Origin of the sequence: Wolbachia endosymbiont (group A) of Lasioglossum fulvicorne, assembly GCF_964028605.1 — a bacterium.
GTDB lineage: Bacteria > Pseudomonadota > Alphaproteobacteria > Rickettsiales > Anaplasmataceae > Wolbachia.
Genome location: NZ_OZ034798.1, coordinates 230,686 through 1,153,431, shown reverse-complemented (window position 1 = coordinate 1,153,431; position 922,746 = coordinate 230,686). Strand labels below are relative to the sequence as shown.

The following is a 922,746-nucleotide window of genomic DNA, read 5'->3' as shown; positions in this document are numbered from 1 at the left end:
ATACAAAATTTCTGCACCAACTCCTCTAGCAAGCTCGATAATCTTACCAGACTTATGAAAAGTAGCATTGTCAAGAATGACAGTCTGTCCAGGTTCCAAGATCGGTGTCAAAAATTTTTCAAACCATCCATTAAAAACATCCATATTACAGTGGCCTTCAAAGGTTAATGGAGCAACTATCTTTCTTCTACTTAAGGCTGCAACCATACTGATTCGTTGAGTTTTCTTTCCAGATTTTAGGCCATAAAACCGCTGTCCTTTCTGGCAATACCCATATGGATAGTCCTCTGTGTTATCAATGCCAGACTCATCTATATAAACTAAGTTTTCTGGTTCTTTTGTTGCTATAATTTTTAAGAATTCAGCACGTTTTTCTTCGTTTCTTTCCTTGTATCCATATGTCTTTTTTTGCGCGTAAATCCAATTTTTCTGAGAGCTCGGTGGATCGTTTGGATACTAACGTTGCCCCAAAGTTTAGCCATTTCCGACAGAGTCTTTCCTCCGTTTTCTCTGGCAAATTTAGCAAAGGCATCCCAGTCGGTAATTTTGTGATTGTAACCTCCATTTCCAAGTTTTTTTGATTGAAAGTCTCCTGTTTCTTTTCTTCTTTGCTGCCACTCCCATAAAGTAGTTCGTCCAATTTTAAATCTTGCTGCCACTGTTTCTCTGCTTCCTCACTCCTCTAGCGCTTCCATTGCTTTTTTCCTTAAGTCATAACTATATGCTGCTGGCACTCAACCTCCTTATCATCGTCTATCCTTATCTTATCACATCCGGACTTCTATGAAAAGAGCTATAAAGTTCTGGGTTGTTACTTGAGAAACGTAGCCACTGAATTATTTGCACTAAAAAAGGCCTTGCTAAAAAATGAGATAGATGTTTTTAGATTTACCAGACGTGCCAGAAAGTTGCGAAAACGTACAAGGTATTACTTGAAGCCGTTTACCTGAAGCAATTGGAGCTTCTCGAGTTGCAAAAAATATTTTGAAATCTGAAAGAATAATGTGGAATTTTTTAGATGACCCAGAAAACATTCCGCTGACAAACAACCATGCTGAACAGCAGATACGGCATTATGTCGTTTATCGCAAAAATTCATATTTTACCCAATCGAAGCGGGGAAATGCATTCCTTGAACGGATAATTTCGTTATACTTAACATGGAAACAAATGGGCTTTCCAAAACCTTCTATCTATTGTTTCTTAAACCACTCTCCTGAACGGATACAACCCAAGAAAGGTTTCCCTACGTCATACCGCCGCGGTATCTCAGCATAGATTCCGCTAACGAGTAGCGGAATGACGAATTTGTTGTTTTTCAAATTGTCGGTAAACCCAAGCCACTTTAGCTATATAGGGTCACAACAATAGATTTTTAAGATCGTTTATGGCCTTCTTAATATCTTCAGCCTTGAATATCGCCGATCCCGCAACTAAAATATCTGCACCTGCTTTTATTATATCAGCTGCGTTAAAAAAGTTAATTCCACCATCTACTGAAATTTGTGTTTTAAGGTTACGCTCTTGTATCATTTTTTTTATAGTAGATATCTTGTTCAACTGTGAATGAATGAATTCCTGCCCTCCAAAGCCAGGGTTGACTGTCATAATCAGCACAATATCTAGCTCATGTATTATGTATTCAAGCACACTTGGAGAAGTTGAAGGAACAATTGAAACTCCAACTTGAATCGGTTTTTTTTCGTCGTTTACATTTTTGTATGACTTTATCTTTCTTATTAACCTCTCAAGGTGTATCTCTGCTTCTGCATGTACAGTGATAATATCAGCACCAGCATTTATAAAGCTTTCAATGTGGTTACCAGGAGATTTGACCATTAAATGCACATCAAAAGGAAGATTGCTATATTTACGTATTGCAGAGACAACGCTAGGACCAATTGTAATATTTGGAACGAAATTCCCATCCATAATGTCTATGTGTATGTAATCCACACCTAAATCGCTAATTTTTCTTACTTCTTCCCCTAATTTTGCAAAATCTGCTGAAAGTATAGAAGGTGCAATTTTAATACTCATGAGCTGCCTTTTTTGCTAAAAAATAACTTATTTTTAAAGCTCTGTCACCCTAAGCACCATCTGAGTAGCTAGAGACCGATATCGGTATGCCTATTTAACTAGATCTTAAATTAGATAAAAAAAGGTAGTCTTGATAAAACTTATTTACAGCAAGTTCTTTTACATTTGGACTTTCTGTTTGTTCTTTTTTGTACCCTAATTTATAGCTTATTGAATCCTTATATGAACTGATCGTTTTGTATGCTTTGTTCATCTCTCTAGGAAAGATGCCATTAGCAATTACGACGCATAATCCTGTAGCTGTTGCAAAAGCTAGAGTGGTAAATGCTAGATTTTGTAAAAAATTCCTTCCGCTAACTTTTTTTTCCTGTATATTAGCAGAGTGCGATTTGTTTGACACTTCTTCTAGATATTCATGCCATATGTGATTGCAGTTCGTACACTTTACCTTTCTTCCAGATGCACCAATTTGCTCGGGGGATACTAAGTAAGTTTTAGTACAACTATTACATTGTATTTTCATAACACTTACATATAAAGTAGTAACAAGCTCAAATGATACAGAGCTACAAATTTAATATCAATATATATATAACAAATGGAAGGTTTGCAACTAAAAAAAACACAGAGTGAGATAGAAGATATTTGGAAAAATAGAGAAAAATTTAATGACTGTAATCTAAAGAAAACAGCAAGAATAGCAATTAAAGAGGTAATTGAGCTTCTTGATAGTGGCAAAATTAGAGTAGCAGAAAAGCTATCAAGTGGAGAATGGGTAATACATAAGTGGATAAAGCAGGCAATATTATTACATTTTCTTACTGAAGAAAATAAAATAATAGACAATACCAATTGCTGGTTTGACAAGATCGGTAACAAGTTTAGTGAATGGAATGAGGAGAAATTTCACCGGTTAAAAATTAGAGCAGTTCCTGGGTGTTTTGTTCGCCGATCTGCTTATATAGGTACAAATGTTGTTCTAATGCCAAGTTTTATCAACGTTGGTGCATATGTTGATTCAGGAACAATGATAGATACCTGGTCAACGATTGGTAGCTGTGCGCAAATAGGAAAAAATTGCCATATTTCCGGTGGAGTGGGAATAGGTGGAGTCCTTGAGCCTATTCAAGCTTCACCTGTCATTATAGAGGATAATTGCTTTATTGGAGCGCGTAGCGAGGTGGCCGAGGGTGTGGTAGTGAGAGAAGGATCAGTCCTTGGCATGGGTGTGTTTATTGGGGCGTCAACAAAAATTATTGATAGAGAAACTAGCAAGGTATTTTATGGCGAAGTGCCGCCTTATTCTGTAGTGATACCAGGGTCTATTCCATCTAAAAATAACATTTCAACCTATTGTGCAGTCATAGTAAAAAAAGTGGATGAAAAGACGAGATCGAAAACCTCTATAAATGAAATATTGAGGGATTAAACTATATATAGCATTTCTCATAATAGTCCGAACAGGTCATAGGAAGGCAGAATCAACAGCACGACGAAAGGATTCGAATAGAGGAATGTTTTTCCTAGCTCTGTTTTTTATAGCAAACCAATGATGCTCAATTTTGTTGAAATCTGGAGAATACGGCGGCAGATACAAAATTTCTGCACCAACTCCTCTAGCAAGCTCGATAATCTTACCAGACTTATGAAAAGTAGCATTGTCAAGAATGACAGTCTGTCCAGGTTCCAAGATCGGTGTCAAAAATTGCTCAAACCATCCATTAAGAACATCCATATTACAGTGGCCTTCAAAGGTTAATGGAGCAACTATCTTTCTTCTACTTAAGGCTGCAACCATACTGATTCGTTGAGTTTTCTTTCCAGATTTTAGGCCATAAAACCGCTGTCCTTTCTGGCAATACCCATATGGATAGTCCTCTGTGTTATCAATGCCAGACTCATCTATATAAACTAAGTTTTCTGGTTCTTTTGTTGCTATAATTTTTAAGAATTCAGCACGTTTTTCTTCGTTTCTTTCCTTGTATCCATATGTCTTTTTTTGCGCGTAAATCCAATTTTTCTGAGAGCTCGGTGGATCGTTTGGATACTAACGTTGCCCCAAAGTTTAGCCATTTCCGACAGAGTCTTTCCTCCGTTTTCTCTGGCAAATTTAGCAAAGGCATCCCAGTCGGTAATTTTGTGATTGTAACCTCCATTTCCAAGTTTTTTTGATTGAAAGTCTCCTGTTTCTTTTCTTCTCTGCTGCCACTCCCATAAAGTAGTTCGTCCAATTTTAAATCTTGCTGCCACTGTTTCTCTGCTTCCTCCCTCCTCTAGCGCTTCCATTGCTTTTTTCCTTAAGTCATAACTATATGCTGCTGGCACTCAACCTCCTTATCATCGTCTATCCTTATCTTATCACATCCGGACTTCTATGAAAAGAGCTATATCTGTAATATGACACAATATTACATAGTAAATGATGTCATTTCAGTACTTACTGTACGAACATTGTAATTTGTAGGCAATTTGTGTGGCAGGTGGTGTCATTCCAGTGCTTGACACTGGAATCCAGTTTTTCACGCAACCCCATCAAAAACGTAGTGTTTTAATATAAATGAGATTAGCTACTTTTATATTCACCAACCTAGCTGGATCCCAGTGTCAAGAACTGGGATGACAAGAGAGAAGGTATAGGAAAGACAGGAAGAAGATATTGGATGATAAGAGAGCAGTTTGCTATTTTTTGCTATCGCTTTTTTTATCATTATTACTAACCACAGTAATGGCATACGCGCATAGCTCTGAGAAAGAGACTCCATTTTCTTGAGATAATTTATATAATTTTTGTAGACTTTCTTTTACTTTATTAGGGATATTCCCTCCACGTTCTTTTACAAGCCAGGAATCTTGATGATGAATTGGATGAGCATCACTTTTTGGATTTCCTATATATATTGCAAAAGGTGAACTTTGCCCTTTGAAGTCACATTGTACAGTAAATTTTTTTATAGATTCAGCCATCTAAAAACCTCTACTTTTCTTTTTGGTCGATTTTATAGCAGGTGGAAGAGGTGGTTTCTTTATAAAATCTTGTCTATTGACAACACTTTCTTTACCTTCCAAAGCTCGGCGAACATCAGCTCTGCTTAATTGCGACTCTTTTGCTACCTTCATTCCATGCTTTGCCATAATATTAGCATATGCTAGTACTTTTTTTACCAATTCTAGATCACCATTTAGCATTTGAACTAGCACTTGAAACACTTCCGCTAAAGTTAGTCCATCAGCATTTATAACCTTGTTTTCTATAAAATTGACAGCTTCTTCAAATTTGTATTCAATACTATCATCTTGAGGTATAAGGGCAACATAATCGGTGTTTTTGTCGTCCATAACTGAAGCGCTATTACTCACAAACTTAAGTTTATACTATATATATAAATACTCTACTATTTTATATTATGGCACGCTATAGTTAAACATTTATTAATAACATGCTCACTTATATACACGAATTAATTGACAAAAGTCAAGGATCAATATCCATCAGTGATTTCATGAATGCCGTTTTGTACCATGAAAAATACGGCTATTATACAAGTAAATTACCGCTTGGTAAGGATGGTGATTTTACTACCGCACCTGAGATCAGCCAATTATTTGGTGAAGTAATTGCAGTTTGGATAATGCATACATGGGAAAAATTAGGAAAGCCATCAAAATTTTCTCTAGTTGAACTTGGGCCAGGCAAAGGAACACTCATTCACGATATAATAAGAGTCACTAAAAAATACAGCAGCTTTTTTAATTCAATGTTGATCCACTTAGTTGAAATAAGCCCTATTTTACGGAAGATACAAAAGGAAAAATTAAAAAGCTTAGATGTTAATTGGCACAAAAATATTGACAACCTACCAGAACAACCAACCATTTTTTTAGCAAATGAGTTCTTTGACGCTCTTCCGATAGATCAGTTTGTATATCATGATGAGGGGTGGTATGAAAATAGGGTGACAAAACAAGATGATGGCAGTCTCTTGGTGTCATGCCAGTGCGTAGTGCCCCTTCCTCGTCATCCCAGCGCCCCCTCTTTGTCATCCCAGTGCGTGACACTGGGATCCAGCAAAATTGATTGTAAACAAGCGCACTATACAACATTTTCGATCAAGAAACTGGACTCCAGTGTCAGTTACTTTCATGACACCATCTGCAAGTCGTGCAGTTGTATACCAAGCGCTAGAATGACAAATGGAAAACTTTTTAATGGTGCAGTGATGGAAATATGTTCAGTTGGGGTTGAAATATTAAAAAAACTTGAGAAGAAGATATATAATAATAAAGGAGCTGCTTTGATTATAGATTACGGTTATGTATACCCCGCATATAAGAGCACTTTGCAATCGATAAAACAACATAAGTATGCTAATTTTCTTGAGAATGTTGGTAATAGTGATATTACCGCACTTGTAAACTTTCAAGCATTAAAAGATTCATTAAAACACGTAGATTGCGAGATTTTAACTCAAAGAGAATTTTTATATCTTTTTGGCATAAAAGAAAGAACCCAGGCTTTAATGAAAAACGCGAGTGATGAACAAAAGAATAGGATCTTTAGTGAATTCTTAAGGTTGACTGAAAATATGGGCACTCTTTTTAAAGCAATGCTATTGATATAGCTAACCCAAGAAAGGTTTCCCTACGTCATACCGCCGCGATATCTCAGCATAGATTCCGCTAACGAGTAGCGGGATGACGAGATGCCACCGCGAACCGTCATACCGTGATTTATTCACGGTATCTCTTAGAGCCTGTACGTAATCTCAAAAAAGAGATAAAGTGAGAGGATAAAGTATATAAAGTAGGATATGCGAAGTTTATAACCAAGTGACATAAGTCGAGAAAAGTTTGAGATTATTGTAGCAGATCTGGAATCTTGCAGAAAGAAGATAAAACCAAGAACACTTGATTTATATGATGTATAGCATTTCTCATAATAGTCCGAACAGGTCATAGGAAGGCAGAATCAACAGCACGACGAAAGGATTCGAATAGAGGAATGTTTTTCCTAGCTCTGTTTTTTATAGCAAACCAATGATGCTCAATTTTGTTGAAATCTGGAGAATACGGCGGCAGATACAAAATTTCTGCACCAACTCCTCTAGCAAGCTCGATAATCTTACCAGACTTATGAAAAGTAGCATTGTCAAGAATGACAGTCTGTCCAGGTTCCAAGATCGGTGTCAAAAATTGCTCAAACCATCCATTAAAAACATCCATATTACAGTGGCCTTCAAAGGTTAATGGAGCAACTATCTTTCTTCTACTTAAGGCTGCAACCATACTGATTCGTTGAGTTTTCTTTCCAGATTTTAGGCCATAAAACCGCTGTCCTTTCTGGCAATACCCATATGGATAGTCCTCTGTGTTATCAATGCCAGACTCATCTATATAAACTAAGTTTTCTGGTTCTTTTGTTGCTATAATTTTTAAGAATTCAGCACGTTTTTCTTCGTTTCTTTCCTTGTATCCATATGTCTTTTTTTGCGCGTAAATCCAATTTTTCTGAGAGCCTGTTCATAATCTTTTCAGAAGTAAGGCAGTGAAAGCCAGAACGACCATTTGTAGGCTAGTATTGAGTTTTCGCTCACAATTTTTCCACAATCTTCTACATTTTTCTAACCAAGCAAAAGATCGCTCCACAACCCATCTTTTGGGCAATACAACAAAGGAATGTAATTCATTTCTTTTTATCACTTCAACGGTTGCACCAATAATCGTTTTTATTTGAGTTGCAAAATTCTCTCCAGTATAGCCTGCATCAACCAGTACATTTTTAACTCCCGAGAGGTTTTCTTTTGCATTTTCGACCATTCTCACAGCACTGCTACGGTCAGTTATAGCATTTCTTATAATAGTCCGAACAGGTCATAGGAAGGCAGAATCAACAGCACGACGAAAGGATTCGAATAGAGGAATGTTTTTCCTAGCTCTGTTTTTTATAGCAAACCAATGATGCTCAATTTTGTTGAAATCTGGAGAATACGGCGGCAGATACAAAATTTCTGCACCAACTCCTCTAGCAAGCTCGATAATCTTACCAGACTTATGAAAAGTAGCATTGTCAAGAATGACAGTCTGTCCAGGTTCCAAGATCGGTGTCAAAAATTGCTCAAACCATCCATTAAAAACATCCATATTACAGTGGCCTTCAAAGGTTAATGGAGCAACTATCTTTCTTCTACTTAAGGCTGCAACCATACTGATTCGTTGAGTTTTCTTTCCAGATTTTAGGCCATAAAACCGCTGTCCTTTCTGGCAATACCCATATGGATAGTCCTCTGTGTTATCAATGCCAGACTCATCTATATAAACTAAGTTTTCTGGTTCTTTTGTTGCTATAATTTTTAAGAATTCAGCACGTTTTTCTTCGTTTCTTTCCTTGTATCCATATGTCTTTTTTTGCGCGTAAATCCAATTTTTCTGAGAGCTCGGTGGATCGTTTGGATACTAACGTTGCCCCAAAGTTTAGCCATTTCCGACAGAGTCTTTCCTCCATTTTCTCTGGCAAATTTAGCAAAGGCATCCCAGTCGGTAATTTTGTGATTGTAACCTCCATTTCCAAGTTTTTTTGATTGAAAGTCTCCTGTTTCTTTTCTTCTTTGCTGCCACTCCCATAAAGTAGTTCGTCCAATTTTAAATCTTGCTGCCACTGTTTCTCTGCTTCCTCCCTCCTCTAGCGCTTCCATTGCTTTTTTCCTTAAGTCATAACTATATGCTGCTGGCACTCAACCTCCTTATCATCGTCTATCCTTATCTTATCACATCCGGACTTCTATGAAAAGAGCTATATCTCTGCTGTTGTTATATAAATTGCATGGGGCAAACCTTGCGTATCTACTGCAATATGGCGTTTTATTCCTGAAATCTTTTTGCCTGCATCATAGCCTTTTTCTTCAGCAGTATCTGCATTTTTTACACTCTGTGCATCAATTATGCAGAAGCTGGTTTTTTCTTTCCGACCATTGTTTTGTCGGACCACGCCAACTATTTTTTCTTAACACCAGCTCCAGAACACTTTCTTTATCTGCATCTGGTTTTTCACTCCACTTCTTAAAATAGTCGTAACAATTGCGCCATTTTGGAAACTCTTTTGGTAGCATTCTCCACTGACAACCGCTTTTCAGAACGTATAACACTCCACAAAATACATCATACAAATCAAGTTTCCTTGGTTTTGTTTTTTTTCTACAGGACTCTAGATCTGGTAACATAATCTCAAATCTTTCCCGACTTATATCACTTGGGTATAAACTCCTCATATATCCTAACTTATATATATTATCTCTTAGTTTATTCCTTTCTTGAGATCATGTACAGGTTCTAACACAAGAATGGGCACGCAAGGTTGCTTCTTATACGCTTGGTTTTGTAGGTATTTTCATGGGACTAGTGAGTGTAGTGACACCATTTTTAAATGAACGTATTAAAAACTTTTGGTTTAGTATGCCAAATTTTTATTATTTATTTTCTATTCCATTACTCACATCTTGGCTATTTTTCATGCTGTGGTTTGATCTTCAGAATACTAAACGGGAGTACCGTCCATTCTTTCTCAGTATTGCTATTTTTTTTATGGGATATTTAGGTTTAGGAATTAGTATCTACCCATGGATTATACCTTTTCAATATACCATTCTGGATGCAGCTGCTTCTGGGCCAAGTTTATCTTTAATGCTCATTGTTATAATACCGCTTTTACCAATCATTTTAACTTACACTGGTTATTGCTATTATGTCTTTCGTGGAAAATCAAATTATGAACACACATATTAAGGAGTTAGTGACCTTATGGTTAAAACGTTACCCTTAAATCAAGCAGTCGTTCTGGCAATGGCGTCAACTTAAGAGCCTTCATTAGCAAATCCTCCTATGGATTTTCTGACTTCTTGTCATATAAGTAGCTTGACGCTGACATTCAGTTTTCTTTATAATTTTCTTTGTGAAAGAACAAAAATGCTTATTTGTAACGATAGCTGGCTTACCAAATGCTGGGAAGTCTACATTAATTAACAGCATCATAGGCAAGAAGATTGCAATTGTTACCCCTAAAGTGCAAACAACAAGGACGCAAATAAGGGGTGTTGCAACATGCAACAACACACAAGTTGTCTTTACTGACTCCCCAGGAATTTTCTCAGCAGAAACAAAACTTGAAAAAGCTTTAGTCAAATCTGCATGGTCGGCAGTTAAGGATAGTGACATCACTTTGTTGCTTGTTGATGTAAGCAATTATTTGAAAAACATAGAAAGAATTAAGACTATATTTATGCGGCTGCAGCGCACAAAAGGCAGATGCATTTTGGTTATCAATAAAACTGATTTGGTAAAAAGGCCTGAATTAAAGATGGCGCATGAGCATCTGAATTTGCTTTATAAATTTGAAAAGGTTTTTATGATATCAGCATTAAAGAATGATGGACTTTCTGATTTGATGAATTACTTATCTGAAGTTGCATCGGTGAGCCCCTGGTTTTATGAAGAAGATCAAATAACCGATTCCTCAGTAGATTTTTTATCAGCAGAAATTACGAGAGAAAAATTATTCTTGAACTTGCATGAAGAATTGCCATACTCTACAGCTGTTATAACTGAACAATTTGAGGAAAAAAAAGATAAGAGTTTAGTCATCAAACAGATCATATTTGTGTTGAAAGATAGTCATAAAAAAATAGTGCTAGGGAAAGATGGCAGTAATATTAAAAAAATTAATATCGAAGCGCGTGCTGAACTAGAAAAATTATTTGAGTGCAAGGTACACCTCTTTTTATTTGTGAAAGTGCGACCTTGGATCGACCGTCCGGAGGAGTATATAGGCAATGCTTAATTCTTTATTGGTATTTGATATTGAAACTATACCAGATGTAAATTCCTGCAAGAATTTACTCGATATTAGTGATGATAGTAGTGTAGAAGAGAAGAGGGATGCATTAACAAAGTATCATCTTGAAATAACAAACGGGCAAAACTCTTTTTTGCGTCAGCCCTTCCACCAAATTGTAGTTATTAGTTTTTTACTTTGCAGTATAAGCTACCAGAGCGGTTATGAGGTATTCACACTGCAAGAAATAAGATCTGGAGGCACACTGAATTCCAGTGAAAAGGAGCTATTGAAAGGATTTTTTAACTACATATCAGAGAAAAAGCCAAGATTAGTTTCGTTCAACGGACGCACTTTTGATATACCAGTGCTGAAGTATCGTGCTATGGTCCATGGCATTCAAGCGGAATATTTTCATAAAGCTGGCGACAAGTGGAATAGTTACAATCAGAGATATAGCAGTGATTGGCATTGTGATTTGCTCGAATCCCTCTCTGATTTTGGAGCTTCTGCGAGAGTAAAAATGAACGAAGTTTGTGCAGCATTTAATCTTCCTGGTAAGATTGGAGTTGATGGGTCACAAGTTATGGGCTTATACGATAGCGGCAAGATACAAGAGATTCGAGATTATTGTGAAACAGATGTAATTAACACTTATTTGATTTACTTAAGGTTCATGCATCATCAGGGAAGGATTACTACTGAAAGCTACAACAAAAGTGTGGAAGAGCTGCTTTTAGAGTGCGAAAAAAAAGAATACCTAAAGAAATTTAAAGAAGAATGGGAAATAACTTGTGGTGGAAAAATTTTACTTCCATAGAATAAATAGTAGGGTTATAATGCACTAACAAGCGAACCTCTGTACTAAATTTTGGTTAATATGCACGTTGAGCGTATTAAGAAAGTTGCTTTTAAGGTATTGCATTTTACTTTTATTTTCGTTATAAGGTTGCTTTAAGTTGAATTTTCAACATTTTTATACTATTTACATTTAAGATATGATTTCGAAATTTTTTGGGGGCATTTCATGAAAAAATCTATTTATACTAGAACTGCTCTAGCTTCTTTATTAACTTTATATTCTTTCAGCAGTTTTGCAGCTGACTTTCCTGATGAGAGTATGAAGGAAATAAAAAAGCAAGAGAGCACAAAAACTTCTGGAAAAACAGAAGTTATGAAAATATCAAATAAAAAACTGAAAGAAAAGATGGACAGAATATGTAATGCTGATCCAAGAAAAAAAGCTGAAGAGCTTAAGAAAAAGGAGGAGATGAGATTAGCAGCCGAGCAGAAGAAAAAAGAGGAGATCAGGCTAGCAAATGAGAAAAAAGCAAAGCTTATAGAGGATTCAAAAGCGAAAGCTCTAAGCGCTAAGAATTCTAATATAGAAAAAGGTAAAGTTTCAAAAACTAAGCGTTCTAAAACTAAGAATGCTAAAGTTGAAGCTAAAGATGTAAAGAAGGATGTAAAAGTTGTTAACAAAAATACAGAGGAAAAAGGTAAGGCAAGTCCTGTTGTTTCAGTTGGTGGAGTTGATATTATCGATGCCAATCAAGGGCAAAGTAATTTAAGAATAACTTTTGGTGGTGTTGTTGATGCTCAAGGTTATGGTAAAGTTGGACCAAGTGGTAAAGAGTATGAACGTTATAACGTTATGCCAAACAGATCTACAGAGTATTATAATGCCACTCCAGATATAACAAGAGGAGCAAATCCAATATTCTATGAAGGAATAGGAAATATTGGTGATTACAGCAACGATATGGGTATGATTGCTGACGCGATATTGCACCTCAGAGCAGAAAATAAGAATGAAGATTTAGGTCTTCTCTATGGTGCTGACGTGCAGTTTCATGTTCCAGTGACCGAAGGTAAGGGAGCTTCACAAGGTGTTTATGCTGCAAAAGGCAGAAGTGCGCATGTGTTTATTAACTCAAAATATGGTGACGTGAAGCTTGGTTACCAATTTGGTCCTGAGGCTCTGATGAGACTTGATGCAACAAGAATTGCAACTGTTGATGGAGCTGCAGATAGTGACTGGTTCAGAAAAGTGAACTTAGAAGGAAGCGCTGCTAGCTTTCCATTTTATGTAACACCACGTCTTTACACTGAAAGTTTTTCGAGTGAAAGTGAAAAATTCTCTTTCCGCATGGCAGGGAAATATAACAAAGGCGTTATGACTACACTGCCGTTTAGAGTTGCTTACTACTCACCAAATTATATGGGCGCAAGGTTTGGTGTTAGCTACTCACCTCGCTATGATAGTAGCTTGTTTACTGTAAAAGAAACAGTTCCTTTTGAGGAGGATAAAAATGGTACTAAGGTGATAAAGCATAAAGGAGAGATAAAGCATGTTGGTCCAGACTATGAGCACATAGTAAGTGCTGGTGCATCATATGAATATGACTTTGATAAACATAACATAAAAGTTAAAACTTCTGCAGTTGGTGAATATGGCTTTCCAAAGCAACCAAGTAAAGATAAGCATCTTTATAAGGAATTTGTGGAGTATAATGACCTGATGGGTGTTAATTTGGGTGTAAGCGCTGGTTATAAGATTAATGAAGACCAAGGCGTAAAATTTGCTGCTTCTTTTGCATACTTGGGCAAATCTGGTCAACCAAAAGGTATTAAAGAATTGAGAAAAGGTACTGGTACTGAGGCTGACAAGTATGAATTGCTTCCTGATACTGACAAAAGAATGGAAGGGCTGAAAGCTCAATTTGGTAAAGATAGTATAGATACCATGTATTGGACCGTAGGAGCTGGGTATCAACATGAGAATATCTACACAAGTTTGACGTACTTTGGTAGCAGAATGAATGATGGAGATATGCTTCACGATGGCGCACTTGGCGTTCAATATGATCTATCTCCTGCATGCAGTAAGAGCAAATTTGTTCCTTACGCAGCTCTCCATTATTTTATGACTAACGAGAAACAAAATGCAAATCATAAGATTACAAAAGCAGGTAGTACCACAGAAGAGGCACCTTCTAACCAAGGAATTCTCCTTCTTACTGGTGTGAAGTTTTCTTTCTAGCCAGCCAGTACACACCACAGTTAACTGTGGTGTGTATTTCCAGATGAAAATTTTATATTGAAAAAATTTTCAATATATGGTACAATAGCTTAAAGTAGAAGTAACAATATCATCGATATAACAGTAAATCTTGATGGAGAATTTGAGGAAATAGTACAGTCCCATTCCATGTTACAAAATCGTTCCGTACCACAACAAATCGAGCATTGGGCTAAAATTGGTCAAGTTGTTGAAGATAATCCTGAGCTAAGCTATAACATCATTAAAGAAATCCTTTCAGGCATCGAGGATGCAAAATCAGGTGATGTTGAGGAGTATAAGCCTTTGTAGCCATATTCTATAAGTGCTCCTTTTCTATCGTCTCAGTGCCAATTTTTGTCATTCCAGTATTTCTCTCCTTGTTATCCCAGCACCCCTCTCCTGTCATTCCAGTGCTTGACACTGGAATCCAGCTTTTGATCGAAAATGTTGTATAATGCACAATCAATTTTCCTGGATCCAAGTAGTCAAGGCACTGCCTTTGTCTTTGAGGCAAAAAGGGCTATAACACTTAACATACTGCCTTTACAAACAAATGTTTGTAAAGCTGTATGTCAAGCACTGGAATGACACCCTATGGTCACCGGAATGACGCTTTATGGCTACTTAGATGATGAGAAAAGAACACACTGCCCTTATTCTACTGGCCGTATAGCTACTTTCAAATTTAATCATTTAAGCAGGAGGTCCCTATGCAAACCACACTAAAAAATCATTTATAGCATTTCTCATAATAGTCCGAACAGGTCATAGGAAGGCAGAATCAACAGCACGACGAAAGGATTCGAATAGAGGAATGTTTTTCCTAGCTCTGTTTTTTATAGCAAACCAATGATGCTCAATTTTGTTGAAATCTGGAGAATACGGCGGCAGATACAAAATTTCTGCACCAACTCCTCTAGCAAGCTCGATAATCTTACCAGACTTATGAAAAGTAGCATTGTCAAGAATGACAGTCTGTCCAGGTTCCAAGATCGGTGTCAAAAATTGCTCAAACCATCCATTAAAAACATCCATATTACAGTGGCCTTCAAAGGTTAATGGAGCAACTATCTTTCTTCTACTTAAGGCTGCAACCATACTGATTCGTTGAGTTTTCTTTCCAGATTTTAGGCCATAAAACCGATGTCCTTTCTGGCAATACCCATATGGATAGTCCTCTGTGTTATCAATGCCAGACTCATCTATATAAACTAAGTTTTCTGGTTCTTTTGTTGCTATAATTTTTAAGAATTCAGCACGTTTTTCTTCGTTTCTTTCCTTGTATCCATATGTCTTTTTTTGCGCGTAAATCCAATTTTTCTGAGAACCTGTACATGATCTCAAGAAAGGAATAAACTAAGAGATATAGCATTTCTCATAATAGTCCGAACAGGTCATAGGAAGGCAGAATCAACAGCACGACGAAAGGATTCGAATAGAGGAATGTTTTTCCTAGCTCTGTTTTTTATAGCAAACCAATGATGCTCAATTTTGTTGAAATCTGGAGAATACGGCGGCAGATACAAAATTTCTGCACCAACTCCTCTAGCAAGCTCGATAATCTTACCAGACTTATGAAAAGTAGCATTGTCAAGAATGACAGTCTGTCCAGGTTCCAAGATCGGTGTCAAAAATTGCTCAAACCATCCATTAAAAACATCCATATTACAGTGGCCTTCAAAGGTTAATGGAGCAACTATCTTTCTTCTACTTAAGGCTGCAACCATACTGATTCGTTGAGTTTTCTTTCCAGATTTTAGGCCATAAAACCGCTGTCCTTTCTGGCAATACCCATATGGATAGTCCTCTGTGTTATCAATGCCAGACTCATCTATATAAACTAAGTTTTCTGGTTCTTTTGTTGCTATAATTTTTAAGAACCTGTACATGATCTCAAGAAAGGAATAAACTAAGAGATAATATATATAAGTTAGGATATATGAGGAGTTTATACCCAAGTGATATAAGTCGGGAAAGATTTGAGATTATGTTACCAGATCTAGAGTCCTGTAGAAAAAAAACAAAACCAAGAAAACTTGATTTGTATGATGTATTTTGTGGAGTGTTATACGTTCTGAAAAGCGGTTGTCAGTGGAGAATGCTACCAAAAGAGTTTCCAAAATGGCGCAATTGTTACGACTATTTTAAGAAGTGGAGTGAAAAACCAGATGCAGATAAAGAAAGTGTTCTGGAGCTGGTGTTAAAAAAAAATAGTTGGCGTGGTCCGACAAAACAATGGTCGGAAAGAAAAAACCAGCTTCTGCATAATTGATGCACAGAGTGTAAAAAATGCAGATACTGCTGAAGAAAAAGGCTATGATGCAGGCAAAAAGATTTCAGGAATAAAACGCCATATTGCAGTAGATACGCAAGGTTTGCCCCATGCAATTTATATAACAACAGCAGAGATAACTGACCGTAGCAGTGCTGTGAGAATGGTCGAAAATGCAAAAGAAAACCTCTCGGGAGTTAAAAATGTACTGGTTGATGCAGGCTATACTGGAGAGAATTTTGCAACTCAAATAAAAACGATTATTGGTGCAACCGTTGAAGTGATAAAAAGAAATGAATTACATTCCTTTGTTGTATTGCCCAAAAGATGGGTTGTGGAGCGATCTTTTGCTTGGTTAGAAAAATGTAGAAGATTGTGGAAAAATTGTGAGCGAAAACTCAATACTAGCCTACAAATGGTCGTTCTGGCTTTCACTGCCTTACTTCTGAAAAGATTATGAACAGGCTCTAAGAAATGCTTTTAAGCTATTAATTTTAGTTAATACTAAAAATAACTCTCTAATCCGCCTTTTTAGCTCAATAAATGCCTTTGTTAAACTGAGTTCTGTATTCTTTTTTAGTTTTGTACAACTGACCATTCCATGAAATATGAGAATTGCACATAATTTAGCATATAATTCACACAATACTCTGTATGGCTTCCCTTTTAGTTCATCAAGTCTTATGTAGCTCTTGTATAGTTTAAATAACAACTCAATTTGCCACCTTACTCTGTAGATTGTTAATACTTGCTCAGCACTAATTTTATCCTCTGGAATATTAGTTATGAATATTGACCAGTTCAACAATTTTTGATTCCTTTTGGAAGATGTATATCCATGTGATTTTGCCAATTTATTAGCTTTTCTTCTTCTGGCTAGAGACTGCTCTTCAGTTAGTTTATGACATATCATTCTTACTCTAATCTTTGCTTCTTTTCCCAATAATACCTCAGTTTCTAAAAATAGCTTGTCTCCTAAACATTCCAATAATTCCATTTTTTGATTTGTTTCTATAGCATATATATTGGTATCAGATTTATAACGACTAATAAAATAAGCTCCCGTTTCATTGATCTGTTTAAAAGAACTTGGGACAAAATAACCAAGGTCAGATATTAGCAAATCGTTACTTGATATATCGATCAAATGCTCTCTATAACCTTGGTCTGACCTTACTCCCTCCGTTATGTTAAGTTGATCCAATGTCTGATTTAAGTAATCAAAAACTAATTGTAACTTTATCCCAGACTTAGTGTTACTCTCATAACCTTTGTAACTAGTACCATACCCTTTATACAGATTTTTCATACTGTTAGGCAGGCTAATATAGCTACTATCCAATAACTTGACGCCTTTAAATTGCTGCAAGATTCTACAATCAATTTGCAGGATATTTTTAAATAAAGCCATAGATTCATTGTACATTCTCTTCATAAATTCTACTGCTTCTTTATTAAACCTGAAATCTAAACCCTGTTTCGTCATTACCACAGATTCTTCGTTTAATAATTGGCGCATTGCATCTATGCTGCAGTTTTCAATTCCTATATTACCCCAAATTATAGCTTTTATGAATGATGAACCGCTCAGCTTTCTCTTCCTTTTTACAAATCCTGTTTCAATTGATACCTCATTTGCCATTTCATTGAAAAATTTGTTGAGGTTGTTTGATAGGCAAGTTATTTTATTCATCGTTAGCTCTCTCACTAAAAGTATATCTGAAAGAACTTATATCTTATTATTCTATCTCCTTCATATCTTTTTCCTTAACTTGACGCGTATGGTTTCAGATACTGGCTCCAGGGCAAACAAATATAATGCTTGCATGGCTCTATCTTTTATCGTGGGTATTCCAAGAGGCCTTCTTTTGCCATTAGATTTACTGATGTAAATTCGTTTTAGCGGAGAAGGTTTATATCCTCTTTGTTTTAACTGCTTTATTCCTTGAAATTTAGCATTGCAAGTTGACCATAGTTGACGATCTACACCTGCTGTGTTTTTTCCTTGGTTTTCAGTTACTCTTTTAACAGCTAAAGTTTTGCCGCTAAAGGAGCGTGTGAGAAGATGTTGTAGAGCTTTCACCTTACCCCATCTTCCTTGTTGGACAGCCTTAACAATACGTCTTTGTAGCCTCACAATAACTTTCTGGCATTTCTTCCATGGCAACTGCTTCCATGCTTCAAAGCTTTCGGTAGATGCACTTACAGGTTTACTTGTAATCATCTGCTTTCCTACCTTAAGTGGTTAACAAAGTTTCTTGTCACGAGGGACCAAATGGAAGTCTGCTCGTTTTCACGCGAATTAATGTTACAAATTCTATCCATTTCGTTACAAAATGGCATTCGCTTTCTCCATTATCCTTTACCTGCACTTCCATCAGCATTCCTTGCGGTTTGCTTGCCATGTAGGCGAAAATACAGGCTTACCCTGTTCCTTTTGTCATACAATAGTGGGTTAGGTGGCTTCTCTATACCGGTGGAATTATTATTTGCGTACATCCAGAAATGAAAAATGTAACTCATCCACATTACCTTTTGGTCGGAGCTTATCAGCATCTTTAGCTCTTTCATCATTACGATACTTATGAAGCTTCACTTACGTTCACCATACCACTAAGCCTAGCCCTCCAACCACATGATGCTTGTAGTTTATGCTTTCTCTCACGATTGAGCATCTTCTTTATCAAGAGGAGGTTCATTGTCCGCATCGCTTGGCACCAACTAGTTGCCCGATTCGCACTGATGCGTAGACTCAGATGGCAAAACATCTGGTTCAATAAGTTTTAGAATCCTTTCAGTTTCTTTCTGAATGAATTCCTCTCCTTTTAAACAATATGACCGAAGACTTTCAGGTCGCACCATTTCGACTATTACTTGCACCCCATTTTCATCCCTGCAGAGTACATCAACGATACTTTGTTTTTTAGAGGCAATTTCAGCATCTTGAATAGTGCTGAGGAATTCTATTTCTTTTATTTCATCTTTGCCAGTGAACCCCAAAATATCATTGAGAAAGTGAATGAGGATGTCTTTATTTTTTTCAGTACCAAAAATACGCCGGAACGCAACATCATTCTTGGGATCAAGAAACTTAGAAAGAGCCATAAAAAAATTTTTAAATGTATCTTTATATTATATATTCTTATTGATAATAATTCAATAATTTGTCATCTTTTTTGTTAACTTTACTGATGTTGCCAGAAGGAACGTTGTTGCAAAATTTTGTAAAATTTATTATCCTAAGGTTTCAAGTCTTCACAGGTTTATTGGAACTATATGTGCAATGTGTTTATCAGTGAAAATCCGGAGAAAATGATGGGGGAAAAGTTAATACATTACTTTAGCCAGGGTAAATGCGAAGGCAATGCAGAAATGAAAAATCTGCTGGGAGGAAAGGGGGCAAATTTAGCAGAAATGTGCAATGTTGGCATTCCTGTTCCACCTGGTTTCACAATTTCCACCTCTGCTTGCAAAGTCTATTATCAAGACAATAGATCTTCTGTCATCCAAGTAGCTGACTACTCGGATCCAGAAAAAAATGTGGTCACGCACTGGAATGACATATGTAGTGAAATCAAAAACTACATGGCGATGCTCGAAAATGACATCGGTTGTAAGTTTGGGGATTTAAATAATCCCTTATTAGTTTCAATACGCTCTGGTAGTGTTAGTTCAATGCCAGGCATGCTTGATACTATTTTAAATGTTGGTCTAAATGATGAAACCGTTGTTGGGCTTGCAAAAAAAAGTGGCGAACGTTTTGCTTACGATAGCTACTGCCGCTTCATTATGATGTACTCCAATGTTGTACTACAGCTTGATCATCACCTATTTCAAGATGTTGTTGATAATGAGCAGCAAAAGAGTGGAGCAAAAAGCTTAGCTGATCTTGATGTTGATGTTTTAAAGAGAATTGTTAACGATTTTAAAAAGATAGTATATGAAAAAACTGAGAAACATTTCCCGCAGAACGTTGAAGAGCAATTGTTAAGCTCAGTTAATGCAGTATTTGCCTCTTGGAAAAATGATAGGGCTGTTTCCTATAGAAGAATACATAATATTCCTGAAAACCTTGGAACAGCCGTCAACGTGCAAGCAATGGTTTTTGGTAATTTAAATGATAATTCTGCAACTGGTGTGATATTTACACGAAATCCTTCAACTGGAGAAAAAAAATACTTTGGTGAATTTCTGATTAATGCTCAGGGTGAGGATGTGGTTTCTGGTGTTTATACTCCTATGCCAATTGACGGAGAGCAAAAAAACACCATGGAGAAGTTGCTGCCAAGTGTCTACCGAGAATTATGCGTGGTATGTGAAAAACTTGAAAGGCATTATAAAGACATGCAGGATATCGAATTTACTGTGCAGGACGGTAAGTTATGGATTTTGCAAACTAGGTCTGGCAAGCGCACGGCTGAAGCTGCTATTCGCATAATAGTTGATATGGTAAACGAAGGAACGATTACAAAAGAAGAAGGAATATTGAGAATTGATCCAAAAACCTTTGACAATTTATTGCATCCAGTTCTTGACGTTAAGAGTGACCAAAAAGTAATAGGGAAGGGGCTGCCGGCTTCTCCAGGGGTTGCTTCTGGATATATAGTGTTTAGTGCAAGTGATGCTGAAAAAGCTGCAGAGCAGGGCAAAAAAGTGATTTTAGTAAGGTCAGAAACGAGTCCTGAAGATATTAATGGAATGAATGCTGCAAGTGGCATAGTAACAGCACGGGGAGGGATGACCTCGCATGCTGCTGTTGTAACTCGTGGAATGGGTAAGCCATGCATTTGCAGTGTGAGTGGACTTTATATCGATAAAGATGGAACTTTCTTTTCTGTGGGGGATACAAAAGTAAATAAAGGTGAACCAATTACCATCAACGGAGGAATAGGGGAGGTTATGCTTGGCATTCTCCCTACAATTTCACCTGAATTATCGCAAGAATTCAAAACGATAATCAACTGGATAGATGAAATTAAAACGATCAAAGTGAGAGCGAACGCTGATACTCCAAAAGATGCAAAAATTGCAAAAGGATTCGGTGCAGAAGGTATAGGCTTATGTCGCACAGAACATATGTTTTTCGCTAGTGATAGAATCGAATTCATTCAAAAGTTGATAATAGCTGACGATGAAAATGAAAGGGCAAATGCGCTCATTAAACTGGAAGAAATGCAAAAGTCTGATTTCAAAGAAATATTTTCTATTATGGAGGGCAGGGAAGTCACTATACGTTTGCTTGATCCTCCTTTGCATGAATTTTTACCCAATAATCAGTCTACTATAGAAAAAATTGCCAAATCACTTAGTAAGTCAGTTGAATCAGTAAAAAATAAAATAGCAGAGTTATCAGAAAAGAACCCAATGCTTGGCCATCGAGGTTGTAGACTTGCCATTTCTCATCCTGAAATATATAGCATGCAGATTAGGGCAATACTTAGTGCTGCAAGTGAATTAAGGAAAGAAAAGAAGATAGAAGTGGAGCCTGAAATCATGATTCCTTTTATCATGAATGAGAAAGAGTTTGTTCTGATATGCGAGCTAGCAAAGAAAGAATCCTCTGTTATTTCATCTGGGATCCAGACGCAGATTCCAGCGTCACGCGCTGGAATGACATCAGACAAGGCTTATTCAATTGGAACGATGATAGAACTACCAAGAGCAGCACTGATTGCTGATAAGTTAGCAAAACATGCAGAGTTTTTTAGTTTTGGCACTAATGATTTAACGCAAACAACCATGGGACTTTCAAGAGATGATTCAGTTAATTTCCTCGATTCTTATAAGGAAAGCAACATATTCGAAAACGACCCATTTGAAGTGCTGGACATCGAAGGGGTAGGGGAGTTAATCAAGATAGCCATTGAAAGAGGCAAAAAAACCCGAAAAGAAATAAAACTGGGTATATGTGGAGAGCATGGAGCAGATCCAAGATCTATAGGGTTTCTCATCGAATCAGGGGTGGATTATGTTTCATGCTCACCCTATAGAGTACCGATTGCAAAGTTAGTGGCAGCACAGTTTAGCATAAAATTTAAGTTTGTTGGGTAAGTGAAAAACATTGGATCGCCTTGCGGAGCTCTGTCATTCAAGTGCTCTTTTTTTTGTCATTCCCATACGTGACACGCAACTGTACGAACATCGTGATTTGAGAGCAATCTTCATAAGGGAGGATGTCATCCCAGTGCTCAGACACTGGGATCCATTTTTCCATGCAATCTCGCAAAGACATTTGTTTGAGTATAAGACAGCTACTTTTACGCTCACCAGTTCAGTGTGCTTCTACAATAAAATTTCTGGATGCCAGTGTCACGCACTGGCATGACATCCTATATTTTTACAACTTGTGAATTTACGTGTTCAACTTTATTTTCTTCCATTTCTCTATAGCTTGGTAATGTAGAATTTTTTATATGTAATCCGGTATATATTGCAACCAAAGCAGCTATAATACCACAAACTATAGCACCAGCCACAAATGGAACCATCACAGCAGCAGCAATGAATAATCCTGTAATAACAACTCCAACAGCATCTTTTGTTAATGAGGTGTAGAAATCATTTTTGCTTTCTTTATATTGAGCTTCTTTATTATCACTATTTGGTGTGGCAGTTTGGTCAGTCCTTGTTGATACAGGCGTTTTATTTTCGTTATTATGATGCTGACCGTTACCACTATCATACGCGTCAAGTTAAGAAGAAGTGGGTAAAGTTGGTGTAAAGAAAAGAAAAAGAAGATATAAGTTCTCTTCAATTTAACAAACAAAATGGAGAACTTATACAATGAAAAGAATAGTTTGCATCTCAAAAAAGCTCAAAGAATTTTTTAATGAAAAAGCAGATAAAATCTCAGCTACAACAGGATTCATAAAAAGAAAGAGGAAGCTAAAAGGCTCATCGTTCGTAAAAGCCATAGTCTTGGGTAATATAGGGGTTGATAATTGTAGTATAGAGACAATATGTCAATTATTGAATGAAGATTCGATAAATATAACAAAACAAGGTCTGGACTTTAGATTTACCAAGGAAGCAGTGGAATTCATGAAAAGAATGTATAATGAATCTTTAATGTTACTTAAAAATACCTTGCAAGTTGATTGCAGAATCTTGAAGCACTTTAGAAGTGTTAAGTTATTAGAGCCTGTTCATAATCTTTTCAGAAGTAAGGCAGTGAAAGCCAGAACGACCATTTGTAGGCTAGTATTGAGTTTTCGCTCACAATTTTTCCACAATCTTCTACATTTTTCTAACCAAGCAAAAGATCGCTCCACAACCCATCTTTTGGGCAATACAACAAAGGAATGTAATTCATTTCTTTTTATCACTTCAACGGTTGCACCAATAATCGTTTTTATTTGAGTTGCAAAATTCTCTCCAGTATAGCCTGCATCAACCAGTACATTTTTAACTCCCGAGAGGTTTTCTTTTGCATTTTCGACCATTCTCACAGCACTGCTACGGTCAGTTATCTCTGCTGTTGTTATATAAATTGCATGGGGCAAACCTTGCGTATCTACTGCAATATGGCGTTTTATTCCTGAAATCTTTTTGCCTGCATCATAGCCTTTTTCTTCAGCAGTATCTGCATTTTTTACACTCTGTGCATCAATTATGCAGAAGCTGGTTTTTTCTTTCCGACCATTGTTTTGTCGGACCACGCCAACTATTTTTTTTTAACACCAGCTCCAGAACACTTTCTTTATCTGCATCTGGTTTTTCACTCCACTTCTTAAAATAGTCGTAACAATTGCGCCATTTTGGAAACTCTTTTGGTAGCATTCTCCACTGACAACCGCTTTTCAGAACGTATAACACTCCACAAAATACATCATACAAATCAAGTTTCCTTGGTTTTGTTTTTTTTCTACAGGACTCTAGATCTGGTAACATAATCTCAAATCTTTCCCGACTTATATCACTTGGGTATAAACTCCTCATATATCCTAACTTATATATATTATCTCTTAGTTTATTCCTTTCTTGAGATCATGTACAGGTTCTTAGACAGCAGCTATATTAGCTTACCTAACAGTATGGAAGACATGTATAAAGGTTATGGTACCAGCTACAGTGGTTATGAAAGCAATACTAAATCTAGAATAAAGTTACAATTAGTTTTTGACTACCTAAACCAGACATTAGACCAGCTTAATATAACTGAGGGAATAAGGTCAGATCAGGGGTATAGAAGACATTTAAGCAATATATCGAGCAACGATTTACTAATATCTGATTTGGGTTATTTTGTGCCAAGTTCTTTTAAACAAATCAATGAAGCTGGAGCTTGTTTTATAAGTCGTTGATACCAACATATATGGTATAGAAACAAATCAAAAAATAGAGTTATTAGAATGTTTAGAGGATAAATTGTTTCTAGAAAATGAGGTGCTGTTAGGAAAAGAAATAAAAGTTAAAGTGAGAATTATATGTCAAAAGCTAACTGAATATGGCTAGGAGAAGGAAGGCTAATAGATTAGCAAAATCACATATCTTCTAAAAGGAATAAAAAGTTATTGAATTGGTCAATATTTATAACTAATGTTCCAAAGAGTAAAATTAGTGCTGAACAATTATAGCTCTTTTCATAGAAGTCCGGATGTGATAAGATAAGGATAGACGATGATAAGGAGGTTGAGTGCCAGCAGCATATAGTTATGACTTAAGGAAAAAAGCAATGGAAGCGCTAGAGGAGGGAGGAAGCAGAGAAACAGTGGCAGCAAGATTTAAAATTGGACGAACTACTTTATGGGAGTGGCAGCAAAGAAGAAAAGAAACAGGAGACTTTCAATCAAAAAAACTTGGAAATGGAGGTTACAATCACAAAATCACCGACTGGGATGCCTTTGCTAAATTTGCCAGAGAAAACGGAGGAAAGACTCTGTCGGAAATGGCTAAACTTTGGGGCAACGTTAGTATCCAAACGATCCACCGAGCTCTCAGAAAAATTGGATTTACGCGCAAAAAAAGACATATGGATACAAGGAAAGAAACGAAGAAAAACGTGCTGAATTCTTAAAAATTATAGCAACAAAAGAACCAGAAAACTTAGTTTATATAGATGAGTCTGGCATTGATAACACAGAGGACTATCCATATGGGTATTGCCAGAAAGGACAGCGGTTTTATGGCCTAAAATCTGGAAAGAAAACTCAACGAATCAGTATGGTTGCAGCCTTAAGTAGAAGAAAGATAGTTGCTCCATTAACCTTTGAAGGCCACTGTAATATGGATGTTTTTAATGGATGGTTTGAGCAATTTTTGACACCGATCTTGGAACCTGGACAGACTGTCATTCTTGACAATGCTACTTTTCATAAGTCTGGTAAGATTATCGAGCTTGCTAGAGGAGTTGGTGCAGAAATTTTGTATCTGCCGCCGTATTCTCCAGATTTCAACAAAATTGAGCATCATTGGTTTGCTATAAAAAACAGAGCTAGGAAAAACATTCCTCTATTCGAATCCTTTCGTCGTGCTGTTGATTCTGCCTTCCTATGACCTGTTCGGACTATTATGAGAAATGCTATATTAACAATTTACAGAGTAAGATGGCAAATTGAATTATTATTTAAATTATATAAGAGCCATATAAAACTTGATAAACTGAAAGGAAAGCCATATAGGGTATTATGAAAAGAGCTATACTCAGTTACAATGGGAGTGTTAAATAAACCATACGCGTCAAGTTAAGAGATTGTGAACAAATTTAGAGAGGTTAAAGTGGATACTCTAGCCCTTCTACGTTTGTCTTTTAATGAAAATTGCGACCAAGTTATAGTAAGTTTTCTAAGAAATGCTTTTAAGCTATTAATTTTAGTTAATACTAAAAATAACTCTCTAATCCGCCTTTTTAGCTCAATAAATGCCTTTGTTAAACTGAGTTCTGTATTCTTTTTTAGTTTTGTACAACTGACCATTCCATGAAATATGAGAATTGCACATAATTTAGCATATAATTCACACAATACTCTGTATGGCTTCCCTTTTAGTTCATCAAGTCTTATGTAGCTCTTGTATAGTTTAAATAACAACTCAATTTGCCACCTTACTCTGTAGATTGTTAATACTTGCTCAGCACTAATTTTATCCTCTGGAATATTAGTTATGAATATTGACCAGTTCAGCAATTTTTGATTCCTTTTGGAAGATGTATATCCATGTGATTTTGCCAATTTATTAGCTTTTCTTCTTCTGGCTAGAGACTGCTCTTCAGTTAGTTTATGACATATCATTCTTACTCTAATCTTTGCTTCTTTTCCCAATAATACCTCAGTTTCTAAAAATAGCTTGTCTCCTAAACATTCCAATAATTCCATTTTTTGATTTGTTTCTATAGCATATATATTGGTATCAGATTTATAACGACTAATAAAATAAGCTCCCGTTTCATTGATCTGTTTAAAAGAACTTGGGACAAAATAACCAAGGTCAGATATTAGCAAATCGTTACTTGATATATCGATCAAATGCTCTCTATAACCTTGGTCTGACCTTACTCCCTCCGTTATGTTAAGTTGATCCAATGTCTGATTTAAGTAATCAAAAACTAATTGTAACTTTATCCCAGACTTAGTGTTACTCTCATAACCTTTGTAACTAGTACCATACCCTTTATACAGATTTTTCATACTGTTAGGCAGGCTAATATAGCTACTATCCAATAACTTGACGCCTTTAAATTGCTGCAAGATTCTACAATCAATTTGCAGGATATTTTTAAATAAAGCCATAGATTCATTGTACATTCTCTTCATAAATTCTACTGCTTCTTTAGTAAACCTGAAATCTAAACCCTGTTTCGTCATTACCACAGATTCTTCGTTTAATAATTGGCGCATTGCATCTATGCTGCAGTTTTCAATTCCTATATTACCCCAAATTATAGCTTTTATGAATGATGAACCGCTCAGCTTTCTCTTCCTTTTTACAAATCCTGTTTCAATTGATACCTCATTTGCCATTTCATTGAAAAATTTGTTGAGGTTGTTTGATAGGCAAGTTATTTTATTCATCGTTAGCTCTCTCACTAAAAGTATATCTGAAAGAACTTATATCTTATTATTCTATCTCCTTCATATCTTTTTCCTTAACTTGACGCGTATGGTTTATTTAACACTCCCATTACAATTGGCTTAATTTCTGGTAATTCTACCTTTTGATGAACAATTTCATCTTCTAAAACAACCTTACTTCCACACATACAAATCTTACCAATTGTGCAGCTCACTACCTCGTCTGCAGCCATTAATTCACGCTTATGCGCCTTATGTCCTGGCTGACCTCCTGGGTTTTTATCACTCTTCTTTTTTCCTTTCTTACGATATATATCTCGTGATGGTGGCAGCGATGAATTTTGTGAATTTAAGCCCAATTTGTCTTCTAATTCAATTATTTTTGCTTTCAGGCTATCATTTTCTGTAATCAGCGCTTTTATTTCTTCCTTGAGATTAGCGTTTTCTGCTACAGTCTCCTTTTGCAGCACTGTTGTCATTTACCCATTCCATATTTAGCTTCCTATTTCTTTACACTTTTATATTTACTTTGTAAACCACCTTATCTCCGTGAACGGTTACCGGGTTAGAGAGTTATTTTTAGTATTAACCAAAATTAATAGTTTAAAAGCATTTCTTAAAAAACTCACTATAACTTGGTCACGATTTTCATTAAAAGACAAACGTAGAAGGGCTAGAGTATCCACTTTAACCTCTCTAAATTTGCTCACAATCTCTTAACTTGACGCGTATGATCTACTATACAGGCTCTCGGCTGCTCATTCCTTCCTATTTTTCTTCTACTATATTTTGTAATTTCATAATTCATTTTCTCAAAAATTCCCTGCTTCTTCCATTGCCTGAACTGCTCATACACAGTCTTCCATAGCGGAAAATCATTTGGTAAATACCGCCATTGACACCCTGTACGCAATACATAGAAAATTGCTTCTAATATTTCTCTTTTGCTATACTTTGGCGGCCTTCCTCCTTTCTTGTATGATACTCTGAAGTGTTTTTCTATTCTTGCCCATTCCCTTTCGCTTAGATCTGTTGGATACTTTTTTCTCATCTTTATCACGTACTAAAATTTCAGATATTATAGCCTTTTACTAGTTTCCGGACAATCTCTAATTCCTATATCAAACCTTTCTTTACTAGATTATATAGTCAATATAAAAAGCCATATAAAATTGCTTCCACTGCTGCCATGAGGAAATTGCTTATTCTTGCTAACTCTTTAGTCAGAGATGACAGGGTTTTTACTGAGGAATATAACTCTCTGTCTGTTTCTATCTAAGAGCAAGCATAGCTGTGGATAAGCACGTTTATACAGATAAAAGTACTTATCCACAGCTACATCAATTTTTCTATTGACTTTTAACACAACTGCTGAACAGATACATTCGTCATCCCGCTACGTGTTAGCGGCCAAGATACCGCGGCGGTATGACGTGGGAAATCTGACTTGCATTAGCTATAAAAGTGATTTATATAAATCTCATAGCATGCCGAATGAAGCGTTTTTTGAGGAAATCTGAATTTTCAACTGCAATCAAGCCAAGATTTCTTAGTGCTTTAGCGCAGAATATTCTGTTGGAAAACATCCTATTTAATCCATCAGTTGCAAGCGCCATTGTAAAATTATCAAAGCATCTGTTACGTGAAATTTTCTTTAATAAATAACTACTGCCAACATCAATACCAGCCGCTTTTGCGGCAACTACGTGCTTTATAACACTTTCTACATCTCTAATTCCAAGATTAAGCCCTTGACCTGCAACTGGATGAATTGAATGTGCTGCATCGCCGATAAGCAAAACTCTACCCTTATATAACTTTTTTGCGAAAGCAAAACTCAAAGGATAAAGTTTTCTTTCATCCTCTAATTTTATCTCTCCTAAATAAGAACCAAATCTTTTTTTAAGCTCTATAATAAATTCTTCTTCAGACAGATCCATTAGCATTTTTGAAATTTCAGATTTTTCTGTCCAAACTATCGAAGAAGTATAGCCACCCTTCATCGGTAGAATTGCAAATGGACCGCCAGGGAAAAAACGCTCTACAGCTAAGTTTTGGTGATGTAGTTCATGCTTTACATTAAATACTATGCTACTTTGTTTATAGTCAAATTTCACTGTCGGTATAGAAAATAACTCTGGTAATTTAGAGTTTTTGCCTTCAGCGCAGATAAGTAGCGATGATATTAATTCCTGGTTGTTATCAAGAATAACTTCCACATATCCTGAATCACAAGCAATTGTTTTATAGGAATGTGGAGAGTATATATTTAGTTTATTCAGAAAATTATTGTTGATTGCATTCCATATAGTAGCATTGTTAATAACATAACCCATTGGCTCTTCACTAACCATTTTATGATTATAATGCACAGTAATTGGGCTATCTCCATCTAATACGCATATATCAAGTATAGGTTCAGCTTCACTCTCCACAAACTGCCAAATCCCTAATTTTTCCAATATTTTTTTCGAACCTTGAGAAATAGCAAATGCTCGGTTGTCATCTACTACACGTGGTAGACTATTTTTTTCAATCACAGCTACAGACACAGAGTCACAACTGAGGCCAATTGCAGTAATAAGACCAAGCAACCCACCACCTGAAATGATTACATCATAATTCATTTTATTTATCTAAAATTATATTCTATCTATTTTAAAAATAGTTTAAACAAACTTTATATATAAATTAAATTTTTTAGATCCCAGTGTCAGCTACTTGGATGACATCTAAAGACACTCCACCTTGTCATTCCAGCACGTAACGAACAACTGTACGAACATTTTGCGAAGGCAGTGTGTTAAATGCTATGGCCGGTTTTGCCTCAAACATAAAGGTGTAATCCCAGTGCTTGACACTGGGATCCATTCTTCTTTTTTTCTGGATTCCAGCGTCACGCGCTGGAATGACAAAAGCTGTTAATTTTTCATGTAAGTAATGGTTATGCAAGCAGTCTATTTTGTAACTAACAAAAGAGGACTTTGATTCGCATGTTTCTCACGCTTATTCTATTGTTTAACTATACTTTGAGCAATGTCTTCATAAATCTCTGCTAAATCTTCACTTAACATTAAAGGATTTCCACAATCAGAAGCATGGCATATTTGTGGATTCAGAGGAATTCTGCCTAGGAGTTTGATGCCCAGCTCCTCAGACATTCTTTTTGCACCATCTTTTCCAAATATGTGTATTTTTGAGTTGTCTTGAATAAAATAGCTCATATTTTCTACAATGCCAATAACCGGTACGCTGAGCTTTGTGAACATATCGTAAATTTTGCGTGCATCAATCAAAGCAAGCTCCTGTGGAGTTGAAACTATTATCGCCCCAGTTAAGTTAAAATTTTCCATAAGACTTAAATGTACATCGCCAGTTCCAGGTGGTGTATCAACCATCAAATACTCTATATCGGACCATTTTGTTCCCATTAGCAGATTATAAAGTGCTTTTGTAATCATAGGTCCGCGCCATATTGCTGCACGATCTTTATCGATAAAATAGCCAATTGAAATAGTATGCAGTCCATACTTTTCTATAGGCATTGCTTTACTATCCTGTATTTCTGGCTTTAATTTTTCAGCGCCAAGCATTTTAGGAATGGAAGGACCATATATATCTGCATCAACCAGCGCAACTTTATGTTTCAACTTTGCTAATGAGAGAGCAAGATTTAGCGCAACTGTGGACTTGCCCACACCTCCTTTACCAGAGGCTACAACGATTATATTTTTCACTCCTTCGATATGTAATTTAGCTTTTTGTTGCCCAGTTTGTTTTTGACCAGTAGCAACCACGGTCACTTTTGTCACCCCTGGTATAGCTTTAACAGCTTGCTCACAATTTCTTCTTAATTCTTCATTTGCTTGCGTGTTACCGGCAACTTCAAGCGCAAAACCAACATCTCGACCTTTAATAATAATTGAGGATATTATGCCAAGAGCGATCACATCTTTACCGCTTTTTTGCTCTATGACTTTTTTTAAGTTCTCTCTTACAATTTTTTCGTTGATCATTAGCCTTTTAGGTGATTTCTTCCTGAAGTCGTTTAATCTCAGCTTGAGGAAGGCCGGTTGTCTGAGAGATAATATCAATAGAGATGTCAGCCTTAAGTAGGTTTTTTGCTACTTCAATCTTTCCTTCAATATTTCCCTCATCAAGTTTTTGAGCGAGGATGCCTTCTTCTTTCCGCAGATCCATTATTCTTTCTTCGTAAGCTATTAGATCTTTTTCATTCCAGCTAAACCTGTCTAATTCATCGTAGGCTAACTTTATTATTGGTGCTTTTTCTGCTATTTTCCTTAAGTCTTCTTCCGTAGTTTCATCTGCATATTGTTGTCTAAGTGAAGAAGGTCGCCCCTCCTCACTCGACTTCAAAACCGTACGTGAGACTTTGCGCCTCATACGGCTTCTCTCTAATTTGGTGCTTGTCATGCACACCTCCTGTGTAATTCATCGTGACAATGCCCATGTAACAAAGATAAATTTTTGATCATATTGTTTTGTCTATTCCGGTCTTTATGATGTATTTCTATTATATCATCACTTTCAAACCATAGTCTACAATTACCGCATTTACTTTGTTGTAACTTCAATAGTTTTATTACTCTTGATGGCTTATCTGGTATTTCTCTAAGAACCTGTACATGATCTCAAGAAAGGAATAAACTAAGAGATAATATATATAAGTTAGGATATATGAGGAGTTTATACCCAAGTGATATAAGTCGGGAAAGATTTGAGATTATGTTACCAGATCTAGAGTCCTGTAGAAAAAAAACAAAACCAAGGAAACTTGATTTGTATGATGTATTTTGTGGAGTGTTATACGTTCTGAAAAGCGGTTGTCAGTGGAGAATGCTACCAAAAGAGTTTCCAAAATGGCGCAATTGTTACGACTATTTTAAGAAGTGGAGTGAAAAACCAGATGCAGATAAAGAAAGTGTTCTGGAGCTGGTGTTAAAAAAAAATAGTTGGCGTGGTCCGACAAAACAATGGTCGGAAAGAAAAAACCAGCTTCTGCATAATTGATGCACAGAGTGTAAAAAATGCAGATACTGCTGAAGAAAAAGGCTATGATGCAGGCAAAAAGATTTCAGGAATAAAACTCCATATTGCAGTAGATACGCAAGGTTTGCCCCATGCAATTTATATAACAACAGCAGAGATAACTGACCGTAGCAGTGCTGTGAGAATGGTCGAAAATGCAAAAGAAAACCTCTCGGGAGTTAAAAATGTACTGGTTGATGCAGGCTATACTGGAGAGAATTTTGCAACTCAAATAAAAACGATTATTGGTGCAACCGTTGAAGTGATAAAAAGAAATGAATTACATTCCTTTGTTGTATTGCCCAAAAGATGGGTTGTGGAGCGATCTTTTGCTTGGTTAGAAAAATGTAGAAGATTGTGGAAAAATTGTGAGCGAAAACTCAATACTAGCCTACAAATGGTCGTTCTGGCTTTCACTGCCTTACTTCTGAAAAGATTATGAACAGGCTCTAAGTCTTGTTTTCGTCGCCTCTCCCCTAATTATAAATTATATATATAATATATAATTTATAGGGGGGTAACCAAAAAAATGAACTTTCTTTGAGCCGAGCGAAGCCACCTAAGGTAGAGAATGGATCAGGAAGGAGTGGTGTATAAAAATATATAATCTCTATAGTATTTTTATAACTTGATAGAAAAGGAAGGTAGAATTTACTGAAGAGTATATGTATTAATTATCTTCAAAGCCTCTTCATAAATGGTGTCTCTATGTCCTATTGCAACGATAGTTATAGCTCTTTTCATAGAAGTCCGGATGTGATAAGATAAGGATAGACGATGATAAGGAGGTTGAGTGCCAGCAGCATATAGTTATGACTTAAGGAAAAAAGCAATGGAAGCGCTAGAGGAGGGAGGAAGCAGAGAAACAGTGGCAGCAAGATTTAAAATTGGACGAACTACTTTATGGGAGTGGCAGCAAAGAAGAAAAGAAACAGGAGACTTTCAATCAAAAAAACTTGGAAATGGAGGTTATAGCTCTTTTCATAGAAGTCCGGATGTGACAAGATAAGGATAGACGATGATAAGGAGGTTGAGTGCCAGCAGCATATAGTTATGACTTAAGGAAAAAAGCAATGGAAGCGCTAGAGGAGGGAGGAAGCAGAGAAACAGTGGCAGCAAGATTTAAAATTGGACTAACTACTTTATGGGAGTGGCAGCAAAGAAGAAAAGAAACAGGAGACTTTCAATCAAAAAAACTTGGAAATGGAGGTTATAGCTCTTTTCATAGAAGTCCGGATGTGACAAGATAAGGATAGACGATGATAAGGAGGTTGAGTGCCAGCAGCATATAGTTATGACTTAAGGAAAAAAGCAATGGAAGCGCTAGAGGAGGGAGGAAGCAGAGAAACAGTGGCAGCAAGATTTAAAATTGGACGAACTACTTTATGGGAGTGGCAGCAAAGAAGAAAAGAAACAGGAGACTTTCAATCAAAAAAACTTGGAAATGGAGGTTACAATCACAAAATTACCGACTGGGATGCCTTTGCTAAATTTGCCAGAGAAAACGGAGGAAAGACTCTGTCGGAAATGGCTAAACTTTGGGGCAACGTTAGTATCCAAACGATCCACCGAGCTCTCAGAAAAATTGGATTTACGCGCAAAAAAAGACATATGGATACAAGGAAAGAAACGAAGAAAAACGTGCTGAATTCTTAAAAATTATAGCAACAAAAGAACCAGAAAACTTAGTTTATATAGATGAGTCTGGCATTGATAACACAGAGGACTATCCATATGGGTATTGCCAGAAAGGACAGCGGTTTTATGGCCTAAAATCTGGAAAGAAAACTCAACGAATCAGTATGGTTGCAGCCTTAAGTAGAAGAAAGATAGTTGCTCCATTAACCTTTGAAGGCCACTGTAATATGGATGTTTTTAATGGATGGTTTGAGCAATTTTTGACACCGATCTTGGAACCTGGACAGACTGTCATTCTTGACAATGCTACTTTTCATAAGTCTGGTAAGATTATCGAGCTTGCTAGAGGAGTTGGTGCAGAAATTTTGTATCTGCCGCCGTATTCTCCAGATTTCAACAAAATTGAGCATCATTGGTTTGCTATAAAAAACAGAGCTAGGAAAAACATTCCTCTATTCGAATCCTTTCGTCGTGCTGTTGATTCTGCCTTCCTATGACCTGTTCGGACTATTATGAGAAATGCTATAACTGTACGAACGTTGTGCTACCAGGAGGGTGTCATCCCAGTGCCCAGACACTGGGATCCAGTTTTTATTACCTGGTGTAAAGTTAAGTTTCCTGGATTCCAGTGTCAAGCACTGGAATGACACCATCATAAAGTGAAATTAGATCCCAGTGTCAGCTACTTGCATGACACCATTTGTTGTAAACTCACTTTTACTCTATGGTCTTGCCGCTATCCTGAACGGATACAAGAAGTGTTGCCGTCACGTTATATCATAAACTTTTGCTGAAGCTTTCTTTATATCTTCACTTGAAAGTGGAATTAGACCAAGCCTAGATAGGTACCCATCTTCAATGCCGATCGAATCTATAATTTCTTTTATGAATTCTCTTAATCCATCAACAGTATCCAGGTGTTCTTTCTTTATACAAAGGTATAGAGGTCTTGCTAATATATATTTTCCCGATGATATATTTTCGTAAGTTGGCTCAATTCCTGCAATTGTGCTCCCTTGTATTTTATCTTGATTCCTCATTAAAAAGCTAAAACTAAATATCCCTAAGGCGTTCTTGTTACTTTTCAATTTTTGTATTATTATATTTTCATTAATTCCAACTTCTATATACCTTCCGCCATCCCTTATATTAGCACATGCTTTCTTTCTTTCTTCCTGATCTTTATAATTCTCTTTAAAAATTCTCGAGTTCATGCATGAATATTGATCAAGCATAATAGAATTAACCAAAGTTTCGTATGTGCCTGTGTTTTGATGTGGACCATAAATTTCAATTTCTGTTTTTGGTAAGGCTTGATTCACATCAGACCAAAACTTCTTATTATTTTTTACTAGTTTATCATTTTCTTGAGAATATGCAGATAAAGTTTCAAATAAGTCCTTTTTTGTGAAATCAAATCTATGGCTTTGATTTGAATTTGCAATGACAATTCCATCATAGCCAATGATGATCTCTATCACTTCATTAATTTTATTTCTTTTACATAGTTCTCTTTCTACTTCCTTCATAGGGCGAGATGAAGTGGTGATGTATGGCGTGTCTTCCCCTATTCCTGAGCAAAACATTTTGAACCCTGATCCACTTCCTATTGATTCCACAACTGGAGTCTTAAAAGGGAATACACAATTGAACTCCTCGGCTATAAACGAGATAAAAGGAAAAACAGTTGAAGATCCAACAATTCTGATGTATTTCCTGGCATCAGCATTTGACAGCGGCGTGAATAATACAAATACAAAAATCAGGAGAAAGTTTCTAAGCATTATTTTTAGTTAAGAACATAAATCTAATTATTATAACAAAAATCAAACTGAAAAGCTTTAATTGCATGACAAAAGCTACAGTTTACATTTAAATTTTATTTTATATTATTGTAAGTATTACACAACTTTAAGGAACAGTTATGGCAGTTATGCCAGATAAATGGATAAGAGAAAAAGCTGAAAACTTTGGAATGATAGAGCCTTTTGTGAATCACAAAAGTAGCAAAGGTGTCATATCTTTCGGACTATCATCTTATGGTTACGACGCAAGAGTGGATAATAAATTTAAAATTTTTACTAACGTTAATTCAGCCATCGTGGACCCTAAAAATTTCTCTGAGAATAGTTTCATAGATAAAGAAACAGACGTATGCATAATTCCACCAAACAGCTTCGTACTTGCAAGTACAGTTGAATACTTTCGTATACCAAGAAATGTACTGGTCATTTGTGTTGGTAAATCAACTTACGCAAGATGTGGAATTATAGTAAACGTTACTCCCTTAGAACCTGGATGGGAAGGTCATGTCACACTCGAATTCTCAAACACCACCCCACTTCCTGCAAAAATTTACGCTAATGAAGGCGCATGCCAATTCATATTTTTAAGCGGCGAAAGTGAGTGTGAGAAATCATATGATGATATGAAAGGAAAATATATGAATCAGCATGGTATCACTTTGCCGCTGGTGAAGTGATTACTTCAGGTAAAGCGTGATATTGTTTTATTGTACTGAAGACTACTAAGATGATCTTTAACTAATTTGTCGCATTCTTTATCACCTAAAACTGCACGTGCAGAGTGGTTTTTAAATGACTCTACATAGCTTAAAAAGAAATTTGTAGAAGGATTACTTAAAGCTTCTGCAACTTCTTTTCTTTCTTTATCATTGGAAAGCTGACTAAATAGTTCTTCTCCCTTTTTTAGCAGCTCATTCTCAAATGCCTGCTTTATAGTATTCTTATCTGCTTTTTGCAAGAAGGAAAACTCTTCAAAAATGTACAAGGAAGAAACAATACTGTTGAAGGTACCAGTAAAACATGCACTTGAACCATGACCACCACGCACTCCATATTCTGTTTGCGATTCTACTAAATGTTTAACCAGTTGATATTTTCTCTGTGATATGCGGGTATTAATATCTATATTATTTGCTCTAGTTTGATCGTTGCAAGCCTTCCAAACTAAATTTAAAACTTGCTTCAATGTTAACCTGCTTCCACTATGTGGGTCAGGGTTATTTTTTATACGCTTCAAGCACTCAAGTGCATGTTTTTTCTCATCTTCTGTAAGTTGATCTTTATCTGCAGCTTTTTGTGTGCCATTTGCTATGCACTCTAACTGATCAATAAATCCTTCTATTTCCTCTATAAACTTATCATCAATATCAGGCTCACCGTAGTTTTCTTTTAGCTTTTGAACGTTAATATTAATTGCATCATTTACATTAGTATCATGTGTTGTTTGTGGAATACGTGCTACCTCCATAAATGCTTCAGCTCTTTGCTCTAACCACTCCGGCGTTTTGCCTCCTGCAGAAAGATATAGCTTAATCAACACCGTGGCGATTAAGAAAAACACCAGGAGAGAAATAACAAATATTATCGAAAGTACTGCAGATAAACCTATGATTAGCCACCTTACAGGAGCTAGCAGAATTTCTTTTGCTTTTTTTAATTTCGACGGTCTTTGTATGTTGTCTGGTGTATTTACTACTGCTGGCATAATTAGTTTAAGTTAATATCAATATTATTAATATACTATATTTTTTCTTATTTTGTCAACTCAAATTTCTACTTCCGCACTTTCTTATTGTTGCTTACAATGATTATAGCTACACGATTTACTCATGTGCTTTTCTTAATTAAAAACTTCAATTATTCATTGTAAGTTATTGAATTTCTTATCATAATATCTGTCATCCAAGTAGCCCCTTTCTTGTCATCCAAGTAGCTTGACTACTTGGATCCAGAAAAAAGGATGGTGTCATCCCAGTGCCTTGACTACTTGGATCCAGAAAAAAAGGATGGTGTCATTCCAGTGCTTGACACTGGAATCCAGCTTTTTGGTAATTTTATCGAAAATGTTTGCTCGTTTACAATCAATTTTCCTGGATCCAAGTGTCACGCTACTTGGATGACAAAGGAAGAAGCACTGGGATGACAAGGTTATAGGTGTCATCCAAGTAACGTGACACTTGGATCTTTTCTCAACAATTTCAAAAAAATCTATCAAAAAGGAGGATTACCATGTCCACAATAATTTTATCATCAATTTTTGGTCAAGCAGGCAGCATTTTTGGTCCAATTGGCCGGATTATCGGCTCAGAACTCGGTGCTCTTCTTGGTGCACAGCTAGATAGCGCAATGTTTGGTCTTGATGCCGAGCAAAAAGTAACGCATGGGGCAAGGCTAAAAAATCTGCAAGTTCAAACCTCAACCTACGGCAGAACGATCCCAATTATCTATGGCACTGCTCGTGTTGCAGGGAACATTATTTGGGCGCAGCCAATAAAAGAAGAGGCGATAACCATCAAAAGCAAAATTGGAAGAGGTATGAATGTTGAGTATAATTACTATGCAACGCTTGCAATTGCGATCTGCAAGGGGAAAGTAGAAAAATTAAACAGAATCTGGGCAGATACAACATCGCTTAGCTTTGATGAAATAGATTATACTTTTTACCTCGGTGCAGAAGATCAAAATCCTGATCCATTTATGTCATCAATTGAAGGAGAGGGGAATGTGCCGGCTTATAGGGGAATATCTTACATAGTCATCAAGAATTTTCCTTTAGCAGACTATAATAATCATGTTCCGGTATTTACGTTTGAAGTGCAAACTGCAGTAAAGTCAAATGAATTTTCAGTAGCGAAAAATATTCGGAATATCAATATAATACCAGGTTCAGGTGAGTTTGTATATGATACAAAAATACAGAAGAAAATCGCGCAAGAGAAAATAAGCAGCAACCAATATATCCCATATGGGCTGGCGCAAAGGGTAAATCACAACAACCACACTAAAAAGAGCGATGCAATGCTTTCTTTGGATCAATTAAAAGAAGATTTGCCAAATGTTGAGTGGGTATCGGTAGTAGTCAATTGGTTTGTGAATGATCTGAACATTAAAGATTGTAAAATATACCCTGCAGTTGAATTTCAAGATGATTCCGCAATATTACCTGATGATTGGCAAGTAGGGGGTGTAACCAGAGATAATGCTCAACTAATTTCAAAAGATGCGAGTGGAAACCCAAGGTATGGTGGCACAGTTAGTGATGCAGCGCTGATAAGATATATAGAAGAGTTACGCAGCAGAGGCTACAAGGTGATGCTCTATCCAATGCCCTTACTTGACACAGAAAATAAAGAATGGCGAGGAAAATTGAGTGGGACCCCTGGGGATATAAGTGATTTTTTTGAGAATCAATATAACAAATTTATAGAGCATTATGCAAGCATTGCCAAACAAACTAAAGTGGAAGGGTTTATCATCGGTTCTGAACTTGTGCAGCTTACCAAAATTAGAGATGAACAAGGGAATTACCCTGCCGTTATAGAGCTAGTTAAGCTTGCAAAGCGAATAAAACTTCAGCTTGGAAAGGGAGTAACGGTAACTTACGCTGCTGATTGGAGCGAATATCATTCATATGATGGTTGGTATAATATGGATGAGCTTTGGTCTTCGGAGTATATCGACGTTGTTGGCATAGATGCTTATTTTCCACTGACTGATGGTCCAGAGCCTCCTTTTGGCTATTCTGCGGAAGATGTAATGGGTGGTTGGAGCAGTGGAGTGGGGTATGATTATTTCTATGATTACTCAAAAAGTGAGCCTGAAAAAGTAAAGTATAACGACAGCAGGTATGCGTGGAAAAATATAGAGAAATGGTGGAGTGAAACTCACATAAATCCAGGTGGTAGCAAAACAAAATGGCAACCAAAGATGAAAAAAATATGGTTTACTGAGTATGGATTTCCCAGTATGAACGGCTGCACTAATGAGCCAAATGTGTTTGTTGGTAAAGGCAGCATAGAGAGCAAATATCCACGATATTCAAATGGAGAGGTGAGCTTTCTTTCACAGAAAATTGCAATTGAAGGAACGCTAAAAAAGTGGCAAAGTTCGGAAATGGTAGAAAAAATGTTTCTCTGGGCATGGGACGCAAGGCCATTTCCTTATTTCCCCAATTTGTGTGATATGTGGACTGACTGCCATAATTGGCAGACAGGCCATTGGATTCAGGGAAAGCTTTCACAGCTTAATATTTCCGATGTTTTATCGGATCTGTTACAAAAAACAGGTTTAAAAAGCAATCAGTTCGATACAAGCAACGTCAAAGGGTTATTGTCTGGGTATGTGATAAACGATCAGCAACCCGTACGTTCAATTATTAAAATGCTGCAAAGTTGCTATTTTTTGATGTGGTTGAACAGGACTCTAAACTGAAATTTGTTCAAAAGGGCAGGGGAGTTACAACTGTAGTGCCAATTGGTGAAACGGTTTTCAGTAACAATTCAAAACTTGCTAATATCAGTCAATTAGATTTAAACAATAAAGTTAACATCGTTTACTTTATAGCTCTTTTCATAGAAGTCCGGATGTGATAAGATAAGGATAGACGATGATAAGGAGGTTGAGTGCCAGCAGCATATAGTTATGACTTAAGGAAAAAAGCAATGGAAGCGCTAGAGGAGGGAGGAAGCAGAGAAACAGTGGCAGCAAGATTTAAAATTGGACGAACTACTTTATGGGAGTGGCAGCAAAGAAGAAAAGAAACAGGAGACTTTCAATCAAAAAAACTTGGAAATGGAGGTTACAATCACAAAATCACCGACTGGGATGCCTTTGCTAAATTTGCCAGAGAAAACGGAGGAAAGACTCTGTCGGAAATGGCTAAACTTTGGGGCAACGTTAGTATCCAAACGATCCACCGAGCTCTAAGAACCTGTACATGATCTCAAGAAAGGAATAAACTAAGAGATAATATATATAAGTTAGGATATATGAGGAGTTTATACCCAAGTGATATAAGTCGGGAAAGATTTGAGATTATGTTACCAGATCTAGAGTCCTGTAGAAAAAAAACAAAACCAAGGAAACTTGATTTGTATGATGTATTTTGTGGAGTGTTATACGTTCTGAAAAGCGGTTGTCAGTGGAGAATGCTACCAAAAGAGTTTCCAAAATGGCGCAATTGTTACGACTATTTTAAGAAGTGGAGTGAAAAACCAGATGCAGATAAAGAAAGTGTTCTGGAGCTGGTGTTAAAAAAAAATAGTTGGCGTGGTCCGACAAAACAATGGTCGGAAAGAAAAAACCAGCTTCTGCATAATTGATGCACAGAGTGTAAAAAATGCAGATACTGCTGAAGAAAAAGGCTATGATGCAGGCAAAAAGATTTCAGGAATAAAACGCCATATTGCAGTAGATACGCAAGGTTTGCCCCATGCAATTTATATAACAACAGCAGAGATATAGCATTTCTCATAATAGTCCGAACAGGTCATAGGAAGGCAGAATCAACAGCACGACGAAAGGATTCGAATAGAGGAATGTTTTTCCTAGCTCTGTTTTTTATAGCAAACCAATGATGCTCAATTTTGTTGAAATCTGGAGAATACGGCGGCAGATACAAAATTTCTGCACCAACTCCTCTAGCAAGCTCGATAATCTTACCAGACTTATGAAAAGTAGCATTGTCAAGAATGACAGTCTGTCCAGGTTCCAAGATCGGTGTCAAAAATTGCTCAAACCATCCATTAAGAACATCCATATTACAGTGGCCTTCAAAGGTTAATGGAGCAACTATCTTTCTTCTACTTAAGGCTGCAACCATACTGATTCGTTGAGTTTTCTTTCCAGATTTTAGGCCATAAAAACGCTGTCCTTTCTGGCAATACCCATATGGATAGTCCTCTGTGTTATCAATGCCAGACTCATCTATATAAACTAAGTTTTCTGGTTCTTTTGTTGCTATAATTTTTAAGAATTCAGCACGTTTTTCTTCGTTTCTTTCCTTGTATCCATATGTCTTTTTTTGCGCGTAAATCCAATTTTTCTGAGAGCTCGGTGGATCGTTTGGATACTAACGTTGCCCCAAAGTTTAGCCATTTCCGACAGAGTCTTTCCTCCGTTTTCTCTGGCAAATTTAGCAAAGGCATCCCAGTCGGTAATTTTGTGATTGTAACCTCCATTTCCAAGTTTTTTTGATTGAAAGTCTCCTGTTTCTTTTCTTCTCTGCTGCCACTCCCATAAAGTAGTTCGTCCAATTTTAAATCTTGCTGCCACTGTTTCTCTGCTTCCTCCCTCCTCTAGCGCTTCCATTGCTTTTTTCCTTAAGTCATAACTATATGCTGCTGGCACTCAACCTCCTTATCATCGTCTATCCTTATCTTATCACATCCGGACTTCTATGAAAAGAGCTATAACTGACCGTAGCAGTGCTGTGAGAATGGTCGAAAATGCAAAAGAAAACCTCTCGGGAGTTAAAAATGTACTGGTTGATGCAGGCTATACTGGAGAGAATTTTGCAACTCAAATAAAAACGATTATTGGTGCAACCGTTGAAGTGATAAAAAGAAATGAATTACATTCCTTTGTTGTATTGCCCAAAAGATGGGTTGTGGAGCGATCTTTTGCTTGGTTAGAAAAGTGTAGAAGATTGTGGAAAAACTGTGAGCGAAAACTCAATACTAGCCTACAAATGGTCGTTCTGGCTTTCACTGCCTTACTTCTGAAAAGATTATGAACAGGCTCTAAGAAGCAAGAGTTGTAAGAAAAGCAATTGCATTGGCAAGAAATAAAATTGCATCCTCTGCTGCTTCAAGTGAAGATGTTTCACCCATTATCATACCTACAATAATCAGTGCAGTTGTTATAGCATCAATATAGATCAAACACTGACCTATATCAGAAATATTGTGCTCTTTTTCCTTTACTTCCTCTCCATTTTCAATATTCTTCAACTCTCGTTCTTTTTGTGCTATTTTCCTATTATTGTAAATTAAATATAGCGTACAAATAAGAGATAGGACCATGAAAGGTAATATAGTGTGGCTTAGCGCACCACTTATCACGCCAAGTAATACCTGATCGCTACATATTTTTTCCAGTTCAATAGCCATAAATAATGCAAATGGGACCATTGTTGCCAATGATACACATTGTCTATATAGCTCTCTTTTTTTTAGTGTTAATAGCTCTTGTTCTAGCCTTTCTTTTTTGACTTCTTCATCAACCGTTGGCCAAAAATCCCCAAAAAACTCTTCAGGAGAAAACGTAGTCTTAAAGTTATCAGTCATATAAACCCTATTGATTTATGAACTAATATATTATACAGGATTTTAACTATTCAGTCAATATTATGAAAGTATTAACCACTTTTGTATATTAACTGTTTCTCAAGAAATTCAGTCAATCTGTTTAATGCCGGCTAGGATATAATTATAGCCTGACCACATAGTTATAATAGCTGCAACCCATAAACAAATCGCACCTGTATATTGAATCATATAATAATCGTTCATTATTAGCGCTACTACAGCAACCATCTGTAGAAATGTTTTAATTTTTCCAGCTTTGCTTACAGGTAGACTAACATTTGTAGCTATCAGAAACTCCCGTAAACCAGAAACTAATATCTCCCGACAGATGATGATAATCGACGGTACTATTGTAAAATCATTTATCTTTTGCTTATAAATTAGCATAATTATCGTTGAAACCACTATTAATTTGTCAGCAATTGGATCAAATAGCTTGCCAAACTTTGATTGGACTTTCCACGCACGCGCCAGGTAACCATCAAAAAAATCTGTAATGCACGCAAACACAAAGATTGATATTGTTATCAGGCCTGCATATTTATTTTCTATATAAAAACTTAATATTATTGCTGGTATTGCAAGTGCACGAGAAATTGTAAGCAAATTAGGCACGTTTTTCTTAAGCATGTAATATCATCTTACGTAATAGGTAAACTTATACAGAAGTACAACAGAGTTCACAAGCTAATAGTTTGCAATTGAACATTTATAAAAACTCCATATACTTAAAAAATACAAGCTTAAAATATAAGGATGTAATGATGAACGATGATTTAGATAGTACCACGAAACAAGAAGCACTTAAGTATCACAGTAGAGGTGGTAACCCTGGTAAAATTTCAATCATGCCAACAAAACCTTTATCTACCCAGTATGATTTGTCACTTGCTTATTCTCCTGGCGTTGCAGCTCCGTGCCTTGAAATAGCTAAAAATCCTGAGGTTGTTTATGATTATACGGCAAAAGGCAACTGTGTTGCTGTCATTTCAAATGGCACTGCAGTGCTTGGACTTGGTAATATCGGTCCTCTTGCTGCAAAACCTGTCATGGAAGGCAAAGCTGTTTTATTTAAGCGTTTTGCTGATATTGATGCAGTTGATATAGAAGTTGGTACAGAAAATATAGAAGATTTCATCAATGCAGTAAGATATCTTGGACCAAGTTGGGGAGGAATAAATTTAGAAGATATAAGATCTCCCGATTGTTTTATAATAGAGAAACGCCTGAATGAACTGATGGATATTCCAGTGTTCCATGATGACCAGCATGGAACTGCAGTGGTTGTTGTAGCTGGCATAGAAAATGCTCTTGATATCGTTGAAAAGAAATTAGAGGACGTTAAGATCATTATGAATGGTGCTGGAGCAGCCGGTATTGCATGTTTAGAAATACTAAAGTCCATGGGCGCTAAAAATATAGTGCTGTGTGATAAGCAAGGAGTAATATACAGAGGTAGAAACGAGGATATGAATGAGTGGAAGGAAAAGTATGCAATTGATACTTCCGAACGTTCTCTACTTGATACAATAAAAGGCGCTGATGTATTCATCGGGTTATCTGCAAAAGATGTGTTAAATGAAGAGATGTTAAAGAGTATGGGCAAAGACCCGATTATTTTTGCTCTCGCCAACCCCGATCCAGAAGTAAGGCCTGAGTTTGCAAAATCTGTGAGGCCAGATGCAATAATCGCAACTGGTAGGTCAGATTACAACAACCAAGTCAACAACGTAATGGGTTTTCCTTATATATTTAGAGGGGCACTTGATGTACATGCAACAACAATAAATGATGAAATGAAAATTGCAGCTGCAGATGCAATAGCAAAGCTTGCCCGTGAGCCAGTACCAGGTGAGATATCTGCAGTCTATGGCGGTCGTAAAATGAGCTATGGACGTGAATATATGATACCTACTCCATTTGACCCAAGATTAATTTCTATAGTAGCTCCTGCTGTTGCAAAAGCCGCAGTTGATTCAGGTGTTGCAAGAAAGGCAATACAAGATTGGAGTAAATATGAAAATCAATTAAAATCTCGTCTTTCTAATGTTCTCAGCACGCTGAATTTACTATCTTCACATATGTAATTTATTGGATAAAGTTAAAAGTGATAAACCAATCCAAACTCTAAGCCATATATGCCAAACCTATTGGTAATGGTTGCAGTTGTTGATTCAACACGTGCAGTTTCATCAACTTTACTTCCTCCACCGGCAGGAATATATTCTTCACCAGCTAGTATCTTTATTCCTGGTACAATATCTTTAAATTGGTTATCAAGGATACCAAAATAGCGTAAACCAGCAAACGCTTGAGTTTGTGCTGTAAGTTGGTGATTGATACCAAGTTTTGCTTGGTAAGCCAAGGCGTATCTGGTTTTTCCTAGAAATTTAACCCTAGTTACACCTGCACCAATACCAACATATGGAGTGAATGGTATTTCTGCTATGTTAAAATCATGATACATATTGATCATTCCAGCTAAGTTATTAAAACCTTCATTTTTCATCTTAAATGCAGCTCTGAACTCTGCTTCAACACTACAATTTTCTTGAATGTGAATATCAACCTTTCCACTTCTCCAAGGTGAATTGCATTCCGCTCCAGTAGACGCATCATTGTGACGACGAAGTTCAATATATCTTGCTTTTTTCTTATCTGAATAATCTTCATCATATAAGTTAGTTTGAGAATGTAAGCCTTCAAGCTCAACTCTCATATTTTCGAATAAATATCCTATTGCAGCACTACCGGCAAACCCTGGAACATATTTAGGACTGTATCCAGCTTCAATTCGCTCCTTCTTATTAAAACTAAAAACCCCCTCTGTTATATTGTCACCTGCATCTTCTTTTCCTTCTAGAGAACCTATTGCATTGAAGAATGCTCCAAAATAGTTGGCTTTGATGTAAACATTCTCTAAGTTATTTATTTTATCATCGCAAGGTAAGCACCTAAATGAAAAAGTTAGCAAAACCAATAGATATGTAAATTTAAATCTTTTGCCCACCACAGAGACTCCCTGCATAATTTGTCATTCCATTATCATAGTATGCTTCTATTTTTTATGATAGCAACTTTTTATTGCGCTCAATCATTTTAGATTTATAATGAGAGTATTGTAATTTAAAGCAAATCAATGACTATTGCAATTCACGAATTAGAGAGGATCATCAAACAATCGTTCCCCGACGCTGATATAAAGATTCATGATCTTGCTGGAGATGATGACCATTATCATTTAAAAATAAACTCCAAGTGTTTTCTTGGAAAGACAAAAATAGAACAGCACAAAATGGTATATAAAGCTCTGGAAGGTCAGTCTATACACGCCTTGCAACTGGAAACTAATACTTAAAAATAAGGTGAATTTATGAGCAATTTTGAACAAATAAAAAAAGATATAGCAGAAAATGATGTGGTATTATATATGAAAGGCACTTCTGATTTTCCTCAATGCGGATTCTCTGGACTCGTCGTGTCAATCCTAAAAAAATTGAACGTGAAGTTTAAGTATATTAACGTGTTGGAGAATGATGAAATACGTGAATCTATAAAAAAGTTTTCTGATTGGCCAACAATTCCACAATTATATATAAAGGAAGAGTTTATCGGTGGTTGCGACATCACTCGCGAGATGTACGAAAAAGGCGAACTGCAAAGTTTATTGAAGGAAAAAAAAATTATTGCGGAATAAGTACCGAGAAACCAGTGCCCAGACGCTGGATAACGTAGTATAGCCATGAAAAAGGATCTTATGTCTTAAACCGTATCCGTTCAGGGGAGCGGCAAAATAAGGTAGACAAAGCAAGATAGTAAAGATAATCATAGAGCAAAAGTGAGGTAATGTGGTAAACCTTTTAGAACTCTGCAAAAATTTACAGCAAAAAATAGAAAAGTTGGAAGGGAGGATAGAAGAGTTAGAGGCAGAAAATAAGGCCTTGAGGATTGAGAACGCTGAGTTGAAAGAGAGGCTTGGTTTAAACTCGAAAAATTCATCTCTACCGAGCTCTAAAGAATTGTACAAAACAAAAAAGGACAAGCCAAAAAGCGAAAGGAACGTTGGCGATCAGGTTGGGCATAAAGGAAATTTTCATGCCACAATGGAAGCGGATAAAGTAGTAAAAATAGAGTTGCCTAATATTTGCGAATGCGGAGGAGAGCTTGTAATATGCGAAAAACCTTATGCTCACCAAAAAGTTGATCTTCCGGAAATTAGGCCTTATGTAGTAATTGGAACATGGTCGTTGTCGGAGATGCAGAAAAAGAAAAAGTAGCAAGTTACCAGAAGGTGTTACGCCAGATACATTTGGTCCAAGGGTTAAGTCTATAATTGCAGCACTCAGCGGATTTTACAAAAACTCAAAGCGTGAAGTGGCTAGTATCATAAATGACATTTTTAATTTGAACATAAGTGTTGGCAGCATATCAAATCTTACTATTACCCACAAATATAAATGTACTTATAAATAAAGTATTACAATATTAAAGTTTGCAAATATTGAGGGTATAAAAATGGCAAACGAGAGTAATGAATGGGCTAAAAATGAATTTGGAGATGCTGTACTTGGAGATATAGCTCTTTTCATAGAAGTCCGGATGTGATAAGATAAGGATAGACGATGATAAGGAGGTTGAGTGCCAGCAGCATATAGTTATGACTTAAGGAAAAAAGCAATGGAAGCGCTAGAGGAGGGAGGAAGCAGAGAAACAGTGGCAGCAAGATTTAAAATTGGACGAACTACTTTATGGGAGTGGCAGCAAAGAAGAAAAGAAACAGGAGACTTTCAATCAAAAAAACTTGGAAATGGAGGTTACAATCACAAAATTACCGACTGGGATGCCTTTGCTAAATTTGCCAGAGAAAACGGAGGAAAGACTCTGTCGGAAATGGCTAAACTTTGGGGCAACGTTAGTATCCAAACGATCCACCGAGCTCTCAGAAAAATTGGATTTACGCGCAAAAAAAGACATATGGATACAAGGAAAGAAACGAAGAAAAACGTGCTGAATTCTTAAAAATTATAGCAACAAAAGAACCAGAAAACTTAGTTTATATAGATGAGTCTGGCATTGATAACACAGAGGACTATCCATATGGGTATTGCCAGAAAGGACAGCGGTTTTATGGCCTAAAATCTGGAAAGAAAACTCAACGAATCAGTATGGTTGCAGCCTTAAGTAGAAGAAAGATAGTTGCTCCATTAACCTTTGAAGGCCACTGTAATATGGATGTTTTTAATGGATGGTTTGAGCAATTTTTGACACCGATCTTGGAACCTGGACAGACTGTCATTCTTGACAATGCTACTTTTCATAAGTCTGGTAAGATTATCGAGCTTGCTAGAGGAGTTGGTGCAGAAATTTTGTATCTGCCGCCGTATTCTCCAGATTTCAACAAAATTGAGCATCATTGGTTTGCTATAAAAAACAGAGCTAGGAAAAACATTCCTCTATTCGAATCCTTTCGTCGTGCTGTTGATTCTGCCTTCCTATGACCTGTTCGGACTATTATGAGAAATGCTATAAAAGATTAACTGACCGATTAGTAAATATTGCTGACAGTTTGATAAGTTTACCTGAAAGCTCAATTAATGAGGCATGCGGAAGTTGGTCAGAAGCAAAAGCAGCATATCGTTTTTTTCAAAATGAGAACGTAAAAGAAGTCGATATTCTAGCTTCACACATTGATAAAACAGTTGAAAGAACAAAAGCTCATAAAAGAATTCTTGTGATTCAAGATACAACTTATATTTCATACTCAAGCCATAAGCGGATTGGGAACTATTGCTGGAAAAGGAGCAGTAATGCATACAGCCCTTGCTGTTAGTACGGAAGCTGGGAATACTGGATCAAAAGATTTACTCGAGGCAACTCATTTCTGAAGAAGAAAAAAGACTAAAGAGCCATCGTAACAACGTTCATATTGAGGATAAAGAAAGTATGAAATGGCTAGAAAGTTTAAAGAAAACAAATAATATTATAGATCTGGCCCAAACCGAAGCTATAACTGTATGTGACAGAGAAGCAGATATGCATGATTTTTTTGAACTTGCACATAATCTTAACTCAGCAATTTTAGTAAGAGCTCGCCACAACAGAAATGTAAATAAAAAATTCATGCATACCAGGAACAAGCAAAAATTATGGTCATTTATCCAAGGCCTCCCTTGCGCTGGAAAAGTAGAAGTTGAAATCCCTGCTAGAGATAACAAGCAAAAAAGGACAGCGTTTTTAGAAATTAGATTCGGAAAATTTATCACATGAAGGCCATATAAAATGTAAAGAAGGTCACATAAAATATAAACCGACAGCATTATTCAGTCTACAACTTCACGCAATTCATGTTGTTGAAAAAAACTCTCCTCCCGAAGCAAGTCCTCTAGAGTGGATGCTTTTTTCCGGTCAGTACTTTTGAAGAAGCTGTTGAAAAAGTTAGTTGGTATTGTTTGAGATGGAAAATAGAGATATTGCATAAGATTTTAAAATCTGGTCTCAAAGTTGAGGAATGTAGACTTGGAACAGCAGAAAGATTAATGAGGTATTTAACAGTCATGAGCATTATTGCTTGGAGAATTTTCTTTATTACATCAATTGCAAGAACTAACCCAACATTACCATTTACTGCCTTATTAGCTGAGGAAGAATGGAAAGTTTTATATGTTAAAATACACAGGAAACCATGTCCAAATATAGCCCCTACTATAAAAGAAGCCGTTTCGTGAACTTGGAGGTCATTTAGCAAGAAAAAGCGACCCAAAACCAGGACCAATTACTCTTTGGAAAGGGTGGAGACGTCTCTTTGATCTAGCAGAAGGATGGAGACTTGCTCATGAACCTCATATTTGTGGGTAATAGTAAGATTTGATATGCTGCCAACACTTATGTTCAAATTAAAAATGTCATTTATGATACTAGCCACTTCACGCTTTGAGTTTTTGTAAAATCCGCTGAGTGCTGCAATTATAGACTTAACCCTTGGACCAAATGTATCTGGCGTAACACCTTCTGGTAACTTGCTACTTTTTCTTTTTCTGCATCTCCGACAACGACCATGTTCCAATTACTACATAAGGCCTAATTTCCGGAAGATCAACTTTTTGGTGAACATAAGGTTTTTCGCATATTACAAGCTCTCCTCCGCATTCGCAAATATTAGGCAACTCTATTTTTACTACTTTATCCGCTTCCATTGTGGCATGAAAATTTCCTTTATGCCCAACCTAATCGCCAACATTCCTTTCGCTTTTTGGCTTGTCCTTTTTTATTTTGTATAGCTCTTTTGAGCTGGGCAGGGATGAGTTTTTTGAATTTATAGCATTTCTCATAATAGTCTGAACAGGTCATAGGAAGGCAGAATCAACAGCACGACGAAAGGATTCGAATAGAGGAATGTTTTTCCTAGCTCTGTTTTTTATAGCAAACCAATGATGCTCAATTTTGTTGAAATCTGGAGAATACGGCGGCAGATACAAAATTTCTGCACCAACTCCTCTAGCAAGCTCGATAATCTTACCAGACTTATGAAAAGTAGCATTGTCAAGAATGACAGTCTGTCCAGGTTCCAAGATCGGTGTCAAAAATTGCTCAAACCATCCATTAAAAACATCCATATTACAGTGGCCTTCAAAGGTTAATGGAGCAACTATCTTTCTTCTACTTAAGGCTGCAACCATACTGATTCGTTGAGTTTTCTTTCCAGATTTTAGGCCATAAAACCGCTGTCCTTTCTGGCAATACCCATATGGATAGTCCTCTGTGTTATCAATACCAGACTCATCTATATAAACTAAGTTTTCTGGTTCTTTTGTTGCTATAATTTTTAAGAATTCAGCACGTTTTTCTTCGTTTCTTTCCTTGTATCCATATGTCTTTTTTTGCGCGTAAATCCAATTTTTCTGAGAGCTCGGTGGATCGTTTGGATACTAACGTTGCCCCAAAGTTTAGCCATTTCCGACAGAGTCTTTCCTCCGTTTTCTCTGGCAAATTTAGCAAAGGCATCCCAGTCGGTGATTTTGTGATTGTAACCTCCATTTCCAAGTTTTTTTGATTGAAAGTCTCCTGTTTCTTTTCTTCTTTGCTGCCACTCCCATAAAGTAGTTCGTCCAATTTTAAATCTTGCTGCCACTGTTTCTCTGCTTCCTCCCTCCTCTAGCGCTTCCATTGCTTTTTTCCTTAAGTCATAACTATATGCTGCTGGCACTCAACCTCCTTATCATCGTCTATCCTTATCTTATCACATCCGGACTTCTATGAAAAGAGCTATAGTTATGAATATTGACCAGTTCAACAATTTTTGATTCCTTTTGGAAGATGTATATCCATGTGATTTTGCCAATTTATTAGCTTTTCTTCTTCTGGCTAGAGACTGCTCTTCAGTTAGTTTATGACATATCATTCTTACTCTAATCTTTGCTTCTTTTCCCAATAATACCTCAGTTTCTAAAAATAGCTTGTCTCCTAAACATTCCAATAATTCCATTTTTTGATTTGTTTCTATAGCATATATATTGGTATCAGATTTATAACGACTAATAAAATAAGCTCCCGTTTCATTGATCTGTTTAAAAGAACTTGGGACAAAATAACCAAGGTCAGATATTAGCAAATCGTTACTTGATATATCGATCAAATGCTCTCTATAACCTTGGTCTGACCTTACTCCCTCCGTTATGTTAAGTTGATCCAATGTCTGATTTAAGTAATCAAAAACTAATTGTAACTTTATCCCAGACTTAGTGTTACTCTCATAACCTTTGTAACTAGTACCATACCCTTTATACAGATTTTTCATACTGTTAGGCAGGCTAATATAGCTACTATCCAATAACTTGACGCCTTTAAATTGCTGCAAGATTCTACAATCAATTTGCAGGATATTTTTAAATAAAGCCATAGATTAATTGTACATTCTCTTCATAAATTCTACTGCTTCTTTAGTAAACCTGAAATCTAAACCCTGTTTCGTCATTACCACAGATTCTTCGTTTAATAATTGGCGCATTGCATCTATGCTGCAGTTTTCAATTCCTATATTACCCCAAATTATAGCTTTTATGAATGATGAACCGCTCAGCTTTCTCTTCCTTTTTACAAATCCTGTTTCAATTGATACCTCATTTGCCATTTCATTGAAAAATTTGTTGAGGTTGTTTGATAGGCAAGTTATTTTATTCATCGTTAGCTCTCTCACTAAAAGTATATCTGAAAGAACTTATATCTTATTATTCTATCTCCTTCATATCTTTTTCCTTAACTTGACGCGTATGGTTTATTTAACACTCCCTCTATATGAGCTACCTTAAGACTTCAACGTCTTAACGCACCTGACCCCATCGACATATAAATTTGCATGACTTTTCCCAGTATTAAGCAATGCAAGTCCAATGTTGTCTACACTAGAGCGCAGTTCCCCTATTTCCTCATTATTTTCATTTGTAACTTTAGTGCCAATATCTGGAAGTGCGTTATCTCCCTCAACAAGGTAAAGTTTTCTTCTGAATATTTCTTGTCTGCTCATTCGATTTACAACTTCCTGACCTATATAACACCCCTTATTAAAGCTTATACCGTTTACCTTATCGATTAAAAATTGCAGCGGAAACGATGAATTCTGCACCATATCTTTCGCTCCATCTGGAACGAGATTTTGAATTCTAACTTTTTCATACTGAGTAAAATCCCCAACTGGCTCCTTTATTTCACCTTTATGTATGATCCTCATTCCTAGCAGCTTGTGCCTTGGATCTTGAAAAATAACTTGTGACTTACCACTACACTCCGCCAACTTAGTATTAAACAAAACTCCAACCTTATATAGTGCGCTAACGTCTTTAATCTTCACTCTCAAATAAGTTTTAAGCAAATCTAGTTTCTCGATTATTTGCTGCAAATGCATGTTTTCGCACTCCAAGAGGGTGTATTTACCATATTCAATAAGAAAAAAATCATATAGATATTTTCCCTGAGGGCTAAGCAATAAAGAGTAAATGGCTTTTTGGCTATCCAACTTATTAATATCATTGGTTATAATACCCTGCAGAAAATCTCTAGTGTCAGGCCCATATAGCACTATCACACCACGACTTAAGAATGGTATATAACTCATGAAATCTCTATAAATAAATCTAAATTCTATTATATAACATTAGGCTCTTTTAGAAACTGCTTTTGGCGTGCATATTTTACAAGCTCCAGCCCTTGAAATCTAACTTACGAGTATATATATATAAACTTACAAGTTAATTTGTTGATGAGGAAAAACAAATGTCAAGTATAAGTTTAAATGTATTAGATGATAGCGTGCTGATCAAGCCTATTAGCGAAGAAAAGCAAGGTGGAATTGTGCTTCCATCAAGTGCTGAAAAGAAACCTACTAAAGGTGAAGTTATAGCAATTGGTGAAGGTTCACGCAATTCAAGTGGCGAACGCGTAACTTTAACTGTGAAAGCTGGTGATAAAGTGTTCTATCGTCAATGGGCTGGCACAGAAATAGAACATAATGATGAAAAGCTTATCGTGATGAAAGAGTCCGATATACTTGCTGTCATTAAATAGCAGTCTTTATTTTACTAAACTGAAACAAAGCGCAACGCGGCGCATTGTAAATGGTTTTATTATAGTTTTCTAAATTTTTTATTAACAAGAGGTGATAAAAATGACTAATGTAGTAGTATCAGGTGAGCAGTTGCAAGAAGCCTTTCGTGAAGTCGCAGCAATAGTGGATTCAACGGTAGCAATAACTGCGGGACCTAGAGGAAAAACGGTAGGGATTAATAAGCCCTATGGAGCACCAGAAATTACAAAAGATGGTTATAAGGTGATGAAGGGTATCAAGCCTGAAAAACCATTAAACGCTGCGATAGCAAGCATCTTTGCACAGAGTTGTTCTCAATGTAACGACAAAGTTGGTGATGGTACAACAACGTGCTCAATACTAACTAGCAATATGATAATGGAAGCTTCAAAATCAATTGCTGCTGGAAACGATCGTGTTGGTATTAAAAACGGAATACAGAAGGCAAAAGATGTAATATTAGAGGAAATTGCGTCAATGTCTCGTACAATTTCTCTAGAGAAAATAGACGAAGTGGCACAAGTTGCAATAATATCTGCAAATGGTGATAAGGATATAGGTAACAGTATCGCTGATTCCGTGAAAAAAGTTGGAAAAGAGGGTGTAATAACTGTTGAAGAGAGTAAAGGTTCAAAAGAGTTAGAAGTTGAGCTGACTACTGGCATGCAATTTGATCGCGGTTATCTCTCTCCGTATTTTATTACAAATAATGAAAAAATGATCGTGGAGCTTGATAATCCTTATCTATTAATTACAGAGAAAAAATTAAATATTATTCAACCTTTACTTCCTATTCTTGAAGCTGTTGTTAAATCTGGTAAACCTTTGGTTATTATTGCAGAGGATATCGAAGGTGAAGCATTAAGCACTTTAGTTATCAATAAATTGCGTGGTGGTTTAAAAGTTGCTGCAGTAAAAGCTCCAGGTTTTGGTGACAGAAGAAAGGAGATGCTCGAAGATATAGCAACTTTGACTGGTGCTAGGTATGTTATAAAAGATGAACTTGGAATCAAGATGGAAGATCTCACGCTTGATGATCTTGGTACGGCTAAAAATGTTAAAATTACTAAAGATAATACCACAGTTGTCAGCGAAAATAGCGATTCTGACAGTGTGAAAGCTAGAATCGAGCAGATCAAATCTCAAATTGAAACTTCAACTTCTGATTATGATAAAGAAAAGCTAAGAGAACGTTTAGCGAAATTATCAGGTGGCGTTGCTGTGCTCAAAGTTGGTGGAGCAACTGAAGTGGAAGTTAAAGAACGTAGAGATAGAGTCGAAGATGCGCTGCATGCAACAAGAGCTGCAATTGAAGAAGGTATAGTTCCAGGTGGTGGAGTTGCGCTTCTTTATGCTTCATCTGTTCTCGACAAATTAAAAGGTGCAAGTGACGAAGAGCAAATAGGCATAAACATTATCAAGAAAATTCTCAGTGCTCCAATTAGAAGGTTAGTTAAAAATGCTGGTCTTGAATCTGCTGTTATAATTGACTATTTGATTAAGCAGAATGATAAAGAGCTTATATACAACGTTGAGGCTATGAATTACGCTAATGCATTTACAGCTGGTGTGATTGATCCAGCAAAAGTGGTTCGTATTGCTTTTGAAACAGCGGTATCTGTTGCGAGTGTGCTGATAACTACTGAATCTATGATAGTTGATGTACCAAGCAAAGAAAATGCTTCATCTCCTATGGGTGCAGGAGAAATGAGTGGCATGGGTGGATTCTAAGTAGAGTGAAACCGTGGAGCAATTGCTCCACGGTAATTCCAAAAAATCTCACATTTTACTATTCGTTAAAGGTAATACGTTTGGTGCAGAAAGGCACCACTGTTTACATCCGTTTCACTCCTTTATATTGTGGTTGTCTAATAACAAAAAGGCAGCATAAAAGAACTATAATCCCTAGTATATTTATACTAGCATAATGCTATGTTAATAAATAATCTATATAATGCTATTAAATATAATAATTAAAATCTAAATCACTTTCTCTATAAAAGGAGAAATTTACCTTAATGAAAATACATATATATTTAATATTGTTTTTATTTTTTTCTTGCACTCAACTATATGCTGACGAGGAAATTGCAAAATTTGATTTACTTATTGGCGAGATAAATGAAGCAAGCCTCACTCTTAAAGGTGCAATAAGGGTTACAGTAAAACCAGGCTGGCACATATATTATAAAGATCCTGGAGATTTCGGTTTTCCCACTTCTTTTGATTGCAAGGGTAACACATTAAACATAGATATTTACTGGCCTACTCCAAAAAAACATAGAGATAAAGTAGGAAGAGAGATATTTATCAGTAACGTATATGAGGACATGGTGTTATTTCCCTTTAAGATGAATGTGTTTTCAAATCAAGGGTATATTGACCTTAACTTCCATATAAATTATGCGATATGTAAAGATAGGTGCATCCCTAAAAATGCTGAGATAAAAATCAAACAGCCACTGAAGAATTTTATAGATTCTGATGTCAATGAACTTATAAATGAGTGGTATGAAAAATAGGGTTCTCATGGGGTAGGTGTCATTCCAGTGCTTGACACTGGAATCTCATTTACTTTTTTGTTCACTATGTGAGGAACTTGGGCCTACAAGTATATAAACATAATGGTTTCGCATAAAAAATTTAGATCCCAGATACTGTCTTTCATGTCAATAGTATAGCATTTCTCATAATAGTCCGAACAGGTCATAAGAAGGCAGAATCAACAGCACGACGAAAGGATTCGAATAGAGGAATGTTTTTCCTAGCTCTGTTTTTTATAGCAAACCAATGATGCTCAATTTTGTTGAAATCTGGAGAATACGGCGGCAGATACAAAATTTCTGCACCAACTCCTCTAGCAAGCTCGATAATCTTACCAGACTTATGAAAAGTAGCATTGTCAAGAATGACAGTCTGTCCAGGTTCCAAGATCGGTGTCAAAAATTGCTCAAACCATCCATTAAAAACATCCATATTACAGTGGCCTTCAAAGGTTAATGGAGCAACTATCTTTCTTCTACTTAAGGCTGCAACCATACTGATTCGTTGAGTTTTCTTCCCAGATTTTAGGCCATAAAACCGCTGTCCTTTCTGGCAATACCCATATGGATAGTCCTCTGTGTTATCAATGCCAGACTCATCTATATAAACTAAGTTTTCTGGTTCTTTTGTTGCTATAATTTTTAAGAATTCAGCACGTTTTTCTTCGTTTCTTTCCTTGTATCCATATGTCTTTTTTTGCGCGTAAATCCAATTTTTCTGAGAGCTCGGTGGATCGTTTGGATACTAACGTTGCCCCAAAGTTTAGCCATTTCCGACAGAGTCTTTCCTCCGTTTTCTCTGGCAAATTTAGCAAAGGCATCCCAGTCGGTAATTTTGTGATTGTAACCTCCATTTCCAAGTTTTTTTGATTGAAAGTCTCCTGTTTCTTTTCTTCTTTGCTGCCACTCCCATAAAGTAGTTCGTCCAATTTTAAATCTTGCTGCCACTGTTTCTCTGCTTCCTCCCTCCTCTAGCGCTTCCATTGCTTTTTTCCTTAAGTCATAACTATATGCTGCTGGCACTCAACCTCCTTATCATCGTCTATCCTTATCTTATCACATCCGGACTTCTATGAAAAGAGCTATATTATCGCAGCTGCCACTAGAGTAGTAAATAAAATGAAACCTGCGAATGAGAGGTTAAGTATAGTTCTTGTGTTGAGAAAAGAAAATGTCACCAAGGTAATTAGTGACAGGACTATATAAATTGTGTGGCGCCGTATAAAATAATCCTGTGGTAGAAAAAGAAGCTGCGCAATTACAGGGCTTGCTGAATAAACAAGAATGAAGCTTATAGTGAGCAAAAAAAACACTGGAAGGATGAGATAATAATCCAGCGTTCTATACCAGAATTTAATATTCATTTTGTTCCAATGTGTAATGCCACTATTCCATAGCTCATATTATGAAACTCAACATTCTTAAAACCTACCTCTTCAATTTCCATTTTAAAATCAGCCTGAGTTGGAAATTCTCTGATGCTCTTCACTAAATATTCATAAGAACTCCTGTCTTTAGCAACTATGCTGCCAATTTTAGGAATTACTTTAAATGAATATAAGTCATAAAGTTTGGTAAATATCTCATTTTGATAGTGCATAGGGGCAAATTCTAAGCAGATAAATTTTCCATGTGGTTTTAATACCCTGTGCGCCTCATTTAAAGCCTTCTTACGGTCAGAAACATTTCGAATGCCAAAAGCTATTGTGCAATAATCAAATTCGGAGTCTTCAAATGGTAAACTTTCTGCACTTGCACATACCCAATCAAAATTAATTTGGTTTGAATTTATAGCTTTATCACGTCCTCTGCTTAGCATGTTTTGATTTATATCGCATACTGTAACCTTAGCACTTGGCTCTTTTCTTACTATTCTTATTGCTATATCTCCAGTTCCTCCAGCAACATCTAAAACCTTAGAGTTTTTTGTAAAATGCACACTATTTACCATTTTACCTTTCCACAATCTGTGCATTCCGAGGCTCATTATATCATTCATGGTGTCGTAGCGATTTGCTACGGAGTCGAATACCTCTTTAACTAATTGCGATTTCTTCTTGATTTTTATAGTAGACATTACGTAAAGTCGCTCAACTCCTTTATAATTAGTAAAAATTAATTTGAATTAACGCAAATGTCAACAACAAGCCTTAAGCCTGTTAAAATCTTCTTCAGCGTGGTATGATGACCGAGTGAGTGGGCTTGATGCAACCACTAGGAACCCTTTGGAGTAAGCAACATATTTATAATGCTCAAATTCCTCTGGAGTGACATATCTATCAAGTTTTGCATGTTTTGGAGTTGGTTGTAGATATTGACCAATTGTAATAAAATCAACCTCAGCACTGCGCAAATCGTCCATAACCTGAAATATTTCCTCTTTTGTTTCTCCAAGACCAACCATAAGCCCTGACTTTGTGAAAACTTTAGGATTAATCTGCTTTACCATCTTCAGTAAATATAGTGAATGAAAATAGCGAGCTCGTGGTCTTATTTTTGCATACAATCTCGGCACTGTTTCAATATTGTGGTTATAGACATCAGGTGATGCAACAGCAATTGCTTCAAATGCTCCTTTCTTATTTAAAAAATCAGGAGTTAAAATCTCTATTGTTGTTTCTGAAGTTATCTTTCTAATTTCTTCTATGCACTGTATAAACTGATTTGCGCCACCATCTGGTAAATCATCACGATCAACGGAAGTAATAACAACATGCTTCAAGTTCAACTTTTTTATCGCTTTTGCTAAATTTTCTGGCTCATGAGGGTCTAGTTTATCAGGAATGCCAGTTGCAACGTTGCAAAATGCACAAGCACGAGTGCAAACAGAACCGAGAATCATTACAGTAGCATGACGTTTATTCCAACACTCACCAATGTTTGGACATGCAGCCTCTTCGCACACTGTATGCAAGTTATGCAGTTTAACGATGTTTAAGGTTTCATTGAATACTTCACCGGTCGGAGCTTTTGCTCTGAGCCATTGAGGTTTGTTATGCATCTGAAACGGCTAACTCTACCTCTTGCTTTACTAAAACTTTTTTCAACCTTCTTTTTATCTTCTGCGCTTTCTCACTTAGTTTAATTGTTCTTGTGTTAAGCAAAAAAGCATCTAAATCACCTTTGTAATCTATAGTTCTCAAAGTTCTTGTTGCCACACGAAATCTAAACTTTTTATTCAATATATCACTTGTCAACGTAACCTTATGTAAATTTAAAAGAAAGGTACGCTTTGTTTTACGATTCGAATGTGATACCTTATTACCAAAAGATTTTTTTCTATTTGTTAATTCACAAACTCTACTCACTTCAATATACCAAATTATTCTATGTACTTAGATTACCTTATATAGTCAAATAGTCAATACTCTCTTGCTTAATTTTTATACCATATACTGCTTTATAACCAAAAAATATCGTAATTTTTTCTATTATAAGAGAAATCATATGCTGAATTTCCAATGCTTTACTGCCATTTGTTACTACCAGATGCAATACACCCGAATTTATATTCTGTGCGTATGAGATCTTTTTCGGTTTTGTACACTCTGCTATTTCTTTCCCTACTATATTTCGCCAGTTTAAAATCAGACGTATTTCATTTTTGCTAATCTTATTTTTCATGCATTTTAATGCGTAATTTTCAATTATAGACTTTAATTTTTTTGGACCGCTACGTTTGAGCATTTTTCTGTTTTGTTTCTAGTATAACTAAATAAGTAAGGTTTACCACTACATTGGATTTCTTAAAGCCCTGTCATTCCAGTGCGTACTGCACGAACATTGTAATTTGAGTCCACCAGGGAGGGTGTCATCCCAGTGCTCAGACACATAGCTGTACGAACATTCATTTTTGAAGGTAAATTGCACAGCAAATGGTGTCATTCCAGTGCTTGACACTGGAATCCAGAAATTTTGCTTATATAGCTCTTTTCATAGAAGTCCGGATGTGATAAGATAAGGATAGACGATGATAAGGAGGTTGAGTGCCAGCAGCATATAGTTATGACTTAAGGAAAAAAGCAATGGAAGCGCTAGAGGAGGGAGGAAGCAGAGAAACAGTGGCAGCAAGATTTAAAATTGGACGAACTACTTTATGGGAGTGGCAGCAAAGAAGAAAAGAAACAGGAGACTTTCAATCAAAAAAACTTGGAAATGGAGGTTACAATCACAAAATTACCGACTGGGATGCCTTTGCTAAATTTGCCAGAGAAAATGGAGGAAAGACTCTGTCGGAAATGGCTAAACTTTGGGGCAACGTTAGTATCCAAACGATCCACCGAGCTCTCAGAAAAATTGGATTTACGCGCAAAAAAAGACATATGGATACAAGGAAAGAAACGAAGAAAAACGTGCTGAATTCTTAAAAATTATAGCAACAAAAGAACCAGAAAACTTAGTTTATATAGATGAGTCTGGCATTGATAACACAGAGGACTATCCATATGGGTATTGCCAGAAAGGACAGCGGTTTTATGGCCTAAAATCTGGAAAGAAAACTCAACGAATCAGTATGGTTGCAGCCTTAAGTAGAAGAAAGATAGTTGCTCCATTAACCTTTGAAGGCCACTGTAATATGGATGTTTTTAATGGATGGTTTGAGCAATTTTTGACACCGATCTTGGAACCTGGACAGACTGTCATTCTTGACAATGCTACTTTTCATAAGTCTGGTAAGATTATCGAGCTTGCTAGAGGAGTTGGTGCAGAAATTTTGTATCTGCCGCCGTATTCTCCAGATTTCAACAAAATTGAGCATCATTGGTTTGCTATAAAAAACAGAGCTAGGAAAAACATTCCTCTATTCGAATCCTTTCGTCGTGCTGTTGATTCTGCCTTCCTATGACCTGTTCGGACTATTATAAGAAATGCTATAACTGAGCTGATGAGCTAAAGGTAGTTGTCTTACGCTAAAACAAACGTTTTTAATTAAGTTGCATAGAAGCTGGATCCCAGTGTCAAGCACTGGGATGACATCCTCCTGATGGGCCAAAATCACAATGTTCGTAGAGTTATGGAACAAATCACGGTATGACCATAATCGTTACTCCGCAACGCATACCGCATAGTCGTCATTCCGCCGCGGAATCTAGCCCTGGTCACGCTACTTAAATGACAACCTTCTAACTGCTTTACAAAGACTCTACCCTCTAGCCTCACACCGTAAAAGCAGTATTTTTATGTAAAACTTATTTCAACGTAGCACTTGTCAAGTAAGTCGTTCCATTCAAAAATTTTTGTGCTGCCATCTTTGCCTCATAATTAACCTTATAGCTGTTTTAATTGTAATTGGTTAAATTATTATTAACTTGCCAGGCTAGATCCAAAAAATAGCATAATCAATATGCAAATTGCAATAGAAATCACATTTGCGTATGGTTTATTGCTATGCGGTTAATCTTTCCTCAATCCAAGCTGCTTGAATAGCTTCGAGTATTTTTTCGTTACAGCGTTTTTCATCATCATCAAATTCCTCTAAACTCAAGACCTTTTTTTTAAGCTCAGTGAATCTAATACTAATTATATTCTCATCTGGAAATTTTTCCTCCAGAGCTTCTACAATATCTTCTATATCAAGCCATTTCATACTTTTTTGTATTTATCTGCTAAGTTAAATTGGTGCCCATGGGGAGACTTGAACTCCCAAGGTCGCAAAACCCACGGATTTTAAGTCCGCTGCGTCTACCGATTCCGCCACACGGGCTTTTTTTATCTATCTAGAGTAAAACTCTACTACTAAATTGACTTCCATGTCTGCTGAATAAGGAACCTCAGAATATTGAGGTGACCTCAAATACTTCACTGAATGCTCTTTACTATCTGCTTCTAAATAATCCGGAGCCTTGCGCTCTTGTTTTTGTTCAGCCTCTACTACTACAGGAATTTTTGCTGCCCTTTCTCTTATTTTTATTATATCACCTGGCTTCACTCGATAACTCGATATGTTAACCACCTTATCATTAACTGTAACGTGCTTGTGAGATATGAGCTGCTTTGCTGAGTAAATTGTTGGAACAAGACCAGAGCGGTATAAAACAGAACTTAATCTCGATTCTAAGATACCGATAAAATTATCAGCCGCATAACCCTTTCTGTTATAAGCATCTAAAAATGTACGTCTGAGCTGCTTACTTGAAATCGCATAGTAAAACTTAAATTTCTTATGCGCAGCAAACTGCTTACCAAAGTCGGATAACTTCTTGAATCCAAGAATACCATGTTGACCTGGAGGGTATTTCCTTTTGTTTACTGGGTCTTTAGCTCTACCCCATAAATTTACACCAAGTCTACGGCTAATCCTATACTTTCTAGTGATAACAGTTGTCATATAAAAACTCTCACGATTTAACTTTAGATTATTAAGGATTTTAGCACTCAGTGTCAACTTGTTTTTGCTGATATAATCTTTTATACTTCATTTTTAAGTTTTTCTATTAACACATGAATCATTCACATTTGGAATCTATGGCAAACGCCATCCGTTTTTTATCAATTGATGCAGTACAAAAAGCAAACTCTGGACACCCAGGTATGCCACTTGGCATGGCAGATGTTGCAACTGTTTTGTTTGCTAAATATCTAAATCATAATCCTGATGATTCTAAATGGTTCAATAGAGATCGCTTTGTTTTATCAAACGGTCATGGGTCAATGTTACTATATTCAATATTATATTTGACAGGTTATATTAGCATAGATGAGCTAAAGAATTTCAGGCAAATGGGATCCAAGACCCCAGGTCATCCAGAGTTCGGCTTGACTTCCGGGGTAGAGGCAACAACAGGCCCTCTCGGTCAGGGGTTTGCCGCTGCTGTTGGCATGGCACTTGCTGAATCAATCCTTAAAAAGCAATTCAGAATCAATCACTACACTTACGTGATGCTAGGGGATGGCTGTCTTATGGAAGGAATAAGCCATGAGGTAGCATCACTTGCTGGGCATCTTAAATTGAATAAGCTCATAGCCCTTTTTGATGATAATGATATCTCTATAGATGGCGCTACTTGCCTTTCCTGCTCTGATGATGTAGAGAAACGCTTCTTAGCGTATGGATGGAATGTTGACAAAATTGATGGCCATGATTTTGATGCCATATCCTTTGCAATAGAGCAAGCAAAAAAGTCTGATAAACCTACAATGATCTGCTGCAAAACCATTATCGGAAAGTTTTCAAGCCGTGCTGGCACATCCTCTGCTCACAGTGGTGCTTTTTCGGAGGAAGACATCAAACAGATGAGAGAGAAATTAAACTGGAATTATGAACCATTCCATGTACCAGAAGATGTGAAAAATGCCTGGAAGAAAACTGTTGAGAGAGCAAAACAAAATTACACGATGTCATTCCAGCGCGTGACGCTGGAATCCAGAAAAGAAGAAAAAGAATGGATCCCAGTGTCAAGCACTGGGATGACAAAAGAGAATGCTGGGATGACAAAAGAGAATGCTGGGATGACAGAAGAGAATGCTGGGATGACAGGATATCATGTAGAACTTCAAAGGCGGATAGATAAACGCCTACCAGATAATATCGATAGTGTTTTGGCTAACTTGAAGAAACAAATACACGAGACAATGCCAAACGAAGCTACTCGATCTTCTTTTGGTAGGGTAATGGAACTTTTAACACAACATATGCCGGAATTAATCGGCGGTTCTGCTGATCTTACTGGGTCAAATTGCACTAAATATAAGCACATGCAGGTAATAGATAGTAATAATTATAGTGGTTCTTATGTCCACTATGGAGTGAGAGAGCACGCTATGGCAGCATGTATGAATGGTATGGCACTTCACGGCGCGATTCTTCCTTATGGCGGCACTTTTTTGGTATTTTCCGACTATTGTCGTCCTGCTATACGTCTTTCAGCTCTTATGAAGCAGCAGGTTATGTATGTCATGACTCACGACTCAATTGGAGTGGGAGAAGATGGCCCAACTCATCAGCCAATAGAGCATTTAGCTTCTTTGCGTGCTATACCAAATCTATATGTTTTTAGGCCAGCCGATGCAGTTGAAACTCTGGAGTGTGTTAGCATTGCACTCAAAAAGAAAGAATCTCCAGCACTGTTTGCGCTCTCAAGGCAAAACGTAAGTTACATGCATTCTGATATCGGTCAATCTGCTAATCTATCGAAGTTTGGTGCATATATTTTGTGTGAATGTTCAAAAGAATTAAAAGTGACAATATTTGCTACGGGGTCCGAGGTTGAAATTGCAGTTGAAGCAAGGGAGAAATTGCAGGAAAAGGGTATAGGTACAAGGATTGTTTCTATGCCATGCTGGAGGCTTTTTGACGAGCAAAGCGATGAATATAAAGCGGCAATATTAAATAATGACAGCATTAAAGTTGCAATTGAAGCCGGAAGTGAAATGGGTTGGCATAAATACATAGGTTCAAACGGTATATTTATTGGCATGAAAAGCTTCGGAGAATCAGCACCTTATAAAATACTTTATGAGCATTTTAATATCAGCGCAGATCATGTGGTAAAATGTGTGTGTGAGAAGTTAGGTTGCATTCAGTAAACCTCTTGCATAACCATATGAAAGCCCACTCTTCTTTGTCATTCCAGCGCGTGACGTTGATTTCCATCCAAGATGATGTCATGCCAGTGCTTGACACTGGCATCTAGTTTTCTTTACAAATTTACCAAAAGTGCTTCATTCTATAACGCAAAACCCATACTCACCAAACCCAATGCATTACTTGCAATTAAGTTTCCTGGATCCCAGTGTCTGGGCACTGCCGTCATAAAGGAACCAGTGTCAGCTACTTGAATACATACCACCATATCATTCCAGCGCGTGACGCTGGAATCTAGTAAACCTCTGGCTATATTATGTCATTGTCTTCTGAACTACTTGGTGATTCTAATACAACTGGTTGGTCAGATTCAGATGATGATTGTGTTGGCTCATCAGACCCAAACAACCATGAAAAAAAACCACCAAAAAATGATGCAATTAATGAAAAAGGCTTCATAAGTATACTAAACAAACTACCAAAAAAAGAGCTCGGCTGTTCTTCTGGTTAAGCATCACCTTCTTGTTTTTCTTTCTCTCGTGTACCAGCATCTTCCTCTGGATCTCCTTCATTATCTGTCGATGATTCATCCACTAGATTAATATCAGGTTTTTCTGCGGCTTTTAATAGAGTTTTTATTTCTTCGTTAGTAGTTAAATCAAAAGGAGTTTTTCCATTTTCATCTACTGTATTAACGTTGATTCCTTCTGCTTTTAATAGAACTTCTACCACTTCTTTATGATCATTTGCAGCAGCCAAATGTAAAGGAGTCTTTTCATCTTCATCTTTTATATTAACGTTTGCCTTTGCTTTTATTAGAGCGTCTACTATTTCTTTGTTGTTATTTTGAGCAGCCAAATGTAGAGGAGTCTTTTTTCCATATTTACCTCCTATATTAACATTAATTCCATCTTTTCCCAATAGGGCTTCTACTACCTCTTTATGGCCCTGTACAACGGCCCAATGTAAAGGAGTCCATTCTGCAAGTTTATCTTTTATATTAACATCGATTCCTTTTGCTTTCAGTAGAGCGTTCAATACATTTATATCTATGTTGTCCTTTTCCTTTTTAGCAGCCAAATGCAAAGGAGTACTGTCATATTTATCTTGTGCATTAACATCGATTCCTTCTGCTTTCAGTAGAGCGTTCAACACATTTATATCTATGTTGTCCTTTTTAAGAACAGAATGTAAAGGAGTATCTTTATTCTTATCTGCTAAATTAACATCGATTCCATCTTTTCCCAATAGGGTTTCTACTACCTCTTTGTTGTTATTTCGAGCAACCAAATGTAAAGGAGTCTTTCCATTTTGATCTGTTGCATTAACATTTGCTCCTTCATTTATTAGAGCCTGTTCATAATCTTTTCAGAAGTAAGGCAGTGAAAGCCAGAACGACCATTTGTAGGCTAGTATTGAGTTTTCGCTCACAATTTTTCCACAATCTTCTACATTTTTCTAACCAAGCAAAAGATCGCTCCACAACCCATCTTTTGGGCAATACAACAAAGGAATGTAATTCATTTCTTTTTATCACTTCAACGGTTGCACCAATAATCGTTTTTATTTGAGTTGCAAAATTCTCTCCAGTATAGCCTGCATCAACCAGTACATTTTTAACTCCCGAGAGGTTTTCTTTTGCATTTTCGACCATTCTCACAGCACTGCTACGGTCAGTTATCTCTGCTGTTGTTATATAAATTGCATGGGGCAAACCTTGCGTATCTACTGCAATATGGCGTTTTATTCCTGAAATCTTTTTGCCTGCATCATAGCCTTTTTCTTCAGCAGTATCTGCATTTTTTACACTCTGTGCATCAATTATGCAGAAGCTGGTTTTTTCTTTCCGACCATTGTTTTGTCGGACCACGCCAACTATTTTTTTTTAACACCAGCTCCAGAACACTTTCTTTATCTGCATCTGGTTTTTCACTCCACTTCTTAAAATAGTCGTAACAATTGCGCCATTTTGGAAACTCTTTTGGTAGCATTCTCCACTGACAACCGCTTTTCAGAACGTATAACACTCCACAAAATACATCATACAAATCAAGTTTCCTTGGTTTTGTTTTTTTTCTACAGGACTCTAGATCTGGTAACATAATCTCAAATCTTTCCCGACTTATATCACTTGGGTATAAACTCCTCATATATCCTAACTTATATATATTATCTCTTAGTTTATTCCTTTCTTGAGATCATGTACAGGTTCTTAAAAATTATAGCAACAAAAGAACCAGAAAACTTAGTTTATATAGATGAGTCTGGCATTGATAACACAGAGGACTATCCATATGGGTATTGCCAGAAAGGACAGCGGTTTTATGGCCTAAAATCTGGAAAGAAAACTCAACGAATCAGTATGGTTGCAGCCTTAAGTAGAAGAAAGATAGTTGCTCCATTAACCTTTGAAGGCCACTGTAATATGGATGTTTTTAATGGATGGTTTGAGCAATTTTTGACACCGATCTTGGAACCTGGACAGACTGTCATTCTTGACAATGCTACTTTTCATAAGTCTGGTAAGATTATCGAGCTTGCTAGAGGAGTTGGTGCAGAAATTTTGTATCTGCCGCCGTATTCTCCAGATTTCAACAAAATTGAGCATCATTGGTTTGCTATAAAAAACAGAGCTAGGAAAAACATTCCTCTATTCGAATCCTTTCGTCGTGCTGTTGATTCTGCCTTCCTATGACCTGTTCGGACTATTATGAGAAATGCTATAAATATAAAGATACAACTTATAACGTAGAATACAAGAACTTTTCAGAAGAAGAAAAACTTCAATTTATTCAATATATAAAGAATTCCCATGAATTACTCATTAGCAAGTGTTACAAATTGGGAGGCGAGAGCGCAACTTTAAAAGTTCATATTGATATTGATGAAAATAAGGAGATAAGTCAAATGTATTTTCATAATCCCGACAAGAATATATCTAAATGGTTAGATAAGACTCTTATAAGCAGAAGTAACCCTGAAGAAGAGGTGGAAGAATCAAATGAAGTAGAACAAAGTAATGTAGAAGAAGAAAAAAGTAGCCAGCAAGATACTCAGCAACCCAGTAATTTCTTATCCAATATTTTTTCAGCAATTAAATCCATTATTGATTCTATCTCATCACTCTTCTCATGGTTATTTGTGTCTAAAGAGAAAGAACAATCTGACGACAACCTTTCTTTGCTTAACTTATCAGAAGAACAATCCGATGACAATCTTTCTTTGCTTAAACCTGATGTTAATCACGATGCTGACGAAAATTACGTAGGCAATTACTCACTATGTAATCATGATTATCACCATTATCACCAACATGATGACCTAATATAGTAAAATAACGAACTTTTATCCCCTACCCTTCTAGTTGACTTTGCAGATATGGGGAGGCGATAAAGGATACTTAAACAACTAGATAAAAACCAGGTAGATCATTCTGAAATTCTTGCATTTTTGTCCATAATTTTGTTAAACAACTTCCCTTTTGGTCATATCGAACCAAATTTCTTTTTCACACCACCTTTTAAGCCACTGATGACAGCTTCGTTAGTTTTTGTCATAATGCGATCAAACACTCCCAATAACCTCTTTAATAGGTTTGGAGTTAGCGAAGAGATAAGATCAAAAGATACGTTATTGTTTTTGTCATCACCACTTGCTTTATAGTCTATTGAAACGATTCCCCTACTTTTCCCGCCAGTAAGAAGTTTCCCAATTATAGGAATTTTTAACAAAGATTTATTAATTGAATATGCTGGTATTACTTGTCCTTCAACTTGGAATTTATAATTTCTAATGTCGAGCTTACCGCTAGTGCTAATGCCTAATTCCGCTCCTTCAAGCCAAGATTCTTCAATTTCGACAGAGCCGTCTTTGTATGAGAAAGGTGCATTACATTTATAAAAGTATACACCTTCATTTTTTATGGCATTTACAATGCCAGGCAATGAGGACATCGACAATAAAGTAGTAAGTAGTGGAGCATCTTTGATGTAGAAATTGCTAATGGATAACGTACCATAATGTTCTCCACTTTCTCTCTGAGGAGAGAGATAAAAAGACAATTTGCCGTTTTTAATTGATTTACTAATGCCTAAGGAACGCGAAAGTATACCTGCATTATCCGCATATATTTCGAGCCCTATTCCACTATATTCCGCTAGTATGTTGCTGCTATCTTCTAGAAACTGTCCTGTAAATTGACTTCCATTGCAATTACCTTTAGTACAGGTTACATTCAGCTTAGCATTTTTGATAACGATGCCTTCTTTCATCATTACATTGTCAACATTCATACTAATCTCTATATCTTTGTTTAATCCATTACTGTTTTTACCAAGCAAGCCTAAGATATCACTTAAGTTAATTTCCTCACCATGAACAGTTATAACATTTTTTTCCTTACCTGATTCAATTTCTATACTAAAATCATTATCAGGCAATTTAAAACTACTAGAATTTAAATATAAATTTCCATTTTCTACTCTTCCGCTGAATTTTATATCTAGGTCATTTCCTACAACATCTAATTTGTCTATTAACAATTCACCTGCTCCTTTTAACCTTGTAGAAAACAAAACTTTATTGTGATCTTCAAAACGATTTTTCCACCCAAAATAACTTGAACGTGATTCAAGCTCTGATAAATCCATATTACCATTAACATGCCCCGTCTTATCTTGATTTATCACCGATTCTATATTTGTATTGACATAGCCACCTATATTTTCATCAAAATTAAGTATTTGAGCGGGTAAATCTCCGGTCAAATTCCAGGCGAAACTTTCATTCCTATTGCTACTTTTCAGGTCAAATAATAGCTGTGTGTTATTCACCATACCATTACCATTTAAATCTATAAAGTCACTGCCAAAACTAAGCTTAATATCATATTTACCAAGACTTGCATTATAGACGGCCAAATTGTCAATTTCAGAATGAAAATTGGCCGAAAAATCTACTTTTTTGTCATCAACGTTTAGATTAAAAATGCGAAAATTAAATACGGATTTTGCCATTCCACTTACTATATCCCTTTCAACCTTCACCACATCATCCAGCTTAAATCTTATAGGCTCATATAAACCATACGCATCACTTACAGCTTGGCCATTAATGGTTAGAACTGAATTTTCCTTATCGAGAGATTTCATTTCAATATCACCACCATTAATAGTGAAATTCTGAAACTTAGCGCTATTTACAGTAATTTCAAGATCGTTATTCTTGATGATCAAATCACCCTTTAATTCCTTTACTTGCTCAAAATCTTCATCAAATTTTACGCTACCGTTTTCTATATCAGCAACTACTACGATATCTGACAGATCGTCATCAACCAAATTGTTAATTTTGCCATTGAAACTTACAATTGTGTTTAAAACATTCCCGTCAATATTATCACAATACCAGCTTTTAAATTTACTATTCACTACACCATCTGGTACATAAGTACATAAATCCTTTGCAGCAAACTTACTAATATTAATTCTAAGCAAAGCATGACTTGTACTAAAGTTCATTTTGCCTATCAAAGAGAGATACGTGTCATTTAACTTAAAATGGAAGTTTTTTACACTAATAATTCCATCACTATACGTTAAATTTATATTTACATTAGTTAAGGCTAAATTTTTGTTCAAATAATTTTCTGTATTCAATATGTATATATTTCCACCTACAATTTCATCCTTTTTATTAATTTTCACTGAGAAGCTTCCTTTGAATCCTATATTTTTGTCCAAATTGTAGCTTTTAACTAATGTAGAAAACTCGCTCAATAGTCCCGATTTTAGATCATAAAATGTCCCGTACACATTTAGCAAATTGTTGCGATTTTTTATCGTAATTGATAAATCATCCAAAAATCCCTTTTCATCTTTTGTATTCACATGAATATCTAAAACATTAAAATCTTCCCCCTTCCCTATATATAATTTATCAATAAAAAATTCATCTTCTGTGCTTTTATCAATAGCGATGTTAGTAAATTCAATTTTTGAATCCGCATTTAAGTCAAAAAAAAATTCCCTTATTGTTTTTACTGAGTTTTGCAGATTAAAATTTACTGCTTTAAAGTCAGCTTCTTTCTGATTGATACATACATGCACATTATCAGCTGAAACCTGAGAGAGATTTGTGCTAGCTTTAAATAAGGAACTTAACTTAAAATGTACAAAAAGCTCAGGAACTTTTATAGTAAAATTAGGATTTGCTATTGCCAAATCTGTAATGACTAAATACGCATCTTTCTGCCAAACAACTGAGGTATTCTCCATATTAACGCTTGAGCCAACAAATGTTTTTGATATTTTATGTTTAACATAAAAATTAATATAATTAATATTGATTTCTAAAGGACTCTCACCCTTAAAAAAGACAAATAAGCAGAATACGAACAATAGAACTATGGAAAGTGATATAGTGATTTTTTTAAGCATCGATTATTGCTTTTCTTGCTAAACTATCAGCCTCCTCATTATACTTATCACCACTGTGTGCTTTAACCCACTTCCAATCAATTTCGTGTTGTGAAGCAACGTTGTCTAGCTCTTTCCACAATTCCATATTTTTTACTGATTTTTTATTACTTGTTTTCCAGCCATTCATTTTCCACTTATTTATCCATTCTGTTATGCCATGCTTAACATAAAGACTATCCGTATATAAATTAATATTACAAGAAAATTTCAATACTTTCAGCCCATTGATCACCGCTGTTAACTCCATTTTATTGTTTGTGGTATTTTCTTCTCTACCATAAATGTCTTTTCTATAATCTTGAAATAATATGATAGCTGCCCATCCTCCTGCTCCAGGATTACCAGAACACGCCCCATCCGTGTATATTATCACTTCTTTTTTACTCATCTTTAACTGTAATGAATTAATAAAGTATATAGTTGCTTTTATGAAAGCACAATTTCTAAAGGTAGTTTAAGCTGCACCTTTAAATTTTATTATAGAAACAAAAAAAAGTGTGACAACGAGCATTACCAAAAGGAAAAGTAAAAAATAGTTTTTATGTTTCTGCCGTTCTTTCATAACTAAAATAAATCAATAGAACAAAAAATAATATTGGCGAATAGGAAAAATAGATAAGAAATTGAATAAGAAAACATTTGTTTCTGTGAGTTGTGGTTCTTGAATCTGAGAATTGATATAGCGTACCAAATAAAGATGCAACCTGCAAAAATTGCCATGCTTAGATAAAGTAAAGCCTCTTTCAAGAATAGAGCTGGAAGCAAGCTAGTTAGCACCAGCAAGACACTATAAATTAATATATATTTTCTTGTTTTTTCCGGACCATAAACAATATTGAACATTGGAATCGATGCCTTTGCATAGTCTTCAGGCTTATTTAAAGATAGGGCCCAAAAGTGTGGCGGAGTCCACATAAAAATTACTAAAAATAAAATGAAACTTTCCCAACTGACAGAATTAGTCACAGCTGCCCAGCCAATCATTGGAGGGAAAGCACCTGCTGCACCACCGATAACGATATTCTGCGGAGTGCGCCTTTTTAGCCAAATTGTATATATGAAAACGTAAAATAATATGCTAACTGCAAGCAAAGCAGCAGAAATATAGTTTACTGCTATTGCCATGATAAATACTGACAATATTCCAAGAGTTATACCAAATTCAAGCGCGCTTTCTGCAGAAACTCTACCTGAGGGTATAGGGCGGTTTTTTGTCCTTTCCATGAGCAGATCTATGTCTTTGTCATACCACATATTTATAGCACCTGCAGACCCTGAGCCAAGAGCAACACATATAAGAGATACTAGTACTAGAAAAGGGTGCATACTACCTGGTGCAGTAACCATACCAGCAACTGCAGCAAATACCACAAGATACATTATCCTTGGCTTCAGCAAACGCCAAAAATCCAGTATTGTTGATTCAACATTTAGCAAAACACTTGTGTACATTCTATTTTACCACTGGTGGTTTTTCGAAAGTATGAAAAGGCGGTGGTGAAGATACCGTCCATTCCAAGGTGTCACCTTCCCAAGGATTATCTCCAGCTTTCTTGCCCCATTTAAAGAGATGTATAACTATAAACACAAAAAACATAACTGAAACAAAGGACATATACGAACCAATTGAGGATATATAATTCCAAGGGATAAACGCATCAGGATAATCAGGTATACGCCTTGGCATACCAGCTAATCCTAAGAAATGTTGAGGTAAAAAAGTGATATTGGTGCTAATAAAAGTAAGCCAAAAGTGGATTTGACCTAAGCGCTCATTATATTGTTTACCCGACATTTTACCAATCCAATAATAAAAGCCAGCAAAAGCTCCAAATAATGCAGCAAGTGACATGACATAATGGAAGTGAGCAACAACATAATAGGTGTCGTGCAGGAGCTTATCTATTCCACCATGAGAAAGAATTATTCCCGTTATGCCACCGCCAACAAACATAAAAATAAAACCTAGTGCAAATAGCATAGGGGTCTTAAACTCAATTGCTCCACCCCACATAGTTGCAATCCAGCTAAAGACTTTTACACCAGTTATAACACCGATAAAAATTGTGGTAGTGCTAAAAAATGCAGCAGCGTCAGCACTAAGCCCAACAGTGAACATATGATGAGCCCAAACCATAAAGCCAAATACTGCTATACCTATCATTGCATAAACCATCCCTATGTAACCAAATACAGGTCTGTGAGAAAAAGTTGATACAACCTGACTTATGATGCCAAATGCAGGAAAAATAATTACGTAAACTTCTGGATGACCAAAAAACCAAAATAAATGTTGAAATAACACAGGGTCACCACCACCGGCAGGATCAAAAAAGGAAGTACCAATATTGCGATCAGTAAGAAGCATAGTTATAGCACCGGCAAGCACCGGTAAGGCAACAATCAACATAAATGCTGTTAGCAAGACAGACCAAACAAACAGTGGCATCTTAGTTAATGACATTCCTTTTGCGCGCATGTTAAATATAGTAACTATAAAGTTGATCGCCCCAACAATTGACGACATACCAGCAACGTGGAGTGCAAGTATAGCAAGGTCAACTCCTGCACTTGGATGGGACATTACCTGTGATAAAGGTGGATATAAAGTCCAACCCGTACCTGGACCTTCACCAATAAACACTGAGAAAATGAGCAAAATAAAAGATGACACTAACAACCAAAAACTTAAATTATTCATACGAGGAAATGCCATATCTGGTGCGCCAATCATGAGAGGTACAAACCAGTTACCAAATCCTCCCATGAGGGCTGGCATTATCATGAAAAACACCATTATCAACGCATGCCCTGTAACCATTACGTTATATAATTGATAGTTATTGTTAAGTATATTAATGTGCATTAGCTGAGTGCGAATAATCACCGATAATAATCCACCAATAATTCCAGCTAATATGGAAAAAATAATGTACAGTGTCCCTATGTCTTTATGGTTTGTGGAAAACAACCAACGCTTTATGCCCTTTGGTGTGTCACTCATATCTATACTCCAAATTTAACTCACTAATTTTCTATTTTCAATCCACTTATTAAAATCTTCTTTGCTTACTGCTTCAACAACAATTGGCATAAATCCATGGCCTTGACCACACAATTCGTAGCACTGCCCGTAATAAACACCAGGCTTTTTGATATTAAACCACGCTTCATTTAGCCTTCCTGGTATCGCATCAATTTTTACACCAAAAGCCGGTACTCCCCAACTGTGTATCACATCTCCTGCTGTAACTTGTAAACGAACGTTAGCATTAACGGGTAAAATGATGTTGTTATCAACAGAGAATAGCTTTAAATCTCCTTCGATAAAATCTTCTTTTCCCTTAATATAACTATCAAATGACACACCCTGATATTCTGGATATTGGTAGCTCCAATACCATTGATGGCCAATAACTTTTAGTGTTATATCAGCTTTCGGTATTTCTTCCTGTAGCTTCAGTAATTTAGCGTTTTCAAAGGCTAATATTCCAACAATAATCGTTGGTATCACAAACCAAACAATTTCTAAAAGGACATTGTGATTAGTTTGGCTTACGTTTGCCACTTTGCTTTTACGAAAGCGAAATACTACATAAGCAAGCAGCGCCCACACAAAAAGCATTATTGCAACCATCACAACCATCACAAACGAATGTGACCTAACTACAGCCTCCATTACTTCAGTGGCAGGAGCAGGAAATCCAAATTGCCAGGAAGTAGGAGCAGAGGCGACAGATATATTTGAGTAAAATATTATCAATAGTGTAAATAACTTCACCATATCTTTTGTTTGTTTGCTATAAAACTAAATGATATACTGTATAATAGTATATATAAACTTACTATGCAAATAGAGATTAGTGATGGTTAATAATTTTTTAGCATTCAACAAGTATAATAGTACAATACTAATTTGAGGAAAAAAGCATTTACATAAATCTATTGTAAGTAAAAATATTATAATATTTTAAATTAAGTATTTACTTTAAGTAAATTCTATAATAAGTTTAATAGTGTCTGTTACTGCTAATAACCCTCTAGCCTCACACCTAAAAGCAGTAACAGACACTATTAAACTTTATGATAAGTTTATGATTTGCAAGATCAAAATCTTGCAAGTGTCTTTATTTCATTATACATTGCAGTTTGTTAATTAACTTTTAATGCCTATGGTGGCATTGACAGCTTGGACCAAAGGTTTATGTATTATAGAAAATATAGCTCTTTTCATAGAAGTCCGGATGTGATAAGATAAGGATAGACGATGATAAGGAGGTTGAGTGCCAGCAGCATATAGTTATGACTTAAGGAAAAAAGCAATGGAAGCGCTAGAGGAGGGAGGAAGCAGAGAAACAGTGGCAGCAAGATTTAAAATTGGACGAACTACTTTATGGGAGTGGCAGCAGAGAAGAAAAGAAACAGGAGACTTTCAATCAAAAAAACTTGGAAATGGAGGTTACAATCACAAAATTACCGACTGGGATGCCTTTGCTAAATTTGCCAGAGAAAACGGAGGAAAGACTCTGTCGGAAATGGCTAAACTTTGGGGCAACGTTAGTATCCAAACGATCCACCGAGCTCTAAGAACCTGTACATGATCTCAAGAAAGGAATAAACTAAGAGATAATATATATAAGTTAGGATATATGAGGAGTTTATACCCAAGTGATATAAGTCGGGAAAGATTTGAGATTATGTTACCAGATCTAGAGTCCTGTAGAAAAAAAACAAAACCAAGGAAACTTGATTTGTATGATGTATTTTGTGGAGTGTTATACGTTCTGAAAAGCGGTTGTCAGTGGAGAATGCTACCAAAAGAGTTTCCAAAATGGCGCAATTGTTACGACTATTTTAAGAAGTGGAGTGAAAAACCAGATGCAGATAAAGAAAGTGTTCTGGAGCTGGTGTTAAAAAAAAATAGTTGGCGTGGTCCGACAAAACAATGGTCGGAAAGAAAAAACCAGCTTCTGCATAATTGATGCACAGAGTGTAAAAAATGCAGATACTGCTGAAGAAAAAGGCTATGATGCAGGCAAAAAGATTTCAGGAATAAAACGCCATATTGCAGTAGATACGCAAGGTTTGCCCCATGCAATTTATATAACAACAGCAGAGATAACTGACCGTAGCAGTGCTGTGAGAATGGTCGAAAATGCAAAAGAAAACCTCTCGGGAGTTAAAAATGTACTGGTTGATGCAGGCTATACTGGAGAGAATTTTGCAACTCAAATAAAAACGATTATTGGTGCAACCGTTGAAGTGATAAAAAGAAATGAATTACATTCCTTTGTTGTATTGCCCAAAAGATGGGTTGTGGAGCGATCTTTTGCTTGGTTAGAAAAATGTAGAAGATTGTGGAAAAATTGTGAGCGAAAACTCAATACTAGCCTACAAATGGTCGTTCTGGCTTTCACTGCCTTACTTCTGAAAAGATTATGAACAGGCTCTCAGAACCTGTACATGATCTCAAGAAAGGAATAAACTAAGAGATAATATATATAAGTTAGGATATATGAGGAGTTTATACCCAAGTGATATAAGTCGGGAAAGATTTGAGATTATGTTACCAGATCTAGAGTCCTGTAGAAAAAAAACAAAACCAAGGAAACTTGATTTGTATGATGTATTTTGTGGAGTGTTATACGTTCTGAAAAGCGGTTGTCAGTGGAGAATGCTACCAAAAGAGTTTCCAAAATGGCGCAATTGTTACGACTATTTTAAGAAGTGGAGTGAAAAACCAGATGCAGATAAAGAAAGTGTTCTGGAGCTGGTGTTAAAAAAAAATAGTTGGCGTGGTCCGACAAAACAATGGTCGGAAAGAAAAAACCAGCTTCTGCATAATTGATGCACAGAGTGTAAAAAATGCAGATACTGCTGAAGAAAAAGGCTATGATGCAGGCAAAAAGATTTCAGGAATAAAACGCCATATTGCAGTAGATACGCAAGGTTTGCCCCATGCAATTTATATAACAACAGCAGAGATAACTGACCGTAGCAGTGCTGTGAGAATGGTCGAAAATGCAAAAGAAAACCTCTCGGGAGTTATAGCATTTCTCATAATAGTCCGAACAGGTCATAGGAAGGCAGAATCAACAGCACGACGAAAGGATTCGAATAGAGGAATGTTTTTCCTAGCTCTGTTTTTTATAGCAAACCAATGATGCTCAATTTTGTTGAAATCTGGAGAATACGGCGGCAGATACAAAATTTCTGCACCAACTCCTCTAGCAAGCTCGATAATCTTACCAGACTTATGAAAAGTAGCATTGTCAAGAATGACAGTCTGTCCAGGTTCCAAGATCGGTGTCAAAAATTGCTCAAACCATCCATTAAAAACATCCATATTACAGTGGCCTTCAAAGGTTAATGGAGCAACTATCTTTCTTCTACTTAAGGCTGCAACCATACTGATTCGTTGAGTTTTCTTTCCAGATTTTAGGCCATAAAACCGCTGTCCTTTCTGGCAATACCCATATGGATAGTCCTCTGTGTTATCAATGCCAGACTCATCTATATAAACTAAGTTTTCTGGTTCTTTTGTTGCTATAATTTTTAAGAATTCAGCACGTTTTTCTTCGTTTCTTTCCTTGTATCCATATGTCTTTTTTTGCGCGTAAATCCAATTTTTCTGAGAGCTCGGTGGATCGTTTGGATACTAACGTTGCCCCAAAGTTTAGCCATTTCCGACAGAGTCTTTCCTCCGTTTTCTCTGGCAAATTTAGCAAAGGCATCCCAGTCGGTAATTTTGTGATTGTAACCTCCATTTCCAAGTTTTTTTGATTGAAAGTCTCCTGTTTCTTTTCTTCTTTGCTGCCACTCCCATAAAGTAGTTCGTCCAATTTTAAATCTTGCTGCCACTGTTTCTCTGCTTCCTCCCTCCTCTAGCGCTTCCATTGCTTTTTTCCTTAAGTCATAACTATATGCTGCTGGCACTCAACCTCCTTATCATCGTCTATCCTTATCTTATCACATCCGGACTTCTATGAAAAGAGCTATAAAAATGTACTGGTTGATGCAGGCTATACTGGAGAGAATTTTGCAACTCAAATAAAAACGATTATTGGTGCAACCGTTGAAGTGATAAAAAGAAATGAATTACATTCCTTTGTTGTATTGCCCAAAAGATGGGTTGTGGAGCGATCTTTTGCTTGGTTAGAAAAATGTAGAAGATTGTGGAAAAATTGTGAGCGAAAACTCAATACTAGCCTACAAATGGTCGTTCTGGCTTTCACTGCCTTACTTCTGAAAAGATTATGAACAGGCTCTCAGAAAAATTGGATTTACGCGCAAAAAAAGACATATGGATACAAGGAAAGAAACGAAGAAAAACGTGCTGAATTCTTAAAAATTATAGCAACAAAAGAACCAGAAAACTTAGTTTATATAGATGAGTCTGGCATTGATAACACAGAGGACTATCCATATGGGTATTGCCAGAAAGGACAGCGGTTTTATGGCCTAAAATCTGGAAAGAAAACTCAACGAATCAGTATGGTTGCAGCCTTAAGTAGAAGAAAGATAGTTGCTCCATTAACCTTTGAAGGCCACTGTAATATGGATGTTTTTAATGGATGGTTTGAGCAATTTTTGACACCGATCTTGGAACCTGGACAGACTGTCATTCTTGACAATGCTACTTTTCATAAGTCTGGTAAGATTATCGAGCTTGCTAGAGGAGTTGGTGCAGAAATTTTGTATCTGCCGCCGTATTCTCCAGATTTCAACAAAATTGAGCATCATTGGTTTGCTATAAAAAACAGAGCTAGGAAAAACATTCCTCTATTCGAATCCTTTCGTCGTGCTGTTGATTCTGCCTTCCTATGACCTGTTCGGACTATTATGAGAAATGCTATACATCATATAAATCAAGTGTTCTTGGTTTTATCTTCTTTCTGCAAGATTCCAGATCTGCTACAATAATCTCAAACTTTTCTCGACTTATGTCACTTGGTTATAAACTTCGCATATCCTACTTTATATACTTTATCCTCTCACTTTATCTCTTTTTTGAGATTACGTACAGGCTCTAAGATACAAAGACGTTTTCAGAAATCTTTAAGCTTAATAACATCCTCTCTCTTTGGACTAGTTGAAATTAGATGAATTGGTACACCTATTAATTTTTCTAACCCTTCTATATATTTTATTAAATTGATAGGCAACGTTTCAATCGACCTTTTACCTTGAGTGTTTTCTTTCCAGCCAGGAAACTCTTCATATATTGGCTCTAATTCCTCTTGTATTGAATGCGATGCGGGTAAATAATCATATATTTTTCCGCTATACTTGTAACCAGTGCATATTTTAATTGTATCAAAAGAATCAAGCACATCTAATTTGGTTAATACAATGCTTGAAACTCCAGAGAGTTGTACGGCCTGGCGCACTAAAACTGCATCGAACCATCCGCAACGCCTTCTCCTATTGCTTACTGTTCCAAGCTCCTTGCCTATAGTAAATAAGCTATCTCCAATCTCGTTCTTTTGCTCAGTAGGAAATGGACCATTGCCTACTCTTGTTGTATAAGCTTTTGCCACACCAACAATGTAAGCATTGGAGGCTAATCCTGAGCCTGTTATTGCTTGCGACGCTACAGTATTACTTGAAGTAACAAAAGGGTAAGTTCCGTGGTCAATATCTAAAAATGTGCCTTGGGCGCCTTCAAATATTATTTTCTTACCTTCTTTCATAAAGTCATTTAATATCTTCCACACAGGTTTTTTATATGAAAGAATTTTTTCTGAAATCTCTTGAATTTCTTTTAATATTTCTTCTTTTTTAACCACCTGGTAGTTAAGGCCTTTCCTGATAGCATTGTGGTAATTCAAAAGAGTATCCACTCTTTTATTGAGCTCATCTGCATTTTCTAAGTTACAAAGGCGTATAGCTCTCCTTCCAACTTTATCTTCATAACATGGCCCTATTCCTTTGTTTGTTGTACCAATTTTGTGATTTCCATTTAAATCTTCAAATAGCTTTTCCTTGTACTTATGTACGCTAAGTATTAATGGACAGCTCTCGGATACCATCAAATTGTTATGGTTTACGTCTACTCCTTTAACTTTCAATGACTCTATTTCTGAGATTAGAGCGTGTGGATCAAGAGCAACGCCATTTCCTATGATAGATATTTTGCCTGGCCTCAAAACAGCAGAGGGCAGTAAATTTAATTTATAAACCTCATCATCTATTACTATAGTGTGTCCTGCATTATTTCCTCCCTGAAATCTCACAACTACATCTGCATTCTCAGAAAGATAATCTACTATTTTACCCTTGCCTTCGTCACCCCATTGCAGACCAACAATTACAATGTTATTCATCATTATTTTCTAGATTAATACATAAATGTTAATACAGTACGCTACAAATGGAAAGAGAAATCTATGCCTTTCCTGCACCTCTTAAATAAAGAAATATACTGTCGATTTTCTTAATATATTACCAAATTATTCATCATTATATGATACAACTTACAGCATATTTACAGTAAGGTGCTATTTATGAAAGAGGCAAAAGGAAAAAATAATAAGAGTCCAGTAGTTAGATTAAAGGCCACAGCTAAAGAGTTCAATTTTAGTAAATTAAGAGCAGATCAAGATAATGAATTAGCAAATTCTGGTGAAACAATGTTCTTAGAACCTGTACATGATCTCAAGAAAGGAATAAACTAAGAGATAATATATATAAGTTAGGATATATGAGGAGTTTATACCCAAGTGATATAAGTCGGGAAAGATTTGAGATTATGTTACCAGATCTAGAGTCCTGTAGAAAAAAAACAAAACCAAGGAAACTTGATTTGTATGATGTATTTTGTGGAGTGTTATACGTTCTGAAAAGCGGTTGTCAGTGGAGAATGCTACCAAAAGAGTTTCCAAAATGGCGCAATTGTTACGACTATTTTAAGAAGTGGAGTGAAAAACCAGATGCAGATAAAGAAAGTGTTCTGGAGCTGGTGTTAAAAAAAAATAGTTGGCGTGGTCCGACAAAACAATGGTCGGAAAGAAAAAACCAGCTTCTGCATAATTGATGCACAGAGTGTAAAAAATGCAGATACTGCTGAAGAAAAAGGCTATGATGCAGGCAAAAAGATTTCAGGAATAAAACGCCATATTGCAGTAGATACGCAAGGTTTGCCCCATGCAATTTATATAACAACAGCAGAGATAACTGACCGTAGCAGTGCTGTGAGAATGGTCGAAAATGCAAAAGAAAACCTCTCGGGAGTTAAAAATGTACTGGTTGATGCAGGCTATACTGGAGAGAATTTTGCAACTCAAATAAAAACGATTATTGGTGCAACCATTGAAGTGATAAAAAGAAATGAATTACATTCCTTTGTTGTATTGCCCAAAAGATGGGTTGTGGAGCGATCTTTTGCTTGGTTAGAAAAATGTAGAAGATTGTGGAAAAATTGTGAGCGAAAACTCAATACTAGCCTACAAATGGTCGTTCTGGCTTTCACTGCCTTACTTCTGAAAAGATTATGAACAGGCTCTTAGAACCTGTACATGATCTCAAGAAAGGAATAAACTAAGAGATAATATATATAAGTTAGGATATATGAGGAGTTTATACCCAAGTGATATAAGTCGGGAAAGATTTGAGATTATGTTACCAGATCTAGAGTCCTGTAGAAAAAAAACAAAACCAAGAAAACTTGATTTGTATGATGTATTTTGTGGAGTGTTATACGTTCTGAAAAGCGGTTGTCAGTGGAGAATGCTACCAAAAGAGTTTCCAAAATGGCGCAATTGTTACGACTATTTTAAGAAGTGGAGTGAAAAACCAGATGCAGATAAAGAAAGTGTTCTGGAGCTGGTGTTAAAAAAAAATAGTTGGCGTGGTCCGACAAAACAATGGTCGGAAAGAAAAAACCAGCTTCTGCATAATTGATGCACAGAGTGTAAAAAATGCAGATACTGCTGAAGAAAAAGGCTATGATGCAGGCAAAAAGATTTCAGGAATAAAACGCCATATTGCAGTAGATACGCAAGGTTTGCCCCATGCAATTTATATAACAACAGCAGAGATAACTGACCGTAGCAGTGCTGTGAGAATGGTCGAAAATGCAAAAGAAAACCTCTCGGGAGTTAAAAATGTACTGGTTGATGCAGGCTATACTGGAGAGAATTTTGCAACTCAAATAAAAACGATTATTGGTGCAACCGTTGAAGTGATAAAAAGAAATGAATTACATTCCTTTGTTGTATTGCCCAAAAGATGGGTTGTGGAGCGATCTTTTGCTTGGTTAGAAAAATGTAGAAGATTGTGGAAAAATTGTGAGCGAAAACTCAATACTAGCCTACAAATGGTCGTTCTGGCTTTCACTGCCTTACTTCTGAAAAGATTATGAACAGGCTCTTAGATTTTCAAAGGATGAATTTTATTATTAACGGAAAAGAAATAGATAAAAATCTTATTATTGCATTTAAGGAAGGAGCTAAGCACCGCAAAAGCGAACTTTTTAATAGTGATGATATATATAATGACGAAATATTTAACAAAAAAGGAACAAGAGAAATAGATACGGATCATGGCAAAGCATTTGTTGCTTCAGTACTTGAAGATATTGAGAAAGAGCTTGCAAGTGATGCATTGGGTGAGCTGTGGAAGGATCACTGCGAGAATCCCAAAACTGCTGATTATCAAAAAACTGATTCATATAAGAAAGAATTTGAAGAATTTTACAATGCTGGCCACGGGTATATCCATTTATTACCTACAGAGAGAGATGAAAACAAGGATTACCGTTCCTTTGCAAAAGAAGTTTTCAAGAAAATGTTTAGATACGCTAGTGCGGAAGTTCCAAGTGATGCTATTTTAGAAGAGCTAGTCACCAATTGTAATCAAGCAGGATATGAGGCTGCTCCATTTATACAAACTCAACTTGCACTTGGACAGTCGTTCATAGTAGAAAATCCTAAAAAAGTAATAAACATTGATTGTGCTAACCAAAATAATGTGAGAATTAGATCTAATATGAGGCTACCAATACTCTCTGTTAAAAATCAAGTTATGCATGGCGATAAGATATGTAATCTGCCCAGTTCATTGGAATTTACAATTGAATCTCACAATGGTGAAGACTTTGTAACATACGGTGATGGTAAACTGTCACTTACTATTCCTGAAGAGTTAAAAAATTATAAAGATAATGGCAAGAGCTTGTTTGATATTATTAAAGAATATTTTCAGAAATTCTGTGCAGAATTAGGATTTAAACATGAGACAAAAATACAAATAGAGCATGACTTAGGTACTCAAATAAAAGTAAGTATAGCTCTTTTCATAGAAGTCCGGATGTGACAAGATAAGGATAGACGATGATAAGGAGGTTGAGTGCCAGCAGCATATAGTTATGACTTAAGGAAAAAAGCAATGGAAGCGCTAGAGGAGGGAGGAAGCAGAGAAACAGTGGCAGCAAGATTTAAAATTGGACGAACTACTTTATGGGAGTGGCAGCAAAGAAGAAAAGAAACAGGAGACTTTCAATCAAAAAAACTTGGAAATGGAGGTTACAATCACAAAATTACCGACTGGGATGCCTTTGCTAAATTTGCCAGAGAAAACGGAGGAAAGACTCTGTCGGAAATGGCTAAACTTTGGGGCAACGTTAGTATCCAAACGATCCACCGAGCTCTCAGAACCTGTACATGATCTCAAGAAAGGAATAAACTAAGAGATAATATATATAAGTTAGGATATATGAGGAGTTTATACCCAAGTGATATAAGTCGGGAAAGATTTGAGATTATGTTACCAGATCTAGAGTCCTGTAGAAAAAAAACAAAACCAAGGAAACTTGATTTGTATGATGTATTTTGTGGAGTGTTATACGTTCTGAAAAGCGGTTGTCAGTGGAGAATGCTACCAAAAGAGTTTCCAAAATGGCGCAATTGTTACGACTATTTTAAGAAGTGGAGTGAAAAACCAGATGCAGATAAAGAAAGTGTTCTGGAGCTGGTGTTAAGAAAAAATAGTTGGCGTGGTCCGACAAAACAATGGTCGGAAAGAAAAAACCAGCTTCTGCATAATTGATGCACAGAGTGTAAAAAATGCAGATACTGCTGAAGAAAAAGGCTATGATGCAGGCAAAAAGATTTCAGGAATAAAACGCCATATTGCAGTAGATACGCAAGGTTTGCCCCATGCAATTTATATAACAACAGCAGAGATATAGCATTTCTCATAATAGTCCGAACAGGTCATAGGAAGGCAGAATCAACAGCACGACGAAAGGATTCGAATAGAGGAATGTTTTTCCTAGCTCTGTTTTTTATAGCAAACCAATGATGCTCAATTTTGTTGAAATCTGGAGAATACGGCGGCAGATACAAAATTTCTGCACCAACTCCTCTAGCAAGCTCGATAATCTTACCAGACTTATGAAAAGTAGCATTGTCAAGAATGACAGTCTGTCCAGGTTCCAAGATCGGTGTCAAAAATTGCTCAAACCATCCATTAAAAACATCCATATTACAGTGGCCTTCAAAGGTTAATGGAGCAACTATCTTTCTTCTACTTAAGGCTGCAACCATACTGATTCGTTGAGTTTTCTTTCCAGATTTTAGGCCATAAAACCGCTGTCCTTTCTGGCAATACCCATATGGATAGTCCTCTGTGTTATCAATGCCAGACTCATCTATATAAACTAAGTTTTCTGGTTCTTTTGTTGCTATAATTTTTAAGAATTCAGCACGTTTTTCTTCGTTTCTTTCCTTGTATCCATATGTCTTTTTTTGCGCGTAAATCCAATTTTTCTGAGAGCTCGGTGGATCGTTTGGATACTAACGTTGCCCCAAAGTTTAGCCATTTCCGACAGAGTCTTTCCTCCGTTTTCTCTGGCAAATTTAGCAAAGGCATCCCAGTCGGTAATTTTGTGATTGTAACCTCCATTTCCAAGTTTTTTTGATTGAAAGTCTCCTGTTTCTTTTCTTCTTTGCTGCCACTCCCATAAAGTAGTTCGTCCAATTTTAAATCTTGCTGCCACTGTTTCTCTGCTTCCTCCCTCCTCTAGCGCTTCCATTGCTTTTTTCCTTAAGTCATAACTATATGCTGCTGGCACTCAACCTCCTTATCATCGTCTATCCTTATCTTATCACATCCGGACTTCTATGAAAAGAGCTATAACTGACCGTAGCAGTGCTGTGAGAATGGTCGAAAATGCAAAAGAAAACCTCTCGGGAGTTAAAAATGTACTGGTTGATGCAGGCTATACTGGAGAGAATTTTGCAACTCAAATAAAAACGATTATTGGTGCAACCGTTGAAGTGATAAAAAGAAATGAATTACATTCCTTTGTTGTATTGCCCAAAAGATGGGTTGTGGAGCGATCTTTTGCTTGGTTAGAAAAATGTAGAAGATTGTGGAAAAATTGTGAGCGAAAACTCAATACTAGCCTACAAATGGTCGTTCTGGCTTTCACTGCCTTACTTCTGAAAAGATTATGAACAGGCTCTTATATTTTCTGTCTTCATTATGAGCCATGTAGAACCTAAAAGTGCATATCCAAATATCACAGCAACGCCTGTCATTACACTAAAAGCACTTGCCCAATCAAATTGGCCACCAGAAAAGTTGCGTCCGTTTACTTCTACACCATGTATAAATGCGCCTAAGAGCCTGTTCATAATCTTTTCAGAAGTAAGGCAGTGAAAGCCAGAACGACCATTTGTAGGCTAGTATTGAGTTTTCGCTCACAATTTTTCCACAATCTTCTACATTTTTCTAACCAAGCAAAAGATCGCTCCACAACCCATCTTTTGGGCAATACAACAAAGGAATGTAATTCATTTCTTTTTATCACTTCAACGGTTGCACCAATAATCGTTTTTATTTGAGTTGCAAAATTCTCTCCAGTATAGCCTGCATCAACCAGTACATTTTTAACTCCCGAGAGGTTTTCTTTTGCATTTTCGACCATTCTCACAGCACTGCTACGGTCAGTTATAGCTCTTTTCATAGAAGTCCGGATGTGATAAGATAAGGATAGACGATGATAAGGAGGTTGAGTGCCAGCAGCATATAGTTATGACTTAAGGAAAAAAGCAATGGAAGCGCTAGAGGAGGGAGGAAGCAGAGAAACAGTGGCAGCAAGATTTAAAATTGGACGAACTACTTTATGGGAGTGGCAGCAAAGAAGAAAAGAAACAGGAGACTTTCAATCAAAAAAACTTGGAAATGGAGGTTACAATCACAAAATCACCGACTGGGATGCCTTTGCTAAATTTGCCAGAGAAAACGGAGGAAAGACTCTGTCGGAAATGGCTAAACTTTGGGGCAACGTTAGTATCCAAACGATCCACCGAGCTCTCAGAAAAATTGGATTTACGCGCAAAAAAAGACATATGGATACAAGGAAAGAAACGAAGAAAAACGTGCTGAATTCTTAAAAATTATAGCAACAAAAGAACCAGAAAACTTAGTTTATATAGATGAGTCTGGCATTGATAACACAGAGGACTATCCATATGGGTATTGCCAGAAAGGACAGCGGTTTTATGGCCTAAAATCTGGAAAGAAAACTCAACGAATCAGTATGGTTGCAGCCTTAAGTAGAAGAAAGATAGTTGCTCCATTAACCTTTGAAGGCCACTGTAATATGGATGTTTTTAATGGATGGTTTGAGCAATTTTTGACACCGATCTTGGAACCTGGACAGACTGTCATTCTTGACAATGCTACTTTTCATAAGTCTGGTAAGATTATCGAGCTTGCTAGAGGAGTTGGTGCAGAAATTTTGTATCTGCCGCCGTATTCTCCAGATTTCAACAAAATTGAGCATCATTGGTTTGCTATAAAAAACAGAGCTAGGAAAAACATTCCTCTATTCGAATCCTTTCGTCGTGCTGTTGATTCTGCCTTCCTATGACCTGTTCGGACTATTATGAGAAATGCTATAACTATTTAGATGGTACAATATCAACCACAGGATCAGATGCAAATGAAGAATTTATCAATCTTTTAAGCGAAAATCTCAGAGAGAGGTTCTTGGGGTTAGGACTTGCTCTAGAAGATGTTAATGATCTTGTTGAAGTCAGAGTATCTACAGTTATGGATCTATTGAGTGATTATGCTAAATTGGAAGATAATAAAGAAAACAGAGAGTTATTAATAAGTGAAGTAGCAGATAATTTAGGGCTTTCCACTCAAGATAAAACAGCATTAGAAGTATTGATGGAATTAAACTCTTTACCTTCTTTGATAAGAGGCCATATTAATCATAATCAAGTGCAGTCTGTTGTAAATACTTTTATTAAGTTAATTATTGAAGGGAAAAGCGAAGTATACAAAGAAAAAAATGCAATTAATGCAATTGATGCAATTTATCAGAAGGTAGATAAGGCAATTGTTGAGCAGGAAAAAAGAGCAACCAACAAACAAGATATAGAAAATGATAAATGGACAGATAAAATAAAAAAACAGAGATTATCTGTGGAATCACATGAACATTTACTTTAAAGATACTAGTAGGCTCCTTAAATATTTTAGAGTTCATGGTTGCAACGGTTGCTATTTTACAGTGCATCTCACAACACTTTCTTCAAAAATATACATGTTGCTCCATCAACATACCCTGGACGTACAAGATCACACTTATACTCAAGTTTTTCATAGAATCCTCTTGCCATCTGAAAATTCATGGTTGCAACGGTTGCTATTTTACAGTGCATCTCACGACTATAATCATGAACTTCTTCCATTAGCTGCTTTCCCATACCTTTTCTTCTATAATCAGAATGTACCCAAAGCAAGTCAGTGTAAATTGAACCATAGATAACAAAACCGCTACAACCTGCAATAATTTGTTCAGTATCATCGCGAATAAAAAAAGCAAATGGGTTACACGTACCTTTATCAACGGTTTCTTCATTAATCTTTTTGAGTAGGAATTCAATGTCTTTGCTACTTGGTGATGTGGTGTGTTCTATTTTCATCTCTCGGCCTAATACCGCATACTGATTTCTCTTTTTATTTTGTACGAATTAATCAAATGAAGTGAATACAGTATCCACACTACCAAAAAAAATGTGGCACAAAACATAAACATTACAATGAGTGGCAACAGCAAAGAACTTTCTATTGCTATTCCACCTCTTCTTAGAATACTTGCTGGCTGATGGAGAGTAGACCATAAATTCACGGAAAATTTTACTATAGGAATATTTATAGCACTAAAGATGGCAAATACTGCTGCTGATTTTTCTGCCCTCGCTTCATTATCAAAAGCACTCCACAATGAAAGGTAGCCAACATATAGGAAAAATAAAATCAGCATTGAAGTAAGCCTTGCATCCCATACCCACCAAGTGCCCCAGGTTCCTTTTCCCCAAATGCTGCCTGTGATTAAACATATTGCCGAAAAGACTGTCCCTGCAGGAGCAGCAGCATGTGCCAAGACACTAGCAATGCTATTGTTCCACACCAATGAAATGAAACTGAGTGATGCAATTAATCCATATATTCCAAGAGCAAGCCATGCAGAAGGCACATGAATGTACATGATTCGTACAATTTCTCCTTGTTTATAATCTTCTGGGGAGAAGAGTAACGCCAAAGACATTCCAATTAAAAAACATACGAAACAAATAACCCCAAGCCAAGGTAGAGCTTTCTTAGAAAAATAAGAGAAATTTGTAGGCTTTAATAAAAACATTCGTTTTGAGAATAATTGTGTTAAGAATTTACCAATTAGTTTGAGTTTTATCAACAGGATAGTTTTTCTATATTTACGCAGGTCAACAAATTAGCATAATTTCAGTAGCAGATTGCTAGCCATTATTTTTAGTATAACACTATATAAAACATGACCATTAAAAAGCTTAATCTACACTTAGTATCAGATTCAAGTGGTGAAACTGTTATATCAGTTGCAAAATCAGCTCTGAAACACTTTCGTTCTATAGAAACGATCGAATATGTTTGGTCTTTTGCAAAAGGAGAAGAGCAGATTGACAAAATTCTGGAGGAAATTAATAGGAAAAGTGATGAGCATAATTTTGTTATATGCACTATTACTGATGATGAGCTAAGAAAATATCTAAAAGATAACTGTATAAAGTTGAAAATTCCCTATAGAGCAATATTATCACATATTATTAGAGAAATTTCGTCCTATCTTGAAATTGAAAAAGACGAAAAGCTTGACTTGCATACTGAGATAAATAACGAATATTTTCAGCGCATTGAGGCAATAAACTACACTATTAATCATGATGATGGACAAAATATTCAAGATATTGATAAAGCAGATATAATTTTGGTTGGAGTTTCACGTACATCAAAATCTCCCACCAGTACGTATTTAGCTTACCGAGGCTATAAGGTTGCAAATATTCCTTTTGTTAGTGGAGTACCATTTTATGTTGACTTGGCAAAATTAAAAAATAAACTAACGGTAGGGGTAACAATAGACGTAAGTAGGCTAATAGAAATACGCAAAAATAGACTTACTTCAATTAACAACGAAGATAATAATATATATGCTAACCCTGAGAAAGTAGAAAAGGAAATTAAAGAAGCAGAGGAACTATTTAAGCAGAATAACTGGCCAATTATTGATGTCACGCAAAAGTCAATCGAAGAAGTATCAGCAACAATTATACAATATTTTAATAAAATGTTATCAATTGACTAACTCTTGATAAGTGATTATAATGTGAGGTAATTTAATTCTTACTATAGATATGAAAGTCAAAGGGTCGCTAAAGTCTCATCGTAACAGAGATAAAAATTGTAAGGTTGTGAAAAGGGGTGGTAAGATTTACATTATAAATAAGGTAAAGCCAAGGTGTAAAGCGCGTCAAGGTTCTTAGCTTTTTGTTCACCTTTTCATGTTATATATTTTTTATATGTGAAAGTACGGTGCTTATATCTAAAAAGAAGCAAAAGTTACTGTGTTTAAGCGCAGCCTTACTCATTTCTTCTCTTACATTATATTTCAGCATTAGCACAATTACAGGTAAACGTGGCTTATTGACGCTAATAGACTTAAAAAAAGAAATCGAGTACAATAAACTTTTGCTAAAGGATGTCTCTTCTGAAAAGGAAAAGTTGGACAATAAAGTATTTGGCTTATATGAAAAAAGCTTAGATTTAGATCTGCTTGATGAGCAAGCAAAAAATGCTTTAGGTTATGTGAACCCTAATGAACTTATGGTTGTTCTTGACGTGGAATAGCAGTGTAGAACAGATCAGATCTCCCTACGTCATACCGCCGCGGCGCTAACACGTAGCGGGATGACGGTTTTTCAAATTGTCGGTAAATCTAAGTCAGTTTAGCTATATTGTCTCTCACACCGCTTAGCTGAACAGACAATGGCGTCAACTTAAGGAAAAATGTCAGAGATTGTGTATAAAATTTCTCTCTAAAATTTTTAGCATTAAATTACCCAAAAACTGTAATAAACAGCACTTTTGTTTCTGTTTTATTTCAACAAAGAAGTCTAAAATGTGTCCTTTTTAGGTGAAATATGCAAAAAGGAAAAAACCTTATTCTACAAATTAAAAATATATAGCTCTTTTCATAGAAGTCCGGATGTGATAAGATAAGGATAGACGATGATAAGGAGGTTGAGTGCCAGCAGCATATAGTTATGACTTAAGGAAAAAAGCAATGGAAGCGCTAGAGGAGGGAGGAAGCAGAGAAACAGTGGCAGCAAGATTTAAAATTGGACGAACTACTTTATGGGAGTGGCAGCAGAGAAGAAAAGAAACAGGAGACTTTCAATCAAAAAAACTTGGAAATGGAGGTTACAATCACAAAATTACCGACTGGGATGCCTTTGCTAAATTTGCCAGAGAAAACGGAGGAAAGACTCTGTCGGAAATGGCTAAACTTTGGGGCAACGTTAGTATCCAAACGATCCACCGAGCTCTCAGAACCTGTACATGATCTCAAGAAAGGAATAAACTAAGAACCTGTACATGATCTCAAGAAAGGAATAAACTAAGAGATAATATATATAAGTTAGGATATATGAGGAGTTTATACCCAAGTGATATAAGTCGGGAAAGATTTGAGATTATGTTACCAGATCTAGAGTCCTGTAGAAAAAAAACAAAACCAAGAAAACTTGATTTGTATGATGTATTTTGTGGAGTGTTATACGTTCTGAAAAGCGGTTGTCAGTGGAGAATGCTACCAAAAGAGTTTCCAAAATGGCGCAATTGTTACGACTATTTTAAGAAGTGGAGTGAAAAACCAGATGCAGATAAAGAAAGTGTTCTGGAGCTGGTGTTAAAAAAAAATAGTTGGCGTGGTCCGACAAAACAATGGTCGGAAAGAAAAAACCAGCTTCTGCATAATTGATGCACAGAGTGTAAAAAATGCAGATACTGCTGAAGAAAAAGGCTATGATGCAGGCAAAAAGATTTCAGGAATAAAACGCCATATTGCAGTAGATACGCAAGGTTTGCCCCATGCAATTTATATAACAACAGCAGAGATAACTGACCGTAGCAGTGCTGTGAGAATGGTCGAAAATGCAAAAGAAAACCTCTCGGGAGTTAAAAATGTACTGGTTGATGCAGGCTATACTGGAGAGAATTTTGCAACTCAAATAAAAACGATTATTGGTGCAACCGTTGAAGTGATAAAAAGAAATGAATTACATTCCTTTGTTGTATTGCCCAAAAGATGGGTTGTGGAGCGATCTTTTGCTTGGTTAGAAAAATGTAGAAGATTGTGGAAAAATTGTGAGCGAAAACTCAATACTAGCCTACAAATGGTCGTTCTGGCTTTCACTGCCTTACTTCTGAAAAGATTATGAACAGGCTCTAAGAGATAATATATATAAGTTAGGATATATGAGGAGTTTATACCCAAGTGATATAAGTCGGGAAAGATTTGAGATTATGTTACCAGATCTAGAGTCCTGTAGAAAAAAAACAAAACCAAGGAAACTTGATTTGTATGATGTATTTTGTGGAGTGTTATACGTTCTGAAAAGCGGTTGTCAGTGGAGAATGCTACCAAAAGAGTTTCCAAAATGGCGCAATTGTTACGACTATTTTAAGAAGTGGAGTGAAAAACCAGATGCAGATAAAGAAAGTGTTCTGGAGCTGGTGTTAAAAAAAAATAGTTGGCGTGGTCCGACAAAACAATGGTCGGAAAGAAAAAACCAGCTTCTGCATAATTGATGCACAGAGTGTAAAAAATGCAGATACTGCTGAAGAAAAAGGCTATGATGCAGGCAAAAAGATTTCAGGAATAAAACGCCATATTGCAGTAGATACGCAAGGTTTGCCCCATGCAATTTATATAACAATAGCAGAGATATAGCTCTTTTCATAGAAGTCCGGATGTGATAAGATAAGGATAGACGATGGTAAGGAGGTTGAGTGCCAGCAGCATATAGTTATGACTTAAGGAAAAAAGCAATGGAAGCGCTAGAGGAGGGAGGAAGCAGAGAAACAGTGGCAGCAAGATTTAAAATTGGACGAACTATAGCTCTTTTCATAGAAGTCCGGATGTGATAAGATAAGGATAGACGATGATAAGGAGGTTGAGTGCCAGCAGCATATAGTTATGACTTAAGGAAAAAAGCAATGGAAGCGCTAGAGGAGGGAGGAAGCAGAGAAACAGTGGCAGCAAGATTTAAAATTGGACGAACTACTTTATGGGAGTGGCAGCAAAGAAGAAAAGAAACAGGAGACTTTCAATCAAAAAAACTTGGAAATGGAGGTTACAATCACAAAATTACCGACTGGGATGCCTTTGCTAAATTTGCCAGAGAAAACGGAGGAAAGACTCTGTCGGAAATGGCTAAACTTTGGGGCAAAGTTAGTATCCAAACGATCCACCGAGCTCTCAGAAAAATTGGATTTACGCGCAAAAAAAGACATATGGATACAAGGAAAGAAACGAAGAAAAACGTGCTGAATTCTTAAAAATTATAGCAACAAAAGAACCAGAAAACTTAGTTTATATAGATGAGTCTGGCATTGATAACACAGAGGACTATCCATATGGGTATTGCCAGAAAGGACAGCGGTTTTATGGCCTAAAATCTGGAAAGAAAACTCAACGAATCAGTATGGTTGCAGCCTTAAGTAGAAGAAAGATAGTTGCTCCATTAACCTTTGAAGGCCACTGTAATATGGATGTTTTTAATGGATGGTTTGAGCAATTTTTGACACCGATCTTGGAACCTGGACAGACTGTCATTCTTGACAATGCTACTTTTCATAAGTCTGGTAAGATTATCGAGCTTGCTAGAGGAGTTGGTGCAGAAATTTTGTATCTGCCGCCGTATTCTCCAGATTTCAACAAAATTGAGCATCATTGGTTTGCTATAAAAAACAGAGCTAGGAAAAACATTCCTCTATTCGAATCCTTTCGTCGTGCTGTTGATTCTGCCTTCCTATGACCTGTTCGGACTATTATGAGAAATGCTATACTTGGTATAGAGGTAAAAGGTGCGAAACGATGGTTACATATTGTCAAAATTTCAGTTCAACCATCTGAGTTCGTAAGGCCATTTTTTTCTGTTGTTATAGCTAGTATCTTGGCCAGCGAAATGAGGTTTAAAATGCACATATCAATCATAATATTTCTGTTAGTTTTTGTGTTGTTACTTTTGCAACCTGATTTCAGTATGTCCATGCTTTTAACATATTCTTTTATTGGTCAAATGTTTATTGCATGTATACCATTTTTATACTTTCTATGCATAATAGGAATGGCCACAACTGGAACTACAATAGCTTACTTATGCCTCCCACATATAAAGCAAAGGATTTACAATTTTGTCTTTTTTACGCAGCGCGATAACTTTCAAGTCACAAAATCATTAGAAGCATTCAAAAGAGGTCAATTAACTGGAGTTGGACCTGGTGAAGGTAGCGTAAAAGCCTCTCTTCCTGATTGTCATACAGATTTTGTGTTTTCTGTTTTAGCAGAAGAATTTGGTTTGATTACGTGCTTAGCCACATTGATGTTATTTGGTATCATTTCTGCCCGCTTGCTTTACGTTGTATATAGAGAAAATGAATTATTTAATCTGTTAGTGATTCTCGGTATCTCAATGCAATTCATCACACAATTCATAATAAACATAGGGGTAACATTGAGTGTTTTTCCTACCACCGGCATAACCCTGCCGTTACTTAGCTATGGTGGTTCTTCTCTTTTATCTTCGAGCATCGCACTTGGCATAATGCTGTCTTTCAGTAGAAACCAAGCTATCGCATTAAAGTTTCGTGAGCGTGTTATGCTTGGAAGGTATATGGACTAAACTTGTACCGCTTACAACTATTATTGGTATCCCTCCAAAATGGGTATCTGTTCAGATGAGTGGCAAGAGATATTATGAAATCTGAAAGAGTTATGTGGAAATTTTTCAGAAAATATTCCACTGACATGCTGAACAACAAATACGTCACTATGTCGTTTATCGCAAAAACTTATATTTTTCGTAACCATTCACACTTAATTCTGCAATTCTTTGATCTCACTCATGGAAAGGCCAGTACACTTGACAATAGTGTTAACATCAATACTATTGACTAGCATTGTTTTTGCAACTTCAATTTCCCTTTCTTTTCTACCTTCCTCTTTAGCAGGATCAAGTCTGTATTCAAGAATGGCTTCTTCTTTGCGCAGATCCATTATTCTTTCTTCATAAGCTACTAGATCTTTTTCATTCCAGTGAAACTTATCTAATTCATCATATGCTAGCTTTATTATTGGTGATTTTTTCGCAATTTTTCTGAGATATTCGTCCGTTGTTTCATCTGCATATTTGAAAAAAAATAGCCAACGGTCTACTACACTTTCTAGTTGTTCTTCTCTACTCTTAGGAAATTTTGGCAGCTCTATGAAGATAAATTGAAAATCTTTTAAGTCATGCTCATTGGTTTTCTCATCTCTTATGGTATGGCTAGATATATAGTCAAGCTTATCAGGGAATAAGGTACAATTTGAAATCGCGATAAAGAAAATCTTCTTTAAATCAACGTATTTACCAGATTTATCAGCTTGTCTTGAGTAAGCCTTAGCAGCATAAAGTTGTGCACGTTTTTCAAAGCCTTTATCACGAGTGAGCTGCATCTCAATTATATACCTGTTTCCACTAGAATCCCTGCAAAGAACATCAACAATGCTTTGTTTATCAGAAGCAATTTCAGGGTCCATAATGGTGCTTAAGAATTCTACTTCTTGTATAGTATTGACTTCAGTACATCCTAAAATATCATTCAAAAAATGGATAAGAATATTCTTATTTTTTTCAGTGCCAAAGATTTTCTTGAAGGTTAGGTCTAATTTTGGATCGAGAAATTTTGAAAGAGCCATAGTAAAAATACTGAGAAAAAATTAATAACTATACACTATTATTAACAACTATTCAACCATATTTTTAAGTATAGCTAACACAGCCCTACGTCATACCGCTGCCAACTTATTAACGGAATGGCGAAGTATAAACCTTATCGTCATACCGCCGCGAAACGTCATACCGCGATTCATTCGCGGTATGACGTTAGCTATTGTGCTACACCTTTTCCCTTTCCCCTGAAACTAGAATCTATATACTTAACTTTAGAAACTTTAAAATACGATGCGATCTAATATTAGGCAGTTATTTTACTATATAAAGCCTAATCTATCTTATTTCATCATAGCTTTTATTGCAGTTTTATTTTCAGCTTTAACGATCCTCCTCTTTGGCAGAGGCTTAAACAATATAATTGATTCTGGCACAGAGCACGATTTTACTACCAAACTATTAGTTGCAATACTTATAGTTTTAGCCATTTCTCTCACTGCATTTACTCGGTTATATTTCATTGGCATTGGCAGCGAGAAAGTTATCGCAAGAATCAGATATGACTTATATAGCAGTATCACTAACTTGCAACCAAGTTTCTTTGAGAACACAGGCGTACAAGATGTTATCTCAGCGTTAGTTACTGATACATCTGTGCTGCAATCAATGATAAACAGCAGCTTACTAACAATATTACGAAATTTTGTGATTCTTATTGGTAGTGTTGCCATGTTATTATATACAAATATACAACTAACTGCGTATGCAGCCGCAATAATACCTGTACTACTCATTATCATGACCTCACTTGGAAAAAAAGTGCGTAGCTATGCACGCTTTGCCCAGGATAAATTAAGTGAGCTTGCGTCATTTAGTGAGGAAAATTTTAGATCTATAGTGACTATCAAATCGTTTGTACTCGAAGAAAATGAAAAAACCCGTTTTAAGGAGTATTTAAACTCAGTATCAAAATCATACGTAAAATTGGTACTCTTGCGTGCTATTCTAGTAACTCTAGTTATCACGTGTGTGATAGGTTCACTAGTTGTTTTGCTCTTTTTTGGTATTAAAGAGGTCTTAAGCAATAATATAACTATTGGAAAACTCTCCTCATTTGTGTTTTATTCAGCGCTTGCAGCAGGAGCTATAAGTAATTTGAGCGATAATATCAGTGATTTACAACGAGGTCTTGGAATAGTAGAGCGTTTATTTGAATTTAAAAATACGAAAAGCTCTATAGCAGATCCCGATGATCCTATAAAAATTTGTAGTGTTCAAAAAGAAATTTCGTTTAATGGCGTAACATTTTTTTATGAATCTCAGTCTGATAAGCCAGCATTAAATAACGTATCATTTTCTATAGAGGCAGGTCAAACAGTATCAATTGTTGGACCATCTGGCAGTGGTAAAAGCACCATTTTAAAGCTTCTGCTCCGTTTTCATGATCCAAACAAAGGTAGCATTACTATCGATGGGCACAATATTAAGTCAATTGCGCTAAATGACCTCAGATCGTTGTTTGGCTTAGTGCCACAAGATCATATGATATTTTCTTGCTCAATAATGGAAAATATACTATATGGCAAACCGGGTGCTGAATATGAGGAAGTGAAGCAAGCAGCTATCAGCGCTTATGCGATGGAATTTATTGATAAGCTGCCTGATAAATTTGATACATTTGTAGGAAAAAGAGGATTAAAACTTTCTGAAGGACAAAAACAACGTATTATAATAGCAAGAGCCATACTCAAAAACCCTCAGGTTTTAATACTGGATGAAGCAACCTCTGCCCTTGATTATAAAAGTGAGAACCTCGTGCAAAAAGCATTGAGCAAGTTAATGCAAAACAGAACAACGATCGTAATTACACACAGACTATCAACCGCACTTAAAACTGACAAGATTATAGTAATTAATCATGGAAAAGTAGAAGAAGTAGGAACTCATGACTCTCTAATGAGTAAAGACGGGCTATATGCAAAACTGGCGAAGATACAGTGGAATTGAAAGAAAATTTAAATCATATCGTTAGTTAATATGCTAGATTTATAATTAAAGTTATTAAATTTTTAATTATTTTGATTTATAATCATCTCATAGTATTTTTTTAAGGATCATTATGATTTATAATTACAGTAATTTACCAAAACTACCATGTACAGCTTCTAACTTGCCAGGACCAACTTTACCAGTGTATACGCCTTATACGTCTGCACATGGACCTTATGTTATTAATCCATGTACAGCTTCTAACTTGCCAGTACCAACTTTACCAGTGTGTACGCCTTAGAACCTGTACATGATCTCAAGAAAGGAATAAACTAAGAGATAATATATATAAGTTAGGATATATGAGGAGTTTATACCCAAGTGATATAAGTCGGGAAAGATTTGAGATTATGTTACCAGATCTAGAGTCCTGTAGAAAAAAAACAAAACCAAGGAAACTTGATTTGTATGATGTATTTTGTGGAGTGTTATACGTTCTGAAAAGCGGTTGTCAGTGGAGAATGCTACCAAAAGAGTTTCCAAAATGGCGCAATTGTTACGACTATTTTAAGAAGTGGAGTGAAAAACCAGATGCAGATAAAGAAAGTGTTCTGGAGCTGGTGTTAAAAAAAAATAGTTGGCGTGGTCCGACAAAACAATGGTCGGAAAGAAAAAACCAGCTTCTGCATAATTGATGCACAGAGTGTAAAAAATGCAGATACTGCTGAAGAAAAAGGCTATGATGCAGGCAAAAAGATTTCAGGAATAAAACGCCATATTGCAGTAGATACGCAAGGTTTGCCCCATGCAATTTATATAACAACAGCAGAGATAACTGACCGTAGCAGTGCTGTGAGAATGGTCGAAAATGCAAAAGAAAACCTCTCGGGAGTTAAAAATGTACTGGTTGATGCAGGCTATACTGGAGAGAATTTTGCAACTCAAATAAAAACGATTATTGGTGCAACCGTTGAAGTGATAAAAAGAAATGAATTACATTCCTTTGTTGTATTGCCCAAAAGATGGGTTGTGGAGCGATCTTTTGCTTGGTTAGAAAAATGTAGAAGATTGTGGAAAAATTGTGAGCGAAAACTCAATACTAGCCTACAAATGGTCGTTCTGGCTTTCACTGCCTTACTTCTGAAAAGATTATGAACAGGCTCTTATACGCCTGCACAGGGACCTTATGTTATTAATCCATGTCATAACCATTTTGATATGTGTCATAATTACCATGATACATGCCACAATCCTTATGATGGATTTGGGTTTTTTTGTTAGAAGATCGTTTTTTAAACAACTCATAAACGCGTGTCTAGCTATACGTGCTTCCAAGGGCACATGGGTGTTATTCAACCCATGTGTTTCACATTTTGCTTGAGAGGATAAGCAAGTTGTTATTCGCAGTGGCTATAGCAGTTCTACAAAAATTTATTTCAGCAACACAACTAATTTGACTACTGACAGCTCCTTCTTGGAATCTTATCATTATTCTGCTCATAGTAAAATTTCTAAACTCTAATATCTATAGCTAAAGTGGCTTAGGTTTACCTACAATTTGAAAAACCGTCATTCCGCTACTAGTTAGCGCCGTGGCGGTATGATGTAGGGAAACCTTTCTTGGGTTAGCTATATTACTTGTATAACGGCTGAAAAGAGGACTTTGGGCATGCCAATTTTAATCTTAAAATTATTAAATTGTTAATTATTTTATTATACAATAACATAATAGTTATTTTTTTTAGGATTTTTTATGACTCACTATTCAATTTCACAACTGTACAACGTTCACTCTCATAATATAGCTCTTTTCATAGAAGTCCGGATGTGATAAGATAAGGATAGACGATGATAAGGAGGTTGAGTGCCAGCAGCATATAGTTATGACTTAAGGAAAAAAGCAATGGAAGCGCTAGAGGAGGGAGGAAGCAGAGAAACAGTGGCAGCAAGATTTAAAATTGGACGAACTACTTTATGGGAGTGGCAGCAAAGAAGAAAAGAAACAGGAGACTTTCAATCAAAAAAACTTGGAAATGGAGGTTACAATCACAAAATTACCGACTGGGATGCCTTTGCTAAATTTGCCAGAGAAAACGGAGGAAAGACTCTGTCGGAAATGGCTAAACTTTGGGGCAACGTTAGTATCCAAACGATCCACCGAGCTCTCAGAAAAATTGGATTTACGCGCAAAAAAAGACATATGGATACAAGGAAAGAAACGAAGAAAAACGTGCTGAATTCTTAAAAATTATAGCAACAAAAGAACCAGAAAACTTAGTTTATATAGATGAGTCTGGCATTGATAACACAGAGGACTATCCATATGGGTATTGCCAGAAAGGACAGCGGTTTTATGGCCTAAAATCTGGAAAGAAAACTCAACGAATCAGTATGGTTGCAGCCTTAAGTAGAAGAAAGATAGTTGCTCCATTAACCTTTGAAGGCCACTGTAATATGGATGTTTTTAATGGATGGTTTGAGCAATTTTTGACACCGATCTTGGAACCTGGACAGACTGTCATTCTTGACAATGCTACTTTTCATAAGTCTGGTAAGATTATCGAGCTTGCTAGAGGAGTTGGTGCAGAAATTTTGTATCTGCCGCCGTATTCTCCAGATTTCAACAAAATTGAGCATCATTGGTTTGCTATAAAAAACAGAGCTAGGAAAAACATTCCTCTATTCGAATCCTTTCGTCGTGCTGTTGATTCTGCCTTCCTATGACCTGTTCGGACTATTATGAGAAATGCTATATCTTTCTTCTACTTAAGGCTGCAACCATACTGATTCGTTGAGTTTTCTTTCCAGATTTTAGGCCATAAAACCGCTGTCCTTTCTGGCAATACCCATATGGATAGTCCTCTGTGTTATCAATGCCAGACTCATCTATATAAACTAAGTTTTCTGGTTCTTTTGTTGCTATAATTTTTAAGAATTCAGCACGTTTTTCTTCGTTTCTTTCCTTGTATCCATATGTCTTTTTTTGCGCGTAAATCCAATTTTTCTGAGAGCTCGGTGGATCGTTTGGATACTAACGTTGCCCCAAAGTTTAGCCATTTCCGACAGAGTCTTTCCTCCGTTTTCTCTGGCAAATTTAGCAAAGGCATCCCAGTCGGTAATTTTGTGATTGTAACCTCCATTTCCAAGTTTTTTTGATTGAAAGTCTCCTGTTTCTTTTCTTCTTTGCTGCCACTCCCATAAAGTAGTTCGTCCAATTTTAAATCTTGCTGCCACTGTTTCTCTGCTTCCTCCCTCCTCTAGCGCTTCCATTGCTTTTTTCCTTAAGTCATAACTATATGCTGCTGGCACTCAACCTCCTTATCATCGTCTATCCTTACCTTATCACATCCGGACTTCTATGAAAAGAGCTATATCTAAATTTGAGCAGCAAATACCTTGAAATTACCATCAATTCAGTAAAATTGAAGAGTTTTAATGGTTTAACCATGTAAAGTATTCAATAAACTGCCGTTTTTAAATTTGATCAGACTTAGTTAAAAGAGTGGAGATTTTAATGATTTAGCTCAAATCTAATTATGCGTTCTTTTGTATCGCCAAGTATACTCTTTGCACAACTCTCTTCCATGCTTTATCAACCAATTAAAATTCCCTTTTAGCCCATAAAGAACAGGGATTTGGCGCTTTTAATGCAATTGAAAAACACTACTAGGTAATTGAGCAGTTTCTAATAGCATTTTCACTATATGCTTATCGCATAACATTTGTGCTGCAATTGCTGGGTCTTTATCTAGTACAAAGATGTTCATCTAGGTGTCAAAAGATAAAATCAGATAAGTCTTTGACTTCGTTAACTGTAAGACCAGTAGTTTGAGCTATGATATCAATAGAAACTCCTGCTTTAAGTAGATTCTTTGCGACTGCTATTTTGGCTTGCTTCTCACCCTCTTCTCTGCCTTTTTCATGACCGATTAGGATACCTTCTTGTCTACCTTTTTCATGACCTACTCTAACACCTTCATCAAATTTTTGAGCAAAAGCAGCAATCTCATCCATTATGCGTTTTTTCATTTGTTCATATGCTAGTAACTCTTCTTCTGACCAATTAAACTTATTCATCTCTTCATAAGCTCGTTTTATTATTACGTCACTACCAACTATCTTATCTAGATCCTCTTCCCTTGTTTCTCCTGCATAGCGAAAAAAGTAACACCATTTTTCTACTATATTTTCTAGTTGGTCTTCTTTTGTCTTTGTAAATTTTGGCAGTTCTATGAATACGAAGTAAAAATCCTTTAAGTCATGTTCAAAGCTATTTTGATCTAAAATGACATGATTAGATTTGTACTCAGCTTTATCTGGAAAAATAATACAATCAGCAACGGCTATGAAGATAATTTCCTTGAGATTATGGTAGTTATCACCTTGATCAGCTTGACTTGAGTAGGCTTTGGCAGCATAATATTGAGCACGTTTTTCGAAGCCTTTGGTCTTAGTGAATTGCATTTCTATAATATATCTTGAACCTTGAGAGTCTTTACAAAGAACATCAACAATACTCTGCTTTTTAGCGGCAATTTCAGGGTCTAAAATAGTAGCTAAGAATTCAACATCGTGAATAGCAGCTAAACCAGTAAAGCCTAAAATATCGTTCAAGAAATGAATAAGGATATCTTTATTCTTTTCAGTGCCAAATATTCTTTTAAAGGCATAATCATTGCGTGCATCAAGAAACTTAGAAAGAGCCACGAGAAAGTAAGATAAAAAGCATCAATTATTATACACAATTCTGTAGAAATATTCAACTAAAATGCAAACATTTTGTATATCTTTACTTGGTAGTATTAACCTATATAATATTTATGGCAAATATTTCAATAAGGTATCAGATAGCACAAAAAGTAAGGAGCTGGAGGTTAAAACGAAAATATACCCTGAAAAACTTAGCAGACAAGGCAGGAATAAACTATCATACACTGATAAGATACGAGCAAGGAACATGTGGCATTCCAACTGAAAAGCTAAAAGTTATAGCCGAAGCGTTATCAATTCCTATTAGAAATCTCTTTCCAAGACGAAAAGTACTAAAAGAAAGTAATTGTTTCGACAAAGCTAAGAGCCTGTTCATAATCTTTTCAGAAGTAAGGCAGTGAAAGCCAGAACGACCATTTGTAGGCTAGTATTGAGTTTTCGCTCACAATTTTTCCACAATCTTCTACATTTTTCTAACCAAGCAAAAGATCGCTCCACAACCCATCTTTTGGGCAATACAACAAAGGAATGTAATTCATTTCTTTTTATCACTTCAACGGTTGCACCAATAATCGTTTTTATTTGAGTTGCAAAATTCTCTCCAGTATAGCCTGCATCAACCAGTACATTTTTAACTCCCGAGAGGTTTTCTTTTGCATTTTCGACCATTCTCACAGCACTGCTACGGTCAGTTATCTCTGCTGTTGTTATATAAATTGCATGGGGCAAACCTTGCGTATCTACTGCAATATGGCGTTTTATTCCTGAAATATTTTTGCCTGCATCATAGCCTTTTTCTTCAGCAGTATCTGCATTTTTTACACTCTGTGCATCAATTATGCAGAAGCTGGTTTTTTCTTTCCGACCATTGTTTTGTCGGACCACGCCAACTATTTTTTTTTAACACCAGCTCCAGAACACTTTCTTTATCTGCATCTGGTTTTTCACTCCACTTCTTAAAATAGTCGTAACAATTGCGCCATTTTGGAAACTCTTTTGGTAGCATTCTCCACTGACAACCGCTTTTCAGAACGTATAACACTCCACAAAATACATCATACAAATCAAGTTTCCTTGGTTTTGTTTTTTTTCTACAGGACTCTAGATCTGGTAACATAATCTCAAATCTTTCCCGACTTATATCACTTGGGTATAAACTCCTCATATATCCTAACTTATATATATTATCTCTTAGTTTATTCCTTTCTTGAGATCATGTACAGGTTCTAAGGGAGTGTTTCCCTCTTCATCCTCTGCATTAACATTTGCCCCTTTGTCTAATAGATCTTTTACTATCTCTGTATGGCCCATTTTAGCAGCCAAATGTAAAGGAGTACTGCCATATCCATCTTGTGCATTAACATTGATCCCTTCTACTTTCAGTAGAGCTTCTACTACTTCTTTATGGTCATGTTCAGCAGCAACGTGTAAAGGAGTCTTTCCTGTATCATTTTGTGCATTAACGTTTGCTTTTTTCTCTAATAGACCTTCTACTGCTTCCAACTTGCCAAGCCTAGCAGCCAGATGTAAAGAGCTCTTGCAATATTCAGCTTCTTTTTCTTGTAATAGAGTCAACACATCACGTTCCATAGAATAATTGACACCATCAACATATGCTCCATTATCTAATAGAACTTCTACTATATTAAAATGACCATTTTTAGCAGCCCAATATAAAGGAGTATGCAAATCTTCAACTATATTAACATCTGCTCCTTCACTTATTAGACGTTTTACTTCATTAATATCACCTCTTTTAGCAGCCTGAAACAAATCATCTATACTTTGTGAACTACTCATCCTACACCTCTTTGTAAAACTATATTGTTATGATAAAGTCGTTAATAATCTATGAGCTCTCACCCCCTGTAAAATTATATTATCATGATAAAGTCATTAATAACCCATGAGCTCTATGTTCCTGGATCACGCAAATAATGCCCGTGTTTTTCAGTACATTTGAGTCGGCTGTACATAAGAATCGCAATTGTAGAGCATGCTATTGTTAATAGTAAATTTGGTAAAATACCATAGCGAAAAAATTTTCCTACTATATATATTCCAATAGCCCCAAACATCATATTGCAGAATGAGAGAACTGCACTACCAAGCCCTATACCTTTGATCGTTTCTAAAGCAGAGGTTACATTATTGCTGATTACTAATGCAAGTCCGATATTAGCTGGAATCCAGGCAACTTGAAGAATGAATATATTCAACCTGTCCGCGAAATAAAAATATACCAATAAACTATCGGATATTATCGGTAACACCAAACCTATTATTAGCATTTTGCTAACCCCTATTTTTGGTACATACCTTCTATTAATTAAAGTTCCAATTATGTAAAATATGACTATGATCAATATGAGGTAGCCAAAATACTGTACTTCAATGCCCATTGATTCAAATATGAAAGGATAGTTAGCAATGTATGCCCAAAGCCACATGAAAGTTAATCCATGAATGGCTGAAAACCCAAGGAAACGATAATTTCTAAATATTGATATATATTGCTTGAAGATATTAGTAGTTATGTTAGTTATACTGGTTTCATTTTTATTCACAGTGAGCGTTTCTTGTAACTTAAAGTAGATAAAAATAAGCATAGCAATTGCTGCAAGTGACATAATAAAAAACAAAAATTTCCAATGATAACCATGTGAAATTATATAACTGCCCACCACTGGAGCTATTCCAGGTGAGAGTGCCACAACCATATTTAATTTTGAAATTACTCTCGAGTATTCACTACCCGAGTACATATCCCTTATTGCTGCATACCCAACAACACCTGCAACACCAGCCCCTGTTCCTTGTATGAAGCGAATTAGTATCAAGAGCGCAATACTGTCGGCTATATAACACATGACACTTGCCAAAGTAAAAATTGTCATACCAATCAGCATCATTGGACGCCTACCATAATGGTCCGATAATGGACCATAAATTAATCCAGATACCGCAAATCCAACTAGATTTAAGCTAATTGTAAGCTGCACTACACTGCCTTCTACTTTAAAATAATTGGCAATGCTTGGTAGTGCAACTGAGTATAGGTCAGTTGCCATATCGACAATTGCTACAGACAATATCATAATAAGAGAGATGATATTTTGCGAAAGAGCTGTTTTCACTTAATGATTTACTGGATTAAATATACTTAATTATAATGTATTTTTTTCATTAGTATATTAATTTAACTACTGAAATTAAGAGTAGCTATTCGAGAAAAAGCCTGTGAAGGCTCTATCCAGTAGGGTGTCATCCAAGTAGCTTGAAACTGGGATCTAGTTTCCATTATACAATTTCATCAAAGCAGTTTACTTACTTGCAATTAAGTTTCTGGATCCAAGTAGTCATGGCACTGGGATGACAGGAGAAGGAGGCTACTTAGATGACACCCTCCTAGTGGATTCAAATCACAATGTTCGTACAGTTATGTGCTTTGACACTGGAATCTTAAGCTAAAATCATAAAAAGCACGAATTTCAATATCTTATCTTTGATTATTCAAGTTTAAGTTTATAGCTCTTTTCATAGAAGTCCGGATGTGATAAGATAAGGATAGACGATGATAAGGAGGTTGAGTGCCAGCAGCATATAGTTATGACTTAAGGAAAAAAGCAATGGAAGCGCTAGAGGAGGGAGGAAGCAGAGAAACAGTGGCAGCAAGATTTAAAATTGGACGAACTACTTTATGGGAGTGGCAGCAAAGAAGAAAAGAAACAGGAGACTTTCAATCAAAAAAACTTGGAAATGGAGGTTACAATCACAAAATTACCGACTGGGATGCCTTTGCTAAATTTGCCAGAGAAAACGGAGGAAAGACTCTGTCGGAAATGGCTAAACTTTGGGGCAACGTTAGTATCCAAACGATCCACCGAGCTCTCAGAAAAATTGGATTTACGCGCAAAAAAAGACATATGGATACAAGGAAAGAAACGAAGAAAAACGTGCTGAACTCTTAGAGCCTGTTCATAATCTTTTCAGAAGTAAGGCAGTGAAAGCCAGAACGACCATTTGTAGGCTAGTATTGAGTTTTCGCTCACAATTTTTCCACAATCTTCTACATTTTTCTAACCAAGCAAAAGATCGCTCCACAACCCATCTTTTGGGCAATACAACAAAGGAATGTAATTCATTTCTTTTTATCACTTCAACGGTTGCACCAATAATCGTTTTTATTTGAGTTGCAAAATTCTCTCCAGTATAGCCTGCATCAACCAGTACATTTTTAACTCCCGAGAGGTTTTCTTTTGCATTTTCGACCATTCTCACAGCACTGCTACGGTCAGTTATCTCTGCTGTTGTTATATAAATTGCATGGGGCAAACCTTGCGTATCTACTGCAATATGGCGTTTTATTCCTGAAATATTTTTGCCTGCATCATAGCCTTTTTCTTCAGCAGTATCTGCATTTTTTACACTCTGTGCATCAATTATGCAGAAGCTGGTTTTTTCTTTCCGACCATTGTTTTGTCGGACCACGCCAACTATTTTTTTTTAACACCAGCTCCAGAACACTTTCTTTATCTGCATCTGGTTTTTCACTCCACTTCTTAAAATAGTCGTAACAATTGCGCCATTTTGGAAACTCTTTTGGTAGCATTCTCCACTGACAACCGCTTTTCAGAACGTATAACACTCCACAAAATACATCATACAAATCAAGTTTCCTTGGTTTTGTTTTTTTTCTACAGGACTCTAGATCTGGTAACATAATCTCAAATCTTTCCCGACTTATATCACTTGGGTATAAACTCCTCATATATCCTAACTTATATATATTATCTCTTAGTTTATTCCTTTCTTGAGATCATGTACAGGTTCTTAAAAATTATAGCAACAAAAGAACCAGAAAACTTAGTTTATATAGATGAGTCTGGCATTGATAACACAGAGGACTATCCATATGGGTATTGCCAGAAAGGACAGCGGTTTTATGGCCTAAAATCTGGAAAGAAAACTCAACGAATCAGTATGGTTGCAGCCTTAAGTAGAAGAAAGATAGTTGCTCATTAACCTTTGAAGGCCACTGTAATATGGATGTTTTTAATGGATGGTTTGAGCAATTTTTGACACCGATCTTGGAACCTGGACAGACTGTCATTCTTGACAATGCTACTTTTCATAAGTCTGGTAAGATTATCGAGCTTGCTAGAGGAGTTGGTGCAGAAATTTTGTATCTGCCGCCGTATTCTCCAGATTTCAACAAAATTGAGCATCATTGGTTTGCTATAAAAAACAGAGCTAGGAAAAACATTCCTCTATTCGAATCCTTTCGTCGTGCTGTTGATTCTGCCTTCCTATGACCTGTTCGGACTATTATGAGAAATGCTATAAATACTGAACATCAATTGTTCAGGACCTTTGCTTCCGTGTTATCCAATGAATCACCATAAGTCACTGCTTTTAGGTAAAACTTTTTTCCTCTTTGCACTTCGAAAGATATTATTGAATCATCAAGTAGAACAAATTTTTCACCTGCGGTCTCTTTAGTTCCTTCTTGTCCTCTGATTAGGTTGCTAAGCTTATATTTATTTTTATTTATAAGTTCAGCTCTCTGGAATTTTATTACCTCTTTTCCAACCAGTGCTAAATTGCTTACATTTATAGTACTAACGTTAGTGCTTGTAAAACCCTCTTCTGTCATCCCAGTGCCCAGACACTGGGATCCAGGAGAAATATGGTCAAGCGCTGGAATGACAACATGATAAATTGCTAGTTTCCCACTTAAATAATGGTTATATGAAGAACTCAATACACCAAAACGTAACACTACTATAAGCTCCTCGTCAGTAGATTCCATTACATATCCGCAAGTAGACTGCTTATTTGTGCTTGCAATAGGCTTATAATCCTTATCGTCGCCCGAAATAAAGAGCGTTGCTCCCTTCCAATTCTTTTCCTCACCTACTAAAGTAAAGCTTGCGTTATTACCTTTAATATGCGGTAAATCTATCATTTCTATGATGGTTTTGCTGATGTGAGAAGGAGGGTATTCCTTCAGCATAAGTGACCTTGTTGAAGGAAAAGAGAGCTTGTATATAGAGCGATCATAACTAACACCGCTTACTTGAATGGACATGCTTTCAAATTTCGTTTTCATAATTCTCACCGTATGCTTTTTCTCACCGTCTAAGAACCTGTACATGATCTCAAGAAAGGAATAAACTAAGAGATAATATATATAAGTTAGGATATATGAGGAGTTTATACCCAAGTGATATAAGTCGGGAAAGATTTGAGATTATGTTACCAGATCTAGAGTCCTGTAGAAAAAAAACAAAACCAAGGAAACTTGATTTGTATGATGTATTTTGTGGAGTGTTATACGTTCTGAAAAGCGGTTGTCAGTGGAGAATGCTACCAAAAGAGTTTCCAAAATGGCGCAATTGTTACGACTATTTTAAGAAGTGGAGTGAAAAACCAGATGCAGATAAAGAAAGTGTTCTGGAGCTGGTGTTAAAAAAAAATAGTTGGCGTGGTCCGACAAAACAATGGTCGGAAAGAAAAAACCAGCTTCTGCATAATTGATGCACAGAGTGTAAAAAATGCAGATACTGCTGAAGAAAAAGGCTATGATGCAGGCAAAAAGATTTCAGGAATAAAACTCCATATTGCAGTAGATACGCAAGGTTTGCCCCATGCAATTTATATAACAACAGCAGAGATATAGCATTTCTCATAATAGTCCGAACAGGTCATAGGAAGGCAGAATCAACAGCACGACGAAAGGATTCGAATAGAGGAATGTTTTTCCTAGCTCTGTTTTTTATAGCAAACCAATGATGCTCAATTTTGTTGAAATCTGGAGAATACGGCGGCAGATACAAAATTTCTGCACCAACTCCTCTAGCAAGCTCGATAATCTTACCAGACTTATGAAAAGTAGCATTGTCAAGAATGACAGTCTGTCCAGGTTCCAAGATCGGTGTCAAAAATTTTTCAAACCATCCATTAAAAACATCCATATTACAGTGGCCTTCAAAGGTTAATGGAGCAACTATCTTTCTTCTACTTAAGGCTGCAACCATACTGATTCGTTGAGTTTTCTTTCCAGATTTTAGGCCATAAAACCGCTGTCCTTTCTGGCAATACCCATATGGATAGTCCTCTGTGTTATCAATGCCAGACTCATCTATATAAACTAAGTTTTCTGGTTCTTTTGTTGCTATAATTTTTAAGAATTCAGCACGTTTTTCTTCGTTTCTTTCCTTGTATCCATATGTCTTTTTTTGCGCGTAAATCCAATTTTTCTGAGAGCTCGGTGGATCGTTTGGATACTAACGTTGCCCCAAAGTTTAGCCATTTCCGACAGAGTCTTTCCTCCGTTTTCTCTGGCAAATTTAGCAAAGGCATCCCAGTCGGTAATTTTGTGATTGTAACCTCCATTTCCAAGTTTTTTTGATTGAAAGTCTCCTGTTTCTTTTCTTCTTTGCTGCCACTCCCATAAAGTAGTTCGTCCAATTTTAAATCTTGCTGCCACTGTTTCTCTGCTTCCTCCCTCCTCTAGCGCTTCCATTGCTTTTTTCCTTAAGTCATAACTATATGCTGCTGGCACTCAACCTCCTTATCATCGTCTATCCTTATCTTATCACATCCGGACTTCTATGAAAAGAGCTATAACTGACCGTAGCAGTGCTGTGAGAATGGTCGAAAATGCAAAAGAAAACCTCTCGGGAGTTAAAAATGTACTGGTTGATGCAGGCTATACTGGAGAGAATTTTGCAACTCAAATAAAAACGATTATTGGTGCAACCGTTGAAGTGATAAAAAGAAATGAATTACATTCCTTTGTTGTATTGCCCAAAAGATGGGTTGTGGAGCGATCTTTTGCTTGGTTAGAAAAATGTAGAAGATTGTGGAAAAATTGTGAGCGAAAACTCAATACTAGCCTACAAATGGTCGTTCTGGCTTTCACTGCCTTACTTCTGAAAAGATTATGAACAGGCTCTAAGAATGAACTGAAGAAAGAGAAAGAACCTGATGGTGTTAAAGAACCTGATGATGTTAAAGAGCCCGATGATGTTAAAGATCCTGATGATGTTAAAGATCCTGATGATGTTAAAGATCCTGATGCTGGTAACGATGATCACAGCGAAAGTATGGCTTTCTCTTACCATGGTTACGGCAACGACTTAATATAAACTATAACTTTCCTGGATCATTTGAAGGTAAAATAGTTAAGATAACCCTTCAACTTCCCCCATTTATCCACTATACTGCTACAGATTTTATAGCTTTTTAGTTAATGAACATTTTCAAGCAGGTTTCCTCTCTAATTTCCAGTAAATTAAATGAGTTGAAGCAAAGGGGTGTTATAAGCACGAATGCAACAAACTTTATCGTAGAGCCTCCAAGCAATAGAGCGCATGGAGATATTTACACAAACGTTGCCATAGTGCTTGCAAAGCATGAAAAGAGTAATTTAGTTGAGATTGCAGGGATCTTAGCAAGAGAATTTAAACCTTTTGATGAAGTTGCAAAAGTGGAAATAGCAGGCCCTGGTTTCATCAACATGCACTTAAAAATAGAAGTATGGCATGGGATCTTAAAACAAATAAATGAGCTAAAAACAGAGTTTGGCACTCTAGATATTGGAAACAATCAGGCGATCAATGTTGAGTTTGTATCCGCAAATCCAACTGGTCCACTGCATATTGGTCATGCAAGAGGGGCAGTATTTGGTGACGTTCTGGCAAATTTATTGAAAAAAGTTGGTTATAAAGTTACTAAGGAATACTATATTAATGATGCTGGAGCGCAGATAGATACACTAATAAAGTCAGTATATTTGCGGTATAAGGAAGCTCTGGGAGAAAAAATCAGCATCGAAAAAGGTTTATATCCAGGTGAATATTTAAAACCGATAGGGGAGGAGCTGGCCAAAAAATACGGCAAGGAGCTTCTAAAAAAGCAAGATAATCAGATAATTAGAGACTATACTTTAAGTTCTATCTTAGAACTCATAAAGGAAGACATGAACTTACTTGGAGTAAATCATGATGTTTTTACTTCAGAGTATGAGCTGCAAAAAAGTGGCAAAATCGAAGAGAGTATAAAGATATTGTCTGACAAGGGTCTAGTGTATGAAGGGTACCTGGAGAAACCAAAAGGCAAAGAAAGCGAAAATTGGACTTCCAGAAAAGAAATGTTATTTCGCTCTACAAAATTTGGTGATGACGTTGACCGCGCATTGAAGAAAGAGGACGGCAGTTGGACTTATTTTGCCTCGGATATCGCTTACCATTTTGATAAGATATTACGTGGTTTTAACAATATGATCGTAGAGCTTGGTAGTGACCACGGCGGTTATGTCAAAAGGCTCAAAGCAGTCGTCTCTGCGCTCAGTGATGATCAAGCAAAAATAGAGGTAAAACTGCATAATATTGTGAATTTTTTCGAGAACGGCAAACCTGTTAAGATGTCCAAAAGATCAGGAAACTTCCTCACAGCAAGAGATGTAGTGGAAGAAGTTGGCAGGGACATAACTCGTTTTATAATGCTAACACGCAAGAATGATATGGTCTTGGACTTTGATTTTGCTAAAGTTAAAGAACAATCAAAAGACAACCCTATTTTTTACGTGCAATATGCGCATGCTCGTGCTCATTCGTTAATGCGTAATGCTCCAAAAGAGCTCCCAACAGCAGATCCTTCACTTTTAAAAACCGATGGGGAGCTCTTCCTCATAAAAACCTTAGCAAAGTGGCCAGATGTGGTAGAAATTGCAGCAAGGCTTTGTGAGCCACACAGAATTACTTTCTACTTACTTGAAGTTGCAGAAGCGTTTCACGTTTTATGGGGGTATGGCAAGAGTGATTTAAACATGCGTTTCATACTGGAAGACAACTTAAACCTCACCGCTGCAAGAATGTTTCTCGTGCAGGCCTTAGCACACGTCATCGCTTCTGGACTTTCTATCTTCAATATAGAGCCTTTGGAAGAAATGAGTTGATTTTTTTTTGTTACAATATGTAATGATCAAAATATTATTGAAGTAGGGTAAAGTTATGAAGATCAGTTTTATCGATTATTCAACTGTATTCACTGAAGTTGCGGAACAGACAGATTTAAATGGAAATAACATAATTGAAAGAATAAAAGGGCATTAGCATAGATCCCGCTAACACATAGCGGGACGACGATGTCAGGCTAGCTGTTATCCAAGTAGCTGACACTGGTTCCTTTATGAAGGCAGTGCACGGAGGTGTCATCCCAGTGCCCAGACTACTTGGATCCAGATTCACCTTATGATGGTGTCATTCCAGTGCCCAGACACTGGGATCCAGCTTTTTCATAATCATCAAAATGTTGTATTTTAACATAAAACGGCTACTTTTATGCTTATACCAATCTTCGTTATTGGGAAGACAAATAGGACATATTATGAATTTGCTTAAACTCCGCAATTACAGGCAAAAGGGCTATTTTTAATTTGTCTTATTACTAATGAGAGCCTGTTCATAATCTTTTCAGAAGTAAGGCAGTGAAAGCCAGAACGACCATTTGTAGGCTAGTATTGAGTTTTCGCTCACAATTTTTCCACAATCTTCTACATTTTTCTAACCAAGCAAAAGATCGCTCCACAACCCATCTTTTGGGCAATACAACAAAGGAATGTAATTCATTTCTTTTTATCACTTCAACGGTTGCACCAATAATCGTTTTTATTTGAGTTGCAAAATTCTCTCCAGTATAGCCTGCATCAACCAGTACATTTTTAACTCCCGAGAGGTTTTCTTTTGCATTTTCGACCATTCTCACAGCACTGCTACGGTCAGTTATCTCTGCTGTTGTTATATAAATTGCATGGGGCAAACCTTGCGTATCTACTGCAATATGGAGTTTTATTCCTGAAATCTTTTTGCCTGCATCATAGCCTTTTTCTTCAGCAGTATCTGCATTTTTTACACTCTGTGCATCAATTATGCAGAAGCTGGTTTTTTCTTTCCGACCATTGTTTTGTCGGACCACGCCAACTATTTTTTTTTAACACCAGCTCCAGAACACTTTCTTTATCTGCATCTGGTTTTTCACTCCACTTCTTAAAATAGTCGTAACAATTGCGCCATTTTGGAAACTCTTTTGGTAGCATTCTCCACTGAAAACCGCTTTTCAGAACGTATAACACTCCACAAAATACATCATACAAATCAAGTTTTCTTGGTTTTGTTTTTTTTCTACAGGACTCTAGATCTGGTAACATAATCTCAAATCTTTCCCGACTTATATCACTTGGGTATAAACTCCTCATATATCCTAACTTATATATATTATCTCTTAGTTTATTCCTTTCTTGAGATCATGTACAGGTTCTAATACGCGTCGCGTTTTATGCCAAAACACAATTGGAGTTATAGCTCTTTTCATAGAAGTCCGGATGTGATAAGATAAGGATAGACGATGATAAGGAGGTTGAGTGCCAGCAGCATATAGTTATGACTTAAGGAAAAAAGCAATGGAAGCGCTAGAGGAGGGAGGAAGCAGAGAAACAGTGGCAGCAAGATTTAAAATTGGACGAACTACTTTATGGGAGTGGCAGCAAAGAAGAAAAGAAACAGGAGACTTTCAATCAAAAAAACTTGGAAATGGAGGTTACAATCACAAAATCACCGACTGGGATGCCTTTGCTAAATTTGCCAGAGAAAACGGAGGAAAGACTCTGTCGGAAATGGCTAAACTTTGGGGCAACGTTAGTATCCAAACGATCCACCGAGCTCTCAGAAAAATTGGATTTACGCGCAAAAAAAGACATATGGATACAAGGAAAGAAACGAAGAAAAACGTGCTGAATTCTTAAAAATTATAGCAACAAAAGAACCAGAAAACTTAGTTTATATAGATGAGTCTGGCATTGATAACACAGAGGACTATCCATATGGGTATTGCCAGAAAGGACAGCGGTTTTATGGCCTAAAATCTGGAAAGAAAACTCAACGAATCAGTATGGTTGCAGCCTTAAGTAGAAGAAAGATAGTTGCTCCATTAACCTTTGAAGGCCACTGTAATATGGATGTTTTTAATGGATGGTTTGAGCAATTTTTGACACCGATCTTGGAACCTGGACAGACTGTCATTCTTGACAATGCTACTTTTCATAAGTCTGGTAAGATTATCGATCTTGCTAGAGGAGTTGGTGCAGAAATTTTGTATCTGCCGCCGTATTCTCCAGATTTCAACAAAATTGAGCATCATTGGTTTGCTATAAAAAACAGAGCTAGGAAAAACATTCCTCTATTCGAATCCTTTCGTCGTGCTGTTGATTCTGCCTTCCTATGACCTGTTCGGACTATTATGAGAAATGCTATACATGCAAAATAGATCCCAGATACAAGTGTCTGGGCACTGGGATGACAAGGTAGAGGGCACTGGGATGACAGGAGAAGGAGGCTACTGGGATGATAGGAGAAAGGAGGCCACTGGGATGACAAGAGAAGGTACTAGCCTGACAACCGTCATCCCGCTGCTTGTTAGCGGCTAAGAGATACCGCGAATGAATCGCGGTACGACGGTTAAGTATCCCGCTACTTGGATGACAGCAGATCACCTCTTCACAAAGATTTTATCAGTAATACGCATATCAATAATACTCCAATCGCTGAAAGTAAAATCAGTTGTATTGTGTAAGTGGTTTAAATAGTCCCATGCACTATAAGGGTTATCTTCAGGTAGTTTTACTGTGGAATTGTTATCAAGTATGATATTCCATCTTCTATTCCCTATATAAGCAAAAGAAGAAATGTGGTCTCTTAATTGAGTTTTACTCTCTAACGCATCTCTAACAAATTCTAGGTTTGATAACGAGTTTTGTCCTGTAATTACAACAAGATCATCTACTAGATAGTCATCTACGATCACTTTGCCTTCGAAATCAATTACCGAGGTTTTGTTATTATCTTTCCAGAGAGCAAACGGTTTATGCTCATCTATATTAATGTGTAGAGTATTGGGCAAAATTCTGTGAACTCTTACGTGTTTTATCCATCTGCTTACGGATTGTATGTTACCGGCAAGTTTTGAAAGTGATATATACAGGATAGGTTGCGTTCTATCTGTCAAACTTAAAATATCCTTTTTGTTTGTAAATTTATTGCCACTCACGACTACTTCATCGATTGAAAATCCACTACTGAGTAATAAACTGGATAGGCAGTCATTATACCAAGTAAAGTAGTAATTAAATCGATTTATTATTTTATCAAGTGAGCTGTAGAGTATTAGCGTAAGAAAAAGTGCTGTGATAATAACCAAGGCACACTTACGCAAAAAACTCCTTTGGCTTCTAGTAATACTGCTCAACATGACTTAAATCCCTAATATTTTTGTGCTGAAAACTATCTTCAATAATAATTTTAACTAATTCATTAAAATTGATTCCTTTTGTCAATTTTGCAATTTCTGGCACTAACGATAGCTCAGTAAAGCCAGGATGTGTATTAATCTCAAGCATTTTTAAAGTGTTATTTTTGGGATTATAACGGAAATCTGAGCGGGAAATAGTTTTACAGCCTAAAAATTGATGAACTTTCAGTGCGTGTTCCAAGGTCATTTTATATATATTGTCGGGAATTTCAGCAGGAAATATATGTTCTGCAAATCCATCTGTATACTTTGCTTCATAATCATAGAATTTATTTTTTGGTCGTATTTCCATAGTGCCAATTGCTTCATCCAGCAATACAGCAGTTTGTAACTCTATTCCTGGGACATATTCTTCTATGATCATCAAGTCTCTTGTCATAGAAGTAGCTCCTTCCTTGTCATCCAAGTAGCCAGATACTGCCTGGTCACGCGCTGAAATGACATCAAACATGATATTATCATCTTTTAGTTTTAAATAATCCTCATGCGAGAAAATTATGTGCACTCCGATGCTAGAGCCTTCATTAATTGGTTTTAAGACGTACGGATAATCAATTCTAATATTATTTTTTAGTAGATCTTCTCGGCTAATTACATAACCTTTTGGAGTATCAATACTAAGGGACCAAAATATATGCTTTGACATTGCCTTGTTCATAGCAACAGCAGAAGCCATAACTCCTGAGTGTGTATATTTTATACCTAAGATTTCCAATAAACCTTGAATGCAGCCATCTTCACCATAAGGTCCATGCAGAGCGATAAAAGCAAGGCCCGGATTAATTTTTTTAAGCTTTTCAGCAATGTTGCTATCAACATCTATTTCTATTGCATTATATGAAAGGCTATCGAGCGCCTTCTTTACTGCTTTTCCGCTCATAAGCGATATTTCTCTCTCACAAGAAAATCCACCACTTAAAATTGCTATAGTTGGAATCATGGGCATTCTATGTTTTGTTATATAGCATATATAAAAGATGCTCTTATCTTCAATAGAAAAAACGCTTTGAAAAATTCTATAGCTCTATCCTATGCACAACTGTACGAACGTTTGTTTTGTTAAGATACAACAAATGGTGTCATCCCAGTGCCCTGACTACTTGGATCCAGGATTTTGATTAGCACTAAGTTGGTGAGCATATAAAGTGTTATGTTAAAATATAACGTTTTTACGGAAAGTCTGGATTCCAGTGTCTGGGCACTGGAATGACACCATTCTTTTTTCTGGATCCAAGTAGTCAGAGCACTGGGATGACATCATAGAGGCACTGCCCTTTTGGATGGAAACCAGTGTCAGCTACTTGCATGACACCATCTGCCACCTGCAAATTGCAATGTTCGTACGATTGTGCGTCACGCGCTGGAATGACAAAGAAAAGTGAGTTGCTAGTTTTTCATATGGTTATGCAAGGAGTCTGATCTTTTTCTTTGTTAATATTATTCTAAATTTTCATCAAAATAAGCTGTTTTATCCTTTTTTTCCTTATGCTCTTCTGCGGTATAGAGGGGTTGCTTCTTAGCTGTGATATTTTGCCATTTTTGTGAGTATTCTACATTTATATCGTAAAATAACTTGAAAGTTTTTTGTTCACTGTTCAGTAACTCTTCATCTAGTTCTAAAATATCTTTTATGGAATCATCAGTTACAATTGCATCCACTGGACACTCAGGTATGCACACTCCGCAATCAATACATTCATCTGGGTTAATCACGAGCATGTTTTTACCTTCATAGAAGCAGTCAACGGGACATACTTCCACACAGTCCGTATATTTACATTTTATGCATTTATCTGTAACAAAATGCGTCATAAAACACTGTATATTTGCATTATCTTGGGTACACTAAATTGATAAGAAATTCAAGCCTTTTATGAAGATAAATAAATTGAACAACAAAGAATTAGAAGTATGGTTAAGCTTGGCTAGAACTATAGGACCAATAAAGTTTTTTAGTATACTAAAAACACATGGATCGCTAGATGAGGTGTTGAAATATCTCAATAGGGTGGCTAATAATAAGGTGTATGGCATTCAAGATGCACGAGAAGAAATCAATAATGCAGAAAGAATTGGAGCTAAAATTATACCTGCATGTGACCAAGATTACCCTGATCTTTTAAGAGCCTGTTCATAATCTTTTCAGAAGTAAGGCAGTGAAAGCCAGAACGACCATTTGTAGGCTAGTATTGAGTTTTCGCTCACAATTTTTCCACAATCTTCTACATTTTTCTAACCAAGCAAAAGATCGCTCCACAACCCATCTTTTGGGCAATACAACAAAGGAATGTAATTCATTTCTTTTTATCACTTCAACGGTTGCACCAATAATCGTTTTTATTTGAGTTGCAAAATTCTCTCCAGTATAGCCTGCATCAACCAGTACATTTTTAACTCCCGAGAGGTTTTCTTTTGCATTTTCGACCATTCTCACAGCACTGCTACGGTCAGTTATCTCTGCTGTTGTTATATAAATTGCATGGGGCAAACCTTGCGTATCTACTGCAATATGGCGTTTTATTCCTGAAATCTTTTTGCCTGCATCATAGCCTTTTTCTTCAGCAGTATCTGCATTTTTTACACTCTGTGCATCAATTATGCAGAAGCTGGTTTTTTCTTTCCGACCATTGTTTTGTCGGACCACGCCAACTATTTTTTTTTAACACCAGCTCCAGAACACTTTCTTTATCTACATCTGGTTTTTCACTCCACTTCTTAAAATAGTCGTAACAATTGCGCCATTTTGGAAACTCTTTTGGTAGCATTCTCCACTGACAACCGCTTTTCAGAACGTATAACACTCCACAAAATACATCATACAAATCAAGTTTCCTTGGTTTTGTTTTTTTTCTACAGGACTCTAGATCTGGTAACATAATCTCAAATCTTTCCCGACTTATATCACTTGGGTATAAACTCCTCATATATCCTAACTTATATATATTATCTCTTAGTTTATTCCTTTCTTGATATCATGTACAGGTTCTTACGATGTGTTTCCCTATAAACCCCGTTCCACCAAAAATAATTACACGTTTTGTCACAATTAAAGTTCCTAATAATTTGTTACTATAAATTATAGCTCTTTTCATAGAAGTCCGGATGTGATAAGATAAGGATAGACGATGATAAGGAGGTTGAGTGCCAGCAGCATATAGTTATGACTTAAGGAAAAAAGCAATGGAAGCGCTAGAGGAGGGAGGAAGCAGAGAAACAGTGGCAGCAAGATTTAAAATTGGACGAACTACTTTATGGGAGTGGCAGCAAAGAAGAAAAGAAACAGGAGACTTTCAATCAAAAAAACTTGGAAATGGAGGTTACAATCACAAAATTACCGACTGGGATGCCTTTGCTAAATTTGCCAGAGAAAACGGAGGAAAGACTCTGTCGGAAATGGCTAAACTTTGGGGCAACGTTAGTATCCAAACGATCCACCGAGCTCTCAGAAAAATTGGATTTACGCGCAAAAAAAGACATATGGATACAAGGAAAGAAACGAAGAAAAACGTGCTGAATTCTTAGAGCCTGTTCATAATCTTTTCAGAAGTAAGGCAGTGAAAGCCAGAACGACCATTTGTAGGCTAGTATTGAGTTTTCGCTCACAATTTTTCCACAATCTTCTACATTTTTCTAACCAAGCAAAAGATCGCTCCACAACCCATCTTTTGGGCAATACAACAAAGGAATGTAATTCATTTCTTTTTATCACTTCAACGGTTGCACCAATAATCGTTTTTATTTGAGTTGCAAAATTCTCTCCAGTATAGCCTGCATCAACCAGTACATTTTTAACTCCCGAGAGGTTTTCTTTTGCATTTTCGACCATTCTCACAGCACTGCTACGGTCAGTTATCTCTGCTGTTGTTATATAAATTGCATGGGGCAAACCTTGCGTATCTACTGCAATATGGCGTTTTATTCCTGAAATCTTTTTGCCTGCATCATAGCCTTTTTCTTCAGCAGTATCTGCATTTTTTACACTCTGTGCATCAATTATGCAGAAGCTGGTTTTTTCTTTCCGACCATTGTTTTGTCGGACCACGCCAACTATTTTTTTTTAACACCAGCTCCAGAACACTTTCTTTATCTGCATCTGGTTTTTCACTCCACTTCTTAAAATAGTCGTAACAATTGCGCCATTTTGGAAACTCTTTTGGTAGCATTCTCCACTGACAACCGCTTTTCAGAACGTATAACACTCCACAAAATACATCATACAAATCAAGTTTCCTTGGTTTTGTTTTTTTTCTACAGGACTCTAGATCTGGTAACATAATCTCAAATCTTTCCCGACTTATATCACTTGGGTATAAACTCCTCATATATCCTAACTTATATATATTATCTCTTAGTTTATTCCTTTCTTGAGATCATGTACAGGTTCTAAGAAATATCTCTAATTGTCATCCTGTAATAACTGCACTTGGTGATATATCATTATTAAGCCGTGAGATAATTGCAATAATCGGTGGGCGTAACTCTTCAATGAATGGAAGAAATTTTGCCAATAAGTTGGCACTTGATTTAAGCGAAGCTGGTTTTGTTATCGTTTCTGGACTTGCAAAAGGAATCGATACTGCAGCAAACAGTGTAATATACAAAAATCATCCCACTATTGCTGTTACAACAAGCGGAATTGATGTGGTGTATCCAAAAGAGAATTTTGATCTATACAAAAAAATCACTGGGAACGGTGGGTTGGTAATTACTGAGCTTCCATTTGCTACTAAACCAAAGCCTCAATATTTTCCTCAAAGGAATCGAATTATATCTGGTCTATCGCTGGGTGTTGCAGTGATTGAAGCATCGAAACGTTCTGGCTCTCTAATAACAGCAGATTTTGCTTTAAATCAAGGGAGAGAGGTGTTTGCAGTTTCTGGTTTCCCTTTAGATTCACGCTGCAGTGGTAGTAATTATTTAATTAAAAACGGTGCTAAGCTTATCGAACCCGCTGATGACATAATAGAGAGTATTAGGTTTAGTTTACCTCCGCAGCAAAAAAACCTATTTGATGTTGAGCACCATTTTGTTGACCAAAAACAAGAAAAATTACAACAGGCAAAATCTGTTATAGTTGATCATATTATAGCTCTTTTCATAGAAGTCCGGATGTGATAAGATAAGGATAGACGATGATAAGGAGGTTGAGTGCCAGCAGCATATAGTTATGACTTAAGGAAAAAAGCAATGGAAGCGCTAGAGGAGGGAGGAAGCAGAGAAACAGTGGCAGCAAGATTTAAAATTGGACGAACTACTTTATGGGAGTGGCAGCAAAGAAGAAAAGAAACAGGAGACTTTCAATCAAAAAAACTTGGAAATGGAGGTTACAATCACAAAATTACCGACTGGGATGCCTTTGCTAAATTTGCCAGAGAAAACGGAGGAAAGACTCTGTCGGAAATGGCTAAACTTTGGGGCAACGTTAGTATCCAAACGATCCACCGAGCTCTCAGAAAAATTGGATTTACGCGCAAAAAAAGACATATGGATACAAGGAAAGAAACGAAGAAAAACGTGCTGAATTCTTAAAAATTATAGCAACAAAAGAACCAGAAAACTTAGTTTATATAGATGAGTCTGGCATTGATAACACAGAGGACTATCCATATGGGTATTGCCAGAAAGGACAGCGGTTTTATGGCCTAAAATCTGGAAAGAAAACTCAACGAATCAGTATGGTTGCAGCCTTAAGTAGAAGAAAGATAGTTGCTCCATTAACCTTTGAAGGCCACTGTAATATGGATGTTTTTAATGGATGGTTTGAGCAATTTTTGACACCGATCTTGGAACCTGGACAGACTGTCATTCTTGACAATGCTACTTTTCATAAGTCTGGTAAGATTATCGAGCTTGCTAGAGGAGTTGGTGCAGAAATTTTGTATCTGCCGCCGTATTCTCCAGATTTCAACAAAATTGAGCATCATTGGTTTGCTATAAAAAACAGAGCTAGGAAAAACATTCCTCTATTCGAATCCTTTCGTCGTGCTGTTGATTCTGCCTTCCTATGACCTGTTCGGACTATTATGAGAAATGCTATACCAGCACAAAACCCTACATAGTTCCTGTGTTTTATAGCAATTTCTATATAAAAGAATACTTTACTCTTTTTCTTTGCCCAGGGCTTTTTTTTAAATGTCTCTTTCTCTTATTAGCTCTTTTTTTAGATCAAATCTTTCTTTGTCATAAGGAGCCTTTGCCTGGAAATGCGTATGCTCCAGACATTTTTCCATCATATTTTCTTACTTAACATACTGCCATCTATACCTAGATCTTTTGCTATTTTTGTACTTGTTTGACCTGTTTCTTTAACCAGCTTAACAGCTTCTAATTTGAATTCTGCTGTATATTCTCTTCTATTTGTCATATTTTGAAAAAACGTTTTATTTTACTCCAAAAACGTCTTAACTTTCTCTCTACTTTTTCTGGACTACTCTGAATCGGTTGACAAATTGGACGTTTGATAAGCGTAATTTGGAGCTTCTTGTGTAATGACTATATCATGAGCATGACTCTCTCTTAATCCTGATGCAGTAATAGTAACAAATTTGCAGTTTTTCTTCATTTCTTCTATATTCCTGTTACCGGTATATCCCATTGCAGCTTGCAATCCGCCAATCAACTGATGGATTACTCCTGAAGCTGGACCTTTGAATGGAACTCTTCCTTCCACTCCTTGTGGAACTAATTTGAATTTTGAATCTTTATCTTGAAAATAACGGCTAGCTGAACCTCGTTTCATTGCACTAATAGATCCCATTCCTCGATAGCCTTTATATGTTCTGCCCTTATACATAATAATCTCACCTGGGCTTTCGTCAGTGCCAGCAAAAATCGAACCAATCATCACAGAGTCAGCACCAGCTGCAATAGCTTTTGCAACATCTCCTGAGTATTTTACTCCACCATCAGCAATTAGTCTGACGTTTCTTGCTCTACACGCCTCTGCAACATTCTTGATTGCAGAGAATTGTGGCACACCAACACCTGTAACTATTCTGGTTGTACAGATTGATCCTGGTCCTATTCCAACCTTCACTGCATCAATACCCGCATCAATCAACACTTCAGCAGCCTCCTTTGTTGCAATGTTTCCGCCAATTAATTGCGTATTAGGATACATCTTTTTTATTTCCCTAATGGTATTGATAACGTTTTCGGAATGACCGTGAGCAGTATCCACAACAACTACATCAACTTCTTCTCCGATCAAAGCTTCACATCTTTCTATACCATCTTTTTTACCAGTGCCAATTGCAGCGGCAACTCTGAGACGTCCTTTACTGTCTTTACATGAATTTGGGTATCTATTGTATTTTTCAATGTCTTTAACCGTAATTAAACCTATACAACAAGAATTTTCATCTACAACCAAAAGCTTTTCTATTCTATTTTCATGCAACAATTTCATTGCTGAGGCACTATTTACTCCCTGCTCCCGCACTGTCACTAACTTATCTTTTGTCATCACTTCGGAAACTTTTACATTCATGTTCTGGTCTTCAATAAACCTCACATCTCGGTTAGTTAAAATTCCAACTAACTTGCGTTGATCGACTACAGGAATGCCAGAATAATTGTGCTCTCTCATTAATGAAATTGCTTCTGCAACTGTTTTATCCGGTGAAATCGTAATTGGGTTATACACGATCCAACTTTCATATTTTTTCACCCTTCTCACTTCTAAAACTTGTTCATCTATTGATAAATTCTTATGTATGCAACCTATTCCTCCATGTTGGGCAATAGCTATTGCAAAGCCCGATTCAGTAACAGTATCCATTGCAGAGGATATGAGAGGGATATTTAGTTCTATACTATTTGTTAAATAAGTTTTTGTATCTGCATCGCAAGGCAATATATTAGAATAGGCTGGCAAAAGAAGTATATCGTCAAACGAATAACAAGCTTCCATTTTTTTCATAGGCTTTATTTAAAGCTTATACGCCAATTAATTAAATTGCAATAGGGCTTTTGCAAAATTAGCTATAGCTAAAGCAATTTAGGTTTACCGAAATATATTTATAGTTAGACTAGTAACTATAGGTGATGCCTTAAGTTGTCATTCCAGCACGTGACGCTGGAATCCAGCTTTTATAAGCTGGATCCTATGGTCAAGCCCACAACTGTACGAATATTGTCTAGCAGGAGGGTGTCATCCCAGTGCCCAGACACTGGGATCCAGGAATTTTATTAAGTTGGTAAACATAAAAGTAGCCGTTTTATGTTAAAATACAACGTTTTGATGACTATGAAAAAGCTGGATTCCAGTGTCAAGCACTGGAATGACATCGTTTACTATGTGCCATATTGCAATGTTCGTACAGTAAGCCATAGGATGACAGAAGCGGAGCTATAGAAGCCGGTGTGGCTCTGTCGTATAGCTCTAACTGTTTTTAGGGGATAGAAAGGCTATATGGTTGCTAATATATTTTATTGCAAAATAAGCATTCTACATTATTTGCCAGCAAACAAAACTGCTCAATGGTTAAGTCTTCTGGACGCTGGTTTCCACTCAATTTAGCGTTTTCGAGGACAGTTTCAGCATGGTTCGTTATATTTTGCAAGCTATTCCTCAGCATCTTTCTTCTTTGAGAAAAAACAGCACGTGTTAATCTTGTTAAGGTTTCCAAATTTACTGCAAACTTTGGGGTAGGTAAAGGATTTACTGTAATTACTGAAGAATGTATTTTTGGTCTTGGAAAAAACTCTTTAGGTTCAATATCAAATTCCTTTTTTGTATCACATAGTAACTGGCTTAGCACTGATAAGGAACCATAATCTTTAGAATTGGGTCTTGCCGTAATGCGATCTGCTACCTCTTTTTGAAACATTAATGTCAAGTTCGTAAAAAATTTTATATTATTTAACCACTTTAAAAATAACACTACTGAGATATTGTAAGGCAAGTTAGCAATAACTTTAACTGGGCGCTCTATCAGCTCTTCTTCTATAACATGCAGTGCATCCGCTTCTATAATTCTATACTTTCCTTGATGCTCATTTAGCAGTTGGTCATGGTGTTTTACTAAATCTCTATCTTTTTCTATAGAAAGTAGAGACTTTGGATTATGCACCAATATTTCTCTTGTTAATGCACCATATCCAGGACCGATTTCAATGACATTAAAATTTTCCAGACTACCAGCTAAAGCGACGATTTTTTTTGTTATCTCACTCGATAAAATAAAATTTTGCCCTAGACTCTTTTTTGGCTTCAGTAAAAATTTTTTCATATTATTTTCATTATACAGTATTTTAAAAATTAGTTGACTAAAATTCATTGATAATTGTATATTATTAATGTGTTTAACGCCGGCTTAGCTCAATTGGTAGAGCAACTGACTTGTAATCAGTAGGTTGTCAGTTCAAGTCCGACAGCCGGCACTCTCACTCATATAAGTAAAGTTGATGTCCTTTTTAATAGTAGCAAATTGGAAAATGAATGGAATGCGTTCTTCATTTGTTGACTTTATAGGCAAACTTAACAACAAGAGCAACGAAATTACCTCTAAATTAGTAATTTGTCCTCCTTTTACATCATTTCCAAGCAGTATAGAGTTGAACAATAATATTAATATAGGAGCACAGAATTGCCATCATAAAAAGTTCGGTTCTTACACAGGTGAAATTAGCGCAGAAATGTTAAAAGAACTAGGGTGTACTTACGTAATACTTGGGCATTCTGAAAGGGCCAATGAAAAAGATAGTGAAATAAAACTTAAGTCAGAAATAGCAATAGAATCAGGCTTACACCCAATTATCTGTGTAGGTGAAAATTCAGAAGATTACAAAAGTGGAAAAACAAAGGAGGTAATAGAATATCAATGCAAAAACCGCTTGCCAACACATGGTGAATATACCGTAGCATATGAGCCAATATGGGCAATAGGCACAGGTCATGTGCCAAATAATGATGCAATTGCTGAGGTGATAGAGGTAATAAAATTGTGTACTGGTAAAAAACACATTATATATGGTGGTTCAGTCAGTTCAGAAAATATAGAAAATTTGTTAAATATTTCAAGTTTATCAGGAGTTTTAATTGGCAGTGCAAGCTTAGATTTCGATCACTTTTATAAAATTATACAACAAGTTGAAAAAAAGTTTTCTCTTATCAATTCCAAAAGGAGATAAGAGGGAATTATTCACTATAGGAATAGGGCTATCACGAGCGTCTTAGCAGATTCCGCTAACGCGTACTCCCTATTCATACCGTCACGGTATCCGCTAACACGTAGCGAGATGAAGGTTGTCAAGGTGACACTGGTTTCCATACAAAAGTGGTGTCATCTAAGTAGCTGACACTGGTTTCCATCCAAGACGGTGTCATCCCAGTGCCCAGACTACTTGGATCCAGAAGACTTAATTTTAACCAAGTGGCTGCATAATAAAGGCTGGATTCCAGCGTCACGCGCTGGAATGACATCTTTCTTGGTGAACTCAAATCATAATGTTCGTACGGTTGTGGGCTTATAGCTTAGAAAATTAACGATATTTTATTCCCCGGTGAACGCTCTATTTTGTTTTCCAACTCTAGTTCCAAAAGAGCCATTAGAGCTATGTTGGTAGAAAGTCCGCTTGCTAATATAAGTTCATCTATATCAACAGGTACAGAGTTATAGCATTTCACATAATAGTCCGAACAGGTCATAGGAAGGCAGAATCAACAGCACGACGAAAGGATTCGAATAGAGGAATGTTTTTCCTAGCTATGTTTTTTATAGCAAACCAATGATGCTCAATTTTGTTAAAATCTGGAGAATACGGCGGCAGATACAAAATTTCTGCACCAACTCCTCTAGCAAGCTCGATAATCTTACCAGACTTATGAAAAGTAGCATTGTCAAGAATGACAGTCTGTCCAGGTTCCAAGATCGGTGTCAAAAATTGCTCAAACCATCCATTAAAAACATCCATATTACAGTGGCCTTCAAAGGTTAATGGAGCAACTATCTTTCTTCTACTTAAGGCTGCAACCATACTGATTCGTTGAGTTTTCTTTCCAGATTTTAGGCCATAAAACCGCTGTCCTTTCTGGCAATACCCATATGGATAGTCCTCTGTGTTATCAATGCCAGACTCATCTATATAAACTAAGTTTTCTGGTTCTTTTGTTGCTATAATTTTTAAGAATTCAGCACGTTTTTCTTCGTTTCTTTCCTTGTATCCATATGTCTTTTTTTGCGCGTAAATCCAATTTTTCTGAGAACCTGTACATGATCTCAAGAAAGGAATAAACTAAGAGATAATATATATAAGCTAGGATATATGAGGAGTTTATACCCAAGTGATATAAGTCGGGAAAGATTTGAGATTATGTTACCAGATCTAGAGTCCTGTAGAAAAAAAACAAAACTAAGGAAACTTGATTTGTATGATGTATTTTGTGGAGTGTTATACGTTCTGAAAAGCGGTTGTCAGTGGAGAATGCTACCAAAAGAGTTTCCAAAATGGCGCAATTGTTACGACTATTTTAAGAAGTGGAGTGAAAAACCAGATGCAGATAAAGAAAGTGTTCTGGAGCTGGTGTTAAAAAAAAATAGTTGGCGTGGTCCGACAAAACAATGGTCGGAAAGAAAAAACCAGCTTCTGCATAATTGATGCACAGAGTGTAAAAAATGCAGATACTGCTGAAGAAAAAGGCTATGATGCAGGCAAAAAGATTTCAGGAATAAAACGCCATATTGCAGTAGATACGCAAGGTTTGCCCCATGCAATTTATATAACAACAGCAGAGATAACTGACCGTAGCAGTGCTGTGAGAATGGTCGAAAATGCAAAAGAAAACCTCTCGGGAGTTAAAAATGTACTGGTTGATGCAGGCTATACTGGAGAGAATTTTGCAACTCAAATAAAAACGATTATTGGTGCAACCGTTGAAGTGATAAAAAGAAATGAATTACATTCCTTTGTTGTATTGCCCAAAAGATGGGTTGTGGAGCGATCTTTTGCTTGGTTAGAAAAATGTAGAAGATTGTGGAAAAATTGTGAGCGAAAACTCAATACTAGCCTACAAATGGTCGTTCTGGCTTTCACTGCCTTACTTCTGAAAAGATTATGAACAGGCTCTGAGAGCTAGGTGGATCGTTTGGATACTAACGTTGCCCCAAAGTTTAGCCATTTCCGACAGAGTCTTTCCTCCGTTTTCTCTGGCAAATTTAGCAAAGGCATCCCAGTCGGTGATTTTGTGATTGTAACCTCCATTTCCAAGTTTTTTTGATTGAAAGTCTCCTGTTTCTTTTCTTCTTTGCTGCCACTCCCATAAAGTAGTTCGTCCAATTTTAAATCTTGCTGCCACTGTTTCTCTGCTTCCTCCCTCCTCTAGCGCTTCCATTGCTTTTTTCCTTAAGTCATAACTATATGCTGCTGGCACTCAACCTCCTTATCATCGTCTATCCTTATCTTATCACATCCTGACTTCTATGAAAAGAGCTATACAACAAAGGAATGTAATTCATTTCTTTTTATCACTTCAACGGTTGCACCAATAATCGTTTTTATTTGAGTTGCAAAATTCTCTCCAGTATAGCCTGCATCAACCAGTACATTTTTAACTCCCGAGAGGTTTTCTTTTGCATTTTCGACCATTCTCACAGCACTGCTACGGTCAGTTATCTCTGCTGTTGTTATATAAATTGCATGGGGCAAACCTTGCGTATCTACTGCAATATGGCGTTTTATTCCTGAAATCTTTTTGCCTGCATCATAGCCTTTTTCTTCAGCAGTATCTGCATTTTTTACACTCTGTGCATCAATTATGCAGAAGCTGGTTTTTTCTTTCCGACCATTGTTTTGTCGGACCACGCCAACTATTTTTTTTTAACACCAGCTCCAGAACACTTTCTTTATCTGCATCTGGTTTTTCACTCCACTTCTTAAAATAGTCGTAACAATTGCGCCATTTTGGAAACTCTTTTGGTAGCATTCTCCACTGACAACCGCTTTTCAGAACGTATAACACTCCACAAAATACATCATACAAATCAAGTTTCCTTGGTTTTGTTTTTTTTCTACAGGACTCTAGATCTGGTAACATAATCTCAAATCTTTCCCGACTTATATCACTTGGGTATAAACTCCTCATATATCCTAACTTATATATATTATCTCTTAGTTTATTCCTTTCTTGAGATCATGTACAGGTTCTTAGGTTTAAATAGTAAGCATATAGTTGGTACTATAACTCAGATATCTCAGAAACCTGAAGTTGCAAATTCTGCATCTAAAGTGCCTGTAAATGATAGCAAGGCACTAAGCTCAGAAGCTGCTAATACTGTTAATACTAACAATAGTAAACCTGATAAGCTGCTAGAAAATCCATCTAAAGAACAACTTATGTGGTCAAAAATTATTCTACCAATTTTCTAAAAGAGTACTTTTCCTTCAAAAGTGGCACCTCTTTAGGTGCTCCTTTTTTCTTTCTTATATACACAAAAATCATATAGAATTGTAAATACAGCTTTTTTATTCTGATGCTTTTCAATTCTATAGCTCTGGTTGTCTCTCTATTACTATTTTTCTACATTATCGTAAAAAAACTGAGCGAAAAGAAAGCAAACCTTGAGGGTAATTTATGTAAATTAGAGCAAGAACTTCAAGAAACAAAGCAAACTTTGCTTACGAAGAATGAAGAAATAGTTGATTTAAGGGTCAAAAGAGCAGAACTTGAAGTAACTCTGCAAAAAGAACGTGAGGAAAAGAAAAAGGAAATAGAATTACTAACAAAAGCAGAGGAGAGGTTAACAAACACTTTTAAAGCGCTCTCTCTTGATGCCTTGCAAGTGAACAATAATAATTTTCTGAACTTAGCAAAGGAAGTCATTGATAACAAATTAAAAGAAACGGAAAGCGATTTCAAAAAAAGACAAGCAACGATTAACGAAGTTGTAACTCCAATAAAAGAAAAATTAGAAAAATTCGATAATGAAATACGCGAGCTGGAAAAAGAGAGGGTAGGGGCCTATGAAGGTTTAAAGGAGCAAATTGGAGCACTGATGAACCAAACTTCCAGCCTTGCTAATGCCTTGAGAAAGCCCCACATCAGAGGAAAGTGGGGTGAAATGCAGCTCAAAAGGGTGGTAGAAATAGCAGGAATGATTGAATATTGCGATTTTTTTGCTCAAGCCTCAGTGGTTGATAAAAACGAGGATAATTTATTGCGTCCTGATTTAATAATCAAAATGCCATCTGGAAAGCAAATAATAATAGATGCCAAAGTGCCGCTTGATTCTTACATGGATGCTATATCACAAAATGATTTGCAAATACAAAAGGAGAAATTAAAGAATCATTCCCTGGCAATAAAAAAACACATAAATGACTTGGGTAAAAAAGAGTATTGGAATCAATTTGAAAATACGCCAGAACTTGTGGTGCTTTTCTTAACAGGGGAGGGGGTTTTTAGCGCAGCACTGGAATATGAGCCTGCTTTGATAGAGATTGGAGTGGAAAAAAAAGTGATCATTGCAACACCGATCACTCTAATTGCGTTGCTGAGAGCAATAGCGTATGGATGGAAGCAAGAGATGATAGCTGAAAATGCAAAGAAAATCAGTGAACTAGGTCATATTTTATATGAGCGCATTTGCACAATGGGTGAAAACTTTGATAATTTGCGCAGGAGCTTAAAAAGCGCTGTTGATCATTATAATAAAACTGCTGGCTCTCTTGAAGCAAGGGTGTTTCCTGCTGCTCGAGAATTTAATAAGCTTGGTATACATGCAAAAAATAAAAACTTGAGTGCTGCAAAGGAATTAGAGTCCTTACCGCGCAGTTTACATACTGAGGAACTGAAAGTAGATTAGGCATCTTAACAGGGAATGTTCAAAAAAGTGTGTCAAACCGAAAAAAAAGTAATAAATTGATATAAAAAAAATGGAGGTTTGACAATGAGTCAGAAAGTAGTAAACAGAACTACCGGTTTGGTAGATTATAAAGAATTAGAAACAAACATTCTGTCGTCTATACGAGAAGGAAGGCCGTTGACAGGAAGGGATGGAGCATTTACACCATTTATAAAAAAGCTGCTGGAGGCAAGTTTGGAAGGTGAAATAGAAAATCACTTATTAGCTGAAAGTGAAGAGAATAATCGAAGAAATGGGAGAAATGGAAAGACTTTACGGACAAGTGCAGGTTCATTTGAGCTTTTGACGCCTAGAGGGAGTGTTAAATAAACCATACGCGTCAAGTTAAGGAAAAAGATATGAAGGAGATAGAATAATAAGATATAAGTTCTTTCAGATATACTTTTAGTGAGAGAGCTAACGATGAATAAAATAACTTGCCTATCAAACAACCTCAACAAATTTTTCAATGAAATGGCAAATGAGGTATCAATTGAAACAGGATTTGTAAAAAGGAAGAGAAAGCTGAGCGGTTCATCATTCATAAAAGCTATAATTTGGGGTAATATAGGAATTGAAAACTGCAGCATAGATGCAATGCGCCAATTATAGCTCTTTTCATAGAAGTCCGGATGTGATAAGATAAGGATAGACGATGATAAGGAGGTTGAGTGCCAGCAGCATATAGTTATGACTTAAGGAAAAAAGCAATGGAAGCGCTAGAGGAGGGAGGAAGCAGAGAAACAGTGGCAGCAAGATTTAAAATTGGACGAACTACTTTATGGGAGTGGCAGCAAAGAAGAAAAGAAACAGGAGACTTTCAATCAAAAAAACTTGGAAATGGAGGTTACAATCACAAAATCACCGACTGGGATGCCTTTGCTAAATTTGCCAGAGAAAACGGAGGAAAGACTCTGTCGGAAATGGCTAAACTTTGGGGCAACGTTAGTATCCAAACGATCCACCGAGCTCTCAGAAAAATTGGATTTACGCGCAAAAAAAGACATATGGATATAGCTCTTTTCATAGAAGTCCGGATGTGATAAGATAAGGATAGACGATGATAAGGAGGTTGAGTGCCAGCAGCATATAGTTATGACTTAAGGAAAAAAGCAATGGAAGCGCTAGAGGAGGGAGGAAGCAGAGAAACAGTGGCAGCAAGATTTAAAATTGGACGAACTACTTTATGGGAGTGGCAGCAAAGAAGAAAAGAAACAGGAGACTTTCAATCAAAAAAACTTGGAAATGGAGGTTACAATCACAAAATCACCGACTGGGATGCCTTTGCTAAATTTGCCAGAGAAAACGGAGGAAAGACTCTGTCGGAAATGGCTAAACTTTGGGGCAACGTTAGTATCCAAACGATCCACCGAGCTCTCAGAAAAATTGGATTTACGCGCAAAAAAAGACATATGGATACAAGGAAAGAAACGAAGAAAAACGTGCTGAATTCTTAAAAATTATAGCAACAAAAGAACCAGAAAACTTAGTTTATATAGATGAGTCTGGCATTGATAACACAGAGGACTATCCATATGGGTATTGCCAGAAAGGACAGCGGTTTTATGGCCTAAAATCTGGAAAGAAAACTCAACGAATCAGTATGGTTGCAGCCTTAAGTAGAAGAAAGATAGTTGCTCCATTAACCTTTGAAGGCCACTGTAATATGGATGTTTTTAATGGATGGTTTGAGCAATTTTTGACACCGATCTTGGAACCTGGACAGACTGTCATTCTTGACAATGCTACTTTTCATAAGTCTGGTAAGATTATCGAGCTTGCTAGAGGAGTTGGTGCAGAAATTTTGTATCTGCCGCCGTATTCTCCAGATTTCAACAAAATTGAGCATCATTGGTTTGCTATAAAAAACAGAGCTAGGAAAAACATTCCTCTATTCGAATCCTTTCGTCGTGCTGTTGATTCTGCCTTCCTATGACCTGTTCGGACTATTATGAGAAATGCTATACAAGGAAAGAAACGAAGAAAAACGTGCTGAATTCTTAGAACCTGTACATGATCTCAAGAAAGGAATAAACTAAGAGATAATATATATAAGTTAGGATATATGAGGAGTTTATACCCAAGTGATATAAGTCGGGAAAGATTTGAGATTATGTTACCAGATCTAGAGTCCTGTAGAAAAAAAACAAAACCAAGGAAACTTGATTTGTATGATGTATTTTGTGGAGTGTTATACGTTCTGAAAAGCGGTTGTCAGTGGAGAATGCTACCAAAAGAGTTTCCAAAATGGCGCAATTGTTACGACTATTTTAAGAAGTGGAGTGAAAAACCAGATGCAGATAAAGAAAGTGTTCTGGAGCTGGTGTTAAAAAAAAATAGTTGGCGTGGTCCGACAAAACAATGGTCGGAAAGAAAAAACCATCTTCTGCATAATTGATGCACAGAGTGTAAAAAATGCAGATACTGCTGAAGAAAAAGGCTATGATGCAGGCAAAAAGATTTCAGGAATAAAACGCCATATTGCAGTAGATACGCAAGGTTTGCCCCATGCAATTTATATAACAACAGCAGAGATAACTGACCGTAGCAGTGCTGTGAGAATGGTCGAAAATGCAAAAGAAAACCTCTCGGGAGTTAAAAATGTACTGGTTGATGCAGGCTATACTGGAGAGAATTTTGCAACTCAAATAAAAACGATTATTGGTGCAACCGTTGAAGTGATAAAAAGAAATGAATTACATTCCTTTGTTGTATTGCCCAAAAGATGGGTTGTGGAGCGATCTTTTGCTTGGTTAGAAAAATGTAGAAGATTGTGGAAAAATTGTGAGCGAAAACTCAATACTAGCCTACAAATGGTCGTTCTGGCTTTCACTGCCTTACTTCTGAAAAGATTATGAACAGGCTCTAAAAGATCTTTTACAGCTTGATTATTTTTATGACTTATAGCATAATGTAGTAGTGACAATGTTTCCTCTCTGCCCTGATATTTGTAAGTTATTTTTGCTAAAAGAATCGTGCTTGCGTTATAGCTGGACTTTTTGAATATTCCATTTCTGAACCTTAGAACCTGTACATGATCTCAAGAAAAGAATAAACTAAGAGATAATATATATAAGTTAGGATATATGAGGAGTTTATACCCAAGTGATATAAGTCGGGAAAGATTTGAGATTATGTTACCAGATCTAGAGTCCTGTAGAAAAAAAACAAAACCAAGGAAACTTGATTTGTATGATGTATTTTGTGGAGTGTTATACGTTCTGAAAAGCGGTTGTCAGTGGAGAATGCTACCAAAAGAGTTTCCAAAATGGCGCAATTGTTACGACTATTTTAAGAAGTGGAGTGAAAAACCAGATGCAGATAAAGAAAGTGTTCTGGAGCTGGTGTTAAAAAAAAATAGTTGGCGTGGTCCGACAAAACAATGGTCGGAAAGAAAAAACCAGCTTCTGCATAATTGATGCACAGAGTGTAAAAAATGCAGATACTGCTGAAGAAAAAGGCTATGATGCAGGCAAAAAGATTTCAGGAATAAAACGCCATATTGCAGTAGATACGCAAGGTTTGCCCCATGCAATTTATATAACAACAGCAGAGATAACTGACCGTAGCAGTGCTGTGAGAATGGTCGAAAATGCAAAAGAAAACCTCTCGGGAGTTAAAAATGTACTGGTTGATGCAGGCTATACTGGAGAGAATTTTGCAACTCAAATAAAAACGATTATTGGTGCAACCGTTGAAGTGATAAAAAGAAATGAATTACATTCCTTTGTTGTATTGCCCAAAAGATGGGTTGTGGAGCGATCTTTTGCTTGGTTAGAAAAATGTAGAAGATTGTGGAAAAATTGTGAGCGAAAACTCAATACTAGCCTACAAATGGTCGTTCTGGCTTTCACTGCCTTACTTCTGAAAAGATTATGAACAGGCTCTTACAGCAATACCTTTCCCTTCCTCTATTTCTCTTGCTAGCTTTTGAATATTTTTTCTATCTTTATTTGTTAATTCATATATGTCACATACTAATGTCAGTTTTGACGTTTTCATAGTGCTTGTTCCCCCTATTAAGATTTAGTTGTAGTAGTTGCAGTTACTCACCCCATAAATTTGGTGCTCTTTTTTAATCAAAGGTGTCTTGCTGCTTGAAATGTTTTCCTTGTAAAAATTTAGCTTATCTTTTACATCTAAACAGAATTAACACGATTTGGCTTTTTGTAGATGAGTAATTCTCTAGGGATTATCCTATTGAATTCTATGGTATTTTGTTTAACGTTGACGCATGAGTCTGAAGACTTGTATTTGGCGTACTATTGTTTAATTTTTGCACTATGTGCATACTATTTCTTTATAAAAATTTTGGGTTTTTACCCACATAAGCTGAAAAGCGCTTATAAAGCGTTTAAGACATCACCCAACGTCAAATTTTAAAATAAAGAGTGGAATAACTAGCTACTCCGGGGATTCTTTGTCTTTTTTTTCTGCTGGTAAATTTCTTAAATATTTATAGCTTAAGTTAGTTGCACTTAAAAGCAGCTAAATTGCAGTGTTTAAGACTAAAAAGCGCCGATACTGAAAATAGACAATGACTAGGGCTTCGTGTGCCTTTTTTTTCATTTGGTAAATTTCTTAAATATTTATGGCTAAAGCAATTTAAGAGACCGAAAATGGTGTCATTCCAGTGCTCCTTTTTTTGTCATCCAAGTAGCTGACACTGGGATCTAGCCTTTATTATGTAGCCACTTGGTTGAAATTAAGTTTCCTGGATCCCAGTGTCTGGGCACTGGGATGACAGGGGGGAAGGCACTGGAATGACACTATCATAAGGTGAATCTGGATCCCAGTGTCAGCTACTTTCATGACATCATAGAGGCACTGGGATGACAGGGGAGGGAGGCACTGGAATGACACTATCATAAGGTGAATCTGGATCCCAGTGTCAGCTACTTTCATGACATCATAGGGACACTGGGATGACATCATAGGGACACTGGCTGACAACCGTCATCCCGCTACTTGTTAGCGGGATCTAGAGATACCGCGGCGGTATGACGTAGGACTGCTGTCATTCCAGTGCTCCTATGATGTCATCCAAGTAGCTGACACTGGGATGACATCATAGGGGCGCTGGCCTGACAACCCGTCATCCCGCTACGTGTTAGTGGCTGAGATACTGCGGCGGTATGACGTAGGACTGCTGTCATCCCGTTACGTGTTAGCGGGATCTATTATGAAATACTGCAGCGGCATAGCTATAGAAAACTTGTATAGATTTTTTCTACTTCTGTGATATCATAAGCCTGTAATGATAAAATAAGTAAATATGGATAAGTCAGCGTATGAGATCATAGAACATGAGTATGATGTGGTAGTAGTAGGTGCAGGTGGAGCAGGGCTCAGAGCAACGCTTGGGATGGCTGCAACTAATTTTTCAGTTGCCTGCATTTCTAAAATTTTCCCTACACGAAGTCATACAGTTGCAGCACAAGGCGGAATTAGTGCAGCTTTAGGTAATATCGGTGAAGACGATTGGCGCTGGCATGCATATGACACAATAAAAGGTTCAGACTGGCTTGGTGATCAAGATGCAATAGAATATATGTGTAAAAACGCTGCTAAGGCTGTTATTGAACTTGAAAATTTTGGCGTACCTTTTTCTCGTACAGAAGATGGCAAAATATACCAGCGTTCCTTTGGTGGAATGACAACTCACTTTGGTAAAGGAAAATCAGCTCAACGCACTTGTGCGGCGGCAGATAAAACTGGGCACGCAATCCTTCACACTCTATATCAGCAGTGTCTTAAATTCAACGCTGAATTTTTTGTTGAATACTTTGTGATTGATTTAATTATGGATAGCGAAACATGCTGCGGAGTTCTTGCTTGGTCGCTATGCGACGGTACATTACATAAATTTCGCGCGCATAGGGTGGTGCTAGCAACAGGTGGATATGGACGTGTTTATTTCTCTGCAACAAGTGCGCATACCTGCACAGGTGATGGTAACGGCATGGTAGTAAGGGCTGGATTACCACTTGAAGATATGGAATTTGTACAATTTCATCCAACAGGAATATATGGCTCAGGGTGCTTGATGACAGAAGGGTGCCGTGGCGAAGGGGGATATCTCGTTAATTCTCAGGGCGAAAAGTTTATGGAACGTTATGCACCAAAAGCAAAAGATTTAGCTTCCCGTGATGTGGTAAGTCGTGCAATAACAATTGAAATTAGAGAGGGAAGAGGAGTTGGACCGAAAAAAGATCACATGTATTTAACTATAGCGCATCTTGATCCGGAAGTAATAAAACTCAGATTGCCGGGCATTAGCGAAACCGCAAGAACTTTTGCTGGAGTCGATGTCACTAAAGATCCAATACCTGTCATTCCGACTGTTCACTATAACATGGGTGGCATTCCAACCAATTATTATGGAGAAGTGATCACGCTGAAGCAAGGTAAGGAAGAAGTGGTGGATGGACTATTTGCAATTGGAGAAGCTGCGTGTGTCTCTGTGCACGGTGCAAATCGACTTGGCTCTAACTCGCTTCTTGATCTTGTGGTTTTTGGTAGAGCTGCAGCGCTCAGAGCAAAAGAGAAGCTAAAATCCGGTACACCACATAAAAAATTGCATTCAGACTGCACAGACTGGATAGTAGATAGATTCAATAAAATGCGATTTGCTTCCGGGAAGCTCAAAGTAGCAAAAATACGCAGCGAAATGCAGAACACTATGCAAAAGTACGCATCAGTGTTCCGTGTTGCTGAAGTTTTAGAAGAAGGCAAAAAAGCTATAAAAAAGGTAGCAAAAATGATGCCTGATATTTCACTTGAGGATCGCAGTATGATGTGGAACAGTGATTTAGTTGAAGCACTAGAGCTTGCTAACATGATCCCACAAGCGGTTATTACCATGGAATGCGCAGCCAATCGAAAGGAGAGCAGAGGTGCCCATGCTCGTGAAGACTTTCCTGAACGTGATGACAAAAACTGGATGAAGCACACTATAGCGTGGCTTGAAGAAAAGAAAGGGCAAATTAACGTAAAAATTGATTATAAAAAAGTTGCTGAAAAAACTCTGAGCGGTGAGATTGATTTCATAGCGCCAGAGAAGAGGGTTTATTAGTCAGTCCATCTAGCTTATTTATGAATTGACGTAGTATTGATATATCGCTCATTTTGGTAGCTGGATTTTCTGCACATTCTGATTGATTTGATGATTTTTGCACCTCTTGCTCTTCTAAATCGTTGGACTTATTTTCTATATCTTTAACAGAGTTATTGCATTGTGTATCATTTTTTGGTGCGTTATCTTGAAGTGTAAGTTGCTTTTCTTCAGTAAACTTTCCTTTAATTTTTCCAAATCCTTCATAAATATTTTCTAAATTCAAGTAAATAAGATAACAAACTCCAATAACTGCTATAATAGATGAGGCAGTTGCAATTGTAATAATTCCTTGAGAAGCACTGAATATTGCTGCACAGGCTAAAGCAGCAAATACAAGCGTTGTCACTGCTTTACAAGCAACATTATTGATGTACTTCACAATATCGCGTGCTTTTAACTTCCTGCCAAAATTGCACTTCAGTTCAGTTCTCATATCATCTGGAATAAGCGCTCTACCCGTTGGTTTCTCTATTCCTTTTATAGTTTTATAATACTCTTTGCTCCATAATCTTTCGGGTAGTATTAACTGCTTTGGATCAACACCATTTTGCAATAATTTTACACAGAACTTGATCGTGTTATCACGGCTCTTAGGATTGACCAAATTATGTTTATCTTTTGTCGTCTTAGTAATTAACGCTACTTGTAGTGGTGTTCGTTCTTTTTCGTTAGTGGCGTTTGCAGCTTTACTAAATTTCTCTTTTTCCACCGAATTTAAAATCAACTCTAAACATGTAACTTTTTGTTCTCCTTTGAATGAAGCAATATAGTGCAGAGCATTTTTTTCATCTTTATCTTGCACAGTAATATCTGCACCATTTTGTAGAAATAACTCTAAGGCTTTATACCTCTTTGTTTTTTCAAATTTTCTATCTGTACATGATCGATCCTCATTCTTTTCTTTTATATGTTGAAGCAGCTGATGAAGAGGTGTTTGTTCTTCCTTGTTAGTAGTATTTACAGCATTACTAAATCCATCTTTATCTGAAATCAATTCCAAACATGCAACTTTTTGTTCTCCTTTGAATGAAGCAATATAGTGCAGAGCATTTTTTTCATCTTTATCTTGCACAGTAATATCTGCACCGTTTTTTAGCAATAGTTCTAGGGTTTCATACCTTTTAGTTTTTTCAAATTTCTTAAGTGATCGGTTCTCACTCTTCTCTTGTATGCGCTGGAGTACCTGATGGAGCGGTGTTTGCCCTTCTTTTTTATCATTTACAGCTTTTATAAATTGTTCTTTTTGGCCTGCTTCTAGCAATATATTGAGAAGTTCAAGTTTTTGTTTTGTTTCAGGTTTAACAATCAAGTGTAAAGCATTGTTACCATCTGTGTCTTTAAGGCTAATATCCGCCCCTTTTTCCAATAGTTCTTTAAAAAGTTTTTTATCACTATTTTTAATTACTGGATGTAATAGATAATTATCATTACTATCTGGAGTATTTATGGTATGTGGTATAATTTCTTTAATTTTTGCTTCTGTATTGATTCTTATTTCTGGCTTTAATTTAGATTTCTTTCCTTGCTCTGCTAATTTTTCTAAGAAATTACGATAGTATGTCTTTTGCTCTTCTTTTAAGTCTTGTAATTTTTTTGTAGATAATCCTAAATTATCAGAGCTGGCCCCATGCTCTAACAATTTTGTAAGAAACTTAAGTGTGTTATCGTTACTTCGAATTGTATGAGACTCATGTTTTTCTTTTGTTATCTTGTCAATTAGTGCCACCTGAAGAGGAGTTTTTTCGTCCTGATTTTCACTATTAATGAGTTGTGCTAAATCTTCCTCGGTGACCGTTTTTATTAGGGTACCTAGAAACTTGCATTTCTGTTTCTTTTCCAACGATACGATAAGGTGTAAAATATTGTTGTCTTTTTCACCTTTCACACTATTAATATCCGTACGATCTTTTAGATATTTTCTAAATTTCCTGTTATTTCCATTTTTGATCGCTTTTAGTAATAGAGCATTGCTATTTGTTATTTCGTTGCTTATTTCTACTTTATGATCATCTTCAACATCGCTACCGTAGCCACTTTCTGCTTCACTATCTTCACTATTCCTACGATCATTTTGGTTGTGGGTAATACTATTAGAACAATATTTGCTATTATCAGTAATTTCTGAAATTACTTGCTTTACTCGTTCTTTTGTTTCATTTGATATTTTTTTCGATCGTTCTATTGCTTTATCTAGCACTGGAAGGAAGCATTGGACATAATACCTATAATATTTTTCTTGTTCTCTAAATGATTCTTCTAATTTAGTTAATACTTCAGAGCTAGCACCTTCCTCAAATAACCTTTTGCACTTCTTGAGGGTTTCATCTTGACCTCTTGGTTTTTCACGCTTGTGTTCTTCTTTTTTTACCTTTCTCTCTATAGTGCAGTGCAATTGCTCGTCTTTTCTATCCTGCTCTCGCTCTTGCTTTTTATTTTTATCTATGCATTTATCTAATTTTTTTGCATTAGTAGCTAGTGCGTTTAGATCTATACCCATACTAAAACCTCAATATTAAAAGCTATTTAAGTTGTCAGCTAAGATTCAATTTTTTTAATTAAGTCAAACGTTGTATATAGCTAACAAAGACCGCTTCTGTCATCCTATGGCTTGACCATAGGATCCAGTCTAAAAAATCTGGATTCCAGCGTCACGCGCTGGAATGACAACTTAAGATATCGCCTATAATTAACCATAAACATATTTCGGTAAACCTAAGTTACTTTTAGCTATATGTAGTTGAAATACAGATAGAAAGGCAGGTAAGAAGGCAGAAAATTAATTTCTGTAAGAAAGTTTGCCGTCATAGTTAAACCTCACTTGAACAGTTGTCTACTATTTTAACCATTTAATCTTAAAAAATAATAAATATAGCTAAACTGCAAAACGTGCTACTGGCTAAAATAGGATAAGAGCCTGTTCATAATCTTTTCAGAAGTAAGGCAGTGAAAGCCAGAACGACCATTTGTAGGCTAGTATTGAGTTTTCGCTCACAATTTTTCCACAATCTTCTACATTTTTCTAACCAAGCAAAAGATCGCTCCACAACCCATCTTTTGGGCAATACAACAAAGGAATGTAATTCATTTCTTTTTATCACTTCAACGGTTGCACCAATAATCGTTTTTATTTGAGTTGCAAAATTCTCTCCAGTATAGCCTGCATCAACCAGTACATTTTTAACTCCCGAGAGGTTTTCTTTTGCATTTTCGACCATTCTCACAGCACTGCTACGGTCAGTTATCTCTGCTGTTGTTATATAAATTGCATGGGGCAAACCTTGCGTATCTACTGCAATATGGCGTTTTATTCCTGAAATATTTTTGCCTGCATCATAGCCTTTTTCTCCAGCAGTATCTGCATTTTTTACACTCTGTGCATCAATTATGCAGAAGCTGGTTTTTTCTTTCCGACCATTGTTTTGTCGGACCACGCCAACTATTTTTTTTTAACACCAGCTCCAGAACACTTTCTTTATCTGCATCTGGTTTTTCACTCCACTTCTTAAAATAGTCGTAACAATTGCGCCATTTTGGAAACTCTTTTGGTAGCATTCTCCACTGACAACCGCTTTTCAGAACGTATAACACTCCACAAAATACATCATACAAATCAAGTTTCCTTGGTTTTGTTTTTTTTCTACAGGACTCTAGATCTGGTAACATAATCTCAAATCTTTCCCGACTTATATCACTTGGGTATAAACTCCTCATATATCCTAACTTATATATATTATCTCTTAGTTTATTCCTTTCTTGAGATCATGTACAGGTTCTAAGAGCCTGTTCATAATCTTTTCAGAAGTAAGGCAGTGAAAGCCAGAACGACCATTTATAGGCTAGTATTGAGTTTTCGCTCACAATTTTTCCACAATCTTCTACATTTTTCTAACCAAGCAAAAGATCGCTCCACAACCCATCTTTTGGGCAATACAACAAAGGAATGTAATTCATTTCTTTTTATCACTTTAACGGTTGCACCAATAATCGTTTTTATTTGAGTTGCAAAATTCTCTCCAGTATAGCCTGCATCAACCAGTACATTTTTAACTCCCGAGAGGTTTTCTTTTGCATTTTCGACCATTCTCACAGCACTGCTACGGTCAGTTATCTCTGCTGTTGTTATATAAATTGCATGGGGCAAACCTTGCGTATCTACTGCAATATGGCGTTTTATTCCTGAAATCTTTTTGCCTGCATCATAGCCTTTTTCTTCAGCAGTATCTGCATTTTTTACACTCTGTGCATCAATTATGCAGAAGCTGGTTTTTTCTTTCCGACCATTGTTTTGTCGGACCACGCCAACTATTTTTTTTTAACACCAGCTCCAGAACACTTTCTTTATCTGCATCTGGTTTTTCACTCCACTTCTTAAAATAGTCGTAACAATTGCGCCATTTTGGAAACTCTTTTGGTAGCATTCTCCACTGACAACCGCTTTTCAGAACGTATAACACTCCACAAAATACATCATACAAATCAAGTTTCCTTGGTTTTGTTTTTTTTCTACAGGACTCTAGATCTGGTAACATAATCTCAAATCTTTCCCGACTTATATCACTTGGGTATAAACTCCTCATATATCCTAACTTATATATATTATCTCTTAGTTTATTCCTTTCTTGAGATCATGTACAGGTTCTAAGAAACTATAGCTGCAGATTAATGTGTATCTGTTCAGATGCATGGCTAATGCTGAAACAAAAATTCCAGTGCTCCCTTTCTTGTCATGCCAGTGCTTGACACTGGGATCCAGATTGGGCACTAAGTTGGTAAACACGAAAGCGCTTTACAACGTTTTTGATGGAACTGTGCAAAAGGACTGGATGCCAGTGTCACGCACTGGCATGACACCCATTTGTTCCTATAGTTGTCTTTTCTCGTCTACCTTATTTTGCCACTCTGCTGAACAGATACATTAATGTTTTTATCAGTCTTCCAGGCTTGGTTTTTCTTCTGATTTTTTAAGCCTTTCTTTATTTAGTATGGAGCTTATCTCTTCTACACTTTTATCAATATCATCATTGATTATTACATAATCATATTTATCACGTTTGCTTATCTCTTTTTGAGCTTCGGCTAATCTGCGCTCTATTTCGCTTGCGTCATCACTATTACGCTTTTGCAAACGCAACCTAAGCTCTTCCATTGAAGGGGGAAGTATAAAAACACTCACAACTTTTTTTCTCATGAGCTTGAATAAGTGAAATGCTCCTTGCCAGTCTATGCTTAGTAAAACGCTTATTCCACTGCTTAAGTTTTGCTCTATAAAATCTCTTGGTATACCATAAAAATTCTCAAAAACTTTGGCGTATTCAAGCATCTGACCAGCTTCGCATAACTCGTGAAATTTTTCTTCGGTAACGAAAAAATAGTCTTTTCCATTTATTTCGCCGGGGCGAGGCTTGCGCGTAGTCATAGAAACAGACCTAACTAAATTACTTGATTGCTCAAGTAATTTTGCTGATATGGTAGTTTTTCCAGCTCCAGAAGGGGAGGATAGAACCAATAATACGCCCTCATTTTTTACGGTCATTTTTCTTTGCATTTTTTAACATGGCGCTTTTTGGATCAGAGTTTAAGAAGCTAGAACCTTCTAAATTAGAATTTGATAAGTTGGTGCCAATAAGAGAAGAGTTATCAAAGACGGCATAGCGTAAATCGGTCTTTTCAAGATTTGCCTTATTCAAATTAACGTTTACAAACTTTGCTCTACTCAATGTTGAATTAGAAAAATCGGCATTTTCTAAATTCATATCCTTAAATTCAAAGTAAGAATAATTTACATTAAATTTTTCACCCTGTGATATTTTCTCTTGCAAATTTTCAATTGAAGTTATAGCATTTCCTGAACCTGTGAGTTTCTCCTGCCCTTGATTGTCAATCAAAATTGAATTATCAAATTTGCAACCTGTTAAGTGAACATCAGCAACTGAACTTTTATATATGCTTGAAGAGTGAAAAGACATATCACTCATTGTTGAATTGCTCAAATTGCTAAGAAAAAAGCTAGTTTTCCTAAAGGCATTAGCGTAAAGCAAAGAAGATCTGAAATCGCTTTCAATAAAGTTTAAATTAGTTACTTTTAAATTGGACCAACTCGAATTATCAGCTAATAAATTAAAGAATGTTGAATTTTCTATTTCACTGGAATCAATATTATGGTGAGAAAGCGTACTGTTATAAACTTGAGAGTCTTGGATTTTTATCTTATACATTGAAGTTGTAGAAAGGTCTGAGTCTTCTATCTTCGCAGAGGTGAATAGTGAATGGTCAAAAAATGAGCCATTCATATTAGAATTCGCAACTTTAGTATTATGAAACTTTCCGTGACGAATGTCAGCATTAGAGACATTAACTTGATGCAGTTCACTAAAACTAAAATCAATATTGGATAAATCAGCATCCTGAAGATTTGCTTCAGAAACATATGTATGCTTTATCTTGGAACCATTTAGTATAGATTGAACAAAACTTGAATTATCGTCATTCACATAGGAAATTTGTGTGTTGCTTAAATTAGTTTCGTCGAAGTTACTGTTAATTATGATAGAAGAATTAAGGTAGGCATCGGAAAGATTGCTACCTGTAAAGTCTGATTCTTTTAACTCTGCACCATATATGTTAGCATTTTTTAATGAAGAAAATTGTATCTTTAATTTATATGCATCCACTCCAAAGAAACTTGCATTATCAAGGTTGTTTTTCTGCATAACGGTATCGTTTATTTCACTATCACTAAAATTTACGTGGCCAACATTCGAGTTTGATAAGTTGGAGAGATTCATTTTCACATTCGAGAAATTAGTATGCAAACCAATTACGTTGTGCATACTCACTTTTTTGAGATCGGAACTGATAAAATCAGCATAACTAACATTAGACTGATCAAATGCGATATCTGTTAAGTTTGCAGAAACAAATTTTGTAAAACTCAAATTTGTACCTTTTATTTTAATGCCATGTAAATTAGCATTGGAGAAATTAGCACCACGTAAATCAACATTAATAAAAGACACGTCGGATAAATCGGTGTTAGAAAAATCGGCACCAATCAGACTCACTCCATCAAAAACAGATTTACTTAGGTACAGTTGGCTAAAATTAGCTCCATTTAAGTTAGAACCAAAACCTTTCTTAAAACCTTCTGGCACGCCCTCTTTGTGGCACTGCACCAAAAATTCAGCAAAGTCTTTTTTACTGTAAGATACGTATTTTGCATCATGCAGAGCGTTTAAAAAATCACTAATCTGATTTTTTTCATCATTTGTTTCGTTTCCATAACATAAATGACCAACTAAAATTAATATCAAAAATCTAATCATCTTGCTTATCGCACTGTATTTCTTTCGTTTTCACAGCCCAATCGTACATTGCTGAGCTTTCTTTATTGTCTATTTTTCTATCTTCCAAAAGATGTGGCATCATTTCGGCAATCGCATTTATTATATTGACCTGCTTTTTTTCGATTGCTATATCAATTGGGGATTGAAAATTATTATTAACTACTCTAAGATCAGCACCTTGTAATAAGAGAAAGCGCACTATGTTTACCTCACTTTGTTTAACTGAATAAATGAGAGGAGTATCACCCAATTTATTTCTAAACCTTAGTATCTCTTGAGTTGTTAATCCAATTTTTTCTAGCTTACTTATTATTCCTCTTAAGCAAGGTAAGTTATTTTTCTTAATACAGTAAAAAAATTGCTTACTGTAATCATCAATAAATACAGTTGTAGGAAGATGCTCATTAAGGCTATCATATTGTCGTTTATATATTGACTTGCTTTGTATATCTTTATGACCCCATTCTTTTATTGGTTCTCTGTTTAACTTTGTCCATTTTTGTAAATTTTTCTTTTCACTTTGCTCTTCTTCATCTTTTTTAGTTATAGGTTTTACTCTATTGCGGTCCTTAGAATTATTGTTTGTTTCTTTCACTTTTTTTTCTTCAGACTGACTTCCTACTTCTTCTTTTTTTTCTTCTAATAATTGACTCGCATCACTTTTTGAAAGTTCATTATCTTTTATATCAATCTTCTGATCAGCTTGTAGATTTTTTTGCGGGTTAGCTGTGTTCTCATTTAAATCAGCACTTAAAGGCAAAGGCTCTGGTTTCAAATCTTTATTCACTTCTTTATTGGCCACATTTGGTAAATTTTGAGCAAATTTGTCTGTGCTTCCTTCTAGCTGATCATTTGGCAAATCTTTATCAATCCTTTCACCTTCACTTATAGTTTTTTCAACCACGGAAGCTTTATTTTCGTTGTGTTGCAGCTTCTCTTTATCGGTAGTGCCGTCTAATCTTTTGCTCTCAGCCTCTTGTGTTTGTTTAGCATCGACGTTGCTTTTCAACTCATCTTTTTGATTTGTGCTATCTTGCTTCCTTACACCTACATTTTCGTTTTTACGAACTGATTCAATTTTCTTTTCTTCAAGCTGCTCTACGGCAAACAGGATGGGTGATCCAAATACGACAACTAATAGTATGAAATATAAAATATTTTTCATAAATGTTCAAAACATAGGCTTAATTAAAATGATACTATAATCAAATGATTAATCTACAGTAAAAAATGCCTTAGGATTTAATTTATAAAAAAACAATAGATTTTTTGTATCTGTTCAGGGACACGGCTAATGCGCAAATATTGAAGCAAAGTGGTCAGTGCTTACTGTACGAACATTGTGAGTTGAGAGCAATCTCCGCTAGGGAGGATGTCATCCCAGTGCTCCTTTCTCGTCATCCCAGTGCCCAGACACTGGGATCCAGAAAAAAGAATGGTGTCATGCAAGTAGCCTCCTTCTCCTGTCATCCCAGTGCCCAGACTACTTGGATCCAGAAAAGTTTGCTTGTAAGCAAGCAAACTAGCATAGAAAGTGGTTACAACATTTTCGATGAGATTATATGGAAAACTGGATCCCAGTGTCTGGGCACTGGGATGACAAAGGAGGACGTTATTCCAGTGCCAAGCACTGACCATTTGCTGTGCAATTTATAGCATTTCTCATAATAGTCCGAACAGGTCATAGGAAGGCAGAATCAACAGCACGACGAAAGGATTCGAATAGAGGAATGTTTTTCCTAGCTCTGTTTTTTATAGCAAACCAATGATGCTCAATTTTGTTGAAATCTGGAGAATACGGCGGCAGATACAAAATTTCTGCACCAACTCCTCTAGCAAGCTCGATAATCTTACCAGACTTATGAAAAGTAGCATTGTCAAGAATGACAGTCTGTCCAGGTTCCAAGATCGGTGTCAAAAATTGCTCAAACCATCCATTAAAAACATCCATATTACAGTGGCCTTCAAAGGTTAATGGAGCAACTATCTTTCTTCTACTTAAGGCTGCAACCATACTGATTCGTTGAGTTTTCTTCCCAGATTTTAGGCCATAAAACCGCTGTCCTTTCTGGCAATACCCATATGGATAGTCCTCTGTGTTATCAATGCCAGACTCATCTATATAAACTAAGTTTTCTGGTTCTTTTGTTGCTATAATTTTTAAGAATTCAGCACGTTTTTCTTCGTTTCTTTCCTTGTATCCATATGTCTTTTTTTGCGCGTAAATCCAATTTTTCTGAGAGCTCGGTGGATCGTTTGGATACTAACGTTGCCCCAAAGTTTAGCCATTTCCGACAGAGTCTTTCCTCCGTTTTCTCTGGCAAATTTAGCAAAGGCATCCCAGTCGGTAATTTTGTGATTGTAACCTCCATTTCCAAGTTTTTTTGATTGAAAGTCTCCTGTTTCTTTTCTTCTTTGCTGCCACTCCCATAAAGTAGTTCGTCCAATTTTAAATCTTGCTGCCACTGTTTCTCTGCTTCCTCCCTCCTCTAGCGCTTCCATTGCTTTTTTCCTTAAGTCATAACTATATGCTGCTGGCACTCAACCTCCTTATCATCGTCTATCCTTATCTTATCACATCCGGACTTCTATGAAAAGAGCTATACCTTCAAAAATGAATGTTCGTACAGCTATGGAATGAATCGCGGTATGACGTAGGACTGCTGTCATTCCAGTCTTGAATCTAGTCTTTACTGGGGAGAAGAAACTCTCCTTCTACAGTATATCCGTTTAGGGGAGGTATCTGTTCAGATGCATGGCTAATGTACAAATATTGAAACAAAAATTCCAGTGCTCCCTTTCTTGTCATCCCAGTGCCCAGACACTGGGATCCAGAAAACTTAACTTTAAATAAGTGGCTGCATAATAAACTACACATTAAACCTAAAGTGCATTATATCGCCATCTTGTACGATATAATCTCTGCCTTCGAAGCGAATTTTTCCTGCGTCTTTGCAAGATAATTCACTTCCATACTTTATGTAGTCTGCAAAGCTTATCGTTTCTGCTTTTATAAAGCCTTTCTCAAAATCAGTGTGGATTACACCTGCTGCCTTATCAGCTGTTGATCCTATTTTTACTGGCCATGCCCGTGCTTCTTTGGGGCCTACAGTAAAGAAAGTTATCATACTCAGCACTTCATACATAATACGCGCTACTCCATCAAGGCCTGATTCTTGTAAGCCAAATTCTGATAAAAAACCCTGTTTTTCCTCTTCACTATCAAGATTTGCAATATCTGCTTCGAGTTTTGCTGAAATGCAATAAAATTTGCTTTTATTTTCCTCCGCCATTCTCTCTACCTTTTTAGATAATTCATTGCCAGTTATAACATTTGTATCTTCAACATTGCAAACGTACATAACGGGCTTTGTTGTCAGCAATTGAAGCAACTTCATCTCATCTTCATCGATATTCTCCAAACTTCTTGCAGGTTTACCTAATTTTAAAGTAGCCAGTACCTCTTGCATTAATTCAAGTTGTCTCTTTAGCTCTTTATCACCTTGCTTTGCTTTCTTTTCCAATTGAGGAAGCCTTTTTTCTATGCTATCAATATCAGCTAGGATTAATTCCATTTCTACCACTTCAGCATCTGATATTGGATCTATTTTACTGTGTACATGGCTGATATCGTCATCCGTAAAGCACCTAAGCAGATGAGCGATGGCATCAACTTCTCTGATATGGCTTAAAAATTTATTGCCGAGCCCTTCACCTTTGCTCGCACCCTTTACCAGACCTGCAATATCTACAACTTCTAATTGGTTGTAGATTACCTTCTCTGAGCCTGCAATTGCTGCGATTTGTTTCAAACGTTGGTCTTTTATCGAAATCTTGCCTATATTTGGCTCGATTGTGCAAAAAGGGTAATTTGCAGCTTCGGCTGCACTTGACTCTGTAAGTGCATTAAATAAGGTTGATTTTCCTATGTTTGGTAACCCAACTATACCACAGTTAAAACTCATATTTGCTATGTAAAATTATAACTATTGCATAATTTAAAAATTTCTGCTATACTTAATTAGTTACAATTTTGTTGGTATATAGCTTAAATTAAGGTAAAAACTATGACTACAGCTAAGAAACGGAAACTACCAAGTGACTTTCATGATGTTGAGGTTGGAATAAAAAGGCCCAGGATCTCAGGGCAGGAAATAACTCTTTTAAATAGTAACCCTTACCCTGACAATTTCTATGTAGGACAAGCAATTGGTAATGGAAGCTGTTTTTTTGACTCGTTCAGGCAAAGTCTAGAACAACAGACAGGAGAGCAAGTTACTGCCGAAAAATTAAGAAATGATTGTAGGGAATTTGCACAAAAGAATCCACCAAAGTGGTTTACAGATGCAATTGCCAATGGTTATGATAACAATGGCCAGCACCGTAGTGAAACTGTAGATGATTATACAGCAGACATTATGCGTAACGGTAGGTGGGGTAGCTCTTATGTTGAAGCTAGGATACTTTGTGAAAAGTATGGTGTAAAATTACATGTTATAGAGAGTAACCCATTGCATGCTATTGACACCCAACAAGATCGGTTTTTGCATGAATTAATAGACAATTCAGGTTCAAAAAGTGCAGGTGAATACAATAAAGTTGATTATGATGATAGTAGTATTGTGCATGTAATAAACAAAGGCTATGCTCATTTCGAACCATTGCTTGATAGAAATAAAAGTTTAGCAAAACAAGAGCAAGAAGACTTTCAATTAGCAAAAGAACTTCAATTAGATGAAATTTTGGAGTATTGTAACCTTTCAAAGGGTATCTCTGAGAGAGCAGAAGTTGAAAAGAGATTTGATGAGTTATTGAAGGAAAATGCTGATGGAGAAATTCGTGATGTTGTAGACCAGTGCGTTAATGATATAAAGCAGCGCATAGAGCGCTCTGAAGAGCAAAACCCTTCAAGTTTACTAACATGTGGTACGGAATCGATGGCAGAACCATTTCATCAACAACGAGCACCACAACTTGTAAAATCTTAATAGCCCTGTATATTTTTATATAGGGCTTTTGCAAGCATTTCATATAATATGAACGGATACCAATAATTACCTATCAATCTCACCAAAAACTATATCGAGTGAGCCAATAATTGCTGCAACGTCGGCAAGCATGTGTCCTTTTGCCATAAAGTCTAAGGCTTGTAAATGCGCAAAGCCAGGTGCTCTTATTCGGCACCTATAAGGTCTATTGGTACCATCTGAAACTATATACACTCCAAACTCACCTTTTGGTGCCTCAACAACTGCGTAAGCCTCACCTTCTGGTACGTGATATCCTTCTGAATAGAGCTTAAAATGGTGAATCAGAGCTTCCATAGATTTTTTCATCTCTGCTCTTGACGGTAGAGAAATTTTTCTATCTTCAGTTTTTATTGGCCCTTCAGGCATTTTCTCTATGCACTGCTTCACCAAGCTGATAGATTGCCTAATCTCTGCCATTCTAACTAGATAACGGTCATAACAGTCGCCATTTTGGCCGATCGGTATATCAAAATCTAGTTGATCATATATCTCATATGACTGGCTTTTTCGCAAATCCCAAGCAAGCCCAGCAGCGCGCAACATTGGGCCACTAAAGCCCCAATCAAGTGCCTGTTTAATTGATATTTCACTGATTCCTACAGTGCGTTGCTTCCATATCCTATTTTCTGTTAAAAGTTCATCAACATCGTCTATATACTTTGGAAATTGCTCTATAAACTTTGCAATATCCTCAATCAAACCTTCTGGAACATCTGCTGCAATTCCACCTGGCCTGATGTAAGCTGCGTGAAACCTTGCACCTGAAGCTCTTTCGTAAAATTCCAGTATTTTTTCTCTTTCTTCAAAGAGCCATAAAAGAGGAGTCATTGCTCCAACATCAAGCGCTTGAGAAGAAACGTTCAGTAAATGATTTAGTATTCTCGTCAGTTCACAAAACAAGACACGTAAATACTTTGCCCTAATTGGCACTTCACATTGCAACAATTTCTCCACACAAAGTGAATATGCATGCTCTTGTGACATTGGCGATACATAATCAAGGCGATCAAAATAAGGCAAAGCTTGAAGATACGTTTTATGTTCTATTAATTTTTCAGTACCACGGTGCAAAAGCCCAATATGAGGGTCAGCTCTTTCAATCACTTCGCCATCCATCTCCAAAACAAGACGCAACACTCCATGTGCAGCTGGGTGCTGGGGTCCAAAATTTAACATCATTGTCTTTAGATCGGGCATGTCCAGTAGTTTAAGATATTAAAATTGTATAGGCTAAAGTGCGCTCAAAGTCAATAGACTTCTTGCATAGGCTACAACTGTCATTCAATAGAAACAAAAACTTTTACAATGCTAATAAGTGTTGGTAAAACTAAGTCACTTTAGCTATAGAATGACAAAAAAGGTTTGCATTAGCTAAATTTTTAGTTGAAGTAGCATAAGAGGTTAAAGGAAAAGCTTTGTGTTAATGGGTTTATTTCAGGTATAGTATAGATAATACCACAATACTTACAAAATGGATCATGTTGTTAATGCGTATAATAGACTTGACACTCCTATAGTCAGGGGAGAAGGGGCATATCTTTTTGATAAGGATGGTAAAAAATATTTAGATTTTGCTGCAGGTATTTCTACAACTTCTTTAGGGCATTGTCATCCATACATTACAGATAAGCTGAAAGAGCAATTGAGCTCATTATGGCACTGCTCTAACATTTTCACTATTCCCGAGCAAGAAAGACTTGCTGACCGTTTAACAACCCTTACTTTTGCAGATAAAGTTTTTTTCTGCTCAAGTGGGCTTGAAGCAACAGAAGCTGCAATTAAGTTTATTCGTCGTTACTTTTATTCAAAAGGGCAAGCAAAACGTAATCGTATTGTTACAATTGAAGGAGGCTTTCATGGCCGCAGTATTGCTGCAATTTCTGCTGGAGGCAATGAAAAATCACGCGAAGGTTTTGCTCCGCTCCTTTCTGGTTTTGATAAAGTTCCAAGAAATGACATTAAAGCATTAGAAGAAAAAATCAATAATGAAACATCTGCTGTGTTTTTAGAGCCCATACAAAGCGAAGGTGGAGTATATCCACTAGACGTAGAATATCTTCAAAAAGTAAGGGAAATAACAAAAGCTCAAGGAATAATTTTGTGCTTTGATGAAGTGCAGTGCGGATATGGACGCATCGGTTCTTTATTTCATTATCAAAATGTCGGCATTGAACCTGATATGCTAACCTGTGCAAAAGCTATGGGTAACGGTTTTCCTTTAGCTGCATGTTTAGTAAAAGATTACATAGCAGAAGCAATTACTCCAGGAACTCATGGATCAACCTATGGTGGCAATCCACTTGCCATGACTGTTGGTAATGCAGTGCTCGATATAATGCTAAAAGAAGGCTTTTTTGATCATGTTAAAAGAATTAGTAAATATTTAAAAGAAAAGCTGTTGCCTTTAGCTAAAGAATTTCCTGAGATGATTTTAGAAGTTCGTGGAGAAGGGTTACTAATGGGAATAGAACTAGCAACTCCTGTAGCTGATAAAATTATTAGTCGATCTCTTGACAAAGGTTTAATAATAACTAGGGTTTTAAACAACAAAGTAGTAAGGGTAACCCCATCACTTATCATTGAGGATGAGCATGTGAACGCAGCGTGTGATATGCTTTATGATTTGTTTTTTAAGATTAAAGATATATAAAATTCGGCAATATAAATTCAGGCTTGCAAATGCCTCTCATAACATGTAGAATTAATTTTATTTTTTATCACAATAACATCGTACTTTAATGGATTGGTTATTGGTCTTAGTATCATCAGCAATTTTTGTTTTGTTAGTTTTATCGTTTTTGTTCTCGGGAGCAGAAATAGGCTTAACCTCAATTAGCCGTTCTCGAGTTAATAAGCTAAAGCTAGACGGTAACAAAAGAGCCAGGGTAATAGATCGCTTATTAAATAGGAAAGAATTGACAATAGGAACGGTATTGCTCGGCAATACAATTATTAATATTACTTGCTCTGCTTTATTTACAGCAATATTTATCAATCTTTTTGGAAATGAGGGCATTCTCCTATCAACAATTATAATGACATTTTGTATTTTATTGTTCTGCGAAGTTCTACCAAAAACTTATGCTATTCAAAATCCTGAAAAATTTGCATCATTTTCTGCTTATTTTGTATTGTTTTTTGTAAAGATTTTTTCTCCATTGACGCTAGGTATTCAATTTATTGTTAACCTCATCCTAAAATTATGTGGGCTGCATAAAGATAAGGAAGTGATATCTGCAGCGGATGCAATGCGTAATATGATTACTCTTCACCGCAGTGAAGGAACTATGTTACAACAGGATTTAGATATGCTAAGCAGCATACTTGATTTGGCTGAGACAGAGATATCACAAATCATGACCCATAGAAGAAACCTATTTTCTCTTGATATAGATTGGAATAAAGAAGAGTTAATAAGAGAGATTTTAATCAGCAGTCACAGTAGAGTACCTTTATGGCAGAAGGAACCAGATAACATTGTAGGTGTAATTCACGTGAAAGCTCTAATAAATGCTTTGCGTGAAAAGAATAATAAAGCGGAAGAAGTTGACATTACCCAAGTTATGTCAAGGCCTTGGTTTATACCAGAAAGTACACCGCTCAGCGTTCAACTTCACAACTTCCGTAAGAACAGGAAACACCTTGCATTTGTTATTGATGAGTATGGAGCACTGCAGGGAATTGTAACTCTTGAGGATATACTGGAAGAAATAGTTGGAGAAATTTCGGATGAACATGATTTGATTACGGAGAATTTTATAAAGAAAATATCTGATAATATGTATCATATAGAAGGAAAATCTACTATTAGGGACATTAACAGGCAGTTACACTGGAATCTCCCTGATGAAGAAGCTACAACTCTAGCAGGTATGATTGTGAATGAAATAGAGCGCATTCCTGACGAAGGCGAGGAGTTTTCCATGTATGGTTTTCGCTTTAAGATTTTAAAAAAAGATAAAAATATTATTACTGTTGTTGAAGTGCAAGTAAAAACTGGTAATACTGGTAGCAGCAATTAATTAGTGGAGTTTCATGGAAGATACAGTAAAAATAACGGCTGAAGAGTTGAAGGGTTACATAGAGAGAATCGAAAAACTTGAACAAGAAAAGAGGGATGTGCAAGATCACATTCGTGATGTATATGCAAAAGCCGCAGATGAAGGTTGGGATATAAAAGTGATGAAACAAATTATTAAGCTGAGGAAGATGGATGATGATGACAGAGAGGAACAAGAAATATTGCTTGATACCTATAAACGTGCATTGGGAATGAGCTACGAAGAAGAGTTAAGTGAATAGAAGAATTGTAATTGGAATAAGTGGAGCATCTGGTTCTATTTACGGTGTACGTATTTTAGAAGCGTTGAAAGATATCGATTATGAAACTCATTTAGTGATAAGCAGTGCTGGGAAAATAACTTTAGCTCACGAGATTAAAGAAAAACTTGAAGATATTACATCACTTGCAGATTTTTACTATTCTGAAGAAAAAATAGGAGAAAAAATGGCAAGCGGCTCATTTAAAACCTCAGGGATGATTGTAGCACCATGCTCTATGAAGACAATGTCTGAAATCGCATCAGGTGTTACTTCCAATCTATTGACAAGGGCTGCAGATGTAACGCTAAAAGAAAGAAGAAAGTTAGTTCTTATGGTGCGAGAGTCACCACTGCATCTTGGGCATTTACAAAATATGTTAAAATTAACGGAGATGGGAGCAATTATTGCTCCACCAGTGCCTGCTTTTTATATTAAACCGAAATCGTTGGATGATATTATTAATCATTCTGTTGGCAAAGTATTGGATTTATTTGATATCAAATTACCCGACTTTAAGGAGTGGCAAGGAAGTGACAATTATTATTGATGGTAAAAAAATAGCAAACGACCTATGTGAGAGGCTATCACAAAAGATTAATGTTCTAAAGAGGGAGCATAATATTTTTCCTTGCCTGAAAGTAATTCTCGTGGGCAGCAATCCAGCAAGTCAGGTTTATGTTCGCAATAAACAAAAAAAAGCAGAATCAATAGGCATAAGTTCTGAGACCATTGTTTTGCCTGATAATATTTCAGAAGATGAATTAATTGAAAAAATCAATGAATTAAATGAAGATCCATCTGTGCACGGGATTTTAGTGCAATTGCCTTTGCCAAACCATATTAGTGCAAGCAGAGTAATTAACACAGTAAATGTTGAAAAAGATGTAGATGGCTTCCATGATGAAAACGTTGGCAAATTAGTTAAAGGTGAAAAAAACTGCCTTATACCTTGCACTCCTAAAGGTTCTTTGCATTTAATTAAATCAATTGAAGAGAACCTTTCCGGTAAAAACGCAGTGGTGATTGGTAGGTCAAATATCGTGGGTAAACCAATGTTTCACCTATTGCTGCAGGAAAATTGCACTGTTACCATCTTGCATTCACAAAGCAAGGATTTAGCTGAATATTGCTCTAAAGCGGATATAGTAGTTGCAGCAGTCGGAAAGCCAAATTTTGTTCAAGCAGACTGGATAAAGAAAGGTGCAATAGTGATCGATGTTGGCATAAATAGCGTTAATGTAGGAGAACAAAGTAAACTCGTAGGTGATGTTGACTTTGAAGGAATAAAAGGGAAAGCCAAAGCTATGACCCCAGTACCCGGGGGCGTTGGCCCAATGACCATTGCATTTCTAATGATGAATACTGTTATTGCTGCTTGCTTGCAGAAGGGAGTTGATGCTTCTAATTTCATTAGTTGAGGTATGAAGAGGAAAGCTGTATGAAGATAGACATCTCACAATTAATAAAAAATTGAGATTTTTGAAATTCCTCAGCAGTCAAATTTATTAAATATTTAGGATCATCATCTATTCTTTTTTCTCTACAAGTATAGCTCTTTTCATAGAAGTCCGGATGTGATAAGATAAGGATAGACGATGATAAGGAGGTTGAGTGCCAGCAGCATATAGTTATGACTTAAGGAAAAAAGCAATGGAAGCGCTAGAGGAGGGAGGAAGCAGAGAAACAGTGGCAGCAAGATTTAAAATTGGACGAACTACTTTATGGGAGTGGCAGCAAAGAAGAAAAGAAACAGGAGACTTTCAATCAAAAAAACTTGGAAATGGAGGTTACAATCACAAAATCACCGACTGGGATGCCTTTGCTAAATTTGCCAGAGAAAACGGAGGAAAGACTCTGTCGGAAATGGCTAAACTTTGGGGCAACGTTAGTATCCAAACGATCCACCGAGCTCTCAGAAAAATTGGATTTACGCGCAAAAAAAGACATATGGATACAAGGAAAGAAACGAAGAAAAACGTGCTGAATTCTTAAAAATTATAGCAACAAAAGAACCAGAAAACTTAGTTTATATAGATGAGTCTGGCATTGATAACACAGAGGACTATCCATATGGGTATTGCCAGAAAGGACAGCGGTTTTATGGCCTAAAATCTGGAAAGAAAACTCAACGAATCAGTATGGTTGCAGCCTTAAGTAGAAGAAAGATAGTTGCTCCATTAACCTTTGAAGGCCACTGTAATATGGATGTTTTTAATGGATGGTTTGAGCAATTTTTGACACCGATCTTGGAACCTGGACAGACTGTCATTCTTGACAATGCTACTTTTCATAAGTCTGGTAAGATTATCGAGCTTGCTAGAGGAGTTGGTGCAGAAATTTTGTATCTGCCGCCGTATTCTCCAGATTTCAACAAAATTGAGCATCATTGGTTTGCTATAAAAAACAGAGCTAGGAAAAACATTCCTCTATTCGAATCCTTTCGTCGTGCTGTTGATTCTGCCTTCCTATGACCTGTTCGGACTATTATGAGAAATGCTATAACTATAGCTATCTTCAAAAATATGGTTGAATAATTGTTAATAATAGTGTATAACTATTAATATTTTTAAGCACTTTGGCTATGGCTCTTTCAAAATTTCTCGATCCTCGCAATGATTTGTGTTTCAAAAAAATCTTTGGAACGGAAAAAAATAAGAATATCCTGATCCACTTTTTGAACGATATTTTAGGGTTTACTGAGATAAATGCAATACAAGAAGTTGAGTTTCTTAGTACTATTATGGATCCCGAAGTTGCCTCTGATAAACAAAGTATTGTTGATGTTCTCTGCAAGGATTCTATTGGTAATAGGTTTGTGATTGAGATGCAGCTCGCTAGAGACAAAGGCTTCGAAAAACGCGCTCAATTATATGCTGCTAAAGCCTACTCAAGACAATTAGATAAATCTGGAAATTACATTGATTTAAAGAAAGTCTTCTTTATTGCTATATCAAATTGTAACTTACTTCCTGAAGAAGTTGATTATATCTCTACTCATAATATACGTGATATAAAAACCAACGGCCATTACTTAAAAGATTTTCAATTTATCTTTATAGAATTGCCCAAATTTTCAAAAAGTAAAGTAGAGCAGCTAGAAAGTACAATAGAAAGGTGGTGTTTCTTTTTTAAATACGCAGAAGAAACAACAGAAGAGGACTTAAAAGAGATAGCAGAAAAAGCACCAATAATAAAGCTGGCGTATGATGAGTTAGACAAGTTTCGTTGGAACGAAAAAGATTTAGTAGCCTATGAAGAAAGGATAATGGATCTACGCAAAGAAGAAGCCATTCTTGAATACAGACTTGATCTTGCTGAAGAGAAAGGTATACAAAAAGGAAAAATTGAAGTCGCAAAAGCAATGCTGGCTAATAATGTTGATGTCAATACTATTGTCAAGTTTACTAGCCTTTCTATTAGTGAGATTGAAGAATTAAGTGGAAATCTGTGAACGGTTACACTTGGAAAACCTTTGCGGCATAATTTAAGTGGGCAGCTTAGCCTACGATTACCGCATAATTTACTATATAGATATTCCAGAACATACAGTAGTTATTACTTCAATTGAACACAGAAAAGATTCTTATCAAAGTTAATTACCCTTATTATCAATAACTATTAGCTACAGACCAGTTCTTGTTAAGTTACAGTAAAGAAATGAGTCATATATAGCTAAACTGACTTAGATTTACCTACAATTTGATAACCCGTCATTCCGCTACTAGTTAGCGGAATCTAGAGATACCGTGACGGTATGACGGTTAAGTATAGCATTTCTCATAATAGTCCGAACAGGTCATAGGAAGGCAGAATCAACAGCACGACGAAAGGATTCGAATAGAGGAATGTTTTTCCTAGCTCTGTTTTTTATAGCAAACCAATGATGCTCAATTTTGTTGAAATCTGGAGAATACGGCGGCAGATACAAAATTTCTGCACCAACTCCTCTAGCAAGCTCGATAATCTTACCAGACTTATGAAAAGTAGCATTGTCAAGAATGACAGTCTGTCCAGGTTCCAAGATCGGTGTCAAAAATTGCTCAAACCATCCATTAAAAACATCCATATTACAGTGGCCTTCAAAGGTTAATGGAGCAACTATCTTTCTTCTACTTAAGGCTGCAACCATACTGATTCGTTGAGTTTTCTTTCCAGATTTTAGGCCATAAAACCGCTGTCCTTTCTGGCAATACCCATATGGATAGTCCTCTGTGTTATCAATGCCAGACTCATCTATATAAACTAAGTTTTCTGGTTCTTTTGTTGCTATAATTTTTAAGAATTCAGCACGTTTTTCTTCGTTTCTTTCCTTGTATCCATATGTCTTTTTTTGCGCGTAAATCCAATTTTTCTGAGAGCTCGGTGGATCGTTTGGATACTAACGTTGCCCCAAAGTTTAGCCATTTCCGACAGAGTCTTTCCTCCGTTTTCTCTGGCAAATTTAGCAAAGGCATCCCAGTCGGTGATTTTGTGATTGTAACCTCCATTTCCAAGTTTTTTTGATTGAAAGTCTCCTGTTTCTTTTCTTCTTTGCTGCCACTCCCATAAAGTATAGTATTTCTCATAATAGTCCGAACAGGTCATAGGAAGGCAGAATCAACAGCACGACGAAAGGATTCGAATAGAGGAATGTTTTTCCTAGCTCTGTTTTTTATAGCAAACCAATGATGCTCAATTTTGTTGAAATCTGGAGAATACGGCGGCAGATACAAAATTTCTGCACCAACTCCTCTAGCAAGCTCGATAATCTTACCAGACTTATGAAAAGTAGCATTGTCAAGAATGACAGTCTGTCCAGGTTCCAAGATCGGTGTCAAAAATTGCTCAAACCATCCATTAAAAACATCCATATTACAGTGGCCTTCAAAGGTTAATGGAGCAACTATCTTTCTTCTACTTAAGGCTGCAACCATACTGATTCGTTGAGTTTTCTTTCCAGATTTTAGGCCATAAAACCGCTGTCCTTTCTGGCAATACCCATATGGATAGTCCTCTGTGTTATCAATGCCAGACTCATCTATATAAACTAAGTTTTCTGGTTCTTTTGTTGCTATAATTTTTAAGAATTCAGCACGTTTTTCTTCGTTTCTTTCCTTGTATCCATATGTCTTTTTTTGCGCGTAAATCCAATTTTTCTGAGAGCTCGGTGGATCGTTTGGATACTAACGTTGCCCCAAAGTTTAGCCATTTCCGACAGAGTCTTTCCTCCGTTTTCTCTGGCAAATTTAGCAAAGGCATCCCAGTCGGTAATTTTGTGATTGTAACCTCCATTTCCAAGTTTTTTTGATTGAAAGTCTCCTGTTTCTTTTCTTCTTTGCTGCCACTCCCATAAAGTAGTTCGTCCAATTTTAAATCTTGCTGCCACTGTTTCTCTGCTTCCTCCCTCCTCTAGCGCTTCCATTGCTTTTTTCCTTAAGTCATAACTATATGCTGCTGGCACTCAACCTCCTTATCATCGTCTATCCTTATCTTATCACATCCGGACTTCTATGAAAAGAGCTATAGTTCGTCCAATTTTAAATCTTGCTGCCACTGTTTCTCTGCTTCCTCCCTCCTCTAGCGCTTCCATTGCTTTTTTCCTTAAGTCATAACTATATGCTGCTGGCACTCAACCTCCTTATCATCGTCTATCCTTATCTTATCACATCCGGACTTCTATGAAAAGAGCTATAACGCGTCATGCCGCCGCGGTATCTCTTAGCATAGATCCCGCTAACAAGTAGCGGGATGACGAGCTCATCGTCATGCCGCCACGAATCGTCATACCGCGATTCATTCGCGGTATCTCATCCGCTAATAAGTAGCGGAATGACGGTTTTTCAAATTGTCGGTAAATCTAAGTCAGTTTAGCTATAGGCAGCAATTTTCTGTATTTATTTTAAATTGAAGAAAGCTCAAATGAAAGATCGTGTTTTGCTAAAATCACAGAATGCAGTCTGATTACACCTTATCTTTGTTAGCTATAGGAAGTAATTGTATTTGTAATATGATAAATCTTATGTTGAAAAATCATTTTATGATCTAAATCAGTTTTTTTACAGGTAACTTCTAAGCTTATCAATTTTTCCAAGATCTTCTTAAGTTCTGAAAGTTGCAAACTTCTCAAATGAGATTTAAAACTCTGCAATTGTTTAAAAAACAATGGAGGGCTTAGCTGATCAATCGCAGCCTGCTCACTCATTCCACCTTGCACTGACAGCAAAACGGTTTCAAGGTGTAGGAAATAATTTGATATAATGCGAATTAGCGCTATCGGTGAAAAATTTTCTTGCGATATCAATGCATCAGAAATTCTAATGAAGCGCGACATATCTTTACTTGCTATGGCAGAGCATAGATCATCAAGTGTAGCATAGTCGTTGCCGTAAGTTGAAAAGCATAATTCTATATCAGTAAGTTTTAGGTCTTTTCTCTCCCCTAAGTACAAAACTAACTTCTCAAGTTCTGAACATATAGGCAGCTTGCTATGATTAAAGTAAGATTGCAAATGGTAGATTATCTCATTTGTGCATTTTATATCATTTTGTTTTAAGTAACTTGATATAATGTCATAAAGATTGCTGTTGCTGTCCTTATAGCAAGCAATCACACCAAAAATTTTTGAACTCTCCATATAACTTTTAGTCGCAGAATTATATGGAAGATCACTTGCTACCATCATTACATAATGACCACTTGCGTTATAATCCAACACGTTTTTTAACTCTTTGGATATACCTCCACTCACATTTATCAGCTTAATTAATTTTTTGCTGGTAAACATCGAAATGTTTGCCAATTCAGAAAACAGTAAACCGGGTGACTTATTCACTATTGCAAAATCCATCACCTGAACTGAATACTCATCCAAATTAGCAATTATTTCTTGTACATAAAAACCAACCCTACTGTTATCACTTCCATGAATTAACACACCACTTAAAGCATCAGGTTTCTCTAGGAATTTTTTAACTTTGGATGGTGTAACCCTCATGCCATCTATATGATATCATTCTCATTTGACTGTACATGAGTATCCAAAGGCTCTAAGCTTTCTTGTACAATATTATGCGCATCATCTGCCACATCATCTGACGCATCCTTCCTCCAAAAAGAAGCACACTTATTGTAAAAATTTTTCATAGGTTGTACTATATATTTAGAAAAAAATCCTTCTTCGCTCATATTGCTTACTCCATAAAACTAACATCTTATCATTAGCACATAAACAATAATATAGCAAATTGTGCTAAGATAGTGATGTTTTATAATGAGCATATTACAAAATTATTAACATTCGAGACTAAAATTAAGCCAACCTGCTTAATACTAGCCTTATAAAATAAGCGATAATTAAATATACGGCTGCAACAAGTATAATTGCAGGTCCAGTTAACAAATCAAAACTTGCAGATAACATGAGACCCGATATCCCAGAGATCACAGAAAAAACTGTTGCAACAATAATCATCTGCATTGGAGTTTTCGAGATGAGCCTTGCAGATGCTGCTGGTATTAGCAAAAATGCAGCAATGAGTAATATTCCTATTAGTTGGGCAGCAATTGCTATAAATATAGCAAGAGTGATTAAAAATTCTAGTCTAACAAAATTAACATTAATCTTCTCAACTACTGCTAAATCTTGATTAATTGAAATCATTAGCCAATAACGCCATCTAAATATTAATATCAAAGTAACTATTACAGAGGTTAAAAAAATCGATATTATATCACTTTGATCGAGCGTTAATATATCACCAAACAGTGAGCTAATAATACTATTATTGCCAGATGGAAGAAAAGACATAAGTATTAAACTCGATGATAAAACTACATTGGTAACAATGTTCAATATCGTATCAGCAGAATATAATCTGTTAAAATTAAGAGAAAGTAGTATAGCAAATGTAATTGCAATGAGCATTATGCTAAGCGATGGGCTAATCTTAAAGATTAAAGCAAGTGCAACACCAAGCAATGAAGAATGGGACAAACTATCACCAAGATAAGATAACCTTTGCCATATCATAAACGATCCTAAAGCGCCTGTTACTAGGCTAATTACGAATACTGCAACTAGACTGTTGATGAAAAAATCCTGGGTAAACATTTCAAACATGCTATATGGCTATTAGATAACCGACAACAAATCTATCTTCGGATATTAAAACGTTATGGGTTCTGCATGCTGCACCGGTTGTCATAAATTCAAAATTTAAACCTTTTTGTTCCATAAGATAGGACTTCACTGAAGAACTTGGTATATTGCGTGTTTTACCAGTACCTATTATCAAAATTTCTATTTCCTCTGTTAAAAAAGATTTAAAATGTTCCTTACTATTTATATCACTTTCTTTCAATTTAATCACCTTTTCAGGAAAAACTATAATTGAGCCACAATATTCTCTATTATTCACCAAAAATTTTCCTTCCCTATAACCACTTATAAGATTTTTATTCTTGGAAATTAAGGGCATAAAGTCAAACTATTAATTGAGTGTTGCATACCCACCATCCTGGTTGCTTTTTTCTGATATTAACTGCAGCAGCTTTTGCATTTTCCTCACTATCGAATATTCCAAAGCATGATACACCACTGCCTGACATGCGAGAAAGTATAGAGCCTTCTTGTGACTCAAGTGTTGATATCACATCCTTAATTTCAGGTACAAAGCTTATTGCTATTTCTTGAAGATCGTTTCTCGTCTCTTTAAGAAGCTTCAACAAATCCTTTTCAGCGTCATCGCTCCATTTAATTGGCTCAGAAAATTTTCCTTCATGTTTAGAAAATACCTCTGTTGTACTCAAAAACCTTTTTTTCGGTTTCACAAGCACCACATTTGTGGGTAAAGAGAATTTTTTAATGTGGCATAATTCTTCGCCAATACCTCTAACAAAAACAGGCTTACTATCTACGCTTGCTGGAACATCAGCACCAACGTTTAAGGCTATTTCATTTAAAATCGTCCTATCAATCTCCCATAACTTCCCTAGCGTACGTACCACAGCTCCAGCATCTGAGGATCCGCTACCAAGTCCTGCAGCAATTGGTATATTTTTTACAACCTTTACAATGACTTTAGTGCGTACAGGAGCATGCCTAAGCAGCAGATTAACCGCTTTCGTTACAGTGTTATACTGGTTATTTATTCTAGACTCGGAGTTTATAAATTCAACTGTAGAGTTATCGTATCTAGAATCCTTCTCACCTACTTTTATTTCCAAAAAATTAGAGAGATTAGCAAAGACAAATAAACCTTCAATCAAGTGATATCCTGTTTCTTTTTTGTCTACAACATGCAAAAAAAGATTGATTTTTGCAGGCGCCTTTACACAAAAACTTTTCATTATGTATCTTCACTAACACTATTTTTACATTATATGTATAATGCTATTTTAGTCAACTTTATATAAGGTTCTCGCACTTCTGATGAGATCAAATGCCATAAATCCTAATTTCTCTGTATGGGTAAATGCATCTGCTGGTACAGGCAAAACAAAAATCTTAATAGACAGAGTATTGAGACTTTTATTAGAAAACAAAAGAAATATTCTTTGCTTAACATTTACCAATGCTGCAGCAAACGAGATGGAAAATCGCATTCACAGCATACTCAGTAAGTGGGCAATATGTTCAGATAGTGTGTTGGCAGCAGATCTAGAACAACTAGATTTCTTTCCGATGTCATTCCAGCGCGTGACGCTGGAATCCAGTAAAAAAAAAGAATGGATCCCAGTGTCAAGCACTGGGATGACAGGGGATGACGCAGAAATAACGGAGAATGATGCTGAGGTGATAGCACCACATAACCACGATTTAAGTGAAAATCCAGTAGCCCACCCTTCGATGTCATCCCAGCATCCCTACTTGTCATCCCAGTGCGTGACAATGGGATCCAGAGAAAATAAAGATTATTTAACAAGAGCAAGAAGGCTTTTCTCTGAACTGGAAAATCTTGGTCTAACTATACAAACCATACATGCTTTCTGTTACAAATTAATTTCCAACTTTCCCATAGAAGCTGGTATCGCCCCAAATTGTACACTGAGTGAATGTAAAGAATTACATTCCATCATATTCAATAAAGTGCTTCATAACGAAACTGTGCAGGATGATATCAACCTTATTGCAGATGAAATTGATGAAAATAAACTACGCGATTTGCTTTATACTTTATGTATAAAAAGATTTGCGTCAGCAAATGATTTAAAATACGTAAAAGAAAAACTCAATGCTCCGGATGAGATTCATGATTTACAGAGTGAAACGACTGAGCAGATAAAAAAATTAGCCGAGATATTAAGTGAAGGCAGTAAAAGAGATCAGAGTTATAGTGCAATACTTTATTCTACTGTCATTCCAGTGCTTGACACTGGAATCCAGAAAAAAAGAACCAGTGTCAGCTACTTGGATGACACCGGAATAAAGTGGAATGACACCAAAATAGAAAACCTAGCCAAGGTATTTCTAAAATCAGAATCGCACGAAAAAAAGAGCATATCATCCATTGCAACAAAAAGTATTTTGGAGAAATTCAAAGATGCAGAACAAATAATAGAGAGCGTTCAGAATGTAGTATTTACCCATATAAGAGACATGAACTCTTATCAAATATTCAAGAGAACCAGTAGCTTACTTGGTATATTTAAAGTATATATTGATTTGTATAATAGTGAAAAATCAAAAAATGCACTGCTTGACTACAATGATATAATCAACTTAGCAACAAATCTTCTCAGCAATCCAAACTATAAAGATTGGATATTGTTTAACTTAGATCAAAAAATAGATCACATCCTTGTTGACGAGGCACAAGACAATAGCATCAGCCAGTGGAAAATTATAACAAATCTCTGCGATGAATTTTTTGCCGGTAATGATGAAAAGCGAACCTTATTTGTAGTTGGTGACGTAAAACAATCCATATACAGATTTCAAGGAGCAAATCCCCATCTATTCAACTATATGCAACAATACTTTCATACGAAAACTGGTGGTAGAGATTGGATATCATGCCAACTTGAAAAGTCATTTCGCTCAACTCCAGAAGTTTTGATGCTTGTAGACAGATTATTTAACAACTTCCGCGCAGAAATATCTTTTGTTGATAATGAAATAAAACATGTTCCACATAGAGAAAATGATCAAGGATATATTGAAATTTGGCCAGCTTTACCAAGGCGCAAAGAGAAAGAACAGCAAGCTTTACAAATTCCTCTAACATGTAAGGAAGGTTATACAATAGCAGATCGATTACTTGCTCAAACAATAGCTAACAGAATTCACAATTGGTTAAACGAAGGGCGGATTTTAGTCGCTAAAGATCGCCATATAGAACCAAGAGACATTATGGTTCTGGTACGACAACGAAACGTATTAGTTGATTACATAATAAGCGAACTTAAAAAAGCAAACGTGCCAGTTGTAGGCCGGGATTATTTTAGAATTATGGACTATATAGCCGTGCAGGACTTAATAGCTTTGGCCGAATTTTTACTCCTCCAGGCAAATGATTTAGCTCTTGCAAATGCTTTAAAATCACCACTATTTAATTTTACCGAGGATGATTTATTTAACATTGCATATGATCGTAAAGAGCATTCACTATGGGAAAAAATTAAGGATTATTCTGTGGTTATCTATAGTGAATTAAACTATCTCATTAACTTATCTCGCACAGAATCCCCTCTCGCATTATTCACGCATATACTGCGCACAGGTAAGAAGAAATTTGCTGCAAGGCTAGGTCTTGAGTGCTTCGAGGTTCTAGACGAATTTATGAACCTTGTGTTGCAATTTGAAAACCCATCTCTTCAAGCGTTTGTTCAGTGGATCAAGGAGAATAACCCGGAGATTAAGAATGATATGCAATCAGAACGCAATGCTGTGCGAATAATGACAATTCATAAATCAAAAGGTCTGCAAGCTCCCATAGTATTTTTGGTTGATACAAACACAGTGCCAAGAAACAGTGAAAGCATTATCTTTGATGGAACAGAAGTGCCATTTTGGTGTGGAAAAAACAACAACGCTTATTGCGATCAAGTAAAAAGAGAGAAAAAACTAGAGGATTATAATGAATATTTGCGTTTATTATACGTAGCACTTACACGTGCTGAAGATGAGTTATACATCTTAAGTAAAGAGCCAGTGCAAAAGGGCTCTTGGTATGATCTAATCACTCAGTATGGAGAACTATATGAAAAGAAACAGGCATACTTACAGCCAATATTTAAAGAAAAAGTTGAAGTACTATGTGTGAATGCAAACTACCCTTACATTTATAAAAAACGTGATTACTTTGACGTTCCGGTCATTTCCCTTCCGCCAGCTTTAGCCCACTCTTCGGTGTCATCCCAGCGTCCTCCCCTGTCATTCCAGTGCTTGACACTGGAATCCAGTAAAAAAGAAGAAAAGCCAGCATCAGCTACTCACTCTTCGATGTCATTTCAGCACGTGACGCTGGGACCTGGAGAAAAAAAGCCAGTGTCAAGCACTGGGATGACAAATAGGGGTATTGGAATGACAGATGAGAGTGATGGAATGACAACAAGGAGCATTGGGATGACAGATGGTTATGCAAGAGGCATGATCATTCACAGCATATTGCAGTATATGCCCAAGATAGAAAAAGAAAGGAGAAAAAATTGGGTCAGAAAATACCTTGATAACATCAACATCAGTGAAGATAAGGATGAAATTTACAGTAAAATATTAGCCTTTAATGAAAAATATGGCTATTTGTTTGACTTGGAAGGCAAATCAGAGATTACACTGAGTGGAACAATTGATGGCAAGTCAGTATTAGTACGACTAGATAGGCTATGCATAACGCAAGATAAAGCAATCATAATTGACTACAAATCACACCGTAACGTTTCTGTTTCCTCATTAAATGAAATAAAAAAGCAAATGTTGATCTATAAAACCTTAGTACAAGAAATATATCCAAACAAGCAAGTAGAATGTGTGGTTATTTGGGTGGAAGATTTATAGCATTTCTCATAATAGTCCGAACAGGTCATAGGAAGGCAGAATCAACAGCACGACGAAAGGATTCGAATAGAGGAATGTTTTTCCTAGCTCTGTTTTTTATAGCAAACCAATGATGCTCAATTTTGTTGAAATCTGGAGAATACGGCGGCAGATACAAAATTTCTGCACCAACTCCTCTAGCAAGCTCGATAATCTTACCAGACTTATGAAAAGTAGCATTGTCAAGAATGACAGTCTGTCCAGGTTCCAAGATCGGTGTCAAAAATTGCTCAAACCATCCATTAAAAACATCCATATTACAGTGGCCTTCAAAGGTTAATGGAGCAACTATCTTTCTTCTACTTAAGGCTGCAACCATACTGATTCGTTGAGTTTTCTTCCCAGATTTTAGGCCATAAAACCGCTGTCCTTTCTGGCAATACCCATATGGATAGTCCTCTGTGTTATCAATGCCAGACTCATCTATATAAACTAAGTTTTCTGGTTCTTTTGTTGCTATAATTTTTAAGAATTCAGCACGTTTTTCTTCGTTTCTTTCCTTGTATCCATATGTCTTTTTTTGCGCGTAAATCCAATTTTTCTGAGAGCTCGGTGGATCGTTTGGATACTAACGTTGCCCCAAAGTTTAGCCATTTCCGACAGAGTCTTTCCTCCGTTTTCTCTGGCAAATTTAGCAAAGGCATCCCAGTCGGTAATTTTGTGATTGTAACCTCCATTTTCAAGTTTTTTTGATTGAAAGTCTCCTGTTTCTTTTCTTCTTTGCTGCCACTCCCATAAAGTAGTTCGTCCAATTTTAAATCTTGCTGCCACTGTTTCTCTGCTTCCTCCCTCCTCTAGCGCTTCCATTGCTTTTTTCCTTAAGTCATAACTATATGCTGCTGGCACTCAACCTCCTTATCATCGTCTATCCTTATCTTATCACATCCGGACTTCTATGAAAAGAGCTATAACTCTGCAATCTGACTTTTAACGAAACTTGATTGCAAGAGTGCGGTAAAAGAATCTATAGCTAAAGTAATTCTGGTTTAGCAACCAATTTAAAAAACGACAAATTCGTCATTCCAGTGCCTTCTTCTCCTGTTATTCCAGTGCCCTCTTTCTTGTCATCCCAGTGCGTGACACTGGGATCCAGAAAACTTAATTGCAAGTAATACATTGAGTTTGGTGAGTATGGGTTTTGCGTTATAGAATGAAGCACTTTTGGTGAATTTGTAAAGAAAACTGGATTCCAGTGTCAAGCACTGGAATGACAAGTTCTCGGCAACCCCTACGTCATCCCGTCACGGTATCTCTTAGCCGCTAACACGTAGCGGAATGACGATTGTCGGTAAATCTAAGTTACTGTAGCTATAAAAGCTTTCACAACAGCCTATTTTCCTTGAAACTAAAATAGCTACTGAATGTAATAATAATGTGGTCTATTAATTCTATTCCTATACTTTGGCAAGCTTCTGCTAGTTGCCTAGTGAGAGATATATCGCTATTTGAAGGTTGTGTATCTCCGCTTGGATGATTGTGAGATATTACAATGGATGTTGAACCAATCAAAAGTGCGCGCTTGATGATCTCTCTGACATAAAGAGGAGTTTGATCTACTGTACCAATATTTTGCAGGTCTTCCGCTATTAGACGATACTTTTTATTCATATAGATGACGCGAAAATTTTCCTTATTGAGGCTTCCTATACTTATTCTTAAATAATCAAGCAATTTTTCCCAGTTATCGATTACAGGCAGGTCTTTTATTTCTTCCCTTGCAGAACGAACGAAGGCTTGTTTCACACAAAAGATGGCAGATATCGCTGCATTGCTGACACCATCAACGTTTTGCAGCGCTTCCAGGTCAGCATTAAAAACTTTATTTAAGCTGCCAAAATTTTCTATCAAACTCTTTGCCACCGGTTTTACATCAATTCTACTATATGCTGAATATAAAATGTGCTCTAAAACTTCATAATCAAGTAATGATTGTCCATTATCTAAAATAATTTTCTCTCTTAGAACCTGTACATGATCTCAAGAAAGGAATAAACTAAGAGATAATATATATAAGTTAGGATATATGAGGAGTTTATACCCAAGTGATATAAGTCGGGAAAGATTTGAGATTATGTTACCAGATCTAGAGTCCTGTAGAAAAAAAACAAAACCAAGGAAACTTGATTTGTATGATGTATTTTGTGGAGTGTTATACGTTCTGAAAAGCGGTTGTCAGTGGAGAATGCTACCAAAAGAGTTTCCAAAATGGCGCAATTGTTACGACTATTTTAAGAAGTGGAGTGAAAAACCAGATGCAGATAAAGAAAGTGTTCTGGAGCTGGTGTTAAAAAAAAATAGTTGGCGTGGTCCGACAAAACAATGGTCGGAAAGAAAAAACCAGCTTCTGCATAATTGATGCACAGAGTGTAAAAAATGCAGATACTGCTGAAGAAAAAGGCTATGATGCAGGCAAAAAGATTTCAGGAATAAAACGCCATATTGCAGTAGATACGCAAGGTTTGCCCCATGCAATTTATATAACAACAGCAGAGATAACTGACCGTAGCAGTGCTGTGAGAATGGTCGAAAATGCAAAAGAAAACCTCTCGGGAGTTAAAAATGTACTGGTTGATGCAGGCTATACTGGAGAGAATTTTGCAACTCAAATAAAAACGATTATTGGTGCAACCGTTGAAGTGATAAAAAGAAATGAATTACATTCCTTTGTTGTATTGCCCAAAAGATGGGTTGTGGAGCGATCTTTTGCTTGGTTAGAAAAATGTAGAAGATTGTGGAAAAATTGTGAGCGAAAACTCAATACTAGCCTACAAATGGTCGTTCTGGCTTTCACTGCCTTACTTCTGAAAAGATTATGAACAGGCTCTTAGGCGCTTTCTATGCCCCTTTTTGTAATTTTTCATCATCAATGAATTGCTTATCTCTTGTATAATAAGAAATTAGATTTTTAAGTAAAATATTTAATAAAGCGCATGACGCACAATTGTAAGAACATTCATTTTTGAAGACAGCAAATGGTGTCATGAAAGTAGCTGACACTGTCCTCCTTTGTCATCCGAGTAGCTGACACTGGTTCCTTTACGACGGCAGTGCCCAGAGGTGTCATCCCAGTGCGTGCACATAGTGCAAAAAATTAAAAATAAGACGCCAATACGTAATACTGTTGTCGTTTAATCTGCACAGATTGAAGATAAATGAATACCTTCAGTATCATGATAAAGGGGCTGGCGAAGGGTGTCAAGTAGTTTTTAGCTCTGCCTTCTAAGGCTTTTACTCGTGACAACCACTGTACCTGCGATCTTATCATGCCAAGTTTGACAGCGTTTGTTGAAATTTGACCATAAAAAGCCCAAGAATAACGGTGCAACTGACAATATAAAGGAAAAAAATCTCTTTGTTGCTTGTTTTAGGGTCATCTTTTCGAAAGTTTGTGCATCCACAACTCTAAGCCCAAGTAATAGTTTTCCAGGTGTGGCAGCAAACCTTACCCACATGTATGCTACATAGCAAAAGAGCATAATGAATTGGACTATTTGATTTAGGATCCACAGTTTACCAAGTCTACTCTGCGTTGTCTTTTCTTCTATAGACAGTGGCGCTTGCATTGGGGATTTTGCAGCAATTTGACTTAATATTTTGCTATCCTCTGAGTTTGTAAAGAGCTGATTAAAGGCTTGGCTGCAAAACTGCAAGAACAAAGCGATAATAATTAAATCAAGTAATACTGATATATAGCGCCTGAGGCCCGTTACATAACATATCCCATTTTCATCTTTCTTTACCTTTTGAATAACATTTATAGAAGAAAAAATAGAAAATAAACGATCAAAAAATTTATGTAACATATATACACTTTCCAATATTTAACGTGCCCCTGGCCGGACTTGAACCAGCATGCTTTTGCAAGCAACAGATTTTGAGTCTGCCGTGTCTACCATTCCACCACAGGGGCATTAAGTTTTAATGCTATAGGTAGCACAAAATTAGTCAAATTTTATATGTCTTTCAAATCAAAACTAAATATTCTACAATAATCAATAGTTACTCTCAAAACTTAGAATGAATGAATTACCTCAGTTCAAGAAGTGTAGATAAGGAAATATGTAAATTACCGCATAATTTAGAAGCTGAACAGATGCTTATTGGTGCAATGATTCGTGATAATAGAATCTGTGATGCAGTTGAAGACACAATCACAGCGGAGAATTTCTATGATCCATTACATCAAAGTATTTTTACGCAAATATCCAAAACCAGGAAACATGGCATAATTGCCAATGAACTGAGCCTCAAGATGTTTTTTGAGCACGACAAAGCATTTACCGAATGTGGTGGAGTTGAATACTTAGCAAAGCTTGCAGCGAAGGCAAGTATTGCGCTTGATATCTATAGTTTGACTAGAATAATCCGTGATACTTACTTAAGGAGATGTTTAATTAAGCTCGGGCAAGAAATAGTTGGTGATAGCTACAACTACGATATTGAAAATCCTGCACAGGCGCAAATTGAACAAGCAATGACAAAATTGTTCAATTTAGCAGTAAAAAAACAAGGTGAGAAAACATATATAAAACTTGCAAGTTCAATTAAAGATGTAGTTGAGAAGATCAGCACGCTGAAAAATAATCCAGAAGCGCTGGGCGTTACAACCGGACTTCAAGATCTAAATCAGCTTCTTGGTGGCCTACAAAAATCTGATTTATTAATTTTAGCTGCAAGGCCTTCTATGGGTAAAACAGCATTGGCGCTAAACATCGCACTTAATGCTTGTAAGATGTTGCAAAAAAGAGCAGATAAGCAACACTATGTAGCGTTTTTCTCGCTTGAAATGTCAGCAGAGCAATTAACTGCAAGGCTGATCACTATAGATTCAGGGATTAGTTATTATAAGGCATTAACCGGGAGAATTAGTGATTTTGAATTGCATGAATTTATCAATACTAGTACAGAATTATCTGAACTGCCTTTCATCATAGATGACACCCCTGCGCTATCAATTAGTGCACTTCGCACCAGAATACGCTTGCTGTACCAATTATATAATGTAGAAGTGGTATTCATTGATTATTTGCAGCTAATCAGAGGAACAACAAAAAGGAGTAATGAAAATAGAGTGCAAGAAATCTCGGAAGTGACGCAGGGTTTGAAAGCAATTGCAAAGGAACTAAATATTCCCATTGTTGCACTATCTCAGCTCTCTCGTTCTGTTGAGCAGAGGGATGATAAAAAACCACAACTTTCTGATTTACGTGATTCAGGGAGCATAGAGCAAGACGCAGATATAGTAATGTTTCTCTATAGAGAAGAGTATTATGAACTAAGAAAACAGCCAAATGAAGGAAGCAATAAACATCGAGAATGGCAAGAGAAAATGGAAAAAATTAGAAACATTGCAGAGCTCGTTATTGCAAAGCAGAGAAATGGGCCAATTGGCAGTGTGAAGCTATATTTTGACTCTAACAGAGGTGCATTTAAAGATTACACGGAAAGGCATAGTTCATAGCTTGGCAGAAATCTTCTTGTTCCCAAGTTCATTGATTATTTTTTTTTATGTAAAGATAGCTTGATAATTTCTTAAAAATCCTTTTATAATGGTGTTATATTTTATAATACGTGAGATGATGAATAAAAACAATGTACCCTATTATATAGCTGGAACTCTGGCTACTTTCACTTTATTAGCATCTGGAGTGTTTGCTGCAGCTCCTTATATTGGTTTCTTAGCTCCAGTTGCAGCATTAAGTGTTGGCCTGCCATTTATTATTGGTTATGCTGTGTTTTCTGTTGTAACTATTGCACTTTCGTATAAAGCAATTAGTAAGAACAAAACAAATTTTGAGTTAAAAAATCAAGTACAAACTCAAAAGCAGGAAAATTCTGAAAAAGACACTCAACTAGCTGAAAAAGAAGCGGAAGTAAAAGCTAAAGAGGAAGAAAATTCTGAGTTAAAAAGCAAAGTAAAAGCTCAAGAGGAAGAAAATTCTGAGCAAAAAACTCAACTAGCTGAAAAAAATAAAAAGATAGAAGAAGACAAATTAAAAGTGGCAATTGCTGATGGCACTGTTCAGCTTGCAAAAGGAACAGTTAATAGCGCTGTTTGGTTTGAAAAAGAAGCAGTTAATGGTGTCTTGTATTCTGGCAAATATGCTTACGATAATTATGTGCCATCAACTGAGTCTACAAAAGGAACACTTAGTGGTATTGGAGGTGGCTTGAAAAACACTTGTGATACATCAATTGAGTCAGCAAAAGGGACAATTAGTAGTGCTGGAAATAAATTAAAAAATGTTTATGATACCATGCCATCAACTGAGTCAGTAAAAGGAGCTCTTGGCAGTATTGGAAGCAGCTTGAAAAATGCTTGTGGTACGTCGGTCAGGTATGTAGGAGAAAAACTTAACAGCGTTGGAAGCAGCTTGTACAGCAGGATTTATGGTACTAAGGTTTCTAGTAAAGAGAAGTTTGAAAGTCGTATAGTTCAAAGGAAGCAGGAAGAGGCAAAGGCAAGAACAGAGTTAAAGGCTTCAGGCTTACTTCCTAACGTTATTGAATTGCAGTATAAGATTTCTAGTCCGGAAGAGCAGTTTAAGCGTGAAGATGGATCTAAACCTAGTATGCAAGAACTAACTCGTTTGGATTATTTAGATCTTGCGGTTCCTTCCAGTGAGCAAAAGCAACGAGCTAATAGTTTGGATTATTTAAATATTGATAACGTTCCTAAGCAACCTGATCATTTAAATGTTGATGCTGCTAAAAGTGATTTAATGAGTCTTTCTGAGGATCAGGATGTGTTTTATGATGCAGAATCTGGTGATGAAAAAGATACTGAGACTCCTAGCCCAGAAAGTCAGCCGGCTGAAAAAGAAGAAACTAAAGTTAACGGTTACTTAGATCAAGCGGTAAGTACAGTTAATTATTTTGTTCATCAAGCGGCAAAAGCTACGCCTTATTTAGCTGCAACTTGTTTGCCTTAGAACCTGTACATGATCTCAAGAAAGGAATAAACTAAGAGATAATATATATAAGTTAGGATATATGAGGAGTTTATACCCAAGTGATATAAGTCGGGAAAGATTTGAGATTATGTTACCAGATCTAGAGTCCTGTAGAAAAAAAACAAAACCAAGGAAACTTGATTTGTATGATGTATTTTGTGGAGTGTTATACGTTCTGAAAAGCGGTTGTCAGTGGAGAATGCTACCAAAAGAGTTTCCAAAATGGCGCAATTGTTACGACTATTTTAAGAAGTGGAGTGAAAAACCAGATGCAGATAAAGAAAGTGTTCTGGAGCTGGTGTTAAAAAAAAATAGTTGGCGTGGTCCGACAAAACAATGGTCGGAAAGAAAAAACCAGCTTCTGCATAATTGATGCACAGAGTGTAAAAAATGCAGATACTGCTGAAGAAAAAGGCTATGATGCAGGCAAAAAGATTTCAGGAATAAAACGCCATATTGCAGTAGATACGCAAGGTTTGCCCCATGCAATTTATATAACAACAGCAGAGATAACTGACCGTAGCAGTGCTGTGAGAATGGTCGAAAATGCAAAAGAAAACCTCTCGGGAGTTAAAAATGTACTGGTTGATGCAGGCTATACTGGAGAGAATTTTGCAACTCAAATAAAAACGATTATTGGTGCAACCGTTGAAGTGATAAAAAGAAATGAATTACATTCCTTTGTTGTATTGCCCAAAAGATGGGTTGTGGAGCGATCTTTTGCTTGGTTAGAAAAATGTAGAAGATTGTGGAAAAATTGTGAGCGAAAACTCAATACTAGCCTACAAATGGTCGTTCTGGCTTTCACTGCCTTACTTCTGAAAAGATTATGAACAGGCTCTTACAATTATGCTACCACTCCTGTGTCAGCATCGTTTGATAATGTTAATGTCACTAACTTGTTTGTTGCTAATCAATGCAAAATTGGCTCAATGTTTTAAAGCAAAACAGTAGAGGGCATATCATATGCTCTCTACTCAAATGTCAACCCTCAAAAAAACCGGCGTAGGTTTAGGCAATGTTATGCCTGAACTTACGCACGTGTCGTATAAAGATTTTAAATCTCGTTGTTCTTTTGGAATTTGCAATTGATCGAGTATCATTTCCGCTGACCTCGGGACAATTTGCTGCAATAAAATGCCTATTATCCTGATATATTCCAGTAACTTGTAAATTACTAAATTCATGCGTTCTCTATCAGTTTTGCTTAATGTCCAGGGTGCACTTTTGTCTATATAAGCATTGGCTTCAGAAGAGATGTTGATAATTAGAAGTATAATCTGGTTAAATTCATACCTTGCAAGATGATTCATGATTTGATCAATTATGGACTTACAATTTGGCAAACTCTCATCATCTTTGAGTAGATTTCGATCAACTGTTGGTACAATTCCAGAGCATTGCTTGTGTAAAAATGAAATTGTTCTTTGTACTAAATTGCCTATGTTGTTTGCCAGTTCTGAATTTATCCGGCTGATCATGTTTTTCTTACTAAAGTTGCCATCCTGGCCAAAACTTGCTTCCCGAAGGAGAAAATAGCGTAGCTGATCAACACCAAACTCTTGAGCGAGGCCAATTGGATCTATGACATTACCAAGAGATTTGGATATTTTTTCTCCCTCGTTCAACCACCAACCATGAACTGCAATTTGTTTTGGCAGTGGCAGGTCTGCTGCAAGGAGAATCGCTGGCCAATATATAGCATGAAAGCGCAATATGTCTTTGCCGATTACATGAACGTTGAAAGAGCTGTCAGCTAGGTTTGCAGTGCTTGACACTGGAATCTGCGTTTTCCCTTGGTTTGGTGTTATTCCAGTGCTTGACACTGGAATCTGTGTTTCTGGTTCTGCCCAAAACCTCTTATATTCCTCACCTTCAGTGCTAGGGAAACCTATTGATGTAAGATAATTGGTTAATGCATCTATCCAGACATAGATTACGTGTTTATCATTACCTGGTACTTTTATTCCCCAGTTAAAACTAGTACGAGAGATTGAGAGGTCAATGAGCCCTGATCTTACAAACGATATCACTTCATTTTTTCTGCTCTCAGGAAAGATAAAACTTGGCTGATTTTTATAGAGTTCCAGTAATTTTTCTTGCCAGTTTGACAAACGAAAAAAGTAACTCTCTTCTTTTATCCACTGGACCTCAGCACCTGTTGGTGCTTTGCCATCTATCAGCTCTGATTCCTGATAAAATGCTTCATCACGAACTGAATACCAACCCGAATAGGAATCCAAATATACTTGTCCTCTCTCTTCAAGCCTATTCCATAAAGCTACCACTGCTTTTTTGTGACGTTCCTCCGTAGTGCGAATAAAATCTTCATACTCAAAATTCATGAACTTAGCTAATTCTTTAAATGAAACGCTCACTTCATCTGTAAATTCTTTTGGCTGCATTTCCTTTGCTTTAGCTGCTTTTTCTATTTTTTGTCCATGTTCATCTGTACCGGTGGTAAATTTGACATTTTTTCCAGCTAGTTTCATGAACCTTGCCACCACGTCACACAAGAGAGAAGTGTATGCATGACCGATATGCGGCTTATCGTTTACGTAATATACTGGCGTGGTGATGTAAAAGTTCTCGAATTGTTCCATGGTTTAGCATTTTGATAAAAATCAACTGAGTTAATTATAGTATTAAAAAGGCAGTAATAAATAAATATTGATTAGGTTAAGCATAATTTTTGAAAAAAGCGATTTACTGAAATTTTATAAAAATAAGAAATAATCAGGCATGATTATTGAAAGAACAATGAGAAATTTTCTTGTAATTCTATTTATAGTTTTCTATGCATTTGATGCACACGCTGATGGAGCAACAGATGTAATGTGTAATGTAATAGGTTACGTTCATGGAATAGGTGGACCAATGATTACAGTGGTAATAATTGGTTCAAGCTTACTTGTAATATTTGGCAGAATGCCTTGGCCTGCAATTTTCGCACTGGGTATGTTTGTTGCTGTGTTTTTTGGTGCTCCTCAAATTGTAACAAAGGTAACAGAAAAAGAAGTTTGTTATCTTGATGAGAGACAAACATTGAATAATGGAAAGTGTGTTGCTGCTCCTGGATATGAATACATAGGTCGTGATCGTTGTGGCCCTTGGAGAAACGGGACTCAAGGATGTTGTCCTAATGGCTGGGTGGTCAATAGTTGGGGCACATGTAGTAAACCTGGTCAGGATCCTTCAAAGTATTGGAAGTGAAAATGGTGCTTTTATAGAGTTAAATCTAACAAACCACAGAGTATATAATTAACATCCACGCCTTTAGTTAAATTCCACTCACGTTTTATTACGTTATACTCCATGCCAACCGTGTTTTGCAGCGTTACATTATTTTCTCTTAAGTGATTTGCAATTTCTGACGGCTTGAGAAATTTATTCCAGTTATGTGTACCTTTTGGCAGCCAATTTAATATGTACTCTGCACCAATTATTGCAAGACAAAAGGATTTAATAGTTCTATTTATTGTGGATATAAATATCAGCCCATTCGGTTTTAGCAGTTCTATCGCTTTTTTCATGAAAAGCTCTAAATTATCCACATGTTCAACTACTTCCATCAACAGAACCACGTCGTGCTTCTTGTCATTGCTTAGCTCTTCAATGCTGGTGTGTATATATTCTATATTTAACCCTACTTTTTTCGCATGTGAATGCGCTACTTTTATGTTTTCTTCACATACATCTATTCCCACAACGTTAATGCCAACGCGTGCCATTGACTCTGACAAAATGCCACCACCGCATCCAACATCAAGCAATGATAATTCTTTTAAATCGCATTTTTTTAACTCTTTTATTTTCTCAATAATGTAAGATACTCTAACAGGATTCATCATGTGCAATGGCTTGAATTTGCCGTTCTCATCCCACCACTGGCCTGCCATTTTAGCGAATTTTGATATTTCATCTTCGTTATAAGTTTTTGTTTTCTTAGAGGTTATATTGCTGAGTTTATCAAGGCGTTTTTTATGTCTGCTTTCTTTTGAAAATTCTGTTTCGAGGAATTGTTTGACTATGTCTTTTGCTAATCCACTCGCAGTAAATCCTGCACCAAGACACAGTACATTTGCGTTGCCATGCTCGCGAGCTAATTTTGCGATCTCAACACTGTTACATAAAGCAGCGTAGATTCCTTCAAAACGATTTGCCACAGTACTCATGCCCAAACCTGTACCACAAATTAATATCCCATAATTTGCTTTTTTGCTTGTTATATCTTCTACAACTTTAACAGCATAGTCTGGGTAATCTACACACTTTTGCTTAGCAGTACAGCCTTGATCTACTACTCTGTAACCTAGGGCTTCCAGGTAAGGTTTTATTTCTGATTTTAATTCATAACCAGCATGATCTGAGGCAATTGATACTACATCTAACATATAAGAAATAAGGACATTTTATATGGGTTTGAACTTTCTGTCAAGTCATTCAATGCTCCTGACCTTTTGGGAGTTCTAAAGCTATAGCTAAGGTTTTCCTACGTCATACCGCAATTCATTCCACAACTGTACGAACGTTGTGATTTGAGCCCATCAGGAGGGTGTCATCCCAGTGCTTGACACTGGGATCCAGGAAAATTGATTGTAAACGAGCAAACATTTTCGATAAAATTACCGAAAAGCTGGATTCCAGTGTCACGCACTGGAATGACATCATTTATTATGCAACATCGTGTCACATTGCAACGTTCGTACAGTTGTGGAATGAATCGCGGTATGACGGTTAAGTAGGGTGTCATCCCAGTGCCCAGACACTGGGATCCAGGAAAATTGATTGTAAACGAGCAAACATTTTCGATAAAATTACCGAAAAGCTGGATTCCAGTGTCAGCTACTTGCATGATACCTTATGGAGCTATAGTTCCTCTCCATTCTCAAATGCCCTTCTTTTGTCATCTAAGTAGCTATCCAAGAAAACTATTTACTGTACCTACTTTAAATTAACCTTCTTTAATTATATTCATGATTCTTGAGTAATTTATTTTGGGTTCTTTGTCAAGCTGTCCTGATTTTTTGCGAGCCTTGAAATAAATTTCGAGTCAGATGTGTATAAATTCTATATAATTTTTATCCTGCTACTAATTTAACAAGATGGATCATATAGATATTATAAAGTCAAAATTGTTATTATCTGACATAGTAGGTAAAAAAGTCAGATTAATAAAAAGAGGAGATAGTTTTGTTGGGCTCTGTCCATTTCATAACGAAAAAACCCCATCTTTTTCGGTGAGCAATACTAAGGGGTTATATTACTGTTTTGGTTGCTTGGCTAGTGGTGATGCATTTGAATTTATTTCACAAACTGAAGGATTAAGCTTTAAAGAAGCATTGGAAAAATTAGCATCGGTTACAGGTGTTGAACTGCCCAAAAATCTTAGTATTACAAAAGAGGATAATAAACTATTTTTAGCGCTTGATTTAGCTGCAAATTGGTTTGCACAAAAAAATCAAGGTGTTGTAGATTATTTAAAGCAGCGTAAGATTTCACCTAAAATCATAGATAAATTTAAGATAGGTTATGCACCAAGCTCTGGTTTGAAAGAGTATTTAAACTCTTCAGGTATTGAAGACAAAATTTTAATTGATATTGGATTAGTAAACAAAAATTTTCATGATTATTTTTATGACCGGCTGATATTTCCTATATACAACATTGCAGGGAGAGTTATTGGTTTTGGTGGACGTGCGCTGAGCTTTGAGCAACAGCCGAAATATTTAAATAGCCCAGAGAGTCAGCTCTTCAAGAAGAGGGAGAATTTATACGGATTAAACTTTGCTTTAAGCGAAATACGTAAAAAACAGCACATATTTGTTGTTGAAGGATATATGGACACTATAGCGCTACATCAAGCGGGAATTAGTAATGCAGTTGCTCCGCTTGGTACCGCAATTTCTGCAGAACAGATAAAAAATCTATGGAGATTTGCTAAAGAAATCTCCATCTGTATGGATGGCGATAGTGCTGGACGTCATGCTGCTACCCGAGTTGCAGAACTTGCTCTGCCAATATTAGAGCCTGGATACACGTTAAAGTTTGTGACTTTGCCGAGTAATAAAGATCCATACGATATATGTAACGAACTGGCATACAAGAAAGAAGACGTATTGACTGCTCTTGACCATTTAACAAAACTGCATTCTGAATATTTATGGCATCACATAATCGATAGCAACTTGCAAAATTATGAAAAACTTGCTCCGGAAAAATATTCAATTCTTGAGCACAAGTTCATGGAATATGTAAATACTATTAGCAACAGCAGTATTAGAAGGTATTATAGAGATTATTTTTACAATAAGGCTAGTAAACTAAGAAGTAGCTTCAAAAAACAGATTTTTAATAGTAAAACTAGAGCAACAAAAGATGAGTATCTTCATAACAAGTCTCCAGAGCTAATTGAAGCAGAGCAAAATCAGGCCGTAATTTTGCGTATAGCCGTAGAATTTCCTGAAATTTTGAACCGTCCTATATTTTTTGAGCAATTTTCTCATTTTGAATTTACTAATGAGATGAAAAGATTACAACAGCATATAATTGATGTAATAAGTAACAAAAGCAAACTCGATAAAGAGCAAGAATTAAAACAGTTTAACGTTATAAAGTATGTATTCGAAAAAACTAGCGTACTAAACAGTCAATTAAGCGAAAGAAAATCTGCAGAAATTGTGTGGAATAATATAGTGTTACTAAAAGAATTAAATGCATTACGAAAAGAAAGAACCGAAGCGAGGCTGAGTGGTAATCTTGACTTAGAAGAAAGGTTGATAGAACAAATAGAGCAAATAGAAAGTAATATACAAGAAATGCAAATGGAGTTTATTGAAAAGTAGATATCGTCTCGTTAGTCAACAAGAAAATTACAAAATAAGACAATATTTTACATAAGATTGAAATTTTTAACTAATTAAGCCTTCCTCCAACAGCTTTGCCCTGTAGTTTTTGATATGGTTAGGATCACTTGAAAATGTATAATTTTTGTAGTTAGCTCTGCTATGCATATAAAGCTTACTATTGACTTTTATCACATTATCTCACATTATCTCACATAATATGCATGTGAGAAGAATATGAACTGGAAGAATTTTCGTCTTAGAGCCTGTTCATAATCTTTTCAGAAGTAAGGCAGTGAAAGCCAGAACGACCATTTGTAGGCTAGTATTGAGTTTTCGTTCACAATTTTTCCACAATCTTCTACATTTTTCTAACCAAGCAAAAGATCGCTCCACAACCCATCTTTTGGGCAATACAACAAAGGAATGTAATTCATTTCTTTTTATCACTTCAACGGTTGCACCAATAATCGTTTTTATTTGAGTTGCAAAATTCTCTCCAGTATAGCCTGCATCAACCAGTACATTTTTAACTCCCGAGAGGTTTTCTTTTGCATTTTCGACCATTCTCACAGCACTGCTACGGTCAGTTATAGCTCTTTTCATAGAAGTCCGGATGTGATAAGGTAAGGATAGACGATGATAAGGAGGTTGAGTGCCAGCAGCATATAGTTATGACTTAAGAACCTGTACATGATCTCAAGAAAGGAATAAACTAAGAGATAATATATATAAGTTAGGATATATGAGGAGTTTATACCCAAGTGATATAAGTCGGGAAAGATTTGAGATTATGTTACCAGATCTAGAGTCCTGTAGAAAAAAAACAAAACCAAGGAAACTTGATTTGTATGATGTATTTTGTGGAGTGTTATACGTTCTGAAAAGCGGTTGTCAGTGGAGAATGCTACCAAAAGAGTTTCCAAAATGGCGCAATTGTTACGACTATTTTAAGAAGTGGAGTGAAAAACCAGATGCAGATAAAGAAAGTGTTCTGGAGCTGGTGTTAAAAAAAAATAGTTGGCGTGGTCCGACAAAACAATGGTCGGAAAGAAAAAACCAGCTTCTGCATAATTGATGCACAGAGTGTAAAAAATGCAGATACTGCTGAAGAAAAAGGCTATGATGCAGGCAAAAAGATTTCAGGAATAAAACGCCATATTGCAGTAGATACGCAAGGTTTGCCCCATGCAATTTATATAACAACAGCAGAGATAACTGACCGTAGCAGTGCTGTGAGAATGGTCGAAAATGCAAAAGAAAACCTCTCGGGAGTTAAAAATGTACTGGTTGATGCAGGCTATACTGGAGAGAATTTTGCAACTCAAATAAAAACGATTATTGGTGCAACCGTTGAAGTGATAAAAAGAAATGAATTACATTCCTTTGTTGTATTGCCCAAAAGATGGGTTGTGGAGCGATCTTTTGCTTGGTTAGAAAAATGTAGAAGATTGTGGAAAAATTGTGAGCGAAAACTCAATACTAGCCTATAAATGGTCGTTCTGGCTTTCACTGCCTTACTTCTGAAAAGATTATGAACAGGCTCTAAGGAAAAAAGCAATGGAAGCGCTAGAGGAGGGAGGAAGCAGAGAAACAGTGGCAGCAAGATTTAAAATTGGACGAACTATAGCATTTCTTATAATAGTCCGAACAGGTCATAGGAAGGCAGAATCAACAGCACGACGAAAGGATTCGAATAGAGGAATGTTTTTCCTAGCTCTGTTTTTTATAGCAAACCAATGATGCTCAATTTTGTTGAAATCTGGAGAATACGGCGGCAGATACAAAATTTCTGCACCAACTCCTCTAGCAAGCTCGATAATCTTACCAGACTTATGAAAAGTAGCATTGTCAAGAATGACAGTCTGTCCAGGTTCCAAGATCGGTGTCAAAAATTGCTCAAACCATCCATTAAAAACATCCATATTACATTGGCCTTCAAAGGTTAATGGAGCAACTATCTTTCTTCTACTTAAGGCTGCAACCATACTGATTCGTTGAGTTTTCTTTCCAGATTTTAGGCCATAAAACCGCTGTCCTTTCTGGCAATACCCATATGGATAGTCCTCTGTGTTATCAATGCCAGACTCATCTATATAAACTAAGTTTTCTGGTTCTTTTGTTGCTATAATTTTTAAGAATTCAGCACGTTTTTCTTCGTTTCTTTCCTTGTATCCATATGTCTTTTTTTGCGCGTAAATCCAATTTTTCTGAGAGCTCGGTGGATCGTTTGGATACTAACGTTGCTCCAAAGTTTAGCCATTTCCGACAGAGTCTTTCCTCCGTTTTCTCTGGCAAATTTAGCAAAGGCATCCCAGTCGGTAATTTTGTGATTGTAACCTCCATTTCCAAGTTTTTTTGATTGAAAGTCTCCTGTTTCTTTTCTTCTTTGCTGCCACTCCCATAAAGTATAGCTCTTTTCATAGAAGTCCGGATGTGATAAGATAAGGATAGACGATGATAAGGAGTTTGAGTGCCAGCAGCATATAGTTATGACTTAAGGAAAAAAGCAATGGAAGCGCTAGAGGAGGGAGGAAGCAGAGAAACAGTGGCAGCAAGATTTAAAATTGGACGAACTACTTTATGGGAGTGGCAGCAAAGAAGAAAAGAAACAGGAGACTTTCAATCAAAAAAACTTGGAAATGGAGGTTACAATCACAAAATTACCGACTGGGATGCCTTTGCTAAATTTGCCAGAGAAAACGGAGGAAAGACTCTGTCGGAAATGGCTAAACTTTGGGGCAACGTTAGTATCCAAACGATCCACCGAGCTCTCAGAAAAATTGGATTTACGCGCAAAAAAAGACATATGGATACAAGGAAAGAAACGAAGAAAAACGTGCTGAATTCTTAAAAATTATAGCAACAAAAGAACCAGAAAACTTAGTTTATATAGATGAGTCTGGCATTGATAACACAGAGGACTATCCATATGGGTATTGCCAGAAAGGACAGCGGTTTTATGGCCTAAAATCTGGAAAGAAAACTCAACGAATCAGTATGGTTGCAGCCTTAAGTAGAAGAAAGATAGTTGCTCCATTAACCTTTGAAGGCCACTGTAATATGGATGTTTTTAATGGATGGTTTGAGCAATTTTTGACACCGATCTTGGAACCTGGACAGACTGTCATTCTTGACAATGCTACTTTTCATAAGTCTGGTAAGATTATCGAGCTTGCTAGAGGAGTTGGTGCAGAAATTTTATATCTGCCGCCGTATTCTCCAGATTTCAACAAAATTGAGCATCATTGGTTTGCTATAAAAAACAGAGCTAGGAAAAACATTCCTCTATTCGAATCCTTTCGTCGTGCTGTTGATTCTGCCTTCCTATGACCTGTTCGGACTATTATAAGAAATGCTATACCACTCCGCTGAACGGATACAAAAAATTGGTAAAGAGGAAGGGAAAATTGAAGTTGCAAAAGCAACGTTGGCTAATAATGTTGATGTCAACACTATTGTCAAGTTTACTGGCCTTTCTATTAGTGAGATTGAAGAATTAAGTGTGAGCGGTTACAAATAATTTACCATTTCTTCTGGTTTCACTATCCTTTCAAACTCCTCCTCAGTGAGCAGTTGAAGTTTTGCTGCTGCTTCTTTTAGAGTGATATTTTCTTTATAAGCAAGCTTCGCTATTTTTGCTGCATTGTCGTACCCTATATGCGTATTTAATATAGTGACCAACATCAACGACTGATTCAGTAAATCTTTTATCCTCTTCTCATTTGCTTTAATACCAACTACACATTTTTCTGTAAAATTTAAACTTGCATCAGCTAAAAGTCTTATAGACTGCAAAACATTGTAAATTATTACTGGCTTAAACACATTCAATTCAAAATGACCGTTTGAACCACTAATGGTCACAGCAACATGATTTCCCATAACTTGAGTGCACACCATAGTTACTGCTTCACACTGAGTTGGATTCACTTTACCTGGCATAATTGAAGAACCAGGCTCATTTTCCGGTAACATTATTTCCCCAATTCCGCATCTTGGACCAGAACCAAGCAACCTTATATCATTTGCAATTTTCATTAAACTGACTGCTACTGTATTGAGTGTTCCACTGAGCTCAACTAAAGCATCATTTGCTGCTAGCGCTTCAAATTTATTGTCTGCTGAAGTAAATGGAAGATTAGTAATTCCTGCAACTTGGCTTGAAAAATCTTCAGCAAAACCCTTTTTAGTATTGAGTCCCGTGCCAACCGCAGTGCCACCTTGTGCAAGCTCGTATATACCACTTAAAGTTGATTTTACTCTCTCTATCCCCTTTCTAATCTGGACTGCATAGCCAGAGAACTCCTGTCCCAGTGTTAGGGGCGTTGCATCTTGCAGATGAGTACGTCCTACTTTTATTATATCCTTAAATTCCTGAACCTTATTATCCAGCACCTTATGCAATTTTTCAAGATTTGGAATAAGCAAGCGGTTTATCTGGTCTGCTGCTGCTATATGCATTGCTGTTGGAAAAGTGTCATTTGACGACTGACCATAATTCACATGGTCGTTTGGATGTATCGGAGATTTACTACCCAAATTACCACCTAAAATCTCTATTGCGCGATTGCTGATCACTTCATTCATATTCATATTAGTCTGCGTTCCGGACCCGGTTTGCCAAACAACAAGCGGAAATTCATTATTAAATTTGCCATCTATTACTTCCCTTGCGGCTACGCAGATTGCGTCCCCTACCTTATTATCTATGCTACCCTGCTTCATGTTAACACGTGCTGCTGCAAGTTTTACTATTGCTAATGCTTTAATCAGAGGCTCTGGCATTTTTTCTGTGCCAATCTTAAAATTTTCTAAAGAACGCTGAGTCTGCGCTCCCCAGTAATGTTCACTTGGTACTTTTACTTCCCCTAAGCTGTCTGATTCTATTCTCGTCTTTCTATCCATATTTTCCTCCTGGTGTTATGCAAACTGGTTCACTACATAATTTTTTCATGCCTACTTTTTGGTTAATTAAATCATACTAGATCCAAGTAGTCAAGTGTACGAACATTGCAATTTTCAGGTAACTTGCATGGTAGATGTACAACTGTACGAACATTGTCTAGCAGGAGGGTGTCATCCCAGCGCCCCTATGATGTCATCCCAGTGTTTGACACTGGGATGACACCATCTGCCACGCAAATTGCCTGCAAATTGCAATGTTCGTACAGTTGTGTGGTAGATGCAAGTAGCTGACACTGGGATTTGTTGTGTTTAACAAAAACAAATGTTCGTACAAATATATTCTAGTTATATGATAAAATAAATGAAATTCACATCTTAAAAGGATCATATACATCGATTTCCTTAGAATTACTCTTTTTCAATTTTTCACTTAATAATCTTAAAATAGGCTGTAAATCACCATTAATTGATAAGCACAGCACTTCTTTATTGAGATAATTAGCTAGGTGATTCTTCTTTTCCAGAATTTCTGCTTCCCTCAATAAGTCGCATTTGTTTAATACTACAATATCTTCTTTTTCAACAAGATCACTATTGTAAAGTTCCAATTCATTATGGATACAACTATAAGCCGAAACAACGTCATCGTGGGTTACATCGATTAAATGAAGTAAAATTTGACACCTTTCTATGTGTTTTAAAAATTTATGCCCGAGCCCAACTCCAAGGTGAGCATCAGTAATTATTCCAGGAATATCTGCTATTACAACTTCGCTATCATCCACTTTTACCACGCCTAAATGAGGTCTTACGGTGGTAAATGGATAATTGCCTACTTTTGTATCGGAATTTGAGCAGCGAGTCAAAAATTTTGATTTACCTGCGTTTGGCATGCCAATAATTCCAACATCTGATAAAACTTTTAGTTTTAATAATACATGTTTTTCTTCGCCAGGCTGACCGTAAGTAAAATGTCTTGGTGCCTTATTAGTAGAAGATTTAAAATTAGTATTTCCAAGTCCACCTTTTCCACCCTGTGCTATTAAAAATTCCATATCAGGCTTGTCAAGATCGACTATTATCTCTTCACTTTCTTCATCAATTATTTGTGCACCAACTGGAACTTTAAGTATAACGTCTTTCCCTGCTGTGCCAGATCTATCCCTACCTGCACCATTTTTTCCACTATCTGCTTTAATGTGTCTTCTATAACGAAAATGAAGCAAAGTGTTGAGATTAGCGTCGCTGATGAAAACTATGTTTCCACCCTTTCCTCCATTACCACCATTTGGACCACCAAATTCAACGAACTTTTCTCGACGAAAACTTGCACAGCCATCACCACCGTCACCGGCTTTTAAACACAATTTTACTTCGTCTATAAAACCCATGCTAACCCACGATAATATTTAGCATCCTTTCCTAATGCGCTTTCTATTCTGATTAGCTCGTTATACTTCGCGAGTCTATCAGAACGCGATAGCGATCCGGTTTTTATTTGCCCGCAATTTGATGCAACTGCTATATGAGATATTGTTGTGTCTTCTGTTTCACCTGAGCGATGAGAAATAACAGCTTTATAGCCATTTGATTTTGCCATTTCAATTGCATTAAACGTTTCTGTTAACGTCCCTATTTGATTTGGCTTGATCAGTACAGCATTTGCCATTTTTTCCTCTATTCCTTTGCATATCAGTTCACAATTTGTAACAAACAAATCATCCCCAACCAATTGAATTTTACTCCCCAATTTTGCAGTAAGTAATTTCCAACCTTCATAGTCGTCTTCACTCATTGCATCTTCTATAGAAATTATTGGATATTTTTCCACAAGGTCACAATAGTATTCAGCCAATTCTTCCGAAGTAAGTTCTTTGTTTTCAAATTTGTAAATTCCATCTTCATAAAAAGTAGATGAAGCAACATCAAGGCCTAGTGCAAAATCACTTTGCGCTGAATAATCTGCTGATTCTATAGCGTATATGATCAAGTTAAGTGCTTCTTCAGTACTTTCAATATTTGGTGCAAAACCACCTTCATCTCCTACGTTTGTGCTATAACCCTTTTTCTTAAGAATGCTACGTAAGTTGTGGAACACCTCCGCAGATATTCTAATTGCTTCACTGAAAGTCTCAGCACCGACCGGAAGAATCATGAATTCTTGGAAATCGAGCTTATTGTCTGCATGTACTCCACCATTAATTATGTTAATGAGTGGAACCGGCATAACACTCGTCTGCTCTCCTCCCAAATATCTATATAGCGGCACTTTGAAACTGTTTGCTGTTGCTTTTGCAACCGCAAGAGACACACCCAAAGTTGCATTTGCTCCAAGTTTTGATTTGTTTTTTGTTCCATCTAGTTCAATTAATGCTTTATCAATTGCATTTTGGTCCGCTGCATTCATTCCAATGATTTCATCTGCTATTATCCCATTTACAGCTTGAACAGCTTTCAGCACTCCTTTACCACAATACCTTTTCTCATTTTGGTCCCTGAGTTCCAAGGCTTCTAATTTACCGGTTGAAGCTCCAGAAGGTACAGATGCCCTGCCTATTGCTCCATCACAAAGTTCAATTTCCACCTCAACGGTTGGGTAACCTCTGCTATCTAAAATTTCTCTTGCAAATACGTTATTGATTATCTTATTCATCGCATTAACCCTTTACTAGATTCACAATTGTGTGCACGGAACGTTCTGTCTCGGAAGATGTTATCCCAGCGCTGTAACATTTCAGTGTATGAACATTGCAATATACAGGTAATTTGAGTAGCGGATGGTGTCATTCCAGTGCTTGACACTGGAATCCAGCTTTTACTATACAGCCACCTGGTGTGCTCATTTACGATTAAGTTTTCTGGATCCCAGTGTCTGGGCACTGGGATGACATCATTCTTAGTGGAAGTTACCACCATATCACAACGTTCGTACAGTTGTGTGCTTCGACACTGGGATCCAGTTTTACTACACAATTTTATCATATAAATCCTCCCAGTCTGGATTCTCTTTCTCGATTAAATTCATTTTCCATATATATAATTGACTAGATTCCAGTGTCAGCTACTTTCATGACACCAGTACTTGCGTTTATTCTATAGCTTAACTAGACGTTTGTACAGTTTCTGCTATGAGCTTTGCAGCTTCCTTTGCCAATTTGGCTATATTACTACCAGCACCAATAAATAATACTATATCACCTGGACTTGTCGAATCACTAATAAAATGTGAAATGAGCAAAGCATCATTCATAGTCTTTACGTTATTAAACCCATCACTGACTAGAGCTTTCTGTATATCATCAATTCCACAACCAGGAATGGGCTTATCTTCTGGAGGATGAACAGGAGTAAGGATGACATAATCAAACATCATGAAAATTCGTATGAATTCATCAAAAAAATTACGAATGCGAGCAAAACGAAGTGGTTCGATAATTCCTATTACTTTTCCTTTAGTAATCGAACGTGCAGCCGTTAAAGTTGCATATATTTCATTTGGATGATGGGCATAATCCTCAACTAACTTAATACCTTTAATATTGGCAATCAAAGAAAATCTTCTTGCTACTCCTTTGAATTCCAAAAGGCCTTTTTTAATCTCTGCATCGCTAATCCCGAGCTTTATCGCAACTGATATTGCAGCCAAGGCGTTGCTGACCTTATGCATCCCTATTGCGTTTGATAGTATTACATTTTTTATGTTTCTGGATCCCAGTGTCACGCACTGGGATGACAGAAGGTGATGGGATGACAGAGGGTGATGGGATGACAAAGGAGTAGGGGAAATAGGGAAAGGCATCGGTATAGTTCCAAAATATAAAGGTGTCATCCCAGTGCTTGACACTGGGATCCAGTTATTTTGAACCATACAACTATCATCAATCAACACATCAAATTCCATGCTGTTAGCATGCTGCTTAATGTTGCTGGCTCTTATGCTACCATTCTCAAACCCAAACGTTATAGAATTACTCGCATCATAATCGATGTCTACAGAATCAGGTAAAACTGCAGAACCTGCATTATTCACGAATTGGGAAAATGCATTTTTGATATTATCAAATGTGCCGTAATAATCTATGTGGTCATTGTTGATACTTGTTATGACAGCAATCTTTGCAGGGATTTTTAGCATAGTTCCATCAGACTCATCAGCCTCGATCAGAAAAGTGTCACTCCCTCCAAGTTTGAAGTTGCTCTTATAGGAATTTAATATCCCTCCTACAGTTACAGTCGCGTCAATGCCAGAATGATCAAAAATGGAAGCAATCATAGCGGTTGTTGTCGTTTTTCCGCTTGAACCTGAAACCGCTATTACACACCTATCTTTCATAATTTCAGTAAGTATGTCTGATCTATGCAAAACGGTTTTATTGTTATTTTTTGCCGCAATTAACTCCACATTATCAGATTCTATCGCAGAAGAATGTACAACTATTTGAGCTTGGCTTATATTATTAGCATTGTGACCAATAAAAACCTCTATGCCCAGCTTTTGTAACCTATTTATATTGTCGTTTGACTGCGCATCACTGCCTTGAACTTTGTAATTGGAATTGTGAAGAATTTCAGCAATAGCGCTCATTCCGATTCCACCTATACCAATAATATGTATTATTCCTTTTTGAGTTTTGTTAATATTTAGCAGTAGATGTTTACTCATTACTAAATTTATTATAGTATAATTTAAAATCCTCATAGTATCGAACCCTCTTACCGAATACAATGATAAAAAACCTAACCTTTCTATGCCTAATATTTGTTTTGATAAGTAGCTGCAGTGTTAGCAACAGGTTTAATTGCACTGCAGGTCATTATAAAATTGGCAGCAGCTACACAATAAATGGTATAACTTATTATCCAAAAAACTGTAACCACTATGAAAAGATAGGGATAGCGTCGTGGTATGGAATAGAAGATCATGGCACGCTTACAGCAAATGGTGAAGTGTTTAACCGTCACTTGATCTCTGCAGCGCATAAGACTTTGCCTCTACCCTGCTTTGTTCTTGTCACTAATTTAGAAAATGGAAGAAAGCTTGTTACAAGGGTTAACGATAGAGGGCCTTTTATTGAAGGCAGAATAATAGACTTATCAGAAAAAGCAGCTCAAGTTTTAGGATTTCATAAATCTGGGCTTGCAAAAGTAAAAGTTCAATACCTAAGAAAGATGTCAGAACGATTGATACAAAATACTCCTCATTATAGAAAGCAGTATGAAAAAGAAATGCAGAAACGTCACCCGAAACAAGACAGTGCAGAAAGTAAGGGATATGTTGCATTTTTTAAAAATGCTCAGGCTGCTAAATCAGCTGCATCAAAGCTTCGCAATCAAGGAATAAAAAATGTTAGATTGCTTTTTAAGAACGATCAATATTGCGTGAAAGTGAGTTATAGGTAGTGGTGAGTGCAGAATTTGAAAGATTTGGTTAATGTAAGGAACGCTGGCTAACTATTGTAAGTTAAAAATGTGATATAAAAAAGATATCAACAATTTATAGCTATACCACCGCGGCGCTAACACGTAGCGGGATGACGAGTTTGTCGTTTTTCAAATTGTCGTAAGTCAGTTTAGCTATAGCATTATAGAGACAAAGATCAAAATTTACTTATTTACGTCTCCAATTTCATCATGTATAATGGAGACAAAGATTTATATTTTGTATTTTATGTCTCTATCGTTTATTGGTAGGCAAGCTGAATTAAAACAACTGCTGGAGCTTACAGAAAAAAATACTGCATCTTTTGTAGTAGTCAAAGGAAGGCGTCGTATAGGAAAAAGTCGCTTAATTCAAGAATTTGGTAAGCATTTCGAGCAGTATTACTCATTTATAGGTTTGCCACCAGAAAAGCATACTACAACATCCCACCAACTTAATGAATTTTCTAGACAAGTTGCTAGACAATTTAATACGTCTTTTGCTAGATATGATGATTGGAGTGATTTACTATGGTCAGTTGGTGAACGTCTACTATCAGGGAAAATATTATTGCTCTTTGATGAAATTTCTTGGATGGGCTCAAAAGATCCAACTTTTTTAGGCAAAATAAAGAATTTTTGGGATACACAGCTAAAAAATAATAACAAGCTAATTTTTGTTGTTTGTGGATCAGCTTCATCCTGGATTGAAAAAAATATACTTAGTAGTACTGGTTTTGTGGGAAGAATATCGTTGACTTTAACACTCGGGGAGTTATCACTTTCTGATTGCAATGAATTTTGGCCAAAAAATATTTCAGCATACGAAAAGTTTAAGGTGCTTGCAGTAACCGGTGGAATTCCAAAATATTTAGAAGAGGTAAATTTTAAACATGGTGCTGAAGAAAATATTAAAAAGCTTTGTTTTACAAAAGGTGGGTTTTTAGTTGAGGAGTTTGACCAAATATTTTCAGATCTATTCATGCGAAAAACAGCTTTTTATAAGCAAATAGTGAGAGCTCTTTCTGCTGGAACTAAAGAACAGGAAGAAATTTGTACTGCTTTAGATATTGCAAGACATGGACGCATTTCTGAGTATCTACATGAGCTGGAGCTTGCTGGTTTTATTGCAAGGGATCACACTTGGAATATAAAAACGAGTACTGATTCACGACTCAGGAAGTACAGACTTCAAGATAATTATTTAAGGTTTTATCTAAAATATGTTGAAAAAAATCTAGGAAAAATTAATCGTGACACCTACTCTATGAGATTACTCGCACCTCCAGTAGAGTGGCATACAATTGTTGGACTTCAGTTTGAAAATTTGGTACTTAACAATAGAAAGAGCATACATAATATCTTGAGAATTGATGGAATAGTAAGCGAAAATCCATTTTTTCAGAGGAAGACAGGTGCTGGTTGTCAAATTGATTACATGATTCAAACAAGGTTTAACACCCTCTACATTTGCGGAATCAAATTTTCAAAAAATAAAATCGGTCATTCAATAATACAAGAAGTACAAAAGAAAATAGATACACTAAAGCGTCCAAAAGGCTTTTCATGCCGTCCAGTCCTTATTCACGTTAATGGTGTGAGTGATGACGTTATAGATAGTGATTACTTTTCAAACATAATTGATTTTGGAGAATTATTGAATTGTAAGTAATTCTTGCTCTACTTTTTCAACTTTGTGTCATTTAACATTGGAACAAGATTCCAGTGCCAGCTATTTTCATGACATCTCTCTTGAACTCTTATTATAACAATGTTCGTACAGATATGTGCCACGCGCTGGAATGACATGGTGAGGCTTCATCCTGCTGCTCCTTTCTTGTCATGCCGCCGCGAACCGTCATACCGCGATTCATTCGCGGTATCTCTAGATCCCGCTAACAAGTAGCGGGATGACGGTTGTCGTTTAGCTACAAATATTAAGAAATTTACCAAATGAAAAAAAAGGCAAAAGAAGCCCCGTGGTGGTTGGCTATTTACTATGTACTAAAATATCGGCGTTTTTTTTATTCTAAAACGCTTGATTAAGAGCGATTTAGCTGCTTTTAACTTGCAACTAACCTACACCGCAAGTGTTTAAGAAATTTACTAAGCAGGAAAAAAGGCAAAGAAACCCCGTAGTAGCTAGCATTCAAATTCTCCCTTGTCAATTTGACGTTTTTTGCTGTCTTAAACGCTTTGTAAGCGCGTTTCGGCTTATATAGGTAAAAACCTAAAAATTTTTAAAGACATGCGATGCACGTAGTGCGAAAAATTAAACATGAGACGCCAAATACCCTAAGTTTTTTGTCATTAACCTGCACAGACTGCGAAGATAAATAAATAGCTTCAGTTTCATGATAAGTGGGCTGGCGAAGGGTGTCAAGTAAGTTTTTTCGTTTCATCCAATGCGCTGCCAAAAGTTTGTTATGCAAGAATGCACTAGCCATTTCTCACAGATTCATTTAAACTTAATCAAGTAGGAGTATTATTAACGCGAAAAGGGTTCAATTAGAGATTGAAGTGATATGGCGCGTGAGGAAGATATAAACCAATTAGTAGAAAATGGATTTGATATTAACTCAAAAGATGCAAGTGGAATCACTCTCTTGCATAAGTTCACAAAAGAAGGCGATTTAGTTGGAGTAAAGTCATTACTAGAGCACGAAGCTGATTTCAATGTCGTAGACAACGAAAATAGAAACCCTCTGCATTACGCCATTATGCATGGACACAAGAAAGTTGCTAAACTTTTTGTTAATCAGCTGACAATAAATTCCAAGGATAAAAACGGATTCACTCCACTGCACCTTGCTGCACTACAAGATGACAAGGAATTAATAGATTTTTTGATAACAAAAGGCGCAAAAATTAATGAAAAAGATGCCAAAGAGGGCTATACTCCTCTTCATATAGCTTCACTATACGGTTCTAAAAAAAGCGTCCAAATTTTAATTGATAGCGGAGCAAATCTCGAATGTGAAGATAACAATTTTCGTACTCCTTTGTTTTTAACCATTTATCAATGCACCGCACATTATGACAGCAGAGCAGAAATTATAGAATATCTGATAAAGAAAGGTGCAAATATAGAAGCCAAAGATGCAGAAAATAACACTACGCTTTTCCTAGCAGCGTATAACAACAAAATGCAAATAGTAAAGCTTATTGCAAAAAAACAGCAAGCAAGTAACGATAAAATTAAACTTAAAGAGTTTTTTTGCACAAAAAACAACCATGGTTTTGATGCGTTAGATTGCGCTATTGAGCATAATAATAGAAAAATGGTAACATTTCTTGTTTCAAAGGGAATAGAAGCAAACGATCAAGATTTTAATGGTAACGCTAGGCTGCATAAAGCTAGCCATAATGGTAACACTAAAACAGTTAAGCTCTTATTGAAGCTTAAGGTAAACGTTAATGCTGTTACTAAATGTAACAGAACTCCCTTGCTACTCGCAGTTAAAAAAGGCCATACACAAATTGTGAAAATGTTATTGGAAGTTAGAGCCAATATGAACATTTGTGAGCAACAAGGTTTTGCACCTCTACATCTTGCTGTTCAAAAGGATTATTTTGATATAGCTCAGTTGTTAACAGAGAAAGGTGCAGACCTTAACATTAAGTGCAATAACGATCATACCGCAATAGATATGTTCATTAGCAAGGCTCATAGCAAAAAAAACATCGAAGAAAATTACAAAAAATTTTGTAGATTTTTGATGCTTTACCTGAAAGAGCTACATAGTAAGCACAAAGCCTGTTGTATACTTTCAACCCTAGCTCTAAGCTTAACAATTATAGGCTTACCATTTATTTTCAAGCCTATTATTAAATACAGAGAAAGAAGTAAAATATATAAAAAAACTAAGGCTATGCTGGAAAACTTACTCTACATTTAAGTACAAGAAGACTATACAAAAAATAATAGCCAAAGCTAATACACGACAATTATAGCTCTTTTCATAGAAGTCCGGATGTGATAAGATAAGGATAGACGATGATAAGGAGGTTGAGTGCCAGCAGCATATAGTTATGACTTAAGGAAAAAAGCAATGGAAGCGCTAGAGGAGGGAGGAAGCAGAGAAACAGTGGCAGCAAGATTTAAAATTGGACGAACTACTTTATGGGAGTGGCAGCAAAGAAGAAAAGAAACAGGAGACTTTCAATCAAAAAAACTTGGAAATGGAGGTTACAATCACAAAATCACCGACTGGGATGCCTTTGCTAAATTTGCCAGAGAAAACGGAGGAAAGACTCTGTCGGAAATGGCTAAACTTTGGGGCAACGTTAGTATCCAAACGATCCACCGAGCTCTCAGAAAAATTGGATTTACGCGCAAAAAAAGACATATGGATACAAGGAAAGAAACAAAGAAAAACGTGCTGAATTCTTAAAAATTATAGCAACAAAAGAACCAGAAAACTTAGTTTATATAGATGAGTCTGGCATTGATAACACAGAGGACTATCCATATGGGTATTGCCAGAAAGGACAGCGGTTTTATGGCCTAAAATCTGGGAAGAAAACTCAACGAATCAGTATGGTTGCAGCCTTAAGTAGAAGAAAGATAGTTGCTCCATTAACCTTTGAAGGCCACTGTAATATGGATGTTTTTAATGGATGGTTTGAGCAATTTTTGACACCGATCTTGGAACCTGGACAGACTGTCATTCTTGACAATGCTACTTTTCATAAGTCTGGTAAGATTATCGAGCTTGCTAGAGGAGTTGGTGCAGAAATTTTGTATCTGCCGCCGTATTCTCCAGATTTCAACAAAATTGAGCATCATTGGTTTGCTATAAAAAACAGAGCTAGGAAAAACATTCCTCTATTCGAATCCTTTCGTCGTGCTGTTGATTCTGCCTTCCTATGACCTGTTCGGACTATTATGAAAAATGCTATATCTGCTCGATGAAAATGAGATTAAATACATTTTTAATATTTTTATAGAAATCTATTAGTATAGATTTTGTATGCTGTTCTAATGGCTATTTTTAAATGCTTAATACTCCTCTTCATTATTTCTTGCACACATCTACCTACCAAGCAATATCCTATTAACATAGACAATCATAAGCACGATTATTCGTTGCAACAATATAACACCTCTTTGGAGAGTAATGAACCGGCAATACCAGAAATTATGCCTTTACCAATAGAGTTTCCCGATCTCACAATCAGTAATCAGCTTATTTCTATTAATGTTAGTGAAGAAGTATCAGTAAAAGATTTGCTGATTGAGATAGGAAAACTTTCTGACGTTAACTTGGATATGGACCCAAAAATATCAGGTAATATTATTTTAAAGCTAAAAGATAAGGATATAAACGAAGTAATTCAGAGTATAGCAAATAGCGCCAAACTGCGTTACTCAACAAGTAATGGTGTAATTAGAATTGAGCAGGACTTGCCATACGCACAAAATTATTACGTAGACTTCATCAATATTCAACATTCTGCTCAAAGCAGTTTCGTCATTAATAACAATATTACTAACAGTGATGGAAGTAACGTTGATAGGGACTATAACAATGTTATGAAGTCTCAATACAGTAGTGACTTATGGAATTCATTAGAAAAAGGCTTGAATGCAATAATGGATGTTAACGGGGTGGATGATGGCGAATTCCTTTCATCCAACAGAGAAGCTGGTGTTATTATTTTGAATGCTAGAAAAGATATCCACAAAGCTGTTGAAGAATATATTAATAAGGTTAAGAAGTTAGCGTCTTCTCAAGTAATGATAGAGGCAAAAATAGTTGAAGTTGTGCTAGATGACAAATACCTTTCTGGTATGAACTTAAATGACTTACAAGATGGAACTAAGTCTATAATAAATCAAGATAACTCCATTATTAACCTAGCAATGAACTTTGGTGCGAATGATCTAGGAGATTTAGTAAAAAATTTAGACAAATTTGGCACTTCAACTGTAATTTCAAGCCCCAGAGTACATGCTATAAATAATCAGCAAGCGATGATTTCATTTACTAAAAACCATATTTATTTTACTTCCGATGTACAAAAAGATACTAGAAACTCTAATCAGACCTTAATTACCAAGATGAATAGCGTCCCAATAGGTGTTGTGCTAATAATCCACCCAAGCATTAACATTGATACTAGTGAAATATTCATGGATATACATCCAACTTTATCAAGAATTAACGGCTACACTAAAGATCCAGACATAGAGTACGTCGCACAGCAGAGTAAAATGAAATTAAATAGCGATATTCCAATTGTTGAAATCAGAGAAATGAACTCTATGTTAAAAATTAAGAGCGGTGAAATTATGGTAATCGGTGGGCTTATAGAGCATAGAGAAGATAAGCAAAGCTTATTGCATCAGAAGTCAAAAAGGCTAGCGAATAATATTAGAACAGTAGAAACTGTCATTTTTTTAAAAGCAACAATCGTACCAACATTTGGTTTGTTAGAACCTGTACATGATCTCAAGAAAGGAATAAACTAAGAGATAATATATATAAGTTAGGATATATGAGGAGTTTATACCCAAGTGATATAAGTCGGGAAAGATTTGAGATTATGTTACCAGATCTAGAGTCCTGTAGAAAAAAAACAAAACCAAGGAAACTTGATTTGTATGATGTATTTTGTGGAGTGTTATACGTTCTGAAAAGCGGTTGTCAGTGGAGAATGCTACCAAAAGAGTTTCCAAAATGGCGCAATTGTTACGACTATTTTAAGAAGTGGAGTGAAAAACCAGATGCAGATAAAGAAAGTGTTCTGGAGCTGGTGTTAAAAAAAAATAGTTGGCGTGGTCCGACAAAACAATGGTCGGAAAGAAAAAACCAGCTTCTGCATAATTGATGCACAGAGTGTAAAAAATGCAGATACTGCTGAAGAAAAAGGCTATGATGCAGGCAAAAAGATTTCAGGAATAAAACGCCATATTGCAGTAGATACGCAAGGTTTGCCCCATGCAATTTATATAACAACAGCAGAGATAACTGACCGTAGCAGTGCTGTGAGAATGGTCGAAAATGCAAAAGAAAACCTCTCGGGAGTTAAAAATGTACTGGTTGATGCAGGCTATACTGGAGAGAATTTTGCAACTCAAATAAAAACGATTATTGGTGCAACCGTTGAAGTGATAAAAAGAAATGAATTACATTCCTTTGTTGTATTGCCCAAAAGATGGGTTGTGGAGCGATCTTTTGCTTGGTTAGAAAAATGTAGAAGATTGTGGAAAAATTGTGAGCGAAAACTCAATACTAGCCTACAAATGGTCGTTCTGGCTTTCACTGCCTTACTTCTGAAAAGATTATGAACAGGCTCTTAGATAGAAAAGATAAGAATTTATATATATATTAAATGTATCCGTTCAGCAGAGTGGCAAAATAGGTAGACAAGATAAACCAAAAAATCAAGAAAAAGTGAGTTTACAACAAATGGTGTCATGCAAGTAGCTGACACATAACTGTACGAACATTTGTTTGCGAAGAAATGTTATAGCAGGTTTTGCCTTAAACACAAAGGTGTCATTCCAGTCTGGAATCCAGCTTTTTCATCCGGGATGGTGTCATTCCAGTGCCCAGACACTGGAATCCAGAAAACTTAACTTTAACTGAGCATACCAGGTGAATGTACAATAAGGACTGGATCCCAGTGTCAAGCACTGGGATGACATCCTCCCTAGTGGATTCAAATCACAATGTTCGTAGAGTAAGCACTGACCACTTTTGCTTCAATATTTGCGATGCCCATGAACAGATACTATTAAATCATTACCAAAAATTAAATATCAAACCAACTTCAATATTGTGAGTAGATATGTCATCTGCAACAGGTATCGGAACGCTAAAGTAACGATAGCCGAGAAAGGTTTTGACTTCTGGGATTATTGAATAATCAACACCAAGTTTTATTTGATAAGCAAACCAAGGAACATTGAGTGGCATTGAATTTTGGGGTGACCCATTAATCCTTTTTAATCTAAAAACTGTTGGCCCTATACCAAGACCGATGTACGGAGCAAATTGTGTATCCTGAACGCTGGGATTATAATAGAAGTTTAACAAAAACGCAAATATACTTGCTGATTTATCAAATACCGGAGGAGAATTACTATTTTCAATATTGACTATAGAATACATGGTTTCAAAATCAACTCGGCCATTTTCTCCAGCATAGTAACCTAAAGATATGCTGTTAAGCCACTGGAAATCAATTTTACCATCAAATTGCTGTATACTTTTAATTTCATTTGCCACTATATTTTTTATCATAAAACCATAATGACTTTCAACTAAAGTTAGGACTCTCTCCCCTATTGTCTTTATGCCCTTTACAAATGTTTCTGAATTATCATGGTATACCTTACCACCATTAGCGCTAACATAAAAATCAAGTTTTTTTGATTTTTCCTTTGTAATCTGCTCATTATCAGCTTGATCTGCAATACGTGACCACATATTTTTCTGATCAGCTACTTGGAAAATAGAAGGTTGTTCAATAGGACTACTTTCAAGTTCTTGATATTTTAAATCATTTATTAGTATTTCTTTTTCAGTAACCTCTTCAGAACGTATTACACTTTCATTATTGTCTGTTTCTGATTTTAAGGGTTGTGCTTCAATAATTTGCTCAATGTGTGTATTATTACTAATATAAGTAATAAAAAAATAGACACATGGAATGAAAATCAAAAATAAAGTAATAGATATTTTAGTTATCACAAATAAACCCATAATTATCATTTATAGTATAACCACTATATCATATATTTCTTTAATGTACAAAAAATTAAGGTAAGATACTTCCGATTAGATAATTATTTTCCACTCCTTTAACATTAACTTTCACAATACTCTTGGCTTGGGCTTTTGATTCAAGCTTTACTAATGCAAAATTTTCTGTTCTACCGACATTATTTTGCTCAACCAGAACACTTTGTTTAGTGTTGATCAAGGATTGATAAAAACTGCTCATAATTTCCTTATTTACTTCTCTTAAATTTTTTACTCGTTCTTTACGCACATTCTCTGGTACTTGTGGCATTCGTGCAGCAGGTGTATTCTTCCGCTCTGAATATGGAAAAGCATGTAGGTAAACTATATTTGTTTTTTTCAGTAAATCAACTGTATCCTGAAACATTTCATCAGTTTCTGTTGGAAATCCAGCAATAATATCAGCGCCAAATGCTATATTAGGCCTCAATCTCTTCATTTTATGACAAAATTCTATCACTTGTTCTCTGTTGTGACGACGCTTCATTCTCTTTAGTATTAAATTATTACCAGATTGTAGACTCAAATGTAAATGAGGCATCAGTCTTGACTCATTAGCTATTAAATCCATTAATTCGTCGTCAACTTCAGCAACATCGATAGAGGAAAGTCTTAGCCTCTTCAACTCTGGTATATCCTTTAAAACTCTCCTAATCATTGAACCAAGTGATGGCTTACCCAACAAATCTGTACCAAAGTCAGTAATATCAACCCCTGTAAACACTACTTCTTGATATCCATTTTCTACAAAGATCCTGATTTGCTCTATAATACTGTTTATTGGCACAGATCGATTATTCCCTCTTGCCTCAGTAATTGAACAAAATGTGCAGCTATGATTACAACCATTTTGAATTTCAATAAATGCTCTTGACTTATCTTCAAATCCATTAATTAGAACAGGTTCTACTTGGTTATCACTGACTAAGATTTTATCGTCATTTAGTAAGTAATTTTCAGCTTTTAGCTTATCTTGATTACCGAGCACTTTACTTACACCAGGAATGCTACTGTAAACTTCTGGATCCAACTGAACAGCACAACCAACTACGATAATTTCTTTACTTGGGTCATTTTTATAGATCTTACGTATTTTTTGCTTTACTTGGCGTTCTGCTTCGTTTGTCACTGCACAGCTATGCACCACAACAACATTTTCTCTCTTTGCTTTTTTTAATGCTTCTTTGATTAACTCGCTCTCGTAAAAATTTAGACGACAACCAAATGTTATCACTTCATTCATGTTAGTATTTTTTGCTTTAATAGACCTAAATTATATCAAATATCCAAGCAAAGTCATTAAGCCTCTTGCATGACCATTGTTTTGGTAGATAAATGCTATGCAAGCAGCAGACACTGGGATCTCAACGATTTTCACTCAGACACAGTATCACTCCTTTGCTTATTATAGTCTTTTGACCTTTTTAAGAGCCTGTTCATAATCTTTTCAGAAGTAAGGCAGTGAAAGCCAGAACGACCATTTGTAGGCTAGTATTGAGTTTTCGCTCACAATTTTTCCACAATCTTCTACATTTTTCTAACCAAGCAAAAGATCGCTCCACAACCCATCTTTTGGGCAATACAACAAAGGAATGTAATTCATTTCTTTTTATCACTTCAACGGTTGCACCAATAATCGTTTTTATTTGAGTTGCAAAATTCTCTCCAGTATAGCCTGCATCAACCAGTACATTTTTAACTCCCGAGAGGTTTTCTTTTGCATTTTCGACCATTCTCACAGCACTGCTACGGTCAGTTATCTCTGCTGTTGTTATATAAATTGCATGGGGCAAACCTTGCGTATCTACTGCAATATGGCGTTTTATTCCTGAAATCTTTTTGCCTGCATCATAGCCTTTTTCTTCAGCAGTATCTGCATTTTTTACACTCTGTGCATCAATTATGCAGAAGCTGGTTTTTTCTTTCCGACCATTGTTTTGTCGGACCACGCCAACTATTTTTTTTTAACACCAGCTCCAGAACACTTTCTTTATCTGCATCTGGTTTTTCACTCCACTTCTTAAAATAGTCGTAACAATTGCGCCATTTTGGAAACTCTTTTGGTAGCATTCTCCACTGACAACCGCTTTTCAGAACGTATAACACTCCACAAAATACATCATACAAATCAAGTTTCCTTAGTTTTGTTTTTTTTCTACAGGACTCTAGATCTGGTAACATAATCTCAAATCTTTCCCGACTTATATCACTTGGGTATAAACTCCTCATATATCCTAGCTTATATATATTATCTCTTAGTTTATTCCTTTCTTGAGATCATGTACAGGTTCTAAGATACAATCCGGATTGGATACTGAGTTGGTGAGTATAAAAGTATAGCTTCTACGTCATACCGCTGCGGTATCTCTTAGCCGCTAACAAGTAGCGGGATCTAGACGATTGTCGGTGAATCTAAATTACCTTAGCTACATTTCTAGCTGTAACTATAAATGTATGGATTTTTTATCGTGCCATGTTACAATTAACGTCTTGCTAAAAATTAAATATTGATGAATGAACTAAGAAAGTTAAGTATTACACAAATGCATGACGGGCTCAAAAAAAAGAGTTTTTCTGCCGTTGAACTCGTAAAGGCGCACATCAGTGCGGTTGAAAATGAGAAATTAAATGCATTTATAACAAAAACCCCAGAGATAGCAATGAAAGCTGCTAAAGCTGCAGATGAACATTTCTCTAGGCAAAAGGATGATTTAATCTCGCCGCTCATGGGTATACCAGTTGGCATCAAAGATCTATTCTGTACAAAAGGAATAAAAACAACAGCATGCTCAAAAATGCTGGAAAATTTTGTTCCGACTTACGAATCTACGGTGTCTGACTTGCTTTTAAAAAGTGGAGCAGCCATGCTCGGTAAGCTTAATATGGATGAATTTGCTATGGGTTCTGCGAACACAAATAGCTATTTTGGCCCTGTTGAAAATGTGTGGATTAGAAAAAGTGATGGGGAAAAAGTTGTTCCTGGTGGATCATCTGGTGGATCTGCAGCATCGGTTGCTGGATTTTTATGCGCTGGAGCGTTAGGGAGCGACACCGGTGGATCTGTACGCCAACCAGCAGCTTATTGTGGAGTGGTTGGAATAAAGCCAACTTATGGAAGATGCTCGCGTTTTGGTATGATTGCATTTGCGAGTTCTCTGGATCAAGCAGGAGTCATTACTCGTTCTGTCTCTGATTCAGCATTAATGCTGGAAGCAATTTGTGGCTATGATACAAAAGATTCAATATCGAGCGAAAAGCCAGTGCCTAAATTTTCTAGCTTTATAAATGGTGATGTCAGGGGTAAGTATATTGGTATACCAAAAGAATATAGGATGGATGGAATTTCAGAGGAAATAGTTCATAATTGGGAAAGAGTTACTTCCTATTTAAAAGAAAATGGCGCTGAAGTTGTTGACATTACTCTGCCACATACTAAATATGCAATGCCAGTCTATTATTTAATCTGTTCTGCTGAAACTTCATCCAATCTTGCTCGTTATGATGGTGTGCGTTATGGATTAAGGGTTGATGCTGATACCCTTGAAGAAATGTATTCACTAACAAGAGCAGAAGGTTTTGGTAAAGAGGTGAAAAGAAGAATTTTAATTGGCGCTTATGCGCTTTCTTCAGGTCATTATAATGAATATTACGAAAAAGCGCAGTGCATTAGGGCATTAATCAGAAATGATTTTATAAAAGCGTTTGAAAAAATAGATTACATACTTGTGCCATCTGCTCCAACAGAAGCTTTTGGCTTAAATGAAAAGCCAGATCCGTTAATTATGTGTATCAATGATGTGTTTACTGTGCCGGCAAGTCTGGCAGGATTGCCTGCTATTTCTGTTCCTGTTGGGATCTCCAATGAGGGTTTACCACTTGCCTTGCAAGTGATTGGAAATTATTATGACGAAGCTGGAATATTAAATGTGGCAAGTGTGATAGAGCAAAATTGCGGCAGAATAATTAGACCTCTTGCATAACTGTTGTTTGAGTAACAATTGGTGTCATTCCAGCGCATAACGCTGAAATCCAGATTTATAGAAACGAAAAAACTTGCTTGACACCCTTCGCCAGCTTCCTTATCATGATGGTGAAGGTATTCAGTTATCTTCATCTGTGCAGATTAAACAGCAAGAAAACAACGTAGTTGGCGTCTTATTTTTAATTTTTTGCACTATGTGCACCTTATGTCTTCACAACATTTCTGGGTTTTTACCTATATAAGCTGAAACGCGCTTATAAGTCGTTTAAGACAGTATAGTACGCCAATTTGCAGGATTAGAGAGTGACAACTAGCTAACACGGGATTTCTTTTGCCTTTTTTTCTGCTTAGTAAATTTCTTAAACATTTAAACTAAGGTGAGTTGCAATTAAAAGCAGCTAAATTGCAGTGTTTAAGACTTAAAAAACGCCAATACTGAAAATAGACAATGACTAGGGCTTCGTGTGCCTTTTTTTTCGTTTGGTAAATTTCTTAAATATTTATGACTAAACGACAATCGTCATCCCGCTACTTGTTAGCGGCTAAGAGATACCGCGGCGGTATGACGGTTAAGTATCCCGCTACTAGTTAGCGGAATCTATGCCAAGATATCGCGAATGAATCGCGGTATGACGGGTTAAGTATCCCGCTACTTGTTAGCAGGATCTATGCTAAGAGATACCGTGACGGTATGACGTAGAAGCTATACTTTTATAAATTTGTTAAGTGGAATTTTTATATTGAGTAATTGTATTTATAATACATTATTTTGTATAATTGATTTTTTAAATTATTATATTAACTCTAATATTTTTGGTTTAATGAAAGATAATATTATTTATCACTCTCACTTAGGCGTATACGGTTTAATTTTAAAACCTAAAAGTATAGTTTTGGTGAAAAAAAGTCGAGGTCCTTATAAAGGGTTGTTTGATTTACCAGGTGGAAGTCTAGAAATTGCTGAAACGCTTGAAGAGGCGCTTGTAAGAGAAATTAGAGAAGAAACAGGTTGTTTAGTGAAACAATACGACCAAATCCAAACAGTTACTAGCCTATATCATTATAATGAAGACAATGTAAATAAATGTCTAAAACATATAGCAGTTTTATACAAAATTGAAATCATAGGAGAAATAAAGCGAGAATCTGATGGAAAAGATTCTGATGGTTGCATATGGCAAAGTATAGATACTATAAACTATAAAAAAATTTCTCCGATAGTTCATATAGCAAGTATAGCATTTCTCATAATAGTCCGAACAGGTCATAGGAAGGCAGAATCAACAGCACGACGAAAGGATTCGAATAGAGGAATGTTTTTCCTAGCTCTGTTTTTTATAGCAAACCAATGATGCTCAATTTTGTTGAAATCTGGAGAATACGGCGGCAGATACAAAATTTCTGCACCAACTCCTCTAGCAAGCTCGATAATCTTACCAGACTTATGAAAAGTAGAATTGTCAAGAATGACAGTCTGTCCAGGTTCCAAGATCGGTGTCAAAAATTGCTCAAACCATCCATTAAAAACATCCATATTACAGTGGCCTTCAAAGGTTAATGGAGCAACTATCTTTCTTCTACTTAAGGCTGCAACCATACTGATTCGTTGAGTTTTCTTTCCAGATTTTAGGCCATAAAACCGCTGTCCTTTCTGGCAATACCCATATGGATAGTCCTCTGTGTTATCAATGCCAGACTCATCTATATAAACTAAGTTTTCTGGTTCTTTTGTTGCTATAATTTTTAAGAATTCAGCACGTTTTTCTTCGTTTCTTTCCTTGTATCCATATGTCTTTTTTTGCGCGTAAATCCAATTTTTCTGAGAGCTCGGTGGATCGTTTGGATACTAACGTTGCCCCAAAGTTTAGCAATTTCCGACAGAGTCTTTCCTCCGTTTTCTCTGGCAAATTTAGCAAAGGCATCCCAGTCGGTGATTTTGTGATTGTAACCTCCATTTCCAAGTTTTTTTGATTGAAAGTCTCCTGTTTCTTTTCTTCTTTGCTGCCACTCCCATAAAGTAGTTCGTCCAATTTTAAATCTTGCTGCCACTGTTTCTCTGCTTCCTCCCTCCTCTAGCGCTTCCATTGCTTTTTTCCTTAAGTCATAACTATATGCTGCTGGCACTCAACCTCCTTATCATCGTCTATCCTTATCTTATCACATCCGGACTTCTATGAAAAGAGCTATACTTATTCTGTACTGCCCTAGATCAAAATTTTTATTAAATTCAGAGCCTATTAAATATTCATGTGCTTCTTCAATAAATTTATTTTCTTTTTCTTCGTAACTGGTGTATTTTGTTATATCATCATTATCCTCACGATAAACTAAATGTTCTTTATGATCAACATGAATATTTTTGCTCTTACACTCCGTGTTTTGAGGATCGTGTTCAAGCACTATATTTTGTCTGAAAGTTTTGCTAGTGGATTTATCATCGTCAAGTTTACCAACGAGTTGTGCTTCCTGTGGAATTACAGTATCGCCTTTCCTTCCAGCAATTAATACAGGGCATTTTGTATTCTCTATAATCTCTCGTGAATTAAATTCCAATTCATAACGCCTAAACCAAAAATTCAAGAATTTTGCAGGAAGCCATCTCATGAAAAAATCCCCTATCCCATGAGGAAGGTTATTAATTGCATCTTTAAGTGAGCTATAAGAATTACTATGAATTAATGTTAAATAGATACCTTGCTTTTCAAACCTTTTTAAAACTTCTGCTGCAATTCCTCCTCCAAGAGAGTTAGTATCCAAAATTATATCGTTCGGATGCACACCTTTTACAAGTAACATGTTTACCATTGCCATTCCAGCTTGAACTAACTTTTCACCGTTTGTTAGAAATTTATATAGTGCTATAATCTTCTTTCTCTCCAAAAGAAACTCTATAATATCCTCTATATCTTTTTCCAACTCTTGATCACAAGCTTCTGCATCTCTTTTCGAATCTTTATCTATAAGTTCTTTTTTATAACGCTTTATCCACTCAGGGCTGACTTCATTTTCCAAAAGGTTTTTAATTCTATGTACAACAAACTTTTCTTTAATAAAGTAAAAAGATACCCATAAGAAAGCTACAACAAAAAGTATGGTAGCCAAAGTCGATAGTACTGAAGACGTAAAAAATAGTCCTGTAAGTACCTTTTTTGATTTTTGATTCTGGTATGCCAAGTATAACGATACAATAGAAGCAGTGGACAATATAGCAGAACATAACCATAGTGATACTATCTTTCTAGCGAACTTTTTTTCTTCATCGTTCAATTCTTTTTGAAAGAATTCTGGATTAACAATTCTAGAGAAATAGGGATAGTCAAAATAATGCTTAACTAACTTACTTTCTTGCTCCTTAGGTGGATTTTTACTACGAGCATTAACCTTAATACACCCAAGTACTCCAAAAAAGTTTATCACGTGTTTTGTATTTTCTTCTGGCTTGATATTACCATTGATGTAATAAATAATTTTCATTTTATTGTTAATAAATATTAAGCTATTTTAACATAAAGATCAAAAAAAAACAAGAGAATATAAATATAAATAACCAGTATGATGAAAAGCTTATAAGAAATTTCCTATGATTCCTTTTAAGCGAGTTTTGAATTTTTGAAATGTCATGACATTGTTGATACGGTTATCAAGAAACGATAAAGTATCCACAAAATCTTCTGAATAATCATTGATAAAAAAAAGTATCGTACTTAAGTACACTCCAGCTAATATTGCTCTTTTTGTATAGTAGTTAAAATCTGTTGATTGGTCATAAATGCCATACCAAATCGCGCTAACAGTTCTGTATAAAAGTTTACTAGAAAAATATGTATTTTTTGGTGATACAGAGAATGATAAAACATTTTTTAAAAGTTCTCTATAATTTGGTAGCTTAGCGTAGTTTGAAAGGCGTATTTGAATAGCTAACTTTACTCGCTCTCGCACTTTCATATCTTCTAAATTAGAATTTCTTAGTTCAGCTTCCATTGAGCTATTTAAGTCCTCTGCTATGCGCTCCAAAGTGCTATATATTCCATTCTGAAATTTGCAAAAGCTATTAGCTAGATTAAGGTCAGTGCACACCTTTAATAGGGTTTCATCGCTTATCCCTTCAAATGGAATAACCCTAATTAGCTTATCTATTATTAACTTTTGTTCCACGCAACATTATACTAAACAGCATGTGTGATTGTACCTGAGATTTTCAAACATTCTACAAAATGCTTCACCACGTTCCTCGAAATTTTTCCATTGATCAAAAGAAGCACACGCGGGAGAAAGTAATATTGTTACTTCTTCTGCGCTATTTAAGGCCTCTTCAAAAGCCAATCTGAATGCATCTTCTAGATTGCAACATTTCACAAAATCTACTTTATTCTCCATAGTGTTTGCAAAGGCTTCGGTTGATTCCCCAATAAGAAAAGCTTTTCTAATTCTTGTGAAATGCTTGCTTAATGATTCTATTCCACCTTTTTTGCTTCTTCCACCAACGATCCAATTTATGTTTTCATAAGATAAGATCGCCTTTTCGCTCGACTTTGCATTAGTTGCTTTGCTATCGTTCACGAAAAACACATTTCTTATTTTGCCAAGCAGTTCATTCCTATGCCTCAGTCCTGAAAAGGACTTGATTCCATTGATAATAGTGTTGCTATCTACTCCAAGTAGCTTACATACGGCATATGCGGCTGCTATGTTTTCTGCGTTGGATATTAGGTTTATTTTCACGTCGCTTACTGATAAGCTATGATTCTCTAGTTTTAACGAGATCTTCTGGATCCGAGTAGCCAAGCACTGGGATGACAAAGAGGGTGATACCGGAGCTGAGATTGGAATTTTGTTTCCAGTGAATTTGTTGAATATGTCAGCAGTAATCTCATTGTCACATCCTATTACGGCAACCTCACTACCGTTTATCAGTTTTAATTTAGTTGCTATGTAATTCTCCATACTTCCATGCCTATCTATGTGGTCTGGTGTAATATTGAGCAGTGCTGAAATGTCTACGTTAATTTCATTCATCAACTCCAATTGAAAAGAGGAGAGTTCGATTACATAAATTTCTGCATCTCTTTCTAGATCCAAAACAGGAACGCCTAAATTTCCACCAATAGCTACTTTTTTCCCTGCAGATTTTAATATGTGCCCTATTAGTGATGTAGTGGTTGATTTACCATTTGTTCCTGTGACGCCTATTACCTTCTGGTTCGTAGTTTTAGCTTCAAGAAATAGCTCAATGTCTGATTTTATTTTGCAATCAAATCTCCTTGCAAGTTTTACTATCCAATGTGGCTCTATTGGCACTCCAGGGCTTAAAACCAATGCACTGATCTCATGCCAATTGTATTCCTTGGGATGAATAAAATTACATTTTTTATACATCATTTTTGCATTTGCTATTTGCTCTTCATGATCATCCCATGCATATATTCTTGCACCACTCCTTATTAGAGCGTTAATGGCAGATAAACCAGTTTTACCAAGACCAAAAACTGCAACATTTTGATTTTTGTATTTGTTTAGTTGCACTGCTAGATAACTTATGCGAACCATTTTATAAAGATATCGTACAAACTACAACAGACTTCTTGCATAGGTTACAACTGTCATTCAATAGAGAAAAAACTTACTTGACACCCTTCGCCAGTCCCCTTATCATGAAACTGAAGCTATTTATTTATCTTCGCAGTCTGTGCAGGTTAATGACAAAAAACTTAGGGTATTTGGCGTCTCATGTTTAATTTTTCGCACTACGTGCATCGCATGTCTTTAAAAATTTTTAGGTTTTTACCTATATAAGCCGAAACGCGCTTACAAAGCGTTTAAGACAGCAAAAAACGTCAAATTGACAAGGGAGGATTTGAATGCTAGCTACTACGGGGTTTCTTTGCCTTTTTTCCTGCTTAGTAAATTTCTTAAACACTTGCGGTGTAGGTTAGTTGCAAGTTAAAAGCAGCTAAATCGCTCTTAATCAAGCGTTTTAGAATAAAAAAAACGCCGATATTTTAGTACATAGTAAATAGCCAACCACCACGGGGCTTTTTTTGCCTTTTTTTTCATTTGGTAAATTTCTTAATGTTTATGGCTAAACGACAATCGTCATCCCGCTACTTGTTAGCGGGATCTAGAGATACCGCGGCGGTATGACGTGGACTGCTGTCATTCCAGTGCTCCTTTTTTGTCATCCGAGTAGCCCCTATGATGTCATTCCAGCGCGTGACGCTGGAATCTAGTTCTTATTGTACATTTACTTGGTGTAGAGTTAAGTTTCCTGGATCCCAGTGTCTGGGCACTGGGATGACGAGAAGGGAGTACTGGAATGACATCATTCTTTTTCCTGGATCCAAGTAGTCAGGGCACTGGGATGACAAAGAAATAGGCACTGGAATTGCAAAGAGTTTGCAAATATTAGTTATTACCTGTAGGATATAGAGAAATTAGTAAGGATTTTAATAGGAATAATATGCCATCTGTTACTTTTATTTTACCTGATGGGAGTAAGAAAAGCTATGAAGCTGCAGAGGGAGAAACTCTGCTCAATTTAGCCCACAGAAGTGATCCAGATCTGCTTGAAGGTGCATGTGAAGGTTCTCTTGCTTGCTCTACATGCCACGTGATTGTTGATCCAGAATTTTATGATGCTGTAGAAACGCATAATCCCATATCTGATGAGGAAAATGATATGTTAGACCTAGCTTTCGGCTTAACAGAGACGTCGAGGCTTGGATGCCAAATAAAAATCACAAAAGATATCGACGGCTTGTGTGTAACCATACCAAGGGGTACAAGAAACATATCATTAGATAAACAGGGGAATCATGCGTAAGATTTTTATCTATATTATCATCTCTTTACTTTTGTTTATTCCTGTAGCGTACAGTGGTTTTTGGTATTTTTCTGCATGTAAGGTAAAAAATCTTTTAGCTGAAACAATACTATACATTAACGACGAAAAATTTGATATTTCACATGATTTTAGTGGATTTCCTTCTAACCTAATTTTTCGTGTGACAAACCCAAAATTTTCCAATGAGCAATTAACCATCTCATCTGATGCTTTATTGATAAAAAATAGATTGTTTGATAAATCAGTATATATCTACATACCAAGCAATGAAGTCAACATTGCTGTTCATGGTGATGAGAAAAAGAATATAAAATGCCACACAAACGATAGCAGCCATTTTGTTGTTAGACTAAACGATTTACCATCTTCACTGCGATTCAACAAAAATAGTACCGTGATAGACTATATAGATACACTTCGTTACGAAGATTATGGATTAAAATGTGATGTTTTAGAAAATCAGCAAAGTGTTATAACTGAAGTGAATGATAAAAGCAATTATATTCAATTTCACCTCGATAAAGAACCAAGTGGAAATACTAAACTAGGATTTGATTTTTATACTTATCGGTATAAAAATACTGCAAGTCCTGAAAGTTACCTTAGTATTGACACTAAATTTGATTATGAATTTGTAAACGACATCTCAGCTTCTAGAATTAATTTCAACATAGAGAAATTTTTAATTCAAAGTAATAATTTTTCTCTTGCTGCAGATGGTGGAGTGCGAAATTATAATTTGGTTACGTCTTCATTTAAAGACAAAATCAACGTGGCTATATCAAATTATAAAGAATTAATCTCGTTTATGATTGGTGACTCAAAAACTTCAGATGCGTTTGAAAAATTAATGTCTTCCTTATCAGAAAAAACAACTGATGATGGCATTCAATTTTCAATAAAGTACGATGATGATGTAGGGTTAAGCTTTATTGGAAAGTTATCCACCACTGATCTTATGAACCAGCTCAGTAAAATAACCCAATTAACCAAGAATGAGAGCAGTAGTTAGTTTACTTTTCATATTGATATTCCACTCAGGCGTAAATGCTTTTACTCTGGATAATAAACTCAGAGATAAAAGCATGGAAAAACGAGCAGCAAGTTTATTTGAAATAATAAGGTGTCCAATATGTTCTGGCGAATCATTGTCTGAATCTGGATCTCAGATCGCGTATGATATGCGAGAAGCAATTCGTAAAAAAATCAATGATGGATACACTGATGAAGAGATAATCTCAGAGTTAAAAAATTCTTACGGCAATTCAATTATAATCGTACCGCCTATAAAATCTAGCACTTACATTTTGTGGTTTATTCCACTTACAACTCTGCTTATTGGGTGTTTTTTGATACAAAGATACATCAATACAACCACTTAAACCTTTTATATATAGCTAAAGTGACTTAGGTTCTCTAATTGCACATAAGTCAACAATAATTTTCACACAAATCAAAACAGCATATCTTCTCCATAATCCTTGGTAATTTTACATAAGTTAAAAGTAGCATATGGTTCTCTCCGCGGTCTGAGATGACAATAAATTTGTCAAGCCGCATTATACTTGTTAGGCGGAAGTGGACGGCAACATGTTTACCACGAAGTCTAACTAAGTTCTTGCTTGTCCCTTCCATCGGCATTGCTATCTTTATTTTCAATAAAATTATTGTCCTATGCTCTTTTGATGTTTATTGATAATAAAATTCTGTTTTATCAACCAACATCCTATGCATAATTACAGCTAATTTTCTTGCTACTGCTACAATTGCTTTTTTCATTCCTTTTTTCTTCGCAACCCCAGTTTTTTAATTTAAATGTCCTCTTGGTAACTGTAAGCATTGTTTGTGCAGCTTCATATAACATACTTCTACATTCCGCTGGTCCCATCTTTGATATGCTGCCATGCCGATCAACTTCTCCAGAAGAATATTGCCTTGGTGTCAACCCTATATACCCAAGTTGCGGATTAGCCAACGAAGGTGTGCCGTAGAGACACAAAGGATGCTTAGAAATGAGCAAACTAGGTGCAAAGCTGCACAATAGATGAGGGTGGGCCCCTCGGAGCCGGTTTACAAGAGCAGGCTTCAAACAGCCATAAGCTGCTTTGGTAAAGAGCCAAGGTAGTGAGCGTTATGGAAAAGGCGCAATTATGTGTCATGTGTGGAGTAGAGAGATGAACGAAAGTGAACCACTGACGAAGTGTCGAAAGCAATTAGGTGGCGTCAAAACCAGGGGGTATTTGTTAACCTGGGATAAGTCTATCAGGAGCTTGTTTACTGGGTAGATGGCGTCCGGCATAAAGGTGGCATGAATCTATTTTAGGCTATTGTGTGGAACTACGGGAACCTGTCATTTCGATGATAAGGGAGAAATCCAAAGAGCTAAACTCTAAGAGCCTGTTCATAATCTTTTCAGAAGTAAGGCAGTGAAAGCCAGAACGACCATTTGTAGGCTAGTATTGAGTTTTCGCTCACAATTTTTCCACAATCTTCTACATTTTTCTAACCAAGCAAAAGATCGCTCCACAACCCATCTTTTGGGCAATACAACAAAGGAATGTAATTCATTTCTTTTTATCACTTCAACGGTTGCACCAATAATCGTTTTTATTTGAGTTGCAAAATTCTCTCCAGTATAGCCTGCATCAACCAGTACATTTTTAACTCCCGAGAGGTTTTCTTTTGCATTTTCGACCATTCTCACAGCACTGCTACGGTCAGTTATCTCTGCTGTTGTTATATAAATTGCATGGGGCAAACCTTGCGTATCTACTGCAATATGGCGTTTTATTCCTGAAATCTTTTTGCCTGCATCATAGCCTTTTTCTTCAGCAGTATCTGCATTTTTTACACTCTGTGCATCAATTATGCAGAAGCTGGTTTTTTCTTTCCGACCATTGTTTTGTCGGACCACGCCAACTATTTTTTTTTAACACCAGCTCCAGAACACTTTCTTTATCTGCATCTGGTTTTTCACTCCACTTCTTAAAATAGTCGTAACAATTGCGCCATTTTGGAAACTCTTTTGGTAGCATTCTCCACTGACAACCGCTTTTCAGAACGTATAACACTCCACAAAATACATCATACAAATCAAGTTTCCTTGGTTTTGTTTTTTTTCTACAGGACTCTAGATCTGGTAACATAATCTCAAATCTTTCCCGACTTATATCACTTGGGTATAAACTCCTCATATATCCTAACTTATATATATTATCTCTTAGTTTATTCCTTTCTTGAGATCATGTACAGGTTCTAAGGATGAGAGTACCGATGTGGAAAACAGGGGCGGATCAGCTCGTAGTAGTGAAGAAGTTTCTGTAATGGAAATGGAGCGAAGGGGCTGAATTATTTAGTTTTAATTATGAATCAACCGAAAGGGAGGAGTTATAGCTCTTTTCATAGAAGTCCGGATGTGATAAGATAAGGATAGACGATGATAAGGAGGTTGAGTGCCAGCAGCATATAGTTATGACTTAAGGAAAAAAGCAATGGAAGCGCTAGAGGAGGGAGGAAGCAGAGAAACAGTGGCAGCAAGATTTAAAATTGGACGAACTACTTTATGGGAGTGGCAGCAAAGAAGAAAAGAAACAGGAGACTTTCAATCAAAAAAACTTGGAAATGGAGGTTACAATCACAAAATCACCGACTGGGATGCCTTTGCTAAATTTGCCAGAGAAAACGGAGGAAAGACTCTGTCGGAAATGGCTAAACTTTGGGGCAACGTTAGTATCCAAACGATCCACCGAGCTCTCAGAAAAATTGGATTTACGCGCAAAAAAAGACATATGGATACAAGGAAAGAAACAAAGAAAAACGTGCTGAATTCTTAAAAATTATAGCAACAAAAGAACCAGAAAACTTAGTTTATATAGATGAGTCTGGCATTGATAACACAGAGGACTATCCATATGGGTATTGCCAGAAAGGACAGCGGTTTTATGGCCTAAAATCTGGGAAGAAAACTCAACGAATCAGTATGGTTGCAGCCTTAAGTAGAAGAAAGATAGTTGCTCCATTAACCTTTGAAGGCCACTGTAATATGGATGTTTTTAATGGATGGTTTGAGCAATTTTTGACACCGATCTTGGAACCTGGACAGACTGTCATTCTTGACAATGCTACTTTTCATAAGTCTGGTAAGATTATCGAGCTTGCTAGAGGAGTTGGTGCAGAAATTTTGTATCTGCCGCTGTATTCTCCAGATTTCAACAAAATTGAGCATCATTGGTTTGCTATAAAAAACAGAGCTAGGAAAAACATTCCTCTATTCGAATCCTTTCGTCGTGCTGTTGATTCTGCCTTCCTATGACCTGTTCGGACTATTATGAGAAATGCTATAACACCGGGAAAGAATGGTGCGTTTGGCTTAATAAAATATCTCATTGCTTATTTAAAGATCAAAAGTAGTGGAGAGTTTGAGGGTGAAATAGAGGATTTTGTCATTATTACAAATGATGATTTTGATTCCGCGGATTCGACATCGCATCCAGTAAGAAAGCTGAGAATGATGCCGAGTGGGAAGAATAAAGGAAAGGAAATTTCAGTCATAAGAATAGACACACAAGATGAGTTTCTGGATGTAGGTGATGGTGTAAGATATAAATTTGATGATAGCATTATCTCATATTTGCAGGAGAATAAGAATTTTATAAAGCGTGAGGTAGGTAGAGAAGTCAGCGATAAAGAAATAGAAGACTTTTTAAATAAATTAGTATTTGCAGTCAATTTGCCAAGCGGAACTGAACTTAGTGAAATTATTAAGAGTGAATTGGGCAAGGAATTCAGCAATACTGATGCAAAGCACTTTTACAGCCGTTACCAGGAAGAAGTGCTGATTTTGCTGGAGAAAGAAGAAGAGGAGTTTCTATCATATGAGAAAGCAAAAGCTCTTCTTGAAGAAATAAGAGAGGAAATTTTAGGAGCGATTTGGCTTGGCATAATAGAGCCAGTGGCATCTTTTACTGGTAGAAGTAGTGAATTAAAAGCCTTACATGACGCACTACAAAGGAGCACGGGCAGGCAAGCGGTGATATCGCAGGTTGCTACTATTAGTGGTCTTGGAGGAGTGGGAAAAAGTGAGTTAGCTAGGAAATATGCTTACAAATATGGAAAGTATTATGGTGGCAATGTTATATGGATAAACGCTGAAAACTTTGAAGATATGAAAAATTCTTTCTTGAGGTTAGCTGGGGATGATAGATTAGGCATTCCTCCCAAAGATAAGCACGGAAGGGACAAAACGATAGAAGCTATTGTTGAAGAAATATATGCTTTTTTTGCAAGAAGGGGAAGGAGAAGCCTGTTCATTTTTGATAATGCTGAGGGATATAAAGGTATTAAAAGGTTTTTACCTTCATCTTTACATCCTAGGCATAAAAAACCTTATGTTTTAATTACTTCTCGTGACTGTAAGTGGAATGTGAGAGGAGAAGGGGATATAAAAGTAATACAATTAGATGAGTTTGGTGAAGTAGAAGCTTTAGAATTTGTTAGAGCCTGTTCATAATCTTTTCAGAAGTAAGGCAGTGAAAGCCAGAACGACCATTTGTAGGCTAGTATTGAGTTTTCGCTCACAATTTTTCCACAATCTTCTACATTTTTCTAACCAAGCAAAAGATCGCTCCACAACCCATCTTTTGGGCAATACAACAAAGGAATGTAATTCATTTCTTTTTATCACTTCAACGGTTGCACCAATAATCGTTTTTATTTGAGTTGCAAAATTCTCTCCAGTATAGCCTGCATCAACCAGTACATTTTTAACTCCCGAGAGGTTTTCTTTTGCATTTTCGACCATTCTCACAGCACTGCTACGGTCAGTTATCTCTGCTGTTGTTATATAAATTGCATGGGGCAAACCTTGCGTATCTACTGCAATATGGCGTTTTATTCCTGAAATCTTTTTGCCTGCATCATAGCCTTTTTCTTCAGCAGTATCTGCATTTTTTACACTCTGTGCATCAATTATGCAGAAGCTGGTTTTTTCTTTCCGACCATTGTTTTGTCGGACCACGCCAACTATTTTTTTTTAACACCAGCTCCAGAACACTTTCTTTATCTGCATCTGGTTTTTCACTCCACTTCTTAAAATAGTCGTAACAATTGCGCCATTTTGGAAACTCTTTTGGTAGCATTCTCCACTGACAACCGCTTTTCAGAACGTATAACACTCCACAAAATACATCATACAAATCAAGTTTCCTTGGTTTTGTTTTTTTTCTACAGGACTCTAGATCTGGTAACATAATCTCAAATCTTTCCCGACTTATATCACTTGGGTATAAACTCCTCATATATCCTAACTTATATATATTATCTCTTAGTTTATTCTTTTCTTGAGATCATGTACAGGTTCTAAGAGCCTGTTCATAATCTTTTCAGAAGTAAGGCAGTGAAAGCCAGAACGACCATTTGTAGGCTAGTATTGAGTTTTCGCTCACAATTTTTCCACAATCTTCTACATTTTTCTAACCAAGCAAAAGATCGCTCCACAACCCATCTTTTGGGCAATACAATAAAGGAATGTAATTCATTTCTTTTTATCACTTCAACGGTTGCACCAATAATCGTTTTTATTTGAGTTGCAAAATTCTCTCCAGTATAGCCTGCATCAACCAGTACATTTTTAACTCCCGAGAGGTTTTCTTTTGCATTTTCGACCATTCTCACAGCACTGCTACGGTCAGTTATCTCTGCTGTTGTTATATAAATTGCATGGGGCAAACCTTGCGTATCTACTGCAATATGGCGTTTTATTCCTGAAATCTTTTTGCCTGCATCATAGCCTTTTTCTTCAGCAGTATCTGCATTTTTTAGAACCTGTACATGATCTCAAGAAAGGAATAAACTAAGAGATAATATATATAAGTTAGGATATATGAGGAGTTTATACCCAAGTGATATAAGTCGGGAAAGATTTGAGATTATGTTACCAGATCTAGAGTCCTGTAGAAAAAAAACAAAACCAAGAAAACTTGATTTGTATGATGTATTTTGTGGAGTGTTATACGTTCTGAAAAGCGGTTGTCAGTGGAGAATGCTACCAAAAGAGTTTCCAAAATGGCGCAATTGTTACGACTATTTTAAGAAGTGGAGTGAAAAACCAGATGCAGATAAAGAAAGTGTTCTGGAGCTGGTGTTAAAAAAAAATAGTTGGCGTGGTCCGACAAAACAATGGTCGGAAAGAAAAAACCAGCTTCTGCATAATTGATGCACAGAGTGTAAAAAATGCAGATACTGCTGAAGAAAAAGGCTATGATGCAGGCAAAAAGATTTCAGGAATAAAACGCCATATTGCAGTAGATACGCAAGGTTTGCCCCATGCAATTTATATAACAACAGCAGAGATAACTGACCGTAGCAGTGCTGTGAGAATGGTCGAAAATGCAAAAGAAAACCTCTCGGGAGTTAAAAATGTACTGGTTGATGCAGGCTATACTGGAGAGAATTTTGCAACTCAAATAAAAACGATTATTGGTGCAACCGTTGAAGTGATAAAAAGAAATGAATTACATTCCTTTGTTGTATTGCCCAAAAGATGGGTTGTGGAGCGATCTTTTGCTTGGTTAGAAAAATGTAGAAGATTGTGGAAAAATTGTGAGCGAAAACTCAATACTAGCCTACAAATGGTCGTTCTGGCTTTCACTGCCTTACTTCTGAAAAGATTATGAACAGGCTCTAAGAGTGGAAAGCTAAAAGTAGTAAAATATTTTGTAGAAAAAGGTATTAATGTTAATGTTAAAAACAAATGCAATGAAACTCCATTACATTATGCTGCTAGAAATGGAAACTTAGAAATAACAGAATATCTTATTGAAAAGGGTGCTAATGTTAATGCTAAGAATGAAAGTGGCTTGACTCCATTGCACTGGGCTGTTATAAGATGGAGGATTGATGTGGCTAAGGTATTATTAAAACACAACGCAGACGTTAACGCCAAAAATAATGAAGGAAGAACAGCATTACATTATGCTGCTAAATATAATCACCAAGAGCTTGTGGAATTGCTTTTAGCTCATGGTGCATCCATCCTATGACTTGGGCTTTAATAGCTGTAGTACTATAGCTGTTATACTCCAAAAGTATAGCTCTTTTCATAGAAGTCCGGATGTGATAAGATAAGGATAGACGATGATAAGGAGGTTGAGTGCCAGCAGCATATAGTTATGACTTAAGGAAAAAAGCAATGGAAGCGCTAGAGGAGGGAGGAAGCAGAGAAACAGTGGCAGCAAGATTTAAAATTGGACGAACTACTTTATGGGAGTGGCAGCAAAGAAGAAAAGAAACAGGAGACTTTCAATCAAAAAAACTTGGAAATGGAGGTTACAATCACAAAATTACCGACTGGGATGCCTTTGCTAAATTTGCCAGAGAAAACGGAGGAAAGACTCTGTCGGAAATGGCTAAACTTTGGGGCAACGTTAGTATCCAAACGATCCACCGAGCTCTCAGAAAAATTGGATTTACGCGCAAAAAAAGACATATGGATACAAGGAAAGAAACGAAGAAAAACGTGCTGAATTCTTAAAAATTATAGCAACAAAAGAACCAGAAAACTTAGTTTATATAGATGAGTCTGGCATTGATAACACAGAGGACTATCCATATGGGTATTGCCAGAAAGGACAGCGGTTTTATGGCCTAAAATCTGGAAAGAAAACTCAACGAATCAGTATGGTTGCAGCCTTAAGTAGAAGAGAGATAGTTGCTCCATTAACCTTTGAAGGCCACTGTAATATGGATGTTTTTAATGGATGGTTTGAGCAATTTTTGACACCGATCTTGGAACCTGGACAGACTGTCATTCTTGACAATGCTACTTTTCATAAGTCTGGTAAGATTATCGAGCTTGCTAGAGGAGTTGGTGCAGAAATTTTGTATCTGCCGCCGTATTCTCCAGATTTCAACAAAATTGAGCATCATTGGTTTGCTATAAAAAACAGAGCTAGGAAAAACATTCCTCTATTCGAATCCTTTCGTCGTGCTGTTGATTCTGCCTTCCTATGACCTGTTCGGACTATTATGAGAAATGCTATAAACTAAGTTTTCTGGTTCTTTTGTTGCTATAATTTTTAAGAATTCAGCACGTTTTTCTTCGTTTCTTTCCTTGTATCCATATGTCTTTTTTTGCGCGTAAATCCAATTTTTCTGAGAGCTCGGTGGATCGTTTGGATACTAACGTTGCCCCAAAGTTTAGCCATTTCCGACAGAGTCTTTCCTCCGTTTTCTCTGGCAAATTTAGCAAAGGCATCCCAGTCGGTAATTTTGTGATTGTAACCTCCATTTCCAAGTTTTTTTGATTGAAAGTCTCCTGTTTCTTTTCTTCTTTGCTGCCACTCCCATAAAGTAGTTCGTCCAATTTTAAATCTTGCTGCCACTGTTTCTCTGCTTCCTCCCTCCTCTAGCGCTTCCATTGCTTTTTTCCTTAAGTCATAACTATATGCTGCTGGCACTCAACCTCCTTATCATCGTCTATCCTTATCTTATCACATCCGGACTTCTATGAAAAGAGCTATAAGTATTAGATATAACAAATAGAAGAAATTAGATAGAATGATTAAAGGGGCAAAGATATAAAGGTTTAACTTGAAATAACCTGATAAAATTTGAATCACACTTCCAAGTGCTGGCACCCACGAAAGTAATGCAACTGCACAAATCAGTAGATTTCTTACGATTTTTGGTGTTTTATGCTCGTTCTCTAGTTTGTGGTATGATTTTCGTATAGAGATTGTTATTCTACCTAAATACCAATTAACTATTCCACCAATGCTTGATCCTAGTACTCCAAAAAATAACATAAGTAGTGGAGTGTAATACGACCTGAAATAAAGCATGGTATTGAACACAAAACCTTGATGTATAGGCAAGATTAACGATGATAATAGGCTGTCTTTAAACAGCAGAAAGTAATCTTCCATATAAGTTTACCAAGTTGTTGTACCATCTTCATTGTCAGAAATTGTAATCCCCATTTGTTTCAACTGATCCCTTATTTTGTCTGCAGTATCGTAATTTTTATTTTTTTTTGCAATTTTTCTTAAGTCTATCAACCTTTCTATTTCTTGATGATTTACATCCACAGCAAACCACTTTTCATAACTTGACTCAAAAAGACCAATAAATCTGGCACTCTTAACAAAACTTTCAGTTAATTTAAGCTTTTCACTTTCATTACTCACTTTGTTAATTTTTGCAGCCATTTCATGTAATATAGCTAGAGCTTCAGGGATGTTTAAGTCGTTTTTTAAAGCGTCTATAAAATCTTTAGAAATTTCTGCGTTACTTTCATCAATATTCGTTGTATCTAAACCACGTAATAACCGATAAAATTTATTTAAGGTTTCCTGTGCATCAGAAATAACGTTTTCTGTCCAATCAAGTGGTTTTCTGTAGTGAGTTTTGAGCAGTGCATAACGTATTACTTCACCCTTTATTCCACTATCTAGCAAATCTCTTACTTTGACTATGTTAAATAAGGACTTGCTCATTTTTTCTTCATTTACTGTAAGAAAGCCGTTATGTATCCAGTATTTTGCAAACATTGATCCAGCAAATGCAGACTTACTCTGTGCAATTTCATTTTCATGGTGAGGGAATTGTAAATCTATGCCGCCACCATGAATATCAAAATCTTTGCCAAGGTAAGCATATGACATTGCTGAGCATTCTATATGCCATCCAGGCCTGCCCTCTCCCCATGGGCTATTCCAATAACTTGAAAGTTTGTAGTCAATATCATTTGCAGGCTTCCACAGCACAAAATCTCCAGGGTGCTTTTTATTTTCATTAACTTCAACTCTGCTACCTGGAACCAATTCATCAGTTTTTTTTCCTGATAAAGCACCATATTCATGGTAAGATTCTATATTAAAATACACGTGTTTGTCAGATTCGTAAGCGTGGCCTGATTGCAGCAAATGTTCAATTAATTCTATAATATAATCTACGTTTTCCGTTGCTTTTGGTTCGTATGTTGGTTTTTTACAATTTATGCTTTCCATATCATCATGAAAAGCTTTAATGTAATATGTGGTTATACTTTCTATGTTGCTATTTTTCTCACTTGCTGCATTAATTATCTTATCATCAATGTCGGTTATATTACGTACATAGGTAACTTTGCCATAACAAAACTTAAGTAGCTGAAATAACACATCATAAACAACAACAGACCGTGCATTGCCTATATGTGCTGTGTCATATACTGTTGGTCCGCAAACATACATTTTCACATGATCTTTATCGATAAGTGTAAAAAGCTCCTTTTTTTTTGTTAAAGTGTTGTAAAGCCTAACCATATACGAAGCTTTTGAGAAAAGAAAATGCCCCAATGATAAGTTGTGGCCCTTTGACTACTACAACAAGAGTAAGCAATAGCCCACACAATGATATTAAAACTCCTAATATGGATAGAAACCCATCTTTACTCATAATACCAAGCGAAATAAGAGTCGTACCAATTGCAGGAAGGAAGTGAGTAAAAGGTAATGGAAGAGCTATTATTATTGCACAAAGCAACATCATAAAAGCCAGAATCTTCTCACCAGGCCCATAGAAAATGAAAGACAGTCTTGGCTTCATGAATTTTTCTATTTTTTCTAATACAGGGGAAGTTTTTTCTACCACAAGAGCTAGTGTTGAACGCTGAAAAGACCTTCTTTCTAGCCAACTGGGCATCCAAGGAGAATCAAATCCAAATAAAAGCTGCAGTGAGAATAAGATTAAAGGTATAGAAAGAATAGTTGTATAACCAGGTGGAACCGGTATAGGCACCGATAGCGGCAAGGAGAAGATGATTATTAAAATACCAAAACCGCGCTCATGCAAAGCTGTTTTAATGTCAAACAAAGTTACTTTATCGCTATCATTGTTATTGGTATCTGCAACCTCTTTTAGAATATCAGAAGCTAGTTTTTTATCTTTAGTTAGTTTCTCACTTTTTTGCACAATTATCCTTTAATAAAATATTCCTCCTAAGCTAACATAGTTGTTGCTGTATTTCAACATTTGTTATTTATTTCATACCAACACTTCATCTCTTTCATTCTTTAACCTGACTAAGTTTTTAAACAGATGACATGCACTAAGGTGCATGTCACGAAGTATGAGGACGCTAACGATCTGGTTCATTAGACGATAATTTTTCTGAGTCCTTAAGCTCCTGTTTAAGGTTTTTGATGCCTTTTCCTAGATCACCCATAACTTGCGGTAATCTGCCTGCACCAAACAGAACTAAAATTATTATTAAGACTAGAAACAATTGCCATGGTCCTAAACTCATTTTCACCTCCATTTAAAATATTGACCTTTAAATATTAAAACTTGACTGAAGCCAAGTAACACATAGATTATATCACCTTTATTTAATTATAAATCAAGGTTTTTTAATTATTTTATAACAATTCCAAACTAGATTATTTTCTTGCAGCGAATAAGTGGAAACTTTTCGCTTAACTGTAGAGTAGAAGAGAGCTCACTAAAAAACTTTGCTAGCGTATCGTCTTTAGGCTTATGGTATATATCGCTAGAAACTCCTGATTGAATAATTTTACCATTTTTCATTACGTAGATAAAATCTGCAACTTTCAATGCTTCTTGCGGGTCATGAGTTACCATTAGCACAGGGATATTTTTACTTCTAAAAAGGGACAATATATGTTGTCTTATTCGGCACTTGAGCAGTATATCTAAATTAGAAAATGGTTCATCTAACAACACAACATCAGGGTTTTGTGCCATCACTCTTGCTATTGCAACTAATTGTTGCTGTCCTCCAGATAAGGCGTTAGGGTACATATTTTCATATTTTTCTATATTGAGTAACTTCAAGATTTCCAATGCAATTAGGTGCTTTTCTCTCTTGGAAGAGCTGCGGATAGCAAAGGTTATATTTTCTACTACTGTTTTATGAGGAAATAATGCAGAATGCTGAAAAATCAGTCCGATATTTCTATGCTCTATAGCGACTGATGCCTTATTGCTTGCAACTAACCTATCATTTATAAAAATAGTTCCAGATTTTGGATTTTCTATCCCCGCAATTAATTTCAAAATTGTTGACTTGCCACAGCCAGAATGTCCCAATAAACATGCAACATTTCCTTTCTTTACTTTAATGTTTATATTGCTTAAAGCAAAGTCGTTTTGATTGTTATAGAAATAACCAATGTTGTTAACTAGCATTAATTTTACTTAAACCATGTTATTAAATATAATAGCATTATACTCAAGAAGTACAGAAATGTTTTTTGTCGTCATAAATTGGTTATGCAAGAAATCTAGAAAAGAGAAGGATTTTTTGCTATAACTTTACATAAATGGTAGGAAACACGGGACTATAGCTCAGCAGGATAGAGCGTTGGACTCCTAATCCGAAGGTCGTGCGTTCGAATCGCACTAGTCCCACCACATTGCTTCACAAATTTCATGGAAATTTTTTTCACAAATACACACACCTTTTTTTGCGGTTTTAAGATATAAATTCCCTAATAATAAAACGGGTTTGGTGTCACTCCAGTACTCCTCTCTTATAATTCACGTATTTAAGAATAACTTCTGCTAAACCTTTACTAATTCCAGGTACGTTTTGAATTTCAGCCAGAGAAGCTTTGCTTATATTTTTCACTGAACCAAAATAAGACATCAACGCTTTTTTTCTTTTGTTGCCAATGCCGGGTATTTTGCTTAATTGTGAAACTATAAACTGTTTATCGCGTTTTTTTCTATGTGAAGTTATCGCAAAACGGTGGGCTTCATTACGCAGCGATTGTAAGTAAAGCATGACTTTGCTGTCATTTGCCAAACTGAATTCTTCCCTGCCCAGCATATAAAATCTTTCATTTCCTGCGTTACGATCAGGACCTTTTGCCATACAAGCAAAAGGAACGTTTATATTCAATACTTCCAGTACATTCTGTACTATGGAAACATGTCCTGGTCCACCATCAATCAGTAAAAAATCAGGTATTATGCCTTTTATATTGCCGGAGAAACGTCTGGTTAGCACTTCCCTCATCATTTTATAGTCATCGCCTGAAAATTTTTCCTTTATAGTAAATTTTCTGTACTCACTCTTTAAAAAACCCTCCTGCCCTGCAACAACCATTACACCAATTTGTTGATTTCCAGATATATGGCTATTGTCATAAACCTCGATACGCTTTGGAATGTTTGGTAACAAGAAGATTTTGCTAAGCTCTTCAAGCTTTTCTAGATTATTTCTATAATCGATAAGCTTCTGCTCTAAGCTATGCTGAGAGTTATCATAAACAAATTTCAATAAATCACGCTCTTTTTTATTCTTTGCATGCAGAACTTTTACTGGCTTTTGAGCAACCTTATATAGTGCTTGTTCTATAATTTCCTTATCTACAATAGAATCGGGAACGTAAATTTGCGCTGGTGGTGTATTAACTGGATTATACAAATTGACTAAAAAGGTGGCTAAAATTTCATCATTTGGATGATCACTACAATTCTCAACGAAGTAAGGAATGCTTCCATAGTTGCCTTTATCTCTAAATGATAATACACCAATGCATGCTAGGTCTGCCTCACGTACAATACTGAAGAAATCTGCATCTTTTTCAAAAGAAAAATCCGTGTGCTGTATTTGAATTTGCTCAAGAAACTTTACCCGATCTCTATATATAGCAGCAAGCTCATAGTTTTCTTCACTGCTGCACTTTCTCATTGTGAAAAGTATAGCATTTCTCATAATAGTCCGAACAGGTCATAGGAAGGCAGAATCAACAGCACGACGAAAGGATTCGAATAGAGGAATGTTTTTCCTAGCTCTGTTTTTTATAGCAAACCAATGATGCTCAATTTTGTTGAAATCTGGAGAATACGGCGGCAGATACAAAATTTCTGCACCAACTCCTCTAGCAAGCTCGATAATCTTACCAGACTTATGAAAAGTAGCATTGTCAAGAATGACAGTCTGTCCAGGTTCCAAGATCGGTGTCAAAAATTGCTCAAACCATCCATTAAAAACATCCATATTACAGTGGCCTTCAAAGGTTAATGGAGCAACTATCTTTCTTCTACTTAAGGCTGCAACCATACTGATTCGTTGAGTTTTCTTTCCAGATTTTAGGCCATAAAACCGCTGTCCTTTCTGGCAATACCCATATGGATAGTCCTCTGTGTTATCAATGCCAGACTCATCTATATAAACTAAGTTTTCTGGTTCTTTTGTTGCTATAATTTTTAAGAATTCAGCACGTTTTTCTTCGTTTCTTTCCTTGTATCCATATGTCTTTTTTTGCGCGTAAATCCAATTTTTCTGAGAGCTCGGTGGATCGTTTGGATACTAACGTTGCCCCAAAGTTTAGCCATTTCCGACAGAGTCTTTCCTCCGTTTTCTCTGGCAAATTTAGCAAAGGCATCCCAGTCGGTAATTTTGTGATTGTAACCTCCATTTCCAAGTTTTTTTGATTGAAAGTCTCCTGTTTCTTTTCTTCTTTGCTGCCACTCCCATAAAGTAGTTCGTCCAATTTTAAATCTTGCTGCCACTGTTTCTCTGCTTCCTCCCTCCTCTAGCGCTTCCATTGCTTTTTTCCTTAAGTCATAACTATATGCTGCTGGCACTCAACCTCCTTATCATCGTCTATCCTTATCTTATCACATCCGGACTTCTATGAAAAGAGCTATAACTGTTCTTTCACTTCCTTATTTCTTCCAAGCAATGTATTTCGTGCCTGTTTTACTGATTGGCAGTAATCATCTCTTGTAATTTTATCTACGCATGGTGCTGAACAGCGCTTAATTTGATACTCAATACATGGTCTTTTTGTTGAGGAAAAGTATTGATCTGAACATACTCTCAAGAGAAAAGCTCTTTGCAATGATAATATAGTTTGCTTAACAGCAGCGGCAGATGTAAAGGGACCATAATAATGAAACTCATTCTTCTTAAATTTGCCTCTATATTTCGCTATTCTTGGATAATCGTGCTTAGAAATTGTTATATAAGGATAAAATTTTCCATCCTTGAGCACAATATTATAAAGTGGTTTCAATGATTTTATTAACTGTGCTTCAAGAAGCAGTGCTTCGATTTCATTCTCAGTGATGAATATTTCAACCTTAATAACCTGTAAGAGCATAACTCTAATTCGTTCAGAAAGGTTTTCAAATTGAAGGTAGTCGGATAACCTCGACTTCAAGTTTTTTGCTTTTCCAACATATAAAACTTTATTCTTATCTCCAACCATCTTATACACGCCACAGGACTGTGGAGATGATTTGATTTGTTCTTTATATTGCCTGAGCATTTATCCATTGCTTAACCTGTATGAGGTTAAAATCTGCTACTAAATGAAAAATGGAAACTACATTTTCAAGCAAAGATAATCTGTTTCTTCTCAGCTTATCAGAATCACAGTTAATCTTTACACTGTCCATAAACTGATTGATAAACGGAGCAAAACCAACAAGTTCATCAAGCGCTGCATTAAAGTGGTTATTTTTCATTGCTTGTTTTATGTTTTTACAAGCAGTTATAGCACAATTTGATAGCGCAATTTCTTCACTTTCAATCAAAAACCTCTTACCGTAAGATGCACTATAAGTAGTGCCATCACTTTTCTTTACTTTGCTCATCATGTTACTGACTCTTTTGTAAGTGCTTAGAATCTGTTCACCTTCTGGCGTACTAAGATAACGATCCAATATAACAGTTTGCTTTTCTGCTGTCAGCAGATCATTAATATCGATTTTATATAGTATTGAATCTACAACATCTTGCCTTATATCTCTATTTTTTAAAATAACCTTGAATCTTTCTAAGCAGAATCTAAATACTAGTTCTGAAATTTGTTTTCTATTTGGCTTATCGACTGACGCTGTATTTTTATTAAATAGAAGCCTTGAATATAAAGATACTGACTTGTCTATCATTAGCCTAATTGGAATATACAAATTATTTTCAAGTATTGTCCTAATTATACCAATTGTCATTCTCCGCAAACCAAACTGATCATACGAACCAGAGATTTTCTCACCTGCTGCAATTAAACCAACTAAGCTATCCACTTTGTCTGCAATTGACACAGCAATTGCTGAAGGGGATTTAGGACACTCCTGCTCTGGCCCGATTGGCTTATAGTGTTCAGTTATAGCTTCCACTATTTCTCTATCTTCTTGAAAATAAGAAGCATAATATCCACCCATTACTCCTTGTAATTCTGGAAACTCTCTTATTATCGATGTTGCCAAATCAGCTTTCGCCAAATATGCAGCACGTTCAACTTTTATCAGCGAAGCATGTGGAATAAATATAGCTATATACTTTGACAGAGCCGTAATACGCTTCACCTTTTCCCCCACGCTGCCAAGAGAAGCATGAAATAATATCGAACCTAATTTTTTGACATAATGATCCAGACCTTCCTTTTTATCTTGAGATATTAAAAATTGGGCATCAGCAAGACGTGCTTCTAATATTCTTTCGTGCCCTTTAACAACTTCACCATTGTTGACGTTGACAACAGTGACAAAGTGTGAAATTCTCTTTCCATTACTTAAAGCAAGGTATTTTTGTTGTGTATTAACTATACTAAGAATTACTTCCTTCGGTAATCCAAATGACTTTTCTTGATTTACTTCACCAAACAGTACGATTGGCCACTCTATAAGCCCCGTTAGTTCATTCAGTAGATAATCATTTTTCTCAAGTTGTAAATTCTGCTCTTTTGTGAATTTATTAATCTGATCTAGTATAAATTGCTTTCTTTTGTCCATTTGGAGAATTACACTGTTTTTTTCTAGCAATTCAAAATAGTCTTTAGGTGTTTTAACAGTAAGCGCCGTACCACTTGAGAGAAATCGATGGCCATATGTTGTGTTAGATGCTGTGATCCATGCAAAAGACACAGGTATTATTTCATCATTTAAAATGCATAAAATGTTTTTGATTGGCCTAACCCACCTTTCTTTTCCTTCGCTCCATCTCATACTTTTTGGCCAAGAGAATTTTTTTAATATTTCTCCTAGTTGATTTTTAAGAAACTCTTGAATGTTAAATGAGCAGCTTTCTCTTTTAATGAAGTAAAAATCCTCATTATTTACTTTTCGAACGAGCAAATCTTCTTCATTTTTCTGATATTTTCTTAAAAAACCTTCGATAGCACTTTTTGGTGCGTTAATGTTTGGTCCCTTAACTTCGTTATTGGAATCCTTTAGCTCCAAAGCATTTATGTTGTCAACAAATAGGGTAATGCGACGTGCCGTTACAAAAACCCCCATTGATGTAAATTTTACATTATTTTTGTTAAAAACATTGGCAATACAGCTCTTAACTTGAGTTGCAGCTACATTCTGCATTCTCGGTGGTATTTCTTCTGAAAGGCACTCAAATAACAACTGCAACGACATACGCTATTTACTCATGTACAATTCACAACATTTTTTTGTTAGCTCCCTAACTTTACCAATATAAGCTGTACGTTCATTTACACCAAGCACACCTCTTGCATCAAGCAGATTAAGTAGGTGGCTAGTTTTAATACATTGGTCATAAGCCGCCATTGGTAGCTCCTTTTCAATAAGGAACTTACACAATTTTTCCGTATCTTCGAATTGCTGCTGTACCACTTTAGTATCATAATAATCTAACGCTAGATAAGAAAATTCATATTCTCTTTGTTTAAAAATATCTCCGTAAGTTACACCGTTATCGTTCCAAATTATATCATAAACATTATCTACACCTTGTATGCACATTGCTAAACGTTCCAACCCATATGCCACCTCACCAGGAATCATCTTGCAGTCAATCCCTCCAACTTGCTGTATATAAGTAAGCTGTGTTACTTCCATTCCATTGCATGTAACTTCCCATCCAAGTCCTGATGCACCAACACTTGGATTTTCCCAATCATCTTCAACAAACTTAATATCATATTTTTCTGTAGATATGCCAAGAACTTTTAAGCTATCTAAATAGACGTCTTGTAAATTATTACCAGATGGCTTTATTATAACTTGATATTGGTGATGTTGATACAAACGATTAGGATTATCACTATAGCGCCCATCTGCTGGCCTAATTACTGGTTGTAGATATGCAATTTTTGTCGGTTTTGTATCAATTGCAGACATAATTGTTGCAGGGTGTAATGTGCCAGCACCAACTTCAGATGTGTATGGGTGAAGTATAACGCACCCTTCACCAGCCCAAAAATCTTGCAACTCTTTTATTATACTTTGTAAGTTCACACAAATTGTACACTTTTTATACTAAATATATAAATAAATAAGTACTATTCAATACCTATTTTTTTAACAGTATCATGTAAATAATCACCTAAAACTGCTGAACTTTCCCTCACATACTGAATTATGCTTTTATTTAGGACAATTGCATCATGCATAGTTAAATCGCAGAATATAAATGCTGTTAAATACAGTAAAATAACCGCATAAAATGTGTGAAAAATCCCCTCAAATGTAATTGACATTGCATTATTATAGCTGAGCTGTATTGAACTTATTGGCCATGGTTTTATCACTTCTACGACATTAAAAAATACGTAAGGTATCATAAGAAAAAAGAAAAAGTGCATAAAATCATTAAACCAAAATGGGCATTGAAACATCTGCTTACATATACTCCCATAGAGTTTACTTACAGCATAATAAATTGACATTATTGCTGGCATTGAAAGTGCTACAGTCAGTACTTGCCCTGACGCTATTTGTATTACTATGTCTTCACCACTGTTTGCTGAAGGGTCCTGAGCATGAAAAATAAATATTCCAATTAATTGCATTACTAACATAACTATTGCCAATTTTGTAAAAATAGCAGCTACAACTATTCCTGAATTTGGCATTTTATATAGTAAATATTCGCCTCCATATGTAAGAGTTAATATAACATCGACAATAAATAATATTAAAAAAGAAGACCAATAGTTCTGCCAACCTGGTAAATATCCTATTCCCAAAAAAGAGCTTACTGTTTTGGCAGGAAAAACCTTGCCTAGCATCTTTCCCAAAAATTCAAAAAAAATCCCCATGTTCTGAGTAACACTTGGTTTATATTATTTATAATACTGTATTGTAACGGACTTATCAACAACTTAAAACATGTATTGGAAAACTTTAAGTAATATGCAGCAACAGTAGAAGAACATGCGCCAAAAATTTAATAATTTTATAGGGCTTATGCACTTAAATTTTTTGCAATATCAAGTGCAGCGTAAGTGAATATTGCACTTGCACCCGCACGTTTGAAACCAATCAAAGACTCATAAATCACCTTGTCATAATCTAGCCAGCCATTATTTGCAGCAGCTTTTATCATTGCGTACTCACCGCTTACTTGGTAAGCAAAAATCGGAAAATTAAACTTATCACTTGCTGTTTTGATAATATCCAAATATGGCATACCCGGTTTAACCATAATAAAATCTGCACCTTCATTTATATCCATTTCAATTTCGCACATTGCTTCACACGCATTTTTATAATCCATTTGATAACCACTTTTGTCTATAGAATGTGATAGCCCACATGAACCAACGACTTGCCTGAATGGAGCATAGAAGCTAGAGCAGTATTTTACTGCATAAGATAATATTAATACGTCTTGAAAGTTGTTATCATCTAATGATTTTCTGATTCTTCCTATTCTACCATCCATCATATCAGAAGGAGCAACTATATCACATCCTGCTTTCGCTAAAGCAAACGCTTGCTTACACAGCACTGATATAGTTTTATCGTTTTCTACATCCATCTGATTGGCTTTTAAAATGCCGTCATGGCCGTGAATAGTGTATGGATCCAATGCAACGTCTGCAATAATACCAATTTCAGGTACCTTTAATTTTACAGCACAAATTGCTCTGCAGATTAAGTTGTCAGAATTATATGCTTCCTCAGCGTTTTCAGATTTTAATTTACTATCAACTACAGGAAAAATTGCAACAGCATTAATTCCTAAATCTTTAGCTTCCTTAACTATAGACACTAATCCATCTATTGAATAACACTTTACACCTGGTAAGCAAGAAATTGGTTCAGTTGTTTCTTCTCTGTCATGAACAAACAGAGGAAGAACCAGATCATTTACTGATAAACTATTTTCACTTGTTAAATTGCGAACCCATTTGCTCGAGCGCCTGCGTCCTAATCTTGTATTTGGAAAATTAAACATTGGATCCAGGCAAGTTCCCAGTAAAGAGCAACACCCCTGAAATGAGTATTACCCAAAGCACCGATATTGGTAAAAACACTTTCCAACCAAGGCGCATTAGCTGATCATATCGATAACGAGGTATTGTTGCTCTAATCCAAATAAATACGAATAAAAGTATAATTATCTTCAAAACGAACCAAATTAAACCTGGAATTTTATAAAGCAAACCAAGTTCTAATGGAGGATACCATCCTCCTAGAAAGAATATCGTCATCATAGCACTTGCTAAAATCATATTTGCATATTCTCCAAGAAAAAAGAGGGCAAAAGGCATGGATGAATATTCAACGTTATATCCAGAGACAAGCTCTGCTTCAGCTTCTGGTAAATCAAATGGGTGACGATTAGTTTCTGCAAGCAAAGAAATAAAAAATATTATTCCTATAGGCATTAGTAGTAAATCAACCCAAAATGGCATATTGTGTTTCGCTACCACCATCTCTCCAAGGTTCAACGTGCCAGTCGTGACAACAACTGCAGCAACTATCAAGCCTATTGAAACTTCATATGAAATCATCTGAGCAGCCGACCGTATAGCGCCAAGAAATGCATAATTAGAATTGCTTGACCAGCCTGCAATAATTACGCCGTATACTCCCAGCGACGATATAGCTAGCACATAAAGCACTCCAACATTAATATTTGCTATAACCTTAGGAATCACTACTTGCTGGCCATTTTCTACAATTACTTCAGCACCAAACGGTATAACTGCCCAGGCAATTAATGCCAAGATAAAGGTAAGCATTGGAGCCATAATAAATAGTATGGTGCTCGCTCTAAATGGTATTATCGGCTCTTTAATCAGTAGCTTAATAGCATCTGCAAATGGCTGCAATAGTCCAAAAGGGCCAACTACACTTGGGCCGTGCCTCAGTTGAATTGCGCCAATAACCTTACGCTCAAAGTATACCAAGTACGCAACTGAAAGTAGTAGCGGTACTAAAATAAATAAAATATTAACTAGCGTGTTCATAAAAAGCTTTAGTACAATCTGCCATTATTTTTGAAGCGCGACTTATTGAATCCGTCATATAAAAATTACACTCCTTTAAAGTAAAAGGTGTATTACTTAAATTTATTTTACCATTGCTAATTGGTACCCATGTGTTTTTTACCACTTGATCAGCATTTCTAAACTGTGGACCGATAGTATCTAATTTTTTTCTCACGTCAAATAAACTATCATATGGTAAGGAGAGATCCAAATATTGCGAGAGATTTTTAATAATTAACCAATCCTCCTTTGCTTCACCTGGAGGAAATACAGCTAAATTTGTTCTTTGCACTCGACCTTCAGTGTTTACATAAGTTGCATATTTTTCTGTATATGCAGCACCAGGCAAGATAACATCTGCCACATGTGCACCCTTATCACCGTGATGACCTTGATAAATTACAAATGTATTTTCTAATTTTGATGTATCAATTTCATCTGCACCAAGAAGATAAACCACTTCTATTTCACCACTTTCTGCATGTTCCAATATTTGATTAATATCCCTTTCGCCTTTTTTAGGAACAAACCCAGTATCTAGCCCACCAACTCTTGCTGCAGCTTTATGCAGCATATTAAAGCCATTCCAGTCATCTCTGACCATGTTAAATTTTTCTGCAATTTTGCCAGCTAGAACTAGAACTGATTCAGAATCGTCTCTTACTAATGCATCTTGACCGATAATCAGCATAGGGCTCTGAGCAGCACTCAGCAGCTCACAGAACTTATGATTTCCATTTGCTATTTCACTCAAAATATCAGGATTATCGCCCAATTTCTCAACATGATACAAATATTGAATGTTAGGACCAACACTTGCAACAGGAAAGTTGCCCTGTAAATATCTCTTTCTCAATCTTACGTTAATGATCGGTGCTTCTATCCTTGGATTTGTATTTATAAGCAGACATAAATCTGCATTTTCTATACCTTCAATAGTGGTATTGAACACATACGATCCACGATTACTTGGTACAAGCTTTGCACCATCTTGCCTACAGTCTATATTCCCCGAGCCGAGCTTCTGCATCACTTCTTTGAGTAGAAGCATAGACTCACAATCTGCTAAATCACCTGCAATTGCAGCTATTTTATTTGATTTTGTATTCTTTAATTTCTTTGCAGCAACAGTTAATGCTTCATTCCAATCAACTGGAGCTAATTTACCATCTTTTTTTACATAAGGTCGATCAAGACGCTGAACTTTTAGTCCATCATAGGCAAAGCGGGTTTTATCTGATATCCATTCTTCATTTACCTCTTCGCTCAGCCTTGGTAATATTCGCATAACTTCCAGGCCACGATAATCAACTCTAATGCTACTTCCCACAGCATCTAGCACATCTATAGTCTCACAATGTGATAGCTCCCATGGACGCGCTGTAAAGGAGTAAGGCTTTGAAGTTAAAGCCCCTACCGGGCAGAGATCTATGATATTTCCAGATAATTCAGAACTAATATGCCTTTTTATGTAAGTGCTAATCTCTATATTTTCTCCCCTTCCGATTCCTCCAAGTTCATTTGTACCTGCAACATCAGACAAAAATCTAACACACCGAGTGCAATGAATGCATCGATTCATCGCAGTCTCAATCAGTGGTCCGAAGTGTTTTTTTGGCACAGCCCTCTTATGCTCATCAAGTCTGCTGGTTCCTTTCCCATAAGCCATCGTGATATCTTGCAAATCGCATTCACCACCCTGATCGCAAATTGGGCAATCAAGCGGGTGGTTAATTAGCAAAAACTCAAGCACACCTTCACGTGCTTTTTTAACCTTAGGGGTATCAGTGTGAATAACCATCCCTTCTGCAACTGGCATTGCACAAGAGGCTACTGGTTTTGGAGGTCCACCCTCCACTTCAACCAAACACATTCTGCAGTTACCAGCAATTGCTAAACGCTCATGATAACAAAAACGTGGAATTTCAACGCCCACGACTTCACAAGCTTGAATTATAGTGAGCCCATGCTCTACTTCACATTCCTTAGAATTAATAGTAACTTTAACCACAACTATTATACAGCTTCCCACTTTATAGGATTGCCACTCACCTCATCTTCAACCAGATTGCCGTTGTCATATTGAGCAGACATATAATTCATGCGCGAATCACGATCTATATATCTAACAGGTTTTACCGGTTTATCTTTATACATTTTTTGCTCGGCTTTCTTACGCTGAGTAGGGTTATTTTTACTAGCTGTCTTTGCTTTCCCACCTGCTGCCATATAAACTCCTAAAAACTTTTCATTCTATTTTAACACTTAAGTATATAGCGTCAATATTTAATAACTTTAAAATTTCAATAGATCTCTTATTGTAATCATTGTTTAAATAAAAAGTTACCCCTTGATATCATTCCAGCGCATGACGCACAGCTGTACGAACATTGCAATTTGCAGGCAATTTGCGTGGCAGATTCAAGTAGCTGACACTGGTTTCCATCCAAAACAGCAGTAGCCCTTTCGGTGTCATTTCAGTGCTTGACACTGAAATCCAGGAATTTTATTAAGTTGGTAAGCATAAAAGTAGCCGTTTTATGTTAAAATACAACGTTTTGATGATTATGAAAAGGCTGGATCCAAGTAGTCAGGGCACTGGGATGACATTACAGGGGCACTGAAATGACACCATTTTCGGTCTCTTAAATTGCTTTAGCCATAAATATTTAAGAAATTTACTAAATAAAAAAAAGGCAAAAGAAGCCCCGTGGTGGTTGGCTATTTACTATGTACTAAAATATCGGCGTTTTTTTATTCTAAAACGCTTGATTAAGAGCGATTTAGCTGCTTTTAACTTGCAACTAACCTACACCGCAAGTGTTTAAGAAATTTACTAAGCAGGAAAAAAGGTAAAGAAACCCCGTAGTAGCTAGCATTCAAATTCTCCCTTGTCAATTTGACGTTTTTTGCTGTCTTAAACGCTTTGTAAGCGCGTTTCGGCTTACATAGATAAAAACCTAAAAATTTTTAAAGACATGCGATGCACGTAGTGCGAAAAATTAAACACGAGACGCCAAATACCCTGAGTTTTTTGTCATTAACCTGCACAGATTGCGAAGATAAATAAATAGCTTCAGTTTCATGATAAGGGGGCTGGCGAAGGGTGTCAAGTAAGTTTTTCGCTTCTGCGGGCTACTTCTCGACACCAGTGGTGTTAAGTATTCGTACAGTTATTGGTGTTATCAAGATACTCCCTAATCTTCTTTAAATCCTCCCAGGCTAAACGTTTTTGCATTGGCTGACGCAGTAGGTAAGCTGGGTGAAATATAGCGGCTGTGGTGATTGAATTGGACAAATATTGGTTAGTATATGTATGAAACCTGCCACGCAAAATTGATATAGTTTTTGTGTTATCAAGAAGGCTATAACACGCAATTCCACCAACTAAAACCAAAATCTGTGGTGAAACTAGTGCAATATGCTTCTCAACAAATGGTCTGCACATATCAAGCTCTAGGTCGGTTGGCTTTCTATTGCCAGGTGGGCGCCAAAATACGGTATTGCTTATGTATACTTTAGTGCGATCAAGATTGATTGCATTTAACATTTTATCAAGCAACATTCCACTTGCACCACAAAATGGTATGCCTTGAAGGTCTTCATTTGCTCCTGGAGCTTCACCAACGAGCATAATTTTTGCATTTGGATTACCATCGGAAAAGACAGTATTAGTTGCAGTTTTTTTTATCTCACAACCTTCAAATGATTCAACTGCACTTCTTAATTCATCCACACTACCACATTTACCTGCAAGTTTCCTTGCTTCAATTATCCAATCACTTGGAAACATGGATTGCTGCTCTTTCCCATCTTTAGTGTCATTCCAGCGCGTATCTGCATCTTTCTTCTTGGTCCCAGTTTGGATAACAGAGGGTTGTACACTCTCTTTGCTCTCCAACTTTTTTTCCTCTTCACCCTCCATTAGTGTGCAATCAACGCCCACTTCATGGTAAAATTTTAGTAATTCTAGATCTTCCTTACTCATATTGCTTTTTAATCTTTTGTGCTTTTGTCATCGCCATATCATACTTCAACTTAGATAAATGTCTAATATATAATATGCCGTTTAAGTGATCCAGTTCATGCTGAATACACCTTGCAAGCCAACCACTAGCTTTTAGCGTCTGTTCTTCGTTATTTAAGTCTCTGTATTTCACAGTTAAATACTTTGGACGCTTAATTTCATAGCTTTGCTCTGGAATTGAAAGGCACCCTTCCTTGAGAGTCACTTGTTCATCAGATAATTCCGTAATTTCAGGGTTAATCATGTAAAATTTGCCAGTCGATTCATACCCTACTGGCTCGTCTTCAGCTCGAGAGAGCTGAATGTCCATAACAAAAACTCTCTTCAGCACCCCCACTTGCACTGCAGCAAGGCCAAGACCTTCTGCATCGTACACAGTTTCGAACATGTCGTTTACTAATTCTTTAATTTTATCGTTTATATCTGTTACTTCACTGGCACGTGTGATTAGTCTTTCATCAGGAGCAATTACAATTGGTAATATGGGCACAAAATGGACATAAAAATTATAATTCTATGTTTTGCTTTTCCTTTTGTCCAGAATTTAGTGTATATTAAAATGTTGCTATATCTATAATAGAAATATAGATTATTAAAGGAAGCTACAATTTAAATGAAATTGCGTAATAAGGTTAACTAATGTACTCTGCAGTAATAGCAAAGCCAAAGAGAAACGTTTTTGCTGTTTTAGACATAGGTACAACAAAGATTATTTGTCTAATTGTTAAGATAAATGGCAACTTCAGCTATAAAGTAACAGGAACGGGCTATAAGATTGCAGAAGGTGTAAACGGTGGGTCGATAACTAATGTAAAACACGCAAATTACTCCATCTCATCAACTATAGGTTTAGCTGAGCAAGTATCAGAAGAAACTATAGATCAGATATATATTAATATTGCTGGATGTGGCATCTCATCTTTCAATGTACATAATGAAATTATTGCAGCTAATCATGAGATTTCTGAGCGTGATATAAGACGTGTAGTTTTTCAAACATTTGAGAAATATATTGAAGACAATGTTATCATTCACAATATACCACTGAAATATCACTTAGATGACATGACTGACATAAAAGAAGTTGGTGGATTGTACGGAAAAAGACTATCTGCTGATGTTAATGTTGTCACTGCTTCGCGTCCAGCGCTTACCAATATTGAAAACTGTATTACCAATAATGGTGGATTAAATATGGCAGGTTGTATTGCTTCTGCATATTCTGCAGGTTTTGCCTGTTTAAGTGAAGATGAAAAAGAGCTCGGGACTGCTATTGTTGATATAGGCGGTGGGTGCACTGCAATTGGAATTTTCAAAAGAGGGAAACTTGTGTATGCAAGCAGCGTTCCAATTGGTGGCGTTTATATCACTCGAGATATTGCTTACGGGCTATGCACAAGCATAGAACGTGCAGAGTATATAAAAATACTGTATGGTAGCACTATCGTAACTTCAATAGATGAGAACGAATATATTACAGTGCAAAATAGTGAAAATGATGAACCTACTCAAGTATTCAAATCTGAGCTTATTAACATCATAAGACCAAGAGTTGAAGAAATACTTGAAATGGTAAGAGAGCAATTTCAAGAGCAGAAAGATCCAATTAATAAAGTAGTGATCACAGGTGGAACTAGTCAACTCACAAGCATGAAGGAAATTGCAGGCTATATATTCAATAAACAAGTTCGAATTGGGTGCCCTGAGTCTTGTAGCGGTCTTGATGGCGAATATGATAAAAATCCTGTATTTTCTGCTGCTATAGGTTCTATAAAGCTAATAGTTGACACTTTTTATAAAAATAATTCTGGTATTTTAGGTCAGGATGGTAAAATGAGTAAATTGTATAATTGGGTTAAATCAAAAGTTACAGTCTAGATTTCTGTTTTACCACTTGTCATACAAATGACTTGACACTAGGATCCATAGGGCTTATTTTCACAATACGCAAAGTTATTGCATTTATGTACTTGCAAGTAAGCGTACCAATTACAATAAGACATGGAAAATATAAACATAACTATACACTCACAAGAAGATTTTGAATTTATGCGCAAGGCTGGCAGGCTTGCTGCTGAAACTCTTGATTTCATTGCACCATACGTAAAGATAGGAGTGACAACTAATGAGTTAAATGATCTATGTCATGACTTTATAATTAATGCAGGTGCAATTCCAGCACCACTAAATTATAGGGGGTATCCAAAATCGATTTGCACTTCAAAAAATGCAGTTGTGTGCCATGGTGTTCCCGATGATAAACCGCTTAAAGATGGAGATATTTTAAATATTGATGTCACGGTGATTTTAAATGGTTGGCATGGTGATACAAGTCGCATGTTTTGGGTTGGCAAGCCATCAATAAAAGCAAAACGTTTGTGTGACGCTACTTATCATGCATTGATGGAAGCAATTAAACAAGTTAAACCCGGCAATAAGTTAAATGAAATAGGGCTTGCTATAGAGAAATATATTAGAGATTTTGGATATTCTATCGTACGCAGCTACTGCGGACATGGTATAGGAGAAGTCTTTCATGCTCCACCAAATGTATTACATTTTTATGATCAAGATGAAAATCTCATCTTGAAGGAAGGTATGTTCTTTACAATAGAGCCAATGATTAATGCTGGAAAACATGAGACTCTGCTCAGTAAACTCGATGACTGGACAGTGACAACACGCGATCTTTCACTTTCTGCTCAATTTGAACATACACTCGGAGTAACAAAAGATGGTGCTGAAATATTCACATTATCACCTAAAAATTGGCACTTACCACCATATAATTAGATTTTTTTGAATCTGCAACTATTTGGATCTTGAGGAAAGCTCACCCTTAATTTGCGATATAGCAACTAGCCCAATTAATGCACAGAAAATCATGTAAAAACTAGCTGAAGTCTCTTGTCCTGTAACTTTGATAATTGTTGTGCATATAAATGGTGCAAGACCACCAAAAAATCCAGCAGCTATATTTCTTGACAAACCAAATCCGCTGTACCGAACCTTTGTTGGAAATAATTCACACATAAATGCACTGACAGGACCAAGCGATGCAGCTATTGGAATTATAAAAAGAATGTGTGCCATAAAAGTGAGCAAGTAATCGCCAGTACATAACGTTGAAAAAACTGGATAACTTACTATTACAAAAGTTATAAATGCAAACTTCATAACTTTTTCTCTTCCTATCTTATCAGAAAGTATAGCAAATAATATTGTCAACCCTCCGAGCGCAATTTGACTCAGTATTTCCACTATGTGATTAAAATGAGTATTTACTGTTAATATTTTATTCGTAAGCACATTGAAAAATACCAGATATATGTAAAGAGATGAGTTTTCAACTATATCAACCCCAACTGATATCAGAAAAGGTTTTTTATAGCTATTTAATAACTCTTTTAATGGCAATTTAGATGGATTTTTCTGTCTTTTATACTCTGGGCTTTCATCAAGTATATATCTCATATATATGCTGATTAATCCCATTGCTAAACTGAAAATGAAAGGTAATCTCCACCCCCAAGATTCAAAATCAGATACTTTTTTGCATATGAGTACCGCTATCAGGCTTAATACTGAACCAAAAATTGCGCTTAATACTTCAATGCTGCCAAAAAATCCTTTCTTGTTTTTAGGAGCATGTTCTATTAAAAATGGTGCATTTCCTGCTTCTCCTCCAAGGGATATACCCTGCAATAATCTTAAACACACTACCAGCATTGACGCTAGTATTCCAATGCTTTGATAACCTGGAACAAAAGCAATTAATACGGTTGATAAAGTCATTAATATAATCGAGAGCAATAAGGCAACTCTTCTGCCATGCTTATCACCAATGTGACCAAATATAGCAGCACCGACTGGTCTCATTAAGAAACCCACTGCAAACACTCCAAAAGCCTTCAATACGCTGGTTAGTTGATCATCCGATGGAAAAAACACACCACCTATTATGTTTATTAAGTGGCCAAAAAGCATGTGGTCATACCACAATAAAGTGTTACAAATTAAACTTGAAAATATTACTTTTGTTATTTGCTGCATAATTTTCTATAGTCTGTTTAGTATTTAGTAATATACATTACTTTTTTTTATATAATAGAAAAATTTGAACATCATATTAATAATAGCATCTTATTAAATCTTAATATTTTTATATCATTGACTATATTCAAGTGTTTTTATATTATTGCCTATATACTTCCATATATTTTAGTGGGAAGTTATTTTTGTTTGTATGCACAGAGTCTCTTGATGGAGCACTATGACACACACTCCAGTTTTGTTAAAAGAGATGCTATCACTACTATCACCGCAGGATGGTGGCATATACGTGGACGCCACATTTGGAGCTGGAGGGTATAGCAAAGCAATATTGGAGTCAGCTGATTGCAAAGTATATGCAATTGATAGAGATGAAACGGTAACTAAATTTTATGATGATTTAAGCGTTAGATATCCAGATAGAATAAAACTATTCATTGAGAAGTTTAGTAATATTAAAAGTATACTAAGCAGCGTTGAGCCATCTCCTGTCATCCCAGTACTTGATACTGGAAAAAATAACTGGTCACGTGCTGGAATGACATCAAACGGAGTGGATGGAGTGATTTTTGACATCGGAGTTTCATCTATGCAGCTTGATAACGGAGATAGAGGGTTCTCATTTTTACATGATGGTCCACTCGATATGAGCATGGATAACTCTTCTTATATAAATGCTTCAACGTTTGTTAACGCTTTACGCGAAGAAGAAATCGCAAATACTATATATAACTACGGAGGCGAACGTCATTCTCGCAAAATCGCAAGAGCAATAATAAATGCACGGAAGAAAAAAACTATCAAAACTACATTTGAGCTTGCGGATATTGTACGTTCCGTGGTATTTCGTGGAAAAAGCAAAATTGATCCTGCAACCAGAACATTTCAGGCAATCAGAATATGGGTAAACGATGAGCTGGGAGAACTTGAAAAGGGCATTAAAGCTGCATCTGAGATTTTAAGTGAGAATGGCAAATTAATTGTCGTCACCTTTCATTCCTTAGAAGATCGTATAGTCAAAACTTTTTTTAAAGATTTATGTGCTACTGATTGCAAGACATTCTCTCTTCTAAATAAAAAAGTGATCGAAGCAAGTATAGAAGAAGTAAGTGCAAATCCACGTTCACGCTCAGCAAAACTAAGAGCTATACAGAGGTTGTCGTGAGAACTTTCTGCATCATCTCAATAGTTATGTTTTTTCTTAGTATTGTAGGAGTATTTAAGGCAAAATTACATGTTCAGTCGTTAAATAGAGAGCTAATAAAAATAAAAAGTGAAATTAATTTAGTACAAAGTGATATAAAAGTTTTATAGCTCTTTTCATAGAAGTCCGGATGTGACAAGATAAGGATAGACGATGATAAGGAGGTTGAGTGCCAGCAGCATATAGTTATGACTTAAGGAAAAAAGCAATGGAAGCGCTAGAGGAGGGAGGAAGCAGAGAAACAGTGGCAGCAAGATTTAAAATTGGACGAACTACTTTATGGGAGTGGCAGCAAAGAAGAAAAGAAACAGGGGACTTTCAATCAAAAAAACTTGGAAATGGAGGTTACAATCACAAAATCACCGACTGGGATGCCTTTGCTAAATTTGCCAGAGAAAACGGAGGAAAGACTCTGTCGGAAATGGCTAAACTTTGGGGCAACGTTATTATCCAAACGATCCACCGAGCTCTCAGAAAAATTGGATTTACGTGCAAAAAAAGACATATGGATACAAGGAAAGAAACGAAGAAAAACGTGCTGAATTCTTAAAAATTATAGCAACAAAAGAACCAGAAAACTTAGTTTATATAGATGAGTCTGGCATTGATAACACAGAGGACTATCCATATGGGTATTGCCAGAAAGGACAGCGGTTTTATGGCCTAAAATCTGGAAAGAAAACTCAACGAATCAGTATGGTTGCAGCCTTAAGTAGAAGAAAGATAGTTGCTCCATTAACCTTTGAAGGCCACTGTAATATGGATGTTTTTAATGGATGGTTTGAGCAATTTTTGACACCGATCTTGGAACCTGGACAGACTGTCATTCTTGACAATGCTACTTTTCATAAGTCTGGTAAGATTATCGAGCTTGCTAGAGGAGTTGGTGCAGAAATTTTGTATCTGCCGCCGTATTCTCCAGATTTCAACAAAATTGAGCATCATTGGTTTGCTATAAAAAACAGAGCTAGGAAAAACATTCCTCTATTCGAATCCTTTCGTCGTGCTGTTGATTCTGCCTTCCTATGACCTGTTCGGACTATTATGAGAAATGCTATACATTGTCGGTAAATCTAAATTGCTTTAATAATTTTGATTGAAAAATAGTTTTTCTATTATATAAATGCTACTTTAGGGTAATCAAAATGGAAGACGACAAATATAGCCTAGGTTTAAGAGTTATCCATTGGTTGATGGCTGTTTTTATTATCGGTATGCTTTGCTCTGGACTTTATATGAAAAGCTTACCACTTAGCAATGAAATTAAGTTCAACATATACGCTATTCATAAGGCTTGCGGTATCACTATTCTTGGATTAATCATAGTACGCATATTTTTTCGCGTCTTTACTTATGTTCCTCCACTTCCAGCAAATTTTTCTCGATTTGTAATCAATGTAAGCAAAACAGTACACTTTGGTTTATATTCTTTAATGGTGCTAATGCCACTATCTGGCTATGTTATGTTTTCTGCTTCTGGCAAAAAGATCAAATATTTTTTTCATATCCCTTTGTTGATTAATCAAAACAAAGACCTAGCTAACACGGCTAATCAGCTACATTCGATGCTTGCATGTTTTATGGTACTCTTTATAATCTTACATATACTTGGCGCTTTGAAACACACATTTATAGATAAACAAAACATTTTTAAACGTATGATATAGGTTATATGTTAAGTAGCCTCTGGAAAAAAGGAACAGATTTTCTTGGTAGTGAGTTTGCTATAATGGGTGGTGCTATGAGCTGGGTTTCAGAGAGAAATTTGGTTTCAGCAATCTCAAACGCTGGCGGTTTTGGTGTGATTGCATGCGGTGCAATGTTTCCAGACTTGCTAAAAAAAGAAATCATAGGGACGCAGCAATTAACTAACAAGCCATTTGGTGTAAACCTAATTACTATGCACCCAAAGTTGAGTGAGTTGATAGATGTGTGCATTGAAACAAAAGTAAGCCATATAGTGCTTGCCGGTGGACTACCAACAAAGCCTAATATAGAAAAAATCAAGGGTGCGGGCATTAAAGTTATGTGCTTTGCACCAGCATTAAGCCTTGCGAAAAGGTTAGTAAAAATGGGAGTAGATGCGTTAATAATAGAGGGAATGGAAGCAGGCGGGCACATAGGGCCAGTTAGCACTTCTGTTCTCGCACAAGAGATATTGCCTCATTTTAAAGATGAACAAATACCAGTGTTTGTCGCAGGTGGAATAGGCAGAGGTGAAATGATAGTTAATTACTTAGAAATGGGGGCAAGTGGCTGTCAAATAGGTACATTATTTGTCTGCACTAACGAGTCAATTGCCCACAAAAATTTTAAGGAAGTGTTTATTAAATCGGCCGCACGTAATGCAGTGTCTTCTATGCAGATAAGTGCTGATTTTCCTGTAATTCCTGTAAGAGCCATAGCCAACAAAGCAAGCGATGACTTCATGAGGCGTCAAAAAGAAGTTATTGATGAATATCAAAAGGGACAGATCTCAAAAGAAGATGGGCAGCTTGAAATAGAAAGGTTCTGGGCTGGAGCTTTAAGAAGAGCAGTGATTGAAGGAGATGTTGAAACTGGATCTCTGATGGCTGGCCAAAGTGTTGGCATGGTTGATAGGGAAAAGCCTGTAAAAGAAGTAGTGGATATGTTAGTTCAACAGGCAAGCAATCATATTGAACGCAAATCTGTAGAAGTAGAAAACCCAGTAATTAGAAAGCAAATGGTTAAGTGACCTTCCAATAAGCAAGTTGCCATAATTATCCATAATATGGCATAATTGTCCAGTTTTAATGTAAAATTAACGCTAAAGAGGTATCTATACATTTTATTATGTATGGAGGAGTGCTATGCCAAGTCCTTTTAAAAAACCTAAGAGCCTGTTCATAATCTTTTCAGAAGTAAGGCAGTGAAAGCCAGAACGACCATTTGTAGGCTAGTATTGAGTTTTCGCTCACAATTTTTCCACAATCTTCTACATTTTTCTAACCAAGCAAAAGATCGCTCCACAACCCATCTTTTGGGCAATACAACAAAGGAATGTAATTCATTTCTTTTTATCACTTCAACGGTTGCACCAATAATCGTTTTTATTTGAGTTGCAAAATTCTCTCCAGTATAGCCTGCATCAACCAGTACATTTTTAACTCCCGAGAGGTTTTCTTTTGCATTTTCGACCATTCTCACAGCACTGCTACGGTCAGTTAGAACCTGTACATGATCTCAAGAAAGGAATAAACTAAGAGATAATATATATAAGTTAGGATATATGAGGAGTTTATACCCAAGTGATATAAGTCGGGAAAGATTTGAGATTATGTTACCAGATCTAGAGTCCTGTAGGAAAAAAACAAAACCAAGAAAACTTGATTTGTATGATGTATTTTGTGGAGTGTTATACGTTCTGAAAAGAGGTTGTCAGTGGAGAATGCTACCAAAAGAGTTTCCAAAATGGCGCAATTGTTACGACTATTTTAAGAAGTGGAGTGAAAAACCAGATGCAGATAAAGAAAGTGTTCTGGAGCTGGTGTTAAAAAAAAATAGTTGGCGTGGTCCGACAAAACAATGGTCGGAAAGAAAAAAACAGCTTCTGCATAATTGATGCACAGAGTGTAAAAAATGCAGATACTGCTGAAGAAAAAGGCTATGATGCAGGCAAAAAGATTTCAGGAATAAAACGCCATATTGCAGTAGATACGCAAGGTTTGCCCCATGCAATTTATATAACAACAGCAGAGATATAGCTCTTTTCATAGAAGTCCGGATGTGATAAGATAAGGATAGACGATGATAAGGAGGTTGAGTGCCAGCAGCATATAGTTATGACTTAAGGAAAAAAGCAATGGAAGCGCTAGAGGAGGGAGGAAGCAGAGAAGCAGTGGCAGCAAGATTTAAAATTGGACGAACTACTTTATGGGAGTGGCAGCAAAGAAGAAAAGAAACAGGAGACTTTCAATCAAAAAAACTTGGAAATGGAGGTTACAATCACAAAATTACCGACTGGGATGCCTTTGCTAAATTTGCCAGAGAAAACGGAGGAAAGACTCTGTCGGAAATGGCTAAACTTTGGGGCAACGTTAGTATCCAAACGATCCACCGAGCTCTCAGAAAAATTGGATTTACGCGCAAAAAAAGACATATGGATACAAGGAAAGAAACGAAGAAAAACGTGCTGAATTCTTAAAAATTATAGCAACAAAAGAACCAGAAAACTTAGTTTATATAGATGAGTCTGGCATTGATAACACAGAGGACTATCCATATGGGTATTGCCAGAAAGGACAGCGGTTTTATGGCCTAAAATCTGGAAAGAAAACTCAACGAATCAGTATGGTTGCAGCCTTAAGTAGAAGAAAGATAGTTGCTCCATTAACCTTTGAAGGCCACTGTAATATGGATGTTTTTAATGGATGGTTTGAGCAATTTTTGACACCGATCTTGGAACCTGGACAGACTGTCATTCTTGACAATGCTACTTTTCATAAGTCTGGTAAGATTATCGAGCTTGCTAGAGGAGTTGGTGCAGAAATTTTGTATCTGCCGCCGTATTCTCCAGATTTCAACAAAATTGAGCATCATTGGTTTGCTATAAAAAACAGAGCTAGGAAAAACATTCCTCTATTCGAATCCTTTCGTCGTGCTGTTGATTCTGCCTTCCTATGACCTGTTCGGACTATTATGAGAAATGCTATAACTGACCGTAGCAGTGCTGTGAGAATGGTCGAAAATGCAAAAGAAAACCTCTCGGGAGTTAAAAATGTACTGGTTGATGCAGGCTATACTGGAGAGAATTTTGCAACTCAAATAAAAACGATTATTGGTGCAACCGTTGAAGTGATAAAAAGAAATGAATTACATTCCTTTGTTGTATTGCCCAAAAGATGGGTTGTGGAGCGATCTTTTGCTTGGTTAGAAAAATGTAGAAGATTGTGGAAAAATTGTGAGCGAAAACTCAATACTAGCCTACAAATGGTCGTTCTGGCTTTCACTGCCTTACTTCTGAAAAGATTATGAACAGGCTCTTATAGCATTTCTCATAATAGTCCGAACAGGTCATAGGAAGGCAGAATCAACAGCACGACGAAAGGATTCGAATAGAGGAATGTTTTTCCTAGCTCTGTTTTTTATAGCAAACCAATGATGCTCAATTTTGTTGAAATCTGGAGAATACGGCGGCAGATACAAAATTTCTGCACCAACTCCTCTAGCAAGCTCGATAATCTTACCAGACTTATGAAAAGTAGCATTGTCAAGAATGACAGTCTGTCCAGGTTCCAAGATCGGTGTCAAAAATTGCTCAAACCATCCATTAAAAACATCCATATTACAGTGGCCTTCAAAGGTTAATGGAGCAACTATCTTTCTTCTACTTAAGGCTGCAACCATACTGATTCGTTGAGTTTTCTTTCCAGATTTTAGGCCATAAAACCGCTGTCCTTTCTGGCAATACCCATATGGATAGTCCTCTGTGTTATCAATGCCAGACTCATCTATATAAACTAAGTTTTCTGGTTCTTTTGTTGCTATAATTTTTAAGAATTCAGCACGTTTTTCTTCGTTTCTTTCCTTGTATCCATATGTCTTTTTTTGCGCGTAAATCCAATTTTTCTGAGAACCTGTACATGATCTCAAGAAAGGAATAAACTAAGAGATAATATATATAAGTTAGGATATATGAGGAGTTTATACCCAAGTGATATAAGTCGGGAAAGATTTGAGATTATGTTACCAGATCTAGAGTCCTGTAGAAAAAAACAAAACCAAGGAAACTTGATTTGTATGATGTATTTTGTGGAGTGTTATACGTTCTGAAAAGCGGTTGTCAGTGGAGAATGCTACCAAAAGAGTTTCTAAAATGGCGCAATTGTTACGACTATTTTAAGAAGTGGAGTGAAAAACCAGATGCAGATAAAGAAAGTGTTCTGGAGCTGGTGTTAAAAAAAAATAGTTGGCGTGGTCCGACAAAACAATGGTCGGAAAGAAAAAACCAGCTTCTGCATAATTGATGCACAGAGTGTAAAAAATGCAGATACTGCTGAAGAAAAAGGCTATGATGCAGGCAAAAAGATTTCAGGAATAAAACGCCATATTGCAGTAGATACTCAAGGTTTGCCCCATGCAATTTATATAACAACAGCAGAGATATAGCATTTCTCATAATAGTCCGAACAGGTCATAGGAAGGCAGAATCAACAGCACGACGAAAGGATTCGAATAGAGGAATGTTTTTCCTAGCTCTGTTTTTTATAGCAAACCAATGATGCTCAATTTTGTTGAAATCTGGAGAATACGGCGGCAGATACAAAATTTCTGCACCAACTCCTCTAGCAAGCTCGATAATCTTACCAGACTTATGAAAAGTAGCATTGTCAAGAATGACAGTCTGTCCAGGTTCCAAGATCGGTGTCAAAAATTGCTCAAACCATCCATTAAAAACATCCATATTACAGTGGCCTTCAAAGGTTAATGGAGCAACTATCTTTCTTCTACTTAAGGCTGCAACCATACTGATTCGTTGAGTTTTCTTCCCAGATTTTAGGCCATAAAACCGCTGTCCTTTCTGGCAATACCCATATGGATAGTCCTCTGTGTTATCAATGCCAGACTCATCTATATAAACTAAGTTTTCTGGTTCTTTTGTTGCTATAATTTTTAAGAATTCAGCACGTTTTTCTTTGTTTCTTTCCTTGTATCCATATGTCTTTTTTTGCGCGTAAATCCAATTTTTCTGAGAGCTCGGTGGATCGTTTGGATACTAACGTTGCCCCAAAGTTTAGCCATTTCCGACAGAGTCTTTCCTCCGTTTTCTCTGGCAAATTTAGCAAAGGCATCCCAGTCGGTGATTTTGTGATTGTAACCTCCATTTCCAAGTTTTTTTGATTGAAAGTCTCCTGTTTCTTTTCTTCTTTGCTGCCACTCCCATAAAGTAGTTCGTCCAATTTTAAATCTTGCTGCCACTGTTTCTCTGCTTCCTCCCTCCTCTAGCGCTTCCATTGCTTTTTTCCTTAAGTCATAACTATATGCTGCTGGCACTCAACCTCCTTATCATCGTCTATCCTTATCTCATCACATCCGGACTTCTATGAAAAGAGCTATAACTGACCGTAGCAGTGCTGTGAGAATGGTCGAAAATGCAAAAGAAAACCTCTCGGGAGTTAAAAATGTACTGGTTGATGCAGGCTATACTGGAGAGAATTTTGCAACTCAAATAAAAACGATTATTGGTGCAACCGTTGAAGTGATAAAAAGAAATGAATTACATTCCTTTGTTGTATTGCCCAAAAGATGGGTTGTGGAGCGATCTTTTGCTTGGTTAGAAAAATGTAGAAGATTGTGGAAAAATTGTGAGCGAAAACTCAATACTAGCCTACAAATGGTCGTTCTGGCTTTCACTGCCTTACTTCTGAAAAGATTATGAACAGGCTCTGAGAGCTCGGTGGATCGTTTGGATACTAACGTTGCCCCAAAGTTTAGCCATTTCCGACAGAGTCTTTCCTCCGTTTTCTCTGGCAAATTTAGCAAAGGCATCCCAGTCGGTGATTTTGTGATTGTAACCTCCATTTCCAAGTTTTTTTGATTGAAAGTCTCCTGTTTCTTTTCTTCTTTGCTGCCACTCCCATAAAGTAGTTCGTCCAATTTTAAATCTTGCTGCCACTGTTTCTCTGCTTCCTCCCTCCTCTAGCGCTTCCATTGCTTTTTTCCTTAAGTCATAACTATATGCTGCTGGCACTCAACCTCCTTATCATCGTCTATCCTTATCTTAGAACCTGTACATGATCTCAAGAAAGGAATAAACTAAGAGATAATATATATAAGTTAGGATATATGAGGAGTTTATACCCAAGTGATATAAGTCGGGAAAGATTTGAGATTATGTTACCAGATCTAGAGTCCTGTAGAAAAAAAACAAAACCAAGGAAACTTGATTTGTATGATGTATTTTGTGGAGTGTTATACGTTCTGAAAAGCGGTTGTCAGTGGAGAATGCTACCAAAAGAGTTTCCAAAATGGCGCAATTGTTACGACTATTTTAAGAAGTGGAGTGAAAAACCAGATGCAGATAAAGAAAGTGTTCTGGAGCTGGTGTTAAAAAAAAATAGTTGGCGTGGTCCGACAAAACAATGTTCGGAAAGAAAAAACCAGCTTCTGCATAATTGATGCACAGAGTGTAAAAAATGCAGATACTGCTGAAGAAAAAGGCTATGATGCAGGCAAAAAGATTTCAGGAATAAAACGCCATATTGCAGTAGATACGCAAGGTTTGCCCCATGCAATTTATATAACAACAGCAGAGATAACTGACCGTAGCAGTGCTGTGAGAATGGTCGAAAATGCAAAAGAAAACCTCTCGGGAGTTAAAAATGTACTGGTTGATGCAGGCTATACTGGAGAGAATTTTGCAACTCAAATAAAAACGATTATTGGTGCAACCGTTGAAGTGATAAAAAGAAATGAATTACATTCCTTTGTTGTATTGCCCAAAAGATGGGTTGTGGAGCGATCTTTTGCTTGGTTAGAAAAATGTAGAAGATTGTGGAAAAATTGTGAGCGAAAACTCAATACTAGCCTACAAATGGTCGTTCTGGCTTTCACTGCCTTACTTCTGAAAAGATTATGAACAGGCTCTTATCACATCCGGACTTCTATGAAAAGAGCTATACAAGCAGAATGGAGCTATTTGAATAATCCAAAAAGACTTGCAAGCCTTGTAAAGAAATACCTGAAAAATAACTCTTTAATACTGGCTAGCCAGGTTAAAAATCTTGACTCTTTAAATGGCCACAGTGTGTTAGCACAACTTAAAATCCATGATCAACAGTGAGATTAAGTCTTATTTTTTACAGATGAGCACATCACAATAAAACTTACTTTGTATCCGCGCGCGCGCGCGTTCAGGATAGCGGCAAGGTAGTATAACCATAGAGTAAAAGTGAGTTTACAACAAATGGTGTCATCCCAGTGCTTGACGCTGGGATCCAGCCTTTCCATAATCATCAAAAACATTGTATTTTAACGTAAAACAGCTATTTTTATGCTTACCAACTTAATAAAATTCCTGGATCCCAGTGTCTGGGCACTGGGATGACAAAGGAGAGCAGTGTCAGCTACTTGCATAACACCATTTGTTGTGCAACTTACTTTAGTATGAAATTGCTTGCGTAAGATTTTGGCAGCCTCTTAACATTTTTTGGCATTTCAATTATGTATTTAACGTTGCGTTTTTTTGCGTAGAATACTGCTTTTTCGAGAGAATCAAACTTTAATACAATCTGTTTTTTTGGATCTTTTGAGCCAACCCACCCCATTAAAGGTTCAATGTAGTAAGAGCCAGATTCAATTTCCAGGTGCCAGAAATTTGTATTACCTAAACCAGATTGTGTTGCAGTTCTTGTTGGTCTATAAATCCTAAAAACTACTTTATCGTCAATGCCCATAGTTCTTGTTAAATAAGCTTAAATATATATCTAAATAAATCCTTTCACAAACAATTAGTATGAAAGAATGAAGTTTGAAATAAATATTTTTATGTTATATTATTATTAAATTATATTAAAAGGATTAGCTAAATAGGAGTAACCGATGACGCAACAGGAAATAGTAACAATTAATGCAGAGTTACGTGATATAACAAAAACAAAAGCGATGCATTCTCTAAGGAAGAAAGGAAACATCCCTGGAATCATATATGGAAAGGGCCATGATAATGTAAATTTGACATTGTCTGCAAAGGAATTCACGAAGCAATATAAATCAGGCTCTCTTTCTGCACATTTGATAGAGCTGAATATTTCGGGCAAAAAGGAATATGCTCTTGTTCGCGATATCCAATTGCATGTAGTAAAGGATACTGTGCAACATGTTGATTTTCAGTTTGTTGATAAAGGCAGCGAAATTAAAATAGACATACCTCTATCATTTGTGAATGAAAGTAAAGCCCCAGGGATCAAGTTAGGTGGAGTGCTTAATGTTTTGTGTCGTTCTATTGCTGTTAAATGCTCTCCTGATAAAATACCTCAGGTTATTGAAGTTGATTTATCCGGTAAAATGATTGGCCAGTCTATACATATTAATGATGTAAAATTACCAGAAGGTGTTAAGTTTGTAGCTCATGAAGAAGAAAATTTTACCATTGTTACAATTTCTGCTGCCGATAGTGACGTTGAAGAACCTCAAGCAGAAACAGAGGAATAGTGCACCTGATAGTTGGGCTTGGTAACCCTGGTGGTCAATATGAGTTAACTCATCATAATATCGGCTTCGTTGTAGTTGATACAATTTGCAAATATTGGAATTTCCAGTCGTTCTCTAAAAAAGCCGATTATCTAATAACCTCTGGCATAATTAATGATAATAAAATCATGTTAATAAAGCCTTATTCATTTATGAATAATTCAGGCATCCCTGTTGCAAAAATACGAAACTTTTACAAATTATCGCTAGATAATATCGTTGTCATACACGATGACGCTGATTTGGAACTTGGAAGAATAAAAATAAAGAAAGGTGGTAGCTCTGCTGGACATAATGGACTTAAATCCATAGATAGTTTTATTGGCAACGATTATTGGCGCTTGAGATTTGGAGTGGGTAGACCTGAAGATCAAAGAAGCTTAGCAGATTATGTGTTATCAAAATTTTCAAATTTTGATAATGTTACTCCCTTAGTGGAAAAAATAGCAAAAAATATACACTTAATGCTGCAAGGAGATAATACAGCTTTTATCAATTTGATTGTATAATATTACGAAACACAGGGAGTGTTAAATAAACCATACGCGTCAAGTTAAGAAGAAGTGGGTAAAGTTGGTGTAAAGAAAAGAAAAAGAAGATATAAGTTCTCTTCAATTTAACAAACAAAATGGAGAACTTATACAATGAAAAGAATAGTTTGCATCTCAAAAAAGCTCAAAGAATTTTTTAATGAAAAAGCAGATAAAATCTCAGCTACAACAGGATTCATAAAAAGAAAGAGGAAGCTAAAAGGCTCATCGTTCGTAAAAGCCATAGTCTTGGGTAATATAGGGGTTGATAATTGTAGTATAGAGACAATATGTCAATTATTGAATGAAGATTCGATAAATATAACAAAACAAGGTCTGGACTTTAGATTTACCAAGGAAGCAGTGGAATTCATGAAAAGAATGTATAATGAATCTTTAATGTTACTTAAAAATACCTTGCAAGTTGATTGCAGAATCTTGAAGCACTTTAGAAGTGTTAAGTTATAGCATTTCTTATAATAGTCCGAACAGGTCATAGGAAGGCAGAATCAACAGCACGACGAAAGGATTCGAATAGAGGAATGTTTTTCCTAGCTCTGTTTTTTATAGCAAACCAATGATGCTCAATTTTGTTGAAATCTGGAGAATACGGCGGCAGATACAAAATTTCTGCACCAACTCCTCTAGCAAGCTCGATAATCTTACCAGACTTATGAAAAGTAGCATTGTCAAGAATGACAGTCTGTCCAGGTTCCAAGATCGGTGTCAAAAATTGCTCAAACCATCCATTAAAAACATCCATATTACAGTGGCCTTCAAAGGTTAATGGAGCAACTATCTTTCTTCTACTTAAGGCTGCAACCATACTGATTCGTTGAGTTTTCTTTCCAGATTTTAGGCCATAAAACCGCTGTCCTTTCTGGCAATACCCATATGGATAGTCCTCTGTGTTATCAATGCCAGACTCATCTATATAAACTAAGTTTTCTGGTTCTTTTGTTGCTATAATTTTTAAGAATTCAGCACGTTTTTCTTCGTTTCTTTCCTTGTATCCATATGTCTTTTTTTGCGCGTAAATCCAATTTTTCTGAGAGCTCGGTGGATCGTTTGGATACTAACGTTGCCCCAAAGTTTAGCCATTTCCGACAGAGTCTTTCCTCCGTTTTCTCTGGCAAATTTAGCAAAGGCATCCCAGTCGGTAATTTTGTGATTGTAACCTCCATTTCCAAGTTTTTTTGATTGAAAGTCTCCTGTTTCTTTTCTTCTTTGCTGCCACTCCCATAAAGTAGTTCGTCCAATTTTAAATCTTGCTGCCACTGTTTCTCTGCTTCCTCCCTCCTCTAGCGCTTCCATTGCTTTTTTCCTTAAGTCATAACTATATGCTGCTGGCACTCAACCTCCTTATCATCGTCTATCCTTATCTTATCACATCCGGACTTCTATGAAAAGAGCTATATTAGACAGCAGCTATATTAGCTTACCTAACAGTATGGAAGACATGTATAAAGGTTATGGTACCAGCTACAGTGGTTATGAAAGCAATACTAAATCTAGAATAAAGTTACAATTAGTTTTTGACTACCTAAACCAGACATTAGACCAGCTTAATATAACTGAGGGAATAAGGTCAGATCAGGGGTATAGAAGACATTTAAGCAATATATCGAGCAACGATTTACTAATATCTGATTTGGGTTATTTTGTGCCAAGTTCTTTTAAACAAATCAATGAAGCTGGAGCTTGTTTTATAAGTCGTTGATACCAACATATATGGTATAGAAACAAATCAAAAAATAGAGTTATTAGAATGTTTAGAGGATAAATTGTTTCTAGAAAATGAGGTGCTGTTAGGAAAAGAAATAAAAGTTAAAGTGAGAATTATATGTCAAAAGCTAACTGAATATGGCTAGGAGAAGGAAGGCTAATAGATTAGCAAAATCACATATCTTCTAAAAGGAATAAAAAGTTATTGAATTGGTCAATATTTATAACTAATGTTCCAAAGAGTAAAATTAGTGCTGAACAAGTATAGCTCTTTTCATAGAAGTCCGGATGTGATAAGATAAGGATAGACGATGATAAGGAGGTTGAGTGCCAGAAGCATATAGTTATGACTTAAGGAAAAAAGCAATGGAAGCGCTAGAGGAGGGAGGAAGCAGAGAAACAGTGGCAGCAAGATTTAAAATTGGACGAACTACTTTATGGGAGTGGCAGCAAAGAAGAAAAGAAACAGGAGACTTTCAATCAAAAAAACTTGGAAATGGAGGTTACAATCACAAAATCACCGACTGGGATGCCTTTGCTAAATTTGCCAGAGAAAACGGAGGAAAGACTCTGTCGGAAATGGCTAAACTTTGGGGCAACGTTAGTATCCAAACGATCCACCGAGCTCTCAGAAAAATTGGATTTACGCGCAAAAAAAGACATATGGATACAAGGAAAGAAACGAAGAAAAACGTGCTGAATTCTTAAAAATTATAGCAACAAAAGAACCAGAAAACTTAGTTTATATAGATGAGTCTGGCATTGATAACACAGAGGACTATCCATATGGGTATTGCCAGAAAGGACAGCGGTTTTATGGCCTAAAATCTGGAAAGAAAACTCAACGAATCAGTATGGTTGCAGCCTTAAGTAGAAGAAAGATAGTTGCTCCATTAACCTTTGAAGGCCACTGTAATATGGATGTTTTTAATGGATGGTTTGAGCAATTTTTGACACCGATCTTGGAACCTGGACAGACTGTCATTCTTGACAATGCTACTTTTCATAAGTCTGGTAAGATTATCGAGCTTGCTAGAGGAGTTGGTGCAGAAATTTTGTATCTGCCGCCGTATTCTCCAGATTTCAACAAAATTGAGCATCATTGGTTTGCTATAAAAAACAGAGCTAGGAAAAACATTCCTCTATTCGAATCCTTTCGTCGTGCTGTTGATTCTGCCTTCTTATGACCTGTTCGGACTATTATGAGAAATGCTATACCTTATACTATCTTCTGGTATACTTGTCATATGATCTAAGAGCCTGTTCATAATCTTTTCAGAAGTAAGGCAGTGAAAGCCAGAACGACCATTTGTAGGCTAGTATTGAGTTTTCGCTCACAATTTTTCCACAATCTTCTACATTTTTCTAACCAAGCAAAAGATCGCTCCACAACCCATCTTTTGGGCAATACAACAAAGGAATGTAATTCATTTCTTTTTATCACTTCAACGGTTGCACCAATAATCGTTTTTATTTGAGTTGCAAAATTCTCTCCAGTATAGCCTGCATCAACCAGTACATTTTTAACTCCCGAGAGGTTTTCTTTTGCATTTTCGACCATTCTCACAGCACTGCTACGGTCAGTTATCTCTGCTGTTGTTATATAAATTGCATGGGGCAAACCTTGCGTATCTACTGCAATATGGCGTTTTATTCCTGAAATCTTTTTGCCTGCATCATAGCCTTTTTCTTCAGCAGTATCTGCATTTTTTACACTCTGTGCATCAATTATGCAGAAGCTGGTTTTTTCTTTCCGACCATTGTTTTGTCGGACCACGCCAACTATTTTTTTTTAACACCAGCTCCAGAACACTTTCTTTATCTGCATCTGGTTTTTCACTCCACTTCTTAAAATAGTCGTAACAATTGCGCCATTTTGGAAACTCTTTTGGTAGCATTCTCCACTGACAACCGCTTTTCAGAACGTATAACACTCCACAAAATACATCATACAAATCAAGTTTTCTTGGTTTTGTTTTTTTTCTACAGGACTCTAGATCTGGTAACATAATCTCAAATCTTTCCCGACTTATATCACTTGGGTATAAACTCCTCATATATCCTAACTTATATATATTATCTCTTAGTTTATTCCTTTCTTGAGATCATGTACAGGTTCTTAGCAGTTATATCAGGATTTTGAGTTACAATTTCCTTTATCTCTTCATAAATCATGTTAAATTTTACCATTATTACTATCTAATTTATTATAGCAACTTTCCCATAACCAGTCAAGACATCTTGCAGTTTCAAGTGGCATGATATATATTGAATGCTTTATTTATGGTTCTTAAAGCAAATGATGGAAGATTTAGCCTGTAAATTAGTTAAAGTGACCGAAGCTGCTGCGCTTGCTGCGTATAAATTAGCAGGCTTCGGCGATGAAAAAAAGGCTGATCAGGTTGCAGTTGATGCAATGCGAACAGTGTTAAATTCTATGGAAATAAATGGTACTATCGTAATTGGTGAAGGTGAGAGAGATTCAGCACCAATGCTGTATATTGGCGAGAAGGTTGGCACTGGAAATGGTCCTGAAATTGACATTGCTGTTGACCCACTTGAGGGTACCACAATTTGTGCTCACTACAAACAGGGGGCAATGTCCGTTCTTGCTGCAACGAAAAAAGGTAATTTTTTACATGCACCTGATGTTTATATGGAAAAGATAGCAGTAGGGAAAAATCTCCCAGAGGGTGTGGTCTCACTAAAAAATAGCATTGAAAAGAATCTAGACAATTTAGCCAAGGCAAAAAAATGCAAAGTGAATGATCTCGTGGTAACTGTACTTAAACGTGAAAGGCATGATGAATTAATAGAGAAAATCAGGAAATTAGGAGCAAAAATTAAACTAATAGATGATGGTGATGTTGCGGCTGTAGTTTCACTAGTAAATGGCAATCATGATATGTATATCGGTATAGGAGGAGCACCAGAGGGAGTGCTTGCGGCTGCAGCACTAAGCTCAATAGGTGGGCAGATGGAAGGAAGATTAATATTTGACACGGATCAGTTAAAAGAAAGAGCAAAAAATTTGAATATTGATGACCTAGAAAAAGTCTACACCGTAAAAGATATGGCAAGAGGTGAATCAGTGTTCATTGCAACTGGAGTAACAAGCGGAGAACTTGTGGATGGAGTTGATAACATATGTTCAACTAGTTCTTTAATAATTCTACCTAACAAGCTGATAAAGGTGCAAGTTGTAAGTTAGGTTAATTATTTTTCAATACAACTAAATTTTAGCTTTATAAAATACTAATACTAAAATATATTATTTTTATCTAAAAATTAAAGGGGGTATAATGTTAGATTCATCACAGAATATTTCGCAAGAAAAATTAATTGTACAAGAAGTTTCTCAAGATAAGCATGGATTTGATGATGATCCCGAAGTACAAATGATATTAGATGTTATAAATAAAGATAAAAAGGCAAATCTGTTTAATGAAATAGCAAAATATTATAGAGAAAATAAAGATATTTTCCTTTTTACTGCTATGCTACAAGACAAAGAACGGCTAAAAAAGATAATTGATATAATAGATAAGGAATGTAGTGTTCAAGCTAAAGAGCAATTCGTAAGAGGAATGAATAGTTATTTGGATGGAATTAGCGTAGGAGAGCATGATGCAAAAGAATTTTTAAATAAGGAATTTTTAAATAGTGATCTAGTTGCTCTATTTAATGGACCTCCAGCACCGTATCAAGGACAAGTTCGCAATATCCATAGAAATCTTAATATCAACGTTATTAAACTTGGGCAGGCTTTAAAAACCAGCAGTTTTTTCAGTAGAAAAATTAAAAGAATGGAAGAAGAGAAAAGTGAAATAAAAATCGTAAACATACACAGCAATGGTAAAAAGATAGTAAAAATTGAGAAAAATGAGAAACAACAGAGGAACTACTCCTTTACAGAATTTGCAATATGTGACATCGAAATTAGTTGGGGTGCAAAAGATGAATCTGGAAAAGACCTTAACTGCGCTGTTGTTTTAAATATAAATTCTGGTCAAATTAGTATTAAAAAATCAACTATTGACGGTAAAGATGTTGAATCAAAGGAAATTTTAGAATTAGCTAAGCAAAACGAAGCTGTGCTTATAAAAGGTAAAGCTTTATGTGAAGTTTTAGTAGAACATTTCATTAAGCAAACACCATGTGAGGAAAAGAAGGATACGCAATCGCACGAGAATATCGTTGTACCTGGTTCCGGTGCACCTAGCTCGGCTATTGATGAGGAAATAACTGTAGAGCATCCGTCCGGGAAAGCGGCAAATAAGGTAGACAAAGCAATCTAAAAAGATAATCATAGAGAAAACGTGAGTTTACAACAAATGGTGTCATGAAAGTAGCTGATACATAACTGTACGAACATTTGTTTTCGAAGAAATGTTATAGCAGGTTTTGCCTCAAACACAAAGGTGTCATTCCAGTAGCCTCCCTCCCCTGTCATCCAAGTGCCCAGACACTGGGATCCAGGAAACTTAATTGCAAGCAATGCATTGGGTTTGGTGAGTATGGGTTTTGCGTTATAGAATGAAGCACTTTTGATGAATTTATAAAGAAAACTGGATTCCAGTGTCAAGCACTGGAATGACACTGTCTTGGATGGATCCCAGTGTCTGGGCACTGGGATGAAATCCCCCCTAGTGGATTCAAATCACAATATTCGTATAGTAAGCACTGACCACTTTTGCTTCAATATTTGCGATGCCCCTGAGCAGATACAATTATTCTATTATCAGGAGGATGCCGTTAATCGCCTTGTATGATGCTACTTGTAACACTTATGCCCTGAACGGAGACAGTTTAGGCTGTTATGCCTGGCGGCTTGTTGGAATAAGTTTTTCAACATTGCTAACAATAAAATCAGTTATACCGTCAGCTACCATATCGAATTTATTGTTTATATCTTTTCCTATTTCTTCATTTTTAACATATTCGTGTAGAGCTAAAGCAGTTATAGCTGCACATGCTGCAATTAAGCCAGTTTGTGCTATAATGAGCATTGATAATCCTCCTACGAATATAGATGTTAATCCAATAGCCAGGTTTATAATTTTACTTTGTGTTGTTTGTTGCATCGCTTGGCTTTGATCTGCCTGTTTATCCTCTAAAGCATTCGATATTTTTTTTAAGGCAACTTTTATCGCTATTGCTACAACTGAAACCATAATTAGCCCTATAGCTATTTTTGCTAAAAGAAGAATCAACGGTAGCATCACTACAAATAATAGCGCGCCAATTCCTCCAGCTAACCACTTCTCATTTATTTTTTTTGATTGATTTGTACCAGTGTTCATTATTACCCTCCACTTTACTTATGATTTACCTATATCTAATATAAAATACGGAGATAGTCAACATATTTTATGTAAGGGCGCGTTAAAAATTTTTTCATATTGTTCTTCGCCGCCTCGTGGTTAAATTTGGAGTTTTAGAAAGAGTTACGTATTATTTAAAATTCTTATATAATACTTTAAATGAGTTAAGTAAGAGAGAGTTAAGTGCAGGACGCAGTTTTAATTTTACAAGATGGCAAGTGCTTTTGGGGAAAATCAGTAGGTAAAAAAGGCAAGTGCATAGGCGAGGTCTGTTTTACCACTGGTATGACCGGTTATCAGCATACTATAACTGATCCTTCTTTTGCTGATCAAATTATAACATTTACTTTTCCTCATATTGGTAACATTGGAATAAACCATAAGGATAATGAAGGAGAGAAAATTTTTGCAAGTGGTGTGGTTATGCGTGAACTTTCTTCTATGTACCACCCTTCTTCATATATCAGTTTAAATGATTGGTTAGAGAAAAATAACGTGATTGGGATATCAGGAGTTGATACTAGAGCTTTAACGAGACATTTGAGAGAACATGGATCTCAAAATGGAATGATATGCCCGTCAAGCAAGAAGCATGTGTTGGATGAATTGAAGGAATACAAATCTGTAAGTGGGATAGAAATAACCAATAAAGTTAGCTTGCATAGTAATTTTAAAAGTGACCTTAATGCAAAATATAGGGTTGTAATCGTTGATTTTGGCGTAAAAATCAGTATAGTTTCACGCTTAATAGAGCTTGGTTGTACAGTTGAATTAATCAGACCAAGCACAGGTTTTGCTCAAAAAGTGTTGAGTATGAATCCAGATGGTATAGTGCTTTCAAATGGTCCTGGTGATCCGCAAGAAATAGGAGAAAGTGTAGTTTCAGAAATAGACATTATTATAAAATCTAAAATACCAATTTTTGGCATGTGCATGGGTCATCAATTACTTGCGATTACTTTGGGGGCAAAGACCATCAAGATGGATATTGGTCACCGAGGGAGTAACCATCCAGTTTATGATGTAATTAGTGGAAAAGTTGAGATCACTAGCCAAAATCATGGTTTCGTTGTTGATTCAGCTTCTCTTCCAAGTAATGTTGAAATTACTCACATTTCTCTATTTGATAATAGTGTAGAGGGAATAATGATGAAGGATTACCCAGTCTTTTCTGTGCAATACCATCCAGAAGAAGCGCCAGGTACGCATGATTCGCATTATTTGTTTAAACGTTTTATTGACAATATTGTGTTGTATAAAATGAAATCTGCATGATTTTAATCAAGGTAGGTTTTATTGCTTGATTTTTTAATTTTAGGCGTTTAGTATTAAATACAATAAAAGCTTGAGTTAAGGTACTAAAATAGCGTTCTCTTAACAAATTTTTGTGGAGGAGTGACCGAGTGGTTAAAGGTAACAGACTGTAAATCTGTCCGCGTGGGCGTACGTAGGTTCGAATCCTACCTCCTCCATTGTGCGGGTATAGCTCAATGGTAGAGCTCTAGCCTTCCAAGCTAGTGACGTGGGTTCGATTCCCACTATCCGCTCTTTTTTTGTTGTATTTTTATAAAATCAACATATTATTTATTGATGTATTTGTATCTTAGGTAGAAAAGTTTAAATTATGACAGCAGTAGTGGAAGCATTTGGAAAGCCGCATGTAAATGTGGGAACAATAGGACATGTGGATCATGGGAAGACGACGTTAACAACGGCGATAACGAAGCATTATGGAAATTTTGTAGCGTACGATCAGATAGATAAAGCGCCAGAAGAAAGGAAGAGGGGGATAACGATAGCAACAGCGCATGTTGAGTATCAGACGGAAAAAAGACATTATGCACACGTTGATTGTCCTGGACATGCTGACTATGTAAAGAACATGATAGTAGGTGCAGCACAGATGGATGCGGCGATATTGGTAGTGTCGGGGGTTGATGGGCCAATGCCACAAACGAGAGAGCATATATTGCTGGCGAAGCAGGTGGGTGTTGGATATATCGTGGTGTATATAAATAAAGCTGATGTTGCTGATGCTGATATGATAGATTTAGTAGAAATGGAAGTGAGGGAATTGCTGAGTAAATACGGATTTCCAGGGGATGAAGTACCTGTGATAGTTGGTTCAGCACTCAAGGCGCTGGAGGATGACAGCAGCGAATATGGAAAGAAATCAATAGACAAATTGATGGAAAAGTTAGATGAATATGTAGCGGTTCCACCAAGGCCTGTGGATTTACCATTTTTATTGCCAATCGAAGATGTATTTTCGATATCAGGGCGAGGGACGGTGGTAACAGGAAGAATAGAGAAGGGAGAGATAAAGACGGGAGAAGAGATAGAGATAATAGGTCTGAAGGGGACGCAAAAGACGATATGCACAGGTGTAGAAATGTTTAAGAAGTTGCTGGATAAAGGAAGTGCAGGACTCAATGTAGGAATATTGTTAAGAGGAACAAAAAGAGAAGAAGTGGAGAGAGGGCAAGTATTAGCAAAACCGGGGACGATAACGCCACATAGAAAGTTTAAGGCGGAGGTTTATATATTAAAGAAAGAGGAAGGAGGAAGGCATACACCATTTTTTGCGAATTACCAGCCGCAGTTTTATTTAAGGACAACGGATGTAACTGGGAGCATAAAATTGCTAGATGGGAAGGAGATGGTAATGCCAGGAGATAATGTGAGTGTAGAAGTAGAATTGCAAGTACCGATAGCAATGGATAAGGGATTGCGTTTTGCGATAAGAGAAGGCGGTAGAACTGTTGGTTCTGGTGTTGTTTCTGAAATTTTGGAGTGAGTGCAGTAACTAAGATGAAGCAAGATATATATATTAACATTAAGGCTTTCGATTGTTCTTTATTGGAGGAGTGTGTTCGAAAATTTGTTGATGAATTAAAGCGGTCCAGTGCAAAATTATCTGGTCCGATTGCGTTGCCAAGAAAAGATTCTAAATTTATTGTTAATAGATCTCCTCACGTTGATAAAAAATCTCGTGAACAGTTTGAAATGAGAACTTCTAGGCGTTTGATTGTTTTACATGATCTTACTCCTACTATGATGCAGATGCTTACAGGTTTATCTTTTTCTGCTGGCGTAGAAGTGGATTTAAAAGTCAAGGAAGTTAAGGTTTAGGAGAAGGAAATGAAGAGAATGAATTCGCTGAGGAGAATTGGTTTATTAATGATGAATATTGGTCATACTGCTATGTATTCTGACAATAGTCGCATGGCTGTAACTTTATTGCATCTCAGCGAAACTTATATTATTGATATAAAAGGACAAGATAAATGTGGCTATAATTCAATCATTTTAGGCACAGGAGATTTAAAAAATATAGCAAAACCTCAGTTAGAATATTTAAAGAAAAAGGGTATAAATAATAAATGTAAGTTATACGAAAGTAGATTAAATGACCTGTCGGGAATAGAATGTGGTAAAAAAGTGGGAATCAATCATTTTGTGGTTGGTCAATATCTTGATATTACGGGTTATTCTATAGGTAAAGGATTTGCTGGTGTGATGAAGCGGCATAATTTCAGTGGGCTTAGGGCATCTCATGGTGTTTCTATTGCTCACAGATCACAAGGTTCCACTGGCCAATGTCAGGATCCTGGTAGAGTATTCAAAGGAAAGAAAATGGCTGGTCATTTAGGTAACAGCAGGATAACTGCACAAAATATGAAGATATTATCCATTGATCATGAAAATAGTATAATTGCTGTGAAGGGTAATAATGTTCCTGGGTTTAAAAATTCCTATGTTTTTGTAAGAGATGCAGTTAAAAAATCTTTACATAAAGATGTTCCTTTTCCGGTGGGTTTACTGTTAGATGTAAATGATGATGCTAGTAATTTGGTAAGTTAGTTATGGAATGTAATTTAGTTAATCTATCTAATAATAATGTAGGTACTGCTCAGCTCAATCCTTTGATATTTTCTGCTAAGCAAAAATTGAGTGTTTTGCATGATATAGTGAGATGGCAATTAGCAAAGAGAAGAGCTGGTACTCATAAAACAAAAGGTATCAGTGATGTCTCTGGTACAACAGCTAAACCTTATGGTCAAAAACGTACCGGTAGGGCAAGACAAGGGAGCTTGCGATCTCCTCAATTTAGAGGTGGTGGGGTTATTTTTGGCCCTGTTGTGAGGAATCATACTTATTCTCTTAATAAGAAGGTACGCAAATTTGGTTTAAAAATTGCTTTATCTCTAAAGTATTTAAATAATCAAGTAATTATTCTGGATAATTTAAATATTGATGTGAAGAAAACGTCTGAAATGTGTAAATGTATTAAAAATTTTAAATTTTCTTCCTTTTTGATAGTTGGTGATTATGGAGATGATTTGTTGCGTGCTGTTAGAAACTTGCATTATGTAGACTTAATCAAACCTATTGGGTTAAATGTCTTTGATATATTGAATCACGAATGCGTGATGTTGACAAAGGATACTTTAAAGCATCTTGAAGGTAGATTGTTATGATCAAATATAATAATATAATAAAATCTCCTATAATTACAGAAAAGGCCTCTTTTTTGAGGGAGAAGTTTAATAAATATTCTTTGTATGTTTTTGTAAATGTAAATAAGCGTCAAATAAAGTTGGCAATAGAGTCTCTATTTGATGTTAAAATTTCTTCTATAAATGTTGTTAGAATTAAGCCTAAATATAGGCGTTTCAGGGGTGTGATTGGTTGTGAAAAACAGAAAAAGAAAGTTTATTTTTCTTTGATAGATGGTCAAAAATTAGATATAATGAGCGTTTAATATGGGTATGAAATTTTTTAATCCTGTTACTCCGTCTTCTCGTGGGACTGTGTTAGTAAGTAAAGTTGGTTTATCAAAAGATGAGCCAGAAAAGTCTCTTACATCCGGTAAAAAGTCCAGTGGTGGAAGAAATAATTATGGTAGAATTACAACTCGTCATAGGGGTGGTGGTCACAAAAAGAAGTATAGAGTTATAGATTTTAAGCGTAATAGAAGTGGTCAGGGTATAGTTGAAAAAATAGAGTATGATCCAAATAGAAGTGGGTTTTTAGCGTTAATATCATATAAGGAAGATGATATTAAGTCTTATATATTAGCTCCTCAAGGTATGAAGCCTGGTGATGTTGTTACAGCTGGAAATGATGCTGATATTTTACCAGGGAATTGTTTGCTACTCAAGCATATACCTGTTGGTTCTTTCGTTCATAATGTTGAGCTGAAGCCAGGTAATGGTGCTGCGATTGCTAGAGCTGCTGGTTGTTATGCACAAATCGTTGGTCGTGATGGCCAATATGTTTTATTACGACTCAGGTCTGGTCAAATTAGGTTGATTTTATCTTCTTGTAAGGCTACTATTGGTGTAGTATCTAACCCTGACCATAAGAATAGAAAGCTGGGTAAAGCTGGGAGAAGTAGGTGGCTTGGAATTAGACCTACTGTGCGTGGGGTTGCGATGAATCCGGTTGACCATCCTCATGGAGGTGGGGAAGGAAAAACCTCTGGTGGTCGTCATCCTGTTACTCCTTGGGGTGTTGCAACAAAAGGGAAGAAAACTCGGAGGAAAAATAAATCTAGTGATAAGTATATAAAACAATTGAAAGGTTAGTTTATGAGTAGATCTGCGTGGAAGCCTCCTTTTTGTCATCCTTCTATATTAAAGTCGGTGAATAATGCTTTAAACAAGGGGTTTGTTAACATGGCTATAAAAGTTCATTCTAGGGCTTCTGTAATTCTTCCTAATTGTTTAGGTTTAAAGTTTGCTGTTTATAATGGTAAGGATTACATTCCTGTTAATGCTAATGATCAGAATATGATAGGTCATAAGTTTGGTGAATTTTCGCCCACTCGTAAATTTACTGGGCATAGTGGTGATAAAAAGGCGACAAGAAGGTAATTGATATGAAAAACAGAGATGTAATAGTTAAAGCTGGTTCTAGGGTTTTAAAATCAACTCCTCGTAAATTGAATTTGGTTGCTGGTTTAGTACGTAATAAAAAAGTTTCTTTTGCCACCGTGCAATTAAGATTTTGCGAAAAAAAAGCTGCGGGTCTTATAAGGAAGGTATTAAATTCTGCGATTGCTGATGCTCAATATAATTATGGATTGGACATCGATAATTTATATATAAAAGAAATTTTAATAGGTAAGTCTCTTACTTTGCGTAGGGTATGTCCAAAAGCTATGGGTAGAGCTAATAGAGTTAGTAAACGTTATAGTAATATAACTGTAAAATTGGGGGAAATTATATGATTCATAAAAATAGAAAATTAATAAGGAAAGTGCAAAAGTATGGGAAACGTTAATCCTAAAGGATTTAGGTTAAAAATAATTAATGCTTGGTCATCTGTTTGGTATGCTGAGAAGGGTTATAAACAAGGGCTGCATCAAGATTTATCTATTCGCAGTTATATAAATGAATCTTTTAAGCATGCTGGTGTTTCTAAAGTAATTATAGAGCGTACGATCGATTTGGTGTCTGTAATAATACATTCTTCTAGACCTGGAGTGATAATAGGTAAGAGGGGCTCGGATATTGAGAAGATAAAGCAAAAGATAGCTGAAAAAGTAAAAAATAATGTGGAAGTGAATGTAGTAGGGGTTAAAAGGTCTGAAATAGATGCAGTTTTAATATCAAACAGCATTGCACAGCAGTTAGAAAAAAGGGTTTCATTTAGAAGAGCGATGAAAAAAGCTATTCAAAGTTGTTTGAGGATGGGTGCTAGAGGTATTAAAGTAAGTTGTTCTGGGCGCCTTGGCGGAGCTGAGATAGCTCGTACTGAGTGGTATAAAGAAGGCCGTTTGCCTTTGCATACTTTACGTGCTAATATAGATTATGCTTTTGCTGAAGCAAAAACTATATATGGCATCATAGGAGTTAAGGTCTGGGTATATATTGGTAACTAATTAGGTATATTGAAATGTTTGTTCCCAAAAAAAGTAAATATAAAAAAGTATTTAAAGGACGAATTAAGGGTAACACGAAAGGTGGTAGTACGCTATCTTTTGGAGATTATGGTCTAAAGGCTATGGAAGCTGGTAGGATTCAATCTAAACATATTGAAACTGCAAGGCGTGTAATATCTAGAACATTAAAACGCTCTGGTAAAGTGTGGATAAGAATTTTTCCTGATACCCCTGTTAGTAAAAAGCCGGCGGATGTGCGTATGGGTAAAGGGAAAGGTAGTGTTGAGTTTTGGGTATTTAAAGCTAAGCCCGGTAGAATATTGTTTGAAATTAGCAGTGATGTTCCCATGCATTTAGCAAGATTGGCGCTTGAAAAGGCAACTGCTAAGCTTCCTATGAAGTGTAAATTTGTATCTAATCATAATTAAATGGAGTTGCAATGGATATAGCTGACATTGAATCGAGGTCTTCACAAGAATTGCATGAAATTCTTGTGAATTTGAGAAAAGAGTTTGTTAATTTGGTTTTTCAAAAGAAACTGGGCCAGTGTAACGATATTTCGCGTTTTAGCTTAATAAAAAAGAGCATAGCTCGTATTCTAACTACATTAAATAAAAGAAGAAGAGAGGAAAAGAATGCCTAAAAAGATTTTTTGTGGTACTGTAACTAAGGCTAAGTGTGATAAGACTGTAAAGGTTTCGGTATTACAAGTGTATAAGGATGAGCTGTATAAAAAGGTTATAAAAAAATACAAGAAGTATACAGCACATGATGAGAGTAATAGTTGTAAAGAAGGGGACAAGGTTTTAATACAAGAACACAAGCCTATTTCTACTACTAAAAAATGGGTTGTTGTTAATAGCTCACATTGAATAGGATATTTACATGATTCAAAAAAATACATTATTGGAAGTAGCTGATAATTCTGGTGCGCGTGCAGTGCTTTGTATTGGTTTATTGGGTGGTAGAAAATCTGCATCTATAGGTGACACAGTTATTGTATCTACTAAATCTATTACTCCAAGAGGGAAAGTTGAGAAGGGAAAAGTATATAGAGCAGTTGTGGTGAGGGTGAAAAGCCCTATTAGAAAATCTGATGGTTCTGTAATTCGTTTTTCTAGCAATGCTGTAGTTTTGATTAACGATCAAGGTGAACCACTTGGCACTCGGGTGTTTGGTCCGGTAAAAAAGTTATCATCTGGTTCTTTTATGAAGATAATGTCATTAGCTGTTGAGGTTTTATAATGAGTGCTAAAATAAAAAGTGGTGACGACGTTATAGTTTTAACTGGTAGAGATAAGGGAAGAATTGGTAAGGTAATCAAAGTTATAGCACGTGATGCTAAAAAGAAAGTAATTGTTTCTGGAGTGAATGTGCATAAGAGACATACTAAACCAAAAGCTGGTAGTAGTGGTGGTATATTAAATAAAGAGTTAGCTATTGATATATCCAACGTTGCAACACTGGACCCTAAATATAAAACTTCAACTAGAGTGGGGTTTAAGGTTATAGACGGTAGAAAAGTGCGTTTTGCAAAAGTTTCTGGAGAAGTGATAGATTAGGTTGATATGTTTAAAGAATTGTATAAAGATAGCATAGTAAAGTCCTTGAAGGATAAGTTTAATTACGGCAATATAATGCAAGTGCCTAAACTTGTCAAGGTGTGTATCAATATGGGCGTTGGAGATGCTGCTACAGATAGTAAAGCAATAAATGAACCACTTGATAGCCTGTATTTGATTGCTGGGCAGAAGCCTTTATCAACTTTTGCAAAAAAATCTATTTCTGGCTTCAAGATCAGAAAAGGTGCTACAGTAGGTTGCAAAGTAACTTTGCGTAGAGATAAAATGTATGAGTTTTTAGAAAGATTGATATATATTGCTTTGCCAAGGGAAAAAGATTTTAGAGGATTTAGTGTGAAGCAATTTGACGGTAATGGTAATTTTTCCTTTGGTATAAAGGAACATATCTCGTTTTTAGAAATAGACTATGATAAAATAAGTAAAATTAGAGGTATGGATATTAATATTATAACAAGTGCAGTTAGTGATAAGGAAGCAAAGGAATTATTACTGGCTCTTAAATTTCCTTTTTTTGATTAATTGAGAGGAGAAATATATGGCAAAAAAATCTATGATAGAAAGAAATCTTCGCAGAATAAAGTTGTGCGATCAATATAAAGAAAAAAGAGAAAAATTGAAATCTATAATAAATAATAAGAATTTGTCTATTGTAGAAAGGTTTACAGCTCAAAATAAATTAATTAAAAAATTGCCTAGAAATTCTTCTAAAACCAAAATTAGAAATAGGTGTGCTTTAACTGGGAGACCAAGAGGAGTATATAGAAAATTTGGTTTATGTAGAATTGTTTTGCGTGATTTATGTTCTTTTGGGCAAGTTCCAGGAGTTACAAAGTCTAGTTGGTAAATATAATATAAGGAGTATATTGTGGCGTTATCTGATAGTATTGGTGATTTTTTGACAAGGATACGTAATGCTCAATTGGCAATGCATAGGGCAACAAGGGTACTATTTTCTAAGATGAATTCTTCTATATTGGAGATTTTAAAAGAGGAAGGGTATATTCTTGATTATGAAAAGCAAGTGGTAGATAATTTACCTTCTTTCATTGTAAAATTGAAGTATTATGAGAAGTCACCTGTAATTAGTGACATAGTTAGGGTGTCAAAGCCTGGTTGTCGTCGTTATTCTAAATATAAGGACATTTCTAAAGCATATAACGGTCTTGGTATTTTTATTATATCGACACCCAAAGGAGTGATGACTGATTATAATGCACATAAGTTAAAGGTTGGTGGAGAAGTTTTGTGTCGTGTGTTTTAAATAATAGGAGAAATTCATGTCTCGTATAGGTGCTGCTCCTATCAATATTCCTGCTGGTGTTTCAGTTGAATATAATAATGCTAGTATGTTAATAAAGAGTGCTAAGGCTGAAAAAGAAGTTAGCTTGATCAGGGATGTTGTGTGTCAGATTATTGATAATCAGCTATTGCTTTCTGTTGATCAAGATAAAGATAATTATGATAAAATAAAGCCTATGTGGGGCACTTATAGGAGTAATATTAATAATATCATTAACGGCATGGTTGATGGTTTTTCTGTTAATCTTGAGATTAACGGTGTGGGATATAAGGCAGAGTGTGATGGTAAGTATTTGACTTTGTATCTTGGTTATAGCCATAATGTTAAATATAAAGTGCCTAAAGATGTTGAGATTAAGTGCATAAAGCCAACTCACTTAGTAGTTAGTGGTATGGATAAGCAGAAGGTCTATATGGTGGCGTCTGATATATGCAAAATTAGAAAATATGATCCTTACAAAGGTAAGGGTGTTGTAATAAAAGGCAAATTTATGCTGCGTAAGGTTGTAAGTAAAAAGAAGTAATAAAAATGAAAAGATCGTATAATTTTTTAAGTAATTCTGAAAAAAGGAAGTTACGTAATAGAGCGAAGCTTGACAAGAGCGCTGAACGTTTACGTATATCCATATTTAAATCTAATAGGCATTTTTATGTCCAGTTAATTAATGATGTAAAAGGAGTAACTCTCACTTCAGCTTCTACTTTGGATGCTAAAATTAAGGATGTATGTAAAGGGAAAGTCAACGCTGAAACTATAAAACAGGTTTCTTCTTTAATGGTTGAGCGTCTGTCTGGCATGAAATTAGAGCAGCAGCTTACGTTTGATCGTGGAGCGTATAAATATACAGGATTAGTTTCTCAATTTGCTGAGGCTTTAAGAAGTTCTGGATTTGAATTTTAGAAGGTTTTGAATATGGCTATAAAGAATTTACAAAATAATAATGATTTATCAGAGCTTTTAGTTTCGGTACGAAGAGTGACAACGGTTACCAAAGGTGGTAGAAGATTTTCATTTTCAATTTTGGTTGTTGTTGGCGATGAGAAGGGTAGGGTAGGGTGTGGAATAGGTAAGCACGCAGAAGTTGCTGAAGCAAGAGTCAAAGCTGTAAATGCTGCAAAGAAATCGATGATTAGAGTGTACTTGCGTGAAGGTAGAACTTTGCATCATGATATTAAAGCTAAATTTTGTTCTGGTGAGATAGTTTTAAGAACCGCAAGAGCCGGAACAGGTATTATTGCTGGTGGAGCGATTAGATCAGTTTTTGAGGTGTTAGGTATAAAGGATGTGGTAGCTAAATCCACTAGATCAAATAATCCTCATAACGTTATATGTGCGGTGTTTAAGGCTTTTGATAGTATGTTATCTCCTCGTCAGGTAGCAAGCAAAAGAGGCAAGAAGATTAGCGAGATAGTTGGAAACAGGTAAAGTATGAATAATGCTGTAAAATTAAACTCTATATTTACTAAATTATCTAAGAAAAAGAAGCCTAAGTTGCTGGGTAGAGGTATCGGTTGTGGTAAAGGTAAAACATCCGGTAGAGGGCATAAAGGGCAAAAGGCTAGAAGTGGAGTTTCCATAAATGGTTTTGAGGGTGGACAACAGTCTATATATACTCGTTTGCCTAAAAGAGGTTTTAAGCCTATACGTAGGAACATATACTCTATAATTAATGTTGGCGATATACAGCGCTTAATGGAAGCTAAAAAAATAGTGAAAGACTCTGTTATAGATAAGGAGAAGCTGTATAAATTAGGTTTTGTAAAGTCTATTAAGGATAAAATTAAACTTCTTAATAAAGGTAAGTTGAGCGAAAAATTTGTGTTTCACGTTGATTTTGCGTCAGAAGCTGCAAAAAAATCTGTAGCTTCAGTTGGTGGTAGTGTGGAAATACTATCATAAATCATGAGCAGTAAATCCGCATTTAATAGCTTGGATCCTACGTTGTTATATAAAGGTGATTTATTAAAGCGTATATTTTTTACGCTAATAGCTTTAATTTGCTATCGCTTGGGTACTTATGTGCCTATTCCTGGAATTAATCTTGATGTGATTAATGATATATTTCCCAAAGAGGGCTCAGGCGTTTTTGGAGTATTTAATTTATTTTCTGGTGGTGCATTGGCTAGAATGACAATTCTAGCATTGAACGTTATGCCATATATAATGGCTTCTATCATTATTCAGTTACTTTCTTCTGCGATTAAAGGAGTGAAGGAAGTTAAGAATGATGGAGAGTCAGGCCGTAGAAAGATGAATTCTTATATACGCTATCTGACCATAGTAATTTGTGTATTTCAATCAATTCCAATTTTGGTTGGATTGGAAGGGATGAATAGGGAAGGGGTATTGGTTGTAATCGAACCTGGTGTTATGTTTCGTACAATAGGTGTTTTCAGCCTTTTAGGTGGAACTATGCTTTTAATATGGCTTGGTGAACGAATCAGCGCTAGTGGTATAGGCAATGGTATCTCATTAATCATTTTCACGGGCATAATATCAGAGTTACACAGCGCTTTGTCATCTTTGTTAACGTTAAATAAAAACGGTAGCGTATCGTTATTTATTATCCTTTTTGTTTTGGTATTGTTTTTTTTGCTGCTACTCTTAGTCATTTTTGTAGAGTCTTCTTATAGGAAGGTTATTGTTCAACATCCTAAAAAGCAATTTAAAAGATTACGTAATGACGATTTTACTTATATTCCATTGAAGATTAATTTATCTGGTGTAGTACCAACCATTTTTGCTAATGCAATTTTATTGACACCTATTTCAATTGCAAATTTCTATAAGGGGCACGCTTTTTCTGATTTTATTTTGAATTACTTTATGGCAAATAAAGTAGTATATATTGTAGCCTATTTGATGCTGATAGTATTTTTTAATTTTTTCTATACCAATTTTATATTTAATCCAGAGGAAAACGCAGATTTTCTTAAAAAAAATGGTGGTTTTATACCTGGTAGAAGGCCTGGGAAACATACTTCTGATTACCTTCAAGATGTAGTTTTTAAGTTGACATTCATTGGCTCTGCGTATTTGGTAGTCATATGTACTGTACCTGAAGTTATGAGATATTATTATGATATACCATTTATTTTTGGTGGGACGAGCTTACTGATTATAGTGAACGTTATTACTGATACTATTATGCAAATACAATCTTATATTTTTTCAAATAGGTACGACAGTTGGATAAAGAAATATGAGTCTAAAACGAGGAAAGTAAGATGATCATTACAATTTTTGGTCCTCCAGGTTCTGGTAAAGGTACTCAGTCGAGCTTGTTAATAGCAAAATATAATTTAAAATTAATTTCAGTAGGGGATTTATTAAGGAATATTATATCTAGCAGTAGTGAGTTAGGTGAAAAAATAAAGGGTACCGTGGAATCTGGTAATTTAATTCAAGATGAAATTATATGTGGATTATTACGTGACCAGCTTGCATTAGTGGATGGTAATTGCTTATTAGATGGTTTTCCGAGAAATTTAAACCAGGCTCATTTTTTAACTCAAGTTTTGCAAGAAAAATATAATAGGGATGTTGATATTGTGGTTGAGCTGCAGCTTGACGATAATATTGCAATCGATAGATTAAAAAATCGTCTCGCGTGTTTGGACTGTAAAAGCATATATAGTGTATCTTCTTTTAAGAGTACTACTTGTGCTAAATGTAAAAGTACGAGGTTAGAGAAAAGAATTGATGATGCTGATATGTCTGCAATTAATAAGAGAATAAGTGAATATCACCTTCAAATGAAAGGTTTACGCGAGTATTATAAAGGCAAATTATTAACAATTGATGCTAATTTGAGTGTTGATGAGGTAATGCAAGAGATTGAAAGTAAAATTTCTTGTAATTTGGTTTGACTCTGAGTTGTTTTATGGTATAAATTAAGAGTTGTTATTAATAAAGTATCGAGGTACCAGTGGCACGTGTTGCAGGCATAAATATTCCAGTGAGGAAATGTGTTCCTTTTGCATTAACTTATATATATGGTATAGGTATTGCTACTGCGAATGTAATTTGTCACGCTTGCGAAGTTGATAAGCGCAAACGTGTTTCAGAATTACGAGATGAAGATATAGAAAAGGTCAGCAGTTTCATTAGACAAAATTATGTTATAGAAGGTGAGCTCAGAAAAGAAGTGGCTATGAACATAAAATCTTTAGTGGAAATGGGATGCTATAGAGGAGTGAGACATAGAAAAGGTTTACCTGTGAGAGGGCAAAGGACTCATACTAATGCTAAGACTCGTAAAGGTAGATCTCGGTTGCCTATTGCTGGGAAAAAATGAAATTTATTATTATTGTGAGTTTTAATGAAAAAAGTCAAAACGGTTGGTAAGAGTACAAAGGAGTTTATTACTGGTGTTGTTCATATTCGTGCAACTTTTAATAGTACTTTTGTAAATGTAACTGATGTTCATGGTAATACGCTATGTCAAACTTCTGTGGGTGCATGTGGTTTTTCAGGTTCGAGAAAATCCACGCCTTATGCTGCAGGTAAGGCTGCGGAGGCTGCTGCGAAGAATGCAATAGAGAGATTTGGTATGAAGGTTGTCTCTGTAATAATTCGTGGTCCTGGCTTTGGTACCGAAGCTGCGGTTAAAGCACTTCAGAGCTGTGGGTTGACTGTGACTTCAATTGCAGATAAAACCGCAATTCCTCATAATGGGTGCAGGTTAAGAAAAAAAAGAAGAGTATAGGATATTTGAAAAGGTTGTTTTATGTATTATAATGATGATGTTTCTCTCTGTAGCAATTTAGGTAAATTGATTAAACCTAGTTCAGTTAAGGTAATATCAGATGATTCAAGTGGAAAAAGTGATATAGTGCTAGAACCGTTGGAAAGTGGTTTTGCTTTAACATTAGGTAATGCATTAAGACGTGTAATGTTATCTTCTCTTAAAGGTAGTGCTGTTTATGGAATAAAAATTGAAGGTGTAACTCATGAGTTCACTTCAATTCAAGGGGTGAGAGAAGACGTAACTGATATAGTGTTAAATATGGGCATGTTGAGGTGTAAATTAAATGGTGCTTCTAATAAATGCTTAAATTTAAACGCTAAAGGGCCTTGCCAGGTATTAGCTGGGATGATAGAAACTGATGATCAATGCTCTATTGTTAATAAGGATTTATTAATATGTACGCTGGGGCAAAATGTAGAGCTTAACATGACCATATATGTGGCTAGCGGAAAAGGTTATCTTCCTGTAATTAAGTATAAAGAAAACGAACTTTTGAAGCTTATGAGTGAACAGGATTTAATTGGTTTTATTCCAGTTAATGCTTTGTATAGCCCTGTCAACAGGGTTTCGTACAGGGTAGAGAGCAGTCGTGTTGGCCAAGTGACTGATAAGGATAAGCTGATATTGTCAATTGAAACTGATGGTACAATTTCTCCGAGTCAAGCTGTTGACTCTGCTGCAAGAATATTGCGGGAGCAACTTCAGCCCTTTATTAGTTCTGATGTAAGTTATAAAAAATCGCAGGTTTCTTCGTCTAGTGGTGCTAAAGATTTGGGTTATGACCCTGTCTTATTGCGTAAGGTAGATGAAATGGAATTATCTGTCAGGTCTCATAACTGTCTGAAAAACGAAAACATCACTTATATAGGTGATCTTGTGCAAAAGACAGAAGGTGAAATGTTAAGAACTGCTAATTTTGGTAGAAAGTCTTTGAATGAGATTAAGGCAGTTTTGACTAATTTTGGCTTGTCTTTGGGTATGAATGTGCTAAACTGGCCGCCTAAGGATATAGATGAGTTGGCTAAACAACATACTGATGAAGATTAGGTGATATATGAAACATGGAATAAAAAAACGTAAACTATCTCGTTGCACTGAACATAGGTTATCGACGTTAAAGAATCTATCTATCTCATTAATTAACCATGAGCAGATTGTAACTACTTTACCAAAAGCTAAGGAACTTCGTCCATATGTCGAAAAGTTTATTACAATTGCTAAGAATAAGAATACTTTACATGGTAGAAGACTTTTGCTTTCACGCCTTCATAATAGTAAGCTAGCAGTTGATAAGTTATTAAACGTCTTAGCCAGCCGTTATCAAGATCGTAAAGGTGGGTATTCTAGAATAATAAAATTTAGCACTCGAAAGGGTGATTGCGCTTCAATGGCAGTGATAGAACTGGTTGATAGGGATATTGCAGCAAGAGGTAAGGTTTATAGTAAAAATAAAGAAGGAGGCAAAGTAGTTACACAAAGTTAATTGTTATCATAATTGTTCTTCTTATGGTAAGTAGGTTACGCTACTTTGTAGGTTACTTTGGCGAGTTATTAGTTTTAGTATGTTTAAAACTGAAATGGTATAATGTTATAAAACGCCGTTACCGTTGTAAGTTCGGTGAAATTGACTTAATTGTATCTAAAAAAAAGGAGCTGATTTTTATAGAAGTTAAAACAAGTTTACTTGGAAAAGAAATACCGATATCTCATCTTCAATGTCAGTCTATTATAAATTCTTCTAAGTGTTTCTTAAGTAAAAACCTTAGTTTTTTAGATTATTCAGTCAGATATGATTTATATTTTCTTTCCTTAAAGAGAAGACCTGTTTATATAAAAAATGCTTGGATTGAAGAATGAAAGATTTGTAGCTGAATTAATTTAGATTTACTGGATTTAATATGAAAAAGACCCAATACAATAATTTAGTTTCATCTTACGCTAGAGTGCTGTTTCATGTCTCAGGAAGTAGGTTAGGTATTATAAGGAAAGAAGTAGAATTTTTGTTGGCTTTTTTTAAGGATCAACGTGATGTTTTTGTGTACCTATCCTATCCTATGATTTCTTTTGCACACAAAAAAGAAGTGATGCTTTCTATAAATGAGCACTTGAGTGAGAATTTAGTAAAATTTATTATGGTTATATTTGCAAATAAACGCTCTAGTTTATTGATCCTTATATTAGAAAAATTCTTAAGTCTTGCAAGAGAAAATGAAAATGAATTCGAGATTACTATAAAGTCAGCAGAAACTTTAAAGGAATCTGATATAAAAATAATTACTGAATCTTTGAGCTTTCTTGGTAAAATAATAAAAGTAAGCAATGTGGTTGACTCTTCTATACTAGGTGGCTTCGTAGTTAGGTATGGTTTTAATTTGATCGATGCTTCGCTAAAAAGTTACTTGGATAGGTTAGTTGACTTAAGTAAAATGGAAATATTAAAAGTAAGGAATTTTGTATGAAGAACAGTATGAATGTTTCTGAGATAGCAAGTATAATAAGAGAAAAGGTTGAGACGTTTGATAATCCTATAAAGCGGGAAAATATAGGTGAAGTAATTTCAGTAACAGATGGTATCGCATTGGTTTATGGGCTGGAAAAAGCAAAATTCGGTGAAAAGGTATTTTTTGCAAGCGGTGTAGAAGGAATAGTTCTTGATTTAGATCATGATACGGCTGGAATAGTTGTGCTTGGTAATGACCGTGATGTGAAAGAAGGAGACGTTGTAAAATGTAGTGGTGATGTTGTGCAGGTGCCTGTAGGGCATGAATTGTTAGGGAGAGTTGTAAATGCGTTGGGCCATCCTATAGACGACGGTGGGGAAATTAGAGCCAAAAACAGAATGGATATAGAATCTAAAGCGCCAGGCATTATTGATCGTAAGTCTGTGCATGAGCCACTGCAAACAGGAATTAAAATTATAGATTTGCTAATTCCAATAGGTAGAGGGCAGCGTGAATTAATTATTGGTGATAGACAAATTGGTAAAACTACTATTGCGCTTGATACTATTATCAATCAGAAGAAGATTAACGATGAGGTAAACGAAAATCAAAAAGTTTACTGTGTTTATGTTGCTATTGGACAAAAAATTTCAACAGTAGCAAAAGTGGTAAATAAGCTGAAAGAAAGCGGAGCATTAGAGTATACAACTGTAGTTGTGGCTAGTGCATCTGACTGCGCGCCTATGCAATTTTTAGCACCTTATGCTGGTTGCACTATTGGGGAATTTTTCCGTGACAATGGAATGCATTGTTTGATTATATATGATGATTTATCTAAGCATGCTGTGGCATATAGGCAGATGTCTTTATTGCTCAGACGTCCTCCTGGTCGTGAAGCTTACCCTGGAGATATATTCTATGTACATTCTCGCTTGCTTGAAAGAGCTGCTAAAATGTCTGATAAAAAAGGGCAGGGTTCTTTAACTGCTTTGCCAATTGTCGAAACTCAAGCTGGTGATGTATCTGCATATGTGCCAACAAATGTTATTTCAATTACCGATGGGCAGATCTTTCTTGAGTCTGAATTATTTTATAAAGGGTTTCGACCTGCAGTAAACATAGGTTTGTCAGTTTCACGGGTTGGTTCTGCTGCACAACTAAAGTCTGTGAAGAAAGTTGCTGGTTCTATAAAGCTAAGCTTAGCTCAGTATAGAGAATTAGAAGATTTTGCAAAATTTGGTTCTGATCTTGATGCTAGTGTTCAATTATCCTTGAATAAGGGTAAATATCTTGTCGAGTTATTAAAGCAAAAACAACATTTACCTATGTCAATAGAAGAGCAAGTAGTGCTGATGTATATTTTTTCTAACCTATATAATCAGTTAAGTAAAATACAAATAAGTTACATTAATAAATTTGAACATGATCTTATTAATTATTTTCATACTGTACACCCTGGGGTTTTAAAAAAGTTGTCAAATGACATGAGTGATGATATAAAAGGTGATGTTTTTAACATTGTGAGTAATTTCGTTACTCAATTTAATTGCGTTTAGGTGGTGATTATGGCTTCATCCATTATTAATAAATTTCCTATGACGAGGGAAGGTTTTGAGAATATGCAAGCCGAACTTGAAAAATTAAAGGAAGAAAAACCTTCTGTGATACAGGCTATTTCTGATGCTCGTGATCAAGGTGATTTGTCTGAAAACGCAGAGTATCATGCAGCACGGGAAAGGTTAGGTTTTATTGAAGGCCGTATAATGGAGATAGAAAGTAAGCTCTCACATGCGGAAATAATAGAAGTAAAAAATTTGTCTGGTGATTCAGTAATGTTTGGTGCAACTGTGACATTAAGCATGTTAAGTGATAATAACGGTGAAGTGGAATATGTTTATAAGGTTGTAGGTGAATATGAAGCTGATGTTTCAAAGCAGTTAATATCTGCTAGTTCACCACTTGGGAGTGCCTTAATCGGCAAAAAAGTCGGTGAATATGTGGAAGTGACAGTGCCAAATGGAGAGAAATTGTATAAAATAGTTAAGATTGAATTTAAGTAAATTATTATGGTACAGGCCACTTATGCTTCAATGAGTCTACCCGGTATTTCTTCTGTGGAAGATGTATTAGAGGATGCTCGTTCCGGTAAATTATTCATTTTAGTTGATGATGAAAATAGAGAAAATGAAGGCGATTTGATTGTCTTAGCTGAGAAAATAAAGCCGGAACATATGGCTTTTATGGTTAGGTACGGTACAGGGGTTGTTTGCTTAGCAATGACTAAATTTCACATGAAAAGGTTGGGCCTTAATTTTATGGAAAAGAAAAATATTGGTGAAAATCATACCGCATTTACTACATCAATTGATGCACGTTATGGCATTACAACCGGTGTTTCAGCAGAGGATAGAACGAAAACTATACATGCTGCTATCAACAAGGATGGTACTCAGGATGACATCATAACTCCAGGTCATGTTTTTCCTGTAATTGCACATAAAGGTGGGGTAGCACAACGTGCTGGTCATACTGAAGCGAGTGTTGAAATGGCGAAGTTAGTAGGGTTTGATCATTCAGCAGTTATTTGTGAATTAGTGAATGATGATGGCTCTATGATGCGCTTACCTCAGTTACTTAAATTTGCTGAACAACATAAAATTAAGTTAACTACCATCGACAAACTTATCAGTTACGTTAAAAAATTAAACTAGTGTTTATAAATTTGTATAATTTAAGTGTTAAAATATAGAATTCCTATAAATTATACAAGCACAGAATTTTCATGTTTAGAGTTGCTAAGTTTTTGACCTTATTATTCTTTTTTGCATATTATAATAATGCTTACTCTATTAACATTATTAGAGATAGTGAAGTGGAAGCAATAGTGAAAGAGCTAGCGCAACCTTTATTTTCTGCTGCGGATATTGATCATGAGCAAATAAAAGTTTTTATAATTAATGACAATTCGATTAATGCTTTTGTAATTAACAATAACAGTATTTTCATTCATTTAGGACTTTTACAATATTCGGCTAAACCTTATGTCCTGCTTGGTATATTAGCACATGAGATTGCTCACATATCTGCTGGTCATATATTGCAAATGAGTAGTGCTATGGGTTATTTTCAATCGATAGCAATGATTAGTTATAGCTCTTTTCATAGAAGTCCGGATGTGATAAGATAAGGATAGACGATGATAAGGAGGTTGAGTGCCAGCAGCATATAGTTATGACTTAAGGAAAAAAGCAATGGAAGCGCTAGAGGAGGGAGGAAGCAGAGAAACAGTGGCAGCAAGATTTAAAATTGGACGAACTACTTTATGGGAGTGGCAGCAAAGAAGAAAAGAAACAGGAGACTTTCAATCAAAAAAACTTGGAAATGGAGGTTACAATCACAAAATCACCGACTGGGATGCCTTTGCTAAATTTGCCAGAGAAAACGGAGGAAAGACTCTGTCGGAAATGGCTAAACTTTGGGGCAACGTTAGTATCCAAACGATCCACCGAGCTCTAAGAACCTGTACATGATCTCAAGAAAGGAATAAACTAAGAGATATAGCATTTCTCATAATAGTCCGAACAGGTCATAGGAAGGCAGAATCAACAGCACGACGAAATGATTCGAATAGAGGAATGTTTTTCCTAGCTCTGTTTTTTATAGCAAACCAATGATGCTCAATTTTGTTGAAATCTGGAGAATACGGCGGCAGATACAAAATTTCTGCACCAACTCCTCTAGCAAGCTCGATAATCTTACCAGACTTATGAAAAGTAGCATTGTCAAGAATGACAGTCTGTCCAGGTTCCAAGATCGGTGTCAAAAATTGCTCAAACCATCCATTAAAAACATCCATATTACAGTGGCCTTCAAAGGTTAATGGAGCAACTATCTTTCTTCTACTTAAGGCTGCAACCATACTGATTCGTTGAGTTTTCTTTCCAGATTTTAGGCCATAAAACCGCTGTCCTTTCTGGCAATACCCATATGGATAGTCCTCTGTGTTATCAATGCCAGACTCATCTATATAAACTAAGTTTTCTGGTTCTTTTGTTGCTATAATTTTTAAGAATTCAGCACGTTTTTCTTCGTTTCTTTCCTTGTATCCATATGTCTTTTTTTGCGCGTAAATCCAATTTTTCTGAGAGCTCGGTGGATCGTTTGGATACTAACGTTGCCCCAAAGTTTAGCCATTTCCGACAGAGTCTTTCCTCCGTTTTCTCTGGCAAATTTAGCAAAGGCATCCCAGTCGGTAATTTTGTGATTGTAACCTCCATTTCCAAGTTTTTTTGATTGAAAGTCTCCTGTTTCTTTTCTTCTTTGCTGCCACTCCCATAAAGTAGTTCGTCCAATTTTAAATCTTGCTGCCACTGTTTCTCTGCTTCCTCCCTCCTCTAGCGCTTCCATTGCTTTTTTCCTTAAGTCATAACTATATGCTGCTGGCACTCAACCTCCTTATCATCGTCTATCCTTATCTTATCACATCCGGACTTCTATGAAAAGAGCTATAATATATATAAGTTAGGATATATGAGGAGTTTATACCCAAGTGATATAAGTCGGGAAAGATTTGAGATTATGTTACCAGATCTAGAGTCCTGTAGAAAAAAAACAAAACCAAGGAAACTTGATTTGTATGATGTATTTTGTGGAGTGTTATACGTTCTGAAAAGCGGTTGTCAGTGGAGAATGCTACCAAAAGAGTTTCCAAAATGGCGCAATTGTTACGACTATTTTAAGAAGTGGAGTGAAAAACCAGATGCAGATAAAGAAAGTGTTCTGGAGCTGGTGTTAAAAAAAAATAGTTGGCGTGGTCCGACAAAACAATGGTCGGAAAGAAAAAACCAGCTTCTGCATAATTGATGCACAGAGTGTAAAAAATGCAGATACTGCTGAAGAAAAAGGCTATGATGCAGGCAAAAATATTTCAGGAATAAAACGCCATATTGCAGTAGATACGCAAGGTTTGCCCCATGCAATTTATATAACAACAGCAGAGATAACTGACCGTAGCAGTGCTGTGAGAATGGTCGAAAATGCAAAAGAAAACCTCTCGGGAGTTAAAAATGTACTGGTTGATGCAGGCTATACTGGAGAGAATTTTGCAACTCAAATAAAAACGATTATTGGTGCAACCGTTGAAGTGATAAAAAGAAATGAATTACATTCCTTTGTTGTATTGCCCAAAAGATGGGTTGTGGAGCGATCTTTTGCTTGGTTAGAAAAATGTAGAAGATTGTGGAAAAATTGTGAGCGAAAACTCAATACTAGCCTACAAATGGTCGTTCTGGCTTTCACTGCCTTACTTCTGAAAAGATTATGAACAGGCTCTTAAAAATTATAGCAACAAAAGAACCAGAAAACTTAGTTTATATAGATGAGTCTGGCATTGATAACACAGAGGACTATCCATATGGGTATTGCCAGAAAGGACAGCGGTTTTATGGCCTAAAATCTGGAAAGAAAACTCAACGAATCAGTATGGTTGCAGCCTTAAGTAGAAGAAAGATAGTTGCTCCATTAACCTTTGAAGGCCACTGTAATATGGATGTTTTTAATGGATGGTTTGAGCAATTTTTGACACCGATCTTGGAACCTGGACAGACTGTCATTCTTGACAATGCTACTTTTCATAAGTCTGGTAAGATTATCGAGCTTGCTAGAGGAGTTGGTGCAGAAATTTTGTATCTGCCGCCGTATTCTCCAGATTTCAACAAAATTGAGCATCATTGGTTTGCTATAAAAAACAGAGCTAGGAAAAACATTCCTCTATTCGAATCATTTCGTCGTGCTGTTGATTCTGCCTTCCTATGACCTGTTCGGACTATTATGAGAAATGCTATATATGGTAGGATTAGTTTCTAGTATTATCATTAACCCTCAGGTTGCTGGTGCAATTTTGCTTAGTGGTGTAGCGTTTAGTTCAAGGCTATTTTTTAACTATTCTCAAGAGCAAGAAAGTGTGGCAGATAGCTATGCTTTAAGGTATCTTGATGAATCTGGCTATGATAATTCAGGTATGAAAGAGATTTTTGATTATTTTAAAAGTATTGAGCATGAGAACACCGAGGAATATTTCCGCACTCACCCACTTAGTGAGAAACGTATATTTGCTGTACAGAATTATAAGGTCAAAAACAACGTAAAACCAATTTTTGCGGATAAGTTACTAAAGTTTGAGCGTGTGGTTGCAAAGCTAGACTCTTTCTTTGCTCCTATTCATGTGTTATCTAATAAATATGAAAATAATTTTGAGTATGTAAATGCTATAGTTTGCTATAGGCAAGGAAAGATAGAGGAGGCTATTGCTAAAGTTAATTCATTGATTCAAGAGTCACGCAATGACCCATACCTATATGAATTAAAAGCAGAAATGCTATACAAGGCCGGAAATTTAAGTGAAGCAATAAAAATGTATGAGGAATCGCTTAGGTATTTATCTGAGAAGAATAGTTATTTAGTAAAACTTGCATTATCTCATACTTTATTATTACACAGTGATGCAAAAAAGGCGATTTTTTACCTGGAGCAGATTTTGAATGTAGAACCAAATAACGCTTTTGTCTGGAAATATTTAAGCATTGCATATAAATGTGAAGCTGATACGGCAATGCATTATTTTGCCTTGACAAAAAAGGCTTGTATTGAAGGCGATTTAAAGCAATTTACAAAATATGCTGAGCTAGCTGTTAAAACTCTACCAAAAGATAGCCATTATTTGTTGCAAGTTGAAGATATGAAGCGGTTTAATGGATAACAAAAAAGCATTTCTGCACTTTTTGGGTTATTTTTGTCCACACTTTTCCAACATAGTTTTTGCTTCATCGCTTACGTTGGGCATAATTTTTGTTATGATATTTTTAGCGCCAAAAAATACACCACAGAACATGCCTAGAGCAAAGAGGGCTGGCCACGGCATCCTGCCAAATATTGCAAGCAAAGCTGCACCAATTATTACTACCGTCATAAGTGGACCGCCTATCCCCCAAACATAACCAATAATATTGCATATTACTTTAGTTGTGTCATCCATATCAGGGTCAGCTGCATAACCTGAGAAAGAGAAAAGCAATACTACACAAAAAACACCAAAAAATTCTATTATAGAGCTCATTTTTTTGCCTCTAAATAATAAACTAACGCAAACCTAAACCTACACATATTTTTGTTTTAAAGTAAAAATTATAATTTGTCCATACATAAGTGTTGCTACATAAATAACCCACCATTAATGTTAAGCACATGCCCTGTTATATATTTTGCTTCATCACTTGCTAAAAATAAGACCCCTGCTGCTATTTCTTCCCCTGTTCCCATTCTTTTCATTGGAATATTATCTAATATTTTTCCCTTTTGTACTTCATTTAAAACTTCAGTCATTTTAGTATCTATAAACCCAGGAGCAATACAATTTACTGTTATATTACGACTTGCAACTTCTTTTGCTATAGATTTGCTCATAGCTATTATTCCAGCTTTAGACGCTGCATAATTTGCTTGCCCGGCGTTTCCTGTTAGCCCTATTATTGAGGAAATATTTATAATTCTTCCCCAATTATTCTTAATTAGTTTCCTGCATGCTTCTCTACTCAGCTTAAATGTAGAACTCAAGTTAATATCAATTACTTTTTGCCATGCTTCATCTGTCATTCTCAATAATAAACTGTCTTGCGTAATGCCCGCATTGCATACAAGCCCGTCAAAGCCTTCCATCAACTCACTTGCTCTATTTATTAGTTGATTTACTTCCTCAGCATTTGATAAATCACAAGGGAGTACGTGCATATTTTTTTCATATTGTTTAGCAACTTCTTCGAGCACTTCTTTTTTTGTGCCAGAAATACATAAAGTTGCTCCGGCTTTGTGCATAATTTTTACAATTGCTTGCCCTATTCCGCCTGATGCGCCAGTGATCAGGAACTTTCTGCTTTCCAATCCAAACATAATAACTTTACATTATCTTAATTCCTAACAGAATATTGACTGGTTGGCAATAGATTTATTAGAGCCTGTTCATAATCTTTTCAGAAGTAAGGCAGTGAAAGCCAGAACGACCATTTGTAGGCTAGTATTGAGTTTTCGCTCACAATTTTTCCACAATCTTCTACATTTTTCTAACCAAGCAAAAGATCGCTCCACAACCCATCTTTTGGGCAATACAACAAAGGAATGTAATTCATTTCTTTTTATCACTTCAACGGTTGCACCAATAATCGTTTTTATTTGAGTTGCAAAATTCTCTCCAGTATAGCCTGCATCAACCAGTACATTTTTAACTCCCGAGAGGTTTTCTTTTGCATTTTCGACCATTCTCACAGCACTGCTACGGTCAGTTATCTCTGCTGTTGTTATATAAATTGCATGGGGCAAACCTTGCGTATCTACTGCAATATGGCGTTTTATTCCTGAAATCTTTTTGCCTGCATCATAGCCTTTTTCTTCAGCAGTATCTGCATTTTTTACACTCTGTGCATCAATTATGCAGAAGCTGGTTTTTTCTTTCCGACCATTGTTTTGTCGGACCACGCCAACTATTTTTTTTTAACACCAGCTCCAGAACACTTTCTTTATCTGCATCTGGTTTTTCACTCCACTTCTTAAAATAGTCGTAACAATTGCGCCATTTTGGAAACTCTTTTGGTAGCATTCTCCACTGACAAGCGCTTTTCAGAACGTATAACACTCCACAAAATACATCATACAAATCAAGTTTTCTTGGTTTTGTTTTTTTTCTACAGGACTCTAGATCTGGTAACATAATCTCAAATCTTTCCCGACTTATATCACTTGGGTATAAACTCCTCATATATCCTAACTTATATATATTATCTCTTAGTTTATTCCTTTCTTGAGATCATGTACAGGTTCTTAGAGCCTGTTCATAATCTTTTCAGAAGTAAGGCAGTGAAAGCCAGAACGACCATTTGTAGGCTAGTATTGAGTTTTCGCTCACAATTTTTCCACAATCTTCTACACTTTTCTAACCAAGCAAAAGATCGCTCCACAACCCATCTTTTGGGCAATACAACAAAGGAATGTAATTCATTTCTTTTTATCACTTCAACGGTTGCACCAATAATCGTTTTTATTTGAGTTGCAAAATTCTCTCCAGTATAGCCTGCATCAACCAGTACATTTTTAACTCCCGAGAGGTTTTCTTTTGCATTTTCGACCATTCTCACAGCACTGCTACGGTCAGTTATCTCTGCTGTTGTTATATAAATTGCATGGGGCAAACCTTGCGTATCTACTGCAATATGGCGTTTTATTCCTGAAATCTTTTTTCCTGCATCATAGCCTTTTTCTTCAGCAGTATCTGCATTTTTTACACTCTGTGCATCAATTATGCAGAAGCTGGTTTTTTCTTTCCGACCATTGTTTTGTCGGACCACGCCAACTATTTTTTTTTAACACCAGCTCCAGAACACTTTCTTTATCTGCATCTGGTTTTTCACTCCACTTCTTAAAATAGTCGTAACAATTGCGCCATTTTGGAAACTCTTTTGGTAGCATTCTCCACTGACAACCGCTTTTCAGAACGTATAACACTCCACAAAATACATCATACAAATCAAGTTTTCTTGGTTTTGTTTTTTTCCTACAGGACTCTAGATCTGGTAACATAATCTCAAATCTTTCCCGACTTATATCACTTGGGTATAAACTCCTCATATATCCTAACTTATATATATTATCTCTTAGTTTATTCCTTTCTTGAGATCATGTACAGGTTCTTACATAATATAAGTATAGCATTTCTCATAATAGTCCGAACAGGTCATAGGAAGGCAGAATCAACAGCACGACGAAAGGATTCGAATAGAGGAATGTTTTTCCTAGCTCTGTTTTTTATAGCAAACCAATGATGCTCAATTTTGTTGAAATCTGGAGAATACGGCGGCAGATACAAAATTTCTGCACCAACTCCTCTAGCAAGCTCGATAATCTTACCAGACTTATGAAAAGTAGCATTGTCAAGAATGACAGTCTGTCCAGGTTCCAAGATCGGTGTCAAAAATTGCTCAAACCATCCATTAAAAACATCCATATTACAGTGGCCTTCAAAGGTTAATGGAGCAACTATCTTTCTTCTACTTAAGGCTGCAACCATACTGATTCGTTGAGTTTTCTTTCCAGATTTTAGGCCATAAAACCGCTGTCCTTTCTGGCAATACCCATATGGATAGTCCTCTGTGTTATCAATGCCAGACTCATCTATATAAACTAAGTTTTCTGGTTCTTTTGTTGCTATAATTTTTAAGAATTCAGCACGTTTTTCTTCGTTTCTTTCCTTGTATCCATATGTCTTTTTTTGCGCGTAAATCCAATTTTTCTGAGAGCTCGGTGGATCGTTTGGATACTAACGTTGCCCCAAAGTTTAGCCATTTCCGACAGAGTCTTTCCTCCGTTTTCTCTGGCAAATTTAGCAAAGGCATCCCAGTCGGTAATTTTGTGATTGTAACCTCCATTTCCAAGTTTTTTTGATTGAAAGTCTCCTGTTTCTTTTCTTCTTTGCTGCCACTCCCATAAAGTAGTTCGTCCAATTTTAAATCTTGCTGCCACTGTTTCTCTGCTTCCTCCCTCCTCTAGCGCTTCCATTGCTTTTTTCCTTAAGTCATAACTATATGCTGCTGGCACTCAACCTCCTTATCATCGTCTATCCTTATCTTATCACATCCGGACTTCTATGAAAAGAGCTATAACTCAGACATTCACAAAATAAAGAAAAAGTTATAATAAAGTTAAACGTAAAAAAATTTTAAAAACATAGTTGATGCAGGAATTGTTACTAAATAGTTTATTCTGGTGCTCTACAGTCTAAATGGAATGCTTAAATTATAGATTCTTTGTTTTTGTGTGTTATCCTGAGTTAACACAAATTCACAGTAGTATTATGATAAGTAAGTTAAAAAAACTTAGCGCTGGATTTTCTTTGACAGGCTTGATTGGCCATGGTGATAATATAAATATGCAAGGAGCAAAAAATAAAAAGAAGAAGTACCCAAAATTTTTGGATAAGACGTTTGCATTGATTGATGCAGTGATAAATTTTATTTTAAAACGCGAAAGTAATAACGTAAATGAAGTCCTGAAAGTAACATGGGGACCACTATTTTTTGGTCTGGTAGTAATACTCATCTTTTTTGGGATAGGTGGTATTTGGTCGGCTATAGCTCCAATTGACGGTGCGGTGCATGCAAGTGGAGAAGTTATTGTATCTTCAAATAGAAAAATAGTTCAACACTTGGGCGGAGGAATAATAAGCAAAATTTTAGTAAAAGAGGGTCAAGCAGTTAAAAAAGATGAGCCTCTAGTTTTGTTGAGTGATGTTAACGAGAAGGCGAATTTAAGTATCATCAAAGAGAAGCTCTTATCATTTTTAGCAACAGAAGCAAGGCTTCTTGCAATCAGAGGAGGTTTAGACACGCTCGAGTTTCCTGATGGGGTTAAAAAATTATCTCACGATGAACTTGTAAATAAAGCGATAAAGAATCAAGTAAAGTTGTTCAACTCTCAGAGAAGGAGCATATTGGGAAAAACAGACATACTGCAACAACGTATAAAGCAGTTAAATGATGAATTAGCGGGGTTAAACTTTCAACTAAATGCAGCTCATAAGCAATATGACTTGATAACTGAGGAGTTAGAAACAAAAAGACAATTACTTGATAGTGGCCATATAAGCAAACCACACATTTTAGCTTTAGAAAAGCAGTTTGCTGAAATTGAAGGCAGAGTTGGACATTACCGTTCTGCAATATCTCAAGTGCAGCAAAAAATTGGAGAGAACGAATTAGAAATTATAAACGTGAGAAATGATTCTCAAGAAAGAGCAAACGCTGAACTTAAGGAAGTTAGTACGTCTATTGCAGACTTGAAAGAGAGGCTGATGGTTGCTGAAGATTCATTAGCACGTACAATAATTAAATCGCCTCAAGATGGGATAGTCACAGATATAAGATACCATACTGAAGGTGGTGTTATACAATCTGGAGTTCCGATCATGAGCGTAGTGCCATCTGATGATGACCTAATAATAGATGCTAAAATTCAGACCAGAAACATAGAAGAGATACTGTCAGCACAAAAGAAGGATAGCAACATAGTCTCTATTGATGGGCTAGAAGGGCTAAAGGTTAAAGTTCGTTTAAGTGCTTACAGTGCACGTCGTTTAAGTTTAATTAATGGTATAGTAAGCAATATTTCTCCTGATGCCCTTGATGATCCAAGGCTAGGGCGTTATTATTCAGTACGCGTAGTAATACCAAAACCAGAGCTTGCTCAGTTTAAAAACGTATACCTATACCCTGGTATGCCAGCAGAAGTGTACATAGTTACTCAATCTCGTACTCTTTTATCATTCTTGTTTACGCCTATAATTGCAACAGTCGATAGGTCTTTTATAGAAAGGTAGCTCACTTGTTAAAGTAGTAGTGAAAGTGCCATAATAAATTTAGGTACATAATTAGACAATAGGCTTCTTGCACTACCTTCCAGTGTCATTCAATAGAAACGAAAAACCTACTTGACACACTCCGCCAGCCCCCTTATCATGAAACTGAAGCTATTTATTTATCTTCGCAATCTGTGCAGGTTAATGACAAAAAACTTAGGGTATTTGGCGTCTCATGTTTAATTTTTCGCACTACGTGCATCGCATGTCTTTAAAAATTTTTAGGTTTTTACCTATATAAGCCGAAACGCGCTTACAAAGCGTTTAAGACAGCAAAAAACGTCAAATTGACAAGGGAGAATTTGAATGCTAGCTACTACGGGGTTTCTTTGCCTTTTTTCCTGCTTAGTAAATTTCTTAAACACTTGCGGTGTAGGTTAGTTGCAAGTTAAAAGCAGCTAAATCGCTCTTAATCAAGCGTTTTAGAATAAAGAAAACGCCGATATTTTAGTACATAGTAAATAGCCAACTACCACGGGGCTTCTTTTGCCTTTTTTTTTATTTGGTAAATTTCTTAATGTTTATAGCTAAACGACAATCGTCATCCCGCTACGTGTTAGCGGGATCTAGAGATACCGCGAATGAATCGCGGTATGACGGTTCGTGGCGGTATGACGATAAGGTTTATACCTTGTTATCCCAGTGCTTGACACTTGGATCCAGGAATTTTATTAAGTTGGTGAGCATAAAAATAGCTGTTTTACGTTAAAATACAATGTTTTGATGATTATGGAAAGGCTGGATTCCAGTGTCAAGCACTGGAATGACACCATAGGGGCACTGCCATCATAAAGGAACCAGTGTCAGCTACTTGAATGACATCATAGGGACACTGCCCTGACAACCGTCATCCCGCTACTTGTTAGCGGGATCTATGCTTTGAGACACTGCGAATGAATCGCGGTATGATGGTCAAGTAAGGGATCTATGCTAAGAGCCTGTTCATAATCTTTTCAGAAGTAAGGCAGTGAAAGCCAGAACGACCATTTGTAGGCTAGTATTGAGTTTTCGCTCACAATTTTTCCACAATCTTCTACATTTTTCTAACCAAGCAAAAGATCGCTCCACAACCCATCTTTTGGGCAATACAACAAAGGAATGTAATTCATTTCTTTTTATCACTTCAACGGTTGCACCAATAATCGTTTTTATTTGAGTTGCAAAATTCTCTCCAGTATAGCCTGCATCAACCAGTACATTTTTAACTCCCGAGAGGTTTTCTTTTGCATTTTCGACCATTCTCACAGCACTGCTACGGTCAGTTATAGCTCTTTTCATAGAAGTCCGGATGTGATAAGATAAGGATAGACGATGATAAGGAGGTTGAGTGCCAGCAGCATATAGTTATGACTTAAGGAAAAAAGCAATGGAAGCGCTAGAGGAGGGAGGAAGCAGAGAAACAGTGGCAGCAAGATTTAAAATTGGACGAACTACTTTATGGGAGTGGCAGCAAAGAAGAAAAGAAACAGGAGACTTTCAATCAAAAAAACTTGGAAATGGAGGTTACAATCACAAAATTACCGACTGGGATGCCTTTGCTAAATTTGCCAGAGAGAACGGAGGAAAGACTCTGTCGGAAATGGCTAAACTTTGGGGCAACGTTAGTATCCGAACGATCCACCGAGCTCTCAGAAAAATTGGATTTACGCGCAAAAAAAGACATATGGATACAAGGAAAGAAACGAAGAAAAACGTGCTGAATTCTTAAAAATTATAGCAACAAAAGAACCAGAAAACTTAGTTTATATAGATGAGTCTGGCATTGATAACACAGAGGACTATCCATATGGGTATTGCCAGAAAGGACAGCGGTTTTATGGCCTAAAATCTGGAAAGAAAACTCAACGAATCAGTATGGTTGCAGCCTTAAGTAGAAGAAAGATAGTTGCTCCATTAACCTTTGAAGGCCACTGTAATATGGATGTTTTTAATGGATGGTTTGAGCAATTTTTGACACCGATCTTGGAACCTGGACAGACTGTCATTCTTGACAATGCTACTTTTCATAAGTCTGGTAAGATTATCGAGCTTGCTAGAGGAGTTGGTGCAGAAATTTTGTATCTGCCGCCGTATTCTCCAGATTTCAACAAAATTGAGCATCATTGGTTTGCTATAAAAAACAGAGCTAGGAAAAACATTCCTCTATTCGAATCCTTTCGTCGTGCTGTTGATTCTGCCTTCCTATGACCTGTTCGGACTATTATGAGAAATGCTATATCTCTGCTGTTGTTATATAAATTGCATGGGGCAAACCTTGCGTATCTACTGCAATATGGCGTTTTATTCCTGAAATCTTTTTGCCTGCATCATAGCCTTTTTCTTCAGCAGTATCTGCATTTTTTACACTCTGTGCATCAATTATGCAGAAGCTGGTTTTTTCTTTCCGACCATTGTTTTGTCGGACCACGCCAACTATTTTTTTTTAACACCAGCTCCAGAACACTTTCTTTATCTGCATCTGGTTTTTCACTCCACTTCTTAAAATAGTCGTAACAATTGCGCCATTTTGGAAACTCTTTTGGTAGCATTCTCCACTGACAACCGCTTTTCAGAACGTATAACACTCCACAAAATACATCATACAAATCAAGTTTCCTTGGTTTTGTTTTTTTTCTACAGGACTCTAGATCTGGTAACATAATCTCAAATCTTTCCCGACTTATATCACTTGGGTATAAACTCCTCATATATCCTAACTTATATATATTATCTCTTAGTTTATTCCTTTCTTGAGATCATGTACAGGTTCTTAGGTGACCACGAGAAACAAAAGGAGCTGTTTGAACAGGCCTTGCCTATTCTTGAAAAACATTATGGCCCTGATCACCCGGAAGTTGCTACACTACTGATAAACCTAAGCGACGCCTATGGTGCTCTAGGTAACCACAAGAAACAAAAGGAGTTGTTTGCACGGGCTTCATCTATCTTTACGAAACATTACGGCCCTGATCATCCGGAAGTTGCTAAACTATTGGCAGAACTAGATGATATTTAGGTTTTTAGCAATACTAGATTAACAATAACTCATTTGAGCTACACTTCTAAAACTAATCTGCTTGGATCTTCTATATAATTTTTTATTTTAACAAGGAAAGTTACTGCTCCTTTGCCATCAACTATTCTGTGGTCGTAAGAGAGGGCAATGTACATCATAGGTCTGATTTCAATTGAGTTGCCCACGGCAACTGGCCTGTTTTGTATTGAATGCATTCCAAGTATTCCAGATTGCGGAGGGTTTATTATCGGGGTGGAAAGGAGCGAACCGTATACTCCGCCGTTTGAGATAGTGAATGTTGCACCTTCCATTTCCGATACTTGCAGCTTACCTTCGCGAGCTTTTTTGCCAAGAGCAACTAAAGTCAACTCAATTTCTGCAAATGACATCTGATCAGCACTCCGAATAACTGGCACAACAAGGCCTTTGTCAGTGCCAACAGCAACACCTATGTCATAGTAATGTTTATATATGATCTCATCGCCTGAGATTTCAGCGTTAATTTCAGGGATCTCTTTCAGTGCTTGCACTGCTGCCTTTATAAAAAACGACATAAAACCAAGTTTTATTCCATATTTTTTTTCAAAGGCGTCCTTATATTTTGCTCTTAGATCCATGACATTTTTCATGTCGATTTCATTGAACGTGGTCAGTATTGCAGCAGTATTTTGCGATGCTTTCAAACGAGTGGCAATTACTTGCCTTATTTTGCTCATTTTTACTCGTTCCTCTCTTTGCTCTCCACTTACTACACTTTTTGGCAATTCGTATTGTTTTATTGCAGGCTGTTCTGCTTTGTTTATATGGCCTATCACATCTGCTTTTGTTACTCTGCCTCCCATGCCAGTTCCTTTGACACTTTCTGCGCTGATTGCATTTTCCTCCATAATTTTGCGAGCTGATGGAGCATCTTTTTTAGCAGCACTTTCGCTTTTATCTTCTTTTTTCACTTCCTCTTTTACTTCTCCCACGGAAAGCTTCGCTAACAATTGATCAGGACTTATTACATCATCTTCTTTTACAAGAAATTCAGTTATTTGCCCTGAAGCTTCTGCAGTTAATTCGAGCGCTGTTTTGTCAGTTTCAATTTCAAAGATCAAGTCATCTACTTTTACTGCTTCTCCAATACCCTTCTTTATTTTTACTATACCTTCCGTAACTGATTCACCACCAAGAGTTTTTGGCGCTCTGATTTCTATAATTTTGCTCATAAAACAACTTCCGTATAAAACTTTCTATAGATTTATACATGAAAAGAGACATGTAATAAACTAATAAATTCATTGAGGCTCTTATCATTTAGAAGTGACAAACGGATAACATATTCCCAAATGTCATTCCAGCGCGTGATGCTAGGCCATAAAAATTCCTTGACAAGCTTTGCCAGCCCCCTTAGAACCTGTACATGATCTCAAGAAAGGAATAAACTAAGAGATAATATATATAAGCTAGGATATATGAGGAGTTTATACCCAAGTGATATAAGTCGGGAAAGATTTGAGATTATGTTACCAGATCTAGAGTCCTGTAGAAAAAAAACAAAACTAAGGAAACTTGATTTGTATGATGTATTTTGTGGAGTGTTATACGTTCTGAAAAGCGGTTGTCAGTGGAGAATGCTACCAAAAGAGTTTCCAAAATGGCGCAATTGTTACGACTATTTTAAGAAGTGGAGTGAAAAACCAGATGCAGATAAAGAAAGTGTTCTGGAGCTGGTGTTAAAAAAAAATAGTTGGCGTGGTCCGACAAAACAATGGTCGGAAAGAAAAAACCAGCTTCTGCATAATTGATGCACAGAGTGTAAAAAATGCAGATACTGCTGAAGAAAAAGGCTATGATGCAGGCAAAAAGATTTCAGGAATAAAACGCCATATTGCAGTAGATACGCAAGGTTTGCCCCATGCAATTTATATAACAACAGCAGAGATAACTGACCGTAGCAGTGCTGTGAGAATGGTCGAAAATGCAAAAGAAAACCTCTCGGGAGTTAAAAATGTACTGGTTGATGCAGGCTATACTGGAGAGAATTTTGCAACTCAAATAAAAACGATTATTGGTGCAACCGTTGAAGTGATAAAAAGAAATGAATTACATTCCTTTGTTGTATTGCCCAAAAGATGGGTTGTGGAGCGATCTTTTGCTTGGTTAGAAAAATGTAGAAGATTGTGGAAAAATTGTGAGCGAAAACTCAATACTAGCCTACAAATGGTCGTTCTGGCTTTCACTGCCTTACTTCTGAAAAGATTATGAACAGGCTCTGAGACTGAAGCTATTTCATTTAACTTCGCAATCTGTGCAGATTAAAACGACAAGAAAATTTGTATTTGGCGTACTATGCTTAATTTTTTGCACTATGTGTACCTTATGTCTTTATCAAATTTCTAGGTTTTTACCTATATAAGCTGAAACGCGCTTATAAAGCGTTCAAGACATCACCCAACGTCAAATTTTAAAATAGAGAGTGAATAACTAGCTACTGCGGGTTTTCTATGCCTTTTTTTTCTGCCTGGTAAATTTCTTAAATATTAAAGCTAAGGTTAGTTGCATTTAAAAGCAGCTAAATTGCAGCGTTTAAGACTTAAAAACGCCAATACTTAAAATAGACAATGACTAGGGTTTCGTGTGCCTTTTTTTTCGTTTGGTAAATTTCTTAATGTTTATAGCAACATGAACTGGGCAGGAAGGTGTCATTCCAGTGCTCCTTTTTTTGTCATCCCAGTGCTTGACACTGCTCTCCTTTGTCATCCCAGTGCTTGACACTGGGATCCAGCCTTGCCGTAATCCCATCAAGAACGTTGTGTTTTAACATAACACTTTTATGCTTACCAACCCAGTGTCCAATCAAAATTCCTGGATCCCAGTGTCAAGCACTGGGATGACATCATAGGGGCACTGGAATGACATCATAGGGGCACTGGAATGACACCATAGGGGCACTGCCGTTATAAAGGAACCAGTGTCAGCTACTTGGATAGGAGGCACTAGAATCCAGTAATCTTATTTATGCATATAAAAGGTTATTATTTTGTAAAGGCAAAGTTGCTTTTGGTTTTAAGTTAAAGTACAATAAATGCAAAGGTTTATATAAACTGGATCCAAGTAGTCAGCTACTTGAATGACATCAGACAAACAATCGTACACATGCTAGTCAAAATAGGTACCAGAGGAAGCAAGCTTGCAGTTGCCCAGGCTTTGGAAGCAAAACAAAAGTTGCTGGATTCTTTTCCTAACTTATCTATTGAAATTGTTAAAATAAAAACTTCTGGAGATAAGTATGCAAACGCAAATCTTGCTGAAATAGGAGGCAAAGGATTATTCATTAAAGAAATTGAGACTGAATTGCTCGAAAGTAATATAGACATGGCAGTTCATTCGCTAAAGGATATGCCTGCGTTTTTCTCAGGGGGTTTAACAATTCCTTGTGTTTTAGAAAGGCTAAGTTCATGCGATGCGTTTATTTCTCATAAACACAATAGCCTTGAGTCTTTGCCACAGCAGGCTACTATTGCCACTTCTTCAATAAGAAGAAAAGTTCAGTTGTTAAATGTTAGACCAGATCTAAATATAATATCGCTACGTGGAAATGTAACAACCAGATTGCAAAATCAAAGTTTTGATGGAATAATTCTAGCTGAAGCAGGACTCATAAGATTAGAAAAACATCACTTGATTACAGAGGTATTGCCACCAAAAGTTATGTTAAGTGCAGTGGGGCAGGGGGCGGTTTGTATTCAATGTAGAAGGAATGATGTAAAAATTATCGATCTTTTAGAGAAAATTAATAATAATATGTCTTTTATAAGAGTGAAATCAGAGCGCAGTTTTATGAAAACAGTGAATGGTTCGTGTTTCACACCACTTGCAGCTTTGGCTGAATATGTGAGCGAAAATATGCTACATCTTCGTTGTATGTTAGCAAATGAAAAAGATATATACTTTACTGAGCGCACTTCATTTATAGAAGATGCAGAAGAAATGGGTATGGATGCAGGATTAGAGTTGAAATCAAAATGCTTATAAGCTTACCTAAAGTACGTGGAATCTATCGTTATGACGTCTTAATGTCTAAAGCGACGTGGTTAAACGTCGGTGGGCGAGCTGATGTGTTATTTAAACCATGTGATATTGAAGATTTAACATACTTGATTAAAAATACTGAACTGCCAGTTAGCGTTATTGGTGCAACATCTAACATAATAGTACGAGATAGTGGCATTCGAGGAATAACAGTAAAATTAGGTAAGGAGTTTGCATATATTAAAAGTAAGGGTAACAACTCTATTGTTGCAGGTGGTGCTGCGCTGCTCAGGAACCTTGCTTACTTTGCAGGAGAGCAACAGATTAGTGGACTCGAGTTTCTAGTTGGAATTCCAGGAACAGTTGGTGGTGGAATAGAAATGAATGCAGGTGCGTATGGTAGTGACATCGCAAGCGTTGTACAATCCATAAAAGCAGTGAATCTAGAGGATGGAAACCTATATGAGTTCTCCAGCAAAGAAATGGGATATTTTTATCGTGGACATGGCCTAAAAGGAAATTGGATTTTTGTTGAAGCTGAGTTTAAAGGAGTAAACTCAGAGTATGAGCTTATATTGCAAAGGTTGAAGGAAATTGTTGAGAGAAAAAATAAAAGCCAGCCAATAAGAGGAAAAACTGCTGGGTGCATATTCAAAAATCCAAAAAACTACCGAGCATGGGAGTTAATTGATAAATCTGGCTGCCTAGGGTTAAATATTGGTGGAGCTAGAATCTCTAAGAAACATTGTAACTTCTTGCTCAATTACGATAATGCAACTGCATCTGACTTGGAAAACCTTGGCAACAGAGTAAAAGATGCAGTAAAGGATAAATTTAATGTTGAACTTGAGTGGGAAATAAGGGTTTTGGGTAGCTATTAGATAGTTTTTATAGCTTCTGTATATTCGTTCAGGAGAACGGCAAATAAGGTAGACAAGTAATCTAAAAAAATAATCATAGAGAAAACGTGAGGTAATGTGGTTAATCTTGTAGAACTTTGCGAGAATCTAGAGAGAAAAATAGCAAAGTTATACCAATTCTCATTATTAGTGAATCAAATAAGCGACATTGCAGAGTTATTTAATTGTGGAGTGAGAAAGAAAGGCAATAGTATGGCTTTTTTTCCATTGTTGTCTATCCGTTTGTTGTGCAGTGGGAATTGGTATTAGCTGAACGGACACTATTGTTATACTATATCTTATATACAATTGTGCAATATGGACAATGGCAACAAATTTACTAGCGAAATTCAGTGATTTATGATTGATAATTAAAGTTCTTAATTAGTAACCGTTCACACTTAATTCTTCAATCTCACTAATAGAAAGGCCAGTAAACTTGACAATAGTGTTGACATCAACATTATTAGCCAGCATTGCTTTTACGACTTCAATTTTCCCTTCCTCTTTACCGATTTTGATGCCTCTTTCTTCGCCAATTTGGATGCCTTTTTCAGTAGCAAGGTCAAGTCTGTATTCAAGAATGGCTTCTTCCTTACGTAGATCCATTATTCTTTCTTCGTAAGCTACTAAATCTTTTTCATTCCAGCTAAACCTGTCTAATTCATCGTAGGCTAACTTTATTATTGGTGCTTTTTCTGCTATTTTCCTTAAGTCTTCTTCCGTAGTTTCATCTGCATATTGTTGTCTAAGTGAAGAAGGTCGCCCCTCCTCACTCGACTTCAAAACCGTACGTGAGACTTTGCGCCTCATACGGCTTCTCTCTAATTTGGTGCTTGTCATGCACACCTCCTGTGTAATTCATCGTGACAATGCCCATGTAACAAAGATAAATTTTTGATCATATTGTTTCGTCTATTCCGGTCTTTATGATGTATTTCTATTATATCATCACTTTCAAACCATAGTCTACAATTACCGCATTTACTTTGTTGTAACTTCAATAGTTTTATTACTCTTGATGGCTTATCTGGTATTTCTCTAAGAGCCTGTTCATAATCTTTTCAGAAGTAAGGCAGTGAAAGCCAGAACGACCATTTGTAGGCTAGTATTGATTTTTCGCTCACAATTTTTCCACAATCTTCTACATTTTTCTAACCAAGCAAAAGATCGCTCCACAACCCATCTTTTGGGCAATACAACAAAGGAATGTAATTCATTTCTTTTTATCACTTCAACGGTTGCACCAATAATCGTTTTTATTTGAGTTGCAAAATTCTCTCCAGTATAGCCTGCATCAACCAGTACATTCTTAACTCCCGAGAGGTTTTCTTTTGCATTTTCGACCATTCTCACAGCACTGCTACGGTCAGTTATAGCTCTTTTCATAGAAGTCCGGATGTGATAAGGTAAGGATAGACGATGATAAGGAGGTTGAGTGCCAGCAGCATATAGTTATGACTTAAGGAAAAAAGCAATGGAAGCGCTAGAGGAGGGAGGAAGCAGAGAAACAGTGGCAGCAAGATTTAAAATTGGACGAACTACTTTATGGGAGTGGCAGCAAAGAAGAAAAGAAACAGGAGACTTTCAATCAAAAAAACTTGGAAATGGAGGTTACAATCACAAAATCACCGACTGGGATGCCTTTGCTAAATTTGCCAGAGAAAACGGAGGAAAGACTCTGTCGGAAATGGCTAAACTTTGGGGCAACGTTAGTATCCAAACGATCCACCGAGCTCTCAGAAAAATTGGATTTACGCGCAAAAAAAGACATATGGATACAAGGAAAGAAACGAAGAAAAACGTGCTGAATTCTTAAAAATTATAGCAACAAAAGAACCAGAAAACTTAGTTTATATAGATGAGTCTGGCATTGATAACACAGAGGACTATCCATATGGGTATTGCCAGAAAGGACAGCGGTTTTATGGCCTAAAATCTGGAAAGAAAACTCAACGAATCAGTATGGTTGCAGCCTTAAGTAGAAGAAAGATAGTTGCTCCATTAACCTTTGAAGGCCACTGTAATATGGATGTTTTTAATGGATGGTTTGAGCAATTTTTGACACCGATCTTGGAACCTGGACAGACTGTCATTCTTGACAATGCTACTTTTCATAAGTCTGGTAAGATTATCGAGCTTGCTAGAGGAGTTGGTGCAGAAATTTTGTATCTGCCGCCGTATTCTCCAGATTTCAACAAAATTGAGCATCATTGGTTTGCTATAAAAAACAGAGCTAGGAAAAACATTCCTCTATTCGAATCCTTTCGTCGTGCTGTTGATTCTGCCTTCCTATGACCTGTTCGGACTATTATGAGAAATGCTATAGGTGGACAAGATAAACCAAAAAATCAAGAAAAAGTGAGTGTACAACAAATGGTGTCATCCCAGTGCTCCCTTTCTTGTCATCCCAGTGCTTGACACTGGGATCCAGAAAAATTGATTGTGCACTATACAACATTTTCGATGAGATTATCAAAAGCTGGATCCAAGTGTCAAGCACTGGGATCTGGTAGATAATGTTCATACAGCTACGTGTCAGCTATGACACCCTGTGTTTGCTGGCTATAATTGCTAAGGATTTTTATTTAATTTAACTGCATCTTTTGCCTTATCCAATAACCCATTAATAAAGCCTATTTCGCTTGGTTTATCAAGTAAATCAGATGCAATGTTAGTATATTCATTAATGACAACTGGAACTGGCGTATCACAATTAGCTAACTCACATATTGCAACACGCAAAATAGATAAGCTTATAAGATTTAACCGTGAAAGGGACCAGCTTGGGTGTAAGTAAGACTCTATTATTTTATCATATTCTTCACTGCTTTTTATAACCTTATATAACAAGTTTTCTAAGAACTGATGTTCAAATTCTTCACATTCAAATATATCTCTCAACTTACTTATGTAGTCCTTAAGCTCACAATTTTCCAGTTTAAAAGTGCTTTTGTTGTAACCTACGAAAATATTTGAATAAGCAATTTGTACAGCAAGAAATCTTGCCGTGCTTCTTTTTATGCGCCATTTTTTATCTACTGGTTTTTCCTCCATTATTTTAATTTATTGTGTAAATCTATCATATGCAAAACAGTTGAGGCTGCATGGCCACCAACGTTCTTTTTGTTTTTGTCAGCTCTAACTAGTGCTTTATCTTTGCTGTCAGCGGTAATTACGCCCATACCAAGGGGCATTGCATAATGCATAACAACTGCATTTAAGCCTTCAATTACTCCTTTACAAACATATTGATAGTGATCGGTTTCACCGCGAATCACGCACCCAAGAGCTAAATAACCGTCATAATTAGCATGCTTGCTTTTGACTGCAAAAAGAATTGTAGCTGGTATCTCAAATGCACCAGGAACTTCAATTATATCATAGCTTGCATAACTTTCTTTTAATCTATCGACTGCACCTTCAAGCAAAAGATTTGCTATTTCAGCATAATAAATTGAATTAACTATTAGTATTTTCGACATTCACTACCACTTTTTTCGTTAAAAACAACTTTATTAATGATTGTTGAATTAAAGTTATAATATTACTAAATATCCAATATATTACCAGGCCGGCAGGAAAAGAAGAAAAAATAAAGATAGAAATGTAAGGTAAAAACTTCATAACATTTACTTGAATATCATCTTTGCTGGTTTGATCTTTTTCACTTAGCTTCTGCTGGATTATCATAGTAATACCAAAAACTATAGGCAAAATGCCTATAGAAATAGGGAAATTGTAATTAAACAACCCAAATAATGTAAAAATGTTCGTTGGATCAGGAGCTGAAAGATCTTTAATCCATAAACAAAAAGGGGCGTGTCTCATCTCTATAGTAACAAATAATACTTTATATAAAGCAAAAAATACCGGTATTTGTATTAGCATAGGAAGAATGCTTGACATTGGATTTACATTATTTTTCTTGTATAATGCGATTATTTCTTTATGCTGCTTTAAACTATCATTTTTATATAGTTCTTTTATACGAGTTACTTCAGGCTGCAGGCTTTTTACCTTAAACATCGAAATATATGATCTAGTAGATAAGGGAAGCATCAAAAGTTTGATTACTAAAGTCAGCAATAATATTGCTAAGCCAAAATTCTTTAAAACGAAGTTAAAGTATTCAAGCAGTAAAAACACTGGTTTAGTTATAAAGTAAAGAACACCAAAATCTACAGCTTTATCAAATAAGGGTATATTGAGAGTATCCTTATAAGAATCCAGTAAATTCAACTTTTTTGCTCCAGCAAAAAAATAATTCACATTAGAAACGCTTGCACCAGGAAGTATGCTCTTGTAAGGTTTGACAAAATCTACTTGGAATTTATCAGTATTATTAACGTTCGTGTGTTTAATGCTTACATTTATTTTATCGGATTTTTCAGGTATGATGGCTGTAAGCCAGTATTTATCAGCAAAACCAAACCAATTTTTTTCACTTGTGCTTGCTTTTATTAAATGTTTTTTGGAAATATCCTTATATGTCCACTCCTCTAGTTTATTATCAAATGCACCCAGTACTCCTTCATGGGATATCCAATAAGATTCGTTGATATTGTCACGTTTACGGTTAATTTTACCATAAGGAACCAAAACTACATTATCTTTTGTGTTATTTTCAACAATCTGCTCAATTTTAAACATGTAATTATCGTCAAGGCTAATTTTCATTTTAAACACAATACCATTCTCATTGTCCCAAAATAAATTAACTACTTTTTGATTGAGTTTATCTGCTTGCCAGACTGTCTTAGAATCTGGAACTTTAATCTTTTTATTCGGATCGAGCCACCCAAATTCTGCGAAATATATATCTTTTGATTCTGCGGGTGACAGTAACACCACTTGTGGAGAAGAAGAACTCGGTTCTAAGTGGTAATTAGTTAAAATTAAGTCATCAAACCTTGCACCTTTCAGAGAAATTGATCCTTTAATCATGTTATTGGTTAAACTAACTCTCTGTTCTCGAGTAGAATTAATAATTTCAGAACGATTTTGGTGTATTATAGGAGCAAGGTCGTTAAAAGATTCGATATGTTCAATATTTTCAATCAATGGCTGATTTTGGTTTGCACTAAAAAAATTATCATAAATAATACGCCAAGATACCATGATCAACATGGAAAGGATAGCTGCTAAAATTAAACTTTTTGCTTCTGACACGAAATTAAATCAAACATACCTTCTTAAAGTGTATACTAAATATTGTACTAAAACAATGAAATTTACTTATTTTTAATAATAACTTTTAACGCTAATCTTAAAAATTTATTGTAATGGCTTCAAATTTTAACGATAAACTGCTCTTTTTAACCCAAGTAGCTGACACTGGTTCTTTTTTTCTAGATTCCAGTGTCACGTGCACAATTGTACAAACGTTTGTTTTCGAAGACAGTGTGTTAAATGTTATAGCCGGTTTTACCTCAAGTACAAAGGTGTCATCCCAGTGCTTGACACTGGGATCCAGCAAAATTGATTGTGCACTATACAACATTTTCGATGAAATTATCAGAAAACTGGATTCCAGTGTCAAGCACTGGAATGACACCACCTGCAAATTGCAATGTTCGTACAGTTGTGCGTCACGCGCTGGAATGACATCAGGAAGTGCGTTGTTAACTTTTTGCTCAAATAATGATTATGCAAGAGGTCTGATATGAACGCGGTGAAAAATCTAGTTATTTGGTTGCTAATAATAGCCACTACTGCAATGCTTATTGATTCACAAAGGGACAAACTAAGCGACAGATTTCTCAGTACTTTTTTACCATATAAAGGAAGAATTCAAAATAGCGGTCAGAATAGTGGAAGTATTGAATTTACGAAGTCATATGATGGACACTTTTATATTCAGGCTCAAGTCAATGATCGCAATATAACGTTTTTGCTTGATACTGGAGCAACCGATATTGTTCTATCACAAAAAGACGCATTACATGTTGGTATTAACTTACAAAATGTTCAGGATTTTAAAATATATGAAACTGCGAAAGGTCAAATAAAAGCTGGAGTGGTTCAAATACCTCAAGTTAAAATAGGGAATTTTTTAGTTAATGATGTACAGGCAAGCGTTAACACTCATTCTATGTCTCATTCACTACTTGGAATGAGCTTTTTAAGATATTTTCATTTCACTATAAGAGATAATAAGTTGATATTATACCGCGACTAAACACTTCTACAATCTACTTATCAAAGCTCTGTAGGTCAATATAGGAGCAGAAATAAATATTGCAGAACAAGTGCCAATCAAAATACCAAAAAAAATGATCAAGCTGAAGTCTCTTACTGCATCTGTGCAGATTAATGCCAAAGGAAGAGCAGCAAGAAGGGTTGTACCCGAGGTTAATATAGTGCGAAATAATGTAGCGTTGATACTTGCATCTACTATCTCACTCATCCGCCCACTTTTACCACTCTTGCGATACTCTCGAATTCGATCGTATATAATTACTGAGTTATTGATTGAATAACCAATGACAGTGAGGAGAGCTGCAACTGATGAAATATTAAACTCAATGCCAGTTAGGCTAATAAAACCAACAGTTAAAATCACGTCATGAATCAATGCTGTTATTCCACTGAATCCACATTGCCAATTAAATCTAAACCAAACGTAAAAAAATATTCCAACAATCGCGATCAACATGGATAACATTCCTTCAAATATTTGTGTTGAGCTTATTTGTGGGCCAACATAGTCTATTTTACGATAGCTTATTGAGCTCCCCAGCTTTTCTTCTAGTATGCTTTTTATCTTTTTGATTTTATTTTCGTCTCCCTCATCTTTAAAACGCATGACTAAATTATCACCCGCTTTTGAACTCTGCACTGTAAAACCATTTTCTTTTAATGCATCGAGAATAGAGTGATTCTCATCTGAAGATTTTATCTCTATCAAAATTCCGCCTGCAAAGTCTATGCCTAAGTTCACTCCACGCAGCACAACAGTGAATATTGAAAAGATGATAAGAATAATGCTAACGAGTGCAGTCAAATCCCTATATTTACTAAACTTGATATCGAGGTTATCTGGAATGAGTCTAAGTGTCATGCTATTTACTTAAACTTGAATTTTATATACTTTTTTAAAAATTCACTAATTTATTTTGTGGTTGGACTTCTCTGTCATCCGAGTAGCTGACACTGGTTCGTTCTATAATGGTGTCATCCCAGTGCCCTGACCACTTGGATCCAGGCAAAAGAATTGTGTCATCCCAGTGTCCCTATGATGTCATCCAAGTAGCTGACACTGGGATCTAGCAAGCTTTGCTTGCAAATAAGTCTAAGAGCCTGTTCATAATCTTTTCAGAAGTAAGGCAGTGAAAGCCAGAACGACCATTTGTAGGCTAGTATTGAGTTTTCGCTCACAATTTTTCCACAATCTTCTACATTTTTCTAACCAAGCAAAAGATCGCTCCACAACCCATCTTTTGGGCAATACAACAAAGGAATGTAATTCATTTCTTTTTATCACTTCAACGGTTGCACCAATAATCGTTTTTATTTGAGTTGCAAAATTCTCTCCAGTATAGCCTGCATCAACCAGTACATTTTTAACTCCCGAGAGGTTTTCTTTTGCATTTTCGACCATTCTCACAGCACTGCTACGGTCAGTTATCTCTGCTGTTGTTATATAAATTGCATGGGGCAAACCTTGCGTATCTACTGCAATATGGCGTTTTATTCCTGAGATCTTTTTGCCTGCATCATAGCCTTTTTCTTCAGCAGTATCTGCATTTTTTACACTCTGTGCATCAATTATGCAGAAGCTGGTTTTTTCTTTCCGACCATTGTTTTGTCGGACCACGCCAACTATTTTTTTTTAACACCAGCTCCAGAACACTTTCTTTATCTGCATCTGGTTTTTCACTCCACTTCTTAAAATAGTCGTAACAATTGCGCCATTTTGGAAACTCTTTTGGTAGCATTCTCCACTGACAACCGCTTTTCAGAACGTATAACACTCCACAAAATACATCATACAAATCAAGTTTTCTTGGTTTTGTTTTTTTTCTACAGGACTCTAGATCTGGTAACATAATCTCAAATCTTTCCCGACTTATATCACTTGGGTATAAACTCCTCATATATCCTAACTTATATATATTATCTCTTAGTTTATTCCTTTCTTGAGATCATGTACAGGTTCTAATACGCGTCGCGTTTTATGCAAAACACAATTGGAGTTATAGCATTTCTCATAATAGTCCGAACAGGTCATAGGAAGGCAGAATCAACAGCACGACGAAAGGATTCGAATAGAGGAATGTTTTTCCTAGCTCTGTTTTTTATAGCAAACCAATGATGCTCAATTTTGTTGAAATCTGGAGAATACGGCGGCAGATACAAAATTTCTGCACCAACTCCTCTAGCAAGCTCGATAATCTTACCAGACTTATGAAAAGTAGCATTGTCAAGAATGACAGTCTGTCCAGGTTCCAAGATCGGTGTCAAAAATTGCTCAAACCATCCATTAAAAACATCCATATTACAGTGGCCTTCAAAGGTTAATGGAGCAACTATCTTTCTTCTACTTAAGGCTGCAACCATACTGATTCGTTGAGTTTTCTTTCCAGATTTTAGGCCATAAAACCGCTGTCCTTTCTGGCAATACCCATATGGATAGTCCTCTGTGTTATCAATGCCAGACTCATCTATATAAACTAAGTTTTCTGGTTCTTTTGTTGCTATAATTTTTAAGAATTCAGCACGTTTTTCTTCGTTTCTTTCCTTGTATCCATATGTCTTTTTTTGCGCGTAAATCCAATTTTTCTGAGAGCTCGGTGGATCGTTTGGATACTAACGTTGCCCCAAAGTTTAGCCATTTCCGACAGAGTCTTTCCTCCGTTTTCTCTGGCAAATTTAGCAAAGGCATCCCAGTCGGTGATTTTGTGATTGTAACCTCCATTTCCAAGTTTTTTTGATTGAAAGTCTCCTGTTTCTTTTCTTCTTTGCTGCCACTCCCATAAAGTAGTTCGTCCAATTTTAAATCTTGCTGCCACTGTTTCTCTGCTTCCTCCCTCCTCTAGCGCTTCCATTGCTTTTTTCCTTAAGTCATAACTATATGCTGCTGGCACTCAACCTCCTTATCATCGTCTATCCTTATCTTATCACATCCGGACTTCTATGAAAAGAGCTATAATTTTCAGCTATTTCTCTACTTGAAGCCTGATATACTTTTTTTAAATCACTCATGAAAATCTTTATAGCATTTCTCATAATAGTCCGAACAGGTCATAGGAAGGCAGAATCAACAGCACGACGAAAGGATTCGAATAGAGGAATGTTTTTCCTAGCTCTGTTTTTTATAGCAAACCAATGATGCTCAATTTTGTTGAAATCTGGAGAATACGGCGGCAGATACAAAATTTCTGCACCAACTCCTCTAGCAAGCTCGATAATCTTACCAGACTTATGAAAAGTAGCATTGTCAAGAATGACAGTCTGTCCAGGTTCCAAGATCGGTGTCAAAAATTGCTCAAACCATCCATTAAAAACATCCATATTACAGTGGCCTTCAAAGGTTAATGGAGCAACTATCTTTCTTCTACTTAAGGCTGCAACCATACTGATTCGTTGAGTTTTCTTTCCAGATTTTAGGCCATAAAACCGCTGTCCTTTCTGGCAATACCCATATGGATAGTCCTCTGTGTTATCAATGCCAGACTCATCTATATAAACTAAGTTTTCTGGTTCTTTTGTTGCTATAATTTTTAAGAATTCAGCACGTTTTTCTTCGTTTCTTTCCTTGTATCCATATGTCTTTTTTTGCGCGTAAATCCAATTTTTCTGAGAGCTCGGTGGATCGTTTGGATACTAACGTTGCCCCAAAGTTTAGCCATTTCCGACAGAGTCTTTCCTCCATTTTCTCTGGCAAATTTAGCAAAGGCATCCCAGTCGGTAATTTTGTGATTGTAACCTCCATTTCCAAGTTTTTTTGATTGAAAGTCTCCTGTTTCTTTTCTTCTTTGCTGCCACTCCCATAAAGTAGTTCGTCCAATTTTAAATCTTGCTGCCACTGTTTCTCTGCTTCCTCCCTCCTCTAGCGCTTCCATTGCTTTTTTCCTTAAGTCATAACTATATGCTGCTGGCACTCAACCTCCTTATCATCGTCTATCCTTATCTTATCACATCCGGACTTCTATGAAAAGAGCTATAAATGAAATAGCTTCAGTTTCATGATAAGGGGGCTGGTGAAATGTGTCAAGCAGCTTTTTCGTTATAGTATAAAGGAGTCCTATGAAAATCTTCTCAATAAAGGAAAAGCGGCAAGGAGCGAACCAAAAGCGATAAGGAAGGATCCTAGCCAGATTATAGGCATTCCAGGTTTATAGTGCACTTTAGCTGCGATTTTGCTCTTACTCTTATCAATCTCTCCAATTACAACATAAATATCAGAAAATAAATTGTGGTAGATACTGCTTTCAACATTTTTCTGACCTTCCGCAAGGTAAAATCTATATTCAGGAGTTACTTCACCTAATATCTTATTATTCAGCAAATTCCTGATATCCATTGTACCCCTCACTGCATGGAAATTTTTTTCTTTTATTAACTCAATATTTCGTAAAGTAACTTTAAATTTATTGACTGTTATGCTATCCCCTATTTTTAAGTAATTTTCTTTTTTCTCCTGCCAACCAACCGAATATGCTATACCAAGCACTAGAATTGCCACTCCAGCATGAGCAAGCATCATTGCATAGTAGGACTTAGAAACTCTTCTTGCTAATAAAATTGATTCACCAAATGCTACCTTAAATAAACGAATTCTTTTACTGTATGCTTCTAAAACAAAGATTAATAATGCTATGGAGATGGTAATTGATAGCACAATCATTAGCTCCATGTGAAAGATAAACGGCAAAATAGCTGCAGCACTACAGAATGAGAATCTGTATTCACGGAATATTGGCAATAGACTATTTCCCTGCCAACTGCAGTATTGCCCGATCATGGTGAGCACTAGAATAGCTAGTGCAATAGAGTTAAATAAAGAATTGTAATATGGTGCTCCAACTGAAATTAATTCACCGGTTAAATACTCAAGCACTGTAGGGTATAAAGTGCCAACGAACACGATGAAAAAGGCAGTGATGAATAATAAATTGTTCATCAGTATCATCGTAAAGCGTGAAAAGAATCTTCTACCTTCTGTCACTTGAGTAGCAAGTTTCTTTCTGGATTCCAGTGTCAAGCATTGGAATGACATCGCAGACGTGTGATTTTTTCTCGTAAATACTACAAATATTACTAAGCTACTGACTGTAATTACACCAAGTAGAGCTAATATACACAGTCCATATCTTGGATCATCTGCAAACGTGTGCACTGAGGTAAGTATTCCTGAGCGGACTAGAAATGTTCCAGTTACACTCAATATAAAAGTTGTGAGCGTAAGTAAAATAGCAAAATTCCTTAAAGTATTGAAATTTCGTACAACGAGCAACAAATGCGTCAGCGCTACTGCAATTAGCCACGGCATCAAAGAAACATTTTCCACTGGATCCCAAAACCAAAATCCACCCCACCCAAGTTCGCGATATGCCCACCAGCTACCCAAGCTGATGCCCAAAGTGAGCAGCGACCAAGAAATAAGTACCCAAGGCCTGACAATTTTAGCCCAAACATTTCCTTCAGTATTTAAAATTAATCCAGCTATAGAGAGCGAAAAAGGAACGCTAAATCCAAGGTACCCCAAATATAATATCGGTGGATGAATAGCAAGGCCTATATCCTGCAATATCGGATTAAAACCCAGTCCATCTGTTTCAATGCCTGGCATTTTAGTGAAGGGGCTGGATTCAAGTAAAGTGAACAGTAAAAAACAAAAGCAAATCAGCCCATGAGTGATTAGAGAGATTTTTTTTAATTTACTACCATTAGTTCGTTCTGGTGTCATTCCAGTGCTTGACACTGGAATCCAGTTTTTATTATACTGCCATTTGATGTACTCATTTGCAATTAAGTTGTCTGGATCCCAGTGTCTGGGCACTGGGATGACAGAAGGTGTATAAATATCCATTAGTAATAAATACACGGCAAGCACTAAAACCCAAAGCAACATGGACCCTTCTTTATTTCCCCAAACTCCACAAATCTTATAGATCAAAGGTTTTGTTGTGTGTGAGTGGTAGTATACGTTTTCGAGTGAGAAATCATTTGTAATGTGGCAGTAGATCAAAATAGCCATTGATGTTGATACACAAAAAAATATGGCAGTGGTAATAAACCAACAAGAACTAAGCGGTAAAAACAAATATGTCAAAGACAATAAGCAGGCTACCAATAGCAATATATTCCCAAATTCAGGCATAAAAAATTATAGTTTTTATATAAACAATATTACTGATGACAAGTTAGAAGTTAAAGTGTTAATTGACACTTGCTATTGATGCTATAGCTAAAGTGGCTTAGGTTTACCTACAATTTGAAAAACAACAAATTCGTCATTCCGCTACTCGTTAGCGGAATCTATACCGCGAATGAATCGCGGTATGACGTAGGGAAATCTTTCTTGGGTCAGCCATAGCATAATGCTCCCGTAGTTAGCTGTGCTAGCATTAATTAAAAATTAAATATTAAGTCTTTATACTTTTATAGATAGCGTTAATATTGAGGTAACATTGTGGGTACAACTAAGATTAGTAAATTTCCATTCAATATAAAAGGTAAAGTGGTAAAACAACATGCCGAACCAATAATCGAAAAAAATCTCTATACTATTTTAGGATTCAAAGATATAGAAGATTTTGAAAATAAGACAAGTAAGCTTGTTAATAAAAAAGTTTGGCAATCATTTGTTGACTGCTTTGCAAAAGAAATAGATTATGCGGCAACCGAAGAAGTTGTAAAAAACATCGTTTGTAACATTGCAAAGAGTGATCGCGGTGATGCTTTTATCAAAACAGAACATCTCATGTTAAATGAAAAGCAAGATAATAAAAAGAGAGAAAAAGCGATTAGAACCTGTACATGATCTCAAGAAAGGAATAAACTAAGAGATAATATATATAAGTTAGGATATATGAGGAGTTTATACCCAAGTGATATAAGTCGGGAAAGATTTGAGATTATGTTACCAGATCTAGAGTCCTGTAGAAAAAAAACAAAACCAAGGAAACTTGATTTGTATGATGTATTTTGTGGAGTGTTATACGTTCTGAAAAGCGGTTGTCAGTGGAGAATGCTACCAAAAGAGTTTCCAAAATGGCGCAATTGTTACGACTATTTTAAGAAGTGGAGTGAAAAACCAGATGCAGATAAAGAAAGTGTTCTGGAGCTGGTGTTAAAAAAAAATAGTTGGCGTGGTCCGACAAAACAATGGTCGGAAAGAAAAAACCAGCTTCTGCATAATTGATGCACAGAGTGTAAAAAATGCAGATACTGCTGAAGAAAAAGGCTATGATGCAGGCAAAAAGATTTCAGGAATAAAACGCCATATTGCAGTAGATACGCAAGGTTTGCCCCATGCAATTTATATAACAACAGCAGAGATATAGCATTTCTCATAATAGTCCGAACAGGTCATAGGAAGGCAGAATCAACAGCACGACGAAAGGATTCGAATAGAGGAATGTTTTTCCTAGCTCTGTTTTTTATAGCAAACCAATGATGCTCAATTTTGTTGAAATCTGGAGAATACGGCGGCAGATACAAAATTTCTGCACCAACTCCTCTAGCAAGCTCGATAATCTTACCAGACTTATGAAAAGTAGCATTGTCAAGAATGACAGTCTGTCCAGGTTCCAAGATCGGTGTCAAAAATTGCTCAAACCATCCATTAAAAACATCCATATTACAGTGGCCTTCAAAGGTTAATGGAGCAACTATCTTTCTTCTACTTAAGGCTGCAACCATACTGATTCGTTGAGTTTTCTTTCCAGATTTTAGGCCATAAAACCGCTGTCCTTTCTGGCAATACCCATATGGATAGTCCTCTGTGTTATCAATGCCAGACTCATCTATATAAACTAAGTTTTCTGGTTCTTTTGTTGCTATAATTTTTAAGAATTCAGCACGTTTTTCTTCGTTTCTTTCCTTGTATCCATATGTCTTTTTTTGCGCGTAAATCCAATTTTTCTGAGAGCTCGGTGGATCGTTTGGATACTAACGTTGCCCCAAAGTTTAGCCATTTCCGACAGAGTCCTTCCTCCGTTTTCTCTGGCAAATTTAGCAAAGGCATCCCAGTCGGTGATTTTGTGATTGTAACCTCCATTTCCAAGTTTTTTTGATTGAAAGTCTCCTGTTTCTTTTCTTCTTTGCTGCCACTCCCATAAAGTAGCTCGTCCAATTTTAAATCTTGCTGCCACTGTTTCTCTGCTTCCTCCCTCCTCCCTCCTCTAGCGCTTCCATTGCTTTTTTCCTTAAGTCATAACTATATGCTGCTGGCACTCAACCTCCTTATCATCGTCTATCCTTATCTTATCACATCCGGACTTCTATGAAAAGAGCTATAAGTTTCCCAGATTCCATCGTCAAGGTTGACCGTGTATGGCCCAAACCCTCGTTGCTTCTCTGGCTCATCTTTATTTACTACTTGTGCTTCCGCTCCATCTACTTGAGTACTAGGTAATACTGCATATGTAATACCACCAACTACGGCTGCAGATACTGCTGCTATACCAACCATTACCCAAATATCTAATCTCACTGTACATTTAAGTGCAATAAATGCTACCAACCCAGTAGTAGAACTCATACCAACAATAGCAGTGTACCGTGCAGTTTCTAATTCTTTGCCTTTCTTCTTTAACTGCTCTTCTAATGTTGTTTTTTCGTCTTTAGCTTGAGTCGATTGAGTTTGTAATTCTTGCTGTTTGTTCTCAGCTTCTCTCTTTGCAGCTTCTAATTCTTGTGTTTTAGCTTTCAATTTTTCCTTTTCCTTTTCTAATTCTTGTTTCAATTTCTCCTCAGCTTCTCTCTTTGCAGCTTCTAATTCTTGTGTTTTAGCTTTCAATTTTTCCTTTTCCTTTTCTAATTCTTGTTTCAATTTCTCCTCAGCTTCTCTCTTTGCAGCTTCTAATTCTTGTGTTTTAGCTTTCAATTTTTCCTTTTCCTTTTCTAATTCTTGTTTCAATTTCTCCTCAATTGTTTTATTTGCAGTTTCTAATTCTTTGCCTTTATTCTCTAACTGCTCTTCTAATGTTGTTTTTTCGTCTTTAGCTTGAGTCGATTGAGTTTGTAATTCTTGCTGTTTGTTCTCAGCTTCTCCCTTTGCAGCTTCTAATTCTTGTGTTTTAGCTTTCAATTTTTCCTTTTCCTTTTCTAATTCTTGTTTCAATTTCTCCTCAGCTTCTCTCTTTGCAGCTTCTAATTCTTGTGTTTTAGCTTTCAATTTTTCCTTTTCCTTTTCTAATTCTTGTTTCAATTTCTCCTCAGCTTCTTTCTTTGCAGTTTCTAATTCTTTGCCTTTATTCTCTAACTGCTCTTCTAATGTTGTTTTTTCGTCTTTAGCTTGAGTCGATTGAGTTTGTAATTCTTGCTGTTTGTTCTCAGCTTCTCCCTTTGCAGCTTCTAATTCTTGTGTTTTAGCTTTCAATTTTTCCTTTTCCTTTTCTAATTCTTGTTTCAATTTCTCCTCAGCTTCTCTCTTTGCAGCTTCTAATTCTTGTGTTTTAGCTTTCAATTTTTCCTTTTCCTTTTCTAATTCTTGTTTCAATTTCTCCTCAGCTTCTCTCTTTGCAGCTTCTAATTCTTGTGTTTTAGCTTTCAATTTTTCCTTTTCCTTTTCTAATTCTTGTTTCAATTTCTCCTCAGCTTCTTTCTTTGCAGTTTCTAATTCTTTGCCTTTATTCTCTAACTGCTCTTCTAATGTTGTTTTTTCGTCTTTAGCTTGAGTCGATTGAGTTTGTAATTCTTGCTGTTTGTTCTCAGCTTCTCCCTTTGCAGCTTCTAATTCTTGTGTTTTAGCTTTCAATTTTTCCTTTTCCTTTTCTAATTCTTGTTTCAATTTCTCCTCAGCTTCTCTCTTTGCAGCTTCTAATTCTTGTGTTTTAGCTTTCAATTTTTCCTTTTCCTTTTCTAATTCTTGTTTCAATTTCTCCTCAGCTTCTCTCTTTGCAGCTTCTAATTCTTGTGTTTTAGTTTCCAATGCTTGGTTAGCTGTCTGCTTTTCAGCTTCTAATTCTTTAACTTTCTCCTCAATTGTTTCATTTGCAGTTTTTAATTCTTCGCCTTTCTCCTTTAACTGCTCTTCTAATGTTGTTTCTTCGTCTTCAGCTTTCTTATTTGCATTTTCTAAGTCTGTTTTTTCCTTCTCTAACTGCTGAACTTTCTGATTTGCAGTGTCTAATCCTTTAATTGTTTCCTTTGCAGTTTCTAATTCTGCCTGAACTTTCTGATTTGCATTTTCTAATTCTTGTATTTTAGGTTTCAATCCTCTTGATTGTTTTTTAGGAGCTTTTCCGTTACCTCGTTTGTGAGCTGAAGATGCAAGCATGATTTAAACCTCAATATAATATTTAGGCAGTGTAATGCCTTTAAAACTTAACGTCAAGTAATACTTTTCATAGTGTGTTATTTTCGTAAAATTTTGGCGTAGCCGTATTTGCTTAATTGTGCTAACTTAGAGCTTAAAACTTAAGAAATATTTATGTTAAAAGAAAAATACGGCTTTAAAGAAATTGAAGACAGATGCAACATATTGTGGGAAGGCAGTAAAGTTTATAAGTGGAATGGCGAAAAGGATAACACTTTCACTATAGACACACCTCCGCCAACAATATCGGGTAAATTGCATATTGGCCATATATTCAGCTATTGCCACACGGACTTTATTGCAAGGTTTCAGCGCATGCTGGGGAAAGATGTGTTTTACCCAATTGGGTTTGATGATAACGGGCTCCCCACTGAAAGATTGGTTGAACAAACCTATAAAACCCGTGCAAAAGAAGTTGGCAGAGAAAAATTTATAGAGATGTGCCATGAGGTTATTGAGAAATCAAAGCAAGAATTCAAGGAATTATTTAAATCAGTCGGCATTAGTTATGACTGGGATTTGGAATACCACACGATCAGCAAGGAAACTGTGACGCTTTCACAGATGTCATTCATCGATCTATGTAATAAGGGACATGCGTATAGAAAAATGCAGCCCATCCTTTGGGACCCGGTTGATAAAACCGCAATTGCGCAAGCAGAAATAGAAGATAAAGTTTTTGAGTCATCCTTAAACACGATAGTTTTCTCTACTCAAGAAAATGAGCAGATCAATATTGCAACTACGCGACCTGAATTACTTCCAGCATGTGTTGCAGTTTTTTGTCATCCAGAGGATACGCGCTATACTCATCTGATTGGCAAAACAGCGGTAGTGCCAATAACAAAGGAAAAAGTACTAATCATTGCTGACGATAAGGTCAAAATAGATAAAGGCACTGGACTTGTTATGTGCTGTACGTTTGGTGATGAGCTTGACATATATTGGCAGCAAAAGCATAACCTGCCGATGAAAATTATCATCGATCAGGATGGGAGGATGAACCTTCATGATGTCATTCCAGTGCTTGACACTGGAATCCAGCCAGTGTCAGCTACTTGGGTGACAGAAGAAGCTGGTAATGGTGCTATTCCAGCATGTGGTCAAGAAAAAGAAGAATGGATCCCAGTGTCTGGGCACTGGGATGACACCATAGGTGGCACTGGAATCCAGGAAAAAGAACCAGTTTGGATGACAAACAATATACTAAATGAAATAAATGGACTAAAGGTTAAAGAAGCAAGAAAGAGGATGATCGAAATCCTAACTAAAAAAGGACTTTTGATAGAAGGCACTAACATTTCTCATTCTGTTAAGTGCGCAGAAAGATCTGGTGCACCACTTGAGATATTGCCTACTTATCAATGGTTTATCAAGACCTTAGAGCAAAAAGCTCAAGTATTAGATGAAGTAAAAGAATGCAATTGGCACCCAAGCAATATGCGTAAACGTATGGAAGTGTGGATAGAAGGGCTAAATTGGGACTGGTGCATCTCGAGGCAGCGCTATTTTGGTGTGCCATTTCCAGCGTGGTATTCCAAACGTAAGGGTGAAGAAGGCAAAATTATTCTAGCTGAAGTAAAGAACCTGCCTATAGATCCACTCAAAGATTTGCCAAAAGGGTATAGCAAAGAAGAAGTTATCCCAGATCAAGATGTAATGGATACCTGGGCCACAAGTTCAATTACTCCTCAATTGAGTGCACTGGCAGTAAACAGTGAGTTTAGTTTACCAAATCATCGCTATAATACGATATTTCCTGCAGATCTGCGCAGCCAGAGCCATGAGATAATAAGAACTTGGGCTTTTTATACTATTTTAAAGGCACATTATCATGCAAATTCTTTACCTTGGAAAAACATTATGATCAGCGGTTGGTGTTTAGCAGATGATAAGAAAAAGATGAGTAAATCAAAGGGTAACATCATCACTCCTCATGTAATACTTGAAACTTATGGAGCTGATGTAGTGCGCTATTGGGCAGCAAGCTTAAGGCTTGGAGTTGATACAGTCTACTCTGAAAATATATTCAAAATTGGCAAGCGCCTCGTTACAAAACTTTGGAACGCTAGCAAGTTTGTTTCCATGTTCATGGAAAAGCATCAAGTGATGAGCATAAATTCTGCTCACGAGACAATGGATAAGTGGATATTGTCTAAGTTATAAAAAGTTATAGAAAGAGCAACGAATAACCTATTACAGTTTGAATACTGCGAAGCTTTGAGTGCAGTAGAAGAATTTTTTTGGAAGGATTTTTGTGATAACTACTTGGAATTAGTAAAAAAACGCGCGTACGGAAGCAGTGAAGCAACCTTAAGTGCAAAACAAAGCTTGGCGTATGTGTTAAATGTTATTTTGCGGTTATTTGCACCTTTCTTGCCTTACATTACAGAAGAGATATACCACCAGTTGTATAGTTATAGTTCTGTACACAATCAAAGCAATTGGCCGAGCAAAGAAGAACTTATCTATGATAAATATTCAGAGGAAATGGGAGATAATGTTATTCAGATATTAAACATTATCAGAAAGATAAAGGCAGATAATAATGTTTCAGTTAAGCATTTGATAAAAAAATTGGTGATAAAAGCGAGTGTACAAGAGGATAAGTTGGATCAATCTGCACAGGATGATTTGCAGGCAGTTTGCAATGCGGAAACGATAGAGTGGATGCAGTCTGAGCTTGAAACTGGAGACGGGAAATACATAGTGAATATAGACTTATACTGATTTTTATAGCTTTACTTCCTCTAATATCCATGCTATTGTAATCATTATTAGTATGAGGGAATAGTGAGGGATTTGTATAGTAAAACCAATGCACCATATCTTATAGCTGGTGTTGTTGCTACTTTGGTATTGCTTGCATCTGGGACACTTGCTGTTGCTCCTTATGTTGAGTTCTTGTCTTCAGTTGCAGCCTTTAATGTAGCTCTTCCTATTGCTTTGAGTTTGTCTATACTTTCTATTTTGGTGCTTGTACTTTCATGTAAAATGATCAGCCAGAGTAAAAAGCTTGATGCACAAAAAGCAGAACCTAATGAAAAAAATGGATTAGCTAAAGAGCAAGAAAATATAATACAAAGCTTAGAGCCTCAAATCAAAGAGCTAAATAAGAGGCTTGGTAGTCAATACAATGAAATTGTAAAGCTAATTGGTAGTGCTGCAAAAAAAGATGAAGTGGAAGAGCTAATTAGTAGTTTCACGGCAAAATTAGATGAAATTTCAAAGCAAGCTAATAATGCTACAACAAAAGGTGAAATGAAAGAGCTAAGTAAGAAGCTTAGCGATAAAATGGAAAAGCTAATTGGTAGTCTCATAACAAAAGAGGAATTAGAAGAAAGGCTTGGTAGTCTCATAAAGAAAGTTGAAGTAAAAGAAGAGCTGCGGATGAAGTTTTATGAAAAAGATGAAGAAAGAGGAAAGATAACATTTGATGATGTTATACTTCCAAACAATATAAAACAAAAGTTGATAAGGATTTATGAACCAGATGCTCTAGAAAATGGAGAAGGATACATTTTGTATGGTCCACCAGGAACTGGTAAGACTATGACTGCTAAGGCGATTGCAAGTGAAACTAGATTCAAATCTGCATTTATAAGTGTTTCTGGATCTGATTTGCTTAATGTGTCAAATATAAATAAGGTTTTTGAGAAAGCAAAAAAAAACACTCCTTGTATAGTTTTTATAGATGAAATTGATAGCATTGGCAAAATACGCAGTGATAATAATGTAGAATCTTTAAATAATTTATTAGCTGAATTGGATGGATTTGAATCTAGAAAAGGTGTGACGGTGATTGCTGCAACTAATCACTTAGGTGTTTTAGATAGGGCACTTATTAGGGGAGGTGTTTGTCCATACACATTAAGATTCCTACATTAGACACAGACACACGTAAAAAATAATAAATGAGTATTTTCAGAAGAAAGAATTGCAAAATATATTTATTGACACAATTTTAAGCAATACTAAAGAGAATTTTTCACCAGCAAATCTGATTAGTTTATTAAAGGAAATAGAAGGTTGTGCAAGTAAAGTACTTGACAAGACTAAGAACCTGTACATGATCTCAAGAAAGGAATAAACTAAGAGATAATATATATAAGTTAGGATATATGAGGAGTTTATACCCAAGTGATATAAGTCGGGAAAGATTTGAGATTATGTTACCAGATCTAGAGTCCTGTAGAAAAAAAACAAAACCAAGGAAACTTGATTTGTATGATGTATTTTGTGGAGTGTTATACGTTCTGAAAAGCGGTTGTCAGTGGAGAATGCTACCAAAAGAGTTTCCAAAATGGCGCAATTGTTACGACTATTTTAAGAAGTGGAGTGAAAAACCAGATGCAGATAAAGAAAGTGTTCTGGAGCTGGTGTTAAAAAAAAATAGTTGGCGTGGTCCGACAAAACAATGGTCGGAAAGAAAAAACCAGCTTCTGCATAATTGATGCACAGAGTGTAAAAAATGCAGATACTGCTGAAGAAAAAGGCTATGATGCAGGCAAAAAGATTTCAGGAATAAAACGCCATATTGCAGTAGATACGCAAGGTTTGCCCCATGCAATTTATATAACAACAGCAGAGATATAGCATTTCTCATAATAGTCCGAACAGGTCATAGGAAGGCAGAATCAACAGCACGACGAAAGGATTCGAATAGAGGAATGTTTTTCCTAGCTCTGTTTTTTATAGCAAACCAATGATGCTCAATTTTGTTGAAATCTGGAGAATACGGCGGCAGATACAAAATTTCTGCACCAACTCCTCTAGCAAGCTCGATAATCTTACCAGACTTATGAAAAGTAGCATTGTCAAGAATGACAGTCTGTCCAGGTTCCAAGATCGGTGTCAAAAATTGCTCAAACCATCCATTAAAAACATCCATATTACAGTGGCCTTCAAAGGTTAATGGAGCAACTATCTTTCTTCTACTTAAGGCTGCAACCATACTGATTCGTTGAGTTTTCTTTCCAGATTTTAGGCCATAAAACCGCCGTCCTTTCTGGCAATACCCATATGGATAGTCCTCTGTGTTATCAATGCCAGACTCATCTATATAAACTAAGTTTTCTGGTTCTTTTGTTGCTATAATTTTTAAGAATTCAGCACGTTTTTCTTCGTTTCTTTCCTTGTATCCATATGTCTTTTTTCGCGCGTAAATCCAATTTTTCTGAGAGCTCGGTGGATCGTTTGGATACTAACGTTGCCCCAAAGTTTAGCCATTTCCGACAGAGTCTTTCCTCCGTTTTCTCTGGCAAATTTAGCAAAGGCATCCCAGTCGGTGATTTTGTGATTGTAACCTCCATTTCCAAGTTTTTTTGATTGAAAGTCTCCTGTTTCTTTTCTTCTTTGCTGCCACTCCCATAAAGTAGTTCGTCCAATTTTAAATCTTGCTGCCACTGTTTCTCTGCTTCCTCCCTCCTCTAGCGCTTCCATTGCTTTTTTCCTTAAGTCATAACTATACACTGCTGGCACTCAACCTCCTCATCATCGTCTATCCTTATCCTACCACCTCTAAGAAAAGAGCTATAAGTTTCCCAGATTCCATTGTCGGCTACTTTCGAGTTAACTCTACCTACTTCATCTACTACTTGTGCTTCCGCTCCATCTACTCGAGTACTAGGTAATACTGCATATGTAATACCACCAACTACGGCTGCAGATACTGCTGCTATACCAACCATTACCCAAATATCTAATCTCACTGTACATTTAAGTGCAATAAATGCTACCAACCCAGCAGTAGAACTCATACCAACAATAGCAGTGTACCGTGCAGTTTCTAATTCTTTGCCTTTCTTCTTTAACTGCTCTTCTAATGTTGTTTTTTCGTCTTTAGCTTGAGTCGATTGAGTTTGTAATTCTTGCTGTTTGTTCTCAGCTTCTCCCTTTACAGCTTCTAATTCTTGTGTTTTAGCTTTCAATTTTTCCTTTTCCTTTTCTAATTCTTGTTTCAATTTCTTCTCAGCTTCTCTCTTTGCAGCTTCTAATTCTTGTGTTTTAGCTTTCAATTTTTCCTTTTCCTTTTCTAATTCTTGTTTCAATTTCTCCTCAGCTTCTTTCTTTGCAGTTTCTAATTCTTTGCCTTTCTTCTCTAACTGCTCTTCTAATGTTGTTTCTTCGTCTTTAGCTTTCTCATTTGCATTTTCTAAGTCTGTTTTTTCCTTCTCTAACTGCTGAACTTTCTGATTTGCAGTGTCTAATCCTTTAATTGTTTCCTTTGCAGTTTCTAATTCTGCCTGAACTTTCTGATTTGCATTTTCTAATTCTTGTATTTTAGGTTTCAATCCTCCTGATTGTTTTTCAGGAACTTTTCCGTTACCTAGTTTGTGAGCTGAAGATGCAAGCATGATTTAAACCTCAATATAATATTTAGGCAGTGTAATGCCTTTAAAACTTAACGTCAAGTAATACTTTTCATAGTGTGTTATTTTCGTAAAATTTTGGCGTAGCCGTATTTGCTTAATTGTGCTAACTTAGAGCTTAAAACTTAAGAAATATTTATGTTAAAAGAAAAATACGGCTTTAAAGAAATTGAAGACAGATGCAACATATTGTGGGAAGGCAGTAAAGTTTATAAGTGGAATGGCGAAAAGGATAACACTTTCACTATAGACACACCTCCGCCAACAATATCGGGTAAATTGCATATTGGCCATATATTCAGCTATTGCCACACGGACTTTATTGCAAGGTTTCAGCGCATGCTGGGGAAAGATGTGTTTTACCCAATTGGGTTTGATGATAACGGGCTCCCCACTGAAAGATTGGTTGAACAAACCTATAAAACCCGTGCAAAAGAAGTTGGCAGAGAAAAATTTATAGAGATGTGCCATGAGGTTATTGAGAAATCAAAGCAAGAATTCAAGGAATTATTTAAATCAGTCGGCATTAGTTATGACTGGGATTTGGAATACCACACGATCAGCAAGGAAACTGTGACGCTTTCACAGATGTCATTCATCGATCTATGTAATAAGGGACATGCGTATAGAAAAATGCAGCCCATCCTTTGGGACCCGGTTGATAAAACCGCAATTGCGCAAGCAGAAATAGAAGATAAAGTTTTTGAGTCATCCTTAAACACGATAGTTTTCTCTACTCAAGAAAATGAGCAGATCAATATTGCAACTACGCGACCTGAATTACTTCCAGCATGTGTTGCAGTTTTTTGTCATCCAGAGGATAAGCGCTATACTCATCTGATTGGCAAAACAGCGGTAGTGCCAATAACAAAGGAAAAAGTACTAATCATTGCTGACGATAAGGTCAAAATAGATAAAGGCACTGGACTTGTTATGTGCTGTACGTTTGGTGATGAGCTTGACATATATTGGCAGCAAAAGCATAACCTGCCGATGAAAATTATCATCGATCAGGATGGGAGGATGAACCTTCATGATGTCATTCCAGTGCTTGACACTGGAATCCAGCCAGTGTCAGCTACTTGGGTGACAGAAGAAGCTGGTAATGGTGCTATTCCAGCATGTGGTCAAGAAAAAGAAGAATGGATCCCAGTGTCTGGGCACTGGGATGACACCATAGGTGGCACTGGAATCCAGGAAAAAGAACCAGTTTGGATGACAAACAATATACTAAATGAAATAAATGGACTAAAGGTTAAAGAAGCAAGAAAGAGGATGATCGAAATCCTAACTAAAAAAGGACTTTTGATAGAAGGCACTAACATTTCTCATTCTGTTAAGTGCGCAGAAAGATCTGGTGCACCACTTGAGATATTGCCTACTTATCAATGGTTTATCAAGACCTTAGAGCAAAAAGCTCAAGTATTAGATGAAGTAAAAGAATGCAATTGGCACCCAAGCAATATGCGTAAACGTATGGAAGTGTGGATAGAAGGGCTAAATTGGGACTGGTGCATCTCGAGGCAGCGCTATTTTGGTGTGCCATTTCCAGCGTGGTATTCCAAACGTAAGGGTGAAGAAGGCAAAATTATTCTAGCTGAAGTAAAGAACCTGCCTATAGATCCACTCAAAGATTTGCCAAAAGGGTATAGCAAAGAAGAAGTTATCCCAGATCAAGATGTAATGGATACCTGGGCCACAAGTTCAATTACTCCTCAATTGAGTGCACTGGCAGTAAACAGTGAGTTTAGTTTACCAAATCATCGCTATAATACGATATTTCCTGCAGATCTGCGCAGCCAGAGCCATGAGATAATAAGAACTTGGGCTTTTTATACTATTTTAAAGGCACATTATCATGCAAATTCTTTACCTTGGAAAAACATTATGATCAGCGGTTGGTGTTTAGCAGATGATAAGAAAAAGATGAGTAAATCAAAGGGTAACATCATCACTCCTCATGTAATACTTGAAACTTATGGAGCTGATGTAGTGCGCTATTGGGCAGCAAGCTTAAGGCTTGGAGTTGATACAGTCTACTCTGAAAATATATTCAAAATTGGCAAGCGCCTCGTTACAAAACTTTGGAACGCTAGCAAGTTTGTTTCCATGTTCATGGAAAAGCATCAAGTGATGAGCATAAATTCTGCTCACGAGACAATGGATAAGTGGATATTGTCTAAGTTATACAAAGTTATAGAAAGAGCAACGAATAACCTATTACAGTTTGAATACTGCGAAGCTTTGAGTGCAGTAGAAGAATTTTTTTGGAAGGATTTTTGTGATAACTACTTGGAATTAGTAAAAAAACGCGCGTACGGAAGCAGTGAAGCAACCTTAAGTGCAAAACAAAGCTTGGCGTATGTGTTAAATGTTATTTTGCGGTTATTTGCACCTTTCTTGCCTTACATTACAGAAGAGATATACCACCAGTTGTATAGTTATAGTTCTGTACACAATCAAAGCAATTGGCCGAGCAAAGAAGAACTTATCTATGATAAATATTCAGAGGAAATGGGAGATAATGTTATTCAGATATTAAACATTATCAGAAAGATAAAGGCAGATAATAATGTTTCAGTTAAGCATTTGATAAAAAAATTGGTGATAAAAGCGAGCGTACAAGAGGATAAGTTGGATCAATCTGCACAGGATGATTTGCAGGCAGTTTGCAATGCGGAAACGATAGAGTGGATGCAGTCTGAGCTTGAAACTGGAGACGGGAAATACATAGTGAATATAGACTTATACTGATTTTTATAGCTTTACTTCCTCTAATATCCATGCTATTGTAATCATTATTAGTATGAGGGAATAGTGAGGGATTTGTATAGTAAAACCAATGCACCATATCTTATAGCTGGTGCTGTTGCTACTTTGGTATTGCTTGCATCTGGGACACTTGCTGTTGCTCCTTATGTTGAGTTCTTGTCTTCAGTTGCAGCCTTTAATGTAGCTCTTCCTATTGCTTTGAGTTTGTCTATACTTTCTATTTTGGTGCTTGTACTTTCATGTAAAATGATCAGCCAGAGTAAAAAGCTTGATGCACAAAAAGCAGAACCTAATGAAAAAAATGGATTAGCTAAAGAGCAAGAAAATATAATACAAAGCTTAGAGCCTCAAATCAAAGAGCTAAATAAGAGGCTTGGTAGTCAATACAATGAAATTGTAAAGCTAATTGGTAGTGCTGCAAAAAAAGATGAAGTGGAAGAGCTAATTAGTAGTTTCACGGCAAAATTAGATGAAATTTCAAAGCAAGCTAATAATGCTACAACAAAAGGTGAAATGAAAGAGCTAAGTAAGAAGCTTAGCGATAAAATGGAAAAGCTAATTGGTAGTCTCATAACAAAAGAGGAATTAGAAGAAAGGCTTGGTAGTCTCATAAAGAAAGTTGAAGTAAAAGAAGAGCTGCGGATGAAGTTTTATGAAAAAGATGAAGAAAGAGGAAAGATAACATTTGATGATGTTATACTTCCAAACAATATAAAACAAAAGTTGATAAGGATTTATGAACCAGATGCTCTAGAAAATGGAGAAGGATACATTTTGTATGGTCCACCAGGAACTGGTAAGACTATGACTGCTAAGGCGATTGCAAGTGAAACTAGATTCAAATCTGCATTTATAAGTGTTTCTGGATCTGATTTGCTTAATGTGTCAAATATAAATAAGGTTTTTGAGAAAGCAAAAAAAAACACTCCTTGTATAGTTTTTATAGATGAAATTGATAGCATTGGCAAAATACGCAGTGATAATAATGTAGAATCTTTAAATAATTTATTAGCTGAATTGGATGGATTTGAATCTAGAAAAGGTGTGACGGTGATTGCTGCAACTAATCACTTAGGTGTTTTAGATAGGGCACTTATTAGGGGAGGTGTTTGTCCATACACATTAAGATTCCTACATTAGACACAGACACACGTAAAAAATAATAAATGAGTATTTTCAGAAGAAAGAATTGCAAAATATATTTATTGACACAATTTTAAGCAATACTAAAGAGAATTTTTCACCAGCAAATCTGATTAGTTTATTAAAGGAAATAGAAGGTTGTGCAAGTAAAGTACTTGACAAGACTAAGAGCCTGTTCATAATCTTTTCAGAAGTAAGGCAGTGAAAGCCAGAACGACCATTTGTAGGCTAGTATTGAGTTTTCGCTCACAATTTTTCCACAATCTTCTACATTTTTCTAACCAAGCAAAAGATCGCTCCACAACCCATCTTTTGGGCAATACAACAAAGGAATGTAATTCATTTCTTTTTATCACTTCAACGGTTGCACCAATAATCGTTTTTATTTGAGTTGCAAAATTCTCTCCAGTATAGCCTGCATCAACCAGTACATTTTTAACTCCCGAGAGGTTTTCTTTTGCATTTTCGACCATTCTCACAGCACTGCTACGGTCAGTTATAGCTCTTTTCATAGAAGTCCGGATGTGATAAGATAAGGATAGACGATGATAAGGAGGTTGAGTGCCAGCAGCATATAGTTATGACTTAAGGAAAAAAGCAATGGAAGCGCTAGAGGAGGGAGGAAGCAGAGAAGCAGTGGCAGCAAGATTTAAAATTGGACGAACTACTTTATGGGAGTGGCAGCAAAGAAGAAAAGAAACAGGAGACTTTCAATCAAAAAAACTTGGAAATGGAGGTTACAATCACAAAATTACCGACTGGGATGCCTTTGCTAAATTTGCCAGAGAAAACGGAGGAAAGACTCTGTCGGAAATGGCTAAACTTTGGGGCAACGTTAGTATCCAAACGATCCACCGAGCTCTCAGAAAAATTGGATTTACGCGCAAAAAAAGACATATGGATACAAGGAAAGAAACGAAGAAAAACGTGCTGAATTCTTAAAAATTATAGCAACAAAAGAACCAGAAAACTTAGTTTATATAGATGAGTCTGGCATTGATAACACAGAGGACTATCCATATGGGTATTGCCAGAAAGGACAGCGGTTTTATGGCCTAAAATCTGGAAAGAAAACTCAACGAATCAGTATGGTTGCAGCCTTAAGTAGAAGAAAGATAGTTGCTCCATTAACCTTTGAAGGCCACTGTAATATGGATGTTTTTAATGGATGGTTTGAGCAATTTTTGACACCGATCTTGGAACCTGGACAGACTGTCATTCTTGACAATGCTACTTTTCATAAGTCTGGTAAGATTATCGAGCTTGCTAGAGGAGTTGGTGCAGAAATTTTGTATCTGCCGCCGTATTCTCCAGATTTCAACAAAATTGAGCATCATTGGTTTGCTATAAAAAACAGAGCTAGGAAAAACATTCCTCTATTCGAATCCTTTCGTCGTGCTGTTGATTCTGCCTTCCTATGACCTGTTCGGACTATTATGAGAAATGCTATATCTCTGCTGTTGTTATATAAATTGCATGGGGCAAACCTTGCGTATCTACTGCAATATGGCGTTTTATTCCTGAAATCTTTTTGCCTGCATCATAGCCTTTTTCTTCAGCAGTATCTGCATTTTTTACACTCTGTGCATCAATTATGCAGAAGCTGGTTTTTTCTTTCCGACCATTGTTTTGTCGGACCACGCCAACTATTTTTTTTTAACACCAGCTCCAGAACACTTTCTTTATCTGCATCTGGTTTTTCACTCCACTTCTTAAAATAGTCGTAACAATTGCGCCATTTTGGAAACTCTTTTGGTAGCATTCTCCACTGACAACCGCTTTTCAGAACGTATAACACTCCACAAAATACATCATACAAATCAAGTTTCCTTGGTTTTGTTTTTTTTCTACAGGACTCTAGATCTGGTAACATAATCTCAAATCTTTCCCGACTTATATCACTTGGGTATAAACTCCTCATATATCCTAACTTATATATATTATCTCTTAGTTTATTCCTTTCTTGAGATCATGTACAGGTTCTTAGTCTTGTCAAGTACTTTACTTGCACAACCTTCTATTTCCTTTAATAAACTAATCAGATTTGCTGGTGAAAAATTCTCTTTAGTATTGCTTAAAATTGTGTCAATAAATATATTTTGCAATTCTTTCTTCTGAAAATACTCATTTATTATTTTTTACGTGTGTCTGTGTCTAATGTAGGAATCTTAATGTGTATGGACAAACACCTCCCCTAATAAGTGCCCTATCTAAAACACCTAAGTGATTAGTTGCAGCAATCACCGTCACACCTTTTCTAGATTCAAATCCATCCAATTCAGCTAATAAATTATTTAAAGATTCTACATTATTATCACTGCGTATTTTGCCAATGCTATCAATTTCATCTATAAAAACTATACAAGGAGTGTTTTTTTTTGCTTTCTCAAAAACCTTATTTATATTTGACACATTAAGCAAATCAGATCCAGAAACACTTATAAATGCAGATTTGAATCTAGTTTCACTTGCAATCGCCTTAGCAGTCATAGTCTTACCAGTTCCTGGTGGACCATACAAAATGTATCCTTCTCCATTTTCTAGAGCATCTGGTTCATAAATCCTTATCAACTTTTGTTTTATATTGTTTGGAAGTATAACATCATCAAATGTTATCTTTCCTCTTTCTTCATCTTTTTCATAAAACTTCATCCGCAGCTCTTCTTTTACTTCAACTTTCTTTATGAGACTACCAAGCCTTTCTTCTAATTCCTCTTTTGTTATGAGACTACCAATTAGCTTTTCCATTTTATCGCTAAGCTTCTTACTTAGCTCTTTCATTTCACCTTTTGTTGTAGCATTATTAGCTTGCTTTGAAATTTCATCTAATTTTGCCGTGAAACTACTAATTAGCTCTTCCACTTCATCTTTTTTTGCAGCACTACCAATTAGCTTTACAATTTCATTGTATTGACTACCAAGCCTCTTATTTAGCTCTTTGATTTGAGGCTCTAAGCTTTGTATTATATTTTCTTGCTCTTTAGCTAATCCATTTTTTTCATTAGGTTCTGCTTTTTGTGCATCAAGCTTTTTACTCTGGCTGATCATTTTACATGAAAGTACAAGCACCAAAATAGAAAGTATAGACAAACTCAAAGCAATAGGAAGAGCTACATTAAAGGCTGCAACTGAAGACAAGAACTCAACATAAGGAGCAACAGCAAGTGTCCCAGATGCAAGCAATACCAAAGTAGCAACAACACCAGCTATAAGATATGGTGCATTGGTTTTACTATACAAATCCCTCACTATTCCCTCATACTAATAATGATTACAATAGCATGGATATTAGAGGAAGTAAAGCTATAAAAATCAGTATAAGTCTATATTCACTATGTATTTCCCGTCTCCAGTTTCAAGCTCAGACTGCATCCACTCTATCGTTTCCGCATTGCAAACTGCCTGCAAATCATCCTGTGCAGATTGATCCAACTTATCCTCTTGTACACTCGCTTTTATCACCAATTTTTTTATCAAATGCTTAACTGAAACATTATTATCTGCCTTTATCTTTCTGATAATGTTTAATATCTGAATAACATTATCTCCCATTTCCTCTGAATATTTATCATAGATAAGTTCTTCTTTGCTCGGCCAATTGCTTTGATTGTGTACAGAACTATAACTATACAACTGGTGGTATATCTCTTCTGTAATGTAAGGCAAGAAAGGTGCAAATAACCGCAAAATAACATTTAACACATACGCCAAGCTTTGTTTTGCACTTAAGGTTGCTTCACTGCTTCCGTACGCGCGTTTTTTTACTAATTCCAAGTAGTTATCACAAAAATCCTTCCAAAAAAATTCTTCTACTGCACTCAAAGCTTCGCAGTATTCAAACTGTAATAGGTTATTCGTTGCTCTTTCTATAACTTTTTATAACTTAGACAATATCCACTTATCCATTGTCTCGTGAGCAGAATTTATGCTCATCACTTGATGCTTTTCCATGAACATGGAAACAAACTTGCTAGCGTTCCAAAGTTTTGTAACGAGGCGCTTGCCAATTTTGAATATATTTTCAGAGTAGACTGTATCAACTCCAAGCCTTAAGCTTGCTGCCCAATAGCGCACTACATCAGCTCCATAAGTTTCAAGTATTACATGAGGAGTGATGATGTTACCCTTTGATTTACTCATCTTTTTCTTATCATCTGCTAAACACCAACCGCTGATCATAATGTTTTTCCAAGGTAAAGAATTTGCATGATAATGTGCCTTTAAAATAGTATAAAAAGCCCAAGTTCTTATTATCTCATGGCTCTGGCTGCGCAGATCTGCAGGAAATATCGTATTATAGCGATGATTTGGTAAACTAAACTCACTGTTTACTGCCAGTGCACTCAATTGAGGAGTAATTGAACTTGTGGCCCAGGTATCCATTACATCTTGATCTGGGATAACTTCTTCTTTGCTATACCCTTTTGGCAAATCTTTGAGTGGATCTATAGGCAGGTTCTTTACTTCAGCTAGAATAATTTTGCCTTCTTCACCCTTACGTTTGGAATACCACGCTGGAAATGGCACACCAAAATAGCGCTGCCTCGAGATGCACCAGTCCCAATTTAGCCCTTCTATCCACACTTCCATACGTTTACGCATATTGCTTGGGTGCCAATTGCATTCTTTTACTTCATCTAATACTTGAGCTTTTTGCTCTAAGGTCTTGATAAACCATTGATAAGTAGGCAATATCTCAAGTGGTGCACCAGATCTTTCTGCGCACTTAACAGAATGAGAAATGTTAGTGCCTTCTATCAAAAGTCCTTTTTTAGTTAGGATTTCGATCATCCTCTTTCTTGCTTCTTTAACCTTTAGTCCATTTATTTCATTTAGTATATTGTTTGTCATCCAAACTGGTTCTTTTTCCTGGATTCCAGTGCCACCTATGGTGTCATCCCAGTGCCCAGACACTGGGATCCATTCTTCTTTTTCTTGACCACATGCTGGAATAGCACCATTACCAGCTTCTTCTGTCACCCAAGTAGCTGACACTGGCTGGATTCCAGTGTCAAGCACTGGAATGACATCATGAAGGTTCATCCTCCCATCCTGATCGATGATAATTTTCATCGGCAGGTTATGCTTTTGCTGCCAATATATGTCAAGCTCATCACCAAACGTACAGCACATAACAAGTCCAGTGCCTTTATCTATTTTGACCTTATCGTCAGCAATGATTAGTACTTTTTCCTTTGTTATTGGCACTACCGCTGTTTTGCCAATCAGATGAGTATAGCGCGTATCCTCTGGATGACAAAAAACTGCAACACATGCTGGAAGTAATTCAGGTCGCGTAGTTGCAATATTGATCTGCTCATTTTCTTGAGTAGAGAAAACTATCGTGTTTAAGGATGACTCAAAAACTTTATCTTCTATTTCTGCTTGCGCAATTGCGGTTTTATCAACCGGGTCCCAAAGGATGGGCTGCATTTTTCTATACGCATGTCCCTTATTACATAGATCGATGAATGACATCTGTGAAAGCGTCACAGTTTCCTTGCTGATCGTGTGGTATTCCAAATCCCAGTCATAACTAATGCCGACTGATTTAAATAATTCCTTGAATTCTTGCTTTGATTTCTCAATAACCTCATGGCACATCTCTATAAATTTTTCTCTGCCAACTTCTTTTGCACGGGTTTTATAGGTTTGTTCAACCAATCTTTCAGTGGGGAGCCCGTTATCATCAAACCCAATTGGGTAAAACACATCTTTCCCCAGCATGCGCTGAAACCTTGCAATAAAGTCCGTGTGGCAATAGCTGAATATATGGCCAATATGCAATTTACCCGATATTGTTGGCGGAGGTGTGTCTATAGTGAAAGTGTTATCCTTTTCGCCATTCCACTTATAAACTTTACTGCCTTCCCACAATATGTTGCATCTGTCTTCAATTTCTTTAAAGCCGTATTTTTCTTTTAACATAAATATTTCTTAAGTTTTAAGCTCTAAGTTAGCACAATTAAGCAAATACGGCTACGCCAAAATTTTACGAAAATAACACACTATGAAAAGTATTACTTGACGTTAAGTTTTAAAGGCATTACACTGCCTAAATATTATATTGAGGTTTAAATCATGCTTGCATCTTCAGCTCACAAACTAGGTAACGGAAAAGTTCCTGAAAAACAATCAGGAGGATTGAAACCTAAAATACAAGAATTAGAAAATGCAAATCAGAAAGTTCAGGCAGAATTAGAAACTGCAAAGGAAACAATTAAAGGATTAGACACTGCAAATCAGAAAGTTCAGCAGTTAGAGAAGGAAAAAACAGACTTAGAAAATGCAAATGAGAAAGCTAAAGACGAAGAAACAACATTAGAAGAGCAGTTAGAGAAGAAAGGCAAAGAATTAGAAACTGCAAAGAAAGAAGCTGAGGAGAAATTGAAACAAGAATTAGAAAAGGAAAAGGAAAAATTGAAAGCTAAAACACAAGAATTAGAAGCTGCAAAGAGAGAAGCTGAGAAGAAATTGAAACAAGAATTAGAAAAGGAAAAGGAAAAATTGAAAGCTAAAACACAAGAATTAGAAGCTGTAAAGGGAGAAGCTGAGAACAAACAGCAAGAATTACAAACTCAATCGACTCAAGCTAAAGACGAAAAAACAACATTAGAAGAGCAGTTAAAGAAGAAAGGCAAAGAATTAGAAACTGCACGGTACACTGCTATTGTTGGTATGAGTTCTACTGCTGGGTTGGTAGCATTTATTGCACTTAAATGTACAGTGAGATTAGATATTTGGGTAATGGTTGGTATAGCAGCAGTATCTGCAGCCGTAGTTGGTGGTATTACATATGCAGTATTACCTAGTACTCGAGTAGATGGAGCGGAAGCACAAGTAGTAGATGAAGTAGGTAGAGTTAACTCGGAAGTAGCCGACAATGGAATCTGGGAAACTTATAGCTCTTTTCGTAGAGGTGGTAGGATAAGGATAGACGATGATGAGGAGGTTGAGTGCCAGCAGTGTATAGTTATGACTTAAGGAAAAAAGCAATGGAAGCGCTAGAGGAGGGAGGAAGCAGAGAAACAGTGGCAGCAAGATTTAAAATTGGACGAACTACTTTATGGGAGTGGCAGCAAAGAAGAAAAGAAACAGGAGACTTTCAATCAAAAAAACTTGGAAATGGAGGTTACAATCACAAAATCACCGACTGGGATGCCTTTGCTAAATTTGCCAGAGAAAACGGAGGAAAGACTCTGTCGGAAATGGCTAAACTTTGGGGCAACGTTAGTATCCAAACGATCCACCGAGCTCTCAGAAAAATTGGATTTACGCGCGAAAAAAGACATATGGATACAAGGAAAGAAACGAAGAAAAACGTGCTGAATTCTTAAAAATTATAGCAACAAAAGAACCAGAAAACTTAGTTTATATAGATGAGTCTGGCATTGATAACACAGAGGACTATCCATATGGGTATTGCCAGAAAGGACGGCGGTTTTATGGCCTAAAATCTGGAAAGAAAACTCAACGAATCAGTATGGTTGCAGCCTTAAGTAGAAGAAAGATAGTTGCTCCATTAACCTTTGAAGGCCACTGTAATATGGATGTTTTTAATGGATGGTTTGAGCAATTTTTGACACCGATCTTGGAACCTGGACAGACTGTCATTCTTGACAATGCTACTTTTCATAAGTCTGGTAAGATTATCGAGCTTGCTAGAGGAGTTGGTGCAGAAATTTTGTATCTGCCGCCGTATTCTCCAGATTTCAACAAAATTGAGCATCATTGGTTTGCTATAAAAAACAGAGCTAGGAAAAACATTCCTCTATTCGAATCCTTTCGTCGTGCTGTTGATTCTGCCTTCCTATGACCTGTTCGGACTATTATGAGAAATGCTATAACTTTACACCAGGTAATAAGAACTGGATCCCAGTGTCTGGGCACTATCCTCCCTAGTGAATTCAAATTACAATGTTCGTAAAGTAAGCACTGACCACTTTTGCTTCAATATTTGCGATGTCCCTGAACAGATACTATTTTCCACTCTGCTGAACGGATACCTTGATGCGAACTTCAGTTTTTATATTCCTTCATTAGCATAATATAATTTTGTGCCGACTGCGCGATATGTTTAATTTCTTCATTCGACATTTTTTTGAAGAATTTTGCTGGTCTGCCAGCCCATATTTCACCACTTTTTATCACTTTTCCGTGTGTTACCAGTGAGCCAGCAGCTACCATAGCTTCAGGCTCCACAACTGCATGGTCCATCACGGTAGAGCCCGTACCAATAAACGCTTTATCATGCACCGTGCATGCGTGCAACACACAAAAATGTCCCACTGTTACCATACTGCCAATAATTGTGTCACCACCTGGGTTTCTATCCACATGAATTACCGTTCCATCTTGAATATTTGTTCCATCACCTATTTTTATTGATCCAACGTCCCCTCTGAGCACACAATTAAACCAGATGCTTGCATCTCTTCCTATTTCAACTTTGCCTATGATATGCGAACCACCTGCGATGAAAGCACTTTCGTCTATTTTTGGTTCATAATTTTTGTATTTTAAAATGTGATACATATTAAGCCTAAAGTCTTATGCATATGTTAATCAAAATAAGGTAAGCAGTAAATACATACTTAGATTTCAAACTACTTGGGTAACAGATGTTCTTGACTTACGTGCTTTGTACTGCTAAGATTTTTATTTTCAGCCCTATCTATAATGTCAGTAGCGGTATTAAGTATATTTCAAATAATATTGGTTGTTGTGTTAGTAATTTTAGTGCTTTTGCAGCCGCCTGGGAGTAGTTCGTTAAGTGGTTTTAGTAATACACAACAAGGAGTCAGTTCGATGATTCCGGTGAAATCTTCTGAAAACCCGCTCAGCAGAATAACAGCTATTGTTGCTGGATTGTTTATTATAAACACATTGCTATTGTCAGGATTATGTTCAAAAGACGTGCATAAAAAATCGATCGCAGAAAAAATTATATTAGAAAAAAAGCAAGAAAGTGAACCTACTTCTGTTCCATTTGAAAATTAATGAAGGAAGCTAAATTTATCTTTGTCACAGGTGGAGTTGTGTCATCGCTTGGTAAAGGCTTAGTTGCTTCGAGTGTTGGTGCGCTTCTTCAAGCTCACGGTTTTAAGATCCGTATCAGAAAACTTGACCCGTATCTCAACATTGATCCTGGAACAATGAACCCAACTCAGCACGGAGAGGTCTTTGTTACCGAGGATGGTGCTGAAACTGATTTGGATCTTGGGCATTATGAGCGTTTTACTGGAATTAAAGCAACAAAAGATGACAATATAACAACTGGTAAGATATATCATGAGTTATTGAAGAAAGAGAGGCGTGGTGATTATCTGGGCAAAACTGTGCAAGTCATTCCTCATGTGACAGATTTAATCAAATCGTTTATTTTTAATGGTACGGAAGGTTTAGATTTTGTAATATGTGAAATAGGCGGAACTGTAGGTGACATTGAAAGCCAACCATTTTTGGAGGCTATACGTCAAGTTAACTACACATTAGGAAAACAAAGAGTTATCCTTATTCACTTAACTTTAATACCATATCTTACCGCAGCGCAAGAATTAAAGACAAAACCAACGCAGCATTCAGTTCGAGAGTTAAATTCCGCGGGATTACAACCAGATATTATATTATGCCGCAGTGAGAAAGAAATTTTCGATAATCAAAGAGAGAAAATAGCTAAGCTTTGCAATGTTTCTTTATCCAATGTGATACCTGCTCCTGATGTGAGTCATATATATGGGTTACCGGTGTTGTATAGCCAATGTGGGCTTGATACGCAAATTTTGGAGCACTTTCATTTAAGTAAGCCAAGACCAAGCTTGACTGAATGGGATCAAATAGTGCATTCCATAAGGCACCCAACACAGGAAGTTACTGTGTCTATAGTGGGAAAATACACCGAATTCCCTGATGCGTATAAATCACTAGTTGAAGCATTAAATCATGGTGCGATTAGTAATAAAGTCAAAGTAAGGATAAATTGGGTTAACTCAAGAGAGAAGGAAGAAAAACCTATAAATGAAAAACTTATAGGAAAGAAATTACAGAATTCTCATGCAATCCTTGTCCCAGGGGGGTTTGGTGATGACGGAGTAGAGGGTAAAATATTAGCAATAAATTATGCCCGTACAAATAATATCCCATTTTTCGGAATTTGCCTTGGTATGCAGCTTGCAATTATTGAATTTGCTCGTAATGTTGTTAAGCTTGAAGATGTACACTCTGAAGAATTTCGTAACTGTAAACATCCAATCGTTAAGTTAGCTGGCGATCAAGATGACGATCTTGGTGGAACCATGAGACTTGGAGCATACAAATGTAATATAAATGCAAACTCTAAAATGATGGATGCATATAGTAACACTACTATTTCAGAAAGACACAGGCATAGGTACATAATCAATTCAGATTATAAAGATGATTTGGAAAAAAATGGACTGCTATGCAGTGGCACATCAGAAGATGGAACATGTATAGAGGCAGTGGAGTTAGAGAGTCATCCGTGGTTTATTGGTGTGCAGTTTCATCCAGAGTTTCAATCAAAGCCGTTTTCTCCTCATCCTCTTTTCGTGTCGTTCGTTAAAGCAGCAATTGATAAGAAATAAGTGCCTAGTGTTCAAGTATCAATATATGGAGCTTGCCATAGAGCAAGCCAAACTCGCTCAAAAAAATGATGAGGTGCCAATAGGTGCTGTAATAGTTAGTGGAAGCAATATCGTTTCTTCTGCACACAATATATCCAGCGATCCAACTGCGCATGCAGAGATGTTAGCAATCAAGCAGGCATGTAAGTTGCTCTCAACTTCAACGCTTTATGATGCTGATATGTACGTAACATTAGAACCATGTCCGATGTGTGCTCAAGCTATTTCCTTTGCCAGAATTAAACGATTGTACTTTGGGGCTTACAATCCCAAAGGTGGAGGAATTGAAAATGGTGCTAAGATATTTCAATTTTGCAGCCATATACCAGAAGTTTATGGTGGGATATTAGAAATAGAATGCTCTTTTTTGTTAAAGGATTTTTTTGAGAAACTAAGGACCTAATTTAGGTTACGGTATAAATCTAAGAACCTGTACATGATCTCAAGAAAGGAATAAACTAAGAGATAATATATATAAGTTAGGATATATGAGGAGTTTATACCCAAGTGATATAAGTCGGGAAAGATTTGAGATTATGTTACCAGATCTAGAGTCCTGTAGAAAAAAAACAAAACCAAGGAAACTTGATTTGTATGATGTATTTTGTGGAGTGTTATACGTTCTGAAAAGCGGTTGTCAGTGGAGAATGCTACCAAAAGAGTTTCCAAAATGGCGCAATTGTTACGACTATTTTAAGAAGTGGAGTGAAAAACCAGATGCAGATAAAGAAAGTGTTCTGGAGCTGGTGTTAAAAAAAAATAGTTGGCGTGGTCCGACAAAACAATGGTCGGAAAGAAAAAACCAGCTTCTGCATAATTGATGCACAGAGTGTAAAAAATGCAGATACTGCTGAAGAAAAAGGCTATGATGCAGGCAAAAAGATTTCAGGAATAAAACGCCATATTGCAGTAGATACGCAAGGTTTGCCCCATGCAATTTATATAACAACAGCAGAGATAACTGACCGTAGCAGTGCTGTGAGAATGGTCGAAAATGCAAAAGAAAACCTCTCGGGAGTTAAAAATGTACTGGTTGATGCAGGCTATACTGGAGAGAATTTTGCAACTCAAATAAAAACGATTATTGGTGCAACCGTTGAAGTGATAAAAAGAAATGAATTACATTCCTTTGTTGTATTGCCCAAAAGATGGGTTGTGGAGCGATCTTTTGCTTGGTTAGAAAAATGTAGAAGATTGTGGAAAAATTGTGAGCGAAAACTCAATACTAGCCTACAAATGGTCGTTCTGGCTTTCACTGCCTTACTTCTGAAAAGATTATGAACAGGCTCTAAGAACCTGTACATGATCTCAAGAAAGGAATAAACTAAGAGATAATATATATAAGTTAGGATATATGAGGAGTTTATACCCAAGTGATATAAGTCGGGAAAGATTTGAGATTATGTTACCAGATCTAGAGTCCTGTAGAAAAAAAACAAAACCAAGGAAACTTGATTTGTATGATGTATTTTGTGGAGTGTTATACGTTCTGAAAAGCGGTTGTCAGTGGAGAATGCTACCAAAAGAGTTTCCAAAATGGCGCAATTGTTACGACTATTTTAAGAAGTGGAGTGAAAAACCAGATGCAGATAAAGAAAGTGTTCTGGAGCTGGTGTTAAAAAAAAATAGTTGGCGTGGTCCGACAAAACAATGGTCGGAAAGAAAAAACCAGCTTCTGCATAATTGATGCACAGAGTGTAAAAAATGCAGATACTGCTGAAGAAAAAGGCTATGATGCAGGCAAAAAGATTTCAGGAATAAAACGCCATATTGCAGTAGATACGCAAGGTTTGCCCCATGCAATTTATATAACAACAGCAGAGATAACTGACCGTAGCAGTGCTGTGAGAATGGTCGAAAATGCAAAAGAAAACCTCTCGGGAGTTAAAAATGTACTGGTTGATGCAGGCTATACTGGAGAGAATTTTGCAACTCAAATAAAAACGATTATTGGTGCAACCGTTGAAGTGATAAAAAGAAATGAATTACATTCCTTTGTTGTATTGCCCAAAAGATGGGTTGTGGAGCGATCTTTTGCTTGGTTAGAAAAATGTAGAAGATTGTGGAAAAATTGTGAGCGAAAACTCAATACTAGCCTACAAATGGTCGTTCTGGCTTTCACTGCCTTACTTCTGAAAAGATTATGAACAGGCTCTAAGAGAAAACTGAGAACTTTCACAAATCAAAATTTTTATCTTGCGGTTTTATTTGCAATATTGCTACCACACTGATCAATAAGCAGAAGACTATATAAAGCCCAGCAGCAAGGTTTGTTTGAGGAAATGTTACAGTCAACCAAATACAAACCATAGGAGTAAATCCTCCATGTAACGCATAAGAGATATTGCGTGATAAGCTCACACCACTAAATCTAACATTGGTGGGAAAGAGTTCAGATGCAACTATTCCTATGGGAACTATACCCCTTTCTATTATAGAGAGAACCATTACGCTCAACGCAATCACAAGATAATTTTTGTAGTAATATGCAATAGATAACGCAGGACAACACAGTGCCATTGTAATTGCTATAAATAAGATTGCAGTGCGCTCTTTTCCAACTTTATCAGCCAACATTCCAAACGCTATTGAAGATATCGGCATTAATATACTGGTTATAATCAATACAATTTCGTTAATATATGTTGTTACATAAACATCCACTGATGCTATTTCCTTTGCGAGTGTTCGAAGAAATATGGTAAATCCAACAGCAACATTAACAGGTACAGATATTAAAATAGCAAGTATAAGAGCTCTCTTGTGGCGCTTTATAAGCTCTATTATTGGCAAATCAGGTAAATTTCTTTGTTTTCGATTTTTTTCATATGCTGGAGTTTCTCCCAATGTGTATATGCTATACGCGCTAATTAATCCTAAAATAGCTGAGAAAATAAATGGCAATCTCCAACCCCAGGTACAAAAATCAGTAGTTTTTTTGCAGATAATCACTATCACCGCAGAAAGCAAGACGCCAATGGAGCGGCCAAAACCCATTATTCCAAAATACATCCCTAAGTTCTCTTTCCTACTGGATAAATGCTCTATAAGATAAACAGAACTTCCTTGTTCACCACCAAGTGCAATTCCTTGTGTTATATGGATTGCAAGAAGCAATATAGTAGAAATTATACCTACTTGATTGTGAATTGGAATAAATGCAATGAGACTCGATGGTATCGATATTAGCAAGATAGTAATTATTAATGCTATCCTCCTTCCATACCTGTCACCAACGTGACCAAATATGAATGCACCAAGTGGCCTTACAATTGCACCTAGCCCTACAATTCCAAATAATTGCAGTATGTTACTGTAGACATCTTTTGCAAAACAAAACTCTCTGCTGATTATGTTAATCAAATCAATAAAGAGCATGTAGTCATACCATATTGCGATTCTGCAGAGTATGGTTGATATCAACACCCTTGTTTGCACTAAATTCAATTCGTAAATGTTTGCTTATTCTATTCTGGCTGCTTTTTGGGATTTTACAACCTAAACATATGGAGTTGACTTTTTTATTATGGTGTGTGATAATTGCAGTGTTATTAAGTTTAGTGGTAAAGTTATAATGAATATAGCTTATTTAGCAGCACTTATAGCTCTTTTCATAGAAGTCCGGATGTGATAAGGTAAGGATAGACGATGATAAGGAGGTTGAGTGCCAGCAGCATATAGTTATGACTTAAGGAAAAAAGCAATGGAAGCGCTAGAGGAGGGAGGAAGCAGAGAAACAGTGGCAGCAAGATTTAAAATTGGACGAACTACTTTATGGGAGTGGCAGCAAAGAAGAAAAGAAACAGGAGACTTTCAATCAAAAAAACTTGGAAATGGAGGTTACAATCACAAAATCACCGACTGGGATGCCTTTGCTAAATTTGCCAGAGAAAACGGAGGAAAGACTCTGTAGGAAATGGCTAAACTTTGGGGCAACGTTAGTATCCAAACGATCCACCGAGCTCTCAGAAAAATTGGATTTACGCGCAAAAAAAGACATATGGATACAAGGAAAGAAACGAAGAAAAACGTGCTGAATTCTTAAAAATTATAGCAACAAAAGAACCAGAAAACTTAGTTTATATAGATGAGTCTGGCATTGATAACACAGAGGACTATCCATATGGGTATTGCCAGAAAGGACAGCGGTTTTATGGCCTAAAATCTAGGAAGAAAACTCAACGAATCAGTATGGTTGCAGCCTTAAGTAGAAGAAAGATAGTTGCTCCATTAACCTTTGAAGGCCACTGTAATATGGATGTTTTTAATGGATGGTTTGAGCAATTTTTGACACCGATCTTGGAACCTGGACAGACTGTCATTCTTGACAATGCTACTTTTCATAAGTCTGGTAAGATTATCGAGCTTGCTAGAGGAGTTGGTGCGGAAATTTTGTATCTGCCGCCGTATTCTCCAGATTTCAACAAAATTGAGCATCATTGGTTTGCTATAAAAAACAGAGCTAGGAAAAACATTCCTCTATTCGAATCCTTTCGTCGTGCTGTTGATTCTGCCTTCCTATGACCTGTTCGGACTATTATGAGAAATGCTATAACTATCTCGCCTACATTTAAAGCATCCAGTCTCTGATTTCCTATTTTGAATTGACGTTCTAGATCGTTAGCATATATAGGATAGGAATTATCACACACATTCAAACAAGAAAAAGGTGCTCGTGCTCGAAAAAGAACGTTACAAATACATATTTATTCAATCCTTTGCCTTCTTCTCAATATACCTACATATCAGAATGGACAATTCATATAAAATCAGCATAGGTATTGCAAGCCCTACTTGGCTTAATACATCAGGTGGAGTTAAGATTGCAGCAATAATAAAAATTACCACTATCGCGATTCTACGTTTATTTGACAAACTTTGTGTAGTGAGTAACCCTACTCTCACCATCAATGTGAGTATTACTGGAATTTGAAATGCAGTGCCAAATGCAAACATAAATTGAAGAACGAGGTCTAAATATTCGCTAACTGATGGCATAAACTCTATCGGTATATCGAAGGATTTACCACTGTGTTCGAAGTTGATAAAAAACTTCCAGGCTAAAGGAAATATATAGTAATAGACTACAGTAGCTCCCGTTACAAATAAAACCGGTGTTGCAATTAAGTATGGCAACAACACTGCCCTTTCACTTTTATATAACCCAGGTGCTAAGAACATATAGAATTGCCATGCAAACACAGGAAAAGAGAGCAAAAGTGCACTCATCATTGCAACTCTAAGATACACAAAAAATGCCTCTGTTAAGTCTGTGTAAATTAAAGAAAAACCTTCGCTATCTTTTGTTGCTTCTATTAAAGGTGCGAGTAAAAAACGGTATATATTTTCCTTAAAGTAGTAACAAAAACCAAAAGCAACGCAAAAAAATAGAAAGCAAAAGATAACTCTTTTTCTGAGTTCCGCAAAGTGCTCACAAAATGAAGCATACTTGTTTGGGTTTCCATTCATACTTTACTATGGCTCAATAATGCTATGTCTAACATTCTCAGCGAAAAAGCCCACTCATTGTCATACCACGCTGCAACCCTGCATATATCACCTGTAACATATGTACCAGTTAAATCCACAATTGCACTATAAGGGTTATGCACAAAATCTATTGAGACTAAAGGTTCCACGCATATAGAAAGTACATTTGACATTGGAGAACCCTCTGTCATCCTAGTACCCTCTGATGTCATCCGAGTAGCTGACACTGGGATCCAGAAATTAGATTCCAGCGTCACGCGCTGGAATGACGTAGAGGAGAGAGCTGCATCCTTAAATATTTCATTGATTTCTTCAACGGTCGCTTTCTTATCAGTCGTAAATTTAAAATCAACCATAGAAACATTGCTAACTGGAACTCTGACGGCAGTGCCATCTAGCTTTCCTTTTAATTCAGGGATGACAGAACCAATTGTTTTTGCTGCCCCGGTTGTAGTTGGTACCATAGATAATCCGCAAGCCCTTGCTCTACGCAAATCTTTATGATTACCATCAAGAACATTTTGATCATTCGTGTAGGCATGTATAGTAGTCATAAAACCGCTTTTTATACCTAAACTGGAGTGTAGGACTTTCACAATCGGAGCAAGGCAATTTGTAGTGCAAGAACCTGCTGATATCACTTTATGCTCTTTTTCGAGCATATCGTTATTCACACCATAAACTATAGTGACATCAGCGTCTGGAACTGGAGCAGAGACAATTACTTTCTCTGCATTGTGCCTTATTGCTTCTTCACGTTTGTTGAATGCACCAGTACATTCAAGTATTACATCAACATTCCAAGGAATATTTTCAGGGCTCCGTTCTCTATATAAAGAAAACTTTTTGCCATTTATAGAAATCCAATTTTGAGACTCATTAAAATCAATATCACCACTGAATTTGCCATGAACAGAATCATATTTAATCAAATGTGCATGCTGCTTTGCACTGAGCGATCCATTCACAGCTACAACTTCTATTTGTTTGCTATATTCTTCTATTTCGAAAATAGCACGCAATACGCCTCTGCCTATTCTACCCAGACCATTAATTCCTACACGAATCGTCATCTCTTCATTCAAAAAATTTAATTATAGAGAATTATCTTGATTAAAACTATAACATCATGTAGTAGCAACATTTAAACTTTAATAGGAGCTAATTATGAGTATAAAAGAATTGCAACAAAAGCTGCTCGCAATAATTTCAAGTATAGTTATAGAAAACAATGACGAAGCTATAAAAACTAATCGAGAAAGAGCGCTAGAGGTTATCAATGAATTAAGAGATCATATTAATAATGATATAGGAATTGATGATAATCTTAGAGCCTGTTCATAATCTTTTCAGAAGTAAGGCAGTGAAAGCCAGAACGACCATTTGTAGGCTAGTATTGAGTTTTCGCTCACAATTTTTCCACAATCTTCTACATTTTTCTAACCAAGCAAAAGATCGCTCCACAACCCATCTTTTGGGCAATACAACAAAGGAATGTAATTCATTTCTTTTTATCACTTCAACGGTTGCACCAATAATCGTTTTTATTTGAGTTGCAAAATTCTCTCCAGTATAGCCTGCATCAACCAGTACATTTTTAACTCCCGAGAGGTTTTCTTTTGCATTTTCGACCATTCTCACAGCACTGCTACGGTCAGTTATAGCTCTTTTCATAGAAGTCCGGATGTGATAAGATAAGGATAGACGATGATAAGGAGGTTGAGTGCCAGCAGCATATAGTTATGACTTAAGGAAAAAAGCAATGGAAGCGCTAGAGGAGGGAGGAAGCAGAGAAACAGTGGCAGCAAGATTTAAAATTGGACGAACTACTTTATGGGAGTGGCAGCAAAGAAGAAAAGAAACAGGAGACTTTCAATCAAAAAAACTTGGAAATGGAGGTTACAATCACAAAATTACCGACTGGGATGCCTTTGCTAAATTTGCCAGAGAAAACGGAGGAAAGACTCTGTCGGAAATGGCTAAACTTTGGGGCAACGTTAGTATCCAAACGATCCACCGAGCTCTCAGAACCTGTACATGATCTCAAGAAAGGAATAAACTAAGAGATAATATATATAAGTTAGGATATATGAGGAGTTTATACCCAAGTGATATAAGTCGGGAAAGATTTGAGATTATGTTACCAGATCTAGAGTCCTGTAGAAAAAAAACAAAACCAAGGAAACTTGATTTGTATGATGTATTTTGTGGAGTGTTATACGTTCTGAAAAGCGGTTGTCAGTGGAGAATGCTACCAAAAGAGTTTCCAAAATGGCGCAATTGTTACGACTATTTTAAGAAGTGGAGTGAAAAACCAGATGCAGATAAAGAAAGTGTTCTGGAGCTGGTGTTAAAAAAAAATAGTTGGCGTGGTCCGACAAAACAATGGTCGGAAAGAAAAAACCAGCTTCTACATAATTGATGCACAGAGTGTAAAAAATGCAGATACTGCTGAAGAAAAAGGCTATGATGCAGGCAAAAAGATTTCAGGAATAAAACGCCATATTGCAGTAGATACGCAAGGTTTGCCCCATGCAATTTATATAACAACAGCAGAGATAACTGACCGTAGCAGTGCTGTGAGAATGGTCGAAAATGCAAAAGAAAACCTCTCGGGAGTTAAAAATGTACTGGTTGATGCAGGCTATAATGGAGAGAATTTTGCAACTCAAATAAAAACGATTATTGGTGCAACCGTTGAAGTGATAAAAAGAAATGAATTACATTCCTTTGTTGTATTGCCCAAAAGATGGGTTGTGGAGCGATCTTTTGCTTGGTTAGAAAAATGTAGAAGATTGTGGAAAAATTGTGAGCGAAAACTCAATACTAGCCTACAAATGGTCGTTCTGGCTTTCACTGCCTTACTTCTGAAAAGATTATGAACAGGCTCTCAGAAAAATTGGATTTACGCGCAAAAAAAGACATATGGATACAAGGAAAGAAACGAAGAAAAACGTGCTGAATTCTTAGAACCTGTACATGATCTCAAGAAAGGAATAAACTAAGAGATAATATATATAAGTTAGGATATATGAGGAGTTTATACCCAAGTGATATAAGTCGGGAAAGATTTGAGATTATGTTACCAGATCTAGAGTCCTGTAGAAAAAAAACAAAACCAAGGAAACTTGATTTGTATGATGTATTTTGTGGAGTGTTATACGTTCTGAAAAGCGGTTGTCAGTGGAGAATGCTACCAAAAGAGTTTCCAAAATGGCGCAATTGTTACGACTATTTTAAGAAGTGGAGTGAAAAACCAGATGCAGATAAAGAAAGTGTTCTGGAGCTGGTGTTAAAAAAAAATAGTTGGCGTGGTCCGACAAAACAATGGTCGGAAAGAAAAAACCAGCTTCTACATAATTGATGCACAGAGTGTAAAAAATGCAGATACTGCTGAAGAAAAAGGCTATGATGCAGGCAAAAAGATTTCAGGAATAAAACGCCATATTGCAGTAGATACGCAAGGTTTGCCCCATGCAATTTATATAACAACAGCAGAGATAACTGACCGTAGCAGTGCTGTGAGAATGGTCGAAAATGCAAAAGAAAACCTCTCGGGAGTTAAAAATGTACTGGTTGATGCAGGCTATAATGGAGAGAATTTTGCAACTCAAATAAAAACGATTATTGGTGCAACCGTTGAAGTGATAAAAAGAAATGAATTACATTCCTTTGTTGTATTGCCCAAAAGATGGGTTGTGGAGCGATCTTTTGCTTGGTTAGAAAAATGTAGAAGATTGTGGAAAAATTGTGAGCGAAAACTCAATACTAGCCTACAAATGGTCGTTCTGGCTTTCACTGCCTTACTTCTGAAAAGATTATGAACAGGCTCTTAGAACCTGTACATGATCTCAAGAAAGGAATAAACTAAGAGATAATATATATAAGTTAGGATATATGAGGAGTTTATACCCAAGTGATATAAGTCGGGAAAGATTTGAGATTATGTTACCAGATCTAGAGTCCTGTAGAAAAAAAACAAAACCAAGGAAACTTGATTTGTATGATGTATTTTGTGGAGTGTTATACGTTCTGAAAAGCGGTTGTCAGTGGAGAATGCTACCAAAAGAGTTTCCAAAATGGCGCAATTGTTACGACTATTTTAAGAAGTGGAGTGAAAAACCAGATGCAGATAAAGAAAGTGTTCTGGAGCTGGTGTTAAAAAAAAATAGTTGGCGTGGTCCGACAAAACAATGGTCGGAAAGAAAAAACCAGCTTCTGCATAATTGATGCACAGAGTGTAAAAAATGCAGATACTGCTGAAGAAAAAGGCTATGATGCAGGCAAAAAGATTTCAGGAATAAAACGCCATATTGCAGTAGATACGCAAGGTTTGCCCCATGCAATTTATATAACAACAGCAGAGATAACTGACCGTAGCAGTGCTGTGAGAATGGTCGAAAATGCAAAAGAAAACCTCTCGGGAGTTAAAAATGTACTGGTTGATGCAGGCTATACTGGAGAGAATTTTGCAACTCAAATAAAAACGATTATTGGTGCAACCGTTGAAGTGATAAAAAGAAATGAATTACATTCCTTTGTTGTATTGCCCAAAAGATGGGTTGTGGAGCGATCTTTTGCTTGGTTAGAAAAATGTAGAAGATTGTGGAAAAATTGTGAGCGAAAACTCAATACTAGCCTACAAATGGTCGTTCTGGCTTTCACTGCCTTACTTCTGAAAAGATTATGAACAGGCTCTTAAAAATTATAGCAACAAAAGAACCAGAAAACTTAGTTTATATAGATGAGTCTGGCATTGATAACACAGAGGACTATCCATATGGGTATTGCCAGAAAGGACAGCGTTTTTATGGCCTAAAATCTGGAAAGAAAACTCAACGAATCAGTATGGTTGCAGCCTTAAGTAGAAGAAAGATAGTTGCTCCATTAACCTTTGAAGGCCACTGTAATATGGATGTTTTTAATGGATGGTTTGAGCAATTTTTGACACCGATCTTGGAACCTGGACAGACTGTCATTCTTGACAATGCTACTTTTCATAAGTCTGGTAAGATTATCGAGCTTGCTAGAGGAGTTGGTGCAGAAATTTTGTATCTGCCGCCGTATTCTCCAGATTTCAACAAAATTGAGCATCATTGGTTTGCTATAAAAAACAGAGCTAGGAAAAACATTCCTCTATTCGAATCCTTTCGTCGTGCTGTTGATTCTGCCTTCCTATGACCTGTTCGGACTATTATAAGAAATGCTATAAATTGCATGGGGCAAACCTTGCGTATCTACTGCAATATGGCGTTTTATTCCTGAAATCTTTTTGCCTGCATCATAGCCTTTTTCTTCAGCAGTATCTGCATTTTTTACACTCTGTGCATCAATTATGCAGAAGCTGGTTTTTTCTTTCCGACCATTGTTTTGTCGGACCACGCCAACTATTTTTTTTTAACACCAGCTCCAGAACACTTTCTTTATCTGCATCTGGTTTTTCACTCCACTTCTTAAAATAGTCGTAACAATTGCGCCATTTTGGAAACTCTTTTGGTAGCATTCTCCACTGACAACCGCTTTTCAGAACGTATAACACTCCACAAAATACATCATACAAATCAAGTTTCCTTGGTTTTGTTTTTTTTCTACAGGACTCTAGATCTGGTAACATAATCTCAAATCTTTCCCGACTTATATCACTTGGGTATAAACTCCTCATATATCCTAACTTATATATATTATCTCTTAGTTTATTCCTTTCTTGAGATCATGTACAGGTTCTAAGGAGATATTGAAACTGAACAAAGAATTAATTGAGCGCAGTACAGAATTTGCCAATAATACAGAAAAGCTTTCAGTAGAGGCAAAAGAAAAAGACAGGAAAATAAATAGTTTAACATGGTTAAATGAAGCATTAGAACAAGATAAAAAGGAAATGGATGCTAAGAATGCAGAACTAGAAAGAGTAAGAAGTATTGCAATATCGTCTATTGGAGAGTGTACAAAAACACTTGATGAAAATTTGAAATTAAAAAATCAACAGATTGAAAGTTCAACAACTGAACATGGACAACAAAATGCGAAAGAAAAGTCAAGAAATGGGAATGTTCAAAAAGGACAAACAAAGGTTCAAAAGCCAGATGCAGAGAGTTGTATGGGCACAGTTTCAAAAATCACTAACCCGAGTCTTTCCTTTAATTCAGCGTTCTCTATCTTTAAAGCCTTGTTCTCTGCCTTTAGACTTTCATTCTCTCTTTCCAGCCTTTCTATTTTTGCTTCTAACTTTTCTATTTTTTGCTGTAAATTTTTGCAAAGTTCCAAAAGGGTTACCATATTAACTCACTTTTGCTCTATGATTATCTTTTTAGATCACCTTGTCTACCTTATTCTACCACTCCGCTGAACGGATACGGTTTTTAGCCACTGCTATTTTAGCTTTCATTTCACCTTTTTATTCGCCGATTTTGATGCCTTTTTCAGTAGCATCATCAAGTTTTTGAGCGAGGATGCCTTCTTCTTTCCGTAGATCCATTATTCTTTCTTCATATGCTATTAGATCTTTTTCATTCCAGCTAAACCTGTCTAATTCATCGTAGGCTAACTTTATTATTGGTGCTTTTTCTGCTATTTTCCTTAAGTCTTCTTCCGTAGTTTCATCTGCATATTTGAAGAAAAATAACCAACGATCCACTATGCTTTCTAGCTGTTCTTCCTTATTCTTAGGAAATTTAGGTAGTTCAATAAATACAAATTGAAAATCTTTTAAGTCATGCTCATTGGTTTTCTCATCTCTTATAGTGTGGCTGGATATATAATCAAGCTTATCAGGAAATAAATTACAATTAGAGATAGCAATAAAGAAAACCTTCTTTAAATCAATGTACTTACCAGATTTATCAGCTTGCCTTGAGTAAGTCTTAGCAGCATATAGTTGAGCTCGTTTTTCGAAGCCTTTATCGCGAGTGAGTTGCATTTCAATCACATACCTAGCCCCACTAGAATCCCTGCAAAGAACATCAACTATACTTTGCTTATCAGATGCAATTTCAGGATCCATTATAGTACTGAGGAATTCCACTTCTTGTATAGTATTTATCTCGGTAAATCCTAAAATATCATTCAAAAAATGTATGAGAATATTCTTATTTTTTTCAGTGCCAAATATTTTTTTGAAGGTTAAATCCAGCTTAGGGTCGAGAAACTTAGATAAAGCCATAGCCAAAGTGCTTAAAAATATTAATAATTATACACTATTATTAACAATTATTCAACCATATTTTTGAAGATAGCAATTTTCTGTATTTACTTTAAATTGAAGAAAGCTCAAATGAAAGATCGTGCTTTGCTAAAAAAAAATCACAGAATGCAGTCTGGTTACCTTAATTAGAAGTTTAGCTTTAACTTTAAATGGACTACTCAACCGTGACAGACTTAGCTAAATTTCTTGGACAATCGGCATCTAACCCTTTTTTTGCTGCAGTAAAGTAAGCAAGGAATTGCATAGCAACACTGTAGATGATTGGAGAGATAAAATTATCAGTGTCTGGAAGTTGCACCACATCTGCGCAAACTCCCCTTAGGAATGGCGCTCCTTGCTTATCACTGAAGGCAATTACTTTGCCTTTTCTTGCAATAATCTCTTGTATATTAGATAGCGTTTTAAAGAATAAATCATCATAAGGGATAATTGCTATAACAAGCACAGTAGAGTCTATTAAAGCAATAGAACCATGCTTCATTTCTCCCGCTGCAATACCAGTTGTATTGATGTATGAAAGCTCTTTTATCTTCAATGCGCCTTCCATTGCAACTCCGTATGAACTTCCTCTGCCGATTAAAATAACGTTATTGTGTTCTAATATACTGCCCGATATATGTTGTATTTTCATCACATTCAAAACGTGCTCAACATACTCGGGAATAGAATTGATAGCACTGCTTAGCTGTTTTATTCTCTCTCCACTCAGTATACCTTTTATTTTTCCAAGCTCCACAGCAAAGCATGCTAAAGTTGCAAGTTGCGCAGAAAAGGTTTTTGTTGAAGCAACACCAATTTCTTGCCCAGCAAGAGTATGTAACACAATATCTGAGATCTTTTCAATGCTGCTGCTAAATGTATTAGTTATACTTATGATTGTTTGCTTCTGTGATTTCGCATAACGCAGCGCTTCTATGGTATCTGCAGTTTCGCCAGATTGAGAGATAAATAACCCAATGCTGCCTTCTTCCAGCTTGACGTTGCTATACCTAAATTCTGATGAGATTTCTAGATATACCAGAACTTGAGCGACACTTTCCAGCCAATACTTTGCTATTAGCCCAGCAAAATAAGATGACCCGCATCCAACTATAGTAATGTAACTCAGCTCAGAAAACAATTTTTTGTTAACCTCTTTATACTGCTTGTAAAATTGATTTATTGTTTTGTTTAATGCACGCGGTTGCTCAAAAATCTCTTTTAACATGAAGCTAGGGTAACCATTTTTGCTAATTAGAAAATCACTTGGACTACTATTTTCTATACTGCGTTTAACTTGTGTACCATTGTTGTATATACTAACTCCACTAGATTTTATTACTGCAATGTCATCATCTTCCAAATGCGATATTCTTTCCACAAATGCACTTAAAGCATTAGAGTCAGATGCAGCAAACACTGTGTTACAGTTATAACCTATTGCTAAAGGCAAATTTCTCTTCGCAACAAATAAGGCGTCTGGATATTCTGCAAATAATAAGACCAAGGCAAATGAGCCATGTAAGTTGTTTAAACACTTAAATAGAGAATCAACTGGCGACAATCCTTCATCAAGATATAAGGTTAGCATGTTTGGTATGATCTCTGTGTCAGTGTCAGTATGGAATGACATTCCCCTTTCTTCTAGAACCTTTTTTAGCAGATTGTAATTCTCAATTATGCCGTTATGAGCAACAACAACATTATTTGTACGAATGGGGTGAGCATTTTTAAGGCCTGGGACTCCATGTGTAGCCCAGCGAGTATGTGCTATACCAACTGTACTGTGAGACATCTTGCTGTCATCAACAACTTCACATAACCTTTCGACTTTACCTTCTGATTTTTTGACTTCTATCTCGCCTCCGTTATTTATGATTGCTATACCTGAAGAGTCATACCCCCTATATTCCAATTTTTGCAACCCAGTGAGTAAAGTTGGTATTACTGAATCACCGCTACTTACTACACCAAATATTCCGCACACAACCAAATGAACCTTTTTTTAGAGTTATGAGGCATTTTTACCTTTATCGTCTTTTCCCTTTATACTTTCCTCTGGTTGATTTTTATTGTTTCTATCATTTTTTTCGATTTTGCCTTTTTCAATTGGTTTAGCTGCCACTTTTTGAGTTTCTTTGTTTAAAACTTCAGATATAGCAGACTTTAGGATTTTTACTTCAACTTTTGGTGCTATTTCTATTATAAATTGTGCATTTGCCTCATCAACTTTATTAACTTCACCTATTATTCCACCAGAAGTAATGACTGTATCACCACGTTTTATTTGATCTATCATCTTTCTATGTTCTTTTAGTTTTTTTTGTTGTGGGCGAATAATGAGAAAATAAAATACCACAAATATTAAAATCAATGGAATAAAACTAGTAAAAGATGCGCTGATACTTGATGCATTGCTAGTTGCATCTGCTGCAAAAACTTCAGAAATGAACATATTTAATCCTAATTGTTAACGATAAAAATAAACCTATTTAAGTATTAATTGCAATACCATACCATGTCAAGTTTGATGGAAGCATTTCTCAATACTGGTTGCGAATTTTAAATTATGCTAAAACTAATATGGCGGGAGTGATGAGACTTGAACTCACGACCTCATGCGTGACAGGCATGCGCTCTAACCAACTGAGCTACACCCCCCCTAATTTCTTTTTAGCGTTTTCGGGCTTCAACTTTAAAGCTAATAAACATGTTGCCCTTTGTCAATATTTTTTGTTTGCGCTTTGCTGTCTTTTCTATTACTATGTAAATAATTTAATTTCACACATGGCTTGTACAAGTAGTCCCGTTAGGGTTATGCCATGGAAGATAAACTATTTGGAGGAATGATATATGACAAATTTGCCTAAAGTCACTGTGCGTGATTTAGCTGAATCTGGTGTACATTTTGGTCACAAAATTAGTCGCTGGAACGCAAAAATGGCTCCATATATATATGGAGTGCATCAAGAAAATCTTATACATATAATTGATTTGCGAAAAACACTACCATTGCTACAGGTGGCCATGAAGGCTTTATATGACGTTGCATTTCAAGGTGGTCGCATTCTATTTGTTGGTACAAAGTTTCAAGCTTTTGATATTATTGCAAATGAAGCGATTCGTTGTGGTCAATATTATGTGAATCATCGTTGGCTTGGTGGTATGCTTACTAATTGGGGCACTGTTTCTTCTTCAATAAAAACCTTGATGCAATATGAGAAAATATTAAATGACGAGGATAGCATTTTAACAAAGAAAGAATTGGGAAACATTGAAAAGAAAAAGCAAAAGCTTGATAAGGCGCTTGGCGGTATTAGAGAAATGGGAGCAATTCCTGATATCTTATTCATCATTGATACTAATAAAGAGCATATAGCGGTTAAGGAAGCTAAGAAGTTAGGAATTCCAATAGTTGCAATACTTGATACTAATTCTGATCCAGATGGTATTACTTATCTAATACCTGGAAATGATGACTCAAGAAAATCAATAGAGCTCTATTGTAAATTAGCTACCGACTCTATATTAGCTGGAATAGAGTCTAGTCTAGCAAAATCTGGAGTTAAGATTGATGATATAAGGGGTGATGAGTTTATTCAAGAAAAAGAAGACGGTATTGTGCAAACTAAAAGGAGACGTAGTAAAGTTTACAAAGAAGAAGAAAGGGAGGTAGTAACAAATGAAGATGAATCCAGATGATATAAGAGAATTACGTGATAGAACAGGGCTTGGCTTGAGTAACTGTAAAAAAGCATTGGAAGAATGTGATGGTGACATCAAGAAGGCTGTTGATAAGTTACGTACAATAGGTCTTGCTAAAGCTGACAAAAAATCTGATAGAATAGCTTCAGATGGACTCGTTGCTATGTGTTTGACTGAAAATTATGGTGCATTGGTTGAACTCAATTGCGAAACAGATTTTGTTGCAAGGAATGAGAAATTTATAGAGTTAGTTTCAAATTTAGCATCAATTGCTCATCAAGAACGCTGTACTAGCGTTGATGAGTTAAAAAATGCCAAGTATGAAAGCATTGGCACAGTGCAGGAAGCTATTATGAATGGTACATCAGTTCTTGGTGAGAAGCTAGAGTTAAGCAAGCTTTGTTACTTAGAAGCTAAGGATGGAGTTATTGCTGGCTACGTACATGGTGATGTGTGCGGCTTAGGTAAGATTGGTGCTTTAATTGCATTGCAATCATCTGGTGATAAGGCGAAGCTACGAGAGATTGGGAAACAAATAGCTATGCATGTAGTTGCTATGAAGCCTGAAGCTTTGTCTATAGATGATTTAGATCAAATGAAGTTGAAAAATGAACGTTCTATAATTGAAGAGCAAGTGAGGGGCTTAAATAAACCTGAAGAAGTAGCAAAAAAAATAGTAGATGGACGAATGGCTAAGTACTATGAAGAAGTTGTTTTACTAGAACAAAAGTTCATAAAGGATGATAAAATGAAGGTTTCTGATTTTATAAAATCAAGCGAGGTGAGTGCTATTAAGTTATCTAATTACAAGTTACTTGTTTTGGGTGGTGCAAACTAAATGGTAAAAAATGTTTCCCTCAACAAATGAAAAAAGCGAAATAAAATATTCCAGAGTGTTATTTAAAATCTCTGGTGAAGCTTTAATGGGGTCACAGTCTTTTGGCTATGATATGGGAATAATAAGCCAATTGTGCAAAGATATAGCTGATATTAACAGGCTTGGAGTTCAGGTATGTATTGTTGGTGGTGGTGGTAATATCTTTCGTGGCACATCTGCGTCTTTAAGTGGCTGTGAAAGAGCAAGTAGTGATTATATTGGAATGCTTGCAACTATAATCAATGCTTTAATTTTACAAAACTTTTTAGAAAAAAATTTAATAGCTTCTAGGGTATTATCTGCAATACCCATGGCCACTGTATGTGAACCTTACATAAGAAGGAAAGCTATTCGTCATTTAGAAAAAGGTAGAGTGGTAATTTTTGCAGCAGGCACAGGCAACCCATTTTTTACTACAGATACAGCTGCAGCCTTACGTGCTGTTGAAATGAATTGTGATGTTATTCTAAAGGGTACGCAAGTAAATGGTGTATACTCCGCTGATCCGAAAAAAAATGAGGATGCTGTAATGTATGATAGGCTTTCTTACACGGATTTATTGACTCGTGATTTAAAAGTTATGGATGCATCAGCAATTTCACTTGCTCGTGAGAATTCTATTCCAATTATAGTTTTTTCTTTGAAGGAAGAAAAAATAGTTAATATTATTAAGGGTCAAGGTACTTATACTATAGTTTCAGATTGTAAACAGTAGGTAATTTATGTTAAATGAAATAAAAGCTAAAACAAAAGAAAGAATGCTAAAAACTATTCAGTCCTTTCATGATGATATTAAAGGCGTACGCACTGGTAGAGCTAGCGCATCGTTGCTTGATGGTATAGTTGTAAATATCTATGGTGGACATCAAAAGTTAAATCAGGTTGCAGGTGTTTCGGTTATAGATAACAAAACCCTATCAATTAAAGTTTGGGATATTAATGTTGTCGGTGAAGTGAAAAATGCTATATTAAATGCCAACTTGAATTTAAATCCTGTTGTTGAGGGCAATACCATACGTATAGCTCTTCCGGATTTAACACGAGAAACCCGTGAAAAATTAGTGAAATTATTGCATCAGTTTGCTGAAAATGCACGGATTGCCATTAGAAATATACGTAGAGATATTATGGAAGAAACAGAAAAAATGAAGGAAAATAAAGAAATCTCAGAAGATGATTTTCATGGTGCTAAAAAGGAAATACAAAATATTACTGATGATAATATAAAAAAGATTGATGGTGAATTGTCCATCAAAGAAAAGGATATACTGAATCACTAAATGATATGGAGAAAGCTTACATAGCAAATGATGTCATTCCAGTGTTTGACACTGGAATCCAGTCTTTACTATACAACTATCTGATGCACTTGTTTGAAATCAAATTTCCTGGATCCCAGTGTCGGAGCACTGGGATGACACCAATTTTGCATTCAAGTATCAACTATTGGTGTCACTACAGTAACTCTCTTCCTGTCATGCAAGTAGCTGACACCTTCCAGGTGTCCATTGAAATCCAAAAAATTTCACTCAAGTCAAAATTAGGTGAACTTTAAATGTTGAATCAAGAATCTTTACCGAAACATTTAGCAATTATTATGGATGGTAATGGTAGATGGGCGAACAATCAAGGAAGGGTCAAAATTGATGGTTATAAAAAGGGCAGTGAAGTTGCATACGATATTGCCAAGTATTGTACGGACTTAACCATACCCTACTTAACTTTGTATGCATTCTCTATGGAAAATTGGCTTAGACCCAAAAACGAAACTGACTGTCTATTTGATTTATTTTACTCTGTCTTAACTAATGAAGATAAAGTCAATTTCATTTGCAACTGTAACATTAAGTTGAATTTTATTGGCAATTTAAGTCTGTTATCCAGTAAAATATTGGATCAAATTAAAAAAGCAGAAGAAATGACACATAAGAACGATGGTTTATTACTCACTGTGGCAGTCAGTTACGGAGCAAAGCAAGAAATTACACAAGCTATAAGCAATATTATAAAAGAAAATATTGCTTATGTATCAGAAGAGGAATTTGAAAAATTTCTATATACTAAAGATTTGCCGAAATTGGATTTATTAATTCGCACTGGTGGCGAAAAAAGGTTAAGCAACTTTTTATTATGGCAAGCAGCTTATGCTGAATTGTATTTTTGTGATACTTTATGGCCTGATTTTTCTTGTCAAGATTTGAGTAAAGCATTAGAAGATTATACAAAAAGAGAGAAAAAATATGGTAGATAATAATTTTATAATTAGAATGTTGTCCTCAATAGTAATATTGCTCATATTTTCCTTTGCTACATATTTCAGTGATTTATCGTTTTACCTGTTGATTTTTTCAATAGCAGTTTTATCTTCTTTTGAATGGTATAATCTAACCCAAGGAAACAAAATTTTATACGTTTTTGCATTATTATTGATTGCACTACCAAGCGCCTCATTAATATATTTATATAATCTACCACAGGGAAAATACGCATTAGTATGGTTCGTCTTAACCATTTGGGGAATTGACATTACTGCCTACCTATTTGGTAAGAATTTTGGTGGAGCTAAAATTTGCCCAATTCTTAGCCCTGGAAAAACTTGGACAGGACTTCTTGGTGCGATTTTAGCTGGAGTAGTGTGCACAATTTTTGGATCAATATTTTTTGGTCTATTTTCAATTTTTTATTCTCCAATCATTGGCCTTGCAATTGCTATTCTAGCGCAACTTGGCGATTTCACTGAGTCGCTTGTTAAAAGAGCTTACGGTGTTAAAGATAGTGGAAGTATGATACCTGGCCATGGAGGAGTGCTCGACCGTATGGACAGCTTCATTTTTACTGCCCCTCTTATTGCTATTTACATAAGCTAAGTCTGCAGAAGAAATAAAGTGCCATTAGAGGTCATCCCTAGTCAGCTCCCCAACCGCTTCTACAGTGCAGTCATGGACAAACGTCTTTTCACAATAAGGGCAGGCTATTTCCTCTTCTTCTCCCATATCTAAATATATTAATGGATGGCCGGAACCCTCATCATTCTCATCACCATGACAACAAACTTTTCTATTATTAACCCTCACTTTTGACATGCTACTCCTTTAGCTTACAACATTTTATATATTAAATATACCTATCCAGAAATAAAAAACAACAAGCACTATTCTCCATTTTTTATCCTATTCAGGTTAATCAATTCGCTTTGAACGCCTTTTGATACAAATTTGCTAACATCTTCTCCTAATCTTGCTATTTCCTTTACAAAACTTGATGAGATAAATTGAGTATCTTCAGAAGCAGGAAGAAATATGGTTTCGATTTCAGGAAGAAGTTTATAATTTACCCAACTCATTTGAAACTCGTAATCAAAATCCGACACCGCTCTTAATCCTCTAATAATAACAGAAGCATTCTGCTCTTTGGCAAACTTCACTAGCAACCCATTAAAAGATATAACATTTGCATCAATTCCTAGTCCTTTGATTTCATTTTCAGCCATGCTTGTGCGTAGCTTTGTGTCAAAGGCAGTATGCTTATTAACGTTTTCTGCAACTCCTATTATTAATTTATCGACTAGTTTACACGCTCTTTTGATTATGTCAATATGCCCAAAAGTTATAGGGTCAAATGTGCCAGGGTAGATTCCTGTTCTGTTATTAACGTTCATCCTTTATTTTTATATAAACTACTTTAAAAACTTTTGATAGACATAATAACATTTTTTATCTAAAAATAAAAGTATATAGTTGGCCTGATAGCTCAGTTGGTAGAGCAAAGGACTGAAAATCCTTGTGTCGCTGGTTCGATTCCTGCTCAGGCCACTTTCTCTTTCTTGGCAAACTTGCCTTTTTGTTATAAAATACTCTATATCGTAATATAAATATTAGAGAGGCAAGTTATGGTGTATAAATATTACAATAAAGTATTTAACATCTTATTAATTATAGTTCTATTATTAAGTAATATTACTTATGCTGGCGTTAGTGAAAAACCGGCATCTCAACATGTAACCAGAAAAGAAGAACCAGCGTCAACTGTCTTGACGGCAGAAAATACAGTAAATAATGACATAGTTGTTGGTTTATTGAAAAAGGAAGGAGCATTTGGGTGTGAGGTATCTCAAATTTATGAGATATTCAATAATTTTGGAGTTAAAACCGTACTCATTGATTACAATAAAATAATTAACCTAACAGGAATCCAAGAAAAGTCGCTTATCTTTGCAAAACAAGATGAAGTGTTGGCGCTAGCACTAGACCGAATAAAAATTGAAGTTGCACGATTCATTAAAGAGCAAAAGATAAATAGAATATTTATTCTAAATGATCTTCATCAGCCAAAAACTCGCATTGCTGATTTTTACAACGATCTTGCTACTAAAGCAATTGTAAAAATAGTAGATGACAATCCTGCAATTCATTTACTTGGCATATGTGGTGGGTTACAAGACATTATGCGTGCAAAAGGAATTGAAGTAGCGGGTTATGAAAGACAGCAAAAGACCCATTTAATGTCAGCGCTTAATCCAAAGCAGGAAGATGTGCCTTTACAACAGATAAAGATTGTTCCAAATAGTCGTTTAGCAGAAGTGATAGCCAAATTCCTAATACCTGATGAAAATGGTTGGTTTTCAACATATTTTCCAGATGCTAACTATGCTCTCTCAAAAGTAGTAAGTAATACGCCAGAAAATAGAAGAAAATTGGAGTCACTTGGATATAAAGTTGCAGCATTTTCCAGTGAGGGGGTAATAGAGGCTATTGAAGATAAGCATGGTAATGTTCACTTTCAAAGTCATCCAGAAGCCCTTGTTGTGAAGTCAGATAAAAGCCTCTATTTATCAAATCACAAGGAACGTCAAGTGTCTACACTAGTTGCTATAGCGATTATAAATGATTTTCTTTATCGTGCTTAATACCTATAACTAAAGTAGCTTAGGCTTACCGACGATTTGATAAACGACAGATTTGTCATGTATCCGTTCAGGCAATGGCGTCAACTTAAGGAAAAATATCAGCGATAGTGTATAAAATTTCTCTCTAAATTTTTTATCATTAAATTATCCAAAGAGTGCAAGAAACAGCACTTTTGTTTCTATTTTATTTCAACAAAAAAGTTTAAAATGTGCCTTTTTTAGGTGAGGCATGCAAAAAGGAAAAGATCTTATCTTAGAACCTGTACATGATCTCAAGAAAGGTATAAATACAGGCTTTCAAGAATTTAAGCATCCAAACAGCTTATCAGGATGAACCTGAGTTGGAGAGGCTATAGACTTATTGCAGCAGATGGTTCTGGTATGAGATTACCCAGCTCTGAGGAAATTGTATCCGAGTTTGAACCAAATGGAACAACAGGCACCATTGGCAATTTGTTTGTTGATTTATGTATAGCTCTTTTCATAGAAGTCCGGATGTGATAAGATAAGGATAGACGATGATAAGGAGGTTGAGTGCCAGCAGCATATAGTTATGACTTAAGGAAAAAAGCAATGGAAGCGCTAGAGGAGGGAGGAAGCAGAGAAACAGTGGCAGCAAGATTTAAAATTGGACGAACTACTTTATGGGAGTGGCAGCAAAGAAGAAAAGAAACAGGAGACTTTCAATCAAAAAAACTTGGAAATGGAGGTTACAATCACAAAATTACCGACTGGGATGCCTTTGCTAAATTTGCCAGAGAAAACGGAGGAAAGACTCTGTCGGAAATGGCTAAACTTTGGGGCAACGTTAGTATCCAAACGATCCACCGAGCTCTCAGAAAAATTGGATTTACGCGCAAAAAAAGACATATGGATACAAGGAAAGAAACGAAGAAAAACGTGCTGAATTCTTAAAAATTATAGCAACAAAAGAACCAGAAAACTTAGTTTATATAGATGAGTCTGGCATTGATAACACAGAGGACTATCCATATGGGTATTGCCAGAAAGGACAGCGGTTTTATGGCCTAAAATCTGGAAAGAAAACTCAACGAATCAGTATGGTTGCAGCCTTAAGTAGAAGAAAGATAGTTGCTCCATTAACCTTTGAAGGCCACTGTAATATGGATGTTTTTAATGGATGGTTTGAGCAATTTTTGACACCGATCTTGGAACCTGGACAGACTGTCATTCTTGACAATGCTACTTTTCATAAGTCTGGTAAGATTATCAAGCTTGCTAGAGGAGTTGGTGCAGAAATTTTGTATCTGCCGCCGTATTCTCCAGATTTCAACAAAATTGAGCATCATTGGTTTGCTATAAAAAACAGAGCTAGGAAAAACATTCCTCTATTCGAATCCTTTCGTCGTGCTGTTGATTCTGCCTTCCTATGACCTGTTCGGACTATTATGAGAAATGCTATAACTGCACGAACGTCTAGTTTAGGGGTAAGAAAAATTAGGGCCTGCAAATTAATCCAAACACATAAGTGTAGTGTTACCGCCAAATGCTGTAGTGTTAACACTTACAACTTTTTCTGTAGAAAAACGCTGTAAATAATGAGGACCACCAGCTTTTGGCCCAGTGCCAGATAGTCCTCTACCACCAAATGGTTGTATCCCAACTGCTGCACCTATCTGGTTACGGTTGATGTAGACATTTCCAACTGATATTTTTTTACTTATAGTGTCAATTTGACTTTGTATACGACTCTGCAAAGAAAACGTAAGTCCATATCCAGTACTATTTATATCACTTATAACTTCATCTAATTGTGATTTGTTAAAACGTATGATATGTAAAATAGGACCAAATACTTCTTGCTTTAATTGCGAAATTTTTTGTATCTCATAAATATATGGAGGAAAGAAATAACCATTATGAGAATTTGTATCCATGGGTACTTTAAATAACAGATTTGAATCTTCGTCCTCTGACATTTTTTGCGTATGTTGAGTTAGCATATCGATAGATGCTTTGTCAATTATTGGACCAATATCAGTACTAAGTTGTATTGGGTCACCAATCTTGAGTTCTTGCGCTGCACCGCATATCATTTTTATCTGCTTCTCTGCTATGTCCTCTTGAATAAATAGCACTCTAAGTGCAGAACAGCGTTGACCACTGCTACGAAACGCAGAAAGCAAAGCATCCATAGCCACTTGCTCTAAAAGAGCGGAGCTATCAACAATCATAGCATTGAGCCCTCCTGTTTCAGCAATAAGTGGCACGATAGGACCATCCCTATTTGCAAGCATTTTATTGATTATTTGAGCAGTTTGTGTTGAGCCAGTAAAAGCTACTCCGGCAATTCTATTGTCTGGAACTAATATTTTGCCTAAATATTCACCATCCCCAGGAATGAGGTGTAACACATTTTTTGGTATCCCAGCTTCGTGTAGTATCTTAACAGCTTCATAGGCAATAATCGGCGTTTGCTCTGCCGGTTTTGCAAGCATCGTGTTACCTGCTGCAAGTGCAGCTGAAACCTGCCCAAGAAAAATAGCAAGTGGAAAATTCCATGGTGATATGCATAAGAAAACTCCCCTGCCTTCAAAAAAGATGAAGTTATCTTCACCTGTTGGCCCTGGCAATTTTTTCCAGTCGCTCAGTTCATTCTTTGCTATCATTGCATAATAACGCAGAAAGTCAACTGCTTCCCTTACTTCTGCTATTGCATCGGATAAAATTTTTCCTGCTTCCACAATCAGAATGTAAATTAACTCTTTCATCCTTTCCTCAAGCAAATCTGCAGCTTTTTCGAGGTATTTAGCGCGCTCTACTGCTGAAACATTCTGCCACTTAGTAAAAGCACTATGTGCTATTTCAAGAGCGTTTAAAGCTTGATCGCTTGTTGCACTTGACACTTCTCCAATTATATTTTCCAAATGTGCAGGATTCACTACTTCGATAAATTCAGCACTATCAAATAGTGCCTTTCCATCAATTATTGGTCCAACTTGCCACTTTTTTTCACTAAAACCCCTTATATCATCTGCAAATTGTGAGACTATCACAGAATCACTAATATCCATCCCCAAAGAATTTTTTCTTTCTGGTCCCAAAATACCTTGTGGTAATGGAATGCCTGGATGAGGTTCATAATTAAAATTTATAGCTTTTTCCAGTGGATCTGAAATTAACTCATCGATTTTAACGTTAGAATTATTTATTTGATTAACAAACGAACTATTAGCTCCATTTTCAAGAAGGCATCTTATAAGATAAGGCAACAAGTAACTATGTTCCCCAACGGGTGCGTAGACACGACAGCTAACATTTGTTGCAAGCTCTGACATTGCATAATCATATAAGTCTTTTGCCATTCCATGTAAGCGTTGAAATTCAAATCCAGGGTGGTTTTTATCAGCAAGTTCCATGATAGAAGCAAAAGTATAGACGTTATGAGTTCCAAAGCATGGGTAAAAGCTGTTTGGTTTACTCAAAAGTTTCTGTGCACACACGAGGTAAGATACGTCAGTATAGCTTTTTCTTGTAAATATTGAGTAATCATTTAATCCCAATTCTTGCGTACGCTTGATTTCTGAATCCCAATATGCACCTTTTACAAGCCTCACCATAATTTTATGATTTGATCGAATAGCAACATCCTCTACAAAGTCAAGAACAGACAAAGCGCGCTTTTGATATGCTTGCACAGCCAAGCCAAGCCCTTCCCACTCAGAAAGTGATTCATCAAGCCGTAATTGTTCAAACAAGATTAAGGAAATTTCAAGCCTTTCTGTTTCTTCTGCGTCTATACATAGTGAAATGTTGTATTTTTTTGCTTCATGACAAAGCTCTAGCAGTTTAGCTCTCAACTCTTCAGCTATATTATCGAATTGGCTGAATTCATAACGTGGATGTAATGCAGACAATTTGATTGAAATTCCATGCGATTTAAAACAATCATTTATTTCAGTGGATTCACCTATAGCTTTTATTGAATGCATATATGAATTAAAATACTCTTCTGCATCCTCAGTTGTGTGAGCAGCTTCGCCAAGCATATCAAAAGAGTATAAAAACTTACTATTGTCATCTAGTTTTGCGTACCTTAAAGCTTCTTCTATGGTTTCTCCAACAACAAAATGATTACCAAGCATAGACATTGCTTGTTTTACTGCTTTGCGAATGATCGGTTCTCCTAAATTCTTAAGTAACTTAGAAATTGCGTAATAGAACTTCGAATCGCCTTCATTATCTCTCAATATACTGCTACCTATCATCAAGCTCCATGTGGAAGCATTAACAAACAACGAAGAAGAGTGCCCTAAATATTTATTCCATTCCTGATTGGCAATTTTATCTTTGATTATTTCGTCTATTGTATAATCATCTGGTATTCTAAGTAGCGATTCAGCAAGGCACATCAATGCTATTCCTTCATCATTGGAAAGCGAGTATTGCTGCATAAAGGAATCTACAATACTTAATTTATTGTGTTTGATTTTTTCAATAACTTGTTTTGCTATATTATAAATTCTATTTTTTGAATCAGCCGAAAGCTCTGTTTTTTCTACAAGGCGACGTACATAACTTTTCTCATCAGTACGATGAAATCCTTGTAAACGTTTTCTGAGTTCATTAGGTTCTTGTATAGAACTTATCATATATAATTATCTCCAAAAAATACTCCGACACCATATGTATGGTGAAATTATATCATAACTTTGCGCAGAGCAAATTGTTATTTACAAAAGGGCTAGGATGAAGAAGCCTAAATGGGAGCCGCAAGTGCAGTTTTGTGAGGAATTAGTAACGCTCCCTTCCTTTAATTTTTCTTAAAATCTCTACCTTTTTGAAAAAAATTTCCATAAATGCGATATTACAGAAATAAAGTTGTTGACTTTATGGCAAAGCTTAGTAGCATGAAATAAGAATTATATTTATAATTTAAAGTGTGATGTACTACAAGCATTCTAATTTCATTATTACTGCTTTCATTATTGTCGGCTGAGGCCGGTACATATCTTTACAACTCTTTTTTATTGTCAAAATTTTTAAATAATTAATAAAGTGAGGTTTTTATGCTTACTATTAAACATAGATGTTTGCCATTTTTTATGTGGTTTTTTCCATTATCTTTTTTTGCATACCAGTTTATCTTACGTCTTTGGCCTGGACTAATGATGCATCAAATCATGGATCAGTTCTCTATAGGTGCTAGCCACTTTGGAGTACTTGCAGCATTTTATTATTATGGTTATTCAGTAATGCAAATACCAGTTGCAATTTTACTAGATAGATTTGGTGCACGATATATTGTTTTTATGTCTGCTATGTTTTGTGGTATTGCTACTTTAATGTTTACATATACAAATAATTTCTACTTAGCAGCATTAAGTAGATTTTTGATAGGGGCATGCTCTGCAACTGGGTTTTTAGGTGTTTCTAAAGTAGTTTCAGAATGGTTTCCTAAAGATCAATATACAAGGATGATAGGTTTTTCATTCACCTTGGGACTTATGGGTGCAATTTATGGAGGCAAACCTATAGGTTTATTAATAGAAAATCATGAATGGCAAAGTGTTGCCTTAACACTTGGAGTAATATCAATAATAATTGGTTTTGCAGCATATCTTGCTTTGCGTTCACCACAAAACACAAAAGTTATGGCTTCAGGCGAGCAATGTAAAATGGGTAATTTGAAATCTATTCTTACTTCTCGACTGATCTGGTGTTTGGCCCTTTCTAATTTTCTGATGGTAGGCTCATTAGAAGGATTTGCTGATGTTTGGGGAGTTGCATATTTAACGACCGCTTATAACTTAAACAAAGGTGATGCAGCTGGTATTATATCATTTATATTTTTTGGTACGCTTTTTGGTGGACCATTGTTAGCCTGGCTCAGCAAAAAATTGGGCAACTATGCCGTTATTACAATGTGTGGATTTGGTATGATACTAGCTTTTATATTATTATTAATGAGCAAAACATATAACACATTTGCACTATCCTGTCTCTTTTTCTTTGTAGGGATTACGTGCTGTTACCAAGTTATAGTGTTTGCTGTAGGTAGCGAATTAGTAGCAACAAAGAATTTAGGAATCGCTATAGCATTTTTAAACAGTATAAATATGTTAGGCGGTTCATTTTTTCACACCGTGATAGGCAAAATCCTAGACTTATCTTGGTCTGGAACTTTAAGTGAAGATGGAGTTAAGTTGTATGATCTTTATGCTTATCAATATGCTCTTAGTACCATTCCAATTTGTGCTTGTTTAGGTGGTACAGTAGTTTTAGTTATAAGCCTGAAGGCAAAAAAACGTATCCGTTCAGCGGAGTGGCAGAATAAGGTAGACAAGGTGATCTAAAAAGATAATCATAGAGTAAATGTGAGGTAAGTCCTTACAATAAATGGTGTCATCCCAGTGCCCGGACACTGGGATCCAGGAATTTTATTAAGTTAGTAAGCATAAAAGTAGCCGTTTTATGTTAAAATACAACGTTTTGATGATTATGAAAAAGCTGGATTCCAGACTGGAATGACACCATTTGTTACAAACTCACTTCTTCTTGATTTTTTGGTTTATCTTGTCTACCTATTTTGCCACTCTGTTGAACAGATACAATTGCGTATTTACTTAAAACTTACAGACAATAAACTTCCAATACTGCTATAATCTTACTGCAATAACTTTAAAAGGATTGTGCAAGTATGTAGCTCAACACTCCACCACACATCAAGTATTTAGTCTCAGTTGCGGTTTGTACACAGCATTTGAGTTGAATTGATTGCTTTGAATTATCCTTTCTCTTGATGATACATTCTAGATTTCCACTCGGCACTATTTCACCTTTTATGCTTATTACCTCGCTACCATCAAATATCTTTCTGGTTATTCCATTTTGGAATATCAGTGGAAGAACACCCATGCCGACCAAGTTGGACCTATGTATACGCTCAAAGCTTTCTGCAACTACAACTTTAATCCCCAACAAGAAAGTACCCTTTGCTGCCCAATCCCTACTTGAACCTGTGCCATACTCCTTTCCCGCCACAATGATGAGAGTTTCCTTGTAACGCATTGCTGCATCGAAAATCGACATAGTTTCTTGAGAAGGAATATATTTTGTATAGCCGCCTTCGATGCTTACCATTTCATTTTTTATTCTAATATTAGCAAAAGTCCCACGCATCATTACATTGTGGTTACCACGACGAGACCCATACGAATTAAAGTCCTGTGGCTCAATTCCAAGATTTTTTAAATATATACCTGCAGGACTACTTGAGGCAATATTTCCAGCAGGGGAAATGTGATCAGTGGTTACGCTATCGCCAAACATTGCCAATATTCGTGCACCTTCTATATCGATTTTATTATTTTTAGGTGATAAATTATCAAAATAGGGCGGATCTTGTATGTAAGTGCTGTTTGCATCCCAATTATAGATTTCACTTTTTTCACACTTTATCTTTCGCCAATGTTCATCACCAGAAAAAACATCCTTATACTTTTGCATGAACATCTCACGTGTTACCACACTTTTAACACAATCTTCGATTTCATTGTTTGTTGGCCATATATCTTTGAGATAGAAATCATTTCCATTCTTATCTTTGCATATTGAATCTTTTGTCAAATCAGTTTGCACAGTACCAGCAAGTGCATATGCAACAACAAGTGGCGGAGATGCCAAGTAATTAGCTTTAACTAACGGATGAATTCTTCCTTCAAAGTTACGATTGCCAGATAAAACTGCAGCAACGGTTAAGTTTTTGTTTTTAATGCCATCTTCTATATCTTTATTAAGTGGACCAGAATTCCCAATGCAAGTTGTGCAACCATATCCAACTAGATTAAAGCCCAAAGCATTCAGATCTACCTGCAACCCTGACTTTTCTAAATATTCTGTTACAACTTGTGACCCTGGAGCAAGAGAAGTTTTAACCCAAGGCTTTGATTTTAATCCAAGTTTAATTGCATTACGAGCTACAAGACCTGCAGCAATCATCACACTTGGATTAGAAGTATTAGTGCAGCTTGTTATTGCCGCAATAACTACACTTCCATCTTGGAGTTTATCGCTTTCCTTTGACTCATTAACTGAAAATGATTTAGAAAAAGACTCTGCCACTTGTGAAAGAAAAACCTTATCTTGTGGTCTTTTGGGACCAGCCATTACTGGCTTCACGCTTGATAAATCAAGTTCTAGTGCGTCAAAAAATGCTAATTCGTCATTGCTGCGCCACAATCCCTGCTCTTTTGAATAGACTTCAACTAATTTGATCAGCTCTTCTGGTCGCCCTGTTAAATGTAAATAATCGAGTGTTTTCTGATCAATTGGAAAAAATCCACAAGTTGCGCCATACTCCGGGGCCATGTTTGCTATAGTGGCTCTATCTGCCAAAGATAAATAATCTAAACCATCACCATAAAATTCTACAAACTTACCAACAACGCCTTTTGTTCTTAGGATATTGGTAACCGTCAGCACTAAATCAGTCGCAGTTACTCCTTCCGACAATCTGCCAATTAATTTAAATCCAACTACTTCTGGAATCACCATACTAATTGGTTGACCAAGCATCACAGACTCAGCTTCTATGCCTCCAACACCCCAACCAAGAACTGATAATCCGTTAACCATTGTAGTATGGCTGTCAGTACCAACTAAAGTATCAGGATATATGACTCCATCATTATTACACACAACTTGCGCTAAATATTCAAGATTCACTTGGTGGCAAATCCCTGTGCCAGGCGGCACTACTCTAAAATTTGTGAAGGACGATTCCCCCCACTTTAAAAATTGATATCTCTCCAAATTTCTTTTTACTTCTAGCTCAACATTCTTACTGAATGCGGAAACACTTCCATAACTATCTACTTGAACAGAATGGTCAATCACAAGATCAACCGGTACAGAAGGATTTATGTTGCTCGGGCTTCCTCCATTTTTCTTAACATAGCTCCGCATTGAAGCTAGATCAACAACAGCAGGAACCCCTGTAAAATCTTGCATCAACACCCTTGCTGGTTTATAGCTAATTTCGTGATTAGTGTGTTTATTAACGCAGTCTGCTAGTACTCTTATGTCATCCAGCTTTACGTTTACTCCATCTTCATTGCGCAATAAATTTTCAAGCAGAACCTTAAGCGAGCAGGGCAATTTAGTCACATCTATTCCTAAAAATTCACTAGCACTACTTAGGCTGAAATAGTTGTATGACTTTCCGTCAATGTTTAAAGTCGTTTTTGCGTTTAAAGAATTATTCATTATGCATAACCATTTTTAAGTGAAAAATCAACTAATGATGTCATTCCAGTGCGTGACATACAACTGTACGAACGTCCCGTGTTGCAGTAGAGTAAGCATAACCACCAATGTCATCCCAGTGCCCAGACACTGGGATCCAGAAAATTTGACTGCAAATAAGCACGCTATACAACACTTTTGATGAAATTGAACAACGAAACTGGATCCACAACTGTACGAACATTGTGATTTGAGAACAATCTCCGCCAGGAAGGGTGTCATCCCAGTGCTTTGGCACTGAGATCCAGAAAACTTAATTTTAAATAAGTACACCAGATAGCTGTATAATAAGAACTGGATTCCAGCGTCACGCACTGGAATGACATCATTTATTATGCAACATCGTGTCACATTGCAACGTTCGTACAGTTGTGAACTAGATCCCAGTGTCACGCACTGGGATGACAAGAATAATTTGCACCTGGATAACAAGGATGAAGTACATTTGGATGACAACTGAATATATAGATCACATTCAAAATTATTACGCATATTCTGCTTCATTTCAGATATTTCCTCCTTTGGTACCTCAGTAGCACAGCTATTTTCAGCTATATATTATACTGTATTAGTTAAAATTGGAATTACTACCGTTACTTTTTTGTTGTTGACCTTGCTGCTCATACATAGTTTCAAAATCTATAGGATCTAGCATCAGTGGGGGAAATCCACCACTACTTGTAACTCTTGCAATTATTTCTCTTGCAAAAGGAAAAAGAAAAGTAGGTCCGCCAATAAACAAAGCTTGTCTTACCTCTTCCTCACTCAACTCTTTTAAATTTTCTATTGAAAAAATACCACAATATTTCGTCTCACAAATAAAAGCTACGCCATCTTTTATATCTTCATCTTTTATCGTTGCTCTGACTTCTATATGCAAAGTAATTTCATGGAAAGATTTTTCTTCATTTACTCCTTCTTTGTTTTCCATTCCTTCTAATTTCGCTGAATTGATATTAACCATTACATTAATATCGGGAGCTCTACTAGAAGAAAGGAATGGCGAATTCGGATTCTCAAACGATAGATCTTTAACATATTGACCGTGAATTCTCATTTTTTGTTGTGGCATTTCTTACGTCCCCTTTAATTAAGTTGAGATATTTAATACTTTCTTATATAATATATTCATTTACAAACGAATAGCAAACCTGATTATAAGTTGATATGAAAAACATATTTTCATTAATAATTAATAATGTTCGGATACTTTATATGCCAAGGAGTTGAGTTACTATGATAGAGCTTGTAATATATGCTTTATTAGCGGCGTTCATTTTTTCACGTTTGTATAATTCTTTAGGAAGGTCAGCCAACCTCAACCTAAAAAACCTAACTAGTGTATTGGATGTAAGCCGAAGTAGAGAAGATGTAGTAGAAAACATTGAGGGTTACATTGATAGCAATGATGAAAATTCAATAAAAGCTACTTATGAACAAATATTACAAAAAAACAAGAACTTCTCCATTTCCCACTTTATAGAAGGTTCAAGCATAGCTTTTGAATTAATAATAAAATATTTCAATCAAGGAAATCTGTCCCAGTTAGAATCTCTCTTGGATAAAGATTTATACAACAACTTCGTAGAGAAGATTAAACATCGTAAAGAGATACACGACTCTATAATTGTTTCTATCGTTTCACAAAAGATTTTAGAAATAAAGCTAGTAAAAAATGTAGTGTTTATTGCAGTATATTTCCTTTCAGAGCAAATTAACTTCGTTAAGAATAATAAAGGAGATATCATATCAGGTAGTACATCCACCATTAATAAAGTTGAGGATGTATGGCAATTCAAAAAAAATGTTAATTCATCAGACCCAAGCTGGTTGCTTGTTTCTATTCACTATAAAAAGACAAATAATGATAAGACAAATGGCAAGTAAGATTAGTTTTATTTGAAATGGAAAGCAAGCTACGCGAAATAGTACTTGACACTGAAACAACAGGTCTTGACACTGGATCTGGTCATCGAATTATTGAAATAGGGTGTGTGGAATTAATTAACCGCATTCCAACAGGTAAAGTATTCCATCGGTACCTTAACCCAGAAAGAGATATACCTTATCACTCGTTTAAGATTCACGGTATTAGTGAAGAATTTTTAGAAGATAAACCATTATTTTCAGATGTTGCACTTGAATTTCTTGACTTTATATCTAATGATATTTTGGTAATTCACAACGCTGAATTCGATGTTAAGTTCCTTAACATGGAGTTAAGCAAGCTGAATGCTGGGTTAATTTCCTCAGACAGAGTGCTAGATACATTACCTCTTGCGAGGAAAAAATTCGCAGGATCACCTGCTTCTTTGAATGCATTATGTAAGCGTTTTGATATATCGCTAGAGAATAGAGAATTGCACGGAGCACTAGTTGATGCTCAATTGCTTGCAAAGGTATATGTTGAACTTACAGGAGGGTTACAAACCTTTCTGTTTGATAATGAATGCAATCAGGACAGTAACTCCACATTCGTTCAGCATAAAGTGCGTAATCTAACTCCCAGAGAACATTCACCAAATAGTGAAGAAATTGATGAACATAAGAAACTGTTAGACAAAATTAACAATACACTTTGGAATAAATATATTGAATAGGTTAACCAATAAAGATACAATTTAATTTTACTGAGAGCATTCTAATGGTAAGGTTTATAAGATTGTTATCTAATGTGCTAGCAGCATTAGCAGTTGTTTTTTTAGGTTATTGTTATTTCACTAAAAAAGGCATATTTGCCCCAGCAGCGATTCACAACGCAGAAGTTAAGATAGGCGGAGATTTTTCTTTAATTAATCAGGACGGACAGATTCTGCGCAGTAGTGATTTTAAAGATAAATACATGATGATTTTCTTTGGGTTTTCCTCATGCAAAAGAATTTGCCCTATGAACCTTGGAATAATTTCAGAAACACTTGCAAAGTTAGATGAGAAAACTAACAACAAGCTGCAAACATTCTTCATCACAGTTGATCCTGAGCGCGATAGCACGGAAAGACTTAAAGAATTTCAACAGCAATTTGACCATAGAATACAAATGCTAACTGGTGAAAGAGAAAAAATAGACGAAGTAATTGCAAAGTATAAAGTATACGCTAGCAAAGTTGGTGGAGAAGAAGAAATCAACCATTCTTCGATAATATATCTTATTGGCCCTGGAGGAAAATACGTTACACACTTTGCAGCCGATTTAAATTCAGACGAAAGTCAATCTGATAAGATTTTGGTTGAGATAAGAAAATACGTAAACTGAATTATAGATTTTTCTGTTAATTAGTCGAGCATGCAACTGCATGAGCATTATGATTTAATCTTCACCAGGAAGACGCATTGGAATGACACTATTTGCTGTCTTCAAAAATAAACATTCGTAAAGTTGTGCTTTTAACATGGGTTATCACAGTTTAAAAATGTTGCTAACTAGTATATCTGAATGTAACATCAATTAACTTGTATAAATAAAGCAGTCTAATGGAAAATAATTATAATGCCGATGCAATAAAAATCTTAAGGGGTCTTGATGCTGTAAGGAAACGTCCAGGTATGTACATTGGTGACACTGACGATGGATCTGGCTTGCACCATATGGTATATGAGGTTATTGACAACGCAATAGATGAATCTTTAGCTGGATATTGTGATAAAATTGAAGTTAGCATAAATAAAGATGGTTCAGTATCAGTAACCGACAATGGTCGTGGCATTCCAACTGACATTCATGAAGAAGAAGGAATATCAGCAGCAGAGGTAATAATGACTCAACTCCATGCTGGTGGTAAATTTGACAGTAATACCTATAAAGTTTCTGGGGGATTACATGGTGTTGGAATCTCAGTTGTGAATGCATTATCAAGCTGGTTGGAATTAATTATTTGGCGCAATAAGAAAGAACACTTTATGCGTTTTGAAGATGGTGAGTCTATTGAACCTTTAAAGGTAGTCAACGAAAATACAAACAAAAGAGGAACTAAAGTCACGTTTATGCCATCAACAGAGACTTTTAATGGCATTAATTTCAGTTACTCAACGCTTGAAAGTCGTATAAGAGAATTAGCATTTTTAAATTCAAATATCGACATTACTTTACTTGATCTGCGCAATGAACCATATACAGAATCTCATTTCAATCAGAGCAATCAATCTAAAGACAATTTTGGTACAGCGAATTTTGTGCGGTATTTAGATAAGAATAAGACACATGTAACTAAAATTGCCAGTATGAAAGGAGATGCAGAAGATCTTGGCATCAGCTTGGAAATATCGATGGAATGGAATGATTCCTACTATGAACATATGTTATGCTTCACGAATAATATAAGACAACGAGATGGTGGTACGCATTTGGCAGGATTTAGATCTGCACTAACTAGATGTATCAATAACTATGCAACTAATGAAGGGTTTTTAAAGAAAGCAAAAGTAAATTTAACTGGAGAGGACGTTAGAGAAGGTTTAACTTGTGTTTTATCTCTCAAGATGCCTGATCCTAAGTTTTCTTCACAAACAAAAGATAAACTAGTTAGTTCTGAAGCACGTGCAGTTGTAGAAAGTATAGTTTCTGATAAATTGAGCACAATCCTTGAAACTGATCCCAAATTGGCGGCAAGCATAGTAGAAAGAGCAATTAGGTCAGCAAAAGGAAGAGAAGCCGCAAGAAAAGCACGAGAGTTAGTTAAAAGCAAAAACAATATTGATATTGCAACTTTGCCAGGAAAGCTTGCTGATTGTCAGGAAAAAGCTCCTGAGTTATCGGAATTATTTATAGTAGAGGGTAATTCAGCAGGTGGTACTGCAAAGCAGGGGCGTAATCGTAAAACACAAGCAGTGCTTGCCTTAAGAGGAAAAATTCTAAACGTAGAACGTGTAAGTTTAGATCGTATTTTTTCATCTGCAGAAATAGGCTCTTTAATTACTGCAATTGGTGCTGGAATAGGGAGTGAACACTTCGATATTGAAAAAGCTAGATATCATAAAATTATCATCATGACAGATGCAGATGTTGATGGTTCACATATCAGAACTTTGATTCTGACTTTCTTTTTTAGACACATGCGTGAAGTTATTGAAAAAGGCTACTTATACATAGCACAGCCACCCCTCTATAAAGTTACAAAGAATGCTAAAGACACTTATATTAAAGATGACGAAACTTTTGAAGAGTATATAATAAACTCAGCAGTTAAAAGATTAACACTAAGTGGTACAACTACAGAATTTAACGACTTGCGCCTTATTTTGAATAAATGCGTTAGCATTTCTAATATTAGCAAAAATTATGATAGAGAAATACCACAAAATCTCTTAGAGTCGTTGCTAATTTTAAGCAAAAAGAATGCTCTATCATCGGCTGATGAGATATTAAAGTATTTGAAGTTAATGTACAGCGAATATACTTGGGAAGTGGAAATAAAAGATGAAGAAAAAGAAATTCACATCTCTAAATTATTTCAAGGATTGGCAGACAAATATATATTTGCACTTAGTATGCTTGAAGGCAAAGATATGCAAAACATATTAAGTTTGCTTGATGGTATAAGTAATTTATTTAATGGTGATTCATTTTTAAAGTCACAAGAAACTGAAATAAGAATCACTTCTCCAAGTACGCTTGCAAAAATAATAATGGACTATGGTAAAAAGGGTTTAACTCTGCAGAGATTTAAAGGTCTTGGTGAAATGAATGCTGATCAGCTATGGGATACTACGTTAAATCCTGAGGCTAGAACTTTACTGAAGGTTGAAATAAAAGATTGTGAAGAAGCTGATTCCATATTTTCAATACTAATGGGTGATATAGTTGAACCACGCCGTGATTTTATTAATAGCAATGCACTCAACGTGCATGATGTTGATATTTAAACTTTTAGCAAAATGTACGAACGTTACGGGTTTAAGCAAAAACTGTGTCATTCAAGTAGCTGACACTGGTTCCTTTATGACGGCAGTGCCCCTATGGTGTCATTCCAGTCTGGATCCAGGAAAAAAGAATGGTGTCATCCAAGTAGCCTCCCTCCCCTGTCATCCCAGTGCCTCTATGATGTCATCCCAGTGCTTGACACTGGAATCCAGGAAAGTTTGCTTGTGGGCAAGCAAACTAGCACAGAAAGTGGTTACAACATTTTCGATGAGATCATATGGAAAACTGGATCCCAGTGTCAAGCACTGGGATGACAAGGTATAAACCTTATCGTCATGCCGCCGCGAACCGTCATACCGCGATTTATTCGCGGTATCTCATCAGCTAACAAGCAGCGGGATGACGGTTGTCGTTTAGCCACAAACATTAAGAAATTTACCAAATGAAAAAAAAGGCAAAAGAAGCCCCGTGGTGGTTGGCTATTTACTATGTACTAAAATATCGGCGTTTTTTTTATTCTAAAACGCTTGATTAAGAGCGATTTAGCTGCTTTTAACTTGCAACTAACCTACACCGCAAGTGTTTAAGAAATTTACTAAGCAGGAAAAAAGGCAAAGAAACCCCGTAGTAGCTAGCATTCAAATTCTCCCTTGTCAATTTGACGTTTTTTGCTGTCTTAAACGCTTTGTAAGCGCGTTTCGGCTTATATAGGTAAAAACCTAAAAATTTTTAAAGACATGCGATGCACGTAGTGCGAAAAATTAAACATGAGACGCCAAATACCCTAAGTTCTTTGTCATTAACCTGCACAGATTGCGAAGATAAATAAACAGCTTCAGTTTCATAATAAGGGGGCTGGCAAAGGGTGTCAAGGAATTTTTTCGTTTCTATTTCCAATAAAAGTTTGTTATATGGTTATGCAAGAAGTCTATTATAAATGAAATGAATGTGAAAAATATCTTATTAGCGTTTTTAGTACAAATGGTATTCAGTTTGCCGCTATTTGCAGCTGATCCTGTTTTGCTCAACTGCATTGAAACTCCAGAAATTTATGACCTTGATGCAAGGCCAAAAAATTTTAGCTCTTCAAACAATTTAAGAAGGAAACCTGGTTCTCCAAATAGTGCAACAGGAGAATTAATACACATAGTGGGTAGAATTACTGATATAAACTGTTTACCAATACAAAATGCTGTAGTTTCTATATGGCACGCGAATTCACGCGGCGTGAACCATTACGATAAGAATATAGAGGATGATCCGAATTTTGCTGGATCAGGAAGGTTTGTAGTGAATAATCTTGGCTATTATAATTTTATTACGATAGCACCTGGTAAAATTGGTGATAGAGCTCCACATATCAACTTTCTAGTTCAACATCCGGATTTTCCGGAATTCACAACGCAAATGTTTTTTGCTGACCATAATTGCGATAATTGTGCTGATCCTGTTCTTGGAGATTTTGTTAGTAATGGGCTTGCAAGCCTTCTCATAACACCATTTACTTACAGTGATCAGGTCATAAAAACCTATACGTTTAACATTACCTTGGGTGGATATAATAAGTTCTCTAATAAAAGATAAAAAACCCTTGCATGTAAGGGAGTCCATAGTAAACTTGAGTGTTATTGTACTTAGGATGTATATGAAAAATATCTTACTGATGTTTTTGCTATGTTTTATATACAGTTTACAATTATTTGCAACGGAGATGCCAGCAATGAAAATAACAATTTCTAAAATTTCGCCCGATTTTAAAACAATAGTAATGGGTTTATTTGAAGACAACGAAACCGTAAATGATGGCGGAGTTTTGCAAGGAAAACAGGTCATAGATAATATAAAGCAATTTAGCGATTTCAATGGAAGTTTTGGTGAATTTTTCTCTACTGCTTTGCCAGAAGAAAAAAATGTCATAGTTGTTGGACTGGGTAAGAAGGATGAATGGAATGAAAATAAAGAATTAAATATTGGTGGCAAAATATATTGTGAGCTAAGCAGATTAAAAATCAAAAAAGCAGCGGTTTTAATCGAAGGTAGTGCAGAAAATGTTGCATATGGTGCGTTTCTGCGTAGTTTTAAGTTTGATAAGTATAAAACTAAAAAGGATGAGAAAATTACAGAGGTAGAGGAGATTACCGTATTAGTAAAAGATGAGCAATTAAGTAATGCTGAAAGATCATTTGAGCACTTAAGGCAAGAAGGTGAGAGTATATTTCTTGCGCGCTCTTTTATAACAGAGCCTCCTAACATTCTATATCCAGAATCCTATGCTGATCATATAAAAAAAGAACTTACTAAGCTTGGCCTTGAAATCGAGGTGCTTGATAAAAAGCAGATGGAAGAGAAAAAAATGGGAGCCTTGCTTGGAGTTGCACAAGGAAGTAGTAAAGAACCAAAATTAGTAGTGATAAAATGGAATGGAGCTTCTAAAGAACAAAAGCCAATTGCTTTTGTTGGTAAAGGCATAACGTTTGATACTGGTGGAGTATCGCTCAAACCTTCACGTGGTATGGAGTCGATGAAATATGACATGGCAGGCTCTGCTGCTGTAGTTGGGGTGATGCATGCTTTAGCAGGACGAAAAGCAAAAGTAAATGCGATCGGTGTGGTCGCACTTGCAGAAAATGCAGTGGGTGGTAATGCTCAAAGACCAAGTGATGTAGTAACTTCAATGTCTGGACAGACAATAGAAGTGTTGAACACCGATGCAGAAGGAAGGCTCATACTTGCAGATGCTTTATGGTATACGCAAGACAGATTCTCACCAAAATTTATGATTGATCTTGCAACTTTAACTGGTGCTATAGTGGTTGCACTTGGAAATAACGAATATGCTGGTCTTTTTTCAAATAATGATGAATTAGCAAACCATCTGATTGATGCAGGAAATGAAGTAAATGAGAAGTTATGGCGTTTTCCTATGAATGAAACTTATAACAAAATTATTGATTCACCGATTGCTGATGTTCAAAACATCGCTCCTGCAGGTTCTGGCGGAGATAGCATAATGGCTGCACAGTTTTTACAGCGTTTTGTGAATGAAACTTGCTGGGCACATTTAGATATCGCAGGCACTGCTTGGCGCGAAAAAGGTACTGACATTTGTCCAAGAGGAGCAGTAGGTTTTGGTGTAAGGTTACTTAATAAGTTGGTTGAAAAGTACTACGAAGCCAATGATTAAAGGTCTTTATACTGGATTCATGGCTTGGCTACATGAACGTTTGTTTTTGAGGCGCAGCAAATGAAAGTAGCTGATGCATATTTCTTTTTTTCTGGATTCCAGCGCGTGACGCTGGAATCCAGATTTTTTTAGACTGGATTCTATGGTCAAGCCATAGGATGACAAAAGAGTAAACCTTATCTGTGTGAGCTATAGTAACCAGGAAACAATAGCCTAAAAAGAGACTTAGTGTTAAATTTCTAATAGATTACTTATAAAAATAAATCTTATGGAAAGCAGAGCTAAGGCTTGGTTCATTTGGCTGATTAGTAACTTGGTTGTTATATTCAGCAACATGCAGATAATTTATACCTTTATAAGTGTAAATCTTGAAAAGGAACTTGGACTTACAATCGCGCAAGTTGCACTGGCTAATTCAGCATATACTTGGACTTTCGCCATCTTACAATTTTTTAGTGGAGCAACGTTTAATGTTTTTTCCAGTAAAAAAATTTATTTTTTCTCATTATCAACTATGATCTTGGGGTTTTTTGTCCTTATTAATAGTGACAATTTCTCCCATTTGATTTTGTCTCAAGTGTTGATTGCAACTGGAGCATCATTTGGTTTTATTGGTGCTGCTCACACAAGTAGCATATGTTTTTCCGCTGCCCAATTTGGACTAATGTTTTCACTAGTGCAGACAATTTCAAGCCTTTCTGCTTTGGTAATTCAAATACTGTTCTCTAACTTGCTTGCCGAAGATGCATATTGGAAAAATCTGATTGTATGCATAATACTATTTGGTGTGTTGATATTTGTACTTACGCTTTTTTGTCCAAACACACTTCCAGAAAGCAGCTCAGAAAAGCGCACAATAAAAAGCTCTATGAAGACAGTAATGTGCTCTATATTAACAGTGCTAAAATTAAGAGATATCTGGATAACTTCAGTGGTGGGTGCTATTACTTTTGGAACATTTTTAGCACTTAATACCTTGTGGGCTCCAAGGTTACTGGGCAACTCAGAACTCAATGCAATGGAGTCAGGTATAGCAACTGCAATACTATGGCTTGGTCTTGCGGTTAGTGCTCCAATTGCAGATCGAATCTCAAACTTATTTAAAAATAGGAAACATGTAATTTCTGCTTTTGCTTTATTGCAAGGCGTCTCAATTATTATTTTACTATACAGCCATTTAACAGTCCACGTTGTGTACTTTTGTATGTTAATGTTCGGGTTTTTTGCGGGAGGGCATATGCTTAATTTTACTGTCGGCAGCGAGATTGTGAAACGAAAATACATCAGCACATCATCATCCATTATCAATGGATTTATGTTTATTGGCAGTGGAGTTATAGTGTCAATGTTAGCACTTTTTACAGATCATCAAATGGCACTTTTTGCAATATTTGCGATATTGATAGCTGCCGGTATTTTAAATTATGCAACAAAAGAGACATACTCTAAAAAATAAAGTAGCTGAATCTCGAGTCGATTGCTATATTATATTTACGTATTGTAATATTTATCAATAATGGATCACGTTACAACAAAAGACATAACAGTAACTAAGGCAACGATAGCTGGAAATATAAACCAAGAAATAGGATTATCAAAGGAAGACTCTGTTTCGATAATAGATGATATATTGGACGAAATAAAGACAAGCTTGGTAAAGGATGGAATGGTAAAAATATCGTCATTTGGAACATTCTTGGTTAAGAAAAAGAAGGAAAGACCAGGAAATATACCAAATACATCGGAGAAAGTGATGATTCAGGCAAGAAATTCAGTTTCTTTTAGGCCTTCAAAAATTATAAAAAAATCAATCAATAATTAATGAGCAAGGAAAAATTATTTTATACGATTGGGGAAGTAGCTGAAGAGCTACATTTGGAACAGCATGTTTTGAGATTTTGGGAAGGTCAATTTCATCAAATTAAGCCTACAAAGAGTAAAGGAAGAAGGCTATATGATTGTAAATGTATAGAGGCCATAAAGAAAGTAAAATACATGCTATATGATAAAGGATATACAATAAAAGGAGTGCAAAAAGAATTTGGTAATGATATAAAAGTCACAAAGAATTTGTTGCAAGAACTCACCGATTTGAGGGACTATTTAACTAGTAAAATAAATAACGAGGAAAGTAACAAGCAGACGTGAAACACTACGTTCCTCTGAGGTTTTGGAGTCTTGTGAAAATTGATATATCTAAAATGTGGCATATAGCCTCGTTTCTTATGTTATTAGCAATATTAGTAGGCTGTGGCCTGCAAAAACCTGCACCTGTGCTGCTTAAAGGCGAAGAATTTTACGGAAAAAGAGATCTGGAATATACAAGAGAGTACCATTTAATTAGGGAGCCTTCAGTGCAAAAAGAAAGTAGAAAAGCCATCATAAATAGGATATACAGAGATAACAATAATGCACAAAATGTGGAGGTAAATTGTAAATTTGTAATGCCAGTTGAAGGTTCAGCTACCTCTTCTGATGAAACCTGTAAGGATGGCATAAAAATTGCTGCTCAAAATGGAACGAACGTGATTGCCTCTGCACCCGGCAAAGTGATATATGTAGGCAAAGGGCTGAGATGGTATGGGAATTTAATTATAGTGGAACACAAAGATAATTACATGACTGTGTACTCCTATTTAAAAAACATACATGTTGAAATTGGTGATAAAGTAAAGCAAGGTCAAGTAATTGGATCTGCAGGTAAATCAAGCACACAAGATAAAGATCCACAGATGTGTTTCACAATACGACATAATGGCCAAGCGGTTGATCCTTTGATGCACATGAACTGTAATTGAATTTGGATTTATATGAAATATGATTTTAAAAGTGTTGAAAAACTTTATCAAGATAAATGGGATTTTTCTGTAAGCAAGAGTGGTAAACAAGAAAAGTGTTACGTGTTGGAAATGTTTCCATATCCATCTGGTAAAATTCATATGGGACACTTACGTAACTATGCAATAGGGGATGTGATAGCACGTTACAAGAGAGCTAATGGATTTGAGGTTTTGCATCCAATTGGCTGGGATGCGTTTGGATTACCAGCCGAGAATGCAGCAAGGGACAACAATATTAGCCCCGAAACATGGACAAAAGAGAATATAGATAATATGCGTACACAGTTGAAATCTATAGGTCTTTCTTATAATTGGGAGCGTGAACTCTCCACATGTGAGCCTGATTATTACAAACACGAACAAAAATTTTTCCTGGATTTTTTAAAGCATGGGCTTGCCTATCGAAAAGAGTCATGGGTTAACTGGGATCCAGTGGACCAAACAGTGCTTGCAAATGAACAGGTGGTTGATGGAAAAGGATGGCGATCAGGTGCAGTTGTTGAAAAACGTAAGTTGTCCCAATGGTTTTTAAAGATTACTGATTTCGCTGAAGATTTACTCAAGTGCCTGCAAAGTTTGAAAAATTGGCCAGAAAAAGTCAAAACAATGCAGGAGCGTTGGATAGGAAAATCTGAAGGAGCAACTATAGAGTTTGAAGTAGTTGGCTTAAATAAGAAATTAAAGGTTTTTACAACTTATCCTCATACTTTGTTTGGGGCTTCTTTTTGTGCAGTGGCAGCAGAGCATCCTATTGTGCAGGATTTAAAGAATGGTTCTTCTGTTGTCATCCCAGTGCTTGACACTGGGATCCAGGAAATAAAATCGAAAAGAGAGAATGATGAAAAAATAGGAGTTTACACCGGATTAAACGTCAAACATCCATTTCTTGATAAGGAATTGCCACTTTACATAGCGAATTTTGTATTGATGGAGTATGGGGAAGGGGCAATTTTTGGATGCCCTGCGCATGATCAGCGTGATTTTGAATTTGCACAGAAATACGATTTGCCGGTTATTCCTGTTATTTGTGAAAAGGGTGCACAAGCCATAGTGACTCTAGAAGAAGCCTACACTGGCGGCGAAATAATGTGCAACTCTGAATTCTTAAATGGATTGACGGTTAGTGAAGCAAAAAAAGTAATCACTAAAAAACTTGAAGAAAAAGGGATGGGTAAGAAAACAACAAACTATCGTCTACACGATTGGGGAGTTTCAAGGCAGCGTTATTGGGGATGCCCTATACCTATTATATATTGTAAGGATTGTGGAACTGTGCCAGTTCCAGAAAAAGATCTTCCAGTAGTTCTGCCAATAGATGTAGAATTTACAAGTGGTGGCAATCCGCTGGATAAGCACCCAACTTGGAAATTTGTTGATTGTCCAAAGTGCGGAAAGCAAGCAGAGCGTGAAACTGATACGTTTGACACCTTTTTTGAATCTTCCTGGTATTTTGCTGCATTCTGTAGTGAAGATAAATCAATAGACGAAGATGCATGTAATCGTTTTATGCCTGTTGATTATTATATAGGTGGAATAGAACATGCAATTCTGCATTTGCTTTATTCAAGATTTTTCTGCCGTGCTTTAACCAAATGTGGCTATTTTGATATTAAAGAGCCTTTCTCTACTTTAATCACTCAAGGAATGGTCTGCCATGCAACTTATAAAGACGAAAATGGTAAGTGGCTATTTCCCGCAGAAGCAAAAGAATTAATAGCGCGAGGTGCAAAAGTTCAAGTGGGCAAAGTTGAAAAAATGAGCAAATCGAAAAAGAATACAGTTGACCCAAACTTTATCATAGAAAAGTATGGTGCTGATACTGCTCGCTTGTTTGTGTTGTCCGACACTCCTCCAGAGAAAGATATGGAATGGTCCGATGATGGCGTGGAAGGTTGTTCTCGCTATATAAACAAATTGTGGCGTATGGTCATGCAGTTGAGACCTGTAAATATACACTATGATAATGAAAGTGTTACGGGTGGACTTCTAGAGTACAGAAAAAAAATTCATAAACTCTTACACGGACTTACAGATGACTTGGAAAACTGCAGATTAAATTGTGTAGTGGCAAAATTTCGTGAGATGACGAATTTAATAGCTGAAATAGACGTAAAAACTGGAAAATCTCTTATTGATGAAGGTATATGTATATTAATCAGAGTAATCGAACCATTCATACCACATCTAGCTGAAAGCCTATGGCAAGAAATAGGAGGTCAACCTTGGCCAAAAGCTGATGAATCATTATTAGTTGACGATACGGTAACTATAGCAGTGCAAATCAATGGAAAATTACGTACAACAATCAAGGTGGCAATTAACTTACCTCAAGAAGAATTGAAGAAAATAGCGATAGACTCTGTGTCCAGTAAGATCGATCAAAGCAAAGTTCGCACTGTATATGCTGTACCAAATAAGATAGTAAATATAGTTATATAAAAGACCTGAGTAGTACGTTTTATATAATCTGATTTTATGGCTATACTTTTTTTGACATGTAGTTATATCTTTTTTAATACAAAGCATATATACTTATGCATTATATATTTTTTTGTATGAGGAGTTATATGAAAATAAAGAGATTGTGCGTTTTGGCTGTGTTGCTTACTTCATCTCTAGCCGGTGCAGCTAGTAATAGTGCAAGTAAGTCAGAAGATAAGTACTATGCAGGTTTAAACTTTGGTGCTGGATGGGGTGGTGGCTTTATAATGAAACCTAGCGTTGTTTTTGGTTATCACCATGACAAAAACTCTAAATTTGAACTTGAGGTTCTTGCTAACATGAGTGATATTGCTAATAAGGATACAAGGAAAATAGGAGCTAGCTTATTGGCAAATTACCGTTATTATCCTGACCTTGATATTGATCCTGTTAAGCTATACGTCAGTGGAGGTTTAGGAGGATACCTACAAGTATAGCATTTCTCATAATAGTCCGAACAGGTCATAGGAAGGCAGAATCAACAGCACGACGAAAGGATTCGAATAGAGGAATGTTTTTCCTAGCTCTGTTTTTTATAGCAAACCAATGATGCTCAATTTTGTTGAAATCTGGAGAATACGGCGGCAGATACAAAATTTCTGCACCAACTCCTCTAGCAAGCTCGATAATCTTACCAGACTTATGAAAAGTAGCATTGTCAAGAATGACAGTCTGTCCAGGTTCCAAGATCGGTGTCAAAAATTGCTCAAACCATCCATTAAAAACATCCATATTACAGTGGCCTTCAAAGGTTAATGGAGCAACTATCTTTCTTCTACTTAAGGCTGCAACCATACTGATTCGTTGAGTTTTCTTTCCAGATTTTAGGCCATAAAACCGCTGTCCTTTCTGGCAATACCCATATGGATAGTCCTCTGTGTTATCAATGCCAGACTCATCTATATAAACTAAGTTTTCTGGTTCTTTTGTTGCTATAATTTTTAAGAATTCAGCACGTTTTTCTTCGTTTCTTTCCTTGTATCCATATGTCTTTTTTTGCGCGTAAATCCAATTTTTCTGAGAGCTCGGTGGATCGTTTGGATACTAACGTTGCCCCAAAGTTTAGCCATTTCCGACAGAGTCTTTCCTCCGTTTTCTCTGGCAAATTTAGCAAAGGCATCCCAGTCGGTAATTTTGTGATTGTAACCTCCATTTCCAAGTTTTTTTGATTGAAAGTCTCCTGTTTCTTTTCTTCTTTGCTGCCACTCCCATAAAGTAGTTCGTCCAATTTTAAATCTCGCTGCCACTGTTTCTCTGCTTCCTCCCTCCTCTAGCGCTTCCATTGCTTTTTTCCTTAAGTCATAACTATATGCTGCTGGCACTCAACCTCCTTATCATCGTCTATCCTTATCTTATCACATCCGCACTTCTATGAAAAGAGCTATACTTTGCCACTCTGCTGAACGGATACATTCCCATAATAAATGACGTCATTTGAGTAATTGACACTAAAAAAATAAAGAGGCAGACTTAATCTACCTCTTTTATACTTAGCTGTCTAGTTTTTTGCTTTTTGTTCAGAAGCAACTTGTTCAACAATAAGTGAGCCTAAATAAGTGTTAACCTCTTTAGCACCATCTTTGTTTAAACCTAATGTTTCATTCTGCCCTTCTTTAGCTGCCTCAAACTTACCTTCTTTATTTTTCACTTCTAGTGAATCTATATCGAAGGATAAAGTATTGCCTAGCGTATTGATAGGCTGATCACCAACAATACTAAATAAGTCAGCGCAGCAGCAACAAATGCTAAAACGCCCATTCGAAGTGGTGTAGCTGCAAAAGCTGCAAGTGGAGCTAGCATGGAAGTTGAAGACACCCAATAAGGTGCTGAAAGTGCTACTGCTGCGCCTATGACATACAGAGCAGTAAACGTTGCAAGTGCAGCGTTTGTTTTGTGGAACTGACCACGATGATTTTTGAAAGTTAGCATAAACGACCTCATTTAATAAAATATTAATATGCTTAATTTGTGTATAAAAGAACTGTTATAGTCAAGCTTTTTCGCAAATTACCTACCACTTGAGCCAAAGCCCCCTGCATCGCGGACGGTTTCTTCTGTGCAGAATTCTTCTCTGTCATCCCAAATTACCTGAGATACAGGAGAAATAAGGATTTGTGCAATTCTATCTCCTCTTTTTATCTCATACGACTGATTACTTAGATTAATTAGGCAAATCTTCACCTCACCTCGATAATCAGAGTCTATAGTGCCCGGAGAATTTAAGACAGTGATTCCATGTTTTGCAGCAAGACCAGAACGTGGGCGGATTTGCCCCTCAAAACCGTTTGGTATTGCAATCACAATTCCAGTTGGAACAAGTAATCTCTCAAGTGGATTTAAAACAGCAGAGTCATTCAATGCAGCATAAAGATCCATACCAGCACTCTGCGTAGTTGCATAACATGGAAGAGACAAGTCTTCTCCGTGTGATAATCTTTTTATTTCTACTTTAATTTTACTTCTTTGCACTCCAATTTACCATCTATGAAGACTCAATTATAGCATGTAAATTGTATCTGCAAAGTGATAAATGTTACATCGTAAATGATGTCATTCCAGTGCGTAACGCTAGGCCATAAAATTCCTTGACAAGTTCAGTGCTCCTTTTTTTGTCATCCGAGTAGCTGACACTGGGATCTATTTTGCATGTAACTCCAATTGTGTTTTGGCATAAAACGCGACGCGTATTAGACTTATTTGCAAGCAAAGCTTGCTAGATCCCAGTGTCACGCACTGGGATGACACCGAAGGGGCTACTCGGATGACACCCTTTTGGATGGAAATCAGTGTCAGCTACTCGGATGACACCCTCTTGGTATTCGTGTAGTTGTCTAGTTATAAATCACTCACAATTGATATACTCGAATTATTTTCAGTAAATAAATCAAGCATAATGTTAGGTATTCTACCATCAACTATGTGAACAACTCCAGCACATTCCTCTACCACTTTAGTATATGCCATAAGCCTTCCAATAAATTTTTCTCCTTGAATTTTGCCACAATCAATCGATGCATTTAAATTTTTAACAGATATCTTCCTGCCACCAATTTTATCTATTTCTTCACCTGTATCGCTAAAGGTTATCATTTTAGATGCAGAAACTGCAATTGCAATTGCGCTTGCAGTGCTATCGGCATCAATATGATATGTTTCCCCATCTTTTCCATGACCAATTGGTGCAATAACTGGTATAAAATCTGATTCTTCAATAAAAAATAATATATCAGGATTGATTTCAGTGGGTCTACCGATGAACCCCATGTCTAGTATTTTTTCGATGTTATTTGATCTGTCTTCCTTAAGCGTAGTGCTTATCTTTTCAGCTTTTATTAAGTTGCCGTCTTTTCCACATAATCCAATAGCTGAACCACCAGCAGAATTTATATGCTGAACAATTTTTTTATTAACTGAACCACACAGTGCCATTTCAATGATTTTCATAGTGTCTTTGTCTGTAAGTCTGATACCATTCACAAACTTACTGTCCATACCCAGCATTTTTAACACCGAGTTAATTTCATATTCTCCGTCATGAACTATCACCGGATTTATACCAAGCTGCTTTAGTAAGACAACATTATGCACAAAAGTATTAAATAGTGGTTCATCTGAGATTGTTACACTGCTGCATTTAATGACAAAAGTTTCGCCCACAAAGCTAGGTATGTTAGATAACACTTCAAGTAATATTTCTGCTTTTTGTTCAAATGATACTTCACCCTTTAAAAATTCACTACTCTTCATTTTTTTATCTTGTAAACTTGAAAAACTCATCTCTTACCTTGGTTATTTTATGCTTAACACGGGTGCTTATTTGATGAATTGACACATTCTCACTATTAATCCATTTTTGAATATCTTCTATAACAGCACCTAAGCTTTTTTGACTTACTTTATCTATTTTTGTTAGCACAACGTTAAAGTTAATATTATTATATATTAACCAATAAATGAAGTCTTTGTCTATTTCTTTTAATCCTACCTTGCTATCTATCAACACAAACACTCTTCTTAGATTTCTTCTTTGAATTAGATAATACTCAATTAAGTTTAAATATTGTATAATTTCCTCCTTGCCTGCATGAGAGTAGCCATACCCTGGTAGGTCAACAAGCCTGAACTTATCATTGTACATAGAGTAAAAATTTATTTGTCTAGTGCATCCAGGTTTAGAGGAAACTCTGGCAGCTTTTTTGCTGTTTATCAGTAAGTTGATTAGACTGGATTTTCCTACATTTGATCTACCAGCAAACGCAATCTCTGGAGCCGACTCATTTGGTAATGATTTTATGTCCGAAGCTCCAAATATGAAATTGCAGCTTGATGTTATCTGTCTTGCCATTATATTCAAGTAGAAGGTATATTATAGTGTTATTGCTTGATATAAGAAATTTTTTATTTCAGTATATATTACTTAAACAGTTAAAATACTAGATCTGTGCTATATGAATATAGAGAATAATTTACAAGACTTAAAGAAAAAATTTAATGATATAGAGAGGAACTTGGAAAATCCTACCAATTTAAGTCAAAAAGAATTCATTACCCTTTCAAAGGAATACTCTGAGCTCATGCCAATCATCAAGATAATTGATGAATATAACACGCTGAAAGAGGAAATTTCAGACTTAGAAGAAATAATGAAAGATGAAAACAGCGAAGGTGATATAAAAGAGTTAGCAAAAGAAGAATTTTTCGAAAAGCACAAGGTATTATTACCAAAAGTAAAAGCAAAACTAAAGTTAGCATTATTGCCCAAAGATGAAGATGACTCAAGAAATGCAATATTAGAAATCAGAGCAGGCACAGGCGGAGAAGAAGCAGCATTATTTGCAGCAATGTTATTTCGTATGTATCAAAAATATGCAGAAAGAAGAAATTGGAAGTTCGAGCCAATAAGCATTTCTAATACAGGTATAGGTGGCTATAAGGAAGCTTCTGTACTCATTAATGGAACAGAAGTTTTTGCAAGGTTGAAATTTGAATCAGGAGTGCACAGAGTACAGAGAGTGCCAGAAACTGAATCCTCAGGAAGGTTGCATACCTCCGCCGCTACTGTTGCGATATTACCTGAAGTAGAAGAGGTTGACTTTAAAATAGAAGAAAAAGACTTACGCATAGATGTTTATAGATCCAGTGGTCCTGGAGGGCAGTCAGTGAATACAACCGATAGTGCAGTAAGGGTCACCCACTTGCCAACAGGGATAGTTGTAATACAGCAAGATGAAAAATCGCAGCACAAAAATAAAGCTAAAGCGCTCAAAGTATTGAGGGCAAGGCTATATGAAATTGAAAGACAAAAAAAAGAAATGGAAAGGTCAACAATGAGGAAAAGCCAAATTGGCTCTGGTGATCGTTCCGAGCGCATAAGAACATATAACTTTCCACAATCAAGAATCACAGATCATAGAATTAATCTAACTTCACATCGGCTAGAGCAGATTATAAAAGAAGGTGAACTAGATGAATTTATTGAGGCATTAATTTCACGTAATGAAGCAGAAAGATTGGCTGGAGAGAGTTAAAATTGATTAAACAATTCTGCAATTGTTTTTTAATCAAAACAGGCTTATACACGTACTCTGCTTGTAGTTCTCTTCACGGAGATTTCAAACCCTCTAAGAGCCTGTTCATAATCTTTTCAGAAGTAAGGCAGTGAAAGCCAGAACGACCATTTGTAGGCTAGTATTGAGTTTTCGCTCACAATTTTTCCACAATCTTCTACATTTTTCTAACCAAGCAAAAGATCGCTCCACAACCCATCTTTTGGGCAATACAACAAAGGAATGTAATTCATTTCTTTTTATCACTTCAACGGTTGCACCAATAATCGTTTTTATTTGAGTTGCAAAATTCTCTCCAGTATAGCCTGCATCAACCAGTACATTTTTAACTCCCGAGAGGTTTTCTTTTGCATTTTCGACCATTCTCACAGCACTGCTACGGTCAGTTATAGCTCTTTTCATAGAAGTCCGGATGTGATAAGATAAGGATAGACGATGATAAGGAGGTTGAGTGCCAGCAGCATATAGTTATGACTTAAGGAAAAAAGCAATGGAAGCGCTAGAGGAGGGAGGAAGCAGAGAAACAGTGGCAGCAAGATTTAAAATTGGACGAACTACTTTATGGGAGTGGCAGCAAAGAAGAAAAGAAACAGGAGACTTTCAATCAAAAAAACTTGGAAATGGAGGTTATAGCTCTTTTCATAGAAGTCCGGATGTGATAAGATAAGGATAGACGATGATAAGGAGGTTGAGTGCCAGCAGCATATAGTTATGACTTAAGGAAAAAAGCAATGGAAGCGCTAGAGGAGGGAGGAAGCAGAGAAACAGTGGCAGCAAGATTTAAAATTGGACGAACTACTTTATGGGAGTGGCAGCAAAGAAGAAAAGAAACAGGAGACTTTCAATCAAAAAAACTTGGAAATGGAGGTTACAATCACAAAATTACCGACTGGGATGCCTTTGCTAAATTTGCCAGAGAAAACGGAGGAAAGACTCTGTCGGAAATGGCTAAACTTTGGGGCAACGTTAGTATCCAAACGATCCACCGAGCTCTCAGAAAAATTGGATTTACGCGCAAAAAAAGACATATGGATACAAGGAAAGAAACGAAGAAAAACGTGCTGAATTCTTAAAAATTATAGCAACAAAAGAACCAGAAAACTTAGTTTATATAGATGAGTCTGGCATTGATAACACAGAGGACTATCCATATGGGTATTGCCAGAAAGGACAGCGGTTTTATGGCCTAAAATCTGGAAAGAAAACTCAACGAATCAGTATGGTTGCAGCCTTAAGTAGAAGAAAGATAGTTGCTCCATTAACCTTTGAAGGCCACTGTAATATGGATGTTTTTAATGGATGGTTTGAGCAATTTTTGACACCGATCTTGGAACCTGGACAGACTGTCATTCTTGACAATGCTACTTTTCATAAGTCTGGTAAGATTATCGAGCTTGCTAGAGGAGTTGGTGCAGAAATTTTGTATCTGCCGCCGTATTCTCCAGATTTCAACAAAATTGAGCATCATTGGTTTGCTATAAAAAACAGAGCTAGGAAAAACATTCCTCTATTCGAATCCTTTCGTCGTGCTGTTGATTCTGCCTTCCTATGACCTGTTCGGACTATTATGAGAAATGCTATACAATCACAAAATCACCGACTGGGATGCCTTTGCTAAATTTGCCAGAGAAAACGGAGGAAAGACTCTGTCGGAAATGGCTAAACTTTGGGGCAACGTTAGTATCCAAACGATCCACCGAGCTCTCAGAAAAATTGGATTTACGCGCAAAAAAAGACATATGGATACAAGGAAAGAAACAAAGAAAAACGTGCTGAATTCTTAAAAATTATAGCAACAAAAGAACCAGAAAACTTAGTTTATATAGATGAGTCTGGCATTGATAACACAGAGGACTATCCATATGGGTATTGCCAGAAAGGACAGCGGTTTTATGGCCTAAAATCTGGGAAGAAAACTCAACGAATCAGTATGGTTGCAGCCTTAAGTAGAAGAAAGATAGTTGCTCCATTACCCTTTGAAGGCCACTGTAATATGGATGTTTTTAATGGATGGTTTGAGCAATTTTTGACACCGATCTTGGAACCTGGACAGACTGTCATTCTTGACAATGCTACTTTTCATAAGTCTGGTAAGATTATCGAGCTTGCTAGAGGAGTTGGTGCAGAAATTTTGTATCTGCCGCCGTATTCTCCAGATTTCAACAAAATTGAGCATCATTGGTTTGCTATAAAAAACAGAGCTAGGAAAAACATTCCTCTATTCGAATCCTTTCGTCGTGCTGTTGATTCTGCCTTCCTATGACCTGTTCGGACTATTATGAGAAATGCTATATCTCTGCTGTTGTTATATAAATTGCATGGGGCAAACCTTGAGTATCTACTGCAATATGGCGTTTTATTCCTGAAATCTTTTTGCCTGCATCATAGCCTTTTTCTTCAGCAGTATCTGCATTTTTTACACTCTGTGCATCAATTATGCAGAAGCTGGTTTTTTCTTTCCGACCATTGTTTTGTCGGACCACGCCAACTATTTTTTTTTAACACCAGCTCCAGAACACTTTCTTTATCTGCATCTGGTTTTTCACTCCACTTCTTAAAATAGTCGTAACAATTGCGCCATTTTGGAAACTCTTTTGGTAGCATTCTCCACTGACAACCGCTTTTCAGAACGTATAACACTCCACAAAATACATCATACAAATCAAGTTTCCTTGGTTTTGTTTTTTTCTACAGGACTCTAGATCTGGTAACATAATCTCAAATCTTTCCCGACTTATATCACTTGGGTATAAACTCCTCATATATCCTAACTTATATATATTATCTCTTAGTTTATTCCTTTCTTGAGATCATGTACAGGTTCTAATACTTAATGCTAAGACTAATCTATTTTTTTTAAATATTTCTATTGATTTCTTGATAAATACTAATATAGTATTAATATATTAACTAATAGTGGTGGTAAAGAAATGCATAATAGTACTAGTGATATAAGTGATGAAGTAATTCAAAAATTAAACGATTCAGCGAACCGCAAGCGAATAAACAAATTTAGAGGTGCGTTCAATAAGCTTAGCCACTACGATAAAGAATACTATAGCTCTTTTCATAGAAGTCCGGATGTGATAAGATAAGGATAGACGATGATAAGGAGGTTGAGTGCCAGCAGCATATAGTTATGACTTAAGGAAAAAAGCAATGGAAGCGCTAGAGGAGGGAGGAAGCAGAGAAACAGTGGCAGCGAGATTTAAAATTGGACGAACTACTTTATGGGAGTGGCAGCAAAGAAGAAAAGAAACAGGAGACTTTCAATCAAAAAAACTTGGAAATGGAGGTTACAATCACAAAATTACCGACTGGGATGCCTTTGCTAAATTTGCCAGAGAAAACGGAGGAAAGACTCTGTCGGAAATGGCTAAACTTTGGGGCAACGTTAGTATCCAAACGATCCACCGAGCTCTCAGAAAAATTGGATTTACGCGCAAAAAAAGACATATGGATACAAGGAAAGAAACGAAGAAAAACGTGCTGAATTCTTAAAAATTATAGCAACAAAAGAACCAGAAAACTTAGTTTATATAGATGAGTCTGGCATTGATAACACAGAGGACTATCCATATGGGTATTGCCAGAAAGGACAGCGGTTTTATGGCCTAAAATCTGGAAAGAAAACTCAACGAATCAGTATGGTTGCAGCCTTAAGTAGAAGAAAGATAGTTGCTCCATTAACCTTTGAAGGCCACTGTAATATGGATGTTTTTAATGGATGGTTTGAGCAATTTTTGACACCGATCTTGGAACCTGGACAGACTGTCATTCTTGACAATGCTACTTTTCATAAGTCTGGTAAGATTATCGAGCTTGCTAGAGGAGTTGGTGCAGAAATTTTGTATCTGCCGCCGTATTCTCCAGATTTCAACAAAATTGAGCATCATTGGTTTGCTATAAAAAACAGAGCTAGGAAAAACATTCCTCTATTCGAATCCTTTCGTCGTGCTGTTGATTCTGCCTTCTTATGACCTGTTCGGACTATTATGAGAAATGCTATACTATCAAACAGCAATGGAGAAACTTCATATTCCAGCTATGCGTAGTATACTCAGTACAATGGAAGAAAACGAAGCAATCATCACCTTTAATGATTTACTTGAGGAGAATAAAGATCTTGCGTTTAATACACTTGATAGTATCCGTTTTAAACCTGATTTATTTAGAACTCTATCTAATGAATTAGATTCTCAGCAAAAAGAAGACTATAAGGTATATTTAGAAACAAAGGTAACGGCCAGAGTTCGGTTTATCCCAAGGAATTTTTACTCAAATAATAAAGAGGGTTCAAGCAAGCTGAGAATCGAAAACTCCAATACAGACAGTTTAGATAATGAACCTTTAAGAAAGAGAGTTGATTCGAATGAATTTTCAGCGCTAAATCCAGCAAGTTTCTTTCCAAGCTCTGTTACACTAGAGGAGATGGTTGATAAATATGAATTTGATACCAGGGATCCAATATCAGACTTTTCTTATGACAAAAAGAATCAATTATGTAGTCAAACAATTTATTGGATAACTGGAAAACAGCCATCAAGTAATCTTCAATACCTAGCTTTGAAAGGGTATAATAAGCTAACAGAACGTGAATTGGAAGAAATATGTACAGGGGAGCCAGCAGCAAAGCGCCAACGCATATTATAATATAACTGAAAATGAGAAGGTCTATATACCAATAATTATAGATCTTCTCCAGACCTTGAAAACAATAAATAGGCAGTAAAAATAAGTTCTAGTACTATTGCAGATAAAACAAGAACAGCTACACTAATTGTTTGACCATTGTAAACGTAGCTTGTTAAGCCGATAAAAATAGCCATGATAAAAGCTCTAATGAACGAGACTGCAGAAGAAGCTGTGCCTTTAATTTCAGGGAAAACATTTATTGATGCATTAAAAATCACTGCCTGGCAAATTGCACAACCGATAGAAAAAATAATCATAGACAGTGTTACTAAGTAGAAAGAGTGAGGTGCAATTATACTGAATATTACAAGCAATAGAGATCCAATAGCACACACGCTCGCACCAGAAATTACACACTTTATTGCTCCAAGTTTCTGCAAAATTTTGCCAGCAAATAGACTGATGAGTGAGAAGCATCCAACTATTGCACCTTGATGTAGTGCATAAATAGTGCTAGATAAACCAAAAGTCTTCATATACAGAAAAGGTCCACAAGTAATGAATGACATATACGCAGCAGAAAAGAGGCTTGACATCAAAGACAACGTAACAAACCTCGGACCAGATAGTAGTTTTCTGTAATCCTTCATCATTTTTTTCAAACTGAAAATATCGCGGTCCTTTTTTGTTTCTGGTAACGCTAAAAGCAGCAAAACCCAAGAGATCAAACAAAGTATTGCAACAGTTGCATAATTACCACGCCACCCTACAATTTCATTGATGAAACTGCCTAACACTGGCGCAATTGCCATGACAACTGTAAGAACAGAATTCATGATTCCAATAAATTTCACCGCTTCGTCACCTTTATAGCTGTCTGCAACGATTGCAAATACAACTACAGATGTGCTAACACCAATACCCTGAACAAAGCGAGAGATTAAAAGCCAAAAAATCGACGGTGCAAAAACACAACCAACAGGGCCGATTAATAACAAAGTGTTACCTATGATCATAATCCTTCTTCTGCCATAGCATTCAGACAATGGACCAAAAAACAACCCTCCTATGCAAAAGCCTAGGAAATTATAAGCAATAGTTAATTGAATTATGCCTTCCGGTACGTTAAAATAGCGCACCATATCAGGAAAACTAGGTACGGAAATGTCAATTTCAATGAACTTGGCAATTAGAGACAGGATTAATAGAAAGGGTAGTAACATTTGAGATTTTCAATTAATGAATAAAAATATCACATTTAAAGCGTTGAAAGAAAACATTTTTTACTGTTATTAAAATGGTTAGAAACACCTCATGTGAAGGAATGGTGGATAAATTGGACACTAGGGTTAATTAAAGAAAAATATGACAACTATGTTAAAGCTCTTACTCTCTGTCCTAACTTTACTTATTTCCTCTTACTTTTTCAACAGTCCGTCTAAATTACTACAAGCAGTTTAATTTTTAGTAAATATGTCATTATTCAAAAATATGCAAGAAGCTTTACAGAAACTTAACATAATTTTATCATAAAAATGTCATTCTTAAGTCCTATATAAAAACGAATTTTGGCACTAATGTAATTAACTATGAGCTGGATAAATTGGAAAATAAATTTTGTTTACTTTTACAATACCTTAAGATCTAATGTTACTTTATCAGTCAAAAGTATCACAATAGGCTAGTATGTTCTTTACTCTTTTCCTAAAAATATTACCTATTTATATTACAATATTTATTGGTTACTTAGCAGGAAAATATCTTAAAATTGATAGAAATACTATATCTCAAATACTCTTTTATATAGCTAATCCAATAGTGATTTTATATGGAGTCTCTCATACAGAAGTTAATTTAAAAGTAATTTCTCTGCCGATTTTGATATGGTTTATAGGTAGCACTATGTCCTTATCAGTGTATTATCTTTCTTCTTTTTTATTTAAGGATAACACAAGAAACATATTAGCATTTAGCTCGGGCAGCACAAGTATGGGTTATTTTGGCCTGCCGATTGCCATGGCTTTATTTGATGAAGATTCAGTATCTGTATATGTTGTTTGTTATATAGGAATGGCGTTGTTTGAAAATAGCTTAGGATTTTACATAGCCGCAAATGGTATTTATACCGCAAAAGAATGCATATTAAAGTTGTTCAAACTTCCTTCGCTTTATGCGATGGTTCTGGGCTTCTTTTTAAGTATATACGATATACAAATACCTACTTTTTTAACAGATGTTATGATGAATATTAGAAGTACATTTGTTACACTAGGAATGGTGCTACTTGGAGTGAGCATTGCGAATATTACAAGCTTTAAAGTAGATTGGAAGCTTGCTTTGATCACTATTACAGCAAAGTACGTATTCTGGCCACTGTTTGTTTTAGGAATTGTCCTTTTAGATAAGCATGTTATAGGTATATACGATGAGAGCATATATAAAGCACTGATGTTGCTAGCTATTATTCCAGTTTCTGGGTCCAGTATAATACTTGCTAATATTTTGAATTATCAACCAGATAAAGCTACTCTGTTGCTTCTAATCAGTACTGCAGTGGGACTATTTTATGTTCCACTAATAATATCATTATTTTTTACTAAACTTGTTCCTTTTTGATCAAAAAATTGAGCGCTTGCACAACCATTATTTGGGTAACAACACAAGACATTGATAAAACTTGAATTTATAGCTAAAGCAACTTCTACAATTTGGTAACCCGTCATCCCGCTACTAGTTAGCGCCGCGGCGGTAAATTGACCTTACCCAGAAAAAGTAGAGAGAAAGTTAAGACGTTTTTGGAGTAAAATAAAACGTTTTTTCAAAATATGACAAATAGAAGAGAATATACAGCAGAATTCAAATTAGAAGCTGTTAAGCTGGTTAAAGAAACAGGTCAAACAAGTACAAAAATAGCAAAAGATCTAGGTATAGATGGCAGTATGTTAAGTAAGAAAATATGATGGAAAAATGTCTGGAGCATACGCATTTCCAGGCAAAGGCTCCTTATGACAAAGAAAGATTTGATCTAAAAAAAGAGCTAATAAGAGAAAGAGACATTTAAAAAAAAGCCCTGGGCAAAGAAAAAGAGTAAAGTATTCTTTTATATAGAAATTGCTATAAAACACAGGAACTATGTAGGGTTTTGTGCTGGTAGTATGGGTTGCTAAGAGCCTGTTCATAATCTTTTCAGAAGTAAGGCAGTGAAAGCCAGAACGACCATTTGTAGGCTAGTATTGAGTTTTCGCTCACAATTTTTCCACAATCTTCTACATTTTTCTAACCAAGCAAAAGATCGCTCCACAACCCATCTTTTGGGCAATACAACAAAGGAATGTAATTCATTTCTTTTTATCACTTCAACGGTTGCACCAATAATCGTTTTTATTTGAGTTGCAAAATTCTCTCCAGTATAGCCTGCATCAACCAGTACATTTTTAACTCCCGAGAGGTTTTCTTTTGCATTTTCGACCATTCTCACAGCACTGCTACGGTCAGTTATCTCTGCTGTTGTTATATAAATTGCATGGGGCAAACCTTGCGTATCTACTGCAATATGGCGTTTTATTCCTGAAATCTTTTTGCCTGCATCATAGCCTTTTTCTTCAGCAGTATCTGCATTTTTTACACTCTGTGCATCAATTATGCAGAAGCTGGTTTTTTCTTTCCGACCATTGTTTTGTCGGACCACGCCAACTATTTTTTTTTAACACCAGCTCCAGAACACTTTCTTTATCTGCATCTGGTTTTTCACTCCACTTCTTAAAATAGTCGTAACAATTGCGCCATTTTGGAAACTCTTTTGGTAGCATTCTCCACTGACAACCGCTTTTCAGAACGTATAACACTCCACAAAATACATCATACAAATCAAGTTTCCTTGGTTTTGTTTTTTTTCTACAGGACTCTAGATCTGGTAACATAATCTCAAATCTTTCCCGACTTATATCACTTGGGTATAAACTCCTCATATATCCTAACTTATATATATTATCTCTTAGTTTATTCCTTTCTTGAGATCATGTACAGGTTCTAAGGAAAAAAGCAGTAAAGAATTAGCAAAAGAAGGGCTTCTAGCAGATATTCAAAAAATACATCAAGCTTCTAAATGCAGATATGGAGCCCCTAAAATTCACGCTGAATTAAAAGCTTTAGGCAAAAATTAAAACAGTACAAAGTGTTATGCAAGAAAATGGCATTAAAGCTAAACTTAGGCGCAGGTTTAAGATTAAAAGACAGCAAATTAACAACAGAATTGTTGCTCCAAACACATTAGATCAAAATTTTACTACTGATCAGCCAAATACCGTATGGGATTACCTACATAAAAACTAAAGAAGGTTGTTGGCGGCAATAATTGACCTATATTCACACATGGTGGTTAATGAGTAACATGATAATTAGTTATAGATTCTTTATTGATGGCCGTTGATAAACGCAAACCCGATAAAAATCTGCTGTTACATAGCGATCAAGGGTCACAGTATACCTCTCAAAATTACCAATTTCTATTGAATACAAAAAATATCATTTCCAGCATGAGCCATAAGGGCTGTTGTTATGATAACTCTGTTGCAGAAAAGTTCACTTAAAAGGGAGCTGCTTATTGATACTTCTCGCTCAACAAACCAGAACTACCATATTTGAATACATAGAAATCTTTTATAACAAACAACGTAGACATTCTACTATTAACTATTGCATTCCTGCACAATTTATTCTCATGATAAAAACGTCTTAACTTTCTCTCTACTTTTTCTGGGTAAGGTCAAATAGAGAATTTTACAAAAATCTATTTTTAACTTACAATCAATTATTACAATTTTAAACCTACAACTTATGTACAACAGGCTTATAGTCAAATCTTTCTCAGTATTATGCATTTGTTTACTTGCTTTATACATAACACTGCCAAATTTCTTTGATAATAAGCTTTTTATTTCGAAAAAAAGAATAAACTTAGGCCTTGACCTGAAAGGAGGGGCATCTTTGCTTTTAAACATAGACTTAGACTTCTATTTTAAGGAAAAGCTAAGCATGCTAGCTAACGAAATAAAAGAGACATTGCTAACAAAAAATATTGAATCTAACGTACAAAATAGCGTTGTAACTTTAAATAATATTGATGATTATAAAAAAGCATCTGTGTTGATTAATGCGATAAATCCAAATTTAGAGCTAAATAGAAAAGATTCTTCAATTCTCATTTCGTATAAACCCCATTATAAAAATTCTTTGATCAGTGAAGTAGCTGCAGAATCAATAAACAATGTCCAGCGCCGTTTGGATAAACTTGGCACAAAGGAAGTCAGCGTTCAAAAACAAGGGCAGAATAAAATATTAGTGCAGGTGCCTGGAGTAGAAGACACCAAGCAGATAAAATCTCTGCTTGGCAAAACTGCTAAGCTAGCTTTTCATTTGGCAAACACTAACATAGCCAAGGTGCAGGATATAGACCATGAAACCACTGTCATGCTCAAGGATTCTTTAGGTAATTCTTATCCAATATTCCGCAAAACTGAAATAGGTGGTGATTCGCTGGTTAACGCATCAGTTAGATTTGGTCATTTAGGTAAACCAACAGTGCATTTTAAATTTGACAGCATAGCGAGTGAAAGATTCGCGAAAATCACTAAAGAAAATGTGGGAAAACCTTTTGCAATTGTTCTGGATAACACAGTCTTAACAGTACCTACAATACGTGAGCCAATTTTAAATGGAGAGGGAGAAATTAGCGGTAATTTTACTGAAAAACAAGCAAGCGAACTTGCAATACTTTTAAAATCTGGAGCACTGCCAGCACCACTTAAAATAATTGAAGAAAAAAACATTGGCCCAAGTCTTGGAGAAGAATCAATAAAGGCAGGGGAAATGGCAGCAACTATCTCTATTATAGCCGTGGCTTTATTTATAATCATCACTTACGGCAAATTAGGTGTATTGGCCTCTGTTGCGCTTTTTTCTAATGTAATTCTTATATTATCAATTCTCACTCTGCTTGAAGCAACTCTAACTTTACCTGGAATTGCCGGTATTGCACTTACTGTCGGTATGGCAGTGGATGCAAATGTTTTAATATTTGAGCGAATTCGTGAGGAAATCAAATCTGGCAAGAGAGTGGAACGTGCTATTGAAGAAGGGTTTAAAAACGCTATAAAGACAATACTAGATTCAAATATCACTACATTAATTGCTGCAGGAATAATGTTCATTATTGGCAGTGGAGCAATAAGAGGCTTTTCTGTCACTCTATCAATAGGAATTTTATGTTCGATGTTTTCTGCAATCACAGTCACAAAACTCTTGATAGAGTTGTGTATGAACCCGAAGGAACTAGTGCTTTGTTAGTCAACTACCTTCATTCCCACAACGTTATATCCTGAATCAACGTGCAAAATTTCTCCAGTAGTGCCACTACTTAAGTCACTTAATAAGTATAGCGCTGCCTTGCCAACATCCTCTATTGTAACATTGCGTCTGAGCGGAGAGTTATTTCTATTCCATTCTGATATGAAGTGAAAATCGCTTATTCCAGAAGATGCTAGAGTTCTGATTGGACCAGCGGAAATTGCATTTACTCTGATATTTTGTGGCCCGAGATCACATGCTATATATTTTACACTTGCTTCAAGTGCTGCTTTACATAAACCCATAACGTTATAATTTGGCATAACTTTTTCAGCGCCATAATAAGATAAAGTAAGTAAACTACTACCATTTGACATCATTTTTTCAGCCCTTTGCGCTAAAGCAGTAAAAGAATAGCACGATATATGCATTGCATTGAGGAAGTTATTCAGTGAAGTATTGACATATTTACCATCTAACTCATTTTTATCGGAGAACGCTATTGCATGCACCAAAAAGTCAAGGGTACCCCATTTTTTCTCTATTATTTCAAAAGCGTTATCTATGATTTTTTCATTTGAAACGTCGCAGTGTAATATTAGCTCCACATTTAGTTCATCTGCTATTGGTGATAGTTTTTCTTTTATTATTTCATTCTGGTAGGTGATTGCAAGTTCTGCTCCGTGCTCTGAGAGAGTTTTTGCTATACCGTACGCTATTGATCTCTTATTTATTATTCCGGTTATTAATCCCTTTTTGCCTTGTAATAGACTTGTCGTCATAGAACTATCTGTTTTTTTATAATTTGGAATATTAACTGGGCAAAGTCAAGATCAACTATGTTTTAAAATATTTTTTGCAGTAACTTGAAGTCTATAAACAGTAATCTTGATTCTTCTACAACAAAGCTATCCCATATGACATTTTGTCTATATCTAATTAAGCATATCAATAAGTAAGTAAATCTTAATATAATCTTATTATACTTATAAATACGCTGTATAGAATGAAAGTATGGATGATTTCATAACTGCAAGAAGGAAAGATGATGCTGTGGTATCTGTTTGTCAGGATAATAAGAAAAAAAACGTGTTAATTTTAGGGCTCAATCAAGCCGCAAGGAATTTGTTAAAATACTAGGAAGGAAATTTACTTAATAAGCCGTTAATCAATATTTTAAGTGCAAGAGCAGCTGACGACATGAAGAATTATTTAGAGTATACCGAAAATGGGCACGATTTACTTGATATATTACCTAAAGTGATAGATTTTTCCTTAACTGATGCTAAAGGAGAAGATATCAGGACAAAAGTAAAAGTTTTCCGCACTGCACAATTTGCCAGTAATAAAATAAATTATGAGCTATTAATACGTGATATCAGCTTGTCTCATAAATTGAGAATGTTTAGAGCCTGTTCATAATCTTTTCAGAAGTAAGGCAGTGAAAGCCAGAACGACCATTTGTAGGCTAGTATTGAGTTTTCGCTCACAATTTTTCCACAATCTTCTACATTTTTCTAACCAAGCAAAAGATCGCTCCACAACCCATCTTTTGGGCAATACAACAAAGGAATGTAATTCATTTCTTTTTATCACTTCAACGGTTGCACCAATAATCGTTTTTATTTGAGTTGCAAAATTCTCTCCAGTATAGCCTGCATCAACCAGTACATTTTTAACTCCCGAGAGGTTTTCTTTTGCATTTTCGACCATTCTCACAGCACTGCTACGGTCAGTTATCTCTGCTGTTGTTATATAAATTGCATGGGGCAAACCTTGCGTATCTACTGCAATATGGCGTTTTATTCCTGAAATCTTTTTGCCTGCATCATAGCCTTTTTCTTCAGCAGTATCTGCATTTTTTACACTCTGTGCATCAATTATGCAGAAGCTGGTTTTTTCTTTCCGACCATTGTTTTGTCGGACCACGCCAACTATTTTTTTTTAACACCAGCTCCAGAACACTTTCTTTATCTGCATCTGGTTTTTCACTCCACTTCTTAAAATAGTCGTAACAATTGCGCCATTTTGGAAACTCTTTTGGTAGCATTCTCCACTGACAACCGCTTTTCAGAACGTATAACACTCCACAAAATACATCATACAAATCAAGTTTCCTTGGTTTTGCTTTTTTTCTACAGGACTCTAGATCTGGTAACATAATCTCAAATCTTTCCCGACTTATATCACTTGGGTATAAACTCCTCATATATCCTAACTTATATATATTATCTCTTAGTTTATTCCTTTCTTTAGATCATGTACAGGTTCTAAGACCTGCTGTGTGTGTGTGTGTGCGAAAAGTGATTGAAAAAATGATGCGAGAGAGGTAGAAGAAGAATAAGCAGATTGAGTAAGGTAAAAAAATGAGCTTTAGTTACTATAAGATGAAGAAACACCCAAGAAACTTTCGTAATATAGCAGGTTTAACTATAGAGGAGTTCGAAAAGGTGGTGGAAAAAGTGAGGTCTGAGTGGGAAAGACTTGAAAAGCAGAAAAAGTGTCATGGTAGAAGATCACAACTACCAACCCTGGAAGATAAGTTATTTTGCGTAATTTTGTACTATCGCACTTACATAACACACAGATTTTTAGGGTGCCTATTCAATATGCACAACGCAAATGTATGCAGGTTACTGAAGAAAATAGAGCCATTACTTGCCAAAAAAGTTACTATAAGAAAGGATAGAAGTATGATACCAGAAAAAATACTAAAGATTCTGGTTGATGTTACAGAACAGGAAATACAGAGGCCAGAAGATAGTAAAAAACGGAAGAAATCATATTCAGGAAAAAAAAGAACCAACACTATGAAAACTGAAATTGTGATCGAGGAGAGAGGAAAAATTTTGTCAGTTTCGAGGTCGCATAGAGGTCGAATGCATGATTTTAAGATAAGAAAACAAGAGAAATTTCTTCCAAAAGATAGCATAAAATATACTGATTCTGGCTATCAGGGCTGGCAAAAGTTGCAAAGTAATGTTGTGATACTGTATAAAAAGTATCGTAAAAAGCCTTTAACACCAGAGCAAAAGGAGCACAATAGAAAACTGGCATCGTTCAGGATGCGGGTAGAAAACAAGATCAGGGAGATAAAAATATTTAAGATTATGTCAAACATTTATCGCAATTCTCAGAAAAAATATAACCTGAGATTCAATATTATTGCAAGTATTGTGAATCTTAGGCATGGTTTTTAACTTTACTTCTTAATGTTTTTTCCTAACCTCATACTCTAAACTTTTCCTTCTAGATTCGCAGCAGATCTTGTGATTTACATGCCTATCAGTGCTATGCAACAAAGTCATCTAGAATTTGCGTTTAAAAAAGTATGTGTATCGGATTGTGTAAAGTCAAAGGAGGTTCTTAAGTGAATAGCCATTAATTTGGTAGCATGTAATACCAATAAACTTAAACGATACAATCATTTCCGGCACTCAAAACCAAGGGTGGTGATAATCGTTCGTTTTTCGGACCAGTTGGTCTAGCGAAAATCATTACCAATCGCAAGAAAGCGGATCATTTGGATCATTTGAAATTTCAAAAAAAGGCTGATTATCAATTGACAGACCTCCTGCATCTCTTTTCACAACATTGCAGAAATCCCTATTTTCGATCAAATTAGTTATTACTGTAGTCCTCAAATCTTGATCTCCTGCTACAGCTTTCTGAAAGCTACTGTTATTCACAAGATAAGTTTCTAGAGCCGGTTTTACATCATTATCAAATTTGCCTTTCACATTTAGAATAGCTTGTACCAATTCAGCTGCGTTGCTACTAATTAATTCTTGAGCTACTGCATCAGGTGCTGGGCTTTTCCCATCTTGACCTACTTCTCCCCTTTGACCAGGATCTCCTTTTATTCCCCTTGTCTTTCCTGGATTTTCTCTTAATTTTTCTGCCACCCCTTCCTGCAAAGTGCGACTACCTGCTAAGATCTCTCTATTTTCATTATCGTTCACAACCGCTTTCCCTATTTCATCTGCCTTAGTATTCAAAAGGTGCTGAGTCACATTATTGACCACCATCTTTGACTCATCTATATTATTCCCTAAACCACTTGCATTAAACAAATATTCAGCTAATTTTTCAGGGTTAACCTTCCCTTCAGTAATTCTTTTCGCTTCGCCTTTCTCTATACCGCCAGCATCAAATAACAACTCAGCTAATCTAGAAGTGCTGGCCTTCTCTATTACATCTTCAATAAAGCTCTCTCGATCCCACTGGTGATTCTCTACTAGAGCATTCTTAGCATCGTTAAATACTAGTTCAGAAATCTTATACGGGCTAACTTTATCTTTGGCAATCTTTTTGGCTTCAAGTTGATCTACGTTACTTTTATTAAAAAGCAACTCAGCGAGTTTTATTGGATCAGCTTTATTTATGAAATCCTGCGAATTAAGATTTATTTTACTAGCAACATGAGTAGCAAGATTTTGACCAGTGCTATCAGTTATATCAAGTACTGTTTTTCCCAATATATCTTTATTTTCATCAGTAAGTAGCTGCACGGCCACTTCCTCAATTGATGGACTTTTTCCATCTTTACCTGCTGGACCTTGAGCACCATCCGCACCTTTTAATCCCTGCATTCCTTTATCTCCTAAAAAAGCTTTTGCTATCTTACCGTCATAAGCATTTTCGTTATCAGCGGTTTGATCAAGAAATCCGCCTAATTTTTCCACTAAAATTGATTTCTTTTTCCCTTCTCCTATGTCTTCTGTTGCACCAAGTATTTTTTTCGTGAATTCTAGAACTTTTATATTAGAGCCATCAGCTTTAGCAAAATTGCCTTTTTCTGCCAAGAAATCTTTTGCTGTTTGCCCATTTTCATTACCATACCATAGTTCTTCGTCATCAAAAATCCTCCCCAACTCATCAACTAATATTGATTTTCCTCCTACACGTTTCCTCAGCACCTCCTTTGCTAACTTCTGACTTTCTCCAACTGGGAAAAATCTCTGATTTACCTCTTCCTTAGTATACGTGACGGAGGAGTCAGCTTTAGCTTCTAGTTTATGATCTATAGCTAGTGTAGTATAGACATCCCCAATATCAGCTTTAATTGCTAGTTTTTTATCTATATCTTCCTTGGTATATACATTATCAGCGTTAGCTTTTTTCTGTAAATTTCTCGTCATATAGCGATATGTATCATCTTTCCTAGCGAACGTACGAGTTAGTATAGTATCAGAAATTCTAGAACCATCTTCGTCCTTTGCAAAAAATATCTCTTCTACTATAGGTTTTTCCGCTACTTTCTCTGCAAGAACTGTTTTGCCACTACTACTTCTCACATCAAGTAAACTCTTCATAGCCTCTGCTAAACCATCAACTTTATACTCGACTTCATCTTCACCAGATGGCCTGTATTTTAACTTAAGATCATCACCTCCTACATCTAAGGTGTATTCATTACCCCCCTTATCCCTTAAGGTCATAATTTTAATATTGTTTAGGCCTGATACCTGTGATATATATCTCCCCTCTGCATCTTTGAATTCCATATTAGCTGTCATATAAACTAGTCATTACAAAAGCTTCAGGGTACATTAGGACTATTTCATTTCTATTAAAGGTTGTTTCAAATTCATATTATAAAAGTTACCTTAATGCTTATGTTATTCGCAAACATAGATCATACTAATTGAGTAAAAACTTTACTAGAAATCTAAATAATGCGGCCATTTCCAGCAATCAAAACCAAGAAACGTGAGAACACTTTGCTTTGGAATGGGTTGGTCTACCATGTGTACCATACGAACTTTTTAATATAATAATTTTACTATACGCTAAAACTACCCATATTAGCCCATTTCATCCATATCTACATACGAACTATTTTGCCTAAGGTTATAAAAATAATTTATAGCTCTTTTCATAGAAGTCCGGATGTGATAAGATAAGGATAGACGATGATAAGGAGGTTGAGTGCCAGCAGCATATAGTTATGACTTAAGGAAAAAAGCAATGGAAGCGCTAGAGGAGGGAGGAAGCAGAGAAACAGTGGCAGCAAGATTTAAAATTGGACGAACTACTTTATGGGAGTGGCAGCAAAGAAGAAAAGAAACAGGAGACTTTCAATCAAAAAAACTTGGAAATGGAGGTTACAATCACAAAATCACCGACTGGGATGCCTTTGCTAAATTTGCCAGAGAAAACGGAGGAAAGACTCTGTCGGAAATGGCTAAACTTTGGGGCAACGTTAGTATCCAAACGATCCACCGAGCTCTCAGAAAAATTGGATTTACGCGCAAAAAAAGACATATGGATACAAGGAAAGAAACGAAGAAAAACGTGCTGAATTCTTAAAAATTATAGCAACAAAAGAACCAGAAAACTTAGTTTATATAGATGAGTCTGGCATTGATAACACAGAGGACTATCCATATGGGTATTGCCAGAAAGGACAGCGGTTTTATGGCCTAAAATCTGGAAAGAAAACTCAACGAATCAGTATGGTTGCAGCCTTAAGTAGAAGAAAGATAGTTGCTCCATTAACCTTTGAAGGCCACTGTAATATGGATGTTTTTAATGGATGGTTTGAGCAATTTTTGACACCGATCTTGGAACCTGGACAGACTGTCATTCTTGACAATGCTACTTTTCATAAGTCTGGTAAGATTATCGAGCTTGCTAGAGGAGTTGGTGCAGAAATTTTGTATCTGCCGCCGTATTCTCCAGATTTCAACAAAATTGAGCATCATTGGTTTGCTATAAAAAACAGAGCTAGGAAAAACATTCCTCTATTCGAATCCTTTCGTCGTGCTGTTGATTCTGCCTTCCTATGACCTGTTCGGACTATTATGAGAAATGCTATAAATCTTCTATTATTTTTATAACCTTATTTTTACGCGGCTTGTTCTCAGAACCTGTACATGATCTCAAGAAAGGAATAAACTAAGAGATAATATATATAAGTTAGGATATATGAGGAGTTTATACCCAAGTGATATAAGTCGGGAAAGATTTGAGATTATGTTACCAGATCTAGAGTCCTGTAGAAAAAAAACAAAACCAAGGAAACTTGATTTGTATGATGTATTTTGTGGAGTGTTATACGTTCTGAAAAGCGGTTGTCAGTGGAGAATGCTACCAAAAGAGTTTCCAAAATGGCGCAATTGTTACGACTATTTTAAGAAGTGGAGTGAAAAACCAGATGCAGATAAAGAAAGTGTTCTGGAGCTGGTGTTAAAAAAAAATAGTTGGCGTGGTCCGACAAAACAATGGTCGGAAAGAAAAAACCAGCTTCTGCATAATTGATGCACAGAGTGTAAAAAATGCAGATACTGCTGAAGAAAAAGGCTATGATGCAGGCAAAAAGATTTCAGGAATAAAACGCCATATTGCAGTAGATACGCAAGGTTTGCCCCATGCAATTTATATAACAACAGCAGAGATAACTGACCGTAGCAGTGCTGTGAGAATGGTCGAAAATGCAAAAGAAAACCTCTCGGGAGTTAAAAATGTACTGGTTGATGCAGGCTATACTGGAGAGAATTTTGCAACTCAAATAAAAACGATTATTGGTGCAACCGTTGAAGTGATAAAAAGAAATGAATTACATTCCTTTGTTGTATTGCCCAAAAGATGGGTTGTGGAGCGATCTTTTGCTTGGTTAGAAAAATGTAGAAGATTGTGGAAAAATTGTGAGCGAAAACTCAATACTAGCCTACAAATGGTCGTTCTGGCTTTCACTGCCTTACTTCTGAAAAGATTATGAACAGGCTCTAAGAGAACGAAAGAAATGCTCGTCTCAAAAGGGTGAAAAGCCTGCTGCTAATCAAAATTTTCACGTTGGGAGGGGGAAAGGCATTTATGATGTTCGATCACATACCCAGAATGATCACGATGAGGTTTTTCAGGGAGTATTGCTTGATATAGGAAAGAATGGGATAAAGTTAAATACAGAAATGCTAAAACTTCTGTTAGAAAAAGTTGATGATAAACTGAAGGGGAAAATTAAAGCGTATATAGATAGTGCCGAGTCAAATCAAGGGGTAATAAAGCCAACATATGACATCACTAAACTTGGAGCAGTTGTTACCAAAGATCCTAATATACAGAATATCCCTTGCAGAGGCGAAGAGGCGTACCATATCAGAGAGGCATTTACTGCGAGGGAAGGACATCAGTTTATCTCATGTGATTACGTGCAAATGTAATTAAGAATTATTGCAAAAATTGCAGGTATTAAGGGGTTTGAAGATGCTTTTAAAAGCGAGAAAGATATTTATGAAATTAATTCAAGGAAGTTTTTCGGATTGCCAGATGGGGCAAAAGTAGATGAGCAGTCAAGGCACAATGCGAAGACTCTTGTTTTAGGGATTATATATGGTATGACTCCATTTGGTCTTGCAGAAAGACTGGGAAGGTCTATTCCAGAAGTTAAAGAACTTATTGAGAGTTTTTTTTCATCTTATGAAGAAATAAAAGACTATAGGCGGGAAGTATTAACTGATGCAAGGGCACTAGGATACGTAAAAACTGCGTTTGGCAGAAGATACGATCTGCCGTATATAGCAAGCAAAATTCCTGATATAAAAGAACACGAGAGGAGGAGGGCAGTGAATTTGCCAATTCAAGGAACTCGTGCTGATATAATGAAGCTTGCAATGATAGGGCTTCACACAAAGTTAAAAAAAGAAGACGGTAAAATGATCCTCCCAGTTCACGACGAATTGATTGTAGAAGCTAAAGATGGAAAAGTAGGTGAAGTAGAAAAACTTATGAAAAGAGTAATGATGGATGCAGCAGAAGAGGTATTAAAAACTCCCATACCAGTAAATACAAAAACTGGTAACGACTTTAATTTTGGAAAAAGTTTCGATAAAAATCATCAAAATATAGAGCTAGATGATTTGATGACAGACAATTTAGAGAAAGTTAAATTTAAAGAAAGTGAACTCAATAATACCCCTTTTGATATTACAGGGATATTATACCAAATAGGAGTTTTAATCTTATGTGCTTATCGTGCATTTGATATTCATAAAGAAAAATATAAAGATCTAAAAATGTCGACTGAAGGAAGTCAAGAGTTACATGGTAAATGTGATGATTTAATTATTGATCATCAAGGTAAAACTATTAACGTACAGATTAAATCTACAATTAAAGAACCTGTCTACAGTGCTATTGGTTCTGCAAAGTTATTTCCTGAGGGAAAAAGAAGAAAGAACGCACCATTTTCTATTTTTAAGTACTTCAGTTCTTTTTGTGAGGTGGGTAATGAGTTGAGAGATAGAATAAAGTACAATATTCTTTATACTAATGAAGTTTTGTCGGATGACATTGGTGAGAATTTATTTGATGAATTATCTATTGGAGAAGAGACTCAAGTTTTATTCGACCTCTTCTACGCGAGTGATAAAAAATCAAAGTTTTATGTATTTTCAAAAAATTCGAGAGAAAAACTTTTGTCGCTGCTGGATCCTATTTCAGCAAAAACAAGGATGAAAATTCTTCAAGAATTAGAACATTTTCCTCAAATAAGGGACGAGCTTAAGAAGCTATTAAAACATTTTTCAAAATGCAAAAAAGAAAAAGTCAAATCACTATTATTTGGTCTTAAGAAATCAGTTGAGAAACGATTGCTAGAGCTATTAGAACCTATATTTTTTTTTGAAGAACAACATTCTGAAGGAGAATTTAAAAAATTACAAGAACGCTTCCTGGACACGTTTGTGCTTGCAGTTGGTCAGCCTAATATAGAAGAATTACGGGAATTGATAGAAATCGATCAAGATAATTATAGCAAATTTCGAAAAAAATTTTTGTGCTGGTTGAAATACTATGAAGGTTGCAAAGGGTATTATCTTAGAGCCTGTTCATAATCTTTTCAGAAGTAAGGCAGTGAAAGCCAGAACGACCATTTGTAGGCTAGTATTGAGTTTTCGCTCACAATTTTTCCACAATCTTCTACATTTTTCTAACCAAGCAAAAGATCGCTCCACAACCCATCTTTTGGGCAATACAACAAAGGAATGTAATTCATTTCTTTTTATCACTTCAACGGTTGCACCAATAATCGTTTTTATTTGAGTTGCAAAATTCTCTCCAGTATAGCCTGCATCAACCAGTACATTTTTAACTCCCGAGAGGTTTTCTTTTGCATTTTCGACCATTCTCACAGCACTGCTACGGTCAGTTATAGCATTTCTCATAATAGTCCGAACAGGTCATAGGAAGGCAGAATCAACAGCACGACGAAAGGATTCGAATAGAGGAATGTTTTTCCTAGCTCTGTTTTTTATAGCAAACCAATGATGCTCAATTTTGTTGAAATCTGGAGAATACGGCGGCAGATACAAAATTTCTGCACCAACTCCTCTAGCAAGCTCGATAATCTTACCAGACTTATGAAAAGTAGCATTGTCAAGAATGACAGTCTGTCCAGGTTCCAAGATCGGTGTCAAAAATTGCTCAAACCATCCATTAAAAACATCCATATTACAGTGGCCTTCAAAGGTTAATGGAGCAACTATCTTTCTTCTACTTAAGGCTGCAACCATACTGATTCGTTGAGTTTTCTTTCCAGATTTTAGGCCATAAAACCGCTGTCCTTTCTGGCAATACCCATATGGATAGTCCTCTGTGTTATCAATGCCAGACTCATCTATATAAACTAAGTTTTCTGGTTCTTTTGTTGCTATAATTTTTAAGAATTCAGCACGTTTTTCTTCGTTTCTTTCCTTGTATCCATATGTCTTTTTTTGCGCGTAAATCCAATTTTTCTGAGAGCTCGGTGGATCGTTTGGATACTAACGTTGCCCCAAAGTTTAGCCATTTCCGACAGAGTCTTTCCTCCGTTTTCTCTGGCAAATTTAGCAAAGGCATCCCAGTCGGTAATTTTGTGATTGTAACCTCCATTTCCAAGTTTTTTTGATTGAAAGTCTCCTGTTTCTTTTCTTCTTTGCTGCCACTCCCATAAAGTAGTTCGTCCAATTTTAAATCTTGCTGCCACTGTTTCTCTGCTTCCTCCCTCCTCTAGCGCTTCCATTGCTTTTTTCCTTAAGTCATAACTATATGCTGCTGGCACTCAACCTCCTTATCATCGTCTATCCTTATCTTATCACATCCGGACTTCTATGAAAAGAGCTATATCTCTGCTGTTGTTATATAAATTGCATGGGGCAAACCTTGCGTATCTACTGCAATATGGCGTTTTATTCCTGAAATCTTTTTGCCTGCATCATAGCCTTTTTCTTCAGCAGTATCTGCATTTTTTACACTCTGTGCATCAATTATGCAGAAGCTGGTTTTTTCTTTCCGACCATTGTTTTGTCGGACCACGCCAACTATTTTTTTTTAACACCAGCTCCAGAACACTTTCTTTATCTGCATCTGGTTTTTCACTCCACTTCTTAAAATAGTCGTAACAATTGCGCCATTTTGGAAACTCTTTTGGTAGCATTCTCCACTGACAACCGCTTTTCAGAACGTATAACACTCCACAAAATACATCATACAAATCAAGTTTTCTTGGTTTTGTTTTTTTTCTACAGGACTCTAGATCTGGTAACATAATCTCAAATCTTTCCCGACTTATATCACTTGGGTATAAACTCCTCATATATCCTAACTTATATATATTATCTCTTAGTTTATTCCTTTCTTGAGATCATGTACAGGTTCTTACAAAACAAATTTATCTCAATTGGTCAGAAACTAATGCGTCTGAACAGGCTAAAGAATACTATAGGAAGTCTCATTGGATAGCGGATAAGGTTCCTGCGATTGAGTCGAGATTAAAATTATTGATTTTCTTGATTCATAGGTTATTTAAAGTAGGTCGAGCAAGCGATTATGGTGTGTTATCTATAAACTTTGGGCGACACTGGTCGGGGGAGGATAATCATGTTCTTTTAAGTTATGGAGACAAACGTAAAGGCGAAAAGTGTATCTGCATAAGTTTTCAACATGGAATAGAGTTTGATGATGATCAAAAAATATTGGGTTTTCTTGAAGGTCAATTTGAGTTTTTTTTAAAATTGGTTGAAAGAGAAAAAAAAGAAGTGGAATATTTTGTCATTAGTACTAGTGATGATATTGTAGAATGTAAGCGACTTAAAGGTCGTGGTATGGATCTTAAAATTTTAAAAGATTTTCTTTCCCAGGGACCTAATGATAGGTATTATCAATTTACGGAAGAAGAAGAGAAACTTTTAGGTCAAGAGGACTCTCTGATCGCAAAATATGGTAAGAAAGAATTGGTGAGAGAGTTTAAAAAAAAACTGGTATTCAAGTCACATAATAAAGATCTAGAAAGCATTATTAAAAATGAAGGAGGAGATTACTGCGAATGTGAGGAAGTAATGTTACGTTGGTTAGAAAGCTTTGAAGGAACAAGTCTTGATATAAAAAAAGCGGAAAGTTATTTAGAACGTATCAAAAACAAAGAAAACACTCAATCTACTTATAAAACAGCTGGAGAAGATATCAAGCAAATCAGTTCTTTTGCTAAATTGGTAGTTGATCAACAAGGAGTAAGAGTTTTTAAAATTTTTAAAGGTTTTTTGTGTAGCGAAGGAATTGATAAGTTTAAAATTTTATCTAGTAGTGATATTTACAGAGAAGTATCGAGTATTTTGCGTAAGATAGGGACAGATCCTATTAAGATCTTTAACACATTATATGGTAAATTGTTTTCTGAGGATGGACAAGAGGGGGAGTTTCTAAAAAAGCTCAAAAAGGTGGGTATTTCACTAGGTGATATATCCGGTATGTTACATACAGCAGGAGCAGAAGCTCCTGAGGCTTTAGAGGGATTATATAACAAGCTAATTGGTGGACAGATTATACATAATGGAAAATGCATAACTCGTTTAGAGTTTTTAAAAGACGCAGGGATAATGGGAAGTGTATCTTCCATGTTAAGCGGATCAGGAAAGGAAGCTCCTGAGGCTTTAGAAGATATGATCACTACACTCACTAAAATAATAAAGATTGAAGGGGAAAAAGTACAGATTAACGGAGAAGACACAACTTACTTAAAGTTTTTAAAAGACGCAGGGATAATGAGTAATGTATCTTCCATGTTAAGCAGATCAGGAAAGAAAGCTCCTGAGGCTTTAGAGGTATTATGTAAAAAGCTAATTGGGAAAGAGATTCTACATCGCAAAAAAAATATAACTTATTTAAAGTTTTTGAAAGAAAATGGCATAGTCAGTAATGTGTCAGATATGTTACATGCAGCGGAAGCAAACGCTCCTGAGGCTTTAGAGGTATTATGTAAAAAGCTAATTAATGGACAGATTCTACATAATGGAGAACACATAACTTATTTAAAGTTTTTGAAAGACAATGGCATAATCAGTAATGTGCCAAATATGTTACATGCAGCGGAAGCAAACGCTCCTGAGGCTTTAGAGGAGCTGATCATTGCACTTGCTAGCCCAGTACAGATTAATGGAAAAAAAACAACTTGTTTAAAATTTTTAAAGGACAACGGCATATTAAAAGTTGCATTTTCGATGTTAGGTAAAGTAAAACCAAGGGGTTTTGGAGCTTTAGCAACGCTTTGCTGTGAATTTGGCAAAGAAGTTCCCGGTGAAGGAGAGACCTATGTAGAAGCCTTTTATAGAAGGGGAATACTGCATGGTAATATATTAAATGGTTATGAAGGTCAAGAAGATTTTGAAAACTTCTTCAGATCAAAGAAAATTAATGATGAAATTAAAAATCAAAAATGTTCTTTATGGAACGGGAGGTATTCTAGTATTGTTCAGAGCTTATGTAAGTCACTTATATCACATAATAAACATATTTGGTTGTTTTTTGTGCAAAACAATATAGTCACAAACGTGACTATAGCTCTTTTCATAGAAGTCCGGATGTGATAAGATAAGGATAGACGATGATAAGGAGGTTGAGTGCCAGCAGCATATAGTTATGACTTAAGGAAAAAAGCAATGGAAGCGCTAGAGGAGGGAGGAAGCAGAGAAACAGTGGCAGCAAGATTTAAAATTGGACGAACTACTTTATGGGAGTGGCAGCAAAGAAGAAAAGAAACAGGAGACTTTCAATCAAAAAAACTTGGAAATGGAGGTTACAATCACAAAATCACCGACTGGGATGCCTTTGCTAAATTTGCCAGAGAAAACGGAGGAAAGACTCTGTCGGAAATGGCTAAACTTTGGGGCAACGTTAGTATCCAAACGATCCACCGAGCTCTCAGAAAAATTGGATTTACGCGCAAAAAAAGACATATGGATACAAGGAAAGAAACGAAGAAAAACGTGCTGAATTCTTAAAAATTATAGCAACAAAAGAACCAGAAAACTTAGTTTATATAGATGAGTCTGGCATTGATAACACAGAGGACTATCCATATGGGTATTGCCAGAAAGGACAGCGGTTTTATGGCCTAAAATCTGGAAAGAAAACTCAACGAATCAGTATGGTTGCAGCCTTAAGTAGAAGAAAGATAGTTGCTCCATTAACCTTTGAAGGCCACTGTAATATGGATGTTTTTAATGGATGGTTTGAGCAATTTTTGACACCGATCTTGGAACCTGGACAGACTGTCATTCTTGACAATGCTACTTTTCATAAGTCTGGTAAGATTATCGAGCTTGCTAGAGGAGTTGGTGCAGAAATTTTGTATCTGCCGCCGTATTCTCCAGATTTCAACAAAATTGAGCATCATTGGTTTGCTATAAAAAACAGAGCTAGGAAAAACATTCCTCTATTCGAATCCTTTCGTCGTGCTGTTGATTCTGCCTTCCTATGACCTGTTCGGACTATTATGAGAAATGCTATACTTTCTCAGCTATAGGCATTATTACATAATTCGTTGCAGAGAAGCTTATAACTGGTACTATACCCCCGATTATTCCTAGCATTAAAGCTCCTGACACCATTGCACCAGGCAAAGTGGCATTTGCAGCTATACTAGCAACAACTCTGATTGCAGCACTAGTGGCCCAGAAGCTCAAAAAAAACAAAACTACTCCACAATAGCCATTACCAAATTTAGATAACATTTCTTCGTGCACTTTTTTTGGTCTACCGGCGAGTACAAGATTACTTGCAACAAACACTATTGGCCCTACTAAAGACCCACAGAAAAGAACTTCTACTACTCGAAGTGATAAAGTTACGGAACCTAATCTAGAACCTACAGAAGCCCCCGATGTACTACCTATTATTGCTAAGAGCACATGAAACAATATAAATTCCTTATTTTCTTTAAGTTTTTCATGTTTTTTAAGCTCTTCATATTTTTTAAGCTCTTCATATTTTTTAAGCTCTTCACGTTTTTTAAGCTCTTCACGTTTTTTAAGGTTTTCACGTTCTGTATACATATTACCCCCATATTCAGTTACAAGTTAAGTATTAACATTTTGCCTAATTTGCAAGACTTTTTATATCAATCTGATTCCAAAACAGCAAAATTGTTGTATAATGTTACTTTGAAGTTTTATTTTCAATGCACAAGTTTGCAATACTCTTTTCTATACTGCTTGCAATAGTTGCTTACTACCTAAACAATGAAATCATATTTGAAATAGCAAAGCTATTTAGTGATATCTTTATCAGCTTGCTCAAATTAATAAGTCTACCTCTGGTTTTTTTATCCATAGTTTCCACAATTTCCGGGCTCAAAGACTCAATTGAAATCAAAGTCTTAGTTAAGAAAACACTATTTTATACTCTGCTTACAACTATTATAGCTGCATTTGTTGCATTATCGTTTTATTTGTTAATAGATCCAGCAAGAAAAAATTTCATAAGTGATACAATAGGGAGTATTAGCAGCAATAACCACAGTTATTTTTCATATTTAAAATCACTCATTCCTTCGAATTTTGTGCAAGTTTTTCTTGAAAATAATATGATTGGTAGCATATTAATCGCTTTTTTGATGGGTGGAGCTATTGTTTCACTTTCAAAAGAAAAGCAGGATATATTATATCAAGTATTCTCTGCACTTTTTGATACGCTACTTAAAATTGCTCAAGGATTATTAAAATTTATTCCGCTTGCTGTTTGGTCTTTTATTACATGTTTTTTGCATGAATTAAAAGGCGGTAGTGAGTTCTACAATCTTTTATGGTACTTTGTTTGCATAATGTCTGCAAATTTTGTGCAGGCATTTCTGATTTTACCGCTACTTATGTGGTATAAAGGCATATCACCAATTCAAACGCTGAAAGGGGTTATGCCGGCACTCACACTTGCGTTTTTTTCTAAATCATCCAGTGCAACATTGCCAACAACTATAGAGTGTGTGCAGAACAAGCTAAAGGTGCCAAAGAAATTATCGTCTTTTATTTTACCAATATGCACAACAATTAATATGAATGCATGTGCTGCATTTATACTAATCACTGTAATGTTTGTTGCAGAAATGAACGGATACGTATTTTCCTTAAGCGAAATGTTGATATGGATTTTTTTAGCTACAGGGGCTGCAATTGGTAACGCTGGAGTGCCGATGGGGTGCTATTTTATGGCAACCAGTTATCTCATGTCGATGAATGTTCCTCTGCATATTATGGGACTGATTTTGCCTATTTATACAATCATCGATATGTTTGAAACTGCAATAAACGTGTGGTCTGATGTTTGTATCACTCAGATAATTAATAAAGAATGTAATAGTGAAACTTAAAAAATGATATTAGACGAAAATAACCTAATAATAAAAGAATTTAAAGAAGCAGAAGCAATTTTGCATGGGCATTTTGTTTTATCATCCAGGCTGCATAGTGACACATACATACAGTGTGCGAAGATTTTTGAAAATCCAAGCAGAGCCATGAAAGTTTGCGCATTATTAGCAGATAAAATAAAAAAAGAATTAAATAGCTCCATAGATTTAATATTATCTCCTGCAATTGGTGGAATAATTGTGGGTTATGAGATTGGCAGGCAGCTTGGAATAAAGACAATGTTTTGCGAGCGTGTTAATGGCAAGTTTGAATTACGCCGTGGATTTAAGATCAAAAATGGTGAGAAAATATTACTTATCGAGGATGTGATAACCACAGGAAAATCTTCACTTGAAGCAGTGGAATGTGCAGAAGGGGAAGGAGGTAAAGTTGTTGCTGAAGCTTCTTTGATAAAGAGAAATAGCGAAACGAAACTGCCTTTTCCTGTCATATCTTTGATTGAACTGAACATCAAAAACTACAGCGAGGAAGAACTTCCAAGTGAATTAAAACAACTACCCATAACAAAACCTGGGAGTAGAGAATATTTAACAAAGTAATCCTATAATATCTTGGAAACACAGCATTTATACACAGCTTTAGTTATTTACTCCAAGTGTATTTTATGTATACTTATTACTAAATTAATTTTGAAATGATAGAAAATGAACGAATTTAAATCGATCCGAAATATAGCAATAATCGCACACGTTGACCACGGTAAAACTACTTTACTTGATAACATGTTAAAACAAAGTGGCACGTTCCGCGAGAATCAAGAAGTTCAAGAACGAGTGATGGATAGTGGTGATCAAGAGCGTGAACGCGGAATTACAATACTTGCAAAATGTACATCAATAATGTGGGGCGATGAAAAGATCAATATTGTTGATACGCCAGGGCACGCGGACTTTGGTGGGGAAGTGGAAAGGGTGTTGTGCATGGCAGATGGTGTGTTGCTGTTGGTTGACGCTGCAGAAGGTCCCATGCCACAAACAAAATTTGTGCTCTCAAAAGCACTAAAAGCAAATTTGAAGCCAATTGTGATAATCAATAAGGTCGACCGACCAGACAGCAGAATTGATGAAGTATTAAATGAAATATATGAGTTATTTTTTAACCTTGATGCAACCAACGAGCAGCTAGATTTTCCAGTGTTGTATGCTTCAGGTAGAAATGGCTGGTGTGCTAAGGAGCTTTCTGATGAAAGAAAAGATTTAAGCCCATTATTTTCAACGGTTATAGATTATATAAAACCTTCTGTTTATGATCAAAATGCACCTTTTGCTATGTTGGTCACTCTACTTGAGTCTGATAAGTTTCTTGGCAGAATATTGACAGGAAAGGTTTATCAGGGCGTTGCAAAAGTCAATTCAGATCTTAAGGTGCTTGACCTCGATGGTAAAGTAGTCGAGCGAGGAAGATTAACTAAGTTGCTCTCATTTTCTGGCTTGAAACGTATTCCAGTAGAACAAGCTGTGGCGGGAGACATAATTGCAATTGCAGGACTTGAGGAAGCTTCGGTTTCAGATACTATAGCGGCGCCAGAAGTTACAACTGCAGTAAGCTCAACTCCAGTTGATCCGCCGACAATGGCGATTACTCTGAGCGTTAATGATTCACCTTTTGCTGGGCAAGAAGGTACAAAGCTTACTTCAACTGCTATAAAGGATCGCTTATACGCGGAAGCAGAAACAAATGTTGCAATTACTGTGACTTTGGCACCAAGCGGTGAAGCATTTGAAGTAGGTGGACGCGGTGAGTTGCAGCTTGGAGTGTTAATTGAAAATATGAGAAGGGAGGGTTTTGAGCTTTCTGTATCACGCCCTCGCGTGTTATTTAAAGAAGAAGGCGGTAAAAAACTTGAACCTATAGAGGAAGTAGTAATTGATGTAGATGATGAATATAGTGGAATCATCATGGAAAAACTCAGCTTCCGAAAAGGTGAAGTGACTGACATAAGACCTTCTGGTAATGGCAGGACAAGATTAACGTTTTTAGTGCCATCAAGAGGATTAATTGGTTATCAAGGAGAGTTTTTAACTGATTCTCGTGGCACAGGCATAATTAACCGTTTATTTCACAGTTATGCTCCACGTAGAGGTCCAATTTCTGGAAGGCGCAATGGAGTTTTAATTTCTACAGATAAGGGTGAGGCTGTGGCATATGCAATTTTCAATTTGCAAGACAGGGGAATTATGTTTATTAAGCCACAGGATAAGGTATATTGTGGTATGGTTGTCGGCCAGCACAGCCGTGACAATGATTTGGAGATAAATGTGTTAAAGGGTAAGCAATTAACAAACGTAAGAGCTTCAGGTAGTGATGAAGCTATAAAGCTCACTCCTCCAAAGATAATGACACTGGAGGATATGATAGCATATATAGATGATGATGAATTGGTGGAAGTAACTCCAAAATCTATACGTTTACGCAAGAAATTCCTTGATCCAAATGAACGTAAGCGTGCAGGAAGAGCAAAAAATAAGGAGTAATCAGAGGTTGAACATTTGCGAAAAATAGTGTACAATTATTCGTCTCCTAATTGTGTTTAATTATGGGTGCGCCAAGTAAGCGTTTAGAATACAGTTGGTGAAAATCCAACTTAGGCAAAGTCTAGCCAACAGCCTAGAACAGACCATTATGCTGCGTGAGGTAACGAGCGTAGTAAAGCTAATGGAATGGACAATATAGGGTGCAATGAAAATGAAGGTATTGAGTTCAGAAATAAAAATGAAGTGATGGAGGTCGACATTTTCCATAAAATGGAAGGCAGTATGGAGGGTAACAATAAGGCAAGTTATCACTCACTCTATCGGGATCAGAGGCCGTGTCATGTATTGAAATGGATTCTAAATGAACTTGGGAGATCCTTTGTATTCCTACTAAGGTACGCTGGAACAAGTCAACAAAGGCGAGGACTAACGGAAGATGCAAAGGAAGTCGGACTGATTGATAGTACTCAGAGTGTCACATACAAGGGGAAGCGGTCAGCAATATAGCAACTGGAATAGGGATTGCAATACTGATACAACAGAGATTGGAGGAATATGCAAGAAAAACTAAACCAGATAGCGGTAAGAGCGAAGCAAGATAAGCGGGTAAAATTTACATCGCTAATACACCTTATCAATGAGGAGAATCTTGCAGAGTGTTATAAGAGCCTGTTCATAATCTTTTCAGAAGTAAGGCAGTGAAAGCCAGAACGACCATTTGTAGGCTAGTATTGAGTTTTCGCTCACAATTTTTCCACAATCTTCTACATTTTTCTAACCAAGCAAAAGATCGCTCCACAACCCATCTTTTGGGCAATACAACAAAGGAATGTAATTCATTTCTTTTTATCACTTCAACGGTTGCACCAATAATCGTTTTTATTTGAGTTGCAAAATTCTCTCCAGTATAGCCTGCATCAACCAGTACATTTTTAACTCCCGAGAGGTTTTCTTTTGCATTTTCGACCATTCTCACAGCACTGCTACGGTCAGTTATAGCATTTCTCATAATAGTCCGAACAGGTCATAAGAAGGCAGAATCAACAGCACGACGAAAGGATTCGAATAGAGGAATGTTTTTCCTAGCTCTGTTTTTTATAGCAAACCAATGATGCTCAATTTTGTTGAAATCTGGAGAATACGGCGGCAGATACAAAATTTCTGCACCAACTCCTCTAGCAAGCTCGATAATCTTACCAGACTTATGAAAAGTAGCATTGTCAAGAATGACAGTCTGTCCAGGTTCCAAGATCGGTGTCAAAAATTGCTCAAACCATCCATTAAAAACATCCATATTACAGTGGCCTTCAAAGGTTAATGGAGCAACTATCTTTCTTCTACTTAAGGCTGCAACCATACTGATTCGTTGAGTTTTCTTCCCAGATTTTAGGCCATAAAACCGCTGTCCTTTCTGGCAATACCCATATGGATAGTCCTCTGTGTTATCAATGCCAGACTCATCTATATAAACTAAGTTTTCTGGTTCTTTTGTTGCTATAATTTTTAAGAATTCAGCACGTTTTTCTTCGTTTCTTTCCTTGTATCCATATGTCTTTTTTTGCGCGTAAATCCAATTTTTCTGAGAGCTCGGTGGATCGTTTGGATACTAACGTTGCCCCAAAGTTTAGCCATTTCCGACAGAGTCTTTCCTCCGTTTTCTCTGGCAAATTTAGCAAAGGCATCCCAGTCGGTAATTTTGTGATTGTAACCTCCATTTCCAAGTTTTTTTGATTGAAAGTCTCCTGTTTCTTTTCTTCTTTGCTGCCACTCCCATAAAGTAGTTCGTCCAATTTTAAATCTTGCTGCCACTGTTTCTCTGCTTCCTCCCTCCTCTAGCGCTTCCATTGCTTTTTTCCTTAAGTCATAACTATATGCTGCTGGCACTCAACCTCCTTATCATCGTCTATCCTTATCTTATCACATCCGGACTTCTATGAAAAGAGCTATAACATTGATGGCAAAAAGTACGAATCCTCTGGCATACTTTCATCTCGTTTATCTATGTACGTGTATGAACTGGATGGCATGTCCGTTTGCTGAGAAGAAGTACTAGCCTGACCTATTTCCCCCAGCAGCAACTGAAACATCCTCCCTGTTTCTTCCTCTCTTTCTGACCATTGCCTGGGAGGCCCATCTAGTGCTCCATCGGGACTCCGCGTGGGGAGGGCTCCAATTGTATCTGTGACACCTTAGACGATGGCCCTGGACCACCGCTTGAAGACTGTGCACCAGAATCCTTAGGTTTCGGAGGTGAATTACTATCATAACCACTGTCTGTATCTTTTTTCCTTTGGTTGGGCGGTGTTCTTAGTCCACTCGGTCCTGCATGCATAGGAGAATTGAATGGCGACTGTGCAGGCGACAATGCTTGAAAACGAAGCTCAGGATCAATCTCTATTTGACCATCTTTGTTGATTACAGAATTTTCTATAATTACAGGAATTAAAAGAGCAATCTGTCTATCGGAAAAAGCATATACCTCACCAAATTCATTTGACCGTGTGGCTTCAGTTTGACCTCTAATATTAGTTAAAATACCATGAGAAAACTTAGCATTAATCTTATCTGCCTCCATATGAGTTAGATACCTTAAATTATTACCCTCCTTGATCATAGGTATAAAAGCAAAGCGATCTCCATTACTTATCCTGTCTTCGCTAATAAAATTATCACGATAGTACCCACAAATTGATACCCCAGCTAAGCGAAAGATTAGCTCGCCCATAGCACCCTTGTAGCGCTCAGCCTTCACTTTCAAATTACCAACTCCTTGAAGATTAAAATTATACGCTGTCTTCTTTTTAGAAGTCTCTGTTACACTTCTTACAAAACCAATATTTTCAACGTCTTTAAAATATACTTTATTGTCATCAATATCATAGAAACCTGAGTAGTTATAACAATGCTTCTTTATTTGTTCTTGAAGTGCTCCTATAAAATACGTTTGCAGATTTGGACTATTAAACACAAGACATTTTATATAACCAGAGAACGAATCTACTTCTACCTGCCCTATACTTGCGTTTAAAATCTCTTCAATGTGTTTTTTACCAAGATGATGTTTTTCATCAATTGCTTTAATCACTTGGTTTTTCACGTCCAGTTTGAATTCCTCAGCAAAGTGCACCTTGAGATTAAAGATTACTCCAGAGTCTATAGGAACTGTAAGCTTAGTCATTCTTGTTTTCTTGTCATACTTTAACCATTTCTTATCAAATTGAAATGGAAAAGATCCAAGATCAAAAGCGTAACGCGCTACAGACTCATCAGAATAATATTCTCTTACTAAGTCTCTTGCCATCTGTGATAAGTACCTCTTTGCATAGCCCTTATCACAGTTAAACTTAACGACGATATTATCGCCCTCCACAACAAAATTAGTGTTGACTTTAGAGCCGTAATTACTAACGTTAAACGCATTAACCAGCTCCTTAACAAAATCTAAACTAGTCATAACCCCCCCTATTCAAATATTACTTTTTTTTATTACTACCTTGAGCACTCTCAACTTTAGCATCACTCATCCCTGTATAAGGATAGTTATAACACCTATCAAACTTACTAGGATCTTTATGCATGTCCGGTCCTCCACCCCCTGTTCCACGATTAGCTGCCATCCAAGCAGCAGAATCATACCCACCAGAGCCTACCTTAAAACGAGGATCCCCTTGTGAACTAGAGCTTGCTTGTTGTTTTTTATCCATAATACCCTCCGTTAATAAAAATATTATGTGATCTACATATTATAAATAAATCATAAGTGCAACAACTTTTTTGCATTTTTATAAATTTTTTTTTCATTTCCTTTTATAACCTCCCTTAGGCTGAACATTTATAGAATTAAGTTCTGATTCTGGTGAAATTTGATCCTGTCCAGCAAGTAATTCACCGCAAATTTTATCTATATCAATTGTTTCTTTGCCAATATTACCGCTATTTCTCATATTTTGCTCACCAACTGACCCTACTGTTGGTATCTCTTGTCTGCTGGCATCATTTTCCCATTGGCCTTTTTCACTAGACCGCCCTGTATCTCTAAAAATTACTGGCTCCTTCTTTGGAGCTTTCTGTTCAAGTGCAGGTTCAGTTTTCTTCGGTTCCTCCGGCTTCGTTTTTTTCTCTTCATTCACTTTTTCTGGTTTTTGTGAATTTTCATGATATCTTCTTTCAAGCTCAGCAAGACGCAATAGATGTTTCAAAGGATATGACGCAATTTCAAGATCTGGTTTGCTCAGAACAACTGGCCTTACAAATCCTGGTGAAACTTCAAAAAGGGAAACTGGCACTTTAGGTTTTTCTCTTTCATCTACCTTGATTTCTACGTCTTTACGAACTTCTTTAATTACTTCTTCCTTTAATGATGTTTTTTCTGCTTTTTTATCTTCTTTTTCTGTAGATGCCTCTACCGCAGCCGCCAACTCAACTCCAAACATTTCTGCGAACATTGTAACAATCCATCCGACAACGGCCATTTGTAACCTGAGTTTCAGATCTTGCAATGCAGTTAACCTTTCTAACGCCCTTGCAAACTCTGCTTCTGATAACTCACCACTGCCTAATTTTTCCTGCAATTCTTTTATCTCTTTGTCCAACCTCTGATTGAAACTTAAATCGCGTGCAAAAATCTTCTTGATTAACTCCTTAAGCTTGTCACGCAAAAACTTCATTATCGAGTGTAAATTATTTCAAATTGTGTCTAGCTGCAAGTATAATAATCTCCATTTATAGATAAAGTATGTTGCAAATGTTATGCCAAAGAGTATAATAAAATCTATATCAAATACTTTACAAGAAAAAGTGATGATAGAGGCAAAAACAAATATCAATAAGGATAATTTAAGAAAAGAGCATGCTAGAGTTTGAAGAAACAGCAAGAATAAAAAATATTATTGAAAGATTAAATGGCGTATGATATAGTATAGTGTAAAGATATAAATAATTTTATTGACATCTTTACATTAATAATTCTTAAATATTTAGTACTGTAGAATTAAATTATTAAGTTTTATGAAGGGAGTAAAAATGGTGGAAAGCTTTTCAGGTAACAACAGAGGCAGTAATTTTATTGAGGGGGCAAAAATAATGGAAAATTTTTCAGATAATAGCGGAAACGGTAGCTCGATCTTCCAAGGAAAAATCAGGGAGCAAGATTTCTCTGCAGAGCAGAAGTTAAATGAACTAAAAGCAGCCATAGAGGAGCTCACCAGACAAGATTTGCTCAGAAGGCTCGAGTGTGAGCGTCAGGCTTCTAGTTGTGTCGATGAAATATCATCTCAAGCAGAGCTACATATCGGAGAAGGTGATGGTAAGGGTTACTTCAATTGTGAAAAACCACTGGGAGATTTCTGGCATTTCTTTGAATCTCTCTTTAACCTTTTTGAAGTAGATGTAGATGATCCGAAAATCTACCAAATGCTTAAGGAGAAGAAAGAAAAAAATTGGCTTCTTTCGATAATGAAGTTTTTGCGTGACAAGCTTAAGGAGTTAATCAAGAAGATTTTTGCACGCGATTTAAGTTTCAATCAGAGGTTGGACAAAGAGATAAAAGAATTGCAGGAAAAATTAGGCAGTGGTGAGTTATCAGAAGCAGAGTTTGCAAGGGCGTTAGAAAGGTTAACTGCATTGCAAGATCTGAAACTCAGGTTACAAATGGCCGTTGTCGGATGGATTGTTACAATGTTCGCAGAAATGTTTGGAGTTGAGTTGGCGGCTGCGGTAGAGGCATCTACAGAAAAAGAAGATAAAAAAGCAGAAAAAACATCATTAAAGGAAGAAGTAATTAAAGAAGTTCGTAAAGACGTAGAAATCAAGGTAGATGAAAGAGAAAAACCTAAAGTGCCAGTTTCCCTTTTTGAAGTTTCACCAGGATTTGTAAGGCCAGTTGTTCTGAGCAAACCAGATCTTGAAATTGCGTCATATCCTTTGAAACATCTATTGCGTCTTGCTGAGCTTGAAAGAAGATATCATGAAAATTCACAAAAACCAGAAAAAGTGAATGAAGAGAAAAAAACGAAGCCGGAGGAACCGAAGAAAACTGAACCTGCACTTGAACAGAAAGCTCCAAAGAAGGAGCCAGTAATTTTTAGAGATACAGGGCGGTCTAGTGAAAAAGGCCAATGGGAAAATGATGCCAGCAGACAAGAGATACCAACAGTAGGGTCAGTTGGTGAGCAAAATATGAGAAATAGCGGTAATATTGGCAAAGAAACAATTGATATAGATAAAATTTGCGGTGAATTACTTGCTGGACAGGATCAAATTTCACCAGAATCAGAACTTAATTCTATAAATGTTCAGCCTAAGGGAGGTTATAAAAGGAAATGAAAAAAAAATTTATAAAAATGCAAAAAAGTTGTTGCACTTATGATTTATTTATAATATGTAGATCACATAATATTTTTATTAACGGAGGGTATTATGGATAAAAAACAACAAGCAAGCTCTAGTTCACAAGGGGATCCTCGTTTTAAGGTAGGCTCTGGTGGGTATGATTCTGCTGCTTGGATGGCAGCTAATCGTGGAACAGGGGGTGGAGGACCGGACATGCATAAAGATCCTAGTAAGTTTGATAGGTGTTATAACTATCCTTATACAGGGATGAGTGATGCTAAAGTTGAGAGTGCTCAAGGTAGTAATAAAAAAAAGTAATATTTGAATAGGGGGGGTTATGACTAGTTTAGATTTTGTTAAGGAGCTGGTTAATGCGTTTAACGTTAGTAATTACGGCTCTAAAGTCAACACTAATTTTGTTGTGGAGGGCGATAATATCGTCGTTAAGTTTAACTGTGATAAGGGCTATGCAAAGAGGTACTTATCACAGATGGCAAGAGACTTAGTAAGAGAATATTATTCTGATGAGTCTGTAGCGCGTTACGCTTTTGATCTTGGATCTTTTCCATTTCAATTTGATAAGAAATGGTTAAAGTATGACAAGAAAACAAGAATGACTAAGCTTACAGTTCCTATAGACTCTGGAGTAATCTTTAATCTCAAGGTGCACTTTGCTGAGGAATTCAAACTGGACGTGAAAAACCAAGTGATTAAAGCAATTGATGAAAAACATCATCTTGGTAAAAAACACATTGAAGAGATTTTAAACGCAAGTATAGGGCAGGTAGAAGTAGATTCGTTCTCTGGTTATATAAAATGTCTTGTGTTTAATAGTCCAAATCTGCAAACGTATTTTATAGGAGCACTTCAAGAACAAATAAAGAAGCATTGTTATAACTACTCAGGTTTCTATGATATTGATGACAATAAAGTATATTTTAAAGACGTTGAAAATATTGGTTTTGTAAGAAGTGTAACAGAGACTTCTAAAAAGAAGACAGCGTATAATTTTAATCTTCAAGGAGTTGGTAATTTGAAAGTGAAGGCTGAGCGCTACAAGGGTGCTATGGGCGAGCTAATCTTTCGCTTAGCTGGGGTATCAATTTGTGGGTACTATCGTGATAATTTTATTAGCGAAGACAGGATAAGTAATGGAGATCGCTTTGCTTTTATACCTATGATCAAGGAGGGTAATAATTTAAGGTATCTAACTCATATGGAGGCAGATAAGATTAATGCTAAGTTTTCTCATGGTATTTTAACTAATATTAGAGGTCAAACTGAAGCCACACGGTCAAATGAATTTGGTGAGGTATATGCTTTTTCCGATAGACAGATTGCTCTTTTAATTCCTGTAATTATAGAAAATTCTGTAATCAACAAAGATGGTCAAATAGAGATTGATCCTGAGCTTCGTTTTCAAGCATTGTCGCCTGCACAGTCGCCATTCAATTCTCCTATGCATGCAGGACCGAGTGGACTAAGAACACCGCCCAACCAAAGGAAAAAAGATACAGACAGTGGTTATGATAGTAATTCACCTCCGAAACCTAAGGATTCTGGTGCACAGTCTTCAAGCGGTGGTCCAGGGCCATCGTCTAAGGTGTCACAGATACAATTGGAGCCCTCCCCACGCGGAGTCCCGATGGAGCACTAGATGGGCCTCCCAGGCAATGGTCAGAAAGAGAGGAAGAAACAGGGAGGATGTTTCAGTTGCTGCTGGGGGAAATAGGTCAGGCTAGTACTTCTTCTCAGCAAACGGACATGCCATCCAGTTCATACACGTACATAGATAAACGAGATGAAAGTATGCCAGAGGATTCGTACTTTTTGCCATCAATGTTAACTTCTTTTCCACATGTTATAACTCCTTCAGTTCGTTAAGGAATACCGAGGAGACCAATTCTACTTACGACAAAGAATGATCAAAAGTCCTCAAGTCGTGAGTTTTCTGCACGTTCTCCATGTTTTGAAGATGTGAACATTTTGGGTATGAAATCTGAAGAACATGATAAAAGCGAGCAAGGGGCTTGCTCACAGGTGGGTGTGAGAGCATTGGAAGGTGCTCAGGCAGATGATGAAAGTATGCCAATAGAGATTCGGGATCAGCAAGTGAGATATAGGCCATCTGTGCCATACAGGCGCAGAGGTGAAATGACCTGTAGACCATCATCGATTCTTTTTCCTACAGCATGGAATAATTCAGTATTCTCAGATCTTGGGGTTTCTGAAGATTCTCCAAAAGATACGGAGAACATTTGTAATGAGGAACATAAAGAACAGAAAGTTATTGATAAAAGTGATCAAAAAAGTAGTGATGAGTGTTCTGAAGCAAAGTCACAAGAAAGTGAATCTCCGAAGAACCATGGGGGTGGTGTTCAAAAAATAAAAAGTTTCTTCTCTTCACTTTCTAAGCCTAAGAACCTGTACATGATCTCAAGAAAGGAATAAACTAAGAGATAATATATATAAGTTAGGATATATGAGGAGTTTATACCCAAGTGATATAAGTCGGGAAAGATTTGAGATTATGTTACCAGATCTAGAGTCCTGTAGAAAAAAAACAAAACCAAGAAAACTTGATTTGTATGATGTATTTTGTGGAGTGTTATACGTTCTGAAAAGCGGTTGTCAGTGGAGAATGCTACCAAAAGAGTTTCCAAAATGGCGCAATTGTTACGACTATTTTAAGAAGTGGAGTGAAAAACCAGATGCAGATAAAGAAAGTGTTCTGGAGCTGGTGTTAAAAAAAAATAGTTGGCGTGGTCCGACAAAACAATGGTCGGAAAGAAAAAACCAGCTTCTGCATAATTGATGCACAGAGTGTAAAAAATGCAGATACTGCTGAAGAAAAAGGCTATGATGCAGGCAAAAAGATTTCAGGAATAAAACGCCATATTGCAGTAGATACGCAAGGTTTGCCCCATGCAATTTATATAACAACAGCAGAGATATAGCTCTTTTCATAGAAGTCCGGATGTGATAAGATAAGGATAGACGACGATAAGGAGGTTGAGTGCCAGCAGCATATAGTTATGACTTAAGGAAAAAAGCAATGGAAGCGCTAGAGGAGGGAGGAAGCAGAGAAACAGTGGCAGCAAGATTTAAAATTGGACGAACTACTTTATGGGAGTGGCAGCAAAGAAGAAAAGAAACAGGAGACTTTCAATCAAAAAAACTTGGAAATGGAGGTTACAATCACAAAATCACCGACTGGGATGCCTTTGCTAAATTTGCCAGAGAAAACGGAGGAAAGACTCTGTCGGAAATGGCTAAACTTTGGGGCAACGTTAGTATCCAAACGATCCACCGAGCTCTCAGAAAAATTGGATTTACGCGCAAAAAAAGACATATGGATACAAGGAAAGAAACGAAGAAAAACGTGCTGAATTCTTAAAAATTATAGCAACAAAAGAACCAGAAAACTTAGTTTATATAGATGAGTCTGGCATTGATAACACAGAGGACTATCCATATGGGTATTGCCAGAAAGGATAGCGGTTTTATGGCCTAAAATCTGGAAAGAAAACTCAACGAATCAGTATGGTTGCAGCCTTAAGTAGAAGAAAGATAGTTGCTCCATTAACCTTTGAAGGCCACTGTAATATGGATGTTTTTAATGGATGGTTTGAGCAATTTTTGACACCGATCTTGGAACCTGGACAGACTGTCATTCTTGACAATGCTACTTTTCATAAGTCTGGTAAGATTATCGAGCTTGCTAGAGGAGTTGGTGCAGAAATTTTGTATCTGCCGCCGTATTCTCCAGATTTCAACAAAATTGAGCATCATTGGTTTGCTATAAAAAACAGAGCTAGGAAAAACATTCCTCTATTCGAATCCTTTCGTCGTGCTGTTGATTCTGCCTTCCTATGACCTGTTCGGACTATTATGAGAAATGCTATAATTTGTACACTTTACTTACCCCCAGTAATTCTGATATAGTTACTTTAGTTAAAGTCTATAAAAGTTTATAAATGGCAACCTTAAGTGTAAGAGAAGCTTTATGCACAGCAATTAGAGAAGAAATGCAAAACGACTCTGATGTGCTTATCATGGGTGAAGAAGTTGCAGAGTATGATGGTGCTTATAAAGTAACGAAAGGATTACTGAAAGAGTTTGGAGAAAACAGAGTAGTTGATACTCCTATTACCGAACATGGATTTGCTGGCCTTGCTGTTGGAGCGGCATTTGCTGGATTAAAGCCAATAGTCGAGTTTATGACTTTTAATTTTTCTATGCAAGCTATTGACCAAATTGTGAATTCCGCAGCAAAAACAAATTATATGTCAGGCGGACAACTTGGATGCCCTATAGTATTTCGTGGACCAAATGGCGCTGCAGCAAGAGTTGCTGCACAACACTCTCAATGCTTTGCATCTTGGTATTCGCATATACCGGGATTAAAAGTGATAGCACCTTATTTTGCCTCCGATTGCAGAGGTCTGCTTAAAGCTGCAATTCGTGATCCAGATCCAGTGATATTTCTAGAAAACGAGATAGCTTATGGACATGAGCATGAAGTTTATGACTCTGAGCTATCAAACAAAGATTATCTACTTGAGATAGGCAAAGCTGCTGTTATACGGGAAGGAAAGGATGTAACTATCACTGCTTTTTCATTAAAATTAATGGATGCCTTAAATGCAGCAGATTTACTTTCGAGTGAAGGTATAGAAGCTGAAGTTATTGACCTCAGAACCTTAAGACCACTTGACACTCAAACTGTTATTAACTCTATTCAGAAGACTAATAGGTTAGTTAGTGTAGAAGAAGGATGGCCATTTGCAGGAATAGGAGCAGAGCTGTCAGCCGTTGTTATGGAACAAGGATTTGACTACCTTGATGCTCCAGTTGTACGCGTAACTGGCAAGGACATCCCCTTACCTTACGCTGCAAATCTAGAAAAAAAAGCATTACCGCAAGTGGAAGATATAGTTGAAGCCGTACATCAGGTCTGTTTTAGAAAAAAATAGTTCTTTTTTGTGTCTCCTGTTCCACATTGGTCCATCAAAGAAGTATTTCCAGTGCCACCTATACCACCCATTACTTTTATGACGATAGTTTTAGCACCGAAAAATACAGCACAAAATATACCGAGTGCAAAAAGAGCTGGCCACGGCATTCTACCAAATATCGCAAGCAAAGCTGCACCTATTATCACTACGGTCATAAGCGGTCCGCCTATTCCCCAAACGTAGCCAATAATATTACATATTACTTGAGCAGTTGTATCGTCACTAGCTTTAGTATCAGCACTCCCAACATGAGAAAAAGAAATAAATAATACTATAAGAAAAATATTGAAAATTCTCTTGATTGTAGGATTCATCTCTATACCTTAAACTTAGATATTGTAATTATATCTAAAATAGTATAATTTTTAGTAAAACTAGCATAAAGATTGAATAACAAACGGTGCCACAAAAGTAGTTGATACACAACTGCACAAATATTGTAATATAGACATAGTAAACGATATTATTCCAGTGCTTGACGCTGGAATCCAGACTTTAATTGTTATAGCATTTCTCATAATAGTCCGAACAGGTCATAGGAAGGCAGAATCAACAGCACGACGAAAGGATTCGAATAGAGGAATGTTTTTCCTAGCTCTGTTTTTTATAGCAAACCAATGATGCTCAATTTTGTTGAAATCTGGAGAATACGGCGGCAGATACAAAATTTCTGCACCAACTCCTCTAGCAAGCTCGATAATCTTACCAGACTTATGAAAAGTAGCATTGTCAAGAATGACAGTCTGTCCAGGTTCCAAGATCGGTGTCAAAAATTGCTCAAACCATCCATTAAAAACATCCATATTACAGTGGCCTTCAAAGGTTAATGGAGCAACTATCTTTCTTCTACTTAAGGCTGCAACCATACTGATTCGTTGAGTTTTCTTTCCAGATTTTAGGCCATAAAACCGCTGTCCTTTCTGGCAATACCCATATGGATAGTCCTCTGTGTTATCAATGCCAGACTCATCTATATAAACTAAGTTTTCTGGTTCTTTTGTTGCTATAATTTTTAAGAATTCAGCACGTTTTTCTTCGTTTCTTTCCTTGTATCCATATGTCTTTTTTTGCGCGTAAATCCAATTTTTCTGAGAGCTCGGTGGATCGTTTGGATACTAACGTTGCCCCAAAGTTTAGCCATTTCCGACAGAGTCTTTCCTCCGTTTTCTCTGGCAAATTTAGCAAAGGCATCCCAGTCGGTGATTTTGTGATTGTAACCTCCATTTCCAAGTTTTTTTGATTGAAAGTCTCCTGTTTCTTTTCTTCTTTGCTGCCACTCCCATAAAGTAGTTCGTCCAATTTTAAATCTTGCTGCCACTGTTTCTCTGCTTCCTCCCTCCTCTAGCGCTTCCATTGCTTTTTTCCTTAAGTCATAACTATATGCTGCTGGCACTCAACCTCCTTATCATCGTCTATCCTTATCTTATCACATCCGGACTTCTATGAAAAGAGCTATATTCGCGGTATCTCATCAGCTAACAAGTAGCGGGATGACGGTTGTCGTTTAGCCATAAACATTAAGAAATTTACCAAATAAAAAAAAGGCACACGAAGCCCTAGTCATTGTCTATTTTCAGTATTGGCGTTTTTAAGTCTTAAACGCTGCAATTTAGCTGCTTTTAAATGCAACTAACCTTAGCTTTAATATTTAAGAAATTTACCAGGCAGAAAAAAAAGGCATAGAAAACCCGCAGTAGCTAGTTATTCACTCTCTATTTTAAAATTTGACTTTGGGTGATATCTTGAACGCTTTATAAGCGCGTTTCAGCTTATATAGGTAAAAACCTAGAAATTTGATAAAGACATAAGGTACACATAGTGCAAAAAATTAAGCATAGTACGCCAAATACAAGTTTTCTTGTCGTTTTAACCTGCACAGATTGGGAAGTTAAATAATATAGCTTCAGTTTCATGATAAGGGGGCTGGCGAAGGGTGTCAAGCAAGTTTTTTCGTTTCTAACGGTTGTTGCCAAAAACTATACAAGAAGTCTTTTAAGATCAATCACTTATCTTCAAGGCTTGAATAAAAGCATTCTGTGGAATATTTACGTTCCCTATAGAATGTAACCTTTTTTTACCCTTCTTTTGCTTTTCAAGTAGTTTCATTCTTCGCGTTACATCCCCACCATAGAGTTTAGCTGTTACATCTTTTCTGTATGGGTTAATCGTTTCTCTGGCAATAATTTTTCCGCCCACTGCCGCTTGAATCGCGATTTTATATTGCTGACGTGGTATTAAATCCTTCAAGCGTGCACATATTTCACGCCCCCTTTTTTCTGCCCTACTTTTGTGAACGATACAAGCCAGTGCATCTACGGGCTCTCCATTAATTAAAAAGCTTAATTTATCTATTTGGCTGACCAGATAGTTGGAAATTTCCCAATCTAAGCTTGCATATCCTTTGGAAATTGATTTTAATCGATCATAAAAGTCAAAAACAACTTCAGACAGTGGTAACTTATATCTTAACAATGCTGTTGTTGTGTTACCAATGTAAGATAAATCCTCCTGTTCTCCCCTCCTTTCTTCACATAGAGATAGAATCTCTCCCAAGTATTGATCAGGAACCATTATGGTTGCGGTAATCCATGGTTCTTCCACAATTTCAATTTTCGTTGGATCTGGCATATCACTTGGGTTATGAATATTCAAAACTTCACCACTTCGTGTTGTAACCCTATATATAACACTCGGTGCAGTTGCTGTTAGGTCTAAATCAAATTCTCTCTCGAGCCTTTCTTGAATAACTTCAAGATGCAACATTCCCAAAAAACCACAACGAAATCCATAGCCTAGCGCATTTGAAGTTTCAGCTTCGAAGGTAAAACTTGCATCATTTAAATGTAACTTTTCTAGAGCTTCCCTTAAATATTTAAAATCATCCGTTTTGTGAGGAAAAATGCTACAAAATACCACAGGATGCACTTCTTTAAATCCAGGAAGTGCTTCACTACAAGGTCTCTTTTCCTCAGTGATAGTGTCTCCTACCTTGCAGTCTGCTACTTCCTTCATTGAAGCAGTTATAAAACCAACTTCACCCGCTGAAAGTTCACTCGTCATAACTTTTTTAGGGGTGAAAATACCAATATTGTCCACTTGATATGTAGCATTATTAGACATCATAACAATTCTCATGCCTTTTTTTAGCACTCCATTTTTAACTCGCACTAAAATTACTACTCCTAAGTAAGTATCGTACCAACTATCAACCAAAATTGCTTGCAGTGGAGCATTTACATCACCTTGAGGAGCTGGAAGTTTTGCCACTATTGCTTCAAGTACATCTTTTATTCCAAGTCCAGTTTTTGCTGATATTAAAACTGACTCACTTGCGTCAATACCGATTATTTCCTCAACCTGGAGTTTTACCCCTTCTGGATCTGCAGCAGGAAGATCAACTTTATTGAGCACAACTATTATTTCATGGTTGTTGTCAATAGCTTTATATACATTTGCAAGGGTTTGTGCTTCAACGCCCTGGCTACTATCTACCACTAAAAGTGAACCTTCGCACGCTGCTAAGCTTCGACTTACCTCGTAAGAAAAGTCAACGTGACCTGGGGTATCCATGAGATTTAGGCAATATTGATTACCGTCATTTGCCGTATAATTGAGTTTTACCGTCTGTGCTTTAATTGTAATGCCACGTTCACGCTCTATATCCATTGAATCGAGTATTTGATTGATCATTTCTCTTGCTTCAAGGCCGTTACATTCCTCTATCAAACGGTCAGCAAGCGTTGACTTACCGTGGTCTATATGCGCTATTATTGCAAAATTTCTTATGTTGTTCATTGATGGCTATTTTACTTAAGTAGAACCATTTTACATTTTAAGTGTTGTGAGGGCAATTATTTATGTATATAGGAACTTCTTTCTTCTATAAGAAAATAATGCATTAGGCTTTACGACTACTGATGCGTTCCGCACCCTGACTAACTAATGATTGGTCAAGTTTGCTACTCACTTTACTCGAATCTTCATTCCTTTGCTGGCTACTCTGTTTGCATGTTTTTACTGCACTAGCAAGGCTTAGATAACGATCACCAACTTTAATCCTTACATCTTTATTTTTTTCCAAATCTTCATCGGCTGGTTTATCACCCACTATTTTAATACTGCCATCGTTATTAGCACTTAATGTAATGCTACGTTTTTCTTCACCTAAATACCAGTTAAACTGTATTCCATATTGAGCTATGGCACTTAAATCGTAGTACTTTACTTTATTATCTACATAGCCACTGATAATTTTTTCTTGATTGTCATTTAATACTGAGAAATCAACAATTTTGTTGTCTATAAAGAATTTAATATTTAAAAACTCACTTATTTTAATGTCTGTGTTTTCATTCTTATTATCTTGTAGTTTTATTATTGCACAAAGATTACCACTGGGAGTTTTCTCTATTGATACTGAATCAATAACACCATTTTCTATATATTTACCGAATTCTGCATTGGCTTTTTTCTCTAATTCACAGTATTCGTTTTCATTAGCATTGTCGTGATATTCGTTTACATCATTACCTTGACCTTGGTTCGTTGCACTTTGTGGCGGTTGCTGCTGTTGCATTTCTTCTAGCGCTTCTTTCATTTTTTTCTGAAGTGATATAGCTGCATCAAGTAATCTATATCTATTAGTACTAGCAATTTCTCTACGCACGTGACCATCACGAAGTAGCTCTAAAGCTTCCACCACTATGTTTAAGTTTTTATAAGCTGCTTTAATATTATACTTGCCACTCAAAGGCTCATTGTTAGCTAAAGAATGTTTCAAGCTATCCAAGCAATCATCTTGAACAATAGTACATTCTATTGCAAACCCTATACAGATATTCCTAAGCTTTTTTATTATTTCTTTTTCCCGACTGTGACCATTTTTAACTAGCTCCAGACTTTCTTTAATATCTTCAACTAGATTACCATACATAGGCAATTTTATTATCGACTTGTTCTGTATTGACTTATTTATTTCTTTCTCAATATCTTGAAGTTTTTTCAAAATTTCATCAGTCATATACTTCCCCTTATTAAATTACCTATATTATGATTATATACATAAATATCAGGAAATGATAGCACTTATTTAACACATCTTCTATCACTCCTTTAACATAGACGACACTTTTTTCGAGCAGGAAATCACTTTATTAACCATATAGTTTTCATGATTGTTATCTATTTTAGGCAACTCATACAGATAATTTACCATCATTCCAGCCGACTGACTAATGCCCTTTTCAGAAGTATCCGCCATCCAGTTTAATTGTTTTATCGATGCACCATTGCTTAAATGGAAATGCGCCACCGGGTCATAAGCATTCCCATTACTATTATTCACTTTTAGTAAATAATATGCACATAGTTTAAGCATGCATTGTTTAGTTTCATTTGTACACTCAACATTAGTTTTTAATTGCTCTGCACTTTCTAAAATTTCTGCACTAGATTGTTTTATATTTAGTTTGCCCAATAAAGTGACATCTTGGTTTAGATTGTTTTTTAGCCATTTCGTAAAGCCAGGTATTGGAGAAAGAGTTGCGTATGTTTTTATACTTTTAAACTCCTGTGATAGCTTTTCTACAACCCTTTTGATCAAAAAATTACCAAGACTAATTCCAGATAACCCTGCTTGAGTATTTGATATTGAATAGAATATAGCAGTGCTCGCACTACTTGGATCATTTGAAGGTACCGACTCATCTAAAAGGTGTTGAATGCTATCTGCAATCTTATCCACCAATGCAACCTCTACAAAAATTAGAGGTTCGTTTGGTATCTTGTAATGAAAAAAAGCAAAACAGAGACGATCAGAGTCTAGTCTGTTTTTTAGGTCGCCCCAAGAGGAAATTTTATGCACAGCTTCATATTTTATAAGTTTTTCTAGCAATGATGCAGGTGAATCCCAGGTGATTTGACGAAGATCAAGTAGATCAACATCAACCCAAGTATAGAGTATATTTTTTAATTCGTTCTCTAGTGGATTCAAGCTTCTATATTGGTTCTTTAGCTTAAGCATGTCAGAACGCATATCAACAATAAACTTAAGGCCTTCTGGTAAAGAAATAAATTGCTTTAATATTTTAGAACGCGGTGATTCAAGAATTTTTATTAAATCCTGTTCAAATTTATAGTTTAACTCGGGATCTTGATTTTTCTTATACTCTCTAATTTTCTCATCTATTTCCGCTTTATTCGGATTAAATTTTTCTGCCAGGGTTTGTAGAAATTTTATTTTACCTTTCTCTGATAAGCTCAAGTACAGGTTACCAAGAGATACAGCGTTCTTACGTGCTGAAACCTCTCCTCCCTTTGGATTTAAGCACTCGTTCATCTTCAAGACTAAACTATCGATATCGCGACTGTTGCTTAAATCAGGACTGATGTTACCAATCCACGATCTTACAGCATCTGCCACTCCACCTAGTATTTTAAAAAAGCTTCTTACCGCTTTTTTGTCTTCAACTTTCACTATATCAGTTTTTACCAATGATTCTTTTGTCATAGATTCCCTTTATTATACATAGCTAATGCAAGTCATGGTCATACCGCCGCGGTATCTCTAGATCCCGCTAGCGAGATGAAGGTTGTCAGTAAACCCAAGTTATTTTAGCTACATATAGCTTAAGTTAAAGGAAAATTTAGCTACATAGCAGGCACTATTACTAGATTATTAATAATTCAGTAATACAATTAATTTCAGAATGTTAATGGGGAGCAAGATTATGGCAGAAGCAAAGAAAAATCCAATCGTTACATTAAACGCTCAAGCTAAAGAATTTGACTTCAGTAAATTAAGAGCTGCAGAGGATAATAAAAAAGCAAACTCTGGCGAAACAATGTACTTAGATTTCCACAGAATGAATTTCGTTATTAATGAAAAAAAAATAGATAAAAGTCTTATTATTGCGCTGAAAGAAAGAGCTTGGAATCAATATTCATGGAGAGAATTTTATCGAGATTTAACTTCTACTGATAAAAAAAACAATAAATATGGGAAAGGTTCTTAGAACCTGTACATGATCTCAAGAAAGGAATAAACTAAGAGATAATATATATAAGTTAGGATATATGAGGAGTTTATACCCAAGTGATATAAGTCGGGAAAGATTTGAGATTATGTTACCAGATCTAGAGTCCTGTAGGAAAAAAACAAAACCAAGAAAACTTGATTTGTATGATGTATTTTGTGGAGTGTTATACGTTCTGAAAAGCGGTTTTCAGTGGAGAATGCTACCAAAAGAGTTTCCAAAATGGCGCAATTGTTACGACTATTTTAAGAAGTGGAGTGAAAAACCAGATGCAGATAAAGAAAGTGTTCTGGAGCTGGTGTTAAAAAAAAATAGTTGGCGTGGTCCGACAAAACAATGGTCGGAAAGAAAAAACCAGCTTCTGCATAATTGATGCACAGAGTGTAAAAAATGCAGATACTGCTGAAGAAAAAGGCTATGATGCAGGCAAAAAGATTTCAGGAATAAAACGCCATATTGCAGTAGATACGCAAGGTTTGCCCCATGCAATTTATATAACAACAGCAGAGATAACTGACCGTAGCAGTGCTGTGAGAATGGTCGAAAATGCAAAAGAAAACCTCTCGGGAGTTAAAAATGTACTGGTTGATGCAGGCTATACTGGAGAGAATTTTGCAACTCAAATAAAAACGATTATTGGTGCAACCGTTGAAGTGATAAAAAGAAATGAATTACATTCCTTTGTTGTATTGCCCAAAAGATGGGTTGTGGAGCGATCTTTTGCTTGGTTAGAAAAGTGTAGAAGATTGTGGAAAAACTGTGAGCGAAAACTCAATACTAGCCTACAAATGGTCGTTCTGGCTTTCACTGCCTTACTTCTGAAAAGATTATGAACAGGCTCTTAGAACCTGTACATGATCTCAAGAAAGGAATAAACTAAGAGATAATATATATAAGTTAGGATATATGAGGAGTTTATACCCAAGTGATATAAGTCGGGAAAGATTTGAGATTATGTTACCAGATCTAGAGTCCTGTAGAAAAAAAACAAAACCAAGGAAACTTGATTTGTATGATGTATTTTGTGGAGTGTTATACGTTCTGAAAAGCGGTTGTCAGTGGAGAATGCTACCAAAAGAGTTTCCAAAATGGCGCAATTGTTACGACTATTTTAAGAAGTGGAGTGAAAAACCAGATGCAGATAAAGAAAGTGTTCTGGAGCTGGTGTTAAAAAAAAATAGTTGGCGTGGTCCGACAAAACAATGGTCGGAAAGAAAAAACCAGCTTCTGCATAATTGATGCACAGAGTGTAAAAAATGCAGATACTGCTGAAGAAAAAGGCTATGATGCAGGCAAAAAGATTTCAGGAATAAAACGCCATATTGCAGTAGATACGCAAGGTTTGCCCCATGCAATTTATATAACAACAGCAGAGATAACTGACCGTAGCAGTGCTGTGAGAATGGTCGAAAATGCAAAAGAAAACCTCTCGGGAGTTAAAAATGTACTGGTTGATGCAGGCTATACTGGAGAGAATTTTGCAACTCAAATAAAAACGATTATTGGTGCAACCGTTGAAGTGATAAAAAGAAATGAATTACATTCCTTTGTTGTATTGCCCAAAAGATGGGTTGTGGAGCGATCTTTTGCTTGGTTAGAAAAATGTAGAAGATTGTGGAAAAATTGTGAGCGAAAACTCAATACTAGCCTACAAATGGTCGTTCTGGCTTTCACTGCCTTACTTCTGAAAAGATTATGAACAGGCTCTAATACTGGAGACCAACTGATATGCGAAAAAAATGAAACTGCCGTAACAGAAACTGACATACAAGAACCAAATGCTTCCAACAGCCTTTCTTCTGCTGCATGTTTTAATAATGGGTCTAGCAAAGAAAATACTCATAGCTTATTTATTGAAAATGTACGCCATAGCGGTGATTGGGGGAATAGTTGGATTAGCTTGTGTGAGTTATGCGTTGTATAATGCTCTAAAGCCTAATACGACGCTAGAGAAAGTAGAAAGTGTGGAGCAGCCTATTCAGTCTTCTCTGAATCTAACATAAAAGACTATGTCTAAAAAACCATAAACGTCAAGTAGTTTTTCTTAATAAGATAATTTCTTTAGAAGAATCTCTAAATTATTAACTTAATATCTAAACAGTTATCCCACCACTGCTATCCTTTCTCAACTTGTGCTATTTTAAACTTCCACAGCCGTAGAATCAATACCATTTTTAACTTCAACATTGCTAAGTGTTGTATTTGCTTTATACGAACAGTAAAATCCTACTGCAAGAAAAGTTAATGCAGCTACAGCAAGTGTAATACATATTGCTAAATAAGGTATTGTTAAACTTGCACCAACAGCAAATGCGCCAGATAATACAAAAGAAACAGAGGCGTAATTACCTTGCCTTTTACTATGAGTGCTTGCTCCCAAGAATTTTTTATTTTTACCATTTAGCTCTTTATTTTTGCTTTCAAGTTTTTCCCGTAGATTTTTAACTCGACTCTCTAGTCCTTCACTTTTGCTTCCAGATCCATGCAGCCTTGTCTTCAGGTCATTATTTTCGCTTTTAAGTGCTTCCAGCTCTTTCCTCCTTCCTTCAAGCTGAGTCTTTGTTCCCTTAGACTCTCCAGTAAGTCGAGCCACTTCACTAGTTTTTTTATCCAAGCCTTGCTGTGTACTATTTAGCTGCTTTCCTAGTTGACGATTTTGTTCAGTCAGTTGACTATTTAGTATACTAGTATCTCGTTTTGCTTGCTTTAGATCTTTTTCTAATTGTAAAACATTTTTCTTTGCAACATCCAGCTCCCTCTTATTCTCTTTGAATTGAGCTTGTACGTTTTCAAGTGTCTTAGTTGTTTCATCTAACTGTTGATTTTTGCCTTTAAGCTGAACTTTTGTATTCTTACATTCCTCCCCAAGTTGACTGTTTTCTTGAGTAAGTTTAATTGCTTCACTAGTTTTTGTATCCAGAGCTTGATTTGCATCATCTAGCTCTTTACTTTTATTTTTAAGTTTTTCAGTAAGTGTATCTACTTCACTAGTTTTTTTATTCAAGTCTTGTGTTGCATTACTCAACTCTTCATTCCCTGTAGGTACTGTGGCTTCAGAATTACATTCGCACTTAATTTCCGTTTGAATTGATTTGTCAAGATCCTCTGTTTGTTGCTGATTAGCTGCTCTTATTTCATCAAAGAGAGTTTCTTTTGTAGAATTAAATTGTAAGACTTCCAACTTTGAGTCTTTTAGTTGTTTTACCTCATCTCTTAAGGAATTATTCATTGATATTAATTGCTTATTGTCTTCATTCGCTATATTTAGCTTTTCTTTCAGCTCTACTACTTTCCTATAGTAGTCATTTAATTCAGCTCCTTCTTGTAATGTACCTATGTTCTCTGTTTGTATACCTAGATCCTTTGTCTCTTCTGATCTTAAAATGTGTCTATGTTCGTTATTGAACTCATTTCTCCCTTGTTTCAATAGCGTATTTTCTTTAACCACTTTACTTAGATATGCCTCCGCCTTTTGCACTAAAGTTTCACATCTCATAGATGGTCCTTCTTTTTCTCTAGTTAGCTGTGCCTTTAGTCTATTAATTTCGGTTAGAAACTCTTTATTCTCTTCTTCTAATTGATCTTTTTGTTCCCACAACGCTTGATTTTTTTCATCTAAAGAAACATTTATTCTGTTTGCTATCTTTAATTCTTCTTTAAATTTGTGAATATCTTGAAATAGGTCCTCAGGATCATTTTCGTGGCAAGTTTTGCTACCACCACTCTTAATCACTTTTTCCATCTCATACATAAGATCTCTAACATCTGTTTCCAATTCTCTTAAGCATGTCAACAGTAATAAGTTGTTCTCCTGTTCTCCTAGTTCTCTTATTTTGTCGAGTGTAGTTACTATTTTTTTCACTGGAAGAGCCAGTCTACTTGCGCCAGTCACACCCATTATGTCACTTAGCTCATCCTCATTAATCGAATCGTACGAGCTACTTGTGAAAATTTGGCCGTACGGATTATCACGGCGAATCGGGGTACTCATGTTAGTTGGGTCAAACACGTCCGTGTTACTCGTGCTGGTTAGTTTACTTTGGGTACTCGCGAGAATCGATGCATCCTGCTCAGGTGCCTCATTATGATTGGATTCTTCAATTGAGTATTGCTTCAATGGAGATGACATATTATACCCCGTTTTAATTCTTCCTTGAGTTTACCATAATTAAATAGAAAGAAAAAGTGTTTTTTTGAATAAAATATTTTTGAGAGAAATACCTAATTTTAGTGTTACAGAAAATTTGTTTATTGACTTCTTTAATTCTTGCGAAATTGTAAAAAAGTACCTACCTTCGTGAGAACAATTAAACAAAAGCGGCGTTGTAAAAATAAAAACATAAAATTGTTGTAAGAGCCTGTTCATAATCTTTTCAGAAGTAAGGCAGTGAAAGCCAGAACGACCATTTGTAGGCTAGTATTGAGTTTTCGCTCACAATTTTTCCACAATCTTCTACATTTTTCTAACCAAGCAAAAGATCGCTCCACAACCCATCTTTTGGGCAATACAACAAAGGAATGTAATTCATTTCTTTTTATCACTTCAACGGTTGCACCAATAATCGTTTTTATTTGAGTTGCAAAATTCTCTCCAGTATAGCCTGCATCAACCAGTACATTTTTAACTCCCGAGAGGTTTTCTTTTGCATTTTCGACCATTCTCACAGCACTGCTACGGTCAGTTATAGCTCTTTTCATAGAAGTCCGGATGTGATAAGATAAGGATAGACGATGATAAGGAGGTTGAGTACCAGCAGCATATAGTTATGACTTAAGGAAAAAAGCAATGGAAGCGCTAGAGGAGGGAGGAAGCAGAGAAACAGTGGCAGCAAGATTTAAAATTGGACGAACTACTTTATGGGAGTGGCAGCAAAGAAGAAAAGAAACAGGAGACTTTCAATCAAAAAAACTTGGAAATGGAGGTTACAATCACAAAATTACCGACTGGGATGCCTTTGCTAAATTTGCCAGAGAAAACGGAGGAAAGACTCTGTCGGAAATGGCTAAACTTTGGGGCAACGTTAGTATCCAAACGATCCACCGAGCTCTCAGAAAAATTGGATTTACGCGCAAAAAAAGACATATGGATACAAGGAAAGAAACGAAGAAAAACGTGCTGAATTCTTAAAAATTATAGCAACAAAAGAACCAGAAAACTTAGTTTATATAGATGAGTCTGGCATTGATAACACAGAGGACTATCCATATGGGTATTGCCAGAAAGGACAGCGGTTTTATGGCCTAAAATCTGGAAAGAAAACTCAACGAATCAGTATGGTTGCAGCCTTAAGTAGAAGAAAGATAGTTGCTCCATTAACCTTTGAAGGCCACTGTAATATGGATGTTTTTAATGGATGGTTTGAGCAATTTTTGACACCGATCTTGGAACCTGGACAGACTGTCATTCTTGACAATGCTACTTTTCATAAGTCTGGTAAGATTATCGAGCTTGCTAGAGGAGTTGGTGCAGAAATTTTGTATCTGCCGCCGTATTCTCCAGATTTCAACAAAATTGAGCATCATTGGTTTGCTATAAAAAACAGAGCTAGGAAAAACATTCCTCTATTCGAATCCTTTCGTCGTGCTGTTGATTCTGCCTTCCTATGACCTGTTCGGACTATTATGAGAAATGCTATATCTCTGCTGTTGTTATATAAATTGCATGGGGCAAACCTTGCGTATCTACTGCAATATGGCGTTTTATTCCTGAAATCTTTTTGCCTGCATCATAGCCTTTTTCTTCAGCAGTATCTGCATTTTTTACACTCTGTGCATCAATTATGCAGAAGCTGGTTTTTTCTTTCCGACCATTGTTTTGTCGGACCACGCCAACTATTTTTTTTTAACACCAGCTCCAGAACACTTTCTTTATCTGCATCTGGTTTTTCACTCTACTTCTTAAAATAGTCGTAACAATTGCGCCATTTTGGAAACTCTTTTGGTAGCATTCTCCACTGACAACCGCTTTTCAGAACATATAACACTCCACAAAATACATCATACAAATCAAGTTTCCTTGGTTTTGTTTTTTTTCTACAGGACTCTAGATCTGGTAACATAATCTCAAATCTTTCCCGACTTATATCACTTGGGTATAAACTCCTCATATATCCTAACTTATATATATTATCTCTTAGTTTATTCCTTTCTTGAGATCATGTACAGGTTCTTACAGTAGTGCAGAGTTATAGCTCTTTTCATAGAAGTCCGGATGTGATAAGATAAGGATAGACGATGATAAGGAGGTTGAGTGCCAGCAGCATATAGTTATGACTTAAGGAAAAAAGCAATGGAAGCGCTAGAGGAGGGAGGAAGCAGAGAAACAGTGGCAGCAAGATTTAAAATTGGACGAACTACTTTATGGGAGTGGCAGCAAAGAAGAAAAGAAACAGGAGACTTTCAATCAAAAAAACTTGGAAATGGAGGTTACAATCACAAAATCACCGACTGGGATGCCTTTGCTAAATTTGCCAGAGAAAACGGAGGAAAGACTCTGTCGGAAATGGCTAAACTTTGGGGCAACGTTAGTATCCAAACGATCCACCGAGCTCTCAGAAAAATTGGATTTACGCGCAAAAAAAGACATATGGATACAAGGAAAGAAACGAAGAAAAACGTGCTGAATTCTTAAAAATTATAGCAACAAAAGAACCAGAAAACTTAGTTTATATAGATGAGTCTGGCATTGATAACACAGAGGACTATCCATATGGGTATTGCCAGAAAGGACAGCGGTTTTATGGCCTAAAATCTGGAAAGAAAACTCAACGAATCAGTATGGTTGCAGCCTTAAGTAGAAGAAAGATAGTTGCTCCATTAACCTTTGAAGGCCACTGTAATATGGATGTTTTTAATGGATGGTTTGAGCAATTTTTGACACCGATCTTGGAACCTGGACAGACTGTCATTCTTGACAATGCTACTTTTCATAAGTCTGGTAAGATTATCGAGCTTGCTAGAGGAGTTGGTGCAGAAATTTTGTATCTGCCGCCGTATTCTCCAGATTTCAACAAAATTGAGCATCATTGGTTTGCTATAAAAAACAGAGCTAGGAAAAACATTCCTCTATTCGAATCCTTTCGTCGTGCTGTTGATTCTGCCTTCCTATGACCTGTTCGGACTATTATGAGAAATGCTATAGTTCCTCTATTGCAAAAAGAAGTACATGAAAACAAGAATTACCGCTCAATTGCAAAAGAAATTTTCAAGGAAATGTTTGGATATGCTGGAGCAAAAGTTCCAAGTGACCCCATTTTAGAAGAGCTAGTCACTAATTGTAATCAAGCAGGGTATGGAGCTGGTATATTTAATGAGTATCACGCTGCGCTCAGCAGTTACAGCTTAACTCCACACAATCCTGAAAAAGCACTAAATATCTACTACATTGACCATAATCACATAAAAATTAAGTCTGATATGGCAATACCTATAACTACATTTGACAATCCAGAAGAAAAAATATGTGATCTATCCAGCTCACTAGAATTCACACTTGAGTCTCAAGATGGTAAAGATGGTGTAACATATAAAGATGGTAAATTATCACTTACTGCTCCTGAAGAGCTAAAAAACTATCAAGAGGGTGAAAAGAGTTTGTTTGACATTATTAAAGAATATTTCCAAAAATTCTGCGAAAAGTTAGGATTTAAATTCGAAGCGAATACACAAATAAAACGAAATTTAAGGAATCCACTGAAAGCAGACAGTCGCCTGGAAAGTGTGGAACTGCCTATTCATAGTAATGGTCATGTTCATGGTAGTCAAGAATTGTAGTTACTGGATTCTCTAATCTTCGCTTCCTAACTTGATGATGCACATGATTTTTGGTACATTCCAGCATCATCTACTGTCTCTAAATAAATCATTGCTAGACATATACCACTGTGTACTTCTACGGATACCTTATTGCCTAAACTTCGATTAAAGCAAGAATTTTTTCCCGGAAAAGCAAGATTACTAAGGTGCAGTTCCCATTTTAATCCTTTAGTTGATATTTGAGCTCTCGGTATACCAAGTAAAAATATTTTAGTATTTTTTGGCAAAGAAAAAAAATGGGTAATACCTTTTTGTAAGGTGTAACCTACCATGGGAGGTGAAGGTGTGTAAAAGATACTACCTGTACTTAGAAAAACGTTAATATTTTGTAGTATATGATCAATTGCTCCTCCAGTAATACCTGTTATTATCGATGGCAGTAACTTCATTGTCTTTAAATGGGCTATGGCTTTAGAAAAGTCACAATAATCTTGATCAGGTAGGTATATCGTATTCAAATTAGCACGTAAATCCAGATTTACGCTATCCAAATCTCCTACTACAAGATCAGGTTTTACGCCAATTGATAGAAGCTTGTTTGCTCCTCCATCTACAGCAATAATAGGTATATCTCGTTTAAAAAACGATGAGCTCGGTATTTTTCCATTTAGCACTACAATAGAACGATATTGTTGTTGTGTACTGCAGTGCAGCACATGATCATGGTGCAGGTTTTGCATCGTAGTAACATTTTTGAATAATTGATATTATGCTAATCACTAATCCAGCAATATTGCTAAGCACCACAAAAATTGAGCTCTGGTAAAGACCATAGCCAATCCAAGACAATAAACAAATAAGATAGTTTACTAACATTAACATCGATACATCACGAGTAACTTTAGTGATATATGCTTTATATACTTGAGGTGATAATCCAATTAGAGATGCAATTAACGCAATGAAGCCGAAGCATTCTTCAATATTTATATACATACATTTTCCTACGCTTGCTTTAACAATATCAGGTTCAAAGGGTTGTACTTTATGTACTCTCAGCTTTTCTAGAGCACCCCTAATGCGTGTAATTTATAACATCATTTAGTCTATTAATCAAGAAATTAATAGTGACTTGCATTTATGAAACCCAATCGGCTTCTATGCTAATTATTATCCAAACTAATCGTCGGTTGTGCATCTTGCTCAGAGATTAGGGCAATCAGCAAATTATTTATCAATTGAACTTTTTGCTTGCCATCTAATTGTAAGCTTTTATTTTTTTCAAAATGAGCTATTACTTCCTCAGTAATCCCTATTGCATTTTGCACTATATGCCTTCTTGCCGAAGTGATAGCATGTGCTTGTTGACGCCTTAACATTGCTTGTGCAATCTCGGATGAATACGCCAAATGCGATATTCTCGCTTCTGTAATCTCAATTCCTGCAATATCTAATCTTTGTTGTAACATTGACTGCAATTCACTCGAAATTTTATCAGAATTTTTACGTAAAGACTCCTCATCGCTTTCGCTGTCATACGGATAGTTACTAGCTAATTCTCTTATTACTGAGTCACTTTGTACAAAAACAAATTCGTGATAGTTGTTAACATTATAATACGCCTTTGCAGGACTGCTCACTCTCCAAACAATTACTGCTGAAATCTCTATTGGACTTCCGTTTGCATCATTAACTTTTATTTTTTCTGTGTTAATATTCTGAAATTTTAGGGAAACTATATATTTGCTTGAAAAGGGAAGCGTTACACATATTCCAGACTTAAAATAAGTTCCAATATAATGACCAAAAAATTCTATCACTCTTGCTTCATTAGGGTCATTAATAAAAAATCCTTGAAGAAAGGTCAAAATTGAAACGGCAGCAACTCCAAGTGCAATTGTGCTGTCATATGCCAAAAAAAGCAGCAATAAAATTAATCCTAGCGCTATTAGTACAGGAAAAGCCCGAATTTGACTCAAATTTCTATCGTTTATCGTATTCTTATCCATATTGTCTTTAAACTTCTTTTTCACTTGAACCCTCTCTGTTGATCGTTTTATTTATCTTATTTACAAATAGTTTAAACTCTCTTAATTCATGATCAGGCAATTTTACTTCAGTTTTATGCGCCGTCGTAAGCGGATCGATGTGTTTGCCGTTATATATAACTTCGTAATGTAAATGGGGTCCTGTTGCAACACCAGTGCTACCAACATAGGCGATGACCTGCCCCTGCTTTACTTTAGAGCCTAACTTTATATCGCCACTAAATCTACTTACATGCGCGTAACAGGTTGAATATTCATTTTTGTGTTTTATTTTGATGTAATTTCCATAGCCACCATTCTTTCCTATATATTCTACCACACCCTCTGCAGCAGCGTATATGGGAGTGCCAAGTTTGGCTGCATAATCCACTCCTTTGTGAAAAGCAATTTTACCGCGAACAGGATGCTTTCTATTGCCAAATTTTGAGGATATGCGATAATCTCCATTTAAAGGATTTGCAAAAATTTCGCCATTTTTTAAGCTTATTCCTTCATTATTAAAATACCTTTCTTTGCCGTCTTGCGATTTATAATGATATAAACTAATAGCTTTCTTGTTTATTGTCAGTGAAGCATATAAAATTTTTTCTTCAGTCTTCTGATTATTAGGCAATCTCTCAAAAAGAACCTCCAATTTACTCTTCGGCACAATGTCTTTTTTAAAATCAACACCGAAATCTTTATATATGTTGATCAATTTCACCACTGTATTTGGCGCCAACCCTTGCTCAATTCCCGTGGCAAAAAAGGAAGATTTTATGGTACTGGATATGAATAATAATCTTCTATCATGGTTGCTTTCTGTCACCTCAAAATCCTCTCCTGTCATTCCAGCGCTTGACACTGGAATCCAGTTGGTGTGTCCATTTGTAATTGAATTTTCTGGATCCCAGTGTCTAGGCACACAACTGTACGAACATTGCAATTTGCGGGTGGTGTCATTCCAGTGCTTGACACTGGAATCCAGCTCTTTGACTGACAATGCTGCATAGTGTGCTTGAATTTTTCTGGATCCCAGTGTCTGGGCACTGGGATGACACCCTACACACTGGAACAGCACTGCAAGATCTGTTGATGTTTCAGCGGTATATAACGGTAAGATAAAGAGCAGTATAAATATAATCAGCTTCATCATTTAAACAGCATCAACAAAAGTAAAATTACCTTCCACATACTGTACATCATCATTATCTTCCAGCTCTTCAACCAATGCAGATAATTTATCAATCAACTCTTTATTGCTCATTTCAATCAGATCTTTTGGCTGCCATGAGAGACGAGCAAGTTCTGGTTCTCCGAATTTTGCATAAAAGGCATCGCGTACTTTACCAAAATCTTTTATTCCACAAGTTATAACGTGTAATCCTTCTTTGTCATTTTCCTCAACATTCAATACTTCTAATTCGATTCCATGACTGAATAAATCGTCAAAATTCACACCCTCTGCTTTATAGACGATTAAGCCTACATGATCGAAAAGGTAACTAACACTTCCTGTTTCTCCTAAATTTCCACCTTTACGAGAAAAGATATAACGCACCTCAGAAGCAGTTCGGTTGCGGTTATTAGTCAAGGCATGGACAATGAGTGCAGTGCCAGAAGGCCCATGACCTTCATATTGTATTTCTTCGTAATTTTCTCCAGCAACGTCACCAGTTGCATTTTTTATTGCTGTTTCTATTTTATCTTTTGGTAGATTTTCCTTGCGTGCAGCAAATATAGCAGAGCGAAGGCGCGGGTTGAGTTCGGGATCGGGTAGCCCTTGCTTTGCAGCAACTGCTATTTCTCTAATCAGCTTCGTAAATTTTTGAGAGCGTTTTGCATCCTGAGCGCCTTTCCGATGTTTTATATTTGAAAATTGTGAATGACCAGCCATATTCAAGTAGTTAAAAACCTAATTATATATCAAAGCATAGAAAAAGCTAAAGCAAATTTTCAAGCCTCCGGCTTGGCATCTTGCAGGTTTTCTGCTAATAACATACTTTCATACTGCTCAGCTTCTAAGTCAAGGCCAAGAGCTGAATGGGCTGCTATTAAATAGTTAATAGACTTAGAAAAATATTTAGAATCCTTATAGCTTGCTATATTCTGGAAACGCTTAATTGCTGCTAAATATTCACCACGCTTCAGGTAAAATTTACCGATAGAATACTCTTTTGTTGATATATGCTCTGTGATTAATTTTGCTTTTTCCTTGATTTCATCTATATATTCGCTGTCTGGGAAGAGGTTAATGTACTCTGTAGCCAGCTCTAAAGTTTTATATGCAGTTTGCTGTCCAAGTTGCACTTTATTAATTTGCATGTAATAAAATAATACTCTTAAGTAGTATACATATGGTAAATCTTCACCATTTGGATAAACATATATATAATCATCCATATCACTTGCAGCACTGCTATAGTCACCCATATTATAATGGGACACACCAGATAATAATTTTGCTTTCCTTGCCCAATAAGAGAAAGGATACAAATCCTCTATCTTTTGAAATGCCCTAATAGCTTGTTTATATTTTTTCTGGTCAAAAAGTTCAACTGCTTCTTCATATAGTTCAGTTTCAGTTTTTTCAAGATCACTCGCATGTGACTGCGTAAAGGAGCAAACCAGAAAAATAAAGCACGTGATTAAAGTCTTATACATAAGATTTTTTTCGATCAAAATAAAGTATAGACCTAAATATTACTTAAATAAATAAATTTCTACCAGGCAATGGCCGGCCCCTGCCCTTCCTCTTTACAACTACGGTCAGAACTACCTGCATTCCTCGATTTACCTTGTCCTTCCACTTTTGGATCTTTCAGCGTTTTGCTGTAGGAATGTATAGTTATAGCTCTTTTCATAGAAGTCCGGATGTGATAAGATAAGGATAGACGATGATAAGGAGGTTGAGTGCCAGCAGCATATAGTTATGACTTAAGGAAAAAAGCAATGGAAGCGCTAGAGGAGGGAGGAAGCAGAGAAACAGTGGCAGCAAGATTTAAAATTGGACGAACTACTTTATGGGAGTGGCAGCAAAGAAGAAAAGAAACAGGAGACTTTCAATCAAAAAAACTTGGAAATGGAGGTTACAATCACAAAATCACCGACTGGGATGCCTTTGCTAAATTTGCCAGAGAAAACGGAGGAAAGACTCTGTCGGAAATGGCTAAACTTTGTGGCAACGTTAGTATCCAAACGATCCACCGAGCTCTCAGAAAAATTGGATTTACGCGCAAAAAAAGACATATGGATACAAGGAAAGAAACGAAGAAAAACGTGCTGAATTCTTAAAAATTATAGCAACAAAAGAACCAGAAAACTTAGTTTATATAGATGAGTCTGGCATTGATAACACAGAGGACTATCCATATGGGTATTGCCAGAAAGGACAGCGTTTTTATGGCCTAAAATCTGGAAAGAAAACTCAACGAATCAGTATGGTTGCAGCCTTAAGTAGAAGAAAGATAGTTGCTCCATTAACCTTTGAAGGCCACTGTAATATGGATGTTCTTAATGGATGGTTTGAGCAATTTTTGACACCGATCTTGGAACCTGGACAGACTGTCATTCTTGACAATGCTACTTTTCATAAGTCTGGTAAGATTATCGAGCTTGCTAGAGGAGTTGGTGCAGAAATTTTGTATCTGCCGCCGTATTCTCCAGATTTCAACAAAATTGAGCATCATTGGTTTGCTATAAAAAACAGAGCTAGGAAAAACATTCCTCTATTCGAATCCTTTCGTCGTGCTGTTGATTCTGCCTTCCTATGACCTGTTCGGACTATTATGAGAAATGCTATAAATAGAATTTGTTATCTATTTTTGCCCAGGTGGTGCAGACGCTAAAGTCGCTGGAATCGTTTGTTGAAACTGCAGTGTCCCAGCTTTGAGTTACATGTGAGAGATTATCAGGGAAATTTTTATAGCGCTTTAGCCACTCTTGTTTTATTATACCACTTGAAAGCGGCAGAGGATTTTGTTGATATTGAGCAGCAAAAGTGTAACTCCCGAGTTCAACTTTTATCATCTCAACTTCTTCTCTTCCTCCCTCCAGGGGATATAATAATTCATTTTCTTCTCTTGAATATAAACCTTTTTCTTGTGTAATAATTGAGTCGATTATCTCCACTTTTTCAGAAATCATTGGCAAACAAATGTGATGCCATATGTTTTTTGGCTTGGATAAGAGGTGCCCTGTTAAGTCTTCCAGGTGGAGCCTATGCATCACAAGCACAATTACTCCTTTTTTTCTATCGTTGAGTCTCGTTACCAAAGTCTGATCGAACCAGTTTGTGGCACGTTTTCTAAATGTTTCACTCAAAGCTTGAGCAGGGTTAAGCGGATCATCCACAATAATAAAGTCACCACCTTCACCGGTTAATGTTCCTCCAACTGATGTTGCGATTCTGTATCCTCTCTGCACTGTTTGGAATTTATATTTAGTGTTCTGGTCTTTGGATAGTTCTACCTCTGGAAATAGCTTTTTATACCAATCAGATTGCATTATGTACCTCGTATCGAGCGAATGTTTTTTGCTAAGCAACTTAGAATAACTTGCAACTATTATTCTTGCAGTTGGCTGATTTCCCAGTATCCATGCGGGCCACGCAACACTCACACATATGGACTTCATTGAACGCGGAGGCATATTGAATATTATGCGCCTTACTTCGCCAGCATTCGCTGCTTTCAGCCTGTCTGCTATGACTTTTATGTACTGATAATCATTATACTTACATCCCGGCACCACCGTTTGAAAGCACAGTTCAATGAATTTTGGAAAGTTATAGCATTTCTCATAATAGTCCGAACAGGTCATAGGAAGGCAGAATCAACAGCACGACGAAAGGATTCGAATAGAGGAATGTTTTTCCTAGCTCTGTTTTTTATAGCAAACCAATGATGCTCAATTTTGTTGAAATCTGGAGAATACGGCGGCAGATACAAAATTTCTGCACCAACTCCTCTAGCAAGCTCGATAATCTTACCAGACTTATGAAAAGTAGCATTGTCAAGAATGACAGTCTGTCCAGGTTCCAAGATCGGTGTCAAAAATTGCTCAAACCATCCATTAAAAACATCCATATTACAGTGGCCTTCAAAGGTTAATGGAGCAACTATCTTTCTTCTACTTAAGGCTGCAACCATACTGATTCGTTGAGTTTTCTTTCCAGATTTTAGGCCATAAAACCGCTGTCCTTTCTGGCAATACCCATATGGATAGTCCTCTGTGTTATCAATGCCAGACTCATCTATATAAACTAAGTTTTCTGGTTCTTTTGTTGCTATAATTTTTAAGAATTCAGCACGTTTTTCTTCGTTTCTTTCCTTGTATCCATATGTCTTTTTTTGCGCGTAAATCCAATTTTTCTGAGAGCTCGGTGGATCGTTTGGATACTAACGTTGCCCCAAAGTTTAGCCATTTCCGACAGAGTCTTTCCTCCGTTTTCTCTGGCAAATTTAGCAAAGGCATCCCAGTCGGTGATTTTGTGATTGTAACCTCCATTTCCAAGTTTTTTTGATTGAAAGTCTCCTGTTTCTTTTCTTCTTTGCTGCCACTCCCATAAAGTAGTTCGTCCAATTTTAAATCTTGCTGCCACTGTTTCTCTGCTTCCTCCCTCCTCTAGCGCTTCCATTGCTTTTTTCCTTAAGTCATAACTATATGCTGCTGGCACTCAACCTCCTTATCATCGTCTATCCTTACCTTATCACATCCGGACTTCTATGAAAAGAGCTATAATTTTATTCATATGTATATTTTAGTGAATAGGATGTAGACTTTAATAGTTTTGATTTGTCTTATAAGATTGAGGTGTTACAATTGCAGGCTTACAACGCTGCTGCTTTGTGAGTTTAGTAAATAACCTACGAGTGCTATTTCTTCAACCTTATTGAAGTGAAAAACTGATTTCCATTGCGGTAAATGAGCAACATTATTGAATCTTTACCGTTTTTCTTTACTGCTGAATCAACTTGTTTTTGAAAATCATTAGTATTTTCTATATCGGTTCCATCTAATTGGATAATAATGTCTCCTTTTTTAATACCACGCAGCGTGGCATTACTGTTACTATCTACATTGGTAACTATCACACCTTTTGTAGGATTACTTTCTTTTGATTCTTTTGGCAGGTTTGAAACAGTTAAACCAGTTATGTAATCGGATGTTGATTTATTTTCTTCTTGATTATTACCTTGACCATCGTTTGCAGATTCTTCAATCACAACCTTAATATTGACCTCTTTGCTCTTTCTAAGTAACTTAATTTGTACTTTTTTTCCAGGTTCAGTTCTTGAAACCATTTGAGGCAGTTGTGTCATTCTATCAATTTTTTTATCATTAAATTCTAATAATATGTCACCCACCTTAATTCCACCTTTTTCTGCAGGGCTATCCTTTACTATACTTGCAACCAATGCACCTTTTGTATCTTTTAAACCCAAGGACTTAGCGAATTCTTTCGTTATAGGCTGAACTTGCACACCAAGCCAACCATGTTTTATTTTTTTGCCACTTTTTAATGTGTCAATAATTGACATAGCTGAATTAGATGGTATAGCAAAGCCTATACCCACATTGCCGCCAGACTCAGATGGGGAATAGATAGCGGTGTTAATGCCTATAACTTTTCCATTTAAATCAAATAATGGCCCTCCAGAATTGCCTCTATTAATTGCAGCATCAGTTTGAATAAATTCATTCATAGTGCCGATACTAATGTCTCTAGACCTTGCAGATATAATTCCCTTGCTAACAGAACCACCCAAACCAAATGGGTTACCTATTGCCATAACTGTATCACCAGCCCTTGCTGTATCAGAATTACCGAATGCAACAAAAGGAAGATCTTTATCAGAGTGAATCTTAAGCACAGCAAGATCAGTTCTTGCGTCATAGCCTAAAACTTCTGCTTTAAAATGAGTATTATCATTCATAGTAACTGTGATATCTTGGGCGTTTTTAATAACGTGATAATTGGTTACTATGGTTCCACCTTTATCTATAATAAACCCAGAGCCAAGCAACACCACCTCTCTGTTAACACTAGGGCCCCTATCCATAAAAAACTGATCAAAGTGCTCAAAAAACTCTCTAAAATCATCAAAGAAATTATTTCTTGGCATAAGAGGAGTTTTAGTTCTATTATTACTTTCTTGTTTGATTATTTGTTCGCTTGAAATATTTACAACCGCAGGAATGAGTTCTTCCACTAAATCGGCACGGTTGAATGCAGGATCAACAACTTTTTTTGCGTTCCAGTTGAACACATTAGCGTATGAAGAAAACGCAATTAAAAAATATGCAAATATAGATAAAGTAAATGCCTTACTTTTCATAGACTATTTCCACCCCTTATTTAAAATATCTAAAAAGTTATTGTTTGGTGAAAGTACAAATTTAGTATTATTTTCGGCAAATGATTTACTGTAAGCGCTCATAGAGCGATAAAAGTTAAAGAACTCTTCATCAACCTTAAATGCCTCATTATAAATTCTAGTTGCTTCAGCATAACCACGGCCCCTTATTTCGTACGATTCTTTTACTGCACTGGAGATAATTTCCCTTTTTAATTTATCAGCTTTTGATCTAACTTCCTGCCCAGCTTGCTCTCCTTCTGCTCTAATTTCTTTTGCTTCTTTTTCCCTTTCAGTTTGCATACGGCGAAATATTGCAGAACTATTTTCTTCTGGTAAATCTGCTCTCTTAATTCTTACATCTATTATTTCTATGCCAAATTTTTCAGCTTCAGAATAAACTCCACGCTGAATCAATTGCATAACCTCTGATCTTTTTTCGTTCAACAAGCTAATCAACGAAAATCTGCCTATATTTTCTCTTATGTGTGCTTCTATAACCGGATATAATCTTCTAACCAGCCCTGATTCATTCCTCACAGCCTGGTAAAAAGTAACAGGATTTGTTATTTTATATTTTGCATATGCATCTACTATAATACGTTTTTGATCCGCTGTTATCACTTCTCTTGGGGTCTTATCAGGACTTAAATCTAAAACTCTTTTATCAAGAAACTCTACACTATTTATGAATGGTAACTTAAAATATAAGCCACTTTCCCTAACATCTCTTACAACTTTACCGAGTTGTATAACTATCGCTTGCTTTGTTTCTTGCACAACAAATATTGAATTAAATAAAACAATCAATAAAACAACAAATACAGAAACAAAAACAATTTTAATATTAATATTCATGGTTATTTCCCTAAATTTGTAAGAGGTAAATAAGAAAACATACCTTTCAGATCATCAGTTACAACAACCTTGTCTACCTTACTGAAAATATTTTCCATAGTTTCAAGATAAATACGATTCTTAACGAGAGAAGGATTCTGTCTATATTCCTCATAAAGAGATAAAAAGCGATTTGCATTACCTTTTGCTTCATTTATTACTTCATTCTCATATGCCTCTGCATCTAATTTTATCTTTATCGCTTCACCCTTTGCTCGAGGTATAATATCATTATTATGAGCATATGCTTCGTTTATAGTACGCTCTTTGTCTGCACGAGCACTTTGTACATCTCTAAACGAACTGATTACTTTTTCTGGTGGATCAATTTTTTTCATTTGAACAGATAAAATTTCTATGCCCATTTGGTATCCATCAAGAATCTGCTGCAATAGAATTCTAGTATCTCTAGAAATTTCTGGTCTGCCTTGACCAAGTGCAAAAGAGATCGTGTTTTTACCTATTATTTCTCTCATGGCACTTTCGGCAGCATTTTTAACACTGAAACCGGGTTTGTAATCCCGCACTTTGAATAAATAGTCCTTAGCATCTCTAACGCGCCACTGAACCTCGAAGTTAACGTTGACTATATTTTCATCTCCAGTTAGCATCACACCTTCACCGCGATCTGTATCTCGCCCATAAGAACTACTTACCCCAATTTCTTCACGATTTACTTCCTTAACGTTCACTTTAAAAACCTTGCCAATAGGGTAGGGGAAGTGATAACGCAAACCAGGTGTTTCTGTATTAGAATATTTACCAAAGGTAAGTTCTATACTTTCTTCACTAGGATGGACAATATAAAAGCCAGTGCAAGCATAGAACAGCAAAATAATGAAAATTATGAAATAAGGTTTTTTGCCCCTGTTTCTGGTTAATCCATTAAGAAAGAACCTTATATCAGATACAGCTTTACTTAAAATACCTTCATTATTAGGAGTTTTGTTCCCTACCGGTTTCTTTCCCAGATTCCAAGGATTATTATCATCAAACATAATGATTGATTCTATAATTAATACGCCAATATTACTTCTTTAATAAGAAAATGCAAACATAAATTGCTATTTTATTTACAAATTAATCATCAGGATGGAAAACATGATCGTACACTTCCTTTTCTCTATGTAGTATGGTTGACTCTATGGAATTTTCTGGCTTTTTTTTGAATTCTTTGTTGTCACTCTTTAAGTGCACTACGTCTTCGTGAAAATGGAAATGATAGCTGAATAATAAAACCATTATTATTAAAGTTATAACAGCCAAAAAGATGAGTGTTCTTTTTCTATACCTTATAAATGCTGCAGCTTCTTGACCTAATTTTCTACGCTACCACAAAACACGTCAAGCGAAATTATTTGAAGACAAATAAATACTGGCAATCAATTTAACACTAACTTAAGAATCAAGGAATACAATTATAATATATTTAATTAATAGTGAGGTTTAAAATGTCACCTAATGAAAAAAATTCAAATTCTGTTGGAACTCAACAAAACCAACCAGAAGGTAGTCTTGATTTGAATAAAATGATGCAAAATCTACCAAATTCAGATATTGCTAAGGATCCTAAGAAGCTAAAAGAAAGAATTACTGACCTGTTAAAAGGGGATACAGAATTCTCTAAGATGAAACAAGGAGATAAGATTCTTGTAGTAAGTGCAGCAAGTGGGTTATTTACGGCAGTATTACCACTTTTGGCAGTTGGTGCAACACTTGCTATACCAGGTGCTATAGTTGGTCTTGCTTTATATTTCGCTGTAAAAGTCGCTGTAAAAACATTTCAATCTGGATATAAAGGGCTCAAATGGTCAGCAGAAAAAACAGTTGATGGGGCGAAATATACTGCCGAAAAAGTTAGAGATGGTGCTGTGCATGTTAAAGATAAGGTGAAAGAAGGTTATGAACATTCAGTAGATTCACTGAAAAAAGGCGCTAGTTTTGTAGGCGAAGGCGTGGCAAATAAGTTCCATAGAGCATCTGGTAAGGAAGACTATTTGGATAAAATAAAAAGGTTTGCTCCAGAGGAGATTAGAAAATCTGACGAAATAAGAAATGATCTGAAAGCAATTTTTGCTGACAAAGAAAATAATTCTGGGTTAGTAAAAAGTATACTTTCTGGAGTATTGTCAGAAATTGATTTAAAAATAGAAGAGAAGATAAAACTAGGGGAGACTGATCAGGCTCTTGAACGGCTACTAGTGCAAGGAAAATTCATTAGTGGTTTAAGTGAAAAAAGTTTGCACAGCTTATTGACAGAAAGGTCATTACCTAAAGATACTTATTTAATCGATAGTATTTTCTCTGACCATCACGATGAAATTAAGAGGATTGTTGGAGAATGTAAAAGAGAATACGAATTTTATCAATCTGTGGGGCGTAACAACGCAAAAGACGCAGAAGAAAGAAAAGCTAGTAAGTCTTCTTCATTTTCATCAGTCTTTTCATTGGGAAGAAAAGACTCTGAACAATCTAACAGCTTGTCAAAAAGCAGTTCGCTAAATTCTGTAAGGACTGAAAGTACAGAGCCACTTGTAAAAGTAGGAAAGAACACTTTTTACGTTGATACTCCTACTCCAATTGAGAATACTAATAAAACTGCAACAATAGGAGGAAGACCAGGAGTTGCACGACGTGGTAGTACTGGCAACCTTACTAGGGTAGGAACTCCAGAAGTATCAACTAGAAGTGCCCCATTGACTAACTTGAATGAGTTGAATGCATCTTCACAGAATTCTCTCAGTGAAGAGTTTGGCAGTAATCCTATTAGGGCGGATAATGAGGTCTGGTACGATGCTGTTACTACATTACCGGATAAAGGAACTCTAACTCACAGTAATTCTACTGATAGTGGAATGGGTTCTGGTTCTTCTACGCCAAAAAGTCCTTCTCTAGAAGACTTAAGTAAAGTTCGTGCAGAACTGAAAAAAACAGGTTATCTGGACAAACTGGTGGGACAGCCTTCTACGCAAATGGCTGTTGAAGCTGACGTTCATCCACAGCTTGCAACTACACAAGGAGCTACAAATGTGAAAGCATAGTAGTTATAAACAAAACCACTCACCTTCTCCAAAAGGATGTTACTCGTTGAGTAACATCCTTTTTTTGTTTTTAAACTATAGAAAAATCCTAGATCCCAGCGGTATGCGTACAACCGTATGAACATTGTGATTTCTCTGCTAGGAAAGGTGTCATCCCAGTGCGTGACTACTTGGATCCAGGAAAGTTTGCTTGTAAACAAGCAAACTGGCATAGAAAGTGGTTACAACGTTTTCGATGAGATTATATGGAAAACTGGATTCCAGTGTCAAGCACTGGAATGACATCACAGGGGCACTGGGATGACACCTTTACGTTTGAGGCAAACTAGCTATAACACTTAACATACTACCTTTGCAAACAAATGTTCATACAGTACGCGCTGGCGTTATTTTCTCTTGATGAATAAACCTGAGTGGAGTATAGTAGCAATGCGTTTATATAGATTCTAATGAATAATTTAGTTTTGGTTTATACAACTTTTTCAAATTTTGAGGAGGCTAAGACTGTTTCTGAGGAATTGTTAAACGAGAAATTAATTGTATGTGTAAATATATTTCCTGAAGTGAATTCTCTGTATTTATGGAAGGATGAAATTAACAGTAGTTGTGAAGTAGTAGCAATTATGAAAAGCAAAAATGATCAAGTTGATAAAATTGTAGAAAAAATCGAAGCAATGCATTCTTATGATCAGCCAGCTATTGCTGTGATGCCCATAGAAAAAGCAAATAAATCTTTTACTAGTTGGGCTAATAGTGTTATTGATGTAAGTAGTATTGGGGTGTAGCCAAGTGGTAAGGCAGCGGTTTTTGATACCGCCACGCGAAGGTTCGAATCCTTCCACCCCAGCCATATTGAAGTGGGTGTGAAATGATATCGCTTTTCTATAGATTAATGTATCTTTACACGTTCAGCATTATGCTCATGTTTCTCAGCAATGGTTTTTGGTATGCTGTAGAATTTTGCTCTTTCAAAAATGCGTTTTACCGTTTGTTTCAATATTGCAAGTGGTATTATGAAAATAGGGAAGATCTCGGTTACGGAGTTTCTATTCGAATATTAGTGGCGTTTCTTACTCCGCATTTTCTCTATAAGTTGTTCCTTAGCACAGGCTGGAAGTCCTTTTTAAAGGAAAAGATAATACAGATACTCAGGTTCATAATTGCAAGAAGAAAAAAGGGTAGTGAGTTCAGTAACAGTAGCAAACCAAGTGGTAGTAGTTATAGTGATAAGAATAATTACAGCAATAACAGTGGTAACAATGAGCGTCAAGCTCAAGATGCAAAGCGAAAAGTAAACATGATAAAGCAGCTATTAATCAAAGATATAGAGGCAACTATAGATAGGAGATTGAATTATATTTTTTTCGGTAAAAGGAGTAAACCTCATTAAGTATATAAAAAGGCTTTATCTAGTAAGGCTTTTTAAGGTTGGCTGTATTTTGTTTTTTACGTATACCGGATCACAATCAGCCAATATACATGTGTGCACAAAATCTTGACTAAAGTCTGACAACCAAGAAATTGCCTTACGTTTTTCTACCAAGCTTTCTGTTTTTTTACAGTTACTTGCTGCATCATTCATTGCCTGCGCTATTACTGATTTCCACAGCAAATAATACCTTTGTATATCATCTGACGTACTATTTGTTTCATAGTGGTTAAAAAATTCTTTAAAATTGAAGTTGTTTGACATAATGATACCTCTTTGGATTGAAATTTGAAGTGATTTGAGTTTATGTTGCCACAGCAGATTCCGCTAACACGTAGCGGGATGACGAGATGCTGCCGCGAACCGTCATACCGTCACAGTATCTCTAGATCCCGCTAACAAGCAGCGGGATGACGGTTGTCAGGCTAGCCTGTTATCCCAGTAGCCTCCTTCTCCTGTCATCCCAGTGCCCAGACACTGGGATCCAGAAAACTTATAGCATTTCTCATAATAGTCCGAACAGGTCATAGGAAGGCAGAATCAACAGCACGACGAAAGGATTCGAATAGAGGAATGTTTTTCCTAGCTCTGTTTTTTATAGCAAACCAATGATGCTCAATTTTGTTGAAATCTGGAGAATACGGCGGCAGATACAAAATTTCTGCACCAACTCCTCTAGCAAGCTCGATAATCTTACCAGACTTATGAAAAGTAGCATTGTCAAGAATGACAGTCTGTCCAGGTTCCAAGATCGGTGTCAAAAATTGCTCAAACCATCCATTAAAAACATCCATATTACAGTGGCCTTCAAAGGTTAATGGAGCAACTATCTTTCTTCTACTTAAGGCTGCAACCATACTGATTCGTTGAGTTTTCTTTCCAGATTTTAGGCCATAAAACCGCTGTCCTTTCTGGCAATACCCATATGGATAGTCCTCTGTGTTATCAATGCCAGACTCATCTATATAAACTAAGTTTTCTGGTTCTTTTGTTGCTATAATTTTTAAGAATTCAGCACGTTTTTCTTCGTTTCTTTCCTTGTATCCATATGTCTTTTTTTGCGCGTAAATCCAATTTTTCTGAGAGCTCGGTGGATCGTTTGGATACTAACGTTGCCCCAAAGTTTAGCCATTTCCGACAGAGTCTTTCCTCCGTTTTCTCTGGCAAATTTAGCAAAGGCATCCCAGTCGGTGATTTTGTGATTGTAACCTCCATTTCCAAGTTTTTTTGATTGAAAGTCTCCTGTTTCTTTTCTTCTTTGCTGCCACTCCCATAAAGTAGTTCGTCCAATTTTAAATCTTGCTGCCACTGTTTCTCTGCTTCCTCCCTCCTCTAGCGCTTCCATTGCTTTTTTCCTTAAGTCATAACTATATGCTGCTGGCACTCAACCTCCTTATCATCGTCTATCCTTATCTTATCACATCCGGACTTCTATGAAAAGAGCTATAACTCTACCAAGTAAATGTACAATAAGAACTGGATTCCAGCGTCACGCGCTGGAATGACACCCTTTTTGGGTCCTCTAGGTAGCCTATATAGTGTCATCCAAGTAGCCTCCCTCCCCTGTCATCCCAGTGCCCAGACACTGGGATCAAGGAAACTTAATTGCAAGTAATACATTGGGTTTGGTGAGTACGGGTTTTGCGTTATAGAATGAAGCACTTTTGGTGAATTTATAAAGAAAGCTGGATCCCAGTGTCAAGCACTGGGATGACACCCTACTAGCGGAAGTTACTCTCAAATGTTTGTTCATGTTAGCCATAAACATTAAGAAATTTACCAAACGAAAAAAAGGCAAAAGAAACCCTAGTCACTGTCTATTTTCAGTATTGGCGTCTTTTAAGCCTCAAACACTGCAATTTAGCTGCTTTTAAGTGCAACTAACCTTAGCTATAAATATTTAAGAAATTTACCAGGAAGAAAAAAAAGGCATAGAAAACCCGCAGTAGCTAGTTATTCACTCTCTATTTTAAAATTTGACGTTGGGTGATGTCTTGAACGCTTTATAAGCGCGTTTCAGCTTATATAGGTAAAAACCTAGAAATTTGATAAAGACATAAGGTACACATAGTGCAAAAAATTAAGCATAGTACGACAAATACAAGTTTTCTTGTCGTTTTAATCTGCACAGATTGCGAAGTTAAATAATATAGCTTCAGTTTCACGATAAGTGGGCTGGCAGAGTTTGTAAAGTAATTTTTTTCGTTTCTGCGGGCTACCTGGCTTTCCTACTGAAATTTTGAAAAATGTAATCTACTTCTATATTCAAATATATCAAGCAGTAATTCAAAATCAGCCATTGCGCCTTTTGCGTTATTATACGCGAGATTGAGCAGCTCTTTGTCCTGATATAAATCAGCAAATTTAAATTCCATACATCCTGACTGTTTTGTGCCTAAAATATCTCCACTGCCTCTTAGCATCATATCCCTTTCAGCAATGTAAAATCCGTCCTGTGACTCACACATGATCTTTAACTTTGAAGATGAGCTTTTACTTAAATTATCGTACAATAATACACAAAAAGATGGCTTGTTTCCTCGCCCTACTCTGCCTCTTAACTGATGCAATTGTGATAACCCAAATTGCTCTGCATTTTCTATAATCATGATGGTTGCATCTGGCACATCTATACCAACTTCTATCACAGTGGTTGCAACAAGCAGAGAAAATTCATTCCTTTTGAAGGAAAACATAACTTGATCTTTCTGCTCCTGAGTCAATTTTCCGTGTATTATCCCGACTTTATCAAGAAATGTTTTTTGTAATTCCTGAAAACGCATCTCTGCTGCAGCAATATTGGTCTCTTCGTTTTCTTCTATATATGGACAAATCCAATATGCTTTTTCGCCCCTGTTTATAGCACCTTTTAGCTTTTCAATAACATCTGGCACCCTACTAATGTTCATAGTTACAGTTTTTATTGGCAATCTGGATTTTGGTTTTTCTCTCAAAATTGAACATTCAACGTCACCATACATAGCTTGCTGCAAAGTTCTTGGAATGGGAGTTGCAGTAACGAAAAGTATATCGGCATTTTCTCCTTTTCCTACCAAGCGATTTCTCTGCATCACTCCAAATCGCTGTTGCTCGTCTATGACTGCAAGCCCTAAATTTTTAAATGTAACGTTAGCTTGAAATAGTGCATGAGTGCCAATCACTATATTTAAAACGCCACTTGCAAGTTCGTTCATAATAATCTTTCTTTCCTTGCGCGAAGTTTTACCAGTAAGCAGCGCAACTTTTATATCGGTACAGGATAAAACTTCCTCAATCCAATTATAATGTTGCTCCGCCAAGATAGTAGTAGGTGCCATTAGAGCTGCCTGCATGTTGTTTTCTACCACATTTATCATCGCAAAAAGTGCAACTACGGTTTTGCCACTACCAACATCACCTTGCAGCAAGCCTATCATGCGATACTTGGATTTTTGTCTCTCTGAGATCTCATCTATTGCGCGAGTTTGATCATTTGTTAATTGAAACGACAATTCATTTAAAACTTGCTCTTTATATTTACTCAATACTATAAATTCTCTTCCCCTTTCTTTCACATGATTTTTTCTTGCAAGCTTCAGCGCTAGCTGATATGCAAACAATTCATCATAAGCAAGCCTTTTTCTACAAACCTCGGCTTCCGCCAATGAGCTTGGTCTGTGCAACTTTATGATGCTTTCCCTCCAACTTAGCCATTTTTTTTGCTTGATTAATGTATCATCTATCCACTCTGGTAAATCAGGCAATTCCTTTAGATTAGAGCTTATTATGTTCCCAATGCGCTTATTGGTAATGCCACGGCATAATTGGTAAACTGGCTCTATGCAAGCTATTTCTTTAAATTGGTTGATGTCAAGCGACACGTAATCTGGATGAGTAATCTGCCAACGTTCAGCAAATTTTTCGAGTTTGCCACTGATGATTACAGAAGCTCCGATTGGAAATAGTTTATATAAATACTTAACTGAGTAATTAAAAAAGACTATGAATATATACTGACTCTCACTTTCAACGACTATTTTATATGGTCTACCTCTAAAAGTGGGCGACTGATGCTCATAAACTTTTGCAATAAAAGTTATAAATTCTCCAACTTGAGCATCGGGCAGTGACTTACTTCTATCTACATAACTAAGTGGCTTATAAAATAGCAGGTCCACCACTTTGTCCCCACCACAAAGTTTAGGCAATATTGTGGAATGAAATTTAGGTATATTCTCCAGCCTGCTATTTAGAAAAATCTGATTGCTCATTGAGATTCATACATGTGTAAAACTGTTATAGAGCCTTTTTAAAATCCTGTCACCTTATCGTCAGGTATGCACTATAGCTAGCACAGCTCTCTAACGTCATACCGCGATTCATTCGCGGTATCTCAGCATAGATTCCGCTAACACGTAGCGGAATGACGATTTGTCGTTTTTAAAATCGTCGGTAAGCCTAAGAACCTGTACATGATCTCAAGAAAGGAATAAACTAAGAGATAATATATATAAGTTAGGATATATGAGGAGTTTATACCCAAGTGATATAAGTCGGGAAAGATTTGAGATTATGTTACCAGATCTAGAGTCCTGTAGAAAAAAAACAAAACCAAGGAAACTTGATTTGTATGATGTATTTTGTGGAGTGTTATACGTTCTGAAAAGCGGTTGTCAGTGGAGAATGCTACCAAAAGAGTTTCCAAAATGGCGCAATTGTTACGACTATTTTAAGAAGTGGAGTGAAAAACCAGATGCAGATAAAGAAAGTGTTCTGGAGCTGGTGTTAAAAAAAAATAGTTGGCGTGGTCCGACAAAACAATGGTCGGAAAGAAAAAACCAGCTTCTGCATAATTGATGCACAGAGTGTAAAAAATGCAGATACTGCTGAAGAAAAAGGCTATGATGCAGGCAAAAAGATTTCAGGAATAAAACGCCATATTGCAGTAGATACGCAAGGTTTGCCCCATGCAATTTATATAACAACAGCAGAGATAACTGACCGTAGCAGTGCTGTGAGAATGGTCGAAAATGCAAAAGAAAACCTCTCGGGAGTTAAAAATGTACTGGTTGATGCAGGCTATACTGGAGAGAATTTTGCAACTCAAATAAAAACGATTATTGGTGCAACCGTTGAAGTGATAAAAAGAAATGAATTACATTCCTTTGTTGTATTGCCCAAAAGATGGGTTGTGGAGCGATCTTTTGCTTGGTTAGAAAAATGTAGAAGATTGTGGAAAAATTGTGAGCGAAAACTCAATACTAGCCTACAAATGGTCGTTCTGGCTTTCACTGCCTTACTTCTGAAAAGATTATGAACAGGCTCTAAGTTACCCCTAACTATATTTGCTATCATAGAACTTGCGTTTATATAAAATATTTTTATTGACTTATTAGTCATTTTCATGTATTATTACATCGTTGGCAGTCTATATCAAGGTATTAATAATGAGTAGCTTTATGTCAGAAGGAGAAAAAAATCCAATAGTTACATTAAGAGCTCAAGCAGAAAAGTTTGATTATAAAGCTTTAAAAGCTAAAGCAAAAACTGAGGAAGGATTGCATGAAATTAGCTGTGGCCTCCTGGCATTCAAAGACATTAATAGAATGGATTTTGTTATTAACGGCAAAAGTATAAGTAGAGATTTGATTGCCGAGCTATACAAAGAACATGACAGTTTACTGCCAAAAAGTGAAGGTGAAAATAAAGACTACCGCCCATTTGCAAGGAAAGTTTTTAAGGAGATGTTCAAATACGCTGGAGCTCAAGTCCCAAGTGATCATATCTTGGAAGAGCTGGTTATCAATTGTAATCAAGCAGGATATGAATCTATATATTCCCCTTTCATAGTTGAACTCCTTGGTAAACATGAATTATTGATGGGTGTTAATAGTAATGATAGGAAAGTACTAATTGACTGTAAAAAAGATTCAGATTCCGTGAGAGTTGAATGTAGGACTTTAACAATACCTGTGAAAGTACTGGGGGGAAAAAACAGAGCAACATGTGATATGTCGTTCTCATTAGAGTTCACAATTGAATCTCAAAATGATAAAGATGATGTGACATATAAAGATGGTAAATTATCTCTTACTATTCCTGAAGAACTAAAAAACTTTCCAGTTGTTAATGAAATGCAACAAGGTAAAAGTTTATTTGATATCATTAAAGAGATTTTCTTTCAATTGATTGAGAAAGTTTTTGGCCATACTAACGATATAGAAGTAATAGAAGAGGACGGTACAATTACAATGATAAGCAGCTTTGGTAAACCATTGAAAGTAAAGAGTGCCCTAAAAGAAGTCAAGCCACCAATGAATGACATTAAGACTATACTATATGGCATAAATAGTGATAAAAAACTGCACTAGGTTAAGGGAAGAGTGAAAATTTTTCCATACAATCAATCACTTCAGCATTTGGAAATTGGTTTTTAAACCAGGTATACTGACGTTTCGCGTAGTGTCTTGTGTTTGTTTGAGCAATTTGTATTGCTTCGTCTAAAGTAATCTCACCTTTCAAATACTTTACAATTTCTGGCACTCCGTGTGCTTTCATAGCTGGTAAATGTGGGGCTAGGTTCATGCTAAGTAGCTTTTTTACTTCATCAATTGCTCCATTTTCAATCATTGTAATGAAACGAGAATTTATTTTTCGGTATACATCTTCACGTTTAGGCAGAATTGTATATATCTTAAAATTATTGAATAAAGGAGGCTGTCTATTTTCTTGCCATACAAAGATTGTCTTACCAGTTTCAGTGATAACTTCAAGTGCCCTTGAAAGGCGGTGCGAGTCATTCATGAACACTTTACCTTGAATCCTTGGATCTTTGCTTAGCGCTAATTTGTAAAACTCCTCTTTACTTAAATTTTTCCTTAATTCGCTTACATTTTTCCTCACTTCCTGACTTATTTGTGGCATTGATGATAAGCCTTTAATTAAACTGCTGATGTAAAGCCCGCTTCCTCCAGTGATGATAGGTATTTGAGCATTTTCTAATGCGTGATTAACTTCTTTTTCTAAATCTTCTAACCATAGACCCACGGAATAATTTTCTTTTGCTGAAACATAACCATATAGTTTATAAAATACTTCTTGCTTTGGTGGTTGAGCAGTAATTATGGGAATTTCTTCATATACCTGCTTTGAATCACAATTTATTATACTAATATTTCCATATTTTTCTATCAGGTTATCGCATAATTCTGATTTACCTGAGGCCGTAATTCCTGTAATAATTACTATATTATTTTTCATTTATATTAATTTAATTAACATATGATAAGGTGTAGTAAAAATTTGGATTCTACAATCTAAAGTTTGGGGATTTTTATGGCAGAAGACAACGACAATAATTCATTTACTAAGCGTTTCACAAACAGGACTCCTGGCGTTACAGGGGAAGGTTTTTCCAGTAAGTATTCGTCTCAAAACACTAAAGAACGTGCGCTAGGGGAAAAAGGAAAAATTTCTGAATTAGCAAGCAAAAAAACCGAATCCAAGGAAGCTTTTTCTGAAAGTGGCGGCATAAAAAGTAAAAGCAGAACTGTCAATGAAAGATCTTTTGCTGATGCAACAAAAAGAAGCAGGTCAGATCTTATATACTTAGTCCGTGGTAAAGATCGTGGAAAATCAGCGTGGCATTATGTATTAGTTGATAAAGAGAAAAGAGAAATGTTTCTAGCAAAAAGCAGAACTGGCTCTATAGATGTTGCAGACTATGGAGAGATTTTGTATTCAGGATGGGGAGAGGATCCACCACAGGCAATAGTTGACAAAGTCAATGAAGAGTTTGGGTTGTAGCAAGTCTGCATAACAAATGGTAAGCTGCGTTGTATTATATTCACAAAAACTAGCGTATCTGTTTAGAGGAGTGGCTAATGTGCAAATATTGAAGCAAAGTGCGTGACACACGGCTGTATGAACATTGCAATATGGTACATAGTAAACGATGTCATTCCAGTGCTTGACACTGGAATCCAGCTTTTTCATAATCATCAAAATGTTGTATTTTAACATAAAACTGCTACTTTTATGCTTACCAACTTAATAAAATTCCTGGATCCCAGTGTCAAGCACTGGGATGACACCATTTGTTGTAAACTCACTTTTACTCTATGGTTACTACCTTGCCGCTATCCTGAACGGATACAAACTAGAAGTTACTATATAAGATACAATGCAACAAAACTGATCTAATTGTTATGAATAAGTTTTAAGCTATATGGTATCTAAAATAATAAATGCAATACAGAACAACTTGTTAGTGTGTTTTCCAACAGAAACAGTGTATGCTCTTGCTTGTAATGCACTAGATAATGAATCTATAGGAAAAATATATCAGATAAAGAAACGCTCTCAAAATAAGCCCCTCTCCATATTTGTTAGTGATATTTACAATTTGACAAAAATAGCAAAGGTAAAGGAAAGATATATTGATTTAATAAACCACTTTTCTCCTGGACCAATTACCTATATTTTACCACTTAAAAACAACAACATATTGCCAAACGAATTCTTTAAAGATAGTATAGGCATCAGAATCCCTGAGCATCCTATTGCAATTTCAATACTAAACAAACTGAAAGTTCCAATAGTTGCAACTAGTATAAATATTTCAGGAAAAAAAAGTGTATGTAAGGCAAACGATATACCACAATCCATTAAGCAACATTTATCTGTAGTGATTGAAGATAACGAACTAGTTTCTGGTATAGAATCTACTATTATTGACTTAACCGAAGATAAGATTAAGGTTTTAAGGGAAGGTGCAATTTCATTACAAACAGTAAACAACGCATTTTCAAACTAAGATCTATAGGAGAAAAAATGAAAAGAGTAATAGGTCACAACCAAGCCAAAAAAAAATTAATGAATAACTTATCTGTTCAGTCTTGGCTGATCTGTGGTAAAAAAGGTATAGGGAAAGCAACATTTGCAAAATCCTTCTCCAATTGGTTTCTTACAAAAAACTATGATGTAGCAGCATTGGACTTACACATTATTGAAGGTGATACTATAGGAATAGAAAAAGTCAGAGAAATGAAAAACTTTCTACACTTAAGTCCCATTCAATCAGAACACAAAATAGCTATAATAGATAGCTTAGAGGCAATGACTAATAACGCTAAAAACGCAATATTGAAAATATTAGAAGAGCCGCCAAAAAATTCTAAGATATTTATAATTAGCCATAAGCCATATGATATACAAACCACTATCTTGTGTAGGTGCTTTCAGCTGAATTTACTCCCATTAACTTACGATGAAACCAAGCAAGTTGCTTCATCTCAATGTAAGTTTGATGATCAAACGTTTGATGAAATGATTACTTTATTTCCTGGAATGCCAGGAATGATAATAAATGCAATAAGTAGTGATGCTTATGAAGCATACAAATGCTTTTATAAATTTCTTCATGATTTAAAGAATCCCAATATGATTAATAAAGTAATTAATAGCGAAATCGAACTAGAACTAGCATCATATATAATTCAGGCCTTCATTTTAGAAAGCATAAAGAGAGAGGTAAATGGTGTTGAAATTCTGCTAAGTCAGTGGAAAAAAATAGATGAACTTTTCGTTGCCGCAAAGCAACTCCACTTAGATAAAAAGCATGTTTTAGCTAATGTAGTTAATATCATGACATAAGTTTACGAAGTATAATACTTTTAACATAAATTCATGATAAAATTCTGTTAATTTAATACTCGAAGTATATAATTTGACTGATAATAAATTAACTTTATGGCAATCAATAGAAGTTTTGACGAAAGCCATATTGAACATGCAGAAAAAATTAAGCTTAATTAAGAATATATAGCATTTCTCATAATAGTCCGAACAGGTCATAGGAAGGCAGAATCAACAGCACGACGAAAGGATTCGAATAGAGGAATGTTTTTCCTAGCTCTGTTTTTTATAGCAAACCAATGATGCTCAATTTTGTTGAAATCTGGAGAATACGGCGGCAGATACAAAATTTCTGCACCAACTCCTCTAGCAAGCTCGATAATCTTACCAGACTTATGAAAAGTAGCATTGTCAAGAATGACAGTCTGTCCAGGTTCAAAGATCGGTGTCAAAAATTGCTCAAACCATCCATTAAAAACATCCATATTACAGTGGCCTTCAAAGGTTAATGGAGCAACTATCTTTCTTCTACTTAAGGCTGCAACCATACTGATTCGTTGAGTTTTCTTTCCAGATTTTAGGCCATAAAACCGCTGTCCTTTCTGGCAATACCCATATGGATAGTCCTCTGTGTTATCAATGCCAGACTCATCTATATAAACTAAGTTTTCTGGTTCTTTTGTTGCTATAATTTTTAAGAATTCAGCACGTTTTTCTTCGTTTCTTTCCTTGTATCCATATGTCTTTTTTTGCGCGTAAATCCAATTTTTCTGAGAGCTCGGTGGATCGTTTGGATACTAACGTTGCCCCAAAGTTTAGCCATTTCCGACAGAGTCTTTCCTCCGTTTTCTCTGGCAAATTTAGCAAAGGCATCCCAGTCGGTAATTTTGTGATTGTAACCTCCATTTCCAAGTTTTTTTGATTGAAAGTCTCCTGTTTCTTTTCTTCTTTGCTGCCACTCCCATAAAGTAGTTCGTCCAATTTTAAATCTTGCTGCCACTGTTTCTCTGCTTCCTCCCTCCTCTAGCGCTTCCATTGCTTTTTTCCTTAAGTCATAACTATATGCTGCTGGCACTCAACCTACTTATCATCGTCTATCCTTATCTTGTCACATCCGGACTTCTATGAAAAGAGCTATAGCTTCAGATCAAGACGTAACCCTAGAAAAAGGAAAGGAGTTGTTAAGCGGCATTTATGAAGCAAATTTTAAGCTAAATAAGACAATCAATATAGCTACTTTGCCAAAAATTGGCTATCATATGCTAAATGATGAGCTTGTTGTACGTAATCATATTACGGAAGAGGAAGTAAAGATTCCTAGAGATTTTCATTACCTTAAAGTCGTTAAATCCGATCATGATAATTATAAATTAACGTTTTGTAATTTTTTAGGTAATGAGTTTTTCGAATATAAAAAGTATGATCCACAATATTCTGGCGTTTCAGATGAATATAAGTTTGTGGATTTTGGTAGTGTAAAAAAGACTCATAATCTAAAATTTAAGGAATATGTTGGTCATGCACCTAAGTTTTTTGCTGCAGAAGGTCCTATTGAGCCTGGATCTCAAAACCATGCAATTGATCTATTTAGGCTAGTCAAAGATGGTAAAGTTAGCAAAGTGGGAACCCTCGCTGATGAATTTGGTTATTTTGATGATCAAAATAAATTACATTATTATAATTATCACAAAAGTGCTGAAAGTAATATTTACAATCCTGAAAATTTCAGTATAAAAATGATAAATATAGATGTGAGCAAAATCGACAAATTCTACCTTATTGCAGAACAAGGTGATATAATCATTCATCCTATTTTGGAAAATTTAGACATATTTTAAAGTTTTTTAGAGTATCTAGTCTTGTTGTTATTATAATTGGATTTGGTAGCATTGTGTTATGGAAGATAAATTGCTTGAATCAGTAAAAAACAAAAGTTATTTCAGTAAAGCAGTCGAATGGTACTGCCATAGGTATCTGTTTTGTGTAGCGGAAAGATCTTGGATGGCATTAATAGTATCGCTTCTCCTAGTATGTTTATGTTTATTAACATTAAACATATACCTGTTATTTCCTATTAAAAAAGATTTAAATTTTGTGAAGTATATGAACCACACAGAAGATGAGTTCTCTGCAATACATAAGCTTAGTTTCAGTAAAAAGGAAGATGAATACACTTCCACAGCGAGGTACTTAGTAAGTAAATACATTGAAATATACGAGTCCATTAAGATCGTTGAACCGAAGTACCAAGAAAATTTTATAAGAAACAATTCTATACATAAAATCTATCAAGGCTTTCAGGAAAAAACGAATAATGAAGCTGGTAATTTGTCTTTATCTAAAAGAAAAATTGCCAACATAAATGTAATAACATTATCTATTGATCGATCGACCAAGGACTTAGTTACATTTGCTGGAAATGCTACTGTAGTTTTTGCAACCGAGCAAAATAAGGAGGATACTGTGGAGATTAGCTTCACTTTGTCGAATATAAAAGCAACTCTGGCTGGTATAATACCATTTAAATTTATTGTTAATGGTTATAAATACAGATGATCACATTTAAAACATTATTTGGTAGCTAAAAAAAATAACTAAAGTGCATGTAGCAGTAATAACTGGAGGTAAAACTAGAAGAATTGGTGTTTTTTTAATAAAGTAATTCTGAGAAGGTTTTAAGAAAAAGGCGTTGTAAATTATCGGTAAAAAGTACAGAGCGTTGAGTATAGTACTAACAATTAACACTAGAGTTACAAACACAGAAAGTATTACATTGCCAGAGTTGAAAACAGCTTGAAAAATGAGAAATTTACCCCAAAAAGTCGGAGCAGGTGGCACCCCTATCATAGACAATGCACCTATAGCAAATGCTGTCATGCTAATTGGCATACTGCGTCCTATACCGTAAATCTTATCTATATATTTCTCACCTGCTCTCGTTATTATTGCTCCGGCAACGAAAAACAAAGTGATTTTTGCAAATGCGTGGCAAACTAATTGAAAAATTGCAACCCTCATGCTGAGATCACTAAAAATTGAAGCAAATAATATAATATACGACAATTGAGAGATGGTAGAGTAAGCAAGCAATTTCTTTAATTCTTTTTGCTTTAGTGCAATCAATGATGCAGTAATAATAGTAAATCCAGCAGCGTACGAAAGCCACCCGCCAGCAAACCAATTTTGCTGCGCAAAACGTTGCATGTTATCGACGCCGAAAGTGTATAATATAACTTTTATGATGATGAAAACCCCGGATTTCACAACAGCAACAGCATGCAGTAGTGCGCTTACAGGAGTTGTTGCAACCATTGCTTTTGGTAACCAAAAATGCATTGGCATTAATGCAGCTTTTCCTATTCCGTAAATCAGCATAGCAAAACACACCGCAATAAAAGTGATGAGTGAAGTATCAAATTTGAATATCCCACCACTTACAAAGTCTAAAGTATGAAATTCATTATATAAAAGGCCTATTGCAGGAAAAAATAATACCAAAGAAGAGAAAAATAGCACGCCAAAGTAATAGCGTCCTGCAATCATTGATTCATTTGTTGAGTTGTAAGTAACCAGAGGGTATGTACTAATAGTTAGAAGCTCATAAAAGACAAATGTAGTGAGCAAGTCTCCAGAAAAAGCAATAAACATTGCACAGCTAATCGATATTGAAAAAAAGCATAGAAAACTTGAGTGATTGCCATCAGCATAGTTATTCTTCATATAACATATTGCATATACACTGGTTAGTATCCATAAAAACGATATTAATAAACTGAATACTACTCCAGTAGATTCTAGCTTTAAACTAATATGCAAATTATTACCAAAATTCATGAGGATAAATTGAGAATGATCACCATATACCCAATATAAAGTGCACAGACACGTATACGTAAACAGAAGTACAGAAGAAGTGACAGTAATACTATTGTTCACTCTGGGCCATTTACCAGTAAAAAAAATAGCTAACCCACTCAAAAGTGGAATCAATGCAGTAATTAATAAATAATTCTCAGCAATAAAAAATGGTAAGGAAAGATACATTAAGATATAGTCCATTAAATTTTCTGTTTAGGTGAGGTTAGAATTATACTCAAATCATAGAAAAACCGCCATGTTTTTTTAGTTGTTGTGTATGCTACAAGTAGCATAAAGTCAACTGCATAAATTGAAACAATATCTGCTAGACACAAATTACAACAAATGCAGTAGCATAATCTCCATCATCACTTAGAGAAAGATGAATTTTGGAGATAAAATCCTTGCTAACGGTAAGATATGGCTTGCCTCTTACATCATTGTATATTTCTATATCTTTCATTATAATGCCCTGACCACTACCTCGTGCTTTAACAAAAGCCTCCTTTGCCGCAAAGCGCTTAGCGAAATACCTTGCTCGCATTTCTTGACTATTATACTTTCTACTTAGCTCTATTTCCTTTTCAGTGTAGATTCTATTGAGAAATTTTTCCCCGTATTTTTGTAATATTCTCAATACTCTTGGTATATATACTATGTCAGTGCCGATACCGTGTATCATTTTGTGCTAAAGCGATTTATTGCTTCCTCAATCTGCATTTCCTCTATTTCTCCAGTTGCTCTATTTTTTACTTCAACTATCTTTTCATCTATTGCCTTTTTTCCGACAATTATTTGCCACGGCAAGCCTATCAGATCCATCCTAGCAAATTTTACTCCTACACTTCCTTCCGTATCATCGTAAAGCACTTCATCACTTTTCAAAGCTTTATATATTTTATCTGCAGCCTCCGTTACTTTCGTTTGTAAATTGATTAAACCAATTCTGAAAGGAGCCACCGATTCTGGCCAGATAATTCCTTTATCATCATGAAAAGCTTCTATAATTGCACCAACAAGCCTTGAAACCCCAATGCCATACGAACCCATATGTATATTGACATTTTTTCCATCTTGAGAAGTAACACTTGCCTTCATAGGCTTTGAATATTTGTCGCCAAAATAAAAAATATGCCCTATTTCAATACCTTTACTAACATTTAACTGCTCTTGTGATATAGGGCAAGTCTCAGGATCATGCATATCATCTGCAACTGCGTATATACTCTTTAAACTTTCAACATCTTCACTTTCCAGTAGTTCAGAAAATTTATTGTCATAATATAAAGTGCTCTCACCAGTGTTTGCCAATATATGAAACTCGTGGCTCAAATTTCCTCCAATTGGCCCCGTATCAGCTCGAACTCCAATTGGAGTAAGTCCCATGCGTTTGAAGATTTTTATGTAAGTTTTGTACATCAAATTATATGAATTCAGTGCGCCTTTGTAATCCACATCAAAACTATACGCATCCTTCATCAAAAATTCCCTACCCCTCATAACACCATAACGTGGTCTTACCTCATCACGGAATTTCCATTGAATTTGGTATAAACAAAGTGGCAAATCTTTGTAACTTTTTACCACATCTCTAATTAAATCAGTTGCTACCTCCTCATGAGTTGGACCGAAAAGCATGTCTTCCTCATGCCTATCCTTTATGCGCAACATTTCCTTACCGTAATCATCATAGCGTCCTGATTCTCGCCAAAGACTTGCCGGTTGCACACAAGGCATTAACACTTCAATAGCGCCAGATTTATCCATTTCATCTCTGATAATGTTTTCAATATTTTTAAGCACTAAAAGACCAAGTGGTAACCAGGAATAAATGCCAGATGCTATCTGCTTTATTAAACCTGCACGTAAAGAATATTGATGGGAGATAATTTTAGCATGAGCAGGCTTTTCCTTTAGAGTTGGTAGGTAATACTTGGATAAACGCATATAATAGATCTGATTGTATTAAGTGATCTTAATACAATCAGACCTGTAGGTAAACTTATTTTGAAAAAGAAGGGAAGTGCGTGGTATTTTCCTTAATGTGCTAATACCAAATCATTCCCCTTAAGTTTAGTAGCCATTCCACCAAACATTTTACAACGGTCCTTAACAGAAGAAGCTGGTAGCTTTCCTGCTTCATTAGTCACTGTTGTTGCAGGAGGAGCTTCAGGTTTATTTTTAGGCTTAGAACCTGTACATGATCTCAAGAAAGGAATAAACTAAGAGATAATATATATAAGTTAGGATATATGAGGAGTTTATACCCAAGTGATATAAGTCGGGAAAGATTTGAGATTATGTTACCAGATCTAGAGTACTGTAGAAAAAAAACAAAACCAAGGAAACTTGATTTGTATGATGTATTTTGTGGAGTGTTATACGTTCTGAAAAGCGGTTGTCAGTGGAGAATGCTACCAAAAGAGTTTCCAAAATGGCGCAATTGTTACGACTATTTTAAGAAGTGGAGTGAAAAACCAGATGCAGATAAAGAAAGTGTTCTGGAGCTGGTGTTAAAAAAAAATAGTTGGCGTGGTCCGACAAAACAATGGTCGGAAAGAAAAAACCAGCTTCTGCATAATTGATGCACAGAGTGTAAAAAATGCAGATACTGCTGAAGAAAAAGGCTATGATGCAGGCAAAAAGATTTCAGGAATAAAACGCCATATTGCAGTAGATACGCAAGGTTTGCCCCATGCAATTTATATAACAACAGCAGAGATAACTGACCGTAGCAGTGCTGTGAGAATGGTCGAAAATGCAAAAGAAAACCTCTCGGGAGTTAAAAATGTGCTGGTTGATGCAGGCTATACTGGAGAGAATTTTGCAACTCAAATAAAAACGATTATTGGTGCAACCGTTGAAGTGATAAAAAGAAATGAATTACATTCCTTTGTTGTATTGCCCAAAAGATGGTTTGTGGAGCGATCTTTTGCTTGGTTAGAAAAATGTAGAAGATTGTGGAAAAATTGTGAGCGAAAACTCAATACTAGCCTACAAATGGTCGTTCTGGCTTTCACTGCCTTACTTCTGAAAAGATTATGAACAGGCTCTTAGATCATATCTATGCAACCCATTCCCTTCATCAGAAGATGGTTTTTTGCGCTTTCGTTGATGCCTAGACGCCTCTGATTTTTTAGCACTACCTGCAAAAACATTAGCAAAATGTAAAGATTTACCAGGACGATCTTCAATCTTTTTTTTAAGATTACCAAGAGACTCATCTTCTTTTTCGGTATCTTTAGCTCCCTCAGACTGATCTGGCAACTGCTCATTAGAAGGATCAAATAAATTTTTTTTCTTAGCAAGATATTCTAAATTATCATATTGAGACGAGCATTTCTTTCGTTCTCTTAGAACCTGTACATGATCTCAAGAAAGTAATAAACTAAGAGATAATATATATAAGTTAGGATATATGAGGAGTTTATACCCAAGTGATATAAGTCGGGAAAGATTTGAGATTATGTTACCAGATCTAGAGTCCTGTAGAAAAAAAACAAAACCAAGGAAACTTGATTTGTATGATGTATTTTGTGGAGTGTTATACGTTCTGAAAAGCGGTTGTCAGTGGAGAATGCTACCAAAAGAGTTTCCAAAATGGCGCAATTGTTACGACTATTTTAAGAAGTGGAGTGAAAAACCAGATGCAGATAAAGAAAGTGTTCTGGAGCTGGTGTTAAAAAAAAATAGTTGGCGTGGTCCGACAAAACAATGGTCGGAAAGAAAAAACCAGCTTCTGCATAATTGATGCACAGAGTGTAAAAAATGCAGATACTGCTGAAGAAAAAGGCTATGATGCAGGCAAAAAGATTTCAGGAATAAAACGCCATATTGCAGTAGATACGCAAGGTTTGCCCCATGCAATTTATATAACAACAGCAGAGATAACTGACCGTAGCAGTGCTGTGAGAATGGTCGAAAATGCAAAAGAAAACCTCTCGGGAGTTAAAAATGTACTGGTTGATGCAGGCTATACTGGAGAGAATTTTGCAACTCAAATAAAAACGATTATTGGTGCAACCGTTGAAGTGATAAAAAGAAATGAATTACATTCCTTTGTTGTATTGCCCAAAAGATGGGTTGTGGAGCGATCTTTTGCTTGGTTAGAAAAGTGTAGAAGATTGTGGAAAAACTGTGAGCGAAAACTCAATACTAGCCTACAAATGGTCGTTCTGGCTTTCACTGCCTTACTTCTGAAAAGATTATGAACAGGCTCTAAGAACCAAATCTTTAGGGTAATGAAAGCACTTTAATTCAAGACAGCTCTTAGTCTGTGTTTTAATTTGGTTGTGTTTTATTAAAAAAACTTTAGATTTATTTTATAATCGATACTCAGATATAATGACTCAAACTTGGAATTTGTTGCAAACAGGGCAAAAGGAAGGCTATAAAATTGCGTATACTAATGCTTGTATTATCGACCCGGAAACTAAACTTGATATAAAAGGTTCATTATTGACTGAAGGGGATAAAATTGTTGACTTTGGTGAATCATTATTTTCAACAAATGGGGTTGATGAAACAATAGACTGTGAAGGGCTTGTTCTAATGCCAGGCCTTATTGACATTCACGTACATTTTCGTGAACCAGGTCAGGAACATAAAGAAACTATATATACAGGCAGCAAATCTGCAGCTGCGGGGGGAGTTACAACTGTAGTTTGTCAGCCGAACACTGTTCCAGCAATTGATAGCGTTGTTTTGGCTAAATATTTGAAATATAGAGCACTTGAAACTTCACATGTAAACGTTGAATTTTACGCTAAAATCACCACTTCGGAAGAAAAGTTGACTGAAATGGGACTTTTAAAGGAAGCAGGTGCGGTTGGGTTCACTGATGATGGCATGCCAGTTATGAACCCAATGATTATGAGACAGGCGCTGCTTTATTCAAGTATGCTGAATGTCCCTATTGCGCAACATGCAGAAGATTTAAATTTATCTGCTGGTGGCGCAATCAACGAAGGTAAAATTTCTGAAGAATTGGGAGTAAAGGGGATCTTGAGTGCGTCAGAATCGGTTATGGTAAGTCGTGATATACTGCTAATGAAGGATATGGAAAATGTGCACTACCATATTCTACATGTCTCTTCAAAAGATTCACTTGATGCCATTAAACGTGCAAAAGATTTGGGATTAAATGTTACGTGCGAAGTAACCCCTCATCACTTCACTTTGACTGAAGATATAGTAAAACAACATGGAGCAATTGCAAAAATGAACCCGCCACTTCGCACTGAAGAAGATCGTTTAGCTATGATTGAAGGTTTAAAGACAGGTGTGATTGATTGCATTGCAACTGACCACGCTCCGCATGATCGTAGTTCTAAAGATCTGCCACTTGAAAATGCTGCATTTGGTATTGTTGGTCTTGAAACAATGCTGCCCCTTTCACTTGAACTTTACCACAGTGGGCAAATGGGTCTACTTGATGTGCTCGCAAAATTGACATATAAGCCTGCAGATATAATACACATACCACGTGGTCGTATACAAAAAAACCTTGCTGCAGACTTAATTTTAGTTGACCTCAATCATGAATGGGAAATTAAAACTGACAACTTTGCTAGTAAATCAAAGAATTCCCCTTTCGATGGGCGCAAAGTAAAAGGACATGTAGTACGTACTGTTGTGTCCGGCAAAACTATATACTCACAGAAGAGTTAGTTATCATATCTTATCTATTCCAATTTATTATCACCAGAATGGTCTAAGTGCACCTAAATTTAAATTAAGAAATCTTAGTCAAATCCACTGTCTCCGAATAAATGCATCCTCTTACTTTTTCAACTATCGGTTCTATGATATAGTGATTTATAGCTCTTTTCATAGAAGTCCGGATGTGATAAGATAAGAATAGACGATGATAAGGAGGTTGAGTGCCAGCAGCATATAGTTATGACTTAAGGAAAAAAGCAATGGAAGCGCTAGAGGAGGGAGGAAGCAGAGAAACAGTGGCAGCAAGATTTAAAATTGGACGAACTACTTTATGGGAGTGGCAGCAAAGAAGAAAAGAAACAGGAGACTTTCAATCAAAAAAACTTGGAAATGGAGGTTACAATCACAAAATTACCGACTGGGATGCCTTTGCTAAATTTGCCAGAGAAAACGGAGGAAAGACTCTGTCGGAAATGGCTAAACTTTGGGGCAACGTTAGTATCCAAACGATCCACCGAGCTCTCAGAACCTGTACATGATCTCAAGAAAAGAATAAACTAAGAGATAATATATATAAGTTAGGATATATGAGGAGTTTATACCCAAGTGATATAAGTCGGGAAAGATTTGAGATTATGTTACCAGATCTAGAGTCCTGTAGAAAAAAAACAAAACCAAGGAAACTTGATTTGTATGATGTATTTTGTGGAGTGTTATACGTTCTGAAAAGCGGTTGTCAGTGGAGAATGCTACCAAAAGAGTTTCCAAAATGGCGCAATTGTTACGACTATTTTAAGAAGTGGAGTGAAAAACCAGATGCAGATAAAGAAAGTGTTCTGGAGCTGGTGTTAAAAAAAAATAGTTGGCGTGGTCCGACAAAACAATGGTCGGAAAGAAAAAACCAGCTTCTGCATAATTGATGCACAGAGTGTAAAAAATGCAGATACTGCTGAAGAAAAAGGCTATGATGCAGGCAAAAAGATTTCAGGAATAAAACGCCATATTGCAGTAGATACGCAAGGTTTGCCCCATGCAATTTATATAACAACAGCAGAGATAACTGACCGTAGCAGTGCTGTGAGAATGGTCGAAAATGCAAAAGAAAACCTCTCGGGAGTTAAAAATGTACTGGTTGATGCAGGCTATACTGGAGAGAATTTTGCAACTCAAATAAAAACGATTATTGGTGCAACCGTTGAAGTGATAAAAAGAAATGAATTACATTCCTTTGTTGTATTGCCCAAAAGATGGGTTGTGGAGCGATCTTTTGCTTGGTTAGAAAAATGTAGAAGATTGTGGAAAAATTGTGAGCGAAAACTCAATACTAGCCTACAAATGGTCGTTCTGGCTTTCACTGCCTTACTTCTGAAAAGATTATGAACAGGCTCTTATAATCTTTGTGTATTTCTTGTTCATCGTAGTCATCGTCAATGTATTCATCAGTGATTTCAGACTCTTCATCACCAATCTCGCTTTCAACAGAAGAAGAACTTCTACGTGAAGAAGGTGTGCTAGGAGAGGAATACCCACTGCTGCTTGGTGTAGGTGACTGTGGTGATATATGTGGATCTTTTGTAAATATTTCCTCTGCTGGTACTTGCTGATCGTCTACACTCCTGGACATGTCAGTAAAAGCTTGATGCAGAGTTTTTCCATTGATAAAAACTTCTTTATTCTGCTCAACTAATTTTAATATTTTATCTTTTGTTTCCTCTGGTGTGAACTTTAAATCACCAAATTTTGGCTTACCAATAACACTCTGTATACCACCAGAATCCAATTTTACGGTCATGCTACAGTCTATGCTGTTACCTTCATAATCCTTAGCCTGCCAGTTATAGCTCTTTTCATAGAAGTCCGGATGTGATAAGATAAGGATAGACGATGATAAGGAGGTTGAGTGCCAGCAGCATATAGTTATGACTTAAGGAAAAAAGCAATGGAAGCGCTAGAGGAGGGAGGAAGCAGAGAAACAGTGGCAGCAAGATTTAAAATTGGACGAACTACTTTATGGGAGTGGCAGCAGAGAAGAAAAGAAACAGGAGACTTTCAATCAAAAAAACTTGGAAATGGAGGTTACAATCACAAAATTACCGACTGGGATGCCTTTGCTAAATTTGCCAGAGAAAACGGAGGAAAGACTCTGTCGGAAATGGCTAAACTTTGGGGCAACGTTAGTATCCAAACGATCCACCGAGCTCTCAGAAAAATTGGATTTACGCGCAAAAAAAGACATATGGATACAAGGAAAGAAACGAAGAAAAACGTGCTGAATTCTTAAAAATTATAGCAACAAAAGAACCAGAAAACTTAGTTTATATAGATGAGTCTGGCATTGATAACACAGAGGACTATCCATATGGGTATTGCCAGAAAGGACAGCGGTTTTATGGCCTAAAATCTGGAAAGAAAACTCAACGAATCAGTATGGTTGCAGCCTTAAGTAGAAGAAAGATAGTTGCTCCATTAACCTTTGAAGGCCAATGTAATATGGATGTTTTTAATGGATGGTTTGAGCAATTTTTGACACCGATCTTGGAACCTGGACAGACTGTCATTCTTGACAATGCTACTTTTCATAAGTCTGGTAAGATTATCGAGCTTGCTAGAGGAGTTGGTGCAGAAATTTTGTATCTGCCGCCGTATTCTCCAGATTTCAACAAAATTGAGCATCATTGGTTTGCTATAAAAAACAGAGCTAGGAAAAACATTCCTCTATTCGAATCCTTTCGTCGTGCTGTTGATTCTGCCTTCCTATGACCTGTTCGGACTATTATAAGAAATGCTATAATGGTCATTTCACATGAACCGGAGCCAGTAAAATCATAGTGCCTCTCAGTACCATTTTTCTTGCTTGCGGTTATTTGACTATCTTTCCCTAAAGATATGTTATAAACCTTACCTTCACTGCTGGCCCCTAAAATATTGCTAATTTCTATTGGTTTTTCTTCATTTTCAAATCTAATTTTGAAGCCATTATCCTTTGCTGGATACACTAAAAAATTTTGATCCGGTAAAGATGCTTCAAATTCTCTATGTGTTTCATTTATTGATTGCTCAAATTTTTGGAACTCCTTTTCCCACTTTGAATTTATCTGTCCTGTAATGTCCTCATCTTTGCGTAAAGGACCAATAAAATACCAGATTAAATTTTTTTCCTCCAATTGTTTTATAGTCTCTTGAAAGCTGCTACAAGATTTAATCGCATCTAAAATATCCTTTTTTTGCTGTTCATCTACATTTAAACTTTGACTCTCAGCTATAAATATACTTTCGTTTTCCTGTGGCATAATTTTACATCTTTAAAGAATATACTATAATATTAACAGATTTTTTTAAAAAGTCAACTAATCATTGAGTAAATAAACTTGAGCACTTGTCCATTATGTTATATAGTAGTTACTCCTTAAGCAGTGCAGTATGGACAATACCATTATAAGAAAATACGATATTAGAGGTATAGTAGGCAAAGATTTGCAGATTAATGATGGGTACGAGATAGGTAGAAAGTTTGGCCAAACCGTAGCTAGTGTTTGTGTCGGCTACGATAGCAGAATAGATTCACCAAGTATAGAAAGAGAATTAATTAGGGGCTTAACTTTATCCGGTGCAAACGTTATACGCGTTGGACTATGCTCTTCACCTATGCTCTACGCTGCAACACAAATCACGCAGGCGGATCTTGGTATTGTAATAACTGCCTCTCATAACCCCAGCGAATATAATGGCTTTAAATTTTTTAGTAATAAAAAAGTCTTCTCAGATCAAGAGATAAAGGAAATTATAAGCAATCCAATTAAAGACAGTACAAGAATTGGAAGCTTAATTAACATAAATATATATAGTGAGTACATTCGCATATTAAAAAGTGCAGTGAAGAACGATACTACACAGAAATTAAAAATAGCCTGGGATTGTGGAAATAGTCCAGCAAGTGGAATTATAAGGTATATTGAAAAGATCTTGCCTGGTCATACACACATCGTAACCAATAACTCTATAGATGGGGCATTTCCACTGCATGATCCAGATCCCATAGAGGAAAAAAATCTCGCTCAATTAATTGACATTGTGAAGGAATATGGATGTGATCTTGGCATTGCGCTAGATGGCGATAGCGATAGGGTGCGCTTAATTGATAATAAAGGCAACGTTGTTTCCAATGACCATTTATTTATAATTTTTGCACGTGAAGTGTTGGAGGAATATCCAGAAAGCAAAGTTATTGCTAACGTAAAAATGAGTATGAAAGTGCATGATTTTGTTAGTAAGTTAGGAGGGCAAGTTATTACCTGCGCTACTGGACATTCACTAGTTAAGAAGAAGATGGTAGAGGAAGAGGCAAAGTTTGCTGGTGAATTAAGCGGGCACTTCTTCTTTTCTGAGCTAGGTTTTGATGATGGGCTATATTCTGCTGTTAAAGCAGTTGACATTTTGCTTAAGAAAAACCAAAGCCTATCTCAGGTAATTGAGGATTTACCGAAGTTATATATCATTCATGAAGTAAAGATTGTAGTGAAAGATGAGAAAAAATTTCAAATAATTGAATCAATAAAGAAAACACTGGAGAAGCAAAATATTGTATTTTCAGATCTTGATGGTGTTAAAGTAACCGATAATAAAGGTTGGTGGCTTCTTAGGGTATCAAATACGCAAAACTGCATTACAGCAAGATGCGAAGGAGAGACTTTAGAAGGTTTTGAACTTACTAAAAAGGTTTTGTTCCATTACATTGATGAAGCAAGGTCTTTAAATTGTAGCTACTCACAGAAATAAATTTGATTTATAAAATTGGCATAAAAGTATAAAGATAAATAGGCTAAATGTACTTATCACCTGGTCAGGCTGCAGCATTATTTCGTGTAACCGTTTGCGGGTCCACTTAATTCTGCAATTCTTTGATCTCACTCATGGAGAGGCCAGTAAACTTAACAATAGTGGTGACATCAACATTATTAGCCAGCATTGTTTTTGCAACTTCAATTTTTCCTTCCTTTTTAGCATCATCAAGCTTTTGAGCGAGAACAGCCTGCTCATCACAAATACGTTTTATTTCCTGTTCGTAGGCAATAAATTCTTTCTCTGACCAGTTGAATCTATTTAGTTCTTCATATGCTTTTTTGATTATTACATCACTTCCTATTATTTTTTCCAATTCTTTTTCGCTAGTTTCATCTGCATACTTGAAAAAGTAGATCCATTTTTCAACTATAGCATTTCTCATAATAGTCCGAACAGGTCATAAGAAGGCAGAATCAACAGCACGACGAAAGGATTCGAATAGAGGAATGTTTTTCCTAGCTCTGTTTTTTATAGCAAACCAATGATGCTCAATTTTGTTGAAATCTGGAGAATACGGCGGCAGATACAAAATTTCTGCACCAACTCCTCTAGCAAGCTCGATAATCTTACCAGACTTATGAAAAGTAGCATTGTCAAGAATGACAGTCTGTCCAGGTTCCAAGATCGGTGTCAAAAATTGCTCAAACCATCCATTAAAAACATCCATATTACAGTGGCCTTCAAAGGTTAATGGAGCAACTATCTTTCTTCTACTTAAGGCTGCAACCATACTGATTCGTTGAGTTTTCTTCCCAGATTTTAGGCCATAAAACCGCTGTCCTTTCTGGCAATACCCATATGGATAGTCCTCTGTGTTATCAATGCCAGACTCATCTATATAAACTAAGTTTTCTGGTTCTTTTGTTGCTATAATTTTTAAGAATTCAGCACGTTTTTCTTCGTTTCTTTCCTTGTATCCATATGTCTTTTTTTGCGCGTAAATCCAATTTTTCTGAGAGCTCGGTGGATCGTTTGGATACTAACGTTGCCCCAAAGTTTAGCCATTTCCGACAGAGTCTTTCCTCCGTTTTCTCTGGCAAATTTAGCAAAGGCATCCCAGTCGGTAATTTTGTGATTGTAACCTCCATTTCCAAGTTTTTTTGATTGAAAGTCTCCTGTTTCTTTTCTTCTTTGCTGCCACTCCCATAAAGTAGTTCGTCCAATTTTAAATCTTGCTGCCACTGTTTCTCTGCTTCCTCCCTCCTCTAGCGCTTCCATTGCTTTTTTCCTTAAGTCATAACTATATGCTGCTGGCACTCAACCTCCTTATCATCGTCTATCCTTATCTTATCACATCCGGACTTCTATGAAAAGAGCTATATACTCTCCAATTGGTCTTCCTTAGTTTTAGGAAATTTTGGCAATTCAATAAATGTAAAATAAAAGTCTTTTAAATCATGTTCATTAGTATCTTCATCACGAATAGTATGCTTTGATTTATACTCAGACTTATTAGGAAACAAGATACAATCAGCAATAGCTATAAAAATGATTTCTTTAAGAACCTGTACATGATCTCAAGAAAGGAATAAACTAAGAGATAATATATATAAGTTAGGATATATGAGGAGTTTATACCCAAGTGATATAAGTCGGGAAAGATTTGAGATTATGTTACCAGATCTAGAGTCCTGTAGAAAAAAAACAAAACCAAGGAAACTTGATTTGTATGATGTATTTTGTGGAGTGTTATACGTTCTGAAAAGCGGTTGTCAGTGGAGAATGCTACCAAAAGAGTTTCCAAAATGGCGCAATTGTTACGACTATTTTAAGAACCTGTACATGATCTCAAGAAAGGAATAAACTAAGAGATAATATATATAAGTTAGGATATATGAGGAGTTTATACCCAAGTGATATAAGTCGGGAAAGATTTGAGATTATGTTACCAGATCTAGAGTCCTGTAGAAAAAAAACAAAACCAAGGAAACTTGATTTGTATGATGTATTTTGTGGAGTGTTATACGTTCTGAAAAGCGGTTGTCAGTGGAGAATGCTACCAAAAGAGTTTCCAAAATGGCGCAATTGTTACGACTATTTTAAGAAGTGGAGTGAAAAACCAGATGCAGATAAAGAAAGTGTTCTGGAGCTGGTGTTAAAAAAAAATAGTTGGCGTGGTCCGACAAAACAATGGTCGGAAAGAAAAAACCAGCTTCTGCATAATTGATGCACAGAGTGTAAAAAATGCAGATACTGCTGAAGAAAAAGGCTATGATGCAGGCAAAAAGATTTCAGGAATAAAACGCCATATTGCAGTAGATACGCAAGGTTTGCCCCATGCAATTTATATAACAACAGCAGAGATAACTGACCTTAGCAGTGCTGTGAGAATGGTCGAAAATGCAAAAGAAAACCTCTCGGGAGTTAAAAATGTACTGGTTGATGCAGGCTATACTGGAGAGAATTTTGCAACTCAAATAAAAACGATTATTGGTGCAACCGTTGAAGTGATAAAAAGAAATGAATTATAGCATTTCTCATAATAGTCCGAACAGGTCATAGGAAGGCAGAATCAACAGCACGACGAAAGGATTCGAATAGAGGAATGTTTTTCCTAGCTCTGTTTTTTATAGCAAACCAATGATGCTCAATTTTGTTGAAATCTGGAGAATACGGCGGCAGATACAAAATTTCTGCACCAACTCCTCTAGCAAGCTCGATAATCTTACCAGACTTATGAAAAGTAGCATTGTCAAGAATGACAGTCTGTCCAGGTTCCAAGATCGGTGTCAAAAATTGCTCAAACCATCCATTAAAAACATCCATATTACAGTGGCCTTCAAAGGTTAATGGAGCAACTATCTTTCTTCTACTTAAGGCTGCAACCATACTGATTCGTTGAGTTTTCTTCCCAGATTTTAGGCCATAAAACCGCTGTCCTTTCTGGCAATACCCATATGGATAGTCCTCTGTGTTATCAATGCCAGACTCATCTATATAAACTAAGTTTTCTGGTTCTTTTGTTGCTATAATTTTTAAGAATTCAGCACGTTTTTCTTCGTTTCTTTCCTTGTATCCATATGTCTTTTTTTGCGCGTAAATCCAATTTTTCTGAGAGCTCGGTGGATCGTTTGGATACTAACGTTGCCCCAAAGTTTAGCCATTTCCGACAGAGTCTTTCCTCCGTTTTCTCTGGCAAATTTAGCAAAGGCATCCCAGTCGGTGATTTTGTGATTGTATAGCTCTTTTCATAGAAGTCCGGATGTGATAAGATAAGGATAGACGATGATAAGGAGTTTGAGTGCCAGCAGCATATAGTTATGACTTAAGGAAAAAAGCAATGGAAGCGCTAGAGGAGGGAGGAAGCAGAGAAACAGTGGCAGCAAGATTTAAAATTGGACGAACTACTTTATGGGAGTGGCAGCAAAGAAGAAAAGAAACAGGAGACTTTCAATCAAAAAAACTTGGAAATGGAGGTTACAATCACAAAATTACCGACTGGGATGCCTTTGCTAAATTTGCCAGAGAAAACGGAGGAAAGACTCTGTCGGAAATGGCTAAACTTTGGGGCAACGTTAGTATCCAAACGATCCACCGAGCTCTCAGAAAAATTGGATTTACGCGCAAAAAAAGACATATGGATACAAGGAAAGAAACGAAGAAAAACGTGCTGAATTCTTAAAAATTATAGCAACAAAAGAACCAGAAAACTTAGTTTATATAGATGAGTCTGGCATTGATAACACAGAGGACTATCCATATGGGTATTGCCAGAAAGGACAGCGGTTTTATGGCCTAAAATCTGGAAAGAAAACTCAACGAATCAGTATGGTTGCAGCCTTAAGTAGAAGAAAGATAGTTGCTCCATTAACCTTTGAAGGCCACTGTAATATGGATGTTTTTAATGGATGGTTTGAGCAATTTTTGACACCGATCTTGGAACCTGGACAGACTGTCATTCTTGACAATGCTACTTTTCATAAGTCTGGTAAGATTATCGAGCTTGCTAGAGGAGTTGGTGCAGAAATTTTGTATCTGCCGCCGTATTCTCCAGATTTCAACAAAATTGAGCATCATTGGTTTGCTATAAAAAACAGAGCTAGGAAAAACATTCCTCTATTCGAATCCTTTCGTCGTGCTGTTGATTCTGCCTTCCTATGACCTGTTCGGACTATTATAAGAAATGCTATAACCTCCATTTCCAAGTTTTTTTGATTGAAAGTCTCCTGTTTCTTTTCTTCTTTGCTGCCACTCCCATAAAGTAGTTCGTCCAATTTTAAATCTTGCTGCCACTGTTTCTCTGCTTCCTCCCTCCTCTAGCGCTTCCATTGCTTTTTTCCTTAAGTCATAACTATATGCTGCTGGCACTCAACCTCCTTATCATCGTCTATCCTTACCTTATCACATCCGGACTTCTATGAAAAGAGCTATACATTCCTTTGTTGTATTGCCCAAAAGATGGGTTGTGGAGCGATCTTTTGCTTGGTTAGAAAAATGTAGAAGATTGTGGAAAAATTGTGAGCGAAAACTCAATACTAGCCTACAAATGGTCGTTCTGGCTTTCACTGCCTTACTTCTGAAAAGATTATGAACAGGCTCTTAAAAATTATAGCAACAAAAGAACCAGAAAACTTAGTTTATATAGATGAGTCTGGCATTGATAACACAGAGGACTATCCATATGGGTATTGCCAGAAAGGACAGCGGTTTTATGGCCTAAAATCTGGAAAGAAAACTCAACGAATCAGTATGGTTGCAGCCTTAAGTAGAAGAAAGATAGTTGCTCCATTAACCTTTGAAGGCCAATGTAATATGGATGTTTTTAATGGATGGTTTGAGCAATTTTTGACACCGATCTTGGAACCTGGACAGACTGTCATTCTTGACAATGCTACTTTTCATAAGTCTGGTAAGATTATCGAGCTTGCTAGAGGAGTTGGTGCAGAAATTTTGTATCTGCCGCCGTATTCTCCAGATTTCAACAAAATTGAGCATCATTGGTTTGCTATAAAAAACAGAGCTAGGAAAAACATTCCTCTATTCGAATCCTTTCGTCGTGCTGTTGATTCTGCCTTCCTATGACCTGTTCGGACTATTATGAGAAATGCTATAAAAACAGATTTTGATTTGATAATACTAATAAAATCGATTTATCTTAAATTTACGTTGACTTTTACCTGTTATTTTTTGTAGTTTATCCAACGTAAATTCCAGGTAAAACAAAGTCGTTATCTCCAACCGTTACAACCAACTCTCCTTCTTTAATTTTTATTTGATTAGGTGTATGGTCCCATACCATCACACTCTGGGATCATACACCTAAAGTACTCCGACACTGGGATGACACCCCGGGGTTTCTGGGATGACAAAAAAGAGCCCCCTGAGCAAAAATCTTATAGCCACTTGAATGATAATTGACTTTTTGCCTAAAATAACTAAGAAAGAAACTTCTCATCAAGATAACTTAAATATATACTAATTCTCTTATTTTTAAACGATTTCTCATCATGAATTGCATGATCAAAAACCTGAATTTGACTTGTTATAATACTACAATTATTATTTGCAACTTCTAATACGCCACTATCAATTACAACCTTCTTTTCTGTTTGGTTACTCATTTTAACAGTAATCATACCAGGCAATAAATAAATTAAGTAAGGAGCATGGTGAGCTAAAATCATAAGCTCCCCTTCGAGCCCAGTTACTGAAAGAGAAACCACTCCACTGAATGAAATTTGATCATCAGGAGAGAAAAATTGCACTTTAAAAGTATTCATAATCTTTAACTTTTATTTAGCTTCAGCTTGTATTAATTCAGCCTTTTTTATTGCTTCATTTATATTCCCCACCATATAAAAAGCAGCCTCTGGTAAGTGATCATATTTGCCTTCAACAATCCCTTTAAAACTGGAAACAGTATCAGAAAGTGAAACAAATTTACCAGGCATGCCAGTAAATATTTCTGCAACGTGAAAAGGTTGAGAAAGAAATTTCTGAATCTTACGAGCCCTATCAACAATAATTTTATCTTCATCAGATAGCTCATCCATACCAAGTATTGCGATAATATCTTGCAGTGATTTATAAGTTTGCAATATACGTTTCACCTCAGAAGCTACCTTATAATGTTCTTCACCAATGATTTCAGCAGATAAAGACTGAGAAGTTGAATCAAGTGGATCAACAGCAGGGTATATTCCCATTTCAGCTATTTGCCTTGACAACACTGTGGTGGCATCAAGGTGAGAGAACGTAGTTGCTGGGGCTGGATCAGTTAAATCGTCCGCAGGAACATATATAGCTTGCACAGAAGTAATAGAGCCAGAAGTTGTTGAAGCTATTCTTTCTTGCATTGCACCCATATCAGTTGCAAGGGTTGGCTGATAACCAACAGCTGACGGTATTCTTCCAAGTAAAGCAGAAATTTCAGAACCAGCTTGTGTAAATCTAAAGATATTATCCACAAAAAATAGAACATCTTGGTTTTCACGGTCACGAAAATACTCCGCCATAGTAAGCGCCGTTAAAGCAACTCTAGCCCTTGCTCCAGGAGGCTCATTCATCTGACCATAAACCAAAACAGCTTGAGATTTTTCATGCTCATTTATATTTATTACATTTGAAGTGATCATCTCGTGATAAAGATCGTTACCTTCACGCGTTCTCTCCCCTACCCCGGCAAACACAGAAAATCCTTTATGAGCTTTTGCTATATTATTAATTAATTCCATTATCAGGACTGTTTTACCAACACCGGCTCCACCAAATAAGCCAATTTTTCCTCCTTTAAGATAAGGTGCAAGAAGATCTATAACTTTTATTCCCGTAACTAAAACTTCTTCCTGTATTCTCTGTTCAGTAAAACTTGGAGGTGCTCTGTGTATAGGCTCTAAGTTATATTTTCCCTTCAGTGGAACACACTCATCTATAAGCTCTCCAACAACATTAAAAATCCTTCCTAAAGTTGAACGCCCAATTGGCACCGATATTGGTGCACCTGTATCAACAAATTCATCCCCCCTTGACATGCCATCTGTGCTATCCATAGCAATACAACGAACTATATTGTCACCTATATGCTGCGAAACTTCTAAAACCAGCTCCTTATCCTTATATTTTAGTTTGCTTTTTAAAGCATTAAATATTTTAGGCAATTCACCTTCAAATTTTATATCAACAACTGCTTGAGTTACCTTAATCGCTCTACCTATATTCATCTCTTTATTTTTATCACCTAACACTATAATTCCATAAAAGAACTTCTAAAGAAAATAAATTTTATATTATTAATAGAAATTTTGCAACATTAAAACGCTTACTAGTTACGCTTCATTACAAACAATGCAAATGCATTTAATAGCCAAGTAATAATAAACAATACTAAGCTAAGCGCATAAGCAGCAAGAGTTTGTACACTATTGAAATCCTGATCTCCGGTAAGTAATGTAGCGATCTGCACGGTAATGGTAGTAACTGAATTAAGAGGGTTAAAAGTCAAATTTGCGTTGATTCCCACAGCCATTAGCACAATCATTGTTTCACCTATCACTCTTGAAATTGACAATAAAATTGCACTTAAAATTGTAGGCATTGCATAAGGTATTGTTATATGCCATATAGTTTCCGCTGGAGTTGCGCCAAGTGCCATGAAGCCATAACGCAAGCTTTTTGGAACAGATCTTATGGCATCTTCGAGTAAAGAAATAATAAAAGGAAGAATCATTATCCCAATCGATAAACCGGCAACTAAGGCACTTTCTGAGTGTATACTTAAACCAAAAAAATTTGCTACCTGCTTTATAAAGAAAGACAAAAACACAACCGCGAAATATCCATATACAACCGTAGGAATAGCAGACAAAACTTGCAAAGTTGTATTAACAATATAACGCACTTTCTCACTCGCATATTCACTAATATATATTGCAGAAAATAAACCAAGTGGAACGACAACTAACATTGCTATAATAGTTATAAGTAATGTACCAACTAAAAGCGGCGCTATACCAAAACATCCTATCTTCTCTTCATTGATAGTGACTACATTGTGGCCCCATTTCAAGCAAAACAAGAATTCTGAAATAGCTACTTTATTAAAAAAATTAATGGATTGAATAAAAATAGATAGCATTATAAATAAAGTGATAAAAAATGATATGGCCAAAGCCACAAATAACGAAAGTTTTATTATCTTATTTCTTTTATTTTTAAAGATAAAAGCAAGCATGAAAAAAAGTAACGCTATAGAAATAAAAGTTACAAAACAATTATTATAGAATACTAACAACCAAGTTAGCATCCATACACAACTAAGATATAGATAAGATTTAACCTTATTTACTTCTTGAAACCTACTAAAACAAAATAAAAGGATTAGTAAGACAGGTATGACTATCACCGAATTCATTCTCCCATGCATCAAATTTTATTCTACGAAAATGTCATACAAGTTCACCATCATTTGACAATAAAGTAAAACAATTTAAAATAAATAATTATATTAATATAAAAACAATGAAGAGAACATTTCAACCAAAAAATTTAATAAGAAAGCGCAGACATGGATTTCGTTCACGTATGGCAACAAGAGCTGGAAGAAAAATCCTTAATAGGCGCCGTTCATTAGGGTGTAACAAATTATGCGCATAGTAAGTATAAAAAAAAAGATTTTTCCTTTGCTTTCAAAAATAAGTTAGCACTCAGCAGTCTTTTTTATCGTGGGCTTTATATATCACTGTACGCTATAAAAGAAAGAGAACCTAAAAAGTACACTCACACTATTAGAGTAGGTCTGGCTATCAGTAAAAAAGCCGGAAAAGCAGCAAAAAGAAATAAAATAAAAAGGCAACTACGAATGCTTGCTAAAATTAGCATTTTAAATATAAGCAATATAGGGCACTACTACATAATACTAACTCATAGAAACATTATGCAAGCAAGTTATAAAAACTTACAAAAAGATCTAACTATTTGCTTAAAAAAGATAAAATAAAAAAAATCTCAATTAAGGTATTTACAACTATATTTTTTATGATAATATAGGTAAAATTTTTAAAAATAGTTAATGGGTGTGGTGAATGGTGGAGCATATAAAAGAGGTAAATAACACAGGCTTTGGTCAGATGTATCAATTCTTATTTCTTCCTAAAGGAACAGGGACAGATTGGAGGTCAGCATTTCGCCAACAAGAAGAATTATTTAAAAAAGTGGGAGGTAATGTAATATTACCAGAAATCAGTAATTCTCCTTCAAAAGGGAATCAATTAGGGAAAGTAGGAACAATGCTAAATAATGTAGAAAACGACCAAGAACATATAAGAAAAAAAAGACATCGTGGTTAAAGTAAAAACTTAAAGAATAGTAACACAACAAGAAAGTTACAATATAAGTATACCTACTATCCAATTAACAAAGAAATTTTTATAAACTTGGCGGCGACCTACTCTCCCTTTTCAAGTACCATCAGCGCTAAAAAGTTTCACTTCCGAGTTCGAGATGAGATCGGGTGGTTCATTTTTGCTATAGCCACCAAGTCAATAAAAATTTCTAACTTAACAATTTTAACTTAATATTTAACACTGCATACACACATACAGAAAGCAAATAAATCAATCAGGCTATTAGTACTAGTTAGCTTCACATGTTACCATGCTTCCACACCTAGCCTATCAACGCGGTAGTCTTCCACGGCCTTAATTGGGAAATCTTTTTGAAGAGGGTTTCTTGCTTATATGCTTTCAGCAATTATCCCATCTATACATAGCTACCCAGCGATGCTATTGGCATAACAGCTGGTACACCAGAGGTATATCCATCTCGGTCCTCTCGTACTAGAGTCAGACCTTCTCAAATTTCCTTCACCCACGGCAGATAGAAACCGAACTGTCTCACGACGTTCTAAACCCAACTCACGTATCACTTTAATCGGCGAACAGCCGAACCCTTGGGACCTTCTTCAGCCCCAGGATGTGATGAGTCGACATCGAGGTGCCAAACGGTGTCGTCGCTATGAACGCTCGAACACCATCAGCCTGTTATCCCCGGCGTACCTTTTATCCGTTGAGCGATGACCCTTCCATACAGAATCACCGGATCACTATGACCGACTTTCGTCTCTGCTTGGCTTGTCAGCCTCGCAGTCAGGCAAGCTTATGCCATTATACTATCAAGCTGATTTCCGACCAGCTCTAGCTTACCTTCGCACGCCTCCGTTACTTTTTAGGAGGCGACCGCCCCAGTCAAACTACCCACCATACAATGTCCTAGTTCCAGATAATGAAACATAGTTAGATATCAAAAGTGTAAAGGGTGGTATCTCAAGGTTGACTCCATTATAGCTAGCGCCATAACTTCAAAGTCTCCCACCTATCCTGCACACCACACTTTTAATAGCAATGTAAAGCTATAGTAAAGGTGCACGGGGTCTCTTCGTCTAACCGCGGGTACCCCGCATCTGCACGGGGAATTCAATTTCGCTGAAGTGATGTTGGAGACAGTGGAGAAATCGTTACGCCATTCGTGCGGGTCGGAACTTACCCGACAAGGAATTTCGCTACCTTAGGACCGTCAGTGTTACGGCCGCCGTTTACTGGGGCTTCAATTCGGAGCTTGCACCCTTCCTATTAACCTTCCAGCACCGGGCAGGCGTCAGACCCTATACTTCCACTTACGTGTTTGCAGAGTCCTGTGTTTTTAGTAAACAGTCGCTACTCCCTATTTTGTGCCACCTACTCATAGTTGCCTAAAAGCAGGTTACCCTTCTTCCGAAGTTACAGGTATAATTTGCCGAGTTCCTTCAACATCATTCTTTCAACACCTTAGTATACTCTACTCATCTACCAGTGTCGGTTTGCGGTACGGCCTCATAAATATAAGTGCTATTTCCTGGAGCTTCTTTTAAGCATAGATCAATCCAATAAGATCTATACAAATACGAAACCCGTCACACTTAAGAGGTTTAGGAATATTAACCTAATTGCCATCGACTACTCCTTTACGGACTCGCCTTAGGAACCGACTAACCCTACGCAGATTAACTTAACGTAGGAACCCTTAGATTTTTGGTGAGAGTGTTTTTCACACTCTTTTACGCTACTTATGTCAGCATTCTCACTTCCGATATCTCCAGCAGTTTTCACAAACCACCTTCACAGACTTACGGAACGCTCCGCTACCGCGCCTATTGATCGAAACCAATAAGCACTCACATCTTCGGTACACAGCTTTAGCCCCGGTACATTTTCGGCGCAGAAAAACTTATTTAGACAAGTGAGCTGTTACGCTTTCTTTAAAGGATGGCTGCTTCCAAGCCAACCTCCTAGCTGTAATGGTTTTTCTACTTCCTTCCCCACTTAGCTGTAATTTTGGGACCTTAGATAGTGATCTGGGTTGTTTCCCTTTCCACCACGGACTTAGCACCCGTAGTGTGCCTGCTGTATAACTAATTGTTGGTATTCGGAGTTTAGTTAGATTTGGTAAGACGGTGAATCCCCCTAGTCTATCCAGTGCTCTACCCCCAACAACATACATACAACGCTCTACCTAAATAGATTTCGCGGAGAACCAGCTATTTCCAAGTTTGATTGGCCTTTCACCCCTAATCACAACTCATCCAATAATGTTGCAACATTAACTGGTTCGATCCTCCAGTGTGTTTTACCACACCTTCAATCTGGTCATGACTAGATCACTTGGTTTCGGGTCTAATCCATAAAACTAAAACGCCCTATTCAGACTTGCTTTCGCTACGCCTACACCTAACGGCTTAAGCTTGCTTCATAGATTAACTCGCTGACCCATTATGCAAAAGGTACGCCGTCACTCTAAATATCAATCAATTGATATAGAGCTCCAACTGTTTGTAAGCACTTGATTTCAGATTCTATTTCACTCCCCTCCCGGGGTTCTTTTCACCTTTCCCTCACGGTACTTGTTCACTATCGGTCGTTAAGGAGTATTTAGGCTTGGAGGATGGTCCCCCCATATTCAAACAGGATTTCACGTGCCCCGCTCTACTCAAGGATTTAAAAACTTTCTACTTATACAGGACTATCACCTTCTATGGTTACTATTTCCAGAGTATTCTAATTCTTATTCTTAAATCACTAGCCTTTTCCGCTTTCGCTCGTCACTACTAACAGAATCTCGGTTGATTTCTTTTCCTTTGGCTACTTAGATATTTCAGTTCACCAAGTTTGCTTTACATACTTAGTATGTAATAACTAGCTAAGCTAGTTGGGTTTCCCCATTCGGAAATCTGCGGATCAAAATTCGTTGACAATTCCCCACAGCTTATCGCAGCCTGCCACGTCCTTCATCGCCTCTTAACGCCAAGGCATCCATCAAGTGCTCTTAATAATTTATTTATCCGACTATATGCAGAATATGCAGAGTTAAATATTATTAAAATTGAATTGAGATTAAATTAATCTCTACCATAAAACTTGTCAAACATCTAAAAACTAAATTAATCTTTTATATATTATAATCTAACAAATAATATGTCAACGCCTTTTTGCACAAAACATTTACTCATATTATCAACAACAATATACTAGCAATCCTAAACAGTATAATCTAAGAAATATGCGGTAAACTTATATATACAGTAAAAATTAATGAAAAAGATACTTTGTAAGATAAAATGTGTTAAAATCAATTGCCTAAAAATGATAATGAACATTCGGAGTATTTCTAATGTATGAAAAGTAATCTCTCTTTTATAAAAAACGTTGCTTTAAATTGTATGTCTAAGCTCATTGGTGTATTAAATATTAAGAAAGTAAAACACTTCATTGTGAATAAATATAATACTCTTCATAAAGAAATGACAGTGCTTCTTAAAAAATCTAAGAACCTGTTAAATACCAACATTGAAATCGGTTTATATCACTTTTATAAAGGTAGCATATCAGATGCAAAGTTACGATTTTGGTTAATTAGCATATTTTACCCCCATTTACCTATAGTCTGGTATAACATCGGAAGGTGTCATTTTGCGGTAGGGAATACTAACAAAGCTTATAATTATTTAACAAGGACACTAAAATTAGATAATGACCACGAGGAGGCGTCTTACTATATAAAAAAAATGACAAACTCAGCGCCTATTACAGAATTGCCAAAAAACCTCATAAGACAATATTTTGATTACACAGGTGAATATTTTGTTGAGCATTGGTTGATTGCCAAACAATATAGAGGGCATGAACTTGTACACATGATAATTACAAAAATCTTCAACAACTCCACTTCTGAGCTCAATATACTTGACCTTGGTTGTGGAACTGGAATATGTGGTCATTTCTTGAAAATAAATAGTATTGGAAGCCACATAACAGGAATTGACATTTCAAGTAGAATGCTAAATATCGCAAGAGGATGCTTTATAAAAGGTAAGCCTGTTTACAATGAATTAATACATATGGAAATGAAAGAGTTTCTTAAACAAGAGAAAAACCAGCAGTATGATGTAATTATCTTTGCTGAAGTGCTACATTATCTACATGACTTTCAAGAAGAATTGGAATTAGCAAAAAGATCTACGAGCAAAAAAGGGGTTATTGTATGTTTAATAAGAAGAAAGGAAGGTGAAGGTATTGACTTTGTAAACAAAGGAGACTATTTTCGTCACTCAGAAAGTTATGTTCAACATGTTGCAAAAGAAATAAATATGCAAATAAGTTATATGCGTTACTGTAAAATATATGGCAGTCAGGTTGACGGTATCTTGTTTGCATTACAGCATCAACAAGAAAATCCGAAAAACCCAACTTAAAAATCGCTCAAAATGACTTTTAAGTACCTATATATAATAAAAGAATAAAAGGAACTTTATGAATAACATTACCATTAATTACGCAAAGGACAGCAAATTAACCGACTTTGGAAAAGCAGTTCTATCAGACAGGTATTTAATAGAAAATGAAAGTTATCAAGACCTCTTTGCACGTATTGCTAATTACTATTCTGATAATAAAGAACATGCGCAGCGTCTTTATGACTACATGAGCAACTTGTGGTTCATGCCTTCAACACCAATACTCAGCAATGGTGGCACTAAGAGAGGGTTACCTATCTCTTGCTTTCTTAATGAAACCGAAGACAGCTTGCAGGGAATAGTTGATCTATGGAATGAAAATGTTTGGCTTGCTGCACGTGGTGGTGGAATAGGTAGTTATTGGGGAAATTTACGCTCAATAGGCGAAAGCGTAAAGGGTAGCGGCAAAACATCAGGAATTGTTCCATTTATTGTGGTGCAAAATGCTCTAACGCTTGCAATTAGTCAGGGATCCTTAAGGCGAGGAAGTTCAGCAGTCTATCTTCCTGTATCTCATCCGGAGATAGAAGAGTTTCTGGATTTGCGCAAGCCAACAGGCGGTGACCCAAATCGCAAAGCGTTAAATATACATCATGCTGTAATAGTAACAGATAAATTTATGCAGGCTGTTGAGAATGATCAAGAATGGAATTTAATAAGCCCTCACAACAATAAGGTTATTTCAACTGTAAAAGCGCGGGATATATGGATCAAGATATTAACAGCAAGAGTTGAAACTGGAGAACCTTACATTATTTTCCTTGATGTAACAAATAACAATAAGCCAGAATCTTACAAAAAGCTCAACTTAGACATCAAGATGTCAAATCTATGCAGTGAAATAACTTTAACCACAGGTTATGATCACCTGAATAAGTCACGCACTGCTGTGTGTTGTCTATCATCCGTAAACCTTGAGTACTACGAAGAATGGAAAGACAATAAACTCTTCATAGAAGATATAATGCGCTTTCTTGATAATGTATTGGAAGATTTCATAAATAAAGCACCGAATGAAATGCAGCGAGCAAAATATTCTGCAATAAGAGAACGCAGTATTGGTCTTGGTGTGATGGGCTTTCATTCATTTTTACAAAGCAAAATGGTTCCTTTTGAATCAGTAACAGCACAACAATGGAATAAAAAAATATTTAAGTATTTACGCGAGCAAGCAGATATAGTTTCTAAAAAATTAGCAGGAGAAAAGGGGGCATGTCCTGATGCCAAAGAAGTTGATCTAATGGAAAGGTTTACACACAAACTCGCTATTGCTCCTACTGCCTCGATCTCCATTATTGCAGGTAATACCTCTCCTGGAATAGAACCATATGCAGCAAACGTATTCATACAAAAGACACTTACAGGCTCATTTGTAGTGCGAAATAAATTCTTGCAAAAACTATTAGCAGAAAAAAATCAAGACAATGATAAAATATGGTCTTCAATTTCAACAAACGAGGGTTCCGTTCAGCATTTAGATTTTCTTAGTGAGCATGAAAAATTGACATTTAAAACAGCGTACGAGCTTGACCAAAGATGGATTATAGAACATGCAAGTGATAGAACTTCGTACATTTGTCAATCTCAATCAGTAAATCTGTTCTTACCTGCCAACGTACATAAACGTTACTTGCACAAAATACACATGCTTGCTTGGAAAAAAGGATTGAAGAGCTTATATTACTGCAGATCACAATCAATGCAGAGAGCCGATAAGGTCTCGCATGACATATTCAAAAAAAGTGAAATATTGCAACAAAAAACAGATATTGACTACGATGAATGTCTGTCATGCCAATAGCGGCCTTACTCAGAAAAAGTAGAGAGAAAGTTAAGCGAATGGGTAAATAGACTTCTTGCATAACCATATAACGCACTTTTATTGGGAATAGAAACGAAAAAACTTGCTTGACACCCTCCGCCAGCCCCCTTATCATGACAGTGAAGCTATTTCATTTAACTTCGCAATCTGTGCAGATTAAAACGACAAGAAAACTTGTATTTGGCGTACTATGCTTAAATTTTTGCACTATGTGTACCTTATGTCTTTATCAAATTTCTAGGTTTTTACCTATATAAGCTGAAACGCGCTTATAAAGCGTTCAAGACATCACCCAACGTCAAATTTTAAAATAGAGAGTGAATAACTAGCTACTGCGGGTTTTCTATGCCTTTTTTTTCTGCCTGGTAAATTTCTTAAATATTAAAGCTAAGGTTAGTTGCATTTAAAAGCAGCTAAATTGCAGCGTTTAAGACTTAAAAACGCCAATACTGAAAATAGACAATGACTAGGGCTTCTTTTGCCTTTTTTTTCGTTTGGTAAATTTCTTAATGTTTGTGGCTAAAGCAATTTAAGAGACCGAAAATGGTGTCATTCCAGTGCTCCTGTGATGTCATTCCAGTGCTCCTTTTTTTGTCATCCCAGTGCGTGACACTGGAATCCAGTTTTCCATATAATCTCATCGAAAATGTTGTAACCACTTTCTGTGCTAGTTTGCTTGCTTACAAGCAAACTTTCCTGGATCCCAGTGTCAAGCACTGGGATGACACCATTCTTTTTCCTGGATCCCAGTGTCAGCTACTTGGATGACATCATTTTTTTCCTGGATCCAAGTAGTCTGGGCACTGGGATGACAGCTAGCCTGACAATCGTCATCCCGCTACTAGTTAGCGCCACGGCGGTATGGTGTAGGAAAATTAGCTATATAGCTAACTTGCACCACACGTTAAAGCTTTTAAAGAGGTCTTGGTTTACTTACTCCATTATTTTCTTTATTATCAGATATCATTTTAAATAATATGGAGGAGCAAATTGTCAGCAATTGCCATTATTGATTTTGGTTCACAGTTTACACAGCTTATCGCAAGACAAGTAAGAGGAATGGGCGTTTATTGTGAGATATTTCCAAGCAACATCAGTTTTGAAACAATATCAAAATTCAATGGGTTTATTCTCTCTGGAGGACCACAATCTGTAAATGATAATTGTTCTGAAACAAGTAGAGTAGTACATGAAATTATAAAACTTAATGAAGCAACAAACGTTCCTATACTTGGAATATGCTATGGACAGCAACTCATTTGTCATTATTTTGGAGCAAAAGTAAAAGAGAGTTTTAAACAGGAGTTTGGCAGAACTAAAATCAAGATACTAAAAGAATCCCCCATTATAAAGGATACCTGGGATGTTAATTCTGAAGTGGATGTATTAATGAACCATGCGGACAGTGTTGATACTATACCACAGGGATTTACTGTTATCGCATCAGGTGTGATAAATCAAACAATTGCAATGATTGTCAACGAACAGCGGAAGATTTACTGTACTCAGTTCCATCCTGAAGTTAAGCCTACAACAAATGGCAGTAAATTGCTCTCTAACTTCTTGGATATTGCAAATTGCGAAAGAGACTGGACAATGAAGTCGTTTATTGAAAAACAGAAGGAAGAAATCAAAAATGTAGTAGGAGAGAAAAAAGTAATCGCTGCAGTAAGTGGTGGGGTTGATTCAAGTGTTGCAGCGGCTCTCACACATAAAGCTATAGGAAAACAATTGAACTGTATTTTTATCGATACTGGGTTGTTACGCAAGAACCAGACCATTGCTATGTTGAAAGAGATTCCGATAAACTACGTTGATAAATCAAATTTATTTTTGAGTAGGTTGAAGGGAATAACTGATCCAGAAGAAAAGCGAAAAATCATCGGTAACGCTTTCATTGAAGTGTTTGAAGAAGAAGCAAAAAAAATAGGTGATGTAGATTTTTTGATGCAAGGTACCATTTACTCTGATGTAGTTGAGTCAGGGCATGCCTCAGACAACACTAGTACAATTAAGTCTCACCATAATGTTGGTGGGTTACCAGAAAAGATGAACCTGAAGCTAGTGGAGCCTTTACGTTACCTCTTTAAAGATGAGGTAAGGCTACTTGGAAAGGAAATTGGGCTTTCAGATGAGATAATATTTCAACATCCATTTCCAGGACCCGGACTTGCAGTGAGGATTATAAGTGAGGTCGATGAAGAAAAGGTGCAAATATTGCAAGAAGTAGATGAAATATATATTAATACGATGAAAAATTACAATCTATATGATAAGATATGGCAAGCTTTTGCTGTATTATTACCAATAAAAACTGTAGGCGTCATGGGAGATGGTCGTACATACGGATATGTTTGTGCTTTAAGGGCTGTAACATCGTCTGATGGTATGACAGCTGATGCATTTCCATTTGAAAATAAGGATCAACACTTGCTAGTATTTTGGGATTTTTTACAGAATGTTGGCAGTATAATTGTTAATAATGTTCCCGGAGTAAATAGAGTTGTATACGATATAACTTCCAAACCACCCGCAACCATCGAGTGGGAGTAATCATGAGCCAGCATCACGCGCATAACTGTACACACATTGCAATTTGCAGGAGGGTGTCATGAAAGTAGCTGACACTGGTTCCTTTATGACGGTGTCATCCCAGTGCCCAGACACTGGGATCCAGCTTTCTTTATAAATTCACCAAAAGTGCTTCATTCTATAACGCAAAACCCATACTCACCAAACCCAATGTATTATAGCATTTCTCATAATAGTCCGAACAGGTCATAGGAAGGCAGAATCAACAGCACGACGAAAGGATTCGAATAGAGGAATGTTTTTCCTAGCTCTGTTTTTTATAGCAAACCAATGATGCTCAATTTTGTTGAAATCTGGAGAATACGGCGGCAGATACAAAATTTCTGCACCAACTCCTCTAGCAAGCTCGATAATCTTACCAGACTTATGAAAAGTAGCATTGTCAAGAATGACAGTCTGTCCAGGTTCCAAGATCGGTGTCAAAAATTGCTCAAACCATCCATTAAAAACATCCATATTACAGTGGCCTTCAAAGGTTAATGGAGCAACTATCTTTCTTCTACTTAAGGCTGCAACCATACTGATTCGTTGAGTTTTCTTTCCAGATTTTAGGCCATAAAACCGCTGTCCTTTCTGGCAATACCCATATGGATAGTCCTCTGTGTTATCAATGCCAGACTCATCTATATAAACTAAGTTTTCTGGTTCTTTTGTTGCTATAATTTTTAAGAATTCAGCACGTTTTTCTTCGTTTCTTTCCTTGTATCCATATGTCTTTTTTTGCGCGTAAATCCAATTTTTCTGAGAGCTCGGTGGATCGTTTGGATACTAACGTTGCCCCAAAGTTTAGCCATTTCCGACAGAGTCTTTTCTCCGTTTTCTCTGGCAAATTTAGCAAAGGCATCCCAGTCGGTGATTTTGTGATTGTAACCTCCATTTCCAAGTTTTTTTGATTGAAAGTCTCCTGTTTCTTTTCTTCTTTGCTGCCACTCCCATAAAGTAGTTCGTCCAATTTTAAATCTTGCTGCCACTGTTTCTCTGCTTCCTCCCTCCTCTAGCGCTTCCATTGCTTTTTTCCTTAAGTCATAACTATATGCTGCTGGCACTCAACCTCCTTATCATCGTCTATCCTTATCTTATCACATCCGGACTTCTATGAAAAGAGCTACACTTGCAATTAAGTTTCCTGGATCCCAGTGTCTGGGCACTGGGATGACAGGCTAGCCTGACAACCGTCGTCCCGCTACGTGTTAGCGACTGAGATACTGCGGCGGTATGACGCATAGGAAAATCTTGCTTGAGTGAGGCTATATCTACACACTACATTTTCTTTATTTTGCTTAGAACCTGTACATGATCTCAAGAAAGGAATAAACTAAGAGATAATATATATAAGTTAGGATATATGAGGAGTTTATACCCAAGTGATATAAGTCGGGAAAGATTTGAGATTATGTTACCAGATCTAGAGTCCTGTAGAAAAAAAACAAAACCAAGGAAACTTGATTTGTATGATGTATTTTGTGGAGTGTTATACGTTCTGAAAAGCGGTTGTCAGTGGAGAATGCTACCAAAAGAGTTTCCAAAATGGCGCAATTGTTACGACTATTTTAAGAAGTGGAGTGAAAAACCAGATGCAGATAAAGAAAGTGTTCTGGAGCTGGTGTTAAAAAAAAATAGTTGGCGTGGTCCGACAAAACAATGGTCGGAAAGAAAAAACCAGCTTCTACATAATTGATGCACAGAGTGTAAAAAATGCAGATACTGCTGAAGAAAAAGGCTATGATGCAGGCAAAAAGATTTCAGGAATAAAACGCCATATTGCAGTAGATACGCAAGGTTTGCCCCATGCAATTTATATAACAACAGCAGAGATAACTGACCGTAGCAGTGCTGTGAGAATGGTCGAAAATGCAAAAGAAAACCTCTCGGGAGTTAAAAATGTACTGGTTGATGCAGGCTATAATGGAGAGAATTTTGCAACTCAAATAAAAACGATTATTGGTGCAACCGTTGAAGTGATAAAAAGAAATGAATTACATTCCTTTGTTGTATTGCCCAAAAGATGGGTTGTGGAGCGATCTTTTGCTTGGTTAGAAAAATGTAGAAGATTGTGGAAAAATTGTGAGCGAAAACTCAATACTAGCCTACAAATGGTCGTTCTGGCTTTCACTGCCTTACTTCTGAAAAGATTATGAACAGGCTCTTAGAACCTGTACATGATCTCAAGAAAGGAATAAACTAAGAGATAATATATATAAGTTAGGATATATGAGGAGTTTATACCCAAGTGATATAAGTCGGGAAAGATTTGAGATTATGTTACCAGATCTAGAGTCCTGTAGAAAAAAAACAAAACCAAGGAAACTTGATTTGTATGATGTATTTTGTGGAGTGTTATACGTTCTGAAAAGCGGTTGTCAGTGGAGAATGCTACCAAAAGAGTTTCCAAAATGGCGCAATTGTTACGACTATTTTAAGAAGTGGAGTGAAAAACCAGATGCAGATAAAGAAAGTGTTCTGGAGCTGGTGTTAAAAAAAAATAGTTGGCGTGGTCCGACAAAACAATGGTCGGAAAGAAAAAACCAGCTTCTGCATAATTGATGCACAGAGTGTAAAAAATGCAGATACTGCTGAAGAAAAAGGCTATGATGCAGGCAAAAAGATTTCAGGAATAAAACGCCATATTGCAGTAGATACGCAAGGTTTGCCCCATGCAATTTATATAACAACAGCAGAGATAACTGACCGTAGCAGTGCTGTGAGAATGGTCGAAAATGCAAAAGAAAACCTCTCGGGAGTTAAAAATGTACTGGTTGATGCAGGCTATACTGGAGAGAATTTTGCAACTCAAATAAAAACGATTATTGGTGCAACCGTTGAAGTGATAAAAAGAAATGAATTACATTCCTTTGTTGTATTGCCCAAAAGATGGGTTGTGGAGCGATCTTTTGCTTGGTTAGAAAAATGTAGAAGATTGTGGAAAAATTGTGAGCGAAAACTTAATACTAGCCTACAAATGGTCGTTCTGGCTTTCACTGCCTTACTTCTGAAAAGATTATGAACAGGCTCTTATAACTTCTACAAGCAGTGCAAACATAAATGAAGAATACAAATATCCTTTTGGTAATTCTATATGAAATCCATGAAGTATGAGGTACACACCGACAAGTAAAATAAATAAAATGGCGATTATTTTTAAGCCTGGGTTAGATTTGATTAACTGGGCGGTATAACTTGATAAAAACAGCATTGCTAGCATGAAAAATGTAAATGCTGTAGCAATTATTAGCATGTTATAAGTTAATGCTATAGCAGTTAATATCGAATCAACCGAAAAAACTAAATCTATTAGTATAATTTGTAGCACAACTAAAAAAAATTTTGATTTAACGTTTGCCTTCTTTTTATTTTTCATACATACAAAGATGTCATCCCATAACTCTATAGAGCTTTTAACAATAAGGAATAATCCCCCTGCGATCATAAGTAAATCCCTTGCTGAAATATTTAGCGATGCAGTGTGAAATATGGGTTTTTGCATTGACAATATAGATGATGTAAAAAATAGTATTACAAAACGCATTAATAGTGCTAATCCAAGGCCCATAAGGCGCACTCTTTCTCTCAGCGCATTTGGTACCTTATCTATTGCTAGAGAAATAAAGATTAAATTGTCTACACTAAGTATAATTTCAAGTAGTGTAAGTGTCAGTAAAGTCCAAGCATCAGTTAGCATTTTTGTTTCAAATTCGGCTCTTCTTACTCTACAATAGATGTGTAAAAATTAAGTGACTTCACTCAGAAGTTTTATAGCAGTTCTCCAGAAAAACAGGATATATAAAGTTCAGCAGCTTCTTCTATTTTCGTTTTTGAGCAAAATCAATAATAAGAGAATTTCTTATTTTCATGCACGCAAACAAGATAAAGCCTTATTTTCATTTTTGACTTTATTTGAAAATAATATATACTATAAAAATAGTGTGCTAGGTTGAATGAATGTATATTAAAGGATCACCATCAGGTAAAGTATTCGCTGGTTATCAGGCATTTATACCAAGCCCCTTGCCACCAAAATTTGAATGGGACAATGACTTAGTTAATAGTCTTTAAACCCTTACTTTACTATAAGGAAAGTGGTTGAAAACTTAGGTGTCGTATTTACAACAACCCAAAGAGCAATCGTAAAGCTTGAAGATTTAGGCATCGTTTCACAAACTTCTCAAGGGAAGAGAGATCGGGTTTATTGTGCAACTGATATTTTGAATATTCTAGAAGAACCAACTAAGATTACAGAGAACTTCGATAGCACATTGTAGCTATTGTGATGAATAAATTCAGCAAACAGCAAGCTTAAAGAGTCTGATCCGATGGACATGCTGAACCAAAAGTAAGGAGCTCCTTTTGGAGGATTATATTAACTTATTAATTAATTGCTTGACTTTTAGCAGGATTTATTATATTATTTATTAATGAGTAATGCAATCAAACCAAGGAGGATAGCATGATGAATAATTTGGATTCAATAATTCTTGGAATAAAAGATGGTGAAAAGGCGATTGAAGATTTAAGGGTTGTTCTTAAAAAAAGAAAAGAAGAAGTTATCACTACACAGACATTTAATTACGCTTTACAATGCCCACAAACTACAAAGGAAGCGATAGTACACGAAATTCTGCTTCATTTTGTACAAAATTCTGGCGAGCAATCACTAGAACAAGTAATACAATGCTTAGATAAAGCAATACAATCTAGGATATATGCAAAAAACAACCCAATAAGAAATCTAGATGAAGAATTTCGTACTCATATAAACTTTAAAGATGAAAAGGGAAATACATTACTACATCATGCAGTTATAGGTAATAAAACTGAAGAAATAACCACCCTTCTTGTTACATATAGTGCAAATCCTTTGATACAAAATGCGGATAATAAAATTCCTTTAGATTTATCTCAAGGAGAAACAAAAAAAGTGCTTATTAAAAGTATGAAAAAACAAGCTCATACGAAAAAAGAAAGCGCTATGATAGGCAGTTTAGTGCCTGGCATGATAATTGGTGGTTTTCTTAGTGTTGTACTTGGAGCTGGTGTGTGTGTTGCAGTAAGTCTTTCTGGTGGTATGATACTAGGTGTAATGATAGCATCTGTTCTTGTTGCTAGTATAGCTGTTGGGCTGGCCATGTATTTTTTGAGTCAAGACTATGAACAGGCTAAAGCGATAGAAAAAACTATTAGCACTGTTAGCTCTGAAATATCTGTTGATGATACAACTGCTGCAAATGGTAAAAAGGGGCCACAACCTACATATAGCTGACCCAAGTATATATACCGCGATTCATTCTACAACTGTATGAACATTGTCTAGCAGGAGGGTGTCATCCCAGTGCTTGACACTGGGATCCAGAAAAGTTTGCTTGTTTACAAGCAAACTAGCATGGAAAGTAGCTGATCTTACACTAAATGAATGTTTTTGATGAGGTTGCATAGAAGCTGGATTCCAGCGTCACGCGCTGGAATGACAACTGTGTTTTTGCTTTTTTGTCATCAAATACTCCTACTCTTTATGTCATCCAAGTGTCCTGACTACTTGGATCCAAGAAATTTAATTGTTTTAAATTTTTCCCTCTATACACCTATTTAAAATTTATGTTATTCACATGTGCAATATAATCTATAATAACGTTTATCAATACAATATATTAAAAAATATTATGAGCTTCGTAAAAGAAAAAAACACCCCTGTGATGGAGCAGTATTTGAACCTGAAAGCTCAATACAAGGATCATCTGCTATTTTATAGGCTAGGAGATTTTTATGAATTGTTTTTCGATGACGCTATTAAAGCTGCGAAATTGCTGAATATAGTGCTCACTAAGAGAGGTAATTCGTGTGGGCAAGAAATACCAATGTGTGGAGTGCCAGCACACAGTAGTGAGTCTTACCTGCACAAGCTAATAGATTTAGGATTCAAAGTAGCAATCTGTGACCAATTAGAAACTGCTGATGAAGCAAAAAAGAGGGGCTATAAATCCATAGTAAAACGTGATGTAGTGCGAGTTGTAACTCCAGGTACAATTATAGAAGATTCACTACTGGAGGATAAAAGCAATAATTATCTCGCGTCTATAGTTGAACAAAATGACGAATATGCTATTAGTTGGCTTGAATTATCGACGGGAAAATTTTTTCACACTTTAACGAGTTTGAAAGCTCTAGATAGTGATTTATTGCGTATATCACCAAGAGAATTATTAATTTCTGAAAAATTCACTGAGGACGAAAAAATTAGATCGATTTTAAAAAATTATAAAATATCAATTACGCAACACGCACAGAGCTTTTTTGAGTATAGTAAATCTCACAGAACGTTATGCGAGTTTTATAAAATCAGGGAACTTGGGAGTATAGGAAATTTCAGCAAAGTAGAAATCATGGCGTGTGGTGCACTGCTTGAATATGTCAGAGTAACACAAAGGGGCTCCATTCCAAGGCTTGAATTCCCAAAAACCTATAAGCAACAAAATTTCATGCTTATTGATGCTTCAGCAAGGAGAAATCTTGAGTTGTTTTCAACTCAATTTGGTGAAAAGAAAGGTTCACTAATTTCAGTTATTGATCACACAGTAACAGCTTCTGGTGGACGCCTGCTCAAACAAATGCTCGCTTCACCCCTTGCTTGCTCTAAGGCAATTAATTTGAGGCTCAGCACCGCTCAATTTTTTGTAAATAATCATGAGCCACGCAGAAAAATACGAGAGATATTATCTAACATTCCAGATATTGAAAGGTCTTTATCGCGCTTAATACTAGGGCGTGGTTCACCAAAGGATATGAACCTATTAAAAATAGGCCTAGGAAAAACTTTAGAGTTGTCTGAGTTCTTATGTAAAATTGAATCAGGTGAAAATGGATCTCTCCCACAACAATATGTCATCCAAACTGAGATCCAGCCAGCGTCACGCGCTGGAATGACAGTAAAATCAGACGAGAGTGAACTAAGCACAATACATAAAAGCCTTGGCAATCATAAAGACCTATTTGAACTGTTAAATAGTGCTATACTTGATAATAACCTCAGTTCCGTGAAAGAAGGAGGGTTTATTCACTCAAAATACAACTCAGAATTATCTGAATTATCCTACATATTAAATAATAGTAATAAACTAATAACCAAACTCCGTGAATCTTATCGCGACCTAACTGGCATTGCTGCACTTAAAATATTACATAACAACATACTCGGTTATTACGTTGAAGTGTCGGCAAATCACAAAATAACTTCGGATATATTTATTCATAGGCAAAGCTTAGCAAATAGCATGCGCTACACTACTAATGAATTGAAAGAACTAGAAAATAAAATTCTTACGGCACGTGATGCTGCAATCGGCTTAGAAATGAAAATTTTTAGTGAACTGTGCAGTGAAGTCGCTAAAGAATCTGAAAAAATTGCTCTTGCTGCAAATGCTTTGGCAAAACTTGATATTAGAACCGCGTTTGCAGAGCTTGCAGTGCAAAATAATTACGTAAAACCCATCATTGATGACAGCAAAGAATTCAATATCTGTAGCGGAAGACATCCAGTGGTTGAAGTTAACGATAAATTCATTGCAAATAGCATCAATTTAGCTGGTATACATCTAATTACTGGTCCTAATATGGCTGGAAAAAGCACTTTCTTGAGGCAAAACGCTCTCATTGCAATTTTAGCTCACATGGGGTCATTTGTGCCAGCAGAGAGTGCGCATATTGGAGTGATTGACAAGATATTCAGCAGGGTTGGCGCAACGGATAATATAACAGCTGGTTATTCTACCTTCATGGTAGAGATGATCGAAACAGCAACGATAGTAAATCAGGCAACAGATCGTTCCTTGGTGATACTTGATGAAATTGGTAGGGGCACAGGGGTGTATGATGGATTATCTATTGCACAGGCGGTGATTGAACATATTCACAATGTAAATAAGTGCCGCGCCATTTTTGCAACTCATTATCATGAATTAACTAAAGTAAGCAAATACTTGAAGAACGTGAAATGTTTTTGTGTAAAAATAAGAGAGTGGAACGGAGAGGTTATCTTTCTACGTGAAGTAATTGAAGGCATTGCAGATGAGTCATATGGAATACATGTAGCAAAACTTGCTGGTTTTCCTGATTCTGTTTTAAATAGAGCAAGTGAAATATTTGAGGAATTAAAGGCTTGAATCATTATTATAAGTGAAGAATTACCTATACAATCGTGGTAGTAGCTATAGAAACGAAAAAAATTACTTTACAAACTCCGCCAGTCCCCTTATCATGAAACTGAAGCTATATTATTTAACTTCCCAATCTGTGCAGATTAAAACGACAAGAAGACTTGTATTCGGCGTACTATTGTTTAATTTTTGCACTATGTGCATACTATGTCTTTATAAAAATTTTGGGTTTTTACCCACATAAGCTGAAAAGCGCTTATAAAGCGTTTAAGACATCACCCAACGTCAAATTTTAAAATAGAGAGTGAATAACTAGCTACTGCGGGTTTTCTATGCCTTTTTTTTCTGCTTAGTAAATTTCTTAAACATTTGCAGCGTAAGTTAGTTGCAATTAAAAGCAGCTAAATTGCAGTGTTTAAGACTTAAAAAACGCCAATACTGAAAATAGACAATGAATAGGGCTTCGTGTGCCTTTTTTTCATTTGGTAAATTTCTTAATGTTTGTAGCTAACATGAACAAACATTTGAGAGTAACTTCCGCTAGTAGGGTGTCATCCCAGTGCTTGACACTGGGATCCAGCTTTCTTTATAAATTCACCAAAAGTGCTTCATTCTATAACGCAAAACCCATACTCACCAAACCTAATGTATTACTTGCAATTATAGCTCTTTTCATAGAAGTCCGGATGTGATAAGATAAGGATAGACGATGATAAGGAGGTTGAGTGCCAGCAGCATATATAGCTCTTTTCATAGAAGTCCGGATGTGATAAGATAAGGATAGACGATGATAAGGAGGTTGAGTGCCAGCAGCATATAGTTATGACTTAAGGAAAAAAGCAATGGAAGCGCTAGAGGAGGGAGGAAGCAGAGAAACAGTGGCAGCGAGATTTAAAATTGGACGAACTACTTTATGGGAGTGGCAGCAAAGAAGAAAAGAAACAGGAGACTTTCAATCAAAAAAACTTGGAAATGGAGGTTACAATCACAAAATTACCGACTGGGATGCCTTTGCTAAATTTGCCAGAGAAAACGGAGGAAAGACTCTGTCGGAAATGGCTAAACTTTGGGGCAACGTTAGTATCCAAACGATCCACCGAGCTCTCAGAAAAATTGGATTTACGCGCAAAAAAAGACATATGGATACAAGGAAAGAAACGAAGAAAAACGTGCTGAATTCTTAGAACCTGTACATGATCTCAAGAAAGGAATAAACTAAGAGATAATATATATAAGTTAGGATATATGAGGAGTTTATACCCAAGTGATATAAGTCGGGAAAGATTTGAGATTATGTTACCAGATCTAGAGTCCTGTAGGAAAAAAACAAAACCAAGAAAACTTGATTTGTATGATGTATTTTGTGGAGTGTTATACGTTCTGAAAAGCGGTTGTCAGTGGAGAATGCTACCAAAAGAGTTTCCAAAATGGCGCAATTGTTACGAATATTTTAAGAAGTGGAGTGAAAAACCAGATGCAGATAAAGAAAGTGTTCTGGAGCTGGTGTTAAAAAAAAATAGTTGGCGTGGTCCGACAAAACAATGGTCGGAAAGAAAAAACCAGCTTCTGCATAATTGATGCACAGAGTGTAAAAAATGCAGATACTGCTGAAGAAAAAGGCTATGATGCAGGCAAAAAGATTTCAGGAATAAAACGCCATATTGCAGTAGATACGCAAGGTTTGCCCCATGCAATTTATATAACAACAGCAGAGATAACTGACCGTAGCAGTGCTGTGAGAATGGTCGAAAATGCAAAAGAAAACCTCTCGGGAGTTAAAAATGTACTGGTTGATGCAGGCTATACTGGAGAGAATTTTGCAACTCAAATAAAAACGATTATTGGTGCAACCGTTGAAGTGATAAAAAGAAATGAATTACATTCCTTTGTTGTATTGCCCAAAAGATGGGTTGTGGAGCGATCTTTTGCTTGGTTAGAAAAATGTAGAAGATTGTGGAAAAATTGTGAGCGAAAACTCAATACTAGCCTACAAATGGTCGTTCTGGCTTTCACTGCCTTACTTCTGAAAAGATTATGAACAGGCTCTTAAAAATTATAGCAACAAAAGAACCAGAAAACTTAGTTTATATAGATGAGTCTGGCATTGATAACACAGAGGACTATCCATATGGGTATTGCCAGAAAGGACAGCGGTTTTATGGCCTAAAATCTGGAAAGAAAACTCAACGAATCAGTATGGTTGCAGCCTTAAGTAGAAGAAAGATAGTTGCTCCATTAACCTTTGAAGGCCACTGTAATATGGATGTTTTTAATGGATGGTTTGAGCAATTTTTGACACCGATCTTGGAACCTGGACAGACTGTCATTCTTGACAATGCTACTTTTCATAAGTCTGGTAAGATTATCGAGCTTGCTAGAGGAGTTGGTGCAGAAATTTTGTATCTGCCGCCGTATTCTCCAGATTTCAACAAAATTGAGCATCATTGGTTTGCTATAAAAAACAGAGCTAGGAAAAACATTCCTCTATTCGAATCCTTTCGTCGTGCTGTTGATTCTGCCTTCCTATGACCTGTTCGGACTATTATGAGAAATGCTATAAGTTTCCTGGATCCCAGTGTCTGGGCACTGGGATGACATCATAGGGGCGCTGGCCTGACAACCGTCATCCCGCTACTTATTAGCGGGATCTAGAGATACCGCGAATGAATCGCGGTATGACGGTTCGCGGCTGGATGACAAGAAAGGAGCAACAGGATGACAGGAGAAGGAAGCACTGGGATTGGAATGGAAAAGGCTATTTGTGTGATGCCAATGAGTGATAGAAAGTTCTGCAAGAAGTCATTAATTGCAAAAATTTAATATAAGTGGTAAAGTAGAACCACTGAATAAAAAACATATGTTAATTAATACAACGTCGGAGCTGGAGGACATATGTGAGGGGTTGATAGCAAAAAAGCCGAAATTTATAGCAGTTGACACGGAGTTCATTAGAAATAATTTAATCTACTACCCAAAATTATCGTTAATTCAAATTTCTTACGGAGAGAAGAGTTTTATTGTAGATGCATTAGTGCCAGAAATTGATTTATCATTCATTAAGAAAATAATGCTAAATCAGGGGATAACCAAAGTGTTTCATAGCTGCCGGCAGGATATAGAATCCTTACTCACTGTGTTTAAATGTATTCCCACTCCCATTTTTGATACCCAAGTTGCTGCTATGTTTTGTCATTATTATCATGACTTCATTGGTTACTCAAAAGTAGTGGAGCAATATCAAGGGATAGCACTGGATAAAATTAAAGCTAAAAATTCAGATTGGTTAAGGCGTCCGTTGTCCGAAGATCAGTTAGATTATGCAGTAAACGACGTGGTACACCTATATGACCTATACCAAATATTGTGCAATAAACTTGAAGAAAATAATAGGATGGGTTGGTTTCAAGAAGAGATGGACTCAATAGTTGATATGAATAAGTATTTACATAGTCCAAAAGATGCATGGAAGAGGATTAAATTTAATTATGAAGTAAATCCAAGATTGATACTAACTGTTAAAGCAGTTAGTGAGTGGCAAGAAACCTTAGCACAGCGCTATAATATGAACCGTAATAAAATAATCAATAATGCTGTAATAGCTGATTTTATTGAAAAAAATGTAGAGCATGTTGATGAGATTTTAGATGATCTCAAGAGGAATACAAAAAATATAAAAGATGCAGATTTACTAGAGTTTGTGAATATTTTTAATGAAAATGAGAGAAATTGGATGCAGCAAAACAACACCTTATCGAGTAATTATGATAAATCTGTACTTGATATACTCTCAATTATTTTAGATAGTAAATGTAAAGAAAGTAACATATCAAGGAAATTAGTTTCTTCAAAAGATGAGTTAACCGGGTCAATATCTGGACAGACAGATAAATTATTCAAGGGGTGGAGATATGATTTTTTTGGCAGGTCAGTTGAATCATTTTTGAACACAAGCTCAAAATTTGAGATTTCAGCAGTGAAATCCGCAAATAATACAACTAAAATTCAGAGTAATTTGGTGGAGAACAACTGTTGCTAAAGTAACTTAGATTTATCGACAATCGTCATTCTGCTGCTTGTTAGCGGCCAAGTGACGGTATGACAAGGGAGAACAGTTGCTACGTGTTAGCGGGATCTATGCTAAGAGATACCGCGAATGAATCACGGTATGACGGTTAAGTAGGGTGTCATCCCAGTGCCCAGACACTGGGATCCAGGAAAATTGATTGTAAAAGAGCAAACATTTTCGATAAAATTACCAAAAAGCTAGATCCCAGTGTCAAGCACTGGGATGACAGGGGAGGCTGCTGGGATGACAGCTACCCTGACAACCATCATTCCGCTGCTTGTTAGCGGCCAAGTGACGGTATGACGTAGAGCTACGTGTTTAGGTTTAATGAATCCACTATATCTTTTACTTGAGAAAAAACATACTCTTTGCTTAAACTGGTATCGATAATAAAGTCACTCATCTTCCTTTTCTCCTCAATAGATAACTGAACATTGAAGATTAAATTTAGCTTTTCTTTATCTATGTTGCGTTCGTTGAGTCTTTGAGCTTGCACAACACTATCTGCATGGACGAAAACAATAAGGTTGCAATATAAATAGAATTTTGTTTCTAATAGAAGCGGCACATCTAAAACTAAAAGTTTTCTATCGATCTTTTTTTCCTTAGCAATAAAAAATTCTAATTCACGCAGCACAGCAGAGTGAACCAAAGATTGAAATTGTTTCCAGTTTTCATCGTAGGCTAAGAAATATTTAGACAGTACTGTTCTATCTATTTCACCATTTGCCACCACTACAGGAAAATTTTTCTCTGCATAACTTATTATGCTTTTATCCACTTTATAAAGTTGGTGTACAACAGAATCAGCATCAAATACAGCAGCACCAAACTCTTGAAAGCAATTAGTTACAAAGCTCTTTCCTACCCCAATTCCGCCTGTTAGACCTATAATCATATATCAAAAAACATAGTTGATTAGACTTCTTTCGAAACTATAGCTAAGGTTTCTCTATATATATTAACTAGATTTTCTAGATCCCAGTGTCAAGCACATATAGCTCTTTTCATAGAAGTCCGGATGTGATAAGATAAGGATAGACGATGATAAGGAGGTTGAGTGCCAGCAGCATATAGTTATGACTTAAGGAAAAAAGCAATGGAAGCGCTAGAGGAGGGAGGAAGCAGAGAAACAGTGGCAGCAAGATTTAAAATTGGACGAACTACTTTATGGGAGTGGCAGCAAAGAAGAAAAGAAACAGGAGACTTTCAATCAAAAAAACTTGGAAATGGAGGTTACAATCACAAAATTACCGACTGGGATGCCTTTGCTAAATTTGCCAGAGAAAACGGAGGAAAGACTCTGTCGGAAATGGCTAAACTTTGGGGCAACGTTAGTATCCAAACGATCCACCGAGCTCTCAGAAAAATTGGATTTACGCGCAAAAAAAGACATATGGATACAAGGAAAGAAACGAAGAAAAACGTGCTGAATTCTTAAAAATTATAGCAACAAAAGAACCAGAAAACTTAGTTTATATAGATGAGTCTGGCATTGATAACACAGAGGACTATCCATATGGGTATTGCCAGAAAGGACAGCGGTTTTATGGCCTAAAATCTGGAAAGAAAACTCAACGAATCAGTATGGTTGCAGCCTTAAGTAGAAGAAAGATAGTTGCTCCATTAACCTTTGAAGGCCACTGTAATATGGATGTTTTTAATGGATGGTTTGAGCAATTTTTGACACCGATCTTGGAACCTGGACAGACTGTCATTCTTGACAATGCTACTTTTCATAAGTCTGGTAAGATTATCGAGCTTGCTAGAGGAGTTGGTGCAGAAATTTTGTATCTGCCGCCGTATTCTCCAGATTTCAACAAAATTGAGCATCATTGGTTTGCTATAAAAAACAGAGCTAGGAAAAACATTCCTCTATTCGAATCCTTTCGTCGTGCTGTTGATTCTGCCTTCCTATGACCTGTTCGGACTATTATGAGAAATGCTATAACTATACGAACATTGCAATTTGCAGGTGGTGTCATTCCAGTCTGGAATCCAGCTTTTATGTTGTATAGTGCACAATCAATTTTCCTGGATCCCAGTGTCTGGGCACTGGGATGACATCTTTTTTCTTGACTCTTATATCTCAATGTTCGTACAGTTATATGTCAGCTACTTGCATGACAAAAAGAGGCTACTTGGGTGACACCCTTCCGGTTGGAACTGCTCTCAAACTACAATATTTGTGCAGCGTGGATAGGATAGGCTTTGTTAGCTATAGAGGCTCTGATGATACAAGAAAAAATAAACAGCTATCATTTTTTTAGTAATTAAGTAAAATAGAGTGAAAGATTGCGAGGAAGTTTTGAAAAATAAGATAAAAAAGATAGTAATTTCAGGAAAGGAAGTGTGGCCAATCATCGAGGGCGGCAAAGGCGTTGCAGTTAGTGATGGAAGATCAAGCGGAGCATTTGCTGCAGCAGATGCTGTGGGTACATTTTCTGGTGCAAATGCTAAGCTTATTGATGATAATGGCGAGTTAGTGCCGCTGATTTACAAAGGCAAAACAAGAAATGAAAAGCATAGTGAATTGATTGAGTATAGTATTGAAGCTGGAATTAGTCAGGCAAGAATAGCAAATGAAATATCAAAAGGTCATGGAAGAATACACATGAATGTACTTTGGGAGATGGGAGCAGCAGAACGCGTGCTTCATGGCATATTAGAAGGAGCGAAAGGTTTGATTCATGGTATTACCTGCGGTGCTGGTATGCCTTATAGGCTTGGAGAAATTGCAGCTAAATATCAGGTTTATTATTACCCTATTATCTCATCGGTGCGCGCTTTTAAAGCATTATGGAAGCGTGCTTACCAAAGAATATCTTCCTATTTGCTTGGTGGAGTAGTGTATGAAGATCCATGGCTTGCTGGAGGGCACAATGGACTGAGTAACAGTGAAGACCCAGAGCTACCACAGGCTCCATTTGAAAGAGTTGCAGAGCTTAGATCTTTCATGAACGAGATCGGTCTTTCAGAAACACCAATTGTTATGGCAGGAGGAGTGTGGCATTTGAAAGATTGGGAACATTGGTTTGACAATCTGCAAATTGGACCAATAGCTTTTCAGTTTGGCACTCGTCCACTTTTGACGAAAGAAAGTCCAATTTCTGCAGAGTGGAAAAAGAAGCTACTCACTTTAGAAGAAGGTGATGTATTTTTAAATAAATTCAGTCCAACAGGGTTTTACTCATCTGCAGTAAAAAATAACTTCATACGTGAGTTGCAGGAACGGAATTCACGTCAAATAAAGTTTTCAGAAAATGCTAGCGAAGAATTTAATAATGAATTTGCAATGGGTAGCAGAGGTAGAAAGATCTACCTTACTGCAAAAGACAAAGAACTGGCAAATACATGGACTAAAGCAGGGTATACAGAAGCAATGAAAACTCCAGATACAACTGTTATTTTTGTGACGCCAGGCAAGTTTGCAGAGATAAGACAAGATCAAATCAATTGTATGGGATGCTTAAGTCATTGTTTGTTTAGCAATTGGAAAGATCATGGTGACCATTCAACAGGTCGGAAGCCAGATCCGCGTAGTTTTTGCATACAAAAAACACTGCAAAACGTTATACACGATGGTGATATTGAGAACGAACTCATGTTTTCCGGACATAATGTATATAAATTCAAGCAAGATCCGTTTTATGAGAATGGCTATGTACCGACAGTAAAAGAGCTGGTGGAAAGGATATTGACTGGGTATTAAGTTGGGCTCAAGTTGACAAGTAGACTCAGAAGACAGTAGAAAACTATTAGCTTTAGGTATAGTAGCTGCAGTTGTGTGTATTGTTTTACATGCTGGTATGTGTTTTTGGTATAACAGCAGCAGAAAAACGGCTAGAAAAGAAGAAAAAATAGATTACCTGGATAATAAACTTAAGATGCTTAGGAATATAGAATTTGCAGTTGGCGCTGTTCCTTTGGCAGCTTTGGTAGCTTGTGCTGTTTACCCAGTCTTACCAGTGTGGGGTTTAGTTATCCTTGGTGTTAATTCTCTTGTGTGTTTTGCTGGTGGTTTAGCTTTTCATATGAAGCATGAGGAAGAATCAAATAATATTGAGAAGGCTAAAGGAGAGGTAAAAAGCTATTTTCAAGGTCTTCGGGATACTTCTCCAACTTATGGCCCACCTCCTCCTTACTCTTATCCAAGCGCTCCTCCTTTATAGTGAATTTTATAGTCCTAATGCGGAACAGCAGTGTGGGGATTGTGAGGGGTTCACGCGTAATAAAAATTAACAGTTTTATTTTTAGCCAAATTAATTGAATCAAGCCACAAAATCTGCTAAAGTTAACTTTGTGAAAGCACCCTTAGCTCAGTTGGATTAGAGCATTTGACTACGGATCAAAAGGTCGGGCGTTCAAGTCGCTCAGGGTGCACCACATTTTATAGGAAACAGAAGTCACACTTGAAATTAATATATGTAATACCTATCTTTAAAGGTTAAGCACTAAACTATTATATATGAGCAAAAAAGACTACTATGATCTGCTGGAAGTAGGCAGAAATGCCAGTATTGATGAGATAAAAAAAGCGTATAAAAAATTAGCGTTAAAATATCATCCTGATAGAAATCCTGGCAATCAAGAAGCAGAGGAAAAATTTAAAGAAGTAACAGCTGCATATGAAGTTCTGTCTGGCTCTGAGAAAAGGGCAGGCTATGACCGTTATGGCCACGAAGGTGCTTCTGGTGGGTTTCAAGGCTTCAGCTCTGCAGGAGATTTTAGCGACATATTCAATGACTTCTTTGGTGGAGGATTCGGTGGTGGTGCAAGTAGATCGAGAGCAAAAAGAAGTACAACAGGAGTATCTGGAGCAGACCTACGTTATGATCTTGAAATTACCTTAGAAGATGCATTTAAAGGAATACAAGCGCCTATACATTATGTGACAAATGTAAAATGTGATGCATGCCAAGGCACAGGTGGCGAAGGAGCAATTAAACCAGTTCAGTGCCACACATGCCAGGGAAGCGGTAGGATTAGAACTCAACAAGGCTTTTTTACCATCGAAAGAACATGTACTACATGCTATGGGGAAGGAGAAATAATACAAAACAAATGTAAGAAATGTGGTGGAAGTGGACGTAGAAGAGATGAAGTAAATATATCCGTTTCAATTCCAAAAGGCATAGAAGAAGGAGCTAAGGTAAGGATAAGTGGTAAAGGAGAAGCTGGAACAAAAGGTGGAAAAAGTGGAGATTTATACGTATACGTGAAAATAATTTCCCATAAAATCTTTACTAGAAATAAAACAGATTTACACTGTAAAGTGCCTATAAGAATGACACTAGCAGTGCTTGGTGGTGAAATCGGTGTCCAATCAATTGATGGAGCTAAAATAAAAGTAAAGGTCCCTGAAAGCACTCAAACTGGTACCAAACTACGTTGTAGGGAAAATGGTATGCCATATATGAACTCACATGCTCGTGGTGATTTATATGTACAGGTAATAGTTGAGACTTTAAATCCAAAAAATTTAACTAAAAAGCAAATTGAACTATTAAAAGCGCTTGAAGAAGAGGAAAATGCAAGTGTACAACAGCAATCTGAAGGGTTTTTTAGTAAAGTAAAAAAAAAATAAGAAATCTGCTAAATGGCATGAAGGAATAACTGTTTACGGGTTTTCACATTTAATCCTGCAATTCTTTGACCTTATTGATGAAAAACTTAACAATAGTGTTATTATTAGCCAACAGAAACTTCTTAGTTTCTTAAAACTATGTAAAAGCAATAAATTTCTTTATTTAAGGTCGAAGTTTTGCTATCCTCAGGTTTTGATAATTTAAATTTAATGAATATAAACAAAAATGAGTTTTTATTTCTTCCGCTTGGGGGAGTGGGAAGAATCGGGATGAATGTTAGCCTATATCATTACCAAGGTAAGTGGATTATGGTCGACCTTGGTGTTGGTTTTGCAGATGAAACTATGCCAGGTGTTGAGCTGCTCATTGCTGATATAGATTTTATTGCCCAAAGAAAAAAAGATTTACTTGGAATAATAATTACACATGCACATGAGGACCACTGTGGTGCAGTGCCCCACTTGTGGGAAGAGTTGCAGTGCTTCATATATACAACAAAGTTTACGGTTAATTTTCTTAAAGAGAAACTAAAAGAATTTCGATTAGAAGGTATAGTGCCTGTGAAAGAGGTGGACATAAATGGCAGCACAAGTTTAGGTCCTTTTACCATCGAGTTTATAAATGTAACTCATTCAATTCCTGAGGCAAATTCAATATTAATTAGCACTGAAATGGGTAGTGCACTCCATACCGGAGACTGGAAATTTGATCCAAAACCTGTTGTTGGATTAACTTCTAATATGGAGCGTCTAAAAGAAATTGGCGATAAAGGTGACCTGCTTGCAGCAATTTGCGATTCAACCAATATATTAAGCAAGCATCACCCTGAGTCAGAAGGTGAAATTTATAATAATATTTATAACATAATAAAGCGGTCTAAAAAATTAGTTGCTGTTTCGCTATTTGCTTCAAATGTGGCACGAATTGAAACGATAAGCCAAGCTGCAAAAGCACTAAATAGAAAAGTAGTTTTACTTGGTAGATCTTTATGGAGAATAGTGAAAGTTGCGCAAGATAGTGGTTATTTAACTGATTCTCCTCAGTTTCTTGAAGCAAAGGAAGCAGTAAATTTTCCAAGGGAAGAACTGGTGCTACTTTGCACAGGTTGTCAAGGTGAGCCACTGGCAGCTACCGCAAGACTTGCTGCTAAGAGTCATCAAGCATTTAAAATGCAGCAAGGTGATACCATGATCTTTTCGTCAAAAATCATTCCTGGAAATGAAACTCGTGCGCACAACATGCTCAATGCCTTTATTGAGATGGTGGTAGAAGTTGTTACTGAAAAAACAGAGCATGTTCATGCTTCTGGGCATCCAACAAGAGAAGAGCTGAAGGAAATGTATTCTTTAATAAAACCAAAGATGTCTATTCCAGTTCACGGCGAATATATTCACACGCATGCACATGTAAAATTTGCTAAAGAGTGCGGTGTGGCAAAAGCAATAATGATTGCACCAGGTGATATTGTTAATTTGGAGAACGGAGAAAAAGTTGATTCAATTGATGTTGACTACTTTGGTATTGATGGTACGCTGCTACGTCATCCGGAGTGCAGTGTTATAAAAATGCGTAAAAGAATGAGAGATGCTGGAGTTATTGTGGTAACAGCAGTTGTAAACAAGAAAAATAAATTGCTTACTAAACCAAAAGTATTTGTACCTGGTGTTTTTGAAGCGCTGGAAGATGCAGCTATTATACAGAAAATTGTCAAGAAAGTTGAGTCGTTGTTTAGTTTGCAGCCAACAAAAAAAATTAAAAATAAGATTGAAAATTCAATATTGAGTATCTTAAAGGAATATTTACTAAAAAGACCTATAATTGAGGTTCAGATAGAACAGGTATAGAAATATACCTCTTTTATTAACCATTATTTGAGTAAGAAGTTAACAATGTATTCTTTGATGTTATTTCAGCATGCAATACTGGAATCCATAAAAAAATCAGTGTCAAGCACACAACTATATGAACGTTGTGATTTTAGAGCAATCCCTGCCGGTAGGGGTGTCATCCCAGTGCTCCGACACACAGCTGTACGAACATTTGTTCGCAGAGGCAGTGTGTTAGCCGATTTCACCTCAAACACAAAGGTGTCATCCCAGTGCTTGACACTGGGATCCAGCAAAATTGATTGTAAACAAGCGCACTATACAACATTGTCGATGAAATTGCCAGAAAACTGGATTCCAGTGTCAAGCACTGGAATGACACCACCTGCCACCTACAAATTGCAATGTTCGTATAGTTATGTGTCAAGCACTGGGATGACATCAGAGGTTAATGTCACCTACTGTAACGCGAGAAGTTCGAACAGTTGTGTATCAGCTACTTTCATGACGTCGTTTGTTGTGCAGTTTACCTTCAAAAGTAAACGTTTGCTAGGATGATAGAGAGCAAAGCAGGAAGTCTAATGAAGTTATTCGTTCAACTAATATTGCTTGTTTTGTTATTTATTCCTTATTTTACAAAAGCTGCTTTATATGTTGATATAAAAAAAAGCAGTGTTGGTAACATCGGTCTTGTTGTATCTAAATGTACATGTAAAACAGTGCTGGAAAGCGAATTAAGCGAAAATATTGCAAAGGTAATAGGAACAAATTTATCTAATTGTGGCTTATTTAATGTAAAACGTGGCGCGGAAGCTGAATCTTGGAAAAGCGATACTGTAGTCACAGTAAGTTTAAGCGAAATATCTGGTAGTGCATTAGAGCTATCATTTCGTTTATTTGACACTTTTACAAAAAGAGAATTACTTACTCAGTCAGTTGTTTTTCCAGCAAAAGACTGGAGAAAAATTGGTCACCTCGTTTCGGATGTGATACATGATAGATTGATTGGTGAGAAAGGGCACTTCAACACAAAAATCACGTATATTGCTGAAGAAAAAGATAGCAACTACAAATCTGTGCGTAAAATTGCTGTGATGAATCAAGATGGAAGTAATATAAAATACTTAACAAATGGCGATAGATTTGTGTCAACACCGAGATTCTCACCAAATGGAAAGGGTATTGTTTATATCTCATACGCAAATGGTAAAAGTTATATAATATTAAAAAATTTAAAAGATAACACTGAATCAATAATCAGCGCATTTGAAGGAGTTGTTTCTGCACCAAGATTTTCTCCCGATGGTAAATCTCTTTTAATTTCCCACTCATTGGGTGGTGAAACGAATATATTATCTTTGGATTTAAATAGTAAACGCACGAAAAAAATTACCAAAGGTTCAGCTATAAGCACTTCTCCCTCTTTTTCTCCAGATCAAAAGTATATGGCTTTTAGTTCTGATATAAGTGGGAGTCAGCAACTGTACGTTATCGATTTTACTAACAAAAGTAAAAAACCTAAAAGAATTAGTTTTGGAAGTGGAAGATATGCTACGCCCGTTTGGTCGCCAAAAGGAGATCTGATAGCTTTTACAAAGATTCAGTCAGGAAAATTTTACATAGGAGTTATGAAGCCAGATGGCAAAGAAGAACGTCTGCTTTCAGAGGGGCATAAAATTGAATCCCCGGCATGGCTACCAAATGGTAGAGAAATCATTTTTACAAGAACAGAATCACCAAGCAACTCTAAACTATATTTAGTAGACTTAGTAAAGAAAAATCAAAAAATGGTTTCCACTCCCACAAATGCTTCTTTACCGGATTGGTCTTATTTTTGAAAGTAGATTTATTGTATCTGTTCAGATGCATGGCTAATGTACAAATACTGAAACAAAAATTCCAGTGCTCCCTTTCTTGTCATCCCAGTGCTTGACACTGGGATCCAGATTGGGCACTAAGTTGGTAAACACGAAAGCGGTTAATCCTCTACAACGTTTTTGATGGAACTGTGCAAAAGGACTGGATTCCAGTGTCAAGCACTGGAATGACACCCATTTGTTCCTATAGTTGTCTTTTCTCGTCTACCTTATTTTGCCACTCTGCTGAACAGATACGATCTATTATAGGTTTGATATGAGCCTTATTTTACCTTAATCGCTTATAACCTTTGGCACTACGAAATACCCATGCTCAGGTTTTGTATTGGACAATATCTCTTCTTTAATGTTTTGAGAATTTATAACATCATCGCGTACATGAATGTCCTTGTCTATACTGCCATAACGCATAGGAGAAACACCTTCAGTATTAACTTGCAATAAAGTATCATGTATCCAATCCAGCATTGTCAGTTCTTTGGAGTAGTGATCAATCTCGTCATTTGATAACTTAATCCTTACAAGCTGTGCAATTTTAAGCATTTCTTCTTTGGTAATTGTTATTTTTCTCTTATTTGCAAATTCTATTAGTGAAGTAATAACGTCTCCTGTTGACTTAGCTGGCATCTTTACCTCCTTGGATAAAGTGAGTTAAAATATCTGCGACCGAAACAACTTCTATTTTACCAGTTTTTTCAAGTTTGTGAAGTATGGTATCCGTAATCACTAATTTATCTAAAGAAGAGGAAGAAATTTTCTCAACTGCACTTCCTGAAAGCACGCCATGTGTGATGCATGAAATTACGGACTTTGCTCCGTGGCCTTTTAAAGCAAGAGCTGCATTACACAATGTTCCACCAGAGTCAACTATATCATCAACAATGACACAATTTTTATTTGCAACTTCTCCTATTATGTTCATTACTTGAGATGTGCCTGCTTTCTCCCTATATTTATCTACTACAATAATCTTATCACTTAACCCTATCTTGTACTTTTCCTCTAAAGTCTTTGCAAAAGCACGTGCTCTGCCAATTGCTCCAACATCAGGTGCAACAATTGCCAAGTTTTCCGTGTGTATAGAGTCAACAAATGCTTCAAAGCAGTTCAAATTGGTTATCGGTACATCAAAGAATCCTTCAATTTGACTTGAGTGCAAATCAATAACTGCAACACTACTTGCACCTGCAGTTTGAATAAGATTTGCAACTAATTTTGCACTTAAAGCAGATTGCATATTATTGTTCTTGATAATTCTATCTTGCCTGCTATATCCATAATAAGGAATAATTACTACTATCCTTTTGGCTCCTAATCTATTTACTGCATCAATTATAAGCAGAAGCTCCATAAGATTATCATTCACAGGGGAAGAAAGAGATTGTATTATATATACTTCTTGATTATATAGATCATTTGCTACTTCTACATTTACCTCGCCATCGGTAAACTTTGATATCCAAGCAGAGGATGGTTGAACATCTAGCCGGTTAACTACTGATTCCCCTAATTCCTTACTAGCATTACCTATTATTATCTTCATAACGCACTAATTGAGTTTTTAAGATTATACAGAAATTGTGAAATAATTGAAATGTAAGTTTCTTTATCTATAGCTAAAGTAACTTAGGTTATATCCGTTCAGCAGAGTGGCAAAATAGGTAGACAAAGTGCTCTAAAAAGATAATCATAGAGTAAATGTGAGATAAGTCCTTACAATAAATGGTGTCATCCGAGTAGCTTGACTACTTGGATCCAGAAAAATTGACTGTAAACAGGTACACTATACAACATTTTCGATCAAAAGCTGGATTCCAGACTGGAATGATACCACCTGCAAATTGCAATGTTCGTACAATTGTGTATTAAGAGAGAGCTTATTGTTCAAGAAGTTCTAGATAAGCCTCAAATCTATAAAGTTTATTACGCTTTTTGTTGTTGCTATCTTTCACTAATATTTTGGCTTCAACAAATTGTAGGATTAGATTATTTACTGTATTGTAAGTTTTATTTAATCTTTTGCTTAATTCTTTAACACTTATAACTGGAAGTTGAAAAAGTATATTCAATGTTTGCAATGCTGTATCACGGATCTTGAAGAAGCATTGATTTACTTGAATTATGTTTACTAAGTCCCTTTCCAACCTTTCAATGCTCTTAGCTCTACAATAAGCATCAAAGCTACTATCTTTTATAGCATTTAAGTAATACTCGATCCACCCCTCAAAGTCACCATGAGTTCTTATTCTGTCTAAACATCTATAATAATCAAAGTGGTTCTTTTTAAAATAGTAGGATGGATAAAGTATTGGAGTTGATAATAAGTTGTAATGAATTAGTAGTATTACAATTAAAAGTCTTCCTATTCTTCCATTACCATCTATAAATGGGTGAATAATTTCAAATTGTGCATGCACTAGCCCTACCTTTATAAGTGGAGGCAATTTGTTATCAGTGTTAACATAGTTTTCTAAGTCGTTCATTAGATTGACTACTTCAGGTGCATGGGCTGCAATGAGATCACCAACACGTACAGAATCTGCACGATATTCACCACCACCTTCATTAGATTGCATTAATTCTTTATGAGCAGTTAAGATGGTTTGTGCTATTGTTGAATGTTTTGCTGTACTGAGCGCCATCTCAAGTGATTTTGTATAATTCATAACTAATTGGGTTTGCTTGTTAGGTTTTGTTGATGATACTCTTTGAGTAAAAACATCAAGTAAAGTTGTGTGTACACCTTCAATTGCGGAAGAAAGTAGTGCTTCTTTTACAATATATGCCTTAATAAACCTTTCTGCATTTGGTAAACACTCAGCCATTTCGTTCAACTGACCAAGCTTTATCATTGTTTCACCGTAAAGAACAGCAATATTTTCACTAAAACTAAAAAGAGGATCTTTCGGTGGTAATGGATAAGGGACAAAGTGTGCTAACTTATCTATATAATGGTAATATCCACTTTCACGCATTGTTTCAATATACAGACCCAAATTGAAACAACTATACAAAATCCTGCTTATGTTTCAAGATAAATGACTTTAATGAAATATAATTTATCTAGTCATTTGTATCTGCTAACATACTACACTTCCCATTGTAGAGCCTCTGCAACTTACTGAAATTTATAATCGCTTTATAAAAAGCTTTATACTCTTTGCTTAATTGGAGGTGCTACCTCTGCACTTTCTGCTCCATCCATGGTACTATAGCTCTTTTCATAGAAGTCCGGATGTGATAAGATAAGGATAGACGATGATAAGGAGGTTGAGTGCCAGCAGCATATAGTTATGACTTAAGGAAAAAAGCAATGGAAGCGCTAGAGGAGGGAGGAAGCAGAGAAACAGTGGCAGCAAGATTTAAAATTGGACGAACTACTTTATGGGAGTGGCAGCAAAGAAGAAAAGAAACAGGAGACTTTCAATCAAAAAAACTTGGAAATGGAGGTTACAATCACAAAATTACCGACTGGGATGCCTTTGCTAAATTTGCCAGAGAAAACGGAGGAAAGACTCTGTCGGAAATGGCTAAACTTTGGGGCAACGTTAGTATCCAAACGATCCACCTAGCTCTCAGAAAAATTGGATTTACGCGCAAAAAAAGACATATGGATACAAGGAAAGAAACGAAGAAAAACGTGCTGAATTCTTAAAAATTATAGCAACAAAAGAACCAGAAAACTTAGTTTATATAGATGAGTCTGGCATTGATAACACAGAGGACTATCCATATGGGTATTGCCAGAAAGGACAGCGGTTTTATGGCCTAAAATCTGGAAAGAAAACTCAACGAATCAGTATGGTTGCAGCCTTAAGTAGAAGAAAGATAGTTGCTCCATTAACCTTTGAAGGCCACTGTAATATGGATGTTTTTAATGGATGGTTTGAGCAATTTTTGACACCGATCTTGGAACCTGGACAGACTGTCATTCTTGACAATGCTACTTTTCATAAGTCTGGTAAGATTATCGAGCTTGCTAGAGGAGTTGGTGCAGAAATTTTGTATCTGCCGCCGTATTCTCCAGATTTCAACAAAATTGAGCATCATTGGTTTGCTATAAAAAACAGAGCTAGGAAAAACATTCCTCTATTCGAATCCTTTCGTCGTGCTGTTGATTCTGCCTTCCTATGACCTGTTCGGACTATTATGAGAAATACTATACTTGTTTTTTTTGCAGTAATTTTTTGAGTGCTACCATCTGCCTTATTCTTGATATCTGCTCCATATGATCTTAATACTTCAATAGCTTTCTCGTTTCCACTATTCAGCGCAATATCCAAAGCATCCATTCCATCATTATTTTTGTGGTTGATAAAATTCTCTAAGAGCCTGTTCATAATCTTTTCAGAAGTAAGGCAGTGAAAGCCAGAACGACCATTTGTAGGCTAGTATTGAGTTTTCGCTCACAATTTTTCCACAATCTTCTACATTTTTCTAACCAAGCAAAAGATCGCTCCACAACCCATCTTTTGGGCAATACAACAAAGGAATGTAATTCATTTCTTTTTATCACTTCAACGGTTGCACCAATAATCGTTTTTATTTGAGTTGCAAAATTCTCTCCAGTATAGCCTGCATCAACCAGTACATTTTTAACTCCCGAGAGGTTTTCTTTTGCATTTTCGACCATTCTCACAGCACTGCTACGGTCAGTTATCTCTGCTGTTGTTATATAAATTGCATGGGGCAAACCTTGCGTATCTACTGCAATATGGCGTTTTATTCCTGAAATCTTTTTGCCTGCATCATAGCCTTTTTCTTCAGCAGTATCTGCATTTTTTACACTCTGTGCATCAATTATGCAGAAGCTGGTTTTTTCTTTCCGACCATTGTTTTGTCGGACCACGCCAACTATTTTTTTTTAACACCAGCTCCAGAACACTTTCTTTATCTGCATCTGGTTTTTCACTCCACTTCTTAAAATAGTCGTAACAATTGCGCCATTTTGGAAACTCTTTTGGTAGCATTCTCCACTGACAACCGCTTTTCAGAACGTATAACACTCCACAAAATACATCATACAAATCAAGTTTCCTTGGTTTTGTTTTTTTTCTACAGGACTCTAGATCTGGTAACATAATCTCAAATCTTTCCCGACTTATATCACTTGGGTATAAACTCCTCATATATCCTAACTTATATATATTATCTCTTAGTTTATTCCTTTCTTGAGATCATGTACAGGTTCTTAAACGCTGCAATTTAGCTGCTTTTAAATGCAACTAACCTTAGCTTTAATATTTAAGAAATTTACCAGGCAGAAAAAAAAGGCATAGAAAACCCGCAGTAGCTAGTTATTCACTCTCTATTTTAAAATTTGACGTTGGGTGATGTCTTGAACGCTTTATAAGCGCGTTTCAGCTTATATAGGTAAAAAACTAGAAATTTGATAAAGACATAAGGTACACATAGTGCAAAAATTTAAGCATAGTACGCCAAATACAAGTTTTCTTGTCGTTTTAATCTGCACAGATTGCGAAGTTAAATGAAATAGCTTCACTGTCATGATAAGGGGGCTGGCGGAGGGTGTCAAGTAAGTTTTTTGTTTCTGTGAACCACCTGCTAACCGACAGCTAACATTAACTACCGATATCGTATCTGAAGAAGCCCCCTGGCCATTCTAAAAAATTTAATGCTGAGTACACCTTACTTTTGGCTTCCTCTATAGTGCTCCCTTCTGCTACTATATTTAGCACTCTTCCGCCATCTGAAACTAAGTTACCACTTTCATCCAATTTAGTACCAGCATGAAACACCAATACACCAGGAATGCTTTCAATTTTATCTAATCCTTTAATTACTTCTCCCTTTTGATAATCACCCGGATAGCCTTTACTTGCAACAACTACACAAACTGTAGATTTGTTGTTAAGTTCCACCATTTTGACATTTAACTTTCCTTCTGCAACTGACAACATCAATTTTAACAAATCGCAATTTGAATCAAATCTAGGTAATATAGATTGCGTTTCTGGATCACCGAATCTAACGTTATACTCGAGAAGTTTTGGGCTATCTTTGCAAATCATTAAACCAGCAAAGAGTACTCCTTTATAAGGCGTACCCATGTTAACCAATGCTTGAGCTGTAGGGTATATTATTTTTTGAATAATTTTTTGCTCCATGTCCTTACTTATAATTGAAGGTGATGAGTATGACCCCATACCTCCAGTATTTTGGCTTTCATTACTTTCATCAACTCTCTTATAATCTTTTGCACACCCAAGAGTTACTACTTTCAACCCATCAATAAGAGCAAAAAAACTTACTTCTTCTCCAATTAAAAACTCTTCTATGATTATTTCTTCACCTGATTCACCAAATTTTTTCTCCACTAGCATTGAATCTATTGCTGAAAAAGCTTCGTTTTCTGTATTACATATAACCACCCCTTTCCCTGCCGCAATTCCATTTGCTTTCACTACAAGTGGAAACTTTATTTTATTGCTACGTACAAAATCTTTAGCTAACCCTTCATCAACAAAACACTCGTACTTGGCAGTTGGTATACCATATCGTTTACATAATCCCTTGGTGAAAGACTTCGATCCCTCAAGTTTTGCAGTTGCTTGACTTGGAGCAAAAACATTTATTCCCTCTGCAACTAAATCATCAGCAAGCCCATCAATTATTGGTTGTTCTGGACCAATAACAACCAACTCTATATTTTCTCTCTTGCAAAATTGTGTAACATCCACTGAATTTTGAATATTTACATCCACAAGAACTCCCAAATTTTCCATGGCCGGGCGACCAGGAGTGACATATAACTCAGTCAAGATAGGAGATTTTTTTAGAGCCCAAAGTAGAGCGTGCTCACGCCCACCAGAACCTATAACCAGAACCTTCATCTTTATTTCCCCGCTTTTCTATATGTCAAAATTATTATTTGCTTATAACAGTACCATTACTCATGTATTTTTGCAACACGTTTGGTATTGCAATCGACCCGTCAGAATTTTGATAATTCTCCATTATGGCAATAATCGTTCTTCCTATAGCTAAAGCTGAGCCGTTTAAAGTGTGAATATATTTTTTTATCTTTTTATCAGTTTCTGAAGAGTATTTAGCGTTCATCCTTCTTGCTTGAAAGGCACCACAATTTGAGCAGCTTGATATTTCTCTATATTTATTTTGCTCAGGTAACCATACCTCTATGTCATAAGTCCTTTGTGCAGCAAAACCCATATCACCACTACAGAGTAGCATTACTCTATACGGCAATTCTAGTTTTTTTAATATCTCTTCAACAACACTCGTCATGCGCTCAAGTTCATCGTTTGATTGGTCCTCAGTTGTAATACTCACCAATTCCACTTTACCAAATTGGTGTTGCCTTATCATGCCTCTCGTGTCTCGCCCTGCGCTGCCTGCTTCTTTACGAAAACACTCTGAATACGCAGTAAAGCGAATAGGCAGTTCTTTTTCTTCCACTATTTTATCAGCAACCAAATTTGTTAAAAACACTTCACTTGTGGGAATCAACCTCAATTCGTCGGTAGTTAAATACGAATCTTCAGAAAATTTCGGTAGTTGACCAACATTATACATAGCTTCGTTTTTCACCAAAGCCGGGTGGTACACCTCAGTATAGCCAAATTCATTAACATGCATTTCAAGCATAAAATTTATTAGCGCTCGTCCAAGCTTAGCTAACTGTCCTTTTAATATCGCAAATCTTGATCCGGAAATTCTCGCCGCTTGTTCGAAGTCCATTAAACTTAATTTTTCTCCGAGTTCATAATGAGATTTTGCTGTAAAATCAAACTGTCTTTTTCTTCCATATTTTCTCACCTCTAAATTAGAGTTCTCATCTGCGCCTATTGGCACATCTTGCGCAGAAATATTCGGCAAGTTAGATAAAACACTCACTAACTTATCCTTTTCTGCTTGCTCTTTTAAGCTGATTGCCTCTATCTCATTCGTGATGTTTTTTGATGATTTTATTTGCTCTTCACAGGGGCTCTTGCTCATTTTAAGCTTCTTTATTTCCTCTGTGATTTCATTGCGCTGCCTATTTAAATCTTGCAATTTAGTGGTTAATGACCTTTTCTCGTGATCAATTTCTAATATCTCTTTTGCAGTAAACTCTCTTATCCCCCTGCTTTTTATTGCCTTTTCAAATCCTTCAGGGTTTTTGCGTATATATTCTATATCGTGCATATATTGTGCTATTACTAACATTGTTACTGTACTTTAAAAGCTCTTAATATTCAATATTTTCTCATACTACTAAAATTATTATGGTTGATTTTTTTGTTAGAGCCTGTTCATAATCTTTTCAGAAGTAAGGCAGTGAAAGCCAGAACGACCATTTGTAGGCTAGTATTGAGTTTTCGCTCACAATTTTTCCACAATCTTCTACATTTTTCTAACCAAGCAAAAGATCGCTCCACAACCCATCTTTTGGGCAATAAAACAAAGGAATGTAATTCATTTCTTTTTATCACTTCAACGGTTGCACCAATAATCGTTTTTATTTGAGTTGCAAAATTCTCTCCAGTATAGCCTGCATCAACCAGTACATTTTTAACTCCCGAGAGGTTTTCTTTTGCATTTTCGACCATTCTCACAGCACTGCTACGGTCAGTTATCTCTGCTGTTGTTATATAAATTGCATGGGGCAAACCTTGCGTATCTACTGCAATATGGCGTTTTATTCCTGAAATCTTTTTGCCTGCATCATAGCCTTTTTCTTCAGCAGTATCTGCATTTTTTACACTCTGTGCATCAATTATGCAGAAGCTGGTTTTTTCTTTCCGACCATTGTTTTGTCGGACCACGCCAACTATTTTTTTTTAACACCAGCTCCAGAACACTTTCTTTATCTGCATCTGGTTTTTCACTCCACTTCTTAAAATAGTCGTAACAATTGCGCCATTTTGGAAACTCTTTTGGTAGCATTCTCCACTGACAACCGCTTTTCAGAACGTATAACACTCCACAAAATACATCATACAAATCAAGTTTCCTTGGTTTTGTTTTTTTTCTACAGGACTCTAGATCTGGTAACATAATCTCAAATCTTTCCCGACTTATATCACTTGGGTATAAACTCCTCATATATCCTAACTTATATATATTATCTCTTAGTTTATTCCTTTCTTGAGATCATGTACAGGTTCTTAGGGGTCTGGGCACTGGGATGACATCTTTTTTCTTGGTACAAATTACTCTTATGTCTCAATATTTGTACAGTTGTGTTATCGGCCGTTTGATGTTTACAACGCAGGAAGTTCATACGGTTGTAAGTCAAGCGGTAGGATGACAAGATTTTGCAAGGGTATTTTTTTTATAGGAGATTAATATGGAAATTTTTCTTGATAGCGTTGATTTAAATGAAATTAAAGAACTAAAGGAGTTCATTGACGGCATAACAACTAATCCTTCTTTAATAGCAAAGTCCGGGCGTAAAGATAAATACGAGGATTTAGTGCGTGAAATATGCTCTATTATAAAAGGGCCTGTTAGTGTTGAAGTTGTTGCAGATAGCCATGAAGAGATGATTACAGAAGGTCTGAATTTAGCAAAAATTGCTGATAATGTTGTGATCAAATTACCTCTTACACATGAAGGATTAATTTCTTGTAAAAAGTTATGGACAGAGCATAAAATACCTGTTAACATCACATTATGTTTTTCTCCTGGGCAAGCACTGCTTGCCGCTAAGGTCGGTGCTTGTTTTATTTCCCCCTTTGTTGGTCGCCTTGATGATATAAGCTGTGATGGCTTATCGCTAATAGAAGATATATGTACTATATATTCTAATTACGGTTTTGATACTAAAGTTCTTGTTGCATCAGTGAGAAGCCCAGCGCATGTAATGGAAGCTGCAAGGCTTGGTGCTGATTCAATTACTGTGCCAGCAAAAGTACTTAGACAATTAATTAATCACCCACTTACTGACCAAGGGCTAGCAATATTTGAAAAAGACTGGGGTGTAAAATAATAGACGGTTACAAATGAACATAAAAATTGGCGTATCCGTTCAGGCAATGGCGTCAACTTAAGAGCCTTCATTAGCAAACTCTCCTAAAGACATGATGGCGTTTGCTACCTTATTGCGGCTGCCCTGGTCGAATTTTAACTTTATAGCTAACCCAAGAAAGGTTTCCCTACATCATACCGCCGCGGCGCTAACGAGTAGCGGAATGACGAATTTGTTGTTTTTCAAATTGTAGGTAAACCTAAAGCTATAGAAAAAAAGAAGAACCAGTTTCTTAGTTCTTCATTGACATAATCCACTCCATATGCCATAATAAAATTTTATATCTTGGAGAAGGAAATGACATTAAGGTTAATACTACAAGAAGTCAACAGTAGTCCAGACCTAAGTGCAGAAAATGTAGTTGAGAAAATCAAAGATGAACTACAGCAGAAGCTTCCAGATATCTACAGTGAGTGGGAAAGTAACCAGTTTGATATAAACCACACATTTGAAGTACTTAATTGTGGTTTATTACTTATAGCAGCTAAAAATGGTTGTGGAAAAGTAGTAAAACACCTAATAAAAAGCGGGGCTAATGTTAATGTACAAGATGTATGGAAAAAAACCTCTTTACATTATTCTGCTCAGTATGGGTATACGCAAGTGGTAGAAGTTTTGCTAGAAGAGGGAGCAGACGTTAATGCACAAGATGAAGATAAAGAGATTCCTTTACATGTAGCTGCTGGCAAAAGAGATATAGAAATAGTGCAAATGTTATTGGAGAAAGTGGCAAATGTTAATCTACAGGATAAATCTGGAGGAACTGCTTTGCACTATGCTACATGTAATGCTAACATATGTACTCCTATGAAGGATGATAGTGCAGCAAAGATAGCGGGACTTTTATTACAAAGAGGAGTAGATGTTAATATAAAAGACGAGGATGGAAAAACTCCTTTGCATTATGCTATTGGTTATGAACTTATACAAACAATAGAAATGCTATTAAAAAAAGGTGCAGATGCTAATATAAAAGACAAGGATGGAAGGGCACCTTTATACTATGCTACTCTTAATTATAGTTACCGTAATATAAGGTTAGGAGGAAAACTGCTACTAGATTGTGACACAACTTTACTAGGTAATTTTTATGAACCTTACAAACCTAGTCCAAGGATGGCAAAACTCCTGCTAAATTATGGTGCAAATCCATCATGCATCCATAGACCTAAAGCTATAACAGCAGGAATTACTGTGGGTGTTATATCTGCTGTTGTAGTTCCACTAGTATAGCATTTCTCATAATAGTCCGAACAGGTCATAGGAAGGCAGAATCAACAGCACGACGAAAGGATTCGAATAGAGGAATGTTTTTCCTAGCTCTGTTTTTTATAGCAAACCAATGATGCTCAATTTTGTTGAAATCTGGAGAATACGGCGGCAGATACAAAATTTCTGCACCAACTCCTCTAGCAAGCTCGATAATCTTACCAGACTTATGAAAAGTAGCATTGTCAAGAATGACAGTCTGTCCAGGTTCAAAGATCGGTGTCAAAAATTGCTCAAACCATCCATTAAAAACATCCATATTACAGTGGCCTTCAAAGGTTAATGGAGCAACTATCTTTCTTCTACTTAAGGCTGCAACCATACTGATTCGTTGAGTTTTCTTTCCAGATTTTAGGCCATAAAACCGCTGTCCTTTCTGGCAATACCCATATGGATAGTCCTCTGTGTTATCAATGCCAGACTCATCTATATAAACTAAGTTTTCTGGTTCTTTTGTTGCTATAATTTTTAAGAATTCAGCACGTTTTTCTTCGTTTCTTTCCTTGTATCCATATGTCTTTTTTTGCGCGTAAATCCAATTTTTCTGAGAGCTCGGTGGATCGTTTGGATACTAACGTTGCCCCAAAGTTTAGCCATTTCCGACAGAGTCTTTCCTCCGTTTTCTCTGGCAAATTTAGCAAAGGCATCCCAGTCGGTAATTTTGTGATTGTAACCTCCATTTCCAAGTTTTTTTGATTGAAAGTCTCCTGTTTCTTTTCTTCTTTGCTGCCACTCCCATAAAGTAGTTCGTCCAATTTTAAATCTTGCTGCCACTGTTTCTCTGCTTCCTCCCTCCTCTAGCGCTTCCATTGCTTTTTTCCTTAAGTCATAACTATATGCTGCTGGCACTCAACCTCCTTATCATCGTCTATCCTTATCTTATCACATCCGGACTTCTATGAAAAGAGCTATAACTGACCGTAGCAGTGCTGTGAGAATGGTCGAAAATGCAAAAGAAAACCTCTCGGGAGTTAAAAATGTACTGGTTGATGCAGGCTATACTGGAGAGAATTTTGCAACTCAAATAAAAACGATTATTGGTGCAACCGTTGAAGTGATAAAAAGAAATGAATTACATTCCTTTGTTGTATTGCCCAAAAGATGGGTTGTGGAGCGATCTTTTGCTTGGTTAGAAAAATGTAGAAGATTGTGGAAAAATTGTGAGCGAAAACTCAATACTAGCCTACAAATGGTCGTTCTGGCTTTCACTGCCTTACTTCTGAAAAGATTATGAACAGGCTCTTATAACACTCTGCAAGATTCTCCTCATTGATAAGGTGTATCAGCGATGTAAATTTTACCCGCTTATCTTGCTTCGCTCTTACCGCTATCTGGTTTAGTTTTTCTTGCATATTCCTCCAATCTCTGTTGTATCAGTATTGCAATCCCTACTCCAGTTGCTATATTGCTGACCGCTTCCCCTTGTATGTGACACTCTGAGTACTATCAATCAGTCCGACTTCCTTTGCATCTTCCGTTAGTCCTCGCCTTTGTTGACTTGTTCCAGCGTACCTTAGTAGGAATACAAAGGATCTCCCAAGTTCATTTAGAATCCATTTCAATACATGACACGGCCTCTGATCCCGATAGAGTGAGTGATAACTTGCCTTATTGTTACCCTCCATACTGCCTTCCATTTTATGGAAAATGTCGACCTCCATCACTTCATTTTTATTTCGGGACTCAATACCTTCATTTTCATTGCACCCTATATTGTCCATTCCATTAGCTTTACTACGCTCGTTACCTCACGCAGCATAATGGTCTGTTCTAGGCTGTTGGCTAGACTTCGCCTAAGTTGGATTTTCACCAACTGTATTCTAAACGCTTACTTGGCGCACCCATAACAAAAATGCCTGAAAAACGTTAATAATTATATACTATTATTAATAATTATTCAATCATATTTTTAAGTATTACAATTTTTGAAGCTAATGGATTTAATCGCAAAGCCATAGGATGACAGAAATTTAATGATCCAGGATATACTCCTTTGTTAAGGGAGATTGAGCATTTTCGAATATTTCTTGAGTGCTTCCAGACTCAACAATTCTGCCATTATGAAAGAAAATTACACTATCAGATAACTTTTTAGCTTGCTTCATTGAATGAGTCACCATAATTATAGTAAATCTTAATTTCAGCTCTTGTATAAGATTTTCGATTGCATTGGTTGCCATTGGATCAAGAGCAGAGCACGGTTCATCCATTAATAAAATAGTTGGCTTCACTGCAATTGCGCGAGCGATGCATAGCCTCTGTTGTTGGCCACCGGATAAATTAAGTGCGCTATCTTGCAATCTGTCCTTTAGTTCTTCCCATAAGCCAACTTTGGTTAAACTATTTTCCACCATCTCATTCAATTTTTGCTTATCCTTCGCCATACCATGCAGTTTTGGTCCATAAGCAACATTGTCGTATATTGATTTTGGAAAAGGATTTGGCTTTTGAAATACCATGCCAACTTTTGCTCTAAGTAGTACAACATCCATATCGCGTGAATATATATCACCCAGCCCATCGATATCTAATTCACCAACAGTTTTGCAACCTGGTACATAGTCATTCATACGATTAAAACAACGCAAAAATGTCGATTTACCGCACCCGGATGGTCCGATAAAAGTAGTAACTTTTTTCTTATAAATATCCAAATTTATATCGAATAAAACTTGTTTAGAGCCATACCAAAGATTTAGATTTTTAACGGAAGCATATATACCGCTCATATCACATCCTGCATTGAATAGAGCCCCGGAATTTCTCTTTTATTTTCGTATAGCCATACTGCTGCTTGAACAGCTCCTCTAGCAAACGTTGTGCGATCAATTGCTTTGTGGTTTAGTTCTATCCGCTCATCAGAATTAACAAACATCACGCTGTGATCTCCTATTACTCCACCTCCACGAGACACCGCAAAACCTATTCCCCCCTTTTTCCTTATGTTTGAACCACTATGTAAATATTGATTGGACTGAAAATCCACTTTTGAAGCGTTAGCAATTGTTTTGCCAAGTTCTATAGCTGTTCCAGATGGTGAATCCTTTTTTAAGTTATGATGCATTTCCCAAATCTCAACGTCATATTCATTACCTAAAAGCTCAGCAGCTTTTTTTACCAATTTCAGCAACACATTAACCCCAACACTCATATTTGCTGACCATAATATTGGAACTTCAGCAGCATATTCTTTTAAATCGACACCTTCTATTCCAGTTGTGCCACTAACCAGAGGTGTTTTAAATTTTACAGCTGCTTTAAGGCAGTCTAACATACATTCTTTAGTTGTAAAATCTATTACAACGTCGGATAACTCAAATATGCCACTAATAGAACTTGTAACCTTGATTCCTAGATTGGCTATAATTGGTCCAATATCTGAATCTATGTACTTACTGCCTGAACGGGCAACAGCACCTGCTATTTCCACTTTGGTATTTGTAATTAATTCATTGAGTATTTTCTTGCCCATTCTGCCTAAGCAGCCTATTACTCCAACTCTGATTTTCATAAAGCCTATATTAGGCTTTTTTTGAAGCTTTGTCACTTCTGATCTATATTCTATAGCTAACACGTCATACCGTCACGGTATCTCTAGATTCCGCTAAGAACCTGTACATGATCTCAAGAAAGGAATAAACTAAGAGATAATATATATAAGTTAGGATATATGAGGAGTTTATACCCAAGTGATATAAGTCGGGAAAGATTTGAGATTATGTTACCAGATCTAGAGTCCTGTAGAAAAAAAACAAAACCAAGGAAACTTGATTTGTATGATGTATTTTGTGGAGTGTTATACGTTCTGAAAAGCGGTTGTCAGTGGAGAATGCTACCAAAAGAGTTTCCAAAATGGCGCAATTGTTACGACTATTTTAAGAAGTGGAGTGAAAAACCAGATGCAGATAAAGAAAGTGTTCTGGAGCTGGTGTTAAAAAAAAATAGTTGGCGTGGTCCGACAAAACAATGGTCGGAAAGAAAAAACCAGCTTCTGCATAATTGATGCACAGAGTGTAAAAAATGCAGATACTGCTGAAGAAAAAGGCTATGATGCAGGCAAAAAGATTTCAGGAATAAAACGCCATATTGCAGTAGATACGCAAGGTTTGCCCCATGCAATTTATATAACAACAGCAGAGATAACTGACCGTAGCAGTGCTGTGAGAATGGTCGAAAATGCAAAAGAAAACCTCTCGGGAGTTAAAAATGTACTGGTTGATGCAGGCTATACTGGAGAGAATTTTGCAACTCAAATAAAAACGATTATTGGTGCAACCGTTGAAGTGATAAAAAGAAATGAATTACATTCCTTTGTTGTATTGCCCAAAAGATGGGTTGTGGAGCGATCTTTTGCTTGGTTAGAAAAATGTAGAAGATTGTGGAAAAATTGTGAGCGAAAACTCAATACTAGCCTACAAATGGTCGTTCTGGCTTTCACTGCCTTACTTCTGAAAAGATTATGAACAGGCTCTTAGGTATACCTGCAGGACAAGAACCATAAAAAGATCTTTGCTTCAACTACAGTTTTTGCTATACTTTAAGTGAATTTCATAGCATTAATGAATAAAGAAATAAAACAAATCTTAAACTACTACGAAAGTGAAAACCCCGGCGTAAAAGCAAATCTTACTCGTATTCTCATGCATGGAAAGCTTGGCGGCACTGGCAAGTTAGTGATTCTGCCAGTAGATCAAGGATTTGAGCATGGTCCAATTAAAAGTTTTGAAGTTAACCCTGATGCTTATGACCCACATTATCATTTTCAACTTGCAGTTGATTCGGGAGTAAGTGCATATGCTGCTCCACTTGGTATGATTGAAGCTGGTGCTTCAACTTATGCTGGAATGCTCCCACTTATTTTGAAACTTAATAGTTCCAACTCCTTACATTCGAAGAATCTGACTTCTGATCAAGCAATAACCTCTTCTGTGAAAGATGCGCTGCGTTTGGGCTGCTTGGCTGTTGGATTTACTATATATCCTGGTTCTGCTAAGTGTTTCGATATGATGGAAGAAGCCCGTGAAATCGTAGCTGAAGCCAAATCTTATGGGCTTGCAGTGGTGCTATGGTCTTATCCACGCGGTGAAGGAATTTCCAAAGAAGGTGAAACGGCAGTTGATGTTATTGCCTATGCTGCGCACATAGCAGCTTTACTTGGCGCTAATATAATAAAAGTAAAACTTCCAACTAAATATTTGGAAAGGGAGAAAATAGAAACAGAAAATATTGAATCATTATCTAAAAGAATTGAATATGTTAAAAGATCTTGTTTTGCAGGAAAAAGAATAGTAGTTTTTTCTGGTGGCGAGTCGAAATCAGTGAATGACATATGCAATGAAGCGAAAGAAATTAAGCAGGGTGGTGGTAATGGTTCAATCATTGGACGTAACACTTTTCAACGCAAAAAGGAGGAAGCTTTATCTATGCTAAAAGATATGATGGATATCTACACATAAAAAACGGCTGGGTGGCAGAATGGCTTATGCGGAGGACTGCAAATCCTTTTATACCGGTTCAATTCCGGTCCCGGCCTCTTTCATTTTCTATATCTTGTAAAAGTTGCTCAATTCAACAGTAGCTTTAAGTATGTAACCTATAGAGAAAGCTTATCCATTATTCATTCATAAGTAAAATCAATAGACTTCTTGCATAACCCAAACTAAGTAAAAAAAAGGTGTAATCCGAGTAGCTTGACTACTTGGATCCAGAAAACTTAACTTTAAATAAGTGGCTGCATAATAAAGACTAGATTCCAGACTGGAATGACACCCTACTTAACCGTCATACCGCCGCGGTATCTCATCCGCTAACAAGTGGCAACTGTTCTCCCTCGTCATACCGCGATTCATTCGCGGTATCTCTTAGCCGCTAACAAGTAGCGGGATGACGGTTGTCGTTTAGCTACAAACATTAAGAAATTTACCAAACAAAAAAAAGGCAAAAGAAGCCCCGTAGTGCGAGTTTTGACTCTATATTACTGTAAGTGGCGCTGTAATAATGTGCTGACGCTTAGTTTAAGCGCGTTTTGGCTGAATGTAGAAAAAATAAAAAAGACATGCAGCCGCTATAATTTTATGTAATCCGCCAATAAATAATCTGAGTTTTTTACTGAATTTTGTCATTGAGCCTGCAGGTCAAAAACAAGTTTTAAGTCATAAATACCCTTATTGTCATAATAAGGGGGCTGGCGAAGCTTGTCAAGTAAGTTTTTTGTTTCTATTTCCAATAAAAGTTCGTTATATGGTTATGCAAGAGGTCTAATTTCTTTTCAAGTTATGGTTATACTCTTATAGCGTTTCATGGTAAAAAATAAACTAAAAATAAGCAAAGTGTTTTACAAAATGATATTACGTGATTTATTGTTTTTACTGCCGCCCGAAGTTGCTCACTCTTTGGCAATTATGGCATTAAAGAAAATGCCTTATAGAAAACCTATAGAGCTACCAGAATCTTTGAGTGTGAATTTTTTTGGTAATAAGCTCAGAAGCCCCGTGGGCCTGGCTGCAGGTTTTGACAAAAATGCAGAAGTTATAAGGCCTATGCTTTCATTTGGTTTTGGGTTTATTGAAACTGGTACTGTAACTCGTAATCCACAATATGGAAACAAAAAACCAAGAATTTTTCGGTTAATTAAAGATCAAGGGGTAATTAACAGATTGGGATTTAACAATAAAGGAATAGACTATTTTCTTAAACAAATAGATGAAACCAAGCTTGATGACTGCATTTTTGGTATAAATATAGGAAAAAATAGTGCATCGAAAGACCAAATCCGTGATTATGTTGATTTAATAAAGATGGTATATGGAAAAAGCAATTATATAGTGCTGAACATCTCATCCCCAAACACGCCTAATTTACGCAATCTGCACAATAAGCAAGAATTATCGGAATTGTTGAAATCCATCCGGAAATCAATTGATAATTCTAAATCCATACCAATAACATTAAAAATCTCACCAGATGTAGATCAGCAAACGAAAGAAAATATCGCTGAGCTTGCATTGGAATATAAAATTGATGGTTTAACAGTAAGCAACACTACGGTCAGTCGGAATAACTTACATTCCCACCACAACGAGAGTGGCGGATTGAGTGGCAAACCACTGTTCAAACTTTCAACCGAGTTATTGGGCGATATGTACAAATTTACTAAGGGCAAAATATTATTGATAGGGTGCGGAGGAATCTCAAGTGGTGCTGATGCATATAAAAAAATAAAGGCAGGAGCCTCTTTGGTGCAGTTGTACACTGCTCTCATATACCACGGACCTCAAGTTGTAAACAAAATTAATCTAGAACTTGCAGAACTCATAAGGAGAGATGGATTTAGTAACATTAGTGAGGTGGTGGGTTGTATACATTAGACATCTTCTCTGTCACCTAAGTAGCCGACACTGGAATAACATCGATGAATCATTACTCAAATAATGGCTATGCAAGAGCTCTATTAAACTGTACATTTTGAAAGTTGTTGGTACTATTTTAATAAAATAAAACTAATTCTTTGGTATAAAGGTGTGGTAGGAAGTGTTTTTCTTTTAAATAATGGGTATGAAGAGTTTGAATGATGCAATATCTAAGATCATTGATTATAAATTTACAAATTATGCAATATTAGAAGAGGCACTAACTCACCCAAGCGTAAATAAAAGGAATAGCAAAAACCAGATTGTAAGCTACGAAAGACTAGAGTTTTTGGGCGATAGTGTTTTGAATATGGTCGTATCTGCCACACTGTTTAAACTATTTCCTGAAGAAAAAGAAGGAGCATTGGCAAAAAGAAAGACGGATTTAGTTTGTGGCAACACCATTGCTAATGTTGCTAAAGAAATAAAATTAGGCAGCTTTATCATCATGAATAATAGTGAACGCTGCAATGGAGGGAGATGTAACTTAAAAAATTTAGAAAACTCGCTTGAAGCACTAATAGGTGCAATTTATATTGATGGCGGACTTGAAAATGTTGAAAAATTTATTATCCAATATTGGGAAAAGCTAGCTAAAGGCATGCTTGACCCCCCTCAAGATCCTAAAACCTCACTGCAAGAGTGGACTCAGAAAAACAAATTGCCTTTACCAGAGTATGAGCTTGTAAAACAAACTGGACCAGCGCACAATCCTGAATTTACTATATCAGTTTGCATAGAAGATTATGGTAAAGTTTCTGCATGCGCTTCTAGTAAAAAGATTGCTGAACAAAAAGCTGCTGAGTTGATGCTAGAAAAAATTGGAAAAGACGCTTCAGTTTAGGCAAAATAGGCATTAATGTAAGTTTTAAGGAAGCTAATAGCGTTTAGGGGAAATGGTCAATTTAAGGAGAAGCATAGTATTATTCATAAAAAAGTTGATCTACCAAAAATCAAGCCTTATGTAGTGGAATATCAATGGCCGTTGTCGGAGATGCGGAAAAAAAGGAAGTAGCAAGTTACCAAAAGGTGTTATGCCAGATACATTTGGTCCAAGAGTTGTTTTATGAAGTTGACAGAGTCAAGGAGAATGAAAGTTTTAAAAAATTTGATATTATAGCTCTTTTCATAGAAGTCCGGATGTGATAAGATAAGGATAGACGATGATAAGGAGGTTGAGTGCCAGCAGCATATAGTTATGACTTAAGGAAAAAAGCAATGGAAGCGCTAGAGGAGGGAGGAAGCAGAGAAACAGTGGCAGCAAGATTTAAAATTGGACGAACTACTTTATGGGAGTGGCAGCAAAGAAGAAAAGAAACAGGAGACTTTCAATCAAAAAAACTTGGAAATGGAGGTTACAATCACAAAATCACCGACTGGGATGCCTTTGCTAAATTTGCCAGAGAAAACGGAGGAAAGACTCTGTCGGAAATGGCTAAACTTTGGGGCAACGTTAGTATCCAAACGATCCACCGAGCTCTCAGAAAAATTGGATTTACGCGCAAAAAAAGACATATGGATACAAGGAAAGAAACGAAGAAAAACGTGCTGAATTCTTAAAAATTATAGCAACAAAAGAACCAGAAAACTTAGTTTATATAGATGAGTCTGGCATTGATAACACAGAGGACTATCCATATGGGTATTGCCAGAAAGGACAGCGGTTTTATGGCCTAAAATCTGGAAAGAAAACTCAACGAATCAGTATGGTTGCAGCCTTAAGTAGAAGAAAGATAGTTGCTCCATTAACCTTTGAAGGCCACTGTAATATGGATGTTTTTAATGGATGGTTTGAGCAATTTTTGACACCGATCTTGGAACCTGGACAGACTGTCATTCTTGACAATGCTACTTTTCATAAGTCTGGTAAGATTATCGAGCTTGCTAGAGGAGTTGGTGCAGAAATTTTGTATCTGCCGCCGTATTCTCCAGATTTCAACAAAATTGAGCATCATTGGTTTGCTATAAAAAACAGAGCTAGGAAAAACATTCCTCTATTCGAATCCTTTCGTCGTGCTGTTGATTTTGCCTTCCTATGACCTGTTCGGACTATTATGAGAAATGCTATAACTTCTGTAATCTTTCTTTTGTAGCTAAGCGAGAGCTTTCTATCTTAGAGCCTGTTCATAATCTTTTCAGAAGTAAGGCAGTGAAAGCCAGAACGACCATTTGTAGGCTAGTATTGAGTTTTCGCTCACAATTTTTCCACAATCTTCTACATTTTTCTAACCAAGCAAAAGATCGCTCCACAACCCATCTTTTGGGCAATACAACAAAGGAATGTAATTCATTTCTTTTTATCACTTCAACGGTTGCACCAATAATCGTTTTTATTTGAGTTGCAAAATTCTCTCCAGTATAGCCTGCATCAACCAGTACATTTTTAACTCCCGAGAGGTTTTCTTTTGCATTTTCGACCATTCTCACAGCACTGCTACGGTCAGTTATAGCATTTCTCATAATAGTCCGAACAGGTCATAGGAAGGCAGAATCAACAGCACGACGAAAGGATTCGAATAGAGGAATGTTTTTCCTAGCTCTGTTTTTTATAGCAAACCAATGATGCTCAATTTTGTTGAAATCTGGAGAATACGGCGGCAGATACAAAATTTCTGCACCAACTCCTCTAGCAAGCTCGATAATCTTACCAGACTTATGAAAAGTAGCATTGTCAAGAATGACAGTCTGTCCAGGTTCCAAGATCGGTGTCAAAAATTGCTCAAACCATCCATTAAAAACATCCATATTACAGTGGCCTTCAAAGGTTAATGGAGCAACTATCTTTCTTCTACTTAAGGCTGCAACCATACTGATTCGTTGAGTTTTCTTTCCAGATTTTAGGCCATAAAACCGCTGTCCTTTCTGGCAATACCCATATGGATAGTCCTCTGTGTTATCAATGCCAGACTCATCTATATAAACTAAGTTTTCTGGTTCTTTTGTTGCTATAATTTTTAAGAATTCAGCACGTTTTTCTTCGTTTCTTTCCTTGTATCCATATGTCTTTTTTTGCGCGTAAATCCAATTTTTCTGAGAGCTCGGTGGATCGTTTGGATACTAACGTTGCCCCAAAGTTTAGCCATTTCCGACAGAGTCTTTCCTCCGTTTTCTCTGGCAAATTTAGCAAAGGCATCCCAGTCGGTGATTTTGTGATTGTAACCTCCATTTCCAAGTTTTTTTGATTGAAAGTCTCCTGTTTCTTTTCTTCTTTGCTGCCACTCCCATAAAGTAGTTCGTCCAATTTTAAATCTTGCTGCCACTGTTTCTCTGCTTCCTCCCTCCTCTAGCGCTTCCATTGCTTTTTTCCTTAAGTCATAACTATATGCTGCTGGCACTCAACCTCCTTATCATCGTCTATCCTTATCTTATCACATCCGGACTTCTATGAAAAGAGCTATATCTCTGCTGTTGTTATATAAATTGCATGGGGCAAACCTTGCGTATCTACTGCAATATGGCGTTTTATTCCTGAAATCTTTTTGCCTGCATCATAGCCTTTTTCTTCAGCAGTATCTGCATTTTTTACACTCTGTGCATCAATTATGCAGAAGCTGGTTTTTTCTTTCCGACCATTGTTTTGTCGGACCACGCCAACTATTTTTTTTTAACACCAGCTCCAGAACACTTTCTTTATCTGCATCTGGTTTTTCACTCCACTTCTTAAAATAGTCGTAACAATTGCGCCATTTTGGAAACTCTTTTGGTAGCATTCTCCACTGACAACCGCTTTTCAGAACGTATAACACTCCACAAAATACATCATACAAATCAAGTTTCCTTGGTTTTGTTTTTTTTCTACAGGACTATAGATCTGGTAACATAATCTCAAATCTTTCCCGACTTATATCACTTGGGTATAAACTCCTCATATATCCTAACTTATATATATTATCTCTTAGTTTATTCCTTTCTTGAGATCATGTATAGGTTCTAACAGTGTTGCAAATTCACAACATCCCTTAAAAATAAAGACAGGAAGTCCTCTTGAAGTGGGAAAGTATAAGGTGGAGCTGCAAGTGACATATGATGATATAAAGAATTTTTATGATACCGTACGTGGTAAATATCATGCTGGCGATGGATATAACTACGAACAAGTAATGGTTTTATATAATGAAATTGTTAGGCCAGCTCACAATCATCATTACGAGCAATTTACTCTTGATGAAGCACATGTTGCTAACGATCACCTGTTTATCAAAGGTCAGGATTTTGGAACTCTAAATGATTTCAATGAGATGTTCTATAAAAGTGATGAGTTAATGTGATGTAAAAAGCAAGATTCAATCTGGTGAACGAGAGTTAACTGACAGAGGAGATTGACACGTATGCCTTTATCTTTAAGATTGTTTATCAAGTATAGACATCAGCTCGTCCCATTCTCTTTTACCAATATTACTTTCTTCTCTAGTAACGTTTTCCCCTTTAATTAATTTGCGAATTATTTCTAGACCAGTTTTTGAAATACAGGCTGATTCTAGGCAATATTCAACAAAGGCATTGTAGGCCAGTGGAACCCACTTCTTTATTATATCGAGCATAACTTCTGCATAGACTCTAATTTCATATTGGGCGTGCTTATCAGCTCTAAGCTTCAAAAAATGAAGGAGGTTATGCAGATCTATTTTCCAATAAAATTGCGTGTAGTAATTAAGCGTTAGGTTAGTTCGGGCAATTTCTCTTGCAAGCCCCTGCTCAATAAATTTTTCATAATGAGAATATACTAAATTAGAGTCATTTGTTAGAGAATCTATTATTTCCTTTGAGGTATCTGGATCAAAAGCTTCCCCGCTACCTTGTTTATTATTGTCAGATTGTTTTGCAACTTGTTCTGGTTTTGGTATATAAAATTCATTATCAAGTATTGAATACCTTGCCGAATATTCATTCACATTTGCAGTTCTATGCCTTATCCATTGCCTTGCAACAAAAATTGGAAGTTTCACGTGAAACTTAATTTCACACATTTCAAATGGAGTTGTATGATGATGTCTCATTAAATACTTTATAAGTGCTTCATCCTGACTTATCTGTTTTGTTCCCTTGCCATAAGAAACACGAGCAGCTTGAACTATAGCGCTATCAGAGCCCATATAATCCATTACTCGAATAAATCCATGATCTAGTACCTTATGCTCCTCGTACAGAATTTCATCTATTTCTTTCACTGTGACTCGTTTAGTTGTTTCATTCATAGTATGTCCTCAAGATGAAATAGAGATATCAGCTCCACATGAATTGAGTTTTTCGTGCATTGCTTCATATCCTCTCCATAAATGATGCGAATTGTTTATTGTAGTTTCTCCGCTAGCTGCCAAAGAAGCAAGTACCAAAGCTGCTGTTGACCTTAAGTCAGTGGCACACAGATTAGCTCCAGATAAGCTTTTTATTCCATTTATAGTAGCTTTATTTTTCTCTATGCTGATATTAGCGCCTAACTTTCTCAATTCATCTGCATGTGCAAATCTGTTTTCAAAAATGTTCTCTTCAATTACTGATATCCCATCAGCAATGCACATTGCGGACATTAGTTGTGGTTGCATATCACTGGGGAAATTTGGATAAGGGTTTGTTGCAATGTTAGCAGACCTAATAGAGCAATTTTTTCTGGAAATCATAACCCCATCATTATATAGCTCAACATTAGCCCCTATAGCCTTCAATTCATTCACAATACATCTTATATCAGATAGACTTATTCCTTCTAACTCCAACTTACCACCGGTTATTATAGCAGCTAGTGCATAAGTACCTGCTTCTATGCGATCTGGTATTATTTTATGAACACATCCATTTAATGCTTCAACTCCTGTTATTGTGATCCTTGTACCACTAATCTCAATATTAGCACCCATTTTCTTTAGGAACTCTATTAAATTAAGAACTTCCGGCTCTGTTGCAGCATTGTTTATTATTGTCACTCCTTCTGCAAGTGTTGCTGCCATTATTATATTTTCTGTTGCACCAACGCTTATTTTCTCAAGTGTAACTTCTTTTCCTTGTAGCTTTCCTTTCACTGTTGCAATTATATTACAGCCTTCAACTTCAATTTTAGCTCCCATTTCTTCTAATGCTTTGATATGCATATCAACGGGACGCTTTCCGATATTGCATCCACCAGGAAAGACTGTTGTGATTTTACCAAATCTACTGAGAATTGGACCTAGCATTAAAAGAGATGCTCGCAGCTTACTTGCAGTTTCGTGTGACATTACGTGATTGTTGATATTACCGCAGTCAACTTTCAAAGTATGATTTGCTTTATAATCTTTATTGTGTGTAAAGTTCACTTTCGCTCCAAGACTCTCAAGCAGCTTAGACATTAGATGCACATCAATTAAATCAGGTACATTATGCAAAATTACCGGGAAGCTACTCAATAGACTTGCTGCCATTATTGGTAAAATAGCATTCTTTGAACCATTAATCTTGATTTTTCCAACCAGGGGTTTGTAGTTATTTCTTATTAATATCTTGTGCATTTAATTAAGCTAGATCTTACCAAATAAGTATAGTAAATCGACAGTAAAAGGCAAATTACAGATAATATAGCTATCACAGATCATAATGTTCGTACATTTTAGCTATTCAGCAGCAGAATTGATTACACTTGTCCAAAGATGAGCGATGCATTAGTGCCACCAAAACCAAACGAATTAGAAAGTGCATATTGAATTTTATGCTCCTGAGCTTTAAACGGTACAAAATTTAAATCACATCCTTCTGAAGGTTTATGTAAATTTAAGGTTGGCGGAATAATTCCATTATTTAACGCAAGAATACTGAATATTGCTTCAACGCTCCCTGCAGCACCAAGTAAATGTCCTATAGAAGATTTAGTTGAAGAAACAGGTATTTTATAAACGTAGTCACCAAATAACTGTTTCATTGCTATTACTTCAATTTTATCTCCAAGTGGCGTTGAAGTTCCATGTGCATTGATATATCCTACTTGATTTGGATTAATTTGCGCACTTTTTAAGGCAAGCTGCATTGCCTTAAATGCACCTCTTCCTTCTGGCTGTGGTGCTGTAATGTGGTGCGCATCTCCTGTGAGTCCGTACCCAAGCAGTTCAGCATGTATTTTTGCCCCCCTTTTTTTTGCATGTTCGTATTCCTCCAGCACCAATATACCTGCTCCTTCACCCATAACAAAACCATCGCGTTCTGCATCCCATGGTCTTGAAGCTTCTTTGGGTTTATCATTGAATTTAGTTGATAACGCCTTCATAGACGCAAAACCTGCAATTCCAACTCTACACAGTGCACTTTCTGCTCCACCTGCAATCATAATATCCGCTTCACCAAGTTTTATAGTTCTTGCTGAATTTATGATTGCATGCGCACCTGTTGCACATGCGGTTACTGCTGAATCGTTTGGACCTGTAAATTCGTATTTAATAGAAATATGGCCAGATATCAAATTTATTAGACTTGCAGGGACAAAAAATGGACTGACACGTCTGGGCCCTTTTTCCTGCATGGTAATAACATTTTCCTGAATTGACGGAAGACCACCTATACCAGAGCCAATAGTTACGCCAACACGTTCTCTATCTACTTTTGAATCTTCTAAAGATGAATCTTCCACAGCTTGAATCGCTGCTGCAATACCGTAATGGATAAAACGATCTGTCCTTTTTGAGTCTTTCTCAGAAATATAATCTAGTGGATTGAAATGGTGCTCAATGTTGTCTGATTGCAACGGCACCTGCCCTGCAATTTTGCAAGCAAGATCAGAAGAGTCAAATCTATCTGTATTGATTGCTTTTATGCCAGACTCGCCTTTTATCAGCCTTGACCAAGTGTTGTCAACATCTGCCGCTAGCGGAGTGATTAAACCAACACCAGTGACTACTACTCTTCTGCTCATTTAACACTAACTATTAGCCTTTTTTATTATTAATGTACTCAACTATTTGCTCCATAGTTTCCATTTTTTGTGCATCTTCATCTGGAATTTCTATTCCAAACTCTTCTTCTGCCGCCATGATGATTTCAACTGCATCTAAACTGTCTGTACCATGCTCCGAAAGCTTTGAAGAGCTGTTGAATTTCTCTACATCCTTACTAATGTGCTCTAGTATAATCTTTTTCACTTTTTCTTCTATGTCTTCTCTAGTGCTCTTTGCTAGTTCGCTATTCACATTTCTTACCAAAAAAATAACCTATTCTTTGATGTTATAAAAAATTTTTATGTTTGCAATATCTTTTATAACTGGTAGACTAAAGTAAGGTTTTCTATTGCCCTAGCTGGCTAGCGTTACGTGCTAAACAATTAACAATTCAAAAATGCTAGACGAAACAACAAAAAATTTGCTTATTGTAGAAGTAAATAAACTTTTACCCGAAAATAGCGAGAATAAGCTTATATCAGCTATGCGTTATATACTCCTTGCTCCTGCAAAACATATACGCTCCTTTTTAGTCGTAGCTTCATCGCGAGTGTTTAACGCGGAAGCTAAAAAAGTAATACCAGTTGCTGCAGCAATTGAATTTGTTCATGCTTACTCTCTAATTCACGATGATTTACCGTGCATGGACAACAGTGATACTCGCAGAAGCCAGCTAAGCTGCCATAAAAAATTTGATGAAGCAACAGCAGTGCTTGCCGGAGATGCACTACTTACTCTGGCTTTTGAGGTATTATCTTCGTTAAATGAGAAACGCTGTGAGATCATGAAAGTTCTTTCTCAGGCAATAGGAATTAGGGGAATGGTGGGAGGACAGGCTTTAGATATTAACAGTGAGCATATAGATTTTAGACCCCAACCCTCTGTCATTCAAGTAGCGGACACTGGGATCCAGAAGGCTTTGCCTACAAGCATTTCGTGCAAAAAGCCATGCGATGGTGGAGCTGAACATGAAATGGATTCCAGTGTCAGCTACTCGAATGACACCCTTTCTACCTTAAAACCACAACATTCGTACGGCTGTATGTATAACGCTGGAATGACGTCGGGCCAAGCTGATAAAATAAAAGAAATTCATTTGATGAAAACCGCAAAACTATTTGCAGCTTCATGTGAAATAGGCGCTATAATAGGAAATGCTACAGACAAGCAACGTAAAGCGTTATATAACTATGGAATAAATCTAGGGCTTATCTTTCAAGCTAAGGATGATATTGAAGACTACGAACAAGATAAAACAAATAATTTAATGTCTGTGCTTGGTAAAAGTGAAGTAGAGGACTATATAGACAGCCTCTTTAAACAAGGCTTGGATAATTTGAGTGCGCTTTCAGGGGATACTAATTATTTATATGATTTATTGAATCAAGTAAAGAAAGATGGTTAGAAAAATTATATTACAAATGCTTATTTCCATAGTAATGATTCTCACTTTAACTTCTGCTTTTATGTTTACTATTGTCTATATAAACAAAGGTAAACCGGAAAAAAAGGACAAGCTTTATGAGATAAATGCCACGCATGGTGGTTTGATACAGACGATAGCATATTACCTAGTGAAGCCAATACTTGAATCAGCACTTGACCGCTATATTGAAAAGCATGGGCTGACGGAATATTTAGAAGAAATGACGCAGCAAAAAGAAGAAGATTCGATAAATTTTTATGAAATTACTGAAGGCAGTGGCAGCAAGGCTTTTTGTGGCCTGGAAGTCCTATTGCAAATATATAAAATTTCTAATAATAACTCAGCAACACTCCCTAGCAGAGTTTCTTATGTTACTTTGAAAATAGGTCAAGATGACCTAAAAGAAGTGAGTTTAGGGGTAATAGGTATGAAAGAAGGCGGAGAGCGTGTAGTTACTATTGCCAATGATAACAAAATGAATTTTAATTCTTATTACGTCAAACTGATCGAAGTAAAGGGTAAATATCCCGACTCAGTAAATAATCTGATGGTTTTTAATGACTTAATTAACAAGACTGGAAAACAAGTAAGGTGCGGTGATGAGATATCGGTTAAATATAGCGTAAAGGAGCATAATGGGGAATATATAGTCAAAGATCAAACAGTGCAATTTAGGGTTGGCGATAAAAAAATACCACTTGCTATAGAGCTTGGAGTTGTGGGAATGAGAGCTGGTAATAAAAGAACTATTCTTTCTCCGCCTGACCTTTTGACTATTACTAACGATATGTTAATAAAAGACATAGATTATGATGAAGAAAATATCTCAATAATTGACTTAAGCTTAGATGTTAAGCAAGAGGTTGCAGCACACCATTCTACTGTTGAAAAACAGCCTAAAGAATATAGCTGAAGGGAGTGTTAAATAAACCATACGCGTCAAGTTAAGGAAAAAGATATGAAGGAGATAGAATAATAAGATATAAGTTCTTTCAGATATACTTTTAGTGAGAGAGCTAACGATGAATAAAATAACTTGCCTATCAAACAACCTCAACAAATTTTTCAATGAAATGGCAAATGAGGTATCAATTGAAACAGGATTTGTAAAAAGGAAGAGAAAGCTGAGCGGTTCATCATTCATAAAAGCTATAATTTGGGGTAATATAGGAATTGAAAACTGCAGCATAGATGCAATGCGCCAATTATTAAACGAAGAATCTGTGGTAATGACGAAACAGGGTTTAGATTTCAGGTTTACTAAAGAAGCAGTAGAATTTATGAAGAGAATGTACAATGAATCTATGGCTTTATTTAAAAATATCCTGCAAATTGATTGTAGAATCTTGCAGCAATTTAAAGGCGTCAAGTTATTGGATAGTGGCTATATTAGCCTGCCTAACAGTATGAAAAATCTGTATAAAGGGTATGGTACTAGTTACAAAGGCTATGAGAGTAACACTAAGTCTGGGATAAATTTACAATTAGTTTTTGATTACTTAAATCAGACATTGGATCAACTTAACATAACGGAGGGAGTAAGGTCAGACCAAGGTTATAGGGAGCATTTGATCGATATATCAAGTAACGATTTGCTAATATCTGACCTTGGTTATTTTGTCCCAAGTTCTTTTAAACAGATCAATGAAACGGGAGCTTATTTTATTAGTCGTTATAAATCTGATACCAATATATATGCTATAGAAACAAATCAAAAAATGGAATTATTGGAATGTTTAGGAGACAAGCTATTTTTAGAAACTGAGGTATTATTGGGAAAAGAAGCAAAGATTAGAGTAAGAATGATATGTCATAAACTAACTGAAGAGCAGTCTCTAGCCAGAAGAAGAAAAGCTAATAAATTGGCAAAATCACATGGATATACATCTTCCAAAAGGAATCAAAAATTGTTGAACTGGTCAATATTCATAACTAATATTCCAGAGGATAAAATTAGTGCTGAGCAAGTATTAACAATCTACAGAGTAAGGTGGCAAATTGAGTTGTTATTTAAACTATACAAGAGCTACATAAGACTTGATGAACTAAAAGGGAAGCCATACAGAGTATTGTGTGAATTATATGCTAAATTATGTGCAATTCTCATATTTCATGGAATGGTCAGTTGTACAAAACTAAAAAAGAATACAGAACTCAGTTTAACAAAGGCATTTATTGAGCTAAAAAGGCGGATTAGAGAGTTATAGCTCTTTTCATAGAAGTCCGGATGTGATAAGATAAGGATAGACGATGATAAGGAGGTTGAGTGCCAGCAGCATATAGTTATGACTTAAGGAAAAAAGCAATGGAAGCGCTAGAGGAGGGAGGAAGCAGAGAAACAGTGGCAGCAAGATTTAAAATTGGACGAACTACTTTATGGGAGTGGCAGCAAAGAAGAAAAGAAACAGGAGACTTTCAATCAAAAAAACTTGGAAATGGAGGTTACAATCACAAAATTACCGACTGGGATGCCTTTGCTAAATTTGCCAGAGAAAACGGAGGAAAGACTCTGTCGGAAATGGCTAAACTTTGGGGCAACGTTAGTATCCAAACGATCCACCGAGCTCTCAGAAAAATTGGATTTACGCGCAAAAAAAGACATATGGATACAAGGAAAGAAACGAAGAAAAACGTGCTGAATTCTTAAAAATTATAGCAACAAAAGAACCAGAAAACTTAGTTTATATAGATGAGTCTGGCATTGATAACACAGAGGACTATCCATATGGGTATTGCCAGAAAGGACAGCGGTTTTATGGCCTAAAATCTGGAAAGAAAACTCAACGAATCAGTATGGTTGCAGCCTTAAGTAGAAGAAAGATATAGCTCTTTTCATAGAAGTCCGGATGTGATAAGATAAGGATAGACGATGATAAGGAGGTTGAGTGCCAGCAGCATATAGTTATGACTTAAGGAAAAAAGCAATGGAAGCGCTAGAGGAGGGAGGAAGCAGAGAAACAGTGGCAGCGAGATTTAAAATTGGACGAACTACTTTATGGGAGTGGCAGCAAAGAAGAAAAGAAACAGGAGACTTTCAATCAAAAAAACTTGGAAATGGAGGTTACAATCACAAAATTACCGACTGGGATGCCTTTGCTAAATTTGCCAGAGAAAACGGAGGAAAGACTCTGTCGGAAATGGCTAAACTTTGGGGCAACGTTAGTATCCAAACGATCCACCGAGCTCTCAGAAAAATTGGATTTACGCGCAAAAAAAGACATATGGATACAAGGAAAGAAACGAAGAAAAACGTGCTGAATTCTTAAAAATTATAGCAACAAAAGAACCAGAAAACTTAGTTTATATAGATGAGTCTGGCATTGATAACACAGAGGACTATCCATATGGGTATTGCCAGAAAGGACAGCGGTTTTATGGCCTAAAATCTGGAAAGAAAACTCAACGAATCAGTATGGTTGCAGCCTTAAGTAGAAGAAAGATAGTTGCTCCATTAACCTTTGAAGGCCACTGTAATATGGATGTTTTTAATGGATGGTTTGAGCAATTTTTGACACCGATCTTGGAACCTGGACAGACTGTCATTCTTGACAATGCTACTTTTCATAAGTCTGGTAAGATTATCGAGCTTGCTAGAGGAGTTGGTGCAGAAATTTTGTATCTGCCGCCGTATTCTCCAGATTTCAACAAAATTGAGCATCATTGGTTTGCTATAAAAAACAGAGCTAGGAAAAACATTCCTCTATTCGAATCCTTTCGTCGTGCTGTTGATTCTGCCTTCCTATGACCTGTTCGGACTATTATGAGAAATGCTATATTTTTAGTATTAACTAAAATTAATAGCTTAAAAGAATTTCTTAGAAAACTTACTATAACTTGGTCGCAATTTTCATTAAAAGACAAACGTAGAAGGGCTAGAGTATCCACTTTAACCTCTCTAAATTTGTTCACAATCTCTTAACTTGACGCGTATGGTTTATTTAACACTCCCTTTTGAATACCAATTTTTTGATCTGTTGCAAGTGCTTCTACTGAATTTTCTGGTTGTAATCTTTCTGGAACTAACAGTGTGTTGCTTTCCTCTGGAGAAACTGACTCATTAGCATCTTTAAATTCTTCATCCGTGTCGCTCTCGCTACTATTTACACAACTATCATTATCTTTTGCATCAAACCACTCATCTCTACCATCTCCATCAATTTGAGTTTCCATTTCCCCTGTGATATTCTCCTGATGATTAAGTAGCTCTTGATCTGGTTGTACAAAGCGTTGCATTGCTTTCACTTCTAACAATCCCTCGATGACAAGGCCGTATTCGCCTCTACTTGGTATGTTTCTATTGTAATTCTGTAAAACACCCTTAATATTTTCACTAAAATATTTATTTGTCTCTGCTAAAATTTTTTGCTGTTCAAAAGTAATTTCTTCAGGCTTATCAATATCCACAATGCCCACAACAAAATCTTCTAAGGTTTCTTTTAATTCTGGATTAAGTTCTACATATTGAATTAGCTTATTAGCCAAATCTTCCAGAAATGGTTTAATATTTTCTTTTGTAATAGCATTTTGTTGCATTTCCTGCTTTTGTTCTTCTTCCAAATAGTGATCATATTGTGCCACGATTTCGGAGCTAATTTCGTTTATACTACCAATAATTTGACCCCATGTACCTTGAATGCAAGCACTGCTATTTTCACCATAAGTTGTTGCTGCTATATATATTTGTTTTAGGAGAACAAACTCTTTTTGCTCTCTCCAGATCTTTTCTATATCTAAGTCACTGATTTCTTTAAACAACTCATCTACTTTTTTACCGTCATCTATACCATTTAATAATCCATGTAGTTCTGTTTTATTAAACTGTTCTTTATCGAGGATTACGCTATTTCCAAGTTTTTCTTTTACCTTAGAACCTGTACATGATCTCAAGAAAGGAATAAACTAAGAGATAATATATATAAGTTAGGATATATGAGGAGTTTATACCCAAGTGATATAAGTCGGGAAAGATTTGAGATTATGTTACCAGATCTAGAGTCCTGTAGAAAAAAAACAAAACCAAGGAAACTTGATTTGTATGATGTATTTTGTGGAGTGTTATACGTTCTGAAAAGCGGTTGTCAGTGGAGAATGCTACCAAAAGAGTTTCCAAAATGGCGCAATTGTTACGACTATTTTAAGAAGTGGAGTGAAAAACCAGATGCAGATAAAGAAAGTGTTCTGGAGCTGGTGTTAAAAAAAAATAGTTGGCGTGGTCCGACAAAACAATGGTCGGAAAGAAAAAACCAGCTTCTGCATAATTGATGCACAGAGTGTAAAAAATGCAGATACTGCTGAAGAAAAAGGCTATGATGCAGGCAAAAAGATTTCAGGAATAAAACGCCATATTGCAGTAGATACGCAAGGTTTGCCCCATGCAATTTATATAACAACAGCAGAGATAACTGACCGTAGCAGTGCTGTGAGAATGGTCGAAAATGCAAAAGAAAACCTCTCGGGAGTTAAAAATGTACTGGTTGATGCAGGCTATACTGGAGAGAATTTTGCAACTCAAATAAAAACGATTATTGGTGCAACCGTTGAAGTGATAAAAAGAAATGAATTACATTCCTTTGTTGTATTGCCCAAAAGATGGGTTGTGGAGCGATCTTTTGCTTGGTTAGAAAAATGTAGAAGATTGTGGAAAAATTGTGAGCGAAAACTCAATACTAGCCTACAAATGGTCGTTCTGGCTTTCACTGCCTTACTTCTGAAAAGATTATGAACAGGCTCTTAGATAATTTGTTCTTTACCAAATCTGGATTTTGTTCCATAAGAGTGACTAGCAACTCCTTTTTTTCTTTCAGTGGAACGGAAAAATTATCAATAAGTAGTTTTATATAACCTATAGATTCAGGTATAGTAATTTTTGCATCATCCCTTGCGTAATCATACTGCATCCTATTTGTAGGATACCTTTGGTCATATTCACCGCGGAAGTTCTTTTTTAAATACTGCTGTTTTAGTGCTTGCTCAGCTTTATCAATGACAGCCTTAATAAATTCTTTGTCATTTGGTATAGAATCACTATTGCGTAATGTTCTCTCCATTACACTTCTTTTGTCATTATCAGTTAAACTAAGAAGCTTTAGTCTTATTGGATCATTCTGATATTGTTTAAATAGTCTTATACTTTCTACGTAAGAAGCCGCTGCTTGCTCTAACTGTTCTTTACTGTCTCCCCTTGATTCAACTAGCTTTTTAGCAAAAAAATTTGTCCGTTTAACTACTAGACTTCCATGGACAGATTGACTATCTCGTGCAATGCGTTCATCATCTCTTCGACTCCTTTCTTCTTCAGGAATCATGCCACGTTCAAAGAAAAACTTTTGCATTTCAGGGGAGTGAGTATAAAAATGAGATAGTGTGTGCCCTTGCCAATCTATTGAGTTAATTAAAAAAGGATATTTATCGGAATCATCCAGCAAAAGCTCTATTCTCTCTTTTGGATGATTTTGTTGTGCAAGATGAAAAAATAAGCTTTTTGTAGTATCTTTACCTAGTTTGTTAACGCTGCCTTTAGACCATATTCTTTTTTCAGACCATAATTTTCTCAGACATTTATAAAAGCCTAAAGAGCTGTTGTCATTTGCATAATCAAAGTTACTTGTTAATTCAAAGTAGTTCTCAGATTCGGCTAAAGCTTTTATGCCCTTACTACTAATAGGGTTATTTTCAAGAGAAATTCTAACGTGTTCTAAGAATGGAGATTCAGCTAAAGCCTTTGCACCTTCATCACCAATGTTGTTCCGGCATAAATTAAGCTTAAGATTTGTAAACCTTTCATTAGCCAAAGCTTTTGCACCTTCATCACCAATTTTGTTACCATCTAAATCAAGCTGTTTAAGATTTGTAAGCTTAACTAAAGCTTTTGCACCCTCACCGCCAATTTCATTCTGGGATAAAACAAGCCGTTCAAGACTTGTAAGCTTACCGTTAGCTAAGGCTTTTGCACCTTTATCACCAATCTTGTTATTATTTAAATCAAGCCATTCAAGATTTGTAAGCTTAGCTAAAGCTTTCGCACCTTCATCACCAATTTCGTTATGGGGTAAATCAAGATGTCTGAGATTTGAAAGCTTAGCCAAAGCTTTTGCACCTTCATCATCAATTTTGTTACCCCTTAAATTAAGCAATTTAAGCTTTGAAAGCTTACCATTAGCTAAAGCTTTTGCACCTTCATCACCAATTTTGTTACCATCTAAATCAAGCCGTTTAAGCTTTGAAAGCTTAGCTAAAGCCTTTGCACCTTCATCACCAATCTTGTTACCTAATAACTCAAGAGAAGAAAGGTTTGAAAGCTTAGCTAAAGCCTTTGTACCTTCATCACTAATATTGTTAAACGATAAATCAAGACGTTCGAGCTTTGAAAGCTTAGCTAAAGCTTTTGCACCTTCATCACTCATTTCGTTACTTCTTAACTCAAGAGTTTCAAGATTTGAAAGGTTAGCTAAAGCTTTTGCACCTTCATCGCCAATTTTGTTATTCCATAAAGAAAGCATTGTAATGTGTGTATTACTTTGTAGAAAACGTACCAATTCGCTTATATTTATTGGGGTACGATCCTGCAATACGAAAGCTCTACCTCGAACATACTGGTTAAAATCCATTTTTTCTCACTCAACACTATTATGTAAACATTCTACCAGTATTTCAGCAACTGTCAATTTTGCTAACAAATTACGTGAAAACTGTAGAAAATGCTGGTTCTATAGCGTCACCAAAATTTTGATTATTTACTTTCTCCAAAAAAAGTACGTACCTTTGTGAGAACAAATTAAACAAAAGCGGCGTTGTGAAAATGAAAGCATAAAATTGTTGCAACAAAGCCAAGCAAATTAGTGCGTATATAAATTTAGTGAAAATAGGCTAATATAGCTGGTTTTGCGGTATAGTAAAATCATTATAAAGAAAAGTTCGCACGGATCCAGCGGTAGAACAATGGATCCTAAAGAAAAAACTTCTAAGAACCTGTACATGATCTCAAGAAAGGAATAAACTAAGAGATAATATATATAAGTTAGGATATATGAGGAGTTTATACCCAAGTGATATAAGTCGGGAAAGATTTGAGATTATGTTACCAGATCTAGAGTCCTGTAGAAAAAAAACAAAACCAAGGAAACTTGATTTGTATGATGTATTTTGTGGAGTGTTATACGTTCTGAAAAGCGGTTGTCAGTGGAGAATGCTACCAAAAGAGTTTCCAAAATGGCGCAATTGTTACGACTATTTTAAGAAGTGGAGTGAAAAACCAGATGCAGATAAAGAAAGTGTTCTGGAGCTGGTGTTAAAAAAAAATAGTTGGCGTGGTCCGACAAAACAATGGTCGGAAAGAAAAAACCAGCTTCTGCATAATTGATGCACAGAGTGTAAAAAATGCAGATACTGCTGAAGAAAAAGGCTATGATGCAGGCAAAAAGATTTCAGGAATAAAACGCCATATTGCAGTAGATACGCAAGGTTTGCCCCATGCAATTTATATAACAACAGCAGAGATAACTGACCGTAGCAGTGCTGTGAGAATGGTCGAAAATGCAAAAGAAAACCTCTCGGGAGTTAAAAATGTACTGGTTGATGCAGGCTATACTGGAGAGAATTTTGCAACTCAAATAAAAACGATTATTGGTGCAACCGTTGAAGTGATAAAAAGAAATGAATTACATTCCTTTGTTGTATTGCCCAAAAGATGGGTTGTGGAGCGATCTTTTGCTTGGTTAGAAAAATGTAGAAGATTGTGGAAAAATTGTGAGCGAAAACTCAATACTAGCCTACAAATGGTCGTTCTGGCTTTCACTGCCTTACTTCTGAAAAGATTATGAACAGGCTCTTAGACAATGTACCATCTTTTGATTTTGTCCATTCTGGGCGGGGTTTTTAAGTTCTTTGATCTTAAATACTACATCTACTTTATCAAGATCAATGTTGACTTCTTTTACTAATGTTCTAATAAGACTACGTTTGGCTTGCCAATCTAGGTCCGATTTAACACCAGAATAAAAGCCCTTTATGCTATTTGTAATAAGATTCATTTTCTGCCGTATTCCCTTTTACCTTTTTCTTCTCTCCTTCAATCTCTTTTAAACGTTACTTCATTTTTTTTATTGCCTGCTTAAAGTCTTCCTTACTTATAGTTAGTGCATACTTTGTTGCCGTAAAAACTTCTGGTACCCAAACAATTGTAATAAGTATACACAATCTTTGTCAACTATTTTCGGCACTGGTATATAAATCCAATTCTCTTCATCTGTACTATAAATAGAGTAAGTTCGCCGGCTGTTGCTTTTTTTTGGTTTGACTTCTAGCATTACTGGGCCCGCCTTTGTTTTACCATATGCTGCTAGCCCCTTGTATGCTGGATTTTTTACATCTTATGGATGGTGCTTGGATGCCACACCTCTACCGCTGGATCCGTGCGAATCTTTGTTTATAGCAACTTTACTATACCGCAAAACCAGCTATATTAGCCTACTTTAACTAAATTTATATATGAACTAATTTGCTTGGCTTTGTTGCAACAATTTTATGTTTTTATTTTCACAACCCTATTTTTACACAACGCGTTCTCGCAAAGGTACATACTATTTTCGTGTTTTTGGGGAAAGTCAATAATTAAAAATTTTGTGATGCTACGGAGCTGAGTATTTTCTATAAATTCCCATGTGGCTTGTTAACATCATACGAAGTAATTGACAGTTACTAAAATGTCAGTTCTAATATGCTATGTATATAGAAATCAGTCATTGATTATGTATTGCCTGTTTTTCTAGCTATAGTATAATTAAAATAAATAGTTTAAGGTGTGAATCATGGAGTATAAGAACCTGTACATGATCTCAAGAAAGGAATAAACTAAGAGATAATATATATAAGTTAGGATATATGAGGAGTTTATACCCAAGTGATATAAGTCGGGAAAGATTTGAGATTATGTTACCAGATCTAGAGTCCTGTAGGAAAAAAACAAAACCAAGAAAACTTGATTTGTATGATGTATTTTGTGGAGTGTTATACGTTCTGAAAAGCGGTTTTCAGTGGAGAATGCTACCAAAAGAGTTTCCAAAATGGCGCAATTGTTACGACTATTTTAAGAAGTGGAGTGAAAAACCAGATGCAGATAAAGAAAGTGTTCTGGAGCTGGTGTTAAAAAAAAATAGTTGTCGTGGTCCGACAAAACAATGGTCGGAAAGAAAAAACCAGCTTCTGCATAATTGATGCACAGAGTGTAAAAAATGCAGATACTGCTGAAGAAAAAGGCTATGATGCAGGCAAAAAGATTTCAGGAATAAAACGCCATATTGCAGTAGATACGCAAGGTTTGCCCCATGCAATTTATATAACAACAGCAGAGATAACTGACCGTAGCAGTGCTGTGAGAATGGTCGAAAATGCAAAAGAAAACCTCTCGGGAGTTAAAAATGTACTGGTTGATGCAGGCTATACTGGAGAGAATTTTGCAACTCAAATAAAAACGATTATTGGTGCAACCGTTGAAGTGATAAAAAGAAATGAATTACATTCCTTTGTTGTATTGCCCAAAAGATGGGTTGTGGAGCGATCTTTTGCTTGGTTAGAAAAGTGTAGAAGATTGTGGAAAAACTGTGAGCGAAAACTCAATACTAGCCTACAAATGGTCGTTCTGGCTTTCACTGCCTTACTTCTGAAAAGATTATGAACAGGCTCTTAGAGTTTTTGCTATTTCTACAAGGTCATTTTCAATGGCAAAAAATAATGGAGTACATCCAAGTCTATCCACCACATTAACTTTTGCCCCTTTGTTTATCAAAACTTTTGCGGCTTCCATATGACCACATTCAACAGCATAATGTAATGGAGTAGCTTCACAACCACCTGTCTTATTAACATCAGCACCTTTGTCTATTAGAGTTTTTGCTACTTCTACATGACCATTTGCAGCAGCATAATGTAATGGAGTATTTCTATACTTATCTTCTACTTCAATATTTGCCCCATTTTGTATTAAAGCATCTATTACCCTCTCACGACCACCCTCAGCAGCATAATGTAATAATGCTTTATCGTTATACCACTTGTAATTAACATCAAATCCAGCCTCTTTCCAATTTTCGAAGGTGTCAGGCCATATCTTACCAGCTTCATATCGTGTCTTCATCTCATTCTCTATCTTCTCGATTACATTATCTACACTCAAGCCTGGAAGAGCGTTTATTTCTTTTAATATGTCTGTAATCACATTCTTAGCCATAACTTCTTTCACTCAACACTATTATGTAAACATTCTACCAGTATCTCAGCAATTGTCAATTTTGCTAACAAATTACGTGAAAGTTTGTAGAAAACACTGGACTCCGTGGCATTACAAAAAATCCAATTATTTTCTTGCATTACTCTCTGTCATCCTGTTGCTCCTTTCTTGTCATCCCGCCGCGAACCGTCATACCGTCACGGTATCTCTAGATCCCGCTAACAAGCAGCGGGATGACGGTTGTCGTTTATCCATAAATATTTAAGAAATTTACCAAATAAAAAAAAAGGCAAAGAAACCCCGTAGTGCGAGTTTTGACTCTCTAATGCTTTAAATTAGCGCTGTAATAATGTGCTGACGCTTATTTTAAGCGCGATTTGGCTGAATGTAGAAAAAATTTAAAAGACATGCAGCCGCTATAATTTTATATAATCCGCTAATAAACACCTGAGTTTTTTTACTGGATTTTGTTGTTGAGCCCGCGCGGATCAAAAACAAGTTTTGAGTCAGAAATACTCTTAGAGCCTGTTCATAATCTTTTCAGAAGTAAGGCAGTGAAAGCCAGAACGACCATTTGTAGGCTAGTATTGAGTTTTCGCTCACAATTTTTCCACAATCTTCTACATTTTTCTAACCAAGCAAAAGATCGCTCCACAACCCATCTTTTGGGCAATACAACAAAGGAATGTAATTCATTTCTTTTTATCACTTCAACGGTTGCACCAATAATCGTTTTTATTTGAGTTGCAAAATTCTCTCCAGTATAGCCTGCATCAACCAGTACATTTTTAACTCCCGAGAGGTTTTCTTTTGCATTTTCGACCATTCTCACAGCACTGCTACGGTCAGTTATCTCTGCTGTTGTTATATAAATTGCATGGGGCAAACCTTGCGTATCTACTGCAATATGGCGTTTTATTCCTGAAATCTTTTTGCCTGCATCATAGCCTTTTTCTTCAGCAGTATCTGCATTTTTTACACTCTGTGCATCAATTATGCAGAAGCTGGTTTTTTCTTTCCGACCATTGTTTTGTCGGACCACGCCAACTATTTTTTTTTAACACCAGCTCCAGAACACTTTCTTTATCTGCATCTGGTTTTTCACTCCACTTCTTAAAATAGTCGTAACAATTGCGCCATTTTGGAAACTCTTTTGGTAGCATTCTCCACTGACAACCGCTTTTCAGAACGTATAACACTCCACAAAATACATCATACAAATCAAGTTTCCTTGGTTTTGTTTTTTTTCTACAGGACTCTAGATCTGGTAACATAATCTCAAATCTTTCCCGACTTATATCACTTGGGTATAAACTCCTCATATATCCTAACTTATATATATTATCTCTTAGTTTATTCCTTTCTTGAGATCATGTACAGGTTCTTAGTGCCATGATAAGGGGGCTGGCGGAGTGTGTCAAGCAAGTTTCTATATAATATTTTCTAAAATAAATAAACTTCTCGCATCCAATTTCAGCAGCGCGTGACACACAACTGCAATGACAAGGTGTTGTAAGATATTACCACAACCATCATATTTACACGAAATACTTGACTTCACTTGTACTAAGAAGCATTTTATATATGTTGTGTGCCCGTAGCTCAGCTGGATAGAGCAACAGCCTTCTAAGCTGTGGGTCGTAGGTTCGAATCCCACCGGGCACACTCTTCTATCAATACTTTCTATAAATCTTCAAGTACTCTGGTACCACATTTTCAATTGCTAATGGTCGAACCTTCATTGTTTCAAGGTCAACTGACTTTTCGATTGAACTATTCATCATAACTTTTACCTGATCTTGAGTAAGCACAGGGTTCGTATCTCCGGTTATTGGTTTTAGCAGCATAGAAATAATTTTATTTTCTAAGAGCCTGTTCATAATCTTTTCAGAAGTAAGGCAGTGAAAGCCAGAACGACCATTTGTAGGCTAGTATTGAGTTTTCGCTCACAATTTTTCCACAATCTTCTACATTTTTCTAACCAAGCAAAAGATCGCTCCACAACCCATCTTTTGGGCAATACAACAAAGGAATGTAATTCATTTCTTTTTATCACTTCAACGGTTGCACCAATAATCGTTTTTATTTGAGTTGCAAAATTCTCTCCAGTATAGCCTGCATCAACCAGTACATTTTTAACTCCCGAGAGGTTTTCTTTTGCATTTTCGACCATTCTCACAGCACTGCTACGGTCAGTTATCTCTGCTGTTGTTATATAAATTGCATGGGGCAAACCTTGCGTATCTACTGCAATATGGCGTTTTATTCCTGAAATCTTTTTGCCTGCATCATAGCCTTTTTCTTCAGCAGTATCTGCATTTTTTACACTCTGTGCATCAATTATGCAGAAGCTGGTTTTTTCTTTCCGACCATTGTTTTGTCGGACCACGCCAACTATTTTTTTTTAACACCAGCTCCAGAACACTTTCTTTATCTGCATCTGGTTTTTCACTCCACTTCTTAAAATAGTCGTAACAATTGCGCCATTTTGGAAACTCTTTTGGTAGCATTCTCCACTGACAACCGCTTTTCAGAACGTATAACACTCCACAAAATACATCATACAAATCAAGTTTCCTTGGTTTTGTTTTTTTTCTACAGGACTCTAGATCTGGTAACATAATCTCAAATCTTTCCCGACTTATATCACTTGGGTATAAACTCCTCATATATCCTAACTTATATATATTATCTCTTAGTTTATTCCTTTCTTGAGATCATGTACAGGTTCTAAGAAGTGGTCAGATGTACTCAGTACAATAGATGCTGACAATCACTGCCATTAAGTTAAGGAAAGAATGGTTAAAAACTGAACTAAAAAGTCAGAAATAATTAAGGATTTATGACAAATGCTGAAACAGAATAGAGTAAACTTTAAAGCAGATAAACTCTGAAGGTATCCGTTCAGGAGAGTGGTTTAAGAAACAATAGATAGAAGGTTTTGGAAAGGATTGAGATCCCTTTGTTTCCATGTTAAGTATAACGAAATTATCCGTTCAAGGAATGCATTTCCCCGCTTCGATTGGGTAAAATATGAATTTTTGCGATAAACGACATAATGCCGTATTTGCCGTTCAGCATGGTTATTTGTCAGCGGAATGTTTTCTGGGTCATCTAAAAATTTCCACATTATTCTTTCAGATTTCAAAATATTCTTTGCAACTCGAGAAGCTCCAATTGCTTCAGGTAAACGGCTTCAAGTAATGCCTTGTACGTTTTCGCAACTTTCTGGCACGTCTGGTAAATCTAAAAACATCTATCTCATTTTTTAGCAAGGCCTTTTTTAGTGCAAATAATTCAGTGGCTACGTTTCTCAAGTAACAACCCAGAACTTTAACTTCAATATTCCAACTATGTGCTAATCTTTCAAAATCTCTTGATAAATGTGCCCAACAGATTTGCCTGTTTTTATCGGCAAAGTAGTTGTATGCTGCATACCTGTCGTAAGCTATTGCGATTGCAGAACTTGCTATTTTGTAAAACCTTCATTCCTCTTGATTCTGTCAATTTTACAAAACTTGCCGTATTGCTTGCAAACATCCAACACCAAGCGAGTTTACCTTTGTTATAATGGCTCGTTTCATCAATATGTAAAACTTTACTTCTACTTATCTCTTGTTCGATTTGCTCATATGTTTTTTCGCATTTCGATGCAACTCTGTGTTCACTGTTTGATATGCTGCCAACACTTATATTCAAATTAAAAATATCATTTATAATGCTAGCCACTTCGTGCTTTGAATTCTTGTAAAATCCGCTGAGTGCTGCAATTATCGATTTAACTTTTGGACCAAATGTATCTGATGTAACACCTTCTGGTAATTTGCTGCTTCTTCTTTTTCCGCACTTCCGACAACGGCCATGCTCTAGCTGATACTCTACTACATACGGCTTAATTTCCTGCAGATCAACTTTCTGATGAATATATGGTTTTTCACATACTGCAATCTTCCCTCCGCATTCGCAAGAACTCTATCTTTATCACCTCATCTGCATCCACTTTAGCGCGATAATTACCTTTGTGTCCGATCTGACCACCAATATTTCTTTCGCTTTTTAGCTTGTCCTTTTTTATTTTGTATAGCTCTTTTGAGCTGGGCAGGGATGAGTTTTTTGAATTTAAACCGATAAAAGGCATACCTAATTCCTTGATAAATTCCTCCGTATCTGTTCAGCAGAGTGGCAAAATAAGGTAGACGAGAAAAGACAACTATAGGAATAAATGGGTGTCATTTCAGTGCGTGACACTGGTTTCCATCCAAAAGGGTGTCATCCCAGTGCCCAGACACTGGGATCCAGAAAATTTGATTGTGTACTATACAACATTTTCGATCAAAAGCTGGATTCCAGTGTCAAGCACTGGAATGACATCACAGGGGCACTGGAATTTTTGTTTCAATATTTGTACATTAGCCATGCATCCGAACAGATACATTCCTCCTATATTGCACAAGCATACATCAAACCGCCAGAAAATAGTTAAAGTAGGCTCTTAGCATAAAGCACCAGCTCCTCTTTTGTTAAAGTGTAGGAGCTGTCTTCCCAATGTTGCCTGAGCAACTCTAAGTTTTTACCTAAACTTTTTCCTGGCTGGTGACCTATATTTATCAAATCATTACCAGATAGAGGAAATTTTGGAATATTGAATGTATTAGCAAATGAAATGTATTTATCAACATTTTCTCCAGACTCAACACCACAAATTTTTACTAAATCACAATATAATTCTCTACCAAATAAAGATATGTATTTTTTTTGCTCTTTTTCTGAGAGTTCTGTTTTGATATCGTTGGATAGTAAAAATAGCAGCTTTTTCTTTTGCTTGTTCGAAAGACGTAAAAACTTACTTATGTATTCTCCAAGACTTAGCCTGTCATTTTTTTTAGTGGTCCTAAGGAGTAACGCTAATTTTACTAGTGCATCAGTGCCCAAAAGAAGTGACGAAGACAGAATTTCGCATTTTACTTCTTTTGGGATAATCTTTTGCAAAACATCAGATTCTTGCATGCTCTTAAGTGTTGGAAAAGGATCATTGCACTCCAGCAATTTAAGTATTTCATCTCTTATTCTCTCTCCAGAGAGGTTTTGGATCATATGCGAATGCTTTTTGCATACGCTTAGTATTTCATCACTCAAATCTCCGACACATATTTTTGCATGAAAACGAAATGCTCTTAAAATACGTAGATAGTCTTCTTTAATTCTATCTTCAGCGTTGCCTATAAAGTTTAACCTTCGCGCTTTTAAGTCCTCTATACCACCAAAGTAGTCATATATATGGCCATGCTTATCTGCATACAGAGCATTAAATGTAAAGTCACGCCTTGAAGCATCCGCTTGCCAATTATTGGTAAATTCTACTTTTGCATGCCTACCATCACATTTCACATCATGCCTTAGTGTTGTGATCTCAAAAGATCTTTGATTTAGAACCGCAGTGATAGTTCCATGTTTTAAGCCAGTTGGAATAGTTTTTATATTACGGAGTTTTAGCGCTTTAATCGTTTGATTGGGAAGCAAATTAGTAGCTAAATCGATGTCGTGGACATCACGCTGCAAAATTGAGTCTCTCACACACCCGCCGACAAGCCTAGCCTCACCACCAAATTCCTCTATGGCATCGATAATTAAACTAGTCTCATGGTCAACTTGCATTTAGGTTAGTACGTACTGCAAGTTCATATTATATGAAATGCTTGCAAAAGCCCTATATAAAAATATACATGGCTATTAAGATTTTACAAGTTGTGGTGCTCGTTGTTGATGAAATGGTTCTGCCATCGATTCCGTACCACATCTTAGTAAACTTGAAGGGTTTTGCTCTTCAGAGCGCTCTATGCGCTGCTTTATATCATTAACGCACTGGTCTACAACATCACGAATTTCTCCATCAGCATTTTCCTTCAATAACTCATCAAATCTCTTTTCAACTTCTGCTCTCTCAGAGATACCCTTTGAAAGGTTACAATACTCCAAAATTTCATCTAATTGAAGTTCTTTTGCTAATTGAAAGTCTTCTTGCTCTTGTTTTGCTAAACTTTTATTTCTATCAAGCAATGGTTCGAAATGAGCATAGCCTTTGTTTATTACATGCACAATACTAATATCATCATAATCAACTTTATTGTATTCACCTGCACTTTTTGAACCTGAATTGTCTATTAATTCATGCAAAAACCGATCTTGTTGGGTGTCAATAGCATGCAATGGGTTACTCTCTATAACATGTAATTTTACACCATACTTTTCACAAAGTATCCTAGCTTCAACATAAGAGCTACCCCACCTACCGTTACGCATAATGTCTGCTGTATAATCATCTACAGTTTCACTACGGTGCTGGCCATTGTTATCATAACCATTGGCAATTGCATCTGTAAACCACTTTGGTGGATTCTTTTGTGCAAATTCCCTACAATCATTTCTTAATTTTTCGGCAGTAACTTGCTCTCCTGTCTGTTGTTCTAGACTTTGCCTGAACGAGTCAAAAAAACAGCTTCCATTACCAATTGCTTGTCCTACATAGAAATTGTCAGGGTAAGGGTTACTATTTAAAAGAGTTATTTCCTGCCCTGAGATCCTGGGCCTTTTTATTCCAACCTCAACATCATGAAAGTCACTTGGTAGTTTCCGTTTCTTAGCTGTAGTCATAGTTTTTACCTTAATTTAAGCTATATACCAACAAAATTGTAACTAATTAAGTATAGCAGAAATTTTTAAATTATGCAATAGTTATAATTTTACATAGCAAATATGAGTTTTAACTGTGGTATAGTTGGGTTACCAAACATAGGAAAATCAACCTTATTTAATGCACTTACAGAGTCAAGTGCAGCCGAAGCTGCAAATTACCCTTTTTGCACAATCGAGCCAAATATAGGCAAGATTTCGATAAAAGACCAACGTTTGAAACAAATCGCAGCAATTGCAGGCTCAGAGAAGGTAATCTACAACCAATTAGAAGTTGTAGATATTGCAGGTCTGGTAAAGGGTGCGAGCAAAGGTGAAGGGCTCGGCAATAAATTTTTAAGCCATATCAGAGAAGTTGATGCCATCGCTCATCTGCTTAGGTGCTTTACGGATGACGATATCAGCCATGTACACAGTAAAATAGATCCAATATCAGATGCTGAAGTGGTAGAAATGGAATTAATCCTAGCTGATATTGATAGCATAGAAAAAAGGCTTCCTCAATTGGAAAAGAAAGCAAAGCAAGGTGATAAAGAGCTAAAGAGACAACTTGAATTAATGCAAGAGGTACTGGCTACTTTAAAATTAGGTAAACCTGCAAGAAGTTTGGAGAATATCGATGAAGATGAGATGAAGTTGCTTCAATTGCTGACAACAAAGCCCGTTATGTACGTTTGCAATGTTGAAGATACAAATGTTATAACTGGCAATGAATTATCTAAAAAGGTAGAGAGAATGGCGGAGGAAAATAAAAGCAAATTTTATTGCATTTCAGCAAAACTCGAAGCAGATATTGCAAATCTTGATAGTGAAGAGGAAAAACAGGGTTTTTTATCAGAATTTGGCTTACAAGAATCAGGCCTTGATGGAGTAGCGCGTATTATGTATGAAGTGCTGAGTATGATAACTTTCTTTACTGTAGGCCCCAAAGAAGCACGGGCATGGCCAGTAAAAATAGGATCAACAGCTGATAAGGCAGCAGGTGTAATCCACACTGATTTTGAGAAAGGCTTTATAAAAGCAGAAACGATAAGCTTTGCAGACTACATAAAGTATGGAAGTGAATTAGCTTGCAAAGACGCAGGAAAAATTCGCTTCGAAGGCAGAGATTATATCGTACAAGATGGCGATATAATGCACTTTAGGTTTAATGTGTAGTTTATTATGCAGCCACTTATTTAAAGTTAAGTTTTCTGGATCCCAGTGTCTGGGCACTGGGATGACAAGAAAGGGAGCACTGGAATTTTTGTTTCAATATTTGTACATTAGCCATGCATCTGAACAGATACCTCCCCTAAACGGATATACTGTAGAAGGAGAGTTTCTTCTCCCCAGTAAAGACTAGATTCCAGACTGGAATGACAGCAGTCCTACGTCATACCGCGATTCATTCCATAGCTGTACGAACATTCATTTTTGAAGGTAAATTGCACAGCAAATGGTCAGTGCTTGGCACTGGAATAACGTCCTCCTTTGTCATCCCAGTGCCCAGACACTGGGATCCAGTTTTCCATATAATCTCATCGAAAATGTTGTAACCACTTTCTATGCTAGTTTGCTTGCTTACAAGCAAACTTTTCTGGATCCAAGTATTCTGGGCACTGGGATGACAGGAGAAGGAGGCTACTTGCATGACACCATTCTTTTTTCTGGATCCCAGTGTCTGGGCACTGGGATGACGAGAAAGGAGCACTGGGATGACATCCTCCCTAGCGGAGATTGCTCTCAACTCACAATGTTCGTACAGTAAGCACTGACCACTTTGCTTCAATATTTGCGCATTAGCCGTGTCCCTGAACAGATACAAAAAATCTATTGTTTTTTTATAAATTAAATCCTAAGAGCCTGTTCATAATCTTTTCAGAAGTAAGGCAGTGAAAGCCAGAACGACCATTTGTAGGCTAGTATTGAGTTTTCGCTCACAATTTTTCCACAATCTTCTACATTTTTCTAACCAAGCAAAAGATCGCTCCACAACCCATCTTTTGGGCAATACAACAAAGGAATGTAATTCATTTCTTTTTATCACTTCAACGGTTGCACCAATAATCGTTTTTATTTGAGTTGCAAAATTCTCTCCAGTATAGCCTGCATCAACCAGTACATTTTTAACTCCCGAGAGGTTTTCTTTTGCATTTTCGACCATTCTCACAGCACTGCTACGGTCAGTTATCTCTGCTGTTGTTATATAAATTGCATGGGGCAAACCTTGCGTATCTACTGCAATATGGCGTTTTATTCCTGAAATCTTTTTGCCTGCATCATAGCCTTTTTCTTCAGCAGTATCTGCATTTTTTACACTCTGTGCATCAATTATGCAGAAGCTGGTTTTTTCTTTCCGACCATTGTTTTGTCGGACCACGCCAACTATTTTTTTTTAACACCAGCTCCAGAACACTTTCTTTATCTGCATCTGGTTTTTCACTCCACTTCTTAAAATAGTCGTAACAATTGCGCCATTTTGGAAACTCTTTTGGTAGCATTCTCCACTGACAACCGCTTTTCAGAACGTATAACACTCCACAAAATACATCATACAAATCAAGTTTCCTTGGTTTTGTTTTTTTTCTACAGGACTCTAGATCTGGTAACATAATCTCAAATCTTTCCCGACTTATATCACTTGGGTATAAACTCCTCATATATCCTAACTTATATATATTATCTCTTAGTTTATTCCTTTCTTGAGATCATGTACAGGTTCTTAGAAAACTTACTATAACTTGGTCGCAATTTTCATTAAAAGACAAACGTAGAAGGGCTAGAGTATCCACTTTAACCTCTCTAAATTTGTTCACAATCTCTTAACTTGACGCGTATGGTTTATTTAACACTCCCTAGCTGAAATTTTAGGTCTACTGGCTGATCTTCTGAACACTCTCTATACTACTTAAAGTGGGCTTTTCGTTTTTCCTAAAGTATAAACTTAGATAAATCAAGCTGCTTTGAAATTGACTCAAGTTTATCTTTTACATACTTGCTGTCTATAATGAATTTTTCGCTATTTTTCTCAGAAGCAATGAAACTTATCTCATCTAAAAGCTTCTCCATGACAGTGTGAAGCCTTCTTGCGCCTATATTTTCCACTTGCCTATTAACTGTAAACGCGATTTCAGCTATGGTTTTTATACCATCATCAGTGAACTCAAGTGTCACATTTTCTGTTTTCATTAAAGCTATGTACTGCTTTAACAAACTAGATTCTGGTTCCTTTAATATTCTTATTAAATCCTCTTGAGTAAGTGCCTTAAGTTCTACCCTGATCGGTAATCTGCCCTGCAATTCCGGTAAGAGGTCAGATGGTTTAAACTGATGAAAAGCACCAGATGCAATAAATAATATATAGTCTGTTTTTACATGGCCATACTTAGTTGTAACAGTTGTTCCTTCAAGTAATGGTAACAGATCGCGTTGCACTCCTTCTCTGTTTACTTCACCTTTTACTTCTGTACGCGCTGCAATTTTGTCTATTTCATCCAAAAATACTATACCGTCATTACTAACAAGATCAATGGCTTCTTTGATTATCTTATCTTCATCCATTAGCCTTTCACTTTCTTCATTAATTAATATTTCACGCGCTTCTTTTACCTTCACCGTAATAGTTTTTGTTTTTTTGCTCCCGTTAAACATCTTGCCCATTATTTCTGTTACATTCATCACACCAACTTGCCCACCTGGCATGCCTGGTATATCGAAAGTAGGTAACATACTCTTGCTCTCTCTGACGTCAATAGAAACTTCTCCGTCCTCAAACTCTTTATTCCTCAACCTTTCTCTAAAAATTTTTTTACTCTCTTCGGTTGCATTTTCGCCTACCATAGAGTTTACTATTGTTTTCTCAGCTAAAATTAAAGCCTTTTTAGCTAAGGCTTTACGGGCTTTCTCTTTAACTAAAACTATTGCTGCATCAACTAAATCGCGTATTATCGAATCAACGTCACGTCCAACGTATCCTATTTCAGTAAACTTCGTTGCCTCAATTTTTATGAACGGTGCACCGGCAAGTTTTGCTAAGCGACGAGCTATTTCAGTTTTACCAACCCCTGTATGACCGATCATCAATATATTCTTAGGTATGATTTCATCACGCAATGGAAATGGAACCTGATTGCGACGCCAACGATTTCTGAGCGCAATAGCAACAGCACGCTTTGCATCATCCTGTCCGATTATGAATCTGTCCAATTCTTTAACTATCTTCTGTGGTGGCAGGTCATCTAACAAAACTTGAGTACTGTCATTAACTTGAACATCGCTGTCATTTGAATCAAAACCACTCTTAGTATCTTTATAGAGGTTATCTTTTTCATCGTAGGTGTCACTACTACAAGACCGCCCTTCTGAAAGGGTTATGGGCTGATTGGAAAAATTAGTGCACAAAGTTTTTTGCTTGGAAGACATATCACTCCTCTATTTTTTCAATAATTACATTATGATTTGTATAAACACATATATCAGCAGCTATCTTCATAGCCTTTTTCGCAATTTCCTCTATTGACATTCCTTTAATGTCAATTAAAGCTCTTGCTGCAGATAGAGCAAAATTTCCCCCAGAGCCAATAGCTGCGATTCCATCTTCAGGTTCAAGAACATCACCTGTTCCCGTAATTACTAATGAAATAGATTTATCTGCAACAATCATCATAGCTTCTAATTTCCTCAGATATTTATCCATTCTCCAGTCTTTTGCAAGTTCAACACATGCTCTCATTAATTGCCCTGGGTGCTTGTCAAGTTTAGATTCTAATCTTTCAAAAAGAGTAAATGCGTCGGCTGTTGCCCCGGCAAATCCAGCAATTACAGAATCACCAGAAAGACGCCTAACTTTTTTTGCTCCAGATTTTATAACAGTGTGGCCCAGTGAAACTTGTCCGTCACCTATTACTACTACACTTTTATCTTTTCTAATTGACAGTATAGTAGTTCCATACATTTTATTGTTATCGTGTTGAATCATTTTTCTATCACTTTAAATAAGAATCTCATTATACTTTAATCTTTAGTCAAATTTACTAAATATGTTTAACCATAGCTTATAACATAATACTTTCCTTATAACATTTAAAGTGCAGATGCAAAACATAATTCACCCAGATTTGGAAAAAAGTATAAATAATTGGTTCGAAGCAAAATTTAATGGCCTTACATTGCCATTTTATAGCTCTATAGATCTTAGAAACTCCGGCTACAAAATTGCCCCAGTGGACGCTAATTTATTTCCTGCAGGATTCAATAACTTAAGTGAAGAATCAAGAACAATGGCAGCAAGATTGATAAAAAGCTACTTTAAAAGACATCAATACAAAAAGGTTCTTATAATACCGGAAAATTATACACGCAATAAAATGTACATAGAAAACGTATTTGTTATAGAGAAAGTACTGCAACTCGCAGGTTTTGAAACTAGAATTGGCCTTTTACATAGTGAAGTATACAATTTAATAGAACAGTATGAAACTGTTGTGAAAGAAAACTCTCTGCTAAAGACAACTTCAGGATTTGTGCCTGATGTTATTATACTGAACCGTGATATGACGAGCCACATTCCAGACACGCTAAAAGATGCAAAGCAAGATATAGTACCAAGCCCACTATACGGTTGGCATAGCAGGCAGAAATTTAAGTATTTTGAAATCTATCAAGAATTAGCGTCTGAGTTTTGTAGCGAATTTAAAATGGACCCATGGCTAATTTCTGTGCTTACAGAGAGCTGTGATGGAGTCGATTTTGATGATGATTCGTCACTAGGAGCAGTAGCAACTAAAGTTGACCAAATATTATCTCTAGTGCAAAAAAAATATGAGGAATATGAAATAAAAACACAACCTTACGTTTTTATCAAAGCAAGCAATGGCACATATGGGATGGGCATTATAACAGTAACAAGTGGAGAGGAAATATTAAACCTCAATAAAAAAAAGCGTCATAAAATGAAAAAGATAAAAGAAGGAATAGCAATCAATAGCGTTATTATACAAGAAGGTGTACCAACCATTGACATGTTTAAAAGCAGTTCTGCAGAACCACTAATATACTATATAGGAGATACTCCAACATGTTACTTATACCGATGTAATAGCAGGAAAGATGTATATTCCAGCTTGAATGCCACTGACTGCGAGTTTCATGATGTTAGCCAGGTTGTGGAAGGTAAAATTCTATCACTTTGGAGTATTATTAGCAAATTAGCAGTAATAGCGTTGGCAGTAGAAATAAAATCTTTTCACCTCTAACCCTTATATTTCCACAACGTCGCCATTGGGGAGACCATTACCATCATAATCGTGCCTAATATGATCAGCGCCACCAAGTTCAGTGGAAGGATCATCATTGACAGGTTGATTAAACAACTTATCAAGTTGAACTGCAAGAAATACTGCACTATATATTATGCTGACTGTTACGCTTAAGTTGAAATTATAGATTATACCACTACCCAAGTTTATTGGTATAGTTGGAGTTTCTATCCTTCTTAATATGAAGTTTAATAAACTTAACGACAAAGTTAATGTGCTGATAATAAGGTCCTTCTTACACTTAGCAGACTTTTCAGGATCCTTATTATCTAGGTATTTTCTCCATGAATAATAGTAACTTATAGGTTCCGAAATAAACAGAAATAGGATCGTTGATGTTAAACTAATATAACTTGTTACATCTGCATTACCTCTAGCCAAAAAATGGATGACTTTTAACATCATCAATGCTTCTATGGTGCTGCTTGCAAGGTTAGCCGATTTACCCAAAATTTTTGCTAATTCTTTTTTACCCTTAGGGTCTTTATAATCTTTTACCAAATCCCGTAGGATAAATGCAGAATGGACAATGTATAGGGTAGATGTCGGAAATTTCACCCATCGGGCAACATTCTTTATAAAGGAGATATTGGATCTATTATTGTCAATGAACTCGCAGCAAAATTGCAGTGAAATCTTACACAATAGGGCTGTTAAACCTGTTGTGATGCAGATTACCTTCCTGATATCATGATTATAAGCATCATGTACCTTTTGTGCAACCGTATTTGATTTTTCTTTTAGCTTGCTTGGCATGAAATAGTTAAAAAATAATAACTTTCTGTTATTCTATCACATAAAATCCTAAAAGAAAAGCACTATAAATCAGGGCTTTAAGGGAGATTTATGCATAAATCAGCCAAGCATTTAATAAACAAAGAATCGGCACTGAGAGTTGGCACGCGAAAGTAATATCCATCCTTGATAATTGCTTTATATTCTATATCAAGTTCAACTAGAGTTTCTGAATGCTCAGAAACAAAAGATATAGGTGATAGAACTACAGGTACACCATCAATTTTTGCGCGTAATAGCTCACTTTCAGTGCTTGGCTCTAGCCATTTTACAGGACCAATCTTACTCTGATAACATATTGACCAATCAAGATCTTTAATATTCAAATTTTTTACTATTAATTTTACTGTTTCTTCTATCTGTGAAGCATAAGGGTCGCCTTTTTTAATAATACTAAGAGGTAAGCTATGGGCTGAGAATAGGACTCTTGGCTTATCGATTCTGCTGGCTAATTTGTAATGCTTAGCTATTAAATTAGCGTGAGCTTTAATAAAGTCTTCGTTATTATAATAATGGTGAATTATTTTTGTATCGCACTTTAGACCATGGTTTTTAGCATTTTTTTGCCAATTTTCGATGGATGATAAAGTTGTGGTAGTTGAATATTGAGGGTATAGTGGCAGCAAAATTACTTCATCAGGATCAAATTGTTTTACACTTTTAATAGCTTCGTCAGCAAATGGACGCCAATAGCGCATGCAGATGAATACCTTGTGTACATGGTTTCTATCTTCATTTAATTTTAGTTCTAAAGCATTAGCTTGCATTTTTGTATTCTCCAGAATTGGCGATTTACCTCCAATTTCCTCGTATATTCTTCGTGCAGTACTTTCTCGTTTTGCGGATATAAACTTTGCTAAAAGAAACCGAAAAGGGTTCGGCAAATTGATTATCCTCTTGTCATAAAAAAGATTAGATAAGAAAGGACGGACCGCATTGAGTGAATCAGGCCCACCAAGATTAAATAAGATAACTGCCTTTTTCATTTGGTCTTTTGCAAATAATTGTTAAAACTGCAAGATTACTTTTTGCCGTCGTTCCAGCGCGTGATGCACAACAACATTGTGATTTGAGGGCTATTTCTACTAAGATGGTGTCATCCCAGTGCTCCGACACTGGGATCCAGGATTTTACTAAATTGGTAAGTATAAAAGTGTTATGTGAAGACAACGTCCTCGATGAAATTGTGTGAAAGTGCTGTATTCCAGACTGGAATGACAAAATAGAATACACTTAAATAACAGAAAAGAGGCACATTCAGGCTCCGCAACAAGTTGCTTTTGGGGTGCCTATAAACTCAGCTATAGGCTCATCAAATTTAGTTATAGGCACTAAATTTCTTACACTTGCATACAATAAATGACCTGATCTCTGCACGTTACTCTTGGTGGATGTGAAGCTCCAATCGAAAAATGTATCGACAAAAAGACTTGGTACCGTTTCAAGAAGTTCAACAGCAGCTAAAGATAGCATTATACAACTTTGCAGGACCTTCAAAAGAACCTTTAGGGGAAAAAGTGAAACTTCAACGAAAAGAGAGGTGCTACTTGTTTCATCCAGTAGTCGCCCTGAGTTAGGCGAATTATACTCGGTGTGTTTTCTATTTTGATCAAAGATAGGAAATTTTATAGTATCTTTCTTAAATTCCGCGTCTATTTCTCCTCTACTATGGTTGGTGATTTTTTCCATTAACTTCTCACGCACATGCCAAGTTCTTACAATAAAACATGTGGCAATCATTAAGGCAGCACATAAAAGTGCGCATTGTATAAGACTTATACTGCTTACCATAACTGGCAGTGCAAAACAAACAAATGGTACTATAATCATCATCTCAAAAAATGGAATAGTGTTTCTTTTCATTGCAAAGGCAGCAGTATCTCTTAAAAATTTGTGTTGCTGGTTAAAGTTTTTTTCTTTTTGCTCTATTTCTTGTGTAGCAAAATTGCCATCTGTATCCTCAGCAAGTGCAAGCTTGGAAGCCTGTATGTTGTTACATCTTTCAATATTTTCCTTTTGTTGTACATGAGCAGATGAAGTGCATTTATATATGCTATATTCCAAATAACTTAAAAAGGCCAAATTAAAAGTTAAAAATCCTTTTGTTCCACAAAAAATTGATGATTTTAGGTTGTTTGCTAGTTTTTCACAACAGTAACCCATACAATACCTCCTTGATGGTTTATCCTTGACTATAAATAAAAAACTACTTTTATCAAATAAAAATTTACAATAAAATAAATCTATAAATATACTATTTCATATAAGGAAACAATATGGCAATTGAGAAGACACTTTCGATATTAAAACCTGATGCAGTAAAAAATAATATTACAGGCAAGATAAATTCATACATTGAAAGCTCTGGGCTGAAAATTATAGCACAAAAAATGATGTTACTAACAAAAAAACAAGCAGGGCTGTTTTATGAAATTCATAAAGATAGGCCTTTTTTTGGGGAATTAGTAGAGTTTATGACCTCTGGTTCTGTGATAGTTCAAGTTTTAGTTGGTGAAAATGCAGTAAGTAAATACAGACAAATCATGGGAGCTACCGATCCAAAGCAGGCAGATAAAGGCACAATCAGGGGTGATTTTGCTGATGATATTAGTGAAAATAGAGTTCACGGCTCGGATAGTCTAGAAAATGCTCATAAGGAGATAGCTTTCTTTTTTGCTGAATGTGAGTTGGTGTAGTTAACTCAGATTGGCGTCATCCAAGTAGCTGATAACATAGAAACGAAAAAACTTACTTGACAAGCCTTAACAGCCCCCTTATCATGGTGCTAAAGGTATTCAGTTATCTTCATCTGTGCAGGTTAAACAGCAAGAAAACAACGTAGTTGGCGTCTTATTTTTAATTTTTTGCACTATGTGCACCTTATGTCTCCACAACATTTCTGGGTCTTTACCTATATAAGCTGAAACGCGCTTATAAGTCGTTTAAGAAAGTATAGTACGCCGATTTGCAGGATTAGAGAGTGACAACTAGCTAACACGGGGTTTCTTTTGCCTTTTTTTCTGCTTAGTAAATTTCTTAAACATTTAAACTAAGGTGAGTTGCATTTAAAAGCAGCTAAATTGCAGTGTTTAAGACTTAAAAAACGCCAATACTGAAAATAGACAATGACTAGGGTTTCGTGTGCCTTTTTTTTCATTTGGTAAATTTCTTAAATATTTATAGCTAAAGTAATTTAAAAGTCCGTGAAGGGTGTCATGCCAGTGCTTGACACTGGCATCCAGTTTTCCATATAATCTCATCAAAAATGTTTATTTTCTAGCTACTTTTATACTTATCAACCCAGTATGCTTACTTACAATTAAAATTTCTGGATCCCAGTGTCTGGGCACTGGGATGACAGCTAGCCTGACAACTGTCATCCTGCTACTTGTTAGCGGCTAAGGGATACCGCGAATGAATCGCGGTATGACGTAGAAGCTATACTTTGATGCTTACAAACTTAATAAAATTCCTGGATCCCAGTGTCTGGGCACTGGGATGACAAAGGAGAGCTACTCGGATGATACCTTTTTTCTACTTAGTTTGGGTTATGCAAGAAGTCTATTATAATCAGGCTTTAAGTATGCGGAAGTAATTTTTTGCGTTAGAGTAAAAAATTTTTTCTATAGCTAATCAAAGTGGGATCAAGAGAAACTTACCACTTTCTTTACAAAGGGTTTGATGTTACCATTTGACTGCCTATTTTGAATTTATTGAATGAACATTAACATAAAAAATCTAGTTCATGCTTTCTCTAAATTGCCAAGTTTAGGGCCATCATCATCACGCAGGTTAGTTATACATTTACTCCAAAACAAAGAAAAAGTTATGCTACCACTTGCATCTTTGATTAAAGAGCTAGCAGATCTTATAATAGAGTGTGAAGTTTGCGGAAATCTAGATACTAAGTCACCTTGTTCTATTTGTACTAACCCAAAACGTGACACTAAGTTACTGTGTGTAGTAGAAGAATTGGGTGATCTATGGGCGTTTGAAAAAGGAAATATATATTCAGGTTTATACCATGTTTTGGGTGGCAGATTGTCTGCGATAAATGGCATAGGTCCAAAAGAACTTAACCTTGACACTATTCTGAAAAGAGTGACAGAGTCTAAAATTGAAGAGATCATTATCGCGATTAATCCAACATTAGAGGGCCAAGTTACCGTACAGTATATAATTGAGTCGCTAAAAAACTTGGATGTGAAAATATCACGTCTTGCTTGCGGCATACCAATGGGCGGAGAAATTGACTATCTTGATGAAGGAACGCTGAGGATAGCACTTACTTCAAGACAAGAATATGAGTTAAATATAAAATAAGACATGTGCTTAAAAAAACTTATATCGTTTATAACATTTAAAAGAAAGAAAACAGCTCCGCCACCTAAGATAATGGCTTGGGCAAATGATTGCTTGGGCTATAAACAAGTTTCAAGCAGATTTAGCGCTATAGTTAAGACAATTGGAAAGTCTTTTACAATAATATCTTTGGAAGGATATGATGGATGGGGCAAGACGTTTTTTTTGAAAGAATGGGTAAAAGAGTTAAAACAGCAAAATGAAATTGCAGCTTATTATAGCGCATGGGATATCAATGCATTGGACCAACCACTTCCTTCTTTTTTAAATTTTCTATTTGAAGATTTATTTGCATCGTATGAAGTAAAAAGAAGCGTTATACAACAGTTCAAAAACATAAACAAAGAACTGTTTTCTCTAAACACACTAGGAAAGCTGATCAGTAAATCTCCACTTGCTATGCTTTCAGTATTTCTTGATGCTGCAAAAGAGGCTGATAAAAAAGACATAGGTTTTGTCTTGAGTGAATTAAGTCTTCTCCAAAGAAGAAAAGAGAGTACTAGAGATTTCAAAATACAGTTAGCGGATGTAGTTAATAAAATCAGAAAAGACAAAAACATTTATATAATGGTGGATAATCTTGATGTGTGCCGTCCTAAATTCGTTGTCGATTTTTTGGAATCTATAAAGTATATGCTTGATGTGGAGGGGCTGGTTTTCATTATTTCTGTAAGTAAAGATAAGAGTAATGTACAAAGAGCAATTAGCACAATACTTGGACCAAATTTTGACCTAAAATCTTTTACTGATCTCTCTTTACATTTGCCAAAACAACCGATAAAAAAATTTACAAAAGAACTATTTGAAAATATTAAATTACCGAAAAAATCAAAAAGTTTAATTATAGATAATTTTATATTTTATGCAGAAAGTCTATCACTATCGCTGAAAACAATAGAATACTGCGTGAAAAAAATAAAACTATGTCTTCTGAATTATATAAAGGAAGAATTACCTGATCCGAATTTGTTTTCATTTTTGGTAATACTGCAATCGATAAATATTGATATATATGAGGAATTAGGTTTTTCATATCAAACAGCTTTGGAAAAAATTGAAAGTGAATATAAATCTTTAGTTCTAAATGGTCAAGAAGAATGGGAAAAACTTAAAACCTCTCTAGAAACTGCTTTTGCAGAGAAGGAGTCAAAAATTAACAAAGCTATAAAGGATATACTATTTTGAAAAGATACCCTACCTTTACATATACAAAGATAGGGTAACATTTGATTAACGCACTTTTACTATGTCATTACCTTGTTCAAACTTTCTGATTAATTCGCTTACATTGACATTAGATAATTTTTTACCTGCAGATTTGTCATTATGTGAAGCATCAGGTTTACGAAGGTCCTCCTTACTGTTACTCCTAGTAATATTATAGCTCTTTTCATAGAAGTCCGGATGTGATAAGATAAGGATAGACGATGATAAGGAGGTTGAGTGCCAGCAGCATATAGTTATGACTTAAGGAAAAAAGCAATGGAAGCGCTAGAGGAGGGAGGAAGCAGAGAAACAGTGGCAGCAAGATTTAAAATTGGACGAACTACTTTATGGGAGTGGCAGCAAAGAAGAAAAGAAACAGGAGACTTTCAATCAAAAAAACTTGGAAATGGAGGTTACAATCACAAAATTACCGACTGGGATGCCTTTGCTAAATTTGCCAGAGAAAACGGAGGAAAGACTCTGTCGGAAATGGCTAAACTTTGGGGCAACGTTAGTATCCAAACGATCCACCGAGCTCTCAGAAAAATTGGATTTACGCGCAAAAAAAGACATATGGATACAAGGAAAGAAACGAAGAAAAACGTGCTGAATTCTTAAAAATTATAGCAACAAAAGAACCAGAAAACTTAGTTTATATAGATGAGTCTGGCATTGATAACACAGAGGACTATCCATATGGGTATTGCCAGAAAGGACAGCGGTTTTAGAACCTGTACATGATCTCAAGAAAGGAATAAACTAAGAGATAATATATATAAGTTAGGATATATGAGGAGTTTATACCCAAGTGATATAAGTCGGGAAAGATTTGAGATTATGTTACCAGATCTAGAGTCCTGTAGAAAAAAAACAAAACCAAGGAAACTTGATTTGTATGATGTATTTTGTGGAGTGTTATACGTTCTGAAAAGCGGTTGTCAGTGGAAAATTCTACCAAAAGAGTTTCCAAAATGGCGCAATTGTTACGACTATTTTAAGAAGTGGAGTGAAAAACCAGATGCAGATAAAGAAAGTGTTCTGGAGCTGGTGTTAAAAAAAAATAGTTGGCGTGGTCCGACAAAACAATGTTCGGAAAGAAAAAACCAGCTTCTGCATAATTGATGCACAGAGTGTAAAAAATGCAGATACTGCTGAAGAAAAAGGCTATGATGCAGGCAAAAAGATTTCAGGAATAAAACGCCATATTGCAGTAGATACGCAAGGTTTGCCCCATGCAATTTATATAACAACAGCAGAGATAACTGACCGTAGCAGTGCTGTGAGAATGGTCGAAAATGCAAAAGAAAACCTCTCGGGAGTTAAAAATGTACTGGTTGATGCAGGCTATACTGGAGAGAATTTTGCAACTCAAATAAAAACGATTATTGGTGCAACCGTTGAAGTGATAAAAAGAAATGAATTACATTCCTTTGTTGTATTGCCCAAAAGATGGGTTGTGGAGCGATCTTTTGCTTGGTTAGAAAAATGTAGAAGATTGTGGAAAAATTGTGAGCGAAAACTCAATACTAGCCTACAAATGGTCGTTCTGGCTTTCACTGCCTTACTTCTGAAAAGATTATGAACAGGCTCTTATGGCCTAAAATCTGGAAAGAAAACTCAACGAATCAGTATGGTTGCAGCCTTAAGTAGAAGAAAGATAGTTGCTCCATTAACCTTTGAAGGCCACTGTAATATGGATGTTTTTAATGGATGGTTTGAGCAATTTTTGACACCGATCTTGGAACCTGGACAGACTGTCATTCTTGACAATGCTACTTTTCATAAGTCTGGTAAGATTATCGAGCTTGCTAGAGGAGTTGGTGCAGAAATTTTGTATCTGCCGCCGTATTCTCCAGATTTCAACAAAATTGAGCATCATTGGTTTGCTATAAAAAACAGAGCTAGGAAAAACATTCCTCTATTCGAATCCTTTCGTCGTGCTGTTGATTCTGCCTTCCTATGACCTGTTCGGACTATTATGAGAAATGCTATACATCTAACAATGTTTGAATTATTAGAGCCTGTTCATAATCTTTTCAGAAGTAAGGCAGTGAAAGCCAGAACGACCATTTGTAGGCTAGTATTGAGTTTTCGCTCACAATTTTTCCACAATCTTCTACATTTTTCTAACCAAGCAAAAGATCGCTCCACAACCCATCTTTTGGGCAATACAACAAAGGAATGTAATTCATTTCTTTTTATCACTTCAACGGTTGCACCAATAATCGTTTTTATTTGAGTTGCAAAATTCTCTCCAGTATAGCCTGCATCAACCAGTACATTTTTAACTCCCGAGAGGTTTTCTTTTGCATTTTCGACCATTCTCACAGCACTGCTACGGTCAGTTATAGCATTTCTCATAATAGTCCGAACAGGTCATAGGAAGGCAGAATCAACAGCACGACGAAAGGATTCGAATAGAGGAATGTTTTTCCTAGCTCTGTTTTTTATAGCAAACCAATGATGCTCAATTTTGTTGAAATCTGGAGAATACGGCGGCAGATACAAAATTTCTGCACCAACTCCTCTAGCAAGCTCGATAATCTTACCAGACTTATGAAAAGTAGCATTGTCAAGAATGACAGTCTGTCCAGGTTCCAAGATCGGTGTCAAAAATTGCTCAAACCATCCATTAAAAACATCCATATTACAGTGGCCTTCAAAGGTTAATGGAGCAACTATCTTTCTTCTACTTAAGGCTGCAACCATACTGATTCGTTGAGTTTTCTTTCCAGATTTTAGGCCATAAAACCGCTGTCCTTTCTGGCAATACCCATATGGATAGTCCTCTGTGTTATCAATGCCAGACTCATCTATATAAACTAAGTTTTCTGGTTCTTTTGTTGCTATAATTTTTAAGAATTCAGCACGTTTTTCTTCGTTTCTTTCCTTGTATCCATATGTCTTTTTTTGCGCGTAAATCCAATTTTTCTGAGAGCTCGGTGGATCGTTTGGATACTAACGTTGCCCCAAAGTTTAGCCATTTCAGACAGAGTCTTTCCTCCGTTTTCTCTGGCAAATTTAGCAAAGGCATCCCAGTCGGTAATTTTGTGATTGTAACCTCCATTTCCAAGTTTTTTTGATTGAAAGTCTCCTGTTTCTTTTCTTCTTTGCTGCCACTCCCATAAAGTAGTTCGTCCAATTTTAAATCTTGCTGCCACTGTTTCTCTGCTTCCTCCCTCCTCTAGCGCTTCCATTGCTTTTTTCCTTAAGTCATAACTATATGCTGCTGGCACTCAACCTCCTTATCATCGTCTATCCTTACCTTATCACATCCGGACTTCTATGAAAAGAGCTATATCTCTGCTGTTGTTATATAAATTGCATGGGGCAAACCTTGCGTATCTACTGCAATATGGCGTTTTATTCCTGAAATCTTTTTGCCTGCATCATAGCCTTTTTCTTCAGCAGTATCTGCATTTTTTACACTCTGTGCATCAATTATGCAGAAGCTGGTTTTTTCTTTCCGACCATTGTTTTGTCGGACCACGCCAACTATTTTTTTTTAACACCAGCTCCAGAACACTTTCTTTATCTGCATCTGGTTTTTCACTCCACTTCTTAAAATAGTCGTAACAATTGCGCCATTTTGGAAACTCTTTTGGTAGCATTCTCCACTGACAACAGCTTTTCAGAACGTATAACACTCCACAAAATACATCATACAAATCAAGTTTCCTTGGTTTTGTTTTTTTTCTACAGGACTCTAGATCTGGTAACATAATCTCAAATCTTTCCCGACTTATATCACTTGGGTATAAACTCCTCATATATCCTAACTTATATATATTATCTCTTAGTTTATTCCTTTCTTGAGATCATGTACAGGTTCTTAGACTTATCGCTTACATCTGAAATATTGCTTTTTTCACTACATGAAGACGAATTACTCGACATATTGCCTAAGCTGAAGAGCTTTTTACCTTGATAGATTGGATTCCAATCAAGTGGATTATAAGCTTTAGCTTTTTTATCAAGAGTACTGCTACTAACATCACTGCATGAAGATATGCCACTATCCCCTGAATCACGGCGTTGTTTGTTAGGAGTGCTATGAATGTTGTCTTCCATGAGTTTTTGCATTGTTGGGCCAAATGTTCTTCCAAGATTGTTACTCACTGTTTTATTACTATCATTTGCTTGAGAATGAGGTGCATTTCGCTCAAAAATTGCTTTTATTCCAGCAAATTTAGCTTGGGAAGATTTCGGAGGAACAGGTGGAGCAACCATACCTTTTGAATTAATCTTTCCTTCATTTTTAGGAAAAATTTTTGGATTATTTTTTTCTACTGTAGTATTCATTTTTTTACCTCTAAGCCTATTAACTAGTAGAATTATAAACTTAGAGGTATTAATTTTGTAATAACGATGCTAATAAGTTACCGCAGTTTCAATAAACATCACCAGAGGATTCTCTATATAATGCTTAAAGGCATTTAAAAACTTTGCTCCGAGTGCCCCATCAACTGCTCTATGGTCAACAGAGAGCGTTACTGTCATTATTTCTGCTATTTCTATTTTGTCATTTACAATAACCGGTTGCTTTTTGGATGCACCAACTGCCATTATACAAGATTGTGGTGGATTGATTATAGCACTGAAGGCTTTTATACCAAACATGCCTAAGTTGGAGATAGTAAACCCTCCTCCTTGAAACTCTTCAGGTTTCAATTTTCCAGATCTTGCTCTGCTTACTAAATCTTTCACTTCTTTTGATATAGATAAAATACCCTTTTTATCAGCACTTTTTACTATAGGAGTAATTAGCCCATCTTCAAGTGCCACAGCAATTGAAATATCTACATTCGAGTATTTAAGTATTTTATTATCTATCCACGAAGAATTTATATCAGGAAATTTTTTCATACTGAAGGCCACAGCTTTTATTACTAAGTCATTAATTGTTACTTTATTGTTTTCATCTGCTGAGTTAATCTCGTCTTTTAACGATATTAACTTATCAACCTGGCAGTCTACAGTTAAATAAAAATGTGGAACATTCTGTTTTGATTCAGTCAGGCGCTGTGCTATCACTTGGCGCATGTTGCTTACTTCAACTATGGTATCTTTCTCAGGACTTTCAGTACGTATACCACTGCCTAAAAACTCCAACACATCAGCCTTAATTATGCGACCATATGGTCCTGTACCTTTTAATTGCTGCACATTAACCCCTTCATTTTGAGCTATTTTCTTAGCTAATGGGCTTATTTTTATTCTACCTTCTGTTCCTTCCTCTTTTCTAGATCCCAGTGTCAAGCACTGGGATGACATTGAAGAGTTGGATGACATTGGAGGGTTGGATGATATTGAAGAATTGGATGATATTGAAGAGTTGGGTAACATTGAAGAGTTGGATGGCACTGAGGAATTGGTTTCAACTTCTTTCTTAGCTTCAATATTGGTGGCAGAAGCTGAAACATAGTTATCGAGTGCACTTTCACCTTCTCCTTCTTCCAGCATTAAAGCTATTGGTTGATTTACAGGCACGCCACTTGTTCCTTCTGTTACTAAAATTTTTGCTACAACTCCTTCATCTACAGATTCAAACTCCATTATGGCTTTATCAGTCTCTATCTCAGCAATTACGTCGCCTACTTCAACTTTGTCTTGTTCTTTTTTATGCCACTTTACAATTTTTCCTCCAGTTTTGCTCATTGTCGGTGAAAGAGCAGGCATTAATATTTCTATAGGCATTGATTTTGCATTTAAAGATCTATTCAATTTTTAATTTACTCTTTATCTTATGTCAACCTAATCGTGAATTATGATGAATAAGTCTGTTACACTATCCCTCACGTTATCCCAGCGCGTAACACTGGGATCTTGGTTCAGTACTATTATCCTATTGTTTTTATTATTTAGCCCTAGCTTGTTTGCTAGCAACTTTGTTTCAACTAAATCAAATAAGATCAACATGAGAACGGGGCCAGGGTTTCACTATCCTGTAAAATGGATATACACTTGCAAAAATCTGCCCCTGAAAGTGATAGAAGAGTTTGAGAGTTGGAAAAAGGTCTGTGATGCACATGAAGACTGCGGATGGATAAAAGGCAATCTTCTTAGTGATAAGCGCTACGCGATTGTAAAAGAAGATACTTATGGATATCAAAAACAGAGTGTAGACAGCAAGATTACTATGAAAATAGACAAGTTTGTTGTAATGAAAATAGAAAAGTGCAACGAAGAATGGTGCTTTCTTTCCACCCCAAAACGCAAAGCATGGGTACAAAAAAAACATATATATGGGGTTGATTAGGTTGACAAAAGATCTGGATTAACACTAGTTTCCGGACCTTCTGTAGCATGCTCTTCATGTGAAGCAGAGGATGCACTGACTTCTTCATGCTCTGGAGACTGTACAGGGCTATCACAGAAACTCCTTAACACCTCCTCAGCGGATGAATCTAAAATTTGTACAATAGACTTTTCACTTTGTTCTCTTAGAGCCTGTTCATAATCTTTTCAGAAGTAAGGCAGTGAAAGCCAGAACGACCATTTGTAGGCTAGTATTGAGTTTTCGCTCACAATTTTTCCACAATCTTCTACATTTTTCTAACCAAGCAAAAGATCGCTCCACAACCCATCTTTTGGGCAATACAACAAAGGAATGTAATTCATTTCTTTTTATCACTTCAACGGTTGCACCAATAATCGTTTTTATTTGAGTTGCAAAATTCTCTCCAGTATAGCCTGCATCAACCAGTACATTTTTAACTCCCGAGAGGTTTTCTTTTGCATTTTCGACCATTCTCACAGCACTGCTACGGTCAGTTATCTCTGCTGTTGTTATATAAATTGCATGGGGCAAACCTTGCGTATCTACTGCAATATGGCGTTTTATTCCTGAAATCTTTTTGCCTGCATCATAGCCTTTTTCTTCAGCAGTATCTGCATTTTTTACACTCTGTGCATCAATTATGCAGAAGCTGGTTTTTTCTTTCCGACCATTGTTTTGTCGGACCACGCCAACTATTTTTTTTTAACACCAGCTCCAGAACACTTTCTTTATCTGCATCTGGTTTTTCACTCCACTTCTTAAAATAGTCGTAACAATTGCGCCATTTTGGAAACTCTTTTGGTAGCATTCTCCACTGACAACCGCTTTTCAGAACGTATAACACTCCACAAAATACATCATACAAATCAAGTTTCCTTGGTTTTGTTTTTTTTCTACAGGACTCTAGATCTGGTAACATAATCTCAAATCTTTCCCGACTTATATCACTTGGGTATAAACTCCTCATATATCCTAACTTATATATATTATCTCTTAGTTTATTCCTTTCTTGAGATCATGTACAGGTTCTTAGAGCCTGTTCATAATCTTTTCAGAAGTAAGGCAGTGAAAGCCAGAACGACCATTTGTAGGCTAGTATTGAGTTTTCGCTCACAGTTTTTCCACAATCTTCTACACTTTTCTAACCAAGCAAAAGATCGCTCCACAACCCATCTTTTGGGCAATACAACAAAGGAATGTAATTCATTTCTTTTTATCACTTCAACGGTTGCACCAATAATCGTTTTTATTTGAGTTGCAAAATTCTCTCCAGTATAGCCTGCATCAACCAGTACATTTTTAACTCCCGAGAGGTTTTCTTTTGCATTTTCGACCATTCTCACAGCACTGCTACGGTCAGTTATAGCATTTCTCATAATAGTCCGAACAGGTCATAGGAAGGCAGAATCAACAGCACGACGAAAGGATTCGAATAGAGGAATGTTTTTCCTAGCTCTGTTTTTTATAGCAAACCAATGATGCTCAATTTTGTTGAAATCTGGAGAATACGGCGGCAGATACAAAATTTCTGCACCAACTCCTCTAGCAAGCTCGATAATCTTACCAGACTTATGAAAAGTAGCATTGTCAAGAATGACAGTCTGTCCAGGTTCCAAGATCGGTGTCAAAAATTGCTCAAACCATCCATTAAAAACATCCATATTACAGTGGCCTTCAAAGGTTAATGGAGCAACTATCTTTCTTCTACTTAAGGCTGCAACCATACTGATTCGTTGAGTTTTCTTTCCAGATTTTAGGCCATAAAACCGCTGTCCTTTCTGGCAATACCCATATGGATAGTCCTCTGTGTTATCAATGCCAGACTCATCTATATAAACTAAGTTTTCTGGTTCTTTTGTTGCTATAATTTTTAAGAATTCAGCACGTTTTTCTTCGTTTCTTTCCTTGTATCCATATGTCTTTTTTTGCGCGTAAATCCAATTTTTCTGAGAGCTCGGTGGATCGTTTGGATACTAACGTTGCCCCAAAGTTTAGCCATTTCCGACAGAGTCTTTCCTCCGTTTTCTCTGGCAAATTTAGCAAAGGCATCCCAGTCGGTGATTTTGTGATTGTAACCTCCATTTCCAAGTTTTTTTGATTGAAAGTCTCCTGTTTCTTTTCTTCTTTGCTGCCACTCCCATAAAGTAGTTCGTCCAATTTTAAATCTTGCTGCCACTGTTTCTCTGCTTCCTCCCTCCTCTAGCGCTTCCATTGCTTTTTTCCTTAAGTCATAACTATATGCTGCTGGCACTCAACCTCCTTATCATCGTCTATCCTTATCTTATCACATCCGGACTTCTATGAAAAGAGCTATATCTCTGCTGTTGTTATATAAATTGCATGGGGCAAACCTTGCGTATCTACTGCAATATGGCGTTTTATTCCTGAAATCTTTTTGCCTGCATCATAGCCTTTTTCTTCAGCAGTATCTGCATTTTTTACACTCTATGCATCAATTATGCAGAAGCTGGTTTTTTCTTTCCGACCATTGTTTTGTCGGACCACGCCAACTATTTTTTTTTAACACCAGCTCCAGAACACTTTCTTTATCTGCATCTGGTTTTTCACTCCACTTCTTAAAATAGTCGTAACAATTGCGCCATTTTGGAAACTCTTTTGGTAGCATTCTCCACTGACAACCGCTTTTCAGAACGTATAACACTCCACAAAATACATCATACAAATCAAGTTTTCTTGGTTTTGTTTTTTTCCTACAGGACTCTAGATCTGGTAACATAATCTCAAATCTTTCCCGACTTATATCACTTGGGTATAAACTCCTCATATATCCTAACTTATATATATTATCTCTTAGTTTATTCCTTTCTTGAGATCATGTACAGGTTCTTAGCTGATTTTTTCTCTGTGAATAGGCGGAAAGAATACTCTCTATCTACTGCATGTTTAGGAAACAGCATTAGCCATCTCGCTTGATACATAATACCATGAAAGGTGCGCTTAACCGCCGAGCAGGATAATCTTACAGGCATCCTCAACCTCACATAATTTTAAAAATAGTACCAACAAATGGTAAAAAAGTTATATATCATGATATACAGATATCGTAACAAAGACCTTGGAATATCTACGAGATATGCTGTTATGTAAATAAAAAAATGTGACTAATTACTTAATCTCTCACTCAAAACCAAGTTCACGACATCGGGGCTGGCTTTTCCCTTAGTGGATTTCATGACTTCGCCGACAAAGAATCCGTATAACTTTGTTTTACCACTTTTGTATTCTTGAACTTTATCTTGGTTGTTATTGATGATTTTGTCGATAACTTCTGCTATTTGACCTTTATCTGTGATCTGTTTTAGGTCCTGCTCTTCTATAATTAAAGATGCAGGTTTGCCAGTTTCAAACATACTATCGAATACTTGTTTGCCAAGTTTAGCAGAGATCGTTCCATCAACGATAAAATCTAAGAGTTCGGACAAAGCATCCGCTTTGATTGGAGAGCTCACAATATCAATACCTGCTTTATTTAAACGACCAAAAAGCTCTACGGTTAACCAGGTAACCGCGAGCTTTGAATCATGTTTTTTTATCAATTCCTCAAAGTAATCAGCGATTGCCTTATCGGAAGTAATGACGTTTGCATCGTATTCGTTGATACCCAATTCTTCAATGTATCGCAGCTTTTTTTGATCTGGTAACTCGGGCAAAGATGATTTAATAGAATCGATTTTATCCTGGCTTACCTCAATTGGCAACAAGTCAGGTTCAGGGAAGTATCTATAGTCGCTTGCATCCTCTTTGTTTCGCATCACTTTTGTTTTTCCCGAAGCAACATCAAACAATAAGGTATCTTGACTTATTTCTTCCCCACTTTCTAAAATTTTAATTTGTCTTTGTATTTCATAGTCTATAGCTTGCACAATATAACGTATCGAGTTCAGATTTTTTATCTCACAACGAGTGCCAAATGTGCTACTGCCTTTTGGGCGGACAGAAACATTTGCATCACAACGAAGTGATCCCTTTTCCATATCACCATCACACGAACCAATGTAACGCAAAATCTGCCTCAATTTTTTCATGCATTCTGCAGCTTCCGCAGATGAACGGAGATCTGGTTCTGAAACAATTTCCATTAAAGCAACCCCTGCACGATTTAAATCCACATAAGTTTTGCTTTCCTCATGAATGCTCTTTCCTGCATCTTGCTCTAAATGAATTCTCGCGATTCTTATTTCTTTTTCATTATCGTTGATAAATACTCTACCATTTTTAACTATTGGCTCAAAAAACTGGGTTATCTGGTAACCTTGCGGTAAATCAGGATAAAAATAATTTTTCCGATCAAAGTAAGAACACTTATTAATTTCTGCAGAAAGTGCAAGACCAGTGCGTATTGCTTGCTCTATGCAGTAATAATTTAGTATTGGCAGCGTACCTGGCATTGCCGCATCAACTAGAGAAACTTGAGTGTTATGCTCAGCACCAAACTCCGTTGATGAGCTAGAAAATAGCTTCGTATTAGAAGAAACTTGAGCGTGCACCTCAAGCCCAATTACCGCTTCCCAATCCTCTTTCGTCATGTATTTTATTTAAATGATAATCTTAATATTTTGCAAAATTAACACAAAAAGTCAAAACAAAACTCATGTTAGCTAAGTGGTATGCAGATTGTTCTACCCATAGAAACAGATTAAATGCAAAACTTACTTGACACCCTTCGCCAGCCCCCTTATTATGAAACTGAAGCTATATTATTTAACTTCCCAATCTGTGCAGATTAAAACGACAAGAAAACTTGTATTTGGCGTACTGTGCTTAATTTTTTGCACTATGTGTACCTTATGTCTTTATCAAATTTCTAGGTTTTTACCTATATAAGCTGAAACGCGCTTATAAAGCGTTCAAGACATCACCCAACGTCAAATTTTAAAATAGAGAGTGAATAACTAGCTACTGCGGGTTTTCTGTGCCTTTTTTTTCTGCCTGGTAAATTTCTTAAACATTTATAGCTAAGGTTAGTCGCATTTAAAAGCAGCTAAATTGCAGCGTTTAAGACTTAAAAAACGCCAATACTGAAAATAGACAATGACTAGGGCTTCTTTTGCCTTTTTTTTATTTGGTAAATTTCTTAAATATTTATACTAAAAGAGCCCAAGAGAGGTGTCATTCCAGTGCTTGACACTGGAATCCAGCCTTTATTATGCAGCCACTTGGTTGAAATTAAGTCTTCTGGATACCAGTGTCTGGGCACTGGGATGACAGGAGAAGGCACTGGGATGACACCATTCTTTTTCCTGGATCCAAGTAGTCAAGCTACTCGGATGACAGGCTGGCCTGACAACCGTCATCCCGCTGCTTGTTAGCGGGATCTAGAGATACCGCGAATGAATCGCGGTATGACGGCTAAGTAGGGTGTCATCCCAGTGTCAGCTACTCGGATGACATCATAGGGGCACTGCCGTCATAAAGGAACCAGTGTCAGCTGCTTGGATGATACCTTTTTTCTACTTAGTTTTGGTTATGCAAGAAGTCTATTGCATTCCTGAGCAATTTGATTCATTATTCTTTTTGTAAAAAATTTTCTTAACTTTCTCTCTACTTTTTTTGGGTAAGGTCACTTTAAAGGAAGTCTAATAGATGCTACATAGAAATCCAGATGAGTTTCTAAAGTCTATTCCAAAAGATAAGCGCATAATGTGCCTTGACATGGGAGAAAAGCAAATAGGCATAGCATTTAGCGATAAAACACAGCTCATAGCCACAGCTCATAGCATATATCACAGAAAAAATATGAGCAAAGATTTAGGTTATCTGCATAGAATATTCAAAGAAAATGAATCTGGATCAATGGTAATAGGACTACCATTAAAAATGGACGAGCAAGAAACTAAATGGTGTAAAACCATAATCCAATTCGCAAATAAAATGATAAAAAAATATGAAGTAAATATATACTTACAAGACGAAAGCTTCTCAACATCTATCGCAACTCATACACTAAAAATTACTGGAATATCAATCACAAAATCGAAAAAAATAGATGATAAAATCTCCGCATGTATTATTTTGCAACGAACGTTAGATAAGATATAGCTCTTTTCATAGAAGTCCGGATGTGATAAGATAAGGATAGACGATGATAAGGAGGTTGAGTGCCAGCAGCATATAGTTATGACTTAAGGAAAAAAGCAATGGAAGCGCTAGAGGAGGTAGGAAGCAGAGAAACAGTGGCAGCAAGATTTAAAATTGGACGAACTACTTTATGGGAGTGGCAGCAAAGAAGAAAAGAAACAGGAGACTTTCAATCAAAAAAACTTGGAAATGGAGGTTACAATCACAAAATCACCGACTGGGATGCCTTTGCTAAATTTGCCAGAGAAAACGGAGGAAAGACTCTGTCGGAAATGGCTAAACTTTGGGGCAACGTTAGTATCCAAACGATCCACCGAGCTCTCAGAAAAATTGGATTTACGCGCAAAAAAAGACATATGGATACAAGGAAAGAAACGAAGAAAAACGTGCTGAATTCTTAAAAATTATAGCAACAAAAGAACCAGAAAACTTAGTTTATATAGATGAGTCTGGCATTGATAACACAGAGGACTATCCATATGGGTATTGCCAGAAAGGACAGCGGTTTTATGGCCTAAAATCTGGAAAGAAAACTCAACGAATCAGTATGGTTGCAGCCTTAAGTAGAAGAAAGATAGTTGCTCCATTAACCTTTGAAGGCCACTGTAATATGGATGTTTTTAATGGATGGTTTGAGCAATTTTTGACACCGATCTTGGAACCTGGACAGACTGTCATTCTTGACAATGCTACTTTTCATAAGTCTGGTAAGATTATCGAGCTTGCTAGAGGAGTTGGTGCAGAAATTTTGTATCTGCCGCCGTATTCTCCAGATTTCAACAAAATTGAGCATCATTGGTTTGCTATAAAAAACAGAGCTAGGAAAAACATTCCTCTATTCGAATCCTTTCGTCGTGCTGTTGATTCTGCCTTCCTATGACCTGTTCGGACTATTATGAGAAATGCTATAAATACAATCAAATAGTTTTTTCAGATCTGAAAATCTTCAAACTGAATCTCATATAAAAGTTACTCAACAAAACAAGAACCTTTCGTATAAGCATGACAAATTGCTACAGCAAGAGCGTCAGCAGCATGGTGGCATTTTATACTCAAATTTTTAACTATTTGCTTCACCATAAATATAATCTGATCCTTATCAGCATGGCCATTTCCGGTAATGCTTTTTTTTACATAGTTTGCATCATATTCATTCATAGTTAGCTTTGTTATTTTTAACGCTAAAATTACAACCCCTCTTGCATATCCTAAAGTTAGTGAAGATTGAGGATTTTTATTAACAAAAATTTTCTCCACCGCAGCTTCATTCGGAGAGTATAGGGAAATTACTTTCTTTAATTGTTCAAAAATTATATGTAGGCGTTCACCTGTACCCAATTTACCATCAGTTGATATGGTACCGCCGCCCAAAAATTCAATATTATTTTTTTCGTTCAGGCTGATAATGGCCCACCCAGTCTTGCTTATTCCTGGATCTAGACCTATTATTTTAACCACTTAATAAACGCTTAACCAATAGACAAACAAAAATAAAAATATCCAGACTACATCTACAAAGTGCCAATACCAGGAGGCAAACTCAAAGCACAAATGGTCCTGAAGTGTAAATTGGCCTTTCCGTGCTCTAAATAAACACACTGATAAAAATATTATTCCTATTATAACGTGTGCGCAGTGAAAACCGGTAATCATATAAAAATTGGATGTATAAATAAGCTTTTCTCCTGTTTCTTGTAGAGAAAAACTCGCTTCATGATACTCTATTGCTTGCACTATTATAAAAAAAACCCCAAGCAATATAGTTATGGACAGCATTTTAATCATGCTCTTCTTATCATTTTTAAGTAAAGAGTGATTTGCCCAAGTAATTGTTGTACCAGAAAGCAATAATATTAACGTATTCATGAATGGTAGTGACCACGGATCAGGTGGCAAAATTCCCTCAGGGGGCCATTCAACTTTTTTTGCAGGAGAAAACGCCTCAAATAAAAAAACTGGATCAAGCCAGGCTTTAAAGAATGAACAAAAGAACACTATAAAAAATATGACCTCCGAGAGAATAAATAAGTACATTGCAAATTTGAGTCCATGTTTTACAATGGCAGTGTGACATTTGTCATAAATGGCCTCCCTTATTACATCTCTCCACCAATAAAACAGCACCCCTGATACTGCGGAGATTCCCAAAACTAAACAAAACATTCCGAAAATTTGTTTATGAAGCGCGCCAACTAATCCCAGTGCAAGAATAAGAATTGCTGCTGATATAGCAATTGGCCAAGGGCTTGGATCCACTAAATGAAAATCATGTTCTTTACTTTTCATAGCATTTTAAAAAATACTTATTAAGGATACAAATTAGCTTAAAATTGTCAATATTCCTTAAAATCTTGATTTAATCTTGAAAAATTATATGCACCGTTCAAAAAATCCAACACAAATTGTGCAGTTATTCTAAACAACTCAAGCATTCTGCTCTTTTCATTTTCTCTTGCTCTGCTGCAATATTCATCAACAATATTTTCCAAAATAATGCATCCAGACTTTACTGAATCACTGTAACAAAAATCAAACCAATCCCTATATCTATTATTTTTCTTGAATCTATTTTTCATGCTATCAACGACAGTCTTGTATATAAACATGCAAGAATACAAAACCGTCATAGCCTCATAGGTATTACTATACGAGATGGATAAAAGAAAATTAGTGAAATTAAAACACTCAAGAGATTTCTTTCCACGACTTATACCGTACATAGTAAAGTAGTAGTCATATAGCATTCTATTAACAGTCACTACTCTTTGGGCTACTTCAGCAAGCGAGATAATACTACTATAATCTTCCATTCTGGATGCAGTAATTAAGGTGGTACGAATATAATCACCTAAGAACCTGTACATGATCTCAAGAAAGGAATAAACTAAGAGATAATATATATAAGTTAGGATATATGAGGAGTTTATACCCAAGTGATATAAGTCGGGAAAGATTTGAGATTATGTTACCAGATCTAGAGTCCTGTAGAAAAAAAACAAAACCAAGGAAACTTGATTTGTATGATGTATTTTGTGGAGTGTTATACGTTCTGAAAAGCGGTTGTCAGTGGAGAATGCTACCAAAAGAGTTTCCAAAATGGCGCAATTGTTACGACTATTTTAAGAAGTGGAGTGAAAAACCAGATGCAGATAAAGAAAGTGTTCTGGAGCTGGTGTTAAAAAAAAATAGTTGGCGTGGTCCGACAAAACAATGGTCGGAAAGAAAAAACCAGCTTCTGCATAATTGATGCACAGAGTGTAAAAAATGCAGATACTGCTGAAGAAAAAGGCTATGATGCAGGCAAAAAGATTTCAGGAATAAAACGCCATATTGCAGTAGATACGCAAGGTTTGCCCCATGCAATTTATATAACAACAGCAGAGATAACTGACCGTAGCAGTGCTGTGAGAATGGTCGAAAATGCAAAAGAAAACCTCTCGGGAGTTAAAAATGTACTGGTTGATGCAGGCTATACTGGAGAGAATTTTGCAACTCAAATAAAAACGATTATTGGTGCAACCGTTGAAGTGATAAAAAGAAATGAATTACATTCCTTTGTTGTATTGCCCAAAAGATGGGTTGTGGAGCGATCTTTTGCTTGGTTAGAAAAATGTAGAAGATTGTGGAAAAATTGTGAGCGAAAACTCAATACTAGCCTACAAATGGTCGTTCTGGCTTTCACTGCCTTACTTCTGAAAAGATTATGAACAGGCTCTTACAAACTCTGGCCCGGGATTTAGTAATTTAATAGGCCCTTCGGGTAATTATTCCTCTTTCAGTAATGAAGTAAAATTATTTCTATCGTTTTTAATGCTGCTTGGCAGACTTGAAATATTGCCAATCTATTTTTGTATAGGCAATTTATTCTTATTTAATAGAAAGAAATAGGTATCCGTTCAGCAGAGTGGCAGTAAGGTAGACGAGAAAAGATAACTATAGGAACAAATGGGTGTCATGCCAGTGCGTGACACTGGCATCCAGTCCTTTCACGCAGTTCCATCAAAAACGTTGTAAAGCGCTTTCGTGTTTACCAACTTAGTGCCCAATCTGGATCCCAGTGTCAAGCACTGGGATGACATCATAGGAGGGGCACTGGGATGACACCATCTGCCACGCAAATTGCCTGCAAATTGCAATGTTCGTACAGTTGTGGGCGGTATAGCTATAGATAGTGTCAACTGTTTAATAAAAAGATCGTAGCTAAACCAAGAAATATAAAAGCTGAGAGAATATCAGTTGTTGCCGATGTTAGGATTGAAGAAGAAACGGCAGGGTCAGACTTTAAGCGATGAAGCATTATAGGAATGAAAGTTCCGATGAACGTTGCAATAATTGACATCATAATCATGGAGACCACAAAAATCATCTCCACTTTGAAGTTGTGAAACCTTATTGCTAATACTATTAATGAAATAGTAGATAAAATCACCCCGTTTATAAGACCTATTAAAAATTCTTTCATCAGTATTCTTTTTGCATTTTGCTCAGTTAGATATTTTGTTGCGATTGCCCGGATGGTTAGCGTTACTGTTTGGGATCCTGCATTTCCGCTCATTGATGCAATTATCGGCATGATTATTGGCAGCACTATAAAACTTTTTATTACGTCATCGAAAAAGCCAACTACTATGGAACACATTGTTGCAGCTAAGAGGTTAAACAGTAACCAAGGTAGCCTTTTAATTATAGTTTTATGTATAGGGGCATTTATATCGGCTTTAGAAGATACACCGCTTATTTTGAGTACGTCCTCTTCTGTTTCTTGTTGAACAACTTTTATCACATCTTCAATTAAGATCACACCAATAATTTTACCATTCTTATTTACTACCGGAGCTGATAATAGAGAGTAATCTTTAAATATTCTTGCTACTTCCTCTTGGTCTACTCCAGTTTTAATGATTTTTATGTCATGATCCATTATCTCTTTTATTATTGTGTCTCCTGAGTGAGATATTACCTTATTTAAATTAACACTGCCTATAGGCTCTAATTTTGAGTTGATAATGAATATCTGGTGAAATTTTTCTGGTATTTTTTTATAGTTGCACACAAATTCTGTCAGTTGATTTATTGTCCAATAATATGGAGCTATAACCATATCTTTATGTATTAACCTTCCTGCACTTTCTTCTGGGTATGATAGCAACTCCTCTACTGATTTCTGAGTCTTGCTGGGCAAATAGTAAAGTATATTTTCTACAGACTTTCTATCTAAATCTTTCACTATGGTTACTATATCTTCTACATCAAGGAGCATTAGTAACTTTGCTGTATTTTCTATTCCCAATGTTTCTATGATCTCTATTTGTAAATCTGGCACTACATGCACTAGGGCATCACTTAACAAGTGTTGATCGAGGATATTAACTAATTTCTCCCTGTGATCACTGATCGAAGTAGATAAAAAATAAGCTAACTGAACACTGTCTATCGTTTTTACAATATTACGAACATTCTCTAGCTCCTCGTTATCAAGTGACTCTATTAAGTCATCAATAGCCTTTTTGTCTAAACCATAATGGGAACTTATTTCAATATTCATTACTTTACCTTATTTTTTAATAAATATACGCGCTTGATTCCCTTAAACATTAAAGTATAATGAAATTATTTAAATTAACTATCATATGGTTAAATTTCTATTTTGTTTACTGTTATTGTTATTGATAGTAAATATATTAAAATCTAAAGTATAATGAAAACTTATCCAGAAATTCTTGAACACTTTCAAAGCTTAAATAAAAGTATTTCTCTTATCAGGAGGTGTCTTTGACATAGAAAAATTAAAGTTGCGTCTTGAAGAGCTTGACTCCCAAGCGTTGAATGATGACCTATGGCAAGATAACCAAAAAGCACAAGAAGTTTTAAAAGAACGTTCTAAAATTAAGAATGACGTAGAGTCGTTTTTAAAGTTGGAAAGTGATTACAATAACGCTATCGATTTAATGAAATCTGCTATTGATGAAAATGATGAAGAGTTTTTCTCTGAAGTTAAAAATGAGCTGATAAAGTTAGAGAAATTAATCAAGTGTAAAGAAACATAGTCCCTATTTACTGGTGAAGCAGATAATAATAACTGCTTTTTAGAAATCCACTCAGGAGCTGGCGGAACCGAGAGCAATGATTGGGCTGAAATGCTGATGCGCATGTATATAAGGTGGGCAGAAATTTATCACAACTTTAAAGTTGAAGTTGTAGAAAAATTAGAAGGAGAGTCGGTTGGTATAAAGTCTGCAATGATAAAAATCGTTGGAGAAAAAGCTTATGGGTGGGCAAAAAGTGAAAGTGGAATTCACAGGCTGGTTAGAATATCGCCATTTGATGCAAATGGTAAACGTCATACCAGTTTTGCAAGTGTAGGAGTAACTCCAGTGATCGAAGATTCAATTGATATTGCTGTGGATGAAAAGGATCTAAAGATCGACACCTACCGAGCTTCTGGAGCAGGCGGTCAGCATGTGAACAAGACTGAAAGTGCGGTACGCATTACGCATATTCCAACTGGTGTTGTAGTTCAATGCCAAAATGGTCGTTCTCAACACAGAAATAAAGATGAGGCGTTAAAATTACTTAAAGGACGTTTATACCAAATTGAACTGGAAAAAAAAGAACAGAAAATGGCTGAAGAATATGGTAAAAAATGCGATATAGGCTGGGGCAATCAGATCAGATCGTACGTTATGCATCCATATCAAATGGTGAAGGATTTAAGAACCGGACATGAAGTGGGCAATATAAATTCTGTTTTTGATGGTAATATAGATTGTTTCATAGTTAGTGTGCTTACTAAGCAAAATTAGACTTTTATAGCTAAAGTTCACCGACAATCGTCATCCTGCTACTTGTTAGCGGCTGAGATACCGCGAATGAATCGCGGTATGACGGTTCGTGGCGGCTATGACGTGTTAGCTATAGCTATCTTCAAAAATATGGTTGAATAGTTGTTAATAATAGTGTATAATTATTAATATTTTTAAGCACTTTGGCTATGGCTTTATCTAAGTTTCTCGACCCTAAGAACGACTTTGCCTTTCGGCGTATTTTTGGCTCTGTAAATAATAAGGACATTCTTATTCACTTTCTTAATGATATGCTAGGCCTTACTGGTGTTGATCAGATAAGAGATGTTTCTTTCTTAAGTCCCATTCAGGATCCTGATATTGCTTCTCAAAAGCAGAGCATTGTTGATGTTCTCTGTACTGATTCTGCTGGAACCCAGCTAATTATTGAAATGGTACGACCTGAAAGTCTTCGGTCATATTGTTTAAAAGGAGAGGAATTCATTCAGAAAGAAACTGAAAGGATTCTAAAACTTATTGAACCAGATGTTTTGCCATCTGAGTCTACGCATCAGTGCGAATCGGGCAACTAGTTGGTGCCAAGCGATGCGGACAATGAACCTCCTCTTGATAAAGAAGATGCTCAATCGTGAGAGAAAGCATAAACTACAAGCATCATGTGGTTGGAGGGCTAGGCTTAGTGGTATGGTGAACGTAAGTGAAGCTTAATAAGTATCGTAATGATGAAAGAGCTAAAGATGCTGATAAGCTCCGACCAAAAGGTAATGTGGATGAGTTACATTTTTCATTTCTGGATGTACGCAAATAATAATTCCACCGGTATAGAGAAGCCACCTAACCCACTATTGTATGACAAAAGGAACAGGGTAAGCCTGTATTTTCGCCTACATGGCAAGCAAACCGCAAGGAATGCTGATGGAAGTGCAGGTAAAGGATAATGGAGAAAGCGAATGCCATTTTGTAACGAAATGGATAGAATTTGTAACATTAATTCGCGTGAAAACGAGCAGACTTCCATTTGGTCCCTCGTGACAAGAAACTTTGTTAACCACTTAAGGTAGGAAAGCAGATGATTACAAGTAAACCTGTAAGTGCATCTACCGAAAGCTTTGAAGCATGGAAGCAGTTGCCATGGAAGAAATGCCAGAAAGTTATTGTGAGGCTACAAAGACGTATTGTTAAGGCTGTCCAACAAGGAAGATGGGGTAAGGTGAAAGCTCTACAACATCTTCTCACACGCTCCTTTAGCGGCAAAACTTTAGCTGTTAAAAGAGTAACTGAAAACCAAGGAAAAAACACAGCAGGTGTAGATCGTCAACTATGGTCAACTTGCAATGCTAAATTTCAAGGAATAAAGCAGTTAAAACAAAGAGGATATAAACCTTCTCCGCTAAAACGAATTTACATCAGTAAATCTAATGGCAAAAGAAGGCCTCTTGGAATACCCACGATAAAAGATAGAGCCATGCAAGCATTATATTTGTTTGCCCTGGAGCCAGTATCTGAAACAATCAGCAACCGTCACTCCTATGGCTTTAGACCCAAAAGATCCTGCGCAGATGCTATTGTCGCTTGTCATTTATTACTGGCAAGGCGCAATCGACCACAATGGATACTAGAAGGCGATATCAAAGGGTGTTTTGACAACATTAACCATGAATGGCTCATGAAGCATATTCCTATGGAGAAAAAAATCCTCCACAGTTGGTTAAAGGCTGGCTTCCTAGAATCAAAAACCCTGTACCCCACAACTGCAGGTACTCCGCAAGGAGGTACAATTTCTCCAATTCTAGCTAACTTTACCTTAGAACCTGTACATGATCTCAAGAAAGGAATAAACTAAGAGATAATATATATAAGTTAGGATATATGAGGAGTTTATACCCAAGTGATATAAGTCGGGAAAGATTTGAGATTATGTTACCAGATCTAGAGTCCTGTAGAAAAAAAACAAAACCAAGGAAACTTGATTTGTATGATGTATTTTGTGGAGTGTTATACGTTCTGAAAAGCGGTTGTCAGTGGAGAATGCTACCAAAAGAGTTTCCAAAATGGCGCAATTGTTACGACTATTTTAAGAAGTGGAGTGAAAAACCAGATGCAGATAAAGAAAGTGTTCTGGAGCTGGTGTTAAAAAAAAATAGTTGGCGTGGTCCGACAAAACAATGGTCGGAAAGAAAAAACCAGCTTCTGCATAATTGATGCACAGAGTGTAAAAAATGCAGATACTGCTGAAGAAAAAGGCTATGATGCAGGCAAAAAGATTTCAGGAATAAAACGCCATATTGCAGTAGATACGCAAGGTTTGCCCCATGCAATTTATATAACAACAGCAGAGATAACTGACCGTAGCAGTGCTGTGAGAATGGTCGAAAATGCAAAAGAAAACCTCTCGGGAGTTAAAAATGTACTGGTTGATGCAGGCTATACTGGAGAGAATTTTGCAACTCAAATAAAAACGATTATTGGTGCAACCGTTGAAGTGATAAAAAGAAATGAATTACATTCCTTTGTTGTATTGCCCAAAAGATGGGTTGTGGAGCGATCTTTTGCTTGGTTAGAAAAATGTAGAAGATTGTGGAAAAATTGTGAGCGAAAACTTAATACTAGCCTACAAATGGTCGTTCTGGCTTTCACTGCCTTACTTCTGAAAAGATTATGAACAGGCTCTAAGAGATAATATATATAAGTTAGGATATATGAGGAGTTTATACCCAAGTGATATAAGTCGGGAAAGATTTGAGATTATGTTACCAGATCTAGAGTCCTGTAGAAAAAAAACAAAACCAAGAAAACTTGATTTGTATGATGTATTTTGTGGAGTGTTATACGTTCTGAAAAGCGGTTGTCAGTGGAGAATGCTACCAAAAGAGTTTCCAAAATGGCGCAATTGTTACGACTATTTTAAGAAGTGGAGTGAAAAACCAGATGCAGATAAAGAAAGTGTTCTGGAGCTGGTGTTAAAAAAAAATAGTTGGCGTGGTCCGACAAAACAATGGTCGGAAAGAAAAAACCAGCTTCTGCATAATTGATGCACAGAGTGTAAAAAATGCAGATACTGCTGAAGAAAAAGGCTATGATGCAGGCAAAAAGATTTCAGGAATAAAACGCCATATTGCAGTAGATACGCAAGGTTTGCCCCATGCAATTTATATAACAACAGCAGAGATAACTGACCGTAGCAGTGCTGTGAGAATGGTCGAAAATGCAAAAGAAAACCTCTCGGGAGTTAAAAATGTACTGGTTGATGCAGGCTATACTGGAGAGAATTTTGCAACTCAAATAAAAACGATTATTGGTGCAACCGTTGAAGTGATAAAAAGAAATGAATTACATTCCTTTGTTGTATTGCCCAAAAGATGGGTTGTGGAGCGATCTTTTGCTTGGTTAGAAAAATGTAGAAGATTGTGGAAAAATTGTGAGCGAAAACTCAATACTAGCCTACAAATGGTCGTTCTGGCTTTCACTGCCTTACTTCTGAAAAGATTATGAACAGGCTCTAAGATCTATAGAAAATCACTTTCGCCTTTTATTAAACCCAGGCGCAGGCGATAGGGTAAAATTCAATGGAAAAACCCTGGAGAATGATGAAGTTCACTCTGTCTTTATATTTTTTGCAATTTTCATGTTAACGCTTACCGTTTCATCAATAGTGATGTCTTACTTAAGCAATGCAGACTTTATAACTAGCATCAGTTCAGTCTCTGCAACGCTTACAAACTCTGGCCCGGGATTTAGTAATTTAATAGGCCCTTCGGGTAATTATTCCTCTTTCAGTAATGAAGTAAAATTATTTCTATCGTTTTTAATGCTGCTTGGCAGACTTGAAATATTGCCAATCTATTTTTGTATAGGCAATTTATTCTTATTTAATAGAAAGAAATAGGTATCCGTTCAGCAGAGTGGCAGTAAGGTAGACGAGAAAAGATATAGCTCTTTTCATAGAAGTCCGGATGTGATAAGATAAGGATAGACGATGATAAGGAGGTTGAGTGCCAGCAGCATATAGTTATGACTTAAGGAAAAAAGCAATGGAAGCGCTAGAGGAGGGAGGAAGCAGAGAAACAGTGGCAGCAAGATTTAAAATTGGACGAACTACTTTATGGGAGTGGCAGCAAAGAAGAAAAGAAACAGGAGACTTTCAATCAAAAAAACTTGGAAATGGAGGTTACAATCACAAAATTACCGACTGGGATGCCTTTGCTAAATTTGCCAGAGAAAACGGAGGAAAGACTCTGTCGGAAATGGCTAAACTTTGGGGCAACGTTAGTATCCAAACGATCCACCGAGCTCTCAGAAAAATTGGATTTACGCGCAAAAAAAGACATATGGATACAAGGAAAGAAACGAAGAAAAACGTGCTGAATTCTTAAAAATTATAGCAACAAAAGAACCAGAAAACTTAGTTTATATAGATGAGTCTGGCATTGATAACACAGAGGACTATCCATATGGGTATTGCCAGAAAGGACAGCGGTTTTATGGCCTAAAATCTGGAAAGAAAACTCAACGAATCAGTATGGTTGCAGCCTTAAGTAGAAGAAAGATAGTTGCTCCATTAACCTTTGAAGGCCACTGTAATATGGATGTTTTTAATGGATGGTTTGAGCAATTTTTGACACCGATCTTGGAACCTGGACAGACTGTCATTCTTGACAATGCTACTTTTCATAAGTCTGGTAAGATTATCGAGCTTGCTAGAGGAGTTGGTGCAGAAATTTTATATCTGCCGCCGTATTCTCCAGATTTCAACAAAATTGAGCATCATTGGTTTGCTATAAAAAACAGAGCTAGGAAAAACATTCCTCTATTCGAATCCTTTCGTCGTGCTGTTGATTCTGCCTTCCTATGACCTGTTCGGACTATTATAAGAAATGCTATAACTATAGGAACAAATGGGTGTCATGCCAGTGCGTGACAATGGCATCCAGTCCTTTCACGCAGTTCCATCAAAAACGTTGTAAAGCGCTTTCGTGTTTACCAACTTAGTGCCCAATCTGGATCCCAGTGTCAAGCACTGGGATGACATCATAGGAGGGGCACTGGGATGACACCATCTGCCACGCAAATTGCCTGCAAATTGCAATGTTCGTACAGTTGTGGGCGGTATAGCTATAGATAGTGTCAACTGTTTAATAAAAAGATCGTAGCTAAACCAAGAAATATAAAAGCTGAGAGAATATCAGTTGTTGCCGATGTTAGGATTGAAGAAGAAACGGCAGGGTCAGACTTTAAGCGATGAAGCATTATAGGAATGAAAGTTCCGATGAACGTTGCAATAATTGACATCATAATCATGGAGACCACAAAAATCATCTCCACTTTGAAGTTGTGAAACCTTATTGCTAATACTATTAATGAAATAGTAGATAAAATCACCCCGTTTATAAGACCTATTAAAAATTCTTTCATCAGTATTCTTTTTGCATTTTGCTCAGTTAGATATTTTGTTGCGATTGCCCGGATGGTTAGCGTTACTGTTTGGGATCCTGCATTTCCGCTCATTGATGCAATTATCGGCATGATTATTGGCAGCACTATAAAACTTTTTATTACGTCATCGAAAAAGCCAACTACTATGGAACACATTGTTGCAGCTAAGAGGTTAAACAGTAACCAAGGTAGCCTTTTAATTATAGTTTTATGTATAGGGGCATTTATATCGGCTTTAGAAGATACACCGCTTATTTTGAGTACGTCCTCTTCTGTTTCTTGTTGAACAACTTTTATCACATCTTCAATTAAGATCACACCAATAATTTTACCATTCTTATTTACTACCGGAGCTGATAATAGAGAGTAATCTTTAAATATTCTTGCTACTTCCTCTTGGTCTACTCCAGTTTTAATGATTTTTATGTCATGATCCATTATCTCTTTTATTATTGTGTCTCCTGAGTGAGATATTACCTTATTTAAATTAACACTGCCTATAGGCTCTAATTTTGAGTTGATAATGAATATCTGGTGAAATTTTTCTGGTATTTTTTTATAGTTGCACACAAATTCTGTCAGTTGATTTATTGTCCAATAATATGGAGCTATAACCATATCTTTATGTATTAACCTTCCTGCACTTTCTTCTGGGTATGATAGCAACTCCTCTACTGATTTCTGAGTCTTGCTGGGCAAATAGTAAAGTATATTTTCTACAGACTTTCTATCTAAATCTTTCACTATGGTTACTATATCTTCTACATCAAGGAGCATTAGTAACTTTGCTGTATTTTCTATTCCCAATGTTTCTATGATCTCTATTTGTAAATCTGGCACTACATGCACTAGGGCATCACTTAACAAGTGTTGATCGAGGATATTAACTAATTTCTCCCTGTGATCACTGATCGAAGTAGATAAAAAATAAGCTAACTGAACACTGTCTATCGTTTTTACAATATTACGAACATTCTCTAGCTCCTCGTTATCAAGTGACTCTATTAAGTCATCAATAGCCTTTTTGTCTAAACCATAATGGGAACTTATTTCAATATTCATTACTTTACCTTATTTTTTAATAAATATACGCGCTTGATTCCCTTAAACATTAAAGTATAATGAAATTATTTAAATTAACTATCATATGGTTAAATTTCTATTTTGTTTACTGTTATTGTTATTGATAGTAAATATATTAAAATCTAAAGTATAATGAAAACTTATCCAGAAATTCTTGAACACTTTCAAAGCTTAAATAAAAGTATTTCTCTTATCAGGAGGTGTCTTTGACATAGAAAAATTAAAGTTGCGTCTTGAAGAGCTTGACTCCCAAGCGTTGAATGATGACCTATGGCAAGATAACCAAAAAGCACAAGAAGTTTTAAAAGAACGTTCTAAAATTAAGAATGACGTAGAGTCGTTTTTAAAGTTGGAAAGTGATTACAATAACGCTATCGATTTAATGAAATCTGCTATTGATGAAAATGATGAAGAGTTTTTCTCTGAAGTTAAAAATGAGCTGATAAAGTTAGAGAAATTAATCAAGTGTAAAGAAACAGAGTCCCTATTTACTGGTGAAGCAGATAATAATAACTGCTTTTTAGAAATCCACTCAGGAGCTGGCGGAACCGAGAGCAATGATTGGGCTGAAATGCTGATGCGCATGTATATAAGGTGGGCAGAAATTTATCACAACTTTAAAGTTGAAGTTGTAGAAAAATTAGAAGGAGAGTCGGTTGGTATAAAGTCTGCAATGATAAAAATCGTTGGAGAAAAAGCTTATGGGTGGGCAAAAAGTGAAAGTGGAATTCACAGGCTGGTTAGAATATCGCCATTTGATGCAAATGGTAAACGTCATACCAGTTTTGCAAGTGTAGGAGTAACTCCAGTGATCGAAGATTCAATTGATATTGCTGTGGATGAAAAGGATCTAAAGATCGACACCTACCGAGCTTCTGGAGCAGGCGGTCAGCATGTGAACAAGACTGAAAGTGCGGTACGCATTACGCATATTCCAACTGGTGTTGTAGTTCAATGCCAAAATGGTCGTTCTCAACACAGAAATAAAGATGAGGCGTTAAAATTACTTAAAGGACGTTTATACCAAATTGAACTGGAAAAAAAAGAACAGAAAATGGCTGAAGAATATGGTAAAAAATGCGATATAGGCTGGGGCAATCAGATCAGATCGTACGTTATGCATCCATATCAAATGGTGAAGGATTTAAGAACCGGACATGAAGTGGGCAATATAAATTCTGTTTTTGATGGTAATATAGATTGTTTCATAGTTAGTGTGCTTACTAAGCAAAATTAGACTTTTATAGTTAAAGTTCACCGACAATCGTCATCCTGCTACTTGTTAGCGGCTGAGATACCGCGAATGAATCGCGGTATGACGGTTCGTGGCGGCTATGACGTGTTAGCTATAGCTATCTTCAAAAATATGGTTGAATAGTTGTTAATAATAGTGTATAATTATTAATATTTTTAAGCACTTTGGCTATGGCTTTATCTAAGTTTCTCGACCCTAAGAACGACTTTGCCTTTCGGCGTATTTTTGGCTCTGTAAATAATAAGGACATTCTTACTCACTTTCTTAATGATATGCTAGGCCTTACTGGTGTTGATCAGATAAAAGATGTTTCTTTCTTAAGTCCCATTCAGGATCCTGATATTGCTTCTCAAAAGCAGAGCATTGTTGATGTTCTCTGTACTGATTCTGCTGGAACCCAGCTAATTATTGAAATGGTACGACCTGAAAGTCTTCGGTCATATTGTTTAAAAGGAGAGGAATTCATTCAGAAAGAAACTGAAAGGATTCTAAAACTTATTGAACCAGATGTTTTGCCATCTGAGTCTACGCATCAGTGCGAATCGGGCAACTAGTTGGTGCCAAGCGATGCGGACAATGAACCTCCTCTTGATAAAGAAGATGCTCAATCGTGAGAGAAAGCATAAACTACAAGCATCATGTGGTTGGAGGGCTAGGCTTAGTGGTATGGTGAACGTAAGTGAAGCTTCATAAGTATCGTAATGATGAAAGAGCTAAAGATGCTGATAAGCTCCGACCAAAAGGTAATGTGGATGAGTTACATTTTTCATTTCTGGATGTACGCAAATAATAATTCCACCGGTATAGAGAAGCCACCTAACCCACTATTGTATGACAAAAGGAACAGGGTAAGCCTGTATTTTCGCCTACATGGCAAGCAAACCGCAAGGAATGCTGATGGAAGTGCAGGTAAAGGATAATGGAGAAAGCGAATGCCATTTTGTAACGAAATGGATAGAATTTGTAACATTAATTCGCGTGAAAAAGAGCAGACTTCCATTTGGTCCCTCGTGACAAGAAACTTTGTTAACCACTTAAGGTAGGAAAGCAGATGATTACAAGTAAACCTGTAAGTGCATCTACCGAAAGCTTTGAAGCATGGAAGCAGTTGCCATGGAAGAAATGCCAGAAAGTTATTGTGAGGCTACAAAGACGTATTGTTAAGGCTGTCCAACAAGGAAGATGGGGTAAGGTGAAAGCTCTACAACATCTTCTCACACGCTCCTTTAGCGGCAAAACTTTAGCTGTTAAAAGAGTAACTGAAAACCAAGGAAAAAACACAGCAGGTGTAGATCGTCAACTATGGTCAACTTGCAATGCTAAATTTCAAGGAATAAAGCAGTTAAAACAAAGAGGATATAAACCTTCTCCGCTAAAACGAATTTACATCAGTAAATCTAATGGCAAAAGAAGGCCTCTTGGAATACCCACGATAAAAGATAGAGCCATGCAAGCATTATATTTGTTTGCCCTGGAGCCAGTATCTGAAACAATCAGCGACCGTCACTCCTATGGCTTTAGACCCAAAAGATCCTGCGCAGATGCTATTGTCGCTTGTCATTTATTACTGGCAAGGCGCAATCGACCACAATGGATACTAGAAGGCGATATCAAAGGGTGTTTTGACAACATTAACCATGAATGGCTCATGAAGCATATTCCTATGGAGAAAAAAATCCTCCACAGTTGGTTAAAGGCTGGCTTCCTAGAATCAAAAACCCTGTACCCCACAACTGCAGGTACTCCGCAAGGAGGTACAATTTCTCCAATTCTAGCTAACTTTACCTTAGAGCCTGTTCATAATCTTTTCAGAAGTAAGGCAGTGAAAGCCAGAACGACCATTTGTAGGCTAGTATTGAGTTTTCGCTCACAATTTTTCCACAATCTTCTACATTTTTCTAACCAAGCAAAAGATCGCTCCACAACCCATCTTTTGGGCAATACAACAAAGGAATGTAATTCATTTCTTTTTATCACTTCAACGGTTGCACCAATAATCGTTTTTATTTGAGTTGCAAAATTCTCTCCAGTATAGCCTGCATCAACCAGTACATTTTTAACTCCCGAGAGGTTTTCTTTTGCATTTTCGACCATTCTCACAGCACTGCTACGGTCAGTTATCTCTGCTGTTGTTATATAAATTGCATGGGGCAAACCTTGCGTATCTACTGCAATATGGCGTTTTATTCCTGAAATCTTTTTGCCTGCATCATAGCCTTTTTCTTCAGCAGTATCTGCATTTTTTACACTCTGTGCATCAATTATGCAGAAGCTGGTTTTTTCTTTCCGACCATTGTTTTGTCGGACCACGCCAACTATTTTTTTTTAACACCAGCTCCAGAACACTTTCTTTATCTGCATCTGGTTTTTCACTCCACTTCTTAAAATAGTCGTAACAATTGCGCCATTTTGGAAACTCTTTTGGTAGCATTCTCCACTGACAACCGCTTTTCAGAACGTATAACACTCCACAAAATACATCATACAAATCAAGTTTCCTTGGTTTTGTTTTTTTTCTACAGGACTCTAGATCTGGTAACATAATCTCAAATCTTTCCCGACTTATATCACTTGGGTATAAACTCCTCATATATCATAACTTATATATATTATCTCTTAGTTTATTCCTTTCTTGAGATCATGTACAGGTTCTAAGAAGTTATAGCTCTTTTCATAGAAGTCCGGATGTGACAAGATAAGGATAGACGATGATAAGTAGGTTGAGTGCCAGCAGCATATAGTTATGACTTAAGGAAAAAAGCAATGGAAGCGCTAGAGGAGGGAGGAAGCAGAGAAACAGTGGCAGCAAGATTTAAAATTGGACGAACTACTTTATGGGAGTGGCAGCAAAGAAGAAAAGAAACAGGAGACTTTCAATCAAAAAAACTTGGAAATGGAGGTTACAATCACAAAATTACCGACTGGGATGCCTTTGCTAAATTTGCCAGAGAAAACGGAGGAAAGACTCTGTCGGAAATGGCTAAACTTTGGGGCAACGTTAGTATCCAAACGATCCACCGAGCTCTCAGAAAAATTGGATTTACGCGCAAAAAAAGACATATGGATACAAGGAAAGAAACGAAGAAAAACGTGCTGAATTCTTAAAAATTATAGCAACAAAAGAACCAGAAAACTTAGTTTATATAGATGAGTCTGGCATTGATAACACAGAGGACTATCCATATGGGTATTGCCAGAAAGGACAGCGGTTTTATGGCCTAAAATCTGGAAAGAAAACTCAACGAATCAGTATGGTTGCAGCCTTAAGTAGAAGAAAGATAGTTGCTCCATTAACCTTTGAAGGCCACTGTAATATGGATGTTTTTAATGGATGGTTTGAGCAATTTTTGACACCGATCTTTGAACCTGGACAGACTGTCATTCTTGACAATGCTACTTTTCATAAGTCTGGTAAGATTATCGAGCTTGCTAGAGGAGTTGGTGCAGAAATTTTGTATCTGCCGCCGTATTCTCCAGATTTCAACAAAATTGAGCATCATTGGTTTGCTATAAAAAACAGAGCTAGGAAAAACATTCCTCTATTCGAATCCTTTCGTCGTGCTGTTGATTCTGCCTTCCTATGACCTGTTCGGACTATTATGAGAAATGCTATAATTTTACTGTTGATTTTTCGACTGACCCATGCATATTCACTCCAAAATTAATTACTATGCTGCATTGATTACGCTATAGTTATTAAGATCTAGTAAAGACCAGTTTACAGATAATGTATCTGTTTAGCAGAGTGGCAAAATAAGGTAGACGAGAAAAGACAACTATAGGAACAAATGGGTGTCATCCCAGTGCCCAGACACTGGGATCCAGAAAATTTGATTGTGTACTATACAACATTTTCGATCAAAAGCTGGATTCCAGTTTCAAGCACTGGAATGACATCACAGGGGCACTGGAATTTTTGTTTCAATATTTGTACATTAGCCATGCATCTGAACAGATACATTATTAGTATAGAAATTGTCTATCAAAGATCCTTTCATTCAGAGGGTAATCTTTGTCAAAAAGCAAAGTTATTGTGTTTTCGTGGTCTTTTTGTATTTTTATCTGTGATATATTATGAAACTCCTTGTAATCTGATACTACAAGTGCTGGACGGTTTTTTGTGTCGTTAATGTCAATTTGCACGATTGTATCATTTGAGATTAGTGCTCCATTCCAATGCCTTGGGTAATAGCTATTGATAGAAGTGAGTGCAAGTAAATTTGAATTTAGCGGCAAGATTGGGCCACCGGCAGAGAAGTTATATGCAGTGCTGCCTGTGGGAGTAGATAATATTACTCCGTCCCCTCTAAATTTTTCTACTTTTAGCTTATCGTTGATAGTGATATTCATTTCTACTATTTGATTCGCTTTTCTAAAAACATATACTTCGTTTACTGCTATGTAATGATATCTCTTGCCACTTGTATCTGTTGCTTCCATTTTTAGCAAAGTTAACTGAGTTGAAGTTGCATGCTCTATATGATCAATTAAATCTTCACTGCAGCTAAAGCATTTATTCATCAAAAACCCAACATTGCCAGTGTTTATCCCATACACATGCATGTTTTTATTTTCTATGACGTAATTGTGCAAAGTGCGTAGCATAAAGCCATCACCGCCAACAACTATCAATAGATCGATTTCGGACTTATTTTCTTCTGTTATATTGATAAAATTAAGTTTCTTTAATAGTTTAGATACTTCCTGCGATTTTGGTGATGGAGAAGCAACATAGCCTATATTTTTGTATTTATGCATGCTTCAGTAAACTCTCTAAAACTTAAAGAGGAGGAAAATTAGAAAATACTGCCATATTTATCGTTAAACTTAGCTAATTTGCTAGTTTTACTTGCTAACCCGCTTGTCAAACTTCCAGTCCATGCAGGGTGAGTAAGAGGATCTCTGTCAAGTTTTACCCTATCTCCCTCCTTTCCATAGGTTGAACGAGTTTCAAACTCTTGACCGTCTGTCATAACTATGATAATCTTATGATAATTCATTGTTGCTTATAAACTTTTAGTCAGTTAACATTCTAGTGAATTTGATTCACTAAGTCAACCATTATTGTAAAATATTGACAAAAAATAAATAAAATGTTATACTTAATAAGGAATAAATAATAGTTATCATGATTTTTGCTTTCCCTGGTCAGGGCTCTCAGTTTGTAGGAATGGGAAAGAGCTTATATAGTGAGTTTTCCGTTGCAAGACAAGTATTTAATGAAGTAGATAGCATATTGGGTAGAAAGCTGTCTCATTTAATCTTCAACGGTCCTATTGAAGAATTAACCATTACAGAAAACGCTCAGCCAGCTATAATGGCAGTGTCAATTGCAATGCTACGCGTTATCGAGCATGTGTTTGGCAAATCTCTTTTCACTGATCACAATGTTAAGTATGTTTGTGGGCATTCAGTTGGCGAGTATACAGCGCTGTGTGCTGCAGGAGCGTTAACGCTTGAGTCTGCAATCAAGCTGCTGAAAGTTCGCAGCGAAGCAATGCATGAAGCTTCACTGAAATGTAAAGGCGGAATGGTTGCGTTGCTTGGAGCAGAGATAAATGAAGTGGAAGATATATTGAAATCAGTTCAAATTGACGGAATTTGTGAAATTGCAAACGATAACGGTGGTGGACAAGTGGTTATAAGTGGTACTGCAGAAGCCCTTGAGATGTTACCTGATTTATTCAAAAACTCGAGTGTGAAGAAACTGATTAAATTGCAAGTTAGTGGGCCTTTTCATTCATCTCTTATGAAACCTGCTGATGAAAAAGTTTTGGAGTTTTTGAAGGGTATTAAAATAACCCGTCCTATAGTTCCTTTGATATCAAATGTTACAGCTAAAGAGGAGAGTGATCCCAAAGTTATAAAAACTTTGCTTGCTAAGCAAGTTGTAAGCAGAGTGAAATGGAGAGAAATGGTTTTGTGTATGGCAAGCCGTGGCATTAACAAATTTGTTGAAATTGGACCTAATGAAGTTTTATCTAATCTAGTTAAAAGAATTGACCAATCTATCAGTACAAAAAATATAGATAATATTGGTGATATTGATAGCTTCTTTAATGAATCATTAGTACTAACAGCGAAAAATTTAAAAGTTGGGTTAAGTTAAAACACATCTATTTGCCAGCGGTATCCGTTCAGGATAGCGGCAAGACCATAGAGTAAAAGTGAGTTTACAACAAATGGTGTCATCCCAGTGCTTGACACTGGGATCCAGCTTTTGATCGAAAATGTTGTATAGTGCGTTTGTTTACAATCAATTTTTCTGGATCCAAGTAGTCAAGGCAATGGGATGACATCCTTCTGGTAGGCTCAAATTGTAATGTTCGTACAGTTGTGTGTCAGCTACTTGCATGACACCATTTGTTGTAAACTTGTAAACTCACTTCTTCTTGATTTTTTGGTTTATCTTGTCTACCTATTTTGCCACTCTGCTGAACGGATAAATTACACAATTAACGAACTACCTGTCATTTCATCAGGTTTCTTAATTCCAAGTAGCTGTAAAATAGTAGGGGCGATGTCAGATAACCTTCCGTCTCTTAGTTTTAGATTATCGCAAGACACAATAAATGGCACTTTATTTAGAGTGTGTGCTGTATGAGGTGTATTATTTTCTTCATCGAACATGCATTCCACATTGCCATGGTCTGCAGTAACAATTAATGCGGTGTTGCTTGACTTTTTAACAGCACTCAGCACTTTCGCAAGACAATCATCTACAGCTAGCACAGCTTTCTCGGCTGCTTTTATATTACCTGTATGCCCTACCATATCAGGATTAGCGTAATTTACAACTATCAGTGCGAATTCTTGGGAGTGAATTTTTTCTACAAGCTTTTCTGTGAGCTCGAAGGCTGACATTTCGGGCTGCAAATCATAAGTTTGAACTTTTGGTGAGGGAATGAGTATTCTTTCTTCACCAGAGAAAGGTTCTTCTTTTCCACAATTGAAAAAGAAAGTCACATGAGCGTATTTCTCGGTTTCGGCGATGCGTAATTGTCGTAATTTATTGTCTGCTATTACCTGCCCTAAAGTGTTAGCAAAAGATGTAGGAGGAAAAATATGAGGAATTTTGAGATCTTCTTTATACTTCATCATGCTTAGAATTGAAGAAAATTTTGCTACCTTAGCGTAATCTGTTTTGCCAAGCAAAATACTTGCTAATTGTATCATTCGATCAGCACGAAAGTTAGCCAACAGCACTCCATCTTCTGGTTTTATACCTTGATAGTCACCTATTACTGCAGGCCTAATAAACTCATCAGTTATGTTATTTTGATAATTTTCATCAATCAACGATACTGCATTATCGTGACGAGGTGCCTTTGCAAATGCGATAGCCTCATAAGCTTCGATTGTTCTCTCCCACCTGTTATCACGGTCCATAGCATAGTAACGCCCAGAAACAGTAGCAATTCTTATGTCATTATTCTTTATATTCTCTTCAAATTCTTGAATGCATTTTTTTCCTGAATTCGGCAATGTGTCTCTGCCATCTAAAAATGCATGTATCACCACTTTTATTCCATGCTGTGATATTTTATTTGCTAAAGTTGAAATATGCTTTTGATGCGAATGAACACCACCATTAGACACCAATCCCATCATATGGCATACTCCGTTCTTACTTTTTAGATCATTAATAAAACTTTGTAGATTTACATTGTTTTCTATTGTTCCAATCTCTTGATTAATGCGCTGAAGGCTTTGCATTACCACTCTACCACTGCCAATATTCATGTGGCCAACTTCTGAATTACCTATTTGACCACTAGGTAACCCCACATCAGTTCCACAGGCGGATAAACTGCATTTTGGATAATTAGAGCTAATATATTGCCAACAGGGTGGATTTGCGTTGCTGATAGCATTGTATTTACTGCTTTCTACTCCATTTCCCCAGCCATCTAGTATACATAAAACGACCGATTTAATGCCCATATAAGATTAACACTAGAATTTAACAGAGAAGAGCTCCCCGGGCCGGATTCGAACCAGCGACCAATTGGTTAACAGCCAACTGCTCTACCACTGAGCTACCGAGGAATAAACCGTCTTTAATTTATCATGTAGAGCGTTGATTGTAAACGGTTTTTATTTGATATTCTACAAAACGCGATGTTAAATGCATAGAAAATCAAACATTTGTATCTGTTCAGACGCATGGCTAATGTACAAATATTGAAACAAAAATTCCAGTGCTTCCTTTCTTGTCATCCCAGTGCTTGACACTGGGATCCAGCTTTTTCATAATCATCAAAACGTTGTATTTTAACATAAAACGGCTACTTTTATGCTTACCAACTTAATAAAATTCCTGGATCCCAGTGTCAAGCACTGGGATGACACCATTTGTTATAAACTCACTTTTACTCTATGGTCTTGCCGCTATCCTGAACGGATACAAACATTTACATAAGACACAAAGCCTAATGGAAAAAACTGCGAACGCCAGTGAAAAACATAGCAATTTTATTTTCATTTGCAGCTTTTATCACATCTTGATCTTTCAGCGAGCCGCCGGGCTGAATTATAGCTGTAATCCCATGTTTTGCACTTTCTACTATGCTATCTGGGAATGGAAAAAATGCATCTGAAGCAAGCACTGCACCTTTACATTTTTCACCTGCTTTTTTCACTGCAATGTTCACACTATCTATTCTGCTTGTTTGCCCTGCGCCGATGCCAATAGCACAACCATCTTTTGCTATAACTATTGCGTTGGATTTCACATGTTTACATATTTTCCAGGCAAAAATAAGATCTTCCTTTTCTTTTTCTGTTGTAGTGCACTTTGTTACTTGTTCTGCTTTTATTGTGTGGTCATTATTTTCTTGCACCAAAAACCCACCAATAACATTTTTAGTTTGGTATTTCACATTTTGTTGAAAAGATTTATGAATAATCACTCTTAAATTTTTCTTTCTTTGCAAAATTTTTAGTGCCTCATTGCTGACTGACGGTGTTATCACAACTTCTAAAAATATCTCGTTTAATTTTTCTGCTAGCTTTAAATCTATCTCCCGATTTAAGGCAACTATACCACCAAAACTGCTTATTTCATCACACGATAGAGCCTTTTCATATGCCTCCAAAGCACTATTACCAACAGCAACTCCACATGGGTTATTGTGCTTTATTATCACTGCTGCAGGCTCTTTAAACTCAGAAATTATGTTAAGTGCGGACTCTATATCTACTATATTATTATAACTCAACTCTTTTCCATGTATTTTTTCCAGCGGATATTTGGTGAATTGATTGCTATAAAATGCAGCTTTTTGATGAGGGTTTTCACCATACCTTAATTCTTGTGCTTTATGCCCATATAGTGCGAAAAACTCTGGCAACTCATTATTTTTACTCTGGGATAAAAACCAACTGTGAATATTAGAATCGTAGTGTGCAGTGAGAGCAAATGCTTTGGTTGCTAAATATTTTCTATATTCCAATGTTGTTTCATTGTTATTTTTTATCATCTCAGCTTTTAGTGCTTCGTAGTCTTGAATGCTAGAAATAACTGAAGTAAAATGAAAGTTTTTTGCTGCAGCTCTAATTAACGCCACTCCGCCGATATCAATTTGTTCTATAATTTGCTCTTCATTTGAGCCGCTACTTACTGTCTCCCAAAATGGGTATAGGTTAGTTATAAGCATGTCTATTGGCTCAATACCTAGATTTTGTATTTCCGTTTTGTGTTTTTCTCTATTGCAAAGTATTCCTCCATGAATTTTAGGGTGTAAAGTTTTTACTCTACCACCCAGTATCTCTGGAAATTGTGTGTAATCTGAGACCTCTTGTGTTCTTATTCCGGCATCAGATAGTGCTTTATAAGTATTTCCCGTTGAAAGAATTTCTATTTGTTGCTGCATTAAAAACGATGCAAGATCAATTATATTCGTTTTATCGTATACTGATATTAAAGCTCTTTTTATTTTCATTTTTATATGGAAAGTTTTTTAAGATTATATCTAAGAAAAAGAAATTTGTCTATATATAGCTACTACGTCATACCGCCACGGTATCCACAACTGTACGAACATTGTGATACAAGAGACCAAGAAAGATGTCATCCCAGTGCCCAGACACTGGGATCCAGAAAACTTCACTTTAAATGAGCACACCAGGTGGCTGTACAATAGAAACTGGATTCCAGACTGGAATGACACCATCTACTACTCAAATTACCTGCAAATTGCAATGTTCGTACACCAAAACGCGGTATCTTGTTGTAGATTCCGCTAACAAGCAGCGGAATACCAAATTGTAGAAGTTGCTTTAGCCCTCCTAACCTTTCCTTCAAAGCAATCTATTCTATAAATTTTTTTACCATGCTTGATTTCAAGCCACGAATAAAATCTTCAATACTGCAAGGATTTCTCCCTTCCATTTGTACAACTTTAGGAATTAAAGTGCCACCTTTTAAACTTATGTGCATATTATCATTAACAATCTTACCTTGTTCTGAAGCGAAAGCTTCAAAGCCAGCATCAAGTATCCTGATACGTTTATTCTCTATCTTGATGAACGCTTTTGGGTAAAACGCTTTAACCTTTCTATAAGCAACTTCACAGGCATCACTTGCATAAATTTTATAGTCTTCAACTTTGTCAGCGTAACATGCATCGTTATTGTTCTGTTTTAAGGGAACCTGTTTTTCAATTTCGTTTAGCACTTTCAGCAGTAAATCACTGCCTAGCTTAGATAATTTATCATGCAATGTCTTGTAATTATCGTTCTTTTCGATAAGAAATTTTTCCTGTTTTAAAATAGGGCCGGAATCTAATCCTTCATCCAATTGCATAATGCTAACCCCGGTTTCTTGATCTCCTGCTAAAATTGTGTGCTGTATCGGGGCTGCACCACGCCACCTTGGTAGTAATGAAGGATGAATATTAATACAACCATATTTTGGAATATTCAAAATTTCTCTTGGAAGTATCAATCCATACGCGGCAACAACTGCAAAGTCTGGTTTGAAATTTCTAAATTTTTCTTGCTCTGCCGAAAACTTTAGAGAGATAGGAGTACATACCTCTATGTTACTTTCTTCAGCGATAACATGTACTGGAGATTTCGTTGGCTTCTGTCCACGCCCCGAAGGTTTTGGAGCCTTGGTGTATACTACTACCACTTCGCTCTTTGATTTCAGTAACAAGCTCAGAGAATTAACAGCAAATCCTGGTGACCCCATGAAAATAATTCTCATGGTGTTTTTGCTTTAAGAATTCTCCGCTAGTTTACCACTTACAGCTTCCACTAATTTGGCAAAATCATCCTTATAATTAACGGCCATCTCAGCAAGAATTTTTCTATTTAAATCAATGCCGGCAAGTGTAAGACCATGCATAAACCTACCATAAGTAAGCCCATGCTCTCTTGCTGCTGCATTAATACGTATTATCCATAAGCCACGGAAATCACGTTTACGGGTTCTTCTGTCTCTGTAAGCATATTGCAGTGCTTTTTCAACTCTCTGTAATGCAATTCTATAACAGCTTTTTGCGCGTCCTCTATAACCCTTTGCCAATTTCAATATTTTTTTATGACGAGCGTGAGCAGTGACTCCACGTTTTACCCGAGCCATTTTACTTTACCTCCATTTTGTTAAATACCATAAGGCATATAAAGCTTAACTATACGCGAGTCAGACTTACCAAGAATCGTTGTACCGCGCTGATTACGAATATTAGATTTACTTCTCTTTACCATGCCATGCCTTTTGCCTGACTGAGTAGAAATGACTTTACCCTTAGCTGTAAGGTGAAAGCGCTTTTTAACAGAAGATTTGGTTTTTAATTTTATTTTCTTCATATTCCGAATAAATTTACAAGCACTACTATTGAGTTCTTTAATAGTAATTAAGCATTAGTATAAATAATTTTATTAAAGAATCAAATTAAAATTGTATATTAAAGGAGTTTAAAAGTAATTACGCCCAATATGTGTGTTATACCTTCTTTATTCCCAAGTGGCAACAATACTTGCCTCATTTTAACACTTTCACTTTCTTCCTCTTCATTGATCGGGCATTTACTCTCTATTACAGTATCAAGTTTATCAATAACTGCATCTATTTTATATAGTCGCAAAAATGGTGCATCAATTGCATACTTATTATCAATGCGCGTCTTTTTCTCAAAACCATAGAATTCAACAGCCTTTTCTCCTGCATTTTCACAAATATAACCTTGATCCTTGACTTCAATGACAAAACAATGTTGCCATGATTGCATTATTTCTGCAGTGTCTATTTCATGCCTTTCTGGCCAATCTCTGTCTGATCCTTTTATGTCATTCCAGTGTTGAGTCACTACATTTGCTATTCTTTTTTCTTTGCCTACATAAATTTCCATTCTAATTTCCACATATAAAACACAGATATGAGGTGAATTTATCGTGAATATATTGATTTTTTCTTACCACAAGGTGCATGTCACTAGAAGTTCTGAGATCTAGAGAGTGGTATTGATTTTATTTCCATTGCAGCTTATTATTCATAAATACTCTCAATAAAAACGATGAAGCTAAACGAAATCAGAGAAAGATTTATAAAATTTTTTGTAAGTAATGACCACGAGCAGGTTTCTTCTTCTCCTTTGATTCCAGAACATGACCCAACGCTCATGTTCACAAATGCTGGTATGGTGCAGTTTAAAAATATTTTTACTGGTGCTCAAAAAACTGAAATGAAACGTGCTGTCTCAAGTCAAAAGTGCCTAAGAGCAGGCGGTAAACACAACGATCTTGAAAATGTTGGCTATACAACTCGGCATCACACATTTTTTGAAATGCTCGGAAATTTTAGCTTCGGTGATTACTTTAAGGAAACTGCGATAGAATTTGCGTGGGAATTTATCACTAAGGAGTTATCTCTTGATAAAAACAGACTATCCATAACCGTCTATCATACTGATGATGAGGCGTACGAGATTTGGCGTAAGATAAGTGGCTTTTCAAGTGATAAAATCATAAGAATTACAACGGATGATAACTTTTGGAGTATGGGAAGCACTGGTCCGTGCGGTCCATGTTCTGAAATTTTTTATGACCATGGGAGTCCTAATTTACAAGAGGGCGATAGAATTGTTGAAATCTGGAATCTGGTGTTTATGGAGTTTAACAAAGATGAAGAAGGTAATTTACACAAATTGCCAAAAAAATGCATCGATACTGGAATGGGTCTTGAGAGAATAGCGGCTGTTATGCAAAACGTCCATGATAACTATGATATTGATCTATTTTCTGCTTTGATAAGTAAATCACAGGAGTACTGTGGAAATACGGAAAATAAAGTAGCCCATAAGATCATTGCAGATCATCTTCGCGCGGCTGCATTTCTCATCGCAGAAGGAGTGCTTCCTGGAAATGAGGGCAGGAATTACGTATTACGCAGATTAATTAGGAGAGCCACGCGTTATATCCACCTGCTTGGATATAATGATTCTCTACTCCATCACATTTTTCCGGTGCTGATAGATAGCACGAGTTCGGCTTATATGGGAGCTGAATTAGTCAGAGCTAAAAGCTTAATAGAAACGACGTTAAAATCGGAGGAAGAAAACTTTAAAGACACTTTAATGAAAGGTATCAATCTCCTGGAGAAATTCACTACAGATTTAAAATCGGGCGATACTTTGCCTGGAGAATCAGCGTTTAAGCTATATGACACCTACGGATTTCCTTTGGATATTACACTTGATATTTTAAAAGAGAAAAAAATAAATTTTGACCAGAAGGGTTTTGATGATGCAATGGGAGAGCAAAAAGAGAGAGCACGTGCTAAATGGGCTGGATCTGTTGAAAAATCTGTTGAGCAAGTATGGTTTGATTTGATCAATAAATTTGGCAAAACAAAATTTGTTGGTTATGAGTTCAATGAAGTAAGTGATGCGAAAATACTAGCTATAGTTTCCTCTAAAAATGAAGTAATTGATTCTGCAAAGGAGGGAGAAAAGATAACCATTATACTTGATAAAACACCTTTTTATGGCGAGTCAGGTGGACAGGTGGGGGATACTGGAAGTTTTATTGTCATCCCGGTTGAGCCAGCGTCACGTGCTGGAATGACACAAGACCTAGGTGTAATCACAGTAGAAAATACCAATAAGGTTGATGACCTATGTTTGCACAGATGCATAGTTAAATTCGGTTCAATTTGTAAAGGTGACACAGTTACAGCAAGCATAGATAAGGAAAGAAGGCAAACCTTAAGAAGAAATCATTCAGCTACACACCTTTTGCACTTTACACTCAGAAAAATTCTAGGTGATCATGTTACTCAAAAAGGTTCCCTAGTTGCACCGGATAAGTTACGATTTGACTTTAGTCATAACACTCAAGTCACTCAGGATCAGCTATTCTTAGTAGAAGATATGGTAAACTCTCTAATCAGAGAAAACCTTTCTACGTCTACAAAAATTCAGAGCATGAATCAGGCAATAGACGAAGGAGCTATGGCGTTGTTTGGCGAAAAATATGGCGACCAAGTAAGAGTAGTGAAGATTGGAGATTCAAGGGAGCTGTGTGGTGGCACACACGTTGAACATACTGGAGAAATCGGTTTATTTAAGATAGTAACAGAGAGTTCTGTTGCTTTTGGAGTGAGGAGAATTGAAGCTTTAACTGGTCAGGAAGCAATCAATTATGTACGTGATAATGAAATTAACTTAAAAAAAGTTGCAGAATTCGTAAAAGCGCCAGTGAGTGAAATAACAAGCAGATTAAGTATTTTAAGTCAAGAACACAAAAAATCCGAAACCAAAATAAAAAACCTATATAAAAAGCTTGTGAGTGCAGAGAATATAAAAAGCACTGAAATAAATGGAATAAATTTTATAAGCCACACTTTCACTGATATTCCAGCAAATGTAATAAGAGAGTTTGTTTTGCAGCAACAAAAACCAAAAACGGTAATAGCTTTCACGGCAACAGAAAAAGATAAAACAGTCTTGATTATTAAAGTAAGTAAAGACTTAATCAATAAGATTAGCGCAAAAGAACTAATATCAATAGCAGTTGAAAAGAACTGTGGTGGGAATGATGAACTTGCACAAACAGGCTGTGATAGCAATAAAATAGATGATGCCATTACAGCCATTTATAGCAAAATAACAGCTTCTAAGCACTCTACGTCATACCGCCGCGGTATCTCTTAGCCGCTAACACGTAGCGGGATGACGGTTGTCAGGCTGGCCTGTCATCCGAGTAGCTTGACTACTTGGATCCAGGAAAAAGAATGGTGTCATCCAAGTAGCCTCCCCCCCCTGTCATCCCAGTGCCCCTATGATGTCATCCCAGTGCCCTGACTACTTGGATCCAGAAGACTTAATTTCAACCAAGTGGCTGCATAATAAAGGCTGGATTCCAGACTGGAATGACACCTCTCTTGGGCTCTTTTAGTATAAATATTTAAGAAATTTACCAAACGAAAAAAAGGGCAAAAGAAGCCCCGTGGTGGTTGGCTATTTATAGCATTTCTCATAATAGTCCGAACAGGTCATAGGAAGGCAGAATCAACAGCACGACGAAAGGATTCGAATAGAGGAATGTTTTTCCTAGCTCTGTTTTTTATAGCAAACCAATGATGCTCAATTTTGTTGAAATCTGGAGAATACGGCGGCAGATACAAAATTTCTGCACCAACTCCTCTAGCAAGCTCGATAATCTTAGAACCTGTACATGATCTCAAGAAAGGAATAAACTAAGAGATAATATATATAAGTTAGGATATATGAGGAGTTTATACCCAAGTGATATAAGTCGGGAAAGATTTGAGATTATGTTACCAGATCTAGAGTCCTGTAGAAAAAAAACAAAACCAAGGAAACTTGATTTGTATGATGTATTTTGTGGAGTGTTATACGTTCTGAAAAGCGGTTGTCAGTGGAGAATGCTACCAAAAGAGTTTCCAAAATGGCGCAATTGTTACGACTATTTTAAGAAGTGGAGTGAAAAACCAGATGCAGATAAAGAAAGTGTTCTGGAGCTGGTGTTAAGAAAAAATAGTTGGCGTGGTCCGACAAAACAATGGTCGGAAAGAAAAAACCAGCTTCTGCATAATTGATGCACAGAGTGTAAAAAATGCAGATACTGCTGAAGAAAAAGGCTATGATGCAGGCAAAAAGATTTCAGGAATAAAACGCCATATTGCAGTAGATACGCAAGGTTTGCCCCATGCAATTTATATAACAACAGCAGAGATATAGCTCTTTTCATAGAAGTCCGGATGTGATAAGATAAGGATAGACGATGATAAGGAGGTTGAGTGCCAGCAGCATATAGTTATGACTTAAGGAAAAAAGCAATGGAAGCGCTAGAGGAGGGAGGAAGCAGAGAAACAGTGGCAGCAAGATTTAAAATTGGACGAACTACTTTATGGGAGTGGCAGCAAAGAAGAAAAGAAACAGGAGACTTTCAATCAAAAAAACTTGGAAATGGAGGTTACAATCACAAAATTACCGACTGGGATGCCTTTGCTAAATTTGCCAGAGAAAATGGAGGAAAGACTCTGTCGGAAATGGCTAAACTTTGGGGCAACGTTAGTATCCAAACGATCCACCGAGCTCTCAGAGCCTGTTCATAATCTTTTCAGAAGTAAGGCAGTGAAAGCCAGAACGACCATTTGTAGGCTAGTATTGAGTTTTCGCTCACAATTTTTCCACAATCTTCTACATTTTTCTAACCAAGCAAAAGATCGCTCCACAACCCATCTTTTGGGCAATACAACAAAGGAATGTAATTCATTTCTTTTTATCACTTCAACGGTTGCACCAATAATCGTTTTTATTTGAGTTGCAAAATTCTCTCCAGTATAGCCTGCATCAACCAGTACATTTTTAACTCCCGAGAGGTTTTCTTTTGCATTTTCGACCATTCTCACAGCACTGCTACGGTCAGTTATCTCTGCTGTTGTTATATAAATTGCATGGGGCAAACCTTACGTATCTACTGCAATATGGCGTTTTATTCCTGAAATCTTTTTGCCTGCATCATAGCCTTTTTCTTCAGCAGTATCTGCATTTTTTACACTCTGTGCATCAATTATGCAGAAGCTGGTTTTTTCTTTCCGACCATTGTTTTGTCGGACCACGCCAACTATTTTTTTTTAACACCAGCTCCAGAACACTTTCTTTATCTGCATCTGGTTTTTCACTCCACTTCTTAAAATAGTCGTAACAATTGCGCCATTTTGGAAACTCTTTTGGTAGCATTCTCCACTGACAACCGCTTTTCAGAACGTATAACACTCCACAAAATACATCATACAAATCAAGTTTCCTTGGTTTTGTTTTTTTTCTACAGGACTCTAGATCTGGTAACATAATCTCAAATCTTTCCCTACTTATATCACTTGGGTATAAACTCCTCATATATCCTAACTTATATATATTATCTCTTAGTTTATTCCTTTCTTGAGATCATGTACAGGTTCTCAGAAAAATTGGATTTACGCGCAAAAAAAGACATATGGATACAAGGAAAGAAACGAAGAAAAACGTGCTGAATTCTTAAAAATTATAGCAACAAAAGAACCAGAAAACTTAGTTTATATAGATGAGTCTGGCATTGATAACACAGAGGACTATCCATATGGGTATTGCCAGAAAGGACAGCGGTTTTATGGCCTAAAATCTGGAAAGAAAACTCAACGAATCAGTATGGTTGCAGCCTTAAGTAGAAGAAAGATAGTTGCTCCATTAACCTTTGAAGGCCACTGTAATATGGATGTTTTTAATGGATGGTTTGAGCAATTTTTGACACCGATCTTGGAACCTGGACAGACTGTCATTCTTGACAATGCTACTTTTCATAAGTCTGGTAAGATTATCGAGCTTGCTAGAGGAGTTGGTGCAGAAATTTTGTATCTGCCGCCGTATTCTCCAGATTTCAACAAAATTGAGCATCATTGGTTTGCTATAAAAAACAGAGCTAGGAAAAACATTCCTCTATTCGAATCCTTTCGTCGTGCTGTTGATTCTGCCTTCCTATGACCTGTTCGGACTATTATAAGAAATGCTATAACTGACCGTAGCAGTGCTGTGAGAATGGTCGAAAATGCAAAAGAAAACCTCTCGGGAGTTAAAAATGTACTGGTTGATGCAGGCTATACTGGAGAGAATTTTGCAACTCAAATAAAAACGATTATTGGTGCAACCGTTGAAGTGATAAAAAGAAATGAATTACATTCCTTTGTTGTATTGCCCAAAAGATGGGTTGTGGAGCGATCTTTTGCTTGGTTAGAAAAATGTAGAAGATTGTGGAAAAATTGTGAGCGAAAACTCAATACTAGCCTACAAATGGTCGTTCTGGCTTTCACTGCCTTACTTCTGAAAAGATTATGAACAGGCTCTCAGAAAAATTGGATTTACGCGCAAAAAAAGACATATGGATACAAGGAAAGAAACGAAGAAAAACGTGCTGAATTCTTAAAAATTATAGCAACAAAAGAACCAGAAAACTTAGTTTATATAGATGAGTCTGGCATTGATAACACAGAGGACTATCCATATGGGTATTGCCAGAAAGGACAGCGGTTTTATGGCCTAAAATCTGGAAAGAAAACTCAACGAATCAGTATGGTTGCAGCCTTAAGTAGAAGAAAGATAGTTGCTCCATTAACCTTTGAAGGCCACTGTAATATGGATGTTTTTAATGGATGGTTTGAGCAATTTTTGACACCGATCTTGGAACCTGGACAGACTGTCATTCTTGACAATGCTACTTTTCATAAGTCTGGTAAGATTATCGAGCTTGCTAGAGGAGTTGGTGCAGAAATTTTGTATCTGCCGCCGTATTCTCCAGATTTCAACAAAATTGAGCATCATTGGTTTGCTATAAAAAACAGAGCTAGGAAAAACATTCCTCTATTCGAATCCTTTCGTCGTGCTGTTGATTCTGCCTTCCTATGACCTGTTCGGACTATTATGAGAAATGCTATACATCATATAAATCAAGTGTTCTTGGTTTTATCTTCTTTCTGCAAGATTCCAGATCTGCTACAATAATCTCAAACTTTTCTCGACTTATGTCACTTGGTTATAAACTTCGCATATCCTACTTTATATACTTTATCCTCTCACTTTATCTCTTTTTTGAGATTACGTACAGGCTCTTACCAGACTTATGAAAAGTAGCATTGTCAAGAATGACAGTCTGTCCAGGTTCCAAGATCGGTGTCAAAAATTGCTCAAACCATCCATTAAAAACATCCATTAAAAACATCCATATTACAGTGGCCTTCAAAGGTTAATGGAGCAACTATCTTTCTTCTACTTAAGGCTGCAACCATACTGATTCGTTGAGTTTTCTTTCCAGATTTTAGGCCATAAAACCGCTGTCCTTTCTGGCAATACCCATATGGATAGTCCTCTGTGTTATCAATGCCAGACTCATCTATATAAACTAAGTTTTCTGGTTCTTTTGTTGCTATAATTTTTAAGAGCCTGTTCATAATCTTTTCAGAAGTAAGGCAGTGAAAGCCAGAACGACCATTTGTAGGCTAGTATTGAGTTTTCGCTCACAATTTTTCCACAATCTTCTACATTTTTCTAACCAAGCAAAAGATCGCTCCACAACCCATCTTTTGGGCAATACAACAAAGGAATGTAATTCATTTCTTTTTATCACTTCAACGGTTGCACCAATAATCGTTTTTATTTGAGTTGCAAAATTCTCTCCAGTATAGCCTGCATCAACCAGTACATTTTTAACTCCCGAGAGGTTTTCTTTTGCATTTTCGACCATTCTCACAGCACTGCTACGGTCAGTTATCTCTGCTGTTGTTATATAAATTGCATGGGGCAAACCTTGCGTATCTACTGCAATATGGCGTTTTATTCCTGAAATCTTTTTGCCTGCATCATAGCCTTTTTCTTCAGCAGTATCTGCATTTTTTACACTCTGTGCATCAATTATGCAGAAGCTGGTTTTTTCTTTCCGACCATTGTTTTGTCGGACCACGCCAACTATTTTTTTTTAACACCAGCTCCAGAACACTTTCTTTATCTGCATCTGGTTTTTCACTCCACTTCTTAAAATAGTCGTAACAATTGCGCCATTTTGGAAACTCTTTTGGTAGCATTCTCCACTGACAACCGCTTTTCAGAACGTATAACACTCCACAAAATACATCATACAAATCAAGTTTCCTTGGTTTTGTTTTTTTTCTACAGGACTCTAGATCTGGTAACATAATCTCAAATCTTTCCCGACTTATATCACTTGGGTATAAACTCCTCATATATCCTAACTTATATATATTATCTCTTAGTTTATTCCTTTCTTGAGATCATGTACAGGTTCTAAGAATTCAGCACGTTTTTCTTCGTTTCTTTCCTTGTATCCATATGTCTTTTTTTGCGCGTAAATCCAATTTTTCTGAGAGCCTGTTCATAATCTTTTCAGAAGTAAGGCAGTGAAAGCCAGAACGACCATTTGTAGGCTAGTATTGAGTTTTCGCTCACAATTTTTCCACAATCTTCTACATTTTTCTAACCAAGCAAAAGATCGCTCCACAACCCATCTTTTGGGCAATACAACAAAGGAATGTAATTCATTTCTTTTTATCACTTCAACGGTTGCACCAATAATCGTTTTTATTTGAGTTGCAAAATTCTCTCCAGTATAGCCTGCATCAACCAGTACATTTTTAACTCCCGAGAGGTTTTCTTTTGCATTTTCGACCATTCTCACAGCACTGCTAAGGTCAGTTATCTCTGCTGTTGTTATATAAATTGCATGGGGCAAACCTTGCGTATCTACTGCAATATGGCGTTTTATTCCTGAAATCTTTTTGCCTGCATCATAGCCTTTTTCTTCAGCAGTATCTGCATTTTTTACACTCTGTGCATCAATTATGCAGAAGCTGGTTTTTTCTTTCCGACCATTGTTTTGTCGGACCACGCCAACTATTTTTTTTTAACACCAGCTCCAGAACACTTTCTTTATCTGCATCTGGTTTTTCACTCCACTTCTTAAAATAGTCGTAACAATTGCGCCATTTTGGAAACTCTTTTGGTAGCATTCTCCACTGACAACCGCTTTTCAGAACGTATAACACTCCACAAAATACATCATACAAATCAAGTTTCCTTGGTTTTGTTTTTTTTCTACAGGACTCTAGATCTGGTAACATAATCTCAAATCTTTCCCGACTTATATCACTTGGGTATAAACTCCTCATATATCCTAACTTATATATATTATCTCTTAGTTTATTCCTTTCTTGAGATCATGTACAGGTTCTAATGGGTAAAAAATATAAAAACCATGACTTATTCGATATACCGGGCAATGAGTCCACTATTCTAGAGTTATACGTTATATTAAATTTTGCCTTTCAACATCAAATTAATGCAGCTATAGGAGTGATTGGCTTAAATAGTAGCTGTAGTGAGACAAATGATGCACTGAAAGTTATCATAGAACGTTTTTATAAAAATTGCCGTAGTGATGATTTTCTAGGGTATATTGATGAGAATAAAGTGCTTTTTGTTTTGATTAACTGCGATGTAAAAAGTACATCTAAAATAATTAATCGTATACATTCTGCCATTAATAAGCAGTTATTAATGCAAAAATTACCAAGTGTATCAATAATTTATGGGAATATAGCTCAAAAACAGGCAGCAAAATCTACCAGCGGTACCTTCTGAAAAGTTGTTTTTTATTTATATTGAGTTTAAACTTAAATTTTTATAAAGATTTAAGTTTATTTATGAAGTTAAAGTACTACCTGGTAGCACTGCTTTCATCATTGTTTTTGCAGAATAGTGCTAGCTCTAAAACAATTTTGGATAAGGAAATATTTTATGCAGAACTAGACGGAAAAATAGATTTGAGATTCGGCTACGCCTTCAACAGAGATTCTTTCAATGCTAAGCCTAAGGATAAAACTTCAAGTTATTCATACTTGCGCTTTCTTTATTTACAGCAAGTTTATCCAAATACTCAAATGGGGGTTAATGTTAAGGCAGGGGTTTCTGGTATTGCAAACCTAAAAGCGTTAGACATAGAAAAGTTAGACATGGAGGAATGGTATTTTATCATAAAAAACCAGGAACTTGGATCAATTGAATATGGTAAAAGAAGTTTAGTTAGTCAGAGCATGTTAATTAACACTTCAAAAATTTATGCAGCTGCTGGAGGAGTAAATGGTCGTTGGACAAACTATGCAAATTTGCACGGTGATCCTAAAAAAGATGGTGGCCCTGGATATGATAAAGACAAGGTATTTTGGGTAAAACCCAACATTTACAGTAATTATAATGGACTCGAACTAGGGTTAAAACAATCATCAATTAACTACATCTCCCCTGAAATCTATAACTTTCAACTCGGATTCAGCTATGTCCCAGGAAAAAATAACTTACAATATAGCAATCTAATTGCTGCTGGCCTTTCCTATAAAAACAGCTTGTCAGATGATATAGGTTTTACTACTGCCTTAACTGGTGAATTTGCAAGAGAAAATTTAACTGATTGCTCAGATGGGACTTCTAAAAATTATGAATGCCGCAATCAATTACTACACTGGAATTTTGGTTTGAAGCTAAAATTGTTCGATCTTGATTGCATTTTTTCGTATGGTAATGGTGGTAAATCTGGTGAGAAGCGTAATCCTGAAATAAATAATACGTATTATATGAATGCAGGTATCGCCTACCGTTCTGATTCTTACAAATCGAGCTTAACATATTTTAGTAGTGGTAGGGATATTGCAGGCGAAGGTACAAACGAGTTAACATCATATGCTTTAAGTCTTGAAAATTCTCTTTTTTTAGGTACTTCATACTATTTCGATATTGTAAAGTTTAGTACAAAAGAGCCTAAAATAGAAAATAACAACTCTGGTTATGTGCTCTTGGCTGGACTGAAATTAAGTTTTTAATATTGCCTCCTTCCAACACTCTTTTCTGTCATCCAAGGTAACCGTTCACAGATTTCCACTTAATTTTTCAATCTCATTAATGGAAAGTCCGGTAGAATGAACAATAATGTTGATATCAACGTTATTAGCCAGCATTGTTTTTGCAACTTCGATTTTTCCTTTCTCTATACCTACTTCAACACCCTCATTAAATTTTTGTTTAAGGCAAGATACATTATCATCCTCACGTTTCTTAGCTTGATCATACGTAAACCGCTCTTCTTCACTCCAATTGTATTGGTTCAATTCATTATAAGCCCTACCAATAATTATATCACTTCCTACTATTTTTTTTAGATCCTCTTCGCTAGTCTGATTTGCATACCGTTGTCTAAGTGAAGAAGGTCGCCCCTCCTCACTCGACTTCAAAACCGTACGTGAGACTTTGCGCCTCATACGGCTTCTCTCTAATTTGGTGCTTGTCATGCACACCTCCTGTGTAATTCATCGTGACAATGCCCATGTAACAAAGATAAATTTTTGATCATATTGTTTCGTCTATTCCGGTCTTTATGATGTATTTCTATTATATCATCACTTTCAAACCATAGTCTACAATTACCGCATTTACTTTGTTGTAACTTCAATAGTTTTATTACTCTTGATGGCTTATCTGGTATTTCTCTAAGAACCTGTACATGATCTCAAGAAAGGAATAAACTAAGAGATAATATATATAAGTTAGGATATATGAGGAGTTTATACCCAAGTGATATAAGTCGGGAAAGATTTGAGATTATGTTACCAGATCTAGAGTCCTGTAGAAAAAAAACAAAACCAAGGAAACTTGATTTGTATGATGTATTTTGTGGAGTGTTATACGTTCTGAAAAGCGGTTGTCAGTGGAGAATGCTACCAAAAGAGTTTCCAAAATGGCGCAATTGTTACGACTATTTTAAGAAGTGGAGTGAAAAACCAGATGCAGATAAAGAAAGTGTTCTGGAGCTGGTGTTAAAAAAAAATAGTTGGCGTGGTCAGACAAAACAATGGTCGGAAAGAAAAAACCAGCTTCTGCATAATTGATGCACAGAGTGTAAAAAATGCAGATACTGCTGAAGAAAAAGGCTATGATGCAGGCAAAAAGATTTCAGGAATAAAACGCCATATTGCAGTAGATACGCAAGGTTTGCCCCATGCAATTTATATAACAACAGCAGAGATAACTGACCGTAGCAGTGCTGTGAGAATGGTCGAAAATGCAAAAGAAAACCTCTCGGGAGTTAAAAATGTACTGGTTGATGCAGGCTATACTGGAGAGAATTTTGCAACTCAAATAAAAACGATTATTGGTGCAACCGTTGAAGTGATAAAAAGAAATGAATTACATTCCTTTGTTGTATTGCCCAAAAGATGGGTTGTGGAGCGATCTTTTGCTTGGTTAGAAAAATGTAGAAGATTGTGGAAAAATTGTGAGCGAAAACTCAATACTAGCCTACAAATGGTCGTTCTGGCTTTCACTGCCTTACTTCTGAAAAGATTATGAACAGGCTCTAAGAAATATGAAATACCGCCTCACTATAGTGCAGCATGGCTAGGCATATTTTCTTGTGTATTTCAAGGATTAATACCGTATGGCGCTCAATTGCTTTTGGCTAGCACTATTGCTGGAGTTTCACCTTTGGCAGTAGTGCCACATGTATACTATTGCTATGTTTTAGGTATTATTGCAGTGTTATATATTGTATTGAACAAAATTGAGAAAAAAGATTGTGCTTAACATACAAGACAACGCTCCGCTCTGTAGAAAATGGATGTTCTTGGCAGTATGTGCCCTTGCTTGCTCTGGGTTACTGTCAATAATTGTTATTTTTCTACGATTGCCTTTTATCTCCTCTCTCGTTCCTTCTGCACAATATATTTTTGATAATGCGCTGGTGATACACGTAAATTTGTCAATTTTGGTGTGGATGTGCTCTATAATATCTCTGCTCTTTATCATAAATCTACAAAATACCAATAGTTGGTTTAACTTTTCATGGGTTCTATCAACCCTTTCGATGCTGCTCATGTTTATATCCGCATTCGTTCCAAATACTGAAGTTATCAAAAGTAACTATATTCCCGTGTTACAAAACAAATTATTTTTACTTGGACTCAGTTTGTTTATTGCCAGTATATTAGTAAATACAATGCTAGCATACACATCAAAAAAAGAGGTTTCATATCTCTCTGTGGGGCAAATTGGGCTGGTTATTATACTTGTTTCATCATTTCTTTGCTTTGTTTTAGCATATCAAAATATGCCTCCAGGTCTATATCACTCAGATAAGAATTTGTTTTACGAATATCTCTTTTGGGGAGGCGGACATTTATTGCAGTTTGCTTTTACTCAAGGAATGTTTTTAGTGTATTTAATAATGCTGAGTTTTGGTGATGTTAGTTTAGTTTCAAACAGTAAAATTACTATTTTACCACTATTTATAAACACGATTTTAGCTGTAGGCGCACCGTTTGTATATTTTGTTTATCCAGTTGATAGTGCCAAGTTAATACAGTTTTTTACTTGGCATATGAGGATTGCTGGGGCAATTTTGCCGTGCTTTTTGATAATATTAGTGTGCTGCAACATCAGAACTTTTACTAATGATAAAAGCAACTATTTATTACATTCATTTTTGTTGTTCACTTATGGAGATGTGCTTGGAGTGCTGACTATTGAAGGAAATGTCACCATTCCCGCTCATTATCACGGTTCTGTAGTTGGGATCACTATAGCTTTTATGAATTTCATTTATTGGCTGTTACCCAAATTAAACTTTAAAGAGGTAAAAAACTCTATCGTAAAATTGCAGATTTATGCCTACAGTATAGGGCATTTTCTCCATATCACTGGCCTTGTGTGGCTTGGTGGGTATGGTGCTTTAAGAAAGGTTGTAGATCTGCCAAGCATTTCGTCAATGTTAGCACGCACGTGCTTCATTATAGGTGGCGCTATATCAGTTGTTGGTGGAATGTTGTTCGTAATAATTGTGCTTTTACATCTGTTAAAAGGCAAAGCGCGTACCAACTGACCCATAGAAACGAAAAAAATTACTTTACAAACTCCGCCAGCCCCCTTATCATGAAACTGAAGCTGTATTATTTAACTTCCCAATCTGTGCAGATTAAAACGACAAGAAAACTTGTATTTGGCGTACTATGCTTAATTTTTTGCACTATGTGTACCTTATGTCTTTATCAAATTTCTAGGTTTTTACCTATATAAGCTGAAACGCGCTTATAAAGCGTTCAAGACATCACCCAACGTCAAATTTTAAAATAGAGAGTGAATAACTAGCTACTGCGGGTTTTCTATGCCTTTTTTTTCTGCCTGGTAAATTTCTTAAACATTTGTAGCTAAGGTTAGTTGCACTTAAAAGCAGCTAAATTGCAGCGTTTAAGGCTTAAAAAACGCCAATACTGAAAATAGACAGTGACTAGGGCTTCTTTTGCCTTTTTTTTTATTTGGTAAATTTCTTAATACTTATGGCTAAAGCAATTTAAGAGACCGAAAATGGTGTCATTCCAGCGTGTGACGCTGGAATCCAGTTCTTATTGTACATTCACCTGGTGTAAAGTTAAGTTTCCTGGATCCAAGTAGTCAGGGCACTGGGATGACACCATTCTTTTTCCTGGATCCCAGTGTCAGCTACTTGGATGACATCATAGGGACACTGGGATGACAGGAGAGGGAGGCTACTTTCATGACACCGTCTTGTATCTTTTTTCTGCTTAGTTTAGGTTATGCAGAAATCTAATACAATTATAGAACAAGCTTAAAAATTCTGATAAAGTAGTTTTATTTACAAAGAATATGCTACTTGAAATTGAAAAGCGCAGCATAACAAATGCATTGTGGAAGTTGCAAGAAGCAGATCAAAGGGAAATCTTAACTCTTACACAGAGATTTGAGTTACCAGAAATATTAGCAAGAATATTGGTTACTCGTGGTGTTAACATAGAAAATGCAAGCGATTTCTTATATCCACTAATCAGATCGCTATTACCAGATCCCTTTCACCTTCTTGATATGGATAAAGCTGTTTCTCGTATAATACGGGCAATAAAAAATAATGAAAACCTTGCAATATTTGGTGACTATGATGTTGATGGTGCAACATCGTCAGCATTGATTAACAGGTACCTGAGAGCAATTGATATACACTCTATAATCTACATTCCAGATCGTGTTGATGAGGGCTACGGATTAAACACAGATGCTTTATTACAACTTAAAAAGAAAGGAATTGATTTATGTATTTCCGTTGATTGTGGTACGCTTGCATATCAACCAATAGAAGATGCAAAGGCTTTTGGTCTTGATATTATAGTTGTTGACCATCACCTTGGTACGGAAAAATTACCAAGCGCCGTAGCAGTTGTGAATCCAAACCGCCTTGATGAGAGCTCTCCTTATAATAACTTAGCAGCAGTTGGAGTGTCATTTCTGCTAATTGTTGCTCTTAATAAAAGCCTACGTGAGCAAGGATTTTTTACCAACAAAAAAGAACCAGATTTATTTGATCTGCTGGATTTAGTTGCCCTGGGAACTGTCTGTGATGTTATGCAGATCACAGGCCTCAATAGAGCACTTGTCTCACAAGGATTAAAAGTTATGTCAACAAGAAAAAACGTTGGCTTACGTGTTTTATTTGATGCTTTGGGAATCCTTGAAAAACCAAGTGTTTCTCGATTAGGGTTTAGTATTGGGCCATGCATAAATGCTGGAGGAAGAATTGGAGAAGCATCGCTTGGTGCAAGGTTGCTTTCCACCGATGATGATGAAGAGGCTCATTCAATCGCACTAAAATTAATAGATTTGAATAATGCAAGGAAAGTGTTAGAAAATGAGGCTCTCTTGGAAGCTACAGCACAAGCGGAAAAGTCTGCCCAATCAGGTGCGAATTTTATAATGATAAGCGGCAACTGGCACCAGGGGATAATCGGTATAATTGCATCAAGGCTAAAGGAGCAGTTTCACTTGCCAACAGTAGTGATATCTTTAAACAATGGAATAGGAAAAGCAAGCTGTAGATCAATTTTGGGAGTTGATATCGGTGCTGCAGTCCTTTCCGCAAAGTTTATAAATTTGATTATTGAAGGTGGTGGCCATAGTATGGCGGCAGGATTTTCAATTAAAGAAGACAAAATAAATGATTTGCATGATTTTTTTACTAAAAGATTTTCAAACTCTATAAATGAGAAAACTTTAAAAGCTGATAGTATAGTAACTGCTAAAGCAATAAACTTGTCTTTATGGAATCAATTGCAACGCTTGGGACCATTTGGAGTTGGGAATCCTGAACCAAGGTTTATTATTCAGGGAGCAAAGATAAGAAAGCCTGAAGTTATAGGAGTTGACCATATAAAATGTTTTATTGCTGATGATAATGTTATGGTAAGAGCTATTGCATTTCGTTATGCAAATACTCATCTTGGCTCTGCTATCATGCAGGGTAATGTTAAAGCTATTTTGGGTAAAATCTCTATGAATTACTGGAATGGCAATGAATTTGTACAATTTTTAATAGAAGATGTATTAACCATAAGTTGAGTGTATCTGTTCAGCAGAGTGGCAAGAGATATTATGAAATCTGAAAGAGTTATGTGGAAATTTTTCAGAAAATATTCTACTGACATGCTGAGCAACGAATACGTCACTATGTCGTTTATCGCAAAAACTTATATTTTTCGTAACCATTCACACTTAATTCTGCAATTCTTCAATCTCACTAATGGACAGGCCAGTACACTTGACAATAGTGTTAACATCAATATTATTGGCTAGCATTATTTTTGCAACTTCAATTTTTCCTTCAATTTTTCCTTGTTGAACAGAAGAAAGATAATCATCAATGTGTTTCTTAGTTTGATCATAAGCAAAACGTTCTTCTTTACTCCAGTTATATTGATTTAACACATCATAAGCTCTACCAATAATAACATCACTACCTATTATTTTCTGTAGATCTTTTTCGCTAGTTTCATCGGCGTACTTAAAAAAATAAATCCATTTTTCAACAATATTTGAAAGCTGATCTTCTTTTGTTTTATTAAACTTTGGTAGCTCGATGAAAGTGAAACTAAAATCTTTGAGATCATGTTTATAGGTAATTTTATCAAAAGTAACGTGATCAGATTTGTAAGCCAGCTTGTTAGGAAATAAGATAAAATCGGCGATAGCAATAAAAATAACTCCTTTAAGATCTTGATATTGATCACCTTTGTGAGCTTGACTTGAATAAGCTTTAGCAGCATAGTATTGAGCGCGTTTCTCAAAGCCTGTAGTTTTAACAACTTGGTTAGGTAAGGAAGTGGTATTACTACTACTCCCTCCCTTAGAAACGCAGCATGCGGGTTTCCCCACACTACGCTTGATCCCCTTATCTAAGTTCTTCTTTTCTCGAACCGGCTTGTCTTTCATGATTCCTCGGAAAACAACACTTTTAGTGGTGACACCAACAGTAGAGAACCTTCTCTTGAGAAAGAGCTTGTTAACATTTTTGTTTTTGCCACTCTCTCATCAAAATACTTTTTCCATTTTAAGTCAAGTGGATTTGCGTCCGCCCTGATTTTAACATGACGTCTAAGAGCCTGTTCATAATCTTTTCAGAAGTAAGGCAGTGAAAGCCAGAACGACCATTTGTAGGCTAGTATTGAGTTTTCGCTCACAATTTTTCCACAATCTTCTACATTTTTCTAACCAAGCAAAAGATCGCTCCACAACCCATCTTTTGGGCAATACAACAAAGGAATGTAATTCATTTCTTTTTATCACTTCAACGGTTGCACCAATAATCGTTTTTATTTGAGTTGCAAAATTCTCTCCAGTATAGCCTGCATCAACCAGTACATTTTTAACTCCCGAGAGGTTTTCTTTTGCATTTTCGACCATTCTCACAGCACTGCTACGGTCAGTTATCTCTGCTGTTGTTATATAAATTGCATGGGGCAAACCTTGCGTATCTACTGCAATATGGCGTTTTATTCCTGAAATCTTTTTGCCTGCATCATAGCCTTTTTCTTCAGCAGTATCTGCATTTTTTACACTCTGTGCATCAATTATGCAGAAGCTGGTTTTTTCTTTCCGACCATTGTTTTGTCTGACCACGCCAACTATTTTTTTTTAACACCAGCTCCAGAACACTTTCTTTATCTGCATCTGGTTTTTCACTCCACTTCTTAAAATAGTCGTAACAATTGCGCCATTTTGGAAACTCTTTTGGTAGCATTCTCCACTGACAACCGCTTTTCAGAACGTATAACACTCCACAAAATACATCATACAAATCAAGTTTCCTTGGTTTTGTTTTTTTTCTACAGGACTCTAGATCTGGTAACATAATCTCAAATCTTTCCCGACTTATATCACTTGGGTATAAACTCCTCATATATCCTAACTTATATATATTATCTCTTAGTTTATTCCTTTCTTGAGATCATGTACAGGTTCTTAGAGCCTGTTCATAATCTTTTCAGAAGTAAGGCAGTGAAAGCCAGAACGACCATTTGTAGGCTAGTATTGAGTTTTCGCTCACAATTTTTCCACAATCTTCTACATTTTTCTAACCAAGCAAAAGATCGCTCCACAACCCATCTTTTGGGCAATACAACAAAGGAATGTAATTCATTTCTTTTTATCACTTCAACGGTTGCACCAATAATCGTTTTTATTTGAGTTGCAAAATTCTCTCCAGTATAGCCTGCATCAACCAGTACATTTTTAACTCCCGAGAGGTTTTCTTTTGCATTTTCGACCATTCTCACAGCACTGCTACGGTCAGTTATCTCTGCTGTTGTTATATAAATTGCATGGGGCAAACCTTGCGTATCTACTGCAATATGGCGTTTTATTCCTGAAATCTTTTTGCCTGCATCATAGCCTTTTTCTTCAGCAGTATCTGCATTTTTTACACTCTGTGCATCAATTATGCAGAAGCTGGTTTTTTCTTTCCGACCATTGTTTTGTCTGACCACGCCAACTATTTTTTTTTAACACCAGCTCCAGAACACTTTCTTTATCTGCATCTGGTTTTTCACTCCACTTCTTAAAATAGTCGTAACAATTGCGCCATTTTGGAAACTCTTTTGGTAGCATTCTCCACTGACAACCGCTTTTCAGAACGTATAACACTCCACAAAATACATCATACAAATCAAGTTTCCTTGGTTTTGTTTTTTTTCTACAGGACTCTAGATCTGGTAACATAATCTCAAATCTTTCCCGACTTATATCACTTGGGTATAAACTCCTCATATATCCTAACTTATATATATTATCTCTTAGTTTATTCCTTTCTTGAGATCATGTACAGGTTCTAAGAAATATGAAATACCGCCTCACTATAGTGCAGCATGGCTAGGCATATTTTCTTGTGTATTTCAAGGATTAATACCGTATGGCGCTCAATTGCTTTTGGCTAGCACTATTGCTGGAGTTTCACCTTTGGCAGTAGTGCCACATGTATACTATTGCTATGTTTTAGGTATTATTGCAGTGTTATATATTGTATTGAACAAAATTGAGAAAAAAGATTGTGCTTAACATACAAGACAACGCTCCGCTCTGTAGAAAATGGATGTTCTTGGCAGTATGTGCCCTTGCTTGCTCTGGGTTACTGTCAATAATTGTTATTTTTCTACGATTGCCTTTTATCTCCTCTCTCGTTCCTTCTGCACAATATATTTTTGATAATGCGCTGGTGATACACGTAAATTTGTCAATTTTGGTGTGGATGTGCTCTATAATATCTCTGCTCTTTATCATAAATCTACAAAATACCAATAGTTGGTTTAACTTTTCATGGGTTCTATCAACCCTTTCGATGCTGCTCATGTTTATATCCGCATTCGTTCCAAATACTGAAGTTATCAAAAGTAACTATATTCCCGTGTTACAAAACAAATTATTTTTACTTGGACTCAGTTTGTTTATTGCCAGTATATTAGTAAATACAATGCTAGCATACACATCAAAAAAAGAGGTTTCATATCTCTCTGTGGGGCAAATTGGGCTGGTTATTATACTTGTTTCATCATTTCTTTGCTTTGTTTTAGCATATCAAAATATGCCTCCAGGTCTATATCACTCAGATAAGAATTTGTTTTACGAATATCTCTTTTGGGGAGGCGGACATTTATTGCAGTTTGCTTTTACTCAAGGAATGTTTTTAGTGTATTTAATAATGCTGAGTTTTGGTGATGTTAGTTTAGTTTCAAACAGTAAAATTACTATTTTACCACTATTTATAAACACGATTTTAGCTGTAGGCGCACCGTTTGTATATTTTGTTTATCCAGTTGATAGTGCCAAGTTAATACAGTTTTTTACTTGGCATATGAGGATTGCTGGGGCAATTTTGCCGTGCTTTTTGATAATATTAGTGTGCTGCAACATCAGAACTTTTACTAATGATAAAAGCAACTATTTATTACATTCATTTTTGTTGTTCACTTATGGAGATGTGCTTGGAGTGCTGACTATTGAAGGAAATGTCACCATTCCCGCTCATTATCACGGTTCTGTAGTTGGGATCACTATAGCTTTTATGAATTTCATTTATTGGCTGTTACCCAAATTAAACTTTAAAGAGGTAAAAAACTCTATCGTAAAATTGCAGATTTATGCCTACAGTATAGGGCATTTTCTCCATATCACTGGCCTTGTGTGGCTTGGTGGGTATGGTGCTTTAAGAAAGGTTGTAGATCTGCCAAGCATTTCGTCAATGTTAGCACGCACGTGCTTCATTATAGGTGGCGCTATATCAGTTGTTGGTGGAATGTTGTTCGTAATAATTGTGCTTTTACATCTGTTAAAAGGCAAAGCGCGTACCAACTGACCCATAGAAACGAAAAAAATTACTTTACAAACTCCGCCAGCCCCCTTATCATGAAACTGAAGCTGTATTATTTAACTTCCCAATCTGTGCAGATTAAAACGACAAGAAAACTTGTATTTGGCGTACTATGCTTAATTTTTTGCACTATGTGTACCTTATGTCTTTATCAAATTTCTAGGTTTTTACCTATATAAGCTGAAACGCGCTTATAAAGCGTTCAAGACATCACCCAACGTCAAATTTTAAAATAGAGAGTGAATAACTAGCTACTGCGGGTTTTCTATGCCTTTTTTTTCTGCCTGGTAAATTTCTTAAACATTTGTAGCTAAGGTTAGTTGCACTTAAAAGCAGCTAAATTGCAGCGTTTAAGGCTTAAAAAACGCCAATACTGAAAATAGACAGTGACTAGGGCTTCTTTTGCCTTTTTTTTTATTTGGTAAATTTCTTAATACTTATGGCTAAAGCAATTTAAGAGACCGAAAATGGTGTCATTCCAGCGTGTGACGCTGGAATCCAGTTCTTATTGTACATTCACCTGGTGTAAAGTTAAGTTTCCTGGATCCAAGTAGTCAGGGCACTGGGATGACACCATTCTTTTTCCTGGATCCCAGTGTCAGCTACTTGGATGACATCATAGGGACACTGGGATGACAGGAGAGGGAGGCTACTTTCATGACACCGTCTTGTATCTTTTTTCTGCTTAGTTTAGGTTATGCAGAAATCTAATACAATTATAGAACAAGCTTAAAAATTCTGATAAAGTAGTTTTATTTACAAAGAATATGCTACTTGAAATTGAAAAGCGCAGCATAACAAATGCATTGTGGAAGTTGCAAGAAGCAGATCAAAGGGAAATCTTAACTCTTACACAGAGATTTGAGTTACCAGAAATATTAGCAAGAATATTGGTTACTCGTGGTGTTAACATAGAAAATGCAAGCGATTTCTTATATCCACTAATCAGATCGCTATTACCAGATCCCTTTCACCTTCTTGATATGGATAAAGCTGTTTCTCGTATAATACGGGCAATAAAAAATAATGAAAACCTTGCAATATTTGGTGACTATGATGTTGATGGTGCAACATCGTCAGCATTGATTAACAGGTACCTGAGAGCAATTGATATACACTCTATAATCTACATTCCAGATCGTGTTGATGAGGGCTACGGATTAAACACAGATGCTTTATTACAACTTAAAAAGAAAGGAATTGATTTATGTATTTCCGTTGATTGTGGTACGCTTGCATATCAACCAATAGAAGATGCAAAGGCTTTTGGTCTTGATATTATAGTTGTTGACCATCACCTTGGTACGGAAAAATTACCAAGCGCCGTAGCAGTTGTGAATCCAAACCGCCTTGATGAGAGCTCTCCTTATAATAACTTAGCAGCAGTTGGAGTGTCATTTCTGCTAATTGTTGCTCTTAATAAAAGCCTACGTGAGCAAGGATTTTTTACCAACAAAAAAGAACCAGATTTATTTGATCTGCTGGATTTAGTTGCCCTGGGAACTGTCTGTGATGTTATGCAGATCACAGGCCTCAATAGAGCACTTGTCTCACAAGGATTAAAAGTTATGTCAACAAGAAAAAACGTTGGCTTACGTGTTTTATTTGATGCTTTGGGAATCCTTGAAAAACCAAGTGTTTCTCGATTAGGGTTTAGTATTGGGCCATGCATAAATGCTGGAGGAAGAATTGGAGAAGCATCGCTTGGTGCAAGGTTGCTTTCCACCGATGATGATGAAGAGGCTCATTCAATCGCACTAAAATTAATAGATTTGAATAATGCAAGGAAAGTGTTAGAAAATGAGGCTCTCTTGGAAGCTACAGCACAAGCGGAAAAGTCTGCCCAATCAGGTGCGAATTTTATAATGATAAGCGGCAACTGGCACCAGGGGATAATCGGTATAATTGCATCAAGGCTAAAGGAGCAGTTTCACTTGCCAACAGTAGTGATATCTTTAAACAATGGAATAGGAAAAGCAAGCTGTAGATCAATTTTGGGAGTTGATATCGGTGCTGCAGTCCTTTCCGCAAAGTTTATAAATTTGATTATTGAAGGTGGTGGCCATAGTATGGCGGCAGGATTTTCAATTAAAGAAGACAAAATAAATGATTTGCATGATTTTTTTACTAAAAGATTTTCAAACTCTATAAATGAGAAAACTTTAAAAGCTGATAGTATAGTAACTGCTAAAGCAATAAACTTGTCTTTATGGAATCAATTGCAACGCTTGGGACCATTTGGAGTTGGGAATCCTGAACCAAGGTTTATTATTCAGGGAGCAAAGATAAGAAAGCCTGAAGTTATAGGAGTTGACCATATAAAATGTTTTATTGCTGATGATAATGTTATGGTAAGAGCTATTGCATTTCGTTATGCAAATACTCATCTTGGCTCTGCTATCATGCAGGGTAATGTTAAAGCTATTTTGGGTAAAATCTCTATGAATTACTGGAATGGCAATGAATTTGTACAATTTTTAATAGAAGATGTATTAACCATAAGTTGAGTGTATCTGTTCAGCAGAGTGGCAAGAGATATTATGAAATCTGAAAGAGTTATGTGGAAATTTTTCAGAAAATATTCTACTGACATGCTGAGCAACGAATACGTCACTATGTCGTTTATCGCAAAAACTTATATTTTTCGTAACCATTCACACTTAATTCTGCAATTCTTCAATCTCACTAATGGACAGGCCAGTACACTTGACAATAGTGTTAACATCAATATTATTGGCTAGCATTATTTTTGCAACTTCAATTTTTCCTTCAATTTTTCCTTGTTGAACAGAAGAAAGATAATCATCAATGTGTTTCTTAGTTTGATCATAAGCAAAACGTTCTTCTTTACTCCAGTTATATTGATTTAACACATCATAAGCTCTACCAATAATAACATCACTACCTATTATTTTCTGTAGATCTTTTTCGCTAGTTTCATCGGCGTACTTAAAAAAATAAATCCATTTTTCAACAATATTTGAAAGCTGATCTTCTTTTGTTTTATTAAACTTTGGTAGCTCGATGAAAGTGAAACTAAAATCTTTGAGATCATGTTTATAGGTAATTTTATCAAAAGTAACGTGATCAGATTTGTAAGCCAGCTTGTTAGGAAATAAGATAAAATCGGCGATAGCAATAAAAATAACTCCTTTAAGATCTTGATATTGATCACCTTTGTGAGCTTGACTTGAATAAGCTTTAGCAGCATAGTATTGAGCGCGTTTCTCAAAGCCTGTAGTTTTAACAACTTGGTTAGGTAAGGAAGTGGTATTACTACTACTCCCTCCCTTAGAAACGCAGCATGCGGGTTTCCCCACACTACGCTTGATCCCCTTATCTAAGTTCTTCTTTTCTCGAACCGGCTTGTCTTTCATGATTCCTCGGAAAACAACACTTTTAGTGGTGACACCAACAGTAGAGAACCTTCTCTTGAGAAAGAGCTTGTTAACATTTTTGTTTTTGCCACTCTCTCATCAAAATACTTTTTCCATTTTAAGTCAAGTGGATTTGCGTCCGCCCTGATTTTAACATGACGTCTAAGAGCCTGTTCATAATCTTTTCAGAAGTAAGGCAGTGAAAGCCAGAACGACCATTTGTAGGCTAGTATTGAGTTTTCGCTCACAATTTTTCCACAATCTTCTACATTTTTCTAACCAAGCAAAAGATCGCTCCACAACCCATCTTTTGGGCAATACAACAAAGGAATGTAATTCATTTCTTTTTATCACTTCAACGGTTGCACCAATAATCGTTTTTATTTGAGTTGCAAAATTCTCTCCAGTATAGCCTGCATCAACCAGTACATTTTTAACTCCCGAGAGGTTTTCTTTTGCATTTTCGACCATTCTCACAGCACTGCTACGGTCAGTTATCTCTGCTGTTGTTATATAAATTGCATGGGGCAAACCTTGCGTATCTACTGCAATATGGCGTTTTATTCCTGAAATCTTTTTGCCTGCATCATAGCCTTTTTCTTCAGCAGTATCTGCATTTTTTACACTCTGTGCATCAATTATGCAGAAGCTGGTTTTTTCTTTCCGACCATTGTTTTGTCGGACCACGCCAACTATTTTTTTTTAACACCAGCTCCAGAACACTTTCTTTATCTGCATCTGGTTTTTCACTCCACTTCTTAAAATAGTCGTAACAATTGCGCCATTTTGGAAACTCTTTTGGTAGCATTCTCCACTGACAACCGCTTTTCAGAACGTATAACACTCCACAAAATACATCATACAAATCAAGTTTCCTTGGTTTTGTTTTTTTTCTACAGGACTCTAGATCTGGTAACATAATCTCAAATCTTTCCCGACTTATATCACTTGGGTATAAACTCCTCATATATCCTAACTTATATATATTATCTCTTAGTTTATTCCTTTCTTGAGATCATGTACAGGTTCTTAGAGCCTGTTCATAATCTTTTCAGAAGTAAGGCAGTGAAAGCCAGAACGACCATTTGTAGGCTAGTATTGAGTTTTCGCTCACAATTTTTCCACAATCTTCTACATTTTTCTAACCAAGCAAAAGATCGCTCCACAACCCATCTTTTGGGCAATACAACAAAGGAATGTAATTCATTTCTTTTTATCACTTCAACGGTTGCACCAATAATCGTTTTTATTTGAGTTGCAAAATTCTCTCCAGTATAGCCTGCATCAACCAGTACATTTTTAACTCCCGAGAGGTTTTCTTTTGCATTTTCGACCATTCTCACAGCACTGCTACGGTCAGTTATCTCTGCTGTTGTTATATAAATTGCATGGGGCAAACCTTGCGTATCTACTGCAATATGGCGTTTTATTCCTGAAATCTTTTTGCCTGCATCATAGCCTTTTTCTTCAGCAGTATCTGCATTTTTTACACTCTGTGCATCAATTATGCAGAAGCTGGTTTTTTCTTTCCGACCATTGTTTTGTCTGACCACGCCAACTATTTTTTTTTAACACCAGCTCCAGAACACTTTCTTTATCTGCATCTGGTTTTTCACTCCACTTCTTAAAATAGTCGTAACAATTGCGCCATTTTGGAAACTCTTTTGGTAGCATTCTCCACTGACAACCGCTTTTCAGAACGTATAACACTCCACAAAATACATCATACAAATCAAGTTTCCTTGGTTTTGTTTTTTTTCTACAGGACTCTAGATCTGGTAACATAATCTCAAATCTTTCCCGACTTATATCACTTGGGTATAAACTCCTCATATATCCTAACTTATATATATTATCTCTTAGTTTATTCCTTTCTTGAGATCATGTACAGGTTCTAAGAAATATGAAATACCGCCTCACTATAGTGCAGCATGGCTAGGCATATTTTCTTGTGTATTTCAAGGATTAATACCGTATGGCGCTCAATTGCTTTTGGCTAGCACTATTGCTGGAGTTTCACCTTTGGCAGTAGTGCCACATGTATACTATTGCTATGTTTTAGGTATTATTGCAGTGTTATATATTGTATTGAACAAAATTGAGAAAAAAGATTGTGCTTAACATACAAGACAACGCTCCGCTCTGTAGAAAATGGATGTTCTTGGCAGTATGTGCCCTTGCTTGCTCTGGGTTACTGTCAATAATTGTTATTTTTCTACGATTGCCTTTTATCTCCTCTCTCGTTCCTTCTGCACAATATATTTTTGATAATGCGCTGGTGATACACGTAAATTTGTCAATTTTGGTGTGGATGTGCTCTATAATATCTCTGCTCTTTATCATAAATCTACAAAATACCAATAGTTGGTTTAACTTTTCATGGGTTCTATCAACCCTTTCGATGCTGCTCATGTTTATATCCGCATTCGTTCCAAATACTGAAGTTATCAAAAGTAACTATATTCCCGTGTTACAAAACAAATTATTTTTACTTGGACTCAGTTTGTTTATTGCCAGTATATTAGTAAATACAATGCTAGCATACACATCAAAAAAAGAGGTTTCATATCTCTCTGTGGGGCAAATTGGGCTGGTTATTATACTTGTTTCATCATTTCTTTGCTTTGTTTTAGCATATCAAAATATGCCTCCAGGTCTATATCACTCAGATAAGAATTTGTTTTACGAATATCTCTTTTGGGGAGGCGGACATTTATTGCAGTTTGCTTTTACTCAAGGAATGTTTTTAGTGTATTTAATAATGCTGAGTTTTGGTGATGTTAGTTTAGTTTCAAACAGTAAAATTACTATTTTACCACTATTTATAAACACGATTTTAGCTGTAGGCGCACCGTTTGTATATTTTGTTTATCCAGTTGATAGTGCCAAGTTAATACAGTTTTTTACTTGGCATATGAGGATTGCTGGGGCAATTTTGCCGTGCTTTTTGATAATATTAGTGTGCTGCAACATCAGAACTTTTACTAATGATAAAAGCAACTATTTATTACATTCATTTTTGTTGTTCACTTATGGAGATGTGCTTGGAGTGCTGACTATTGAAGGAAATGTCACCATTCCCGCTCATTATCACGGTTCTGTAGTTGGGATCACTATAGCTTTTATGAATTTCATTTATTGGCTGTTACCCAAATTAAACTTTAAAGAGGTAAAAAACTCTATCGTAAAATTGCAGATTTATGCCTACAGTATAGGGCATTTTCTCCATATCACTGGCCTTGTGTGGCTTGGTGGGTATGGTGCTTTAAGAAAGGTTGTAGATCTGCCAAGCATTTCGTCAATGTTAGCACGCACGTGCTTCATTATAGGTGGCGCTATATCAGTTGTTGGTGGAATGTTGTTCGTAATAATTGTGCTTTTACATCTGTTAAAAGGCAAAGCGCGTACCAACTGACCCATAGAAACGAAAAAAATTACTTTACAAACTCCGCCAGCCCCCTTATCATGAAACTGAAGCTGTATTATTTAACTTCCCAATCTGTGCAGATTAAAACGACAAGAAAACTTGTATTTGGCGTACTATGCTTAATTTTTTGCACTATGTGTACCTTATGTCTTTATCAAATTTCTAGGTTTTTACCTATATAAGCTGAAACGCGCTTATAAAGCGTTCAAGACATCACCCAACGTCAAATTTTAAAATAGAGAGTGAATAACTAGCTACTGCGGGTTTTCTATGCCTTTTTTTTCTGCCTGGTAAATTTCTTAAACATTTGTAGCTAAGGTTAGTTGCACTTAAAAGCAGCTAAATTGCAGCGTTTAAGGCTTAAAAAACGCCAATACTGAAAATAGACAGTGACTAGGGCTTCTTTTGCCTTTTTTTTTATTTGGTAAATTTCTTAATACTTATGGCTAAAGCAATTTAAGAGACCGAAAATGGTGTCATTCCAGCGTGTGACGCTGGAATCCAGTTCTTATTGTACATTCACCTGGTGTAAAGTTAAGTTTCCTGGATCCAAGTAGTCAGGGCACTGGGATGACACCATTCTTTTTCCTGGATCCCAGTGTCAGCTACTTGGATGACATCATAGGGACACTGGGATGACAGGAGAGGGAGGCTACTTTCATGACACCGTCTTGTATCTTTTTTCTGCTTAGTTTAGGTTATGCAGAAATCTAATACAATTATAGAACAAGCTTAAAAATTCTGATAAAGTAGTTTTATTTACAAAGAATATGCTACTTGAAATTGAAAAGCGCAGCATAACAAATGCATTGTGGAAGTTGCAAGAAGCAGATCAAAGGGAAATCTTAACTCTTACACAGAGATTTGAGTTACCAGAAATATTAGCAAGAATATTGGTTACTCGTGGTGTTAACATAGAAAATGCAAGCGATTTCTTATATCCACTAATCAGATCGCTATTACCAGATCCCTTTCACCTTCTTGATATGGATAAAGCTGTTTCTCGTATAATACGGGCAATAAAAAATAATGAAAACCTTGCAATATTTGGTGACTATGATGTTGATGGTGCAACATCGTCAGCATTGATTAACAGGTACCTGAGAGCAATTGATATACACTCTATAATCTACATTCCAGATCGTGTTGATGAGGGCTACGGATTAAACACAGATGCTTTATTACAACTTAAAAAGAAAGGAATTGATTTATGTATTTCCGTTGATTGTGGTACGCTTGCATATCAACCAATAGAAGATGCAAAGGCTTTTGGTCTTGATATTATAGTTGTTGACCATCACCTTGGTACGGAAAAATTACCAAGCGCCGTAGCAGTTGTGAATCCAAACCGCCTTGATGAGAGCTCTCCTTATAATAACTTAGCAGCAGTTGGAGTGTCATTTCTGCTAATTGTTGCTCTTAATAAAAGCCTACGTGAGCAAGGATTTTTTACCAACAAAAAAGAACCAGATTTATTTGATCTGCTGGATTTAGTTGCCCTGGGAACTGTCTGTGATGTTATGCAGATCACAGGCCTCAATAGAGCACTTGTCTCACAAGGATTAAAAGTTATGTCAACAAGAAAAAACGTTGGCTTACGTGTTTTATTTGATGCTTTGGGAATCCTTGAAAAACCAAGTGTTTCTCGATTAGGGTTTAGTATTGGGCCATGCATAAATGCTGGAGGAAGAATTGGAGAAGCATCGCTTGGTGCAAGGTTGCTTTCCACCGATGATGATGAAGAGGCTCATTCAATCGCACTAAAATTAATAGATTTGAATAATGCAAGGAAAGTGTTAGAAAATGAGGCTCTCTTGGAAGCTACAGCACAAGCGGAAAAGTCTGCCCAATCAGGTGCGAATTTTATAATGATAAGCGGCAACTGGCACCAGGGGATAATCGGTATAATTGCATCAAGGCTAAAGGAGCAGTTTCACTTGCCAACAGTAGTGATATCTTTAAACAATGGAATAGGAAAAGCAAGCTGTAGATCAATTTTGGGAGTTGATATCGGTGCTGCAGTCCTTTCCGCAAAGTTTATAAATTTGATTATTGAAGGTGGTGGCCATAGTATGGCGGCAGGATTTTCAATTAAAGAAGACAAAATAAATGATTTGCATGATTTTTTTACTAAAAGATTTTCAAACTCTATAAATGAGAAAACTTTAAAAGCTGATAGTATAGTAACTGCTAAAGCAATAAACTTGTCTTTATGGAATCAATTGCAACGCTTGGGACCATTTGGAGTTGGGAATCCTGAACCAAGGTTTATTATTCAGGGAGCAAAGATAAGAAAGCCTGAAGTTATAGGAGTTGACCATATAAAATGTTTTATTGCTGATGATAATGTTATGGTAAGAGCTATTGCATTTCGTTATGCAAATACTCATCTTGGCTCTGCTATCATGCAGGGTAATGTTAAAGCTATTTTGGGTAAAATCTCTATGAATTACTGGAATGGCAATGAATTTGTACAATTTTTAATAGAAGATGTATTAACCATAAGTTGAGTGTATCTGTTCAGCAGAGTGGCAAGAGATATTATGAAATCTGAAAGAGTTATGTGGAAATTTTTCAGAAAATATTCTACTGACATGCTGAGCAACGAATACGTCACTATGTCGTTTATCGCAAAAACTTATATTTTTCGTAACCATTCACACTTAATTCTGCAATTCTTCAATCTCACTAATGGACAGGCCAGTACACTTGACAATAGTGTTAACATCAATATTATTGGCTAGCATTATTTTTGCAACTTCAATTTTTCCTTCAATTTTTCCTTGTTGAACAGAAGAAAGATAATCATCAATGTGTTTCTTAGTTTGATCATAAGCAAAACGTTCTTCTTTACTCCAGTTATATTGATTTAACACATCATAAGCTCTACCAATAATAACATCACTACCTATTATTTTCTGTAGATCTTTTTCGCTAGTTTCATCGGCGTACTTAAAAAAATAAATCCATTTTTCAACAATATTTGAAAGCTGATCTTCTTTTGTTTTATTAAACTTTGGTAGCTCGATGAAAGTGAAACTAAAATCTTTGAGATCATGTTTATAGGTAATTTTATCAAAAGTAACGTGATCAGATTTGTAAGCCAGCTTGTTAGGAAATAAGATAAAATCGGCGATAGCAATAAAAATAACTCCTTTAAGATCTTGATATTGATCACCTTTGTGAGCTTGACTTGAATAAGCTTTAGCAGCATAGTATTGAGCGCGTTTCTCAAAGCCTGTAGTTTTAACAACTTGGTTAGGTAAGGAAGTGGTATTACTACTACTCCCTCCCTTAGAAACGCAGCATGCGGGTTTCCCCACACTACGCTTGATCCCCTTATCTAAGTTCTTCTTTTCTCGAACCGGCTTGTCTTTCATGATTCCTCGGAAAACAACACTTTTAGTGGTGACACCAACAGTAGAGAACCTTCTCTTGAGAAAGAGCTTGTTAACATTTTTGTTTTTGCCACTCTCTCATCAAAATACTTTTTCCATTTTAAGTCAAGTGGATTTGCGTCCGCCCTGATTTTAACATGACGTCTAAGAGCCTGTTCATAATCTTTTCAGAAGTAAGGCAGTGAAAGCCAGAACGACCATTTGTAGGCTAGTATTGAGTTTTCGCTCACAATTTTTCCACAATCTTCTACATTTTTCTAACCAAGCAAAAGATCGCTCCACAACCCATCTTTTGGGCAATACAACAAAGGAATGTAATTCATTTCTTTTTATCACTTCAACGGTTGCACCAATAATCGTTTTTATTTGAGTTGCAAAATTCTCTCCAGTATAGCCTGCATCAACCAGTACATTTTTAACTCCCGAGAGGTTTTCTTTTGCATTTTCGACCATTCTCACAGCACTGCTACGGTCAGTTATCTCTGCTGTTGTTATATAAATTGCATGGGGCAAACCTTGCGTATCTACTGCAATATGGCGTTTTATTCCTGAAATCTTTTTGCCTGCATCATAGCCTTTTTCTTCAGCAGTATCTGCATTTTTTACACTCTGTGCATCAATTATGCAGAAGCTGGTTTTTTCTTTCCGACCATTGTTTTGTCGGACCACGCCAACTATTTTTTTTTAACACCAGCTCCAGAACACTTTCTTTATCTGCATCTGGTTTTTCACTCCACTTCTTAGAACCTGTACATGATCTCAAGAAAGGAATAAACTAAGAGATAATATATATAAGTTAGGATATATGAGGAGTTTATACCCAAGTGATATAAGTCGGGAAAGATTTGAGATTATGTTACCAGATCTAGAGTCCTGTAGAAAAAAAACAAAACCAAGGAAACTTGATTTGTATGATGTATTTTGTGGAGTGTTATACGTTCTGAAAAGCGGTTGTCAGTGGAGAATGCTACCAAAAGAGTTTCCAAAATGGTGCAATTGTTACGACTATTTTAAGAAGTGGAGTGAAAAACCAGATGCAGATAAAGAAAGTGTTCTGGAGCTGGTGTTAAAAAAAAATAGTTGGCGTGGTCCGACAAAACAATGGTCGGAAAGAAAAAACCAGCTTCTGCATAATTGATGCACAGAGTGTAAAAAATGCAGATACTGCTGAAGAAAAAGGCTATGATGCAGGCAAAAAGATTTCAGGAATAAAACGCCATATTGCAGTAGATACGCAAGGTTTGCCCCATGCAATTTATATAACAACAGCAGAGATAACTGACCGTAGCAGTGCTGTGAGAATGGTCGAAAATGCAAAAGAAAACCTCTCGGGAGTTAAAAATGTACTGGTTGATGCAGGCTATACTGGAGAGAATTTTGCAACTCAAATAAAAACGATTATTGGTGCAACCGTTGAAGTGATAAAAAGAAATGAATTACATTCCTTTGTTGTATTGCCCAAAAGATGGGTTGTGGAGCGATCTTTTGCTTGGTTAGAAAAATGTAGAAGATTGTGGAAAAATTGTGAGCGAAAACTCAATACTAGCCTACAAATGGTCGTTCTGGCTTTCACTGCCTTACTTCTGAAAAGATTATGAACAGGCTCTTAGAACCTGTACATGATCTCAAGAAAGGAATAAACTAAGAGATAATATATATAAGTTAGGATATATGAGGAGTTTATACCCAAGTGATATAAGTCGGGAAAGATTTGAGATTATGTTACCAGATCTAGAGTCCTGTAGAAAAAAAACAAAACCAAGGAAACTTGATTTGTATGATGTATTTTGTGGAGTGTTATACGTTCTGAAAAGCGGTTGTCAGTGGAGAATGCTACCAAAAGAGTTTCCAAAATGGCGCAATTGTTACGACTATTTTAAGAAGTGGAGTGAAAAACCAGATGCAGATAAAGAAAGTGTTCTGGAGCTGGTGTTAAAAAAAAATAGTTGGCGTGGTCCGACAAAACAATGGTCGGAAAGAAAAAACCAGCTTCTGCATAATTGATGCACAGAGTGTAAAAAATGCAGATACTGCTGAAGAAAAAGGCTATGATGCAGGCAAAAAGATTTCAGGAATAAAACGCCATATTGCAGTAGATACGCAAGGTTTGCCCCATGCAATTTATATAACAACAGCAGAGATAACTGACCGTAGCAGTGCTGTGAGAATGGTCGAAAATGCAAAAGAAAACCTCTCGGGAGTTAAAAATGTACTGGTTGATGCAGGCTATACTGGAGAGAATTTTGCAACTCAAATAAAAACGATTATTGGTGCAACCGTTGAAGTGATAAAAAGAAATGAATTACATTCCTTTGTTGTATTGCCCAAAAGATGGGTTGTGGAGCGATCTTTTGCTTGGTTAGAAAAATGTAGAAGATTGTGGAAAAATTGTGAGCGAAAACTCAATACTAGCCTACAAATGGTCGTTCTGGCTTTCACTGCCTTACTTCTGAAAAGATTATGAACAGGCTCTTAGGAATATTGAACTTGATCAAACTTTTAAAATGGCTAATCATGAAGCTGTTTTTATGGTTCCTAGTTTATAACTGTTTGGAAAAATATATTGTCTTACTTTCCATAAGATAGTACAAGTCTCCACCTTTTAGGTGAAAGAACTTTGGTTTGTCAATGTCATAACTATAGTTTATAAAGTATAGTTATGACGGGGTACGACAAAAGAAGACAAACTGTGTTTTATCATAGGTACCATATAGTCTGGATTACAAAATATAGGTACAGAATATAAACTATAGAGGGTTCAATAAAAAAACGTTATGGCTAAAACTTCTTTCCTTGAATTTTCTCAATATAATCAACAGAAAACCCTGTTATTTCAGCAATAACATCAATAGAAACACCCGCCTTGAGTGAATTTTTAGCCACAGCTATTTTAGCCTGTTTTTCGCCCTCTCCCCTGCTTTTTTCATGTCCGATTTGGATGGCTTCTTTATTTATGAGCTATATTAGCTGTGGTATTGTGTAGCAGATTATCCAACCTGGTGCTTCTCTACCTTTTTCCCACTTAGCAAACCTCATCTTTTCTTTTAGATAATATTCTCTATGGGCTTCTATCGGATTACTACATTTATATCGATCAGGTAACGCTTGTGTAAAAGCTTGTATATCAGCTGATTGAAAAATTAGCAAGTCCTTGTTGTTATCACACCAATCTATGACTTCTTCCGATTTATGCGTTCTTTTGTATCGCAAGCTATACTCTATACACAATTCTTTTCCGTGCATTATCAACCAATTAAAGTTTCCTTTTGATTGTCTAGCCCATAAAGAACAAGGATGGTTTTCGTGAGTAAGTTTATATGGAACTTCCACACTCTGGTCTATAATGCTAACCAAAGGATTTTGCCCTTTTAATGCAATTGAAAAAACACTACTAAGTATAGCATTTCTCATAATAGTCCGAACAGGTCATAGGAAGGCAGAATCAACAGCACGACGAAAGGATTCGAATAGAGGAATGTTTTTCCTAGCTCTGTTTTTTATAGCAAACCAATGATGCTCAATTTTGTTGAAATCTGGAGAATACGGCGGCAGATACAAAATTTCTGCACCAACTCCTCTAGCAAGCTCGATAATCTTACCAGACTTATGAAAAGTAGCATTGTCAAGAATGACAGTCTGTCCAGGTTCCAAGATCGGTGTCAAAAATTGCTCAAACCATCCATTAAGAACATCCATATTACAGTGGCCTTCAAAGGTTAATGGAGCAACTATCTTTCTTCTACTTAAGGCTGCAACCATACTGATTCGTTGAGTTTTCTTTCCAGATTTTAGGCCATAAAAACGCTGTCCTTTCTGGCAATACCCATATGGATAGTCCTCTGTGTTATCAATGCCAGACTCATCTATATAAACTAAGTTTTCTGGTTCTTTTGTTGCTATAATTTTTAAGAATTCAGCACGTTTTTCTTCGTTTCTTTCCTTGTATCCATATGTCTTTTTTTGCGCGTAAATCCAATTTTTCTGAGAGCTCGGTGGATCGTTTGGATACTAACGTTGCCCCAAAGTTTAGCCATTTCCGACAGAGTCTTTCCTCCGTTTTCTCTGGCAAATTTAGCAAAGGCATCCCAGTCGGTGATTTTGTGATTGTAACCTCCATTTCCAAGTTTTTTTGATTGAAAGTCTCCTGTTTCTTTTCTTCTTTGCTGCCACTCCCATAAAGTAGTTCGTCCAATTTTAAATCTTGCTGCCACTGTTTCTCTGCTTCCTCCCTCCTCTAGCGCTTCCATTGCTTTTTTCCTTAAGTCATAACTATATGCTGCTGGCACTCAACCTCCTTATCATCGTCTATTCTTATCTTATCACATCCGGACTTCTATGAAAAGAGCTATACCTATGGAGTTGCATATAAGTCATCAGAGCATTCATTAAACAGTAAGCTAAGTGAGGTTAGCTGCAGTAATGTTGATGGAAATAAACAAACTGTATAACCATAATTATTAGTTCACCACAGTAACCGCACCATGGCAGTGTTTGTATTTCTTTCCGGAGTTGCAAGGACATTTGTCATTTCTTGAGACTTTGGGAAGTCTGCTATTTCTAGCAGAATGTAACCTATTGCCTATCTCTTGGTTGTCTGCCAACTTAAAGTGTGCTAAGCGGTGAATGGTGAGTTCCTTCCATTTTTCAAGCATTGACTCAAACATCAAGAAAGCTTCGCGTTTAAATTCATTCAGTGGATCTTTCTGCCCCATAGCACGTAAGCTTATGCTTTGTCTTAGGCTCTCTAGAACTGAAAGGTGTTCCCTCCATAAATGATCAAGTGTCATTATCATCATTTGCTTCACGATCGTATTCCACAAATCTGTAGTGTGCTGACTGTTGAAATATTTTTCTTTCTCAGTAAAAAATTCTTGTATCTTATCATTTATATAATTCAAAGCTTCTTGTTTATTCAAAAACTTTGCCAAGTCTTCTTTATCAAGCGTTATTCCATACCTTGTATGGAATTCTTTGGCTATATCTTCAACATAATCTTCGTAATAGCCACTTTGGATTATACCTTCTACTACGCTCTCATTTACCTCGCTATACACTTCAAATATATCATTAATTTCGTTGCCTAAGATATTGTTTCTCTGCTTAAAAATAACTTTACGTTGGTTATTGATTACGTCATCAAACTTAAGTAGAGATTTCCGCACGTCATAGTTTCTAGCTTCAACTTTCTTTTGCGCTTTCTCGAGTGCCTTATTGATCCATGGATGATGAATAGCTTCGTTATTCTTTAACCCTACTTTTTGTAAAAAGCTTCTCATTCTATCAGAACCAAATATTCTCATTAGGTCATCTTCGAGCGATAAAAAGAACTTAGAAAGTCCAGGATCCCCCTGACGGCCAGAACGGCCACGTAATTGATCATCTATTCTCCTGCTTTCATGTCTTTCGGTTCCAACCACACATAAACCACCAGCTTTTATAGAAATTTCCTTATCTTTTTTTACTCTTTCGACTATTTCTTGGTATTTTTTTTCTCTTTCATCAGCATTTTTTATCTTCTTTAGCTCCACCTTTGCGATCATTTCAGCATTTCCACCGAGTTGAATGTCAGTTCCACGTCCTGCCATGTTAGTTGCTATAGTGACACTACCTGGCACTCCAGCTTGCGCTATTATGTACGCCTCTTGTTCATGATAACGAGCATTCAATACTGAATGCTTAAGAGAATGGCTTTGCAAAAGCGCAGAAAGCTTCTCAGAGTTTTCGATGCTCACCGTGCCAACAAGGACCGGTTGAAGGCGCTTGTGGCATTCTTCTATAAACTTCAACACAGCATTAAATTTTTCCTTTTCTGTACCGTAAATTTCATCATCAATATCAACTCTTTTTACAGGTACATTGGTTGGAATTTTTACTACATTTAATCTGTATATATCACGAAACTCTTCTGCCTCTGTTGCTGCTGTTCCCGTCATTCCGGAAAGTTTATTGTACATACGAAAGTAATTCTGAAATGTGACCGATGCTAAAGTTTGGTTTTCATGCTGAATTTCAAGATTCTCCTTTGCTTCAAGTGCCTGATGAAGACCATCGGAATATCTCCTGCCCTCCATCATACGCCCAGTAAATTCATCAATAATCACTACCTTGCCATCCTTTACTATATAATCTTTATCAGCAGTAAACAGCTTATGTGCACGTAATGCTTGGTCTATATAATGAGTCATTATCATGCTGTCAGTATCATAGAGCGAGGAATTTTCAGGAATGAGATTGTATGACCTCAGTAGTTCCTCCACTTGTGAAATACCATCTTCAGTCAAGAATACCGTTCTACCTTTTTCATCTACTTCATAATCAGAGTCAACTAATTTGGTTACTATTGTATTGATATGCTTATATATCTGATTGTTTTCCTCAACAGGGCCAGAAATAATAAGCGGAGTGCGAGCTTCATCAATGAGTATTGAGTCCACTTCATCAACTATTCCGTAGTGAAAGCCTCTTTGCACCATATCTTCTTGAGAAAATTTCATATTGTCTCGCAGGTAATCAAAGGCAAGCTCGTTATTTGTGGAATACACGATATCTGCACTGTAAGCCTCTTTCCTCTCTTCGTCTGTCAAGTTATTCGTAATAAACGCAACAGAAACCCCAAGGGAATTATATAATTTGCTCATCCACTCTGTGTCTCGTTTTGCAAGGTAGTCGTTAACAGTTACGACGTGTACGCCTTTCCCTTCTAAGGAATTTAGATATGCTGCTAAAGTTGCAACGAGTGTCTTTCCTTCTCCTGTTTTCATTTCTGATATCATGCCATTGTGGAGCACCATTCCACCAATCAGTTGAACATCAAAGTGCCTCATGTTAAGAAACCTTCGGGAGGCTTCGCGCACAACCGCAAATGCAGGTACGAGAAGATCATTTAACGTTTTCCCATTTTTCAATTCTCGTTTGAATTCTTCGGTCTTACCAGCAAGCTCCTCATCAGATAAGCTCTGCATTTCTGTTTCTAATGCATTTATTTGCTGAACAATTTTCCTAAAGGATTTTATTATCTTCTTGTTTGTGGAACCAAATATCTTTCTTATAAAAAAGAATGACAACGTAAAAATGAAAAATATAAGAATGGCTGTCAAAATTAGCGGAGAATCTAGCATAAACTTAAGTAAAGTCTTATTTAATATGAAATTATATTACTAAATGCAGCCTGCGGCAATGATATATTAGATTCGGGAAATCTTTATGCTTAAAACAGCAAACAAAATCAACCCTGTTCGGCACTGTTATCGAAATATTAAAGAATCTGTTGCATTATCTTAGAGCCTGTTCATAATCTTTTCAGAAGTAAGGCAGTGAAAGCCAGAACGACCATTTGTAGGCTAGTATTGAGTTTTCGCTCACAATTTTTCCACAATCTTCTACATTTTTCTAACCAAGCAAAAGATCGCTCCACAACCCATCTTTTGGGCAATACAACAAAGGAATGTAATTCATTTCTTTTTATCACTTCAACGGTTGCACCAATAATCGTTTTTATTTGAGTTGCAAAATTCTCTCCAGTATAGCCTGCATCAACCAGTACATTTTTAACTCCCGAGAGGTTTTCTTTTGCATTTTCGACCATTCTCACAGCACTGCTACGGTCAGTTATCTCTGCTGTTGTTATATAAATTGCATGGGGCAAACCTTGCGTATCTACTGCAATATGGCGTTTTATTCCTGAAATCTTTTTGCCTGCATCATAGCCTTTTTCTTCAGCAGTATCTGCATTTTTTACACTCTGTGCATCAATTATGCAGAAGCTGGTTTTTTCTTTCCGACCATTGTTTTGTCGGACCACGCCAACTATTTTTTTTTAACACCAGCTCCAGAACACTTTCTTTATCTGCATCTGGTTTTTCACTCCACTTCTTAAAATAGTCGTAACAATTGCGCCATTTTGGAAACTCTTTTGGTAGCATTCTCCACTGACAACCGCTTTTCAGAACGTATAACACTCCACAAAATACATCATACAAATCAAGTTTCCTTGGTTTTGTTTTTTTTCTACAGGACTCTAGATCTGGTAACATAATCTCAAATCTTTCCCGACTTATATCACTTGGGTATAAACTCCTCATATATCCTAACTTATATATATTATCTCTTAGTTTATTCCTTTCTTGAGATCATGTACAGGTTCTTAGAGCCTGTTCATAATCTTTTCAGAAGTAAGGCAGTGAAAGCCAGAACGACCATTTGTAGGCTAGTATTGAGTTTTCGCTCACAATTTTTCCACAATCTTCTACATTTTTCTAACCAAGCAAAAGATCGCTCCACAACCCATCTTTTGGGCAATACAACAAAGGAATGTAATTCATTTCTTTTTATCACTTCAACGGTTGCACCAATAATCGTTTTTATTTGAGTTGCAAAATTCTCTCCAGTATAGCCTGCATCAACCAGTACATTTTTAACTCCCGAGAGGTTTTCTTTTGCATTTTCGACCATTCTCACAGCACTGCTACGGTCAGTTATCTCTGCTGTTGTTATATAAATTGCATGGGGCAAACCTTGCGTATCTACTGCAATATGGCGTTTTATTCCTGAAATCTTTTTGCCTGCATCATAGCCTTTTTCTTCAGCAGTATCTGCATTTTTTACACTCTGTGCATCAATTATGCAGAAGCTGGTTTTTTCTTTCCGACCATTGTTTTGTCGGACCACGCCAACTATTTTTTTTTAACACCAGCTCCAGAACACTTTCTTTATCTGCATCTGGTTTTTCACTCCACTTCTTAAAATATTCGTAACAATTGCGCCATTTTGGAAACTCTTTTGGTAGCATTCTCCACTGACAACCGCTTTTCAGAACGTATAACACTCCACAAAATACATCATACAAATCAAGTTTCCTTGGTTTTGTTTTTTTTCTACAGGACTCTAGATCTGGTAACATAATCTCAAATCTTTCCCGACTTATATCACTTGGGTATAAACTCCTCATATATCCTAACTTATATATATTATCTCTTAGTTTATTCTTTTCTTGAGATCATGTACAGGTTCTTAGAGCTCGGTGGATCGTTTGGATACTAACGTTGCCCCAAAGTTTAGCCATTTCCGACAGAGTCTTTCCTCCGTTTTCTCTGGCAAATTTAGCAAAGGCATCCCAGTCGGTGATTTTGTGATTGTAACCTCCATTTCCAAGTTTTTTTGATTGAAAGTCTCCTGTTTCTTTTCTTCTTTGCTGCCACTCCCATAAAGTAGTTCGTCCAATTTTAAATCTTGCTGCCACTGTTTCTCTGCTTCCTCCCTCCTCTAGCGCTTCCATTGCTTTTTTCCTTAAGTCATAACTATATGCTGCTGGCACTCAACCTCCTTATCATCGTCTATCCTTATCTTATCACATCCGGACTTCTATGAAAAGAGCTATACTATCAAACTATTGCGATTGCAAAATGTGCTGTCTTGCAAAACCTTCATTCCTCTTGATTCTGTCAATTTTACAAAACTTGCCGTATTGCTTGCAAACATCCAACACCAGCCAAGTTTTCCTTTGTTATAGTGACTGGTTTCATCGATATGCAAAACCTCACTTCTGCTTATTTCTTGTTCGATTTGCTCATATGTTTTTTCGCATTTTAATGCAACTCTGTGTTCACTATTTGATATGCTGCCAACACTTATGTTCAAATTAAAAATGTCATTTATGATACTAGCCACTTCACGCTTTGAGTTTTTGTAAAATCCGCTGAGTGCTGCAATTATAGACTTAACCCTTGGACCAAATGTATCTGGCGTAACACCTTCTGGTAACTTGCTAATTTTTCTTTTTCTGCATCTCCGACAACGACCATGTTCCAATTACTACATAAGGCCTAATTTCCGGAAGATCAACTTTTTGGTGAACATAAGGTTTTTCGCATATTACAAGCTCTCCTCCGCATTCGCAAATATTAGGCAACTCTATTTTTACTACTTTATCCGCTTCCATTGTGGCATGAAAATTTCCTTTATGCCCAACCTAATCGCCAACATTCCTTTCGCTTTTTGGCTTGTCCTTTTTTATTTTGTATAGCTCTTTTGAGCTGGGCAGGGATGAGTTTTTTGAATTTAAACCGAGCCTTTCCTTTAATTCAGCGTTCTCTATCTTTAAAGCTTTATTTTCTGCTTTTAAGTTTTCTATTTCTGCTTCCAGTTTTTCTATTTTTTGCTGTAAATTTTTGCAAAGTTCTAAAAGGTTTACCACATTACCTCACTTTTGCTCTATGATTATCTTTATTATCTTGCTTTGTCTACCTTATTCTACCACTCCGCTGAACGGATACCTTGGGTTAGCTATAGCTAACACCACAATTGTACTAACATTGTGATTTGAGAACAACCTTCACCAGAAAGGGTGTCATTCCAGTGCTTGACACTGGAATGACGAGAGGTAACGCAAGAAGTTTACTCTTAATAAAAACCTGATGATGAATCATTATTACCAAATTTCGGCCTATTTCTGTTGCTGAAACCAGAACGAGGACGAGGAGGCCTCTTATGGTGACTTCCTCCAGGTTTTCTATTAAATGAATTATTGTAATAATTATCCCTGTCATTTGGACCATCTTTCCTTTCCTCGTTGTAAAGCTCACCTTCAAAAAACTCTCCCGTCTCTTGATCAACCCGACGTCTTGACAACTTTGGACATCCACCTTTTTCGAAGTCAATTACTAGTGCTTTGAAAGTATCATCTTGTTTAAGTATGCTCTCTATAGAATCTATGTGTTCATTAGCTACTTCACTTATGTGCATTTTTCCTTTTCTGCCATTAAGAAATTCAAGCTCTACAATAGACTTCTCTATTCTTACAACCTTGACATCAACTATAGAACCTTGTTCTAGTTCCGTTATTGAATCAATCATCATACTCTTTGCAATTTCAGCTTCAGTGCCACTCGTGGCAAAAACAGAAACTTTACCATCATCTCCTATTTCAATTTTTGCATTACTTCTTTCACACACACTGCGTATATTTTTTCCTTTAGCACCAATAGCTGCAGAAATTTTATCTTTATCTATGTAAAATGATAACATTCTTGGTGCATGGTCTTTGACATCGTCACTGTGTTCTGAAATCACTGCATTCATTTTTTCTAAAATATGTAATCTTCCAGCTTTTGCCTGTTCTAAAGATTTTTCAACAATTTCAAAGCTTATACCAGAAATTTTCATATCCATTTGTAGTGCCGTAACCCCTTCACTAGTTCCTGCTACTTTAAAGTCCATATCACCAAGATAATCTTCATCACCCAATATATCGGAAAGTATCACATACTCGTCTTTATCTTTAATAAGGCCCATAGCAACTCCAGCAACAGGGGCCTTTATTGGCACACCCGTATCCATTAAAGCAAGAGAAGTCCCACAAACTGTTGCCATAGAAGAAGAACCATCAGACTCCAAAATTTCGGACACTACTCTTATTGTATAAGGAAATTCAGATTTATCGGGTAAAACAGGATGAATTGCTTTCCAAGCAAGTTTGCCATGACCGATTTCTCTTCTTCCTGGTGCACGTGCAGCAGAAGTTTCTCCAACAGCAAATGAGGGAAAGTTATAATGCAACATGAAATGCTCACGTCTATCCCCTTCAATATCATCCACAATTTGCTCGTCTTGAGTAGTGCCAAGAGCAGTAACAACCAGTGCCTGAGTATTGCCTCTTGTAAATAGTGCAGAACCGTGAGTTTTGGACAGAATATCAACTTCAACTTCTATCTGACGTATCTCATCATGCTTACGACCGTCTATCCTTACACCTTTCTTCCTAATTATTTCACGTACTAAAGATCTTTCAAAGTTTTTCACTGCATACGTAATTAACTTTTCGTCTTTTCCAGTTTCTTTAAGAGTATTCAATATATTCTCTCTGATCGCTTCTAAAGCTTGAACCCGCTCTTGTTTTACTGTTTGCAAATATGCTTTTTCAAAATCTTTACCGTATTTTTCGAGCTCTTGTGTTATATCTGATGTATCAAGAGGAGCAAAGCTCTTAGGTTTATTGCCAATTGTATCAGCAAACTCTCTTATGAGCTCAATGACAGGCTTAAGGTGTTCATGGCCAAATTTTATTGCATTAAAAACATTTTCTTCAGAGAGCTCTTTCACTTCTGATTCAACCATTAAAATTGAATTTCCATCACCAGACAAAAACAGATCCAAGCTGCTTGCTTTCATCTCTTGGACAGAAGGGTTGAGTATATAGTTATTATTTTCATCACAACCAACCATCACTCCAGCTATAGTAAAGTGAAAAGGAACACCAGAAATTGCAAGAGCTGCAACAGCACCAATCAATGCTGGCACTTCAGGAGGATTGACTGTATCATAAGTTAATAGATTGCACACCACACTAACTTCATCATTAAATCCTTCTGGGAATAGTGGTCTTATACTTCTATCTATTACTCTTGAAATTAAAGTTTCTCTATCAGATGGCTTGCCTTCTCTTTTAAAAAAGCCGCCAGGGATCTTACCCATGGCATAGCTTTTTGCGATAAACTGCACATTTAAAGGTAGGAAATCAACATTTTCTTCCTTCTTCTTACTTACAACGGTTACTAAAACAGAAGTATCACCGTAATTTACAACTACTGAACCATGAGCTTGGCGTGCTATTTTTCCTGTTTCTAAAGATAAGGCACGACCACCCCACTCTATAGATTTTTTTATAATTTTAAACATATTAAATTCCTCGATTATTTTCTAATGCCTAACTTCTCTATTAATTCCTGATAGGCTTCATTACCAAATTTACGCTTTATATAATTTAAGTGCTTGCGTCTTCTACCTATCAATATAAGTAAACCACGCTTAGAGTGATGGTCATGCTTGTGCACTTTAAAATGCTCAGTTAAGTTACTGATCCTCTCGGTCAAAATTGCACATTGTACAAAAGATGAACCTGTATCATCTTCTTTAATTGCATATATATTTATCAAACTCTTTTTCTTTTCGGATGTTATCGACATCTAAACCTCATTTTAAATATTAAAAACACGAATAGGTTTCACACAACCATAAATAAAACTGCAGATTGCAATAGGTACACTACCCACTACCGCACAACAAATATCATAATTCTTTAAATTACGCAAGTTATTTAATACAATTTCCTGACCTTTTTTGATTTTCCCTGCATCTTCTGGGGAAATTTCAACTTTGAACATCGATCTTAAAGCCGATTCAATGGGAATGATGAAACTTTTTGCATTACTCCCTGTCACTCCATCATCTTCTGTCATCCCACCCTCCGATGTCATCCAAGTAGCTGACACTGAGATCCAGCCTATTTCATCACAAACATTGTTTTTGACATATGCTCCTAGAATCTTTTGTCCATTACATGATTTGTAAGTATTTGTATATCTGGATCCCAGTGTCAAGCACTGGGATGACATCGGAGAGTAAGTTGTTGTGTTTTTTTTAGTAAGTTGCTCAATTGTCACTGATTCATTTTCTCTAAAGTCACCTACCATAGTTCTTCTTAATTTTGTAATGTGTCCAAAACAATTTAATGCAATTCCAAGATCACGAGCAATTGATCTTACATATACACCACTACCGCATATCATAGAAAAATTTGCACTATTATTTATCTTAGAGCCTGTTCATAATCTTTTCAGAAGTAAGGCAGTGAAAGCCAGAACGACCATTTGTAGGCTAGTATTGAGTTTTCGCTCACAATTTTTCCACAATCTTCTACATTTTTCTAACCAAGCAAAAGATCGCTCCACAACCCATCTTTTGGGCAATACAACAAAGGAATGTAATTCATTTCTTTTTATCACTTCAACGGTTGCACCAATAATCGTTTTTATTTGAGTTGCAAAATTCTCTCCAGTATAGCCTGCATCAACCAGTACATTTTTAACTCCCGAGAGGTTTTCTTTTGCATTTTCGACCATTCTCACAGCACTGCTACGGTCAGTTATAGCATTTCTCATAATAGTCCGAACAGGTCATAGGAAGGCAGAATCAACAGCACGACGAAAGGATTCGAATAGAGGAATGTTTTTCCTAGCTCTGTTTTTTATAGCAAACCAATGATGCTCAATTTTGTTGAAATCTGGAGAATACGGCGGCAGATACAAAATTTCTGCACCAACTCCTCTAGCAAGCTCGATAATCTTACCAGACTTATGAAAAGTAGCATTGTCAAGAATGACAGTCTGTCCAGGTTCCAAGATCGGTGTCAAAAATTGCTCAAACCATCCATTAAAAACATCCATATTACAGTGGCCTTCAAAGGTTAATGGAGCAACTATCTTTCTTCTACTTAAGGCTGCAACCATACTGATTCGTTGAGTTTTCTTCCCAGATTTTAGGCCATAAAACCGCTGTCCTTTCTGGCAATACCCATATGGATAGTCCTCTGTGTTATCAATGCCAGACTCATCTATATAAACTAAGTTTTCTGGTTCTTTTGTTGCTATAATTTTTAAGAATTCAGCACGTTTTTCTTCGTTTCTTTCCTTGTATCCATATGTCTTTTTTTGCGCGTAAATCCAATTTTTCTGAGAGCTCGGTGGATCGTTTGGATACTAACGTTGCCCCAAAGTTTAGCCATTTCCGACAGAGTCTTTCCTCCGTTTTCTCTGGCAAATTTAGCAAAGGCATCCCAGTCGGTAATTTTGTGATTGTAACCTCCATTTCCAAGTTTTTTTGATTGAAAGTCTCCTGTTTCTTTTCTTCTTTGCTGCCACTCCCATAAAGTAGTTCGTCCAATTTTAAATCTTGCTGCCACTGTTTCTCTGCTTCCTCCCTCCTCTAGCGCTTCCATTGCTTTTTTCCTTAAGTCATAACTATATGCTGCTGGCACTCAACCTCCTTATCATCGTCTATCCTTATCTTATCACATCCGGACTTCTATGAAAAGAGCTATATCTCTGCTGTTGTTATATAAATTGCATGGGGCAAACCTTGCGTATCTACTGCAATATGGCGTTTTATTCCTGAAATATTTTTGCCTGCATCATAGCCTTTTTCTTCAGCAGTATAGCATTTCTCATAATAGTCCGAACAGGTCATAGGAAGGCAGAATCAACAGCACGACGAAAGGATTCGAATAGAGGAATGTTTTTCCTAGCTCTGTTTTTTATAGCAAACCAATGATGCTCAATTTTGTTGAAATCTGGAGAATACGGCGGCAGATACAAAATTTCTGCACCAACTCCTCTAGCAAGCTCGATAATCTTACCAGACTTATGAAAAGTAGCATTGTCAAGAATGACAGTCTGTCCAGGTTCCAAGATCGGTGTCAAAAATTGCTCAAACCATCCATTAAAAACATCCATATTACAGTGGCCTTCAAAGGTTAATGGAGCAACTATCTTTCTTCTACTTAAGGCTGCAACCATACTGATTCGTTGAGTTTTCTTTCCAGATTTTAGGCCATAAAACCGCCGTCCTTTCTGGCAATACCCATATGGATAGTCCTCTGTGTTATCAATGCCAGACCCATCTATATAAACTAAGTTTTCTGGTTCTTTTGTTGCTATAATTTTTAAGAATTCAGCACGTTTTTCTTCATTTCTTTCCTTGTATCCATATGTCTTTTTTTGCGCGTAAATCCAATTTTTCTGAGAGCTCGGTGGATCGTTTGGATACTAACGTTGCCCCAAAGTTTAGCCATTTCCGACAGAGTCTTTCCTCCGTTTTCTCTGGCAAATTTAGCAAAGGCATCCCAGTCGGTGATTTTGTGATTGTAACCTCCATTTCCAAGTTTTTTTGATTGAAAGTCTCCTGTTTCTTTTCTTCTTTGCTGCCACTCCCATAAAGTAGTTCGTCCAATTTTAAATCTTGCTGCCACTGTTTCTCTGCTTCCTCCCTCCTCTAGCGCTTCCATTGCTTTTTTCCTTAAGTCATAACTATATGCTGCTGGCACTCAACCTCCTTATCATCGTCTATCCTTACCTTATCACATCCGGACTTCTATGAAAAGAGCTATATCTGCATTTTTTACACTCTGTGCATCAATTATGCAGAAGCTGGTTTTTTCTTTCCGACCATTGTTTTGTCGGACCACGCCAACTATTTTTTTTTAACACCAGCTCCAGAACACTTTCTTTATCTGCATCTGGTTTTTCACTCCACTTCTTAAAATAGTCGTAACAATTGCGCCATTTTGGAAACTCTTTTGGTAGCATTCTCCACTGACAACCGCTTTTCAGAACGTATAACACTCCACAAAATACATCATACAAATCAAGTTTCCTTGGTTTTGTTTTTTTTCTACAGGACTCTAGATCTGGTAACATAATCTCAAATCTTTCCCGACTTATATCACTTGGGTATAAACTCCTCATATATCCTAACTTATATATATTATCTCTTAGTTTATTCCTTTCTTGAGATCATGTACAGGTTCTTAGAGGAATGGTTGTTTAGTTTTTTTGTTAATCTTTTTTACCATACTGTCAATCATATGCTTTATCCCTTGATATACAGAGTATGTACTTTCGTCGCTACGCATATAAGCAGAACAGGAAAATACATTATGTTCTTCGTCTTCTATTGATAACCCTGTATCACACTTTATGTGTTCACCACCAAGCTTCTCTATCAACTGTTCTCTATCATCTCCTATAGTTACCTTAACCTTACTTTCTTCTTTACCTATTTTGCTACTTAAAATTGAAACAATTACGGCTGGAGATATGCATATTGCTCCTATTGGCTTTTTTGTAACAAAAAATTCTGAAACTAATCTTTCAAATTCAGGCATTACTGTCACCATGTCTTTATTTTCAGCTAAGTCAGATAAATTTTTGGCAACCCCGTATCCACCAGGTACAACTAGCATGTCAAAATTTTCAGCTTTGGCTTCCTTTAAGTCATATATTTCGCCTCTTGCGATTCTTGCTGATTCTGCAAGCACATTCCTTTTTTCTTTCACTGCCTCCTTTGTTTTATGATTCATAACTTGTGTGATATTGATGTCAGGTGCAAAACATTTAACATCCACTTCCTGCTGATCAAGCACAAGCAGGCTTAAAACCGCTTCTCTTACCTCTGCACCGTCAAGGTGACCACACCCTGATAAGACCACAGCAGCTTTTAATTTTTTTTCACCCATAAAGTACCTTAATTTCATGTAATCTAGATATTTTAATACAAATTCTATATTTGGAAAGAGGTTATTATATTAATTATCTCATATTTGTTATAATATAATTAATAACTAGTATGTATAATTAGGCATATCCATAGTTAATGAAGCTGAATATGGCACCTACGAACAGTACGTTTTTTGACACTGACTATCCAGAACTAAGAAAAGCTATTTCAGATATAATAGAAAGTATTGCACAATCCTCACAAGAGGGGAAAAAAGAGTTATTTACAACCCTATCAGAACAAGTTAAAGGGATGAACCTCAAAGATTTAGGTTTAGCGATTAATGACCAAGGCTTGCAAAAGGAGGTTAACAAAGAATTATTTATAAAATTCATTGAAGAAGCGCTTGAAAATTCAAAGCCTGAAAATATTGAGCCAAAGATAATAGAAGAAGCACTACAATCTGTTAATCAGCAAGCAATAAGTAATGTTATAAATAATAATAAAGGCCCGCTGGATAATCTAGTCAATTATTTTAAATCAGCATCTGCAAATGAAAAAATAGGAATAGCTTCTGCTGGAATAGTATTAGGAGTAGCATTTTCTCCGCTTATTGTGCTTGCTACATTAATAGCGCTTGTGGCTATTGGAGCACGTTATGTGGGAATAGGTATAGGAAGGGCTGGTGAAAAAATAAAAGAAGGAGCGATTGAAGCAGGGAAAGCAGTGAAAAGTTCATATAAGGATTTAATAGATAGGCTACCTGAGGTTCAAAGAAGAGAAAATAATTTTGAAAAGTTAATAAGCAATTTAATGGAAAAGAATCTTGAAGCTGATGAAGGAGAAAGAACAATGCTTAGTAATAAAATAAAAATAATAAAAATGCTTCAGAATCAAGAGCAACTAGCAGTCATAGGACAGTTATAGCATTTCTCATAATAGTCCGAACAGGTCATAGGAAGGCAGAATCAACAGCACGACGAAAGGATTCGAATAGAGGAATGTTTTTCCTAGCTCTGTTTTTTATAGCAAACCAATGATGCTCAATTTTGTTGAAATCTGGAGAATACGGCGGCAGATACAAAATTTCTGCACCAACTCCTCTAGCAAGCTCGATAATCTTACCAGACTTATGAAAAGTAGCATTGTCAAGAATGACAGTCTGTCCAGGTTCCAAGATCGGTGTCAAAAATTGCTCAAACCATCCATTAAAAACATCCATATTACAGTGGCCTTCAAAGGTTAATGGAGCAACTATCTTTCTTCTACTTAAGGCTGCAACCATACTGATTCGTTGAGTTTTCTTCCCAGATTTTAGGCCATAAAACCGCTGTCCTTTCTGGCAATACCCATATGGATAGTCCTCTGTGTTATCAATGCCAGACTCATCTATATAAACTAAGTTTTCTGGTTCTTTTGTTGCTATAATTTTTAAGAATTCAGCACGTTTTTCTTCGTTTCTTTCCTTGTATCCATATGTCTTTTTTTGCGCGTAAATCCAATTTTTCTGAGAACCTGTACATGATCTCAAGAAAGGAATAAACTAAGAGATAATATATATAAGTTAGGATATATGAGGAGTTTATACCCAAGTGATATAAGTCGGGAAAGATTTGAGATTATGTTACCAGATCTAGAGTCCTGTAGAAAAAAAACAAAACCAAGGAAACTTGATTTGTATGATGTATTTTGTGGAGTGTTATACGTTCTGAAAAGCGGTTGTCAGTGGAGAATGCTACCAAAAGAGTTTCCAAAATGGCGCAATTGTTACGAATATTTTAAGAAGTGGAGTGAAAAACCAGATGCAGATAAAGAAAGTGTTCTGGAGCTGGTGTTAAAAAAAAATAGTTGGCGTGGTCCGACAAAACAATGGTCGGAAAGAAAAAACCAGCTTCTGCATAATTGATGCACAGAGTGTAAAAAATGCAGATACTGCTGAAGAAAAAGGCTATGATGCAGGCAAAAAGATTTCAGGAATAAAACGCCATATTGCAGTAGATACGCAAGGTTTGCCCCATGCAATTTATATAACAACAGCAGAGATAACTGACCGTAGCAGTGCTGTGAGAATGGTCGAAAATGCAAAAGAAAACCTCTCGGGAGTTAAAAATGTACTGGTTGATGCAGGCTATACTGGAGAGAATTTTGCAACTCAAATAAAAACGATTATTGGTGCAACCGTTGAAGTGATAAAAAGAAATGAATTACATTCCTTTGTTGTATTGCCCAAAAGATGGGTTGTGGAGCGATCTTTTGCTTGGTTAGAAAAATGTAGAAGATTGTGGAAAAATTGTGAGCGAAAACTCAATACTAGCCTACAAATGGTCGTTCTGGCTTTCACTGCCTTACTTCTGAAAAGATTATGAACAGGCTCTGAGAGCTCGGTGGATCGTTTGGATACTAACGTTGCCCCAAAGTTTAGCCATTTCCGACAGAGTCTTTCCTCCGTTTTCTCTGGCAAATTTAGCAAAGGCATCCCAGTCGGTGATTTTGTGATTGTAACCTCCATTTCCAAGTTTTTTTGATTGAAAGTCTCCTGTTTCTTTTCTTCTTTGCTGCCACTCCCATAAAGTAGTTCGTCCAATTTTAAATCTTGCTGCCACTGTTTCTCTGCTTCCTCCCTCCTCTAGCGCTTCCATTGCTTTTTTCCTTAAGTCATAACTATATGCTGCTGGCACTCAACCTCCTTATCATCGTCTATCCTTACCTTATCACATCCGGACTTCTATGAAAAGAGCTATAATAGGGGAAGATAATACTGATCTTTTGAACAATCTTATGAGCAAGGGTACTAGTACTCATGAGGAAGATATGGAAAAACTTGTAGGTTTTATGAGCGAATTTCAACCTAAAATTATGGCAATTGGTAGTGACATAAAAGAGGTAGAAAAAATGGTTAATGAGAAAGCTCAGGAAATGAAGCCAAATTCTCACTTAGGTATTTCAAGTGCTGCACGAGTGAGTGAAGGAGGAATCACAGGACCGGGTTGATGCATTTGAGGAGCGTTTTGACGCAAAAATTACTATTAGAAAGTGGGATTACGCTGCTCCTTTTTATCCACTTTTTTGAGCAATCCACTTTCAAATCTAAGAGCCTGTTCATAATCTTTTCAGAAGTAAGGCAGTGAAAGCCAGAACGACCATTTGTAGGCTAGTATTGAGTTTTCGCTCACAATTTTTCCACAATCTTCTACATTTTTCTAACCAAGCAAAAGATCGCTCCACAACCCATCTTTTGGGCAATACAACAAAGGAATGTAATTCATTTCTTTTTATCACTTCAACGGTTGCACCAATAATCGTTTTTATTTGAGTTGCAAAATTCTCTCCAGTATAGCCTGCATCAACCAGTACATTTTTAACTCCCGAGAGGTTTTCTTTTGCATTTTCGACCATTCTCACAGCACTTCTACGGTCAGTTATCTCTGCTGTTGTTATATAAATTGCATGGGGCAAACCTTGCGTATCTACTGCAATATGGCGTTTTATTCCTGAAATCTTTTTGCCTGCATCATAGCCTTTTTCTTCAGCAGTATCTGCATTTTTTACACTCTGTGCATCAATTATGCAGAAGCTGGTTTTTTCTTTCCGACCATTGTTTTGTCGGACCACGCCAACTATTTTTTTTTAACACCAGCTCCAGAACACTTTCTTTATCTGCATCTGGTTTTTCACTCCACTTCTTAAAATAGTCGTAACAATTGCGCCATTTTGGAAACTCTTTTGGTAGCATTCTCCACTGACAACCGCTTTTCAGAACGTATAACACTCCACAAAATACATCATACAAATCAAGTTTCCTTGGTTTTGTTTTTTTTCTACAGGACTCTAGATCTGGTAACATAATCTCAAATCTTTCCCGACTTATATCACTTGGGTATAAACTCCTCATATATCCTAACTTATATATATTATCTCTTAGTTTATTCCTTTCTTGAGATCATGTACAGGTTCTAACACACATCTCAGTGATTATAATATCCAATTTTTGATCATGTTGTTCTACAGGTAAATCTTTACAATATTGTTTCTCATAGGCTACACCTATAAATATTTTTCTAAGTGGCCGTAATTTTTTTATCATTGTATCATACCAACCACCGCCAAAACCTAATCTATTAAAATGATCATCAAAAGCAATAACAGGAGTAATGATTACGTCAGGAATCACGTCTTCATTTGTTTCGTTCCATTCCTCAAATTTTAGTAACTTATTTTTATTAGGAATTGCTACTTTATAATCTAAATCGAGTAAACTATGCATCAAAGGCACAACATCTATTTCCCCATCCATTGGAATGTAAGCTGCTATTGTTTTGCCTTTAACGTAGCTTAAGTTCTGATTAAAGAGATTAATAAGGGAATTTGCTGCATAACTGGAATAACTTTCATCAATATCTTTTCTTATAGCTCTATATTGCTCTCTTATCTCCTTTTTGTGCTGTTTAATATCTTTGAACATGATCTATCCATTTCGCAGTAAGTTTTTCTTGTAAACTATTTTGCTTCAAGCGCTCACTTAAAAAGTCAAAGTCAACACACTCCATATCCTGGTCTTGATTACTGCAACTATAAACAAAACTCTTTTCTCCTGTTTTCGCATTTATATGTTGCTGCACACACTGAGCGCAGATTTCTTTCATCATACACTGCATAGGAGAATTAACTGATGATATCGCTATGTGGCCTGATTTCAGATATGGCTTTAAAATTGTTTTTCTAGCTTCATTCACAGCTTTCATCATTTTATCAGAACCAATAGTGATAATTTTATCTATAGCATTTAAATTAATACCTAATCTTCCTTGTTGATAAGAGACTATTGCATCAACTATATTACCATGAAAGGATTTATCTTGATCTCTGCTTGTTTCTATCAATCCTTCTTCACATGCCCAAACTACCGCATTTGATGCACGCTCTATCAGTGCTCGTTTAAATACATCACTTAACTTCTTATAGCCAGCAAAGTACAAAACCTTGTTATTATTTTCAAGACATGCCTTCCCTATCGAAAATAACACTGCATTTCCAACTCCACCACCAATTAGCATTATATTCTTCATGTGCTATTTTAACTGCATTTGTTCAAATTTTTTGAAATTTTATAGAATAAAGTAATTTTCGCACACAAAGACAGAGACAAGGACACTCTCTGACTTCAACTATACCGACAACTGATAGCTGCATTTTTACGCATACTATCCAATAGCAGGTTGCTTTGTATCATAATCTTTTGTTGGTACATCTGCTGTTTAATTGCTTCTATATCCGCTACATTACTCTTGATATCACACAACATCATCAACTTTGCAGTGCCATTTTCTCTCAATTCTACTATTTCATTCACACTTGTTTTACTAAATAAAATCTGTAAATCAGGATTTAAATCTCGCATTTTTATTTCAAATTCTTTTGCGTTTGGCAGCTTAAAATTATCTGCCAATTTATCAAAATTTAAACAATTAACTTTTTGCTCCTTGAGATTATCTAATAAACTTTCTGAACCTTCAACCACAATCTGTTTTAATTTTAAAGTGCTTTCCAGCAGTGCATGATTAAGTTGTACTTTATCTATTACTTTTATAACAGAGTAACCTTCACTGAAACTGAATGGACCTGCTATGTCGCTGATTTCTAATCCTTCTAAAACGCTCTTGAGTTTGCCTTTCAACTGACTTAAATTAACTGTTGCTTTACGCATCTTTATTGGAGATTCTTGGTTATTACTATTACGTAATTTTTTTACTAAATCTTCAGCTATGCCATAAACATCCTTGCCTTTTTGATCAGGGATTATAAACTCTTGGAACGTGATAAGATAATCCGGCTTTTCTGTTTGCCTTTTTACATCATCTACTTCTTTATCGCTTATATTAATAAATGGCACAATTCTTACTTCAATAATTTTGCTCCATAGTAACTGACATTTTATTTGTTTTCTTAAAATACTAAGATCTATATTATGCTTCTCTATGTATTGATCAACTTCATTAGCCTTAAGTTTAAAACTTTGGGTTAAAAATAGCATGACAGCATTATCTAACTCCTTGTTGCTCAATTTTATATTCAGCCTCTGCGCTTCATTGGTAATGATAATTTCGTCTATTAGCTCCCTAAGAACTTGAGGCTTTGCTTCTTTTTGATTAACGCTTTGAGTGCCAAACAATGAATTTATAAAGTTGATGCGTTTTTCGATATCTAAATTTGAAATTGGTTCACCATTTACATCCGCAATAATTTCAATCTCGGTTGCAAGCAACCTAAGTGGCAACACTATCAATAGTAAAATTAGTATTTTATGCATATAAGTAAGGTTAATAACTAATTCTATAATAAATACTGAGTCAATGCTAGCCAACTTTTTAATAGTTAAAGACGGAAATAAAAACGCACAAACCATTGCAACAAGGTCAGGTAAACAGGTTAAAAACATGCCAATATAGCGAATTTAGACCGTGCTAAAACAGTATACGGAAGGAGAGGGATTCGAACCCTCGATACGACTTTTCAATCGTATAACGGTTTAGCAAACCGCCGCCTTCAGCCGCTCGGCCACCCTTCCAAATTTAGAACCTAAAGATTATATAATACCAAGACCTATACCGCCTGTCTAATGCTTTTAATTGCAATATTTGTATCTGTTCAGACAATGGCGTCAACTTAAGGAAAAATATCAGTGATTGTGTATAAAATTTCTCTCTAAAATTTTTACCATTAAATTACCCAAAAGCTGCAATAAACAGCACTTTTGTTTCTGTTTTATTTCAACAAAGAAGTCTAAAATGTGTCCTTAAGTTGACGCCATTGTCTGTTCAGATGCATGGCTAATGCTGAAACAAAAATTCCAGTGCTCCCTTTCTTGTCATCCCAGTGCTTGACACTGGGATGACACCATTTGTTGTAAACTCACTTTTACTCTATGGTTATACTACCTTGCCGCTATCCTAAACGGATACCAATATTTACCCATTAAAAACAACAACATTTTTCCGAATAACTGTAATTCCAGGCTAAATCAACGTAAACTAATTTCTGCTTTTTTCAATGATTTTCTTTGCTTCTTCTACACCAACCCATTCTCCAACTGCTACCGTTTTTCCCTTTTCTAGATCTTTATAATGAGAAAAGAAATGAGCAATTTTATCTAGTAGGTTTTTAGATAAGTCAGAATAGTCCTTTATATTGTCATAATAGCTATCAACACTGGAAACAGGCACTGCTAATATTTTCTCATCTTCTCCTTTTTCATCTTTAGTGAGTAATGCGCCTATTGGACGCACCGATATCAAAACACTAGATGCTAAGGAAAATTGAGTTAGCACCAAAACATCCACAGGATCACCATCACCTGCACAGGTATTTGGTATAAACCCATAATTGCAAGGATAAGTCATTGAGGTAGACAAAAATCTGTCAACTTGTAACAACCCAAGCTCTTTATTAAATTCATACTTTACAGGCTCAGCATTTGCACTTATTTCAATTACCACATTCACCGCATTTGGTCCCGCTGTTATTTTACTTAAATCCATAAATTACCTTCTTAACTTAAGAATGAACATTATACAATATGTACTTTTAAGTTGCTACATTTATGTAGTTCTAAGCTTATTTTGCATGGAGCGGTTCTAATTTTTTATTCTGCACATCATCGACTGTTGAAAGTGGTGGTTCCTGTGGTGGTTTCAATAATTGAAATAAAGCATATACTATTACGATAGTAAGCACTGCAGCAATTACTAGATTAGCAAAATTATCCTGTGGTAGGACACCTTTTATTGGATTAAATAATTTTTGCTCCATAAGGAAATAATCAGCAACATATAACCCAACAGATAATACAAACATACCTAAAATAAGTTTACAGATTATGTTTTTATGGTCTTTTTCTTTTTTCTTGCTGATGATAAGATTTGGCCTACATTCATTCTCTTCTTGCAGCACTGAGTAGTATATATTATCAGGGCTCGTTACTAATTGTTCAAATTCATCACTATTTTGGTTTTTTAACAGTTGCTCTAGGGTGTTTTTTGTATTTATAGGACATATTAATCCATTCATTTTCAATTTTTCCTCTTGCCAATCCATATTTTCACAGTCGGCTGTATATTTGATGGTTCCATCTCTACTTGGTATAGCTCTTTTCATAGAAGTCCGGATGTGATAAGATAAGGATAGACGATGATAAGGAGGTTGAGTGCCAGCAGCATATAGTTATGACTTAAGGAAAAAAGCAATGGAAGCGCTAGAGGAGGGAGGAAGCAGAGAAACAGTGGCAGCAAGATTTAAAATTGGACGAACTACTTTATGGGAGTGGCAGCAAAGAAGAAAAGAAACAGGAGACTTTCAATCAAAAAAACTTGGAAATGGAGGTTACAATCACAAAATCACCGACTGGGATGCCTTTGCTAAATTTGCCAGAGAAAACGGAGGAAAGACTCTGTCGGAAATGGCTAAACTTTGGGGCAACGTTAGTATCCAAACGATCCACCGAGCTCTCAGAAAAATTGGATTTACGCGCAAAAAAAGACATATGGATACAAGGAAAGAAACAAAGAAAAACGTGCTGAATTCTTAAAAATTATAGCAACAAAAGAACCAGAAAACTTAGTTTATATAGATGAGTCTGGCATTGATAACACAGAGGACTGTCCATATGGGTATTGCCAGAAAGGACAGCGGTTTTATGGCCTAAAATCTGGGAAGAAAACTCAACGAATCAGTATGGTTGCAGCCTTAGAACCTGTACATGATCTCAAGAAAGGAATAAACTAAGAGATAATATATATAAGTTAGGATATATGAGGAGTTTATACCCAAGTGATATAAGTCGGGAAAGATTTGAGATTATGTTACCAGATCTAGAGTCCTGTAGAAAAAAAACAAAACCAAGGAAACTTGATTTGTATGATGTATTTTGTGGAGTGTTATACGTTCTGAAAAGCGGTTGTCAGTGGAGAATGCTACCAAAAGAGTTTCCAAAATGGCGCAATTGTTACGACTATTTTAAGAAGTGGAGTGAAAAACCAGATGCAGATAAAGAAAGTGTTCTGGAGCTGGTGTTAAAAAAAAATAGTTGGCGTGGTCCGACAAAACAATGTTCGGAAAGAAAAAACCAGCTTCTGCATAATTGATGCACAGAGTGTAAAAAATGCAGATACTGCTGAAGAAAAAGGCTATGATGCAGGCAAAAAGATTTCAGGAATAAAACGCCATATTGCAGTAGATACGCAAGGTTTGCCCCATGCAATTTATATAACAACAGCAGAGATAACTGACCGTAGCAGTGCTGTGAGAATGGTCGAAAATGCAAAAGAAAACCTCTCGGGAGTTAAAAATGTACTGGTTGATGCAGGCTATACTGGAGAGAATTTTGCAACTCAAATAAAAACGATTATTGGTGCAACCGTTGAAGTGATAAAAAGAAATGAATTACATTCCTTTGTTGTATTGCCCAAAAGATGGGTTGTGGAGCGATCTTTTGCTTGGTTAGAAAAATGTAGAAGATTGTGGAAAAATTGTGAGCGAAAACTCAATACTAGCCTACAAATGGTCGTTCTGGCTTTCACTGCCTTACTTCTGAAAAGATTATGAACAGGCTCTTAAGTAGAAGAAAGATAGTTGCTCCATTAACCTTTGAAGGCCACTGTAATATGGATGTTTTTAATGGATGGTTTGAGCAATTTTTGACACCGATCTTGGAACCTGGACAGACTGTCATTCTTGACAATGCTACTTTTCATAAGTCTGGTAAGATTATCGAGCTTGCTAGAGGAGTTGGTGCAGAAATTTTGTATCTGCCGCCGTATTCTCCAGATTTCAACAAAATTGAGCATCATTGGTTTGCTATAAAAAACAGAGCTAGGAAAAACATTCCTCTATTCGAATCCTTTCGTCGTGCTGTTGATTCTGCCTTCCTATGACCTGTTCGGACTATTATGAGAAATGCTATACCTGTTGGATTTGGGTTTTTTGTATTTTTGCTATTTCTACAAGTTGGTTTCTACGAGATAATTTTTGTTTCAAGCAATCAATATTACCATTATTAACTGTTAAAGGAGTAACACGCATATCTGTATTATTAATATAACGTGAGATGATACTGCAGTCTATTTTATCAGTTTTTGTAGTAATACCAAGGCTTTTAGCATAGTCTCTCCCACCTTGGTTGAATGACGTACACCTCAAAACCATTGCTTAGTAAAGTATAGGCACATAATTTTTCGTATCCACCAGTTGCCTCAAGACCAACTTTGGTTACATTATGCAAACGTAAAAAGTCCACCATTTCATCAATGGATTGTACATTGTTTTCAAATATTTTATAATGCTCAAGTGGGTGAATGTGGAGATCTAATTTACTTTTGCTAACATCAATGCCAGCAATAATGTTTGATGAATTCATAATTCCTCCGTAATAATAACATATACTGCATTTTCCAGCCTTGTATACGAGCCTAAAAGCTCAGTCAGTTGTTCGGAACTTTCAGTATAATAAACCAGAGGAAGAGAACCTTGCTGAACAACGATTATTATAATCAAGGGGCGTGACGGTTCCTCTTCTCTGTGTGTCTTTAATATCACTACTTTGATATTTATAAAGACTTGTTTTTAACATATAAGGGAAGTGTCCTCTAGGTGAGATTGTGGAGTATTCGTTGTAGCATTTGGCTGTTCAATTACGCTAGTTGATTCTTTAGGTATACTATTTCCTTCAAAATTTCCATCTTTTTATTATGTTCTCTTTAGCATTTTGAGAGTGAATTATTCTAGTTTTGATATTTAAACGTTTTGTATCTGCTGTAATGATTTCACTTCCAATTTGCTATTCTTTACATATTGAATTGCAAGCACTAACGCTTTACTCCCAGAAGCTGTGGTACTGTAAGCTATATTTTGCAAAATAGCAGTTCTCCTGATATCTTTGCTATCTGAAACTGATTTCACACCTTTTGAGGTATTGATCACTAGATTTATTTTTCCATCTTTGAGCATATCAACTATGTGGGGTCTGCCTTCTCTCACTTTATTTACAGCTTTTGCAGCAATGCCATTATTATTCAGATAAGAAGCTGTACCTTTGGTTGCATATATTTCAAAACTCAGTTCTTTCAACATTCGTACAACAGGCAATATATACTCTTTATCATCATCTTTTACTGAAACCAGAGCTGCTCCTTTTGTTGGTAACTTGTATCCCGCAGCCATGTGCACTTTTGCAAGTGCAGCTTCGAAAGATGAGTCAATTCCCATCACTTCTCCTGTTGATTTCATTTCAGGACCAAGTAGAATATCAATTCCCGAAAAGCGCGTGAATGGAAAAACAGCAGCTTTAACTGCAAAATGATTGAAAGGCTCGTTTTCCTGATTCAATTTTTTACCCAAAATAACTTGAGTGGCAAGTTTTGCAATAGGAATATTGATTACCTTGGAAATAAAAGGAACTGTGCGACTAGCCCTTAGATTCACTTCAAGTATGTATACATCACTCTCTTGAACAGCAAACTGAATGTTTATCAGACCTTTCACTTCTAGTGCAAGAGCTATTCTTTCAGTTTGTAGCTTAATCTCTTTTATTACCGCGTCACTCAATGTATTTGTCGGTATTGAGCACGTTGAATCGCCAGAGTGGATACCAGCTTCTTCAATATGCTCCATGACCGCTGCAATAAAAACTTTTTCCCCATCACATACAGCATCAACGTCAACCTCAACTGCATTGACTAAAAATTTATCAAGAAGCAGCGATCCGTGTTCAAAAATTTTGGTTTGATTCAAGACATACTCTTTGAAGCTCTGAGTATCGTGTCTAATCGACATAGACTGACCGCCGAGGACATATGATGGCCTGACTACTAGTGGAAACCCCACCTTTTCTGCATTGGTTAACGCTTCTTCTACTGAATGGCAGATAGAATTTTCAGGTTGTTTTAAATTAAGTTGCAAAGCAAGGTTTTTAAACCTCATGCGATCTTCTGCAAGGTCAATAGAATCAAACGAAGTTCCCAGAATTTTGAAACCTCTCTCGTTAAGCACTTTGGCTAACTTTAAAGGTGTTTGACCGCCTATTTGAACTATTACACCAACCAATGTGCCATTTTCTTGCTCTTTACTTAGTATTTCAAGCACATCCTCTGCAATCAGTGGTGCAAAATATAAACGATCAGCGGTATCGTAGTCAGTTGAGACAGTTTCTGGATTACAATTGATCATTATTGTTTCATACCCCATTTCTTTGGCGGCAGAAGCTGCATGTACGCATGCATAATCAAACTCAATACCTTGACCAATGCGATTTGGACCACTTCCTAAAATGACAACCTTTTCTCGGTCAGAAATATTCGCCTCACATTCCGTTTTATTTTCAACATCACCCTCATAACAGCCATACATATAAGCAGTGCTCGATTCAAATTCAGCTGCACAGGTGTCTACACGCTTATAAACTTGTTTAATGCCAAACCCTTTTCTTATTGCTTCAATTTGTTTTACTCGATCTCCAGCGTGTAACGCTGGCTGGATCCCAGTGTCACGCACTGGGATGACATTAGAGGGTACTGGGATGACAGAGGTAGGTCTATTACTTAACTTTGCCAATCTTGCATCTGAAAATCCCATTTTTTTCAGCTCTAACATTTCATATGCAGTTCCAGGGAGGCCGTTTTTCTTGATTTTTTGTTCAGCCAAGATGATTTGCTGTATATTTTGCAGAAACCATAAGTCATATCCTGTAATCGAATTTATTTCTTCTATGCTAATTCCGTGGCGCATTGCGTCAGCAGCAATCAGTAATCTGTTTGGCAGCAATTTTGCTAATTGAGATTTTACGTGATCAATATCAATGTTCTCAGGAAATACTTCATCAAGTCCTGTAAGATCAGTTTCAAGTGAACGGAAAGCTTTCTGTAGTGACTCATTAAAAGTGCGGCCTATAGACATTACTTCTCCCACTGATTTCATGGAAGTTGATAGTTTACAATTCGTTCCCTTAAATTTCTCAAACTCAAATCGAGGGATTTTAGTGACGATATAATCAATCACTGGTTCGAATGCTGCTGGTATTATTGGAGCACAGTCGTTACGTATTTCATCGAGCGAATAGCCAATAGCAAGTTTAGTTACAACTTTTGCAATAGGATAGCCTGTTGCTTTCGAAGCAAGTGCAGAAGAGCGAGAAACCCTTGGATTCATTTCAATTACAACGAGGCTTCCATCTTCTTTAGGATTCACTGCAAACTGAACATTTGCACCGCCGGTACTAACATCAATTTCTCTCAGCACTGCTATAGATGCATTTCTCATCTGTTGGTATTCTACGTCACGCAGAGTCAAAGCAGGAGCAACAATTATGCTATCCCCAGTGTGCACTCCCATCGGATCAACATTTTCTATCGAACAGACTATTATGCAGTTATCTTTACAATCGCGGATAACTTCCATTTCATATTCTTTCCAGCCGATAATTGATTCATCTATCTGAACTTCATTTATTGGCGAAATTTTGAGAGCACTTTCTGCGATATTGAAAAACTCCTCCTTATTATATGCTATGCCACTACCTGCGCCACCAAGAGTGAATGATGAACGAATGATTGCTGGTAATCCAACGTAATCCAAAGCCTTTTTTATTTGTTCTTGATTTTTTATAATGATACTTTTGGGGTATTTCAGTCCTATTCTATCCATGGACTTACGGAATAACTCTCTATCCTCTGCTTTTTTTATTGCTTCTCTGTTTACCCCTATTAATTCTACATTGTATTTGTCTAACACTCCATCATCTGCAAGTTTTATTGCGCAATTGAGTGCTGTTTGCCCGCCCATTGTTGGCAATATTGCGTCTGGCCTCTCCTTAATTATAATTTTCTCTATGATTTCAGGCAGTACCGGCTCAATATAAGTTGCATCAGAGAATTCAGGATCTGTCATTATAGTTGCGGGGTTAGAGTTAACCAAAATGACTTTATAACCTTCACTTTTTAATACTTTACAGCTTTGCGTTCCAGAATAGTCAAACTCGCATGCCTGACCTATAACTATTGGGCCTGCTCCTATTACTAATATGGATTCTATATCTGTGCGTTTCGGCATAATTACAATAACGGTCTCTATTCAAGTAATGTTACCAGTCTTTCCTGTATATGTGAATTTTTATTAAACCTATTAGCTAACTACTTTTAGGCTTGACGCATAACTGTACGAACATTGCAATTTGCGTGGCAGATTCCAGTGCTTGACACACAGCTGTATAAACATTCATTTTTGAAGGTAAATTGCACAGCAAATGATGTCATTCAAGTAGCTGACACTGGTTCCTTTATGACGGCAGTGCCCAGAGGTGTCATCCCAGTGCCCAGACACTGGGATCCAGAAAACTTAACTTTAAATAAGTGGCTGCATAATAAAGACTAGATTCCAGTGTCACGCACTGGCATGACACCATAGAGGCACTGGGATGACATCCTTCCTAGTGGAGATTACTCTCAAATCACAATGTTCATACAGTTGTGGGCTTAACGGTATCTTTGCAGATACTATGGTAATTTATTCGGGAGATTTGCTGAGCGGTAAGATTTTTCCTGATATGCTGCAGTCTTCAGAAGCTAATTCCACAAATTTATCTGTTAGTTTATCAGGTGACACCAGTTCAGATCCAGGAAATGCCTGCTCACTACCCACAGGTCCTTCCGTGTATACAGCATTTACACATAATTTTGTATGTTTTGTCTCAGATGCATATATCTGCACCATTATTTCTAGTGCAACTTTACTTGCAGCATACGGCATCCAATATGGATAAGAGGAAGGAGAAAGTGTCACTTCTGAGGTCATGAATATCGCTCTTCCAGCATTAGACTTTTTTAGCATTGGATCTAAGTTTTTTAGTAAGTACCAATTGGCAGTAAAATTTGTATTCATTACGTTCTGTAGCTCTTCAATCTCACAGTCATGAATGGGGTTCAGCTTGCCTAAAATTCCAGCACATGCAACTAATATATCAAGTGCTCCAGATTCTGATAATTTCAGGCTTTCTATCATGTTTGTCAGTATCTTTACATTCTCAAAGTCTAAAAGATCAAGCTGAATTAGTTTCACAGAGCCTTCTTTAAATTCTTCAAGCTCTTCAATTTCATTATATAGTGGCTTGAGATTATCAAGAGATCTTGAAATCAGAATCACACATGCACCTTCTCTTATAAACCTTTTTGCAACAGCAGAGCCTATTCCACCTGAAGCTCCGGTGATTAAAGCTACTTTACCTTCTAACTTACCCATTTCTTTCTCCTTAGCGAGATCCATTGAAATATTTTAGCTGAAAATTGAATTTTGCTCCATATATAAAAATCAAACTTAGCATATAAAAAAATAGTAATGACACTACCACACCACCTAAACTTCCATATATCAAATCCAGTTGGTCAAAGGAAGCTTTTAAGTATTGCTTAAAAGCTGAAGCAGAAATCGTCCAAAGAATAACAGCTACACAAGATCCAGGAAATACGTCTGATAAATTTTGTTTTATGTTTGGTAACATAAAATATAGCCAAGAGACTACTGTGAAAAGTACAAATTCAATAAGTAAATACCTAGTATAACTTAGCCCCTGATAGGAAAAATCAATTAGCATTGGTACTAGTGTAGAAAACACTATAGTTAGAGTTATAATAAGCGTGATTACTAAAAATTGTAATATACTTAGTACTCTTCTTAATATATAAGGCGGCGAAACCGGAACTTTATAGGCCTTATTGAGTATTGTTCTAAGCCCTTCAATTGTCGATGAAGCGGTCCAAACAGCACCTACAATTGCTAAAGTTAGTAAGCTTTGCTGCGGGCCTGATATTATCTCCCTAATACGCGGCATCAAAGATGATAAAATATCCTGTGGCATGTTATCAATGATAAATACCCAGCCAATGTTGTACTGGTCTAAAAAATTTGCGAATGTTGACGCCACAGCCATTAAAACGATGAGAAAAGGAAATATTGATAACAGAATTAAAAATGATAAATACCCTGCATGCTCCACTCCATCATTATAAATTGTGTCAATCAAAGCACGATAAAGACAATAAACGATGCTGTAAAATTTCTGTAGCACTGTAATATAAACGAACCAAGAAAAGTATTCTAAATGAAATAAAGGATACTTTTAAGCAAAAAATCCTCACCATTTACTTAAACTTAATCAATGTGATAGATAATCAAATATGAAACAGAAATTATAGGAGGCGTAATGAAAAATTTTCTTCTACTTGTAGCTTTAATTCTCTCCTTTGCATTTGATGCAAATGCTGGTACTAGTCCTACTTTTGTTGATAAAAATGATACAACATCATCGGTGATATGCAAGATAATAGGCTATACTCATGGCATAGGTGGACCAATGATCACAATAGTGATAATTGGTGCAGCGTTGCTTGCAATATTCGGCAGAATGCCGTGGCCAGCGCTTTTTGCACTCGGTGCATTCACTGCTGTGTTTTTTGGCGCTCCTGTAGTCGTTTCAAAAATAACACCAGGAAGTGTGATTTGTAAAGACGGTGCAGTAGTGGATAAGTAATAGAAATTATTGGAGGCACAAACGTAGTTTTCTTTACTTGAAAGTGGTAAGTTTTACCACTTTCAGTGTCTATAACTACCTAAGAACCTGTACATGATCTCAAGAAAGGAATAAACTAAGAGATAATATATATAAGTTAGGATATATGAGGAGTTTATACCCAAGTGATATAAGTCGGGAAAGATTTGAGATTATGTTACCAGATCTAGAGTCCTGTAGAAAAAAAACAAAACCAAGGAAACTTGATTTGTATGATGTATTTTGTGGAGTGTTATACGTTCTGAAAAGCGGTTGTCAGTGGAGAATGCTACCAAAAGAGTTTCCAAAATGGCGCAATTGTTACGACTATTTTAAGAAGTGGAGTGAAAAACCAGATGCAGATAAAGAAAGTGTTCTGGAGCTGGTGTTAAAAAAAAATAGTTGGCGTGGTCCGACAAAACAATGGTCGGAAAGAAAAAACCAGCTTCTGCATAATTGATGCACAGAGTGTAAAAAATGCAGATACTGCTGAAGAAAAAGGCTATGATGCAGGCAAAAAGATTTCAGGAATAAAACTCCATATTGCAGTAGATACGCAAGGTTTGCCCCATGCAATTTATATAACAACAGCAGAGATAACTGACCGTAGCAGTGCTGTGAGAATGGTCGAAAATGCAAAAGAAAACCTCTCGGGAGTTAAAAATGTACTGGTTGATGCAGGCTATACTGGAGAGAATTTTGCAACTCAAATAAAAACGATTATTGGTGCAACCGTTGAAGTGATAAAAAGAAATGAATTACATTCCTTTGTTGTATTGCCCAAAAGATGGGTTGTGGAGCGATCTTTTGCTTGGTTAGAAAAATGTAGAAGATTGTGGAAAAATTGTGAGCGAAAACTCAATACTAGCCTACAAATGGTCGTTCTGGCTTTCACTGCCTTACTTCTGAAAAGATTATGAACAGGCTCTAATAAATTCTCTTTCTGTAATCATATCAGTTATAGCTCTTTTCATAGAAGTCCGGATGTGATAAGATAAGGATAGACGATGATAAGGAGGTTGAGTGCCAGCAGCATATAGTTATGACTTAAGGAAAAAAGCAATGGAAGCGCTAGAGGAGGGAGGAAGCAGAGAAACAGTGGCAGCAAGATTTAAAATTGGACGAACTACTTTATGGGAGTGGCAGCAAAGAAGAAAAGAAACAGGAGACTTTCAATCAAAAAAACTTGGAAATGGAGGTTACAATCACAAAATCACCGACTGGGATGCCTTTGCTAAATTTGCCAGAGAAAACGGAGGAAAGACTCTGTCGGAAATGGCTAAACTTTGGGGCAACGTTAGTATCCAAACGATCCACCGAGCTCTCAGAAAAATTGGATTTACGCGCAAAAAAAGACATATGGATACAAGGAAAGAAACGAAGAAAAACGTGCTGAATTCTTAAAAATTATAGCAACAAAAGAACCAGAAAACTTAGTTTATATAGATGAGTCTGGCATTGATAACACAGAGGACTATCCATATGGGTATTGCCAGAAAGGACAGCGGTTTTATGGCCTAAAATCTGGAAAGAAAACTCAACGAATCAGTATGGTTGCAGCCTTAAGTAGAAGAAAGATAGTTGCTCCATTAACCTTTGAAGGCCACTGTAATATGGATGTTTTTAATGGATGTTTTTAATGGATGGTTTGAGCAATTTTTGACACCGATCTTGGAACCTGGACAGACTGTCATTCTTGACAATGCTACTTTTCATAAGTCTGGTAAGATTATCGAGCTTGCTAGAGGAGTTGGTGCAGAAATTTTGTATCTGCCGCCGTATTCTCCAGATTTCAACAAAATTGAGCATCATTGGTTTGCTATAAAAAACAGAGCTAGGAAAAACATTCCTCTATTCGAATCCTTTCGTCGTGCTGTTGATTCTGCCTTCCTATGACCTGTTCGGACTATTATGAGAAATGCTATAAAGTCTGGATTCCAGCGCCACGCGCTGGAATGACAAGGTTATCGTCATGCCGCCGCGAACCGTCATACCGTCACGGTATCTCTAGATCCCGCTAACAAGCAGCGGGATGACGGTTGTCGTTTAGCTATAAACATTAAGAAATTTACCAAACGAAAAAAAGGCAAAAGAAGCCCCGTGGTGGTTGGCTATTTACTATGTACTAAAATATCGGCGTTTTTTTTATTCTAAAACGCTTGATTAAGAGCGATTTAGCTGCTTTTAACTTGCAACTAACCTACACCGCAAGTGTTTAAGAAATTTACTAAGCAGGAAAAAAGGCAAAGAAACCCCGTAGTAGCTAGCATTCAAATTCTCCCTTGTCAATTTGACGTTTTTTGCTGTCTTAAACGCTTTGTAAGCGCGTTTCGGCTTATATAGGTAAAAACCTAGAAATTTTTAAAGACATGCGATGCACGTAGTGCGAAAAATTAAACATGAGACGCCAAATACCCTAAGTTTTTTGTCATTAACCTGCACAGATTGCGAAGATAAATAAATAGCTTCAGTTTCATGATAAGAGGGCTGGCGGAGTTTGTCAAGTAGGTTTTGCATTTAATTCATTTGATAATTCAAAAAACTTGAAAGAATAAAGATAGCTATTGAAATTATCTTGATTTACATCAGTTATCCAAGTTTGACATTGAATACTTAATACTTCCTCTATTAACGCCTTTCTGTAATGTTTATCCAGATGAGACATTATATCATCAAGCAGAAGAAGTGGTGCTTTATTGTAATGAATACACCTTGCTTTTACACTGGATAAAATAATAGAAAGCAGTAATAACTTTTGTTCTCCAGTGGAGCACAGATTTATTGGTACGTTTCTTTTTTGACAAAAAACCCGAAAATTATCGTTATGCACACCAAAGGTTACTCTACCAGTCAATGAATCTTTTTCTCTGTTTTCCTTTAGAGCCTGTTCATAATCTTTTCAGAAGTAAGGCAGTGAAAGCCAGAACGACCATTTGTAGGCTAGTATTGAGTTTTCGCTCACAATTTTTCCACAATCTTCTACATTTTTCTAACCAAGCAAAAGATCGCTCCACAACCCATCTTTTGGGCAATACAACAAAGGAATGTAATTCATTTCTTTTTATCACTTCAACGGTTGCACCAATAATCGTTTTTATTTGAGTTGCAAAATTCTCTCCAGTATAGCCTGCATCAACCAGTACATTTTTAACTCCCGAGAGGTTTTCTTTTGCATTTTCGACCATTCTCACAGCACTGCTACGGTCAGTTATCTCTGCTGTTGTTATATAAATTGCATGGGGCAAACCTTGCGTATCTACTGCAATATGGCGTTTTATTCCTGAAATCTTTTTGCCTGCATCATAGCCTTTTTCTTCAGCAGTATCTGCATTTTTTACACTCTGTGCATCAATTATGCAGAAGCTGGTTTTTTCTTTCCGAACATTGTTTTGTCGGACCACGCCAACTATTTTTTTTTAACACCAGCTCCAGAACACTTTCTTTATCTGCATCTGGTTTTTCACTCCACTTCTTAAAATAGTCGTAACAATTGCGCCATTTTGGAAACTCTTTTGGTAGCATTCTCCACTGACAACCGCTTTTCAGAACGTATAACACTCCACAAAATACATCATACAAATCAAGTTTCCTTGGTTTTGTTTTTTTTCTACAGGACTCTAGATCTGGTAACATAATCTCAAATCTTTCCCGACTTATATCACTTGGGTATAAACTCCTCATATATCCTAACTTATATATATTATCTCTTAGTTTATTCCTTTCTTGAGATCATGTACAGGTTCTTAGACGATTCTGAAAATATTCTGCAGTATCGTCCAAAGTTAGCTGGCTGCTGAATTTCAAACTTGCCTTCGGAAAAAACTCACTGGAATGGTTATCAATTGTGTCTTGTAGTATAGCATTTCTCATAATAGTCCGAACAGGTCATAGGAAGGCAGAATCAACAGCACGACGAAAGGATTCGAATAGAGGAATGTTTTTCCTAGCTCTGTTTTTTATAGCAAACCAATGATGCTCAATTTTGTTGAAATCTGGAGAATACGGCAGCAGATACAAAATTTCTGCACCAACTCCTCTAGCAAGCTCGATAATCTTACCAGACTTATGAAAAGTAGCATTGTCAAGAATGACAGTCTGTCCAGGTTCCAAGATCGGTGTCAAAAATTGCTCAAACCATCCATTAAAAACATCCATATTACAGTGGCCTTCAAAGGTTAATGGAGCAACTATCTTTCTTCTACTTAAGGCTGCAACCATACTGATTCGTTGAGTTTTCTTTCCAGATTTTAGGCCATAAAACCGCTGTCCTTTCTGGCAATACCCATATGGATAGTCCTCTGTGTTATCAATGCCAGACTCATCTATATAAACTAAGTTTTCTGGTTCTTTTGTTGCTATAATTTTTAAGAATTCAGCACGTTTTTCTTCGTTTCTTTCCTTGTATCCATATGTCTTTTTTTGCGCGTAAATCCAATTTTTCTGAGAGCTCGGTGGATCGTTTGGATACTAACGTTGCCCCAAAGTTTAGCCATTTCCGACAGAGTCTTTCCTCCGTTTTCTCTGGCAAATTTAGCAAAGGCATCCCAGTCGGTGATTTTGTGATTGTAACCTCCATTTCCAAGTTTTTTTGATTGAAAGTCTCCTGTTTCTTTTCTTCTTTGCTGCCACTCCCATAAAGTAGTTCGTCCAATTTTAAATCTTGCTGCCACTGTTTCTCTGCTTCCTCCCTCCTCTAGCGCTTCCATTGCTTTTTTCCTTAAGTCATAACTATATGCTGCTGGCACTCAACCTCCTTATCATCGTCTATCCTTATCTTATCACATCCGGACTTCTATGAAAAGAGCTATATCTTTAAAACAGACGATCGCATATGTAAAATACTAACTGCATTGACGGCCACTATGTTTTCAAGACTAGAGAGCCAATTTTCGTCCAAGGTGTTCTCCCTCAATAGTTTACTTCGCTCATGTTTAGCTTTTCTGTGTTTCATGTAACAGCAAGTGTAATTTTCCTCAAACAGTGAGACTATACGGTCTAAAAATTTTAATCTATCACTTGGAGAATTAAGAAGAACATAGTCCATTTGTGGAATCAGCCATATTACATTGGATATCTTATACAAAGATGAATAACTCGATTGCGTTTTTCCATCAATTTGTATTAGTTTCTTATCAAAACTCTTTGCAATACCAATTGAATTAAAATCTGTTCCATTAAAAAAATCATAGTGCACTGACCAATCTTCATTACTGAATCTATTTTGTATCTCACTGGCTTTTGCTTTTTTCATTCCATTGCTTTTAGCAAGCAACGAGATTGCTTCAAGTATATTAGTTTTACCAATACCGTTTTTGCCAGTTATCACAACCGAGCTATCATCTGAATCCAGTTCAAAGTTTGAGTGGCTACGAAAATTATGTAATTTCAGCTTTTTTATGTAGCAATGGGTAGCCATTAACCTATTCTTTAGTTTATATTCTCTTTACTTCTTCCAGAACCTCATCAACATGTCCACTAACTTTTACATTTTTCCAGATCTTCACTATTTTACCTTTTTTATCTATTAAAAAAGTAGTGCGTTCTATTCCCATATACTTTTTGCCAAACATACTTTTCTCTACCCAAACACCATATTTTCCCAACATTTCAGCATTCTCATCAGAAACTAAAGAAAACGGCAGAGAATATTTTGCTTTGAAGTTAGTGTGGCACTTAACACTATCTTTTGATACACCAATTATCACTGTGTCAAGGGAAGAAAAATCATCTATTTTATCTCTAAAGCCTTTTGCTTCCATCGTACAACCCGGAGTATCGTCTTTAGGATAAAAATAGAGAACTACATTTTTTTTATCAAAAAATTCACTCAGTGATAAATTTTCACCAAAATCTGTTGGTAAGCTAAAATCAGGTGCATTATTTCCTACTACTAACTCCATACCTTGCTCCATTAATAACACTTCTATCTATAGTAGTATATTGTAGTCAGAGTATCAAATTTTATATATAGCTAACACAGATAAGACTCTTGACAGGGGGCTTATTGATAACTGCCTTCTCGGCTTGCCGCTTTTGGTAAAGTGTGGTTTTCAAGACCATATCAATAGATCCTATTAAAAATCAATCGAATCTTCACATGTTTGTTCTTCATAAAAGAAGTTCAATGTTATCGTAGTACCAAGTTTTGCTTCACTTTTAATGTCGAAAGTTCCACCCATTAACTCTACTAATTTCTTGCTTAGCGGCAATCCGATGCCCGTACCTTCATTTCTATATCCCGAATCTGCTTGGCCAAAAACAGACATAACTTTATATATATCCTGCTGCATTATTCCTATTCCATTGTCATGAAACTCAATAGTTAATAAGTTTTTTTCTATATTTTCTTTTACCACCATTCTTATTAAACCACCCTTTGGGGTAAATTTGATTGAGTTTGATAATAAGTTTATTATAACTTGTTTCATTCTCTTAGGATCTGCAATAACTAATAACTGCTTATTAGGTATCTCTTTCTTTAAATTAATCTCAGTTTCTCTTAATTTAGGTAATAGCATATTTATGCATGAATCCATTATTTTGTTCAGGTTAAACTTCACTTTTTCTACTGTTAAACTACTTGATTCGGCTTTTGAAAAATCTAACACATCATTAATTAAGCTAAGTAAGTGTGTTCCTGCATTATATATATCGTCTGCATACTCCTTGTATTGAGAATTATCCATTGAACCTAAAGTTTTATTTTTGATCAACTCCGCAAATCCAATAATAGCATTAAGAGGTGTGCGTAATTCATGTGTAACGCTTGCAAAAAACTTTAGCTTGTTTGCATTTTCTTGCTCTAATGTCTCTTTTATCTGCTGTAATTCAATGTTAGTTTTATGTTGCTTGGCTAGCATTTGGGTATTAGAAAAGTGCAAATAGAACATTATTAATATCAAAATTATTAATAATAAGCCCAAAAATGTTAAAAACAGGCCATATGCTATAACATAAGAATTATTGTAGTTTCGAAGAATCTTCAAAAAAAACGACGGTTTAACGCTATTTTCATGGAATATAGGGGAAATAGAAGTTAATGTATTTCCTGTAGTATAAAATATTTCTTGGTTACTTAATAGTTTATCAATTTCATCGTTTGTAAGTAACTGTTCATAATCATAATCTTGAGTGTTAAAATTACTGAATATTATTCTGCCGTTTTGATCATACAGTATTAAGCTGAAATCCTTTACTTTGCTCACTGATTGTAATAATTCAGCACGCAGTTTTACCAGTTGGTTTATGTAATCAAAACTTTTGTATTTAATGTGATGCTTTTCTATTAGTAAATAATGGTATTTTTTTATTATGCCATTTTCCAGTACACTTTTTAAGTTTACACTTGAATCACGGTAAGAAGAAAGGAAATTACTCCTTAGTAAATAATTACAATATATCACACTGAATAAAATCATAAAGATCGATGAGAGTAATACAATAACTTTTGTGTATTTGTTTTTCTCCAGTGCAGAAAACATTAATTTACCTAGCTTATACATATCCTTCTTATTGTGAAACAACGGTTTTTATGTTATTAATAATAAAATTTAGCATATAATATTTTATGACAATTTCTCCTATCTTGCCAGTTTATTCTCCTGTTAATATAAATTTTTCTCATGGCAAAGGTATCTACCTATATGATGTTGATGGTGAGCGCTACGTAGATTTTCACTCCGGAATAGCCGTTAGTAGCTTAGGTCACACTAATTCGCGATTAATTAGTGCTCTTAAATTGCAAGGAGAAAAATTATGGCATATATCAAATACCTATAATATACCTGCTGCCAATAATTTTGCAGAAAAATTAATAAACAACAGTTTCGCTGACACTGTATTTTTCTCAAATTCTGGATCAGAGGCAGTAGAATGTGGGCTTAAGATTGCTAGGGTCTATCAAAACGGAAAAGACAATAAAAACCGTCACAGAATTTTAACATTCCATGGTGCATTTCATGGAAGAACTTTCCTAACTTGCGCTGCAAACGATAAACAGAAATTTTCTGAATTACTGAGTCCCTGTATTGATTGGTGTGATAATATCGAGCCCAATATTGAGAGTGTAAAGAAAGCAATTTCAAGTGGTATAGGTGTTATATTAATAGAACCAATACAAGGGCAAGGTGGTATCAAAGTAATGAATGAAGTCTTTATGAAAGAACTAAGAAAGCTGTGTGATGAAAATGACATATTGTTATTTTTTGATTGCGTGCAATGCGGTGCTGGTAGGACAGGAAAATTATTCGCATACGAACATATAGGAGTGGAACCTGATATATGTGCTCTTGCAAAGGGAATAGGCGGGGGGTTTCCGCTAGGGGCTTGTCTTGCGACTGAAAGGGCTGCTAAATACATGGCAGTTGGTATGCACGGTTCCACTTTTGGTGGCAATCCGCTTGCAACCTCAGTAGGTAATGCTGTACTCGAAGAATTGCTCAGCCCCGGCTTTTTGAAAAATGTTGAAATTAGAGGTAAATACTTAAAAAATAAACTAGAAGACTTAGCAAGTAAACTTCCAATAATAGAGGAAGTAAGAGGGAAAGGGTTAATGCTTGGAATAAAGGTGAAAGCAAACAATAAAAAGTTTGCAGAAGAGCTAAGTCATCGCGGCTTGCTTACTGTTGGGGTAACATCAGATAACGTTGTGAGAATTTTACCTCCACTCATTATCACTGAAAAAGAGATTGATGAAGGCATCGAGATTTTAACTCAATATTTATCTGAGAAATCTTCTAGTGAAATCAAGCAGGTGCACACGTAAAACCTTGCTGTTTACCAATTATTGTTTGTACCGAAATTATAGTAGCTACTTCATTCATGCATTTTACCTTATCTTGCTCTTTTATCAATGTAAGTCCATTTATATCACTTAGTGAGTCAGACTTTGTTGCATCCTCAAATATAAATGATTGTAAAATGCTTTTTGGAGTCTGGAAGAAAGCACTATCACCAAGTGACAATGTCATTTCTAATAAATCCTGTACTAAATCGTTTCTAAAAACGCATTTCGATAATTCCCCTAACAGGATTGGTATTCCCAAAAGAAAAAATGTCCCTTTCACTAAATAGGTCGTTATTCCACATAATAATGCACCACACAAAGATGCTAGCGGTCCAAATGCTATGAAACCGCAAAGTGATGGCAATAGCATAGTATGGCCTAATAATATTTCATATATAAGCTTCGCTGAAACTATAAGTCCGATGAATAGCATAGCTGTACCCAAGACCATCCTTTGTCTAGAACGTTCTTTCCACTTCTTGCGATAGAATTCAGGAAAGTTATAGCTCTTTTCATAGAAGTCCGGATGTGATAAGATAAGGATAGACGATGATAAGGAGGTTGAGTGCCAGCAGCATATAGTTATGACTTAAGGAAAAAAGCAATGGAAGCGCTAGAGGAGGGAGGAAGCAGAGAAACAGTGGCAGCAAGATTTAAAATTGGACGAACTACTTTATGGGAGTGGCAGCAAAGAAGAAAAGAAACAGGAGACTTTCAATCAAAAAAACTTGGAAATGGAGGTTACAATCACAAAATTACCGACTGGGATGCCTTTGCTAAATTTGCCAGAGAAAACGGAGGAAAGACTCTGTCGGAAATGGCTAAACTTTGGGGCAACGTTAGTATCCAAACGATCCACCGAGCTCTCAGAAAAATTGGATTTACGCGCAAAAAAAGACATATGGATACAAGGAAAGAAACGAAGAAAAACGTGCTGAATTCTTAAAAATTATAGCAACAAAAGAACCAGAAAACTTAGTTTATATAGATGAGTCTGGCATTGATAACACAGAGGACTATCCATATGGGTATTGCCAGAAAGGACAGCGGTTTTATGGCCTAAAATCTGGAAAGAAAACTCAACGAATCAGTATGGTTGCAGCCTTAAGTAGAAGAAAGATAGTTGCTCCATTAACCTTTGAAGGCCACTGTAATATGGATGTTTTTAATGGATGGTTTGAGCAATTTTTGACACCGATCTTGGAACCTGGACAGACTGTCATTCTTGACAATGCTACTTTTCATAAGTCTGGTAAGATTATCGAGCTTGCTAGAGGAGTTGGTGCAGAAATTTTGTATCTGCCGCCGTATTCTCCAGATTTCAACAAAATTGAGCATCATTGGTTTGCTATAAAAAACAGAGCTAGGAAAAACATTCCTCTATTCGAATCCTTTCGTCGTGCTGTTGATTCTGCCTTCCTATGACCTGTTCGGACTATTATGAGAAATGCTATAAATTGCATGGGGCAAACCTTGCGTATCTACTGCAATATGGCGTTTTATTCCTGAAATCTTTTTGCCTGCATCATAGCCTTTTTCTTCAGCAGTATCTGCATTTTTTACACTCTGTGCATCAATTATGCAGAAGCTGGTTTTTTCTTTCCGACCATTGTTTTGTCGGACCACGCCAACTATTCTTTTTTAACACCAGCTCCAGAACACTTTCTTTATCTGCATCTGGTTTTTCACTCCACTTCTTAAAATAGTCGTAACAATTGCGCCATTTTGGAAACTCTTTTGGTAGCATTCTCCACTGACAACCGCTTTTCAGAACGTATAACACTCCACAAAATACATCATACAAATCAAGTTTCCTTGGTTTTGTTTTTTTTCTACAGGACTCTAGATCTGGTAACATAATCTCAAATCTTTCCCGACTTATATCACTTGGGTATAAACTCCTCATATATCCTAACTTATATATATTATCTCTTAGTTTATTCCTTTCTTGAGATCATGTACAGGTTCTTAGACCGGGGTGTTGCTTTTTAACGCAGTTTATAAAGTTTGATTGACGTAATTTGAGTCTGTAATCTTGGTACGACATTTCTTTAGGCTTAAATTTATTATAAACTTTATAACGCGTACCATCTTCATATACCAAATTGTTCTTACCTTGAAATGCAAAGCTAAGGTTAATTATGCTATTCACATCATCAACTAGAATAAGAGCATTTTCCCCAACCGGGCTTTGTATATTCCATCTCACAGATTCCAGCAGATTATCAGAGTCAACAAGTTTATTGTAATTAAAAACTTCTTCACATTCTTCAACATATTCATGAGCTGGACTAGACTTTTCCCTAGTAAATAAGCTGTGCACGTTAGCAGCTAACCTAAGGAGCAGTTCTTTTGACTCTACTCCAGTTATTTTGGTCAACACCCACCAAATTGGCAACATTACTATAGAAAATATAACGAAAGAAATTATAAGGTATAGATTATTAATTAAAGCGGAATATAACCAATAATCTGAAGTTAGACCAATTATTGCAGCAACATTACTATTTATAATAGGGAATAATGTAATTAAAGGTATTATGGTAGCAGCAACATTCACCACGAATGCTCGATTGAATTTTTCTCTTTCATTAGTTTTTGCAATAACATTTACTGTTTTGATAGTGTTTGAAATGCAGCGTCTACTTGATCTTGTAGGACTGATAATTTTTCCACATCTGTTTAAGATCCTTTTCTTTGGTGTTGCGGTTAGGTAAGTCGTAGGATACTCCGCATCAAGTTTGCACATATTTTCAAAGGCCTGCTGCTTGTTAATACTATCTGCTTCATCAACACTAACCCACAATTTAGGCTTTTCGCCGTTTTGCTCTTCAAATTTTCGATCATTCTCTTGCTGTAAAAGCAGATTATGTGTTACTATAATTGTTGTAGGTTTAGTGGCTTTCAGTGCATTTTTAATTCCTTGCACAGTTTCAAGTGTTTCAATGTCTATAGCAAATGCACTATCTATCATTTTCTTAGCTTGTTCAACTAAATTACCATTTGGCACTGCAACTAAATGGTGATACCCTGCTTGAGCTAGCACATAACTCCACAGTCCAATATCATAAGTCTTGCCAAACCCAGTTTCTGCATCAATCATAGTATCATAGTTAGTGGTGGAAGGATTTTCTAGATGCTTTAGCATCCCTTCAACAACAGGTTTACGACGTTCTACTATTATAGATTCTTTGTTTTCCGAAGAGCTTTATAGATTCACCTTGTAGCTTACTATTAACTTCCTTTAAACGAGGGATAAGCTCTTTTATTTGATTAATAATATTTTGATTAGTAATACATCGAGTCATATCTTCCCACTATTAATACAATATATTCCATAATACATTGTATTGATAGAATTACAACAAACATTTTTAGGTATTTTATGCCTTATAGACAAAAAATCCAACATTAGTTATCATCTTAATATGAACGACAATCTGGTATGCTTAGGAATTATTACCTCTCCTCACGGAATTAAAGGAGCTGTTAAAGTAAAAACCTTTACTGAAAAGCCTGAAAATATCTCCCTATATGGTGAGCTAATCAGTGGTGATGAGAATTATAAAATAGACTCAGTATCCGTCATAGGTGATAATTTAGTAATAGCTACAATAAGCGGAGTAAATTCCCGTAATGAAGCAGAGCTTTTAAGGAGTAAGAAGCTATATATAGAAAGAAGCAAGTTACCAGAGCTAGATGATGAGGATGAATTTTATCAAAGTGACCTTGTAGATATGGAAGTAAGGCTGAAAAGTAATGAATTATATGGCTATGTAAAATCTGTGTATAATTTCGGCTCAGGGGATATATTAGAAATTTTAGTTATCAGCACAAAAAAACGCATTATGCTATCTTTCACTAAAGAGATATTTCCACATATAAATATAAAGGGGAGGTATATAGTATTAAATATGCCAGAATTTATTGACTAATAAAGACTTTGATATTTATATAAAACTATTTATAATTGTAAGATCAAACTGAAAATGTAATTATGGCAGAAAGAGCTAACGATATCAGACCAGGTCAGGTGTTGGAACATAACGGCGGATTATTTTTGGTTGTAGGTATTATGCATACTCAACCTGGTAAAGGTGGTGCATACATACAAGCTGAAATGAAAAACATTAAAACCGGAGCAAAACACTATGAAAGATTTCGTTCTGATGCAACAATCAGAAGGGCAATTTTAGATGAAGAGGAATATGTTTACCTTTTCACTGAAGGAAACATTGTAAATCTTATGCATCCAAGTAATTACGAGCAAATCACTATAAATTTGGATTTATTGGGAGAAAAAAAGATTTATCTACAGGATAACATGAAAATTAAAGTTGTAGCTTATCAAGACAAAATAATTTCTGCGCATGTGCCTGATTATGTTACACTTGCTGTGAAAGAAACAGAGTCTGTTATTAAAGGACAAACTGCTACTGCTTCTTATAAGCCTGCAATTTTGGAAAACGGAATGCGCGTTAACGTGCCTCAGTTTATAAAAGAAGAGGATAAAATTGTAGTATATACTCCAGATGACAGCTATTATGAAAGAGTGAAAGAGTAAAAGGAAGAATGTCCCTCTCATCACCACGAATTAATGTGATGCTTGATTCTGTGCGTAATGCTTCCAAGCAGCTTATGCGCGATTTTAATGAATTGCAAATTTCTAATGTTAAATCAGCAGACTTTATTAATAAAACTTATTCAAAATCCAAGCAAACCATATACGATTGCTTGCACGACTACAAACGAGACTATGGTTTTATTTTTGAAGATGATACTGATCAAGAAGTAAAAGATAACACTTATACCTGGTTTATTATGCCTATAGAGGGCAGGGAGAACTTTTCTAGTTGCATGGTTTATTTTGCAGTATCAGTCTGTCTCATTCATAAAAATAAAGTTGTGGCAGCTGTAATTGATGCTCCGGCTCTTAGAGAAACTTTTTGGGCAGAAGAAAAGAAAGGTGCTTTTCTTGAGGATTTTAGATCTCGTCATGTAAAAATGCGAGTGAAAAGCCGTGAAGGGGGTCTAATAGATGTAAGTGGTAATTTGTTAAATAAATTGCTGCCTGGCAATAGTAATGTACGCTCCATAGGTTCAACAATTTTAGGCTTTGCATACCTTGCGGCAGGAAGGCACAGTGGAATAATTTACTCTGGAATTAATCAATATAAGGCTTTACTTGGTAAGCTTTTCCTGCAAGAAAGCGGTGGAAGGTTAACAGAAAATAATGGGTTAATTATTACTGATGATATTGCAAACAGGCTACAGAAATAGACAACTTTTCGAAAACTTTTACAATAGATTCTCTTAAATGCTCTATCATTTCATCTGTATGATAAGGTGTAGGGGTAATACGGAAACGCTCAGTTCCTCTTGGCACCGTTGGATAATTTATATGTTGAACGTATATTCTATGCTCATCAAATAATAATTTTGATGCTTTTTTGGATAACTCTGAGTCGCCAATTATTATTGGAATTATATGAGTTTCTGTTGGAATGAAGTTAATTCCCGCATTTCTCAGTGAGTTTTTTACTTTTTCAACGACTTGCTTTTGCTTTTCCCTTTCAATGTTGCTCGATTTTAGGTGCTCAACGCTTGCCTTTGCTGCCGCTGCTAAAACAGGCGACATAGCAGTGGTGAAAATAAATCCTGGAGCGGAACTTCTTATTACATCTACCAAGCTCTTTGAAGACGCTATATACCCACCCATCACTCCAAAAGCCTTCGATAGTGTACCTTGAATGACGGTTATTCTATCCATTAAGCCTTCTCTTTCTGCAATTCCGCCACCATGTGAACCATACATGCCAACTGCGTGCACCTCATCCAAATAGGTAATTGCATTATGTTGATCTGCAAGATCGCATATCGCTTCAAGCGGCGCTATATCGCCATCCATTGAATATACGGATTCAAGCGCTATTATTTTTGGTGTCTTTTTGTCTATAGACTTGAGTAACTGCTCTAGATGATCAACATCATTGTGTTTAAATATATGTTTTGGTCTTTTTCCTGATTTTATGCCTTCTATCATCGAAGAATGGTTTTTCTCGTCTGAAAAAATTACTACGCCAGGAATAACAGACGATAAAGTGCTAAGTGTTGTCTGGTTAGCGAGGTAGCCACAAGCAAAAGTTAAAGCAGCCTCTTTTTTATGCAAACAAGCTAAGGATTTTTCAAGTTCGACAACCTCTTTTGTTGTACCAGATATATTTCTTGTTCCTCCAGCACCAACAGATGAATTTTGGATAGCGGCAATTACACTCTCATTTTGTGACATTCCCAAATAGTTATTACTGCACCAGACTATTACTTCCCTATTTCTTTCATAGTCCATAATGTGGGGAAGCCTACCTGGCAATGACGCAAAGTGCGTAAATTCACGGTAGCGCCCCTCATCTTTTATATCTTTTATTTTATTCAAGAATATTTCTTCGTAGTTTACCAAGTCCTTATTTACCGATAATTAACATAATTATAATAAATTATAAAATGGTAAACTACAACCTCAATTTACTGTTATACAGATGTATAGCTCTTTTCATAGAAGTCCGGATGTGATAAGATAAGGAGGTTGAGTGCCAGCAGCATATAGTTATGACTTAAGGAAAAAAGCAATGGAAGCGCTAGAGGAGGGAGGAAGCAGAGAAACAGTGGCAGCAAGATTTAAAATTGGACGAACTACTTTATGGGAGTGGCAGCAAAGAAGAAAAGAAACAGGAGACTTTCAATCAAAAAAACTTGGAAATGGAGGTTACAATCACAAAATCACCGACTGGGATGCCTTTGCTAAATTTGCCAGAGAAAACGGAGGAAAGACTCTGTCGGAAATGGCTAAACTTTGGGGCAACGTTAGTATCCAAACGATCCACCGAGCTCTCAGAAAAATTGGATTTACGCGCAAAAAAAGACATATGGATACAAGGAAAGAAACGAAGAAAAACGTGCTGAATTCTTAAAAATTATAGCAACAAAAGAACCAGAAAACTTAGTTTATATAGATGAGTCTGGCATTGATAACACAGAGGACTATCCATATGGGTATTGCCAGAAAGGACAGCGGTTTTATGGCCTAAAATCTGGAAAGAAAACTCAACGAATCAGTATGGTTGCAGCCTTAAGTAGAAGAAAGATAGTTGCTCCATTAACCTTTGAAGGCCACTGTAATATGGATGTTTTTAATGGATGGTTTGAGCAATTTTTGACACCGATCTTGGAACCTGGACAGACTGTCATTCTTGACAATGCTACTTTTCATAAGTCTGGTAAGATTATCGAGCTTGCTAGAGGAGTTGGTGCAGAAATTTTGTATCTGCCGCCGTATTCTCCAGATTTCAACAAAATTGAGCATCATTGGTTTGCTATAAAAAACAGAGCTAGGAAAAACATTCCTCTATTCGAATCCTTTCGTCGTGCTGTTGATTCTGCCTTCCTATGACCTGTTCGGACTATTATGAGAAATGCTATAACAGTAGGTACTCCCGGTACAAATCTTCCAACCTCATTGTGTGTGTGGTGGTGTTTTCAACTGAGCTTTTAGGCCTACAGCAATATATAACTGCAGCTGCAACCAGACAACAAGCTCCAACTGCTATCCCCACTGCTAACATTTCTAAGTAAACAAAGATAGCTATCGAAGCTACTGCAGCCACGACTAGTGTTGAAACAACTATAGTAGACAATGTGCTTTTTTTGGTATTCTGTGGAGAATCATTATCTTCTTCACTTGGATCATTACCATTTTCTGTATCTTTCACGGGAGGCTTGTCACCACCCAGAGTTATAGTGGAAGCACTATTAGATTGACTTATCACCATACCTATAGACTGCACAGGTATACTACTATCATCCACCCCTTTGCTATTCTGCTCTAGATTATCGGCAGGTAGTTGATCATTACCATTCTTTGACACTACACCTACACTACTATCACCTGCACTTTGCAAATTAGTATTACCTTTTCCACTTGAATCATAAATCTGTACCATAGGTTGAGCTTCCGGCAAAAGTACACCATTTTGATTATTTGCAACTTCATCAGTATCTTCACTAATAGTTTCAACCAGACAACTCACATTCCCTGAAACCTGTGCATCAACATGAATAACATGCTTTCTATCCACAAAGGATAATACTGTGCTATTGTCCACATAGCCGCTGCTTTGTAAACTCACACCACTTTTTTCCACTTTATTGTTTTCAGTATCACTACTCACAGGAGTTACCTGATCACTTGTAGTAGTGCTAACATCTTGTACATCTTTATTGTTTTGATTATCAGACTGTCTACCATTACTTTGAACATTATTCACTTGTCCAGAGTTTTCGTTAGCTACTGAAGGCACTGGTTCTAGTATTGGTGCTGGTTTTGTATCTTGTTCATCAGTTTTAAACGTAGAATTCTTCTCACCATTTGTGCCATTATCTAAAGGATTATCATCATTCGAAGAACCTAGACCACCTGCTTGTTCTACATATCCAGCAGGTTGGACAGGAGCTTGTTTCCTCTTACTACTATCAACTTCAGTGATTACCTTTGAGCCATCATTTTTACCAACATATAGTTCTCTAAATTGCACTTCTTTTCCTTGTTCATTTTTCTTTTTTTCTCCTCTAGATCGTTTTATGCTCTCTTTACGTTTTTTAGCACTATTTTTACCCATTTCACCCTCCTCAAAATTAATGAGCTCTTCTGTCGAGCCCTCTTTATCACCCATGATATTTTCTCCTTTGTCAACATTTTCTTGTGGCTGCTTACTGCCAGCACTTTCAAGTCCTGGATTTTCTGATAGAATGTCACTTGTTATAACTGGAATTTCTAATTCATCTGCAACGTTATTACTTCTTTTTCGTATTATAAAAGTTCCAGAAGTTTGGTCCATTTCATCCCACAAATCTTGACGTTCATGACAGGAATATTTTTGCACATCAATAGAAAATTGCAGAATATTTCTAATTTGCATTAAACTTAATATAAGATCAGTATTCTCTTGACGTTTATTGTCTTTTGGATCTTTAGTGTATTCATCATACACTATGCAAGCAGTCTGAACTAATCCATTTACAATACCTGGCAAGTAGCTGTAATTATATTCACGTAAAGCTTCAGATTGCAATAATTTGTTTTCCTTTTCCAGATCTTCTATGCGCTTTTCTATGCTAGATTTAAAAATCTTACACTCCTCTTGAAAAATTACGTTAATTGCACCCTCTTCTGTGTATAAGTGACATACTTCCTTGACTAAGGAGTAATCTTCTTGGCCTATTGAGTAGTGTGTTGCATTTTTCAGTATATTCTGTATGACCTGCCTAATCACTTGCTCATTATGTGATGCGTTTTGATGGATTTCTTTAGTGTAAAAAAGCACCTCGACTATAACGTCTGTGTTTGTGTATTCAACATTAGACAATGCAATGAGGATTGATTCGTGTATGTTATCAAATTCGTTATTTTTAAGTTTATGATCAAGATAATTAATAACATCATTGCTGCACTCAGCACATTCTTTGCATAGGTGCTCAATAAATGCAATATTGCCAGCATCCAATGCAGTTTTCAGAATTAAATCATAAATTTCTTTTCTGCCACGAGCTCCTATATTTTTCAGGATTTGTTGCCTTAGTATTGTAATAACTTTATCATCTGTAAATGCTTGTTCATATACATTGTAAATGGCACGATCTGCACTATTAGTGTATCGTTTGCACAGGTATTCAATGGCAGATGTGTGTTCCTGGCTTATCGCAGTTTCTAACAAGGTAGCAAAGCTCTTTTTTAATAACTCTTCTGTTGAGGCTTTTTTAGTTAGCTCATTAATATATCTTTCAAATGCATCTAGCACTATCATAATAAATTCTTCATTTTTGATTAGAGATGCTGTTTCAAGCACACCATACGAAGGATCAGGTTTACTTGTTTTTAACACCTGTCCAAAATCTCTTAAAACGTATTCGACAAAAACTGCATTTAATAATTCTTGCTCTTTTCTTAATGCTATAACTGAGAAAAAACCAATCTTATTAGGTTCGACAAGTTGTATAGTTTGATCTTTTAATCTTCCATAAATCCCATCAGTATCATGGAATCTTCCTATAAAAGCTTCAATATATTTTTGACCACTAACAAGTAAAGGTAAAAGACCCAAATTTTCTTCAATAAAAAGTATGTCCTGGTATTTTTCTGCAAGTTTGTTATTAGCTGCAATTGCTAATAGTACTAATTCTTTTACTGGATAATCATACTTGAAACCCTCTTGATCAAATTTATACTGTAATAGTACATTTGAATATATATGTTGGTGATCACTCCGATTTAAATCTAAGTTGAGTTGTTGCTCACAAAAACTCTTTAAATTTACATGATCCAGCGTAATAGACCTGCCTTCATAACCTTCAATATTTTGTACAACCTTGTCTAGTTTTTCACAATTATCTTCTTGTATAGCTTGATTTAGGATATTTATTATTTCAGCAAAAGTTAAACTTTCAGAAATGATATCAAATGAAACTTCATCTTTTAATTCTACGGTAAGCGACCTATCACAACCATCAGGAAAGTTTGCAAGTATTGCATTCTCTAAACTTAGATCTTCAGGGAGTGCATCACATGGATTAGCTGGTATCTCTTGACTTTTGCCATCTAAAACTTCAAACTCTCCTTCAGCCTCTGGATAATTACCTGAATCTTCAGGATGGCAATGCTCTTTAATTTCTTCTTGCCCTAAAATCTCGAATTCTTCTTCAGCACCTGAATCTCCAGAATCCGATTTTTTTAAAATTTTACTTGACTGACTCTGCTCCTGTGATACAAAGTCTCTAGAATCTGTACCAAACATGTTTTACCTCCTAACTAGCAGCTAAGCCGGGCTAAGTATAGCATTAAATAGAAACCTTTCCAAGCAAATTATTCAGTCTCTTAGCAAACAGGCTTGCATCATCCATCTCTTCACCTTCCACGATACAAGCTTGGTAAAATAATAAATGAATCATGTCCTCGAGTGTTAGGCTTTCACCATGTTCAGCATGGGATTTCATTATACTTTTTATTACAGGATGTTTAGTGTTTATTTCAAGCACCTTTGGCGTGCGGTAGTTTAGCTGCTTTTGTTCGCGCAAAAAACGCTCCATGCGAAGATCCATAGCACCTTCATCAACCGCTAGGCATACGGGACTATCAGTCAATTTTTTAGAAATTTTTACGCTTTTTACTGAATCTCCGAGCACTGTGGTAAAATATTGCAGTATAGTTTCCTCAGTTTTTTCTCCATTCGATTTATTTTCTTCATTTTTCTTATCTTCTTCTGAAAAGAATTTTTCCAAATCAACATCTGCGCGGGTTACAGACTTGATTTTCTGATCTTTGTATTCATGAATTACACTAGTCCAGAAATCATCAACTGGATCAACAAATAGGAGCACTTCTAGTCCTTTACTGACGAATCCCTCAAGTTGTGGACTGTTTTTCACTGAATCCAAGCTATTTCCGGTGAGATAATAGATATGCTCCTGCTCAGGCTTCATCCTGCTTATATAGTCATCAATGCTGACTAATTTCTCATCACCAGTGCTATGAAATCTGCAAATCGAGAGCAGTGCCTCTCTCTCATCAGTTGGCATAGCTTCACAAAGACCCTCTTTTAATACTGCACCAAAATTTGTCCAGAATTTTGTGTACTCTTCCAAATTCTCTTTTGCCTTTTTACCGAGCTCTGATATCACGCGCTTAGTGAGGGATTTCCTGATTTGCTCAACAACACGATTATTCTGCAGTGTTTCCCTGCTGATATTAAGAGGCAAGTCCGGTGAATCAACAATACCTTTCAGAAAACGTAAATACTGCGGTATGATCTGTACGTTATCTTCAGTGATAAATACTTTATTTACATATAACTTCACAGAGCAACGTCTATCTGGATGAAATAAATCAAAAGGTTTTATAGAAGGAACATAAAGCAAATTCGTATATTCTATTGCACCTTCATTTTTATTATGCAATATCATCCAAGGCTCCCCGCCAACATGAGCAACACTGCGGAAAAAATCGTTGTGCTCCTCTTGAGTAACGTCATTTTTTGGCTTAGTCCAAATTGCAGCCTTACTGTTTAACTTTTCACTTTTTCCTTCTTCGTCTATAAATTCAACAGGAAAATTTATGTGATCAGAGTAAGTAGTGACAATATTTTCAACACGAAATTTATCTAAAAACCCGTTTTCTTCAGGATGCATAATGAGTGTAATTTTAGTTCCACGAGAAATTTGATTATCTAGTTTACTTATCGAATACTCTCCATCTCCCTTGGATTGCCAGACCCAAGACTCCTCTTCTCCAGCTTTTCTTGATTCTACTATTACTTCTGATGCAACCATAAAGCTTGAGTAAAAACCAACACCAAACTTCCCAATCAGCTCCACAGCTTGGCTTGAATCCTTGCTATTCTTAATCGCATCTAAGAACTTTTGCGTACCAGAGCTTGCAATTGTACCAAGGTTGTCTATTAAATCCTGCCTGTTCATTCCGATGCCATTATCAGTGATATATAGCTCGTTCTTATCTTTATTGGAGCTGATAGTGATTTTTAATTCGTCACTCAAATCTAGCAAATTAGGGTTTAGTTGAGATTCATAGCGCAATTTATCACATGCATCCGATGCATTTGATATTAATTCACGCAGAAAAATGTCTTTATTGGTGTAAAGTGAATGAATCACTATATTCAGTACTTTCCCTACCTCAGCGTCAAATTTTAAATTTTCAGTTTCTTGTATGTTATGCATTTTGAGCTCCATTATTTGCCTACTACCCTAATAATTTAAGTATTGAATCATGATCTTTCAAGGTCACGTACACCAAAATTAATGTGGGTTTAGTTATTATGACACCCAATTTATGGGATCTCTTGCACAACAAACTTTTGGCAGCGCATTGGATGAAACGAAAAACTTACTTGACACCCTTCGCCAGCCCCCTTATCATGATAGTGGAGCTATTTATTTGTCTTCGCAATCTCTGCAGTGGATTAATGACAAAAAAACTTAATGTATTTGGCGTAAATCATGCTTAATTTTTTGCACTATGTGCACCTCATGTCTTTATCAAATTTCTAGCTACACAAGCTGAAATACGCTATTTAAAACATCAAAATTTAAAACATCAAAAAACGCCAACTTAAAAAATGGATAGTGAATAATTAGCTACCCTAGGGTTTCTTTGCCTTTTTTTCTGTTTAGTAAATTTCTTAACGTTTATAATTTAGATTAGTTGCAGCTTAAAAGCGGCTGAGTCACGGTTATTAAGCGTTTAGAATAAAAAAACGCCATACTTGAAAGTATAATGTAAGTATAGCATTTCTCATAATAGTCCGAACAGGTCATAGGAAGGCAGAATCAACAGCACGACGAAAGGATTCGAATAGAGGAATGTTTTTCCTAGCTCTGTTTTTTATAGCAAACCAATGATGCTCAATTTTGTTGAAATCTGGAGAATACGGCGGCAGATACAAAATTTCTGCACCAACTCCTCTAGCAAGCTCGATAATCTTACCAGACTTATGAAAAGTAGCATTGTCAAGAATGACAGTCTGTCCAGGTTCCAAGATCGGTGTCAAAAATTGCTCAAACCATCCATTAAAAACATCCATATTACAGTGGCCTTCAAAGGTTAATGGAGCAACTATCTTTCTTCTACTTAAGGCTGCAACCATACTGATTCGTTGAGTTTTCTTTCCAGATTTTAGGCCATAAAACCGCTGTCCTTTCTGGCAATACCCATATGGATAGTCCTCTGTGTTATCAATGCCAGACTCATCTATATAAACTAAGTTTTCTGGTTCTTTTGTTGCTATAATTTTTAAGAATTCAGCACGTTTTTCTTCGTTTCTTTCCTTGTATCCATATGTCTTTTTTTGCGCGTAAATCCAATTTTTCTGAGAGCTCGGTGGATCGTTTGGATACTAACGTTGCCCCAAAGTTTAGCCATTTCCGACAGAGTCTTTCCTCCGTTTTCTCTGGCAAATTTAGCAAAGGCATCCCAGTCGGTGATTTTGTGATTGTAACCTCCATTTCCAAGTTTTTTTGATTGAAAGTCTCCTGTTTCTTTTCTTCTTTGCTGCCACTCCCATAAAGTAGTTCGTCCAATTTTAAATCTTGCTGCCACTGTTTCTCTGCTTCCTCCCTCCTCTAGCGCTTCCATTGCTTTTTTCCTTAAGTCATAACTATATGCTGCTGGCACTCAACCTCCTTATCATCGTCTATCCTTATCTTATCACATCCGGACTTCTATGAAAAGAGCTATAACCTCCATTTCCAAGTTTTTTTGATTGAAAGTCTCCTGTTTCTTTTCTTCTTTGCTGCCACTCCCATAAAGTAGTTCGTCCAATTTTAAATCTTGCTGCCAATGTTTCTCTGCTTCCTCCCTCCTCTAGCGCTTCCATTGCTTTTTTCCTTAAGTCATAACTATACGCTGCTGGCACTCAACCTCCTTATCATCGTCTATCCTTATCTTATCACATCCGGACTTCTATGAAAAGAGCTATAAATTTACTGGCAAATAAGTAAAGTATTCATATAAATATAGCTAACCTAATATAGATTTACTGAAGCAAATTTATGATTATATTAAGTAATTTGAGTTGTTATGCTGTATTCGGTATTGAACTAGAGTTTTACATTGAAGGAATAGAAAAAGAATACTTATTTCTGAATAGCATCAAAAATAAAATAGCATCTCTTGAATTTTCTTGCGAGAAGGAGAATTCTACACATCAGTATGAGATAAAAAGTGGTTGTTATACGAACTCCGACAATTTAATTAAGCATTTTGAGTTAGCAAAACAATCACTTACTGAAACAGCACAAAAACTAGGTGGGAATATTTCTTTTAAAGCAAAGCCCTATTTGGATAGAGCAGGCAGTGCATTAAATGTGCATGTTAATCTCGTGAATTCAAATAACGATAACTTATTTTATATCAATGAGCAAAAGTACAGTGACTATCTGATTCACAGTATTGGTGGATTATGTGCAATGATGAAAAAACATATGTTGTTTTTCGCTCCAAATGATGATTCATATTTAAGATTTCAGTACCCGGATATTCACACTCCGACTACGATTAGTTGGGGGGTAAATAACAGAACTGCTGCAATAAGAATTCCCTATTTTGGCAACGATTCCAAAAGATGCCGCCTAGAGCACCGTGTTCCTGGAGCAGATTGTAACCTTGAAAAAGTACTCACAGCAATAATTGAAGGTATAGTTTTTGGTATAGAGAACAAAATTGCTCCGCCAAATAGAGTGTATGGCATTGCATCTGATCCTCAATATAAGATGGAGAGTTTGATATAAACTTTAACCACGTTGGTTAACAATAGACTTCTTGCATAACCCAAACTAAGTAGAAAAAAGGTATAGCTATACCGCGATTCATTCGCGGTATCTCTAGATCCCGCTAACAAGCAGCGGGATGACGATTGTCAGGCTAGCTGTCATCCAAGTAGCCTCCCTCCCCTGTCATCCCAGTGTCCCTATGATGTCATCCCAGTGCTTGACACTGGGATGGCTTTGTTGCATCGCTACTTATGAAAGGCTAACTATATTAGGATTATAAGCAACCTATTGAAAATCTTGTTTTTTTGCAATCAATCTGATCAAATTTAAGAATAGTAATTTGTTATTTATATTAATAAATTTAATTCTATTGAAAATAGCTAAAGCATTGAAATTCTTGAATTTTAGCCGGATTAGTGAGCGGTAGTGAAATTTCTTTTACTCAAATTTAGGTATCCACTGACCGTTCTTGTTATAAATACCAGAATAATAAGCTACTGATATTCTCCACCTTTTTTATCTTTAATCCATCATAGCTAGCGATGCAACAAAGCCCACTGGGATCCAGGAATTTTATTAAGTTGGTAAGCATAAAAGTAGCCGTTTTATGTTAAAACACAACGTTCTTGATGAGATTACGGCAAGGCTGGATCCCAGTGTCAAGCACTGGGATGACACCCTTTTTGGGTCCTCTAAGTAGCCTATATAGTGTCATCCAAGTAGCCTCCCTCCCCTGTCATCCCAGTGCTTGACACTGGGATCTAGCAAGCTTTGCTTGCAAATAAGTCTAAGAACCTGTACATGATCTCAAGAAAGGAATAAACTAAGAGATAATATATATAAGTTAGGATATATGAGGAGTTTATACCCAAGTGATATAAGTCGGGAAAGATTTGAGATTATGTTACCAGATCTAGAGTCCTGTAGAAAAAAAACAAAACCAAGAAAACTTGATTTGTATGATGTATTTTGTGGAGTGTTATACGTTCTGAAAAGCGGTTGTCAGTGGAGAATGCTACCAAAAGAGTTTCCAAAATGGCGCAATTGTTACGACTATTTTAAGAAGTGGAGTGAAAAACCAGATGCAGATAAAGAAAGTGTTCTGGAGCTGGTGTTAAAAAAAAATAGTTGGCGTGGTCCGACAAAACAATGTTCGGAAAGAAAAAACCAGCTTCTGCATAATTGATGCACAGAGTGTAAAAAATGCAGATACTGCTGAAGAAAAAGGCTATGATGCAGGCAAAAAGATTTCAGGAATAAAACGCCATATTGCAGTAGATACGCAAGGTTTGCCCCATGCAATTTATATAACAACAGCAGAGATAACTGACCGTAGCAGTGCTGTGAGAATGGTCGAAAATGCAAAAGAAAACCTCTCGGGAGTTAAAAATGTACTGGTTGATGCAGGCTATACTGGAGAGAATTTTGCAACTCAAATAAAAACGATTATTGGTGCAACCGTTGAAGTGATAAAAAGAAATGAATTATGGCAATACCCATATGGATAGTCCTCTGTGTTATCAATGCCAGACTCATCTATATAAACTAAGTTTTCTGGTTCTTTTGTTGCTATAATTTTTAAGAATTCAGCACGTTTTTCTTCGTTTCTTTCCTTGTATCAATATGTCTTTTTTTGCGCGTAAATCCAATTTTTCTGAGAGCTCGGTGGATCGTTTGGATACTAACGTTGCCCCAAAGTTTAGCCATTTCCGACAGAGTCTTTCCTCCGTTTTCTCTGGCAAATTTAGCAAAGGCATCCCAGTCGGTAATTTTGTGATTGTAACCTCCATTTCCAAGTTTTTTTGATTGAAAGTCTCCTGTTTCTTTTCTTCTTTGCTGCCACTCCCATAAAGTAGTTCGTCCAATTTTAAATCTTGCTGCCACTGTTTCTCTGCTTCCTCCCTCCTCTAGCGCTTCCATTGCTTTTTTCCTTAAGTCATAACTATATGCTGCTGGCACTCAACCTCCTTATCATCGTCTATCCTTATCTTATCACATCCGGACTTCTATGAAAAGAGCTATACATTCCTTTGTTGTATTGCCCAAAAGATGGGTTGTGGAGCGATCTTTTGCTTGGTTAGAAAAATGTAGAAGATTGTGGAAAAATTGTGAGCGAAAACTCAATACTAGCCTACAAATGGTCGTTCTGGCTTTCACTGCCTTACTTCTGAAAAGATTATGAACAGGCTCTTATACTTGCAATTTTGTAAAAATTTTAATTATTTGCGTAAAGTTTTAAAGCTACACAAGGATTAATTAATATGCAATGTATCTCGATTATAATATTGTACAAACGCACATATTCAGTTAACATTCAACATGCAGAGCTTACTCATAGAGCGAAACAGGGCAGTGGTATTATTACTTATAGTAATTTTTATCTTCGGTTCATACGTTTGTGTAAAAATGCCAAGGGAAAGCAATCCTGATATACAGACTCCTATAATCAGCGTGTTTGTTAGACTTCCTGGGATTTCTGCTCAAGATAGTGAAAAGCTATTAGTGCTTCCCATAGAAAATGAACTAAGAGCTTATTTCCGATACTCAATGTCGGCTTAATTGGTAATTTGCCAGAAAGAGCCTTAACTGAAATAGCACGCAAGTTAAAGAAAGAAATAGAATCTCTGCCAAATGTTCTCAAAGTTAAAGTGGCAGGTATGCGTAAAGAAACAGTGGAAGTTATAATTGCGCCCACAGTTCTAACAAAATATAACATTCAATCAAACGAAATATTCCAAGCTATATCAAGCAATAACAGACTAGTGGGAGCTGGGTCACTGGAAAATGATACCGGTAAATATTCGATTAAAATATCAGGGTTATTAAAAGATATAGAAGATATTATGAATATTCCTATTAGATCTCAAGGCGATGCAGTTTTGAGAATCAAAGATATAGCAAAAGTATACCCTAGGTTTGAGGATCACCAAGGGTTTGCTCGCATTAATGGATTACCTAGTGTCGTGCTAGAAATTTCAAAACGTAACGGAAAAAACATAATAGACACAGTAAATCAAGTAAAATACTTAATGAATAAGGCAAAAGATCAATTACCTGAAAATTTAAAAGTGGTGTACTTAAACGACCAGTCAAAAAACGTCCGCGATGTGCTTGATGACTTGGAAAACGGCATAATATTCGCTGTGTTGTTAATATTGATCATAATGATGCTTTCTATGGGAACAAGGATTGCTATTCTTGTGGCACTCTCGATACCAGGTTCCTTTCTCATTGGGATAATAGCTCTTTACTTTATGGGTATAACCTTAAATATCGTTGTGCTCTTCAGTTTAATTATGGCTGTTGGCATGCTGGTTGATGATGCAATTGTGATCAGCGAATATGCCGATAGAAAGATGATCTGCGGAATGGACAAAGTAGAAGCTTTTTACACTTCAGTTCGTGATATGTTTTACCCGGTTCTATCATCAACGTTAACTAAATTAGCAGTGTTTTTTCCTCTATTATTCTGGCCTGATACTGTTGGTAAATTCATGCAGTACATACCAATTACAATAATTCTAACTTTGACTGGATCGCTCATTATGGCTTTGGTTTTTATACCAACACTTGGTGCAATATTTGGTAAGCCTTCGATAACTTCAAAAAAAGAAATAAAAAAAATGAGTGCTATAGAAAGTGGTGAAATAAAAAATGCTGGGCCTATAATAAGAGCTTACGTACGCATGCTAGAGAAGGTTTTGGATCATCCTAAAAAATTCGTATGTGCTACTGTATTCGTTTTGTTTTCATTTAGTGTGCTGTACTTTACTTTTGGTCCTGGAGTAAAGTTTTTTCCGAAAGTGGATTCAGATAATATTTTAATCAGTGTTAAAGCAAAAGAAAGCTTATCAGCCAAAGAACGAGATCTGATACTAAAAGAAGTGGAAGAACGCATTTTGAGCATTGAAAAAGAAATTCATGTTTCTTATGCTAGATCAGGAGCATTTTCAGACAACGTTATCGCCAGAATACAACTAGAACTTATGGATTGGCGCTTCAGGCGCAAAGCTAAGCACATACTAAATGATATAAGGAGCAGTGTGCAAGACATGAAAGGAATAATAATTAATGTTCAAGAGGAAAAGCCAGGACCGTCGGCTGACAAGCCAATACAAATTAACCTCAGCGGGAGTGTATCCAGTTTGAATTTAGCAGCAGAGAAAATTCTAGAAATTATGAACCAACCTTCATCCGGGTTTATAAATATTCAAGATAGCAGATCAGCACCTGAAATAGAGTGGAATATGAGTGTTGATAAGAGTAAGGCTACAAGCTCTGAAGTAAGTGTTGCAACCATTGGCGATTTTATAAAGATGGTTACAAATGGAGTGTTGATTGGAAAATATAGACCAAATAATACGGATGAAGAAATCGATATTGTACTCCGTTTCCCCAGAAAGGACCGCAACATGAAGACTATAGACAATCTTTTTATCAATACAGTTAATGGCCCGTATCCTATGAGCAATATAGTAAAATATGCTCCCGAAAAAAAGGTAAACAAACTAAACAGGATTGATGGATCACGCACAGTGACAATCTCTGCTGACGTTGATACTGGCTATCTTGTTGATGAAAGAGTAAAGTTCATTCAGAATTCTATTGCCCAGGATTGGGACAAGGGAGTAAAAATTGATTTTAAAGGCGACAAAGAAGATCAACAAAAATCAGGAGCATTTTTGTTAAAGGCTTTTATATTAGCGATTACACTAATGATATTGGTATTAGTGACACAGTTTAATAATGTATACCATACATTTATCGTAATGACAGCAGTGTTTTTATCCACAACATGTGTGTTTTTTGTTTTCTTTCTTATCCAACAAGTTTTCGTAGTTGTTATGTGTGGAGTGGGGATAATTGCTTTGGCAGGAATTATAGTGAATAATAACATACTATTACTTGATGCCTTTCATCATCAAATTAAGGTACACAAAAATGACATCAAGCGATGTGTAATAAACGCTGCAATTTCTCGCGTTAGGCCAATATTGCTTACCGTTGTAACCACAGTTCTTGGTTTAATACCGATGATTACCAGGTTAAATATCAATTTTTTTATGCTACAAATCATATATGATGCTCCATCAAGCCAGTGGTGGGTTGACATTTCAACAACCATAGCAAGTGGAATATTGGCTGCAACGGTTTTAACTTTATTCTTTACTCCTGCGTTGCTTGTTATACAAAGACATGAAAAAACTTGACTTAAATTAGCAATCATTTAGCATTTAAGATAGTGTTCTTTGCCCGTTGGAGCTATAATTATAACTAATTACATTGGATTTATTTATTATGATTGCTAATTGTAAAAGCAGTGTTAAGCAGAAAAGTAACAAGAATAACATAGTTGGAAGCCTTGATGTAATAAAAACAGCAGGAGAGCTTTCACTTCAAAAAGGTTTAGATTTTGATGTTGTAATAAAGGCACTAGAAAGTGCTATAGAAGCAGTGGCTTATCAAAAATATGGTAGCAAAAGTAAAATTGTAGTTAATATAGATAGAAACACAGGCAAAGTTACTTCATACAGAAAACTAAAAGTTATTGATGACGAATCAAATGGAGAAGAGAATACTGAGTATGAATCAATTACGCTGACACAAGCTAAATTAATAAAAGGAGATGCAAAAATTGGAGATACTGTTAGTGAATTGCTCTCTCTTAACACTGATCTTGCTTCAGCAAGAATTGCCCAGCAGAAGATTGCTCAAATAATTAAAGATGAAGAGTCAAAAAAGCAATATGAGGAATTTAAAGATAAGGCGGGAGAAATAAGGCATGGTATTGTTAAACAAGTAGAATATTCAGATCTTATTATAGACATAAATGGCACTAGGGCATACCTTCCTTTGCGAAATTTGACCGGTGGTGAATCATTTCGTGAAGGCGATAAGGTTAAAGCTTACATACAGACTGTTAAGCGCTCTGATGATGGACGTCAAATTATTCTTTCTAGGACTCATGAAGGCTTTTTAGAGGCATTATTAAATCAAGAAATACCAGAAATTGCTGACAGGTTAGTAACAATTAAAGGTATAGCTAGAGACGCCGGCTCAAGGTCTAAGGTTGCTGTTTTCTCTCCTGACAAGAACATTGATCCAGTAGGTGCTTGTGTTGGAGTTAAGGGAGATAGGATAAAAACTATTATACACGAATTAAATGGTGAAAAAATTGACGTTATAAATTACTCCTCAGATTTGGGTCAATTTGTTATTAAAGCCATTACTCCTGCAGAAGTATCGAAGGTTATTATTGATGAAAATGAAAATTGCATAGAATTAATAGTTGCTGAAGATCAATTGAGTTTAGCTATAGGAAAAAAGGGCCAGAACGTAAGATTAGCTTCAGAGCTTGTTGGATGGAAAATTGATATATTAAGCACTCAGCAAGAATCAGAAAGGCGCAGTAAAGAACTTAGTCAATGTTCAGCTTTATTTGCTGAAGCTTTAAACTTAGAAGAGATTATGGGTCAGCTATTGGTGACAGAAGGTTTTTCAAGCGTAGAAGATATATCCAGCGCTTCAATTAAAGAGCTTGCTTCAATAGAGGGCTTTAATGAGGATATTGCAAACGAACTTCACAATAGAGCAAACAAGTATCTGAAAGCAGAAAATGATAGAAAAATAGAAGAGCTAAAAAGTCTAGGTATGGAAGATGATGTAATCAATTTAACTTTATCAATAGACAATAAAATTGCTCTTAGTAAACATGATATTAAGACTTTAGAGGACATAGCAGATTTATCAAGTTATGAGTTTTGCAGCATACTCTCTTCCTCAGCTGATAATAAGATGAATTCAGAAAATCTAAAAGATACAGTAGACTCAATAATCATAGAAGCACGTAAAAAGCTTGGGTTAATATAATAAAATAATATGAATAATGAAGATATCAGTAATAAAAAATTAACGCTCCAAGGCTTAAGCAAGCTTAAATTAGACCTCAATTTAAACTCTTCAACTAGCCCAAGTACTGGAGCTACAATAGTAAAAAAAAGAAGAAAAAAATCTCATGATGCAGAAGAACATAATTTATTTGACGAGAGTAAATTAGGTTCTTTAACAGAGAAAGAACAAATTTTCCGCATTAATGCTGTGCAGAATGCTGCTTTGCTGAAAGAAAAAAATCAGAGAGAAGAAAAGGAGAAAACAGCAAAAGAAGACAGCAATAAAGAGATTGACGAGAAAAATGAAGCGGACACTTTATCTAAAGAAATAAATAAGCAAGTTTTAAGTGATACTCACTTAGTTGAACTAAAAGAAGATAATATTGACTATGAGGGCGACGATAAAAAGTCTTCTAAAGTCAACAAAGATATATATTCTAAGCATTCTAAACTGGTAATTGCACAGGCAATAGATGAAAAAACTGAACAACCCCCTGTATTTAAGCAAAGATTTGGTATAAGAAGTAGAAAGTCAAAGTTTACCAAGGGTAAAAATATATCAAGAGAAGTTATTATACCAGACAAAATAACTATCAGGGAGTTATCTATTCGCATGGCAGAAGATAGCAAGAGTGTGCTAAAAATGTTCAAAGAAGAAGTCGGTGAGAGCTATAGAGTAGATAATCTGGTGGATCCAGATATAGCATGTGAAATAGTGGAAAAATTTAATCATACGGCTAAACGAGTGAGCGATACCAACAGAGAAAAGGATTTATTTTTTATAGAAGGCAGAGAAAGCCTGCCTACAAAACCTAAACCACCAATCGTCACTTTTATGGGCCACGTGGATCATGGTAAAACCTCATTGCTCGATGCATTTCGTGAATCTAATGTTGCAGAAAGAGAGTCAGGTGGCATAACTCAACACATAGGTGCTTATCAAATAACGACAAAAGATAAGCAAAAAATTACCTTTATTGATACACCAGGACATGAAGCGTTCACTGCGATGCGTGCACGTGGTGCCAATATTACTAATATAGTTGTAATAGTAGTTGCAGCTGACGATGGAATCATGAAACAAACAGTTGAAGCAATAAATCATGCAAAAGCAGCAAATGTTTCTATTATAGTTGCTATTAATAAAATTGATAAATCTGAGCCTGGTGATGTGGAGAAAGTAATGAGTAGCTTACCTCAATATGATCTCATTCCTGAAGAGCTTGGTGGTGATGTTATGATTATGCCAGTATCAGCAAAAAAGAAAACTAATTTAGATAAACTAGAAGAGGCGATTTTGTTAATCGCTGAATTAATGAAGCTAGAAGCAATAGAAGATTGTCGAGCACTTGGATGGGTAATAGAATCCAAAATAGATAAAGCGAAAGGAATATCAGCTACATTGATAGTTGAGGAAGGAACGTTAAAGGTTGGTGATATATTGGTAGTTGGTACAACATACAGCAAAGTACGTAGTATGGTTAATCACCTTGGTCAAAGAGAAAAAGCAGCACTACCCTCCGCTCCAATTGAAATTACTGGTCTAAATGGTGTGCCAAATGCTGGAGATAAATTTGTTGTTGTAAATTCTGAAAAGCAGGCGCGTGAAATTGTTGAATATAGGCTAGAGTTAATCAAGAAAAAGAAAGAAGATTTGGGCGACAATAATTTAGATATATTCAGTCGTAATAACAGTGAAACAGAAGAACTATCTGTAGTTTTAAAGTGCGATGTAACTGGTTCTATTGAAGCAATATCAAGTTCAATTGATAAACTCGGTAAAGACCAAGTGAAATTAAATATCCTACACAAAGCAGTAGGAGGGATAACAGATTCAGATGTGCTGCTTGCAGAAGCATCAAGTGCAGTAATTTTAGCTTTTAATGTAAAAGTGGACTCAAAAATAAGGGACTTGGCAAAACAAAAAGGTGTAGAAATACATACTTATAACATAATATACGAGCTCATTGACGACATGAGAATGTATTTAACTAAAATGTTAAAGCCTGTTACACGAGAGGTTCGTGTTGGCTTTGCATCTGTGAGGCAAATATTTAACGTATCTAAAGCTGGTAATATCATTGGATGTTACGTAAGTGATGGAGTCATAAGAAAAGATTCTTTAATCAAGGTAGTGCGTGGTGGCAAATTGGTGCATGAAGGAAAGTTAAAAGCACTACGCAGATTTAAAGATGATGTTAAAGAAGTAGGTGTAAACTTTGAATGCGGAGTATCACTAGAGGGTAATATCGATATTAAAGTTGGAGATATTTTAGAAGCTTATCAATTAGTGCAAGAAGAAAGGGTGTTATAGTAGCTGGATATGAAAAAGGAAATTAGAAACCTAAAAATAGCATCGGTATTGCATAGAGCAATATCAAGAGTCCTAATGGAAGGTAAGGTGTTCAATAAAAATGTAGCGGTATCTGACGTAAAATTAAGTAAAGATTTGAAAAAAGCAGATGTATATATTGTGTTATCTTCATTGAATATCCAAGTAGCTAACTATTCAGATCCAGAAAAAGGCATGTGGTCACACACTGGAGATCCTTCTGAGAATAATTGTGATATTAACACTGTTGTTAATGAAATGAACCAGTCTGCATGGTCAATACGTAAATCTATATTGTGTTATGTTGATTTGCGATTTATACCTGAGTTAGTTTTCAAGCCTGATTTAGCGTTCGATAATTTTGTTAATGTAAGCAAAATATTACATAATCACACTTAATTAATGTATTTCAACCATTACTTTTCATTAATGAGGTTGCACAGTTTAACAGGTTTGTGGCTTGTGCTATTTCCCAGTTTGAGCGGTATCCTTTTAGCCTCAACTTCTCTATCGTATCAGGCTCTTTTTCTCCTTGTTTTGTTTACTATAGGTGCATTTTTAATGAGACCCGCAGGGTGCATAATCAATGACATTTTCGATAGAGAAATAGATGCGCACGTTGAACGAACAAAATATAGGCCACTTGCAAGTGGTGCATTAAACATAAAGCAGGCTTTAGCTTTACTTTCACTGTTACTGTCTATTGCCCTGGTAATCTTATTATTAACTAATAAAACTACACTTACACTTGGAATAATTTCAATGTGTATGATAGCTACTTACCCTTTATTAAAGCGGTATGTTTGGTGGCCACAATTGTTCTTAGGGTTTACCTTCAATATGGGATCGCTCATGGGCTCAGCAGCAATAACAAACCAGATCAGTATAGAATCCTTGCTGTTTTATATAGGATGCGTCTTTTGGACACTTAGCTATGACACCATATACGCTCATCAAGATAAAAAAGATGACGAAAAACTCGGAATGAAATCTACCGCATTATATTTTGGTGATACAACAAAATCTTGGTTGAAAAGATTTTATTTAATATCTCTTATGGCGTGGCTATATGCTGGTATCTTATCATCATTAAATAATATTTTTTATATTGCTCTACTTGCTGTAGGGTTCATATTTCACCGCCAATGCAAAAATTTCAATCCTGACGATCCCAGTCAATGCATGTCCATATTTAAAAATAATTCCTACGTAGGGTTGCTTCTCTTTTTTGGCATCCTTTTAGATAGAATTATCACCTAGGTCTCAAGAGTTTTGGCTCTAATGAAGTCAATAAACCAGGTAGCTCACAGAAACGAAAAAATTACTTTACAAGGTTTGCCAGTCCCCTTATCATGAAACTGAAGGTATTCATTTATCTTCAATCTGTGCAGATTAAACGACAACAGTATTACATAATTGGCGTCTTATTTTTAATTTTTTGCACTATGCACACCCTACGTCTTCACAACATTTCTGGGTTTTTACCTATATAAGCTGAAACGCGCTTATAGAGCGTTTAAGACAGTATAGCACGCCAATTTGCAGGATTAGAGAGTGACAACTAGCTAATACGGGATGTCTTTTGCCTTTTTTTCTGCTTAGTAAATTTCTTAAACATTTAAACTAAGGTGAGTTGCATTTAAAAGCAGCTAAATTGCAGTGTTTAAGACTTAAAAAACGCCAATGTTCTAAAATAGATATTAGCCGGGGCTTCTTTTGCCTTTTTTTTCATTTGGTAAATTTTTTAAATATTTAGATTAGTTGCAATTTAAGAGACCATGAAGGGTATCATACCAGTGCCCCTGTGATGTCATTCCAGTGCTCCTTTTTTGTCATCCAAGTAGCTTGACACTGGGATCTAGCCTTTATTATGCAGCCACTTGGTTGAAATTAAGTTTCCTGGATCCCAGTGTCTGGGCACTGGGATGACAAGGTAGAGGGCACTGGGATGACAGGAGAAGGAGGCTACTGGAATGACAAGAGAAGGTATAGCATTTCTCATAATAGTCCGAACAGGTCATAGGAAGGCAGAATCAACAGCACGACGAAAGGATTCGAATAGAGGAATGTTTTTCCTAGCTCTGTTTTTTATAGCAAACCAATGATGCTCAATTTTGTTGAAATCTGGAGAATACGGCGGCAGATACAAAATTTCTGCACCAACTCCTCTAGCAAGCTCGATAATCTTACCAGACTTATGAAAAGTAGCATTGTCAAGAATGACAGTCTGTCCAGGTTCCAAGATCGGTGTCAAAAATTGCTCAAACCATCCATTAAAAACATCCATATTACAGTGGCCTTCAAAGGTTAATGGAGCAACTATCTTTCTTCTACTTAAGGCTGCAACCATACTGATTCGTTGAGTTTTCTTTCCAGATTTTAGGCCATAAAACCGCTGTCCTTTCTGGCAATACCCATATGGATAGTCCTCTGTGTTATCAATGCCAGACTCATCTATATAAACTAAGTTTTCTGGTTCTTTTGTTGCTATAATTTTTAAGAATTCAGCACGTTTTTCTTCGTTTCTTTCCTTGTATCCATATGTCTTTTTTTGCGCGTAAATCCAATTTTTCTGAGAGCTCGGTGGATCGTTTGGATACTAACGTTGCCCCAAAGTTTAGCCATTTCCGACAGAGTCTTTCCTCCGTTTTCTCTGGCAAATTTAGCAAAGGCATCCCAGTCGGTGATTTTGTGATTGTAACCTCCATTTCCAAGTTTTTTTGATTGAAAGTCTCCTGTTTCTTTTCTTCTTTGCTGCCACTCCCATAAAGTAGTTCGTCCAATTTTAAATCTTGCTGCCACTGTTTCTCTGCTTCCTCCCTCCTCTAGCGCTTCCATTGCTTTTTTCCTTAAGTCATAACTATATGCTGCTGGCACTCAACCTCCTTATCATCGTCTATCCTTATCTTATCACATCCGGACTTCTATGAAAAGAGCTATACTAGCCTGACAACCGTCATCCCACTACGTGTTAGCGCCGCAGCGGTATAGCTATAGGATGACAAAAAAAAGGGCACTGTGACGGACTTAAATCACAATTATCAGTTAATACTAATCGCGGCATTACAAAAAACGCCAAACTTTTTTCTGCTTTTATGCAAGAAGTCTAGTCCATATATTCTTCCCACTTCTCCGTGACTTTTCTTACTATTTCCTCACTCATCTCAATTTTCTTTCCCCACTCTCGTTTGGTTTCAGGCGGAATTTTGTTTGTCGCATCAAATCCCATCTTACCTCCTAGGCCACTTTCAGGGGAAGCAAAGTCTAAATAATCAATAGGTGTATTTTCTATCATGATTGTGTCACGCACAGGGTCCATCCTCGTTGACATTGCCCACATCACTTCCTTCCAATCACGTATATTTATATCATCATCAACAACGATAATAAGCTTCGTGTATAAAAACTGCTTTAGAAAAGAAAGTATGCCCATAACAATTCTTTTTGCCTGCCCTGGATAGGATTTTTTTATCGACACTACCGCTATTCTATATGAGCAACCTTCCGGCGGCAGATAAAAGTCCACTATCTCTGGAAATTGATTAATAAGAATGGGCACAAAAATTTCATTGAGTGCTTCACCAAGAATCGATGGTTCATCAGGTGGCTTGCCGGTGAAAGTGCTGAGATAAATTGGATTTTTGCACATAGTAATTGCAGTAATATTAAATTCAGGAAATTGCTCAACAGAATTATAGTAGCCGGTGTGATCTCCGTATGGCCCTTCGCCTTGATATCTATCCAAACTCACATAGCCTTCCATAACGATTTCCGCGTGAGCTGGTACTTGAAGTGGAATAGTCTTACAATTTACAAGCTCAAGCGGCTTCTTTCGCAGTAGTCCAGCAAATTGGTATTCTGACAATGTTTCCGGCACTGGAGTTACAGCAGCAATAATCGTTGCAGGATCACTACCGATCACAGCAGCAGCAGGAAATTTCATATCTCTGCCTCCTTCCTTCCAACGCTTATGGTGAGTTGCGCCACCTCTGTGTGCAAGCCAACGCATTAGTGTTGTTTTTTTATCTATAACCTGCATACGATATATTCCAAGATTAAAATTATCTTGCTTTTCTTTCGTGGGTCCTTTCGTTACCACAATCGGCCAGGTGATAAGTGGTGCAGGTTCATTTGGCCAGCATGTTTGAATGGGCAGTAGACTTAGGTTCACTTCATCTCCGGTTAGCACTACCTCTTGACATGGAGCTTTGTTCACAACTTTACTTCGCATCGATAACACGACTTTTAGCAGAGGAAACATTTTTATAGCATCTTTAAAGTTTTTTGGCGGCTCAGGTGATCGCAAAAACGCTAGAAGTTTACCAAGATCTCTTAGCTCACCAGGATTTATGTTCAGTCCCAAGGCAATTCTTTCAATAGTACCAAATAAATTCACTAAAACTGGAATCGAATTTTTGCCGTTTTCTGTGACAACATTTTCAAAGATGATAGCTGGTCCTTTGTTTGACAAAACCCTACGGTGAATTTCTGTCATTTCAAGAACTGTTGAAACTTCCTCCTTAATCCTAATCAGATCCTTTTTTTCTTCTAAGGCTTTAATGAAGTCGCGTAAGTTGTTGTACATATTCCAGTTTTTAAAATTTTAAGTTTACATTTAGTTTTCAAGCACTTTATTAAAATTTGATCTATGCACTGCTTTTCTGTCTAGCGAGCTTTCAGTTAATTTGAGATCAAATCCTCATATTGCTTACTAAGTTTGTATTTCCTTCCTCTATTGGAAAAATCTACAATCTCGATAAACCCCATTTCCACCCACTTTTTACAAAGTTGCGCACTGGTACGAGGCTTAAAATTAAATAGTTCGCCAACCTGACTAGCTGTAATAGCGGAAAACTCCTGGAAGAGCTCAAGAGCTTTGCGTTGTTTAGGATCAAGCTTACGTATAAGATCAGTCTGATCAGTGTGGTATTCTTCTTCATTTATACGTTGTAAAACGTTCTCAAATGAATTTGCCATACCTTCTACGAAATACTCCACCCACTTAGTGATATCTGCTTCAGCTCGTCCCATGTAATAGTTGTGCGATGGACCTATACTGATTGCTTCATAATACGCTCCTAGATTCTTAGCATAATATTCTTCCAATGAATAAAGTCCTTTTAGGTCATATCCACCAAGGTGTAAAATTAATGTAGTCAACAATCTTGCAGTACGACCATTACCGTCATAGTAGGGGTGAATTGTTACAAATTGATAATGAGCAATACCTGCAATAATTGGGCAAGGCACTTGCTCACTGTCACGAATCCAATCAATCATACTGCTCATGAGCTTTGGTACATCCTTTGCTTCAGGTGGCATATAAACAATTGTACGCGCATGGCTATCACGGATAACGTTTTGACCATCACGATAAGGTGTTGGTTTTACTTTAGATTTTCCACTTGCCATTACTAGAGCATGCAGTGTTTGAATAGCTTTCTCAGTAATAGGCACTTCCCTTGCTGCCCATTGTTCAACTTGAGTTAAAGCTGCATAATATCCTTTAACCTCATTTTCATCTCTCCTATATTTTGGAAAGTGGCTTTTACCACTTAAAACCTCTTCAATCTGTTTAGGCTCAAGTCGATTTCCTTCAATCATAGTAGAGTAGTATGTTGTATAGAGCCGTGCAGTTTCACGAAGGGACGAGAGCATCGATACAGTGAGTGGCAAATGTAATACTTTTTCTTTTGCTGCTTCAATCCTCATAAGGCAATTAGCGATTTTGGAGGTAATCGTATAATTTGGCATCGGCATAATATCTGCATTACATTACTTCTATATTATGCTGATAAAATGCAGATAATACAACATTTACATGACGCCGACCATAAACAGCAATAAATTCGGCTGATTGAGAAAGAAGTTTGTCTTGTAGAATAGCTATTTCTTTTTCCCTGCCAATTATTGGTTCACTCATATGTTTATTCCGCGGAGTTTGTTGAAATTATACACAGCGGAATAAAATTATCAACTTTGTTTTACCGCCGTATTTACAGTTGCTATACGCGGCAGTAAAAGATAGAGCATCTCATAATTGGCTATTCTGGCGGTAGTTTGGTCACTTGCATCACCAAGTCTTCTGATGAACTTTGTGGTAATGTGCTTGAGTTTCATTGTACGTAAAGTTTGTATTCGAGGCAAAACCGGCTATAAAATACACTTGATATAAATGTTTTTATACATTAACATTAGATGCTTCTTTTAATATACAGATAAATGTGTACTAAAAGTTTTATGTTGTAGGTTTTTAAATAAATTGTATGTCTAGAATATCGTTTTTATTGATCCTTATACTGGCAGTAGCAAGTTTACCAGTAATAAACAATTGGCTTTCACATCGCAGCCAAATGCTAAACGACGATTATATAGGTAAGAAATTAGATAATTATATAAGTAGAAATTTTGATAAGATCGTAAAAACTCTCAAAGAGGAGTCGATTAAAAGTAGTTACGCTGCTCGAGATAATGTGGCCAAAAGTAAAATTTCACAATACAAGAATCAAATATTTGACCTTACTTATCCTTATTCCGGAAATGAAAATAGTAGTGTTGTAGCTGTAGGCTTCTTTGACTATTCTTGTGGATATTGCAAAGCTATGAAGAATGATATAAAGCAGTTAATTAACGACGGTAAAATTAAGTATATCTTTAGGGATGCTCCAATACTTGGTAATGACTCTTTAAGGGCAGCAAAAAGCGCTTTAGCTGTTTACTTTATTGATAGAGAAAAATATTTCGACTTTCACTATTCTGCTTTAAGTCACAAAGGAGGATTTTCAGACGAAAGCATATTGGATATAGTGAAAAGCATAGGGATTGATGAGGACGATTTTAATAGTTCCATGAAGAATAATGCAGACAAAATTGAGCAAATGATAAACGGCAGTAAGCTCCTAGTAAGAGATTTGGGAGTAGGTGGTACACCTTTTTCAATAATTGGAGATAGCCTGTTTGTAGGAGCAACTGATTTGAATGTATTACGCAAAAAAGTAGATGAATTAAGTCACAAGCAAGGCTAGTTGCAATTTGCCATAAAATTTTATTTTTTTGCTTGACAACTCAAATGAACCTGAGTATAGTAATTGTGGGTGTGACAGCAGTTTAAGGTGTTATCTTAGTGGTTTCATCCACTTTCCATAGCGTCATTTACTATGTGAAACGCTTTCAAATTACAACATTTTCTTCAACCAAACTATTTTACTTTCACAGGAGGACATATGTCATTCACAGAAATTAGATTTCCAGAAAATATATCTTATGGTTCCACTGGAGGACCGGAATTTTCCACTGACGTTGTAACAACTCATAACGGTTGTGAACAGCGCAACATCAATTGGTCTCATGCACGCACTAGATACAACATAGCTTACGGGGTCAGATCAAACGAGCAGCTATTAGAACCTGTACATGATCTCAAGAAAGGAATAAACTAAGAGATAATATATATAAGTTAGGATATATGAGGAGTTTATACCCAAGTGATATAAGTCGGGAAAGATTTGAGATTATGTTACCAGATCTAGAGTCCTGTAGAAAAAAAACAAAACCAAGGAAACTTGATTTGTATGATGTATTTTGTGGAGTGTTATACGTTCTGAAAAGCGGTTGTCAGTGGAGAATGCTACCAAAAGAGTTTCCAAAATGGCGCAATTGTTACGACTATTTTAAGAAGTGGAGTGAAAAACCAGATGCAGATAAAGAAAGTGTTCTGGAGCTGGTGTTAAAAAAAAATAGTTGGCGTGGTCCGACAAAACAATGGTCGGAAAGAAAAAACCAGCTTCTGCATAATTGATGCACAGAGTGTAAAAAATGCAGATACTGCTGAAGAAAAAGGCTATGATGCAGGCAAAAAGATTTCAGGAATAAAACGCCATATTGCAGTAGATACGCAAGGTTTGCCCCATGCAATTTATATAACAACAGCAGAGATAACTGACCGTAGCAGTGCTGTGAGAATGGTCGAAAATGCAAAAGAAAACCTCTCGGGAGTTAAAAATGTACTGGTTGATGCAGGCTATACTGGAGAGAATTTTGCAACTCAAATAAAAACGATTATTGGTGCAACCGTTGAAGTGATAAAAAGAAATGAATTACATTCCTTTGTTGTATTGCCCAAAAGATGGGTTGTGGAGCGATCTTTTGCTTGGTTAGAAAAATGTAGAAGATTGTGGAAAAATTGTGAGCGAAAACTCAATACTAGCCTACAAATGGTCGTTCTGGCTTTCACTGCCTTACTTCTGAAAAGATTATGAACAGGCTCTTAGAATTAATAACATTTTTTCATGCACGAAAAGGTAAAGCAATAGGGTTTCGTTTTAAGGATTGGTCAGATTTTATAGCCATTAATCAAAAGATTGGTATAGGAGATAACAAAAAAACGACTTTTCAGCTAATCAAAACTTATGTAAGTGGGGAAGATAAGCATATACGTATGATCAAAAAGCCAGTACATGGGACAGTAAAGATTTATTTAAATGGTAAAGAAGAGAGTGAATATTCAGTAAATTATTCAACGGGAGAAATAACATTTATGAAGCCACCAGTAAAAAATGCGATAATCACTGCGAGCTTCGAATTTGATGTGCCCGTACGCTTTGATACAGATTACTTAAACGCTTCTATTGATGACTATGGAAGCAATAGCTGGAATAATATCCCCTTGGTGGAAGTGAAATTTTAGTTATAAGCGAGCATAGATCTACATCATAGTAGGGCTACTAGTCACCATAAATTGAAAAAATTAAGCACCACTGAGGCTCTATATTTAAATGAGCCTTAGTATATGCAATTATTTTAAACTTTATCACCAGCTATATACTATAGCATTTCTCATAATAGTCCGAACAGGTCATAGGAAGGCAGAATCAACAGCACGACGAAAGGATTCGAATAGAGGAATGTTTTTCCTAGCTCTGTTTTTTATAGCAAACCAATGATGCTCAATTTTGTTGAAATCTGGAGAATACGGCGGCAGATACAAAATTTCTGCACCAACTCCTCTAGCAAGCTCGATAATCTTACCAGACTTATGAAAAGTAGCATTGTCAAGAATGACAGTCTGTCCAGGTTCCAAGATCGGTGTCAAAAATTGCTCAAACCATCCATTAAAAACATCCATATTACAGTGGCCTTCAAAGGTTAATGGAGCAACTATCTTTCTTCTACTTAAGGCTGCAACCATACTGATTCGTTGAGTTTTCTTCCCAGATTTTAGGCCATAAAACCGCTGTCCTTTCTGGCAATACCCATATGGATAGTCCTCTGTGTTATCAATGCCAGACTCATCTATATAAACTAAGTTTTCTGGTTCTTTTGTTGCTATAATTTTTAAGAATTCAGCACGTTTTTCTTTGTTTCTTTCCTTGTATCCATATGTCTTTTTTTGCGCGTAAATCCAATTTTTCTGAGAGCTCGGTGGATCGTTTGGATACTAACGTTGCCCCAAAGTTTAGCCATTTCCGACAGAGTCTTTCCTCCGTTTTCTCTGGCAAATTTAGCAAAGGCATCCCAGTCGGTGATTTTGTGATTGTAACCTCCATTTCCAAGTTTTTTTGATTGAAAGTCTCCTGTTTCTTTTCTTCTTTGCTGCCACTCCCATAAAGTAGTTCGTCCAATTTTAAATCTTGCTGCCACTGTTTCTCTGCTTCCTCCCTCCTCTAGCGCTTCCATTGCTTTTTTCCTTAAGTCATAACTATATGCTGCTGGCACTCAACCTCCTTATCATCGTCTATCCTTATCTTATCACATCCGGACTTCTATGAAAAGAGCTATAACTGATACATCTATAATCAAACAAATAGAGGAACTTCTTGCAATTTTACGTAATCAAATTAAAACTTTAGAAGATGAAATGATTACATTTATCGATCAAAACCAAGAGCTTAAAAGAAAATATATATCAATAACTATATAGTAGCGGGATGACGGTTTTTCAAATTGTCGGTAAATCTAAGTCAGTTTAGCTATAGGCAGCAATTTTCTGTATTTATTTTAAATTGAAGAAAGCTCAAATGAAAGATCGTGTTTTGCTAAAAATCACAGAATGCAGTCTGGTTACTATTTAAAAGAATATGTTCAAAAAAACTGTGTCAAATCAACTCATATACTTCATTACCAACTTCATGATGAAGTTCCGCAGTTGGATGGAAATAATCAAAAAAGAAATAATCCTTTAGTGTTTCTTTGCTACACCCAGGGTTATAATGAACGTCAAGTTCCCCTTTAAATATCAACTTTAAGAGTATTTTTATGTTTTCTTTAAATCTCCCAACTTGGTCTGCAATGTTTGATGTGCATGCATCTTGACAATTTAAACCTTTGCTCTTGTATTCGCTAAGCATACTTTTCATTTTAGAGTTAAGATCAAATGCTTTTATTTCAAGATCTGTACTTTTCTTCATATAATCTAAGCCTTTAGCCAATTTTGCATTGAAACTCTCCGTGAGCTTTGTAGCTAGTTCCCTTGCTTCTTCATCTCTATTAAAAGCTGGTATTGAGCCAACTTCAGGTGCATTTGCAACAATTACACGCTTAACACCATGTTCATTTAGAACCTTAAGTGCATTACATATTTCACTCACTGCTTGTTCCAACACTTCTTCCGCTTTAGTATTGTCATAAGCAGTGGCAACCATAACATCATTTCCGCCGATTATGATGCAAAATAAATCTTCTTTACCTATATCTGGATGATGTTTAATTACCGCATCTAGCTGGTTAGCTAAACGAAATTTATTGAAGAAATAAGAAAAAATAGGGTCAAAAATTTCAGACGCTGTTGCACATGAAACTGCATAGTTTTGACCTTGCTGTTCGTGACATCTACCAAAAAATGAATAACTCCACCCAGGTTTAAATTCGTCTAAATCTAAATATTTTGCTATATATTCAACAGCAGTAGGGCCATTGCTAAAAGATCCTCCTTGATAAAAAGGGTCATCAAACTTTATGCTTTTTGCAAAGGATAAGTTATTTAAAATTCCAATGATTGCGCCATTATCGGATAAACTATCACCCAGAACATAAAAATTTCTATACTTTGAATTAGAATTGTCATTTTTGTTTGTCATAATATTTACCGTAGATTAGCATATTGTTTCATTAGATCCATAAAAAAAGAAAAATAGCGGTGAAATTATACAACTTTGGCCTAACTTTCTCTCCATTTTTTCCGGGCAAAATCAGCTTCTTCTTAACTTGATACGTATACTTAAAAGAACCCTCTAAGTTTTCTAGCGCGGCTTGGATGTTTCAACTTGCGCAGTGCTTTTGCCTCTATTTGCCTAATTCTCTCACGCGTTACATTAAAAATTTTTCCTACTTCTTCTAAGGTATGTTCCTTCCCATCTTTACCAAGGCCAAAACGCATTCTTAGAATTCTTTCTTCCTTTGGTGTTAAAGTTGCAAGAACATTGGTTGTAATGCCACGCAAGTCAGCAAGTATTGCAGCATCCTCTGGTCTGGAGACTCGCTTATCTTCTATACAATCACCGAAGGTACTACTATCATCTTTTCCTGTTGGAGCTTCAAGACTTACTGGATCCCTTGCTATTTTCATAACTTTGCGTATTCTTTCCAGTGGCATTGTCAGCTCTACACTCAATTCCTCTAACGTCGGCTCTCTTCCCATCTCATGAGTCATTTTTCTTAATGCTCTGTTGATTTTACTGATAATTTCCACCATATGAACTGGTATTCTAACTACTTTAGACTGCTCAGGTATTGCCCTAGTGATTGATTGTCTTACCCACCAAGTGCCATAAGTTGAAAATTTATATCCACGTTTGTAATCAAACTTATCCACGGCCTTCATAAGACCAATATTGCCTTCTTGTATCAAATCAAGCAGATCAAGGCCTCTTTTTGAATACTTCTTAGCAATGGAAACTACTAGCCTTAAGTTAGCCTTAATCATTTCTTGCTTTGCTTCAGAGACTTCTCGTTCGTGTTTTTGTATTCTCCTGATTAGCTCCTTAAATTCTTGTACGTTATCTTCCTGTATATGCTGCTTAATACCGTTCAAGGTACTAGCTATATGTTCAGAGTTATCGTCTATAAACCTTAAAAATTTGTTTTTTAATTCACCTGTAAAAGAGGACTGATTTTCATTGATCTTTAAAAGACTTATCTCTTTCAACTCGTGCTTTAAAAGCACGTCATCATAAACTTTATAGAAACTTTCTCTATCGATATTGTATTTTCTAGCCTCAGCAATAAGATTAGCCTCTTCAAGCGTGACGGATCTATTTATCTTATAAAGCTCTTGTGTAATTCTGGCAACAGCAGCATCACTTAACTTAATTTGTAATGCTATAGACCATATTTGATTATACAAATTTTCTAGCTCATTAGAGAAATTTTTAGAATTTTTTCTTAATATCAACGCTTCATTTGTTAAAGTAATTACCTCATCCAATGCAACTATGACCTTTGGCAATAAATCACTTTCCATTTCAAGAATAGAAACATTTAAATTGACTGAACTTATATCTTCATTATTACCGTCTTTCTCATCATCACTTTTTTTACTATCTTTCTCATCATCACTACAGTACTCAGCATCTTCAGAAATGTCCTTAGAATCCTCAACATCTTCAGCACTTTCTTCACTCTCTTCACTTTCTTCTTTGGGTACCACATTAAAATCAGAGTTATAAATTGCATCCAGATCTATAATTTCTCTCAGTAAGAGAGCTCCATTACTTAAATCATCACGCCATACTTTTATCACCTTTAATGTTACTGATGTTTCAATTATTGCGCGTAACATGTTATGCTTTTCAGATTCAATTTTTTTTGCTATCTCGATTTCATCTGCCCTTGATAAAAGCTTTACGGAGCTCATGTCTTGTAAATAAATCCTCACTGGATCATCATTTTGTACTAAAGTTGCAGTAACATTTGGCGATATATCATCATCATCAAGTTTACTATCATCACTGCTGGAAGGAATATCTTCTTCATCTTCGCTACTTTCAAGCACATTAATTCCGGAATCCTGCAATAAAGATATAGCATCATCTATAAAGTCAGACGAAAAATTTTCATCTGATAATTTATCATTTACATCATCAAAGGTGATAAAACCACCCTTTTTTATACTCTTAGTTACCAGATCTTTGATAATTTTTTTCTTATCTTCTGCATCATGAATAGTTGACATCATTACCTTTATAGTTTATAATCTTATTTCTTATTAACAAACAAACTTACAACGAGCAAGTCTATAATTTTACTTTTAACTTATGACTATTTGTTACTTCATATAGTTTAAGATACTGTTAATTTATGTACACTTGTCTTGATCAATTGTTCCATACTTTTCTTCCATTTTTACTGCTATGGATAATCCAACTGAAAATGTTGCAATTCCAACCACTATAGCAGTAAGCATTAAAACATGGGGTATAGGATTGCTATATGAATAAAAATTTGAAACCAATATAGGAGGCAAGGAACTTTTTATATATCCTAGAGATATGTAAAATAACAAAACAGATGCTTGGAAGACGCTTACCCCTATCATTTTCTTGATTAAATTTTTATCGTTTATAATAATATATAAACCTAGCACCATTAATACAACAATAATCGTATAGTTATATAAAGTCATTGTTTTTTCCTACGAGCAAAATTTATATATATAATTAACATAGAGGAGCAGACAGTAAATGCTACACCTAATTCCACCAAAAAAATACCTAATTTTTGACCGGTTCTATTATTGGCTAACAAGATATCATAAGATAAAAAATTTTGGCCAAGTAAAGTTGTTGCAACGCCCGTTCCTCCATAAATTAAAATACCTAACACGTTAGTCGATCTAATCACAGAATAAGGTATTGCTTTTAGAGTTGTAGATACACCAAATAGCATTGAATATAATATTATCCCGGAGGCAATAATTATTCCTGCTTGAAAACCTCCACCTGGAGTGTAATCACCGTGAAATTGTATGTATAAACCAAATAAAACGATAAAAGGTATCATCAAAAATGTTACTGCATTTAATATCGGATCTTTAATCATTTCCTTTTTCTTCTTTTAATATCAACGTTATACAAAGGGCAGCAGTAAAAACTACTATAGTTTCTCCAAACGTGTCATAACCACGAAAGCTTGCCAAAACAGCTGTCACTATATTAGGAATACCAGTAGCTTTTTCGGTATTTTCCACATAATAAGGAGCAACATGCAAGTGGATCGGAGCATTGTGGCTGCCAAAATCTGGCAATTGAATCATAAAATATGACAAACATACAGCCAGAAATAACATAAAAAAAAGCGTTATAGGGTTATGAGATAGATTTACTTTATGATTCTTTATCAAGGAGAGTGCTGCAAACGTAAAAACCGTACTGAGTCCCGCACCAACAGAAGCTTCAGTAATTGCAACATCAGGTGCATTCATAATTAAGTATATAAGCGCAATCAGTGAACTAAATACACACATTAGAACAGCACTTACGACTAAATGTCGCGAGAAAACTATAAAAACCGTAACTGTTAGTAACAACAAAAGTAATACTACATTTAATATTTCTAACACCTTAGCCTTCTTTAACAGCTTTTTTCTTAACTTTATAATGAGTGCGCGCTAAAATATAGCTATTAGTTGAGTTAGCTACCCATATTATAAAAATTAATAATACTATTTTAACAGTATTGATTGAAAATCCATTCTGCAAAGCAAAACCAATTAACAATAACGTTGCACCGCTAGAATCTGTAATACCTGCTGCATGTAACCTAGTATAGAAATCAGGAAATCTAATTACTCCCACACTTGAAATGATTACTAAACAAATGCCTAAAAATATGAAAATGGATCCTATCATAAATTATCAAAACAACATTAATCTCATTAGTGCTATAGTTGATATAAAGCTAACGCTAGCATACAACAATGCTATATCAATTAAAAAAAAATTATTCAGAATGATTGATATTCCTGTTATGAGTACAACTACTTGCGTTGAGAAATTATTGAACGCTAAAACCTTATTGTACACATCATTTGACTTAGACACTATGCGACACAACATCACACTCATACAAAACAACAGTGCATAGATAGCAATGTGAATCATTTAAAGACTATGTAACTTCAGTAGATTTCTAAACGGATACTTCTTCATCGCCATCTTGATCATTTATTTCATCATCCACTTCATAATCTTGGCTTTCTTGACTTGCATCAAGATCTGTGTTACCAGAAAAATTTAATAAATTCGCTAGCTTACTTGTATTACTGCTGTAAACATTATTCATATTTCCTTTCATGTATTCCTTGCATCTACCTACCAAAAGGCTAAACAGCTCATGAGTATCCACCTGTTTTCCTGCTATTTCATGTAAGGAAACTATGGTATTTTTATGACCTTTAAACTTAGCTGCTTGAATTGGATTACTTGCCCCTGTATTTAAATCATGTGTTCTTTGACTTGCCAACAGAACCAATTTGAAACGGTTACTTACCCGTTCTATACACTTTTCTACAATAGACTCAGCCATAAGATACTACCTTAATAAGTTTTATACTATATCACAAAAAACAAGTTGTCAACTTTGTATCTATTGCGATTCAACTTCATGTTTTACTTTTTCTGCCTCAGATTTTATTTCTTGGCTTTCTGTCATCGTGATTGTTATCTCATGATCAAGTTTTTTTAGAAATCCTAACAATCGCTCTAAAGAAAAACCATCTATTTTACCATTTTTAATTTGCGATACCTTTGGCTGATCAATACCAAGTTTCTCAGCTGCAAAAGCCTGAGTCCAAGCATTTTTTTCTATAATTTTATTTATTATATAAAGCAACTTTGTTTTTATTCCTGCACTGTCTAAGTTATTTAACGATATTATTTCCATAATTCTTACACTCACATATCAATTAACTTTATTAAACATTATAACATAATATTTAATATACCAAGATATTGATATCATATAACTTGTCAATAATTATATGATATCAATATTTAAAACTTTAAGTTGATTATATATTAATATTTTCATCGAGTTTCTAGTAATTTTAAATTACCATCTTACCATCAGCCTATCTGAAAAAACCATTTATAAAAAGAACAAGCTAAAATTACAAAGCTTGAAATACAAAAATAATTATTTTATAAATTTATCTTACATAAGAAGTTTATATATCTATATCTTAATATAGATATATATTTAAATTTTTAAAATTTCTATTTTAACGAGAATTCTATATATTATATTTATAATATAATTTAAATATTTGTTGCTTTTTAGCTGGAACATTATTTAGTTAGTAAGTAAAATTGTTTTGAATATGACAAAAATAAAAAAAGATGTTGCTGTTATTATGGGAAGTGAGTCAGATTACACCACTATGGTCCATACCGTCGATATGTTAAAAGCATTAGAAGTTTCACATGATATATTCATAATATCTGCACATAGAACACCAGAAAGGCTCTTCAATTTTGCTAAATCTGCACAAGAAGAAGGTTTTAAGGTTATTATAGCTGGTGCAGGAGGTGCAGCTCATTTACCTGGTATGGTTGCGTCACTAACTTGTTTACCAGTTATCGGCGTTCCTGTGCATAGTAAACAATTAAATGGGCTGGACAGTTTACTTTCTATAGTTCAAATGCCAAAGGGTGTTCCAGTTGCAACCATGTCTATAGGAGAAAATGGAGCATATAATGCTGCCATTACCGCCGTATCTATATTGTCAATTTCCAACAGTGAAATTGCAGGTAGGTTAAAAAAGTGGAGAGAGAAACAGACCAAAGAAGTAAAAGAAAAACCAGTTTCATAATAAATCTATGGCAATAATTCTTTTAGACACAAAAACCATAAACCGTATAGCAGCGGGGGAGGTGATAGAAAGGCCAGCAAGTGTAGTAAAGGAATTAGTGGAAAATGCAATAGATGCTGGAAGTTTAGAAATAGAGATCAAAATAGAAAGTGGTGGGCGTAACCTTATTATTGTGACAGATGATGGTAACGGAGTAGAAAAAAACGATTTAGAACTTGCGTTTACGCGTCATGCTACTTCAAAATTAAGCGACAATGAGTTGATAGAAATCAAGCATCTTGGCTTTAGAGGAGAAGCTCTGCCTTCAATAGCAGCAGTAAGTAGGATAAAATTATCGTCTAAGGCAAGAGAAGCAAATGAAGCATGGTCTATAAGTTATGAGGGTGGAGAGAAAATAGGGGAGCAAACTCCTTACTCTTTATCACAAGGGACACATATTGAAGTACGAGATTTATTTTTTGCCACTCCAAATAGACTAAAATTTCTAAAAACCGAAAGAGCAGAAACTCAAAGCATTGTTGATATTGTAAACAACCTAGCAATGATTAACTATCATATAGGGTTTACTCTCACTTCAGGTAATAAAAAGCTCTTAAAATACGCTAAGCAGACTTCGTTATTTCATAGATTGTGTGAAGTAGAAGAAGAATTTCATGGCAGTTCTCTGGAGATTAATGAAGAAGAAGACGGCATTAAACTTACGGGACACATCTGTAAACCGACCGTCAATCGTGGTAAGTCAACTCAGATCTATACGTTTATTAATGGAAGGCCAATCAAAGATAATCTACTTATTGGCGCAGTTAGGTATGCATATCATGATTTTATTCCAAGCGATAGGTATCCTTTCGCAGCGTTACATTTAGAGATACCTTATGATCAAGTAGATGTAAATGTGCATCCAAATAAGTCAGAAGTAAGGTTTCAGAATAAGAAGCTCATATATGAGATAGTGACAAGAGGATTAATTAAAGCATTGTCAAGAAGGATAGGCACCTTTCCAGCGCATGACCAGAAAATGGATTCAACATTGCCAGATCCTTTTGATAAACCTAATGTTCAAAATGAAAGAAGGCCAAGTCCTTTTGAAAATCAACTAATAAAAGAATTTGCTTCTCCAAATGAAAGAGTAAAAAGCTTATCAGAACAGTCAAAATCGTTTGATTATACTGGCATACAGAAATTCCCATCACAAGCGGAGACTATGGTTCTAGAAAAAAAGGTGTTAGAGCAAGTTGATTTGATAGATAGCCACCCGCTCGGGTTTGCACGCTGTCAGGTCTATAATACCTACATTATTGCCGAGGTAAGAGACAAATTGATTATAGTCGACCAGCATGCAGCCCACGAGAGACTAGTATATGAATGCCTAAAACAAAAATCAAGTATAAAAAGACAAAAACTACTTCTTCCTGAAACAGTTGAAATCAAAAATCAAGCCGGAATGGAGATGATTGAAGTTTATAAAGATAAGTTATTTGAAATGGGTTTTGATATTGAGATCAAATCAGAAAATAAAGTGATAGTAAAAGAAATCCCTGCAATTTTGGGAGCAATAGATGTGAAAGAGATGCTAATTAATATAGTCGATAGATTAACGGAAATAGAAGATACATTGCCAATAGAAGATAAAGTGAACAAAATATTGGCCACTATCGCTTGTCATGGATCAATTAGAGCGGGTAGGAAAATGAGGTTAGATGAAATGAATGAGCTGCTGAGACAAATGGAAAAAACCCCATATTCCGGGCAATGCAACCACGGAAGACCAACTTATATAGAAATGAAACTCAGTGATATTGAAAAACTTTTTGAGCGGAGGTAAGAGGTTGCCATAAATATGTAAGTGCTCCTTCCTCGTCATCCAAGTAGCTCATAGAAACGGATTAAACGAAAAAACTTCCTTGACATCCTCCGCCAGCCCCCTTATCATGGAAGTGAAGCTATTTATTTATCTTCGCAGTCTGTGCAGGTTAATGACAAAAAACTTAGGGTATTTGGCGTCTCATATTTAATTTTTCGCACTACGTGCATCGCATGTCTTTAAAAATTTCTGGGTTTTTACCTATATAAGCCGAAACGCGCTTACAAAGCGTTTAAGACAGCAAAAAACGTCAAATTGACAAGGGAGAATTTGAATACTAGCTACCCTAGGGTTTCTTTGCCTTTTTTCCTGCTTGGTAAATTTCTTAAACACTTGCGGTGTAGGTTAGTTGCAAGTTAAAAGCAGCTAAATTGCTCTTAATCAAGCGTTTTAGAATAAAAAAAACGCCGATATTTTAGTACATGGTAAATAGTCAACCACCACGGGGCTTCTTTTGCCTTTTTTTTCGCTTAGTAAATTTCTTAATGTTTATAGCTAAACGACAACCGTCATCCCGCTACGTGTTAGCGGGATCTCTTGTTATCGCCGCGGCGGTATGACGTCTCGCTTGCAACCTATAGCTTTGTCATTCCAGTGCTCCTTTTTTTGTCATCCCAGTGCCTTGACTATTTGGATCCAGAAAACTTAGCTTCGAGTCAAGTAGGCTGCAAATATAGCATTTCTCATAATAGTCCGAACAGGTCATAGGAAGGCAGAATCAACAGCACGACGAAAGGATTCGAATAGAGGAATGTTTTTCCTAGCTCTGTTTTTTATAGCAAACCAATGATGCTCAATTTTGTTGAAATCTGGAGAATACGGCGGCAGATACAAAATTTCTGCACCAACTCCTCTAGCAAGCTCGATAATCTTACCAGACTTATGAAAAGTAGCATTGTCAAGAATGACAGTCTGTCCAGGTTCCAAGATCGGTGTCAAAAATTGCTCAAACCATCCATTAAAAACATCCATATTACAGTGGCCTTCAAAGGTTAATGGAGCAACTATCTTTCTTCTACTTAAGGCTGCAACCATACTGATTCGTTGAGTTTTCTTTCCAGATTTTAGGCCATAAAACCGCTGTCCTTTCTGGCAATACCCATATGGATAGTCCTCTGTGTTATCAATGCCAGACTCATCTATATAAACTAAGTTTTCTGGTTCTTTTGTTGCTATAATTTTTAAGAATTCAGCACGTTTTTCTTCGTTTCTTTCCTTGTATCCATATGTCTTTTTTTGCGCGTAAATCCAATTTTTCTGAGAGCTCGGTGGATCGTTTGGATACTAACGTTGCCCCAAAGTTTAGCCATTTCCGACAGAGTCTTTCCTCCGTTTTCTCTGGCAAATTTAGCAAAGGCATCCCAGTCGGTAATTTTGTGATTGTAACCTCCATTTCCAAGTTTTTTTGATTGAAAGTCTCCTGTTTCTTTTCTTCTTTGCTGCCACTCCCATAAAGTAGTTCGTCCAATTTTAAATCTTGCTGCCACTGTTTCTCTGCTTCCTCCCTCCTCTAGCGCTTCCATTGCTTTTTTCCTTAAGTCATAACTATATGCTGCTGGCACTCAACCTCCTTATCATCGTCTATCCTTATCTTATCACATCCGGACTTCTATGAAAAGAGCTATAAAAACTGGATTCCAGCGTTACGCGCTGGAATGACACCCTGACAATCGTCATCCCGCTACGTGTTAGCGGGATCTATGTTAAGAGATACCGCGAATGAATCGCGGTATGACGTATAGAAACTAAAAAAGTTCTTTTTTAAAAAACTTAAGTTATACTTATAAGTGTTTGATATTTTATATAGTAATTATGTCGAGTTTAAGCTGCCTTTATGGTGATAATGCAGAATTTGTGGAAGAAATGTATAGCCGTTATTTGCAGGGTGATAAATCAATCGGGGAAGATTGGTATAGAATTTTTTCAAGCAATTTAGAAGTTAATAAAGCAGAGACTTGCAGTGCACAGCGTGCAACTAAGGTGGATGATTCAGTTTCTAGTTTAGCAAATTTTTTCAGATCTTACGGTCATTTTTTTGCGGATCTTAATCCGTTATCACCCAATGTGAATAAGGAAGTAGATTATCAGAAATACTCGAATCTATCTCCGGCAAGTGATGCTGGAATCTATAGAGATATTTACTGCAAGAACATCGGTTTTGAATTTATGCATATCTCCTCTTATGAGGAGAGGATGTGGCTGCAGGAAAAGATCGAAAATCAAACCTATACGCTGAGTTCACAAGATAAAAAGGAAATACTGAGGCACTTAATTGAATCTGAAATGTTCGAGCAATTTCTCCATATGAAATTTCCTGGATATAAACGTTTTTCTATCGAAGGTGGAGAATCAGCTATCGTTGCAATTGAGAGAATCATTAGTGATTCTGCAGCTTTTAGTATTGAAGAAATAGTTCTTGGCATGGCTCACCGCGGACGACTCAATATTCTAACCAAAGTTATGGGCAAAGAATATGCGGCAATGCTATCTGAATTTCAAGGCAATCTTGCATATCCAGGTGGTCTTGAGGTGTCCGGTGATGTTAAATATCACCTTGGTTACTCTTCTGATCAAACACTTGCCAGTGGTAAGAAAATACATTTAAGTTTATGCCCTAATCCATCTCACCTTGAAGCGGTAAATCCGGTTTTGGCTGGAAGAATAAGAGCAAAACAGAATATAAGATCTGTGCTTGGCATATCAATTCATGGTGATGCGGCTTTCATCGGCCAAGGAGTGGTTGCTGAAACTCTAACCTTAAGCAATATTGAAGGTTATAAGGTGGATGGCATTGTGCACATTGTCATTAATAACCAAGTTGGTTTTACTGCTAACCCATGCTGCGCACGATCTTCTTTTTATTGCACTGACATAGCAAAATCAATAGAAGCTCCAGTGTTTCACGTTAATGGAGATAACCCTGAAGTTGTGAGTTTTGTTGCGAATTTGGCGATGGAATATAGGCAGAAATTTAAAAAGGACGTAGTGATTGACATAATATGCTACCGCAAATACGGCCATAATGAAGGCGATGAACCGAATTTCACTCAGCCACTTATGTATAAGGCGATATCAAAGCATAAAACTCTAGGAACACTGTATGAAGAGAAGGTGATCGCAGAGAAAGTATCAAGTGGTGATGAGGTAAATAAATTGCGCAGTGAGTTCAGGGCAAAATTAGATAAAAGTCTTGCTGAATCAGTGACTTACACTCCAAAAAAAGCTGACTGGTTTTGTGGAGTGTGGTCAAAATTAAGAAGGGCAAAGTTGAACGATTTGAGCGAATACTATACAGATTCTGGTGTTCCGCCAGATGAGTTGAAAAAATTAGGTGTGCATATAAATAGCAATATCCCAAGTAGCTTTAACATTAACAATAAGGTTAGAAAAATACTTGATGGCAGAATAGACAGTATAAATTCCGGTAGTAATATAGACTGGGCAACTGCCGAAAGTTTTGCGTTTGCATCACTGCTCACAGAAGGAATAGGAGTGCGTTTATCAGGACAAGACTCTGGTCGTGGAACTTTTTCGCACCGTCATTCAAGGCTTGTTGATCAGGTAACGGAAGAAGCGTTTATTCCGCTAAACAATATAAATGAAAAGCAAGCTTACTTTGAGGTCATAGATAGCGCTTTATCAGAGTATGCTGTAATGGGCTTTGAATATGGATATAGCCTTGATTCCCCGTATTCACTGGTGCTCTGGGAAGGACAATTTGGTGATTTTGCAAACGGTGCGCAAATTATGATTGACCAGTTTATCGCATCTGCAGAAACAAAGTGGTTGCGATCAGGCGGTCTAGTTTTGTTGCTGCCTCATGGTTATGAAGGACAGGGACCTGAGCATAGCTCCGCGCGTATAGAGAGATTTTTGCAGCTCTGCGCAGAAGATAACATGCAAGTTGTTAATTGTTCTACTCCAGCAAATTATTTTCATGCTTTACGCAGGCAAATCCATCGAGATTTTCGCAAGCCTTTAGTAGTGTTTACACCTAAATCACTATTGCGTCATAAAAGAGCAGTTTCTAACCTATCTGACTTTGAAGGAAAATTCCTCACGGTAATCCCAGAATATAGAACAGATTTGGTTCTAAATGATAAAATACGTAAAGCTGTAATATGCAGTGGTAAAGTTTACTACGACATAATTGAAGTATGTGAAGCACAAAAAATAAACGATATAGCAGTAATACGTTTGGAGCAATTCTATCCGTTTCCTGCCGATAAATTAAGTAGCGAACTTGAGAAATACAAGAACGCTGAAATTATATGGTGTCAAGAAGAACCAAAAAATATGGGAGGATGGTTTTTTGTCAACCCATTGATAGAAGAAGTGTTGTCCAATCTCAATATTCAAGCAAAAAGACCTAAATGCATCGCGAGACCTGCTGCTGCATCTCCTGCATGTGGTTATGCTAGTGTCCATGCTCAGCAACAGGAGGAAATTTTGAAGCAAGTTATGCAGGGGATCTAGCACAATTGTGTAAATATTGAAGCGAAAGCTGGCAAGCGGATATTGTTCATCAGATCTTGATGCTGGGCACTGCAGCCAGGCACGATAGAAAACGTATCACACCAATCGAACCTCTTTGATGCTCAGACAAATATAAAAAGACTTTTATTCGTATCTGTTCAGGATAGCGGCAAGACCATAGAGTAAATGTGAGGTAAGTCCTTAGAACCTGTACATGATCTCAAGAAAGGAATAAACTAAGAGATAATATATATAAGTTAGGATATATGAGGAGTTTATACCCAAGTGATATAAGTCGGGAAAGATTTGAGATTATGTTACCAGATCTAGAGTCCTGTAGAAAAAAAACAAAACCAAGGAAACTTGATTTGTATGATGTATTTTGTGGAGTGTTATACGTTCTGAAAAGCGGTTGTCAGTGGAGAATGCTACCAAAAGAGTTTCCAAAATGGCGCAATTGTTACGACTATTTTAAGAAGTGGAGTGAAAAACCAGATGCAGATAAAGAAAGTGTTCTGGAGCTGGTGTTAAAAAAAAATAGCTGGCGTGGTCCGACAAAACAATGGTCGGAAAGAAAAAACCAGCTTCTGCATAATTGATGCACAGAGTGTAAAAAATGCAGATACTGCTGAAGAAAAAGGCTATGATGCAGGCAAAAAGATTTCAGGAATAAAACGCCATATTGCAGTAGATACGCAAGGTTTGCCCCATGCAATTTATATAACAACAGCAGAGATAACTGACCGTAGCAGTGCTGTGAGAATGGTCGAAAATGCAAAAGAAAACCTCTCGGGAGTTAAAAATGTACTGGTTGATGCAGGCTATACTGGAGAGAATTTTGCAACTCAAATAAAAACGATTATTGGTGCAACCGTTGAAGTGATAAAAAGAAATGAATTACATTCCTTTGTTGTATTGCCCAAAAGATGGGTTGTGGAGCGATCTTTTGCTTGGTTAGAAAAATGTAGAAGATTGTGGAAAAATTGTGAGCGAAAACTCAATACTAGCCTACAAATGGTCGTTCTGGCTTTCACTGCCTTACTTCTGAAAAGATTATGAACAGGCTCTTACAATAAATGGTGTCATCCCAGTGCTTGACACTGGGATCCAGCTTTTGATCGAAAATGTTGTATAGTGTGTTTGTTTACAATTTTTCTGGATCCCAGTGTCTGGGCACTGGGATGACACCTTTGTGTTTGAGGCAAAATCGGCTATAACACTTAACATACTGCCTTTGCAAACAAATGTTCGTACAGTTGTGTATCACGCACTTTGCTTCAATATTTGTACATTAGCCATGCATCTGAACAGATATAGCTCTTTTCATAGAAGTCCGGATGTGATAAGATAAGGATAGACGATGATAAGGAGGTTGAGTGCCAGCAGCATATAGTTATGACTTAAGGAAAAAAGCAATGGAAGCGCTAGAGGAGGGAGGAAGCAGAGAAACAGTGGCAGCAAGATTTAAAATTGGACGAACTACTTTATGGGAGTGGCAGCAAAGAAGAAAAGAAACAGGAGACTTTCAATCAAAAAAACTTGGAAATGGAGGTTACAATCACAAAATCACCGACTGGGATGCCTTTGCTAAATTTGCCAGAGAAAACGGAGGAAAGACTCTGTCGGAAATGGCTAAACTTTGGGGCAACGTTAGTATCCAAACGATCCACCGAGCTCTCAGAAAAATTGGATTTACGCGCAAAAAAAGACATATGGATACAAGGAAAGAAACGAAGAAAAACGTGCTGAATTCTTAAAAATTATAGCAACAAAAGAACCAGAAAACTTAGTTTATATAGATGAGTCTGGCATTGATAACACAGAGGACTATCCATATGGGTATTGCCAGAAAGGACAGCGGTTTTATGGCCTAAAATCTGGAAAGAAAACTCAACGAATCAGTATGGTTGCAGCCTTAAGTAGAAGAAAGATAGTTGCTCCATTAACCTTTGAAGGCCACTGTAATATGGATGTTTTTAATGGATGGTTTGAGCAATTTTTGACACCGATCTTGGAACCTGGACAGACTGTCATTCTTGACAATGCTACTTTTCATAAGTCTGGTAAGATTATCGAGCTTGCTAGAGGAGTTGGTGCAGAAATTTTGTATCTGCCGCCGTATTCTCCAGATTTCAACAAAATTGAGCATCATTGGTTTGCTATAAAAAACAGAGCTAGGAAAAACATTCCTCTATTCGAATCCTTTCGTCGTGCTGTTGATTCTGCCTTCCTATGACCTGTTCGGACTATTATGAGAAATGCTATAACATCTTATTTATACATAATGTATTACTGTTTTTAATAGCATGCTTCTAATCCTCGATACAAGCGACATTTACAAATTGATCATTTTTTTGAAATAAAAATGATCAATTTTAATGTTTTTATACCCTTTACAACCCATCAAAAAATCACCATAATTTTTAGTATGTATTAAGTAGTATTAGCTTTTCATTTTGCAGTAAGCTATTGATTATCTTATATTTTTCTGATTATTGCTTTTTTCTTGGTGTGGTATATGAACTTAACTAGCCCTAAGGTTTCTACTATGTTTTTTGATCAGATTATTACAGTAACGGATCACAATGTTACTTGGGAAAAAATCCAAAATTGTCTTTATAATCTTTATGGAGAAGCAACATATAATAGCTGGCTGAGTTCACTAAAATTTGTCAGTAGCAGAAATGGGGAAGTTCTTTTATCCGTGTCAACAAGGTTTATAAAAGAGTGGATTACAGTTCATTACATGAAAAAAATATTATCATTATGGCAAAGCGAAGATAAAAGTATACGTTCTATTGATATTCAAGTAATTGAGGAAAGGAATTCAAATTTTAATGTTATACTAAAAAACAGAGAGGAAAGTAATCATAATCTTGGTTCGCCGCTGGATCCAAGGTTCACCTTTGATAATTTTGTAGTGGGAAAGCCAAATGAATTAGCATTTACGGCGGCAAAGCGTGTGGCAGAATCTATAGATCCAATATTAGGCAGCAATCCTTTGTTTCTATATGGTGGAGTTGGACTTGGTAAAACACATCTAATGCATGCTATAGCTTGGCACATAGTCAATTCCCCATCAGCAAAAAGAAAAGTGGTGTATTTATCAGCAGAGAAATTCATGTACCAATATATTACAGCGCTGCGAAGCAAAGATATTATGTTATTTAAAGAGCAATTTAGATCAGTAGATGTATTGATGGTAGATGATGTGCAATTTATCAGTGGTAAAGATAGTACACAAGAAGAATTTTTTCACACTTTCAATGCATTGATAGACCAAAATAAGCAATTGGTTATATCAGCTGATAGGTCTCCTAGTGATCTTGATGGAGTGGAAGAAAGAATAAAATCACGACTCGGTTGGGGGTTGGTGGCAGATATTAATGAAACAACTTTTGAATTAAGGCTTGGTATATTGCAGGCAAAAGTGGAGCAGATGAATATGTATGTTCCGAAAGATGTTCTAGAGTTTTTAGCAAGGAACATAAAATCTAATATAAGAGAATTAGAAGGAGCATTAAATAAGGTTACCCATACCTCATTAATTGGAAGAAGTATGACGGTAGAATCAGCTAGTGAAACCCTAATCGATCTTCTTAGGTCAAATCATAGGTCAGTCACAATAGAAGAAATACAAAAGAAAGTAGCTGAATTTTTCAATATAAAGGTTGCAGATATGCAATCCAATAGAAGGCTTCGCAGTCTTGCAAGGCCAAGACAAATAGCTATGTATTTTGCCAAAAAATTTACGCAAAAAAGCCTACCAGATATTGGGAGAAACTTTAGTGGCAGAGACCATGCTACTGTTATACATGCAGTAAAACGAGTAGAAAATTTTATAAAGACCGACTCAAAATTTGCTGATGAAATCAATCGATTAAAAAAAATGTTTAAGTAGCGTTTTTAAAATAGCTAATAACAAATCCTAAAATGAATCGACTATAGTTTTAATCCGTTTAAGTTTAAAATCTTCTGTTAGCTTTGCAGAATACATTTCCTTATTGTGTTGGTTATAGAAGGTAAATTCGTGATCATCTAAATTTAGTATTGCAAAGCCAAAGCCAAAAAAGTTTCTAACCTCGTGTGCTAAGTAGTTTTTACCATTTGAATAGTCAAATTCTACATTTTGATAAACAGATTCTTGATCTTGAGCGTGTAATGATGCACCACCGTTTCCAACTATAATTTGGTCTGGAACATTATCCATTAATAAAATCTGGGCTATATGAATGTGGCCAGAAACTATGGTAGTAACATTGCTTGGAAATTTATCTCCAAAAGCTTCGATTTGTGTAAGATTACCATGGCTTTTTAATGTCAAAAATTCTTTTTTTGGAGATCTCCAAAGCGGTTTATGAGTTAAAAACCACATGGGCTTGTCAGAACTATTTTGTATCAATTTATCAAATTGCCTCTCAAAAGCATCAATTGTGCTTTGGGTTGTAAAAATATCCTCACCAGATGAAGAGTCGAAGATAAAAAATTTCATCGGTCCAGCATCTAAGGACCAACTAGAAACGAAGTTTCCACATTTTTCAGACGAAAAGGGGTATGAATCTAGATACCTGAACCATCCTTCATAAGCTCTATCACAACTCTCATGGTTTCCACGAACAAACAGGAAAGGGGATTGTGATAAAATATCCTTTGCAGGCTCAAACCAATCAGCGTACCAAACTTCTTTATTATATCCATAAATATCGCCACACTTTTTTGTATTTCTACATTTTGTTTGTCTATAATGATAATCACCAACATGGATAATTAAATCTGGTTTATGAAGGGCGATTGAATCTAAATTTTTTTTTAAAGGCCAGCTATCTACCGAATTACATTCCTGCTGAAATAACATATTTATTCTACAGCCCGTGTCACCAATAAAAGCAATTTTATTAACCTTTTCTGGTAATATAGGAACCCGTAGATCCTCAATACTAATGTTTTTGGCACTTGTTTGTACTGTCAGTTCACAAACTGTTTCGTTATGATCACCATTGTTAATTGAGCTGCGATTCAGCATTTCTATTTCCTCGCCATCGACATAAACAATGGGACACATGTCATTGTCCGTAATTGCGCGTATGCTTAGTTTATTTTCTGGGATAACTTGAGACCATGTGTATAATATTTGTGCATGGACGAAATGAAAGCTAGTTATAAGAGAGAGAGCTAAAAAAATAAAGATATTAGCTATATTCATTTGTATAAAAACCTAAGTTAAAAATTAGTAGTAAGGTTATCTTAAATGATTAAAATTTATAATCACAAAATTCATAATCAAATTATACAAACAATTTCTAAATTATTCTAGTATCAGATTGACACTCTAGATGAAAAATTCTAAAATGATTAAGTAATTTAAAATAATTATATAAAAACTAGAATATAGTGCGGCCGTGGTGGAATTGGTAGACACGCAGCGTTGAGGTCGCTGTGGCTCATAAGGCCTTGGAAGTTCAAGTCTTCTCGGCCGCACCAGTTTTTATCGCTGTTTAATATGGGTAAAAATGTTTATAGGAAATCAGAGTAGCAATAAGGTAGAAAGAGCTATCAGCGAAATCAGGCGCGGTCGGCCAATTGTAATATATGATGAAAGTAATTACCTATTGTTTGCTGCTGCTGAGGCTTTAGAAAGAGATTTATTTAATCAATACAAGCTTATATCAAGTAATGTATATGTTACTTTAACTTCAAGTAAGGTAAAATACATATCTCAGAATAAAGAACATAACAGCAAACGTCTGTTGGTGAATAATTTTGATGAACTGCTCCATTTAATAAACTGTTCAAAGGAAGATTGCATAAAAGAGTTGCAATGCTCAAAGACAATAGATGAATGTGCTATTGCCTTGCTTAAGTTCTCAGAATTATTGCCATACGCGTTAGTGGCTGATATGACTTTTGAGAATAACCATGAAATGCGAAATTGGTGCGAGAAAAATGACGTTATTGCACTGGACACGTCATTCATAAATAATTTTCAAGAAAATCAGGGTGTATATGAAGTGTGCAAAACATCATTATTTTTAAAACAGACTCAAGAAGTAAATATCATATCTTATAGAACCGAAAGTGGTGGAAGAGAACATCATGCAATTATCATTGGCAATCCAGATAAAGATGACGAACCATTAGTGAGAATTCATTCTTCGTGCTATACGGGTGACTTGTTAGATAGCTTGTCATGCGATTGCAGAAGTCAGTTACATCAAGCAATTCAAATGATAGCTGACTCTGGAAGTGGTATTATATTGTATTTGATGCAAGATGGAAGAGGCGTTGGTTTAACTAATAAGTTAAGAGCGTACAGTATGCAAAGAGGACATAATCTTGATACTGTTGATGCAAATAGAATATTGGGTTTTGAAGATGATGAAAGAAGTTTTGCTGTTGCAGCTAAAATGCTTAAGAAATTGAACATTAACAAAATCCAATTACTTACAAACAATGATAGGAAATTGTCAGAATTGGAAAGTAGTGGTATAGGAGTTACAAAGTGTCTACCACTTATTGTGGAACGTAATAAATATAACGATTCATATATGGAGACAAAGTTTGGTAAATTAGGCCATAGATTAAGAGTTTTTTAGCTTTTTTGCTGTAACTACTTTGTTAATTTGCTATGTTTATTAACATAAGTTAAGATTTTTAGGAATACTAAAATGCTAAGATTTTTTAAGCGAGAAAAAAATACTGAATCCTTAGATAAGGATATAAATTGGAATTCAACCCGCTACAGCACAGTTATTGCTCAAAGAAATATTCTACTTTTATTTGCATTAATATTATTAGCAACGATCTCTATCAGCATATTAGTCATATTTAAAATTAGCACAAGTAGCACTATTGAGCCATTTGTTATAGAAATTGACAAGAAATCAGGAATAGTGCAATTGGTTGATCCTGTCACAGTAAAACAGTATTCTGCAGATGAAGCGCTAAACGATTATTTTATTTCAGAGTATATAAAAGCAAGAGAGGTTTTTGATCCATATCATTATAATTATAACTATTATACAAAGGTGAGGTTGTTTTCCTCACCTAATGTGTATAATGAATTTAGAAATTATGTAGGATCGCAGAATATGGATGATCTTTTTAATTTATATTCAGGTACCAAAAGTGAATTTAAAATTCGCTCAATTCAAAAATTGGGTAACGATGCTCTTCAGGTGAGATTTTTTGTGGAATTTATACGGAAAGATGGAAGTTCCACGAGAAAAAATAAGATAGTTATTATGTCATATAGATATGCATCGCTTGAAATGGATGATCAGCAAAGATATATTAACCCATTAGGATTTCAAGTTATTTCATATAGAGTAGATGATGAATATGTATAGGATATTATTAGTTTTAGCTTTACTTGTAAGTGGCAATTTAAACGCATCCATTAATTATAATGAGCCTATTTCTATAGATAGTAGAATAAAGACTTTTGTGTATAGCCCTAATGAAGTATTTACGGTGGTTTTTAGTCAGGGTTACTATTCTTATATTGAATTTGCGGAAGGAGAAAAAGTTAAAAATATCGCTGTTGGTGATGCATCAAGTTGGAAAATTAATCCTTATGACAATAAATTGCTTATCATGCCATTTGAAGTTAGTAGTCGCACTAACATGATTATTACGACAACTAAAAAAAGAAATTACATTTTTGATTTAATCTCAAGGCCAAACTACGATAAATACCCGGATACTGATGCTAAGAAAGTAGATCACGATTATTCTGCTGAAAAGGATATATCTTACGTAGTACGTTTTTATTATCCTCAAGAAGAAGGTGAATTTGATGTTGATTTAGATGAGGTTTCTTTACCTACTCAAATGCAATATACTGCAGACAAGCTAGAAAAAATAATACAAGAAAATGATACGAAGTACAATTATACATATATTGATGAAGGTGGTAATGCGGATATAGTTCCGATTGAGTTATTTGATGATGGTTATTTAACCTATTTAAAATTTAGAAATAATAATAAAATACCTCAGGTTTTTGTAGAAGGGGAGGATAAACCTTGTAAAAGGCTGTTATTTGATGATTATGTTATAATAAAAGGAGTACATAAAAAGCTATTTATGCGTTATGAAGATGGTGAAGTTGAAATTATAAATAGGTCACTTTAGCTGTGGTACATGCAATATGAATAAAGAAAGGCGTAACAATTCAGAAGATGAATCAGAAATAGAGAATAAGGTAGTAACAGTTGGCTCTAATCAAGGTCATAGGGCATTGATGGTCATTATTTTAGTGCTTCTGGCTGGTGGAGTGTATTATCTCTATTTTAGTCCTTCTCCTAAAGAGGGTTTAGAAGTTATTAAAAAAGAGGAAACAAAGCAAAACGTTCAAGAATTGAAAGGAAAGTTGGAACAAGTTCCAGATAATGTAATGGTTCCTGAAAGAATAATAACTGATCCCTTACCACCCTTACCTCCTCTTCCTACACCACCAATCATACCAGAAATAAAACAAATTAGAAAAGAAGAAGAGAAACCAAAAGAAACTCCTGTGTCAAATATACCTACTTTGCCAAAGCAAAATTTTCCTTCTAGTAATGTTATGGGCAATTTACCTACCTCGTTTCCTACAATAGGGGGGGGAGGTTATCCTAGAGACAGACGTAGTGCACAGATGTTGACAATTTCAGGTGGTAGTGGAGAGAACAAGGCTGCTGATGCTACTTTATCCAACACTTCAGCACAATCGAGCAAAGCTACCAGGGTAGGAAAGCTTGGTTTAATGATTACTCAAGGTAAAATTATTGATGCTGTTCTTGAAACTGCAATAAACTCTGATCTGCAAGGAATGCTGCGTGCTATGGTGAGTAGAGATGTTTATGCAGAAACTGGTGATACAGTTTTAATACCTAAAGGCTCAAGATTGATAGGCAGTTATTCATTTGACTCGAATGTTGCTAAATCTCGTGTAAATATAAACTGGAACAGAGTGATTATGCCACATGGAATAGATATTGCTATCTCATCACTTAGTACTGACGAGCTTGGTAGAGCAGGAATAGCAGGAATAGTTGATAACAAAATAGTAAGTGCGTTATTCTCTTCAGTGACACTTGCTGGTGTTTCGATTGGTTCGGCTGTTATAGGGCAAAAGGCTTCTAATCTTGTTGATACGCTAACTGTCAGAGATGCAGTAAAGTCTATCACTGCAACCGAAATAGATTTTTCTTCTCTCCAACTCATTATTGACCCAGAAAGGAAGATATCTAGTGACAAATGGAAATTAGGCCTTGGGGCTATCGGAAGGATTCGGAGTGCCAAAAGCAGACAAGATTTACTAAAAATAATGAAAGAGGAAATAGCAAAAGCACTAGGAATTGAAGAAGACAAGGTAGATATAAGCCTGGAAATTGTAAATCAACTGTTAGAACAAATTCAAAGAGGAAGCAAGTCTGTTTATGATGAAGCAATCGGGAAATCAATCGAGGATTTTTCCAAAGATATGCGGGATGTAGTGGGCAGATATACAGATAAAAAACCAACTATTTATGTTGATCAAGGCACTGCATTGAAAGTATTTGTTAACCAAGATATAGTATTTCCTCCACAGGCAATATTAAATCAATGAAATGAACTATGCTGCACTTGATACATATTTGGAGCCATTACAAGGCATATTTCAAGAAGAAGGCGTAAATGAAATATCAATAAATAAGCCAAAGGAAGTATGGATTGAAAATCGCGGTGAAATAAGGTGTGAAAAATTAGAAGTATTCGATCTTAACCATTTGAAATCTCTTGGCAGACTGATTGCTCAAGCTACAGAACAAAAACTTAGCGAAGAAGCACCTTTACTTTCGGCAACATTACCAAATGGTTATCGTATACAGATAGTATTTCCGCCAGCATGTGAACCTGATAAAGTAGTCATGTCGATTCGTAAGCCTTCTAGCATGCAGTTAGCACTCGATGATTACGAAAAAATGGGGGCTTTTTCTGAAACTGTTACAGAAGCAACTGATAATCCAGTTGACCATCATTTGGATTTACTGTTAAGGCAAAAAAAAATAAAAGAGTTTTTAGAATACGCTGTAATAAGTAAGAAAAATATTATAATTAGTGGTGGAACTTCCACTGGTAAGACTACTTTTACTAATGCTACTTTGCGTGCTATTCCAGCTGAGGAAAGAATTATTACTGTTGAGGATGCAAGGGAAATCGTTTTGAACGATCATCCCAATAAAGTCCATCTAATTGCCTCTAAAGGAGGGCAGGGCAGAGCAAAAGTAACCACTCAAGATTTGATAGAAGCGTGCTTACGTTTAAGACCAGACAGAATAATAGTTGGTGAGCTCCGTGGAGCGGAAGCTTTTAGTTTTCTTAGGGCGATAAATACTGGTCACCCTGGATCAATATCAACCCTTCATGCGGATAGTCCAACAATGGCCCTTGAGCAAATAAAATTGATGGTTATGCAGGCAAATCTTGGCATTCCTCCAGACCAAATTATACCATACATTAGAAATGTGATTGATATTGTTATTCAGCTAAAAAGAACCGGTGGGGGCAAAAGAAGCATTTCTGAGATATTATTTACTAGATCTGCGAGCGAAAATGCTTAAATTTATACATAAGTTAAGGAAGAGTAGTTTATGAGTAATGGAAATCACCTACGTAATATTCTCATAGGAGGTGTAGTAGCTTTTAGCGTACTTGAGTTTTGCTTCTATCTATCTGGTATATTGTTTGTTCTGTTTGCTGATGGTCCGGATGCTGTGGATTTTAAGGCAATTAATCCTAGTTTGACGCCTTTCCCTCAAGCTCTTTGGCCAACGATTTTTGATCATATACAATATTGTTGGCATCATCCAGAGTTATATAGCCTTGAGCTCAAAATCACATTAATTATATCTTTTGCACTGCCTATCATTGTTTTAATGATTATTTTGTGGAATTTAAGAGAAAGGATAATTGAGTGGCGACCATTTAAAAAGAAAGAATCACTTCATGGAGATTCGCAGTGGGCATCAGAGAAAGACATACGAAAAGCAGGATTAAGAAGCAAAAAGGGATTATTGCTTGGTAAAGATAAAAGAGGATACTTCATTTCTGATGGGTTTCAGCATGCATTGTTATTTGCACCTACAGGTTCTGGTAAGGGTGTTGGCTTTGTAATTCCTAATTTATTATTTTGGACTGACTCGGTAATTGTACACGACATAAAATTAGAAAACTATGAAATAACAAGTGGTTGGCGAGAACGACAAGGACAAAAAGTATACGTATGGAATCCAGCGCAGCCAGATGGAATAAGTCACTGTTACAATCCATTACAATGGATTAGTGAAAAACCTGGGCAGATGGTTGACGATGTGCAGAAAATAGCTAACCTAATCATGCCTGAACAAGACTTTTGGCAGAATGAAGCAAGAAGCTTATTTGTTGGAGTGGTATTATACTTACTTGCTGCACCAGAGAAAGTTAAATCTTTTGGTGAAGTTGTGCGTACGATGCGTAGTGATGATGTAGTTTATAATCTTGCTGTTGCTCTTGATACAATGGGTAAAATACTACACCCTGTAGCATATATGAATATTGCAGCTTTTTTACAAAAAGCTGATAAAGAAAGGTCAGGTGTTGTATCAACCATGAACTCATCACTTGAATTGTGGGCAAACCCATTGATTGATACTGCAACTGCGTCAAGTGATTTTAATATTCTAGATTTTAAAAAGAAGAAAATTACAGTTTATGTTGGTTTAACTCCTGACAACTTGACTAGGCTCAGGCCTTTAATGCAGGTTTTTTACCAACAGGCAACTGAGTTTTTATGTAGAAAATTGCCATCGGATGATGAGCCTTATGGTGTATTGTTTTTAATGGATGAGTTTCCTACGCTTGGAAAAATGGAGCAATTTCAAACAGGTATTGCATATTTTCGTGGTTATCGAGTTAGGTTATTCTTAATTGTTCAAGATACTGAGCAGCTCAAAGGAATATACGAAGAAGCAGGGATGAACTCCTTTTTGTCAAACTCGACTTACAGAATAACTTTTGCAGCCAATAATATTGAAACAGCTAATTTAATATCGCAACTTATAGGAAACAAAACTGTACAACAAGAATCGTTGAATAAGCCTAAATTTTTAGATTTAAATCCTGCTTCAAGGTCATTACATATCTCTGAAATACAGAGAGCATTGCTATTGCCTCAAGAAGTTATTATGTTGCCACGTGACGATCAGATAATTTTAATAGAGTCGACTTACCCAATTAAATCAAAGAAAATTTTGTACTACAGTGATACCACCTTCACAAGAAGGCTGCTCAAACAAACTCGTGTGCCTACACAAGAACCATATGACCCAAACAAAGTTCTTTCTGCCGCTGCGAGCAAAGATAAGGTTAATAACGAAGGGAATAATGCTCTTGAGGGACCTAATTCAGTTGATTATCCTGCTGAAACTAAAACAGAAGATGCAGTGTATGATGAATCAGATGAATTTGCAGACGAAGATATTGATGATGAAGATATCGACGATAAGTTTGAAGATGATGATGACGGGTTTGATGATGAGGATAGGAGTGATGATGGGTTTGATGACGAAGAAGAGGAGGATGAATTTGAAGATGAGGATATTGACGATAAATTAAAAAATGACGAGAAGTAAGGTTAATTTTGCCTATTTTTAGCTCGGAAAAGTGCAAGTTATGCAAATAATTAGGTTTTTCATATTAAGCCATTTTTAATTAATTAGTATTAGATTAGCTATTTTATAGCATTTCTCATAATAGTCCGAACAGGTCATAGGAAGGCAGAATCAACAGCACGACGAAAGGATTCGAATAGAGGAATGTTTTTCCTAGCTCTGTTTTTTATAGCAAACCAATGATGCTCAATTTTGTTGAAATCTGGAGAATACGGCGGCAGATACAAAATTTCTGCACCAACTCCTCTAGCAAGCTCGATAATCTTACCAGACTTATGAAAAGTAGCATTGTCAAGAATGACAGTCTGTCCAGGTTCCAAGATCGGTGTCAAAAATTGCTCAAACCATCCATTAAAAACATCCATATTACAGTGGCCTTCAAAGGTTAATGGAGCAACTATCTTTCTTCTACTTAAGGCTGCAACCATACTGATTCGTTGAGTTTTCTTTCCAGATTTTAGGCCATAAAACCGCTGTCCTTTCTGGCAATACCCATATGGATAGTCCTCTGTGTTATCAATGCCAGACTCATCTATATAAACTAAGTTTTCTGGTTCTTTTGTTGCTATAATTTTTAAGAATTCAGCACGTTTTTCTTCGTTTCTTTCCTTGTATCCATATGTCTTTTTTTGCGCGTAAATCCAATTTTTCTGAGAGCTCGGTGGATCGTTTGGATACTAACGTTGCCCCAAAGTTTAGCCATTTCCGACAGAGTCTTTCCTCCGTTTTCTCTGGCAAATTTAGCAAAGGCATCCCAGTCGGTGATTTTGTGATTGTAACCTCCATTTCCAAGTTTTTTTGATTGAAAGTCTCCTGTTTCTTTTCTTCTTTGCTGCCACTCCCATAAAGTAGTTCGTCCAATTTTAAATCTTGCTGCCACTGTTTCTCTGCTTCCTCCCTCCTCTAGCGCTTCCATTGCTTTTTTCCTTAAGTCATAACTATATGCTGCTGGCACTCAACCTCCTTATCATCGTCTATCCTTATCTTATCACATCCGGACTTCTATGAAAAGAGCTATAACTAGGGGAGTAGTAATGATTAGTAAAAAAACATTAGCGGTTACAGCACTTGCTTTATTGTTGTCACAACAATCTTTTGCGAGTGAAACAGAAGGATTTTACTTTGGTAGTGGGTATTACGGTCAATTTTTAAATTACACGGGTGAGTTGAAAGCAAAAATTGGAGATACTGCTGCTACAGCTGCCAATAAGGTATCTATAAATGACAGGGATGCTCAGAAAACAGAAGGTCAGTCACTAAGTAAGTATAAAGGAGATTATAATCCACCTTTTGCTGCAAATGTGGCACTTGGTTATACAGGGGAATTGAATGGCAATAGCTACAGAGCTGAATTGGAAGGAATGTATTCTTCTGTAAAAGTGGATAATATTGGTTTAACACGCGGCCAGATGACAATATCGTACACAGAAGGCAGCGATAAATATAGATCAATTATTAATCATGACCAAATTGAGAACATATCTGTAATGGCAAATGTTTATCATCATTGGAAAAGTGACCGTTTCTCTTTTTCTCCTTATGTTGGGGTTGGAGTCGGTGCAACAAGAATGACAATGTTTGAAAAATCGTCAATAAGACCCGCAGGTCAATTATAGCATTTCTCATAATAGTCCGAACAGGTCATAGGAAGGCAGAATCAACAGCACGACGAAAGGATTCGAATAGAGGAATGTTTTTCCTAGCTCTGTTTTTTATAGCAAACCAATGATGCTCAATTTTGTTGAAATCTGGAGAATACGGCGGCAGATACAAAATTTCTGCACCAACTCCTCTAGCAAGCTCGATAATCTTACCAGACTTATGAAAAGTAGCATTGTCAAGAATGACAGTCTGTCCAGGTTCCAAGATCGGTGTCAAAAATTGCTCAAACCATCCATTAAAAACATCCATATTACAGTGGCCTTCAAAGGTTAATGGAGCAACTATCTTTCTTCTACTTAAGGCTGCAACCATACTGATTCGTTGAGTTTTCTTTCCAGATTTTAGGCCATAAAACCGCTGTCCTTTCTGGCAATACCCATATGGATAGTCCTCTGTGTTATCAATGCCAGACTCATCTATATAAACTAAGTTTTCTGGTTCTTTTGTTGCTATAATTTTTAAGAATTCAGCACGTTTTTCTTCGTTTCTTTCCTTGTATCCATATGTCTTTTTTTGCGCGTAAATCCAATTTTTCTGAGAGCTCGGTGGATCGTTTGGATACTAACGTTGCCCCAAAGTTTAGCCATTTCCGACAGAGTCTTTCCTCCGTTTTCTCTGGCAAATTTAGCAAAGGCATCCCAGTCGGTGATTTTGTGATTGTAACCTCCATTTCCAAGTTTTTTTGATTGAAAGTCTCCTGTTTCTTTTCTTCTTTGCTGCCACTCCCATAAAGTAGTTCGTCCAATTTTAAATCTTGCTGCCACTGTTTCTCTGCTTCCTCCCTCCTCTAGCGCTTCCATTGCTTTTTTCCTTAAGTCATAACTATATGCTGCTGGCACTCAACCTCCTTATCATCGTCTATCCTTATCTTATCACATCCGGACTTCTATGAAAAGAGCTATAACTGCTGTGCAGCTTGCTGGGTGTGAGCCAGATGTTATGGCGGAGGCTGCAAAATTAAACGAGGACATGGGAGCAAAAATTATATACATAAACTTTGGTTGCCCTGTTAAAAAAGTTGTAAACGGTTATGCAGGATCAGCACTAATGCGTGATGAGAAAAAAGCCGCTGAGATAATTGAGGCCGTAGTCAAAGCAGTGAATGTGCCAGTTACGGTGAAAATGCGCACTGGATGGAACGATGAAAATCGCAATGCTCCGCGTTTAGCAAAAATTGCAGAGGATCTTGGAGCAAAAATGATCACTGTGCATGGAAGAACAAGAGCGCAGCTTTATAATGGTCAAGCAGATTGGAAATTCGTTAGAAATGTTAAAGAGCAAGTGAAAATCCCAGTTATAGTGAATGGTGATATTAAAAATTTAAATGATATTCAGAATGCTCTCAAAGAATCTGGAGCAGACGGAGTGATGATAGGTCGTGGTGCCTACGGTAAACCTTGGCTGATTAATCAAGCAATGAACTTTCTCAGTGGAAGTGAAACTTCTGAACCAACAGCTTCAGAGAGATTAAGCATCATACTCGAGCATTACGACAGTATTCTTGAGTACTATGGAAATGACACAGGAATAAAGATGGCCCGCAAACACATAGGTTGGTACAGCAGCGGGCTTCAAGGCTCATCTGAATTTCGTGTGAGAGTAAATAACATGACAGATAGCACAGAAGTGAAAGAAAATATTGTTGGCTTTTTTGGTCAAAAGACACACTAGCTGTACTCAATTCGACTGATCATATGCCACTACGCTCTCTTCCTCACCAGAGTGTAAATGACAACCATTATCCATCAACCATTCCTCGTCATAAGTTTCAATATCAAAATATTTTTCATATTTATCCACATTATCACAAAGTGAAAGTGCTCTGATCTTATTCATAATCAAACCTGTACCAGCAGGAATTAATCTTCCTACTATAACATTTTCTTTTAATCCACTTAAAGGATCACTCTTCCCGCAGAATGCTGCTTCTGTAAGTACTTTTGTTGTCTCTTGGAAAGAGGCAGCAGAAATAAAGGAGCTAGTTTCAAGACTTGCCCTAGTAATCCCCTGCAGAATAGGAAGATAATGAGTAGGCCGTTTGCCAGAGTTACTCATAGCATCATTTTCCCTATCAACTTCCAGCTTGTCAATGCTTTCGCCAACCAAGTACATAGTATCACCAGGATCAGTAATTTCCACTTTTTGTAGCATTTGTTTTAAGATCACCTCTAAATGCTTATTATCTATACGAACACCCTGCAATCTATAAACTTGCTGTATTTCAGAAATCATATAGTGCGCTAAAGCTTCTAACCCAAGCACACGTAAAATATCATGGAGATCAGGGTCACCATCCATCAATAGATCACCTTTACGTACAAAATCACCTTCATTGACTATTACATGCTTACTTCTTGATACCAAATATTCAACTGGAGAAATTTGTTCATCTACAGGTTTAATTAATATACTGCGTTTTCCTCTACGGTCTTTTTCAGAAAACGCTACATAGCCATCTATCTCACTAACAATAGCATGCTCTTTAGGACGACGTGCTTCAAATAACTCTATAACCCTCGGTAAACCACCAGTAATATCACGAGTTTTAACTGACTCTCTTGGTGTTCTTGTAATAACATCACCTGCATGAACCTTCTGGCCATCTTGTACATTGAGCACTGCACCGATTGGTATAAAATAACATGCTTCAGCGCCACTTGCGAGTGTCATTACTTTACCATTATCATCAAGCAGCACAATACGAGGACGTAAATTAGCTCCACCAGAATGCAATTTCCAGTCTTTTACTACTTTGCTTGATATTCCTGTAGATTCATCCATCACTTCAGTGATCGAAATTCCATCTTTTAAGTCCTGATAAGACACTGTACCAGTCTTCTCCGTAATAATAGGCAATGTATAAGGATCCCATTCCGCAACTTTATCGCCAATTTTTACTGACCCACTCTCATCTACATAAAGCTTAGCGCCGTAAGGTACACTGTGCTTCAACTTCTCACTACCAAGGCTATCAATCAACACGACTTCACAGGAACGGCTTATCACAATTTTATTTCCGTTTCTATCTATAATTATATTACTATTGTTTAACTTTATTTTAGCATTAATAGAAGCTATAATATTCGAGGATTCAACGCCTCTAGTCATTACTCCACCTATATGGAAAGTACGCATCGTTAACTGAGTACCTGGCTCTCCAACAGATTGAGCAGCTATAACACCAACTGCTTCACCTATTGAAACAATTTTACCAGTTGCAAGGTCTCTTCCATAACATAAAGAACATACACCAGGACTTATTTCACAAGTTAAAGGCGATCTAATTTTTACAGCATCAAGACCTGCAATGCTGATTTGCTTTACTTTATCCTCATCAATTAATTCCCCTGCCTTTACTAATAATTCTTTTGTCACTGGGTTATATATATCATTTGCAGCTGTTCTACCCAGCACAACACTCTCTAGAGATGTAACTATAGTACTTCCTTCAACTGTAGCTCTCACAACAAGACCATTTTTTGTTTTACAGTCATGCTTTGTAACTATGCAATTTTGAGATACATCAACTAAACGACGAGTTAAGTATCCAGAGTTTGCAGTTTTAAGTGCAGTGTCAGCTAAACCTTTACGCGCACCGTGAGTAGAATTAAAGTATTCAAATACGTTCAATCCTTCACGGAAATTAGAAATTATAGGTGTTTCTATAATCTCACCAGAAGGTTTGGTCATGAGCCCTCGCATTCCTGCTAGCTGTTTCATCTGTGAAGTAGAACCCCTTGCACCAGAGTTAACCATCATATACACTGAGTTGTACTTACTATTTCCATCATATATAGATATTGCTTTTAACATATCATTAGCTATCATATCCGTACACTTAGACCATTCATCTATAACCTTGTTATACCTCTCACTTCCAGTTATTAGCCCATCTTGATATTGCATAGAGAATTTCTTAATTTCACCCCTCGCGTGATCAACATGTGTAGCTTTAGTTTCAGGTATAACCATATCACAACGACCAAAAGAAATACCAGAAAATGTGGCATACTCAAAGCCAAGTACCATTAATTTATCAGAAAATGCCACTGTAGCACTTTGACCACAGTTACGATATACTAAATCAACTATACCAGTTATTTCCTTGACTGTTAATATCTGATTTATTAGATCGAAGCTTAGATTCTCATGCTTAGGAAAAATCTGCCATAATATTAAACGGCCAGGAGTTGTACAAACAGTTTTATAGTGAGTTTCACCGCTGCTATTAATATACTCCATCCTATACTTTATACTAGAATGAATATGTAAAGTACCATCACTCAAGGAATGCTCAACTTCACAAAAAGCACCAAAAGATGGTAAATTATCTTCCTTAGGTTCTTGTAAAGTCAGATAATATATACCAAGTACTATATCTTTACTAGGAACTATAATCGGTCTGCCATTAGAAGGACTTAAAACGTTATTAGTGGACATCATCAACACCCTAGCTTCAAGCTGAGCTTCCAATGAAATTGGCACATGCACTGCCATTTGATCACCATCAAAATCAGCATTAAACGCCGTACAGACAAGCGGATGAAGCTGTATTGCTTTGCCTTCAATAAGGATTGGCTCAAAAGCCTGAATACCAAGTCTATGTAGCGTAGGCGCTCTATTCAACAAAACAGGATGCTCTTTCATTACCTCTTCAAGCATATCCCAAACTTCTGGTTTTTCTGCCCTTATCAACTTACTAGCAAACTTAATAGTTGGAGCCATACCATACATCTTAAGCTTTGAGTAAACAAAAGGTTTGAATAGTTCAAGAGCCATTCTTTTTGGTAATCCACACTGATTTAGTTTCAAAGTTGGACCAACAACTATTACAGAACGTCCAGAGTAGTCTACCCTTTTTCCTAAGAGGTTCTGGCGAAAACGACCCTGTTTTCCTTTTAACATATCACTAATGGACTTTTTATATCCAACAGCACCAGCTTTATTTACCAAAGTATTACGACGACTATTATCAAAAAGAGAATCAACTGCTTCTTGTAACATCCTTTTTTCATTACGAATCATAATCTCAGGAGGATTTAAGCTCAACAATTTCCTCAACCTGTTATTTCTATTAATAATAGTCCTATAATGATGATTCAGATCAGAAACTGCAGGACGACCACTCTCAAGCGATACCAAAGGACGCAAGTCAGGTGGTAAAATAGGTATAGTTGTAAGTATCATCCACTCAGGCCTATTTCCAGATTTAATGAAGTTTTCAACAATACGCAATCTCTTTATAATTTTCTTTCTTCTTATCTCAGAAGCAACAGATTCTAATTCTAGTCTTAAATCCTTCCTAATTTCATGTAAATCAAGGCGCGTTAGCAACTCTCTTATAGCTTCAACACCTTGCATAGCTACAAAACTATCGATCCCATAGCTATCTTTAGCTTCATTATAAGCTTTTTCACTAATAATCTCACCTTTTTCAAAAGGCGAAACAAGAGGATCTATTACGATATAATTATCGCTATATAAAATATTCTCAATATCTCTGAGAGACATATCCAATAATGCTCCAATTCTTGAAGGAAGCGATTTCAAAAACCATATATGAGCAACAGGAGATGCAAGCTCTATATGACCCATCCTTTCTCTTCTTACTTTAGAAGATGTAACTTCTACTCCGCATTTTTCGCATATGCGACCTCTGTGTCTTCTTTTTTTGTATTTTCCACATAAACATTCATCGTCATTGACAGGGCCAAAAACCTTAGGGCAAAATAGTCCACCTTTCTCAACTTTGAACGTACGATAATTTGCAGTTGAAACATCTTCTATCTCACCACAAGATATACGCTTAATACTTTCAGGGCTAGCAATCGATATGCTAACCTCATTAAAAGGTTGTGCAATGTTAGTGTGAGATATATCTTCAATCACTACATCATTCTGCTTTAAATCTACATTTAAACATAAAGAACGTAGTTCTTTTATCATCACATTAAAGGATTCAGGAATTCCACATTCAAAATTACTGTCACCTTTTATTATCGATTCGTAAATCTTAACTCTACCATTAATATCATCAGACTTCACAGTTAACATTTCCTGCAAAGTATAAGCAGCACCATAGGCTTGTAATGCCCAACATTCCATTTCACCAAAACGCTGACCACCAAAATGAGATTTTCCTCCAAGAGGTTGTTGAGTAACCAAACTATAAGGCCCTACTGAACGCGCATGAATTTTACCATCAACCAAGTGGTGCAACTTAAGCATGTACATGTAACCAACTGTAACCTTGCGGTCGAATTTTTCACCACTGCAACCGTCATATAATACAGCTTGTCCAGAGTTATCCAAACCAGCAAGTTCAAATAATTTTGCTATTTGTTCATCTTTTGGACCCTCAAATACAGGTGCAGCAACAGGAACGCCATCACGTAATTTGCGTGCAAATTCAATGAGATTATTATCACTAATATTACGAATATCATTACAGATAGATACGTTACTGCCGTAGCTATAAACCTCAATCAGGAAGTTACGTAAATTGCTATATGAACTTTTACAAGAGTTCATATAGTTCTCTACTAGCTCATTCAACTCGTCATTTAGTGCATTCTTATTAGGTGTATTTAAAACAGAAGCCGTTATTTCATCATCATCAATATTTTCAATTTTTTTATTATCAAGGTATGCTACTGCAAATTGTGTAAAATTATCATCGTTAAGGGACCTAATTCCCTTGCAAAAAGCACTTTTGATCTTATTGATCTCATCGAGAATATTACTTACCTTTTCCCCTAATTTTCTACAAGCCCAACCTACATGCGTTTCCAGTATTTGCCCTACATTCATTCGTGAAGGAACACCAAGAGGGTTAAGAATAATATCAACAGGAGTACCATCTTCCAAATAAGGCATATCTTCCACTGGCACAACTCGAGAAATCACACCTTTATTTCCATGTCTACCAGCCATTTTATCCCCTGGTTGCAGACTATGTTTCACAGCAATGAAAACTTTTACTGACATCGACACACCTTGAGGCAGGTCATAACCTTCATGTAATTTTTCTACTTTTCGCTTAAACTGTGCTATTGCATGTGATACTTTTTCATCAAAATCTTTTTTTAAGCTCTTAACTTGCTCAGAAATGGATTGGTTTTTTAATCCTATACCCCACCATTGCTCACGTTCAATAGAGTCAAATTTTTCTCGATCTTGAGAACCAGAATTAATAAGAAGTTTCTTCAGTTCATCATAGAAATATTCACTAGTAACATTGATTATATAATCTCGCTCTTCCTCAAAGTCATTTATCTCTTTTTGTTTGATGAGTAATGCCCTTTCATTTTCTTCAACCCCCCTGCGTGTAAAGACTTGTACATCAATTACTGTCCCTTCAACATCTGGAGATGTATATAAAGAGGAATCCGCACAATCGAATGACTTTTCACCAAAAATTGTCATTAATAACTTCGTTTCAGGAGGCAATGAAAGAGAAGGTTTAGGTGTAACTTTACCTACCAGAATATAGCCTGGACCAACTCTTGTACCAATTTTCACTATACCACTACCATCCAAGTGATATAGATTTTCTTCATTAACACCAGGTATAGCACGAGTTATTTTTTCTGATCCTAAAGGGGTATCATGTACAACACAGTCAAATTCTTCTATATGAATAGAAGTAAAGAGATCTTTTTTAACAACTTCACTAGAAATAATAATAGAGTCTTCAAAATTATAACCTTGCCAAGACATAAAAGCGACTAGCAAATTTTTACCAAGCGCCAACTCACCACTGTTAATTGCAGGACCATCAGCTATTACATCACCCTTTTTAACATAATCACCTACGCACACTAGCGGTCTTTGATTAATACAAGTATTATGGTTAGAACGCTGAAATTTCCTTAGATGATAAATATCTACGTCCAAGTAGTTAACCCTTTCTTTATCAAAAGCACGTATAACTATAGAGTTACTATCAGAACTATCAACTATGCCATCGCGTTTTGCTAAAACTACAGCACCAGAGCCAGAAGCTACAAAAGACTCCATACCAGTAGCAACCAGAGGAGCGGTAGGCTTCAATAAAGGTACGGCCTGACGTTGCATATTTGAGCCCATTAATGCTCTATTAGCATCATCATTTTCTAAAAATGGAATCAAGGAAGCTGCAACTGATATTACCTGCTTAGGAGATACGTCAATGTAACTAACTTGGTCGCTACTTACCATGACGAAGCTACCAGCATATCTACAGTATAGCATGTCATCAACAAAGCAATTATTTTCATCAAGCTTTACGCTAGTGTCAGCTATATGATGTGAGCCTTCGTCTATAGCAGAAAGATACTCAATTTGATCAGTAACAACCCTATTGACTACTTTTCTATAAGGGCTTTCAATAAAACCATATTTATTAATACGCGCGTATATAGCTAAGCTGTTGATTAACCCTATATTTTGCCCTTCAGGAGTCTCAATAGGGCAAATTCTTCCATAATGAGTTGGATGAACATCACGCACTTCAAATCCTGCCCGTTCTCTTGTTAAACCGCCAGGACCTAACGCGGACAACCTTCTTTTATGTGTTATTTCAGATAACGGATTAGTCTGATCCATAAATTGAGATAATTGAGAAGAATTGAAGAAATCTCTTAAGACATTAGTTAACACTTTTGGATTAATAAAATCAGATGGAGAAACTTTATCTAAACTAGAAGTGGACATAGAATCAACTATTGCGCGTTCCAATTTCAACAACCCAGTTCTAAATTGATTTTCTATAAACTCTCCAACTGATCTTACTCTTCTGTTTCCTAAATGATCAATATCATCTACAGATCCTTGACCGTCACGTAACAATACTATTTTTTTCACAATTTCAATAATATCTTCATGCGTTAAAACAGTTAAATCCTCATCATAATTTAATCCAAGGTAAGAGTTAAGCTTCAACCTACCAATGTTAGACAAATCATAATATTCCGGACTGAAGAAAAGATTACGGAAAAACTCCTCTACTATCTCTAAAACAGGAACTTCACCAGGACGCAAAACTCTATACATTTCATATAGTGCATCCTGATAAGACATGTTTTCATCTAAGAAAAGCGTATTTAATATATAAGGTCCAACAAACAAATTATCTATGTTCAATACTGATATTTCATCCACAGACAATAACTCAAGCTTCTTTATGTCTTCCAGCTTTATAGATTCACCAGCAGATAAAATTTTCGTAGAGCTAGCACTATCCATTAAATCTTCTGCGAGGAATAAACCACATATAGAATTAAAAGGAACCAGGTACTCTTTCAATTCATTATCATATAGCTTTTTAGCTAGTCTTGAGGTAATACGAACGTTAGCCTTAAGCAGCACATTACCTTCAATATCCATTAAGTCGAAAGGCAGCCTCACTCCTTTAAATTTATCAGGAACAAAAGGCACTTTCCAACCATCTTTATGTTTTACATACTTTATTTTCTCATAAAATCTATCGAGTATATCATTATTTGATAGACCCAACGCCTTTAATAAAACTGAGATTGGCAATTTTCTTTTTCTATCAACACGAAAATACAAATGGTCTTTAACATCAAATTCAATATCAAGCCAAGAACCCCTATAAGGAATAATTCTAGCAGAATAGATCAATTTACCAGAATTGTAAGTTTTTCCCTTATCGCTATCAAAAAATACACCAGGAGACCTATGCATTTGTGAAACGATAACTTTTTCCACACCATTAATGATGAAAGTGCCCTTATCAGTCATCATAGGCAACCCACAAAAGTGGACTTTCTGCTCTTCTATAGATTTTACAACGGTTGCAAGTTTAGAATGATCTCCACTCTCTTTAATCGATTTATATTCATCAAGAGAAATACCATCCTGCATAACAACAAGACGTACAGAAGCAATAACCTGAGCAGAAAAAGTTACACCACGCTTTATACACTCAGATTCATCATACTTAGGATCATCTACCCTACAACTTATAAACTCAATAGTAGCCCTGCGCAAAGGATCATTTATTGGAAAGATTGTATGAAAGATAACTTCAAGTCTTTCATTACCCTTATTATTAGGAGTAAATGAATCATACGACTCTTTTTGAACCTTAACCAAATCCAATAAAGAATCTTTTAAATCAATCGACCTAGAATAAGAAACTCTAGGAACAAAAGCACCAGAAGCGTACATATAAGAAGAATCAACCATTAAAATACCCCAAACTAATTAAAAGAGCTATATCAATATAAAATTAATACATTAAATATTATTCAAGCTCCACTTTAGTTGCTCCTGCTTCAATAAGTTTTTGCTTGATTTTTTCTGCTTCGTCTTTAGGAACATTAGCAGTCAAATCTTTAGGTAAAGATTCAACCAACTCTTTTGCTTCTTTTAAACCCAATGTAGAATTAACCTCTCTCACAGCTTTAATAACTCCTATTTTTTTACTCGCATCAATTTCTTTAATCACAACTTTATACTCAGCTTTTTCTTGAGCAGCAGGAGCAGCAGCATTATCACCAATAGGCGCCCCAGCACCAACAGCTCCACCAAGAAAAGAACCAGCAGGCAATCCTACTTTCTCTTCTAGAACTTTTACAAGTTCAGAAGCCTCTAATAGGTTTAAAGATAATATTTTATCAACCAAATCACTTGTTACATTACTCATAATTACCACCTTACTTAACAACAAATTTATTTTTTAGAACTATAATAATCCAAAACTCTCATAAGCCTCATAGAAGATGAATTAATAGACAACGCCAATCGAGCAGGAATATCATAAGATATTAAACGCATAATTTTAACACGCAATTCATCCAGAGAAGGCAACTTAGCCAGTTTATTAACATCTTCCACTGTTAACAATTCATTTATATGAGCCGCGCAAATCACAGACATTTTTTCTTTGTTAGCATTAATAAAATCAACTATTAACTTTGCAGCTTCTACTATGCCACTAGAGTATATAATAGCAACAGAACCAGAAAATTTGCCTGATAAATAAGAAAATTTACCAGTCCTCTCCAAAGCCAAGCGCGCTAGAGTGTTTTTAACTACTAATACCCCACCTGCTATAGACTTCAGGCTATTCCTCAGAGTTAATGAATCATTAGCATTTATAGATTTAAAATTTACTAATATTAAGAAATCATTATTTACAAACACGTTTATTGTGCTTTGTATAAATTCATCCTTATTTTTACGCTTCACGGTATCACTCCCTTAAATTATATCTTCCACTTTGCTTATCTTATAAGCTTTACCCATAGTTGAATTTAAAAAAACACCCTTAAAGTAAATTCCTTTCGCAGAAATAGGTTTATTATCTTTAATTACTTTAAGAAAGGCTTTTAAATTTTCTAGCAAGTCATCAATATCAAATTTGATATTTCCTAATTTACCATGAATAACACCATTTTTATCTGTTCTAAATTTTACCTGACCAGACTTAATGGTTTTAATAGCTTCTGCGATGTTAGAAGTCACAGTACCAAATTTAGGGTTAGGCATCAGCCCTTTAGCACCCAACACTTTCGCAATAGGAGTGATTTTTGCCATAAAATCAGGAGTAGTAATGCACCAACCAACATCTAATTTTCTACCTTTTTTTATTTCTTCAACTAAATCCTCTCCTCCTGCAATATCAGCACCAGCTTTTTCAGCTTCTAATAAATGTTTATCTTGAGCGAAAACAGCTACTTTAATATTCTTCCCGATACCTTTAGGCAAAACTACTGTACCACGCACCTGCTCTTCAGATTTACGTGAATCTACGCCTAAATTGACCGCAATATCAACTGATTCATTAAATTTTGCTGAAGCAGACTCAACAATCTTTTCCAAACACTGCTTAGGATTATCATTATATGTATTCATTTACCTAACCTTCCACAACTTCTATACCCATAGATTTTGCAGTGCCTACAACCATTTTCACTGCTGAATCTTCATTATCCACTTTCATATCAACCATCTTGCACTTTGCCACTTTAATTATAGCAGACATAGGTAATTTAGCCACTAATTCTTTACCAGGATTACCAGAACTTTTACTTAATTTAGCCTCCTGCTTAAGTAAATAAGCCACAGGCGGACCGCTGACAGTAAAATCATGAGAGCGATCATCCTTTATGGAAATTCGCACTGTTACTAAATCGCCTACTTTATAATTAGCGTTAGCAGTGCTAGTAACTTTATTAAAAGCTTCACAAAACTTAGGAACAGGTATACCACGTGGACCAAGTACTGAAGCAATTTTCGGTCCTGGAACTGCTTTCCCAGCTTCCATAAGTAAGTTAATCTTAGCAACTATAACACTCATAATTAATCCTCTATTTTTTCTACTTGAGCCAGATCAAGCTCTATTATTGTCGGCTTACCTAAAATCGATACTTCCACATTAATAATTTTTTTCTCATCGTTTACCATATTTACCTTACCAGTAAAATTTTGAAAAAGACCATTATTAATTTTCACTTTTTCACCTTTTTCATAACCATAACCTAACTTCTTTGTCTCTTGAGCATTATAAAGTGCATTACACATTGAGTGAATCTCATCATCCAAAATCACCTTTGGAATATTACCGTTTTTCAAAAATCCATAAACCTTAAGAGATTTTGGTATATTATTGATAAAATTCAATACTTCATCGCATAAATTCACGTATAAAAAGACATAACCAGGAAAGCATTTCCTTCGTGTAGCAATTTTCTTAGATTTCAACTCTACTTCACTTAGCTCTTCATATGGAATAAAAACTTCCTTAAAGTAATCATTAACACCCAATCTCATAGAATTTTCCAATATACGTTGGCGCACTTTCTCTTCACAATTGGAAGCAACTCTCAAGATATACCATTTATATCTATTAAATTCTTTACACTTTAAACTTATCTCATCATCTGAAATCATCTCAAAATCACCAGATTCGCCACTGCAGAATCCAGGCGTTTGATTCAAAATATTTTTGCTTTCATCACACAGATGCATATATACATACACTTCACATAATTCTTTTATATCAGACTTTGAATTACATACCGTTTGATAAGGAATAAACACTTCCTTAAAATAAACAGCATTACTTACCAATTCGCGTATGTTTTGCTCATATCCATAATCAACTTTAATGATATACCATTTATATTCACATTCCATAAATAATTCCAAATAAAGCCTTAATTACGTAAAGAGACATAAAATCCACAAAACAGAAGAAAATCGAAAAGCATAATATAACAATCATTACAACAAATAGAGATGACAACACCTCCTGTTTCTTTACCCAAGCAATTCTTCGTATTTCTTGCTTTATATCACAGAAAAAACCACACAAACTTTTTAACATTTCCACCACAACATTAATGCAGGAGCGATAGGAATTGAACCTACAACCTCTGGTTTTGGAGACCAGCGCTCTACCAATTGAGCTACACTCCTATAACTCAAACTCTCACTCCAAAATTTCAGAAACAACACCAGAACCAACAGTTCTACCGCCTTCTCTTATCGCAAAACGCAATCCCTTATCCATTGCTATCGGTACTTGCAATTCTACTTCTACACTCACATTATCTCCTGGCATTACCATCTCCTTCCCATCTAGCAATTTTATGCTCCCAGTTACATCCGTTGTCCTTAAATAAAACTGTGGCTGGTAATTCGCAAAAAATGGTGTATGCCTTCCTCCTTCCTCTTTCTTTAATATATAAACCTCCGCCTTAAACTTTCTATGTGGCTTTATCGTCCCAGGTTTTGCTAATACTTGCCCTCTCTCCACTTCTTCTCTTTTTGTTCCTCTTAACAATATTCCTACATTGAGTCCTGCACTTCCTTTATCCAGCAACTTCTTAAACATTTCTACACCTGTGCATATCGTCTTTTGCGTCCCCTTCAGACCTATTATCTCTATATCTTCTCCCGTCTTTATCTCTCCCTTCTCTATTCTTCCTGTTACCACCGTCCCTCGCCCTGATATCGAAAATACATCTTCGATTGGCAATAAAAATGGTAAATCCACAGGCCTTGGTGGAACCGCTACATATTCACCTAACTTTTCCATCAATTTGTCTATTGATTTCTTTCCATATTCGCTGCTGTCATCCTCCAGCGCCTTGAGTGCTGAACCAACTATCACAGGTACTTCATCCCCTGGAAATCCGTATTTACTCAGCAATTCCCTCACTTCCATTTCTACTAAATCTATCATATCAGCATCAGCAACATCAGCTTTATTTATATACACCACGATATATCCAACACCCACCTGCTTCGCCAGCAATATATGCTCTCTCGTTTGTGGCATTGGCCCATCAACTCCCGACACTACCAATATCGCCGCATCCATCTGTGCTGCACCTACTATCATGTTCTTTACATAGTCAGCATGTCCGGGACAATCAACGTGTGCATAATGCCTTTTTTCCGTCTGATACTCAACATGCGCTGTTGCTATCGTTATCCCCCTCTTCCTTTCTTCTGGCGCTTTATCTATCTGATCGTACGCTACAAAATTTCCATAATGCTTCGTTATCGCCGCTGTTAACGTTGTCTTCCCATGATCCACATGTCCTATTGTTCCCACATTTACATGCGGCTTTCCAAATGCTTCCACTATTGCTGTCATAATTATTACCCTTAATTATACTTTAACTTTAACTCATCAACCACATATTGTGGCACTTGCTCATAACAAGAAAAATGCATACTATACTGCGCCCTTCCCTGAGACATAGAACGCAAAACGTTGATATAACCAAACATATTTGCAAGAGGTACCGAAGCAGTAATTATTTTACTATTATTACCTAAATCGAGCATATCAGCAACATTTCCTCTTCTACTATTTATATCACCCATAACATCACCCATATATTCTTCAGGAGTAATGATTTCAACTTTCATTATAGGCTCCAGCATTTTTGGACCAGCTTTATTTGCCATCTCTTTAAAAGCACCTTTAGCAGCAAGTTCAAAAGCTAAAGGACTAGAATCAACCTCATGAAAAGCACCATCAAGAAGGGTAGCCTTAAAATCAATCAAAGGAAATCCCGAAATTATACCACCTTCTTTTATCAACTCCAAGCCATTTTCTACCCCAGGAATATACTCTTTTGGAATAGCACCACCTACAATTTTACTTTCAAATTGAAACCCAGAACCAGGCTCAAGAGGTTCAAATTTTATTTTAACCTTAGCAAACTGACCAGCTCCACCAGATTGTTTTTTATGAGTGTAATCAATTTCAACAGATTTAGTGATAGTTTCACGATATGCAACCTGAGGAGCACCGACGTTAGCCTCAACGTTAAACTCGCGCTTCATTCTATCAACAATAATCTCAAGATGGAGCTCACCCATGCCTTTCAATATAGTCTGGCCGCTTTCCGCATTTACTGACATTCTCAAAGAAGGATCTTCTGCAACCAACCTATTTAGAGCAATACCTAATTTTTCCTGATCTGAAGTGGTTTTAGGTTCCACAGCAATTTCAATAACGGGCTCAGGAAATTCCATACGCTCCAATAATATAGGAAAATCAACAGAACATAAAGTATCTCCGGTGGTTGTTTTCTTTAGCCCAACTAAAGCAACTATATCTCCAGCCCTAGCCTCAGTTATATCTTCTCGGTTATTTGCATGCATAAGTAACATTCTGCCAATCCCTTCAGTTTCGTTTTTTAACGCATTTGAAACGGTAGATTTAGACTTTAATTTACCAGAATAAATACGGATAAACGTCAAGCTGCCTACAAATTTATCCGTCATCACTTTAAATGCAAGAGCAACAAATTTCTCTTTTTCTGAAGGTTTGACCTCAATTTTCTTTTCTGAATCTTTAGGATCAATTCCAACAATTACATCAACATCAATAGGAGAAGGTAAAAAGTCAACCACACCATCTAAAAGTGGTTGTACGCCTTTATTTTTAAAAGCTGACCCACATAACACAGGAACAAATTTTCCTTTAATGGTCCCATTTCTCACGCATTTTTTCAGTAAATCCACTGGTAGATCATTAGACTCAAAGTAAGTATTCATCGCTTCATCATCCATCTCAGCTGCAGCATCTAATAAAAGATTTCGATATTCTTGAGCCTTATCAAGCAAATCAGAAGGAATATCTTCATAAGAAAATTTAGCGCCCAACGTTTCTTCTTGCCATATAATGGCTTTCATAGAAATAAGGTCAATTATACCTTTGAAATCTTTCTCACTCCCTATTGGTAAATGAATAACTAAAGGTGCTGCACCAAGCTTCGCCTTTATCATATCAACACATCGATAAAAATTTGCCCCTATTCTATCCATCTTATTAACAAAGCAGATACGAGGAACGCTATATTTATCAGCTTGACGCCAAACTGTCTCAGATTGAGGTTCAACTCCAGCAACTCCATCAAATACAGCAACTGCACCATCCAAAACCCTTAAAGATCTCTCAACTTCAATAGTGAAATCAACGTGACCAGGAGTGTCTATTATATTGACCCTATGATCATTCCAAAAACATGTTGTTGCAGCAGATGTGATTGTAATACCACGCTCTTTTTCCTGCTCCATCCAATCCATAGAAGCTGCACCATCGTGCACCTCACCAATTCTATTTTGCTTACCAGTATAAAATAAAATACGCTCTGTTGTGGTAGTCTTACCAGCATCTATGTGAGCCATTATCCCTATATTTCTGTATTTAGATATCCCAATTTCCATATCACAATTAATTAGCTAACATTAAAAACGAAGATGAGAAAATGCCTTATTAGCTTCAGCCATTTTATATTTTTCTTCGCACATCTTAGACGCACCACCGCGTTTATTATAAGCATCCAGTATTTCAGATTGCAAACAATCAACAGTGGTTTTTCCACTCTTTTTTCGAGCAGCAGAAGTTGCTTTAGCAATCCACCTTAACGCTAAAGAAACCGCTCTATCTTGTCGAACTTCAACAGGCACTTGATAAGTTGCACCACCAATGCGTCGAGAACGCACTTCTATAGAAGGAGTAACATTTCCTACTGCTGTCTCAAAAATTGATAACCCACCTTCGCCTATTTTCTTTTCAGCTAAAGACAAAGCGTCATAGATAATCTTTTCTGCAGTAGATTTTTTACCACATTTCATGATTGTATTAATGAAACGCATCAGCAAAACACTGCCATAACGCGAATCAGGACTTATTTCTCTTTTTTTTGCTTTATTCCGACGAGCCATAAACTTTAACCAGATTTCTTTACACCATATTTTGAACGAGCTTTCTTTCGATTTTGCACACCACGCAGATCAAGGGCACCTCTTATTATGTGATAACGCACACCTGGCAAATCTTTAACCCGCCCACCACGTATCAAAACAACAGAGTGCTCTTGTAAATTATGACCTTCACCAGGTATATAAGCTGTCACTTCACCATACCCACTAATTTTTACTCTGGCTACTTTACGGAGTGCTGAGTTAGGCTTTCTAGGAGTTGTAGTATACACCTTAGTGCAAACACCTCTCCTTTGAGGGTTGCTTTCTCCCAAAGCTGGTACCTTTTTCTTATGGGTCAATCCTAATCTACCCTTACGTATTAATTGATTTATCGTAGGCATATGTTATAAACTCAAGCTCATTAAAATAACTAAGTTTCTAATTATAAAATAATAAACCTCAATAGTCAATATAAAAATAAACATTACTACTCTAATAATTAAGCTCAACTGCTTTGAAAGCCATCAGTAGATTTCTTGCACTACCTCCCAAGCCACAACTATCATTCAGTAGAAACGAAAAACTTGCTTGACACCCTTCGCCAGTCCCCTTATCATGAGACTGAAGCTATTTATTTATCTTCGCAATCTGTGCAGGTTAATGACAAAAAACTTAGGGTATTTGGCGTCTCATGTTTAATTTTTCGCACTACGTGCATCGCATGTCTTTAAAAATTTTTAGGTTTTTACCTATATAAGCCGAAACGCGCTTACAAAGCGTTTAAGACAGCAAAAAACGTCAAATTGACAAGGGAGAATTTGAATGCTAGCTACCACGGGGTTTCTTTGCCTTTTTTCCTGCCTAGTAAATTTCTTAAACACTTGCGGTGTAGGTTAGTTGCAAGTTAAAAGCAGCTAAATCGCTCTTAATCAAGCGTTTTAGAATAAAAAAAACGCCGATATTTTAGTACATGGTAAATACCCAACCACCACGGGGTTTCTTTTGCCTTTTTTTTCACTTGGTAAATTTCTTAATATTTGTAGCTAAACGACAACCGTCATTCCGCTACGTGTTAGCGGCTGAGATACCGCGAATGAATCGCGGTATGACGGTTCGCGGCGGCATGACGTAGAAGCTATACTTTTATACTCACCAACTTAGCTGGATCCAAGTAGTCAAGCTACTTGGATCTGCAAATTGCAATGTTCGTACAGCTGCGTGCTTGACACTGGGATTTAGTGCAGTTATCCTAAACTCAAAGATTTACGCTCATCTTGCTATTCTTGGCTGAAAGGAACATATTTTTAGAATAATGAAAACAATCAGCACTTTAATTCAAGAAGAATCGGAGTTATTATCGTCACATAAAGTTGAATCACCACATTTAGATTGTGAAATCATCATGCAGCACGTACTTGGAGTGGAAAGATCATTCATAATTATGAACCATGCTGATCAAGTGCCGATGGAGAAAGAACTTTTGTTTTGGAAATTAACAAAAAAAAGAGCGGAAAGATATCCAATATCGCAAATAATAGGTAATCGTGAATTCTGGAGTAAAAATTTTATAGTTAACCAGCATGTTTTAGATCCAAGGCCAGATAGTGAAACAATAATCCTAGCAGTGTTAAAATATTACCCAAATAAAAAGCAGAAACTAAAAATCGCGGATTTTGGCACAGGCACAGGTTGTTTATTGATATCCGTACTTAGTGAGTATAAATATGCTGTTGGCGTCGGTTTTGAAAAAAGCTTGGAAGCATACAAAGTTGCCTATCAAAACACAAAGAAACATGATCTTCTCAGCAGAGCCAAAATATTTCCAAATTCATGGACAGAGTGCAGAGGCTCATTTGATCTGATAATTAGCAACCCTCCATATATTAAAAGAAGCAAATTGAAAGACTTGCAAGCTGAAGTGCAAAAGGAGCCAAGAATTGCCCTTGATGGTGGTATTGATGGTTTGAGTTGTTACTTGAGCATTTTTCCAATATTAAGGAGGTGTCTTAAAAAAAATGGGTTTGCGATATTGGAGATAGGTGAAGATCAAAGCAATATTGACAAAATAATCCCCTCATACGAATTAGCTTTTCAGGAATATGTATATGACTTAGCGGGAATGAAGAGATGCATTGTTATGCAAAAAACATAGCTAATGTTTTCTTCCTTCATCCCATATTATCCTATGTCATCCCAGTACCCTCTACCTCGTCATCCAAGTAGCGTGACTACTTGGATCTATATTTATAGCATTTCTCATAATAGTCCGAACAGGTCATAGGAAGGCAGAATCAACAGCACGACGAAAGGATTCGAATAGAGGAATGTTTTTCCTAGCTCTGTTTTTTATAGCAAACCAATGATGCTCAATTTTGTTGAAATCTGGAGAATACGGCGGCAGATACAAAATTTCTGCACCAACTCCTCTAGCAAGCTCGATAATCTTACCAGACTTATGAAAAGTAGCATTGTCAAGAATGACAGTCTGTCCAGGTTCCAAGATCGGTGTCAAAAATTGCTCAAACCATCCATTAAAAACATCCATATTACAGTGGCCTTCAAAGGTTAATGGAGCAACTATCTTTCTTCTACTTAAGGCTGCAACCATACTGATTCGTTGAGTTTTCTTTCCAGATTTTAGGCCATAAAACCGCTGTCCTTTCTGGCAATACCCATATGGATAGTCCTCTGTGTTATCAATGCCAGACTCATCTATATAAACTAAGTTTTCTGGTTCTTTTGTTGCTATAATTTTTAAGAATTCAGCACGTTTTTCTTCGTTTCTTTCCTTGTATCCATATGTCTTTTTTTGCGCGTAAATCCAATTTTTCTGAGAGCTCGGTGGATCGTTTGGATACTAACGTTGCCCCAAAGTTTAGCCATTTCCGACAGAGTCTTTCCTCCGTTTTCTCTGGCAAATTTAGCAAAGGCATCCCAGTCGGTGATTTTGTGATTGTAACCTCCATTTCCAAGTTTTTTTGATTGAAAGTCTCCTGTTTCTTTTCTTCTTTGCTGCCACTCCCATAAAGTAGTTCGTCCAATTTTAAATCTTGCTGCCACTGTTTCTCTGCTTCCTCCCTCCTCTAGCGCTTCCATTGCTTTTTTCCTTAAGTCATAACTATATGCTGCTGGCACTCAACCTCCTTATCATCGTCTATCCTTATCTTATCACATCCGGACTTCTATGAAAAGAGCTATAAACTCTTCTCCAGCTACTTTTTTCTCTTTTTCACCTATTGCTTTATCAGGGTGAAACTTTAACGAGAGCTTTCTAAAGCGTCTTCCGACTAACTTGAGTATATCGTCAAACTCCTGGCTTATTACTTCTTCTGCTTTTATTCCTAGTCTTGAAAATAAATTCTGTAAATCGCGATTACTGTAATACTGATTTCTAGTTAAACTTGCCACTATAGCCTCATTATTCTTAAAATAAATATACTATAAGTGTAATAAAAAAACAAGAATTTCAAACTATATCAAAAGCAATTTTATTTTCTACTTTATTCATATAGATTCTTAATTTCTTTCCTTTTGTTAATTTACGATTCAGTATTTCTTCCGCTAAGTAACTTTTTATCTCTTTTTCAATAAGTCTCTCTATCGGACGTGCTCCCATTTCCTTACTATAACCCATTTGTACAAGATAAGATTTCACTTCATCCTCTACCAAGCAGTTTATGCCTTTTTGCGTCAGTTGCTTTTTCAGTTCTAGGACAAATTTATCCACAATATGCAAAATCACATCCGTACTTAAGTCAGAAAAAGAAATAATCGCATCAAGACGATTACGAAATTCAGGGCTAAAAACCTGTTCTATCGCTTTTTCGCTATCACCAATGTTAAAATTTTTATGCCCAAAGCCAACAAAACTTTTGCTGCGTTCAACTGCTCCTGCATTAGTTGTCATAATTAAAATTATATTGGAAAAGTTAACTTTACGTCCGTAAGTGTCTGTAACGCAGCCATAATCCATAATTTGTAGCAATATATTATAGATATCGCTATGGGCCTTTTCAATTTCATCAAGCAGCACAACACTATATTGATTGTTAGATACAGATTCTGTGAGTAATCCACCCTGATCATAACCTACATATCCAGGAGGAGAACCAATCATCCTTGATATCGTATGAGACTCAATATATTCGGACATATCAAAGCGTATAAGATTCATGCCCATGCTTTCTGCTAATTGTTTTGCTAGCTCGGTTTTACCAACACCGGTTGGCCCTGCAAAAAGATAATTTGCTAAAGGCTTATTGTAATTTCTCAACCCAGATTTAGCAATTTTAATAGAATTAACAAGAGATTCTATTGCCTGCCCTTGGCCAAAAATCACCTTCTCTAGATTAGCTTTTAAAGACTTTACTTTCTGCAAATCATCAGATTCAGATCCGCAAGGCACATTTGTAATTCTAGTAATGGTATTCTTAATATCTCTACTATTTACAATTTTACCCCTGTTTCTTAGCAATTTACAATATGCCCCTGCCTCATCAATAACATCAACCGCTTTATCAGGTAATATTCGCCCAGTAATATACTTATGCGAAAGTTCAGCCGCAGACCTAATGGCATTCTTTGTATAATATACTCCATGATACCCTTCATAGTAGTGCTTTATACCATCTAGTATCTTTATCGTTTCATTAACAGAAGATTCTTTAACATTAATTTTTTGAAACCTTCTCGCTAGTGCTTTATCTTTTTCAAAACTAGCGCTGTATTCTCTATATGTGGTTGCACCTATACAACGCAGTGTACCTCTTGCAAGCGCAGGTTTGAGCAGATTACCGGCATCAAGAAAGCTACCACTTGTAGAACCTGCTCCAATGATAGTGTGTATTTCGTCAATAAAAAGGATAGCACCTGGTTTTGCCTCAATCGCTTTTATTATAGATTTTATTCTCTCTTCAAAATCACCTCTGTAGCGTGTCCCTGCAAGAAGTGATCCTAAATCCAAAGCATAAATTATACTGGACCTGAGTGCACCAGGAACACTGCCTTCAATGATCTTTAATACCAAACCCTCAACTATTGTTGTTTTGCCAACACCTGGGTCTCCAACATATAAAGGGTTGTTTTTTCTACGCCTCAATAATATTTCTATAGTGCGATTTAATTCATAATCACGACCAATAACATAATCTATTTTTTTGCTTCTTGCATAGTCATTTAAATTTTTACAATAACTTTGTAGAATTTCTTCATCTTTTAGTAGCTCACCTTTATTTACTGTAGTAGGAGCATCATTATTTTTATCAAGTTTTACTTTATGATTAGTGGTGTATTCATCTATATCGTTAGAGTATTTCATGTTAGATATGTGGTAAATCAAATTGGAATCTTTCGCACTTTGTTTCTGCAATAGATCTTCAACGTATAAATCTTGCCCAGACAAAATTTCTACTAGAACACTTGCTCCATTTATTTCTTTTTTCCCCAAGCTATAAGCCCGTATTATTGCTCTGTGTATTATGCATTGAAACATTGAGCTAGGTTTAACTCCACTGATAATCAATTCAGAACTGCTTTGTAAAAACCCTTTTATATTATTATTATAATCATTAGCCTTAATATTGCACCTTGATAGAATATTATCCATATTGATGATTTCATCGGCTCTGATATTACATCTTGATAAAACGTAATTTACATCCACGTCTTCAGTTAACGCCAGCAATAAATGTTCTACTTTCGCATATTTAAGATTAAAATTAAAAGCAATGAGTAGCGCTCTATTCAAACTTGCCTCTAAGTTTTTGGAAATCATCTCCTATTCTCTTTAAAAGTGGGAACTCATATATAATGAATAGCACACAATTATTAAAAAAATTGAAATCCAGGAGTTCGCTGTAGCCAATTTGAATCCCCACTATGGATCTACGTCATAGCACCACGATATCTCAGCATAGATTCCGCTAATGAGTAGCGGAATGACGAGTTTTACGCTTATCAAGTTGTAGGTAAATCCTATTTAATACGCTTTTTCTAGTACTCTGCTTTTCTTCTTAAATGCATTGATCTTTTTTCTACCGTATTTAGTCTTTAACGTACTTGGCCTTTTAAAGACCTTTTTGCTGTTACGTTTTTTAAATTGTACACTACAATCAAAATTTAACTCTCCTTCTTTGTCTGCCAGTGCAGGCAGTCTTCTCTTATCTTGAGGTGTAACAAAAGATAGCGCATACCCTTCAGCTCCAGCGCGTGCAGTTCTACCTATACGATGAATATAGTCAGCTTGCGATTGTGGTGCATCATAATTGATAACATGTTGAATGTGGGGAATATCAAGGCCGCGAGAAGCAACATCTGTTGCAACCATGATTTGATTACGGCCACGACGAAAAGAATTAATGACCCTTTCGCGCTTGTGCTGCCTTAAATCACCATGAATTGCCAAAGCGCTATAGTCATCTTTGTGCAATCTGTTAGCTAGCTGATCCGCTCCTCGCTTTGTTTTGACAAAGATAATGATTGATCCTTCGCGCTGACATAGTTGTGTAACAAGCTTTTCATATTTTTCTGATTCTGATGCATAAACAATTTCTTGCTTAATTTTTACAGAAGTTGTAGTCTCACAATCAACAGAAATACGTTCTGGTCGATTAAGGTACTTCTCAGCAAGTTTTACTATATCTCCAGGGAGAGTTGCAGAAAACATAAGAGTTTGCTTTATTTTAGGCAAATGCTTCATAATTTCTTCAATCTGAACTCCAAAGCCCATATCAAACATACGATCCGTTTCATCAAGCACAAGAACGCTAACATTGCGAGTAATCAAAGTTTTACGCTCAATATGGTCTATAATACGACCAGGAGTACCTATTACAATTTGTGGTTTTTTCTGAAGCTGATTTAGCTGCCTAAAAATAGGCTCACCACCAATCAACAAAGCGACCCTTAGTGCAGAATTTTGAAATAAGAGTTTTCTTATCTCATTTGTTACCTGATGCGCAAGCTCTCTGGTTGGCACGATGACTAAAGCTGAACCAGCGTTAGGCTCGTTCAGCAACTTAGCAACCAACGGAATAGCAAATGCTAAAGTTTTTCCAGTCCCCGTTTGAGCAGATCCGAGAATATCTTTACCTTGTAGCGCTAAGGGAATTGCTTGTATTTGAATCGGAGTTGGGACGAAAAGATTATTTTTATCTAGAGCTTGTGTAAGCAAAGCTGGGAGACCCATCTCATGAAAATTATTCACAATACGTTAATCCTGTTAAAAGACTTCATAATAGATTAATCTTCCAATCTTAAATTTATTGCAGACTTTTTATCTTCTCCGTTTCTACCGCGCTCCTCTTTAACCTCATAACTCACCCTTTCTCCTTTTATTCCCTTCTCTTTATTCTCTCCTTTAAGTGCCTCAGGTCTTATTCCCGAACGTTCCAATGTGCTAATATGTACAAAAACGTCACCCCCTTTACCTTCTGGCTTGATGAAACCATAGCCTTTTTCGGCATTAAACCATTTTACATTACCAAATTCCATTTAAACAACTCCCAAATTATTAACTAACATTACTAATGTGATGAAAAACTTTGAAATTACGATTGAGAATGCTTTAAGCTTAGCTATTGAAACTAAACCTTTATACTCCATAGTCTATTCTTAACATTACATGACAATAATACACAATTGTTGTACTTGATGCAAATAAATTTTTTAATCGTTAAGCGAACCTGCAACCGTCATTTCGCTAACTTTAATCGTTGGTGAATTAAATTGCCCACAAAAAGTTAGATCATCTGCAACGACTAAATTGCTAAACATATCCTTTAAATTGCTAGCAATGGTAATCTCATGTATTGGATACGTTATTTTTCCATTTTCTATAAAAAATCCAGAAGCGCCTTGGCTGTAATCGCCATTGATTAAATTGACACCAAAACCAAATAAATCAGTTATATATATTCCCTCTTTCACTTCCTGAATTAATTCTTCAAACGATACATTACCATTCTCAATGTAGAGGTTACTAGCTGCAGGAATAACTGCAGCATTACTTGCACGAGTTGCACTTCCGGTTGTTTCTGAGTCTAATTTTCTAGCCGAGTATAAGTCTAAAATCCAATTTTGTAATATTCCGTTTTTTACAAATATATTTTTCTTGCTAGTTATCCCCTCTCCATCAAATGGTCTCGATGCTATGCCTCTTGGCAACAATGGATCATCGATAATGTTAATTCTATCATTGAAAATCTGAGCGTTTAAACTACCCCTTAAGAAAGAACTGTTGCTTATAATACTGCTCCCATTTATAGCAGAAGCAAAGCTTTTTACTAGCCCTTTTGCTGCTCTTTTTTCAAAAATAACTGGAAATTTACCAGTTTTAATTGTACGTGAATTCAATTGATCAACTGCTCTTTTTGCTGCTTCTTTTCCTATTAACTCTGGCAACTTTAAATCACTAAAATTACATGCTATATCATAATCGTAACCAACCTTCATTTCACTTTCTCTTCCAGCAACAACAGAGACCTGATTAGCAAAGGTTGATTTACTAAACGAGCCAATAAAACCAGAAACAGTCGATAATACTGTATTCACTAAAGCGTATGAAGAAGAGGCTCCTTCAGAATTAGTGATACTCTTATGTGCAAGGGCTGAATTTTCTGCAGCTTCAGCAATTTCTTTTAGGTTATCAACGGTTACAACATTATTATCTGAGATACTTAAATCTGCAGAAGAGATATAATTACTACCATTTACAGCAAAATTAATGCAAGGATCTTCTGGCGCATTCTTTGCCATTTCTACCACTTGGCTTACCGTATCACTAAGATTATTCAAATCGTTTGTAGAAATATACGCAGCTTTGTTTTTACCTGCTATAGCTCTGATTCCTACAGTGCAATTTTTAGATTGTGATATCTGCTCAATTTTTGATAGACGCTGAGAAACTGAAGTCTTATTAGTTTCATATATTGTAACTTCCGCGTCTTGATTCTGCTTTTTTATTAATTTAGTGATATCTGCTGCAATATTTAATATATTCATTTTCTGTTCCTTAGATTTTTATAAAGACTCTGCACCACTTATAACTTCAATTAAATCAGTTGTAATTGCTGCTTGACGAGAACGATTATAAAGCAATGCTAGTTTGTTCAGCATCTCTTTAGTGTTTCTGTTTGCTGATTCCATAGCAACCATCCTAGCACTATTCTCACTTGTTGCACTTTCAAGCAAAGCAGAGTAAAGAGCAATTACAACGTAATCTTGAACCAAAGATTTTAAAATAAATTCAATATTTTGTGGTTCATACTCATAGCCGTAATCTGTTGTTGGACCAGCCAGAGAGCTATCAATCAAGGATGAGTCTTTACTCCATGGTTTTATTGTTTCCAACATTGGTTTTTGCGTGAAGGTATTATAGAATTTACTATAAAAAACTTTAACTTTATCGTATTTACTTAAATCTATACCATCAACCAAAGCTTCTACGTGCTTTAACGTGATTCCCTTACTATTTTCAATTTTTAAGATACTTTTAGAGTCAAATCTATTTTTACCTACATCAAAAGCTTTTTTACCAAGAAATACAATGTCTACTTTTTTGCCATTTGCGGTTGACTTATTTACACGCTCTTGGCTAAATTTGACAATAGAAGAGTTAAAGTTGCCGCACAAGCCACGATCAGACGCAACAATGAATACTAGGTAAGAACCGTCGTTACTGACATTTAGAATTTTTGCCAGTAATTCTTGATCAGCTGATAGCATTAATGAAGAAATAATGCTATGCAGCTTAGATACATATAATTTTGAATTTAATAACTTCTTTTGGCTTTGTAACAACTTTGCTGCAGAAACCATTTGCATTATTTTCGTGGTTTTCTGTACAGACTTAATATTCTTAATTCTTAAGGATAATTCCTTTAAGCTCTTCATTTTGTATACAACCCTGATTTATTAAAATATATAATTGTTAGCGTCTAAAAGCAAGTTTTTTTGACATTAGAACCAAGTCTAACTAAAAAACTTGCAGGTTTATTATTTTGAAATAAGGGTTATGTTAAGAGATCTACTCCAAAAATTGTTCAATAGAGGTCTTTGATGGTAATTTTCCATATATTATTATCATCACACTTTGTGGAGCCTTATAATATATAATAAACACAATTAAAACTATTGCAATTTGAACATTTATGACCCCATTGCTTTAGTTCTCTGTTACAATTTTTACACTTCCAGCCTGGATCAGGCAAAGCTTCTGAGCCCATCTTGTTTAGCCAATAAATTACCTTGTCGTGTTCTTGCAATGTAACCTTGAGTTGTATTACAATAAAGTAGATTGACATGTAATTAGCTTTTTTCATAGCAGTGTCTAAATATTGACTTGCAAGATCATATTTACCTGAACTCATTGAGGACAAAGCAAGTAAACAGTAACTAAAATAATAATCAGGGCGTAAGTTGTATAGTCTTTCAGCACCTTTACTATTTAAATTGATGTAAATTTTAGCTGACTGAGGAGTAGGATTTACTGTATACTCTGCCTCTAGCACTGCAGAAGCTTTTCTGATTTTTCCAAGTTTAATATATAATTCTGCCTTTAAATAATTGATGGGCTGAAAAATTGCACTATAACGTTGTGCTCTAAATAAAGACTTTATAGCCTCCTTAAAATTTCCTTTACTTTCATATTGTTTTGCCAAAGCACAATAAAAAACTGCAAACATTTCTTTATGGTCAAAGGGAAGAAAAATATTGAACTTAACTGCTTCCTTCAACCTCAAAATTGCATTAATCCAATCTTCTTTCAATATGCAATGCTCTATTTGAAAGGGAATAGATAGCATTTTATCGTTAATTGAACTAGAGCAATATTCTATAAATTTTTGAAAGACTACTTTTTCTTGTTTAAGGTGAACGATCAGCTTATTGGCCAGAAGTAGAGCTAAGTTACGATTTTTATTTGCAACGTTTGTTAAACCGTTACTGAAAAAGCTGTAATTTCCCGTCTTACCTGAGTTAAAGAGCTTTATTAAAGATAACCTATCGCTCTTCTCATTTAGACTTTTAACTACCTTTTGGGCGTTCTCTATATTGTCTAAGTCTATGCTAAAGAAAGCTTCAAAGAGAAGCAATTCTTCCCCATCCCTTCTTCTATTTCTTATGTTGGCAAATGTTGATGAAATGGAAGAAAAAAAGCGTGCAAGTGCAATTAACAAAAATAATAAAACTACACAAGTAAAAATAATGAAATATAGATCAATACTTATAATGTAATTGCCAAATTCTAATTTTATTACTTCACCACTTACCTTGACCCATATGCCAAATAAAAACGAAAGAGCGAAAATTATAAAATAAATCATGAGATATATTGTAATAAGTGATGATATATTGTTGAAATATTCTTAGAAGCTACAATAAGATCATTCAATTTATTCAGCCATGGTTTGAACTCTGAATGCGTTAAATCTTTTACTGTAGTAGCTATACTTTGCCAATCATTATCGTTTATTGACTCCTCAATTTCTGCAAACTTTACTCTTAATGGATCATTCCGGTCGTCTACCTTTATCCAGTTTGAAATGATTTTTTTGGACAATGTACTTTTGTTGTAATCGATAGTATCAATAGTTTTTTCAAAAGATAACTTCAATTCGTGTAAGGTATTTATCTCTTTCAAATTTTCTAATTCATCTACTGCATTTTCTATCTCTGGATCGTCAAGCTCTGATATCAAAGGCTTTATTGAATTTATATGGTTATCAAATTTTGCTTCTCGCAATAACGAATTCTTCATTTTAACCACAAGTAATAGCAATTTTGCAAGGTTCTTACATCTTGAGTTATTATCACCTTGCTCACATTGAGTATGCTGACTTCTCTTTAAGTCAAATATCCTTTTTTCTATTCTAGATTGATTAACTTCAAGCAACATTTTCAATTCATCTATGTTTTCCGTCAAAACTTTTATATTATCATCGCTTTCCTGCTGATTTATTTTCAAAAATACTATGTTATTTATTGTAATATAACTGGCAAACAATAATATAATTAAAAACCAACCTATGTACTTTTGCTGAGTATCATTCATAACGTAGTATCTCCGCAGGATCTTGTGCAGCTGCCTGCAATGCAGGAGCAATTGTCGCTAAAAATGATAAGAATAACGCAAGTACAGAAATGTTCACTACATCTTGAGGAACTAATATCATTGGCAAACTTGAAAAAAAATATATCATAGGATCAAACAGCTTGACGTTAGTAATGTTTTCTAAAAACACTCTAATATTTTCGATATTGAGAGAAAAGACGACACCTATAATACAGCCAAGACAAGTTCCCGTAAAACCGATTAATAGACCACAAGCACAAAATATGCGCATAATGCTTCCACTTGTTGCACCAAATGTACGCATAATTGCAATCGCGGATTTCTTTTCTTGCACTATCATCATTAAATTTGAGATAATATTAAACGCTGCTACAACTATAATCAAAGTAAGAATTAAAAACATCACATTTCTTTCAGTTTTTAAAGCACTAAAATAATGGCTTTGCTGTGATTGCCAACTTTCAGCTTCCATTCCTATTTCTTTTTCTATAGCATCTGCCAGCTTATCAGCTTTAGTAACGTTGTCTACAAGTACTTCTATATTTTTTATGCTATTTTCATAATTAAAAAAGGCTTGTGCTGATTTTATAGGCATATATATCAAGGTATTATCATACTCAAACATACCCATATCAAATATTGCTATAACTTTATATTTTTTCATTCGCGGCATTTCACCAAGTAATGCATCAAATTCTTCAGATGATATAAACGTAATTTCGTCGCCATAGTCAATGTTCAAAGCTTCTGCCAATCGTGCTCCTATTATTATCCCTCCATCAAATTTTTTTACATCACCTATAATTACATTATTTGTAACGGCAGTACTATCAAGCAAGTCTTTAGTTGACACACCTCGCACTACGCTACCTGCAATTTTACCATTTGCTACAATAATAACTTGATCATTGGTCATAGGAGTAGCTTTTAATATACCAGGAATTCTCTCAATAGATTTTGAAACTGCGTAGTAATCTGAATTTATGTTCCTATCAAAATAAACGTTAATATGGCCATCAATGCCAAGTATTGAGTCAAGCAACTTTGCTCTGAATCCGTTCATCACAGACATCACCACTATTAGTGTTGCAACTCCAAGGGCAATGCCGATAATAGAGAACAAAGTCATTATAGAGCAAAATCTGGCATTTTTCGCTCGCAAATAGCAAGCAGCCATAGTAATTTCAAAGGCAATGGACATTACAAAATATTTTGAGGTTAAACATTATATTTTTGAAACTTCGTATAATTGTAGACTTTTCTTTATTTGAAAACTAGAGATTTTTGCTTCCTTAAATTTAGCAGACTTATAGAATATATTCAATACCTTAACACACAGCTATACGAACATTTGTTTTTGTTAAGGTAATTCACACAGCAAATGGTGTCATGCCAGTGCTTGACACTGGCATCCAGGAAATTTTTCCTTGCAAATAAGTAAACTGATTTGGTGAGCGTAGAAAGCAGCTGATCTTATGCTGAATAAACGTTTTTGATGAGGTTGCATGAAAGCTGGATCCCAGTGTCGAAGCACTGGGATGACACCCTTCCCTGGTAGAGATTTGCCCTCAAATCACAATGTTCGTACAGTTATGACCTTAACATTAGAATTTCAAAATCTTCCATATACATCATCCAACCTCACTATATCATTATCAGATAAATGCTCTCCTATCTGAAATTCAACTATTTCAAGTGGAAAGCTTGTGCTTCTATTTTCAATCCTATGGGAAACTTCCCTTGGGATTTCTATCATATGGTCTTTTGCTATAGCATATTCTTTGTCTTCTAAACTAACATACCCCACTCCTGATAGCACTATATGGCATTCATCTCTATAGTGATGGAATTGCTTAGAAGTGCAGCTTAATGGATTTATAAAAAGATATTTTATAAGAACCTGTACATGATCTCAAGAAAGGAATAAACTAAGAGATAATATATATAAGTTAGGATATATGAGGAGTTTATACCCAAGTGATATAAGTCGGGAAAGATTTGAGATTATGTTACCAGATCTAGAGTCCTGTAGAAAAAAAACAAAACCAAGGAAACTTGATTTGTATGATGTATTTTGTGGAGTGTTATACGTTCTGAAAAGCGGTTGTCAGTGGAGAATGCTACCAAAAGAGTTTCCAAAATGGCGCAATTGTTACGACTATTTTAAGAAGTGGAGTGAAAAACCAGATGCAGATAAAGAAAGTGTTCTGGAGCTGGTGTTAAAAAAAAATAGTTGGCGTGGTCCGACAAAACAATGGTCGGAAAGAAAAAACCAGCTTCTGCATAATTGATGCACAGAGTGTAAAAAATGCAGATACTGCTGAAGAAAAAGGCTATGATGCAGGCAAAAATATTTCAGGAATAAAACGCCATATTGCAGTAGATACGCAAGGTTTGCCCCATGCAATTTATATAACAACAGCAGAGATATAGCTCTTTTCATAGAAGTCCGGATGTGATAAGGTAAGGATAGACGATGATAAGGAGGTTGAGTGCCAGCAGCATATAGTTATGACTTAAGGAAAAAAGCAATGGAAGCGCTAGAGGAGGGAGGAAGCAGAGAAACAGTGGCAGCAAGATTTAAAATTGGACGAACTACTTTATGGGAGTGGCAGCAAAGAAGAAAAGAAACAGGAGACTTTCAATCAAAAAAACTTGGAAATGGAGGTTACAATCACAAAATTACCGACTGGGATGCCTTTGCTAAATTTGCCAGAGAAAACGGAGGAAAGACTCTGTCGGAAATGGCTAAACTTTGGGGCAACGTTAGTATCCAAACGATCCACCGAGCTCTCAGAAAAATTGGATTTACGCGCAAAAAAAGACATATGGATACAAGGAAAGAAACGAAGAAAAACGTGCTGAATTCTTAAAAATTATAGCAACAAAAGAACCAGAAAACTTAGTTTATATAGATGAGTCTGGCATTGATAACACAGAGGACTATCCATATGGGTATTGCCAGAAAGGACAGCGGTTTTATGGCCTAAAATCTGGAAAGAAAACTCAACGAATCAGTATGGTTGCAGCCTTAAGTAGAAGAAAGATAGTTGCTCCATTAACCTTTGAAGGCCACTGTAATATGGATGTTTTTAATGGATGGTTTGAGCAATTTTTGACACCGATCTTGGAACCTGGACAGACTGTCATTCTTGACAATGCTACTTTTCATAAGTCTGGTAAGATTATCGAGCTTGCTAGAGGAGTTGGTGCAGAAATTTTGTATCTGCCGCCGTATTCTCCAGATTTCAACAAAATTGAGCATCATTGGTTTGCTATAAAAAACAGAGCTAGGAAAAACATTCCTCTATTCGAATCCTTTCGTCGTGCTGTTGATTCTGCCTTCCTATGACCTGTTCGGACTATTATAAGAAATGCTATAACTGACCGCAGCAGTGCTGTGAGAATGGTCGAAAATGCAAAAGAAAACCTCTCGGGAGTTAAAAATGTACTGGTTGATGCAGGCTATACTGGAGAGAATTTTGCAACTCAAATAAAAACGATTATTGGTGCAACCGTTGAAGTGATAAAAAGAAATGAATTACATTCCTTTGTTGTATTGCCCAAAAGATGGGTTGTGGAGCGATCTTTTGCTTGGTTAGAAAAATGTAGAAGATTGTGGAAAAATTGTAAGCGAAAACTCAATACTAGCCTACAAATGGTCGTTCTGGCTTTCACTGCCTTACTTCTGAAAAGATTATGAACAGGCTCTAAGAAAATTTTCGCTCATTAAAATTATACTACAAAATCCCCATGGTTTAACTTCTTTCCTTATCACCTTTACTTTCTTAACTTTATGAATAAATGAAATTAGACTTTTGTTTGGTTGCTTACAAGCTCCACTCAATAAATTTTTATTACTTTCTGTCGTTGAAACTGGTTCTTTTTCTCTAACCACATGCTGAAATGACACCGGTTCTTTACTAAACTTCTCACTCAATTCTAAAACTGAATTCCAAGTTCCAACATCCAACCAATCGAAATTAGCTTCTATCATTGCAACGTTTTTTGCTTTCTCCATCACCAAGTAATCAATGGATATGTCTTTAATTCCTGCAAAATCTTGTTGTTTTAAATATAGAAATCTCTCTTGCAGTGTGAAATGTTTAAAACATGAATTGTAAAGATTCGGGGCAGATTTTTTGATCTCATCTATGTAGCGTTTTGCTTTAAACACAAATATTCCAGAGTTCCAATAATGATCGTTACTTAACTTACGCTCGGGTTTTTCTGTAAAATCTTTCACTATATGACATTTTTCTTTCTGATCATATACTGCATTTATATAGCCGTATTCAGAATTGAATTCATGAGGCTTAACCCCAAAAGTGACTATAGAGTTAGTTTCAGAGGCTAACTTAGACGCTTTTTGAGTAGAAGCATAAAAACTATTCAAATCACCTATGAAATGATCTGAAGGCATAATTAACATTGTCTCGTTTTCATTGCAGAGAAGTGCAGCAATTAATATTGCCGCTGCTGTTCCAATTTTCACTGGTTCGAAAATCACTTTATATTCTTGCAGCACATGTAATTCCTCCATCACTAATGACTCGTACTGTATATTTGTAGCAATTATGGGCGGCATATAATCGCTTTTTAGCCTCAACAAAGTGTTGTGAAACATAGTGTTCTGACTAAATATTTTCTGAAATTGCTTTGGCTTAGATAAAGGCCAAAGTCTACTACCACTACCACCACACAATATTACAGGGCGCATTTAGTTAAGATATTAATTAAATAATTAATATCTTATACTGAGGGCAAAATGTATGCAAGCTTTTGTTGTAAAATGATTAAATAGAGGGTAGGTATCAATTTAAAGTAATGGCTAATGAGAGTGATCGTGTGTAGCGCCTTGCCCTTGCTGTGAATTTCTTCTATTTTGCTCTTTCCCAACATAAGTATTGCCGCTCTTTTGATTTCCAAACTCAGCTATTTTTTCATTAATTTTGTTTTGCAACTTTTCCTTTAAGCTTTCTCCAATATCTGGTTTTCTAGATTTACCCATACTTTCACTACTTTTATTCGGCACCTTTTCTAAGTCTCTCCTCCTGGCGTTAAGCTCTTTCCATGTGTCCACTATACTATGCGGTTGATAATCTTTCTTCTCTGGCTCTGATCTTTTTCCTTCTTTAACAACCGAATAATCATTCTCTGCTTCTTTCCAGCACTCTTCCAATTGGCGTTTCCACATAGTTAAGTAAGCATCACCATATTTTTTCTCATTTGCTACAAACAATAAAATTGGAGCCTTAAGTACGGTAGCTCCCATATTCACTAAATTTTTTACTGCCATTGCAGGAGTGAATAAAAGATAACAAAAAGACTTCGCAATTGGGTTTTGTTTGCCTATTAAATACTCCCCTAACTTTATAGGAAGAAAAGTCAACAATTTAGTACAAACTTTAGCTAAACTTGTAGCAAAAACGATAGGAACAGATATAAGACTTTTATCTAGCTCCAAGTTATTATTCTGATCTCTAATTTCTGAAAAATGGGTGCTTAGCTTTTTGTCATCACTAGTGTATAATAATTCTCCATTTCTTCCTTTTTCATCAACAACTTCCTGAACTTTACCTTCTTTATTTTTTACCTTTTTAGTTAGCACAGAAGAGTTAGTTAATTCAAACGGATATTGAGAATTCTTAGTTTTTTGAGCTTCGAAAATTGGCACGTGTTTTTTCAAATCCATTCTCGAAAAGCCTAATGGCTCAAAGTATGACTTATCTAACCAATCTATAGAAATTTGCTTACCCTGATTATTTATACGATTGATAGTAAAATAAGATCTATCATTATCTTTATTTTCGGTAACTAAAGATAATCTGAAACTTGGTTGTTCTCCATTCTCATTTTTTTGACCATACAAAAGTTTATACGTGGGTTTTTCACCTTCTAGTATAAGCTTTCCATGCATATCCTTGTTTTCTATAATTTTTCCAGACTCTTTAATCTGATCGTAATTTTTTGGATACTTGCATTTCTTTCCATCATACATCATTACCTTTCTAAGGTCTTCGACGTAAACTTGAGATCCAGGTGAAGTAAGCAGACCTTTTGCTTTAAGTGTAAGATCTATTGCTCCCTTCTTTAATGCTTCAAACATATTGTCAAACCAAAATCGCTATAATGCTATAGTTCAATAATAAAACTAGTGCACTAATAATATATTAACACAGCACCGGTGATTTTACAAGAAAATATGCCTGTAGAAGATAAAGATTGTAAAAGCGAGGGTTATATAAGTAATGCTTGATAAGTACTTTATACATGTAATTGTAAAAATCCTTAGAGATACGCTGTGTATATAATCTTCACACACTACCTGCATTCCAAGAACTGCGTGCCAAAAAATGCAAAACAACAATACAACAAAAAATAAAAGCTCTAAAGGGTGATTAATAAATTTTTCACTAAAAGACAAAGAGCTATCAGTATAAAATGCGCAAGAAAATGAATAGATAAACCAAGGAAATAAAAGCAGTAAAATTACAGCAGAAACACGCTGAACCCACCAATGATGTACTGAATTTCCAGATTGACTCATATAAACATAAATAAAAAAGCCATAGTAGAAAGGAGTAGCGTTACTGTCAGCAGTATAGCACTCCTTGAAACGCCAGTAATTTCTAAATTAAGCCCAGCATCCCACAATAAATGACGAATACCATTAAGAAAATGATATACAAAACTTATAAAACATAAGACATAAGCTAATTTAGCAACAGGAGTGAATAATAATGCATTTAAGTACCTTACTATAAGTAACTCAGGAAAGTAAACATGTAATATGAAATACCAAGAAAGTATCATTAATAAAGGGAATAGCAAGATACCAGTCAATCTGTGCATAATAGAGAAAAAACTAGTAACTTGTACTTTACATATTTGTAAATGTGGAGAAAGAGGTCTATCACTCATAAAATTCCGTTATCGGGAAATTAAAACAAAGTAGAAGTAAAGACAGCAGTATAGCACATAACAACACCATCATTAAAAATGGTAAGCTATGTGCAAAGCCTAAGGAGGTAATCCAGCTGCAGATTCCCCTACTGCTACCTTGTTACGACTTCACCCCAGTCACCGATCCCACTTTAAATAACTCCCTCCTTGCGGTTAGGTCGTTAGCTTCGAGTGAAACCAATTCCCATGGCGTGACGGGCAGTGTGTACAAGACCCGAGAACGTATTCACCGTGGCGTGCTGATCCACGATTACTAGCGATTCCAACTTCATGCACTCGAGTTGCAGAGTACAATCCGAACTGAGATGGCTTTTAAGGGATTGGCTTAGCCTCGCGACTTTGCAGCCCATTGTAGCCACCATTGTAGCACGTGTGTAGCCCACTCCATAAGGGCCATGATGACTTGACATCATCCCCACCTTCCTCCAGTTTATCACTGGCAGTTTCCTTAAAGTCCCCAGCATTACCTGATGGTAACTAAGGATGAGGGTTGCGCTCGTTGCGGGACTTAACCCAACATCTCACGACACGAGCTGACGACAGCCATGCAACACCTGTGTGAAACCCGGCCGAACCGACCCTATCCCTTCGAATAGGTATAATTTCCATGTCAAGGAGTGGTAAGGTTTTTCGCGTTGCATCGAATTAAACCACATGCTCCACCGCTTGTGCGGGTCCCCGTCAATTCCTTTGAGTTTTAATCTTGCGACCGTAGTCCCCAGGCGGAATGTTTAACGCGTTAGCTGTAATACAGAAAGTAAAACTTCCCATATTTAACATTCATCGTTTACAGCGTGGACTACCAGGGTATCTAATCCTGTTTGCTCCCCACGCCTTCGCGCCTCAGCGTCAGATTTGAACCAGATAGACGCCTTCGCCACTGGTGTTCCTCCTAATATTTACGAATTTCACCTCTACACTAGGAATTCCCCTATCCTCTTTCAATCTCTAGATTAGCAGTTTTAAAAGCAATTCCAAGGTTGAGCCTTGGGATTTCACTTTTAACTTACTAATCCGCCTACGCGCCCTTTACGCCCAATAATTCCGAATAACGCTAGCCCTCTCCGTATTACCGCGGCTGCTGGCACGGAGTTAGCCAGGACTTCTTCTGTGAGTACCGTCATTATCTTCCTCACTAAAAGAGCTTTACAACCCAAAGGCCTTCTTCACTCATGCGGCATGGCTGGATCAGGCTTTCGCCCATTGTCCAATATTCCCCACTGCTGCCTCCCGTAGGAGGCTGGACCGTATCTCAGTTCCAGTGTGGCTGACCATCCTCTCAGATCAGCTATAGATCATTGCCTTGGTAGGCTATTACTCCACCAACTAGCTAATCTAGTATAGGCTCATCTAATAGCAATAAATTTTTCCCCCGTAGGGCGTATACGGTATTAGTTGCCGTTTCCAACAATTATTCCGTACTACTAGGTAGATTCCTATACATTACTCACCCGTCTGCCACTAAGTTATACCATAGCAAGCTACAATATAACTCCGTTCGACTTGCATGTGTTAGGCCTGCCGCCAGCGTTCATTCTGAGCCAGGATCAAACTCTCAAATTTAGACTTCAACCTATAAAAGGTTGAGGGTACATCGGATAAATCCGACAAAAAATAATTTAGCTTAATACTGCTGTCTTTATTTCTACTTTAAAAATACTTTAATTTCCAACTATTCAAACAACTTTAAGAATATTATTATGTGATATAATCACTATGTCAATATGTTTTTGCAAATCAAAAGCATTAATGTATAAATATATAACTAAATGTATAAATATATAACTATTTGGAATATTACCATGAAAAAATACATCTTTCTGCTTGCACTCGCGCCAATGTTAGTTGGCATTACACTATGCTTATTGCGCAACATTGATAACACAAAACAATCTATAACTGCAGGTGACAAGTTTTACGAAGTATTATTCTTAAAAAAAGATAATAAGCCGCTACTAGAAAAAATAGATTCAAATTGGGGGTATCTAGCAAATTTTGAACACGCATTCAATCATATCTCAGATTCAATGCCAACAGACACAGCATCTATTTATAATGATTTGGCAGATGATAAAGATGCTCCTGATGTTTTGCGTGAGTTAGCACAATATTTAGAAGTAATGAGCTTACTTCACTCCAACGGTGAAAAAATAAATAAAGATAAAATTGATAATTTAGAATCAAGTGCGGTGTATCCTTATTCAAGCCAAGAAGCTATCGCTGTAGTAAAGATACATAATAACGACATTAAAGGTGCAACTGAAATATTGCGTTCCCTATTAAATGATAGAAAATGCCCTATCCTAATCAAAGCTAATGCACAAGAATTACTCAGGATATATGGGAGTTAACTCATTAGACTTTTTGCATAGCTTTTGGCAGCGTGTTGGATGAAACGAAAAAACTTACTTGACACCCTTCGCCAGCCCCCTTATCATGACAGTGAAGCTATTTATTTATCTTCGCAATCTGTGCAGGTTAATGACAAAAAACTTAGGGTATTTGGCGTCTCATGTTTAATCTTTCGCACTACGTGCATCGCATGTCTTTAAAAACTTCTGGGTTTTTACCTATATAAGCCGAAACGCGCTTACAAAGCGTTTAAGACAACAAAAAACGTCAAATTGACAAGGGAGAATTTGAATGCTAGCTACTACGGTGTTTCTTTGCCTTTTTTCCTGCTTAGTAAATTTCTTAAATACTTGCGGTGTAGGTTAGTTGCAAGTTAAAAGCAGCTAAATCGCTCTTAATCAAGCGTTTTAGAATAAAAAAAACGCCGATATTTTAGTACATGGTATAGCATTTCTCATAATAGTCCGAACAGGTCATAGGAAGGCAGAATCAACAGCACGACGAAAGGATTCGAATAGAGGAATGTTTTTCCTAGCTCTGTTTTTTATAGCAAACCAATGATGCTCAATTTTGTTGAAATCTGGAGAATACGGCGGCAGATACAAAATTTCTGCACCAACTCCTCTAGCAAGCTCGATAATCTTACCAGACTTATGAAAAGTAGCATTGTCAAGAATGACAGTCTGTCCAGGTTCCAAGATCGGTGTCAAAAATTGCTCAAACCATCCATTAAAAACATCCATATTACAGTGGCCTTCAAAGGTTAATGGAGCAACTATCTTTCTTCTACTTAAGGCTGCAACCATACTGATTCGTTGAGTTTTCTTTCCAGATTTTAGGCCATAAAACCGCTGTCCTTTCTGGCAATACCCATATGGATAGTCCTCTGTGTTATCAATGCCAGACTCATCTATATAAACTAAGTTTTCTGGTTCTTTTGTTGCTATAATTTTTAAGAGCCTGTTCATAATCTTTTCAGAAGTAAGGCAGTGAAAGCCAGAACGACCATTTGTAGGCTAGTATTGAGTTTTCGCTCACAATTTTTCCACAATCTTCTACATTTTTCTAACCAAGCAAAAGATCGCTCCACAACCCATCTTTTGGGCAATACAACAAAGGAATGTAATTCATTTCTTTTTATCACTTCAACGGTTGCACCAATAATCGTTTTTATTTGAGTTGCAAAATTCTCTCCAGTATAGCCTGCATCAACCAGTACATTTTTAACTCCCGAGAGGTTTTCTTTTGCATTTTCGACCATTCTCACAGCACTGCTACGGTCAGTTATAGCTCTTTTCATAGAAGTCCGGATGTGATAAGATAAGGATAGACGATGATAAGGAGGTTGAGTGCCAGCAGCATATAGTTATGACTTAAGGAAAAAAGCAATGGAAGCGCTAGAGGAGGGAGGAAGCAGAGAAACAGTGGCAGCAAGATTTAAAATTGGACGAACTACTTTATGGGAGTGGCAGCAAAGAAGAAAAGAAACAGGAGACTTTCAATCAAAAAAACTTGGAAATGGAGGTTACAATCACAAAATTACCGACTGGGATGCCTTTGCTAAATTTGCCAGAGAAAACGGAGGAAAGACTCTGTCGGAAATGGCTAAACTTTGGGGCAACGTTAGTATCCAAACGATCCACCGAGCTCTCAGAAAAATTGGATTTACGCGCAAAAAAAGACATATGGATACAAGGAAAGAAACGAAGAAAAACGTGCTGAATTCTTAAAAATTATAGCAACAAAAGAACCAGAAAACTTAGTTTATATAGATGAGTCTGGCATTGATAACACAGAGGACTATCCATATGGGTATTGCCAGAAAGGACAGCGGTTTTATGGCCTAAAATCTGGGAAGAAAACTCAACGAATCAGTATGGTTGCAGCCTTAAGTAGAAGAAAGATAGTTGCTCCATTAACCTTTGAAGGCCACTGTAATATGGATGTTTTTAATGGATGGTTTGAGCAATTTTTGACACCGATCTTGGAACCTGGACAGACTGTCATTCTTGACAATGCTACTTTTCATAAGTCTGGTAAGATTATCGAGCTTGCTAGAGGAGTTGGTGCAGAAATTTTGTATCTGCCGCCGTATTCTCCAGATTTCAACAAAATTGAGCATCATTGGTTTGCTATAAAAAACAGAGCTAGGAAAAACATTCCTCTATTCGAATCCTTTCGTCGTGCTGTTGATTCTGCCTTCTTATGACCTGTTCGGACTATTATGAGAAATGCTATATCTCTGCTGTTGTTATATAAATTGCATGGGGCAAACCTTGCGTATCTACTGCAATATGGCGTTTTATTCCTGAAATCTTTTTGCCTGCATCATAGCCTTTTTCTTCAGCAGTATCTGCATTTTTTACACTCTGTGCATCAATTATGCAGAAGCTGGTTTTTTCTTTCCGACCATTGTTTTGTCGGACCACGCCAACTATTTTTTTTTAACACCAGCTCCAGAACACTTTCTTTATCTGCATCTGGTTTTTCACTCCACTTCTTAAAATAGTCGTAACAATTGCGCCATTTTGGAAACTCTTTTGGTAGCATTCTCCACTGACAACCGCTTTTCAGAACGTATAACACTCCACAAAATACATCATACAAATCAAGTTTCCTTGGTTTTGTTTTTTTTCTACAGGACTCTAGATCTGGTAACATAATCTCAAATCTTTCCCGACTTATATCACTTGGGTATAAACTCCTCATATATCCTAACTTATATATATTATCTCTTAGTTTATTCCTTTCTTGAGATCATGTACAGGTTCTAAGAATTCAGCACGTTTTTCTTCGTTTCTTTCCTTGTATCCATATGTCTTTTTTTGCGCGTAAATCCAATTTTTCTGAGAGCTCGGTGGATCGTTTGGATACTAACGTTGCCCCAAAGTTTAGCCATTTCCGACAGAGTCTTTCCTCCGTTTTCTCTGGCAAATTTAGCAAAGGCATCCCAGTCGGTGATTTTGTGATTGTAACCTCCATTTCCAAGTTTTTTTGATTGAAAGTCTCCTGTTTCTTTTCTTCTTTGCTGCCACTCCCATAAAGTAGTTCGTCCAATTTTAAATCTTGCTGCCACTGTTTCTCTGCTTCCTCCCTCCTCTAGCGCTTCCATTGCTTTTTTCCTTAAGTCATAACTATATGCTGCTGGCACTCAACCTCCTTATCATCGTCTATCCTTATCTTATCACATCCGGACTTCTATGAAAAGAGCTATAAATAGCCAACCACCACGGGGTTTCTTTTGCCTTTTTTTTCATTTGGTAAATTTTTTAAATATTTATGGCTAAAGATTGCACGAATGTTGCAATTACAAAAACGATTTCTACTAGGGTGTCATCCCAGTGCGTGACACTGGCATCCAGCCTTTATTACGCAGCCACTTGGTTGAAATTAAGTCTTCTGGATCCCAGTGTCAAGCACTGGGATGACAAGAAGAGGGCACTGGGATGACAGGGGAGTTGGATGACACCATTCTTTTTCCTGGATCCAAGTAGTCAGCTACTCGGATAACACCCATTTGCTGTGCAATTTACCTTCAAAAATGAATGTTCGTACAGCTATGTGTCAGCTACTTTCATGACACCAACAGTTGATATTGGTTTGTTGCTTTACTGGCAGCTACTAGCTATGCCTCAAGTTTCCTATTCAAAACTTTCAATATTAGATCCAATTCATTTGGATTATTATACCGTATCATAACTTTACCCTTAGAATTGTTGTCATTAATTTTGATCTTTAAACCAAGTTGAGAAGATATAGCGCCTTCTATTACCGTCATATCTTGATTTCTAGTATATTTCTGCTCTTTTTGATTGTTGTTTTGATGTAGGTCCTTTGTCAGTTTTTCAGTTTGTCTAACGCTTAAGCCTTGAGAAACTATTCTTTCTGCAATACTTTCCGCATTTTCAACATTAATCAACGCTCTTGCATGACCCATAGACAACTTTTTTTCGTTGATCATTGTTTTCACCCTACAGGGAAGTGACAACATCCGAATCATATTGGTTATGTGGCTGCGGCTTTTGCCTATAGCTGAAGCTAATTCCTCATGTGTATAGAAGAACTCATCTATCAGTTTTCTGTAAGCTTCACCTTCTTCTATTGGATTAATATCTTGCCTTTGTATGTTTTCAATAATGGATACTTCCAAGCATTCCTTGTCGCTCAGATCTTTTATGATAACCGGTGCACTATCAAGATTTGCAATCTTGCTTGCTCGCCAACGACGTTCCCCAGCTATTATTTCGTAACCATCATCATTTGAATCTTTGCGTACCACGATAGGCTGTATAATGCCACTTTTCTTTATCGAATTTGCAAGCTCTCCTAATGATTCCTCGTCAAAATGTTTCCTCGGTTGAAATTTGCTTGGGTGCAGTAATGAAATAGGCAAATACTCTTGTCGATCTTCTTTATTATCATAATTATCGCCTATGAGACCGGCAAGACCTCTGCCGAGGCGTCTATCATCCTTCATACTACGCCCTCGCTTACTAGTTTCTTCTCCTTACAACTGCTCGCGTGCTTTTTAAAAATTTCCCTTGCCAAACTTATATATGCTTGTGCACCAGGACACTTAAGATCATACACAATAGCGGGTTTTCCATGAGAAGGCGCTTCTGATAACCGTACGTTACGTGGAATAACAGTCTCATACAATGGGATGATAGTTTTGTATACTTTATCATTTAAATACTGGCAAATATCGTTTTTAATCTGTTCACTGAGTTTGTTGCGCCTGTCATACATTGTTAACACTATCCCTTCTATTGCCAAAAAAGGGTTTAGGTTATTTCTTTTTATCAGCTCTACAGTTTTAACTAAATGGCTTAATCCTTCCAGAGCAAAAAATTCACACTGAAGAGGGACAATAATAGAATTAGCAGCAGTCAAAGCATTTATGGTTAGAAGCCCAAGTGATGGAGGGCAATCGATGATTATATACTCATAATTATCGCGTATCTTCTCTAATGCGCTTTTTAGCACAAATTTTCCTCGCTCAAGTTGCGATAATTCAATTTCTGCAGCTGATAAATCAACTACTGACGAAATTAGTGATAAATTTGGAATTTCCTTTATATTGAAAATTGCCGATTCTATCAATTTATTTTCGCTGCTTAGTAGTATTTTGTATATATTTTTTTCTTCCCTACTACGATAAGAAATCCCGAGCCCGGTGCTAGCATTTCCTTGAGGATCAAGATCTACCAATAAAGTGCTTTTTCCCACAGCAGCAAAGGCTGTCGATAAATTTATACTAGTTGTGGTTTTGCCAACTCCACCCTTTTGATTTACTATTGCAATAATCTTGCTCACGCCTTTTATCTTATGTATAAAATAATTCTATTGTATATATGCAAGAAACTTTTGCATTAGAAAATTTTTTCGTTGTTCACCACACTAAAATTAGACTGTCTTTTTTGCTTTGTGTAACACACTTTGAACCTTGTTTCCTAATTCATTCAGAGTGAATGGTTTTGGCAAAAAGTGAAAATCTTCTATATTGATGTCATCACTCTTTAAAAAAGCATCTTCTGCATACCCAGAAATAAAAATAACGTTGATATTTGGCCTATGGATCAATGCTTCTTTAACTATTTCTGGGCCGCTCACCTCTGGCATGATTACATCAGTGATTATAAGATCTATGTGTTGACTTTTTTTACTGATTACTTCTAGCGCCTCGCTGCCTATGCTTGCTTCTATTACATCAAATCCTTTTCTTTTGAGTGCTTTAGCAATGAATTCCCTTACTGAATCTTCATCTTCAATCAATAAAATTATACCATTACCTTTAATTTCACTTACTACCGGTCTTTCTATTTCTTCACTATCGTCCTCTCTCAGATTTTCATCTGATATGTAAACCATGGGCAAAAATATGCTAAATTTAGTTCCATGATTTACTTTGCTAGCAACATAGATGTATCCTTCAGTTTGTTTAATAATGCCATATACAGTAGAGAGGCCAAGACCTGTACCAGAGGTAATATCTTTGGTAGAAAAAAATGGGTCAAATACCTTTCCAATTGTATCACTTGTCATTCCACATCCAGTATCAATTACTTCAATCACAACATAATTTCCATGTTCGATTGTTTCCTTGTCTGGAGAAAACATATCCTGAGATGTAGAATTTAATGAGTCAATCTTTTGATTAAAGGTTCGTATAGTTAATTCCCCGCCCTTTTCCATAGCAGCACTAGCATTGACTGCTAAGTTAAGTATAACTTGCTCTAATTGCCCTTGATCAGCCCTAACAGCACCCAAGTCTCTACCATAATAAATATTAAATTTTATGTTTTCACCTATTAATCTTTTTATCATTTCATAAAGATTAGCTATAGTTCTATTTACATCAATAATTTTTGGCTGCAAGGTCTGTCTTCTTGAAAAAGCAAGCAATTGTCTTACTAAATTTGATCCACGCTTTGCATTTTGCTGTATCTGTATTATATCTCCAAAAGATGGATCACCAGCTGAATGCTGGAGTAAAAGCAAATCGCAAAATCCTATTATCCCAGTCAATATATTGTTGAAATCATGCGCAATACCACCTGCTAACTGCCCTATAGCTTGCATCTTTTGATAATGCTCAAGCTTTATCTCTAGGTTTTTGTGTTCAGTATTGTCAATAAAATAACAAAGTATGAAGATCATTTTATTATGAAGAAACTTATTGAAATATATTTTTATGTTATTACCGCCGTTGAGCTGTACATCAAAAGACGCATTATTTATTCTATTACTTGAAAAATATTCACGTATTTTCACATGATAACTATCCAATATCAAAGTAAAGATTGAATTATTATCTGACCCTGCAAGCTTTATTAGTGCCGTATTTTTCTTTACAAAGTTGCCGTTTATGTCACATTGTGCAATAGCAATTGATGAATTTGCAAAACAAGGGTGTAATTGATAATCAACAATATTTGATTCGGTTGGTGTTATAAAGCCATATATATAGCTATGGTTGTATTTATCACAAAATATAGCAGTGCTCATATAAGCCTTGAATGGAATACCACTTATAGTAAAAAACAAAATTTCATTATCGGTTGTTGTATTGTTATATTTAGATTGAGATATAAAATCACTGATTGAGCTACCTTTTTCCAGTTTTTTCAGTTCAAATATGTCTAAAAATCTTTTATTTACAGATAAAATCACCCCTTTGGCATTTGCAATGTAAGTTCCTATACTGTGTTTTTCTATTAACTCTTCATATATCTGCTCCTTGTTTATTTGTGTTGCTTTTAATACAAAATACCCGTCTGGCCTTGCTATTGGCACTAATGATAAATTTAAAATCTTATTACTATTTATAGCAATTTGGGGATTATCTGGTATCGGCTCAAAGAGCAAAAGAAAGTTAGATACTCTATTCTTCTTGTTTAAGGAAATGCATACCTGTACAGAAGAGTTATTTTTTAGTGCATGATAGAGTACTTTTTTGTCTGCTTCTGAAACATCTCCTATTTCAAGAATCTTGCCTAACGTAATGTCATCATCTATATGATCTTTCAACCTTTCGTAGAACCTTGCATCAGCATAAATAACACCCTCATCTTTATGTAAAATAAGGCAAAATTCTGTATTATGATTTAGTGCATTTGCAAATATTGCATTTTGGAATTCTATAGTATTAAGTAGGTATCTGTAGCGTTTTACATTATATATCACAAAGAGAGTTGTTAGAATGCTAACTAATAAATTAATCCCTATATTAATATGCTGACTATATATATCAAAAAAGTAGAGTATCGATATTGCTACTGAAGGTAAGAGCATAATAACTGCCATCACAACAATTGACATTCCATAATTTCTTAGTATGAAGTCAACCCTGTTCTCTTTTTTGTTATCTATGTATCTTTTATTCATTATTGTTACTTGGCATTGTTGTACATACGAAAATGTTCTATTATATTGATTTAATTATTATAGATTTATTAACGTCTTTGATAGATAATTACCATCCAAATCTAATTAAGTTCCTTAAGTATCAGATATAACAATGTTAATAAGCTAGTAAGAGGATATTATGGAAAAACAAAAAACACAAGCATTTAAATGGTTCTGTGCACTAAGAGATAAGATCATAGAATCTTTCTTATCAATTGAAAAACAATCATCCGCAGAACCAAAGATCGAAAAGAGAAAGTGGGATCGCCCAGGTGGTGGAGGTGGTGAATCTACAATTATTTTTGGTAATGTTTTTGAAAAAGTTGGAGTAAACGTTTCAAAAGTACACGGAAAATTTGCAGATTCAGCCATTAATGAGATTCCTGGTGCAAGTGAAAGTAACGGAGAGTTTTGGGCAAGCGGTATATCTTTAGTGTCTCATATGCAATCGCCCCTTATCCCTGCAGCACATATGAACACAAGGCTGATATATACTTCAAAACAATGGTTTGGTGGAGGAATGGATTTTACGCCAATATATAAAAATGAAGAAGATTGCAAGTATATTCATGAATCAATCAAAATGACATGTGATAGATTTGACACCGGATATTATCCAAAATTTAAAGAGCAATGTGACAACTATTTTTTCTTACAACACAGAAAAGAGCCGCGTGGCATTGGTGGTATTTTCTATGATAATCTGAGTTCTGGCAACTGGGAAAATGATTTTGAGTTCACAAAAGCAGTAGGTGAAGCCTTTTTGGAAATTTATTTGCACATCATACGTAAACATATACAAAAATCTTGGACAAAAGAACAACGAGAAAATCAATTAATAAAACGTGGCAGATATGTAGAATTCAACCTGTTATACGATCGTGGCACAAGGTTTGGTTTAATGACTGACGGCAATCCAGATGCAATTATGATGTCAATGCCACCACTTGTTAAGTGGTTATAGAGAGCTGCTATTAGTAGAAAATAAATCATCATAGTTTAAAATTGTACCATGGTAGTGAGCTTTTATATAGAGGGGTATAATCATGGGTATAATAGATAATTTTTTAATTAAATCTGTCAAAAACAATGACATAAAAGGTGTTAAACTGACTCTAATTCTCTATGATGCGTTAAATAGTTTTAGAAAATTCTTTTCAAAGATTATGCCTTTCAAGAATACAGGATCATTTGATATAAATAATAATCAAGCTTTAAATCAGGCTTTAGGACATGCAGTAAAAAGTCTTGATTATGATTTAATGAAATTACTTATTAATGCTGGCGCCAACGTTAATGCAATAGGCAGCGACGGTATAGGAAGTGTAATCTATAATTACGAAAGAGCACTTGCTCATGAGAAAGAGGTTATGCCGGTTCTAGGTAAGGAGTATCTCAAAGACTATAAGGAAAAATGTTGTTTAATACTTGGTGAGTTAGTAATAAATGGTGCAATGCCTCGAAATGTTCCAGAAAAGGAAAAAATATTGAACATTTTCAAAGAAAGAGAGGGTTTTGATGAGTTTAAAGAAGTAGTAAAGCTGAAACTTGAGGCTAACTCAGTTGGTAACATGATACCACCTCAAAAACCTCCTAGAACCTTTGAATATGAGCCAATAACTATGTACGCTGAGGTGAACAACAATGTGATACCACCTCAAAAACCTCCTAGAACTTTTGAGTATAAGTTAGAAAATACTAAGGAATCTATCAATAATGCAATAGATAATCTTATGGTTCATAATACACTGGAAAATAGTGATTATTTGAATGTATCAGAAGAGTCTATTTATGCTGAAATATATGATTCACATAAAAAATCTACTGAAAATTTATCATTGGACGATAGTGGTTATTTGAGTATATCAGAAGAACCTATTTATTGCACTATAGATGATCTTTTCAGAACAAAAAAGCCTGCTAGCCTAAAACAGAAAGAGCCAGAACAGTCGTCAGAACCTATTTATGCTAGGGTAGATTTGTCCAAGAAAAAAGCAGAAAGAAAAGCAAAAGATGTAAAAGCCAATTCTGGAACTTGTCATGGGTTAGTGCAAGATAAAGTGAATGATTGGCAAGTAAAGCTAAATGAGCAAAGTGCTAATAAGCCGGTAAGTCAGCAAATCAAGACCAAGGCTGGCTTTAGTGTAAAAGAAATAAAACAAAAATATGAGAGTCGGGATTCAGGTTATGATTCTGGCTATGAATCTGATACAAAAATTGAACAATTAAGAATAAAACTTAAAGCCCCTAACTCTGAAATAAATTCAGTGAATATTGAATTTGGCATAAAGAAAGACGTTTGTGCCATAAAATAATTGACTTTATGTGCATAATCAATATAATTTGAGTTAATTCGCATTGACTCTTTCGTCTAGTGGTTAGGACACCACCCTTTCACGGTGGTAACACGGGTTCAAATCCCGTAAGAGTCACTCAAGTAGAATATAATTAAAGTTTTAAATGGGAAAAATTAGGCTTTATGTTGAAGAAGCTTTATCACAAGGCGTGAGTTTAGCACTTAATCCACAACAAAGTCACTATATTTGCAATGTAATGCGGCTTAAGAAGTATGATAATCTCTCTCTTTTTAATGGAAAAGATGGAGAATGGTTAGGAGAAGTAGTTAATATATCGCGTAAATTGACAAAAGTTACACTCAAAGAATGTACCAAACAACAGCAATATGAGGAAAATTTATACCTGTATTGTGCCATGGTAAAAAGTGCTGCTTTGAACAGCATAGTAAGACAGGCAACTGAAATGGGAGTAACCTGCATTCAATTTATTTCAACGGAACGTACAGTAGTAAAAAACATTAACCTAAGTAGAGCAAAATTACAGGCAATCGAAGCTGCGGAACAATCCGGTAGGATGAGTATACCAGAGATTTTGCCTCCTATTAACTTTTGTGAGTTACCTGATTCCCAGAGTAAAAATTTTGTTTTATGTGATGAAACAGGTAAAGCTGATAAAGTGCTGAAAGGCAAAAAAAATGTTGCTATTATTGTTGGCCCTGAGGGTGGTTTTTCATCTTATGAACTTGATCTTGCCGATAAGTTTTGTCAAAAATTGAGTCTAGGAAAAAGAATTTTAAGAGTCGATACCGCTGTGGTTGCTGCACTAACTTTCACCAATTGGTGTAGCTAGATTTTTAAATATGGCTAAGGTTTGGGCCATAGAGAAATCTGATTCAGTATTGCACGCGCTAAACTCTATAGGCCACCTGCGAAGCAGTTTGCTACTAAAGAGGAGCTAATAAAAAACATATTCTAAAATAATATTAAATCTTATATTATATTTTTTCTAAAATAAACAAATGAACTTGCATTTTGCCTGAATTATTGATAACCTGAGTGAAGAAGTCGGGGCGTAGCGCAGCCTGGTAGCGCATTTGGTTTGGGACCAAAGGGTCGGGAGTTCAAATCTCTCCGCCCCGATGTTAGTACGATTGTGTAAGAACGCTGTAACATAAGAGCAATCTCCATCAGTAAGCAAGTAGCTGACACTGGAATGACATCATTTGCCATGTAAATTACGGCATATTACATTTTAACGCTCAAGTTTATAAAATAATTGACAATGTTAGTTTTCTAATTTATAAATAAATTTTGAAATGATTACCGAAGGAGGTATAGAGTTTGATTGAAGTATCAGTCCATTATGGTGATGTAGACAGAGCTCTTCCAGTATTGAAAAAAACAATTCAAAAGGAAGGAAGAGGGTTGAAAATGAAAAAACAATATCATGAAAAAAAATCAGAAAAAACAGCTAAAAAGAAAGCTGAAGCGAGAAAAAAGAGGCACCAGCAAGAATGCAGAAGGCAGCGTTACGGTTGGTAATTTTTTAATAGTTTATCATTGGTTGTTTTATGAATATTCACGAATATCAAGCAAAAGAGATTTTGTGTAAATTTAATGTTCCGGTGCCAAAAGGTTTTGTCACTATATCTGCGGAAGGAGTAAAGACTCAAGTAAGCCAATTAAAATCTGACGTGTTTGTGGTTAAAGCTCAAATTCATGCAGGTGGTAGAGGTAAAGCCGGTGGCGTAAAGCTAGCAAAGTCAGCTGAAGAAGCTCAACAATTTGTAAAGGATATGATTGGTATGACTTTAGTTACTCATCAAACAGGGCCAAGCGGGCAGCAAGTAAGAAAAGTATATGTTGAAGAAGGCTCAAGCATTAAGAAAGAGTATTACTTAAGCCTGGTAATCGACCCGAAGCTCAGCAGGCCAATATTCATATTTTCTTCAGAAGGTGGAATGGACATCGAAGAAGTGGCGAAAAATTCTCCCGCAAAAATTGTGAAATTTGATATTGATCCTGCTACAAGTTTTGATAGCAGCAAGTTAAGCAGCAGTTTTGATTTGAGTCCAGAACAAATAGAAAAAATAACAAATGTTGCAAAAAATATATATGATGCGTTTATTGCAACTGATGCGAGCCAAATTGAAATTAATCCACTGGTTGAAACAAACTCTGGAGATTTTATTGCGCTCGATGCGAAAATTAATTTCGATGACAATGCTTTATATCGTCACCCAGAAATTATGGAACTTCGTGATTATGATGAAGAAGTGAAAGAAGAGATAGAGGCTTCAAAGTATGGGCTCAGTTACATCAAAATGGATGGCAGTATTGGTTGCATGGTAAACGGTGCAGGTCTTGCTATGGCAACAATGGATATAATAAAATACTACGGAGCAGAGCCTGCTAACTTTTTGGATGTTGGTGGTGGAGCAAGTAAAGAAACTGTAACTGAAGCATTTAAAATCATATTGTCTGATAGCAACGTAAGAGGAATTTTGGTTAACATATTTGGTGGTATAATGCGTTGCGATATTATCGCAAGTGGAATTGTTGCGGCTGCAAAAGAAATGAGCATTAAAGTTCCTCTAGTGGTTAGATTATCAGGTACTAATTTTGAAGAAGGAAAAAAAATTTTAGAAGAGTCGGGATTAAATATTATTGCTGCAGATGAGCTAGATGAAGCTGCGCAAAAGATAGTAAAAGAGGTGAAATAAAGCATGTCCGTTTTAGTAAATAAAGACACAAGATTAATATGCCAGGGTTTTACTGGTGCACAAGGTACGTTTCATTCAGAGCAAGCTATTGACTACGGGACGAAAATGGTTGGCGGTGTAACTCCTGGAAAGGGTGGTAGCACTCACCTTAATTTACCGGTTTTTAATACTGTGGCAGAAGCTAGAGAAAAAACTGATGCGAATGCCACGGTAATATATGTACCTGCTAAATTTGCTGCTGCTGCAATACTTGAGGCAATAGATGCAAAAATAGAATTGATAGTTTGTATTACAGAGGGCATTCCTATACTTGATATGGTGAAAGTTAAGCGCGCGCTTGTTGATTCAAAAAGTCGATTGGTTGGTCCCAACTGCCCGGGAATTATTACGCCTGAAGAGTGCAAAATAGGAATTATGCCCGGCCATATCCATAAGCGTGGACACATAGGAATTATGTCTCGCTCTGGAACTTTAACTTACGAGGCAGTAGCACAAACAACCGCTGTTGGTCTTGGTCAATCCACGTGTATCGGAATTGGGGGAGATCCAGTTCATGGTATGACATTTGTCGACTGTATGGAGCTCTTTTTAAAAGATGACGATACTCATGGTATTGTAGTTATTGGTGAAATAGGTGGAAACGAAGAAGAAGATGTATCACATTTTGTGAAAACAGAAAAAACTAAAAAGCCAATCGTTGGTTTTGTAGCAGGTCAAACAGCACCTCCAGGAAGGCGTATGGGACACGCTGGAGCAATCATCTCTTCCAGTGGTGGAAGTGCTGGTGCAAAACTAGAAGTTATGCGAAGCGCTGGAATTGCAATTGCAGAGACTCCTGCGGTGATTGGTAAAAAAGTTTTGGAAGTAATGCATCACTAGAATTAGGGTCACAAAAACCCTATATCACCGGTCATGAATACGTTATTTGCCCACTTGATTAGCAATTTACCTCCTGGTAAACCTACTGAAGTCTGTTGGGCAGTCAGATATCCACGTAGTGTGGATGCAACAAGTGCTGCACAGGCTGCACTACCGCATGATGCAGTAATGCCTGTACCTCTTTCCCAAACTCTTAAAGCTATTTCTCCAGACTTTTCAACTTGTGCAATACTAATATTAATTTTCTGAGGAAATAATACGTGATTTTCTAGCTTTGGTCCTAAATTTCGCAATGGTATTTCACTTATGTTATCAACAAAAAAAACTATGTGAGGATTACCAATATTTACTGCAACAGGATCTTTTAGCATTTCAAGCTCTATAGGTAAGTGAAGAGTGTCACACTCAGTAGACAAGGGAATTTTATGCCATTTTAACAAAGGTTTACCCATGTTAACCTTTATGGATTTATCACCCACTTTAAAACACTCTAAAATGCGTTTGTTTGTTAGCTCAATAGTGATATACTCAGTACCTTTTTCTGACATTATCAAATATCCAACACAGCGTGCTGCGTTTCCGCACATTTCAGCTCGACTGCCATCAGCATTATAGATATGCATAAAGCAGTCTGCAGCATTAGACATTGTTATAATTATCACTTGATCACAACTGCTTTGATCAGCAATTTGTCTATAGTTCCAGTCTAAATTGTTTGTTGAACGTGAGTCTATGATAACGAAGTTGTTACCAGTGCCGTGCATTTTGATAAAATTTTCAGGACCTTGGCCACTCATCATAAAAAAATATTTCTTCTATTGGTCTCCTTTTTTTCTTACTTGTTTCAGCGCCCTCTTCTTCGTAACCAACCGCTATCACTGACATTACATTAAAATCATCGGATATGTTGAATCTTTCTGCTATTTTATCTCTATCAAATCCACCCATTTGATGAGCCATTAAGTTCATAGCTGCAGCCTGTAGCATAAGTGCATAATTTGCTGCACCAGTATCGTGATTAGCCCAAAGATTTTCTCCTTTACCTTGTTTACGGAAATTCCTAGCGCTTAGAGATATAATTAGTATTTGTGCATCTTTTGCCCACTTTTGATTAGATTCATCAAGGCAATTTAGCAGCTTTTCCCATGCACTTTGATTGTTCTGTTTGTTGCATATTACGTATCTCCAGGGTTCATCACCAAAACATGAGGGAGTCAGCCTTACAGCTTCCATTAAAATATCCATGTCTTCCTGAGATATTGCTCTTGTAGGATCGTATGAACGTCCGCTGTGTCTTGCTTTCATCAACGATAATAGATCTTGTTTACTCATCATTTTTAATTTAATAGTGCATAAATAATTCATTCTAGCACAATATAAGCAAAATTTAAATTGCAAAACCTCTCATACACATATATGATATTTAACAAGTTATTTTTATTGGGAAAGTATGTTTGTAACACAATCTAGCAGCAGATCAACACTGGCTGAAATATTGTCTTGCGTTTTACTTTTATTCTTGATGGCTCAAATAAGCATACCATTGCAGCCTGTGCCTATCACATTGCAAACTTTAGGAGTAATGCTTATTGGGCTTAAATTTAACCGCAGAACAGCATTCTATTCTGTGCTTACATATCTATCACTTGGTGCAGCAGGATTGCCTGTTCTTGCAAATTTTTCTGGTGGTTATCACGCTCTTCTTGGACCAACAGGTGGATATTTAATTGGCTGTTTAGTTGCTGTCATAATGATGGGCGAAGTAAATGAACTCTTAAGCCTTAGATGTGAATTACTCGCGCGCAATTCTTTTAGTTGTATAGTTGGCACAGCTATGATTTTTATATGTGGTGCCAGTTGGCTTGCTGTTTACTTGGGTCTAGAACAAGCAATAATGGTGGGTGTTTTACCATTTATCCTTCCTGGTTTGGTAAAAATTTTTCTACTTGTAGCAGCTTTGCAATATTTGAAAAAATGATAAAATTTCGCCCTCATCATTTCATTTGCACCCTTGCATTTCAAGGGTATGGGTATTCTCAGGGTTTTGTAGAAAATTATAAAAAGATAGCAAGTGAAGTGGTTAGTACTCAAATCGAAGTAGTTGGTAACCTTGATAGTATTTGTAGTGCTTGCCCAAACCAGACTAAACAAGGTAAATGCACCGAACAAGCTAAAGTTTTAGAGCTAGATAGAAGGCATATGGAAATTTTAGGAATTAAAATTGGCGAGACTTTGACCTGGAGTGAAGCGGTAGAAAAGATTAGAGAGAAAATGTCTTTAAAGAAATTTGATTACGCATGTGAGGGGTGCAACTGGCAGCCATATGGAATATGTAAAGATGCCCTTTTAAATTGTCATGCCTACAAAGGTAGTTGACAAAATGTTAAGATAAATTGAAGCATTTTTATGGAAATGAAGCGAAATATGGAAGACAAAAGATAAGTGCATTCTGAAAGGCTACACAGCATGTTCGTCCCGCTAATTAATAATATCTTTATTATTGTATGAGATAGGTAATTTAGCATTTATGAATTTGTAATGTGTTACGCATAGCTCAAAGAAATAAGGTTTACTGGTTACGTGCTGCAGCCAATGCCGCAACACTAGGACCTATGTTTATCTGCATGTTAATTTGCGTTGTGATTTTATGGAGGTCTTCTGTTACCTATGCTAGTGAAAATTTGGAGATACAAAAGGCCTTCGATAATGTTGTCAAGCATATAAAAGCTGATAAAAAATATAAAGATCTTGATGTTATTGAGAGAAAAAGTGACAAATTTAATATCAAAATTTCGCAGAATTCTGGCAAGAGTTTTGACATATACTCTACTTTAAAAAAAGCAAAAGATTCCTTTGAGTTAGGAGATAATGAAACAGCTATTTCTCTCCTTAATCAGATTACCGCAAAGTTTCCTTATCATAAAAATGCTTTGATTGGACTAGGGAATATTTATTACGTTAATAAAGAATACAAAAAAGCTGTAGAGATTTACACAAGACTGTTAAAAGAACACCCTAGTAACCCTTACATATTAAAAAATTTTCTGACAATAATCTCACAATATGATCCTGATCTGGCGTTGAGTGAAATGTTAAAATTGTATGATATACATAAAAATTATGCTCCTTTATTAGCAAATTTAGGTCTGATTTATATGAAAAAGGAGGATTATGTAAAAGGTAAAGAGTATATGACAACTGCTATTTCTCTTGATGAAAATAATATTTTTTATACCTATAATCTAGCTGTTATTCTAGATAAACTTTCAGATTTTCAAAATGCTACAATATTCTACTTAAAGTTGTTGAACATGGCTACAACTTCGAAAGATGTGAGTGAAAAAATACCTTTATACAAAGTGACAGCAAGACTAAAATTTATAAAACTTCACAGCACGCACTCAAAGATTTCATAAAAGCTTATAGCTTACCTAAATCTAATTTATCGTATCTGTTCAAGGGAGTGGCTAATGTGCAAATATTGAAGCAAAGTGTGTGACACACAGTTGTACGAACATTTGTTTGCAAAGGTAATTTGCACAACAAATGCATAACTGTACGAACATTGTGATTTTGGCCCATCAGATCCCAGTGCTTGGCACTGGGATGGCTTTGTTGCATCGCTAGCTATGATGGATTAAAGATAAAAAAGGTGGAGAATATCAGTAGCTTATTATTCTGGTATTTATAACAAGAACGGTCAGTGGATACCTAAATTTGAGTAAAAGAAATTTCACTACCGCTCACTAATCCGGCTAAAATTCAAGAATTTCAATGCTTTAGCTATTTTCAATAGAATTAAATTTATTAATATAAATAACAAATTACTATTCTTAAATTTGATCAGATTGATTGCAAAAAAACAAGATTTTCAATAGGTTGCTTATAATCCTAACTATAGTTAGCCTTTCATAAGTAGCGATGCAACAAAGCCCACTGGGATCCAGGAATTTTATTAAGTTGGCGAGCATAAAAATAGCTGTTTTATGTTAAAATACAACGTTTTAATGATTATGAAAAAGCTGGATCCCAGTGTCGGCTACTTGGATGACACCATTTATTGTAAGGACTTACCTCACATTTACTCTATAATTATCTTTTTAGATCACCTTGTCTACCTATTTTGCCACTCTGCTGAAAGGATACAATTTATTGCTATTTTTGTTTACAATAATAATATTGAGCTATAGAATTAGGTCTAAAGGGGCAATTAGCTCAGCTGGTAGAGCATCTCGTTTACACCGAGGAGGTCGGCAGTTCAAGTCTGTCATTGCCCATTTGCTTAACTGAATGTTAGTATTATTAATTACTTCAATTAAAGTATAGAAAATGCAGGATAATATAGTACCAATCTCAATAGTAAAAGAGCTGGAAGATTCTTATCTTTCCTACGCAATGAGCGTTATCATAAGCCGGGCTATACCTGACGTGCGGGATGGATTTAAACCTGTTCATAGGCGCATATTATATGCAATGTCAAGAGCTGGATTCGATGCCGGTAAGCCATATAAAAAAGCGGCTCGTATAGTTGGGGACGTAATGGGGAAATATCACCCACATGGTGATGCAGCTATTTACGATTCCTTGGTCAGGATGGCCCAAGATTTCTCTCTTCTTTTACCACTTGTTGATGGGCAAGGTAACTTTGGTTCGATAGATGGAGATCCACCAGCTTCAATGCGATATACAGAAGCAAGACTTCAAAAAGTGTCGCACTTTTTACTGAATGATATTGATGAAGATACAGTTGATTTTAGGCCAAACTACGATGGAAATGAAACAGAGCCTGTTGTGCTGCCTGCAGAGTTTCCGAATCTATTGGTAAATGGTGCAAGTGGTGTTGCAGTTGGTATGGCAACCAATATTCCTTCTCATAATCTTGGAGAAATAATAGATGCTTGTATATTATATGTAGATAATCCTGAAGTTACTTTGGATGAGTTACTTGAAGTGATGCCAGGGCCGGATTTCCCAACTGGGGGAACGATTCTTGGAAGGTCTGGAATAAGATCAGCATTTGCAACTGGTCGTGGATCAATTGCTGTGCAAGGCAAGACTCACATAGAAGACCTGCCACAAGATAGGCAAGCAATAGTGATTGATGAAATACCTTACCAGGTAAATAAAGTAAAATTAATTGAGAAGATAGGTGAGCTTGTAAAAGAAAAAAGAATTGATGGTATAACAGAAATTAGGGATGAGTCCGATAAGTCTGGTATTAGAGTAGTAATTGACCTCAGAAGAAATGCTGAAGCAAGTTTTATACTTAATCAAGTATTGGGACTAACTCCACTAAAAAGTAGTTTTAGTGTTAACACTTTAGTCCTCAACAACAACAGGCCTGCTTTGATGTCATTAAAAGAAATCATAGCTGCTTTTGTTGATTTTAGAAAAGAAGTACTAATTCGAAGAACAGAATTTCGTCTAAGAAAAACGAGAGAAAAAGCTCATATATATATAGGGCTCTACATTGCGGTTCTCAGCATAGATGAAGTGATAAAAATCATCCGCGGTGCAAAAGATCCTGCGGAAGCAAGTAGAGAACTTTTAAATAAAGAATGGAAAACCTCGAATGAAATCAACACTATTATTGAGTTAATTTCAGATAGCGCAAGCTTTTTGAAAGATGGAGTGTATAGATTAACTGAGCTACAAATTAAGGCTATCCTTGATATGAAACTGCAGCGTTTAACAGGCCTTGAAAAAGACAAATTAGAAGCTGAGCTAAGTTCAATGATCAACCTGATAAAAGAATATATCGCTTTTCTTGGCTCAGAAGAGAAGTTGATGAAGGAAGTAAAAAATAATTTACAAGAAATAAAGAACAGATTTGCCGTACCACGAAAAACTGCAATAGAGGAATCAGATACGGACATTGAAGCTGAAGATCTAATTCCACAAGAGGATATGGTGATAACCGTAACTATGAATGGTTATATCAAGCGTGTGAAGCTTTCTCATTATAGAACTCAGCGTCGTGGTGGAAAAGGAAAGCTAGGACAAGGATTAAAAGAAGAGGATGTAACCACAAAATTGTTTGTTGGAAATACCCACACTAGCCTCTTATTCTTTTCTAATATTGGCCGAGTCTATAGATTAAAGGTTTATAAGTTGCCTCTTGCAGAACCAACTGCACGTGGAAGAGCGCTTGTTAACATATTTCCGCTTAGCGATGGTGAAACTATAACTAATATAATGCCGTTGCCAAGTGAGAGCGATGAAAATCAAAACATAGTTTTTGCTACTGCCTATGGAAACATAAGGCGTAACTCCTTAGCGGACTTTCACTATATTCCAAGCAATGGAAAAATAGCAATAAAGCTCGATGAAGGAGACAAATTAGTATCGGTTAAGGTATGCAATGAAATTGATCATGTTTTACTTTCAACAACGCTTGGAAAAAGCATCAGATTTGTTGTAAGTGATGTGCGTCAATTTAAGAGTCGCAATTCAGATGGCGTAAGAGGTATCAAACTTGTAAAGAGTGACAGCGTGATATCCATGACCATATTAAATGGGATAGGTGTAGCAACAGAAACAAAAGAACTTTACTTAAAAGTTCCACTTGCAAAAAGACTGGGGACTGCAATTAATAACTCCATTGATTCTAAATTGGAAAAGACTTTGAATGATTTAGGAATAGATAACGAATTATTCTTAAAACTTGCAGTGAATGAGGAGTTTATATTAACTATTACCGAAAATGGCTTTGGTAAAAGAACTTCTGCGTATGAGTATAGAGTAACTAACAGGGGTGGTGTTGGTATCACCAATATTCTTACTACTAGCAGAAACGGTAATGTTGTTGCTAGTTTTCCAGTTGAGCAGGGTGATAATATAATGCTTATTACAGATAAAGGAAAGTTAATTCGCATTTCGGTCAATGAGATTAGAATTGCAGGACGCAGCACTCAAGGAGTCACTCTGTTTAAAACAGAAAGTAGAGAAAAAGTGGTGTCAGTAGCGAAAATTGAAGATCCTGATTCCACTGAAGATAGTATTTTTGAAGTTGAAAACTCTATCGCTTCTTAACCGTAGTATAGGTTAAACAAAAAGCGCAAGTTTTTGTTGATTAATACGCAGTATTTAAATTAAAATATATACTTATGGCTAAGTAAAGATCAATGGACAAAAAATTAACTAAAAATAAAAAACCACTGGTAGACAAAGAGGATAAAAAAACACCTCCTGTTAAAGATCTTACTAAAAATAAGGGTAGGAGAGATTTTATAACATTAACTACATGCGCTATGGCAGGTATAGGAGCTGCAAGTGGACTTTGGCCACTTGTTAAGTCTATGAATCCTTCTGCTGAAGTTCTAGCAACTTCCACAGTGGAGGTGAATTTGTCTGGAATTCAGGAAGGACACGGATTAAAAGTAAAGTGGCAAGGTAAACCAGTATTCATTCGTAGACGCACAAAGCAAGAAATTGAGGTTGCAAGAGCTGTGAATGTAAAGAGCTTGAGGGACCCTGAGTCAGATGAGCAAAGAGTACGTGAAGGAAAAGATGAATGGTTAATCATGATCGGAATATGTACACATCTTGGGTGTGTACCGGTTGACCACGCTACAAGAGATGGTAATGGTTGGTTCTGTCCTTGCCACGGTTCATATTATGACACATCAGGCCGAGTAATTGGGGGTCCCGCACCAAAAAATATGGTTGTACCTGATTATTTTTTTCCCAGTGAGAATGTTGTGGTAATTGGCAAGAAGGCTTAACGGAACTCGTTAAAAAAAACTCACAGGATCAACATCTATTATCACTGCAATACTCGAATTCAAGTTACAATTTTTAATCCAATATTTCAGCTTTTTTTGTATGGATAGACTGTGCTTATTGTGTATTTTTAATAATACCCTATACCGATACTTATTATTTAAAAAATTTATCGCTGCTGGTGATGGGCCAAGAATTTCAAATTCCTTTTTGTCTACACCTACATTTTTTTCCTGGATACAAGTAGTTGAGCTACTTGAATGACAGAAAAGAGATTTTACTATTTCATTCGCTGCTTTTTGTGTCGCAATCTGATTCTTACCACAAATTATAAGCGCTATTAATCTGCTAAATGGTGGCATTTTGGCTTCGCGTCTTGACTCAAGTTCGATTTCATAAAATGAGTCTCTTTTTTGATGCAGCAATGCTTTTATTATTGAACTTTCAGGGTTATTGGTTTGCACTATTACCATTCCTTTTTCATTAAACCTTCCTGATCTGCCTGCAACTTGGTGCAATAATTGATACGTCTTTTCCGCTGCTCTTAAATCAGAATTTTCGAGGCTCAAATCTGCATTCATTACTCCAACCAAAGTTAATTTGGGAAAATTGTGCCCTTTAGCAATTATTTGTGTGCCGATTATAATGTTCATCTCTTCTTTCAATATCAAGTCAATTACGTTACTAACCGACTTCTGATCGCTGCTTATCATCGCAGTTTTTGCGTTTGGTATTAATTTTACCATTTCTTCAAGTAACCTTTCAATTCCTATGCCGTAGAGGGACAATGGCTGTTCACTTTGGCAATTAGAGCATTTTTCTGGAAGTTTTAATTGATAAGAGCAATGATGGCACAAAAGAGCATTTTTTTTCTTGTGATATGTAAGCCAAACAGCACAATTTAAGCAGGAAATTTTATATCCACACTTTTTACAAATTGCCAGTTGTGCATACCCTCTGCGGTTTAGAAAAAGCATAACCTGCTGTTTTTTCTCTATGGTTTGTTTGATGCTTTCAAAAAGCTCAGAGGAGATCCATTGCTTGTTGTTCCTCATATCCACTACTTTAATGAGTGGCAATTCTGCACCACCGAATCGCTTAGTTAGCTTTACATGATTGTAATTCCCGCTTTTAACATGATGAATCGTTTCAAGCAGTGGAGTAGCTGATGATAAAATTATTGGAATATTTTCAAATTTAGCTAAGATTATCGCCATATCTCGAGCATTATATATAATTCCCTGTTCTTGTTTAAAAGATGAGTCGTGCTCTTCATCAACGATAATCAATTTTAGGTTTTTATAAGGCAAAAAAAGTGCTGATCGTGCACCAATAATTATCTGCGCATTTCCACTTGCTATATTGAGCCAATTATTTCGGCGAGTTTTTGGAGTGAGTCCTGAGTGCCATTCAACTAAGTTTTTTGATATCTGACCGCGAACACGATTTACCAATTGTGAAGTTAAAACAATTTCAGGCAAGAGGATTAAAATTTGTGCACTGTTTACAGTCTCTACCAATTTTGCAACTGCGGATAAGTAAACTTCCGTTTTTCCAGATCCTGTCTCACCGTCAAGCAAAGTCACTGAATACTCGTTCAAATTGCTTATTATTTTATCACTAGCTATCTGCTGTTCAGGGCTTAATTGGCAACTTATTTCACTTGTTTCCTGCTTTTGTTCAACACAAACCAATTTATCTATGTGATTTACTTTTAACACTCCTCCCATTATCACTTTGGCAAGCATACCAATAGGTATTAAGTTGTATTGTGCAACCCACTCTGCAAATGCAATCAATTTTGGTCTAATATTTGGTAAATCGATTTTTTGCTCAATAAATTTTAATTCTCGGTTACTTTTATCGCTGTATTTCCAAACTATTCCGATTAAGCGTTTTTTGCCAAATGGCACCACTACGTAATCTCCAAGTAAAATCTCAGTATTTTCCTCAATTGCATATGAAAATAACTGATCAATTGGAAGTGGTAGTAATACGTCAACTGTTCTTGCCATAGTGATTAAGTTTAGCATTGTTTTAAAGAGCTTGTAACTTTATTAAGCTTGGCAATATAGATGAATCGGTACAGAGAAAATCTTAACATTTAATACATTTTTCATAGTACAGACCGTATGATTGATAAATAAAATAATGAATAGATTTACATAATGTTTGGAGGCTACCAATGGTCAACGACAAGATTACTTTGAACTTTGAGATAGAAAAAGGCGAACCTATAGATCGATACTACTTTTCTGCACGTATAAAGCTTACAGATGAAAGTAAAAATTTTTTGCGCGAGAAGCTTGGCAGTACAATTCAATTCGATAATCTAGATGATCACTTCAATCTTAACCATGAGAATTTTTATATCTACTACAACAAATATAGTGAGCACAATGGTAGAAGTGAGCTATACGTTAGGGATGATAACGGTAGATATTTAACCTCTAATCTTCCACTCAATCATAACGGGTTCTCAATGGAACTATCATCTGACGGAGCGTCAATTGCAGATTATGGTTTTTATCCTCTGTATGCAATCTATAACCCAAATCACTATGATAAGGCAAAGGAAAAAGTATTTGATGATCACGGTGAATTGTCACCAATTGCATCAAATGTGTTAGATAGTTTTTTAAGCAACACAAATAGCTTAACCACACAAGATATATTACAAAATGTATTCTCACAACTGCAGAAGAAAGCTGATGAAGAAGCAGAAAGATTGGCAAGAGAAAGAGAAGCAGAAAGACAAAGGGAGGAAGAGTTATAGCTCTTTTCATAGAAGTCCGGATGTGATAAGATAAGGATAGACGATGATAAGGAGGTTGAGTGCCAGCAGCATATAGTTATGACTTAAGGAAAAAAGCAATGGAAGCGCTAGAGGAGGGAGGAAGCAGAGAAACAGTGGCAGCAAGATTTAAAATTGGACGAACTACTTTATGGGAGTGGCAGCAAAGAAGAAAAGAAACAGGAGACTTTCAATCAAAAAAACTTGGAAATGGAGGTTACAATCACAAAATCACCGACTGGGATGCCTTTGCTAAATTTGCCAGAGAAAACGGAGGAAAGACTCTGTCGGAAATGGCTAAACTTTGGGGCAACGTTAGTATCCAAACGATCCACCGAGCTCTCAGAAAAATTGGATTTACGCGCAAAAAAAGACATATGGATACAAGGAAAGAAACGAAGAAAAACGTGCTGAATTCTTAAAAATTATAGCAACAAAAGAACCAGAAAACTTAGTTTATATAGATGAGTCTGGCATTGATAACACAGAGGACTATCCATATGGGTATTGCCAGAAAGGACAGCGGTTTTATGGCCTAAAATCTGGGAAGAAAACTCAACGAATCAGTATGGTTGCAGCCTTAAGTAGAAGAAAGATAGTTGCTCCATTAACCTTTGAAGGCCACTGTAATATGGATGTTTTTAATGGATGGTTTGAGCAATTTTTGACACCGATCTTGGAACCTGGACAGACTGTCATTCTTGACAATGCTACTTTTCATAAGTCTGGTAAGATTATCGAGCTTGCTAGAGGAGTTGGTGCAGAAATTTTGTATCTGCCGCCGTATTCTCCAGATTTCAACAAAATTGAGCATCATTGGTTTGCTATAAAAAACAGAGCTAGGAAAAACATTCCTCTATTCGAATCCTTTCGTCGTGCTGTTGATTCTGCCTTCCTATGACATGTTCGGACTATTATGAGAAATGCTATAACTGTTGTTGGTTGATTGAGTAAAAACCAGTGAATGGTCATGTTAAAACATGTTTTTAAATTTTTGCCAAAATCCTGGTTTATTATCATTAACCTTTGTAAATGTTATATTTAAACTGTATTTCGGATCATTTGGCACGTCGTATTTTATGCTAAATGTTGAAACTTTATCGTTATTGTAAATATGCACATCATCATATGATAGCTTTGTTGTGTAACACTTTACATGCTTTTGCTTATCATACACTAAATTGCCTGACTCCCTTTCTAGTTCCACAAATTTCGTTTTTTTCTGACATTCCTTCATTTTTATTAAATCCTTATCTAGTGATATTGAAACTGGCAGCGTATTTCCAGCATATTCTTTAGCTAAAAGTTCACTTTGAGGATACATTTTTATTTCCCTTCCAAAATGTGAGTCTATGAAATTATTACTCCAAAATTTATCGCCAGAATGCACGTACTCATCAGTAGCATACGGTACCCCACCATAACTGCATTGAACTTTGTAATCTCCAACACCATTGTTTTGAAAAAAATCATGAACGGCAGTGTAGCTACCGGCAGCATCATTTATATAATCCATTACTTTATTCCTTAAACTTTTGGTTTATTATACCATAATCATTATACCAGTCAATCAAAAAAGCTCTCTCTTGCTGTTTTTAGAACTGATTTTAAGCAAGTGCTCTTGATTAGTTGGGAGCATATTTATAAGAGCCTGTTCATAATCTTTTCAGAAGTAAGGCAGTGAAAGCCAGAACGACCATTTGTAGGCTAGTATTGAGTTTTCGCTCACAATTTTTCCACAATCTTCTACATTTTTCTAACCAAGCAAAAGATCGCTCCACAACCCATCTTTTGGGCAATACAACAAAGGAATGTAATTCATTTCTTTTTATCACTTCAACGGTTGCACCAATAATCGTTTTTATTTGAGTTGCAAAATTCTCTCCAGTATAGCCTGCATCAACCAGTACATTTTTAACTCCCGAGAGGTTTTCTTTTGCATTTTCGACCATTCTCACAGCACTGCTACGGTCAGTTATCTCTGCTGTTGTTATATAAATTGCATGGGGCAAACCTTGCGTATCTACTGCAATATGGCGTTTTATTCCTGAAATCTTTTTGCCTGCATCATAGCCTTTTTCTTCAGCAGTATCTGCATTTTTTACACTCTGTGCATCAATTATGCAGAAGCTGGTTTTTTCTTTCCGACCATTGTTTTGTCGGACCACGCCAACTATTTTTTTTTAACACCAGCTCCAGAACACTTTCTTTATCTGCATCTGGTTTTTCACTCCACTTCTTAAAATAGTCGTAACAATTGCGCCATTTTGGAAACTCTTTTGGTAGCATTCTCCACTGACAACCGCTTTTCAGAACGTATAACACTCCACAAAATACATCATACAAATCAAGTTTCCTTGGTTTTGTTTTTTTTCTACAGGACTCTAGATCTGGTAACATAATCTCAAATCTTTCCCGACTTATATCACTTGGGTATAAACTCCTCATATATCCTAACTTATATATATTATCTCTTAGTTTATTCCTTTCTTGAGATCATGTACAGGTTCTTAGAGCCTGTTCATAATCTTTTCAGAAGTAAGGCAGTGAAAGCCAGAACGACCATTTGTAGGCTAGTATTGAGTTTTCGCTCACAATTTTTCCACAATCTTCTACATTTTTCTAACCAAGCAAAAGATCGCTCCACAACCCATCTTTTGGGCAATACAACAAAGGAATGTAATTCATTTCTTTTTATCACTTCAACGGTTGCACCAATAATCGTTTTTATTTGAGTTGCAAAATTCTCTCCAGTATAGCCTGCATCAACCAGTACATTTTTAACTCCCGAGAGGTTTTCTTTTGCATTTTCGACCATTCTCACAGCACTGCTACGGTCAGTTATCTCTGCTGTTGTTATATAAATTGCATGGGGCAAACCTTGCGTATCTACTGCAATATGGCGTTTTATTCCTGAAATCTTTTTGCCTGCATCATAGCCTTTTTCTTCAGCAGTATCTGCATTTTTTACACTCTGTGCATCAATTATGCAGAAGCTGGTTTTTTCTTTCCGACCATTGTTTTGTCGGACCACGCCAACTATTTTTTTTTAACACCAGCTCCAGAACACTTTCTTTATCTGCATCTGGTTTTTCACTCCACTTCTTAAAATAGTCGTAACAATTGCGCCATTTTGGAAACTCTTTTGGTAGCATTCTCCACTGACAACCGCTTTTCAGAACGTATAACACTCCACAAAATACATCATACAAATCAAGTTTCCTTGGTTTTGTTTTTTTTCTACAGGACTCTAGATCTGGTAACATAATCTCAAATCTTTCCCGACTTATATCACTTGGGTATAAACTCCTCATATATCCTAACTTATATATATTATCTCTTAGTTTATTCCTTTCTTGAGATCATGTACAGGTTCTTATATAATTATACATTTTAACTTAATAAGTAAATAGCATTTTAATGAAAAAGATATAAATAGGACGCCCTTGATAAACACTTTTTACCACAAGTTATGTTAACTGTTTTTTATATAATTAGCTAATATACTGGTTATATGATATGTTTTAATAGGTAACAGGTATGGCCCAGACATCTAAAGAAAGTGTTGAAAAAAAGTTTAAAGATGTTTTTGAACGTTCTCCAGGTGCTTTTCCAGAAGGTACCTCATTAGAAGAGAAGGTTAATTATATCGCAAAAGGAACAGAGGCTCTAAAAGCTGTGAAAAGTAAGGAGCTTGAGAACAAAATGAAAAATGTTGCAGAATTGAGTCAGAAATTTGAAAGTCAAAAAGGACGTGCAGATGAAAAAGTACGTCAAGATTTTGAAAGAATTGCTGAGCTTGACCAACAATATAAAGGGAAGGGCATCTTCACAAGTGAAAAAGTTGCAGAGCCAAAAAGTGACAAAAAACTCCAAGACACTCCGAGAAAAACTACAACAGCAGTTAAAGACCTTGAACATAATATACAAAAAAAGACTACTGAAGCTTCTGTACAAACAGATACACAGCCATCAGAGCACGATTCACAAACCGTTAATCCCTCAGTGAGCAAAAGTTCTGTAAAAGAGAAGCTCAATACTGAGCTGGACAAAAAAGATAACACACCTCAACCACAAGAAAATCAAAAAGAAAAAGGATTTTTGAGTCTTCTGAAGCGCTTTGTTAAGAAAATATTAGAAAAACTTTTAGGTGAAGGTGAAAAGGATGTAGAGAATGCTCGTGGCATGAAAGAAGATGCTCAAAGAGATACGTCAAATAACGAAGAGCAACAAAAGAGTAAGCAGCTTGATGAAATTTTAAAGGACAAAAGTGTAAGCGAGGGTTTGAAGCAGGCAACAAAGCTTGAGAACCCAGCAATAACGCCTGTTAATACTCCTAAAGTGAATGAAGTAAACACAGGTCGTGAAAGGTGATCCGCTTTCAAGCTTCATTATACCGCCGCGGTATCTCCAGATCCCGCTAACACGTAGCGGGATGACGGTTGTCAGGGTGTCATCCCAACGCCCCTATGATGTCATCCGAGTAGCCGACACTGGTTTCCATCCAAGACGGTGTCATTCCAGTGCTTGACACTGGAATCCAGACTTTATAGCATTTCTCATAATAGTCCGAACAGGTCATAGGAAGGCAGAATCAACAGCACGACGAAAGGATTCGAATAGAGGAATGTTTTTCCTAGCTCTGTTTTTTATAGCAAACCAATGATGCTCAATTTTGTTGAAATCTGGAGAATACGGCGGCAGATACAAAATTTCTGCACCAACTCCTCTAGCAAGCTCGATAATCTTACCAGACTTATGAAAAGTAGCATTGTCAAGAATGACAGTCTGTCCAGGTTCCAAGATCGGTGTCAAAAATTGCTCAAACCATCCATTAAAAACATCCATATTACAGTGGCCTTCAAAGGTTAATGGAGCAACTATCTTTCTTCTACTTAAGGCTGCAACCATACTGATTCGTTGAGTTTTCTTTCCAGATTTTAGGCCATAAAACCGCCGTCCTTTCTGGCAATACCCATATGGATAGTCCTCTGTGTTATCAATGCCAGACCCATCTATATAAACTAAGTTTTCTGGTTCTTTTGTTGCTATAATTTTTAAGAATTCAGCACGTTTTTCTTCATTTCTTTCCTTGTATCCATATGTCTTTTTTTGCGCGTAAATCCAATTTTTCTGAGAGCTCGGTGGATCGTTTGGATACTAACGTTGCCCCAAAGTTTAGCCATTTCCGACAGAGTCTTTCCTCCGTTTTCTCTGGCAAATTTAGCAAAGGCATCCCAGTCGGTGATTTTGTGATTGTAACCTCCATTTCCAAGTTTTTTTGATTGAAAGTCTCCTGTTTCTTTTCTTCTTTGCTGCCACTCCCATAAAGTAGTTCGTCCAATTTTAAATCTTGCTGCCACTGTTTCTCTGCTTCCTCCCTCCTCTAGCGCTTCCATTGCTTTTTTCCTTAAGTCATAACTATATGCTGCTGGCACTCAACCTCCTTATCATCGTCTATCCTTACCTTATCACATCCGGACTTCTATGAAAAGAGCTATAATTGTTATACTTGTAAATAATCTGGTGAAAATAAACGTTCATCTCAAAATGCAGTATTTTTGTTGAAATAGCTCAACTGGATCCCAGTGTCTGGGCACTGGGATGACACCATAGGAGGCTACTTGGATGACAAAAAAGGAGCACTGGAATGACAGCAATCTACGTCATACCGCGATTCATTCGCGGTATCTCTTAGCCGCTAACACGTAGCGGGACGAAGGTTGTCAGGCTAGCCTGTCATCCCAGTGCCCAGACTACTTAGAGCCTGTTCATAATCTTTTCAGAAGTAAGGCAGTGAAAGCCAGAACGACCATTTGTAGGCTAGTATTGAGTTTTCGCTCACAATTTTTCCACAATCTTCTACATTTTTCTAACCAAGCAAAAGATCGCTCCACAACCCATCTTTTGGGCAATACAACAAAGGAATGTAATTCATTTCTTTTTATCACTTCAACGGTTGCACCAATAATCGTTTTTATTTGAGTTGCAAAATTCTCTCCAGTATAGCCTGCATCAACCAGTACATTTTTAACTCCCGAGAGGTTTTCTTTTGCATTTTCGACCATTCTCACAGCACTGCTACGGTCAGTTATCTCTGCTGTTGTTATATAAATTGCATGGGGCAAACCTTGCGTATCTACTGCAATATGGCGTTTTATTCCTGAAATCTTTTTGCCTGCATCATAGCCTTTTTCTTCAGCAGTATCTGCATTTTTTACACTCTGTGCATCAATTATGCAGAAGCTGGTTTTTTCTTTCCGACCATTGTTTTGTCGGACCACGCCAACTATTTTTTTTTAACACCAGCTCCAGAACACTTTCTTTATCTGCATCTGGTTTTTCACTCCACTTCTTAAAATAGTCGTAACAATTGCGCCATTTTGGAAACTCTTTTGGTAGCATTCTCCACTGACAACCGCTTTTCAGAACGTATAACACTCCACAAAATACATCATACAAATCAAGTTTTCTTGGTTTTGTTTTTTTTCTACAGGACTCTAGATCTGGTAACATAATCTCAAATCTTTCCCGACTTATATCACTTGGGTATAAACTCCTCATATATCCTAACTTATATATATTATCTCTTAGTTTATTCCTTTCTTGAGATCATGTACAGGTTCTAAGAAATGAAAAATAGCCCATTAGCAGTAGTATTCGATTGGGATAATACCTTAGTTGACACTCAAGATAACATTTTTAATGCTATTAAGCATACCATAAACTCAATGTGGTATAGTAATAAAGCTGCTGATAGAAATTCCCATGAGTCGAGAAAGAGCTATATGGTCAATTTGTTTGGCGATCAGTGGGAAAAAGCGAACCAGATATATCAACAATATTTAGACGATGCACTATTACAAAACATTGCTCTGAATCAAGGAGTAGAGGAAATGTTGCAGACACTGAAAAGCCACAATATTTATCTAGCAATAGTAAGTAATAAGAAAAATACTAATTTACGTGAAGAAGTTACCTATTTTAAACTAGATTCTTACTTTGAAAGAGTGGTTGGGTCATGCGATACTGCAGAAGATAAACCATCTGCAACCCCACTGTTATTCGCATTAGAAGAAAGTACGTTGCCTATAAATAGAGAAAATGTGTTTTTCGTTGGTGATAGCATCACAGATGTTCTGTGTGCACAAAATGCCAATTGTTTACCTATTATATACGGTCAATCAATAAGCGGTTATGAAGATTTGTTATGTTTTCAACATTTTGATAAACTTACAGATTTTATAATAAAGTATTTAGAAGATAGGTAATGACCGCTGTTACAGAGATTGCCAGTATAACAAGACGCTTTTGCGCATATTTAATAGATGTAGCAATTTTATTAATTCCAACTTTATTAATTATACTGCTATTAGAGGATTCTCCGTTGATCTTACATCTATCATACATGTGTGTAAATTGTAGTTACTTCACATATTTTATATCTTCAAAGGCCCAAGCAACTCCCGGCCAACAGTTACTGAATATATATACTATCAATTTAGATAATTCTAAAATAGACTTGAATTTAGCGTTTGACAGAAGCACTTCCCAGTTTTTTCTTCCTTTGTTAAACAGTGTAGCAGTTATCCTTACTGAATTTTTGCAAGATCAGGAAGTATTAGTGAATGTCTTGAGTGCATTGAAAGTAATGATAGTGCTGCTCACCCTCTATTGGTATCTAGTTGCTTGTTTTTCTAAAAAGAAACAGACATACCACGACATGCTACTTAATACGGTTGTTATCAAAGGAACTATTAAATGAGTTGCTATAATCATCGTTATCATATAAATTATGCTGATGAATTGAACTAAGGGAAGATTATGAATGAAGAGATAGTAAAACATTTGAACAAATTATTGACCAATGAGCTGACTTCTGTACGCCAGTATCTTTTGCATTTTGCGATTCTCAAAAACAATGGAATTAATAGACTTGCAGAAAAAGTAAAAAATGAGCTTAACGAAGAACTTGAACATGCAAACAAGTTGGCAGAAAGAATTTTGTTATTTAAAGGAGTTCCAAATTTTCAGGATACAAACGAAATATCAAAGTATGATGGAAAGTTTACAAAAGACACAATACGGAAAATCTTAGAAGCTAATTTGAAATTAGAGGGAAAAGGTATTAAGGATATCAAAGAAACGATTTCTATCGCTGAGAAAGAAAAGGATTTTGTTAGTGTAATGTTATTAGAAGAGATGTTAAAAAATGAAGAAGAGCACTTCCATTGGATTGAAAAACAGATTGATCTTATTGAACTAATGGGTGTTGAAAACTATTTAAGAACACAAATATAGAGTGTTAAAAAAGATAGTATTTATTTTAATTATACCTTGCTCACTTCTTTTTTTATTAGGGTTATGGCAAATGTTCAGATTGAACTGGAAGAATAATATTATTAAAAGTATGAGTCTTCCAGTGGTTCATCTATTGCCCAATAACGACCTTGAAAAATTTAACTATGGGCATGTCAAGATTGATGGGATTCTAAGTGACATAGAACTATATGTTTTTGCAGGGCAACACGGCTATCACGTGCTGTCTCCTATGTTGCTCACCACTGGACGTTACATATTGGTGAATAAAGGAATAGTCAGAGAAAAAAAGGAGAAAAAAGTAAAAATTGAAAAAGTAGTTGCAGATGGAACTTTATATTGCGATAGCAATAAAAGCAAAAATTGGTTTATCAAGAACGATACTGCTTCGAATACATGGTTTACCCTGAGTACAGAGGAAATTTCCAATGAGTTAGGTATTAAGCTAGAGAAGTGTATATTGTGGCCGAACAATTTTGGCAGCAAAGTAGCTATACAGCCAATGAAGCATTTGGAGTATGCAATCACTTGGTTTGCACTTTCCTTAACTTGGTTGATTATGTGCGTAATTTACTATAGGCAAAACCTCAATAAAGCTTGAAGCTTTCTGTACATAAAATTAAAGAAGTAGTTATTCATCTTTATCACTACCAAGGTCTTTTAACATACTGTAATTGCCTTTTCTGAATCTACTTTTTAAAGACGTAACTCCACTTTCGCTAATACCACTGAGGCTCAGTGCAGCTCCACCTAGCTGCAATCCCATCTCAGATGTTTCAGGAATAATTTTACTAGCTCCTAGATCTCTATAAACCTCCACATTACTCAGATCTGGTAAGCGTATTACAATATTTACATGCGGAAAATTTGCAGCAACTAAAGAAACAACTTTTTTTATAGTAACTTCATTCTTTATTGAAATAACGAGAGCTTGAGCTCTTTCTATTCCTACCGATTTTAAAATTTCACATCTTGTAACATCTCCAAGATATATAGGAAAACTATCACTTTTTCCTTCTTTGACTATTTTCGATTGAATATCTACAACAACGTAACTTAAATGCTCTGCAGTAAGCATTTTTGTTACCATATATCCCACTCTACCAAATCCAGCAACTATTACATGGTTATAAAGATCTTGTGTATCTGTTTCAACAGCTTCATCATCTAATATTGTTTTCTCAGTGCTAAATGAGTTTGCTATCCAATCTCCAAGCCCCGATAAAAGAGGAGTGAAAGCCATGGTTACTGTAGTTACCATCATAAGTACTTGGGCGATTTCACTTGGCAGTACATTTAGTTCACTTGCTAAGCGAAATAAAATAAACGCAAATTCACCGCCTTGTGAAAGCAGTAACCCAGCTTGTATAGCAGGTGCACTCTTAAACCCAAAAAATCTACACAATATATATATGATAGATGTTTTTAAAACGATAAGGATAACCGATAATAAAGTAATTAGTGGTAACTTATTGAGTAAAAGTTCGGTATTGATGGACATACCAACAGTCATGAAAAATAAGCCAAGAAACAAATCTTTAAATGGTAATACCGCATGTTCCACTGAGTGTCTATATTCTGTTTCTGCAACTAACAATCCAGCAACAAATGCACCTAATGCCAACGATAAATGAAATTGCTCAGTAATAAACGCTGCTCCTAATACTATTAAAAGCGTTGTTGATATAAAGACCTCATTACTTTCCATTTTAGCAATAACCGAAAATAAAGGTCTAAGCAATAATCTACCAGTTATAAATATCAGCACTAATGCAATAGCTGCTTGCACCAATGAACCTGCCAATGAGCTTATCAGGCTGTGCTCAGAATTGCCAGTAAGTAAAGGTACCAATACTATTAATGGTACCACTGCAAAATCTTGCATTAATAGCACTGCTATCGACAATCTACCAACCTGACTTGCTTGAGAACCTTTTTCTTGCAGAACCTGCAACACTATTGCTGTTGAGGATAGCGCAAGCCCACCACCAATAACTGTTGCTATATTCGTATTCACTCCGAAAGCAAGAGCGATGCACCATATTGCTACCATGGTAACTATAACTTGAAGAGAACCGAACCCAAATACATGAATACGCATAGCGATCAGGCGTTCAAATGTCAATTCAAGGCCTATAATGAATAATAGAAAAACTACACCAAATTCTGCAAGATTATCCATTGCTTCAGCTGAGTGTATCAGATTAAATCCATGAGAACCAATAACTGCACCTGCAACGAAGTAACCGAGCACTGGACTAATATTCATTTTCCAAAACGCTATGACTATAAACACAGCAGCAGAAAGTAAAATTATAATATCAAACAAATGCTGAGAGCCACTGTGCATGATATTTAACCTGTAGAATTAGACCATTTAATTGAGCAGCCAATACTTGATTTTTGGTCAATTGGAGAATTACCAGTTTCCGCAATAAATTTCATAGCTTGAAATAAGTCACTACTTTCTACTTCATAGCTTTGAACCTTTTCTTTTTTTGTGTCGTTAAAACGTCCACGATAGCAAAGGTTTAAATTGGAATTAAAGCCGAAAAAGTCAGGAGTACAAACAGCCCCGTATTCTTTAGCTATTCTCTGTGTACTATCAATTAAATATGGAAATGTAAACTTATTTTCCTTGGCAAAATTAATCATATTTTCAAAGGAATCTTCTGGATATTCATTTACATCATTTGGCATTATTGCAATGGTGTTTACCTGATAATCTTTTTTCAATTGATCAACATCGCTTACCAGATTGCTAATAATTGACTGAACGTAAGGACAGTGATTGCATATAAACATTACAATAAGACCATTTTTTCCACAACAGTCACTTAATGTATGGTATTTATTGTCTACTCCCAAAAGATTAAAATCTTTTGCAGTAAAACTAAAATCGACTTTAGGAGTGTTCAGAGCAACCATAGACTATTATTATACCATATGTAATTTACGGTCTTATTATTTAAATGTCAAACGGTTTCTATGTATACTGTTTGCATATTCTTTTTTAGTATTATAATTATAAAACTTATGTTCATAACTTTCGAAGGAATAGACGGCTCTGGTAAAACAACACAATCTAAGCTACTTGCAAATCATTTTAAGCAAATTCACGGCGAAAATAATGTGGTATTGACTCGAGAACCAGGTGGCACTAACTTTGCAGAAAAGATAAGAGGAGTGTTGTTAACGAATAATATTGATCCTATTTCTGAACTCTTGCTACTTATCTCGATGAGGCGCGAACATATGAAAAAATTAATATTACCAGCTCTTGCAGAAGGAAAAATAGTGATTTGTGATCGGTTTATTGATTCAACTATTGCATACCAAGGATATGGGCTTAGTGTTGATTTAGGGCTAATAAGGGACTTACATAAGCTAGTGGAAATTAAATATCCAGATATTACATTCATTCTAGATATTGATGTTAAAGTTGGGTTAAATAGAGCAAAAGACAAGAATAAATATGAAGAAATGAATGTTAATTTTTACAATAAGGTCAGAAAAGGATTTCAGGAAATAGCCATAAAAGAGCCCGTTAGGTGCCATGTTATCACTGAAATTGAAACAAAAAATGATAATCAAGTACACACTAAAATTATTGATAAAATCACTATTGCAAAGATTTAACTATATTTATTTAACCTCTACTAATTTAAACCGACCCTTTAACTTGTGATAGAAAATTATTAATTTTAGATAACGTTATTTCACATGAATAACTTTTTGTTTGAGTAGCTAAAAAATCCTGTATTTCGTTTGGATCTTCTTCACTTATTATCTTAGAGCCTGTTCATAATCTTTTCAGAAGTAAGGCAGTGAAAGCCAGAACGACCATTTGTAGGCTAGTATTGAGTTTTCGCTCACAATTTTTCCACAATCTTCTACATTTTTCTAACCAAGCAAAAGATCGCTCCACAACCCATCTTTTGGGCAATACAACAAAGGAATGTAATTCATTTCTTTTTATCACTTCAACGGTTGCACCAATAATCGTTTTTATTTGAGTTGCAAAATTCTCTCCAGTATAGCCTGCATCAACCAGTACATTTTTAACTCCCGAGAGGTTTTCTTTTGCATTTTCGACCATTCTCACAGCACTGCTACGGTCAGTTATCTCTGCTGTTGTTATATAAATTGCATGGGGCAAACCTTGCGTATCTACTGCAATATGGCGTTTTATTCCTGAAATCTTTTTGCCTGCATCATAGCCTTTTTCTTCAGCAGTATCTGCATTTTTTACACTCTGTGCATCAATTATGCAGAAGCTGGTTTTTTCTTTCCGACCATTGTTTTGTCGGACCACGCCAACTATTTTTTTTTAACACCAGCTCCAGAACACTTTCTTTATCTGCATCTGGTTTTTCACTCCACTTCTTAAAATAGTCGTAACAATTGCACCATTTTGGAAACTCTTTTGGTAGCATTCTCCACTGACAACCGCTTTTCAGAACGTATAACACTCCACAAAATACATCATACAAATCAAGTTTCCTTGGTTTTGTTTTTTTTCTACAGGACTCTAGATCTGGTAACATAATCTCAAATCTTTCCCGACTTATATCACTTGGGTATAAACTCCTCATATATCCTAACTTATATATATTATCTCTTAGTTTATTCCTTTCTTGAGATCATGTACAGGTTCTTAGAGCCTGTTCATAATCTTTTCAGAAGTAAGGCAGTGAAAGCCAGAACGACCATTTGTAGGCTAGTATTGAGTTTTCGCTCACAATTTTTCCACAATCTTCTACATTTTTCTAACCAAGCAAAAGATCGCTCCACAACCCATCTTTTGGGCAATACAACAAAGGAATGTAATTCATTTCTTTTTATCACTTCAACGGTTGCACCAATAATCGTTTTTATTTGAGTTGCAAAATTCTCTCCAGTATAGCCTGCATCAACCAGTACATTTTTAACTCCCGAGAGGTTTTCTTTTGCATTTTCGACCATTCTCACAGCACTGCTACGGTCAGTTATCTCTGCTGTTGTTATATAAATTGCATGGGGCAAACCTTGCGTATCTACTGCAATATGGCGTTTTATTCCTGAAATATTTTTGCCTGCATCATAGCCTTTTTCTTCAGCAGTATCTGCATTTTTTACACTCTGTGCATCAATTATGCAGAAGCTGGTTTTTTCTTTCCGACCATTGTTTTGTCGGACCACGCCAACTATTTTTTTTTAACACCAGCTCCAGAACACTTTCTTTATCTGCATCTGGTTTTTCACTCCACTTCTTAAAATAGTCGTAACAATTGCGCCATTTTGGAAACTCTTTTGGTAGCATTCTCCACTGACAACCGCTTTTCAGAACGTATAACACTCCACAAAATACATCATACAAATCAAGTTTCCTTGGTTTTGTTTTTTTTCTACAGGACTCTAGATCTGGTAACATAATCTCAAATCTTTCCCGACTTATATCACTTGGGTATAAACTCCTCATATATCCTAACTTATATATATTATCTCTTAGTTTATTCCTTTCTTGAGATCATGTACAGGTTCTTAGAGCTATAATATAGCTCTTTTCATAGAAGTCCGGATGTGATAAGATAAGGATAGACGATGATAAGGAGGTTGAGTGCCAGCAGCATATAGTTATGACTTAAGGAAAAAAGCAATGGAAGCGCTAGAGGAGGGAGGAAGCAGAGAAACAGTGGCAGCAAGATTTAAAATTGGACGAACTACTTTATGGGAGTGGCAGCAGAGAAGAAAAGAAACAGGAGACTTTCAATCAAAAAAACTTGGAAATGGAGGTTACAATCACAAAATTACCGACTGGGATGCCTTTGCTAAATTTGCCAGAGAAAACGGAGGAAAGACTCTGTCGGAAATGGCTAAACTTTGGGGCAACGTTAGTATCCAAACGATCCACCGAGCTCTCAGAAAAATTGGATTTACGCGCAAAAAAAGACATATGGATACAAGGAAAGAAACGAAGAAAAACGTGCTGAATTCTTAAAAATTATAGCAACAAAAGAACCAGAAAACTTAGTTTATATAGATGAGTCTGGCATTGATAACACAGAGGACTATCCATATGGGTATTGCCAGAAAGGACAGCGGTTTTATGGCCTAAAATCTGGAAAGAAAACTCAACGAATCAGTATGGTTGCAGCCTTAAGTAGAAGAAAGATAGTTGCTCCATTAACCTTTGAAGGCCACTGTAATATGGATGTTCTTAATGGATGGTTTGAGCAATTTTTGACACCGATCTTGGAACCTGGACAGACTGTCATTCTTGACAATGCTACTTTTCATAAGTCTGGTAAGATTATCGAGCTTGCTAGAGGAGTTGGTGCAGAAATTTTGTATCTGCCGCCGTATTCTCCAGATTTCAACAAAATTGAGCATCATTGGTTTGCTATAAAAAACAGAGCTAGGAAAAACATTCCTCTATTCGAATCCTTTCGTCGTGCTGTTGATTCTGCCTTCCTATGACCTGTTCGGACTATTATGAGAAATGCTATAACTATTTGCCTTTTTTCTGCTTAGGTTATGCAAGAAGTCTACTGTCTGAGAAAAAGTAGATAAAGGGTGAAGAAAGATAGAAGTGTTTAGATAGCTCAAAAAGAACGTTAAGTCATGCTTTTTATTTATATTGACAGCGTATATGACATCGTTTACGATTAAAGTTAATAACAATAATTTATATTTATCATGTTTGCAGTAATTGAGACTGGTGGAAAGCAATATTTAGTAAAAGAAGGTAGTATAATAAAGGTAGAGAAGTTAGAAGCTGAAGAAAAAAAAGAGGTGGAAATCAATAAGGTGATTTGTATTTCAAATAATGGCTTGTCTTATTCATCTAATGCTACTGTTAAAGCTGAAGTGTTGGAGCAGTGCAGGGGGGAAAAAATTATAATCTTTAAGAAGAAAAGAAGAAAAAATTACCGTAGGAAAACTGGTCATAGGCAGTATATAACTGTTCTTCGTATAAATGAAATTAGTCTTCAAAAGTAAGAGGTAAGATATGGCAACTAAAAAATCAGGTGGTAGTTCCTGTAATGGTAGAGATTCAGCGGGTCGTAGGTTAGGAATAAAGAAGAATGGGAAGGTTATTCCTGGTAACATAATTGTGCGCCAAAGAGGCACAAAATTCCATCCTGGGAAGAATGTTGGTATAGGTAAAGATCATACGATTTTTGCCAAAGTAGAAGGCTGGGTCAGTTTTAGAAGGTCAGCGAATAAAAAGACTTTTATTGATATCGTGCCTACAGATAATATGAAAGCTTCAGCTTGAATAAATCATGGGTCTGTAGCTCAGGTGGTTAGAGCGCACGCCTGATAAGCGTGAGGTCGGAGGTTCAACTCTTCCCAGACCCACACCATTTAGTAATTGCTAGCTGTGTTTTTTATAGCGCTTTTGGTATTGTGTAAGCAGAAACCTAAAGCATGAGTTTATATAAAAATTTAATAACCAGTGAATCAGTTGCGGCTGGTCATCCAGATAAAGTAGCAGATCAAATTTCAGATGCAATACTTGATGAATACCTTTTCACTGATCCTTTTGCGCGAGCTGCAATAGAGACTTTAGTCACCAAAGATAACGTTATTATAGCTGGGGAAGTATTAGGGCCTAACATCAAAAATAGCAGGATTGAAAGTATTGTACGGAATACAATAAAAGATATTGGTTATGAGCATGATGGTTTCCACTGGAGAAAAGTGAAGGTAAATATATTGCTACATGAGCAATCAAATGACATTGCAATAGGGGTGGATCAAGGTGCTGGAGATCAGGGCATAATGTATGGCTATGCAACAATAGAGACAGAAAACCTTATGCCGGCACCCATTTTTTATGCACACTCGATTCTGAAAAATATCATGAGCACAGTTAAAGAAGCAAAACTTGGTCCAGATGCAAAGTCACAAATCACTTTGGCATATGAGAATAACCTCCCGATACGTGCTGAAAGTATTATTGTCTCAATACAGCATCCTGAGGATTTGGATCAATCAGAAGTAAAAGAAATAATTTACCCTTATATAGTTTCATCTTTACCTGAAGGATGGATGTGTCCTGAGGAAAGTCTCTTAGTCAATCCAACTGGTAGATTTGTTATTGGTGGACCAGTTGGTGACTGTGGATTAACCGGACGAAAAATTATGGTTGATACTTATGGAGGTTATATTCCACACGGTGGAGGGGCATTTTCCGGAAAAGATGCAACCAAAGTTGATAGATCTGCAGCTTATATGGCAAGATACCTTGCTAAAAATATTGTCTTTGCAGGTTTAGCTGAACGTTGTCTTGTGCAGCTTTCTTATGCAATTGGTATATCAAAACCTACTTCATTCTATATTGATACATTTGGTACGAATACGGTGGAGGAAAGAGTAATTAAAGAGTTTATTGAGAATAGTATAGATTTATCAACAAAAGGCATAATCAAGCATTTATCGCTTAATCATCCTATATATAAACGTACAGCCTGTTATGGACATTTTGGTAAAGAGTCAGAAAATGACGGTGGATTTTCTTGGGAAAGCATGAACTTGTCTGCTGATCTTTGTAGAGAATTCAATATAGAAGGTAATAGTAAAATTTCTTTAGATTGCTAAAATTTTTGATTTACAGCCTCATATTTATATACTAGCTTATTGTTGAAGTATAATTTTTTTCATAATAATTATACTATGTTAGTGATAACTATTGTATTCAGTTTTTATTGTGAGGTTCATGTAACGTATAATGACATAAAAGAAGAATTCTGTAGCATAGCTATAAAAGAATCGTCTGATCTTATTGATAAAATAAAAGAACACCCTTTTAATGTTGAATTGATAAATATAGCATTTCTCATAATAGTCCGAACAGGTCATAGGAAGGCAGAATCAACAGCACGACGAAAGGATTCGAATAGAGGAATGTTTTTCCTAGCTCTGTTTTTTATAGCAAACCAATGATGCTCAATTTTGTTGAAATCTGGAGAATACGGCGGCAGATACAAAATTTCTGCACCAACTCCTCTAGCAAGCTCGATAATCTTACCAGACTTATGAAAAGTAGCATTGTCAAGAATGACAGTCTGTCCAGGTTCCAAGATCGGTGTCAAAAATTGCTCAAACCATCCATTAAGAACATCCATATTACAGTGGCCTTCAAAGGTTAATGGAGCAACTATCTTTCTTCTACTTAAGGCTGCAACCATACTGATTCGTTGAGTTTTCTTTCCAGATTTTAGGCCATAAAACCGCTGTCCTTTCTGGCAATACCCATATGGATAGTCCTCTGTGTTATAGCTCTTTTCATAGAAGTCCGGATGTGATAAGATAAGGATAGACGATGATAAGGAGGTTGAGTGCCAGCAGCATATAGTTATGACTTAAGGAAAAAAGCAATGGAAGCGCTAGAGGAGGGAGGAAGCAGAGAAACAGTGGCAGCAAGATTTAAAATTGGACGAACTACTTTATGGGAGTGGCAGCAAAGAAGAAAAGAAACAGGAGACTTTCAATCAAAAAAACTTGGAAATGGAGGTTACAATCACAAAATCACCGACTGGGATGCCTTTGCTAAATTTGCCAGAGAAAACGGAGGAAAGACTCTGTCGGAAATGGCTAAACTTTGGGGCAACGTTAGTATCCAAACGATCCACCGAGCTCTCAGAAAAATTGGATTTACGCGCAAAAAAAGACATATGGATACAAGGAAAGAAACGAAGAAAAACGTGCTGAATTCTTAAAAATTATAGCAACAAAAGAACCAGAAAACTTAGTTTATATAGATGAGTCTGGCATTGATAACACAGAGGACTATCCATATGGGTATTGCCAGAAAGGACAGCGGTTTTATGGCCTAAAATCTGGAAAGAAAACTCAACGAATCAGTATGGTTGCAGCCTTAAGTAGAAGAAAGATAGTTGCTCCATTAACCTTTGAAGGCCACTGTAATATGGATGTTTTTAATGGATGGTTTGAGCAATTTTTGACACCGATCTTGGAACCTGGACAGACTGTCATTCTTGACAATGCTACTTTTCATAAGTCTGGTAAGATTATCGATCTTGCTAGAGGAGTTGGTGCAGAAATTTTGTATCTGCCGCCGTATTCTCCAGATTTCAACAAAATTGAGCATCATTGGTTTGCTATAAAAAACAGAGCTAGGAAAAACATTCCTCTATTCGAATCCTTTCGTCGTGCTGTTGATTCTGCCTTCCTATGACCTGTTCGGACTATTATGAGAAATGCTATATCAATGCCAGACTCATCTATATAAACTAAGTTTTCTGGTTCTTTTGTTGCTATAATTTTTAAGAATTCAGCACGTTTTTCTTCGTTTCTTTCCTTGTATCCATATGTCTTTTTTTGCGCGTAAATCCAATTTTTCTGAGAGCTCGGTGGATCGTTTGGATACTAACGTTGCCCCAAAGTTTAGCCATTTCCGACAGAGTCTTTCCTCCGTTTTCTATGGCAAATTTAGCAAAGGCATCCCAGTCGGTAATTTTGTGATTGTAACCTCCATTTCCAAGTTTTTTTGATTGAAAGTCTCCTGTTTCTTTTCTTCTCTGCTGCCACTCCCATAAAGTAGTTCGTCCAATTTTAAATCTTGCTGCCACTGTTTCTCTGCTTCCTCCCTCCTCTAGCGCTTCCATTGCTTTTTTCCTTAAGTCATAACTATATGCTGCTGGCACTCAACCTCCTTATCATCGTCTATCCTTATCTTATCACATCCGGACTTCTATGAAAAGAGCTATACTACACACTTTACTTTAATTAATTATTAAAACAAGAACATAATTTTCAGGCACTTTAAGCTACAACTTTTGGCTATAGCCCTAATAATTCTTTTCTAATTTCTTCCTTTATTTCCTTCATTATATCTGGATAAAGTTCTGTAATTAAATCGCTAACGCTATTACTATCTGGGTTTTTTACAAGAGTATCAATTATTTCTTTTACTTCTTCATAGTTGATCTTTATAGACCTAATCATTACATAACCAGGAGAACCTCTACCGTAGATTTTGCTATTTGTGTTAATACAACCACCTGCACCATGTTTATTGCTGCTTGCACTGCTACATTGCACTGCTTCAGGCTTAATTTCGCCATTTTCTATATATGCTATTTGATTATCTCCTGTAAATTTTTTACCTTCTACTACTGTTGGATTTCCTAATACTTTTAAATTACCTAAGTTGCCATGAATCTCCGTTTTCTTGTACTCCTGACCACCATACCTCTTATGTACCCCTCCACCTGTAACAGTAATTAATGGCTTGCAATTTTGCCTGCGCGAATTACATATTTTTATCCAAGTTGGCCCACCATCCTTATTGGATATATGACTTATGAGCCCACCACCTCCCTCTGTGGCTTTAGCTCTAATTATGGGATACTCAGGATCAATTTTTAGTTTAATTTTAATATAATCTCCTGGCATTCCTGGTCTATTTTCTGTAGAAAGAGCTTCATCTTTTATATGACCTGCTTCACCGCCTCCCCATGCTTCTATTTCAATATAACCGTATTTTGATAAATCACTTGTGTAATTATTATCACCTGAAAATTCGTAAGGTTGTGGCAAGTTTTGACTTTCCACCCTCCTTTTTATTGTGTCTAGCACTTTCTCTTTCACACTCTGTAAGTCAAACCCACACAATTTATCAGCGTAAAAGACCTCCGTTCTGTTTGCTTTTATTGGTGCTTCTGGTTGCGTGACAACGCCATTTGTATTTTGTGAAATCTTTGTATAAAAAGGTTGAGTGTTTTCTTTGTCTACATATCGTGTTGAACGGCTGCATGTTCCAGTAAAGCAGATACAACCATCATCACCTTGATTACATTTTTCTCTATGCTCTACATCCGTCAATTTGTACACTACTTTCAGTCCTTTACTAGATTTAAATGTATCGTCTATCTCATCATTTCTTTTTACACAGTAACTGCATTTCCCCTTTTCCTGTTTATTGTTGTCAGGGAAGAAAACATACCCTTGCTTATTAAATATTATTTTATCCAACTGATTTTGAGGTCTTTTCAAAAGGTCACCTATTTCCTTGCTTGGAAGATAATAGAACTGATTTGATTCCTTTGAATAAACAGAATTGTATTTAGTATATCTTGTTCCCATTAATTTTAGTGGTATTATTTTATTTTCTCTTTCAAGAACAAACTCCTCTGGTTCTGGCTGCCATCCAGAAAGACAAAGCATTTTACTGTTAGAATTTCCTTTATACTTTACTTCTATTTCCGGCTGCCCAGAGTTATTAAATTCACATTGAATAGATTTGTCTTTTAACTTTTTCTCAAAATCATTAAAACTATAAAAACTTCCGCCTTTAGAACATTTAACTTGCACATCAGGAACATAGCCATATTCTTTCAGAACTTTAAATTGTTGCGGATTACTTTCTAATATACCTTCTATAATATTATCAATATAACTTTTTTTGTTATTACTATCAGTCGTTTTTGCTACTATTGCTGGTTTTACCACTTTTAAAAATAGAGGACCAATATTTACAGGATGTTTGTGGTCGGTATTAACATTAAAAGTACATAAACCATCACTGTAGGTTCCACGTGCTTCATAAGTACAAGCGCTCTCACTCATCTTCATTCTTATCTTTAACGTGTCACTCTGCTTTCCAGACGTGTTACTTTGTACTATTTCTACTACTTCAGGCTCTGGAGCAGGTGGTGCTGGAAAGCAGCGGATGAACTGTGGATTTTTTTCATCTATACTTTGAGTTCCAAGGTATTCAGCACAGAGATTATCTTTTTCTCTATAAGTTTTGAAGTAGTACGTGATGCCATCTTTGTCTAAAATAGAGCGCCACTCAGCTTTATTTTCTCCATACCCTTTAGGGAAATCTAATTCTTTTCCAATCTTTCCGTCTTCTTCTATTAGATCACCAGCTATTACCTTAACTTTAGGGTTGAAGTAATCATTATCTTTATCTGTTATAGGAACAATTCTAACTTGTGGAAGCGACATTGCAAGTTGCTCACAAAATGGAGGAGGACCAGGTGCAAGTGGAACAGGAGCACATTTTATTTCTGTTTGATAGCAAGTATCACAAACGTTTTCCATATTGCCTGGGCGGAAAATATTATATCCTGAAAATGCTTTAGCACCCCATGCAGAAGCACCACTCATACAAGCACCTTTTTGCATACAAGCACATATCTTAGGAGAATTAGCAAATTTCTCTTTTTCTTCATCAGTTAGACCATCTGCCCATTTCCATTTAAGACCTTCTCCCATTTTTGCACCAATGGATGTCTTATTTCCTTCCCAATCAATGAAAGTCATTGCAGAAACACCAGCACCGGAAGCTTGAGTTGTGCCATTGCCATATATTATTTTACATGAAGTTCCACTATATAATTCATAGCAATACTCCGGATAATTCTCTCCACCCTTACTGCATACCTTAATTTTCGGATTGAAATAACCATCAATGCCTTGATCTTTTATAGCTATAACTTGGATCTCTTTACGCCATCCTGTCCATCCAAATGTTGAAGAAACTTCAGTATTACTTTTCGCATTCCATGGGCAATCAGCAGACCCTTGATATGAAAGACCAAATATCAATAAGAAATTAAGCTTTACACTTCTCATAAAACACCGGTAACCACTCATTAACTTCTTCTCCTTTTTCCTTTATTGCCGCATACATATACTTTATAGTCTCTTTGTTAGCTGAAAGTACATGTATTTCTTGCATATTCTTTAAATCTAAATTTAAAGTTACTAACCCTTTATACTGCTTTATCAAAAATAAACCTTCCTGCGTTGGTGTTTGCAGAATTATACTCAGCTCCTCTTTAGATAAAGAAAATGCTTTCATGTATAATCTATTTGCATTGACGTTCGGCATCAAGATTCTTGTATCAACATGTTTATCCAAATATTGAGTAAATTTGCTAGCAAATGCGAGATTTAAATTTTCAGTACTTAGGATTACCACAACATTTAGTTCCGTCATTCTTTGCATCCAGTTATCAAACTCTTTCTCTGTAGGAAAAATATTACTTATCTCCCATGCTTCATCCAAAACAAGTATTGCAGGTGAGCCATCACATTTTGCCTCAAAAGAATATAAAAAATAGTAAAGTATCACGGACATACATTCTTTTCGTTTTATGAGGTTTGCAGTGTTGAGAGATATAATTTTTGTTTCCCAGTCAATATCTGATTCATCACCATCTTGAAATAAGTAAGCAAACTCACCACCGTCACACCATCTACTTATTTTACCACCGAGGAGCAAAAGCACCTCAGAAATTTGTGAAATAGAACGTGATTCCTTGGGTATAGCAAATATAGAATCTACAATTTTTCTTATCTTTTCTTCTACGTCTACCAAGCTCGTATCGGCTACCATTCTTTTGATCAGCTCAACCAACATATTGCGATTGGAAGCACTATCTTCAATGTTTAGTGGATTAAATTTTAGGCTTTTGTCCTTATATTTCGGATCAATTATATAATATTTACCACTCACTGCTTTAGTAAAAATTATCGACTTTCCAGTGTTATCCAATATGACAATTCTTGGGTTAAACTTTCTTGATTCTGATAATAGGAAATTAATGAGTGAAGTTCTGCCTGAATTTGGAGCTCCAAGTATCGTAGTGTGACCATTGTTTTTTTTCCCATGAAAATTAAAGAAGTAAGGATTTCCTTCTTTTGAGAAAAAAACTGTTACCGCTTCTTTCCACCTTCCTCCTTTTAATGTACCTGACGTAAAATCATGCAGCATAGCAAAACTGCAAGCATATTTTGCTAACATATTTTTCGGTTGTGTAATGAAAGTAAAATTGCCCGGAAGTTGTGCCCAAAAATGACTTTCCATATGTAAATCAGTTCTAAACATCATGAAGCCAATCAATGACATTATGGAAGATAAATCACTAATATTTTCGGCTAACTTATTCCTATCGTCTGCAAATATTGTAAAAATAATTTTCTGTTGGCAGAAGTCTATACTAGAGGTCTTTTCAAGCTCTATTATTTCTTCAATTCCTGAATTTTTAAGTAAGGTATTATCCTCACTAATTTGCAGCATGTTAATTTGTTTATTAAATTCTTTTACTGCCTTACTATTACTAGTAAATATCATTATTTCTGTAATGATAAATTCAGATTCAAGCTGCAAGCACCTATCTATATTGCCTAAGGGGATTTCTCGGTATTCCTTTATGCTGAAAATAGAGCCAAATTTCTGTTGATTCTCAAAGATTGTTTGAAACGTATTGAAACCAAAAGCTATTTTAAAATTTCTAATATATTGCGACAGGTCCCCTTCATGTATTGGATAATCTTTGTGCGTTAATGTAACAATATAGTGGAGAAATTCTATCATTTCAGAATATATTTTACCTTCACTAAACCTTAGACCCAGTTTTTTAGCTCCAAAAGGTCCTAAATCATTTTGAATTAAGTCAGTTATCTTTTGCAACTCTTGGTGGCTTTCTTGTAAAGACAGCTTATGCTTATTCTTTATTCTATTAAAAAAAAATGAATTATTAGTATGCTTGCCAAAATCGCTAAATAATATTACAATATATAATTCATTTATATACCGTAATTTACTATCAGTAAGTTTATCAAACCGCGCTGAATGTAGCTTATCAGAGAAGTCTTCAGTTTTATTCCATTTTAAGCTCAACTTATTACGCTTTCTAACGGTATGAATCCAAACGGTAAAATATAGGCTATTAATATTTTTTGATATGCTTTTTCTAATTTCAGTTCTAAGGTCGCTGTAGTTATCAACAGAAGAATAATCTTCTAACTTGATTATTTTTAACAATTCTCCCTGTTTTGTTAGTATAGTTTCTTCATCGTAGTGACAAGCATAAGGAATAAAATCTAAATCAATGCTTTCTAGTAATGCTAAGTTGTTCTTTTTTTCAAGCTTATGATTAATTGCTGGTACTTTTAGCTGCATATACGTATTCAATAAAGATAATTAAAAAAGATAAAAATACTATCTTAATTTTTATCTTTTTTTTCGCTATCGGATTGTAATTTTATATCTTTTGTAAAGTTAAATTTTTCTTTTAAGTAGTCTGTTGCCTTTTCTGTGCTACCGAACATCAGGACCAGTACACCAAACATTATCATAAAAAAGATTAGACCTCTGAACACTACTGCAAGTATTACTGCAGCTATACACAACCCTATGATTGTTGAAGGACTCATATTTTCTACAGTATCTTTAACTGAAAATGAAGAAATAAAATTTTTTACCGTTTCTTGTACACCCTTTAACTCATCACTCACCGAACTTGCTTCGCTAGAATATGATGCAAAAATGAAACTTAATAAGGCTATAAAAACCAAAACTTTATTCAATTGAATGCGCATCAACTAAACACCTTTTAAACATTCTTTAAATATAACAACTTTTATATCAATAGGCAAGAACTGAATTCACTTATCCACTATAAGTAACACATATTTAATTTTTATAGACGTGAACATGCTGTAAACTCTTTATCATCAACATGACGACTCACATTAATGGATGTTAATTTACTTGATAGGAAGTTTGAATGCAATTCAGCTACTGCTGCTATAGCAAACACTGCAGCCATAGCAAGTAGTCCTGCTCCTATCAATCCTGATGTCATTGCTCCTGCAACAATGCACCCTATTGTAGAGAGAGCACAACCTGCTACAAGTGCAACGTGAAGATTTCTGTTATTGGGTTGTTTAAGTGGAATATCTTCACCCTTTTTCTCATTCACAGGAAGTTTCTGCACGGTTGTAATGGCATTTTTTTTGTCTTTTTTTTCTTTAGAGCCTGTTCATAATCTTTTCAGAAGTAAGGCAGTGAAAGCCAGAACGACCATTTGTAGGCTAGTATTGAGTTTTCGCTCACAATTTTTCCACAATCTTCTACATTTTTCTAACCAAGCAAAAGATCGCTCCACAACCCATCTTTTGGGCAATACAACAAAGGAATGTAATTCATTTCTTTTTATCACTTCAACGGTTGCACCAATAATCGTTTTTATTTGAGTTGCAAAATTCTCTCCAGTATAGCCTGCATCAACCAGTACATTTTTAACTCCCGAGAGGTTTTCTTTTGCATTTTCGACCATTCTCACAGCACTGCTACGGTCAGTTATCTCTGCTGTTGTTATATAAATTGCATGGGGCAAACCTTGCGTATCTACTGCAATATGGCGTTTTATTCCTGAAATATTTTTGCCTGCATCATAGCCTTTTTCTTCAGCAGTATCTGCATTTTTTACACTCTGTGCATCAATTATGCAGAAGCTGGTTTTTTCTTTCCGACCATTGTTTTGTCGGACCACGCCAACTATTTTTTTTTAACACCAGCTCCAGAACACTTTCTTTATCTGCATCTGGTTTTTCACTCCACTTCTTAAAATAGTCGTAACAATTGCGCCATTTTGGAAACTCTTTTGGTAGCATTCTCCACTGACAAACGCTTTTCAGAACGTATAACACTCCACAAAATACATCATACAAATCAAGTTTCCTTGGTTTTGTTTTTTTTCTACAGGACTCTAGATCTGGTAACATAATCTCAAATCTTTCCCGACTTATATCACTTGGGTATAAACTCCTCATATATCCTAACTTATATATATTATCTCTTAGTTTATTCCTTTCTTGAGATCATGTACAGGTTCTTAGATTTCACTGGATCCTTTGTGTGGTCATCATCTGTCATCTGAGTAGCTGACACTTGGATCTTTGATTCTTCTCCTCTGGCTTCAGTTATAGCTCTTTTCATAGAAGTCCGGATGTGATAAGATAAGGATAGACGATGATAAGGAGGTTGAGTGCCAGCAGCATATAGTTATGACTTAAGGAAAAAAGCAATGGAAGCGCTAGAGGAGGGAGGAAGCAGAGAAACAGTGGCAGCAAGATTTAAAATTGGACGAACTACTTTATGGGAGTGGCAGCAAAGAAGAAAAGAAACAGGAGACTTTCAATCAAAAAAACTTGGAAATGGAGGTTACAATCACAAAATTACCGACTGGGATGCCTTTGCTAAATTTGCCAGAGAAAACGGAGGAAAGACTCTGTCGGAAATGGCTAAACTTTGGGGCAACGTTAGTATCCAAACGATCCACCGAGCTCTCAGAAAAATTGGATTTACGCGCAAAAAAAGACATATGGATACAAGGAAAGAAACGAAGAAAAACGTGCTGAATTCTTAAAAATTATAGCAACAAAAGAACCAGAAAACTTAGTTTATATAGATGAGTCTGGCATTGATAACACAGAGGACTATCCATATGGGTATTGCCAGAAAGGACAGCGGTTTTATGGCCTAAAATCTGGAAAGAAAACTCAACGAATCAGTATGGTTGCAGCCTTAAGTAGAAGAAAGATAGTTGCTCCATTAACCTTTGAAGGCCACTGTAATATGGATGTTTTTAATGGATGGTTTGAGCAATTTTTGACACCGATCTTGGAACCTGGACAGACTGTCATTCTTGACAATGCTACTTTTCATAAGTCTGGTAAGATTATCGAGCTTGCTAGAGGAGTTGGTGCAGAAATTTTATATCTGCCGCCGTATTCTCCAGATTTCAACAAAATTGAGCATCATTGGTTTGCTATAAAAAACAGAGCTAGGAAAAACATTCCTCTATTCGAATCCTTTCGTCGTGCTGTTGATTCTGCCTTCCTATGACCTGTTCGGACTATTATAAGAAATGCTATAAATTGCATGGGGCAAACCTTGCGTATCTACTGCAATATGGCGTTTTATTCCTGAAATCTTTTTGCCTGCATCATAGCCTTTTTCTTCAGCAGTATCTGCATTTTTTACACTCTGTGCATCAATTATGCAGAAGCTGGTTTTTTCTTTCCGACCATTGTTTTGTCGGACCACGCCAACTATTTTTTTTTAACACCAGCTCCAGAACACTTTCTTTATCTGCATCTGGTTTTTCACTCCACTTCTTAAAATAGTCGTAACAATTGCGCCATTTTGGAAACTCTTTTGGTAGCATTCTCCACTGACAACCGCTTTTCAGAACGTATAACACTCCACAAAATACATCATACAAATCAAGTTTCCTTGGTTTTGTTTTTTTTCTACAGGACTCTAGATCTGGTAACATAATCTCAAATCTTTCCCGACTTATATCACTTGGGTATAAACTCCTCATATATCCTAACTTATATATATTATCTCTTAGTTTATTCTTTTCTTGAGATCATGTACAGGTTCTGAGAGCTCGGTGGATCGTTTGGATACTAACGTTGCCCCAAAGTTTAGCCATTTCCGACAGAGTCTTTCCTCCGTTTTCTCTGGCAAATTTAGCAAAGGCATCCCAGTCGGTAATTTTGTGATTGTAACCTCCATTTCCAAGTTTTTTTGATTGAAAGTCTCCTGTTTCTTTTCTTCTTTGCTGCCACTCCCATAAAGTAGTTCGTCCAATTTTAAATCTTGCTGCCACTGTTTCTCTGCTTCCTCCCTCCTCTAGCGCTTCCATTGCTTTTTTCCTTAAGTCATAACTATATGCTGCTGGCACTCAAACTCCTTATCATCGTCTATCCTTATCTTATCACATCCGGACTTCTATGAAAAGAGCTATAAATTGAAAGTATAGCATTTCTCATAATAGTCCGAACAGGTCATAAGAAGGCAGAATCAACAGCACGACGAAAGGATTCGAATAGAGGAATGTTTTTCCTGGCTCTGTTTTTTATAGCAAACCAATGATGCTCAATTTTGTTGAAATCTGGAGAATACGGCGGCAGATACAAAATTTCTGCACCAACTCCTCTAGCAAGCTCGATAATCTTACCAGACTTATGAAAAGTAGCATTGTCAAGAATGACAGTCTGTCCAGGTTCCAAGATCGGTGTCAAAAATTGCTCAAACCATCCATTAAAAACATCCATATTACAGTGGCCTTCAAAGGTTAATGGAGCAACTATCTTTCTTCTACTTAAGGCTGCAACCATACTGATTCGTTGAGTTTTCTTCCCAGATTTTAGGCCATAAAACCGCTGTCCTTTCTGGCAATACCCATATGGATAGTCCTCTGTGTTATCAATGCCAGACTCATCTATATAAACTAAGTTTTCTGGTTCTTTTGTTGCTATAATTTTTAAGAATTCAGCACGTTTTTCTTCGTTTCTTTCCTTGTATCCATATGTCTTTTTTTGCGCGTAAATCCAATTTTTCTGAGAGCTCGGTGGATCGTTTGGATACTAACGTTGCCCCAAAGTTTAGCCATTTCCGACAGAGTCTTTCCTCCGTTTTCTCTGGCAAATTTAGCAAAGGCATCCCAGTCGGTAATTTTGTGATTGTAACCTCCATTTCCAAGTTTTTTTGATTGAAAGTCTCCTGTTTCTTTTCTTCTTTGCTGCCACTCCCATAAAGTAGTTCGTCCAATTTTAAATCTTGCTGCCACTGTTTCTCTGCTTCCTCCCTCCTCTAGCGCTTCCATTGCTTTTTTCCTTAAGTCATAACTATATGCTGCTGGCACTCAACCTCCTTATCATCGTCTATCCTTATCTTATCACATCCGGACTTCTATGAAAAGAGCTATATTTTTTGATTTTATGATGTAACTTGAGCAATTTTTATAATTTTTTTGTTGACTGGTGAGACGGTATCTACTTGGATGATACCTTTTTTCTACTTAGTTTGGGTTATGCAAGAAGTCTATTCCTTCATAAGGAGAAGTAGTTAAAGGAATTTACTCTATTTCTCCCTCTTTTTTTATTATTTTTAATCTATAGTTAACGTAAAAGAGATATGCAAAAACTCTATTGATCCATAGTCTGCAAATTATTAATAACACTTACTTTAAAGAACCTCACTTTACGCTGATCTTTGAGCGCTCTTCTGTGGTATTTTGTAAGAGTATAACTTGTGAAATCGTCTTCCCTATAGATTAAAGAGTTACACTGCTTTATATGCGATGCTATCCACTCTGCATAGTCTTGATGATCGGTTGCAATGAATATTTCCCCTGTTATAAGTATTTTTTTTGCTAATAAATTTAAAAATTCCGTATTAATTAATCGTCTTTTATTGTGACTTCTTTTTGGCCATGGATCTGGAAAGAGAATAAAGAATCTTTCAACACTGTTGTCAGGAAAATTTGCAATCAATTCTCTTGCATCTTCTGTCCATATTAAAATATTTTTTATGTTCTGTATTTCTATGTTTGTTAGCAAGCGAGAAACCCCCTTTAAGTAGGGTTCACATCCTATAAATAATAGATCAGGTCCATTGAGCACTTGGTGAAGCATATTTTCACCGTTGCCAAAGCCTATTTCTACCCATATTCTTTTTTGTGAATTTACAATCTTCTCTATAGATTCCTTGCTGTTTTGAATAGAATATTTTTCCAATATTTCATCAACATCAGGTTTTAGCCTGGACCTTCTGGAGAACGATCTAATCCACTTGCTATTCTTAAATAGCATATTCTTGATACATATATAATTTTCTCACTATATTTTATATAGCTTAAACAATTCTCGAAATGAGTTAACGAAAAATTACTTGTCAATAATTGTTAATATTATATAATACATGAGTTCTAATAAAGTTTAAGTTAAAGGTATGAATAATAATAATCCGGTCGTAAATCTACCGGTTACTATCAGAAAGCTATCATCAAACAAGTTTATAGAAGAGATATGTCAAGGCCAATTTGAGGATCAAGATAATGCCTTGTTTGAAGATTCTTTTGTTAACAAAATTAAAGAAGGAGATGTGGTAGAAGGTGTAATTACAAGAATAAACCCTAACGACGTTGTGGTTGATATTGGTTTAAAATCTGACGGGAGAATTCTGATCAAGGAACTCGGTTGTAATGATGAGGTCATTATTGGCTCGAAAATTAGAGTTTATGTGGAAAGAATTGAAGATTATCATGGTAATGTTGTTCTTAGTCGTGAAAAAGCAATTAGGGACGAAAAATGGAATAAGTTGGAAGAAGATACAGTCACAAGGGCTGAAGTAAGCGGAGTTATTAAACGCTCAATTAAATGTGGCTTTATTGTTGATCTTGGTGACGGAATAAGCGCTTTTTTACCGCTGAGTCATGTGGATTTGAAGCAAGTAAAAGATGCGAAGCACCTTATTGAAACTGAACAAAAGTTCATCGTACTTAAAATGGATAAGAAGCAAGGTAATATTGTAGTATCAAGAAAGCTGGTGTTAGAAAAATTGCACGCTGGTGAAAAAATTAAATTTTTAGGATCTTTAAATGAAGGCGATGTAATAGAAGGAAAAATAAAAAGCATCACTCATTACGGTGTATTTGTCGGTATTCATGAATCAGATACAGTGGGAGTTATAGATGGATTGCTACATATTACAGATATCTCTTGGAGTAGAGTAAGTCATCCATCTGCAGTTTTTACTTGTGGTCAGACTATAAAAGTTAAAATTATAAAAATAGATAAGGAAAATGCTAAAATTTCCTTGGGCGTGAAGCAGCTAGAAGATAGCCCTTGGCAAGATGCAGAGTCAAAATATCCAGTTGATAGTGTGCATAAGGGTTATGTAACAAGCATAGAAGATTATGGATTGTTTGTTGAGCTTAGACCTGGAATTGAAGGTTTAGTGCACTCTTCGGAAATAACTTGGGTTAAGAGTAATTTACCAGTTAGTAGTCTCGTAACAAGGGGACAAGAAGTATATGTAAAAATTCTCAGTATTGACATTGCTAAGAGTAGGATGAGTTTAAGCATGAAAAGGTGTGTAGACAACCCTTGGCAAGTATTTATCAATAAATATCCTCCTGGTTCTATTGTTTTTGGTGAAGTGAAGAATAATACCGGCTCATATGTATCTGTTGCTTTCGGTGATTCTGAAATAGATGAGAACGTAGAAGGGACAATATATGTGAAAGATTTAAGTTGGTCTAAAAATGGTTCAGATGAGATAAAGAAGTATAATGTAGGTGATAAAATAGAAGCAAAAGTAATAAGGGCTAACGTGAATCGGGCAAGAATTTATCTTGGAATAAAACAAATAGAGTATGATCCTCTTGAAGAACTGATAAAGAAAGTTAAGGTAGGTGATAAAATACAGGTTATTGTAGGTAAGAGAGAAGATAATGGACTAGTCATTGAAGTTGAGAACGATGTAACCCTTCTAATAGATCAAGAGCATTTACCGGAGAATAAAAAGTTCTCTATATCAGAAAAAATAGAAGTTGAAGTATTGGGTGTTGAAGAATATAACATAGCATTATCTGCTAAGTGATAAGGTTTACTTATTTTGGCTTCATATAAATGGCAACAAAGTCTGATATAATAGCGAGGGTAGCAAAAAGACATCCTTTTTTGGATAAGATTGTTATAGCAGCTATAGTTGATGGATTTTTTTGGATACTTTCAAGCACATTGAAACATCATAATAGAGTTGAAATTAGGGGGTTTGGTTCTTTTTCAGTTAGAAGTTATAACTTGAAAGAAACAAACCATTTAATGTTACAGAAGTTTACAAAGAATCAATACTTTAAAACATATTTTCGTAGCAGTAAAAAATTATCTGATTTGATAAATGAATAAAAATTTATACCATAAATAAGATGAAAGTAGGAGTTTAAGTTTATACTGTACGATAGAAATTTTTAGCACCATATGCAAGTAGTAGAAATAGTTATACGTAATAACACATATAAAATATCTTGCGAAAGTGGGAAGGGGAACCATTTATTGCGCCTTGCTAATAGTTTTGACAAGTTAGTTAGTTCTGTATCTCAAAAAACTGGAGGTAAGGGTTCGGATGCATTAAATTTCTTACTTGCAGCACTAATTCTTGAGGATAAAATTTTAGAATTAACAAAGCGATTAGATGAAGTAAATCAAGAGCGCGAAAAGTATAGAAACGAGAAAAGAATAGAATATACTGAGGTACTAGATAAGGTAAATAAGATTATCACTAATCTTGAGTGCATAAAGGATTAGCTTCAATAAAGCAAGCAATTAAATTGGCTATCTGACTATTCAAGCCAGGAGGGAGGTTTGTCTTACGAGTTATGTAACAATATAATTCGTAATCATCAAGATCAACTATTTTTTCGTATTCGATTAGTTCGCTTAAGGAAAATTTATCAAGATATTTCAATGCGAAATGCCCTAAAAGTATATCGGTTTCTTTGCAACCCCTATGCCAGCTTCTATATATTAATTTTCTTCTGAGTAGTGAGGTATCTGTCATTACAATTAAACTTTTTTTAATTCAAAAGTTAAACTAAATACTTGTCAAGCGAGGCGCGTTTTAATATACTTAACATTTTGTTAAGATCTAAATATACAGGTGGAATTAATTTCTAATCTTATCCATCAATTTAGCGATGGAATATATTATTTTTTATCATTTTCTTTAATCATTTCTGTCATAGTATTCGTGCATGAATATGGGCATTATGTTGTTGCCAAAGCATGCAAAGTTAAAGTTGAATCTTTTTCTATAGGTTTTGGTCCTGAAATTTTTGGTTTTAACGATAAGTCTGGAACTAGATGGAAATTAAGCGCTGTTCCACTGGGTGGCTACGTTAAAATGCTAGGGGATACTAATGCAGCAAGCGTTCCAGGCGATCAAAAAGAATTAACTGAAGAAGAAAGATTATATTCATTTCATACAAAACCGCGACATAAAAAAGCAGCAGTAGTTTTTGCAGGACCATTTGCAAACATGGTACTCGCTGTTATAGCTTTTACAATATTTTTTAGCATGGCAGGCTATTATCGCACTCCACCGGTGATTGGAAATGTAATCGAAGGCAGTGCAGCCAAGCAAGCTGGTTTGTTGCCAGGTGACACTATTACGCAAATTAATGAAAATGAAATAAAGTACTTTGAAGATATTTCACGCGTGATAATGTCGAACCCCAAGACGAGAATGGAGATTGAGTATAGCAGAAATAATGAGAAGCATAGGACTAGCTTAACTCCATTAACAATTGAGGATAAAGATGTTTTTGGTAACGTAATAGAAAGAGAAACTATAGGGATTATTTCAGTCAATACATTAAAGCAGTCGTCTTTTCTTGGGGCTGTGAGCTTATCAGTAAGTGAAACTTACCACACTATGTGCTTAACAGTCAAAGCTATCTTTCAAATTATCGTTGGTAAGAGAAGTGCAAGTGAAATAGGTGGACCAATAAAAATTGCAAAATATTCAGGGCAATCAGCTAAAAAGGGGTTCATTATGGTTGTGTATTTCATGGCAATTATTTCAGCTAATTTAGCTGCAATTAACTTGCTACCAATTCCGCTACTGGATGGTGGGCATTTATTTTGTTATATTATAGAAGCAGTTATACGTAGAGATTTAAGTTTGAAATGTCAAAAATATGCAGCTATTTTTGGTGCTACAGTATTGTTTTTGCTTATGGCAATTGGAATGTCAAATGATATTAGGAATCTTTTTTAAGACAAGATATGAAAAAGCTATTTTATATACTGGTAGTGGTTTTTATTTCTTTTCCTGCCCTGCTTATTGCTTTGGGAACTGCGGAAAAAGTGCAGGTGAAAGATGTCAAATGTATTGGTAATGAGAGGGTAAGCAACCAGACAATAGGGTTCTATATAAAACTAAAACCTGGTGATTATGTAAAAGATGATGATATAGATTCAATTATAAAAGATCTATATAAAACAAAGTTGTTTGCTAGCGTTAACGCTTATGTTGATGATGAAAAAAATTTAGTAGTAAAAATTCAAGAGAATCCACTAGTTAACAAGATAATATTAAAGGGTAATAAGTTATTTAATAGCAAAGAGTTACTAAATAATGTGATTCAGTCAAAATCGCTAACTATTTTCACTGAAACGAAATTGCAAAGCGATTTAATGAATTTAGTTACTACTTATAGAAATAATGGCAAAGTCGGCGTTAAAATTGAATATGAGTTGGAGAAGCTCGATAGTAATAGGGTCAATCTAATTTTCAAAATAAAAGAAGGTAAAACCTCTAAAGTTAAGGATATAAGATTTATAGGTAACAAAAACTTTTCTGAAAACGAGCTAGAGCAAGCTATTAAAGTGCATAGTAATGACATATTTAGTAAGTTATTTAGAGCCATGTTTAAGGGCGGAACTCGTTATTCACCACAATATTTATTGATTAACACAGAATTGCTCGATCGTTTTTATTCATCTAAAGGATATATTCAAAATAATATTCAACCGATTGTTGAGGTTAATAATAACAATCAGATAGAGTTGACTTTTTTGATTGACGAAGGACAGCAATATTTGTTTGGAAATAATGAGGTTAATATTGAAACTGAAATTCAGGATTTAAGCCTAAAAGAAGAAATATTGGACTTTATAACAGAGGAAAACGATAAGATATTTAATAGAGTTAAAATTAATAATACAGTAGAAAAAATAAACAAGTATTTAAATGAGAAAGGATATATATTTGCAAAAGTTAATCCAGAGTATGCACAACGTGACAATGTTGTGGATGTGACCTACAGAGTGCTGCCGGGTAAAAAGATTTATATAAATCAAATTACAATTGATGGTAATGATCGCACTTTAGATAAGGTGATCAGAAGTAAGCTAAGTATAGCAGAAGGTGATGCGTACAATATATCTGAGATTCAAAAATCACGTAAAAAACTAATGAGTAGTGATTTTTTTGAAACAGTAAAAGTAAATAGTTACGCAGTTAATGACAATGCAGTAAATCTTGACTTAAATGTTAAAGAAAAAAGAACTGCCTCATTATCTTTAGCAGGAGGTATGTCCTTTCCTGGCGGAGCATTTGTAAAAACTGATTTCACAGATCGTAATTTATTTGGTAGTGGTAAAGAGTTCTCTTTTGCTCTTGAGAAAAATAAATATTCACTTTCTACTAATGTAGAGGTTGTTGAAAACAATTTTAACGATTCTGATACATCACTAGGTGTGGGCGTATTTTATGAAAAACAAGATAAACCACACACTAGCTTTGACAGTTGTGACATGGGATTTTCAACAAAATTATCATATAAAGTTATAGAAAACTTAACTAATTCCATTCGCTACTCTTACAAGTATAACCGTATACACATGGATAATAAGGGTGAAAAAGACAATGACATCTCTGATATAATAAAGGGGCAAGAAGGTGAACATCAGATTTCATCAGTAGGGTACACATTAGCGTATAATAAACTGGATAACCTCTATACTCCAAAAGAAGGGTATTTACTGCGCTTAAGTCAGGATATTTCAGGATTGGGAGGGAATGTAAACTTCCTAAAATCTGAGTTCTTGTCTTTTTACACGCATCCTATATTAAGTAAAATTGACGATAGCATAATATTACGCTTTAAGATGGCAGCAGGTCATGTTTTTTCTTATACCGATGAAGACCTAAACATTGGCCAGCACTTTTTTAAAGGTAGTAATGAAATTAGAGGATTTGACCTCTCTGGTATTGGACCAAGAACAAATGACAAAAATAAAAGCTCACTAGGAGGCAAAACTTATTTTAATTTAACACAGCAAGTAGATTTTCCACTACCAAAACTATATGACTGTGCTGGTATCAAAGGCTCATTATTTGTTGACTATGCAACACTTTTTGGCTTAGATGATAAAAATGGGAAATATAAAGATCCATATAATGATAGTAAGCTTATAAGAGTGTCACCAGGTTTTGGCTTTTCAATGCCTTCTCCTTTTGGTAGACTTAGATTGGATTTCGGGTTTCCTTTAGTAAAGGAATCTTATGATATAATACCATCACCAAATGTTAAATTTTCTATTGAAGCGGGGATTTGAATGAAATATATACAGTTATTTATATCAGTTATTGCCTTAATTATTTCCTTATTTGTGGGGTATAAGTTTGTAGGATATCAACCTCAGAACACAAAGGCTGCCATTATTGATAGTGATAAAGTTATCAATGAGTCCCTTGCTCTGCAAAACATACAACAGCAAATAAAGGAGCAGAATTCTAGACTACAACAAGAATTTGAAAGTGAGTTAGAAAAACTTAAGCCATCAAAAGAAGAATTTGAACTTTTGTCAGAAGAAGCAAAAAAGGAAAAGACAGAACAGTTTAATAAGCACACTGTAAACGTTAGAGATAATTACGCTAAAAAAATGTTGTATTTAGAAGAAAGTTATAGAGATGCAGTAGAGAGTGTTTTTAACAAGATAAAAGAAGTTGCTAAAAAAACGGCAGAAAAAAACAACATAGATTTGGTACTATTTATTTCAAAAAAGAACCAAGTTTTATACTCCATGGATGAAGTTGATTTATCGGATATGGTATTAAAAAATATAAACAAGGAAGTACCTGAATTTGCTTTAAAAGGCATTGAGTAGGCTTATGCAATTTAATATCAGTGATATTATAAAAATATTACCACATTCTTATCCGTTCCTCTTAGTAGATAGGGTTATAGAATGCGACCCTGGCAAAAGTATAAAAGCAATCAAAAATGTGACTTTCAATGAGCCGTTTTTTATTGGTCATTTCCCTGGTCATCCAATAATGCCAGGAGTCTTGATAATTGAATCTCTAGCTCAGGCATCTGCAATATGTGTTCTTGGTAAAGAAACAATAGAAAACAAAGCTATTTACTTTATGTCTATTGAAAATGCAAAATTCAGAAAGCCAGTCACTCCAGGGGACACACTTATTCTTCAAGCTAATGTTAAAAACGCACGTTTAAGTGCATGTAAATTTGAGTGTATTGCGTGTGTTGGTGAAGAAAAGGTTGCAGAAGCAACGATTTTAGCTATGTTGCAAAATACGCAAATTCAGTAATTTTCATCTATAAAAAACTATCTCTATAGTGTGCGCACTATATAATATAGCAATGCAACTGAATTTCAACATCTCATTTTCTAATCTATATACTCGCAATGGATTAATAAAATTAGATGAGACATTTTTGAATTATATCAAATCGTGCGATGAAAATTTATTTTGTTCATTAATTGAAGCAAGAAAAAAAGCAGCTTCTTCTTCGATGTCATCCCAGTGTCACCCCCCGTCATCCCAGTGCTTGACACTGGGATCTAGAAAACAAGAAGGACGGTCAAGTACTGGGATGACAGATAGTCAGTTAATAATAGACCTTTCGTACTTACTTGATGAATTTATTGCAAAACTTTTCAACATTGAAAAAGAAATAGAAGAGCTAAAGAAAAAACACAATGACTTTGCTGTAATATATAAATGCAAAAGGTTATTTGTCCAACGCTACGCATTGAAGAAATACACTAATGTGGCGAATATAGATATTACTAACAAACTAAGTCATTTTCTCACTTTGCCAACAACAGAAAAAAATTTTGCCGAGCAGGTGATGCATTGGTTTGAAGATAAAGAAAATCACAAAGAAGAAATAGAACTTGCGGCACAATATGCAGTGTGGAGAGTAAAAAATAAACAGAGTATATTATTCAGTATTCATAAAAAAATCGACCATGAAAACCTCATACCATTTTCTAAAAAAGAAGTAGACAAAGTTGAAGTGCTGTATTCAAATGAAGTAAAAAGACGATATGGTTTTGACCTAACAAGCAAAAAGGTGAGTTTGAATAAAGCACTAGATAATGCTCACTACTGCATATTTTGTCATAAGCAAAGTAAGGATAGCTGCTCAAAGGGGCTAATTAATGATGACAATACTTTCAAAAAGTCTCCACTTAAAGTTGAACTGCACGGCTGCCCACTAGAGCAGAAAATATCAGAAATGAATCTGGTGAAAAGCGAAGGGTACAGCATAGCAAGTCTTGCAATTGTGATGATAGATAACCCATTATGTGCGGCTACTGGACACAGAATATGCAATGACTGCATGAATTCGTGCATATATCAAAAACAAGAACCCGTAAATGTGCCAGCAATTGAAACAAGGATTCTGGATGATGTGCTCAGTTTACCGTACGGATTTGAAATATATTCTCTGCTCAGCCGTTGGAATCCTTTAAATTTTCAGCGTTCATTGCCAAGAGAAAACACCGAAAAAAACGTTCTAGTTGTAGGCCTTGGTCCTGCTGGTTTTAATTTAGCTCATCATTTGTTGAATGATGGGCATAACGTTATCGCCATTGATGGACTAAAGATTGAACCTTTGATCGATGATTTCCAGCTAATTAAAGATTTCAAACACGAAAAATTGAGTGAACGCACGGCAGGAGGGTTTGGTGGGGTGGCAGAATATGGTATTACTTCTCGGTGGGATAAGAATTACTTAAAGATTATTAGATTACTGCTGGAAAGACGTGAGCATTTCGCACTTTATGGAGGCATTCGTTTTGGTGGCACGATTAATGTTGATGATGCTTTCAACTTGGGTTTTGATCACATCGCCCTAGCACTTGGCTCTGGCAAGCCACGAATGATCAAAATAAAGAATATACTAGCTCGTGGAGTGCGTATGGCATCTGACTTTCTTATGTCGTTACAACTGACTGGCGCTCTTAAATTTGATTCTATAGCAAATCTGCAAGTTCGTATGCCGATAGTTGTAATAGGGGCTGGGCTTACTGCGATTGACACTGCCACTGAAGCTTTAGCGTATTATCCAATTCAAGTAGAAAAATTTCTTCTTCGTTATGAGATATTAGTTGATAAGTATGGAAAGGACTGTGTTGAAAAAGATTGGACAGAAGAAGAGCACGAAATTGCGAATGAGCTCATATCGCACGCAAAATTGATCCAAGCAGAGCAAGAATTAGCAAAAAAAGAGAGTAGAGAAATAAAAATATTAGAGTTAATGCAGAGTCTTGGGGGAGTGAAAGTTGTATATAGAAAAGAGCTGAAAGACTCGCCAAGTTATCGATCAAATAGCGAAGAGGTGCAAAACGCATTATCAGAAGGGATTTACTTTATTGAAAATTTAGAGCCAGTTGAAGTTGTGACGGATAAATATAACCATGCTGAATCAATAAAACTAATAGACACAAAATCCGGCGAAATCAAACGTATAAAAGCACGTTCTATTTTTATAGCAGCAGGTACTGAGCCAAATACAGTTATTGCAACAGAAGATAAAAGGCATTTTAAATTAAGTAATGGGTATTTTACTCAATTGAATTCATTGGGAAAAGAAATAGACCCAATATTTTCTCCTAAAGTGCAAAATAAAGATAGAATATTAGTGTACAAGCAAGGCAATAAAACAATCAGCTTTTTTGGTGATCTTCACCCTTCGTATAGCGGCAGCGTCGTGAAAGCTATGGCAAGTGCTAAGAATGGTTACCCTATCATTTCTCAGCTTTTGAGTGAAGAAACGCAGATTCCAGTGTCACATGCTGGAGAACACCTGGCTAATAAAGAATTCTTCAATAGAATCAAAGAGCAATTCACTGCAAAGGTTATAAAAGTTCAATATTTAACAGACAAAGTTGTGGAAATAGTGATCAAAGCACCTCTTGCGGCAAAGAATTTTAAACCTGGGCAATTCTTTAGATTGCAAAATTTTGAAACCAATGGCAGAAAAGCCAATAATACAAACCTTGCTATGGAAGGTATAGCCGTAACCGGCACTGAAGTAGACAAAAAAAAAGGAATTATTTCCACTATTGTGCTGGAAATCGGCGGCTCCACTAATTTATGCAGACACTTAAGAGAAGGCGAGCAAATAATTCTTATGGGCCCAACTGGCAGCCCTACTGAGGTTTACTAAGTCTCAATATTAAAGTGATGCCAAATTTTATTTCAAAAAGTAAATAATTTACTAACGCTCGTGCACAAATTAAAAATAAATTATGCACGAGTGTAGCATTATGAATTAGGAATGCTATATTAAAGCTTACCTCACTATTAAAGCTATAGGTCAGATTAGATTAAAAACCTAATCTGACCGGTTTCTCTATAACCCTCTAAACTCTGATATAATTATATGATAATTAGTTTAATTAGTGGTTAATATGCAAATTGATTTTATTCATATATTGAGATAGCATAAACCATATTGGTTTTAATTATTGTGCAACTTTATAAATCGTCACTGTTACTTCTACTGACTGTATTAATAGTTATAGTCCTAAAATTACCTGAAAATTTGAGCATTGCAGTAAATTGGTCTCTCCCAATTCTAGATTTTGATTTATCTTTTCGTACCATACTAATATCTTTTTTATCAGTTGCATTTTTAGCTGTTCTACCAGCACAAAATTTGACTTTTTCAGAGATGCTATCTTTTACTGCTTACACTATTAGTTCACTTTATGCAGTTTTATCTGAACATATGATATTGGTTATAATATTCTGTGAATTAATGACCGTCAGTGCATTTTTTACTATCGCAGCTGGCTGTAGAGATAGTGAACCTGCAATAAGGTACGCTTGTGTACACTTTTTCGTTGGAGTTATATTAATAGCAGGATTGGCACTTCAAAGCACTAACCTGATAATTTTGGGTTTATTGATAAACTGCGCTTGTTTTCCTTTTTCGTTTTGGGTTGTTGATGCATATCCTGCTGCATCGCTACATGGCACTACATATCTCTCTTTATTTACCACTAAAGTCTCTTTTTTAGTGATGCTTTTACACACTTATAACCTATGGCAAGATTGTACTGAAATATTAGCGCTTGTAGGCGCCATCACTGCAATTTACAGCATTATATTTGCTTCTCTTGAGCAAAATATTCGCAGATTTTTATGCTATAACGTTGTAGGACAAATGGGCTTGCTGATTATTGCAGGAAGTTTGCTCAGTCCTTCGGAAAAAGCAATACCAATTTTGATACTGCATATAATCTTCTCTCTTGTTTATCAATCATTATTGTTTGTGGTCAGTAATTCGATTATTTCACAAACAAAAACAATTAGTTTTAATGGAGTGGGTAAACTGATGTCAATGGAAGGCATGTGTGCTATAATCGCAATACTTACAATGGCTGCATTTCCTGGAACCGTTGGATTTATCAGTAAATCATATATCACATCTGAAATTGAAATGAACACTGTTGCCTTAAAAGGGTATAAAAATTTATATAAGGTTCTAAATTTGCTTCTTCATTTAAGCGTGGGGCTAAAGTTTCTTTATTACTTATTTATTGCAAAAAGTAAGTCAAAACCTTTAGCAGAGAGGGGAGGCAAAATGACTATGATTATTTTAGCATTTATATGCGTAATCGCTGGCAATCCTTACTTACCTATTTACAATAAACCTTCGATTTTCGATTTTGTGTACAACACAAAAAATGTTTTGTCGCAATTTAATTTGTTACTATGTACCACTTTATTGTTTATTCCTTTACGCAAGTTATTTTACCCGAGAGTAAATTTTAAAATGGATGTTGATTGGATTTTTAGAGCTTTCATATCCTATATTGTCTTGCTGTTCAATCAGTTAGTCTCTAAAACTAGAGAAATGTTTGCCAGCGTAGTGCAAAACTTGACTAATCCACTTACTGGTTTATACTTTAATAATATTACTAAACTTAAAGAAGTGCTGGGTTATAACTCAGTGGGTTTTGTTTCAGCTTCTTCTCTCTTTTTAATGAGTATTCTACTAATGCTATTATGTTTAAATCGTTAACTGAAAGTTTGAATTCTGTATTTAGTAAACTGAGAGGAAAGTCAATCATTTCTGAAGATGATTTTAATCTTGCCATGCGTGAAATACGTATAGCTTTAATTGAAGCTGACGTTTCACTTGAAGTTGCAAAAAAATTCATCAACGACATTAAAGATAAAGTGATTGGGGAAAAAGTCATAAAAAGTGTTTCTCCAGCACAAATGATAATTAAAATTGTGCAGGATAATTTAGTTGCAGTTCTCGGATCAGAGAAAAGTGACTTAAATCTAGCAGTTAAACCTCCTGCTGTGATTATGATGGTGGGCTTACAAGGTGCAGGTAAAACAACTACCTCAGGAAAGCTTGCTTTAAAGCTAAAAAAGCAAAAGAAAAAAGTGATGCTTGCCTCTTTAGACATTTATAGGCCGGCTGCCCAGAAACAACTTGAGGTGCTGGGTAAACAGATAGACGTACAAACTTTATCTATAGTAATAAATGAGGAGCCTATTGCAATTACAAAAAGGGCACTGGCAGCAGCAAAGAACGATAATTATGATGTATTAATACTAGACACCGCAGGCAGGCTTCATATTGACAATAATATGATGAATGAGTTGAAAGCCGTAAAGGAAATAGCTTCACCTGCAGAAGTTATTTTAGTAGCCGACGCAATGATAGGCCAGGATGCGGTCAACATTGCCAAATCATTCAATGAGGTAATAGGTGTAACCGGCATTATTCTCACCCGTGTTGATGGTGATGCACGTGGTGGTGCTGCTCTTTCTATGAAAATGATCACCGATTGTCCAATTAAATTTATTGCTTGTGGTGAAAAATTAAGTGACCTCGATGATTTTTATCCCGATAGAATTGCAAAAAGGATACTTAGCATGGGTGATGTTGTATCATTGGTCGAAAAAGCTGCTGAGATTGTTGGTCAGGAAGAAATTGATAAGTTACAAAAGAAAGTAAAAAAGGGTAAATTCGACCTAAACGACCTAGTGGGAATGTTAAAAACTCTGAGTAAAATGGATGGCATTAGCAACATAATGAAATTCATTCCTAGTTCATTCACAAAAAAGCTAAGTAGCAGTGTGCCAGATGACAATAAAGTGAAAAAATATATAGCCATCATAAACTCAATGACCGAAAAAGAAAGGCAAAATCCAGATATTTTAAATGGCAAAAGAAGACTTAGAATTTCTAAGGGGTCCGGAACAAGTGTAACTGACGTTAATCTTCTAATTAAGCAGTATAATCAAATGAGCTCTATGGTAAATAAGTTCAGTAAAGTTGACCATAGTAAACTCAAAGAGTCTGATTTAATGGATATGCTGAGCAGAAAGTGAGTGACCTTACCTTTAGCTATATCAAAAGCCGGCTTAGGTCTCGCAAAAAATTTACAGCTTCTCTGTTTGCACTCCTAATCTTTTCTTATTGATTAACAGCAGGTTCTTTGTTACAGTTCATAGTTATGCAAGGAAACTTAAAGCCTCATGAGTTTATTTACGGCCAGTGATTTACACAATTTGGAACTGTATAGCTGAGTATTGTATATGATAATATTAATAACAAACGATGATGGCTTTGGAAGTGAAGGAATAAAATTACTCAAAGAGGTTGCACGGAATTTTGCGTCAGAAATATGGATAGTGGCCCCAGATACTGATAGAAGCGGAGCTGCAAGATCTCTTGATTATCCAGTGAAACAATCTATTGGAATAAAACAACATAGTGGAAGGGAATTTAGTGTGTCTGGTACTCCTGCAGATTGTGTCATTATTGCGCTAAATAAAGTTATGAATAAAAAACCAGGCTTAATATTGTCCGGAGTAAATATTGGATCAAATGTCGGGGACGATATTTGTTATTCAGGAACAATTGGTGCTGTAATGGAAGGTGCTGCAAGGTCTATACCTTCTATTGCGCTGAGCCAAGTTTATCATGATAAAATAGACTGGCACAATACAAAGGTTTTTGCACCAAAGGTTATTGCCAAGCTAGTTAAGGTTGGTTGGCCTAAAAACATAGTGATGAGTGTAAATTTTCCTGCTACGGAAAAAGTAAAAGGAGTAGAATTTGCTGAACAAGGTGAATATAACATTGATGGGGATTTAACTTTTACTGAAAATTCGAATGGCTCTTTTAGCTTAAATTGGTCTCGAGAGCACTCAGGCAGTGGTAGTGTAAATAAAATAAAAGAAGGATTTATTACTATCACACCAGTAAAATTAGATTTTACAGATTATGATACATTGAATGCTATGAAAAATTCTTGTGCAGACGAATTTTCTTCTATAGCTGACTGAGAAAAACATTTGCATTGCTCCTAATTAGATGTTTTCTATTGTGTTATCGCGAGCAATTATTTTTTCTTCACCTGTATCCATGTTTTTAATCTTTAAAGTTTTACTACTCAATTCTTCATCGCCAAAAATTAAAGCAGCTTTAGCATTTGCTTGATTTGCTTTTTTCATTCTGGTTTTAAGCGCTCCGCTATATTCATAGATCACATACAAATCATTTCTGCGCAATTCATTTGCAAGTGTTAGGGCATATTCTTCAGCCTCTCTACCGATTGGAATTAGGTAAATAGGTCGCTCTTCTTTCGGAGAATAATTGATTAACTCCATTATGCGCTCAATACCTCCTGCAAATCCTATCGCTGGAGTGTGTTTTCCACCCACTGAAGATACTAAATTATCGTATCTTCCACCGGCAAAAACTGCCCCTTGTGCGCCTAAATCCTCTGTAACAAACTCAAACACTGTGTGGCAATAATAATCCAAACCTCGAACTAGTTTATTGTTTACGGTATAAGGTATATCAAGAATTGTTAATCCATTTAGTATTTGTTCAAAGAAATCTGAGGACCCTTTCGTATAATAATTGCTGATTTTAGGCGCATCAGAAATTATTGATTTATCTTTCTCATCCTTGGAATCCAGTATTCTGAGTGGGTTTTTGATCAACCTATTTTTGCTATCTTCTGATAGATCATTTTGATACTTTGTAAAGTATAAGATCAAAGCTTCTCTATACTTAGTTATTGTTTCACCATCACCTAAAGAGTTGATTTCCAGCTTTACATTTTTATTGATGCCAAATTCAGTTAGTAAGTGCTGAGCGAGTGATATCAATTCAATATCAGCTTTTGGATCTTCTATGCCAAAAATCTCAAAATTTATCTGATGAAATTGCCTTTGTCTTCCCTTTTGCGGTCTTTCATAGCGAAATGCAGGTCCTGTTGAGAATAATTTTATCGGTGTTTGCAGTTTTTTTTCAATGAGTAGCCTGACAATCGCTGCAGTGAACTCAGGACGTAAAGTTATGCTCTTTCCCCCTTTATCATTGAAGCTATACATCTCTTTAGTGATGATATCTGAGCTATCACCTAAGGTTTTTGTAAAAACCTCCGTGTATTCAAATATCGGAGTTTGAGCAGGCAAAAAGCCGTATAAACTTGAGATTCTGTTTGCTGTCTGCTCAATGTATTTAAACTTGTACCATTCATCAAACAGGAGATCTTTTGTTCCTCTAACCGTTTGATTAGTCATAGTGTGGTCTCTATACCTGCAACCTCTGGTATGTGGTGGCTCAGCATATTCTGCACTCCTTGCTTTAAAGTAATTGCAGCACTTGGGCATCCAGAGCAAGCTCCTTGTAACTCAACATAAACTATTCCATCTTTATAGCCACGAAATTTGATATCACCACCGTCTTGAGCAACTGCAGGTTTGATATAACTTTCCATCAATTCTTTTATTCTATTTACAATTTCTATATCATTTTCATCGAAAAATTCCTCATCTGATATATTATTATCATTTACTCCTTCTTTATCTAGCGCTTTTCCACCTGAAGTAAAGTGATCCATGATTGTAGTTAAAATTTCTACTTTTAATGTATCCCAATTAATTCCACCCAATTTTGTTACTGAAATAAAATCATGACCAAAAAACACTCTTACCACCTGTTCTATTTGAAAAAGATTTGCTGCTAACTTGGAGTTTTTTATTTCATCTGCATTTGAAAAATCAGCCGTTTCTCCTTCGTTTAGAATTGCAAATCCAGGGAGAAATTTCAGTGTATTTGGATTTGGTGTTTCTTCAATCTGGATGAACATGTTATTTACCATGACAATTATAATTGTTACTATTTAATCATAAAATGATAAAAAAATATACATGTCATTCATCTTTTTTCTTTTTTTAGTATTCATAGTAATTACATTTGTCTTGCCTAGCGTTGTTGTATTTTTTCTTTTCCTGACAAAAAAAAATAATATGAGTTTCATGATGAACTCTATATTGAGTAAATTTTTGAACGAATTTAGTAGCAGTAGAAGTTATACTGAAAATTACACTGGTGATAACATGTCCAAGGATGAAGCATTAAAGATACTGGGGCTGAATCCTGAGGCAAGTCAAAATGAAATCAATAAAGCATATCAAAATTTAATGAAATTAGTTCACCCAGATAAGGGAGGCTCGGAATATTTTGCACAAAAATTAAACGCAGCACGTGACAGGTTGCTGAAGAGGTAATTAATATTGCTTTAAAGTTTTTATTTGTGCGTAAAGGATAAGTTGCTACAATAAAAAAATAAGATAAAAGTAGCAATGGACATGTGTTCAGAAAGGTTTAAGTTATGCAGGAAGATAACAAAAAAGAAGCAATAAAAGAAGAAAAAGGCATATTAGGATGGATAGAATATAGACTGCCTATATTTTCTTTTCTAAGACACACTGCTTCTTACCAAGTGCCAAAAAACTTAAATTATGCTTGGAACTTTGGCTCTTTGGCTGGTATAGCGCTAATTTTACAAATAGTAACAGGTATATTTCTTGCTATGCACTACACTCCGCATGTTGATTATGCGTTTAATAGCGTGGAGCGTATAATGCGGGATGTGAATTACGGGTGGTTAATACGCTACACTCATGCTGTCGGGGCATCGCTCTTCTTTATGGTAGTCTATGCTCATATAATGCGTGGGTTATATTACGGATCTTACAAGAGGCCACGAGAGATGGTGTGGTTTGTTGGTATATTTATATTTTTTGCAATGGTGGCAACTGCCTTTATGGGATATGTATTGCCTTGGGGACAAATGAGTTTCTGGGGTGCAACAGTTATAACCAACTTATTTTCTGCTATACCTTTAATTGGCAATAAAATAGTTATATGGTTATGGGGTGGTTTTTCCGTTGATAATCCAACACTTAACCGTTTTTTCGCTCTGCATTATCTTCTGCCTTTTGTTATTATTGCTTTAGCTATGCTTCATGTGATAGCTCTGCATAGGTTTGGCTCTGGTAACCCAAGTGGAATGGAGGTAAAATCAGATAAAGATACCATTCCTCTCTATCCCTATTATATAGTCAAGGATTGCATAACTTTTGGTCTGTTTTTTGTAGTTTTGTTCGCATTTGTTTTCTATGCTCCCAATTATCTTGGGCATCCAGACAATTATATAGAAGCTGATTCTATGGTCACTCCGGTACATATAGTGCCAGAGTGGTATTTTTTACCTTTTTATGCGATGCTACGTTCGATTCCAGATAAACTTACTGGTGTGCTTACCATGTTCGCGTCTATTTTAGTTTGGTTTTTGTTACCTTGGCTTGATAGATCAAAAGTTAAAAGTGGTGCTTATCGCCCGGTGTTTAAGAAATTTTTTTGGGTTTTTGCGATAAATTTTGCACTTCTTGCCTGGCTTGGAGGACAAGAGGTAAAAGAGCCTTACATCACTATGAGTAGGCTATCTACTCTTTATTACTTTGCATACTTTGTGATAATTTTACCATTGCTTAGTAAGTATGAAAAGCCAAAAGAACCACCAAAAACCTTAAGTGATTCTGTGCCGGAGATGAAGTAATGCTGATGAGAAGTATGTTAGCTATACTTTGCATATTGTTTTTTGCTAATTTTGTGTATGCAGAAGAATTCAAGCCATCGCCAAATAAAAAAATGGACTGGAAATTTGATGGAATTGCCGGATCTTTCGATAGAGAGTCAATTCAGCGTGGCTATAAAGTGTATAAAGAAGTCTGTGCTGCTTGTCATTCAATGAATAGGGTAGCATTTCGTAATTTGCAAGATGTCGGTTTTTCTGAAGAAGATGTAAAACAAATAGCAGCTTCTTATCAAGTTAAAGATGGTCCAAATGATATGGGTGAAATGTTCGACAGACCTGGAGTACCTTCGGATTATTTTATTGCACCTTTTGATTCAAAAGAGGCAGCTGCAGCAAGCAATAATGGTGCTGTTCCACCAGACTTATCGTTAATTATTAAAGCAAGGCATGATGGTGCAAATTATGTCTATTCACTGTTAACAGGCTATCAAAACGGCGAGCACGATGAGAATGATTTATATTTTAATTCGTATTTTTCAACAGGCAGATTAGCTATGGCGCCACCACTTTCTGAAGGAATGGTGGAATATGATGGTACAAGACAAGCCACAGTTGAAAATATGGCGTATGATGTGATAAATTTTTTACAATGGGCAGCAGAGCCAGAATTAGAGCGCCGGCATAAACTTGGATTAAAAGTAGTGGCGTATTTTATAATTTTAACAGTGTTTTTTGTATTAACTAACAATAGAATTTGGAGCAAGCTCTATAAAAAGAAGTGATAGCCAATTTTGCCTCAAATACAATAGACTTCTTGCATAACCATATAACATTGGGAATAGAAACGAAAAACTTACTTGACACCCTTCGCCAGCCCCCTTATCATGGAAGTGAAGCTGTTTTATTTAACTTCGCAATCTCTGCAGCAGGTTAAAATGACGAGAAAACTTGTATTTGGCGTACTATTGTTTAATTTTTTGCACTATGTGCACCGTATGTCTTTATCAAATTTCTAGGTTTTTACCTATACAAGCTGAAACGCGCTTATGAAGCGTTCAAGACATCACCCAACGTCAAATTTTAAAATAGAGAGTGTAATAACTAGCTACCACGGGTTTTCTTTGCCTTTTTTTTCTGCTTAGTAAATTTCTTAAACATTTATAGCTAAGGTTAGTTGCATTTAAAAGCAGCTAAATTGCAGCGTTTATAGCATTTCTCATAATAGTCCGAACAGGTCATAGGAAGGCAGAATCAACAGCACGACGAAAGGATTCGAATAGAGGAATGTTTTTCCTAGCTCTGTTTTTTATAGCAAACCAATGATGCTCAATTTTGTTGAAATCTGGAGAATACGGCGGCAGATACAAAATTTCTGCACCAACTCCTCTAGCAAGCTCGATAATCTTACCAGACTTATGAAAAGTAGCATTGTCAAGAATGACAGTCTGTCCAGGTTCCAAGATCGGTGTCAAAAATTGCTCAAACCATCCATTAAAAACATCCATATTACAGTGGCCTTCAAAGGTTAATGGAGCAACTATCTTTCTTCTACTTAAGGCTGCAACCATACTGATTCGTTGAGTTTTCTTTCCAGATTTTAGGCCATAAAACCGCTGTCCTTTCTGGCAATACCCATATGGATAGTCCTCTGTGTTATCAATGCCAGACTCATCTATATAAACTAAGTTTTCTGGTTCTTTTGTTGCTATAATTTTTAAGAATTCAGCACGTTTTTCTTCGTTTCTTTCCTTGTATCCATATGTCTTTTTTTGCACGTAAATCCAATTTTTCTGAGAGCCTGTTCATAATCTTTTCAGAAGTAAGGCAGTGAAAGCCAGAACGACCATTTGTAGGCTAGTATTGAGTTTTCGCTCACAATTTTTCCACAATCTTCTACATTTTTCTAACCAAGCAAAAGATCGCTCCACAACCCATCTTTTGGGCAATACAACAAAGGAATGTAATTCATTTCTTTTTATCACTTCAACGGTTGCACCAATAATCGTTTTTATTTGAGTTGCAAAATTCTCTCCAGTATAGCCTGCATCAACCAGTACATTTTTAACTCCCGAGAGGTTTTCTTTTGCATTTTCGACCATTCTCACAGCACTGCTACGGTCAGTTATCTCTGCTGTTGTTATATAAATTGCATGGGGCAAACCTTGCGTATCTACTGCAATATGGCGTTTTATTCCTGAAATCTTTTTGCCTGCATCATAGCCTTTTTCTTCAGCAGTATCTGCATTTTTTACACTCTGTGCATCAATTATGCAGAAGCTGGTTTTTTCTTTCCGACCATTGTTTTGTCGGACCACGCCAACTATTTTTTTTTAACACCAGCTCCAGAACACTTTCTTTATCTGCATCTGGTTTTTCACTCCACTTCTTAAAATAGTCGTAACAATTGCGCCATTTTGGAAACTCTTTTGGTAGCATTCTCCACTGACAACCGCTTTTCAGAACGTATAACACTCCACAAAATACATCATACAAATCAAGTTTCCTTGGTTTTGTTTTTTTTCTACAGGACTCTAGATCTGGTAACATAATCTCAAATCTTTCCCGACTTATATCACTTGGGTATAAACTCCTCATATATCCTAACTTATATATATTATCTCTTAGTTTATTCCTTTCTTGAGATCATGTACAGGTTCTTAGAACATATTTTAACTTTACCTAATATTTCAACAAAAGTCTACTTCTTACCCTTAATCAACTCTAAAGCCTTCTCCAGATCTATACTCTCAATATCTGCACTTTTGCCCAAAGCAACGTTTGTTTTACCGCATTTTATATAGAATCCGTACCTACCGTTGCAGATAAAAACTTCTTTTCCCTTTTCATTAACCCCGAGAGATTTTAACTCTTTGCGTGGACTGTTTGCAATAATTTGTACAACTTCGCTCAATTCTGTATTCAGCACCTCTTTGGAGCTTTTCTTAAGAGAAAAGTATCTGCCATCATAGAAAATATAGTACCCAAATCGCCCAAGGCCTATTTTTACTTCCTTTCCGGTTTCAGGGTGTTCTCCGATTACTTTCGGCAAGGAAAGTAACTGAGTAGCGGTGCTCAGATCAATATCATTAACATTTATATCTTTTGGTATAGAAACCGCTTTTTTCTTTTCTGACTCATTATTAAACTGCAGGTAAAGCCCAAAAGGACCTTTTTTAATTACTACCTCTTGTCCTGTTATATCATCTATACCTAAACTTTTTGGATATCCTGAATTGTCGTTACTACCTGTAATTTCTTTTGTATGGTTGCATTCAGGATAGTTAGAACATCCAAGGAACACCCCGGCTTTTCCAAAGTTCAATTTCAATATGCCATCAGAGCAAGCAGGGCATTTCGTATTCACCTCTTTTCTTCCTTCTTCTGAACAAAACCAATCGACTACCAATTTGTGAATGCCGCTGAAAACTTCATCATGCGTCATTTGCTTAACAGAGTTTACATGACCAAAAAATGGCACCCAAAAGTGGCCTAATTCTTTTTTCCAATCTGCATGTCCATTTGAAATTAAATCAAGCTTTTCTTCCATTTGTGCTGTGAAGTCATACTCTACACAACGCTGAAAAAAGGTTTCTAAAAATATAGTAACGATTTTACCGCGGCTGCTTGGAATAAATCTTTTGTTATCCAATGAAACGTACTCACGATCTTGTAATACCGAAATAATTGTTGCATAAGTTGATGGGCGACCTATACCGATTTCTTCCATTTTTTTAACGATACTTGCTTCACTATAACGAGGTGGCGGTTGAGTGAAATGCTGTTTTGGCTCAACTGAAATCAGCTTACATGCTTCCCCTTCCTTCATGGCAGGTAGCAGGCCTTCATTTTCGGCTTCCATGTTATCTTGGTAGACTTTATAAAAACCATCAAAGAATATACTTGATCCACTTGCTCGCAGAATTACTTTCTGGTCAGTAGAACTAATTTCGACTACCACTTGATCAAGGATTGCCGATTCCATTTGACTTGCAATGGTTCTTTTCCAGATTAAATCATACAATTTAAATTGCTCTGGCGTTAAGTAATCCTTAATACTACCCGGCGTTCTATTGATATCAGTTGGACGAATTGCTTCATGTGCTTCTTGAGCATTTTTGACCTTTTTTACATATTTACGAGGAGACTTCGGTAAATATTTATCACCATATAATGACTTAATTGACCCTCTAATTGAGTTTATAGCCTCATCTGCAATATGAAACCCATCTGTACGCATGTAAGTTATCAACCCTACAGTTTCACCACCAATATCGATACCTTCATATAAATTTTGCGCTATGCGCATAACACCTTTCACATTAAAATACAGTTTATTCACTGCATCTTGCTGAAGACTTGAAGTAATAAATGGAGGAAGCGGGTTTCTCTTAACTTGCTTGCGTTCTACTGTGCTTACAGCATATTGCCTTGACTCAATCTCCCTGACTAAGTTCTTTGCTTCTTCTTCATTCTTAATATCAAATTTTTCTAGCTTTTTATTGTCATAGTGGCTTAGCATAGCAAAAAAAGCCTCATCTTTGCTATTTTGCATTTCTGCCTTTATGCTCCAATACTCCTGTGTTATAAATTTACTAATTTCATCTTCTCGTTCGCATATAATCTTTAATGCAACAGACTGCACTCGCCCTGCAGACTTGCTCCCTGACAATTTTGTCCACAGCAGTGGTGACAAACTAAACCCAACTAGATAATCCAAAGCTCTACGTGCTTGTTGTGCACGCACTAAATCCATATTTATTTCACGTGGATTCTTTATTGCTTCTTGAACTGCTCTCTTTGTTATCTCATTAAAGACTACTCTATGAATGTTGCTTTTATCATTGATTGCTTTCTTTTCTTTTAATGTCTCTATCACATGCCAAGCCATTGCTTCCCCTTCTCTGTCTGGGTCTGTTGCAAGATATATATCTGATGCTTTACTTGCTGCTTTTACTAGCTCTTTTATATACTTTTCTGCTTTTTCAATGGTTTCATACTTTATAGCAAAATCATTATCCGGATCGACAGAACCGTTTTTTGCTGGAAGATCCCTCACATGTCCAAAGGATGCAGCTACTTTGAACTCTTTACTCAAATATTTACCTATTGTCTTTGCTTTCGCAGGTGATTCAACTATTAATAACGCCATATTGTTAATTATTTTAGTACTTAAAGATAATATGTTGAGAAATATACAATGAAAAGTAAAAAAATATTTTAATAGGTCTTGTGAATTTTACAAAGTAGATTGTTCACGGGTTCCAGAAAACCCTTGGACCTTGCTATTTTCAAGTGAATTTGAAGGCTTATTACGTAATATACGATTGCAGCAGCAACAAGACAACAAATTGCTCCAACTGCTATTCCCACCGCTAACATTTCTAGGTGAACTGCAATAGCTACTCCTAAAGCAACTCCGGCTATTGCCGGTGCAGAAGCAGCCACACCAGGCAGTTTACTTCTCTTTTCACTTCGTGAACTTGGTTGTATATTATTGTTCTGGATGTCATTTTCTTGATCTGAAACTAGTATTTTAGTACTGTCACTTTCAGAAGCTATGTTACTAGAGTTACCGTTGGTTGTTAAAAATTCTGGTTGTGTACTTTGTTGATTACCATTACTTTCGAGTTCTGAAGAAGCCTCACTATTACTTGCACCTATGTGTTTAATAATGCCAGTTATTTCACTTACAGGCTGAGGAACTTGCTCATCAACACTAGAAGAACAAGCTTGATCAATGTTTTGATCATCAGGGCTCTCGCTTGATAGGTTATTCTCTATAACCTTTGCAAACGCCCTTACTTTCAATGTAGGAGCATGCCTTTCTGCAAAATTTTCAAAATCTACGAAGTTAATTAGAGTGATTCCTCCATTTCCTAACTCTTTTCTAAAGTCATCTTTGTGAACTTTAAAAAAGTTTTCTATACCAGCAAATATCATTGCTTGAAAATCACGCCTATAATGCGTTGATAAAGCATCAATTAGCGGCTCATGATTGTGCAGAAAAATTTCTTTTTTTATTTCGTTAGCTTTATTAATTAGAGTATAAGCATATTCTAGATATTGCCTTTGCAAGCTTTCTTGGTTATCAAACTTATTGCGTATATCTTTATTTTTTTCCCATATGCTAGCTAGTTCATTAATGTTGCTTTCTTTTAAAAAGTCATATAGTGGCTTGTCTTCTTTTGTAAGTTTTTCAATCTCTTCCTTATACTTCCGAAGACCTTCTCTATAACTACTAGCTATATCACTATTATACTCTAGTTGAACGGAATCTTTTAACTGCAAATTATCTTGACTGATATGTAAACCAGCAGCTTCCAGTTTTGCTATATGACCTACCAGAATTTTTACCATCTTTATATGGTTATCGTTATTAGTATAATGGCGATTGTGGTAATTGTTAACAGCAAAACCTAACGATATACCTCCCCTTTTATCCCTTTTATCAATATCAGCTCCTCTATCCACCAGAGCTTTCACTATTTCTACCTGGCCACACTCAGCAGCCAAGTGTAAAGGAGTTTGTCCATATTTATCTTCTTTATTAACATCAGCACCTTTGTCGATTAAAGCTTTTACTATCTCTACATGTCCCCTTTTAGCAGCCAAATGCAATGGCGTTCTTCCATATTTATCCTCTTTGTTAACATCAGCCCCTTTATCGATTAAAGCCTTTACTATCCCTACCTGGCCTTTTTTAGCAGTCAAATGTAATGGAGTCCTTCTGCGACGTGCCATATCAACGAATGCTGAAACATCTTGCTCACCTGTTTCATTAACATCTGCTCCTTTATCTATTAGAACCTGTACATGATCTCAAGAAAGGAATAAACTAAGAGCCTGTTCATAATCTTTTCAGAAGTAAGGCAGTGAAAGCCAGAACGACCATTTGTAGGCTAGTATTGAGTTTTCGCTCACAATTTTTCCACAATCTTCTACATTTTTCTAACCAAGCAAAAGATCGCTCCACAACCCATCTTTTGGGCAATACAACAAAGGAATGTAATTCATTTCTTTTTATCACTTCAACGGTTGCACCAATAATCGTTTTTATTTGAGTTGCAAAATTCTCTCCAGTATAGCCTGCATCAACCAGTACATTTTTAACTCCCGAGAGGTTTTCTTTTGCATTTTCGACCATTCTCACAGCACTGCTACGGTCAGTTATCTCTGCTGTTGTTATATAAATTGCATGGGGCAAACCTTGCGTATCTACTGCAATATGGCGTTTTATTCCTGAAATCTTTTTGCCTGCATCATAGCCTTTTTCTTCAGCAGTATCTGCATTTTTTACACTCTGTGCATCAATTATGCAGAAGCTGGTTTTTTCTTTCCGACCATTGTTTTGTCGGACCACGCCAACTATTTTTTTTTAACACCAGCTCCAGAACACTTTCTTTATCTACATCTGGTTTTTCACTCCACTTCTTAAAATAGTCGTAACAATTGCGCCATTTTGGAAACTCTTTTGGTAGCATTCTCCACTGACAACCGCTTTTCAGAACGTATAACACTCCACAAAATACATCATACAAATCAAGTTTCCTTGGTTTTGTTTTTTTTCTACAGGACTCTAGATCTGGTAACATAATCTCAAATCTTTCCCGACTTATATCACTTGGGTATAAACTCCTCATATATCCTAACTTATATATATTATCTCTTAGTTTATTCCTTTCTTGATATCATGTACAGGTTCTTACGATGTGTTTCCCTATAAACCCCGTTCCACCAAAAATAATTACACGTTTTGTCACAATTAAAGTTCCTAATAATTTGTTACTATAAATTATAGCTCTTTTCATAGAAGTCCGGATGTGATAAGATAAGGATAGACGATGATAAGGAGGTTGAGTGCCAGCAGCATATAGTTATGACTTAAGGAAAAAAGCAATGGAAGCGCTAGAGGAGGGAGGAAGCAGAGAAACAGTGGCAGCAAGATTTAAAATTGGACGAACTACTTTATGGGAGTGGCAGCAAAGAAGAAAAGAAACAGGAGACTTTCAATCAAAAAAACTTGGAAATGGAGGTTACAATCACAAAATTACCGACTGGGATGCCTTTGCTAAATTTGCCAGAGAAAACGGAGGAAAGACTCTGTCGGAAATGGCTAAACTTTGGGGCAACGTTAGTATCCAAACGATCCACCGAGCTCTCAGAAAAATTGGATTTACGCGCAAAAAAAGACATATGGATACAAGGAAAGAAACGAAGAAAAACGTGCTGAATTCTTAGAGCCTGTTCATAATCTTTTCAGAAGTAAGGCAGTGAAAGCCAGAACGACCATTTGTAGGCTAGTATTGAGTTTTCGCTCACAATTTTTCCACAATCTTCTACATTTTTCTAACCAAGCAAAAGATCGCTCCACAACCCATCTTTTGGGCAATACAACAAAGGAATGTAATTCATTTCTTTTTATCACTTCAACGGTTGCACCAATAATCGTTTTTATTTGAGTTGCAAAATTCTCTCCAGTATAGCCTGCATCAACCAGTACATTTTTAACTCCCGAGAGGTTTTCTTTTGCATTTTCGACCATTCTCACAGCACTGCTACGGTCAGTTATCTCTGCTGTTGTTATATAAATTGCATGGGGCAAACCTTGCGTATCTACTGCAATATGGCGTTTTATTCCTGAAATCTTTTTGCCTGCATCATAGCCTTTTTCTTCAGCAGTATCTGCATTTTTTACACTCTGTGCATCAATTATGCAGAAGCTGGTTTTTTCTTTCCGACCATTGTTTTGTCGGACCACGCCAACTATTTTTTTTTAACACCAGCTCCAGAACACTTTCTTTATCTGCATCTGGTTTTTCACTCCACTTCTTAAAATAGTCGTAACAATTGCGCCATTTTGGAAACTCTTTTGGTAGCATTCTCCACTGACAACCGCTTTTCAGAACGTATAACACTCCACAAAATACATCATACAAATCAAGTTTCCTTGGTTTTGTTTTTTTTCTACAGGACTCTAGATCTGGTAACATAATCTCAAATCTTTCCCGACTTATATCACTTGGGTATAAACTCCTCATATATCCTAACTTATATATATTATCTCTTAGTTTATTCCTTTCTTGAGATCATGTACAGGTTCTTAAAAATTATAGCAACAAAAGAACCAGAAAACTTAGTTTATATAGATGAGTCTGGCATTGATAACACAGAGGACTATCCATATGGGTATTGCCAGAAAGGACAGCGGTTTTATGGCCTAAAATCTGGAAAGAAAACTCAACGAATCAGTATGGTTGCAGCCTTAAGTAGAAGAAAGATAGTTGCTCCATTAACCTTTGAAGGCCACTGTAATATGGATGTTTTTAATGGATGGTTTGAGCAATTTTTGACACCGATCTTGGAACCTGGACAGACTGTCATTCTTGACAATGCTACTTTTCATAAGTCTGGTAAGATTATCGAGCTTGCTAGAGGAGTTGGTGCAGAAATTTTGTATCTGCCGCCGTATTCTCCAGATTTCAACAAAATTGAGCATCATTGGTTTGCTATAAAAAACAGAGCTAGGAAAAACATTCCTCTATTCGAATCCTTTCGTCGTGCTGTTGATTCTGCCTTCCTATGACCTGTTCGGACTATTATGAGAAATGCTATAATACAATGATTTTGCTTAATATTCTATTATGAATTCCCGTACAATAAGATCCATTTTCATTCCTCGTGAGCCTTTAACTAGAATTGCGTCATTATTCTGAATAATGTTAGCTAAATTACTTTTCAATTGATTAGAATCATTAAAATGCATGCCTTTTATATTACCTGGCAAAAGCTCATGTAATTCTAACATAAATTTACCAACTGTATAAACTTTATCTATATTATTTCCTGTGATAATCTTAACCAAATCTGTATGAAACTCTATGCTTTCATCACCAAGTTCCAACATATCACCAAGCAAAGCTACTTTTCTCTGATTAGAATATGTACTCAAAGTTTTTATTGCAGTTTTCATCGAAGCAGGGCTGGCGTTATAGGAGTCATCAATTAAATGTATATATTTTCTATTGTATTTGACCTTATGAATATTGCCTCTACCTTTTGCTACACTAAAATTCTTAAGTGCAAGTGGTAATTTTGATAAATCAAGTCCGAGGCTTTGCACAACTGCTGCAACAGCAAGTAGTGAATAAGCAAAATGCTCACCTTGTACACGTAAATTACAGTTTATAGTTTGATTATCACTCAGCCTGATTTTTAAACTTAATCTATTAGCAACTCGGTTTGATGTCATTCCAGCGCGTGACGCTGGAATCCAGTCTTTATTATACAACCGTCTGATATGCTCATTTGCAATTGAACTTCCTGGATCCAAGTAGTCAAGCACTGGGATGACAGAAGATAGTGCTGAAATGACAGAAGATTCATCGTTTCTTATTAAGTTTAGTAAACAAACTTCAGCATTTTTATCTTTACCAAAGCTTATTACATTTCTATTGGCGCGTGATGAGAGATAATCATAATACTTATTATCTCTGCTTAAAACCAAAGTACCGTCACTTTTCATACCATACAGAATTTCTAACTTCGCTTGTGCAACGTCAAATAGTGATGAAAAATTTTCAACATGTGCAGGTTCGATGTTGGTAATAACTGCAATATTCGGATTACTAATCTTTGATAATTCTTTTATTTCACCAGCTTTATTCATTCCCATTTCAAGAATTAAGTACTGGCAGTTCTTTGGAGCTTTTAGAATTGTCAAAGGCAATCCTATATTATTATTTAAGTTACCTTCGTTTGCATGGGACACTCCATATTGCGATAAAACAGTGTGCAGCATATCCTTTGTAGTGGTTTTTCCGACACTGCCTGTAACTGCAATAACTTTAGCATCAATAAGAACATTTCTAATGTAGTATGATGCCATATCGTGCAAAGCTTTCAGGGTATCTTGTACAATAACGAGAGGGAAACTTTTATATTTACCCTCACTTACTATTGCAGCGGCAGCCCCTTTTAAAAACGCTTCATGCAAAAAATTATGGCCATCAAAATTCTTTCCCTTAAGTGCAATAAATAAATCACCTTTTTTTATGCTTCTTGTGTCCGTTGAAATATTTGAGCTATGTATCCAATTACAACCATTTACGTCTCTTCCGCCAGTTGCATCAATGATATTATTTGTGTTCCATTTAAACATAATTTAGAGTATTCTTTATAATAAATTGAACAATAAAAGTAGCGAAAATACTACATGTTTTAGACAATGTGCAAATAATGGTTGCAATCCCTATAATTCTATCTTATAATGGATATAGAAGTTTAAATTTTTTCGTCTATAATTAGGTGTGTTGTAGCATCTGGTTGTAGAAAGTACCTTGGAGGTATGTATGGCAGAATCTATTTGGGCTAAGATAGGCGGAGCAGTTAAAGCAGGTGTAAAAACTACAGGTCAGGTGCTTGCTCTTGTGCCTAAAGCACTTATTTACCCTATAAGGAAGCCGTTTGCTTCAACGGGTGAAATGAAACATGATGCTACAGTTTCGTTAAAGAAAGCTGTTAATATAAATGTACCTGAAGAAGAAAAGGAATATGACCCACCTATAGAAACCACACAAGCTAGTAAGAATCTTGGTGTAGAAATAAAAAAACAAGAGAAAGGAAAGGTAAGTTTTTTAGCGTCAAGAACTCTGACGGGAGATATACCTTATTTGAGCCCAGAGCAATTAAATACAATAAAAAAAGATTTACCGAATGTAACTCTTTTTAGAGAAGAAAACAAAATTGTCATTGAAATTAACGTTGAGGAAATAGCTAACACTATTAAAACTAATCCTGATAATAAAGGCAAGAGTGAGAAAGAAATAAAAGAGCTTGTTCTTAAAGGAATTGCTAATAAAGTTGACGAAGACCTTAAGAAGCTGGCAAAAATTACCGGTGGAGAATTTAAAATTCATACAGACTTAAAATTGCTAAATGGTATTGCAGAAAAATTGTATAAGGAATATGATAATCAAAAGCAGTCATCAGACAAAGTTGTGAAGTCTGATGTTGGTCAGCCTTCAGAAACTTTGGCTTTATCTGCTAGTAAGGCATTGGAAGCTGCCGAAACACTTGTAGATAGTAGTAGAGGAGAGTTATTAAAGGAAACTGCAAATTGGCAGAATAAAGTTGAGCCGGGTTCTGAAAATATAAAGACAATAAGGAGGTAAGGTTATGGATTATAAGGGGAGTATTATGACGGAGGTTAAAATAGAGGAAAGACATCATAGTCTAACTGTTCCTGGGGATATGTATCACTTACAACCAGGAGTTATTACTGGAAAAAGGGTAAGTGGAATAGAAACCTCTTTGAAAGAACAGCAGGACATGGTAAAAGAACAAGTAAGGGAACTTGTAAGCTCTTTAAATCTTGAAGATGCTTCTGGTGAAGCGATAAAACCACTATCTACACCTAATGTAGAGAAAAACGAAGAAAGAGGGAAAGGTCGCTCTTAAAATATGAGCAATGAAGTTTATGATAGCGATAACATCTTTGCTCAAATATTAAGAGGTGAGTTACCTTGTGAGAAGGTACGTGAAAATGAAAATGTACTAGCTTTTCATGATAAGTACCCTGACGCACCAGTTCATATTTTAGTTATACCAAAAAATCAATATATTTCATATGATGATTTCATTCTGAAAGCTCCTGAAGGGGAAATAGCAGATTTCTTCAAAACTGTTAGAGAAATAGCACACAAATATAATCTAGAAAAAACAGGATATAGATTAGTCACTAACTACGGTGAAAATGGAGAGCAGGTTGTACCACACTTTCACGTGCATATTTTAGGTGGTAAAAAGTTAGGAAAGCATGTAAACTCATAGTGTTATATGTTTTGTTAAATGAGCGAATATTTAACCATAGTAATCTTTATCTGCGTATCAATTGTAGTATCTTTTGCTTTAGGTATATTGCCTATGTTTCTTGCAGTGAGTAAGCCAGATGGTGAAAAGCTTTCCACATATGAGTGTGGCTTCAATCCACTATCCAGTGCAAGAAAAAATTTTGACATTAAATTTTATCTAGTTTCAATATTATTTATAATATTTGACTTAGAAATTGCTTTTCTTTTTCCTTGGGCTGTTTCTTTATCTAAGATAAGCTATGGTGGATTTTGGTCTATGATGGTATTTCTTGCAATACTCACTATAGGTTTTATCTATGAATGGTGTAAAGGTGCATTGGAGTGGGAGTAGTTTATGACAAATCAAATTCTATCTAATGATGACTGGGGTCGTTATAAAAAAGAAGGGTTTCTTGTCACTAAATTTGGTGATTTAACAGATTATGTAATGAATTGGGCAAGGTCTGGTTCATTGTGGCCAATGACATTTGGTCTTGCATGTTGCGCAGTTGAGATGATGCATACTGCATCCAGCCGTTATGATCTTGATAGATATGGTATAATGTTTCGTGCAAGCCCACGTCAATCAGATGTGATGATTGTTGCTGGCACACTAACTAATAAAATGGCAGCAGCATTGCGCAAGGTTTATGATCAAATGGCAGACCCAAAGTATGTTATTTCCATGGGAAGTTGTGCAAATGGTGGTGGTTATTACCATTACTCTTATTCAGTAGTCCGAGGCTGTGATAGAATTGTGCCAGTTGACGTGTATGTCCCTGGATGCCCACCAACCGCTGAGGCGTTGCTATATGGAATGCTATGCCTACAAAACAAAATAAAACGGACTCGGAATGGATAAAACTGCAAAGTATATACAAAAAAAGACCAAGTGTGAGTGCATTCAAAAAGATGATGGCATTATTGTAATATATTCAACTTTAGATGAAATTGAAAAGCACCTATTCTTTCTACGTGATGATGAAAAGTGTAGGTTTGAACTATTAGTTGATATTTTTGGGGTTGACTATCCAAATAGAGAGAAGCGTTTCGAGCTAATATACAATCTGCTCAGCATTGTGCATAATATTAGAGTACACATAAAGCTTCAGTTATGTGAAAGCGACATGCCTCCAAGTGTAGCGAAGATATTTAGTACGGCTTTGTGGTTTGAGCGTGAAGTGTTTGATATGTATGGAATAGAGTTTTCTGATCACCCTGATTTGCGTAGGATTCTAACAGACTATGGATTCAAAGGTCATCCAATGTTAAAAGATTTCCCTCTCACTGGTTATGAGGAAGTAAGATATGATATAGAAGCAAAAAAGGTTGTGTATAATCCTATAGATTTACCGCAAGATTTTCGTATGTTTGATAGCTTATCTCCTTGGGAAGGTAAAACCATAAAAGTAAATACAAAGGAGTAAAAAATGACAGTACAAAGAAAAAAAATATCTTTAATCGGTGCAGGAAATATCGGTGGAACTCTCACCCATATGATTGCACTAAGGGAACTCGGTGATGTTGTTTTACTTGATATTAGTGATGGAATACCACAAGGTAAAGCACTCGACATAGCAGAATCATCCCCTATTGATGGATTTAATTCTGGTTTAACTGGAACTAATCAATACAAAGATATAGAAAATTCTGATGCAATCATCATAACAGCAGGCATTGCTAGAAAACCTGGAATGAGCAGAGACGACCTCCTGCAAACCAATGCTAAAGTAATGAAGGAGGTTGGCGAAAATATTAAAAAATATTCTCCAAACGCGTTTGTAATAGTGGTTACCAACCCTTTGGATGCCATGGTTTCAGTGGTGCATAAATTTTCAAACTTTCCAACTAATATGATTGTTGGCATGGCAGGAGTGCTTGATTCTTCCCGTTTTCGTTACTTTCTTGCAAGTGAATTAAATATCTCAGTTGAAGATATATCTGCTTTTGTGCTTGGAGGACATGGCGACACTATGGTACCACTAATCAATTGTGCTTCAGTTGCTGGCATTCCACTTACCCAAGTTATCAATATGGGTCTCATTACACAGAAAAAAGTCGATGAAATAGTTGAACGCACTCGCAATGGCGGTAAAGAAATAGTTGATCTGCTTAAGTCTGGATCTGCATACTACGCTCCTGCATCTTCAGCTATATGCATGTTAGAATCATATTTAAAAGATAAGAGGCGCATATTACCATGTGCTGCTTATCTTAATGGTGAATATGGTGTAGAAGATTTGTTTATTGGTGTTCCTGTAATTATTGGAAAAAACGGAATTGAAAAGATCCTAGAAGTTAAAATGAATGATAGTGAACAAGAAATGTTTAATAAGTCTGTAAACTCGGTGAGAGAGCTGGTGAAACTTCTAAGCTAAATTAAGTATCCGTTCAGCGGAGTGGCAAAATAAGGTAGACAAGATAAATCAAAAAATCAAGAAAAAGTGAGTTTACAATAAATGATGTCATCCCAGTGCCCTGACTACTTGGATCCAGGGATTTTGATTGGATACTGAGTATAAAAGTAGCTAACCTTATGTTAAACACAATATTTTTGGTGAGGGGTTGCATTAAAAGCTGGATTCCAGTGTCAAGCACTGGAATGACACCACCATAAAGTGAAACTAGATCCCAGTGTCAGCTACTTGCATGACACCACTTTTGCTTCAATATTTGTATATTAGCCACGCCCTTGAACAGATACTAAATTAATTGCTCTATAGAGTTTCTTTGAGCTTAAGTTTCGTAAACAGCCTAAAAAAGTTGCTTGTGGTTATCTCTGCCACTTTATCAGGTGACTCATTCCACAACTCTGCCAAACAATCAACAACGTATTTCACCATTGCTGGTTCATTCTTTTTTCCCCTATAAGGCTCAGGTGATAGATACGGTGCATCAGTTTCGACTAAAACACGCCCGCGTGGTACATTTTGTGCAATTTCTCTGAGTAAGCTCGCATTTTTAAAAGTAATAATTCCAGAAAATGAAATATATAACCCCAAATCTATAGATTGATAAGCAAGTTCTTTAGAGGAAGCAAAGCAGTGCATTACTCCACTAAAAGCACCGGCTTTCATTTCTGACCTTAACATATCGATCATCTCATTATCAGCGCTTCTTGTGTGAATAACTAAAGGTAGTCCAGTTATTCTTGACGCTTCTATATGTAATGCAAAACTTTTTTTCTGATTGTCTTTGTTGTCAGATTTATAAAAATCTAACCCGGTTTCACCGATACTAATTACCTTTTGGTTCTTGGTAAATTCAACTAATTCATCAACATGTATACACTCACCGTTTTCTATAGCAGCATCAAGCGGATGTATACCAACAGAGGAGTAGACTTGATCATAGGATGAAGAAATTTTTAATAACTTAGGAACATCGTCAATGCTTACGCATATGTTATGCAAAACCTTTACACCATTTTTCTCTGCTCTTGAAATTACTTTTGGTATTTCATCATCGGAAAAATAAATCAAGTGGCAATGAGAATCTACTATCATGAGCTTATTGTTGAGGCTTTTATTATAGAAGAAAACTCTTCTATCACTGTTTTATAAACTTCTTTTTTAAATGATATAGCACTGGCTACTAAACTATCTATACCTTGCCAACGCCACTCTTTGAACTCTGGATGATCAGTATAATTAATATCAATGTCCTCATCCTCTCCGCAAAACTTCATTAAGAACCACCTTTGCTTTTGACCAGAATATTTTCCATTCCAGCATATTGGTATAACTTCTTCAGGCAAGTTGTAGTATATCCAATCCTTGCTTTTAGCTATAACCTTTACTTTATTAGTACCAACTTCCTCTAGCAACTCACGTAACGCTGCCTGTTCCAGTTCCTCACCATCATCAACACCTCCTTGTGGCATCTGCCAGTAAGAGTCGCTATCAAAGCGTTTTCCAATGAAGACATGTCCTTGTCTGTTAAATAGCATTATGCCAACACAAGAACGATACTTATCTTTCTGCTCAACCACGAGTACGCTCTGTTTTTAAATGATTTGTTACAGAAGTTTTAATTAATTTTCCATTTTTTTCTTTCTTCATCTCTTCAATAATTTTCTTTGCAACTTCCTTTGCACTTAAGTTTGAGTTATCAATTTCAAGCGAACCCTCAGGTATAAATAGCCTTTTCCCTTCAATTTTCTTTATAGCAAAATCCGGATCAGTAATTTTATTTTCCTGATATCTCTCTTCTGATTGGACACGTCTTACTAGTTTTTCATTATTACAATGTAATACTACAGAAAAAATTTCCATGCCCATTTTTTTACTTAAATTTACCACTGAGTTGTACAATCTTTGATCATAGGGATCACCATCTATCAGTTCATTTGTAAATATGTAATGCTTCGATTTTATGCAGTGTTTTTCCAGTATTGCTAATACATTTTCCCTAACTGCAAAAATTTTTTCCCATAGGTCATCTGGAACTTCAGCGTTTTGTAATTTAACAATATCAAATATAATATTATTGAATAGATTATTGCTTACTATCACTGCACCAATGATTTTACACAGTTCCTTTGCAGTAGTAAATTTACCACTGCCTGGAAAGCCGATTAAGTAGATGAGAGTCTTGCCCATAATGAATATTAGTAAAAAGCTATTCTCAATTATATAAAAAGTATATACATTGTACATGCTAAAAACATGATGATAAAATAGATGCAGGTAATACCTTTAACAAGCAGTTGCGTTGAAAATAGTTCATATTTAGAAATTTTGAGTATATAATTATAAATGAGTCATATAACCTGTAAACAATGCTTAGCGATATGGAATCGATAAGAAGTACAATTGAAGAGATAATAGATCAAAATAAAGGTCATGATATAGTAACTTTTGATGTGCAGAATAAAACCGTTATTGCAAAATATATGATTATTGCATCTGGTGATTCAAGCCGTCACGTTAAAGCTTTAGCTGAGCACGTAATAAAAAGCCTCAAGCCACATGATAAAATAGATGTAGAAGGTATGGATGAAGGCAATTGGGTGGTTTTGAATTTTCAAGGCATAATGGTTCACATATTCAGGCCGGAAGTAAGGGAGTATTATAAAATAGAAGAGTTATGGAACTGATTATCCAGATAGCTGGTACACAATTGCACAAACGTTGTAATTTTGAAGGCAACTCCTGCACAGGTAGTGGTGTCATGAAAGTAGCTGACACTGGAATCAAGTTTTTCGTGCAATTTCATCAAAAACGTTGTATAATGTGCTTGTTTATAATTAAGTTTCCAGTGTCTGGGCACTGGGATGACATCTTTCCCTATTAGGGTTACTTAGCATTAATGACAGGCTGGGGTTTACAAAATGAAACACGCATCTGAATTTTTAAATTTTATCCAAGAAAGAGGGTACCTATACCAATGCACAAACATTGAAGGACTAGATCAGTTATTATTGCAGAGCAATTATATAGTCGCATACATTGGGTTTGATTGCACAGCACCAAGTCTTCATATTGGTCACCTAATGCATATTATGATGCTCCGTCACCTGCAAAAATTTGGTTATAAGCCGATAGTCTTACTTGGAGGTGGCACAACAAAAATTGGTGACCCATCCTTCAAAGATAAAGCAAGAAGCATCTTGCCCGTAGAGAACATCAATCAAAATACATCCAGTATAAGGAGAATATTAGAGAAAATGGTGTCTTTTAATGACAGCAAGACTGGTGCAATGATAGTAAATAACGCAGATTGGTTGGATAACATAAAATACATAGATTTTTTGCGTGATATAGGAGCTTATTTTTCTGTAAATCGTATGCTAAGTTTTGATAGTGTAAAAACCAGGCTGGATAGAGAGCAAACCTTAAGCTTTTTGGAATTTAATTACATGCTATTGCAAGCTTACGACTTTACTGAATTAAACAAAAAATATGATTGTCGTCTGCAGATTGGAGGGTCAGACCAGTGGGGAAATATAGTAAACGGAATTGAACTTGGAAAAAAGTTGAATTTACCTGAGCTGTTTGGCCTTACTGTCCCTCTTTTATTGAATGCTCAAGGGGTAAAAATGGGCAAAACTGAAAGTGGAGCAGTGTGGCTTGATGATAATATGCTAAAGCCTTACGACTACTGGCAATATTTTCGCAACGTTGATGATCAAGATGTTGGACGTTTTTTAAGATTGTTCACTGATGTGCCAATTGATGAGATTAGAAAGTTAGAGTCTTTAAAAGATCAGGAAACAAATGAAGCAAAAAAGGTCTTGGCAACAGAAGTGACAAAAATATGTCATGGTGACAAAGAAGCGGCACTCGCACTATCTGCTGCAGTCTCTGCTTTTGAGAATGAAGATAGCTTACTACTTCCTGATTACACCATAAAAAAAGAACAAGTTGCAAGCGGCATATCCTTAGTAGACCTACTACATGACACCGGTTTTGAACCTTCAAAAGGCGCTGCAAAGCGTTTAATACAGGGCAACGGGTGCAAGATTAATGATAATGTTGTAAACAATATTGATCATGTAATAAATTTCGAAAGCTTTAAAGATCAGCCATTTATAAAATTATCTGCAGGAAAGAAACGCCATATAAAAGTTGTGGTAGATTAGGTCTCGAAGTAAGAAAACAAATTTTATACAAGTGAGAAATTGGATATGGAGCAAATTTTCAAAATTCGAGAATTATGTATAAAACAACTGGAAAGATAGTGAGATCAGGTAATCTATAGCTAAGGTTTCCCTATGTCATACCACCATGAACCGTCATACCGCGATTCATTCGCGGTATCTCAGCCGCTAACACGCAGCAGGATGACGATTGTCGGGCTAGCTGTCATCCCAGTGCCCCTATGATGTCATCCCAGTGCCCAGACACTGGGATCCAGGAAACTTATAGCTCTTTTCATAGAAGTCCGGATGTGATAAGATAAGGATAGACGATGATAAGGAGGTTGAGTGCCAGCAGCATATAGTTATGACTTAAGGAAAAAAGCAATGGAAGCGCTAGAGGAGGGAGGAAGCAGAGAAACAGTGGCAGCAAGATTTAAAATTGGACAAACTACTTTATGGGAGTGGCAGCAAAGAAGAAAAGAAACAGGAGACTTTCAATCAAAAAAACTTGGAAATGGAGGTTACAATCACAAAATTACCGACTGGGATGCCTTTGCTAAATTTGCCAGAGAAAACGGAGGAAAGACTCTGTCGGAAATGGCTAAACTTTGGGGCAACGTTAGTATCCAAACGATCCACCGAGCTCTCAGAACCTGTACATGATCTCAAGAAAGGAATAAACTAAGAGATAATATATATAAGTTAGGATATATGAGGAGTTTATACCCAAGTGATATAAGTCGGGAAAGATTTGAGATTATGTTACCAGATCTAGAGTCCTGTAGAAAAAAAACAAAACCAAGGAAACTTGATTTGTATGATGTATTTTGTGGAGTGTTATACGTTCTGAAAAGCGGTTGTCAGTGGAGAATGCTACCAAAAGAGTTTCCAAAATGGCGCAATTGTTACGACTATTTTAAGAAGTGGAGTGAAAAACCAGATGCAGATAAAGAAAGTGTTCTGGAGCTGGTGTTAAAAAAGAATAGTTGGCGTGGTCCGACAAAACAATGGTCGGAAAGAAAAAACCAGCTTCTGCATAATTGATGCACAGAGTGTAAAAAATGCAGATACTGCTGAAGAAAAAGGCTATGATGCAGGCAAAAAGATTTCAGGAATAAAACGCCATATTGCAGTAGATACGCAAGGTTTGCCCCATGCAATTTATATAACAACAGCAGAGATATAGCATTTCTCATAATAGTCCGAACAGGTCATAGGAAGGCAGAATCAACAGCACGACGAAAGGATTCGAATAGAGGAATGTTTTTCCTAGCTCTGTTTTTTATAGCAAACCAATGATGCTCAATTTTGTTGAAATCTGGAGAATACGGCGGCAGATACAAAATTTCTGCACCAACTCCTCTAGCAAGCTCGATAATCTTACCAGACTTATGAAAAGTAGCATTGTCAAGAATGACAGTCTGTCCAGGTTCCAAGATCGGTGTCAAAAATTGCTCAAACCATCCATTAAAAACATCCATATTACAGTGGCCTTCAAAGGTTAATGGAGCAACTATCTTTCTTCTACTTAAGGCTGCAACCATACTGATTCGTTGAGTTTTCTTTCCAGATTTTAGGCCATAAAACCGCTGTCCTTTCTGGCAATACCCATATGGATAGTCCTCTGTGTTATCAATGCCAGACTCATCTATATAAACTAAGTTTTCTGGTTCTTTTGTTGCTATAATTTTTAAGAATTCAGCACGTTTTTCTTCGTTTCTTTCCTTGTATCCATATGTCTTTTTTTGCGCGTAAATCCAATTTTTCTGAGAGCTCGGTGGATCGTTTGGATACTAACGTTGCCCCAAAGTTTAGCCATTTCCGACAGAGTCTTTCCTCCGTTTTCTCTGGCAAATTTAGCAAAGGCATCCCAGTCGGTAATTTTGTGATTGTAACCTCCATTTCCAAGTTTTTTTGATTGAAAGTCTCCTGTTTCTTTTCTTCTTTGCTGCCACTCCCATAAAGTAGTTCGTCCAATTTTAAATCTTGCTGCCACTGTTTCTCTGCTTCCTCCCTCCTCTAGCGCTTCCATTGCTTTTTTCCTTAAGTCATAACTATATGCTGCTGGCACTCAACCTCCTTATCATCGTCTATCCTTATCTTATCACATCCGGACTTCTATGAAAAGAGCTATAACTGACCGTAGCAGTGCTGTGAGAATGGTCGAAAATGCAAAAGAAAACCTCTCGGGAGTTAAAAATGTACTGGTTGATGCAGGCTATACTGGAGAGAATTTTGCAACTCAAATAAAAACGATTATTGGTGCAACCGTTGAAGTGATAAAAAGAAATGAATTATAGCATTTCTCATAATAGTCCGAACAGGTCATAGGAAGGCAGAATCAACAGCACGACGAAAGGATTCGAATAGAGGAATGTTTTTCCTAGCTCTGTTTTTTATAGCAAACCAATGATGCTCAATTTTGTTGAAATCTGGAGAATACGGCGGCAGATACAAAATTTCTGCACCAACTCCTCTAGCAAGCTCGATAATCTTACCAGACTTATGAAAAGTAGCATTGTCAAGAATGACAGTCTGTCCAGGTTCCAAGATCGGTGTCAAAAATTGCTCAAACCATCCATTAAAAACATCCATATTACAGTGGCCTTCAAAGGTTAATGGAGCAACTATCTTTCTTCTACTTAAGGCTGCAACCATACTGATTCGTTGAGTTTTCTTTCCAGATTTTAGGCCATAAAACCGCTGTCCTTTCTGGCAATACCCATATGGATAGTCCTCTGTGTTATCAATGCCAGACTCATCTATATAAACTAAGTTTTCTGGTTCTTTTGTTGCTATAATTTTTAAGAATTCAGCACGTTTTTCTTCGTTTCTTTCCTTGTATCCATATGTCTTTTTTTGCGCGTAAATCCAATTTTTCTGAGAGCTCGGTGGATCGTTTGGATACTAACGTTGCCCCAAAGTTTAGCCATTTCCGACAGAGTCTTTCCTCCGTTTTCTCTGGCAAATTTAGCAAAGGCATCCCAGTCGGTGATTTTGTGATTGTAACCTCCATTTCCAAGTTTTTTTGATTGAAAGTCTCCTGTTTCTTTTCTTCTTTGCTGCCACTCCCATAAAGTAGTTCGTCCAATTTTAAATCTTGCTGCCACTGTTTCTCTGCTTCCTCCCTCCTCTAGCGCTTCCATTGCTTTTTTCCTTAAGTCATAACTATATGCTGCTGGCACTCAACCTCCTTATCATCGTCTATCCTTATCTTATCACATCCGGACTTCTATGAAAAGAGCTATACATTCCTTTGTTGTATTGCCCAAAAGATGGGTTGTGGAGCGATCTTTTGCTTGGTTAGAAAAATGTAGAAGATTGTGGAAAAATTGTGAGCGAAAACTCAATACTAGCCTACAAATGGTCGTTCTGGCTTTCACTGCCTTACTTCTGAAAAGATTATGAACAGGCTCTGAGAGCTCGGTGGATCGTTTGGATACTAACGTTGCCCCAAAGTTTAGCCATTTCCGACAGAGTCTTTCCTCCGTTTTCTCTGGCAAATTTAGCAAAGGCATCCCAGTCGGTGATTTTGTGATTGTAACCTCCATTTCCAAGTTTTTTTGATTGAAAGTCTCCTGTTTCTTTTCTTCTTTGCTGCCACTCCCATAAAGTAGTTCGTCCAATTTTAAATCTTGCTGCCACTGTTTCTCTGCTTCCTCCCTCCTCTAGCGCTTCCATTGCTTTTTTCCTTAAGTCATAACTATATGCTGCTGGCACTCAACCTCCTTATCATCGTCTATCCTTACCTTATCACATCCGGACTTCTATGAAAAGAGCTATAACAGAAGCAGAAGGGTTTCCAGCAGCAGTGTTAATACGGGGATTAAAGCTCATTGAACCGCTTGAGGCAAATTTAGGTGGGCCAGGAATATTGTGTAAAAGATTAAATATTACAAAAGAACATAACAAACAGGACCTTACTATAAGCCACGAATTTTGTGTTTATGAATCTCACCTCAAACCAGATTATATTTGCACCCCGAGAATCGGAATTAGTAAAGGCCAAGAGAAATTTTGGCGGTTTAAGATCTGAGCTCCAGTGATCTTGCGTAGACTATTTGCCAATCGGATAATCACCAGTGAAACAAGCATCACAATATTGTGGCGTAGCATTGTTACGCTTTTCTGCTTTAACAGCCTGATATAGTCCATCAATACTCAAGAAGGCTAGGCTATCTACTCCTATAACTTCCTTAATTTCCTCTACAGATTTATTTGCAGCAATTAAATCTTTGCACTCTGGCGTATCTATTCCATAAAAACAAGAATGCTTAATTGGTGGGCTTGAAATTTTGAGGTGAATCTCTTTTACTCCTGCATCCTTTAACATAACTATTATATTTGTTAACGTACTACCACGCACTATACTATCATCTATTAAAATTATGTTTTTACCTTTCAAAATGTGCTTATTAGCATTGAATTTTAATTTTATTCTAACTTTACGTACTTCAGCGGTTGGTTGTATAAAAGTTCTTCCTATGTAATGATTACGAATTATTCCCAGTTCCATAGGTAATCCTGAATGCTTTGCATATCCAATAGCTGCAGGTATTCCAGAATCAGGTATTGGTACAACCATATCCATATTGTTTTTTGGTGGGCTCTCTTCTGCAAGTATTCTTCCTATTTCTTTTCTTATATCATATATGGACCTATTCTCCATTATGCTGTCTGGCCTTGAAAAATAAACGTATTCAAAAATACAAAAACTTGATTTTTGCTGTGGGAAAGGAAATGCTGAAGCTAGATTACCATTTCGATCAATGGTGACTAACTCACCTGGTTCTATTTCTCTAACAAACTCTGCATTTACTATATCAAGAGCACAAGTTTCAGATGCAAGAACGTAAGAACCGTTTAACTTCCCTAAAACAAGAGGCCTGATTCCAGATGGATCACGTACTCCAATAACTACTTCTTGATTGATTGCCACAAAAGAATAAGCACCTTGTATTTGCTTTAATGCATATATAAAACTCTCTAAGAAACTATCTTTTTCACCGCTTGCTGTCAGATGCACTACTACTTCTGTATCAATATCTGACTGAAAAACGCACTCTTGTTTAATCAATTGTTCGCGTATTGGAGAAATATTAATTAAATTACCATTATGTGCTATGGCGAAATCCCCAAATTTGCCACTTTTGCCAAACATGGGCTGCACTCCAAATTTACTACCACTTGTTGAGTATCGAACATGACCTATTGCACAGTCTCCAGGTAAGGATTTCTTTATTTCATCTACATCATCAAATACGCTGCTCACTTGACCTTGAAAGTGATAAGAGTGCAGCTTATCGTTGTTACTGGTTACTACGCCAAAAGACTCTTGACCTCTATGCTGCAAAGCGTGGAGAGCAAGTATAGAGTTAAAAGCAGCACTTTGGTTGCAACTTATGCCAAATACTCCACACTCCTCACGCATTTCATCTAGCATAAAAACTATTAAGTAAAGTTAAATTTTACTTTAGCATAGGTAAAATACAAGTATTTTGTTGTTCATCTGCTTTTATTGCTAGCAATAGCCCTATACATATTAAGCTTGCAGCAGTTGTACTTCCTCCATAGGACAGAAATGGCAATGGGTCGCCTATTACAGGTAAGAGGCCTATTGACATTCCAATGTTTATAAAGAAATGAGCACCAAAAAAGGCGAAAATTCCGATAGATACTAACTTAGAAAAATAATTTTTCGACCTATAAGCGATAGAGAAAATTATTCCAAGTAATGAGGTATAAAGCAAAATTAAAGCCATGCTACCTAAAAAGCCCCACTCCTCACTCAGCACTGCAAAAGCAAAATCTGTACGTTTCTCCGGCAAAAATCCAAGTTGAGTTTGACTTCCGTTAACAAAGCCCTTACCAAGCAAACCTCCTGAACCAATAGCTATTTGAGATTGCTGCGCATTATAACCTATTCCAAGTGGATCCACTGATGAATCCAAAAATGACAATATCCTTTGCTTGTGATAAGGACGTAAAAAAGGCCAAATAGCCGGTACTGCAAAAACGCCAAGAGTTCCACATATTACTGAATGAGATCTTTTTATTATTGCTGTGAATATAATTGATATCCCTATAAATAACATTATCACAGCTGTGCCTAAATTAGGTTGCTTTAACACCAAGAACACGGGTAAGAAAATAATTATAAATGCCTTAAGCAATCTTTTAAATTCCATCATTTTATACACACTCTGCTTATCAAAATAGCGAGCAAGCGCAAGTATTAAGCCTACTTTTGTAAATTCTGATGGTTGCAAACTAATTGATCCAATTCTTATCCACCTTGTTGCACCCATTATGTGTGAGCCAAAAAAATTTACTGCTAATAGTGAAATCGCTGCTGCTATATAAAAAAAGTAGGCGTACTTCAAATAAAAATCTAGCTCTATGAATGACATAGCTATAGCGAGTAGGAAAAAGAAAGAGAATATGATCAGTTGGTGAATCGCAAATGGCACCCACTTTCCTCCAGCAGAAGAGTATTGAACAACAATGCCAACGCAAAACAGCGCTATCACGTTAATGACTAATAACCAATGAATCTTCTTCAGCCTATCCACAATAAAGACCTTATAACCTTAAAGTATAGTAAAATATGAAACAAAGATAAAAATCAAAAAACCAACTTCTCAACTACTAACCGAATTGGAGTGCTATATATTCCAGTTACTACTGTTAAAGCTGCCATAAACAATAGACAGAAAAGCATAGGAAATGGCACATCATTAATTTTGCCTAGTGTCATTCCAGTGCATGACGTTGCATCATTTTCAAAATACATTTTCTCTACCATCTTCCACATATATATCAATGCAAGGAAAGAGCCAGCAGCAAATGTTACAAGGGAAATCCACGCATGAGATTCGATAATTGCTTTCATTATGTACCACTTGCTTACAAAGCCATTTGTTAAAGGCACACCGATTAATGCTAAACTGAGTAGAGTGAACGCAAGTGCTGTATAAGGCATTGATTTCTTGAGTCCCGATAAATTCTCTATTTTTGTTGTATCAAATTTGTAAGAAATACATCCTGCAGCCATGAATAAAGATGTTTTTATTATGCTGTGGTTTACTATGTGAAGAATTGCTGCAAATACACCTGTTTTTGAGTTAAAACTCAGTGCTAAAATTATATAACCAATTTGGCTAATACTAGAGTGAGCAAACAGTCTTTTTATGTCTTTTGCGGTTATTGCAAATATCGACCCAAATACAATAGCGCAAAGTGCGAGAATAATTATCACATTGTCCAGTAGCGGCTTAAACAAGAAAAAATTTTGATGAAAAACAGTATAAAAGATTCTGATGAAAACATATATCATCACTTTTGTCACTGTGCCTGAAAAGAATATGCTAATGAAACTTGGCGCCTCACTATATGCATTAACCAGCCACCTGCTTAATGGAAACAGTGCAATTTTGATTGAGAGACCAACAAAAATGAACAACGTGCCAAGTTTTATGATGTTGTTATCGTATAATGGCACTATTCTCTCAGCCATGTCAGACATATTGAGTGTTCCAGTCATTGAATACAAGAGCCCGATACCAAATAAATAAAATGTTGCGCCTATTGTTCCACTAATTAGATATTCAAATGCTGCAACCAAGGCTTTTTTATCCCTTCCCATTGAAACTAATACATAAGAAGAAAGAGATGAAATCTCCAAGAAAACGTAAAGGTTAAATATATCGTTTGTTACTAAAATCCCAAGCAGTCCGCTTAAGCACAGTAGAAATAGAGAGTAAAAACCAGTGATTTTGTTTTTGCTAATCTCTTTTTCGTTAATGTAAAAGCTATAAAGCACACTAATCAGCGCTATAAAATTCACTAGGGTTAGAATTAAGGAATTTAACACGTCGATTCTTAACTCTATTCCATGCGGAGGAGCCCAATCCCCAAGGTGATAAGTTATAATTTCGCCTTTATATGTTTTAATGAGTAGTATTGATGAAATGATAAGAGTGATTGTTGTTGCAATAAAAGAAATAAACCAAGATACCTTGTGTTTCTTGGCAAGAAAGCAAAACATTGATGCAATTATTGGTATAATAACTTGTAAAATTGGTAATTGCATTAAATTGTTGTTAATATATCGTTAAAGTATTAGTATATATAATACTTTTTGTTTTAATACCCTTATGTTATCTAAAGTTTGTAATGCAATAAAACGCCTATTACGAAGAGAAGGTAAATTTGTAGGAAGAGATGAAAATGGAAATTCTTACTATGAATCAAGTAAAGGAAAAAGGTGGGTTATGTATAGCAGTGTCTCTGAGCCTACAACAGTGCCTCCGGAATGGCATATATGGCTTCACTATACTGATAATGTAGTACCAGTTAATAATAAAAAAAGAAAAGTAAAACATACTCCTAATTTAACGGGTACAAAAGATGCATACTATCCAAACCAAAAAGTGAAAAATTACTATAAAAGCTGGAGTCCTGATAACTAAAGATGCGAAGGTCAAATATACTTGAAATAACCGCTGGATTATTTGTATTAATTTTCACTATTTTTCTGATTTTCTTTGCTATTGATAAGCTATCTTACATAAAGAAAAACTATAAGGATTGCTATAAAATATATGGTCTTTTTGCTAACGCTAACGGTATAGGAGTTGGTGATAGTGTCAAGATCTCTGGTGTAGATGTTGGAAGCATAACTGGTGTATCACTTGACAAAGCTACCTATGTAGCACGAATCGATATGTGTATAAGCAAAGACATAAAATTGCCAATTGATAGTTCAGCTCTGATCACTAGCAGTGGAGTTGTTGGCAGTAAATTTGTTAATATATCACCTGGATCAGATATTAAACTAATCTTGCATGGTGGTAAAATAGAGTATACTCAAGCTGAAGCAAATATGGGTGGGATAATGGACAGAATTCTTGGTATGTTTACGAAGTGAAAATGGCAGGATTCCAAGTATATCCGTTCAGGTAAAGCCTCCTGTAGTTCTAAAGTATTTAAGGAGTTTGCCTTATTTCTTGCCTTTTCTACCGCTTGCTAACTTATAATTGGGATTTATAGCATTTCTCATAATAGTCCGAACAGGTCATAGGAAGGCAGAATCAACAGCACGACGAAAGGATTCGAATAGAGGAATGTTTTTCCTAGCTCTGTTTTTTATAGCAAACCAATGATGCTCAATTTTGTTGAAATCTGGAGAATACGGCGGCAGATACAAAATTTCTGCACCAACTCCTCTAGCAAGCTCGATAATCTTACCAGACTTATGAAAAGTAGCATTGTCAAGAATGACAGTCTGTCCAGGTTCCAAGATCGGTGTCAAAAATTGCTCAAACCATCCATTAAAAACATCCATATTACAGTGGCCTTCAAAGGTTAATGGAGCAACTATCTTTCTTCTACTTAAGGCTGCAACCATACTGATTCGTTGAGTTTTCTTTCCAGATTTTAGGCCATAAAACCGCTGTCCTTTCTGGCAATACCCATATGGATAGTCCTCTGTGTTATCAATGCCAGACTCATCTATATAAACTAAGTTTTCTGGTTCTTTTGTTGCTATAATTTTTAAGAATTCAGCACGTTTTTCTTCGTTTCTTTCCTTGTATCCATATGTCTTTTTTTGCGCGTAAATCCAATTTTTCTGAGAGCTCGGTGGATCGTTTGGATACTAACGTTGCCCCAAAGTTTAGCCATTTCCGACAGAGTCTTTCCTCCGTTTTCTCTGGCAAATTTAGCAAAGGCATCCCAGTCGGTAATTTTGTGATTGTAACCTCCATTTCCAAGTTTTTTTGATTGAAAGTCTCCTGTTTCTTTTCTTCTTTGCTGCCACTCCCATAAAGTAGTTCGTCCAATTTTAAATCTTGCTGCCACTGTTTCTCTGCTTCCTCCCTCCTCTAGCGCTTCCATTGCTTTTTTCCTTAAGTCATAACTATATGCTGCTGGCACTCAACCTCCTTATCATCGTCTATCCTTATCTTATCACATCCGGACTTCTATGAAAAGAGCTATATAGTATAGCTTAACAGTTGCAGTGCATGTCTATCAATGATAAAATGAAGATTAATTTATTTTGATATTATGATTGGTTTACTGTTTGCCGTACTGTTGTTCCTCTGTGGTAGTGATGCACTTGCAAAACAGGAGCCACGTTCAATAGCTGGAGATAATCACATAAAGGTGATAAATTATAACCCGCAAGCTATACATAAGTATACGGGTTTTTATGGTTATCAGTCCAGTATATTGTTTGAACCAGGGGAGGTAATACAAAATCTTTCAATGGGTGATTCAACTGGTTGGCAACTCCTTCCTCAAGGTAACAGATTGTTTATTAAGCCTATAGATGATATTGCCGATACTAACGCAACTATAATTACCAATAAAAGAGTTTATTACTTTGAGCTTCATGCTGAAGAAGCAACCGGACTAGATGATCCAAAATTAGCATATGAAGTAAGGTTTCTTTATCCACTATTTAGCAGTGATGAGATTTACACAACAAATAACGGTGATATTCTCGAACAAGCTAGTCATACCATTATCCCTGATATAAACGACATTGAAGTTGTAAAGAAGGGTTTAAATTTTAATTATTCCATCTCGCACGTTAAAGGCGGTCAGTCAATAATACCAATCAAGGTTTTTGATGATGGAAAATTTACATATCTACAATTCAATAAAATAAACTCTGATTTTCCGGCAGTTTTTATGGTTGATTCTGCAGGATATGAGTCTTTAGTAAATTTCCGTACAGTTGACAACTACCTGATAATCGAAAGGGTGAGTTCAGTGTTTACCTTAAGGAATGGATCAAGTACAGTTTGCCTATTTAATGAAAACATGCCTTTCAAAAAAGGTAAGTGATTAAAGGCTATAATGCCCGAGATATGGGTGCAAAATTTTTTCTATGATGTTCTGTAATTCCATAAAGGCCAATAGCGTTAAGGTGCTCTTTTGTCCCATATCCTTTATTTTTATACCAATTATATTCAGGATGCTTATTATGCAATTCTTGCATAAGCCGATCTCTCGTAACTTTTGCAACGATTGAAGCTGCTGCAATTGATGTACTCAAATTATCACCATTTACTATGGATTTCACTTGCCATTTCACTTCAGGTGGTTGATTACCATCAACTAGCACATAATCTAACTCTAGGTCCAAGTCTATCAACGCACGTTTCATTGAAAGTTTTGTTGCTTGCAAGATATTGTATGAATTTATTTCTTCTACGCTTGCCATTCCTATACCAAATTTTGCAACGGATATTATTTTTTCATATAGGACTTGCCTACATTGAGGAGTCAACTTTTTCGAGTCGTTGATTCCATCAATAATTGTATTTCTATCAATAAACACTACGGCTGCGGATATTACTGGACCAGCTAGCGGACCTCTTCCAACTTCATCCACTCCTGCTATCACTCCTGATAATTTATTTTCTAATGTAAAGTCTGGGTATTTCATAGGTTTTTATAATAAGAAAGTTATAGTAAAAACTGAACAGATAATAGAAATTATCCAAAATTTCATAACGATTGCATTTTCTGACCATCCCTTCTTCTCAAAGTGATGATGTATTGGTGCCATAAGAAAAACTCTTTTTCCTTCTCCATATTTAAACTTTGTATATTTAAAATATGATATCTGAATAATAACAGATAGAGTCTCTATTACAAAGATTATTCCAATAACGGCAAAAAGCATTTCTCTTTTAATTAGGACACTAGTTAACCCTAAAGCTGCGCCTACCGACAAGCTACCAACATCACCCATAAATATTTTTGCTGGGTGTGTGTTAAACCACAAGAAACTTAGAATAGCTCCTATAAATGCAATGCAGAATAAAGTAATATTCATATCTGCTTGAGTTATATATGCAATTAGCCCCAAAAAAGCAAAGGAAGTGATGACTTGAGTTGCAGCAAGGCCATCCAAACCATCTGTGAGATTCACAGCATTAGAAGAGCCGACAATTACAAACGCAGCAAACGGAACATATAGATAGCCAAAATCGATTATTACTCCTTTAAATAGGGACGTTTTTGTAAAACCTTCAGCAGAGTATAGCTTAAGTATAAACACACCAACCAGAGCGACAATAAACTGAATAAGTATTTTGGTTTTTGCACTTAAACCTCGATAGTGATTTGTCTTCAATTTTAAATAATCATCAATAAATCCAAGTAGAGCAAAAAATAGAGTTATCAATATCAGCAGCAAAATTTCTGGTGTTAACTGAGCCCAGAGTAAAATTGGTAATAAAGAAGAAATCAGTATTATTATTCCGCCCATAGGTGGTACATTCTTTTTTGTTATTAAATGACTTTCTGGTCCACATGATCTAATTGGTTGCCCATCTTTGCTTATTTTTCTTAGAAGCTTTATAAAATAGGGAAAAAGAATAAACCCAAAAATAAATGAGGTAAAAAATATTTTTGCAGCTAAGATCATCTAAATTGACTAAGTATCATACCACCTATAGCTAATAAAGCCAACTTCTGTCATCCTATAGCCTTCCTCTTTCGCTTCATTCTCCCTTAACTTGGTGCGCATAACTACAATAACTCTGGAATAGTATGAAGAACTATATTGTCATTTTCTATTTCATCGTTTCCTGTAAGGTAAAACTCGCTATTTGCATCTGTTGCTGTGTATTTTTTATTAATTTTAGAAGGATCATAAACACCATACTCTGCTTTTGTATGGTAATCACAATACTGAAACTTACCCTCTTTATTGAAAGAGCTAAATTCATCAATTAATGTAGCCATTTTCCTACCTTTTTTACCACTTATGAATTCGAACACGGCAACTGAATAGTGACCTGGAGAGCCTGGTTCAGGAGATTCTTCTGTAATAAAAAATGATGGCCGATGGCTAAGTAACTCGCCAAGATTTGGGTTATATTCTTTTTTCATACAACTTAAACTTATAAATTTATATTCATCTGAAACGTTCGAATACTGTGGATCGTATTTTTTGTATTCAAAGAATTCATTACCTAAAAAATTACAAAACGTTAATTTATAATCATCATTATTAAATTTAATAGCTTTTAAATAGTGAAAATCCCTTGGGATAACTACCTTCTCTTGTGTAACGTGATTACGCATAATCAATTGATCGTTGAATATGTAGTAACCTATTTTTGGTAAAGTAGCTATGGGCTTATCATTCAAGACAATATTTGCTTCATAGATATCAGGCGATAATTCTTCCCCTTTTTGCAAAGTAAATTTCTGCTTTTCGCTGTTAGTCTTGGTTAAATTGCCTATTATTGTTGATACATCACTTATTGTTAATACATCACATGTATTTTGTTTATATTGATACTGATAGCAGTTATCTTTATCATATATTGAAACACAAGCTCCATCCTTATCTGATATATAGATATTGTCATCTTTTATTGTAAAATAAAGTCCACCTTTTTCCTCTTTAATCTTGTTGAGTATTGGATCATTTTCATCATAAAAATTAATAAATTTTAGTACTCCTTTTAATGGGTTTCCAGAATTATAAAGTGATAAACCTACACCAGAATTTGGACCCGTTATGTCTTGCAATGTAACGTTTATTGTTTTTCCTTCTTGAAGTTTGTTAACAATAGCGCCTTTATCTTTACCTATAATGTCCTCTTGTTCTATAATAAAGTCCTGGCCATTTAGTTTCAGAGCTGAGTTCCCTTCATATAAAACTATTTTATCCTTGTCCCACTTTAATTTTACATTACGAGTGTCCTTTATATCCACCGCACCATTATTGTGTGAATTGAGAGTATACCCGTTCTTGTCCTTGTTTTCCTTTAGTATGTAATATGCAGTAGGAAGTTTAATCAGCTTTTTATAAAGCGGATCTTTATTATCTATTTTGAATGTATATTGTCCCATACTATTTCCACCCAAATTTACTTTAACAGTTTTTTTACCTTAAATAGCCAACAGCATTTTGATTAATGGCACTTTGGCTAGTAGGAGAAGTTACATTGTTTATAAAACTTCTTGGCCGCTCATTACCTGTTATTACTTTTTCAGTATTGACGAAATTTTTCAGCTGCTCATTATTTGCTAATGTTCTTTCCATACTATCTTTAAAAGTAACTAAAAATTTTTCAGTTTGTTGATAATTAGGGCATGATTTTTTTGCAGCTGCACACAAGAGTTTTAACAGCTCGTTACGACTTTCATCATTAAATAATGACCTATCTAGAATGGTTGACTGTAGTTTTCCTGGATCAAAATTTAAGCTTTTCTTTGGAATGCGGCATTTTGAAGCTGTTTCTTCTAATACTTTTTCAAATCTCATAACAATATCTGCTGCATCTATTATTTTTACCACTTGATTGAGCTCCTGTATTTCATTCTCTATTTTATATTCATCTTGTCCTACCGAAGGATAAAAGAAATTTATTACTTGAGATATAAATGAAGTTGGCCTACTTGCTCCACTTGTCACTGGTTGATCATTAAAATATTTCTTTCTTTCAGCCTCTCTCTTTCCTCTACGTGCAGCACAGACTTGATCTGTAGGGCTTGTCTTACAAAATATATCTTTAGTTTTACTATAAAAAGCTTCAGCATTTTGTTCTGATTGCAACGCTTTATCTGCAAATCCTTCAGTATCATCTTTTATGTTTTTTACTTCAGCATTTAATCTTACAACATCTTCTTTATCACTTTTAGCATCTTTAGCGAAATTTTCAGAAGCACTTTTAGCATCTTCTGCTGCCTTTTTAGCATCCTGGATTTCAATTTTTGTTTGATTCATCTTGCGCAAAAACTGATCAGCCTCTGCAGCACCTACCCCATCTTCTCCCTTTGGACCAGGAGCTCCATCTTTACCAGATGTTCCTTTAGATCCTGGAACACCCTGTCCACCTCTTGGTCCTTGCACAACTACCAATAAACTATCACCTTTAGGACCAGCATCCCCTTTATCACCAGACACACCTGGCGCTCCATCTGTACCTGGAACACCATCTACTCCTTGAGGACCTACTGGACCTGAATCTCCTTTATCACCTTTAGGACCAGCATCCCCTTTATCACCAGACACACCTGACAACCCAGTATCCCCTTGTTCCCCTCTTGGTCCAGGCACTCCTGGTAATCCATTTGCTCCTGGTGCTCCAATTTCACCATTATCTCCTTGATCACCCTTCAAGTCTTGAGGACCAAGATCATCTTTTTGTCCTTGTATACCTTGTGTGCCATTGGAACCCCTTGGACCTTGATCACCTTTCTCCCCTTGTGTACCCTTCAAACCTTGAGGACCAAGATCACCTTTTTGTCCTTGTACACCTTGTGTGCCATTGGAACCCCTTGGACCTTGATCACCTTTCTCCCCTTGTGTACCCTTCAAACCTTGAGGACCAGGCATTCCTGGCAATCCGTCAACTCCTTTATCCCCCATATCCCCTTTAGAGCCAACTTCTCCTTTTTCTCCTTGTACACCTTGCGTACCATTAAAGCCTATTGGGCCTTGTATGCCTTGAGCGCCTGGAAGACCTTGAGTGCCATTAAAGCCTATTGACCCTTGAGGACCTGGTATTCCTGGAGTTCCCATATCACCTTTTTCCCCTTGCGTACCATTAAAGCCTATTGGGCCTTGAGGACCTGGTATTCCTGAAGTTCCCATATCACCTTTTTCCCCTTGCGTACCATTAAAGCCTATTGGGCCTTGTATACCTTGATCACCCTTCAAGCCTTGAGGACCAATATCACCTTTTTCTCCTTGTACACCTTGTGTGCCATTGGAACCCCTTGGACCTTGATCACCTTTCTCCCCTTGTGTACCCTTCAAACCTTGAGGACCAAGATCACCTTTTTGTCCTTGTACACCTTGTGTGCCATTAAAGCCTTTTGGACCTTGTATTCCTTGAGCACCTTTTTGTCCTTGCAAACCTTGAGCACCTGGAAGACCAGGGGTTCCGTCTTTACCAGCTTGACCTAGCGTTCCTATTGCGCCTCGATTACCTTTTATTCCTTGCAAGCCTTTTTCACCTGGAAGACCTTGCGTACCATTAACGCCTTTAGGACCTACATCTCCTCGATCACCTTTTGCTCCAGGAGTTCCTGGTGATCCAACGTTACCTGGGTTACCTTTTTTACCTGCTGGACCTGTATCACCTTTTGGACCTGGAGTTCCTGTATCACCCTTATCTCCTTGCATGCCATTAAAGCCTTTTGGACCAACATCACCTTTTTCACCTACATCACCTTTTGGTCCGGGCATGCCTGGTAATCCATCAACTCCTTTATCACCCCTATCACCTTTAGGACCTACTTGACCCTCCGAACCTTTAATACCTGGGTAACCTGGCTGGCCCACTTTACCTTCCCAGCCCCTTTCACCTTTCTGTCCTTGATCGCCAATTTCTCCTTCCTCTCCTTGATGACCTCGCAAACCTGGAGGGCCAGTTTCGCCTGTTGAACCTCGAGGACCAGGCAATCCCGTATCTCCTTTAGGACCTACCTGACCCCCAGGACCAACTTCACCTTTGAGACCAGGAGCTCCTGGGGTTCCATCTGCTCCTTTAGGACCAGGGGTTCCATCTTTTCCCTTTGGACCTAAATAACCTTGATCGCCCTTTTCACCCTTTATACCTTTCCTAAAGTTTTCATCACTTGCAATGCCCTTCGGTATGTCTTGAGTAATAAACTCCTCAAGTGTTTTACCTTTTAATTTAGTTATAGGCGTATTAAATAGCACTTGTTCGAATCTTTCTATTTTACTTGATAGTAAACTATCTGCCACATCCTCGGGATTTGCATCGCTTCCCGGCTCGCCCCGCTCACCTTGTATACCTGGAGGACCTCCCCAACCTCTAAAATCTATATCTCCTTTATCACCCTTTGGACCTTTATCACCTGGCTCACCTTTAGAACCTGTACATGATCTCAAGAAAGGAATAAACTAAGAGATAATATATATAAGTTAGGATATATGAGGAGTTTATACCCAAGTGATATAAGTCGGGAAAGATTTGAGATTATGTTACCAGATCTAGAGTCCTGTAGAAAAAAAACAAAACCAAGGAAACTTGATTTGTATGATGTATTTTGTGGAGTGTTATACGTTCTGAAAAGCGGTTGTCAGTGGAGAATGCTACCAAAAGAGTTTCCAAAATGGCGCAATTGTTACGACTATTTTAAGAAGTGGAGTGAAAAACCAGATGCAGATAAAGAAAGTGTTCTGGAGCTGGTGTTAAAAAAAAATAGTTGGCGTGGTCCGACAAAACAATGGTCGGAAAGAAAAAACCAGCTTCTGCATAATTGATGCACAGAGTGTAAAAAATGCAGATACTGCTGAAGAAAAAGGCTATGATGCAGGCAAAAAGATTTCAGGAATAAAACGCCATATTGCAGTAGATACGCAAGGTTTGCCCCATGCAATTTATATAACAACAGCAGAGATATAGCATTTCTCATAATAGTCCGAACAGGTCATAAGAAGGCAGAATCAACAGCACGACGAAAGGATTCGAATAGAGGAATGTTTTTCCTAGCTCTGTTTTTTATAGCAAACCAATGATGCTCAATTTTGTTGAAATCTGGAGAATACGGCGGCAGATACAAAATTTCTGCACCAACTCCTCTAGCAAGCTCGATAATCTTACCAGACTTATGAAAAGTAGCATTGTCAAGAATGACAGTCTGTCCAGGTTCCAAGATCGGTGTCAAAAATTGCTCAAACCATCCATTAAAAACATCCATATTACAGTGGCCTTCAAAGGTTAATGGAGCAACTATCTTTCTTCTACTTAAGGCTGCAACCATACTGATTCGTTGAGTTTTCTTCCCAGATTTTAGGCCATAAAACCGCTGTCCTTTCTGGCAATACCCATATGGATAGTCCTCTGTGTTATCAATGCCAGACTCATCTATATAAACTAAGTTTTCTGGTTCTTTTGTTGCTATAATTTTTAAGAATTCAGCACGTTTTTCTTCGTTTCTTTCCTTGTATCCATATGTCTTTTTTTGCGCGTAAATCCAATTTTTCTGAGAGCTCGGTGGATCGTTTGGATACTAACGTTGCCCCAAAGTTTAGCCATTTCCGACAGAGTCTTTCCTCCGTTTTCTCTGGCAAATTTAGCAAAGGCATCCCAGTCGGTAATTTTGTGATTGTAACCTCCATTTCCAAGTTTTTTTGATTGAAAGTCTCCTGTTTCTTTTCTTCTTTGCTGCCACTCCCATAAAGTAGTTCGTCCAATTTTAAATCTTGCTGCCACTGTTTCTCTGCTTCCTCCCTCCTCTAGCGCTTCCATTGCTTTTTTCCTTAAGTCATAACTATATGCTGCTGGCACTCAACCTCCTTATCATCGTCTATCCTTATCTTATCACATCCGGACTTCTATGAAAAGAGCTATAACTGACCGTAGCAGTGCTGTGAGAATGGTCGAAAATGCAAAAGAAAACCTCTCGGGAGTTAAAAATGTACTGGTTGATGCAGGCTATACTGGAGAGAATTTTGCAACTCAAATAAAAACGATTATTGGTGCAACCGTTGAAGTGATAAAAAGAAATGAATTACATTCCTTTGTTGTATTGCCCAAAAGATGGGTTGTGGAGCGATCTTTTGCTTGGTTAGAAAAATGTAGAAGATTGTGGAAAAATTGTGAGCGAAAACTCAATACTAGCCTACAAATGGTCGTTCTGGCTTTCACTGCCTTACTTCTGAAAAGATTATGAACAGGCTCTAAGATACTATTTCGCATAAGATGTGATAGAAAGCATTTTTTGATTTTAAAGCACTAAACCTTCAGCCAACCTCTTAGCCCTATAGTTTTTGATATGGTCTGGATCAAAAGCCTTCTTTGAACTTAGAACACCAAAAACAATATGGAGTAACTTACGCATCGCAGCTCCCACAATGGCCATATTATGCTTGCCTTTTTCTTTTAATCTCTTGCAAAAAGTCATAATAATAGGATTGTGATTTTTAGCTACTATAGCAGGAAAATACATTGCCTTACGTAGTGTTCGTGAACCTGATTTACTTAATCTGGGTTTGGCATATACAGAGGGTTATATTTCTCGGTATAACTCCTGCATATGCTGCTAATTGCCTGGCATCTCTAAAAGCTTTTATGTCAGGAACCTCAGCTAAAATAGCTATTGCTGATTCTTCTCCTATACCTGAAATAGTCAGTAGAAGTTGAAAATTTTCCAACAATTCTTTGTGTTGATTTAATAGTTCACGTACGGAGTTTTTTATTGTTTCTATTTTTTGAGCTATATTCATTGCAAGGTCTTCCCAAGCATTTGCAACTTCTTTGGGAAGTATCTCTTTTTTTTCTAAGTGGTTATTTACTAATGTTAACTCATCTTTTAACGCAACCGAGCAACGATAAAGATGTTTTAACTTTTTTAACTCAGGAGAAGCAACGAGTTGGTTCCTGTCTTTGGCAATAATCAGCAATAATTTCTGCGTCGGTCTGATCATTCTTTTGTCGTACAAGCTTACTCCTTGCATAAGATTTTATGCAATAAGAACACTAACAAAATATCCAGCATTGTGAAGAAATTCAGCCAAAGCTTCACCATAACAACCAGTAGCTTCCATACAGGCTTTTACTTCTTCTACATTATGTTTTTGTAGAAAGTCCTGCAAACCTTGAAACCCAGAATCCTCGTTTTTAAAATTCCTTTTCCTAGTTTCACGTTTTCCTTTTTTGCTTATGAATGAAAGAAAAACATCAAAGCGATCTTTTGATATGTCTATTCCTAAAAAGTTGTTGATCATATATAACCCCATACGTTACCATTTAAAATGAAAAGTAAGGCTTACCTTGTGAATACAGAATTAGAACCATTTAGGTTTTTCTACGATACCGTCCAGCCTATACTTTTGAGAAGGGAACTCTTATCTGCAGCACAGATTTTATATCTAAGCCAAATGCCAAAGTTTTTCCCTTCTCCATCTAATGCTTAAGCTTAAAACATTAAATGCTTTTTACAAGATACAAGCCCCTTTCTCGTCATGCCGCTGCGAATCGTCATACCGCCGCGGCGCTAACAAGTAGCGGGATGATGAGGCTTATCGTCATGCCACCGCGAACCGTCATACCGTCACGGTATCTCTTAGCCGCTAACAAGTAGCGGGATGACGGTTGTCAGGTTAGCTGTTATCCCAGTTTTTGACATTGGGATGACAACGAAGGGCTACTTGGATGACAGGGAAGGGTGCTGGAATGAAGGTTTTTCAAATTGTCGATAAACCTAAATCTATAATAACTATTTGCCTTTTTTCTAGGTTATGCAAGAAGTCTACTGAATAACAGTAAGATTTTTCAATCCTGTTCCACAGCAAATTTTAATGCCATGTGAGTAGTTATAGTGCTGTTAACAATCAAAATGACAAAAATTAAGATGGTAATTAGTAGTGTATAAATATTCAAGGACAAATTTTCAAATTGAGTTAGCATTTTAAAATACACAAAGGTTGGCATTATCATTGGCAAAACAAGAATTTGCGATACTCCTGATGCTAAGTTGTTTCGACCAATCATCAATGCATTTCCAGTAGCTGAAATATTAATGATTATCAGCGTATTAAATAATAAAGACACTCCAACTGCTATTGAGTGTTCAACACTATTGCCTAGAATTGCAAAGATGAATATGGAAGAAATTACTGAAATCGGTAACCCAAATAATAACCAGTGAGCGAAAATTTTATAAGCAACTGTAAGCCTAGAAGAGAGTGGCTGTACAAAGATTTGCTCTAATATTCCATCATGATAATCAGATGTAAACAAATTATTTGTAGAGATCTGCAAAACAAATGTAGCACATATCCATGTTAATGTTAACATAACTTCTTGTTTATTGTTGTTTTCAAGTGTAAATGAAGATAAACTTAACATTATGATAAAAATACATACTATATAGGTAAGGTTCTTATCATCTATTACTAATTTTTTTACTAAATAGATCATACTAGGCTTTTAAATGTTTATTATAAATTATAGTGTTTACTTTGAGGTAGTATAATTTTTTGTTCATAAGTTATATAAGGTTTTATTATTTTTTTGATAATGCAATTATGGAAAAGTTACCAAAAATAAAGTCACCAGAAGATTACACTCTTTCAGAAGATGAAGAATATATGAGCGTAAAACAACTGGAATACTTCAGCTTAAAGTTACAGTCAATACTCACTGAGCTGGAGAAACAAGAACTAGAAGAGAATAGTATTGATACATACTATTCTGATGGAGATAGTGGAAACGAGGAATTAATCAAGCGTCGAAAAGATAGAAAAGAAAAAATTAAGGAGGCGTTAGAAAAAATAAAATTAGGCACTTATGGTTACTGCGATGGAACAGGAGAAGAAATAGGAGTCAAAAGACTTAAAGCTAATCCGCTTGCTATATATTGTATTGAAGAGCAAGAGAGAGTAGAAAAAGAAAAGAACGTGTACAACATTAACGATTAATTTACACATAAGTGGTGAGCCATGATTTATTAGACTTCAGGGTATTCTTAAGGAGCAAGAGGCGCTGAAGTATATTATGCTATAAAGAAAGTGGAAAATTGGACATTCTCAACTCGACTCCTGCAGATTAAAAATTAAGTTGTATCCGTTCAGGCAATGGCGTCAACTTAAGGAAAAATATCAGCGATAGTGTATAAAATTTCTCTCTAAATTTTTTATCATTAAATTATCCAAAGAGTGCAAGAAACAGCACTTTTGTTTCTATTTTATTTCAACAAAAAAGTTTAAAATGTGCCTTTTTTAGGTGAGGCATGCAAAAAGGAAAAGATCTTATCTTAGAACCTGTACATGATCTCAAGAAAGGAATAAACTAAGAGATAATATATATAAGTTAGGATATATGAGGAGTTTATACCCAAGTGATATAAGTCGGGAAAGATTTGAGATTATGTTACCAGATCTAGAGTCCTGTAGGAAAAAAACAAAACCAAGAAAACTTGATTTGTATGATGTATTTTGTGGAGTGTTATACGTTCTGAAAAGCGGTTGTCAGTGGAGAATGCTACCAAAAGAGTTTCCAAAATGGCGCAATTGTTACGACTATTTTAAGAAGTGGAGTGAAAAACCAGATGCAGATAAAGAAAGTGTTCTGGAGCTGGTGTTAAAAAAAAATAGTTGGCGTGGTCCGACAAAACAATGGTCGGAAAGAAAAAACCAGCTTCTGCATAATTGATGCACAGAGTGTAAAAAATGCAGATACTGCTGAAGAAAAAGGCTATGATGCAGGAAAAAAGATTTCAGGAATAAAACGCCATATTGCAGTAGATACGCAAGGTTTGCCCCATGCAATTTATATAACAACAGCAGAGATAACTGACCGTAGCAGTGCTGTGAGAATGGTCGAAAATGCAAAAGAAAACCTCTCGGGAGTTAAAAATGTACTGGTTGATGCAGGCTATACTGGAGAGAATTTTGCAACTCAAATAAAAACGATTATTGGTGCAACCGTTGAAGTGATAAAAAGAAATGAATTACATTCCTTTGTTGTATTGCCCAAAAGATGGGTTGTGGAGCGATCTTTTGCTTGGTTAGAAAAGTGTAGAAGATTGTGGAAAAATTGTGAGCGAAAACTCAATACTAGCCTACAAATGGTCGTTCTGGCTTTCACTGCCTTACTTCTGAAAAGATTATGAACAGGCTCTAAGGAATTAGTCCTAAGCGTGTTGATTTCATTTATAGACTCTGTCTTTGTTACAGTTATCGCCGATATTGAATTTTCCTTATTGCTGTTTATCTCATTCAAGTGCGATCTTGCAGCATTTAGGAGCTCACTTAACTTTCCATCAGTCATCTGTACAATTTCAGACACTGCACTCTTATCTACTATTGATTCCAATGCTTTAGCAAGATATGCTAGTTGATCTGGTGTACTATTTGCTGCTAAATCCTTAAGTCTTTTTTGTAGTGCATCAATTATCCCTTTTACCTCAGTCATCTGCACAACGTTGGAAATAGCTTTTTTATCTATTATCAATTCCAATGACTTAGCAAGATATGCAAGTGTCACGCACTAACTGTACGAACATTGGGAAATAAGAGTAATTTGTACCAAGAAAAAAGATGTCATCCCAGTGCCCAGACACTGGGATCCAGATTGGACACTAAGTTGGTGAGTATAAAAGTAGCTAACCTTATGTTAAAACACAATATTTTTGGTGAGGGGTTGCATTAAAAGCTGGATTCCAGTGTCAAGCACTGGAATGACATCGTCTTAACATTGTACCATATTACGATGTTCGTACAGTTATGTGTCACGCTACTTGGATGACAAGAAAAGGTTTCTAGAATGACGGAAACGAAGTCATATATAGAAAATAGGTTAGGTATTTTCAACTTTTGTATGTATACTTAAATCAAAACACTCACTTTTAGTATGTAAATGGATATAGTAAAGTTTGTTTTATTACTGCCAACAATATTACTCATGCTAGTTGCTGGTGTTTACCTGTCGGTTAAACTAAAATGGTTACAGATATTTAGATTGCCGTACGCCCTTTCACTCATTGGAGTTAAAAGAGGAGAAAATAAATTTTCTTCTATAGCCGCCCTGTTTACAATCTTAGGGGGAAATTTAGGAGTAGGAAATATTTCAGGAACTGCTGTTGCTCTAAAAACCGGGGGACCGGGCTCTATTTTATGGATGGCAATAATTATTGTTATCACTTCTGTGATAAAATATGTCACTTGTTATCTAAGTATAAAAACCAGAAAGGAAAAGAACGGACGGTTTATAGGTGGCCCTGTAGCCTACATGGCTGATGCATTTAACTCTAGAAAAGCTACAATTGTGTTTCTAGTTGTTATGATAATGGTTTCAATAACAGTTGGTAACCTTGTTCAGGTAAATTCTCTATCAATACCACTTAACATGATAGATGTGCCTGTAGTCATTGGTGGCATTGTAATGGCCATAATATTTTTTGTTGTTGCAGTTCTCAGCTTAAAAAAAATTAAAATTTTTATATCGGCTATGATACCGATAATGACGGTAAGTTACCTCATACTTTGCGGTATCATATTATTTAAGTTTAGTGAAAATATCCTTCCTTCTCTAAAACTAATAACAAGCAGTTTTTTTACAACTAGTAGCTTTAACTCTGGTTTATCTCTAGGTTTGATTTTAGAAATGTTGACTATTATTCAAGTTGGAACTTTGCGAGGTATTTTTGCAACAGATATAGGACTTGGCCTTGAAGGAATCGTGCACTCTTCAATTGTTCCTAAGAAAAATAACAATAAATTTATTATTGAACAGAGCCTAATCACAATAATATCGCCTTTTATAGTTGCATTCATATTGTTCATTACAACGATGGTACTGCTTGTCACAGATTCTTGGGTCACTGATTTAGAGAGTACTAACATGTGCATATTTGCTTTTAGAAAAGCTATGAATTGGCCCTATATTGACTATTTAATTATGGCCATAATGTTTTGTTTTGCTTTCACTACTATTTTTACTTGGTTTTTTTGCTCAAAACAGACAATACGCTATGTGTCTATGGATAATAAATACACTAAAATCTGGACTGTAGTTTTTACCTTAATCATTCCACTTGGTGCAATAGGTAAAGTCCGGTTGCTATGGGCTGTTGCTGATATCTCGATTGCTGCTTTGTTGTTTATCAACATACTCGCTATACTCAAGCTAACCTCTCAAGATCCAGAAGTGTTTACTGTGAGTAGCAGATATTTGAAGTTGCAAAAACAGAGCTATAGCTAAAGCAATTTAGGCTATGCAGCTGTTGTGATATAAGAGTGATTTCCGCCAAGAAGGATGTCATCCCAGTGCCCAGACACTGGGATCCAGGAATCTTGATTGGCACTAAGTTAGTGAGCATAAAAGTAGCTAATCTTATGTTAAAACACAACATTTTTGATGGGGTTCGTGAAAGCCAGTGTCAAGCACTGGAATGACAACTTAAATCGTTTGATGTTACCATAAAATAGCTTGTGTCATCACATTAGTAACACAACCTTCCTTAATAAAAATTCAACCAATGCTTGTGATAATTATATTAGCTAGTATTAGCTAGCACTAAAGGCAGAGGGTTATTAGTGAGGGGTATATGGGCACTAACGATACACAACAAGAACACATTTATAATGAGCGCATTCAAGAATTTTTTCCTTTATTTGATAAAATAAAAAAGGAAGACGACCTAATTTATAATGCTAGAGTTGATTTTAACACAGTAAAGTTTTTAACAGAACGCGCCGATTGGGATTGGAACGAAGATAAAGACAAAAATAAAGCATGTGGAGTTATTCTTCAGGAATGCAACAAGACAGCTAGACAAGAACTTGAAGATAAAGCTAAAGAAGAGTTGAATAAATATATTACTATTGCTAATAACATTAATGATGATGTTAAAGATAAAAAAGTTTCAATATACGGTAATCATGCAAGTATTACACTGGAGGATAACAAGAAAGAGTTCAAAATCAGCGAATTTTTAAACAGTGATTTTTGTCAGAAGAATGGAATCTCGGGGTTTTCAACATTGCATAGTGATGGAAAGAGCGGAATGCACGGTTTTGTTGCCGAGGAAGGTGAAGGGAAAGAAAAGAGAAAAGTAAGACATTATGTCGTAACCGATGGTTCATATGAAATGACGCTAAATTGGTATGTGAATGGGGAAAAGTGTACTATCAAAATCAATATTGATAAAGATGGTGTAGAACTTATTGAAGGTAATGGCGTTACTGAAGATCAGCTAAAAGCAAATAAAGACGTAAAAATAGGTGGTTTATTCTTGCATCAAATACAATTCAGGGAAAAAGGAAAAGTGAATGAGGTGCAACATAATAAAGACAGTAACGAGCTATCATCTGAAACTACAACAAGAATTGATGTTAATAGAGATGTTAGCGTTCAAGCTACTGATATAACTCGAAAAAAAGAAGATCACCATTCACATTTTGGACCACAATCTAACAGCAGAAGGCAGTCTTACGATAGCGGAATTGGAAAAGATTTTGACGATAAAATTAATTCTCAGGAGGCTAAAGAAAAGCGTGAGCTTAGACAAGCAGCACGAAAAGCAAATTCGGGAGGTCAAGTTTATAACCTACAATCGCTTTTTGAGGAGAATCCTCAGAACAAAAAAACTCCTCCACAAGTACCAACTAGAACTAGTTCACTACCACCTGAAAAAGATGTTTTCAATGAGCAAGGAAGTGGAAGCCAAAAACCAGATGACTTGCGCAAAAATGAGCAAACACCTAATGATCAGCAAAAAGGTGCAACTTCTGATCCTTCAGATAGTTCTACTTTCACCAAGTCTGTAAGCCACAATCAAGATAATAGGCAAGAAGATGAACGTTATGACAATCCTACATTTGCTACATTTGGACATGCTGTACCTGGAAGCCAAAAACCAGATAGAAGTGAGCAAACACCTAATAATCAGCAACAACCTAAAACCCAGCAACAAGAAGGAAATAGCAAAAGCGATCTGTTACAAGACATCAGAAATTTCAAGAAAAACAACTTACGGCACATTGATGTTGATGATAGAGAAGCATCAATTGCAGGAAGTAGAAAAAATAACCCATCACCGTTAGAGACATTAAAGGACAGAATTCCTTATTCACCTTCTCCAGATATATATAACAGTGGTAACCAAGATGCTAGTGATGCTGAGTGGAAAGAAAGTGAACAGCCGCTCTCTGCTACAGCACTCAATAATAAAAGTGACTCGGGCTATTCATCTCAAATTCATGCTCAACCTCAAGTAGATCCTGAACAGCCAAAGAGGAGCTTAGAGAACATTGAACAAAGTGATCAAACTCCACCTGAAAATCTTCTTAAGGAAATCAGAGATAGATCACAGCAGGATAATAGAGGATTAAGGCAAGTTGATCCTACTGATAAACTATCACAAGATAAAGCAGATGAATTGCAAAAAGACGATTTAGCAGATGTAAAAATAGTGGAAGGTCCAACTGTTAGTGTCTCTGCTTCAACACCAAATAGTATAAGTGATTCAGGCTATATATCTCCAACTAATAGTGATAGTAAATCTCAAACAGATTTAAAACAGGTAGGAAGGAAATTAGAAGAACATATTAGACAAAGTAATCTAACTCTATTTGAAGAACTTAAAAATACATTAGGTCAAGAAAATCTCGGGTTAAAACCGGCTGATCAGAGTCAGATTAGCGAAGAAACTAAAAAACGCTTGAGAGAAGTTGGGTTGCTAAAAGACAGCTCAACAGATGTAAAAACAAACGATTCAGGCTATTCATCTCCAACTCATGCCAATCATGAACAATCTCAAGTAAATCCTGGACAGTTAAAAGCGAGCCTAATGAATGTTGAACAAAGAGATGATACTCTACTTACGGAATTCACCAGTAAGTTGGATAAAGAAACTCAGAAGTTTCCACTAAAACCAGTGGATCAAAGAGGAATTAGCGAACAAACCAAAGAACATTTATTAGCAGCCGGGTTGCTAAAAGACAGCTCAACAGATGTAAAAACAGTGGCAGAACGAGAAAATGCTGACACTAATCCAACCGTAGATAAAAATAGCGAACTATATAAATTACTAGAGAAAGATGAAACACAACTGAAAGCTGGAGTAATAGAAGAAGAAAGAGGAGATACTTTAACAGAACACACTGATGGTTATGATCGCAATAGAATTGCATTAGCTAACAGAAATAAAAGACCACTAGATTGGGCTAAACAGGTTGCTGAGTCACAACAAAAAAAAGATACTAATAAAGGTATTTCAATATAAATTGAAGTTAAAATAATTACTTAGCAAACAATAGGTTTCGTGTAACGGCAATCCGATGACGGAAGAATAGGAGCCGCGTAAGAACAATACGAACATTCCAGCTAGGCCTTGTATATTGCATCCCCCTGCCCTATTTTTCCACTCTTCTGATGCTAAATAATACTTAATTTCTTGTTCACTGAGACGTTTAAATTTCACTATTGTAACCACAGTCCTAATATGTTGTTTGGATTGATCGGGAGTTAATAGACATACACTGGTGTATACTCTATGCCTTCTTCCTGATAACAAGCGGATACATTTTTCTGCTTGCTCAACGTTTTCAGCTTTAAGCAATATTCTCCTACCACAAGCAACAACTGTATCAACACCAAGCACAAAGTAATTTGGATTTGAACTTCGTATTTTCTCAGCTTTACTTTTTGCCATACGGATTGAGTAATCCTTCGGAAGTTCCTTTTTTAAAGGGGCTTCATCTATGTCTGCTGGCAAAATTAAACCTGGCTCAATGTTTATTTGTTTTAGTAAAGCTATGCGCCTTTTCGATGATGAAGCAAGAATAAGATTATTTAGAGATCGTTCTGTCACTTGTACCTTTAAGCCTTCTAATGATCCGACCTTTTTTCGCATTCCTATCGTAAATGCTCATCTCAACTAACACCCTATCTCCGATAATGATGCGTATTTTACTTCTTCTCACTTTCCCTGATACATGACAGATAATCTCATGTTCATTGTCCAGTTTCACTCTAAATTCTGCTGCAGGTAGTAAAGCAGTTACTGCCCCTTCCACTTCAAAAATTGTTTTCGATTTCTCGTCTTTTATCATATGTTATATTATAATTTAATAATCTTTTTCAGTCTACTATAGATTTTAAATTATTATCAACACAAAAGACCTTTTGCACCTCACTTAAGTATTTCTCTTGCAACTGAACCCCAACCATCTTCACAATAATGCTTTCGAACCTGCATTTTTCACTTTCTCCAACCTAACCGAAAGAAGGCGAGCTACCTACGTTTCTACTCTTTTCCACCTCCACCTCCTCAAACAAACTCATAGGACTTTTGAAAGGTAAAGCATTACCACACTTTTCCTCATCGCTATCATATCCGTCATCAATGCCTAAAGATCTGAGTAATGTTGTCTTCTCTCTCAGTGGAACATAAGACTCATTATCAAGGCTTAAAGATTTGGATAACCCGCTCTTCTTTTGTGGAGCATTACCAGACTCATTAGAAATTTCTCCCGTTAATTGATTGTTGAAGCTCCTTTGTTCACCAGCACGAATTTTTTCTCCCAGTCCATCAAGCATTCCTACCAATTCATCATCCCATTCATTTCCTTCTTCTAATAATTGTTTATGCTTTTCTTTCTCACGCTCTAGCTTGTTTATTAACTCTTCGACTTTATCTTCATCTTTAGTGAGTTCAAGTGCAAGCACCTCATCTCCTGAAAATTCCTCGTACTCGTCTTCTAGCTCTTCAATGTTGAGTTTTAGTCTCTCTTCTCCAAGTGTATCTTGTAAATCGCTATCCTGCCTATCTGATTCTTTAATCTTTTGCTCAATTTCTACTTGTACCTTATATTCCTGATCTAATTCTCTTAGCTGATCTTTCAAGCGCTCTTCCTGCTGGCATCGTTCAACCATTATCTGTTCCGCATCTTCTCGTGCTTGATTTAGCTCTTTTTCCAAATTCTTCTTTCCTGCATTAACAATTTTCAGCTCTTCCTTTAGCTTTCTTTTTTCTTCATATACACTTTTAAGTTCTTGTACTTTCCCTTGTAGCTCTTTTAACACACCTGCTAATTCTTCATTTTTTTGTGCCAGTTCAGTTTGCAATTCCGTGTTTTTTTGCTCCTCTTTTTCAAACCTGTCTTGTAAATCGCTATTCTGCTTCTCTAACTTTACAATTGTTTGATTAGCTTCTGCTTGGGTTGTTTCTAGTTTCTCCTGTAGTCGCTGATTTTCTTGTATTAATTCATGGTGCTTTTTATTTATCACTTGCAACCCTGCTTCTATTTCTTGCTTCAATTCATTTGAATTTGTTACTATCTCACACCAACTATTTTTTTTCTTTTCATTAGATAAGGTAATTTCTTCAGAAGATTGACGTAGTGTTTCATGTTTTTCAAAATATCCTCGTTTAATCGCATCATGTACTGAATATCCACCAAGTAAGCAATTTTCTCCTATTTCTTCCTTGTCTTTTAATTGATCAAGTTTCTTCTTGTCATCGTCACTTATCTTTACTTCAATTTTATTGTTGTCTTTATCACTAGAACGTAGATGAATACTAATCTTTCCTACTTCAGTAGTAAAAGACATTTCAATGCCACCTTCTAAAACGTCTGTATAATTTCTTTTTCCTCCTACATTTTCAACTCTTACTATACTCTTTCCAATATGAAATATATGATGTCTAAAACTTAAATCTTTCACTTTGGGATTATTTATAACTTTTGCAACCTCAACAGTGCTATCTTGCGAATATTTTACATAAAAATATCCATTATCCATTTCTACGTGTAAAGATTTGCCTTGGGCACTACTGTTTATAATACCTTCATCTGCTACACTTTTTAGCTTGTTATCAATTTCTTCACATTCTGCAAAAATCTCATAACTGAACCCATAAGTTGCATACAATAACTTATCATCATAAAAGGAACTGCATTTTACTCTTCCACCTTTTAATAGTAAATTACTCATGATATTGCGTATAATACCTATATTTTTATCATCTGATACACCCTCGTAGGCAGGAGTATCTCTTATTCCCTTAGAAACTAAACTTGTTATAGTCTCACTATCGTCTGATAAACTCTCATAAGGTGGTAATCCCTTATGCTGTCGTATTCTATCAGGGATATTTCTTATTTCCTTAAAAATTAAACTTGTTATAGTATACTTATCGTCGTTATATTTTGAATTGAGTCTTATACCTTTTTGCAAATATTTATTTGTTATGCACTCTATACGCTCTAAAGCAGTGTTTGCAAAATTTTCATGCTTATCCCTATAACCTTGATCATTTTTTTTTACTACATCTTTTAACTCTTTACGAAATTCATCAATTAGACTTCTCTCACTCTCAGTCAGTAGTAGATCTAACTTAATTAAAGCAGAGTCTCTTGGACTAATAGGGTAATTTTTCCAATATAAATCACTATCATCAATTTCACTATCATCAGTTTCACTCTGATACGACAATGTATGTTTTACACATGTGTCAACAGCCTCCCTAGTTTCATGTCTCTGATCAAGGTCATAACATTCCGAACGATTACTTATTCCTTGAACAAAGAAACTATAATCATCTAAATCTGTTATGTCATCTTCAGGCGTTGGTCCCTCATTGCTATTACACTCAATTTTTGAATGCCATGGCTCAGTATTTAATTCCTCTCCTAGCTTTTGTTCACTGACAGATTCTACAACATATTTTACTGACTCTTTAACCATACTACCTCCTAGCTTAAACGTAGTATATATTATGTACAATATATACTATTGGTCAAGCTAACTTCAACACAATCTTTTTACTACTCATATTTTTGTTAAGTTTTTATGGTGAGTAACAATGGAGTATATAGAGAGGTTAAAAGTTGCTTATGACTCCAAATTCGAGCTAATTTTACTATAAATCAACATGGTTAAGACCTATACTTGATATCACTACTATAAGAGCATGATGAATTATACTCTAAAGGAGTACGGGAACTGCTGAAGCTTGTACAGTAACCTGCGGGGCCACTTCAGCAGAATAAACAAACACATGCCAGTATTAGTAGAGAATTATTTATAAGTCAACTAACTTTTTCAAAAAATATTTTAGTGAAGATACCATGTTAGCTAATGTTATAAAGAATTGAATTATTGACTCTTCCTAAGATTGCAAAAAGGGTCGTATATTTGTGAGAGCCTGTTCATAATCTTTTCAGAAGTAAGGCAGTGAAAGCCAGAACGACCATTTGTAGGCTAGTATTGAGTTTTCGCTCACAATTTTTCCACAATCTTCTACATTTTTCTAACCAAGCAAAAGATCGCTCCACAACCCATCTTTTGGGCAATACAACAAAGGAATGTAATTCATTTCTTTTTATCACTTCAACGGTTGCACCAATAATCGTTTTTATTTGAGTTGCAAAATTCTCTCCAGTATAGCCTGCATCAACCAGTACATTTTTAACTCCCGAGAGGTTTTCTTTTGCATTTTCGACCATTCTCACAGCACTGCTACGGTCAGTTATCTCTGCTGTTGTTATATAAATTGCATGGGGCAAACCTTGCGTATCTACTGCAATATGGCGTTTTATTCCTGAAATCTTTTTGCCTACATCATAGCCTTTTTCTTCAGCAGTATCTGCATTTTTTACACTCTGTGCATCAATTATGCAGAAGCTGGTTTTTTCTTTCCGACCATTGTTTTGTCGGACCACGCCAACTATTTTTTTTTAACACCAGCTCCAGAACACTTTCTTTATCTGCATCTGGTTTTTCACTCCACTTCTTAAAATAGTCGTAACAATTGCGCCATTTTGGAAACTCTTTTGGTAGCATTCTCCACTGACAACCGCTTTTCAGAACGTATAACACTCCACAAAATACATCATACAAATCAAGTTTCCTTGGTTTTGTTTTTTTTCTACAGGACTCTAGATCTGGTAACATAATCTCAAATCTTTCCCGACTTATATCACTTGGGTATAAACTCCTCATATATCCTAACTTATATATATTATCTCTTAGTTTATTCCTTTCTTGAGATCATGTACAGGTTCTAAGATGTAGTAATTTAGACTTCCTTACACAATTAACTGTTGAACTTTACATTTCTAGCTGTATTATAGCTAAAGTGCTCTAGGTTTACTGACTATAGCGGTATGGCGTAGTAGCTATATATATTTAGTTCTTTTTTTATAAACGTAAGGTGTTTTATATGTCAGACCTTTTCTATATTGAAACTACGTATTGTATGGACGGTCAGTGTGATGTCTATACAGGGGAAGTGAGTTTTAATGATGTCATGTTAGGCAAGTTCAGTCTAAATTCATGCAGCGGGAAAGAAGCTATGATAAATCTAGACGTTATTACATTCGATATTAATATCGCTATTGATGGTCAAAATGGAAAGACAATAAAAAGAGACCTTAAAGGTCTTGAATTTGTAACTAAAGATGATGGTTCTTGGTATATTAATAAGGATTTTGGTAATGATAGATTTGAAGTTATAGTAAAGCAATCATAATGTTACATCTCGGGTGTAACATTTAGTATAGGTGCTATTCTATTTATAATGTTTTTTACTATAGGCGCAGCAATTATTCCCCCGGTGTGGTGCATTCCTTGAGGTTCATCAATAGCAATTAGCACTATATACCTTGGGTCAAGCATAGTTAGCACTCCTATAAATGACGCTATGTTTGCATCTTTGCTATATTTACCATCTACAACTTTTTCCGCCGATCCAGTTTTTCCTCCTATTGAATATGCCTTTATTTTTGCTTTTCTGCCAGTGCCATCTGTTACTGCTGCGCGTAATAATTTTCTCATTTCCCTGGAGGTTCTTCTTGAGATAATTTGCTCTCCTATACTTCTTTTATTCAACATCAAGGTTGCGTTATGAAATATCCCATTGTTGATTAATGCTGCTGCAGTTTGTGCAAGATGTATAGGAGTTACAGCTATGCCATAACCATAAGATGCTGTTATTAAAGTGTTTTCACTCCATTTATCCGGGATTATCGGTGTGGAATTTTCTGGTATTTCTATTTTCAAAGGAGAAAATAGCTTCATAGCTTTAAAGTATTCTACCTGTTTTTCAATACCTAATTTGACTGCAATTTTTGCTGCACCAATGTTGGATGATTTTACAAATATATCTTGCACAGTAATTTTTGGAATTTTAGATTTGTGAAAATCCTGAATTTTATACTTTCCAATGGTGATTGGTGTTGATACGTCATATAAATCGCTAGTTTTTGTAACGTTCGCATCAAGCGCTGCAGCTATTGTAAAGTATTTTAATACTGACCCCATCTCATACACCCCAAGACTGGCGCGATTAAACTTTTGTACGTCTTCTGCCTTATTCTGTAGGTTGGGGTTAAAATCAGGTAGACTGACCATTGAAATGACTTCACTATTTCTCACATTTAAAACAATTCCTACTCCGCCGAGTGCCTGAGAGCCTGTTCATAATCTTTTCAGAAGTAAGGCAGTGAAAGCCAGAACGACCATTTGTAGGCTAGTATTGAGTTTTCGCTCACAATTTTTCCACAATCTTCTACATTTTTCTAACCAAGCAAAAGATCGCTCCACAACCCATCTTTTGGGCAATACAACAAAGGAATGTAATTCATTTCTTTTTATCACTTCAACGGTTGCACCAATAATCGTTTTTATTTGAGTTGCAAAATTCTCTCCAGTATAGCCTGCATCAACCAGTACATTTTTAACTCCCGAGAGGTTTTCTTTTGCATTTTCGACCATTCTCACAGCACTGCTACGGTCAGTTATAGCATTTCTCATAATAGTCCGAACAGGTCATAGGAAGGCAGAATCAACAGCACGACGAAAGGATTCGAATAGAGGAATGTTTTTCCTAGCTCTGTTTTTTATAGCAAACCAATGATGCTCAATTTTGTTGAAATCTGGAGAATACGGCGGCAGATACAAAATTTCTGCACCAACTCCTCTAGCAAGCTCGATAATCTTACCAGACTTATGAAAAGTAGCATTGTCAAGAATGACAGTCTGTCCAGGTTCCAAGATCGGTGTCAAAAATTGCTCAAACCATCCATTAAAAACATCCATATTACAGTGGCCTTCAAAGGTTAATGGAGCAACTATCTCTCTTCTACTTAAGGCTGCAACCATACTGATTCGTTGAGTTTTCTTTCCAGATTTTAGGCCATAAAACCGCTGTCCTTTCTGGCAATACCCATATGGATAGTCCTCTGTGTTATCAATGCCAGACTCATCTATATAAACTAAGTTTTCTGGTTCTTTTGTTGCTATAATTTTTAAGAATTCAGCACGTTTTTCTTCGTTTCTTTCCTTGTATCCATATGTCTTTTTTTGCGCGTAAATCCAATTTTTCTGAGAGCCTGTTCATAATCTTTTCAGAAGTAAGGCAGTGAAAGCCAGAACGACCATTTGTAGGCTAGTATTGAGTTTTCGCTCACAATTTTTCCACAATCTTCTACATTTTTCTAACCAAGCAAAAGATCGCTCCACAACCCATCTTTTGGGCAATACAACAAAGGAATGTAATTCATTTCTTTTTATCACTTCAACGGTTGCACCAATAATCGTTTTTATTTGAGTTGCAAAATTCTCTCCAGTATAGCCTGCATCAACCAGTACATTTTTAACTCCCGAGAGGTTTTCTTTTGCATTTTCGACCATTCTCACAGCACTGCTACGGTCAGTTATCTCTGCTGTTGTTATATAAATTGCATGGGGCAAACCTTGCGTATCTACTGCAATATGGCGTTTTATTCCTGAAATCTTTTTGCCTGCATCATAGCCTTTTTCTTCAGCAGTATCTGCATTTTTTACACTCTGTGCATCAATTATGCAGAAGCTGGTTTTTTCTTTCCGACCATTGTTTTGTCGGACCACGCCAACTATTTTTTTTTAACACCAGCTCCAGAACACTTTCTTTATCTGCATCTGGTTTTTCACTCCACTTCTTAAAATATTCGTAACAATTGCGCCATTTTGGAAACTCTTTTGGTAGCATTCTCCACTGACAACCGCTTTTCAGAACGTATAACACTCCACAAAATACATCATACAAATCAAGTTTTCTTGGTTTTGTTTTTTTCCTACAGGACTCTAGATCTGGTAACATAATCTCAAATCTTTCCCGACTTATATCACTTGGGTATAAACTCCTCATATATCCTAACTTATATATATTATCTCTTAGTTTATTCCTTTCTTGAGATCATGTACAGGTTCTGAGAGCTCGGTGGATCGTTTGGATACTAACGTTGCCCCAAAGTTTAGCCATTTCCGACAGAGTCTTTCCTCCGTTTTCTCTGGCAAATTTAGCAAAGGCATCCCAGTCGGTGATTTTGTGATTGTAACCTCCATTTCCAAGTTTTTTTGATTGAAAGTCTCCTGTTTCTTTTCTTCTTTGCTGCCACTCCCATAAAGTAGTTCGTCCAATTTTAAATCTTGCTGCCACTGTTTCTCTGCTTCCTACCTCCTCTAGCGCTTCCATTGCTTTTTTCCTTAAGTCATAACTATATGCTGCTGGCACTCAACCTCCTTATCATCGTCTATCCTTATCTTATCACATCCGGACTTCTATGAAAAGAGCTATAATTTGTCAGTATTTTTATCCAGTGTCACGCACTGGATCTGTTGTGTGGGGAATTGCTGTGCAGGAATTGCTTTCAAGTTGCAACATTCATACAACTGTATACCAGGTACTTGGATAACAGAATGTTGTTTGTTTTTACTTATATATGCCTCAACTCCTGCAATACCGTTGCCATCTATGTCAGTGTAACCAAGCACGTGTGAAAATAAATTACTGTGAGGATATATACGTTTTACATCGTTATAGAAGTTTATTCCTGGCACGCCGGCGTTTTTTATTGCTAACAGTTCTTTTGGAGTCAAGTGCCGCTTTACCCAAGCAAATTTCTTTTTTGAAGTAAGTACTCTATATAAATTCTCGTATTCAAGATCATTCAAAATAGAACATAGTTGTACTGCTATACTTTCCGGATTCTTTACTTTGGTTGCATCTGTATATAGTGATGTTGTGGGCACATTTGTTGCTATTACCACTCCATTTCTATCTAAAATATTAGGTTGTTTATGTACTATATTATCTTTTCTAAAATTTTCTGAAGTGGTAGGTTGATCAAATGTTAAAGAGAATATGCGAAAAATAATTATTATATAAAACGTAAATAATGGTACTATAAAACACAGTGAGCGGAGCTTATTTTTAAGTAATGCTTGCATATTTACTTGATTTGACAAAAATGGAAATCATCTTAGCTGAGCCGCGAGGTTTTTGTGCCGGGGTAAAAAGAGCTGTGGACATATTAGCTATTACTTTAGAAAAATACAAAAACAAGTGCCAAGTTTATGTGCTACACGAAGTTGTTCACAATAAATATATAGTAGAGGACTTTAAGAGACAAGGAGTGGTTTTTGTGAACAGTATCGAGGAAATTGAAGATAATGGAGGAATACTGATCTTCAGCGCGCACGGAGTATCAAAAAATATAGAAGATGAGGCAAAAAGAAAGGGTATTCAAGTGATTGATGCAACATGTCCTTTAGTCAGCAAAGTGCATAAAGAGGCAAAAAGGTATGAAAACGGTGGTAAAGAACTAATTCTCATTGGGCATGAAAACCATCCAGAAGTTAAGGGAATTAGAGGAAGAGTAAATAATCCTATCATTTTAGTGCAAACTGTGCAGGACGTACGCAATTTAAAGGTTAAAGATCCAGATAATTTATCTTATGTTACACAAACCACGTTAAGCATCGACGATACCCGTGAAATTATTGCTGCCTTAAAGCTCAGGTTTCCAAGCATAACAGGTCCAGATTTAAAGGACATATGCTATGCAACGCAAAACAGACAAAATGCTGTTAAAAAGCTAGCTGAAATTGTAGACATGGTGTTAGTTGTAGGAAGTAAAAATAGCTCAAATTCAAACCGCTTATTAGATCTGTGCACTGCCAAAGGAAAAAGAGCCTACTTGATTGATAATTACAGCTGTGTGAATAAAAGCTGGTTTCAGGGCGTAGAAAAGATAGGAATCACTGCAGGTGCTTCCGCTCCTGACATATTGGTTGATGAATTAATGGACTACCTAAAAGTAAACCTGAGTGTAAAAATTTCAGTTATGCCAGGTGGTATTATTGAAAATGTTCAGTTTAAAATACCGAATCTGATTTAAAACACAACTTATCTACTAAGCTTCTCTTGAAATCACACAAATCAGCATCTATAGCTAAGACGTCACACCGCGGTTCATTAGACCTCTTGCATAACCATATAACAAACTTTTATTGGGAATAGAAACGAAAAAATTACTTTACAAGCTTCGCCAGCCCCCTTATTATAACACTGAGGCTATTTATTTATAGCATTTCTCATAATAGTCCGAACAGGTCATAGGAAGGCAGAATCAACAGCACGACGAAAGGATTCGAATAGAGGAATGTTTTTCCTAGCTCTGTTTTTTATAGCAAACCAATGATGCTCAATTTTGTTGAAATCTGGAGAATACGGCGGCAGATACAAAATTTCTGCACCAACTCCTCTAGCAAGCTCGATAATCTTACCAGACTTATGAAAAGTAGCATTGTCAAGAATGACAGTCTGTCCAGGTTCCAAGATCGGTGTCAAAAATTGCTCAAACCATCCATTAAAAACATCCATATTACAGTGGCCTTCAAAGGTTAATGGAGCAACTATCTTTCTTCTACTTAAGGCTGCAACCATACTGATTCGTTGAGTTTTCTTTCCAGATTTTAGGCCATAAAACCGCTGTCCTTTCTGGCAATACCCATATGGATAGTCCTCTGTGTTATCAATGCCAGACTCATCTATATAAACTAAGTTTTCTGGTTCTTTTGTTGCTATAATTTTTAAGAATTCAGCACGTTTTTCTTCGTTTCTTTCCTTGTATCCATATGTCTTTTTTTGCGCGTAAATCCAATTTTTCTGAGAGCTCGGTGGATCGTTTGGATACTAACGTTGCCCCAAAGTTTAGCCATTTCCGACAGAGTCTTTCCTCCGTTTTCTCTGGCAAATTTAGCAAAGGCATCCCAGTCGGTGATTTTGTGATTGTAACCTCCATTTCCAAGTTTTTTTGATTGAAAGTCTCCTGTTTCTTTTCTTCTTTGCTGCCACTCCCATAAAGTAGTTCGTCCAATTTTAAATCTTGCTGCCACTGTTTCTCTGCTTCCTACCTCCTCTAGCGCTTCCATTGCTTTTTTCCTTAAGTCATAACTATATGCTGCTGGCACTCAACCTCCTTATCATCGTCTATCCTTATCTTATCACATCCGGACTTCTATGAAAAGAGCTATACTATCTATTTTCAGTATTGGCGTTTTTTAAAGTCTTAAACACTGCAATTTAGCTGCTTTCAAATGCAACTCACCTTAGTTTGAATGTTTAAGAAATTTACTAAGCAGAAAAAAAGGCAAAAGAAATCCCG

Annotated in this window: 767 protein-coding genes, 20 tRNA genes, 3 rRNA genes, 205 pseudogenes and 1 riboswitch (1 of these 996 only partly in view); of the genes and pseudogenes, 501 read left to right on the top strand and 494 right to left on the bottom strand. The window is 36.2% G+C overall.

Annotation, left to right across the window (positions count from 1 at the left end):
- Window positions 1-734, bottom strand: a pseudogene (locus ABWU71_RS06390) (IS630 family transposase); it reaches 126 nt to the left of the window's first position.
- On the opposite strand from ABWU71_RS06390, the pseudogene ABWU71_RS06385 reads away from it, so the two are divergent.
- Window positions 726-1,207: pseudogene (locus ABWU71_RS06385) on the top strand (IS66 family transposase); the annotation flags it as partial. The pseudogenes ABWU71_RS06390 and ABWU71_RS06385 sit on opposite strands and share 9 nt — an antisense overlap.
- 152 nt (window positions 1,208-1,359) lie before the next feature.
- On the opposite strand, the gene rpe reads toward ABWU71_RS06385, so the two are convergent.
- A complete protein-coding gene (gene rpe, locus ABWU71_RS06380; RefSeq protein WP_353284310.1) occupies window positions 1,360-2,040 on the bottom strand; it encodes a ribulose-phosphate 3-epimerase in 681 nt (226 codons plus the stop codon).
- A 94-nt stretch (window positions 2,041-2,134) separates the two neighbouring features.
- Window positions 2,135-2,563 (bottom strand): zinc-ribbon domain-containing protein, encoded by a 429-nt coding sequence (locus ABWU71_RS06375; RefSeq protein ID WP_353284309.1) that lies wholly within the window; start codon window positions 2,561-2,563, stop codon window positions 2,135-2,137.
- Window positions 2,564-2,638: 75 nt separating this feature from the next.
- On the opposite strand from ABWU71_RS06375, the gene dapD reads away from it, so the two are divergent.
- The gene (gene dapD, locus ABWU71_RS06370; protein WP_353284308.1) at window positions 2,639-3,469 is read left to right on the top strand and encodes a 2,3,4,5-tetrahydropyridine-2,6-dicarboxylate N-succinyltransferase; all 831 of its coding nucleotides are present in this window, start codon (window positions 2,639-2,641) and stop codon (window positions 3,467-3,469) included.
- Window positions 3,470-3,505: 36 nt separating this feature from the next.
- Here the strand turns inward: dapD and ABWU71_RS06365 are convergent.
- From ABWU71_RS06365 to ABWU71_RS06355, 3 genes are all read right to left on the bottom strand, one after another.
- A protein-coding gene (locus ABWU71_RS06365) for an IS630 family transposase (protein WP_353284288.1) occupies window positions 3,506-4,365 on the bottom strand; the annotation gives its coding sequence in 2 pieces (ribosomal slippage) (window positions 3,506-4,041 and window positions 4,041-4,365; 861 coding nt in all).
- 354 nt (window positions 4,366-4,719) lie between these two features.
- A complete protein-coding gene (locus tag ABWU71_RS06360; protein WP_064125056.1) occupies window positions 4,720-5,004 on the bottom strand; it encodes a DUF2610 domain-containing protein in 285 nt (94 codons plus the stop codon).
- The gene (locus ABWU71_RS06355; protein WP_410530460.1) at window positions 5,005-5,376 is read right to left on the bottom strand and encodes a hypothetical protein; all 372 of its coding nucleotides are present in this window, start codon (window positions 5,374-5,376) and stop codon (window positions 5,005-5,007) included.
- A 101-nt stretch (window positions 5,377-5,477) separates the two neighbouring features.
- Between ABWU71_RS06355 and ABWU71_RS06350 the strand changes: the two genes are divergently transcribed.
- Both ABWU71_RS06350 and ABWU71_RS06345 read left to right on the top strand, forming a co-directional pair.
- Window positions 5,478-6,659, top strand: a complete 1,182-nt coding sequence (locus tag ABWU71_RS06350; RefSeq protein WP_353284306.1) for a class I SAM-dependent methyltransferase — start codon at window positions 5,478-5,480, stop codon at window positions 6,657-6,659.
- A 213-nt stretch (window positions 6,660-6,872) separates the two neighbouring features.
- Window positions 6,873-6,962 (top strand): annotated as a pseudogene (locus ABWU71_RS06345) (IS5/IS1182 family transposase); the annotation flags it as partial.
- 28 nt (window positions 6,963-6,990) lie between these two features.
- Here the strand turns inward: ABWU71_RS06345 and ABWU71_RS06340 are convergent.
- The 4 genes and pseudogenes from ABWU71_RS06340 to ABWU71_RS06325 form a co-directional block, all read right to left on the bottom strand.
- Window positions 6,991-7,556, bottom strand: a pseudogene (locus ABWU71_RS06340) (IS630 family transposase); the annotation flags it as partial.
- 1 nt (window position 7,557) lies between these two features.
- Window positions 7,558-7,881: pseudogene (locus ABWU71_RS06335) on the bottom strand (transposase); the annotation flags it as partial.
- A gap of 27 nt (window positions 7,882-7,908) precedes the next feature.
- A protein-coding gene (locus ABWU71_RS06330) for an IS630 family transposase (protein ID WP_353284076.1) occupies window positions 7,909-8,768 on the bottom strand; the annotation gives its coding sequence in 2 pieces (ribosomal slippage) (window positions 7,909-8,444 and window positions 8,444-8,768; 861 coding nt in all).
- A 62-nt stretch (window positions 8,769-8,830) separates the two neighbouring features.
- Window positions 8,831-9,302: pseudogene (locus ABWU71_RS06325) on the bottom strand (IS5 family transposase); the annotation flags it as partial.
- A 121-nt stretch (window positions 9,303-9,423) separates the two neighbouring features.
- On the opposite strand from ABWU71_RS06325, the gene ABWU71_RS06320 reads away from it, so the two are divergent.
- From ABWU71_RS06320 to ABWU71_RS06300, 5 genes are all read left to right on the top strand, one after another.
- On the top strand, window positions 9,424-9,816 hold the full coding sequence (locus tag ABWU71_RS06320) for a cytochrome d ubiquinol oxidase subunit II (RefSeq protein WP_274979479.1): 393 nt from the start codon (window positions 9,424-9,426) through the stop codon (window positions 9,814-9,816).
- Between the two features lie 166 nt (window positions 9,817-9,982).
- Entirely contained in the window at window positions 9,983-10,867 is an 885-nt protein-coding gene (era, locus tag ABWU71_RS06315) for a GTPase Era (RefSeq protein ID WP_353284305.1), read from the top strand.
- Window positions 10,860-11,681, top strand: coding sequence for a 3'-5' exonuclease (locus tag ABWU71_RS06310; protein ID WP_353284304.1), 822 nt, complete (start codon window positions 10,860-10,862; stop codon window positions 11,679-11,681). Before era ends, ABWU71_RS06310 begins: the two co-directional genes overlap by 8 nt.
- Before the next feature lie 207 nt (window positions 11,682-11,888).
- Window positions 11,889-13,904 carry a porin gene (locus ABWU71_RS06305; RefSeq protein WP_353284303.1) on the top strand — a complete coding sequence of 672 codons (2,016 nt, stop codon included), beginning with the start codon at window positions 11,889-11,891 and terminating at the stop codon, window positions 13,902-13,904.
- 168 nt (window positions 13,905-14,072) lie between these two features.
- Window positions 14,073-14,234 carry a TA system antitoxin ParD family protein gene (locus ABWU71_RS06300; protein WP_353284302.1) on the top strand — a complete coding sequence of 54 codons (162 nt, stop codon included), beginning with the start codon at window positions 14,073-14,075 and terminating at the stop codon, window positions 14,232-14,234.
- Window positions 14,235-14,690: 456 nt separating this feature from the next.
- Here the strand turns inward: ABWU71_RS06300 and ABWU71_RS06290 are convergent.
- Together ABWU71_RS06290 and ABWU71_RS06285 are read right to left on the bottom strand one after the other, a co-directional pair.
- A pseudogene (locus tag ABWU71_RS06290) lies at window positions 14,691-15,256 on the bottom strand (IS630 family transposase); the annotation flags it as partial.
- A gap of 63 nt (window positions 15,257-15,319) precedes the next feature.
- Window positions 15,320-15,805 (bottom strand): annotated as a pseudogene (locus ABWU71_RS06285) (IS630 family transposase); the annotation flags it as partial.
- 59 nt (window positions 15,806-15,864) lie between these two features.
- On the opposite strand from ABWU71_RS06285, the gene ABWU71_RS06280 reads away from it, so the two are divergent.
- Window positions 15,865-16,657 (top strand): IS5 family transposase gene (locus ABWU71_RS06280; RefSeq protein WP_265023453.1). Its coding sequence is split into 2 segments (ribosomal slippage): window positions 15,865-16,128 and window positions 16,130-16,657, totalling 792 coding nucleotides; the frame shifts between segments, so codons are not numbered across the junction.
- A 6-nt stretch (window positions 16,658-16,663) separates the two neighbouring features.
- Here ABWU71_RS06280 and ABWU71_RS06275 read toward each other — a convergent pair.
- The 3 pseudogenes from ABWU71_RS06275 to ABWU71_RS06265 all read right to left on the bottom strand — a co-directional run.
- Window positions 16,664-17,890 (bottom strand): annotated as a pseudogene (locus ABWU71_RS06275) (IS4 family transposase); the annotation flags it as partial.
- Window positions 17,891-17,980: 90 nt separating this feature from the next.
- A pseudogene (locus tag ABWU71_RS06270) lies at window positions 17,981-18,421 on the bottom strand (reverse transcriptase N-terminal domain-containing protein); the annotation flags it as partial.
- A 635-nt stretch (window positions 18,422-19,056) separates the two neighbouring features.
- Window positions 19,057-19,302: pseudogene (locus tag ABWU71_RS06265) on the bottom strand (PD-(D/E)XK nuclease family transposase); the annotation flags it as partial.
- A gap of 210 nt (window positions 19,303-19,512) precedes the next feature.
- On the opposite strand from ABWU71_RS06265, the gene ppdK reads away from it, so the two are divergent.
- A complete protein-coding gene (ppdK, locus tag ABWU71_RS06260; protein ID WP_353284300.1) occupies window positions 19,513-22,248 on the top strand; it encodes a pyruvate, phosphate dikinase in 2,736 nt (911 codons plus the stop codon).
- A 732-nt stretch (window positions 22,249-22,980) separates the two neighbouring features.
- Window positions 22,981-23,337 (top strand): annotated as a pseudogene (locus ABWU71_RS06255) (IS4 family transposase); the annotation flags it as partial.
- Window positions 23,338-23,342: 5 nt separating this feature from the next.
- Here the strand turns inward: ABWU71_RS06255 and ABWU71_RS06250 are convergent.
- A protein-coding gene (locus ABWU71_RS06250) for an IS5 family transposase (protein WP_265023453.1) occupies window positions 23,343-24,135 on the bottom strand; the annotation gives its coding sequence in 2 pieces (ribosomal slippage) (window positions 23,343-23,870 and window positions 23,872-24,135; 792 coding nt in all).
- A gap of 56 nt (window positions 24,136-24,191) precedes the next feature.
- Here ABWU71_RS06250 and ABWU71_RS06245 point away from each other — a divergent pair.
- Both ABWU71_RS06245 and ABWU71_RS06240 read left to right on the top strand, forming a co-directional pair.
- Window positions 24,192-24,770: pseudogene (locus ABWU71_RS06245) on the top strand (transposase); the annotation flags it as partial.
- Between the two features lie 62 nt (window positions 24,771-24,832).
- A protein-coding gene (locus tag ABWU71_RS06240; RefSeq protein WP_353284076.1) for an IS630 family transposase occupies window positions 24,833-25,692 on the top strand; the annotation gives its coding sequence in 2 pieces (ribosomal slippage) (window positions 24,833-25,157 and window positions 25,157-25,692; 861 coding nt in all).
- A 188-nt stretch (window positions 25,693-25,880) separates the two neighbouring features.
- Here ABWU71_RS06240 and ABWU71_RS06235 read toward each other — a convergent pair.
- A complete protein-coding gene (locus ABWU71_RS06235; protein WP_353284299.1) occupies window positions 25,881-27,206 on the bottom strand; it encodes an IS4 family transposase in 1,326 nt (441 codons plus the stop codon).
- 74 nt (window positions 27,207-27,280) lie between these two features.
- On the bottom strand, window positions 27,281-27,676 hold the full coding sequence (locus ABWU71_RS06230; RefSeq protein WP_353284298.1) for a DUF6444 domain-containing protein: 396 nt from the start codon (window positions 27,674-27,676) through the stop codon (window positions 27,281-27,283).
- Window positions 27,677-27,767: 91 nt separating this feature from the next.
- On the opposite strand from ABWU71_RS06230, the pseudogene ABWU71_RS06225 reads away from it, so the two are divergent.
- A pseudogene (locus ABWU71_RS06225) lies at window positions 27,768-27,926 on the top strand (IS4 family transposase); the annotation flags it as partial.
- A gap of 13 nt (window positions 27,927-27,939) precedes the next feature.
- Here ABWU71_RS06225 and ABWU71_RS06220 read toward each other — a convergent pair.
- From ABWU71_RS06220 to ABWU71_RS06205, 4 genes and pseudogenes are all read right to left on the bottom strand, one after another.
- Window positions 27,940-28,257 (bottom strand): annotated as a pseudogene (locus ABWU71_RS06220) (transposase); the annotation flags it as partial.
- 418 nt (window positions 28,258-28,675) lie between these two features.
- A complete protein-coding gene (gene ubiH, locus ABWU71_RS06215) occupies window positions 28,676-29,833 on the bottom strand; it encodes a 2-octaprenyl-6-methoxyphenyl hydroxylase (protein WP_353284297.1) in 1,158 nt (385 codons plus the stop codon).
- Between the two features lie 384 nt (window positions 29,834-30,217).
- Window positions 30,218-31,222 (bottom strand): Mrp/NBP35 family ATP-binding protein, encoded by a 1,005-nt coding sequence (locus ABWU71_RS06210; protein WP_353284296.1) that lies wholly within the window; start codon window positions 31,220-31,222, stop codon window positions 30,218-30,220.
- 7 nt (window positions 31,223-31,229) lie between these two features.
- Window positions 31,230-31,541: pseudogene (locus ABWU71_RS06205) on the bottom strand (hypothetical protein); the annotation flags it as partial.
- Window positions 31,542-31,904: 363 nt separating this feature from the next.
- Between ABWU71_RS06205 and ABWU71_RS06200 the strand changes: the two are divergent.
- From ABWU71_RS06200 to ABWU71_RS06185, 4 genes and pseudogenes are all read left to right on the top strand, one after another.
- Window positions 31,905-32,697 (top strand): IS5 family transposase gene (locus ABWU71_RS06200; RefSeq protein ID WP_353284294.1). Its coding sequence is split into 2 segments (ribosomal slippage): window positions 31,905-32,168 and window positions 32,170-32,697, totalling 792 coding nucleotides; the frame shifts between segments, so codons are not numbered across the junction.
- Between the two features lie 351 nt (window positions 32,698-33,048).
- A pseudogene (locus ABWU71_RS06195) lies at window positions 33,049-33,231 on the top strand (IS630 transposase-related protein); the annotation flags it as partial.
- Window positions 33,232-33,289: 58 nt separating this feature from the next.
- A pseudogene (locus ABWU71_RS06190) lies at window positions 33,290-33,472 on the top strand (IS630 transposase-related protein); the annotation flags it as partial.
- A gap of 58 nt (window positions 33,473-33,530) precedes the next feature.
- Window positions 33,531-34,390, top strand: a protein-coding gene (locus ABWU71_RS06185; RefSeq protein ID WP_353284076.1) for an IS630 family transposase whose coding sequence is annotated in 2 segments (ribosomal slippage) — window positions 33,531-33,855 and window positions 33,855-34,390 — 861 coding nt in all. Because the reading frame shifts where the segments join, the coding sequence is not laid out codon by codon here.
- A gap of 270 nt (window positions 34,391-34,660) precedes the next feature.
- On the opposite strand, the gene ABWU71_RS06180 is transcribed toward ABWU71_RS06185, so the two are convergent.
- Window positions 34,661-35,677 carry a substrate-binding domain-containing protein gene (locus ABWU71_RS06180; RefSeq protein WP_353284293.1) on the bottom strand — a complete coding sequence of 339 codons (1,017 nt, stop codon included), beginning with the start codon at window positions 35,675-35,677 and terminating at the stop codon, window positions 34,661-34,663.
- 140 nt (window positions 35,678-35,817) lie between these two features.
- Here ABWU71_RS06180 and dcd point away from each other — a divergent pair, with 140 nt between their 5' ends.
- A complete protein-coding gene (gene dcd, locus ABWU71_RS06175; RefSeq protein WP_353284292.1) occupies window positions 35,818-36,375 on the top strand; it encodes a dCTP deaminase in 558 nt (185 codons plus the stop codon).
- A gap of 5 nt (window positions 36,376-36,380) precedes the next feature.
- On the opposite strand, the gene ABWU71_RS06170 is transcribed toward dcd, so the two are convergent.
- Complete coding sequence (locus ABWU71_RS06170; protein ID WP_353284291.1) at window positions 36,381-37,403, bottom strand: hypothetical protein; 1,023 nt, start codon at window positions 37,401-37,403, stop codon at window positions 36,381-36,383.
- A 524-nt stretch (window positions 37,404-37,927) separates the two neighbouring features.
- On the opposite strand from ABWU71_RS06170, the gene ABWU71_RS06160 reads away from it, so the two are divergent.
- The 3 genes and pseudogenes from ABWU71_RS06160 to ABWU71_RS06150 form a co-directional block, all read left to right on the top strand.
- Window positions 37,928-40,129, top strand: coding sequence for a glycoside hydrolase TIM-barrel-like domain-containing protein (locus ABWU71_RS06160; protein ID WP_353284289.1), 2,202 nt, complete (start codon window positions 37,928-37,930; stop codon window positions 40,127-40,129).
- A 191-nt stretch (window positions 40,130-40,320) separates the two neighbouring features.
- Window positions 40,321-40,626, top strand: a pseudogene (locus ABWU71_RS06155) (IS630 transposase-related protein); the annotation flags it as partial.
- Between the two features lie 60 nt (window positions 40,627-40,686).
- A pseudogene (locus tag ABWU71_RS06150) lies at window positions 40,687-41,158 on the top strand (IS5 family transposase); the annotation flags it as partial.
- A gap of 28 nt (window positions 41,159-41,186) precedes the next feature.
- On the opposite strand, the gene ABWU71_RS06145 reads toward ABWU71_RS06150, so the two are convergent.
- Window positions 41,187-42,046 (bottom strand): IS630 family transposase gene (locus tag ABWU71_RS06145; RefSeq protein WP_353284288.1). Its coding sequence is split into 2 segments (ribosomal slippage): window positions 41,187-41,722 and window positions 41,722-42,046, totalling 861 coding nucleotides; the frame shifts between segments, so codons are not numbered across the junction.
- Between the two features lie 61 nt (window positions 42,047-42,107).
- Between ABWU71_RS06145 and ABWU71_RS06140 the strand changes: the two are divergent.
- Window positions 42,108-42,431 (top strand): annotated as a pseudogene (locus ABWU71_RS06140) (transposase); the annotation flags it as partial.
- Between the two features lie 7 nt (window positions 42,432-42,438).
- Here the strand turns inward: ABWU71_RS06140 and ABWU71_RS06135 are convergent.
- Window positions 42,439-42,984, bottom strand: a complete 546-nt coding sequence (locus tag ABWU71_RS06135; RefSeq protein WP_410530454.1) for a hypothetical protein — start codon at window positions 42,982-42,984, stop codon at window positions 42,439-42,441.
- Window positions 42,985-43,092: 108 nt separating this feature from the next.
- Complete coding sequence (gene pgsA, locus ABWU71_RS06130; RefSeq protein ID WP_264703993.1) at window positions 43,093-43,635, bottom strand: CDP-diacylglycerol--glycerol-3-phosphate 3-phosphatidyltransferase; 543 nt, start codon at window positions 43,633-43,635, stop codon at window positions 43,093-43,095.
- A 134-nt stretch (window positions 43,636-43,769) separates the two neighbouring features.
- Between pgsA and ABWU71_RS06125 the strand changes: the two genes are divergently transcribed.
- Window positions 43,770-45,092, top strand: a complete 1,323-nt coding sequence (locus tag ABWU71_RS06125; RefSeq protein ID WP_353284287.1) for a malic enzyme-like NAD(P)-binding protein — start codon at window positions 43,770-43,772, stop codon at window positions 45,090-45,092.
- 14 nt (window positions 45,093-45,106) lie between these two features.
- On the opposite strand, the gene ABWU71_RS06120 is transcribed toward ABWU71_RS06125, so the two are convergent.
- Entirely contained in the window at window positions 45,107-46,018 is a 912-nt protein-coding gene (locus tag ABWU71_RS06120; RefSeq protein WP_353284286.1) for a P44/Msp2 family outer membrane protein, read from the bottom strand.
- 126 nt (window positions 46,019-46,144) lie between these two features.
- On the opposite strand from ABWU71_RS06120, the gene ABWU71_RS06115 reads away from it, so the two are divergent.
- The 3 genes and pseudogenes from ABWU71_RS06115 to ABWU71_RS06105 all read left to right on the top strand — a co-directional run.
- Entirely contained in the window at window positions 46,145-46,363 is a 219-nt protein-coding gene (locus ABWU71_RS06115; protein WP_006280012.1) for a BolA/IbaG family iron-sulfur metabolism protein, read from the top strand.
- 15 nt (window positions 46,364-46,378) lie between these two features.
- Window positions 46,379-46,702, top strand: coding sequence for a Grx4 family monothiol glutaredoxin (grxD, locus tag ABWU71_RS06110; protein WP_265037444.1), 324 nt, complete (start codon window positions 46,379-46,381; stop codon window positions 46,700-46,702).
- 151 nt (window positions 46,703-46,853) lie between these two features.
- A pseudogene (locus tag ABWU71_RS06105) lies at window positions 46,854-47,466 on the top strand (DUF6444 domain-containing protein); the annotation flags it as partial.
- A 2-nt stretch (window positions 47,467-47,468) separates the two neighbouring features.
- On the opposite strand, the gene ABWU71_RS06100 reads toward ABWU71_RS06105, so the two are convergent.
- The gene (locus ABWU71_RS06100) at window positions 47,469-47,594 is read right to left on the bottom strand and encodes a hypothetical protein (RefSeq protein WP_353284285.1); all 126 of its coding nucleotides are present in this window, start codon (window positions 47,592-47,594) and stop codon (window positions 47,469-47,471) included.
- 49 nt (window positions 47,595-47,643) lie between these two features.
- Here ABWU71_RS06100 and ABWU71_RS06095 point away from each other — a divergent pair.
- The 3 genes and pseudogenes from ABWU71_RS06095 to ABWU71_RS08075 all read left to right on the top strand — a co-directional run.
- Window positions 47,644-48,503 (top strand): IS630 family transposase gene (locus ABWU71_RS06095; RefSeq protein WP_353284076.1). Its coding sequence is split into 2 segments (ribosomal slippage): window positions 47,644-47,968 and window positions 47,968-48,503, totalling 861 coding nucleotides; the frame shifts between segments, so codons are not numbered across the junction.
- Window positions 48,500-49,271, top strand: a pseudogene (locus ABWU71_RS08080) (IS4 family transposase); the annotation flags it as partial. The gene ABWU71_RS06095 and the pseudogene ABWU71_RS08080, both read left to right, overlap by 4 nt.
- A gap of 71 nt (window positions 49,272-49,342) precedes the next feature.
- Window positions 49,343-49,860, top strand: a pseudogene (locus tag ABWU71_RS08075) (IS4 family transposase); the annotation flags it as partial.
- Between the two features lie 7 nt (window positions 49,861-49,867).
- Here the strand turns inward: ABWU71_RS08075 and ABWU71_RS06085 are convergent.
- The 4 genes and pseudogenes from ABWU71_RS06085 to ABWU71_RS06070 all read right to left on the bottom strand — a co-directional run.
- Window positions 49,868-50,330, bottom strand: a pseudogene (locus ABWU71_RS06085) (IS66 family transposase); the annotation flags it as partial.
- Window positions 50,331-50,348: 18 nt separating this feature from the next.
- Window positions 50,349-51,208, bottom strand: a protein-coding gene (locus ABWU71_RS06080; RefSeq protein WP_353284076.1) for an IS630 family transposase whose coding sequence is annotated in 2 segments (ribosomal slippage) — window positions 50,349-50,884 and window positions 50,884-51,208 — 861 coding nt in all. Because the reading frame shifts where the segments join, the coding sequence is not laid out codon by codon here.
- A 63-nt stretch (window positions 51,209-51,271) separates the two neighbouring features.
- Window positions 51,272-52,183, bottom strand: a pseudogene (locus ABWU71_RS06075) (IS4 family transposase); the annotation flags it as partial.
- A 123-nt stretch (window positions 52,184-52,306) separates the two neighbouring features.
- On the bottom strand, window positions 52,307-53,113 hold the full coding sequence (locus ABWU71_RS06070; protein ID WP_353284284.1) for a YgfZ/GcvT domain-containing protein: 807 nt from the start codon (window positions 53,111-53,113) through the stop codon (window positions 52,307-52,309).
- A gap of 167 nt (window positions 53,114-53,280) precedes the next feature.
- Between ABWU71_RS06070 and ABWU71_RS06065 the strand changes: the two genes are divergently transcribed.
- The 3 genes from ABWU71_RS06065 (at window position 53,281) to ABWU71_RS06055 (ending at window position 56,103) form a co-directional block, all read left to right on the top strand.
- Entirely contained in the window at window positions 53,281-53,562 is a 282-nt protein-coding gene (locus ABWU71_RS06065) for a co-chaperone GroES (protein ID WP_173862882.1), read from the top strand.
- 100 nt (window positions 53,563-53,662) lie between these two features.
- Complete coding sequence (gene groL, locus ABWU71_RS06060; protein WP_353284283.1) at window positions 53,663-55,312, top strand: chaperonin GroEL; 1,650 nt, start codon at window positions 53,663-53,665, stop codon at window positions 55,310-55,312.
- A 287-nt stretch (window positions 55,313-55,599) separates the two neighbouring features.
- Complete coding sequence (locus ABWU71_RS06055; protein WP_065094754.1) at window positions 55,600-56,103, top strand: protein-disulfide reductase DsbD domain-containing protein; 504 nt, start codon at window positions 55,600-55,602, stop codon at window positions 56,101-56,103.
- A gap of 184 nt (window positions 56,104-56,287) precedes the next feature.
- Here ABWU71_RS06055 and ABWU71_RS06050 read toward each other — a convergent pair.
- From ABWU71_RS06050 to ABWU71_RS06030, 5 genes are all read right to left on the bottom strand, one after another.
- A protein-coding gene (locus ABWU71_RS06050; protein ID WP_353284076.1) for an IS630 family transposase occupies window positions 56,288-57,147 on the bottom strand; the annotation gives its coding sequence in 2 pieces (ribosomal slippage) (window positions 56,288-56,823 and window positions 56,823-57,147; 861 coding nt in all).
- A gap of 337 nt (window positions 57,148-57,484) precedes the next feature.
- Complete coding sequence (gene ubiE, locus ABWU71_RS06045) at window positions 57,485-58,201, bottom strand: bifunctional demethylmenaquinone methyltransferase/2-methoxy-6-polyprenyl-1,4-benzoquinol methylase UbiE (RefSeq protein ID WP_353284282.1); 717 nt, start codon at window positions 58,199-58,201, stop codon at window positions 57,485-57,487.
- 60 nt (window positions 58,202-58,261) lie between these two features.
- On the bottom strand, window positions 58,262-59,125 hold the full coding sequence (lipA, locus tag ABWU71_RS06040) for a lipoyl synthase (RefSeq protein WP_353284281.1): 864 nt from the start codon (window positions 59,123-59,125) through the stop codon (window positions 58,262-58,264).
- Window positions 59,118-59,432 (bottom strand): 50S ribosomal protein L28, encoded by a 315-nt coding sequence (gene rpmB / locus ABWU71_RS06035; RefSeq protein ID WP_006279619.1) that lies wholly within the window; start codon window positions 59,430-59,432, stop codon window positions 59,118-59,120. Before rpmB ends, lipA begins: the two co-directional genes overlap by 8 nt.
- 37 nt (window positions 59,433-59,469) lie before the next feature.
- The gene (locus ABWU71_RS06030) at window positions 59,470-59,811 is read right to left on the bottom strand and encodes a DUF721 domain-containing protein (protein ID WP_010082513.1); all 342 of its coding nucleotides are present in this window, start codon (window positions 59,809-59,811) and stop codon (window positions 59,470-59,472) included.
- A 299-nt stretch (window positions 59,812-60,110) separates the two neighbouring features.
- On the opposite strand from ABWU71_RS06030, the gene ABWU71_RS06025 reads away from it, so the two are divergent.
- Window positions 60,111-60,970 (top strand): IS630 family transposase gene (locus ABWU71_RS06025; RefSeq protein WP_353284076.1). Its coding sequence is split into 2 segments (ribosomal slippage): window positions 60,111-60,435 and window positions 60,435-60,970, totalling 861 coding nucleotides; the frame shifts between segments, so codons are not numbered across the junction.
- A gap of 540 nt (window positions 60,971-61,510) precedes the next feature.
- On the opposite strand, the gene iscX is transcribed toward ABWU71_RS06025, so the two are convergent.
- From iscX to rpsD, 3 genes are all read right to left on the bottom strand, one after another.
- Window positions 61,511-61,711 carry a Fe-S cluster assembly protein IscX gene (gene iscX, locus ABWU71_RS06020; RefSeq protein WP_010962556.1) on the bottom strand — a complete coding sequence of 67 codons (201 nt, stop codon included), beginning with the start codon at window positions 61,709-61,711 and terminating at the stop codon, window positions 61,511-61,513.
- A gap of 30 nt (window positions 61,712-61,741) precedes the next feature.
- Window positions 61,742-61,828, bottom strand: a tRNA-Leu gene (locus tag ABWU71_RS06015).
- Between the two features lie 9 nt (window positions 61,829-61,837).
- Window positions 61,838-62,452 carry a 30S ribosomal protein S4 gene (gene rpsD, locus ABWU71_RS06010; RefSeq protein WP_353284919.1) on the bottom strand — a complete coding sequence of 205 codons (615 nt, stop codon included), beginning with the start codon at window positions 62,450-62,452 and terminating at the stop codon, window positions 61,838-61,840.
- A gap of 113 nt (window positions 62,453-62,565) precedes the next feature.
- Here rpsD and ABWU71_RS06005 point away from each other — a divergent pair, with 113 nt between their 5' ends.
- Complete coding sequence (locus tag ABWU71_RS06005) at window positions 62,566-64,650, top strand: transketolase family protein (protein WP_353284280.1); 2,085 nt, start codon at window positions 62,566-62,568, stop codon at window positions 64,648-64,650.
- Window positions 64,651-65,155: 505 nt separating this feature from the next.
- Here ABWU71_RS06005 and ABWU71_RS06000 read toward each other — a convergent pair.
- Window positions 65,156-65,995 (bottom strand): ankyrin repeat domain-containing protein, encoded by an 840-nt coding sequence (locus tag ABWU71_RS06000; protein WP_353284918.1) that lies wholly within the window; start codon window positions 65,993-65,995, stop codon window positions 65,156-65,158.
- Between the two features lie 10 nt (window positions 65,996-66,005).
- Window positions 66,006-66,798, bottom strand: a protein-coding gene (locus ABWU71_RS05995; protein ID WP_265023453.1) for an IS5 family transposase whose coding sequence is annotated in 2 segments (ribosomal slippage) — window positions 66,006-66,533 and window positions 66,535-66,798 — 792 coding nt in all. Because the reading frame shifts where the segments join, the coding sequence is not laid out codon by codon here.
- 59 nt (window positions 66,799-66,857) lie between these two features.
- Between ABWU71_RS05995 and ABWU71_RS05990 the strand changes: the two are divergent.
- Window positions 66,858-67,343, top strand: a pseudogene (locus ABWU71_RS05990) (IS630 family transposase); the annotation flags it as partial.
- Entirely contained in the window at window positions 67,340-67,978 is a 639-nt protein-coding gene (locus tag ABWU71_RS05985) for a hypothetical protein (RefSeq protein ID WP_353284279.1), read from the top strand. The pseudogene ABWU71_RS05990 and the gene ABWU71_RS05985, both read left to right, overlap by 4 nt.
- Before the next feature lie 155 nt (window positions 67,979-68,133).
- On the opposite strand, the gene ABWU71_RS05980 is transcribed toward ABWU71_RS05985, so the two are convergent.
- The 5 genes from ABWU71_RS05980 to coxB all read right to left on the bottom strand — a co-directional run bounded on the left by ABWU71_RS05980 (window position 68,134) and on the right by coxB (window position 74,911).
- A complete protein-coding gene (locus tag ABWU71_RS05980; protein ID WP_353284278.1) occupies window positions 68,134-71,085 on the bottom strand; it encodes an AsmA-like C-terminal domain-containing protein in 2,952 nt (983 codons plus the stop codon).
- The gene (rnhA, locus tag ABWU71_RS05975) at window positions 71,078-71,515 is read right to left on the bottom strand and encodes a ribonuclease HI (RefSeq protein WP_010082655.1); all 438 of its coding nucleotides are present in this window, start codon (window positions 71,513-71,515) and stop codon (window positions 71,078-71,080) included. The genes ABWU71_RS05980 and rnhA overlap by 8 nt, the downstream gene beginning before the upstream one ends.
- A gap of 176 nt (window positions 71,516-71,691) precedes the next feature.
- On the bottom strand, window positions 71,692-72,579 hold the full coding sequence (locus ABWU71_RS05970; protein WP_353284277.1) for a heme o synthase: 888 nt from the start codon (window positions 72,577-72,579) through the stop codon (window positions 71,692-71,694).
- Window position 72,580: 1 nt separating this feature from the next.
- Window positions 72,581-74,131 (bottom strand): cytochrome c oxidase subunit I, encoded by a 1,551-nt coding sequence (ctaD, locus tag ABWU71_RS05965; protein ID WP_353284276.1) that lies wholly within the window; start codon window positions 74,129-74,131, stop codon window positions 72,581-72,583.
- Between the two features lie 15 nt (window positions 74,132-74,146).
- Window positions 74,147-74,911 (bottom strand): cytochrome c oxidase subunit II, encoded by a 765-nt coding sequence (coxB, locus tag ABWU71_RS05960; RefSeq protein ID WP_353284275.1) that lies wholly within the window; start codon window positions 74,909-74,911, stop codon window positions 74,147-74,149.
- A 499-nt stretch (window positions 74,912-75,410) separates the two neighbouring features.
- Between coxB and ABWU71_RS05955 the strand changes: the two are divergent.
- The 3 genes and pseudogenes from ABWU71_RS05955 to ABWU71_RS05945 form a co-directional block, all read left to right on the top strand.
- Window positions 75,411-75,716, top strand: a pseudogene (locus ABWU71_RS05955) (IS630 transposase-related protein); the annotation flags it as partial.
- 60 nt (window positions 75,717-75,776) lie between these two features.
- Window positions 75,777-76,569 (top strand): IS5 family transposase gene (locus tag ABWU71_RS05950; protein ID WP_265023453.1). Its coding sequence is split into 2 segments (ribosomal slippage): window positions 75,777-76,040 and window positions 76,042-76,569, totalling 792 coding nucleotides; the frame shifts between segments, so codons are not numbered across the junction.
- 73 nt (window positions 76,570-76,642) lie between these two features.
- Window positions 76,643-77,186, top strand: a pseudogene (locus ABWU71_RS05945) (IS5 family transposase); the annotation flags it as partial.
- 17 nt (window positions 77,187-77,203) lie between these two features.
- On the opposite strand, the gene ABWU71_RS05940 reads toward ABWU71_RS05945, so the two are convergent.
- Window positions 77,204-78,063, bottom strand: a protein-coding gene (locus tag ABWU71_RS05940) for an IS630 family transposase (protein WP_353284076.1) whose coding sequence is annotated in 2 segments (ribosomal slippage) — window positions 77,204-77,739 and window positions 77,739-78,063 — 861 coding nt in all. Because the reading frame shifts where the segments join, the coding sequence is not laid out codon by codon here.
- 63 nt (window positions 78,064-78,126) lie between these two features.
- Between ABWU71_RS05940 and ABWU71_RS05935 the strand changes: the two are divergent.
- Both ABWU71_RS05935 and ABWU71_RS05930 read left to right on the top strand, forming a co-directional pair.
- Window positions 78,127-78,387 (top strand): annotated as a pseudogene (locus ABWU71_RS05935) (transposase); the annotation flags it as partial.
- A gap of 1 nt (window position 78,388) precedes the next feature.
- A pseudogene (locus tag ABWU71_RS05930) lies at window positions 78,389-78,954 on the top strand (IS630 family transposase); the annotation flags it as partial.
- A 28-nt stretch (window positions 78,955-78,982) separates the two neighbouring features.
- Here the strand turns inward: ABWU71_RS05930 and ABWU71_RS05925 are convergent.
- Both ABWU71_RS05925 and ABWU71_RS05920 read right to left on the bottom strand, forming a co-directional pair.
- A pseudogene (locus ABWU71_RS05925) lies at window positions 78,983-79,072 on the bottom strand (IS5/IS1182 family transposase); the annotation flags it as partial.
- Window positions 79,073-79,175: 103 nt separating this feature from the next.
- Window positions 79,176-80,453: an adenylosuccinate synthase gene (locus ABWU71_RS05920; RefSeq protein WP_353284917.1), complete on the bottom strand. Its 1,278-nt coding sequence runs from the start codon at window positions 80,451-80,453 to the stop codon at window positions 79,176-79,178.
- Between the two features lie 377 nt (window positions 80,454-80,830).
- Here ABWU71_RS05920 and ABWU71_RS05915 point away from each other — a divergent pair.
- From ABWU71_RS05915 to ABWU71_RS05895, 5 genes and pseudogenes are all read left to right on the top strand, one after another.
- A protein-coding gene (locus ABWU71_RS05915) for an IS5 family transposase (RefSeq protein WP_353284274.1) occupies window positions 80,831-81,623 on the top strand; the annotation gives its coding sequence in 2 pieces (ribosomal slippage) (window positions 80,831-81,094 and window positions 81,096-81,623; 792 coding nt in all).
- A 73-nt stretch (window positions 81,624-81,696) separates the two neighbouring features.
- A protein-coding gene (locus ABWU71_RS05910; RefSeq protein ID WP_265023453.1) for an IS5 family transposase occupies window positions 81,697-82,489 on the top strand; the annotation gives its coding sequence in 2 pieces (ribosomal slippage) (window positions 81,697-81,960 and window positions 81,962-82,489; 792 coding nt in all).
- Window positions 82,486-83,442 (top strand): hypothetical protein, encoded by a 957-nt coding sequence (locus ABWU71_RS05905; RefSeq protein ID WP_410530449.1) that lies wholly within the window; start codon window positions 82,486-82,488, stop codon window positions 83,440-83,442. The genes ABWU71_RS05910 and ABWU71_RS05905 overlap by 4 nt, the downstream gene beginning before the upstream one ends.
- Before the next feature lie 33 nt (window positions 83,443-83,475).
- Window positions 83,476-83,781: pseudogene (locus tag ABWU71_RS05900) on the top strand (IS630 transposase-related protein); the annotation flags it as partial.
- 60 nt (window positions 83,782-83,841) lie between these two features.
- Window positions 83,842-84,313: pseudogene (locus tag ABWU71_RS05895) on the top strand (IS5 family transposase); the annotation flags it as partial.
- A gap of 28 nt (window positions 84,314-84,341) precedes the next feature.
- On the opposite strand, the gene ABWU71_RS05890 reads toward ABWU71_RS05895, so the two are convergent.
- Window positions 84,342-85,201 (bottom strand): IS630 family transposase gene (locus ABWU71_RS05890; RefSeq protein WP_353284076.1). Its coding sequence is split into 2 segments (ribosomal slippage): window positions 84,342-84,877 and window positions 84,877-85,201, totalling 861 coding nucleotides; the frame shifts between segments, so codons are not numbered across the junction.
- A 61-nt stretch (window positions 85,202-85,262) separates the two neighbouring features.
- Between ABWU71_RS05890 and ABWU71_RS05885 the strand changes: the two are divergent.
- Window positions 85,263-85,586 (top strand): annotated as a pseudogene (locus ABWU71_RS05885) (transposase); the annotation flags it as partial.
- A 15-nt stretch (window positions 85,587-85,601) separates the two neighbouring features.
- Here the strand turns inward: ABWU71_RS05885 and ABWU71_RS05880 are convergent.
- Both ABWU71_RS05880 and ABWU71_RS05875 read right to left on the bottom strand, forming a co-directional pair.
- Window positions 85,602-85,757: pseudogene (locus ABWU71_RS05880) on the bottom strand (cytochrome d ubiquinol oxidase subunit II); the annotation flags it as partial.
- A gap of 5 nt (window positions 85,758-85,762) precedes the next feature.
- Window positions 85,763-86,086 (bottom strand): annotated as a pseudogene (locus tag ABWU71_RS05875) (transposase); the annotation flags it as partial.
- 61 nt (window positions 86,087-86,147) lie between these two features.
- Here ABWU71_RS05875 and ABWU71_RS05870 point away from each other — a divergent pair.
- Window positions 86,148-87,007, top strand: a protein-coding gene (locus ABWU71_RS05870) for an IS630 family transposase (protein ID WP_353284076.1) whose coding sequence is annotated in 2 segments (ribosomal slippage) — window positions 86,148-86,472 and window positions 86,472-87,007 — 861 coding nt in all. Because the reading frame shifts where the segments join, the coding sequence is not laid out codon by codon here.
- Between the two features lie 20 nt (window positions 87,008-87,027).
- Window positions 87,028-87,597, top strand: a pseudogene (locus ABWU71_RS05865) (hypothetical protein); the annotation flags it as partial.
- A 68-nt stretch (window positions 87,598-87,665) separates the two neighbouring features.
- Here ABWU71_RS05865 and ABWU71_RS05860 read toward each other — a convergent pair.
- On the bottom strand, window positions 87,666-88,073 hold the full coding sequence (locus tag ABWU71_RS05860) for a GNAT family N-acetyltransferase (RefSeq protein WP_353284273.1): 408 nt from the start codon (window positions 88,071-88,073) through the stop codon (window positions 87,666-87,668).
- Window positions 88,074-88,081: 8 nt separating this feature from the next.
- The gene (ccmC, locus tag ABWU71_RS05855) at window positions 88,082-88,792 is read right to left on the bottom strand and encodes a heme ABC transporter permease CcmC (protein WP_353284916.1); all 711 of its coding nucleotides are present in this window, start codon (window positions 88,790-88,792) and stop codon (window positions 88,082-88,084) included.
- 150 nt (window positions 88,793-88,942) lie between these two features.
- On the opposite strand from ccmC, the gene ABWU71_RS05850 reads away from it, so the two are divergent.
- The 9 genes and pseudogenes from ABWU71_RS05850 to ABWU71_RS05810 all read left to right on the top strand — a co-directional run bounded on the left by ABWU71_RS05850 (window position 88,943) and on the right by ABWU71_RS05810 (window position 94,373).
- On the top strand, window positions 88,943-89,773 hold the full coding sequence (locus tag ABWU71_RS05850) for a pyruvate, water dikinase regulatory protein (protein ID WP_353284272.1): 831 nt from the start codon (window positions 88,943-88,945) through the stop codon (window positions 89,771-89,773).
- Window positions 89,774-89,822: 49 nt separating this feature from the next.
- The gene (gene ykgO, locus ABWU71_RS05845) at window positions 89,823-89,951 is read left to right on the top strand and encodes a type B 50S ribosomal protein L36 (RefSeq protein WP_006279631.1); all 129 of its coding nucleotides are present in this window, start codon (window positions 89,823-89,825) and stop codon (window positions 89,949-89,951) included.
- Between the two features lie 49 nt (window positions 89,952-90,000).
- Complete coding sequence (locus tag ABWU71_RS05840) at window positions 90,001-90,315, top strand: FtsB family cell division protein (RefSeq protein ID WP_010962526.1); 315 nt, start codon at window positions 90,001-90,003, stop codon at window positions 90,313-90,315.
- 397 nt (window positions 90,316-90,712) lie between these two features.
- Window positions 90,713-91,018, top strand: a pseudogene (locus ABWU71_RS05835) (IS630 transposase-related protein); the annotation flags it as partial.
- A gap of 96 nt (window positions 91,019-91,114) precedes the next feature.
- Window positions 91,115-91,907, top strand: a protein-coding gene (locus tag ABWU71_RS05830) for an IS5 family transposase (RefSeq protein ID WP_265023453.1) whose coding sequence is annotated in 2 segments (ribosomal slippage) — window positions 91,115-91,378 and window positions 91,380-91,907 — 792 coding nt in all. Because the reading frame shifts where the segments join, the coding sequence is not laid out codon by codon here.
- A 37-nt stretch (window positions 91,908-91,944) separates the two neighbouring features.
- Window positions 91,945-92,416, top strand: a pseudogene (locus ABWU71_RS05825) (IS5 family transposase); the annotation flags it as partial.
- Between the two features lie 62 nt (window positions 92,417-92,478).
- Window positions 92,479-92,613, top strand: coding sequence for an IS630 transposase-related protein (locus tag ABWU71_RS05820; RefSeq protein ID WP_410530439.1), 135 nt, complete (start codon window positions 92,479-92,481; stop codon window positions 92,611-92,613).
- Between the two features lie 33 nt (window positions 92,614-92,646).
- Window positions 92,647-93,506 (top strand): IS630 family transposase gene (locus tag ABWU71_RS05815; protein WP_353284271.1). Its coding sequence is split into 2 segments (ribosomal slippage): window positions 92,647-92,971 and window positions 92,971-93,506, totalling 861 coding nucleotides; the frame shifts between segments, so codons are not numbered across the junction.
- Window positions 93,507-93,521: 15 nt separating this feature from the next.
- Entirely contained in the window at window positions 93,522-94,373 is an 852-nt protein-coding gene (locus ABWU71_RS05810; RefSeq protein WP_353284270.1) for an FtsW/RodA/SpoVE family cell cycle protein, read from the top strand.
- Window positions 94,374-94,567: 194 nt separating this feature from the next.
- Here the strand turns inward: ABWU71_RS05810 and ABWU71_RS05805 are convergent, their stop codons facing one another.
- Entirely contained in the window at window positions 94,568-95,431 is an 864-nt protein-coding gene (locus tag ABWU71_RS05805; protein ID WP_353284269.1) for an Rpn family recombination-promoting nuclease/putative transposase, read from the bottom strand.
- A gap of 265 nt (window positions 95,432-95,696) precedes the next feature.
- Here ABWU71_RS05805 and ABWU71_RS05800 point away from each other — a divergent pair, with 265 nt between their 5' ends.
- The 3 genes from ABWU71_RS05800 (at window position 95,697) to ABWU71_RS05790 (ending at window position 100,118) form a co-directional block, all read left to right on the top strand.
- Window positions 95,697-97,412 carry an ABC transporter ATP-binding protein gene (locus tag ABWU71_RS05800; protein WP_353284268.1) on the top strand — a complete coding sequence of 572 codons (1,716 nt, stop codon included), beginning with the start codon at window positions 95,697-95,699 and terminating at the stop codon, window positions 97,410-97,412.
- Window positions 97,413-97,756: 344 nt separating this feature from the next.
- Window positions 97,757-98,549 (top strand): IS5 family transposase gene (locus tag ABWU71_RS05795; RefSeq protein ID WP_265023453.1). Its coding sequence is split into 2 segments (ribosomal slippage): window positions 97,757-98,020 and window positions 98,022-98,549, totalling 792 coding nucleotides; the frame shifts between segments, so codons are not numbered across the junction.
- Between the two features lie 709 nt (window positions 98,550-99,258).
- A protein-coding gene (locus tag ABWU71_RS05790) for an IS630 family transposase (RefSeq protein WP_353284076.1) occupies window positions 99,259-100,118 on the top strand; the annotation gives its coding sequence in 2 pieces (ribosomal slippage) (window positions 99,259-99,583 and window positions 99,583-100,118; 861 coding nt in all).
- Window positions 100,119-100,146: 28 nt separating this feature from the next.
- Here ABWU71_RS05790 and ABWU71_RS05785 read toward each other — a convergent pair.
- The 3 genes and pseudogenes from ABWU71_RS05785 to ABWU71_RS05780 form a co-directional block, all read right to left on the bottom strand.
- Window positions 100,147-100,703: pseudogene (locus ABWU71_RS05785) on the bottom strand (IS630 transposase-related protein); the annotation flags it as partial.
- Between the two features lie 227 nt (window positions 100,704-100,930).
- Window positions 100,931-101,161, bottom strand: a pseudogene (locus tag ABWU71_RS08070) (pyrimidine dimer DNA glycosylase/endonuclease V); the annotation flags it as partial.
- Window positions 101,162-101,168: 7 nt separating this feature from the next.
- Window positions 101,169-102,101 carry an Rpn family recombination-promoting nuclease/putative transposase gene (locus ABWU71_RS05780; RefSeq protein ID WP_353284267.1) on the bottom strand — a complete coding sequence of 311 codons (933 nt, stop codon included), beginning with the start codon at window positions 102,099-102,101 and terminating at the stop codon, window positions 101,169-101,171.
- Between the two features lie 113 nt (window positions 102,102-102,214).
- On the opposite strand from ABWU71_RS05780, the gene ABWU71_RS05775 reads away from it, so the two are divergent.
- On the top strand, window positions 102,215-102,505 hold the full coding sequence (locus ABWU71_RS05775; RefSeq protein WP_410530445.1) for a helix-turn-helix domain-containing protein: 291 nt from the start codon (window positions 102,215-102,217) through the stop codon (window positions 102,503-102,505).
- Here the strand turns inward: ABWU71_RS05775 and ABWU71_RS05770 are convergent.
- The 3 genes from ABWU71_RS05770 to ABWU71_RS05760 form a co-directional block, all read right to left on the bottom strand.
- Window positions 102,477-103,269 (bottom strand): IS5 family transposase gene (locus ABWU71_RS05770; protein ID WP_353284152.1). Its coding sequence is split into 2 segments (ribosomal slippage): window positions 102,477-103,004 and window positions 103,006-103,269, totalling 792 coding nucleotides; the frame shifts between segments, so codons are not numbered across the junction. The two genes, ABWU71_RS05775 and ABWU71_RS05770, sit on opposite strands and share 29 nt — an antisense overlap.
- Before the next feature lie 26 nt (window positions 103,270-103,295).
- Window positions 103,296-103,877, bottom strand: a complete 582-nt coding sequence (locus ABWU71_RS05765) for an ankyrin repeat domain-containing protein (protein WP_353284266.1) — start codon at window positions 103,875-103,877, stop codon at window positions 103,296-103,298.
- 140 nt (window positions 103,878-104,017) lie between these two features.
- On the bottom strand, window positions 104,018-105,202 hold the full coding sequence (locus ABWU71_RS05760) for a multidrug effflux MFS transporter (RefSeq protein ID WP_353284265.1): 1,185 nt from the start codon (window positions 105,200-105,202) through the stop codon (window positions 104,018-104,020).
- 492 nt (window positions 105,203-105,694) lie between these two features.
- On the opposite strand from ABWU71_RS05760, the pseudogene ABWU71_RS05755 reads away from it, so the two are divergent.
- Window positions 105,695-106,077, top strand: a pseudogene (locus tag ABWU71_RS05755) (IS630 transposase-related protein); the annotation flags it as partial.
- A 5-nt stretch (window positions 106,078-106,082) separates the two neighbouring features.
- Here the strand turns inward: ABWU71_RS05755 and ABWU71_RS05750 are convergent.
- Window positions 106,083-106,875, bottom strand: a protein-coding gene (locus ABWU71_RS05750) for an IS5 family transposase (RefSeq protein WP_353284152.1) whose coding sequence is annotated in 2 segments (ribosomal slippage) — window positions 106,083-106,610 and window positions 106,612-106,875 — 792 coding nt in all. Because the reading frame shifts where the segments join, the coding sequence is not laid out codon by codon here.
- 59 nt (window positions 106,876-106,934) lie between these two features.
- On the opposite strand from ABWU71_RS05750, the pseudogene ABWU71_RS05745 reads away from it, so the two are divergent.
- A pseudogene (locus ABWU71_RS05745) lies at window positions 106,935-107,419 on the top strand (IS630 family transposase); the annotation flags it as partial.
- A 41-nt stretch (window positions 107,420-107,460) separates the two neighbouring features.
- Here ABWU71_RS05745 and ABWU71_RS05740 read toward each other — a convergent pair.
- A pseudogene (locus ABWU71_RS05740) lies at window positions 107,461-108,249 on the bottom strand (hypothetical protein); the annotation flags it as partial.
- A 62-nt stretch (window positions 108,250-108,311) separates the two neighbouring features.
- Between ABWU71_RS05740 and ABWU71_RS05735 the strand changes: the two are divergent.
- A pseudogene (locus ABWU71_RS05735) lies at window positions 108,312-108,783 on the top strand (IS5 family transposase); the annotation flags it as partial.
- Between the two features lie 28 nt (window positions 108,784-108,811).
- On the opposite strand, the gene ABWU71_RS05730 reads toward ABWU71_RS05735, so the two are convergent.
- Window positions 108,812-109,671 (bottom strand): IS630 family transposase gene (locus ABWU71_RS05730; RefSeq protein ID WP_353284264.1). Its coding sequence is split into 2 segments (ribosomal slippage): window positions 108,812-109,347 and window positions 109,347-109,671, totalling 861 coding nucleotides; the frame shifts between segments, so codons are not numbered across the junction.
- A gap of 61 nt (window positions 109,672-109,732) precedes the next feature.
- On the opposite strand from ABWU71_RS05730, the pseudogene ABWU71_RS05725 reads away from it, so the two are divergent.
- From ABWU71_RS05725 to argS, 3 genes and pseudogenes are all read left to right on the top strand, one after another.
- A pseudogene (locus tag ABWU71_RS05725) lies at window positions 109,733-110,056 on the top strand (transposase); the annotation flags it as partial.
- A gap of 40 nt (window positions 110,057-110,096) precedes the next feature.
- Window positions 110,097-110,252 (top strand): hypothetical protein, encoded by a 156-nt coding sequence (locus tag ABWU71_RS05720; RefSeq protein WP_353284263.1) that lies wholly within the window; start codon window positions 110,097-110,099, stop codon window positions 110,250-110,252.
- Between the two features lie 109 nt (window positions 110,253-110,361).
- The gene (gene argS / locus ABWU71_RS05715) at window positions 110,362-112,068 is read left to right on the top strand and encodes an arginine--tRNA ligase (protein WP_353284262.1); all 1,707 of its coding nucleotides are present in this window, start codon (window positions 110,362-110,364) and stop codon (window positions 112,066-112,068) included.
- Between the two features lie 506 nt (window positions 112,069-112,574).
- On the opposite strand, the gene ABWU71_RS05710 is transcribed toward argS, so the two are convergent.
- A protein-coding gene (locus ABWU71_RS05710; RefSeq protein WP_353284261.1) for an IS5 family transposase occupies window positions 112,575-113,367 on the bottom strand; the annotation gives its coding sequence in 2 pieces (ribosomal slippage) (window positions 112,575-113,102 and window positions 113,104-113,367; 792 coding nt in all).
- 165 nt (window positions 113,368-113,532) lie between these two features.
- On the opposite strand from ABWU71_RS05710, the gene ABWU71_RS05705 reads away from it, so the two are divergent.
- A protein-coding gene (locus ABWU71_RS05705; RefSeq protein WP_353284260.1) for an IS630 family transposase occupies window positions 113,533-114,392 on the top strand; the annotation gives its coding sequence in 2 pieces (ribosomal slippage) (window positions 113,533-113,857 and window positions 113,857-114,392; 861 coding nt in all).
- Between the two features lie 22 nt (window positions 114,393-114,414).
- Window positions 114,415-114,594, top strand: coding sequence for a hypothetical protein (locus ABWU71_RS05700; protein WP_353284259.1), 180 nt, complete (start codon window positions 114,415-114,417; stop codon window positions 114,592-114,594).
- 62 nt (window positions 114,595-114,656) lie between these two features.
- On the opposite strand, the gene ABWU71_RS05695 is transcribed toward ABWU71_RS05700, so the two are convergent.
- From ABWU71_RS05695 to ABWU71_RS05685, 3 genes are all read right to left on the bottom strand, one after another.
- Window positions 114,657-115,415 carry a cell division protein FtsQ/DivIB gene (locus ABWU71_RS05695; protein WP_353284258.1) on the bottom strand — a complete coding sequence of 253 codons (759 nt, stop codon included), beginning with the start codon at window positions 115,413-115,415 and terminating at the stop codon, window positions 114,657-114,659.
- A complete protein-coding gene (locus ABWU71_RS05690; protein ID WP_353284257.1) occupies window positions 115,396-116,421 on the bottom strand; it encodes a D-alanine--D-alanine ligase in 1,026 nt (341 codons plus the stop codon). The genes ABWU71_RS05695 and ABWU71_RS05690 overlap by 20 nt, the downstream gene beginning before the upstream one ends.
- Window positions 116,422-116,912: 491 nt before the next feature.
- Window positions 116,913-117,287 carry a ferredoxin family protein gene (locus ABWU71_RS05685; protein WP_353284256.1) on the bottom strand — a complete coding sequence of 125 codons (375 nt, stop codon included), beginning with the start codon at window positions 117,285-117,287 and terminating at the stop codon, window positions 116,913-116,915.
- A gap of 61 nt (window positions 117,288-117,348) precedes the next feature.
- On the opposite strand from ABWU71_RS05685, the pseudogene ABWU71_RS05680 reads away from it, so the two are divergent.
- Window positions 117,349-117,609 (top strand): annotated as a pseudogene (locus tag ABWU71_RS05680) (DNA-protecting protein DprA); the annotation flags it as partial.
- Here ABWU71_RS05680 and ABWU71_RS05675 read toward each other — a convergent pair.
- Window positions 117,607-118,399, bottom strand: a protein-coding gene (locus ABWU71_RS05675; RefSeq protein WP_353284255.1) for an IS5 family transposase whose coding sequence is annotated in 2 segments (ribosomal slippage) — window positions 117,607-118,134 and window positions 118,136-118,399 — 792 coding nt in all. Because the reading frame shifts where the segments join, the coding sequence is not laid out codon by codon here. The pseudogene ABWU71_RS05680 and the gene ABWU71_RS05675 sit on opposite strands and share 3 nt — an antisense overlap.
- 217 nt (window positions 118,400-118,616) lie before the next feature.
- Between ABWU71_RS05675 and ABWU71_RS05670 the strand changes: the two are divergent.
- A pseudogene (locus ABWU71_RS05670) lies at window positions 118,617-118,999 on the top strand (IS630 transposase-related protein); the annotation flags it as partial.
- A gap of 5 nt (window positions 119,000-119,004) precedes the next feature.
- Here the strand turns inward: ABWU71_RS05670 and ABWU71_RS05665 are convergent.
- Window positions 119,005-119,797 (bottom strand): IS5 family transposase gene (locus tag ABWU71_RS05665; RefSeq protein WP_265023453.1). Its coding sequence is split into 2 segments (ribosomal slippage): window positions 119,005-119,532 and window positions 119,534-119,797, totalling 792 coding nucleotides; the frame shifts between segments, so codons are not numbered across the junction.
- 46 nt (window positions 119,798-119,843) lie between these two features.
- Between ABWU71_RS05665 and ABWU71_RS05660 the strand changes: the two are divergent.
- Together ABWU71_RS05660 and ABWU71_RS05655 are read left to right on the top strand one after the other, a co-directional pair.
- Window positions 119,844-120,581 (top strand): annotated as a pseudogene (locus tag ABWU71_RS05660) (DNA-processing protein DprA); the annotation flags it as partial.
- 42 nt (window positions 120,582-120,623) lie between these two features.
- Window positions 120,624-121,483, top strand: a protein-coding gene (locus ABWU71_RS05655) for an IS630 family transposase (RefSeq protein WP_353284076.1) whose coding sequence is annotated in 2 segments (ribosomal slippage) — window positions 120,624-120,948 and window positions 120,948-121,483 — 861 coding nt in all. Because the reading frame shifts where the segments join, the coding sequence is not laid out codon by codon here.
- Between the two features lie 221 nt (window positions 121,484-121,704).
- Here the strand turns inward: ABWU71_RS05655 and ABWU71_RS05650 are convergent.
- The 3 genes from ABWU71_RS05650 to rsmA form a co-directional block, all read right to left on the bottom strand.
- A complete protein-coding gene (locus ABWU71_RS05650) occupies window positions 121,705-121,839 on the bottom strand; it encodes a transposase (RefSeq protein WP_353274342.1) in 135 nt (44 codons plus the stop codon).
- Between the two features lie 63 nt (window positions 121,840-121,902).
- On the bottom strand, window positions 121,903-123,396 hold the full coding sequence (gene guaB / locus ABWU71_RS05645; RefSeq protein ID WP_353284254.1) for an IMP dehydrogenase: 1,494 nt from the start codon (window positions 123,394-123,396) through the stop codon (window positions 121,903-121,905).
- A gap of 499 nt (window positions 123,397-123,895) precedes the next feature.
- Window positions 123,896-124,708 (bottom strand): 16S rRNA (adenine(1518)-N(6)/adenine(1519)-N(6))-dimethyltransferase RsmA, encoded by an 813-nt coding sequence (gene rsmA / locus ABWU71_RS05635; protein ID WP_353284253.1) that lies wholly within the window; start codon window positions 124,706-124,708, stop codon window positions 123,896-123,898.
- A 78-nt stretch (window positions 124,709-124,786) separates the two neighbouring features.
- Between rsmA and ABWU71_RS05630 the strand changes: the two genes are divergently transcribed.
- Window positions 124,787-124,859, top strand: a tRNA-Thr gene (locus tag ABWU71_RS05630).
- A 24-nt stretch (window positions 124,860-124,883) separates the two neighbouring features.
- Window positions 124,884-125,609 carry a triosephosphate isomerase gene (locus ABWU71_RS05625; protein ID WP_353284252.1) on the top strand — a complete coding sequence of 242 codons (726 nt, stop codon included), beginning with the start codon at window positions 124,884-124,886 and terminating at the stop codon, window positions 125,607-125,609.
- A gap of 343 nt (window positions 125,610-125,952) precedes the next feature.
- On the opposite strand, the pseudogene ABWU71_RS05615 reads toward ABWU71_RS05625, so the two are convergent.
- Together ABWU71_RS05615 and ABWU71_RS05610 are read right to left on the bottom strand one after the other, a co-directional pair.
- A pseudogene (locus ABWU71_RS05615) lies at window positions 125,953-126,093 on the bottom strand (DNA-protecting protein DprA); the annotation flags it as partial.
- 29 nt (window positions 126,094-126,122) lie between these two features.
- Window positions 126,123-126,688 (bottom strand): annotated as a pseudogene (locus tag ABWU71_RS05610) (IS630 family transposase); the annotation flags it as partial.
- A gap of 55 nt (window positions 126,689-126,743) precedes the next feature.
- Here ABWU71_RS05610 and ABWU71_RS05605 point away from each other — a divergent pair.
- Window positions 126,744-127,536, top strand: a protein-coding gene (locus ABWU71_RS05605; protein ID WP_353284144.1) for an IS5 family transposase whose coding sequence is annotated in 2 segments (ribosomal slippage) — window positions 126,744-127,007 and window positions 127,009-127,536 — 792 coding nt in all. Because the reading frame shifts where the segments join, the coding sequence is not laid out codon by codon here.
- A gap of 6 nt (window positions 127,537-127,542) precedes the next feature.
- Here the strand turns inward: ABWU71_RS05605 and ABWU71_RS05600 are convergent.
- Window positions 127,543-127,848 (bottom strand): annotated as a pseudogene (locus ABWU71_RS05600) (IS630 transposase-related protein); the annotation flags it as partial.
- Window positions 127,849-127,910: 62 nt separating this feature from the next.
- Window positions 127,911-128,559 (bottom strand): annotated as a pseudogene (locus ABWU71_RS05595) (IS5 family transposase); the annotation flags it as partial.
- A 50-nt stretch (window positions 128,560-128,609) separates the two neighbouring features.
- Here ABWU71_RS05595 and ABWU71_RS05590 point away from each other — a divergent pair.
- The 9 genes and pseudogenes from ABWU71_RS05590 to sdhA all read left to right on the top strand — a co-directional run bounded on the left by ABWU71_RS05590 (window position 128,610) and on the right by sdhA (window position 137,393).
- The gene (locus tag ABWU71_RS05590; RefSeq protein WP_353284250.1) at window positions 128,610-128,843 is read left to right on the top strand and encodes a hypothetical protein; all 234 of its coding nucleotides are present in this window, start codon (window positions 128,610-128,612) and stop codon (window positions 128,841-128,843) included.
- A gap of 104 nt (window positions 128,844-128,947) precedes the next feature.
- On the top strand, window positions 128,948-130,279 hold the full coding sequence (gene rmuC / locus ABWU71_RS05585; RefSeq protein WP_353284249.1) for a DNA recombination protein RmuC: 1,332 nt from the start codon (window positions 128,948-128,950) through the stop codon (window positions 130,277-130,279).
- Window positions 130,280-130,363: 84 nt separating this feature from the next.
- A pseudogene (locus tag ABWU71_RS05580) lies at window positions 130,364-130,633 on the top strand (transposase); the annotation flags it as partial.
- A gap of 108 nt (window positions 130,634-130,741) precedes the next feature.
- Window positions 130,742-130,927: pseudogene (locus tag ABWU71_RS05575) on the top strand (IS4 family transposase); the annotation flags it as partial.
- 62 nt (window positions 130,928-130,989) lie between these two features.
- Window positions 130,990-131,322, top strand: a pseudogene (locus tag ABWU71_RS05570) (IS630 transposase-related protein); the annotation flags it as partial.
- A 72-nt stretch (window positions 131,323-131,394) separates the two neighbouring features.
- A protein-coding gene (locus tag ABWU71_RS05565; RefSeq protein WP_353284076.1) for an IS630 family transposase occupies window positions 131,395-132,254 on the top strand; the annotation gives its coding sequence in 2 pieces (ribosomal slippage) (window positions 131,395-131,719 and window positions 131,719-132,254; 861 coding nt in all).
- A 129-nt stretch (window positions 132,255-132,383) separates the two neighbouring features.
- A protein-coding gene (locus tag ABWU71_RS05560) for an IS5 family transposase (RefSeq protein ID WP_353284248.1) occupies window positions 132,384-133,176 on the top strand; the annotation gives its coding sequence in 2 pieces (ribosomal slippage) (window positions 132,384-132,647 and window positions 132,649-133,176; 792 coding nt in all).
- A gap of 228 nt (window positions 133,177-133,404) precedes the next feature.
- A protein-coding gene (locus tag ABWU71_RS05555) for an IS5 family transposase (RefSeq protein ID WP_265023453.1) occupies window positions 133,405-134,197 on the top strand; the annotation gives its coding sequence in 2 pieces (ribosomal slippage) (window positions 133,405-133,668 and window positions 133,670-134,197; 792 coding nt in all).
- A gap of 1,396 nt (window positions 134,198-135,593) precedes the next feature.
- Window positions 135,594-137,393 carry a succinate dehydrogenase flavoprotein subunit gene (gene sdhA / locus ABWU71_RS05545; protein WP_353284247.1) on the top strand — a complete coding sequence of 600 codons (1,800 nt, stop codon included), beginning with the start codon at window positions 135,594-135,596 and terminating at the stop codon, window positions 137,391-137,393.
- On the opposite strand, the gene ABWU71_RS05540 is transcribed toward sdhA, so the two are convergent.
- From ABWU71_RS05540 to ychF (ABWU71_RS05500), 8 genes are all read right to left on the bottom strand, one after another.
- Window positions 137,365-139,932 (bottom strand): ankyrin repeat domain-containing protein, encoded by a 2,568-nt coding sequence (locus ABWU71_RS05540; RefSeq protein WP_353284246.1) that lies wholly within the window; start codon window positions 139,930-139,932, stop codon window positions 137,365-137,367. The genes sdhA and ABWU71_RS05540 overlap by 29 nt on opposite strands.
- Before the next feature lie 421 nt (window positions 139,933-140,353).
- A protein-coding gene (locus ABWU71_RS05535; protein ID WP_353284245.1) for an IS5 family transposase occupies window positions 140,354-141,146 on the bottom strand; the annotation gives its coding sequence in 2 pieces (ribosomal slippage) (window positions 140,354-140,881 and window positions 140,883-141,146; 792 coding nt in all).
- 118 nt (window positions 141,147-141,264) lie between these two features.
- Window positions 141,265-142,012 (bottom strand): IS5 family transposase gene (locus ABWU71_RS05530; protein WP_353284244.1). Its coding sequence is split into 2 segments (ribosomal slippage): window positions 141,265-141,747 and window positions 141,749-142,012, totalling 747 coding nucleotides; the frame shifts between segments, so codons are not numbered across the junction.
- A 350-nt stretch (window positions 142,013-142,362) separates the two neighbouring features.
- A complete protein-coding gene (gene gmk, locus ABWU71_RS05520) occupies window positions 142,363-142,968 on the bottom strand; it encodes a guanylate kinase (protein WP_353284243.1) in 606 nt (201 codons plus the stop codon).
- On the bottom strand, window positions 142,952-144,757 hold the full coding sequence (locus tag ABWU71_RS05515) for a pentapeptide repeat-containing protein (RefSeq protein ID WP_353284242.1): 1,806 nt from the start codon (window positions 144,755-144,757) through the stop codon (window positions 142,952-142,954). Before ABWU71_RS05515 ends, gmk begins: the two co-directional genes overlap by 17 nt.
- The gene (locus ABWU71_RS05510) at window positions 144,750-145,943 is read right to left on the bottom strand and encodes an ankyrin repeat domain-containing protein (protein ID WP_353284241.1); all 1,194 of its coding nucleotides are present in this window, start codon (window positions 145,941-145,943) and stop codon (window positions 144,750-144,752) included. The genes ABWU71_RS05515 and ABWU71_RS05510 overlap by 8 nt, the downstream gene beginning before the upstream one ends.
- 516 nt (window positions 145,944-146,459) lie before the next feature.
- A protein-coding gene (locus ABWU71_RS05505) for an IS630 family transposase (protein ID WP_353284076.1) occupies window positions 146,460-147,319 on the bottom strand; the annotation gives its coding sequence in 2 pieces (ribosomal slippage) (window positions 146,460-146,995 and window positions 146,995-147,319; 861 coding nt in all).
- 329 nt (window positions 147,320-147,648) lie between these two features.
- Window positions 147,649-148,743 (bottom strand): redox-regulated ATPase YchF, encoded by a 1,095-nt coding sequence (gene ychF / locus ABWU71_RS05500; protein ID WP_353284240.1) that lies wholly within the window; start codon window positions 148,741-148,743, stop codon window positions 147,649-147,651.
- A gap of 102 nt (window positions 148,744-148,845) precedes the next feature.
- On the opposite strand from ychF (ABWU71_RS05500), the gene ABWU71_RS05495 reads away from it, so the two are divergent.
- Window positions 148,846-149,766 (top strand): hypothetical protein, encoded by a 921-nt coding sequence (locus tag ABWU71_RS05495; protein ID WP_353284239.1) that lies wholly within the window; start codon window positions 148,846-148,848, stop codon window positions 149,764-149,766.
- Window positions 149,767-149,832: 66 nt separating this feature from the next.
- Here the strand turns inward: ABWU71_RS05495 and ABWU71_RS05490 are convergent, their stop codons facing one another.
- Window positions 149,833-151,005, bottom strand: coding sequence for an NADH-quinone oxidoreductase subunit D (locus ABWU71_RS05490; protein ID WP_353284238.1), 1,173 nt, complete (start codon window positions 151,003-151,005; stop codon window positions 149,833-149,835).
- A 274-nt stretch (window positions 151,006-151,279) separates the two neighbouring features.
- Between ABWU71_RS05490 and ABWU71_RS05485 the strand changes: the two genes are divergently transcribed.
- From ABWU71_RS05485 to ABWU71_RS05455, 7 genes are all read left to right on the top strand, one after another.
- Entirely contained in the window at window positions 151,280-152,458 is a 1,179-nt protein-coding gene (locus ABWU71_RS05485; protein WP_353284237.1) for an aspartate aminotransferase family protein, read from the top strand.
- A gap of 88 nt (window positions 152,459-152,546) precedes the next feature.
- Window positions 152,547-153,830, top strand: a complete 1,284-nt coding sequence (locus tag ABWU71_RS05480) for an HlyC/CorC family transporter (RefSeq protein ID WP_353284236.1) — start codon at window positions 152,547-152,549, stop codon at window positions 153,828-153,830.
- A 13-nt stretch (window positions 153,831-153,843) separates the two neighbouring features.
- Window positions 153,844-154,110 carry a DUF2312 domain-containing protein gene (locus tag ABWU71_RS05475; protein ID WP_353284235.1) on the top strand — a complete coding sequence of 89 codons (267 nt, stop codon included), beginning with the start codon at window positions 153,844-153,846 and terminating at the stop codon, window positions 154,108-154,110.
- Window positions 154,103-154,678 carry a UbiX family flavin prenyltransferase gene (locus ABWU71_RS05470; RefSeq protein ID WP_353284234.1) on the top strand — a complete coding sequence of 192 codons (576 nt, stop codon included), beginning with the start codon at window positions 154,103-154,105 and terminating at the stop codon, window positions 154,676-154,678. The genes ABWU71_RS05475 and ABWU71_RS05470 overlap by 8 nt, the downstream gene beginning before the upstream one ends.
- Complete coding sequence (gene folD, locus ABWU71_RS05465) at window positions 154,662-155,549, top strand: bifunctional methylenetetrahydrofolate dehydrogenase/methenyltetrahydrofolate cyclohydrolase FolD (protein ID WP_353284233.1); 888 nt, start codon at window positions 154,662-154,664, stop codon at window positions 155,547-155,549. The genes ABWU71_RS05470 and folD overlap by 17 nt, the downstream gene beginning before the upstream one ends.
- A gap of 193 nt (window positions 155,550-155,742) precedes the next feature.
- A protein-coding gene (locus ABWU71_RS05460) for an IS630 family transposase (RefSeq protein WP_353284076.1) occupies window positions 155,743-156,602 on the top strand; the annotation gives its coding sequence in 2 pieces (ribosomal slippage) (window positions 155,743-156,067 and window positions 156,067-156,602; 861 coding nt in all).
- Between the two features lie 110 nt (window positions 156,603-156,712).
- Window positions 156,713-157,582: an Rpn family recombination-promoting nuclease/putative transposase gene (locus ABWU71_RS05455; protein ID WP_353284232.1), complete on the top strand. Its 870-nt coding sequence runs from the start codon at window positions 156,713-156,715 to the stop codon at window positions 157,580-157,582.
- Window positions 157,583-157,927: 345 nt separating this feature from the next.
- Here the strand turns inward: ABWU71_RS05455 and ABWU71_RS05450 are convergent.
- The 7 genes and pseudogenes from ABWU71_RS05450 to ABWU71_RS05420 form a co-directional block, all read right to left on the bottom strand.
- Window positions 157,928-158,682: pseudogene (locus ABWU71_RS05450) on the bottom strand (IS630 family transposase); the annotation flags it as partial.
- 29 nt (window positions 158,683-158,711) lie between these two features.
- A protein-coding gene (locus ABWU71_RS05445) for an IS630 family transposase (protein WP_353284076.1) occupies window positions 158,712-159,571 on the bottom strand; the annotation gives its coding sequence in 2 pieces (ribosomal slippage) (window positions 158,712-159,247 and window positions 159,247-159,571; 861 coding nt in all).
- Window positions 159,572-159,604: 33 nt separating this feature from the next.
- A complete protein-coding gene (locus ABWU71_RS05440) occupies window positions 159,605-159,739 on the bottom strand; it encodes an IS630 transposase-related protein (RefSeq protein WP_410530439.1) in 135 nt (44 codons plus the stop codon).
- A gap of 348 nt (window positions 159,740-160,087) precedes the next feature.
- A complete protein-coding gene (holA, locus tag ABWU71_RS05435; RefSeq protein ID WP_353284231.1) occupies window positions 160,088-161,104 on the bottom strand; it encodes a DNA polymerase III subunit delta in 1,017 nt (338 codons plus the stop codon).
- Window positions 161,105-161,419: 315 nt separating this feature from the next.
- Window positions 161,420-162,229, bottom strand: a complete 810-nt coding sequence (locus ABWU71_RS05430) for a metal ABC transporter permease (protein WP_353284230.1) — start codon at window positions 162,227-162,229, stop codon at window positions 161,420-161,422.
- A 1-nt stretch (window position 162,230) separates the two neighbouring features.
- On the bottom strand, window positions 162,231-162,587 hold the full coding sequence (locus ABWU71_RS05425) for an Mth938-like domain-containing protein (protein WP_353284229.1): 357 nt from the start codon (window positions 162,585-162,587) through the stop codon (window positions 162,231-162,233).
- Window positions 162,588-162,591: 4 nt separating this feature from the next.
- Complete coding sequence (locus ABWU71_RS05420; protein ID WP_353284228.1) at window positions 162,592-163,458, bottom strand: 4-(cytidine 5'-diphospho)-2-C-methyl-D-erythritol kinase; 867 nt, start codon at window positions 163,456-163,458, stop codon at window positions 162,592-162,594.
- A gap of 82 nt (window positions 163,459-163,540) precedes the next feature.
- On the opposite strand from ABWU71_RS05420, the gene ABWU71_RS05415 reads away from it, so the two are divergent.
- Window positions 163,541-167,107 (top strand): UvrD-helicase domain-containing protein, encoded by a 3,567-nt coding sequence (locus ABWU71_RS05415; protein ID WP_353284227.1) that lies wholly within the window; start codon window positions 163,541-163,543, stop codon window positions 167,105-167,107.
- A gap of 25 nt (window positions 167,108-167,132) precedes the next feature.
- Here ABWU71_RS05415 and ABWU71_RS05410 read toward each other — a convergent pair.
- Window positions 167,133-167,992 (bottom strand): IS630 family transposase gene (locus ABWU71_RS05410; protein WP_353284226.1). Its coding sequence is split into 2 segments (ribosomal slippage): window positions 167,133-167,668 and window positions 167,668-167,992, totalling 861 coding nucleotides; the frame shifts between segments, so codons are not numbered across the junction.
- A gap of 474 nt (window positions 167,993-168,466) precedes the next feature.
- Complete coding sequence (gene radC / locus ABWU71_RS05400) at window positions 168,467-169,096, bottom strand: RadC family protein (protein WP_353284913.1); 630 nt, start codon at window positions 169,094-169,096, stop codon at window positions 168,467-168,469.
- Window positions 169,097-169,169: 73 nt separating this feature from the next.
- On the opposite strand from radC, the gene ABWU71_RS05395 reads away from it, so the two are divergent.
- A protein-coding gene (locus ABWU71_RS05395) for an IS5 family transposase (RefSeq protein WP_265023453.1) occupies window positions 169,170-169,962 on the top strand; the annotation gives its coding sequence in 2 pieces (ribosomal slippage) (window positions 169,170-169,433 and window positions 169,435-169,962; 792 coding nt in all).
- 19 nt (window positions 169,963-169,981) lie between these two features.
- On the opposite strand, the gene ABWU71_RS05390 is transcribed toward ABWU71_RS05395, so the two are convergent.
- From ABWU71_RS05390 to ABWU71_RS05380, 3 genes are all read right to left on the bottom strand, one after another.
- Entirely contained in the window at window positions 169,982-170,143 is a 162-nt protein-coding gene (locus ABWU71_RS05390) for a hypothetical protein (protein WP_274979930.1), read from the bottom strand.
- A 209-nt stretch (window positions 170,144-170,352) separates the two neighbouring features.
- Window positions 170,353-170,949, bottom strand: coding sequence for an RDD family protein (locus ABWU71_RS05385; RefSeq protein ID WP_353284225.1), 597 nt, complete (start codon window positions 170,947-170,949; stop codon window positions 170,353-170,355).
- 24 nt (window positions 170,950-170,973) lie between these two features.
- Window positions 170,974-171,056: transfer RNA gene (locus ABWU71_RS05380), tRNA-Leu, on the bottom strand.
- Window positions 171,057-171,167: 111 nt separating this feature from the next.
- Here ABWU71_RS05380 and ABWU71_RS05375 point away from each other — a divergent pair.
- The 3 genes from ABWU71_RS05375 to ABWU71_RS05365 all read left to right on the top strand — a co-directional run bounded on the left by ABWU71_RS05375 (window position 171,168) and on the right by ABWU71_RS05365 (window position 174,932).
- Complete coding sequence (locus tag ABWU71_RS05375) at window positions 171,168-172,607, top strand: replicative DNA helicase (RefSeq protein ID WP_353284224.1); 1,440 nt, start codon at window positions 171,168-171,170, stop codon at window positions 172,605-172,607.
- A 91-nt stretch (window positions 172,608-172,698) separates the two neighbouring features.
- Window positions 172,699-174,078 carry a hypothetical protein gene (locus tag ABWU71_RS05370; RefSeq protein ID WP_353284223.1) on the top strand — a complete coding sequence of 460 codons (1,380 nt, stop codon included), beginning with the start codon at window positions 172,699-172,701 and terminating at the stop codon, window positions 174,076-174,078.
- A 61-nt stretch (window positions 174,079-174,139) separates the two neighbouring features.
- Window positions 174,140-174,932, top strand: a protein-coding gene (locus tag ABWU71_RS05365; protein WP_265023453.1) for an IS5 family transposase whose coding sequence is annotated in 2 segments (ribosomal slippage) — window positions 174,140-174,403 and window positions 174,405-174,932 — 792 coding nt in all. Because the reading frame shifts where the segments join, the coding sequence is not laid out codon by codon here.
- A 144-nt stretch (window positions 174,933-175,076) separates the two neighbouring features.
- Here the strand turns inward: ABWU71_RS05365 and metG are convergent.
- Window positions 175,077-176,702, bottom strand: coding sequence for a methionine--tRNA ligase (gene metG / locus ABWU71_RS05360; protein ID WP_353284222.1), 1,626 nt, complete (start codon window positions 176,700-176,702; stop codon window positions 175,077-175,079).
- Between the two features lie 139 nt (window positions 176,703-176,841).
- Between metG and ABWU71_RS05355 the strand changes: the two genes are divergently transcribed.
- Window positions 176,842-177,312, top strand: coding sequence for a TrbC/VirB2 family protein (locus tag ABWU71_RS05355; RefSeq protein WP_353284221.1), 471 nt, complete (start codon window positions 176,842-176,844; stop codon window positions 177,310-177,312).
- 11 nt (window positions 177,313-177,323) lie between these two features.
- On the opposite strand, the gene ubiG is transcribed toward ABWU71_RS05355, so the two are convergent.
- Window positions 177,324-178,493: a bifunctional 2-polyprenyl-6-hydroxyphenol methylase/3-demethylubiquinol 3-O-methyltransferase UbiG gene (ubiG, locus tag ABWU71_RS05350; RefSeq protein ID WP_353284220.1), complete on the bottom strand. Its 1,170-nt coding sequence runs from the start codon at window positions 178,491-178,493 to the stop codon at window positions 177,324-177,326.
- A gap of 711 nt (window positions 178,494-179,204) precedes the next feature.
- On the opposite strand from ubiG, the gene dnaG reads away from it, so the two are divergent.
- Window positions 179,205-180,944, top strand: coding sequence for a DNA primase (dnaG, locus tag ABWU71_RS05335; RefSeq protein ID WP_353284217.1), 1,740 nt, complete (start codon window positions 179,205-179,207; stop codon window positions 180,942-180,944).
- Window positions 180,945-181,214: 270 nt separating this feature from the next.
- On the opposite strand, the pseudogene ABWU71_RS05330 reads toward dnaG, so the two are convergent.
- Window positions 181,215-181,538: pseudogene (locus tag ABWU71_RS05330) on the bottom strand (transposase); the annotation flags it as partial.
- Window positions 181,539-181,689: 151 nt separating this feature from the next.
- Here ABWU71_RS05330 and ABWU71_RS05325 point away from each other — a divergent pair.
- Window positions 181,690-182,437, top strand: a protein-coding gene (locus ABWU71_RS05325) for an IS5 family transposase (RefSeq protein WP_353284216.1) whose coding sequence is annotated in 2 segments (ribosomal slippage) — window positions 181,690-181,953 and window positions 181,955-182,437 — 747 coding nt in all. Because the reading frame shifts where the segments join, the coding sequence is not laid out codon by codon here.
- A gap of 162 nt (window positions 182,438-182,599) precedes the next feature.
- On the opposite strand, the pseudogene ABWU71_RS05320 reads toward ABWU71_RS05325, so the two are convergent.
- A pseudogene (locus ABWU71_RS05320) lies at window positions 182,600-183,354 on the bottom strand (IS630 family transposase); the annotation flags it as partial.
- Window positions 183,355-183,417: 63 nt separating this feature from the next.
- Here ABWU71_RS05320 and ABWU71_RS05315 point away from each other — a divergent pair.
- A protein-coding gene (locus ABWU71_RS05315; RefSeq protein WP_353284076.1) for an IS630 family transposase occupies window positions 183,418-184,277 on the top strand; the annotation gives its coding sequence in 2 pieces (ribosomal slippage) (window positions 183,418-183,742 and window positions 183,742-184,277; 861 coding nt in all).
- A 52-nt stretch (window positions 184,278-184,329) separates the two neighbouring features.
- Window positions 184,330-184,467 (top strand): annotated as a pseudogene (locus ABWU71_RS05310) (transposase); the annotation flags it as partial.
- Here the strand turns inward: ABWU71_RS05310 and fumC are convergent.
- The 5 genes and pseudogenes from fumC to ABWU71_RS05285 form a co-directional block, all read right to left on the bottom strand.
- Window positions 184,458-185,852 (bottom strand): class II fumarate hydratase, encoded by a 1,395-nt coding sequence (gene fumC / locus ABWU71_RS05305; protein ID WP_353284215.1) that lies wholly within the window; start codon window positions 185,850-185,852, stop codon window positions 184,458-184,460. The pseudogene ABWU71_RS05310 and the gene fumC overlap by 10 nt on opposite strands.
- Before the next feature lie 368 nt (window positions 185,853-186,220).
- Window positions 186,221-187,243: an Obg family GTPase CgtA gene (gene cgtA, locus ABWU71_RS05300; protein WP_353284214.1), complete on the bottom strand. Its 1,023-nt coding sequence runs from the start codon at window positions 187,241-187,243 to the stop codon at window positions 186,221-186,223.
- A complete protein-coding gene (gene eno, locus ABWU71_RS05295; protein WP_353284213.1) occupies window positions 187,231-188,505 on the bottom strand; it encodes a phosphopyruvate hydratase in 1,275 nt (424 codons plus the stop codon). The genes cgtA and eno overlap by 13 nt, the downstream gene beginning before the upstream one ends.
- Before the next feature lie 128 nt (window positions 188,506-188,633).
- A pseudogene (locus tag ABWU71_RS08065) lies at window positions 188,634-188,750 on the bottom strand (WPE palindromic element domain-containing protein); the annotation flags it as partial.
- Window positions 188,751-188,952: 202 nt separating this feature from the next.
- The gene (locus tag ABWU71_RS05285) at window positions 188,953-190,551 is read right to left on the bottom strand and encodes a UDP-N-acetylmuramate--L-alanine ligase (RefSeq protein ID WP_353284211.1); all 1,599 of its coding nucleotides are present in this window, start codon (window positions 190,549-190,551) and stop codon (window positions 188,953-188,955) included.
- Between the two features lie 26 nt (window positions 190,552-190,577).
- Between ABWU71_RS05285 and ABWU71_RS05280 the strand changes: the two genes are divergently transcribed.
- The 6 genes from ABWU71_RS05280 to ABWU71_RS05255 all read left to right on the top strand — a co-directional run bounded on the left by ABWU71_RS05280 (window position 190,578) and on the right by ABWU71_RS05255 (window position 198,564).
- A complete protein-coding gene (locus tag ABWU71_RS05280; RefSeq protein WP_353284210.1) occupies window positions 190,578-191,252 on the top strand; it encodes a septal ring lytic transglycosylase RlpA family protein in 675 nt (224 codons plus the stop codon).
- A 268-nt stretch (window positions 191,253-191,520) separates the two neighbouring features.
- Window positions 191,521-192,942, top strand: a complete 1,422-nt coding sequence (locus tag ABWU71_RS05275) for an AAA family ATPase (RefSeq protein WP_353284912.1) — start codon at window positions 191,521-191,523, stop codon at window positions 192,940-192,942.
- 853 nt (window positions 192,943-193,795) lie between these two features.
- Entirely contained in the window at window positions 193,796-195,169 is a 1,374-nt protein-coding gene (locus tag ABWU71_RS05270; RefSeq protein WP_353284209.1) for an ankyrin repeat domain-containing protein, read from the top strand.
- Between the two features lie 114 nt (window positions 195,170-195,283).
- Window positions 195,284-196,143 (top strand): IS630 family transposase gene (locus tag ABWU71_RS05265; protein WP_353284179.1). Its coding sequence is split into 2 segments (ribosomal slippage): window positions 195,284-195,608 and window positions 195,608-196,143, totalling 861 coding nucleotides; the frame shifts between segments, so codons are not numbered across the junction.
- A 111-nt stretch (window positions 196,144-196,254) separates the two neighbouring features.
- Window positions 196,255-197,745, top strand: coding sequence for a type II secretion system protein GspD (locus ABWU71_RS05260; RefSeq protein WP_353284911.1), 1,491 nt, complete (start codon window positions 196,255-196,257; stop codon window positions 197,743-197,745).
- A 26-nt stretch (window positions 197,746-197,771) separates the two neighbouring features.
- A protein-coding gene (locus ABWU71_RS05255; RefSeq protein WP_265023453.1) for an IS5 family transposase occupies window positions 197,772-198,564 on the top strand; the annotation gives its coding sequence in 2 pieces (ribosomal slippage) (window positions 197,772-198,035 and window positions 198,037-198,564; 792 coding nt in all).
- A gap of 457 nt (window positions 198,565-199,021) precedes the next feature.
- On the opposite strand, the gene ABWU71_RS05240 is transcribed toward ABWU71_RS05255, so the two are convergent.
- The 3 genes from ABWU71_RS05240 to ABWU71_RS05230 form a co-directional block, all read right to left on the bottom strand.
- Window positions 199,022-199,972: a P44/Msp2 family outer membrane protein gene (locus ABWU71_RS05240; RefSeq protein WP_353284909.1), complete on the bottom strand. Its 951-nt coding sequence runs from the start codon at window positions 199,970-199,972 to the stop codon at window positions 199,022-199,024.
- Window positions 199,973-200,039: 67 nt separating this feature from the next.
- The gene (mtaB, locus tag ABWU71_RS05235; RefSeq protein WP_353284207.1) at window positions 200,040-201,266 is read right to left on the bottom strand and encodes a tRNA (N(6)-L-threonylcarbamoyladenosine(37)-C(2))-methylthiotransferase MtaB; all 1,227 of its coding nucleotides are present in this window, start codon (window positions 201,264-201,266) and stop codon (window positions 200,040-200,042) included.
- Between the two features lie 193 nt (window positions 201,267-201,459).
- A protein-coding gene (locus tag ABWU71_RS05230; RefSeq protein ID WP_353284144.1) for an IS5 family transposase occupies window positions 201,460-202,252 on the bottom strand; the annotation gives its coding sequence in 2 pieces (ribosomal slippage) (window positions 201,460-201,987 and window positions 201,989-202,252; 792 coding nt in all).
- A 281-nt stretch (window positions 202,253-202,533) separates the two neighbouring features.
- Here ABWU71_RS05230 and gatA point away from each other — a divergent pair.
- Both gatA and ABWU71_RS05220 read left to right on the top strand, forming a co-directional pair.
- Complete coding sequence (gene gatA / locus ABWU71_RS05225; protein ID WP_353284206.1) at window positions 202,534-204,003, top strand: Asp-tRNA(Asn)/Glu-tRNA(Gln) amidotransferase subunit GatA; 1,470 nt, start codon at window positions 202,534-202,536, stop codon at window positions 204,001-204,003.
- A 721-nt stretch (window positions 204,004-204,724) separates the two neighbouring features.
- Window positions 204,725-205,357, top strand: a complete 633-nt coding sequence (locus ABWU71_RS05220) for an NUDIX domain-containing protein (protein ID WP_353284205.1) — start codon at window positions 204,725-204,727, stop codon at window positions 205,355-205,357.
- On the opposite strand, the gene ABWU71_RS05215 is transcribed toward ABWU71_RS05220, so the two are convergent.
- The 4 genes from ABWU71_RS05215 to murD form a co-directional block, all read right to left on the bottom strand.
- Window positions 205,270-206,129, bottom strand: a protein-coding gene (locus ABWU71_RS05215) for an IS630 family transposase (protein WP_353284204.1) whose coding sequence is annotated in 2 segments (ribosomal slippage) — window positions 205,270-205,805 and window positions 205,805-206,129 — 861 coding nt in all. Because the reading frame shifts where the segments join, the coding sequence is not laid out codon by codon here. The genes ABWU71_RS05220 and ABWU71_RS05215 overlap by 88 nt on opposite strands.
- A 33-nt stretch (window positions 206,130-206,162) precedes the next feature.
- Window positions 206,163-207,479, bottom strand: coding sequence for a hypothetical protein (locus tag ABWU71_RS05210; protein ID WP_353284203.1), 1,317 nt, complete (start codon window positions 207,477-207,479; stop codon window positions 206,163-206,165).
- A gap of 90 nt (window positions 207,480-207,569) precedes the next feature.
- Window positions 207,570-208,160: a COQ9 family protein gene (locus tag ABWU71_RS05205; RefSeq protein WP_353284202.1), complete on the bottom strand. Its 591-nt coding sequence runs from the start codon at window positions 208,158-208,160 to the stop codon at window positions 207,570-207,572.
- A gap of 6 nt (window positions 208,161-208,166) precedes the next feature.
- Entirely contained in the window at window positions 208,167-209,552 is a 1,386-nt protein-coding gene (gene murD, locus ABWU71_RS05200) for a UDP-N-acetylmuramoyl-L-alanine--D-glutamate ligase (RefSeq protein WP_353284201.1), read from the bottom strand.
- Between the two features lie 910 nt (window positions 209,553-210,462).
- Between murD and ABWU71_RS05195 the strand changes: the two genes are divergently transcribed.
- The 3 genes from ABWU71_RS05195 to ABWU71_RS05185 are packed head-to-tail and all read left to right on the top strand — an operon-like array spanning window position 210,463 to window position 212,228.
- Window positions 210,463-210,825, top strand: a complete 363-nt coding sequence (locus tag ABWU71_RS05195) for a ferredoxin family 2Fe-2S iron-sulfur cluster binding protein (protein WP_182365771.1) — start codon at window positions 210,463-210,465, stop codon at window positions 210,823-210,825.
- Window positions 210,818-211,858: a hypothetical protein gene (locus ABWU71_RS05190; protein ID WP_353284200.1), complete on the top strand. Its 1,041-nt coding sequence runs from the start codon at window positions 210,818-210,820 to the stop codon at window positions 211,856-211,858. The genes ABWU71_RS05195 and ABWU71_RS05190 overlap by 8 nt, the downstream gene beginning before the upstream one ends.
- Window positions 211,842-212,228 carry a cytochrome c-type biogenesis protein CcmH gene (locus ABWU71_RS05185; RefSeq protein ID WP_353284199.1) on the top strand — a complete coding sequence of 129 codons (387 nt, stop codon included), beginning with the start codon at window positions 211,842-211,844 and terminating at the stop codon, window positions 212,226-212,228. Before ABWU71_RS05190 ends, ABWU71_RS05185 begins: the two co-directional genes overlap by 17 nt.
- 344 nt (window positions 212,229-212,572) lie before the next feature.
- Here the strand turns inward: ABWU71_RS05185 and ABWU71_RS05180 are convergent, their stop codons facing one another.
- On the bottom strand, window positions 212,573-212,791 hold the full coding sequence (locus ABWU71_RS05180) for a transposase (protein WP_065095234.1): 219 nt from the start codon (window positions 212,789-212,791) through the stop codon (window positions 212,573-212,575).
- 456 nt (window positions 212,792-213,247) lie between these two features.
- Window positions 213,248-214,040 (bottom strand): IS5 family transposase gene (locus ABWU71_RS05175; protein WP_265023453.1). Its coding sequence is split into 2 segments (ribosomal slippage): window positions 213,248-213,775 and window positions 213,777-214,040, totalling 792 coding nucleotides; the frame shifts between segments, so codons are not numbered across the junction.
- A 258-nt stretch (window positions 214,041-214,298) separates the two neighbouring features.
- On the opposite strand from ABWU71_RS05175, the gene ABWU71_RS05170 reads away from it, so the two are divergent.
- Both ABWU71_RS05170 and ABWU71_RS05165 read left to right on the top strand, forming a co-directional pair.
- Window positions 214,299-215,158 (top strand): IS630 family transposase gene (locus ABWU71_RS05170; protein WP_353284198.1). Its coding sequence is split into 2 segments (ribosomal slippage): window positions 214,299-214,623 and window positions 214,623-215,158, totalling 861 coding nucleotides; the frame shifts between segments, so codons are not numbered across the junction.
- A 15-nt stretch (window positions 215,159-215,173) separates the two neighbouring features.
- Window positions 215,174-216,355, top strand: coding sequence for a hypothetical protein (locus ABWU71_RS05165; protein ID WP_353284197.1), 1,182 nt, complete (start codon window positions 215,174-215,176; stop codon window positions 216,353-216,355).
- On the opposite strand, the gene ABWU71_RS05160 is transcribed toward ABWU71_RS05165, so the two are convergent.
- Both ABWU71_RS05160 and ABWU71_RS05155 read right to left on the bottom strand, forming a co-directional pair.
- A protein-coding gene (locus ABWU71_RS05160; protein ID WP_265023453.1) for an IS5 family transposase occupies window positions 216,350-217,142 on the bottom strand; the annotation gives its coding sequence in 2 pieces (ribosomal slippage) (window positions 216,350-216,877 and window positions 216,879-217,142; 792 coding nt in all). The two genes, ABWU71_RS05165 and ABWU71_RS05160, sit on opposite strands and share 6 nt — an antisense overlap.
- Window positions 217,143-217,215: 73 nt before the next feature.
- Window positions 217,216-217,671: pseudogene (locus tag ABWU71_RS05155) on the bottom strand (IS5 family transposase); the annotation flags it as partial.
- A gap of 55 nt (window positions 217,672-217,726) precedes the next feature.
- On the opposite strand from ABWU71_RS05155, the gene ABWU71_RS05150 reads away from it, so the two are divergent.
- The 3 genes from ABWU71_RS05150 to ABWU71_RS05140 all read left to right on the top strand — a co-directional run bounded on the left by ABWU71_RS05150 (window position 217,727) and on the right by ABWU71_RS05140 (window position 219,855).
- Window positions 217,727-218,519 (top strand): IS5 family transposase gene (locus ABWU71_RS05150; RefSeq protein ID WP_265023453.1). Its coding sequence is split into 2 segments (ribosomal slippage): window positions 217,727-217,990 and window positions 217,992-218,519, totalling 792 coding nucleotides; the frame shifts between segments, so codons are not numbered across the junction.
- A 54-nt stretch (window positions 218,520-218,573) separates the two neighbouring features.
- On the top strand, window positions 218,574-218,885 hold the full coding sequence (locus ABWU71_RS05145) for an ankyrin repeat domain-containing protein (RefSeq protein ID WP_353284908.1): 312 nt from the start codon (window positions 218,574-218,576) through the stop codon (window positions 218,883-218,885).
- A gap of 110 nt (window positions 218,886-218,995) precedes the next feature.
- Window positions 218,996-219,855, top strand: a protein-coding gene (locus tag ABWU71_RS05140; protein WP_353284196.1) for an IS630 family transposase whose coding sequence is annotated in 2 segments (ribosomal slippage) — window positions 218,996-219,320 and window positions 219,320-219,855 — 861 coding nt in all. Because the reading frame shifts where the segments join, the coding sequence is not laid out codon by codon here.
- Window positions 219,856-219,882: 27 nt separating this feature from the next.
- Here the strand turns inward: ABWU71_RS05140 and ABWU71_RS05135 are convergent.
- The 6 genes and pseudogenes from ABWU71_RS05135 to ABWU71_RS05110 all read right to left on the bottom strand — a co-directional run.
- Window positions 219,883-220,301 (bottom strand): annotated as a pseudogene (locus ABWU71_RS05135) (IS630 transposase-related protein); the annotation flags it as partial.
- A gap of 33 nt (window positions 220,302-220,334) precedes the next feature.
- Entirely contained in the window at window positions 220,335-220,769 is a 435-nt protein-coding gene (locus ABWU71_RS05130) for a YqaA family protein (protein WP_353284195.1), read from the bottom strand.
- A 6-nt stretch (window positions 220,770-220,775) separates the two neighbouring features.
- Window positions 220,776-222,149, bottom strand: coding sequence for a cysteine--tRNA ligase (gene cysS, locus ABWU71_RS05125; protein WP_353284907.1), 1,374 nt, complete (start codon window positions 222,147-222,149; stop codon window positions 220,776-220,778).
- Window positions 222,142-222,798: an exopolysaccharide biosynthesis protein gene (locus ABWU71_RS05120; RefSeq protein WP_353284194.1), complete on the bottom strand. Its 657-nt coding sequence runs from the start codon at window positions 222,796-222,798 to the stop codon at window positions 222,142-222,144. Before ABWU71_RS05120 ends, cysS begins: the two co-directional genes overlap by 8 nt.
- Window positions 222,799-222,964: 166 nt before the next feature.
- Entirely contained in the window at window positions 222,965-223,132 is a 168-nt protein-coding gene (locus tag ABWU71_RS05115; protein ID WP_006013840.1) for a twin-arginine translocase TatA/TatE family subunit, read from the bottom strand.
- A gap of 128 nt (window positions 223,133-223,260) precedes the next feature.
- Window positions 223,261-224,034: an ABC transporter ATP-binding protein gene (locus tag ABWU71_RS05110; RefSeq protein WP_006280146.1), complete on the bottom strand. Its 774-nt coding sequence runs from the start codon at window positions 224,032-224,034 to the stop codon at window positions 223,261-223,263.
- Between the two features lie 148 nt (window positions 224,035-224,182).
- Between ABWU71_RS05110 and ABWU71_RS05105 the strand changes: the two genes are divergently transcribed.
- Window positions 224,183-224,259, top strand: a tRNA-Arg gene (locus ABWU71_RS05105).
- 100 nt (window positions 224,260-224,359) lie between these two features.
- Here ABWU71_RS05105 and ABWU71_RS05100 read toward each other — a convergent pair.
- From ABWU71_RS05100 to def, 12 genes and pseudogenes are all read right to left on the bottom strand, one after another.
- Window positions 224,360-225,547 (bottom strand): annotated as a pseudogene (locus tag ABWU71_RS05100) (excinuclease ABC subunit UvrC); the annotation flags it as partial.
- 36 nt (window positions 225,548-225,583) lie between these two features.
- A protein-coding gene (locus ABWU71_RS05095; protein WP_353284076.1) for an IS630 family transposase occupies window positions 225,584-226,443 on the bottom strand; the annotation gives its coding sequence in 2 pieces (ribosomal slippage) (window positions 225,584-226,119 and window positions 226,119-226,443; 861 coding nt in all).
- Between the two features lie 62 nt (window positions 226,444-226,505).
- Window positions 226,506-227,129 (bottom strand): annotated as a pseudogene (locus ABWU71_RS05090) (GIY-YIG nuclease family protein); the annotation flags it as partial.
- Complete coding sequence (gene glyS, locus ABWU71_RS05085) at window positions 227,113-229,230, bottom strand: glycine--tRNA ligase subunit beta (RefSeq protein ID WP_353284193.1); 2,118 nt, start codon at window positions 229,228-229,230, stop codon at window positions 227,113-227,115. The pseudogene ABWU71_RS05090 and the gene glyS, both read right to left, overlap by 17 nt.
- 3 nt (window positions 229,231-229,233) lie before the next feature.
- Complete coding sequence (locus tag ABWU71_RS05080; protein WP_353284192.1) at window positions 229,234-230,073, bottom strand: glycine--tRNA ligase subunit alpha; 840 nt, start codon at window positions 230,071-230,073, stop codon at window positions 229,234-229,236.
- Between the two features lie 44 nt (window positions 230,074-230,117).
- Window positions 230,118-230,876, bottom strand: a complete 759-nt coding sequence (locus ABWU71_RS05075; protein WP_353284191.1) for a phosphatidylglycerophosphatase — start codon at window positions 230,874-230,876, stop codon at window positions 230,118-230,120.
- Window positions 230,877-231,022: 146 nt separating this feature from the next.
- Window positions 231,023-232,018, bottom strand: a complete 996-nt coding sequence (gene hemB / locus ABWU71_RS05070; RefSeq protein WP_353284190.1) for a porphobilinogen synthase — start codon at window positions 232,016-232,018, stop codon at window positions 231,023-231,025.
- On the bottom strand, window positions 232,011-233,036 hold the full coding sequence (nuoH, locus tag ABWU71_RS05065; protein WP_353284189.1) for an NADH-quinone oxidoreductase subunit NuoH: 1,026 nt from the start codon (window positions 233,034-233,036) through the stop codon (window positions 232,011-232,013). The genes hemB and nuoH overlap by 8 nt, the downstream gene beginning before the upstream one ends.
- Window positions 233,020-235,089, bottom strand: a complete 2,070-nt coding sequence (gene nuoG, locus ABWU71_RS05060; protein ID WP_353284188.1) for an NADH-quinone oxidoreductase subunit NuoG — start codon at window positions 235,087-235,089, stop codon at window positions 233,020-233,022. The genes nuoH and nuoG overlap by 17 nt, the downstream gene beginning before the upstream one ends.
- Window positions 235,074-235,286 (bottom strand): hypothetical protein, encoded by a 213-nt coding sequence (locus ABWU71_RS05055; RefSeq protein ID WP_006279675.1) that lies wholly within the window; start codon window positions 235,284-235,286, stop codon window positions 235,074-235,076. Before ABWU71_RS05055 ends, nuoG begins: the two co-directional genes overlap by 16 nt.
- Before the next feature lie 928 nt (window positions 235,287-236,214).
- Complete coding sequence (locus tag ABWU71_RS05050; RefSeq protein ID WP_353284187.1) at window positions 236,215-237,045, bottom strand: uracil-DNA glycosylase family protein; 831 nt, start codon at window positions 237,043-237,045, stop codon at window positions 236,215-236,217.
- Window positions 237,038-237,574, bottom strand: coding sequence for a peptide deformylase (gene def, locus ABWU71_RS05045; protein WP_353284186.1), 537 nt, complete (start codon window positions 237,572-237,574; stop codon window positions 237,038-237,040). Before def ends, ABWU71_RS05050 begins: the two co-directional genes overlap by 8 nt.
- Before the next feature lie 149 nt (window positions 237,575-237,723).
- On the opposite strand from def, the gene ftsA reads away from it, so the two are divergent.
- Together ftsA and map are read left to right on the top strand one after the other, a co-directional pair.
- On the top strand, window positions 237,724-238,962 hold the full coding sequence (gene ftsA, locus ABWU71_RS05040) for a cell division protein FtsA (RefSeq protein WP_353284185.1): 1,239 nt from the start codon (window positions 237,724-237,726) through the stop codon (window positions 238,960-238,962).
- 132 nt (window positions 238,963-239,094) lie between these two features.
- Window positions 239,095-239,877, top strand: a complete 783-nt coding sequence (gene map / locus ABWU71_RS05035) for a type I methionyl aminopeptidase (RefSeq protein ID WP_353284906.1) — start codon at window positions 239,095-239,097, stop codon at window positions 239,875-239,877.
- Between the two features lie 18 nt (window positions 239,878-239,895).
- Here the strand turns inward: map and ABWU71_RS05030 are convergent, their stop codons facing one another.
- Window positions 239,896-241,137 carry an MFS transporter gene (locus tag ABWU71_RS05030; RefSeq protein WP_353284184.1) on the bottom strand — a complete coding sequence of 414 codons (1,242 nt, stop codon included), beginning with the start codon at window positions 241,135-241,137 and terminating at the stop codon, window positions 239,896-239,898.
- Window positions 241,138-241,357: 220 nt separating this feature from the next.
- Here ABWU71_RS05030 and rsmH point away from each other — a divergent pair, with 220 nt between their 5' ends.
- The 4 genes from rsmH (at window position 241,358) to ABWU71_RS05010 (ending at window position 245,057) form a co-directional block, all read left to right on the top strand.
- Window positions 241,358-242,302 carry a 16S rRNA (cytosine(1402)-N(4))-methyltransferase RsmH gene (rsmH, locus tag ABWU71_RS05025; protein ID WP_353284183.1) on the top strand — a complete coding sequence of 315 codons (945 nt, stop codon included), beginning with the start codon at window positions 241,358-241,360 and terminating at the stop codon, window positions 242,300-242,302.
- A 208-nt stretch (window positions 242,303-242,510) separates the two neighbouring features.
- A protein-coding gene (locus ABWU71_RS05020; protein ID WP_353284182.1) for an IS630 family transposase occupies window positions 242,511-243,370 on the top strand; the annotation gives its coding sequence in 2 pieces (ribosomal slippage) (window positions 242,511-242,832 and window positions 242,832-243,370; 861 coding nt in all).
- A 116-nt stretch (window positions 243,371-243,486) separates the two neighbouring features.
- Window positions 243,487-244,008 (top strand): cytochrome b, encoded by a 522-nt coding sequence (locus ABWU71_RS05015; protein ID WP_353284181.1) that lies wholly within the window; start codon window positions 243,487-243,489, stop codon window positions 244,006-244,008.
- 5 nt (window positions 244,009-244,013) lie between these two features.
- A complete protein-coding gene (locus ABWU71_RS05010) occupies window positions 244,014-245,057 on the top strand; it encodes an NAD(P)H-dependent flavin oxidoreductase (protein WP_353284180.1) in 1,044 nt (347 codons plus the stop codon).
- A gap of 149 nt (window positions 245,058-245,206) precedes the next feature.
- Here ABWU71_RS05010 and ABWU71_RS05005 read toward each other — a convergent pair.
- Window positions 245,207-245,530, bottom strand: a pseudogene (locus ABWU71_RS05005) (transposase); the annotation flags it as partial.
- A 61-nt stretch (window positions 245,531-245,591) separates the two neighbouring features.
- Between ABWU71_RS05005 and ABWU71_RS05000 the strand changes: the two are divergent.
- The 3 genes and pseudogenes from ABWU71_RS05000 to ABWU71_RS04990 form a co-directional block, all read left to right on the top strand.
- Window positions 245,592-246,063, top strand: a pseudogene (locus ABWU71_RS05000) (IS5 family transposase); the annotation flags it as partial.
- Between the two features lie 62 nt (window positions 246,064-246,125).
- A protein-coding gene (locus ABWU71_RS04995; RefSeq protein ID WP_353284129.1) for an IS630 family transposase occupies window positions 246,126-246,985 on the top strand; the annotation gives its coding sequence in 2 pieces (ribosomal slippage) (window positions 246,126-246,450 and window positions 246,450-246,985; 861 coding nt in all).
- 27 nt (window positions 246,986-247,012) lie between these two features.
- Window positions 247,013-247,336 (top strand): annotated as a pseudogene (locus tag ABWU71_RS04990) (transposase); the annotation flags it as partial.
- 39 nt (window positions 247,337-247,375) lie between these two features.
- On the opposite strand, the pseudogene ABWU71_RS04985 reads toward ABWU71_RS04990, so the two are convergent.
- A pseudogene (locus ABWU71_RS04985) lies at window positions 247,376-247,941 on the bottom strand (IS630 family transposase); the annotation flags it as partial.
- A gap of 55 nt (window positions 247,942-247,996) precedes the next feature.
- Between ABWU71_RS04985 and ABWU71_RS04980 the strand changes: the two are divergent.
- A pseudogene (locus ABWU71_RS04980) lies at window positions 247,997-248,467 on the top strand (IS5 family transposase); the annotation flags it as partial.
- A 28-nt stretch (window positions 248,468-248,495) separates the two neighbouring features.
- Here the strand turns inward: ABWU71_RS04980 and ABWU71_RS04975 are convergent.
- A protein-coding gene (locus tag ABWU71_RS04975) for an IS630 family transposase (RefSeq protein ID WP_353284179.1) occupies window positions 248,496-249,355 on the bottom strand; the annotation gives its coding sequence in 2 pieces (ribosomal slippage) (window positions 248,496-249,031 and window positions 249,031-249,355; 861 coding nt in all).
- A 61-nt stretch (window positions 249,356-249,416) separates the two neighbouring features.
- Here ABWU71_RS04975 and ABWU71_RS04970 point away from each other — a divergent pair.
- Window positions 249,417-249,740: pseudogene (locus ABWU71_RS04970) on the top strand (transposase); the annotation flags it as partial.
- Window positions 249,741-249,746: 6 nt separating this feature from the next.
- Here the strand turns inward: ABWU71_RS04970 and ABWU71_RS04965 are convergent.
- Window positions 249,747-250,052: pseudogene (locus tag ABWU71_RS04965) on the bottom strand (IS630 transposase-related protein); the annotation flags it as partial.
- Between the two features lie 95 nt (window positions 250,053-250,147).
- Between ABWU71_RS04965 and ABWU71_RS04960 the strand changes: the two are divergent.
- Window positions 250,148-250,940, top strand: a protein-coding gene (locus ABWU71_RS04960) for an IS5 family transposase (RefSeq protein ID WP_353284178.1) whose coding sequence is annotated in 2 segments (ribosomal slippage) — window positions 250,148-250,411 and window positions 250,413-250,940 — 792 coding nt in all. Because the reading frame shifts where the segments join, the coding sequence is not laid out codon by codon here.
- Between the two features lie 517 nt (window positions 250,941-251,457).
- Here the strand turns inward: ABWU71_RS04960 and ABWU71_RS04955 are convergent.
- Complete coding sequence (locus ABWU71_RS04955) at window positions 251,458-251,757, bottom strand: ETC complex I subunit (protein WP_353284177.1); 300 nt, start codon at window positions 251,755-251,757, stop codon at window positions 251,458-251,460.
- A 145-nt stretch (window positions 251,758-251,902) separates the two neighbouring features.
- On the opposite strand from ABWU71_RS04955, the gene ABWU71_RS04950 reads away from it, so the two are divergent.
- The 3 genes and pseudogenes from ABWU71_RS04950 to ABWU71_RS04940 form a co-directional block, all read left to right on the top strand.
- Window positions 251,903-252,514 (top strand): 50S ribosomal protein L25/general stress protein Ctc, encoded by a 612-nt coding sequence (locus tag ABWU71_RS04950; RefSeq protein ID WP_010962412.1) that lies wholly within the window; start codon window positions 251,903-251,905, stop codon window positions 252,512-252,514.
- Window positions 252,514-253,062: an aminoacyl-tRNA hydrolase gene (pth, locus tag ABWU71_RS04945; protein ID WP_353284176.1), complete on the top strand. Its 549-nt coding sequence runs from the start codon at window positions 252,514-252,516 to the stop codon at window positions 253,060-253,062. Before ABWU71_RS04950 ends, pth begins: the two co-directional genes overlap by 1 nt.
- A 135-nt stretch (window positions 253,063-253,197) precedes the next feature.
- A pseudogene (locus tag ABWU71_RS04940) lies at window positions 253,198-253,548 on the top strand (IS4 family transposase); the annotation flags it as partial.
- A gap of 28 nt (window positions 253,549-253,576) precedes the next feature.
- On the opposite strand, the gene ABWU71_RS04935 reads toward ABWU71_RS04940, so the two are convergent.
- Window positions 253,577-254,436, bottom strand: a protein-coding gene (locus ABWU71_RS04935; RefSeq protein WP_353284076.1) for an IS630 family transposase whose coding sequence is annotated in 2 segments (ribosomal slippage) — window positions 253,577-254,112 and window positions 254,112-254,436 — 861 coding nt in all. Because the reading frame shifts where the segments join, the coding sequence is not laid out codon by codon here.
- A gap of 61 nt (window positions 254,437-254,497) precedes the next feature.
- Between ABWU71_RS04935 and ABWU71_RS04930 the strand changes: the two are divergent.
- Together ABWU71_RS04930 and ABWU71_RS04925 are read left to right on the top strand one after the other, a co-directional pair.
- A pseudogene (locus ABWU71_RS04930) lies at window positions 254,498-255,073 on the top strand (transposase); the annotation flags it as partial.
- Between the two features lie 62 nt (window positions 255,074-255,135).
- Window positions 255,136-255,995, top strand: a protein-coding gene (locus tag ABWU71_RS04925; protein WP_353284175.1) for an IS630 family transposase whose coding sequence is annotated in 2 segments (ribosomal slippage) — window positions 255,136-255,460 and window positions 255,460-255,995 — 861 coding nt in all. Because the reading frame shifts where the segments join, the coding sequence is not laid out codon by codon here.
- Between the two features lie 77 nt (window positions 255,996-256,072).
- Here ABWU71_RS04925 and ABWU71_RS04920 read toward each other — a convergent pair.
- Window positions 256,073-256,865, bottom strand: a protein-coding gene (locus tag ABWU71_RS04920) for an IS5 family transposase (RefSeq protein ID WP_265023453.1) whose coding sequence is annotated in 2 segments (ribosomal slippage) — window positions 256,073-256,600 and window positions 256,602-256,865 — 792 coding nt in all. Because the reading frame shifts where the segments join, the coding sequence is not laid out codon by codon here.
- Window positions 256,866-257,110: 245 nt separating this feature from the next.
- On the opposite strand from ABWU71_RS04920, the gene glpX reads away from it, so the two are divergent.
- Together glpX and ABWU71_RS04910 are read left to right on the top strand one after the other, a co-directional pair.
- On the top strand, window positions 257,111-258,019 hold the full coding sequence (glpX, locus tag ABWU71_RS04915) for a class II fructose-bisphosphatase (protein ID WP_353284905.1): 909 nt from the start codon (window positions 257,111-257,113) through the stop codon (window positions 258,017-258,019).
- 91 nt (window positions 258,020-258,110) lie between these two features.
- Complete coding sequence (locus ABWU71_RS04910; RefSeq protein ID WP_353284174.1) at window positions 258,111-259,106, top strand: hypothetical protein; 996 nt, start codon at window positions 258,111-258,113, stop codon at window positions 259,104-259,106.
- A 519-nt stretch (window positions 259,107-259,625) separates the two neighbouring features.
- On the opposite strand, the gene ABWU71_RS04900 is transcribed toward ABWU71_RS04910, so the two are convergent.
- Window positions 259,626-260,111, bottom strand: coding sequence for a hypothetical protein (locus ABWU71_RS04900; protein ID WP_353284173.1), 486 nt, complete (start codon window positions 260,109-260,111; stop codon window positions 259,626-259,628).
- 204 nt (window positions 260,112-260,315) lie between these two features.
- Between ABWU71_RS04900 and carA the strand changes: the two genes are divergently transcribed.
- The 37 genes and pseudogenes from carA to ABWU71_RS04715 form a co-directional block, all read left to right on the top strand.
- Window positions 260,316-261,407 carry a glutamine-hydrolyzing carbamoyl-phosphate synthase small subunit gene (gene carA / locus ABWU71_RS04895; RefSeq protein WP_353284172.1) on the top strand — a complete coding sequence of 364 codons (1,092 nt, stop codon included), beginning with the start codon at window positions 260,316-260,318 and terminating at the stop codon, window positions 261,405-261,407.
- A gap of 114 nt (window positions 261,408-261,521) precedes the next feature.
- Window positions 261,522-261,604 (top strand) — tRNA-Tyr (locus ABWU71_RS04890).
- 4 nt (window positions 261,605-261,608) lie between these two features.
- Window positions 261,609-261,679 (top strand) — tRNA-Gly (locus ABWU71_RS04885).
- A gap of 77 nt (window positions 261,680-261,756) precedes the next feature.
- Window positions 261,757-262,929, top strand: a complete 1,173-nt coding sequence (tuf, locus tag ABWU71_RS04880; protein WP_353284171.1) for an elongation factor Tu — start codon at window positions 261,757-261,759, stop codon at window positions 262,927-262,929.
- A gap of 14 nt (window positions 262,930-262,943) precedes the next feature.
- The gene (rpsJ, locus tag ABWU71_RS04875) at window positions 262,944-263,264 is read left to right on the top strand and encodes a 30S ribosomal protein S10 (RefSeq protein ID WP_012673184.1); all 321 of its coding nucleotides are present in this window, start codon (window positions 262,944-262,946) and stop codon (window positions 263,262-263,264) included.
- A 9-nt stretch (window positions 263,265-263,273) separates the two neighbouring features.
- Window positions 263,274-263,996, top strand: coding sequence for a 50S ribosomal protein L3 (gene rplC / locus ABWU71_RS04870; RefSeq protein WP_353284170.1), 723 nt, complete (start codon window positions 263,274-263,276; stop codon window positions 263,994-263,996).
- A gap of 2 nt (window positions 263,997-263,998) precedes the next feature.
- On the top strand, window positions 263,999-264,613 hold the full coding sequence (gene rplD, locus ABWU71_RS04865; protein WP_353284169.1) for a 50S ribosomal protein L4: 615 nt from the start codon (window positions 263,999-264,001) through the stop codon (window positions 264,611-264,613).
- Window positions 264,610-264,897 (top strand): 50S ribosomal protein L23, encoded by a 288-nt coding sequence (locus tag ABWU71_RS04860; protein WP_064124642.1) that lies wholly within the window; start codon window positions 264,610-264,612, stop codon window positions 264,895-264,897. The genes rplD and ABWU71_RS04860 overlap by 4 nt, the downstream gene beginning before the upstream one ends.
- A gap of 1 nt (window position 264,898) precedes the next feature.
- The gene (gene rplB, locus ABWU71_RS04855; RefSeq protein ID WP_265037319.1) at window positions 264,899-265,723 is read left to right on the top strand and encodes a 50S ribosomal protein L2; all 825 of its coding nucleotides are present in this window, start codon (window positions 264,899-264,901) and stop codon (window positions 265,721-265,723) included.
- A gap of 3 nt (window positions 265,724-265,726) precedes the next feature.
- Window positions 265,727-266,011 (top strand): 30S ribosomal protein S19, encoded by a 285-nt coding sequence (rpsS, locus tag ABWU71_RS04850; protein ID WP_353284168.1) that lies wholly within the window; start codon window positions 265,727-265,729, stop codon window positions 266,009-266,011.
- Between the two features lie 5 nt (window positions 266,012-266,016).
- On the top strand, window positions 266,017-266,367 hold the full coding sequence (gene rplV / locus ABWU71_RS04845) for a 50S ribosomal protein L22 (RefSeq protein ID WP_353284167.1): 351 nt from the start codon (window positions 266,017-266,019) through the stop codon (window positions 266,365-266,367).
- 39 nt (window positions 266,368-266,406) lie between these two features.
- Window positions 266,407-267,021: a 30S ribosomal protein S3 gene (gene rpsC / locus ABWU71_RS04840; protein ID WP_353284166.1), complete on the top strand. Its 615-nt coding sequence runs from the start codon at window positions 266,407-266,409 to the stop codon at window positions 267,019-267,021.
- Between the two features lie 14 nt (window positions 267,022-267,035).
- The gene (gene rplP / locus ABWU71_RS04835; protein ID WP_353284165.1) at window positions 267,036-267,449 is read left to right on the top strand and encodes a 50S ribosomal protein L16; all 414 of its coding nucleotides are present in this window, start codon (window positions 267,036-267,038) and stop codon (window positions 267,447-267,449) included.
- An 11-nt stretch (window positions 267,450-267,460) separates the two neighbouring features.
- Entirely contained in the window at window positions 267,461-267,664 is a 204-nt protein-coding gene (rpmC, locus tag ABWU71_RS04830) for a 50S ribosomal protein L29 (protein WP_353284164.1), read from the top strand.
- Window positions 267,657-267,893 carry a 30S ribosomal protein S17 gene (gene rpsQ, locus ABWU71_RS04825; protein WP_353284163.1) on the top strand — a complete coding sequence of 79 codons (237 nt, stop codon included), beginning with the start codon at window positions 267,657-267,659 and terminating at the stop codon, window positions 267,891-267,893. Before rpmC ends, rpsQ begins: the two co-directional genes overlap by 8 nt.
- A gap of 13 nt (window positions 267,894-267,906) precedes the next feature.
- Window positions 267,907-268,266, top strand: coding sequence for a 50S ribosomal protein L14 (gene rplN, locus ABWU71_RS04820; RefSeq protein ID WP_006279348.1), 360 nt, complete (start codon window positions 267,907-267,909; stop codon window positions 268,264-268,266).
- On the top strand, window positions 268,266-268,583 hold the full coding sequence (gene rplX / locus ABWU71_RS04815) for a 50S ribosomal protein L24 (protein ID WP_410530422.1): 318 nt from the start codon (window positions 268,266-268,268) through the stop codon (window positions 268,581-268,583). Before rplN ends, rplX begins: the two co-directional genes overlap by 1 nt.
- Before the next feature lie 6 nt (window positions 268,584-268,589).
- A complete protein-coding gene (gene rplE / locus ABWU71_RS04810) occupies window positions 268,590-269,123 on the top strand; it encodes a 50S ribosomal protein L5 (RefSeq protein ID WP_010962750.1) in 534 nt (177 codons plus the stop codon).
- Window positions 269,124-269,139: 16 nt separating this feature from the next.
- A complete protein-coding gene (gene rpsN / locus ABWU71_RS04805) occupies window positions 269,140-269,448 on the top strand; it encodes a 30S ribosomal protein S14 (protein ID WP_064124653.1) in 309 nt (102 codons plus the stop codon).
- Window positions 269,449-269,469: 21 nt separating this feature from the next.
- Complete coding sequence (rpsH, locus tag ABWU71_RS04800; RefSeq protein ID WP_007551150.1) at window positions 269,470-269,865, top strand: 30S ribosomal protein S8; 396 nt, start codon at window positions 269,470-269,472, stop codon at window positions 269,863-269,865.
- Between the two features lie 16 nt (window positions 269,866-269,881).
- Window positions 269,882-270,427 carry a 50S ribosomal protein L6 gene (rplF, locus tag ABWU71_RS04795; RefSeq protein WP_353284162.1) on the top strand — a complete coding sequence of 182 codons (546 nt, stop codon included), beginning with the start codon at window positions 269,882-269,884 and terminating at the stop codon, window positions 270,425-270,427.
- Window positions 270,428-270,432: 5 nt separating this feature from the next.
- Window positions 270,433-270,804, top strand: coding sequence for a 50S ribosomal protein L18 (rplR, locus tag ABWU71_RS04790; RefSeq protein ID WP_353274531.1), 372 nt, complete (start codon window positions 270,433-270,435; stop codon window positions 270,802-270,804).
- 12 nt (window positions 270,805-270,816) lie between these two features.
- Complete coding sequence (rpsE, locus tag ABWU71_RS04785) at window positions 270,817-271,329, top strand: 30S ribosomal protein S5 (protein ID WP_010962748.1); 513 nt, start codon at window positions 270,817-270,819, stop codon at window positions 271,327-271,329.
- Between the two features lie 3 nt (window positions 271,330-271,332).
- Entirely contained in the window at window positions 271,333-271,803 is a 471-nt protein-coding gene (rplO, locus tag ABWU71_RS04780) for a 50S ribosomal protein L15 (protein ID WP_353284161.1), read from the top strand.
- Window positions 271,804-271,806: 3 nt separating this feature from the next.
- Window positions 271,807-273,135, top strand: a complete 1,329-nt coding sequence (gene secY, locus ABWU71_RS04775) for a preprotein translocase subunit SecY (RefSeq protein WP_353284160.1) — start codon at window positions 271,807-271,809, stop codon at window positions 273,133-273,135.
- Window positions 273,132-273,773 (top strand): adenylate kinase family protein, encoded by a 642-nt coding sequence (locus tag ABWU71_RS04770; protein ID WP_353284159.1) that lies wholly within the window; start codon window positions 273,132-273,134, stop codon window positions 273,771-273,773. The genes secY and ABWU71_RS04770 overlap by 4 nt, the downstream gene beginning before the upstream one ends.
- Before the next feature lie 59 nt (window positions 273,774-273,832).
- Window positions 273,833-274,201, top strand: a complete 369-nt coding sequence (gene rpsM, locus ABWU71_RS04765; protein ID WP_353284158.1) for a 30S ribosomal protein S13 — start codon at window positions 273,833-273,835, stop codon at window positions 274,199-274,201.
- A gap of 24 nt (window positions 274,202-274,225) precedes the next feature.
- A complete protein-coding gene (rpsK, locus tag ABWU71_RS04760; RefSeq protein WP_353284157.1) occupies window positions 274,226-274,612 on the top strand; it encodes a 30S ribosomal protein S11 in 387 nt (128 codons plus the stop codon).
- Window positions 274,613-274,633: 21 nt separating this feature from the next.
- Window positions 274,634-275,701 (top strand): DNA-directed RNA polymerase subunit alpha, encoded by a 1,068-nt coding sequence (locus tag ABWU71_RS04755; protein WP_353284156.1) that lies wholly within the window; start codon window positions 274,634-274,636, stop codon window positions 275,699-275,701.
- Window positions 275,702-275,708: 7 nt separating this feature from the next.
- On the top strand, window positions 275,709-276,137 hold the full coding sequence (gene rplQ / locus ABWU71_RS04750; RefSeq protein ID WP_007550873.1) for a 50S ribosomal protein L17: 429 nt from the start codon (window positions 275,709-275,711) through the stop codon (window positions 276,135-276,137).
- A 23-nt stretch (window positions 276,138-276,160) separates the two neighbouring features.
- Window positions 276,161-276,511, top strand: a complete 351-nt coding sequence (locus tag ABWU71_RS04745) for a YraN family protein (protein WP_353284155.1) — start codon at window positions 276,161-276,163, stop codon at window positions 276,509-276,511.
- Window positions 276,512-276,552: 41 nt separating this feature from the next.
- The gene (gene atpH, locus ABWU71_RS04740; protein ID WP_353284154.1) at window positions 276,553-277,113 is read left to right on the top strand and encodes an ATP synthase F1 subunit delta; all 561 of its coding nucleotides are present in this window, start codon (window positions 276,553-276,555) and stop codon (window positions 277,111-277,113) included.
- Window positions 277,110-278,651, top strand: a complete 1,542-nt coding sequence (gene atpA, locus ABWU71_RS04735; protein WP_353284153.1) for a F0F1 ATP synthase subunit alpha — start codon at window positions 277,110-277,112, stop codon at window positions 278,649-278,651. Before atpH ends, atpA begins: the two co-directional genes overlap by 4 nt.
- A 9-nt stretch (window positions 278,652-278,660) precedes the next feature.
- A complete protein-coding gene (gene greA / locus ABWU71_RS04730) occupies window positions 278,661-279,155 on the top strand; it encodes a transcription elongation factor GreA (protein WP_353284902.1) in 495 nt (164 codons plus the stop codon).
- Between the two features lie 6 nt (window positions 279,156-279,161).
- Window positions 279,162-279,806 (top strand): 3,4-dihydroxy-2-butanone-4-phosphate synthase, encoded by a 645-nt coding sequence (gene ribB, locus ABWU71_RS04725; protein ID WP_353274549.1) that lies wholly within the window; start codon window positions 279,162-279,164, stop codon window positions 279,804-279,806.
- A 71-nt stretch (window positions 279,807-279,877) separates the two neighbouring features.
- Window positions 279,878-280,246, top strand: a pseudogene (locus ABWU71_RS04720) (M48 family metalloprotease); the annotation flags it as partial.
- A gap of 61 nt (window positions 280,247-280,307) precedes the next feature.
- Window positions 280,308-280,613: pseudogene (locus ABWU71_RS04715) on the top strand (IS630 transposase-related protein); the annotation flags it as partial.
- Window positions 280,614-280,681: 68 nt separating this feature from the next.
- Here the strand turns inward: ABWU71_RS04715 and ABWU71_RS04710 are convergent.
- Window positions 280,682-281,541 (bottom strand): IS630 family transposase gene (locus tag ABWU71_RS04710; protein WP_353284076.1). Its coding sequence is split into 2 segments (ribosomal slippage): window positions 280,682-281,217 and window positions 281,217-281,541, totalling 861 coding nucleotides; the frame shifts between segments, so codons are not numbered across the junction.
- Window positions 281,542-281,625: 84 nt separating this feature from the next.
- Between ABWU71_RS04710 and ABWU71_RS04705 the strand changes: the two genes are divergently transcribed.
- The 3 genes and pseudogenes from ABWU71_RS04705 to ABWU71_RS04695 all read left to right on the top strand — a co-directional run.
- A protein-coding gene (locus ABWU71_RS04705; protein WP_353284152.1) for an IS5 family transposase occupies window positions 281,626-282,418 on the top strand; the annotation gives its coding sequence in 2 pieces (ribosomal slippage) (window positions 281,626-281,889 and window positions 281,891-282,418; 792 coding nt in all).
- A 5-nt stretch (window positions 282,419-282,423) separates the two neighbouring features.
- Window positions 282,424-282,909 (top strand): annotated as a pseudogene (locus tag ABWU71_RS04700) (IS630 family transposase); the annotation flags it as partial.
- A 28-nt stretch (window positions 282,910-282,937) separates the two neighbouring features.
- Window positions 282,938-283,852 (top strand): annotated as a pseudogene (locus ABWU71_RS04695) (M48 family metalloprotease); the annotation flags it as partial.
- 27 nt (window positions 283,853-283,879) lie between these two features.
- Here the strand turns inward: ABWU71_RS04695 and ABWU71_RS04690 are convergent.
- The 5 genes from ABWU71_RS04690 to ABWU71_RS04670 all read right to left on the bottom strand — a co-directional run bounded on the left by ABWU71_RS04690 (window position 283,880) and on the right by ABWU71_RS04670 (window position 287,733).
- Window positions 283,880-284,209: a TrbC/VirB2 family protein gene (locus ABWU71_RS04690; RefSeq protein ID WP_353284151.1), complete on the bottom strand. Its 330-nt coding sequence runs from the start codon at window positions 284,207-284,209 to the stop codon at window positions 283,880-283,882.
- 95 nt (window positions 284,210-284,304) lie between these two features.
- A complete protein-coding gene (fabG, locus tag ABWU71_RS04685) occupies window positions 284,305-285,039 on the bottom strand; it encodes a 3-oxoacyl-[acyl-carrier-protein] reductase (RefSeq protein ID WP_353284150.1) in 735 nt (244 codons plus the stop codon).
- A gap of 69 nt (window positions 285,040-285,108) precedes the next feature.
- A protein-coding gene (locus tag ABWU71_RS04680) for an IS5 family transposase (protein WP_353284149.1) occupies window positions 285,109-285,901 on the bottom strand; the annotation gives its coding sequence in 2 pieces (ribosomal slippage) (window positions 285,109-285,636 and window positions 285,638-285,901; 792 coding nt in all).
- A 73-nt stretch (window positions 285,902-285,974) separates the two neighbouring features.
- A protein-coding gene (locus ABWU71_RS04675; protein ID WP_265023453.1) for an IS5 family transposase occupies window positions 285,975-286,767 on the bottom strand; the annotation gives its coding sequence in 2 pieces (ribosomal slippage) (window positions 285,975-286,502 and window positions 286,504-286,767; 792 coding nt in all).
- Window positions 286,768-286,873: 106 nt separating this feature from the next.
- Window positions 286,874-287,733 (bottom strand): IS630 family transposase gene (locus ABWU71_RS04670; RefSeq protein WP_353284076.1). Its coding sequence is split into 2 segments (ribosomal slippage): window positions 286,874-287,409 and window positions 287,409-287,733, totalling 861 coding nucleotides; the frame shifts between segments, so codons are not numbered across the junction.
- A 256-nt stretch (window positions 287,734-287,989) separates the two neighbouring features.
- Between ABWU71_RS04670 and ABWU71_RS04665 the strand changes: the two genes are divergently transcribed.
- Entirely contained in the window at window positions 287,990-289,510 is a 1,521-nt protein-coding gene (locus ABWU71_RS04665; RefSeq protein ID WP_353284148.1) for an HlyD family type I secretion periplasmic adaptor subunit, read from the top strand.
- A gap of 981 nt (window positions 289,511-290,491) precedes the next feature.
- On the opposite strand, the pseudogene ABWU71_RS04660 reads toward ABWU71_RS04665, so the two are convergent.
- Window positions 290,492-290,815 (bottom strand): annotated as a pseudogene (locus ABWU71_RS04660) (transposase); the annotation flags it as partial.
- A gap of 61 nt (window positions 290,816-290,876) precedes the next feature.
- Between ABWU71_RS04660 and ABWU71_RS04655 the strand changes: the two are divergent.
- Window positions 290,877-291,736 (top strand): IS630 family transposase gene (locus tag ABWU71_RS04655; protein ID WP_353284147.1). Its coding sequence is split into 2 segments (ribosomal slippage): window positions 290,877-291,201 and window positions 291,201-291,736, totalling 861 coding nucleotides; the frame shifts between segments, so codons are not numbered across the junction.
- Window positions 291,737-291,764: 28 nt separating this feature from the next.
- Here the strand turns inward: ABWU71_RS04655 and ABWU71_RS04650 are convergent.
- Window positions 291,765-292,236 (bottom strand): annotated as a pseudogene (locus ABWU71_RS04650) (IS5 family transposase); the annotation flags it as partial.
- Window positions 292,237-292,286: 50 nt separating this feature from the next.
- On the opposite strand from ABWU71_RS04650, the gene ABWU71_RS04645 reads away from it, so the two are divergent.
- Window positions 292,287-292,544, top strand: a complete 258-nt coding sequence (locus tag ABWU71_RS04645) for a tetratricopeptide repeat protein (RefSeq protein WP_353284146.1) — start codon at window positions 292,287-292,289, stop codon at window positions 292,542-292,544.
- Between the two features lie 38 nt (window positions 292,545-292,582).
- Here ABWU71_RS04645 and odhB read toward each other — a convergent pair whose 3' ends face one another.
- The gene (odhB, locus tag ABWU71_RS04640; RefSeq protein ID WP_353284145.1) at window positions 292,583-293,755 is read right to left on the bottom strand and encodes a 2-oxoglutarate dehydrogenase complex dihydrolipoyllysine-residue succinyltransferase; all 1,173 of its coding nucleotides are present in this window, start codon (window positions 293,753-293,755) and stop codon (window positions 292,583-292,585) included.
- Between the two features lie 246 nt (window positions 293,756-294,001).
- On the opposite strand from odhB, the gene ABWU71_RS04635 reads away from it, so the two are divergent.
- The 3 genes from ABWU71_RS04635 (at window position 294,002) to murB (ending at window position 297,442) form a co-directional block, all read left to right on the top strand.
- Window positions 294,002-294,794 (top strand): IS5 family transposase gene (locus ABWU71_RS04635; protein ID WP_353284144.1). Its coding sequence is split into 2 segments (ribosomal slippage): window positions 294,002-294,265 and window positions 294,267-294,794, totalling 792 coding nucleotides; the frame shifts between segments, so codons are not numbered across the junction.
- Window positions 294,795-295,685: 891 nt separating this feature from the next.
- The gene (gene hemC / locus ABWU71_RS04630) at window positions 295,686-296,564 is read left to right on the top strand and encodes a hydroxymethylbilane synthase (protein ID WP_353284143.1); all 879 of its coding nucleotides are present in this window, start codon (window positions 295,686-295,688) and stop codon (window positions 296,562-296,564) included.
- The gene (gene murB / locus ABWU71_RS04625; protein WP_353284142.1) at window positions 296,555-297,442 is read left to right on the top strand and encodes a UDP-N-acetylmuramate dehydrogenase; all 888 of its coding nucleotides are present in this window, start codon (window positions 296,555-296,557) and stop codon (window positions 297,440-297,442) included. Before hemC ends, murB begins: the two co-directional genes overlap by 10 nt.
- A 402-nt stretch (window positions 297,443-297,844) precedes the next feature.
- On the opposite strand, the pseudogene ABWU71_RS04620 reads toward murB, so the two are convergent.
- Together ABWU71_RS04620 and ABWU71_RS04615 are read right to left on the bottom strand one after the other, a co-directional pair.
- A pseudogene (locus tag ABWU71_RS04620) lies at window positions 297,845-298,204 on the bottom strand (transposase); the annotation flags it as partial.
- A 309-nt stretch (window positions 298,205-298,513) separates the two neighbouring features.
- Window positions 298,514-298,837, bottom strand: a pseudogene (locus tag ABWU71_RS04615) (transposase); the annotation flags it as partial.
- 61 nt (window positions 298,838-298,898) lie between these two features.
- Between ABWU71_RS04615 and ABWU71_RS04610 the strand changes: the two are divergent.
- A protein-coding gene (locus tag ABWU71_RS04610; RefSeq protein ID WP_353284076.1) for an IS630 family transposase occupies window positions 298,899-299,758 on the top strand; the annotation gives its coding sequence in 2 pieces (ribosomal slippage) (window positions 298,899-299,223 and window positions 299,223-299,758; 861 coding nt in all).
- Between the two features lie 276 nt (window positions 299,759-300,034).
- Here ABWU71_RS04610 and nusB read toward each other — a convergent pair.
- Genes nusB through yidC form a run of 3 tightly spaced genes read right to left on the bottom strand, consistent with a single transcriptional unit; the run spans window position 300,035 to window position 302,632 of the window.
- Window positions 300,035-300,517 (bottom strand): transcription antitermination factor NusB, encoded by a 483-nt coding sequence (gene nusB, locus ABWU71_RS04605; protein WP_064125037.1) that lies wholly within the window; start codon window positions 300,515-300,517, stop codon window positions 300,035-300,037.
- On the bottom strand, window positions 300,517-300,945 hold the full coding sequence (locus ABWU71_RS04600; RefSeq protein WP_353284141.1) for a 6,7-dimethyl-8-ribityllumazine synthase: 429 nt from the start codon (window positions 300,943-300,945) through the stop codon (window positions 300,517-300,519). The genes nusB and ABWU71_RS04600 overlap by 1 nt, the downstream gene beginning before the upstream one ends.
- Entirely contained in the window at window positions 300,923-302,632 is a 1,710-nt protein-coding gene (gene yidC, locus ABWU71_RS04595) for a membrane protein insertase YidC (protein WP_353284140.1), read from the bottom strand. The genes ABWU71_RS04600 and yidC overlap by 23 nt, the downstream gene beginning before the upstream one ends.
- A gap of 493 nt (window positions 302,633-303,125) precedes the next feature.
- Here yidC and ABWU71_RS04585 point away from each other — a divergent pair, with 493 nt between their 5' ends.
- Entirely contained in the window at window positions 303,126-303,641 is a 516-nt protein-coding gene (locus ABWU71_RS04585; RefSeq protein WP_353284138.1) for a TIGR02281 family clan AA aspartic protease, read from the top strand.
- A 6-nt stretch (window positions 303,642-303,647) separates the two neighbouring features.
- Here ABWU71_RS04585 and secF read toward each other — a convergent pair whose 3' ends face one another.
- The 5 genes from secF to ABWU71_RS04560 form a co-directional block, all read right to left on the bottom strand.
- The gene (gene secF, locus ABWU71_RS04580; RefSeq protein WP_353284137.1) at window positions 303,648-304,523 is read right to left on the bottom strand and encodes a protein translocase subunit SecF; all 876 of its coding nucleotides are present in this window, start codon (window positions 304,521-304,523) and stop codon (window positions 303,648-303,650) included.
- A gap of 243 nt (window positions 304,524-304,766) precedes the next feature.
- A protein-coding gene (locus tag ABWU71_RS04575; RefSeq protein WP_265023453.1) for an IS5 family transposase occupies window positions 304,767-305,559 on the bottom strand; the annotation gives its coding sequence in 2 pieces (ribosomal slippage) (window positions 304,767-305,294 and window positions 305,296-305,559; 792 coding nt in all).
- 130 nt (window positions 305,560-305,689) lie between these two features.
- Window positions 305,690-306,549 (bottom strand): IS630 family transposase gene (locus ABWU71_RS04570; protein ID WP_353284076.1). Its coding sequence is split into 2 segments (ribosomal slippage): window positions 305,690-306,225 and window positions 306,225-306,549, totalling 861 coding nucleotides; the frame shifts between segments, so codons are not numbered across the junction.
- Between the two features lie 157 nt (window positions 306,550-306,706).
- A protein-coding gene (locus tag ABWU71_RS04565) for an IS630 family transposase (protein WP_353284076.1) occupies window positions 306,707-307,566 on the bottom strand; the annotation gives its coding sequence in 2 pieces (ribosomal slippage) (window positions 306,707-307,242 and window positions 307,242-307,566; 861 coding nt in all).
- 143 nt (window positions 307,567-307,709) lie between these two features.
- Window positions 307,710-309,788, bottom strand: a complete 2,079-nt coding sequence (locus tag ABWU71_RS04560) for a heme lyase CcmF/NrfE family subunit (protein WP_353284136.1) — start codon at window positions 309,786-309,788, stop codon at window positions 307,710-307,712.
- 360 nt (window positions 309,789-310,148) lie between these two features.
- Here ABWU71_RS04560 and ABWU71_RS04555 point away from each other — a divergent pair, with 360 nt between their 5' ends.
- Together ABWU71_RS04555 and ABWU71_RS04550 are read left to right on the top strand one after the other, a co-directional pair.
- Window positions 310,149-310,451 carry a hypothetical protein gene (locus ABWU71_RS04555; RefSeq protein WP_353284135.1) on the top strand — a complete coding sequence of 101 codons (303 nt, stop codon included), beginning with the start codon at window positions 310,149-310,151 and terminating at the stop codon, window positions 310,449-310,451.
- 48 nt (window positions 310,452-310,499) lie between these two features.
- Window positions 310,500-310,971 (top strand): annotated as a pseudogene (locus ABWU71_RS04550) (IS5 family transposase); the annotation flags it as partial.
- A 28-nt stretch (window positions 310,972-310,999) separates the two neighbouring features.
- On the opposite strand, the pseudogene ABWU71_RS04545 reads toward ABWU71_RS04550, so the two are convergent.
- Together ABWU71_RS04545 and ABWU71_RS04540 are read right to left on the bottom strand one after the other, a co-directional pair.
- Window positions 311,000-311,866, bottom strand: a pseudogene (locus ABWU71_RS04545) (IS630 family transposase).
- A gap of 25 nt (window positions 311,867-311,891) precedes the next feature.
- A complete protein-coding gene (locus ABWU71_RS04540; protein WP_353284134.1) occupies window positions 311,892-313,850 on the bottom strand; it encodes a hypothetical protein in 1,959 nt (652 codons plus the stop codon).
- A gap of 216 nt (window positions 313,851-314,066) precedes the next feature.
- Here ABWU71_RS04540 and ABWU71_RS04535 point away from each other — a divergent pair, with 216 nt between their 5' ends.
- The 4 genes and pseudogenes from ABWU71_RS04535 to ABWU71_RS04520 form a co-directional block, all read left to right on the top strand.
- On the top strand, window positions 314,067-316,118 hold the full coding sequence (locus tag ABWU71_RS04535) for a valine--tRNA ligase (protein ID WP_353284126.1): 2,052 nt from the start codon (window positions 314,067-314,069) through the stop codon (window positions 316,116-316,118).
- 54 nt (window positions 316,119-316,172) lie between these two features.
- The gene (locus ABWU71_RS04530; protein ID WP_353284127.1) at window positions 316,173-316,682 is read left to right on the top strand and encodes a class I tRNA ligase family protein; all 510 of its coding nucleotides are present in this window, start codon (window positions 316,173-316,175) and stop codon (window positions 316,680-316,682) included.
- A 63-nt stretch (window positions 316,683-316,745) separates the two neighbouring features.
- On the top strand, window positions 316,746-317,840 hold the full coding sequence (locus ABWU71_RS04525; protein ID WP_353284128.1) for an AAA family ATPase: 1,095 nt from the start codon (window positions 316,746-316,748) through the stop codon (window positions 317,838-317,840).
- Window positions 317,841-318,073: 233 nt separating this feature from the next.
- Window positions 318,074-318,545 (top strand): annotated as a pseudogene (locus ABWU71_RS04520) (IS5 family transposase); the annotation flags it as partial.
- Between the two features lie 28 nt (window positions 318,546-318,573).
- Here ABWU71_RS04520 and ABWU71_RS04515 read toward each other — a convergent pair.
- Window positions 318,574-319,433, bottom strand: a protein-coding gene (locus tag ABWU71_RS04515) for an IS630 family transposase (RefSeq protein ID WP_353284124.1) whose coding sequence is annotated in 2 segments (ribosomal slippage) — window positions 318,574-319,109 and window positions 319,109-319,433 — 861 coding nt in all. Because the reading frame shifts where the segments join, the coding sequence is not laid out codon by codon here.
- The gene (locus ABWU71_RS04510; protein ID WP_353284133.1) at window positions 319,406-320,245 is read right to left on the bottom strand and encodes a hypothetical protein; all 840 of its coding nucleotides are present in this window, start codon (window positions 320,243-320,245) and stop codon (window positions 319,406-319,408) included. The genes ABWU71_RS04515 and ABWU71_RS04510 overlap by 28 nt, the downstream gene beginning before the upstream one ends.
- 216 nt (window positions 320,246-320,461) lie before the next feature.
- On the opposite strand from ABWU71_RS04510, the gene ABWU71_RS04505 reads away from it, so the two are divergent.
- Complete coding sequence (locus ABWU71_RS04505) at window positions 320,462-323,077, top strand: valine--tRNA ligase (RefSeq protein WP_353284132.1); 2,616 nt, start codon at window positions 320,462-320,464, stop codon at window positions 323,075-323,077.
- A gap of 63 nt (window positions 323,078-323,140) precedes the next feature.
- On the top strand, window positions 323,141-324,235 hold the full coding sequence (locus ABWU71_RS04500; protein WP_353284131.1) for an AAA family ATPase: 1,095 nt from the start codon (window positions 323,141-323,143) through the stop codon (window positions 324,233-324,235).
- A 36-nt stretch (window positions 324,236-324,271) separates the two neighbouring features.
- Here ABWU71_RS04500 and ABWU71_RS04495 read toward each other — a convergent pair whose 3' ends face one another.
- Both ABWU71_RS04495 and ABWU71_RS04490 read right to left on the bottom strand, forming a co-directional pair.
- Window positions 324,272-324,418, bottom strand: a complete 147-nt coding sequence (locus ABWU71_RS04495) for a hypothetical protein (RefSeq protein ID WP_353284130.1) — start codon at window positions 324,416-324,418, stop codon at window positions 324,272-324,274.
- Window positions 324,415-324,738 (bottom strand): annotated as a pseudogene (locus ABWU71_RS04490) (transposase); the annotation flags it as partial. The gene ABWU71_RS04495 and the pseudogene ABWU71_RS04490, both read right to left, overlap by 4 nt.
- A gap of 61 nt (window positions 324,739-324,799) precedes the next feature.
- Here ABWU71_RS04490 and ABWU71_RS04485 point away from each other — a divergent pair.
- A protein-coding gene (locus tag ABWU71_RS04485; protein ID WP_353284129.1) for an IS630 family transposase occupies window positions 324,800-325,659 on the top strand; the annotation gives its coding sequence in 2 pieces (ribosomal slippage) (window positions 324,800-325,124 and window positions 325,124-325,659; 861 coding nt in all).
- Between the two features lie 28 nt (window positions 325,660-325,687).
- On the opposite strand, the pseudogene ABWU71_RS04480 reads toward ABWU71_RS04485, so the two are convergent.
- The 4 genes and pseudogenes from ABWU71_RS04480 to ABWU71_RS04465 form a co-directional block, all read right to left on the bottom strand.
- Window positions 325,688-326,159: pseudogene (locus ABWU71_RS04480) on the bottom strand (IS5 family transposase); the annotation flags it as partial.
- Between the two features lie 233 nt (window positions 326,160-326,392).
- On the bottom strand, window positions 326,393-327,487 hold the full coding sequence (locus ABWU71_RS04475) for an AAA family ATPase (protein WP_353284128.1): 1,095 nt from the start codon (window positions 327,485-327,487) through the stop codon (window positions 326,393-326,395).
- Window positions 327,488-327,550: 63 nt separating this feature from the next.
- Window positions 327,551-328,060: a class I tRNA ligase family protein gene (locus tag ABWU71_RS04470; protein WP_353284127.1), complete on the bottom strand. Its 510-nt coding sequence runs from the start codon at window positions 328,058-328,060 to the stop codon at window positions 327,551-327,553.
- Window positions 328,061-328,114: 54 nt separating this feature from the next.
- The gene (locus tag ABWU71_RS04465) at window positions 328,115-330,166 is read right to left on the bottom strand and encodes a valine--tRNA ligase (protein ID WP_353284126.1); all 2,052 of its coding nucleotides are present in this window, start codon (window positions 330,164-330,166) and stop codon (window positions 328,115-328,117) included.
- A 216-nt stretch (window positions 330,167-330,382) separates the two neighbouring features.
- On the opposite strand from ABWU71_RS04465, the gene ABWU71_RS04460 reads away from it, so the two are divergent.
- Together ABWU71_RS04460 and ABWU71_RS04455 are read left to right on the top strand one after the other, a co-directional pair.
- Window positions 330,383-331,222 carry a hypothetical protein gene (locus ABWU71_RS04460; protein WP_353284125.1) on the top strand — a complete coding sequence of 280 codons (840 nt, stop codon included), beginning with the start codon at window positions 330,383-330,385 and terminating at the stop codon, window positions 331,220-331,222.
- Window positions 331,195-332,054, top strand: a protein-coding gene (locus ABWU71_RS04455; protein WP_353284124.1) for an IS630 family transposase whose coding sequence is annotated in 2 segments (ribosomal slippage) — window positions 331,195-331,519 and window positions 331,519-332,054 — 861 coding nt in all. Because the reading frame shifts where the segments join, the coding sequence is not laid out codon by codon here. Before ABWU71_RS04460 ends, ABWU71_RS04455 begins: the two co-directional genes overlap by 28 nt.
- A 203-nt stretch (window positions 332,055-332,257) precedes the next feature.
- On the opposite strand, the gene ABWU71_RS04450 is transcribed toward ABWU71_RS04455, so the two are convergent.
- Entirely contained in the window at window positions 332,258-332,773 is a 516-nt protein-coding gene (locus ABWU71_RS04450; protein ID WP_353284123.1) for a gamma carbonic anhydrase family protein, read from the bottom strand.
- A 144-nt stretch (window positions 332,774-332,917) separates the two neighbouring features.
- Here ABWU71_RS04450 and secG point away from each other — a divergent pair, with 144 nt between their 5' ends.
- The 5 genes from secG to ABWU71_RS04425 all read left to right on the top strand — a co-directional run bounded on the left by secG (window position 332,918) and on the right by ABWU71_RS04425 (window position 337,028).
- A complete protein-coding gene (secG, locus tag ABWU71_RS04445) occupies window positions 332,918-333,238 on the top strand; it encodes a preprotein translocase subunit SecG (RefSeq protein WP_353284122.1) in 321 nt (106 codons plus the stop codon).
- The gene (locus ABWU71_RS04440) at window positions 333,238-334,842 is read left to right on the top strand and encodes a CTP synthase (protein ID WP_353284121.1); all 1,605 of its coding nucleotides are present in this window, start codon (window positions 333,238-333,240) and stop codon (window positions 334,840-334,842) included. The genes secG and ABWU71_RS04440 overlap by 1 nt, the downstream gene beginning before the upstream one ends.
- A gap of 25 nt (window positions 334,843-334,867) precedes the next feature.
- The gene (locus ABWU71_RS04435) at window positions 334,868-335,284 is read left to right on the top strand and encodes a nucleoside deaminase (protein ID WP_353284901.1); all 417 of its coding nucleotides are present in this window, start codon (window positions 334,868-334,870) and stop codon (window positions 335,282-335,284) included.
- 85 nt (window positions 335,285-335,369) lie between these two features.
- A protein-coding gene (locus ABWU71_RS04430; RefSeq protein ID WP_265023453.1) for an IS5 family transposase occupies window positions 335,370-336,162 on the top strand; the annotation gives its coding sequence in 2 pieces (ribosomal slippage) (window positions 335,370-335,633 and window positions 335,635-336,162; 792 coding nt in all).
- Window positions 336,163-336,235: 73 nt separating this feature from the next.
- Window positions 336,236-337,028 (top strand): IS5 family transposase gene (locus tag ABWU71_RS04425; protein WP_265023453.1). Its coding sequence is split into 2 segments (ribosomal slippage): window positions 336,236-336,499 and window positions 336,501-337,028, totalling 792 coding nucleotides; the frame shifts between segments, so codons are not numbered across the junction.
- Window positions 337,029-337,056: 28 nt separating this feature from the next.
- Here ABWU71_RS04425 and ABWU71_RS04420 read toward each other — a convergent pair.
- Window positions 337,057-338,259, bottom strand: coding sequence for an MFS transporter (locus ABWU71_RS04420; protein ID WP_410530617.1), 1,203 nt, complete (start codon window positions 338,257-338,259; stop codon window positions 337,057-337,059).
- Between the two features lie 286 nt (window positions 338,260-338,545).
- On the opposite strand from ABWU71_RS04420, the pseudogene ABWU71_RS04415 reads away from it, so the two are divergent.
- Window positions 338,546-339,405: pseudogene (locus tag ABWU71_RS04415) on the top strand (IS630 family transposase).
- Between the two features lie 186 nt (window positions 339,406-339,591).
- On the opposite strand, the gene tatC reads toward ABWU71_RS04415, so the two are convergent.
- Complete coding sequence (gene tatC, locus ABWU71_RS04410; protein WP_353284119.1) at window positions 339,592-340,350, bottom strand: twin-arginine translocase subunit TatC; 759 nt, start codon at window positions 340,348-340,350, stop codon at window positions 339,592-339,594.
- On the bottom strand, window positions 340,347-341,444 hold the full coding sequence (locus tag ABWU71_RS04405) for a type I glyceraldehyde-3-phosphate dehydrogenase (RefSeq protein ID WP_353284118.1): 1,098 nt from the start codon (window positions 341,442-341,444) through the stop codon (window positions 340,347-340,349). Before ABWU71_RS04405 ends, tatC begins: the two co-directional genes overlap by 4 nt.
- Window positions 341,445-341,538: 94 nt before the next feature.
- Here ABWU71_RS04405 and ABWU71_RS04400 point away from each other — a divergent pair, with 94 nt between their 5' ends.
- Entirely contained in the window at window positions 341,539-341,715 is a 177-nt protein-coding gene (locus ABWU71_RS04400) for a hypothetical protein (RefSeq protein ID WP_353284117.1), read from the top strand.
- On the opposite strand, the pseudogene ABWU71_RS04395 reads toward ABWU71_RS04400, so the two are convergent.
- Window positions 341,710-342,033: pseudogene (locus tag ABWU71_RS04395) on the bottom strand (transposase); the annotation flags it as partial. The gene ABWU71_RS04400 and the pseudogene ABWU71_RS04395 sit on opposite strands and share 6 nt — an antisense overlap.
- Before the next feature lie 61 nt (window positions 342,034-342,094).
- Between ABWU71_RS04395 and ABWU71_RS04390 the strand changes: the two are divergent.
- The 6 genes and pseudogenes from ABWU71_RS04390 to ABWU71_RS04370 form a co-directional block, all read left to right on the top strand.
- Window positions 342,095-342,400, top strand: a pseudogene (locus tag ABWU71_RS04390) (IS630 transposase-related protein); the annotation flags it as partial.
- A gap of 60 nt (window positions 342,401-342,460) precedes the next feature.
- Window positions 342,461-343,253, top strand: a protein-coding gene (locus tag ABWU71_RS04385; RefSeq protein WP_353284116.1) for an IS5 family transposase whose coding sequence is annotated in 2 segments (ribosomal slippage) — window positions 342,461-342,724 and window positions 342,726-343,253 — 792 coding nt in all. Because the reading frame shifts where the segments join, the coding sequence is not laid out codon by codon here.
- 1 nt (window position 343,254) lies between these two features.
- A pseudogene (locus ABWU71_RS08060) lies at window positions 343,255-343,343 on the top strand (IS630 family transposase); the annotation flags it as partial.
- 59 nt (window positions 343,344-343,402) lie between these two features.
- Window positions 343,403-344,195, top strand: a protein-coding gene (locus tag ABWU71_RS04380) for an IS5 family transposase (RefSeq protein WP_353284116.1) whose coding sequence is annotated in 2 segments (ribosomal slippage) — window positions 343,403-343,666 and window positions 343,668-344,195 — 792 coding nt in all. Because the reading frame shifts where the segments join, the coding sequence is not laid out codon by codon here.
- Window positions 344,196-344,268: 73 nt separating this feature from the next.
- Window positions 344,269-345,061, top strand: a protein-coding gene (locus ABWU71_RS04375; protein ID WP_265023453.1) for an IS5 family transposase whose coding sequence is annotated in 2 segments (ribosomal slippage) — window positions 344,269-344,532 and window positions 344,534-345,061 — 792 coding nt in all. Because the reading frame shifts where the segments join, the coding sequence is not laid out codon by codon here.
- A 5-nt stretch (window positions 345,062-345,066) separates the two neighbouring features.
- Window positions 345,067-345,552: pseudogene (locus tag ABWU71_RS04370) on the top strand (IS630 family transposase); the annotation flags it as partial.
- Between the two features lie 27 nt (window positions 345,553-345,579).
- On the opposite strand, the pseudogene ABWU71_RS04365 reads toward ABWU71_RS04370, so the two are convergent.
- The 6 genes and pseudogenes from ABWU71_RS04365 to ABWU71_RS04340 form a co-directional block, all read right to left on the bottom strand.
- A pseudogene (locus ABWU71_RS04365) lies at window positions 345,580-346,033 on the bottom strand (IS5 family transposase); the annotation flags it as partial.
- A gap of 458 nt (window positions 346,034-346,491) precedes the next feature.
- Window positions 346,492-346,647, bottom strand: a pseudogene (locus ABWU71_RS04360) (IS66 family transposase); the annotation flags it as partial.
- 121 nt (window positions 346,648-346,768) lie between these two features.
- Window positions 346,769-347,530, bottom strand: a pseudogene (locus tag ABWU71_RS04355) (Rpn family recombination-promoting nuclease/putative transposase); the annotation flags it as partial.
- Window positions 347,531-347,726: 196 nt separating this feature from the next.
- The gene (glmS, locus tag ABWU71_RS04350) at window positions 347,727-349,538 is read right to left on the bottom strand and encodes a glutamine--fructose-6-phosphate transaminase (isomerizing) (RefSeq protein WP_353284900.1); all 1,812 of its coding nucleotides are present in this window, start codon (window positions 349,536-349,538) and stop codon (window positions 347,727-347,729) included.
- A 24-nt stretch (window positions 349,539-349,562) separates the two neighbouring features.
- Window positions 349,563-350,006, bottom strand: coding sequence for a preprotein translocase subunit YajC (yajC, locus tag ABWU71_RS04345; protein ID WP_353284115.1), 444 nt, complete (start codon window positions 350,004-350,006; stop codon window positions 349,563-349,565).
- Window positions 350,007-350,135: 129 nt separating this feature from the next.
- Window positions 350,136-350,212, bottom strand: a tRNA-Asp gene (locus tag ABWU71_RS04340).
- Between the two features lie 192 nt (window positions 350,213-350,404).
- On the opposite strand from ABWU71_RS04340, the gene rpsB reads away from it, so the two are divergent.
- The 6 genes from rpsB (at window position 350,405) to ABWU71_RS04305 (ending at window position 355,000) form a co-directional block, all read left to right on the top strand.
- The gene (gene rpsB, locus ABWU71_RS04335; RefSeq protein ID WP_353284114.1) at window positions 350,405-351,253 is read left to right on the top strand and encodes a 30S ribosomal protein S2; all 849 of its coding nucleotides are present in this window, start codon (window positions 350,405-350,407) and stop codon (window positions 351,251-351,253) included.
- Window positions 351,234-352,094 carry a translation elongation factor Ts gene (gene tsf / locus ABWU71_RS04330; RefSeq protein WP_353284113.1) on the top strand — a complete coding sequence of 287 codons (861 nt, stop codon included), beginning with the start codon at window positions 351,234-351,236 and terminating at the stop codon, window positions 352,092-352,094. Before rpsB ends, tsf begins: the two co-directional genes overlap by 20 nt.
- A 10-nt stretch (window positions 352,095-352,104) precedes the next feature.
- Window positions 352,105-352,848: a UMP kinase gene (pyrH, locus tag ABWU71_RS04325; RefSeq protein WP_353284112.1), complete on the top strand. Its 744-nt coding sequence runs from the start codon at window positions 352,105-352,107 to the stop codon at window positions 352,846-352,848.
- Window positions 352,849-352,855: 7 nt separating this feature from the next.
- Window positions 352,856-353,413, top strand: coding sequence for a ribosome recycling factor (gene frr / locus ABWU71_RS04320; protein WP_353284111.1), 558 nt, complete (start codon window positions 352,856-352,858; stop codon window positions 353,411-353,413).
- Window positions 353,414-353,688: 275 nt separating this feature from the next.
- Entirely contained in the window at window positions 353,689-354,384 is a 696-nt protein-coding gene (gene uppS / locus ABWU71_RS04310) for a polyprenyl diphosphate synthase (protein WP_174515980.1), read from the top strand.
- Window positions 354,374-355,000, top strand: coding sequence for a phosphatidate cytidylyltransferase (locus ABWU71_RS04305; protein WP_353284110.1), 627 nt, complete (start codon window positions 354,374-354,376; stop codon window positions 354,998-355,000). The genes uppS and ABWU71_RS04305 overlap by 11 nt, the downstream gene beginning before the upstream one ends.
- A gap of 24 nt (window positions 355,001-355,024) precedes the next feature.
- Here the strand turns inward: ABWU71_RS04305 and ABWU71_RS04300 are convergent, their stop codons facing one another.
- A complete protein-coding gene (locus tag ABWU71_RS04300) occupies window positions 355,025-355,216 on the bottom strand; it encodes a zinc-finger domain-containing protein (RefSeq protein WP_151808017.1) in 192 nt (63 codons plus the stop codon).
- A gap of 68 nt (window positions 355,217-355,284) precedes the next feature.
- Window positions 355,285-355,791 carry a pantetheine-phosphate adenylyltransferase gene (coaD, locus tag ABWU71_RS04295; protein ID WP_353284109.1) on the bottom strand — a complete coding sequence of 169 codons (507 nt, stop codon included), beginning with the start codon at window positions 355,789-355,791 and terminating at the stop codon, window positions 355,285-355,287.
- Between the two features lie 81 nt (window positions 355,792-355,872).
- Between coaD and ABWU71_RS04290 the strand changes: the two genes are divergently transcribed.
- From ABWU71_RS04290 to ABWU71_RS04275, 4 genes and pseudogenes are all read left to right on the top strand, one after another.
- Window positions 355,873-355,945: transfer RNA gene (locus ABWU71_RS04290), tRNA-Phe, on the top strand.
- A gap of 80 nt (window positions 355,946-356,025) precedes the next feature.
- Window positions 356,026-357,039 carry a glutamine amidotransferase gene (locus ABWU71_RS04285; protein ID WP_353284899.1) on the top strand — a complete coding sequence of 338 codons (1,014 nt, stop codon included), beginning with the start codon at window positions 356,026-356,028 and terminating at the stop codon, window positions 357,037-357,039.
- Between the two features lie 305 nt (window positions 357,040-357,344).
- A pseudogene (locus tag ABWU71_RS04280) lies at window positions 357,345-357,537 on the top strand (IS4 family transposase); the annotation flags it as partial.
- A gap of 36 nt (window positions 357,538-357,573) precedes the next feature.
- A protein-coding gene (locus ABWU71_RS04275) for an IS630 family transposase (protein WP_353284108.1) occupies window positions 357,574-358,433 on the top strand; the annotation gives its coding sequence in 2 pieces (ribosomal slippage) (window positions 357,574-357,898 and window positions 357,898-358,433; 861 coding nt in all).
- A gap of 78 nt (window positions 358,434-358,511) precedes the next feature.
- Here ABWU71_RS04275 and putA read toward each other — a convergent pair.
- Entirely contained in the window at window positions 358,512-361,652 is a 3,141-nt protein-coding gene (gene putA, locus ABWU71_RS04270; RefSeq protein ID WP_353284107.1) for a bifunctional proline dehydrogenase/L-glutamate gamma-semialdehyde dehydrogenase PutA, read from the bottom strand.
- Window positions 361,653-362,183: 531 nt separating this feature from the next.
- Between putA and ABWU71_RS04265 the strand changes: the two genes are divergently transcribed.
- Window positions 362,184-363,356: an MFS transporter gene (locus ABWU71_RS04265; protein ID WP_353284106.1), complete on the top strand. Its 1,173-nt coding sequence runs from the start codon at window positions 362,184-362,186 to the stop codon at window positions 363,354-363,356.
- A gap of 325 nt (window positions 363,357-363,681) precedes the next feature.
- Here ABWU71_RS04265 and acnA read toward each other — a convergent pair whose 3' ends face one another.
- Window positions 363,682-366,267, bottom strand: a complete 2,586-nt coding sequence (gene acnA, locus ABWU71_RS04260) for an aconitate hydratase AcnA (protein ID WP_353284105.1) — start codon at window positions 366,265-366,267, stop codon at window positions 363,682-363,684.
- Between the two features lie 607 nt (window positions 366,268-366,874).
- Entirely contained in the window at window positions 366,875-367,378 is a 504-nt protein-coding gene (gene secB, locus ABWU71_RS04245; protein ID WP_353284104.1) for a protein-export chaperone SecB, read from the bottom strand.
- Window positions 367,379-367,542: 164 nt separating this feature from the next.
- Between secB and ABWU71_RS04240 the strand changes: the two genes are divergently transcribed.
- From ABWU71_RS04240 to ABWU71_RS04185, 12 genes and pseudogenes are all read left to right on the top strand, one after another.
- A complete protein-coding gene (locus ABWU71_RS04240; RefSeq protein ID WP_353284103.1) occupies window positions 367,543-368,193 on the top strand; it encodes a Tim44/TimA family putative adaptor protein in 651 nt (216 codons plus the stop codon).
- A gap of 17 nt (window positions 368,194-368,210) precedes the next feature.
- The gene (gene dnaQ / locus ABWU71_RS04235) at window positions 368,211-368,906 is read left to right on the top strand and encodes a DNA polymerase III subunit epsilon (RefSeq protein WP_250295339.1); all 696 of its coding nucleotides are present in this window, start codon (window positions 368,211-368,213) and stop codon (window positions 368,904-368,906) included.
- 44 nt (window positions 368,907-368,950) lie between these two features.
- Complete coding sequence (locus ABWU71_RS04230; RefSeq protein ID WP_353284102.1) at window positions 368,951-369,559, top strand: SCO family protein; 609 nt, start codon at window positions 368,951-368,953, stop codon at window positions 369,557-369,559.
- 218 nt (window positions 369,560-369,777) lie between these two features.
- Window positions 369,778-372,165, top strand: a complete 2,388-nt coding sequence (gene gyrB / locus ABWU71_RS04225; RefSeq protein WP_353284101.1) for a DNA topoisomerase (ATP-hydrolyzing) subunit B — start codon at window positions 369,778-369,780, stop codon at window positions 372,163-372,165.
- A gap of 940 nt (window positions 372,166-373,105) precedes the next feature.
- A complete protein-coding gene (locus ABWU71_RS04220) occupies window positions 373,106-373,747 on the top strand; it encodes a protocatechuate 3,4-dioxygenase (protein ID WP_264703405.1) in 642 nt (213 codons plus the stop codon).
- Between the two features lie 136 nt (window positions 373,748-373,883).
- Window positions 373,884-375,347, top strand: a complete 1,464-nt coding sequence (locus ABWU71_RS04215; protein ID WP_353284896.1) for a leucyl aminopeptidase — start codon at window positions 373,884-373,886, stop codon at window positions 375,345-375,347.
- A 268-nt stretch (window positions 375,348-375,615) separates the two neighbouring features.
- Window positions 375,616-376,803 carry an MFS transporter gene (locus ABWU71_RS04210; RefSeq protein WP_353284100.1) on the top strand — a complete coding sequence of 396 codons (1,188 nt, stop codon included), beginning with the start codon at window positions 375,616-375,618 and terminating at the stop codon, window positions 376,801-376,803.
- 60 nt (window positions 376,804-376,863) lie between these two features.
- On the top strand, window positions 376,864-377,169 hold the full coding sequence (locus tag ABWU71_RS04205; protein ID WP_353284099.1) for an integration host factor subunit alpha: 306 nt from the start codon (window positions 376,864-376,866) through the stop codon (window positions 377,167-377,169).
- Window positions 377,169-377,495 carry a MerR family transcriptional regulator gene (locus ABWU71_RS04200; RefSeq protein ID WP_353284098.1) on the top strand — a complete coding sequence of 109 codons (327 nt, stop codon included), beginning with the start codon at window positions 377,169-377,171 and terminating at the stop codon, window positions 377,493-377,495. Before ABWU71_RS04205 ends, ABWU71_RS04200 begins: the two co-directional genes overlap by 1 nt.
- 53 nt (window positions 377,496-377,548) lie before the next feature.
- Window positions 377,549-378,145: a murein hydrolase activator EnvC family protein gene (locus ABWU71_RS04195; protein WP_353284895.1), complete on the top strand. Its 597-nt coding sequence runs from the start codon at window positions 377,549-377,551 to the stop codon at window positions 378,143-378,145.
- Window positions 378,146-378,157: 12 nt separating this feature from the next.
- On the top strand, window positions 378,158-380,626 hold the full coding sequence (leuS, locus tag ABWU71_RS04190) for a leucine--tRNA ligase (protein ID WP_353284097.1): 2,469 nt from the start codon (window positions 378,158-378,160) through the stop codon (window positions 380,624-380,626).
- 128 nt (window positions 380,627-380,754) lie between these two features.
- A pseudogene (locus ABWU71_RS04185) lies at window positions 380,755-381,102 on the top strand (hypothetical protein); the annotation flags it as partial.
- Window positions 381,103-381,130: 28 nt separating this feature from the next.
- Here ABWU71_RS04185 and ABWU71_RS04180 read toward each other — a convergent pair.
- The 5 genes from ABWU71_RS04180 to yihA form a co-directional block, all read right to left on the bottom strand.
- Window positions 381,131-381,990 (bottom strand): IS630 family transposase gene (locus ABWU71_RS04180; RefSeq protein ID WP_353284076.1). Its coding sequence is split into 2 segments (ribosomal slippage): window positions 381,131-381,666 and window positions 381,666-381,990, totalling 861 coding nucleotides; the frame shifts between segments, so codons are not numbered across the junction.
- 176 nt (window positions 381,991-382,166) lie between these two features.
- Entirely contained in the window at window positions 382,167-382,316 is a 150-nt protein-coding gene (locus ABWU71_RS04175) for a hypothetical protein (RefSeq protein WP_353284096.1), read from the bottom strand.
- A gap of 359 nt (window positions 382,317-382,675) precedes the next feature.
- A complete protein-coding gene (gene dut, locus ABWU71_RS04170) occupies window positions 382,676-383,137 on the bottom strand; it encodes a dUTP diphosphatase (RefSeq protein ID WP_353284095.1) in 462 nt (153 codons plus the stop codon).
- A 366-nt stretch (window positions 383,138-383,503) separates the two neighbouring features.
- Entirely contained in the window at window positions 383,504-384,415 is a 912-nt protein-coding gene (argB, locus tag ABWU71_RS04165) for an acetylglutamate kinase (RefSeq protein ID WP_353284894.1), read from the bottom strand.
- A gap of 4 nt (window positions 384,416-384,419) precedes the next feature.
- Window positions 384,420-385,013: a ribosome biogenesis GTP-binding protein YihA/YsxC gene (gene yihA, locus ABWU71_RS04160; protein ID WP_353284094.1), complete on the bottom strand. Its 594-nt coding sequence runs from the start codon at window positions 385,011-385,013 to the stop codon at window positions 384,420-384,422.
- 103 nt (window positions 385,014-385,116) lie between these two features.
- Between yihA and prfA the strand changes: the two genes are divergently transcribed.
- Window positions 385,117-386,196, top strand: a complete 1,080-nt coding sequence (gene prfA, locus ABWU71_RS04155; RefSeq protein ID WP_353284093.1) for a peptide chain release factor 1 — start codon at window positions 385,117-385,119, stop codon at window positions 386,194-386,196.
- Window positions 386,197-386,301: 105 nt separating this feature from the next.
- On the opposite strand, the pseudogene ABWU71_RS04150 reads toward prfA, so the two are convergent.
- A pseudogene (locus ABWU71_RS04150) lies at window positions 386,302-386,625 on the bottom strand (transposase); the annotation flags it as partial.
- Window positions 386,626-386,686: 61 nt separating this feature from the next.
- On the opposite strand from ABWU71_RS04150, the pseudogene ABWU71_RS04145 reads away from it, so the two are divergent.
- From ABWU71_RS04145 to ABWU71_RS04135, 3 genes and pseudogenes are all read left to right on the top strand, one after another.
- A pseudogene (locus ABWU71_RS04145) lies at window positions 386,687-386,869 on the top strand (IS630 transposase-related protein); the annotation flags it as partial.
- 58 nt (window positions 386,870-386,927) lie between these two features.
- Window positions 386,928-387,787 (top strand): IS630 family transposase gene (locus ABWU71_RS04140; RefSeq protein WP_353284076.1). Its coding sequence is split into 2 segments (ribosomal slippage): window positions 386,928-387,252 and window positions 387,252-387,787, totalling 861 coding nucleotides; the frame shifts between segments, so codons are not numbered across the junction.
- Between the two features lie 28 nt (window positions 387,788-387,815).
- Window positions 387,816-388,498: pseudogene (locus ABWU71_RS04135) on the top strand (IS630 family transposase); the annotation flags it as partial.
- A 28-nt stretch (window positions 388,499-388,526) separates the two neighbouring features.
- Here ABWU71_RS04135 and ABWU71_RS04130 read toward each other — a convergent pair.
- Window positions 388,527-388,997 (bottom strand): annotated as a pseudogene (locus ABWU71_RS04130) (IS5 family transposase); the annotation flags it as partial.
- 358 nt (window positions 388,998-389,355) lie between these two features.
- Here ABWU71_RS04130 and ABWU71_RS04125 point away from each other — a divergent pair.
- Together ABWU71_RS04125 and ABWU71_RS04120 are read left to right on the top strand one after the other, a co-directional pair.
- A protein-coding gene (locus ABWU71_RS04125) for an IS630 family transposase (RefSeq protein WP_353284076.1) occupies window positions 389,356-390,215 on the top strand; the annotation gives its coding sequence in 2 pieces (ribosomal slippage) (window positions 389,356-389,680 and window positions 389,680-390,215; 861 coding nt in all).
- A gap of 22 nt (window positions 390,216-390,237) precedes the next feature.
- Window positions 390,238-390,888: a hypothetical protein gene (locus tag ABWU71_RS04120; RefSeq protein WP_353284092.1), complete on the top strand. Its 651-nt coding sequence runs from the start codon at window positions 390,238-390,240 to the stop codon at window positions 390,886-390,888.
- 35 nt (window positions 390,889-390,923) lie between these two features.
- On the opposite strand, the gene ABWU71_RS04115 is transcribed toward ABWU71_RS04120, so the two are convergent.
- Window positions 390,924-392,093 carry a multidrug effflux MFS transporter gene (locus ABWU71_RS04115; RefSeq protein ID WP_353284091.1) on the bottom strand — a complete coding sequence of 390 codons (1,170 nt, stop codon included), beginning with the start codon at window positions 392,091-392,093 and terminating at the stop codon, window positions 390,924-390,926.
- A gap of 463 nt (window positions 392,094-392,556) precedes the next feature.
- On the opposite strand from ABWU71_RS04115, the gene ABWU71_RS04110 reads away from it, so the two are divergent.
- On the top strand, window positions 392,557-393,486 hold the full coding sequence (locus tag ABWU71_RS04110; RefSeq protein WP_353284090.1) for an AEC family transporter: 930 nt from the start codon (window positions 392,557-392,559) through the stop codon (window positions 393,484-393,486).
- A gap of 209 nt (window positions 393,487-393,695) precedes the next feature.
- Window positions 393,696-393,830, top strand: coding sequence for a transposase (locus ABWU71_RS04105; protein ID WP_353274342.1), 135 nt, complete (start codon window positions 393,696-393,698; stop codon window positions 393,828-393,830).
- Here ABWU71_RS04105 and ABWU71_RS04100 read toward each other — a convergent pair.
- Both ABWU71_RS04100 and ABWU71_RS04095 read right to left on the bottom strand, forming a co-directional pair.
- A complete protein-coding gene (locus tag ABWU71_RS04100; RefSeq protein ID WP_353284089.1) occupies window positions 393,813-394,049 on the bottom strand; it encodes a hypothetical protein in 237 nt (78 codons plus the stop codon). The two genes, ABWU71_RS04105 and ABWU71_RS04100, sit on opposite strands and share 18 nt — an antisense overlap.
- Window positions 394,046-394,838, bottom strand: a protein-coding gene (locus ABWU71_RS04095) for an IS5 family transposase (protein ID WP_265023453.1) whose coding sequence is annotated in 2 segments (ribosomal slippage) — window positions 394,046-394,573 and window positions 394,575-394,838 — 792 coding nt in all. Because the reading frame shifts where the segments join, the coding sequence is not laid out codon by codon here. Before ABWU71_RS04095 ends, ABWU71_RS04100 begins: the two co-directional genes overlap by 4 nt.
- Before the next feature lie 42 nt (window positions 394,839-394,880).
- Between ABWU71_RS04095 and ABWU71_RS04090 the strand changes: the two genes are divergently transcribed.
- From ABWU71_RS04090 to secD, 4 genes are all read left to right on the top strand, one after another.
- Window positions 394,881-395,033 (top strand): transposase, encoded by a 153-nt coding sequence (locus tag ABWU71_RS04090; RefSeq protein ID WP_353284088.1) that lies wholly within the window; start codon window positions 394,881-394,883, stop codon window positions 395,031-395,033.
- 255 nt (window positions 395,034-395,288) lie between these two features.
- A complete protein-coding gene (locus ABWU71_RS04085; protein WP_080717647.1) occupies window positions 395,289-395,459 on the top strand; it encodes a DDE-type integrase/transposase/recombinase in 171 nt (56 codons plus the stop codon).
- 14 nt (window positions 395,460-395,473) lie between these two features.
- A complete protein-coding gene (locus ABWU71_RS04080) occupies window positions 395,474-395,608 on the top strand; it encodes an IS3 family transposase (RefSeq protein WP_353284087.1) in 135 nt (44 codons plus the stop codon).
- A 98-nt stretch (window positions 395,609-395,706) separates the two neighbouring features.
- Window positions 395,707-397,215 carry a protein translocase subunit SecD gene (secD, locus tag ABWU71_RS04075; protein ID WP_353284086.1) on the top strand — a complete coding sequence of 503 codons (1,509 nt, stop codon included), beginning with the start codon at window positions 395,707-395,709 and terminating at the stop codon, window positions 397,213-397,215.
- Here the strand turns inward: secD and ABWU71_RS04070 are convergent.
- Window positions 397,212-397,997 carry an enoyl-ACP reductase gene (locus ABWU71_RS04070; RefSeq protein ID WP_353284085.1) on the bottom strand — a complete coding sequence of 262 codons (786 nt, stop codon included), beginning with the start codon at window positions 397,995-397,997 and terminating at the stop codon, window positions 397,212-397,214. The genes secD and ABWU71_RS04070 overlap by 4 nt on opposite strands.
- A gap of 634 nt (window positions 397,998-398,631) precedes the next feature.
- Window positions 398,632-399,424 (bottom strand): IS5 family transposase gene (locus ABWU71_RS04065; RefSeq protein WP_353284084.1). Its coding sequence is split into 2 segments (ribosomal slippage): window positions 398,632-399,159 and window positions 399,161-399,424, totalling 792 coding nucleotides; the frame shifts between segments, so codons are not numbered across the junction.
- Window positions 399,425-399,602: 178 nt separating this feature from the next.
- On the opposite strand from ABWU71_RS04065, the gene ABWU71_RS04060 reads away from it, so the two are divergent.
- Window positions 399,603-400,415, top strand: a complete 813-nt coding sequence (locus ABWU71_RS04060; protein WP_410530403.1) for a transposase family protein — start codon at window positions 399,603-399,605, stop codon at window positions 400,413-400,415.
- Window positions 400,416-400,712: 297 nt separating this feature from the next.
- Here the strand turns inward: ABWU71_RS04060 and ABWU71_RS04055 are convergent, their stop codons facing one another.
- Window positions 400,713-402,734 (bottom strand): hypothetical protein, encoded by a 2,022-nt coding sequence (locus ABWU71_RS04055; RefSeq protein ID WP_353284082.1) that lies wholly within the window; start codon window positions 402,732-402,734, stop codon window positions 400,713-400,715.
- Between the two features lie 412 nt (window positions 402,735-403,146).
- Here ABWU71_RS04055 and ABWU71_RS04050 point away from each other — a divergent pair.
- The 3 genes and pseudogenes from ABWU71_RS04050 to ABWU71_RS04040 all read left to right on the top strand — a co-directional run bounded on the left by ABWU71_RS04050 (window position 403,147) and on the right by ABWU71_RS04040 (window position 407,051).
- Window positions 403,147-404,006 (top strand): IS630 family transposase gene (locus ABWU71_RS04050; protein ID WP_353284076.1). Its coding sequence is split into 2 segments (ribosomal slippage): window positions 403,147-403,471 and window positions 403,471-404,006, totalling 861 coding nucleotides; the frame shifts between segments, so codons are not numbered across the junction.
- 139 nt (window positions 404,007-404,145) lie between these two features.
- A protein-coding gene (locus tag ABWU71_RS04045; protein WP_265023453.1) for an IS5 family transposase occupies window positions 404,146-404,938 on the top strand; the annotation gives its coding sequence in 2 pieces (ribosomal slippage) (window positions 404,146-404,409 and window positions 404,411-404,938; 792 coding nt in all).
- Window positions 404,939-405,128: 190 nt separating this feature from the next.
- Window positions 405,129-407,051: pseudogene (locus ABWU71_RS04040) on the top strand (DNA polymerase A family protein).
- On the opposite strand, the pseudogene ABWU71_RS04035 reads toward ABWU71_RS04040, so the two are convergent.
- From ABWU71_RS04035 to ABWU71_RS04025, 3 genes and pseudogenes are all read right to left on the bottom strand, one after another.
- Window positions 407,046-407,369 (bottom strand): annotated as a pseudogene (locus ABWU71_RS04035) (transposase); the annotation flags it as partial. The pseudogenes ABWU71_RS04040 and ABWU71_RS04035 sit on opposite strands and share 6 nt — an antisense overlap.
- 27 nt (window positions 407,370-407,396) lie before the next feature.
- A protein-coding gene (locus tag ABWU71_RS04030; protein WP_353284076.1) for an IS630 family transposase occupies window positions 407,397-408,256 on the bottom strand; the annotation gives its coding sequence in 2 pieces (ribosomal slippage) (window positions 407,397-407,932 and window positions 407,932-408,256; 861 coding nt in all).
- Window positions 408,257-408,318: 62 nt separating this feature from the next.
- Window positions 408,319-408,790, bottom strand: a pseudogene (locus ABWU71_RS04025) (IS5 family transposase); the annotation flags it as partial.
- A gap of 238 nt (window positions 408,791-409,028) precedes the next feature.
- On the opposite strand from ABWU71_RS04025, the gene ABWU71_RS04020 reads away from it, so the two are divergent.
- Both ABWU71_RS04020 and ABWU71_RS04015 read left to right on the top strand, forming a co-directional pair.
- Window positions 409,029-411,056 carry a hypothetical protein gene (locus ABWU71_RS04020; RefSeq protein ID WP_353284081.1) on the top strand — a complete coding sequence of 676 codons (2,028 nt, stop codon included), beginning with the start codon at window positions 409,029-409,031 and terminating at the stop codon, window positions 411,054-411,056.
- A gap of 33 nt (window positions 411,057-411,089) precedes the next feature.
- A protein-coding gene (locus ABWU71_RS04015; protein ID WP_353284076.1) for an IS630 family transposase occupies window positions 411,090-411,949 on the top strand; the annotation gives its coding sequence in 2 pieces (ribosomal slippage) (window positions 411,090-411,414 and window positions 411,414-411,949; 861 coding nt in all).
- 25 nt (window positions 411,950-411,974) lie between these two features.
- Here the strand turns inward: ABWU71_RS04015 and ABWU71_RS04010 are convergent.
- Window positions 411,975-412,523: a hypothetical protein gene (locus ABWU71_RS04010; protein ID WP_353284080.1), complete on the bottom strand. Its 549-nt coding sequence runs from the start codon at window positions 412,521-412,523 to the stop codon at window positions 411,975-411,977.
- A gap of 125 nt (window positions 412,524-412,648) precedes the next feature.
- On the opposite strand from ABWU71_RS04010, the gene ABWU71_RS04005 reads away from it, so the two are divergent.
- From ABWU71_RS04005 to typA, 3 genes are all read left to right on the top strand, one after another.
- On the top strand, window positions 412,649-413,833 hold the full coding sequence (locus tag ABWU71_RS04005; RefSeq protein ID WP_353284079.1) for a dicarboxylate/amino acid:cation symporter: 1,185 nt from the start codon (window positions 412,649-412,651) through the stop codon (window positions 413,831-413,833).
- Between the two features lie 3 nt (window positions 413,834-413,836).
- A complete protein-coding gene (pyrE, locus tag ABWU71_RS04000) occupies window positions 413,837-414,433 on the top strand; it encodes an orotate phosphoribosyltransferase (RefSeq protein WP_353284078.1) in 597 nt (198 codons plus the stop codon).
- 105 nt (window positions 414,434-414,538) lie between these two features.
- The gene (gene typA / locus ABWU71_RS03995; protein WP_353284077.1) at window positions 414,539-416,368 is read left to right on the top strand and encodes a translational GTPase TypA; all 1,830 of its coding nucleotides are present in this window, start codon (window positions 414,539-414,541) and stop codon (window positions 416,366-416,368) included.
- Between the two features lie 673 nt (window positions 416,369-417,041).
- Here typA and ABWU71_RS03990 read toward each other — a convergent pair.
- The 5 genes and pseudogenes from ABWU71_RS03990 to ABWU71_RS03970 form a co-directional block, all read right to left on the bottom strand.
- Window positions 417,042-417,365, bottom strand: a pseudogene (locus tag ABWU71_RS03990) (transposase); the annotation flags it as partial.
- Window positions 417,366-417,392: 27 nt separating this feature from the next.
- A protein-coding gene (locus tag ABWU71_RS03985; RefSeq protein WP_353284076.1) for an IS630 family transposase occupies window positions 417,393-418,252 on the bottom strand; the annotation gives its coding sequence in 2 pieces (ribosomal slippage) (window positions 417,393-417,928 and window positions 417,928-418,252; 861 coding nt in all).
- Between the two features lie 250 nt (window positions 418,253-418,502).
- Window positions 418,503-419,822, bottom strand: coding sequence for a hypothetical protein (locus tag ABWU71_RS03980; protein ID WP_353284074.1), 1,320 nt, complete (start codon window positions 419,820-419,822; stop codon window positions 418,503-418,505).
- Between the two features lie 19 nt (window positions 419,823-419,841).
- Window positions 419,842-420,072 (bottom strand): hypothetical protein, encoded by a 231-nt coding sequence (locus ABWU71_RS03975; protein WP_007549698.1) that lies wholly within the window; start codon window positions 420,070-420,072, stop codon window positions 419,842-419,844.
- A gap of 93 nt (window positions 420,073-420,165) precedes the next feature.
- Window positions 420,166-421,035 carry a hypothetical protein gene (locus ABWU71_RS03970; protein WP_353284075.1) on the bottom strand — a complete coding sequence of 290 codons (870 nt, stop codon included), beginning with the start codon at window positions 421,033-421,035 and terminating at the stop codon, window positions 420,166-420,168.
- Between the two features lie 355 nt (window positions 421,036-421,390).
- Here ABWU71_RS03970 and ABWU71_RS03965 point away from each other — a divergent pair, with 355 nt between their 5' ends.
- The 7 genes and pseudogenes from ABWU71_RS03965 to ABWU71_RS03935 all read left to right on the top strand — a co-directional run bounded on the left by ABWU71_RS03965 (window position 421,391) and on the right by ABWU71_RS03935 (window position 427,674).
- Complete coding sequence (locus ABWU71_RS03965) at window positions 421,391-422,692, top strand: hypothetical protein (protein WP_353284893.1); 1,302 nt, start codon at window positions 421,391-421,393, stop codon at window positions 422,690-422,692.
- 93 nt (window positions 422,693-422,785) lie between these two features.
- Entirely contained in the window at window positions 422,786-423,016 is a 231-nt protein-coding gene (locus ABWU71_RS03960) for a hypothetical protein (protein ID WP_007549698.1), read from the top strand.
- A 19-nt stretch (window positions 423,017-423,035) separates the two neighbouring features.
- On the top strand, window positions 423,036-424,355 hold the full coding sequence (locus ABWU71_RS03955) for a hypothetical protein (protein WP_353284074.1): 1,320 nt from the start codon (window positions 423,036-423,038) through the stop codon (window positions 424,353-424,355).
- Window positions 424,356-424,675: 320 nt separating this feature from the next.
- Window positions 424,676-425,149 (top strand): hypothetical protein, encoded by a 474-nt coding sequence (locus ABWU71_RS03950; protein ID WP_353284073.1) that lies wholly within the window; start codon window positions 424,676-424,678, stop codon window positions 425,147-425,149.
- 31 nt (window positions 425,150-425,180) lie between these two features.
- Window positions 425,181-425,652, top strand: a pseudogene (locus ABWU71_RS03945) (IS5 family transposase); the annotation flags it as partial.
- 62 nt (window positions 425,653-425,714) lie between these two features.
- Window positions 425,715-426,574, top strand: a pseudogene (locus ABWU71_RS03940) (IS630 family transposase).
- A gap of 101 nt (window positions 426,575-426,675) precedes the next feature.
- Entirely contained in the window at window positions 426,676-427,674 is a 999-nt protein-coding gene (locus ABWU71_RS03935) for a pyruvate dehydrogenase complex E1 component subunit beta (RefSeq protein ID WP_353284847.1), read from the top strand.
- On the opposite strand, the gene ABWU71_RS03930 is transcribed toward ABWU71_RS03935, so the two are convergent.
- The 5 genes from ABWU71_RS03930 to ABWU71_RS03910 form a co-directional block, all read right to left on the bottom strand.
- The gene (locus ABWU71_RS03930; protein ID WP_353284846.1) at window positions 427,650-428,030 is read right to left on the bottom strand and encodes a TrbC/VirB2 family protein; all 381 of its coding nucleotides are present in this window, start codon (window positions 428,028-428,030) and stop codon (window positions 427,650-427,652) included. The genes ABWU71_RS03935 and ABWU71_RS03930 overlap by 25 nt on opposite strands.
- 219 nt (window positions 428,031-428,249) lie before the next feature.
- Window positions 428,250-429,109 (bottom strand): IS630 family transposase gene (locus ABWU71_RS03925; RefSeq protein ID WP_353284076.1). Its coding sequence is split into 2 segments (ribosomal slippage): window positions 428,250-428,785 and window positions 428,785-429,109, totalling 861 coding nucleotides; the frame shifts between segments, so codons are not numbered across the junction.
- A 605-nt stretch (window positions 429,110-429,714) separates the two neighbouring features.
- A complete protein-coding gene (gene lepA, locus ABWU71_RS03920) occupies window positions 429,715-431,511 on the bottom strand; it encodes a translation elongation factor 4 (protein WP_353284845.1) in 1,797 nt (598 codons plus the stop codon).
- 103 nt (window positions 431,512-431,614) lie between these two features.
- Window positions 431,615-432,736, bottom strand: coding sequence for a hypothetical protein (locus tag ABWU71_RS03915; protein WP_353284844.1), 1,122 nt, complete (start codon window positions 432,734-432,736; stop codon window positions 431,615-431,617).
- 84 nt (window positions 432,737-432,820) lie between these two features.
- On the bottom strand, window positions 432,821-434,224 hold the full coding sequence (locus ABWU71_RS03910) for a malonyl-CoA decarboxylase (protein WP_353284843.1): 1,404 nt from the start codon (window positions 434,222-434,224) through the stop codon (window positions 432,821-432,823).
- Window positions 434,225-434,444: 220 nt separating this feature from the next.
- Here ABWU71_RS03910 and ABWU71_RS03905 point away from each other — a divergent pair, with 220 nt between their 5' ends.
- The 3 genes from ABWU71_RS03905 to ABWU71_RS03895 all read left to right on the top strand — a co-directional run bounded on the left by ABWU71_RS03905 (window position 434,445) and on the right by ABWU71_RS03895 (window position 436,449).
- Window positions 434,445-434,729 carry a hypothetical protein gene (locus tag ABWU71_RS03905; RefSeq protein WP_353284842.1) on the top strand — a complete coding sequence of 95 codons (285 nt, stop codon included), beginning with the start codon at window positions 434,445-434,447 and terminating at the stop codon, window positions 434,727-434,729.
- A 61-nt stretch (window positions 434,730-434,790) separates the two neighbouring features.
- A protein-coding gene (locus tag ABWU71_RS03900; RefSeq protein WP_353284841.1) for an IS5 family transposase occupies window positions 434,791-435,583 on the top strand; the annotation gives its coding sequence in 2 pieces (ribosomal slippage) (window positions 434,791-435,054 and window positions 435,056-435,583; 792 coding nt in all).
- A 73-nt stretch (window positions 435,584-435,656) separates the two neighbouring features.
- Window positions 435,657-436,449 (top strand): IS5 family transposase gene (locus ABWU71_RS03895; protein WP_265023453.1). Its coding sequence is split into 2 segments (ribosomal slippage): window positions 435,657-435,920 and window positions 435,922-436,449, totalling 792 coding nucleotides; the frame shifts between segments, so codons are not numbered across the junction.
- A gap of 441 nt (window positions 436,450-436,890) precedes the next feature.
- On the opposite strand, the gene ABWU71_RS03890 is transcribed toward ABWU71_RS03895, so the two are convergent.
- The 3 genes and pseudogenes from ABWU71_RS03890 to ABWU71_RS03880 form a co-directional block, all read right to left on the bottom strand.
- Window positions 436,891-438,612 (bottom strand): hypothetical protein, encoded by a 1,722-nt coding sequence (locus ABWU71_RS03890; RefSeq protein WP_353284840.1) that lies wholly within the window; start codon window positions 438,610-438,612, stop codon window positions 436,891-436,893.
- 306 nt (window positions 438,613-438,918) lie between these two features.
- Window positions 438,919-439,116, bottom strand: coding sequence for a hypothetical protein (locus tag ABWU71_RS03885; RefSeq protein WP_353284839.1), 198 nt, complete (start codon window positions 439,114-439,116; stop codon window positions 438,919-438,921).
- Window positions 439,113-439,436, bottom strand: a pseudogene (locus tag ABWU71_RS03880) (transposase); the annotation flags it as partial. The pseudogene ABWU71_RS03880 and the gene ABWU71_RS03885, both read right to left, overlap by 4 nt.
- A 100-nt stretch (window positions 439,437-439,536) precedes the next feature.
- Between ABWU71_RS03880 and ABWU71_RS03875 the strand changes: the two are divergent.
- A protein-coding gene (locus ABWU71_RS03875) for an IS630 family transposase (protein ID WP_353284838.1) occupies window positions 439,537-440,357 on the top strand; the annotation gives its coding sequence in 2 pieces (ribosomal slippage) (window positions 439,537-439,822 and window positions 439,822-440,357; 822 coding nt in all).
- Window positions 440,358-440,385: 28 nt separating this feature from the next.
- Here the strand turns inward: ABWU71_RS03875 and ABWU71_RS03870 are convergent.
- Window positions 440,386-440,857: pseudogene (locus ABWU71_RS03870) on the bottom strand (IS5 family transposase); the annotation flags it as partial.
- 143 nt (window positions 440,858-441,000) lie between these two features.
- Between ABWU71_RS03870 and ABWU71_RS03865 the strand changes: the two are divergent.
- Together ABWU71_RS03865 and ABWU71_RS03860 are read left to right on the top strand one after the other, a co-directional pair.
- Window positions 441,001-441,860, top strand: a protein-coding gene (locus ABWU71_RS03865; RefSeq protein ID WP_353284076.1) for an IS630 family transposase whose coding sequence is annotated in 2 segments (ribosomal slippage) — window positions 441,001-441,325 and window positions 441,325-441,860 — 861 coding nt in all. Because the reading frame shifts where the segments join, the coding sequence is not laid out codon by codon here.
- A gap of 15 nt (window positions 441,861-441,875) precedes the next feature.
- Window positions 441,876-442,523: a hypothetical protein gene (locus tag ABWU71_RS03860; RefSeq protein WP_353284837.1), complete on the top strand. Its 648-nt coding sequence runs from the start codon at window positions 441,876-441,878 to the stop codon at window positions 442,521-442,523.
- A gap of 26 nt (window positions 442,524-442,549) precedes the next feature.
- On the opposite strand, the gene ABWU71_RS03855 is transcribed toward ABWU71_RS03860, so the two are convergent.
- The 7 genes from ABWU71_RS03855 to ABWU71_RS03820 form a co-directional block, all read right to left on the bottom strand.
- Window positions 442,550-443,245: a thiamine diphosphokinase gene (locus ABWU71_RS03855; RefSeq protein WP_353284836.1), complete on the bottom strand. Its 696-nt coding sequence runs from the start codon at window positions 443,243-443,245 to the stop codon at window positions 442,550-442,552.
- Window positions 443,226-443,501 (bottom strand): SemiSWEET family sugar transporter, encoded by a 276-nt coding sequence (locus ABWU71_RS03850; RefSeq protein WP_264707571.1) that lies wholly within the window; start codon window positions 443,499-443,501, stop codon window positions 443,226-443,228. The genes ABWU71_RS03855 and ABWU71_RS03850 overlap by 20 nt, the downstream gene beginning before the upstream one ends.
- Window positions 443,490-443,592, bottom strand: a riboswitch (TPP riboswitch). (Overlaps the previous gene by 12 nt.)
- Before the next feature lie 76 nt (window positions 443,593-443,668).
- Complete coding sequence (locus ABWU71_RS03845) at window positions 443,669-444,514, bottom strand: SPFH domain-containing protein (protein WP_353284835.1); 846 nt, start codon at window positions 444,512-444,514, stop codon at window positions 443,669-443,671.
- A gap of 7 nt (window positions 444,515-444,521) precedes the next feature.
- Complete coding sequence (locus ABWU71_RS03840; protein WP_410530615.1) at window positions 444,522-445,382, bottom strand: M23 family metallopeptidase; 861 nt, start codon at window positions 445,380-445,382, stop codon at window positions 444,522-444,524.
- A gap of 306 nt (window positions 445,383-445,688) precedes the next feature.
- Window positions 445,689-446,429, bottom strand: a complete 741-nt coding sequence (locus tag ABWU71_RS03830) for a YebC/PmpR family DNA-binding transcriptional regulator (RefSeq protein WP_353284892.1) — start codon at window positions 446,427-446,429, stop codon at window positions 445,689-445,691.
- A gap of 59 nt (window positions 446,430-446,488) precedes the next feature.
- Entirely contained in the window at window positions 446,489-447,196 is a 708-nt protein-coding gene (locus ABWU71_RS03825) for an outer membrane protein assembly factor BamD (protein ID WP_353284832.1), read from the bottom strand.
- A 59-nt stretch (window positions 447,197-447,255) separates the two neighbouring features.
- Window positions 447,256-447,396: a hypothetical protein gene (locus ABWU71_RS03820; protein ID WP_353284831.1), complete on the bottom strand. Its 141-nt coding sequence runs from the start codon at window positions 447,394-447,396 to the stop codon at window positions 447,256-447,258.
- Between the two features lie 49 nt (window positions 447,397-447,445).
- Between ABWU71_RS03820 and ABWU71_RS03815 the strand changes: the two genes are divergently transcribed.
- A protein-coding gene (locus ABWU71_RS03815) for an IS630 family transposase (protein ID WP_353284830.1) occupies window positions 447,446-448,305 on the top strand; the annotation gives its coding sequence in 2 pieces (ribosomal slippage) (window positions 447,446-447,770 and window positions 447,770-448,305; 861 coding nt in all).
- A gap of 28 nt (window positions 448,306-448,333) precedes the next feature.
- Here the strand turns inward: ABWU71_RS03815 and ABWU71_RS03810 are convergent.
- From ABWU71_RS03810 to hflK, 5 genes and pseudogenes are all read right to left on the bottom strand, one after another.
- Window positions 448,334-449,353, bottom strand: a pseudogene (locus ABWU71_RS03810) (terminase); the annotation flags it as partial.
- Window positions 449,350-450,209, bottom strand: a protein-coding gene (locus ABWU71_RS03805) for an IS630 family transposase (RefSeq protein ID WP_353284076.1) whose coding sequence is annotated in 2 segments (ribosomal slippage) — window positions 449,350-449,885 and window positions 449,885-450,209 — 861 coding nt in all. Because the reading frame shifts where the segments join, the coding sequence is not laid out codon by codon here. The pseudogene ABWU71_RS03810 and the gene ABWU71_RS03805, both read right to left, overlap by 4 nt.
- A gap of 199 nt (window positions 450,210-450,408) precedes the next feature.
- Window positions 450,409-451,872: a DegQ family serine endoprotease gene (locus tag ABWU71_RS03800; protein ID WP_353284829.1), complete on the bottom strand. Its 1,464-nt coding sequence runs from the start codon at window positions 451,870-451,872 to the stop codon at window positions 450,409-450,411.
- Window positions 451,873-451,875: 3 nt separating this feature from the next.
- Window positions 451,876-452,748, bottom strand: a complete 873-nt coding sequence (gene hflC / locus ABWU71_RS03795; RefSeq protein WP_353284828.1) for a protease modulator HflC — start codon at window positions 452,746-452,748, stop codon at window positions 451,876-451,878.
- 2 nt (window positions 452,749-452,750) lie between these two features.
- Entirely contained in the window at window positions 452,751-453,785 is a 1,035-nt protein-coding gene (hflK, locus tag ABWU71_RS03790; protein ID WP_353284827.1) for an FtsH protease activity modulator HflK, read from the bottom strand.
- A gap of 531 nt (window positions 453,786-454,316) precedes the next feature.
- On the opposite strand from hflK, the gene ABWU71_RS03785 reads away from it, so the two are divergent.
- The 3 genes from ABWU71_RS03785 (at window position 454,317) to ABWU71_RS03775 (ending at window position 456,678) form a co-directional block, all read left to right on the top strand.
- Complete coding sequence (locus ABWU71_RS03785; protein ID WP_353284826.1) at window positions 454,317-455,828, top strand: hypothetical protein; 1,512 nt, start codon at window positions 454,317-454,319, stop codon at window positions 455,826-455,828.
- A gap of 449 nt (window positions 455,829-456,277) precedes the next feature.
- Window positions 456,278-456,613 (top strand): divalent-cation tolerance protein CutA, encoded by a 336-nt coding sequence (cutA, locus tag ABWU71_RS03780; RefSeq protein ID WP_353284825.1) that lies wholly within the window; start codon window positions 456,278-456,280, stop codon window positions 456,611-456,613.
- A tRNA-Gln gene (locus ABWU71_RS03775) sits at window positions 456,604-456,678 on the top strand. The genes cutA and ABWU71_RS03775 overlap by 10 nt, the downstream gene beginning before the upstream one ends.
- A 555-nt stretch (window positions 456,679-457,233) precedes the next feature.
- On the opposite strand, the gene ABWU71_RS03770 is transcribed toward ABWU71_RS03775, so the two are convergent.
- From ABWU71_RS03770 to recG, 3 genes are all read right to left on the bottom strand, one after another.
- On the bottom strand, window positions 457,234-457,521 hold the full coding sequence (locus tag ABWU71_RS03770; protein WP_353284824.1) for a hypothetical protein: 288 nt from the start codon (window positions 457,519-457,521) through the stop codon (window positions 457,234-457,236).
- Window positions 457,522-457,781: 260 nt separating this feature from the next.
- Window positions 457,782-458,641, bottom strand: a protein-coding gene (locus tag ABWU71_RS03765) for an IS630 family transposase (protein ID WP_353284076.1) whose coding sequence is annotated in 2 segments (ribosomal slippage) — window positions 457,782-458,317 and window positions 458,317-458,641 — 861 coding nt in all. Because the reading frame shifts where the segments join, the coding sequence is not laid out codon by codon here.
- An 844-nt stretch (window positions 458,642-459,485) separates the two neighbouring features.
- Window positions 459,486-461,507, bottom strand: a complete 2,022-nt coding sequence (gene recG, locus ABWU71_RS03750; protein WP_410530598.1) for an ATP-dependent DNA helicase RecG — start codon at window positions 461,505-461,507, stop codon at window positions 459,486-459,488.
- Between the two features lie 253 nt (window positions 461,508-461,760).
- Between recG and ABWU71_RS03745 the strand changes: the two genes are divergently transcribed.
- Together ABWU71_RS03745 and ABWU71_RS03740 are read left to right on the top strand one after the other, a co-directional pair.
- A protein-coding gene (locus ABWU71_RS03745; RefSeq protein WP_265023453.1) for an IS5 family transposase occupies window positions 461,761-462,553 on the top strand; the annotation gives its coding sequence in 2 pieces (ribosomal slippage) (window positions 461,761-462,024 and window positions 462,026-462,553; 792 coding nt in all).
- A 142-nt stretch (window positions 462,554-462,695) separates the two neighbouring features.
- Window positions 462,696-463,607: a hypothetical protein gene (locus ABWU71_RS03740; RefSeq protein ID WP_353284821.1), complete on the top strand. Its 912-nt coding sequence runs from the start codon at window positions 462,696-462,698 to the stop codon at window positions 463,605-463,607.
- 1 nt (window position 463,608) lies between these two features.
- On the opposite strand, the gene miaA is transcribed toward ABWU71_RS03740, so the two are convergent.
- Entirely contained in the window at window positions 463,609-464,496 is an 888-nt protein-coding gene (gene miaA / locus ABWU71_RS03735) for a tRNA (adenosine(37)-N6)-dimethylallyltransferase MiaA (RefSeq protein WP_353284820.1), read from the bottom strand.
- A gap of 75 nt (window positions 464,497-464,571) precedes the next feature.
- Here miaA and ABWU71_RS03730 point away from each other — a divergent pair, with 75 nt between their 5' ends.
- From ABWU71_RS03730 to ABWU71_RS03720, 3 genes are all read left to right on the top strand, one after another.
- Window positions 464,572-465,042 carry a hypothetical protein gene (locus ABWU71_RS03730; RefSeq protein ID WP_353284819.1) on the top strand — a complete coding sequence of 157 codons (471 nt, stop codon included), beginning with the start codon at window positions 464,572-464,574 and terminating at the stop codon, window positions 465,040-465,042.
- 421 nt (window positions 465,043-465,463) lie between these two features.
- Window positions 465,464-466,051 (top strand): L-threonylcarbamoyladenylate synthase, encoded by a 588-nt coding sequence (locus tag ABWU71_RS03725; protein WP_353284818.1) that lies wholly within the window; start codon window positions 465,464-465,466, stop codon window positions 466,049-466,051.
- A 17-nt stretch (window positions 466,052-466,068) separates the two neighbouring features.
- Entirely contained in the window at window positions 466,069-466,890 is an 822-nt protein-coding gene (locus tag ABWU71_RS03720) for a DNA polymerase III subunit delta' (RefSeq protein WP_353284817.1), read from the top strand.
- Between the two features lie 197 nt (window positions 466,891-467,087).
- Here the strand turns inward: ABWU71_RS03720 and ABWU71_RS03715 are convergent.
- Window positions 467,088-467,947, bottom strand: a protein-coding gene (locus tag ABWU71_RS03715) for an IS630 family transposase (protein ID WP_353284517.1) whose coding sequence is annotated in 2 segments (ribosomal slippage) — window positions 467,088-467,623 and window positions 467,623-467,947 — 861 coding nt in all. Because the reading frame shifts where the segments join, the coding sequence is not laid out codon by codon here.
- 49 nt (window positions 467,948-467,996) lie between these two features.
- Between ABWU71_RS03715 and ABWU71_RS03710 the strand changes: the two genes are divergently transcribed.
- Both ABWU71_RS03710 and ABWU71_RS03705 read left to right on the top strand, forming a co-directional pair.
- A complete protein-coding gene (locus ABWU71_RS03710) occupies window positions 467,997-468,710 on the top strand; it encodes a hypothetical protein (RefSeq protein ID WP_353284816.1) in 714 nt (237 codons plus the stop codon).
- A 58-nt stretch (window positions 468,711-468,768) separates the two neighbouring features.
- Window positions 468,769-469,428 carry a conjugal transfer protein TraJ gene (locus tag ABWU71_RS03705; RefSeq protein ID WP_353284815.1) on the top strand — a complete coding sequence of 220 codons (660 nt, stop codon included), beginning with the start codon at window positions 468,769-468,771 and terminating at the stop codon, window positions 469,426-469,428.
- A 6-nt stretch (window positions 469,429-469,434) separates the two neighbouring features.
- On the opposite strand, the gene ABWU71_RS03700 is transcribed toward ABWU71_RS03705, so the two are convergent.
- From ABWU71_RS03700 to proS, 3 genes are all read right to left on the bottom strand, one after another.
- Window positions 469,435-470,931, bottom strand: a complete 1,497-nt coding sequence (locus ABWU71_RS03700; protein ID WP_353284814.1) for a proton-conducting transporter membrane subunit — start codon at window positions 470,929-470,931, stop codon at window positions 469,435-469,437.
- A 124-nt stretch (window positions 470,932-471,055) separates the two neighbouring features.
- On the bottom strand, window positions 471,056-471,412 hold the full coding sequence (locus ABWU71_RS03695; protein WP_353284813.1) for a holo-[acyl-carrier-protein] synthase: 357 nt from the start codon (window positions 471,410-471,412) through the stop codon (window positions 471,056-471,058).
- The gene (proS, locus tag ABWU71_RS03690; protein WP_353284812.1) at window positions 471,409-472,677 is read right to left on the bottom strand and encodes a proline--tRNA ligase; all 1,269 of its coding nucleotides are present in this window, start codon (window positions 472,675-472,677) and stop codon (window positions 471,409-471,411) included. Before proS ends, ABWU71_RS03695 begins: the two co-directional genes overlap by 4 nt.
- 305 nt (window positions 472,678-472,982) lie before the next feature.
- Between proS and ABWU71_RS03685 the strand changes: the two genes are divergently transcribed.
- From ABWU71_RS03685 to ABWU71_RS03665, 5 genes and pseudogenes are all read left to right on the top strand, one after another.
- Window positions 472,983-473,775 (top strand): IS5 family transposase gene (locus ABWU71_RS03685; protein ID WP_353284353.1). Its coding sequence is split into 2 segments (ribosomal slippage): window positions 472,983-473,246 and window positions 473,248-473,775, totalling 792 coding nucleotides; the frame shifts between segments, so codons are not numbered across the junction.
- A 373-nt stretch (window positions 473,776-474,148) separates the two neighbouring features.
- A protein-coding gene (locus ABWU71_RS03680) for an IS5 family transposase (RefSeq protein WP_265023453.1) occupies window positions 474,149-474,941 on the top strand; the annotation gives its coding sequence in 2 pieces (ribosomal slippage) (window positions 474,149-474,412 and window positions 474,414-474,941; 792 coding nt in all).
- Window positions 474,942-475,074: 133 nt separating this feature from the next.
- Window positions 475,075-476,400 carry a dihydroorotase gene (locus ABWU71_RS03675; RefSeq protein WP_353284811.1) on the top strand — a complete coding sequence of 442 codons (1,326 nt, stop codon included), beginning with the start codon at window positions 475,075-475,077 and terminating at the stop codon, window positions 476,398-476,400.
- A 212-nt stretch (window positions 476,401-476,612) separates the two neighbouring features.
- A pseudogene (locus ABWU71_RS03670) lies at window positions 476,613-476,918 on the top strand (IS630 transposase-related protein); the annotation flags it as partial.
- Window positions 476,919-476,978: 60 nt separating this feature from the next.
- Window positions 476,979-477,771 (top strand): IS5 family transposase gene (locus tag ABWU71_RS03665; RefSeq protein ID WP_265023453.1). Its coding sequence is split into 2 segments (ribosomal slippage): window positions 476,979-477,242 and window positions 477,244-477,771, totalling 792 coding nucleotides; the frame shifts between segments, so codons are not numbered across the junction.
- Here the strand turns inward: ABWU71_RS03665 and ABWU71_RS03660 are convergent.
- The gene (locus ABWU71_RS03660) at window positions 477,743-478,171 is read right to left on the bottom strand and encodes a hypothetical protein (protein WP_353284810.1); all 429 of its coding nucleotides are present in this window, start codon (window positions 478,169-478,171) and stop codon (window positions 477,743-477,745) included. The two genes, ABWU71_RS03665 and ABWU71_RS03660, sit on opposite strands and share 29 nt — an antisense overlap.
- 120 nt (window positions 478,172-478,291) lie before the next feature.
- Between ABWU71_RS03660 and ABWU71_RS03655 the strand changes: the two genes are divergently transcribed.
- A protein-coding gene (locus ABWU71_RS03655) for an IS630 family transposase (protein ID WP_353284367.1) occupies window positions 478,292-479,151 on the top strand; the annotation gives its coding sequence in 2 pieces (ribosomal slippage) (window positions 478,292-478,616 and window positions 478,616-479,151; 861 coding nt in all).
- Here ABWU71_RS03655 and ABWU71_RS03650 read toward each other — a convergent pair.
- Window positions 479,064-479,681 (bottom strand): hypothetical protein, encoded by a 618-nt coding sequence (locus ABWU71_RS03650; RefSeq protein ID WP_353284809.1) that lies wholly within the window; start codon window positions 479,679-479,681, stop codon window positions 479,064-479,066. The genes ABWU71_RS03655 and ABWU71_RS03650 overlap by 88 nt on opposite strands.
- Window positions 479,682-479,865: 184 nt before the next feature.
- On the opposite strand from ABWU71_RS03650, the gene ABWU71_RS03645 reads away from it, so the two are divergent.
- Entirely contained in the window at window positions 479,866-481,167 is a 1,302-nt protein-coding gene (locus tag ABWU71_RS03645; protein WP_410530593.1) for a phosphomannomutase/phosphoglucomutase, read from the top strand.
- Window positions 481,168-481,273: 106 nt separating this feature from the next.
- Here the strand turns inward: ABWU71_RS03645 and ABWU71_RS03640 are convergent.
- The 3 genes and pseudogenes from ABWU71_RS03640 to ABWU71_RS03630 all read right to left on the bottom strand — a co-directional run.
- Window positions 481,274-481,606, bottom strand: a pseudogene (locus tag ABWU71_RS03640) (PD-(D/E)XK nuclease family transposase); the annotation flags it as partial.
- A gap of 24 nt (window positions 481,607-481,630) precedes the next feature.
- A protein-coding gene (locus ABWU71_RS03635; protein WP_353284076.1) for an IS630 family transposase occupies window positions 481,631-482,490 on the bottom strand; the annotation gives its coding sequence in 2 pieces (ribosomal slippage) (window positions 481,631-482,166 and window positions 482,166-482,490; 861 coding nt in all).
- A 62-nt stretch (window positions 482,491-482,552) separates the two neighbouring features.
- A pseudogene (locus tag ABWU71_RS03630) lies at window positions 482,553-482,750 on the bottom strand (PD-(D/E)XK nuclease family transposase); the annotation flags it as partial.
- A 46-nt stretch (window positions 482,751-482,796) separates the two neighbouring features.
- On the opposite strand from ABWU71_RS03630, the pseudogene ABWU71_RS03625 reads away from it, so the two are divergent.
- Together ABWU71_RS03625 and ABWU71_RS03620 are read left to right on the top strand one after the other, a co-directional pair.
- Window positions 482,797-483,006, top strand: a pseudogene (locus tag ABWU71_RS03625) (transposase); the annotation flags it as partial.
- Window positions 483,007-483,067: 61 nt separating this feature from the next.
- Window positions 483,068-483,701, top strand: a pseudogene (locus tag ABWU71_RS03620) (IS5 family transposase); the annotation flags it as partial.
- A gap of 28 nt (window positions 483,702-483,729) precedes the next feature.
- Here ABWU71_RS03620 and ABWU71_RS03615 read toward each other — a convergent pair.
- A pseudogene (locus ABWU71_RS03615) lies at window positions 483,730-484,412 on the bottom strand (IS630 family transposase); the annotation flags it as partial.
- Between the two features lie 62 nt (window positions 484,413-484,474).
- Between ABWU71_RS03615 and ABWU71_RS03610 the strand changes: the two are divergent.
- Window positions 484,475-485,334 (top strand): IS630 family transposase gene (locus ABWU71_RS03610; protein ID WP_353284076.1). Its coding sequence is split into 2 segments (ribosomal slippage): window positions 484,475-484,799 and window positions 484,799-485,334, totalling 861 coding nucleotides; the frame shifts between segments, so codons are not numbered across the junction.
- Here the strand turns inward: ABWU71_RS03610 and ABWU71_RS03605 are convergent.
- Window positions 485,335-485,541 (bottom strand): annotated as a pseudogene (locus tag ABWU71_RS03605) (IS630 transposase-related protein); the annotation flags it as partial.
- Window positions 485,542-485,605: 64 nt separating this feature from the next.
- On the opposite strand from ABWU71_RS03605, the pseudogene ABWU71_RS03600 reads away from it, so the two are divergent.
- Window positions 485,606-485,764, top strand: a pseudogene (locus ABWU71_RS03600) (transposase); the annotation flags it as partial.
- 5 nt (window positions 485,765-485,769) lie between these two features.
- A pseudogene (locus tag ABWU71_RS03595) lies at window positions 485,770-486,255 on the top strand (IS630 family transposase); the annotation flags it as partial.
- A gap of 353 nt (window positions 486,256-486,608) precedes the next feature.
- Here ABWU71_RS03595 and ABWU71_RS03590 read toward each other — a convergent pair.
- The 3 genes from ABWU71_RS03590 to pstC form a co-directional block, all read right to left on the bottom strand.
- Entirely contained in the window at window positions 486,609-486,953 is a 345-nt protein-coding gene (locus ABWU71_RS03590) for a F0F1 ATP synthase subunit epsilon (RefSeq protein WP_264732108.1), read from the bottom strand.
- Window positions 486,954-486,965: 12 nt separating this feature from the next.
- The gene (gene atpD / locus ABWU71_RS03585; protein WP_353284891.1) at window positions 486,966-488,393 is read right to left on the bottom strand and encodes a F0F1 ATP synthase subunit beta; all 1,428 of its coding nucleotides are present in this window, start codon (window positions 488,391-488,393) and stop codon (window positions 486,966-486,968) included.
- Between the two features lie 101 nt (window positions 488,394-488,494).
- Complete coding sequence (gene pstC, locus ABWU71_RS03580) at window positions 488,495-489,583, bottom strand: phosphate ABC transporter permease subunit PstC (RefSeq protein WP_265014438.1); 1,089 nt, start codon at window positions 489,581-489,583, stop codon at window positions 488,495-488,497.
- Window positions 489,584-489,690: 107 nt separating this feature from the next.
- On the opposite strand from pstC, the gene rpmH reads away from it, so the two are divergent.
- The 3 genes and pseudogenes from rpmH to ABWU71_RS03565 all read left to right on the top strand — a co-directional run bounded on the left by rpmH (window position 489,691) and on the right by ABWU71_RS03565 (window position 490,517).
- Window positions 489,691-489,825, top strand: a complete 135-nt coding sequence (rpmH, locus tag ABWU71_RS03575) for a 50S ribosomal protein L34 (RefSeq protein WP_006279898.1) — start codon at window positions 489,691-489,693, stop codon at window positions 489,823-489,825.
- A gap of 67 nt (window positions 489,826-489,892) precedes the next feature.
- Window positions 489,893-490,168: pseudogene (gene rnpA, locus ABWU71_RS03570) on the top strand (ribonuclease P protein component); the annotation flags it as partial.
- Window positions 490,169-490,253: 85 nt separating this feature from the next.
- The gene (locus ABWU71_RS03565; protein ID WP_353284807.1) at window positions 490,254-490,517 is read left to right on the top strand and encodes a hypothetical protein; all 264 of its coding nucleotides are present in this window, start codon (window positions 490,254-490,256) and stop codon (window positions 490,515-490,517) included.
- A gap of 85 nt (window positions 490,518-490,602) precedes the next feature.
- Here ABWU71_RS03565 and rrf read toward each other — a convergent pair.
- Both rrf and ABWU71_RS03555 read right to left on the bottom strand, forming a co-directional pair.
- Window positions 490,603-490,709, bottom strand: a 5S ribosomal RNA gene (gene rrf / locus ABWU71_RS03560).
- Between the two features lie 66 nt (window positions 490,710-490,775).
- Window positions 490,776-493,541: ribosomal RNA gene (locus ABWU71_RS03555) — 23S ribosomal RNA — on the bottom strand.
- Window positions 493,542-493,876: 335 nt separating this feature from the next.
- Here ABWU71_RS03555 and ABWU71_RS03550 point away from each other — a divergent pair.
- The 3 genes from ABWU71_RS03550 to guaA all read left to right on the top strand — a co-directional run bounded on the left by ABWU71_RS03550 (window position 493,877) and on the right by guaA (window position 499,370).
- Window positions 493,877-494,953, top strand: a complete 1,077-nt coding sequence (locus ABWU71_RS03550) for a methyltransferase domain-containing protein (RefSeq protein WP_353284806.1) — start codon at window positions 493,877-493,879, stop codon at window positions 494,951-494,953.
- Between the two features lie 58 nt (window positions 494,954-495,011).
- Window positions 495,012-496,796 (top strand): ribonucleoside-diphosphate reductase subunit alpha, encoded by a 1,785-nt coding sequence (locus tag ABWU71_RS03545; protein ID WP_353284805.1) that lies wholly within the window; start codon window positions 495,012-495,014, stop codon window positions 496,794-496,796.
- A gap of 1,011 nt (window positions 496,797-497,807) precedes the next feature.
- A complete protein-coding gene (gene guaA, locus ABWU71_RS03535; RefSeq protein ID WP_353284804.1) occupies window positions 497,808-499,370 on the top strand; it encodes a glutamine-hydrolyzing GMP synthase in 1,563 nt (520 codons plus the stop codon).
- Window positions 499,371-499,595: 225 nt separating this feature from the next.
- Here guaA and ABWU71_RS03530 read toward each other — a convergent pair.
- A protein-coding gene (locus ABWU71_RS03530; RefSeq protein ID WP_353284803.1) for an IS630 family transposase occupies window positions 499,596-500,455 on the bottom strand; the annotation gives its coding sequence in 2 pieces (ribosomal slippage) (window positions 499,596-500,131 and window positions 500,131-500,455; 861 coding nt in all).
- A gap of 299 nt (window positions 500,456-500,754) precedes the next feature.
- Between ABWU71_RS03530 and ABWU71_RS03520 the strand changes: the two genes are divergently transcribed.
- Window positions 500,755-501,547, top strand: a protein-coding gene (locus ABWU71_RS03520; protein WP_353284116.1) for an IS5 family transposase whose coding sequence is annotated in 2 segments (ribosomal slippage) — window positions 500,755-501,018 and window positions 501,020-501,547 — 792 coding nt in all. Because the reading frame shifts where the segments join, the coding sequence is not laid out codon by codon here.
- 73 nt (window positions 501,548-501,620) lie between these two features.
- Window positions 501,621-502,413 (top strand): IS5 family transposase gene (locus tag ABWU71_RS03515; protein ID WP_265023453.1). Its coding sequence is split into 2 segments (ribosomal slippage): window positions 501,621-501,884 and window positions 501,886-502,413, totalling 792 coding nucleotides; the frame shifts between segments, so codons are not numbered across the junction.
- On the opposite strand, the gene ABWU71_RS03510 is transcribed toward ABWU71_RS03515, so the two are convergent.
- Complete coding sequence (locus ABWU71_RS03510) at window positions 502,408-503,088, bottom strand: TerC family protein (protein ID WP_353284802.1); 681 nt, start codon at window positions 503,086-503,088, stop codon at window positions 502,408-502,410. The two genes, ABWU71_RS03515 and ABWU71_RS03510, sit on opposite strands and share 6 nt — an antisense overlap.
- 397 nt (window positions 503,089-503,485) lie before the next feature.
- Between ABWU71_RS03510 and ABWU71_RS03505 the strand changes: the two genes are divergently transcribed.
- The 3 genes from ABWU71_RS03505 (at window position 503,486) to mutS (ending at window position 507,559) form a co-directional block, all read left to right on the top strand.
- Window positions 503,486-503,668, top strand: coding sequence for a hypothetical protein (locus tag ABWU71_RS03505; protein ID WP_353284801.1), 183 nt, complete (start codon window positions 503,486-503,488; stop codon window positions 503,666-503,668).
- A gap of 188 nt (window positions 503,669-503,856) precedes the next feature.
- Window positions 503,857-504,666 carry an ankyrin repeat domain-containing protein gene (locus ABWU71_RS03500; RefSeq protein ID WP_353284800.1) on the top strand — a complete coding sequence of 270 codons (810 nt, stop codon included), beginning with the start codon at window positions 503,857-503,859 and terminating at the stop codon, window positions 504,664-504,666.
- A 397-nt stretch (window positions 504,667-505,063) separates the two neighbouring features.
- On the top strand, window positions 505,064-507,559 hold the full coding sequence (gene mutS / locus ABWU71_RS03495) for a DNA mismatch repair protein MutS (RefSeq protein WP_353284799.1): 2,496 nt from the start codon (window positions 505,064-505,066) through the stop codon (window positions 507,557-507,559).
- A 607-nt stretch (window positions 507,560-508,166) separates the two neighbouring features.
- Here mutS and ABWU71_RS03490 read toward each other — a convergent pair.
- The gene (locus ABWU71_RS03490; protein ID WP_353284798.1) at window positions 508,167-508,307 is read right to left on the bottom strand and encodes a hypothetical protein; all 141 of its coding nucleotides are present in this window, start codon (window positions 508,305-508,307) and stop codon (window positions 508,167-508,169) included.
- Between the two features lie 49 nt (window positions 508,308-508,356).
- On the opposite strand from ABWU71_RS03490, the pseudogene ABWU71_RS03485 reads away from it, so the two are divergent.
- The 4 genes and pseudogenes from ABWU71_RS03485 to ABWU71_RS03470 all read left to right on the top strand — a co-directional run.
- Window positions 508,357-508,739: pseudogene (locus ABWU71_RS03485) on the top strand (IS630 transposase-related protein); the annotation flags it as partial.
- Window positions 508,740-508,798: 59 nt separating this feature from the next.
- Window positions 508,799-509,591, top strand: a protein-coding gene (locus ABWU71_RS03480; RefSeq protein WP_353284447.1) for an IS5 family transposase whose coding sequence is annotated in 2 segments (ribosomal slippage) — window positions 508,799-509,062 and window positions 509,064-509,591 — 792 coding nt in all. Because the reading frame shifts where the segments join, the coding sequence is not laid out codon by codon here.
- A 5-nt stretch (window positions 509,592-509,596) separates the two neighbouring features.
- Window positions 509,597-510,082: pseudogene (locus tag ABWU71_RS03475) on the top strand (IS630 family transposase); the annotation flags it as partial.
- A gap of 328 nt (window positions 510,083-510,410) precedes the next feature.
- On the top strand, window positions 510,411-511,589 hold the full coding sequence (locus ABWU71_RS03470; RefSeq protein WP_353284888.1) for a ribonuclease D: 1,179 nt from the start codon (window positions 510,411-510,413) through the stop codon (window positions 511,587-511,589).
- A gap of 340 nt (window positions 511,590-511,929) precedes the next feature.
- On the opposite strand, the gene coaE is transcribed toward ABWU71_RS03470, so the two are convergent.
- Window positions 511,930-512,517 carry a dephospho-CoA kinase gene (gene coaE, locus ABWU71_RS03460; protein ID WP_353284797.1) on the bottom strand — a complete coding sequence of 196 codons (588 nt, stop codon included), beginning with the start codon at window positions 512,515-512,517 and terminating at the stop codon, window positions 511,930-511,932.
- A 162-nt stretch (window positions 512,518-512,679) separates the two neighbouring features.
- On the opposite strand from coaE, the gene ABWU71_RS03455 reads away from it, so the two are divergent.
- The 7 genes from ABWU71_RS03455 to ABWU71_RS03425 all read left to right on the top strand — a co-directional run bounded on the left by ABWU71_RS03455 (window position 512,680) and on the right by ABWU71_RS03425 (window position 520,871).
- Window positions 512,680-513,539, top strand: a protein-coding gene (locus ABWU71_RS03455) for an IS630 family transposase (RefSeq protein ID WP_353284076.1) whose coding sequence is annotated in 2 segments (ribosomal slippage) — window positions 512,680-513,004 and window positions 513,004-513,539 — 861 coding nt in all. Because the reading frame shifts where the segments join, the coding sequence is not laid out codon by codon here.
- A 388-nt stretch (window positions 513,540-513,927) separates the two neighbouring features.
- Window positions 513,928-515,331 carry an NAD(P)H-dependent flavin oxidoreductase gene (locus tag ABWU71_RS03450; RefSeq protein ID WP_353284796.1) on the top strand — a complete coding sequence of 468 codons (1,404 nt, stop codon included), beginning with the start codon at window positions 513,928-513,930 and terminating at the stop codon, window positions 515,329-515,331.
- A 73-nt stretch (window positions 515,332-515,404) separates the two neighbouring features.
- Window positions 515,405-515,791, top strand: a complete 387-nt coding sequence (locus tag ABWU71_RS03445; RefSeq protein WP_353284795.1) for a hypothetical protein — start codon at window positions 515,405-515,407, stop codon at window positions 515,789-515,791.
- Window positions 515,792-515,927: 136 nt separating this feature from the next.
- A tRNA-Arg gene (locus tag ABWU71_RS03440) sits at window positions 515,928-516,005 on the top strand.
- A gap of 82 nt (window positions 516,006-516,087) precedes the next feature.
- Window positions 516,088-517,206 carry a molecular chaperone DnaJ gene (gene dnaJ / locus ABWU71_RS03435; RefSeq protein ID WP_353284794.1) on the top strand — a complete coding sequence of 373 codons (1,119 nt, stop codon included), beginning with the start codon at window positions 516,088-516,090 and terminating at the stop codon, window positions 517,204-517,206.
- 210 nt (window positions 517,207-517,416) lie between these two features.
- Window positions 517,417-519,051, top strand: a complete 1,635-nt coding sequence (locus ABWU71_RS03430) for a ribonuclease J (RefSeq protein WP_353284793.1) — start codon at window positions 517,417-517,419, stop codon at window positions 519,049-519,051.
- Between the two features lie 563 nt (window positions 519,052-519,614).
- On the top strand, window positions 519,615-520,871 hold the full coding sequence (locus ABWU71_RS03425; protein ID WP_353284792.1) for a protein TolB: 1,257 nt from the start codon (window positions 519,615-519,617) through the stop codon (window positions 520,869-520,871).
- 312 nt (window positions 520,872-521,183) lie between these two features.
- Here ABWU71_RS03425 and gatC read toward each other — a convergent pair whose 3' ends face one another.
- The 3 genes from gatC to ABWU71_RS03410 form a co-directional block, all read right to left on the bottom strand.
- On the bottom strand, window positions 521,184-521,537 hold the full coding sequence (gene gatC, locus ABWU71_RS03420) for an Asp-tRNA(Asn)/Glu-tRNA(Gln) amidotransferase subunit GatC (protein ID WP_353284791.1): 354 nt from the start codon (window positions 521,535-521,537) through the stop codon (window positions 521,184-521,186).
- The gene (locus tag ABWU71_RS03415) at window positions 521,527-522,453 is read right to left on the bottom strand and encodes a ribose-phosphate diphosphokinase (protein WP_353284790.1); all 927 of its coding nucleotides are present in this window, start codon (window positions 522,451-522,453) and stop codon (window positions 521,527-521,529) included. Before ABWU71_RS03415 ends, gatC begins: the two co-directional genes overlap by 11 nt.
- Before the next feature lie 334 nt (window positions 522,454-522,787).
- Window positions 522,788-523,906: a Fic family protein gene (locus tag ABWU71_RS03410; protein WP_353284789.1), complete on the bottom strand. Its 1,119-nt coding sequence runs from the start codon at window positions 523,904-523,906 to the stop codon at window positions 522,788-522,790.
- A gap of 278 nt (window positions 523,907-524,184) precedes the next feature.
- On the opposite strand from ABWU71_RS03410, the gene ABWU71_RS03405 reads away from it, so the two are divergent.
- A protein-coding gene (locus ABWU71_RS03405; protein WP_353284534.1) for an IS630 family transposase occupies window positions 524,185-525,044 on the top strand; the annotation gives its coding sequence in 2 pieces (ribosomal slippage) (window positions 524,185-524,509 and window positions 524,509-525,044; 861 coding nt in all).
- On the opposite strand, the pseudogene ABWU71_RS03400 reads toward ABWU71_RS03405, so the two are convergent.
- The 5 genes and pseudogenes from ABWU71_RS03400 to ABWU71_RS03380 all read right to left on the bottom strand — a co-directional run.
- Window positions 524,957-525,238 (bottom strand): annotated as a pseudogene (locus ABWU71_RS03400) (hypothetical protein); the annotation flags it as partial. The gene ABWU71_RS03405 and the pseudogene ABWU71_RS03400 sit on opposite strands and share 88 nt — an antisense overlap.
- A gap of 8 nt (window positions 525,239-525,246) precedes the next feature.
- Window positions 525,247-526,039, bottom strand: a protein-coding gene (locus ABWU71_RS03395) for an IS5 family transposase (RefSeq protein WP_265023453.1) whose coding sequence is annotated in 2 segments (ribosomal slippage) — window positions 525,247-525,774 and window positions 525,776-526,039 — 792 coding nt in all. Because the reading frame shifts where the segments join, the coding sequence is not laid out codon by codon here.
- A gap of 453 nt (window positions 526,040-526,492) precedes the next feature.
- Complete coding sequence (purD, locus tag ABWU71_RS03390; protein WP_353284788.1) at window positions 526,493-527,764, bottom strand: phosphoribosylamine--glycine ligase; 1,272 nt, start codon at window positions 527,762-527,764, stop codon at window positions 526,493-526,495.
- A 34-nt stretch (window positions 527,765-527,798) separates the two neighbouring features.
- The gene (gene serS / locus ABWU71_RS03385) at window positions 527,799-529,076 is read right to left on the bottom strand and encodes a serine--tRNA ligase (RefSeq protein ID WP_353284886.1); all 1,278 of its coding nucleotides are present in this window, start codon (window positions 529,074-529,076) and stop codon (window positions 527,799-527,801) included.
- A 107-nt stretch (window positions 529,077-529,183) separates the two neighbouring features.
- A protein-coding gene (locus ABWU71_RS03380; RefSeq protein WP_353284787.1) for an IS5 family transposase occupies window positions 529,184-529,976 on the bottom strand; the annotation gives its coding sequence in 2 pieces (ribosomal slippage) (window positions 529,184-529,711 and window positions 529,713-529,976; 792 coding nt in all).
- A 244-nt stretch (window positions 529,977-530,220) separates the two neighbouring features.
- Here ABWU71_RS03380 and fsa point away from each other — a divergent pair.
- Both fsa and ABWU71_RS03370 read left to right on the top strand, forming a co-directional pair.
- Window positions 530,221-530,862, top strand: a complete 642-nt coding sequence (gene fsa, locus ABWU71_RS03375) for a fructose-6-phosphate aldolase (RefSeq protein WP_353284786.1) — start codon at window positions 530,221-530,223, stop codon at window positions 530,860-530,862.
- Window positions 530,863-531,186: 324 nt separating this feature from the next.
- Entirely contained in the window at window positions 531,187-532,134 is a 948-nt protein-coding gene (locus tag ABWU71_RS03370) for an ankyrin repeat domain-containing protein (protein WP_353284785.1), read from the top strand.
- Between the two features lie 25 nt (window positions 532,135-532,159).
- Here ABWU71_RS03370 and ABWU71_RS03365 read toward each other — a convergent pair.
- Window positions 532,160-533,019 (bottom strand): IS630 family transposase gene (locus ABWU71_RS03365; protein ID WP_353284517.1). Its coding sequence is split into 2 segments (ribosomal slippage): window positions 532,160-532,695 and window positions 532,695-533,019, totalling 861 coding nucleotides; the frame shifts between segments, so codons are not numbered across the junction.
- Between the two features lie 61 nt (window positions 533,020-533,080).
- On the opposite strand from ABWU71_RS03365, the pseudogene ABWU71_RS03360 reads away from it, so the two are divergent.
- Window positions 533,081-533,404, top strand: a pseudogene (locus tag ABWU71_RS03360) (transposase); the annotation flags it as partial.
- A gap of 736 nt (window positions 533,405-534,140) precedes the next feature.
- On the opposite strand, the gene pstB reads toward ABWU71_RS03360, so the two are convergent.
- Both pstB and dapB read right to left on the bottom strand, forming a co-directional pair.
- Entirely contained in the window at window positions 534,141-534,899 is a 759-nt protein-coding gene (pstB, locus tag ABWU71_RS03355; protein WP_353284784.1) for a phosphate ABC transporter ATP-binding protein PstB, read from the bottom strand.
- Window positions 534,896-535,681 carry a 4-hydroxy-tetrahydrodipicolinate reductase gene (gene dapB, locus ABWU71_RS03350; RefSeq protein ID WP_006279993.1) on the bottom strand — a complete coding sequence of 262 codons (786 nt, stop codon included), beginning with the start codon at window positions 535,679-535,681 and terminating at the stop codon, window positions 534,896-534,898. Before dapB ends, pstB begins: the two co-directional genes overlap by 4 nt.
- A 159-nt stretch (window positions 535,682-535,840) precedes the next feature.
- Here dapB and ABWU71_RS03345 point away from each other — a divergent pair.
- The 7 genes and pseudogenes from ABWU71_RS03345 to ABWU71_RS03320 all read left to right on the top strand — a co-directional run bounded on the left by ABWU71_RS03345 (window position 535,841) and on the right by ABWU71_RS03320 (window position 541,618).
- A protein-coding gene (locus ABWU71_RS03345) for an IS5 family transposase (RefSeq protein ID WP_265023453.1) occupies window positions 535,841-536,633 on the top strand; the annotation gives its coding sequence in 2 pieces (ribosomal slippage) (window positions 535,841-536,104 and window positions 536,106-536,633; 792 coding nt in all).
- Window positions 536,634-536,729: 96 nt separating this feature from the next.
- Entirely contained in the window at window positions 536,730-537,626 is an 897-nt protein-coding gene (locus ABWU71_RS03340) for a class I fructose-bisphosphate aldolase (RefSeq protein WP_353284783.1), read from the top strand.
- Window positions 537,627-537,631: 5 nt separating this feature from the next.
- Window positions 537,632-537,703 (top strand) — tRNA-Cys (locus ABWU71_RS03335).
- 766 nt (window positions 537,704-538,469) lie between these two features.
- Window positions 538,470-539,537, top strand: coding sequence for a quinone-dependent dihydroorotate dehydrogenase (locus tag ABWU71_RS03330; protein ID WP_353284782.1), 1,068 nt, complete (start codon window positions 538,470-538,472; stop codon window positions 539,535-539,537).
- A 187-nt stretch (window positions 539,538-539,724) separates the two neighbouring features.
- The gene (rnc, locus tag ABWU71_RS03325; protein WP_006279914.1) at window positions 539,725-540,423 is read left to right on the top strand and encodes a ribonuclease III; all 699 of its coding nucleotides are present in this window, start codon (window positions 539,725-539,727) and stop codon (window positions 540,421-540,423) included.
- A gap of 81 nt (window positions 540,424-540,504) precedes the next feature.
- Window positions 540,505-540,640 (top strand): annotated as a pseudogene (locus ABWU71_RS08055) (IS66 family transposase); the annotation flags it as partial.
- A gap of 118 nt (window positions 540,641-540,758) precedes the next feature.
- Window positions 540,759-541,618, top strand: a protein-coding gene (locus tag ABWU71_RS03320) for an IS630 family transposase (RefSeq protein WP_353284781.1) whose coding sequence is annotated in 2 segments (ribosomal slippage) — window positions 540,759-541,083 and window positions 541,083-541,618 — 861 coding nt in all. Because the reading frame shifts where the segments join, the coding sequence is not laid out codon by codon here.
- 85 nt (window positions 541,619-541,703) lie between these two features.
- On the opposite strand, the pseudogene ABWU71_RS03315 reads toward ABWU71_RS03320, so the two are convergent.
- The 3 genes and pseudogenes from ABWU71_RS03315 to ABWU71_RS03305 form a co-directional block, all read right to left on the bottom strand.
- Window positions 541,704-542,027: pseudogene (locus ABWU71_RS03315) on the bottom strand (transposase); the annotation flags it as partial.
- 27 nt (window positions 542,028-542,054) lie between these two features.
- Window positions 542,055-542,914 (bottom strand): IS630 family transposase gene (locus tag ABWU71_RS03310; protein ID WP_353284076.1). Its coding sequence is split into 2 segments (ribosomal slippage): window positions 542,055-542,590 and window positions 542,590-542,914, totalling 861 coding nucleotides; the frame shifts between segments, so codons are not numbered across the junction.
- 62 nt (window positions 542,915-542,976) lie between these two features.
- Window positions 542,977-543,448, bottom strand: a pseudogene (locus tag ABWU71_RS03305) (IS5 family transposase); the annotation flags it as partial.
- A 60-nt stretch (window positions 543,449-543,508) separates the two neighbouring features.
- Here ABWU71_RS03305 and ABWU71_RS03300 point away from each other — a divergent pair.
- Window positions 543,509-543,847: pseudogene (locus ABWU71_RS03300) on the top strand (hypothetical protein); the annotation flags it as partial.
- A 72-nt stretch (window positions 543,848-543,919) separates the two neighbouring features.
- On the opposite strand, the gene thyX reads toward ABWU71_RS03300, so the two are convergent.
- The 4 genes from thyX to acpP all read right to left on the bottom strand — a co-directional run bounded on the left by thyX (window position 543,920) and on the right by acpP (window position 547,690).
- Window positions 543,920-544,774, bottom strand: a complete 855-nt coding sequence (gene thyX / locus ABWU71_RS03295) for an FAD-dependent thymidylate synthase (RefSeq protein ID WP_353284780.1) — start codon at window positions 544,772-544,774, stop codon at window positions 543,920-543,922.
- A 9-nt stretch (window positions 544,775-544,783) separates the two neighbouring features.
- Entirely contained in the window at window positions 544,784-546,061 is a 1,278-nt protein-coding gene (gene murA / locus ABWU71_RS03290; protein WP_353284779.1) for a UDP-N-acetylglucosamine 1-carboxyvinyltransferase, read from the bottom strand.
- Window positions 546,062-546,183: 122 nt separating this feature from the next.
- Window positions 546,184-547,452, bottom strand: coding sequence for a beta-ketoacyl-ACP synthase II (gene fabF, locus ABWU71_RS03285; RefSeq protein WP_353284778.1), 1,269 nt, complete (start codon window positions 547,450-547,452; stop codon window positions 546,184-546,186).
- A 13-nt stretch (window positions 547,453-547,465) separates the two neighbouring features.
- Window positions 547,466-547,690 (bottom strand): acyl carrier protein, encoded by a 225-nt coding sequence (acpP, locus tag ABWU71_RS03280; RefSeq protein ID WP_213863337.1) that lies wholly within the window; start codon window positions 547,688-547,690, stop codon window positions 547,466-547,468.
- A 181-nt stretch (window positions 547,691-547,871) separates the two neighbouring features.
- Between acpP and ABWU71_RS03275 the strand changes: the two genes are divergently transcribed.
- The 5 genes and pseudogenes from ABWU71_RS03275 to ABWU71_RS03255 all read left to right on the top strand — a co-directional run bounded on the left by ABWU71_RS03275 (window position 547,872) and on the right by ABWU71_RS03255 (window position 552,645).
- Window positions 547,872-548,879, top strand: a complete 1,008-nt coding sequence (locus tag ABWU71_RS03275) for a polyprenyl synthetase family protein (RefSeq protein ID WP_353284777.1) — start codon at window positions 547,872-547,874, stop codon at window positions 548,877-548,879.
- Window positions 548,872-549,813 carry an FKBP-type peptidyl-prolyl cis-trans isomerase gene (locus ABWU71_RS03270; RefSeq protein WP_353284776.1) on the top strand — a complete coding sequence of 314 codons (942 nt, stop codon included), beginning with the start codon at window positions 548,872-548,874 and terminating at the stop codon, window positions 549,811-549,813. Before ABWU71_RS03275 ends, ABWU71_RS03270 begins: the two co-directional genes overlap by 8 nt.
- 109 nt (window positions 549,814-549,922) lie before the next feature.
- A pseudogene (locus tag ABWU71_RS03265) lies at window positions 549,923-551,104 on the top strand (IS4 family transposase); the annotation flags it as partial.
- A gap of 62 nt (window positions 551,105-551,166) precedes the next feature.
- A pseudogene (locus ABWU71_RS03260) lies at window positions 551,167-551,723 on the top strand (IS630 transposase-related protein); the annotation flags it as partial.
- Between the two features lie 62 nt (window positions 551,724-551,785).
- A protein-coding gene (locus ABWU71_RS03255; protein WP_353284076.1) for an IS630 family transposase occupies window positions 551,786-552,645 on the top strand; the annotation gives its coding sequence in 2 pieces (ribosomal slippage) (window positions 551,786-552,110 and window positions 552,110-552,645; 861 coding nt in all).
- A 170-nt stretch (window positions 552,646-552,815) separates the two neighbouring features.
- Here the strand turns inward: ABWU71_RS03255 and ABWU71_RS03245 are convergent.
- Window positions 552,816-553,787, bottom strand: a complete 972-nt coding sequence (locus ABWU71_RS03245) for a hypothetical protein (protein ID WP_353284775.1) — start codon at window positions 553,785-553,787, stop codon at window positions 552,816-552,818.
- A gap of 42 nt (window positions 553,788-553,829) precedes the next feature.
- Between ABWU71_RS03245 and ABWU71_RS03240 the strand changes: the two genes are divergently transcribed.
- A protein-coding gene (locus ABWU71_RS03240) for an IS5 family transposase (RefSeq protein ID WP_265023453.1) occupies window positions 553,830-554,622 on the top strand; the annotation gives its coding sequence in 2 pieces (ribosomal slippage) (window positions 553,830-554,093 and window positions 554,095-554,622; 792 coding nt in all).
- Here ABWU71_RS03240 and ABWU71_RS03235 read toward each other — a convergent pair.
- Window positions 554,594-556,507, bottom strand: coding sequence for a leucine-rich repeat domain-containing protein (locus ABWU71_RS03235; RefSeq protein ID WP_353284774.1), 1,914 nt, complete (start codon window positions 556,505-556,507; stop codon window positions 554,594-554,596). The genes ABWU71_RS03240 and ABWU71_RS03235 overlap by 29 nt on opposite strands.
- A gap of 419 nt (window positions 556,508-556,926) precedes the next feature.
- Between ABWU71_RS03235 and ABWU71_RS03230 the strand changes: the two genes are divergently transcribed.
- Window positions 556,927-557,719 (top strand): IS5 family transposase gene (locus tag ABWU71_RS03230; protein WP_265023453.1). Its coding sequence is split into 2 segments (ribosomal slippage): window positions 556,927-557,190 and window positions 557,192-557,719, totalling 792 coding nucleotides; the frame shifts between segments, so codons are not numbered across the junction.
- Between the two features lie 1,060 nt (window positions 557,720-558,779).
- A protein-coding gene (locus ABWU71_RS03225) for an IS5 family transposase (RefSeq protein WP_353284773.1) occupies window positions 558,780-559,572 on the top strand; the annotation gives its coding sequence in 2 pieces (ribosomal slippage) (window positions 558,780-559,043 and window positions 559,045-559,572; 792 coding nt in all).
- Here the strand turns inward: ABWU71_RS03225 and ABWU71_RS03220 are convergent.
- A complete protein-coding gene (locus tag ABWU71_RS03220; RefSeq protein WP_353284772.1) occupies window positions 559,567-560,124 on the bottom strand; it encodes an ankyrin repeat domain-containing protein in 558 nt (185 codons plus the stop codon). The two genes, ABWU71_RS03225 and ABWU71_RS03220, sit on opposite strands and share 6 nt — an antisense overlap.
- A 529-nt stretch (window positions 560,125-560,653) precedes the next feature.
- A protein-coding gene (locus ABWU71_RS03215; protein WP_265023453.1) for an IS5 family transposase occupies window positions 560,654-561,446 on the bottom strand; the annotation gives its coding sequence in 2 pieces (ribosomal slippage) (window positions 560,654-561,181 and window positions 561,183-561,446; 792 coding nt in all).
- Window positions 561,447-561,715: 269 nt separating this feature from the next.
- On the opposite strand from ABWU71_RS03215, the gene ABWU71_RS03210 reads away from it, so the two are divergent.
- Window positions 561,716-561,789 (top strand) — tRNA-Arg (locus tag ABWU71_RS03210).
- Between the two features lie 8 nt (window positions 561,790-561,797).
- Here the strand turns inward: ABWU71_RS03210 and ABWU71_RS03205 are convergent.
- The 5 genes and pseudogenes from ABWU71_RS03205 to ABWU71_RS03180 form a co-directional block, all read right to left on the bottom strand.
- Window positions 561,798-561,992: pseudogene (locus ABWU71_RS03205) on the bottom strand (complex I NDUFA9 subunit family protein); the annotation flags it as partial.
- A gap of 8 nt (window positions 561,993-562,000) precedes the next feature.
- A protein-coding gene (locus ABWU71_RS03200; protein WP_265023453.1) for an IS5 family transposase occupies window positions 562,001-562,793 on the bottom strand; the annotation gives its coding sequence in 2 pieces (ribosomal slippage) (window positions 562,001-562,528 and window positions 562,530-562,793; 792 coding nt in all).
- A gap of 248 nt (window positions 562,794-563,041) precedes the next feature.
- Window positions 563,042-564,253, bottom strand: a pseudogene (gene tnpC, locus ABWU71_RS03195) (IS66 family transposase); the annotation flags it as partial.
- Between the two features lie 350 nt (window positions 564,254-564,603).
- Complete coding sequence (locus ABWU71_RS03185) at window positions 564,604-565,779, bottom strand: CCA tRNA nucleotidyltransferase (protein ID WP_353284770.1); 1,176 nt, start codon at window positions 565,777-565,779, stop codon at window positions 564,604-564,606.
- 75 nt (window positions 565,780-565,854) lie between these two features.
- A complete protein-coding gene (locus ABWU71_RS03180) occupies window positions 565,855-566,775 on the bottom strand; it encodes a hypothetical protein (protein ID WP_353284769.1) in 921 nt (306 codons plus the stop codon).
- 102 nt (window positions 566,776-566,877) lie between these two features.
- Here ABWU71_RS03180 and ychF (ABWU71_RS03175) point away from each other — a divergent pair, with 102 nt between their 5' ends.
- Entirely contained in the window at window positions 566,878-567,972 is a 1,095-nt protein-coding gene (gene ychF, locus ABWU71_RS03175) for a redox-regulated ATPase YchF (protein WP_353284768.1), read from the top strand.
- 691 nt (window positions 567,973-568,663) lie between these two features.
- On the opposite strand, the gene ABWU71_RS03170 is transcribed toward ychF (ABWU71_RS03175), so the two are convergent.
- The 3 genes from ABWU71_RS03170 to hslV all read right to left on the bottom strand — a co-directional run bounded on the left by ABWU71_RS03170 (window position 568,664) and on the right by hslV (window position 571,774).
- Window positions 568,664-569,456 (bottom strand): IS5 family transposase gene (locus tag ABWU71_RS03170; protein ID WP_265023453.1). Its coding sequence is split into 2 segments (ribosomal slippage): window positions 568,664-569,191 and window positions 569,193-569,456, totalling 792 coding nucleotides; the frame shifts between segments, so codons are not numbered across the junction.
- A gap of 271 nt (window positions 569,457-569,727) precedes the next feature.
- Window positions 569,728-571,218: an ATP-dependent protease ATPase subunit HslU gene (gene hslU / locus ABWU71_RS03165; RefSeq protein WP_353284767.1), complete on the bottom strand. Its 1,491-nt coding sequence runs from the start codon at window positions 571,216-571,218 to the stop codon at window positions 569,728-569,730.
- A 1-nt stretch (window position 571,219) separates the two neighbouring features.
- On the bottom strand, window positions 571,220-571,774 hold the full coding sequence (hslV, locus tag ABWU71_RS03160) for an ATP-dependent protease subunit HslV (RefSeq protein ID WP_353284766.1): 555 nt from the start codon (window positions 571,772-571,774) through the stop codon (window positions 571,220-571,222).
- A 115-nt stretch (window positions 571,775-571,889) separates the two neighbouring features.
- Between hslV and gshA the strand changes: the two genes are divergently transcribed.
- Window positions 571,890-573,050 (top strand): glutamate--cysteine ligase, encoded by a 1,161-nt coding sequence (gshA, locus tag ABWU71_RS03155; RefSeq protein ID WP_353284765.1) that lies wholly within the window; start codon window positions 571,890-571,892, stop codon window positions 573,048-573,050.
- Between the two features lie 3 nt (window positions 573,051-573,053).
- Here the strand turns inward: gshA and ABWU71_RS03150 are convergent, their stop codons facing one another.
- The 3 genes from ABWU71_RS03150 to ABWU71_RS03140 form a co-directional block, all read right to left on the bottom strand.
- The gene (locus ABWU71_RS03150; protein WP_353284764.1) at window positions 573,054-573,869 is read right to left on the bottom strand and encodes a hypothetical protein; all 816 of its coding nucleotides are present in this window, start codon (window positions 573,867-573,869) and stop codon (window positions 573,054-573,056) included.
- A gap of 77 nt (window positions 573,870-573,946) precedes the next feature.
- Window positions 573,947-574,894 carry a ferrochelatase gene (gene hemH, locus ABWU71_RS03145; RefSeq protein ID WP_353284763.1) on the bottom strand — a complete coding sequence of 316 codons (948 nt, stop codon included), beginning with the start codon at window positions 574,892-574,894 and terminating at the stop codon, window positions 573,947-573,949.
- A 271-nt stretch (window positions 574,895-575,165) separates the two neighbouring features.
- Window positions 575,166-576,071 (bottom strand): hypothetical protein, encoded by a 906-nt coding sequence (locus ABWU71_RS03140; protein ID WP_353284762.1) that lies wholly within the window; start codon window positions 576,069-576,071, stop codon window positions 575,166-575,168.
- 113 nt (window positions 576,072-576,184) lie between these two features.
- Between ABWU71_RS03140 and ndk the strand changes: the two genes are divergently transcribed.
- The 6 genes and pseudogenes from ndk to ABWU71_RS03105 form a co-directional block, all read left to right on the top strand.
- Complete coding sequence (ndk, locus tag ABWU71_RS03135; RefSeq protein ID WP_353284761.1) at window positions 576,185-576,604, top strand: nucleoside-diphosphate kinase; 420 nt, start codon at window positions 576,185-576,187, stop codon at window positions 576,602-576,604.
- Window positions 576,605-577,631: 1,027 nt separating this feature from the next.
- Window positions 577,632-578,231 carry a recombination mediator RecR gene (gene recR, locus ABWU71_RS03125; RefSeq protein WP_410530614.1) on the top strand — a complete coding sequence of 200 codons (600 nt, stop codon included), beginning with the start codon at window positions 577,632-577,634 and terminating at the stop codon, window positions 578,229-578,231.
- Between the two features lie 3 nt (window positions 578,232-578,234).
- On the top strand, window positions 578,235-579,455 hold the full coding sequence (locus ABWU71_RS03120; protein ID WP_353284759.1) for a P-loop NTPase fold protein: 1,221 nt from the start codon (window positions 578,235-578,237) through the stop codon (window positions 579,453-579,455).
- Window positions 579,456-579,713: 258 nt separating this feature from the next.
- Window positions 579,714-580,201 (top strand): annotated as a pseudogene (locus ABWU71_RS03115) (IS630 transposase-related protein); the annotation flags it as partial.
- Window positions 580,202-580,265: 64 nt separating this feature from the next.
- A protein-coding gene (locus ABWU71_RS03110; RefSeq protein WP_353284758.1) for an IS5 family transposase occupies window positions 580,266-581,058 on the top strand; the annotation gives its coding sequence in 2 pieces (ribosomal slippage) (window positions 580,266-580,529 and window positions 580,531-581,058; 792 coding nt in all).
- A 9-nt stretch (window positions 581,059-581,067) separates the two neighbouring features.
- Window positions 581,068-581,439: pseudogene (locus tag ABWU71_RS03105) on the top strand (transposase); the annotation flags it as partial.
- 62 nt (window positions 581,440-581,501) lie between these two features.
- Here ABWU71_RS03105 and ABWU71_RS03100 read toward each other — a convergent pair.
- The 5 genes and pseudogenes from ABWU71_RS03100 to ABWU71_RS03080 all read right to left on the bottom strand — a co-directional run.
- Window positions 581,502-581,825 (bottom strand): annotated as a pseudogene (locus ABWU71_RS03100) (transposase); the annotation flags it as partial.
- 27 nt (window positions 581,826-581,852) lie between these two features.
- Window positions 581,853-582,712 (bottom strand): IS630 family transposase gene (locus tag ABWU71_RS03095; protein WP_353284076.1). Its coding sequence is split into 2 segments (ribosomal slippage): window positions 581,853-582,388 and window positions 582,388-582,712, totalling 861 coding nucleotides; the frame shifts between segments, so codons are not numbered across the junction.
- Between the two features lie 62 nt (window positions 582,713-582,774).
- Window positions 582,775-583,246, bottom strand: a pseudogene (locus tag ABWU71_RS03090) (IS5 family transposase); the annotation flags it as partial.
- 31 nt (window positions 583,247-583,277) lie between these two features.
- Window positions 583,278-583,778, bottom strand: a complete 501-nt coding sequence (locus tag ABWU71_RS03085; RefSeq protein WP_353284757.1) for a hypothetical protein — start codon at window positions 583,776-583,778, stop codon at window positions 583,278-583,280.
- 69 nt (window positions 583,779-583,847) lie between these two features.
- Window positions 583,848-585,173, bottom strand: coding sequence for a pyruvate dehydrogenase complex dihydrolipoamide acetyltransferase (locus ABWU71_RS03080; RefSeq protein ID WP_353284885.1), 1,326 nt, complete (start codon window positions 585,171-585,173; stop codon window positions 583,848-583,850).
- Between the two features lie 70 nt (window positions 585,174-585,243).
- Here ABWU71_RS03080 and ABWU71_RS03075 point away from each other — a divergent pair, with 70 nt between their 5' ends.
- Entirely contained in the window at window positions 585,244-585,735 is a 492-nt protein-coding gene (locus ABWU71_RS03075) for an SH3 domain-containing protein (RefSeq protein WP_353284756.1), read from the top strand.
- A gap of 195 nt (window positions 585,736-585,930) precedes the next feature.
- Here ABWU71_RS03075 and ABWU71_RS03070 read toward each other — a convergent pair.
- The 5 genes and pseudogenes from ABWU71_RS03070 to gatB form a co-directional block, all read right to left on the bottom strand.
- Window positions 585,931-586,723, bottom strand: a protein-coding gene (locus tag ABWU71_RS03070) for an IS5 family transposase (protein WP_265023453.1) whose coding sequence is annotated in 2 segments (ribosomal slippage) — window positions 585,931-586,458 and window positions 586,460-586,723 — 792 coding nt in all. Because the reading frame shifts where the segments join, the coding sequence is not laid out codon by codon here.
- Between the two features lie 73 nt (window positions 586,724-586,796).
- A pseudogene (locus ABWU71_RS03065) lies at window positions 586,797-587,120 on the bottom strand (transposase); the annotation flags it as partial.
- A gap of 27 nt (window positions 587,121-587,147) precedes the next feature.
- A protein-coding gene (locus ABWU71_RS03060; protein ID WP_353284076.1) for an IS630 family transposase occupies window positions 587,148-588,007 on the bottom strand; the annotation gives its coding sequence in 2 pieces (ribosomal slippage) (window positions 587,148-587,683 and window positions 587,683-588,007; 861 coding nt in all).
- Between the two features lie 62 nt (window positions 588,008-588,069).
- Window positions 588,070-588,541 (bottom strand): annotated as a pseudogene (locus ABWU71_RS03055) (IS5 family transposase); the annotation flags it as partial.
- Between the two features lie 337 nt (window positions 588,542-588,878).
- Window positions 588,879-590,303, bottom strand: a complete 1,425-nt coding sequence (gatB, locus tag ABWU71_RS03050) for an Asp-tRNA(Asn)/Glu-tRNA(Gln) amidotransferase subunit GatB (RefSeq protein WP_353284755.1) — start codon at window positions 590,301-590,303, stop codon at window positions 588,879-588,881.
- Between the two features lie 1,057 nt (window positions 590,304-591,360).
- On the opposite strand from gatB, the gene ruvX reads away from it, so the two are divergent.
- Both ruvX and ABWU71_RS03035 read left to right on the top strand, forming a co-directional pair.
- Window positions 591,361-591,816: a Holliday junction resolvase RuvX gene (gene ruvX / locus ABWU71_RS03040; protein WP_353284754.1), complete on the top strand. Its 456-nt coding sequence runs from the start codon at window positions 591,361-591,363 to the stop codon at window positions 591,814-591,816.
- A 59-nt stretch (window positions 591,817-591,875) separates the two neighbouring features.
- Window positions 591,876-592,735, top strand: a protein-coding gene (locus ABWU71_RS03035) for an IS630 family transposase (protein WP_353284455.1) whose coding sequence is annotated in 2 segments (ribosomal slippage) — window positions 591,876-592,200 and window positions 592,200-592,735 — 861 coding nt in all. Because the reading frame shifts where the segments join, the coding sequence is not laid out codon by codon here.
- Between the two features lie 89 nt (window positions 592,736-592,824).
- Here ABWU71_RS03035 and ruvC read toward each other — a convergent pair.
- Genes ruvC through ABWU71_RS03020 form a run of 3 tightly spaced genes read right to left on the bottom strand, consistent with a single transcriptional unit; the run spans window position 592,825 to window position 594,719 of the window.
- Window positions 592,825-593,313 (bottom strand): crossover junction endodeoxyribonuclease RuvC, encoded by a 489-nt coding sequence (gene ruvC, locus ABWU71_RS03030; RefSeq protein ID WP_353284753.1) that lies wholly within the window; start codon window positions 593,311-593,313, stop codon window positions 592,825-592,827.
- Window positions 593,314-594,141 carry a cytochrome c oxidase subunit 3 gene (locus ABWU71_RS03025; protein WP_353284752.1) on the bottom strand — a complete coding sequence of 276 codons (828 nt, stop codon included), beginning with the start codon at window positions 594,139-594,141 and terminating at the stop codon, window positions 593,314-593,316.
- A 47-nt stretch (window positions 594,142-594,188) separates the two neighbouring features.
- On the bottom strand, window positions 594,189-594,719 hold the full coding sequence (locus ABWU71_RS03020) for a TenA family protein (RefSeq protein WP_353284751.1): 531 nt from the start codon (window positions 594,717-594,719) through the stop codon (window positions 594,189-594,191).
- A 50-nt stretch (window positions 594,720-594,769) separates the two neighbouring features.
- On the opposite strand from ABWU71_RS03020, the gene ABWU71_RS03015 reads away from it, so the two are divergent.
- Window positions 594,770-595,562, top strand: a protein-coding gene (locus ABWU71_RS03015) for an IS5 family transposase (RefSeq protein ID WP_265023453.1) whose coding sequence is annotated in 2 segments (ribosomal slippage) — window positions 594,770-595,033 and window positions 595,035-595,562 — 792 coding nt in all. Because the reading frame shifts where the segments join, the coding sequence is not laid out codon by codon here.
- A 7-nt stretch (window positions 595,563-595,569) separates the two neighbouring features.
- Window positions 595,570-595,743 (top strand): annotated as a pseudogene (locus tag ABWU71_RS03010) (TrkH family potassium uptake protein); the annotation flags it as partial.
- Window positions 595,744-596,029: 286 nt separating this feature from the next.
- On the opposite strand, the gene mgtE (ABWU71_RS03005) reads toward ABWU71_RS03010, so the two are convergent.
- Window positions 596,030-597,400 (bottom strand): magnesium transporter, encoded by a 1,371-nt coding sequence (gene mgtE / locus ABWU71_RS03005; protein ID WP_353284749.1) that lies wholly within the window; start codon window positions 597,398-597,400, stop codon window positions 596,030-596,032.
- Between the two features lie 153 nt (window positions 597,401-597,553).
- Between mgtE (ABWU71_RS03005) and prfB (ABWU71_RS03000) the strand changes: the two are divergent.
- The 7 genes and pseudogenes from prfB (ABWU71_RS03000) to ABWU71_RS02970 all read left to right on the top strand — a co-directional run bounded on the left by prfB (ABWU71_RS03000) (window position 597,554) and on the right by ABWU71_RS02970 (window position 603,510).
- Window positions 597,554-598,658, top strand: a pseudogene (prfB, locus tag ABWU71_RS03000) (peptide chain release factor 2).
- Between the two features lie 188 nt (window positions 598,659-598,846).
- Entirely contained in the window at window positions 598,847-599,230 is a 384-nt protein-coding gene (locus ABWU71_RS02995; protein WP_353284750.1) for a PD-(D/E)XK nuclease family transposase, read from the top strand.
- A 497-nt stretch (window positions 599,231-599,727) separates the two neighbouring features.
- Window positions 599,728-600,501: a reverse transcriptase N-terminal domain-containing protein gene (locus ABWU71_RS02990; RefSeq protein WP_410530579.1), complete on the top strand. Its 774-nt coding sequence runs from the start codon at window positions 599,728-599,730 to the stop codon at window positions 600,499-600,501.
- A gap of 26 nt (window positions 600,502-600,527) precedes the next feature.
- Window positions 600,528-601,320, top strand: a protein-coding gene (locus tag ABWU71_RS02985) for an IS5 family transposase (RefSeq protein ID WP_265023453.1) whose coding sequence is annotated in 2 segments (ribosomal slippage) — window positions 600,528-600,791 and window positions 600,793-601,320 — 792 coding nt in all. Because the reading frame shifts where the segments join, the coding sequence is not laid out codon by codon here.
- Between the two features lie 37 nt (window positions 601,321-601,357).
- Window positions 601,358-602,150, top strand: a protein-coding gene (locus ABWU71_RS02980) for an IS5 family transposase (protein WP_265023453.1) whose coding sequence is annotated in 2 segments (ribosomal slippage) — window positions 601,358-601,621 and window positions 601,623-602,150 — 792 coding nt in all. Because the reading frame shifts where the segments join, the coding sequence is not laid out codon by codon here.
- Window positions 602,151-602,166: 16 nt separating this feature from the next.
- A complete protein-coding gene (locus ABWU71_RS02975; RefSeq protein ID WP_353284883.1) occupies window positions 602,167-602,544 on the top strand; it encodes a potassium transporter TrkG in 378 nt (125 codons plus the stop codon).
- A gap of 106 nt (window positions 602,545-602,650) precedes the next feature.
- Window positions 602,651-603,510 (top strand): IS630 family transposase gene (locus ABWU71_RS02970; RefSeq protein ID WP_353284076.1). Its coding sequence is split into 2 segments (ribosomal slippage): window positions 602,651-602,975 and window positions 602,975-603,510, totalling 861 coding nucleotides; the frame shifts between segments, so codons are not numbered across the junction.
- Window positions 603,511-603,782: 272 nt separating this feature from the next.
- Here ABWU71_RS02970 and mgtE (ABWU71_RS02965) read toward each other — a convergent pair.
- Window positions 603,783-605,153 (bottom strand): magnesium transporter, encoded by a 1,371-nt coding sequence (gene mgtE / locus ABWU71_RS02965; RefSeq protein ID WP_353284749.1) that lies wholly within the window; start codon window positions 605,151-605,153, stop codon window positions 603,783-603,785.
- A 153-nt stretch (window positions 605,154-605,306) separates the two neighbouring features.
- Here mgtE (ABWU71_RS02965) and prfB (ABWU71_RS02960) point away from each other — a divergent pair.
- The 3 genes and pseudogenes from prfB (ABWU71_RS02960) to ABWU71_RS02950 all read left to right on the top strand — a co-directional run.
- Window positions 605,307-606,411 (top strand): peptide chain release factor 2 gene (gene prfB / locus ABWU71_RS02960; protein ID WP_353284748.1). Its coding sequence is split into 2 segments (ribosomal slippage): window positions 605,307-605,381 and window positions 605,383-606,411, totalling 1,104 coding nucleotides; the frame shifts between segments, so codons are not numbered across the junction.
- 188 nt (window positions 606,412-606,599) lie between these two features.
- Window positions 606,600-606,983 (top strand): PD-(D/E)XK nuclease family transposase, encoded by a 384-nt coding sequence (locus tag ABWU71_RS02955; protein WP_353284747.1) that lies wholly within the window; start codon window positions 606,600-606,602, stop codon window positions 606,981-606,983.
- Window positions 606,984-607,480: 497 nt separating this feature from the next.
- Window positions 607,481-608,206, top strand: a pseudogene (locus ABWU71_RS02950) (reverse transcriptase N-terminal domain-containing protein); the annotation flags it as partial.
- A 20-nt stretch (window positions 608,207-608,226) separates the two neighbouring features.
- Here ABWU71_RS02950 and ABWU71_RS02945 read toward each other — a convergent pair.
- Window positions 608,227-609,019 (bottom strand): IS5 family transposase gene (locus tag ABWU71_RS02945; RefSeq protein WP_265023453.1). Its coding sequence is split into 2 segments (ribosomal slippage): window positions 608,227-608,754 and window positions 608,756-609,019, totalling 792 coding nucleotides; the frame shifts between segments, so codons are not numbered across the junction.
- Window positions 609,020-609,153: 134 nt separating this feature from the next.
- Here ABWU71_RS02945 and ABWU71_RS02940 point away from each other — a divergent pair.
- Window positions 609,154-610,013, top strand: a protein-coding gene (locus ABWU71_RS02940; RefSeq protein ID WP_353284517.1) for an IS630 family transposase whose coding sequence is annotated in 2 segments (ribosomal slippage) — window positions 609,154-609,478 and window positions 609,478-610,013 — 861 coding nt in all. Because the reading frame shifts where the segments join, the coding sequence is not laid out codon by codon here.
- 379 nt (window positions 610,014-610,392) lie between these two features.
- Here ABWU71_RS02940 and ABWU71_RS02930 read toward each other — a convergent pair.
- A complete protein-coding gene (locus tag ABWU71_RS02930; RefSeq protein WP_070356930.1) occupies window positions 610,393-611,187 on the bottom strand; it encodes an NAD kinase in 795 nt (264 codons plus the stop codon).
- Window positions 611,188-611,225: 38 nt separating this feature from the next.
- On the bottom strand, window positions 611,226-611,429 hold the full coding sequence (gene rpmE / locus ABWU71_RS02925) for a 50S ribosomal protein L31 (RefSeq protein WP_007548602.1): 204 nt from the start codon (window positions 611,427-611,429) through the stop codon (window positions 611,226-611,228).
- 128 nt (window positions 611,430-611,557) lie between these two features.
- On the opposite strand from rpmE, the gene fabD reads away from it, so the two are divergent.
- On the top strand, window positions 611,558-612,538 hold the full coding sequence (gene fabD, locus ABWU71_RS02920) for an ACP S-malonyltransferase (RefSeq protein ID WP_353284746.1): 981 nt from the start codon (window positions 611,558-611,560) through the stop codon (window positions 612,536-612,538).
- A 338-nt stretch (window positions 612,539-612,876) separates the two neighbouring features.
- On the opposite strand, the gene gpmI is transcribed toward fabD, so the two are convergent.
- The 3 genes from gpmI to purH form a co-directional block, all read right to left on the bottom strand.
- Window positions 612,877-614,373, bottom strand: coding sequence for a 2,3-bisphosphoglycerate-independent phosphoglycerate mutase (gpmI, locus tag ABWU71_RS02915; protein ID WP_353284745.1), 1,497 nt, complete (start codon window positions 614,371-614,373; stop codon window positions 612,877-612,879).
- Window positions 614,374-614,406: 33 nt separating this feature from the next.
- Window positions 614,407-614,478 (bottom strand) — tRNA-Asn (locus ABWU71_RS02910).
- A gap of 383 nt (window positions 614,479-614,861) precedes the next feature.
- Window positions 614,862-616,373 carry a bifunctional phosphoribosylaminoimidazolecarboxamide formyltransferase/IMP cyclohydrolase gene (gene purH / locus ABWU71_RS02905; RefSeq protein WP_353284744.1) on the bottom strand — a complete coding sequence of 504 codons (1,512 nt, stop codon included), beginning with the start codon at window positions 616,371-616,373 and terminating at the stop codon, window positions 614,862-614,864.
- Between the two features lie 82 nt (window positions 616,374-616,455).
- On the opposite strand from purH, the pseudogene ABWU71_RS08050 reads away from it, so the two are divergent.
- Window positions 616,456-616,587, top strand: a pseudogene (locus tag ABWU71_RS08050) (WPE palindromic element domain-containing protein); the annotation flags it as partial.
- A gap of 154 nt (window positions 616,588-616,741) precedes the next feature.
- Here ABWU71_RS08050 and fmt read toward each other — a convergent pair.
- The 4 genes from fmt to ABWU71_RS02880 all read right to left on the bottom strand — a co-directional run bounded on the left by fmt (window position 616,742) and on the right by ABWU71_RS02880 (window position 618,788).
- Window positions 616,742-617,641 (bottom strand): methionyl-tRNA formyltransferase, encoded by a 900-nt coding sequence (gene fmt, locus ABWU71_RS02895; protein ID WP_353284743.1) that lies wholly within the window; start codon window positions 617,639-617,641, stop codon window positions 616,742-616,744.
- 12 nt (window positions 617,642-617,653) lie between these two features.
- A complete protein-coding gene (gene rplT, locus ABWU71_RS02890) occupies window positions 617,654-618,019 on the bottom strand; it encodes a 50S ribosomal protein L20 (RefSeq protein WP_353284742.1) in 366 nt (121 codons plus the stop codon).
- A 20-nt stretch (window positions 618,020-618,039) separates the two neighbouring features.
- Complete coding sequence (gene rpmI / locus ABWU71_RS02885; RefSeq protein WP_015589253.1) at window positions 618,040-618,246, bottom strand: 50S ribosomal protein L35; 207 nt, start codon at window positions 618,244-618,246, stop codon at window positions 618,040-618,042.
- 98 nt (window positions 618,247-618,344) lie between these two features.
- The gene (locus ABWU71_RS02880) at window positions 618,345-618,788 is read right to left on the bottom strand and encodes a PAS domain-containing protein (protein WP_353284882.1); all 444 of its coding nucleotides are present in this window, start codon (window positions 618,786-618,788) and stop codon (window positions 618,345-618,347) included.
- Between the two features lie 165 nt (window positions 618,789-618,953).
- On the opposite strand from ABWU71_RS02880, the gene alaS reads away from it, so the two are divergent.
- Entirely contained in the window at window positions 618,954-621,590 is a 2,637-nt protein-coding gene (gene alaS / locus ABWU71_RS02875; RefSeq protein ID WP_353284741.1) for an alanine--tRNA ligase, read from the top strand.
- A 341-nt stretch (window positions 621,591-621,931) separates the two neighbouring features.
- Here alaS and ABWU71_RS02870 read toward each other — a convergent pair.
- Window positions 621,932-622,105: pseudogene (locus tag ABWU71_RS02870) on the bottom strand (transposase); the annotation flags it as partial.
- A 60-nt stretch (window positions 622,106-622,165) separates the two neighbouring features.
- On the opposite strand from ABWU71_RS02870, the pseudogene ABWU71_RS02865 reads away from it, so the two are divergent.
- Both ABWU71_RS02865 and ABWU71_RS02860 read left to right on the top strand, forming a co-directional pair.
- Window positions 622,166-622,637 (top strand): annotated as a pseudogene (locus ABWU71_RS02865) (IS5 family transposase); the annotation flags it as partial.
- Window positions 622,638-622,699: 62 nt separating this feature from the next.
- Window positions 622,700-623,005, top strand: a pseudogene (locus tag ABWU71_RS02860) (IS630 transposase-related protein); the annotation flags it as partial.
- Between the two features lie 6 nt (window positions 623,006-623,011).
- Here ABWU71_RS02860 and ABWU71_RS02855 read toward each other — a convergent pair.
- Window positions 623,012-623,804, bottom strand: a pseudogene (locus ABWU71_RS02855) (IS5 family transposase).
- A gap of 55 nt (window positions 623,805-623,859) precedes the next feature.
- Here ABWU71_RS02855 and ABWU71_RS02850 point away from each other — a divergent pair.
- From ABWU71_RS02850 to ABWU71_RS02840, 3 pseudogenes are all read left to right on the top strand, one after another.
- Window positions 623,860-624,425: pseudogene (locus tag ABWU71_RS02850) on the top strand (IS630 family transposase); the annotation flags it as partial.
- A 27-nt stretch (window positions 624,426-624,452) separates the two neighbouring features.
- Window positions 624,453-624,776 (top strand): annotated as a pseudogene (locus tag ABWU71_RS02845) (transposase); the annotation flags it as partial.
- A 1-nt stretch (window position 624,777) separates the two neighbouring features.
- Window positions 624,778-625,343 (top strand): annotated as a pseudogene (locus tag ABWU71_RS02840) (IS630 family transposase); the annotation flags it as partial.
- A gap of 28 nt (window positions 625,344-625,371) precedes the next feature.
- On the opposite strand, the pseudogene ABWU71_RS02835 reads toward ABWU71_RS02840, so the two are convergent.
- From ABWU71_RS02835 to ABWU71_RS02820, 5 genes and pseudogenes are all read right to left on the bottom strand, one after another.
- A pseudogene (locus ABWU71_RS02835) lies at window positions 625,372-625,461 on the bottom strand (IS5/IS1182 family transposase); the annotation flags it as partial.
- Window positions 625,462-625,545: 84 nt separating this feature from the next.
- Window positions 625,546-625,876 (bottom strand): annotated as a pseudogene (locus tag ABWU71_RS02830) (IS630 family transposase); the annotation flags it as partial.
- A 5-nt stretch (window positions 625,877-625,881) separates the two neighbouring features.
- Window positions 625,882-626,674, bottom strand: a protein-coding gene (locus ABWU71_RS02825; protein WP_265023453.1) for an IS5 family transposase whose coding sequence is annotated in 2 segments (ribosomal slippage) — window positions 625,882-626,409 and window positions 626,411-626,674 — 792 coding nt in all. Because the reading frame shifts where the segments join, the coding sequence is not laid out codon by codon here.
- 59 nt (window positions 626,675-626,733) lie between these two features.
- Window positions 626,734-626,822, bottom strand: a pseudogene (locus ABWU71_RS08045) (IS630 family transposase); the annotation flags it as partial.
- Between the two features lies 1 nt (window position 626,823).
- Window positions 626,824-627,616 (bottom strand): IS5 family transposase gene (locus tag ABWU71_RS02820; RefSeq protein ID WP_353284740.1). Its coding sequence is split into 2 segments (ribosomal slippage): window positions 626,824-627,351 and window positions 627,353-627,616, totalling 792 coding nucleotides; the frame shifts between segments, so codons are not numbered across the junction.
- A gap of 64 nt (window positions 627,617-627,680) precedes the next feature.
- Here ABWU71_RS02820 and ABWU71_RS02815 point away from each other — a divergent pair.
- The gene (locus tag ABWU71_RS02815) at window positions 627,681-628,088 is read left to right on the top strand and encodes a hypothetical protein (protein ID WP_353284739.1); all 408 of its coding nucleotides are present in this window, start codon (window positions 627,681-627,683) and stop codon (window positions 628,086-628,088) included.
- A 62-nt stretch (window positions 628,089-628,150) separates the two neighbouring features.
- Window positions 628,151-629,323: a porin gene (locus ABWU71_RS02810; protein WP_353284881.1), complete on the top strand. Its 1,173-nt coding sequence runs from the start codon at window positions 628,151-628,153 to the stop codon at window positions 629,321-629,323.
- A 45-nt stretch (window positions 629,324-629,368) separates the two neighbouring features.
- Here ABWU71_RS02810 and ABWU71_RS02805 read toward each other — a convergent pair whose 3' ends face one another.
- The gene (locus ABWU71_RS02805; RefSeq protein WP_353284738.1) at window positions 629,369-629,758 is read right to left on the bottom strand and encodes a hypothetical protein; all 390 of its coding nucleotides are present in this window, start codon (window positions 629,756-629,758) and stop codon (window positions 629,369-629,371) included.
- Window positions 629,759-630,052: 294 nt separating this feature from the next.
- Between ABWU71_RS02805 and ABWU71_RS02800 the strand changes: the two genes are divergently transcribed.
- The 3 genes from ABWU71_RS02800 to recJ (ABWU71_RS02785) all read left to right on the top strand — a co-directional run bounded on the left by ABWU71_RS02800 (window position 630,053) and on the right by recJ (ABWU71_RS02785) (window position 634,895).
- Window positions 630,053-630,845 (top strand): IS5 family transposase gene (locus ABWU71_RS02800; RefSeq protein ID WP_265023453.1). Its coding sequence is split into 2 segments (ribosomal slippage): window positions 630,053-630,316 and window positions 630,318-630,845, totalling 792 coding nucleotides; the frame shifts between segments, so codons are not numbered across the junction.
- A gap of 268 nt (window positions 630,846-631,113) precedes the next feature.
- Entirely contained in the window at window positions 631,114-632,373 is a 1,260-nt protein-coding gene (locus ABWU71_RS02795; RefSeq protein WP_353284880.1) for a cbb3-type cytochrome c oxidase subunit I, read from the top strand.
- A 782-nt stretch (window positions 632,374-633,155) separates the two neighbouring features.
- Window positions 633,156-634,895 carry a single-stranded-DNA-specific exonuclease RecJ gene (gene recJ / locus ABWU71_RS02785; RefSeq protein WP_353284737.1) on the top strand — a complete coding sequence of 580 codons (1,740 nt, stop codon included), beginning with the start codon at window positions 633,156-633,158 and terminating at the stop codon, window positions 634,893-634,895.
- 153 nt (window positions 634,896-635,048) lie between these two features.
- On the opposite strand, the gene ABWU71_RS02780 is transcribed toward recJ (ABWU71_RS02785), so the two are convergent.
- From ABWU71_RS02780 to ABWU71_RS02770, 3 genes are all read right to left on the bottom strand, one after another.
- A complete protein-coding gene (locus ABWU71_RS02780) occupies window positions 635,049-635,765 on the bottom strand; it encodes an Rpn family recombination-promoting nuclease/putative transposase (protein WP_353284736.1) in 717 nt (238 codons plus the stop codon).
- Window positions 635,766-635,939: 174 nt separating this feature from the next.
- Window positions 635,940-636,732, bottom strand: a protein-coding gene (locus ABWU71_RS02775) for an IS5 family transposase (protein WP_265023453.1) whose coding sequence is annotated in 2 segments (ribosomal slippage) — window positions 635,940-636,467 and window positions 636,469-636,732 — 792 coding nt in all. Because the reading frame shifts where the segments join, the coding sequence is not laid out codon by codon here.
- Window positions 636,733-636,805: 73 nt separating this feature from the next.
- Window positions 636,806-637,598 (bottom strand): IS5 family transposase gene (locus tag ABWU71_RS02770; protein ID WP_265023453.1). Its coding sequence is split into 2 segments (ribosomal slippage): window positions 636,806-637,333 and window positions 637,335-637,598, totalling 792 coding nucleotides; the frame shifts between segments, so codons are not numbered across the junction.
- 322 nt (window positions 637,599-637,920) lie between these two features.
- Here ABWU71_RS02770 and ABWU71_RS02765 point away from each other — a divergent pair.
- Complete coding sequence (locus ABWU71_RS02765; RefSeq protein ID WP_353284880.1) at window positions 637,921-639,180, top strand: cbb3-type cytochrome c oxidase subunit I; 1,260 nt, start codon at window positions 637,921-637,923, stop codon at window positions 639,178-639,180.
- A gap of 782 nt (window positions 639,181-639,962) precedes the next feature.
- Window positions 639,963-641,702, top strand: coding sequence for a single-stranded-DNA-specific exonuclease RecJ (gene recJ / locus ABWU71_RS02755; RefSeq protein ID WP_353284737.1), 1,740 nt, complete (start codon window positions 639,963-639,965; stop codon window positions 641,700-641,702).
- Window positions 641,703-641,855: 153 nt separating this feature from the next.
- On the opposite strand, the gene ABWU71_RS02750 is transcribed toward recJ (ABWU71_RS02755), so the two are convergent.
- The 3 genes from ABWU71_RS02750 to ABWU71_RS02740 form a co-directional block, all read right to left on the bottom strand.
- Complete coding sequence (locus ABWU71_RS02750; RefSeq protein WP_353284736.1) at window positions 641,856-642,572, bottom strand: Rpn family recombination-promoting nuclease/putative transposase; 717 nt, start codon at window positions 642,570-642,572, stop codon at window positions 641,856-641,858.
- A gap of 174 nt (window positions 642,573-642,746) precedes the next feature.
- Window positions 642,747-643,539 (bottom strand): IS5 family transposase gene (locus ABWU71_RS02745; RefSeq protein ID WP_265023453.1). Its coding sequence is split into 2 segments (ribosomal slippage): window positions 642,747-643,274 and window positions 643,276-643,539, totalling 792 coding nucleotides; the frame shifts between segments, so codons are not numbered across the junction.
- 73 nt (window positions 643,540-643,612) lie between these two features.
- A protein-coding gene (locus ABWU71_RS02740; RefSeq protein WP_265023453.1) for an IS5 family transposase occupies window positions 643,613-644,405 on the bottom strand; the annotation gives its coding sequence in 2 pieces (ribosomal slippage) (window positions 643,613-644,140 and window positions 644,142-644,405; 792 coding nt in all).
- A gap of 322 nt (window positions 644,406-644,727) precedes the next feature.
- Here ABWU71_RS02740 and ABWU71_RS02735 point away from each other — a divergent pair.
- On the top strand, window positions 644,728-645,987 hold the full coding sequence (locus ABWU71_RS02735) for a cbb3-type cytochrome c oxidase subunit I (RefSeq protein ID WP_353284880.1): 1,260 nt from the start codon (window positions 644,728-644,730) through the stop codon (window positions 645,985-645,987).
- A gap of 782 nt (window positions 645,988-646,769) precedes the next feature.
- Window positions 646,770-648,509 carry a single-stranded-DNA-specific exonuclease RecJ gene (gene recJ / locus ABWU71_RS02725; protein WP_353284737.1) on the top strand — a complete coding sequence of 580 codons (1,740 nt, stop codon included), beginning with the start codon at window positions 646,770-646,772 and terminating at the stop codon, window positions 648,507-648,509.
- A gap of 153 nt (window positions 648,510-648,662) precedes the next feature.
- Here recJ (ABWU71_RS02725) and ABWU71_RS02720 read toward each other — a convergent pair whose 3' ends face one another.
- Both ABWU71_RS02720 and ABWU71_RS02715 read right to left on the bottom strand, forming a co-directional pair.
- Window positions 648,663-649,379 (bottom strand): Rpn family recombination-promoting nuclease/putative transposase, encoded by a 717-nt coding sequence (locus tag ABWU71_RS02720; protein WP_353284736.1) that lies wholly within the window; start codon window positions 649,377-649,379, stop codon window positions 648,663-648,665.
- Window positions 649,380-649,553: 174 nt separating this feature from the next.
- Window positions 649,554-650,136, bottom strand: a pseudogene (locus ABWU71_RS02715) (IS5 family transposase); the annotation flags it as partial.
- A gap of 66 nt (window positions 650,137-650,202) precedes the next feature.
- Here ABWU71_RS02715 and ABWU71_RS02710 point away from each other — a divergent pair.
- The 3 genes from ABWU71_RS02710 (at window position 650,203) to ABWU71_RS02700 (ending at window position 651,983) form a co-directional block, all read left to right on the top strand.
- A protein-coding gene (locus tag ABWU71_RS02710; protein WP_353284463.1) for an IS5 family transposase occupies window positions 650,203-650,995 on the top strand; the annotation gives its coding sequence in 2 pieces (ribosomal slippage) (window positions 650,203-650,466 and window positions 650,468-650,995; 792 coding nt in all).
- 73 nt (window positions 650,996-651,068) lie between these two features.
- Window positions 651,069-651,861 (top strand): IS5 family transposase gene (locus ABWU71_RS02705; protein ID WP_265023453.1). Its coding sequence is split into 2 segments (ribosomal slippage): window positions 651,069-651,332 and window positions 651,334-651,861, totalling 792 coding nucleotides; the frame shifts between segments, so codons are not numbered across the junction.
- On the top strand, window positions 651,858-651,983 hold the full coding sequence (locus ABWU71_RS02700) for a hypothetical protein (protein ID WP_353284735.1): 126 nt from the start codon (window positions 651,858-651,860) through the stop codon (window positions 651,981-651,983). The genes ABWU71_RS02705 and ABWU71_RS02700 overlap by 4 nt, the downstream gene beginning before the upstream one ends.
- A 192-nt stretch (window positions 651,984-652,175) precedes the next feature.
- On the opposite strand, the pseudogene ABWU71_RS08040 reads toward ABWU71_RS02700, so the two are convergent.
- From ABWU71_RS08040 to elbB, 17 genes and pseudogenes are all read right to left on the bottom strand, one after another.
- Window positions 652,176-652,346 (bottom strand): annotated as a pseudogene (locus ABWU71_RS08040) (transposase); the annotation flags it as partial.
- 9 nt (window positions 652,347-652,355) lie between these two features.
- Window positions 652,356-652,808: a hypothetical protein gene (locus ABWU71_RS02695; protein ID WP_353284734.1), complete on the bottom strand. Its 453-nt coding sequence runs from the start codon at window positions 652,806-652,808 to the stop codon at window positions 652,356-652,358.
- Between the two features lie 15 nt (window positions 652,809-652,823).
- A protein-coding gene (locus tag ABWU71_RS02690) for an IS630 family transposase (protein ID WP_353284288.1) occupies window positions 652,824-653,683 on the bottom strand; the annotation gives its coding sequence in 2 pieces (ribosomal slippage) (window positions 652,824-653,359 and window positions 653,359-653,683; 861 coding nt in all).
- Window positions 653,684-653,854: 171 nt separating this feature from the next.
- Window positions 653,855-656,515 (bottom strand): preprotein translocase subunit SecA, encoded by a 2,661-nt coding sequence (gene secA, locus ABWU71_RS02685; protein WP_353284733.1) that lies wholly within the window; start codon window positions 656,513-656,515, stop codon window positions 653,855-653,857.
- Between the two features lie 170 nt (window positions 656,516-656,685).
- Window positions 656,686-657,478 (bottom strand): IS5 family transposase gene (locus tag ABWU71_RS02680; RefSeq protein WP_265023453.1). Its coding sequence is split into 2 segments (ribosomal slippage): window positions 656,686-657,213 and window positions 657,215-657,478, totalling 792 coding nucleotides; the frame shifts between segments, so codons are not numbered across the junction.
- 73 nt (window positions 657,479-657,551) lie between these two features.
- Window positions 657,552-658,344 (bottom strand): IS5 family transposase gene (locus ABWU71_RS02675; protein ID WP_353284447.1). Its coding sequence is split into 2 segments (ribosomal slippage): window positions 657,552-658,079 and window positions 658,081-658,344, totalling 792 coding nucleotides; the frame shifts between segments, so codons are not numbered across the junction.
- A gap of 60 nt (window positions 658,345-658,404) precedes the next feature.
- Window positions 658,405-658,710 (bottom strand): annotated as a pseudogene (locus ABWU71_RS02670) (IS630 transposase-related protein); the annotation flags it as partial.
- 62 nt (window positions 658,711-658,772) lie between these two features.
- A pseudogene (locus ABWU71_RS02665) lies at window positions 658,773-659,589 on the bottom strand (IS66 family transposase); the annotation flags it as partial.
- Window positions 659,590-659,795: 206 nt separating this feature from the next.
- Window positions 659,796-662,069 carry a polyribonucleotide nucleotidyltransferase gene (gene pnp / locus ABWU71_RS02660; protein ID WP_353284732.1) on the bottom strand — a complete coding sequence of 758 codons (2,274 nt, stop codon included), beginning with the start codon at window positions 662,067-662,069 and terminating at the stop codon, window positions 659,796-659,798.
- Window positions 662,070-662,083: 14 nt separating this feature from the next.
- On the bottom strand, window positions 662,084-662,356 hold the full coding sequence (gene rpsO / locus ABWU71_RS02655) for a 30S ribosomal protein S15 (RefSeq protein WP_006279944.1): 273 nt from the start codon (window positions 662,354-662,356) through the stop codon (window positions 662,084-662,086).
- A 12-nt stretch (window positions 662,357-662,368) separates the two neighbouring features.
- Window positions 662,369-662,989 (bottom strand): annotated as a pseudogene (locus ABWU71_RS02650) (tRNA pseudouridine(55) synthase TruB); the annotation flags it as partial.
- Window positions 662,990-662,995: 6 nt separating this feature from the next.
- A pseudogene (locus ABWU71_RS02645) lies at window positions 662,996-663,319 on the bottom strand (transposase); the annotation flags it as partial.
- Window positions 663,320-663,346: 27 nt separating this feature from the next.
- Window positions 663,347-664,206 (bottom strand): IS630 family transposase gene (locus ABWU71_RS02640; RefSeq protein WP_353284076.1). Its coding sequence is split into 2 segments (ribosomal slippage): window positions 663,347-663,882 and window positions 663,882-664,206, totalling 861 coding nucleotides; the frame shifts between segments, so codons are not numbered across the junction.
- A gap of 62 nt (window positions 664,207-664,268) precedes the next feature.
- Window positions 664,269-664,382, bottom strand: a pseudogene (locus ABWU71_RS02635) (transposase); the annotation flags it as partial.
- A 29-nt stretch (window positions 664,383-664,411) separates the two neighbouring features.
- A protein-coding gene (locus ABWU71_RS02630; protein ID WP_353284651.1) for an IS630 family transposase occupies window positions 664,412-665,271 on the bottom strand; the annotation gives its coding sequence in 2 pieces (ribosomal slippage) (window positions 664,412-664,947 and window positions 664,947-665,271; 861 coding nt in all).
- Between the two features lie 57 nt (window positions 665,272-665,328).
- Window positions 665,329-665,692: pseudogene (locus ABWU71_RS02625) on the bottom strand (transposase); the annotation flags it as partial.
- A 62-nt stretch (window positions 665,693-665,754) separates the two neighbouring features.
- Window positions 665,755-666,462, bottom strand: coding sequence for an isoprenoid biosynthesis glyoxalase ElbB (gene elbB, locus ABWU71_RS02620; RefSeq protein WP_353284730.1), 708 nt, complete (start codon window positions 666,460-666,462; stop codon window positions 665,755-665,757).
- Window positions 666,463-666,611: 149 nt separating this feature from the next.
- Between elbB and ABWU71_RS02615 the strand changes: the two genes are divergently transcribed.
- Window positions 666,612-667,370, top strand: a complete 759-nt coding sequence (locus ABWU71_RS02615) for a hypothetical protein (protein ID WP_353284729.1) — start codon at window positions 666,612-666,614, stop codon at window positions 667,368-667,370.
- Between the two features lie 25 nt (window positions 667,371-667,395).
- Here ABWU71_RS02615 and ABWU71_RS02610 read toward each other — a convergent pair.
- A pseudogene (locus tag ABWU71_RS02610) lies at window positions 667,396-667,961 on the bottom strand (IS630 family transposase); the annotation flags it as partial.
- 55 nt (window positions 667,962-668,016) lie between these two features.
- Here ABWU71_RS02610 and ABWU71_RS02605 point away from each other — a divergent pair.
- Window positions 668,017-668,809 (top strand): IS5 family transposase gene (locus ABWU71_RS02605; protein WP_353284447.1). Its coding sequence is split into 2 segments (ribosomal slippage): window positions 668,017-668,280 and window positions 668,282-668,809, totalling 792 coding nucleotides; the frame shifts between segments, so codons are not numbered across the junction.
- 6 nt (window positions 668,810-668,815) lie between these two features.
- Here ABWU71_RS02605 and ABWU71_RS02600 read toward each other — a convergent pair.
- A pseudogene (locus ABWU71_RS02600) lies at window positions 668,816-669,121 on the bottom strand (IS630 transposase-related protein); the annotation flags it as partial.
- Between the two features lie 49 nt (window positions 669,122-669,170).
- Between ABWU71_RS02600 and ABWU71_RS02595 the strand changes: the two are divergent.
- Window positions 669,171-669,434 carry a hypothetical protein gene (locus ABWU71_RS02595; RefSeq protein WP_353284728.1) on the top strand — a complete coding sequence of 88 codons (264 nt, stop codon included), beginning with the start codon at window positions 669,171-669,173 and terminating at the stop codon, window positions 669,432-669,434.
- A gap of 108 nt (window positions 669,435-669,542) precedes the next feature.
- Here ABWU71_RS02595 and ABWU71_RS02590 read toward each other — a convergent pair.
- The 7 genes from ABWU71_RS02590 to ABWU71_RS02560 form a co-directional block, all read right to left on the bottom strand.
- A protein-coding gene (locus tag ABWU71_RS02590; RefSeq protein ID WP_353284727.1) for an IS5 family transposase occupies window positions 669,543-670,335 on the bottom strand; the annotation gives its coding sequence in 2 pieces (ribosomal slippage) (window positions 669,543-670,070 and window positions 670,072-670,335; 792 coding nt in all).
- A 48-nt stretch (window positions 670,336-670,383) separates the two neighbouring features.
- Window positions 670,384-670,905, bottom strand: coding sequence for a 5-formyltetrahydrofolate cyclo-ligase (locus ABWU71_RS02585; protein ID WP_353284726.1), 522 nt, complete (start codon window positions 670,903-670,905; stop codon window positions 670,384-670,386).
- Entirely contained in the window at window positions 670,889-671,509 is a 621-nt protein-coding gene (locus ABWU71_RS02580) for an oxidoreductase (RefSeq protein WP_353284725.1), read from the bottom strand. Before ABWU71_RS02580 ends, ABWU71_RS02585 begins: the two co-directional genes overlap by 17 nt.
- 95 nt (window positions 671,510-671,604) lie before the next feature.
- Window positions 671,605-672,750, bottom strand: coding sequence for a SurA N-terminal domain-containing protein (locus ABWU71_RS02575; RefSeq protein WP_353284878.1), 1,146 nt, complete (start codon window positions 672,748-672,750; stop codon window positions 671,605-671,607).
- A gap of 167 nt (window positions 672,751-672,917) precedes the next feature.
- A tRNA-Ser gene (locus ABWU71_RS02570) sits at window positions 672,918-673,008 on the bottom strand.
- Between the two features lie 463 nt (window positions 673,009-673,471).
- Window positions 673,472-673,978 (bottom strand): inorganic diphosphatase, encoded by a 507-nt coding sequence (gene ppa, locus ABWU71_RS02565; protein ID WP_353284724.1) that lies wholly within the window; start codon window positions 673,976-673,978, stop codon window positions 673,472-673,474.
- A 76-nt stretch (window positions 673,979-674,054) separates the two neighbouring features.
- Window positions 674,055-674,594 (bottom strand): hypothetical protein, encoded by a 540-nt coding sequence (locus tag ABWU71_RS02560; protein ID WP_353284723.1) that lies wholly within the window; start codon window positions 674,592-674,594, stop codon window positions 674,055-674,057.
- A 49-nt stretch (window positions 674,595-674,643) separates the two neighbouring features.
- Here ABWU71_RS02560 and ABWU71_RS02555 point away from each other — a divergent pair.
- The 3 genes and pseudogenes from ABWU71_RS02555 to ABWU71_RS02545 all read left to right on the top strand — a co-directional run.
- A pseudogene (locus ABWU71_RS02555) lies at window positions 674,644-675,185 on the top strand (IS630 transposase-related protein); the annotation flags it as partial.
- 62 nt (window positions 675,186-675,247) lie between these two features.
- A protein-coding gene (locus ABWU71_RS02550) for an IS5 family transposase (RefSeq protein WP_353284178.1) occupies window positions 675,248-676,040 on the top strand; the annotation gives its coding sequence in 2 pieces (ribosomal slippage) (window positions 675,248-675,511 and window positions 675,513-676,040; 792 coding nt in all).
- An 8-nt stretch (window positions 676,041-676,048) separates the two neighbouring features.
- A pseudogene (locus ABWU71_RS02545) lies at window positions 676,049-676,369 on the top strand (transposase); the annotation flags it as partial.
- A gap of 221 nt (window positions 676,370-676,590) precedes the next feature.
- Here ABWU71_RS02545 and ABWU71_RS02540 read toward each other — a convergent pair.
- The 4 genes from ABWU71_RS02540 to ABWU71_RS02520 form a co-directional block, all read right to left on the bottom strand.
- Window positions 676,591-676,851 carry an IS110 family transposase gene (locus ABWU71_RS02540; protein ID WP_353274903.1) on the bottom strand — a complete coding sequence of 87 codons (261 nt, stop codon included), beginning with the start codon at window positions 676,849-676,851 and terminating at the stop codon, window positions 676,591-676,593.
- A 377-nt stretch (window positions 676,852-677,228) separates the two neighbouring features.
- On the bottom strand, window positions 677,229-680,537 hold the full coding sequence (gene carB / locus ABWU71_RS02535; RefSeq protein WP_353284722.1) for a carbamoyl-phosphate synthase large subunit: 3,309 nt from the start codon (window positions 680,535-680,537) through the stop codon (window positions 677,229-677,231).
- A gap of 453 nt (window positions 680,538-680,990) precedes the next feature.
- Complete coding sequence (locus ABWU71_RS02525) at window positions 680,991-681,746, bottom strand: SDR family oxidoreductase (protein WP_006279711.1); 756 nt, start codon at window positions 681,744-681,746, stop codon at window positions 680,991-680,993.
- Window positions 681,733-682,548, bottom strand: a complete 816-nt coding sequence (locus ABWU71_RS02520) for a YihY/virulence factor BrkB family protein (RefSeq protein ID WP_353284721.1) — start codon at window positions 682,546-682,548, stop codon at window positions 681,733-681,735. Before ABWU71_RS02520 ends, ABWU71_RS02525 begins: the two co-directional genes overlap by 14 nt.
- 135 nt (window positions 682,549-682,683) lie before the next feature.
- Between ABWU71_RS02520 and ABWU71_RS02515 the strand changes: the two genes are divergently transcribed.
- The 3 genes and pseudogenes from ABWU71_RS02515 (at window position 682,684) to ABWU71_RS02505 (ending at window position 684,924) form a co-directional block, all read left to right on the top strand.
- A complete protein-coding gene (locus ABWU71_RS02515; RefSeq protein WP_353284720.1) occupies window positions 682,684-683,010 on the top strand; it encodes a TrbC/VirB2 family protein in 327 nt (108 codons plus the stop codon).
- 145 nt (window positions 683,011-683,155) lie between these two features.
- A protein-coding gene (locus ABWU71_RS02510) for an IS5 family transposase (protein ID WP_353284294.1) occupies window positions 683,156-683,948 on the top strand; the annotation gives its coding sequence in 2 pieces (ribosomal slippage) (window positions 683,156-683,419 and window positions 683,421-683,948; 792 coding nt in all).
- A 103-nt stretch (window positions 683,949-684,051) separates the two neighbouring features.
- A pseudogene (locus tag ABWU71_RS02505) lies at window positions 684,052-684,924 on the top strand (IS630 family transposase).
- A 604-nt stretch (window positions 684,925-685,528) separates the two neighbouring features.
- On the opposite strand, the pseudogene ABWU71_RS02500 reads toward ABWU71_RS02505, so the two are convergent.
- From ABWU71_RS02500 to ABWU71_RS02475, 7 genes and pseudogenes are all read right to left on the bottom strand, one after another.
- Window positions 685,529-685,921, bottom strand: a pseudogene (locus ABWU71_RS02500) (DNA replication and repair protein RecF); the annotation flags it as partial.
- Window positions 685,917-686,709 (bottom strand): IS5 family transposase gene (locus tag ABWU71_RS02495; RefSeq protein ID WP_353284178.1). Its coding sequence is split into 2 segments (ribosomal slippage): window positions 685,917-686,444 and window positions 686,446-686,709, totalling 792 coding nucleotides; the frame shifts between segments, so codons are not numbered across the junction. The gene ABWU71_RS02495 and the pseudogene ABWU71_RS02500, both read right to left, overlap by 5 nt.
- A 60-nt stretch (window positions 686,710-686,769) precedes the next feature.
- Window positions 686,770-686,886 (bottom strand): annotated as a pseudogene (locus tag ABWU71_RS08035) (DNA replication and repair protein RecF); the annotation flags it as partial.
- A 27-nt stretch (window positions 686,887-686,913) separates the two neighbouring features.
- Window positions 686,914-687,773, bottom strand: a protein-coding gene (locus tag ABWU71_RS02490) for an IS630 family transposase (protein ID WP_353284719.1) whose coding sequence is annotated in 2 segments (ribosomal slippage) — window positions 686,914-687,449 and window positions 687,449-687,773 — 861 coding nt in all. Because the reading frame shifts where the segments join, the coding sequence is not laid out codon by codon here.
- Window positions 687,774-687,835: 62 nt separating this feature from the next.
- A pseudogene (locus ABWU71_RS02485) lies at window positions 687,836-688,444 on the bottom strand (AAA family ATPase); the annotation flags it as partial.
- 16 nt (window positions 688,445-688,460) lie between these two features.
- Window positions 688,461-688,928 carry a thioredoxin-dependent thiol peroxidase gene (gene bcp / locus ABWU71_RS02480; protein ID WP_353284877.1) on the bottom strand — a complete coding sequence of 156 codons (468 nt, stop codon included), beginning with the start codon at window positions 688,926-688,928 and terminating at the stop codon, window positions 688,461-688,463.
- Window positions 688,929-689,102: 174 nt separating this feature from the next.
- Window positions 689,103-690,530, bottom strand: coding sequence for a sensor histidine kinase (locus ABWU71_RS02475; RefSeq protein WP_353284718.1), 1,428 nt, complete (start codon window positions 690,528-690,530; stop codon window positions 689,103-689,105).
- 65 nt (window positions 690,531-690,595) lie between these two features.
- Here ABWU71_RS02475 and ABWU71_RS02470 point away from each other — a divergent pair, with 65 nt between their 5' ends.
- Window positions 690,596-691,792, top strand: a complete 1,197-nt coding sequence (locus ABWU71_RS02470; RefSeq protein ID WP_353284717.1) for an aspartate aminotransferase family protein — start codon at window positions 690,596-690,598, stop codon at window positions 691,790-691,792.
- Here ABWU71_RS02470 and ABWU71_RS02465 read toward each other — a convergent pair.
- Window positions 691,773-692,258: a hypothetical protein gene (locus ABWU71_RS02465; RefSeq protein ID WP_353284716.1), complete on the bottom strand. Its 486-nt coding sequence runs from the start codon at window positions 692,256-692,258 to the stop codon at window positions 691,773-691,775. The genes ABWU71_RS02470 and ABWU71_RS02465 overlap by 20 nt on opposite strands.
- 120 nt (window positions 692,259-692,378) lie before the next feature.
- On the opposite strand from ABWU71_RS02465, the gene ABWU71_RS02460 reads away from it, so the two are divergent.
- A protein-coding gene (locus ABWU71_RS02460) for an IS630 family transposase (protein WP_353284076.1) occupies window positions 692,379-693,238 on the top strand; the annotation gives its coding sequence in 2 pieces (ribosomal slippage) (window positions 692,379-692,703 and window positions 692,703-693,238; 861 coding nt in all).
- Window positions 693,239-693,265: 27 nt separating this feature from the next.
- On the opposite strand, the pseudogene ABWU71_RS02455 reads toward ABWU71_RS02460, so the two are convergent.
- Both ABWU71_RS02455 and ABWU71_RS02450 read right to left on the bottom strand, forming a co-directional pair.
- Window positions 693,266-693,719 (bottom strand): annotated as a pseudogene (locus tag ABWU71_RS02455) (IS5 family transposase); the annotation flags it as partial.
- A 48-nt stretch (window positions 693,720-693,767) separates the two neighbouring features.
- A complete protein-coding gene (locus ABWU71_RS02450) occupies window positions 693,768-694,916 on the bottom strand; it encodes a DEAD/DEAH box helicase (protein ID WP_353284715.1) in 1,149 nt (382 codons plus the stop codon).
- A gap of 325 nt (window positions 694,917-695,241) precedes the next feature.
- Between ABWU71_RS02450 and rimM the strand changes: the two genes are divergently transcribed.
- The 3 genes from rimM (at window position 695,242) to ABWU71_RS02435 (ending at window position 697,093) form a co-directional block, all read left to right on the top strand.
- A complete protein-coding gene (rimM, locus tag ABWU71_RS02445; RefSeq protein ID WP_353284714.1) occupies window positions 695,242-695,748 on the top strand; it encodes a ribosome maturation factor RimM in 507 nt (168 codons plus the stop codon).
- Between the two features lie 62 nt (window positions 695,749-695,810).
- Complete coding sequence (gene efp, locus ABWU71_RS02440) at window positions 695,811-696,377, top strand: elongation factor P (protein WP_012673415.1); 567 nt, start codon at window positions 695,811-695,813, stop codon at window positions 696,375-696,377.
- Window positions 696,378-696,385: 8 nt separating this feature from the next.
- A complete protein-coding gene (locus ABWU71_RS02435) occupies window positions 696,386-697,093 on the top strand; it encodes an inositol monophosphatase family protein (protein ID WP_353284713.1) in 708 nt (235 codons plus the stop codon).
- On the opposite strand, the gene hemA is transcribed toward ABWU71_RS02435, so the two are convergent.
- Window positions 697,059-698,270 (bottom strand): 5-aminolevulinate synthase, encoded by a 1,212-nt coding sequence (hemA, locus tag ABWU71_RS02430; protein WP_353284712.1) that lies wholly within the window; start codon window positions 698,268-698,270, stop codon window positions 697,059-697,061. The genes ABWU71_RS02435 and hemA overlap by 35 nt on opposite strands.
- A gap of 130 nt (window positions 698,271-698,400) precedes the next feature.
- Here hemA and ABWU71_RS02425 point away from each other — a divergent pair.
- A protein-coding gene (locus tag ABWU71_RS02425) for an IS630 family transposase (protein ID WP_353284076.1) occupies window positions 698,401-699,260 on the top strand; the annotation gives its coding sequence in 2 pieces (ribosomal slippage) (window positions 698,401-698,725 and window positions 698,725-699,260; 861 coding nt in all).
- 25 nt (window positions 699,261-699,285) lie between these two features.
- Here ABWU71_RS02425 and ABWU71_RS02420 read toward each other — a convergent pair.
- The 4 genes and pseudogenes from ABWU71_RS02420 to ABWU71_RS02405 form a co-directional block, all read right to left on the bottom strand.
- On the bottom strand, window positions 699,286-702,657 hold the full coding sequence (locus tag ABWU71_RS02420) for a hypothetical protein (RefSeq protein ID WP_353284711.1): 3,372 nt from the start codon (window positions 702,655-702,657) through the stop codon (window positions 699,286-699,288).
- 43 nt (window positions 702,658-702,700) lie between these two features.
- Window positions 702,701-704,596 (bottom strand): molecular chaperone HtpG, encoded by a 1,896-nt coding sequence (htpG, locus tag ABWU71_RS02415; RefSeq protein WP_353284710.1) that lies wholly within the window; start codon window positions 704,594-704,596, stop codon window positions 702,701-702,703.
- Window positions 704,597-705,189: 593 nt separating this feature from the next.
- Window positions 705,190-706,049 (bottom strand): IS630 family transposase gene (locus ABWU71_RS02410; protein WP_353284076.1). Its coding sequence is split into 2 segments (ribosomal slippage): window positions 705,190-705,725 and window positions 705,725-706,049, totalling 861 coding nucleotides; the frame shifts between segments, so codons are not numbered across the junction.
- 58 nt (window positions 706,050-706,107) lie between these two features.
- Window positions 706,108-706,290: pseudogene (locus ABWU71_RS02405) on the bottom strand (IS630 transposase-related protein); the annotation flags it as partial.
- Between the two features lie 136 nt (window positions 706,291-706,426).
- Here ABWU71_RS02405 and ABWU71_RS02400 point away from each other — a divergent pair.
- Entirely contained in the window at window positions 706,427-707,164 is a 738-nt protein-coding gene (locus tag ABWU71_RS02400; protein ID WP_353284709.1) for a glutamine synthetase, read from the top strand.
- A gap of 835 nt (window positions 707,165-707,999) precedes the next feature.
- A pseudogene (locus ABWU71_RS02395) lies at window positions 708,000-708,633 on the top strand (IS5 family transposase); the annotation flags it as partial.
- Here ABWU71_RS02395 and ABWU71_RS02390 read toward each other — a convergent pair.
- Window positions 708,618-709,105: pseudogene (locus tag ABWU71_RS02390) on the bottom strand (IS630 transposase-related protein); the annotation flags it as partial. The pseudogenes ABWU71_RS02395 and ABWU71_RS02390 overlap by 16 nt on opposite strands.
- Before the next feature lie 64 nt (window positions 709,106-709,169).
- Between ABWU71_RS02390 and ABWU71_RS02385 the strand changes: the two are divergent.
- From ABWU71_RS02385 to ubiA, 6 genes and pseudogenes are all read left to right on the top strand, one after another.
- Window positions 709,170-709,328: pseudogene (locus ABWU71_RS02385) on the top strand (transposase); the annotation flags it as partial.
- Between the two features lie 137 nt (window positions 709,329-709,465).
- Window positions 709,466-712,356 (top strand): annotated as a pseudogene (locus tag ABWU71_RS02380) (efflux RND transporter permease subunit).
- An 88-nt stretch (window positions 712,357-712,444) separates the two neighbouring features.
- Entirely contained in the window at window positions 712,445-714,016 is a 1,572-nt protein-coding gene (nusA, locus tag ABWU71_RS02375; protein WP_353284876.1) for a transcription termination factor NusA, read from the top strand.
- A gap of 9 nt (window positions 714,017-714,025) precedes the next feature.
- Window positions 714,026-716,350, top strand: a complete 2,325-nt coding sequence (infB, locus tag ABWU71_RS02370; protein ID WP_353284708.1) for a translation initiation factor IF-2 — start codon at window positions 714,026-714,028, stop codon at window positions 716,348-716,350.
- 9 nt (window positions 716,351-716,359) lie between these two features.
- Window positions 716,360-716,767 carry a ribosome-binding factor A gene (locus ABWU71_RS02365; protein WP_353284707.1) on the top strand — a complete coding sequence of 136 codons (408 nt, stop codon included), beginning with the start codon at window positions 716,360-716,362 and terminating at the stop codon, window positions 716,765-716,767.
- Between the two features lie 3 nt (window positions 716,768-716,770).
- Window positions 716,771-717,628, top strand: coding sequence for a 4-hydroxybenzoate octaprenyltransferase (gene ubiA, locus ABWU71_RS02360; protein ID WP_353284706.1), 858 nt, complete (start codon window positions 716,771-716,773; stop codon window positions 717,626-717,628).
- A gap of 757 nt (window positions 717,629-718,385) precedes the next feature.
- Here the strand turns inward: ubiA and ABWU71_RS02350 are convergent.
- From ABWU71_RS02350 to ABWU71_RS02340, 3 genes are all read right to left on the bottom strand, one after another.
- Window positions 718,386-719,245, bottom strand: a protein-coding gene (locus tag ABWU71_RS02350; protein WP_353284076.1) for an IS630 family transposase whose coding sequence is annotated in 2 segments (ribosomal slippage) — window positions 718,386-718,921 and window positions 718,921-719,245 — 861 coding nt in all. Because the reading frame shifts where the segments join, the coding sequence is not laid out codon by codon here.
- Window positions 719,246-719,474: 229 nt separating this feature from the next.
- Complete coding sequence (locus ABWU71_RS02345) at window positions 719,475-720,953, bottom strand: UbiD family decarboxylase (RefSeq protein WP_353284704.1); 1,479 nt, start codon at window positions 720,951-720,953, stop codon at window positions 719,475-719,477.
- Between the two features lie 95 nt (window positions 720,954-721,048).
- Window positions 721,049-722,122, bottom strand: a complete 1,074-nt coding sequence (locus tag ABWU71_RS02340; protein ID WP_353284703.1) for a Fic family protein — start codon at window positions 722,120-722,122, stop codon at window positions 721,049-721,051.
- A gap of 512 nt (window positions 722,123-722,634) precedes the next feature.
- Between ABWU71_RS02340 and ABWU71_RS02335 the strand changes: the two genes are divergently transcribed.
- The 4 genes and pseudogenes from ABWU71_RS02335 to ABWU71_RS02320 all read left to right on the top strand — a co-directional run bounded on the left by ABWU71_RS02335 (window position 722,635) and on the right by ABWU71_RS02320 (window position 725,054).
- On the top strand, window positions 722,635-723,393 hold the full coding sequence (locus ABWU71_RS02335; RefSeq protein ID WP_353284702.1) for a DsbA family protein: 759 nt from the start codon (window positions 722,635-722,637) through the stop codon (window positions 723,391-723,393).
- A 198-nt stretch (window positions 723,394-723,591) separates the two neighbouring features.
- Window positions 723,592-723,774, top strand: a pseudogene (locus tag ABWU71_RS02330) (DUF2460 domain-containing protein); the annotation flags it as partial.
- A gap of 59 nt (window positions 723,775-723,833) precedes the next feature.
- Window positions 723,834-724,626 (top strand): IS5 family transposase gene (locus ABWU71_RS02325; RefSeq protein ID WP_265023453.1). Its coding sequence is split into 2 segments (ribosomal slippage): window positions 723,834-724,097 and window positions 724,099-724,626, totalling 792 coding nucleotides; the frame shifts between segments, so codons are not numbered across the junction.
- The gene (locus ABWU71_RS02320) at window positions 724,623-725,054 is read left to right on the top strand and encodes a TIGR02217 family protein (RefSeq protein ID WP_353284701.1); all 432 of its coding nucleotides are present in this window, start codon (window positions 724,623-724,625) and stop codon (window positions 725,052-725,054) included. Before ABWU71_RS02325 ends, ABWU71_RS02320 begins: the two co-directional genes overlap by 4 nt.
- Window positions 725,055-725,222: 168 nt before the next feature.
- Here the strand turns inward: ABWU71_RS02320 and ABWU71_RS02315 are convergent.
- Window positions 725,223-726,082, bottom strand: a protein-coding gene (locus tag ABWU71_RS02315; RefSeq protein WP_353284179.1) for an IS630 family transposase whose coding sequence is annotated in 2 segments (ribosomal slippage) — window positions 725,223-725,758 and window positions 725,758-726,082 — 861 coding nt in all. Because the reading frame shifts where the segments join, the coding sequence is not laid out codon by codon here.
- 49 nt (window positions 726,083-726,131) lie between these two features.
- On the opposite strand from ABWU71_RS02315, the gene ABWU71_RS02310 reads away from it, so the two are divergent.
- Window positions 726,132-726,287, top strand: coding sequence for a hypothetical protein (locus ABWU71_RS02310; protein ID WP_264703148.1), 156 nt, complete (start codon window positions 726,132-726,134; stop codon window positions 726,285-726,287).
- Between the two features lie 175 nt (window positions 726,288-726,462).
- Here ABWU71_RS02310 and ABWU71_RS02305 read toward each other — a convergent pair whose 3' ends face one another.
- The 9 genes from ABWU71_RS02305 to ABWU71_RS02265 form a co-directional block, all read right to left on the bottom strand.
- Window positions 726,463-727,443 (bottom strand): SGNH/GDSL hydrolase family protein, encoded by a 981-nt coding sequence (locus tag ABWU71_RS02305; protein WP_353284700.1) that lies wholly within the window; start codon window positions 727,441-727,443, stop codon window positions 726,463-726,465.
- Between the two features lie 140 nt (window positions 727,444-727,583).
- Window positions 727,584-729,536: an RNA polymerase sigma factor RpoD gene (gene rpoD / locus ABWU71_RS02300; protein ID WP_353284875.1), complete on the bottom strand. Its 1,953-nt coding sequence runs from the start codon at window positions 729,534-729,536 to the stop codon at window positions 727,584-727,586.
- A 123-nt stretch (window positions 729,537-729,659) separates the two neighbouring features.
- Window positions 729,660-729,986, bottom strand: coding sequence for a cation:proton antiporter subunit C (locus ABWU71_RS02295; protein ID WP_353284699.1), 327 nt, complete (start codon window positions 729,984-729,986; stop codon window positions 729,660-729,662).
- Entirely contained in the window at window positions 729,983-730,402 is a 420-nt protein-coding gene (locus tag ABWU71_RS02290) for a Na(+)/H(+) antiporter subunit B (RefSeq protein ID WP_353284698.1), read from the bottom strand. Before ABWU71_RS02290 ends, ABWU71_RS02295 begins: the two co-directional genes overlap by 4 nt.
- On the bottom strand, window positions 730,395-730,922 hold the full coding sequence (locus ABWU71_RS02285; RefSeq protein ID WP_353284697.1) for a DUF4040 domain-containing protein: 528 nt from the start codon (window positions 730,920-730,922) through the stop codon (window positions 730,395-730,397). The genes ABWU71_RS02290 and ABWU71_RS02285 overlap by 8 nt, the downstream gene beginning before the upstream one ends.
- A 1-nt stretch (window position 730,923) precedes the next feature.
- Window positions 730,924-731,211, bottom strand: a complete 288-nt coding sequence (mnhG, locus tag ABWU71_RS02280; protein WP_353284696.1) for a monovalent cation/H(+) antiporter subunit G — start codon at window positions 731,209-731,211, stop codon at window positions 730,924-730,926.
- Between the two features lie 6 nt (window positions 731,212-731,217).
- Window positions 731,218-731,463 carry a monovalent cation/H+ antiporter complex subunit F gene (locus ABWU71_RS02275; RefSeq protein WP_353284695.1) on the bottom strand — a complete coding sequence of 82 codons (246 nt, stop codon included), beginning with the start codon at window positions 731,461-731,463 and terminating at the stop codon, window positions 731,218-731,220.
- 28 nt (window positions 731,464-731,491) lie between these two features.
- Window positions 731,492-731,887: a DNA-directed RNA polymerase subunit omega gene (gene rpoZ, locus ABWU71_RS02270; protein WP_353284694.1), complete on the bottom strand. Its 396-nt coding sequence runs from the start codon at window positions 731,885-731,887 to the stop codon at window positions 731,492-731,494.
- Window positions 731,888-731,947: 60 nt separating this feature from the next.
- Complete coding sequence (locus ABWU71_RS02265) at window positions 731,948-732,244, bottom strand: helix-turn-helix domain-containing protein (RefSeq protein ID WP_010081926.1); 297 nt, start codon at window positions 732,242-732,244, stop codon at window positions 731,948-731,950.
- Window positions 732,245-732,680: 436 nt separating this feature from the next.
- Here ABWU71_RS02265 and purE point away from each other — a divergent pair, with 436 nt between their 5' ends.
- Together purE and mutL are read left to right on the top strand one after the other, a co-directional pair.
- The gene (gene purE / locus ABWU71_RS02260) at window positions 732,681-733,172 is read left to right on the top strand and encodes a 5-(carboxyamino)imidazole ribonucleotide mutase (protein WP_006280351.1); all 492 of its coding nucleotides are present in this window, start codon (window positions 732,681-732,683) and stop codon (window positions 733,170-733,172) included.
- Window positions 733,173-733,179: 7 nt separating this feature from the next.
- Entirely contained in the window at window positions 733,180-734,997 is a 1,818-nt protein-coding gene (gene mutL, locus ABWU71_RS02255) for a DNA mismatch repair endonuclease MutL (RefSeq protein ID WP_353284693.1), read from the top strand.
- 741 nt (window positions 734,998-735,738) lie between these two features.
- On the opposite strand, the gene ABWU71_RS02250 is transcribed toward mutL, so the two are convergent.
- Window positions 735,739-736,598, bottom strand: a protein-coding gene (locus ABWU71_RS02250; RefSeq protein WP_353284076.1) for an IS630 family transposase whose coding sequence is annotated in 2 segments (ribosomal slippage) — window positions 735,739-736,274 and window positions 736,274-736,598 — 861 coding nt in all. Because the reading frame shifts where the segments join, the coding sequence is not laid out codon by codon here.
- A gap of 250 nt (window positions 736,599-736,848) precedes the next feature.
- Here ABWU71_RS02250 and ABWU71_RS02245 point away from each other — a divergent pair.
- The 4 genes from ABWU71_RS02245 to dnaA all read left to right on the top strand — a co-directional run bounded on the left by ABWU71_RS02245 (window position 736,849) and on the right by dnaA (window position 743,413).
- On the top strand, window positions 736,849-739,512 hold the full coding sequence (locus tag ABWU71_RS02245) for a 2-oxoglutarate dehydrogenase E1 component (protein ID WP_353284692.1): 2,664 nt from the start codon (window positions 736,849-736,851) through the stop codon (window positions 739,510-739,512).
- A 266-nt stretch (window positions 739,513-739,778) separates the two neighbouring features.
- A protein-coding gene (locus ABWU71_RS02240; RefSeq protein WP_353284691.1) for an IS5 family transposase occupies window positions 739,779-740,571 on the top strand; the annotation gives its coding sequence in 2 pieces (ribosomal slippage) (window positions 739,779-740,042 and window positions 740,044-740,571; 792 coding nt in all).
- 317 nt (window positions 740,572-740,888) lie between these two features.
- A protein-coding gene (locus tag ABWU71_RS02235) for an IS630 family transposase (RefSeq protein ID WP_353284076.1) occupies window positions 740,889-741,748 on the top strand; the annotation gives its coding sequence in 2 pieces (ribosomal slippage) (window positions 740,889-741,213 and window positions 741,213-741,748; 861 coding nt in all).
- Between the two features lie 282 nt (window positions 741,749-742,030).
- Complete coding sequence (gene dnaA / locus ABWU71_RS02230; protein ID WP_353284874.1) at window positions 742,031-743,413, top strand: chromosomal replication initiator protein DnaA; 1,383 nt, start codon at window positions 742,031-742,033, stop codon at window positions 743,411-743,413.
- A gap of 27 nt (window positions 743,414-743,440) precedes the next feature.
- Here the strand turns inward: dnaA and ABWU71_RS02225 are convergent, their stop codons facing one another.
- Entirely contained in the window at window positions 743,441-744,715 is a 1,275-nt protein-coding gene (locus ABWU71_RS02225) for a metallophosphoesterase (protein WP_353273817.1), read from the bottom strand.
- 190 nt (window positions 744,716-744,905) lie between these two features.
- Here ABWU71_RS02225 and ABWU71_RS02220 point away from each other — a divergent pair.
- The 7 genes from ABWU71_RS02220 (at window position 744,906) to ABWU71_RS02190 (ending at window position 752,147) form a co-directional block, all read left to right on the top strand.
- Window positions 744,906-744,993, top strand: a tRNA-Leu gene (locus tag ABWU71_RS02220).
- 29 nt (window positions 744,994-745,022) lie between these two features.
- Complete coding sequence (locus ABWU71_RS02215) at window positions 745,023-746,105, top strand: GTP cyclohydrolase II (RefSeq protein ID WP_353284690.1); 1,083 nt, start codon at window positions 745,023-745,025, stop codon at window positions 746,103-746,105.
- 72 nt (window positions 746,106-746,177) lie between these two features.
- Window positions 746,178-746,858, top strand: a complete 681-nt coding sequence (locus ABWU71_RS02210; protein ID WP_353284689.1) for a virB8 family protein — start codon at window positions 746,178-746,180, stop codon at window positions 746,856-746,858.
- Entirely contained in the window at window positions 746,845-747,645 is an 801-nt protein-coding gene (gene virB9 / locus ABWU71_RS02205; protein ID WP_265037582.1) for a P-type conjugative transfer protein VirB9, read from the top strand. The genes ABWU71_RS02210 and virB9 (ABWU71_RS02205) overlap by 14 nt, the downstream gene beginning before the upstream one ends.
- A gap of 16 nt (window positions 747,646-747,661) precedes the next feature.
- Window positions 747,662-749,104: a TrbI/VirB10 family protein gene (locus ABWU71_RS02200; RefSeq protein ID WP_353284688.1), complete on the top strand. Its 1,443-nt coding sequence runs from the start codon at window positions 747,662-747,664 to the stop codon at window positions 749,102-749,104.
- A 1-nt stretch (window position 749,105) separates the two neighbouring features.
- A complete protein-coding gene (gene virB11 / locus ABWU71_RS02195; RefSeq protein WP_353284687.1) occupies window positions 749,106-750,098 on the top strand; it encodes a P-type DNA transfer ATPase VirB11 in 993 nt (330 codons plus the stop codon).
- A 30-nt stretch (window positions 750,099-750,128) separates the two neighbouring features.
- Entirely contained in the window at window positions 750,129-752,147 is a 2,019-nt protein-coding gene (locus tag ABWU71_RS02190; RefSeq protein ID WP_353284686.1) for a type IV secretory system conjugative DNA transfer family protein, read from the top strand.
- Window positions 752,148-752,281: 134 nt separating this feature from the next.
- On the opposite strand, the gene ABWU71_RS02185 is transcribed toward ABWU71_RS02190, so the two are convergent.
- Window positions 752,282-753,141 (bottom strand): IS630 family transposase gene (locus ABWU71_RS02185; RefSeq protein WP_353284076.1). Its coding sequence is split into 2 segments (ribosomal slippage): window positions 752,282-752,817 and window positions 752,817-753,141, totalling 861 coding nucleotides; the frame shifts between segments, so codons are not numbered across the junction.
- 79 nt (window positions 753,142-753,220) lie between these two features.
- Here ABWU71_RS02185 and ABWU71_RS02180 point away from each other — a divergent pair.
- Window positions 753,221-753,799 (top strand): annotated as a pseudogene (locus ABWU71_RS02180) (P44/Msp2 family outer membrane protein); the annotation flags it as partial.
- A 28-nt stretch (window positions 753,800-753,827) separates the two neighbouring features.
- Here the strand turns inward: ABWU71_RS02180 and ABWU71_RS02175 are convergent.
- Window positions 753,828-754,687, bottom strand: a protein-coding gene (locus ABWU71_RS02175) for an IS630 family transposase (RefSeq protein ID WP_353284076.1) whose coding sequence is annotated in 2 segments (ribosomal slippage) — window positions 753,828-754,363 and window positions 754,363-754,687 — 861 coding nt in all. Because the reading frame shifts where the segments join, the coding sequence is not laid out codon by codon here.
- Window positions 754,688-754,748: 61 nt separating this feature from the next.
- Between ABWU71_RS02175 and dusB the strand changes: the two are divergent.
- A pseudogene (gene dusB / locus ABWU71_RS02170) lies at window positions 754,749-755,519 on the top strand (tRNA dihydrouridine synthase DusB); the annotation flags it as partial.
- A gap of 6 nt (window positions 755,520-755,525) precedes the next feature.
- On the opposite strand, the gene ABWU71_RS02165 reads toward dusB, so the two are convergent.
- The 12 genes from ABWU71_RS02165 to rpsL form a co-directional block, all read right to left on the bottom strand.
- Window positions 755,526-764,039 carry a DNA-directed RNA polymerase subunit beta/beta' gene (locus tag ABWU71_RS02165; protein WP_353284685.1) on the bottom strand — a complete coding sequence of 2,838 codons (8,514 nt, stop codon included), beginning with the start codon at window positions 764,037-764,039 and terminating at the stop codon, window positions 755,526-755,528.
- Between the two features lie 58 nt (window positions 764,040-764,097).
- Window positions 764,098-764,499 (bottom strand): 50S ribosomal protein L7/L12, encoded by a 402-nt coding sequence (rplL, locus tag ABWU71_RS02160; RefSeq protein ID WP_353284873.1) that lies wholly within the window; start codon window positions 764,497-764,499, stop codon window positions 764,098-764,100.
- Between the two features lie 26 nt (window positions 764,500-764,525).
- Window positions 764,526-765,044, bottom strand: coding sequence for a 50S ribosomal protein L10 (rplJ, locus tag ABWU71_RS02155; protein WP_253307300.1), 519 nt, complete (start codon window positions 765,042-765,044; stop codon window positions 764,526-764,528).
- A gap of 12 nt (window positions 765,045-765,056) precedes the next feature.
- Window positions 765,057-765,710 carry a 50S ribosomal protein L1 gene (gene rplA, locus ABWU71_RS02150; RefSeq protein WP_353284684.1) on the bottom strand — a complete coding sequence of 218 codons (654 nt, stop codon included), beginning with the start codon at window positions 765,708-765,710 and terminating at the stop codon, window positions 765,057-765,059.
- A gap of 4 nt (window positions 765,711-765,714) precedes the next feature.
- On the bottom strand, window positions 765,715-766,155 hold the full coding sequence (locus tag ABWU71_RS02145) for a 50S ribosomal protein L11 (RefSeq protein ID WP_265034343.1): 441 nt from the start codon (window positions 766,153-766,155) through the stop codon (window positions 765,715-765,717).
- 2 nt (window positions 766,156-766,157) lie between these two features.
- A complete protein-coding gene (gene nusG, locus ABWU71_RS02140; protein WP_353284872.1) occupies window positions 766,158-766,994 on the bottom strand; it encodes a transcription termination/antitermination protein NusG in 837 nt (278 codons plus the stop codon).
- On the bottom strand, window positions 766,984-767,184 hold the full coding sequence (secE, locus tag ABWU71_RS02135) for a preprotein translocase subunit SecE (RefSeq protein WP_022626186.1): 201 nt from the start codon (window positions 767,182-767,184) through the stop codon (window positions 766,984-766,986). Before secE ends, nusG begins: the two co-directional genes overlap by 11 nt.
- 19 nt (window positions 767,185-767,203) lie before the next feature.
- Window positions 767,204-767,276: transfer RNA gene (locus ABWU71_RS02130), tRNA-Trp, on the bottom strand.
- Window positions 767,277-767,289: 13 nt separating this feature from the next.
- Window positions 767,290-768,462, bottom strand: coding sequence for an elongation factor Tu (gene tuf / locus ABWU71_RS02125; RefSeq protein ID WP_353284683.1), 1,173 nt, complete (start codon window positions 768,460-768,462; stop codon window positions 767,290-767,292).
- An 11-nt stretch (window positions 768,463-768,473) separates the two neighbouring features.
- On the bottom strand, window positions 768,474-770,549 hold the full coding sequence (gene fusA / locus ABWU71_RS02120; protein WP_353284682.1) for an elongation factor G: 2,076 nt from the start codon (window positions 770,547-770,549) through the stop codon (window positions 768,474-768,476).
- 21 nt (window positions 770,550-770,570) lie between these two features.
- On the bottom strand, window positions 770,571-771,050 hold the full coding sequence (gene rpsG, locus ABWU71_RS02115; RefSeq protein ID WP_353284681.1) for a 30S ribosomal protein S7: 480 nt from the start codon (window positions 771,048-771,050) through the stop codon (window positions 770,571-770,573).
- A 5-nt stretch (window positions 771,051-771,055) separates the two neighbouring features.
- Window positions 771,056-771,430: a 30S ribosomal protein S12 gene (gene rpsL / locus ABWU71_RS02110; RefSeq protein WP_006279787.1), complete on the bottom strand. Its 375-nt coding sequence runs from the start codon at window positions 771,428-771,430 to the stop codon at window positions 771,056-771,058.
- A 911-nt stretch (window positions 771,431-772,341) separates the two neighbouring features.
- On the opposite strand from rpsL, the gene prmC reads away from it, so the two are divergent.
- Window positions 772,342-773,181, top strand: a complete 840-nt coding sequence (prmC, locus tag ABWU71_RS02105; protein WP_353284680.1) for a peptide chain release factor N(5)-glutamine methyltransferase — start codon at window positions 772,342-772,344, stop codon at window positions 773,179-773,181.
- Between the two features lie 123 nt (window positions 773,182-773,304).
- Here the strand turns inward: prmC and ABWU71_RS02100 are convergent.
- The 11 genes from ABWU71_RS02100 to ABWU71_RS02050 form a co-directional block, all read right to left on the bottom strand.
- Window positions 773,305-774,164 (bottom strand): IS630 family transposase gene (locus ABWU71_RS02100; RefSeq protein WP_353284076.1). Its coding sequence is split into 2 segments (ribosomal slippage): window positions 773,305-773,840 and window positions 773,840-774,164, totalling 861 coding nucleotides; the frame shifts between segments, so codons are not numbered across the junction.
- A 33-nt stretch (window positions 774,165-774,197) separates the two neighbouring features.
- Window positions 774,198-774,437 carry a hypothetical protein gene (locus ABWU71_RS02095; RefSeq protein ID WP_353284679.1) on the bottom strand — a complete coding sequence of 80 codons (240 nt, stop codon included), beginning with the start codon at window positions 774,435-774,437 and terminating at the stop codon, window positions 774,198-774,200.
- A 58-nt stretch (window positions 774,438-774,495) separates the two neighbouring features.
- Window positions 774,496-776,802 (bottom strand): AAA family ATPase, encoded by a 2,307-nt coding sequence (locus tag ABWU71_RS02090; protein ID WP_353284678.1) that lies wholly within the window; start codon window positions 776,800-776,802, stop codon window positions 774,496-774,498.
- 204 nt (window positions 776,803-777,006) lie between these two features.
- Entirely contained in the window at window positions 777,007-778,233 is a 1,227-nt protein-coding gene (locus ABWU71_RS02085) for a DEAD/DEAH box helicase (protein ID WP_353284677.1), read from the bottom strand.
- Between the two features lie 35 nt (window positions 778,234-778,268).
- On the bottom strand, window positions 778,269-778,520 hold the full coding sequence (locus ABWU71_RS02080) for a cold-shock protein (RefSeq protein ID WP_006279919.1): 252 nt from the start codon (window positions 778,518-778,520) through the stop codon (window positions 778,269-778,271).
- Window positions 778,521-778,694: 174 nt separating this feature from the next.
- Window positions 778,695-780,029 (bottom strand): TldD/PmbA family protein, encoded by a 1,335-nt coding sequence (locus ABWU71_RS02075; protein ID WP_353284676.1) that lies wholly within the window; start codon window positions 780,027-780,029, stop codon window positions 778,695-778,697.
- Window positions 780,030-780,047: 18 nt separating this feature from the next.
- Window positions 780,048-780,920 (bottom strand): ATP synthase F1 subunit gamma, encoded by an 873-nt coding sequence (gene atpG / locus ABWU71_RS02070; protein WP_353284675.1) that lies wholly within the window; start codon window positions 780,918-780,920, stop codon window positions 780,048-780,050.
- A 209-nt stretch (window positions 780,921-781,129) separates the two neighbouring features.
- Window positions 781,130-782,350: a heme biosynthesis protein HemY gene (locus ABWU71_RS02065; protein ID WP_353284674.1), complete on the bottom strand. Its 1,221-nt coding sequence runs from the start codon at window positions 782,348-782,350 to the stop codon at window positions 781,130-781,132.
- Window positions 782,347-783,078 (bottom strand): hypothetical protein, encoded by a 732-nt coding sequence (locus ABWU71_RS02060; protein WP_353284673.1) that lies wholly within the window; start codon window positions 783,076-783,078, stop codon window positions 782,347-782,349. The genes ABWU71_RS02065 and ABWU71_RS02060 overlap by 4 nt, the downstream gene beginning before the upstream one ends.
- A complete protein-coding gene (locus tag ABWU71_RS02055) occupies window positions 783,071-784,300 on the bottom strand; it encodes a lipoprotein-releasing ABC transporter permease subunit (protein WP_353284672.1) in 1,230 nt (409 codons plus the stop codon). The genes ABWU71_RS02060 and ABWU71_RS02055 overlap by 8 nt, the downstream gene beginning before the upstream one ends.
- 411 nt (window positions 784,301-784,711) lie before the next feature.
- Entirely contained in the window at window positions 784,712-784,978 is a 267-nt protein-coding gene (locus ABWU71_RS02050) for a cupin domain-containing protein (protein WP_353284871.1), read from the bottom strand.
- A gap of 79 nt (window positions 784,979-785,057) precedes the next feature.
- Between ABWU71_RS02050 and ABWU71_RS02045 the strand changes: the two are divergent.
- The 3 genes and pseudogenes from ABWU71_RS02045 to ABWU71_RS02035 all read left to right on the top strand — a co-directional run.
- A pseudogene (locus ABWU71_RS02045) lies at window positions 785,058-785,529 on the top strand (IS5 family transposase); the annotation flags it as partial.
- Between the two features lie 62 nt (window positions 785,530-785,591).
- A protein-coding gene (locus ABWU71_RS02040) for an IS630 family transposase (RefSeq protein ID WP_353284076.1) occupies window positions 785,592-786,451 on the top strand; the annotation gives its coding sequence in 2 pieces (ribosomal slippage) (window positions 785,592-785,916 and window positions 785,916-786,451; 861 coding nt in all).
- Between the two features lie 27 nt (window positions 786,452-786,478).
- Window positions 786,479-786,802: pseudogene (locus ABWU71_RS02035) on the top strand (transposase); the annotation flags it as partial.
- On the opposite strand, the gene ABWU71_RS02030 reads toward ABWU71_RS02035, so the two are convergent.
- From ABWU71_RS02030 to ABWU71_RS02010, 5 genes are all read right to left on the bottom strand, one after another.
- The gene (locus ABWU71_RS02030) at window positions 786,797-787,819 is read right to left on the bottom strand and encodes a mannose-1-phosphate guanylyltransferase (RefSeq protein ID WP_353284671.1); all 1,023 of its coding nucleotides are present in this window, start codon (window positions 787,817-787,819) and stop codon (window positions 786,797-786,799) included. The pseudogene ABWU71_RS02035 and the gene ABWU71_RS02030 overlap by 6 nt on opposite strands.
- A gap of 111 nt (window positions 787,820-787,930) precedes the next feature.
- Window positions 787,931-789,208, bottom strand: a complete 1,278-nt coding sequence (locus ABWU71_RS02025; RefSeq protein ID WP_353284670.1) for a hypothetical protein — start codon at window positions 789,206-789,208, stop codon at window positions 787,931-787,933.
- 84 nt (window positions 789,209-789,292) lie between these two features.
- A complete protein-coding gene (sdhD, locus tag ABWU71_RS02020; protein ID WP_353284669.1) occupies window positions 789,293-789,649 on the bottom strand; it encodes a succinate dehydrogenase, hydrophobic membrane anchor protein in 357 nt (118 codons plus the stop codon).
- Complete coding sequence (sdhC, locus tag ABWU71_RS02015) at window positions 789,646-790,023, bottom strand: succinate dehydrogenase, cytochrome b556 subunit (RefSeq protein WP_353284668.1); 378 nt, start codon at window positions 790,021-790,023, stop codon at window positions 789,646-789,648. Before sdhC ends, sdhD begins: the two co-directional genes overlap by 4 nt.
- A 100-nt stretch (window positions 790,024-790,123) precedes the next feature.
- Window positions 790,124-791,628: ribosomal RNA gene (locus tag ABWU71_RS02010) — 16S ribosomal RNA — on the bottom strand.
- A 206-nt stretch (window positions 791,629-791,834) separates the two neighbouring features.
- Between ABWU71_RS02010 and ABWU71_RS02005 the strand changes: the two genes are divergently transcribed.
- Window positions 791,835-792,416 carry a hypothetical protein gene (locus ABWU71_RS02005; protein ID WP_353284667.1) on the top strand — a complete coding sequence of 194 codons (582 nt, stop codon included), beginning with the start codon at window positions 791,835-791,837 and terminating at the stop codon, window positions 792,414-792,416.
- A 474-nt stretch (window positions 792,417-792,890) separates the two neighbouring features.
- On the opposite strand, the pseudogene ABWU71_RS02000 reads toward ABWU71_RS02005, so the two are convergent.
- Together ABWU71_RS02000 and ABWU71_RS01995 are read right to left on the bottom strand one after the other, a co-directional pair.
- Window positions 792,891-793,376, bottom strand: a pseudogene (locus ABWU71_RS02000) (IS630 family transposase); the annotation flags it as partial.
- A gap of 5 nt (window positions 793,377-793,381) precedes the next feature.
- A pseudogene (locus ABWU71_RS01995) lies at window positions 793,382-793,705 on the bottom strand (transposase); the annotation flags it as partial.
- A 61-nt stretch (window positions 793,706-793,766) separates the two neighbouring features.
- Between ABWU71_RS01995 and ABWU71_RS01990 the strand changes: the two are divergent.
- Window positions 793,767-794,626 (top strand): IS630 family transposase gene (locus ABWU71_RS01990; RefSeq protein ID WP_353284076.1). Its coding sequence is split into 2 segments (ribosomal slippage): window positions 793,767-794,091 and window positions 794,091-794,626, totalling 861 coding nucleotides; the frame shifts between segments, so codons are not numbered across the junction.
- A gap of 28 nt (window positions 794,627-794,654) precedes the next feature.
- Here the strand turns inward: ABWU71_RS01990 and ABWU71_RS01985 are convergent.
- The 5 genes and pseudogenes from ABWU71_RS01985 to ABWU71_RS01960 form a co-directional block, all read right to left on the bottom strand.
- Window positions 794,655-795,126 (bottom strand): annotated as a pseudogene (locus ABWU71_RS01985) (IS5 family transposase); the annotation flags it as partial.
- Window positions 795,127-795,185: 59 nt separating this feature from the next.
- Window positions 795,186-795,568 (bottom strand): annotated as a pseudogene (locus tag ABWU71_RS01980) (IS630 transposase-related protein); the annotation flags it as partial.
- Window positions 795,569-796,042: 474 nt separating this feature from the next.
- Window positions 796,043-796,894 carry a ParB/RepB/Spo0J family partition protein gene (locus ABWU71_RS01970; RefSeq protein WP_353284666.1) on the bottom strand — a complete coding sequence of 284 codons (852 nt, stop codon included), beginning with the start codon at window positions 796,892-796,894 and terminating at the stop codon, window positions 796,043-796,045.
- Complete coding sequence (locus ABWU71_RS01965; protein WP_353284665.1) at window positions 796,891-797,733, bottom strand: ParA family protein; 843 nt, start codon at window positions 797,731-797,733, stop codon at window positions 796,891-796,893. Before ABWU71_RS01965 ends, ABWU71_RS01970 begins: the two co-directional genes overlap by 4 nt.
- A 90-nt stretch (window positions 797,734-797,823) precedes the next feature.
- Window positions 797,824-800,304 (bottom strand): response regulator, encoded by a 2,481-nt coding sequence (locus ABWU71_RS01960; protein WP_353284664.1) that lies wholly within the window; start codon window positions 800,302-800,304, stop codon window positions 797,824-797,826.
- A 160-nt stretch (window positions 800,305-800,464) separates the two neighbouring features.
- On the opposite strand from ABWU71_RS01960, the gene hemF reads away from it, so the two are divergent.
- The 8 genes from hemF to sucD all read left to right on the top strand — a co-directional run bounded on the left by hemF (window position 800,465) and on the right by sucD (window position 806,224).
- Window positions 800,465-801,289, top strand: a complete 825-nt coding sequence (gene hemF / locus ABWU71_RS01955) for an oxygen-dependent coproporphyrinogen oxidase (protein ID WP_265036239.1) — start codon at window positions 800,465-800,467, stop codon at window positions 801,287-801,289.
- Window positions 801,290-801,491: 202 nt separating this feature from the next.
- A complete protein-coding gene (locus ABWU71_RS01950; protein ID WP_353284663.1) occupies window positions 801,492-802,640 on the top strand; it encodes a hypothetical protein in 1,149 nt (382 codons plus the stop codon).
- Window positions 802,641-802,685: 45 nt separating this feature from the next.
- A tRNA-Glu gene (locus ABWU71_RS01945) sits at window positions 802,686-802,757 on the top strand.
- A gap of 28 nt (window positions 802,758-802,785) precedes the next feature.
- Window positions 802,786-803,472 (top strand): 16S rRNA (uracil(1498)-N(3))-methyltransferase, encoded by a 687-nt coding sequence (locus ABWU71_RS01940; protein ID WP_353284662.1) that lies wholly within the window; start codon window positions 802,786-802,788, stop codon window positions 803,470-803,472.
- 216 nt (window positions 803,473-803,688) lie between these two features.
- Window positions 803,689-803,762, top strand: a tRNA-Pro gene (locus tag ABWU71_RS01935).
- A 201-nt stretch (window positions 803,763-803,963) separates the two neighbouring features.
- Window positions 803,964-804,164: a 30S ribosomal protein S21 gene (gene rpsU, locus ABWU71_RS01930; protein ID WP_096617268.1), complete on the top strand. Its 201-nt coding sequence runs from the start codon at window positions 803,964-803,966 to the stop codon at window positions 804,162-804,164.
- A gap of 29 nt (window positions 804,165-804,193) precedes the next feature.
- Window positions 804,194-805,345 (top strand): ADP-forming succinate--CoA ligase subunit beta, encoded by a 1,152-nt coding sequence (gene sucC / locus ABWU71_RS01925; RefSeq protein ID WP_353284661.1) that lies wholly within the window; start codon window positions 804,194-804,196, stop codon window positions 805,343-805,345.
- Between the two features lie 3 nt (window positions 805,346-805,348).
- A complete protein-coding gene (gene sucD / locus ABWU71_RS01920; RefSeq protein ID WP_265036243.1) occupies window positions 805,349-806,224 on the top strand; it encodes a succinate--CoA ligase subunit alpha in 876 nt (291 codons plus the stop codon).
- A gap of 8 nt (window positions 806,225-806,232) precedes the next feature.
- Here the strand turns inward: sucD and dapF are convergent, their stop codons facing one another.
- Entirely contained in the window at window positions 806,233-807,021 is a 789-nt protein-coding gene (dapF, locus tag ABWU71_RS01915) for a diaminopimelate epimerase (protein ID WP_353284869.1), read from the bottom strand.
- Window positions 807,002-807,589 carry a nitroreductase family protein gene (locus tag ABWU71_RS01910; protein ID WP_353284868.1) on the bottom strand — a complete coding sequence of 196 codons (588 nt, stop codon included), beginning with the start codon at window positions 807,587-807,589 and terminating at the stop codon, window positions 807,002-807,004. Before ABWU71_RS01910 ends, dapF begins: the two co-directional genes overlap by 20 nt.
- Before the next feature lie 85 nt (window positions 807,590-807,674).
- Between ABWU71_RS01910 and ABWU71_RS01905 the strand changes: the two genes are divergently transcribed.
- From ABWU71_RS01905 to petA, 6 genes are all read left to right on the top strand, one after another.
- Window positions 807,675-808,202, top strand: a complete 528-nt coding sequence (locus ABWU71_RS01905) for a biotin transporter BioY (RefSeq protein ID WP_353284660.1) — start codon at window positions 807,675-807,677, stop codon at window positions 808,200-808,202.
- Entirely contained in the window at window positions 808,199-808,600 is a 402-nt protein-coding gene (locus ABWU71_RS01900) for a DUF1284 domain-containing protein (protein WP_353284659.1), read from the top strand. The genes ABWU71_RS01905 and ABWU71_RS01900 overlap by 4 nt, the downstream gene beginning before the upstream one ends.
- A 164-nt stretch (window positions 808,601-808,764) precedes the next feature.
- Window positions 808,765-809,640: a tetratricopeptide repeat protein gene (locus ABWU71_RS01895; RefSeq protein ID WP_353284658.1), complete on the top strand. Its 876-nt coding sequence runs from the start codon at window positions 808,765-808,767 to the stop codon at window positions 809,638-809,640.
- Between the two features lie 788 nt (window positions 809,641-810,428).
- Window positions 810,429-810,501: transfer RNA gene (locus ABWU71_RS01890), tRNA-Val, on the top strand.
- A 52-nt stretch (window positions 810,502-810,553) separates the two neighbouring features.
- Complete coding sequence (gene gyrA / locus ABWU71_RS01885) at window positions 810,554-813,256, top strand: DNA gyrase subunit A (protein ID WP_353284657.1); 2,703 nt, start codon at window positions 810,554-810,556, stop codon at window positions 813,254-813,256.
- Window positions 813,257-813,348: 92 nt separating this feature from the next.
- A complete protein-coding gene (gene petA, locus ABWU71_RS01880; RefSeq protein ID WP_353284656.1) occupies window positions 813,349-813,948 on the top strand; it encodes a ubiquinol-cytochrome c reductase iron-sulfur subunit in 600 nt (199 codons plus the stop codon).
- Window positions 813,949-813,957: 9 nt separating this feature from the next.
- On the opposite strand, the gene priA is transcribed toward petA, so the two are convergent.
- Window positions 813,958-815,979 carry a primosomal protein N' gene (gene priA, locus ABWU71_RS01875; protein WP_410530553.1) on the bottom strand — a complete coding sequence of 674 codons (2,022 nt, stop codon included), beginning with the start codon at window positions 815,977-815,979 and terminating at the stop codon, window positions 813,958-813,960.
- A 173-nt stretch (window positions 815,980-816,152) separates the two neighbouring features.
- Here priA and ABWU71_RS01870 point away from each other — a divergent pair, with 173 nt between their 5' ends.
- Both ABWU71_RS01870 and ABWU71_RS01865 read left to right on the top strand, forming a co-directional pair.
- Entirely contained in the window at window positions 816,153-816,722 is a 570-nt protein-coding gene (locus ABWU71_RS01870) for a hypothetical protein (RefSeq protein WP_353284654.1), read from the top strand.
- Between the two features lie 59 nt (window positions 816,723-816,781).
- Window positions 816,782-817,641 (top strand): IS630 family transposase gene (locus ABWU71_RS01865; RefSeq protein ID WP_353284076.1). Its coding sequence is split into 2 segments (ribosomal slippage): window positions 816,782-817,106 and window positions 817,106-817,641, totalling 861 coding nucleotides; the frame shifts between segments, so codons are not numbered across the junction.
- Between the two features lie 72 nt (window positions 817,642-817,713).
- On the opposite strand, the gene ABWU71_RS01860 is transcribed toward ABWU71_RS01865, so the two are convergent.
- The 3 genes from ABWU71_RS01860 to ABWU71_RS01850 all read right to left on the bottom strand — a co-directional run bounded on the left by ABWU71_RS01860 (window position 817,714) and on the right by ABWU71_RS01850 (window position 820,054).
- On the bottom strand, window positions 817,714-818,256 hold the full coding sequence (locus tag ABWU71_RS01860; protein ID WP_353284653.1) for a hypothetical protein: 543 nt from the start codon (window positions 818,254-818,256) through the stop codon (window positions 817,714-817,716).
- Window positions 818,257-818,395: 139 nt separating this feature from the next.
- A protein-coding gene (locus ABWU71_RS01855; protein WP_265023453.1) for an IS5 family transposase occupies window positions 818,396-819,188 on the bottom strand; the annotation gives its coding sequence in 2 pieces (ribosomal slippage) (window positions 818,396-818,923 and window positions 818,925-819,188; 792 coding nt in all).
- Window positions 819,189-819,261: 73 nt separating this feature from the next.
- Window positions 819,262-820,054 (bottom strand): IS5 family transposase gene (locus tag ABWU71_RS01850; protein ID WP_265023453.1). Its coding sequence is split into 2 segments (ribosomal slippage): window positions 819,262-819,789 and window positions 819,791-820,054, totalling 792 coding nucleotides; the frame shifts between segments, so codons are not numbered across the junction.
- A 226-nt stretch (window positions 820,055-820,280) separates the two neighbouring features.
- Between ABWU71_RS01850 and ABWU71_RS01845 the strand changes: the two genes are divergently transcribed.
- Window positions 820,281-821,114, top strand: a complete 834-nt coding sequence (locus ABWU71_RS01845) for a hypothetical protein (protein ID WP_353284652.1) — start codon at window positions 820,281-820,283, stop codon at window positions 821,112-821,114.
- Window positions 821,115-821,318: 204 nt separating this feature from the next.
- Here the strand turns inward: ABWU71_RS01845 and ABWU71_RS01840 are convergent.
- Both ABWU71_RS01840 and ABWU71_RS01835 read right to left on the bottom strand, forming a co-directional pair.
- Window positions 821,319-822,178 (bottom strand): IS630 family transposase gene (locus ABWU71_RS01840; protein ID WP_353284651.1). Its coding sequence is split into 2 segments (ribosomal slippage): window positions 821,319-821,854 and window positions 821,854-822,178, totalling 861 coding nucleotides; the frame shifts between segments, so codons are not numbered across the junction.
- Window positions 822,179-822,511: 333 nt separating this feature from the next.
- Window positions 822,512-823,304, bottom strand: a protein-coding gene (locus tag ABWU71_RS01835) for an IS5 family transposase (RefSeq protein ID WP_265023453.1) whose coding sequence is annotated in 2 segments (ribosomal slippage) — window positions 822,512-823,039 and window positions 823,041-823,304 — 792 coding nt in all. Because the reading frame shifts where the segments join, the coding sequence is not laid out codon by codon here.
- A 68-nt stretch (window positions 823,305-823,372) separates the two neighbouring features.
- Between ABWU71_RS01835 and ABWU71_RS01830 the strand changes: the two genes are divergently transcribed.
- The 4 genes from ABWU71_RS01830 to ABWU71_RS01815 are packed head-to-tail and all read left to right on the top strand — an operon-like array spanning window position 823,373 to window position 825,660.
- Window positions 823,373-824,011: an HAD family hydrolase gene (locus ABWU71_RS01830; RefSeq protein WP_353284650.1), complete on the top strand. Its 639-nt coding sequence runs from the start codon at window positions 823,373-823,375 to the stop codon at window positions 824,009-824,011.
- Window positions 824,011-824,505, top strand: a complete 495-nt coding sequence (locus tag ABWU71_RS01825; RefSeq protein ID WP_353284649.1) for an RDD family protein — start codon at window positions 824,011-824,013, stop codon at window positions 824,503-824,505. The genes ABWU71_RS01830 and ABWU71_RS01825 overlap by 1 nt, the downstream gene beginning before the upstream one ends.
- Window positions 824,506-824,564: 59 nt before the next feature.
- The gene (bfr, locus tag ABWU71_RS01820; RefSeq protein ID WP_077188433.1) at window positions 824,565-825,041 is read left to right on the top strand and encodes a bacterioferritin; all 477 of its coding nucleotides are present in this window, start codon (window positions 824,565-824,567) and stop codon (window positions 825,039-825,041) included.
- Window position 825,042: 1 nt separating this feature from the next.
- The gene (locus ABWU71_RS01815) at window positions 825,043-825,660 is read left to right on the top strand and encodes an SURF1 family protein (protein ID WP_353284648.1); all 618 of its coding nucleotides are present in this window, start codon (window positions 825,043-825,045) and stop codon (window positions 825,658-825,660) included.
- Between the two features lie 30 nt (window positions 825,661-825,690).
- Here the strand turns inward: ABWU71_RS01815 and ABWU71_RS01810 are convergent, their stop codons facing one another.
- Window positions 825,691-827,409, bottom strand: a complete 1,719-nt coding sequence (locus ABWU71_RS01810) for a monovalent cation:proton antiporter-2 (CPA2) family protein (protein ID WP_353284647.1) — start codon at window positions 827,407-827,409, stop codon at window positions 825,691-825,693.
- 5 nt (window positions 827,410-827,414) lie between these two features.
- Window positions 827,415-827,987: a thioredoxin family protein gene (locus ABWU71_RS01805; protein WP_353284646.1), complete on the bottom strand. Its 573-nt coding sequence runs from the start codon at window positions 827,985-827,987 to the stop codon at window positions 827,415-827,417.
- 108 nt (window positions 827,988-828,095) lie between these two features.
- Here ABWU71_RS01805 and tmk point away from each other — a divergent pair, with 108 nt between their 5' ends.
- On the top strand, window positions 828,096-828,698 hold the full coding sequence (tmk, locus tag ABWU71_RS01800; protein WP_353284867.1) for a dTMP kinase: 603 nt from the start codon (window positions 828,096-828,098) through the stop codon (window positions 828,696-828,698).
- Between the two features lie 163 nt (window positions 828,699-828,861).
- Here the strand turns inward: tmk and ABWU71_RS01795 are convergent.
- Together ABWU71_RS01795 and ABWU71_RS01790 are read right to left on the bottom strand one after the other, a co-directional pair.
- A protein-coding gene (locus ABWU71_RS01795; protein ID WP_353284463.1) for an IS5 family transposase occupies window positions 828,862-829,654 on the bottom strand; the annotation gives its coding sequence in 2 pieces (ribosomal slippage) (window positions 828,862-829,389 and window positions 829,391-829,654; 792 coding nt in all).
- 73 nt (window positions 829,655-829,727) lie between these two features.
- Window positions 829,728-830,520, bottom strand: a protein-coding gene (locus ABWU71_RS01790; protein WP_353284152.1) for an IS5 family transposase whose coding sequence is annotated in 2 segments (ribosomal slippage) — window positions 829,728-830,255 and window positions 830,257-830,520 — 792 coding nt in all. Because the reading frame shifts where the segments join, the coding sequence is not laid out codon by codon here.
- A gap of 138 nt (window positions 830,521-830,658) precedes the next feature.
- Between ABWU71_RS01790 and ABWU71_RS01785 the strand changes: the two genes are divergently transcribed.
- The 6 genes and pseudogenes from ABWU71_RS01785 to ABWU71_RS01760 all read left to right on the top strand — a co-directional run.
- Window positions 830,659-831,518 (top strand): IS630 family transposase gene (locus ABWU71_RS01785; protein WP_353284288.1). Its coding sequence is split into 2 segments (ribosomal slippage): window positions 830,659-830,983 and window positions 830,983-831,518, totalling 861 coding nucleotides; the frame shifts between segments, so codons are not numbered across the junction.
- A gap of 219 nt (window positions 831,519-831,737) precedes the next feature.
- Complete coding sequence (rplU, locus tag ABWU71_RS01780) at window positions 831,738-832,040, top strand: 50S ribosomal protein L21 (protein WP_006279565.1); 303 nt, start codon at window positions 831,738-831,740, stop codon at window positions 832,038-832,040.
- Between the two features lie 10 nt (window positions 832,041-832,050).
- A complete protein-coding gene (gene rpmA, locus ABWU71_RS01775) occupies window positions 832,051-832,320 on the top strand; it encodes a 50S ribosomal protein L27 (protein ID WP_038249057.1) in 270 nt (89 codons plus the stop codon).
- 9 nt (window positions 832,321-832,329) lie between these two features.
- Window positions 832,330-832,403: transfer RNA gene (locus ABWU71_RS01770), tRNA-Ile, on the top strand.
- A gap of 69 nt (window positions 832,404-832,472) precedes the next feature.
- Window positions 832,473-833,645, top strand: coding sequence for a methionine adenosyltransferase (gene metK, locus ABWU71_RS01765; RefSeq protein WP_353284645.1), 1,173 nt, complete (start codon window positions 832,473-832,475; stop codon window positions 833,643-833,645).
- 75 nt (window positions 833,646-833,720) lie between these two features.
- Window positions 833,721-833,873 (top strand): annotated as a pseudogene (locus tag ABWU71_RS01760) (TenA family transcriptional regulator); the annotation flags it as partial.
- A 29-nt stretch (window positions 833,874-833,902) separates the two neighbouring features.
- On the opposite strand, the pseudogene ABWU71_RS01755 reads toward ABWU71_RS01760, so the two are convergent.
- Window positions 833,903-834,322: pseudogene (locus tag ABWU71_RS01755) on the bottom strand (IS630 family transposase); the annotation flags it as partial.
- Between the two features lie 63 nt (window positions 834,323-834,385).
- On the opposite strand from ABWU71_RS01755, the gene ABWU71_RS01750 reads away from it, so the two are divergent.
- A protein-coding gene (locus ABWU71_RS01750) for an IS630 family transposase (RefSeq protein ID WP_353284260.1) occupies window positions 834,386-835,245 on the top strand; the annotation gives its coding sequence in 2 pieces (ribosomal slippage) (window positions 834,386-834,710 and window positions 834,710-835,245; 861 coding nt in all).
- Window positions 835,246-835,274: 29 nt separating this feature from the next.
- Here the strand turns inward: ABWU71_RS01750 and ABWU71_RS01745 are convergent.
- The 7 genes and pseudogenes from ABWU71_RS01745 to ABWU71_RS01715 all read right to left on the bottom strand — a co-directional run.
- Window positions 835,275-835,714: pseudogene (locus ABWU71_RS01745) on the bottom strand (IS630 transposase-related protein); the annotation flags it as partial.
- Window positions 835,715-835,850: 136 nt separating this feature from the next.
- On the bottom strand, window positions 835,851-838,673 hold the full coding sequence (locus ABWU71_RS01740) for a hypothetical protein (RefSeq protein ID WP_353284644.1): 2,823 nt from the start codon (window positions 838,671-838,673) through the stop codon (window positions 835,851-835,853).
- Window positions 838,633-840,987, bottom strand: a complete 2,355-nt coding sequence (locus ABWU71_RS01735) for a type VI secretion protein (RefSeq protein ID WP_353284643.1) — start codon at window positions 840,985-840,987, stop codon at window positions 838,633-838,635. The genes ABWU71_RS01740 and ABWU71_RS01735 overlap by 41 nt, the downstream gene beginning before the upstream one ends.
- Before the next feature lie 44 nt (window positions 840,988-841,031).
- Window positions 841,032-841,406: a hypothetical protein gene (locus ABWU71_RS01730; RefSeq protein WP_353284866.1), complete on the bottom strand. Its 375-nt coding sequence runs from the start codon at window positions 841,404-841,406 to the stop codon at window positions 841,032-841,034.
- Between the two features lie 101 nt (window positions 841,407-841,507).
- Window positions 841,508-841,744, bottom strand: a pseudogene (locus ABWU71_RS01725) (hypothetical protein); the annotation flags it as partial.
- A 105-nt stretch (window positions 841,745-841,849) separates the two neighbouring features.
- A protein-coding gene (locus ABWU71_RS01720; RefSeq protein ID WP_353284642.1) for an IS5 family transposase occupies window positions 841,850-842,642 on the bottom strand; the annotation gives its coding sequence in 2 pieces (ribosomal slippage) (window positions 841,850-842,377 and window positions 842,379-842,642; 792 coding nt in all).
- A 31-nt stretch (window positions 842,643-842,673) separates the two neighbouring features.
- On the bottom strand, window positions 842,674-842,808 hold the full coding sequence (locus ABWU71_RS01715) for a hypothetical protein (RefSeq protein ID WP_353284641.1): 135 nt from the start codon (window positions 842,806-842,808) through the stop codon (window positions 842,674-842,676).
- A gap of 49 nt (window positions 842,809-842,857) precedes the next feature.
- On the opposite strand from ABWU71_RS01715, the gene ABWU71_RS01710 reads away from it, so the two are divergent.
- A protein-coding gene (locus ABWU71_RS01710; RefSeq protein WP_353284076.1) for an IS630 family transposase occupies window positions 842,858-843,717 on the top strand; the annotation gives its coding sequence in 2 pieces (ribosomal slippage) (window positions 842,858-843,182 and window positions 843,182-843,717; 861 coding nt in all).
- A 27-nt stretch (window positions 843,718-843,744) separates the two neighbouring features.
- Here ABWU71_RS01710 and ABWU71_RS01705 read toward each other — a convergent pair.
- From ABWU71_RS01705 to trmB, 4 genes and pseudogenes are all read right to left on the bottom strand, one after another.
- A pseudogene (locus ABWU71_RS01705) lies at window positions 843,745-844,198 on the bottom strand (IS5 family transposase); the annotation flags it as partial.
- A 60-nt stretch (window positions 844,199-844,258) separates the two neighbouring features.
- Window positions 844,259-844,564 (bottom strand): annotated as a pseudogene (locus ABWU71_RS01700) (IS630 transposase-related protein); the annotation flags it as partial.
- Between the two features lie 103 nt (window positions 844,565-844,667).
- Window positions 844,668-845,527, bottom strand: a protein-coding gene (locus ABWU71_RS01695) for an IS630 family transposase (RefSeq protein ID WP_353284076.1) whose coding sequence is annotated in 2 segments (ribosomal slippage) — window positions 844,668-845,203 and window positions 845,203-845,527 — 861 coding nt in all. Because the reading frame shifts where the segments join, the coding sequence is not laid out codon by codon here.
- A 283-nt stretch (window positions 845,528-845,810) separates the two neighbouring features.
- Window positions 845,811-846,476, bottom strand: coding sequence for a tRNA (guanosine(46)-N7)-methyltransferase TrmB (gene trmB, locus ABWU71_RS01690; protein WP_353284640.1), 666 nt, complete (start codon window positions 846,474-846,476; stop codon window positions 845,811-845,813).
- 139 nt (window positions 846,477-846,615) lie between these two features.
- On the opposite strand from trmB, the gene ABWU71_RS01685 reads away from it, so the two are divergent.
- From ABWU71_RS01685 to ABWU71_RS01675, 3 genes are all read left to right on the top strand, one after another.
- Complete coding sequence (locus ABWU71_RS01685) at window positions 846,616-848,268, top strand: 30S ribosomal protein S1 (protein ID WP_353284639.1); 1,653 nt, start codon at window positions 846,616-846,618, stop codon at window positions 848,266-848,268.
- Window positions 848,269-848,297: 29 nt separating this feature from the next.
- Window positions 848,298-848,576, top strand: coding sequence for an HU family DNA-binding protein (locus tag ABWU71_RS01680; protein ID WP_353284638.1), 279 nt, complete (start codon window positions 848,298-848,300; stop codon window positions 848,574-848,576).
- A gap of 72 nt (window positions 848,577-848,648) precedes the next feature.
- Window positions 848,649-848,975 (top strand): cell division protein ZapA, encoded by a 327-nt coding sequence (locus ABWU71_RS01675; RefSeq protein WP_010082086.1) that lies wholly within the window; start codon window positions 848,649-848,651, stop codon window positions 848,973-848,975.
- Here the strand turns inward: ABWU71_RS01675 and ABWU71_RS01670 are convergent.
- Window positions 848,950-849,228 (bottom strand): succinate dehydrogenase assembly factor 2, encoded by a 279-nt coding sequence (locus tag ABWU71_RS01670; protein WP_353284637.1) that lies wholly within the window; start codon window positions 849,226-849,228, stop codon window positions 848,950-848,952. The genes ABWU71_RS01675 and ABWU71_RS01670 overlap by 26 nt on opposite strands.
- Before the next feature lie 99 nt (window positions 849,229-849,327).
- On the opposite strand from ABWU71_RS01670, the gene rseP reads away from it, so the two are divergent.
- From rseP to surE, 8 genes are all read left to right on the top strand, one after another.
- The gene (rseP, locus tag ABWU71_RS01665) at window positions 849,328-850,446 is read left to right on the top strand and encodes an RIP metalloprotease RseP (protein WP_353284636.1); all 1,119 of its coding nucleotides are present in this window, start codon (window positions 849,328-849,330) and stop codon (window positions 850,444-850,446) included.
- 8 nt (window positions 850,447-850,454) lie between these two features.
- Entirely contained in the window at window positions 850,455-852,791 is a 2,337-nt protein-coding gene (gene bamA, locus ABWU71_RS01660; RefSeq protein WP_353284635.1) for an outer membrane protein assembly factor BamA, read from the top strand.
- Entirely contained in the window at window positions 852,792-853,343 is a 552-nt protein-coding gene (locus ABWU71_RS01655) for an OmpH family outer membrane protein (protein WP_353284634.1), read from the top strand. It abuts the gene before it with no gap.
- A 4-nt stretch (window positions 853,344-853,347) separates the two neighbouring features.
- The gene (gene fabZ, locus ABWU71_RS01650; protein ID WP_353284865.1) at window positions 853,348-853,788 is read left to right on the top strand and encodes a 3-hydroxyacyl-ACP dehydratase FabZ; all 441 of its coding nucleotides are present in this window, start codon (window positions 853,348-853,350) and stop codon (window positions 853,786-853,788) included.
- Window positions 853,789-853,840: 52 nt separating this feature from the next.
- Window positions 853,841-856,660, top strand: coding sequence for an FAD-dependent oxidoreductase (locus ABWU71_RS01645; RefSeq protein WP_353284864.1), 2,820 nt, complete (start codon window positions 853,841-853,843; stop codon window positions 856,658-856,660).
- Window positions 856,661-856,963: 303 nt separating this feature from the next.
- A complete protein-coding gene (locus ABWU71_RS01640) occupies window positions 856,964-858,523 on the top strand; it encodes a proton-conducting transporter membrane subunit (protein WP_353284863.1) in 1,560 nt (519 codons plus the stop codon).
- Window positions 858,508-859,851 carry a signal recognition particle protein gene (gene ffh, locus ABWU71_RS01635; RefSeq protein WP_211907703.1) on the top strand — a complete coding sequence of 448 codons (1,344 nt, stop codon included), beginning with the start codon at window positions 858,508-858,510 and terminating at the stop codon, window positions 859,849-859,851. Before ABWU71_RS01640 ends, ffh begins: the two co-directional genes overlap by 16 nt.
- 207 nt (window positions 859,852-860,058) lie before the next feature.
- Window positions 860,059-860,811, top strand: a complete 753-nt coding sequence (gene surE / locus ABWU71_RS01630) for a 5'/3'-nucleotidase SurE (protein ID WP_353284633.1) — start codon at window positions 860,059-860,061, stop codon at window positions 860,809-860,811.
- A gap of 24 nt (window positions 860,812-860,835) precedes the next feature.
- On the opposite strand, the gene hisS is transcribed toward surE, so the two are convergent.
- Both hisS and ABWU71_RS01620 read right to left on the bottom strand, forming a co-directional pair.
- Entirely contained in the window at window positions 860,836-862,059 is a 1,224-nt protein-coding gene (gene hisS / locus ABWU71_RS01625) for a histidine--tRNA ligase (protein WP_353284632.1), read from the bottom strand.
- Window positions 862,056-862,628 carry a NifU family protein gene (locus tag ABWU71_RS01620; RefSeq protein ID WP_353284862.1) on the bottom strand — a complete coding sequence of 191 codons (573 nt, stop codon included), beginning with the start codon at window positions 862,626-862,628 and terminating at the stop codon, window positions 862,056-862,058. The genes hisS and ABWU71_RS01620 overlap by 4 nt, the downstream gene beginning before the upstream one ends.
- 169 nt (window positions 862,629-862,797) lie before the next feature.
- Here ABWU71_RS01620 and ABWU71_RS01615 point away from each other — a divergent pair, with 169 nt between their 5' ends.
- The 3 genes from ABWU71_RS01615 to ABWU71_RS01605 all read left to right on the top strand — a co-directional run bounded on the left by ABWU71_RS01615 (window position 862,798) and on the right by ABWU71_RS01605 (window position 865,144).
- On the top strand, window positions 862,798-863,049 hold the full coding sequence (locus ABWU71_RS01615; protein ID WP_353284631.1) for a DnaJ domain-containing protein: 252 nt from the start codon (window positions 862,798-862,800) through the stop codon (window positions 863,047-863,049).
- 104 nt (window positions 863,050-863,153) lie between these two features.
- Window positions 863,154-864,383: a cytochrome b gene (locus ABWU71_RS01610; protein ID WP_353284630.1), complete on the top strand. Its 1,230-nt coding sequence runs from the start codon at window positions 863,154-863,156 to the stop codon at window positions 864,381-864,383.
- Window positions 864,383-865,144, top strand: a complete 762-nt coding sequence (locus tag ABWU71_RS01605; protein WP_410530546.1) for a cytochrome c1 — start codon at window positions 864,383-864,385, stop codon at window positions 865,142-865,144. Before ABWU71_RS01610 ends, ABWU71_RS01605 begins: the two co-directional genes overlap by 1 nt.
- Window positions 865,145-865,597: 453 nt before the next feature.
- Here the strand turns inward: ABWU71_RS01605 and ABWU71_RS01600 are convergent.
- From ABWU71_RS01600 to ABWU71_RS01580, 5 genes and pseudogenes are all read right to left on the bottom strand, one after another.
- Window positions 865,598-866,163: pseudogene (locus ABWU71_RS01600) on the bottom strand (IS630 family transposase); the annotation flags it as partial.
- A gap of 1 nt (window position 866,164) precedes the next feature.
- A protein-coding gene (locus ABWU71_RS01595; protein WP_265023453.1) for an IS5 family transposase occupies window positions 866,165-866,957 on the bottom strand; the annotation gives its coding sequence in 2 pieces (ribosomal slippage) (window positions 866,165-866,692 and window positions 866,694-866,957; 792 coding nt in all).
- 103 nt (window positions 866,958-867,060) lie between these two features.
- Entirely contained in the window at window positions 867,061-869,511 is a 2,451-nt protein-coding gene (gene topA / locus ABWU71_RS01590) for a type I DNA topoisomerase (protein WP_353284629.1), read from the bottom strand.
- Window positions 869,512-869,579: 68 nt separating this feature from the next.
- Complete coding sequence (locus ABWU71_RS01585; protein WP_353284860.1) at window positions 869,580-871,163, bottom strand: ankyrin repeat domain-containing protein; 1,584 nt, start codon at window positions 871,161-871,163, stop codon at window positions 869,580-869,582.
- 46 nt (window positions 871,164-871,209) lie between these two features.
- Window positions 871,210-872,002 (bottom strand): IS5 family transposase gene (locus tag ABWU71_RS01580; protein ID WP_353284255.1). Its coding sequence is split into 2 segments (ribosomal slippage): window positions 871,210-871,737 and window positions 871,739-872,002, totalling 792 coding nucleotides; the frame shifts between segments, so codons are not numbered across the junction.
- A 217-nt stretch (window positions 872,003-872,219) separates the two neighbouring features.
- Between ABWU71_RS01580 and ABWU71_RS01575 the strand changes: the two are divergent.
- Window positions 872,220-872,602: pseudogene (locus tag ABWU71_RS01575) on the top strand (IS630 transposase-related protein); the annotation flags it as partial.
- Between the two features lie 5 nt (window positions 872,603-872,607).
- On the opposite strand, the gene ABWU71_RS01570 reads toward ABWU71_RS01575, so the two are convergent.
- Window positions 872,608-873,400 (bottom strand): IS5 family transposase gene (locus tag ABWU71_RS01570; protein WP_265023453.1). Its coding sequence is split into 2 segments (ribosomal slippage): window positions 872,608-873,135 and window positions 873,137-873,400, totalling 792 coding nucleotides; the frame shifts between segments, so codons are not numbered across the junction.
- 59 nt (window positions 873,401-873,459) lie between these two features.
- On the opposite strand from ABWU71_RS01570, the pseudogene ABWU71_RS01565 reads away from it, so the two are divergent.
- Window positions 873,460-873,945, top strand: a pseudogene (locus ABWU71_RS01565) (IS630 family transposase); the annotation flags it as partial.
- 45 nt (window positions 873,946-873,990) lie between these two features.
- Here ABWU71_RS01565 and ABWU71_RS01560 read toward each other — a convergent pair.
- Window positions 873,991-875,520, bottom strand: a complete 1,530-nt coding sequence (locus tag ABWU71_RS01560; protein ID WP_353284628.1) for a UDP-N-acetylmuramoyl-tripeptide--D-alanyl-D-alanine ligase — start codon at window positions 875,518-875,520, stop codon at window positions 873,991-873,993.
- A 190-nt stretch (window positions 875,521-875,710) separates the two neighbouring features.
- Here ABWU71_RS01560 and ABWU71_RS01555 point away from each other — a divergent pair, with 190 nt between their 5' ends.
- The 7 genes from ABWU71_RS01555 to mdh are packed head-to-tail and all read left to right on the top strand — an operon-like array spanning window position 875,711 to window position 879,588.
- A complete protein-coding gene (locus tag ABWU71_RS01555; RefSeq protein WP_353284627.1) occupies window positions 875,711-876,532 on the top strand; it encodes a hypothetical protein in 822 nt (273 codons plus the stop codon).
- 25 nt (window positions 876,533-876,557) lie between these two features.
- The gene (locus tag ABWU71_RS01550; RefSeq protein ID WP_353284859.1) at window positions 876,558-876,818 is read left to right on the top strand and encodes a hypothetical protein; all 261 of its coding nucleotides are present in this window, start codon (window positions 876,558-876,560) and stop codon (window positions 876,816-876,818) included.
- A 3-nt stretch (window positions 876,819-876,821) separates the two neighbouring features.
- On the top strand, window positions 876,822-877,190 hold the full coding sequence (locus ABWU71_RS01545; protein WP_353284626.1) for an HIT domain-containing protein: 369 nt from the start codon (window positions 876,822-876,824) through the stop codon (window positions 877,188-877,190).
- 18 nt (window positions 877,191-877,208) lie between these two features.
- On the top strand, window positions 877,209-877,562 hold the full coding sequence (locus ABWU71_RS01540) for an NADH-quinone oxidoreductase subunit A (protein ID WP_006279576.1): 354 nt from the start codon (window positions 877,209-877,211) through the stop codon (window positions 877,560-877,562).
- A gap of 3 nt (window positions 877,563-877,565) precedes the next feature.
- Window positions 877,566-878,072 (top strand): NuoB/complex I 20 kDa subunit family protein, encoded by a 507-nt coding sequence (locus ABWU71_RS01535; protein WP_006279574.1) that lies wholly within the window; start codon window positions 877,566-877,568, stop codon window positions 878,070-878,072.
- Window positions 878,065-878,637: an NADH-quinone oxidoreductase subunit C gene (locus ABWU71_RS01530; protein ID WP_353284625.1), complete on the top strand. Its 573-nt coding sequence runs from the start codon at window positions 878,065-878,067 to the stop codon at window positions 878,635-878,637. Before ABWU71_RS01535 ends, ABWU71_RS01530 begins: the two co-directional genes overlap by 8 nt.
- A 3-nt stretch (window positions 878,638-878,640) precedes the next feature.
- Window positions 878,641-879,588 (top strand): malate dehydrogenase, encoded by a 948-nt coding sequence (gene mdh, locus ABWU71_RS01525; protein WP_353284624.1) that lies wholly within the window; start codon window positions 878,641-878,643, stop codon window positions 879,586-879,588.
- Window positions 879,589-879,927: 339 nt separating this feature from the next.
- On the opposite strand, the gene ABWU71_RS01520 is transcribed toward mdh, so the two are convergent.
- From ABWU71_RS01520 to ABWU71_RS01510, 3 genes are read right to left on the bottom strand one after another with little or no spacing between them, the layout of a single operon-like run.
- Window positions 879,928-880,716, bottom strand: a complete 789-nt coding sequence (locus ABWU71_RS01520; protein WP_353284623.1) for a TatD family hydrolase — start codon at window positions 880,714-880,716, stop codon at window positions 879,928-879,930.
- On the bottom strand, window positions 880,713-881,159 hold the full coding sequence (locus ABWU71_RS01515) for an RNA pyrophosphohydrolase (protein WP_410530607.1): 447 nt from the start codon (window positions 881,157-881,159) through the stop codon (window positions 880,713-880,715). The genes ABWU71_RS01520 and ABWU71_RS01515 overlap by 4 nt, the downstream gene beginning before the upstream one ends.
- Window positions 881,160-881,193: 34 nt before the next feature.
- The gene (locus ABWU71_RS01510) at window positions 881,194-881,811 is read right to left on the bottom strand and encodes an AAA family ATPase (RefSeq protein ID WP_353284621.1); all 618 of its coding nucleotides are present in this window, start codon (window positions 881,809-881,811) and stop codon (window positions 881,194-881,196) included.
- Window positions 881,812-881,990: 179 nt separating this feature from the next.
- Here ABWU71_RS01510 and rsfS point away from each other — a divergent pair, with 179 nt between their 5' ends.
- The 4 genes and pseudogenes from rsfS to ABWU71_RS01490 form a co-directional block, all read left to right on the top strand.
- The gene (rsfS, locus tag ABWU71_RS01505) at window positions 881,991-882,308 is read left to right on the top strand and encodes a ribosome silencing factor (protein ID WP_006279567.1); all 318 of its coding nucleotides are present in this window, start codon (window positions 881,991-881,993) and stop codon (window positions 882,306-882,308) included.
- Window positions 882,309-882,542: 234 nt separating this feature from the next.
- Window positions 882,543-883,793 carry a tyrosine--tRNA ligase gene (tyrS, locus tag ABWU71_RS01500; RefSeq protein ID WP_353284620.1) on the top strand — a complete coding sequence of 417 codons (1,251 nt, stop codon included), beginning with the start codon at window positions 882,543-882,545 and terminating at the stop codon, window positions 883,791-883,793.
- Window positions 883,794-884,138: 345 nt separating this feature from the next.
- Window positions 884,139-884,444 (top strand): annotated as a pseudogene (locus ABWU71_RS01495) (IS630 transposase-related protein); the annotation flags it as partial.
- A gap of 60 nt (window positions 884,445-884,504) precedes the next feature.
- Window positions 884,505-884,976, top strand: a pseudogene (locus tag ABWU71_RS01490) (IS5 family transposase); the annotation flags it as partial.
- A 28-nt stretch (window positions 884,977-885,004) separates the two neighbouring features.
- On the opposite strand, the gene ABWU71_RS01485 reads toward ABWU71_RS01490, so the two are convergent.
- A protein-coding gene (locus ABWU71_RS01485) for an IS630 family transposase (protein WP_353284076.1) occupies window positions 885,005-885,864 on the bottom strand; the annotation gives its coding sequence in 2 pieces (ribosomal slippage) (window positions 885,005-885,540 and window positions 885,540-885,864; 861 coding nt in all).
- Window positions 885,865-885,913: 49 nt separating this feature from the next.
- Here ABWU71_RS01485 and ABWU71_RS01480 point away from each other — a divergent pair.
- Window positions 885,914-886,093: a hypothetical protein gene (locus tag ABWU71_RS01480; RefSeq protein ID WP_410530541.1), complete on the top strand. Its 180-nt coding sequence runs from the start codon at window positions 885,914-885,916 to the stop codon at window positions 886,091-886,093.
- A 25-nt stretch (window positions 886,094-886,118) separates the two neighbouring features.
- Here ABWU71_RS01480 and ABWU71_RS01475 read toward each other — a convergent pair.
- Window positions 886,119-886,978, bottom strand: a protein-coding gene (locus tag ABWU71_RS01475; protein WP_353284076.1) for an IS630 family transposase whose coding sequence is annotated in 2 segments (ribosomal slippage) — window positions 886,119-886,654 and window positions 886,654-886,978 — 861 coding nt in all. Because the reading frame shifts where the segments join, the coding sequence is not laid out codon by codon here.
- A 64-nt stretch (window positions 886,979-887,042) separates the two neighbouring features.
- Here ABWU71_RS01475 and ABWU71_RS01470 point away from each other — a divergent pair.
- Window positions 887,043-887,201: pseudogene (locus ABWU71_RS01470) on the top strand (transposase); the annotation flags it as partial.
- A 6-nt stretch (window positions 887,202-887,207) separates the two neighbouring features.
- Here the strand turns inward: ABWU71_RS01470 and ABWU71_RS01465 are convergent.
- Window positions 887,208-887,513: pseudogene (locus tag ABWU71_RS01465) on the bottom strand (IS630 transposase-related protein); the annotation flags it as partial.
- A 61-nt stretch (window positions 887,514-887,574) separates the two neighbouring features.
- Between ABWU71_RS01465 and ABWU71_RS01460 the strand changes: the two are divergent.
- Window positions 887,575-887,829: pseudogene (locus tag ABWU71_RS01460) on the top strand (DNA-3-methyladenine glycosylase); the annotation flags it as partial.
- 21 nt (window positions 887,830-887,850) lie between these two features.
- Here ABWU71_RS01460 and purF read toward each other — a convergent pair.
- The 3 genes from purF to ABWU71_RS01445 are packed head-to-tail and all read right to left on the bottom strand — an operon-like array spanning window position 887,851 to window position 891,885.
- Window positions 887,851-889,236: an amidophosphoribosyltransferase gene (purF, locus tag ABWU71_RS01455; protein ID WP_353284619.1), complete on the bottom strand. Its 1,386-nt coding sequence runs from the start codon at window positions 889,234-889,236 to the stop codon at window positions 887,851-887,853.
- A gap of 25 nt (window positions 889,237-889,261) precedes the next feature.
- The gene (rodA, locus tag ABWU71_RS01450) at window positions 889,262-890,365 is read right to left on the bottom strand and encodes a rod shape-determining protein RodA (RefSeq protein WP_353284618.1); all 1,104 of its coding nucleotides are present in this window, start codon (window positions 890,363-890,365) and stop codon (window positions 889,262-889,264) included.
- A gap of 53 nt (window positions 890,366-890,418) precedes the next feature.
- Window positions 890,419-891,885: a proton-conducting transporter membrane subunit gene (locus ABWU71_RS01445; RefSeq protein ID WP_353284617.1), complete on the bottom strand. Its 1,467-nt coding sequence runs from the start codon at window positions 891,883-891,885 to the stop codon at window positions 890,419-890,421.
- Window positions 891,886-891,949: 64 nt separating this feature from the next.
- Here ABWU71_RS01445 and ABWU71_RS01440 point away from each other — a divergent pair, with 64 nt between their 5' ends.
- Window positions 891,950-892,264: an NADH-ubiquinone oxidoreductase subunit NDUFA12 family protein gene (locus ABWU71_RS01440; protein ID WP_353284616.1), complete on the top strand. Its 315-nt coding sequence runs from the start codon at window positions 891,950-891,952 to the stop codon at window positions 892,262-892,264.
- Between the two features lie 2 nt (window positions 892,265-892,266).
- Window positions 892,267-892,722, top strand: a complete 456-nt coding sequence (gene mlaD, locus ABWU71_RS01435) for an outer membrane lipid asymmetry maintenance protein MlaD (RefSeq protein WP_007548591.1) — start codon at window positions 892,267-892,269, stop codon at window positions 892,720-892,722.
- 147 nt (window positions 892,723-892,869) lie between these two features.
- On the opposite strand, the gene ABWU71_RS01430 is transcribed toward mlaD, so the two are convergent.
- A protein-coding gene (locus ABWU71_RS01430) for an IS630 family transposase (RefSeq protein ID WP_353284076.1) occupies window positions 892,870-893,729 on the bottom strand; the annotation gives its coding sequence in 2 pieces (ribosomal slippage) (window positions 892,870-893,405 and window positions 893,405-893,729; 861 coding nt in all).
- A 132-nt stretch (window positions 893,730-893,861) separates the two neighbouring features.
- Between ABWU71_RS01430 and virB9 (ABWU71_RS01425) the strand changes: the two genes are divergently transcribed.
- The gene (gene virB9 / locus ABWU71_RS01425) at window positions 893,862-894,647 is read left to right on the top strand and encodes a P-type conjugative transfer protein VirB9 (protein WP_353284615.1); all 786 of its coding nucleotides are present in this window, start codon (window positions 893,862-893,864) and stop codon (window positions 894,645-894,647) included.
- A 7-nt stretch (window positions 894,648-894,654) separates the two neighbouring features.
- Here the strand turns inward: virB9 (ABWU71_RS01425) and ABWU71_RS01420 are convergent, their stop codons facing one another.
- The 4 genes from ABWU71_RS01420 to ABWU71_RS01405 form a co-directional block, all read right to left on the bottom strand.
- On the bottom strand, window positions 894,655-895,251 hold the full coding sequence (locus tag ABWU71_RS01420) for a ribonuclease HII (protein WP_015589381.1): 597 nt from the start codon (window positions 895,249-895,251) through the stop codon (window positions 894,655-894,657).
- 6 nt (window positions 895,252-895,257) lie between these two features.
- Entirely contained in the window at window positions 895,258-896,238 is a 981-nt protein-coding gene (mraY, locus tag ABWU71_RS01415) for a phospho-N-acetylmuramoyl-pentapeptide-transferase (protein WP_353284614.1), read from the bottom strand.
- 104 nt (window positions 896,239-896,342) lie between these two features.
- Window positions 896,343-897,692: a hypothetical protein gene (locus ABWU71_RS01410; RefSeq protein ID WP_353284613.1), complete on the bottom strand. Its 1,350-nt coding sequence runs from the start codon at window positions 897,690-897,692 to the stop codon at window positions 896,343-896,345.
- 19 nt (window positions 897,693-897,711) lie between these two features.
- Window positions 897,712-900,498 carry a hypothetical protein gene (locus ABWU71_RS01405; protein ID WP_353284612.1) on the bottom strand — a complete coding sequence of 929 codons (2,787 nt, stop codon included), beginning with the start codon at window positions 900,496-900,498 and terminating at the stop codon, window positions 897,712-897,714.
- Between the two features lie 234 nt (window positions 900,499-900,732).
- Between ABWU71_RS01405 and ABWU71_RS01400 the strand changes: the two are divergent.
- Window positions 900,733-901,204, top strand: a pseudogene (locus ABWU71_RS01400) (IS5 family transposase); the annotation flags it as partial.
- 28 nt (window positions 901,205-901,232) lie between these two features.
- On the opposite strand, the gene ABWU71_RS01395 reads toward ABWU71_RS01400, so the two are convergent.
- Window positions 901,233-902,092, bottom strand: a protein-coding gene (locus tag ABWU71_RS01395) for an IS630 family transposase (RefSeq protein WP_353284076.1) whose coding sequence is annotated in 2 segments (ribosomal slippage) — window positions 901,233-901,768 and window positions 901,768-902,092 — 861 coding nt in all. Because the reading frame shifts where the segments join, the coding sequence is not laid out codon by codon here.
- A gap of 61 nt (window positions 902,093-902,153) precedes the next feature.
- Between ABWU71_RS01395 and ABWU71_RS01390 the strand changes: the two are divergent.
- Window positions 902,154-902,477, top strand: a pseudogene (locus ABWU71_RS01390) (transposase); the annotation flags it as partial.
- 54 nt (window positions 902,478-902,531) lie between these two features.
- Here the strand turns inward: ABWU71_RS01390 and ABWU71_RS01385 are convergent.
- Window positions 902,532-903,531, bottom strand: a pseudogene (locus tag ABWU71_RS01385) (IS110 family transposase).
- A 547-nt stretch (window positions 903,532-904,078) separates the two neighbouring features.
- Window positions 904,079-904,726 carry a heme exporter protein CcmB gene (locus ABWU71_RS01380; RefSeq protein WP_353284611.1) on the bottom strand — a complete coding sequence of 216 codons (648 nt, stop codon included), beginning with the start codon at window positions 904,724-904,726 and terminating at the stop codon, window positions 904,079-904,081.
- Between the two features lie 107 nt (window positions 904,727-904,833).
- Here ABWU71_RS01380 and ABWU71_RS01375 point away from each other — a divergent pair, with 107 nt between their 5' ends.
- Both ABWU71_RS01375 and ABWU71_RS01370 read left to right on the top strand, forming a co-directional pair.
- Entirely contained in the window at window positions 904,834-905,226 is a 393-nt protein-coding gene (locus tag ABWU71_RS01375) for a TraR/DksA family transcriptional regulator (protein ID WP_353284610.1), read from the top strand.
- 400 nt (window positions 905,227-905,626) lie between these two features.
- Window positions 905,627-906,419 (top strand): IS5 family transposase gene (locus ABWU71_RS01370; RefSeq protein ID WP_265023453.1). Its coding sequence is split into 2 segments (ribosomal slippage): window positions 905,627-905,890 and window positions 905,892-906,419, totalling 792 coding nucleotides; the frame shifts between segments, so codons are not numbered across the junction.
- A gap of 106 nt (window positions 906,420-906,525) precedes the next feature.
- Here ABWU71_RS01370 and ABWU71_RS08030 read toward each other — a convergent pair.
- Window positions 906,526-906,793, bottom strand: a pseudogene (locus ABWU71_RS08030) (hypothetical protein); the annotation flags it as partial.
- Window positions 906,794-907,165: 372 nt separating this feature from the next.
- Between ABWU71_RS08030 and ABWU71_RS01365 the strand changes: the two are divergent.
- Window positions 907,166-908,509: an alanine:cation symporter family protein gene (locus ABWU71_RS01365; RefSeq protein ID WP_353284609.1), complete on the top strand. Its 1,344-nt coding sequence runs from the start codon at window positions 907,166-907,168 to the stop codon at window positions 908,507-908,509.
- A 346-nt stretch (window positions 908,510-908,855) separates the two neighbouring features.
- Window positions 908,856-911,534: a hypothetical protein gene (locus tag ABWU71_RS01360; protein WP_353284608.1), complete on the top strand. Its 2,679-nt coding sequence runs from the start codon at window positions 908,856-908,858 to the stop codon at window positions 911,532-911,534.
- Here the strand turns inward: ABWU71_RS01360 and ABWU71_RS01355 are convergent.
- From ABWU71_RS01355 to ABWU71_RS01340, 4 genes are all read right to left on the bottom strand, one after another.
- The gene (locus ABWU71_RS01355) at window positions 911,526-912,122 is read right to left on the bottom strand and encodes a Maf family nucleotide pyrophosphatase (RefSeq protein WP_353284858.1); all 597 of its coding nucleotides are present in this window, start codon (window positions 912,120-912,122) and stop codon (window positions 911,526-911,528) included. The two genes, ABWU71_RS01360 and ABWU71_RS01355, sit on opposite strands and share 9 nt — an antisense overlap.
- Window positions 912,100-912,363, bottom strand: a complete 264-nt coding sequence (infA, locus tag ABWU71_RS01350; protein ID WP_164224845.1) for a translation initiation factor IF-1 — start codon at window positions 912,361-912,363, stop codon at window positions 912,100-912,102. The genes ABWU71_RS01355 and infA overlap by 23 nt, the downstream gene beginning before the upstream one ends.
- 163 nt (window positions 912,364-912,526) lie before the next feature.
- Window positions 912,527-915,040, bottom strand: a complete 2,514-nt coding sequence (locus tag ABWU71_RS01345) for a hypothetical protein (RefSeq protein ID WP_353284607.1) — start codon at window positions 915,038-915,040, stop codon at window positions 912,527-912,529.
- 425 nt (window positions 915,041-915,465) lie between these two features.
- A protein-coding gene (locus tag ABWU71_RS01340) for an IS5 family transposase (protein ID WP_353284606.1) occupies window positions 915,466-916,258 on the bottom strand; the annotation gives its coding sequence in 2 pieces (ribosomal slippage) (window positions 915,466-915,993 and window positions 915,995-916,258; 792 coding nt in all).
- A 220-nt stretch (window positions 916,259-916,478) separates the two neighbouring features.
- Here ABWU71_RS01340 and ABWU71_RS01335 point away from each other — a divergent pair.
- Complete coding sequence (locus ABWU71_RS01335; protein ID WP_353284605.1) at window positions 916,479-916,787, top strand: hypothetical protein; 309 nt, start codon at window positions 916,479-916,481, stop codon at window positions 916,785-916,787.
- A gap of 2 nt (window positions 916,788-916,789) precedes the next feature.
- Here ABWU71_RS01335 and ABWU71_RS01330 read toward each other — a convergent pair whose 3' ends face one another.
- The 6 genes and pseudogenes from ABWU71_RS01330 to ABWU71_RS01305 form a co-directional block, all read right to left on the bottom strand.
- Window positions 916,790-917,668 carry a peptidoglycan D,D-transpeptidase FtsI family protein gene (locus tag ABWU71_RS01330; RefSeq protein ID WP_353284604.1) on the bottom strand — a complete coding sequence of 293 codons (879 nt, stop codon included), beginning with the start codon at window positions 917,666-917,668 and terminating at the stop codon, window positions 916,790-916,792.
- Window positions 917,669-917,734: 66 nt separating this feature from the next.
- Window positions 917,735-918,058 (bottom strand): annotated as a pseudogene (locus ABWU71_RS01325) (transposase); the annotation flags it as partial.
- Between the two features lie 27 nt (window positions 918,059-918,085).
- A pseudogene (locus ABWU71_RS01320) lies at window positions 918,086-918,651 on the bottom strand (IS630 family transposase); the annotation flags it as partial.
- 1 nt (window position 918,652) lies between these two features.
- Window positions 918,653-919,445 (bottom strand): IS5 family transposase gene (locus ABWU71_RS01315; protein WP_353284447.1). Its coding sequence is split into 2 segments (ribosomal slippage): window positions 918,653-919,180 and window positions 919,182-919,445, totalling 792 coding nucleotides; the frame shifts between segments, so codons are not numbered across the junction.
- Between the two features lie 60 nt (window positions 919,446-919,505).
- Window positions 919,506-919,811 (bottom strand): annotated as a pseudogene (locus ABWU71_RS01310) (IS630 transposase-related protein); the annotation flags it as partial.
- Window positions 919,812-919,870: 59 nt separating this feature from the next.
- On the bottom strand, window positions 919,871-920,545 hold the full coding sequence (locus ABWU71_RS01305) for a hypothetical protein (RefSeq protein WP_353284603.1): 675 nt from the start codon (window positions 920,543-920,545) through the stop codon (window positions 919,871-919,873).
- A gap of 2 nt (window positions 920,546-920,547) precedes the next feature.
- Here ABWU71_RS01305 and ispH point away from each other — a divergent pair, with 2 nt between their 5' ends.
- Window positions 920,548-921,477 (top strand): 4-hydroxy-3-methylbut-2-enyl diphosphate reductase, encoded by a 930-nt coding sequence (ispH, locus tag ABWU71_RS01300; protein ID WP_353284602.1) that lies wholly within the window; start codon window positions 920,548-920,550, stop codon window positions 921,475-921,477.
- A 215-nt stretch (window positions 921,478-921,692) separates the two neighbouring features.
- On the opposite strand, the gene ABWU71_RS01295 is transcribed toward ispH, so the two are convergent.
- Window positions 921,693-922,552, bottom strand: a protein-coding gene (locus ABWU71_RS01295) for an IS630 family transposase (protein ID WP_353284455.1) whose coding sequence is annotated in 2 segments (ribosomal slippage) — window positions 921,693-922,228 and window positions 922,228-922,552 — 861 coding nt in all. Because the reading frame shifts where the segments join, the coding sequence is not laid out codon by codon here.
- Between the last annotated feature and the right edge of the window lie 194 nt (window positions 922,553-922,746).

Excerpts from the sequence above, each read along its gene's own strand:
- tsf (WP_353284113.1), top strand. The coding sequence starts at position 351,234 with ATGAAGATGAATCCAGATGATATAAGAGAATTACGTGATAGAACAGGG.
- glpX (WP_353284905.1), top strand. The coding sequence starts at position 257,111 with ATGGAAGATTTAGCCTGTAAATTAGTTAAAGTGACCGAAGCTGCTGCG.
- ABWU71_RS03550 (WP_353284806.1), top strand. The coding sequence starts at position 493,877 with ATGAAAAGTAATCTCTCTTTTATAAAAAACGTTGCTTTAAATTGTATG.
- ABWU71_RS03545 (WP_353284805.1), top strand. The coding sequence starts at position 495,012 with ATGAATAACATTACCATTAATTACGCAAAGGACAGCAAATTAACCGAC.
- ychF (WP_353284768.1), top strand. The coding sequence starts at position 566,878 with ATGAGTTTTAACTGTGGTATAGTTGGGTTACCAAACATAGGAAAATCA.
- fabG (WP_353284150.1), bottom strand. The coding sequence starts at position 285,039 with ATGTTTGGATTGGAAAGCAGAAAGTTCCTGATCACTGGCGCATCAGGC.
- ppdK (WP_353284300.1), top strand. The coding sequence starts at position 19,513 with ATGGGGGAAAAGTTAATACATTACTTTAGCCAGGGTAAATGCGAAGGC.
- ABWU71_RS03855 (WP_353284836.1), bottom strand. The coding sequence starts at position 443,245 with ATGCAAAACCTGCACCATGATCATGTGCTGCACTGCAGTACACAACAA.
- ABWU71_RS04465 (WP_353284126.1), bottom strand. The coding sequence starts at position 330,166 with ATGTTAAAAGAAAAATACGGCTTTAAAGAAATTGAAGACAGATGCAAC.
- ABWU71_RS02165 (WP_353284685.1), bottom strand. The coding sequence starts at position 764,039 with ATGGTTGATTCTTCTTATATGTACGCTTCTGGTGCTTTTGTTCCTAGA.
- ABWU71_RS02720 (WP_353284736.1), bottom strand. The coding sequence starts at position 649,379 with ATGAAAGACAAGCCGGTTCGAGAAAAGAAGAACTTAGATAAGGGGATC.
- ABWU71_RS02335 (WP_353284702.1), top strand. The coding sequence starts at position 722,635 with ATGTCTAGAATATCGTTTTTATTGATCCTTATACTGGCAGTAGCAAGT.
- fabF (WP_353284778.1), bottom strand. The coding sequence starts at position 547,452 with ATGAGCAGAAGAGTAGTAGTCACTGGTGTTGGTTTAATCACTCCGCTA.
- rpsK (WP_353284157.1), top strand. The coding sequence starts at position 274,226 with ATGAAAAAAGTCAAAACGGTTGGTAAGAGTACAAAGGAGTTTATTACT.
- ABWU71_RS01680 (WP_353284638.1), top strand. The coding sequence starts at position 848,298 with ATGGCAACAAAGTCTGATATAATAGCGAGGGTAGCAAAAAGACATCCT.
- ABWU71_RS04215 (WP_353284896.1), top strand. The coding sequence starts at position 373,884 with ATGAAAATAACAATTTCTAAAATTTCGCCCGATTTTAAAACAATAGTA.
- pstB (WP_353284784.1), bottom strand. The coding sequence starts at position 534,899 with ATGAGCGGTATATATGCTTCCGTTAAAAATCTAAATCTTTGGTATGGC.
- mutL (WP_353284693.1), top strand. The coding sequence starts at position 733,180 with ATGGCAATAATTCTTTTAGACACAAAAACCATAAACCGTATAGCAGCG.
- ABWU71_RS05515 (WP_353284242.1), bottom strand. The coding sequence starts at position 144,757 with ATGATTAGATTTTTGATATTAATTTTAGTTGGTCATTTATGTTATGGA.
- sdhC (WP_353284668.1), bottom strand. The coding sequence starts at position 790,023 with ATGAGTGATAGACCTCTTTCTCCACATTTACAAATATGTAAAGTACAA.
- ABWU71_RS02475 (WP_353284718.1), bottom strand. The coding sequence starts at position 690,530 with ATGTATAAGCTAGGTAAATTAATGTTTTCTGCACTGGAGAAAAACAAA.
- ABWU71_RS02215 (WP_353284690.1), top strand. The coding sequence starts at position 745,023 with ATGTTTATAGGAAATCAGAGTAGCAATAAGGTAGAAAGAGCTATCAGC.
- ABWU71_RS03700 (WP_353284814.1), bottom strand. The coding sequence starts at position 470,931 with ATGGACTATATCTTAATGTATCTTTCCTTACCATTTTTTATTGCTGAG.
- fusA (WP_353284682.1), bottom strand. The coding sequence starts at position 770,549 with ATGGAAATTGGGATATCTAAATACAGAAATATAGGGATAATGGCTCAC.
- ABWU71_RS05280 (WP_353284210.1), top strand. The coding sequence starts at position 190,578 with ATGATAAAAAACCTAACCTTTCTATGCCTAATATTTGTTTTGATAAGT.
- ABWU71_RS04950 (WP_010962412.1), top strand. The coding sequence starts at position 251,903 with ATGACGCAACAGGAAATAGTAACAATTAATGCAGAGTTACGTGATATA.
- cutA (WP_353284825.1), top strand. The coding sequence starts at position 456,278 with ATGAATAATTTAGTTTTGGTTTATACAACTTTTTCAAATTTTGAGGAG.
- mgtE (WP_353284749.1), bottom strand. The coding sequence starts at position 605,153 with ATGAATATTGAAATAAGTTCCCATTATGGTTTAGACAAAAAGGCTATT.
- ABWU71_RS06070 (WP_353284284.1), bottom strand. The coding sequence starts at position 53,113 with ATGAGTTATATACCATTCTTAAGTCGTGGTGTGATAGTGCTATATGGG.
- recJ (WP_353284737.1), top strand. The coding sequence starts at position 639,963 with ATGCTACTTGAAATTGAAAAGCGCAGCATAACAAATGCATTGTGGAAG.
- ffh (WP_211907703.1), top strand. The coding sequence starts at position 858,508 with ATGTTTAAATCGTTAACTGAAAGTTTGAATTCTGTATTTAGTAAACTG.
- ABWU71_RS02810 (WP_353284881.1), top strand. The coding sequence starts at position 628,151 with ATGAAGTTAAAGTACTACCTGGTAGCACTGCTTTCATCATTGTTTTTG.
- ABWU71_RS01900 (WP_353284659.1), top strand. The coding sequence starts at position 808,199 with ATGATAAAATTTCGCCCTCATCATTTCATTTGCACCCTTGCATTTCAA.
- carB (WP_353284722.1), bottom strand. The coding sequence starts at position 680,537 with ATGCCGAAACGCACAGATATAGAATCCATATTAGTAATAGGAGCAGGC.
- argB (WP_353284894.1), bottom strand. The coding sequence starts at position 384,415 with ATGAAGAGTAGTGAATTTTTAAAGGGTGAAGTATCATTTGAACAAAAA.
- grxD (WP_265037444.1), top strand. The coding sequence starts at position 46,379 with ATGAGCAATTTTGAACAAATAAAAAAAGATATAGCAGAAAATGATGTG.
- ABWU71_RS03840 (WP_410530615.1), bottom strand. The coding sequence starts at position 445,382 with ATGACAGGAGAGGATTTTGAGGTGACAGAAAGCAACCATGATAGAAGA.
- metG (WP_353284222.1), bottom strand. The coding sequence starts at position 176,702 with ATGGAACAATTCGAGAACTTTTACATCACCACGCCAGTATATTACGTA.
- ABWU71_RS04005 (WP_353284079.1), top strand. The coding sequence starts at position 412,649 with ATGCACAAGTTTGCAATACTCTTTTCTATACTGCTTGCAATAGTTGCT.
- ABWU71_RS05685 (WP_353284256.1), bottom strand. The coding sequence starts at position 117,287 with ATGACGCATTTTGTTACAGATAAATGCATAAAATGTAAATATACGGAC.
- rpsB (WP_353284114.1), top strand. The coding sequence starts at position 350,405 with ATGACAAATTTGCCTAAAGTCACTGTGCGTGATTTAGCTGAATCTGGT.
- ABWU71_RS02540 (WP_353274903.1), bottom strand. The coding sequence starts at position 676,851 with ATGAATTCATCAAACATTATTGCTGGCATTGATGTTAGCAAAAGTAAA.
- ABWU71_RS03140 (WP_353284762.1), bottom strand. The coding sequence starts at position 576,071 with ATGGGTTACTGTTGTGAAAAACTAGCAAACAACCTAAAATCATCAATT.
- ABWU71_RS01560 (WP_353284628.1), bottom strand. The coding sequence starts at position 875,520 with ATGTTTAAATGGAACACAAATAATATCATTGATGCAACTGGCGGAAGA.
- ABWU71_RS06030 (WP_010082513.1), bottom strand. The coding sequence starts at position 59,811 with ATGCTCAAACGTAGCGGTCCAAAAAAATTAAAGTCTATAATTGAAAAT.
- ABWU71_RS02065 (WP_353284674.1), bottom strand. The coding sequence starts at position 782,350 with ATGATTTATTTTATAATTTTCGCTCTTTCGTTTTTATTTGGCATATGG.
- ABWU71_RS05810 (WP_353284270.1), top strand. The coding sequence starts at position 93,522 with ATGAGAAATGCTATACTTGGTATAGAGGTAAAAGGTGCGAAACGATGG.
- rplO (WP_353284161.1), top strand. The coding sequence starts at position 271,333 with ATGAATAATGCTGTAAAATTAAACTCTATATTTACTAAATTATCTAAG.
- cysS (WP_353284907.1), bottom strand. The coding sequence starts at position 222,149 with ATGGTTAGGCTTTACAACACTTTAACAAAAAAAAAGGAGCTTTTTACA.
- rsfS (WP_006279567.1), top strand. The coding sequence starts at position 881,991 with ATGCTTAGCGATATGGAATCGATAAGAAGTACAATTGAAGAGATAATA.
- ABWU71_RS04055 (WP_353284082.1), bottom strand. The coding sequence starts at position 402,734 with ATGACAGCTAATATGGAATTCAAAGATGCAGAGGGGAGATATATATCA.
- ABWU71_RS05270 (WP_353284209.1), top strand. The coding sequence starts at position 193,796 with ATGGCGCGTGAGGAAGATATAAACCAATTAGTAGAAAATGGATTTGAT.
- rnhA (WP_010082655.1), bottom strand. The coding sequence starts at position 71,515 with ATGAGTAAAAAAGAAGTGATAATATACACGGATGGGGCGTGTTCTGGT.
- ABWU71_RS01645 (WP_353284864.1), top strand. The coding sequence starts at position 853,841 with ATGCAACTGAATTTCAACATCTCATTTTCTAATCTATATACTCGCAAT.
- ABWU71_RS05760 (WP_353284265.1), bottom strand. The coding sequence starts at position 105,202 with ATGATATTGTCTGTAGCAATTGTCGATATGGCAACTGACCTATACTCA.
- ABWU71_RS03935 (WP_353284847.1), top strand. The coding sequence starts at position 426,676 with ATGGCAACCTTAAGTGTAAGAGAAGCTTTATGCACAGCAATTAGAGAA.
- iscX (WP_010962556.1), bottom strand. The coding sequence starts at position 61,711 with ATGAAATGGCTTGATATAGAAGATATTGTAGAAGCTCTGGAGGAAAAA.
- htpG (WP_353284710.1), bottom strand. The coding sequence starts at position 704,596 with ATGCATAACATACAAGAAACTGAAAATTTAAAATTTGACGCTGAGGTA.
- gshA (WP_353284765.1), top strand. The coding sequence starts at position 571,890 with ATGCAAAACATAATTCACCCAGATTTGGAAAAAAGTATAAATAATTGG.
- rplF (WP_353284162.1), top strand. The coding sequence starts at position 269,882 with ATGTCTCGTATAGGTGCTGCTCCTATCAATATTCCTGCTGGTGTTTCA.
- rpsL (WP_006279787.1), bottom strand. The coding sequence starts at position 771,430 with ATGCCTACGATAAATCAATTAATACGTAAGGGTAGATTAGGATTGACC.
- ABWU71_RS04600 (WP_353284141.1), bottom strand. The coding sequence starts at position 300,945 with ATGTCGAAAATACTAATAGTTAATTCAATTTATTATGCTGAAATAGCA.
- hemB (WP_353284190.1), bottom strand. The coding sequence starts at position 232,018 with ATGTTTAATTTTCCAAATACAAGATTAGGACGCAGGCGCTCGAGCAAA.
- ABWU71_RS05285 (WP_353284211.1), bottom strand. The coding sequence starts at position 190,551 with ATGAGGATTTTAAATTATACTATAATAAATTTAGTAATGAGTAAACAT.
- ABWU71_RS03960 (WP_007549698.1), top strand. The coding sequence starts at position 422,786 with ATGGATAAAAAACAACAAGCAAGCTCTAGTTCACAAGGGGATCCTCGT.
- miaA (WP_353284820.1), bottom strand. The coding sequence starts at position 464,496 with ATGAAAAATAATATAGTAATTATTACAGGAATTACGGCCTCAGGTAAA.
- ABWU71_RS01515 (WP_410530607.1), bottom strand. The coding sequence starts at position 881,159 with ATGCTATTTAACAGACAAGGACATGTCTTCATTGGAAAACGCTTTGAT.
- proS (WP_353284812.1), bottom strand. The coding sequence starts at position 472,677 with ATGCGTTTATCCAAGTATTACCTACCAACTCTAAAGGAAAAGCCTGCT.
- ABWU71_RS03220 (WP_353284772.1), bottom strand. The coding sequence starts at position 560,124 with ATGGCTAAGAATGTGATTACAGACATATTAAAAGAAATAAACGCTCTT.
- ABWU71_RS03675 (WP_353284811.1), top strand. The coding sequence starts at position 475,075 with ATGACTCAAACTTGGAATTTGTTGCAAACAGGGCAAAAGGAAGGCTAT.
- ABWU71_RS04060 (WP_410530403.1), top strand. The coding sequence starts at position 399,603 with ATGAAGAAACACCCAAGAAACTTTCGTAATATAGCAGGTTTAACTATA.
- ABWU71_RS03275 (WP_353284777.1), top strand. The coding sequence starts at position 547,872 with ATGCTAGACGAAACAACAAAAAATTTGCTTATTGTAGAAGTAAATAAA.
- rpmH (WP_006279898.1), top strand. The coding sequence starts at position 489,691 with ATGAAGAGAACATTTCAACCAAAAAATTTAATAAGAAAGCGCAGACAT.
- lepA (WP_353284845.1), bottom strand. The coding sequence starts at position 431,511 with ATGAACAACATAAGAAATTTTGCAATAATAGCGCATATAGACCACGGT.
- ABWU71_RS04230 (WP_353284102.1), top strand. The coding sequence starts at position 368,951 with ATGGTAAGGTTTATAAGATTGTTATCTAATGTGCTAGCAGCATTAGCA.
- ABWU71_RS04220 (WP_264703405.1), top strand. The coding sequence starts at position 373,106 with ATGAATGTGAAAAATATCTTATTAGCGTTTTTAGTACAAATGGTATTC.
- typA (WP_353284077.1), top strand. The coding sequence starts at position 414,539 with ATGAACGAATTTAAATCGATCCGAAATATAGCAATAATCGCACACGTT.
- ABWU71_RS05485 (WP_353284237.1), top strand. The coding sequence starts at position 151,280 with ATGGATCATGTTGTTAATGCGTATAATAGACTTGACACTCCTATAGTC.
- ABWU71_RS02060 (WP_353284673.1), bottom strand. The coding sequence starts at position 783,078 with ATGAATGATACTCAGCAAAAGTACATAGGTTGGTTTTTAATTATATTA.
- coaE (WP_353284797.1), bottom strand. The coding sequence starts at position 512,517 with ATGATTATAGGTCTAACAGGCGGAATTGGGGTAGGAAAGAGCTTTGTA.
- ftsA (WP_353284185.1), top strand. The coding sequence starts at position 237,724 with ATGTACTCTGCAGTAATAGCAAAGCCAAAGAGAAACGTTTTTGCTGTT.
- ABWU71_RS06235 (WP_353284299.1), bottom strand. The coding sequence starts at position 27,206 with ATGAATAAAATAACTTGCCTATCAAACAACCTCAACAAATTTTTCAAT.
- ABWU71_RS06170 (WP_353284291.1), bottom strand. The coding sequence starts at position 37,403 with ATGCCAGCAGTAGTAAATACACCAGACAACATACAAAGACCGTCGAAA.
- ABWU71_RS02805 (WP_353284738.1), bottom strand. The coding sequence starts at position 629,758 with ATGAGGCGCAAAGTCTCACGTACGGTTTTGAAGTCGAGTGAGGAGGGG.
- hemF (WP_265036239.1), top strand. The coding sequence starts at position 800,465 with ATGGAAAAACAAAAAACACAAGCATTTAAATGGTTCTGTGCACTAAGA.
- ABWU71_RS04010 (WP_353284080.1), bottom strand. The coding sequence starts at position 412,523 with ATGTATACAGAACGTGAAAACCTTAAAAAACGTGAAGAGCTTAAAAAA.
- ABWU71_RS05720 (WP_353284263.1), top strand. The coding sequence starts at position 110,097 with ATGGTGTTAAAGAACCTGATGATGTTAAAGAGCCCGATGATGTTAAAG.
- ABWU71_RS01960 (WP_353284664.1), bottom strand. The coding sequence starts at position 800,304 with ATGAATAAAAGATACATAGATAACAAAAAAGAGAACAGGGTTGACTTC.
- ABWU71_RS03185 (WP_353284770.1), bottom strand. The coding sequence starts at position 565,779 with ATGCAAGTTGACCATGAGACTAGTTTAATTATCGATGCCATAGAGGAA.
- atpA (WP_353284153.1), top strand. The coding sequence starts at position 277,110 with ATGAAGAACAGTATGAATGTTTCTGAGATAGCAAGTATAATAAGAGAA.
- ABWU71_RS03490 (WP_353284798.1), bottom strand. The coding sequence starts at position 508,307 with ATGAAAAGAGCTATATATGCTGCTGGCACTCAACCTCCTTATCATCGT.
- rplP (WP_353284165.1), top strand. The coding sequence starts at position 267,036 with ATGTTTGTTCCCAAAAAAAGTAAATATAAAAAAGTATTTAAAGGACGA.
- ABWU71_RS05375 (WP_353284224.1), top strand. The coding sequence starts at position 171,168 with ATGAATTACCTCAGTTCAAGAAGTGTAGATAAGGAAATATGTAAATTA.
- ABWU71_RS02995 (WP_353284750.1), top strand. The coding sequence starts at position 598,847 with ATGGCTTTATCTAAGTTTCTCGACCCTAAGAACGACTTTGCCTTTCGG.
- ABWU71_RS05650 (WP_353274342.1), bottom strand. The coding sequence starts at position 121,839 with ATGACAAATAGAAGAGAATATACAGCAGAATTCAAATTAGAAGCTGTT.
- ABWU71_RS02435 (WP_353284713.1), top strand. The coding sequence starts at position 696,386 with ATGTCCCTCTCATCACCACGAATTAATGTGATGCTTGATTCTGTGCGT.
- ABWU71_RS02225 (WP_353273817.1), bottom strand. The coding sequence starts at position 744,715 with ATGAATATAGCTAATATCTTTATTTTTTTAGCTCTCTCTCTTATAACT.
- fmt (WP_353284743.1), bottom strand. The coding sequence starts at position 617,641 with ATGAGAATTATTTTCATGGGGTCACCAGGATTTGCTGTTAATTCTCTG.
- ndk (WP_353284761.1), top strand. The coding sequence starts at position 576,185 with ATGGCAATTGAGAAGACACTTTCGATATTAAAACCTGATGCAGTAAAA.
- rpoD (WP_353284875.1), bottom strand. The coding sequence starts at position 729,536 with ATGTCAACTATTCATGATGCAGAAGATAAGAAAAAAATTATCAAAGAT.
- ABWU71_RS05455 (WP_353284232.1), top strand. The coding sequence starts at position 156,713 with ATGGCTCTTTCAAAATTTCTCGATCCTCGCAATGATTTGTGTTTCAAA.
- rplQ (WP_007550873.1), top strand. The coding sequence starts at position 275,709 with ATGAAACATGGAATAAAAAAACGTAAACTATCTCGTTGCACTGAACAT.
- tyrS (WP_353284620.1), top strand. The coding sequence starts at position 882,543 with ATGAAACACGCATCTGAATTTTTAAATTTTATCCAAGAAAGAGGGTAC.
- ABWU71_RS03770 (WP_353284824.1), bottom strand. The coding sequence starts at position 457,521 with ATGTCAAACAACTTCAATTTTAAAGAATTTTTTAACCACTATGAAACA.
- ABWU71_RS03955 (WP_353284074.1), top strand. The coding sequence starts at position 423,036 with ATGACTAGTTTAGATTTTGTTAAGGAGCTGGTTAATGCGTTTAACGTT.
- alaS (WP_353284741.1), top strand. The coding sequence starts at position 618,954 with ATGAAGCTAAACGAAATCAGAGAAAGATTTATAAAATTTTTTGTAAGT.
- ABWU71_RS05055 (WP_006279675.1), bottom strand. The coding sequence starts at position 235,286 with ATGGCAGCAGGTGGGAAAGCAAAGACAGCTAGTAAAAATAACCCTACT.
- ABWU71_RS05190 (WP_353284200.1), top strand. The coding sequence starts at position 210,818 with ATGCGTAAGATTTTTATCTATATTATCATCTCTTTACTTTTGTTTATT.
- ABWU71_RS04240 (WP_353284103.1), top strand. The coding sequence starts at position 367,543 with ATGATAGAGCTTGTAATATATGCTTTATTAGCGGCGTTCATTTTTTCA.
- atpD (WP_353284891.1), bottom strand. The coding sequence starts at position 488,393 with ATGAATATAGGTAGAGCGATTAAGGTAACTCAAGCAGTTGTTGATATA.
- ABWU71_RS04265 (WP_353284106.1), top strand. The coding sequence starts at position 362,184 with ATGGATCAGTTCTCTATAGGTGCTAGCCACTTTGGAGTACTTGCAGCA.
- ABWU71_RS04085 (WP_080717647.1), top strand. The coding sequence starts at position 395,289 with ATGGCCGTTGATAAACGCAAACCCGATAAAAATCTGCTGTTACATAGC.
- fsa (WP_353284786.1), top strand. The coding sequence starts at position 530,221 with ATGGAAATTTTTCTTGATAGCGTTGATTTAAATGAAATTAAAGAACTA.
- ABWU71_RS03650 (WP_353284809.1), bottom strand. The coding sequence starts at position 479,681 with ATGCCACAGGAAAACGAAAGTATATTTATAGCTGAGAGTCAAAGTTTA.
- hemC (WP_353284143.1), top strand. The coding sequence starts at position 295,686 with ATGCTAGTCAAAATAGGTACCAGAGGAAGCAAGCTTGCAGTTGCCCAG.
- nuoH (WP_353284189.1), bottom strand. The coding sequence starts at position 233,036 with ATGAACACGCTAGTTAATATTTTATTTATTTTAGTACCGCTACTACTT.
- ABWU71_RS01730 (WP_353284866.1), bottom strand. The coding sequence starts at position 841,406 with ATGCGCATTCAATTGAATAAAGTTTTGGTTTTTATAGCCTTATTAAGT.
- mlaD (WP_007548591.1), top strand. The coding sequence starts at position 892,267 with ATGCGAAGGTCAAATATACTTGAAATAACCGCTGGATTATTTGTATTA.
- ABWU71_RS05490 (WP_353284238.1), bottom strand. The coding sequence starts at position 151,005 with ATGCCCGATCTAAAGACAATGATGTTAAATTTTGGACCCCAGCACCCA.
- ABWU71_RS04535 (WP_353284126.1), top strand. The coding sequence starts at position 314,067 with ATGTTAAAAGAAAAATACGGCTTTAAAGAAATTGAAGACAGATGCAAC.
- ABWU71_RS05420 (WP_353284228.1), bottom strand. The coding sequence starts at position 163,458 with ATGAAAAGTTTTTGTGTAAAGGCGCCTGCAAAAATCAATCTTTTTTTG.
- rplV (WP_353284167.1), top strand. The coding sequence starts at position 266,017 with ATGAAAAACAGAGATGTAATAGTTAAAGCTGGTTCTAGGGTTTTAAAA.
- ABWU71_RS03510 (WP_353284802.1), bottom strand. The coding sequence starts at position 503,088 with ATGCTAACTGATGCTTGGACTTTACTGACACTTACACTACTTGAAATT.
- ABWU71_RS01860 (WP_353284653.1), bottom strand. The coding sequence starts at position 818,256 with ATGGATTATATAAATGATGCTGCCGGTAGCTACACTGCCGTTCATGAT.
- nusA (WP_353284876.1), top strand. The coding sequence starts at position 712,445 with ATGATTGCTAATTGTAAAAGCAGTGTTAAGCAGAAAAGTAACAAGAAT.
- ABWU71_RS01675 (WP_010082086.1), top strand. The coding sequence starts at position 848,649 with ATGCAAGTAGTAGAAATAGTTATACGTAATAACACATATAAAATATCT.
- ABWU71_RS01905 (WP_353284660.1), top strand. The coding sequence starts at position 807,675 with ATGTTTGTAACACAATCTAGCAGCAGATCAACACTGGCTGAAATATTG.
- ABWU71_RS03970 (WP_353284075.1), bottom strand. The coding sequence starts at position 421,035 with ATGAAGTTTTTGCGTGACAAGCTTAAGGAGTTAATCAAGAAGATTTTT.
- ABWU71_RS01480 (WP_410530541.1), top strand. The coding sequence starts at position 885,914 with ATGAAAAGAGCTATAACTGACCGTAGCAGTGCTGTGAGAATGGTCGAA.
- ABWU71_RS03430 (WP_353284793.1), top strand. The coding sequence starts at position 517,417 with ATGAATATAAACAAAAATGAGTTTTTATTTCTTCCGCTTGGGGGAGTG.
- ABWU71_RS01420 (WP_015589381.1), bottom strand. The coding sequence starts at position 895,251 with ATGAAATACCCAGACTTTACATTAGAAAATAAATTATCAGGAGTGATA.
- ABWU71_RS01445 (WP_353284617.1), bottom strand. The coding sequence starts at position 891,885 with ATGCAATTACCAATTTTACAAGTTATTATACCAATAATTGCATCAATG.
- ABWU71_RS03800 (WP_353284829.1), bottom strand. The coding sequence starts at position 451,872 with ATGAAAAGTAAGGCATTTACTTTATCTATATTTGCATATTTTTTAATT.
- holA (WP_353284231.1), bottom strand. The coding sequence starts at position 161,104 with ATGAGGGTTACACCATCCAAAGTTAAAAAATTCCTAGAGAAACCTGAT.
- ABWU71_RS02075 (WP_353284676.1), bottom strand. The coding sequence starts at position 780,029 with ATGAATATATTAAATATTGCAGCAGATATCACTAAATTAATAAAAAAG.
- ABWU71_RS02090 (WP_353284678.1), bottom strand. The coding sequence starts at position 776,802 with ATGATTTCCAAAAACTTAGAGGCAAGTTTGAATAGAGCGCTACTCATT.
- uppS (WP_174515980.1), top strand. The coding sequence starts at position 353,689 with ATGTTGAATCAAGAATCTTTACCGAAACATTTAGCAATTATTATGGAT.
- ccmC (WP_353284916.1), bottom strand. The coding sequence starts at position 88,792 with ATGTTTTTATTAAAGCCTACAAATTTCTCTTATTTTTCTAAGAAAGCT.
- ABWU71_RS03820 (WP_353284831.1), bottom strand. The coding sequence starts at position 447,396 with ATGAAAAGAGCTATAACTATACATTCCTACAGCAAAACGCTGAAAGAT.
- eno (WP_353284213.1), bottom strand. The coding sequence starts at position 188,505 with ATGAATAAGATAATCAATAACGTATTTGCAAGAGAAATTTTAGATAGC.
- atpH (WP_353284154.1), top strand. The coding sequence starts at position 276,553 with ATGAAAAAGACCCAATACAATAATTTAGTTTCATCTTACGCTAGAGTG.
- ABWU71_RS01670 (WP_353284637.1), bottom strand. The coding sequence starts at position 849,228 with ATGACAGATACCTCACTACTCAGAAGAAAATTAATATATAGAAGCTGG.
- ABWU71_RS02700 (WP_353284735.1), top strand. The coding sequence starts at position 651,858 with ATGAACAGGCTCTTAGGAATATTGAACTTGATCAAACTTTTAAAATGG.
- priA (WP_410530553.1), bottom strand. The coding sequence starts at position 815,979 with ATGCTAAACTTAATCACTATGGCAAGAACAGTTGACGTATTACTACCA.
- pnp (WP_353284732.1), bottom strand. The coding sequence starts at position 662,069 with ATGTTTAAAATTATAAAAAAATCTATAGAGTGGGGTGGTCGTGCCTTA.
- ABWU71_RS05905 (WP_410530449.1), top strand. The coding sequence starts at position 82,486 with ATGAACAGGCTCTTAGATTTTCAAAGGATGAATTTTATTATTAACGGA.
- ABWU71_RS03415 (WP_353284790.1), bottom strand. The coding sequence starts at position 522,453 with ATGAAGATAATAATAGGTAATGCTAGTAAGGAATTAGGGGAATCAGTA.
- murD (WP_353284201.1), bottom strand. The coding sequence starts at position 209,552 with ATGGTTCGCATAAGTTATCTAGCAGTGCAACTAAACAAATACAAAAAT.
- ABWU71_RS01330 (WP_353284604.1), bottom strand. The coding sequence starts at position 917,668 with ATGGTCAGTCTACCTGATTTTAACCCCAACCTACAGAATAAGGCAGAA.
- groL (WP_353284283.1), top strand. The coding sequence starts at position 53,663 with ATGACTAATGTAGTAGTATCAGGTGAGCAGTTGCAAGAAGCCTTTCGT.
- rpsS (WP_353284168.1), top strand. The coding sequence starts at position 265,727 with ATGAGTAGATCTGCGTGGAAGCCTCCTTTTTGTCATCCTTCTATATTA.
- ABWU71_RS04420 (WP_410530617.1), bottom strand. The coding sequence starts at position 338,259 with ATGCTCTTTATTGATTTGATTAACATAATCAGCAGAGAGTTTTGTTTT.
- ABWU71_RS01550 (WP_353284859.1), top strand. The coding sequence starts at position 876,558 with ATGACGGAGGTTAAAATAGAGGAAAGACATCATAGTCTAACTGTTCCT.
- ABWU71_RS01655 (WP_353284634.1), top strand. The coding sequence starts at position 852,792 with ATGAAATATATACAGTTATTTATATCAGTTATTGCCTTAATTATTTCC.
- ABWU71_RS06005 (WP_353284280.1), top strand. The coding sequence starts at position 62,566 with ATGAATCATTCACATTTGGAATCTATGGCAAACGCCATCCGTTTTTTA.
- rplB (WP_265037319.1), top strand. The coding sequence starts at position 264,899 with ATGGGTATGAAATTTTTTAATCCTGTTACTCCGTCTTCTCGTGGGACT.
- rpmA (WP_038249057.1), top strand. The coding sequence starts at position 832,051 with ATGGCAACTAAAAAATCAGGTGGTAGTTCCTGTAATGGTAGAGATTCA.
- odhB (WP_353284145.1), bottom strand. The coding sequence starts at position 293,755 with ATGAGCAAAATTATAGAAATCAGAGCGCCAAAAACTCTTGGTGGTGAA.
- ABWU71_RS01555 (WP_353284627.1), top strand. The coding sequence starts at position 875,711 with ATGGCAGAATCTATTTGGGCTAAGATAGGCGGAGCAGTTAAAGCAGGT.
- ABWU71_RS05130 (WP_353284195.1), bottom strand. The coding sequence starts at position 220,769 with ATGGAAGATTACTTTCTGCTGTTTAAAGACAGCCTATTATCATCGTTA.
- ribB (WP_353274549.1), top strand. The coding sequence starts at position 279,162 with ATGGTACAGGCCACTTATGCTTCAATGAGTCTACCCGGTATTTCTTCT.
- rplD (WP_353284169.1), top strand. The coding sequence starts at position 263,999 with ATGGAATGTAATTTAGTTAATCTATCTAATAATAATGTAGGTACTGCT.
- ABWU71_RS02055 (WP_353284672.1), bottom strand. The coding sequence starts at position 784,300 with ATGTCCATTGCCTTTGAAATTACTATGGCTGCTTGCTATTTGCGAGCG.
- ABWU71_RS03905 (WP_353284842.1), top strand. The coding sequence starts at position 434,445 with ATGGCAGAAGCAAAGAAAAATCCAATCGTTACATTAAACGCTCAAGCT.
- mnhG (WP_353284696.1), bottom strand. The coding sequence starts at position 731,211 with ATGATAGGATCCATTTTCATATTTTTAGGCATTTGTTTAGTAATCATT.
- coxB (WP_353284275.1), bottom strand. The coding sequence starts at position 74,911 with ATGGTGAAGTTATTTACACTATTGATAATATTTTACTCAAATATATCT.
- ABWU71_RS02780 (WP_353284736.1), bottom strand. The coding sequence starts at position 635,765 with ATGAAAGACAAGCCGGTTCGAGAAAAGAAGAACTTAGATAAGGGGATC.
- hemH (WP_353284763.1), bottom strand. The coding sequence starts at position 574,894 with ATGAAAAAGGCAGTTATCTTATTTAATCTTGGTGGGCCTGATTCACTC.
- ABWU71_RS02795 (WP_353284880.1), top strand. The coding sequence starts at position 631,114 with ATGTTCTTGGCAGTATGTGCCCTTGCTTGCTCTGGGTTACTGTCAATA.
- ABWU71_RS05920 (WP_353284917.1), bottom strand. The coding sequence starts at position 80,453 with ATGAATAACATTGTAATTGTTGGTCTGCAATGGGGTGACGAAGGCAAG.
- ABWU71_RS02310 (WP_264703148.1), top strand. The coding sequence starts at position 726,132 with ATGAAAAGAGCTATAACTGATACATCTATAATCAAACAAATAGAGGAA.
- purE (WP_006280351.1), top strand. The coding sequence starts at position 732,681 with ATGACAAAAATAAAAAAAGATGTTGCTGTTATTATGGGAAGTGAGTCA.
- ABWU71_RS05480 (WP_353284236.1), top strand. The coding sequence starts at position 152,547 with ATGGATTGGTTATTGGTCTTAGTATCATCAGCAATTTTTGTTTTGTTA.
- ABWU71_RS03975 (WP_007549698.1), bottom strand. The coding sequence starts at position 420,072 with ATGGATAAAAAACAACAAGCAAGCTCTAGTTCACAAGGGGATCCTCGT.
- ABWU71_RS02515 (WP_353284720.1), top strand. The coding sequence starts at position 682,684 with ATGAAAAATTTTCTTCTACTTGTAGCTTTAATTCTCTCCTTTGCATTT.
- ABWU71_RS05075 (WP_353284191.1), bottom strand. The coding sequence starts at position 230,876 with ATGGGGATTTTTTTTGAATTTTTGGGAAAGATGCTAGGCAAGGTTTTT.
- ABWU71_RS05050 (WP_353284187.1), bottom strand. The coding sequence starts at position 237,045 with ATGAGTAAGGAAGATCTAGAATTACTAAAATTTTACCATGAAGTGGGC.
- sucC (WP_353284661.1), top strand. The coding sequence starts at position 804,194 with ATGAATATTCACGAATATCAAGCAAAAGAGATTTTGTGTAAATTTAAT.
- virB11 (WP_353284687.1), top strand. The coding sequence starts at position 749,106 with ATGAACTATGCTGCACTTGATACATATTTGGAGCCATTACAAGGCATA.
- nusB (WP_064125037.1), bottom strand. The coding sequence starts at position 300,517 with ATGGAGGAAAAACCAGTAGATAAAAAATGGCGCATAAAAAGAAGCACG.
- ABWU71_RS06360 (WP_064125056.1), bottom strand. The coding sequence starts at position 5,004 with ATGGCTGAATCTATAAAAAAATTTACTGTACAATGTGACTTCAAAGGG.
- ABWU71_RS03845 (WP_353284835.1), bottom strand. The coding sequence starts at position 444,514 with ATGGATAAGAATACGATAAACGATAGAAATTTGAGTCAAATTCGGGCT.
- ABWU71_RS04910 (WP_353284174.1), top strand. The coding sequence starts at position 258,111 with ATGTTAGATTCATCACAGAATATTTCGCAAGAAAAATTAATTGTACAA.
- ABWU71_RS05540 (WP_353284246.1), bottom strand. The coding sequence starts at position 139,932 with ATGGGTATAGATCTAAACGCACTAGCTACTAATGCAAAAAAATTAGAT.
- ABWU71_RS02420 (WP_353284711.1), bottom strand. The coding sequence starts at position 702,657 with ATGTTTGGTACAGATTCTAGAGACTTTGTATCACAGGAGCAGAGTCAG.
- ABWU71_RS05775 (WP_410530445.1), top strand. The coding sequence starts at position 102,215 with ATGGCAAATATTTCAATAAGGTATCAGATAGCACAAAAAGTAAGGAGC.
- coaD (WP_353284109.1), bottom strand. The coding sequence starts at position 355,791 with ATGAACGTTAATAACAGAACAGGAATCTACCCTGGCACATTTGACCCT.
- ABWU71_RS02365 (WP_353284707.1), top strand. The coding sequence starts at position 716,360 with ATGAAAAAGGAAATTAGAAACCTAAAAATAGCATCGGTATTGCATAGA.
- ABWU71_RS02525 (WP_006279711.1), bottom strand. The coding sequence starts at position 681,746 with ATGGATCTCGCTAAGGAGAAAGAAATGGGTAAGTTAGAAGGTAAAGTA.
- ABWU71_RS04495 (WP_353284130.1), bottom strand. The coding sequence starts at position 324,418 with ATGAACAGGCTCTTAGTCTTGTCAAGTACTTTACTTGCACAACCTTCT.
- ABWU71_RS05385 (WP_353284225.1), bottom strand. The coding sequence starts at position 170,949 with ATGTTACATAAATTTTTTGATCGTTTATTTTCTATTTTTTCTTCTATA.
- dnaQ (WP_250295339.1), top strand. The coding sequence starts at position 368,211 with ATGGAAAGCAAGCTACGCGAAATAGTACTTGACACTGAAACAACAGGT.
- rplA (WP_353284684.1), bottom strand. The coding sequence starts at position 765,710 with ATGAATACATATAATGATAATCCTAAGCAGTGTTTGGAAAAGATTGTT.
- ABWU71_RS01605 (WP_410530546.1), top strand. The coding sequence starts at position 864,383 with ATGCTGATGAGAAGTATGTTAGCTATACTTTGCATATTGTTTTTTGCT.
- ABWU71_RS04300 (WP_151808017.1), bottom strand. The coding sequence starts at position 355,216 with ATGTCAAAAGTGAGGGTTAATAATAGAAAAGTTTGTTGTCATGGTGAT.
- ABWU71_RS05010 (WP_353284180.1), top strand. The coding sequence starts at position 244,014 with ATGTTAAGTAGCCTCTGGAAAAAAGGAACAGATTTTCTTGGTAGTGAG.
- ABWU71_RS02210 (WP_353284689.1), top strand. The coding sequence starts at position 746,178 with ATGCTAAGATTTTTTAAGCGAGAAAAAAATACTGAATCCTTAGATAAG.
- frr (WP_353284111.1), top strand. The coding sequence starts at position 352,856 with ATGTTAAATGAAATAAAAGCTAAAACAAAAGAAAGAATGCTAAAAACT.
- ABWU71_RS02765 (WP_353284880.1), top strand. The coding sequence starts at position 637,921 with ATGTTCTTGGCAGTATGTGCCCTTGCTTGCTCTGGGTTACTGTCAATA.
- nusG (WP_353284872.1), bottom strand. The coding sequence starts at position 766,994 with ATGGAATGTGAATATAAATGGTATATCATTAAAGTTGATTATGGATAT.
- ABWU71_RS01735 (WP_353284643.1), bottom strand. The coding sequence starts at position 840,987 with ATGCAGCTAAAAGTACCAGCAATTAATCATAAGCTTGAAAAAAAGAAC.
- murB (WP_353284142.1), top strand. The coding sequence starts at position 296,555 with ATGCTTATAAGCTTACCTAAAGTACGTGGAATCTATCGTTATGACGTC.
- prmC (WP_353284680.1), top strand. The coding sequence starts at position 772,342 with ATGAAAACAATCAGCACTTTAATTCAAGAAGAATCGGAGTTATTATCG.
- ABWU71_RS06305 (WP_353284303.1), top strand. The coding sequence starts at position 11,889 with ATGAAAAAATCTATTTATACTAGAACTGCTCTAGCTTCTTTATTAACT.
- ABWU71_RS04900 (WP_353284173.1), bottom strand. The coding sequence starts at position 260,111 with ATGAACACTGGTACAAATCAATCAAAAAAAATAAATGAGAAGTGGTTA.
- ABWU71_RS04860 (WP_064124642.1), top strand. The coding sequence starts at position 264,610 with ATGATCAAATATAATAATATAATAAAATCTCCTATAATTACAGAAAAG.
- ABWU71_RS02450 (WP_353284715.1), bottom strand. The coding sequence starts at position 694,916 with ATGATTGATGCAGAAACTGGGTTTGGCAAGACTTATGATATTGGACTG.
- metK (WP_353284645.1), top strand. The coding sequence starts at position 832,473 with ATGAGTTTATATAAAAATTTAATAACCAGTGAATCAGTTGCGGCTGGT.
- rplR (WP_353274531.1), top strand. The coding sequence starts at position 270,433 with ATGAAAAGATCGTATAATTTTTTAAGTAATTCTGAAAAAAGGAAGTTA.
- rplN (WP_006279348.1), top strand. The coding sequence starts at position 267,907 with ATGATTCAAAAAAATACATTATTGGAAGTAGCTGATAATTCTGGTGCG.
- ABWU71_RS02265 (WP_010081926.1), bottom strand. The coding sequence starts at position 732,244 with ATGGAAATAATATCGTTAAATAACTTAGACAGTGCAGGAATAAAAACA.
- ABWU71_RS04435 (WP_353284901.1), top strand. The coding sequence starts at position 334,868 with ATGGAGCTTGCCATAGAGCAAGCCAAACTCGCTCAAAAAAATGATGAG.
- ABWU71_RS05275 (WP_353284912.1), top strand. The coding sequence starts at position 191,521 with ATGTCTCTATCGTTTATTGGTAGGCAAGCTGAATTAAAACAACTGCTG.
- secF (WP_353284137.1), bottom strand. The coding sequence starts at position 304,523 with ATGACACTTAGACTCATTCCAGATAACCTCGATATCAAGTTTAGTAAA.
- surE (WP_353284633.1), top strand. The coding sequence starts at position 860,059 with ATGATAATATTAATAACAAACGATGATGGCTTTGGAAGTGAAGGAATA.
- ABWU71_RS05030 (WP_353284184.1), bottom strand. The coding sequence starts at position 241,137 with ATGCAGCAAATAACAAAAGTAATATTTTCAAGTTTAATTTGTAACACT.
- ABWU71_RS02305 (WP_353284700.1), bottom strand. The coding sequence starts at position 727,443 with ATGACAAACAAAAATGACAATTCTAATTCAAAGTATAGAAATTTTTAT.
- ppa (WP_353284724.1), bottom strand. The coding sequence starts at position 673,978 with ATGGATTTAAGTAAAATAACAGCGGGACCAAATGCGGTGAATGTGGTA.
- ABWU71_RS04745 (WP_353284155.1), top strand. The coding sequence starts at position 276,161 with ATGGTAAGTAGGTTACGCTACTTTGTAGGTTACTTTGGCGAGTTATTA.
- ABWU71_RS02595 (WP_353284728.1), top strand. The coding sequence starts at position 669,171 with ATGAAAAGAGCTATAATAGGGGAAGATAATACTGATCTTTTGAACAAT.
- ABWU71_RS02005 (WP_353284667.1), top strand. The coding sequence starts at position 791,835 with ATGTATAAATATATAACTATTTGGAATATTACCATGAAAAAATACATC.
- ABWU71_RS05800 (WP_353284268.1), top strand. The coding sequence starts at position 95,697 with ATGCGATCTAATATTAGGCAGTTATTTTACTATATAAAGCCTAATCTA.
- ABWU71_RS05430 (WP_353284230.1), bottom strand. The coding sequence starts at position 162,229 with ATGTTTGAAATGTTTACCCAGGATTTTTTCATCAACAGTCTAGTTGCA.
- acnA (WP_353284105.1), bottom strand. The coding sequence starts at position 366,267 with ATGAATAATTCTTTAAACGCAAAAACGACTTTAAACATTGACGGAAAG.
- ABWU71_RS04205 (WP_353284099.1), top strand. The coding sequence starts at position 376,864 with ATGGATCACGTTACAACAAAAGACATAACAGTAACTAAGGCAACGATA.
- ABWU71_RS06135 (WP_410530454.1), bottom strand. The coding sequence starts at position 42,984 with ATGACTGATAACTTTAAGACTACGTTTTCTCCTGAAGAGTTTTTTGGG.
- ABWU71_RS04070 (WP_353284085.1), bottom strand. The coding sequence starts at position 397,997 with ATGACGACAAGTCTATTACAAGGCAAAAAGGGATTAATAACCGGAATA.
- ABWU71_RS01615 (WP_353284631.1), top strand. The coding sequence starts at position 862,798 with ATGATGAACTCTATATTGAGTAAATTTTTGAACGAATTTAGTAGCAGT.
- ABWU71_RS01380 (WP_353284611.1), bottom strand. The coding sequence starts at position 904,726 with ATGATCTATTTAGTAAAAAAATTAGTAATAGATGATAAGAACCTTACC.
- rplT (WP_353284742.1), bottom strand. The coding sequence starts at position 618,019 with ATGGCTCGGGTAAAACGTGGAGTCACTGCTCACGCTCGTCATAAAAAA.
- ABWU71_RS02470 (WP_353284717.1), top strand. The coding sequence starts at position 690,596 with ATGACAATTTCTCCTATCTTGCCAGTTTATTCTCCTGTTAATATAAAT.
- recG (WP_410530598.1), bottom strand. The coding sequence starts at position 461,507 with ATGAGCAATCAGATTTTTCTAAATAGCAGGCTGGAGAATATACCTAAA.
- lipA (WP_353284281.1), bottom strand. The coding sequence starts at position 59,125 with ATGCATAACAAACCTCAATGGCTCAGAGCAAAAGCTCCGACCGGTGAA.
- infA (WP_164224845.1), bottom strand. The coding sequence starts at position 912,363 with ATGATAAAAGACGAGAAATCGAAAACAATTTTTGAAGTGGAAGGGGCA.
- ABWU71_RS02200 (WP_353284688.1), top strand. The coding sequence starts at position 747,662 with ATGAATAAAGAAAGGCGTAACAATTCAGAAGATGAATCAGAAATAGAG.
- ABWU71_RS03710 (WP_353284816.1), top strand. The coding sequence starts at position 467,997 with ATGAAAAGAGCTATAGCTTCAGATCAAGACGTAACCCTAGAAAAAGGA.
- mdh (WP_353284624.1), top strand. The coding sequence starts at position 878,641 with ATGACAGTACAAAGAAAAAAAATATCTTTAATCGGTGCAGGAAATATC.
- ABWU71_RS03150 (WP_353284764.1), bottom strand. The coding sequence starts at position 573,869 with ATGCCAAGCAAGCTAAAAGAAAAATCAAATACGGTTGCACAAAAGGTA.
- sdhA (WP_353284247.1), top strand. The coding sequence starts at position 135,594 with ATGGATAAGTCAGCGTATGAGATCATAGAACATGAGTATGATGTGGTA.
- bfr (WP_077188433.1), top strand. The coding sequence starts at position 824,565 with ATGAATGAAGAGATAGTAAAACATTTGAACAAATTATTGACCAATGAG.
- rplU (WP_006279565.1), top strand. The coding sequence starts at position 831,738 with ATGTTTGCAGTAATTGAGACTGGTGGAAAGCAATATTTAGTAAAAGAA.
- dapD (WP_353284308.1), top strand. The coding sequence starts at position 2,639 with ATGGAAGGTTTGCAACTAAAAAAAACACAGAGTGAGATAGAAGATATT.
- ABWU71_RS04770 (WP_353284159.1), top strand. The coding sequence starts at position 273,132 with ATGATCATTACAATTTTTGGTCCTCCAGGTTCTGGTAAAGGTACTCAG.
- ABWU71_RS06125 (WP_353284287.1), top strand. The coding sequence starts at position 43,770 with ATGAACGATGATTTAGATAGTACCACGAAACAAGAAGCACTTAAGTAT.
- ABWU71_RS03695 (WP_353284813.1), bottom strand. The coding sequence starts at position 471,412 with ATGATACACGGTATCGGCACTGACATAGTATATATACCAAGAGTATTG.
- ABWU71_RS03085 (WP_353284757.1), bottom strand. The coding sequence starts at position 583,778 with ATGAATACTACAGTAGAAAAAAATAATCCAAAAATTTTTCCTAAAAAT.
- fumC (WP_353284215.1), bottom strand. The coding sequence starts at position 185,852 with ATGGATAGAAAGACGAGAATAGAATCAGACAGCTTAGGGGAAGTAAAA.
- gpmI (WP_353284745.1), bottom strand. The coding sequence starts at position 614,373 with ATGGGCATTAAATCGGTCGTTTTATGTATACTAGATGGCTGGGGAAAT.
- ABWU71_RS02025 (WP_353284670.1), bottom strand. The coding sequence starts at position 789,208 with ATGTTTGAAGCATTAAAGAAGGGAGCAATAGATCTTACACTTAAAGCA.
- rpsN (WP_064124653.1), top strand. The coding sequence starts at position 269,140 with ATGGCAAAAAAATCTATGATAGAAAGAAATCTTCGCAGAATAAAGTTG.
- tatC (WP_353284119.1), bottom strand. The coding sequence starts at position 340,350 with ATGAATGGAAACCCAAACAAGTATGCTTCATTTTGTGAGCACTTTGCG.
- ABWU71_RS05980 (WP_353284278.1), bottom strand. The coding sequence starts at position 71,085 with ATGCTTAAAAAAATCACTATATCACTTTCCATAGTTCTATTGTTCGTA.
- ABWU71_RS05185 (WP_353284199.1), top strand. The coding sequence starts at position 211,842 with ATGAGAGCAGTAGTTAGTTTACTTTTCATATTGATATTCCACTCAGGC.
- ABWU71_RS02245 (WP_353284692.1), top strand. The coding sequence starts at position 736,849 with ATGTCGAGTTTAAGCTGCCTTTATGGTGATAATGCAGAATTTGTGGAA.
- ABWU71_RS01520 (WP_353284623.1), bottom strand. The coding sequence starts at position 880,716 with ATGATAGTAGATTCTCATTGCCACTTGATTTATTTTTCCGATGATGAA.
- ABWU71_RS02695 (WP_353284734.1), bottom strand. The coding sequence starts at position 652,808 with ATGAGAAATGCTATACTTAGTAGTGTTTTTTCAATTGCATTAAAAGGG.
- argS (WP_353284262.1), top strand. The coding sequence starts at position 110,362 with ATGAACATTTTCAAGCAGGTTTCCTCTCTAATTTCCAGTAAATTAAAT.
- rpe (WP_353284310.1), bottom strand. The coding sequence starts at position 2,040 with ATGAGTATTAAAATTGCACCTTCTATACTTTCAGCAGATTTTGCAAAA.
- ABWU71_RS04100 (WP_353284089.1), bottom strand. The coding sequence starts at position 394,049 with ATGAACAGGCTCTTAGCAACCCATACTACCAGCACAAAACCCTACATA.
- yihA (WP_353284094.1), bottom strand. The coding sequence starts at position 385,013 with ATGGCAAGACAGATAACATCAAGCTGCAATTTCATATTTGGAGCTTCG.
- mtaB (WP_353284207.1), bottom strand. The coding sequence starts at position 201,266 with ATGAATGAAGTGATAACATTTGGTTGTCGTCTAAATTTTTACGAGAGC.
- dcd (WP_353284292.1), top strand. The coding sequence starts at position 35,818 with ATGGCAGTTATGCCAGATAAATGGATAAGAGAAAAAGCTGAAAACTTT.
- ABWU71_RS01910 (WP_353284868.1), bottom strand. The coding sequence starts at position 807,589 with ATGAATTATTTATGCACTATTAAATTAAAAATGATGAGTAAACAAGAT.
- atpG (WP_353284675.1), bottom strand. The coding sequence starts at position 780,920 with ATGAAGAGCTTAAAGGAATTATCCTTAAGAATTAAGAATATTAAGTCT.
- ABWU71_RS03425 (WP_353284792.1), top strand. The coding sequence starts at position 519,615 with ATGAAGTTATTCGTTCAACTAATATTGCTTGTTTTGTTATTTATTCCT.
- ABWU71_RS06355 (WP_410530460.1), bottom strand. The coding sequence starts at position 5,376 with ATGGACGACAAAAACACCGATTATGTTGCCCTTATACCTCAAGATGAT.
- ABWU71_RS03500 (WP_353284800.1), top strand. The coding sequence starts at position 503,857 with ATGAATAATTTGGATTCAATAATTCTTGGAATAAAAGATGGTGAAAAG.
- ABWU71_RS02750 (WP_353284736.1), bottom strand. The coding sequence starts at position 642,572 with ATGAAAGACAAGCCGGTTCGAGAAAAGAAGAACTTAGATAAGGGGATC.
- glyS (WP_353284193.1), bottom strand. The coding sequence starts at position 229,230 with ATGTCGTTGCAGTTGTTATTTGAGTGCCTTTCAGAAGAAATACCACCG.
- rpmI (WP_015589253.1), bottom strand. The coding sequence starts at position 618,246 with ATGAAGAAAATAAAATTAAAAACCAAATCTTCTGTTAAAAAGCGCTTT.
- dapF (WP_353284869.1), bottom strand. The coding sequence starts at position 807,021 with ATGAGTGGCCAAGGTCCTGAAAATTTTATCAAAATGCACGGCACTGGT.
- rpsC (WP_353284166.1), top strand. The coding sequence starts at position 266,407 with ATGGGAAACGTTAATCCTAAAGGATTTAGGTTAAAAATAATTAATGCT.
- purH (WP_353284744.1), bottom strand. The coding sequence starts at position 616,373 with ATGAAAATAAAAAGAGCTTTAATATCAGTATACGATAAAACGAATATA.
- hflC (WP_353284828.1), bottom strand. The coding sequence starts at position 452,748 with ATGAATATTAATATTAAAATTGTTTTTGTTTCTGTATTTGTTGTTTTA.
- ABWU71_RS03930 (WP_353284846.1), bottom strand. The coding sequence starts at position 428,030 with ATGAATCCTACAATCAAGAGAATTTTCAATATTTTTCTTATAGTATTA.
- ABWU71_RS03965 (WP_353284893.1), top strand. The coding sequence starts at position 421,391 with ATGGTGGAAAGCTTTTCAGGTAACAACAGAGGCAGTAATTTTATTGAG.
- ubiA (WP_353284706.1), top strand. The coding sequence starts at position 716,771 with ATGTATTTCAACCATTACTTTTCATTAATGAGGTTGCACAGTTTAACA.
- pyrH (WP_353284112.1), top strand. The coding sequence starts at position 352,105 with ATGTTTCCCTCAACAAATGAAAAAAGCGAAATAAAATATTCCAGAGTG.
- rplE (WP_010962750.1), top strand. The coding sequence starts at position 268,590 with ATGTTTAAAGAATTGTATAAAGATAGCATAGTAAAGTCCTTGAAGGAT.
- ABWU71_RS03850 (WP_264707571.1), bottom strand. The coding sequence starts at position 443,501 with ATGTATATAAATATTGAAGAATGCTTCGGCTTCATTGCGTTAATTGCA.
- ABWU71_RS03235 (WP_353284774.1), bottom strand. The coding sequence starts at position 556,507 with ATGGATTTTAACCAGTATGTTCGAGGTAGAGCTTTCGTATTGCAGGAT.
- ABWU71_RS01685 (WP_353284639.1), top strand. The coding sequence starts at position 846,616 with ATGAATAATAATAATCCGGTCGTAAATCTACCGGTTACTATCAGAAAG.
- gyrA (WP_353284657.1), top strand. The coding sequence starts at position 810,554 with ATGCAGGATAATATAGTACCAATCTCAATAGTAAAAGAGCTGGAAGAT.
- ABWU71_RS02030 (WP_353284671.1), bottom strand. The coding sequence starts at position 787,819 with ATGCGCCCTGTAATATTGTGTGGTGGTAGTGGTAGTAGACTTTGGCCT.
- rplX (WP_410530422.1), top strand. The coding sequence starts at position 268,266 with ATGAGTGCTAAAATAAAAAGTGGTGACGACGTTATAGTTTTAACTGGT.
- secE (WP_022626186.1), bottom strand. The coding sequence starts at position 767,184 with ATGTTAAAAAGTTTGTGTGGTTTTTTCTGTGATATAAAGCAAGAAATA.
- ABWU71_RS05860 (WP_353284273.1), bottom strand. The coding sequence starts at position 88,073 with ATGAAAATAGAACACACCACATCACCAAGTAGCAAAGACATTGAATTC.
- ABWU71_RS02585 (WP_353284726.1), bottom strand. The coding sequence starts at position 670,905 with ATGTTCAAAGATATTAAACAGCACAAAAAGGAGATAAGAGAGCAATAT.
- ABWU71_RS05195 (WP_182365771.1), top strand. The coding sequence starts at position 210,463 with ATGCCATCTGTTACTTTTATTTTACCTGATGGGAGTAAGAAAAGCTAT.
- ABWU71_RS02340 (WP_353284703.1), bottom strand. The coding sequence starts at position 722,122 with ATGCCAAATTATACGATTACCTCCAAAATCGCTAATTGCCTTATGAGG.
- rimM (WP_353284714.1), top strand. The coding sequence starts at position 695,242 with ATGAACGACAATCTGGTATGCTTAGGAATTATTACCTCTCCTCACGGA.
- pgsA (WP_264703993.1), bottom strand. The coding sequence starts at position 43,635 with ATGCTTAAGAAAAACGTGCCTAATTTGCTTACAATTTCTCGTGCACTT.
- ABWU71_RS02145 (WP_265034343.1), bottom strand. The coding sequence starts at position 766,155 with ATGAGTGTTATAGTTGCTAAGATTAACTTACTTATGGAAGCTGGGAAA.
- ABWU71_RS03830 (WP_353284892.1), bottom strand. The coding sequence starts at position 446,429 with ATGGCTGGTCATTCACAATTTTCAAATATAAAACATCGGAAAGGCGCT.
- ABWU71_RS01940 (WP_353284662.1), top strand. The coding sequence starts at position 802,786 with ATGGGAAAAATTAGGCTTTATGTTGAAGAAGCTTTATCACAAGGCGTG.
- rpmC (WP_353284164.1), top strand. The coding sequence starts at position 267,461 with ATGGATATAGCTGACATTGAATCGAGGTCTTCACAAGAATTGCATGAA.
- ubiG (WP_353284220.1), bottom strand. The coding sequence starts at position 178,493 with ATGTTAGATGTAGTATCAATTGCCTCAGATCATGCTGGTTATGAATTA.
- mgtE (WP_353284749.1), bottom strand. The coding sequence starts at position 597,400 with ATGAATATTGAAATAAGTTCCCATTATGGTTTAGACAAAAAGGCTATT.
- topA (WP_353284629.1), bottom strand. The coding sequence starts at position 869,511 with ATGGCGTTATTAATAGTTGAATCACCTGCGAAAGCAAAGACAATAGGT.
- ABWU71_RS05690 (WP_353284257.1), bottom strand. The coding sequence starts at position 116,421 with ATGCCCATGATTCCAACTATAGCAATTTTAAGTGGTGGATTTTCTTGT.
- ubiE (WP_353284282.1), bottom strand. The coding sequence starts at position 58,201 with ATGTCTACTATAAAAATCAAGAAGAAATCGCAATTAGTTAAAGAGGTA.
- ABWU71_RS02955 (WP_353284747.1), top strand. The coding sequence starts at position 606,600 with ATGGCTTTATCTAAGTTTCTCGACCCTAAGAACGACTTTGCCTTTCGG.
- ctaD (WP_353284276.1), bottom strand. The coding sequence starts at position 74,131 with ATGAGTGACACACCAAAGGGCATAAAGCGTTGGTTGTTTTCCACAAAC.
- ABWU71_RS04755 (WP_353284156.1), top strand. The coding sequence starts at position 274,634 with ATGTATTATAATGATGATGTTTCTCTCTGTAGCAATTTAGGTAAATTG.
- hslV (WP_353284766.1), bottom strand. The coding sequence starts at position 571,774 with ATGATTCAACACGATAACAATAAAATGTATGGAACTACTATACTGTCA.
- ispH (WP_353284602.1), top strand. The coding sequence starts at position 920,548 with ATGGAAATCATCTTAGCTGAGCCGCGAGGTTTTTGTGCCGGGGTAAAA.
- ABWU71_RS02815 (WP_353284739.1), top strand. The coding sequence starts at position 627,681 with ATGGGTAAAAAATATAAAAACCATGACTTATTCGATATACCGGGCAAT.
- ABWU71_RS02575 (WP_353284878.1), bottom strand. The coding sequence starts at position 672,750 with ATGCATAAAATACTAATTTTACTATTGATAGTGTTGCCACTTAGGTTG.
- dnaG (WP_353284217.1), top strand. The coding sequence starts at position 179,205 with ATGGATCATATAGATATTATAAAGTCAAAATTGTTATTATCTGACATA.
- tuf (WP_353284171.1), top strand. The coding sequence starts at position 261,757 with ATGACAGCAGTAGTGGAAGCATTTGGAAAGCCGCATGTAAATGTGGGA.
- tuf (WP_353284683.1), bottom strand. The coding sequence starts at position 768,462 with ATGACAGCAATAGTGGAAGCATTTGGAAAGCCGCATGTAAATGTGGGA.
- ABWU71_RS06180 (WP_353284293.1), bottom strand. The coding sequence starts at position 35,677 with ATGCTTAGAAACTTTCTCCTGATTTTTGTATTTGTATTATTCACGCCG.
- rpmE (WP_007548602.1), bottom strand. The coding sequence starts at position 611,429 with ATGAATTATCATAAGATTATCATAGTTATGACAGACGGTCAAGAGTTT.
- ABWU71_RS01545 (WP_353284626.1), top strand. The coding sequence starts at position 876,822 with ATGAGCAATGAAGTTTATGATAGCGATAACATCTTTGCTCAAATATTA.
- purD (WP_353284788.1), bottom strand. The coding sequence starts at position 527,764 with ATGAAGGTTCTGGTTATAGGTTCTGGTGGGCGTGAGCACGCTCTACTT.
- ABWU71_RS06100 (WP_353284285.1), bottom strand. The coding sequence starts at position 47,594 with ATGAAAAGAGCTATATCTCCAAGTACAGCATCTCCAAATTCATTTTTA.
- gmk (WP_353284243.1), bottom strand. The coding sequence starts at position 142,968 with ATGACCGTAAAAAATGAGGGCGTATTATTGGTTCTATCCTCCCCTTCT.
- pstC (WP_265014438.1), bottom strand. The coding sequence starts at position 489,583 with ATGAATTCGGTGATAGTCATACCTGTCTTACTAATCCTTTTATTTTGT.
- ABWU71_RS04505 (WP_353284132.1), top strand. The coding sequence starts at position 320,462 with ATGTTAAAAGAAAAATACGGCTTTAAAGAAATTGAAGACAGATGCAAC.
- virB9 (WP_265037582.1), top strand. The coding sequence starts at position 746,845 with ATGAATATGTATAGGATATTATTAGTTTTAGCTTTACTTGTAAGTGGC.
- secY (WP_353284160.1), top strand. The coding sequence starts at position 271,807 with ATGAGCAGTAAATCCGCATTTAATAGCTTGGATCCTACGTTGTTATAT.
- ABWU71_RS06210 (WP_353284296.1), bottom strand. The coding sequence starts at position 31,222 with ATGATCAACGAAAAAATTGTAAGAGAGAACTTAAAAAAAGTCATAGAG.
- ABWU71_RS02345 (WP_353284704.1), bottom strand. The coding sequence starts at position 720,953 with ATGTACAACAACTTACGCGACTTCATTAAAGCCTTAGAAGAAAAAAAG.
- ABWU71_RS06300 (WP_353284302.1), top strand. The coding sequence starts at position 14,073 with ATGTTACAAAATCGTTCCGTACCACAACAAATCGAGCATTGGGCTAAA.
- rnc (WP_006279914.1), top strand. The coding sequence starts at position 539,725 with ATGAAGAGTTTGAATGATGCAATATCTAAGATCATTGATTATAAATTT.
- mutS (WP_353284799.1), top strand. The coding sequence starts at position 505,064 with ATGAGCTTCGTAAAAGAAAAAAACACCCCTGTGATGGAGCAGTATTTG.
- ABWU71_RS02290 (WP_353284698.1), bottom strand. The coding sequence starts at position 730,402 with ATGATTAAAGATCCGATATTAAATGCAGTAACATTTTTGATGATACCT.
- ABWU71_RS01740 (WP_353284644.1), bottom strand. The coding sequence starts at position 838,673 with ATGAGTGGTTACCGGTGTTTTATGAGAAGTGTAAAGCTTAATTTCTTA.
- ABWU71_RS04115 (WP_353284091.1), bottom strand. The coding sequence starts at position 392,093 with ATGTTACTACCCTTTCTATTAATCCTGTCTCTAATTGCCAAGTTCATT.
- ABWU71_RS05110 (WP_006280146.1), bottom strand. The coding sequence starts at position 224,034 with ATGCTAGTTAACAACATTGGTTATTTCTATAACAATCAAAACGACTTT.
- ABWU71_RS03180 (WP_353284769.1), bottom strand. The coding sequence starts at position 566,775 with ATGACTACAGCTAAGAAACGGAAACTACCAAGTGACTTTCATGATGTT.
- ABWU71_RS06115 (WP_006280012.1), top strand. The coding sequence starts at position 46,145 with ATGACTATTGCAATTCACGAATTAGAGAGGATCATCAAACAATCGTTC.
- rplL (WP_353284873.1), bottom strand. The coding sequence starts at position 764,499 with ATGAGTAATGTAACAAGTGATTTGGTTGATAAAATATTATCTTTAAAC.
- ABWU71_RS04200 (WP_353284098.1), top strand. The coding sequence starts at position 377,169 with ATGAGCAAGGAAAAATTATTTTATACGATTGGGGAAGTAGCTGAAGAG.
- ABWU71_RS04560 (WP_353284136.1), bottom strand. The coding sequence starts at position 309,788 with ATGCCTGAATTTGGGAATATATTGCTATTGGTAGCCTGCTTATTGTCT.
- ABWU71_RS03590 (WP_264732108.1), bottom strand. The coding sequence starts at position 486,953 with ATGAATACTTTTAAAGTGCAATTTTTCTCTCCTGATGATCAAATTTCA.
- ABWU71_RS03120 (WP_353284759.1), top strand. The coding sequence starts at position 578,235 with ATGTGCTTAAAAAAACTTATATCGTTTATAACATTTAAAAGAAAGAAA.
- ABWU71_RS05415 (WP_353284227.1), top strand. The coding sequence starts at position 163,541 with ATGAGATCAAATGCCATAAATCCTAATTTCTCTGTATGGGTAAATGCA.
- ABWU71_RS03785 (WP_353284826.1), top strand. The coding sequence starts at position 454,317 with ATGATGCAAAATCTACCAAATTCAGATATTGCTAAGGATCCTAAGAAG.
- ABWU71_RS02580 (WP_353284725.1), bottom strand. The coding sequence starts at position 671,509 with ATGAAGAATATAATGCTAATTGGTGGTGGAGTTGGAAATGCAGTGTTA.
- secD (WP_353284086.1), top strand. The coding sequence starts at position 395,707 with ATGTACAACAGGCTTATAGTCAAATCTTTCTCAGTATTATGCATTTGT.
- rsmH (WP_353284183.1), top strand. The coding sequence starts at position 241,358 with ATGACACACACTCCAGTTTTGTTAAAAGAGATGCTATCACTACTATCA.
- ABWU71_RS06350 (WP_353284306.1), top strand. The coding sequence starts at position 5,478 with ATGCTCACTTATATACACGAATTAATTGACAAAAGTCAAGGATCAATA.
- infB (WP_353284708.1), top strand. The coding sequence starts at position 714,026 with ATGAATAATGAAGATATCAGTAATAAAAAATTAACGCTCCAAGGCTTA.
- ABWU71_RS05510 (WP_353284241.1), bottom strand. The coding sequence starts at position 145,943 with ATGAAAAATATTTTATATTTCATACTATTAGTTGTCGTATTTGGATCA.
- ABWU71_RS01845 (WP_353284652.1), top strand. The coding sequence starts at position 820,281 with ATGGCCCAGACATCTAAAGAAAGTGTTGAAAAAAAGTTTAAAGATGTT.
- tmk (WP_353284867.1), top strand. The coding sequence starts at position 828,096 with ATGTTCATAACTTTCGAAGGAATAGACGGCTCTGGTAAAACAACACAA.
- ABWU71_RS02295 (WP_353284699.1), bottom strand. The coding sequence starts at position 729,986 with ATGACTTTATATAACTATACGATTATTGTTGTATTAATGGTGCTAGGT.
- ABWU71_RS03980 (WP_353284074.1), bottom strand. The coding sequence starts at position 419,822 with ATGACTAGTTTAGATTTTGTTAAGGAGCTGGTTAATGCGTTTAACGTT.
- secG (WP_353284122.1), top strand. The coding sequence starts at position 332,918 with ATGTCAGTAGCGGTATTAAGTATATTTCAAATAATATTGGTTGTTGTG.
- pyrE (WP_353284078.1), top strand. The coding sequence starts at position 413,837 with ATGATATTAGACGAAAATAACCTAATAATAAAAGAATTTAAAGAAGCA.
- rpsJ (WP_012673184.1), top strand. The coding sequence starts at position 262,944 with ATGAAGCAAGATATATATATTAACATTAAGGCTTTCGATTGTTCTTTA.
- ABWU71_RS06055 (WP_065094754.1), top strand. The coding sequence starts at position 55,600 with ATGAAAATACATATATATTTAATATTGTTTTTATTTTTTTCTTGCACT.
- ABWU71_RS01530 (WP_353284625.1), top strand. The coding sequence starts at position 878,065 with ATGGATAAAACTGCAAAGTATATACAAAAAAAGACCAAGTGTGAGTGC.
- ABWU71_RS06160 (WP_353284289.1), top strand. The coding sequence starts at position 37,928 with ATGTCCACAATAATTTTATCATCAATTTTTGGTCAAGCAGGCAGCATT.
- virB9 (WP_353284615.1), top strand. The coding sequence starts at position 893,862 with ATGATTGGTTTACTGTTTGCCGTACTGTTGTTCCTCTGTGGTAGTGAT.
- ABWU71_RS03730 (WP_353284819.1), top strand. The coding sequence starts at position 464,572 with ATGGCAGAAGACAACGACAATAATTCATTTACTAAGCGTTTCACAAAC.
- ABWU71_RS04210 (WP_353284100.1), top strand. The coding sequence starts at position 375,616 with ATGGAAAGCAGAGCTAAGGCTTGGTTCATTTGGCTGATTAGTAACTTG.
- ABWU71_RS05115 (WP_006013840.1), bottom strand. The coding sequence starts at position 223,132 with ATGAGTTTAGGACCATGGCAATTGTTTCTAGTCTTAATAATAATTTTA.
- rplC (WP_353284170.1), top strand. The coding sequence starts at position 263,274 with ATGAAGAGAATGAATTCGCTGAGGAGAATTGGTTTATTAATGATGAAT.
- ABWU71_RS04645 (WP_353284146.1), top strand. The coding sequence starts at position 292,287 with ATGTACAGGTTCTTAGGTGACCACGAGAAACAAAAGGAGCTGTTTGAA.
- fabD (WP_353284746.1), top strand. The coding sequence starts at position 611,558 with ATGATTTTTGCTTTCCCTGGTCAGGGCTCTCAGTTTGTAGGAATGGGA.
- ABWU71_RS05590 (WP_353284250.1), top strand. The coding sequence starts at position 128,610 with ATGTACAGGTTCTTAGGTTTAAATAGTAAGCATATAGTTGGTACTATA.
- recJ (WP_353284737.1), top strand. The coding sequence starts at position 646,770 with ATGCTACTTGAAATTGAAAAGCGCAGCATAACAAATGCATTGTGGAAG.
- ABWU71_RS05695 (WP_353284258.1), bottom strand. The coding sequence starts at position 115,415 with ATGTTGAGCAGTATTACTAGAAGCCAAAGGAGTTTTTTGCGTAAGTGT.
- petA (WP_353284656.1), top strand. The coding sequence starts at position 813,349 with ATGGACAAAAAATTAACTAAAAATAAAAAACCACTGGTAGACAAAGAG.
- ABWU71_RS03340 (WP_353284783.1), top strand. The coding sequence starts at position 536,730 with ATGAATAAAGAAATAAAACAAATCTTAAACTACTACGAAAGTGAAAAC.
- ABWU71_RS04690 (WP_353284151.1), bottom strand. The coding sequence starts at position 284,209 with ATGAGCTCTATAATAGAATTTTTTGGTGTTTTTTGTGTAGTATTGCTT.
- dnaJ (WP_353284794.1), top strand. The coding sequence starts at position 516,088 with ATGAGCAAAAAAGACTACTATGATCTGCTGGAAGTAGGCAGAAATGCC.
- ABWU71_RS03725 (WP_353284818.1), top strand. The coding sequence starts at position 465,464 with ATGGTATCTAAAATAATAAATGCAATACAGAACAACTTGTTAGTGTGT.
- ABWU71_RS05625 (WP_353284252.1), top strand. The coding sequence starts at position 124,884 with ATGTCCTTTTTAATAGTAGCAAATTGGAAAATGAATGGAATGCGTTCT.
- ABWU71_RS01970 (WP_353284666.1), bottom strand. The coding sequence starts at position 796,894 with ATGAAGGATGATAGACGCCTCGGCAGAGGTCTTGCCGGTCTCATAGGC.
- leuS (WP_353284097.1), top strand. The coding sequence starts at position 378,158 with ATGAAATATGATTTTAAAAGTGTTGAAAAACTTTATCAAGATAAATGG.
- ABWU71_RS03885 (WP_353284839.1), bottom strand. The coding sequence starts at position 439,116 with ATGAACAGGCTCTTACAACAATTTTATGTTTTTATTTTTACAACGCCG.
- putA (WP_353284107.1), bottom strand. The coding sequence starts at position 361,652 with ATGATAAGTTCTATACAAGAACCTAATGAACTCAGAAAACGTTTACAA.
- ABWU71_RS03470 (WP_353284888.1), top strand. The coding sequence starts at position 510,411 with ATGTTAATTAATACAACGTCGGAGCTGGAGGACATATGTGAGGGGTTG.
- ABWU71_RS01620 (WP_353284862.1), bottom strand. The coding sequence starts at position 862,628 with ATGTTCATCCAGATTGAAGAAACACCAAATCCAAATACACTGAAATTT.
- cgtA (WP_353284214.1), bottom strand. The coding sequence starts at position 187,243 with ATGGGTTTTATAGACGAAGTAAAATTGTGTTTAAAAGCCGGTGACGGT.
- ychF (WP_353284240.1), bottom strand. The coding sequence starts at position 148,743 with ATGAGTTTTAACTGTGGTATAGTTGGGTTACCAAACATAGGAAAATCA.
- ABWU71_RS05985 (WP_353284279.1), top strand. The coding sequence starts at position 67,340 with ATGACCTGTTCGGACTATTATGAGAAATGCTATAAATATAAAGATACA.
- ABWU71_RS06310 (WP_353284304.1), top strand. The coding sequence starts at position 10,860 with ATGCTTAATTCTTTATTGGTATTTGATATTGAAACTATACCAGATGTA.
- secB (WP_353284104.1), bottom strand. The coding sequence starts at position 367,378 with ATGCCACAACAAAAAATGAGAATTCACGGTCAATATGTTAAAGATCTA.
- ABWU71_RS06375 (WP_353284309.1), bottom strand. The coding sequence starts at position 2,563 with ATGAAAATACAATGTAATAGTTGTACTAAAACTTACTTAGTATCCCCC.
- ABWU71_RS03825 (WP_353284832.1), bottom strand. The coding sequence starts at position 447,196 with ATGTATAAGACTTTAATCACGTGCTTTATTTTTCTGGTTTGCTCCTTT.
- ABWU71_RS01830 (WP_353284650.1), top strand. The coding sequence starts at position 823,373 with ATGAAAAATAGCCCATTAGCAGTAGTATTCGATTGGGATAATACCTTA.
- ABWU71_RS01810 (WP_353284647.1), bottom strand. The coding sequence starts at position 827,409 with ATGCACAGTGGCTCTCAGCATTTGTTTGATATTATAATTTTACTTTCT.
- ABWU71_RS01805 (WP_353284646.1), bottom strand. The coding sequence starts at position 827,987 with ATGGTTGCTCTGAACACTCCTAAAGTCGATTTTAGTTTTACTGCAAAA.
- ABWU71_RS02560 (WP_353284723.1), bottom strand. The coding sequence starts at position 674,594 with ATGAAAAGAGCTATACCAAGTAGAGATGGAACCATCAAATATACAGCC.
- ABWU71_RS06320 (WP_274979479.1), top strand. The coding sequence starts at position 9,424 with ATGGGACTAGTGAGTGTAGTGACACCATTTTTAAATGAACGTATTAAA.
- ABWU71_RS03740 (WP_353284821.1), top strand. The coding sequence starts at position 462,696 with ATGTCAGAAGGAGAAAAAAATCCAATAGTTACATTAAGAGCTCAAGCA.
- hflK (WP_353284827.1), bottom strand. The coding sequence starts at position 453,785 with ATGTTTGATGATAATAATCCTTGGAATCTGGGAAAGAAACCGGTAGGG.
- ABWU71_RS03270 (WP_353284776.1), top strand. The coding sequence starts at position 548,872 with ATGGTTAGAAAAATTATATTACAAATGCTTATTTCCATAGTAATGATT.
- rpsO (WP_006279944.1), bottom strand. The coding sequence starts at position 662,356 with ATGTCGATAACATCCGAAAAGAAAAAGAGTTTGATAAATATATATGCA.
- ABWU71_RS02735 (WP_353284880.1), top strand. The coding sequence starts at position 644,728 with ATGTTCTTGGCAGTATGTGCCCTTGCTTGCTCTGGGTTACTGTCAATA.
- ABWU71_RS04450 (WP_353284123.1), bottom strand. The coding sequence starts at position 332,773 with ATGTATCACATTTTAAAATACAAAAATTATGAACCAAAAATAGACGAA.
- bamA (WP_353284635.1), top strand. The coding sequence starts at position 850,455 with ATGAAAAAGCTATTTTATATACTGGTAGTGGTTTTTATTTCTTTTCCT.
- ABWU71_RS05970 (WP_353284277.1), bottom strand. The coding sequence starts at position 72,579 with ATGTACACAAGTGTTTTGCTAAATGTTGAATCAACAATACTGGATTTT.
- murA (WP_353284779.1), bottom strand. The coding sequence starts at position 546,061 with ATGCACAAGATATTAATAAGAAATAACTACAAACCCCTGGTTGGAAAA.
- ABWU71_RS01950 (WP_353284663.1), top strand. The coding sequence starts at position 801,492 with ATGCCTTTCAAGAATACAGGATCATTTGATATAAATAATAATCAAGCT.
- ABWU71_RS04305 (WP_353284110.1), top strand. The coding sequence starts at position 354,374 with ATGGTAGATAATAATTTTATAATTAGAATGTTGTCCTCAATAGTAATA.
- guaB (WP_353284254.1), bottom strand. The coding sequence starts at position 123,396 with ATGAAAAAAATGGAAGCTTGTTATTCGTTTGACGATATACTTCTTTTG.
- ABWU71_RS01375 (WP_353284610.1), top strand. The coding sequence starts at position 904,834 with ATGGAAAAGTTACCAAAAATAAAGTCACCAGAAGATTACACTCTTTCA.
- serS (WP_353284886.1), bottom strand. The coding sequence starts at position 529,076 with ATGCACGATATAGAATATATACGCAAAAACCCTGAAGGATTTGAAAAG.
- ABWU71_RS02880 (WP_353284882.1), bottom strand. The coding sequence starts at position 618,788 with ATGGAAATTTATGTAGGCAAAGAAAAAAGAATAGCAAATGTAGTGACT.
- gatB (WP_353284755.1), bottom strand. The coding sequence starts at position 590,303 with ATGACGAAAGAGGATTGGGAAGCGGTAATTGGGCTTGAGGTGCACGCT.
- ABWU71_RS04405 (WP_353284118.1), bottom strand. The coding sequence starts at position 341,444 with ATGACGATTCGTGTAGGAATTAATGGTCTGGGTAGAATAGGCAGAGGC.
- sdhD (WP_353284669.1), bottom strand. The coding sequence starts at position 789,649 with ATGAGTCAATCTGGAAATTCAGTACATCATTGGTGGGTTCAGCGTGTT.
- rpsQ (WP_353284163.1), top strand. The coding sequence starts at position 267,657 with ATGCCTAAAAAGATTTTTTGTGGTACTGTAACTAAGGCTAAGTGTGAT.
- trmB (WP_353284640.1), bottom strand. The coding sequence starts at position 846,476 with ATGCTATTTAAGAATAGCAAGTGGATTAGATCGTTCTCCAGAAGGTCC.
- dnaA (WP_353284874.1), top strand. The coding sequence starts at position 742,031 with ATGAACTTAACTAGCCCTAAGGTTTCTACTATGTTTTTTGATCAGATT.
- recJ (WP_353284737.1), top strand. The coding sequence starts at position 633,156 with ATGCTACTTGAAATTGAAAAGCGCAGCATAACAAATGCATTGTGGAAG.
- efp (WP_012673415.1), top strand. The coding sequence starts at position 695,811 with ATGGCAGAAAGAGCTAACGATATCAGACCAGGTCAGGTGTTGGAACAT.
- ABWU71_RS01365 (WP_353284609.1), top strand. The coding sequence starts at position 907,166 with ATGGATATAGTAAAGTTTGTTTTATTACTGCCAACAATATTACTCATG.
- ABWU71_RS03705 (WP_353284815.1), top strand. The coding sequence starts at position 468,769 with ATGGAAGATAAATTGCTTGAATCAGTAAAAAACAAAAGTTATTTCAGT.
- mraY (WP_353284614.1), bottom strand. The coding sequence starts at position 896,238 with ATGATCTTAGCTGCAAAAATATTTTTTACCTCATTTATTTTTGGGTTT.
- ABWU71_RS04110 (WP_353284090.1), top strand. The coding sequence starts at position 392,557 with ATGTTCTTTACTCTTTTCCTAAAAATATTACCTATTTATATTACAATA.
- ABWU71_RS04195 (WP_353284895.1), top strand. The coding sequence starts at position 377,549 with ATGTGGCATATAGCCTCGTTTCTTATGTTATTAGCAATATTAGTAGGC.
- ABWU71_RS03080 (WP_353284885.1), bottom strand. The coding sequence starts at position 585,173 with ATGCCTATAGAAATATTAATGCCTGCTCTTTCACCGACAATGAGCAAA.
- rsmA (WP_353284253.1), bottom strand. The coding sequence starts at position 124,708 with ATGAAAAAATTTTTACTGAAGCCAAAAAAGAGTCTAGGGCAAAATTTT.
- hisS (WP_353284632.1), bottom strand. The coding sequence starts at position 862,059 with ATGACTAATCAAACGGTTAGAGGAACAAAAGATCTCCTGTTTGATGAA.
- ABWU71_RS05425 (WP_353284229.1), bottom strand. The coding sequence starts at position 162,587 with ATGCCCTTAATTTCCAAGAATAAAAATCTTATAAGTGGTTATAGGGAA.
- ABWU71_RS03025 (WP_353284752.1), bottom strand. The coding sequence starts at position 594,141 with ATGAAAAGTAAAGAACATGATTTTCATTTAGTGGATCCAAGCCCTTGG.
- ABWU71_RS03910 (WP_353284843.1), bottom strand. The coding sequence starts at position 434,224 with ATGACAAAAGAATCATTGGTAAAAACTGATATAGTGAAAGTTGAAGAC.
- gatC (WP_353284791.1), bottom strand. The coding sequence starts at position 521,537 with ATGCCAGCTAAGTCAACAGGAGACGTTATTACTTCACTAATAGAATTT.
- ABWU71_RS02080 (WP_006279919.1), bottom strand. The coding sequence starts at position 778,520 with ATGGAATTTGGTAATGTAAAATGGTTTAATGCCGAAAAAGGCTATGGT.
- ABWU71_RS05850 (WP_353284272.1), top strand. The coding sequence starts at position 88,943 with ATGACCATTAAAAAGCTTAATCTACACTTAGTATCAGATTCAAGTGGT.
- ABWU71_RS05495 (WP_353284239.1), top strand. The coding sequence starts at position 148,846 with ATGACTACAGCTAAGAAACGGAAACTACCAAGTGACTTTCATGATGTT.
- ABWU71_RS01540 (WP_006279576.1), top strand. The coding sequence starts at position 877,209 with ATGAGCGAATATTTAACCATAGTAATCTTTATCTGCGTATCAATTGTA.
- thyX (WP_353284780.1), bottom strand. The coding sequence starts at position 544,774 with ATGAATGAAACAACTAAACGAGTCACAGTGAAAGAAATAGATGAAATT.
- ABWU71_RS01510 (WP_353284621.1), bottom strand. The coding sequence starts at position 881,811 with ATGGGCAAGACTCTCATCTACTTAATCGGCTTTCCAGGCAGTGGTAAA.
- fabZ (WP_353284865.1), top strand. The coding sequence starts at position 853,348 with ATGCAATTTAATATCAGTGATATTATAAAAATATTACCACATTCTTAT.
- ABWU71_RS03330 (WP_353284782.1), top strand. The coding sequence starts at position 538,470 with ATGGTAAAAAATAAACTAAAAATAAGCAAAGTGTTTTACAAAATGATA.
- ruvX (WP_353284754.1), top strand. The coding sequence starts at position 591,361 with ATGCTACATAGAAATCCAGATGAGTTTCTAAAGTCTATTCCAAAAGAT.
- rpsE (WP_010962748.1), top strand. The coding sequence starts at position 270,817 with ATGGCTATAAAGAATTTACAAAATAATAATGATTTATCAGAGCTTTTA.
- ABWU71_RS04440 (WP_353284121.1), top strand. The coding sequence starts at position 333,238 with ATGAAGGAAGCTAAATTTATCTTTGTCACAGGTGGAGTTGTGTCATCG.
- ABWU71_RS04120 (WP_353284092.1), top strand. The coding sequence starts at position 390,238 with ATGCTATACTATCAAACAGCAATGGAGAAACTTCATATTCCAGCTATG.
- gatA (WP_353284206.1), top strand. The coding sequence starts at position 202,534 with ATGAATGAACTAAGAAAGTTAAGTATTACACAAATGCATGACGGGCTC.
- ykgO (WP_006279631.1), top strand. The coding sequence starts at position 89,823 with ATGAAAGTCAAAGGGTCGCTAAAGTCTCATCGTAACAGAGATAAAAAT.
- ABWU71_RS04665 (WP_353284148.1), top strand. The coding sequence starts at position 287,990 with ATGATAAGTAAGTTAAAAAAACTTAGCGCTGGATTTTCTTTGACAGGC.
- ABWU71_RS05015 (WP_353284181.1), top strand. The coding sequence starts at position 243,487 with ATGGAAGACGACAAATATAGCCTAGGTTTAAGAGTTATCCATTGGTTG.
- hslU (WP_353284767.1), bottom strand. The coding sequence starts at position 571,218 with ATGTCTTCCAAGCAAAAAACTTTGTGCACTAATTTTTCCAATCAGCCC.
- greA (WP_353284902.1), top strand. The coding sequence starts at position 278,661 with ATGGCTTCATCCATTATTAATAAATTTCCTATGACGAGGGAAGGTTTT.
- ABWU71_RS01440 (WP_353284616.1), top strand. The coding sequence starts at position 891,950 with ATGTTATCTAAAGTTTGTAATGCAATAAAACGCCTATTACGAAGAGAA.
- ABWU71_RS05805 (WP_353284269.1), bottom strand. The coding sequence starts at position 95,431 with ATGGCTCTTTCAAAATTTCTCGATCCAAAATTAGACCTAACCTTCAAG.
- ABWU71_RS01360 (WP_353284608.1), top strand. The coding sequence starts at position 908,856 with ATGGGCACTAACGATACACAACAAGAACACATTTATAATGAGCGCATT.
- ABWU71_RS01335 (WP_353284605.1), top strand. The coding sequence starts at position 916,479 with ATGTCAGACCTTTTCTATATTGAAACTACGTATTGTATGGACGGTCAG.
- dapB (WP_006279993.1), bottom strand. The coding sequence starts at position 535,681 with ATGAAAATCAGAGTTGGAGTAATAGGCTGCTTAGGCAGAATGGGCAAG.
- ABWU71_RS02320 (WP_353284701.1), top strand. The coding sequence starts at position 724,623 with ATGAACAGGCTCTTAGAATTAATAACATTTTTTCATGCACGAAAAGGT.
- ABWU71_RS03565 (WP_353284807.1), top strand. The coding sequence starts at position 490,254 with ATGGTGGAGCATATAAAAGAGGTAAATAACACAGGCTTTGGTCAGATG.
- secA (WP_353284733.1), bottom strand. The coding sequence starts at position 656,515 with ATGCTAGATTCTCCGCTAATTTTGACAGCCATTCTTATATTTTTCATT.
- ABWU71_RS02400 (WP_353284709.1), top strand. The coding sequence starts at position 706,427 with ATGATTATATTAAGTAATTTGAGTTGTTATGCTGTATTCGGTATTGAA.
- purF (WP_353284619.1), bottom strand. The coding sequence starts at position 889,236 with ATGCTAGATGAAATGCGTGAGGAGTGTGGAGTATTTGGCATAAGTTGC.
- ABWU71_RS01610 (WP_353284630.1), top strand. The coding sequence starts at position 863,154 with ATGCAGGAAGATAACAAAAAAGAAGCAATAAAAGAAGAAAAAGGCATA.
- ABWU71_RS03860 (WP_353284837.1), top strand. The coding sequence starts at position 441,876 with ATGAGAAATGCTATAGTTCCTCTATTGCAAAAAGAAGTACATGAAAAC.
- ABWU71_RS05165 (WP_353284197.1), top strand. The coding sequence starts at position 215,174 with ATGAGAAATGCTATAACACCGGGAAAGAATGGTGCGTTTGGCTTAATA.
- ABWU71_RS05260 (WP_353284911.1), top strand. The coding sequence starts at position 196,255 with ATGGCTATTTTTAAATGCTTAATACTCCTCTTCATTATTTCTTGCACA.
- ABWU71_RS02275 (WP_353284695.1), bottom strand. The coding sequence starts at position 731,463 with ATGATTCACATTGCTATCTATGCACTGTTGTTTTGTATGAGTGTGATG.
- ABWU71_RS04105 (WP_353274342.1), top strand. The coding sequence starts at position 393,696 with ATGACAAATAGAAGAGAATATACAGCAGAATTCAAATTAGAAGCTGTT.
- ubiH (WP_353284297.1), bottom strand. The coding sequence starts at position 29,833 with ATGAATTATGATGTAATCATTTCAGGTGGTGGGTTGCTTGGTCTTATT.
- ABWU71_RS05355 (WP_353284221.1), top strand. The coding sequence starts at position 176,842 with ATGATTATTGAAAGAACAATGAGAAATTTTCTTGTAATTCTATTTATA.
- ABWU71_RS05475 (WP_353284235.1), top strand. The coding sequence starts at position 153,844 with ATGGAAGATACAGTAAAAATAACGGCTGAAGAGTTGAAGGGTTACATA.
- prfA (WP_353284093.1), top strand. The coding sequence starts at position 385,117 with ATGAATATAGAGAATAATTTACAAGACTTAAAGAAAAAATTTAATGAT.
- rpsG (WP_353284681.1), bottom strand. The coding sequence starts at position 771,050 with ATGGCTCGTCGGAATAAAGCAAAAAAAAGAGAAATAAGTCCTGATTCG.
- ABWU71_RS04585 (WP_353284138.1), top strand. The coding sequence starts at position 303,126 with ATGAACGCGGTGAAAAATCTAGTTATTTGGTTGCTAATAATAGCCACT.
- ABWU71_RS04955 (WP_353284177.1), bottom strand. The coding sequence starts at position 251,757 with ATGGGCATTGACGATAAAGTAGTTTTTAGGATTTATAGACCAACAAGA.
- ABWU71_RS02190 (WP_353284686.1), top strand. The coding sequence starts at position 750,129 with ATGAGTAATGGAAATCACCTACGTAATATTCTCATAGGAGGTGTAGTA.
- sucD (WP_265036243.1), top strand. The coding sequence starts at position 805,349 with ATGTCCGTTTTAGTAAATAAAGACACAAGATTAATATGCCAGGGTTTT.
- rpsD (WP_353284919.1), bottom strand. The coding sequence starts at position 62,452 with ATGACAACTGTTATCACTAGAAAGTATAGGATTAGCCGTAGACTTGGT.
- ABWU71_RS02930 (WP_070356930.1), bottom strand. The coding sequence starts at position 611,187 with ATGCATAAATACAAAAATATAGGCTATGTTGCTTCTCCATCACCAAAA.
- ABWU71_RS01535 (WP_006279574.1), top strand. The coding sequence starts at position 877,566 with ATGACAAATCAAATTCTATCTAATGATGACTGGGGTCGTTATAAAAAA.
- ABWU71_RS02615 (WP_353284729.1), top strand. The coding sequence starts at position 666,612 with ATGGCACCTACGAACAGTACGTTTTTTGACACTGACTATCCAGAACTA.
- ABWU71_RS01825 (WP_353284649.1), top strand. The coding sequence starts at position 824,011 with ATGACCGCTGTTACAGAGATTGCCAGTATAACAAGACGCTTTTGCGCA.
- ABWU71_RS03020 (WP_353284751.1), bottom strand. The coding sequence starts at position 594,719 with ATGTACAGGTTCTTAGGTGATTATATTCGTACCACCTTAATTACTGCA.
- rmuC (WP_353284249.1), top strand. The coding sequence starts at position 128,948 with ATGCTTTTCAATTCTATAGCTCTGGTTGTCTCTCTATTACTATTTTTC.
- ABWU71_RS03075 (WP_353284756.1), top strand. The coding sequence starts at position 585,244 with ATGATGAATAAGTCTGTTACACTATCCCTCACGTTATCCCAGCGCGTA.
- bcp (WP_353284877.1), bottom strand. The coding sequence starts at position 688,928 with ATGGAGTTAGTAGTAGGAAATAATGCACCTGATTTTAGCTTACCAACA.
- rpoZ (WP_353284694.1), bottom strand. The coding sequence starts at position 731,887 with ATGGCTGAGTCTATTGTAGAAAAGTGTATAGAACGGGTAAGTAACCGT.
- ABWU71_RS02990 (WP_410530579.1), top strand. The coding sequence starts at position 599,728 with ATGATTACAAGTAAACCTGTAAGTGCATCTACCGAAAGCTTTGAAGCA.
- yajC (WP_353284115.1), bottom strand. The coding sequence starts at position 350,006 with ATGTTCATTTCTGAAGTTTTTGCAGCAGATGCAACTAGCAATGCATCA.
- ABWU71_RS03720 (WP_353284817.1), top strand. The coding sequence starts at position 466,069 with ATGAAAAGAGTAATAGGTCACAACCAAGCCAAAAAAAAATTAATGAAT.
- elbB (WP_353284730.1), bottom strand. The coding sequence starts at position 666,462 with ATGGGTGAAAAAAAATTAAAAGCTGCTGTGGTCTTATCAGGGTGTGGT.
- ABWU71_RS01715 (WP_353284641.1), bottom strand. The coding sequence starts at position 842,808 with ATGAAAAGAGCTATAACTGAAGCCAGAGGAGAAGAATCAAAGATCCAA.
- ABWU71_RS05210 (WP_353284203.1), bottom strand. The coding sequence starts at position 207,479 with ATGAAAATTATTTATTACATCAATGGTAATATCAAGCCAGAAGAAAAT.
- gyrB (WP_353284101.1), top strand. The coding sequence starts at position 369,778 with ATGGAAAATAATTATAATGCCGATGCAATAAAAATCTTAAGGGGTCTT.
- ABWU71_RS03915 (WP_353284844.1), bottom strand. The coding sequence starts at position 432,736 with ATGACTGATGAAATTTTGAAAAAACTTCAAGATATTGAGAAAGAAATA.
- ABWU71_RS04400 (WP_353284117.1), top strand. The coding sequence starts at position 341,539 with ATGAGTATAAAAGAATTGCAACAAAAGCTGCTCGCAATAATTTCAAGT.
- ABWU71_RS05700 (WP_353284259.1), top strand. The coding sequence starts at position 114,415 with ATGCTATACATGCAAAATAGATCCCAGATACAAGTGTCTGGGCACTGG.